General features: G+C 41.6%; 718 protein-coding genes, 11 tRNA genes, 3 rRNA genes, 7 pseudogenes and 1 riboswitch (1 of these 740 cut by a window edge). Of the genes and pseudogenes, 429 read left to right on the forward strand and 310 right to left on the reverse strand.

Going from position 1 to position 922,746, the window contains the following annotated elements; all coding sequences use genetic code 11:
* On the forward strand, window positions 1-437 hold the end of the coding sequence (locus GDK41_RS05095; protein ID WP_152085395.1) for an aspartate-semialdehyde dehydrogenase. Its footprint begins 580 nt before the window's first position; only the last 437 of its 1,017 coding nucleotides appear in the window; its start codon lies off the left edge, out of view; it ends in the stop codon at window positions 435-437.
* 278 nt (window positions 438-715) lie between these two features.
* Window positions 716-4,813 (forward strand): FimV/HubP family polar landmark protein, encoded by a 4,098-nt coding sequence (locus GDK41_RS05105; protein WP_152085397.1) that lies wholly within the window; start codon window positions 716-718, stop codon window positions 4,811-4,813.
* Between the two features lie 406 nt (window positions 4,814-5,219).
* Here the strand turns inward: GDK41_RS05105 and GDK41_RS05110 are convergent, their stop codons facing one another.
* Window positions 5,220-5,549, reverse strand: coding sequence for a stress response translation initiation inhibitor YciH (locus GDK41_RS05110; RefSeq protein WP_152085398.1), 330 nt, complete (start codon window positions 5,547-5,549; stop codon window positions 5,220-5,222).
* 223 nt (window positions 5,550-5,772) lie between these two features.
* Here GDK41_RS05110 and GDK41_RS05115 point away from each other — a divergent pair, with 223 nt between their 5' ends.
* The 4 genes from GDK41_RS05115 to GDK41_RS05130 all read left to right on the forward strand — a co-directional run bounded on the left by GDK41_RS05115 (window position 5,773) and on the right by GDK41_RS05130 (window position 9,791).
* Window positions 5,773-6,078, forward strand: coding sequence for an STAS domain-containing protein (locus GDK41_RS05115; protein ID WP_152085399.1), 306 nt, complete (start codon window positions 5,773-5,775; stop codon window positions 6,076-6,078).
* 26 nt (window positions 6,079-6,104) lie between these two features.
* Entirely contained in the window at window positions 6,105-7,751 is a 1,647-nt protein-coding gene (locus GDK41_RS05120) for a fused response regulator/phosphatase (protein ID WP_152085400.1), read from the forward strand.
* 61 nt (window positions 7,752-7,812) lie between these two features.
* On the forward strand, window positions 7,813-8,478 hold the full coding sequence (locus GDK41_RS05125) for a GAF domain-containing protein (protein WP_152085401.1): 666 nt from the start codon (window positions 7,813-7,815) through the stop codon (window positions 8,476-8,478).
* Window positions 8,479-8,600: 122 nt separating this feature from the next.
* A complete protein-coding gene (locus GDK41_RS05130) occupies window positions 8,601-9,791 on the forward strand; it encodes an amino acid aminotransferase (protein WP_152085402.1) in 1,191 nt (396 codons plus the stop codon).
* 55 nt (window positions 9,792-9,846) lie between these two features.
* Here GDK41_RS05130 and GDK41_RS05135 read toward each other — a convergent pair whose 3' ends face one another.
* On the reverse strand, window positions 9,847-10,155 hold the full coding sequence (locus tag GDK41_RS05135) for a YebG family protein (protein WP_152085403.1): 309 nt from the start codon (window positions 10,153-10,155) through the stop codon (window positions 9,847-9,849).
* A gap of 238 nt (window positions 10,156-10,393) precedes the next feature.
* On the opposite strand from GDK41_RS05135, the gene GDK41_RS05140 reads away from it, so the two are divergent.
* The gene (locus GDK41_RS05140; protein ID WP_232056527.1) at window positions 10,394-10,702 is read left to right on the forward strand and encodes a ComEA family DNA-binding protein; all 309 of its coding nucleotides are present in this window, start codon (window positions 10,394-10,396) and stop codon (window positions 10,700-10,702) included.
* A gap of 24 nt (window positions 10,703-10,726) precedes the next feature.
* Here the strand turns inward: GDK41_RS05140 and GDK41_RS05145 are convergent, their stop codons facing one another.
* Both GDK41_RS05145 and dsbB read right to left on the reverse strand, forming a co-directional pair.
* Window positions 10,727-11,029, reverse strand: a complete 303-nt coding sequence (locus GDK41_RS05145) for a DUF6170 family protein (protein ID WP_152085404.1) — start codon at window positions 11,027-11,029, stop codon at window positions 10,727-10,729.
* The gene (dsbB, locus tag GDK41_RS05150) at window positions 11,026-11,541 is read right to left on the reverse strand and encodes a disulfide bond formation protein DsbB (protein WP_152085405.1); all 516 of its coding nucleotides are present in this window, start codon (window positions 11,539-11,541) and stop codon (window positions 11,026-11,028) included. Before dsbB ends, GDK41_RS05145 begins: the two co-directional genes overlap by 4 nt.
* Window positions 11,542-11,722: 181 nt before the next feature.
* Here dsbB and fadR point away from each other — a divergent pair, with 181 nt between their 5' ends.
* Window positions 11,723-12,436 (forward strand): fatty acid metabolism transcriptional regulator FadR, encoded by a 714-nt coding sequence (fadR, locus tag GDK41_RS05155; protein WP_152085406.1) that lies wholly within the window; start codon window positions 11,723-11,725, stop codon window positions 12,434-12,436.
* Window positions 12,437-12,677: 241 nt separating this feature from the next.
* A pseudogene (locus GDK41_RS05160) lies at window positions 12,678-13,283 on the forward strand (peroxiredoxin C).
* A 190-nt stretch (window positions 13,284-13,473) separates the two neighbouring features.
* On the opposite strand, the gene GDK41_RS05165 reads toward GDK41_RS05160, so the two are convergent.
* From GDK41_RS05165 to smrB, 3 genes are all read right to left on the reverse strand, one after another.
* Window positions 13,474-13,737: a hypothetical protein gene (locus GDK41_RS05165; RefSeq protein ID WP_152085407.1), complete on the reverse strand. Its 264-nt coding sequence runs from the start codon at window positions 13,735-13,737 to the stop codon at window positions 13,474-13,476.
* Window positions 13,738-13,910: 173 nt separating this feature from the next.
* Complete coding sequence (locus tag GDK41_RS05170) at window positions 13,911-14,711, reverse strand: response regulator (protein ID WP_152085408.1); 801 nt, start codon at window positions 14,709-14,711, stop codon at window positions 13,911-13,913.
* Between the two features lie 96 nt (window positions 14,712-14,807).
* On the reverse strand, window positions 14,808-15,365 hold the full coding sequence (gene smrB, locus GDK41_RS05175; protein WP_152085409.1) for an endonuclease SmrB: 558 nt from the start codon (window positions 15,363-15,365) through the stop codon (window positions 14,808-14,810).
* Between the two features lie 89 nt (window positions 15,366-15,454).
* Between smrB and prmB the strand changes: the two genes are divergently transcribed.
* The 4 genes from prmB (at window position 15,455) to GDK41_RS05190 (ending at window position 19,154) form a co-directional block, all read left to right on the forward strand.
* Complete coding sequence (gene prmB, locus GDK41_RS05180) at window positions 15,455-16,390, forward strand: 50S ribosomal protein L3 N(5)-glutamine methyltransferase (protein ID WP_152087518.1); 936 nt, start codon at window positions 15,455-15,457, stop codon at window positions 16,388-16,390.
* Between the two features lie 56 nt (window positions 16,391-16,446).
* Window positions 16,447-17,547, forward strand: coding sequence for a chorismate synthase (gene aroC, locus GDK41_RS05185; protein ID WP_152085410.1), 1,101 nt, complete (start codon window positions 16,447-16,449; stop codon window positions 17,545-17,547).
* A gap of 317 nt (window positions 17,548-17,864) precedes the next feature.
* On the forward strand, window positions 17,865-18,041 hold the full coding sequence (locus tag GDK41_RS20195) for a hypothetical protein (RefSeq protein WP_172971552.1): 177 nt from the start codon (window positions 17,865-17,867) through the stop codon (window positions 18,039-18,041).
* Between the two features lie 240 nt (window positions 18,042-18,281).
* Window positions 18,282-19,154: an MBL fold metallo-hydrolase gene (locus GDK41_RS05190; RefSeq protein WP_152085411.1), complete on the forward strand. Its 873-nt coding sequence runs from the start codon at window positions 18,282-18,284 to the stop codon at window positions 19,152-19,154.
* A 185-nt stretch (window positions 19,155-19,339) separates the two neighbouring features.
* On the opposite strand, the gene GDK41_RS05195 is transcribed toward GDK41_RS05190, so the two are convergent.
* Window positions 19,340-19,948 carry an EF-hand domain-containing protein gene (locus GDK41_RS05195; RefSeq protein ID WP_152085412.1) on the reverse strand — a complete coding sequence of 203 codons (609 nt, stop codon included), beginning with the start codon at window positions 19,946-19,948 and terminating at the stop codon, window positions 19,340-19,342.
* A gap of 382 nt (window positions 19,949-20,330) precedes the next feature.
* On the opposite strand from GDK41_RS05195, the gene GDK41_RS05200 reads away from it, so the two are divergent.
* On the forward strand, window positions 20,331-20,744 hold the full coding sequence (locus GDK41_RS05200; protein ID WP_152085413.1) for a hypothetical protein: 414 nt from the start codon (window positions 20,331-20,333) through the stop codon (window positions 20,742-20,744).
* Between the two features lie 146 nt (window positions 20,745-20,890).
* On the forward strand, window positions 20,891-21,907 hold the full coding sequence (locus GDK41_RS05205) for a phytanoyl-CoA dioxygenase family protein (RefSeq protein WP_172971553.1): 1,017 nt from the start codon (window positions 20,891-20,893) through the stop codon (window positions 21,905-21,907).
* Window positions 21,908-21,949: 42 nt separating this feature from the next.
* Here GDK41_RS05205 and folD read toward each other — a convergent pair whose 3' ends face one another.
* Window positions 21,950-22,804: a bifunctional methylenetetrahydrofolate dehydrogenase/methenyltetrahydrofolate cyclohydrolase FolD gene (folD, locus tag GDK41_RS05210; protein WP_152085415.1), complete on the reverse strand. Its 855-nt coding sequence runs from the start codon at window positions 22,802-22,804 to the stop codon at window positions 21,950-21,952.
* A gap of 341 nt (window positions 22,805-23,145) precedes the next feature.
* Between folD and GDK41_RS05215 the strand changes: the two genes are divergently transcribed.
* From GDK41_RS05215 to ppiD, 11 genes are all read left to right on the forward strand, one after another.
* A tRNA-Pro gene (locus GDK41_RS05215) sits at window positions 23,146-23,222 on the forward strand.
* 37 nt (window positions 23,223-23,259) lie between these two features.
* Window positions 23,260-23,336, forward strand: a tRNA-Arg gene (locus tag GDK41_RS05220).
* 24 nt (window positions 23,337-23,360) lie between these two features.
* Window positions 23,361-23,436 (forward strand) — tRNA-His (locus GDK41_RS05225).
* A 14-nt stretch (window positions 23,437-23,450) separates the two neighbouring features.
* A tRNA-Pro gene (locus GDK41_RS05230) sits at window positions 23,451-23,527 on the forward strand.
* 23 nt (window positions 23,528-23,550) lie between these two features.
* Window positions 23,551-23,627 (forward strand) — tRNA-Pro (locus GDK41_RS05235).
* 281 nt (window positions 23,628-23,908) lie between these two features.
* On the forward strand, window positions 23,909-25,213 hold the full coding sequence (gene tig, locus GDK41_RS05240) for a trigger factor (RefSeq protein ID WP_152085416.1): 1,305 nt from the start codon (window positions 23,909-23,911) through the stop codon (window positions 25,211-25,213).
* A 149-nt stretch (window positions 25,214-25,362) separates the two neighbouring features.
* Entirely contained in the window at window positions 25,363-25,980 is a 618-nt protein-coding gene (gene clpP / locus GDK41_RS05245; protein ID WP_152085417.1) for an ATP-dependent Clp endopeptidase proteolytic subunit ClpP, read from the forward strand.
* A 123-nt stretch (window positions 25,981-26,103) separates the two neighbouring features.
* Complete coding sequence (gene clpX, locus GDK41_RS05250) at window positions 26,104-27,387, forward strand: ATP-dependent protease ATP-binding subunit ClpX (protein WP_152085418.1); 1,284 nt, start codon at window positions 26,104-26,106, stop codon at window positions 27,385-27,387.
* A 122-nt stretch (window positions 27,388-27,509) separates the two neighbouring features.
* Window positions 27,510-29,879, forward strand: a complete 2,370-nt coding sequence (gene lon / locus GDK41_RS05255; protein ID WP_152085419.1) for an endopeptidase La — start codon at window positions 27,510-27,512, stop codon at window positions 29,877-29,879.
* Between the two features lie 200 nt (window positions 29,880-30,079).
* Window positions 30,080-30,352, forward strand: coding sequence for a nucleoid-associated protein HU-beta (hupB, locus tag GDK41_RS05260; RefSeq protein WP_125253533.1), 273 nt, complete (start codon window positions 30,080-30,082; stop codon window positions 30,350-30,352).
* Window positions 30,353-30,519: 167 nt separating this feature from the next.
* Window positions 30,520-32,430 (forward strand): peptidylprolyl isomerase, encoded by a 1,911-nt coding sequence (gene ppiD, locus GDK41_RS05265; RefSeq protein ID WP_152085420.1) that lies wholly within the window; start codon window positions 30,520-30,522, stop codon window positions 32,428-32,430.
* A gap of 102 nt (window positions 32,431-32,532) precedes the next feature.
* On the opposite strand, the gene GDK41_RS05270 is transcribed toward ppiD, so the two are convergent.
* The 4 genes from GDK41_RS05270 to barA all read right to left on the reverse strand — a co-directional run bounded on the left by GDK41_RS05270 (window position 32,533) and on the right by barA (window position 39,277).
* A complete protein-coding gene (locus GDK41_RS05270) occupies window positions 32,533-33,036 on the reverse strand; it encodes a YfiR family protein (protein ID WP_152085421.1) in 504 nt (167 codons plus the stop codon).
* Entirely contained in the window at window positions 33,029-34,993 is a 1,965-nt protein-coding gene (locus GDK41_RS05275) for a TonB-dependent receptor plug domain-containing protein (RefSeq protein ID WP_152085422.1), read from the reverse strand. Before GDK41_RS05275 ends, GDK41_RS05270 begins: the two co-directional genes overlap by 8 nt.
* A gap of 8 nt (window positions 34,994-35,001) precedes the next feature.
* The gene (locus GDK41_RS05280) at window positions 35,002-36,246 is read right to left on the reverse strand and encodes a sensor domain-containing diguanylate cyclase (RefSeq protein WP_232056528.1); all 1,245 of its coding nucleotides are present in this window, start codon (window positions 36,244-36,246) and stop codon (window positions 35,002-35,004) included.
* Between the two features lie 268 nt (window positions 36,247-36,514).
* Complete coding sequence (gene barA / locus GDK41_RS05285; protein ID WP_152085424.1) at window positions 36,515-39,277, reverse strand: two-component sensor histidine kinase BarA; 2,763 nt, start codon at window positions 39,275-39,277, stop codon at window positions 36,515-36,517.
* An 82-nt stretch (window positions 39,278-39,359) separates the two neighbouring features.
* Here barA and rlmD point away from each other — a divergent pair, with 82 nt between their 5' ends.
* The 6 genes from rlmD to GDK41_RS05315 all read left to right on the forward strand — a co-directional run bounded on the left by rlmD (window position 39,360) and on the right by GDK41_RS05315 (window position 48,395).
* The gene (rlmD, locus tag GDK41_RS05290) at window positions 39,360-40,667 is read left to right on the forward strand and encodes a 23S rRNA (uracil(1939)-C(5))-methyltransferase RlmD (RefSeq protein ID WP_152085425.1); all 1,308 of its coding nucleotides are present in this window, start codon (window positions 39,360-39,362) and stop codon (window positions 40,665-40,667) included.
* Window positions 40,668-40,672: 5 nt separating this feature from the next.
* Complete coding sequence (gene relA / locus GDK41_RS05295; protein WP_152085426.1) at window positions 40,673-42,829, forward strand: GTP diphosphokinase; 2,157 nt, start codon at window positions 40,673-40,675, stop codon at window positions 42,827-42,829.
* 18 nt (window positions 42,830-42,847) lie between these two features.
* Window positions 42,848-43,651, forward strand: coding sequence for a nucleoside triphosphate pyrophosphohydrolase (mazG, locus tag GDK41_RS05300; protein WP_152085427.1), 804 nt, complete (start codon window positions 42,848-42,850; stop codon window positions 43,649-43,651).
* Window positions 43,652-43,770: 119 nt separating this feature from the next.
* A complete protein-coding gene (locus GDK41_RS05305) occupies window positions 43,771-45,405 on the forward strand; it encodes a CTP synthase (RefSeq protein ID WP_152085428.1) in 1,635 nt (544 codons plus the stop codon).
* 142 nt (window positions 45,406-45,547) lie between these two features.
* A complete protein-coding gene (gene eno, locus GDK41_RS05310; protein ID WP_152085429.1) occupies window positions 45,548-46,840 on the forward strand; it encodes a phosphopyruvate hydratase in 1,293 nt (430 codons plus the stop codon).
* A 583-nt stretch (window positions 46,841-47,423) separates the two neighbouring features.
* Entirely contained in the window at window positions 47,424-48,395 is a 972-nt protein-coding gene (locus GDK41_RS05315) for a 2OG-Fe(II) oxygenase (RefSeq protein WP_152085430.1), read from the forward strand.
* A gap of 8 nt (window positions 48,396-48,403) precedes the next feature.
* Here the strand turns inward: GDK41_RS05315 and mutH are convergent, their stop codons facing one another.
* Window positions 48,404-49,078, reverse strand: a complete 675-nt coding sequence (gene mutH, locus GDK41_RS05320) for a DNA mismatch repair endonuclease MutH (protein ID WP_152085431.1) — start codon at window positions 49,076-49,078, stop codon at window positions 48,404-48,406.
* A 223-nt stretch (window positions 49,079-49,301) separates the two neighbouring features.
* Here mutH and GDK41_RS05325 point away from each other — a divergent pair, with 223 nt between their 5' ends.
* The 17 genes from GDK41_RS05325 (at window position 49,302) to GDK41_RS05405 (ending at window position 65,975) form a co-directional block, all read left to right on the forward strand.
* Window positions 49,302-50,420, forward strand: coding sequence for a serine hydrolase domain-containing protein (locus tag GDK41_RS05325; protein ID WP_232056529.1), 1,119 nt, complete (start codon window positions 49,302-49,304; stop codon window positions 50,418-50,420).
* An 812-nt stretch (window positions 50,421-51,232) separates the two neighbouring features.
* Window positions 51,233-51,760: an RNA pyrophosphohydrolase gene (gene rppH / locus GDK41_RS05330; protein WP_152085433.1), complete on the forward strand. Its 528-nt coding sequence runs from the start codon at window positions 51,233-51,235 to the stop codon at window positions 51,758-51,760.
* 11 nt (window positions 51,761-51,771) lie between these two features.
* Window positions 51,772-54,042 carry a phosphoenolpyruvate--protein phosphotransferase gene (gene ptsP, locus GDK41_RS05335; protein ID WP_152085434.1) on the forward strand — a complete coding sequence of 757 codons (2,271 nt, stop codon included), beginning with the start codon at window positions 51,772-51,774 and terminating at the stop codon, window positions 54,040-54,042.
* A gap of 75 nt (window positions 54,043-54,117) precedes the next feature.
* Window positions 54,118-54,930, forward strand: a complete 813-nt coding sequence (locus tag GDK41_RS05340) for a sulfite exporter TauE/SafE family protein (protein WP_152085435.1) — start codon at window positions 54,118-54,120, stop codon at window positions 54,928-54,930.
* 9 nt (window positions 54,931-54,939) lie between these two features.
* Window positions 54,940-55,746 (forward strand): prolipoprotein diacylglyceryl transferase, encoded by an 807-nt coding sequence (gene lgt, locus GDK41_RS05345; protein ID WP_152085436.1) that lies wholly within the window; start codon window positions 54,940-54,942, stop codon window positions 55,744-55,746.
* A gap of 10 nt (window positions 55,747-55,756) precedes the next feature.
* Window positions 55,757-56,590 (forward strand): thymidylate synthase, encoded by an 834-nt coding sequence (locus tag GDK41_RS05350; RefSeq protein WP_152085437.1) that lies wholly within the window; start codon window positions 55,757-55,759, stop codon window positions 56,588-56,590.
* A gap of 8 nt (window positions 56,591-56,598) precedes the next feature.
* Window positions 56,599-57,477 carry a UTP--glucose-1-phosphate uridylyltransferase GalU gene (gene galU / locus GDK41_RS05355; protein ID WP_152085438.1) on the forward strand — a complete coding sequence of 293 codons (879 nt, stop codon included), beginning with the start codon at window positions 56,599-56,601 and terminating at the stop codon, window positions 57,475-57,477.
* Window positions 57,478-57,578: 101 nt separating this feature from the next.
* On the forward strand, window positions 57,579-58,130 hold the full coding sequence (locus tag GDK41_RS05360; RefSeq protein WP_152085439.1) for a hypothetical protein: 552 nt from the start codon (window positions 57,579-57,581) through the stop codon (window positions 58,128-58,130).
* A 135-nt stretch (window positions 58,131-58,265) separates the two neighbouring features.
* Window positions 58,266-58,862, forward strand: coding sequence for a DUF4402 domain-containing protein (locus tag GDK41_RS05365; RefSeq protein ID WP_152085440.1), 597 nt, complete (start codon window positions 58,266-58,268; stop codon window positions 58,860-58,862).
* A 20-nt stretch (window positions 58,863-58,882) separates the two neighbouring features.
* Window positions 58,883-59,323 carry a DUF4402 domain-containing protein gene (locus GDK41_RS05370; protein ID WP_152085441.1) on the forward strand — a complete coding sequence of 147 codons (441 nt, stop codon included), beginning with the start codon at window positions 58,883-58,885 and terminating at the stop codon, window positions 59,321-59,323.
* Window positions 59,324-59,329: 6 nt separating this feature from the next.
* Complete coding sequence (locus tag GDK41_RS05375; RefSeq protein ID WP_152085442.1) at window positions 59,330-60,133, forward strand: fimbrial biogenesis chaperone; 804 nt, start codon at window positions 59,330-59,332, stop codon at window positions 60,131-60,133.
* A 60-nt stretch (window positions 60,134-60,193) separates the two neighbouring features.
* The gene (locus GDK41_RS05380; protein WP_152085443.1) at window positions 60,194-63,088 is read left to right on the forward strand and encodes an MSCRAMM family protein; all 2,895 of its coding nucleotides are present in this window, start codon (window positions 60,194-60,196) and stop codon (window positions 63,086-63,088) included.
* Between the two features lie 18 nt (window positions 63,089-63,106).
* Window positions 63,107-63,802, forward strand: a complete 696-nt coding sequence (locus GDK41_RS05385) for an SPOR domain-containing protein (protein WP_152085444.1) — start codon at window positions 63,107-63,109, stop codon at window positions 63,800-63,802.
* A gap of 62 nt (window positions 63,803-63,864) precedes the next feature.
* Window positions 63,865-64,461, forward strand: a complete 597-nt coding sequence (locus GDK41_RS05390; protein ID WP_152085445.1) for a FlgO family outer membrane protein — start codon at window positions 63,865-63,867, stop codon at window positions 64,459-64,461.
* Between the two features lie 13 nt (window positions 64,462-64,474).
* A complete protein-coding gene (locus GDK41_RS05395) occupies window positions 64,475-65,149 on the forward strand; it encodes a FlgO family outer membrane protein (protein WP_152085446.1) in 675 nt (224 codons plus the stop codon).
* A gap of 8 nt (window positions 65,150-65,157) precedes the next feature.
* Window positions 65,158-65,814 carry a FlgO family outer membrane protein gene (locus tag GDK41_RS05400; RefSeq protein ID WP_172971555.1) on the forward strand — a complete coding sequence of 219 codons (657 nt, stop codon included), beginning with the start codon at window positions 65,158-65,160 and terminating at the stop codon, window positions 65,812-65,814.
* Window positions 65,815-65,900: 86 nt separating this feature from the next.
* Window positions 65,901-65,975 (forward strand) — tRNA-Arg (locus GDK41_RS05405).
* Window positions 65,976-66,332: 357 nt separating this feature from the next.
* Here GDK41_RS05405 and GDK41_RS05410 read toward each other — a convergent pair.
* Both GDK41_RS05410 and GDK41_RS05415 read right to left on the reverse strand, forming a co-directional pair.
* A complete protein-coding gene (locus GDK41_RS05410) occupies window positions 66,333-67,058 on the reverse strand; it encodes a carbon-nitrogen hydrolase family protein (RefSeq protein ID WP_152085448.1) in 726 nt (241 codons plus the stop codon).
* 164 nt (window positions 67,059-67,222) lie between these two features.
* Window positions 67,223-68,413 (reverse strand): flagellar assembly protein T N-terminal domain-containing protein, encoded by a 1,191-nt coding sequence (locus tag GDK41_RS05415; RefSeq protein ID WP_152085449.1) that lies wholly within the window; start codon window positions 68,411-68,413, stop codon window positions 67,223-67,225.
* Window positions 68,414-68,575: 162 nt separating this feature from the next.
* Here GDK41_RS05415 and GDK41_RS05420 point away from each other — a divergent pair, with 162 nt between their 5' ends.
* The gene (locus GDK41_RS05420; RefSeq protein WP_152087519.1) at window positions 68,576-69,001 is read left to right on the forward strand and encodes an LPP20 family lipoprotein; all 426 of its coding nucleotides are present in this window, start codon (window positions 68,576-68,578) and stop codon (window positions 68,999-69,001) included.
* Window positions 69,002-69,067: 66 nt separating this feature from the next.
* On the opposite strand, the gene flgN is transcribed toward GDK41_RS05420, so the two are convergent.
* From flgN to flgA, 3 genes are all read right to left on the reverse strand, one after another.
* Window positions 69,068-69,496 carry a flagellar export chaperone FlgN gene (flgN, locus tag GDK41_RS05425; protein ID WP_152085450.1) on the reverse strand — a complete coding sequence of 143 codons (429 nt, stop codon included), beginning with the start codon at window positions 69,494-69,496 and terminating at the stop codon, window positions 69,068-69,070.
* The gene (flgM, locus tag GDK41_RS05430) at window positions 69,489-69,812 is read right to left on the reverse strand and encodes a flagellar biosynthesis anti-sigma factor FlgM (RefSeq protein ID WP_152085451.1); all 324 of its coding nucleotides are present in this window, start codon (window positions 69,810-69,812) and stop codon (window positions 69,489-69,491) included. Before flgM ends, flgN begins: the two co-directional genes overlap by 8 nt.
* 68 nt (window positions 69,813-69,880) lie before the next feature.
* Window positions 69,881-70,531: a flagellar basal body P-ring formation chaperone FlgA gene (gene flgA, locus GDK41_RS05435; RefSeq protein ID WP_232056530.1), complete on the reverse strand. Its 651-nt coding sequence runs from the start codon at window positions 70,529-70,531 to the stop codon at window positions 69,881-69,883.
* Between the two features lie 197 nt (window positions 70,532-70,728).
* Here flgA and GDK41_RS05440 point away from each other — a divergent pair, with 197 nt between their 5' ends.
* The 26 genes from GDK41_RS05440 to GDK41_RS05565 all read left to right on the forward strand — a co-directional run bounded on the left by GDK41_RS05440 (window position 70,729) and on the right by GDK41_RS05565 (window position 99,018).
* Complete coding sequence (locus tag GDK41_RS05440) at window positions 70,729-71,661, forward strand: chemotaxis protein CheV (protein WP_152085453.1); 933 nt, start codon at window positions 70,729-70,731, stop codon at window positions 71,659-71,661.
* Between the two features lie 20 nt (window positions 71,662-71,681).
* On the forward strand, window positions 71,682-72,515 hold the full coding sequence (locus GDK41_RS05445; RefSeq protein ID WP_152085454.1) for a CheR family methyltransferase: 834 nt from the start codon (window positions 71,682-71,684) through the stop codon (window positions 72,513-72,515).
* Window positions 72,516-72,597: 82 nt separating this feature from the next.
* On the forward strand, window positions 72,598-73,008 hold the full coding sequence (gene flgB / locus GDK41_RS05450) for a flagellar basal body rod protein FlgB (protein ID WP_152085455.1): 411 nt from the start codon (window positions 72,598-72,600) through the stop codon (window positions 73,006-73,008).
* A 2-nt stretch (window positions 73,009-73,010) separates the two neighbouring features.
* Window positions 73,011-73,445: a flagellar basal body rod protein FlgC gene (flgC, locus tag GDK41_RS05455; RefSeq protein ID WP_152085456.1), complete on the forward strand. Its 435-nt coding sequence runs from the start codon at window positions 73,011-73,013 to the stop codon at window positions 73,443-73,445.
* Window positions 73,446-73,459: 14 nt separating this feature from the next.
* On the forward strand, window positions 73,460-74,140 hold the full coding sequence (locus tag GDK41_RS05460) for a flagellar hook assembly protein FlgD (protein ID WP_152085457.1): 681 nt from the start codon (window positions 73,460-73,462) through the stop codon (window positions 74,138-74,140).
* 45 nt (window positions 74,141-74,185) lie between these two features.
* Window positions 74,186-75,586, forward strand: a complete 1,401-nt coding sequence (gene flgE, locus GDK41_RS05465) for a flagellar hook protein FlgE (RefSeq protein ID WP_152085458.1) — start codon at window positions 74,186-74,188, stop codon at window positions 75,584-75,586.
* A 141-nt stretch (window positions 75,587-75,727) separates the two neighbouring features.
* Complete coding sequence (locus GDK41_RS05470; protein ID WP_152085459.1) at window positions 75,728-76,492, forward strand: flagellar basal body rod protein FlgF; 765 nt, start codon at window positions 75,728-75,730, stop codon at window positions 76,490-76,492.
* 18 nt (window positions 76,493-76,510) lie between these two features.
* Entirely contained in the window at window positions 76,511-77,299 is a 789-nt protein-coding gene (gene flgG, locus GDK41_RS05475) for a flagellar basal-body rod protein FlgG (protein ID WP_152085460.1), read from the forward strand.
* 15 nt (window positions 77,300-77,314) lie between these two features.
* The gene (flgH, locus tag GDK41_RS05480) at window positions 77,315-77,998 is read left to right on the forward strand and encodes a flagellar basal body L-ring protein FlgH (protein WP_152085461.1); all 684 of its coding nucleotides are present in this window, start codon (window positions 77,315-77,317) and stop codon (window positions 77,996-77,998) included.
* A gap of 12 nt (window positions 77,999-78,010) precedes the next feature.
* On the forward strand, window positions 78,011-79,108 hold the full coding sequence (locus tag GDK41_RS05485; RefSeq protein WP_152085462.1) for a flagellar basal body P-ring protein FlgI: 1,098 nt from the start codon (window positions 78,011-78,013) through the stop codon (window positions 79,106-79,108).
* Window positions 79,109-79,214: 106 nt separating this feature from the next.
* Window positions 79,215-80,174 carry a flagellar assembly peptidoglycan hydrolase FlgJ gene (flgJ, locus tag GDK41_RS05490; RefSeq protein WP_152085463.1) on the forward strand — a complete coding sequence of 320 codons (960 nt, stop codon included), beginning with the start codon at window positions 79,215-79,217 and terminating at the stop codon, window positions 80,172-80,174.
* A 1-nt stretch (window position 80,175) separates the two neighbouring features.
* The gene (gene flgK / locus GDK41_RS05495) at window positions 80,176-82,197 is read left to right on the forward strand and encodes a flagellar hook-associated protein FlgK (protein ID WP_152085464.1); all 2,022 of its coding nucleotides are present in this window, start codon (window positions 80,176-80,178) and stop codon (window positions 82,195-82,197) included.
* 2 nt (window positions 82,198-82,199) lie between these two features.
* Window positions 82,200-83,417, forward strand: a complete 1,218-nt coding sequence (gene flgL, locus GDK41_RS05500; protein ID WP_152085465.1) for a flagellar hook-associated protein FlgL — start codon at window positions 82,200-82,202, stop codon at window positions 83,415-83,417.
* A gap of 345 nt (window positions 83,418-83,762) precedes the next feature.
* Entirely contained in the window at window positions 83,763-84,674 is a 912-nt protein-coding gene (locus GDK41_RS05505) for a flagellin N-terminal helical domain-containing protein (RefSeq protein ID WP_152085466.1), read from the forward strand.
* A gap of 433 nt (window positions 84,675-85,107) precedes the next feature.
* Window positions 85,108-86,022, forward strand: a complete 915-nt coding sequence (locus tag GDK41_RS05510; RefSeq protein ID WP_152085467.1) for a flagellin N-terminal helical domain-containing protein — start codon at window positions 85,108-85,110, stop codon at window positions 86,020-86,022.
* Window positions 86,023-86,360: 338 nt separating this feature from the next.
* A complete protein-coding gene (locus GDK41_RS05515) occupies window positions 86,361-87,272 on the forward strand; it encodes a flagellin N-terminal helical domain-containing protein (RefSeq protein ID WP_152085466.1) in 912 nt (303 codons plus the stop codon).
* A 433-nt stretch (window positions 87,273-87,705) separates the two neighbouring features.
* Window positions 87,706-88,620 (forward strand): flagellin N-terminal helical domain-containing protein, encoded by a 915-nt coding sequence (locus GDK41_RS05520; RefSeq protein ID WP_152085467.1) that lies wholly within the window; start codon window positions 87,706-87,708, stop codon window positions 88,618-88,620.
* A gap of 338 nt (window positions 88,621-88,958) precedes the next feature.
* Entirely contained in the window at window positions 88,959-89,870 is a 912-nt protein-coding gene (locus tag GDK41_RS05525) for a flagellin N-terminal helical domain-containing protein (RefSeq protein ID WP_152085466.1), read from the forward strand.
* Between the two features lie 433 nt (window positions 89,871-90,303).
* On the forward strand, window positions 90,304-91,218 hold the full coding sequence (locus GDK41_RS05530) for a flagellin N-terminal helical domain-containing protein (protein ID WP_152085467.1): 915 nt from the start codon (window positions 90,304-90,306) through the stop codon (window positions 91,216-91,218).
* Window positions 91,219-91,556: 338 nt separating this feature from the next.
* The gene (locus GDK41_RS05535) at window positions 91,557-92,468 is read left to right on the forward strand and encodes a flagellin N-terminal helical domain-containing protein (protein ID WP_152085466.1); all 912 of its coding nucleotides are present in this window, start codon (window positions 91,557-91,559) and stop codon (window positions 92,466-92,468) included.
* 430 nt (window positions 92,469-92,898) lie between these two features.
* The gene (locus GDK41_RS05540) at window positions 92,899-93,810 is read left to right on the forward strand and encodes a flagellin N-terminal helical domain-containing protein (protein WP_152085468.1); all 912 of its coding nucleotides are present in this window, start codon (window positions 92,899-92,901) and stop codon (window positions 93,808-93,810) included.
* Between the two features lie 99 nt (window positions 93,811-93,909).
* Window positions 93,910-94,344, forward strand: coding sequence for a flagellar protein FlaG (locus GDK41_RS05545; RefSeq protein ID WP_152085469.1), 435 nt, complete (start codon window positions 93,910-93,912; stop codon window positions 94,342-94,344).
* Window positions 94,345-94,380: 36 nt separating this feature from the next.
* Window positions 94,381-95,796, forward strand: coding sequence for a flagellar filament capping protein FliD (gene fliD / locus GDK41_RS05550; RefSeq protein WP_152085470.1), 1,416 nt, complete (start codon window positions 94,381-94,383; stop codon window positions 95,794-95,796).
* Window positions 95,797-95,805: 9 nt separating this feature from the next.
* Window positions 95,806-96,225, forward strand: coding sequence for a flagellar export chaperone FliS (fliS, locus tag GDK41_RS05555; protein ID WP_152085471.1), 420 nt, complete (start codon window positions 95,806-95,808; stop codon window positions 96,223-96,225).
* Window positions 96,226-96,227: 2 nt separating this feature from the next.
* Window positions 96,228-96,572, forward strand: coding sequence for a hypothetical protein (locus tag GDK41_RS05560; protein WP_152085472.1), 345 nt, complete (start codon window positions 96,228-96,230; stop codon window positions 96,570-96,572).
* 334 nt (window positions 96,573-96,906) lie between these two features.
* Entirely contained in the window at window positions 96,907-99,018 is a 2,112-nt protein-coding gene (locus GDK41_RS05565; RefSeq protein WP_152085473.1) for a motility associated factor glycosyltransferase family protein, read from the forward strand.
* Here the strand turns inward: GDK41_RS05565 and GDK41_RS05570 are convergent.
* Window positions 99,015-99,656 (reverse strand): GNAT family N-acetyltransferase, encoded by a 642-nt coding sequence (locus GDK41_RS05570; RefSeq protein WP_172971557.1) that lies wholly within the window; start codon window positions 99,654-99,656, stop codon window positions 99,015-99,017. The genes GDK41_RS05565 and GDK41_RS05570 overlap by 4 nt on opposite strands.
* Window positions 99,657-99,949: 293 nt before the next feature.
* Between GDK41_RS05570 and GDK41_RS05575 the strand changes: the two genes are divergently transcribed.
* Genes GDK41_RS05575 through GDK41_RS05585 form a run of 3 tightly spaced genes read left to right on the forward strand, consistent with a single transcriptional unit; the run spans window position 99,950 to window position 102,910 of the window.
* On the forward strand, window positions 99,950-100,621 hold the full coding sequence (locus tag GDK41_RS05575; protein ID WP_152085475.1) for a class I SAM-dependent methyltransferase: 672 nt from the start codon (window positions 99,950-99,952) through the stop codon (window positions 100,619-100,621).
* Window positions 100,597-101,949 carry an NAD(P)/FAD-dependent oxidoreductase gene (locus GDK41_RS05580; RefSeq protein ID WP_152085476.1) on the forward strand — a complete coding sequence of 451 codons (1,353 nt, stop codon included), beginning with the start codon at window positions 100,597-100,599 and terminating at the stop codon, window positions 101,947-101,949. The genes GDK41_RS05575 and GDK41_RS05580 overlap by 25 nt, the downstream gene beginning before the upstream one ends.
* Window positions 101,942-102,910 (forward strand): GNAT family N-acetyltransferase, encoded by a 969-nt coding sequence (locus GDK41_RS05585; RefSeq protein WP_152085477.1) that lies wholly within the window; start codon window positions 101,942-101,944, stop codon window positions 102,908-102,910. The genes GDK41_RS05580 and GDK41_RS05585 overlap by 8 nt, the downstream gene beginning before the upstream one ends.
* Here the strand turns inward: GDK41_RS05585 and GDK41_RS05590 are convergent.
* Both GDK41_RS05590 and pseI read right to left on the reverse strand, forming a co-directional pair.
* Entirely contained in the window at window positions 102,907-104,187 is a 1,281-nt protein-coding gene (locus GDK41_RS05590; protein WP_152085478.1) for a DUF4910 domain-containing protein, read from the reverse strand. The genes GDK41_RS05585 and GDK41_RS05590 overlap by 4 nt on opposite strands.
* Window position 104,188: 1 nt before the next feature.
* The gene (gene pseI / locus GDK41_RS05595; protein ID WP_152085479.1) at window positions 104,189-105,262 is read right to left on the reverse strand and encodes a pseudaminic acid synthase; all 1,074 of its coding nucleotides are present in this window, start codon (window positions 105,260-105,262) and stop codon (window positions 104,189-104,191) included.
* A 263-nt stretch (window positions 105,263-105,525) separates the two neighbouring features.
* Here pseI and GDK41_RS05600 point away from each other — a divergent pair, with 263 nt between their 5' ends.
* Window positions 105,526-105,936 (forward strand): hypothetical protein, encoded by a 411-nt coding sequence (locus GDK41_RS05600; protein ID WP_152085480.1) that lies wholly within the window; start codon window positions 105,526-105,528, stop codon window positions 105,934-105,936.
* On the opposite strand, the gene pseG is transcribed toward GDK41_RS05600, so the two are convergent.
* Genes pseG through pseB form a run of 6 tightly spaced genes read right to left on the reverse strand, consistent with a single transcriptional unit; the run spans window position 105,937 to window position 112,531 of the window.
* Complete coding sequence (gene pseG / locus GDK41_RS05605) at window positions 105,937-107,454, reverse strand: UDP-2,4-diacetamido-2,4,6-trideoxy-beta-L-altropyranose hydrolase (protein ID WP_152085481.1); 1,518 nt, start codon at window positions 107,452-107,454, stop codon at window positions 105,937-105,939.
* Complete coding sequence (locus tag GDK41_RS05610; RefSeq protein ID WP_152085482.1) at window positions 107,454-108,734, reverse strand: aspartate aminotransferase family protein; 1,281 nt, start codon at window positions 108,732-108,734, stop codon at window positions 107,454-107,456. Before GDK41_RS05610 ends, pseG begins: the two co-directional genes overlap by 1 nt.
* Window positions 108,731-109,489 (reverse strand): cytidylyltransferase domain-containing protein, encoded by a 759-nt coding sequence (locus tag GDK41_RS05615; RefSeq protein ID WP_152085483.1) that lies wholly within the window; start codon window positions 109,487-109,489, stop codon window positions 108,731-108,733. The genes GDK41_RS05610 and GDK41_RS05615 overlap by 4 nt, the downstream gene beginning before the upstream one ends.
* A gap of 26 nt (window positions 109,490-109,515) precedes the next feature.
* A complete protein-coding gene (locus GDK41_RS05620; RefSeq protein WP_152085484.1) occupies window positions 109,516-110,391 on the reverse strand; it encodes an aldo/keto reductase in 876 nt (291 codons plus the stop codon).
* Complete coding sequence (pseC, locus tag GDK41_RS05625) at window positions 110,388-111,533, reverse strand: UDP-4-amino-4,6-dideoxy-N-acetyl-beta-L-altrosamine transaminase (RefSeq protein WP_152085485.1); 1,146 nt, start codon at window positions 111,531-111,533, stop codon at window positions 110,388-110,390. Before pseC ends, GDK41_RS05620 begins: the two co-directional genes overlap by 4 nt.
* Complete coding sequence (gene pseB, locus GDK41_RS05630) at window positions 111,530-112,531, reverse strand: UDP-N-acetylglucosamine 4,6-dehydratase (inverting) (RefSeq protein ID WP_152085486.1); 1,002 nt, start codon at window positions 112,529-112,531, stop codon at window positions 111,530-111,532. Before pseB ends, pseC begins: the two co-directional genes overlap by 4 nt.
* A gap of 248 nt (window positions 112,532-112,779) precedes the next feature.
* Here pseB and GDK41_RS05635 point away from each other — a divergent pair, with 248 nt between their 5' ends.
* Both GDK41_RS05635 and GDK41_RS05640 read left to right on the forward strand, forming a co-directional pair.
* Window positions 112,780-113,565, forward strand: coding sequence for a flagellin N-terminal helical domain-containing protein (locus GDK41_RS05635; RefSeq protein ID WP_152085487.1), 786 nt, complete (start codon window positions 112,780-112,782; stop codon window positions 113,563-113,565).
* A 149-nt stretch (window positions 113,566-113,714) separates the two neighbouring features.
* Window positions 113,715-115,151, forward strand: coding sequence for a sigma-54 dependent transcriptional regulator (locus GDK41_RS05640; RefSeq protein WP_152085488.1), 1,437 nt, complete (start codon window positions 113,715-113,717; stop codon window positions 115,149-115,151).
* Here GDK41_RS05640 and GDK41_RS05645 read toward each other — a convergent pair.
* Window positions 115,138-115,752 carry a DNA-3-methyladenine glycosylase I gene (locus tag GDK41_RS05645; RefSeq protein ID WP_152085489.1) on the reverse strand — a complete coding sequence of 205 codons (615 nt, stop codon included), beginning with the start codon at window positions 115,750-115,752 and terminating at the stop codon, window positions 115,138-115,140. The two genes, GDK41_RS05640 and GDK41_RS05645, sit on opposite strands and share 14 nt — an antisense overlap.
* 179 nt (window positions 115,753-115,931) lie before the next feature.
* On the opposite strand from GDK41_RS05645, the gene GDK41_RS05650 reads away from it, so the two are divergent.
* From GDK41_RS05650 to GDK41_RS05790, 29 genes are all read left to right on the forward strand, one after another.
* Window positions 115,932-117,035, forward strand: coding sequence for a sensor histidine kinase (locus tag GDK41_RS05650; RefSeq protein ID WP_152085490.1), 1,104 nt, complete (start codon window positions 115,932-115,934; stop codon window positions 117,033-117,035).
* A complete protein-coding gene (locus GDK41_RS05655; RefSeq protein WP_152085491.1) occupies window positions 117,032-118,417 on the forward strand; it encodes a sigma-54-dependent transcriptional regulator in 1,386 nt (461 codons plus the stop codon). Before GDK41_RS05650 ends, GDK41_RS05655 begins: the two co-directional genes overlap by 4 nt.
* A 153-nt stretch (window positions 118,418-118,570) precedes the next feature.
* Entirely contained in the window at window positions 118,571-118,903 is a 333-nt protein-coding gene (fliE, locus tag GDK41_RS05660; RefSeq protein ID WP_152085492.1) for a flagellar hook-basal body complex protein FliE, read from the forward strand.
* Between the two features lie 22 nt (window positions 118,904-118,925).
* Window positions 118,926-120,635, forward strand: a complete 1,710-nt coding sequence (fliF, locus tag GDK41_RS05665) for a flagellar basal-body MS-ring/collar protein FliF (protein WP_152085493.1) — start codon at window positions 118,926-118,928, stop codon at window positions 120,633-120,635.
* Window positions 120,628-121,668 (forward strand): flagellar motor switch protein FliG, encoded by a 1,041-nt coding sequence (fliG, locus tag GDK41_RS05670; RefSeq protein WP_152085494.1) that lies wholly within the window; start codon window positions 120,628-120,630, stop codon window positions 121,666-121,668. The genes fliF and fliG overlap by 8 nt, the downstream gene beginning before the upstream one ends.
* A 3-nt stretch (window positions 121,669-121,671) precedes the next feature.
* A complete protein-coding gene (gene fliH / locus GDK41_RS05675; RefSeq protein WP_152085495.1) occupies window positions 121,672-122,490 on the forward strand; it encodes a flagellar assembly protein FliH in 819 nt (272 codons plus the stop codon).
* 14 nt (window positions 122,491-122,504) lie between these two features.
* A complete protein-coding gene (gene fliI, locus GDK41_RS05680; protein ID WP_152085496.1) occupies window positions 122,505-123,836 on the forward strand; it encodes a flagellar protein export ATPase FliI in 1,332 nt (443 codons plus the stop codon).
* The gene (gene fliJ, locus GDK41_RS05685) at window positions 123,836-124,276 is read left to right on the forward strand and encodes a flagellar export protein FliJ (protein WP_152085497.1); all 441 of its coding nucleotides are present in this window, start codon (window positions 123,836-123,838) and stop codon (window positions 124,274-124,276) included. The genes fliI and fliJ overlap by 1 nt, the downstream gene beginning before the upstream one ends.
* Before the next feature lie 83 nt (window positions 124,277-124,359).
* A complete protein-coding gene (locus GDK41_RS05690) occupies window positions 124,360-126,525 on the forward strand; it encodes a flagellar hook-length control protein FliK (protein WP_152085498.1) in 2,166 nt (721 codons plus the stop codon).
* Between the two features lie 55 nt (window positions 126,526-126,580).
* Window positions 126,581-127,105 (forward strand): flagellar basal body-associated protein FliL, encoded by a 525-nt coding sequence (fliL, locus tag GDK41_RS05695; RefSeq protein ID WP_152085499.1) that lies wholly within the window; start codon window positions 126,581-126,583, stop codon window positions 127,103-127,105.
* An 8-nt stretch (window positions 127,106-127,113) separates the two neighbouring features.
* On the forward strand, window positions 127,114-128,205 hold the full coding sequence (gene fliM / locus GDK41_RS05700; protein WP_152085500.1) for a flagellar motor switch protein FliM: 1,092 nt from the start codon (window positions 127,114-127,116) through the stop codon (window positions 128,203-128,205).
* Window positions 128,206-128,233: 28 nt separating this feature from the next.
* Entirely contained in the window at window positions 128,234-128,635 is a 402-nt protein-coding gene (gene fliN, locus GDK41_RS05705; RefSeq protein ID WP_152085501.1) for a flagellar motor switch protein FliN, read from the forward strand.
* Window positions 128,632-129,033 (forward strand): flagellar biosynthetic protein FliO, encoded by a 402-nt coding sequence (gene fliO, locus GDK41_RS05710; RefSeq protein WP_152085502.1) that lies wholly within the window; start codon window positions 128,632-128,634, stop codon window positions 129,031-129,033. The genes fliN and fliO overlap by 4 nt, the downstream gene beginning before the upstream one ends.
* Window positions 129,026-129,766, forward strand: coding sequence for a flagellar type III secretion system pore protein FliP (fliP, locus tag GDK41_RS05715; protein WP_152085503.1), 741 nt, complete (start codon window positions 129,026-129,028; stop codon window positions 129,764-129,766). Before fliO ends, fliP begins: the two co-directional genes overlap by 8 nt.
* 1 nt (window position 129,767) lies before the next feature.
* On the forward strand, window positions 129,768-130,037 hold the full coding sequence (fliQ, locus tag GDK41_RS05720; RefSeq protein WP_152085504.1) for a flagellar biosynthesis protein FliQ: 270 nt from the start codon (window positions 129,768-129,770) through the stop codon (window positions 130,035-130,037).
* 2 nt (window positions 130,038-130,039) lie between these two features.
* A complete protein-coding gene (fliR, locus tag GDK41_RS05725; RefSeq protein WP_152085505.1) occupies window positions 130,040-130,819 on the forward strand; it encodes a flagellar biosynthetic protein FliR in 780 nt (259 codons plus the stop codon).
* A 3-nt stretch (window positions 130,820-130,822) separates the two neighbouring features.
* A complete protein-coding gene (gene flhB, locus GDK41_RS05730) occupies window positions 130,823-131,953 on the forward strand; it encodes a flagellar biosynthesis protein FlhB (protein ID WP_152085506.1) in 1,131 nt (376 codons plus the stop codon).
* 65 nt (window positions 131,954-132,018) lie between these two features.
* Window positions 132,019-134,115: a flagellar biosynthesis protein FlhA gene (flhA, locus tag GDK41_RS05735; RefSeq protein ID WP_152085507.1), complete on the forward strand. Its 2,097-nt coding sequence runs from the start codon at window positions 132,019-132,021 to the stop codon at window positions 134,113-134,115.
* Between the two features lie 21 nt (window positions 134,116-134,136).
* Window positions 134,137-135,630, forward strand: coding sequence for a flagellar biosynthesis protein FlhF (flhF, locus tag GDK41_RS05740; protein WP_152085508.1), 1,494 nt, complete (start codon window positions 134,137-134,139; stop codon window positions 135,628-135,630).
* Window positions 135,623-136,483: a MinD/ParA family ATP-binding protein gene (locus GDK41_RS05745; RefSeq protein ID WP_152085509.1), complete on the forward strand. Its 861-nt coding sequence runs from the start codon at window positions 135,623-135,625 to the stop codon at window positions 136,481-136,483. The genes flhF and GDK41_RS05745 overlap by 8 nt, the downstream gene beginning before the upstream one ends.
* A gap of 26 nt (window positions 136,484-136,509) precedes the next feature.
* The gene (locus GDK41_RS05750) at window positions 136,510-137,220 is read left to right on the forward strand and encodes an RNA polymerase sigma factor FliA (protein ID WP_152087520.1); all 711 of its coding nucleotides are present in this window, start codon (window positions 136,510-136,512) and stop codon (window positions 137,218-137,220) included.
* Between the two features lie 38 nt (window positions 137,221-137,258).
* Entirely contained in the window at window positions 137,259-137,642 is a 384-nt protein-coding gene (gene cheY, locus GDK41_RS05755; RefSeq protein WP_070991394.1) for a chemotaxis response regulator CheY, read from the forward strand.
* 20 nt (window positions 137,643-137,662) lie between these two features.
* Window positions 137,663-138,445, forward strand: a complete 783-nt coding sequence (locus GDK41_RS05760; RefSeq protein WP_152085510.1) for a protein phosphatase CheZ — start codon at window positions 137,663-137,665, stop codon at window positions 138,443-138,445.
* Between the two features lie 13 nt (window positions 138,446-138,458).
* Window positions 138,459-140,669, forward strand: a complete 2,211-nt coding sequence (locus tag GDK41_RS05765; RefSeq protein ID WP_152085511.1) for a chemotaxis protein CheA — start codon at window positions 138,459-138,461, stop codon at window positions 140,667-140,669.
* Window positions 140,670-140,748: 79 nt separating this feature from the next.
* A complete protein-coding gene (locus GDK41_RS05770) occupies window positions 140,749-141,861 on the forward strand; it encodes a protein-glutamate methylesterase/protein-glutamine glutaminase (RefSeq protein WP_152085512.1) in 1,113 nt (370 codons plus the stop codon).
* A gap of 68 nt (window positions 141,862-141,929) precedes the next feature.
* On the forward strand, window positions 141,930-142,700 hold the full coding sequence (locus GDK41_RS05775) for a ParA family protein (RefSeq protein WP_152085513.1): 771 nt from the start codon (window positions 141,930-141,932) through the stop codon (window positions 142,698-142,700).
* Between the two features lie 8 nt (window positions 142,701-142,708).
* Window positions 142,709-143,479, forward strand: a complete 771-nt coding sequence (locus tag GDK41_RS05780) for a chemotaxis protein CheW (protein ID WP_152085514.1) — start codon at window positions 142,709-142,711, stop codon at window positions 143,477-143,479.
* A gap of 24 nt (window positions 143,480-143,503) precedes the next feature.
* Window positions 143,504-144,001 carry a chemotaxis protein CheW gene (locus GDK41_RS05785; RefSeq protein ID WP_152085515.1) on the forward strand — a complete coding sequence of 166 codons (498 nt, stop codon included), beginning with the start codon at window positions 143,504-143,506 and terminating at the stop codon, window positions 143,999-144,001.
* Between the two features lie 3 nt (window positions 144,002-144,004).
* Window positions 144,005-144,427: a DUF2802 domain-containing protein gene (locus tag GDK41_RS05790; protein ID WP_442960193.1), complete on the forward strand. Its 423-nt coding sequence runs from the start codon at window positions 144,005-144,007 to the stop codon at window positions 144,425-144,427.
* Here GDK41_RS05790 and GDK41_RS05795 read toward each other — a convergent pair whose 3' ends face one another.
* Window positions 144,428-144,724 (reverse strand): EscU/YscU/HrcU family type III secretion system export apparatus switch protein, encoded by a 297-nt coding sequence (locus GDK41_RS05795; RefSeq protein ID WP_152085517.1) that lies wholly within the window; start codon window positions 144,722-144,724, stop codon window positions 144,428-144,430.
* 8 nt (window positions 144,725-144,732) lie between these two features.
* Entirely contained in the window at window positions 144,733-147,180 is a 2,448-nt protein-coding gene (locus GDK41_RS05800; protein ID WP_152085518.1) for a hypothetical protein, read from the reverse strand.
* Between the two features lie 88 nt (window positions 147,181-147,268).
* On the opposite strand from GDK41_RS05800, the gene ccmA reads away from it, so the two are divergent.
* From ccmA to GDK41_RS05850, 10 genes are read left to right on the forward strand one after another with little or no spacing between them, the layout of a single operon-like run.
* Entirely contained in the window at window positions 147,269-147,904 is a 636-nt protein-coding gene (gene ccmA / locus GDK41_RS05805) for a cytochrome c biogenesis heme-transporting ATPase CcmA (RefSeq protein ID WP_442960194.1), read from the forward strand.
* Window positions 147,901-148,587, forward strand: coding sequence for a heme exporter protein CcmB (gene ccmB / locus GDK41_RS05810; protein ID WP_152085519.1), 687 nt, complete (start codon window positions 147,901-147,903; stop codon window positions 148,585-148,587). Before ccmA ends, ccmB begins: the two co-directional genes overlap by 4 nt.
* Window position 148,588: 1 nt before the next feature.
* Window positions 148,589-149,329: a heme ABC transporter permease gene (locus GDK41_RS05815; RefSeq protein WP_152085520.1), complete on the forward strand. Its 741-nt coding sequence runs from the start codon at window positions 148,589-148,591 to the stop codon at window positions 149,327-149,329.
* The gene (gene ccmD, locus GDK41_RS05820; protein ID WP_152085521.1) at window positions 149,329-149,532 is read left to right on the forward strand and encodes a heme exporter protein CcmD; all 204 of its coding nucleotides are present in this window, start codon (window positions 149,329-149,331) and stop codon (window positions 149,530-149,532) included. The genes GDK41_RS05815 and ccmD overlap by 1 nt, the downstream gene beginning before the upstream one ends.
* The gene (gene ccmE, locus GDK41_RS05825) at window positions 149,529-150,008 is read left to right on the forward strand and encodes a cytochrome c maturation protein CcmE (RefSeq protein ID WP_152085522.1); all 480 of its coding nucleotides are present in this window, start codon (window positions 149,529-149,531) and stop codon (window positions 150,006-150,008) included. The genes ccmD and ccmE overlap by 4 nt, the downstream gene beginning before the upstream one ends.
* A gap of 1 nt (window position 150,009) precedes the next feature.
* Window positions 150,010-151,980, forward strand: a complete 1,971-nt coding sequence (locus GDK41_RS05830) for a heme lyase CcmF/NrfE family subunit (protein WP_152085523.1) — start codon at window positions 150,010-150,012, stop codon at window positions 151,978-151,980.
* Window positions 151,970-152,542 (forward strand): redoxin family protein, encoded by a 573-nt coding sequence (locus GDK41_RS05835; protein WP_152085524.1) that lies wholly within the window; start codon window positions 151,970-151,972, stop codon window positions 152,540-152,542. The genes GDK41_RS05830 and GDK41_RS05835 overlap by 11 nt, the downstream gene beginning before the upstream one ends.
* On the forward strand, window positions 152,539-152,994 hold the full coding sequence (locus tag GDK41_RS05840) for a cytochrome c-type biogenesis protein (protein ID WP_152085525.1): 456 nt from the start codon (window positions 152,539-152,541) through the stop codon (window positions 152,992-152,994). Before GDK41_RS05835 ends, GDK41_RS05840 begins: the two co-directional genes overlap by 4 nt.
* A 2-nt stretch (window positions 152,995-152,996) precedes the next feature.
* Window positions 152,997-154,259 (forward strand): c-type cytochrome biogenesis protein CcmI, encoded by a 1,263-nt coding sequence (gene ccmI / locus GDK41_RS05845; RefSeq protein ID WP_152087522.1) that lies wholly within the window; start codon window positions 152,997-152,999, stop codon window positions 154,257-154,259.
* Window positions 154,260-154,991 carry an MlaA family lipoprotein gene (locus GDK41_RS05850; RefSeq protein ID WP_152085526.1) on the forward strand — a complete coding sequence of 244 codons (732 nt, stop codon included), beginning with the start codon at window positions 154,260-154,262 and terminating at the stop codon, window positions 154,989-154,991.
* 88 nt (window positions 154,992-155,079) lie between these two features.
* Here the strand turns inward: GDK41_RS05850 and GDK41_RS05855 are convergent, their stop codons facing one another.
* Both GDK41_RS05855 and GDK41_RS05860 read right to left on the reverse strand, forming a co-directional pair.
* Window positions 155,080-155,367, reverse strand: coding sequence for a hypothetical protein (locus tag GDK41_RS05855; protein WP_152085527.1), 288 nt, complete (start codon window positions 155,365-155,367; stop codon window positions 155,080-155,082).
* A gap of 274 nt (window positions 155,368-155,641) precedes the next feature.
* The gene (locus GDK41_RS05860) at window positions 155,642-157,213 is read right to left on the reverse strand and encodes a cation:proton antiporter family protein (RefSeq protein ID WP_152085528.1); all 1,572 of its coding nucleotides are present in this window, start codon (window positions 157,211-157,213) and stop codon (window positions 155,642-155,644) included.
* A gap of 201 nt (window positions 157,214-157,414) precedes the next feature.
* On the opposite strand from GDK41_RS05860, the gene GDK41_RS05865 reads away from it, so the two are divergent.
* Window positions 157,415-158,158 carry a sporulation protein gene (locus tag GDK41_RS05865; RefSeq protein ID WP_152085529.1) on the forward strand — a complete coding sequence of 248 codons (744 nt, stop codon included), beginning with the start codon at window positions 157,415-157,417 and terminating at the stop codon, window positions 158,156-158,158.
* Window positions 158,159-158,371: 213 nt separating this feature from the next.
* Window positions 158,372-158,824 (forward strand): GNAT family N-acetyltransferase, encoded by a 453-nt coding sequence (locus GDK41_RS05870; RefSeq protein ID WP_152085530.1) that lies wholly within the window; start codon window positions 158,372-158,374, stop codon window positions 158,822-158,824.
* A 22-nt stretch (window positions 158,825-158,846) separates the two neighbouring features.
* On the opposite strand, the gene GDK41_RS05875 is transcribed toward GDK41_RS05870, so the two are convergent.
* The 5 genes from GDK41_RS05875 to GDK41_RS05895 all read right to left on the reverse strand — a co-directional run bounded on the left by GDK41_RS05875 (window position 158,847) and on the right by GDK41_RS05895 (window position 164,304).
* Window positions 158,847-160,193, reverse strand: coding sequence for a sodium-dependent transporter (locus GDK41_RS05875; RefSeq protein WP_152085531.1), 1,347 nt, complete (start codon window positions 160,191-160,193; stop codon window positions 158,847-158,849).
* A gap of 232 nt (window positions 160,194-160,425) precedes the next feature.
* Entirely contained in the window at window positions 160,426-161,715 is a 1,290-nt protein-coding gene (locus GDK41_RS05880) for a sensor histidine kinase (protein WP_152085532.1), read from the reverse strand.
* 10 nt (window positions 161,716-161,725) lie between these two features.
* Complete coding sequence (locus GDK41_RS05885; RefSeq protein ID WP_152085533.1) at window positions 161,726-162,433, reverse strand: response regulator; 708 nt, start codon at window positions 162,431-162,433, stop codon at window positions 161,726-161,728.
* Between the two features lie 151 nt (window positions 162,434-162,584).
* Window positions 162,585-163,427, reverse strand: a complete 843-nt coding sequence (locus tag GDK41_RS05890) for a MipA/OmpV family protein (RefSeq protein ID WP_152085534.1) — start codon at window positions 163,425-163,427, stop codon at window positions 162,585-162,587.
* A gap of 73 nt (window positions 163,428-163,500) precedes the next feature.
* Entirely contained in the window at window positions 163,501-164,304 is an 804-nt protein-coding gene (locus GDK41_RS05895; protein ID WP_152085535.1) for a hypothetical protein, read from the reverse strand.
* 97 nt (window positions 164,305-164,401) lie between these two features.
* Between GDK41_RS05895 and GDK41_RS05900 the strand changes: the two genes are divergently transcribed.
* Complete coding sequence (locus GDK41_RS05900; protein WP_152085536.1) at window positions 164,402-165,541, forward strand: serine hydrolase domain-containing protein; 1,140 nt, start codon at window positions 164,402-164,404, stop codon at window positions 165,539-165,541.
* Between the two features lie 23 nt (window positions 165,542-165,564).
* Here GDK41_RS05900 and yhbY read toward each other — a convergent pair whose 3' ends face one another.
* Window positions 165,565-165,861: a ribosome assembly RNA-binding protein YhbY gene (yhbY, locus tag GDK41_RS05905; RefSeq protein ID WP_152085537.1), complete on the reverse strand. Its 297-nt coding sequence runs from the start codon at window positions 165,859-165,861 to the stop codon at window positions 165,565-165,567.
* Between the two features lie 83 nt (window positions 165,862-165,944).
* Here yhbY and rlmE point away from each other — a divergent pair, with 83 nt between their 5' ends.
* The 9 genes from rlmE to GDK41_RS05950 all read left to right on the forward strand — a co-directional run bounded on the left by rlmE (window position 165,945) and on the right by GDK41_RS05950 (window position 176,039).
* Window positions 165,945-166,574 carry a 23S rRNA (uridine(2552)-2'-O)-methyltransferase RlmE gene (rlmE, locus tag GDK41_RS05910; protein WP_152085538.1) on the forward strand — a complete coding sequence of 210 codons (630 nt, stop codon included), beginning with the start codon at window positions 165,945-165,947 and terminating at the stop codon, window positions 166,572-166,574.
* Between the two features lie 68 nt (window positions 166,575-166,642).
* Window positions 166,643-168,577 carry an ATP-dependent zinc metalloprotease FtsH gene (gene ftsH / locus GDK41_RS05915; RefSeq protein ID WP_152085539.1) on the forward strand — a complete coding sequence of 645 codons (1,935 nt, stop codon included), beginning with the start codon at window positions 166,643-166,645 and terminating at the stop codon, window positions 168,575-168,577.
* 153 nt (window positions 168,578-168,730) lie between these two features.
* The gene (gene folP / locus GDK41_RS05920; RefSeq protein WP_152085540.1) at window positions 168,731-169,579 is read left to right on the forward strand and encodes a dihydropteroate synthase; all 849 of its coding nucleotides are present in this window, start codon (window positions 168,731-168,733) and stop codon (window positions 169,577-169,579) included.
* Window positions 169,576-170,916 (forward strand): phosphoglucosamine mutase, encoded by a 1,341-nt coding sequence (gene glmM / locus GDK41_RS05925; protein WP_152085541.1) that lies wholly within the window; start codon window positions 169,576-169,578, stop codon window positions 170,914-170,916. Before folP ends, glmM begins: the two co-directional genes overlap by 4 nt.
* A gap of 78 nt (window positions 170,917-170,994) precedes the next feature.
* A complete protein-coding gene (tpiA, locus tag GDK41_RS05930) occupies window positions 170,995-171,744 on the forward strand; it encodes a triose-phosphate isomerase (protein WP_152085542.1) in 750 nt (249 codons plus the stop codon).
* A gap of 1 nt (window position 171,745) precedes the next feature.
* Window positions 171,746-172,093: a preprotein translocase subunit SecG gene (secG, locus tag GDK41_RS05935; protein WP_152085543.1), complete on the forward strand. Its 348-nt coding sequence runs from the start codon at window positions 171,746-171,748 to the stop codon at window positions 172,091-172,093.
* 63 nt (window positions 172,094-172,156) lie between these two features.
* A tRNA-Leu gene (locus GDK41_RS05940) sits at window positions 172,157-172,241 on the forward strand.
* Between the two features lie 418 nt (window positions 172,242-172,659).
* On the forward strand, window positions 172,660-174,663 hold the full coding sequence (locus tag GDK41_RS05945; RefSeq protein ID WP_152085544.1) for a UvrD-helicase domain-containing protein: 2,004 nt from the start codon (window positions 172,660-172,662) through the stop codon (window positions 174,661-174,663).
* An 86-nt stretch (window positions 174,664-174,749) separates the two neighbouring features.
* Window positions 174,750-176,039: a Glu/Leu/Phe/Val family dehydrogenase gene (locus GDK41_RS05950; RefSeq protein WP_152085545.1), complete on the forward strand. Its 1,290-nt coding sequence runs from the start codon at window positions 174,750-174,752 to the stop codon at window positions 176,037-176,039.
* 36 nt (window positions 176,040-176,075) lie between these two features.
* Here the strand turns inward: GDK41_RS05950 and GDK41_RS05955 are convergent, their stop codons facing one another.
* Both GDK41_RS05955 and queC read right to left on the reverse strand, forming a co-directional pair.
* Window positions 176,076-176,300, reverse strand: a complete 225-nt coding sequence (locus GDK41_RS05955) for a hypothetical protein (protein ID WP_152085546.1) — start codon at window positions 176,298-176,300, stop codon at window positions 176,076-176,078.
* Between the two features lie 144 nt (window positions 176,301-176,444).
* Complete coding sequence (queC, locus tag GDK41_RS05960; protein WP_152085547.1) at window positions 176,445-177,104, reverse strand: 7-cyano-7-deazaguanine synthase QueC; 660 nt, start codon at window positions 177,102-177,104, stop codon at window positions 176,445-176,447.
* A gap of 123 nt (window positions 177,105-177,227) precedes the next feature.
* Here queC and queE point away from each other — a divergent pair, with 123 nt between their 5' ends.
* The gene (gene queE, locus GDK41_RS05965) at window positions 177,228-177,893 is read left to right on the forward strand and encodes a 7-carboxy-7-deazaguanine synthase QueE (RefSeq protein ID WP_152085548.1); all 666 of its coding nucleotides are present in this window, start codon (window positions 177,228-177,230) and stop codon (window positions 177,891-177,893) included.
* Window positions 177,894-177,949: 56 nt separating this feature from the next.
* Here the strand turns inward: queE and GDK41_RS05970 are convergent, their stop codons facing one another.
* From GDK41_RS05970 to GDK41_RS05980, 3 genes are all read right to left on the reverse strand, one after another.
* On the reverse strand, window positions 177,950-178,879 hold the full coding sequence (locus GDK41_RS05970) for an alpha/beta hydrolase family protein (RefSeq protein WP_152085549.1): 930 nt from the start codon (window positions 178,877-178,879) through the stop codon (window positions 177,950-177,952).
* A gap of 246 nt (window positions 178,880-179,125) precedes the next feature.
* Complete coding sequence (bcp, locus tag GDK41_RS05975; protein WP_152085550.1) at window positions 179,126-179,596, reverse strand: thioredoxin-dependent thiol peroxidase; 471 nt, start codon at window positions 179,594-179,596, stop codon at window positions 179,126-179,128.
* 8 nt (window positions 179,597-179,604) lie between these two features.
* On the reverse strand, window positions 179,605-180,138 hold the full coding sequence (locus GDK41_RS05980) for a glycine cleavage system protein R (protein WP_152085551.1): 534 nt from the start codon (window positions 180,136-180,138) through the stop codon (window positions 179,605-179,607).
* 351 nt (window positions 180,139-180,489) lie between these two features.
* On the opposite strand from GDK41_RS05980, the gene bamC reads away from it, so the two are divergent.
* Together bamC and GDK41_RS05990 are read left to right on the forward strand one after the other, a co-directional pair.
* The gene (gene bamC / locus GDK41_RS05985; RefSeq protein WP_152085552.1) at window positions 180,490-181,551 is read left to right on the forward strand and encodes an outer membrane protein assembly factor BamC; all 1,062 of its coding nucleotides are present in this window, start codon (window positions 180,490-180,492) and stop codon (window positions 181,549-181,551) included.
* A 67-nt stretch (window positions 181,552-181,618) separates the two neighbouring features.
* Window positions 181,619-182,992, forward strand: coding sequence for a YjiH family protein (locus GDK41_RS05990; protein ID WP_152085553.1), 1,374 nt, complete (start codon window positions 181,619-181,621; stop codon window positions 182,990-182,992).
* A gap of 35 nt (window positions 182,993-183,027) precedes the next feature.
* On the opposite strand, the gene GDK41_RS05995 is transcribed toward GDK41_RS05990, so the two are convergent.
* Window positions 183,028-183,207, reverse strand: coding sequence for a DUF2897 family protein (locus tag GDK41_RS05995; RefSeq protein ID WP_152085554.1), 180 nt, complete (start codon window positions 183,205-183,207; stop codon window positions 183,028-183,030).
* Between the two features lie 218 nt (window positions 183,208-183,425).
* Here GDK41_RS05995 and GDK41_RS06000 point away from each other — a divergent pair, with 218 nt between their 5' ends.
* Window positions 183,426-184,760, forward strand: a complete 1,335-nt coding sequence (locus GDK41_RS06000; protein ID WP_152085555.1) for an ankyrin repeat domain-containing protein — start codon at window positions 183,426-183,428, stop codon at window positions 184,758-184,760.
* Window positions 184,761-184,786: 26 nt separating this feature from the next.
* Here GDK41_RS06000 and GDK41_RS06005 read toward each other — a convergent pair whose 3' ends face one another.
* The 5 genes from GDK41_RS06005 to GDK41_RS06025 are packed head-to-tail and all read right to left on the reverse strand — an operon-like array spanning window position 184,787 to window position 188,292.
* Window positions 184,787-185,227 carry a DUF2069 domain-containing protein gene (locus tag GDK41_RS06005; RefSeq protein ID WP_152085556.1) on the reverse strand — a complete coding sequence of 147 codons (441 nt, stop codon included), beginning with the start codon at window positions 185,225-185,227 and terminating at the stop codon, window positions 184,787-184,789.
* Window positions 185,224-185,775: an NAD(P)H:quinone oxidoreductase gene (gene wrbA, locus GDK41_RS06010; RefSeq protein WP_152085557.1), complete on the reverse strand. Its 552-nt coding sequence runs from the start codon at window positions 185,773-185,775 to the stop codon at window positions 185,224-185,226. The genes GDK41_RS06005 and wrbA overlap by 4 nt, the downstream gene beginning before the upstream one ends.
* Window positions 185,775-186,122 carry an arsenate reductase (glutaredoxin) gene (gene arsC, locus GDK41_RS06015; RefSeq protein WP_152085558.1) on the reverse strand — a complete coding sequence of 116 codons (348 nt, stop codon included), beginning with the start codon at window positions 186,120-186,122 and terminating at the stop codon, window positions 185,775-185,777. Before arsC ends, wrbA begins: the two co-directional genes overlap by 1 nt.
* Before the next feature lie 48 nt (window positions 186,123-186,170).
* A complete protein-coding gene (locus GDK41_RS06020; RefSeq protein WP_152085559.1) occupies window positions 186,171-187,625 on the reverse strand; it encodes a M48 family metalloprotease in 1,455 nt (484 codons plus the stop codon).
* A 1-nt stretch (window position 187,626) separates the two neighbouring features.
* Window positions 187,627-188,292, reverse strand: a complete 666-nt coding sequence (locus tag GDK41_RS06025; protein ID WP_152085560.1) for a hypothetical protein — start codon at window positions 188,290-188,292, stop codon at window positions 187,627-187,629.
* Window positions 188,293-188,436: 144 nt separating this feature from the next.
* Between GDK41_RS06025 and GDK41_RS06030 the strand changes: the two genes are divergently transcribed.
* Window positions 188,437-188,670, forward strand: a complete 234-nt coding sequence (locus tag GDK41_RS06030) for a hypothetical protein (protein WP_152085561.1) — start codon at window positions 188,437-188,439, stop codon at window positions 188,668-188,670.
* Window positions 188,663-189,745 carry an AI-2E family transporter gene (locus GDK41_RS06035; protein WP_152085562.1) on the forward strand — a complete coding sequence of 361 codons (1,083 nt, stop codon included), beginning with the start codon at window positions 188,663-188,665 and terminating at the stop codon, window positions 189,743-189,745. The genes GDK41_RS06030 and GDK41_RS06035 overlap by 8 nt, the downstream gene beginning before the upstream one ends.
* 24 nt (window positions 189,746-189,769) lie before the next feature.
* Here the strand turns inward: GDK41_RS06035 and GDK41_RS06040 are convergent, their stop codons facing one another.
* Window positions 189,770-190,807, reverse strand: coding sequence for a LacI family DNA-binding transcriptional regulator (locus GDK41_RS06040; RefSeq protein ID WP_152085563.1), 1,038 nt, complete (start codon window positions 190,805-190,807; stop codon window positions 189,770-189,772).
* Window positions 190,808-191,106: 299 nt separating this feature from the next.
* Between GDK41_RS06040 and pgi the strand changes: the two genes are divergently transcribed.
* The 21 genes from pgi (at window position 191,107) to GDK41_RS06145 (ending at window position 222,744) form a co-directional block, all read left to right on the forward strand.
* A complete protein-coding gene (pgi, locus tag GDK41_RS06045; protein ID WP_152085564.1) occupies window positions 191,107-192,744 on the forward strand; it encodes a glucose-6-phosphate isomerase in 1,638 nt (545 codons plus the stop codon).
* 349 nt (window positions 192,745-193,093) lie between these two features.
* Window positions 193,094-194,566, forward strand: a complete 1,473-nt coding sequence (zwf, locus tag GDK41_RS06050; RefSeq protein WP_152085565.1) for a glucose-6-phosphate dehydrogenase — start codon at window positions 193,094-193,096, stop codon at window positions 194,564-194,566.
* Window positions 194,566-195,273 (forward strand): 6-phosphogluconolactonase, encoded by a 708-nt coding sequence (pgl, locus tag GDK41_RS06055; protein WP_152085566.1) that lies wholly within the window; start codon window positions 194,566-194,568, stop codon window positions 195,271-195,273. Before zwf ends, pgl begins: the two co-directional genes overlap by 1 nt.
* Window positions 195,274-195,922: 649 nt before the next feature.
* A complete protein-coding gene (locus tag GDK41_RS06060) occupies window positions 195,923-198,505 on the forward strand; it encodes a TonB-dependent receptor (RefSeq protein ID WP_152085567.1) in 2,583 nt (860 codons plus the stop codon).
* Between the two features lie 99 nt (window positions 198,506-198,604).
* The gene (locus GDK41_RS06065; RefSeq protein ID WP_152085568.1) at window positions 198,605-200,158 is read left to right on the forward strand and encodes a tryptophan halogenase family protein; all 1,554 of its coding nucleotides are present in this window, start codon (window positions 198,605-198,607) and stop codon (window positions 200,156-200,158) included.
* Window positions 200,159-200,163: 5 nt separating this feature from the next.
* Window positions 200,164-201,720 (forward strand): tryptophan halogenase family protein, encoded by a 1,557-nt coding sequence (locus GDK41_RS06070; protein ID WP_152085569.1) that lies wholly within the window; start codon window positions 200,164-200,166, stop codon window positions 201,718-201,720.
* A gap of 565 nt (window positions 201,721-202,285) precedes the next feature.
* The gene (locus tag GDK41_RS06075; protein ID WP_152085570.1) at window positions 202,286-205,504 is read left to right on the forward strand and encodes a TonB-dependent receptor; all 3,219 of its coding nucleotides are present in this window, start codon (window positions 202,286-202,288) and stop codon (window positions 205,502-205,504) included.
* A 142-nt stretch (window positions 205,505-205,646) separates the two neighbouring features.
* A complete protein-coding gene (locus GDK41_RS06080) occupies window positions 205,647-206,873 on the forward strand; it encodes an alanine racemase (RefSeq protein WP_152085571.1) in 1,227 nt (408 codons plus the stop codon).
* Window positions 206,874-206,886: 13 nt separating this feature from the next.
* Window positions 206,887-207,759, forward strand: coding sequence for a MurR/RpiR family transcriptional regulator (locus GDK41_RS06085; RefSeq protein WP_152085572.1), 873 nt, complete (start codon window positions 206,887-206,889; stop codon window positions 207,757-207,759).
* Window positions 207,760-207,767: 8 nt separating this feature from the next.
* Window positions 207,768-209,234, forward strand: coding sequence for an N-acyl-D-amino-acid deacylase family protein (locus GDK41_RS06090; protein ID WP_197739498.1), 1,467 nt, complete (start codon window positions 207,768-207,770; stop codon window positions 209,232-209,234).
* A 20-nt stretch (window positions 209,235-209,254) separates the two neighbouring features.
* Window positions 209,255-209,641, forward strand: coding sequence for a RidA family protein (locus GDK41_RS06095; RefSeq protein WP_152085573.1), 387 nt, complete (start codon window positions 209,255-209,257; stop codon window positions 209,639-209,641).
* Window positions 209,642-209,674: 33 nt separating this feature from the next.
* A complete protein-coding gene (locus GDK41_RS06100; RefSeq protein ID WP_152085574.1) occupies window positions 209,675-211,102 on the forward strand; it encodes a sodium:solute symporter family protein in 1,428 nt (475 codons plus the stop codon).
* Window positions 211,099-212,079 carry a sugar kinase gene (locus GDK41_RS06105; RefSeq protein WP_152085575.1) on the forward strand — a complete coding sequence of 327 codons (981 nt, stop codon included), beginning with the start codon at window positions 211,099-211,101 and terminating at the stop codon, window positions 212,077-212,079. The genes GDK41_RS06100 and GDK41_RS06105 overlap by 4 nt, the downstream gene beginning before the upstream one ends.
* Window positions 212,072-214,468, forward strand: coding sequence for a beta-N-acetylhexosaminidase (locus GDK41_RS06110; RefSeq protein ID WP_232056532.1), 2,397 nt, complete (start codon window positions 212,072-212,074; stop codon window positions 214,466-214,468). Before GDK41_RS06105 ends, GDK41_RS06110 begins: the two co-directional genes overlap by 8 nt.
* A complete protein-coding gene (locus GDK41_RS06115) occupies window positions 214,465-215,391 on the forward strand; it encodes an SMP-30/gluconolactonase/LRE family protein (RefSeq protein WP_152085576.1) in 927 nt (308 codons plus the stop codon). The genes GDK41_RS06110 and GDK41_RS06115 overlap by 4 nt, the downstream gene beginning before the upstream one ends.
* 182 nt (window positions 215,392-215,573) lie before the next feature.
* On the forward strand, window positions 215,574-216,284 hold the full coding sequence (locus GDK41_RS06120) for a SapC family protein (protein ID WP_152085577.1): 711 nt from the start codon (window positions 215,574-215,576) through the stop codon (window positions 216,282-216,284).
* Window positions 216,285-216,414: 130 nt separating this feature from the next.
* The gene (locus GDK41_RS06125; RefSeq protein ID WP_152085578.1) at window positions 216,415-217,473 is read left to right on the forward strand and encodes an isoaspartyl peptidase/L-asparaginase family protein; all 1,059 of its coding nucleotides are present in this window, start codon (window positions 216,415-216,417) and stop codon (window positions 217,471-217,473) included.
* Between the two features lie 70 nt (window positions 217,474-217,543).
* The gene (locus GDK41_RS06130; RefSeq protein ID WP_152085579.1) at window positions 217,544-217,972 is read left to right on the forward strand and encodes a CBS domain-containing protein; all 429 of its coding nucleotides are present in this window, start codon (window positions 217,544-217,546) and stop codon (window positions 217,970-217,972) included.
* Between the two features lie 115 nt (window positions 217,973-218,087).
* Entirely contained in the window at window positions 218,088-221,972 is a 3,885-nt protein-coding gene (hrpA, locus tag GDK41_RS06135) for an ATP-dependent RNA helicase HrpA (RefSeq protein WP_152085580.1), read from the forward strand.
* A gap of 88 nt (window positions 221,973-222,060) precedes the next feature.
* Window positions 222,061-222,444 (forward strand): response regulator, encoded by a 384-nt coding sequence (locus tag GDK41_RS06140; protein ID WP_152087525.1) that lies wholly within the window; start codon window positions 222,061-222,063, stop codon window positions 222,442-222,444.
* Between the two features lie 9 nt (window positions 222,445-222,453).
* Complete coding sequence (locus GDK41_RS06145) at window positions 222,454-222,744, forward strand: PilZ domain-containing protein (protein WP_152085581.1); 291 nt, start codon at window positions 222,454-222,456, stop codon at window positions 222,742-222,744.
* Between the two features lie 95 nt (window positions 222,745-222,839).
* On the opposite strand, the gene GDK41_RS06150 is transcribed toward GDK41_RS06145, so the two are convergent.
* Together GDK41_RS06150 and GDK41_RS06155 are read right to left on the reverse strand one after the other, a co-directional pair.
* Window positions 222,840-223,967, reverse strand: a complete 1,128-nt coding sequence (locus GDK41_RS06150; protein ID WP_152085582.1) for a serine hydrolase domain-containing protein — start codon at window positions 223,965-223,967, stop codon at window positions 222,840-222,842.
* 216 nt (window positions 223,968-224,183) lie between these two features.
* On the reverse strand, window positions 224,184-225,374 hold the full coding sequence (locus GDK41_RS06155; RefSeq protein ID WP_152085583.1) for a class I SAM-dependent methyltransferase: 1,191 nt from the start codon (window positions 225,372-225,374) through the stop codon (window positions 224,184-224,186).
* Between the two features lie 183 nt (window positions 225,375-225,557).
* Between GDK41_RS06155 and GDK41_RS06160 the strand changes: the two genes are divergently transcribed.
* Window positions 225,558-226,187, forward strand: coding sequence for an HD domain-containing protein (locus GDK41_RS06160; protein WP_152085584.1), 630 nt, complete (start codon window positions 225,558-225,560; stop codon window positions 226,185-226,187).
* 7 nt (window positions 226,188-226,194) lie between these two features.
* Here GDK41_RS06160 and GDK41_RS06165 read toward each other — a convergent pair whose 3' ends face one another.
* Entirely contained in the window at window positions 226,195-227,175 is a 981-nt protein-coding gene (locus tag GDK41_RS06165; protein WP_152085585.1) for an ion channel, read from the reverse strand.
* 91 nt (window positions 227,176-227,266) lie between these two features.
* On the opposite strand from GDK41_RS06165, the gene GDK41_RS06170 reads away from it, so the two are divergent.
* On the forward strand, window positions 227,267-227,944 hold the full coding sequence (locus GDK41_RS06170; protein ID WP_152085586.1) for a M48 family metallopeptidase: 678 nt from the start codon (window positions 227,267-227,269) through the stop codon (window positions 227,942-227,944).
* A gap of 24 nt (window positions 227,945-227,968) precedes the next feature.
* Here GDK41_RS06170 and GDK41_RS06175 read toward each other — a convergent pair.
* Window positions 227,969-228,053: transfer RNA gene (locus tag GDK41_RS06175), tRNA-Tyr, on the reverse strand.
* A gap of 112 nt (window positions 228,054-228,165) precedes the next feature.
* Between GDK41_RS06175 and GDK41_RS06180 the strand changes: the two genes are divergently transcribed.
* Window positions 228,166-228,687 (forward strand): VC2046/SO_2500 family protein, encoded by a 522-nt coding sequence (locus tag GDK41_RS06180; RefSeq protein WP_152085587.1) that lies wholly within the window; start codon window positions 228,166-228,168, stop codon window positions 228,685-228,687.
* Between the two features lie 2 nt (window positions 228,688-228,689).
* Here GDK41_RS06180 and GDK41_RS06185 read toward each other — a convergent pair whose 3' ends face one another.
* The 3 genes from GDK41_RS06185 to GDK41_RS06195 all read right to left on the reverse strand — a co-directional run bounded on the left by GDK41_RS06185 (window position 228,690) and on the right by GDK41_RS06195 (window position 230,218).
* Window positions 228,690-229,148, reverse strand: a complete 459-nt coding sequence (locus tag GDK41_RS06185; protein ID WP_152085588.1) for a YchJ family protein — start codon at window positions 229,146-229,148, stop codon at window positions 228,690-228,692.
* Window positions 229,149-229,162: 14 nt separating this feature from the next.
* Window positions 229,163-229,600: a SulA-like leucine-rich domain-containing protein gene (locus tag GDK41_RS06190; RefSeq protein ID WP_152085589.1), complete on the reverse strand. Its 438-nt coding sequence runs from the start codon at window positions 229,598-229,600 to the stop codon at window positions 229,163-229,165.
* A gap of 168 nt (window positions 229,601-229,768) precedes the next feature.
* Window positions 229,769-230,218 (reverse strand): tetratricopeptide repeat protein, encoded by a 450-nt coding sequence (locus tag GDK41_RS06195; protein ID WP_152085590.1) that lies wholly within the window; start codon window positions 230,216-230,218, stop codon window positions 229,769-229,771.
* Between the two features lie 118 nt (window positions 230,219-230,336).
* Between GDK41_RS06195 and GDK41_RS06200 the strand changes: the two genes are divergently transcribed.
* Entirely contained in the window at window positions 230,337-231,626 is a 1,290-nt protein-coding gene (locus tag GDK41_RS06200) for an NCS2 family permease (protein ID WP_152085591.1), read from the forward strand.
* 27 nt (window positions 231,627-231,653) lie between these two features.
* Here the strand turns inward: GDK41_RS06200 and GDK41_RS06205 are convergent, their stop codons facing one another.
* Window positions 231,654-232,415, reverse strand: a complete 762-nt coding sequence (locus GDK41_RS06205) for a hypothetical protein (RefSeq protein WP_152085592.1) — start codon at window positions 232,413-232,415, stop codon at window positions 231,654-231,656.
* A gap of 285 nt (window positions 232,416-232,700) precedes the next feature.
* Here GDK41_RS06205 and cysB point away from each other — a divergent pair, with 285 nt between their 5' ends.
* The 6 genes from cysB to GDK41_RS06230 all read left to right on the forward strand — a co-directional run bounded on the left by cysB (window position 232,701) and on the right by GDK41_RS06230 (window position 239,058).
* Window positions 232,701-233,678 carry an HTH-type transcriptional regulator CysB gene (cysB, locus tag GDK41_RS06210; protein WP_152085593.1) on the forward strand — a complete coding sequence of 326 codons (978 nt, stop codon included), beginning with the start codon at window positions 232,701-232,703 and terminating at the stop codon, window positions 233,676-233,678.
* Window positions 233,679-233,826: 148 nt separating this feature from the next.
* Window positions 233,827-235,296, forward strand: coding sequence for an amidohydrolase family protein (locus GDK41_RS06215; protein WP_172971558.1), 1,470 nt, complete (start codon window positions 233,827-233,829; stop codon window positions 235,294-235,296).
* Window positions 235,297-235,710: 414 nt separating this feature from the next.
* Window positions 235,711-236,178 (forward strand): site-specific integrase, encoded by a 468-nt coding sequence (locus tag GDK41_RS06220; protein WP_232056533.1) that lies wholly within the window; start codon window positions 235,711-235,713, stop codon window positions 236,176-236,178.
* A complete protein-coding gene (locus GDK41_RS06225) occupies window positions 236,165-238,231 on the forward strand; it encodes a hypothetical protein (RefSeq protein WP_152085596.1) in 2,067 nt (688 codons plus the stop codon). Before GDK41_RS06220 ends, GDK41_RS06225 begins: the two co-directional genes overlap by 14 nt.
* 204 nt (window positions 238,232-238,435) lie before the next feature.
* Entirely contained in the window at window positions 238,436-238,609 is a 174-nt protein-coding gene (locus GDK41_RS20200; protein ID WP_172971559.1) for a hypothetical protein, read from the forward strand.
* Between the two features lie 98 nt (window positions 238,610-238,707).
* A complete protein-coding gene (locus GDK41_RS06230) occupies window positions 238,708-239,058 on the forward strand; it encodes a hypothetical protein (RefSeq protein WP_197739493.1) in 351 nt (116 codons plus the stop codon).
* Here the strand turns inward: GDK41_RS06230 and GDK41_RS20485 are convergent.
* Window positions 238,990-239,166, reverse strand: coding sequence for a carbohydrate-binding protein (locus GDK41_RS20485; protein ID WP_152087526.1), 177 nt, complete (start codon window positions 239,164-239,166; stop codon window positions 238,990-238,992). The two genes, GDK41_RS06230 and GDK41_RS20485, sit on opposite strands and share 69 nt — an antisense overlap.
* A 142-nt stretch (window positions 239,167-239,308) precedes the next feature.
* Between GDK41_RS20485 and GDK41_RS06240 the strand changes: the two genes are divergently transcribed.
* Window positions 239,309-239,497 (forward strand): hypothetical protein, encoded by a 189-nt coding sequence (locus GDK41_RS06240; protein WP_152085597.1) that lies wholly within the window; start codon window positions 239,309-239,311, stop codon window positions 239,495-239,497.
* Between the two features lie 235 nt (window positions 239,498-239,732).
* Complete coding sequence (locus GDK41_RS06245; protein ID WP_152085062.1) at window positions 239,733-240,773, forward strand: IS481 family transposase; 1,041 nt, start codon at window positions 239,733-239,735, stop codon at window positions 240,771-240,773.
* A 94-nt stretch (window positions 240,774-240,867) separates the two neighbouring features.
* On the opposite strand, the gene GDK41_RS06250 is transcribed toward GDK41_RS06245, so the two are convergent.
* Complete coding sequence (locus tag GDK41_RS06250; protein WP_152085598.1) at window positions 240,868-241,980, reverse strand: ParB/Srx family N-terminal domain-containing protein; 1,113 nt, start codon at window positions 241,978-241,980, stop codon at window positions 240,868-240,870.
* Between the two features lie 1,078 nt (window positions 241,981-243,058).
* On the opposite strand from GDK41_RS06250, the gene GDK41_RS06255 reads away from it, so the two are divergent.
* Window positions 243,059-243,928, forward strand: a complete 870-nt coding sequence (locus GDK41_RS06255; RefSeq protein ID WP_152085599.1) for a cupin-like domain-containing protein — start codon at window positions 243,059-243,061, stop codon at window positions 243,926-243,928.
* A gap of 199 nt (window positions 243,929-244,127) precedes the next feature.
* On the opposite strand, the gene GDK41_RS06260 is transcribed toward GDK41_RS06255, so the two are convergent.
* Entirely contained in the window at window positions 244,128-245,432 is a 1,305-nt protein-coding gene (locus GDK41_RS06260) for an amino acid kinase family protein (RefSeq protein WP_172971560.1), read from the reverse strand.
* Between the two features lie 5 nt (window positions 245,433-245,437).
* Window positions 245,438-246,748: a diaminobutyrate--2-oxoglutarate transaminase gene (gene ectB / locus GDK41_RS06265; protein WP_152085601.1), complete on the reverse strand. Its 1,311-nt coding sequence runs from the start codon at window positions 246,746-246,748 to the stop codon at window positions 245,438-245,440.
* Window positions 246,749-248,029: 1,281 nt separating this feature from the next.
* Here ectB and GDK41_RS06270 point away from each other — a divergent pair.
* From GDK41_RS06270 to GDK41_RS06290, 5 genes are all read left to right on the forward strand, one after another.
* Window positions 248,030-248,854 (forward strand): DUF6875 domain-containing protein, encoded by an 825-nt coding sequence (locus GDK41_RS06270; protein ID WP_152085602.1) that lies wholly within the window; start codon window positions 248,030-248,032, stop codon window positions 248,852-248,854.
* Window positions 248,855-248,865: 11 nt separating this feature from the next.
* Window positions 248,866-250,251 carry an FAD-dependent oxidoreductase gene (locus GDK41_RS06275; RefSeq protein ID WP_152085603.1) on the forward strand — a complete coding sequence of 462 codons (1,386 nt, stop codon included), beginning with the start codon at window positions 248,866-248,868 and terminating at the stop codon, window positions 250,249-250,251.
* A 209-nt stretch (window positions 250,252-250,460) separates the two neighbouring features.
* On the forward strand, window positions 250,461-251,753 hold the full coding sequence (locus tag GDK41_RS06280; RefSeq protein ID WP_232056534.1) for an HlyD family secretion protein: 1,293 nt from the start codon (window positions 250,461-250,463) through the stop codon (window positions 251,751-251,753).
* Window positions 251,754-251,791: 38 nt separating this feature from the next.
* On the forward strand, window positions 251,792-252,520 hold the full coding sequence (locus GDK41_RS06285; RefSeq protein WP_152085604.1) for an ABC transporter ATP-binding protein: 729 nt from the start codon (window positions 251,792-251,794) through the stop codon (window positions 252,518-252,520).
* Entirely contained in the window at window positions 252,517-254,943 is a 2,427-nt protein-coding gene (locus GDK41_RS06290) for an ABC transporter permease (RefSeq protein ID WP_152085605.1), read from the forward strand. Before GDK41_RS06285 ends, GDK41_RS06290 begins: the two co-directional genes overlap by 4 nt.
* A 119-nt stretch (window positions 254,944-255,062) precedes the next feature.
* On the opposite strand, the gene GDK41_RS06295 is transcribed toward GDK41_RS06290, so the two are convergent.
* Complete coding sequence (locus tag GDK41_RS06295) at window positions 255,063-256,496, reverse strand: S41 family peptidase (protein ID WP_152085606.1); 1,434 nt, start codon at window positions 256,494-256,496, stop codon at window positions 255,063-255,065.
* A gap of 884 nt (window positions 256,497-257,380) precedes the next feature.
* On the opposite strand from GDK41_RS06295, the gene GDK41_RS06300 reads away from it, so the two are divergent.
* The 10 genes and pseudogenes from GDK41_RS06300 (at window position 257,381) to GDK41_RS06345 (ending at window position 320,640) form a co-directional block, all read left to right on the forward strand.
* Entirely contained in the window at window positions 257,381-260,908 is a 3,528-nt protein-coding gene (locus GDK41_RS06300) for a non-ribosomal peptide synthetase (RefSeq protein WP_152085607.1), read from the forward strand.
* A 269-nt stretch (window positions 260,909-261,177) separates the two neighbouring features.
* Window positions 261,178-274,734: pseudogene (locus GDK41_RS06305) on the forward strand (amino acid adenylation domain-containing protein); the annotation flags it as partial.
* Window positions 274,735-274,768: 34 nt separating this feature from the next.
* Entirely contained in the window at window positions 274,769-275,563 is a 795-nt protein-coding gene (locus GDK41_RS06310) for a cupin-like domain-containing protein (protein ID WP_152085609.1), read from the forward strand.
* 822 nt (window positions 275,564-276,385) lie between these two features.
* On the forward strand, window positions 276,386-278,824 hold the full coding sequence (locus GDK41_RS06315) for a penicillin acylase family protein (protein WP_152085610.1): 2,439 nt from the start codon (window positions 276,386-276,388) through the stop codon (window positions 278,822-278,824).
* The gene (locus tag GDK41_RS06320; protein ID WP_152085611.1) at window positions 278,821-280,482 is read left to right on the forward strand and encodes a cyclic peptide export ABC transporter; all 1,662 of its coding nucleotides are present in this window, start codon (window positions 278,821-278,823) and stop codon (window positions 280,480-280,482) included. The genes GDK41_RS06315 and GDK41_RS06320 overlap by 4 nt, the downstream gene beginning before the upstream one ends.
* A gap of 136 nt (window positions 280,483-280,618) precedes the next feature.
* On the forward strand, window positions 280,619-287,047 hold the full coding sequence (locus GDK41_RS06325; RefSeq protein WP_152085612.1) for a non-ribosomal peptide synthetase: 6,429 nt from the start codon (window positions 280,619-280,621) through the stop codon (window positions 287,045-287,047).
* Window positions 287,047-293,772, forward strand: a complete 6,726-nt coding sequence (locus tag GDK41_RS06330; protein ID WP_152085613.1) for a non-ribosomal peptide synthetase — start codon at window positions 287,047-287,049, stop codon at window positions 293,770-293,772. The genes GDK41_RS06325 and GDK41_RS06330 overlap by 1 nt, the downstream gene beginning before the upstream one ends.
* Window positions 293,772-303,869 carry a non-ribosomal peptide synthetase gene (locus GDK41_RS06335; protein WP_152085614.1) on the forward strand — a complete coding sequence of 3,366 codons (10,098 nt, stop codon included), beginning with the start codon at window positions 293,772-293,774 and terminating at the stop codon, window positions 303,867-303,869. Before GDK41_RS06330 ends, GDK41_RS06335 begins: the two co-directional genes overlap by 1 nt.
* Window positions 303,866-310,594 carry a non-ribosomal peptide synthetase gene (locus tag GDK41_RS06340; RefSeq protein WP_152085615.1) on the forward strand — a complete coding sequence of 2,243 codons (6,729 nt, stop codon included), beginning with the start codon at window positions 303,866-303,868 and terminating at the stop codon, window positions 310,592-310,594. Before GDK41_RS06335 ends, GDK41_RS06340 begins: the two co-directional genes overlap by 4 nt.
* Window positions 310,594-320,640: a non-ribosomal peptide synthetase gene (locus GDK41_RS06345; RefSeq protein ID WP_152085616.1), complete on the forward strand. Its 10,047-nt coding sequence runs from the start codon at window positions 310,594-310,596 to the stop codon at window positions 320,638-320,640. The genes GDK41_RS06340 and GDK41_RS06345 overlap by 1 nt, the downstream gene beginning before the upstream one ends.
* 222 nt (window positions 320,641-320,862) lie before the next feature.
* On the opposite strand, the gene GDK41_RS06350 is transcribed toward GDK41_RS06345, so the two are convergent.
* The 3 genes and pseudogenes from GDK41_RS06350 to GDK41_RS06360 all read right to left on the reverse strand — a co-directional run bounded on the left by GDK41_RS06350 (window position 320,863) and on the right by GDK41_RS06360 (window position 322,581).
* Entirely contained in the window at window positions 320,863-321,777 is a 915-nt protein-coding gene (locus tag GDK41_RS06350) for a M4 family metallopeptidase (RefSeq protein WP_152085617.1), read from the reverse strand.
* Between the two features lie 27 nt (window positions 321,778-321,804).
* Window positions 321,805-322,175 (reverse strand): annotated as a pseudogene (locus GDK41_RS06355) (hypothetical protein); the annotation flags it as partial.
* A complete protein-coding gene (locus GDK41_RS06360) occupies window positions 322,120-322,581 on the reverse strand; it encodes a PepSY domain-containing protein (RefSeq protein WP_152085619.1) in 462 nt (153 codons plus the stop codon). The pseudogene GDK41_RS06355 and the gene GDK41_RS06360, both read right to left, overlap by 56 nt.
* A 1,083-nt stretch (window positions 322,582-323,664) precedes the next feature.
* Between GDK41_RS06360 and GDK41_RS06365 the strand changes: the two genes are divergently transcribed.
* The 3 genes from GDK41_RS06365 to GDK41_RS06375 all read left to right on the forward strand — a co-directional run bounded on the left by GDK41_RS06365 (window position 323,665) and on the right by GDK41_RS06375 (window position 327,999).
* On the forward strand, window positions 323,665-323,985 hold the full coding sequence (locus tag GDK41_RS06365) for an amidohydrolase family protein (RefSeq protein WP_232056535.1): 321 nt from the start codon (window positions 323,665-323,667) through the stop codon (window positions 323,983-323,985).
* A gap of 283 nt (window positions 323,986-324,268) precedes the next feature.
* On the forward strand, window positions 324,269-327,058 hold the full coding sequence (locus tag GDK41_RS06370; protein ID WP_152085621.1) for a collagenase: 2,790 nt from the start codon (window positions 324,269-324,271) through the stop codon (window positions 327,056-327,058).
* Between the two features lie 146 nt (window positions 327,059-327,204).
* Window positions 327,205-327,999: a substrate-binding periplasmic protein gene (locus GDK41_RS06375; protein WP_152085622.1), complete on the forward strand. Its 795-nt coding sequence runs from the start codon at window positions 327,205-327,207 to the stop codon at window positions 327,997-327,999.
* A gap of 20 nt (window positions 328,000-328,019) precedes the next feature.
* Here the strand turns inward: GDK41_RS06375 and gloA are convergent, their stop codons facing one another.
* Complete coding sequence (gene gloA, locus GDK41_RS06380) at window positions 328,020-328,460, reverse strand: lactoylglutathione lyase (protein WP_152085623.1); 441 nt, start codon at window positions 328,458-328,460, stop codon at window positions 328,020-328,022.
* Between the two features lie 256 nt (window positions 328,461-328,716).
* Between gloA and GDK41_RS06385 the strand changes: the two genes are divergently transcribed.
* The 7 genes from GDK41_RS06385 to GDK41_RS06415 all read left to right on the forward strand — a co-directional run bounded on the left by GDK41_RS06385 (window position 328,717) and on the right by GDK41_RS06415 (window position 337,368).
* Window positions 328,717-329,913 carry a sensor domain-containing diguanylate cyclase gene (locus GDK41_RS06385; RefSeq protein WP_152085624.1) on the forward strand — a complete coding sequence of 399 codons (1,197 nt, stop codon included), beginning with the start codon at window positions 328,717-328,719 and terminating at the stop codon, window positions 329,911-329,913.
* Window positions 329,914-329,986: 73 nt separating this feature from the next.
* Window positions 329,987-331,045, forward strand: coding sequence for a DUF2066 domain-containing protein (locus GDK41_RS06390; protein ID WP_152085625.1), 1,059 nt, complete (start codon window positions 329,987-329,989; stop codon window positions 331,043-331,045).
* Window positions 331,045-331,752 (forward strand): DnaA inactivator Hda, encoded by a 708-nt coding sequence (gene hda / locus GDK41_RS06395; RefSeq protein WP_442960195.1) that lies wholly within the window; start codon window positions 331,045-331,047, stop codon window positions 331,750-331,752. The genes GDK41_RS06390 and hda overlap by 1 nt, the downstream gene beginning before the upstream one ends.
* 179 nt (window positions 331,753-331,931) lie before the next feature.
* On the forward strand, window positions 331,932-332,912 hold the full coding sequence (gene pheS, locus GDK41_RS06400) for a phenylalanine--tRNA ligase subunit alpha (RefSeq protein ID WP_152085627.1): 981 nt from the start codon (window positions 331,932-331,934) through the stop codon (window positions 332,910-332,912).
* Between the two features lie 13 nt (window positions 332,913-332,925).
* Window positions 332,926-335,313: a phenylalanine--tRNA ligase subunit beta gene (gene pheT, locus GDK41_RS06405; RefSeq protein ID WP_152085628.1), complete on the forward strand. Its 2,388-nt coding sequence runs from the start codon at window positions 332,926-332,928 to the stop codon at window positions 335,311-335,313.
* Between the two features lie 2 nt (window positions 335,314-335,315).
* Entirely contained in the window at window positions 335,316-335,615 is a 300-nt protein-coding gene (gene ihfA, locus GDK41_RS06410; RefSeq protein WP_010362644.1) for an integration host factor subunit alpha, read from the forward strand.
* Window positions 335,616-335,745: 130 nt separating this feature from the next.
* On the forward strand, window positions 335,746-337,368 hold the full coding sequence (locus tag GDK41_RS06415) for an EAL domain-containing protein (protein ID WP_152085629.1): 1,623 nt from the start codon (window positions 335,746-335,748) through the stop codon (window positions 337,366-337,368).
* A 60-nt stretch (window positions 337,369-337,428) separates the two neighbouring features.
* On the opposite strand, the gene GDK41_RS06420 is transcribed toward GDK41_RS06415, so the two are convergent.
* Window positions 337,429-339,048 (reverse strand): alpha-glucosidase, encoded by a 1,620-nt coding sequence (locus GDK41_RS06420; protein WP_152085630.1) that lies wholly within the window; start codon window positions 339,046-339,048, stop codon window positions 337,429-337,431.
* A 647-nt stretch (window positions 339,049-339,695) separates the two neighbouring features.
* On the opposite strand from GDK41_RS06420, the gene GDK41_RS06425 reads away from it, so the two are divergent.
* The 6 genes from GDK41_RS06425 to GDK41_RS06450 all read left to right on the forward strand — a co-directional run bounded on the left by GDK41_RS06425 (window position 339,696) and on the right by GDK41_RS06450 (window position 351,905).
* Complete coding sequence (locus GDK41_RS06425) at window positions 339,696-342,518, forward strand: TonB-dependent receptor (protein WP_152085631.1); 2,823 nt, start codon at window positions 339,696-339,698, stop codon at window positions 342,516-342,518.
* 81 nt (window positions 342,519-342,599) lie between these two features.
* Complete coding sequence (locus GDK41_RS06430) at window positions 342,600-344,093, forward strand: tryptophan halogenase family protein (RefSeq protein ID WP_152085632.1); 1,494 nt, start codon at window positions 342,600-342,602, stop codon at window positions 344,091-344,093.
* Between the two features lie 19 nt (window positions 344,094-344,112).
* The gene (locus tag GDK41_RS06435) at window positions 344,113-345,957 is read left to right on the forward strand and encodes a glycoside hydrolase family 13 protein (protein WP_442960196.1); all 1,845 of its coding nucleotides are present in this window, start codon (window positions 344,113-344,115) and stop codon (window positions 345,955-345,957) included.
* Between the two features lie 109 nt (window positions 345,958-346,066).
* Window positions 346,067-347,953 carry an alpha-amylase family glycosyl hydrolase gene (locus GDK41_RS06440; protein ID WP_232056536.1) on the forward strand — a complete coding sequence of 629 codons (1,887 nt, stop codon included), beginning with the start codon at window positions 346,067-346,069 and terminating at the stop codon, window positions 347,951-347,953.
* A 2-nt stretch (window positions 347,954-347,955) separates the two neighbouring features.
* A complete protein-coding gene (locus GDK41_RS06445) occupies window positions 347,956-349,449 on the forward strand; it encodes an MFS transporter (protein WP_152085633.1) in 1,494 nt (497 codons plus the stop codon).
* 11 nt (window positions 349,450-349,460) lie between these two features.
* Complete coding sequence (locus GDK41_RS06450) at window positions 349,461-351,905, forward strand: glycoside hydrolase family 15 protein (RefSeq protein WP_172971564.1); 2,445 nt, start codon at window positions 349,461-349,463, stop codon at window positions 351,903-351,905.
* A 228-nt stretch (window positions 351,906-352,133) separates the two neighbouring features.
* Here GDK41_RS06450 and GDK41_RS06455 read toward each other — a convergent pair whose 3' ends face one another.
* Window positions 352,134-352,583, reverse strand: a complete 450-nt coding sequence (locus GDK41_RS06455) for a YtoQ family protein (RefSeq protein ID WP_152085634.1) — start codon at window positions 352,581-352,583, stop codon at window positions 352,134-352,136.
* 317 nt (window positions 352,584-352,900) lie between these two features.
* Window positions 352,901-353,440, reverse strand: a complete 540-nt coding sequence (locus GDK41_RS06465) for a carboxymuconolactone decarboxylase family protein (RefSeq protein WP_152085636.1) — start codon at window positions 353,438-353,440, stop codon at window positions 352,901-352,903.
* A gap of 109 nt (window positions 353,441-353,549) precedes the next feature.
* Between GDK41_RS06465 and GDK41_RS06470 the strand changes: the two genes are divergently transcribed.
* Window positions 353,550-354,434 carry an AraC family transcriptional regulator gene (locus GDK41_RS06470; protein WP_152085637.1) on the forward strand — a complete coding sequence of 295 codons (885 nt, stop codon included), beginning with the start codon at window positions 353,550-353,552 and terminating at the stop codon, window positions 354,432-354,434.
* A 53-nt stretch (window positions 354,435-354,487) separates the two neighbouring features.
* Here the strand turns inward: GDK41_RS06470 and GDK41_RS20330 are convergent.
* Window positions 354,488-354,672, reverse strand: a pseudogene (locus tag GDK41_RS20330) (LacI family transcriptional regulator); the annotation flags it as partial.
* 19 nt (window positions 354,673-354,691) lie between these two features.
* A complete protein-coding gene (locus tag GDK41_RS06480; RefSeq protein ID WP_152085638.1) occupies window positions 354,692-354,928 on the reverse strand; it encodes a hypothetical protein in 237 nt (78 codons plus the stop codon).
* Between the two features lie 63 nt (window positions 354,929-354,991).
* On the opposite strand from GDK41_RS06480, the gene GDK41_RS06485 reads away from it, so the two are divergent.
* The gene (locus tag GDK41_RS06485; RefSeq protein WP_152085639.1) at window positions 354,992-355,786 is read left to right on the forward strand and encodes a trypsin-like serine protease; all 795 of its coding nucleotides are present in this window, start codon (window positions 354,992-354,994) and stop codon (window positions 355,784-355,786) included.
* A 219-nt stretch (window positions 355,787-356,005) separates the two neighbouring features.
* On the opposite strand, the gene GDK41_RS06490 is transcribed toward GDK41_RS06485, so the two are convergent.
* A complete protein-coding gene (locus GDK41_RS06490) occupies window positions 356,006-357,025 on the reverse strand; it encodes a LacI family DNA-binding transcriptional regulator (RefSeq protein WP_152085640.1) in 1,020 nt (339 codons plus the stop codon).
* 299 nt (window positions 357,026-357,324) lie between these two features.
* Between GDK41_RS06490 and glk the strand changes: the two genes are divergently transcribed.
* The 5 genes from glk to GDK41_RS06515 all read left to right on the forward strand — a co-directional run bounded on the left by glk (window position 357,325) and on the right by GDK41_RS06515 (window position 362,852).
* Entirely contained in the window at window positions 357,325-358,323 is a 999-nt protein-coding gene (gene glk, locus GDK41_RS06495) for a glucokinase (protein ID WP_152085641.1), read from the forward strand.
* Window positions 358,324-358,345: 22 nt separating this feature from the next.
* On the forward strand, window positions 358,346-359,362 hold the full coding sequence (locus GDK41_RS06500; protein ID WP_152085642.1) for a LacI family DNA-binding transcriptional regulator: 1,017 nt from the start codon (window positions 358,346-358,348) through the stop codon (window positions 359,360-359,362).
* 175 nt (window positions 359,363-359,537) lie between these two features.
* A complete protein-coding gene (locus tag GDK41_RS06505; RefSeq protein ID WP_152085643.1) occupies window positions 359,538-359,777 on the forward strand; it encodes a YdcH family protein in 240 nt (79 codons plus the stop codon).
* A 339-nt stretch (window positions 359,778-360,116) separates the two neighbouring features.
* A complete protein-coding gene (locus tag GDK41_RS06510; protein ID WP_152085644.1) occupies window positions 360,117-361,118 on the forward strand; it encodes a serine hydrolase domain-containing protein in 1,002 nt (333 codons plus the stop codon).
* Window positions 361,119-361,247: 129 nt separating this feature from the next.
* Entirely contained in the window at window positions 361,248-362,852 is a 1,605-nt protein-coding gene (locus GDK41_RS06515; protein WP_152085645.1) for a putative bifunctional diguanylate cyclase/phosphodiesterase, read from the forward strand.
* A gap of 119 nt (window positions 362,853-362,971) precedes the next feature.
* Here GDK41_RS06515 and GDK41_RS06520 read toward each other — a convergent pair whose 3' ends face one another.
* Window positions 362,972-363,943, reverse strand: a complete 972-nt coding sequence (locus GDK41_RS06520) for a LysR family transcriptional regulator (protein WP_152085646.1) — start codon at window positions 363,941-363,943, stop codon at window positions 362,972-362,974.
* 123 nt (window positions 363,944-364,066) lie between these two features.
* Here GDK41_RS06520 and GDK41_RS06525 point away from each other — a divergent pair, with 123 nt between their 5' ends.
* From GDK41_RS06525 to GDK41_RS06540, 4 genes are all read left to right on the forward strand, one after another.
* Entirely contained in the window at window positions 364,067-365,254 is a 1,188-nt protein-coding gene (locus GDK41_RS06525) for an efflux RND transporter periplasmic adaptor subunit (RefSeq protein ID WP_152085647.1), read from the forward strand.
* A 3-nt stretch (window positions 365,255-365,257) separates the two neighbouring features.
* On the forward strand, window positions 365,258-368,431 hold the full coding sequence (locus GDK41_RS06530) for an efflux RND transporter permease subunit (RefSeq protein WP_152085648.1): 3,174 nt from the start codon (window positions 365,258-365,260) through the stop codon (window positions 368,429-368,431).
* A gap of 203 nt (window positions 368,432-368,634) precedes the next feature.
* Entirely contained in the window at window positions 368,635-369,636 is a 1,002-nt protein-coding gene (locus GDK41_RS06535) for a zinc-binding dehydrogenase (protein WP_152085649.1), read from the forward strand.
* A 305-nt stretch (window positions 369,637-369,941) separates the two neighbouring features.
* Window positions 369,942-370,526, forward strand: coding sequence for an MlaC/ttg2D family ABC transporter substrate-binding protein (locus GDK41_RS06540; RefSeq protein WP_152085650.1), 585 nt, complete (start codon window positions 369,942-369,944; stop codon window positions 370,524-370,526).
* Window positions 370,527-370,588: 62 nt separating this feature from the next.
* Here the strand turns inward: GDK41_RS06540 and GDK41_RS06545 are convergent, their stop codons facing one another.
* Window positions 370,589-371,389, reverse strand: a complete 801-nt coding sequence (locus tag GDK41_RS06545) for a DUF2989 domain-containing protein (protein WP_152085651.1) — start codon at window positions 371,387-371,389, stop codon at window positions 370,589-370,591.
* Between the two features lie 144 nt (window positions 371,390-371,533).
* On the opposite strand from GDK41_RS06545, the gene GDK41_RS06550 reads away from it, so the two are divergent.
* The 6 genes from GDK41_RS06550 (at window position 371,534) to GDK41_RS06575 (ending at window position 379,421) form a co-directional block, all read left to right on the forward strand.
* Entirely contained in the window at window positions 371,534-372,979 is a 1,446-nt protein-coding gene (locus GDK41_RS06550; protein ID WP_152085652.1) for a glyceraldehyde-3-phosphate dehydrogenase, read from the forward strand.
* Between the two features lie 160 nt (window positions 372,980-373,139).
* On the forward strand, window positions 373,140-374,267 hold the full coding sequence (locus GDK41_RS06555; RefSeq protein ID WP_152085653.1) for a M14 family metallopeptidase: 1,128 nt from the start codon (window positions 373,140-373,142) through the stop codon (window positions 374,265-374,267).
* A gap of 64 nt (window positions 374,268-374,331) precedes the next feature.
* Complete coding sequence (locus GDK41_RS06560) at window positions 374,332-376,062, forward strand: alanine/glycine:cation symporter family protein (RefSeq protein ID WP_152085654.1); 1,731 nt, start codon at window positions 374,332-374,334, stop codon at window positions 376,060-376,062.
* 77 nt (window positions 376,063-376,139) lie between these two features.
* Entirely contained in the window at window positions 376,140-376,466 is a 327-nt protein-coding gene (locus GDK41_RS06565; protein ID WP_152085655.1) for a hypothetical protein, read from the forward strand.
* A gap of 2 nt (window positions 376,467-376,468) precedes the next feature.
* Complete coding sequence (locus GDK41_RS06570) at window positions 376,469-376,750, forward strand: YeaC family protein (protein WP_152085656.1); 282 nt, start codon at window positions 376,469-376,471, stop codon at window positions 376,748-376,750.
* Window positions 376,740-379,421 carry a DUF349 domain-containing protein gene (locus GDK41_RS06575; protein ID WP_152085657.1) on the forward strand — a complete coding sequence of 894 codons (2,682 nt, stop codon included), beginning with the start codon at window positions 376,740-376,742 and terminating at the stop codon, window positions 379,419-379,421. Before GDK41_RS06570 ends, GDK41_RS06575 begins: the two co-directional genes overlap by 11 nt.
* 72 nt (window positions 379,422-379,493) lie before the next feature.
* Here GDK41_RS06575 and GDK41_RS06580 read toward each other — a convergent pair whose 3' ends face one another.
* Entirely contained in the window at window positions 379,494-381,857 is a 2,364-nt protein-coding gene (locus tag GDK41_RS06580; protein WP_152085658.1) for a TonB-dependent receptor, read from the reverse strand.
* A gap of 485 nt (window positions 381,858-382,342) precedes the next feature.
* Window positions 382,343-382,771: an organic hydroperoxide resistance protein gene (locus GDK41_RS06585; protein WP_152085659.1), complete on the reverse strand. Its 429-nt coding sequence runs from the start codon at window positions 382,769-382,771 to the stop codon at window positions 382,343-382,345.
* Window positions 382,772-382,873: 102 nt separating this feature from the next.
* Between GDK41_RS06585 and GDK41_RS06590 the strand changes: the two genes are divergently transcribed.
* From GDK41_RS06590 to GDK41_RS06605, 4 genes are all read left to right on the forward strand, one after another.
* Window positions 382,874-383,299, forward strand: coding sequence for a MarR family winged helix-turn-helix transcriptional regulator (locus tag GDK41_RS06590; RefSeq protein ID WP_152087531.1), 426 nt, complete (start codon window positions 382,874-382,876; stop codon window positions 383,297-383,299).
* 128 nt (window positions 383,300-383,427) lie between these two features.
* Window positions 383,428-384,333 (forward strand): hypothetical protein, encoded by a 906-nt coding sequence (locus GDK41_RS06595; RefSeq protein WP_152085660.1) that lies wholly within the window; start codon window positions 383,428-383,430, stop codon window positions 384,331-384,333.
* A 215-nt stretch (window positions 384,334-384,548) separates the two neighbouring features.
* On the forward strand, window positions 384,549-385,613 hold the full coding sequence (locus GDK41_RS06600; RefSeq protein WP_152085661.1) for a hypothetical protein: 1,065 nt from the start codon (window positions 384,549-384,551) through the stop codon (window positions 385,611-385,613).
* 273 nt (window positions 385,614-385,886) lie between these two features.
* Window positions 385,887-386,963, forward strand: coding sequence for a hypothetical protein (locus tag GDK41_RS06605; protein ID WP_152085662.1), 1,077 nt, complete (start codon window positions 385,887-385,889; stop codon window positions 386,961-386,963).
* Between the two features lie 78 nt (window positions 386,964-387,041).
* Here the strand turns inward: GDK41_RS06605 and GDK41_RS06610 are convergent, their stop codons facing one another.
* Genes GDK41_RS06610 through GDK41_RS06640 form a run of 7 tightly spaced genes read right to left on the reverse strand, consistent with a single transcriptional unit; the run spans window position 387,042 to window position 418,163 of the window.
* Entirely contained in the window at window positions 387,042-388,682 is a 1,641-nt protein-coding gene (locus tag GDK41_RS06610; protein ID WP_152085663.1) for a cyclic peptide export ABC transporter, read from the reverse strand.
* A complete protein-coding gene (locus tag GDK41_RS06615) occupies window positions 388,682-392,581 on the reverse strand; it encodes a non-ribosomal peptide synthetase (RefSeq protein WP_152085664.1) in 3,900 nt (1,299 codons plus the stop codon). Before GDK41_RS06615 ends, GDK41_RS06610 begins: the two co-directional genes overlap by 1 nt.
* Complete coding sequence (locus tag GDK41_RS06620) at window positions 392,581-401,790, reverse strand: non-ribosomal peptide synthetase (RefSeq protein WP_152085665.1); 9,210 nt, start codon at window positions 401,788-401,790, stop codon at window positions 392,581-392,583. Before GDK41_RS06620 ends, GDK41_RS06615 begins: the two co-directional genes overlap by 1 nt.
* Before the next feature lie 5 nt (window positions 401,791-401,795).
* On the reverse strand, window positions 401,796-410,159 hold the full coding sequence (locus tag GDK41_RS06625) for a non-ribosomal peptide synthetase (protein ID WP_172971565.1): 8,364 nt from the start codon (window positions 410,157-410,159) through the stop codon (window positions 401,796-401,798).
* 12 nt (window positions 410,160-410,171) lie between these two features.
* Window positions 410,172-415,091, reverse strand: coding sequence for a non-ribosomal peptide synthetase (locus GDK41_RS06630; RefSeq protein ID WP_152085667.1), 4,920 nt, complete (start codon window positions 415,089-415,091; stop codon window positions 410,172-410,174).
* Window positions 415,092-417,119, reverse strand: coding sequence for an AMP-binding protein (locus tag GDK41_RS06635; RefSeq protein WP_152085668.1), 2,028 nt, complete (start codon window positions 417,117-417,119; stop codon window positions 415,092-415,094). It lies immediately after the preceding gene.
* Between the two features lie 57 nt (window positions 417,120-417,176).
* On the reverse strand, window positions 417,177-418,163 hold the full coding sequence (locus GDK41_RS06640) for a TauD/TfdA family dioxygenase (protein WP_152085669.1): 987 nt from the start codon (window positions 418,161-418,163) through the stop codon (window positions 417,177-417,179).
* Window positions 418,164-418,769: 606 nt separating this feature from the next.
* On the opposite strand from GDK41_RS06640, the gene GDK41_RS06645 reads away from it, so the two are divergent.
* On the forward strand, window positions 418,770-420,980 hold the full coding sequence (locus GDK41_RS06645; protein ID WP_232056537.1) for a TonB-dependent siderophore receptor: 2,211 nt from the start codon (window positions 418,770-418,772) through the stop codon (window positions 420,978-420,980).
* Window positions 420,981-421,050: 70 nt separating this feature from the next.
* Entirely contained in the window at window positions 421,051-422,253 is a 1,203-nt protein-coding gene (locus tag GDK41_RS06650) for a PepSY-associated TM helix domain-containing protein (protein WP_152085670.1), read from the forward strand.
* Window positions 422,254-422,271: 18 nt separating this feature from the next.
* Here the strand turns inward: GDK41_RS06650 and GDK41_RS06655 are convergent, their stop codons facing one another.
* A complete protein-coding gene (locus GDK41_RS06655) occupies window positions 422,272-423,177 on the reverse strand; it encodes a TIGR01777 family oxidoreductase (protein ID WP_152085671.1) in 906 nt (301 codons plus the stop codon).
* Window positions 423,178-423,311: 134 nt separating this feature from the next.
* On the opposite strand from GDK41_RS06655, the gene GDK41_RS06660 reads away from it, so the two are divergent.
* On the forward strand, window positions 423,312-424,337 hold the full coding sequence (locus GDK41_RS06660; protein ID WP_152085672.1) for an AI-2E family transporter: 1,026 nt from the start codon (window positions 423,312-423,314) through the stop codon (window positions 424,335-424,337).
* A 3-nt stretch (window positions 424,338-424,340) separates the two neighbouring features.
* On the opposite strand, the gene GDK41_RS06665 is transcribed toward GDK41_RS06660, so the two are convergent.
* The 5 genes from GDK41_RS06665 to GDK41_RS06685 all read right to left on the reverse strand — a co-directional run bounded on the left by GDK41_RS06665 (window position 424,341) and on the right by GDK41_RS06685 (window position 427,371).
* Window positions 424,341-424,751: a hypothetical protein gene (locus tag GDK41_RS06665; protein WP_152085673.1), complete on the reverse strand. Its 411-nt coding sequence runs from the start codon at window positions 424,749-424,751 to the stop codon at window positions 424,341-424,343.
* A complete protein-coding gene (locus GDK41_RS06670) occupies window positions 424,738-426,015 on the reverse strand; it encodes an ATP-binding protein (RefSeq protein WP_152087533.1) in 1,278 nt (425 codons plus the stop codon). Before GDK41_RS06670 ends, GDK41_RS06665 begins: the two co-directional genes overlap by 14 nt.
* A 56-nt stretch (window positions 426,016-426,071) precedes the next feature.
* Window positions 426,072-426,746, reverse strand: a complete 675-nt coding sequence (locus tag GDK41_RS06675) for a response regulator transcription factor (RefSeq protein ID WP_152085674.1) — start codon at window positions 426,744-426,746, stop codon at window positions 426,072-426,074.
* Between the two features lie 2 nt (window positions 426,747-426,748).
* Window positions 426,749-426,994, reverse strand: a complete 246-nt coding sequence (locus GDK41_RS06680) for a PepSY domain-containing protein (protein ID WP_152085675.1) — start codon at window positions 426,992-426,994, stop codon at window positions 426,749-426,751.
* Window positions 426,995-427,071: 77 nt separating this feature from the next.
* Window positions 427,072-427,371: a YciI family protein gene (locus GDK41_RS06685; RefSeq protein ID WP_152085676.1), complete on the reverse strand. Its 300-nt coding sequence runs from the start codon at window positions 427,369-427,371 to the stop codon at window positions 427,072-427,074.
* 175 nt (window positions 427,372-427,546) lie between these two features.
* Here GDK41_RS06685 and GDK41_RS06690 point away from each other — a divergent pair, with 175 nt between their 5' ends.
* Complete coding sequence (locus tag GDK41_RS06690) at window positions 427,547-428,971, forward strand: sodium-dependent transporter (RefSeq protein ID WP_152085677.1); 1,425 nt, start codon at window positions 427,547-427,549, stop codon at window positions 428,969-428,971.
* 46 nt (window positions 428,972-429,017) lie between these two features.
* Here GDK41_RS06690 and GDK41_RS06695 read toward each other — a convergent pair whose 3' ends face one another.
* Both GDK41_RS06695 and GDK41_RS06700 read right to left on the reverse strand, forming a co-directional pair.
* Complete coding sequence (locus tag GDK41_RS06695; protein ID WP_152087534.1) at window positions 429,018-429,659, reverse strand: CPBP family intramembrane glutamic endopeptidase; 642 nt, start codon at window positions 429,657-429,659, stop codon at window positions 429,018-429,020.
* A 120-nt stretch (window positions 429,660-429,779) separates the two neighbouring features.
* Entirely contained in the window at window positions 429,780-430,361 is a 582-nt protein-coding gene (locus tag GDK41_RS06700) for an inner membrane-spanning protein YciB (RefSeq protein ID WP_152085678.1), read from the reverse strand.
* Between the two features lie 155 nt (window positions 430,362-430,516).
* On the opposite strand from GDK41_RS06700, the gene GDK41_RS06705 reads away from it, so the two are divergent.
* Complete coding sequence (locus GDK41_RS06705) at window positions 430,517-430,789, forward strand: HU family DNA-binding protein (protein WP_152085679.1); 273 nt, start codon at window positions 430,517-430,519, stop codon at window positions 430,787-430,789.
* Between the two features lie 6 nt (window positions 430,790-430,795).
* Here GDK41_RS06705 and trpA read toward each other — a convergent pair whose 3' ends face one another.
* The 6 genes from trpA to GDK41_RS06735 are packed head-to-tail and all read right to left on the reverse strand — an operon-like array spanning window position 430,796 to window position 437,331.
* Complete coding sequence (trpA, locus tag GDK41_RS06710) at window positions 430,796-431,602, reverse strand: tryptophan synthase subunit alpha (protein WP_152085680.1); 807 nt, start codon at window positions 431,600-431,602, stop codon at window positions 430,796-430,798.
* A complete protein-coding gene (gene trpB, locus GDK41_RS06715) occupies window positions 431,602-432,786 on the reverse strand; it encodes a tryptophan synthase subunit beta (RefSeq protein ID WP_152087535.1) in 1,185 nt (394 codons plus the stop codon). Before trpB ends, trpA begins: the two co-directional genes overlap by 1 nt.
* A gap of 7 nt (window positions 432,787-432,793) precedes the next feature.
* A complete protein-coding gene (gene trpCF, locus GDK41_RS06720) occupies window positions 432,794-434,161 on the reverse strand; it encodes a bifunctional indole-3-glycerol-phosphate synthase TrpC/phosphoribosylanthranilate isomerase TrpF (protein WP_152085681.1) in 1,368 nt (455 codons plus the stop codon).
* Window positions 434,154-435,161: an anthranilate phosphoribosyltransferase gene (trpD, locus tag GDK41_RS06725; protein ID WP_152085682.1), complete on the reverse strand. Its 1,008-nt coding sequence runs from the start codon at window positions 435,159-435,161 to the stop codon at window positions 434,154-434,156. The genes trpCF and trpD overlap by 8 nt, the downstream gene beginning before the upstream one ends.
* A gap of 8 nt (window positions 435,162-435,169) precedes the next feature.
* On the reverse strand, window positions 435,170-435,760 hold the full coding sequence (locus GDK41_RS06730) for an aminodeoxychorismate/anthranilate synthase component II (protein ID WP_152085683.1): 591 nt from the start codon (window positions 435,758-435,760) through the stop codon (window positions 435,170-435,172).
* Entirely contained in the window at window positions 435,757-437,331 is a 1,575-nt protein-coding gene (locus GDK41_RS06735; RefSeq protein WP_152085684.1) for an anthranilate synthase component 1, read from the reverse strand. Before GDK41_RS06735 ends, GDK41_RS06730 begins: the two co-directional genes overlap by 4 nt.
* 445 nt (window positions 437,332-437,776) lie before the next feature.
* Here GDK41_RS06735 and rnm point away from each other — a divergent pair, with 445 nt between their 5' ends.
* Genes rnm through rluB form a run of 5 tightly spaced genes read left to right on the forward strand, consistent with a single transcriptional unit; the run spans window position 437,777 to window position 441,559 of the window.
* Entirely contained in the window at window positions 437,777-438,631 is an 855-nt protein-coding gene (gene rnm / locus GDK41_RS06740; RefSeq protein ID WP_152087536.1) for an RNase RNM, read from the forward strand.
* Window positions 438,628-439,248 (forward strand): L-threonylcarbamoyladenylate synthase, encoded by a 621-nt coding sequence (locus GDK41_RS06745; RefSeq protein WP_152085685.1) that lies wholly within the window; start codon window positions 438,628-438,630, stop codon window positions 439,246-439,248. Before rnm ends, GDK41_RS06745 begins: the two co-directional genes overlap by 4 nt.
* Before the next feature lie 3 nt (window positions 439,249-439,251).
* Entirely contained in the window at window positions 439,252-440,058 is an 807-nt protein-coding gene (locus GDK41_RS06750) for a segregation and condensation protein A (protein ID WP_442960197.1), read from the forward strand.
* Between the two features lie 50 nt (window positions 440,059-440,108).
* On the forward strand, window positions 440,109-440,696 hold the full coding sequence (scpB, locus tag GDK41_RS06755; protein WP_152085687.1) for an SMC-Scp complex subunit ScpB: 588 nt from the start codon (window positions 440,109-440,111) through the stop codon (window positions 440,694-440,696).
* A complete protein-coding gene (gene rluB / locus GDK41_RS06760) occupies window positions 440,696-441,559 on the forward strand; it encodes a 23S rRNA pseudouridine(2605) synthase RluB (protein ID WP_152085688.1) in 864 nt (287 codons plus the stop codon). Before scpB ends, rluB begins: the two co-directional genes overlap by 1 nt.
* An 83-nt stretch (window positions 441,560-441,642) precedes the next feature.
* On the opposite strand, the gene GDK41_RS06765 is transcribed toward rluB, so the two are convergent.
* Window positions 441,643-442,989 (reverse strand): amidohydrolase family protein, encoded by a 1,347-nt coding sequence (locus tag GDK41_RS06765; RefSeq protein WP_172971566.1) that lies wholly within the window; start codon window positions 442,987-442,989, stop codon window positions 441,643-441,645.
* Between the two features lie 342 nt (window positions 442,990-443,331).
* Window positions 443,332-444,192 carry a hypothetical protein gene (locus GDK41_RS06770; RefSeq protein ID WP_232056539.1) on the reverse strand — a complete coding sequence of 287 codons (861 nt, stop codon included), beginning with the start codon at window positions 444,190-444,192 and terminating at the stop codon, window positions 443,332-443,334.
* Window positions 444,193-444,354: 162 nt separating this feature from the next.
* On the opposite strand from GDK41_RS06770, the gene GDK41_RS06775 reads away from it, so the two are divergent.
* Window positions 444,355-444,747 (forward strand): hypothetical protein, encoded by a 393-nt coding sequence (locus GDK41_RS06775; RefSeq protein ID WP_152085690.1) that lies wholly within the window; start codon window positions 444,355-444,357, stop codon window positions 444,745-444,747.
* Window positions 444,748-444,780: 33 nt separating this feature from the next.
* Here GDK41_RS06775 and GDK41_RS06780 read toward each other — a convergent pair whose 3' ends face one another.
* A complete protein-coding gene (locus GDK41_RS06780; RefSeq protein WP_152085691.1) occupies window positions 444,781-445,101 on the reverse strand; it encodes a cupin domain-containing protein in 321 nt (106 codons plus the stop codon).
* A gap of 156 nt (window positions 445,102-445,257) precedes the next feature.
* On the opposite strand from GDK41_RS06780, the gene GDK41_RS06785 reads away from it, so the two are divergent.
* Genes GDK41_RS06785 through metH form a run of 3 tightly spaced genes read left to right on the forward strand, consistent with a single transcriptional unit; the run spans window position 445,258 to window position 449,894 of the window.
* Window positions 445,258-446,205: a homoserine O-succinyltransferase gene (locus GDK41_RS06785; protein ID WP_152085692.1), complete on the forward strand. Its 948-nt coding sequence runs from the start codon at window positions 445,258-445,260 to the stop codon at window positions 446,203-446,205.
* Window positions 446,195-447,250, forward strand: coding sequence for a homocysteine S-methyltransferase family protein (locus GDK41_RS06790; protein WP_152085693.1), 1,056 nt, complete (start codon window positions 446,195-446,197; stop codon window positions 447,248-447,250). The genes GDK41_RS06785 and GDK41_RS06790 overlap by 11 nt, the downstream gene beginning before the upstream one ends.
* A gap of 10 nt (window positions 447,251-447,260) precedes the next feature.
* Window positions 447,261-449,894, forward strand: coding sequence for a methionine synthase (gene metH, locus GDK41_RS06795; RefSeq protein WP_152085694.1), 2,634 nt, complete (start codon window positions 447,261-447,263; stop codon window positions 449,892-449,894).
* A 52-nt stretch (window positions 449,895-449,946) separates the two neighbouring features.
* Here the strand turns inward: metH and GDK41_RS06800 are convergent, their stop codons facing one another.
* Both GDK41_RS06800 and GDK41_RS06805 read right to left on the reverse strand, forming a co-directional pair.
* On the reverse strand, window positions 449,947-451,161 hold the full coding sequence (locus GDK41_RS06800; protein ID WP_152085695.1) for an ABC transporter permease: 1,215 nt from the start codon (window positions 451,159-451,161) through the stop codon (window positions 449,947-449,949).
* 9 nt (window positions 451,162-451,170) lie between these two features.
* The gene (locus GDK41_RS06805; RefSeq protein WP_152085696.1) at window positions 451,171-452,514 is read right to left on the reverse strand and encodes an ABC transporter permease; all 1,344 of its coding nucleotides are present in this window, start codon (window positions 452,512-452,514) and stop codon (window positions 451,171-451,173) included.
* A gap of 318 nt (window positions 452,515-452,832) precedes the next feature.
* Between GDK41_RS06805 and hrpB the strand changes: the two genes are divergently transcribed.
* Window positions 452,833-455,259 carry an ATP-dependent helicase HrpB gene (gene hrpB / locus GDK41_RS06810; protein WP_152085697.1) on the forward strand — a complete coding sequence of 809 codons (2,427 nt, stop codon included), beginning with the start codon at window positions 452,833-452,835 and terminating at the stop codon, window positions 455,257-455,259.
* A gap of 28 nt (window positions 455,260-455,287) precedes the next feature.
* Here hrpB and GDK41_RS06815 read toward each other — a convergent pair whose 3' ends face one another.
* The 10 genes from GDK41_RS06815 to GDK41_RS20340 form a co-directional block, all read right to left on the reverse strand.
* A complete protein-coding gene (locus GDK41_RS06815; RefSeq protein ID WP_232056540.1) occupies window positions 455,288-456,274 on the reverse strand; it encodes a LacI family DNA-binding transcriptional regulator in 987 nt (328 codons plus the stop codon).
* A gap of 245 nt (window positions 456,275-456,519) precedes the next feature.
* The gene (locus tag GDK41_RS06820; protein WP_152085699.1) at window positions 456,520-457,275 is read right to left on the reverse strand and encodes a hypothetical protein; all 756 of its coding nucleotides are present in this window, start codon (window positions 457,273-457,275) and stop codon (window positions 456,520-456,522) included.
* The gene (locus GDK41_RS06825) at window positions 457,262-457,855 is read right to left on the reverse strand and encodes a hypothetical protein (RefSeq protein ID WP_152085700.1); all 594 of its coding nucleotides are present in this window, start codon (window positions 457,853-457,855) and stop codon (window positions 457,262-457,264) included. The genes GDK41_RS06820 and GDK41_RS06825 overlap by 14 nt, the downstream gene beginning before the upstream one ends.
* A gap of 1 nt (window position 457,856) precedes the next feature.
* On the reverse strand, window positions 457,857-458,159 hold the full coding sequence (locus GDK41_RS20335) for a DUF1643 domain-containing protein (protein ID WP_232056561.1): 303 nt from the start codon (window positions 458,157-458,159) through the stop codon (window positions 457,857-457,859).
* Between the two features lie 211 nt (window positions 458,160-458,370).
* The gene (locus GDK41_RS06835) at window positions 458,371-459,009 is read right to left on the reverse strand and encodes a hypothetical protein (RefSeq protein WP_152085701.1); all 639 of its coding nucleotides are present in this window, start codon (window positions 459,007-459,009) and stop codon (window positions 458,371-458,373) included.
* Between the two features lie 20 nt (window positions 459,010-459,029).
* Window positions 459,030-459,404 (reverse strand): hypothetical protein, encoded by a 375-nt coding sequence (locus GDK41_RS06840; protein WP_152085702.1) that lies wholly within the window; start codon window positions 459,402-459,404, stop codon window positions 459,030-459,032.
* A gap of 44 nt (window positions 459,405-459,448) precedes the next feature.
* Window positions 459,449-459,679 (reverse strand): hypothetical protein, encoded by a 231-nt coding sequence (locus GDK41_RS06845; protein WP_152085703.1) that lies wholly within the window; start codon window positions 459,677-459,679, stop codon window positions 459,449-459,451.
* A 20-nt stretch (window positions 459,680-459,699) separates the two neighbouring features.
* On the reverse strand, window positions 459,700-459,936 hold the full coding sequence (locus GDK41_RS06850) for a hypothetical protein (protein ID WP_152085704.1): 237 nt from the start codon (window positions 459,934-459,936) through the stop codon (window positions 459,700-459,702).
* 28 nt (window positions 459,937-459,964) lie between these two features.
* Window positions 459,965-460,666, reverse strand: coding sequence for a hypothetical protein (locus GDK41_RS06855; protein ID WP_152085705.1), 702 nt, complete (start codon window positions 460,664-460,666; stop codon window positions 459,965-459,967).
* Window positions 460,667-460,689: 23 nt separating this feature from the next.
* Complete coding sequence (locus GDK41_RS20340; protein ID WP_232056541.1) at window positions 460,690-461,292, reverse strand: hypothetical protein; 603 nt, start codon at window positions 461,290-461,292, stop codon at window positions 460,690-460,692.
* 736 nt (window positions 461,293-462,028) lie between these two features.
* Here GDK41_RS20340 and GDK41_RS06870 point away from each other — a divergent pair.
* Window positions 462,029-462,406, forward strand: a complete 378-nt coding sequence (locus tag GDK41_RS06870) for a hypothetical protein (protein WP_152085707.1) — start codon at window positions 462,029-462,031, stop codon at window positions 462,404-462,406.
* A gap of 44 nt (window positions 462,407-462,450) precedes the next feature.
* Here the strand turns inward: GDK41_RS06870 and GDK41_RS06875 are convergent, their stop codons facing one another.
* From GDK41_RS06875 to GDK41_RS06885, 3 genes are all read right to left on the reverse strand, one after another.
* On the reverse strand, window positions 462,451-462,783 hold the full coding sequence (locus GDK41_RS06875; RefSeq protein ID WP_152085708.1) for a hypothetical protein: 333 nt from the start codon (window positions 462,781-462,783) through the stop codon (window positions 462,451-462,453).
* 168 nt (window positions 462,784-462,951) lie between these two features.
* Window positions 462,952-463,028 (reverse strand) — tRNA-Pro (locus GDK41_RS06880).
* 119 nt (window positions 463,029-463,147) lie between these two features.
* Entirely contained in the window at window positions 463,148-464,566 is a 1,419-nt protein-coding gene (locus tag GDK41_RS06885) for an alanine/glycine:cation symporter family protein (protein WP_152085709.1), read from the reverse strand.
* A gap of 624 nt (window positions 464,567-465,190) precedes the next feature.
* On the opposite strand from GDK41_RS06885, the gene GDK41_RS06890 reads away from it, so the two are divergent.
* From GDK41_RS06890 to rrf, 3 genes are all read left to right on the forward strand, one after another.
* A 16S ribosomal RNA gene (locus GDK41_RS06890) occupies window positions 465,191-466,723 on the forward strand.
* 272 nt (window positions 466,724-466,995) lie between these two features.
* Window positions 466,996-469,880 (forward strand): 23S ribosomal RNA (locus GDK41_RS06895).
* A gap of 191 nt (window positions 469,881-470,071) precedes the next feature.
* Window positions 470,072-470,186 (forward strand): 5S ribosomal RNA (gene rrf, locus GDK41_RS06900).
* Together the 16S, 23S and 5S rRNA genes form the textbook arrangement of a ribosomal RNA operon.
* Before the next feature lie 529 nt (window positions 470,187-470,715).
* On the opposite strand, the gene GDK41_RS06905 is transcribed toward rrf, so the two are convergent.
* Window positions 470,716-471,429 carry a metal-dependent hydrolase gene (locus GDK41_RS06905; protein ID WP_172971567.1) on the reverse strand — a complete coding sequence of 238 codons (714 nt, stop codon included), beginning with the start codon at window positions 471,427-471,429 and terminating at the stop codon, window positions 470,716-470,718.
* A gap of 206 nt (window positions 471,430-471,635) precedes the next feature.
* Window positions 471,636-472,379: a YciK family oxidoreductase gene (locus GDK41_RS06910; RefSeq protein WP_152085711.1), complete on the reverse strand. Its 744-nt coding sequence runs from the start codon at window positions 472,377-472,379 to the stop codon at window positions 471,636-471,638.
* Between the two features lie 186 nt (window positions 472,380-472,565).
* Here GDK41_RS06910 and GDK41_RS06915 point away from each other — a divergent pair, with 186 nt between their 5' ends.
* Together GDK41_RS06915 and sohB are read left to right on the forward strand one after the other, a co-directional pair.
* On the forward strand, window positions 472,566-475,010 hold the full coding sequence (locus GDK41_RS06915) for a VolA/Pla-1 family phospholipase (RefSeq protein WP_152085712.1): 2,445 nt from the start codon (window positions 472,566-472,568) through the stop codon (window positions 475,008-475,010).
* Between the two features lie 78 nt (window positions 475,011-475,088).
* Window positions 475,089-476,093: a protease SohB gene (gene sohB, locus GDK41_RS06920; protein ID WP_152085713.1), complete on the forward strand. Its 1,005-nt coding sequence runs from the start codon at window positions 475,089-475,091 to the stop codon at window positions 476,091-476,093.
* 53 nt (window positions 476,094-476,146) lie between these two features.
* Here the strand turns inward: sohB and GDK41_RS06925 are convergent, their stop codons facing one another.
* The 4 genes from GDK41_RS06925 to GDK41_RS06940 form a co-directional block, all read right to left on the reverse strand.
* Entirely contained in the window at window positions 476,147-476,521 is a 375-nt protein-coding gene (locus tag GDK41_RS06925) for a PH domain-containing protein (protein ID WP_152085714.1), read from the reverse strand.
* Window positions 476,522-476,524: 3 nt separating this feature from the next.
* The gene (locus GDK41_RS06930) at window positions 476,525-477,427 is read right to left on the reverse strand and encodes an ABC transporter ATP-binding protein (protein WP_152085715.1); all 903 of its coding nucleotides are present in this window, start codon (window positions 477,425-477,427) and stop codon (window positions 476,525-476,527) included.
* The gene (locus tag GDK41_RS06935) at window positions 477,424-478,233 is read right to left on the reverse strand and encodes an ABC transporter permease subunit (protein ID WP_152085716.1); all 810 of its coding nucleotides are present in this window, start codon (window positions 478,231-478,233) and stop codon (window positions 477,424-477,426) included. The genes GDK41_RS06930 and GDK41_RS06935 overlap by 4 nt, the downstream gene beginning before the upstream one ends.
* A gap of 100 nt (window positions 478,234-478,333) precedes the next feature.
* Complete coding sequence (locus GDK41_RS06940) at window positions 478,334-480,154, reverse strand: M2 family metallopeptidase (RefSeq protein WP_152085717.1); 1,821 nt, start codon at window positions 480,152-480,154, stop codon at window positions 478,334-478,336.
* A gap of 143 nt (window positions 480,155-480,297) precedes the next feature.
* Between GDK41_RS06940 and GDK41_RS06945 the strand changes: the two genes are divergently transcribed.
* Complete coding sequence (locus GDK41_RS06945; protein WP_152085718.1) at window positions 480,298-482,562, forward strand: acyl-CoA dehydrogenase; 2,265 nt, start codon at window positions 480,298-480,300, stop codon at window positions 482,560-482,562.
* A gap of 2 nt (window positions 482,563-482,564) precedes the next feature.
* On the opposite strand, the gene GDK41_RS06950 is transcribed toward GDK41_RS06945, so the two are convergent.
* The 4 genes from GDK41_RS06950 to metG form a co-directional block, all read right to left on the reverse strand.
* Window positions 482,565-483,002: a hypothetical protein gene (locus tag GDK41_RS06950; protein ID WP_152085719.1), complete on the reverse strand. Its 438-nt coding sequence runs from the start codon at window positions 483,000-483,002 to the stop codon at window positions 482,565-482,567.
* 127 nt (window positions 483,003-483,129) lie between these two features.
* The gene (locus tag GDK41_RS06955) at window positions 483,130-486,276 is read right to left on the reverse strand and encodes an efflux RND transporter permease subunit (protein WP_442960198.1); all 3,147 of its coding nucleotides are present in this window, start codon (window positions 486,274-486,276) and stop codon (window positions 483,130-483,132) included.
* Window positions 486,277-486,279: 3 nt separating this feature from the next.
* Window positions 486,280-487,455, reverse strand: coding sequence for an efflux RND transporter periplasmic adaptor subunit (locus tag GDK41_RS06960; protein ID WP_152085720.1), 1,176 nt, complete (start codon window positions 487,453-487,455; stop codon window positions 486,280-486,282).
* 223 nt (window positions 487,456-487,678) lie between these two features.
* Complete coding sequence (gene metG / locus GDK41_RS06965) at window positions 487,679-489,706, reverse strand: methionine--tRNA ligase (protein ID WP_152085721.1); 2,028 nt, start codon at window positions 489,704-489,706, stop codon at window positions 487,679-487,681.
* Between the two features lie 170 nt (window positions 489,707-489,876).
* On the opposite strand from metG, the gene GDK41_RS06970 reads away from it, so the two are divergent.
* From GDK41_RS06970 to GDK41_RS06980, 3 genes are all read left to right on the forward strand, one after another.
* Window positions 489,877-490,950 (forward strand): Mrp/NBP35 family ATP-binding protein, encoded by a 1,074-nt coding sequence (locus GDK41_RS06970; RefSeq protein WP_152087539.1) that lies wholly within the window; start codon window positions 489,877-489,879, stop codon window positions 490,948-490,950.
* A gap of 3 nt (window positions 490,951-490,953) precedes the next feature.
* Window positions 490,954-491,547 (forward strand): dCTP deaminase, encoded by a 594-nt coding sequence (gene dcd / locus GDK41_RS06975; RefSeq protein ID WP_152085722.1) that lies wholly within the window; start codon window positions 490,954-490,956, stop codon window positions 491,545-491,547.
* Between the two features lie 140 nt (window positions 491,548-491,687).
* Window positions 491,688-494,162 (forward strand): EAL domain-containing protein, encoded by a 2,475-nt coding sequence (locus GDK41_RS06980; RefSeq protein WP_172971568.1) that lies wholly within the window; start codon window positions 491,688-491,690, stop codon window positions 494,160-494,162.
* On the opposite strand, the gene GDK41_RS06985 is transcribed toward GDK41_RS06980, so the two are convergent.
* Both GDK41_RS06985 and GDK41_RS06990 read right to left on the reverse strand, forming a co-directional pair.
* Window positions 494,122-494,916 carry a CLCA_X family protein gene (locus tag GDK41_RS06985; RefSeq protein ID WP_152085724.1) on the reverse strand — a complete coding sequence of 265 codons (795 nt, stop codon included), beginning with the start codon at window positions 494,914-494,916 and terminating at the stop codon, window positions 494,122-494,124. The genes GDK41_RS06980 and GDK41_RS06985 overlap by 41 nt on opposite strands.
* Entirely contained in the window at window positions 494,916-495,509 is a 594-nt protein-coding gene (locus GDK41_RS06990; RefSeq protein WP_152085725.1) for a tRNA-uridine aminocarboxypropyltransferase, read from the reverse strand. The genes GDK41_RS06985 and GDK41_RS06990 overlap by 1 nt, the downstream gene beginning before the upstream one ends.
* 115 nt (window positions 495,510-495,624) lie before the next feature.
* Between GDK41_RS06990 and GDK41_RS06995 the strand changes: the two genes are divergently transcribed.
* Together GDK41_RS06995 and GDK41_RS07000 are read left to right on the forward strand one after the other, a co-directional pair.
* The gene (locus tag GDK41_RS06995) at window positions 495,625-495,969 is read left to right on the forward strand and encodes an Hpt domain-containing protein (protein ID WP_152085726.1); all 345 of its coding nucleotides are present in this window, start codon (window positions 495,625-495,627) and stop codon (window positions 495,967-495,969) included.
* A gap of 90 nt (window positions 495,970-496,059) precedes the next feature.
* Window positions 496,060-497,277, forward strand: coding sequence for a pyridoxal phosphate-dependent aminotransferase (locus GDK41_RS07000; protein ID WP_152085727.1), 1,218 nt, complete (start codon window positions 496,060-496,062; stop codon window positions 497,275-497,277).
* Window positions 497,278-497,394: 117 nt separating this feature from the next.
* On the opposite strand, the gene GDK41_RS07005 is transcribed toward GDK41_RS07000, so the two are convergent.
* The 7 genes from GDK41_RS07005 to GDK41_RS07035 all read right to left on the reverse strand — a co-directional run bounded on the left by GDK41_RS07005 (window position 497,395) and on the right by GDK41_RS07035 (window position 503,908).
* Window positions 497,395-498,069, reverse strand: a complete 675-nt coding sequence (locus tag GDK41_RS07005; RefSeq protein WP_152085728.1) for a M15 family metallopeptidase — start codon at window positions 498,067-498,069, stop codon at window positions 497,395-497,397.
* Window positions 498,070-498,077: 8 nt separating this feature from the next.
* Window positions 498,078-499,220 carry a succinyl-diaminopimelate desuccinylase gene (dapE, locus tag GDK41_RS07010; protein ID WP_152085729.1) on the reverse strand — a complete coding sequence of 381 codons (1,143 nt, stop codon included), beginning with the start codon at window positions 499,218-499,220 and terminating at the stop codon, window positions 498,078-498,080.
* Window positions 499,217-499,564, reverse strand: coding sequence for an ArsC family reductase (locus tag GDK41_RS07015; RefSeq protein ID WP_152085730.1), 348 nt, complete (start codon window positions 499,562-499,564; stop codon window positions 499,217-499,219). Before GDK41_RS07015 ends, dapE begins: the two co-directional genes overlap by 4 nt.
* A 20-nt stretch (window positions 499,565-499,584) precedes the next feature.
* Window positions 499,585-500,085: a PTS glucose transporter subunit IIA gene (locus GDK41_RS07020; RefSeq protein ID WP_152085731.1), complete on the reverse strand. Its 501-nt coding sequence runs from the start codon at window positions 500,083-500,085 to the stop codon at window positions 499,585-499,587.
* Window positions 500,086-500,466, reverse strand: a complete 381-nt coding sequence (locus GDK41_RS07025) for an ACT domain-containing protein (protein WP_152085732.1) — start codon at window positions 500,464-500,466, stop codon at window positions 500,086-500,088. It lies immediately after the preceding gene.
* Window positions 500,467-500,553: 87 nt separating this feature from the next.
* Window positions 500,554-502,710, reverse strand: coding sequence for a phosphate acetyltransferase (pta, locus tag GDK41_RS07030; protein ID WP_152085733.1), 2,157 nt, complete (start codon window positions 502,708-502,710; stop codon window positions 500,554-500,556).
* 1 nt (window position 502,711) lies between these two features.
* Window positions 502,712-503,908 carry an acetate kinase gene (locus GDK41_RS07035; protein ID WP_152085734.1) on the reverse strand — a complete coding sequence of 399 codons (1,197 nt, stop codon included), beginning with the start codon at window positions 503,906-503,908 and terminating at the stop codon, window positions 502,712-502,714.
* Between the two features lie 151 nt (window positions 503,909-504,059).
* Between GDK41_RS07035 and yfbV the strand changes: the two genes are divergently transcribed.
* A complete protein-coding gene (gene yfbV, locus GDK41_RS07040; protein ID WP_152085735.1) occupies window positions 504,060-504,506 on the forward strand; it encodes a terminus macrodomain insulation protein YfbV in 447 nt (148 codons plus the stop codon).
* Between the two features lie 24 nt (window positions 504,507-504,530).
* On the opposite strand, the gene rlmA is transcribed toward yfbV, so the two are convergent.
* The 5 genes from rlmA to GDK41_RS07065 all read right to left on the reverse strand — a co-directional run bounded on the left by rlmA (window position 504,531) and on the right by GDK41_RS07065 (window position 508,617).
* The gene (gene rlmA, locus GDK41_RS07045; protein ID WP_152085736.1) at window positions 504,531-505,340 is read right to left on the reverse strand and encodes a 23S rRNA (guanine(745)-N(1))-methyltransferase; all 810 of its coding nucleotides are present in this window, start codon (window positions 505,338-505,340) and stop codon (window positions 504,531-504,533) included.
* Window positions 505,337-505,963: an energy-coupling factor ABC transporter permease gene (locus tag GDK41_RS07050; RefSeq protein ID WP_152085737.1), complete on the reverse strand. Its 627-nt coding sequence runs from the start codon at window positions 505,961-505,963 to the stop codon at window positions 505,337-505,339. Before GDK41_RS07050 ends, rlmA begins: the two co-directional genes overlap by 4 nt.
* Before the next feature lie 2 nt (window positions 505,964-505,965).
* On the reverse strand, window positions 505,966-506,775 hold the full coding sequence (gene xthA, locus GDK41_RS07055) for an exodeoxyribonuclease III (protein WP_152085738.1): 810 nt from the start codon (window positions 506,773-506,775) through the stop codon (window positions 505,966-505,968).
* 250 nt (window positions 506,776-507,025) lie between these two features.
* On the reverse strand, window positions 507,026-508,162 hold the full coding sequence (locus GDK41_RS07060) for a hypothetical protein (protein ID WP_152085739.1): 1,137 nt from the start codon (window positions 508,160-508,162) through the stop codon (window positions 507,026-507,028).
* A 14-nt stretch (window positions 508,163-508,176) separates the two neighbouring features.
* Window positions 508,177-508,617, reverse strand: coding sequence for a substrate-binding domain-containing protein (locus tag GDK41_RS07065; RefSeq protein ID WP_152085740.1), 441 nt, complete (start codon window positions 508,615-508,617; stop codon window positions 508,177-508,179).
* A 454-nt stretch (window positions 508,618-509,071) separates the two neighbouring features.
* On the opposite strand from GDK41_RS07065, the gene GDK41_RS07070 reads away from it, so the two are divergent.
* Entirely contained in the window at window positions 509,072-509,506 is a 435-nt protein-coding gene (locus GDK41_RS07070; RefSeq protein ID WP_232056542.1) for an exonuclease III, read from the forward strand.
* A gap of 102 nt (window positions 509,507-509,608) precedes the next feature.
* Here the strand turns inward: GDK41_RS07070 and GDK41_RS07075 are convergent, their stop codons facing one another.
* On the reverse strand, window positions 509,609-510,898 hold the full coding sequence (locus GDK41_RS07075; protein ID WP_152085742.1) for an anti-phage deoxyguanosine triphosphatase: 1,290 nt from the start codon (window positions 510,896-510,898) through the stop codon (window positions 509,609-509,611).
* A gap of 213 nt (window positions 510,899-511,111) precedes the next feature.
* Between GDK41_RS07075 and GDK41_RS07080 the strand changes: the two genes are divergently transcribed.
* Both GDK41_RS07080 and GDK41_RS07085 read left to right on the forward strand, forming a co-directional pair.
* Window positions 511,112-511,930, forward strand: a complete 819-nt coding sequence (locus GDK41_RS07080) for a glucosaminidase domain-containing protein (protein ID WP_152085743.1) — start codon at window positions 511,112-511,114, stop codon at window positions 511,928-511,930.
* On the forward strand, window positions 511,923-512,585 hold the full coding sequence (locus GDK41_RS07085; protein ID WP_152085744.1) for a DUF2987 domain-containing protein: 663 nt from the start codon (window positions 511,923-511,925) through the stop codon (window positions 512,583-512,585). The genes GDK41_RS07080 and GDK41_RS07085 overlap by 8 nt, the downstream gene beginning before the upstream one ends.
* 75 nt (window positions 512,586-512,660) lie before the next feature.
* Here GDK41_RS07085 and ttcA read toward each other — a convergent pair whose 3' ends face one another.
* The 13 genes from ttcA to ccoN form a co-directional block, all read right to left on the reverse strand.
* Window positions 512,661-513,554 (reverse strand): tRNA 2-thiocytidine(32) synthetase TtcA, encoded by an 894-nt coding sequence (gene ttcA, locus GDK41_RS07090; RefSeq protein ID WP_152085745.1) that lies wholly within the window; start codon window positions 513,552-513,554, stop codon window positions 512,661-512,663.
* 214 nt (window positions 513,555-513,768) lie between these two features.
* Window positions 513,769-518,559, reverse strand: coding sequence for a response regulator (locus GDK41_RS07095; protein ID WP_152085746.1), 4,791 nt, complete (start codon window positions 518,557-518,559; stop codon window positions 513,769-513,771).
* Complete coding sequence (locus GDK41_RS07100) at window positions 518,556-520,637, reverse strand: two-component system response regulator (protein WP_152085747.1); 2,082 nt, start codon at window positions 520,635-520,637, stop codon at window positions 518,556-518,558. Before GDK41_RS07100 ends, GDK41_RS07095 begins: the two co-directional genes overlap by 4 nt.
* A 275-nt stretch (window positions 520,638-520,912) precedes the next feature.
* Entirely contained in the window at window positions 520,913-521,836 is a 924-nt protein-coding gene (gene uspE, locus GDK41_RS07105) for a universal stress protein UspE (RefSeq protein ID WP_152085748.1), read from the reverse strand.
* A 101-nt stretch (window positions 521,837-521,937) separates the two neighbouring features.
* Window positions 521,938-522,672 carry an FNR family transcription factor gene (locus tag GDK41_RS07110; protein ID WP_152085749.1) on the reverse strand — a complete coding sequence of 245 codons (735 nt, stop codon included), beginning with the start codon at window positions 522,670-522,672 and terminating at the stop codon, window positions 521,938-521,940.
* 33 nt (window positions 522,673-522,705) lie between these two features.
* Window positions 522,706-523,377: a sulfite exporter TauE/SafE family protein gene (locus GDK41_RS07115; RefSeq protein WP_152085750.1), complete on the reverse strand. Its 672-nt coding sequence runs from the start codon at window positions 523,375-523,377 to the stop codon at window positions 522,706-522,708.
* The gene (gene ccoS, locus GDK41_RS07120; protein ID WP_070990262.1) at window positions 523,364-523,537 is read right to left on the reverse strand and encodes a cbb3-type cytochrome oxidase assembly protein CcoS; all 174 of its coding nucleotides are present in this window, start codon (window positions 523,535-523,537) and stop codon (window positions 523,364-523,366) included. Before ccoS ends, GDK41_RS07115 begins: the two co-directional genes overlap by 14 nt.
* Window positions 523,534-525,909, reverse strand: coding sequence for a heavy metal translocating P-type ATPase (locus tag GDK41_RS07125; protein WP_152085751.1), 2,376 nt, complete (start codon window positions 525,907-525,909; stop codon window positions 523,534-523,536). Before GDK41_RS07125 ends, ccoS begins: the two co-directional genes overlap by 4 nt.
* Before the next feature lie 5 nt (window positions 525,910-525,914).
* Window positions 525,915-526,406, reverse strand: a complete 492-nt coding sequence (locus GDK41_RS07130; RefSeq protein WP_152085752.1) for a FixH family protein — start codon at window positions 526,404-526,406, stop codon at window positions 525,915-525,917.
* Window positions 526,407-526,522: 116 nt separating this feature from the next.
* Complete coding sequence (gene ccoP / locus GDK41_RS07135) at window positions 526,523-527,488, reverse strand: cytochrome-c oxidase, cbb3-type subunit III (RefSeq protein ID WP_152085753.1); 966 nt, start codon at window positions 527,486-527,488, stop codon at window positions 526,523-526,525.
* A complete protein-coding gene (locus tag GDK41_RS07140) occupies window positions 527,485-527,670 on the reverse strand; it encodes a cbb3-type cytochrome oxidase subunit 3 (protein ID WP_152085754.1) in 186 nt (61 codons plus the stop codon). The genes ccoP and GDK41_RS07140 overlap by 4 nt, the downstream gene beginning before the upstream one ends.
* 5 nt (window positions 527,671-527,675) lie before the next feature.
* The gene (gene ccoO, locus GDK41_RS07145; RefSeq protein WP_152085755.1) at window positions 527,676-528,296 is read right to left on the reverse strand and encodes a cytochrome-c oxidase, cbb3-type subunit II; all 621 of its coding nucleotides are present in this window, start codon (window positions 528,294-528,296) and stop codon (window positions 527,676-527,678) included.
* Between the two features lie 12 nt (window positions 528,297-528,308).
* Window positions 528,309-529,742 (reverse strand): cytochrome-c oxidase, cbb3-type subunit I, encoded by a 1,434-nt coding sequence (gene ccoN, locus GDK41_RS07150; RefSeq protein ID WP_152085756.1) that lies wholly within the window; start codon window positions 529,740-529,742, stop codon window positions 528,309-528,311.
* A 311-nt stretch (window positions 529,743-530,053) separates the two neighbouring features.
* On the opposite strand from ccoN, the gene GDK41_RS07155 reads away from it, so the two are divergent.
* From GDK41_RS07155 to GDK41_RS07175, 5 genes are all read left to right on the forward strand, one after another.
* Window positions 530,054-530,497, forward strand: coding sequence for a hypothetical protein (locus tag GDK41_RS07155; protein ID WP_152085757.1), 444 nt, complete (start codon window positions 530,054-530,056; stop codon window positions 530,495-530,497).
* 16 nt (window positions 530,498-530,513) lie between these two features.
* On the forward strand, window positions 530,514-530,990 hold the full coding sequence (locus GDK41_RS07160; RefSeq protein ID WP_152085758.1) for a GreA/GreB family elongation factor: 477 nt from the start codon (window positions 530,514-530,516) through the stop codon (window positions 530,988-530,990).
* Window positions 530,991-531,166: 176 nt separating this feature from the next.
* On the forward strand, window positions 531,167-532,027 hold the full coding sequence (locus tag GDK41_RS07165) for a serine hydrolase domain-containing protein (RefSeq protein WP_152085759.1): 861 nt from the start codon (window positions 531,167-531,169) through the stop codon (window positions 532,025-532,027).
* A 140-nt stretch (window positions 532,028-532,167) separates the two neighbouring features.
* Entirely contained in the window at window positions 532,168-533,193 is a 1,026-nt protein-coding gene (locus tag GDK41_RS07170) for a hypothetical protein (RefSeq protein WP_232056543.1), read from the forward strand.
* A 205-nt stretch (window positions 533,194-533,398) separates the two neighbouring features.
* A complete protein-coding gene (locus GDK41_RS07175) occupies window positions 533,399-535,084 on the forward strand; it encodes a S41 family peptidase (protein WP_152085761.1) in 1,686 nt (561 codons plus the stop codon).
* 284 nt (window positions 535,085-535,368) lie between these two features.
* Here the strand turns inward: GDK41_RS07175 and GDK41_RS07180 are convergent, their stop codons facing one another.
* Window positions 535,369-536,361 (reverse strand): GlxA family transcriptional regulator, encoded by a 993-nt coding sequence (locus tag GDK41_RS07180; protein WP_152085762.1) that lies wholly within the window; start codon window positions 536,359-536,361, stop codon window positions 535,369-535,371.
* Between the two features lie 117 nt (window positions 536,362-536,478).
* Between GDK41_RS07180 and GDK41_RS07185 the strand changes: the two genes are divergently transcribed.
* The gene (locus GDK41_RS07185) at window positions 536,479-538,377 is read left to right on the forward strand and encodes a beta-ketoacyl synthase (RefSeq protein WP_152085763.1); all 1,899 of its coding nucleotides are present in this window, start codon (window positions 536,479-536,481) and stop codon (window positions 538,375-538,377) included.
* A 634-nt stretch (window positions 538,378-539,011) separates the two neighbouring features.
* Window positions 539,012-540,583: a BCCT family transporter gene (locus GDK41_RS07190; RefSeq protein ID WP_152085764.1), complete on the forward strand. Its 1,572-nt coding sequence runs from the start codon at window positions 539,012-539,014 to the stop codon at window positions 540,581-540,583.
* A 292-nt stretch (window positions 540,584-540,875) separates the two neighbouring features.
* Here GDK41_RS07190 and GDK41_RS07195 read toward each other — a convergent pair whose 3' ends face one another.
* From GDK41_RS07195 to GDK41_RS07210, 4 genes are all read right to left on the reverse strand, one after another.
* The gene (locus GDK41_RS07195) at window positions 540,876-541,577 is read right to left on the reverse strand and encodes a 3'-5' exonuclease (protein ID WP_152085765.1); all 702 of its coding nucleotides are present in this window, start codon (window positions 541,575-541,577) and stop codon (window positions 540,876-540,878) included.
* Window positions 541,578-541,616: 39 nt separating this feature from the next.
* The gene (locus GDK41_RS07200) at window positions 541,617-543,512 is read right to left on the reverse strand and encodes a DUF294 nucleotidyltransferase-like domain-containing protein (RefSeq protein ID WP_152085766.1); all 1,896 of its coding nucleotides are present in this window, start codon (window positions 543,510-543,512) and stop codon (window positions 541,617-541,619) included.
* A gap of 198 nt (window positions 543,513-543,710) precedes the next feature.
* The gene (fghA, locus tag GDK41_RS07205) at window positions 543,711-544,550 is read right to left on the reverse strand and encodes an S-formylglutathione hydrolase (RefSeq protein ID WP_152085767.1); all 840 of its coding nucleotides are present in this window, start codon (window positions 544,548-544,550) and stop codon (window positions 543,711-543,713) included.
* A gap of 9 nt (window positions 544,551-544,559) precedes the next feature.
* Window positions 544,560-545,684, reverse strand: coding sequence for an S-(hydroxymethyl)glutathione dehydrogenase/class III alcohol dehydrogenase (locus tag GDK41_RS07210; protein ID WP_152085768.1), 1,125 nt, complete (start codon window positions 545,682-545,684; stop codon window positions 544,560-544,562).
* A gap of 95 nt (window positions 545,685-545,779) precedes the next feature.
* Between GDK41_RS07210 and GDK41_RS07215 the strand changes: the two genes are divergently transcribed.
* On the forward strand, window positions 545,780-546,661 hold the full coding sequence (locus GDK41_RS07215; RefSeq protein WP_152085769.1) for a LysR family transcriptional regulator: 882 nt from the start codon (window positions 545,780-545,782) through the stop codon (window positions 546,659-546,661).
* On the opposite strand, the gene GDK41_RS07220 is transcribed toward GDK41_RS07215, so the two are convergent.
* A complete protein-coding gene (locus GDK41_RS07220; protein WP_172971569.1) occupies window positions 546,600-548,294 on the reverse strand; it encodes a SulP family inorganic anion transporter in 1,695 nt (564 codons plus the stop codon). The two genes, GDK41_RS07215 and GDK41_RS07220, sit on opposite strands and share 62 nt — an antisense overlap.
* Window positions 548,295-548,450: 156 nt before the next feature.
* On the opposite strand from GDK41_RS07220, the gene GDK41_RS07225 reads away from it, so the two are divergent.
* The 4 genes from GDK41_RS07225 (at window position 548,451) to GDK41_RS07240 (ending at window position 552,129) form a co-directional block, all read left to right on the forward strand.
* Window positions 548,451-549,659, forward strand: a complete 1,209-nt coding sequence (locus GDK41_RS07225; RefSeq protein WP_152085770.1) for a lipoprotein-releasing ABC transporter permease subunit — start codon at window positions 548,451-548,453, stop codon at window positions 549,657-549,659.
* Window positions 549,652-550,341, forward strand: a complete 690-nt coding sequence (gene lolD, locus GDK41_RS07230) for a lipoprotein-releasing ABC transporter ATP-binding protein LolD (protein ID WP_152085771.1) — start codon at window positions 549,652-549,654, stop codon at window positions 550,339-550,341. The genes GDK41_RS07225 and lolD overlap by 8 nt, the downstream gene beginning before the upstream one ends.
* Window positions 550,334-551,563 carry a lipoprotein-releasing ABC transporter permease subunit gene (locus GDK41_RS07235; protein ID WP_152085772.1) on the forward strand — a complete coding sequence of 410 codons (1,230 nt, stop codon included), beginning with the start codon at window positions 550,334-550,336 and terminating at the stop codon, window positions 551,561-551,563. Before lolD ends, GDK41_RS07235 begins: the two co-directional genes overlap by 8 nt.
* A 134-nt stretch (window positions 551,564-551,697) precedes the next feature.
* Window positions 551,698-552,129: a DUF4826 family protein gene (locus GDK41_RS07240; protein ID WP_152085773.1), complete on the forward strand. Its 432-nt coding sequence runs from the start codon at window positions 551,698-551,700 to the stop codon at window positions 552,127-552,129.
* Here GDK41_RS07240 and GDK41_RS07245 read toward each other — a convergent pair.
* The 6 genes from GDK41_RS07245 to GDK41_RS07270 form a co-directional block, all read right to left on the reverse strand.
* A complete protein-coding gene (locus GDK41_RS07245) occupies window positions 552,113-552,571 on the reverse strand; it encodes a GNAT family N-acetyltransferase (RefSeq protein ID WP_152085774.1) in 459 nt (152 codons plus the stop codon). The genes GDK41_RS07240 and GDK41_RS07245 overlap by 17 nt on opposite strands.
* 153 nt (window positions 552,572-552,724) lie before the next feature.
* On the reverse strand, window positions 552,725-553,888 hold the full coding sequence (locus GDK41_RS07250) for a cupin domain-containing protein (protein WP_152085775.1): 1,164 nt from the start codon (window positions 553,886-553,888) through the stop codon (window positions 552,725-552,727).
* Between the two features lie 64 nt (window positions 553,889-553,952).
* Complete coding sequence (gene purB / locus GDK41_RS07255; RefSeq protein ID WP_152085776.1) at window positions 553,953-555,323, reverse strand: adenylosuccinate lyase; 1,371 nt, start codon at window positions 555,321-555,323, stop codon at window positions 553,953-553,955.
* 36 nt (window positions 555,324-555,359) lie between these two features.
* Window positions 555,360-555,962, reverse strand: a complete 603-nt coding sequence (gene hflD, locus GDK41_RS07260; RefSeq protein ID WP_152085777.1) for a high frequency lysogenization protein HflD — start codon at window positions 555,960-555,962, stop codon at window positions 555,360-555,362.
* Complete coding sequence (gene mnmA / locus GDK41_RS07265; RefSeq protein WP_152085778.1) at window positions 555,962-557,062, reverse strand: tRNA 2-thiouridine(34) synthase MnmA; 1,101 nt, start codon at window positions 557,060-557,062, stop codon at window positions 555,962-555,964. Before mnmA ends, hflD begins: the two co-directional genes overlap by 1 nt.
* An 85-nt stretch (window positions 557,063-557,147) precedes the next feature.
* The gene (locus GDK41_RS07270) at window positions 557,148-557,786 is read right to left on the reverse strand and encodes a pseudouridine synthase (RefSeq protein WP_152085779.1); all 639 of its coding nucleotides are present in this window, start codon (window positions 557,784-557,786) and stop codon (window positions 557,148-557,150) included.
* Between the two features lie 150 nt (window positions 557,787-557,936).
* On the opposite strand from GDK41_RS07270, the gene GDK41_RS07275 reads away from it, so the two are divergent.
* Complete coding sequence (locus tag GDK41_RS07275; protein WP_152085780.1) at window positions 557,937-559,964, forward strand: TonB-dependent receptor plug domain-containing protein; 2,028 nt, start codon at window positions 557,937-557,939, stop codon at window positions 559,962-559,964.
* A 68-nt stretch (window positions 559,965-560,032) separates the two neighbouring features.
* Here GDK41_RS07275 and GDK41_RS07280 read toward each other — a convergent pair whose 3' ends face one another.
* Complete coding sequence (locus tag GDK41_RS07280; protein WP_152085781.1) at window positions 560,033-562,258, reverse strand: NADP-dependent isocitrate dehydrogenase; 2,226 nt, start codon at window positions 562,256-562,258, stop codon at window positions 560,033-560,035.
* A 271-nt stretch (window positions 562,259-562,529) separates the two neighbouring features.
* Window positions 562,530-562,748, reverse strand: a complete 219-nt coding sequence (gene cspD, locus GDK41_RS07285) for a cold shock domain-containing protein CspD (protein ID WP_152085782.1) — start codon at window positions 562,746-562,748, stop codon at window positions 562,530-562,532.
* A gap of 198 nt (window positions 562,749-562,946) precedes the next feature.
* On the opposite strand from cspD, the gene clpS reads away from it, so the two are divergent.
* Window positions 562,947-563,264 (forward strand): ATP-dependent Clp protease adapter ClpS, encoded by a 318-nt coding sequence (gene clpS / locus GDK41_RS07290; RefSeq protein WP_152085783.1) that lies wholly within the window; start codon window positions 562,947-562,949, stop codon window positions 563,262-563,264.
* Window positions 563,265-563,293: 29 nt separating this feature from the next.
* Window positions 563,294-565,558, forward strand: coding sequence for an ATP-dependent Clp protease ATP-binding subunit ClpA (clpA, locus tag GDK41_RS07295; RefSeq protein WP_152085784.1), 2,265 nt, complete (start codon window positions 563,294-563,296; stop codon window positions 565,556-565,558).
* Between the two features lie 153 nt (window positions 565,559-565,711).
* On the opposite strand, the gene infA is transcribed toward clpA, so the two are convergent.
* The 4 genes from infA to trxB all read right to left on the reverse strand — a co-directional run bounded on the left by infA (window position 565,712) and on the right by trxB (window position 568,730).
* Complete coding sequence (gene infA, locus GDK41_RS07300; RefSeq protein WP_058029687.1) at window positions 565,712-565,930, reverse strand: translation initiation factor IF-1; 219 nt, start codon at window positions 565,928-565,930, stop codon at window positions 565,712-565,714.
* Between the two features lie 163 nt (window positions 565,931-566,093).
* On the reverse strand, window positions 566,094-566,810 hold the full coding sequence (locus tag GDK41_RS07305) for an arginyltransferase (protein WP_152085785.1): 717 nt from the start codon (window positions 566,808-566,810) through the stop codon (window positions 566,094-566,096).
* Entirely contained in the window at window positions 566,803-567,519 is a 717-nt protein-coding gene (gene aat, locus GDK41_RS07310; RefSeq protein ID WP_152085786.1) for a leucyl/phenylalanyl-tRNA--protein transferase, read from the reverse strand. Before aat ends, GDK41_RS07305 begins: the two co-directional genes overlap by 8 nt.
* Before the next feature lie 257 nt (window positions 567,520-567,776).
* On the reverse strand, window positions 567,777-568,730 hold the full coding sequence (gene trxB, locus GDK41_RS07315) for a thioredoxin-disulfide reductase (protein ID WP_152085787.1): 954 nt from the start codon (window positions 568,728-568,730) through the stop codon (window positions 567,777-567,779).
* Between the two features lie 254 nt (window positions 568,731-568,984).
* Between trxB and pssA the strand changes: the two genes are divergently transcribed.
* Window positions 568,985-570,310, forward strand: a complete 1,326-nt coding sequence (gene pssA, locus GDK41_RS07320) for a CDP-diacylglycerol--serine O-phosphatidyltransferase (protein WP_152085788.1) — start codon at window positions 568,985-568,987, stop codon at window positions 570,308-570,310.
* A gap of 77 nt (window positions 570,311-570,387) precedes the next feature.
* On the opposite strand, the gene asnB is transcribed toward pssA, so the two are convergent.
* The 7 genes from asnB to GDK41_RS07355 form a co-directional block, all read right to left on the reverse strand.
* Complete coding sequence (asnB, locus tag GDK41_RS07325; RefSeq protein ID WP_152085789.1) at window positions 570,388-572,055, reverse strand: asparagine synthase B; 1,668 nt, start codon at window positions 572,053-572,055, stop codon at window positions 570,388-570,390.
* 375 nt (window positions 572,056-572,430) lie between these two features.
* Window positions 572,431-573,093, reverse strand: coding sequence for a pyroglutamyl-peptidase I (gene pcp, locus GDK41_RS07330; protein WP_152085790.1), 663 nt, complete (start codon window positions 573,091-573,093; stop codon window positions 572,431-572,433).
* The gene (locus tag GDK41_RS07335; protein WP_172971570.1) at window positions 573,086-574,105 is read right to left on the reverse strand and encodes a DUF979 domain-containing protein; all 1,020 of its coding nucleotides are present in this window, start codon (window positions 574,103-574,105) and stop codon (window positions 573,086-573,088) included. The genes pcp and GDK41_RS07335 overlap by 8 nt, the downstream gene beginning before the upstream one ends.
* On the reverse strand, window positions 574,102-574,830 hold the full coding sequence (locus tag GDK41_RS07340) for a DUF969 domain-containing protein (RefSeq protein WP_152085791.1): 729 nt from the start codon (window positions 574,828-574,830) through the stop codon (window positions 574,102-574,104). Before GDK41_RS07340 ends, GDK41_RS07335 begins: the two co-directional genes overlap by 4 nt.
* Before the next feature lie 9 nt (window positions 574,831-574,839).
* Window positions 574,840-575,769: a biotin-dependent carboxyltransferase family protein gene (locus tag GDK41_RS07345; RefSeq protein WP_152085792.1), complete on the reverse strand. Its 930-nt coding sequence runs from the start codon at window positions 575,767-575,769 to the stop codon at window positions 574,840-574,842.
* Window positions 575,763-576,419: a 5-oxoprolinase subunit PxpB gene (pxpB, locus tag GDK41_RS07350; protein ID WP_152085793.1), complete on the reverse strand. Its 657-nt coding sequence runs from the start codon at window positions 576,417-576,419 to the stop codon at window positions 575,763-575,765. Before pxpB ends, GDK41_RS07345 begins: the two co-directional genes overlap by 7 nt.
* A 103-nt stretch (window positions 576,420-576,522) precedes the next feature.
* Entirely contained in the window at window positions 576,523-578,037 is a 1,515-nt protein-coding gene (locus GDK41_RS07355) for a leucyl aminopeptidase (RefSeq protein WP_152085794.1), read from the reverse strand.
* A gap of 164 nt (window positions 578,038-578,201) precedes the next feature.
* Here GDK41_RS07355 and msrA point away from each other — a divergent pair, with 164 nt between their 5' ends.
* Window positions 578,202-579,479, forward strand: a complete 1,278-nt coding sequence (gene msrA / locus GDK41_RS07360; protein WP_152085795.1) for a peptide-methionine (S)-S-oxide reductase MsrA — start codon at window positions 578,202-578,204, stop codon at window positions 579,477-579,479.
* Window positions 579,480-579,558: 79 nt separating this feature from the next.
* On the opposite strand, the gene GDK41_RS07365 is transcribed toward msrA, so the two are convergent.
* From GDK41_RS07365 to GDK41_RS07400, 8 genes are all read right to left on the reverse strand, one after another.
* The gene (locus tag GDK41_RS07365; RefSeq protein WP_152085796.1) at window positions 579,559-580,218 is read right to left on the reverse strand and encodes a 3-oxoacid CoA-transferase subunit B; all 660 of its coding nucleotides are present in this window, start codon (window positions 580,216-580,218) and stop codon (window positions 579,559-579,561) included.
* A 10-nt stretch (window positions 580,219-580,228) separates the two neighbouring features.
* Window positions 580,229-580,927, reverse strand: coding sequence for a CoA transferase subunit A (locus GDK41_RS07370; protein WP_152085797.1), 699 nt, complete (start codon window positions 580,925-580,927; stop codon window positions 580,229-580,231).
* Between the two features lie 72 nt (window positions 580,928-580,999).
* Window positions 581,000-581,902, reverse strand: coding sequence for a hydroxymethylglutaryl-CoA lyase (locus GDK41_RS07375; RefSeq protein WP_152085798.1), 903 nt, complete (start codon window positions 581,900-581,902; stop codon window positions 581,000-581,002).
* A gap of 1 nt (window position 581,903) precedes the next feature.
* The gene (locus GDK41_RS07380; RefSeq protein ID WP_152085799.1) at window positions 581,904-583,856 is read right to left on the reverse strand and encodes an acetyl/propionyl/methylcrotonyl-CoA carboxylase subunit alpha; all 1,953 of its coding nucleotides are present in this window, start codon (window positions 583,854-583,856) and stop codon (window positions 581,904-581,906) included.
* A gap of 12 nt (window positions 583,857-583,868) precedes the next feature.
* A complete protein-coding gene (locus GDK41_RS07385; protein WP_152085800.1) occupies window positions 583,869-584,651 on the reverse strand; it encodes an enoyl-CoA hydratase-related protein in 783 nt (260 codons plus the stop codon).
* 12 nt (window positions 584,652-584,663) lie between these two features.
* Entirely contained in the window at window positions 584,664-586,271 is a 1,608-nt protein-coding gene (locus GDK41_RS07390) for a carboxyl transferase domain-containing protein (protein WP_152085801.1), read from the reverse strand.
* Window positions 586,272-586,281: 10 nt separating this feature from the next.
* Window positions 586,282-587,457: an isovaleryl-CoA dehydrogenase gene (locus tag GDK41_RS07395; RefSeq protein WP_152085802.1), complete on the reverse strand. Its 1,176-nt coding sequence runs from the start codon at window positions 587,455-587,457 to the stop codon at window positions 586,282-586,284.
* A gap of 20 nt (window positions 587,458-587,477) precedes the next feature.
* Window positions 587,478-587,873, reverse strand: a complete 396-nt coding sequence (locus GDK41_RS07400) for a MerR family transcriptional regulator (RefSeq protein ID WP_152085803.1) — start codon at window positions 587,871-587,873, stop codon at window positions 587,478-587,480.
* Window positions 587,874-588,194: 321 nt separating this feature from the next.
* Here GDK41_RS07400 and GDK41_RS07405 point away from each other — a divergent pair, with 321 nt between their 5' ends.
* The 7 genes from GDK41_RS07405 (at window position 588,195) to GDK41_RS07435 (ending at window position 595,785) form a co-directional block, all read left to right on the forward strand.
* Window positions 588,195-589,373 carry a thiolase family protein gene (locus GDK41_RS07405; RefSeq protein ID WP_152085804.1) on the forward strand — a complete coding sequence of 393 codons (1,179 nt, stop codon included), beginning with the start codon at window positions 588,195-588,197 and terminating at the stop codon, window positions 589,371-589,373.
* Window positions 589,374-589,461: 88 nt separating this feature from the next.
* The gene (locus GDK41_RS07410) at window positions 589,462-590,952 is read left to right on the forward strand and encodes a CoA-acylating methylmalonate-semialdehyde dehydrogenase (RefSeq protein WP_152085805.1); all 1,491 of its coding nucleotides are present in this window, start codon (window positions 589,462-589,464) and stop codon (window positions 590,950-590,952) included.
* An 85-nt stretch (window positions 590,953-591,037) separates the two neighbouring features.
* The gene (locus GDK41_RS07415; RefSeq protein WP_152085806.1) at window positions 591,038-592,195 is read left to right on the forward strand and encodes an acyl-CoA dehydrogenase family protein; all 1,158 of its coding nucleotides are present in this window, start codon (window positions 591,038-591,040) and stop codon (window positions 592,193-592,195) included.
* Window positions 592,196-592,205: 10 nt separating this feature from the next.
* Window positions 592,206-592,982 carry an enoyl-CoA hydratase gene (locus tag GDK41_RS07420; protein WP_152085807.1) on the forward strand — a complete coding sequence of 259 codons (777 nt, stop codon included), beginning with the start codon at window positions 592,206-592,208 and terminating at the stop codon, window positions 592,980-592,982.
* Window positions 592,982-594,121 carry an enoyl-CoA hydratase/isomerase family protein gene (locus GDK41_RS07425; protein ID WP_152085808.1) on the forward strand — a complete coding sequence of 380 codons (1,140 nt, stop codon included), beginning with the start codon at window positions 592,982-592,984 and terminating at the stop codon, window positions 594,119-594,121. Before GDK41_RS07420 ends, GDK41_RS07425 begins: the two co-directional genes overlap by 1 nt.
* A gap of 10 nt (window positions 594,122-594,131) precedes the next feature.
* A complete protein-coding gene (gene mmsB / locus GDK41_RS07430) occupies window positions 594,132-595,019 on the forward strand; it encodes a 3-hydroxyisobutyrate dehydrogenase (protein WP_152085809.1) in 888 nt (295 codons plus the stop codon).
* A gap of 4 nt (window positions 595,020-595,023) precedes the next feature.
* The gene (locus tag GDK41_RS07435) at window positions 595,024-595,785 is read left to right on the forward strand and encodes an SDR family oxidoreductase (protein WP_152085810.1); all 762 of its coding nucleotides are present in this window, start codon (window positions 595,024-595,026) and stop codon (window positions 595,783-595,785) included.
* A gap of 53 nt (window positions 595,786-595,838) precedes the next feature.
* Here the strand turns inward: GDK41_RS07435 and GDK41_RS07440 are convergent, their stop codons facing one another.
* Window positions 595,839-596,795 (reverse strand): integron integrase, encoded by a 957-nt coding sequence (locus GDK41_RS07440; protein ID WP_152085811.1) that lies wholly within the window; start codon window positions 596,793-596,795, stop codon window positions 595,839-595,841.
* A 344-nt stretch (window positions 596,796-597,139) separates the two neighbouring features.
* On the opposite strand from GDK41_RS07440, the gene GDK41_RS07445 reads away from it, so the two are divergent.
* Entirely contained in the window at window positions 597,140-597,508 is a 369-nt protein-coding gene (locus tag GDK41_RS07445) for a hypothetical protein (protein WP_152085812.1), read from the forward strand.
* Window positions 597,509-597,622: 114 nt separating this feature from the next.
* Window positions 597,623-598,276, forward strand: a complete 654-nt coding sequence (locus tag GDK41_RS07450; protein ID WP_152085813.1) for a hypothetical protein — start codon at window positions 597,623-597,625, stop codon at window positions 598,274-598,276.
* 398 nt (window positions 598,277-598,674) lie between these two features.
* Here the strand turns inward: GDK41_RS07450 and GDK41_RS07455 are convergent, their stop codons facing one another.
* Complete coding sequence (locus tag GDK41_RS07455) at window positions 598,675-599,829, reverse strand: IS110 family transposase (protein ID WP_152085814.1); 1,155 nt, start codon at window positions 599,827-599,829, stop codon at window positions 598,675-598,677.
* A gap of 118 nt (window positions 599,830-599,947) precedes the next feature.
* On the opposite strand from GDK41_RS07455, the gene GDK41_RS07460 reads away from it, so the two are divergent.
* Complete coding sequence (locus tag GDK41_RS07460; RefSeq protein ID WP_152085815.1) at window positions 599,948-600,226, forward strand: hypothetical protein; 279 nt, start codon at window positions 599,948-599,950, stop codon at window positions 600,224-600,226.
* Between the two features lie 131 nt (window positions 600,227-600,357).
* Window positions 600,358-600,876: a hypothetical protein gene (locus tag GDK41_RS07465; RefSeq protein ID WP_152085816.1), complete on the forward strand. Its 519-nt coding sequence runs from the start codon at window positions 600,358-600,360 to the stop codon at window positions 600,874-600,876.
* A gap of 410 nt (window positions 600,877-601,286) precedes the next feature.
* Here GDK41_RS07465 and GDK41_RS07470 read toward each other — a convergent pair whose 3' ends face one another.
* Window positions 601,287-602,441, reverse strand: a complete 1,155-nt coding sequence (locus GDK41_RS07470; RefSeq protein WP_152085814.1) for an IS110 family transposase — start codon at window positions 602,439-602,441, stop codon at window positions 601,287-601,289.
* Window positions 602,442-602,564: 123 nt separating this feature from the next.
* On the opposite strand from GDK41_RS07470, the gene GDK41_RS07475 reads away from it, so the two are divergent.
* The 7 genes from GDK41_RS07475 to GDK41_RS07505 all read left to right on the forward strand — a co-directional run bounded on the left by GDK41_RS07475 (window position 602,565) and on the right by GDK41_RS07505 (window position 606,757).
* Window positions 602,565-602,882 (forward strand): hypothetical protein, encoded by a 318-nt coding sequence (locus tag GDK41_RS07475; RefSeq protein ID WP_152085817.1) that lies wholly within the window; start codon window positions 602,565-602,567, stop codon window positions 602,880-602,882.
* 106 nt (window positions 602,883-602,988) lie between these two features.
* The gene (locus GDK41_RS07480) at window positions 602,989-603,381 is read left to right on the forward strand and encodes a hypothetical protein (RefSeq protein ID WP_152085818.1); all 393 of its coding nucleotides are present in this window, start codon (window positions 602,989-602,991) and stop codon (window positions 603,379-603,381) included.
* Window positions 603,382-603,477: 96 nt separating this feature from the next.
* Complete coding sequence (locus GDK41_RS07485) at window positions 603,478-603,825, forward strand: hypothetical protein (RefSeq protein WP_152085819.1); 348 nt, start codon at window positions 603,478-603,480, stop codon at window positions 603,823-603,825.
* Window positions 603,826-603,962: 137 nt separating this feature from the next.
* The gene (locus tag GDK41_RS07490) at window positions 603,963-604,496 is read left to right on the forward strand and encodes a hypothetical protein (protein ID WP_152085820.1); all 534 of its coding nucleotides are present in this window, start codon (window positions 603,963-603,965) and stop codon (window positions 604,494-604,496) included.
* Between the two features lie 97 nt (window positions 604,497-604,593).
* The gene (locus GDK41_RS07495) at window positions 604,594-604,998 is read left to right on the forward strand and encodes a hypothetical protein (protein WP_152085821.1); all 405 of its coding nucleotides are present in this window, start codon (window positions 604,594-604,596) and stop codon (window positions 604,996-604,998) included.
* A gap of 107 nt (window positions 604,999-605,105) precedes the next feature.
* A complete protein-coding gene (locus tag GDK41_RS07500; protein ID WP_152085822.1) occupies window positions 605,106-606,008 on the forward strand; it encodes a hypothetical protein in 903 nt (300 codons plus the stop codon).
* Between the two features lie 98 nt (window positions 606,009-606,106).
* The gene (locus GDK41_RS07505; protein WP_152085823.1) at window positions 606,107-606,757 is read left to right on the forward strand and encodes a DUF4062 domain-containing protein; all 651 of its coding nucleotides are present in this window, start codon (window positions 606,107-606,109) and stop codon (window positions 606,755-606,757) included.
* Here the strand turns inward: GDK41_RS07505 and GDK41_RS07510 are convergent.
* Together GDK41_RS07510 and GDK41_RS07515 are read right to left on the reverse strand one after the other, a co-directional pair.
* A protein-coding gene (locus tag GDK41_RS07510; protein ID WP_152085824.1) for an IS3 family transposase occupies window positions 606,714-607,861 on the reverse strand; the annotation gives its coding sequence in 2 pieces (ribosomal slippage) (window positions 606,714-607,624 and window positions 607,624-607,861; 1,149 coding nt in all). The two genes, GDK41_RS07505 and GDK41_RS07510, sit on opposite strands and share 44 nt — an antisense overlap.
* Window positions 607,862-607,928: 67 nt before the next feature.
* Window positions 607,929-608,690: pseudogene (locus GDK41_RS07515) on the reverse strand (helix-turn-helix domain-containing protein); the annotation flags it as partial.
* 354 nt (window positions 608,691-609,044) lie between these two features.
* Between GDK41_RS07515 and GDK41_RS07520 the strand changes: the two are divergent.
* A complete protein-coding gene (locus tag GDK41_RS07520; RefSeq protein ID WP_172971571.1) occupies window positions 609,045-610,685 on the forward strand; it encodes an SUMF1/EgtB/PvdO family nonheme iron enzyme in 1,641 nt (546 codons plus the stop codon).
* A 136-nt stretch (window positions 610,686-610,821) separates the two neighbouring features.
* Window positions 610,822-612,792: a winged helix-turn-helix domain-containing protein gene (locus GDK41_RS07525; RefSeq protein WP_152085826.1), complete on the forward strand. Its 1,971-nt coding sequence runs from the start codon at window positions 610,822-610,824 to the stop codon at window positions 612,790-612,792.
* A gap of 81 nt (window positions 612,793-612,873) precedes the next feature.
* On the opposite strand, the gene GDK41_RS07530 is transcribed toward GDK41_RS07525, so the two are convergent.
* On the reverse strand, window positions 612,874-613,080 hold the full coding sequence (locus tag GDK41_RS07530) for a hypothetical protein (RefSeq protein WP_152085827.1): 207 nt from the start codon (window positions 613,078-613,080) through the stop codon (window positions 612,874-612,876).
* Between the two features lie 348 nt (window positions 613,081-613,428).
* On the opposite strand from GDK41_RS07530, the gene GDK41_RS07535 reads away from it, so the two are divergent.
* The 10 genes from GDK41_RS07535 (at window position 613,429) to GDK41_RS07580 (ending at window position 620,755) form a co-directional block, all read left to right on the forward strand.
* Window positions 613,429-614,403: a transposase gene (locus tag GDK41_RS07535; protein WP_152085828.1), complete on the forward strand. Its 975-nt coding sequence runs from the start codon at window positions 613,429-613,431 to the stop codon at window positions 614,401-614,403.
* Window positions 614,404-614,676: 273 nt separating this feature from the next.
* Window positions 614,677-615,159, forward strand: coding sequence for a GNAT family N-acetyltransferase (locus GDK41_RS07540; protein ID WP_152085829.1), 483 nt, complete (start codon window positions 614,677-614,679; stop codon window positions 615,157-615,159).
* 250 nt (window positions 615,160-615,409) lie between these two features.
* A complete protein-coding gene (locus GDK41_RS07545) occupies window positions 615,410-616,285 on the forward strand; it encodes an alpha/beta hydrolase (protein ID WP_232056544.1) in 876 nt (291 codons plus the stop codon).
* Between the two features lie 129 nt (window positions 616,286-616,414).
* Window positions 616,415-617,245, forward strand: a complete 831-nt coding sequence (locus GDK41_RS07550) for an alpha/beta hydrolase family protein (RefSeq protein WP_152085830.1) — start codon at window positions 616,415-616,417, stop codon at window positions 617,243-617,245.
* A 70-nt stretch (window positions 617,246-617,315) separates the two neighbouring features.
* Window positions 617,316-617,618: a hypothetical protein gene (locus tag GDK41_RS07555; RefSeq protein ID WP_152085831.1), complete on the forward strand. Its 303-nt coding sequence runs from the start codon at window positions 617,316-617,318 to the stop codon at window positions 617,616-617,618.
* A gap of 85 nt (window positions 617,619-617,703) precedes the next feature.
* Window positions 617,704-618,081 (forward strand): hypothetical protein, encoded by a 378-nt coding sequence (locus tag GDK41_RS07560; RefSeq protein ID WP_152085832.1) that lies wholly within the window; start codon window positions 617,704-617,706, stop codon window positions 618,079-618,081.
* Between the two features lie 103 nt (window positions 618,082-618,184).
* Window positions 618,185-619,087, forward strand: coding sequence for a DUF4350 domain-containing protein (locus GDK41_RS07565; protein ID WP_152085833.1), 903 nt, complete (start codon window positions 618,185-618,187; stop codon window positions 619,085-619,087).
* A gap of 132 nt (window positions 619,088-619,219) precedes the next feature.
* Window positions 619,220-619,753: a GrpB family protein gene (locus tag GDK41_RS07570; protein ID WP_152085834.1), complete on the forward strand. Its 534-nt coding sequence runs from the start codon at window positions 619,220-619,222 to the stop codon at window positions 619,751-619,753.
* Between the two features lie 116 nt (window positions 619,754-619,869).
* Window positions 619,870-620,253, forward strand: coding sequence for a hypothetical protein (locus tag GDK41_RS07575; RefSeq protein ID WP_152085835.1), 384 nt, complete (start codon window positions 619,870-619,872; stop codon window positions 620,251-620,253).
* Window positions 620,246-620,755 carry a GrpB family protein gene (locus GDK41_RS07580; protein WP_152085836.1) on the forward strand — a complete coding sequence of 170 codons (510 nt, stop codon included), beginning with the start codon at window positions 620,246-620,248 and terminating at the stop codon, window positions 620,753-620,755. Before GDK41_RS07575 ends, GDK41_RS07580 begins: the two co-directional genes overlap by 8 nt.
* A gap of 10 nt (window positions 620,756-620,765) precedes the next feature.
* Here GDK41_RS07580 and GDK41_RS07585 read toward each other — a convergent pair whose 3' ends face one another.
* The gene (locus tag GDK41_RS07585; RefSeq protein WP_152085837.1) at window positions 620,766-621,320 is read right to left on the reverse strand and encodes a TetR/AcrR family transcriptional regulator; all 555 of its coding nucleotides are present in this window, start codon (window positions 621,318-621,320) and stop codon (window positions 620,766-620,768) included.
* A 91-nt stretch (window positions 621,321-621,411) separates the two neighbouring features.
* Between GDK41_RS07585 and GDK41_RS07590 the strand changes: the two genes are divergently transcribed.
* Window positions 621,412-621,870, forward strand: a complete 459-nt coding sequence (locus tag GDK41_RS07590; RefSeq protein ID WP_152085838.1) for an HPP family protein — start codon at window positions 621,412-621,414, stop codon at window positions 621,868-621,870.
* Window positions 621,871-622,261: 391 nt separating this feature from the next.
* On the opposite strand, the gene GDK41_RS07595 is transcribed toward GDK41_RS07590, so the two are convergent.
* Window positions 622,262-623,239 (reverse strand): LysR family transcriptional regulator, encoded by a 978-nt coding sequence (locus tag GDK41_RS07595; RefSeq protein WP_152085839.1) that lies wholly within the window; start codon window positions 623,237-623,239, stop codon window positions 622,262-622,264.
* A 154-nt stretch (window positions 623,240-623,393) separates the two neighbouring features.
* On the opposite strand from GDK41_RS07595, the gene GDK41_RS07600 reads away from it, so the two are divergent.
* The 5 genes from GDK41_RS07600 (at window position 623,394) to GDK41_RS07620 (ending at window position 629,453) form a co-directional block, all read left to right on the forward strand.
* Window positions 623,394-624,557 carry a hypothetical protein gene (locus GDK41_RS07600; protein ID WP_152085840.1) on the forward strand — a complete coding sequence of 388 codons (1,164 nt, stop codon included), beginning with the start codon at window positions 623,394-623,396 and terminating at the stop codon, window positions 624,555-624,557.
* A 52-nt stretch (window positions 624,558-624,609) separates the two neighbouring features.
* A complete protein-coding gene (locus tag GDK41_RS07605) occupies window positions 624,610-625,179 on the forward strand; it encodes a hypothetical protein (protein WP_197739494.1) in 570 nt (189 codons plus the stop codon).
* Window positions 625,172-625,576 carry a hypothetical protein gene (locus GDK41_RS07610; protein ID WP_152085841.1) on the forward strand — a complete coding sequence of 135 codons (405 nt, stop codon included), beginning with the start codon at window positions 625,172-625,174 and terminating at the stop codon, window positions 625,574-625,576. The genes GDK41_RS07605 and GDK41_RS07610 overlap by 8 nt, the downstream gene beginning before the upstream one ends.
* A 49-nt stretch (window positions 625,577-625,625) precedes the next feature.
* Window positions 625,626-626,180, forward strand: a complete 555-nt coding sequence (locus GDK41_RS07615; RefSeq protein ID WP_172971572.1) for an SCO family protein — start codon at window positions 625,626-625,628, stop codon at window positions 626,178-626,180.
* Between the two features lie 414 nt (window positions 626,181-626,594).
* Entirely contained in the window at window positions 626,595-629,453 is a 2,859-nt protein-coding gene (locus GDK41_RS07620; RefSeq protein WP_152085843.1) for a TonB-dependent receptor plug domain-containing protein, read from the forward strand.
* Window positions 629,454-629,536: 83 nt separating this feature from the next.
* On the opposite strand, the gene GDK41_RS07625 is transcribed toward GDK41_RS07620, so the two are convergent.
* Window positions 629,537-631,414 (reverse strand): InlB B-repeat-containing protein, encoded by a 1,878-nt coding sequence (locus GDK41_RS07625; RefSeq protein WP_152085844.1) that lies wholly within the window; start codon window positions 631,412-631,414, stop codon window positions 629,537-629,539.
* Between the two features lie 300 nt (window positions 631,415-631,714).
* Complete coding sequence (gene asnS, locus GDK41_RS07630) at window positions 631,715-633,112, reverse strand: asparagine--tRNA ligase (RefSeq protein WP_152085845.1); 1,398 nt, start codon at window positions 633,110-633,112, stop codon at window positions 631,715-631,717.
* A 307-nt stretch (window positions 633,113-633,419) separates the two neighbouring features.
* Here asnS and GDK41_RS07635 point away from each other — a divergent pair, with 307 nt between their 5' ends.
* Complete coding sequence (locus GDK41_RS07635) at window positions 633,420-633,854, forward strand: AAA family ATPase (protein WP_152085846.1); 435 nt, start codon at window positions 633,420-633,422, stop codon at window positions 633,852-633,854.
* 85 nt (window positions 633,855-633,939) lie between these two features.
* Window positions 633,940-634,083, forward strand: a complete 144-nt coding sequence (locus GDK41_RS20205; RefSeq protein ID WP_172971573.1) for a hypothetical protein — start codon at window positions 633,940-633,942, stop codon at window positions 634,081-634,083.
* 71 nt (window positions 634,084-634,154) lie between these two features.
* Here GDK41_RS20205 and GDK41_RS07640 read toward each other — a convergent pair whose 3' ends face one another.
* On the reverse strand, window positions 634,155-635,783 hold the full coding sequence (locus tag GDK41_RS07640; protein WP_152085847.1) for a M28 family metallopeptidase: 1,629 nt from the start codon (window positions 635,781-635,783) through the stop codon (window positions 634,155-634,157).
* Between the two features lie 159 nt (window positions 635,784-635,942).
* On the opposite strand from GDK41_RS07640, the gene GDK41_RS07645 reads away from it, so the two are divergent.
* Genes GDK41_RS07645 through GDK41_RS07655 form a run of 3 tightly spaced genes read left to right on the forward strand, consistent with a single transcriptional unit; the run spans window position 635,943 to window position 638,737 of the window.
* Window positions 635,943-636,785 carry a DUF3025 domain-containing protein gene (locus GDK41_RS07645; RefSeq protein WP_152085848.1) on the forward strand — a complete coding sequence of 281 codons (843 nt, stop codon included), beginning with the start codon at window positions 635,943-635,945 and terminating at the stop codon, window positions 636,783-636,785.
* Window positions 636,751-637,536, forward strand: coding sequence for an ABC transporter ATP-binding protein (locus GDK41_RS07650; protein ID WP_152085849.1), 786 nt, complete (start codon window positions 636,751-636,753; stop codon window positions 637,534-637,536). Before GDK41_RS07645 ends, GDK41_RS07650 begins: the two co-directional genes overlap by 35 nt.
* On the forward strand, window positions 637,529-638,737 hold the full coding sequence (locus tag GDK41_RS07655; protein WP_152085850.1) for an ABC transporter permease: 1,209 nt from the start codon (window positions 637,529-637,531) through the stop codon (window positions 638,735-638,737). Before GDK41_RS07650 ends, GDK41_RS07655 begins: the two co-directional genes overlap by 8 nt.
* Window positions 638,738-638,809: 72 nt before the next feature.
* On the opposite strand, the gene GDK41_RS07660 is transcribed toward GDK41_RS07655, so the two are convergent.
* Complete coding sequence (locus tag GDK41_RS07660) at window positions 638,810-639,613, reverse strand: UDP-2,3-diacylglucosamine diphosphatase (RefSeq protein WP_152085851.1); 804 nt, start codon at window positions 639,611-639,613, stop codon at window positions 638,810-638,812.
* Window positions 639,614-639,847: 234 nt separating this feature from the next.
* Window positions 639,848-641,881 carry a S9 family peptidase gene (locus tag GDK41_RS07665; protein WP_152085852.1) on the reverse strand — a complete coding sequence of 678 codons (2,034 nt, stop codon included), beginning with the start codon at window positions 641,879-641,881 and terminating at the stop codon, window positions 639,848-639,850.
* An 852-nt stretch (window positions 641,882-642,733) separates the two neighbouring features.
* Between GDK41_RS07665 and GDK41_RS07670 the strand changes: the two genes are divergently transcribed.
* Together GDK41_RS07670 and GDK41_RS07675 are read left to right on the forward strand one after the other, a co-directional pair.
* Complete coding sequence (locus GDK41_RS07670) at window positions 642,734-643,648, forward strand: hypothetical protein (protein WP_152085853.1); 915 nt, start codon at window positions 642,734-642,736, stop codon at window positions 643,646-643,648.
* 140 nt (window positions 643,649-643,788) lie between these two features.
* Window positions 643,789-644,622 carry an HDOD domain-containing protein gene (locus GDK41_RS07675; RefSeq protein WP_152085854.1) on the forward strand — a complete coding sequence of 278 codons (834 nt, stop codon included), beginning with the start codon at window positions 643,789-643,791 and terminating at the stop codon, window positions 644,620-644,622.
* Between the two features lie 90 nt (window positions 644,623-644,712).
* On the opposite strand, the gene GDK41_RS07680 is transcribed toward GDK41_RS07675, so the two are convergent.
* From GDK41_RS07680 to GDK41_RS07695, 4 genes are all read right to left on the reverse strand, one after another.
* Complete coding sequence (locus tag GDK41_RS07680; RefSeq protein WP_152085855.1) at window positions 644,713-646,437, reverse strand: proline--tRNA ligase; 1,725 nt, start codon at window positions 646,435-646,437, stop codon at window positions 644,713-644,715.
* Window positions 646,438-646,516: 79 nt separating this feature from the next.
* The gene (tsaA, locus tag GDK41_RS07685; protein WP_152085856.1) at window positions 646,517-647,221 is read right to left on the reverse strand and encodes a tRNA (N6-threonylcarbamoyladenosine(37)-N6)-methyltransferase TrmO; all 705 of its coding nucleotides are present in this window, start codon (window positions 647,219-647,221) and stop codon (window positions 646,517-646,519) included.
* Between the two features lie 107 nt (window positions 647,222-647,328).
* Window positions 647,329-647,805: an acyl-CoA thioesterase gene (locus GDK41_RS07690; RefSeq protein WP_152085857.1), complete on the reverse strand. Its 477-nt coding sequence runs from the start codon at window positions 647,803-647,805 to the stop codon at window positions 647,329-647,331.
* Between the two features lie 128 nt (window positions 647,806-647,933).
* A complete protein-coding gene (locus GDK41_RS07695) occupies window positions 647,934-649,583 on the reverse strand; it encodes an electron transfer flavoprotein-ubiquinone oxidoreductase (protein ID WP_152085858.1) in 1,650 nt (549 codons plus the stop codon).
* A 175-nt stretch (window positions 649,584-649,758) separates the two neighbouring features.
* Here GDK41_RS07695 and GDK41_RS07700 point away from each other — a divergent pair, with 175 nt between their 5' ends.
* Together GDK41_RS07700 and GDK41_RS07705 are read left to right on the forward strand one after the other, a co-directional pair.
* Window positions 649,759-650,511: an electron transfer flavoprotein subunit beta/FixA family protein gene (locus GDK41_RS07700; protein ID WP_152085859.1), complete on the forward strand. Its 753-nt coding sequence runs from the start codon at window positions 649,759-649,761 to the stop codon at window positions 650,509-650,511.
* Window positions 650,508-651,434, forward strand: coding sequence for an electron transfer flavoprotein subunit alpha/FixB family protein (locus GDK41_RS07705; RefSeq protein ID WP_152085860.1), 927 nt, complete (start codon window positions 650,508-650,510; stop codon window positions 651,432-651,434). The genes GDK41_RS07700 and GDK41_RS07705 overlap by 4 nt, the downstream gene beginning before the upstream one ends.
* A gap of 360 nt (window positions 651,435-651,794) precedes the next feature.
* Here GDK41_RS07705 and GDK41_RS07710 read toward each other — a convergent pair.
* Window positions 651,795-653,621 (reverse strand): annotated as a pseudogene (locus GDK41_RS07710) (di-heme-cytochrome C peroxidase).
* A gap of 131 nt (window positions 653,622-653,752) precedes the next feature.
* Window positions 653,753-656,278, reverse strand: coding sequence for a TonB-dependent receptor (locus GDK41_RS07715; protein WP_152085861.1), 2,526 nt, complete (start codon window positions 656,276-656,278; stop codon window positions 653,753-653,755).
* 158 nt (window positions 656,279-656,436) lie between these two features.
* On the opposite strand from GDK41_RS07715, the gene GDK41_RS07720 reads away from it, so the two are divergent.
* From GDK41_RS07720 to GDK41_RS20210, 6 genes are all read left to right on the forward strand, one after another.
* On the forward strand, window positions 656,437-656,961 hold the full coding sequence (locus GDK41_RS07720; protein ID WP_152085862.1) for a YaeQ family protein: 525 nt from the start codon (window positions 656,437-656,439) through the stop codon (window positions 656,959-656,961).
* 200 nt (window positions 656,962-657,161) lie between these two features.
* A complete protein-coding gene (locus GDK41_RS07725) occupies window positions 657,162-657,455 on the forward strand; it encodes an antibiotic biosynthesis monooxygenase family protein (RefSeq protein WP_152085863.1) in 294 nt (97 codons plus the stop codon).
* 88 nt (window positions 657,456-657,543) lie between these two features.
* Complete coding sequence (locus GDK41_RS07730; RefSeq protein ID WP_152085864.1) at window positions 657,544-658,083, forward strand: manganese efflux pump MntP; 540 nt, start codon at window positions 657,544-657,546, stop codon at window positions 658,081-658,083.
* 132 nt (window positions 658,084-658,215) lie between these two features.
* Window positions 658,216-658,404: a hypothetical protein gene (locus tag GDK41_RS07735; RefSeq protein WP_152085865.1), complete on the forward strand. Its 189-nt coding sequence runs from the start codon at window positions 658,216-658,218 to the stop codon at window positions 658,402-658,404.
* 77 nt (window positions 658,405-658,481) lie between these two features.
* Window positions 658,482-658,856: a rhodanese-like domain-containing protein gene (locus GDK41_RS07740; protein WP_152085866.1), complete on the forward strand. Its 375-nt coding sequence runs from the start codon at window positions 658,482-658,484 to the stop codon at window positions 658,854-658,856.
* A gap of 146 nt (window positions 658,857-659,002) precedes the next feature.
* Window positions 659,003-659,167: a hypothetical protein gene (locus GDK41_RS20210; protein ID WP_172971574.1), complete on the forward strand. Its 165-nt coding sequence runs from the start codon at window positions 659,003-659,005 to the stop codon at window positions 659,165-659,167.
* A 155-nt stretch (window positions 659,168-659,322) separates the two neighbouring features.
* On the opposite strand, the gene GDK41_RS07745 is transcribed toward GDK41_RS20210, so the two are convergent.
* From GDK41_RS07745 to GDK41_RS07770, 6 genes are all read right to left on the reverse strand, one after another.
* Window positions 659,323-659,571 carry a DUF3862 domain-containing protein gene (locus GDK41_RS07745; protein WP_152085867.1) on the reverse strand — a complete coding sequence of 83 codons (249 nt, stop codon included), beginning with the start codon at window positions 659,569-659,571 and terminating at the stop codon, window positions 659,323-659,325.
* A 14-nt stretch (window positions 659,572-659,585) separates the two neighbouring features.
* On the reverse strand, window positions 659,586-660,422 hold the full coding sequence (locus tag GDK41_RS07750) for a CsiV family protein (RefSeq protein WP_152085868.1): 837 nt from the start codon (window positions 660,420-660,422) through the stop codon (window positions 659,586-659,588).
* Window positions 660,419-663,907, reverse strand: a complete 3,489-nt coding sequence (mfd, locus tag GDK41_RS07755; RefSeq protein ID WP_152085869.1) for a transcription-repair coupling factor — start codon at window positions 663,905-663,907, stop codon at window positions 660,419-660,421. The genes GDK41_RS07750 and mfd overlap by 4 nt, the downstream gene beginning before the upstream one ends.
* 24 nt (window positions 663,908-663,931) lie before the next feature.
* Complete coding sequence (locus GDK41_RS07760) at window positions 663,932-664,822, reverse strand: carbon-nitrogen hydrolase (RefSeq protein WP_152085870.1); 891 nt, start codon at window positions 664,820-664,822, stop codon at window positions 663,932-663,934.
* A gap of 8 nt (window positions 664,823-664,830) precedes the next feature.
* Window positions 664,831-665,868, reverse strand: a complete 1,038-nt coding sequence (locus GDK41_RS07765; protein ID WP_152085871.1) for an agmatine deiminase family protein — start codon at window positions 665,866-665,868, stop codon at window positions 664,831-664,833.
* Window positions 665,869-665,937: 69 nt separating this feature from the next.
* A complete protein-coding gene (locus GDK41_RS07770) occupies window positions 665,938-666,519 on the reverse strand; it encodes a PilZ domain-containing protein (RefSeq protein ID WP_152085872.1) in 582 nt (193 codons plus the stop codon).
* 179 nt (window positions 666,520-666,698) lie between these two features.
* On the opposite strand from GDK41_RS07770, the gene GDK41_RS07775 reads away from it, so the two are divergent.
* Entirely contained in the window at window positions 666,699-667,307 is a 609-nt protein-coding gene (locus tag GDK41_RS07775; protein ID WP_152085873.1) for a GNAT family N-acetyltransferase, read from the forward strand.
* 78 nt (window positions 667,308-667,385) lie between these two features.
* On the opposite strand, the gene GDK41_RS07780 is transcribed toward GDK41_RS07775, so the two are convergent.
* Together GDK41_RS07780 and GDK41_RS07785 are read right to left on the reverse strand one after the other, a co-directional pair.
* Complete coding sequence (locus GDK41_RS07780) at window positions 667,386-670,559, reverse strand: efflux RND transporter permease subunit (protein ID WP_152085874.1); 3,174 nt, start codon at window positions 670,557-670,559, stop codon at window positions 667,386-667,388.
* Between the two features lie 6 nt (window positions 670,560-670,565).
* The gene (locus GDK41_RS07785) at window positions 670,566-671,738 is read right to left on the reverse strand and encodes an efflux RND transporter periplasmic adaptor subunit (RefSeq protein WP_152085875.1); all 1,173 of its coding nucleotides are present in this window, start codon (window positions 671,736-671,738) and stop codon (window positions 670,566-670,568) included.
* A gap of 285 nt (window positions 671,739-672,023) precedes the next feature.
* Here GDK41_RS07785 and GDK41_RS07790 point away from each other — a divergent pair, with 285 nt between their 5' ends.
* On the forward strand, window positions 672,024-672,623 hold the full coding sequence (locus tag GDK41_RS07790; RefSeq protein ID WP_442960200.1) for a TetR/AcrR family transcriptional regulator: 600 nt from the start codon (window positions 672,024-672,026) through the stop codon (window positions 672,621-672,623).
* Here GDK41_RS07790 and GDK41_RS07795 read toward each other — a convergent pair.
* The 6 genes from GDK41_RS07795 to GDK41_RS07820 all read right to left on the reverse strand — a co-directional run bounded on the left by GDK41_RS07795 (window position 672,607) and on the right by GDK41_RS07820 (window position 677,016).
* Window positions 672,607-674,451, reverse strand: a complete 1,845-nt coding sequence (locus tag GDK41_RS07795; RefSeq protein WP_152087543.1) for an ABC transporter ATP-binding protein — start codon at window positions 674,449-674,451, stop codon at window positions 672,607-672,609. The two genes, GDK41_RS07790 and GDK41_RS07795, sit on opposite strands and share 17 nt — an antisense overlap.
* A gap of 117 nt (window positions 674,452-674,568) precedes the next feature.
* The gene (gene fur / locus GDK41_RS07800; RefSeq protein WP_152085877.1) at window positions 674,569-675,015 is read right to left on the reverse strand and encodes a ferric iron uptake transcriptional regulator; all 447 of its coding nucleotides are present in this window, start codon (window positions 675,013-675,015) and stop codon (window positions 674,569-674,571) included.
* Between the two features lie 106 nt (window positions 675,016-675,121).
* The gene (gene fldA, locus GDK41_RS07805) at window positions 675,122-675,649 is read right to left on the reverse strand and encodes a flavodoxin FldA (RefSeq protein ID WP_152085878.1); all 528 of its coding nucleotides are present in this window, start codon (window positions 675,647-675,649) and stop codon (window positions 675,122-675,124) included.
* A gap of 14 nt (window positions 675,650-675,663) precedes the next feature.
* Window positions 675,664-675,942 (reverse strand): LexA regulated protein, encoded by a 279-nt coding sequence (ybfE, locus tag GDK41_RS07810; RefSeq protein WP_010363446.1) that lies wholly within the window; start codon window positions 675,940-675,942, stop codon window positions 675,664-675,666.
* A gap of 2 nt (window positions 675,943-675,944) precedes the next feature.
* Window positions 675,945-676,166 (reverse strand): DUF2788 domain-containing protein, encoded by a 222-nt coding sequence (locus GDK41_RS07815; protein WP_070985548.1) that lies wholly within the window; start codon window positions 676,164-676,166, stop codon window positions 675,945-675,947.
* 85 nt (window positions 676,167-676,251) lie between these two features.
* Window positions 676,252-677,016, reverse strand: a complete 765-nt coding sequence (locus GDK41_RS07820; protein ID WP_152085879.1) for an alpha/beta fold hydrolase — start codon at window positions 677,014-677,016, stop codon at window positions 676,252-676,254.
* 128 nt (window positions 677,017-677,144) lie between these two features.
* On the opposite strand from GDK41_RS07820, the gene seqA reads away from it, so the two are divergent.
* From seqA to GDK41_RS07860, 9 genes are all read left to right on the forward strand, one after another.
* On the forward strand, window positions 677,145-677,702 hold the full coding sequence (gene seqA / locus GDK41_RS07825) for a replication initiation negative regulator SeqA (protein WP_152085880.1): 558 nt from the start codon (window positions 677,145-677,147) through the stop codon (window positions 677,700-677,702).
* A gap of 9 nt (window positions 677,703-677,711) precedes the next feature.
* Window positions 677,712-679,349: a phosphoglucomutase (alpha-D-glucose-1,6-bisphosphate-dependent) gene (gene pgm, locus GDK41_RS07830; protein ID WP_152085881.1), complete on the forward strand. Its 1,638-nt coding sequence runs from the start codon at window positions 677,712-677,714 to the stop codon at window positions 679,347-679,349.
* Window positions 679,350-679,456: 107 nt separating this feature from the next.
* On the forward strand, window positions 679,457-680,491 hold the full coding sequence (astE, locus tag GDK41_RS07835) for a succinylglutamate desuccinylase (RefSeq protein WP_152085882.1): 1,035 nt from the start codon (window positions 679,457-679,459) through the stop codon (window positions 680,489-680,491).
* Window positions 680,492-680,777: 286 nt separating this feature from the next.
* Complete coding sequence (locus tag GDK41_RS07840) at window positions 680,778-681,995, forward strand: thiamine pyrophosphate-dependent dehydrogenase E1 component subunit alpha (protein ID WP_152085883.1); 1,218 nt, start codon at window positions 680,778-680,780, stop codon at window positions 681,993-681,995.
* Entirely contained in the window at window positions 681,995-682,972 is a 978-nt protein-coding gene (locus GDK41_RS07845; RefSeq protein ID WP_152085884.1) for an alpha-ketoacid dehydrogenase subunit beta, read from the forward strand. The genes GDK41_RS07840 and GDK41_RS07845 overlap by 1 nt, the downstream gene beginning before the upstream one ends.
* A gap of 9 nt (window positions 682,973-682,981) precedes the next feature.
* A complete protein-coding gene (locus GDK41_RS07850) occupies window positions 682,982-684,547 on the forward strand; it encodes a dihydrolipoyllysine-residue acetyltransferase (RefSeq protein ID WP_152085885.1) in 1,566 nt (521 codons plus the stop codon).
* 243 nt (window positions 684,548-684,790) lie between these two features.
* Window positions 684,791-685,135: a hypothetical protein gene (locus GDK41_RS20345; protein WP_232056545.1), complete on the forward strand. Its 345-nt coding sequence runs from the start codon at window positions 684,791-684,793 to the stop codon at window positions 685,133-685,135.
* A complete protein-coding gene (locus GDK41_RS20350) occupies window positions 685,136-685,321 on the forward strand; it encodes a hypothetical protein (protein ID WP_232056546.1) in 186 nt (61 codons plus the stop codon).
* Window positions 685,322-685,420: 99 nt separating this feature from the next.
* Window positions 685,421-685,807 carry a DUF4267 domain-containing protein gene (locus GDK41_RS07860; protein WP_152085886.1) on the forward strand — a complete coding sequence of 129 codons (387 nt, stop codon included), beginning with the start codon at window positions 685,421-685,423 and terminating at the stop codon, window positions 685,805-685,807.
* A gap of 122 nt (window positions 685,808-685,929) precedes the next feature.
* On the opposite strand, the gene GDK41_RS20430 is transcribed toward GDK41_RS07860, so the two are convergent.
* Window positions 685,930-686,052, reverse strand: coding sequence for a hypothetical protein (locus tag GDK41_RS20430; protein WP_269473136.1), 123 nt, complete (start codon window positions 686,050-686,052; stop codon window positions 685,930-685,932).
* 124 nt (window positions 686,053-686,176) lie between these two features.
* Here GDK41_RS20430 and GDK41_RS07865 point away from each other — a divergent pair, with 124 nt between their 5' ends.
* The gene (locus GDK41_RS07865; RefSeq protein ID WP_152085887.1) at window positions 686,177-686,674 is read left to right on the forward strand and encodes a DUF2867 domain-containing protein; all 498 of its coding nucleotides are present in this window, start codon (window positions 686,177-686,179) and stop codon (window positions 686,672-686,674) included.
* A 37-nt stretch (window positions 686,675-686,711) separates the two neighbouring features.
* Here the strand turns inward: GDK41_RS07865 and GDK41_RS20435 are convergent, their stop codons facing one another.
* A complete protein-coding gene (locus GDK41_RS20435; RefSeq protein WP_269473137.1) occupies window positions 686,712-686,834 on the reverse strand; it encodes a hypothetical protein in 123 nt (40 codons plus the stop codon).
* 151 nt (window positions 686,835-686,985) lie between these two features.
* On the opposite strand from GDK41_RS20435, the gene GDK41_RS07870 reads away from it, so the two are divergent.
* The 7 genes from GDK41_RS07870 (at window position 686,986) to GDK41_RS07900 (ending at window position 694,578) form a co-directional block, all read left to right on the forward strand.
* Window positions 686,986-687,168: a hypothetical protein gene (locus GDK41_RS07870; protein ID WP_152085888.1), complete on the forward strand. Its 183-nt coding sequence runs from the start codon at window positions 686,986-686,988 to the stop codon at window positions 687,166-687,168.
* Between the two features lie 272 nt (window positions 687,169-687,440).
* Complete coding sequence (locus GDK41_RS07875; RefSeq protein WP_152085889.1) at window positions 687,441-688,415, forward strand: transposase; 975 nt, start codon at window positions 687,441-687,443, stop codon at window positions 688,413-688,415.
* A 326-nt stretch (window positions 688,416-688,741) separates the two neighbouring features.
* Entirely contained in the window at window positions 688,742-690,184 is a 1,443-nt protein-coding gene (locus tag GDK41_RS07880; RefSeq protein ID WP_232056547.1) for an amidohydrolase family protein, read from the forward strand.
* A 419-nt stretch (window positions 690,185-690,603) separates the two neighbouring features.
* A protein-coding gene (locus GDK41_RS07885) for an IS3 family transposase (RefSeq protein ID WP_152085824.1) occupies window positions 690,604-691,751 on the forward strand; the annotation gives its coding sequence in 2 pieces (ribosomal slippage) (window positions 690,604-690,841 and window positions 690,841-691,751; 1,149 coding nt in all).
* Window positions 691,752-692,089: 338 nt separating this feature from the next.
* Window positions 692,090-693,217: a serine hydrolase domain-containing protein gene (locus GDK41_RS07890; RefSeq protein WP_152085890.1), complete on the forward strand. Its 1,128-nt coding sequence runs from the start codon at window positions 692,090-692,092 to the stop codon at window positions 693,215-693,217.
* Between the two features lie 129 nt (window positions 693,218-693,346).
* Window positions 693,347-693,826, forward strand: coding sequence for a DUF1203 domain-containing protein (locus GDK41_RS07895; RefSeq protein WP_152085891.1), 480 nt, complete (start codon window positions 693,347-693,349; stop codon window positions 693,824-693,826).
* 146 nt (window positions 693,827-693,972) lie between these two features.
* On the forward strand, window positions 693,973-694,578 hold the full coding sequence (locus tag GDK41_RS07900) for a DUF998 domain-containing protein (protein ID WP_152087545.1): 606 nt from the start codon (window positions 693,973-693,975) through the stop codon (window positions 694,576-694,578).
* 85 nt (window positions 694,579-694,663) lie between these two features.
* On the opposite strand, the gene GDK41_RS07905 is transcribed toward GDK41_RS07900, so the two are convergent.
* From GDK41_RS07905 to bioA, 4 genes are all read right to left on the reverse strand, one after another.
* A complete protein-coding gene (locus GDK41_RS07905) occupies window positions 694,664-697,636 on the reverse strand; it encodes an Ig-like domain-containing protein (RefSeq protein ID WP_152085892.1) in 2,973 nt (990 codons plus the stop codon).
* A gap of 204 nt (window positions 697,637-697,840) precedes the next feature.
* Window positions 697,841-698,212 carry a hypothetical protein gene (locus GDK41_RS07910; RefSeq protein WP_152085893.1) on the reverse strand — a complete coding sequence of 124 codons (372 nt, stop codon included), beginning with the start codon at window positions 698,210-698,212 and terminating at the stop codon, window positions 697,841-697,843.
* A 50-nt stretch (window positions 698,213-698,262) separates the two neighbouring features.
* Complete coding sequence (locus GDK41_RS07915) at window positions 698,263-699,600, reverse strand: KamA family radical SAM protein (protein WP_152085894.1); 1,338 nt, start codon at window positions 699,598-699,600, stop codon at window positions 698,263-698,265.
* 159 nt (window positions 699,601-699,759) lie between these two features.
* Window positions 699,760-701,049, reverse strand: coding sequence for an adenosylmethionine--8-amino-7-oxononanoate transaminase (gene bioA / locus GDK41_RS07920; RefSeq protein ID WP_152085895.1), 1,290 nt, complete (start codon window positions 701,047-701,049; stop codon window positions 699,760-699,762).
* A gap of 116 nt (window positions 701,050-701,165) precedes the next feature.
* Here bioA and bioB point away from each other — a divergent pair, with 116 nt between their 5' ends.
* The 4 genes from bioB to bioD are packed head-to-tail and all read left to right on the forward strand — an operon-like array spanning window position 701,166 to window position 704,819.
* Window positions 701,166-702,209, forward strand: a complete 1,044-nt coding sequence (bioB, locus tag GDK41_RS07925; protein WP_152085896.1) for a biotin synthase BioB — start codon at window positions 701,166-701,168, stop codon at window positions 702,207-702,209.
* A complete protein-coding gene (locus GDK41_RS07930; RefSeq protein WP_152085897.1) occupies window positions 702,209-703,348 on the forward strand; it encodes an aminotransferase class I/II-fold pyridoxal phosphate-dependent enzyme in 1,140 nt (379 codons plus the stop codon). Before bioB ends, GDK41_RS07930 begins: the two co-directional genes overlap by 1 nt.
* Window positions 703,345-704,133, forward strand: a complete 789-nt coding sequence (locus tag GDK41_RS07935; RefSeq protein WP_152085898.1) for a methyltransferase domain-containing protein — start codon at window positions 703,345-703,347, stop codon at window positions 704,131-704,133. Before GDK41_RS07930 ends, GDK41_RS07935 begins: the two co-directional genes overlap by 4 nt.
* Window positions 704,130-704,819, forward strand: coding sequence for a dethiobiotin synthase (gene bioD / locus GDK41_RS07940; RefSeq protein ID WP_172971575.1), 690 nt, complete (start codon window positions 704,130-704,132; stop codon window positions 704,817-704,819). Before GDK41_RS07935 ends, bioD begins: the two co-directional genes overlap by 4 nt.
* A 27-nt stretch (window positions 704,820-704,846) precedes the next feature.
* Here bioD and GDK41_RS07945 read toward each other — a convergent pair whose 3' ends face one another.
* Window positions 704,847-705,050: a hypothetical protein gene (locus GDK41_RS07945; protein ID WP_152085900.1), complete on the reverse strand. Its 204-nt coding sequence runs from the start codon at window positions 705,048-705,050 to the stop codon at window positions 704,847-704,849.
* A 77-nt stretch (window positions 705,051-705,127) separates the two neighbouring features.
* On the opposite strand from GDK41_RS07945, the gene GDK41_RS07950 reads away from it, so the two are divergent.
* Window positions 705,128-705,619, forward strand: a complete 492-nt coding sequence (locus GDK41_RS07950) for a GNAT family N-acetyltransferase (protein WP_152085901.1) — start codon at window positions 705,128-705,130, stop codon at window positions 705,617-705,619.
* A gap of 15 nt (window positions 705,620-705,634) precedes the next feature.
* Here GDK41_RS07950 and GDK41_RS07955 read toward each other — a convergent pair whose 3' ends face one another.
* Window positions 705,635-706,156 carry a TetR/AcrR family transcriptional regulator gene (locus GDK41_RS07955; RefSeq protein WP_152085902.1) on the reverse strand — a complete coding sequence of 174 codons (522 nt, stop codon included), beginning with the start codon at window positions 706,154-706,156 and terminating at the stop codon, window positions 705,635-705,637.
* Between the two features lie 427 nt (window positions 706,157-706,583).
* On the opposite strand from GDK41_RS07955, the gene GDK41_RS07965 reads away from it, so the two are divergent.
* From GDK41_RS07965 to GDK41_RS08045, 18 genes are all read left to right on the forward strand, one after another.
* On the forward strand, window positions 706,584-708,176 hold the full coding sequence (locus GDK41_RS07965; RefSeq protein ID WP_152085903.1) for an ABC-F family ATPase: 1,593 nt from the start codon (window positions 706,584-706,586) through the stop codon (window positions 708,174-708,176).
* A gap of 244 nt (window positions 708,177-708,420) precedes the next feature.
* Window positions 708,421-708,903: a 5-(carboxyamino)imidazole ribonucleotide mutase gene (gene purE, locus GDK41_RS07970; protein ID WP_152085904.1), complete on the forward strand. Its 483-nt coding sequence runs from the start codon at window positions 708,421-708,423 to the stop codon at window positions 708,901-708,903.
* 1 nt (window position 708,904) lies between these two features.
* Complete coding sequence (locus tag GDK41_RS07975) at window positions 708,905-710,053, forward strand: 5-(carboxyamino)imidazole ribonucleotide synthase (RefSeq protein ID WP_152085905.1); 1,149 nt, start codon at window positions 708,905-708,907, stop codon at window positions 710,051-710,053.
* Window positions 710,054-710,112: 59 nt separating this feature from the next.
* The gene (locus tag GDK41_RS07980; protein ID WP_152085906.1) at window positions 710,113-711,042 is read left to right on the forward strand and encodes a YeiH family protein; all 930 of its coding nucleotides are present in this window, start codon (window positions 710,113-710,115) and stop codon (window positions 711,040-711,042) included.
* A gap of 229 nt (window positions 711,043-711,271) precedes the next feature.
* On the forward strand, window positions 711,272-713,749 hold the full coding sequence (locus GDK41_RS07985; RefSeq protein WP_152085907.1) for a S9 family peptidase: 2,478 nt from the start codon (window positions 711,272-711,274) through the stop codon (window positions 713,747-713,749).
* Between the two features lie 336 nt (window positions 713,750-714,085).
* On the forward strand, window positions 714,086-714,868 hold the full coding sequence (locus tag GDK41_RS07990; protein ID WP_152085908.1) for a sporulation protein: 783 nt from the start codon (window positions 714,086-714,088) through the stop codon (window positions 714,866-714,868).
* A 726-nt stretch (window positions 714,869-715,594) separates the two neighbouring features.
* Window positions 715,595-725,641, forward strand: a complete 10,047-nt coding sequence (locus GDK41_RS07995; RefSeq protein WP_232056548.1) for a non-ribosomal peptide synthetase/type I polyketide synthase — start codon at window positions 715,595-715,597, stop codon at window positions 725,639-725,641.
* Window positions 725,642-725,643: 2 nt separating this feature from the next.
* Window positions 725,644-735,549: a non-ribosomal peptide synthetase gene (locus GDK41_RS08000; protein WP_152085909.1), complete on the forward strand. Its 9,906-nt coding sequence runs from the start codon at window positions 725,644-725,646 to the stop codon at window positions 735,547-735,549.
* Window positions 735,546-747,644, forward strand: coding sequence for a non-ribosomal peptide synthetase (locus GDK41_RS08005; protein WP_152085910.1), 12,099 nt, complete (start codon window positions 735,546-735,548; stop codon window positions 747,642-747,644). The genes GDK41_RS08000 and GDK41_RS08005 overlap by 4 nt, the downstream gene beginning before the upstream one ends.
* Before the next feature lie 59 nt (window positions 747,645-747,703).
* Complete coding sequence (locus GDK41_RS08010) at window positions 747,704-748,666, forward strand: TauD/TfdA family dioxygenase (protein WP_152085911.1); 963 nt, start codon at window positions 747,704-747,706, stop codon at window positions 748,664-748,666.
* Between the two features lie 86 nt (window positions 748,667-748,752).
* Window positions 748,753-750,120, forward strand: coding sequence for a serine hydrolase domain-containing protein (locus GDK41_RS08015; RefSeq protein WP_152085912.1), 1,368 nt, complete (start codon window positions 748,753-748,755; stop codon window positions 750,118-750,120).
* 209 nt (window positions 750,121-750,329) lie between these two features.
* On the forward strand, window positions 750,330-750,881 hold the full coding sequence (locus GDK41_RS08020; protein WP_152085913.1) for a YcjF family protein: 552 nt from the start codon (window positions 750,330-750,332) through the stop codon (window positions 750,879-750,881).
* 69 nt (window positions 750,882-750,950) lie between these two features.
* Window positions 750,951-751,124 carry a hypothetical protein gene (locus GDK41_RS20215; protein WP_172971576.1) on the forward strand — a complete coding sequence of 58 codons (174 nt, stop codon included), beginning with the start codon at window positions 750,951-750,953 and terminating at the stop codon, window positions 751,122-751,124.
* Window positions 751,125-751,232: 108 nt separating this feature from the next.
* The gene (locus tag GDK41_RS08025) at window positions 751,233-752,894 is read left to right on the forward strand and encodes a cyclic peptide export ABC transporter (protein WP_152085914.1); all 1,662 of its coding nucleotides are present in this window, start codon (window positions 751,233-751,235) and stop codon (window positions 752,892-752,894) included.
* Complete coding sequence (locus GDK41_RS08030) at window positions 752,891-754,027, forward strand: prohibitin family protein (RefSeq protein WP_152085915.1); 1,137 nt, start codon at window positions 752,891-752,893, stop codon at window positions 754,025-754,027. Before GDK41_RS08025 ends, GDK41_RS08030 begins: the two co-directional genes overlap by 4 nt.
* A gap of 163 nt (window positions 754,028-754,190) precedes the next feature.
* Window positions 754,191-754,868 carry a hypothetical protein gene (locus tag GDK41_RS08035; protein ID WP_152085916.1) on the forward strand — a complete coding sequence of 226 codons (678 nt, stop codon included), beginning with the start codon at window positions 754,191-754,193 and terminating at the stop codon, window positions 754,866-754,868.
* A gap of 66 nt (window positions 754,869-754,934) precedes the next feature.
* Window positions 754,935-755,186, forward strand: a complete 252-nt coding sequence (locus GDK41_RS08040) for a YkgJ family cysteine cluster protein (RefSeq protein ID WP_152085917.1) — start codon at window positions 754,935-754,937, stop codon at window positions 755,184-755,186.
* A gap of 407 nt (window positions 755,187-755,593) precedes the next feature.
* A complete protein-coding gene (locus GDK41_RS08045; RefSeq protein ID WP_152085918.1) occupies window positions 755,594-756,229 on the forward strand; it encodes a LysE family translocator in 636 nt (211 codons plus the stop codon).
* A gap of 264 nt (window positions 756,230-756,493) precedes the next feature.
* Here the strand turns inward: GDK41_RS08045 and GDK41_RS08050 are convergent, their stop codons facing one another.
* The 4 genes from GDK41_RS08050 to GDK41_RS08065 form a co-directional block, all read right to left on the reverse strand.
* Window positions 756,494-757,045, reverse strand: coding sequence for a DUF4136 domain-containing protein (locus tag GDK41_RS08050; protein WP_152085919.1), 552 nt, complete (start codon window positions 757,043-757,045; stop codon window positions 756,494-756,496).
* Window positions 757,046-757,110: 65 nt separating this feature from the next.
* Window positions 757,111-759,903, reverse strand: a complete 2,793-nt coding sequence (locus GDK41_RS08055; RefSeq protein WP_152085920.1) for an ATPase — start codon at window positions 759,901-759,903, stop codon at window positions 757,111-757,113.
* On the reverse strand, window positions 759,900-760,451 hold the full coding sequence (locus tag GDK41_RS08060) for a condensin complex protein MksE (RefSeq protein ID WP_152085921.1): 552 nt from the start codon (window positions 760,449-760,451) through the stop codon (window positions 759,900-759,902). Before GDK41_RS08060 ends, GDK41_RS08055 begins: the two co-directional genes overlap by 4 nt.
* Entirely contained in the window at window positions 760,438-761,712 is a 1,275-nt protein-coding gene (locus tag GDK41_RS08065; RefSeq protein ID WP_152085922.1) for a hypothetical protein, read from the reverse strand. Before GDK41_RS08065 ends, GDK41_RS08060 begins: the two co-directional genes overlap by 14 nt.
* A 150-nt stretch (window positions 761,713-761,862) precedes the next feature.
* Between GDK41_RS08065 and nhaD the strand changes: the two genes are divergently transcribed.
* From nhaD to GDK41_RS08080, 3 genes are all read left to right on the forward strand, one after another.
* Window positions 761,863-763,110, forward strand: coding sequence for a sodium:proton antiporter NhaD (nhaD, locus tag GDK41_RS08070; RefSeq protein WP_152085923.1), 1,248 nt, complete (start codon window positions 761,863-761,865; stop codon window positions 763,108-763,110).
* A 143-nt stretch (window positions 763,111-763,253) separates the two neighbouring features.
* Window positions 763,254-763,426: riboswitch (Lysine riboswitch) on the forward strand.
* Between the two features lie 85 nt (window positions 763,427-763,511).
* Window positions 763,512-764,858 carry a lysine-sensitive aspartokinase 3 gene (lysC, locus tag GDK41_RS08075; RefSeq protein WP_152085924.1) on the forward strand — a complete coding sequence of 449 codons (1,347 nt, stop codon included), beginning with the start codon at window positions 763,512-763,514 and terminating at the stop codon, window positions 764,856-764,858.
* 180 nt (window positions 764,859-765,038) lie between these two features.
* Complete coding sequence (locus tag GDK41_RS08080) at window positions 765,039-766,367, forward strand: sodium-dependent transporter (protein ID WP_152085925.1); 1,329 nt, start codon at window positions 765,039-765,041, stop codon at window positions 766,365-766,367.
* 43 nt (window positions 766,368-766,410) lie between these two features.
* Here the strand turns inward: GDK41_RS08080 and GDK41_RS08085 are convergent, their stop codons facing one another.
* Window positions 766,411-768,561 carry a carbohydrate binding family 9 domain-containing protein gene (locus GDK41_RS08085; protein ID WP_152085926.1) on the reverse strand — a complete coding sequence of 717 codons (2,151 nt, stop codon included), beginning with the start codon at window positions 768,559-768,561 and terminating at the stop codon, window positions 766,411-766,413.
* Window positions 768,562-768,808: 247 nt separating this feature from the next.
* On the opposite strand from GDK41_RS08085, the gene GDK41_RS08090 reads away from it, so the two are divergent.
* From GDK41_RS08090 to GDK41_RS08105, 4 genes are all read left to right on the forward strand, one after another.
* Window positions 768,809-770,179, forward strand: a complete 1,371-nt coding sequence (locus tag GDK41_RS08090; protein ID WP_152085927.1) for a DASH family cryptochrome — start codon at window positions 768,809-768,811, stop codon at window positions 770,177-770,179.
* A complete protein-coding gene (locus tag GDK41_RS08095; protein ID WP_152085928.1) occupies window positions 770,176-770,325 on the forward strand; it encodes a DUF2256 domain-containing protein in 150 nt (49 codons plus the stop codon). The genes GDK41_RS08090 and GDK41_RS08095 overlap by 4 nt, the downstream gene beginning before the upstream one ends.
* Window positions 770,322-771,896 carry a cryptochrome/photolyase family protein gene (locus GDK41_RS08100; protein ID WP_152085929.1) on the forward strand — a complete coding sequence of 525 codons (1,575 nt, stop codon included), beginning with the start codon at window positions 770,322-770,324 and terminating at the stop codon, window positions 771,894-771,896. Before GDK41_RS08095 ends, GDK41_RS08100 begins: the two co-directional genes overlap by 4 nt.
* A gap of 119 nt (window positions 771,897-772,015) precedes the next feature.
* Window positions 772,016-772,636, forward strand: a complete 621-nt coding sequence (locus tag GDK41_RS08105; protein ID WP_152085930.1) for a LysE family translocator — start codon at window positions 772,016-772,018, stop codon at window positions 772,634-772,636.
* A 15-nt stretch (window positions 772,637-772,651) separates the two neighbouring features.
* On the opposite strand, the gene GDK41_RS08110 is transcribed toward GDK41_RS08105, so the two are convergent.
* Both GDK41_RS08110 and GDK41_RS08115 read right to left on the reverse strand, forming a co-directional pair.
* Window positions 772,652-773,236, reverse strand: coding sequence for a hypothetical protein (locus tag GDK41_RS08110; RefSeq protein ID WP_152085931.1), 585 nt, complete (start codon window positions 773,234-773,236; stop codon window positions 772,652-772,654).
* 268 nt (window positions 773,237-773,504) lie between these two features.
* Complete coding sequence (locus GDK41_RS08115) at window positions 773,505-774,230, reverse strand: substrate-binding periplasmic protein (protein ID WP_152085932.1); 726 nt, start codon at window positions 774,228-774,230, stop codon at window positions 773,505-773,507.
* A 193-nt stretch (window positions 774,231-774,423) separates the two neighbouring features.
* Here GDK41_RS08115 and GDK41_RS08120 point away from each other — a divergent pair, with 193 nt between their 5' ends.
* From GDK41_RS08120 to GDK41_RS08135, 4 genes are all read left to right on the forward strand, one after another.
* Entirely contained in the window at window positions 774,424-774,927 is a 504-nt protein-coding gene (locus tag GDK41_RS08120; RefSeq protein ID WP_152085933.1) for an RNA polymerase sigma factor, read from the forward strand.
* Between the two features lie 24 nt (window positions 774,928-774,951).
* Window positions 774,952-775,338: a DUF6768 family protein gene (locus GDK41_RS08125; protein ID WP_152085934.1), complete on the forward strand. Its 387-nt coding sequence runs from the start codon at window positions 774,952-774,954 to the stop codon at window positions 775,336-775,338.
* A 93-nt stretch (window positions 775,339-775,431) separates the two neighbouring features.
* On the forward strand, window positions 775,432-777,462 hold the full coding sequence (locus GDK41_RS08130; RefSeq protein WP_152085935.1) for a winged helix-turn-helix domain-containing protein: 2,031 nt from the start codon (window positions 775,432-775,434) through the stop codon (window positions 777,460-777,462).
* Between the two features lie 161 nt (window positions 777,463-777,623).
* Window positions 777,624-779,789 (forward strand): tetratricopeptide repeat protein, encoded by a 2,166-nt coding sequence (locus GDK41_RS08135; protein ID WP_152085936.1) that lies wholly within the window; start codon window positions 777,624-777,626, stop codon window positions 779,787-779,789.
* Between the two features lie 101 nt (window positions 779,790-779,890).
* On the opposite strand, the gene GDK41_RS08140 is transcribed toward GDK41_RS08135, so the two are convergent.
* Window positions 779,891-781,990 (reverse strand): hypothetical protein, encoded by a 2,100-nt coding sequence (locus GDK41_RS08140; protein ID WP_152085937.1) that lies wholly within the window; start codon window positions 781,988-781,990, stop codon window positions 779,891-779,893.
* 75 nt (window positions 781,991-782,065) lie between these two features.
* Here GDK41_RS08140 and GDK41_RS08145 point away from each other — a divergent pair, with 75 nt between their 5' ends.
* A complete protein-coding gene (locus tag GDK41_RS08145; RefSeq protein ID WP_232056549.1) occupies window positions 782,066-783,823 on the forward strand; it encodes an MFS transporter in 1,758 nt (585 codons plus the stop codon).
* A gap of 163 nt (window positions 783,824-783,986) precedes the next feature.
* Here GDK41_RS08145 and astB read toward each other — a convergent pair whose 3' ends face one another.
* A complete protein-coding gene (gene astB, locus GDK41_RS08150) occupies window positions 783,987-785,339 on the reverse strand; it encodes an N-succinylarginine dihydrolase (protein WP_152085939.1) in 1,353 nt (450 codons plus the stop codon).
* A gap of 144 nt (window positions 785,340-785,483) precedes the next feature.
* Here astB and GDK41_RS08155 point away from each other — a divergent pair, with 144 nt between their 5' ends.
* The 8 genes from GDK41_RS08155 to GDK41_RS08190 all read left to right on the forward strand — a co-directional run bounded on the left by GDK41_RS08155 (window position 785,484) and on the right by GDK41_RS08190 (window position 793,904).
* Window positions 785,484-785,834 carry a metalloregulator ArsR/SmtB family transcription factor gene (locus tag GDK41_RS08155; RefSeq protein WP_152085940.1) on the forward strand — a complete coding sequence of 117 codons (351 nt, stop codon included), beginning with the start codon at window positions 785,484-785,486 and terminating at the stop codon, window positions 785,832-785,834.
* A gap of 13 nt (window positions 785,835-785,847) precedes the next feature.
* Window positions 785,848-786,858 (forward strand): ArsJ-associated glyceraldehyde-3-phosphate dehydrogenase, encoded by a 1,011-nt coding sequence (locus tag GDK41_RS08160; RefSeq protein WP_152085941.1) that lies wholly within the window; start codon window positions 785,848-785,850, stop codon window positions 786,856-786,858.
* 5 nt (window positions 786,859-786,863) lie between these two features.
* On the forward strand, window positions 786,864-788,060 hold the full coding sequence (gene arsJ, locus GDK41_RS08165; RefSeq protein ID WP_152085942.1) for an organoarsenical effux MFS transporter ArsJ: 1,197 nt from the start codon (window positions 786,864-786,866) through the stop codon (window positions 788,058-788,060).
* Window positions 788,061-788,728: 668 nt separating this feature from the next.
* Complete coding sequence (locus GDK41_RS08170; RefSeq protein WP_152085943.1) at window positions 788,729-789,922, forward strand: glycosyltransferase family protein; 1,194 nt, start codon at window positions 788,729-788,731, stop codon at window positions 789,920-789,922.
* A gap of 11 nt (window positions 789,923-789,933) precedes the next feature.
* Window positions 789,934-790,629 (forward strand): class I SAM-dependent methyltransferase, encoded by a 696-nt coding sequence (locus GDK41_RS08175; protein ID WP_152085944.1) that lies wholly within the window; start codon window positions 789,934-789,936, stop codon window positions 790,627-790,629.
* A 25-nt stretch (window positions 790,630-790,654) separates the two neighbouring features.
* On the forward strand, window positions 790,655-791,887 hold the full coding sequence (locus tag GDK41_RS08180; RefSeq protein ID WP_152085945.1) for a glycosyltransferase family protein: 1,233 nt from the start codon (window positions 790,655-790,657) through the stop codon (window positions 791,885-791,887).
* 472 nt (window positions 791,888-792,359) lie between these two features.
* On the forward strand, window positions 792,360-793,229 hold the full coding sequence (locus GDK41_RS08185; RefSeq protein ID WP_152085946.1) for a hypothetical protein: 870 nt from the start codon (window positions 792,360-792,362) through the stop codon (window positions 793,227-793,229).
* 237 nt (window positions 793,230-793,466) lie between these two features.
* Window positions 793,467-793,904 carry an acyl-CoA thioesterase gene (locus GDK41_RS08190; RefSeq protein WP_152085947.1) on the forward strand — a complete coding sequence of 146 codons (438 nt, stop codon included), beginning with the start codon at window positions 793,467-793,469 and terminating at the stop codon, window positions 793,902-793,904.
* 103 nt (window positions 793,905-794,007) lie between these two features.
* Here GDK41_RS08190 and GDK41_RS08195 read toward each other — a convergent pair whose 3' ends face one another.
* The 3 genes from GDK41_RS08195 to GDK41_RS08205 all read right to left on the reverse strand — a co-directional run bounded on the left by GDK41_RS08195 (window position 794,008) and on the right by GDK41_RS08205 (window position 796,483).
* Window positions 794,008-794,322 (reverse strand): hypothetical protein, encoded by a 315-nt coding sequence (locus tag GDK41_RS08195; RefSeq protein ID WP_152085948.1) that lies wholly within the window; start codon window positions 794,320-794,322, stop codon window positions 794,008-794,010.
* An 82-nt stretch (window positions 794,323-794,404) separates the two neighbouring features.
* Entirely contained in the window at window positions 794,405-794,827 is a 423-nt protein-coding gene (locus GDK41_RS08200; protein ID WP_152085949.1) for a site-specific integrase, read from the reverse strand.
* Window positions 794,828-795,328: 501 nt separating this feature from the next.
* Entirely contained in the window at window positions 795,329-796,483 is a 1,155-nt protein-coding gene (locus GDK41_RS08205) for an IS110 family transposase (protein WP_152085950.1), read from the reverse strand.
* Window positions 796,484-796,610: 127 nt separating this feature from the next.
* Between GDK41_RS08205 and GDK41_RS08210 the strand changes: the two genes are divergently transcribed.
* Entirely contained in the window at window positions 796,611-797,615 is a 1,005-nt protein-coding gene (locus GDK41_RS08210; protein ID WP_152085951.1) for a DUF3800 domain-containing protein, read from the forward strand.
* Window positions 797,616-798,019: 404 nt separating this feature from the next.
* Here the strand turns inward: GDK41_RS08210 and GDK41_RS08215 are convergent.
* A pseudogene (locus GDK41_RS08215) lies at window positions 798,020-798,412 on the reverse strand (transposase); the annotation flags it as partial.
* A gap of 101 nt (window positions 798,413-798,513) precedes the next feature.
* Here GDK41_RS08215 and GDK41_RS08220 point away from each other — a divergent pair.
* From GDK41_RS08220 to GDK41_RS08230, 3 genes are all read left to right on the forward strand, one after another.
* Complete coding sequence (locus tag GDK41_RS08220; protein ID WP_152085952.1) at window positions 798,514-799,488, forward strand: transposase; 975 nt, start codon at window positions 798,514-798,516, stop codon at window positions 799,486-799,488.
* 802 nt (window positions 799,489-800,290) lie between these two features.
* A complete protein-coding gene (locus tag GDK41_RS08225; RefSeq protein ID WP_152085953.1) occupies window positions 800,291-800,821 on the forward strand; it encodes a hypothetical protein in 531 nt (176 codons plus the stop codon).
* Window positions 800,822-801,208: 387 nt separating this feature from the next.
* Window positions 801,209-802,642, forward strand: coding sequence for a S41 family peptidase (locus GDK41_RS08230; RefSeq protein ID WP_172971578.1), 1,434 nt, complete (start codon window positions 801,209-801,211; stop codon window positions 802,640-802,642).
* Between the two features lie 177 nt (window positions 802,643-802,819).
* Here the strand turns inward: GDK41_RS08230 and htpX are convergent, their stop codons facing one another.
* Together htpX and GDK41_RS08240 are read right to left on the reverse strand one after the other, a co-directional pair.
* On the reverse strand, window positions 802,820-803,677 hold the full coding sequence (gene htpX / locus GDK41_RS08235) for a protease HtpX (protein ID WP_152085955.1): 858 nt from the start codon (window positions 803,675-803,677) through the stop codon (window positions 802,820-802,822).
* A 191-nt stretch (window positions 803,678-803,868) separates the two neighbouring features.
* Window positions 803,869-804,396, reverse strand: a complete 528-nt coding sequence (locus GDK41_RS08240) for an NADPH-dependent FMN reductase (protein ID WP_152085956.1) — start codon at window positions 804,394-804,396, stop codon at window positions 803,869-803,871.
* 107 nt (window positions 804,397-804,503) lie between these two features.
* Here GDK41_RS08240 and GDK41_RS08245 point away from each other — a divergent pair, with 107 nt between their 5' ends.
* A complete protein-coding gene (locus GDK41_RS08245) occupies window positions 804,504-805,406 on the forward strand; it encodes a LysR family transcriptional regulator (RefSeq protein ID WP_152085957.1) in 903 nt (300 codons plus the stop codon).
* Window positions 805,407-805,536: 130 nt separating this feature from the next.
* Entirely contained in the window at window positions 805,537-805,839 is a 303-nt protein-coding gene (locus GDK41_RS08250; protein WP_152085958.1) for a DUF6172 family protein, read from the forward strand.
* 42 nt (window positions 805,840-805,881) lie between these two features.
* Here GDK41_RS08250 and rrtA read toward each other — a convergent pair whose 3' ends face one another.
* Window positions 805,882-806,475 carry a rhombosortase gene (rrtA, locus tag GDK41_RS08255; protein ID WP_152085959.1) on the reverse strand — a complete coding sequence of 198 codons (594 nt, stop codon included), beginning with the start codon at window positions 806,473-806,475 and terminating at the stop codon, window positions 805,882-805,884.
* Window positions 806,476-806,557: 82 nt separating this feature from the next.
* Between rrtA and ggt the strand changes: the two genes are divergently transcribed.
* The 7 genes from ggt (at window position 806,558) to cspE (ending at window position 813,769) form a co-directional block, all read left to right on the forward strand.
* Window positions 806,558-808,318 carry a gamma-glutamyltransferase gene (ggt, locus tag GDK41_RS08260; RefSeq protein WP_152085960.1) on the forward strand — a complete coding sequence of 587 codons (1,761 nt, stop codon included), beginning with the start codon at window positions 806,558-806,560 and terminating at the stop codon, window positions 808,316-808,318.
* Window positions 808,319-808,493: 175 nt separating this feature from the next.
* Window positions 808,494-810,188, forward strand: a complete 1,695-nt coding sequence (locus GDK41_RS08265) for an NAD-dependent malic enzyme (RefSeq protein ID WP_152085961.1) — start codon at window positions 808,494-808,496, stop codon at window positions 810,186-810,188.
* 101 nt (window positions 810,189-810,289) lie between these two features.
* Window positions 810,290-811,105, forward strand: a complete 816-nt coding sequence (locus tag GDK41_RS08270; RefSeq protein ID WP_232056435.1) for an ABC transporter substrate-binding protein — start codon at window positions 810,290-810,292, stop codon at window positions 811,103-811,105.
* A 55-nt stretch (window positions 811,106-811,160) separates the two neighbouring features.
* Window positions 811,161-811,874: an SIMPL domain-containing protein gene (locus GDK41_RS08275; RefSeq protein ID WP_152085962.1), complete on the forward strand. Its 714-nt coding sequence runs from the start codon at window positions 811,161-811,163 to the stop codon at window positions 811,872-811,874.
* A gap of 110 nt (window positions 811,875-811,984) precedes the next feature.
* Window positions 811,985-812,620 carry a sulfotransferase gene (locus GDK41_RS08280; RefSeq protein WP_152085963.1) on the forward strand — a complete coding sequence of 212 codons (636 nt, stop codon included), beginning with the start codon at window positions 811,985-811,987 and terminating at the stop codon, window positions 812,618-812,620.
* Window positions 812,621-812,697: 77 nt separating this feature from the next.
* Window positions 812,698-813,270, forward strand: a complete 573-nt coding sequence (locus GDK41_RS08285; RefSeq protein ID WP_152085964.1) for a tRNA-(ms[2]io[6]A)-hydroxylase — start codon at window positions 812,698-812,700, stop codon at window positions 813,268-813,270.
* A gap of 289 nt (window positions 813,271-813,559) precedes the next feature.
* The gene (cspE, locus tag GDK41_RS08290; RefSeq protein WP_070985466.1) at window positions 813,560-813,769 is read left to right on the forward strand and encodes a transcription antiterminator/RNA stability regulator CspE; all 210 of its coding nucleotides are present in this window, start codon (window positions 813,560-813,562) and stop codon (window positions 813,767-813,769) included.
* A gap of 207 nt (window positions 813,770-813,976) precedes the next feature.
* On the opposite strand, the gene GDK41_RS08295 is transcribed toward cspE, so the two are convergent.
* Window positions 813,977-815,599: a methyl-accepting chemotaxis protein gene (locus GDK41_RS08295; protein ID WP_152085965.1), complete on the reverse strand. Its 1,623-nt coding sequence runs from the start codon at window positions 815,597-815,599 to the stop codon at window positions 813,977-813,979.
* A gap of 206 nt (window positions 815,600-815,805) precedes the next feature.
* Between GDK41_RS08295 and GDK41_RS08300 the strand changes: the two genes are divergently transcribed.
* Window positions 815,806-816,879 carry a porin gene (locus GDK41_RS08300; protein WP_152085966.1) on the forward strand — a complete coding sequence of 358 codons (1,074 nt, stop codon included), beginning with the start codon at window positions 815,806-815,808 and terminating at the stop codon, window positions 816,877-816,879.
* 10 nt (window positions 816,880-816,889) lie between these two features.
* A complete protein-coding gene (locus GDK41_RS08305) occupies window positions 816,890-817,297 on the forward strand; it encodes a phosphate ABC transporter substrate-binding protein (protein WP_152085967.1) in 408 nt (135 codons plus the stop codon).
* A gap of 46 nt (window positions 817,298-817,343) precedes the next feature.
* Here the strand turns inward: GDK41_RS08305 and GDK41_RS08310 are convergent, their stop codons facing one another.
* Window positions 817,344-819,770: a hypothetical protein gene (locus tag GDK41_RS08310; protein ID WP_152085968.1), complete on the reverse strand. Its 2,427-nt coding sequence runs from the start codon at window positions 819,768-819,770 to the stop codon at window positions 817,344-817,346.
* A gap of 646 nt (window positions 819,771-820,416) precedes the next feature.
* Between GDK41_RS08310 and GDK41_RS08315 the strand changes: the two genes are divergently transcribed.
* The 6 genes from GDK41_RS08315 (at window position 820,417) to GDK41_RS08340 (ending at window position 827,206) form a co-directional block, all read left to right on the forward strand.
* On the forward strand, window positions 820,417-820,800 hold the full coding sequence (locus tag GDK41_RS08315; RefSeq protein ID WP_152085969.1) for a response regulator: 384 nt from the start codon (window positions 820,417-820,419) through the stop codon (window positions 820,798-820,800).
* Window positions 820,797-821,702 (forward strand): AAA family ATPase, encoded by a 906-nt coding sequence (locus GDK41_RS08320; RefSeq protein ID WP_152085970.1) that lies wholly within the window; start codon window positions 820,797-820,799, stop codon window positions 821,700-821,702. The genes GDK41_RS08315 and GDK41_RS08320 overlap by 4 nt, the downstream gene beginning before the upstream one ends.
* Window positions 821,703-821,710: 8 nt before the next feature.
* Entirely contained in the window at window positions 821,711-822,625 is a 915-nt protein-coding gene (locus GDK41_RS08325) for a DUF58 domain-containing protein (RefSeq protein ID WP_172971579.1), read from the forward strand.
* Window positions 822,615-824,558: a transglutaminase family protein gene (locus GDK41_RS08330; protein ID WP_152085972.1), complete on the forward strand. Its 1,944-nt coding sequence runs from the start codon at window positions 822,615-822,617 to the stop codon at window positions 824,556-824,558. Before GDK41_RS08325 ends, GDK41_RS08330 begins: the two co-directional genes overlap by 11 nt.
* Window positions 824,555-825,877, forward strand: coding sequence for a Na+/H+ antiporter family protein (locus GDK41_RS08335; protein ID WP_152085973.1), 1,323 nt, complete (start codon window positions 824,555-824,557; stop codon window positions 825,875-825,877). Before GDK41_RS08330 ends, GDK41_RS08335 begins: the two co-directional genes overlap by 4 nt.
* A gap of 162 nt (window positions 825,878-826,039) precedes the next feature.
* Window positions 826,040-827,206 carry a nucleotide sugar dehydrogenase gene (locus GDK41_RS08340; RefSeq protein WP_152085974.1) on the forward strand — a complete coding sequence of 389 codons (1,167 nt, stop codon included), beginning with the start codon at window positions 826,040-826,042 and terminating at the stop codon, window positions 827,204-827,206.
* Here the strand turns inward: GDK41_RS08340 and GDK41_RS08345 are convergent.
* Window positions 827,189-829,198, reverse strand: a complete 2,010-nt coding sequence (locus tag GDK41_RS08345; protein ID WP_172971580.1) for an ATP-binding protein — start codon at window positions 829,196-829,198, stop codon at window positions 827,189-827,191. The two genes, GDK41_RS08340 and GDK41_RS08345, sit on opposite strands and share 18 nt — an antisense overlap.
* A gap of 168 nt (window positions 829,199-829,366) precedes the next feature.
* Here GDK41_RS08345 and GDK41_RS08350 point away from each other — a divergent pair, with 168 nt between their 5' ends.
* Complete coding sequence (locus GDK41_RS08350) at window positions 829,367-830,227, forward strand: gluconeogenesis factor YvcK family protein (RefSeq protein ID WP_152085976.1); 861 nt, start codon at window positions 829,367-829,369, stop codon at window positions 830,225-830,227.
* Between the two features lie 3 nt (window positions 830,228-830,230).
* Here the strand turns inward: GDK41_RS08350 and GDK41_RS08355 are convergent, their stop codons facing one another.
* Window positions 830,231-830,569, reverse strand: coding sequence for an Hpt domain-containing protein (locus GDK41_RS08355; RefSeq protein ID WP_172971581.1), 339 nt, complete (start codon window positions 830,567-830,569; stop codon window positions 830,231-830,233).
* Between the two features lie 21 nt (window positions 830,570-830,590).
* Here GDK41_RS08355 and GDK41_RS08360 point away from each other — a divergent pair, with 21 nt between their 5' ends.
* Complete coding sequence (locus GDK41_RS08360) at window positions 830,591-831,604, forward strand: glycosyltransferase family 4 protein (RefSeq protein ID WP_152085978.1); 1,014 nt, start codon at window positions 830,591-830,593, stop codon at window positions 831,602-831,604.
* Here GDK41_RS08360 and GDK41_RS08365 read toward each other — a convergent pair.
* The 14 genes from GDK41_RS08365 to GDK41_RS08430 form a co-directional block, all read right to left on the reverse strand.
* Entirely contained in the window at window positions 831,601-833,046 is a 1,446-nt protein-coding gene (locus GDK41_RS08365; protein WP_152085979.1) for a sigma-54-dependent transcriptional regulator, read from the reverse strand. The genes GDK41_RS08360 and GDK41_RS08365 overlap by 4 nt on opposite strands.
* Before the next feature lie 27 nt (window positions 833,047-833,073).
* Window positions 833,074-834,531: a SpoIIE family protein phosphatase gene (locus tag GDK41_RS08370; protein WP_152085980.1), complete on the reverse strand. Its 1,458-nt coding sequence runs from the start codon at window positions 834,529-834,531 to the stop codon at window positions 833,074-833,076.
* Window positions 834,532-834,539: 8 nt separating this feature from the next.
* On the reverse strand, window positions 834,540-835,238 hold the full coding sequence (locus tag GDK41_RS08375) for a capsular biosynthesis protein (RefSeq protein ID WP_152085981.1): 699 nt from the start codon (window positions 835,236-835,238) through the stop codon (window positions 834,540-834,542).
* Window positions 835,235-837,316: an SLBB domain-containing protein gene (locus GDK41_RS08380; protein WP_152085982.1), complete on the reverse strand. Its 2,082-nt coding sequence runs from the start codon at window positions 837,314-837,316 to the stop codon at window positions 835,235-835,237. The genes GDK41_RS08375 and GDK41_RS08380 overlap by 4 nt, the downstream gene beginning before the upstream one ends.
* A gap of 4 nt (window positions 837,317-837,320) precedes the next feature.
* Window positions 837,321-838,193, reverse strand: a complete 873-nt coding sequence (locus GDK41_RS08385) for an OmpA family protein (protein ID WP_152085983.1) — start codon at window positions 838,191-838,193, stop codon at window positions 837,321-837,323.
* Between the two features lie 14 nt (window positions 838,194-838,207).
* The gene (locus tag GDK41_RS08390) at window positions 838,208-838,525 is read right to left on the reverse strand and encodes an STAS domain-containing protein (RefSeq protein WP_152085984.1); all 318 of its coding nucleotides are present in this window, start codon (window positions 838,523-838,525) and stop codon (window positions 838,208-838,210) included.
* 173 nt (window positions 838,526-838,698) lie between these two features.
* Entirely contained in the window at window positions 838,699-840,492 is a 1,794-nt protein-coding gene (locus GDK41_RS08395) for a sugar transferase (protein ID WP_152085985.1), read from the reverse strand.
* Between the two features lie 9 nt (window positions 840,493-840,501).
* Window positions 840,502-841,578, reverse strand: coding sequence for a glycosyltransferase (locus tag GDK41_RS08400; protein WP_152085986.1), 1,077 nt, complete (start codon window positions 841,576-841,578; stop codon window positions 840,502-840,504).
* Complete coding sequence (locus GDK41_RS08405; protein WP_152085987.1) at window positions 841,575-843,074, reverse strand: GumC family protein; 1,500 nt, start codon at window positions 843,072-843,074, stop codon at window positions 841,575-841,577. Before GDK41_RS08405 ends, GDK41_RS08400 begins: the two co-directional genes overlap by 4 nt.
* 143 nt (window positions 843,075-843,217) lie before the next feature.
* Window positions 843,218-844,357 (reverse strand): glycosyltransferase, encoded by a 1,140-nt coding sequence (locus GDK41_RS08410; RefSeq protein WP_152085988.1) that lies wholly within the window; start codon window positions 844,355-844,357, stop codon window positions 843,218-843,220.
* Between the two features lie 3 nt (window positions 844,358-844,360).
* Window positions 844,361-845,071, reverse strand: a complete 711-nt coding sequence (locus tag GDK41_RS08415) for an acyltransferase (protein WP_152085989.1) — start codon at window positions 845,069-845,071, stop codon at window positions 844,361-844,363.
* Window positions 845,034-846,425 (reverse strand): O-antigen ligase family protein, encoded by a 1,392-nt coding sequence (locus GDK41_RS08420; RefSeq protein WP_152085990.1) that lies wholly within the window; start codon window positions 846,423-846,425, stop codon window positions 845,034-845,036. The genes GDK41_RS08415 and GDK41_RS08420 overlap by 38 nt, the downstream gene beginning before the upstream one ends.
* Window positions 846,418-847,839: a lipopolysaccharide biosynthesis protein gene (locus tag GDK41_RS08425; protein ID WP_152085991.1), complete on the reverse strand. Its 1,422-nt coding sequence runs from the start codon at window positions 847,837-847,839 to the stop codon at window positions 846,418-846,420. The genes GDK41_RS08420 and GDK41_RS08425 overlap by 8 nt, the downstream gene beginning before the upstream one ends.
* A 9-nt stretch (window positions 847,840-847,848) precedes the next feature.
* A complete protein-coding gene (locus tag GDK41_RS08430; protein ID WP_152085992.1) occupies window positions 847,849-849,000 on the reverse strand; it encodes a glycosyltransferase in 1,152 nt (383 codons plus the stop codon).
* Window positions 849,001-849,215: 215 nt separating this feature from the next.
* Here GDK41_RS08430 and GDK41_RS08435 point away from each other — a divergent pair, with 215 nt between their 5' ends.
* Both GDK41_RS08435 and GDK41_RS08440 read left to right on the forward strand, forming a co-directional pair.
* Window positions 849,216-850,136 (forward strand): glycosyltransferase family 2 protein, encoded by a 921-nt coding sequence (locus tag GDK41_RS08435; RefSeq protein WP_152085993.1) that lies wholly within the window; start codon window positions 849,216-849,218, stop codon window positions 850,134-850,136.
* A 9-nt stretch (window positions 850,137-850,145) separates the two neighbouring features.
* On the forward strand, window positions 850,146-850,553 hold the full coding sequence (locus GDK41_RS08440) for a response regulator (RefSeq protein WP_152085994.1): 408 nt from the start codon (window positions 850,146-850,148) through the stop codon (window positions 850,551-850,553).
* On the opposite strand, the gene GDK41_RS08445 is transcribed toward GDK41_RS08440, so the two are convergent.
* The 6 genes from GDK41_RS08445 to GDK41_RS08470 form a co-directional block, all read right to left on the reverse strand.
* Complete coding sequence (locus tag GDK41_RS08445) at window positions 850,530-851,447, reverse strand: endonuclease/exonuclease/phosphatase family protein (protein WP_232056436.1); 918 nt, start codon at window positions 851,445-851,447, stop codon at window positions 850,530-850,532. The two genes, GDK41_RS08440 and GDK41_RS08445, sit on opposite strands and share 24 nt — an antisense overlap.
* A 72-nt stretch (window positions 851,448-851,519) precedes the next feature.
* Window positions 851,520-852,995 (reverse strand): LruC domain-containing protein, encoded by a 1,476-nt coding sequence (locus GDK41_RS08450; RefSeq protein WP_197739479.1) that lies wholly within the window; start codon window positions 852,993-852,995, stop codon window positions 851,520-851,522.
* Window positions 852,992-853,414 carry a hypothetical protein gene (locus GDK41_RS08455; RefSeq protein ID WP_152085996.1) on the reverse strand — a complete coding sequence of 141 codons (423 nt, stop codon included), beginning with the start codon at window positions 853,412-853,414 and terminating at the stop codon, window positions 852,992-852,994. Before GDK41_RS08455 ends, GDK41_RS08450 begins: the two co-directional genes overlap by 4 nt.
* Before the next feature lie 256 nt (window positions 853,415-853,670).
* Window positions 853,671-854,102, reverse strand: coding sequence for an acyl-CoA thioesterase (locus GDK41_RS08460; RefSeq protein WP_152085997.1), 432 nt, complete (start codon window positions 854,100-854,102; stop codon window positions 853,671-853,673).
* The gene (locus GDK41_RS08465) at window positions 854,099-854,920 is read right to left on the reverse strand and encodes a M23 family metallopeptidase (RefSeq protein ID WP_232056563.1); all 822 of its coding nucleotides are present in this window, start codon (window positions 854,918-854,920) and stop codon (window positions 854,099-854,101) included. The genes GDK41_RS08460 and GDK41_RS08465 overlap by 4 nt, the downstream gene beginning before the upstream one ends.
* A 4-nt stretch (window positions 854,921-854,924) precedes the next feature.
* Entirely contained in the window at window positions 854,925-855,782 is an 858-nt protein-coding gene (locus tag GDK41_RS08470; protein ID WP_152085999.1) for a 6-carboxytetrahydropterin synthase, read from the reverse strand.
* A 195-nt stretch (window positions 855,783-855,977) separates the two neighbouring features.
* Here GDK41_RS08470 and fabA point away from each other — a divergent pair, with 195 nt between their 5' ends.
* The gene (fabA, locus tag GDK41_RS08475) at window positions 855,978-856,493 is read left to right on the forward strand and encodes a 3-hydroxyacyl-[acyl-carrier-protein] dehydratase FabA (protein ID WP_152086000.1); all 516 of its coding nucleotides are present in this window, start codon (window positions 855,978-855,980) and stop codon (window positions 856,491-856,493) included.
* Window positions 856,494-856,562: 69 nt separating this feature from the next.
* Here fabA and rmf read toward each other — a convergent pair whose 3' ends face one another.
* Entirely contained in the window at window positions 856,563-856,733 is a 171-nt protein-coding gene (gene rmf / locus GDK41_RS08480) for a ribosome modulation factor (protein ID WP_152086001.1), read from the reverse strand.
* Window positions 856,734-857,420: 687 nt separating this feature from the next.
* Window positions 857,421-857,624, reverse strand: coding sequence for a hypothetical protein (locus GDK41_RS08485; protein WP_152086002.1), 204 nt, complete (start codon window positions 857,622-857,624; stop codon window positions 857,421-857,423).
* Between the two features lie 586 nt (window positions 857,625-858,210).
* Between GDK41_RS08485 and GDK41_RS08490 the strand changes: the two genes are divergently transcribed.
* Window positions 858,211-858,930 (forward strand): helix-turn-helix domain-containing protein, encoded by a 720-nt coding sequence (locus GDK41_RS08490; RefSeq protein ID WP_172971583.1) that lies wholly within the window; start codon window positions 858,211-858,213, stop codon window positions 858,928-858,930.
* A 43-nt stretch (window positions 858,931-858,973) separates the two neighbouring features.
* On the opposite strand, the gene GDK41_RS08495 is transcribed toward GDK41_RS08490, so the two are convergent.
* The 7 genes from GDK41_RS08495 to GDK41_RS08525 all read right to left on the reverse strand — a co-directional run bounded on the left by GDK41_RS08495 (window position 858,974) and on the right by GDK41_RS08525 (window position 869,239).
* Window positions 858,974-859,984, reverse strand: coding sequence for a cupin-like domain-containing protein (locus GDK41_RS08495; protein ID WP_152086004.1), 1,011 nt, complete (start codon window positions 859,982-859,984; stop codon window positions 858,974-858,976).
* 5 nt (window positions 859,985-859,989) lie between these two features.
* Window positions 859,990-860,700 (reverse strand): SapC family protein, encoded by a 711-nt coding sequence (locus GDK41_RS08500; RefSeq protein WP_152086005.1) that lies wholly within the window; start codon window positions 860,698-860,700, stop codon window positions 859,990-859,992.
* A gap of 14 nt (window positions 860,701-860,714) precedes the next feature.
* Window positions 860,715-862,250 (reverse strand): tryptophan halogenase family protein, encoded by a 1,536-nt coding sequence (locus GDK41_RS08505; RefSeq protein WP_152086006.1) that lies wholly within the window; start codon window positions 862,248-862,250, stop codon window positions 860,715-860,717.
* A gap of 88 nt (window positions 862,251-862,338) precedes the next feature.
* Entirely contained in the window at window positions 862,339-865,317 is a 2,979-nt protein-coding gene (locus GDK41_RS08510; RefSeq protein WP_152086007.1) for a TonB-dependent receptor, read from the reverse strand.
* A 213-nt stretch (window positions 865,318-865,530) separates the two neighbouring features.
* Window positions 865,531-866,532, reverse strand: a complete 1,002-nt coding sequence (locus tag GDK41_RS08515) for a LacI family DNA-binding transcriptional regulator (RefSeq protein WP_152086008.1) — start codon at window positions 866,530-866,532, stop codon at window positions 865,531-865,533.
* Between the two features lie 18 nt (window positions 866,533-866,550).
* Entirely contained in the window at window positions 866,551-867,891 is a 1,341-nt protein-coding gene (locus tag GDK41_RS08520) for a glycoside-pentoside-hexuronide (GPH):cation symporter (RefSeq protein WP_152086009.1), read from the reverse strand.
* A gap of 10 nt (window positions 867,892-867,901) precedes the next feature.
* The gene (locus tag GDK41_RS08525) at window positions 867,902-869,239 is read right to left on the reverse strand and encodes a GH1 family beta-glucosidase (protein WP_152086010.1); all 1,338 of its coding nucleotides are present in this window, start codon (window positions 869,237-869,239) and stop codon (window positions 867,902-867,904) included.
* Window positions 869,240-869,461: 222 nt separating this feature from the next.
* Here GDK41_RS08525 and GDK41_RS08530 point away from each other — a divergent pair, with 222 nt between their 5' ends.
* Complete coding sequence (locus tag GDK41_RS08530) at window positions 869,462-870,733, forward strand: sugar MFS transporter (protein ID WP_197739480.1); 1,272 nt, start codon at window positions 869,462-869,464, stop codon at window positions 870,731-870,733.
* On the forward strand, window positions 870,730-873,270 hold the full coding sequence (locus GDK41_RS08535; protein WP_172971584.1) for a glycoside hydrolase family 3 protein: 2,541 nt from the start codon (window positions 870,730-870,732) through the stop codon (window positions 873,268-873,270). The genes GDK41_RS08530 and GDK41_RS08535 overlap by 4 nt, the downstream gene beginning before the upstream one ends.
* A gap of 332 nt (window positions 873,271-873,602) precedes the next feature.
* Here the strand turns inward: GDK41_RS08535 and GDK41_RS08540 are convergent, their stop codons facing one another.
* The 10 genes from GDK41_RS08540 to GDK41_RS08585 all read right to left on the reverse strand — a co-directional run bounded on the left by GDK41_RS08540 (window position 873,603) and on the right by GDK41_RS08585 (window position 881,823).
* A complete protein-coding gene (locus tag GDK41_RS08540) occupies window positions 873,603-874,685 on the reverse strand; it encodes an MBL fold metallo-hydrolase (protein WP_152086012.1) in 1,083 nt (360 codons plus the stop codon).
* A gap of 193 nt (window positions 874,686-874,878) precedes the next feature.
* A complete protein-coding gene (locus GDK41_RS08545) occupies window positions 874,879-875,397 on the reverse strand; it encodes a hypothetical protein (RefSeq protein WP_232056437.1) in 519 nt (172 codons plus the stop codon).
* Window positions 875,398-875,500: 103 nt separating this feature from the next.
* Window positions 875,501-876,346, reverse strand: a complete 846-nt coding sequence (locus tag GDK41_RS08550) for a hypothetical protein (RefSeq protein ID WP_152086013.1) — start codon at window positions 876,344-876,346, stop codon at window positions 875,501-875,503.
* A 47-nt stretch (window positions 876,347-876,393) separates the two neighbouring features.
* Window positions 876,394-877,152 (reverse strand): substrate-binding periplasmic protein, encoded by a 759-nt coding sequence (locus GDK41_RS08555; protein WP_152086014.1) that lies wholly within the window; start codon window positions 877,150-877,152, stop codon window positions 876,394-876,396.
* 76 nt (window positions 877,153-877,228) lie between these two features.
* Window positions 877,229-877,615 carry a hypothetical protein gene (locus GDK41_RS08560; protein WP_152086015.1) on the reverse strand — a complete coding sequence of 129 codons (387 nt, stop codon included), beginning with the start codon at window positions 877,613-877,615 and terminating at the stop codon, window positions 877,229-877,231.
* Window positions 877,615-878,544 (reverse strand): ornithine cyclodeaminase family protein, encoded by a 930-nt coding sequence (locus tag GDK41_RS08565; RefSeq protein ID WP_152086016.1) that lies wholly within the window; start codon window positions 878,542-878,544, stop codon window positions 877,615-877,617. Before GDK41_RS08565 ends, GDK41_RS08560 begins: the two co-directional genes overlap by 1 nt.
* 14 nt (window positions 878,545-878,558) lie before the next feature.
* On the reverse strand, window positions 878,559-879,638 hold the full coding sequence (locus GDK41_RS08570) for a M24 family metallopeptidase (RefSeq protein WP_152086017.1): 1,080 nt from the start codon (window positions 879,636-879,638) through the stop codon (window positions 878,559-878,561).
* 80 nt (window positions 879,639-879,718) lie between these two features.
* Window positions 879,719-880,387, reverse strand: a complete 669-nt coding sequence (locus tag GDK41_RS08575; RefSeq protein WP_152086018.1) for a GntR family transcriptional regulator — start codon at window positions 880,385-880,387, stop codon at window positions 879,719-879,721.
* A gap of 66 nt (window positions 880,388-880,453) precedes the next feature.
* Window positions 880,454-881,416 carry an NAD(P)H-quinone oxidoreductase gene (locus tag GDK41_RS08580; protein WP_172971647.1) on the reverse strand — a complete coding sequence of 321 codons (963 nt, stop codon included), beginning with the start codon at window positions 881,414-881,416 and terminating at the stop codon, window positions 880,454-880,456.
* On the reverse strand, window positions 881,416-881,823 hold the full coding sequence (locus tag GDK41_RS08585) for a hypothetical protein (protein ID WP_152086020.1): 408 nt from the start codon (window positions 881,821-881,823) through the stop codon (window positions 881,416-881,418). Before GDK41_RS08585 ends, GDK41_RS08580 begins: the two co-directional genes overlap by 1 nt.
* Window positions 881,824-881,967: 144 nt before the next feature.
* On the opposite strand from GDK41_RS08585, the gene GDK41_RS08590 reads away from it, so the two are divergent.
* Window positions 881,968-882,798: a M61 family metallopeptidase gene (locus GDK41_RS08590; RefSeq protein ID WP_152086021.1), complete on the forward strand. Its 831-nt coding sequence runs from the start codon at window positions 881,968-881,970 to the stop codon at window positions 882,796-882,798.
* A 30-nt stretch (window positions 882,799-882,828) separates the two neighbouring features.
* On the opposite strand, the gene GDK41_RS08595 is transcribed toward GDK41_RS08590, so the two are convergent.
* The 13 genes from GDK41_RS08595 to gyrA all read right to left on the reverse strand — a co-directional run bounded on the left by GDK41_RS08595 (window position 882,829) and on the right by gyrA (window position 899,684).
* Window positions 882,829-884,082 (reverse strand): sensor histidine kinase, encoded by a 1,254-nt coding sequence (locus tag GDK41_RS08595; protein ID WP_152086022.1) that lies wholly within the window; start codon window positions 884,080-884,082, stop codon window positions 882,829-882,831.
* Entirely contained in the window at window positions 884,079-884,768 is a 690-nt protein-coding gene (locus GDK41_RS08600; RefSeq protein ID WP_152086023.1) for a response regulator transcription factor, read from the reverse strand. The genes GDK41_RS08595 and GDK41_RS08600 overlap by 4 nt, the downstream gene beginning before the upstream one ends.
* Window positions 884,758-887,958: an efflux RND transporter permease subunit gene (locus tag GDK41_RS08605; RefSeq protein ID WP_152086024.1), complete on the reverse strand. Its 3,201-nt coding sequence runs from the start codon at window positions 887,956-887,958 to the stop codon at window positions 884,758-884,760. Before GDK41_RS08605 ends, GDK41_RS08600 begins: the two co-directional genes overlap by 11 nt.
* On the reverse strand, window positions 887,955-889,130 hold the full coding sequence (locus GDK41_RS08610) for an efflux RND transporter periplasmic adaptor subunit (protein ID WP_152086025.1): 1,176 nt from the start codon (window positions 889,128-889,130) through the stop codon (window positions 887,955-887,957). Before GDK41_RS08610 ends, GDK41_RS08605 begins: the two co-directional genes overlap by 4 nt.
* A gap of 232 nt (window positions 889,131-889,362) precedes the next feature.
* The gene (gene pyrF, locus GDK41_RS08615) at window positions 889,363-890,067 is read right to left on the reverse strand and encodes an orotidine-5'-phosphate decarboxylase (RefSeq protein WP_152086026.1); all 705 of its coding nucleotides are present in this window, start codon (window positions 890,065-890,067) and stop codon (window positions 889,363-889,365) included.
* Window positions 890,068-890,172: 105 nt separating this feature from the next.
* Window positions 890,173-891,309, reverse strand: coding sequence for a lipopolysaccharide assembly protein LapB (locus tag GDK41_RS08620; protein ID WP_152086027.1), 1,137 nt, complete (start codon window positions 891,307-891,309; stop codon window positions 890,173-890,175).
* Between the two features lie 2 nt (window positions 891,310-891,311).
* Window positions 891,312-891,575, reverse strand: a complete 264-nt coding sequence (locus GDK41_RS08625; RefSeq protein WP_152086028.1) for a lipopolysaccharide assembly protein LapA domain-containing protein — start codon at window positions 891,573-891,575, stop codon at window positions 891,312-891,314.
* 20 nt (window positions 891,576-891,595) lie between these two features.
* Complete coding sequence (ihfB, locus tag GDK41_RS08630; protein WP_152086029.1) at window positions 891,596-891,883, reverse strand: integration host factor subunit beta; 288 nt, start codon at window positions 891,881-891,883, stop codon at window positions 891,596-891,598.
* Window positions 891,884-891,943: 60 nt separating this feature from the next.
* Window positions 891,944-893,611: a 30S ribosomal protein S1 gene (gene rpsA / locus GDK41_RS08635; RefSeq protein WP_152086030.1), complete on the reverse strand. Its 1,668-nt coding sequence runs from the start codon at window positions 893,609-893,611 to the stop codon at window positions 891,944-891,946.
* Window positions 893,612-893,704: 93 nt separating this feature from the next.
* Window positions 893,705-894,418: a (d)CMP kinase gene (gene cmk / locus GDK41_RS08640; RefSeq protein ID WP_152086031.1), complete on the reverse strand. Its 714-nt coding sequence runs from the start codon at window positions 894,416-894,418 to the stop codon at window positions 893,705-893,707.
* Window positions 894,419-894,576: 158 nt separating this feature from the next.
* Window positions 894,577-895,854: a 3-phosphoshikimate 1-carboxyvinyltransferase gene (gene aroA / locus GDK41_RS08645; protein WP_152086032.1), complete on the reverse strand. Its 1,278-nt coding sequence runs from the start codon at window positions 895,852-895,854 to the stop codon at window positions 894,577-894,579.
* Complete coding sequence (serC, locus tag GDK41_RS08650) at window positions 895,854-896,936, reverse strand: 3-phosphoserine/phosphohydroxythreonine transaminase (RefSeq protein WP_152086033.1); 1,083 nt, start codon at window positions 896,934-896,936, stop codon at window positions 895,854-895,856. Before serC ends, aroA begins: the two co-directional genes overlap by 1 nt.
* 66 nt (window positions 896,937-897,002) lie before the next feature.
* Window positions 897,003-899,684 (reverse strand): DNA gyrase subunit A, encoded by a 2,682-nt coding sequence (gene gyrA / locus GDK41_RS08655; protein WP_152086034.1) that lies wholly within the window; start codon window positions 899,682-899,684, stop codon window positions 897,003-897,005.
* Window positions 899,685-899,869: 185 nt separating this feature from the next.
* Here gyrA and ubiG point away from each other — a divergent pair, with 185 nt between their 5' ends.
* From ubiG to GDK41_RS08685, 6 genes are all read left to right on the forward strand, one after another.
* Complete coding sequence (gene ubiG / locus GDK41_RS08660) at window positions 899,870-900,580, forward strand: bifunctional 2-polyprenyl-6-hydroxyphenol methylase/3-demethylubiquinol 3-O-methyltransferase UbiG (RefSeq protein WP_152086035.1); 711 nt, start codon at window positions 899,870-899,872, stop codon at window positions 900,578-900,580.
* On the forward strand, window positions 900,577-901,224 hold the full coding sequence (locus GDK41_RS08665; protein ID WP_152086036.1) for an HAD family hydrolase: 648 nt from the start codon (window positions 900,577-900,579) through the stop codon (window positions 901,222-901,224). The genes ubiG and GDK41_RS08665 overlap by 4 nt, the downstream gene beginning before the upstream one ends.
* A 361-nt stretch (window positions 901,225-901,585) precedes the next feature.
* Entirely contained in the window at window positions 901,586-903,871 is a 2,286-nt protein-coding gene (gene nrdA / locus GDK41_RS08670; RefSeq protein ID WP_152086037.1) for a class 1a ribonucleoside-diphosphate reductase subunit alpha, read from the forward strand.
* Between the two features lie 51 nt (window positions 903,872-903,922).
* A complete protein-coding gene (gene nrdB / locus GDK41_RS08675) occupies window positions 903,923-905,053 on the forward strand; it encodes a class Ia ribonucleoside-diphosphate reductase subunit beta (protein ID WP_152086038.1) in 1,131 nt (376 codons plus the stop codon).
* Window positions 905,053-905,325, forward strand: a complete 273-nt coding sequence (gene yfaE, locus GDK41_RS08680) for a class I ribonucleotide reductase maintenance protein YfaE (protein ID WP_152086039.1) — start codon at window positions 905,053-905,055, stop codon at window positions 905,323-905,325. Before nrdB ends, yfaE begins: the two co-directional genes overlap by 1 nt.
* 341 nt (window positions 905,326-905,666) lie before the next feature.
* Complete coding sequence (locus tag GDK41_RS08685; RefSeq protein ID WP_152086040.1) at window positions 905,667-906,203, forward strand: DUF924 family protein; 537 nt, start codon at window positions 905,667-905,669, stop codon at window positions 906,201-906,203.
* A 13-nt stretch (window positions 906,204-906,216) separates the two neighbouring features.
* On the opposite strand, the gene GDK41_RS08690 is transcribed toward GDK41_RS08685, so the two are convergent.
* From GDK41_RS08690 to GDK41_RS08705, 4 genes are all read right to left on the reverse strand, one after another.
* Entirely contained in the window at window positions 906,217-906,750 is a 534-nt protein-coding gene (locus GDK41_RS08690; protein WP_152086041.1) for a GNAT family N-acetyltransferase, read from the reverse strand.
* 97 nt (window positions 906,751-906,847) lie between these two features.
* A complete protein-coding gene (locus GDK41_RS08695) occupies window positions 906,848-908,092 on the reverse strand; it encodes an amidohydrolase family protein (protein WP_152086042.1) in 1,245 nt (414 codons plus the stop codon).
* Window positions 908,093-908,104: 12 nt separating this feature from the next.
* Window positions 908,105-909,487 (reverse strand): amidohydrolase, encoded by a 1,383-nt coding sequence (locus tag GDK41_RS08700; RefSeq protein WP_152086043.1) that lies wholly within the window; start codon window positions 909,485-909,487, stop codon window positions 908,105-908,107.
* Between the two features lie 126 nt (window positions 909,488-909,613).
* Window positions 909,614-910,408: a hypothetical protein gene (locus GDK41_RS08705; RefSeq protein ID WP_152086044.1), complete on the reverse strand. Its 795-nt coding sequence runs from the start codon at window positions 910,406-910,408 to the stop codon at window positions 909,614-909,616.
* A gap of 270 nt (window positions 910,409-910,678) precedes the next feature.
* Here GDK41_RS08705 and GDK41_RS08710 point away from each other — a divergent pair, with 270 nt between their 5' ends.
* Window positions 910,679-911,038: a DUF3718 domain-containing protein gene (locus GDK41_RS08710; protein ID WP_172971585.1), complete on the forward strand. Its 360-nt coding sequence runs from the start codon at window positions 910,679-910,681 to the stop codon at window positions 911,036-911,038.
* 66 nt (window positions 911,039-911,104) lie between these two features.
* Here GDK41_RS08710 and GDK41_RS08715 read toward each other — a convergent pair whose 3' ends face one another.
* Window positions 911,105-911,800 (reverse strand): DUF445 domain-containing protein, encoded by a 696-nt coding sequence (locus tag GDK41_RS08715; RefSeq protein WP_152086046.1) that lies wholly within the window; start codon window positions 911,798-911,800, stop codon window positions 911,105-911,107.
* A gap of 174 nt (window positions 911,801-911,974) precedes the next feature.
* Here GDK41_RS08715 and GDK41_RS08720 point away from each other — a divergent pair, with 174 nt between their 5' ends.
* The gene (locus tag GDK41_RS08720; protein WP_152086047.1) at window positions 911,975-912,829 is read left to right on the forward strand and encodes a fructosamine kinase family protein; all 855 of its coding nucleotides are present in this window, start codon (window positions 911,975-911,977) and stop codon (window positions 912,827-912,829) included.
* Window positions 912,830-912,914: 85 nt separating this feature from the next.
* On the forward strand, window positions 912,915-913,118 hold the full coding sequence (locus tag GDK41_RS08725) for a CPXCG motif-containing cysteine-rich protein (RefSeq protein ID WP_152086048.1): 204 nt from the start codon (window positions 912,915-912,917) through the stop codon (window positions 913,116-913,118).
* A 41-nt stretch (window positions 913,119-913,159) separates the two neighbouring features.
* Here the strand turns inward: GDK41_RS08725 and GDK41_RS08730 are convergent, their stop codons facing one another.
* A complete protein-coding gene (locus GDK41_RS08730) occupies window positions 913,160-913,804 on the reverse strand; it encodes a riboflavin synthase subunit alpha (protein WP_152086049.1) in 645 nt (214 codons plus the stop codon).
* A gap of 163 nt (window positions 913,805-913,967) precedes the next feature.
* On the opposite strand from GDK41_RS08730, the gene GDK41_RS08735 reads away from it, so the two are divergent.
* The 4 genes from GDK41_RS08735 to GDK41_RS08750 all read left to right on the forward strand — a co-directional run bounded on the left by GDK41_RS08735 (window position 913,968) and on the right by GDK41_RS08750 (window position 916,569).
* Window positions 913,968-915,320: an MATE family efflux transporter gene (locus tag GDK41_RS08735; RefSeq protein WP_152086050.1), complete on the forward strand. Its 1,353-nt coding sequence runs from the start codon at window positions 913,968-913,970 to the stop codon at window positions 915,318-915,320.
* Window positions 915,295-916,308, forward strand: a complete 1,014-nt coding sequence (locus GDK41_RS08740; RefSeq protein ID WP_152086051.1) for a DUF3080 family protein — start codon at window positions 915,295-915,297, stop codon at window positions 916,306-916,308. Before GDK41_RS08735 ends, GDK41_RS08740 begins: the two co-directional genes overlap by 26 nt.
* Window positions 916,309-916,405: 97 nt before the next feature.
* A tRNA-Val gene (locus GDK41_RS08745) sits at window positions 916,406-916,482 on the forward strand.
* A 10-nt stretch (window positions 916,483-916,492) separates the two neighbouring features.
* A tRNA-Val gene (locus GDK41_RS08750) sits at window positions 916,493-916,569 on the forward strand.
* 531 nt (window positions 916,570-917,100) lie between these two features.
* Here the strand turns inward: GDK41_RS08750 and GDK41_RS08755 are convergent.
* The 3 genes from GDK41_RS08755 to GDK41_RS08765 all read right to left on the reverse strand — a co-directional run bounded on the left by GDK41_RS08755 (window position 917,101) and on the right by GDK41_RS08765 (window position 922,736).
* Complete coding sequence (locus GDK41_RS08755) at window positions 917,101-918,972, reverse strand: M6 family metalloprotease domain-containing protein (RefSeq protein WP_152086052.1); 1,872 nt, start codon at window positions 918,970-918,972, stop codon at window positions 917,101-917,103.
* A gap of 247 nt (window positions 918,973-919,219) precedes the next feature.
* A complete protein-coding gene (locus GDK41_RS08760; protein WP_152086053.1) occupies window positions 919,220-921,496 on the reverse strand; it encodes a S8 family serine peptidase in 2,277 nt (758 codons plus the stop codon).
* 322 nt (window positions 921,497-921,818) lie between these two features.
* Window positions 921,819-922,736, reverse strand: a complete 918-nt coding sequence (locus tag GDK41_RS08765; protein WP_232056438.1) for a patatin-like phospholipase family protein — start codon at window positions 922,734-922,736, stop codon at window positions 921,819-921,821.
* Window positions 922,737-922,746 lie beyond the last annotated feature (10 nt).

Here is a 922,746-nt window from a genome sequence, read left to right on the forward strand (position 1 = left end):
TAGCTTTTAATGTCATTCCTCAAATTGATGCATTTCAAGAAAATGGTTATACCAAAGAAGAAATGAAAATGGTTTGGGAGACCCAAAAAATTCTAGGTGACAGTACCGTGATGGTGAACCCAACAGCTGTTAGGGTTCCTGTGTTTTTTGGTCATGCAGAAGCGGTGCACTTAGAAACGCGTATGCCTTATGATTTTGAGCATATAAAGCAGTTATTGAGTGAAGCGCCAGGTGTAGAATTAATCGAAGATGAACAGGATTATCCAACACCAGTCAGTGATGCAAGTGGTAATGATACGGTTTATGTTGGTCGCCTGCGCCAAGATATTTCTCACCCTATGGGGCTAAACTTATGGATTGTATCAGATAATACTCGTAAAGGCGCTGCCACTAATAGTGTGCAAATTGCAGAAGAGCTGGTTGCTAACTACTTATAAATCGGTTATTCAAAGTGCTGCCAAGTGGCAGCACTTTGCCTCTATCACCCTTAACAAAAGTAATAATGTCAAAAGCTTGACTCCTCAGATGGCTTAAAACGATAAATTTATCATCATAAATCATTATAAGCATGTTAATTTTCAATGCGTTGCAATGGATATTCCTAGGTAACTGGTTTATAGTTTGAACTTGGAATAGAGCTTGCAGTAGCAATCATTAGCAACATTTTGATGTTTAGCAAATAAGTAATGTTGAACATAGTACTGAAAGGACCAACATGCGCGGTTTTGTCGTTTTTTGTATCTTTGTCTTCACATTGATCACTCTGCCTGTCAATAGTTTAGAAGAGCCTCAAATAAAAGGCCCTAAAGGTGTTGACTATGGGCAGCAAGGTCGGTCAATTGGGCCAATAAAACCTTCCGATACCCTGTGGCGTATCGCTCAAAAAGTCAGACCTGATGATTCAGTCACCATTTATCAGGTGATGAGTGCGCTTTATAAAAAAAATCCACAGGCATTTTTAGATCAAAATCTTAACCATATGCGTGATGGTGCCTATTTAAAAATTCCAACAATGGGTGAAATACGCAAAGAGAATCCTACTTTAGCAAGACAACGCTCGGATCAGGATGATGAATTATGGGAGCTTAAAAAAAGTGGCCTGCTTGATAATCAAACTATCGAAGAGGCCCAGAAAAAAGTAACGCAAGCTCGCAAAATCGACGTAGAAGAAGCGCAAGATGCACTAACAAAGCAACTGAAGTCAATCCAGCTGGAGCAAGACTCTAGACTTATGGATCTGCAATCTCAGTTCCGTAATTCGGTTAAAAATGTGGAAGAGATTTTAATTGAAAACGATAAGCTGAAAAAACAGTTAGGTAGCATTTCAGAAGAGCTGCAAAATGTTCGCGAGCAGCTTGGCAAAGACAGTGAAATTCAGCAACAGCTCCAGTCAGTGATTAACTTACAAACAGCCCTGATAGAAAGACAAGCGTTACAAAAACAAGAAGCGCAAAGCAGTTTTGATTTCGGCTCAGCATTGAGTAATCCAATTGTATTGGCATTGCTGGCTACTTTGCCGGCGCTGTTGGCGATTGGTGGTGGGTTCTTCTTTTTAAGAAAACGTAAGCAAGAGCAACAAGGCGGAAATGATGAAGATGATTTTTTGCCGCAATCACCTTCCGCGAGTGATCCTTTAGATTTGGGTATGCCTTCGGAAGCGCCTGCTAGCATGCCAACATCAATGGAAGAATCTGACGATGGAGATAGCGTTCAGTTGGATGTAGATGACGATATTCTACCTGAAGATGACGACATTATGTTTGACACTTTAGATGAAGATACGTTTGAAGAGGGAGCTAGTGAGTTAGATCAGGATGAGTTAGATAGTCTTTTAAACGAAGATATTGTTTTCGATGATGAAACAGATGACAGTGATGTATCCGAAGACTTAGATGACTTTTTACAGCAAAACTTCGATGAGCAAGATTCCGAGGATGGCGATGAAGTTTCTTTGGACTTGGACGGTGACCCCGACGATTTATTGAGCTCTTCAGACATAGATAACATGCTTGGAGAAGACGCAGACTTGAGTGAAGAAGAGCTGGACGTGAGTGATGACGCTCTTGCAGCTTTAAGCGAAGAGCTAGCTGATGGTCAACAAGAAGATGACATAGATATCGATGCGATAGTCGATGGTAGTAACGACACGCAAGATGATGATGATTTTGATATCGATGATTTAATTGATGAAGCATCAGAGCAAGGCTCAGACCATGATGATATTGATAGCCTGCTAGGTGAGCAACAAGATGAAGAAGTAGATGACTTTGATCTTGATGACTTAATTGATGAACCATCAGAGCAAGAGTCTGAAAGCGAACTTAATATTGAGGTAAATGAAACCCAAACCAGTGATGGTGACGCACAAGTTGATGACGGCGAAGCGCCAACTGAAGAAACCTCCATCGAAGACCAGTTCGAGGCTGAGCCTGAGTTGGGTGAAATAGATGATTTACTCGATGACGCGCAGGCTGATGGCGACGAAGCACCAACAGAAGAAACTTCCAACGAAGACCTGCTCGACGCAGAGCCTGAGTTGGATGAAATAGATGATCTACTTGATGACGCGCAGGTTGATAGCGAAGCAGCTATTGAAGAAATCGCGGGCGAAGATCAGCTCGATGCAGAGCCTGAGTTAGATGAAGCAGATGAGTTACTCGATGATGCGCAAGCGACTGATAGCGAAGCAGCTATTGAAGAAATCTCGGGCGAAGATCAGTCTGATTCTGAGCATGAGTTAGATGAAGTAGATGAGCTTACCGATGATGCGCAAACGGATGATGGCGAAACGGCTATTGAAGAAAGCACTGATGCAGACCAGCTAGACGCAGAGCCTGAGTTAGATGAAGTAGATGAGCTACTTGATGATGCGCAAACGGATGATAGCGAAGCCCAAGATAATGGCGATGCGTTAGAAGAGGAGCTTGATGTTGAACCGCAGACGCAAGCTAAAAGCCAGTTTGATGTATCACTTGATGATATTGATGACGGAGTTGACTTATCAGAGCATAAAAAAGATAACGATCTTGATATGTCTCAATTGCAAAGCGTGGATGACTTGCTCAATGAGCTAGACGATGAAGAGCTTGACGAGTGGGACAGCGATCAAGAGCAACAAGATGAAATTGCATTAGGAGATGATCCGTTAGCTGACGACGTAGATCTTCTGGACGAGAGTTATGATGATGAGCTCGAAGATCTAGTTGAGCCTAGTATTGAGTTAGATAGTTATCCTGAGCTTGAGTTAGACGATACGAATAATGAGCCTGCGATTAGTAAAACAGAGCAGGAGTTGACAGACGCATTAGCTGAGCCTTCTGAAAAAGAGTTCGACCAATTTGAAGATGATGATTTAGAGTCTTTGGCTGAACTTGACGAATCAACAGCCGAGGCTAATGAAGAGCCTGCGCTGACTGATGACTTAGAAGATGACTTAGACGAAGCACTGCAAGAACAAACAGGCAGTGATGAGCACGCTGCCGAGGAAGCCATCGATGAAGAGCCCACGCTGACTGATGATTTAGAAGATGACTTAGAAGAATCAGTGCAAGAACAAACAGGCAGTGATGAGGACGAGTCCGAAGAAGCGTCTGATCTCGAATCACTAGATGAGTTTGATGAACGCGCTGCCGAGGAAGTCATCGATGAAGAGCTCGCGCTGACTGATGATTTAGAAGATGACTTAGACGAATCAGTGCAAGAACAATCCGGTAGTGATGAGGACGACTCAGAAGAGGCGTTTGATCTCGAATCACTAGGTGAGTTTGATGAACACGCTGCCGAGGAAGCCATCGATGAAGAGCCCGCGCTGACTGATGATTTAGAAGATGACTTAAATGAATCAGTGCAAGAACAAACAGGTAGTGATGAGGACGACTCAGAAGAAGCGCTTGATCTCGAATCACTAGGTGAGTTTGATGAACGCACTGCCGAGGAAGCCATCGATGAAGAGCTCACGCTGACTGATGATTTAGAAGGTGACCTAGAAAAATCAGTGCAAGAACAAGCAGGTAGTGATGAAGGTGAGTCAGAAGAAGCGCTTGATCTCGAAGCTTTAGGTGAGTTTGATGAACACGCTGCTGAGGAAGCCATTGAGGAAGAGCCAGCGCTGACTGATGACATAGAAGATGACTTAGACGAATCACAGCAAGAACAAACAGGCAGTGATGAGGACGAGTCCGAAGAAGCGCTTGACCTAGATTCATTACCTGAGTTTGAATTAGCGAGTGAGGATGATGAGTCTCAGCTACCAGTAACTGACATAGATGAACTTAGTGATGATACGCCACCGAGTGATGTATCTATTGATGAAGCGGCAATTGAAAATGAATTTATGTCTGATCTTACACAGTCGGATTTTGATTCATTGCTCAATGAACTGGCAGAACCAGAACCAATAGAAGCAAATGAACTCAGCGAGGTAGATGTTGACTTTGACTCGCTACTTTCAGAAGAAGAAATTGATGAGAGTTTAGTTGCAGAAGAACTTGAAGACAATGAAGCTCAATTTGTTGATATTGATGACTTGTTGGCGCAAAGCGAAGATTTAGATCAAGATGAAGAGCCATATGTAGATCCAAATATGGATGTTGGGTTAAAAGATTTTGACGACTTGTTAGCTGGCGAAAATGTGACAGATGTTGATTTAGAAGAACAAGGATACTCAGCGAAACTAGACTTAGCTAGAGCTTACATAGAAATCGAAGATTACGATTCTGCAAATGATGTGATTGAAGATGTGCTAAGTAATGGTCCAGATGGTGTTCAACAAGAAGCTAACGCGCTCAAGGCGCAGCTTAAAGGGCAGGGTTAGAAGTATACCTGCTCTTAGGCTATAGGTAATCGTTTTGAGCGGCTAAACCGACCGCGAGTCGCTCTTAAGCTTCTGACTTAGAACAACTAAATGTTGAGGTTTTGCTTTGCTTTGCTGTTGGTGTGGCTTTCTCGTCTTAAAATTGGCTACCCAATTTGCGAATAAGAGAAGCTCATCAGTGTTCTTATCGTTTTGGCTGCACCACTAAAAACTAATTCGCTGATGTAATTTCAGTCTGTACATACCGGTAAGTATAATAGTGGCAACTAAATACAATGCGCTCAAAACAGTGAGCGCCTTGTATTTAAATAGAAATTTCAGTGCTTGATTTTTCAAGTTTAGGCTAACACAGGGTTCTAACTCTATTGAAAGTGCTAGTTCTTACCGAATATATTGAAAAGTATTGTTATCCACCTGCAATTTTTACTTTGAACTTTAAGGCTTCTAAAATAAGCTTTAATTTGTCTCTGTCATCGCCTTGAATTTCAATAATACCTTCTTTTACTGCGCCGCCTTGGCCCATCTTGCTTTTTAGAGTTTTAGCAAGCTTTTTCAAATCATGCTGTTTGGGATCAATACCTACAACGAGCATGACACCTTTGCCTTTTCTGCCTTTAGTTTGTCTTTCAATTCTGATGTGGCCATCTTTAAAAGTTTTGCCTGCTATTTCTGCTTTAGGCTCTTTAGTGTCAATTCTTCCAAATTCGGTCGAATAAACTAAACGATTATCAGACATTTTTGTCACCATAATATATGTTTAATACCGCGATTATAACATTTTTGTAATGGAGGCTTGTAGCCTTTGTTTAAATTGTAATGTATCTAATCGAAATTAAATAATTAACCTCAGCTGAGGTTAATTAGCTAATAGTCAGTTTAATTTCTGGCTAAACTTAACAAAGCAGTTATATTTAAAGCAGTGTGTTGATAACAAATTCAAACCATATTAGGAGCTTAACATGAGTTTGAGCAAAGATACGTCAGCTGACGGAAAGACTCTAACAATTCAGATTAGAGGTAAATTTGATTTTAACTTGGTACAATCTTTTCGTCAGGCTTATGCGGATATAGACCCACAAACGCAAAAAGTGGTTGTTGATTTGAGAGAAACTGACTACATGGATAGTTCAGCTTTGGGTATGCTACTCAATATGAAGAAAACACTTGCCGAGAGCGTAGCTACAATTCAAATAGCAAATTGTCGACCTCAACTAAAAAAGATATTACAAATTTCCAGGTTTGACAAAAAATTTGATATTGATTAATCACTTAAACCACGGGACTATTAATTTTGCGTGTACTAGTTGTTGATGATCAGCCTCTTAATTGTATTTTGCTTAAAACTATGTTGGAACAGCAAAAATATGACGTCGCGATTGCCAATAATGGAGCACAAGCCATAGAGGTATTGCGAAGCAGTGATATAGACATTGTCTTGCTTGACGTAATTATGCCCGTTATGGATGGGTTTGAGGCAGCTCCAAAAATTAAAGAATTAGCTGGAGATGTTTACTTACCTGTTATTTTTATAACCACATTAGAAGATCGTAACAGCTTTGAAAAGTGTTTAGCGGTTGGCGGTGATGACTTCATTCATAAGCCTTTTGATAAAGTCATTTTGTCAGCCAAAATTAAGGCGCATGCTCGTACGCGAAGGTTGAGTCAAGAAGCGAATCAACAAAAAAAACAGTTGGAATACCATTACAATCAAATAGAGCGCGAGCATGAGATAGTTGAGCATATTTTTAGCAATGCGTTAGATCAATCATCAAAATATAACCAATACTGCGATTACCACTTGTCACCCGCATCGATGTTTAACGGTGATATGTTTCTAATGGGTAAAAGCCCTATGGGTGGGTTTTATTGCCTGCTTGGGGATTTTACGGGGCATGGACTTGCTGCGGCTGTCGGCGCATTACCTGCGTCTCGTATTTTTTATGCGATGGTAAGTAAAGGGATGGCTGTTAACGATATCGCTTTTGAGCTAAACCAGGTTTTAAGCTCTTTGTTACCGAGCAACATGTTTTGTGCAGCAGCAATAGTAGAGTTGAGTGAGTCTGGTAAGAGCCTTTCTGTTTGGATAGGGGGGATACCAGATCTGTACTTGATCGATGAACAAGGCAATGTAATTAAAACCCTTGAATCACAGCATATGGCTTTGGGTATCTTGGATAGTGATGAATTTGAACGTAACACGATTCATTTAGAAGTTGATGCGACCAAAAGGTTGGTGATGGCCACTGATGGTATTATTGAAACCGAGAATAACCAAGGAGAAATGTTTGGTGAAGAGCGTCTAAAGCATGCTTTAAAAAGCATGGTACATATTTCGACTGAGCAGATAGTTAACTACACACAACAATTCTCAGAACACAGTGCTCAGCAAGACGATTTAAGTGTGGCAATTATTAATTGCTTACCCAACAAAGCGATTTGTAAAGCCCCTATCGAATATTCGACATTACCTTTTGAGTTAACAGTTGACGTTGACCAAACCAATATTGTTAGCGCAGATCCTGTGCTCGAGTTAGTTGATACCTTGAGTAAAATTAAGGGAGTGGGAGAACATAGGTCAAATATATTTTTGTTGCTTTCTGAGGCATACAATAATGCGGTCGATCATGGTGTTTTGGGTTTAGATTCAAACATAAAAGATAGTGATGATGGCTTTTTGGAGTTTTATCAACAGCGAGCAGAAGCATTAACCAACCTTAAACATGCATCCGTTGTAGTACGTGTGCAGTACGCTCCCCAAACGCACTCTATTTCGTTTACTATTCGTGACTCCGGTAAAGGTTTTCGGCAAAAAACAAAATATGATGCTGATTTAAAACAAGAGCATGGCCGTGGCATTAGTCTACTACATGAAATAGCCCAGCAAATAAGGTTCAATAGCTCTGGTAATGAAGTCACAATTGTTTATTCATTACAGTAAATACTATTTTAAAAGATCTATTCACATGTTAGTCTATCCAAAAAGATGTTTGGATGGCTAGATGGTTTCTTTATACCTTTCTCGAACTGGATTGTCGGTAGACCCGCAAACAGTAGAACTTGCGCTTGGTAAACTTGATGAGTTTTTAAATGATGAACGTAACGCTCATGACGCGATATGGTCATACCTTATTCCTGAGCTTGGAGAAGGGGGGGCGTGTAGTCTATTTGGTCACCTTCAGGATGAACCTTTCCAGCTGAGCTCTTTTCTTGCATATAATGACCAATCAAATGGTGCTTTAAGCCGATTACAATCCATAGTCGCATTTGTAAAACAAGTTACTGATGTTGACTGGTTTGGCATTTATCAAACGAGACAAACAGCCCAAGGTCAGCAATTACTCAAGCTTGCTTATTGTGGGGCACCCAGTCGCCCATTATTTCCAATAAATGAACAGTTCGCAGCAACGAGTAACAATGTGCAAGTTGTGATGAGCGCTCAAGCACGAGTTATTAATGATGTGCAGGAGTATGTTGCTGGCGGTGGAGAGTATTATACTTGTGACCCAAAAGTGCAGTCTGAGAGTTGCTTACCATTGTTTGATAGCACAAACAACTGTATTGGTATTATCGATGCAGAAGTGTTTAGCAAAGATTTTTTTACACCGAATGTATTAGCTTTACTAATTGCGGTATGTATTAAAATCCCTCGATATCTACCTGAGTGATTACGCTCGTTTTGGCAAATATTTATGTTAATATGAGCCGAGTTTAAACCCCATAGTTCGACAATTTCTAGTGCATGAGCAGCATGACTATTGTTGATATAACATAAAATAAGAGATGACCCATGTTCAGTGAACTAAAACCACTACCTACAGATCCTATCCTTGGCTTAATGGCAGCTTATAAGCAAGATACAAACCCGAACAAAATTGATTTAGGTGTTGGGGTTTATAAAGACGAACAGGGTGATACACCTGTACTGCGTGCGGTGAAGCGAGCAGAAGCATTTCGACTAGAAAATGAGAAAACCAAGTCATACATTGGGTTGGCGGGTAACTTAGATTTTTGTCAGAAAATGGAGTCATTGCTACTTGGCGAGCACAGTGCTTTGTTGGCAAACCGGGTTCGTACTGCACAAACCCCAGGTGGCACTGGCGCTTTGCGTGTTGCTGCAGAGTTTATTAAGCGTTGTAACACGAATGCAACTGTGTGGGTAACTACACCAACTTGGGCTAACCATATTAGCTTATTTGAAGCAGCTGGCTTAAACGTTAAAGAGTACCCTTATTATGATTATGAGAATAAGGGGCTATTATTTGACGAAATGATTAATACGTTAAAGCAAGTGCCAAAAGGCGATGTTGTATTACTTCACGCATGTTGTCATAACCCAAGCGGTATGGACTTAAATGAGCAACAATGGAAAGTTGTAGCTGAACTTGCTAAAGAAGTCGGATTTACACCATTAGTCGATATTGCATATCAAGGTTTTGGAAGCAGTTTAGATGAAGATGCTAAAGGACTTCGTCTGCTGGCTGACAGTGTTGAAGAAATGCTTATTTGCTCGTCATGTTCTAAAAACTTTGGTTTATACCGCGAGCGCGTTGGTGCTTGCTCTTTGATAGCAAAAGATGCTGTGACGGCTGATATTTCAAATTCGGTATTGCTAAGTGTGGTGCGTAGTATCTACTCAATGCCACCTGCACACGGTGCAGATATCGTAAATACGATCCTGAGCAGTGATGAACTGACGCAAATGTGGCACGAAGAACTTGATGAAATGCGCACTCGTATTAACGGTTTACGCACTTTAATTAAAGATAGCTTAGCTGCTAAAGGTGTTGCTCAAGACTTCACTTTTATTGATCGCCAAAACGGCATGTTTTCGTTCTTAGGAATTAATAAAGAACAAATTGAGCGTTTACAAAAAGAGTATGCGATTTATATCGTTGGTTCTTCACGAGTGAATGTAGCTGGTGTGAGCCATGCTAACATTAACTACTTTGCAGATGCAGTCGCAGCTGTGTTGAAATAAGTAATAGTCATATTAAAAGCCGCAAAATGCGGCTTTTTTATTGTCATTTAAAAAGTTATGCTTCTTTTAGTTTCGCTACTTTATCTGTGTCAGCTGTGGGCTTCTCTTTTTTTACGGCTACCTGTTTTGCTGCTGGCTTAGCACCTTTTAAAACAGCTAAAAAGTCATCTTTTTGTTTTGCAATTTCTAGGGCCAAAGACTCAACTTGTTGTTCACTTAAAGGTACGTCCACTTTAGTGAGCATTTGTTCAAGAGACTCAGCTACATCTAACATTTTGTCGTATGCATCAGCCTCTTTTTTACTGGTAAAGGTCATGCGCTCGACTCCGTTTCTTTCAACCACATACTTAACAATAACAGCCATGATCACTCCTGCTAAACACTGTTTTTTTATACAGTAAATGTTTGTGTGGTATTATGCAAGCGTTAATTAATTACAATTCCATGAATTAGCATGTCCGAATGTAAAGCAATATAAATAGGGTTGCTGTGAAATCATCCTTGACAAACCTTGAATGGTTTTCTTTATTTAAAGTCCATTGTGATGAACTTAGAGCGTTACATTGGAATATTCAAAGGACGAAACTAGTTAAGGAACTACTATGATGCAAACAATTTTACTTGTTGTAACCCTTATTATTGGTGTTGGAATTAGCACTAATTCAGCCGCTCAAGAAGTTAAAGACACGGAGTCTTTTCACTTGGTAGAGCCAGCTTCACAAATAATCGATATAAACTCCGCTAATATTGAGCAGTTGATAACATTGCCTGGGGTTGGAGCGAAAAAGGCCCAAGCAATTATCGACTTTCGTGAAAAATATGGCAGATTTGATAGTTTGGATTCATTACAACAAGTTAAAGGGATAGGCGCTAATATTGCCGCTAAATTAGAGGGAAAAATACGTTTTTAAAAAACGAGGGGCCGTTTGGCCCCATTAAGTTTGGTCTGATTTGAATTGCTCGATTGCTTCTTCAAATTTTGTTTTTGCGAATGCTATTTCAATAGGTGTAGTCAATAAAGGGTAACTTAGCCCGGCGGCCAATAAAATGGGCAGTAAAGTCCAGCCCTCAAAATAGGCTAAGGCAATGAAAAAAGGAGTGAGTACACTTAACTTCGCAATGCGTAAGAGCACTTTCTTTGTGCTGGGTAATGTTTCTAAGGCAATTGCTAGTATTTGCTGTCTATCTCTGAGTTTATAGCCATCAAGCGCTTTTATTGTACTTAAACGCAAATTCATTTTGATTTCACCAACACGGTTGAGGCTATCACTACAATAAAGGCTAAACTGTAGAACCCAAATATTACTTCCATCCAACCTGGCATACTTAAGCCCATAAATGACCAATCAATATTGCCACAATCACCAGTTGCTGCAAAAAATGCCGGGAACCACTCATGCAATGGCATAAAAGCAGGGAAGTTCGGAACGATGTCACATGTGAAGGCGAAAGGATCCGTGGTGGTTTGCATATCAATGTGTTCACGAGCGATAAGCCACCCCCAGATACTACTGACTCCCCAAATCGCAAAACCAGCGCCTTTGCATAGCCAGTTTGATGGAGCGAAATATCCTACAATACCTGCTGCCAGCAACCCAAGCATGGCTGTACGTTGATATATGCACATAATGCATGGCTCTAACCCCATAACGTATTGAAAATATAGTGCTGTGACTTCAAATAATGCTGCGCTCAAAGCAAGTAAAGCCCATGCCTTTTTAGACGATGACAGGGTGCTAAGCCAATTCATATCAACTCCTCAATGTTATTTAGGTCGCTATTATGAGCCATAAATTATTTGAACTGCAACTAATCTCGTTACAGATAATGGCTTAGTTGAATCATCTTCTTTGCTTGTTAGTTGGAAATCATCTGGTACAATCAGTGGATTGCAGAGAGTGCGTTCACATATTCTAAAAAAGTGGTGCTAAATGAGAATTTTCAAAGCCAAAAGCCCAGCCGGATTTGCTGAGGAGTATATTGTTGAATCTATATGGAATGGAGAATTTCCACCTGGTTCTATTTTACCCGCAGAGCGAGAATTGTCTGAGCTAATTGGCGTTACAAGAACTACTTTGCGTGAAGTACTTCAACGTCTTGCTCGTGATGGTTGGTTGACTATTCAGCATGGTAAGCCAACTCGAGTGAATAATTTTTGGGAAACATCAGGATTAAACATTTTAGAGACACTTGCTCGCCTTGACGAAGACAAAATGCCTGAATTAACCGATCAGTTATTGTCTGCTCGTACTAATATTAGTGCTATTTATACACGTGCTGCAATTAAGTTTAATCCTGAGTCTGTTATAGACATCTTATCAAAAAGCGATGAATTAGAAGATTCAGCAGAGGCGTTTGCTGAATACGATTATAGGGTACACCATCAACTGGCTATTGCGGGCAACAACCGTATTTATGTTCTGGTATTGAATGGTTTTAAAGGGTTGTATTCTAAAATCGGTGGTCATTACTTTTCAGATCCTCGTACCAGAGAGCTTGCTAGACAATTTTATAAAGATTTAACCGCGCTAGCAGAAGAAAGAAACCACGACGGCGCAATTTCATTAATGCGTAAGTATGGTCATAAAACGGGCGAAATTTGGCAGCAACTTCGTGGTGAAATGCCCGATAACATTATGGATTAGCAATATCTATTTTGAGCCTCGTTTTACGAGGCTTTTTTTTGCCTATATTGCAGGGTCATCAAAAAAATAGATTATAGTTATCGTTTAATTCGATTGTTATTTTTGGTAGAGGCAGCATAAACTGATGCCACAATTTTTGGGGTTGTTTTTTTTAAGTTTGCCTCAATATAGCTAACAATGCTTAAGTGCATGGATATGTGCTAAGCAATTGGACAAAAAACCTAACTATTTGGAGAAAACAATGGGTGTATTAGTTGGCCGTCAGGCTCCAGACTTTACAGCAGCAGCAGTACTAGGTAATGGCGAGATCGTAGATAGCTACAATCTTCATGAAAACATCAAAGGTAAAAAAGCAGTTATCTTCTTTTACCCACTAGACTTCACTTTTGTTTGCCCGTCTGAGTTGATCGCGTTTGATAAGCGTTTTGAAGAATTTCAAAAACGTGGTGTAGAAGTAATTGGTGTTTCTATCGACTCTCAATTCTCACACAATGCATGGCGTAATACTCCTGTAAACGAAGGTGGTATTGGTCCGGTGAAATACGCACTTGTTGCAGACGTGAAGCATGAAATTTGTTAAGCGTACGATGTTGAGCACCCAGAAGCTGGTGTTGCGTTCCGTGGTTCTTTCTTAATTGATGAAGAAGGTAATGTACGTCACCAAGTAGTTAACGATCTTCCTTTAGGTCGTAACATCGACGAAATGCTACGTATGGTAGATGCTCTAGCGTTCCATAGCGAGCACGGTGAAGTTTGTCCTGCAGGTTGGACTGAAGGTAAAGCAGGTATGGATGCAAGCCCTGAGGGTGTTGCTAAGTTCCTATCTGAAAACGAAGGCGCGCTATAAACCGCATTAAGTTTTTGAAAACCCGCCGCTAGGCGGGTTTTTCTTTGCCTGCGCACCTTAGTTTCTTCCATAGTTACCATCGCGTTACCCCAAACTTAGCCTTTGACCTAATATTCGCACTATTTCGATGCTTGCATACGCTACAAATGTGCTGATCACCGGTAGCGCAAGCAAGCTCACTAGCATCCATTCATTCGCCATGGTTTGCTACCTCTTCAGGTGTTTGCTCGTTGGTAGCGACTGTTTGCTCACTGATTGAATCTAAAGAAATAGTTACAGACTCAAGTGTGGTCGCTTTCAGTTCCTCGATACTATTGCTAATGCTGCTAGCGATAGCGTTGCTAATTACATTAGACAATTCATTAGTAATATCGTTAGTTAATTCATTTGCTTGAGTTGACACGCTTGCACCACATAGTAATACGATTGCTGTTAGTTGAGTAAAAGTTTTCATGATATTGCTCCTGTTTAATAAGTTAGTCGCAATAGGTATTACAAAGGTTGTGCCATATTATTAAAAAATTTTATCGCATTGATATGAAAGGTTTTTTTATTTTTCCTGAAGTGGGCAGAATCACTGTTTTGTGAAACTGACCACCAGTTTTAGTGAGAAATGCGAAATTTTAGTTAATCTTGTTCAAGAAGTTGATAAATGAGTTTTTTAACGGTTTCAGGTTCAAATGGTTTATCACAAAGAGCATTAACGCCCGATTGCATAATATTGGATAAGTGGGTGTCATTTGCTTCTGATGTAACCATAAGAATAGGGATGTGAGCGTGCTCATCGCTATTGCGTATGGTTTCTGTTAATTCTTGGCCATTAACTTGCGGCATGTTGTAATCGGTTACAATCAAATCAAACATGTCGTTTTGTAGTATGTCAATTGCTTGAGCACCATCTTCGGCCTCTGTAAATCTTTGTGCTCCTAGGTTAGTCATAACTCGGCGAATGTGTTTTCGCGCTAATCTAGAGTCGTCAACAATGAGGACTCTTAAATCGTGGACGTCATACAAATCTAGTTCAAGCTCTTGAGGCGATAAAATATCTAGCGTAGCGTTGATGGCTTTGCCAAGATGCAGTTTGTTAAATGGTTTTGGCAAAATAGCGATGACGCCTGCTTGTTTAAATACTTCGAGTTGTTCTTTACGTGTTTCGCTGGAAATCAACATAAAAGGAATTGAATATTGACTGAGTTCATGGTTGATATAGTACTGAACATCAACAGCACTGCCATCCGGAAGATGTAAACAAGAGATGATTAAATCAGGAATATTATTGGCTAACTGTTTTTTTGCATCTGCAATTGAGTCTGCAAAATCAATGTTGAGAATGCCTTCGTCATGTAGTTCTTTGGTAATGATTTTTCTTTGAGTAGGAGATGGCTCAATAAGCATAATTGCTAAATCTGCACTCAGTAATTCGTTCATATAGCCCTGTTCAAGTATTATGTTAATTTTTATTCAGGGCATATTAACGAAACAAGGTGCGCTGGGCCAGAAAATTCATAAAGACTTCAAGATTAGTTAGCGTCTAAACTCATGTGATTGTGGTAGATCTATAAGTATCAGAACCGCGCCTTTTCCGCCGTATTCTAGTGGTGCTTGGTGCATCGCTAATATGTCAGGGTGCTGGACCAAGTACTGAGGTACTTTGTGCTTTAAAATATGCTCACCAATACCGTGTACTACACAGGCACAGTAATAGTGTTGTTTCTTACATGCATGAATCAATGCGGCCAGTTCCTCCTTTGCCATGTCTTTGTTCAGTCCATGCAAGTCTAAAATTAGTTCAGGCGCAAAGTCTCCTCGGCGTAATTGTTTTGCTAGGTACCTGTCAGCTCCGGGTTTAACATAATTTACGGTGCCGTTAGTATCTATATCGGGGATATATTCATCGGAAAAATAAAATTCAGACTGGTGCTGTTTTTTTTGTGTGGCAAGTTCGTTTAGCTTTGGCTTGCTAGGCGCTTTATCAAAGCGTACTGTATCTTGTTTAAGCTGTTTTGCACCAGCAATCGACTGACGAAATAAATCGAGGTCAGCAGCATCAATCATGGGTGTAGGAGAAGATTGTTTTTTCATTGTGACATTCTAATTAAAAAAAGCGTAAAAACCCAGCTTAAAAACCGCTACAATAGCGCCAGTAGCATAATATGACTGAGATAAAAAATATGAGCGAATTCCAGATAACAGAAGCCCTAACAGAAGAAACAGTAAATGATTTACTTACTATAAGGGATTGGCTACGTTGGACAACAAGTCAATTTGCAAGCGAAGGGGTGTTTTTTGGACATGGCACCGATAATGCGTGGGATGAAGCGGTCAGTTTAGTTTTACCAATCTTAAACTTACCGTTGGACACACCAACAGAATTGATGAATTCGCGTTTAACCCGTTCAGAGAAAATACGCCTACTTAGTTACATCGAAACGCGTATTGTAGAGCGCACACCGGTTGCATATCTAACAAACCAGGCATGGTTTGCAGGTATGCCATTTTATGTAGACGAAAGAGTATTGGTTCCTCGCTCACCATTTGCTGAGCTCATTAACAAAAAGTTCAGTCCTTGGATCAGCAAAGAACAAACAACCACTCGTATTTTAGATATGTGCACAGGGTCGGCATGTATAGCTATTGCTTTAGCACAAGCTTTCCCAGAGGCTCAAGTAGATGCGGTTGATATCTCTTATGATGCTTTGGAAGTGGCGACAATTAATATTGAAGATTACATGTTACAGGACCAAGTGTTTGCAATTCAGTCAGATGTGTATAGTGGCATCGAAGGTCAAAAGTACGACTTAATTGTTGCCAACCCGCCATATGTAGATGCAGAGGACATGGCTGATTTACCCCATGAGTTTCATCATGAACCAGAGCTAGGTTTAGCCTCCGGTGAAGACGGACTAGATGTAACGAGGACAATTTTGCAACAAGCGGCTGAGCACTTGACAGACAGCGGATTGCTATTTGTCGAAGTTGGCAACTCTATGGTACATATGGAAGCGCTGTACCCTGGGGCACCATTTGAATGGGTTGAATTTGAACATGGTGGGTTAGGTGTATTTGTAGTTTCAAAGCAACAACTTGTAGATTATTTTAACGACTAAGTTTAGGTGTAAATCTAGCTCAGTGGTAGTGGGGTCATTTGGAATGAGGAAAGATAATGGCAGGTAATAGCATAGGTCAGCTTTTTAAAGTAAGTACCTTTGGTGAGAGTCACGGTCCTGCGCTCGGTGGGGTAGTTGACGGTGTACCAGCGGGGCTTGAACTTTGTGAAGCAGACTTACAAATTGATTTAGATAGACGAAAGCCGGGGCAAAGCCGCTACACCACTCAACGCAGAGAGGGGGATGAAATTAAAATTCTCTCTGGTGTATTTGAGGGTAAAACAACGGGTACTAGTATTGGCTTATTAATAGAAAATACCGATCAACGCTCTAAAGATTATGGCAAAATCGCGGATGTTTTTCGCCCAGGTCACGGTGACTACACTTATTGGCATAAGTATGGTCATCGAGACTATCGAGGTGGTGGCCGCTCATCAGCCCGAGAAACCGCAATTCGTGTTGCTGCAGGTGGCATAGCTAAAAAATATTTGCGTCAAGTGCATGGCATAGAGATTAACGCATGTTTATCACAGTTAGGACCGATTAAAGCGGAAAAATTTGATTGGACAGCCGTTGAACACAACCCCTTCTTTTTCCCTGATGAGACTAAGCTTGAAGCACTTGACGAGTACATGCGAGATTTGAAAAAGTCTGGAGACTCGATTGGTGCCAAGGTCATGGTCGTGGCGAAGAGTGTGCCTGTTGGACTAGGTGAGCCTGTGTTTGATCGCCTTGATGCAGAGCTTGCTCACTCTTTAATGAGTATCAACGCAGTTAAAGGGGTTGAGATTGGCGATGGCTTTGCAGTAGTCGAGCAAAAGGGCTCAGAGCATCGAGATGAACTAACACCAAGTGGATTTACCAGTAACCATGCCGGTGGTGTACTAGCGGGGATCTCGACCGGGCAGGATATTGTTGCGTCTATTGCGTTAAAACCAACGTCAAGTATTACTATCCCAGGGCAAAGTATTAACACCTCAAATGAACCTGTTGAAATGGTTACTAAAGGTCGCCATGACCCATGTGTTGGTATACGTGCAATTCCAATTGCAGAAGCAATGATGGCGATTACCTTGATGGATCATTTGTTGCGTCAAAGGGGGCAGAACCCTGATTTGAACTTACCGCATGGACCAATTAAAGGACAAGCGCGCTAAAATAAAAGTGTGCAGCTAAGAGCCTTTGAACCTAGCTGCACATACTACTTCCTAATAATATCAAACATTAATTAACCGTTTTCTTGTCAAAACAGCACTCATTTCAAGCCGAAAAAAATTAACATGACTTTGTAAAGTTCAGCTGAAAGTTTCAATTAAGCACGTCAGTTTATAAATTTTTTTATTGTCTAGAATACTTAAACACTGGGGTAGCTGTAAAAAGTGACAGTCATTTTGCATAGGATTGTGCATCACTAAGTGCTAGTCTGATCTGGCGTAAATTAGGTACGCTAACAAGAATATTTTAAGGAATGAAAATGAAAATACAGTTAAATAAAAAGCAGTTGAAAACTTTGAGTGCAAGCAAAGAAATTAATAACCTAGCAACCCAAAAAATTGCTGCAGGTCACGCTAATGTGAATCCAGCATCTTGGACGTCAGTAATGATTTTTTGCGATGCGCGCACAGGACTTTGCCCAGTAGATCCTAAATGATAAACGGGTGATCACAATAGGTTCACGTTCATCGTGGGCCTATTATCGTAAAATTTTTTTTAAAAGTAACTGAATATAACCACCATGATGTTTTCTAATATCTCCCTTCTTGCAATGCCAACTCACAAGGTGAAGCTACTAGCTAAGCCATGCTTCAAATGATTATTGACTAAACAAAGGTGTTTTTTAATCTAATAGCTGCTAAAGGTTGTAGTGGTAGAAAAAAAATGGGGTTTAACAATGAAAAAAAATAGCTATTTAGCGAGCATTGTTTTAGGTGCTTTCTTTCTCTCGCATACCGCCTGGGCTGAAGTTAACTTTAAAATACAGCAGCTATCGAATAACCTGCATGTGCTCTATGGACAGGGTGGAAATATTGCAATTAGTACAGGTAAAGATGGCATCTATATTGTTGATGACCAGTTTGCAAAACTGAGTGATGATATTAAAAAGCAAATTAACGAGCTACAACCGGGTGCTCCCGAGTTTGTTATAAATACGCATCATCATGGGGATCACACCGGTGGTAATGAAAACTTTGCTCAAGCGGGAAGTCATGTTATTGCACATAATAATGTTTATAACAGGTTGAAAACGAAGCATGGAGATGACTCAAAATACTTACCCGTGATTAGTTTTAGTAAAGATCTGACCCTGCATTTTAATGGGGAGCAAGCGCATTTGTGGCATTTTGCGCATGCCCATACAGATGGCGATGCTGTTATTTTTTATAAGACTGCCAACGTTGTGCATATGGGCGATATCTTCTTTAACTTAGATAGTTTACCGTTTGTTGATGTGGACAGCGGAGGCTCTTTGGATGGGGTTATATATGCGGTTCGAGCTACGTTGGAACGTATCGACAACGATACTAAAGTTATTCCTGGTCACGGTCCAGTCACAAACAAGCAGGGTTTGGCGCAATACAAGCGGTTGTTAGAAAACGCCAAGCTGCTCATGCAGACATCAATACAGGCACATAAAACCTTAGAAGAAGTTTTGGAAAATAAACCTCTTGAACCGTTAAAGTTGAATTATTCAGGTTGGCTACCACAAAGCAGGGTCACAGAGCTGTTTTATCGGAGCTTACAAGAACAAGCACACAAACATTAATTCTGGCTGTTTTACTTTTAGTGGTTTCTGAGTAAATTCATAATTATTGTTGGATGGCGGCGCTACGCGCCGTATGCCGACCTACATCAAAGGGTAGGTTGGTTAAGTCGAAGGCGCCACCCAACAAAGTTTCAGATTCACGCCTTGAAGTCTGCTTTTGACACAAAGCCCGTTGGTTAAGATATTTACAAAGGGTCGTTAGTTGGCACTATACTTTCAATACATGCTTTTACTGTATCTTTGGTTGCGCGTTTGCGCTCACCCTGTTGAATAAACTCTTCTAAAGTTATATCACCGCTGCTATCGGCATCCATCATTGAAAAAACGTCTGTTTCATGTGACGTTAAAGCAGCTGTAATTTCAGCTAAGCTAATACCGCCACTGTTATCGGTATCAAGTTGGGCAAATTTTGTCTCTGGTGCAGCAAATTTAGTTACATCAGGTACGATGATATTGCTATTACCTGTCGCGTCTTTGGTGTCTTGCACACACTGCACAATATCAGAGGCAAACTCCGATAGGTCAATGCTGTGGCGCTTTTTACTTAAATATTCATCTAATTCGATTTCAGAGCTCGTATTAGTGTCTGCACGGTCCAGTTTTTTTTGTGCTTTGGCATCGACATTGGCAAGCAATTCATCGATGGTAATCGTATTACTTTGATCAGCATCCAATTTTGCAAACACAACTTCAGGGGCTTTATGGCGGCCTTTTCTTGCTTCAGCTTGAGCGCTTACAGTAAGTGTTGTTAACGTTGCTGTGATAATTGCGATATTAATAATTGAACGTTTCATAACTTGTCTCTCTTATGTCATGGGTTAAGTTTGCTAACCGTTTCCGACCATATGATGCACGGGTCGCTGCGGTGTTGATTTATAAGATGGATGACAATTGTGCAAAAAATGTGGCAATAAGTTGCCTTTACATAAATTTACATAGGATGGGTGATATTGTTCTTGCTAGTGAAGCTTTCTTATGGGACCTGCACTTTTCGTTAGTGACTATTCCTATAAATAGCGTATGGCGCAGTTTTATACTCAATTAAATCAAACTTCTTTGACATAATTTTTCCTAGTCTACAAGTTAGATTGAGATTATCGTTCAAACACTTCATTAAAGGCATGCTAATTGCTGTGCGTATGTAGTTGACACCAGCTATCTATCAAGGAGATAACCATGCTGCTTTTTAATGGTATCTATGAGCCAGTAAAGAAAAATACGAATGTAACCAAAAACCCGCAAGGGCCTCGCCCAAACATACAGCAGTTTGAAAAAGAAATGGCACGAGCTCAACCTTCAGCTGTGAGTGAACAACTTCGCAATAAAGATGTTTCAACTTACATGCGTAACCAGAGCTTTTTGGAAAAAGCACAAGAAGCAGCACTGTTGCAACGCTTGGGAGTGAACAAGGAAAAACTTGAGGAGCTTAAAGAGCAGCTCGAGGTTCTAGATAAGCTGTTGGCAGAAGGAAAAATATCGCAGGAAGACTATCAGCAACAAAAAGAATCGATAGAGCAAGAAATAGCGAAAGAATATGAGCAAGCTCAAAAGAGAAGAGAACAGCAAGAGCGGGCACAGGGTAAAGTTTAACGAACAAAAAACAAGCTACACATCAACTCCTTATAACCCTAGTAATTAAACAAGATAGTAGCAGTTTAGCTCTCTAAATGTTTTTATAGATTGATACAAAGGCCAATGTGTTAAAAATAAAGCAAAGCATGAATTGGAAATCAGCTATGAAAGAATGCAATAGTTCACAAGAGTTATTTAATGAGGATGATACTCACTTAGAGTTGTTGGAAGCTATTTGGCTGCGCACTAGAGATGCAATTCTTAGTAATCAAATGCCAAGTGGAGGGGTGATTTCAGATGCAGATAAAGCCGTATTTGATCTATTCGGGATGAACTGGCAACACACTATTTTGGCTTTATATCATCATGCGCACTCCTACAAAGACTTTTTAGAGCATATTAAACCTTATGCAAATATAAACAAATTGGCGCTGGAACGCATAAAGGCGTATTTATCGGGGCATGCTCAGCCGCAAGAAGCACTGAACCTGTTCGAAGAAATAAAGGGTATGGATAACGTATTAAATGACTCTCAAATACAACAGTGGCAAAGAGATGGCTACGTTATACTGAAGGAAGCGCTAGATATACAACAATGCCAAGCATCTATTAATGCCATTGCTGGTTTTTTACAAATAGACATAACGGATCGCACGCAGTGGTATAACTGCGCCAATCGAAAGGGCATCATGGTGGAACTAACGCATCATGCTGCGTTGATAGCGGCGAGAAATAGCAAGCGCATTCATAAGGCCTTTAGCCAGCTGTGGCAAACGGAAAACTTAATAGTATCTGCGGATAGGTGTGGTTTTAACCCACCTCACACCGAACATCATCCATTTTCAGGGCCTGACTTGCATTGGGATGTCGATTTAACAAAGCCACTTACGTTTGGTACTCAAGGGATTGTGTATTTAACTGATACCGATGCGCAACAAGGGGCCTTAACGTTAGTTCCAGGGTTTCATCTTCATCTAAAGAGCAGAGTTGATGAATTTAAAAACCAGCAACATGAGATTGATTTACATAAGCTAGGTTCAAAACCTGTACCTGCAAAAGCTGGGGACATGATAATTTGGCACCATTTTTTGCCACATGGGAGTCGTGCAAATTTGACGGATAAGCCAAGAATTGTGCAGTACATTAATATGTACCCTTTCCCAAAAGAAATTGAGCAATAAAAAAGGAGCCACATATGAGCTCCTTAAAATCAAAACGGCTTTTTAGCTATGGTATTTCTCACACGCTTCTAAGGTGTTTTCGATTAGGCTAGCTACTGTCATAGGGCCCACACCACCGGGGACAGGCGTTATAAAGCTCGCTTTTTGCTCAGCTACACCATATTGTACATCACCTACTAGTTTGCCAGACTCTAAACGGTTAATACCAACATCTATCACGATTGCACCTTCTTTTATCCAATCACCCGGAATGAATTCAGGTTTACCTACGGCAACAACTAACAGGTCAGCACGCCTTACATGCGCTTCTAGGTCTTGCGTAAATTTGTGACATACGGTTGTGGTACACCCTGCAAGTAATAATTCTAAAGACATTGGACGCCCCACAATGTTTGACGCGCCAACCACGACTGCATGCATTCCTTTGTAGCGAACACCCGTTGAATCAAGTAGTGTAATAATACCTTTTGGTGTACAGGGCCTAAGCGCAGGCATTCTCTGCGCCAATCGACCGATATTATATGGGTGGAAGCCGTCGACATCTTTATGTGGATGAATACGTTCGAGAATTTTTTCTGCGTCTAACCCCTCAGGTAAAGGTAACTGCACTAGAATTCCGTCAACTTCTGGATCTGTATTCAACGCATCTACGAGTTCAAGTAGTTGCTGTTCACTTGCATCACCTGGTAAGTCAAATGATTTAGAAATAAAGCCGACCTCTTCACAAGCTTTGCGCTTTGAGCCGACATAGACCTGACTTGCTGGGTCTTGCCCTACTAATACTACTGCAAGTCCTGGAGCACGTAAGCCTTGTTCAACGCGTTCGGCAACACGTTTTGTTACTGTAGTGCGTACTTGTTTGGCGATTGCCTTACCATCGATGATGTTTGCCGTCATGGGTGACCTTTATTGGGATTAAAAACTTGAACGAACATGAGCGTATAGGGGTTAAGCTCAAAATGCCACTACCATATAAACTAGTAGCGCCGCTATTTTCTCAGAAAACAGCGCATGCGCCAAGCTGATATCTACTTTTTACCATGCTGAAGTGCATAAAGAACTAGATATGGCAGACAAAATTGTATAAATTTCAGCTAAGTGATCTGCTTTTTATACATTTTGTAGCAAAAGTAGCCACTTGAAAGCTTTTTTTTAAAAAGTGTTTGACCTAGTTCGGTCAAATCACTATTATGCACCCCGTTGTCAACGAGCACTGCTCAAAACAACGCAATAAGTATCGGCGATTAGCGCAGTTTGGTAGCGCACTTGGTTTGGGTCCAAGGGGTCGCAGGTTCAAATCCTGCATCGCCGACCACTTTAAAATAAGAATAGCAACATGAAGATGTTCGTATGCGCCCTTAGCTCAGCTGGATAGAGCAACGCCCTTCTAAGGCGTCGGTCGAAGGTTCGAATCCTTCAGGGTGCGCCATTCTTATTTAGTCCTTATGTAGTGGCGGCTGTAGCTCAGTTGGTAGAGCCCTGGATTGTGATTCCGGTTGTCGTGGGTTCAAGTCCCATCAGTCGCCCCATCTACATACTCAGTCGGCGATTAGCGCAGTTTGGTAGCGCACTTGGTTTGGGTCCAAGGGGTCGCAGGTTCAAATCCTGCATCGCCGACCACTTCATAAAAAGCACAATGTTATCGGCGATTAGCGCAGTTTGGTAGCGCACTTGGTTTGGGTCCAAGGGGTCGCAGGTTCAAATCCTGCATCGCCGACCACCACATCACACACCTACTTATAAAATCAAAAATTAACTAACTTTTAACCGTTCAGCCCGTATTTCTTCATAAATTTATCCTGATAGCTCGACTAAACATTTTTATAGGTTATAATGCCGCGTCTATTGTTTAACATAGGGCCCATGAAGGGCAGGCAACAAGAGTGACACATGCAATTGGTGCTCAAAACGGGCTTCCGTGGATACGCTGATTAAGGCATGATGTGCAACTTGTTTGTAAGGAAGGCGCGTTGTCGCCAAAATTGAAGATTGAGGTAAATCATGCAAGTTTCTGTTGAGACGACTCAAGGCCTTGAGCGCCGTCTGACTATCACCGTTCCTGCAGAGAACGTTGAGACTGAAGTTAAAAAACGCTTACAACAACTGTCTAAAACCCAGCGTATCGATGGTTTCCGTCCTGGTAAAGTACCAGTGTCTGTTATCAACAAGCGTTTTGGTGCAGCTGTTCGTCAAGAAGTTGCTGGTGAATTAATGCAGCGTAACTATATCGAGGCGATTGTTGCTGAGAAAATTAACCCTGCAGGTGCACCTTCGTTCGCGCCTAAATCACTAGAAGCAGGTAAAGATCTTGAGTTTGACGCAACTTTTGAAGTTTACCCAGAAGTTGAATTAAAAGACTTGGATAAAATCTCAGTTGAGAAGCCAGTTGTTGATGTAACTGACGAAGATTTAGCAAACATGTTAGAAACGCTTCGCAAGCAACACGCTACTTGGGTTGAAAGTGATGCAGCTGCCGGTGAAAATGACCGTGTGACTATTGACTTTTTAGGTACTGTTGATGGTGAAGAGTTCGAAGGTGGTAAGGCTGAAGACTTCCCACTAGAGCTTGGTCAAGGTCGTATGATCCCTGGCTTCGAAGACAACATCGTAGGTAAAAAAGCGGGTGAAGAAGTTGTAGCTGACGTAACTTTCCCTGAAGAGTACCATGCGGAAAACTTAAAAGGTAAGCCTGCTCAGTTCACTATCACAGTGAAAAAAGTAGAAGTGCAGGAATTGCCAGAGCTGGATGACGAGTTTGCAACTAAGTTTGGTGTTGCAGAAGGCGGCGTTGACGCACTTAAAGAAGAAGTTAAAAAGAATATGACTCGTGAGCTTTCACAAGCGGTTAAAGCTAACGTGAAAGATCAAGCAATCAAGGGTCTACTTGAAAATAACGAAACAGACGTGCCTAAAGCGTTGATTGATCAAGAAATTGATGCGCTTCGCCAACAAGCTGCACAACGTTTTGGTGGTAACGCACAAAACATGCCTGAGCTACCTGCTGAACTTTTCCACGAGCAAGCAGTAACTCGCGTTAAAACAGGTCTTTTACTTGGTGAAGTGATCAAAGCGAACGACATCAAAGTTGATGAAGCTAAAGTTGATGAGTTAATCGAAACTGTTGCTTCAGCATACGAAGATCCAAGCGAAGTTGTTGCTTATTACAAGAGTAACGATCAGATGATGCAACAGATGCGTAATGTTGCAATGGAAGAGCAAGCTGTAGAAGCTATTTTAGCGGCTGCACAGGTTTCTGAAGTTGAGAAAGCATTTGATGACATCATGAATCCTCAGCAAGGTGCATAATAAGTCATTGACTTAACGCTAAGCTAACGATTTAATGGCTCGAGATGTTCTACAAAAATTTGTAGTTTGTCCGAGCCATTTTTATTTGTAGGCAAGAATACCAACCACAAGCAGCCTGCTTAGAACGCTGCGGATTAAGGAATAAAAATATGAATGACGGTATGATCGATCCTTTCAATGCATTAGTACCAATGGTTGTTGAGCAAACAGCTAAGGGTGAGCGCTCTTTCGATATTTATTCGCGCCTTTTAAAAGAGCGTATTATTTTCTTAACAGGGCAAGTTGAAGATCAGATGGCAAATTTGATCGTAGCGCAGTTATTGTTTTTAGAATCAGAAAGCCCAGAAAAAGATATTTATCTTTATATAAATTCTCCAGGTGGTTCAGTAACCGCGGGTATGTCTATTTATGACACTATGAATTTTATCAAGCCAGATGTAAGCACTGTGTGTGTAGGCCAAGCTGCAAGTATGGGGGCATTTTTACTTTCTGGTGGCGCAAAAGGAAAACGTTACTGTTTGCCTAATTCTCGTGTAATGATCCACCAACCTTTGGGTGGGTTCCAAGGCCAAGCGTCTGATTTTGAGATCCATGCAAAAGAGATTTTGTCGATAAAAGAGAAGTTAAACAGACTTATGGCAGAGCACACAGGGCAGCCGTATGATATTGTTTCGCGTGATACTGATCGTGATAACTTTATGAGTGCACATGAAGCTGTAGAGTATGGCCTGGTAGATGCAGTTCATACACGCAGAGAAATTAAGTAAACTTTCTTTGAGCGAGCTTTAAACCTCGCTCTACAACTATGCTAAAGTGAATTTTATTTGGTATAGTTAGAATAATGTATATGGTTACCGCATACGGTAACAACGAAAATAAGAGGTAGCTGAATGTCAGACACTCCAACAGACGGCGACAAAAGTAATAAACTCTTGTACTGCTCTTTTTGTGGTAAGAGCCAGCATGAAGTACGCAAATTAATTGCCGGCCCATCGGTTTATATTTGCGATGAATGCGTCGAACTGTGTAACGACATCATTAGGGAAGAGATCAAGGATATTGCACCCAAGCACGATGCAGGTGACAAGCTCCCAGTTCCAAAAGAAATTAGAAATCATCTAGATGATTATGTTATCGGCCAGGAACATGCCAAAAAGGTGTTGTCTGTAGCGGTATACAATCATTACAAGCGATTGCGTAGTCAGGGCGCGAAAAGCGACGTAGAGCTGAGTAAGAGTAATATTTTGCTAATAGGCCCGACTGGTAGTGGTAAGACATTGCTGGCTGAGACGCTAGCAAGGCTACTTGACGTGCCATTTACTATGGCTGATGCAACAACGCTCACTGAAGCAGGTTATGTTGGTGAAGATGTTGAAAACATCATTCAGAAGTTGCTACAAAAATGCGACTACGACGTTGAGAAGGCTCAGCGTGGTATCGTGTACATAGATGAAATAGACAAGATTTCGCGCAAGTCAGACAACCCATCGATCACTCGGGATGTTTCTGGTGAAGGGGTTCAGCAAGCACTGCTGAAACTCATCGAAGGAACTGTTGCATCTGTACCACCTCAAGGTGGTCGTAAGCATCCACAGCAAGAGTTTTTACAGGTCGATACCTCAAAAATCTTGTTTATCTGCGGCGGTGCATTTGCTGGCTTAGATAAAGTGATAGAGCAACGCAGCCATAAAAACACAGGCATCGGTTTTGGTGCTAATGTTAAATCGTCTGATTCTACTCGCTCATTAAGTGAAACCTTTAAAGACGTTGAGCCAGAAGACTTAGTAAAATATGGTTTAATTCCAGAATTTATTGGTCGCTTGCCAGTGGTAGCAACGCTTACAGAATTGGATGAAGATGCACTAATCCAAATCTTGAATGAACCCAAAAATGCATTAACAAAACAGTTTGCTGCTTTATTTAAAATGGAAGAAGTTGAGCTTGAGTTTAGAGAAGATGCATTGAAGGCGATTGCGCATAAAGCGATGGAGCGAAAAACCGGTGCCCGTGGTTTGCGCTCAATTGTTGAAGGCGTGTTGCTAGACACCATGTATGAGCTGCCATCAATTGAAAACGTAAGCAAAGTCGTTGTGGATGAGACCGTGATTAAAGGTGAATCGGATCCCATTCTAATTTACGAAAATAGCCCTCAGGATAAAGCAGTTTCTGAGTAAGCTTGCTAATCATGTAAAAAGGAGCCAATGGCTCCTTTTTTTATCAATGAGTTGAACTTTATAACCACTATCCCCATATAGATTGGTATTAATAAAAATTAACGAAGTGTGAAGAGAATAAAATGACGCTTGAGAGAACGGATCGAGTTGAAATTCCAGTGTTGGCGCTACGCGATGTCGTCGTGTATCCACATATGGTGATCCCGCTTTTTGTTGGTCGAGAAAAATCGATAAAATGCCTAGAAGCGGCGATGGAAAATGATAAGCAAATCTTTTTAGTCGCACAAAAAGATGCCACTGTTGATGACCCTAAAACCGAAGAAATATATGAAGTTGGCACTATTGCGACCGTTTTACAGTTACTTAAACTCCCAGACGGTACGGTTAAAGTTTTAGTTGAAGGTACTCAGCGCGCTAAGATAGAAGAGTTCTTGGTGACGGATGATTACTTTTTAGCTCAAGCGCAGTTTTTAGAGTCGCAAGATATTGAAGAGCAAGAGCAGGATATTTTTATTCGCAGTGCTGTTAGCCAATTTGAAGGCTATGTGAAACTGAATAAAAAAATACCGCCTGAGGTATTAACCTCAGTGTCTGGTATCGATGAAGCTTCTCGCTTAGCTGATACCATGGCAGCTCACATGCCAATAAAAGTACCTGAAAAGCAAAAAGTATTAGAGCTTGATAGCGTTACTGAGCGTCTTGAGTACTTAATGGCATTGATGGAAGGAGAAATAGACTTACTGCAAGTTGAGAAGAAAATTCGTTCTCGCGTTAAAAAGCAAATGGAAAAGTCGCAACGCGAGTACTATTTGAATGAGCAAATGAAAGCTATTCAAAAAGAGCTTGGCGAGTTGGATGACGTACCAGATGAGTTTGAAGCGTTGAAAAAACGTATCAGTGAAGCTCAGATGCCAAAAGAAGCAGAAGAAAAGGCGTTAGCGGAGCTGAACAAACTAAAAATGATGTCTCCAATGTCTGCTGAGGCAACAGTCGTACGCTCTTATATCGATACGATGATTGGTGTGCCTTGGAAAAAGCGCTCTAAAGTGAAAAAAGACTTGGCGGGAGCCCAGAAAATTTTAGATGCGGACCATTACGGCCTAGAAAAAGTAAAAGACCGCATTATTGAGTATCTAGCCGTTCAACAACGCACTAATAAGTTAAAAGGGCCTATTTTATGTCTAGTTGGCCCACCGGGTGTTGGTAAAACAAGTCTGGGACAGTCTATTGCCCGCTCTACGGGTCGAAAGTATGTTCGTATGGCGCTCGGTGGAGTGCGCGATGAAGCTGAAATACGTGGTCATAGACGCACCTATATTGGTTCAATGCCTGGTAAATTAATTCAAAGCATGAGTAAAGTAGGGGTTAAAAACCCGTTATTCTTGCTAGATGAAATTGATAAGATGTCTTCAGATATGCGTGGTGATCCGGCTTCTGCATTACTTGAAGTACTAGATCCTGAGCAAAACAGTACGTTTGCAGACCATTATTTGGAAGTGGACTACGATTTATCTGACGTGATGTTTGTTGCTACATCTAACAGCTTCAATATTCCGGGCCCTTTATTGGATCGTATGGAAGTGATCCGCCTGTCAGGTTATACCGAAGATGAAAAGTTAAATATTTCTAAACAGCACCTTATACCGAAACAAATCAAGCGCAATGGCTTAAAAGATTCTGAAGTGGTTATCGAAGACAGTGCGATCATTGGCATTATTCGGTATTACACCCGAGAAGCGGGTGTACGTAATTTAGAGCGTGAAATTTCTAAATTGTGTCGCAAAGCTGTGAAAAATATATTGTTAGATAAAGAAATAAAGCAAGTTGTAATCAACCAAGACAATTTGGAAACCTATTTAGGTGTGCAGCGCTTTGACTACGGTAAGGCCGAAGATGGCGACCGTATCGGTCAGGTAACGGGGCTTGCTTGGACAGAGGTTGGCGGTGACTTACTCACCATTGAGTGTGCGGCAGTGCCGGGTAAAGGTAAGTTGACCTATACAGGCTCGCTGGGCGATGTGATGCAAGAATCTATTCAAGCAGCAATGACGGTTGTTAGAAATAGAGCTGACAAGCTTCGCATCAATAGTGACTTTTATGAAAAGCGTGACATTCATGTCCATGTGCCTGAAGGCGCGACGCCAAAAGATGGGCCAAGTGCAGGTATTGCGATGGTGACTTGTTTGGTATCGAGTCTAACAGGTAACCCAGTGCGTTCCGATGTTGCTATGACGGGTGAAATTACACTGCGTGGTGAGGTACTTCCAATTGGCGGTTTAAAAGAGAAGTTACTTGCTGCACATCGTGGTGGGATAAAAACGGTTGTCATACCAAAAATAAACGAAAGAGACTTAAAAGAGATACCTCAGAATGTGCTTGATGGGCTAGATATTCACCCAGTCACATGGATTGATGAGGTGTTATCGCTTGCTTTAGCTAATCCTTTGGAGAGTTTTGCTGTTGAAAACAGCAAAAATGACGAAAAACTTTAAAAAAGTGTATGAAAGGGCTTTTCAAATCCAAAAGGTATGTTAACTTAAGCACTGGTTTTGAGCCTAGCCCTTATATAGCCTAGGCTTGATAAAGATTTCCGAATTAGAGAGTCGCTGTGATGTCTCTAAATGAACAACAAAAACGGTGTTGGTTTTTATGCGTACTGTTTTTGATAATAACAATGTAAGAGGATGATATTGTGAATAAATCTCAATTAATCGATCAAATCGCAGCTGATGCTGATATTTCTAAAGCGGCTGCTGGTCGTGCTCTAGATTCATTCATCGAGTCAGTAACTGGTGCGCTAAAAGAAGGTGACTCAGTAGCGCTTGTTGGTTTTGGTACTTTCTCAGTACGTGAGCGTGCTGCACGTTCAGGCCGTAACCCACAAACAGGTGAAACAATTCAGATTGCTGCTGCTAACATCCCTTCTTTCAAAGCGGGTAAAGCATTAAAAGACGCTGTAAACTAATCCAAATAGGATTAATAAGCGCGGCTTTACGTAGCTTCACAACTTTTGCTTTACAAAAGCCGTGTACAGCTTCAAGAAAAAAAGCGTATCTGATAAGATACGCTTTTTTTACATTAGCTATAAATTCAAAGTGCAGTGGTGCTTTGGCTTAGATAAGAGAAGAACAAATGCTTGAAAAGATCAGAGAGGGCTCTCAGGGCCCCGCAGCCAAAATAATACTTGGTGCTGTCATCTTGTCTTTTGCTTTAGCAGGGATTGGTGGTTACCTAGGTCAAACCACTGAGCAACCTGTCGCAGAAGTCAATGGTGTTAAAATCAGCCAGACAGAGTTTTCCCGTGCATACCAAAATGAACGTGCACGTTTAGAGCAGCAGTTTGGTGAGTACTTCACACAGATATCTGCCGATCCTGCGTATATGGCTCGTATTCGTCAAGGCGTAGTAGATAGGCTCGTACAACAAGAGCTGCAAAATCAACTAGCAGCAGAGCTTGGTCTGCGCGTGAGTGACGAGCAGGTCAAAGACGCAATTTTAGAAATGTCTTATTTTCAAATTGGCGGTCAATTTAATAATGATCGTTACTTGCAGCTTATTCGTCAAATGAACTTTCAACCCGATACGTTTCGTGAATATTTACGTGAAGAAATGACTCGTACACAGTTAGTATCAGCGATTGCAGGTTCAGATTTCGTCTTGCCAACTGAGCTTAAACAAGCAATTGCTTTGCAGCAGCAAACTCGTGATTTGGACTACGTGGTGTTGAACAAAGACGCTTTTACAGCTCAAGTCGAGGTTTCTGAGCAAGAAATTAAGGACTACTACCAGCTAAATCAAGGACAATTTTTGTCACCCGAATTAGTCGCTGTAGAGTATTTAGAGTTAAAAGCTGATGAAATTGAACCTGCCAAGGCGATCACCGACCAAGATGTTTTGGCATATTATGAAGAAAGTAAAAACCAATATCTTGAGCCTGAAAAGCGTCGCGTATCACACATTCTAATCGAAGGTGACTTAGACGATAATGATGCAAAACAAACTGCTGAGGCTATATTAGCACAGTTGCAAAGTGGTGCAGACTTTGCGCAACTGGCTGAAGAAAAGTCAAATGATATAGTGAGTGCTGAATTAGGTGGTGATCTGGATTGGATCGAGCGTGACATGATGGATCCAGAGTTTGAAGCGGCTGCTTTTGCTTTGGAAAACGTAGGTGATATGTCGGGCGTTGTGACGTCAGAGTTTGGCTTTCATATTATTAAACTAACAGACATTCAGCGTCAGGAAGTTAAAGCGTTTGATGAAGTTAAAGATGAACTTCGTGCTGAATTGGAAAAAGCTGAAAAAATCGATGCGTTTTATCAGAAGCAGACCGAAGTTGCGGAGCTAGCGTTTGAAGTTGCTGACTCACTACAAGATGCAGCTATCGCTGCCGGTGTTGAGCTAAAAACAACACAGTTGGTTGCTAGAGGTGCATTGCCGGCTCCTTTAAATACGCCGACTGTAACAACAGCGATCTTTAGCCCTGAAGTTTTAGAAGACAGAGTGAATTCGGAAGTTTTAGAAGTTGCAGGTGAACATATTGTTGTGGTTCGTGTGAAAGAGCACAAAGCAGCCTCGACAAAACCACTTGAGGAAGTTAGTGCACAGATCGAGTCGACATTGATTAACGATAAGGCATCGGCTTTGGTTAAAGAGCGAGCACAAGAAGAGTTTGCTAAATTGCAAGGTGGTAAAGCTCTGGCAGATATTGCATCTGAACATTCAACAGAAGTTAAGTCGCAAGCACAGCTAAACCGTCAGTCTTACTCAGTTGCTCCGGCAATCGTTAAAGAGGCTTTCCAACTACCTCACCCAAGTGAAGACAAAGCACAGTTGGCAATGGTTGAACTCAACAATGGCGATGCAGCATTGTTAGCGCTTAAAGGGGTTAACACGCCACAAATTGATGATGAAGTTGACCAACAACAAAAGCAGAATATTACGATGACGCAGGTAAATAAAAATTACACCGCGTTCATCGAAGCACTAAAAGCACAAGCTGAAGTGCGTCGACCACAGCTTAATGTAACAGAAGAAAACTAATGTTTTAGAGCTGGAAAAAAGCGCCAATCTGGCGCTTTTTTTGTTTATTGCGACTTAACGCAGATCAAATGGGTTGATAAAACTAAAGGTGATTGTGAGTATTTAACGCACTTCAGAAGCTAGTTTTAAAAGATGGGCGCTAAAGTTAAGTCCTCGGCGTTTAGCATCAGTGAGATTGATCCGAAAGCTGAGGTTATTGGTATCAGCGATTAGGCCAATCATTGCACCTTGGCGAAATCCTTCGCTGGTATCTGCCACGATTAAAATTGGCTGTTGCTCTAATTCAGAGAGCCAATATTGTGTTTGTTGTCTATTTTGTTGGCTTAAAAATAAGATATCGCACAGCTTTACCTGTTCATTATTGGGTAACTCTATTGCTTCTGAGCGGCTTTGATCTTGCGCTTGCAATAGTGCGGATACGGCTTGATATAGTGCATTATTTCCCACAACACAGAAGCTTAACTTATCAGGCGGTGGCGGTGGCCATTTACTAAATTGACTGAAGCGATATAAAAATGCAGCCTTTAATTCATTTTCGTTAAGCGCTTTAGCTTGATTTTGACTGCAGAATATAAGCAGAAATAACCCTAGCAGTACCTTAATCATTATCCCAACTCCAACTCACTGATAAGTGTACTTGTCGGCGACGTTGTATATAAGGAATAAAACCATCATCAGTAATATCTAAAATTTTCTCATTGCTGATGTTTCTAACCCCTAAAGAGACAGACAGGTTATTTGCGCTTTTCCAATTGATACTGACATCATGAGTTGAAAATTTGGGTAATGTATAGCCAAAAGATTCGCGTTTGCTAACTGCATGTGAGTGTAAGCTGAAAAGGAAATTTGAATTGCCAAGCATAGCACTAAAACGAAGCTGTCCTATAAATTTAGGAGAGTTATTAATATCTACTCCGCCTTTCACTTTCGTACGTTGAAATGCCATGTTGGCAACAAGAGACATGCCATTGTGCCAGCGTTTATCGGCACCAAGTTCCAGGCCTCTACTTTTAATAGGCGGAGTATTAAAGTAGATAGGATAGAATAAATCTTGGTGTATGAGGTTTTTAATATTTGACTGATAAATTGTGGCAAAAGAAGAGAAAGAAGGGCTCCACCGTTGTATTAGGCTGATCTCATGATACTTCAGGGTTTCGTTTCTAGGTGCTAGTGCCTCAAACACGGCATTGGCATTGCGTTCTAAAAAGTTGGTCACTCTAAAAGCTCGGCTGTGGCGAAGCAATAGGTTATGGTGTTGAGAAAACTGATATTTAAACGTTACGCTAGGTGACCATCTGGCGCTGCTAAAATCGGAGTTGTCATACCTCAGTGCTGATTGCAACTTAAGTTTATCATTTAGCCGCCAAAGGTCTTGAACATATAATCCATAACGTGACTCGTTACTCTTTTGATCAAAGTTAAACTCACTGGGGATGCTAGACTCAGAGCGGAACTCTTGCCGGTGATCTTTTTGGAAGTCAACACCAACCATTAATTCGTGATTATCAAAGCCCAAAAAAACCAGTTGGCCGTCTACGTTACTCCAGCGCCCTGAATTAATTGGTCTTTCATACTCGATATCACCATTCGGTAGCAGAAATGGGATACTTCTTGCGAAGTCATTACCGTGAGTTGAAATATGGAAATAGGCTTCCACATCGTTTGCAATTTTGTCATCGAATGTTAATGAAAGAAAGTATGCTTCATTTTGTGCGGTCTCAATTTCTGGGCTATTTTTACTCGCCAAGCTAAAACCATCTGGAAAGTTTCTGTCGCGTTTTGACGCTGCAGCTTGAAATTGAAGACTACCAGTTTGGTGGCTAAACATTAAGCGAGTACTGTTTTCTTCATTGAGGTGTTGCCATTCGATCAGCCTTGGATCAACGTTTAGTACAGGATATTGGATAGAGTCGACTTGAGTTCTACTTACTGACAGCCAACTATCACTGCCTGATGATGAGCGAAACCCAGCTGTTACTCTTGCGTGTTTTGCACCATCGTTGGTTATGGATGTCGCAATATTTATATCGCCTAGTTTACTGGTGGTTTTGGTGACAATGTTTATCACGCCAAGTAGTGCATTATTGCCGTATAAAGCAGCCGATGCGCCGGGACTATACTCAACGCGTTCAATTAGGCCAACATCAATAAAGTTTTCATGACCTAAAAGCCCTGCATCCAGCAAGTTTTCATTCATTCTTGTGCCATCAAGTAAAAATAAAAATCTTGAGTTAAAGTCTCCCGGGCGACCTATGCCTCTGGCACTGAGGTAGGTGAACGCACTGTCATCTTTAGTTGTTACACCAACGAAAAGTGTCAAGATATCTGCAAGAGACTTTAGATTGAATAGTTTAATATCTTGATCTGAAATAATGTGAGTGATGGCCATACTATCGCTGCTAGAACGCTCAATGCGAGATGCTGCAGAAATTTGTGTATTGGTTGGAAGTTGATTGAGCTGCTGATTTAGTAGTTCTTCCAAGTCAGGTAAAGACGCACTATGAGCAAGTTTATTGCTTGATAAAATGATACTCAAAATCACCAAAAGGTATTTTAGCTTCATAAGGACACCTATTTGCTGTACACCTGAAAGTTGTTTTTCCCAGCACGCTTTGCCGCATACATGGCATCATCAGCACAATTAAGTAAATCCATGGGGGAGCTCGCATCAGTGGGGGTGTATGCTAAACCGATACTTATTCCAATAGGCATAATCGTATCTTTGATAACAATAGGGTGGTTTATACTGTTGACTATCCTTGCCGCTAGTTTTTCTGCGTTTTCTGTGCATTCAATATTTGGCAGTAATAAAGCAAACTCGTCGCCACCGAGTCTACATAGCAAGTCGTCACTGCGAATAATCGCGCTGATACGCTGTCCCACTACTATAAGCGTATCGTCACCAGCGTCATGACCAAAGTTATCATTTACATATTTGAAGTTATCTAAGTCTATAAACATCAGGCAGCTCAGCGTATCTGAGTAGCTATTTTCAATAGTAATTTCTTTGAGTTTCTGGTTAAGAGCGACTCTGTTTGGTAATTTTGTTAAAGGGTCTGTGCGGACCATTTGCTTGAGTTGCTGGCCTTGCTGTTGTTCTTGCTCTAGTTGTTGTCTGAGCTCTGATTGAGAGATATCAACACGTTTGAGGAGTTCATTAAAGCTTCGCGTTAATATGCCGATTTCATCATCACGAATAACAGTGGCGCGTAATTGAAAGTTATGCTCTTTTGATACTCGTTGCGCCAGATTAGACAGCGATAACAAGGGGGTTAAAGCTCTTCGTTGGACACGCGAAAGCATAAGGGCAGAAACGCTGAAAAGTAGAGTTATTAACAAAGCCAGCATCAATATTAGGCGTAAAAACCAATACAACATGCCGGTCAAATCGAGAACCATGATTAAATCACCTTCGATTTTTCCTTTGATTGCAACAGGGTAGTAAAGACGCATTCTAACGCCGTCGTATACGCGTTGTGGTTGATTGCTCATAGGCTTGTATAGTTCTGTTGACGGTACAAAGCTCGGCTCAGCGTATTCGCTAAATACTTCGCTGTTTGTTTTTCGTAGTGAAATAAACAAAACTTCTTTTCGGTTACCAACTAATGACAGTTCTTTATTTGCGGTATCTACATCATTAAAAACGAGCATGGGCACAACATTATGAGCGAGTTGGGCGAGATTGATTTCTGCCGTTTCGGCTTGGCGATCCCTGACAACAAGCCATAACAGTATTGTGGTAAGGGTAAACACCAATAACATACTGCTTGCCATAACCGACAAGTTTAATCGTGTTAGCCTTTTAACAAGCGACATGGAAGGCAATGGCTCGTTCAAGTGCACCTCACATACCAAATAATTGTATTGTCTTAAATAAATATAGATTAGAGATGTATAAAAAGCAGTAAATATGTCTTGTTTTGAATAGGCGCTATTGAGTTTTTGACCATTTCAAGTCGCTTTATATGGACGGATAGCTCTATGTGGATAGCAAATAGTATCGGCACAAATTATTGTACTTGTTATGACAAGACTAATACCGAGCTAACTGTCGTGTTTTAAAGGCATATAAAGGTAGCTCATCTTAACTGGCTTTGTTACTAGCATCTTGCTGTAGGTTTGATAGTTCATCAATCAGCTCTAATAATTCTGGTTCAAACTCACTAATAGGATTGTTTTGCTTTAATGAAGTTTCTATCATTTCGGCTAAGCTTTTTAGCTTTGGAACGCCGGTATAGCAACATGCGCCATGAAATTTATGAATAACACTTAGCAAGGCCTGAGCGTCTTTTTGCTCATATGCTTGTTCAAGTGTATTGAGCAAGTCTTCCAGCCCATCAAGTAGCATATTAAGCATCTCTAATGCCAAGTCTGGTTTTCCCCCAGCATGTTGTAATGCTAACTGCCAATCTAAAAGCGGGCTTTCAAACGGGGCGGTGCTATGTTCGTGGGGTGCTTTTGTTTTTTGCTTACTCTTTGGCGCGCTGGTACTGTGATCACAAATAGTTTGTCTGAGCATGTCCTCATCAATTGGTTTAGTGAGGTAGCCTTTAAAACCATCTTTTAACAGCTGCTCTTTTTCACCTGCTAAGGCGTGTGCTGTAACTGCTATGATAGGGGTGTCTTCATTTAAAGAGGACTCTAAGATGGTTTTACATGCTGTGATCCCATCCATGATTGGCATTTGGATATCCATAAATATTAAATCGTATTTATGCGTTTTACATAATCCTACTGCCTGCGCACCATTGTGCGCCGTGTCAATGGCTTCTACTTGCTCTTCTAACAAGGTTGAGAGTAGCTTTAAGTTGGCATCATTGTCGTCGGCAATAAGTACCTTCATTGGCAATATTTGGGTGTCACTTTCTTCCATTGCGATACTTGGATGATCTAAGCGATAGGGAGCTGCGAGCACTTCACATAGCTTTCGATGATTGAGGGGTTTACTTAGGCAGGCATCTGCACCACTGCCAATCAAAGATTCTCTCATATTGTGCGAGATTGTATTTAACATCAGGTATAAATAATCTGCAGCGCCTCGTACCTTTGAAATATAGCTTTTTACTAGCTGCATATGTTCAACGCTTGCCATATTACCAATCAAGCAGATGTCAAAGCTAAACCCTTTTTCTAGTGCTTCAAAGAAAGCTTGTTCATCTTCACAGGAGGTGATCTGCATATCCCACTCTTCAAGCAAAGAGGTGACGGCAGCATGGGTGTGAGCTTGAGGCTCAAAGTAAAGAATACGTTTGTTCGCCAATGAGCTATTTGGCAGATCATCGTTATATATGCGGTTGGGTAGTTCAAAAACTGCATTAAAGGTGAAGCAGGTACCATTGCCAGGGGCTGAGTTGAGCGTAATACGGCCTTTCATCGCTTCAACAATGTGTTTGGTGATGATAAGGCCAAGTCCTGTCCCACCAAATTTACGTGTAATACTTGAGTCTGCTTGGGCAAAAGGAATAAACAGTGCATCTTGTTTGTCCATGGCGATCCCCACTCCGGTATCACTCACTGAAACTAATAAAGAGGCATGAGAGTCATCTAATAAGCGATAGGATACATCTACTTTAACTGAACCTCTTTCGGTGAATTTTATCGCATTGCTGACTAGGTTTATCAATATTTGTTTGAATCGAGTTGGATCACCGACCAAATTGTCTGGCACTTGACGATTAATGGCAATCGACAGCTCTAGATTTTTGTCATGAGCACTAGGCGCAAGTAACGTCATTACTTCATTGATGGCGTCTCTGAGCTGAAACTGGATATTTTCCAAATCCATTGCTCCGGCTTCTAGTTTCGAGAAATCAAGAATGTCGCTTATGATGGTCAGTAGGCTATTGGCTGATAACTCGATGGTATCAAGATAGTCTTTTTGGTGCTTATTTAGTGGGGTTTTGTATAGTTGTCGGGTAAAGCCTATCACCCCATTGAGTGGTGTTCTCAGTTCGTGACTCATTTTGGCCAAGAAATCAGATTTAACTCGGTTTGCATCTTGAGCTTCTCGTTTTGCAATGTTGAGCTGAATATTTTGCGTTTCGTATTGTTCAAGTGTCTCTTTGTAGTCACTCGTTGCTTGGTCAATATGCTTTTGCATTTCGTCACGCTGGCCGATCATCTTTTCATTAATGGTATTAAGGCCCTGGCGCAGCAGTTCAAATTCACCGATCATTTGCTGTTCTATATCAATATCTCGCTTACCTTCTACTAACTTGTCGGTAGCCAGCAGTAGCTGAGAAAGTGGCACAGTAAACATTTTACTGATCCGAAAAGACAAAAAGCCGGCTAGCAGTAATGCGAATAAAATAATACCGCAACTCCAGATCAGCGCGTGTTGTTGAGAAATAAGCGCTTGGTTTTGACTGACTTCAATCGCTAATACTGCAAGTGTTTTTGGATGGGTGGTATGCCACCTGTCTAATTGTTTTGAGTAGTGCTTAATCGGCGTGAAAAATACAAAAGAGTCGTTTAATTTAACCAATTCGGTTTTATGTAGCTGTGATACGTCACCAAAAAAATACAATTGCTCGAACTGTTCGTGATAATTGCTAGTAAGAAGCAATTGGTTATCTTGATCAAATAACGCAATACTTTTTACCAATGGGGCATGTTTATTATGTGCTGTGCTAATAATTCGGTGTAAAGCTGCGCGGTCTTGTTGCAAAACGGCTTGCTCAGCGGCAATTGCTAATGGTTCTGAGATACTACTGCCTTGTTGATAGAGAATTTCTTCAAGCTCAACATAACGATTTACGGTAAAATACCCACCAAGTATTAAGCCGATTAGCACTGTAGGAATGATTGTAAGTGCAAGAATACTGTCTCGAAGGCTAAGTTTTGTCATGTAGGGCAAGTGCGCAGAGTCATTTTATTTGTCAATAGATTATCTAGTTAGGCGCTGATTAGCAATGTTTAAGGGGTAGAGTATGGCGCAGTTTTTTAAAGCTAAAGCACCATCATCAAAGGGTAAAAATTTAGAGCTGACCATTGAGTCGATAGATCACCAAGGCCGAGGTGTTGCAAAGTATCAAGGCAAAGTGTGCTTTGTTGATGGGGCATTGGCTAATGAACACGTTAAAGCACAAATACAGCAAGAAAAGGCTAAACTCATCATAGCTAAAACAGTTAAAGTCATCACGCCAAGCGAGCAAAGAACGACAGCATTTTGTCAAGACTATGCACGTTGTGGTGGGTGTCAGTTACAGCATTTAGAACACCAGCACCAGCTAAGTCATAAGCACAAGGCATTAGATGCGTTATTTAACAAATTTTGCAAAGTAACCGACCTGCCTTGGCAATTGCCTATTGAAAGTGAGCCAACTCATTATCGCAGAGCGGCTCGCATAGCCTGTATTTTTGATACAGCGTCGCAACAATTAAAGTTGGGCTTTAGAGGGGCAAAAAGTAAGCAGATCATAGAAATAAAGCGGTGTGATGTATTAACGTCGCCATTTGCTAACATATTTACTCACCTTAGAGACATACTGAATAGACACAAAGCTTATTCGTGCATAAGCCATATCCAGTTGTGTGACGCTGATAACGGTCAATATGTGTTATTTAGACACACCAAAAAAATAACCCAAAGTTTTAAAGAAGAGCTTGCCGAAACACTGCTAGGTTACCAGCTCTTGTGGGATGATGGCTCTGATAAAGTGGCTTATCCTCAACTACCTAGTTATCAGGTTGCTAAGCTAAATTTTGAATTTAAGCTTGATAACTTTGTGCAAGTAAATCGCGCAGTTAATGAAGGTATGTTGTTACAAGCACTAAACTGGCTTGAATTATCTACAAAAGATAAGGTGCTCGACTTATTTTGCGGGATAGGTAATTTCTCATTATTGATGGCAAAACAAGCAAATGAAGTAATTGGTGTTGAGGGGTCACAGTCATCGGTTGCAATGGCCAAGCAAAATGCGCACACTAATCAACTTAACAATGCGCGATTTTATTGCTTTGATTTAACTCAGCCGTTAGCGAAAGCAAACTGGTTTGAGACGTCTCTGAATGTATTGCTACTTGATCCGTCTCGAACAGGGGCATATGAAATACTCAAGCAATTGCCATTAACGCAGTTTAAAAAAGTTTTATACGTGTCGTGCGATCCAGTGACACTGGCACGTGATAGCGCATTGTTGATTGAAGCCGGTTTTGAATTAGACAAAATAGGGCTAATGAATATGTTTCCGCATACAGGGCATATTGAAACTATGGCGTTGTTCCAAAGGAGGTAACAGGAATGGTTGCAACTCGCCAATCGCATCAACAACAGCTTCCCGCTGATTTTTCAGCGCGACTTTCATTGCTTGCACTGTCAGATGAAAAAATGACACGCCTTAAGCAAGCGCATGGTTTATGCCCAGCGGAGCCCGAAGCCGCGATGCTCAATAACGCGATTGAAATGGTCGAGATCCTTGCCGATTTAAACTTAGACGCAGAATCGTTAGCAACGGCATATTTAACGCCATACTTTCTTGCAGGCCTAATTGATACTGAGAAGGTAAAAAATGAACTCGGTGACAATATCGCTATGTTACTAAGTGGTGTTGAACAAATGGCAACCATTAGTACGCTAGCACATCAGGGTAAAGGACATGTTCAGATAGACAACATACGCCGCATGTTGCTTGCTATGGTCGAAGACGTTCGTGCAGTTGTTATTAAACTGGCTGAGCAGATCTGTCATTTGAGGACGGTAAAGGATGCTGATGAAGACGAGCGCGTTATTGCGGCCAAAGCCACAGCCAATATTTTTGCGCCGCTTGCAAATCGATTGGGGATAGGGCAGTTAAAGTGGGAGCTTGAAGACCTTTCATTTCGTTATTTGCACCCACAAACGTATAAAACAATCGCCAAACAACTGGCTGATAAACGCCTTGACCGTGAAGCATACATGGAAAATATGGTCAAGTTGGTAAGCGATAAGCTCAGCGCTGCGGGCATCAATGCGCACGTTTATGGCAGACCCAAGCATATTTATAGTATCTATAAAAAGATGTCACAGAAAAACTATGAGTTTGATCAGCTTTTTGATATCCGAGCGATGCGTATTGTTGTTGATGAAATTCAAGACTGTTATGCGGCGCTGGGTATTGTACACACCAGCTGGAAGCATTTACCCAAAGAGTTTGATGACTATGTTGCTACGCCAAAACAAAACGGCTACCAATCAATTCATACTGTTGTGTTTGGCCCTGAAGGTAAAACGGTAGAAATTCAAATACGTACTGAAGAAATGCATCAAGATGCGGAACTTGGCGTAGCCGCGCATTGGATGTACAAAGAGGGAGCTTTACCTGGACGAGGATCAGGCTATGAGCAAAAAATTAGTTGGCTGAGAAAACTTCTGCAGTGGCAAGAGGAAGTCGTTGATGGCAGTGATCTAGCTGATGAGCTGAAGAACCAAGTGGTTGAGGATAGGGTCTACGTGTTTACGCCCAGAGGTGATATATTTGACCTACCACTCGGTGCGACGCCGTTGGACTTTGCCTATTATATCCACTCTAATGTCGGCCATCGTTGTATTGGTGCAAAAGTGTTTGGCAAGATAGTGCCATTTACTTATAAGCTTGCAACGGGCGATCAAGTAGAAATCTTAACACAGAAAAATGCCTCGCCAAGCCGCGATTGGTTAAACCCATCTTTGGGCTATATTCATTCCTCACGCGCGCGCAGTAAGATCCATCACTGGTTTAAACAGCAAGATAGAGATAAGAATTTACAAGCGGGTAAAGAAATCTTAGATACGCAGTTGGCAAAACTAGACTTGACATATAAGCAGCTTGAACCAGCCATTGAACGTTTTAATTTTAAGCATATAGATGATTTGATGGCGGCCATCGGTGCTGGTGATATTCGCTTAAACCAATTTTTAAATTTTGTCCAAGATAAGCCTGAAGAGCTGCCTAAACTTAAAATTGGCACACCTCGCAAGCAAAAGGGAGACAAAAATGGCATCGTTGTAGATGGTGTCGGCAGCTTAATGAGCCATGTTGCTAAATGTTGCCAACCAGTTCCTGGAGATGAAATTGTTGGGTACATCACCCAAGGCCGAGGTATTGCAGTGCACAGAACTGATTGCGATGCATTTGCACATATTTGCGAGCTTCATCCAGAGCGTGAAATAGCGGTAAGTTGGTCTGAAGATATTCAATCAGCGTATGCCATAACTGTGCGTATTGAAGCCCATGATAGGCAAGGGTTGATCCGTGATATAAGTTCGGTACTAGCGAATGAAAAAGTGAATGTGCTTAACATGAATGTGCAAACTAATGATGAGCGTGCAGTTGCGATTTTTGAGATGAAAATAGAAGTGTCGGATTTATCGGCTATGAACCGCTTATTAACTAAATTACACCAAATTGAAGGTGTGTTTGATGCGAAAAGGCAACATTGATAGTGAGTATTTACTATTATGGGTGAGCACCTTACAAAACTGTTGTCGATTATGGCAACACTAAGAGATCCCGAAAAAGGGTGTGAATGGGACAAACAACAAACGTTTAAATCCATCGTACCTCATACGATAGAAGAAGCATATGAGGTTGCAGATACGATTGAGAAAGGCGACATGAATGCACTTAAAAGTGAGTTGGGAGACTTGCTGTTTCAAGTGGTGTTTTATGCCCAACTGGCTAAAGAGCAAGGTGTTTTTGACTTCAACGATGTGGTCGCTGGGTTAAATGAAAAATTAGTACGGCGTCATCCGCATGTGTTTGAAGCAAAAACGAAATTGACCGATGAGCAACTCGAAATACAGTGGCAAGCCATCAAAGCACAGGAAAGAGCACAAGAGAAGGCTTCACACGCAGACAACGATAGGGAGCTGTGGAGTGACATTCCTAGCATGTTACCAGCTTTATCGAGAGCACATAAAATTCAAAAGCGTGCGGCGGGTTTGGGGTTTGATTGGCCAGATTACCGAGGTGCGCTTGATAAGGTAGTCGAAGAAGTGCAAGAAGTAAGTGAGGCCTTGGCTGAGAACCCAGGTTCAGCACATAGCGCTGAAGAACTCGGTGATTTACTGTTTGCTACGGTGAATGTTGCACGCCACGCAAAACATGACCCAGAACAAATATTACGATTAGCCAGTGATAAATTTGTGCGTCGTTTTGCAAAAGTAGATGAGACTCTTCGTCAGCAAGGTTTGAGTTTGGAAAATGCTACGCTTGAGCAGATGGATAGTGCTTGGGAACAAGTAAAGAAACAAAAAGGGTAACGGGCATTGCCCCCTTGATAGTGATTTTTAGCTGGATTGATTTGTGCGGCTTTGCTATACTATCGCCCCGTCTTGATTCTTATTTAAATTCCAATTTTCCTTGATATTCTAGGGTTCGCATGAGTACAAAATTTATCTTCGTAACGGGCGGAGTTGTTTCCTCCTTGGGTAAAGGTATTGCAGCTGCATCTTTAGCCGCTATTTTAGAAGCACGTGGCTTGAATGTAACTATTCTTAAGCTGGATCCTTATATCAATGTTGATCCGGGCACAATGAGCCCAATTCAACATGGTGAGGTGTTTGTAACAGAAGATGGCGCTGAGACAGACCTAGACTTAGGTCACTATGAGCGCTTTATTCGCACCAAAATGACTAGCCGTAATAACTTCACTCAAGGTCGCGTGTTTGAAGATGTATTGCGTCGTGAGCGCAAAGGTGAGTACTTAGGCGCAACTATTCAAGTTATCCCTCATATCACGAACGATATTAAACGTCGTGTACTTGAAGGGGCCGAAGGCTATGATATCGCGATTGTAGAAGTTGGTGGCACGGTGGGTGATATTGAGTCACAGCCATTTTTGGAAGCGTTACGTCAATTAGGTACGGTGCTTGGCCGTGAGCACGCGTTATTCATGCACTTAACATTAGTGCCATTTCTTGGCACAGCAGGTGAAGTTAAAACTAAGCCAACTCAGCATTCTGTAAAAGAGCTGCGTTCAATTGGTATTCAACCTGACATTCTTGTTTGTCGTTCTAGCTGTCGTCTACCAGCAAATGAACGTGCAAAAATTGCTTTGTTCACAAACGTAGAAGAAAAAGCGGTTATCTCACTGCCTGACGTTGATAGCATTTACAAAATTCCAGCACTGCTTAAATCACAAGATTTAGACAACTTAGTATGTCGTCGTTTCTATTTAGAAGCACCGGAAGCTGACCTGTCTGAGTGGGAGCAAGTGTTGTACCAAGAGTCAAACCCAACAGGGGAAGTGACCATTGGTATGGTCGGTAAATATATTGAATTGCCAGATGCGTATAAGTCAGTTAACGAAGCGCTAAAGCATGCAGGTTTAAAAAACCGCCTTACGGTTAATATAGAGTATGTTGACTCTCAAGATATCGAAAGCAAAGGTGTTGAAAGGTTATCGCATCTAGACGCGATTTTGGTTCCTGGTGGTTTTGGTAATCGCGGCGTTGAAGGTAAAATTTTGGCTGCTAAGTATGCGCGTGAGAACAAAATTCCATACCTTGGGATCTGCCTAGGTATGCAAGTTGCGTTGATTGAGTATGCACGCAATGTTGCGGGTCTTGAAGGGGCGAACTCAACAGAGTTTGATGCAAAGTCTGCGCATCCAGTCGTTGGCCTGATTACTGAATGGCTTGACGCTGAAGGTAATGTAGAAGTACGTGATGAAGAATCAGATCTTGGTGGAACAATGCGCCTAGGAGCGCAAAAGTGTCACCTGAAGAAAGGTTCTAAAGTACGTGACGTCTATGGTAGTGATGAAATCGTTGAGCGTCATCGTCACCGTTATGAGGTGAATAACCATTATGTTGAACGTTTAGAAAAAGCGGGCTTGCAGTTTACTGGCTTATCTGAAGATAAAAAGCTGGTGGAGATCATTGAGCACAAAGATCACCCTTGGTTTATCGCAGCGCAGTTCCACCCGGAATTTACCTCAACACCTCGCGATGGACACCCGTTATTTGAAGGTTTTGTAGCGGCAGCTTATACACACCAAAAAGCTGAATCGTAAACAAATTTGAAAAGCCGTGCTTATGCGCGGCTTTTTTATAACAATAAGCAGTGCTTTGCATTTAGTTTTTAAATGAAAACCAGTGCTTATTTATAAGTATATAAACATTACACTCACCACTTTGGGAATAAGAGGAATCAAGATGTCAAAAATCGTAAAAGTGATTGGCCGTGAAGTTATGGACTCGCGCGGTAACCCGACGGTTGAAGCAGATGTTCACTTAGCTTCAGGCGCATGGGGTCGCGCATGTGCACCGTCAGGTGCATCAACGGGTACTCGTGAAGCATTAGAGCTACGTGATGGTGATAAATCTCGCTATTTAGGTAAGGGCGTTCTTACAGCGGTTAACTTTATCAATGCGGATATTGCACAAGCACTTGAGGGTAAAGATGCACTTGAGCAGCGTCACATCGACCAAATCATGATTGATTTAGATGGCACTGAAAACAAAGAAAAACTAGGTGCAAACGCGATTTTGGCAGTTTCACTTGCAAACGCAAAGGCGGCTGCACAAGAAAAAGGTGTAGCATTGTATGAGCACATTGCTGACATCAACGGCACCTCTGGCCAATATTCAATGCCAGTGCCAATGATGAACATCATCAATGGTGGTGAGCATGCTGACAATAACGTTGATATTCAAGAATTTATGATCCAACCTGTTGGCGCAAAAAGCTTCCGTGAAGCATTGCGTATGGGTGCTGAAATCTTCCACAGCTTGAAAAAGGTGCTAAACGCACGCGGTCTAAACACTGCTGTAGGTGACGAAGGTGGTTTTGCACCAGATCTGAAGTCTAACGAAGAAGCATTAGAGGTTATTGCACTGGCAGTTGCTGAAGCAGGTTATGAGCTAAACAAAGATATCACCTTAGCACTAGACTGTGCAGCGTCTGAATTCTACGTTGACGGAAAATACGACCTAAAAGGCGAAGGCAAAGCATTCGACTCAGCTGGTTTTGCTGACTTCCTAGCGGACCTTGCGGACCGTTACCCAATTGTTTCAATCGAAGACGGTTTAGACGAAAGTGACTGGGCTGGCTGGAAAGTATTAACAGACAAGATTGGCGACAAAGTGCAACTTGTTGGTGACGATTTATTCGTAACAAATACAAAGATCTTAAAGCGTGGTATCGATGAGAACATTGGTAACTCAATTTTAATCAAGTTCAACCAAATCGGTTCATTGTCTGAAACACTTGATGCAATCAAGATGGCACAAGACGCGGGCTTCACTGCAGTTATTTCACACCGCTCTGGTGAAACAGAAGATGCAACGATTGCAGATCTTGCAGTAGGTACTGCTGCTGGCCAAATCAAGACGGGTTCTTTATGTCGTTCAGACCGTGTTGCTAAGTACAACCAACTACTTCGTATCGAAGAAGCTTTGGGTGAAAAAGCCGTATATAAAGGTCGTTCAGAGATCAAAGGTCAGTAATCATAAACTGACAAGTAGCATAGATATAAATGCCGCTGTGTTTTTACATAGCGGTATTTTTTTGTCTGCTAATTTATTTTTTACCAGCCATAATGATACCAGTCCGCAATAGTAGTTAATCTTTTGAGAAACTAAGCCTGATGTTAGCAAGGCTAAAATTTTATTTAATACCAATTTTATTAATACATTGATCATTCTAGCGAGCTAAATAACTCATTAACTGCGTTAAATATTTCTCATGTAGAATAACTACATAGCGAAATATTTGCCTTGTTACTAAGCCATTTATCTGTCGCAATATCTGATCACCAATTTAATGCTATTGGTATAAAACAAATAAAGAAGAAAGTTATTACAGAGTTATCGACAAAATTTCTTGCTAAAAATATCCAATATTTTGGATAGAAAATTGGTAAATAGCGACAAGAGTTAATGACATAAAAGCCAGTGCACTAAATCAGTATTGTTATTGAGTTCTTACCCTGTGTTCACGTTATTATTTTATTTAATGCAATAGGTGTTACATAAAAAAGACAAAGTGGTAATATAAGGCTCTAAATGTTAATTAAAAATAACAAGAAAGATGAAAGCAAGTAGAATTTTTGAACTTTTAGATGCAAAGCACCAACACCAGTTACCCTCTCAACAACTGATTGTTGAAGAGGCGCTGGTTAATAAAGAGCTTACGACACAATGGCTATGTCACGCTGTTTCTAGCTCAATCAATGTACAAGAATTGGGTGTCGTGTTAGTTATAGCCTACAGACAAAAAATTGATGCATATAGTGAGCTGGTTGAATTATGGCCAATCAAAGAACAAGCATCAAAGCAAGAGCGAAGCACTTTGTTAAGTATGCTGCAACGATCGCCACTTAGTGTTGCCAACGTGGAGCTGGAGGAAATTGCAGACCTATGGAAAAGCTTAGTACAACAGCAAAACTATAAGTGCGTAATGCAAGGAAAAGTGACTGTTCATATGAGCCGACTACATCAACAGTTAGCACAGAAGCTGACGGAATATGCTCAAGCGCGTCTTAACCCTGTTGAGCTGTACGGTAAAAATGCGAGTCGTGAAAAGTTAAGTAGTATTAGAGATAACGAACAGTTTATTGGAGATATTCTATCTAACAATATGCTTTTGTCTGTCAGCCAGCGATTGATGTGCATGCATAACTTAGCGCAGTTACCTTTTGCAGAGCCACCTGTTTTTTATCGGTACCGAGATGGTCAGCAATACAAGTGGCATTGTGACTATATAATCCCTTCTACCCCCGAAATTAAGCAAGAACTGGGCTTTTTTGGTCAGCGTATAGCTACGACAGTGCTCAATTTGACTGATAACTTTATAGGTGGTGAAACTAGCTTCAAAAAATGGCAGGTGGATATTAAAGCTAAAGTTGGTCAACTGATACAATTCTTTAGTATTGAAAATGGTCAACTAGACCCGAATTCGGTGCATGCTGGGCTTCCAGTAACTGAAGGTGAAAAGTGGGTGTGCACATTATGGTTCAGAGATAAACCCTACTGGTTGCGAGGTTCCATTTGGACATACTAGCGAAATGCTTAGGCAGTAAATTCTTGCCGTAAAATGCCTTGGGTAAAGCTGGTTTTTAAGTAAAAGCCTCTTGGTAGGGTTTTTATGAGTTTGCCATTTGGGCCGATAGCGTTGGTCGTTACTCGGCTGTTGGCTGCTTTGGGGCGAATTTGCATCACTTGTCCTAAGTGCCCTGAAATTTCATCAACGCGGCCAAGGGTAATGAGTTCCATTTGTTCTTCCCAATCTCTTTTTAACAGCGCCTCTTGAGGTTGAGAGGGTTGCCATAAAAAGCCACACCCGATAGTACGATTTACTGGTTGAATATCACGTTCAGCAAGAACTGGTAACCAAAGTACATGGTTGAGTTTCTTTTTTACAGTGCTATTTTCCCATTTGATGCCAGTTAAATTGGTCAGTGGAACGACAGATACATAGGTGGTTTCAAGTGGCTTGCCATTATAATCGATAGGTAAAGATTTTAGCTCAATACCTAAATGCTCAAAGTCGGGCACGGGTTTTGAACCTGCACTTGCGCCTAGTACATATTCTAATAGTTGACCTGGCCAACCTTTTTCCCGCAGTAAATGCTCAGGGCTCTTGAATTGGTAGCGCATAGCAAGTTCGCCTAAAGTCAACCCAGCTATGCTTTCTACTCTTTGCATCAGTTCTGTGATGGACTTGGGGGGCTGTGGTTTATTCATAGCTGGAAATATACTGCAATATCATAATAGGTTCATTGTAACGAAAGAGCGCTCAAGAAAGAAATGACTTGTGAGAATACTATTAAAAGTCGCAACTTCACGCAGAGTATATGTTCTACTCGTATAGTTATAAAATAAACTTTTACAATAAGGTACTGTTTTCTAAACAACCAAGGTGTTAAGTTTTTACCTGTAACATGAGCTAAGTTCAAGGAAGATAGTTTTGACCAAGTACTCACTAAAAATATCAGCAGTGCTTTTGTTGTTCTTTTCCATCATTTTTTTGACTGCCTGTAATAATGAAAACAAGCTAGACTTTGACTCATTTGTAGAGCAGCAACTCTCTGAGTTGTTAATTTCAGAAAATGCCCAAGTCGCGTCGATAGCTGTTGTTAGTGATAATTACCATTATCAAAAACACTTTGGTCAATTTGCAGATGGTACAAAACCTAATGGCGATACTGTATATGAAATCGCCTCTATTACTAAAACATATACAGGTTTACTCCTTGCAAAGGCGGTAAAAGATAGAAAAGTGCAATTAGATGAAGATATTAGAGTGTATTTAGACGGTGAAAACTATCTAAATCTGCAATACTCTGGCACGCCAATTACTTTGCGTCACTTGGCAACACATAGAAGCGCTCTGCCTCAAGAGTTTGCTTTTACTCGTGAGGATATAAGTGCCGGCAAGGCTTTTGAGTTACTATCGAATTACTCTGACGCGACGTTTTTTGAAGATTTAAGATCATATCAACTTACTTCATCGCCAGGAGATAGATATCAATATTCAAATGTGGGTACTGAACTTGTCAGGTACATACTAGAGAGCGTTTACAAACAGCCTTTTTCGATGCTTGTTGCTAAGTTCATTACTGATAAATCTGGTGAAGCGCAAACGAAGTTTCGCCTCACTCGAGATGAAATTAGCAAGATTACCAAAGGAACAGATAGCCAAGGTGAACTCGCCCCATTGCTTAGCCCTTATTCCTATGCAGAGGGTGGACTAACATCTACAGTCAGTTCAATATCAAGCTATATGCATTATTTACTCAACTCCTCATCGGCTGAAGTGGCGTTGTCACAAACGATACTTGCAGGTAGTCATCGTGCCCATGGTCATGCATTCTTTTGGAATACTTATAAATACGGTTCAGACAAGCCAATGTTTTATCATAGTGGAGGCTCAATTGGTTCGTCTAGCTGGTTAGCGCTTTACCCTAAGCAGCGACTTGGTATATTTATTGTCACTAATGTTGCCGCTGGTAACACACAAGAAAAACTAAATGATATTTCTAATGCGATTGTTGATAAATATGAGCAAGTTGCCCAAGTTCAGTAATAAACCTCAGCTGCACATAAGAGAATTTGCCCATAAAGCTATTTCACTCACTCTCTTCGTTATTTTCATTTGTAATAGCTCGCTATTACTTCACGAAAATGCCTTGATAGTGAGCGAAATATCGTTATTAGATATTGAAGGGGTTGCAATGTCTCTCTTCTGAGCTATCAAAACTCTTATCCGCAGCTGAGGTTAATAAGCTAAAAACATAGTTATGGAAACTTGATGTTTGCTTAGTTGTTTATTCACCGAAACACACATTGTGTTTTTTAAGTTAGATGTTTTGCAAGAACAGTGGTTATAGTTAATGAGGCGCAACTTTCAGTATCTTAAATTTTTATAGGATCCGTTAGTTGGTTATTGAGCAACGCAGTACCTTTTTAGCGTTTACTAAGGCTGGCTTCAGCTTTTCATTTACTATCAAACTTTGCATGAGGGATTAACTACTTGGATCCAAATGGTTGATTTTTACCCTACTTTGAAATTGTTTAAATATTCCCCGCATAAATACCCAGTACTTTCTTGTATCTCAATGAAAATAAAGATATTTTTAATTTTGTTGAACAGGGTGGCACCTGTTAAATGTATCAGGCTTTGGATAAATACAACAATATAAACATAATTATCCACAGTTTCTGTGGAGAAAGTACTGTATAAAGCGATTAATTGTGGATTTGTTTGTAATTTAGACGTAGTTATAAAAAAACATGCACAAGCTGTGGGTAACTTGAGTAAAAGCAGGAATAATGTTTGCCGTGACTTGGAAGTTGTGGAACAATCATTAAAAATCGACTTATAAAAGAGGCACTAAGGTGATTGATGCCGAAGGTTTTCGTGCCAATGTCGGAATTGTGATCTGTAATAATCAAGGTCAAGTATTTTGGGCTCGGCGCTTTGGACAGCATTCTTGGCAGTTTCCACAAGGCGGCGTAGATGAGGGGGAAACTCCTGAGCAAACAATGTACAGAGAGCTGCATGAAGAGGTGGGTCTAAAACCCGAAGATGTAGAAATAGTAGCAAGCTCTAAGCATTGGCTTCGTTATAAGCTACCCAAACGCTTGATCCGTAGAGATTCAAGTCCGGTTTGTATTGGTCAAAAGCAAAAATGGTTTTTATTGAAACTCAGGTGTAAAGACGAGGATGTGGACTTGCTTCACACCCACCATCCAGAGTTTGACGATTGGCGATGGGTAAGTTATTGGTATCCTGTTCGCCAAGTGGTGTCTTTTAAAAGGGATGTGTACAGGCGAGTTATGAAAGAATTTGCGCCTTTTGCAATGCCCTTTAATAGAAAAGAGCCTCAAGCAAAAGAAACAGCAAATTGGCGGCATCGTCGCTAAAGGAGTAGATTGTGTTAGCAACGTTGCGGTCAATTGTTGAATCGGTTTCACAACAAGCGAATCTTGAAGATGCACTGACTCAGTTTGTGACCTTAGTGAAGCAAGCTATGAATACGGAATGTTGCTCCATCTATTTTGCTGACTATAGCCAAGATAACTTTGTACTAATGGCCAGCGATGGTCTAAACCCTCAGGCGATAGGACAGTTTAGAATTGGTTTTACAGAAGGGTTGGTAGGATTAGTTGCCCAAAGAGAAGAACCAATTAACGTTGCTCATGCACAGTCGCATCCCCGCTTTAAGTTATCTCCAGAAGTAAACGAAGAAGGCTACAATGCATTTTTGTCAGTGCCTGTGGTGCACCAACGCAAAGTACTAGGCGTTATTGTTGTACAGCAAAAAATGGCACGTGTGTTTAGTCATGATGAAGAGTCATTTCTAATTACGCTCTCTGCCCAGTTGGCCTCGCAACTTGCACATGCTGAAATTCAAAGTGTTTTACGACAAGAAGCAAGCGCCCATAGAACATCGGTTCTCAAAGGTGTATCAGGTGCACCGGGTATTGCTTTGGGCACTGCATTTGTGGTACTCCCTAAGTTAAGCTTTGACAGTGTTGAATCACAAAAATCCGAACATGTAGAGCAACAAAGGCAGTTATTTTTGCACGCTGTTGCTGCAACAAGACAAGAGTTTCATGTTTTAGCCAATACACTCAGCGACAACATACCTAAAGAGGCGCTAGCAGTTTTTGAGGTATATCAGCAATTGCTTGACGCACAGAGTTTGGGGCAGCAAGTTGATGCGCAGTTAAGACTAGGCTGGAATGCAAAGAGCGCTTTGAAGCATGTTATTGAGAGCTTGGTAACTCAGTTTGATGCGATGACAGATCCCTATATTAAGGAGCGCGCGGTTGATGTAAAAGATATTGGCTTGCGAGTGCTTCATCACTTGGTTAGTACAGAGCATGCTCAAAAGTCTTATCCTGATAACACCGTTTTAGTAACGCACACACTCACACCAACTATGTTAGCTGAAGTGCCAAAAGACAAATTAAAAGGGGTCGTGAGTGTGCAAGGTGCGGCAAATTCACATGCTTCTATTTTAACGCGAGCAATGGGGATCCCAGCTATCTGGGGTATTGAAGATATTCCGCTGTTACAGCTTGAGGCAAAAGAGATTATTTTAGACGGTTACGCTGGACGAGTGTATATCTCTCCTTCAACTGCACTTCGTCATGAATATGAACAAATGCGCAGGCAAGAAAGCTTACTGCATGATAAATTTGAAGCTGAGCATGCATTGCCTCCAATCACTAGAGATGGAGAGCGTATCAGTCTTTTGCTCAATGCTGGCTTAGACTTAAGTACAGAATCTTTAACTGCAAAGTACTGTGATGGGGTTGGCTTATATCGTACCGAAGCTTGGTTTATGCAAAAAGGGCAGTTTCCTTCGCAAAGTGAACAAGAGCAATGGTATAGAGAAGTATTAACACGTTACCACCCAGAACCGGTTGTTATGCGCACCTTAGATATCGGGGGTGACAAAGTCCTAGATTACTTTGATATCAAAGAAGAAAATCCGTTTCTAGGGTGGCGTGGTATACGCGTATCGCTAGACCATCCAGAGTTATTTCTTGATCAACTCAAAGCGATGATCAAAGCAAATGCCGGACTGGGTAATTTGCGCATTATGTTGCCAATGGTTAGCCACACTGAAGAGGTGGATGAGGCCTTAGCCTTGCTTGAACAGGCGTATTTTGAATTGCAAGAAGAATGGGCCGATCAGTTTTTACAAATAGATAAACCAGAGGTGGGGATCATGCTTGAAGTGCCTTCAAGTGTGTTTTTATTACCTGAGTGGTCAAAAAAAGTAGACTTCTGCTCAGTTGGAAGTAACGATTTGACTCAGTATTTGCTTGCTGTAGATAGGAACAATGCGCAAGTGGCGGAATTATTTGACCCTTACCATCCTAGCGTACTCCGTGTATTAAATAGCATCGCGAGGAGTTGCCAAGACTATGAGCTGCCATTTAGCTTATGTGGTGAATTAGGAGGCGAGCCAGAAGGTGCTATTTTACTTGTGGCAATGGGATATCGACGCCTGAGTATGAATATTTCATCTTTGAGTAAAGTAAAATGGGTACTCAGACGATTACATGTTAGTGACATGGAAGTGTTATTGGATGAGTGTTTGGCCCAGTCATCGGCAAAACAAGTCCATCGCTTATTACGTAACTTTATGATTGATCATAATTTCAGCGAATTATTCTATCAATCGAACTAACATTAAACGCAAAGATGCACCCACGAGTAGAATGCGTTACCATTACGCGCTTAAAATAATAAGAGATATTGATTTATGAGCGACGTCATCTTGCTGATAGTCAGCTGCGCGTTACTTGGCAGTATAGTGGGATTTTTAGCCGGGCTATTAGGTATTGGTGGTGGCCTCGTGATTGTTCCCGTCTTATCAGCTATTTTAATACACTTTGATGTTGTACCAGAATCTCAAATTGTATTAGTTGCTATCGCGACGTCATTGGCATCTATCTTATTTACTTCAACCTCATCAGCTTTGGCACACCATAGAAATGGGAACGTACCGTGGGACATTGCGCCATTTGTAATGGGCGGCGTTGCGATTGGAGCCCTAATTAGTGGCTTTTTAGCGGCGCTACTACCAGAGCCGATGATCCGAAGTATTTTTGCTGTTAGTGTGGTTTTGATAGCAACTAGGATGCTTTATAGCAGTTCAAAAAAAAGTACGGTATCGTTGCGCCCTTTGCCGAATGGCTTAGTGTTGTCTGCAATCACCACGATGATGGGCGGTTTGTCTGCAATGATAGGTATAGGGGGCGGTGCACTGATTGTTCCTTTACTGAGTTACTTCTCCTTAGATATCAGAAAAGCAATTGGCTGTGCATCCGCCAGTGGCATTGTCATCGCCTTGTTTGGCTCATTAGGATATATTACATCTGGAAGCGCGCACTATACCCTTGATGAAGGGTTTGCTGGATTCATTTATTTGCCAGCATTATTTGGTATTGTGTTAACTTCTTGGTTTATGGCGCCTATTGGCGCTAAGTCGACTCAATTTTTACCAGTTTCGACGATAAAGAAAATTTTCGCGGCGTTACTTTTTGTTATCGCCACTCACATGATCATTAGTTAAGGGAAGGCGATGGCTTTGCAGTTTCCACAGATTGACCCAGTAATTTTTTCGATAGGGCCATTGAGCGTACGTTGGTACGGAGTGATGTATTTAATTGGCTTTTTGTTTGCGATGTGGATGGCAAATAGGCAAGCGGAAAAACCTAATGCAGGTTGGACTAAAGAGCAGGTGAGCGACTTGCTGTTTTACAGCATGTTGGGTGTAATACTGGGTGGTAGAATTGGCTATGTGCTGTTTTATCAGTTTTCATATTTTATCGAAAACCCATTGTATCTATTCAGAATTGACCAAGGCGGTATGTCATTCCATGGCGGCGCGTTGGGAGTTATCACAGCGATTGTAGTATTTGCTTTGCGCAGTAAAAAATCTATCGTATCAGTGGGTGACTTTGTGGTACCGCTGGTGCCTGTTGGCTTGATGGCGGGTCGCATTGGTAATTTTATCAATGGTGAACTTTGGGGAAGAACTACGGATGTGCCGTGGGGTTTTGTTTTTCCTACAGGCGGACCATTGCCAAGACATCCATCGCAGTTATACGAGGCATTTTTTGAAGGGTTGGTGCTTTTTGTTATGTTGGTCGTGTTTGCTAAAAAACCAAGACCAGCAGGGAGCGTTGCGGGGTTATTTTTGCTCGGTTATGGTGTTTTTCGTTTTGCGATTGAGTACTTTAGAGAGCCCGATGCGCACATCGGATTGTATGGTGGTGTGATCTCCCAAGGTCAGATCCTGTCTTTACCTATGGTAATTGCGGGGGCTGCGCTTATGGCGTGGGCATATAAAACACAGCCTGTATTAGAACAAGTTAAAAGTAAGTAAGACGACGGTTATGAAACAATATTTAGATTTAATGCGTCATGTTAAAGAGCATGGTACAAAAAAAGAAGACCGAACAGGCACAGGCACATTGAGCGTATTTGGATATCAAATGCGCTTTAACCTACAAGAAGGCTTTCCGTTGGTGACGACTAAAAAATGTCACTTACGCTCAATCATTCACGAATTATTGTGGTTTCTTAAAGGTGAAACAAACATCGCTTACCTTCAAGACAATGGGGTGAAAATTTGGGATGAATGGGCGACGGATGAGGGAGAGCTAGGCCCAGTATATGGAAAACAGTGGCGCTCTTGGACTGGCGAAAATGGCGAAGTAGTAGATCAAATTAAAGTGCTCATAGAGCAAATTAAAACGAACCCTGATTCTCGTCGACTGATCGTCAGTGCTTGGAACCCCGCGTTGTTGCCTGACACTCAGTACTCTCCGAAAGAAAACGCAGCAATGGGTAAACAAGCTTTACCCCCGTGTCATACATTGTTTCAGTTTTACATACTCGACGGTAAGTTATCGTGTCAGTTGTACCAGCGTAGTGGCGATATATTTTTGGGTGTGCCATTTAATATCGCCAGTTATGCTTTGTTGACAATGATGGTAGCGCAAGTGTGTGATTTAGAACCCGGTGATTTTATCCATACGTTTGGAGATGCACATTTGTATTTAAACCATTTAGAACAAGTGGATGAGCAACTATCTCGCACACCATTTGCAAAACCTAAAATGAATATTAATCCAAATGTAAAAGACATTTTTTCGTTTACTTATGAAGACTTTGAGCTTGAGGGATATCAAGCACACCCACATATCAAAGCGCCAGTGGCTATTTAGGAGATAAGATGAAAGCCGTTATTCCAGTTGCCGGTTTAGGCACTCGCATGTTACCTGCAACAAAAGCAATCCCTAAGGAAATGCTTCCCATTGTAGATAAACCGCTTATTCAATACGTTGTTAATGAAGCCGTTGCGGCCGGTGTAAAAGAAATCGTTTTGGTGACCCACTCAAGTAAAAACTCGATTGAAAACCATTTTGACACAAGTTTTGAGCTGGAAGCTACTTTAGAGAAACGTGTAAAGCGCCAATTGCTTGAAGAAGTTCAATCAATTTGTCCTAAAGATGTGACGATTATCCACGTGCGCCAAGGTGAAGCCAAGGGACTTGGACATGCAATTAATTGTGCAGGTCCAATTATTGGCGATGCGCCATTTGTCGTTATGCTACCTGATGTACTGATCGATGAAGCTGCCAGCGACTTATCAAAAGATAATTTAGCGCAGATGATCAAGCGCTTTAAAGAGCAAGGTCAGAGCCAAATTATGGTAGAACCAGTGGCGCATGAAGACGTCGATAAGTTTGGGATTGCAGATATTGGTGACGTAAAGCTTAAAGCGGGTGAAAGTGCAGATTTATACACCTTAGTCGAAAAGCCTGCTGTTGATGAAGCCCCTTCTGATCTTGCTGTTGTTGGTCGCTACGTGTTAAGCAAAGAGATTTGGCCACTGTTAGCTAAAACGCCGTTAGGTGCGGGTGGCGAAATTCAGCTGACGGACGCTATTGCAATGCTGATGGAGCAAGAAAAAGTGCAGGCTTACGCAATGAAAGGCAAGAGCCATGATTGTGGTAGCAAGTTAGGCTATTTGCAGGCAAATGTTGAATATGCACTGAGAAGATCTGAATTTGCAGAGCCGTTAAAAGCACATATGAAGTCGCTGCTATAGAGTAAGCTGCACTGTTAAAGTAAAACGAAAAAGTGTCTTTTATGGCACTTTTTTTGCTTTATTTGATAATGGATTAATATTGATTAATGGAAAAAAGTGCAATGTTAGTTAAAAATATGGCACTGCTCGGCTTGGTTATTTTCACCTCAGCATGCACTTTATTGAGTGACAAGCCAAGCGATGATAAGCAGCCTGTGTACCACGATGAAATTGAACCCTATATTTCTCAGTGGGAAGAAAGCAAACAAAGCCTAGAGCGTTTAAAAGTGATGGAGGAGGACTTATCGCTGCTGATAAAACTGGTTGCTTCGCAGGCCGATATTGAAGCGCTGCCAGAGCAGTTACGCAGTGATGTAGAAAAAGTCACGCATAAGGTTAAACCACAACAGTCAAGTTCCGATATTCAGCCTAAGCCTTTTATTAAGTTACGTACTTTTCTTCAAAGAGAGCTTGCCACTAGCTACCTTGATAAGTTTATACGTAAGTACCCACAGCTTAACACCGTTTTGTCTTATCAAGTTGAGCACCTATCTAACAACGAGAATGACTATTTTGTTGTGTTGGCTGGACCATTTAACACGCACAGTGATGCTAAGAAGGTTTGTTTTGTTCTGCATCAAATCAACGAGCGTTGTCAGTTGTTAACTCATTGAATAGCAGTGATACTTTTAGTGAGTTAAGATGGAAGAAATAGGTACAAATTCCTTAAGTGATGCGATAAAGTGTCGATATAATTAAGCCGCTATCCAAATTTGCAGGAAGGCTATTTCACATATAAGGATTTTACTATGAATACAAAGGCGATAATTACCTCAGGAATCGTGTCACTAGTTTTAGTGAGCGCTGGCGCAGTTGCTGAAACACAGCGATTCAATGCAACGGTGAAAGTGACTAACTCTTTTGAGTTTGATAAAGAAAATGACTTAGTTTTTGGTACTATTCGCGCAAAGGCTGATACGGCTGCCGATAAGGTTGCTACGTTAGTTATGCCCGCTAACCCGAATATTGAACCTGAGGCAAAGTCTGATGGCGCAGCCGTTATTGCTATTATGAATGGTGATAGCAACCCTGCTAGTTTCAAGATCACAGGCTTGCCAGAGTACGCATCTTTAAATATAACTAACCCTACGGAAACGGACCTTGTACTGCCAGGGACTGAATCAACTGCAGCTAAGTTTTTACTGAGTAACTTTACCTACTATGTAACGCAAGGAGCACCTACCGGCGATGTTACGGGCTCTACGATAAAAGCAGATGCGCAGGGTAATATTTCGTTCAATCTGGGTGCCACATTAACGACTAGTAGTAATACAGCTGATGGCACAACATCTGACTATACAGACGGTGATTACTCGGGCACGTTTAGCGTTCAAGTTAACTACTAGGTAATGTGAAAACAGTTCAGATGAAGTGGCTATTGGCTACTTGGCTATCTTGTTGCTCAATGACAGGCTTTGCTCAAGTTATTGAGCCTTTAAACTTCGGTAGTTTAGTGATCCCTCGTAATAACGAGCACTCTTCTATTACGATATACCCAGATAGCCATATTCAAGTCAATGGCCTTTATGTTTATGAACGTGGAAACCCTGCGATTATGGTTTTTGACTCATTGTCGCCCGGTACCCAAGTGTTTATCTCAGACAATGTCAGTAACGCTCGCCTAACAGGCGGGTCTGATGGGCAATATTTTTTGATAGAAAAATTACACTATCGACAATCACATATAGTTAATCAGCATGGAGAGCTGACGCTTCTGATCGGTGCCACTTTAAAAACTTCAGCGAATGGCAACCCGTATTTTGATGGCCGTTATACCTCTATTGTTGAAATTAGTTTGGATTACTAATTTAATATGAAAAACACATTCATTTCTTGTTTCACACTTACTTCTTTAATTTTACTTGGCGTTTTTTATAGCTTTAATGTGCATGCTAATTTGTTGATTTCGCCAACTCGAATAGTTTTTGATGAGCGCACCCGCACAGCAAAGGTGTTTATTGTTAATAATTCAAATGAACGAAAAACGTATCGTTTGGACTGGCAAGAAAAAAGAGCTAAAGCTCAGGGCGGCTACATTGACTTGCCTGAGTTGACTGATTCATCTTTGAGTCCAATGATGAGAATGAGTCCAAGTCAGCTTTCACTAGCCCCAGGAGAGCGACAAGTCGTTAAGTTGGCTATCAGAAAGCCCAAAGACATGAAAGAGCAAGAGTATCGCTCGCATTTGCGATTTAAGGCATTGCCAAATCAAAAAGCGTTGTCGCAAAAACAGCTTGGGATCAACATCAATATGATCATGAGTTACTCAATTCCTGTGATGTACCGCGCTAAGCAAACTGCTCCGACAGTTAACATTGAGAACGTTGCATTAGAAAAACCTAATACTATCAATATCGATATGAAAAAGCAGGGGAGTTACAGTAGTTTTGGCAAGTTTGAAGCGTGGTTTATTCCTGATAACGGTGATGAGCCGCAGCGAATAGCGGTGCAATCGAATACCAGCATATATGCAGAGTTAGGCGAAGCACGCGTTGCGCTGACAACCATAGACGAGTTGAACTTTAAGCAAAAGGGTGTAATCAGAGTCAGTTACGTTGGTCAACAAGAGTACAAAGGACACACTTTTGATGAACATACTGTCGCTGTTAAGTTATAGACACCGTTAGCAACTATGGGTTTTCGACATCAAAAAAAGGCTTTGACCCTGGGTGTTTTAATGTCTTGTTCAAGCTTAGCAGTCGACGATAGTTACGCCAAAATTTTGAACTTGCTCAAGCAGTTAGATAACACTTTAGTGAATGCCCAGTTGGCGCCTTCTGCCAACAGCATTCCAGAAGGCGAAATGCTATTTCTTTCTTTTTATATTGGCAACAATTACTTGGGAGAAGTTGTTGGGGTTAAAAGCAGAACAGGCGCATGGTTGGAGCTGACTAGCTTTTTTGATAGTTTAGATTTTGCAATTCGCACAAGTTCAGAAGGGTTTGATGGTTGGTTCATAGAGCCTAGTAACCATTTTAGTTTTGTTCAGCCCTTTAGCCAGGCAGAAGTTTTGGGTGCGGTACATCACTTAAAGCCTATTGAGATTTATAAAGAGGAAGATGACTTATATGTCGATTGGCAAGTACTGGCGGCTTGGTTCAATTTGGAATTGGATATTGACTACGGTGCACAGGAAGCGCGTGTAACGTCAAAACATGTATTACCTATTGAAGCCAAAATAGATAGAACTCAGCGCTTAAAACGACAATTTGTTGGTAGTCAATACGCCACTAAGCCTTGGAAGGCTAGCCCATATAGTTTGTTTTCTTCCCCTTTGGCTGATGTTCAGCTGGGATATCGCAAAAGCCACGACATTGATGCGACAAACTATTCGATACTTGGTGCTCATGACTTCGCGTACTTAAGTAGCCAGTATTATATCGCTGGTCATGAGGGGGATTTATTAGATCAAGCGCGTCTTACTTTTAGCCGCGAAAGCGAGCAAGGGAAATTGTTTGGACCGCTTAAAGCAACGCAAGTTGAGTTTGGCGATATTGTGGCCACTAGAGTCGCAAGCTTACACCGCAATCAGTTAGCTAGAGGCATTAAAATATCGAATGTACCGCTCAACACCTTGCTCGACCAAAATAGGATTTCAATTTCAGGGGAAGTTCAAAATGGATGGGATGTTGAACTATATCAAAATGGGGTATTAGTTGAACAACAATTTGACAGCACAGATGGACGCTATTTGTTTGAAAATATAAACCTTCTTGTTGGCCTTAATGAGTTTGAGATTATTTTATACGGGCCGCAGGGCCAAGTAGAAAAACATACGAAACAGCATTTTATTGATGGTAGCGCACTTGACTCCGGTGAGGCGGTTTATGAGGTTTCTCTTTCTGAGCAGGGGCATCGTTTATTTGATGACAAACAATATCAAATCGGCTCATTAGGCTGGCTACTGTCAACCCGTTATGAACAGGGTCTGTCAGATACCCTCTCTGTTTATGGGGCCACATCTCTAAGGGAAGGTTTAGAGTCGGGTCCTAAGCATGTTTTATCTATGGGCAGTAATACGACTTTGCTCGATCGGTTTTTGTTGAACGTAAATTATGAACAAGATGATTTATCTCAGTCTCGTTTTGAGCTTGTAACTCGAGCCAAAATCTTAAACCAAGCAGTTCGTTTACAGTATAACCGTTTAAGTAAGCGTACTTTACTTAAGTTGGGTAGCCAAGAGATTGATACGAGCTCAAATCTTGGTATTGAGTTTTCGGGTAACTTCATGTCTTCACAGTATGGTCGGTTAAGTTATCGAAACATTGTAACGCATACTAATCAACAAAGCGGTGGTTCGAGTCAATCATTCGGTAACAGCTTGAACTATACGTTGGGTAAGTACGCAATAGGTAATCAGCTAAAATGGACAAATCCCTCTTTGGGTACTTTGGTTGGAACGGGTAGTACGCAAATTCAAGCGCGTTTTGGGCAGGTTTATAGCCGCTTTTCTGTAGACTATAAGATAAAACCAGACAGAGACATAACTGGCTACTCAGCAGAGGTATATACAAACTTACTGGCGGATGTTCAAGCGCAACTGACCTACACTAGTTCTATCGAAAATGATTTAGATACCACCAAATTAGCATTAAGTTGGCAAACGGGGGACTATAGCATCAATACATCAATGTCATATAACAATGATGACGAGTGGCAATTTGGTGTGTTTGGTCGTTTTAGTGTGGGCTACGATGCGGTGAACAACAGCTATTTTACGTCTCGGCGTAGCTTAGCACAAAGCGGTAGTGCATTGATCAGAGTGTTTTTAGACGATAATGATAATGGCCAACTTGATGAGGGCGAGAAGCCGGTAGAGGGCGTAAAGGTGAGGGCATTGCAAGCTCACCGTACGACACTGACAAGTGCTCAAGGAAGCGCTGAGTTAACTGGGCTACTCGTTAACAGGAAAACGGATGTTGTACTTGATAAAACCAGTATCAATGAGCCCTTTGTTGTCCCAAGGCATCAGGGAGTGTCTATCACTCCAAGGGCTGGTTATGTTGAATATATAGATTTTCCTTTGGTTAATGCTAGTGAAGTTGAGGGCAATGTCTATATAGAAGGCGGCAAAATTCTGCCGTACGCTCAAATCAAGCTGCTTGATGACAGTGGCGCGCAGGTTGCGCAGACAGAAGCGGCCTATGACGGGTACTATCTTTTTACAGATCTAAAGCCTGGTAATTACACGGCTAAAGTCGACGATACACTGGTGCAAAGAAAGAACCTTAAAACAACAGCAAAACTCGAAGTTGAGTTGAGTGCACAAGGCAGTGTTTTATCCAATGTTGATTTTTCATTAAAAGAAATGGACAAAATACAGGGACTGGTCGCAAGCTTGGGTGTGTTCTCTTCTTTGCCTATTTTAAAAACCTATTTTGCACTAGTTAATGAGCGTTTGAGCTCACTTGAGGGCTACAGCCCTTTTTATTACAAAGCACCTCAAAGTAACCAGTATATATTGGCATTTAGTTTTTCAGCTGAGTCACGACAGAAACAAGCGTTCGCGTGTGAGCGTGTTAGCAGTGTGGGCCTGCCATGTAGCGTTAAACAAACGTTGATTCACTATTGATCTTTTAAAAGGAAAAAAATGTTTACTTTCTATAGAGCTACAAAATTGATAATCGTGACCTTTGGCACGGTATCTATGTTGAGTGGCTGTGCAAATACTAAGTCGGCTCATGAGCAAACCGCGACTATTACACAGTCAGAGCTTGCAACGTTGCGAGAGTCAGCCCAACAATGGCAAGCAGCTAAAGGGGGAGTGGATCGATTACTTAGAATCGAAAAAGAGTTGGGCGTTTTAATATCGCAGCTTGATGGGTTAGTGAAAAAACAAATTCAACAGGAGTCTGATCAGACGAGGTATGTGTCTTCTCAAAAAAATGACTCAAGATCAGTCGTGGCTTCATCTATCGAACAAGTAAATTCTCAAACAGCAGTCAAAAAGCCTCCTCAGAACGTTAGTAAACCTGTTGCAGTTCAACCGATTGTTGATAAGAAGGTAGCAAAGCGCATGAAGTATGCATTGCAACTAGGGGCTGTTACTCAAAAGAGCCGTTTAGAGAGTTTGATACCAGCACTTCAAGCAAAGCTCCCAGAGCCTTTAAAAGAGCAATTAAGCATAGAGGCTGCACAAGTGAATAATGTCACTTTTTATCGACTCAAGGCGGGAGGGTACGCAGAAAAGGCCAAAGCGCTAGACGTATGCAATAACCTCAAAGAGCAATCTATTAATTGCATTGTCAGTCATTTTAACAGTGAGACTATAAAAACTAAGCTTTAGTGTTATTTCGGTATAGTTTTTGCATTTGACTAAGCAGAATTATTTGCTTGGGTTAGATAATAATGCGGTTATTTTTATTTTTGTTATGTATTGGTCTGACAGGCTGCCAAAGTTTTGTTGGTGGCAGCAAACAACATCCTCTTTACGTGACACCAGAGAAAAAAATGGCTCCTTATACGGTGCATCAGTATGTGAGTGATTTGAGTATTCAGCTCAGTAATATCTCAGGTGTGCGCAAGCGCAATGCGCGTATTGCAGTAATGAGCTTTTTTAAAGCCGAAGGGTTAGGCGAAACGCTTGCGAGCCAACAAGCGTCAGGTTTGAGTCAGCAGATCCAAGAAAGCCTCCTCACTCAGTTTACACAGCTTGGCTATCACACCGTTGAACATCGCCTCGAAAACCAGCTCACCTTATTAGATAACGCTGACAATATGCTCAGTCGAAATATAGCAAACTTACGTGAGCGACAAAATCTTGACTTTGTGGTTGCTGGTAGTTTAACTCAGCAGCAGCATGCGTATATTGTTAATGCCAGACTGATTGACATGAGAAGCGGGCGAGTAGTGTCTGCTGCTACGACTGAGATCCCAGTTAACGTTATGTGGTCTGATGAAAAAGTACAGCAACGCGATGGGTTGATCTATCGCACAGAATATTAATGAGGAACATACAATGAAGAATTATTTGTATATTTTGCTTTTACCATTGAGCGTTGGCTGTGCAAATATGTTGGACAGTTTTGCGTTGAAAGATAAGCAGGTTCAAAGTAATACAACACAAAGGGGGATAGTACCTCCTAACATGACAAAAGAGGCTTTTCAGTCTCGCAATGCGGTACCCAATATTGTCAGCCAACGTGCGAATGTGAGTCGTAAAAACATTAACCACTATGTACGTGGGATCATGCAAGATTTGGTTGAAAATTTACAATATGTTAATGCTAAAACGCCTTTAGCTGTGTCGAGCTTTGTTTATCTTGATGATGATTATGGGCAGGCAACCTTATTAGGTAATCAATTGTCTGAAAGCTTTATGCATGAATTACACAAGTTTGGTGTGTCAGTTGTTGACTTTAAAACGACAGACTATATGAGAGTAACACCTCAAGGAGATTTTGTTTTTAGTCGCGACTATCTGGAGCTAAATGAAACCCAGAACTTTCAATATGTGTTAGCTGGAACACTAGTTAACCATCAAGGAGGCGTATTAGTTAACGCGCGGATAGTGGGGATCAATAGCAAAGCGGTCGTTGGTTCTGCTCAGGGCTTTATTCCCCAGCCCGTGGTTGATGCTTTGGGCAATAGTTATAGAACGGATGGCATTTTGATGAAAGAAGCGAGTAATTGAGGTGTAAAATGAAACAGCAAAACTTCTTTTTGACAGTGGGGTTATTGACTCTTTCTGGTTGTCAGCTAGTCAGTGTGAATCACAACACCAATCAAGTTTCACATACACCACAGCCCAGCCAAATTGATATGCTTTATGAACAGGCGCAGCGACAGCAGCAGGCTGATGAGCCACAACATATGCTAAATTCACGTCGATATAGTCCAGTATCGCACAACTTACAACTGGCAAATTACGTAGAGCATATGGCGTTAGAACTTGCTGATACAATGAGTGCAGACCAAGATATTAATATTGCGGTCACTTCCTTTGTCGACTTTGATAACAATCTGCGAACGACAAATCAGCTGGGTAATCAAATTGCTGAAACATTTATCCATCAACTACAAAAGTTTGGTTATGGCGTGGTAGATTTCAAAGCGACTAATTCAGTATCGGTTACAAAAAATGGTGACTTTTCGTTTTCTCGTGAGGTCAAATCATTGACGAACAAAAAGGTGGCTAGTCACATGCTTTCCGGTACTTTGATCTATCGAAGTTCTGGGGTGGAAGTTAACGCGCGAGTGATCGATATTGACACAAAGCATGTGGTTGCAACTTCTCGAAAGATTGTACCAAGTTATGTGTTATACAGTGATGAAGTTGCCGTACTTGAGCCACAGTAGGTTACTTAAAGGTAACTTCAAGTCGCTGACTTATATAAAAAAGTGTTGAAATTGTATGGGCCATACCGCTATAATTTTAGCGTTACGGCCCCTTAGTTAAATGGATATAACAGTCCCCTCCTAAGGGATAGTTGCAGGTTCGATTCCTGCAGGGGCCGCCAACATATCGTCTAAAAGTTGCTCATTTCGGTTCACTATGCCTTTCCACTACCTTTAATATTTGTCTCACGTTGTTTCAAGCGGTGTTGGCACAACACGATGTTTTGACGCTCCAAGAAGCCTAATGGCAAATTAAGGTGCTTTTCATAGCTCAAAGAGTTATACCAATTTTATTAATACATTGATCATTCTAGCGAGCTAAATAACTCATTAACTGCGTTAAATATTTCTCATGTAGAATAACTACATAGCGAAATATTTGCCTTGTTACTAAGCCATTTATCTGTCGCAATATCTGATCACCAATTTAATGCAATTGGTATTATTCGTGTTTATCAAAAAAATCATTCGTAGCATGTTTAAAAGGGGTCTAACTTGAAAAACCGACTATTACCATTTGACTCCATAAGCAACAGCCCTTCAACTTCTTTGGGGGCGCTGAAGGAAACTTTTCCATTGCAAACAATTGATGATGTGCCACAGGCATTCCAACCCCCTGTAGTGCCTGTATAGTTTACAAAAGCGAGCGGCACGCTCTTACTGATATTTTTCAGTATCTCGATATCTTTTGCGAACCCGAGCTGTGATATTAATACCGCTAAAATAAGAATATCTGGGTTTGATGCGCTTTCTGATAATAGCTGCTCAGGCTGGTAAAAATCGGCGCAAATACCAAATGAAAATTTGAGTCCTTCGACGTTATGTGAAATCGGTTTTGTTCCAGAGCTAACATAAGCTGCTTCACCGTCATGTAAGTTTTGCTTTAGATAAATGCTATTTTTTCCTTGAGGGCATAATATTAGCGCAGCGATATAGAGCTTATCTTGCTGTTTTAACACGCAACCAACGATGGCTGTGATTGCCAATTTTTTTACCATGTTAAGCAGGGGCCTCAGTCTTGTATCATCTACGCCTTTAAATGGATGTTGAGCTGCATAGGCCAGGTCATATCCAGTGAGTGACATCTCTGGAAAAACAACAACCTTTGCATTCAAAGTAGAAGCTGTTACTAATGCTTGAATATGTGTCTCTATACTTTTAGGAATGTTTCTATCATGGGCTTTGATTTGTGCAAGAGCGAGCATTAATTTTTAAACTCCAAAAATAGTAACGTTTATTAGTCGTAAATGGGCACTCTGCCGGGGTAAGCTTTATCTAAAATTTTGGTGGCTGACTGGCGTTAAATAGCATGCATCGCCCTAAAGCCTATCCATAGCCATGCATGCTATTTGCTTCTGTCGATGTGATTTTAATTGTGAAGCGAAAAGTTGTCTTCATTTTTTATTTTAACCTGAACAATATCGTTAAGTTGAATGTTACTCAATGGGCGAGTGTTCAAGTTGATTGCTGTCGCATTTTGCATATTGACACTGATCACTTTCACTTGATCAATGGTTTGTATAGTAGAGTTCACGACAGAGCCTCGGTTTGTAATGATGCTGCTCTGATGCATGATTGAAAGTACGGTGCCAGGCTCTAAACCATGGACTCGGCCAAGGTTAATAACAACTTGATCATCATTAAGATATAAAATCTTTCCTTTAGTGGGTATACATGAAACCGCAGCATTGAGATCTTGGCTAAGCTTGTTAAACACTTCCTGTATCTGCTGGCCGTAATGTGTGTTCCAAAACTTATCGCTATAGACATCAATTAGCTCAGTTTTTTCAAAGGGCCAAACACCTCGTGTAGCATAATGCTGATACCACACTTTTTCGTATGTCAGAGCGTCATATAAAGCAAAATCAATTTTGAAGCTTCTTGCGTATTCATCACTTTGCCAAAATGCGTAATCACTGTTTAATTTATCCATTGCTGCAATATCTGTTATTTGGCTGAGTAGAACGTATTGGCTATTACTGTTTGTTGCAATTGTTTCGATTAAAGCGGGGTTATAGTCAAACTGTTGTGCAAAATATTCTCTGACATTAATAGTATTTAAATATGGAATAGGTTTTACGGTGCTAGTCCGCTCATTTAAAGTGTTGAAGAGGCGTTGTGATGTAGATTTTGCTATGTCAAAAATTTGACCCAAACGCGCCTGATGAGGCTGAGTTAACTGACTTTGTGTGATGGCTATTTGTTTATTGAACTTTTGCTCAGCGCATTGGTTGTGAGTTGCGTAAATATCTAGATGTAACGTGACACTATAATTGTCTCCCTCGTGGCTTTCGCTAACAAGGTTAACCTGTTGTATTTCACCATGAGATTTGATTTTAATTTCATCTTGATTTAACACACCATCAGCAATGCTTTGTACGCTGCTTATGGTTGCCCCTGAAAATATAAGTGCTTGAGTAATCGCATCTTGTACCGCTGCTTGTCTTGCTTGAGCCGTATCTCGCCCTTGTGTGCTTGCATAGCCTACTACTTCAAACCACTCTGCTTTTACTAAAGTACTGCTACAAATCAGTACAAGAAAAATAATAGCCTTAATCATGTTATATGTCCCACAGTGTCAGTATAGGGTTAGTAGCAAGGGGTGTACCACAATTTCTGGCAAGAATTGTGCATATGTAAAGCTAGAAATTTTATAAGGTGGTCAATTATGAATATCAAAAAGCAACTTAAGCGAGTTAGTTTGGTCGGGCTGCTTTCGGCTATGTTTGTCATGAGCGGTTGTAGCAGTTTGTTTGATAAGCATGTCGAATATGAATATGTTGAACCTGATCATTATCCTGTATTGAAAGCAATTGGGTATGCCCCTTTAAGTGATCAACCGGGTAGTAGTCCTTCGCAAAAAATGCTTATGGCAGTTAAGGTATCAAAACTTGAAGCGTATCGCGAGTTAACCGAGCAAGTTTATGGTCAGAGTATTTCATCAAGTACAACAATCAAAGGTGCTATCGCTCAGAACGATGGCTTAAAAAGTCAAGTTAATGGCGTTATTCGTGGTGCGAAGGTAGTAAAAAGCTATGCAGCAGGTGACACGTATGTGACCGAGCTTGAATTAGATATGAAACGTGTACACGATTTATATATTACGCAAGTAAAGCCGAGGAAAATAAAGCGGGTCACTTATTACTAGACAACGATTGTCAAACACTCTGAGTTTAATATCTGTAAAGCGTAAATAGAATACTTATAAATCCATTTACGCTTTTAAGTTTCTAACTAGTTCGTTATTTTGAGATACTACAGCGCCATCCTGCCCATAGGTTACAGAAGACGGCCCACCGATAAGAATATCTTTAAGCTCTCTAATGCTTAAGTTAGCTTGGTGTGCAGCGTGAGCGTTCACTTCATTTTTTTGTTTACACTCAATCAGTAGCGAATTGATTTTAGAGGTTATGTGCTGCGACTCTTGATGAGCAAAAAGTGATTTTTCGAAGCCTGATAATTCCTTATCAAGTTTTTGGATGGTATTTAATAACGTCAGCTTTTCTCGGGCTATATCTTTAAGACCATCGCCTTTTTTTGCTGCCAACGCATTAAGCTCACTGTCTAACAGCTGGGTCAAAGCTGTTAAATGAGTGAGCTGTTGTTCTAACTTATGAAGACAAAGAGTTAGATGTTCATCCATACATATCAAACTCAAACGCCGCGATATTCTTTGCCAGCTTTTCTGCGTCTACTTGATACTTTCCTTCGCTGATCGCTTTTTTAAGCTCAGCGACTTTTTCATTGTTGAATGCTGGTGCATCCTGTGCTTTGTCTTGCAGGTTTTTAAGCTGACGTGCTTGAGGCGTCAAACTAACTGAATCTGAAGCAGCTTTTTGAGGCGCTTTTGAAGGTGCGCTATTCGCAGTCGCATCATTTTTTTGCAACTCAGCTTTTTGTTGCTTAATATTATTAAGCACGCTGTTTGACTGCGCTTGACCTTTTACGTTATTTACCATGATTGTGACCCAAATAAAATTTCTTACCTAGACTATCGGCTGTTATAGGTATAACTTTAGCAAATTTTTTAGAAATTGACCTCTATTGAATCAACATCTTTTACCCTTCCCGATACTATTTTTCCAGACTTTTGATTTTTAACCTGAATTTGTTCACCGAGGTTCCCATCCTTCAGTGCGACGCCTTGAGTTTTTATCGTTAATGTACTCGTTTTTGCAAAAATACTGATTATGTCGCCTTTACAAACCATGCAAATATGATGCATTCCAATAGGCATACCCTCGCGTAAAACACGTTTACTTCGACTGCCAATAAGTAAGCTTTCATCATCTATATACGACGCTCTTACGAAGTGTTTTGGCCGATACTCTAACTTTAAATGCTCTTTGGTCAGCAGTTCACCTTTGGCTATCATTTCAGTACTTACGATAACAGGAAATAGCTCTTCAATACGAATATGTACGTACTGAGTCCAGCTAGATAGATCATCACACTTAATTTGTACTGTAACCTGCCGATTAAACGGCGCAGTAGAATTTGTTGTGATGTCCAAAGGTGATTTACATTCTTTTTCTGGCAGTCTTGCATCCAATGGCAGAGCGCGAATTTTTATGTTCGAATCACTCTGAGAGATAACAAGATTTTCAATATACAAACGAGCTGCTTCTTCGAGCGCTTGATTGTTGTATTGTTGAGCATAAACACCACAGCTGAACATTATATATACTATTGTGCAGAAAAACCTGAAAGATTTGGTTTTTTTTAACAAACTCATGATGTTTCGACTATGCTTATCATTTGAAAAAGGGTATAAAGATTTTGCGTTAATTGTGTCACCTCTTCAAGAGCTATTGTGGGTTGATTAACGTCTGCAAGTATCGTTCCGTTAAGCATTATTAAAGGTAGGAGATTGAGATGGCAGGTATTTTAGACTCAGTAAACCAACGCACCCAGTTGGTTGGGCAAAACCGCCTCGAGTTATTGCTTTTTAGGCTTAAGGGTCGACAACGTTTTGGCATAAACGTATTTAAAGTGCGTGAAGTTCTTCAATGCCCACCGTTAACCAGCATGCCAAAATCAAATCCGTTTGTTAGAGGTGTTGCTCATATCCGCGGGCAAACTATCTCTGTGATTGATATGTCTTTGGCCGTGGGTGGTCCGCCCATCGAAAATATCCATGATTGTTTCATTATCATTGCTGAGTACAATCGTTCTGTGCAAGGCTTTTTGGTCGGCGCGGTTGAACGTATTGTTAATATGAACTGGGAAAAGATCATGCCGCCACCCTCTGGTGCGGGGCGATATTCTTACCTTACAGCTGTTACCGAGATTGAAAATGAATTGGTTGAAATTCTTGATGTTGAAAAGATCCTCAATGAAATTTGCCCAGTTAATACAGAAGTGAGTCAAGAAATAGTCTCTGATGGGGAAATGCAAAAAGACTTGGGTGAGAGAATAGTATTTATTGCTGATGACTCGGCTGTTGCACGAAACCAAGTTAAAAGAGCACTTGAGCCATTAGGTGTGCAAACAGAATTAGCTAAAAATGGTAAAGAAGCGTTACTTCGACTTCGTGAAATTGCTGAAATGGACTGTCAAAACAACATTACTGAGCGAGTTGGGTTGTTAATATCAGATGTAGAAATGCCAGAAATGGATGGATATACGCTTACAGCTGAAATTAAAGCGGATCCAAAGTTGGCACCATTGCATGTTATCTTACATACTTCTTTGAGTGGTGTGTTTAATCAGGCAATGATCCAAAAGGTCGGTGCAGATGACTTTATCGCAAAATTCAACCCAGATGAATTAGCGGCTGCTGTGAAAAAATGGGTTCACTGCGATTAATGATGAATGGCGGTATAACATTGGAAAATAAGCATCTTCAACAAAATGAATATGATCAATTCAGAACTTTTCTCGAACAGCAGTGCGGTATAGTTCTAGGCGACAATAAACTGTATTTGGTTAAAAGCCGCCTGGCACCTTTGATGTCTCGTTTCGGTGTTGATTCATTGTCTGCGTTGGTTAATAAAACTTTAAGTCCACATGAGCGGCAATTGCGTGCCGCAGTGGTGGATGCGATGACAACAAACGAAACACTTTGGTTTCGTGATACTTATCCATTTGAGCTATTAAAGACAAAGATATTTCCTGAATTTGGTGAGTTAAGAAGACCGGTGAAAATTTGGTCTGCGGCAAGCTCATCTGGACAAGAGCCGTATTCAATAGCGATGTCTGCTAGTGAGTACCAAAGTAAAAGTCCAAGTTCATTGAAGATGGGTGTACAAATTACTGGTACTGATATATCAAATACCATGCTCGATATGTGTAAGAACGCAGAGTATGATGCGCTTGCGTTAGCACGCGGTTTGTCCGCAGAGCGCCGCAAAAAGTTTTTTAAAGATAGTGGCAACGGCATGGCTCAAGTTGTCGACCCAATCAAGAAGATGGTTAATTTTAGACATTTGAACCTACTAGATTCGTATGCATTGATGGGGAAATTTGATGTTATTTTCTGCCGCAATGTACTGATTTACTTCTCACCGCAGGTCAAAGCTAAAATCATTTCTCAATTTGCCCAAGCATTAAATCCTAAAGGGTATTTATTTCTTGGTGCGTCCGAATCAATGGCTGGATTAAGCGATGCATTTGACATGATCCGCTGTAACCCAGGTATTATTTACCAGAAAAAACAATAGCATACGGCGGTTTTACCGCCGCTTTTCTTTTTGGCCCAGCTTTTGCATTATCTCCATAGAGTCAAATTTTTGGAGTTGTGTTATGGCAATTAGTTTTGATAAAGCTTTGGGCGTACATCCCCACACTATGCTTATTCGTTCTCAGCGTGCTGAGCTTTTAGCGAGCAACATAGCCAATGCCGACACCCCTGGATATAAAGCCAAAGATATTGACTTTGCTCAGGCGTTAAAAGCGGCAAAGTCGAGTCAACAAGGCGGCAATAATATGGTCCGTACTGATGAAAAACACATCGGTGGCGGTAGTAAACTTACGGGTGGTGTTGAGCTTTTTCGCAATCCAAATCAAGCAGATACGGGCGATGGTAACTCGGTTGATGTGCAGGTGGAACGAAACTTGTATGTACAAAACTCAATGGAGTACCAAGCTAGTTTGCAATTTCTATCTGGTAAGTTTAAAGGTCTTAAGAAAGCATTAGGTAGTCAAGGGGCATAATCATGAGTTTATATAACGTATTTGACATCGCTGGTTCAGGTATGAGTGCTCAGAACATTCGCCTTAATACGACTGCCAGTAATATTTCTAACGCAAATAGTATTAGTTCAAGCCAAGACAAAGTCTATCGAGCTCGACACCCAGTATTTGCAGCAGAATTAACTAAAGCTTCTTCTGTTCAAGACCCGACCAGTTTAGGTGCATCAGTTGGGGTAAAGGTGTTAGGCATTGTAGAGAGCAATAAGCCGCTACAAATGGAATACAATCCAAATCACCCAAGTGCAGACAAGGATGGTTACATCTATAAGCCTAATGTGAATGTGGTAGAAGAGATGACGAATATGATCTCGGCTTCACGTTCATATCAAACTAACGTACAAGTAGCTGATGCCGCTAAGCAAATGCTTAGCAAAACCTTACTACTTGGTCAGCGCTAACGGGAGTATAGCTGATGAGTAACGATATCAATGCCGCGTCGTCTTCCACATATTTGGATGCTCTTCGTTGGTCTGACAAAAATAAGCCTGAAGAAAAGAATGATCAGCTAACGCAAGAAGATTTCTTTTCATTATTAACTCAGCAGCTGTCTTTTCAAGACCCGAGTAAGCCTGCGGATAACGATCAGATGATCGCGCAAATGACCAACTTTACTATGGCTGAAGGTATTTCTAACTTAAATACCAAATTTGAGCAGCTTTCTGCGTCAATGACGTCAAATTCAGCACTGCAGGCGTCGACGCTAGTGGGTAAAAAAGCTTTGCTAGAGTCTGACACAATAGAACATGGCGGTGATGGTTTAGCAAAAGGCTCTGTAATTGCAGAGAAACCCGTTGAAAAGCTAACCATCAGCATTTATGACGACTCCAATCAGCTGGTTAGAAAAATTGATTTGGGTAGTAAAGGCGCGGGTGCAGTGCGCTTTGAATGGGATGGTAAAAATAGCGATGGTACTTTAATGCCTGAAGGCGAGTACTCCGTGAAGGCTGAGGGGAGCGTTAATGGTCAATTTTCTAGCTTGCCCATGGCAACGTTTAAAAATATAGATAGCGTCAATATCAACGGCGCAAATGGCATCATCATTAATACCAGTGCGGGCGCAGTGAGACTCACTGATGTCGCAGAAATAGCATAAGTATTTGAGTAACAGAATTTAACCTTAGGTAAAAGAGGTGAGAACATGAGTTTCAATATCGCATTAACAGGTCTAGCTGCGGCCCAAAAAGATTTGGATACCACGGCGAATAATATTGCTAACGTGAATACCACAGGCTTTAAAGAGTCACGTGCTGAGTTTTCAGATGTATACGCTGCATCGGTATTTAGTGCAGGCGCAACTAAAAATGGTGACGGGGCGCAAACAACGATGGTTGCACAGCAGTTTCACCAAGGGTCGCTAAAATTTACCCAAAATTCACTTGATTTAGCGATCACTGGTGAAGGTTACTTTGCAACCAGTGAAGACTTAAGCTCACAAGATTATGCCTATACGCGAGCGGGGGCATTTAAGCTAAATAAAGATAACTTTATTGTTGATTCTAAGGGTAACTTTTTGCAAGGGTTCCCTGTGGATGCCAGTACTGGTGATACAACATCAGTCAGTTTGAGTACATCAACGGCGTTACAAATACCTGATGCATCTGGCTCGCCAAGAGCAACCAATAACGTTTATACATCATTTAACTTAGATTCAAGGCAGTCAGTACCAACGCTCGCCTTTGACCCGAATCAGTCAGCGTCTTACAACGCATCAACCTCAACAACTGTTTATGACTCTTTAGGTGAGCCGCATGTTATGCAATTCTTCTTCAGAAAAACAGCAGACAACGATTGGAGTGTGTACGCGACGCTTGATGGTGTGCAATTTAACCACCAAGGTGATAAGGTTGAACCTACCGCAACACCGGCAGTTCCAAGTACTCCCATTTCAATGTTTCGTTTCGATTCAAGTGGTTTACCCTCAGGAACAGCGGCTGACCCAACCGCAACACCGGTTGTTTATAACGCTGTGCCGGCGGGCACCACATTTGGTGCACTGACTATTCCTGGTGTTCCCGGCACTGCACCAGTTACTCCAGGCTTATCTGAACTGTTAGGTAATGGTGCTACATTCCCAAATGATGTTATCGTTAACTGGCGAGATGAGGCCAACACCACCAATAAGTTGCCAACCCAATATGCGAGCCGTTTTGAAGTTAAAGCGCTAGAGCAAGATGGGGCCACCGTGGGTCGACTTGCGGGTATTGATATCGGATCAGATGGTAAAATTGTAGCCTCTTATAGTAATGGTGACTCCACTTTCTTAGGGCAGGTTGCTATGGTGCGCTTTTCAAACTCTCAAGGTTTACAGCAAGTGGGTAATACATCTTGGAAGAAAAGTTTAACCTCTGGAGAGCCGATTGCTGGCGAGCCTGGTTCAGGCACATTGGGTACCATTAATTCATCTGCACTTGAGCAGTCAAATGTGAATTTAACTAATGAACTGGTTGACTTAATTAGCGCTCAGCGAAACTTCCAAGCAAACTCGCGGGCACTGGAAGTTAACTCAACAATTCAGCAAAATATTCTACAGATCCGATAGAATTTTCACTTCTATAAAAGCCGCTATCTACAGCGGCTTTTTTCACGCCATATCTTTGACAGTCTACCTTTTAAACCCGCTTCTATTGTTGGCATTGAAATTGCTTTATACAAGGTATGAACAATTATTTAGGCCAGAACGATGGATAAAATGCTCTATGTGGCGATGTCCGGCGCTAAGCAAAACTTGCGAGGTGTTGCGATTAAAGCCAATAACCTCGCAAACTCAAATACCATTGGTTTTAAAGCCGACTTTGCTCAAGCACGTTCTATGCAAGCATTTGGCGAAGGCTTACCGACGCGTGTTTTTGCTATGCAAGAACGTCCTGGTACCAATATGAATGCTGGCGCGGTTGTTGAAACTGGGCGAGATTTAGACATTTCGGTTTCGCAAAAAACGTGGATCAGTGTCATGGACCAAGGCGGTAATGAAGCATATACCAAAGTGGGTACTTTCAATATTCGTTCAGATGGTTCACTGGTCACGAGTCATGGCCGCCAAGTTATTGGCGAAGGTGGTCCTATAATTTTACCTATCCCCGTTGAGAAAGTGGTGTTTAGTGATGATGGCTCCATTCAAGTACGGCCCCAAGGCGCCCCTGCCAATTTTTTGGAAGTCGTAGATAGGTTAAAAATCATAGAAGCTGATAACAGTCAGTTGGAAAAAGGTAATGACGGATTATTTCGTCCAAAACAAGACGCGCTGGTTAATGGCCTGTGTGGTTTTTGCGATATCTCTCCAACTGCCCGGATCATGAGCGGCACACTTGAGCGCTCTAATGTAAATCCAGTGCATGAAATGGTTGATTTGATAAATCATCAGCGTCAATTTGAAATGCAAATGAAACTAATGAAAACCGCAGAAGAGATAGACGAGCGTCATGTGTCTCTATTGCGCATCATCTAACCAAATGAGGTAGATATTATGAACCCAGCATTGTGGATAAGTAAAACGGGCTTAGATGCCCAACAGACTGACATTGCGGTTATCTCCAATAACCTTGCTAACGCCAGTACTGTTGGATACAAAAAGAGCCGCGCAATTTTTGAAGATTTACTTTATCAAAATATTAATCAGCCGGGTGGTCGTTCATCACAAGACACTGAACTGCCGTCTGGTTTGATGCTAGGTGCCGGCTCTAAGGTGGTCGCCAACCAAAAGAATTTTTCTCAAGGCAACATGCTAAGCACAGAAAACTCGCTAGATTGGATGATCCAAGGCCCCGGTTTTTTTGAAATCCAAATGCCTGATGGCACCACTGCTTATTCTCGTAATGGTCAGTTTACTACTGACGAAGAAGGGCGTGTTGTAACATCAGGGGCTGGTTTTCCGATCCAACCACAAATGAACGTCCCTGATGATGCGCAGTCAATTACGGTGTCACAAGATGGAGAAGTATCTGTGTCAGTGGCTGGTCAGGCTGAAAACGTTGTGATTGGGCAATTGGTGATTAGCGACTTTATTAACCCATCAGGCTTAGAGCCCATTGGACAGAACCTATATACCGAAACCGCTGTTAGTGGCGCGCCAGTTCAGGGTAATCCAAGCGTTGACGGACTTGGCTCGATTGTTCAAGGAGCGCTTGAAACGTCTAACGTAAATGTAACGGAAGAGCTTGTAAACTTAATTGAAACTCAACGAGTTTATGAGATGAACTCAAAAGTTATTTCATCTGTTGATGAAATGCTTAGTTACATTAATCAACAACTATAGGTATTAGGGGGCAGTATGCGTGATTTTAGCTTAGCGATTGTGGTAACCGCTGTTCTTTCGGGGTGCGTATCTACGCAAAACGCTGATGTGGTAAGAGATGATCCATACTATGCACCTATGTACCCAGAGCAAGACGCACAGACGGTTGTTGCGACAGGCTCTTTGTTTAGTCAGCATTTATCGAACGACTTATATTCAGACAAAAAAGCGCTGAGAACGGGCGATATTATAACGGTCATTCTAAGAGAAACGACTGCAGCGTCAAAAGCTGCCAATAGTCAAACAGACAAAGAGACAGATGCTTCATTGAGCCCAATTACAGGGTTAGGCGGCTCAGCCATTAATATTGGCAAGGAAAGTCTGCAGTTCGGCTTGGAGTCTGATTCTTCTTTTAAAGGCGATTCTCAGGCTAATCAATCAAATAGTTTGTTTGGTAATATTTCAGTTAATGTGATGAGAGTGCTTCCTAATGGTAATTTAGTGATCCGCGGTGAAAAGTGGTTGACTTTAAATACGGGTGAAGAGTTTATTCGCCTAGAAGGCTTAGTTAGAGCGCAAGACGTAAAAGCGGATAACACGGTAGAGTCGAACCGTATTGCCAATGCTCGGATCCAATATTCAGGCAAGGGGCAACATCAAGAGACACAAAGTCCAGGTTGGCTGGCACGGTTCTTTATGAGCACGTTACTCCCATTTTAAAAGGTAAAGATGATGAGATTATTCCTTATTACATGTGTATTACTTGGGAGTTTGTTTTCGCCTAAAGAAGCAGCAGCTGAGCGTATAAAAGACGTCAGCATGGTGGAAGGCGTAAGGTCAAACCAATTAGTTGGTTACGGTTTAGTGGTTGGTTTGCCTGGCACGGGTGAGCAAAGCCGATTTACTGAGCAAAGCTTTAAAGCAATGCTTAGTAGCTTTGGCATAACCATGCCCGCAAATTTAAAACCTAAAATTAAAAATGTCGCAGCAGTTGCTGTACATGCTGACTTACCCCCTTTTGTTAAACCAGGGCAACAGATTGACGTTACAGTGTCCTCTATCGGTAGTGCGGGCAGTTTAAGGGGCGGCACATTACTGCAAACCTTTCTAAAAGGCGTAGATGGTAATGTTTATGCCATTGCGCAAGGTAGTTTGATCGTAGGTGGTCTCGGTGCTGAAGGATTAGATGGTAGTCGAGTCGTGATCAATACGCCAACGGTTGGTCGTATCCCTAATGGCGCAATGGTTGAGCGTGCAGTGAAGAGTCCATTTACACAAGGGGACCACATTACTTTCAATTTGAATAGCCCTGACTTTACGACGGCTAAGCGCTTGGCAGATACAATAAATGCGTTAGTTGGTCCTGATAGTGCAAAACCATTGGATGCCGCCTCTGTACGCGTCATTGCGCCACGAGATCCCTCACAGCGTGTTGCTTATCTATCGACGCTTGAAAATTTAGAATTCAAGCCTGCTGACACAACCGCTAAAATTATTGTTAACTCGCGAACTGGTACGATTGTAATCGGTAAGAATGTCAAACTTCAGCCCGCGGCTATTACGCATGGAGGCTTAACGGTGACGATTGCAGAGCAACAGAATGTTTCTCAGCCACAGGCGTTAGCTGAGGGAGAGACGGTTGTGACCCAGCAAAGCATTATTGATGTCGACACTGATGATTCTCGCGCTTTTGTGTTTGACCCCGGTGTTAGTCTTGATGATTTGGTTCGAGCTATCAACCAAGTGGGCGCAGCGCCAGGTGATTTAATGGCCATTTTAGAAGCCCTTAAAGAAGCTGGGGCGATTAATGGTCAATTAGTCGTCATATAAAGTTTTATTTTTAATCAAAGAGTTAGCCCTGAATTATCAGGGCTTTTTTTTGGCTCGCTTTTTGCATTCATATTTGTATGAATATTTACTATGTGTCGTTGAGCAGATGAATACTAATCCGTTAGACAATCAGAACTTTTTTGACTTAGGAGATCTTAACTCCTTGCGTCAAGACGCCTTGAAAAGCGGCACGGATCAAACAGCTTCTAACGAAGCTTTAAAAAAGGCTGCGCAGCAGTTTGAGTCTATTTTTACGCAAATGCTGTTAAAGAGCATGCGTAAAGCCAATGAGGCAATGGAAGATAAAGATAGTCCTTTTAATTCAAGTAGCGTCAAGTTCTTTGAAGAGATGCATGATCAACAATTATCGGTTGAGCTTGCAGGCAAAGGTAACTTGGGGCTGGCTGATCTTATTGTGCAACAATTATCGCCAAATGGTGAGGGTTACACGCCTGCTTCGGTTTTGCGCACTGGCGCTAACTTCCAAAGCGACAAAATAGCCAATGGTGAAGCTGTGATTAAGAGTAATAGCGCGCTAGCCGATAAGGTGGAAGAAGATGAGGCTGATTTTAAAGATCCAGAATCTTTTGTTGAGGCGCTTTGGGGACACGCAAAAGACGCAGCACAAAAAATTGGCTTAAACCCTGCCGTTATGGTGGCACAAGCAGCCCTGGAAACAGGGTGGGGCAAGCACGTGATTAATAAAGCCGATGGTTCAAGCAGTTATAACTTATTCAATATCAAATCAGATAAATCGTGGCAAGGTGAAAGTGCCAAAAAGCTGACGCTCGAGTTTGAGCAAGGTTTGCCAGTTAAAAAGCAGGCACAGTTTAGAGTGTACGACTCGATTAAAGACAGCATCAGTGATTATGTTGACTTCTTACAAAGTAACCCTCGCTATGAAAAAGCGCTTCAGAAAGTACAAGAGCCTTCTCAATACCTTGAGGCGTTGCAAGAGGCAGGTTATGCAACTGATCCAAACTATGCGCAAAAGATTAAAAGCGTCCTTCAGCGAGGCGAGTTTAAGCAGATGCTGTCGTCGCTGATCCGTCAAGGAGTAAATTGATATGACCTATGATTTAATGAATATAGGCAGTCATGGCATTCGTGCAAGTAACGAACTACTGCAAACAACCAGTAAGAATATCTCTAATATGAATACCAAGGGGTATATTAGAGAGCGTACTGAGCATGCCACCATGATTGGTAACCAAGTAGGTCGTGGTGAGACTGTGCGAATGCTCAATGAATTTGCTCAAAAACAACTCAATAGAGATATATCAAGCCAAGCGTATTACCAGCAGTTTACAACCGAGTCTTCTCGAGTGGATACCCTGTTTTCGCAAGACTCTAATAGCTTGAGTACAAGTATTAACTCATTGTTTAATAATTTACAGCAAGCAGCCAACCAACCCTCTTCGTCTGTGACACGTTCATTGTTTATGACTGATGCTCAGAATTTGGTGGATCAGATGCACCGCCTGTCGGGAATTGTTTTTGATCAAAGAAGCGTTGTTAATGAACAGCTAAATGTGTACACCAGCGAAGCAAATAATCTGATTGAAAACATCAGTAATTTGAACAATAAAATCACTGCCAGTAAGGGACAGGAAGGTTCAAATGTTGCAAACTCGGTGTTCAACGAGCGTGATGAAGCGATTAAACAGCTATCTGAGCTGGTGGATATTGAGACGATAGATGGTCCCAATGGGGAGAAGTTGGTTTTTCTTGGCTCTGGTCAGTCTTTAGTGATGGAGAATGGTACATTTAACACCTTATCTTTAAACGGAGACCCAGACCCTGAAGTCAAAGATCTTAAACTGGATGTGTCCAGCGGTAGTGCCGTTGCATTAGATGTCGATATCTCAACTTTAAAGGGAAAAATTGGCGGAATATTAGCCTTTCGGGATGAAATTTTGCACCCCGCGCAAAATCAGATAGGGCAAATAGGGCTCGCGTTGGCAGATGCGTTTAATCAACAAAACCGCTTAGGCATGGACCTTGATGGGAATATGGGACAAGATCTGTTCACTATTCCTAGTGTACAAGGGTACGCGTATCAAGATAATACGGGAACGGGTGGAGTAACAGCCACTGTAGAGGCTGGTTTAGGTAAAAATGTGCCAGCGACAGACTTTAGGGTGACATTTTTAACTGCAACGAGTGTTGAAATTGCTGCGGTGGATGCAAAAGGCAATGTGATAGGTACGCCTGCGACTGCCAACGTATCGGGTGGAGTTGTTAATTCAACCACGGCGGTGCCTGCTGGCTCTGATTTGTATGGATTAGCGTTGTCAGTGAGTCCTGGTGCTGCAGTAAACGATAGCTTTTTAGTTAAACTTAACTCTACAACCGCAAGCTCGATTTCGCTTGCTACTGAGCGCCCTAATCACTTGGCTTTGGCTTCGCCAATACGTACGGGCGTTGCTGCAGGGAATGTTGGTAGTGCTAGCATTTCCGTGGGTACAGTGAGCAGTATTGGTGCCGGATTTACAGCAGGTTCTACTCCTGGGAATGCGCCAGCACTGGCTAATGGACAAATAACGATTACGAAGACGGCAACGGCAAATGAGTACCAAATTTCAGATGGCAGTGGCACGAGTACGTTTACCATTACACCACCGAGCAAAAATATGTTAAATCAAGCCGGGGCGCCATTTAGTACCTATGGATTTGACTTTGATATCGAGGGGCAGCCAGCAACAGGCGATCAATTTACACTAGATATCAATACAGGCGGATTCGATGACAACAGAAATGGCTCTGCACTGTCCAACTTACAATCAAGTGAATTGGTGCGTAAAGATGTGATAACAACAGCAACGGCTGATAATTTAGCGACATTTAACGAGGCATATGCAGGTTTGGTAACAGAAATAGGGGTAATATCAAATCAGGCAAAAACCAATGGCGCGGCTTTTGAGGCTTTAGCAAACCAGTCTGAGGCATGGTTTGAATCGATGTCTGGCGTCAACTTAGATGAGGAAGCTGCTAATTTGCTAAGGTTTCAGCAGTCATACTCAGCATCTGCGCAGATCATCTCAACTGCGCGAACGATTTTTGATACACTGTTGAGTGCTGCGAGGTAATTATGCGTTTATCCAATAATTTAATGTATAAAAATAGCTTAGCTTCAATCTTAGATAACCAAAAAGAGGTTAACAAAGCACAGCAGCAAGTTAGCACTCAAAAAAGGGTATTAACAGCGAGCGACGACCCATCAGCTATGGCCAGAGCGCTGTTGTATGGTGATAAGATACAGACCAATGAGCAATACGCTAAGAATACAAGTATGCTCAAGGGTCGACTTGATACGCAAGAAACCATGTTGGATAACATTAATGATTCTTTGTTGAAAGCGCAGCAATTAGCGATACAGGCGGGCAATGGTGCATTATCTCAGTCAGATAAGGCTGGGCTTGCTGAAGAAGTTGAGAGTATTAAATCTGCGGTTTTTGGCTGGATGAATGCAAAGTCAGAAGATGGTCGTTACATTTTTTCTGGGTATCAAGACAATACACAAACCTATGCATTTGATCAGACCCAGAATAAGTATGTTTATAATGGTGATCAGGGACAGCACAAAATTAAAGTCGCAGAAGGCGTTGAAATTCGTTCGAGTGATAATGGTTTTGATGTTTTTGAGAAAGTAAACAAACGCTTGGATATAGATAGAACATCAATAGCACCAGCTACTGCAACCGTCTATGTCAACGAGCAAGGTGCTTTTGATAATTTTCATAAAACCAATTACAACGCAGATCCAACAGCACCAGCAACTGCCAATACCATCACAATTAATGTGACTTCAGCAACGACATTCGATGTGGTTCAAGGGGGGTCAACAATACAAAGTGGTACTTTTTCTGGTAACGAAATTAATGTGGCAGGTATGGATATGAGTTTTGCAGGTGCAGCGCCCACCTCATTTAGTTTCGATTTAGAAAAGCCAACAACCAAAAACATATTAAACACGTTGGATGACTTATCGGCAGCACTTAAGAACCCTGGGTTAAGTGCAGCGGATTATCAACAAGAGTTAGCTGATGCGGTCGTTGGTATTGCGAATGCTAAAAATACGATTTCACAAACTCAATCTAGTTTAGGTGGTCGATTTAATACGGTTGATAGAATTGCATCAGCTAATTCATCTTTGGATATCAATAATAAAGCCGCAAAAGCGGAATTAGTTGAAATTGATATGGCAGAGGCCATCTCTGAATTAACAAAGCATGAGACCGCTTTACAAGCATCACAGGCAACCTTCGGAAGGCTATCGAACTTGTCATTATTAGATTACATTCGTTGATATCTAAATAACCAGCAAAAAAGGGCTCTTGTTTTAGAGCTCTTTTTTAGTTTTCTACCTTAAATACCTACAAACACTAAGTTTAATTTCTATCTTTTTGATAAATATAGCGATAAATTTCAATATAAATGATTTATACAAACTAGAAAGTGGCTATGCCCATTCAAGGGAAGGGGGAATTAAATAAAATAAAAAACAGTGAGTTATAAAAAATTATAAAAAAGTGCTAAAGGATTTTCTGCGTAGCCCGATAACTTAAGTATCCAAGCTGGTGAGTAAAAAACACTCAAACAGCCAAAGAACAAAGTTTAGCGTAAACACAGGGTTTACCTTAGGAGAATCATTATGGCACTTTATGTAAATACCAACATATCAAGCTTAAATGCGCAAAGACAGTTGATGAACTCAGGTAATACCCTTGATACAGCATTCCAACGTCTTTCATCAGGTCTTCGTATTAACAGCGCAAAAGACGATGCGGCAGGTTTACAAATATCAGACCGTTTAACGAGTCAGATAAATGGCTTAGAGCAGGGTAACCGAAATGCGAACGATGGCATTTCATTGGCGCAAACCGCAGAAGGTGCGTTGGATGAAATGACGGGCATGTATCAGCGTATTCGTACTTTGGCGGCGCAAGCGGCGAATGGTTCAAATACGCAGTCAGACCGAGCCGCTTTGCAGTTAGAGGCAAGACAGCTTGGTGAAGAAATGAACCGTATTGCGGCAGATACCACGTTTGGTGGCACAAACTTACTGGATGGTAGTTATAGTGCAGAGTTTCAGGTTGGTGCGGATGCAAACCAAACAATTAGTATGACGATGACAGCCATTGAAGCGGCGACAGGTGGTGCGATTTCAGTAAACAGTTTTGCAGTGAGTGACTTGGCAGCAGCGGCGAGTAACGTGTCGGGTGTGAGTGCGGGTGCAGATACGGCGTTTGCCTCAGCCAGTGGCCTATCATTTACATCGGTTGGTGAGGCGCAGGATGTTTTAGCGGCTGTTGATGCAATGATAGGGGCGATTGATGCGAAGCGTGCTCAGTTAGGTGCGGTTCAAAACCGATTCTCATCGACTATCCGTAACCAAACGAACATCATTGAAAATGTATCGGCAGCGCGTTCACGTATTAAAGATGCAGACTTTGCGACAGAAACGGCGACGTTAACCAAAGCGCAGATTTTACAGCAGGCCAGTAGTACAATTTTGTCTCAGGCTAACCAGCGTCCACAGTCAGCTTTATCGCTACTAGGATAATTTGATAAGCACTCGGGTTACACATTACGCGTAACCCGAGGGTAAGAAATCGTTGAGAGTAGCATTAAGTCAGCATATGACAGGAGGCTATTACTTAACTTCACTAGAAAAGTTCGGGCAGTTCTAGTGACACCCACAACAATAGTAAATAAAGCAATATCAATGCCAAAATGCACTGACAGTATTTTGGCTCTCTCTTCCTCACCAGCTCCGTATTCAATTATGTGATTAAAGTGATATAAGGCAATAATTTTCCGCTCAATAGGAAAATTATTGACGGTTGGATTATCACGGGCATTTCCAGTGTTGTTTTGAACACATTATGTACACTTAACTCGTTGTTAGATTGCACCTTTTAATTCTTGGCGCAGTTTTTGCTGAGAATTATTTATCAAGCCAAGCTTAAACAGATAAATGAGAAAAGAGGTGCGCTATGTCCCTATATGTAAATACCAATGTGTCGAGCCTGAATGCACAAAGACAATTAATGAACTCAGGAAATGAACTGGATACCGCTTTTCAACGTTTATCTTCAGGCCTTCGTATCAATAGTGCTAAGGATGATGCAGCAGGCTTACAAATATCAGACCGTTTAACGAGTCAAATTAATGGCTTAACGCAGGGTAACCGAAACGCGAATGATGGTATTTCATTAGCGCAAACGGCGGAAGGTGCGATGGACGAAATGACGAGTATGTTCCAACGTATTCGTACCTTGGCGGCGCAAGCAGCGAATGGTTCAAACACGCAATCAGACCGCGCAGCTCTGCAGTTGGAAGTTAGGCAGCTAGCTACGGAGATCAACCGCGTTGCTGTAGATACAACCTTTGGTGGAACGAATTTGCTGGATGGGTCATTTAGTGCTCAGTTTCAGGTGGGGGCAGATGCGAACCAAACGATTAGCATGACGATGACAGCGATAAAGGCAGCAACAGGGGGAGATATCTCTCTAAATAGTTTTACTGTTAGTGACTTAGCAGCAGCAGCGAGTAGTGTAACAGGGGCAAGTGCAGGTGCAGATACGGCGTTTGCCTCAGCCAGTGGGTTGTCATTCACATCGGTAGGTGAGGCGCAAGATATCTTAGCGGCGGTAGATGCGATGATAGGGGCGATTGATGCCAAACGGGCAGAGTTGGGTGCGGTTCAAAACCGCTTCTCATCAACGATTCGAAATCAAACAAATACGATAGAGAATGTGTCGGCGGCACGCTCACGGATAAAAGATGCGGACTTTGCAGCGGAGACCGCAGCGCTGACGAAAGCACAGATTTTACAGCAGGCCAGCAGTACGATTTTGGGTCAGGCGAATCAGAGACCACAGGCGGCATTGTCATTGTTACAAGGCTAAAGGCCGTGAACTTGAAATAATTAAAGAGCGCTCTTAACTAAGGGTGCTTTTTTGCTATAGCGTTAAAAAATCAATGTTATGTTATTTTTTTCATTTCAATTCAGAAAGATAAAACCCAGTCACTATCGACTTTCCTTTTTTCTTCCAAAACTGTCTTTTTAACTGTTTAATAATTTAAATTATTAAAAACAACGAATTAAAATTAATTATAAAAAAGTGCTAAAGGATTTTCTGTGCAGCCCGATAACTTAAGTATCCAAGCTGGTGAGTAAAAAACACTCAAACAGCCAAAGAACAAAGTTTAGCGTAAACACAGGGTTTACCTTAGGAGAATCATTATGGCACTTTATGTAAATACCAACATATCAAGCTTAAATGCGCAAAGACAGTTGATGAACTCAGGTAATACCCTTGATACAGCATTCCAACGTCTTTCATCAGGTCTTCGTATTAACAGTGCAAAAGACGATGCGGCAGGTTTACAAATATCAGACCGTTTAACGAGTCAGATAAATGGCTTAGAGCAGGGTAACCGAAATGCGAACGACGGCATTTCATTGGCGCAAACCGCAGAAGGTGCGTTGGATGAAATGACGGGCATGTATCAGCGTATTCGTACTTTGGCGGCGCAAGCGGCGAATGGTTCAAATACGCAGTCAGACCGAGCCGCTTTGCAGTTAGAGGCAAGACAGCTTGGTGAAGAAATGAACCGTATTGCGGCAGATACCACGTTTGGTGGCACAAACTTACTGGATGGTAGTTATAGTGCAGAGTTTCAGGTTGGTGCGGATGCAAACCAAACAATTAGTATGACGATGACAGCCATTGAAGCGGCGACAGGTGGTGCGATTTCAGTAAACAGTTTTGCAGTGAGTGACTTGGCAGCAGCGGCGAGTAACGTGTCGGGTGTGAGTGCGGGTGCAGATACGGCGTTTGCCTCAGCCAGTGGCCTATCATTTACATCGGTTGGTGAGGCGCAGGATGTTTTAGCGGCTGTTGATGCAATGATAGGGGCGATTGATGCGAAGCGTGCTCAGTTAGGTGCGGTTCAAAACCGATTCTCATCGACTATCCGTAACCAAACGAACATCATTGAAAATGTATCGGCAGCGCGTTCACGTATTAAAGATGCAGACTTTGCGACAGAAACGGCGACGTTAACCAAAGCGCAGATTTTACAGCAGGCCAGTAGTACAATTTTGTCTCAGGCTAACCAGCGTCCACAGTCAGCTTTATCGCTACTAGGATAATTTGATAAGCACTCGGGTTACACATTACGCGTAACCCGAGGGTAAGAAATCGTTGAGAGTAGCATTAAGTCAGCATATGACAGGAGGCTATTACTTAACTTCACTAGAAAAGTTCGGGCAGTTCTAGTGACACCCACAACAATAGTAAATAAAGCAATATCAATGCCAAAATGCACTGACAGTATTTTGGCTCTCTCTTCCTCACCAGCTCCGTATTCAATTATGTGATTAAAGTGATATAAGGCAATAATTTTCCGCTCAATAGGAAAATTATTGACGGTTGGATTATCACGGGCATTTCCAGTGTTGTTTTGAACACATTATGTACACTTAACTCGTTGTTAGATTGCACCTTTTAATTCTTGGCGCAGTTTTTGCTGAGAATTATTTATCAAGCCAAGCTTAAACAGATAAATGAGAAAAGAGGTGCGCTATGTCCCTATATGTAAATACCAATGTGTCGAGCCTGAATGCACAAAGACAATTAATGAACTCAGGAAATGAACTGGATACCGCTTTTCAACGTTTATCTTCAGGCCTTCGTATCAATAGTGCTAAGGATGATGCAGCAGGCTTACAAATATCAGACCGTTTAACGAGTCAAATTAATGGCTTAACGCAGGGTAACCGAAACGCGAATGATGGTATTTCATTAGCGCAAACGGCGGAAGGTGCGATGGACGAAATGACGAGTATGTTCCAACGTATTCGTACCTTGGCGGCGCAAGCAGCGAATGGTTCAAACACGCAATCAGACCGCGCAGCTCTGCAGTTGGAAGTTAGGCAGCTAGCTACGGAGATCAACCGCGTTGCTGTAGATACAACCTTTGGTGGAACGAATTTGCTGGATGGGTCATTTAGTGCTCAGTTTCAGGTGGGGGCAGATGCGAACCAAACGATTAGCATGACGATGACAGCGATAAAGGCAGCAACAGGGGGAGATATCTCTCTAAATAGTTTTACTGTTAGTGACTTAGCAGCAGCAGCGAGTAGTGTAACAGGGGCAAGTGCAGGTGCAGATACGGCGTTTGCCTCAGCCAGTGGGTTGTCATTCACATCGGTAGGTGAGGCGCAAGATATCTTAGCGGCGGTAGATGCGATGATAGGGGCGATTGATGCCAAACGGGCAGAGTTGGGTGCGGTTCAAAACCGCTTCTCATCAACGATTCGAAATCAAACAAATACGATAGAGAATGTGTCGGCGGCACGCTCACGGATAAAAGATGCGGACTTTGCAGCGGAGACCGCAGCGCTGACGAAAGCACAGATTTTACAGCAGGCCAGCAGTACGATTTTGGGTCAGGCGAATCAGAGACCACAGGCGGCATTGTCATTGTTACAAGGCTAAAGGCCGTGAACTTGAAATAATTAAAGAGCGCTCTTAACTAAGGGTGCTTTTTTGCTATAGCGTTAAAAAATCAATGTTATGTTATTTTTTTCATTTCAATTCAGAAAGATAAAACCCAGTCACTATCGACTTTCCTTTTTTCTTCCAAAACTGTCTTTTTAACTGTTTAATAATTTAAATTATTAAAAACAACGAATTAAAATTAATTATAAAAAAGTGCTAAAGGATTTTCTGTGCAGCCCGATAACTTAAGTATCCAAGCTGGTGAGTAAAAAACACTCAAACAGCCAAAGAACAAAGTTTAGCGTAAACACAGGGTTTACCTTAGGAGAATCATTATGGCACTTTATGTAAATACCAACATATCAAGCTTAAATGCGCAAAGACAGTTGATGAACTCAGGTAATACCCTTGATACAGCATTCCAACGTCTTTCATCAGGTCTTCGTATTAACAGTGCAAAAGACGATGCGGCAGGTTTACAAATATCAGACCGTTTAACGAGTCAGATAAATGGCTTAGAGCAGGGTAACCGAAATGCGAACGACGGCATTTCATTGGCGCAAACCGCAGAAGGTGCGTTGGATGAAATGACGGGCATGTATCAGCGTATTCGTACTTTGGCGGCGCAAGCGGCGAATGGTTCAAATACGCAGTCAGACCGAGCCGCTTTGCAGTTAGAGGCAAGACAGCTTGGTGAAGAAATGAACCGTATTGCGGCAGATACCACGTTTGGTGGCACAAACTTACTGGATGGTAGTTATAGTGCAGAGTTTCAGGTTGGTGCGGATGCAAACCAAACAATTAGTATGACGATGACAGCCATTGAAGCGGCGACAGGTGGTGCGATTTCAGTAAACAGTTTTGCAGTGAGTGACTTGGCAGCAGCGGCGAGTAACGTGTCGGGTGTGAGTGCGGGTGCAGATACGGCGTTTGCCTCAGCCAGTGGCCTATCATTTACATCGGTTGGTGAGGCGCAGGATGTTTTAGCGGCTGTTGATGCAATGATAGGGGCGATTGATGCGAAGCGTGCTCAGTTAGGTGCGGTTCAAAACCGATTCTCATCGACTATCCGTAACCAAACGAACATCATTGAAAATGTATCGGCAGCGCGTTCACGTATTAAAGATGCAGACTTTGCGACAGAAACGGCGACGTTAACCAAAGCGCAGATTTTACAGCAGGCCAGTAGTACAATTTTGTCTCAGGCTAACCAGCGTCCACAGTCAGCTTTATCGCTACTAGGATAATTTGATAAGCACTCGGGTTACACATTACGCGTAACCCGAGGGTAAGAAATCGTTGAGAGTAGCATTAAGTCAGCATATGACAGGAGGCTATTACTTAACTTCACTAGAAAAGTTCGGGCAGTTCTAGTGACACCCACAACAATAGTAAATAAAGCAATATCAATGCCAAAATGCACTGACAGTATTTTGGCTCTCTCTTCCTCACCAGCTCCGTATTCAATTATGTGATTAAAGTGATATAAGGCAATAATTTTCCGCTCAATAGGAAAATTATTGACGGTTGGATTATCACGGGCATTTCCAGTGTTGTTTTGAACACATTATGTACACTTAACTCGTTGTTAGATTGCACCTTTTAATTCTTGGCGCAGTTTTTGCTGAGAATTATTTATCAAGCCAAGCTTAAACAGATAAATGAGAAAAGAGGTGCGCTATGTCCCTATATGTAAATACCAATGTGTCGAGCCTGAATGCACAAAGACAATTAATGAACTCAGGAAATGAACTGGATACCGCTTTTCAACGTTTATCTTCAGGCCTTCGTATCAATAGTGCTAAGGATGATGCAGCAGGCTTACAAATATCAGACCGTTTAACGAGTCAAATTAATGGCTTAACGCAGGGTAACCGAAACGCGAATGATGGTATTTCATTAGCGCAAACGGCGGAAGGTGCGATGGACGAAATGACGAGTATGTTCCAACGTATTCGTACCTTGGCGGCGCAAGCAGCGAATGGTTCAAACACGCAATCAGACCGCGCAGCTCTGCAGTTGGAAGTTAGGCAGCTAGCTACGGAGATCAACCGCGTTGCTGTAGATACAACCTTTGGTGGAACGAATTTGCTGGATGGGTCATTTAGTGCTCAGTTTCAGGTGGGGGCAGATGCGAACCAAACGATTAGCATGACGATGACAGCGATAAAGGCAGCAACAGGGGGAGATATCTCTCTAAATAGTTTTACTGTTAGTGACTTAGCAGCAGCAGCGAGTAGTGTAACAGGGGCAAGTGCAGGTGCAGATACGGCGTTTGCCTCAGCCAGTGGGTTGTCATTCACATCGGTAGGTGAGGCGCAAGATATCTTAGCGGCGGTAGATGCGATGATAGGGGCGATTGATGCCAAACGGGCAGAGTTGGGTGCGGTTCAAAACCGCTTCTCATCAACGATTCGAAATCAAACAAATACGATAGAGAATGTGTCGGCGGCACGCTCACGGATAAAAGATGCGGACTTTGCAGCGGAGACCGCAGCGCTGACGAAAGCACAGATTTTACAGCAGGCCAGCAGTACGATTTTGGGTCAGGCGAATCAGAGACCACAGGCGGCATTGTCATTGTTACAAGGCTAAAGGCCGTGAACTTGAAATAATTAAAGAGCGCTCTTAACTAAGGGTGCTTTTTTGCTATAGCGTTAAAAAATCAATGTTATGTTATTTTTTTCATTTCAATTCAGAAAGATAAAACCCAGTCACTATCGACTTTCCTTTTTTCTTCCAAAACTGTCTTTTTAACTGTTTAATAATTTAAATTATTAAAAACAACGAATTAAAATTAATTATAAAAAAGTGCTAAAGGATTTTCTGTGCAGCCCGATAACTTAAGTATCCAAGCTGGTGAGTAAAAAACACTCAAACAGCCAAAGAACAAAGTTTAGCGTAAACACAGGGTTTACCTTAGGAGAATCATTATGGCACTTTATGTAAATACCAACATATCAAGCTTAAATGCGCAAAGACAGTTGATGAACTCAGGTAATACCCTTGATACAGCATTCCAACGTCTTTCATCAGGTCTTCGTATTAACAGTGCAAAAGACGATGCGGCAGGTTTACAAATATCAGACCGTTTAACGAGTCAGATAAATGGCTTAGAGCAGGGTAACCGAAATGCGAACGACGGCATTTCATTGGCGCAAACCGCAGAAGGTGCGTTGGATGAAATGACGGGCATGTATCAGCGTATTCGTACTTTGGCGGCGCAAGCGGCGAATGGTTCAAATACGCAGTCAGACCGAGCCGCTTTGCAGTTAGAGGCAAGACAGCTTGGTGAAGAAATGAACCGTATTGCGGCAGATACCACGTTTGGTGGCACAAACTTACTGGATGGTAGTTATAGTGCAGAGTTTCAGGTTGGTGCGGATGCAAACCAAACAATTAGTATGACGATGACAGCCATTGAAGCGGCGACAGGTGGTGCGATTTCAGTAAACAGTTTTGCAGTGAGTGACTTGGCAGCAGCGGCGAGTAACGTGTCGGGTGTGAGTGCGGGTGCAGATACGGCGTTTGCCTCAGCCAGTGGCCTATCATTTACATCGGTTGGTGAGGCGCAGGATGTTTTAGCGGCTGTTGATGCAATGATAGGGGCGATTGATGCGAAGCGTGCTCAGTTAGGTGCGGTTCAAAACCGATTCTCATCGACTATCCGTAACCAAACGAACATCATTGAAAATGTATCGGCAGCGCGTTCACGTATTAAAGATGCAGACTTTGCGACAGAAACGGCGACGTTAACCAAAGCGCAGATTTTACAGCAGGCCAGTAGTACAATTTTGTCTCAGGCTAACCAGCGTCCGCAGTCAGCTTTATCGCTACTAGGGTAATGTTTGGAAAAGGTGACTATTTAGCTTTTAATAGTCACCTCTCGATGTTCGGCGTTGTTTTAAACTTCTACTTCTACTTCTACTTCTACTTCTACTTCTTCTTCTTCCATACTGTACTGACTTTTTTCAAGTTGCATTTACAGCCTGTTTTTATGTTTCTGTTAAACTGATTTTCTCCTTATTTCGGTGCGATAAAAGAAAAATTCGAGTGAAAATATATATTTTTCAGGTGTTTATAGTTTGCTTTGGAAAAATTGTTATTTTTTTCTAAAGAAAGTATTTACTCTGCCGATACAACAAATGAGGCAATCCATTTGCTATCAGAAATGTAATAAATGGCTTGATATCTTTTTGTATTCATTCGGGCGTTTACAAAATGAGTTCAGTTCAAGCCAAGAGTTTATTACTTAATTAATGACAGGAGGCTATTATGGCTATTTATGTTAATACTAATGTTTCGAGCTTAAATGCTCAAAGACAGCTAAGCAAATCAGGTAATACGCTCGATGAAGCATTTCAGCGTTTATCGTCAGGTATGCGGATCAACAGCGCAAAAGATGATGCTGCTGGTATGCAAATTTCGAATCGATTGACAGGTCAAATTAATGGCTTAACGCAGGGTAACCGTAACGCGAATGATGGTATTTCTCTTGCTCAAACTGCAGAGGGTGCATTAGATGAGATGACGGGTATGTACCAGCGTATTCGTACTTTAGCGGCTCAGGCGGCAAATGGTTCAAATACGCAATCAGACCGTGCAGCGCTGCAGTTAGAAGCGAGGCAGTTAGGCGAGGAAATGAATCGTATCTCTGCGGATACAACGTTTGGTGGCACAAACTTACTAGACGGCAGTTATAGTTCTGAGTTTCAAGTGGGTGCCGATGCTAATCAAACCATTAGCTTGACAATGACAGCTATCGAAGCTGCAACTGGTGGTTCTATTTCTGTAAACAGTTTTGCTGTTAGTGATTTAGCGGCAGCGGCGAGTAATGTCTCGGGTGTGAGTGCGGGGGCAGATACGGCGTTTGCCTCAGCCAGTGGTTTATCATTCACATCGGTAGGTGAGGCACAGGATGTTTTAGCTGCTGTTGATGCGATGATAGGGGCGATTGATGCGAAGCGAGCGCAGTTAGGTGCGGTTCAAAACCGTTTCTCATCAACGATTCGAAATCAAACCAATATCATCGAGAATGTTTCTTCTGCTCGTTCGCGTATCCAAGATGCGGATTTTGCAACAGAGACCGCAAAGCTAACGAAAGCTCAGATCTTGCAACAAGCAAGTTCGTCTATTTTGAGTCAGGCAAATCAGCGCCCGCAAACAGCGCTTTCATTACTTGGCTAGGTATAGCAAACTTGACATGCTATATTTGTAAGGGGAGAGCGGTATTCGATAATCGTTTTGATTACCGCCTTTCCTCAGAAAGTAAGATAGGAGAGTATTATGTCTTCTAGTATAGGTACAAATGACGCCTTAGTATTCGAACAGAAACGTAGTTTTAGCACGATGCCGGAGCAGGAAAGAAAGCAGCCTGTTGAAAAGGCGACTCAAGGTTTTAGAGAAGATGCCGATAAGGATTTGTCTGGAGACAATAAGGATATTACCCAAAAGAGTGAGTTAGATAAACCTTCACTGTCAGAAAGCTTAAACAAGCTTTTTGGTGATGAATTAGGCGGTTCACTTCTACAGTCACGCGCTCTAGAGTTTTCTGTTGGCGAATATGAAGGTCAGACAGTTGTTAAAGTGGTTGACAAGGAAAATAAGAGTGTCATCCGTCAGATTCCTTCTGAGGAATTTATAAAAATGGCACAACGAATTGATTCGTTGTCTGATGAAATGCAAAAAGCACGAGGTGTGCTTTTGGATAAAAAAGCTTAAATAGTTAGGCTTTAGTTTTGGTTTTTGGAGGTTTATATGGCATCGATTACATCTGCGGGAGTTGGCTCGGGACTGGACCTCGAAGCAATTATAAGCGCGACTCTGGATGCTGAAAATGCACCTAAAGTTGCTAGATTCGATAAAAAAGAATCTACTCTTAAAGTCCAACTTACGGCTTTGGGACAAATTAAGTCTGACTTAAGTACTTTTGAATCTTCGTTAGATATTCTCAAAGATATCTCTAACTTTAATAAGCGTAAAACGTCGGTAACACAGCCTGCAGGCGGAGATATTATTTCTGTAACCTCTCAAAGCACTGCAACTGAAGGTTCATTTAACGTCGCCGTCAAGCAATTGGCGCAAGGAAGTCGTGCTGTTCAGTCTGATGCTAGTGCATACACTGCAACAACAGATGTTGTAACTGCATCAGGTGGGACATTGTCATTTGCTGCGGGTGGTAAAACGTTCGATATAACTTTGGCGGCAGGCGCTACCCTAGCAGATTTAAGAACTGCAATAAATGAAAGCGGAGACAATTTTGGCGTTTCTGCAAATATCATTAACACGGGTAGCCAATCTAAGCTTGTTTTTACGTCTTCCGAGACTGGTGCTGGCAACGATTTAGTTGTTACGAACAATACAGCTGAGTTAGACAAGGTGTCTACGCAAGCCAACGGTGGTGGGGCTGGCGGTATGGTTATTGATCCCACGAAAGATGCGGCTCAAAATGCAATTATAGAAATCGATGGTATTGAAGTTAGTAGTGCGACCAATACGTTTGAAAATGCTATTCAAGACTCAACAATTACGGTGCTTAAAAAAAGCCCCGCAGATCCAAATGATGCTACAAAACTGCTAACTGCAGGGCTTAACATTGATACGGATAAAGAGTTTGTAAAAGAAACTTTGAACAAGTTCGTTGAAAGTTACAACGCCCTTATGAAGACGCTCAATACGATGGTTACAGCTAAAACTGTAGATGCTACCGCGAGGGGTCTTAGAGATACACTGGTTAACCAACTTAGTTCTTCCGTATCTGGAGCAGGCAATCTGCAGACTATATTTGACGCTGGTTTAAGCCTTGAAAAAAATAGTAAGCTTGAAGTGAAAAACTCTGGTGTGAATACATTAGATGAGGTGTTGAACGAATCATACGATGATATTGGCAAGCTTTTTGCAGGTGTTGGAGGTGTAGCAGAAACGCTTAGTGGGACTGTTGATTTATATTTAAAGGCGGGCGGTTTAATCTCCGATCAAAAAGATGCGTTGGAGAGTGATAAGCGAGCATTGGCTGATGATCGAGAGCGGCATACATATAGAATGCAAGTTTATGAATCGAGGCTCAGAGAGAAGTATGCGTCTTTAGATGTTCTTGTTGCGGGGCTTCGTAGTCAGGGCAACGCTATCTCAGCATCATTAAGCAATTTACCTGGTTTTGTAAAAAGTAAGTAGGGTTTTCATATGGCAAACGCATATTCAAGAGCTTATCAAAAAGAGAGTGTTAAATCTCGCCTAGCAGGGGCAGATTCTTACACTATTATATCGATGCTAATGCAAGGCGCATTAGAGCGCCTTGCACGTGGTAAAGGTTGTATCGAAAGAAACGACCTTGCGGGCAAGTCAGAGCACTTGTCTAAAGCGTCCTCTATCATTTTGGCGTTGATGGAATCTTTGGATCATTCTGAAGGTCAAGAGGTTACCCAGAATTTGGCTAGTCTTTATGAATACATGAATGGCAGAATCACAGACGCTAGTATAGAAAAGTCGGTTGAACCTCTTGTAGAGGTTATGACTTTAATGAGCGAGATTAAAGGCGCCTGGGAAGCAATTCCACGCGATGAAGTTGAAAAAGCATTGTCTATGCAAATGCAAAGGGGCTAAATGTGCCTCATAGCAACTTCGAGCATTTATTAAAGAATATTGAAGAACTTAACAAGGCCTTTATCGATGTTGTAGAGCGTTTTGAGCAAAATGATGACTCTGATATTTTCGAGGAAATAAATAGCACTTCCCAGCTTCGCAGCAAAACAATCAACAAGTTACTGTCAATTAGTGACGAACTGACCACAGAACAGTTGGTTGAAAAAAAAGCAATTCTAGAAGAGGTGATGGTGCAGGACGAGCATTTTATCTCTCTGTTTTTAGATAAAAAAGAAGAAGTCAAAAACGAGCTCATGACAATAAAGAAAAGAGGTAAGGGCATTCAAGCTTATAAAAAAGCCACCTAGTAGCATAAAGCGAGCTTTTTGTTTCGGTCGTATTGTCTTAGCTTAGTCTATTTAACCTCATTTGTTCGCAAACAAATCTTCGCTCATCAGTTCATGCTAAGCTAGTGCAATATTTTATTAGTCATTATTTTGGCCTGAAATTTGCTTCATAACTTATAATATTGGTTAGGCCTAACATGGTTGGGCAAGGTTTGTTTGTACCCAGTATATACAATTGTTTGTTTAAATTTGTTAACTTGCAAGCTTGAATTAAAATTATACTCATGAACAAATAGCGCCTTACCCTGATTATTTTATTCGTACAGACTAGATTCTTTTAAAGGTTATTACACTCATGTCTACGCAGTCCGAAATCGATGCAATAGTTGCTGTTGCAGAAGCTCAAGTAAACAAGTTAGCTCAGAAAAATGAATTAGAGAAAAAGTTAGCTAAAGCAATGCCAGCTAAGTTTGAGGAAAATATTCAAGCTTTTGAAAAATATTTACCCAAGATAGCTGAAGAGTTTTATCATTTTAAACCAAATAATCTTCAACTATTTTGTGCGGAGTCTGGAGATTTAAATATCTTTCAAGATGGTACTGCGCTATATGGTGAAGACCCTCGAAAGCAATCATATGATCAAGTTCAAAAAGTAAAAGAAAAGCCTAAACTTACATCAATGTCATTTAGCCAAAATAAGAATGAAGTTAACGACTTTATTCATACTAAGTATGTTGCTCAAATGTACAATGTGTATTTGGATGCTAAGGAAAAGTATGAGCCGATGACACGAGTGCCCTCTCATCTCGGTTCTGCTGTCATTTTCGGTATTGGTTTAGGTTATCATTTCAGACCCTTACTTGAAGATGTGACGATTGATCATCTTTATATTTGTGAGCCTAACCGAGAAATGTTTTATGCAAGCTTGTTTAGTTGTGACTGGAAGTATGTGTTGGAAACAATAGATGAGCGTGATGGGAATGTCGTTTTCAATATTGGTGTTGAATATGAGCAGTTTACCATTGACTTTTTGAATGAGTTAAAAGATAAGGGATTGTTCAATTCAGTTAACTCTTTATTGTACCAACACTATCCATCTGAAAAATTAACTAAGCTTTTGAAACGATTTGAAAGAGATTTCTTCTTATTGGCCGCAGGTTGGGGATTTTTTGATGATGGTGTTATCAGCATTGCACATGAATATGGTAATGCTAAAAGACAGATCCCGCTGTTACGTAAAGACGCTAAACTGCCTAAAGTTTATGCGAATATGCCTGTGTTTATTGTTGCAAATGGACCGTCTCTCGATGAGACACTTGAAACGATTAAATCTTATCAGGGCCAAGCTATTATTTTTAGCTGTGGTTCAGCAATTACGACTCTATTAAAGCAAGATATTATTCCTGATTTCCATGTTGCTTTAGAAAGGGCAAAAGTAAGCTTTGACTTCCTTCGAGAGTTTTGTGATGAAGAAAAACTGAAAAAGGTGAATTTTTTAACCACTACAGTAATGTACCCTGATTGCTCCGACTTGTTTGAGTGGACAGGTATGTCGTTAAAGAATGCGGAGCCCTCAACTACAATAGTAAGCGACTATATTGATCGTGGCAGAACGTTTGCTCAGATGCGCTATTGTAATCCGCAGGTGGCCAATACAGCGTTGGCTTTTGCATGCTATATGGGCTTTGAGGAAATATATCTATTCGGTGTTGATGGTGGATATAAAGACCCTACACACCATCATTCAAAGCACAGTGTTTACTATAAAGATGATGGTAACGAAAAAGAAACTCTGGGTAACTATATCAGACAGGGTGAGTTACAAGTTGAAGGTAACTTTGGTGGAGTAGTTTACAGCCCTGTATTTTATAATACAGGGAGAGTTTATTTAGAAAAAGCATTGGCAGCATTTAAAAGGGTGAATTGTTTTAATTGCTCTGATGGTGCAAAGATAGAAAACACCCAGCCGTTGCGTTGTTATGATATTTTATTAGCACCAGTTCAACCTAAAAAAAGTGAGATGATCAGCTTTATTAAAAACGAACTTTTTGTAGAACGCCAATTTAATGAAGAGGAGTTTGTAACTTGGGTTGCATACAGTAAATTCAACGAGATTGTGGATACTATGGTTGAATTTGTCGACAAAGAGTTTACATCTCGAGCTGAGTTGGCCAAGGCTTTGAAGGAGCAGGTCCGATACCTATTTTCTCATTCACAAACAGCTGCAAGACACATTTACTTTCTTTTGGAAGGGACTATGACTTATACGCACTCAATTTTTAGGATGATGCTATATGGATTCGAGGACGAGCAAAAGAGCGTAGAGGTTACAATGCAAGCGATTGACATATTTAAAGAATATATGAGTGAGGCTAAGAAGAAATATGCACGTGTACTAGAGGAAGTAGACAAGCATGATAGTTCACTTCTTAGTATGTTCAAAGATGAGGAAATCAAGCGAAATTAACCTTTTAAAGGGGCTTGTCGTAATTGTTGGTATTCATCAGCGAGAATACCAACAATGATATGGTCGACTCTATGGCCTTCATTGTTTACACATTTCTGTTTAATACGGCCCTCCACTTTATAGCCATTTTTTGCAAGTACTCGTGATGAGCCAACGTGGCCATCATAATATCCTGCATATAACTTAACGATATCTCCTTGAGTAAAACTAAAGTGTGTTACTCCATGAACTGCTTCTGTAGCGTAACCAACCCCTTGGGCCTCCGGATGTCCTATCACAAAAGATATATCGGCAGCCTTGTGATGCATATCGATTGTACCTAAGGTGACTGTTCCAACAAGTCTGCTGCCGTTTTTATCGAATACCCCAAAGTGCATTGACGTTTTCACCTGTTTAAGTTTTGACTCGATATACTCCGTAACTGTGCGTTTGGTTTGAGGTGTAAACCTTACTTCTAAGTATCGATTAATGTTTGGGTTATTTAACCAGTTGACATATTCATCCGTTATGTCCAAAACCTGTATTTCTCTCAATAATAGCCTGCTCGTTTTGATAATTGGTAGCATTTGATTTCGAAGTTCAATGCTTACGTTCTTTCGAATAATTTTTGGATCAGGTGAGAGTGCCTCTAATGTCATCAGGTGAGCCATCTTATTTTGGATGCTGCGATTTTCAAAGTTTAGTCTGTGTTGTAAGGCATTTCAATACTATACACTATTGATTTATTTTAAATTTCCGGTGGGCGCGTCTTGTGTAATGCTATCACTTCATAATAATATCAAAGTCATAAAAAAGAATTTGAATCGTATCGTATAGAGAATTTTCAGGTACATTGAATATTTATATCAACTGGGTCATTTCTCACTACTACTGTAATTTATACTAGATTTAAAGTTACAGTAATTTATTAAGTCTTCAAAAAGGTTACAGAATGAGCAAACAAAATTGGCAACAAATCTATAGCAGAGGAGAGCAACTAAATCTTTATCCGTATGATTTTATTGTGTCTAACTTTTTCTATATTCGATCTTCTCTTTCTTCTGACCAACAATTAAGTGTTCTTGATTTAGGATGTGGAGGAGGAAACCATAGTTTATTTTGCGCTGAAAACGGTGCGAAAGTGTTGGCTGCAGACTATTCACGAGCCGCATTAGATGTGGTTAATACGCGAGCTAAAGAAAGGCACTTAGATGGTTTAATTACTACTGCTCAAGTGGATTTTGATGATTTTACTCTACCCGATATGAAGTTTGATCTAGTTATTGATAGGTTAAGTGTGACGAATATTTCAGGGGGACATGCTCGCTTGCTCTATCAAAAGTTGCATGGCTACTTGAACGAGGGAGCAATTGTTTTAAGCTGCATGTTTTCAAAGGGTCATACTCATAAGGATTTTGGATACTATGACGAAGAAAAAGACATTTGGCTTGGTTTTAGTGATGGGATATTTGAGCCATTACTAGCTGCAAACTTTTATGACCGAGAAGCAATAGAGCAGATTTTTTCTGGCTACAAGCTAAAGAGTTTGAAATTGGAGTCCGATAAAGAGTTAGTTGCAGATAAAGGGTGTATGGAAGTATGGAAAATCGTAGCTCAAAAGTAGCTCAATATGATGCGTTGGTTGTTGGAGGTGGCTTTAAGGGAATGATGGCGGCCTATGGTTTGAGCAAACAAGGAAAATCTGTTGCAATAGTTGAAGCTACTAGCGAATTAGGTGGCTTTTTATCACCATTGGTTTGGAAAGGTGCTGAGTTAGACAAGGGCCCTCAGTTATTAAATGGTATAACTGAGCCCCAAAAAACTGTGCTGGATGATATTATGTCTGGCTATGAACCGCTTAGTGAGGTTGAATCATCTTATGCGAGTTATTGGAATGAGAAGTTGACAGAAGGGTTCGCTATTCCCGATTACAGAGCGTTGCCAGTTGCGCAGAAGTCTCTGGTGCTGTATGAATCTCTGCACCAACAATCGCAAAGTGATAAACAGTTCGAAACGATTTCTGAAGAATTTTTAGAGCATAGTCCACATAGTCTAGAGTTTTTTCAGAATTGGTGTCGTAAGTTTTTAAATACAGACGCTAGTGAGTTATCACCTATTAATAAAAGCTTTGTTACATTTTTTGGTCGTAAACTGCTTTTAGATAATGAATTGAGCCTTGAACTTAAAACGATGCCTTTATTAGATAATGTGCTCGCCGCTGAAAAAATAAGTGCTAATTTTCAAACTCACAATTTATACCCAAAGGGCCGGCATCTCGGTTATTTTCGTGAAGCGTTTGTCTCAAAATTATCTGACTTAGGTGTGAAGTCGTTACTTAATAGTAGGCTTGTTAAGGTTAAGAATACTGAGGTGGGACTAAATGCAACTATTGAAGGCGAACAGGGAAGCGTTGAGCTTGAGGTAGACAATGTTTTCTTTACTGGCACAATTGAATCAACAGAAGAGTTATTACTCGGTACTAATGCGCTGGCTAAGTGCATTAAACCTGTTTCTCAGGTTTTTTATTATGCCGAGTTAAAACAGCATCAAGATCTGCCCTTCTATACAATGAATTATAGTGATGACTCCATAGCACGTGTTACCTATTTTAGCGGCTACACTGCAGATAGCGAAAACGGCAACCCGATTATCTGTGTAGAAGTCCCCGCCAGTAAAGACTCTTCGATTTGGCTTGACCCAGACACACACTTTACTCAAGTTAAGAAAGAGCTCTTAGCTATGGGAATCGGAATGGTTGTAGATTATAAAGCCTTTAAAGTGCCAAGTACGTATCGTTTGGTGCTAAAGGGGTACGAAGATGTGTTAGCTAACATGCAAGAAAAAGTATTGGCGCAATATGGTTCTCGCGTCACAATTCTAACGCCACATTTACTAACGAGAGCATCAATCATGAGTGATTTGTCTGCGGCAGGAGTATTGCAGATTGATTAGTGATCTTAAGCTTGTTTTATGTGATAGCGTGTCAATGTGGGAAGAGTTGTTGACGAACTCACCACAAGGGACGAGATATGCATCACCTGCAGTGATAAATGCACTAGGCTGTGAGGTAGACAACTGGCTAGTATTGAACAAAAACCAAATAGTTGCAGGTGTACCAGTGATCACTTCAAATAGAGCCTCTCACGGGCTACCTATGCATTCTTATTATATTGGTTTGATGTATCACAAAGATATTTACAAGGGTAAAGAGAATAGAAAAACTGAATGTGAAATCGCAATCAGTGAATTCGTTATGGATGAGCTGTCAAAAGTATATGATTGTGTAGAATTTAGCTTACACCATAGTATTAGCGATGTAAGAGGGTTTGATTGGTTTAATTACCACTCTCCTGAAAATGGTCGCGCTAAGATTTCGCCGCAGTACACAGCCATTTCAAATCTCCAGCCGCTTTCTGATATAAGAGCGCAAGCACGCAGTTCTCGTCGTCGAGAAGAGGGGTATGCTAAAACACGTGAAGGCCTTCATTTCTTCATGAATGGTACAGCAGAAGAGTTAGTTGAACTATATAGACAAACTTTTGTGCGCCAGTCTCTAGAAGTCAGTGAAAGCGAGTTACAAGTAACAATGCAGTTTGCTTCATATCTCTTGTCGCAACAACTCGGTGAAATTGCTGTAGTACGAGATGGTGCGGGGGCAGCCCAAGCTGCAGGGCTGCTATTTTATGACCTGTCAGGATTTGTTCATATACCAGTAGTTGGTACGCTAGAGACAAAGTATGGTGGTACATTGTTATACTTTCAAATGATGGAATATGCTGCAAATAAAGGCTTTGAGTACATGGATTTTAATGGCGCAAACTCACCTAGCCGAGGCTATTTCAAGCATAGCGTGGGTGCGAAAGCGCAGCTGTTCTTTCATGTAAGTTGGCAAAAGCCTGTAAACTCAAATTAGTTAGCTTTAATGAGCAGCCCTTCTTGTTTGAGATTAGCAATAATGTCATAAAGGTCCCAAATTGGGACCTGAATTTTTTGGGCAATCTCTAGTGTCGATAATGAGCCATCACAATAACTGATGAAGTTCATCATATTGCTGACTATTTGATTACTTTGTTTGGTACTTAAATTAGGATACAGACCGCGTTTACCCAATTGTGGTTCACACATCACTGTTAATTTAAGTACTTCATTGTGTTCAATGATTTCTAGACATTTTCTAATCGCTTCATAGCCGCCTTCTAGACCTTTTGGGGTAACCAAAGTTAAATCATCTAAAGACGTATGATATTCTGGGTAGCGGTTATATTTAGTTCGCATGATACTGGCGATGGGTAGGTCAATTCCTGGTGCACAATACCTGCGTTCGTCACTACCACTCTCAAAAAATGGGTATGTTTTGTAGTTGGGAGCAATGTGTCCAAGAACATGTCGCGCAATCATGTCGGAGAGGGTGTTTTCAGCTCGGGAAGGGATATATGAATAATCTCGCTCGTCCCCCACGCATGTTACGTTATAGCCTGCAAAAACTCGCTGCTTCATGGTATCAGCATGTTGACTTAGGTAAGTTAACGAACCTATGGTTTCAGGAATGAAAATAATGCGGTAGCTATAATTTAAATTTTCTTGACTTAATAACCACTTGGCTAAAAAAGTGGTTACGGTGGGTCCGGAAAGTTCATTATTAGCTAAAGAGGGGTGACACACATAGGTAGACAAAAAGACCTCTTTTTCAGACTTCCCTGGGATCAAAAGCTCTGCGTAAGTTAGATGACCCTCTTTTAACTCTGAATCAATAACAACGTGATACTCGCCATCAATTAGCTGCTCAAACTGTGAGTGGGTCAAGCAAAACCCCCAATGGGGTGAGTAGTATGAAGTGATATAAGGAATTGCATTAGGTTGATCTGGCAAAGTGTATAAATGTTTTTTCAACTCGCTCAAGGGTAGCTTTTGATCTATAGGTATCGAATAGCCAACAACATGTAAGTTACTGACTTTAAAATCTATAATTTTTTTTCCATTTGGGTCAATAACATACGCATCTTTAATATTCCACTCTTTTGGTACAGTCCAGTCGAAACACTGTGTACCTGTTGGTACTTCAAAGGTCTGAAGTTGCGGTAAATGCTGTTTGATAATCTTTAGTGTTTGTCGCACCCCATTACCAGTTATGCTGCGGCAGATTGGCCACAACTCGCTAGCTAAATTATGAATTTCTCTTCCGATCGTCATTTTAATTGCCTTTTTTTGTCTTCGAGTTCTCGCATAGCTCCCAACTCATAGGGGTACCAGCACTAATATTCTCAGCAGCCAGCTTTCCTAGTAGATGTTTATAGTGCTTGGGTGGCAGTCCAAACCCTGGGCGTATGCGTCGAATATTGTTTTCACTGAATACCTCTCCTTTTTTTATATCTTTGACAACATAAATCGAGCGTCTGAACTGGAGGTTAGCTGATTCAGCATCTTTAAGTTCATAATTGGCTTGCCCTAGCGCTTGCCAAGCGGACTTGGTTGTCTCACATAAATCTTTCAGTTCGTTTGGTTCTAAAGAAAATGCAGCATCGGGGCCGCCATCAGAGCGCTTTAACGTAAAGTGTTTTTCTATCACAACAGCGCCAAGTGCCGTTGCAACCGATGCAGCCGTAGTACCTAGCGTATGGTCAGATAATCCTACCAGCAAATCAAAGTCGTTTTGTAACTGCTGTATTGTTCTTAAATTTGATTGGGCAATTGGCGTTGGATAGCCACTTATACAGTGAAGAATAATGATATTTTGGTTGCCGTGTTGCTTTGCTACGTCGATAGCGCTGGCGATATCTTCGTAGTTTGCCATGCCGGTAGACATGATCAGAGGCTTTTTAGTCTTCGCGACTTTTGCAATTAGAGGGTGATCAACCAGTTCAAAAGAGGCGATTTTATATGCTGGGGCATTGAGAGATTCAAGTAAGTCAACCGCACTCTCGTCAAATGGAGAGCTAAATAAGGTGATCCCAATAGCTTTAGCATAGTCAAACAACGTTTTATGCCACTCCCAAGGAGTATGTGCCCACTCATAAAGTTGATATAGGTTTTTTCCATCCCAAAGGCCACCTTCGATGCGAAAATCAGGTTTATCGCAATCTATTGTCATGGTATCGGCTGTGTATGTTTGCATTTTGACCGCATGTGCACCGGAGTCTTTTGCAACTTGAATTAACTGCTTGGCGCGGTTGATATCACCGTTATGGTTTCCTGATATTTCGGCAATAATGTAAGGCTCGGTGGCATTACTTATGCATATGTTATCTATCGTGATGTCTTTGGGCATAGTACTTAAATATTCTAAATTCAATCTGTTAAAGTGTATCTTACTTTTTGATTAGATTCATTTTTTGAAGCATGTTTAGGTATGATAAAAGCGTTGGTTTATTAACTTTTTATCCACGCAAGCTGTTTGCCAGTTTTATAAAAACGCTATATGCTAGACGGTAACATATTATTTTTATAGTAATTTTAGACCCAAAATTAATAATAGGGTGCTTAGTTACAGTAACAGCCATTAAGGCTAACTATTTTGATAAGTTGAATACTATGACGCAAATACAACAGCTTAACCAATTAATGTCAGACTCGGTTCAAGATGCCATTACTTACATTGAAAATGTGAGTGAGCAAAAAGTTGAGCTTAATGTTGAAGGTTTAAAACAACTTGATTTGACACTAGACGAGCTTGCCAAAGAGCACCAGCAAAGCGCTTTAGACAATAAAACTTTGTTCACTGTTAGCACCATGTTTGGTGCATTCATCGGTGAGTTGTTTAAAGGTCAACGAGGTGGTGAATGGTTTTTGGATGATTCAGACCCGGCGGCACCTTTTATTGTCCTTAACTATGCGGGCAAGTCATATCCGTTCGCTTCAGTGTGTTTTGAGAAAATTGTAAATAATGCTGATATCAGCGTTTGCAAATATTTTGAATTAGCGCTTGAAAATAAAAGTAAGTAATTACTCGTTTTCTAAAATAAAAAGGTCTTTTGCTACTTTTTTAAATCCTGCCTTTGAAAATAATGCTTGAGACGCATGGTTGTCTGGGTGTACGGTCGCCAAAATAGGTCGTGTTTTAAATTGTGGCTCGATAGCAGCAATAGCCTTTGCTGCTATGCCTCTACCTTGCTGCGTTGGGCAAGTGAGGATGGATATTTCGTACTGCGTTTGCTGAAGGTCAAGTCTTAACATACCAACTGGTTTTTCACATTCCTCTGACCAACGTTCTGTAATAATAAATAGATGCCTATCTGAGTTTTTCATTACAGTGTCAAACCAAGCACTGTGTTCAGCATAAGTGATTTGATGGTTGGTTCTAGCATATTGTCTAACGCTTTTTTGGGACTGCCATTTAAACAATAGCGCTTTGTCTGCCATTGTTGCAGGACGCAGATATATGCTAGATAGGTTTAATGCTGTGACCGCTCTTTTCACCCCATTACCATCGCAGCACATAGCTGACTGCTTACACATAGCTCGGTAGGTGTCGGGTGAGTTGATAAGGGAGTTCAGAGCATTTTTGATGTCTAATCCAGTACTTGAAGATACTCGACCTAAGTTGACCACAGCGCCACGATCTGCAAGTTTTTTTAATACAAGCGATTGATTGTCTGCCAGTTCAATAGCCAGCGTAGGTAGCCCTTGACTACAGCGCTCCCAAGCCGAAGAGCCACTGGCTCCGATGGCAATATCTGCTGTATACATTAACTCGGCCATGTTATTTGCATCAGCATGCACTGTAAGCCAAGAATATTGATGTTGCAGTTGGTAATATTGTGCAATCGCTCTACTGTTGTTAGAAACCACTAAAGATACCTTGAGTGGTTCAGGGCGCATTTGATTTATATCTATTACTGCATCTATCGCTTGTAAATTCAATTCAACAGCGTCAGAGCCACCGAGTGCAATAAGTACACTTTCTATTTGCTGTGTTGTTTTGCGCTTAGCGAGGGCTTTATTGCGCCATTGGGCAAATTCTTCGCGCAGCAACATAAATGGTTGACCAACGAGTAATGTGCACTTCGCTGGTACAAGCTTGGTATAGCGTTTATCGCTTGCATCGAGTGTTTGATCGAGTAAGAAATCGCATTGATGGGGGCGGTCAGCTAGGTCGTCAATAACTAAAATCTTTTCACAGGTTTTTTGGATTGCGCAGCTATACCAAGGTGTACTGATACGATAACTGTCTACAATCAACAAATGCACGTGTTGTTCTAACGCTTGAGCTGTTTTGGTTGAATCGTTACTTAACCAATCCTCCTCATCATCGGGGTGAGGAATTGTCGTCAGCGCAAATTCGTATTCGCTAAGCTTGGCTATGTAAGTATCATTAATAGTCGCGCAGATAAAATGAATTTGATGGTCAATATCAGCTTTTGTTAAATCATTTTTTACGCCTATAGCCAAGGCTAAGCAACGCATAAAATGACCGGCTCCAATTGTTGCGTCTACATCAACTCTAATTGCTATATTAAACATTACCTAACCTTAAATACGCTCTGTAAAAGCTCTCCATCAAAGTGCTTTTGGAAACTGTGCGTTTCTACACAGTTGAGCAGAGCAGGAATGACTTCCTCATATGCACTTAGCAGGGCTTGGATATGGTGCGCCTTATGCGCAAAGCTTAAGTTATGACTGGCATTAACTAATATGCCCCGTTTAGCCATCTCTTGAATAAATAATGAGCGCAGTTGCAGTGCGCTGTAGCCACTGTACTCATGGATGTGAATAAACGACCAGCTCGGGTGACCAGATACACTGAACAATGCTTGTGCACCAAATTGTTGTATTAACTCAGTTAAGCCATTGATAAGTAATGTACCCATGTGCTCGATGTGTGCAATGACTTGATGTTGTTCAATTTTATTAATGGTAGCGAGGGTAGCAGCCAAAGACATCGCTTCTCCGGCAAAGGTACCTGAGAAGAATATATCGTTCATCAGTGCCATTATCTCGGCCTTACCACACACCACAGAAATCGGGTAGCCATTGGCAAGCCCTTTACCAAAAGTTGCCAAATGTGGTGTTACGCCAAACAAGGTTTGGGCGCCACCAATGTGAAAACGAAAACCGGTAATAGTTTCATCAAAAATGAGTACCGCACCATATTGCTCACACAGTTCTTTGACTTGTTGCAAGTAACCGGCTTTCGGGGCGGTTACATTCATTGGCTCCATAATTACCGCTGCGACAGCATGTTGCTGTAACACAGTTTCAAGGGAGTCTAGGTCGTTGTATTGAAACGGATGGGTGAGTTCTTGCGTTGATTTTGGCACACCTAAATTTCGAGAGGTACTGCCGATGTACCAATCTTGCCAGCCGTGATAGCCGCACACTGCGATATGCTCTTTAGCGGTGTAAGCTCGCGCTAACCGTATCGCAGCTGATGTGGCATCGCTGCCGTTTTTGGCAAAGCGAACTTGCTCTGCACATGGGATGAGCTCACAGATTTTTTCTGCGACTTCTGCTTCTATTGGATGAGATAAAGAGAATGAAACACCTGATTGCATTTGTGCTAATACGGCTTTGTCAATGTCTTGATCGCAGTAGCCGATAGAAATAGCCAATAGCCCATTTACAAAGTCAATATACTCATTGCCATCTACATCGGTGACATAGCAACCATTACCTTTAGTTAAAAATAATGGCGCTGCGCCTTTTGGGAAAGCCATTTGGCTTTTACTAAAAGTTTGTGCGCCCAGAGGAATATATTGTTGAGCGTTTTCTAAGTGTTGTTTGGATTGTTGGTAGCGGCTCATTGCTCATTATCTCCTGCTGCGTTGCTTTGTAACGCTTCGTTTCTAATAAAGTGTTCGTTAACTGATAGCCAGTTTGGGTGCTTTGCCAGTAAAGAGAGTGTGCTATTCAAACTAAAATTATTATCAACGCTATATAGTGTTTCATAGATTTTTTTTATTAACTGAAAGTCTTCAGGGTGATCTACAGTCAGTCTGTACTGCGGTATTTTACTCGGCGCGTCGAAGTTGCAGCACTTGAACATGGTTTTATGTGTTAAAAAATACGGCGTTACATGCTCTCGTTGATGGGGCGATGTGGCTTCATTATTTGCCTGTTGCAGCGCGGCGGTGCGCATAACCTCTACATCTAACCCGTCTGGATACATGGCAGGGTGGCAATTACTCGTATAATCGGCGTTTTGTTGGATGTGCTTTGTGACAATGCTATCAACTAAAAGGCTGTCGACCAAAGGGCAGTCGGCAGTGATCCTGACAATATGATCTGATGGATACTTTTCGCTTGCGGCAAAAAAGCGCCCTAACACATCATCTAACGACCCTCTAAAACAATGAATACTGTGGTTTTGACATAATGTTGCTATGGCATCATCAGAGGAACCATCACTTGTCAAAACAACAATGTTGCTCAGAGTTTTGGCATGTCTTAAACGTTCAACAATATGCAACAGCATGGGTTTACCTAAGATATCTTTCAATACCTTTCCTGGTAACCGAGTTGATGACATTCTAGCTTGAATAAACGCAGTAACTTTCATTGTGTTCTCAATAGACAAAGCAGATATTATTTTATCGGCCAGTTTGCTGGGTTGATGAGGGCTAAATCGTGAAATTTGAGTTCACTTAATTGCTCAGATGTTAAGTTGTCGAGCTGTTGGGCTTTAGTGTAGTGATGACATACTTGCTCTAGTTGAAGTTTGGAACAGACGCCCAGTACAGCTTTATCAATAAAATCAAAATTTTGAATGAGGGATAATGCCAGTGTCATAGGATGGCAACTGAGTTGATCACATACCCTATGAAACTTCTCAAAAGCAGCATGAAATGGGGTAAAGCTACTTGGTAAGTCACTTATATCACTCAGTAAAGTACCTTGTAAAAACAACGAACGCGTATGTACCTCTATGTTGTACTTATTGTAAATTTGTCGACAGTTAGGCTGCGCAAAGCGCTGGTCAAAGCAGTTTAATGGTACTTGCACAATATCGATAGTGAACCGTTCGCAGATCTGTAACAATTGCTCAGGTGAATAAACAGAAACGCCAATTTTCTGGCATATACCTTGCTCTTTCAGTGATAAGGCTTTTTCATAGTGTTCATCTGCACGTTCATTTAATAGATCATCAGCATTGTGAAAGAGCAGGGCATATAAACGGTGATTAGCTAAACGATGTAGGCTTTGTTTAGCTATGTTCTCAATTTTTTCGCAACTGTTTGCAAGGCTTGGGAGCTTACTGACAACCGCAAAGTTGCAGAGCTTGTCATATTGGCCAAGAACCTCTTCGCTATTGCCATACGCTGCGGCGGTGTCTAGCATGCTGATCCCCTGATGGCGGGCATAATCTAGTATGTCTTTAACCTCGCTTTTTGGTACTTGACCAAACGAGTTAGTTACGCCGTAGTTGAGACCGAATTGAACAGTACCGAGTGCTAATTTCATAAACAGGCTTTCAGAGTGTCGATAACTTGGTCTTGCTCAGCATGGGTTAAATCAGGATACAGTGGCAGTGTGATAATGGCCTGATAAAATTGCTCTGCATTTTCACAATAACCTTTTTTAAATCCTAAAGACCGATAATAAGGCTGCCAGTAAATAGGGATGTAATGTACGTTCACACCGATACCTTGCTGTCTCATGTGTTCAAATACATCCATGCGCTTAGCTGGGTCATTGAGTAAAATGATAAACAAGTGATAGCTACTCATTGCATTTGGCTGCACCTCGATGCACGTCACAGGCAAGTCTTTCAGCCGCTCCTTGTATCGTGTCGCAAGTAGATTTCTTTGTTGTACGAAACTATCTAGGCGCTTTAACTGGCTACTACCAAGCACAGCTTGCATGTCAGTAAGGCGATAGTTAAAGCCCAAGTCTTGTTGTTCGTAGTACCAACTACCTTGATCATTTTGCAACATTTTATCTGCGTCTTTGGTTATTCCATGACTTCTAAAAAGAGCGAGCTTTTGAGCAAGCGTTTTATCATTGGTGGTTGCAATTCCCCCTTCGCCTGTGGTGATGATTTTGACAGGGTGGAAGCTGAAGATACAGATGTCGCTATATTGGCAGTTCCCGACGGGCGCTTTTTGGTATGTAGCGCCAATAGCATGTGACGCATCTTCTATTACATTGAAGTCATATTGGTTAGCCAATTTGGCAATCTCTTCCATGTTGCATGATTGCCCAGTCAGATGCACGGGGATCACTACTTTTGGTAGGCAGTTCTGTTGTTCTGCCCATTGTAGTTTTTTTCGTAATGCTTCTGTACACATTAGACCGGTGTTTGGCTCCACGTCCACAAAGTCAACATCGGCTTTGCAATATAGTGCGCAGTTACTTGATGCAACAAACGAGATTGGGCTCGTCCAAACATGGTCGCCTTGCTCTACACCAAGTGCTAAGCACGCAATGTGTAAACAAGCTGTCGCATTGCTCGCGGCAACAGCATAGCGCGCGCCGCAGTATGCAGCGATTGATTGTTCAAATTTTGGGACTTGTGGTCCTTGAGTCAAAAAGTCTGAACGCAGTGTGTCTACCACCGCTTGAATATCTTCTTCGCAAATATTTTGTCGACCGTAGGGGATCATTTTTGTGCTAACTCATTAAATTTTTTGATTTCGTCTGCGCTTAAAAAATGCGCGTTATCCCTTGAGTTGTACTCAAACCCAGGTTGCACAGGTTTGCCCTTTTCTCCTAGCGCATTAATGGTGAAATCGTTGCTTCTACTACTAAACTTAATACCAGGCGCGATAACGAAGTGGTCGCTATATTCGTACGTATCGTAACAAAGATCTGCAGGACACATTATTTCATGCAGCTTTTCTCCAGGCCGAATGCCAATCACTTTAAGTGGTAGGTTCGGTGCCATAGATTTTGCTAAATCAGTGATCCGGATGGACGGTATTTTAGGCACAAATATTTCACCGCCAAGCATACGTTCAAAGTTTTTTAATACAAAATCTACGCCTTGTTGAAGAGTGATCCAAAACCGTGTCATGTCTTCATGGGTAATTGGGATATGATCTTTACCTTCATCAATAAATTTTTGAAAAACGGGCACCACAGAGCCTCTTGAGCACACAACATTGCCGTAACGCACGACTGAAAAAGTGGTACGGTGTCCACCTGAGATATTGTTTGCGGCAACGAACAGTTTGTCTGATGCAAGTTTTGTTGCGCCGTATAAATTTATCGGGTTAGCTGCTTTGTCTGTAGAAAGCGCTATGACTTTTTTAACCTCGTTATTTAGGGCTGCATCAATGACGTTTTCAGCGCCAGTAATATTTGTTTTGATACATTCCATGGGATTGTATTCTGCCGCAGGAACTTGCTTGAGCGCAGCTGCATGAATAACGTAGTCAACGCCTCGCATCGCTCTATTGAGGCGGTCTTTGTCTCTAACGTCGCCAATAAAGTAGCGCATACAGTTATCATCAAACTCTTGTTGCATTTCAAACTGTTTTAGCTCATCTCGTGAAAAAATGATTATTTTCTTAGGCTTATAACGGGCTAAGAGTGTTTTGGTATATTTTTTCCCGAATGACCCTGTACCGCCAGTTATAAGAATAGATTTATTATCAAACATAGTGCCACCTAAGTCTCCGCAATGATTTGTTTACAGATCTAGCAGAGGAGAAATTTTGACCGCCGCAACAGCCAATCATAAACAATATAATTGTCAGTACTTTATAATACTTACCAGTGTTTTGCAGTAATTATGCCAGTGTAAACTTAATAAACATGGCTTAGGGTGACATTTTTAGCAAGAAAGACTAAAATTTAAGCAGTAACAGTAGGTGTTTTACACAAGGTAAACACCTTATCGGAGGAGTTATGAAAATATCACCACCAAATTTCGGTACATTAAACCGAACAGAAGACGCTGCGAGTAAAATTAATCAACAGCTTTCATCAGCTAAGCGAGTGAACAGTGCCGCTGATGACGCGGCAGCGCTACAAATCATTGACAGATTAAATTCTCAGCAAGATGGTTACCAGCAAGCAATAAGAAATGCGTATGATGGCATTTCTTATTCACAAACTGCTGATGGTGCATTGTCGGGAGTGAATGATGCGGTTAGCCGCATTGCAGAGTTATCAGTGCAAGCTGGCAATGGCGCGCTGAGTGATTCAGACAGAAGAGCGTTGCAAGGGGAAGTTGAACAACTGCAGACACAAATAGCTGAAACGTTTGAGAATACAACATTCGCAGGAGCAGCGGTTTTCTCAGGGCAAGAAACTCAGTTTCAAGTGGGTCCTGATGCGAATACAACCCAAAGCCTGACGGTAACAGACGGCAGTTTTGCTAATGATATTGCTACAATTGATATCTCGACTCAAGCTGGGGCTCAAGCAGCACTTGATGTTGCTAAAACTGTCTCCGAAGACTTAAACACTGCGCGTTCTGAATTGGGTGCGTTTGAAAATGCAGTAGCCAGTAGAGTGCGTAATTTAGGCACTCAATCTGAGAATATCGCAGCGAGTCAAAGTCGTATCGAAGACACCGATTATGCTAAAGTGATCTCAGAGCAAACCGCCAATGATATCCTATCGCAAGCTTCTATTGCATTACGAGGACAAGCGAACCAGTCAGCATCGGCGGTGCTTGGACTGTTGTAGTATTAGTAAAAAAGTATTGATTTAAGTCACTTTTGGTGGCATTTTTTTGGCGAAAGTGTCAAAAATTTGCCACCAAGGTATTGCATCCCCTCCCAACTACCTTACAATCAATAATATATATTCTCGCCAAATGTAGTTGGACTCGAAAAATGGTTTTGATCTTAGACAATAATAATAATCGAGCTAGTAGCCTTTGCGGTGCTTTGACCTTTGTGGGTCAAGGAGCAAAGGTGATAAGTGAGTCTGACATAAGCGAAACCGCATTTCCAAAAGAGTCAATCATTGTTTTGGGGGCGTTGGCTGAGCTCGATCATGAGCAAGTTATAAAGTCTCAACCAGCCTCACCATTTTTACTGATAGGCGAAACATTAAAGCCACTTTTAACACTTGCAAATGTGATAGGCTTGATTTCAGAGCCGTTTAGTCACGATGTGACAATGCAGTTATTGCACGATTGTCAGCAGTACCAACGCATGCTTCCTGGTAAATCAAATAACCAAAACAGCAAAGTGTTTGATGGTCTTGTTGGAGAAACTGATGCTGTAAAGCAAGTGCGCTTTTTAATTTCTCAAGTGGCGGGTACGGATGCGAATGTACTTATTTTAGGTGAGTCGGGAACTGGTAAAGAAGTGGTTGCACGCAATGTACATTTGCTCTCTAAGCGCAATCAAGGGCCATTTGTACCTGTGAACTGCGGAGCGATCCCTGGAGAGTTATTAGAAAGTGAGCTGTTTGGGCATGAAAAAGGCGCATTTACTGGAGCTATTTCAGCACGAAAGGGGCGCTTCGAATTGGCTCAAGGTGGTACATTATTCCTTGATGAAATTGGTGATATGCCATTACAAATGCAGGTAAAGCTGCTTCGGGTATTACAGGAGCGTTGCTATGAACGGGTTGGGGGAACCAAGCCCATTCAGGCTGATGTGAGGATCATTGCTGCAACACACCGCAACCTGGAATCTATGATTGACTCAGGAAAGTTTCGAGAGGACTTATTCTATCGCTTAAATGTGTTTCCAATCGAAAATCCTTCATTAAATGAACGTGCAGATGATATTCCGCTGTTACTCAAAGAGTTGATGCGCCGTGTAAATGAACAAAGTGGAACGACGGCTAAATTTACGGAACGTGCTATCGAGAGCCTTAAGGCACACGATTGGCCTGGCAATATCCGAGAGCTTGCTAATTTAGTGGAAAGAATGGTGATCATGTTCCCAGATAAAGTAGTTGATGTGACAGATTTACCAAATAAGTATCGCTATATTGAAGTCGATGCATACCAGCCAGAGTATCCAGAAGAACTACTAGAAAAAGATGCGTTCAACGAACTGTTCAGTGGGGGCTTTAGCGATTTTGATGAGGAAGACGATACGTCAACGTCGAGTACGAACGATGCGCCCCAAATAGGTTTACTTCCTGATGAAGGCATTGAGCTTAAAGAATATTTAGCTGATCTAGAAGTGAGCTTGATCACTCAAGCACTTGAGCGCTACGATTATGTAGTGGCACGTGCTGCTGAAGTGCTAGGTGTGAGGCGCACCACTTTGGTTGAGAAAATGAAAAAGTATAACCTTAATCGCGAGTAGTTCTAATTGATGTTAAATCTATATTGGCGTACTGCTCAATGATCTGTGATTTTCTATAACATTCATCATCATGGTCATTTACCATGCCACATGCTTGCATGTGGGCATATACGGTTGTTGGACCAAGAAACTTAAATCCTCTCTTTTTTAGATCTTTGGCAAATGCGATGCTTATATCGCTTTGAGCCACATAATCAGCTTTGCTCTTTAGTTGATTGACAATCGGAGAATAACCTACAAACTGCCATTGATAATTAGCAAAGCTGCCGTGTGATTGTTGAATTTTTATAAAAGCACGGGCGTTGTTAATGGTGGCCGTGATTTTTTTTTCATTGCGAACAATGCCTGAGTTTTGCATTAGCTGTGTCACGTCATGTTCTGTCATAGCAGCAACCTTCTGAACATCAAAATGCTTAAAGGCCTCTCTATATGCGTGGCGCTTTTTTAAAATAGTGTACCAACTAAGTCCAGCTTGCGCAGATTCAAGTGTGATAAATTCAAACAGTGTTTTATCGTCAATGACGGGTATACCCCATTCTTCATCATGATATTGAACATAATCGTCTTTACTGGCGTCTAGCCATCGGCACCGAGTACACATTTTAATTGTCCTTCTTATTTTTTGATTGGTAGCATATTGATTGTACATGTAACTGTATAAAAATACAGTGTCAAAAATATGATACTAAACATCGACTTTAAATGTTTGATTTTATTTGGTTTATTTTTGGCCTAGATCCTGCATAGACTAATATAGAGTTTTAATTAGAGAGCTATGTTATGGCATTAGCACATGTTTTGAATCCACAATTTGTGCCAACAGCACCATTTGGCCCTGGGCTTCTGCAAGAGGCTTATGTGGGCGAGTTGAGTGAGCTGAGACAACAAGCAAGTTGGCTAAGTCACCTTGTACATACCATGCCCGCCGGGGTAATAGTACTTGACGGGCAAGGCATGATAGCAAAAGCAAACCAGATAGCCATTGATATGCTTGGTGAGCCGCTTGAAGGGGAAAAGTGGTTTAATATTATCCAACGCTCTTTCAATCCTCAGCAAGATGATGGTCATGAAATATCTCTCAAAGATGGTCGATTAATTAAGCTAGATATCACAGCACTTGCACCAGAACCAGGGCAGTTGATTTTGATGACTGATTTAACAGAGACGCGACGCTTGCAATCGAGGGTTGCGCATATGCAACGGCTCAGTGCTCTTGGCAAAATGGTGGCATCTTTAGCTCATCAAGTTCGTACGCCGTTGTCTGCTGCAATGTTATATGCGGCAAATTTGGGCAGCAGCGCACTGCCAAAAGCGTCACACTCTCGGTTCCACGAAAAGCTGATGTCGAGATTAAAAGACTTGGAATCGCAAGTGAATGATATGCTGTTGTTTGCCAAAAGCGGAGAGCAGCAAGTTGTAGAAACTGTGTCTATGCAACAGTTACTAAACGAAGTCAAAGCTGGTGCAGACGCTATGGTGGCGATGAATGACAGTACTCTTGATGTCGTGTTGCCAGATCCTGATATCGCCGTAATAGGCAATAAAACCGCGTTAGCGAGTGCAATACAAAACTTGATTCATAATAGTATTCAAATTATTGGCGCTGGTGCACAGATCAAAGTAAGTGCTGAGCAAAAAGCAGACAAAATATGTATTTCGGTGAGTGACAATGGACCTGGTGTCGATTCAAATCTGTTAGACAAAATTTTTGAGCCGTTCTTTACAACAAAGAGTCAGGGCACGGGCTTAGGTTTGGCCGTGGTTAGCTCGGTGGCAAATTCTCACAAAGGGCAAGTTGAAGTTAAAAATCTGCCAAATGGTGGCGCATGTTTTAGTTTACTTTTGCCTATTTCGTTCAATACCGAACAATTGGAGGTTGTATGAGTCATTCTATTTTAGTTGTGGAAGATGATGCAGGGCTTAGAGAAGCTTTGATAGACACCTTACAGTTATCTGGGTTTGATTGTGTTGAAGCATCTAGTGCAGAGCAGGCAGTGGTGTTGTTGAAGCAACATAGCTATTCTTTGGTAGTGAGTGATGTACAGATGGGGGCTATGAGTGGTATTGATTTACTTAAAACCATAAAACTTAACTACCCTGATCTACCCGTTTTAATGATGACGGCCTATGCAACGATTGATGATGCGGTGGAAGCAATGCGCTTAGGTGCCATTGACTATATGGCTAAGCCTTTTGCGCCTGAAGTTTTACTCAATATGGTTAGCCGTTATATGCCGCCTAAAGATAAAGAAACAGAAGGCCCTGTTGTTAAAGATCCGCAAAGCCTAAAATTGCTTGAATTGGCAGCGAAGGTCGCAAAGTCAGATGCGAGCGTGATGGTACTTGGACCTAGTGGTTCAGGAAAGGAAGTGTTGGCTCGCTATATTCATGACAAATCAGAGCGTGCAGAGGAAAGTTTTGTTGCAATAAACTGTGCGGCGATCCCTGAAAATATGCTTGAAGCGACATTATTTGGGTATGAAAAAGGCGCTTTTACAGGAGCCATCCAAGCTTGCCCAGGTAAATTTGAACAAGCTCAAAAAGGTACTATATTGCTTGACGAGATCACTGAAATGGATCTCGGTTTGCAAGCTAAGTTGTTAAGGGTATTGCAAGAGCGTGAGGTTGAGAGGCTCGGTGGACGTAAGACCATAGAGCTGGATGTGCGAGTGCTTGCAACTAGTAACCGAGATCTTAAAGAAGCTGTGGCAGCGGGCGATTTTAGAGAAGACTTGTACTATCGCCTGAATGTTTTTCCATTAATGTGGTTGCCTCTTTGCGAACGCCCAGGTGATATTGAAGTACTGGCAGAGCACTTGATTGCTAGACATTGTGTTAAAGCAGGAAAACCCACGCCAACTTTAAGTCATGAGGCAAAGCAAAAACTACTCTCTCACCAGTGGCCTGGAAATGTGAGAGAATTAGATAATGTTGTTCAACGCGCCTTAATTTTGCAACATGGTAATCAAGTGAATGCGGACGATATCTTTATTGAAAGCCATCAAGCTGTAACAACCAATCGTTATGATAAGCAACAGGCGCCAATTGAGGTTGAGTTAAAAACCCAATGCGATGTGTCAGATAGCGGTGAAGGCCAAAGCTACAAAGCTGAGCTGCAAGACAAAGAGCATCAAATGATCCTTGATACACTATCTCGCTGTCAAGGAAAGCGCAAAGAGGTTGCGGAGTTGTTAGGTATGAGCCCAAGAACTTTGCGATATAAGTTGGCCAAAATGCGTGATATGGGCATACCTTTACCAGCTTAATACTTTCCTATTTAGATAAGCCAGTTTAATACTGGCTTATTCTTGTCAAAAATACGACACTTAAATCCACTCTAACCTGTTGTTTTATAATGGTTTAAAGTTGGCATGCATTGTGCTTTTGTTAAGATATCTTTAGTAAAAAGGGTGAGCACAATGAACATTCAACCCAATGCTTTATACCAAGAAATGCAATCACTAGCGCTGGAAGCGACGCGCAATAAACCGCAAGAGAGTTTGCCGGTGCAGTCGTCTGCAAATTCATCGGCTCAATTTGGAGAAATGCTTTCTGATGCCATCAACACTGTTAATGGCTTGCAAAAAGAGGCAAAATCAAAAGTAACGGCTCTAGAAATGGGAGATCGCAATGTATCGCTGGCTGAAGTGATGATTGCTTCTCAAAAATCGTCAGTGGCGTTTGAAGCGACGGTACAAGTAAGAAATAAACTTGTTGAGTCTTATAAAGAAATCATGAGCATGCCTGTTTAAGCTTAGGTAGTGGAGAGTAACTGTGGCAACGAATCAATCAACAGAACTGGCTTTATCAGATGGCGCATCAGGTGGCCAAGCTGATGAACAGCAAGAGCAAAAATCAGGTTATCTGAGTGCGCTAAGTGGCGTTGATATGCTACGCCAAGTTACTTTAGTAATTGCCTTAGCGATTTGTTTAGCAATAGCTGTATTTATCATCATTTGGGCACGCCAGCCTGACTTGCGTCCACTAGGGCAATATCCTACTGATGAGTTAGTACAAACATTAGACTTTTTAGACGCTCAAAAAATTGACTATGAACTTGATGGTAACACCATCATGGTGGCAGAAAGTGATTATCAAACCATTAAATTACAAATGGCGCGAGATGGCTTTTCGCAAGCCCCGAGCTCTGGTACTGACATTTTAATGCAGGATATGGGCTTTGGTGTGAGTCAAAGATTAGAGCGAGAACGTCTAAAACACAGCAGAGAGCAACAATTAGCGCGCACGATTGAAGAGCTTGATGACGTTAGTCGCGCAAAAGTGTTGTTAGCCATTCCGAAAGAAAATGTATTTGCACGTCGCGAGAAGAAGCCCTCAGCTACCGTCGTGTTAACAATCAAGCGCGGTAGAACGCTAGATGGCGAAGAAGTTGACTCAATCGTTGATATTATCGCATCCGCAGTGCAAGGATTAGAGCCTTCACGCGTAACAGTTACGGACCAAAATGGGCGTTTACTAAATTCGGGATCTCAGGATTCACTAGCCGCTCGCTCAAGAAAAGAATATGAAATTGAGCGTAAGAGAGAACAGGAATATCTAGAGAAGATTGATAGTATTTTGATCCCCGTAGTTGGCTTAGGCAAGTTTACCGCACAGGTCGATTTAACGATGGACTTTAGTGCCGTCGAAGAAACGCAAAAGCGTTATAACCCTGATTTGCCTGCTGTTCGTAGTGAAACAACATTTGAAGAAAGTAATATAGGTGGACTTGCCGTTGGCATTCCTGGTGCTTTAACGAACCAGCCACCTACGAATTCAAATATTCCCGAAATTGCCGGTAATGGCAGCGCAGGTAGCGGATCTGCACCAAGTCGTTCGCAAAAAGAAGCAACGCGAAATTATGAATTAGACACTACAATTAGTCATAAGCGTCAGCAAACAGGGGTTATCCGTCGCATCAGCGTCTCAGTAGCCGTGGATTATCTTCCTAAAGCTGATGCTGAAGGCAATATGACACTACAACCTCGCACACAAGAGGAACTAGCGAATATTCGACGTTTATTGCAAGGTGGTGTTGGCTTTGATATGCAACGCGGGGACGCACTAGAAGTTGTAACAGTGCCGTTTGTGCGTGAAGATTTAGCTGAAGTTACAGAAGTGCCGCTTTGGGAACAAGATTGGTTCATGAAGACAACGCGTTTGGCATTGGGTGCGTTAGTGATCATTGTACTTATCTTAGCGGTTGTTAGGCCGATGCTAAAACGCTTAATTTACCCAGACGATACGCTTGAAGAGTTCGATGAAGATTCATTGACTGCGGGAGTTGACTTAGGGGATAGCACATTAGATATGTTAAGTCATGAATTTGATTCATCAGCCGTTGGCTTCTCATCGGATGGTACTTTACAATTGCCTGACTTACATGGCGACGAAGACTTACTCAAAGCAGTTCGAGCATTAGTGGCTAATGAACCTGAATTATCATCACAAGTAGTGAAAGCGTGGTTAACTGAAGATGACTGATGAAGAACAAAAACAATTACCCGCCGCATACGACGTAAATAAATTGGATGGCGTCGATAAGGCCGCCATCCTATTACTCAGTTTGTCTGAAGAAGATGCTGCGCAGATATTAAAACATTTAGAGCCCAAACAAGTACAGCGCGTCGGTATGGCTATGGCCGCATTAGATGATTTATCACAGGCTAAAATTAGCGCGGTTCATAATTTGTTTATTGAACAAATACAAAGCTTTAGTACAATTGGGTTCCAGTCTGAAGACTTTATTAAAAAGGCCCTAACAGCAGCTCTTGGCGAGGATAAAGCAGCAAGTCTTATTGATCAGATTGTTATGGGGTCGGGTGCTAAAGGCCTAGACTCACTGAAATGGATGGACTCGAAGCAGGTAGCCAACATAATTCGTAATGAACACCCGCAAATTCAAACCATTGTTTTGTCTTATTTAGAGCCTGAGCAATCAGCAGAAATATTGTCTCAGTTCCCAGAAAAAGTCAGACTTGATCTAACGATGCGTATTGCCAACCTAGAAGAAGTGCAACCTGCAGCATTGCAAGAACTGAATGAGATAATGGAGAAGCAGTTTGCTGGGCAAGCAGGTGCACAGGCGGCGAAGATGGGTGGCTTAAAAGCTGCTGCAGATATTATGAACTATTTAGATACCAATGTCGAAGGTCAGCTTATGGATTCAATTCGTGAGCACGATGAAGAGATGTCGCAACAGATTCAAGATCTTATGTTTGTATTCGAGAATTTATTGGATGTTGACGATAGGGGTATTCAAGCTATCTTGCGTGAAGTACAGCAAGATGTATTAATGAAGGCGATTAAAGGTACTGATGATGCACTTAAAGATAAAATCTTGGGTAATATGTCAAAACGTGCCGCTGAAATGCTTGCCGATGATTTAGAAGCCATGCCACCAGTTCGCATTAGTGAAGTAGAAGCCGCACAAAAAGAAATTTTATCGACAGCGCGTCGTCTTGCTGACTCTGGTGAAATAATGCTCGGTGGTGGTGGCGGTGAGGAGTTCTTGTAATCTATGAGCAATACCAAACTTTATAAAGGCCGCCCGGTTGAAGGTGAAGCGCTTGATGAATTGCTCAAGAACTGGCCTATTCCTGACGTTGCAGAGGATCCTCGAAAATATTCTGGACGTTCAACGGCCTTTGGTAAGCCGCTAGAAGAGCTGTATCAGAAACCTGAGAAAAGACACCAAGAGCCAGAAACGCAAGAACCTGAATTTCCAACGTTGACAATCGAAGAGTTGGAGCAGATCCGCCAAGATGCATACGATGAGGGCATTAAACAAGGACATGAACAAGGCTACATTGATGGTTTTGATAAAGGGGTGTCTGAGGGTAAAGAGGCAGGCTATAAAGAAGGTATCGAGATAGGTAAGCAGCAAGGACATGATGAAGCGAAGCCTTTAATCGAAGAAAAGTTACAATCTTTAACGTTAATTATCAATGAATTACATGAGCCATTGCGTTTGGTTGATGAGCAATGTGAAAAGCAGCTAATACAACTTGCCAATTTATTGGCGCAAGCGGTGATATTTCGAGAAGTTGAGCAAGACCAAAACCTTGTTCTGTTAGCTTTGAAAAAAGCAATGGATGCACTGCCAATAGCAGAGCAAACAGTAAAAATTCACCTACACCCCAACGATTTAGAGGTCGTCAAAGAAGCGTATGGTGAACAGCAGCTCAGTTCTCAGCATTGGCACCTATTGCCAGAGCCAACACTAGATAGAGGCAGTGTTGAGGTAAAAACATCTCAATCTTCTATTGATATGACCCTAAAAACACGCATGAAAGAAATATTGGACGATTTTTTGCATAACAGTGGTATCGAGTCGTAAAATTTGGCTGCACAATGAGTGTTGAAAGTCCGTTAGCAGAACGTTTGTCGCAATATAAAAAACATATCAATGAGTTTTCAGTCCCTGTTGCCGGCAGCCTTACACGGGTTGTTGGTTTAACGCTTGAAGCCAAAGGTCTTAGCGCGCCAGTTGGGAGTCAATGTCAAATTGAAACCATCAGAGGACTGGTAGACGCCGAAGTGGTTGGCTTTAATGACGACACGCTATATTTAATGCCTAACGATCATATTTCTGGTGTACTGCCTGGTGCACGAGTTATCCCACAAATGAAAGAAACGGGTTTGCCTGTTGGCATGAGCTTATTGGGCCGAGTGGTCGATGGTCTAGGAAGGCCATTAGATGGGCTGGGACCAATTAACGCAGAACATACGCTAAAGTTTGCGCAAAATACCATTAATCCTTTAGCTAGAAGACCAATAAATCAGCCGCTTGATGTTGGAGTTAGGGCGATAAACTCTGTAATCACTGTCGGGCAAGGTCAGCGAATGGGGTTATTTGCTGGCAGTGGCGTGGGTAAATCAGTACTACTTGGCATGATGACGCGAGGCAGCGAAGCAGATGTAATTGTTGTCGGCTTAGTTGGTGAGCGTGGAAGAGAAGTGAAAGAGTTTATTGATGAAATTCTTGGTGCAGAGGGGCGTAAACGATCTGTTGTAGTGGCCGCCCCAGCTGATGCTTCACCATTGATGCGACTGAAGGGCTGTGAAAGTGCTGTCACTATCGCTGAATACTTTCGAGATCAAGGCCTTAATGTGCTGTTATTACTAGACTCTGTGACGCGCTATGCCATGGCGCAGCGTGAGATAGCACTTGCCGTGGGCGAGCCTCCAGCTACTAAGGGATACCCACCCTCGGTATTTGCTAAACTTCCTGCTTTGGTTGAGCGAGCTGGTAATGGGGGGGAGGGACAGGGGTCTATTACGGCTTTTTTTACTGTTTTAAGCGAAGGGGATGATATGCAAGATCCAATTGCTGATTCAGCTCGCGCGATCCTCGATGGGCATATTGTTCTTTCTCGAGACTTGGCAGATAGCGGGCACTATCCTGCGATTGATATCGAAAAATCAATTAGTCGAGTCATGCCACAAGTTATCTCTGAGCGACACTTACAACAGGCCAGAGTGCTTAAGCAAGTCTATGCGATGTATCAGCAAAACAAAGATATGATCACTTTAGGTGCCTACCAAAAAGGCAGTGACCCTATGCTAGATCAAGCTATTAATATGATGCCTTCGATTAACGCTTTTCTTCAACAAGGCATGAAGGAAGTACTGAACTATGATCAGTGCCTGCAAGAGCTTGCTCAATTATTAGGACAAGAATAATGGCTAGAAATAAACTTGATTTGTTATACAAGCTAGAGTCTGAAAAAGAGGAGTCTTTGCGTGTAAACTACATGCAGGCTCAACATCACCTTAATGACAATCAGCAAAAGTTATCTGGTCTGAATAACTTTCACCTTGAATACAGCCAACAGCTGCACATCAAAGCAAAACAAGGCTTATCCAGTAGTGGGTTTAGTCAGTACCATTCTTTCATTAAAAAAATTGAAGATGCAATTGCGCAGCAAGCACGTACAGTCAACACCGCTAAACAAGTCGTTGAGCAACGCAAAAAGCTTTGGCTTGCCCAGCAAGTTAAGGCTAAAGCAATCGCTAAGCTGATTGAAAAGAAAGAAATTGAACTCCAAAAGCGTTTAGATAGAGCGGAGCAAAAAATGTTAGATGAATTTGCTACAAACCAATTTATGCGCCGACGCGCTTGATTTATTAATCTGGCTTGATTTTTGCTGTTAATTTTAGAGTGATGTAATTGCGGTTCAAAATTGCCGCTTTGGTAGGTATCTATATGCTTAATGTAACGTTTAACAATATGAAAGTTTCTAGCAGTGATGCGAGTACTTTTGACTTAATGAGTGCTCAAAATGAGAGCTTATCAGATGAGCCAAGTAGTTTCTTAAAAGCCTTACAAGAGCTTGAGGAAAAAGCCAATCTAGATGAAGAATCAGCGCTCATTGATGCGCAGAGTTCCAAGCAAAAACAGGCACTTTTAGATGCTGATACCTCAAGGGAAAAACAAGCACAATCAGATACTGACATCGCAGATAAAAAACAAGTATCTTCAAATGCTGACTACGCAGTACAACAGTTAGCACAAGCAGGTGTTAATAATGCAGAACAAAGTTCGTCTGAGGCGAGTGTTGCGACAAAAAAAGCTGAGTCAGATACCTATTTGTCTGCTCAACAGCGGGATAACGGAGCGATTCTAAACAATCAATCCAATAAGGCGCGTGAGTCTGACGTAAATGTTGATACGAGTCAGCAAAGCAATGAGAATAACGAAAAGCCCTCAACTTCTAGCCCTAAAGCTGCAGATGATTTACTGGCCCAAATTAATGCATCAAACCAGCAAAAAACCAGTGTTACAGTGCACGCACAAACAGATTCTACTGAGCAGCAGAAATCATATATCAGCGCATTAGAATCGTTAAATAAAAAGAGTTATAAGCAGGAAACTACCGTAAACGATAAAACTGAGCAAAATACTGTAAAGACAAATCAATCAAACATTGATTCTGTATCGGCTCAGGCTCGTGTTGAAGCAAAAAGCGATATCAATAATGATGAGAACGTTGTTAAAGCGAACAAAGAGTCACTAACAAAAGAAGAAAAAACCGCGGCTCAAACTGTTCAACAAGACAAAGTGGATGTGCTTAAAGGTGAGGGCGGCAAGTATACAGATGCTAAAGAGCGTCTGGCTGATCCAGGTCAATCAAAGCCACAGCTCAATTCAGAGTGGGGAAACTTAAATGAGCCAAAAGGAAACACTCGTGAAAATTCACTTTTGCAAAATCAAAAAGTGATTACCGAGCAGCGCAATCCAGAGGTAATCAGTAAACCGAATGAACTGGCCAAGCAAATAAGCGAGCTTGTTAAGCCCACTTCCCCTCAAACGACACAGGGTAACACTTCGGTAGTAGAAGAAAACCTTAAAGTAACGACAAGTGAAGAGCTTAACAAGGTAAGTACATTACAGCAAAAATTAATGGCACTAACTCCTTCAGAACGTGGGGCGCTACAACAGGGGCTACAACAATTGGTGGATGAAGGTAATACGACACCTAAAATAGAACAAGCGCTGGAGCAACTAAAGGCGATAGAGCAAAAGCAAACTTTACTAGGTAAGCCATTATCAAATACTGAAAATGTTATTGCCGCAGCATCTGATTTGCAAAGCAAACCAGTTGCTTACAACAGCACTAAAGTCGATAAAGACAGTCGCAAAAATGATATGAAGTTGAACTCAAAATCTGAACAAGTGGGTGATGCTGTTAAAAACGCAGGGGGGCATGGCAAGCAGGATATGACAAGTTCTATCACCAGTTTGACACAAACGATGCCGACACCTCAGGTAGAGCAAATATTTAAAGCGATAGCCACTGCGCAACCCAATGCAAATTTGGTTCAACCTCAAATGAGTGAGTTTGCTCAATATGTGCGTCAGTTAGAGGAAGCCCCGCAGAACATTCAACACCAGCAGAGCCAATCAACTACGCAAAAAGTGCAAGTTGATGGGCAAGTATTGCAAACAGTCAATATCGCCAGAAATGATGCAGCTAAGGTATTGCAAGAAAAAGTATCCATGATGCTTAATTTGAATAATCAAGAAGCAGAGATCCGCCTAGATCCTAGGGAGCTTGGCGCGATGCAAATACGTATTCGAACAGATGCAGAGCAGGCTCAAGTCAACTTTGTTGTGCAAAATCAACAAGCAAAAGATTTACTAGAGCAATCTATGCCTAAATTGAAAGAAATGCTCGCTGAACAAGGTATTGAACTGGGACAGAGTAATATTGAGCAGGGTGATAGTTCTCAAGGTGATCAGGGGTTTGACTCTGATACGCACGATGGAGCTAAATCTAATATGGCTAGTCAAGCGCAAGATGAGCAAAATGCTCAGCAAGCAACACGACCTGATTTAAACGATGGCTCTTCAATAGATTATTACGCCTAACTACTGCTATTATATAGAAATAGGCTCTAAGCTTGTCGCTTAAACAAGGATTAACATGGCAGAAGAAACCGATTTAGAAATTGAAGAAGCAGGTGGTAATAAAAAGAAGATTATTATTATTGCTGCAGTAGTAGCCGTTGCACTGGTGGTTGCTGGGGTATTGTTTTTGACATCTTCTGATGACACTCCGGTTGAAACATTGGCAGAAGAAGAAACCGCGACCGAGGTTATACAGTCATCGAGTTCATCAGCAAAAACTGGTAGCGCACTGTATGTCGCAATGCCTAGGCCTTTTGTGTTTAATGTTCCCGGAGCCAGTCGAGATCGAATAGTGCAAATTAAAGTGCAGTTGTTGGTTAGGGGAGATGTCAATGAAGAGATTGCTAAAAAGCATATCCCTCTAATAGAGGGTACATTATTGAGTGTATTTTCTACCACGACTGCGGATGAGCTTAGTACTAGTGCAGGTAAAGAAACATTGCGCTTGTCAGCCGTTGATAAAGTCCAACAAGCCATGGAAGGGGTTGAAGGCAGTAAAGTTATTGAGCGAGTGCTGTTCGTCGGCTTTGTAATGCAGTGAGGTCTTAAGTGAGTGATTTATTATCCCAAGATGAAATTGATGCGCTATTACACGGTGTTGATGAAGTCGAAGAAGAAGAGATAAGTGACGGTGATGAAGGGGATTCTAACGCACTGCAATATGACTTTTCTTCACAAGACCGTATCGTTCGTGGTCGCATGCCGACCTTGGAAATTGTTAATGAGCGATTCGCCCGACATATGCGGATAAGCTTGTTTAACATGATGCGCCGAACAGCTGAAGTATCTATAAACGGTGTTCAGATGTTGAAATTTGGAGAGTACATTCACACGTTGTTTGTACCCACCAGTTTGAATATGGTGCGCTTTAGACCGCTAAAGGGAACAGGTCTGATCACCATGGAAGCTCGGCTAGTTTTTATACTTGTGGATAACTTTTTTGGTGGCGATGGTCGATATCACGCCAAAATCGAAGGTCGAGAGTTTACCCCGACTGAGCGACGTATCGTTCAAATGCTACTAAAAATCATTTTTGAAGACTACAAAGAAGCTTGGGCGCCAGTGATGGACGTATCATTTGAGTACCTCGATTCTGAAGTTAACCCTGCAATGGCGAATATTGTAAGTCCAACAGAGGTTGTAGTTATTAGCTCCTTCCATATTGAGTTAGATGGCGGCGGGGGCGATTTTCATATTTCGTTGCCATATTCAATGTTAGAGCCTATCAGAGAATTGCTTGATGCAGGGGTTCAATCAGATACCGAAGACACTGACTTGCGATGGAGTAAGGCGCTGCGCGATGAGATCATGGATGTAGAAGTAGAGCTATCAACACAGTTGTTGGAAATCGACTTAACGCTTGCTCAAATTATGGAGTTAAAAGCAGGTGATGTTATCCCAGTTGAAATGCCTGAATACATTACCGTGTTTGTTGAAGAACTGCCTACCTTTAGAGCTAAAATGGGACGTTCAAGGGATAATGTTGCTTTACAAATTAGTGAGAAGATTAAGCGCCCAGAGTCTGTTAAGTCTGAGCTTCACGTGTTCACCAAAGGTGGCAAAAAACTCGATTCAGATGCTGAACTGGCAGAATTAGAAGAAGACTTACATCTGTCTGAAGGTGTAGACTTAGATTGGTAAAGATTGATTATATTAAGGTTTTGATAGTATGAGCGATGATCAAGATACAATGGATGAATGGGCAGCAGCATTGGCCGAAGCTGAAGAGTCCGATACATCAGGTGGTGAGCCAGAAGTAGCAGAGTTAGATGAACTAAAAGATTCTACTGCTAACTTGTCGCCCGACGAAAAACGTAAACTCGATACGATTTTGGATATACCGGTCACCATATCAATGGAAGTTGGTCGTTCTAAAATTAATATTCGTAACTTGTTACAGCTAAATCAGGGCTCTGTTGTAGAGTTAGATCGTGTCGCAGGGGAACCGTTAGATGTGTTAGTTAATGGTACTTTGATTGCGCACGGTGAAGTTGTTGTGGTAAACGACAAATTTGGTATTCGCTTAACTGATGTGATTAGCCAAGTCGAGCGCATAAAAAAACTACGATGAAAAAGTTATTAATAGGGCTGTGCTTGTTTGTCGCACAGCCAGTGCTCGCAAAACAGCAAGCGGTAGGGCTAAGCTCAGAATTGCTGTCGGTTGGGTTATCATTGATGCTGGTTGTTTTACTGGTTATTGGGTTGGCTATTCTAGTGAAAAAGTTTAACCCTAACATTGGTAATAACGAAGACTTTAAAGTGATAAGGAGTCTTCCTCTAGGTACCAAAGAACGTCTAATGGTTATAGAGATAGATAACAAGCAACACCTGCTTGGCGTAACTCCTCACAGTATAAATTATCTGTATCAACTCGAACTGCCGCTGGAGCAGGCCCAGATGCCCGCATTTGCAAAAGAGTTGAGTCGGTATTTAGGCAAACAAAATAAAAAGAATAATGTTCATGATTAGATTACTAGTATTGCTGATTGGTTTTGGGTTTTTCCCGTATGCAAGTGCTGAAGGTATCGAGGCCTTGAGTGTGACAACGAACCCAGACGGCTCTCAAGAGTATTCAGTGACATTGCAAGTCCTTGCAATTATGACCGCGCTGAGTTTTATACCAGCTGCAGTGATAATGATGACTTCTTTTACGCGTGTCATTGTTGTCCTAGCGATTTTAAGGCAAGCGATAGGACTGCAACAAACACCGTCAAATCAAATTTTGTTAGGTATGTCTTTGTTTATGACTTTTTTTATTATGGCCCCGATATTTAGTCAAATAAATGACAAAGCTGTACAGCCTTATTTAAATGAGCAATTAACGTCAATCCAAGCATTGCAGGAAGCTAAAGAGCCCTTGAAAACGTTTATGTTGTCACAAACGCGAATTAAGGATTTAGAAACATTCGCAAAGATTGCTGGTTACGATAAACTAGATACACCGCAAGACACTCCTTTTATCGTTATTATTCCAGCATTTGTCACCAGTGAATTGCAAACCGCTTTTATCATTGGTTTTATGTTTTTTATCCCATTCTTGATTGTTGATTTAGTTGTAGCAAGTGTGCTTATGGCGATGGGTATGATGATGCTATCGCCAATGATTGTATCGTTACCGTTTAAGATCATGTTGTTTGTATTGGTTGATGGTTGGGGACTGGTTATGGGCACACTCGCTAGAAGCTTTGGATTAGGGGTGTAGTATGGAGCCAGAGGTATTTGTCGATATTCTCAGTGACTCTTTATTTATCGTAATAAAATTAGTGGCTGCGATAGTACTGCCAGGGTTAATGGTTGGTTTAGTTGTCGCTGTTTTCCAAGCCGCAACATCCATCAACGAACAAACGTTGAGCTTTTTGCCTCGTCTTATCATTACAATTCTTGCGCTTATCGTTGGCGGTCATTGGTTTACACAAGTACTTATGGACTTTTTTACTGGTATTGTCATGCGCATACCCGAAATCGCAGGCTAGGTATGGAGTTTCCTCTCGCTATTGTCATTCAGTGGCTAAGTGATTTGTTGCTACCTTTAGTGCGCATCAGTTCGATGCTGATGGTGATGGCGGGTCTTGGAGCAAAAACAGTGCCAGCCCGAGTCAAAATGGCGTTGTCAGTGGTTATCACCTTGGCTGTTATGCCGGCGCTGCCCAAAGCGGAGTTTACAGCACTGTTTTCGTTTGAGATGGTGTTGGTCGTGATCCAGCAAATGATCATTGGCGTTTCAATTGGCTTTGCCTCGTTACTACTGTTGAATACGTTCATTATTGCGGGCCAAATCTTAGCAATGCAAACAGGTTTGGGTTTTGCGTCTGTTGTTGACCCAGCGAATGGCCTCAGCGTTCCTGCAATAGGTCAGTTTTACCTTATCTTATCTACTTTGCTATTTTTTGTTTTTAACGGTCATTTAATGATGTTACAGATGATCGTTTTTAGCTTTGAGACATTTCCAATTAATGGCCAATGGTGGGTTGTTGATAATTATTGGCAAATTGTCAACTGGGGAGGCTGGATGTTTTCTACTGCTTTAGCGTTATCTCTAGCGCCTTTAACAGCAATGTTGGTGATTAATATCTCATTCGGTATTATGACAAGGGCATCTCCACAAATGAACATTTTCTCGGTGGGCTTTGCTTTTACGTTGATAGCAGGTTTAGCTATTATTTGGGCAACGCTTGGCAATTTTATTGTTCAGTTTGAATTCCAATGGTTAAAGATGACGGAACTCATGTGTAACTTAATCGGGTGCACGGTATAGAGTATGGCAGAAGATTCAGGTCAAGAACGCACCGAGGAGCCCACGCAGAAAAAAATCAGTGAGGCGCGTAAAAAAGGTCAAATAGCCCGGTCTAAAGAACTGGGTACAACCTTTGTATTGATTTTTTCAGCGATTGCTCTGTTACTTTATGGTCCTGCCCTCGGAAAAGGGTTGTATAACATTATGGGCCGTATGTTGACATTAAACCGCAATGAAACCTATGACACCACCAAGATGTTTTCAGTGTGGGACATTGTGTTTGCGGAATTGTTATTTCCATTTTCTATGTTTGTGTTGATCATTGCACTGGCTGGGATCATCGGCAATACATTGCTCGGTGGATTTAATTTTAGCTGGCAAGCCGCTGCACCAAAGGCGAGCAAGATGTCGCCTTTGAAAGGGCTAAAGCGCATGCTTGGGCCTCAAGCTGCCATTGAACTTTTAAAGTCCATGCTCAAATTTATCCTTGTTGCTGGGTTTGCTATTTTCCTGATCAATACTTTTTTTTATGAAATACTGCATTTAAGTATCGAGTCAATACCTAACAGTGTGGTTCATGCTCTTGAAATTTTAGCTTGGATGTTTTTGGGGTTGAGTTGCACCATGATTATTATCTCTGCTATCGATGCGCCTTATCAAAGCTACAATCATCACAAACAGTTAAAAATGACTTTGCAAGAAGTAAAAGATGAATACAAAAATTCAGAGGGTGATCCGCAAATTAAAGCTCGGATCCGCCGAACGCAAAGAGAAATGTCACAACGGCGAATGATGCAAGATGTGCCTGATGCGGATGTGGTAGTTACGAACCCTACTCACTATTCAGTCGCACTGAAGTATGATACCGAAAAGGCGGGAGCACCTATGGTTATAGCCAAAGGTGTAGATGAACTTGCTATGCAAATTCGTAAAGTTGCGATTGGTAATGAAGTGCCAATTGTAGAATCACCCGCTTTAACTCGTTCCTTATATCACACCACTGAGGTCGGAGAGCAAATTCCTGATCAATTGTTTACTGCGGTTGCGCAAGTGCTGGCTTACGTTTTTCAGCTTAAACGATTTAAAAAAGGGCGTGGGCGCAGGCCAACCTCTCTAAATAAAGATCTTCCTATTCCCGATAATTTAAAGCATTAGACGATGATTTTTGGCTCATAACTTGCATTTTGAGGATAGTGTCAATATTTTGCAGTTGTTAAGTTATGGAATTTAAAGCGTTTTTATCGCAATTAAACAGAGACAAAAAAGAATATGCTAAAGGGGTAGGTACGCCGGTACTGGTTCTTGCAGCGTTAGGTATGGTTATTTTACCGTTACCTCCTTTTCTGTTAGACATTCTATTCTCTTTTAACATTGCTCTGGCATTAGTTGTTCTTTTGGTGACTGTTTACACCATGAAACCGCTAGAGTTTGGCATGTTTCCAGCTGTATTACTTATTGCAACTATTATGCGTCTTGCTTTGAACGTAGCAAGTACCCGAGTGGTGCTCTTAGAAGGGCATAATGGTGGAGATGCTGCGGGTAAAGTTATCGAGGCATTTGGCTCGGTAGTTATTGGTGGTAACTATGCTGTTGGTTTAGTGGTTTTCTTAATTCTCATTATTATCAATTTTGTAGTAATTACTAAGGGTGCTGGGCGTATTTCAGAAGTATCAGCACGTTTTACGTTAGATGCGATGCCCGGTAAGCAAATGGCAATAGATGCAGATTTGAATGCAGGCTTTATTAGTGCTGAAGACGCTAGAGCGCGCCGTGAGGAAGTTACCAGAGAAGCTGATTTTTACGGTTCAATGGATGGTGCCAGTAAGTTTGTTAAGGGCGATGCAATCGCTGGTATTGTGATTTTAGCCATCAATATCATTGGTGGTTTATTTGTTGGTATGATCCAACATGATTTGTCGTTCAGCAGAGCGATGGAAGTATATACCTTACTAACTATTGGTGATGGTTTAGTTGCTCAGCTTCCTTCGCTACTTTTATCCATTGGTACTGCGATTGTTGTTACGCGTCAAAATGAGTCTCACAACATGGGAGACCAATTTAAAACGCAGCTAGGTAATGAAAAGTCGTTATTTATTGCTTCAGGGATCTTGATTGTTATGGGAGTTGTACCAGGTATGCCCCATATTGCATTTTTAAGTTTAGGCGCATTGCTTGGTTATCTCGCTTATTTCACTCAAAAACAGAAGAAAGAAGCTGCTGAAAGTACGGCAGATCAAAGTAATAAAGGCGTTGATGTTGCGAGCAAGCAAGAGCAAAAAGAACTTGGATGGGATGATGTCCAGCCAGTGGATGTGATTGGTTTGGAAGTGGGTTATCGATTAATACCTTTAGTGGACCAATCTCAAGGTGGCGAGCTACTTAGTCGTATCAAAGGGGTGCGTAAGAAGTTATCCCAAGAACTTGGCTTTTTGATTCCACCGGTACACATTCGTGACAATTTAGAGCTAGACCCAAATGCCTATAACATTACTTTGATGGGTGTTGGTTCGGGTGAGGGGGAGCTAAAGCATGGCGATGAGCTTGCTATTAATCCAGGGCAAGTATTTGGTCCTATCAAAGGAATAGAAACAAAAGACCCTGCTTTTGGTTTAGATGCGGTATGGATAAAACCAGAGCAAAAAGATGAAGCGCACTCGTTAGGTTATACGGTTGTTGATGCGGCTACTGTGGTTGCAACACATATCAGTCAGCTATTAACGAATAATGCATCACTTTTACTTGGTCATGAAGAAGTACAAAACTTACTAGATATGTTAGCTAAGAGCCACCCACGCCTAGTTGAAGGGTTGGTGCCAGATGTTTTACCGCTTACTACGGTAGTAAAAGTATTACAAAACTTACTAAATGAAGGTGTGGCAATTCGTGATATGCGCTCCATTGTTCAGACTCTTGTTGAATATGGGCCACGTAGCCAAGACCCTGATGTATTAACGGCTGCAGTAAGAATTTCACTACGCAGATTAATAGTTCAAGATGCTGTGGGCAACGCAGATGAAATCCCTGTCATAACATTGGCGCCTGAGTTGGAACAGATGTTGCATCAGTCACTTCAGAACGCAGGTGATGAAGGGGCTGGTATCGAACCAGGTCTTGCAGAGCGACTTCAAAGTTCATTAAGAGAAGCTCATCAAACGCAAGAAATGCTTGGAGATCCTTCCATTTTATTAACCTCAGGTATGTTAAGAAGTGTGCTTTCAAGATTTGTTAAACATACGATCCCCGGCCTTCGCGTGATGTCATATCAAGAAGTGCCAGATGAAAGACAAATTAAGATTGTGAGCTCAGTTGGACAGTAATAGGATTTAAGGGGTTGTAACATGAAAATTAAACGTTTTTTTGCCAAAGATATGCGCACTGCACTTAAAGAAGTGAAAGAAGAACTGGGTGTTGATGCGGTTATTATGTCAAATAAAAAGTTGGCTGATGGCGTAGAAATTGTTGCTGCAATTGATAATGACCGTGCGCCAGCAACACCTAAACCTACTATGTCAGAGCAGCCAGAGCCGCAGTCTAAGCCTAACTCGACAGCTGCACGCTTTGTTCGCCCTCAACCCCAAACAGCGCGTCCTGAGCCTCAAGCTCAGGTAGCCGATAGCTTAGAAGCATTACTTGAGCGTCAGGCTCCTCGTCCACGCTCTCCCCAGCTGGCTTCAATGTTCTCACAATCTGGTATAGATACAGATCACGTATTCAAACAGCGTCAGCAAGCATCAGCTAGCGATAATCATCGCGAGCAATCAACCCCTAAGTTTTCACCTAACATGAATAAACAGCATGGTGCGCGCCATGAGCAACCTCGTATGGAGTCAGATTGGCAATTTGAAGATGAGCTTGAATCTGGATTTGGAGATGAAATGCATCATGGTGCTGATGAAACTAATGAGATGGTGTCTATGCGTGAAGAAATGAACGCGATTCGCCAACTGTTAGAGCACCAAGTATCAGGTTTGATGAAGCAGGAAATGGCACGCCGCGATCCAACACGAGCGTGTTTAATTGACCGATTACAAGGCATGGGTATTGACCCAGAAGTTGCGCAGCAAATGGCTTGTTTTATTCCTGATGATGTATCTAGAAAAGAAGCATGGAATGCGCTATTGAACATGGTTATTAATCAAATGCACACTACTAATAACGATATCCTTCGTCAGGGTGGTGTATACGCGTTCGTTGGCCCAACGGGTGTTGGAAAAACGACGACCGTTGCCAAGCTTGCAGCATTAGGTGCTCAAAAATTTGGCGCTGATAAAGTGGCCTTGATCACAACGGATACCTACCGTATTGGCGCATATGAACAGCTATCTACTTATGGTCGGATCATAGGGTGCCCTGTTAAACAGGTTAAAGATGCGAACGAACTTGCAGAAGTTTTGTATCACTTACGTAATAAACGACTAATATTAATAGATACAGCTGGTATGAGCCAAAGAGATTTGCGTTTAACTGAGCAATTAAATACTTTGATGAGAAGTACTCGGGTTGATATTCGCAGTTACCTTGTATTAAGTGCAACATCGCAAATGCATGTGTTGCAAGAAACTGTACGCCACTTCCAAAAGGTAAATTTAAGTGGATGTATCTTTACTAAACTTGATGAATGTCTAAGTTTAGGTGAGATTATTAGCATAGCGATTCAAAATCGCTTGCCAATAGGGTATCTTACCAATGGTCAGCGAGTTCCTGAGGATATTCGCGTTGCAAATGCTCAAAAGTTAGTCAAAAAAGCTGAGCAATTGTATTTAAAAAGAATAAAAGCACAACATTCGAGACCTGTAGCAGTAGCGTCTCAGACAGTAGGAATGTATGATTAATACAGTATTAGATCAAGCAAGTGGCCTGCGTAAAATGAGTCAAAATAGTAATCACGGTGTTAAAGTTATCGCGGTAACAGGTGGAAAAGGTGGAGTTGGCAAAACCAATGTGTCTTTGAACACCGCAATAGCACTTGGCCAGCAGGGAAACCGCGTGTTGGTACTCGATGCCGATTTGGGTTTGGCTAATTGTGATGTTATGTTGGGCCTTAGGGTTGAGAAAAACCTTTCACATGTGCTTTCAGGTGAGTGTGAATTAGATGAAATTTTAGTGGAAGGCCCAGCTGGAATCAAAATTGTTCCAGCTACGTCTGGTTCGCAAAGCATGGTTGAGCTAACACCAGCTGAGCACGCAGGATTGATTAGAGCGTTCAGTGAACTCAATACCGAATTTGACATACTGATTGTAGACACCGCTGCGGGCATCTCAGATATGGTACTTAGTTTTTCTCGTGCCGCCCAAGATGTGGTTGTTGTGGTTTGTGATGAGCCAACCTCCATTACTGATGCCTATGCATTAATCAAAGTGCTTAGTAGAGAGCACGGGGTTTATAAATTTAAAATTGTTGCCAATATGGTGCGCAGTTTACGCGAAGGACAAGAATTGTTTGCTAAGCTCTCAAAGGTGACGGATAGGTTTTTAGATGTAGCGCTTGAGCTTGTCGCAACAATACCGTTTGATGAAAACATGCGAAAGTCTTCAAGACGTCAGAAAACAATTGTTGAGTTATTTCCTAACTCACCAGCAGCGGTGGCTTTTAGAGGCCTTGCAAGCAAAGCCGTAAAATGGCCTATCCCACATCAACCCTCGGGTCATTTAGAGTTTTTTATTGAACAACTTGTCAATGGTTAATTATGGCATCATCGGTGAGTAAAGCCATGGGGTATCAGACATCTGATAATATACACAAAGTGGTGGAACGTCATGCATCACTTGTCAAAAAAGTGGCGTGTCATTTATTGGCGCGTTTACCTGCCAATATTCAACTAGATGATTTGGTACAGTCTGGCATGATCGGGCTAATCGAAGCGACAAAGAATTTTGATGCCTCGAAAGGTGCTAGTTTTGAAACATTTGCGGGTATCCGGATACGCGGTGCAATGTTGGATGAAATTCGCAGAGGAGACTGGGCTCCCCGCTCAGTGCACCGCAAAAGCAGAATGGTTGCCGAAGCCATTGCAGAGCTTGAGTCTATCCTTAATAGAGAACCAAAAGACACTGAAATTGCTGAAAAACTTGATATTACGCTAGATGAGTACCATCATATTCTTAGTGATGTTAATTGCAGTAAAGTCATAGGTATAGAAGATTTAGGTGTAGATGAAGATGTCATTTCGCCTGCAGACAATGATTTATCGCTAGACAAACCATTTAATAACGTTAAAAATGAACGCTTTAACGAATCGTTAGTGGCAGCGATAAAATCTTTGCCAGAAAGAGACGCCCTAGTGTTGTCGCTTTATTACAACGATGAAATGAATTTAAAAGAAATCGGGCAAATACTAGATGTAAGTGAATCTCGTGTTAGCCAAATTCATGGGCAGGCAATGATAAGGCTAAGAGCTAAAATCAATGACTGGGTCAATTAGAGTAAAAATAATAGGTTCAAACCTCACTGGAGGATGTTTTGGATAAAAACATGAAAATTCTCGTGGTTGATGATTTTTCTACAATGAGGAGAATAATCAAAAACCTGCTTAGAGATTTAGGCTTTACCAATGTACAAGAAGCTGACGATGGTAGTACTGCGCTTCCAATGCTACAAAATCAAGAGTTTGATTTTGTGGTCACTGATTGGAATATGCCTGGCATGCAAGGTATAGATTTGCTCAGAGCAATTAGGGCGGATGAAAACCTTAAGCACATCCCAGTGTTAATGGTGACAGCGGAAGCCAAGAAAGAGCAAATTGTAGCAGCAGCGCAAGCTGGGGTTAACGGTTATATCGTCAAACCTTTTACTGCAGGAACACTAAAAACTAAGTTAGAAAAAGTGTTTGAACGTTTAGGCTAAGAACTAAGAAGGAGAGGCTAATGTCAACGCCTTCTGTGCCGCAGATCAGCCTTGAACAGGCGAAACAGCTTGTTGCTTATTTAGAACAAGGCGAACAAGAAAAAGCAGATCAATTAATTTTAGAAGCTGCGAACAAAGAGCAATCAGAGTTGTTTGCAGAGGTCGGTAAGTTAACACGACAGCTGCATGAATCTTTGAAAAACTTTGAACTCGATACGCGTCTTGCTGATTTGACGACTGAAGCCCTTCCTGATGCAAAGCAACGTTTAAATTATGTCATGGAAATGACAGAAAACGCTGCAAATAAAACGATGGATGCCGTAGAGGCAAGCTTGCCTTTGGCCCAACAGTTAGCGGATGACCTGTCAAGCATAAAACCAACTTGGGATCGTCTCATGAGACGTGATATCCAACTAGGTGAATTTAAATCTCTATGTCATGATTTAGATAAGTTTATGCAAGGGTCTCAAACGCGAACAGATGAGTTACAAAGCTTGATGACGAACGTGTTGATGGCGCAAGACTATCAAGACTTAACAGGGCAAGTGATCCGTCGAGTGATCGAGCTGGTTAGAGAAGTTGAAGATAGCCTTATCAATTTGTTGACCGTATTTGGCACGTCAGACGAACTACCCAGCAAAAACAAACAAGTTCAAAGCAATGTTAGTTCGCAAAATGATGTTGATGTTGACGTTAATGAAATCTCGGGGCCAGAAGGTCCAATTATTGATGCAGATCAGCGAGATGATGTTGTGTCTGGTCAAGATGAAGTTGATGATTTGCTATCAAGTTTAGGCTTCTAATAGGAGAGTATGCATGAGCTTTGAAGTCGATGAAGATATCCTACAAGACTTTCTCGTAGAAGCCGGGGAAATTCTAGAGCTGCTGTCGGAGCAGCTTGTTGAGTTGGAAAATAACCCTGAAGATAAAGACCTACTGAATGCAATTTTTAGAGGTTTCCATACTGTAAAGGGTGGTGCTGGCTTTTTAAGTATGACTGAGTTGGTCGATGCCTGTCATGGTGCCGAAAACGTTTTTGATGTATTACGCCAAGGACAGCGAAAAGTCACTTCAGAGCTGATGGATGTTATTCTCCAATCGCTTGATACTATCAATGAAATGTTCGGCCATATTCAAAACCGTGAACAACCGGAGCCAGCAGATCCTGCTCTTCTTGAAACATTACACCAGCTTAGTAAACCTCAGTCAGAGGATGAAGTCATAGACTTACCGGATGTAGCTGAACCAGAGGTACCGGTATCAGAAAGCCCTAGCCAGTCAGAAATGATTGATGCAGATGATGTTTTGTTTGATATTGATTCAGCGGGTGATGGTACTGAGCAAGATGGTGGTATTGATGAAATAACTGAAGATGAATTTGAAAGCTTGTTAGATGAGCTACATGGAACTGGAAACGGCCCAGCTAAGGCGGCAAAGGAACCACAAGCTAGCGATTCGCAAAGTGATGGTGATATCACAGATGATGAATTTGACAGCTTGCTTGATGAACTTCATGGTGTAGGCAGTTTTGGTACCATTAAGAAAGATGACTCACCAGCACCTGCCCAGGCATCGAGTGAAGCTGCTTCGAACTCTTCGACAGATTCCGATGACGAAATTAATGACGACGAGTTTGAAGCTTTGCTTGATGAGTTACACGGAAAAGGCAGTGCGCCTCGTTCGGTTGAAACGAATCAAGATAAACCAAAGCAAGCAGCATCTCCTCAGCCTGCAAAGCCAGTTGAGGCGCCAAAGCCACCTCCGGCTGCTAAAGCGCCATCACCAGCGCCAGCATCCAAAACGCCTGTATCAGAGCCTGCAGCGGCTCCACCAGCTGCGAAAAAGGCACCTGCACCTCAAGCTGAAACAACTGTTCGAGTGGATACCAAACGACTTGATCAGATTATGAATATGGTTGGTGAGTTAGTATTAGTTAGAAACAGGTTGGTTAGCCTAGCCAACAACACCAACAGTGAGGCAATGGGTAAGGCAATATCAAATCTTGATGTTGTTACGGCAGATTTGCAGGGTGCAGTAATGAAAACCCGGATGCAGCCAATTAAGAAGGTTTTTGGTCGTTTTCCTCGAGTCGTGAGAGATTTGGCAAGAAGCCTTAAAAAAGATATCAACTTAGTTTTGGAAGGTGAAGAGACAGATTTAGATAAGAATCTTGTTGAGGCTCTTGCTGATCCGCTTGTTCACCTTGTTCGAAACTCTGTTGATCATGGTATAGAAATGCCAGATGTACGTGAAGCTGCAGGAAAAATCCGTACAGGTACGGTCACATTAGCAGCCTCGCAAGAGGGCGATCATATCTTGTTGACTATCAGAGATGATGGTGCAGGTATGGACCCTGAAAAACTTAAGAAGATTGCGATAAACAAAGGTGTAATTGACTCTGATCAGGCTAGTAGACTGTCAGATACAGAAGCTTATAACCTCATATTTGCACCAGGATTTTCGACTAAAGAGGAAATCTCAGACATATCTGGTCGTGGTGTGGGCATGGATGTTGTGAAGACAAAAATCACTCAGCTTAATGGTTCCATTAATATTCAGTCTGAGCTGGGTGTGGGAACTGTACTAGAGATTAAAGTACCACTGACACTGGCTATCTTACCGACATTAATGGTTGTGGTTGGTCAACAAACATTTGCTCTGCCTTTGGCAGGTGTAAGCGAAATCTTCCATTTAGATTTAACTAAAACCAACATTGTTGATGGGCAATTAACCATCATTGTTCGTGAAAAAGCGATACCCCTATTCTATTTAGAGCATTGGCTGGTTAAAGGCGCTGATAGAAGTACTCGTAAAGCTGAAGGGCATGTTGTTATTGTGCAAATTGGAACTAAACAAGTTGGTTTTGTTGTTGATTCATTAATTGGTCAAGAAGAAGTTGTTATCAAGCCCCTTGATGCGTTGCTACAGGGTACACCAGGTATGGCTGGTGCGACCATTACATCAGATGGTGGTATTGCCCTTATATTGGATGTACCTAATATGCTTAAGTATTATGCGGGCAAATAACGTTATTAATTTTAGCCTGATAGACACAGTGGTGCCTTGCGCACCACTTTTTAGATCTGAATTTTAAACGAGCGTGCCAATGGCAGTTAAAGTATTAGTTGTAGATGATTCGAGCTTTTTTAGACGTAGAGTCAGCGAAATTCTTGAATTGGATAGTGACATCAAAGTAATCGACTTTGCCGTTAATGGTAAAGAGGCTGTGGAGAAAGCGGCATCTTTGAAGCCTGACGTGATCACTATGGATGTGGAAATGCCCGTGCTAGATGGTATTAGCGCGGTAAAGCAGATAATGGCATCTAATCCAACACCAATATTGATGTTTTCGTCTTTAACTAGAGAGGGGGCAAGTGCCACCCTAGATGCGCTCGATGCAGGTGCTTTGGATTTTTTACCTAAAAAGTTTGAAGATATTGCTCGCAATAGTGATGACGCGATAAAGTCTTTACAGACAAAAGTAAAGGAAATCGGTCGTCGAAGATTGTCAAGGTTCTCAACTATTGCGCCAACTCGACAATCGACAAGACCTGCTGCCGGTAGTAAAACAAGTATAAGTCAACCCGATAGAACCTTTCAGCGTGCAGGGGCGTTAAGTACCTCTGGCAGTACTGCTAAGGCATCTGGTAAAAAGTATCAATTAGTCGCAATTGGTACTTCAACAGGTGGGCCTGTTGCTTTACAAACTATCTTGACACAGTTACCTGCAAATTTCCCATATCCCATTTTACTGATTCAGCATATGCCTGCGGCATTTACACCTGCATTTGCCAGTCGCTTAAACAGCCTTTGTAAAATACGAGTAAAAGAAGCACAACAGGGGGACAGGCTCGAAGCAGGGGTTGCCTATCTAGCTCCCGGTGGACAACAAATGATGGTTGAATCTCGTGGCACCCTCAAAGTTTTTGAAGATGACAGCCCGCGTATCACTTATAAGCCGAGTGTGGATGTTACTTTTGCCAGTGCTGCAAAGGCTTATCAAGGTGATGTATTGGCTGTTGTACTCACTGGTATGGGGGCCGATGGACGAGATGGCGCTCGCATGCTTAAGCAAGCTGGTGCAACTATTTGGGCACAAGACGAAAAAACATGTGTCGTTTATGGTATGCCTCAAGCAATTGCTAATGCAGGCTTAGCCAGTGAGCACATAGCGCTACCTGATGTAGCTGTGCGTATAACTAAAGAGGTAGGTTGTTAACTATTAGCACTTTAATGCCTAAAAACAATAATAACAACAAGCTCATAATCTGGAGATAGCATTAGGTCGTGAAAATTTGGACAGTAGCAAACCAAAAAGGCGGAGTAGGGAAAACCACTACGACAGTGAGTTTAGGGGGGATATTAGCACTACAAGGTAAACGAGTATTGCTTATCGATACCGACCCGCATGCTTCATTGACCTATTATTTTGGCATTGACTCTGAAGAATTAGAGATCAGTGTTTATGATATTTTTGCACGTGGTAGTGCAATGCAAGGTGAAGAGATTTTGCAAGCACTTTGCCCGTCAACCATTGATAATTTAGATATTTTGCCCGCAACGATGGCAATTGCCACATTAGATAGAAGCTTGGGAAACCGAGCTGGTATGGGGCTGGTATTAAAGAAGGCTTTGGAAAAAATAAGTGAACATTATGACTATGCAATATTAGACTGCCCGCCTGTGCTTGGTGTGCTCATGGTTAATGCTCTGGCTGCGAGTGAGAGAATTCTGATCCCCGTGCAAACAGAGTTCTTGGCGCTAAAAGGGTTGGATAGAATGATGCGTACGATGGAATTAATGCAAAGTTCGCAATCGAAGAAATATCAATATACCATAATACCAACAATGTACGATAAACGTACCAAAGCATCTTTAGAAGCATATAAAACTTTGTTGACGACTTATAAAAATTACGTATGGCCAGGTGTAATCCCTGTTGACACTAAGTTTCGAGACGCGAGTTTGGCACAAAAGGTGCCTATAGAATACTGTCCTAAATCAAGGGGCGTATTTGCTTATCGCGCACTACTAGATTATTTGTTGCAGGTCAAATAGAGGTATAAATGAGTAAACATTTGTTTGCTAATGAAAAAGTAATGAAGCAGTATCTTGGGGCGCTACTTTCAGAGGAAGAGCCTGAAGATAAATCATTGCTGCCTGTAGCCAAATTACTAGAACAGGTGTCTGATGTTTCTGAATTAAAACAAGCTGAGCCGAAAAAAGTTGCGCAGACCCAAGAGGCTGAAAAGGTCAAAGCTGACTTTGTTGAAGAGCAGGAAATCCCTGAAGAACAAACAAAAAATCTTGAGATAACAGAAAATAATACTATTATCAAAGAAACAGCCGAAGCTTTAAATCAATTAGTTAGCGCGAAAGAAGCTTATGGTGAAAATGAATTCCAAGCGTTATTTTTTGAAGTGGCTGGTTTAACGCTTGCAGTACCTTTAAAGTCTCTGGGTGGTATTCATCAGCTTGGTGAAGTTAACCAGTTGTTTGGCAAACCAAAGTGGTTCAAAGGCGTGATGTTAAATCGCGACGAAAAGTTAAACGTTGTTGATACTGCTCGTTGGGTTATGCCTGAAAAGTATACTGCAGAATTGGAAGCTGGCCTCAATTATCAGTATTTAATCACTTTAGGTGATAGCCCATGGGGATTGTTGGCGGAAAACTTGGTAAATAACATTACTTTACAGCCTGATGATGTAAAATGGCGAACAGGTGATGGTAAAAGACCATGGCTAGCTGGCGTAATAAAAGAAAAAATGTGCGCTTTGATTGATGTAGAAAACTTAAACCGCTTGCTTGAGCAAGGCCTCGATAGTCGAGAGCAGTAAACAAGATCTTTTTGGAGTTAAACCATGAGCCAAGATAGACTACTTTCCGCAGACAAAAATGCCGATAGTAATGATGAAGTTCTTCAATGGGTGACCTATAAACTCGAGGATGAAACTTACGGTATTAATGTAATGCAGGTACAAGAGGTATTGCGTTATACAGAAATTGCACCCGTTCCAGGCGCACCCGCATATGTTTTAGGAATAATCAATCTGCGTGGTAACGTTGTAACAGTTATAGATACGCGTGCTCGCTTTGGGTTGGTCAGCTCGGAAGTAACCGATAACTCTCGTATCGTTATAATTGAAGCTGAAAAGCAGGTTATTGGTATTTTAGTTGATAGTGTTGCTGAAGTAGTTTACCTGCGAAGTTCTGAGATAGACAGCGCGCCGAATATTGGTACTGAGGAGAGCGCAAAATTCATCCAAGGCGTATCTAATCGTGAAGGTGAGCTGCTTATTTTGGTTGATTTGAATAAGCTGCTCAGTGATGACGAGTGGGATGAGTTGAGTCACATATAAACTGTGGAAGTTGTAAACAATAATCTGGTTTTACTGGTAGTAATAGCTTCTTGCTTACTAACTTTGGTCTGCTTAGGGCTGGTATTTATGCTAAGCAAGCGTTTAGGTATTAGCCATCAAGAGATCCACTCCCTTAAGCATAAAGTTAAGGATGCTCATGATCAAACAGCCATTTTGCGCAGTGAAGTGGCTGAAGTAAGAAGTAGCTTGATGAACATAGGTAAACGTCTTGTTGCCTGTGAAAATTATGCAAAAGATATTGCGCAGCAGCAGGCTGCCCAAAAGTATGATGATCCAGACGCAAAAATTTACTCCCGAGCAGTTAAAATGATTGAGCTTGGCGCAGACTTAGAAGAAATAATGCGCGAGTGTGAGCTACCTCGTGCAGAGGCCGAGCTACTGATGTCTTTACATCAAAAGTCTTAACTAGGCTTTGATATCAAGTTTACTGCTAAAGCCTTTCCAGCCTGGTGGAAATTTCCCACGCAAGACATATGAAAACGCAATAAGCTCTGCTATTACATAGTAGAGCTCTTTTGGGATCTCTTGATGCAAATCTAATTGGCTGAGCGTGCTTGCTAGCTGGGCATCTTCATGGATCATGATGCCTTTTTCTTTAGCTAGTTTGATCACTTCATCAGCCAGCTCGCCAAAACCTTTACATGCAACATGCGGTGAGCTTCCTGCCTCATATAATAATCCGATTGCGGTTTTTTGCTCCATGTTCGCTCCTAGACTTTAATGTTAACAATAGCGTGTTGCTCGTAAAAAGTATGAAGTTGCTGTTCATCCTCAGTGAGTGTGATCTCGTTTACTTGCAGACCATGGGCGCACAATTTTCTGCGCAAAGCGTCCAAGTGGGGTTTCGCTAAGTCGCAAATTTGTGTGCTATTTCCGATTATTTCACATTCCAGCGCTTTGTCCATTAGCTCAGCATGAGCACTAAGCTTACCAAGGTGAGCATAGTCAAAATTTAGGCGAACAAACCAAACTGTTTTTTCTGGCATTTTAGCTTTAGCTGGCTTTTTATAGTTGCCAATTTGCAATTCTGTCTGCTTACATTCAGCTGGTACTTTCATTGGCATCAGCAGACTTAGTAAAAGCTGTGTTTCGCTGTCTACTTTTTGAGGGCTAGTTTGTGTTACTTGTACGCTGGTTGAAAAATTATTTTGCAGTTGTGACAACTCACTCAGCAAGTTGGTATTTAGTTGTTGAAGGTGAGGTAACAATTGCTTCGCAGATACATTTTTTGCGCTGGGTAGTAAGGTCTCTAATAATGCGCTTAAGCGTTGCGACGGCTCATTTCCATCGATGTTTGAGGCGCCTGTGATAGCCTTAGGGGAGGCCAGTAGAGTCACCAATAGCTTATCGAGTGCTTGAGTGAAGTTATTGCTTACTAAAGTAGGAGCTGAAGCAGAGTGTGCAGGAACCAAGCCTGGTATTAGAGTGTTTATTTCGCTGGCTATCAGGCTCGCTGATACATTATTGGCATCTATCATTCGGCTAAACGCTTGATTGACCAGTTTTGTCATATCGATAGACTGCGGATGTTTATACTGACTAAATTTTACAATCTTTTCAGTGATTATATGGCTGTTTGATGGCTTTTTTACATCAACGGCAGGTTGCTCACCGAGCTTCAGTAGTGGACCCAACAAAGCGCGCTCAATAGGCAAGCTGGTTTTAAAAAGGTTGTCAGCTTGCGGCATAGGTAATAGCTTACTCGCTGTGCTCTGAGTGAGAGGTGTTACTAAGTTGCTTGGGATTTGCTGTTTATCAACAAATTTGTGCGGTGAAGTATTAGTCGTGTGAGCAACCTGCTGGGCCTCTTTGGGCTTTGTTAAAGTATCCATGAATTGTGATTGGAACTTTTGAGGTTTCGCTACATCACCTTTAGGCACAGCCTCGAACTTATGAGCTTTTATTAAAGTAGCGGCGAACTCGGGTTGCACTTTTTGTGATTTGACCGCACCTTCTTTAAGTTCAGTGGGCTGAGAAGTATTAGCGGCATCGTTGCGATTAATTGGCAATTCGGATAATGCTGTTTTTATTTGTGCAATAAGTTTTACGATGGGTGGTAAATCTTGGCGCAGCTGTGGTTTTAGCATTAAAGGAAGGTCAATTTGCTTAACCAAACTCTGAACAGTATTTTGCGTATTAATAGAGAGCTGATTGGTGGTCGCAATAGGTTGTTTAAATGGCTTAGTAAGCCACTGGTTTATTGCTTGTTCAACCGCTTTTTTAATATCTTGAAATGTTATATTAAATATTGGTTTTGCATAGTTTAAAGTATTTAATTTGTGCGTAGGTGGTGCCGACTTTTGTTGTGCATCAAACTGAGGTATTTGGTCAAATTTACCTTTTATGGATTGCTTTAAATCGACGCTATATTGCTCAGTCAAAGTTTTTATTTGCACACCTTGAATACTACTTTGAAGTTTTGCACTTTGCCATTTCGCTGGGCCGCTTTGAGGCTGACTAATTAAATTATTGAGTGTGACCGATAGCGGTTTTTGCGGTGCAGAAAATTTGATCTGAATCGCGTGTTTGTCTATGTATAACAGCGGGCCCTTTCCCTGCGTTGCCAGTTGTTCGGCAATTTTTTGCTTACTTAATACACTGCTAAATAGTTGATCGGCGAATCCATTAACCAGTTTGAGTTGCACCTTGTTTGGCGTCGCCTGTAACTGGGCAATTAGCTTATGCTCATCTTTAAGGATTTTGGCAAGTGAAGGGTCTAACGCTAATTTGATGCCTATTTGCTCAAGTAGAAGCTGCGGATTGCTGCCGGAAATGACCCGAGCTTGTGTCGATAACCCCGTTTGTGCACTCCCAAGCTTTAAAAGCGTCAGTAAAGAAAGTAGCTCATTAGGCGCCTTAATATTGACGACTTGATCGGCACTTTTTATGCTCAGTGATTGGCCGTTATCACTGAGGGTAACAATGGCTTCATTTAATCGTAATGGGGCTAAATTGCTTTCTTTTGTCGCCAAACGAATTGTTTGCCAGCGACCGTCAATTTCTACCTCCATCTGCAACGAACCCGGTTTGATTTGCACGTTATGCGCAACAAACTGACTAGGCTGTTTACTTAGCTCAGTATTTGTTCGGCCTTCGTTTAAAACTGAGTTTGTATCAGTTGTTGTCGAATATTGAATAGAAATCGGTGGCTTATTCATTATTTTAAATCAAATTTCCGCTAATCGGTCGCAAGGCATTATTCGTATTACCATACCATTATGGTAGACTAACGCCCAATTTTGGGTAATGAGAATAACCAATTTGCTAGAGATTAAATCTGTTACTTGTACAAAACAAGAGCGCTGTCTGTTTGAATCGCTGAGCTTTTCTTTGCAAGCTGGGCAGATCATGCAAATTGAAGGCCCAAATGGCGCAGGCAAGACCTCGTTGCTAAGGATCATTGCTGGATTTGCTCGACCAGATGAAGGTGATATTCATTTTGAAGGCAAATCAATCAGTCAAAATTATGATGAATTTGCTGCGCAGTTACTCTTTATAGGTCACAAAACGGGAGTTAATGGCCAGCTTAGTGCCCATGAAAATGTGTGTCATTGGCTGCGTGTTCACGGCTGCAAAGTAGATGCACAAGCATACGACTTGTTAGCTGACCTTGGTCTGGTTGGTCTTGAGGATGTTCCGGTTAGAACACTTTCAGCAGGACAGCAACGTAGGGTTGCTTTGGTCCGATTATGGCTTAATAACGCAAAGTTGTGGATCTTGGATGAGCCATTTACTGCGTTAGATAAAAAAGGGGTGGCCTTGTTACAAGCTCAATTTAAAAGACACCTAGAACACGGTGGTGCTATTTTATTAACTACCCACCAAGATCTCACCACTCATTTTGACGCGCTCAAAACGCTTGTCTTGGAGTATCAATTTTGATGACTCAACACTCCTACTGGCAACTATTTATTAGTGTTTATCGAAAAGACATAACATTGTCGTTTCGCCAACGCTCGGAAATTGTTAATCCGCTGCTATTTTTTTTAATTGTTATTACTTTGTTCCCATTGGCAATCGGGCCAGAGCCTGCGTTGCTAACACGAATGGCTCCGGGGATTATTTGGGTCGCAGCATTGTTATCTACTATGTTAGGGCTGGATAAGTTGTTTAGAGACGATTTTAATGATGGCTCATTGGAGCAGTTAATTGCTTCTCCTTACCCTTTGCCTTTATCGGTATTGGCAAAAGTATCAGCCCACTGGACTACAACGGGGTTACCCATGGTTATTATGGCGCCCATGTTTGCGTTATTAATGAATTTAGAAGCTCAGGCGCTTGGCGCAACGGTGCTTACCTTACTTATTGGTACACCGTTATTAAGCTTTATTGGAGCTATTGGCGCCGCGCTTACTGTAGGATTACAAAAAGGGGGAATTTTAATGAGTCTGCTAGTATTACCCCTTTATATCCCAGTCTTAATTTTTGCTACCTCCGCTATTGACACAAGCAGCATGGCTTTGGCTTATGGTGGACAGCTAGCAATCCTTGGTGCCATGTTGGCGTTAGCCTGTGTATGTGCACCAATTGCGATATCTTCAGCTTTAAAAGTGAGTGTAAGTTAACATGTGGAAATGGTTACATCCCTATGCAAAAGCAGAGCGAGCATATCAGTTATGCAATACGCTACTGCCTTATTTTGCAGTTATTACCGTTGTATGTTTGGCTGTCGGTTGGGTTTGGGGGCTTGCATTTGCGCCTGCAGATTACCAGCAAAAAGACAGCTATCGCATCATATTTATTCATGTACCATCGGCGATTCTGTCAATGGGAGCTTATTCGTCTATGGCAATTGCAGCCATTATCGCTCTGGTTTGGCAGATCAGAAATGCTGAACTTGCGGTTATTTCTATCGCGCCGGTAGGCGCTGCGATGACAGCAATCGCTCTAATAACTGGTGCTGCTTGGGGCAAACCAATGTGGGGCGCTTGGTGGGTATGGGATGCTCGACTAACCTCGGAATTAATTCTCTTATTTTTATACCTAGGCGTATTGTCTTTGTATCATGCATTTGAAGATAAAAAGTCAGCCGGTCGCGCTGCATGTATTTTAGCCATTGTTGGCGTAATAAATTTGCCTATCATCCACTTTTCGGTCGAGTGGTGGAATACCTTGCACCAAGGCGCGACTATCACCAAATTTGATACTTCAGCAATTGATCCATCGATGCTTTGGCCGCTACTGATCAATATCGTTGCATTTGCGGGTTTTGTTGGGGTAATTACATTGATTAGGTTGAAAAATGAAATTCTACAACGTGAAAAGCACCGCCCATGGGTGCGTGAACTGGTTGGTCGAGGTGAATAATGCAATTTGATTCATTTAGTGATTTTTTGGCCATGGGTGGGTACGGATTTTATGTCTGGTTATCCTTTGGTAGTTGTAGCGCCATTTTATTGGCCATATTTATCAGTTCATTACGAGATAGCAAGAAGCTTCGTGAAGAAGTTCGTGCTCAGATGCGTCGAGAAGAGCGAATTAAAAAGGCAAAGCAACAGGAGCAAACATGAATCCAAGAAGAAAGAAACGTTTACTGACCATTGTTGCGATTGTATTCGGTGTAGGGTCAGCGATTGGTTTGATGCTATACGCGTTACAAGAAAATATTAACTTGTTTTATACCCCAACGGAGCTGATCGATGGAAAGGGGGATACCAAAGATAAGCCTGTTATTGGTCAAAAGCTTAGAATTGGAGGAATGGTTGTACCTGGCTCTGTAGTTAGAGATGAAGATAGCCTAGATGTGAGTTTTAAACTAATGGATACGGGTCCTACTGTGACAATTCGTTATCACGGGATTTTGCCAGACCTGTTCAGAGAGGGACAAGGAATTGTTGCGCAGGGTACGTTAGTTGAGCCAAATGTGATAGAGGCATTTGAAGTGCTGGCTAAGCATGATGAAGAGTATATGCCTCCAGAAGTTGCAGAAGCGATGAAGGGCATCAAGCATGAAAAGCCAAAGTATAATTTAAATAACGAGAACTAATATGATCCCAGAGATAGGCTACTTTTCACTTGTTCTGGCAATGGCATTGAGTTTACTGTTGTGTATATTCCCATTGTGGGGCGCACATACCGGTAATTTACGGCTGATGCGTGCTGCTCCATCTTTAGCTGTCGGTCAATGCTTGTTTGTGCTGTTTGCTTTCGCAATTCTCATCTATATCACTTTGACTGATGACTTTACTGTGGCTTATGTTGCTCATCACTCCAGTAGCACGCTGCCTTGGTATTACAAAGTTACTTCAACTTGGGGTGGACATGAAGGTGCTATCTTACTTTGGTTGGTGATGCAGGCTTCGTGGACTGCTATAGTTGCGTTAATGTCTCGGTCGTTACCTTGGATATTAAGAGCTCGGGTATTAGGAGTGCTGGGCTTTTTGGGTGTAGGGTTTATGCTTTACACGCTTTGGATGTCGAGCCCGTTTGAGCGCTTACTGCCTTACTACCCCGTTGAAGGTCGGGATCTGAATCCATTATTACAAGACCCAGGCATGATTATTCACCCACCGCTGCTGTATATGGGTTATGTCGGTTTATCTGTATCGTTTGCTTTTGCAATCGCAGCGCTGTTGACAGGCAAACTTGATAATACCTGGGCTAAATGGTCGCGTCCATGGACGATGGCTGCGTGGGGCTTTTTAACGTTAGGTATTACGATAGGAAGCTGGTGGGCGTATTCAGAGCTTGGTTGGGGCGGCTGGTGGTTTTGGGATCCGGTTGAAAATGCCTCATTGATGCCTTGGCTTGTCGCAACTGCGCTACTGCACTCACTTGCAGTTACAGAGAAGCGCGGTGTTTTTAAATCTTGGACAGTCTTGCTTGCTATAACAGCCTTTAGTTTATGTTTACTTGGTACCTTTATTGTGCGCTCTGGGATTATCGTATCGGTGCATGCATTTGCAACTGATCCTGACCGAGGGCTTTACATATTACTATTCTTAGCGGTTGTTGTAGGCGGAAGCTTAGCGCTTTATGCAGCCCGTGTAGCGCAAGTGAAAAGTGAAGGTCGCTATCAGTTTTTTTCGCGCGAAGTGGCGTTATGGCTCAATAATATCTTCTTAGTGGTTGCTACGTTAGTTGTGTTTTTGGGAACGATGCTACCTATGATCCACAAAGAACTAGGCTTAGGCTCTATATCGATAGGTGTGCCATTTTTTAACCAGATGTTTGCAATTTTAATAGTCCCTTTTGCTATTTTGCTTGGCTTAGCGCCTATGCTGCGCTGGAAGCAAAACAAACTCTCTCCTTTGTTAAAAAAATGCGCAGCGATCACCAGTGCAACATTACTCTTAACCGCACTCTGGTTATATGGAAGCTATGAGGTAGTTGCACCAATTACTTTTATTGGTACTGCTTTGGCGATTTGGATTGTGCTATTTACCATGTTGGATCTTGTACAAAAGGTTAAGGTTCAAAATACCATCTCCGAAGGTGTAAAGCGTTTGGGCATTAGCTATTGGGCTATGATTTTTGGTCATATAGGTATTGCGTTTGTTATTGCTGGCGTAACGTTAACATCAGCGTATTCAGTGGAGCGTTCGGTGCGAATGCAACCTGGGGATACTGCAGCTTTAAACGAGTATGTTTATCGTTTTGAAGGCGTTAAAGAAATTGTTGGGCCCAACTATACAGGCCATGCTGGGGTGGTAACGGTTTTGAAAAACGACAAAGTCGTGACCGAATTACTTGCCGAAAAGCGTTTATACAATATTGGCATGCAATTTATGACCGAAGCTGCCATAGATGATGGATTTTTCCGAGATCTTTACCTCGCTTTGGGAGAGCAATTAACCCAAGGTGCTTGGTCGTTACGTATCTATCACAAACCTTACGTTCGTTGGATGTGGCTAGGGGGATTACTTATTTCCTTAGCTGGCTTCATTGTATTGATAGATAAGCGATATAGAAAATCTTCAACACGTAATAATGCTAAAGGAGTAGGACATGAATCGTAAACTGTTAGGGTTAATCCCGTTCCTGATTTTTATTTTGCTGTGCGTGTTTTTGTATCAAGGCCTATTTGGGAACCCGCGTGAGCTGCAAACTGGTCGTATTGGGCAGACGATGCCAAGTTTTACATTGCCGGACCTAATGGATGAGAAAAAGCAATGGCAGGATAAAGACTTGCTTGGCGATGTTTATCTACTAAACGTGTGGGGAACTTGGTGTCCAACTTGTGTTGCCGAGCTGAGTTATTTAACCGAACTCAGAGAGCAGGGTGTGAAGATTGTAGGATTATATTATGAGCAAGCCTACGACCCAGATTTTGGCGATCAGTTTGACATCAATAAACTGCGCGCTGAAGTACAGGCGATGTTGGCACGTACCGGTAATCCTTATCAGTTTAATATTTTGGACTTAAATCGAACGCTAGCCTTAGATTTAGGTGTATCAGGAGCTCCTGAAACGTTTTTAGTCGACAGGCAAGGAAAGATATTGCTACATCATACAGGTGATATAAATCAGCGTGTTTGGCGGGCTAAGTTTGCGCCTAAATTCATGGAGTTAACTCAATGAAGTTTGTAATGATATTACTGTTAATGTTGTGTGGCACTGTTGCTGCTACACAAGATAAATACGAATTTGCTAACGAAGAGCGCGCTGCAACTTTTAAAGAGCTTACGCTTGAGCTGCGTTGTCCAAAGTGTCAAAACCAGAACATTGCAGACTCAGATGCCGTTGTTGCTAAAGACCTTAGAGAAAAGGTACTAAGCCTAGTTAACGAAGGTAAAAGTAAGCAAGAAGTCATTGACTATATGATTGATAGATATGGTTATTTTGTACACTATCAACCTCCAGTGACACCTGCGACAATCGTATTGTGGGTATTGCCCGTGTTAATCGTCATTATTGGTTTTGGTTTTATTGTTTTTAGACAAAAAAAGGCATCGCGAAAACAGGCCTGGAGTAGTGAAGACGAGCAACAACTGGCCAAGCTAATTCAACAATATCAGCGTAGGGAGCAATAATGATGACAGGTCTTTTGCAAATGTGGAGTATGTTTGCACTACTCACATTATTAGCTGTACTGTTTGTTGTTGTACCATTTTTGCGTAGAGAAAAAATACTACAAGTTGACAATGAAGCGAATGCACAACGCATTGATATTTATCAGCAGAGACTCACTGAATTGAAAGTTGATTTAGATAATCAACGTATAGACCCACAAATGCATCAAGAGTCTGTACTTGAGTTAAAGCGACGCTTACTTAATGAGCTTTCTCCGGAGAAGCAGCTTAATAGCCGTGGGAATAACCGTATATTTGCGCTGACAGGCTTTTTATTTACCTTGGCGGTGAGCGGGGTTTTTTACTATTTTACAGGCAGTCAGCAGCAAGTCGCCAATTGGTATGAAGCGATTGAGAAGCTCCCTGAATATGGTGAGCGAGCAGTGTTGCAGCAAGGTGAGTCACTTTCAGCTAATGAATTGCAGGCGTTTGCATTAGGTTTACGCACAAAGCTTGCAAATAGCGGTGATGATGCCGTTGCATGGATGCTGCTAGGGCGTGTAGCAATGTCACTCAATGACTTTGAAATGGCCAAACAGGCATTTGAAAAAGCGCTGAAAATGGAGCCTAGCAACCATAATGTGTTAATTAATTACAGCCAAGTGTTATTAGTGGAAGGTTCTGAGTCTGCCATGAATAAAGCTGCTCGGCTTTTAGCTAAGGTATTAAAGAGTAATCCAAGTAATGTTGATGCGATTTCGCTTTTGGCACTTATTGCATATGAGAAGCAAGACTGGTTAGAAGCTAAAACGGCTTTTGAAGTACTACTTGCTAATATGGAAAGCAACGACCCGCGTTATAGCATGATAGAACAACGCATTGACGAAATTGCGCAAAAAATCGCTCCAGAACAAGCACAAAATATTCAAAGCTTAACGGTTAATGTTACGTTAGATGAAAGCTTGCTATCGGACATGCCACAGGGTGGTACGTTATTTGTGTTTGCAAAAGCAGCCAATGGACCTGCAATGCCTTTGGCAGTTGCAAAACTTACAAATTTTAACTTGCCTTTGACGGTGACTCTCGATGATAGTATGGCAATGATGCCTGACTTAAAGCTTTCAAACTATCAAGAAGTTATCGTTACTGCTCGTATCTCTATAGATAATAGTGTGATGCCTCAAGCAGGAGAGTTGGAAGGGCAAAGTGATGTTGTTTCTTTATTGGCGGATAGCAACGAGGTTGTGGTGCACGTCAATCGAATTATATCAAGTACAGGAAAGTAAATGTTTAAGCCTATATTAGCTGCTTTTGCAGCCATCGTTATCAGCGGCTGTGCGAGCGTACCCGCTGAAAAAGAAGACGAGCGTGACCCATTACAGTCACTCAACCGTCCTATTTACGATTTCAATATGGAGGTGTTGGATACTTATATTCTAAGGCCGCTAACTGTGGGTTATGTAGAAATAACACCTCAGCCAGTGCGCACTGGCTTAGTTAATTTTAGTACCAATTTGACGACTCCAACGGATGCAATTAATGCAGGTTTACAAGGTAAACCTGCTAGTATGGGCATCAATGTTGCTCGTTTTCTTGTCAACTCTACAGTGGGTATTTTTGGTATATTTGATGTTGCCAGCAGCTTAGGCCTCAAACATCAAGATGAAGATTTTGGCCAGACGCTGGGTGTCTGGGGAGTTGGTGATGGTGCTTATCTGATGTTACCAGGTATGGGGCCTTCAACAGTGAGAAACTTATCTGGTGATATTGTTGATAACTTTGTACTACCAGAAATAGCACTGAGTTCACCGCAGACGATAGGGTTATTTGCAATTAAAGTGCTTGAAGCGAGAGCATCTTTAATGGCGCAAGAAAAGCTGCTAGAAGAGTCTTTAGACCCATATATTTTTGTAAAAGACGTTTATTTTCAACGTCAGCTTTATGAACTATATGACGGTAACCCCCCAATCAAAGAAGAGCCAACGGATTTTGATGAGGACTTCCTAGAAAATCTGTAAGTTGTTTTGATTTTAGGAAAGAGATAGGCTGGCGACGGGCAGTGCCAGCCTATATTGGTTGGGAGAGTAGGCTCCCACAAATTCTGTTTTAGTGCATAGCACCGCTTTGCTTGCGATAAAAGCCTAAATCATTAAGCTTCTCGACTAGTAATGAGGGGTCTTCTATTTTTGACGGGACAGATTCATCTCGTAAAAAGTGGTCATCTGGCACGTTGTGTAAATCCAACATTTTGTTAAAAAGAATACTGCGCATTGTCAGCGCTGTCATTCCGCTGTTTTGGATCTCGTCAAGACGATTTTGTAGATCAGAAAATGGCCTAGATTGTACATCATCAACAACCGCAGCGAAGTGATTTACCTGTTTGTTTTTTAGCATTTTGGCCTTCTCCCGAGAAACATCCAATTGTTATTGTTAGTAACATCCATCATATTTTTGTGTTAAAAATAGATACTTACCTCTTTCAAGATGAAAACAGTGTACTCTGTTTTAATGGTAGATTACTAACTTCGATGTAAAGCTTTGTAAATCGAGTAAAGTCTAAATTTAGAATATTTTATGAAGGAAGTTTGGATGTCTAGAAGTAAGATATTGATGTTCAAATAAAAATAATTCTCAGTACCTTTTATGGTACTGAGAATTATTTTGTAAACTAAGAAAATAAATTTTGTTTTACGTGCTCAGCAAAACCACTACCAGCCTCAAGATAGAAGTTATAAGTCGAGTTTACTCCCATTTCTTCTAACTCTCTTTGCTGATCGGGGTAATTTGCGATAGCGGTCACTTGGCCCTTAAAGCCAGACGCTTTGAGTTGCTCTAACGCATAGATATTTTGCATATGCTTGGGCATAGCAAGCATAACCATATCAACACGAGAGTGATTTACTCGCTGCCAAAAGTCAGGATCTGTAGCGTCGGCAAGTAGCACTCTGCGGCCTCTTTGCACATGTTTATCGACGACTTCGGGTTTTATATCTATACCGGCAATAGAGCCAGGATGTGTTGCTTCAATTGTTTCATAGGCACCGGTTCCAATGCGGCCCATACCAAAGATCACAATACGCGTGTCGGTTAGGTTGACAGGTAGCTCCTCTTCAAGGCGTTTGTCACTCTCAAATTTTAGTAATAATGGTTCAAGCTTGACGTAAATACCATTGGCGCGTTTGTTCAATGGCGAAGCGATTACAAAGGTGATTGATACTGCAATAGCTACGACCGCCAACCAATCTGCAGCAATTGCACCACTGCTTGCGGCAACGGCACATACGATGAGTCCGAACTCACTGTAATTGGCCAGCGTAAATGCGCTTAATAAGGAGGTTCTAGCGCGTAGTTTAAATAAATTTGTGAGGAGATAATAAAAACATACTTTAATTGGCAATACTAATGTGAGTAGGCAGGCAATGAGTAACGCATCAAAGCTCATATTGGCATTGAGGCCAATGTTTAAAAAGAATCCAACAAGTAGTACATCTTTTAAATTCATTAAGGATTTAGAGAGCTCACCTGCTTTTTTATGTGGCGCAAATAGCATACCAATTATAAGCGCACCTAAGTCTCCTTTGAGCCCTGCAAATTCAAACGCGTGATAGCCAATGACGAGGGCGAAGAAGAAGCCAAATAGGGGCAGTAGTTCGCCATGCTTTGAGCGGTTTAGTATCCATAACATTACTGGCCTGAACACCGGGAGAGCAACAAGTAAGACTAAAGCCCATACGTTAGGTGCTTTGCCTGTACTAATTGCTAAAAATACGACCGCGAAAATGTCTTGCATAACCAAGATGCCAATAGATATTTTGCCATGTAGGCTCGACATCTCTCCACGCTCTTCTAGTACTTTTACAGCAAACACAGTGCTTGAAAAACTAAATGCGAAACCAACTAAAAGCGCACTCGACATAGTTAAGTCGGTAAATAACGGCAGGCTCATGGCGCCAAGCAATAGTAGCAGGGAGGCAAAAAATGCACTGCTTAATACAATATGCAAGGTAGCTGGTGCCCAAACTTGTGCTTTCACCAAATTACCAATCTTTAGCTTAAGGCCAATACTGAATAGCAATAAGGTTACGCCCAAGTCAGCTAGTTGGTTTAATAGTTCAGTGCTCCTATAACCAAGTAGGTTTAGGATAAACCCCGCCATTAAAAAGCCAATAAGCGGTGGCAGCTTTAATTGGTATACCGAAAAACCGCATGCGAATGCTGCGGCGAAAAACAAAAGTTCCATAGCATGTATGTATTGATTCTACCTAACTTCAGTGTATCAGAACTATATGATTTATAAATTGAAAATTTATTCTACAAGCGATGAAAGGGGGAGTTTCTGAGTCAATTGAACAATAATGTGAGTATTATGACAAATTTTCGCTGACAAGTATTAAAAAATGTGGTTAAGATGCCCTAAAGAAACATTTCTACAGGAGAAGTAATGTTTAAAAAGATTCTCGCATCTGTCGGAATTGGTGCGGCAAAAGTGGATACTGTATTAGAAACTGAGCACTTATATCCAGGGCAAATATTTCAAGCTAAAATCGTTATAAAAGGTGGAGACATAAGCCAAGAAGTTTCAGGTTTAGAAATGGCTTTGATGACTCGAGTGAAAGTGGAAAATGACGAAGGCCACTACTTTGTTAACCATGTCATTGAGAAATGGAAAATTGGTGAGCGTTTTGTGATTGATGCACAACAAAGTAAAGTGATCCCGTTTGAGGCTCGATTGCATTCAGAAACTCCAATTACCGAGTTAAATGCAGGTTATAATCACTGTCATGTTTGGTTGGAAACTGGACTCGATATTGACCTAGCGTTAGACCCCACTGACCGAGATACACTGCATATATATCCTAATGATGCGATAAAAACTTGTATGTTGGCGATGGAAAGGCTCGGTTTTGGACTGGTTAAATCAGATGTGGAGAGAGGGCATTTAAGGGCTAGTAACTTTCATACAGTTTCTGGCTGCTATCAGGAGTTAGAGTATCGACCGCAAAATAGTACTCTGTTTGGTATACAGGAAGTTGAGCTTTCCTTTGTACCAGAGGCTCACCGCACGCATGTTTTAATCGAACTAGATAGGGCGTTTCAAAGTGATGGGTATGTCGACCTAACGATTGAACATGATCATGTAAACTTGTCACAACTTTGCGATCAATTAGAACGCTTGTTTGCATAAAAATTTGTTGACTAGAAAATGCCCAGGGTCTCTGGGCATTTTTGTTTTTAAATGAACTCAGAAATGGATAAGGGCGTTCCAGTTGTTGCTATTTTTAAAGTCGGCAGCACTTACAATGGTCGTTTTTTATCCCATAATCAATATCTTGAATAAGTAGGGCTATTGAGAACATGCGCTTATTCATCGCTGAGGTGAAATAGATAGGGGTCGCGGATGCAATGGTTGGTGAAGAGATTTTCAGATCTTGATATAAATTTAATGTTTGATGTTTTAAAGGCTCGTGTAGATGTATTTGTTGTAGAACAACAATGTCCATACCCTGAATTAGATGAGGTGGACAGGCATAAGCTGACCCGACACCTTATGCTGGTCGAACAAGGGCAGGTTTGTGCCTATGCGCGCGTTTATGCAAAATCGGCTCATGAATGTGCAATTGGTAGAGTATTAATCGTTAAAGAACACCGTGGAAAAGGGTTGGCTAAAGATTTAATGCGGCAGGCGCTTGAGATCTGTAATTCAGAGTTTAAGGAAAGAGACATTGTTCTTTCAGCTCAAGTATATTTATTGCCTTTTTACAGCTCTTTGGGATTTGTGCCACAAGGGGATGAGTACTTGGAAGATGGTATAGCTCATAGAGATATGCGCTTGGGTAGAGCACTTGCCTAACATGCAAGTGCTCTTATTTTATTTATTGCGAGTGAATAAATACCAGAGCAATGGCTAATGGGCATACAAATTTGATATACCATGGCCATATTTTCCAAAAAATGCTCGAATCAGCCTCTTCGTAGCCACTCTTGATTTCTGTGAGTAGCTTATGTCGGCTCCAGATCCAGCCTACAAAAATACAGCACAACATACCGATAAGTGGTTGTCCAAACTGAGTTGTTAGACTTACCACGAAGCCAAATAAGCTATTAAAGTTAAAGATAATGGTAAAGCTAATTAAGGAGATCAGACCGCCGATCACCCACGTTGCTTGTAAACGCGATAATGCAAATCGCTCAACGGCGTACGATACGGGTGCTTCAAGCATTGAAATTGAAGATGTTAATGCAGCAATGCTCATGAGCGCGAAAAATGCAAATCCTACAAATAGACCAACATCGCCCATACTTTCAAATAAGGCTGGTAATACTTGGAATACTAAGGTGTCTTCTGATAATAATTGGCCGTTGGCACTGAAGATCTCAACACCTTGAGCTTGTGCTACATACATTGCTGGGATAATTAAAAGTCCCGCTACAAATGCAATAAAAACGTCGATGAGGGTTACATATGCGCCCAGAGAAACGAGGTTTTCTTGTTTGCTAATGTAAGAGCCATAAATGATCATTACACTGGTGCCCAGAGATAATGAGAAAAATGCTTGGCCCAGCGCGCTTACTAGTAATTCGGGGTTTAAGATAGAGGAAAAATCCGGCACCAAATAGGCCTTTAAACCTTCACTGGCGCCATTTTGCATAAGCACATAGGCGATAAGTAAAAATAGGATCCCTAGCAGGGCTGGCATCAGGCGTTTTGACCACTTTTCTATGCCGTTTTCTACGCCTTTACTGATAATTGAAATGGTTAGTAGCACAAATAAAGTAGTGAAAATTAAGTCGCGCGCTAGCGATTGGTTATTTAACCAATTTGCGGTATCAGACAACCCCGAGAGTGTGGCAATAGGTTCAAGGGTTGCACTAAACATCCATCCAGCAACAATCGCATAAAAACTTAAAATTAAGCCTGCACAAATAATGCCCCCAAAGCCGACAATGAAAGCGAAGCGTTTATTGAGCGGGTTGTTAGATAATTTTTGTAATGAAGAAACGGCATTTGCTTGGCCGTGGCGACCGATAACCAGTTCGGCCATTAATGCTGGGTATGCTAAACAAAACGCCAGTACTAAATAAACCAGTACAAAAGCGGCTCCACCATTACTTGCTGTTTGGGTAGGAAAGCCCCAAATATTACCTAAACCTACGGCAGACCCTGCTGCTGCCATGATAAATCCAAAGCGAGAACTAAATTCTCCGCGCACACTGCTCATATTATTTATACTTCTCTATTTTTTTACGGCGGCTGACAATCTACTGTAAATAATGACAAATAAAAAGCGCTAATTGTCATTAGAATGCCATGATCTAGCACAACTTTTTTGTTATTTATTGATTGTAACTTTATCTCTCCAAGGCAATTTGTATGCTTTTAGGAGAAGCTCTTGCTTTATCAGTAGATTAACAGCCGAGTGTTAACCTTGTGTGGCTATTACTTTACGCTGCTCACTGTGCTTTACAAGGCAAAATTAAGGTGAATTTTGCACCGCGTAACACTTCTGATTGTGACACAGACACCTTTCCATGGTGCCAATCGACCACTTTTGCAACGATGGCAAGGCCTAATCCATAACTTTTTTGGGCCCGATTGCGATGTGATTGCTCTTGAAAAAACGGGCTAAAAACTTTGTGCCAATTTTGAGGTGCAATACCTGGCCCATCGTCTTCAATATGAATGTAGACATGTTGTTCGTCACTTTGGACCCTGACAAGTATCGTCATAGTTGCAAAGTCGGCCGCATTGCTTAGTAAGTTAGTAACTGCACGGGCGAGCCAGTGAAGGTCTGCAGTAATTGACAATGAGGACTCAATTTCATGCTCCACCTTTAACCCCGCACCTTGCAGTTTGGGGGCGACTTGTTCAATTAAGGCCAGAAAGTAGTCAGTTGCAGATGTTTGTTCGAATTTGAGTAAATGAGCCTTTTGTTCTAGCGTTGCAAAAGATAAGTAGCTTGCGAGCATGTCTTCCATTTGATCTAAGTCTTTTTCCATTCTGTTCAAGAGACTGTAAATTTTGTTGATATCACCCTCATCCAATGCGGCATCAAGTCCAAATCTTAAGCATGCAACTGGGGTTCGAATATCATGCGATAGACTAGATGCTAGTAGTTTGTTTTCAGCTAGTAGCTTTTCTATTTGGCTCGCCATGCGATTAAACGTTAATTCAACATCTTTAATATAGGTAAATTTGTCAGTGGCGATTCTGGCGCTGAAGTTACCGCTTGCAAATTGTTTTGCCGCATCAGTAAGAATAGATAAACGCTTAGCAAGTGGCGAAAGAATAAACCACATAAATGTGCATACGCCAGTGTAAAACAGTAGTGTTAAGAAGGCGTCGTTGTCTTTTTGCTCTGGGGGTTTTGCTAGCCGCAGCTCTAGGTAGTCTGGTAAAAGTTTTTGATTTGTTTTTAATAAATAAAAGCCTTGTTGGTCTTCTAAGATCAGGCCTTTACTTTGTAGCATTTGCACTTTTAACTCTGAAGGCACTGCTAGAGTGTCACCTTTTTTGTAGCTTATTTCTAGCTCGTAGTCAGCACTTAAGGTTTCTATGAAGCTGGCTCTTTGCCCCAGAGATTGTCTTGCAACTTGTTTAGCTGCACCACTGGCGAGCGTACTTTGCCAACCAAAGTGATTCTCGGTTTCGAAAGTTTGTTCGCTAAAAAGGTCAATGAGCCAACCTAATACGACGATAGAGACTAATGCACTGGTAAGTAGATATATGTAGAGCTTTCTCACTGCGTTAGCTCTACCATGCACTCGGAACCAATAAGTAGCCTTTACCCCATATTGTTTTTATTTTTTCAGGGTGTTGAGGGTCATCATTGAACTTCTTTCTTAGGGCTGAGATTAAAACATCAACGCTGCGGTCTAATCCATCGTACTCTCTGCCTTTGGTTGCTTTAAAAACCGCGTCACGCGATACGACTTCTCCAGCGTTTGAAGCAAGGAAATGCAACAACAAATACTCGGCACTTGAGATATTAACTTCCTCGCCTTGCAAAAGTACTTTGCGGGCTTGCGTATCAATGCTTAAATTGCCAACTCGAATTGAATTGTCATCATCATTGTTGCCAGCTGCTGAGTCGTTAGATGCACGCAACATCGCTTTTATTCTCGCAAGTAATGCCCTTGGTCGAACAGGTTTGATCACGTAGTCACTCGCACCTACTTCTAAGCCAATAACTTCATCCATCTCTTCATCTTTTGCGGTAAGCATCACGATAGGCTTTTGGTAGAATTGGCGTAATTCGCGACAGACGCTAATACCATCTTGTCCGGGTAACATAACATCGAGTAAGACAATATCTGGTGAGAGAGATTTGACCATTGCGATGACTTGATCGCCACGCACACACACGTGGGTTGTATACCCTTGATTATTTAAATAATCAGCTACCCACTGGGCAAGAGACTCATCATCCTCTACCAGTAAAATTGTACCGTAGTTATCCATATTTACCTCCAACTTATTTTGATGCTAGTAGCGATGATTGGGACTTTTGAAACAAATTTCAATTTTGCCTGAGTAATACATCACTGTCACTTTTTAAATTAGCCTTTACTGGCTTACTCGTATTCTGTTGATTTGCAGTGACGAATTTATGCTAAAAAACGTAACGGACACTTAACTTCGCCTTGTGTTGATGGTTTTGTCTCACAATGGGGCTTTGGTAAATCTGCTTAGAAAACCATGTCGACATCCATCCAGCTAAAAATACCCAGTTTTCATTTAAAGGGTACTCTGCATGAAACTCATAGACTAAACTATATGCACTTTGAGGGCGGTATACTGGGCGGCCTTGGGCTTGTTCATGTGCTTTGATGCCAAAATAATAGTTGCTAAAGTCATCGGAGTATTTGGATACCCCGAATGCACTTCTGAGCTCCCAGTTATGCCAAGGAATAATTTTGCTGAAATACGCACTCATGATCCAGCCGTTATGTCGGCTACTAATATCTTGAAGTAATTCAAATGATAACTGACTATCAGCGTTAAACAGCCGGCTCAAACGAAGCCCTGAAGTTAAATCAAATTTTCGTTCATCAATACCACTGAGTTCAGGTATCTTATTTGAATTATACAAATCAAATCCATTTTCACTAATGCCATCTTGTGCTTGCGTAAAAATGAGGTCTAACCCCCAATCAAATTTATCAATTAAGCTGTACCCAACAATCACTCCGCCTGTTAGTTGACTATGGTCAACGTCTAAATACCAATTTCCATATGTTGCCGACACATTGATATTAAAAACTTCTATGCCTTCTTGATACGCATGAGAGCCAATGAGATATGAATTATCAAAAATCAGTCCAAACCCGAGGCTAACGTCGTAGTAAAGTTGATCACTGGGGTGTAACGTGTTATCTGCATATAGTCGGTTACTCGCATGCAAAGAGAAAGAGAGATATAAGCAAAGCAATGTAAAGAAAAAGGCGCGTGACATATATACTCACCAACAAGACAGTTGGTGAGTATTATATTGAGATTGTTTTATTGAACTGTAAAAAAGTGTTGTATTAAAGTACGTTGATTTTATCGATTAAAATCGCAGTGAGCTTTTGGTGCATGGCACTAGTTAGCGCGCTGACTTCTGTTTCTGTGCATGCGCCAGCAGACTTCTCAGGTCCGCTGATCGCCTCTTCTACTTTGTATTCAGGCAGTTGCACCGGCTCTTGGGCACGCGCAATTCTGGCTTGCTCGCTATTTTGCTCAACAACAAAAGAGATAACATCATGCTCGTTGGTTAGCTTTTGTTCTTTAGTGTAACTAAATTGCAGTGGGGTGCCTTGGAAGCTGGCGCTGTCGATAGAAGACTTAGCAAACCAAACAACATCTGAAGACGCAACGTGCGTTAAGCGCATGCTTACACTGGCAATAATATTACTGCATTGATAACTCGGCGCTTGTTGAGTAACAAGCTTATAAAGCGGATGAGATGCTTTGGGCCTGTTGAGTAGATAGGTTTTATCAGGCCCAAATGAAAGGTCTAATTGATGTACGTTTAGAACGTAATCAGCGCCACGTTTTTCAGTGACAGATAAGCCTTGATTTTTGAGTGATTGAGTAATGTAAGACTTTAATGTATCGGTCATCGCGACTTTGTCAGCAACAATACGCACTGTATTATTTTTTTCGATGGGATGCGCTGGCAGCTGCACTGATTTTATCCTTGCTGAGTCGAGTTCAGTACTATAGCTAAGTTGATAGATTTCTTTACTTAATAATGGCTTAGGTGGCACATTAAGTTTTGGTGCCATCTTTGGTGTTAATGAGCACCCAAAAGATAAAGCCAGAATGAAAAATATAAGTAAAAAACGCATCCAAGTACCTCAAATAGTAATTAAAGTATTAATTGGTAATACAAACAACGCCAAATTTCGTGATAAACTTCAATCAATTCGAGCTTACAGAGTTATTATGAAGTATTTAGTTGTTGTTGTATTTTGGCTATTTACGACAAAAGTCCATGCATTAGAAGACGCAAAGCAGCAGTGGCACCAATTTTTGAACAGCTATTCTAAGCAAGTCGAGCGAAAACTAAAAGAAAAATCAATTCCTGGCGCCGCTTTAAGCATCGTGCACGGAGATTTTGGCGATTTAGCTAAAGGCTATGGTAAAACTCAGGTGCGAAAAGGGCATGCTGTAGATAAAAACACTCGGTTTCGATTAGCGTCGGTGTCAAAAACCTTTGCTGGTTCTTTGACTGCAAAGTTAGTGAGTCAGGAATACTTGCAACTAGATGATTACGTGGGCGCCTACTTACCTTATTTAGAAAATACCGATTACCGATCACTCAAAGTATTCCACCTATTGAGCCATTCCAGTGGACTGGTGCCCAATGCCTATGACAATTTAATTGAGTCTAGAATGTCTTATGGCGAAATCATTGAACGTTTAGTGAAAGTAGAACGGATATGTTCGCCTGGCCAGTGCTATGGCTATCAAAATGCCATGTTTAGCCTAATTTCTGACGTTATTCACAGCGCAACAGGAATGCCTTATGAGCGCTGGTTAGCCGAGTTTATATTTAAGCCTTTAAAAATGAGTGATGGTGGCGTTGGTATCGATAATATGCAAAAAGACAATAACTATGCATTACCTCATGTTTTAGGGCGAAAGCGTTGGCATACAGCAAGGTTGAAGTCACATTATTATAAAGTAGTGCCTGCAGCAGGCATAAATGCAAGTGCTCAGGATATGGTGCAATGGCTGAAAGCGCAATTAGGGCATTACCCCGACGTATTGTCTCTTGATGCATTGACGATACAAGGTCGTCCATATACGCACACAAAGCGAGAACTAAGGCGCAGAATATGGCGTAACCACGTAGATGAAGCTTATTACGGGCTAGGGTGGCGCATATATGATTACGATGGTGAGCATTTGATGTATCACAGCGGGTGGGTACAAGGTTATAGAACTGATGTTGTTGTTATTCCAGCATTAAATGTGGGCTTTAGCTTATTGCTCAATGCAGAAAGTGGTGTGATAAATGAATTAACAACGGATTTTATTTCTCAGGTTATTGCGTTGTATAGAATGGCGCCACCGCAATAAATTGATGGCGCTCGATATGCGAATTAAGAACGAGGTAGTTGAATTTTCTTTTCTTCGCTTTGGCGGTACAAAACGATTGTATGGCCAATTGTTTGCACCTTGTGCGCACCAGTTTCACGCACAATCGCATCAAAGATAAGCTGTTTCGTCTCACGATCGTTAGTTGGCACTTTTACTTTGATGAGTTCATGGATGTTTAAACATTGGTCTATTTCAACCAAAACACCTTCTGTTAAACCATTTGCACCGAGTAAAACTACTGGTTTAAGTGGGTGTGCTAACCCTTTAAGATACTGCTTTTGTTTATTTGATAAAGTCATATTGGTACAATTTACTAAATGTAGGCTTGAATTTTCATATTCTACCGCCATCTAGACAATATTACTAATGAGTTGCAGTTAATATGGCAAATAAAAAGCACTCAGCGAGCTCAAAGCGCTGGTTAAAGGAACATGTAGACGACCCATATGTTCATGAGGCACAAAAGCGAGGGTTTCGTTCTCGCGCAATTTTTAAGCTAGAAGAGATACAACAGCGGGATAAGTTGATTAAGCCCGGTATGAGTGTGGTTGACTTGGGTGCCGCGCCGGGAAGTTGGTCGCAGTACTTAGCAGAACAAGTAGGCGATAAAGGGCAAGTCATTGCCTGTGACATTCTACCGATGGACTCATTGGCAGGTGTTGATTTTTTGCAAGGTGATTTTCGTGAAGAAGCCGTGCTTGATGCTTTGCTTCAACGCATTGGCGGTAAGACAGTCGATGTTGTTTTTTCAGATATGGCCCCCAACATGAGCGGTAATATGTCGACTGATCAAGCGGGTAGCATGTATTTGGTTGAGCTTGCGCTCGATATGTGTCATCAGGTACTTTGTAAAAATGGCGCGTTTGCAGTAAAAGTTTTTCAAGGCGAAGGTTTTGATCAGTTTGTGCAAGAGGTTCGTAAATGTTTTAACGTGGTTAAAATAAGAAAGCCAAAAGCTTCTCGTCCACGTTCTCGTGAAGTTTATATAGTGGCGACAGGATACAAACTGTAGTACAGTTGAAAGGCATTAAAGTTGAATTTAAATAATTTTGGATACAAGAGGTTAACCCCTTGAGCGATATGGCGAAGAATTTAATACTCTGGTTAGTTATAGCTGTCGTGCTTATGACTGTCTTTCAGAGCTTCAATAGCGGCGATTTAACAGATCGTCAAACGAGTTACACGCAGTTTGTAAAAGAAGTGCGCAGCGGAGCGGTTAGGGATGTAAACATTGATCGTTCGTCAGGTACTATTACAGGTATGAAGGGAAATGGAGAGCGTTTCCAAACCATTATGCCGATGTATGATGAAGACCTGATCAATGATTTATTAAAAAATGATGTAAATGTAAAAGGCGTTGCGCCGGAAGAGCAATCTTTCCTTGCTAACATTTTCATCTCTTGGTTCCCTATGCTGTTGCTTATTGGTGTGTGGATATTCTTCATGCGTCAAATGCAAGGCGGTGGCGGTAAAGGCGCGATGTCGTTTGGCAAGAGTAAAGCGCGCTTAATGAGTGAGGATCAAGTTAAGACAACTTTTGCGGATGTTGCTGGGTGTGACGAAGCAAAAGAAGATGTAACAGAGCTTGTTGACTTCTTACGCGACCCGTCAAAGTTTCAAAAGCTTGGTGGTAGTATACCAAAAGGTGTCCTGATGGTAGGGCCTCCCGGTACTGGTAAAACGCTACTTGCCAAGGCTGTTGCTGGTGAAGCAAAAGTGCCATTTTTCACAATTTCAGGGTCTGATTTTGTGGAAATGTTTGTAGGTGTTGGTGCATCGCGCGTTCGTGACATGTTTGAACAAGCTAAAAAGGCGGCGCCTTGTATTATCTTCATCGACGAAATTGACGCTGTAGGGCGCAAACGTGGTGCTGGTATGGGTGGTGGTCACGATGAACGTGAGCAAACGCTTAACCAAATGCTCGTTGAGATGGATGGCTTTGAAGGTAACGAAGGTATTATCGTTATTGCCGCAACTAACCGTCCAGATGTACTTGACCCTGCACTGTTACGCCCTGGTCGATTTGACCGCCAAGTTGTAGTCGGTTTACCTGATATCCGTGGCCGTGAACAAATCCTTAACGTTCATATGCGTAAAGTTCCACTAGATGATAATGTTGAAGCGTCACTGATTGCTCGAGGCACGCCAGGCTTCTCAGGTGCTGATCTGGCAAACTTAGTGAATGAAGCCGCGTTATTTGCAGCGCGTGGTAATAAACGCAAAGTAAGCATGGCTGAATTTGATGCTGCGAAAGACAAAATCATGATGGGCGCAGAGCGCAAGTCTATGGTAATGAGCGAGCATGAGAAAGAGATGACTGCTTATCATGAGGCAGGGCACGCTATTGTGGGTCGTTTGGTACCAGAGCATGATCCTGTTTATAAGGTATCAATTATTCCTCGTGGTCGTGCGCTTGGTGTGACTATGTATTTACCAGAGCAAGACCGTGTTAGTCACTCTAAAGAGCATTTAGAGTCTATGCTATCAAGTTTGTATGGTGGTCGTATCGCAGAAGCACTTATTTACGGTGAAGATAAAGTCACGACCGGTGCAAGTAATGATATTGAGCGTGCGACAGACATCGCTAAGAAGATGGTTATGCAGTGGGGATTAAGTAGCAAACTTGGTCCACAAATGTACCTTGAAGAACAAGGTGAGATGTATATGGGCGGCGGCTCGCACCGTACGGCAGGTATGTCTGACGAAACTGCAAAGCTGATCGATTCAGAAATCAAAGACTTTATAACTCGCAACTATCAACGTGCAGAGCAAATCCTAAAAGACAATATGGATATTTTACACAGTATGAAAGATGCGCTAATGAAGTATGAAACAATCGATGCAGGTCAGATTGATGACTTGATGGCACGTACAGAAGTTCGTCCTCCGCGTGATGCGCACGATAGAAAACCGGATAACAAAGAACCGAAACAGGAAAAGTCGGTACCTGTAAGTGACGAAAAGCCGGAAGAAAAGCCACAAAATTCATCTGAACTTGATGATAGGCCTGAATAACGGTTAAAATAGCTAATAGTTTTTAAAGCCCCGCGATGACGGGGCTTTTTCTTACCATAATCAACAATTATAGGTGAATATTTCGCCTAGTTTTAATTACCAAACACAGCGTTTTGGTAATAATTACGATTACTCTCAGTTGAGTAAAAAACAATGAAAACCACAATTTGTTTACCCCGAGGCCGTGAATTATGCCTCGATACGCCCCAAATAATGGGGATTGTTAATGTCACTCCTGATTCTTTTTCAGACGGTGGGTTTTACTACCAAGCTGACAACGCTGTCAATCAAGCGCTATCTTTATTAGAACAAGGTGCAACTATACTGGATGTTGGAGGTGAGTCTACCCGCCCTGGTGCACCTGATGTTGCCTGTGAAGAAGAGCTAAAACGAGTGATCCCTGTTATCGAACAGATCCGACGTCACAGCGATTGTGTGATTTCTGTTGATACCAGTAAGGCCGAAGTCATGCGTGAAGCAATTAAAGCAGGGGCTGACATTGTTAATGATGTCAGAGCGCTTCAAGAGCCTGGTGCTTTGGAGGTTGTCGCACAATATCCTGAGGTGGCTATCTGCTTGATGCACATGCAAGGCCAACCTAGAACAATGCAGAACAACCCGACTTATACTGACTTGGTAACAGACATAAAGGCATTTTTCAGTGCGCGTATTTTGGCTTGTAAAGACCATGGTATTGATACGCAACGCTTGATACTCGACCCCGGATTTGGGTTTGGCAAAAATTTGGCCCACAATTATGAGTTACTGGGAAGCTTTGATAGCTTCCAGTCTTTTGAATTACCCCTTTTGGCTGGACTATCACGTAAGTCTATGTTTGGCCATTTATTGAATAGAGAAACAAATGAACGCCTAGCAGCTAGCCTCGCTGGGGCTTTGTTGTGTGCACAAAAAGGTGCCCACATCATACGAGTTCATGACGTACAACAAACTGCTGATGTGCTAAAAGTATGGCATGCAGCGTGTAATGGAGTAACCATATGACAACTAGAAAGTATTTTGGCACTGATGGAGTCAGAGGATTAGTGGGGCAGTTTCCTATCACCCCTGAATTTGCGCTGAAATTAGGCTGGGCAGCCGGTAAAGTTTTATCTAAAACAGGCACTAAAAAAGTAATTATAGGTAAAGATACACGTATATCTGGTTATCTGTTGGAAACTTCTTTAGAAGCAGGCTTGATTGCCGCTGGTATTGATGTTGTGTTGCTGGGGCCGATGCCTACACCTGCAGTTGCCTATCTCACACAAACGTTTAGAGCAGAAGCTGGAATAGTGATCAGTGCATCTCATAATCCATATCACGATAATGGCATTAAATTCTTCAGTGGTAACGGTCTTAAGTTAGCAGACAGTGTAGAGCTTGAGATTGAAGCTATGATGGACGAAGAGATGACCTGCGTTCCATCAGAGAAATTGGGAAAAGCACGACGCTTAGAAAATGCAGATGGTCGTTACATTGAGTTTTGTAAAAGTCAGTTTCCAAAAGAGCTATCACTTGAAGGCTTAAAAATAGTTCTTGACTGTGCTAATGGTGCCACCTATCACATTGCGCCAGCAGTTATGCGAGAGCTGGGTGCAACAGTGATTTGTCATGCTTGTGAGCCAAACGGCGTAAACATAAACCATGAGTGTGGTGCAACACATGTTGATAGCCTGAAGCGCCAAGTTTTAGAGCATAAAGCAGATGTTGGTATCGCTTACGATGGCGATGGTGATCGCGTCATGATGGTTGACCATAAGGGACATGTCTTTGACGGTGATGATATCGTGTACATCATCGCTTGTTTAGCTCACGCTAATGGCACACTTAGAGGTGGTGTTGTCGGTACCGTCATGTCAAATATGGGGCTGGAAAATGCGCTGATCGCGAAGGGGATTGAGTTTGCGCGCAGCAAAGTTGGTGATCGCTATGTGATGGAATTACTGAGCCAGAATGGTTGGACGCTAGGTGGCGAAAGCTCTGGTCACGTGCTAAATCTAGATTTGATCTGTACTGGGGACGGTATTATATCTAGTTTGCAGGTGCTTGCTGCTATGGTGTCACAAAATAAGACTCTACAAGATTTAGGTAATGGCTTTACCAAATACCCAATGAAGATGATTAATGTTCGCTATACAACCAGTAACGATCCAACTGAGCAGGAGATTGTTAAGAAGGCGGTTGAAGAGGTTGAGCAGCAATTGGCGGGCAAAGGTCGTGTGTTATTACGAAAATCAGGTACAGAGCCGGTGATCAGAGTCATGGTTGAAGCAGAGCAAGAGAAGCAAGTTATCGACTTTGCTACAAAAATTGCTGAAGTTGTTGAATCTGTGAGCAATTAGTCTGCTTTTTAATTTTATTTCTTGTAAATCAGGGTGAGTCAAGTTAGTATCTCACCCGCTTCTGACGCGGAGTATCGTATGACACAGCGTAAGCCTATTGTTGCAGGTAATTGGAAAATGAACGGCTCATTCGAGCTAGTAGCCGAAATTTGCAGCGAAGTAAAAAAGTATAAAAATCTGAATGTAGATGTAATTATTTTTCCACCCGCTTTATTGCTAAGTGAAGTGGTAAAAAATGGCATTGAATCTGGTACGCAAACGATATCAGAATTTGACGCAGGTGCTTATACGGGTGAAATTCAGGCACAACTGGCGCACGAATTAGGTGCCAAGTATACCTTGATTGGTCACTCAGAAAGACGCAGTATTTTCAATGAGTCAGACCAGCAAGTTGCTGATAAGTTTGCTCAAGCACAAAAGTCTGGCTTAACGCCTATTTTGTGTGTAGGTGAAACAGAAGCTGAGCGGGAAGCCGCCCAAACTGAACAAGTTGTTGCTAGGCAAATAAGAGCAGTTATCGATAAATTAGGTATAGCAGCACTGAATGATTCTGTGATAGCATACGAACCCGTTTGGGCTATAGGGACTGGTAAAACAGCAACTCCTGAACAGGCTCAGGCGGTACATAAGTTTATTCGTGATATGCTTAACAGTTATGATAAGCAGGTCGCAAGCTCGCTGCGGATCCTTTATGGTGGCAGTGTGAATGAAAAGAACAGTGAATCATTATTTGCACAAGCAGATATAGACGGCGGACTCATTGGTGGCGCAAGTCTAAAAAAAGATGCTTTTACTAGCATCTGCAATAGTGCAGTAGGGAACGTATAAAATGTACGAAATATTATTAGTTGTTTACTTGATTGTTGCATTAGCACTGGTTGGTATGGTGTTGGTTCAACAAGGCAAAGGCGCAGACATGGGCTCGTCGTTTGGCGCAGGTGCATCAGCAACAGTTTTCGGCTCGTCAGGTGCTGGCAACTTTATGACAAAGACAACCACCATTTTGGCAACCGTTTTCTTTGTTTTGAGCATCGTGCTTGGTAACTTAACCGCCGGTCAAATCAAAAAGACTGATGAGTGGGAAAACCTTGAAGCACCAGCTGCAACCGTAGTGCCGGCTGAATCAGATGTACCAGTGTCATCTGAAGATAACAAAAGTTCAGACGTACCAAATTAATAGATTAGTAGCCTTAAGTTACTCGGTAGTTTGATTCCTCAATCAAGCAATAAACCGAAAAATGCGGATGTGGTGGAATTGGTAGACACGCCATCTTGAGGGGGTGGTGGCTTCGGCCGTGGGGGTTCAAGTCCCCCCATCCGCACCAATTTATTAGAAACCAGCCTGTTGGCTGGTTTTTTTTTGCCTGACGTTTCTAGCGTATTAGCGCGTACTAAAGCTAATACCAATCCGCAATAACACTTATACCAATTTTATTAATACATTGATCATTCTAGCGAGCTAAATAACTCATTAACTGCGTTAAAAATTTCTCATTTAGAACAACTAAATAACGAAATTTTACCTTGTTATCGACAAGGTTTCCTTGCTTTAAAATAGACCACTTAGTTATTTAGACAGTCATTGCTGGCATGGACTCGCTATATTTCATCATTGTTGATTTGTTACTTAGTTGCTTTTCAAAGCTATGATTGCTCAATACAACTTGTATAATCACCTAAATTTCAGTTCATTGCTGCTTTTGATGTGTCGACAAATATCCGCGCCTTTTTAGAGTATCTCTATTGAATATTATTAACTTTGAAATAAAAAGTGTAATCGCTAAGCATGTAAAGCTCGTCTTGCAAAATGATGGTATACAGCTGTATGGCAAACAACAGCACAAATTTTATTTGTGGCGAGATATGCTGTCACCACCAAGGTTATCAGCGGGAATGTTTTTCTGTGATGTGAAAATATCACTCTTAGCTTGCGGCACAGTTGATTGCGTTAAAGTTGAAAAAGGCAAGTTTAGTCAAGCTAATTTCCAAGCGTTATGGGTTAGCCAAAATGCAGCGCATTTGATCAGCACAATCGGCAAAATAGAACGATTACTTCAAGCTCGGTATTTGTCAGCCAGTAATTTAGTGCTAGTGCGTGATATTATCTCATCTTTGGCTCCGCGTTGGCTAAGTTGGCAGCCTGATGTCAAATTAACAGAACCCCTCCTACAGGCGATTTATACGTTGCGCGAGCTAGCGCAATGGCAAGCCAACGACATAGAAGCGTTTCGTGATGCATATATTCTTTACCAAGAAAATAAATATGAACAGTTTTTTGCCAATGTAGAACGTCAACCTTTAACCTCAGCTCAAAGACGTGCCTGTATTGTTCAAGATAATCGGCAGTTACTATTGGCGGGAGCTGGTACAGGCAAAACGAGTGTAATGGCTGCGCGTGCAAAATTTTTGGTTTGTAGTTCGGGTGAAAAAGCTGAAAATATACTGTTACTGGCATATGCAAGTGAAGCTGCTAATGAGCTTCAACAAAGAGTAGGAGCTGATTTTAACTGTTTCACATTCCATGCTTTAGGGATGCATATCATTGAGGCGGTTGAAGGGCACAAGCCGAAGATAAGCTCACTGGTTACTGAACAGCAAAAGAAGCTACAGTTCATTAGTGATACAATACAAGCACTTTGCCTTGCGCCCCACTATTACAGCCAATTTAAGCAGTTTTGTTTACAAGAGTGTCAGACCCCGATCGGAGAGATCACCGAGTTTTTTTCGAGTGTTAATTGTTCTACCGTACTGAAACATATTGCCGTTTTGATTGGTCATTATAAAAATACCAGTGTGTTAAAACAGCTATCAAAAATAGAGTTGCACCATGCGTCACTATTAGAGTGTTTGAAGCCGATTGTTGGGGAATACCAGCTTTACTTAAAAAATGAACAAGCAATCGACTTTGAGGACATGATAGCCAAAACCATCGCGTACCTAGAGCAAGGTAAGTTTATTGTTCCATGGCGCCACATTATGGTTGATGAGTTTCAAGATTTATCGCCTGTTAGAGCCAAATTACTTCAAGCTTTATTAAAGCATGCCAACCAATCTCAGTTGTTCGCCGTTGGCGATGATTGGCAATCGATTTATCGTTTTAGTGGTGCTGATGTTTCATTGATAACTCATTTCAAGGAGTATTTTGGGGCTGCAACAGTAGGCCAGCTCGATCAAACTTTCAGATACCCTCAACAAATTCTAGATGTCTCAAGTCAGTTTGTATGCGCAAATCCAAGTCAACTCGTTAAGCACATGCGTGCTCATATCGATTATGACCACAACTCGTTTGTCAAATGCCCCGTAGATAATGAGCATGACGCATTGAAAGCGATATTGAATCAGCTAGCGCAACAATATGGTCAGTTGAGTGTATTGCTGCTTGCTCGGAATCATAAAATGTTGCCGAGCAAGCAGCAGTTAAAGCAATTAAAAAGTCAGTTTAGTGGCCTTGAATTAAAAGCGATGACTTTTCATGCTTCAAAGGGTAAAGAGGCGCAGTTTTGTATTATTATGGGGTTGTATGACGGTAAAGGCGGGTTTCCTGCTCAGAGCAGAACTCAACCGCTGTTAGAGAGTATGCTAGCAAGCCAAGAGCCTTACCCTCACGCAGAAGAACGTCGGCTATTCTATGTCGCTTTAACGCGGGCAAGGCAGCAAGTTATATTGCTTGAACCAAAAACTAACGCCAGTCCATTTTTGCAAGAGCTCAATATTGATTGTGTAATGGATATACAGTCAGAAAAATAGTGCATTGAATTAGCTCGTCATAGTGATTATTAAACTATTCTTGGGAGGAAACCGTACTGTAAACCAGTAAAAGTTTAGGAGTATTCATGAGCGAAAAAAACATTTTGCAAGATGCATTAACAAGGCTTAGTAATATCGCCAAGACGAACAAAGAATATAACGCGATATTAGAAGCGTTGAGCCAACCTCAAAGCACCCTGACCAGCCATATAGCCATTAGGAAAGATAACGGCAGCACTGCCTATTTCAAAGCATATCGTTGCCGATATAACGACTTACTTGGTCCTACAAAAGGGGGGATCCGATTCCATCAAGATGCAGATCAAAGTGAAGTAGAAGCATTGGCATTATGGATGACGTTAAAATGTGCGGTGGTAGGGGTACCTTTCGGTGGTGCAAAGGGCGCTGTTACCGTAGACCCCAAAAAGCTGTCTCCTATGGAGCTTGAACGTTTAGCCCGAGCCTACATAAGAGCCAAAGCTGACTTCATTGGTCCACAACTTGATATTCCGGCACCTGATGTATACACCAATGCTCGTATCATGGGTTGGATGATGGATGAATACGAAAAAATTACCCGTACAAAATGTCCTGCGGTGATAACAGGAAAGCCGATTGCCTTTGGTGGTAGTCTTGGCCGTGATAGTGCTACTGGTCGCGGTGCGTTTTTATGTATAGAAGCATTGGCGAGAAAACTCGGCTGGGATGCTAAGGAGAAAACCGTCGCTATTCAAGGTTTTGGGAATGGTGGTTACCATTGCGCTAAGTTGCTACAAGACGCTGGTTTTAAAGTTGTGGCAGTGAGCGACTCTAAAGGAGGCATTTATAGCAAACAGGGCCTAGATATAGAAAGCGTATATAGCGAGAAGCAACGAAGCAATACACTAAAAGCGGTTTATTGCCAGCATTCGGTGTGTGAGGATGTAGAGCATACTCGCATTAATAATGAGGAGTTACTCGCACTCCAAGTAGACATTTTAGTGCCCGCCGCTTTAGCGGGTGTGATTAATGCTAAAAATGTCAGCCAAATTCAGGCCCAATATATTGTTGAGATCGCAAACGGACCCATTACAGCTGAGGTCGATGGTCAGCTAAAAGAACAAGGTACCCATGTTATTCCTGACATACTTGCGAATGCGGGGGGTGTAATAGTGAGCTATTTCGAATGGTGTCAAAATCGGCAAGGAGAGGCATGGCCTGAGGAAAAAGTGTATGACAAACTTGCAGCGTACATCAATAGTGCGTTTGAGAGAGCGTGGCAGCGTTATCAACAACACGATGACTCAATGCGTGTGGTTGTTTATAAGCTCGCTCTCCAACAACTCACAGAGGCGCTAGAGGCACATGGCACGGCAGATTACTTCTCAGTTAACTAGCACTTCAGATGAACTAATCAACATAACTATTTTTAGTTAGAGCTTTTTAAATTGCTCTTTTAATGCGTAGCCATCGTCAGTGACGATTTTCTCAAGGGTGGCTACGCGCTCTTTTAACGCATTTAGCTCCGTTTGCAAAGCATCGTTTTGTTTACTTTGCAGTGATTTCTGTTGAGATAAGTACTGGTTAAACATTTTGCTTATTACGCTAAAACCAACAGCAATGAACACAATTAAGACTATCATAGTAGTGCCAGACATTACGTTCTCCAAGATTATTGTTAATATGACACGCTAAACACGTGTATTAGTTAGGATTTAATCTAACACAAAGAGAGTTGATGGGAAGTGGCATTTGCTAGAGTGTTTGCCTTAGGGGAGGAGCCAAAGGCTCCTGTAACTCAATTAGGCTTCGTAGCTAAGCGGGTCTTGTGCTTTGTTTAAAGCGAATGCTTCTAAGCGCTCTTGGCAGGCACCGCACTTTCCACACGCTTTCTCACGACCGTTGTAACACGTCCATGTATCTGAGTAATCTAATCCCATTTTTAAGCCATCGGTTAAGATATCAATCTTGCTACTATTTAGGTACGGACAGACAATTTCGATTTCTTCATAGTTAGCAATTCTGCAAACATCATCCATTTTCTTTACGAATTCAGGGCGACAGTCTGGATAGATGGCATGATCGCCAGAATGAGCACCATAAAATACTTTATTGGCTTTCAACGATACGGCATACCCAACAGCTAAGGATAATAAGATCATATTGCGATTTGGCACAACCGTGCTTTTCATACTCTCTTCTTCGTAGTGGCCCTCTGGTACATCTATATCGTCAGTGAGTGAGGAGCCACCAATAAGCTGATTAATAGCCGAAATATCAACTACCTTATGAGCTATGTTGAGTTTTTCGCATACTTGTGCAGCTACAAGTAGCTCTTTTACGTGACGCTGACCATAATTAAAAGACAGCGCATAGACCTCATAGCCTGCACGAACAGCCTTGTTTAATACGGTGTATGAGTCCATACCGCCTGAATAAATGACAACAACTTTTTCGCTCATAGGTGTTTTGCCTCGATTTTGATAGAGGTTTACTTTAGGGCGCGATATACTACACGGCCGCTGAGGAAATAACAATTTCCATTGGTGTTTTTTTGAGTTTGTGAAGTTGTTTACGGAGCCGTTTTGTACAAAATAAACGAAATTTTTGAAACCATACAAGGTGAAGCTAGTTTTACTGGTGTGCCTTCGATTTTTTTGCGTCTGCAAGGCTGCCCTGTGGGTTGTGCTTGGTGTGATACCAAGCAAACTTGGGATGTAAACCCGACTTATTTAGTTTCGTTAGATAAAACGGTAGAAAAGAAAGCTGACTCAGAGTGGTGGGCTGAGGCTACTTCGCAGCAAATATTGGAATTGTTCAAGCAGCGCGGATATCAAGCTAAGCACGTTGTGATCACCGGTGGTGAGCCATGTATGTTCGATTTAATACCACTGTGTGAGTTGTTGCATGCGGCAGGTTACAGCACGCAAATAGAAACCAGCGGAACTTTTGAAATTAAAGTGCCGGAGCAAACTTGGGTAACAGTATCTCCAAAAATCAATATGCGCGGAGGCTATGAAGTTTTAACAAGTGCTATGCAAAGGGCTGACGAAATCAAACACCCAGTTGCTATGCAAAAGCATATTGAAGAACTTGAAGCGTTGTTCGAACAAACGGGCGTTACGCCAAAGCTAGTTTATTTACAGCCCATTAGCCAAAAGGCTAAAGCAACTAAGTTAGCGATTGACACTTGCATGAAGAAAAACTGGCGTTTATCAGTACAAGTGCACAAATATATTGGTATTAATTAACTGATATTGGGTAGTGGGTTGGATAGGCTTATGGTCATCCAACTCTGCGTGTCGGCTTATAGCTTTGTTTTGAGCCACGTGTTCATATCTTTTATCACTAACGGCAATTGGCTTTCACCCTGACTGTCTTTGAATTTATGGTCCAACCCTGAGTAATATTTAAATTCAATATTGGGCTTTGCTATTAAACTAGATTGCAATGATTTTACCTGTGAGGGAGAGACATTTGAGTCTGCCTGCGCTTGTATAATTAACATGGGTTGACTGATTGCTTTTACCGTATTTAGCTGATCCATTGATAGCATTTCATGCCACCATTTGTATCCGTGTCCGCTAACAGTGATATGCTTTTCTGCACCGCTAAGAATATAGTTGCTAAAGCCAATAAATTCATTGATATCTTTTTGTGCATCAACGTCGTTCTGATACTGTGACCTGATGTTGTGTTTTATGTCATCTATAAACCAGCGACCACCGCCGTTAAAAGTTATTACAGCGTCTATATCGGTATTTTGTGCGGCAACTAAGTTTGCGATCACCGCTCCCTCGCTCCCCCCTAAAAGCGCGATTGTTTTGTAGCCAAACTCTTGTTTAACTTTATCTAGAACAATGCTCGTATCTGCTAAGCGAGTTTGAGGTGAGTCGTTGAGTAAGTATGCATACGGGCAGTCATTACGCTCTGGGTTGTCACTATAGGGTAATTGCTCATCCAGCCCGTACTTTTCTATGAGTAATAAATCAGAATTAGGTAGTACATTTCTGTATTGGCTAGTAATAGAGTCGATATTCAAAACACTGTTACAACTTGAGCCTTGCAAAATCAATAATAGAGTGTGGGCGCTTTTGTCTGTATTATTTTTTAAAAGATGATAAATAATACTCGAACCGTCTGTTCTTTGTGCTTGATAAGTGTTGCGCAGTAACTCGCTCGCATTGATGCTGCTAGATAAAAACCAGAGCAAAGTAAGCGTCAGCTTTAGAGGCATAATCCTGTCCTTAATGTGTTTTATAGTTCTTTTAAGTGGTTTGATAGGTCAAAATATAGATTGTATATAATACAAATAGTTCAGCTCAACTTAGTGGAGTTACTGCGCTGGGTGAGAGGTTTTTGTAAAGTATTTAAAGGTAAGTCGTTTTATTGAGATAGAAGTTTGACAAAGTGTTTTCAACGATTTATTCGATTTGTTAAGTAGCGGGGCAAGTACACCCCGTTACCAGAAAGCAATGATAGCTTAGTTGGTTTGTAAGTAGTCAATCACTACTTGGTGGTGTTCTTTAGTTTTAAACTTGTTGAATACATGTTTGATTGTACCGTCTTGACCCACCAAAAAACTGATGCGATGAATACCATCGTATTCTTTACCCATAAACTTTTTAAGCCCCCACACACCAAAAGCGTCTGCAATGGCATGATCTTCATCAGACAGTAAGTCAAAGTTCAGCTCTTTTTTAGTTTCAAAGTTTTTTAGCTTTTTAACTGGATCTGGGCTAATCCCAACAGCAACCGTATTAAGTTCTGCAAGTTGTGCCTTGTGATCTCTTAGCTGCTCAGCTTGTACTGTGCACCCTGGTGTAAGGGCTTTAGGGTAGAAGTAAACTAAAACCTGATTTTCCTCTAGTAATGTGGCCAAAGAGACGGTGTCATCGTTTTGGTTTTTTAACGTAAAAAGAGGGGCTTGCTCACCAGCTGTTAATGTTTTCATGTTAATCCTTAGCGAATTCGTCTTAAAATGTAGTCTACGTTGAGCGCGTGAGAAAGATCTTCAAAACGGATCTTAAATTCGTCTGCGTTTACATCACTTGGAATATTAAACTCAATTTCACAACGCATATTCAACTGCTCACCTTGCTCGAAAGTATCTGACTTTAGAGAACAGATGCTTACATGTTGTTCAGCGAAAAAACGTGTCACTTTACTGAGCGTGCCTGGCGTATCAAGGCCTTCATATTCCAGCGTATAGCCTGCACTAAAGTTGCCTTGCTGATGTGAGCTTGTGCGTTTCATCATAGTCAGCAGTCCAAGCTCCATCCCTTTAACAGGTAGGCTATGCTCGACACGGCTGATAGCAGACATATCTCCACTGAGCAACATAATAAAAGTGAACTCGTTCCCTAAAATCGCGATACGACTGTCGATAATATTACAGTGACAATCACTCACAAGCTGTGTCAGCTCGCTTACTATTCCTGAACGGTCTTCACCTATTGCAGTTAATACCAGTTGTTGATTGGCAAATGCAGTCATTAATGAAATCTAACCTCTGTAAATGTACTTTATTATCCACCCAAGCGAGCGCTGTGAAGAATACATTGAACAATTGATATTTAACCAAAAATAGTACCACAGAATTTTTAGCTAAACATGCCTGTTTTATAATTTATTGCTCTAGAGCGGGATTATTGTATGGCTTTCTTGTGTTTATGCCCATTGGAAAGTACCATAGTTGCAAATTTTTTGGTTAATCAGAACTAACCCTATAATTTCCAAAGAACTTACCCTCTTTTGGAAAATTTTGAATTGACAGTGAACCAAACCAGCATTCCCCACTCATAGTAATGAAATAACAATTAATGGGTCTGCTAAGGAGAATAATCAGTGCAGTATTGGATCCCAAAAACGTTGGCTATCAGCGTATTACTTGGTTTATCTGGATGTAGTGTTTTTACAAATGATGCGCATCATGAGCGTAATTATCGTGTAAATGAGCCTGTTAAAGTACCAGCGAACCTACAGCAGCCAGCTCAAGATCCGACCTATAAAATGTCAGTGGCTCGTTTTAATAGCGATGCAGAAGCCAAAGGTTATCGCCCACCGCAACAAGTATTGACCGTTGCAAAGGGAAGCTGGGTTGAGGAAAATGATGAGAAGGCGCGTGTTTACTTCGATAAAAATGATGGTATCGAAGACTTGGTCGATTTTATCTGGCAATCAGTTGAAGGTGTTATGGAGCGCCATAACACCTCTCTACTTGATGATAGCCGCGCACAGGGGTCAGTGAGTACAAATTGGTATTCATTGATCAAACCAGCAGAAGGCTGGTTTTGGGAAGACGAAGAGCAGATTTCAAAGCAGAAGTTTCGCTTTGTTGTTGAGCAAAAAGAGCATCAGAGAACGGCCTCATTACATGCAGAGTTGCTAGATTATCAAAGCGACAAAGTGGAGCTGACAGATATGCTTAAGCAGCAACTTGAAGCCCGGGCCGTGAACGAGGTTGTATCAGAGTTTGACTATTTATATCGCATTTTAGAAGTACAGATGCGAAAACAGCAAGGCATATTATCCCTAGCGCTAGGCTTTGATAGCGAAGGCAACGGTGCCATGATAACTGAGCAAGCAGCAGATATCGTGATAGATAGGTTTTCGAGCTTCTTGGAACGTGTCAACTTCACCATTATTAAAATTGATAATGACACTGGAGAAATCGCTACGCGTTATGAAAAACCAGACGACAGCGTTTGGGACTCTATTTGGGGTGATGAATCTGTACAGTTACCGCTAGAAAGTGGTGATTACAAGGTCACAGTTGCAACAACCAATGATGGTAGCACATCATTAACGTGGAAAGATGCGCAAGGAAATGTGTTAGATACCGATGTTATGGCGCAGTTACAACAAGTATTATTACAAGTATTGCGTGATAAGGGCCTAACTATCTAATCAGTGGGTCGTTTTTCAATGAGAAAAGAGCTGAGGCTCTTTTCTTTGTTTTTGTAGGCTAAATATAATGACAACACAAACAAGTCGTACTGCGGCGCTAGACTGGCGCACGCTTTTTGCTTTTATCGTTCCTTCTTTAATCGGTGTATTTTTATTTATGACACCCGTTGCTATTGGCGAGGCGATGACCATCCCTATCGCTGTTATGGCAAAAGCGTTGCAAGGTTTTGTGGGGCCATTTGTTGATACACTGCTGCTTAGCATTATTTGTATTACGGGGGTAATGAGCTTACTTGTATCCCTATTTAAGCCTGCACCACTAATGAAAGTAGAGTTAATCAAATACTTATTTCAAGTAAGCTGGATTTGGTTGATAACGCGTGTAGCAGGTATGGTGTTCATCTTAATGACGTACTTCAAAGTAGGTCCGGCTATCATCCATTCAAGCCACACAGGAGCCCTTGTGCTCAATGATTTACTTCCTGTACTGTTTTCGGTTTTTATCCTAGCTGGTTTGCTTTTACCTTTGTTACTTAACTTTGGATTGCTTGAGTTGGTAGGGACGCTGTTAACAAAAGTGATGCGTCCATTGTTTGGTGTTCCTGGACGCAGTGCGGTGAACTGCGTAGCGTCTTGGCTGGGTGACGGTAGTGTGGGTATATTGATGACAGCTAGGCAGTACGAAGAAAAGTACTATACACAAAAAGAAGCTGCGATTATTGGCACTACTTTCTCGGCTGTGTCTATCACGTTTTGTTTAGTTGTGATCGGGCAGGTTAAACTTGAGCACTTGTTTGCACCTTTCTATTTAACAGTATGCTTGGCAGGCTTTGTTGCTGCCATTATTGTACCTCGGCTACCTCCTTTACGATTTAAAAAAGACACCTATGTTGATGGGACTGAAGCGGACGTTGATGCTGAGGCTGTTCCTGCAGGTAAAACTTTGTTTAAACATGCGCTTGATGTTGCTTTGTCTAAAGCACAGAAAGCACCTGGGGTGAAAGGTACCTTGCAAGAGGGGGTGCATAACGCGCTAGATATGTTGTTTGCTGTGTTACCGGTGGTTATGGCTGTGGGTACGTTGGCTTTGATTGTTGCTGAGCACACGCCTATCTTTCAAGTGTTGGGTACGCCATTCGTACCTTATTTAGAGCTTTTGCAAGTGCCTGAAGCTGCTCAGGCTGCACAGACTATCGTGGTAGGCTTTGCTGATATGTTTATCCCCTCGATTTTAGCTGCCAGCAATATAGAAAGTGATGTTACACGTTTTATTGTTGCTGCAATGAGTGTGACTCAGCTGATCTATATGTCAGAAGTTGGGGCGCTGCTACTAGGGAGTAAAATACCCGTCAATTTATTAGAGCTATTTGCAATTTTTATTTTACGAACGCTAGTAACCTTGCCGGTAATTGCGCTGATGGCCCATTGGTTAGTCGGCTAATTTAGGGACGAAGTAGCAAAGATGAGGGATAAGGTTTAATCCTCATCTTTACTACTGGGCTTACTTTTCTGCGGATCTTGTTTAGTCTGTTTATCAACCTTGCTTCTAAGATCAAACTTAGTTGAATATTTAAGTAAGGCGATATTACTCCAAACTACGCCTAGCACGGCAGCAATGATTAAAACGATATGCCAAGTCTCTAACTGTTCCTGCATTACAACCCTCGGTGTTTTTTAATAGTATATGTATAACGTTCATGCTTTACATTTATTGTAGAGTCTTTAGTGCTTGAGTGACAATTAATCTAGTTAATGTATTAGATTTAATTAAGCATTTTTAACACTATATTGGTATCATTCACTCAACAGTCAGGCTTTGCAACTTAGTCTGGCTAAGTCAGTGTATTGGTTTTATAAAAGGTGAAAACTTGCTCATGGAACATGTTTTAATTTGGCCAGCTCAGTACCCGTTGTTACTGCGTGGATTGATAGAGCAAAATGGCGCATTTATATTGGATGCGCTTGAGTCTTGGCCTGATTGTGCAACGAGTAAAGATGAACAAGGTGTCGAAACTACGGTACTACCGCCTTTGTTTTACTTACAGTGGTTAAAACCGCTGGAACCATTTGAGTCATGCTATTTTCAACATATTGATGAGTATGACGAGCAACAGCAAAACTACACTCAACAGTTGTTTGCTCATATTGAGCATTCAGGTATGACCCGACAAGAGCTCACTATTATGTTGCTCGAGCGATTTGCGCAATATAGCGATCTTACGTTGCAAAAAGATTCGGTTACTTACCCAAATTATTTTGAGCTGTTAGTGTCATTAAAATATGAGCAAGTTTTTGCTTGGTGTTTAGCGTCGGGGATGACATTGACTGCCGAAGAAACATGCAGTTTGTGGGGAGAAAGTGACTTCAAACCTGCGATAGAACAACACATCACAACATGCATCAGTGATACTCAGGCTGTTTCTGAGCTGGCCACAGGAAAATTACTGCAAAATGGTGGCGAGTATTATCGATTACTAGAGTTGCTGTTTGATGATAAAGCGCAAATAACCCAGTTGCTTGAGCAAGCACTTTTGAACCAAGTAATGTTAGCAGATGTAAAGCAGCCTGCACTTATGACTTTGTTAGCACAAGGCGCAACGGGTACTGAACGTGATACACAAGGCCGCTCAGTGCTAATGTGGGCCATTGAAAAGGGGTTTGTTAACGTTGTTGAGAAACTCTTAGCGCATCACAATGTGCACGACACGGATGAACAAGGACAGACTCTGATGCATTTTGCCGTCAAGTCTAACCTAGCGAGCATGATTGACTTGTTGATAAGCCATGGTGTTGACCCTTTAAAAGAGGATAACGCAGGACAAACACCATACCGATTAACCCTGAAACTCTCTTTGTTAATTGCAAAGAAGACGCTTGAACAACATGGAATTAAAGAACTCTCTGAGCAAGGTAAATTGTTGAAAATTAAGCAAGTGCATTTTCTTTATGCGTTGGTTACGCTGTTACTTCCTGTTCAGCTAGTGCTGTTTTTTAGTGAACAGATCGAAGATAAATCTCTCGTTGTATGGGCCGCAACAGGGCTTGGCTTAGCATTATTTTGGTCGGCGCGAAATGTTAGAAGAGGGCTGCTTTACCCAAATATGCCACATCCTTGGTCTCTTAAAGGGCTTAGTGCATTGAGTTGGTTTAGCGTGAGCGCACAAGTTTTGTTTGCATTGTTAATATTAACAACCTTGCTACGTGGGTAAACCAGTAGCAAGGTATTGCGAGTGATTTAGTTTTTTTCGTTGCTATCGTGGGCTGCCTTTTCTTCTGCAAGCTCCTCTTTTAATTTACGAATTTTTAGCCCCAACTCTTGGCCTCTATGACGCGCATAGTAAGTACAGCCAATAAACATGGCAGTGGCAAAAATCAGTTCAAGCGCCACCCATAGTATTTCCTCAGGTGACACCCAAAGTAGGCTTAGGCCATGAATGAAGTAGATCATGACAATAAAGTTAGCCCACGCGTAGGTGTAGGGCTTGTCTTGCACGATCCCTTTTAGCGGTAACAACAAAGGTAAAATATATACAGCGAAGACAAAACCTGCGCTGTAGCCTTCACGTGGTGCGAGAATAAACAGCCAAGTTGGCATCAGGAACAATAGCCCAATATAGCCAAACAGTGCTAAACGTTGATAGGTTAGAGTAATAGGTTTTTTACTGGGTTTTGTCATTTTAGTTTACTTGCAATGTTAAATAGTCTGGTTCCGACCGCGCGACAAATTCTCTTCTCGCATTCACTTAATTGGCTAGAGTTATCTTTGCCAGCAACATGGCTGGCGCCGTAAGGGGTGCCACCTGTTGTTGTGCTCAGTAATTCTGGTACATCATAAGGTACGCCCAGTAACATCATGCCGTGATGTAAAAGTGGTAATGATAGGTTTAAGAGAGTCGCTTCGTTACCACCATGCATACTGCTTGAAGAAGAAAATACACAGGCAGGTTTATCAATAAGTTGACCTTTTAACCATAAATCGCTGGTGGTTTCCCAAAACGTTTTTGCTTGTGCGGCCATCATGCCAAAGCGGGTTGGGGTGCCAAATGCTAAGCCATCACAATCTATGAGATCTTGCTTAGTTATTACTTGGTCATAGTCGTTTTTTTTCTCAAATGTTCTTAGTTTTACGTCTGCGCCATGAAATTCCAAGGTGTCACTGATCTCGTGTGCCATGGCTGCAACTGAGCCATGACTAGAGTGATAAAGAACAACAACGTTAACCATTAAAGGATATTCAATACAGATTCAGGTGGGCGGCCTAGCGCAGCTTTTTGCTGCTTTACCACAATGGGTCGCTCTATAAGCTTAGGGTTATCGACCATTGCTTGCCTAAGCGTTGCTTCATCAGTCTCTTTGCTCAAACCAAGCTCTTTAAATAGCGTTTCTTTACTTCTAACCAGTTGGTGTGCTGAGTCAAAACCAAGTTGTTGGACTAGCTCGTTGAGCGTATCTAGACTCATTGGAGTTTTTAAATATTCAACAACACGCGGAGTAAAGCCTTTCTCTTCTAGTAAAGCAAGCGTTTCACGCGACTTTGAACAACGTGGATTATGATAAATAGTAACTGACATATCTATTCCTATTGGTTTTTGTCTATTTTAATAGATGTGACTTATGACTTAAAGCTTAGCGAGCTCTTTTTGCATTTGTCGATATTGGCTCAATAATGCCTTCAGTCTGGTTTCTTTTACGGATTCTTGTTCACTGGTGTGATTTAAAGCACGTTGGATCTCGTCTGCGGCTTTGATATATGCGCCATACTGGGCCAATAAGCTCGCATGCATTTCATGATAAGCAGCTTTATCACCTTGCTCTTTGTACACTTTAGTTAGTAAGTCTTTGGCAAGAGCATGATCTGGCTTTTCAAGCAAAAACAATTTTAATAGCTTTTCTGCGTTTTCCAGTTGTTCAGCTTCGATTGCGGCATTGGCCAAATTAAGTGTGATAACTTGATTGTTCGGGCGAAATTCATGTTTGAGCTGTAAAAGTTTAGTGGCTTGCTCAGGTTTTTTTTGTGCGATAAGTAAATCAGTGTATGCGTCTAAATAGAACAGGTTGTTCTCGTCTTCTTTGAGCAGCTTATCCAGTAAGCGCTGTGACTGCTCTAACTTACCTTGATCAAGTAAACTCAGCGCAAGTCCGTACTCCAAAGCTTGTTTATTTAGTTCTGTGGCTTTTAGTCGTAATTGGTTTTCAAAATAGCTTTGAGCTTGCGGGCTTTCAAACTGATAACGGGCAAGAACACGACTTTTAGCCAATTCAAACTTTAAACTTACAGGTACGTATCGTGGTTCAAATTGCTGTGCTCTTAATCGCACATCTGAGATACGAGAATCAGGTAATGGGTGCGTAAGCAAAAACGCGGGCGGTTTGGTTTGGTATCTGACTTGCGCGGCGAGTTTAGCTAAAAACTCACTCGATTGTGTGGGGTCAAAGCCCGCTTCATACAGCGTTTGCATGCCAAAACGGTCGGCTTCCTGTTCAGCTTTTCGGCTATGAGATAGTTGACTCAATTGCTGTTGAGTTGAACTGGCAGAAATTATAGCCATGCCCGCATCAGGTGCAACAATGGTGGTTAATATACCAGCAATCATGCCTGCAAGGCTCAACGCGCTGTTGTCTTTGGCTTGTTGCATTCGCCTTGCTAGGTGACGTTGCGTAACGTGAGCCACCTCGTGTCCAAGTACTGATGCGAGTTGTGATTCATTGTCGGCTTGAGCAATTAAGCCAGTATGTACACCAACGTGACCGCCGTAAAAGGCAAATGCGTTAATGGCTTGATTGTTAACCCAAAAGAATGAAAAGCCAAAACGAACATCATTGGCATTGGCAACGAGCCGATTGCCCAGGCTGGTTAAGTATTCATCAAGCACCGGGTCTTGCACTAATGGCAGGCGACTTCTGATCTGCATCATCATCACTTCCCCAATAGCTTGTTCTTTTTCTAGCGGCAAGGCTTGCAGGGCTGATGTGCCCAAATCGGGAAGCTTTAAAGCACTTTGTCCATGACTGGTGTGACTTGCTATTAGCATTATCGACCCGACTACACCATGGAACAGAGGTTTTAATCTCATATTAATCCTTGTTTATATTTTCACCGAGCATAAGGCGAGCGACATCCACTTCGTCATTACAGGCTCGACTATCTCTTTCACACATTTGATAAAAATCTTTAATTGTGACCCCATCAGTCGAGACTATGTTCATTTCAGAGTGTAAAAAACTGATAATTTTGTGTACTACTTTATGAGCATGTAAAATAAGCGCTTTATCTGCTGCATCGCCACGCTCAAAGAAAAAGGCGATGAACTTGTGCAACTGATTAATTCTAATTAGGTTTTTCATACTGTGGGGATCCCACACATTAAACTCAATTAACCGGTTGTCTTTTACGTATTGGTCTATTTGAGTATGTTTGGCAAAAGGGTAAGCCCATAATTCAAAACCTCTATCGGTAAAGACTTGATGCAGCGCCAAACGAGGCGGGGTTTCGCAGTGGATCAAACCATTGTCGTCTTCGTAACCGCCTAACAATTCTATATTCCAATTACGTTTGTCGAGTACTCTTTTTACCGCATTATCAAAGCCGTGATGTAATATACCTTCCGTTTCACTGATTGAAGAAGCAACCATATGATAGAAAGGTGGTAGTTCACCCCAGTTTATTTGTTTTTTGTACCAGTTGATTTCTTTGAGTGTAGGGTTGGCTGGCAAAGTGGCCTTACTATTTGCTTTTGGCATGGCAAGCCGTACTCCGAATTTATTCTTATTTTTAAGGATAAACCAAAGCGGGATTTCAAGCCACAGGAACTGGCTTTTTGTTACTTAGTCTTAATGCTAACATGCTACACTCGGATGAATATGTGGTCGGAGGCAACTTAAAGTATGACGTTAGCAGTAAAAGTGGATCTATCAAGCTATCAGTGTCCACAGCTATTCGTTCAATTCAAATGGCAACTCAAACAAGCACAACAGCGCAAAGTTAAAAAATTGCATCTTTATTATCTTTGTGAACAAGACATTAGTGATATAGTACGCTACCTAGAGCAGCACAAATTTACCTATTCACGTCAGCAAGGCTCAGCGCCATTTTTAGAGGTAAGTATTGACCATGTTTGATATTGTAAAAACCTGGTACCAAAATAAGTTTTCTGATCCGCACTCGGTAACATTGCTATTTATGCTAATTACATCTATCGCAATGTTATATTTCTTTGGACCTTTTGTAGTTCCGGTTCTTATTGCATTAGTGATTGCATATTTACTCGATTGGCCCGTTACTAAGTTGCAGCAATTTGTACCGAACAGAACGCTTGCTACAACACTTGTTATCTTGCTGTTTTTAGGGCTGTGTCTTGCCACATTGCTTGGCATTGTGCCTGTGCTTTGGCAGCAAATGAGTAACCTGTTACAAGAAAGCCCGCATATGATTGAGCAGGGGAAAGAGTTTTTACTGCACTTACCTGAGACCTACCCAGCATTGATATCAGCCGAACAAGTAAAAGCTTTGGTTACTAGCGTAGAGTCAAAAGTAATTGAATTTGGGCAAGTACTGGTGTCTATCTCATTGACTTCACTTAAAGACGCAGTGGCTTGGTTAATTTACCTGATACTTGTACCACTTTTGGTGTTTTTTATGCTCAAAGACAAAAAGGTTTTAACGCGTGGCATAGAGTCTATGATCCCAAAAGAGCGACGCTTGATAACTCAAGTTTGGTCGGAAATGGACCATCAGATCATGAATTATATCCGCGGTAAAGTATTTGAAATTGGGATAGTGGGCAGTGCAAGTTTTATTGCATTTTCTTTCTTAGACCTGCGTTATTCTGCATTACTTGGCGCGCTAGTTGGTCTGTCAGTTTTAATTCCGTTCGTAGGCGCAGCGTTAGTTACGATTCCTGTTGCAGCGGTTGCTATGTTTCAGTTTGGTATTGAAGCGCAGTTTTGGACTGTTGTGATTGTATATGGTGTTATTCAAGCACTTGATGGGAATGTACTAGTGCCATTACTGTTCTCTGAGGCGGTTGATTTAAACCCGGTTTATATCATCGTTGCCGTGCTATTTTTTGGCGGTTTATGGGGCTTTTGGGGGGTGTTTTTTGCTATTCCATTGGCTTCGTTAGTCAAAGCACTCGTAAATGCTTGGTCAACTCAGCGGGTTGATGAAAACCCACTGGTGGAAAAAGGCACATAATTGTGCCTTTGTTGGGCAGGCCCGTTACTGTTGTTGGGCAGGCCCGGTACTTTCGCGAACGACTAAGCTTGGCGTAAATGTGGTTTTGATATCCTTATCTTGTGTACGAGAGCCTCGAGCTTTACTAAATAATAATCTAGCAGCATGTTCAGAAATGACATCGTTAGCTTGATGCGCAGTGGTCAATTTAGGCCAAGTTTGTCGAGAGAACGGAGAGTCTTCAAATCCTGTGATTGATAGCTCAGCGGGGATGTCAATGTTCATTAGTCTGGCTGCAAATAAGGCACCAGCCGCAACCTCATCGTTACCACCCAAGATGGCGGTGATATTATTTGGGTTACCGTCTTTTAGAAGTGCTTTAGCGCCATTTACTCCCGATTCAAAGGAGTAACTGCCTTCGTAAATCAGTTCATCTGCGGGTTCAATATTGTGGTCTTTAAGTGCTTGATGGTATCCAGCTAGCCGCTCTGATGTTGATTTGTGCTCTTTGTCACCCAACACAAAAGCGATTTTTTTGTGGCCAAGAGACACTAAGTGCTCGGTAATTTCGTAGGCTGCCGCGAAATCGTTTACTAAGATACAATTGTTTTTTTGTGTGAGATCCGTATCGCGCCCAGATAGCAGCCGTACATAATGCACACCTAGCTCATCGAGCATATCAATAATACTCTGCTGCTCAGATAGCGGAGGAGTCAGAACAAGACCTGCAAGGCGAGAACGTTTAATCATCGTTTTAAAGTCATCTTGCATATTGTCATCAAGATAACTACAAGGGTGGATTACAAGCTCATATCCTTCTTCTTTACATCGAGAAAGAACACCATTTTGCATATCTATTACGTAGTAAGCGTTCGGATTGTCATAGACAAGGCCAATAGCAAACGAAGAGGTGCCAGCGAGGTTACGCGCAGCAATGTTAGGCTGATAATTCAACTCATTTACTGCACTCATTACTAAGTCATAAGTTTTTTTGCGAACCGATGGTTCTTTGTTGATCACCCGAGAGACGGTTTTCATTGATACACCGGCTAACTTAGCGACATCGTTTATGGTGACTTTCATTTTTTTATTCTTTTATGTGCGTGAGCTTATGTAAATTGCTCAAAATTCATTAAATGATCATGTGAGTAGCTTAGTCTATCTAATCTAAATTAAAAATAGCAGTATAAATATCACAAATAAATGAATGATACCGGTGTCAAAAGTATAAAATTGCGTTATTATCCACATTGTAAAATCGAAATTAAGAAAATTGACAGCGTTGTCATTGTGGCTTATGGTAGACACTGAAAATTGTCTTTTACTTGCATAATCAGTGGATAAACCACCTTGCAAGTTTCATGTTATGTTAGGGGATGAGTATGAGTTGCCGTCGTGATTTGACTAGTTGGCAGGCGTTAGAGCAATCTGCAGCAAAATTAAAGCAACAACAATTAAAAACTTTGTTTGCAAATGACCCAGCGCGTTTCAATAAGTTTTCGTGTCAAATACCTGGAGTTTTGTTCGATTACTCCAAGCAGTTAATTGATGGTACAAGCTTTTCTCAACTCATATCGCTAGCAGAGCAAGCAGATATAGCAGCATGGCGCAATAAAATGTTCAGTGGTGAAAAAATTAACTTCACTGAAGATAGAGCCGTTCTGCATGTAGCGCTCAGAAACCGTGGTAAAACTCCCATTTTTGTTGATGACCAAGATGTCATGCCACTGGTTAATGAAGAGCTCAAAAAAATAGAAAAATTTACGAATAAAGTACGTTCTGGCGAATGGCTGGGGTACTCGGGTAAGGCAGTTAAAAATGTTGTAGCTATTGGTGTAGGTGGCTCAAACCTTGGGCCGCAGATGGTGACTGAGGCGCTAGCCAATTATGCCGACGATACCCTTAAAGTGCATTATGTTTCCAATGTAGATGGCGTGCAGCTTGCTGGCGTGTTGGATGGTTTAAACCCAGAAACAACACTGTTTGTAATTTCATCAAAGACATTTACGACATCAGAGACGATGACAAACGCTCGCTCTGCAGTTAAATGGTTCTTGGATCATGAAGAGAAAGCGGCAATCGCCAAACATTTTGTTGCGGTTAGCACCAATTTAGAAAAAACGCGTGAGTTTGGCATTGCAGATGAAAACGTATTTACCATGTGGGATTGGGTCGGTGGCCGATTCTCATTATGGAGTGCAATTGGCTTACCTATTGCGCTGTATTTAGGCTTTGACAAATTTGTTGACGTGTTAGAGGGCGCATTTGAGGTTGATGAGCACTTCAAAAATGCGCCATTTGAGCAAAATATTCCACTGATCATGGCATTACTCAGTGTTTGGAACACCAGCTTTTTGGGGTATACAGCACAAGCTATTTTACCTTATGATCAAGCGTTACACATGTTGCCTGCATACTTACAGCAAGGTGAAATGGAAAGTAATGGCAAGCATGTTACTTTCAGTGGGCAAACTGTTCCTTATACAACAGTGCCATTGATTTGGGGCATGACAGGGATCAACGGTCAGCACGCGTTTTATCAGTATTTGCATCAAGGTAATAATATCGTGCCTGCAGATTTTATTGCATCGGTTAAACCTCAGGTTGAAGTAGAAAAACATCATGACATTCTGCTGTCGAACTTTTTTGCACAAACAGAAGCGATGATGGCAGGTGTAGACGAGCAACAAGTGCGTACCGACTTGCAAGCTAAAGGCAAAACAGCGGAAGAGATTGACAATCTGGTTGCTCACAAAATTCATCAGGGTAATCGTCCAACTACTTCTATATTACTGGATGTTGTTGATGCAAAAGCAGTAGGTCGCTTGATTGCTTTATATGAGCACAAAATATTTTGCCAAGGCATTCTTTTGCAGATATGTTCATTTGACCAATGGGGTGTGGAGCTTGGTAAAGGCTTGGCATCTGCGATTGAATCAGAGTTGACACAAGAAGGTGTGAATCACCCTCACGACAGTTCAACAGCTGGTTTGATAGCTTATTATAAAAACAATAGATAGATTAATAAATTCGTCTTTTTAAAAAGACAACCAGTTCACTCAACGTGAAAAAATACCTTTGAACGGGTAGCGCTGGAGTTCTTAGGGCCTGTATTTTTGTGAGAGGAATTACAGTGCCCCTAAGGCTCATTTTCTGGCTGATATATCTTCTTAAGCCAACCTCGCAATGGTAATTTGCAAACAATATTACCGCCTCACTTTGTCGTTGAACTGTTACAATCGAATTCAATTCTGCTTAAAGGCAGCGTCTGGTAGGCTAGGAATACGGCGAGATCAGACATTAATAATAAATGCGCAGTCAGTGAACGGGACATGCTTTAGCTGCGCTTAACCTTGTAGAGAGTAATTTATGCTTAATCCTTTTGATATTGTAATTTTTGGTGGGGGCGGAGATTTAGCATTACGCAAGCTATTGCCTGCGATGTATCGCGCATATCAAGAAGGTAACTTACCTGAAGGCTCTCGAATTTTGCCAACTGTTCGCGAAGAAAGTAAAAAACAAGAATATGTTGAAACAGCACAGCAAGCATTGAAGTCTTTTTTAGGTGAAGGCGAATTTAATAGCCGAGATTGGAAAGCATTTTCAACCTTTTTGGTACCTGTGGTGATTAACGTTACCGAGCCTGATGGTCACTGGGATGAGTTGCGCACAATTTTAGAGCAAGACACACAAGATAAATCGCGTGTATTTTATTTATCGTTGCCGCCTGCAGTTTATGGTACTTGCTGTGAGATCTTGTCTTCTAAAAAACTCATTACAGATACGTCAAGAGTGGTGGTTGAAAAGCCAATTGGTTACTGTGGTGAGTCTGCTGAAGAGATCAATGCAAAAATAGCGGAGTATTTTGCCGAAGAACAGATATTCCGCATCGACCATTACTTAGGTAAAGAAACGGTTCAAAATTTGATGGCGTTAAGGTTTTCAAACGCACTGTTTGAAAATTTGTGGGACGCAAAATCTATCGACAATATTCAAATCAGCATTTCTGAGACGGTTGGTTTAGAATCTCGTGCTGGGTTTTATGATAAGGCTGGTGCACTAAGAGATATGGTGCAAAACCACTTATTACAGCTATTGTGCTTAGTCGCAATGGAGTCGCCACACAAGTTAAATGCAAATAGTATTCGTGCCGAAAAGCTAAAAGTTTTAGAAGCATTAAGGCCACTCGTTGATGAACAGGTCGATGAGAATATCGTTCGCGGTCAATATGTGCCTGGCGACTTAAACGGAAAGCTTGTGCCTGGGTACTTGGAAGAACTTGGCGAAGGGTCAAGTAAAACAGAAACATTTGTTGCTATTCGCGCGCATATCGATAACTGGCGTTGGGCTGGTGTACCATTTTATCTTAGAACAGGTAAGCGTATGAAAAAGCGTTGTGCTGAGATTGTTGTTGAGTACAAATCGGTGTCACACAATGTGTATGATGAGTCAGTTGGACCAATTCAACCAAACCGCTTGGTCATTCGCCTGCAGCCAGAAGAGACAATCCAGCTTACTCTAATGTCAAAGCGCATGGATAACTTAAACATGGAATTGCAACCAGTAACGTTGAATATTGAATTAAGTGAACAATATGGTTCTAGCTTCCATTCTGATGCATATAAGCGACTGATGCTTGATGCTGCTGCGAATAATCCTGCGTTGTTTATTCACCGCGATGAAGTACGTCAAGCTTGGCAGTGGATTGATCCAATTATTGAACGTTGGCAACAAAAAGGGACGCCAGCATTGTACCGAGCAGGCTCTTGGGGGCCAGCCGATGCAGATGAGCTATTACAAGAGAATAATCACGCATGGTTTAATGTGGGAGAGAAAACATAATGGCAAATCTAACAGAGTATTTTTTTGATTCAAAAAGTGAAATGACAGAAAAATTGTCAACCTTGCTCGAAACTAACTTGGTGGCAGGGATAAATGAAAAGGGCAGTGCAGTGTTGATGGTATCTGGTGGCTCTTCGCCAGCGCCGGCATATAAACACTTATCGAGTTTGCCTTTACAGTGGGACAAAATCTCGGTTGCAATGGTTGATGAACGTTGGGTTGATGCAAACCACGAAAAATCGAATGAAGCGTTTATTAAAGAGACGTTGTTACAGAATCATGCATCAAATGCTCATTTTGTCACCATGAAAAATTCTTCACAGACAGCCATAGAAGGACAAGCAGAATGTGAGGCGGCGTATAAAAAACTAGGCCAAGCAGATGTGACGATTCTTGGTATGGGACCTGATGGCCATACTGCATCTTTGTTTCCCCACGCGGATGGCTTAGAGCAAGGTCTAAAAACATCAGATACTGTATGTGCTATTAATGCAAAACGCAGCGAAGTGACAGGTACTATTACAGAGCGAATGACGCTAACTTTGAGCGGAATAGCCAACTCGAAACAAGTGATACTGTTAATTAGTGGAGAAGAAAAAAGAGCCGTATATGAGCAGGCAAAGCAGTCAGGCTCTGAGTTTGATATTCCTCTGCGAGCGATTATTAATCACCCTGATATCAATTTAACCGTATTTTGGTGTCCGTGATTTTACGTACAAGCAAAGTGCACTTTGTTTAAAGTGCACTTTGCAATTTCTTACATGTGTTTTTGACTGCAACGACTACCTATTAAGGTAGAACCCAGCGAACTTCATTTATTATTTCTGCTACCTAATTTTCCTAGCTTGTTCACAACATAGTGTGTACTGGCAGATCTACACGTTTATAATAAACTATCAGTAAGCTTGTTACTGGCTGTAAAGCACGGTTTTACACGCCTATTTTTGTAGACAACGACAAGTTGAAAATCTATAATGACAGCGTTGTCATTTTGCGTATAGTTACCCCTTGAATGCTTCTGCCAAAGCTATTTACTGAACGCAATTATTCCTTTTTGTTTTATTTTAATCGAAGTTAATACTTTTTTGTTCTTATTGTGTGGTTTTTGTCCCCAAAAAGTCACTCAATATGCTATATTGCCTCGTAAATTTGTAACAAAGCATAACTAAAATCAATTTAAAGTAATAAAAATCAAATAGTTATTATTATTGTTGAATATTTTTTGATTAATTCAACAAAAAACATGTAGCGAATTTGTAATTTACGGTGTATGGTTTGTTATTAGATGACAGCGTTGTCATCATCACTGGGCAGAAGTGATTTAAAATTCCAACAAAATGATTCAAGGGGAATCCTGTGTTAGCTAATAATTTTAAAAAAAGCTTACTAGCAGTTAACGTCGGTCTTGTACTAAGTGCAGGCATGTCAGGCGTAGCAGTTGCTGCTGAAAATAACCAAGCAAAAGAAGATGTTGAAGTAATCGAAGTGCGCGGTATTCGCCGTTCACTTGAAGCAGCCTTAAATACAAAGCGCTTTGCCAATGCGGTTGTTGACTCTGTCTCAGCAGAGGATATTGGTAAGTTTCCAGATAAAAATATCGCAGAATCATTACAACGAGTAGCGGGTGTATCGATTAACCGCGGCTTTGTGGGCGAAGGTTCAGAGGTATCTATTCGCGGCGTAGACCCAACGTTAACTCAAGTACAGTTGAACGGACAGTTTGTAGCATCTACAGGTTGGTTCTCACAAGCTGCAAACCGCCGTAGTTTTAATATGGATTTAATGCCATCAGAAATGATTGCAGGCTTAGAAGTCTACAAGTCACCTGTAGCCTCGATTGATGAAGGCGGCGTAGGTGGTACAGTTGTAATGAGAACACGTAAACCACTTGAGCTAGACGCCAACACTTTCTTTGGCTCGGTAGAAGCAAATCAAAATTCATTGGCTGATGAAACGGGCTTTGGTGCGACTGGTTTAGCAAGTTGGAAGAACGATTCAGAAACGTTCGGTGTACTTGTTATGGCATCACAACTAGAGCAAATTGGCCGTGCTCGTAAATCAGAGAACTACTGGGAAGAGGGCTGGTCAGCATCTGGTATCGCTGGTTTTGATCAAGATCGTGAGCGCACAGCCCTTGATGTAACCTTTCAGTATGCGCCTAGTGAAGAGCTTGAGCTCGGTGCACACTTCTTACGCACTGAACTTGACGCTTTTAACACAAACCAGAACTTTTTAACAATTAATGGTACAGGATATGTAAACGGGTCGGGTCGCTACACTTTGATTGACGCCGATGCGGGAGATGTTGAAGGAAACCGCCGTTACTTAAAAGGCACTGTTACTGAAGCCGGTTGGTTAGCTCAGGATACCAATACTCGTAATGCAATAATGACGAGCAACGTTGTTGATTTCAGTGCCTCATACATGGGTGAAAACTACAAACTATCTGGTGCCTTAGGTAAAACATGGGCTGATGGTGGTAACGGTGGTAATGCAAATGGTCTATGGGGTCAACCTGTAAATGGTACTAACGGCATCACTGTTGACATTAATATGGACCTTGCTAACTCAATGGTTATGGTGCCAAATGGAGTGTCTTTAACAGACACATCATGGCAAGCAAATCAAGGCGCGTCACTGTCAAAAGTTGAGCTTGAAGATGAAGAAACATATGCGCAAATCGACTTAGATCTAGATGTGGACTGGGGCGCGATCTCTCAGTTTGAAGCTGGTATTAAAGTACGTAGTCATGAATTTACAGCACAAGCTTTTGCACCAACGTTTAAAGATGGCGCAATCGCAGCGTTGGGTACGATTGCCAATTTTGCTGATGGTAACTTAACTGATTTTGGTGAAGTTGTAACTGGTGGTACACCAACTTCTTATACTAAATTGAATGGCAGAAAATACTGGAACTACCTGAATTCCAATGTTCAATCTTGGGATTTCCAGAAGAAAGACTGGAATACAGTAGAAGAGCAAGTATTGGCACTTTATGCACAGGGTAACTTCAGCGGTGATAGCTATCGCGGTAATATTGGTGTTCGCTACGTACAGACGGATACTGAGTCGCAAGCATACAATGGTTTGTTCACTGGTAAAGATGTGTTCAAAGGGGATTACTCTGACTGGTTGCCAAGCTTCAACTTAGCGCTTGACCTCCAAGAAGATGTTATTCTGCGTATGTCTGCCGCGAAAGTAATGACGCGTGCAGGTTACTCTCAGTTAGCAGGTGGCTACAGTGGTCTTCCTGATACGGTTCCAGCTAGTGGTCGATTACAGGCTTCTCGTGGTAACCCTGCAATTGAACCATTCCGTGCAACGCAAATGGATATTGGTATAGAGTGGTACTACGATGGTAACTCACTTGTATCTTTTGCACTATTTAACAAAGATGTAGCATCATTTATTACAACTATTAAAGTAGATGAAACTCTAAGCACAGTGCCAGTACCTGGTAATTACGAAGTAAGTATTCCAGATCAAGGCCGTGGTGGTAAGATTGAAGGTGCCGAATTCCAGTGGCAGACTAACTTTGGAAATGGTTTTGGTGCGTTGTTTAACTACACCTATGTTGATGCAACAGGTCAAACTGATGATGGTAAAGATATTCAATTGCCAGGTTCATCACGCAATGCGTTCAACCTAACAGGTTACTACGAGAGTGATATGTTTACAGCGCGTTTAGCGTATACTTCTCGCGATGAATTTTTTGCTGAAGGTACTGCGTTAGGTAATGGCAGTGACTCGTTTGATTCGCAATCCTTCTTAGATGCGTCATTTACATGGCACGCAACTGAGAATTTTGATATCTCACTTGAAGGTGTCAACCTAACTAACGAAATTACATACCAACGTTACGGTGGCGGTTTACAAACCCTGCGTGTAGTAACGGACAATGGATCTCGTTACTCGTTAAAAGCGTCTTACCGTTTTTAATTTGAAATTAGGGAATAAGTAAAGGGAAGGCTTGCCTTCCCTTTTTAATCAGCGCTAAATAGTAGGGCCATTTTTGAAACAAGAAAAGTAAGGTGTACGATGGAAGTAAATGAAACTATCGATTCAGTCGTTATTGTTGGTGGTGGCACTGCAGGATGGATCACAGCAGCTAAATTGGCTAAACGCTTTAACTGTAAGGCTGAAGGAGCGGTGTCAGTCACGTTAATCGAGTCTCCGGACATTCCTACTATAGGAGTTGGTGAAGGAACTTGGCCCACGATGAGAAAGACTTTAGCTTCGATTGGTATCGACGAAAGCGAGTTTATCAGAACTTGTAACGCTTCTTTCAAACAGGGTAGTAAATTTGTAAACTGGAAAGCTGCACCTACAACCACGAATAATCACTACTATCACTTATTTTCTTCTATTGCAGATCCCGCCGAATTTAATTTATCACCATACTGGCGGTTGGGACATGCAGGTACAAAGTCTTACGCAGAAGCAGTGAGTACACAAGGTTATTTATCGGATTTGTACAAAGCACCAAAAACAATTGCATCAAAAGCCTACGACGGTATTCAAAGTTATGCTTATCACTTAGATGCGGGCAAATTTGCCGAGCTTTTGAAAAAGCATGCCATTGACAATTTGGGTGTAAAATTTCTTTCGTGTAATGTAACAGACGTTATGACCGACACTGATGGAATATCGAGTGTTATGACTGATCAGTGTGGTCAGGTTAAAGGTGATTTTTTTGTCGACTGTTCAGGTTTTTCATGTTTACTTTTAGGGCAGGCGTTAGGGGTGCCTTTTAAACCTGTATCAGATGTATTGTTTACTGACTATGCGGTTGCAATCCAAGTACCTTACAGCGATCCTGAATGTGATATAAATAGCTGTACTATTTCTACTGCGCAAGAAGCTGGGTGGATCTGGGATATTGGTTTACAAAACCGTCGTGGTGTGGGTCATGTTTATTGTTCTGAGTTTATGTCACACGAGCAGGCCGAAAAACTATTGCGGGAATATATTGGTGAAACCTCCCAAGATTTGCCCGCTAAACTAGTGAAGATGAATGTAGGTTATCGAGAAAAGTTTTGGCATAAAAACTGCATTGCAATAGGTATGTCGGCTGCATTTGTTGAACCTCTCGAAGCATCTGCTATTTTCTTAATTGAAGCCGCTTCTAACATGCTAGCTGATCAATTACCTAAGAAAAAGTCCCTACTAAACATTGTTGAAAACAAATTTAACGAGTCTTTCTTATTTAGATGGAACAGGACAATTGATTTTATTAAGTTGCATTATGTACTCTCTGAACGAGATGAGCCTTTTTGGTTAAAAAATAAAGAGACCAATTCCATTCCTCAGTCATTGCTCGATGCTCTTGAGCAATGGGCTACTGAACCGATTAGCCCCTATGACTTTTCACATGTTTATGACCCATTTCCCATGGAGAGCTATCAATACGTTTTAAATGGGATGAACTTTAAGCAAGATTTGTCGGCGAGTGGGTCCAAGTATTCAGATGTTGATAACGCGAAAAGAGCTTTCGGACAAATAGAAAAATACAGGGACATGCTTATTCGCGATTTACCGAGCAACAGAGCGCTATTAAATAAGTTGTCTTCATTTAGTTTCAGCAAGGTGTAGAGCCAATGAGTCAAATAAACAACGTAGTTATCGTAGGTGGTGGTACGGCAGGCTGGATAAGTGCGGCTTTATTAGCTAAAAAGCTCAACGCGTCAAGCTTGGGTGGTGTGAGTATTACTTTGGTTGAGTCACCAGATATTCCAATCATGGGTGTTGGTGAAGGAACTTGGCCAACAATAAGAAAAACTTTACAAGAAATTGGTATTGCCGAGGATGAGTTTATTAAAGAGTGCGATGCAAGCTTTAAACAAGGTGCAGAATTTGTTAACTGGTGCCAAGATCCAACAAAAGTTGGCAAGCATAGCTATTTTCACCCTCTTAATGCAACATTTCATGCTGCGTATGATTTTAACTTAGCGCCTTATTGGCTATTAGATGAGACAAAAAGCAAACAGCCCTATGATTTGGCAAGTGCAACTCAAAGTTACATATCATCACAAGGGTTAGCACCGAAAAGTATTACTACACCTCAATACGACGCGATTTTAAATTATTCTTATCACCTTAATGCCAATAAATTTGCAAAATTACTAACTAAGCATGCTGTTAAGTTAGGTGTTCATCACATACAAGCGAATATTCATCACGTCCATCTTGATACTGCGGGCTTTGTTAGGTCTGTTGATACTGATACACATGGCACCATTGAAGGTGACTTTTTTATTGATTGTTCAGGGAGTAAAGCCATAGTGCTTGGTGAAGCTCTTGGCATTAAGTGGAAAAGCATCTCTGATATCATATTTAATGATACTGCGCTTGCAGTACAGGTGCCTTATGAAAAAGCCGATTCACCGATAGCCTCTAATACAATTGCAACAGCGCAAACTCATGGTTGGACATGGGATATTGGTCTGCAAAATCGTCGAGGTGTAGGTTATGTTTATAGTAGTTCTCATACGAGTGAGGAGCATGCATATTCTACGCTTGTCGATTACTTAGGTATGCCTGAAAGTGATTTAAGTATTCGTAAACTGCCTTTGAATTTAGGGTATAGGAAAAAGTTCTGGAATAAGAATTGTGTTGCTGTTGGTATGTCAGCGGCATTTATTGAGCCACTAGAGGCATCAGCTATCTTTTTAATAGAAGCGGCTGTAAATATGATAGCAGAGAAATTTCCGCGTCACCTGAGTGAGCTAGACTATGTTGAAAAGCAATTTAACGATACTTTCACGTTACGATGGGAAAAAAGCGTTGACTTTATTAAGTTGCATTATTGTATTTCGCAAAGGCGAGATACTCAGTACTGGATAGACAATGCTGAAGACAGCACTATACCACAAACGTTGCAGCAAAAATTGCAGCATTGGCGTTACAATGTGCCGTCGAAATATGATTTTGACTATGCCTTTGAACCTTTTGTGCTAGATAGCTACTTATTTGTGTTATACGGCTTGAAATACAAGACTGACTTACAATTAAAACGTTCGTTTTATCCACAAACTCAAATGGCCAATAAAAAGTTTAGTGATGTTGTAAAGTTAAACGAGCACTTATCAGCTAATTTGCCAACAAATCGAGATCTATTGGAAAAGATCCTACAGAATGGTTTGTCCAAAATATAGGTGATACATTTTAACGAGCAAGCGGTGGGGAATATCCTACTGTTATCCACCGCTTTGCTTATTGTAATGTTACTTATCACAAAGAGTAAATTTACGGTTCATAATGGCCACTCATCTGTTACTTTTCGGCCAATGTATCTAACAAACTTTGTTAGTTAGTTTAAGTTCCCCTGATGAATTCATCAAATTACTGCCTGCCTTTAGTATTCTTTTGAACGTCGATTTTTACAAACTCAATTTTTCAATATTGAGATCTGTGATTGAACATCCCAAACGATATTAAAAGAGCTACTTTTGATGTGTAATAAACACATAGAGAAAAAATGCATACTATTGAATATTATGAACTTATATTTTTTTAAAATAATTCTTTGCAGAAAACTGTTTACTTTTCACTCCGATATGTTAAAAAGTAACAGTGATGCGTTGCTTCTTTTGTTATTAAGTAACATTTAAGGTTGTTTTAAAGTTTGCACAATCTCTCTGCCGAGTGAAGAAGCTATTTACACATTAGTATTTTTGGTAATGAATCCTCTGGGTTGAATATAAGAATAAGGGAACGAATATGTCTAAAAAAGTGGCCGATCACGCTTTACAGAAATCGAAGCGGACAAAGTTAAGCATCGCAATTGCTTCAGCAATGATGGGGATAAGTCCTTTCTTGCTCACGGCGCAAGAGTTGAGCTCAAATGACAGCGATGTCAATGCGGGCGAAAACAATGAGAAAGTTGAAGTAATTGAAGTAACGGGTATACGTGGCAGTATAAACAGCGCACAAAATATTAAACGCTACGCAGACACAGTGAAAGATGTCATAACGGCATCTGATATTGGTGCACTGCCAGACAAATCGGTCACTGAAGCGCTTCAGCGTGTGCCGGGTGTGACCATTGAGCGTTTTGCGTCATCAGATGACCCTAAGCATTATGCGGATGAGGGAACTGGGGTGTTAGTGCGTGGTTTAGACCGCGTGCGTTCAGAGGTTAATGGCCGCGATGCATTTAGTGCCAATCCATCAGGTGGCTTAAGCTACGAAGATTTTCCTGCGGAGTTATTAGGGGCGGTTGAAGTGGTTAAAAACCAGACAGCTGATCTTATCTCCGGTGGTATTTCTGGCACCGTTAATTTGATCACACGAAAGCCATTCGACTCTGATGAACGCATTATTTCTTTTAATGCTAAAGCTAATTATGGTGACTTTAGAGAAGAAGTGACGCCGTCATTCTCGGCCCTATTTGCTGATAACTGGCAAACCAGCGCTGGTAAGTTTGGTTTTTTAATTGCAGCGTCACAATCCGAATATCAAACTCGTGGAGATGGGGTTGGTTTAGGTAACTTCCACTCTCGTGGTGATTCTTTTGTTCCAACCTTAGATCAATGGGGGGGCGTTACAGGCGTTGACCCGTCCTCGCCGGTAGATGGCCCCGCTTTACCAGGGCAGCCAGAGGGAAGTGTATGGCACGTACCTGTGGCGATTCACATGAGTACGGCGACGAACGAACGTAAACGCTCGGGTGTGACGTCGTCATTGCAGTGGGCGAATAGCGATGAAACCATTGTCGCAACGCTTGAGCATATTCATTCTAAAGCGTCTTTGGAGTGGAATGAGCGTCAAATTGGTCAAGCTGCGCAAGGTTTTAAAGGTTTTATGGGATCATCCCAGTGGTGGGGAGATGATCCCGAAAATGGTTACCCACTGACAGCTGAAAACGGTTTTGTGACTTCCGGTATTGCACTTGGTGTGTCACCAGAGACGCCATTTTTCTACCGTAGTCGATGGAATTACAATGAAAACACCGTTGATGATACGTCTTTTAAGTTAACCATTAAGCCTGTTGATAGGCTGACTGTTGATTTAGATTATCAACATGTTAGCTCAGATAAAGAAGTTGAAAACTACAGTATGTCGGGTCAAACCCGTGGTAACCACGTTCACGTTGTTTCTCCGTATTACCTCGATATGCGTGGCGATCGCCCAACGGTGAAATTTTTAAGCGATAACATTCTCACCGCTGGCTGGTCACCTAATGAAGACTGGAATGGCCCAGTGCCGAATGTGTTCCTTGGTAGCGGAATGGAACAAGTCGAGCGTAACAGTGCAGAGTCTGATAGCTTTAAGCTTGACTTGAAATATGAGCTAGATGGTAGTTTTACCAGCGTCAGTGCAGGGGCTTACTTGTCTGACAAAGACTTAACAGTGCGTGATACAGCTTACGAAGGGTGGTCTGCTATCGGCACACCTTGGAATCAAGACGATAGAAATGCGGCTGCGGCTATAAATCGACCGGAGTTATTTGAGCGAGTGGACTTTGCTGATTACTACCACGGCGATGTATTACAAGGTAACGTTAATAACTTTTTGTTTCCGAAAATGGACTTAGTAAGAAACTATGCCCAGTCATTACGTCAAGGTTGTAAAGACGGGTGGCATAATGCCACACGCAGTGCCGAAAATAACGGCGTATGTACGGGCACATATGTTCCATATGAAGATAAACCAAATCGAGTAGATGGGCCTTTTGCAGCGCATAATATCAGTTCAACCAATGAAAAACGCACTGAGCTTTATGTCCGAGGCGATTTTGACTTTGAATGGCAAGGTATGCCGGTGGTCGGTAACCTGGGCCTGCGCTATGTGAATTATCAGCTAGAGTCTACGGGTGCCTTGGTTCAGCCACCTGAAAGTAAGCGAGGGGATGAAGGTGGATCTCTAAATAACGTGATGCAACAAGCCGAATACAAGCGCTATTATGACATTGCTGGTGGTAAATCTGAGCTGAGTACGGTAGATGGTACGGACTATTCAACTGTGTTACCAAGTCTTAATGTGAGCTTGGGAGTAACGGAAGATGTCGTGGTTCGTTTTGGCGCGTCTAAGGCACTGTATTATCCAAGCTTAGTTGATGCTAGAAATATCAATATCATTAACTTAGATTACGTTGGGCGCTTACAAACGCCGGGTGCTGATTATGATGAAGAGGTTAACCCAGTCGTTGGCCTGGATGATATCGAATTGACCGCATTATCTGGCAATCCCTATATTGAGCCTGAAGAAGCAATCAACCTCGACTTGAGTACAGAGTGGTATTTTGCTGATGCAGGTTATATCACCGTCGGTTTATTCCACAAAAAGCTAGACAATATCATACGTGATAAAGCCTTTGATTTAGACGTGACTTACGGCAGCGAAAAATATGATATTTCAGCCTATGGCCCTGATAACACCGGATCAGGAACTATACGTGGCGCGGAGTTCTCATATTCACAATTTTACGACATGTTGCCGGGTGCTTGGAGTGGGCTAGGGTTACAGTTTAATTTTACATACATCGACCAAGACGGCCTTGAAGACCCGAATGAAGTATCAGCAGGCACACTAGGGTTTGATGAAAATGGGAACCCATTGAATGACAATCGTAATACCTTCCGGGTGTTTAGTGGCTTACCATTACAAGGTTATTCAGATAAAAACTTCAACATCATCGGTATGTATGAGTATGAGGCAATATCTTTGCGGTTAGCTTATACGTGGCGCTCAGAATACTTACTAACATTACGAGAGTCTGAAGAGTATGTACCTGCTTATGCAAAAGCATCTGGCATGATGGATGCGAGCGTTTACTACACGATTAACGATAATTGGAAAGTGGGTTTTGAAGCAAGTAACTTGCTTGATACGGAAACACAAACCGAATATCAAATGAACCAAGCCGGTACGCGAACGCAAGCTCTTAACTTTACTACCGACAGGCGGTTTGCTTTGAGTGTTCGCGCTACATTCTAGTATTAGCAAACTAGCATCCGAAAAGCCCCAGCGTACTGGCATAACCAATACGCTGGTGGTTTAAAGCTATTTAAAGTTGATGTCTTTATTCATATGCGTTTACCTATTTATGTCTATCTAACAAACAAGGAATGGAAGGGTTATGGCCGAATTTTTAAAAGGCTCTGGTGACTTTCAGCAGTTTGAGTCACAAGGTTGGGATATCTTAGCTGAGCAAGTGAGTTTGCCTGTGGCTGTAATACGCCAAGATGCAGTGAAGCAAAATGCACAGTGGATGGCGCAGTTTGCTGAGCAAAATAATGTATTACTAGCGCCGCACGGTAAAACCACAATGTCGCCCGCGTTGTTTAAATATCAAAAAGATGCAGGTGCATGGGCGATTACGGTAGCAACAGTACCGCAATTAATTTGTGCGGTTGACGCAGGCATTAAGCGGGTTATTTTGGCCAACCAATTAGTGGGTCGTTATCACTTTGAGTTAATCGCCAAGCTACTTAAGTCTACTTCGTTAGAGTTATTTTTCTTTGTAGATTCAATAGATAACGCGAAGGCTTTAGGAGGTTTTTTTGACCAGCAAGGGCTTAAAGTTAACTTACTGATAGAAGTAGGGGTGCTAGGTGGTCGCTGTGGAGTGCGCACACCTAGCGCATTAACACAGCTGCTTAACACTTGCCAAGCGTACCCCAGCCTTCAAGTGATGGGGTTAGGATTTTACGAAGGGGTAATAGGTGGTGAACATGCTGCGCGAGAGGTAGAGCGCTTTGTTGAAAGCGTTGTAGCGCAAGCGCAGCAGTTGCATCAACAAGGGGTATTTGCCTGTGTAAAGCCGATTGTCAGTGGTGCAGGCTCCGCGTGGTACGACGTTGTGACCAAGGTGATGCGACAAAGTTCGCACGCGAATGAGTTTAAGTTCGTTATTCGCCCTGGATGTTATTTAATTCACGATACAGGCATATATCAAGATGCGCAGCAAGCGGTGTTAGATCGCAGTGAAGTGGCTTGCGCTATTGATGGTGAACTTATCTCAAGTTTGTATATTTGGGCCTATGTAACATCGGTACCAGAGCCAGGGCTTGCAATCGTTGGTATGGGTAAACGCGATGTGGCTTTTGATGCCGGGTTACCAAAACCAGAACTGCACTACGAGCCTCACAGTAAGCAATTACAAAGCTTAGCGGATGGTTTCTGTTTAGAAAAGATAATGGATCAGCATGCCATGCTGCGTTTGTCGCCTGATCACGTACTAAAAGTCGGCGATATGATATGTTTTTCTACTTCTCACCCGTGCTTAACGTTTGATAAATGGAAACAAATTGGCATTGTCGAGCGCGATTGGGTTATCACTAAAACCATTATGACACATTTTTAATTGAGACAACGCTTTGGATATTATCAGTAAAATTAAAGAGGGGCTGGGTCACTTCAGTCCATCAGAGGAAAAGGTTGCACGACTTATCATTGCTCAGTTGAACTTCGCAGCCAGTGCTTCAATTAGCGAATTAGCAGAAAAAGCGCAAGTAAGTCATGCCAGTATTACACGGTTAGCGCGCACTTTAGGTTGCGAAAATGTACGCGACTTAAAGTTCCAGCTGACTCAGTCTGCTGCCATTGGTGAGCGGTTTAATAATCCTGAGTTAGTGGACAAAGAAAAAATCTCTCATGTGTATGCTTCTATTCAAGAGATCCTCGCGCTCAATGCAGGATTGATAGAGGAGCATGTTGTTGAGCTTGCCGGCGCTGCTATTTGCGATACTCGCCACTGCTTGATATTTGGTGTAGGGGGCGGGAGCAGCATGATGGCACAAGAGTGTCAAAATCGCTTGTTCCGCTTGGATGTGTTAAGTAACGCACACTCAGATCCGATGATGATGCGTATGGCTGCAGCCACGGTGAATAAAAATGATGTGGTGATCTGTTTATCACTCAGTGGTGTTTCTCCTGATGTGATGGAAGCGGCGCGTATCGCAAAAGAATACGGGGCACAGCTTGTTGCAATCTGCCCACAGAGTGAGTTGGCACAAATGGTAGACTTTCATCTACCGATTAAAACTCAAGAAAGCGACTATATCTTTAAGCCCAGCGCAGCACGTTATGCGATGATGGCAGCAGTGGATATTCTCTCCAGTGAGGTAGCAATGCGTAATCAAAAACGCTCCAAAGAAAAACTCAGGCGCTTAAAAGTACAATTGGATCAGCACCGAGATAAGAGCGCGAATACGCCACCTGCCGATAAACGTTTTCCGTTAGGAGATTAGCTGTGGGAATGAGTATGTATGTTGATTGTATTATAAAAAATGCAACTATGTATCAATGGCCGACAGAGCAACCACAAATAGTAGATGTTGCCATTAAAAACGATGTAATTGTGGCTGTGGGTGACTGTAGGCAGTTTGAAGCGCAACAAAACTACGACGCAACGGGGCTCGTGTTAGCACCTGGATTTATTGATGTACATACTCATGATGATCTGGAGGTGTTTCGCAGCCCCCATATGCTCAGTAAAATTAGTCAAGGTGTTACAACGGTGATCGCAGGCAACTGCGGAATTAGCGCTGCGCCTTATCATCAAGCCAGCTCACCGGTTGACCCGATAAATTTGCTAGGTACAAAAGAGCAGTTAATTTACCCTGAGCTTGCGGATTATAAACGCGCTTTTGCGTTGTCTGCTCCGAGTGTTAATTTGGCGATGTTAGTTGGCCACACCAGCTTACGCGCACAGGTCGTTGCGGACTTGTCGCAACCGGCAAACGCAGATGAAATTGCACAAATGAAAGCCTTGCTAAGTAAGGCAATGGAGCAAGGTGCGCTAGGTTTAAGCTCAGGACTTGCTTATCACAATGCCAAAGGATCGAGCATCGATGAAGTGAATGCGTTGGCTGAGATAATTGAGCCTTTTGGAGGGATATATACCACCCACTTGCGCACAGAGTTTCACGGTATTTTAGATGCCATGGATGAGGCGTTTGCAACGGCGCAATACGCTGCCGTGCCATTAGTAATCTCGCACATAAAGTGTGCTGGCAAAGAAAATTGGGGGCGTGCGCCTGAGGTGTTGTCTCACCTTGAAAAGCAGCGTGAACATCAAAACATTGGCTGCGATTGTTACCCTTATGCGGCCAGTTCAAGCACGTTAGACCTTAATCAAGTAACGCCAGAGACGGATATTTTTATTACGTGGTCTGAGTCTCACCCCGAAATGGCGCAGCAAAACTTACAAGAAGTCGCAGCAAAATGGGGGGTGCCATTAATTGATGCTGCTAAAAAATTGCAACCGGCGGGGGCTGTGTATCATTGCATGCTAGAAGATGATGTGAAGCAATTTCTTAGTTATGAGCATAGCATGATTGGCTCTGATGGATTGCCTTGCGACCCGCATCCTCATCCTAGGTTATGGGGGACTTTTCCTAGAGTATTGGGGCACTACAGCAAAACTGAACAAACTCTGCCTTTGGCTTTAGCAATACATAAAATGACAGCGCTGCCAGCAAAGCAGTTTAAGCTTGAAAAACGTGGACAAATAAAAGTGGGTAATTTTGCCGATCTGGTGTTATTTGACCCAACAACGGTGTGCGATCAGGCTACCTACAGCCAACCCCATTTACCCGCAATTGGCATAGAGCGCGTGTGGGTTAACGGCAAGCTCAGCTATGTTGGCGATGCAGATCTTACATCAGTTGTTGACTATGGCCGAGCGGGACGGTTTTTAAATAGAACATCTAAAAATAATTAAATATAAATCATGAGGTTAATATGACAATAAAGCGAATTGGTGCAGAGGGTGGCACGGGCACAGGCGGGCAGCATTTACCGTTTTCAAGAGCGGTTGAAGCGGGGGGCTGGCTTAAAGTCTCTGGGCAAACGCCCATGCGAGATGGTGAAATAGTAGAAGGCGGTATCGTAGAGCAGTCACGACTGGCCATCAATAACTGTATTGCCATTATGGAAGAGGCAGGCTACGGCCTTGAACATGTGACGCATGTATCTGTGATCTTAACCGATGCGCGATATTTTCAATCGTTTAACAAAGTGTTTGCTGAGTTTTTTGGTGCACATCCCCCAGCGCGGATCTGCATGGTGGCTGAGTTGGTTGTTGAGTGTAAAGTTGAGGTTGACGTGACGTGCTATAAGGGCGAATAACCTGAGCTTAGATACGCGTGTATGGGAGGAAGTATGTCTGAGAGTCAATTAATTTACTTACTAGCATTTGTTGTCTATCTGCTTGCTATGGTTGCTGTAAGTTGGTCTGTTTCTCGCTGGCAACGCTCCAGCGACGATTTTTTATTGGCTGGTCGTAAAGTGCCTCTATTACTCACTTTAGGTACTACGGTGGCAACCATGGTTGGCACCGGGTCGTCGATGGGGGCCGTTGGGTTTGCCTATCAACATGCATGGGCGGGGGCACTTTATGGTATTGGTGGGGCACTTGGGATTTTATTGCTAGCTTGGCTTTTTGCACCGGCTCGCAAGCAAGCGTTTGCAACCATGAGTGAGGAGCTTGCAAGCTATGTTGGCAACAAAGCAATTGTAAAAAAGTTATTGGCTGTTTTGATCTATGCAGCCAGTATTGGTTGGCTGGGCGCGCACCTGATAGGAGGGGGCATGTATTTATCATGGCTAACTGGTCTTGATGAAACGAGTGCTAAGTTATTAATTGGAATAGGGTTGGCTATTTACGTCTCGTTAGGGGGCTACTCAGCGGTTGTTTGGACGGATTCTATTCAAGCCATTATTTTATTTGTGGGCTTTTTGCTGATGGCCTATTTTGCGATAGATTTTATCGGTGGCTGGCAGGCATTAGATGATAACAAAATAGCTGCCAGTAACGGCTTGTTGTCTTATCAAAGCATTGGTTTACTCCCCGCGTTTTCTATGTCTTTGGCGATTTTAGTCGGGGTACTTGCAACACCTTCATTTAGACAGCGCATTTACTCTGCGCACAGCGTAAAAAGCATCAGAGTGTCGTTTGTTATCTCAGGTGTACTCTATTTAGGGTTTTCTTTGATCCCTGCGGTGATTGGGATCTGCGCATATTTGCTTAATGATCAGCTGAACAACCCGGCTTTTGCCTTTCCTTACATTGCATTGAATACGTTACCTGTGGCTGTGGGAGGTTTTATTCTACTTGCCGGTATTTCTGCAACGCTTTCCAGTGCCAGCTCTGACGCCATTGCGGGGGTAAGTGTTCTAGTGAGTGATATTTTTAGATGGCTAAGAAAAGCTGATATAGCCGCTGAAAAACAATTGCTTTCTTCTCGACTCGCTATGTTAGCAACGGTGTTTACGGCACTGATATTGGCGCTGCTGTCTAACGACATCATCGGCTATATCACTAAAATGGTGTCAGTTGTGTTAGCGGGCCTGTGCATTATGGGTTTACTTGGCAGATTTTGGTCTGGTTACACATGGCAAGGCAGTTTGGCAACCTTGCTCGGTGGCAGCGTCGCTGCGGTCATTGTGAGTGCCAATAGCGCTTGGCTTAATTATTTTGGTAACCCGATAATTCCAGCGCTTTTGAGTGCCCTGGTGCTTGGGGTTGTGGTGAGTTTGTTGGGCAAAAGCGACGTGAAAGATACGACACAGCAGCAGGTAATCTCATGACGACATCTATTCATTCAATGGTGTTTTTTGGCGAATGCATGGTGGAACATCGTGCTGATGGTACAAGTTATTTTGGTGGTGATACATTTAATACCGCATGGTACCTCGTATCATTGCTTAATGCGGTTGGTTTATCAAAACCGAAAATAAAATACGCAACCGCAATTGGCCAAGACGCGCAAAGCCAACAGTTTCAAACGTTGTTAGCGCACATGGGCATTGGTTGCGACTTGGTCGTCACGCATCAATATAAAACAATGGGCAAGTATTGGATAAAACTTACTCAAAATGGTGAAAGAAGTTTTGAGTTTGAGCGTGAGCAAAGTGCTGCTCGAGCGTATTTTAAGAGCCATGAACCTTTAAGCGAAGCACTCAATGCTAAAAGCATCGATGCTATTTACTTATCAGGAATAAGCCTAGCGATTTTGTGCTCGGAGCAACTTACCTACTTGCTAGAGCTGTTGAAAAGGTTTAAGGCGCAAGGGGGGATTGTGATTTTTGACAACAATTATCGCGCGTCACTTTGGCATGGCCGAAAACCACAAAGCGCTTATTTGGCATTGATGGCCTTAGCCAATATCGCTTTTTTAACCCTTGAGGATGAACTGGCAATTTACGCTAAGCACACGCTAGATGAAGTGCTAACTGTTTATCAAAATACCAATGAACAACTAGTTATAATACGTCGAGGCCCTTTGCCTTGCGTTATTAAACCCTCTAACAGCCATGAGCTTCTTTACGTTGCGCCAGAGCAGTTGCATGCACAATCTATTGTGGATACTTGCGCTGCAGGGGATGCTTTTGCTGCTGGTTTTTTAGCGCAGTGGTTGGTGCGTGATTTACTAGCACATGATGCAATAGAGCGAGCTGCTCAATTTGCTCATAAAGTTGCAGCAGAGGTTATCCAACATCATGGTGCTTTGATTACCCCTCATTTATTGCCATCTCTTTTGGGCGAGGAGGTCAGTGGTGCGTAACGTGTTACCAAAGCGCATAAATTTAAAGTGCCTAACATTAATGGTCGCCATGTTGTTTAGCGCAAGTGTATTTAGTCAATTGGCATTGATGCCATTGCCGCAGTCTATTGAGCAAGAAGAAGGAACAATACAGCTAACTCGCAGCATAAGTGTTTCGGTTGTTGGTTTTAATACGCACAGGTCTCAGTTTCAACTCGATAGACTAATGAGCCACTTTAGTCGCCTAACAGGCAAAAAAATATCATGGGCTTTATCCAGTGAAAAACACGCAAACTTAACAATTGTGGTGGATGATGCCGAGCAGAGCTTGCGGGTTCCACAGTTTGCCGAAAATGAACGTTACCAATTGAAAATCAACAACAACGGGATAGCAATTCATGCAGCCACTGTTTTTGGTGCGCAGCATGCTTTAGCAACACTTTCTCAGTTGGCGTATGTTGATAAGCGCAATCAACTAACATTGCCACATATTAACATTGAAGATAGCCCACGTTTTGCGTGGCGAGGGTTGCTTTTAGACAGCGCTCGTCATTTTATGCCCATAGAGACTGTTAAGCGCCAACTCAGTGGTATGGCTTCAGCTAAGCTCAATGTGCTGCATTGGCACCTAACAGACGATCAAGGCTGGCGCATGCAAAGTAAGATATTTCCTAAACTGACAAGCAATGCATCAGATGGACTTTTTTATACTCAAGCACAAGTGTTGGAGGTGATCCGTTATGCGGCGTTACTTGGTATACGGGTAGTGCCAGAATTTGGTATGCCAGGCCATGCCAGTGCCATAGCGGTTGCGTACCCTGAGCTTATAACGTTAAACAAAGACTATAAAATGCAGCGTCACTGGGGCGTTTTTAAGCCGCTATTAAACATTGCTGATCCCAAAGTGTATGTGTTTATTGATAAGTTGTTTGCTGAAATGAGCGCAATTTTTCCTGATAAATACCTGCACATTGGCGGCGATGAAGTGGAGCCAGAGCAATGGCTTAAAAGCCATGATATTCAAAAACTCATGGCTGACAACCAGCTTACCGATGGGCAAGATTTACAAAGTTATTTTAATGCGCGAGTGCAAAAAATTGTCACTAAGTATGATCGTATCATGATGGGATGGGATGAAATTTTGCATCCTCGCTTATCAAAAAATGTGGTCGTACAGTCATGGCGTGGACATGATTCATTATATAGCGCTGCTAAAAATGGCTATCAAGGTATTTTATCCACGGGATTTTATATAGACCAACCTCAGTACACTAGCTATCACTATCGTAACGACCCACAAAAAGTATTAGGTAGAGAGGCACCAGCCGAGCCAAAGTATAGTAAGTCATTTTTGGTCAAACGACTAAAAGGCAGTGATGTAAAGGGCGAGATGCTGGTTTTTGAGCAATACGCACTTATCAAGTTAAATGATCAGCATCACCGAGTTGCTCAAGTTAAGCATTTTTTCAAAGGAGCAAAGCGGCACTTGATGGCAACTTTTGATAGTTGGATGGGCCCTCTTACGTTTGAGCTTGATTTATCACGCTCTGCAGGCTCGGTCATGATAGGCAATAGTCGGTATCCACTTGAGGTCAGTGAACTTCTAAAAGCGCAAGCGGTGAGCTTTTCACCATCACTTGATAAAGCACAAGAAGCACTTATCTTAGGTGCTGAAGCCACCATTTGGAGTGAGCTGATCACCCAAGATAATATCGATTTGCGTATTTGGCCTAGGTTATACGCAATTGCTGAGCGTTTATGGTCTAGCAAAGAAACCACTGATATTCAGGATATGTATGTCCGTTTAGATAAAATAAGCGCTTATGCAGATAATATGGTTGGTTTAGCGCATCATAAACAGCAGCAAAGCGGCTTTACTCATTTAATTAATAAAAACCTCAGTGACAAAGAGCAAGCCGAAACCTTGCATTTGCTCAATACAATGGCACAAATGCTCGAGCCCAGCCATTATTACACGCGGCACCACATTAAATTTCTCAACAATGCCTATCATCAACAGGCGCCTTTGAACAAGTTTGTGGATTTTTTAGCTGTTGAAAGTCAGGCCATACGAGCCATACGCACAAGCGTAGAGAAATACATAGCAGGCAATAAGGCTATGCTTGATGTTATTGCCACACAGTTCAAACAATGGCAAAAAACACTTATTAACAAAAGGCATCTATTAGCAAAAAGCCCTTTATTAAACGATGAGCAGCTTTTGGCCGACAAACTGCAGCAATTTATATTCACAGCTGAGCAAGTGTTAACAGTGTGTCAAGACCAAACTTACCAACCTAGGTTAGACAGTCAGCTTTTGGGTCTTCAAAACTTGCAGGACGAAACAGTCATTGCAGCCATTTATCCTTTACGAGAGTTATATTTAGCATGCACAGAACAAAAAAAATGAAACTGACTTTAATAGGGTTACTGTTAGTAGGGTGCAATGTAGCCGCACAAAACGTCAATATTCAAACACAAGATTGGATCAAAGATGGCGTGTTCACCCAAGGCGTAGAAGGCCCGGCGGTAGATGCTAAGGGCAGATTGTATGCCGTTAACCATGGCCAAGAAGGCACAATCGGAGTTGTAACAGGGCAAGGGCATGCTAAAACGTTGTTGCGGTTGCCTAATGGTTCAATTGGAAATGGCATTCGTTTTGATAAGCAAGGCAATATGTTTATTGCTGACTATGTCAATCACAATGTTCTGCGCCTATCTGCGGCTGCGCTTAGTCAGGACGTTGATGTGGCTAAACACCTCAGTGTATATGCACATAACAGTAAAATGAATCAACCTAATGATTTGGCAATAATGGATAATGGTATTTTGTTTGCCAGCGATCCGCATTGGCAAACTAACACCGGTAATTTGTGGCGTATAGGCATTGATGGCAGCACTGACTTGATGGAAGCAAATATGGGGACTACCAATGGTGTGGCGGTGAGTCCAGATAATAAAAGGCTTTACGTCAATGAAAGTGTGCAGCGTAAGGTATGGCGTTATGATCTGGAGGCAAATGGCAATATTTCTAACAAGCAGCTTCATATTGAATTTGCCGATTTTGGTTTAGATGGTATGAGAACCGATACTCAGGGTAACTTGTATATCGCTCGATATGGTGCGGGAAAGGTTGCCGTGGTATCGCCAGCAGGCGAGTTGCTTGAGCAAATTAATCTCAAAGGTCAGTTCCCTACAAACGTGGCATTTGGTGGTAACGATGGTAAAAGCGTATTTGTGACCATGCAAAAGCGAGGTGCCATTGAAGTGTTCAAGGCGAACTACGTTGGTAGAAGTTTTATCACCAATATCGCATCAATGGACGCTAAATAATTGCTATAAAAAGTTTTATCGTGCCTATTGGTGAAACAATCGTGATCGGTAAAGGTTAATTTTTTAAATAGATGGTTACGTACTCATAGACTGAGATAAATATTTAACTTCCAATTTGTGCCTAAAACCTTTAGCCTTAGGCCCACATAAGTGATAATTACGTAAATGAATGGAGTAGTATTATGGCGGAGCAACAAGTGCAGCCTTTACACAACGAGAAGCATGCCAACATCAAAGTACAAAATGGCATTAACGTTGATTTCTTAAAATCACAGCACTTAATCCCAGTGGTCGCACATGAGTTCGCTCGTGTAGCAACAGAGTTCCCAATGGCGTTCGTTAAAAATAACGAAACAGGCCAGTTTCAAGCGGTTGCAATGTTTGGTTTAGAGCCAGGCGAAAACCTATTTGTTCAAGACGGCAAATGGAATGCAGGGTTTGCACCTTTAGCGGTAACTCGTTACCCATTTGGTCTTGTTAAGCACCCTGAAGAAGATCAATATGGCATTGTTATCGATGAAGCCAGCCCACTAGTTGGTGAAGAAGAAGGTAATGCGCTATTTGAAGGCGGTAAAGAAACTGAATATCTTGCTCGTCGTAAAGAAGCGCTTGTTAACTTCATCGAGTTTTCACGTGTAACTGAAGCGTTCACAAAACACTTAGCTGATAAAGAGCTGCTTGTTCAACAAACTCTTACTGTTGAAATCAAGGGCGAGAAAAAAGACATCAATGGTATTTATCTAGTTGATGAGCGTAAGCTAAACGAGTTAAGCGATGAAGATTACCTAGAGCTGCGTAAGCGTGGCTATTTAGCTCCTATTTTTGCTTTCTTAACGTCAACACACCAAGTTGCACGTTTAGCACGTTTAAAAGCACAGCGTGCTGAAGCTTAATAACGGCGATACAAAATAATTAAGAAAAAGGCACCCTCGGGTGCCTTTTTTATTGGCTGAACGTTTAGTCGCGTTTTTATTGCAAGTTGTTATGTTGACCAGCATGGTTAAGTTTTGAGGGGAGAAAATAATGAAACAGAGATATTCGTTGGTACCCATACTCGGGTTATGTCTTACTATATCAAGTCATGCTTATGCGAAAAACGCAGAAGAGAACAAACTTGCAGTTAAACCTATTGCTATCGCAATTCATGGCGGAGCTGGAACCATAGAAAAAAGTCGTTTTAGTAAAGAGCAAGACGTGGCGTATCGAGCGAAATTAAAAGAAGCGGTCGAAGCTGGTTATGCCGTGCTAGAGGCCGGTGGTGAAAGCTTAGACGCTATAACAACTGCGATAAATGTGTTGGAAGACTCGCCGTTTTTTAATGCAGGTAAAGGAGCCGTGTATACCTACGATGAAGAGCATGAATTGGATGCATCGATTATGGATGGCCGAGACCGACAAGCCGGTGCTATAGCTGGGGTAAAGCATATTAAAAACCCTATCAATTTGGCCAGAAAAGTAATGACAGACTCGGTCCATGTATTGCTAAGTGGTGAAGGTGCAGAAGACTTTGCAAAACGTCAGGGATTCGATTTAATTGATAATCATTACTTTGATACGCCACATCGACTGGAAGCATTAAAAAGTGCAAAGCAAAAATTAGAGGCTAAAAAGTCAGGCACAAAGTCTTATCAAGCGGCGCATCAAGCTCTCCCTAGTCAATATAAAATGGGCACTGTGGGGGCGGTTGCATTGGATCAACACGGCAACTTAGCGGCAGGCACTTCAACAGGTGGAATGACCGCAAAGCGGTTTGGCAGAATAGGAGACTCTCCTGTGATTGGAGCAGGCACGTTCGCTGATAACCGCTCATGTGCTGTTTCAGCGACTGGCCATGGCGAGTATTTTATTCGCTACAGTGTTGCCAGTGACATTTGTGCGCGTGTGCAGTATCAAAACAAATCCATTACGCAGGCCGGCAACGAAGTGATACATGACGTTTTGGCTCCAATTGGCGGCACGGGCGGGGTGATCATTGTTGATGCAAAAGGAAATATCAGTATGCCATTTAATACTAAAGGCATGTATCGAGCAAGTAAATCGAGCACTCAAAATACTTATGTCGGGATCTTTAAAAAGGATTGAAAAAACAGGCAATTCCGTACACGCCAGCTATAGTTAAATTGCTGGCGTTTTTTATATGGAGCAAATAATTATGCAATCGATTAAAGTCGCTGATTACTTAAATCATCGCCCTGTTACCTTCACTGTTGAAATGCGTATCGAGTCTGCGGTCGAAAAACTATTACAAAGCGCGCAATCGGGTGGGCCTGTTATTGATAGCGATAAGCGCGTTGTGGGCTTTTTATCAGAGCAAGACTGTTTGAGAAAAATGTTAGAAGCCACCTATCAGAATGAATCACACAGTGTGGTTGGTGATGTTATGAGCGCTAATCCTGTTTGTGTAAGCCCCAACGACAGTATTGTGCAAATAGCAGATAAAATGACGGTAAATAAACCTAAAGTGTATCCTGTTATAGATGAAGACGGTCGGTTAATGGGTGTGATCAGTCGAGCTAACGTGCTGTTAGCGATTGATAAGCATTTGCATGACGCTTATACCTCTGGTCACAGGTATGTGTAAAGTAGATTTACTATTAGCTCAAGCGCAACGAGATATTCTGCGTTAGAGCATAGGCTCAGTGAACGGTTTTTGATACACTACGCGCTCTTAAATTTAACAATGAATAGGTAGTGTAGTGAGTGTAGGACCACTGTTTGCTGAGCTGAAGTCTTGTCTGAAGAAAGATCAGTTTATTCTTAAAAAGCGTTTGCATGGTGCAAAAAAAATTGCTGATGCAAACAAACAAGGCAAAGTGGTTGCCACAATTAAAGCTGCGATAGAAAAAAGCCAGTCACTTAAAATACAGCGCAGCGAACACTTACCTCAAGTTTCTTACCCCGAACAACTGCCCGTCAGTCAGAAAAAAGACGAGATAAAAGCTGCTATTGAAAGCAACCAGGTCGTGATTGTTGCAGGTGAAACGGGCTCCGGTAAAACCACTCAGCTCCCGAAGATCTGTTTAGAGTTAGGCCGAGGTGTTGATGGTTACATCGGCCATACTCAGCCAAGGAGGCTAGCCGCACGTAGTGTCGCTAACCGTATTGCCGAAGAGCTTAACTGCGAACTAGGTCAACAAGTCGGCTTTAAAATTCGTTTTAGCGATCAAGTGTCTGATAATACCTATGTAAAGTTGATGACTGACGGTATTTTACTCGCAGAAATTCAGCAAGATAGATATTTAAATCAGTACGATACCATCATCATCGATGAAGCCCATGAACGCAGTCTGAATATTGATTTTATTCTTGGTTATCTTAAAAATTTGTTACCTAAGCGCCCTGATCTTAAAGTGATCATTACCTCAGCAACCATTGATCCAGAGCGCTTCTCTAAACATTTTAACAATGCACCAATCATCGAAGTGTCGGGCCGCACTTACCCTGTTGAAGTGAGATATAGGCCTGTTTTAGATACCGCAAGTAATGATAGCGAAGCAGAAAGCGATCAATTGCAAGGTATTTTTGATGCGGTAGATGAGTTGTGTTCTGAAGGTCCTGGCGACATTTTAATTTTTATGAACGGCGAACGAGAAATTCGTGATACGGCAGAGGCACTAGACAAGCGCAACCTAAAAGGCGTTGAGGTGTTACCTTTGTTTGCGCGCTTGTCTAATGCCGAGCAAAACCGTATTTTTGCACCACATAGTCAACGACGTATTGTGTTATCAACCAACGTTGCAGAAACGTCTTTAACGGTACCCGGTATTCGTTATGTCATTGACCCAGGAACAGCCAGGATCAGCCGCTACAGCTACCGTACTAAAGTGCAGCGTTTGCCAATAGAGCCTGTTTCTCAAGCCAGTGCGAACCAGCGTAAGGGTCGATGTGGTCGTGTTGAAGCGGGTATTTGTATCCGTTTATATTCAGAAGATGACTTTTTGTCACGCCCTGAGTTTACCGACCCAGAAATACTCAGAACTAACCTTGCGTCAGTTATTTTACAAATGCTCGGTCTTGGGCTTGGTGATATTACTGAGTTTCCGTTCGTACAAGCGCCTGACAGTCGTAATATCAATGATGGTATAGCGCTGTTAGAGGAGCTTGAAGCTGTTCATCCAAGTAAGCGACGTCAAAGCACTAAGCTAACCCAATCAGGGCGTACATTAAGCCGTTTACCTATCGACCCTCGTTTAGCCAAAATGGTCTTTACAGCAGACAAGCTGGGTGCGCTCAGAGAAGTGATTGTGATCGTGGCTGCTTTATCTATTCAAGACCCTAGAGAGCGTCCTCAAGATAAACGAGGCGCAGCAGATGAGAAGCACGCTAGATTTGAGCATCCAGATTCAGATTTTGTTGCCTTCTTGAACCTGTGGTATTACATCGAACAACAGCAACAAGAATTATCTCGCGCACAGTTTAGAAAGCTATGCCAAAAAGATTTCTTGGCATATATGCGTATTCGAGAATGGCAAGATATTGTTTATCAGTTAAGTACCATCTGCGGGGAAATGAATATGCAGTTGAGTGATAATCAAGCTGAGCTCGACAATGTTCACCAAGCGCTGTTAAGTGGTATGTTGAGTCATATTGGCGCCAAGGATGAAAAGCAGCATTACAAAGGTGCACGTAATAGTCAATTTCATATTTTCCCGGGTTCAAGCCTGTTTAAAAAGAGCCCTAAGTGGTTGATGTCAGCAGAGTTGGTTGAAACCAGTAAACTCTATGCGCGCATTAACGCCAAAATTGATGTGAACTGGATTGCACCATTAGCGCAGCATGTGGTTAAACGCAGTTTTAGCGAACCACATTGGGAGAAAAAGCCCGGCTGTATTATCGCTTTTGAACAGCAAACCTTATTTGGGTTGATTATTGTTGCGCGTAAGCGAACGGTTTATAGCCAAATAGAGCCCAAACTTTGTCGAGAATTATTTATCAAAGAAGGATTGATTTCACAGCAGCTTGGGCAAAATGAAGGGTTTTTACAACACAATCAATCGCTAATAGACGACATTCATGTGCTAGAGCAAAAGGCTCGTCGTCGCGATATTCTGGTTGATGAGCAAACTTTGTTTGAATTCTATGATCAGCGCATTCCACAAGATGTTTGCACACGTGCGGGCTTCAATCACTGGTGGAAAAAGCAAAAACAAACTGATAAGCGCTTTTTGCATATGAGCAAAGAGTTGCTGATGCAGCATGATGCTAAACAGATCACTGAGTTTGATTACCCCGATGTGTGGCAGCAAGGTAATTTAATGTTGCCGCTGGAATATCACTTTGAACCAGGGCAAGCCGTTGACGGTGTTTTAGTGAGTATTCCATTAGCATTGTTAAACCAAGTCGATGAGCAGGGTTTTGATTGGCATGTGCCGGCATTTCGCCATGAATTGATCTGTGGTTTGATCAAAAGCTTACCAAAAAACTTACGTCGCAACTTTGTACCAGCGCCCAATTATGCCGATGCGGTATTGGCATCAATAGAGCCCATGCAAGGCGCTTTGCTTGAAGTTTTAGCCAATCGCTTATTACGCATGACTGGCGTGAAAGTGGAAGTTGAAGACTGGGACTTAACTGCGCTTGACTCACATTTAAAAATTCAGTTTCAAGTAATAGGTGATAACAACCAAGTTATTGCTCATGGCTTTGAACTACAAACGCTCAAAGAGCAATTGCAAGGAAAGGTATCTGATACTCTTTCTCAGGTAGCTGAAAAAGGCATAGAGCGCACAGACTTAACCCAATGGGAATTTGGGCAACTGCCGGCAGAATACACTAAAAAGCAAGGAAACTATGAAATAAAGGCGTTTCCTGCGCTGGTGGATAAAAAGTCTTCTACGGCGATTGAACTATTCGATAACCCAACCAAGGCTTTGGTTGCTCATCAAAAGGGCTTACGCCGTTTGGTGCTATTAAATGTACCGTCACCAATAAAATATTTACAACAACACTTACCAAATAAAGCAAAGCTCGGTTTGTATTTTAACCCATTCGGTAAAGTACAAGATCTGATCGACGACTGTATTGCAGCTGGGGTTGACTTATTGTTAGCTGATGATAATGATATTCGTGATGAGCAAGCGTTTGAACAAGCAAAAGAACGTATCCGAGGTGATCTAGGTGATGCAGTTGTCAGTATTGCTACTCAAGTTGAACAGGTATTGAGTATTGCGCATGCAATTAACAAGCGCATGAAAGGCAGGGTCGACCTGACGATGATAACAGCGCATGGAGATATTAAGTCTCAACTAGAGTCGCTTATCTTTAAGGGCTTTGTGAGTGCTCATGGTGCAGCGAAGTTGCCTGACCTGCTACGTTACATGAAAGCGATAGAAAAGCGTTTAGAAAAGCTACCTGTTGACCCAAACAGAGATAGGCTATGTGTGCTCGAACTCGAAAAAGTGGCCGATGCATATCAAAAAGTGGTGTCACGTATTCCAAAAGGGCATCCTTTACCCGATAATGTAATGGATATCTTTTGGATGCAGCAAGAGCTGCGAGTATCATTATTTGCGCAAACCCTTGGCACACCTTATCCAATCTCAGCAAAGCGGGTAATGAATGCTTTGAAGGAATGTGAATAATTGCTTTATTAACTTGCAATTTACCCCAAGCCAATTACCTTATTAATAGGAACTATTTTTGGATTTTGAAAAGGAAGTGACATCAACTATGTCCACTCATGAACAAAGGAATAACACGCCCCATGTATTGGTGGTCGATGATGAATATTTTAACTATGAAATGCTCAGCATGGCTTTGTCTGATGCGTTTACGCTTAGTTATGCCGATTCGGGAAAAAGTTGTTTATCCAATGCGATAGCACACAGACCCGACGCCATTTTGCTAGACGTATGCATGCCAGGCCTTGATGGGTATGACACATGTCGCATGTTAAAAAATACACCGGAAACTAAAGATATTCCTGTGGTAATGGTGTCTGGATTAGAGTCAGAACAAGAGCAACAAGCTGGCTATGAAGCGGGCTGTGACGCCTATGTGATCAAGCCGTTCACCATTCAATCCTTATTAGAACAACTAAAATCAATGGTTTAAGGGGGTAGTATGTTGCACGAAGACAAACGACGGTTTATGCGTATGATGGTTAACGCAAAGGCTAGGTTAACGATATTAGAGTCGGGTTTAACTTTTGACGGCAAATGTCATGACTTAAGTGCAACAGGGTTGTCGATAGAAGTCACTGAGCCCGTTGAAGCAAATACCATGATGGAAATACATATTGACTCAACCAGTGCGGCTATCCCACCACTGAACGCCCATGCTAATGTTGTGCGCTGCTCGCAAGAGCAAGATGGTCAATATGTGTTGGGGTTGGAAATAACCCAGTTTAATTAAAAACTTTAACTCTTCGCATAGCCTTATGTTGAGCGCTATGTAAAGAGTTATGTGAGAAGTGCCGATAACCAGGTTTACGCAGATGGTCTAAATTACTATTGATTATTTTTTTGCTCACTCCCTTTTGCCAGTAGATGGCGCATTAGTTTCCTACCAAGCATCACAAACTCTCTACCACCACTTGAGGTAAGTAAAACGACTCCGCTATTCGATTGTGGAGCAAACACATATTCGCTGCCAAACCCGTCTAAGTCTCCGCCATGCCAATAAACGGTTTGTGGGTATAATCCTAGTTCAGGTGTTGCTGAAAACATGCCATAACCGTAGTTCAGCCCATCGTACAAGCCAGTTGCATAGTCCACCTGACTTGAGAATAATGGGCTAGTTGGCTTATCTGCTGAATGATTGTTATAAGCGATAAGTTGCTTTTTCATTAATTCGAGCATGGCATCGATAGAGGCATATGCGCCGCCATGCGGTGTTAACAGGCCCATATCCCATGCATTTGTTGCAACATCTCTTTGGTCTTTACGATAGGGTGTTACAAGGCGCTTTTGAAGCTGAGGTGACAGTTGTACATATACATCATTAACAGCAACGCCATCATTAATATAGTGCTTTACAAGTTGCGTGTAGGTTTTTCCAGACACTCTGCTTGCAATGTAGCCTAATAATGCATAGTTAAAATTTGAGTAAGCAAATTTGCTATTGGGTTGATGATCAAGCTCTACAGTTTTTAGGGCTGTTAGTAGTTGAGCTTCGCTATATCCGCCTTTCATCGCATCGCCATCAACCCGTGTTACGTTGCTAGGATAGTTGGGTAACCCAGAGCGATGGCTTAGCAATGTATCTATTGTTATGTTTTTTAAAACGTTTTTTTCTATAGCTTGAAAATGGTCAGGGAGTAGCTCAGCAGCACTGCTAGTGCGTGATAATCGACCCTCATCAATCAACGCCAAGGTAATTATGCTGGTGAGCACTTTGGTTTGAGAACCAATTTGGAACAAGCTATCGTCTTTAATAGCTTGGTCACTATTTCGATTATAAACACCATAGCCGTGTTTAAACGTGACCTTGCCATTTTCAATAACCCCTACTGATATAGCAGGTACGTTATTGGCCTTCATATAGGCTTTTATTTCGTTATCGAAAAAATCATTATCCGCAGATACAAAAGGTGAGATAAAGCACAGTGTAATAAGTGCTGAGCGAAAGAGAGTCATATAGCTTCCCTGATAATTGTACTTCAGTAGTATTAGGAGGTTTAAACTTTTGTTTTAAAATGTAAAGTTAACTGAGGTAGGGAAAAGCAACAAGCTATATCAAAGGAGAAGTTGTTACAGAATGTGAGGGTTGGCAACACATATGTACTTAAAAGAAGACGAATAAAAATGAAAAGGCGACTAGGTACAAATACGTACCTAGTAATGCTCAATTGCTTAGTAAACCTTACAAATAAGCCCTTTTAAGTAAAAACCTTCTGGATAGTTACCAGAAATAGGGTGGTCAGCAGCTTGATTTAAGCGCTCCATTATCAACAAATCTTTACCCGCATCAAGGGCGGCATCGGCAACCACTTTTTGGAATAGGTTTTGTTCCATTAATCCTGAGCAAGAAAAGGTGAGTAGGGTGCCACCAGGTTTTAAAATTTGCATGGCTATCATATTGATATCTTTGTAACCACGGCAAGCACCATTAAGTTGTGCTTTGCTTTCTGCAAATTTAGGTGGGTCCATCACGATAGTGTCGAACAACTTGCCTTCATCACGATACTGGCGCAGCAGCTTAAACACGTCTTGTTTAACAAACTCGACTTTTGATAGGTCAAGGTTGTTGTGTTCAACGTTACGCTTTGCCGTATCCAATGCGGGTTGAGAAACATCTACGTTAATGACTTTTTCACAGCCACCACGCAGCGCATACAGCCCAAATGTACCGGTGTAGCAAAAACAGTTTAAAACGTCTTTGCCTTTTACAAAACGCTCTAATGCTGCGCGGCTATCTCTTTGATCTAGATAAAAACCCGTTTTATGGCCATTGATGATATCTACTTCAAGTTTTAAACCATTTTCTTCAATAACAACGGGTTCGCTCGGTGTGTCGCCCCATAATGCACCAGTGGTTTTTTCAAGGCCTTCTTTTTTACGTACATCAACATCAGAACGCTCGTAAATATGGCAATCGGGGAAGAGTTCACGTAGTGCCATTAAGAGGTCGCCTTTGTGACGCTCTGCACCTGCGCTGAGTAACTGGCATACCAGATAATTATCAAACTTATCAATGGTGATACCAGGTAAACCATCAGACTCCGCAGCGCTTAAGCGATAGCCAGTTAATCCACCTTCTTCAATAACTTGCTGGCGGGCATCAAGTGCTCTGCGTAAGCGTTTAACAAAAAACTGAGCATCGATTTGCTCTTCTTTATCGAAGCTCCACACTCTTGCGCGAATTTGTGAGTCGGGGCTGTATGCCGCGGTTGCTAAATACTGACCGTCGTGGCTATATACTGTAACGGTATCCCCTAAGGCTGGTTTGCCCTTTATTTTTTTGATTGCTTTGGAGAAAATCCACGGGTGCTTACGCTTAAGAGACTTTTCTCTACCGGGCTGCAAATACAGGGCACAAGACATAAAAATTCCTTACAAAATTGAATGCTTGCCATTTTAGTGAAGGCCATGCCAACATACAATCGAAACACAGGAATAATATTCTCAAGATGCTTGATAGTAATTACTTACATTAAGCCGTCTATTAATAGCAACCTAAAATAAAGCGCTCTGCGACTGAGTTTGTAGTAATGATAAGAGAACGTGATGCAACATATTGAACAGGCATGTAAAAATTTTATGGTCAACAGCGTATTTGCTGATACCGCACATGACCTTACACATATTGAAAGAGTAGTGAAAACAGCAAAAGAGCTGGCAGAAAAAGAACAGGCAGACTTGGCGGTAGTAATCCCAGCTGCATGGTTGCATGATTGCGTGGCTGTAGCAAAAAACCACCCTGATAGAGCTCGAGCCTCAAAAATGGCGGCAGATAAAGCCGTTACATTTTTAAAATCAATTGGCTATGACGAAGCTAAACTGGATGCCATTCATCATGCGATAGTTGCCCACAGCTTTAGCGCCAATGTAACACCTAAAACACTTGAAGCTAAGATAGTACAAGATGCAGATAGAATGGATGCGCTGGGTGCAATCGGCGTGAGTCGTTGCATGAAGGTAGGAGGGGCTATTGCAAGGCACTTATACCACTCTGATGACCCTTTTTGTGAAAATCGTGAAGCAGACGATATGCGCTATACGCTTGACCACTTTTTTATCAAGCTATTACATATCGCCCAGCAGATGCATACTGATTCAGCTAAGGAAGAAGCGCGCAAACGAACTGATTTTATGCATACATTCTTAGAGCAGCTTAAGCAAGAAATCGCATCTTAAACGCATGCTAGCGAGTCATGCGTTTTACAAATACGACCACGAAGAGCGCTAATGAGAAGCTGCCAGTAAAAGCCTCAATGGCTGCAATAAATCGGGAGACTCCTACGGGAGTTATGTCGCCATAGCCGAGGGTAGTAAAAGTAACAACACTGAAATAAAAACTGTTCAGTAACGCGCTGATATTTTCTTGTATCGAATTGGAAGGATTGAACTGTAAAATTTGCGTGTCGTAGGTAACGCCAAACAAAAAGTATAAAATGGCACACACCACGATCATCGTTAAACTAAAGCGAATAACATTTTCGGGTTTTTCACCATAACCACAGAGTAAGTTAATAAAACTGGATACGAGTCTGCGCTGAGAGTTTTTTGGGTACTGTTGATGGCGCATGCGCAGCTCTTGATAAGTATACTTACCCGCCATTTCAAATAAACCTTGTTGCTCAGCGCCTTTACGTAGTAAGCGATATATTTCCTCAGACTGCAGGAATAGATCGTTAGCATCTTCTGTTCGTTTTTCTTTTAAAGCGATAAAGCCTTGCTGCTCTTGGAGAAGTTTGTCGCCAAGGTATAAATTGTCAATGCGTGTGTTATCGAGCTTTAGTCCCAGTAAATTGGCTTTTTCTAAATGGCAGCAATGTAAATTTGCTTCTCTAAGATCGGCTTTCATTAAAGAGGCTTCACGAAAGGTATTATTGAATAAATGAGCGCCCTTTAAATTGGCTCGATAAAAATTACTGTAAGACAAGTCATAGCCGCTGTGATCGCCAAACTTAACCAGGTTAAGCCCTTCAAGATTGGCGCGTTTTAGTTCTAAGCCTTGCAGCAAGCCACCTCGTTTTGCGTAGCGCTCCAGTTTATGGGTTAACTCTAAACCACTTTTGTCGAATTTTGCATCGTGCCAAAAACAAAGTCCGGAGCCCATATCGATTTCCTGGCATTGGTGGCCATCGGGTGATTTATACTGACAACTGGGTTTATCACTCATAGATACCTGATCCTTTTGCCTATTTATTTTAATAGATTAGCAGCTAATTAGCGCGGTAGAATGGAAGCGATGTAATTTTTTTAAAATCAATATGTTTGAATATCAACTAAAACTCAGTAAAAAACGCAAAACAATTGCCTTAAGAGTCACCGACCAAGGGATTTTGGTTTATGCGCCACAAGGTGCCTGCATCAACGGTATTGAACGTTGGCTTGCGACAAAAAAAGCGTGGGTAGCAAAGCAGCGGCAAATTATTGCAAAGGGCGCACAGCAACAAGCTCCTTGGCATAGTGGCAAAGTGTGTGTTTTTGGTGATGAATACGAATTTATTTGTGATAGTAAAATGTCTTCACGTATCGACCATCAACTAAAAAAAGTGGTCATACGAACAACGGCAAAATCAACAATTCAGTCAATTCGTAAGGCGTTATTGCAATTGTTAGCAACTGAACTTGAATACTATATTGATAGCCGCTTATATGCTTTGAGCTTACAGATGAACGCACCGGTTGAAAGTGTTAAATTTCGCGAATATAAAAGTCGCTGGGGGAGTTGTTCGAGTCAAAAAGCACTTACCTTTAACGTATTACTCGCAGGTGCACCTAAACGAATGATTGATTACGTTTTGATACATGAACTAGCTCATTGTCATGTAATGGCGCATAACAGCGCGTTTTGGTCACTGGTAGCTGAGTACGACAGTAATTACAAAGACGCAGTAAATTGGTTCAAAGTTAACGGCAAACAGTTATTTATAGATAAAGAATAAAGGGATAATGAAAGCAATAAAAAGTGGTGGAGGGGGCTGGATTCGAACCAGCGAAGGCAGTGCCGTCAGATTTACAGTCTGATCCCTTTGGCCGCTCGGGAACCCCTCCTAAACAACGGCGGTGATAATATCAAAGTTTCTTATTAAGTAAAGAAAACTGCTAAAGAAATTTTAAAAAATGCCGATAAAAGCATAGATTCGTAATTAATTGGTGAAACTCTATGCAACTTGATGCAGTCTTAACCAGAGAAGATCAGCTTGGTAGCGCTTTGTCAGTCAGTGTGGCTGAGCATCGCAGAGCAGACTTTGCAATGTTATTGGCAATGCTTTCTCAAGATGCATTAGATTTTAGCCAGTTTCACCTACCTGAAACCCAAGCAGATGAAGCTGATTTATCAGAGTACGCCCTAAAAAAAGAATTACAAATTGGCCCACAACGCGCTCTGGCGCCTGAACAATTTGATATATTGATTGGTCAAAACAATGCAAAAGTGCTTGAGCAAAGCAGTTTAGTATCATTGAAATTACAAGACTGCTTACGCCCAGAGCCCCTAGCCGTTCGTAATGATAAGACGCACATTCCATTGGTTGTTGTAGACAACTGCGATATTGCTGTGAGAAAGCGCTTAGAAGCGGTAAAAAGTGGTCATTCGGTCGAAGAAAAACCCGCTATGAATGCAGCGGGCTTTTACGACCAAATAGCGGGTGGGCACATGCAAAGTGCATTGCAACTAAGCGCTTAAATTTAGTTGCTGTGGCATTTTTTATATTTTTTACCACTGCCACACGGGCATTCGTCGTTTCTGCCTATTTTAGTTTCTAAAGTTGGTAAAATTGTACCATCCAGATACTTCCACTGCTCAGACTCCTTAACAAACAAAGATTTCTCGTGAAGCATGCAAACCTTGTTTTCAGCAATATAAGTTGCTTTAAATTCCACATAGCTTGCTTCAGAGGTGCTGCCCGTATCGATTATTTCCAACTTAATAAACTGAGCAACATCGGCAAATGCCAAAATATCTTCAACGCTATGGTGTTGCTGTTCATTTTGAACATAGGTTGCTCTTATATACTCCGCATTTTTTGTACAGTAAGCGCTGTAGCGAGAGCGCATTAGTTGTTCGGCAGTAGTGGGTAGGTGTGAGCTGTTAATGAATGGCCCACAACATTCTTCAAAAGGGGTATTACTTGAGCAATAACACATAAGCTCTTACAAAGTTAAGACATCAATGTGCTTATTGTACATGTTTCTTTATCAACGGTTTTAGAAAAGCAATAAATTTCTGTATTTGAAGAGGGTAAGCGCATTGTCGCAAGTTCACTAGGAGAAAGGATATCAGTCCAAGTGATCACTGCTGCAAAATTACCATTGTTTAAGGCTGATGTAAGAACATAATTAAGGTCTAGAATGTGCTTTTTCCTGATAACTAGCAGTTTACTTGCGTCAATTGAACAGCTATCCATCATTGCCTTATTGGGAACATTGTCTGGGGCAATTAATAATGTCCAGCCTTTCTTTTGATTACATTGATGAACAATTTTCAATAACTCTAAGCTAGCACATATGTCATCAGATGTTTTTACAACATGATGGTTAGTAACAGCTGCCTGCGCTAAATCTGATGGTGCTTTTAAAACTGAACTTGCGTGTAACATAATCAACTCACTGGTGTTATATACAGTATGTGTATACAGTAGTTTATACAGTAATTAGATGCAAGGAAAAATTGTTAGTTTTTTATACAAATGCAAATCAAAGCGCAGAGCTAAACTTCACTCTGCTTTTCATGTATTTGATAAATAAAAACTAATTTTATGGGAGGATTAAGATTTAATAAATGAGAGTTGGTGAATTTGCTCGTACAATGTGGCGGCGTAACAATGGGCATCTTTAATGCGTTTGGTAGATAGGTGAGGTTTGAGTTGCTCAATCATCGCATCAGCAGCTTCCATACCTTGGCTTTGGGCGAGTACCAGCCAAGCCATAGCGTGGAAAGGGCTTTGCGGCACGCCTTGACCTTTGACAAACAGCAAGCCTAAATAAAACTGCGCTTTATTATTGCCCGACATTGCAGCCATGCGAAACCATTTAGCTGCCAGCGGATACGCCTGCTCTTTTAGGTAGTAAAGGCCTTTTTTAAGTGCGGCTTGTGGATCGTTATCTTCAGGCAGCTGTGCATCACTGTTTATCGGCGCAGTAACAAAGTTAAGCACGTTGAGCAGTTGTTGCTCCAAATCTTGGCTGGCCGAATTTTCAAATTGTTCTCGTTCCATAGTCTAACCGCAATAATAAACTTATTAGAAGTGTAGTTGAATTTTAACGAAATTGTCCGAATAAACCAGTGATTTATGTTAAAATCCAAACACTTGTTTCCAATTTATAACCATTGATATGTTAGAACGCATTTTCGCCATTCGACAACAGGGCTCGAGTATTAAAACTGAGGTACTGGCTGGTTTAACAACCTTTGTGACTATGGTTTATATCATTTTTGTAAATCCGCTTATGCTCGCCCAGGCTGGTATGGATATGGGTGCAGCATTTGTTGCTACCTGTATCGCGGCGGCTATTGGTTGTTTTATTATGGGCTTTTGGGCCAATTACCCATTAGCTTTAGCGCCGGGTATGGGGCTGAATGCTTTTTTCACCTATGGTGTTGTACTTGGTATGGGACATTCTTGGCAATCAGCGTTAGGAGCGGTGTTTTTATCTGGTTGTCTATTTTTGCTATTGAGTATTTTTAAAATTAGAGAGTGGGTTATACAAGCAATTCCGCTCGTTTTAAAGCAGGCAATTGCCACTGGTATAGGGGCCTTTTTAGCATTAATAGCACTCAAAAATGCAGGGATCATCGTTGCAAATCCAGCTACCTTAGTGCAACTTGGCGACATTACACAAGCAGGGCCATTACTCGCAATTTTTAGTTTTTTTATCATCGCAGCACTCATGTTCCGAGACATAAAAAGCGGTGTTCTTATCAGTATAATGCTTGTTACGGGAGCTGCTTGGAGTCTCGAGTTGATAACCTACCAAGGGTTGACCTCCATGCCACCTAGCATATTACCAACACTTATGGAGCTTGATATCGCAAGTGCGTTTGAGTTATCTATGTTAAGTGTTGTGTTTGCTTTTTTATTTGTGGATCTATTTGATACTTCGGGCACTTTGGTCGCTGTAACACATAAAGCCGGTCTGGCTGATGAGCAAGGCAAAATGCCAAGGCTCGGCCGGGCGTTAAGTGCTGATAGTAGTGCGACAATTGCAGGTTCAATGCTTGGCACTTCGACAACTACCTCTTACATAGAATCAGTATCTGGTGTGTCAGTTGGGGGTAAAACAGGGTTAACAGCGGTGGTGGTTGGCATATGCTTTATACTGATGACCTTTTTCGCACCCCTAGCAAAAATGGTGCCTGCATATGCGACCGCTGGTGCAATATTATATGTTGCGGTGCTAATGCTACAAAATCTAAAATTTGTGAACTGGGATGACATGAGCGACGCAATACCAGTTAGTGTGGTGCTGTTAATGACGCCGTTGACATTTTCTATTGCACATGGAATTGCGCTTGGTTTTATCGCTTATACTGCCATAAAAGTCGTTTGCAAAAAGGCTGAGGAGGTCAGCGCAAGTGTTTGGCTTTTGACTGCATTGTTTGTACTGAAGTTTTCACTAGAGTGACTAAGATAGACTGATTAAGTGGTAATACTACCACTTTTTCTTAGGGGCAAATAACACATCTAGGTCGTCTTGTTCTTGCTCTTTTTTCTTCTTAACTGACGACGCATTAGAGGCTTTTAGCTCGGTACTTATTTCTTCTAAATAGGCTTCTAGCTGGGCTTTTCTTTCTGTAACGTATTCATCACTGTAGGTTACAGCATTAATTGTTGCGTAGGCCTTTTCAAAATACTGACGAGCTGAGCCAACCATGTTGGCGGTGCGTGCTGATACGCCACGCTTAATCTGGCTTTCCACATTGATGCGCAATTGTAGCTTTTCTAAGCGACGATCTTCTGCAACAAAAAGTTGCGTGTCTACCTTACCTTTAGAGTGCTCGGAGCGAATAACGTGCCTTAGGCGCTTAATTCCTTGAACTAAAGCAATGAGTTGTTTGTCTGCCTCAGGTAAATTTAAGCTATCAGCTTGGGCATCGGGGTCAAGCTGAGTATTTAACCTTTCTTTTGCATCGTTGAGGCGGTTTTTTAATTCTTTATTAGTTGGAGACAGCTCTACCATTACACATAGAGCATCATATACTCGGCGTTGAAGAACTCTTGTCACAAGTTCTGACATAGGTATATTGCAGCTATTTACAATAATGTCTTCCGATTCTTCAATGATTTTTTTCTGTTTTGTAAGCTCTTTTCTGCGTTCAGCCTCTTGCTTCTCTCTGTGTTGCTGAACTGCACTGACCCACACCGCTATAACGATCAAAGCAACAATCAACATAATAATGATAGAAACAAACATAACTGACTTCTCTTAGACCACGACTCAAAACATGAATTTTTATCTTACATCAATTAATTGCAATCTGAACAGCTTTGCGTTCATATGGATGAAATTTTTTTAAAAAATCATTATTTATCATTATAGACCAATCAAATCATTTTATGTGTTTACAATCATCTAGCAAGCAGAGCTATCTCGTTTGCAGTAAATATGCTAGCCTAACTAAGATTGGCTCTATCCCAAGCTGAAACTAGTAGCGCGCTGTGATCATTGCCTTGTAAAAACTAATAAGAAAAATAAGCTATGAAATTACAACAACTTAGATATATCGTAGAAGTTTTAAACCATAATTTAAACGTATCAGCAACAGCTGAAAGTCTTTATACATCGCAGCCAGGCATATCCAAGCAAGTGAGGATGCTAGAAGATGAGTTAGGTGTGCAAATATTTGGCCGTAGCGGCAAGCACCTTACGCATGTGACAAACGCGGGCAATGAAATTATTAACATCGCCCGAGAGATTTTGTCAAAAGTTGAGGGGATCAAAGCAGTCGCGAATGAGCATACCTTGCCTGATCAAGGTAAGTTAAATATCGCAACAACCCATACTCAAGCACGTTATGCACTTCCCGGCGTGATTCAAGGGTTTATGAAAAAGTATCCAGCGGTCTCTTTGCATATGCATCAAGGAACGCCACAACAAATATCAGATGCCGCTGCTCGTGGCGACGCAGACTTTGCCATTGCGACAGAAGCACTTCATCTGTATTCAGACCTTGTTATGCTACCTTGTTATCACTGGAATCGCAGTATTGTGGTCGCCAAAGATCATCCACTGGCACAAAAAGCGCATAATCTGAGTGTGCAGGATATAGCAAAATACCCACTTATTACTTACGTTTTTGGCTTTACTGGTCGTTCAGAACTAGATAAAGCGTTTAACGCACATGGCCTTGAGCCTCATATTGTTTTTACAGCCACTGATGCAGATGTTATTAAAACCTATGTTCGTTTAGGGCTTGGTGTGGGCGTGTTAGCATCAATGGCCATAGACAGTGTTGCAGATCAAGACCTTGTATGCATAGATGCAAGTCATTTATTTGAAGCGAGTACAACTAAAATTGGCTTTAGAAAAGGCAGTTTTTTGCGCGGATATATGTATGACTTTATCGAGAGGTTCGCGCCTCATTTAAGTAAAGATCTGGTTGAAAAAGCCAGTTTGCTGCGCAATCAGGACGATGTAGATGCGCTATTTGCTGATATTCCGTTGCCTGTAAAATAACTGGTATATCGAAAAATGCATGCTGCGCACTTACTTTTGGTCACGTTCGCAGCATCTAACCTTATCGCTGTAATGTCGTGTAATGGAAGCCTTTTAAAATTCATCTAACTTTTAATTAGAGTAACTAGCTAGTTGGATGTATAGAAGAATGAAAGGAACACCTCACCTCAGTTCGTACTTCTCTCTTAATCATATTTTTTTTGATGGCTTTTTAGATAAGTTGTCATCATTGCCACTTGCACAATCTCGCTCGATTGATAGTCACACACCAACAGAGTCTGAATGCTGCGTATTTTATGGGAAAATTTATTGTCAATTTGAGCCATGTGTAGAGGTAGCCGAGGCGATGCTGGTAAAAAACGGCTTAGTTAAGGTATTGGGGAGTGCTCAACAAGTTGATGATTACATCAACCTGTCAGGTTTAAAGCCACGGTTTCAGTATTTAGATGAGCGGCATGTTATTTGTCCGGGTTTTGTTGAACCTAATATGCATTTGGTCATAAGTGCCATTTTACAGCAGTGGAGTAACCTAGGGCCGTTTGGGTTCGATTGTACTTGGCATAAACTCATGCCAAATTACAGCTTTTGCTATATCGCTCGTGCGTTACTTTATCTGGATAAAGCATTATCGCAACCGAAAGATTGGTTGCTTGGTTATGGGCTATGTAGTGGTTTATTAGGGCACAACATTAATGACAATCGTAAAGAGGTTTATGATCTTATTAACCAACTTAATGTGAAAAGACCGGTTGCAGTTTTGGATGCAAACAAGGCAATGGCTTATATTAATGAGCCTGCACAAGAGTTGATTTATGAGTATTTGACGTGTAGTGGTACGAGTCCATTTACTTCAAAAAAAATATTCAAAGAGTTTGTAGATAACCAAAAAGGTTTATACAACGAGCAACTACTATGGCTTGTTGGAGCGCTGCCAGACCTTCAACTACAAACCCAATTGGACAATATATACGAATATCTAGATAAAATTGTAAATTTAGCGCTGAGACAGGGTGTGACTCATATTGGTATCAAGGACACACATCCTTTTGCACGTAGAATTTTAGCTGAGTATCAGCCAGCGAATATAAACCTGGTTGAGCCAAGAGATAACTGGATATATGCGCTTAACAGCCTAGATTGCATAAATAGCGATTTAAATGCTATTAACGACCATACGGATAGGTCAGTTGTAATTAATATCGGTGATGTTGGATATTGTGGATATGAGTGGGTACAGAGTTATCATGGTCAATCATTGTTGTTGCCTTGCCAACAACTTGTAGCCCAAGGTTACAATGTGTGCTTGCAGTCTGGATTTCCAATGCAACCGCTAGGTCCAATGCGCGCTGCCGAACAAGCTTGTACGCGAATAATGGAATATGCGCCGGGTTGTTATACTCGTCACGAGCGCTCATTACTGCCAGAACAGTGTCTAACTAAAGAGCAATCCTTAAATGCCATTACCAGTGCGAGCGCTACACATTTGGGCTGTGAAGGGGGGAAGCTACAAGTTGGTGGTCAGGCAAATTTTGTCCATTTATCAGATGATCCGCTTGCCACAAGCCATTGTTTTAGAGACCTTGCAATCATAAATTGCTATAGCAACGTAACCTCTTAAAGCTTTCCATGGACAAGGCCCCTTGTTCTGGAAGTTATAACCACAAATTAATATCAAGTATTAATTAAACTCTAGTTGTTCACCGTAATATCCCTACATTAAATTCTTTTTATTCATAGTTTTATCGATAATTTTGCGTGACTTTTATATGTGTTTATGCCCTTGTTGATCTACCTCTATGCGTTAAAGTTATATAAAATATATTGTATACAGTGTTTATTTGGTGTTAATAATATTATGTCTTCAAAGAGAAGGCTTGGATACACAACATACAAAGGTACATTATGAAACTAAATAACATTATTTTATCTCTGCCATTTTTGGGGCTGAGCGTTAGTCAACATACCTGAATCAGGCATTTTTAATCCGGATAGCTCATATGCTATTCCTGTTTCTATTGGTCCGAAAAATGGGGTGAAAACAAAGTTTAGTAAACAGCGTCATGTCGAATTCCCGGCATCGCTGATGTTTAAACTCTATCAATACTTATGCTCCCCCTCCCGACAAAAATATACCGCAAAGGGTCAAAATGACGAGCGAAAGCTATTTATTAGCCGACAGGGTAAACCGTTTAATTCCAATACGATAGAGAAGTCATTTTCAGATATACGAAAGGTGATTTCTGGGCGGTACAGAGATTTTAACTATGCCATTCATGACTTGAGATCAACTTATGCAACCTACACGCTTCATAAGCTTTGGGAGGAGAAAGGTAGCCTGCGGGCTGCTGCTTCAATACTTCAAGAACTGATGGGCCATAACAGCTTTACTTCAACCTTTAAGTATGTTGAGTTCATCGAATCCAATTCCTTGATGCTGGAGCATGCGGATCACATGAGTGACATTTTCCAGTTGTTCGGTGGATCCAATGGCGAAAAGTAGTTTAAGCGGCTCACGCTTAAGGCGACCAGAAGATAGTGCGGTTACAACCTTTCCTACCTGGAGCTATGAATTACTAATCGACAATTTCGTCACATCAGTTGATCTCCAAGGACTGGCGCATTATTTATGTGATCCGACAAAGAAAAAACAGGATAGACAACAGCAAGTCACCAGATATGCCTATGCTTTTAAGCAGGAACTAGATCGCCAAACGGCCCATGCGACACTGTACAACAGTTTTCTAAAGTTTAAACAATATCTAGTATGGTGCGACCAAAATAGCTTATACCCTTTCTCTGAAACCACTTGGAGACAATATCACCGCCATCTATGGGAACTTGTTTTACTTGGCAACTGTTCCGCTCCTATATGGCAGATGTCAGAAGGGCAAGATACGGGATTAAAGGAGCGATCGGCAGGTTATATATTTTCTGCAACTGAGCAAGCCTTAATATGGTGTGGTGAAAATGTTTTTCAGTGGGGGAAACAACTGCGACGGTTTCGCTCTGGAAAGCCAAAGTCTTATGAAGCTTATTCAGAGCGGGAACTGCCAATAATCCTGAACCGATTATCTTCTTACTTTTTTCAGCTGGCTATTCCACTGTTAAGTGAATCGCCTCCTAGGGTGATATCGGTTGAAATAAAACAGACGTTTTTTGATGTTCCAGTAAAGGCCCAGAATAAAAAGGGGCGAGCCAAGGGCGCGATGATGAATGTCGATACCGCATTTAACCAGGCTATAGCGTGCGGGTATTACCTCCTCAGTTACTTTACCGCGTTTAATACAAGCCAAATGTGGGATTTGTGCCACCCGGTTACTTGGATAGAAGATAAAACTGTTGAGTATTACAGGCTGACCGCACACAAACGAAGAGCAAACAAGGAAGTGCTGTCGCTCGTTGGTGGGGAGGTGCACAAGAAGTCTTTACAGTTCATCGAAACGCTATTGGCTCTATCCCTTAAATATTCGACTGGGACAAATGACAAATTGCTTTATTGGTTAGATAGAGGTGGTGAGCAGCGAGCTTTAAACTCGACACTGCTCATTAATACTCAGCTATCCGGCCGCCTTCTGTTAATGTCAGATGGAGCATTCAAATCCATTCCATATCTAATGGGTATCCATGCTCACTTTATAGAGACAAGCTTAAAAGGCTATGTCGAATTTGATGAGGTGAAGCTGGTAAAAAGAACGGTTGTAAAAAACAAAAGAGTTATACGTCGATTTTGCAACAGACGAGTGACGACACTTAGCTTTGCTATATTGCATGCCATCATTGTTGCTCACCCAAATAATAGCTCAGAAGGTGTGAATTTAAAGCACATAATTCTGCCATTAAAAAAGAATCTAGAGGGCGGAGCCCTAAGAGTTGATTTTCACTACGAAAATGGAAGTCAAGGTAGCTTCAGTATTGATACTAAATACGAAAAATTCTTAGAACGTTTGGCCACGTATGCAGTAACTCGACAGCGTAAAAATGTATCAAAGATACATTATCTCTTGCCTTTGGGCAGTGAAAGAGAGGCGAGCCAGTGGGAAGGCTTAGCGCCTAACTTGGGGCATTTAGGCGACTATGGGGTTCATGTCGGCCAGTTTCTTGTAAATTTGACGTCCAGCCGTTTTAGGGAAACCGCTGCAAAGCTCGCAAGGCGAAAGGCCAATAGAACGGAATTACATGTTTCACAGATATTAAATAATCAATACCGCACAGTGCTCAAGCATTACAGTGAAGGTAACCGCTACGATAATCAACTAATCATATCCCAAGGGCTGGCTGTAATTGAAAAGATGAGCGCAGGAGCTTCCCTGGAGCAATCGAAAGCTGAGTTAGCCTCTGAATTGGGTGTTCCAGTTATCAAGTTTGATGAGTTGATAGGCAGCAATGCAAACTTGGATGGTGTTGGGGTTGCGTGTTTCAGCAGAAGGAACAGATTGAAAATAGTAAATCTGCTGGCGGCCAAACATGCTTCGATTATGAAAGTTGTATCAAATGCCAACACGCAAAGCTGGTCAATGATGTCGAGCCGCTATATCGGCTGTTGTCCTTTTTAGAATGCATGGAAGAGAGTTGGCTTTACTATCCGGAACGTTTTCCAAGAAATCTAGGAAAGACGGTTGAGCTTTATAAAAAGGTTATTTCTAGCGCTGTTTCTCCAGATATCGTCCAACAGGCCCAGTTTAGGCTTGATATTGAGGGGCGGCATATACTCTGGGATAATCTGGAACTATCTTCTCTTGGCGTAAAAGGGGTTTAAGATGATTATTGGAAGTACGCAATTAACAAGCTCCAGCACGGTTGACGCGTCTGTGGAACGATTGCGGTATTTAGCTCAACATGGACTATGGAAAGACTTAGGACAGGAAGCCGTATCCTTCGAACTCGACGGCACGCCTATTTCCTTATTTGACCATGATGTTTGGGACTTTTGAACTGGTTTAATTGAGCAGTTCATTCTCACCATGAAGTGAAGAATTTTTGTAGGCGGCTTGATAGTAAATGTAGATATTTGGTTCTTTGCCTCAGTGGTATGCGAAGTAATGAATTACTACAAATTGCTCCTGAGTATGGTGCACAGACAATTGAACTAGATGGCCTGCCAATTTATCTTTTTCATACTAAGCAACAGAAAATCACACCGGGTTATCAAGGACAGAATGATGTGTATGTAACGACACGCAACGGACACCTCGCGTATGACCTTCTGAACGCACTTAATAGACCGGTTCGTACTTGGCTTGCTAATCAAGGAAGTAAAGTTTGGTTGTTGAATGGTTTCACACAGCTCAGGAAACCTCGAAGTGTCCACCGCTCAGGAAATGTTCTTAGCTCTCTGAGGTGGTTGTTGACCTTGAGTCCACCATCGCGCTTGATAAACTAAATTATTGTATTCAGCTTTATCAGGGTAACGATAAGCCTTGGTTGAATCAGTGTTTGAAGTTTCCGAAGTGGGAACTATTTTTATTTTGTACCTATTTTTCCTATATATTTTGTGTTAGTTTTGCGATGTACCTTTTTACGCAAGAAAGCATGTGAGCAATACGTGTTGTAGAACGGTATTGTCATTGCAGGGGAGATTACTGCCTTTATAAAAATGGAATGTAATAATAAAAACAATTGCAGAGGTAAAAATGAATAGAAGTATATGTGAAGCACTAGATGTTGAACATTTGTCTAGAAGAGAAGAAGAGTTAATAAAAAAGGCTTATCAAAGTGGTTATAAACAAGGGTATAAAGATAGACTACAAGGGGTTTTTCTAAGTTCAAAAGTAATTGAGCGAAGCATACTATCACTATTAAAAAGTGATAGTATGTGTTGAGAGAACTCGCGTCCTTTAAAATTTTGTCGACTCTATTGTGACAGTGAAGTCTAGCAATGAACTGTACATAAATGAGCGTAGTTAAACCAGCTATTAACGTAGCATGAAAATCGTCTGATTGAGATGAATTAGTCTCGACTTGATCTGACATTTCGATTTGAAAAATTGAGAGTTACCCGTTTTGATAAAGGTGTCGAATCTTTTAATCAAAACAACCTAAAAGGTGGTAACTCTCATGTTGCATACTAACAACCCAATTATAAAACACAAAACTGGATTACTTAATCTTGCAGAAGAACTAGGTAACGTTTCAAAAGCCTGTAAAGTCATGGGCGTTTCAAGAGATACATTTTATCGATACCAAGAGCTAGTAGAGGACGGTGGCTTGGATGCGTTAATTGATAAAAGTCGTAGATCGCCAAACATTAAAAACCGTGTAGATGAAGTTACTGAGAACGCAGTGGTTCAATACGCTATCGATTACCCAGCTCATGGCCAGCACAGAACTAGCAATGAGTTGCGTAAACAAGGCGTCTTTGTTTCAGGCAGTGGCGTTCGCTCAATCTGGTTACGCCACGATTTAGAGAACTTCAAGAAACGCTTAAAAGCTCTAGAAGGTAAAGTTGCTGACGAAGGTATTATCCTCACCGATAGCCAAATCGCTGCGCTTGAGAAAAAGAAAAGCGATGACGAAGCTTGCGGTGAAATTGAAACAGCACATCCGGGTTACCTAGGCTCACAAGATACCTTCTATGTTGGCAATCTCAAGGGTGTTGGGCGTATCTACCAACAGACGTTTGTCGATACCTACAGCAAAGTAGCCTTCGCAAAGCTGTATACGACCAAAACACCAATTACTGCGGCTGACATACTCAATGACAAGGTTCTGCCTTACTTCGAGCAACACGAGTTGCCAATGTTACGCATTTTGACTGACCGAGGCACCGAATATTGCGGTAAGGTAGAGCACCATGATTATCAGCTCTATCTGGCAATTAATGATATCGACCATACGAAAACTAAGGCAATGTCGCCTCAAACCAATGGTATCTGCGAGCGATTCCACAAGACGATACTTAACGAGTTCTATCAGGTTACGTTCCGTAAAAAGCTTTACGGTTCGCTAGAGGAACTTCAAAAAGATCTGGACGAATGGATGGCTTATTACAATAATGAGCGAACTCATCAGGGAAAAATGTGTTGTGGCAGAACGCCATTTGAAACATTGCTTGATGGAAAATCGATTTGGGCTGAGAAGAATTTAGCTCAAATCTAAACTGACAGTCACCGATTGAAAAACGGGTAACTGTCAGATCAAGTCTGAGCTAGTACAATTGAGACGATCTTCATGCGTTAGAGAAATAAAGTCCTTATTGGCTTCCACTTTGAGAGTCATCGTCTGACGCATTACTCATGTGCTCACATAAAGAATTAATCAATTTATTGATCGCTGAATTTACCTCGTCACAATCTTCCCAGTTGATTGTGGCCCAGTTGATGCCTGTGTCCGATTTAGAAATATCTGTAAATAACAAGGTCTTTAAAATCGCCTGATTGGAGATTTTTGGTACGGTATACGTTTGCGACTTCTTATTACCTGGGCTATTTCTACCTTGGAGAATGTCAAGAATGCCCTCGGCTATTATCTTTTTATCCTTTTGACTTAATAAAGTTTTACTATTTAGTGTTTTATACTTTATCTCAGACTCAAGAATTACTTTTTTTACCTTTACAAAGGAAGCACTTAAACCGTTTTCGTAAGCTTTAACTATTTCAGGGTAACGAGTTAGTACATTATAATTATCAAAAGCGCCCATAGAGATACCAAGATTTTTCGCTTTTTCCTTAACGGTTAACCTTTTCTCTCCGATCTTTAATCTAGCCTGATCTAGTCCATCAATTTCTAGCATCGCCGACAAGAAGGCTTGTAGCTTTCCGTATTGAGGCAGATCTTCTCGACTGGCATTTTCTTGAAATTGCTTAACTTTATATAGCAAAGGTCGGGAGTCATACACTTTGAATTGTGCTGCATGATCAAGTCCAAACACAAAAAGTAGCGCAAAGAAACGCCTATGCCCAGTTAATATTTGATATCGATTTCCTTCCACTGGAAAAACTGTTGGGACCTGAATTATTTCTGATACTGCAATGTTATCTCCCAGCTCAATGATCGACTCTATAGTATTGTTTGCCTTCTTCCAATTATTTGAGCCATATTCAAGGCAGTTTATGATAACGTCCTTACCAATAATTACTTTATTGTTGGCATCATACAAGTCAATGAGCTGCTTTTTAGTTAATTTTCTTTCGGTGAATAATCTAGCATGCTCATTTTCAATAAATACACTTGGTAAAAACCGAGTATTCGTTTCATCGGGTGAAATTAAATTTAAAAAAAGAGATTTATATTCAAAACTTTCGCCATGAAGCTTTTCGCTATTGTTCAATGTTGCCAGAATCAAGTCATCTCTATTGTTTGTCATATTTATTTAAAACACCTAAATTTTAAAGTTGTACATTACCATACTAGTCATCTTTCATCCCCACTTAAAGGTAGTGGATAAAGACTCAAGCCCTTATTGCAATCAAAAGGCACTCGCTAGTCTATCAGTAGCTTCAGCCATGGGCAAAACGTTTGTCACTCGTTGCTTATAATTTTAAAGTCGCTTAGTCGCTTAAAATAGTACTCGTACACTTTGTACTTAGTATGGCTCCTTTGCACCATTTTCTCCGTACAATCATTCTATTAATCTTACATGGGAGTTGATCGCTTTATAGTGAATAGGTAATATGTTCTTTAGGGCAAATCTGTTATTTATGTGCTGAATAGAAACTTGAAACCTCAGTTTTACAAAGCACTTGGTTGGCTTTTCGTTGCAATACTTCAAAAGCGAAAAGTGTTTAATGTAGCGAATTACTTTGAAGTAGAAAACAAGTGGCTGCCTTCGAGCGTTTTGCTTACATTGTGACTGCGCATATTGCGGGCTGTCTTGGTTTTTTTAGTATGCACGACTAGTTGTTAGGCGGTTGTTGTGCTATTTGCAAGTCAGTCTAACTGTTTAGTTATTAAAACTTCAGTCTATAAGTTGATATTCATTAAGTTCAATAAATCATGAATACGGTTAGAGTAAATGATGTATTTAAGAAGCTCTTGACTCAGTCTTGTTCTAACTCTTTTTAGGTTTGTTACATCAGCCTGAAAGGTTGATAGCGATACAGTGTAATTTTCGTGGATATTCATATTGTTTGTTTTTTGTACGACATGTGTTGTATTCATTGTTACTAAGACATTTATCAAAGGTTATTTTTGGAAATCTACTTATTTTTAGAGATGCTAAAAATTCTTGCTGCGTATGGAGGTTGATATGTGAACAATGACAGGAATCAAGCTGTGCATATACAATGTGCAGATAGAGTAAGGTGAACTGTTAATTTAAAATCCCTTACTGTACCCTTTGTGGGTTTTTTAGGGGCTTAATAATTCAGTAAGTATAGTTTTATTGAATGGTAAAGTATCTTTTTATTATCAAATAGATACCGTTATATTAAAGGAAAAATTTCATGTCGTCATTGATTGATGTAGTGACAGATATCTCAGCTGTTGACTTTAAAAAAAACTACCTAGAAGCTAGGAAGCCCTTATTAGTTAAAGGCGGTTGTAGTCAATGGAGCGCAACAAAAAATTGGAGCCCTCATTTCTTTGGCTCACATTTTGGTTCTACAAAAATTCCACTAAAAACGTTTACACCCAATGGTATATTAAAACAACAAAAGCCTCTGAAAGAGTATTGCGATGAGATTCAAGAGTTTGAGTCTAGCACAAATGCCTCTCGTCCTCCTTACTGCCACGACATACCGATATTTAGAATGGAACCGAGGTTAATAAAGGATATTGAGAACTTTCCTGTCGATCTTCTTCCATCTGCGTACAAAAGGTGGTGGGCTTATTGTCAGTTCTTTTTAGGGCCAGCAGGAAGTGTGACCCCGTTACATTTTGATTGTTTGTTGACAAATAACCTGTTTTTTCAAATATCAGGTACCAAAAGGTTTACTTTGATGCCGCATGAATCAGCTGAACATTGTGGGCAATACAATTGGCGTTGGTTTAAGCTTGATCCTGAAAATCCTGCTTTGGACTCATTTCCAAATTACTTGCCAAATAAAACAATGACCGTCGATGTAGAAGGCGGGGATATACTATTTATGCCAAGTGGTATGTTGCACCATGTTCGTTCTTTGTCCACATGTATTTCCTTCAATATTGACTTTCATGATCTAAAAAGTGCTCTAGATGGTGTGCTCGCACTTAATAAGGGAATACCTAAGAAAAATGCCTACTACAATGCCTTAGTGCTTTGCCGCCTAGCGACTAAATTACCGGAGTGTATATTTCTGAAGTTTTATAAGAGCTATCTGAATTATGTCTCTTAATTTGATGGTAATGGTCCACTGTCTTAAAATTAAATATTTCTAGTATTTAGAGAAGTGGACATCTCAAAATGGAGCCTTGTTTGCAGTGAAGGTCACTAACTTGGAGATAAGTATGCTATCTCACGCGTGAGATGATACGTAATTGTCGATACATTTGTACGATTCCTAATTAGTGACACAACTTTAAAACTAGAATTTCCTAGTTTTCCCCCATAAGTTCTCCTTTGAAAGCTTCACTTTGCGTTTCTGCGTGCATAGCGAACTCATGAAGCTTTGAAAATTCATCGTTAGATATTGAATCATGTAAGACAATAAGCGAAAGTGTTCCTGTTGAGTGTAGGTTGTATTTTTTAAAGTCTATACCTAGTTGCTCCAAGGAGAAAGTTAGCGTCTTATCGACTTTGCAGTTACTATAGAAAACGAGTATGTCAACTAGAATATATTGGTTTTCTAATTTTGGATATCGTCTCACACTTTCTAATGAAACTAAGCAGCCACCGCCTTGCTCCTCTGGTAGAGCATAAAGAATATGCTCTTGAGAAAGTAGTGTGCTTCTTTCTTCCGTTATTAAACAGACCTCGTTGGTTTTCGATAAAAAGCTGACATGAGGCTGCGTCTTAACTGTAACTACGCTTCCTTGTTTAAGAGGCTTCAGGCTACTTTTTATTACGATATTGCAGTTGTTACTTTGCAATGGAAGTAAGGTGCGAGCGTGAAGGAGCGTATTTCCAGATTGAGCGAGTATTTGAATTTGGGAACGGCTGATTCTGGGTATTAAACGTGCACCTTTCACAATTCTAGGGTCTGCACTAAAAACCCCTTCTACATCAGTCCAAAAGTACAAGGTACTTGCATTTAAAAGGTTGGTTATTAAGCTTGCTGAATAGTCGCTCCCATTTCGCCCTAAAGTTACCGTGTTTCCTTTATTATCAGCAGCAATGAAGCCTGTCATTATAGACAAAGCTTCGGTAGTTTTAGACAGATGCTGCTGCAAGTTGTTTCGACTCATGTGAAAGTCAACTTCGTCATTTTTCACTATGAGTATTTTTCTTGCATCTACCATCACAGTATGGTGAAAAGATGACAATAGCACTGTCGCTAAAAGCTTTGCTGACCAGATTTCTCCAAAGCAACACCACTCAGATTCAGACTTACATTCAGCTTTATTGGCCCTAACCATTTTTGAAAGCGTATCAAAATCAGCGCGCAATTGTGCTAAAAGGGGAGCATGCATTTCCTCAGGTGCAGCATTTATCAAACTAGTTTGATAGTCCCAAAGAGACTCAAGTATTTTTAGCGCATATTTGGGCGACGTAGAGCTGCTGTGCATTATCGACAATAGTTTATTCGTGGTTTTGCCAGCGGCCGACACTACGACCCAGTCGCCTATGCGACAGTGGTCTTTAATAATACTTGCAACGTGCAGGTATGAAATCGCGCTGCTTAAACTTGAACCACCAAATTTATGAACAGATTTTGAATCTAAATAGTGTGAGTTATACATACAAGCTATTCTGCTGTCAGGCTCAAGTTTTGTTTGATATTGTTTGAAGTGCATGAATTGTAACTAGCGTAACTTGAGATGCAGTCTTCAATAATTTTTAGACCAGATAATAGATCCACTTCATCAATTATCAACGGCGCCATTATTTTCAATACTTGTCCTTGGTTACCACAAGATTCAACAATTAGACCTTTTCCAAAACACAAATTAATGATACCTGGCACAACTTCAGGATCAAGGAACTCAACACCTTGCATAATCCCAATTCCTTTTACTGAGCCGATGTACTGAGAGAATGAACTTTTCAATCCAGACAAAAACTCAGTAATTATTTTCGCCTTATGCTCTACTTGTAGCTCAAACTCATTTGTTGCCCAATAATGCTCTATGGCTATTCTTGAAGCTACGAAAGCTAGATTGTTACCTCGGAATGTTCCATTGTCTTCACCTGGCTGCCAAATATCAATATCCGGTCTTGTTAATAGAAGCGCAAATGGCAGCCCCATTCCACCTATAGATTTCGATAAGCACACTAAGTCTGGCTTTATTGATGCTCTTTCAAAACTGAAAAACTTGCCTGTTCGACCACAACCAGATTGAACTTCATCTACAATAAGTAAAATACCATATTGCTCGGTGATGTTTCTTAGCTCTTGTAACCACTCTATTGATGCCGTATTTAAACCTCCTTCACCTTGTACTGTTTCGACTACAACCGCTGCGGGTAAATCTAATCCAGAGCTTTTGTCTTCAAGGAGCTTTCGAAAATAAGCCATAGTATTTATACCGTCACCTAAATAGCCATCATAAGGTAGGCGAAAAGTGTTACCATAAGCCGTAGCTTGTCTGTGGTGGCTGCTACCCGTTAATGAAAGTGATAGACCGGTCATGCCATGAAACCCATTGGTAAAAGATACAATAGTTTCTCGTTTGGTCCACTTTTTAGCTAGCTTCACAGCCGATTCGATAACACTGGTGCCTGTGGGGCTAGTAAACTGCATTTTATAGCTCAGATCTCTAGGCTTTAAAATATACTTTTGAAATGCGTCGATAAAGCGTCTTTTTTCGGTAGAATGCAGGTCTAAAGCCATAACCAAGCCATTTCCTTCAAGATACTCTATAACTCCTTGTTTGATAATAGGGCTGTTATGTCCAAAGTTAAGAGCACCTGCTCCGGCTAAAAAATCTATGAACTGATTTCCATTTTCGTCAAATAGTCTAGCGCCTTGTGCTTTACTAAATACTACTGGAAAAGTACGACAGTATGTGCGTGCCGACGATTCATATTTGTCAAAGGCTGACTGAGTATTTTTCATTTCTACAACTCCATTACTTTGTTTTGTATTTTAAGTCTCTGTACTTTAAAGCTTCATTGTGCAGGACAGTGAATGACCAACGAGTTCCACTAAAAGTTTGTAGCTAAAGTGTATTGGCATCATTATGACGCCAATACATAGGTTGCCTTTCATGCAAGTCCAATTCAAAATTATGAAATTGAGACCCTAAGATGCAAAGAGCAAAGCTAACATTAAAGAGTTAGCATTGTGCTGACATACTACTCATAACGTTATTAATAGAACTTTTCCCTTATTTCGATCCTTTCTTAATATGATTATAAAGGCTACATAAATCTATAATATGAGCTCAAGGTAAGGTGATTTTAATAATTTACAAACGGTTACTAGCGACTACTGAAGCAATGAAATTTGAACAAAAGTACTCTCTGTAACTCACAGGTCTGTATGTTTATACTGGTTGAAAACCTATTAGTTCCTTTGAAATAGTGCTATCAACAACACATAGCTATTCTATAATTTATTACAACAAACATACGCAATGCTTAAATAGCTGATGACAAAAAAGTAATTAGATTTAACAAAAAGAAGTTTACAATTCAAATCTCACACATGCAATACACTTTTCGCGTCATATTATCTTTGTAAAGTTTAATTATCGTGAGAATTAGAGATAAATCACTGGTGCTTTAGCGGGTATTTATTCACGCTGTTACTTTTTCCACGATACAATTGTTCACTTCCTGTAACATGAGACATGTTTAATGAGAGCTTTCTGTAATATCACAAACGGGAGATTGAAAAGTCACGTTTTACAGAATCTCAGCTCATACTTAGAAACTGTGCTCAAAGAAATGGATATGATAGAGGCATAAGAGTTGCTTACTGGGCTTTTTAGTGATTTGATTTAACGACATCATTTTTATTTATTTCATTCTGACATAGACTGCGGGTATACTAAGTCTTGATAATATGTTAGAAATTACACCATATAGCGTTTTAGTAGTGCAACAGCTTTCGTTGAGTTTACGATTGATAGGCTTCTATCATGGTGAACGATATACTTTGTGGCAAGTTTGTTTCATGCTAAAAAAGCCTAAATATTTATTATTGACTCAGTTATGTCTATTCATTTATTGAAGTGTCGTGTTGCTTCAATAAAGTTAAGTGAAGTTGTCAATGTTACTAACACATCCGTTAAGAGAAACTGTGTACTATTTACGTGCACTCCAATACTAATGTCGCGTTTTTAGGTTCGCATTTTGTAAAAACAAGTGACATATAAAGGATTTTTTTGACCATATGAACGAAAATAATTTATGCACTCACCAAGGTGCTATAACTTCAGGAAGTATATCTGAATCACATAATCTCGAAGAAGAAAATAATAGCGTTACTTGCCCCTTTTCAGCCAATAAAAGTGAAAAGATTCCTATACTTTATAAAGCATCTGAAGTAACGTCTTCGCTCGGCACATCATCTAGTCTGGGTGAAATACTCGAGTGGGTAAATTCATTTTTAGCGAAACCACATAAGGAGTTAGGTAGGAAAGGCCCTGTGTGTCCTTTTGTTCCTATGTCATTGGTTTTAGACAAAATATGGTTTACTGCGATTGAAAATGATGCGACGAATGTTATAGATATATGCGATATTGTGACTAACCTTCGTGAGGTCTTCTTAAGCACAGAGCCTACAGATAGTGAGCTCGCCATAAATAAAGCATTTCTAATTGTTTTTCCTAAACTTAAGAATTCGGATGCCAAAGTTGTTGATACTGTGCAGCTCCGGCTAAAAGAGGAGTTTGTTGAGCAAGGTCTGATGCTTGGAGAGTTTCATGCACATAATGAAAGCCCTGGGCTGAGAAATGAAGCATTTAGACCGTTAAGAAGCCCGATTCCTATGCTGGCAATTCGACATATGGTAGATTCAGATCTCCCTTTTTTGGTTAAGAAAAGCTACCCTGCGGAGTTAAGAAAGGTTTATATTAGGGCGTATTTATCTAACTTATATAATTCACTAAGTCGAGCAAAGTTCAGTGAAGCCCTAGAATACTTGATAGAAGCAGAGTTGCAATTAAGCAGTAAACGGGCCTCTGAAAGTGATATTTTAAGCAAACAACCAGTATAAGAATATGAGTCATGTCAATAGAGCAATTGAACATTGAGAGTGAGATAAAATCGGTAGTCGTATCTGCTCAAGGGCTAACTAAAGCATCAGAGCGTGTAGCGGTTATTGGCGGTGGCCTAGCAGGTTCCATGATAGCATTATTATTAGTGCAGCATGGTTATGTAGTTGATTTGTACGAGAGGCGCATCGATCCCAGAAAAGACAAGTTGGCCAGTGGTCGCTCTATTAACTTAGGATTATCTAAGCGTGGTATTCAAGCTCTCAAACAGGTGGGGCTTTATGAAGAGGCGATCTCTCGAACGGTAAAAATGACAGGTAGAGTCCTCCATTTACCAAATGGCTCAGAAAAATATCAACCCTATGGAAAAAATGATAATGAAATTCTTCACTCAATTGATCGTAATGAATTAAACCGATTATTACTTGAAAGAGCCGAAGAATCAGAAGCGCTACAACTTCATTTTGAACACAGGTTTGTCAATTTTGACAAGGCCAATAGAATACTTCACTTTGACTTTAATGGTCAGGAGATCACGACTAAGGCTGATTGGGTTGTTGGGGCTGATGGGGCGTTTTCTGCTGTTCGTAGAGAAATGCAGAAAGGTGAAAGGGCGGCTTATAATCAAGAGTTTCTTGAGTGGGGTTATAAAGAGCTCAACCTTTCTGCATCTACTGATGGTAAATCAAGAATTGAATTGACAGCTTTACACATATGGCCCGCGATTGAAGGCTTAATCGTTTCTCATCCCAATTTAGATGGTTCTCATACATTGACACTGTTTTTGCCTTTTGAAGGGCAAGAGAGCTTTGCAAAGATTAGAAAAACAGAGCAAGCAGAAGCTTATTTTAAGCAGCAGTTTCCCAGTTTGAAGCCTTGGCTAAACGAGATTCTGGAAAATTGGGAAAGCCACTCAGTTGGGAGTTTAATTACAACTCGAACAGACCAATGGGCTTATGAAGACTGGGTAGTTCTAGTTGGAGATGCATGTCATGCCCAATATCCATTTTATGGTCAAGGAATGAATTCTGCGTTTGAGGATTGTTGTTTATTGATAGAAAAGCTGCAGAAGTATGCTTCAAAAAATCAGGCGTTTAAAGCTTTTGAACAGCAGCGCAAACCTCATACAGACGCACTTGCTGAGTTATCAAAGTTAAATTTCTTAGAATTAAGGGAAAAAGTGCGTTCACCAATATTTATTGCGAAAAAGAAGCTTGATTTGCTCTTACATCGTTTATTCCCAAAAGTTTGGTTGCCTTTGTATAGTATGATAGCCCATACAACAATACCTTATAATGAAGCTAGAAAAAGGGCTAGGCGGCAAGAAACTATTATGAATGGTTTTGTCGGGAGCGTACTTGTTCTTATAGCATCATGTATATTTGTGAATTTACTTTAGCGGGGCGTATCTCACGTGTGAGATGATGTACACAAAGTAAAACGTAGCGTTACTGTCAATGATAAGTTCTATATCAGATGCTTACTATCTTGGTTGGTGACGCTTTGTAAAATGATTAAGAAGGCTATTTATCTTCAGAGCAAATCAAGATATTGCTTCTTTGTGATATTTAGCCTGTGCTGACCCTACACGGCTGTGGCTAATTTGTTATGGTTGTTAAGTTTAAATTTGGGGAAATCCTTTTGGATATAGTTAAAAGCAAAGTAAAGAAAAAAAACTACCTTTTGAGTAAAAAGAACATTTCCATTGCGGGTGCTGGTCTAGTGTTGATTTTACTCTTTGGATGGACAAAATCATCGCTCACTTCTGTATTTGTTGAACGCAGTGATGTGGTTGTGGAAAAAGTTAAACAAGGGAATATCAATGCTACTGTTGAGGGGTACGGCAAGCTTATTTCTGGTAAACAACAACTTATAGCGGCTCAGACTGTTTCCAAAGTTAAAGAGATCATTTTAAGGCCTGGTGCACACGTAACGGCTGAAAGTGTTATTGTAAAGCTTGAAAACCCTGAACTTGAAATAGAAGTTGAGAATAAAAAATATGACCTTTCACTAAAAAAAGCGAGTTTAATGCAGCAGGAAATAAGCAATAAACGAGAGTTGCTCCAAGAATCTGCATCATTGGCTGAGGTGAAAGTCGAGTTCGAGACTGCTCAAATGAAGCGCAAAGCTGAAGAGGAGCTTTATAGAAAAGGGATTGTCTCGAAGTTAACTTTTGAATCATCTTTGTTAAAAGAGCAACAATTAAAACAGCGAATTTCTATATTGACCCAACGTTTCGAACAGCTGAAGTTATCTCACGAGGTATCTTTACGCATTATTAAAGAGCAGGTAAAGCAGTCTGAACGAATGTTAGCAAGTGCACAGTTACGAACAGAGAAACTTATTGTTAGGGCTGGGTTTGACGGAGTACTACAGAGACTTCCTGTTGAGCTAGGACAGAACTTGAATATTGGTGATGAAATTGCGTTAATAGGTAGCGTAACTGAATTAGTAGCACAAGTACGAGTGCCCCAGGGAAGTGCTCAGTATGTCGCTGTTGGTCAAAAGGCAATTGTTGATACTCGGATAGACAAAGTTGAAGGGATTGTCGAGAGAGTAGAACCAATAGTTGAAAAGAATACCGTAACGATAGAAATATCGCTTCCTGAAAAGCTTCCTCTGGGTACTAGACCTCAGCTTAATGTCGATGCTTCCATAATTATTGATACTCTAATCGGAGTGAAATACATCAGACGTCCAGCGCACAGTAAAGCAGGTGATAGGAAAGAGCTCTACCATATTCTCAAAAGTGGCAATGAGGCCAGATTAAAAAGTATTGAATTTGGTAGAGAAGCAGGAAAGTTTATTGAAATAGTTTCAGGCGCTCAATTTGGAGATGAAATAATCATTTCAGATACGAATGAATATAAAGATCAGAGTAGCCAACTAATACTAAGGTAAAAATTTGGCTGCAACAGCAAGTAATAAGGAGTGGAAAAATGACCGTAGGTGCTGCTTCGCCTCAACAAGTAGTTAAACTGGAAATGATTGGTATTGAAAAGGTGTTTGAAACAGACGATCTAGAAACGCATGCTCTAAAAGATATTCACCTTACAATATATGAAGGTGATTATGTTTCAATTTCAGGACCGTCAGGGTGTGGTAAGTCAACATTACTGTCAATACTAGGGCTGTTAGATACACCGACGAGCGGTAAATATATTATCGAGGGAAGTGATGTTTCTGGTCTTACATATGACAAAGCTGCTGAAGTAAGAAATGCGAAGATAGGCTTCATTTTCCAATCATTCAATTTGATTGATGACCTTACCGTATTTGATAATGTTGCATTGCCCTTGAGATATAATAACCATCAATGGAGTGATAATGAGATTACAGACCGGGTTCAAGAATGCTTAAGCTTAGTGGGAATGGAGCATCGGTTATACCATAAACCTAACCAACTATCAGGTGGGCAACAACAAAGAGTTGCTATAGCGAGAGCTTTAGTAGCGCAACCGGCAGTGTTACTGGTCGATGAGCCGACTGGGAATTTGGACTCTAAAAGTGGTGAGCAAGTTATGGACCTTTTAGCGAAATTAAATGCTAACGGGACTACCATATGTATGGTAACTCATGACGCCCGTTTTGCTGAGATGGCGAAAAGAAAACTCAACCTGCTCGATGGTAAGATTGTTGCTAAGGACTCATTAAGGAAAGTGGGATGAGTGCTTTAACATATTTGATCACGCAAGCTTGGAATTCACTACTGAAACGTTCAGGCTTTATTGGCACAGTTTGCTCGACAATGGGTATAACCTTAGGTGCATTGATTTGCATTTCAACGTTTGCGTATGTATTAATATTGAAACCTTTGCCTTATTCAAAGCAAGAAAGTTTGTTCAGTATTACTCAAATTGCAAAGAATGCTACAACCGACAACATCAGTCTTGAACTCAATGTTCCTGGCTTGGTTGAAATGTATAATAATCAACCTGTTTTCTCTGAGCAGGCTTTGATTTTTTATGGCAAAAAAATACTACTATCTACTCCTGAACAGCCAACTGTATCAATCTCACATGTCACACCAGGATGGTTTAATTTGTTTGATGTTAAAATGGCAAAAGGGCGAATTTTTGACTCTAATGAAGAAGTAAATACATTTCATCATGGCGCGATTATAAGTTACGAGGTCTGGCAAAATATGTTTCAAGGGGATGAAAATATCTTGGAACAAAAGTTAAGCTTTGGAGAAAGTAGCTTTCCAATTATAGGTGTTATAGAAAAGAATTTTATCGAGCCAAAGCTAAATGGAGGTGACTTTAAAACTGAAGTTTGGCTTCCTTGGGATTTTAGCTTTTCTAATGCGGAGTTACGTACTAATTGGCAAGCCAGTTTTGATGAACTAGTTTATATAGGCCAACTAGCTGAAGATATTTCTGTAAGCCAAGCTCAAATGTTACTTGGGCCACAAAACAATAAAAAATGGCAAGAAGCTATGTCCGATTCAATGTTCTTTAAAGATTGGTCTGTGGAAATTGAACTTGTGCACCTTCAAGAAGTTATTTTAGGCGGACATGCAAATACTTTACTTCTCCTTTTAGCCGGAGTATTGGGACTTGTTATTATTGCAACTGCAAATATTATAAACCTATTTAGTTCTCGAACAGCTGAACAGTTACCTAAACTCTCGATTCATGCTGCTCTAGGAGCTAAGAAAAGAGATATTTTCAGGGTCGTTTTAGCTGAGTCGACAATTTTGATGGCGCTTTCGGTTATAGTGGCGCTAATATTTTCTTATGTTGGATTTGTATTGATAAGAATAAATTTGTCAGAAGTATTTCCTCGTGTGGAGGAGCTGTCAGTGGATCTCTTTACTATTTGTTTAGCTTTAGTTTTACTCGTTGCGTTTGCATTGATTTTTGCGTGGTTTAGTAGCCGCATGATTGACTATAAAACGCTTATCGTTATGCTTAAAGGAAGTGGCAAGGGAACTGGCTTTCAAATCTCAAAGAGAGCACGTCAATTACTAATTGTAAGTCAGATCGCTGTAGTTACATTTATAGCTTTTATCAATATTAGCTTACTCAAAAATTCGATAGATAGTATAACCGAGCCATTGGAATTCAATATTGAACGTATGATAGATATTGATTTAACCGTGAGTAGAGCTCCAACCAAAGAAGAATTGGAAGGCTCACCTTTAGGTGAAGCGATTAGAAACAAAATATTAGAATTACCTCAGGTTGAGTCTATAAGTGCTGCACGGTCTCCATTGAGTGGCTTTGATGATTGGTCTTTTACAGAACCACGCAACAATATACAGTTTACACCCGACTATAAATCGGTGGATAGCAATTATTTTGAAATGATTCAACAGCCTTTAGTAGAGGGCAGCTATTTTTCTGCGTCAGATGTCAAAGATGAAAATTTAGTTATCATTATAAATGAAGAGCTTGCTCAGCATATTGCACCTAATTCATCTGCAATAGGCATGAAGCTTATCTCGGCTGAAGAAGATACTTATACTATAATTGGCGTCGTTAAGAGCGTAAAAATTCCAGGTAGTACACGAATTCCACTGAGAATATATGTACCAACTTCGGTTCACTCAATTGAAATGATGATCAAATTAGCTCCAGGTCAAGAACTTAGTCGAAGTGAATTGGTATCTGCTATAAAGGAAGTAACGAGTTTACTGGCGATTTATGAGATGACAAAGGTAACAACATTGCAAAATACCTTGTTGTTTAGTAAATATATGACGGCTATCACAACGACGTCTATTACACTGTTAACTTTTCTTCTTGCCGGTATAGGGTTGTACGGAGTTTTGAGCTACAGCACACAAATGAGGCGTTTGGAAATTGGTACTAGAATGGCGCTTGGGGCTAAAAAAGGTGACCTGATCAGCATGGTAATAAAAGATAATATGCCAGCAATATTACTTGGCTTCTTTATCAGTCTGATTCTACTACTTGTTATGTACAATATTTATGCTGGTGAACTGTCAGAATACATTGAGCTATCACTGATATTTACGGCCGCGTGTACCGTGCTTTGTACTATCGCGATCGCTTTAATTTCGTGTTATGGCCCGCTGCGGAAGTACATTGTAAAGCCCGCGATTTATTCATTAAGAGATGGATGAAGACATCGGAATAAGTTTGTTAGCTATTTTAATAAAACGAGCTTTGATTAAGTAGCTCAATTATAAATTGAGCTAGCCTTCAGCTATGGGGCTAGCTCTCGTTTGTCGTATAAGATCCATTATTTTAAATCTGCTATAGCTTCTTCTAAGGCTTTATCTATCCCTTGCTCAATATCTTTAATGTTGAGGTACTCAAAATATTTGCTAACGGGGTGACCTATCATTTCATACTGAACACCTTGAGTGTCCCAATATACTTCATTAGATAAAGAAAAGTACCAACCATTAGAAAGTTGTTTTATGAGGGAATCGCTGTATGCTCCATCAGTTCTGGTACCATAAAAAGAGACGTTACCTCTGGCTTTAAGTCCAAGCACAAATATCTCTGCAGCACTTGTTGTAAATTGGTTTGTGAGGACAATAATAGGCCCTAAAAAAGGAAGGGCGTTTGCCGGGGCTACGGTGACTGTTCTAAGAGGAGTGAATCCGGCTAAATATTTGGCTTGCTTACTTGCAACCACAAGTTTCTTGTCAATGAAGTAAGACAAAATTTTGAGAGAGACTAAATCATAACCTCCTGGATTCGAACGTAAATCAATTACGATACCGTTTGACTCCCTCATACTGGGAAGTATTAAATTTAATATTTCATCCACTGCGTTTAAATCACTTGTGAGTGTTTGAGACTCTGAGAACTCACTCATCTCTGAAATTTTAAAATAGCGCAAATTATTGGGCAGATGCGCAAACAAAAAATTGTCATATCTTTGTATTGTAGAAGTTTGCTTTGCAAAATAACCTTCAGTGATAGACTCTGACCTATCTTGTAAATATAGTTTGTAACGCCAATAGTCAGAGTGCGCGTATTCGGTGTTTTTTATCTGAGCTTGAACTAACCTTTGTCTTAACGTGTTAAACTTTGTATCATTAAACGCAAGTACGTTACCCTTTTCATCCCACAGTGCAGCGTGTCCATCATCTACGCTCGTAATAAAGCTACCTATAATCTCGACTAATTCTTCTTCAGTTGTCGCTTCACTCACTTTATTAGACCAAAATTCTATTTTCTGTTTTAGGTTTACCATATCTGCGAATGCATATAATTCAGAGTACGTTTGTGTATAAACTGAAAATAAATATTGTGCATCAAAAGGTGCGCTACTGCGCTGGCTTTTTGATGTGCTGGTACAGCGCTCAGGCAATGTATTAGTCCTACGCAAAATGAGCCTGTTTGCCGCCCCCCAGTCTAGAAGTGCTACATTTGGTGCGATTAAGTTAATATCTTTAGCGAAGTTGAGCTCATTTAGCTCCCTCATTACGGTATGGTTGAGCACACAAAAATCGGAAGTAACATCGTAAACAAAAGGTTTCTTGTCAACAAAGTGTATTATGTAGCCATAACCCTGTGCAGACCATAAGTGCTCATATATCACATTCGAGTTTTCTGTACCTACATTTGTGAAGCCTTGCGCACTCGGGTGTTGTAAAGAGCTTAGCATAATGAAAAAGTAGAGCATGTAGTGACAAATTTGATTTAGAAATACCTTTTTCATGATATTCAAGTTGGCCTTTTTAATATGATTTTAGTACATTGTTAGTTCGTCATAAGTAGTTTAACAGTTACACAATTTTGTACCTAACCATTTATTATGGTCATGCTGAGTCATTTGACTAAACATATTGAAACTAGAGTGTAAGCATCAATGTGAAGGGGTTTTTGAGTTAGGCAATCAAGTGTTAGTATATATGTTTGAACTTGCCTTATTAGATTATCCTGATATTGTAAACTCGTAGATTAACAAGGTGTATGCACCGCTATCTTGAAAGTTGTTTGTGGTCTTAACGATATGCAAATGGATCATTTTGTGTGATATAGAACTCGATTACTAAGCAATTCCCCCTATTTTTTTGAGGAAATTGAGCTGTTAAGTTTGAAGTACTGAAATGTTGCTTGAGTTATGGCAAAATAAAGCATCTTTGTTGATGTGCACGTTTTGGCTCAGAGAAGGAAATACGCTACCCCTTGATGAGGCTGCCACATATTCATCCCCTTGTGATGCGAAAAGATAGAGAGTAGCGAGTACTACGTAAATCTAAGTATAACCGCCGAATGCGAGTTGAGTGATCTTTATTAAAAGTGAGGGTATCTGCAGTTCTTATTTTATGTGTATAGCAGGCTAGGCCATGTACATATAGTAAAGAGTTGGCTTTGATATTTTCACGATGTCTCATGCGTGAGATGTAATGGACTAGTCGAGTTGGTTAATATTATTAACCTAATTTGGACAGATGATACTGAGTCACTTATTGAGAATTTGTATGCTTAATGGTTTCCAATGTTTACAAATTTATGTGTGACAAAAACATGTTTAGTTAGTTTTGGAAACCTAGATTCTATATCAATAAAAGCCAATGGATTTAAAGCTGGAGAAAATAATTGGACATTGTTAAAAAGGTATTAGCTGAATTATATCGAAAAGGGATAATTCTTAGCGTCGTGAATGGCAATCTAAAAATTCAAGCACCAGAAAATACTCTAACGCCAGAAATTATAGCTGAAATTAAAAAAAATAAAGGTGATCTCATTGCTGAGCTTAGTGAAAAAGCTGCTGAATCACAGAACTTATCCTCTAGCGAGAAAATACTGCCGTTAAATCGGAGGGGTCAAAACAGGTTCCCATTATCATTCGCTCAGCAGCGCCTTTGGTTCATTGATCAGTTGGATGGTGGTAGCACACAATATAATATGCCGATTCACCTATTTGTCGAGCCGACTTTTGATGTTGATATTGCTGAGTGTGCGTTCGAACGAATCATTGGAAGACATGAAGTACTGAGAACAGTTTTTGAAGAAGGTGAATCTGGGCCTGTTCAAGTTATTCGTGAACATGTACCTTTTTCGATTGAAAGGTATGATTTTAGTGCTTTAACCGTGGCTCAGCAAGCGCAAGCTCTTGAGCAGCTAGTGGAACAAGATTTAAATCAAGTGTTCAATTTGCAATTTGATTTACTACTTCGAGTAAAATACATCAAATTGAATAATATCGATCCAAAAAAGGCAGGTGCGCTTCTATTTAATATGCACCATATTGCGTCTGACGGATGGTCTCAGAATATTTTATTACAAGAGTTTGAAGCGTTATATCTATCTGTTGCACAAAGAAAAGCGAGTGGATTAGCGCCTTTACCTATTCAATATGCAGACTTTGCTCATTGGCAAAGAAAAGTCCTCACTGATGAGGTCATGGGCACTCAACTAGATTATTGGAAAAAGCAGCTCGGTGATGTTCAAATGGTACATAGTATTCCATTGGATTATCCTCGACCCGAGCTTAAGCAACATAAAGGGGAGTCAATTAGAAGCTTTCTGCCTCATTCTGTGTTTATTCAGATACAAAAAATCGCTTTAGATAACAATATGACGCCATTTATGCTGTTACATGCAGCGTTTGCTTTGGTTATATCAAAACATAGTAACAGTCATGATATTGTTATAGGTTCACCTGTGGCTAATAGAATGCAAAAAGAGCTAGATGGTCTAATAGGGTTTTTCGTAAACACGCTTGTGCTGCGAGCAAATACAAATCATAAGAGTGTTGGAGACTATTTGTCTCACGTGAAGCAAGTACACCTTGAGGCTCAATCAAATCAGGATATACCGTTTGAACAATTAGTTGATGTATGTAATGTCCCTCGTAGTACCCAGCATACACCTCTATTCCAAATTCTATTTGAAATGGATACATCAGACCAGCAAGAACACAGTAGTGACTTAGGCTTGTCTCTTATGGAAACGCAAGATGCGATAGCTGCGTTTGATATCATTTTAAGTGCTGCAACAGGGAGCGATGGTATATCGTTCAACTGGGTCTATGACACAAGTATTTTCTCTGCAGAGCATGTACGAGCAATGACTTTGCACTTAGAGCAACTGATTTTAGAGCTTACTTCTTTGAGTGATTGTAGTAGTGCTGAGCTGAGCTCATTATCAATGCTAAGCGCTCAAGAGAAGCTAAAGTTATCTGGCAAGCATGAAACGAAAGCACACATGCTTAGAGGCTCAGACGATGATGTGGTTGCTTCTCAGCTTAGCAATTTCAAAAAAATATTGGGTAGCACAGATCTGGGTTTATTTGGGATGCTCTATGAACAAGCTAAATGTAGACCAAATGCAGTCGCGATAATAGATCAAGCTAGAGAGATTTCATACCATAGTTTGGTTAGCGAGGCTTTAGGAGTCGCTAATCATTTAAGTCAATCTGGTCTTAAAGTAAACGACAAAATAGCGATTGCAGTTGACTATTCAATTGAATCAATCGTCGCTTTGCTTGGCATACTATCAGCGGGTATGTCCTATGTACCTTTAGATCCTGCTAGCCCTGATGAGCGAATACAATATATTGTTAGTGATGCAAATGTTGCAGCAATCGTAGTCACCCCAGCAACAAAAGAACGAATGAGGCCAGTTTTTTCAAATTATGACATTATCGATGTGACCGAGACAGCGAAAAGCTTTGAGCTGGTAAATAAGAGCGTTTCAGAGGACGCTACGGCTTACATTATTTACACGTCTGGTTCTACGGGCAACCCAAAAGGGGTGTCAGTTGCACATAAGAATGTCATGAATCTCGTTGAAGGTTTTTTGGCTACGCATGCTTTTACTGAAGAGCGTGTACTCATGATACCGCCAATTTATTTTGACGCTTCGGTTGGAGATATTTTTCCTGTTTTGGCTGCAGGCGGAACTTTGGTGCTTCATCCTAACCCAGTGGAGTTGGATGCAGCAGGGCTAGAATCTTATAGCCAAGCCTATGGTGTAACAGCCATTGATGCTCCAGCTGCATTGTGGAGAAGGTGGGTTGAAGGTTTTGAAGCTATATCTTCAGATAAAGAAACCTTACCAAACTTAAAACTTATGATGATAGGAGGAGAGTCTGTTACCAAAGTTGATGTGGCGCGGTTTAGTAAGCTGACCCAAGGGCGAGTTGTACTAACAAATCACTATGGCCCCACTGAAGCAACAGTATGTGCAACGTTGTTTAGCACTATCGATGGAAACAACTTTCAAGGTCCCGATTTACCGATTGGTCAAGCACTTCACGGAGTTCGGGTATATGTATTAGATCTTCATCAAAATCTCGCTCCTGCTGGAAGTGTTGGAGAGTTATATATTGCAGGGAAGGGAGTGACGAGTGGTTATATCAATGCCGCGAAGCTACATGAAAAGCATTTTATTAGAGATCCATTCTCAGATGATATAAATGCAAAAATGTATAAAACGGGGGACTTGGTTAAACAAGACCGACTAGGCAACCTTATTTTTATCGGTCGCAAAGATCATCAAGTCAAGATTAGAGGATATAGGGTTGAGTTATGCGATATAGAAACTGCTTTGCTCCGACTTCCAAATATAGAACAGGCGCTCGTTGTTGTTTGGAAAGATAAATCAGATGAGCAAAGACTTGTGGCCTATATTAGGAGCGAAAATTTAGAACAAGAATATAGAGATATACAAAAAGCATTGGCTTTGTCATTACCAGAGTACATGATCCCTCAGCTTATCGTTCAATTAGATGAGTTTCCATTGACACCCAATGGAAAAGTAGATCGTAAAGTCTTACCTGAGCCAGATCTGTCGCAGTTACAGAAAGAATATGTGGAACCAAAAACGGAAACTGAGCGTATGTTATGCGATATTTGGCAAGATTTACTTGGTTTAGATAAAGTTGGCACTTCAGATAATTTCTTCCTTATTGGTGGTCATTCACTACTGGCAACGCGAATGCTAGCACAAGTCAAAGTAGCCTTAGATGTTGATATTTCGATTAAAGAGATATTCTCTTTGCAGAGCATCTTTGAATTAGGTGAGTTTATTGATAGGCAATTGATTTTGAAAAAAGGGTTGGGGAAAGTCACTTCTGTATCGGAGCAGGAGAGCAGTGAGGAAGCATCATGGGAGATATAGAGCTACAAAATCACTTGTTACCACTTATTGAGGATGGCCTTTTTTTAGAAACATCTAATGGTAAACTTGTTGTAAAAGGGAATTTAAAAAGTTTAACCCCCAAACGAAAGCAGTTTTTAAAAGATAATAAGCTAGATATAGTGCGGCTCATTCAAGCAAAGAGCATAACAGAACCTCCAGCGTTAGTTAAAACAGTCAGAGATGAGCCGTTGCCCTTGTCTTTTGCCCAGCAGCGATTATGGCTATTGGATAAAATAGAAGGGGGAAGTGCCCATTACAATATGCCAGGCGCGATGCGTTTGAGGGGCGTTTTAAATATAGAGGCTTTAAAGCAAGCACTGGATACTATTGTAGAACGACATGAAAGTTTGCGAACGTATTTTCAAGAAGATGCACAAGGGGAGCCTCTACAAGTCATACATCCATTTACATCGCTTGACCTGCCAGAGATAGATATCTCGTCATTGCCAGAAGCGCAGCGCGAGCCAGAGTACATAGATTTAGTGTCGACTGAAGCGAGTAAATTGTTTGATTTGAGCTCAGATATGATGCTAAGAGCGTTATTGATAAAACTTTCAGAGCGTGAGCATATACTCGTCGTGACAATGCACCATATAGCGTCAGATGGATGGTCAATGGGGGTGTTGATAAATGAGTTTAGCGCACTCTACAGTGCGTATGTAAGAGGGGAAGGCAGTCCGTTAGCAGCACTAGAGATCCAATATGCTGACTATGCATATTGGCAGCGAAACTGGTTACGAGGCGAGGTATTAGAGACACAATTAGGGTATTGGGAAAGGCAGTTATCAGCGTTGCCAGTGGTGCACAGCTTACCATTAGATAAGACAAGGCCAGCGAAGCAAACCTTTTCAGGGTCGACTTACGATAGCGTTATCGGTCCACAAACTCAGCAAAAGCTAATGAGCTTGTGTAAAGAAGTAGGGGGCACGCTATTTATGGGGCTTCATGCCGCATTTTCAGTGCTTTTATCACGACATAGTAATGAAACAGATATAGTGATAGGAACACCGATAGCGAATCGAGAGCAGACAGAAGTAGCGAATTTAATTGGTTTTTTTGTAAATACTTTGGTGTTACGCAGTAACTTAAAGGACGCGCCGAGTTTTAGTGCATTGCTAGAGCAGAGTAAGAACATGCTATTGGATGCTTATGCACATCAACAAGTGCCATTTGAGCAAATAGTTGAAGTGTTACAGCCGGAGCGGAGTTTAAGTCATAGCCCGTTATTCCAAGTTATGTTGGTGCTACAAAATAATGAAGAGGGCGAGCTAGATTTACCAGGGTTATCCTTAAGTCAGGTTGAAGGTGCAGAGCAGGTAGCGAAATATGATTTAACACTATCGGTAACGGAAAGTGACGAAGGCTTACATTTAGAATGGGAGTACAATACAGACTTATTTGTACAGGAGACGATAAAGCGTTTAGCCAGCCACTTTGAGTTACTGTTAGAGGGATTAACAGACAATCCAGAGAAGTCAGTATTTTCGATAGAGATGCTTTCAGAAGCAGAGAAACATCAGCAGTTAGTGGCATGGAATGATACAGCGGTAGAGTACCCGAAAGAGCAGTGCATTCATGCCTTATTCGAGGCGCAAGTAGAAGCGACACCAGATGCAGTAGCGGTGGTGTTTGCAGAGCAGACGATGACGTATAGAGAGTTGAATGCGAAGGCAAATCAGCTTGCTCAATACCTTGTAGAAGAAAAGGGTGTTAGACCAGATACGTTAGTGGGTATTTGTGTAGAGCGCTCGTTAGAGATGATGGTAGGGATACTCGGTGTACTCAAAGCAGGTGGGGCGTATGTGCCACTGGACCCGAATTACCCAGCGGCTCGTTTGGCATATATGCTGGAAGATGCAAATCTAACGACGGTATTAACACAAGAGTCATTACGGGGTGTTACGCCGGTGAAAGCATCACAAGCAGTGTACTTGGATAGTAGTGCGTTGTGTGATGATTTAGGGAATTACTCAAGTGACAATGTTGGCATTGACAGTGTGCGTTCAAGTCATTTGGCGTATGTGATTTATACATCAGGCTCAACAGGTAATCCTAAAGGGGTGATGATAGAGCAGCAATCAGTAGTCAATTTAGCATTTAACCTTAAGCGTGTACGTTCTCAGAAAAGTGCGAATAAATATTGGGGTTGGTTTGCCTCTTTTGCATTTGACGCCTCCATACAAGGTATTAGTCAACTTCTATTTGGTCAGGGACTCAGAATCATACCAGAGGAAGCGAAGAAGGATTATAGTGTATTGAGAGAGCTGCTACCCACTTTAGATATAATTGACTGTACCCCATCGGTAGTGGAAATGTGGTTTAATGCGGGCATTCAAGATGAGTTACCTCATTTAATTATTGGTGGTGAAGCGATTAGTACTGAGTTATGGGCTAAGTTGAATCGCTGGCAATCAGAGTGCGGCAAATCTGTATTGAATGTATATGGGCCGACAGAAGGCACCGTGAACAGTACGCAGTGCTTAATTTCTGGAAAAATACCTTACATAGGGCGTTGTTTAGATAATGTTCAAGGGTTTGTCTTAGATGATACTCTAAATATAGCTCCATTAAGGGGCGTGGGCGAGCTTTACATTGGTGGTGTGGGCTTAGCGCGAGGTTATTTAAATCGCCCAGAGCTGACAGATGAGAAGTTTGTAAGCAATCCGTTTTATGATGAGACGAACCCAGCCAGCAGCGAACGGTTATATAAAACGGGCGACTTAGTGCGTTATTTACCTGATGGTAATTTAGAGTTCTTAGGGCGTATTGATCATCAGGTTAAAATCAGAGGATTCAGAATAGAGTTAGGCGAAATTGAGCAACAACTCTTATCTGACGGGCGTGTTAATGATGCGGTCGTGGTTGCCGACGGCAAAGAGGCGGATAAACGCCTCGTCGCATATGTAACACATGATGACGCCGAAGCGATGTTGATGGATGATGAGTCAGCGCAAAGACAACGTAACGACTTAATCGAATCGTTAAAAGCACGGCTAGCACAGACACTACCTGACTATATGATCCCGTCAGTATTTGTGGTGCTTACACACATGCCGCTGACACCCAATGGTAAAATTGATCGTAAAGGATTACCCGCACCAGATATATCACAGCAGCAACAAGTGTATGTCGCGCCGACAACGGACACAGAGAAGATGTTGTGTGAAATATGGCAAGATATTCTCGGTGTTGAACAAGTGGGGATCACCGACAATTTCTTTGCATTAGGTGGGCATTCTTTACTTGCCACAAAAGTGGTAGCCAAAGTGAACGCCCTTTTGCACACAGAGGTACCGTTAAGGTTACTGTTTGATAAGCCTACATTGGCGGGCTTTTCGGACAAGGTGGCATCATTGGCGTCGAATTCAAAACGACCTGAATTGAACCGCGTTTCTCAAAAGCAAAGAGGGCTTCTTTCTTTTGCCCAGCAGCGATTATGGCTATTGGATAAAATAGAAGGGGGAAGTGCCCATTACAATATGCCAGGCGCGATGCGTTTGAGGGGCGTTTTAAATATAGAGGCCTTAAAGCAAGCACTGGATACTATTGTAGAACGACATGAAAGTTTGCGAACGTATTTTCAAGAAGATGCACAAGGGGAGCCTCTACAAGTCATACATCCATTTACATCGCTTGACCTGCCAGAGATAGATATCTCGTCATTGCCAGAAGCGCAGCGCGAGCCAGAGTACATAGATTTAGTGTCGACTGAAGCGAGTAAATTGTTTGATTTGAGCTCAGATATGATGCTAAGAGCGTTATTGATAAAACTTTCAGAGCGTGAGCATATACTCGTCGTGACAATGCACCATATAGCGTCAGATGGATGGTCAATGGGGGTGTTGATAAATGAGTTTAGCGCACTCTACAGTGCGTATGTAAGAGGGGAAGGCAGTCCGTTAGCAGCACTAGAGATCCAATATGCTGACTATGCATATTGGCAGCGAAACTGGTTACGAGGCGAGGTATTAGAGACACAATTAGGGTATTGGGAAAGGCAGTTATCAGCGTTGCCAGTGGTGCACAGCTTACCATTAGATAAGACAAGGCCAGCGAAGCAAACCTTTTCAGGGTCGACTTACGATAGCGTTATCGGTCCACAAACTCAGCAAAAGCTAATGAGCTTGTGTAAAGAAGTAGGGGGCACGCTATTTATGGGGCTTCATGCCGCATTTTCAGTGCTTTTATCACGACATAGTAATGAAACAGATATAGTGATAGGAACACCGATAGCGAATCGAGAGCAGACAGAAGTAGCGAATTTAATTGGTTTTTTTGTAAATACTTTGGTGTTACGCAGTAACTTAAAGGACGCGCCGAGTTTTAGTGCATTGCTAGAGCAGAGTAAGAACATGCTATTGGATGCTTATGCACATCAACAAGTGCCATTTGAGCAAATAGTTGAAGTGTTACAGCCGGAGCGGAGTTTAAGTCATAGCCCGTTATTCCAAGTTATGTTGGTGCTACAAAATAATGAAGAGGGCGAGCTAGATTTACCAGGGTTATCCTTAAGTCAGGTTGAAGGTGCAGAGCAGGTAGCGAAATATGATTTAACACTATCGGTAACGGAAAGTGACGAAGGCTTACATTTAGAATGGGAGTACAATACAGACTTATTTGTACAGGAGACGATAAAGCGTTTAGCCAGCCACTTTGAGTTACTGTTAGAGGGATTAACAGACAATCCAGAGAAGTCAGTATTTTCGATAGAGATGCTTTCAGAAGCAGAGAAACATCAGCAGTTAGTGGCATGGAATGATACAGCGGTAGAGTACCCGAAAGAGCAGTGCATTCATGCCTTATTCGAGGCGCAAGTAGAAGCGACACCAGATGCAGTAGCGGTGGTGTTTGCAGAGCAGACGATGACGTATAGAGAGTTGAATGCGAAGGCAAATCAGCTTGCTCAATACCTTGTAGAAGAAAAGGGTGTTAGACCAGATACGTTAGTGGGTATTTGTGTAGAGCGCTCGTTAGAGATGATGGTAGGGATACTCGGTGTACTCAAAGCAGGTGGGGCGTATGTGCCACTGGACCCGAATTACCCAGCGGCTCGTTTGGCATATATGCTGGAAGATGCAAATCTAACGACGGTATTAACACAAGAGTCATTACGGGGTGTTACGCCGGTGAAAGCATCACAAGCAGTGTACTTGGATAGTAGTGCGTTGTGTGATGATTTAGGGAATTACTCAAGTGACAATGTTGGCATTGACAGTGTGCGTTCAAGTCATTTGGCGTATGTGATTTATACATCAGGCTCAACAGGTAATCCTAAAGGGGTGATGATAGAGCACCGCAGTGCGCATGGGCTTATCGCATGGGCCAAGAAGCATTACGGTGAAGCGCAGTTAAAAGCGGTTTTAGCCTCAACATCAATGTGTTTTGACTTGTCTATTTTTGAGTTTTTTGCGCCCTTGTCAACAGGGGGAAAAGTTGTCTTAGTTAAGAATGCATTTGATTTACCAGCAACGTACGTTGAAGATTTAACACTGATAAATACGGTTCCATCAGTGATTGAATCATTGCTATTGGAGTTAGATTTCTCGATGGATGGGAAGGTTTTAAATTTAGCTGGTGAACCGTTAAAGCAATCCCTTGTTGAACGATTATATAAGAAAGGGTTTTCTCTGGTTTACGACTTATATGGTCCTTCGGAGTGTACAACATACTCGACTTGTGTAGAGCGAAAGGTCAATGGAACAGCGAGTATTGGTAGCCCGATTTCAAACTTACAATGCTACATTTTGCATGAAAACAGTTTATTACCAACGGGGGGCGTGGGCGAGCTTTACATTGGTGGTGTGGGCTTAGCGCGAGGTTATTTAAATCGCCCAGAGCTGACAGATGAGAAGTTTGTAAGCAATCCGTTTTATGATGAGGCGAACCCAGCCAGCAGCGAACGGTTATATAAAACGGGCGACTTAGTGCGTTATTTACCTGATGGTAATTTAGAGTTCTTAGGGCGTATTGATCATCAGGTTAAAATCAGAGGATTCAGAATAGAGTTAGGCGAAATTGAGCAACAACTCTTATCTGACGGGCGTGTTAATGATGCGGTCGTGGTTGCCGACGGCAAAGAGGCGGATAAACGCCTCGTCGCATATGTAACACATGATGACGCCGAAGCGATGTTGATGGATGATGAGTCAGCGCAAAGACAACGTAACGACTTAATCGAATCGTTAAAAGCACGGCTAGCACAGACACTACCTGACTATATGATCCCGTCAGTATTTGTGGTGCTTACACACATGCCGCTGACACCCAATGGTAAAATTGATCGTAAAGGATTACCCGCACCAGATATATCACAGCAGCAACAAGTGTATGTCGCGCCGACAACGGACACAGAGAAGATGTTGTGTGAAATATGGCAAGATATTCTCGGTGTTGAACAAGTGGGGATCACCGACAATTTCTTTGCATTAGGTGGGCATTCTTTACTTGCCACAAAAGTGGTAGCCAAAGTGAACGCCCTTTTGCACACAGAGGTACCGTTAAGGTTACTGTTTGATAAGCCTACATTGGCGGGCTTTTCGGACAAGGTGGCATCATTGGCGTCGAATTCAAAACGACCTGAATTGAACCGCGTTTCTCAAAAGCAAAGAGGGCTTCTTTCTTTTGCCCAGCAGCGATTATGGCTATTGGATAAAATAGAAGGGGGAAGTGCCCATTACAATATGCCAGGCGCGATGCGTTTGAGGGGCGTTTTAAATATAGAGGCCTTAAAGCAAGCACTGGATACTATTGTAGAACGACATGAAAGTTTGCGAACGTATTTTCAAGAAGATGCACAAGGGGAGCCTCTACAAGTCATACATCCATTTACATCGCTTGACCTGCCAGAGATAGATATCTCGTCATTGCCAGAAGCGCAGCGCGAGCCAGAGTACATAGATTTAGTGTCGACTGAAGCGAGTAAATTGTTTGATTTGAGCTCAGATATGATGCTAAGAGCGTTATTGATAAAACTTTCAGAGCGTGAGCATATACTCGTCGTGACAATGCACCATATAGCGTCAGATGGATGGTCAATGGGGGTGTTGATAAATGAGTTTAGCGCACTCTACAGTGCGTATGTAAGAGGGGAAGGCAGTCCGTTAGCAGCACTAGAGATCCAATATGCTGACTATGCATATTGGCAGCGAAACTGGTTACGAGGCGAGGTATTAGAGACACAATTAGGGTATTGGGAAAGGCAGTTATCAGCGTTGCCAGTGGTGCACAGCTTACCATTAGATAAGACAAGGCCAGCGAAGCAAACCTTTTCAGGGTCGACTTACGATAGCGTTATCGGTCCACAAACTCAGCAAAAGCTAATGAGCTTGTGTAAAGAAGTAGGGGGCACGCTATTTATGGGGCTTCATGCCGCATTTTCAGTGCTTTTATCACGACATAGTAATGAAACAGATATAGTGATAGGAACACCGATAGCGAATCGAGAGCAGACAGAAGTAGCGAATTTAATTGGTTTTTTTGTAAATACTTTGGTGTTACGCAGTAACTTAAAGGACGCGCCGAGTTTTAGTGCATTGCTAGAGCAGAGTAAGAACATGCTATTGGATGCTTATGCACATCAACAAGTGCCATTTGAGCAAATAGTTGAAGTGTTACAGCCGGAGCGGAGTTTAAGTCATAGCCCGTTATTCCAAGTTATGTTGGTGCTACAAAATAATGAAGAGGGCGAGCTAGATTTACCAGGGTTATCCTTAAGTCAGGTTGAAGGTGCAGAGCAGGTAGCGAAATATGATTTAACACTATCGGTAACGGAAAGTGACGAAGGCTTACATTTAGAATGGGAGTACAATACAGACTTATTTGTACAGGAGACGATAAAGCGTTTAGCCAGCCACTTTGAGTTACTGTTAGAGGGATTAACAGACAATCCAGAGAAGTCAGTATTTTCGATAGAGATGCTTTCAGAAGCAGAGAAACATCAGCAGTTAGTGGCATGGAATGATACAGCGGTAGAGTACCCGAAAGAGCAGTGCATTCATGCCTTATTCGAGGCGCAAGTAGAAGCGACACCAGATGCAGTAGCGGTGGTGTTTGCAGAGCAGACGATGACGTATAGAGAGTTGAATGCGAAGGCAAATCAGCTTGCTCAATACCTTGTAGAAGAAAAGGGTGTTAGACCAGATACGTTAGTGGGTATTTGTGTAGAGCGCTCGTTAGAGATGATGGTAGGGATACTCGGTGTACTCAAAGCAGGTGGGGCGTATGTGCCACTGGACCCGAATTACCCAGCGGCTCGTTTGGCATATATGCTGGAAGATGCAAATCTAACGACGGTATTAACACAAGAGTCATTACGGGGTGTTACGCCGGTGAAAGCATCACAAGCAGTGTACTTGGATAGTAGTGCGTTGTGTGATGATTTAGGGAATTACTCAAGTGACAATGTTGGCATTGACAGTGTGCGTTCAAGTCATTTGGCGTATGTGATTTATACATCAGGCTCAACAGGTAATCCTAAAGGGGTGATGATAGAGCACCGTCATGCTACTAATATGGCAATAAGCCAAATTGATATTTTCGATCTTAAGCATACCAGCAGAGTGCTAGGCTTTGCTTCCTTCAGCTTTGATGCGGCGGTATCTGAATGGATGATGGCTTTATTAAAAGGCGCTTGTTTATACATTTGTAGCGAGCATGAGCGTGCTAATATCACAGCGTTAGAGTCAATACTTGTGCATAAGCAAATCACGCATGCAACGATACCGCCTGCAGTGTTGAAATTTATAGATGCGAACTTAGAGTATGACTTTACAAGCCTAATCGTTGCGGGAGAGAGCATTGACAAGCACTTGAGCGATCTCTGGTCAGCTAAGTGTAGGATGTATAATGCTTATGGGCCCACTGAAACCACGGTTTGTGCGAGTGTTGCCCAGATAAGGTCAGGTATGTCAGTCCATATTGGTAAAAGTATCGCCAATGTTCAGTTATATGTAATGAAAGAGGGCAATTTAATACCAGCGGGAGCAGCAGGTGAGCTGCATATCGGCGGTGTGGGCTTAGCGCGAGGTTATTTAAATCGCCCAGAGCTGACAGATGAGAAGTTTGTAAGCAATCCGTTTTATGATGAGGCGAACCCAGCCAGCAGCGAACGGTTATATAAAACGGGCGACTTAGTGCGTTATTTACCTGATGGTAATTTAGAGTTCTTAGGGCGTATTGATCATCAGGTTAAAATCAGAGGATTCAGAATAGAGTTAGGCGAAATTGAGCAACAACTCTTATCTGACGGGCGTGTTAATGATGCGGTCGTGGTTGCCGACGGCAAAGAGGCGGATAAACGCCTCGTCGCATATGTAACACATGATGACGCCGAAGCGATGTTGATGGATGATGAGTCAGCGCAAAGACAACGTAACGACTTAATCGAATCGTTAAAAGCACGGCTAGCACAGACACTACCTGACTATATGATCCCGTCAGTATTTGTGGTGCTTACACACATGCCGCTGACACCCAATGGTAAAATTGATCGTAAAGGATTACCCGCACCAGATATATCACAGCAGCAACAAGTGTATGTCGCGCCGACAACGGACACAGAGAAGATGTTGTGTGAAATATGGCAAGATATTCTCGGTGTTGAACAAGTGGGGATCACCGACAATTTCTTTGCATTAGGTGGGCATTCTTTACTTGCCACAAAAGTGGTAGCCAAAGTGAACGCCCTTTTGCACACAGAGGTACCGTTAAGGTTACTGTTTGATAAGCCTACATTGGCGGGCTTTTCGGACAAGGTGGCATCATTGGCGTCGAATTCAAAACGACCTGAATTGAACCGCGTTTCTCAAAAGCAAAGAGGGCTTCTTTCTTTTGCCCAGCAGCGATTATGGCTATTGGATAAAATAGAAGGGGGAAGTGCCCATTACAATATGCCAGGCGCGATGCGTTTGAGGGGCGTTTTAAATATAGAGGCCTTAAAGCAAGCACTGGATACTATTGTAGAACGACATGAAAGTTTGCGAACGTATTTTCAAGAAGATGCACAAGGGGAGCCTCTACAAGTCATACATCCATTTACATCGCTTGACCTGCCAGAGATAGATATCTCGTCATTGCCAGAAGCGCAGCGCGAGCCAGAGTACATAGATTTAGTGTCGACTGAAGCGAGTAAATTGTTTGATTTGAGCTCAGATATGATGCTAAGAGCGTTATTGATAAAACTTTCAGAGCGTGAGCATATACTCGTCGTGACAATGCACCATATAGCGTCAGATGGATGGTCAATGGGGGTGTTGATAAATGAGTTTAGCGCACTCTACAGTGCGTATGTAAGAGGGGAAGGCAGTCCGTTAGCAGCACTAGAGATCCAATATGCTGACTATGCATATTGGCAGCGAAACTGGTTACGAGGCGAGGTATTAGAGACACAATTAGGGTATTGGGAAAGGCAGTTATCAGCGTTGCCAGTGGTGCACAGCTTACCATTAGATAAGACAAGGCCAGCGAAGCAAACCTTTTCAGGGTCGACTTACGATAGCGTTATCGGTCCACAAACTCAGCAAAAGCTAATGAGCTTGTGTAAAGAAGTAGGGGGCACGCTATTTATGGGGCTTCATGCCGCATTTTCAGTGCTTTTATCACGACATAGTAATGAAACAGATATAGTGATAGGAACACCGATAGCGAATCGAGAGCAGACAGAAGTAGCGAATTTAATTGGTTTTTTTGTAAATACTTTGGTGTTACGCAGTAACTTAAAGGACGCGCCGAGTTTTAGTGCATTGCTAGAGCAGAGTAAGAACATGCTATTGGATGCTTATGCACATCAACAAGTGCCATTTGAGCAAATAGTTGAAGTGTTACAGCCGGAGCGGAGTTTAAGTCATAGCCCGTTATTCCAAGTTATGTTGGTGCTACAAAATAATGAAGAGGGCGAGCTAGATTTACCAGGGTTATCCTTAAGTCAGGTTGAAGGTGCAGAGCAGGTAGCGAAATATGATTTAACACTATCGGTAACGGAAAGTGACGAAGGCTTACATTTAGAATGGGAGTACAATACAGACTTATTTGTACAGGAGACGATAAAGCGTTTAGCCAGCCACTTTGAGTTACTGTTAGAGGGATTAACAGACAATCCAGAGAAGTCAGTATTTTCGATAGAGATGCTTTCAGAAGCAGAGAAACATCAGCAGTTAGTGGCATGGAATGATACAGCGGTAGAGTACCCGAAAGAGCAGTGCATTCATGCCTTATTCGAGGCGCAAGTAGAAGCGACACCAGATGCAGTAGCGGTGGTGTTTGCAGAGCAGACGATGACGTATAGAGAGTTGAATGCGAAGGCAAATCAGCTTGCTCAATACCTTGTAGAAGAAAAGGGTGTTAGACCAGATACGTTAGTGGGTATTTGTGTAGAGCGCTCGTTAGAGATGATGGTAGGGATACTCGGTGTACTCAAAGCAGGTGGGGCGTATGTGCCACTGGACCCGAATTACCCAGCGGCTCGTTTGGCATATATGCTGGAAGATGCAAATCTAACGACGGTATTAACACAAGAGTCATTACGGGGTGTTACGCCGGTGAAAGCATCACAAGCAGTGTACTTGGATAGTAGTGCGTTGTGTGATGATTTAGGGAATTACTCAAGTGACAATGTTGGCATTGACAGTGTGCGTTCAAGTCATTTGGCGTATGTGATTTATACATCAGGCTCAACAGGTAATCCTAAAGGGGTGATGATAGAGCACCGTCATGCTACTAATATGGCAATAAGCCAAATTGATATTTTCGATCTTAAGCATACCAGCAGAGTGCTAGGCTTTGCTTCCTTCAGCTTTGATGCGGCGGTATCTGAATGGATGATGGCTTTATTAAAAGGCGCTTGTTTATACATTTGTAGCGAGCATGAGCGTGCTAATATCACAGCGTTAGAGTCAATACTTGTGCATAAGCAAATCACGCATGCAACGATACCGCCTGCAGTGTTGAAATTTATAGATGCGAACTTAGAGTATGACTTTACAAGCCTAATCGTTGCGGGAGAGAGCATTGACAAGCACTTGAGCGATCTCTGGTCAGCTAAGTGTAGGATGTATAATGCTTATGGGCCCACTGAAACCACGGTTTGTGCGAGTGTTGCCCAGATAAGGTCAGGTATGTCAGTCCATATTGGTAAAAGTATCGCCAATGTTCAGTTATATGTAATGAAAGAGGGCAATTTAATACCAGCGGGAGCAGCAGGTGAGCTGCATATCGGCGGTGTGGGCTTAGCGCGAGGTTATTTAAATCGCCCAGAGCTGACAGATGAGAAGTTTGTAAGCAATCCGTTTTATGATGAGGCGAACCCAGCCAGCAGCGAACGGTTATATAAAACGGGCGACTTAGTGCGTTATTTACCTGATGGTAATTTAGAGTTCTTAGGGCGTATTGATCATCAGGTTAAAATCAGAGGATTCAGAATAGAGTTAGGCGAAATTGAGCAACAACTCTTATCTGACGGGCGTGTTAATGATGCGGTCGTGGTTGCCGACGGCAAAGAGGCGGATAAACGCCTCGTCGCATATGTAACACATGATGACGCCGAAGCGATGTTGATGGATGATGAGTCAGCGCAAAGACAACGTAACGACTTAATCGAATCGTTAAAAGCACGGCTAGCACAGACACTACCTGACTATATGATCCCGTCAGTATTTGTGGTGCTTACACACATGCCGCTGACACCCAATGGTAAAATTGATCGTAAAGGATTACCCGCACCAGATATATCACAGCAGCAACAAGTGTATGTCGCGCCGACAACGGACACAGAGAAGATGTTGTGTGAAATATGGCAAGATATTCTCGGTGTTGAACAAGTGGGGATCACCGACAATTTCTTTGCATTAGGTGGGCATTCGTTGTTAGCTATAAAAGTTGTATCTAAAGTTAACTTAAAATTGAAGCAAGATATTGTTGTTAGGGATGTTTTCTCTTTTCCTACAATTCAGTCACTATCTCTTGCCATTATAGGTACAAAGAGGCGCAGTGATGGTCAATTATGTCAACCTTTAAATATTATGGCTCAGGAAAGTGAGCGTTCAGATATTGCAGCATTATTTATTATCCATGCAGTTGATGGTGATATTGTTAGCTATCGACAGCTATTGGCGTCATTAGAAATTAACATGCCGATATATGGATTAGTTTCACAAGCACTTCTGAAAAGAGAAGCACCAAGTGGTATTGAGGATATTTCGCTTATAAGTGAACGCTATATAAAGCAAATTAAATCTGTACAAGCCACCGGGCCCTACTTTTTAATGGGCTGGTCTATGGGAGGAGTAATCGCAATGGAAATAGCGAACCAGCTAATTAGTGCAGGAGATCATGTTACATTTGTAGGTTTGATTGATAGCGTGTGGCAAGTAGGTGAAAACCTTACACCGAGCCAGTTATTTATAAATAAAATGGGTGAAGAGAAAAGTGACTTGAAGTTTTATAGTCAAAAACTTGAAAGTGATAAAGGACTACTTGCTAAATTTGATGACGGTTTTAATATTTGGAAAATGAGTCGAGTCAATGGCATGACGATAGAACAAACAAGAGATATCGTTCTCGCAAACATTTTGTGTGTGGAAAAGCATAAACTGCAGATGAATAGCAAAATTGAACAGTTACAATACTTTTCGGCAACCGAGAATCAGTCAGGCCAGTCATTAAAAGTTCAATCTGCGTTAAAGAAATGTTTTGAAGAAAGAGTTGATATACATGAGGTCACAGCGGATCATTTCAGCATAATGGAGAGGCCATCATCGGAGATTGTGGCGAAAAGCATCTCGCAGCTTGTCTCACATAAAAATGACTTCTAGGGTATTGGAATAATATAAATAAAACGAGCTTCATATGATAATTGAACGAATAAAATCACCATCAATTGAGAATTTTTATAAGGATTACTATCATCCAGATAAACCAGTAATCCTTACAGATGCCATTGATTCATGGGAAGCAAAGTCACTTTGGACACCAGATTACTTCGCTTCCAACTTTCCAGAAGTGGAGATCAAAGTTGAAGCTATTGGGGAAGACAAGGCTAGTGACTCTAACTACTACGTCAAAAATTTAAAGTATATGAAGATTAGCATGTTAGATTATGTAAATTCTACACACGCTATTTCAAAATATGATGGGCGTTTTTACGCTGCGCAACTTCCAATTACAGAGGTTATTCCACAGACAAAATCGCAAATTAATACATTTCCGTATTGGTCAAAATTTCTGTACAAGCTATCGTCGCAGAAAGCGCTCTTTTGGATGGGACCTGCGGGGTGTAAATCTGCATTACATTTTGATGACGCACCAAATTTAAATGTCCAGTTATATGGTAAGAAACGCTGGGTAATATATCCTAAGTCTGAATACGAAAATTTATATTTGCCATCAACATTGGAGTTTCCACACTTTAGTCCTATTAATATGGATGCTCCTGATCTTGAGCGTTTTCCCAAGTTTAGAAATGCGAAGCCTATTGAGTTTGTTTTGGAGCCGGGTGAAACGCTATTTTTACCGCAAAGCTGGGCGCATTATGTTGAAACTATTGAATACTCTATATCCCTCAATTTTTGGTGGACGACATGGAAACATGTTATAGATACTCCGAAAGAATTGTGGAAGGATTTGGTTGGTAAGTTTAAGTAAACGTGAAACAATTGCCTTAACTTAAAAGTATCTCTTCTCTTACATACAATAGAATAGTAAGAGAGGAGAGGAATCTTAAGTCTAAGCTGAAATTTGTATATAATTGTTTTTTATGAAAAATGTGTGATTCTGTTTATCTTTGTCTTCTAAGATAAAGGCTTATCTCACGCGTGAGATGATTTGCTCTAATCATACAGGACACTTTGATAATGGAATATAATCCAAATATCGAGGTGTAAAATGACAAAAAGAACAAATAGAAGTTATCCGGCAGAGTTTAAGCAAGAAGCTGTTTCTATGGAATTTTACTATACTCTTTGGTGTAAGATGGGATAGACTTTCTTCGAAAGGTCTTGTGGCATCTCAATATATATTAAAGTTATAGAATTGATAACTTTATTATAGTAAATGAGTGTGGTAGCTAGCGATGCTAGATTCCTTATTAGTACCCTTAATTTAAGCCTCATTATTGAGGGAATATTCGTTCGTATATTGTTATAGATTATGAAGGAATACCGCATACTTTGAAGCTAGAGAAGTTAAGAGATATGTCAGTTGTATTAAATGAACGAACAGTACAATGTGAGAATATTAACCATTAAAGTCAAAATTTAGGTTCATTACTATTTTGAAGAAGGAAGTACCTTCAATAGTATCAGTGAATTATTCCAGCTAATAGTCTAGTAAGTTGTAACAGTTTGTTGTGAACAATGAAGCAAATGAGTAAATCAATAGGTAGGCTAATGGATTTAGGTGAAGACTCTAAATATTGCTGTCAGGTTAGTGAGTATGTATTCAACAAATTGGATAAAAGGATCATAGATGTTCAAATCTTCCCCATTGTTAAAGCGCTTTATTGTGTTTTTAATTATTCCTCTTATAACTGTATTGATGTACGTTTGGAATTACCTACAAACAAGTGCAGAAAATTTTTCAGGTGACATTGTCTTATCGGGCATTCACCAAGAGGTTCAAATTCAGAGAGATGCTCATTCAGTTCCTTCAATCATTGCGAAAAGTGATCATGATGTTTATTTCGCTATGGGGTTTTTACATGCCCAAGATAGACTTTGGCAACTCGAAACTCAACGTCGCTTTGCCAAAGGTCGACTTAGTGAAGTTTTCGGCAGAACGGCCCTAGAAAGTGATATTTGGGTGCGCACATTGGGGCTTTATAAGTCTGCTGAAGAGTCATGGGACTCATTATCAACAGAAGCACAAGATTCATTGATCGCATACTCTCATGGGGTCAATGCATTTTTGGATAAAAATACTAATTTACCACCTGAGTTTTTAATGTTTGGCTTTAAGCCTGAAAAGTGGAAGCCTATCGACTCACTCGTTCAAATAAAAGTATTCGCTTTGAATCTATCGGATAGTATGTGGCATGAAATTGAGTATATGGCTGCTAGCCAAGTATTAAATACAGCACAAGTCAATATGTTGTTTGGTGAGAATGGGCATAGCTTATATACAAGTAACACTAATACCGTCAACTCGCTCGATAAGCTGCTCAAGATTAAACGTGTTTTGAAGGATGAAATGCATATTGGTGGTAAATATGTTGGGAGCAACGCATGGGCTGTGTCGGGAAAACTGAGTGCTAATAACAAACCAATTTTGGCCAATGATCCACACTTAAATATTCAAATACCTTCTCTTTGGTATGTGGTTAAGCAAAAGAGCCCTAAACATGAAATATCGGGTATGAGCTTGGTTGGCCTTCCGTTAGTTGTTCTAGGTAAAAATGCTCACATAGCATGGGGGGTCACTAGCATGCTTGCCGATGAACAAGATCTATATATAGAGCAGATTAATCCAAAGCGACCCAGTCAATATCTATCCGATGGCAAATGGAAAGAGATGATAACACGTGAAGAGACGATAAATATAAAAGCTGATTTTCCTGCAAAACTAAGTCGTAATATTGAACCGCTGAAGATAAAAGTGCGAAAGACAGAAAATGGCCCACTTATAAGTGATGCCATTGAGGGAGTAGGCAACCCGCTGTCTTTGCGCTGGACAGCTTTGAAGAGTCAGGATACGTCCTATGATGCGTTTTTTAAATTGGGTTATGCAAAAAACTGGAAAGAGTTTAATGATGCTATGAGCCTGCTAGTATCTCCAACGCTAAATATGGTTTACATTGACCAAGATAATATTGGTTACTTAGCCGCAGGAGATATTCCTATTCGTGGCGTGGGTAATGGTCTGTATCCTTTGGAGGGATGGCATAGTAAAAATCATTGGTATGGGGTAATACCTAAAACTGACATGTTGTCTGAGTTTAACCCTGAAAGGGGCTTTATTGTCTCAGCAAATAATGAAATAGGGGGAGATGATTACGATTACTATATTTCAAGTCAATGGGCCTCTCCTGCCAGAGCCGCTAGAATCGAAGAACTATTACAAGAGAAGATTGATACCAAACACAAATTGACCTTAGAAGATATGAAAATGATTCAGGCCGATACAATTGACTTAAGTTCGATAAGTTTACTTAGTTTCTTTCGGAGAATTAAGGGAGATAATAGCAATGAAGACTTGGCTCTGGCACATTTAAACTCTTGGGATGGTAATATGGATCGAGACAGCACGGCTGCGGCATTGTTTTACGTTTGGTCAGAGCAAGTAAGAAATTTAATTTTTAAAGATGAATTTAAGGGGTATTGGAATTTAGGAAACGAAATTAGTCTAGCCAATATAGAAAATGACAAAGTGTTTGAAGCATTATCCAATACTGAGCTAAATTGGTGTGATAATATTTTGACAAATGATCTAGAGTCTTGTGATAGCATTGTTCATGAAGCGCTCAAACAGGCAATTAAGAAGTTAGTAAAATTACAAGGGAGTGACATTTCACAGTGGACTTGGGGTAATATTCACTACACAAATTACGGACACCAACCATTTAGCTCTGTTAATTTTCTTGACTATATCTTCGAACGAAAGATACAAAATGGAGGCTCTGAAAATACGGTGAATGTCTCTTCAGCTATGTTTAAACAAGGAAAAGGATATGAGCAGTATTTTGGGGCAGGGTTTCGCCAAATACTACAACTAGGAGAATCTAAGCAGGCTACACACTTATACATGAACTCAACTGGCCAGTCTGGAAATATTGCTAGTGAGCATTATGATGACATGGTGGAGCCGTTCAATAAGGTTCAATATTTTGGCTTGAATAAAAGCAGTATAAAAAGTGGTGAAACATTACGAATGGTACCTATTAGCTCTATGTCGACTGAGGAAGTGAAATGAATCTATTTAGTGAGTTTTCTTCTAGAGCACCCAATAAAGTATTTATTTCAATTTTATGTGGGGTGTTTTCTGGAGTTGCTTATTCATTGTTGATACCTCTAGTTATTTCTAGCCTTGAAAATGAGCAGGGGGGACTTGAATATAGTAGTGAGTCACTACAAACATTTTTTGGCTTCGAGGTCCAAAATTATTATATTGCAAGCGTGTTTCTACTCGTTTGTTTATTCATTCTGATTACAAGAACGGCTTCACAGATTATTTTGCTTCGCGTATCTATGGATGTCACAACAAAATTGCGATTAAGTTTGTACAAACGAATTATGAAGGCACCAATTAGCAAGCTAGAAAGTTTAGGTTCTTCTAGGCTTATCGCTACGATAGCAACTGATGTCGGGCGGATAGTGGACGGTGCTAGAGTATTACCTGAATTAATCATGAGCGTTACAACACTCGTCAGTTTACTCATGACGCTATTCATTGTTGATAAGAATGTATTCTGGCTCGTTTTTAAAACTATCTTTTTGGGTATCATTACTTATCAGATTCCCGTTCTCTTAGGGGCTAAATATATACGCCGCGCTCGAGAGCATATAGATGTTTTGCAGGAATCGATTCGTAGCCTTATTTATGGAGCAAAAGAGCTTAAAATTAGTACTGATAAGCGTGAAAGTTTTTATAGTGATGTTTTAGTTCAAAATGAACATGCGGTTCTAAAGTCTGAAAAGCTAGGCAACTCGATTATGTCTGCAGCGACTAGTTATGGAGATCTTATCAGCTTTTTTGTGATAGGGTTTGTCGCATTTGTATTTGCAAACTATAACTCGATTAGTCAAGCAGAACTCATAACCGTTATCATGATGCTTCTTTATATCACAGGTCCTGTAGCAGAAATAATCAACTTGATCCCTGAGGTACTGCAGGCAAAAATTTCACTCCAGAAAGTCGAGCGTCTTTCAGGTGAGCTATCAACGGAAGAGGCAACAGAGCAAGTGTTTCAAATTCCCTCCTGGGAGCAAATACGATTCAAAGATGTTTGCTTTAGCCATGAAACTACTCACGGGAGTGACAGCTTTGGTATCGGCCCACTCACCTTTAGCGTAGAAAAAGGAAAGATAACTTTCATTGTAGGTGGTAATGGTTCTGGAAAAACAACGCTTAGCAAACTTATATCACTTCATTATAGAAAATCAAGTGGCTCTATATTCTTTGGAGAGGTTGAAGTCGATAATAATACTTTAAATAGTTGTCGAAATGAGGTGAGTGCAATATATTCAGACTATCACTTATTTGATAGGTTGCTGGGTGAGTCAAATCAGAGCAAGCAAGCTCTCATACAACAATATTTGTGTGAACTATGTTTAGAGGAAAAAGTAACCGTTGAAAATGGCCAATTTTCTACTACCTCTTTGTCAGATGGTCAACGGAGACGATTAGCATTGCTCGTTGCTTTTTTGGAGGATAAGTCTCTTTATGTCTTTGATGAGTGGGCAGCTGATCAAGACCCCGAATTTAAACAAATATTTTACTATCGCATCCTACCTGATTTAAAAGCGCAAGGGAAAGCCGTGGTAGTAATAAGCCATGATGATAGATACTTTGATATCGCAGATAAGTTACTCATTATGGAAGATGGGCTTTTGAAGAGTAATGATGATTAGTTAAGTTGAAAGGCAAAGCATTGTACAGGTAGCCAATGCTTTGCAAATTATAATGACCAAATTGTATTTTCCTAGTATCACAACACCTATGCATTGTCCCAAGCGTTCATTCAGGTTGTAATTAACAGAGTTTTGTATGACAAATAATATTAATAAGTTTCGATTGTCACTTTCACAACAGGATATCTATTTAGATCAACTTCACCACGAAAACTCACCTATATACAATATTGGTGGATATATTATATGCCGCCATATTGATGTTATGAGGATGGTGGATGCGCATAGGAGGCTTGTTGAAAATCAGGCTTGCTTTGGAATACGAATAGGTAGTGACACGACAGGAAGCTTCCAATATCTAGATAATGATAAAAACTCCTCCTTACCATTAGTGGACTTTTCCACTTCAGAGACGGCGAAGCAAGATGCCGCAAAGTGGGTTCAAGATCTGTTTGAAACCCCTGTGCAGTATATGGAAGCGCAAATGTGTAAGGCATGGCTGTTGAAAGTTGAAGGTGATATTTATTGGTATGTAGGTTTTGCCCATCACTTAGCTATGGATGGGTGGGGCTTTTCAAATTGGGCTTATCAATTAGCAGAGTATTACAACGCGTCTGAAAATACAGAGAGTAACAATGAAGACTGTACATCCAGTGTGTTACAACAATTGGTTCAAAGCAGTCACGACTATTTACAAAGCAAGGGATATATAAAAGACCAGCTATATTGGGAGAAAGCTTTTGACCCCGATTATCATAACTTTCTTATGCCATATAATTCTCTGGGTGATCAAGGCCCGTCAGTTACACCGAGTGTGCGGCATACTATTGATCTGTCAAGACAGACATTCAAGTCGCTACAGGGGATTTCTGAACGTATTAATGTCAGTATTACTCACGTATTTTTGGGCGTGCTATCGGTTTATTTTTCGTCCCTATATAATTTAGAAAAACTTTGTTTTGGTCTGCCAGTTCATAATAGAAGAAATCACAAAGAAAAGTCCTTTCTAGGTTCTTGCACAAGTATCAGTCCACTATTTATAGATATAGATACGAATTCGACGTTTAGTGAGTTGGTAATTGCTATATCAAAAATATCCAAATCAAACTTTAGGCATCAGCGATATCCACTTAGTCACATAGTTAAAGACAATGCCTCTTCTGGTGGTATAAGCCCTCTGTATGAGATTATGTTTAACTATCTAAAAATTGACTACAGTGATTTACATTTTGCTAGTTCCGAAGCTGAAGTGGTTTATGTTAGCCATAACCATCAAAAAAACCCACTTTCAGTAACAATATGGGATGGTGAGCGAGATGTTGTCGAAATGCAGCTAGATTACAACCTAGCATATTTTTCGAAGGCGCAAATTGAAGCAATGGAAGAACATTTTGGCGTGCTATTTTCCTGTGTTCTAGCTAACCCTGATATGCGAATTAAAGAAATATCGCCAATATCTGTAAATGAAAAAAAGTTGTTGTTGAAGATGGGGGAAAGTAGCCAGAGCTTTCTTGATAAGGGCGAATGTGTTCATCAGCTCTTTGAAAAACAGGTCAACATTACACCTAAGCGTGATGCCGTTATATATGGTCGTGACAGATTAACTTACGACTCTTTAAATAAAAGGGCCAATCAAATCGCTCATTACCTTCGTGCGCATCAAAATATTGGTTGTGAGACCCTAGTTGGTATTTATTTAACTCGCTCAATAGATATGCTCGCTGCCATGCTGGGTGTATTGAAAGCTGGTGCGGCGTATGTACCACTAGATCCATCATATCCACAGGCTAGAACCACATATATTATCAATGATGCGAAGATTCAAACAGTACTGACAGAACAGAGCTTGAAGAATCGCGTTGCGGCAATGAGCAATATTGGCTTGTGCATTGATGATCTGGAAATTGTTAAGCAATTAGAATTGCAGCCGGACACAAATATTCCCATTGAAGAGGGCGGCGTTAAATCAAGCCATACTGCTTACGTGATTTACACATCTGGTTCAACAGGTGAACCGAAAGGGGTTGTTGTTGAACACCGAAATACCACCTCATTTATACAATGGGCCCATTCAGTTTATGCGCCAAGCAGTTTAAATTGTGTTTTGTCTTCAACATCGATATGTTTTGATTTATCAATATTTGAGTTATTTGTGCCCATAACGAGTGGTGGAAGCACGCTCATCGCTGAAAATATCCTGTCTATTAACTCTGAGCACTTCTCAGATGAAATAACACTAATTAACACGGTTCCTTCAGCGATAGAAAATTTACTTGAGATTGGTGAGCTTCCTAGCGGAGTTACAACCGTAAATTTGGCAGGGGAGTTACTCAAACAGCATACTGTTGAACAACTGTATGAACGCGGAGTGGGCAAGGTCTATGACTTGTATGGCCCTTCAGAAGACACAACTTACTCAACTTATACATTACGAAAACCTAACGGTAGTAATAGCATCGGAAAGCCTATCAATGGAAGCCAAGTGTATGTTCTAAACAATAGACGGATGCCGGTACCAAAGGGAACGCCAGGGGAGTTGTATATCGGTGGTGCTGGTATTACAAGAGGTTATCTTCACAAAGAGCATTTAACTAAAGATAGGTATATTACCAATCCATTTTTAATTGATGAACCAAATGCCAGCCCTCGATTGTATAAAACGGGAGACTTAGTTAGATGGTTGGAAGATGGAAACCTTGTTTATCTTGGTCGACTGGATCATCAAGTTAAAATAAGAGGTTTTCGAATTGAATTAGGTGAAGTCGAGAGCACCTTGTTGGAAATTAAAGACGTTAAAAATGCAGTCGTGGTCGTTCAGGGTGATTGTGCTTTAGATAAGCAATTAGTTGCATATATTGTTTTGCATTCAGATTGTCGAGAAAACGATATTCCTGCGTATTTAAAGGGAAAGTTAAGCCAATTAATTCCAGATTACATGATCCCGTCAGCATTCGTTACACTAACCGATTTGCCCTTAACAGAAAATGGTAAAGTTGACAGAAAAGCTTTACCTGCACTTAATATGTCACAGGTACAGACAGAGTATATTGCTCCTCGAACAAAGACCGAAATATTACTTGGGGAAATATGGTGCTCTGTTTTGGCTGTTGAGCGCGTTGGGGTTAATGATAGTTTTTTCAGCTTAGGGGGACATTCACTGCTGGCGACAAAAGTCATCGCTCAGTTAGAAAGAGAAAACAGCGTTAGAATGTCACTCAATGCCTTTTTTTCACATTCGACATTATCTGAACAGGCTAAGCTTGTCGACTCATTGCAATCTAGTCGTGAGAGGCCAGTGGTTGTTAAAGCCTTAAAGAAGGAAAATTTGTTACCATCTTATGCTCAACAGAGATTGTGGTTGCTTGATAAAATTGATGGAGGAAGTTCACATTACAATATGTCAGGTACACTCTCGGTGACAGGACTATTGAATGTTGAAGGTGTTAATTGGGCCTTTCAAACAATACTAATGCGTCATGAAAGTCTGAGAACTCGCTTTAGCCTAGATGTGAAGGAACAGCTTGTACAGGTGATTCAAGCTCCCAGACACCTTGATATCATGCTGCATGACTTAACACATATCGAAGATTTAGAGCAACACAGTTATATCAAGCGTATTGTGACAGAAGAGGCTAAAAAGGAATTTGATTTAGCCCACGATCTAATGCTACGTGTCCAGCTGCTAAAATTAGACTCTGAAGAGCATATTATTCAAGTGACTATGCATCATATTGCATCAGATGGCTGGTCAATGGGTATTTTACTTAATGAATTTAGTGCTCTTTATAGTGCTTTTGTTCGAAATCAGGAGAACCCATTAAAGCCGTTAGATATCCAATATTCTGACTATGCGCAGTGGCAACGACATTGGTTAAAGGGAGATGTTCTGGAGGAGCAGCTTAGCTACTGGGCAGATCAACTAACGGATTTACCTGCAGTACATAGTTTGCCTTTAGACTTTCCAAGACCTACAACCCAGCAGTTCTCGGGGGCGAGTTATTTTAGCAATATACCGCAAAAAGAGCGTTTGCAACTCAAGGCTTTGTGTCAGGAGCAAGAATCAACGCTATTTATGGGGTTAATGGCAGTATTTTCTACTTTATTGGCAAGATACAGCAGCGAAACTGATATTGTTATAGGGTCGCCAATAGCAAATAGAGAGCAAGCTGAAGTTGCTGGACTAATAGGGTTCTTTGTCAATACGTTGGTGCTGCGCAATGACTTATCTGGAAATCCTAGCTTCAGGGATCTTTTAGTTCGGTCAAAAGCAACGCTATTATCTGCATATGAGCATCAACAAGTTCCTTTTGAACAAGTAGTTGAGCGACTACAACCAAGTCGTAGTTTCAGCTACAGCCCACTATTTCAAGTTATGCTGGTATTGCAAAACAATGAACACGGACAATTAAATTTACCAAACTTGACGTTGAGCCCAGTGAAACAAGTAGGACAGGTTGCGCAGTATGATTTGACTTTAAATGTTAAAGAAACGGAAAAGGGATTAGAACTAGAGTGGGAATACGACACAGCACTTTTTAAAGCGAGCACTATCAGCAGAATGGCGACACATTTTCACGCATTGCTTGGAGCGCTCGTGCGTGAACCGGACAAAAACATCTTTCATGCTAATTTACTCAGTGCCTCTGAGCGTCAGAAAATGTTGCAGCAAAGTTTAGGACCGCAAAGAGCTTACCCTGAGCCTGTCTGTATTCATGAGCGGTTTGAAGCACAGGTAATGCGTACACCATCAGACACTGCGGTTATTCATCATGATCAAGAGATCAGTTACACGCAGTTGAATCACCAAGCGAATAGGCTTGCTCACTATCTACGCTCTCGTGGTATTGGTGTCAGCCATTTAGTAGGAATTTATGCACCGCGTTCACCAATGTTTTTGGTGGGCATGTTAGCTATAATGAAAGCGGGCGGAGCATATGTGCCTTTAGATCCAATAAGTCCTCGAGAGCGTATCGAAGGAATGATTGCGAATGCTCAGTTGAGTGTGTTGCTCAGTGACCACAAACAGATCCAAGAGATAAGCGTTAGCTCTGATATTGAAGTGGTGTATTTAGACGATTTAGATCAAAAATTTGATAAGTGGTCAACAGCAAACCCAATTCACCATACAAAAGGAGATGACTATGCGTATATGATTTACACATCGGGTTCAACTGGACTACCAAAAGGGGCATTAGTGCATCATGCGGGTGCCATGAATCATATTGACGCAGAGTTTGATGTGCTTGGGTTTATGAATGAGGACATGACCTTGGTGCCGTCGAATTTTTTGCAAAGTGCGGCATCATCTTCGGATGTATCTGTATGGCAGTTTCTAGCGCCAGTATTGTCGGGTGGCAAAACTGTGATATTGGATGAAATGACGGATATGGTAAGTTTGGTCAATTTAGTGCAAGATCATGATGTACATTTAATTGAAACCGCACCTGTGGTATTGCAGCTGTTGGTTAACTATGTCAGTGAGCTTCCAAGTGATTCAAGGGCGTTGCCATTAAGGTGGGTCATGAGCATCGCAGAAGCCGTGCCAGTCAAGTTGGTGAATGATTGGTTACGTCTTTATCCCGATATTCCAATAATGAATGGATATGGGCCGAGTGAGGCATCGGATGATATTAGCGAATTTACTATCCGAACTCCCTTACCAGAGACAATGTTAAGCGTGCCTATAGGCCGTCCTCTGCCGAATTTGAGCTTATATGTACTTGGTCCTGATTTGCAGTTACAACCAGAAGGAAGTGTAGGTGAGATATGTGTAGCGGGGGTGGGTGTAGGTCCTGGATATTGGAATAATGATCAGAAGACAGTTTCTAGTTTTGTCCCTAACCCTTATGCAAAAGAAATGGGTCATGGCGCTCGATTATATCGAACGGGAGATCTAGGACGTTGGTTACCTGATGGAAACTTGGCATTCTTAGGTCGCATTGACAATCAGGTTAAGATACGTGGGTTTCGAGTAGAACTTGGCGAAATTGAGGCCGCTTTGTCTAAGCTAACATGGGTGGGGGATACTGCGGTCATTGTTTCGAAAAACCAGTTAGATGAAGCAATGTTAGTTGCATATATTGTTGCCAAGGAAGAGAATAAGCTATCAGTGGATAGTTTACGTACTCAGCTAACTAAGATGTTACCTGAATACATGATACCGAGCCACTTTGTCTTTTTGGAAAAAATGCCATTAAATGCGGCAGATAAAATAGATCGTAAGGCTCTACCTAAGTTTGATACGTTTCACTCTGATGCCGAATATGTGCCTGCCGAAACAGAATCAGAGAAAATGCTAGAGGCAATTTGGGCTAATCGGTTAAATCTCAAAAACGAGAAAATTAGCGTGACTGCAAATTTCTTTGAGTTGGGTGGTCACTCGGTATTAGCGATAAAGCTGATAGCTGACATAAAAGATAAACTTGCTGTTGAGCTAACAATAAAAGATATTTTTAGCTACACCTCTATTTGTCAACTGGCTCAGAAAATTGACGACATTAAAGCATTTGAATCCATGCAGCTACAGGCAAGTAAAGCAGTAATTACATTTGAAGGAACATTATAATGATTTCCAATCTAATAAAAAAAGCAGTTGATGCAGGTGTTTTTCTTTTTGTTGAAGATCAGCAATTGAAATTTCAACTTTCTGTAGGTAAATTCCCAGAAGACCTAAAAGCAGAAATCTTAAATCGAAAATTGGAGCTTATAGCGTTTCTTAGCCAGCAATCTAAAGCAGTAAAAAAAGAGTCTTATCCAAAAATAGAAAAACGGGAGCATTGTGACTCCGTATTACCATTATCTTTTTCTCAACAACGCATGTGGTTTATTGATGAGCTCCAAGAAGGAGATTCATCAAATTACAACATGTCAGTTGCCTTTGATGTGCATGGTGATTTTGAGCTTTCAATTGCAGAGTGTGCATTGCAAGAGATCATTATCCGTCATGAAATTTTGCGAACTAATTATCAGACATCTGAAGAGGGCCCGATTCAGGTTATTGGTAGCGGGGATGGCTTTTCACTAGCAATTGAGGACTTAGTCCAGTTATCAGGTAAAGACAAAAGTGAAAAGATAGCAAAGCTTCTAGATGAAGATGCTTTACGACCTTTCGACCTTCGTAATGATTTGATGTTAAGAGCAAGTTGGCTGCAATTGGAAGATCGCCATGGTATTTTGATGTTTAATATGCACCATATTGCTTCAGATGGTTGGTCTAGTAGAATTATCATTAACGAGTTTAGTCAGTTATATCGATCATACCTCAATGATAACTCGACGCCATTATTGCCAGTGAATTTTCAGTATGCAGATTATACTTTATGGCAACGTCAGTATTTCCAAGGTAATGTTTTAAAAGAGCAGACTGATTACTGGGCTGAACAGTTATCAAGTGCACCTGTGCTTCATAGTTTGCCACTAGATTATGATCGCCCTGCGCAGCCTCAACGAGTCGCTGATAAAGTTGTAAGTTCATTAACGTCATTGCAGTCGGTGCAAATAAACCAGCTGGCGATAGCCCATGAAGTAACTCCTTTTATGCTCCTTCATGCGGTCTTTTCTTTACTACTGTCTCGTCACAGTGGTGAAAGCAAAATTGTTATTGGCACACCTATAGTTAACCGCCCACAAAGCGAGCTCGAAAACATAGTTGGATTTTTTGCTAATACAATCGCTTTATATAGTGACACAAGTCAAAGTGATAGTTTTAGTGGCTACTTAGAACATATTAAAGCGATAAACTTAGAGGCGCAGGAGAATCAAGATTTGCCCTTTGGGCAAGTCGTAGACAGGCTAAATATACCTAGAAATCTGCAGTACAACCCGCTAGTGCAAATCATGTTTTCTATGGATACCAATGGAAACGCAGAGTTTGCTCTAGATAATGTGACTTTTAAGCCTCTTGAGTCAAATAAAGTCAATGCAATATTTGATTTAAACTTAGTTGTTGAAGAGCATGAAAAGGGTATTGATTTATTTTGGAACTTTGATGTCGCGTTATTTAACCGAGATACAGTCGAAAAGCTGAGTCGACACTTTACGAACTTACTAACTTCTATATTAGCTGATCCAACAGCCAAGCTGGCTGATTTGTCTATGCTATCTGCACGTGAAGCAAGTTATTTAGTCAATGAGTTAAATGAAGTTGATTGTGACTACAATAATGACAAATTGTTGCACAAATACTTTGAAGAGCAAGTTGAACTAAAACCCGAAAATATCGCTGTAGTGTATCAAAACCAGTCGCTTAGTTATAAATCACTTAATGAAAAAGCCAATCAGCTAGCTTACTTTTTGCGAGAGAAAGGCGTTAGCCATGAAACTTTAGTCGGTGTCTACCTTGAGCGTTCTGTTGATATCCCTTTGGCGGTGCTCGCAATTTTAAAGGCTGGCGGTGCTTATGTACCATTAGATCCAAATTATCCAATCGCGCGCTTGCAATATATGATTGCTGATAGTGGTTTAAAGTATTTGATCACGTGTTCAGCGCTAGGCGATAACTTAAGTTTAGGCAGCGAAATAGATGTTGTAACTTTAAATGACTCAGCCACAGAGTCAGAGATAGAAAGGCTGCAGGTTACAAATTTAGAACCATTAAGAGAGCAAGATCTAAAGAGCCTTGCATATGTGATTTATACTTCAGGTTCGACAGGGCAGCCAAAGGGGGTGTTGCAAGTACATGAAAATGTCGCTCGGCTGTTTTTAACCACGCAACAGAATTTTCAATTTAATGAAAAAGATGTGTGGACTTTATTCCATTCAATCGCCTTTGACTTTAGTGTTTGGGAGTTATGGGGGGCTTTAGTGTATGGTGCAAAGCTAGTTATTCCTAGTTATAACTGTACGCGAGATCCTGAGGCATTCTTAGCGTTGTGTCAGCAGCATGAAGTCTCTATTTTAAATCAAACCCCGAGTGCTTTTAATAGCTTCATAAAAGCTGCGTTACAATGTGATGCTCAGCTGCCGTCATTACGAAAGGTTGTATTTGGCGGGGAGGCTCTACAGGTTGAAAGTTTAATGCCTTGGTGGGAGCGATATGGCGATAGCAAGCCACAATTAATTAATATGTATGGTATTACAGAAACAACGGTCCATGTAACTTATAAAGAGTTGAAAAAAGACAATCAGTCTCGCTCTCTTATCGGACACAGTCTGCCAGATCAAAGAATTTATCTATTAAACCCTGATCAAAGCCTTGCTCCATTGGGGTCTGCCGGCGAGATTTATGTCGGTGGTGCAGGTTTAGCAAGGGGTTACCTTAATCAAGAACAGTTAACCAAAGAACGGTTTATCGAGAGTCCATTTATTGAATCTGAGCGTCTTTATCGAACTGGAGATATTGCAAAATATAACAAAGATGGCGAGTTAGAATTCCTCGGCCGTATTGATGATCAAGTTAAGGTCAGAGGTTTTCGAATTGAGCTTGGTGAAATAGAGCAGCAGCTTATTACATGTGAAAATGTGAGTACGTGTTTGACCATGCTGCAGACAGATGATAATGAGCAAAAGGTTTTAGTCGCTTATGTTGAGCCACAAGATGACAAGACTGATGAGCAAAAATTGGCGATACAGTTAAGGGAAGTATTGCAACAAAGCTTGCCTGATTACATGATACCAACCCACTTTGTTGTGATTAATGAATGGCCAACAACACCAAGTGGAAAAATAAATAGAAAAGCATTACCCAAACCTAGCATGGGTATCAGCTTAGAAGGGTATACGCCACCAAATACGGCGATAGAGACAGAGTTGTGCAATATCTGGCAAGAAGTTTTATCTCTAGAAAAAGTGGGCGTTAATGATAACTTCTTCAATGTTGGCGGTGATTCAATTAGAGCCTTGTCTGTGATAGCCAAAAGTCGATCTGTAGGTTTGTCTTTTTCAGTCAGTGACTTATTTATCGCACCTACGATTAAAAAACTGGCTGCTAAAGTTGAAAAGTGCGTAGCTGAGAGAAATACAACGGATCACATCCCAGCATTTTCATTAATCAATGAAAGTGAAAAGGCAATGTTCACGGATGAAAATATTGAAGATGTATATCCTCTAAGCACACTACAACAAGGTATGATCTTTCACAACTTAAAAGAACAAGAGGCTGGGACTTATCATGATGTAATGGGCTTTCACATGAAACTTCAGTGGAATGAAAATCATTTTAGAAAAGCACTAGAAAGCTTAGTGAAAGAACACAGCTCTTTTAGAACTGTATTTCAAATACATCATACTCGTCCTTTACAAGTCGTGTATAAATCATTGCCACTAATATTAAACGTCTATGACTTGACTCACCTTGCAGCGAAAGAGCAACGCAACGAAATTAAGAGTTGGTCACAAGCAGAACGAACCGCTTCATTTGACTTCACTCTGCCATTATGGAACATGACTGTGCATGTTTTGGCTGAGAATGAAATTAATTTTACACTTGTTTGTCATCATGCACTATGGGATGGGTGGAGTGTCTCTACATTAGGGGCTGAGTTGTTCTCACGGTATCACCAATTACTCTCAGGTAATAGCCTGCCACAGAGCGATGTACCTTTACCTTTTGCAAATTTTATCGCAGCAGAGCAAAAAGCATTAAAATCTAAGAAAGCGAACGAATTTTGGAAAACTAAATTACATAATGTAAAGCTTCCATGGTGGAATACAACCCAAAGAGGAAAAGTCGAAACCTTAGAGTTTAAGTTAGGTCACCAGCGAAGTAGCGCAATTACGTTATTGGCAAAGCAACTTGGTGTTCAAGAAAAAAGCGTATTTCTATGTGCCCACATGATTCTAATGCGTATACTGGGCGGTGAAAATGATGTGACATCTTCCGTTGTTGTCCATGGTAGACCCGAAGCACTTAACAGTGACAAAACGCTAGGACTGTTTTTAAATTCTTTACCTTTTAGAATGGTCATGAGTTTAGAGCATGGAGTGAATTGTTGGCAAAACCTAATTACAAGTGTAGAGCAAGAGTTGCTCGAAATTTTGGAGTATCGTTGTTTTCCATTAGTAGAAATCCAACGCGAATCAGGCTGTGATTTTTCAGCTTCACTCTTTAATTTTACTGACTTTCATGTGTTAGACAAAGTTACTAGTGATTTTGATGTTGTTGATTCTGAAACATTTGATCAAACAAACTATTTGCTTGATATTGATTATGCTAAAGACCCTCTATCTGGGCTATTTAACCTCAGTATTAAGCTAGATACATTGGCGTTTGGTTGTGATATTCGAGCAAGTGTTATCCGTTATTTAGGTAATATTTTTGATTGTATGTTGAATGAAACAGACAAAGGAATATCTTTGTATACGTTAATGGGAGAGCAAGAGACAGCTAAGTTATTATCAACATTCAACTCCCCAACGACTGATTATCAAGGCGCCAAAACCATTCATCAACGTTTCGAAGCGCAAGTTGCTGCCACCCCTGATGCAGTTGCAGTTGTTCACCAGCAAAGAGTGCTCTCTTATGCAACACTGAACATAAAAGCGAACCAATTGGCCCACTACTTGAGACAGTTGGGTATAAAAGCGAATGACCTTGTTGCGATTTATGCCAAGCGTTCACCTGAGTTTTTAATAGGTATTTTGGCAATTATGAAAGCAGGGGGGGCGTATGTACCGATTGACCCTACGAATCCGCAAAAGCGCATTGATTACATGCTCGAAAATGCAAATGCAAAATGTATATTAACTGAAAGCGCTTTAGTGAACTCACTAACAACAGCGCGGGAATGTTTTTGCCTTGATACTATTTTTGATGATTTAGAAAGTCCTCTAAAGCCTGAATTAGAAAAGAGCCTTGCGACATTTCCCTGCACTAATCCTGAGGCCATTAATAATGGTAATGATATTGCCTATATGATTTACACTTCAGGCTCAACAGGAAAACCGAAAGGGGCACTCGTTCATCACGCCGGTGCGCTGAATCACATTGATGCAGAGTTTGATGTTCTTGGTTTTATGCATCAAGACTGCCATTCTGTATCGGGTCATAATTTGCAAGCGAGTAATTTTTTACAAAGCGCAGCATCTTCATCAGATGTATCGGTGTGGCAATTTTTAGCGCCAGTAATTTCAGGCGGTAAGACAGTAATATTGGATGATATGATGGACATGCCATCTTTGATTTCACTCATTCAACAACATGATGTCCACCTAATTCAAACTGCGCCAGTCGTATTGCAATTGTTACTTGAATACGTTTCAACATTACCACAAGAAGAGCGAACATTACCGAGTTTACGTTGGCTTATGACTATTGCAGAAGCAACACCTGTTGGTCTCGTTAACACGTGGCTTGATTTATATCCGAACATTCCAATTATGAATGGCTTTGGACCCAGTGAAGCCTCTGATGACATTGCCTATCATATTATTGATAGCCCTTTACCCAGTTCAGTTAATTCGGTACCAATTGGTAAACCATTACCGAATTTAACTTTGTATGTTTTAAGCCAAGATTTGGAGTTACAGCCGATCGGGGTGCCCGGAGAAATTTGTGTTTCTGGTGTTGGTGTTGGACCTGGTTACTATCAAAATCCAGAGAGAACGGGTGAGGTCTTTGTTGATAACCCCTATGTTGGCCAGTTTAGTGTTCATGGAGAATATATTTATCGAACGGGGGATCTCGGATACTGGTTACCAGATGGTAACTTGGTGTTGTTAGGTCGTATCGACAATCAGGTTAAAGTACGTGGATTTAGAGTCGAGCTGGGGGAAGTAGAAGCCGCTCTGTCATCCCTAGAAGGAGTCGGTGATGTTGCTGTTATCGTGAGTAAAGATCGGCATGGAGAGAATATGCTGGCGGCGTATTTAGTGAGTCAACTTAACACGAGGTTAGATTACTCGGCAATACGAGAAGCACTAATACAAAAGTTACCTGAGTACATGATCCCAGCGAGTGTAATGTGGCTTGATAAAATGCCTTTAAATGCGGCGGATAAAATTGATAGGCAAGCGTTGCCGGCACCAGACCTTAGCAGCCAGCAAAGAGAATATGTTGCACCGCGCACGAAGACGGAGGCGCGATTGTGTCAAATCTGGCAGGAGGTATTGGGTCTTGAACAAGTTGGCATTAATGATAATTTCTTTGCAATAGGTGGACACTCGTTATTAGCCACACAGCTGATAACGAAGACCAATCGCGAAATGTCAGTAGATATCACGCTTAAGCAGCTTTTTGAATTCGACTCACTTGCGTCAATGGCTACTTCAATAACTGATAGCCAAATTATTGCAAATATTCAATTCAATCGAAATGATGACATATTAGAAAACGAAGTGGAGATGACAATATAATGACGGTTTTTGAATTATTAACAATATTAGAGCAGCTTAATATAAAGCTTGCTTTAGATAATGATAAAAACCTCATTATTCGAGGTGATAAAAGCAAGCTCACAAACGATTTGATTGGATCAATTAAGAAGTCAAAACCTGAGATTGTTAAATTGTTATTAAAACAGCCGCTAACAGCGGCACTTAATTTTGAAATATGTGATCGATCTGGTGACATCGCACTTTCTTACGCTCAGCAACGACTATGGATGTTGGATCAAATTGAAGGAAGTAGTGCACAGTACAACATAGCAAACGCGTTAAAGCTTGATGGGAAGATTGATATCGCTGCATTAACGAATGCTTTTAACCGTATAATCATGCGGCATGAGAGCTTGCGAACTTGCTTCACCGCTAATGCGCAAGGGCGACCTTTTCAAGTGATTCAAGAAAATGTAGAGCTGGATATTCCCCTCCAAGATATTTCGAACACTACAGGCGAAGCACAAAGATTGTTAGTTGAGGAGATTTTGCGAGATGAAGCTGAGCGCACTTTTGATCTAAGCAAAGATATTATGCTTCGTATACAGCTTGTTAGGCTAGCTGAGGAATCGCATCTACTTTTAGTGACAATGCACCATATTGCCTCAGATGGTTGGTCAATGGCAATTTTGATCAATGAATTTTGTCAGCTATACCATGCCCACATTACTGGTGATACAGCATCAATGCCGCCATTGGCCATTCAGTATGCGGATTACGCTCACTGGCAAAGGAGCTGGTTGAAAGGGGATGAGTTGCATGAACAGTTAGATTATTGGGCACAGCAATTGGCAGGCATCCCTGAAGTTCATGGTTTGCCTTTAGATAATCCACGTCCCGCAGAGCAAGCTTTTAAAGGGGGTCGAGTTTGCAGTGTCATTGATAAAGCACAAACTGAGAGATTAAATGCTCTGTGTCAAAAACAAGGTGCTACATTGTTTATGGGATTACAAGCTTTATTCGCCTTGTTGTTGTCTCGTTATAGTAATGAAACAGATATTGTTATGGGGTCGCCAATTGCGAACAGAGAGCAGGAAGAAGTCGCAGGACTTATAGGTTTCTTTGTTAATACGCTCGTGCTGCGTAGTGATTTGTCTTTGAACCCGAGCTTTTCAGGATTAATTACACAAAGTAAAACTATGCTGCTATCGGCTTATGCTCATCAGCAAGTCCCTTTTGAACAGATAGTAGAGCGATTGAAGCCGACGAGAAGTTTGAGCCATAGCCCACTCTTTCAAGTGATGTTAGTACTGCAAAACAATGAAGAAGGGGAGCTGCATTTACCAGATTTAGCGCTGAGTTTAGTCGAGCGTCAAGAGGTCTTGGCAAAATATGAATTAACCTTAAATGTGATTGAAACAGATCAAGGATTATCTTTAGATTGGCAATATAATACAGCTATATTCAACGAAGATACGATAGCGCGCATGGCGTCTTACTTTAATGTGTTGCTATCATCGGTGTTGGCAGCCCCTGAATTGCCTGTTCAGAGCCTAGAAGTTTTATCGGCGACAGAACGTTCGTACCTGTTGGCTCATTGGAATGATACCCAAGTCTCCCTCCCTGCAGCACAATGTATGCATGAGTTATTTGAAGCCCAAGTTGAAAAGAATGGTGAAGCCACTGCAGTTGTTTGTGGTGGTAACCAGTTGAGTTATGTGCAGTTGAACAGCCGAGCAAATCAATTAGCACACTATTTGATAAAAGAAGGTGTGAAACCCGGTAGCTTAGTCGGTATTTGCTTAGAACGTTCGGTTGATATGGTGATCGCTATATTAGCAACTATGAAAGCTGGTGGGGTTTATGTGCCGTTGGATCCTCATTATCCAGAGACTAGGTTGCGTTATATGATTGAAGATGCGCAACTGAGCACGATATTAACTCAACGCAGTGTGCTATTGAACACTTCAATATCAGCAGCGAATGTTCTGTGTTTAGATGATGATGTCGTGTATGAGGCCCTTGATAATCGCAGTATAACGAATTTGCCTGTTATTTCATTGGGGCTAACGTCTTCAGATCTAGCGTATATTATCTATACCTCTGGCTCTACTGGTAACCCTAAAGGCGTAGAAGTTATCCATCGAGGGTTAATAAACTATGTTAACTATGCTGTGTCGCATTACTTTGCAGATGTGAAAACAGCAATCGTTAGTTCTCCGTTAGCTTTTGATGCAACTGTAACAAGTCTTTTATCCCCTCTTATCAATGGCTGTCAAGTACAGCTATTAGAAGATAATGGGGAAGAACTAGAGCAGCTTGCTGTGTTGCTTCAACAGTTAAGCAGTCCTGCATTATTTAAATTGACGCCGTCACACTTAGAGGGGTTGGCCCTACTCTCAAAGGAAAGTAAATTCAATGATATTAACCACCGTATCGTGTTAGGTGGCGAGCAGCTGAAAAGTCACAATCTTTTCCAATGGAAACAGACTTATTTACCCGCTGCTACCTTTATTAATGAATACGGGCCAACAGAAACCGTAGTGGGTTGCTCAACCTATTTTGTTCGTGACATTCAAGATGTAAAAACAAACCAATCCTCTATTCCAATAGGAAAGCCAATACATAACACCCAGTTATATGTATTAAACTCACAATTATCACCAGTGCCTATCGGCGCGCCTGGCGAGTTATACATTGGTGGTGTTGGCTTGGCCCGTGGGTATTTGAATCGAGATGAATTGACCGCAGAGCGGTTCATAGAAAATCCATTTTATGATGAAAATATAGCAGGCAGCAGTCAACGCTTATACAAAACGGGTGACTTAGTCCGTTGGTTACCTGATGGCAACTTGGTTTTTCTTGGTCGTTTAGATCACCAAGTCAAATTACGTGGTTTTCGAATTGAGCTCGGAGAAATCGAGCATACGATTGGGGGACTAGAAAATGTGCGCGATGTAGTGGTCATAGCGCGTTCGGATAACGGGCAACATGAGCAACAACTAGTGGCTTATGTCGTTGAAGAAGCAGCGGCTGAGATATCCGATAAAGACAAGGTTGTGACACAGTTGAGGCAACATGTTGAGGCGGTTTTGCCTGACTATATGGTGCCATCGGCATTTGTTGTAATGGAAAGCTTACCGTTGACACCCAATGGCAAGGTGGACAGAAAGGCTTTACCTGCGCCTGATTTTAGCCAGCAACAGGAAAGTTATGTAGCTCCGAGTACCGAGACAGAGCGGTTACTTTGTGCCATTTGGCAAGATGTATTAGGCATAGAGCAAGTTGGTGTAAAGGATAACTTTTTTGCTTTAGGGGGCCACTCACTGTTAGTGATCCAAGTGATTGCGCGGTTACAAGAGATAGGGAAGTCCATTTCTGCCAAAGTGCTGTTTTCGGCAAAGACATTGTCGGATGTTGCGGCAGCCATAGATGCTTCAGTTGTAGCAGAGACGTTTAAGGTACCAGCTAATGAAATCCCCGAGAACTGTGAGCATATCACCCCAGAGATGTTGCCTTTAGTGGACTTAGATGAGCAATCGCTAGAGTATATTGTCAATCAAGTGCCAGGTGGTGCGGGAAATATCCAGGATATATATCCACTGGGGCCACTGCAAAAAGGAATCCTCTTTCATCATATGATGAGTGAGCAAGGAGACCCTTATGTTTTGCCTGCGCTATTTAAAGTAAACGGAAAAACGAACTTAGCGTCATTTAAGGCTGCACTAGAGTTTGTGATAGGCCGTCATGATGTACTACGTACAGCGATATTGTGGGAAGGCTTGCCCACTCCAGTGCAAGTTGTCTACAAAGAAGCAGTGCTACGTATTGAAGAGGTGGCAGTAGAGGCAGGCATGGATGTGATGGATATCATGTCAGCAAAAAGTGCCCCAGAATCACAAAGCATGGACTTATCACAAGGTCCATTAATACAGTTGCAAGTTGCTGCGATGGATGATGACGCGTTCATTGTGTTATTACAATATCATCACATTATTTCAGATCACGTAGGTCTAGAAATAATTCAAAGCGAGATAGCGGCTTACATGCAGGGGAAGGCAGATACACTGTTGCCTTCCAAAGCGTTTAGAGGGTTTGTTGCACATGCATTACATCAAGAAAAAAATAATGATGCACACGCTTACTTTGAGTCACTTTTAGGGGATGTTGAGGAACCAACGGCACCATTTAATTTATTAGATGTACAAGGAGATGGTAGCCAAATAGTAGAATTACGAGCTCAGGTTCGCCCAGCATTGAGCAGCAAGCTACGAGAGGTGGCAAAGCGTTTAGCCGTGAGCCCCGCGGCGATATTTCATGCAGCGTGGTCATTGTTGATAAGCGGTTGTAGTGGACGAGATGATGTTGTTTTTGGGACCGTTGTGTCAGGGCGCTTGCAAGGAACGATGGGTGCAGAGAGCATGCTGGGTGTGTTTATCAACACATTGCCTTTTAGAGTAAAACTACAGGGAGTCACGGCGCTAGAGCTAGTTGAGCAGGTACAAGAGCGTTTAGTATCGTTGTTACCGTATGAGCAAACCTCATTAGCAGAAGCGCAAAAGTGTAGTGGTTTACCCGGTGGTACCCCATTGTTTAGTGCACTACTGAACTACCGCCATACTGCAAATGAGGGAGCCGCAGAGCAAAAGGCAATACCAGAGTGTGTTGAATACTTAGGTGGTCAAGAGTGGACGAATTACCCTTTTGATATGTCAGTTGATGATTTGGGCACTGAATTTGAGTTAGAAGCGCAAGTAGACGCGTCAATTAGTGCTGAACGTATAATCAGTTACATGCAAGCAGCGCTTGAAAATTTAGTTTGCGCGTTGGAATTATCGCCAGAGCAAGCGGCTGATAAGATTTGCATTCTATCGGATGTTGAGAAAAATAAATTAATCGTAGACTGGAATAACACTGACTCGGAGTATCCTGCAGAGCTTTGTATTCAGCAGTTATTCGAACAGCAAGTAAGCAGAAACCCCAATGGTGTATCGTTAATTATTGACGAAAAGCAGCTTTCATATGAGCAGCTTAATGCTCACGCCAACCAGTTGGCGCATTACCTTATTCAAAATCATGGGGTTCGCCCCGATACCATGGTGGGGATCTGTTTGGATCGTTCTTTGGACATGATCATATCTATTATGGGTATTTTAAAAGCGGGAGGCGCATACATCCCGCTAGACCCCGCGCTCCCTGAGTCCCGTTTGCAGTATATTATTCAAGACGCTAATCTTGACACTGTTTTGACGTCGGAAGCAATTCTAAGTCAAATATCACAATCTTTTGCAAACACTGTATGCTTGGATGAACGTCATATTATCGAGCAGCTTTCGCAGCTTCCTAAAGAAGATATCTTACCTTCTGACATTGGGCTACTACCTAGTCATTTGGCTTATGTTATTTATACATCTGGCTCTACTGGTAACCCGAAAGGGGTAATGGTAGAGCATCGTAGTTTAGTTAACTTGGCAACGCTAATTCAAAAGAACTATAGCCTCAAAGCTGAAGACCGATTTTTGCAGTTTGCAACGATTAACTTTGATATGTCTATAGAAGATATATTCGGTGCTTTATCAAGTGGTAGTCAACTCGTGTTACGTACAGATTCATGGCTATCCTCCCCAGAAAACTTTTGGCAGCTGTGCAGTGACTACAATATTACCGTACTAGATCTGCCAACAGCATTTTGGCATGAGCTTGCTAAAGAAACGGGTGTTAATCCTCCTCCTTGTATTCGTCATATTAGTATTGGTGGCGAACAAGTTAGTAATTCGGCACTCGCTTTATGGTTCGAGAGGGACGTTGAGTTACCAAAGCTAGTGAATACTTATGGACCAACAGAATGCACAGTAGATGCTGCATTTTCTACGATAGTTGATGAGCGAAATTCGATAGGCAGTGCAATTGATAACTACGCGCTTTATGTAACAAACAAAAATGGTTTGTTAGCTCCTATAGGGGTTGCAGGGGAGCTATTAATTGGTGGTGTAGGATTGGCTAGAGGGTATTTAAACAACGAGAATTTAACGAAAGAAAAGTTTGTAGAAAACCCATTTTATGATAGTAATTTTACTAGCAGCAGTGAACGATTGTATAGAACTGGCGACCTTGTGAAGTGGTTACCTGATGGAACTTTAGCCTTTTTGGGGCGAATTGATGACCAAGTGAAAATTCGTGGGTTTAGGATAGAACTCGGTGAAGTAGAAAGCGCTTTAAAGGAGTGTGGATGTATACAAGATGCAATAGTAATTCCTGTTTCTGTAGGGGAAGCAGATAAGCATTTAGCTGCTTACATAATACCTAGCTCAAAAGACATTATGTCATCATCAAACCCTGATTCCGATATTATTCAGAGTCTGGTCAAAAAAGTTCGACAGCAATTAGCTTTAATGTTACCTGACTATATGATCCCTCAACATATAATTGCGATTGAGCAAATACCATTAACCACAAATGGAAAAGTCGATAAAAATTCATTACCCGAACCTGGCATGCTTTCTATGCAAGATGTCTACGTTGGTCCTGAGACAGAAACAGAGAGAGTGCTTTGTAAAGTATGGGAACTCGTGTTGGGTTGTAAAAAGGTTAGTACAAAGGATAACTTTTTTGCTTTAGGAGGGCACTCATTACTAGTAATGCAAGTGATTGCAAAACTGCAGGAAAAGGATATTTTAGTTACAGCACGGCAGTTATTTACAGCGCCAACACTGGCAAGTTTAGCGACAGAAATTGATAAAGCTGTTTCAGTTCAGGGCAAAGTATTTAAAGCGCCTAAGAATAAAATACCAACTCCTTGCAACAGAGTAACGCCTGAAATGCTACCTCTTGTGAACCTCACAGAGGACGAGATCAACCTCATTGCTTCAAAAGTACCTGGAGGGATGGAAAATATACAAGATATTTACCCGCTTGGTCCTTTGCAAGAAGGCATTCTGTTTCATCATCGAATGAATACAAAAGGTGACCCGTATATTTTGCCGGCTATTTACAAAATTGAAGGAAGAGAAGCTGTTGATGAATTGTTAAAGGCTTTGCGATTTGTTATCGAGCGTTATGATGTCTTAAGAACAGCAGTATTATGGCATAACCTTTCGACAGCAGTACAGGTTGTTTGCCGTCAAGTTGAACTACCAGTGACATGGCTAACCTTGCCGGTAGAGCAAGAGGCAAACGAGTATATTAGCACACTGTGCACTCCTGAAAATCAATCAATGGATTTGAGTGATGCCCCTTTAGTTCACTTAAAAATAGTACAGCAATCGAATGATGATACCTACTTTGTGCTATTGCAAGAGCATCATATAATTTCTGACCATGTTGGATTGGAAATTATAGAGAGGGAGTTATCTTTGTATCAAGGTGGGCAGAGCCATCTTTTAAAAGAGCCAACCCCTTACCGAGAGTTTGTTGCTCACGCTCTGTATCAAGCCAAACATAATAATGCTGAGTCATTTTTTTCTCAAATGTTAGGTGATGTTGAAGCGCCAACAGCACCATTTGAGTTAGTCGATGTACAAGGTAACGGAAGTCAGATCAATGAAGTAAAGCAGAGTGTATCTGCTCAGTTAAGCGCTAGAATCAGAGGCGTTGCAAAAGATCTGCAAGTAAGCCCTGCTGCGATATTTCATGCTGCATGGGCGGTATTACTTGCTGGGTGTAGCGCGAAGTCTGACGTTGTTTTTGGAACCGTTGTATCAGGAAGGTTACAAGGTACAACTGATGCTGAAAACATGATGGGGGTGTTTATTAACACACTGCCAATGCGTGTCGACCTTAACAACGTGTCGGCAACCGCTTTGATTGAGCAGGTCCACCAATCATTATTAGCACTGCTTCCATATGAGCAAACTTCATTAGCGTTAGCGCAAAAATGTAGCGCAATTCAAGGCTCAACACCTTTGTTTAGTGCCCTATTAAACTATCGCCATTCAAGCATGGCAAAACAAATGGGCGATGAACTAACGGATCTAAGTAACCATGTCAATGTTGAAACGATTATCAACCAAGAGAGAACGAATTACCCGTTCAACTTATCCGTAGACGATTTTTCAACAGACTTTGCGTTTGATGTTCAGGTTGATAGCACTGTAGATGCGGGCCGAATAGCGAGCTATATGCAAGAAGTGTTGGCTAAGCTGATTGACTTATCGGTCACAAGCTCATCAAAATATGTATCGTCATTACAGTTTTTGCCACCTTGCGAACGTGAGCGTTTACTCGTCGAGTGGAATGGGGTAGAAGAAGAGTTTCCCAGTGATAAGTGCATTCATCAGCTGTTTGAAGAACAAGCTGCGATTACTCCAGACGCAATAGCGGTTACTTTTGAGTCAGAGCACATTCGTTATTCTGAGTTAAATAGCCGCGCCAATCAGTTAGCCCATTACCTCATTGAAGAGCATCAGGTGAAACCTGATAGCTTAATTGGGGTGTGTTTTGAACGTTCAGTAGACATGTTGGTGTCAATTCTTGCGGTGCTCAAAGCGGGTGGTGCATATGTACCACTGGATCCGAATTACCCTCAATCTCGACTTACTTACATGATGTTAGATGCGTCCTTAAACACGGTGCTAACAGAGTCTGATTTACAAGAAAGTGTGCAAGGAGCGTCAATTCAAGCAGTGTGTGTTGATGCCGAGCATATCCAATTACAAGTGAGAAAATACTCTGTTGAGAATATAGAACCAAGCAATATAGGGCTGACAGCGAGTCACTTGGCGTATGTGATTTATACATCGGGTTCAACGGGCAACCCTAAAGGCGTGATGGTTGAACACAGGAATATAACGCGCTTGATGGCGTCGACAGAAGCAGACTTTCAGTTTGATTCGCAAGATGTATGGACGATGTTCCATTCTTATGCTTTTGATTTTTCAGTTTGGGAAATATGGGGAGCGTTAAGTTATGGGGGGCGTTTAGTGATAGTACCTTATTGGGTATCGCGCTCTTCGAGTGACTTTTATCAGTTATTGGCAGATGAACAAGTTACGGTACTAAATCAAACGCCCAGTGCATTTAGCCAGGTTATTCAAGAGGATAAAAAGGCGACGAACACAAAGTTAGCACTACGTTATGTGATATTTGGTGGTGAAGCGTTGAACTTGGAGAGTTTAACACCTTGGATAGAGAAATATGGCGATAACCACCCTCAACTGATTAACATGTATGGAATAACAGAAACGACAGTTCATGTCACTCGTCAGCGTATCACACAAGAAGTTATCGCGAGTTCACAAGGCGCGAGTACGATAGGTCGTGCATTGAAGGACTTAAATCTGGTGGTGTTGAATGAACACAACATGTTGGTACCAACAGGTGTGGCAGGTGAGATGTATATTGCTGGAGCGGGTGTTACAAGAGGTTACCTAAATCAAGCTGCATTGACGGCAGCGCGTTTTGTTCAACTTCCAGAGCTAGGTGAGCAACGTTTTTATAAAACGGGCGACTTAGCGCGATACACAGAGAATGGCGATTTAGAATATTTAGGACGATTAGATCACCAAGTCAAACTGCGAGGTTTTAGGATAGAGCTTGGAGAGATAGAGAGCGCGTTAACGAGAAGTGGGTTAGTAAACGATGCAGTAGTACAGGTTAAAGAGTCGACAGATGGGAATAAACGACTCGTGGGGTATTTAGCGTTGGGTAAGTTACCCCAAGAGGATACGAGTGCAATGTTCAACTCCTTGAAAGGATATTTAAGTGAACAATTGCCAAGCCATATGGTACCAGCAGTTTTTGTTTGTTTAGAAGAATTGCCGTTAACGGGCAATGGCAAGGTAGACCGTAAAGCTTTACCAGAGCCAGATATCAGTCAACAGCAAGGTAAATATGTTGCTCCAAGTACAGCAACGGAGAAGGTGCTGTGTGAGATATGGCAAGAGGTGCTGGGTATTGAGCGGGTCGGGATAACAGATGACTTTTTTGATATCGGTGGCCATTCTTTGCTTGTCATGAAGTTTTTGACTGAATTAGAGCATAAACACAGTGTCATTGTTCCCGTTAAGACGATATTCCAATTTTCAAACATACAAAACCTTGCTGCATATATTGAAATAGCCACTCCGCTTGAGGCTGATGGTATGCAACGTAATGATCAAGAAGAACAAGAAGTAGAAATGGAAACATTCCAATTATGATTTTATCAAAGTTAATTCAAGAACTGGCAAAACAGCAAATTAGGTTATCATTGAAAGATGGTGCGCTTTCAATTAGTGGGCCAAAAGGGGCTGTAACTCCACTTATTCTGAATGCATTAAAAGAGCACAAGGCAGAATTAATCGCCTCTTTGCAAGGTGCTGAAAAGAGACATCATACAATTTCAATTGCACAACGGGGTGAGCCACTACCTTTATCTTTTGCTCAACAGCGTTTGTGGCTGCTTGATAAAATCGCAGATGGAAGTGCTCATTACAATATTTGTGGTGCAGTTAAATTAAGTGGAGTTATTGATATTGATGCGTTAAATAAATCATTTTCATCTTTACTCGCTCGCCATGAAATCTTACGTACATGCTACCGTGAAGATGATGATGGCAACCCGATACAAGTCATTCAGCAACCAAGCGAAGTTCAGGTGGAGACTGTGGACTTGTCTAAAGTCAACTGTGACCTAACCCAAAAATGTATCGAGGAAGAAGCTGATAAAGAAGCGTTATCTTTATTTGATTTAAGCAGCGATCTAATGATGAGAACAAGACTTCTTAAATTGAGCGAGTATGAACATATTTTGTTGGTTACTATGCACCATATCGCTTCAGATGGATGGTCTATGTCAATATTAATTGAAGAATTCTCGAAGTTATACGTTGCGTTTTGTGGGGGGGAAAGAGAAGCTCTTCAGGAACTTCCCATTCAATATGCTGATTATTCAAGTTGGCAGAGACATTGGTTTTCAAATGAAAAGCTAAAAGAGCAGCTTAAATATTGGCGTGAACAGCTCGCTGGTATTCCTCTCGTTCATAGCTTGCCACTGGACTATGCTCGTCCATCAACGCCTAGGCATATAGGCGATAATATTATGTCAACGATAGATAAAAATACAGCAGGGAAATTACAGGAAATTTGTCAATCTCAGGGGGCAACGTTATTTATGGGGTTGCATACTGTATTTTCAGTTTTACTGGCGCGTTATAGTAGTGAAAATGATATTGTAGTTGGAACGCCTATCGCTAACCGTGAGCAGGCTGAAATTAAGGGACTAATAGGATGTTTTGCCAATACTTTAGTGCTGCGCTGCAAGTTGTCGGGCGATGAGAGTCTTGTTAGCCTAATTAAGCAAAACAAAAGTACACTTCTTGATGCTTATCAGCACCAACAAGTACCTTTTGACAAGGTGGTTGAAGAACTTCAACCGGAGCGGAGTTTAAGTCATAGCCCGTTATTCCAAGTTATGTTGGTGCTACAAAATAATGAAGAGAGCGATCTTGAACTACCGAGTTTATCTTTAAGTCCCATAAAACAGTCTGGATCAGTAGCGAAATACGATCTAACTCTAGAAGTTTCGGAAAGTGACGAAGGCTTACACTTAGTATGGGAATACGATACAGACTTATTTGTACAGGAGACGATAAAGCGTTTAGCCAGCCACTTTGAGTTACTGTTAGAGGGATTAACAGACAATCCAGAGAAGTCAGTATTTTCGATAGAGATGCTTTCAGAAGCAGAGAAACATCAGCAGTTAGTGGCATGGAATGATACAGCGGTAGAGTATCCGAAAGAGCAGTGCATTCATGCCTTATTCGAGGCGCAAGTAGAAGCGACACCAGATGCAGTAGCAGTGGTGTTTGCAGAGCAGACGATGACGTATAGAGAGTTGAATGCGAAGGCAAATCAGCTTGCTCAATACCTTGTAGAAGAAAAGGGTGTTAGACCAGATACGTTAGTGGGTATTTGTGTAGAGCGCTCGTTAGAGATGATGGTAGGGATACTCGGTGTACTCAAAGCAGGTGGGGCGTATGTGCCACTGGACCCGAATTACCCAGCGGCTCGTTTGGCATATATGCTGGAAGATGCAAATCTAACGACGGTATTAACACAAGAGTCATTACGGGGTGTTACGCCGGTGAAAGCATCACAAGCAGTGTACTTGGATAGTAGTGCGTTGTGTGATGATTTAGGGAATTACTCAAGTGACAATGTTGGCATTGACAGTGTGCGTTCAAGTCATTTGGCGTATGTGATTTATACATCAGGCTCAACAGGTAATCCTAAAGGGGTGATGATAGAGCACCGCAGTGCGCATGGGCTTATCGCATGGGCCAAGAAGCATTACGGTGAAGCGCAGTTAAAAGCGGTTTTAGCCTCAACATCAATGTGTTTTGACTTGTCTATTTTTGAGTTTTTTGCGCCCTTGTCAACAGGGGGAAAAGTTGTCTTAGTTAAGAATGCATTTGATTTACCAGCAACGTACGTTGAAGATTTAACACTGATAAATACGGTTCCATCAGTGATTGAATCATTGCTATTGGAGTTAGATTTCTCGATGGATGGGAAGGTTTTAAATTTAGCTGGTGAACCGTTAAAGCAATCCCTTGTTGAACGATTATATAAGAAAGGGTTTTCTCTGGTTTACGACTTATATGGTCCTTCGGAGTGTACAACATACTCGACTTGTGTAGAGCGAAAGGTCAATGGAACAGCGAGTATTGGTAGCCCGATTTCAAACTTACAATGCTACATTTTGCATGAAAACAGTTTATTACCAACGGGGGGCGTGGGCGAGCTTTACATTGGTGGTGTGGGCTTAGCGCGAGGTTATTTAAATCGCCCAGAGCTGACAGATGAGAAGTTTGTAAGCAATCCGTTTTATGATGAGGCGAACCCAGCCAGCAGCGAACGGTTATATAAAACGGGCGACTTAGTGCGTTATTTACCTGATGGTAATTTAGAGTTCTTAGGGCGTATTGATCATCAGGTTAAAATCAGAGGATTCAGAATAGAGTTAGGCGAAATTGAGCAACAACTCTTATCTGACGGGCGTGTTAATGATGCGGTCGTGGTTGCCGACGGCAAAGAGGCGGATAAACGCCTCGTCGCATATGTAACACATGATGACGCCGAAGCGATGTTGATGGATGATGAGTCAGCGCAAAGACAACGTAACGACTTAATCGAATCGTTAAAAGCACGGCTAGCACAGACACTACCTGACTATATGATCCCGTCAGTATTTGTGGTGCTTACACACATGCCGCTGACACCCAATGGTAAAATTGATCGTAAAGAATTACCCGCACCAGATATATCACAGCAGCAACAAGTGTATGTCGCGCCGACAACGGACACAGAGAAGATGTTGTGTGAAATATGGCAAGATATTCTCGGTGTTGAACAAGTGGGGGTCACCGACAATTTCTTTGCATTAGGTGGGCATTCTCTGTTAGTTATGAATGTCATAGCTTCAGTACAAAAAGCAGGTTACTCCCTCAGAGCTCAAGAATTTTTCTCTGCGCTACAACTAGCGGCATTAGCCAAAAAAATTGATAGTAACAAAGGGCATATACAGCCCATGTGTGCTGCGCCAGAAAACTTAATTCCAGCACAATGTAATCATATTACTCCTGAGATGTTACCTCTTGTTACTTTAACAGTGGAAGATATTAAGAGTATTACTGAACAAGTTTCAGGAAGTATCTCTAATATTCAAGATATTTACCCATTAGGTGCGCTACAAGAAAGTATTCTGTTCACTCATATGATGAGCATAAAAAACGATCCATACGTTACGCAGCTACTTTATAAAGTAAATAACAAAGAAGCTTTGGATGAATTTATTGATAGCTTAAACTTTATAATCAACCGCCATGATGTACTGCGTACAGCCATTGTATGGGAGGGGATTTCTCAGCCTGTTCAAGTAGTTTTTAAAGAAGTTACTCTCCCAATTGATAGCTTTACTTTAAGTGAAGAACTCGATTCTGAGGCGCATGTAATCGAACTCGCATCTTCTGAATCACATTGGCTGGATATAACACATGCACCGTTAATCAAGCTGAGAGTAGCACGGGGGAAACAGGGAAAATACTTCTTATTTTTACAAGTTCATCATATGGTTATCGACCATGTGAGTTTGGAAATTATTCAGCGTGAAATAGATGTATATCGTTCTGGGCAAGCGGCTAGTTTGCCTGTGAGTCAGCCTTATCGCAATTTCATCTCGCACACGATACAACAAGAAAAAAAGATTGATGCTAAAAACTACTTCACCAACTTGCTTGAGGGGGTTGATGAGGCAACGGCTCCATTTGCTTTGATTGATAATCAACGTGATGGAGTACATGTTTCTGAGTTAAGAAAGCTTGTACCTAGAAACGTGTCTATTCGTTTGCGTGAGTTATCTAAATCGTTGAAAATTGCGCCATCAAGTTTGTTCCATAGTGCATATGGCTTAGTTATTGCCGCGTGTAGTGGCAAAAATGACATAGTATTTGGCAGCGTTATGTCTGGTCGCTTACAAGGAGCTGTAGGTACTGAAAGTATTCTCGGGGTTTGTATTAATACGTTGCCACTGAGGTTGAATCTTAACGAAGTCAGCGTACGTGATTACGTGCTAAATACACATCAGCATTTAGTTGAATTACTGCCTTTCGAGCAAACCCCTTTAGCTTTCATTCAAAATTGCAGTGATGTAGCGAATAACACGCCATTATTCGGTGCAATATTGAATTATCGCCACTCTAAAGATGATCAAAGTAATACTCATTCAGAAGCAAAGAGTGATGATGCGATTGTCCAGTTAAGAGTAAAAGAAAGAACCAACTATCCATTTACATTGAATGTTGACGATTTAGGGTTGGATTTTGAGCTTGATTTTCAAATCGATACAGATGTTAGTATTGAGCGAGTGATGCATTACATGCAAAGGGCGATAGAGCAGCTTGTTGAGCATTTATCTATTTATCCAGAAAAGTTAGTGCAATCAGTGCGAGTTATATCTAATAACGAAGCTCAGAAATTACTCGTCGAGTGGAATGGGGTAGAAGAAGAGTTTCCTAGTGATAAGTGCATTCATCAGCTGTTTGAAGAACAAGCTGCGATTACTCCAGACGCAATAGCGGTTACTTTTGAGTCAGAGCACATTCGTTATTCTGAGTTAAATAGCCGCGCCAATCAGCTAGCCCATTACCTCATTGAAGAGCATCAGGTGAAACCTGATAGCTTAATTGGGGTGTGTTTTGAACGTTCAGTAGACATGTTGGTGTCAATTCTTGCGGTGCTCAAAGCGGGTGGTGCATATGTACCACTGGATCCGAATTACCCTCAATCTCGACTTACTTACATGATGTTAGATGCGTCCTTAAACACGGTGCTAACAGAGTCTGATTTACAAGAAAGTGTGCAAGGAGCGTCAATTCAAGCAGTGTGTGTTGATGCCGAGCATATCCAATTACAAGTGAGAAAATACTCTGTTGAGAATATAGAACCAAGCAATATAGGGCTGACAGCGAGTCACTTGGCGTATGTGATTTATACATCGGGTTCAACGGGCAACCCTAAAGGCGTGATGGTTGAACACAGGAATATAACGCGCTTGATGGCGTCGACAGAAGCAGACTTTCAGTTTGATTCGCAAGATGTATGGACGATGTTCCATTCTTATGCTTTTGATTTTTCAGTTTGGGAAATATGGGGAGCGTTAAGTTATGGGGGGCGTTTAGTGATAGTACCTTATTGGGTATCGCGCTCTTCGAGTGACTTTTATCAGTTATTGGCAGATGAACAAGTTACGGTACTAAATCAAACGCCCAGTGCATTTAGCCAGGTTATTCAAGAGGATAAAAAGGCGACGAACACAAAGTTAGCACTACGTTATGTGATATTTGGTGGTGAAGCGTTGAACTTGGAGAGTTTAACACCTTGGATAGAGAAATATGGCGATAACCACCCTCAACTGATTAACATGTATGGAATAACAGAAACGACAGTTCATGTCACTCGTCAGCGTATCACACAAGAAGTTATCGCGAGTTCACAAGGCGCGAGTACGATAGGTCGTGCATTGAAGGACTTAAATCTGGTGGTGTTGAATGAACACAACATGTTGGTACCAACAGGTGTGGCAGGTGAGATGTATATTGCTGGAGCGGGTGTTACAAGAGGTTACCTAAATCAAGCTGCATTGACGGCAGCGCGTTTTGTTCAACTTCCAGAGCTAGGTGAGCAACGTTTTTATAAAACGGGCGACTTAGCGCGATACACAGAGAATGGCGATTTAGAATATTTAGGACGATTAGATCACCAAGTCAAACTGCGAGGTTTTAGGATAGAGCTTGGAGAGATAGAGAGCGCGTTAACGAGAAGTGGGTTAGTAAACGATGCAGTAGTACAGGTTAAAGAGTCGACAGATGGGAATAAACGACTCGTGGGGTATTTAGCGTTGGGTAAGTTACCCCAAGAGGATACGAGTGCAATGTTCAACTCCTTGAAAGGATATTTAAGTGAACAATTGCCAAGCCATATGGTACCAGCAGTTTTTGTTTGTTTAGAAGAATTGCCGTTAACGGGCAATGGCAAGGTAGACCGTAAAGCTTTACCAGAGCCAGATATCAGTCAACAGCAAGGTAAATATGTTGCTCCAAGTACAGCAACGGAGAAGGTGCTGTGTGAGATATGGCAAGAGGTGCTGGGTATTGAGCGGGTCGGGATAACAGATGACTTTTTTGATATCGGTGGCCATTCTTTGCTTGCAACACAGGCCATAACGAAAATAAACACGACCTGTGAAGTCACTCTTTCAATCACTTCGATATTTTTAGAACCAACCGTAGAAGCAATTGCTGCTCAAATCGAGATACTGAAAATAAACAACTCGAACTTGCATAAATTAGAAAGTAAAGAAACCATTGAAGAAGGTATTTTGTAATGAGTAGTAAAATACTATTGGCGGCCGCAGAAAAAGGGATACACCTGTATTTAAATGATGGTCAGCTGGCATTTAAAGCACCAGCAGGTGCACTAGATGAAGATTTAAAAATGCAAATTATTGCAAATAAGCCAGCGATTATAGAGTACTTATTGACACAACAGAGCTTTAGCCATAATGCTGTTAACAACATACCTAGTGTTTCGAGAGGCGTTAGTGAATTACCGTTATCTTACGCTCAACAGCGTCTTTGGTTGTTAGATAAGATAGAGCAAATTGGTACTCAATATAACATAGCCAGTGCCCTAAAATTAAAAGGAAAACTAGATGTTGAGGCATTAAAAGAAGCTTTCAAAACGATTATTGATCGGCATGAAAGTCTTAGGACATGTTTCGTTACCAACAAACATGGACAGCCTCTGCAGATTGTACAAGAAAATGTACAGTTGCTGATGCCTATACTGGACTTATCCGATACTCAGTGTGACGAAAAAGAAAGTTTAATAAGTAAGCTAATTGACGATGAAGCCGAGCTGGCATTTGATTTAACACAAGATTTGATGTTGCGTGTGCAACTTGTGAAGCTAGCAGATGATGAGCATATGGTGTTAGTTACAATGCATCATATAGCCTCAGATGGCTGGTCAATGGCGATTTTAATCAATGAATTTTGTGAGTTGTATGGCGCGTATACTAATGGTGGTGCTAACCCACTTGAGCCTTTGCCTATCCAGTATGCCGATTATGCTTATTGGCAAAGAAATTGGCTAACAGGTGATGTTTTAAAAGAACAGTTAGATTATTGGTCATGCCAATTGGCGAGTATTCCAGAAGTTCATGGTTTGCCTTTAGATCACCCTCGACCCGCAGAGCAAGTTTTTGATGGCGGCAGTATTGCCTGGTCTATTAATAAAGATACGTTCGGTCGACTCAAAGCAATATGTCAAGAACATGGCGCGACTTTGTTTATGGGGTTACATGCTTTATTTTCGCTCTTTTTGTCTCGCTACAGTAATGAAACAGATATTGTCATGGGGTCGCCAATCGCGAACAGAGAACAGAAAGACGTTGCAGGGCTTATAGGTTTCTTTGTTAATACGCTTGTGCTACGTAGTGATTTGTCTTTGAACCCGAGCTTCTCAGAATTAATTGCTCAAAGCAAAACTATGCTGCTATCGGCTTATGCTCATCAGCAAGTCCCTTTTGAACAGATAGTGGAGCGTCTACAGCCCACTCGTAGCCTTCGTCATAGTCCTTTATTTCAGATTATGTTGATATTGCAAAACAATGAAGAAGGAGAGTTGGACCTACCAGAGCTGACTTTGAGTTCACTAGAATCTGACAATCAAATGGCTAAGTACGAATTAACGTTAAGTGCAGCTGAATCAGATCAAGGGCTATCACTCGATTGGCAATACAACACCGCGTTGTTTAATGAAAGCACAATTGTACAAATGGCCTCAAACTTTAATGTACTGCTAGAGTCTGTGCTTAAAAGTCCACAGTCACCAGCTTTAGGGCTACCTATATTAACCGAAAAAGAGCATATGCAAAATTTGATTGGTTGGAACAACACATTTTCTGACTATCCAAAATCACAGTGCATACATCAATTAATTGAAGCGCAAGTAAAGCAAAATGGAGAGGCGGTAGCGGTAGTATTTGGTGATAAGCAGTTAAGTTATGCTCAGTTAAATAGGCGTGCGAATCAACTAGCACACTTCTTAGTGGAAAAAGCGCAAGTAAGACCTGACAGCTTAGTGGGCATTTGTCTGGAAAGGTCTATTGATATGGTTGTATCGATACTTGCTATTATAAAAGCTGGGGGTGCATATGTGCCGTTAGATCCACAATATCCAGAAACCAGATTGAGATACATGCTTGATGACGCAAAGCTAGGTACAATTCTGACGCATCAATATTTACTGTCAAGTACGCCCATTGCAAAGGCGCAAGCGTGTTGTTTAGATGATGAAATATTACTCGCTAAATTAGACGAATATAGTACCGAAAATTTGTGCGTATCGTCATTGGGGTTAACCTCCTCTAATTTAGCATATGTGATTTATACGTCAGGTTCGACAGGCAACCCAAAAGGGGTAATGATAGAGCATCATTCTTTAGTTAATCGCGTTGATTGGATGGATAAACAATATGGGTGTACTCCTGAAGATAATATATTGCAAAAAACACCTTTTAGTTTTGACGTTTCAGTTTGGGAATTTGTTTGGCCTTTATCAAAAGGTGCTGGGCTAATTTTGGCGAAGCCTGAAGGACATAAAGACCCTGAGTATCTGACTGAGTTAATTCAAAATACACAAGTTAGTAAGTTACATTTTGTCCCCTCAATGTTGGAGAGCATGTTAAGTTTAGGTGAGTTGGCGTCGTGTACTTCATTGAAGCAAGTATTTTGTAGTGGAGAAGCACTTTCATTGCACCATACCGTCTCATTTGCAAATAGCTGCCCACATGCTGAATTACATAACTTGTATGGTCCAACAGAGGCATCGATAGACGTTAGTTACTGGGATTGTGCTGAGTTAACAGGGACACATACTTCTATTCCAATAGGAAAGCCAATACATAACACCCAGTTATATGTATTAAACTCACAATTATCACCAGTGCCTATCGGCGCGCCTGGCGAGTTATACATTGGTGGTGTTGGCTTGGCCCGTGGGTATTTGAATCGAGATGAATTGACCGCAGAGCGGTTCATAGAAAATCCATTTTATGATGAAAATATAGCAGGCAGCAGTCAACGCTTATACAAAACGGGTGACTTAGTCCGTTGGTTACCTGATGGCAACTTGGTTTTTCTTGGTCGTTTAGATCACCAAGTCAAATTACGTGGTTTTCGAATTGAGCTCGGAGAAATCGAGCATACGATTGGGGGACTAGAAAATGTGCGCGATGTAGTGGTCATAGCGCGTTCGGATAACGGGCAACATGAGCAACAACTAGTGGCTTATGTCGTTGAAGAAGCAGCGGCTGAGATATCCGATAAAGACAAGGTTGTGACACAGTTGAGGCAACATGTTGAGGCGGTTTTGCCTGACTATATGGTGCCATCGGCATTTGTTGTAATGGAAAGCTTACCGTTGACACCCAATGGCAAGGTGGACAGAAAGGCTTTACCTGCGCCTGATTTTAGCCAGCAACAGGAAAGTTATGTAGCTCCGAGTACCGAGACAGAGCGGTTACTTTGTGCCATTTGGCAAGATGTATTAGGCATAGAGCAAGTTGGTGTAAAGGATAACTTTTTTGCTTTAGGGGGCCACTCACTGTTAGTGATCCAAGTGATTGCGCGGTTACAAGAGATAGGGAAGTCCATTTCTGCCAAAGTGCTGTTTTCGGCAAAGACATTGTCGGATGTTGCGGCAGCCATAGATGCTTCAGTTGTAGCAGAGACGTTTAAGGTACCAGCTAATGAAATCCCCGAGAACTGTGAGCATATCACCCCAGAGATGTTGCCTTTAGTGGACTTAGATGAGCAATCGCTAGAGTATATTGTCAATCAAGTGCCAGGTGGTGCGGGAAATATCCAGGATATATATCCACTGGGGCCACTGCAAAAAGGAATCCTCTTTCATCATATGATGAGTGAGCAAGGAGACCCTTATGTTTTGCCTGCGCTATTTAAAGTAAACGGAAAAACGAACTTAGCGTCATTTAAGGCTGCACTAGAGTTTGTGATAGGCCGTCATGATGTACTACGTACAGCGATATTGTGGGAAGGCTTGCCCACTCCAGTGCAAGTTGTCTACAAAGAAGCAGTGCTACGTATTGAAGAGGTGGCAGTAGAGGCAGGCATGGATGTGATGGATATCATGTCAGCAAAAAGTGCCCCAGAATCACAAAGCATGGACTTATCACAAGGTCCATTAATACAGTTGCAAGTTGCTGCGATGGATGATGACGCGTTCATTGTGTTATTACAATATCATCACATTATTTCAGATCACGTAGGTCTAGAAATAATTCAAAGCGAGATAGCGGCTTACATGCAGGGGAAGGCAGATACACTGTTGCCTTCCAAAGCGTTTAGAGGGTTTGTTGCACATGCATTACATCAAGAAAAAAATAATGATGCACACGCTTACTTTGAGTCACTTTTAGGGGATGTTGAGGAACCAACGGCACCATTTAATTTATTAGATGTACAAGGAGATGGTAGCCAAATAGTAGAATTACGAGCTCAGGTTCGCCCAGCATTGAGCAGCAAGCTACGAGAGGTGGCAAAGCGTTTAGCCGTGAGCCCCGCGGCGATATTTCATGCAGCGTGGTCATTGTTGATAAGCGGTTGTAGTGGACGAGATGATGTTGTTTTTGGGACCGTTGTGTCAGGGCGCTTGCAAGGAACGATGGGTGCAGAGAGCATGCTGGGTGTGTTTATCAACACATTGCCTTTTAGAGTAAAACTACAGGGAGTCACGGCGCTAGAGCTAGTTGAGCAGGTACAAGAGCGTTTAGTATCGTTGTTACCGTATGAGCAAACCTCATTAGCAGAAGCGCAAAAGTGTAGTGGTTTACCCGGTGGTACCCCATTGTTTAGTGCACTACTGAACTATCGCCATTCTGGACAAGAAGTTGATGATACAGAGCCATTGGCGCCAGAAGAAATAGAGCTGATCGGTGGTCAAGAGCGGACGAATTACCCTTTTGATATGTCAGTTGATGACTTAGGGGTTGAATTTGAATTGGAAATGCAGGCTGATCCATCAGTGAATGTTGAGCGCATTATTGGTTACATGCAAACAGCCCTTGAAAACTTGGTTGTGTCATTAGATAGCGCACCTGAAACAGCGGTAAATCAGCTAAGTATCTTACCTGAGGCGGAGCGTAAGAAATTACTAGCACAGAGTTTAGGGCCATGCAGAGACTATGCGGGACCAGTATGCATTCATGAGCGATTCGAAGCTCAGGTGGCTAGTACACCTTTAGCGGTTGCGGTTGTACACCATGAGCAAAGCATGACATATACCCAATTAAATAAACAGGCAAACCAGCTGGCCCATTACTTAAATGCACAAGGGGTGGGGGCAAATGATTTAGTCGGGATTTATGCTGAGCGCTCCCCTGCATTTTTAGTGGGAATGTTGGCTGTCATGAAGGCTGGCGGCGCATATGTGCCACTGGACCCTGTAAGCCCTAAAGAACGCATTGAAAACATGGTAACCAATGCACAGCTGAGAGTCTTGCTGAGTGATAGAGAGCAAATCCAAGAGATAGAGATTAGTGAAGATATACATGTCGTGTACTTTGATGATTTAGCAGATGGGTTTTCTAAATGGCAGACAGATAATCCAGTGCACGACAGCAGTGGAGATGATTATGCGTATATGATTTACACATCAGGGTCGACAGGGCAACCAAAAGGCGCTTTGGTACACCACAGCGGTGCTATGAACCATATAGATGCAGAGTTTGATGTGCTTGGTTTTATGAATGAAGATATGACTTTAAAGCCATCAAACTTTTTGCAAAGTGCTGCATCGTCGTCAGATGTATCGGTATGGCAATTTTTGGCACCGGTGTTGTCAGGAGGTACAACGGTAATATTGGATGACATGACAGACATGGAAAGCCTAGTCAGTTTAGTGCAACAGCACGATGTGCATTTAATAGAAACAGCACCAGTGGTGTTGCAGTTGCTGGTCAACTATGCCAAAGGTTTGCCGGAGGAGCAAAAAGCATTACCACTACGTTGGGTGATGAGCATAGCGGAAGCCGTGCCTGTTAAGTTAGTGAATGAGTGGTTGGAACTCTATCCAGACATTCCAATAATGAATGGGTATGGGCCAAGTGAAGCGTCGGATGACATCAGCGAATATATCATAAGCGCCCCATTAGCACCGGATACACCGAGTGTGCCAATAGGTCGGCCACTACCTAATTTGAGCTTGTATGTATTGGGTTCTGATTTACAGCTTCAGCCAGAGGGCGCAGTTGGCGAGATTTGCGTTGCAGGTGTGGGCGTAGGTCCAGGTTATTGGAAAAATGAAGAGAAGACAGCCGAGAGCTTTGTAGCCAATCCATATGGGCAAGAAAAGGGGCATGGTGCACGTTTATACCGAACAGGAGATTTAGGGCGCTGGCTACCAGATGGTAACTTAGCCTTTTTGGGGCGTATTGATAATCAAGTAAAAGTACGAGGGTTCAGGGTTGAGCTGGGAGAGATAGAAGCAGCATTATCATCGGTATCAGGTATTGGAGATGTAGCCGTGTTGGTACGCCAAGATAATCGAGGAGAGAATGTGCTGGCGGCGTATTTAGTGAGTCAAGTTGAGCCAAGGCTAAGCAATTCGGAGATCCGAGAAGCGCTATTATCAAAGCTACCGGAGTATATGATCCCAACGAGTGTGACTTGGTTAGATAAGATGCCACTCAATGCAGCAGATAAAATAGATAGACATGCTTTGCCAGCCCCAGATAGAAGTAGCCAACAAGAGGAATATATAGCGCCACGCACGGACACAGAGATACTACTATGTCAGATATGGCAAGAGGTGTTGGGTGTTGAACAGGTTGGCATTAGCGATAACTTTTTTGCACTGGGTGGTCATTCTTTACTAGTAATTCAGGTCATTTCAAAACTACAGGTTGCTGGAAAGCATCTTTCAGCTAGAGAATTGTTTGCTGCAAGGAATTTATCTGCCGTTGCTACTATGATTGACTCATCAGTAATGACAGAAGCAACAGAGTTTGTGGTACCGGCCAATTTGATCCCTGTAGGCAGTAAAACGATTACACCTGACATGTTGCCATTGGTGAATTTAGAGCAAAGTGAGATTGATCACATAGCAAATGAAGTTCCTGGTGGTGCAGGTAATATTCAAGATATTTACCCCTTAGGGCCACTACAAGAGGGGATCCTCTTCCATCATATGGTGGATGCCAGCAAAGACCCTTACGTATTACCAGCATTATTTAAAGTTAGAAGTAAGGAAAAGCTCGACCTATTCATTGATGCTTTGCAGTATGTTATTGGTCGTCATGACGTATTGCGTACAGCAATCTTTTGGGAAAACTTGTCTCGTCCTGTGCAAGTTGTGTATCGGGAGGCGAACTTAAAAGTAGAGTGGATTGAAATTGATGCATCACTAGATCTTATGGCTCAGATGGAAGCTCTTAGCGCGCCTGGCGCACAGTCTATTAATCTATCAGACGGGCCTTTGATCCAGATGCAAGTGGCTAAATCTGAACAAGATGAATTTGCTGTTTTGTTGAAGTACCACCATATCATTTCTGACCATGTAGGCCTTGAAATAATCCAAGATGAAGTACGCGCCTTTATGGAAGATGATACTGCTAGGCTGCTTCCAGCTCGCCCGTTCAGAGAGTTTGTTGCCCATACATTGCATCATGTTGACACAAACTGTTCTCAAGTGTATTTCAAATCTTTGCTAGAAGGCATTGAGGAACCAACTGCACCATTTAATTTACTCGATGTAAAAGGTGACGGGAGTGCGGTACTTGAAGCTAAAGAAAGAGTTCCCAAAACGATAAGTGTTAAGCTCCGTGAGGTAGCTAGGAAATTGGAAATGAGCCCAGCAGCGATATTTCATGCAGCTTGGTCATTGTTGATAAGCGGTTGTAGTGGGCGAGATGACGTTGTTTTTGGGACCGTTGTGTCAGGGCGCTTGCAGGGAACGATGGGTGCAGAGAGCATGCTGGGTGTGTTTATCAACACATTGCCTTTTAGAGTAAAACTGCAGGGAGTCACGGCGCTAGAGCTAGCAAAACAGGTACAAGAGCGTTTAGTATCGTTGTTACCGTATGAGCAAACCTCACTTGCAGAAGCACAAAGAGGTAGTAACTTACCTAGCGGGACCCCATTGTTTAGTGCACTGTTTAATTATCGCCATACGACATATGAAGAGTCAGATTCACATAGTGATAATACGGATGATTACATTGAGTTGATCGGTGGTCAAGAGCGGACGAATTACCCTTTTGATATGTCAGTTGATGACTTAGGGGTTGAATTTGAATTGGAAATGCAGGCTGATCCATCAGTGAATGTTGAGCGCATTATTGGTTACATGCAAACAGCCCTTGAAAACTTGGTTGTGTCATTAGATAGCGCACCTGAAACAGCGGTAAATCAGCTAAGTATCTTACCTGAGGCGGAGCGTAAGAAATTACTAGCACAGAGTTTAGGGCCATGCAGAGACTATGCGGGACCAGTATGCATTCATGAGCGATTCGAAGCTCAGGTGGCTAGTACACCTTTAGCGGTTGCGGTTGTACACCATGAGCAAAGCATGACATATACCCAATTAAATAAACAGGCAAACCAGCTGGCCCATTACTTAAATGCACAAGGGGTGGGGGCAAATGATTTAGTCGGGATTTATGCTGAGCGCTCCCCTGCATTTTTAGTGGGAATGTTGGCTGTCATGAAGGCTGGCGGCGCATATGTGCCACTGGACCCTGTAAGCCCTAAAGAACGCATTGAAAACATGGTAACCAATGCACAGCTGAGAGTCTTGCTGAGTGATAGAGAGCAAATCCAAGAGATAGAGATTAGTGAAGATATACATGTCGTGTACTTTGATGATTTAGCAGATGGGTTTTCTAAATGGCAGACAGATAATCCAGTGCACGACAGCAGTGGAGATGATTATGCGTATATGATTTACACATCAGGGTCGACAGGGCAACCAAAAGGCGCTTTGGTACACCACAGCGGTGCTATGAACCATATAGATGCAGAGTTTGATGTGCTTGGTTTTATGAATGAAGATATGACTTTAAAGCCATCAAACTTTTTGCAAAGTGCTGCATCGTCGTCAGATGTATCGGTATGGCAATTTTTGGCACCGGTGTTGTCAGGAGGTACAACGGTAATATTGGATGACATGACAGACATGGAAAGCCTAGTCAGTTTAGTGCAACAGCACGATGTGCATTTAATAGAAACAGCACCAGTGGTGTTGCAGTTGCTGGTCAACTATGCCAAAGGTTTGCCGGAGGAGCAAAAAGCATTACCACTACGTTGGGTGATGAGCATAGCGGAAGCCGTGCCTGTTAAGTTAGTGAATGAGTGGTTGGAACTCTATCCAGACATTCCAATAATGAATGGGTATGGGCCAAGTGAAGCGTCGGATGACATCAGCGAATATATCATAAGCGCCCCATTAGCACCGGATACACCGAGTGTGCCAATAGGTCGGCCACTACCTAATTTGAGCTTGTATGTATTGGGTTCTGATTTACAGCTTCAGCCAGAGGGCGCAGTTGGCGAGATTTGCGTTGCAGGTGTGGGCGTAGGTCCAGGTTATTGGAAAAATGAAGAGAAGACAGCCGAGAGCTTTGTAGCCAATCCATATGGGCAAGAAAAGGGGCATGGTGCACGTTTATACCGAACAGGAGATTTAGGGCGCTGGCTACCAGATGGTAACTTAGCCTTTTTGGGGCGTATTGATAATCAAGTAAAAGTACGAGGGTTCAGGGTTGAGCTGGGAGAGATAGAAGCAGCATTATCATCGGTATCAGGTATTGGAGATGTAGCCGTGTTGGTACGCCAAGATAATCGAGGAGAGAATGTGCTGGCGGCGTATTTAGTGAGTCAAGTTGAGCCAAGGCTAAGCAATTCGGAGATCCGAGAAGCGCTATTATCAAAGCTACCGGAGTATATGATCCCAACGAGTGTGACTTGGTTAGATAAGATGCCACTCAATGCAGCAGATAAAATAGATAGACATGCTTTGCCAGCCCCAGATAGAAGTAGCCAACAAGAGGAATATATAGCGCCACGCACGGACACAGAGATACTACTATGTCAGATATGGCAAGAGGTGTTGGGTGTTGAACAGGTTGGCATTAGCGATAACTTTTTTGCACTGGGTGGTCATTCTTTAACTGTGATGGATTTTATTATCACAGTTAAGAAACGAACAGGGTGTACGTTACCTATTGCTTTAGTTTATGGCGTTGGAACAATAGAACATATCGCTGATGAGCTTGATCTGATTCAGCTTCAACAAGAAGCTCAGGAGAGAATTGCAGGACAGGTGAATGTTGAAGAGATGGAGATATAATACGATGCTCTAAATCTATAGAAGATAAATGCATGTAGTAAACGCTTTTATCTTCTATAACGTTGCCGAACTCATGAAACTTAAAACAGTGTAAAAGCTATGATATTTAGCTTGTTAACCAATCTTACAATCAATGAAGTGAGCTATAAGAACGAGTAACCTTTTTGTGTCTTTTTGGGAAAGCTCTCTTCATTATCTACAAGCTCAAAGGCTAGTTGCTTCCTAAACAAGGTTCAATGTAGCGCCAAACTTGGCCACTTCAGAATATAGATCGGGCTGATTACCTTGAGTCCACCATCGTGCTTGATAAACTAAATTATTGTACTCAGCTTTATCTGGGTAACGATAAACTGGTGCTGGTTGCCAAGCTGCGACATGACAAGTATCACTTTGCACGATAATAGTTTGCAAAGTATGATCGAGGACATTCTTACTATCGACCACGGTCAGACGTACACTATAGCTTCCCGGTTGTTTATAAATGTGTGTAGGGTTAGCAAGTGTAGATAACTCTCCATCGTCAAAATACCAATGGTAGCTGACAATGCCGTTATCATCGCTAGAGTGCTCATTAAAGCTGACCTGTAACTGTTGTTTGTTATATGAAAACTGAGCCGTAGGCCCTGAGTCGTTATCTTGATTTGGGCAGTATCTATCGGTTTTTACGCCAGAGTCATAAACCCCTACCGATTCCATGGCTAAAACGACATCGTTTACACAGTAGTTAAGATCTAACGCTGCTTGATAAAGGCCTTGCCCTGCAGACTCAAACGTTGCATCGCTTGTCCAATAAAGTTGATTTGCAAGTGTAAATAGTTTGAATGATTTTTGAATATTCCAATTTGGTTTAGTTGCAAGTACATAAAACGCTTTATTAAATATTCCGGAGCTAGTGTGTACACCTGTATTGGTCTTATATTGACTAGTGTGGCCCATTTTTGGGTTGTCCATATACCTAACTGCGCCTTCTGCTTTTAGAAGTTTGTCGCCTATCTGCCAGTTAAACTGTTGGTGTATAAACTGGTTCACTGCAGCGGCGGTAATGTCTGAGTAGGCTTCGTTGAGCCCGCCAGACTGGCCGCTATAAATTAGTTGTGAATTCTGCTCGGTAAAGCCATGTGCTATTTCGTGAGCCACAACACTCAAAGTGGCTGATGGATATTTACTTTGTGCTCCATCCCCCAAAGTAACAAACTTCCCATTCCAAAAAATGCTGAAGCTCTATTTTGTCCGTAATGCACGCGCATTTTTATTTGGTCTTTGAGTGCCGGAGTGTTAGTCCACTGAGTAAACATTTTATTCGTATAGTGTGCAAATGCGTGAGCATCATTTAAAAGGGAGAAAGCACCATTTACTTCCCTCGCTACATTCTCAGAGCACACAAATTCATGCAAATGCAGTTCGCTCGTAGTATTACGCATATCAAACGTTGCAACATTGGGGCTGTCTAAATAGCAAAGGCCTTGTTCTTCTATTACATCAAACTGTGGTAGCATCTCGCTCAATTCCATAGTAATAAAGCCCCGTTTTACCATTTCCACCAGGGCCTCCCGCTTTTATCGACTTAGACACATGTATTAACTCATCCCATTGGCGCAATAGCAGTCCATTATGGGCATCGAGAATAAAATGTGGTCGAATAGGTTTATCCACATCGCTGTGAAAAGATACCAGCCAGACTAAATGCGCTTTATCTTCAGCATCTAGCCAAATATAGAGCTGTTGTGATGGGTTCTGAAGATCTCCGATACGAAGTTTAGTATGTTCTAATGCCGTTTTAATCGCAAACTCTGCTGTTATTTTTGGCACTATAGATGCTATATCATCGTTAATTTCCGTTATCACGTCACCAAATAAATCCAAGCTACCACTTGGGCTTTTGCTCATGACGAATGACTCACCTAATAGAGGAATACCTTGGTAATATTGTTGCATGCGCATTTTTTTTAACACCTGATCGCACTGGCACTTCGACTAAAGCTTTTGATTCACGCAACAACGAATGAATTGTCAATTCACTCACTATCTGAGCCGATTGTTATGAGCATACTGCTTTTTACTTAACTCGCTAGAAACATAGCTTGAGTTAAGCTTAATAATAAATCGCTCGTTATCTTGATCAATGATTTTTGCATTGACAGCAGTGGAGCTGAGAATAGAGATTGTACATATAGATATGCTTACACACTTGTTTTTTTATAGAGTATGGCTTGTTCATAAATTCCTCATTAGATGTAGATGATAAATAAATACCTACCGAATAATATGTACAGCTCAAAAGACACTGCTATCACTTTATTGAGTGGCTAAACGTTCTGTAGCCATCGATTAAACTCGGTGGTAAACAAATAATTAACATGGCAAATTGAGAGATTCAACAAGGTGAAGAGATCGTTTAAATACTTTGGGTGAAAGTGTTATGTTTTTATTCTGTTGATTTACATGGTTTATTTTTCTTTTTTCTTTAGGGGTTATACATTTTACCTTTAGTTTACGCTGAAATTATTATATAAGTCGCCGTATTAGTCACATTGCCAAATTTTCACGTTACATTTACGTTAGTTTGTGTGTCGGAGAAACGAAAGTCTGGATTCAGGCTGCCCCACTTAGCGCTTGTATGTGATATAGGGTTCGATATACAGAAGGGAGAAATGAAGAAAGGAGAGCCAATGAAGTTCGAGCTATAGTGTCGATATTTCCTCTCCGAAAACTTGCAATGACAATTATGTTTTAGCATTAAAGCGTTTGCGTAAAAAACGAATTTAAGAACACTTATACAGTGTCGCTATGCTGTATAGATATTTGAGAATAGGCTTAATCATAGCTCCAATTGCAGGCACTATTTTAAGTTATTAGTACACCTTACGGGCAAACTTTATTGCCTGTTAACATAACGACCATACGGATAGGTCAGTTGTAATTAATATCGGTGATGTTGGATATTGTGGATATGAGTGGGTACAGAGTTATCATGGTCAATCATTGTTGTTGCCTTGCCAACAACTTGTAGCCCAAGGTTACAATGTGTGCTTGCAGTCTGGATTTCCAATGCAACCGCTAGGTCCAATGCGCGCTGCCGAACAAGCTTGTACACGAATAATGGAATATGCGCCGGGTTGTTATACTCGTCACGAGCGCTCATTACTGCCAGAACAGTGTCTAACTAAAGAGCAATCCTTAAATGCCATTACCAGTGCGAGCGCTACACATTTGGGCTGTGAAGGGGGGAAGCTACAAGTTGGTGGTCAGGCAAATTTTGTCCATTTATCAGATGATCCGCTTGCCACAAGCCATTGTTTTAGAGACCTTGCAATCATAAATTGCTATAGCAACGTAACCTCTTAAAGCTTTCCATGGACAAGGCCCTTGTTCTGGAAGTTATAACCACAAATTAATATCAAGTATTGATTAAACTCTAGTTGTTCACCGTAATATCCCTACATTAAATTCTTTTTATTCAAAGTTTTATCGATAATTTTGCGTGACTTTTATATGTGTTTATGCCCTTGTTGATCTACCTCTATGCGTTAAAGTTATATAAAATATATTGTATACAGTGTTTATTTGGTGTTAATAATATTATGTCTTCAAAGAGAAGGCTTGGATACACAACATACAAAGGTACATTATGAAACTAAATAACATTATTTTATCTCTGCCATTTTTGGGGCTGAGCGTTAGTCAAAGCATTATGGCATCAGAGCATATAGAACCAGCTCTTATGCAGCCTTACTCAGCACAAGTAGTTGAGCATACCGAACATGGTCATGAGCACAGCCATAAAAATGAACGGGCGCCCGTGGCAGCGTCAAACTTAACTAGAGTGGATAATCTAAATCCGACCCTGCAGATGCGCCAAATACTCACAGATGATTCAACACAATCTTGTGAACTTGATGCACTGGCAAATGCATCAGCTACTCAACTCATTGATTTAGTTAAGTCACAAGGGAGCAGCTGTGTTAATGAGTTGTTTTCAGCAAGCAGTGATACGCAAGTTGCTGTGTTTACAAATGCAAAAATGAGTGCGGTAGTGGAGCATGCTAAAGTACTTGCCAGCAGCTACACAGGCAACGGAAGTAATGACTTGACGGCGCTATTTTTGTTCATTCGTGCGGGTTTTTATGTTGAGTTTTATAACGATGCAGTCACCTTTGATAGCAGCATCAGTGCAAACGTTAAGCTATCAATAGATGCCTTTGTGAATAACAGCCATTTTTATGACAACAATAACGACCACGGTAAAGTGCTTCAAGAAGTTATCACAACGATGGACAGTGCAGAGCTGCAGCATGAGTATTTGGAGGTGGTGCGTCAATGGCTAACTCGCTTTGACGAAAGCTATGCAAGCAACCGTAATATGCGCAATGCCATCAATGGTATTTTTACGATTTTGTTCCGTGGTCAGTGGAATGATGCCTATGTTAGTAAAATCAAAAAAGATACTGATTTGGTGAATAAGCTCGTTGCCTTTACGCAAAATTCTTGGATGGTTAATTCAGACTCAGAGTTTTTAATTGTCAATGCATCTGGTGAGCTTGCAAGGTTAAAGCAATATGGCGCAAGCGAAATAGATGCTATTGTAACCAATGGCTTGAAGCAGCTTTTCTCTACCTACAAAAGCTACGGTTTTGGTGATGCGCTTTGGCTAAATGCTGCGGATGTAGCGTCTTACTATGCTGATTGTTCTGAGTTTGGGATCTGTAATTTTGAAGACACTCTAACGCAGCAAGTGCTATCACAAACGCACCAATGTAGCAGTACTATTCGCATTCGTTCACAACAGATGACGTCTCAGCAACTATCCTCAGCATGTGACACTATGGCAGCAGAAGAAACGCGCTTCCACACACGTTTAGCGACCGGGCAAACGCCTGTTGCTGATGATAATAATACGGTATTACAAGTAAATATCTTCAATAGTAGTAACGATTACAAAAAATACGCAAAAGCCATATTTAAAATTGATACCAACAATGGTGGCATGTATTTAGAGGGTGATCCAGGCAAAACGGATAACCAGGCTAACTTTGTTGCGTATGAGGCCAGTTATGCAAAAGCGGATCACTTTGTTTGGAACCTAGAACATGAATACGTGCATTATTTAGATGGACGATTTGACCTGTATGGTGATTTTAATGCACCGACAGAAGCCATTGTTTGGTGGAGCGAGGGGGTTGCTGAATATATTGCAAACCTTAATGATAACCAAAAAGCTATTGATACCATTAAAGACGGCTCGGTTTACAATTTACAGCAAGTATTTGCAACTACATATGATGGTTTTGACCAAGACAGAATATATCGTTGGGGTTATCTTGCGGTGCGCTTTATGTTTGAGCGTCACAACGACGAACTGAATAAAATGCTAGGTAAAACTCGTGTTGGCGATTGGGCAGGCTACAAAGCGCTCATCAATGATTGGCAAGTACGCCTTGATAGCGACTTTACCCAGTGGACACAAGAGCTAGCTATGGGAGACAACACTGCACCTGTTGCTAAAATAAATGGCCCATACAGTGGCAATGCGGGTGAAGCTATTGCTTTTTCTAGCGACGGAAGTAGTGATGCTGAGGGCACAATTGCCAGCTACCAGTGGGACTTTGGTGATGGTAACCATAGCTCGCAGGCTGATCCATCTCATACCTATGACAATGCGGGTGAATATACCGTTACATTGACAGTTACAGACTCTGATGGGTTGTCAAACACTGCAAGCACTTCAGTAACAGTAGCACAAGGACAAGGGGCAACCCCGCTTAAACGTGGGCAAGCCGTTACTATTTCAGGGCAGCAAAATGAAGAGTTATTGTTTGTGCTGGATGTGCCGCCGCAAGCGAGTAATTTAAGCTTTGCATTATCTGCAGGTGAAGGAGATGCAGACTTATATGTGCGTTACAACAGTGAACCGACACTAACAAGTTATGATTGCCGTCCATATGTGGGTGGTAACAGTGAGCAATGTGACTTTGCACAGCCTCAATCGGGTAAATATTTTGTGATGATCAGAGGCTACAATGCCTTTGACAATGTGCAACTGGTTGCTAATTTTGATGCGCCAATCGCGTCACTTCCTGATGCATGTACAACTCAAGCTGCAAGAACAAGTGGTCGAGTAAAAGATGGAGAGCTTATCTGCTTGGGTGATGAATCGGTTATGTGGTTTAGTTTAGAAAGTGTTAATGAACAAAGCACTATTCGCATCGAAACCGCTAATGGCAGTGGCGATTTAACTTTAGAGTACAGTAACTCAGGTTGGCCAAATGGTACAAATGTTGATGCGCGTTCTGATAATCAAGGTAACGCAGAGTGCATTAGTGTAAGTGGTCAATCGCAGTTTTGGGGTTACTTAAAAGTATCTGGCGACTCGCAAGCTGCATCGCTTAAAGTAACCTACAATGATGGCGGTTGTAACTAGTAACTAGTTGGTACATAGGCTCAAGTTAGTCTATGTACCGTTTCCACATTTATACGAATGGCGTATAAATAGTTTGCATTGTGTTACTGGCTGGTTAACACTGTGTACAGGATCTATGTTAATCGAGATAGAGCGACTCGCAAGCTATGACGCTGATACCACATCAACCTTTGTTACACATTATTACAGTAATAAGCTTGCTGTTTATTACCTCTTTATCTTATGCAAAACAACAAGTTAATATCTATGCTTATCATTTAAAACCCCCTTACCTTATAGATGTTGAAGAAGAAGAAGGCCTGTATTTTGATTTGACTGGACTACTTAATCAATTTCAGACGACGGTGGTGTTTAAGCTGGAATATATGCCGCGTAAGCGTCTTAATAGAGACATAGAACAAAACACATTGGATGGATTAATTATCGGTGTAAGCCCAGTTTGGTTCAGAGATCGTCAACAGACTAAGTTCGCATGGTCTTTACCGTTTATGAATGATAGAGACGAATTTGTCTCACACGTTAAAACCCCCTTTGAGTTTGAAAACCCAATTTCTTTGTACTCGAAGACGATAGGTGGGGTGAGAGGGTATTATTATTTTCAAGTGGCACCTGTGATAACGCTTGAAAAAGCCACGCTAGTTGAAACAGGCACCGAGCTTCAGTTGTTAGAAATGGTTGTGAAGCAGCGCTTAGATGTTGCTGTCATAAGTAGAGCGACGGCCGATTATTTGGTGTCACAGCAGCCACACTGGAAAAACGATATTTATTATTCAAAACAGCCACATGAATCTTATATGCGAGCAATCGTCGCTGAAAAAAAAATGCAACCTGTGATTGATAATATCAACAAGTTGCTTATTGACCATGAGTTTCAGCAAGCATTACAAAAACTTTTAAAAAAATATCATATTACCGAGCAGGACCTAGGAATAGCACCCTAGGCATATGATTGTTATTGATATTACCAAGTACCAGTATTTTCCATTGACACCCATGGCTCTTGTGGCTCCAATGCGCTTCCTTTTTGCAATAGCTCAATGGAAATACCATCAGGTGATTTAACAAATGCCATATGACCACAGCGAGGAGGGCGATTAATCGTTACACCAGCTTGACGCAGCTTATCGCAGATTGCGTATATATCATCCACAGAAAATGCCAGGTGACCAAAGTTTCTGCCACCAGAGTAGTCTTCAGGGTCCCAGTTGTAAGTTAACTCAATAGTTGGTTTAAAGCTCTGTTTGGCTTCTTCTAGTTGCCCCGGTGCTGCTAAGTATATTAAAGAAAAACGGCCTTGCTCACTGTCGTATCGCTTTACTTCGATAAGGCCCAGCAGCTCACAATAAAATTTAAGTGATGCGTCTAAGTCTTTAACACGCACCATGGTATGTAAAAAGTCCATATCCATGCCCCTTATATGATTAGAAGTTTATATTTATGGTCAGATGCTAAAATTACAAGTGACAAATGGTTCGGCCTGACATTTGTGCGAGCGTCATTCGCCGTCTAGCAAAGTTTGTTCAGTTTAGGACATAGCATAATTTAAGTTTGTATATGGCGATGTAGTTATTTGTTCTCGGTTTTTTAGCGAACGTATAAACCTATTCTATACTCATTGATAATGGTTATGAGTTAGTGTTTATAAGTAGCGAGGAGCGATGACTGTTCAAAATATAGCGAAAGATAGCGTTATTGACAGTGTGACAGATATCGTTGCTTGTCTAAATACCAGTGATTCTATTCAACGGTTTTTGCTAGATATTCATTGTATCTTACAGAAAGTTACCTATGCAGATAACTTTTATGTTGTTTTGTTTGGTACTGAAGATGGGGTGCTGAGTTTTCCTTATTTTCATGACGTGATGGACGACCTTCGTGCTGAAGATTTGGAAGATATCGATGTGACTGTGATTGAAAATACCCTAACAGGCTACGCAATTAATCAACGGAAAATTTGCAATTTTACCGAGCAAGATATTAACGAGCTTATCGCCAGTGGCGACGTTCAAGTGCTTGGGACAATACCTAAACAGTGGTTGTGCTTCCCTTTAGTCAATCGTAGTTCCTTTTTAGGGGCATTTATCATTCAGTCATATCGCAATGAGCAAGAATACTCAGGGGTGATTGTTGACGTTCTTTATACTATTAGCCATGTGATCTCCTCAGCCTTAGATGCGTTTAATAATCAAAGGGCATTAATCGAAGCCAATGAGGCGCTGCAAATTTATCAAAGAGAATTGGAAGAGCGAGTTCAAGAGCGCACGCGAGAATTACAAAAAAGCTTAGAAGAAGTTCGCTTAGAGGTAACGAAGCGTGAGCAATTACAACATCAGCTTGAATATGAATCATTACATGACAACTTAACAGGCCTAGCTAATAGGAAGTACTTATTTAAGGAGTTATCGCGCCTTTCGTCAAAGTCAGAGCGTACAGCGCTTGAGGTTTATGTTTTGTACATAGATTTAGATGATTTTAAACCGATAAATGACACTTATGGTCACAAAGCTGGAGATAGTGTACTTAAAGTGGTCGCGCAAAGATTAACAGAGGAAGTTAGAAGCTATGACTTAGTATCGCGTTTAGGTGGCGACGAATTTGTAGTACTTATGACAGAGCCATTGCACTTTGGTGTGTTAAAGCAAGTATGTGAAAGGTTACTGGCAGTCATATGTATGCCAATCTCAGTTGAAGATACAAATAAGCAAGTACAGTGTGGTTGTAGTATTGGGGTGGCGGGCAACTACGCCCAAGCATTTAGTGCTGAAGATATTTTACATCAAGCTGATGATGCGCTGTATCAGGCAAAACATAACGGAAAAGGGCAAATTTCTTTTTCAGTATCAAAACAGTTTTAAGTATCTTAAAGGCTTTGCTTTGACGCTGCTTTGCTTTAGGATCGACCTATAATGATTTACTGTAGCTTAAGTTATGGCATTGAGAATATTGTTTATTTTTTGTTGTGTATGGTCGTTGCAAAGTGCCGCAGTAGAGGTAACGGATCTGTATCAAAGTGAGCTTTATGTAACAGATAAAAGCCGAGATACACGTGTTGATGCGAGCAAACAGGCGTTATATAACGTAATTAAAAAGCTAACAGGGCGCCATGAGGGAGGAGACTCTGCGCTGATAAGACAGGCCATGCGCTCTATTTCAGACTACATGCTTAAGTATGAGTATCTTGAGGCTGATGATGGCTCGACAAAGATACGTGTTAGATTTGAACCAAGTAAAGTAGAAGAGTTAGTCAGAGATGCCCAGCTTCCTCTATGGGGCAATAGAAGGCCCTTGATCGCAATTTGGCTTGCGATTGAAGATAATTTTCGCCGAGAGTTTGTTACTCAAGATAGCTATCCACAACTAGAAAGATTAATTTACGACACTGCAGCAGAGTGGGGAGTACCCGTTATTGTTCCTTTACTGGATTTAGATGATTTAAGTAAAGTCAGCATCGCAGAAGTATGGGGTAACTTTTCTAAACCTGTAGAATTCGCGTCACAGCGATATAATGCAGAGCGAGTTATTACTGCAAGAATGTTCCAGCAGCCAAGTAGTAGTCGTTGGCAGTTAGAGTGGCGCTACACCGATGCACAATCATTCGAAGTGAATAAGTTAGTGGGTGATAAACAGCAAATTTTGAGTGAAATGGTCAATAACTTTTCGCAAGCCCTTGCCTTGAATTATGCGATAGACCCCAAGCAGAGCGTTGCGTTGCAGACAACCTCTTTACTCGTTGACAATCTGAACACATTTACCGCGATAGAGCTTGCAAAAAGGCAACTAGCCAGTATGAGTACCGTTGTTGATGTTGATGTAACTTACCGCTCTGCCGATAAAATTCGCTTTGTCATTAAGCACAGCTCAAACTTGGAAGATTTGATAAAGTCGCTCAATTTAGAACAAGCCTTTAGTGTTTACATAGACCCTCATGCTTTTTATCAGGTCGCTAATGTGAGTAACCTTAGGTATAGCTGGGTAGGTGAACAGTGATGAGTAACGAACCATTGCAGATGGCGTTGCCCGTTACATTACCTGATGACGAAACATTTGAATCTTATTTTGGTGGTGCGCAATCTTTAGAGGTAAATCACCTAAAAGCCTCGTTGCAAAATATTACCAAGGATTTTCAATATACGTATTTATGTGGTTTGGCTGACTCTGGCAAGTCACATCTACTGTACGCGACGTGTATTCATGCACAAGAAATGGGGCTTTCGACTATTTTATTGAGCCTACGCGAAGTGATTGACTTTGGCCCTGCTGTTTTAGATGGCTTAGAAGCTCTTGATGTTGTGTGCATTGACGACGTGCATTTGGTGGCTGGGGCTGAGTCTTGGGAAAAGGCCCTATTCAATTTTTTTAATCGTTTTAACGAGCCGAACAAATGTCTGGTAGTGACGGCTGACTTGTTACCTAACATGTTAAATATCAACTTACCTGATCTTGAATCTCGCTTAGCATGGGGGACGACTTTTCAGATCCGTTCTATGAGCGATGATGATAAGGCTGAAGCGCTCGTTAAACGTGCCAATATGCGAGGGTTGGAGTTATCAGACGAATGTGCGCGCTTTTTATTAACAAGGCTAAGCAGAGATATGCGGGCACTACTGGATGTGTTAGATAAGCTGGACCATGCTTCGATGGCAGCGCAGCGCAAGCTGACGATTCCATTTATTAAAACTACATTGAATTTATGAGTAAATAGCAACTGCTGGTATTTGCTAAGATGCAATTTACTTGCAAAGTCGTAACTTTTTACAAATATTCACTATCAATAGTAAACTCAGCCAAGTTAGGGCTAGAATCTAGCCCTTGCTTTCAGTTATCATAAGCGATTAATACACAGCAAATTACCTCCATAAAGATCAGGTATAGAATGAACTTAGAGAATATTTTAGCGCAGGCGCTAGAAGCCGTTGCAGGCGCAAGCGAAATAGCGCACCTTGAGGATGTCCGAGTTAATTACCTTGGTAAAAAAGGTGAGATCACAGGATTACTAAAAACCCTAGGCACATTGGCGCCAGAAGAGCGTAAAGAGGCTGGGGCGGTGATCAACCAAGCCAAAACACAAGTGCAAGATGCAATAAATGAAAAGCGAGAGTTTTTAACTCAACAAGCACTTGAGAAAAAACTGGCACAAGAGACTATTGATGTGACTCTACCAGGGCGTAAAATGCCAGTTGGAGGATTACATCCAGTAACGCGTACCATCGAGCGTATTGAGTCCTTTTTTGGTGAGTTAGGTTTTGCTGTTAAGTCTGGTCCTGAAGTGGAAGATGACTTCCATAACTTTGACGCCTTAAATATTCCTGAGCACCACCCAGCGCGTGCCGATCACGATACATTCTATTTTAATCCTAAGTTGGTTCTGCGCACGCAAACCAGTGGAGTCCAAATCCGTACAATGGAAGCTGAGCAGCCACCACTTAGAATCATCTCTCCTGGTCGTGTATACCGAAATGATTACGACCAAACGCACACGCCAATGTTCCATCAAGTAGAAGGCTTGATGGTTGACACCGATGTGAGCTTTACTGAGCTTAAAGGTATTTTGCACGACTTCTTGCGTAACTTTTTTGAAGAAGATATGGAAATTCGCTTCCGCCCTTCATACTTCCCATTCACAGAGCCTTCAGCAGAAGTTGACGTAAAAGGTAAAAACGGCAAGTGGTTAGAGGTACTAGGCTGCGGTATGGTGCACCCAAATGTTTTACGTTCAGTTGGCATAGATCCTGAAAAATACACAGGCTTCGCTTTTGGTATGGGTGTAGAGCGTTTAACCATGTTGCGATATGGCGTAAACGACTTACGTGCATTTTTCGAAAACGATTTAAAATTCCTAAACCAATTCAGATAAGAGCGAAGTAAATATGAAATTTAGTGAAAAGTGGTTACGCGAGTGGGTTAATCCAGCCATTGATACTGAGGCTCTTTCTGAACAGCTTTCTATGGCAGGCTTAGAAGTTGATGGCTTAGATGACGTTGCTGGTGACTTCTCTGGTGTCGTAATTGGCGAAGTGGTTGAGTGTGGCCAACACCCTGATGCAGACAAACTACGCGTAACAAAAGTAAACGTAGGTGAAGACGAGCTTTTAGACATCGTGTGTGGTGCTGCAAACTGTCGCGCAGGTTTAAAAGTGGCAGTTGCTAAAGTAGGTGCAGTTCTACCTGGTGACTTCAAAATCAAAAAAGCGAAACTTCGTGGCCAGCCGTCTCACGGCATGCTATGCGCATTTGAAGAACTCGGCATGGCAGAAAGCTCAGATGGCATCTTAGAGTTGCCATCTGATGCACCTATCGGACAGTGTATTCGAGAGTGTTTCTCGTTAGATGACGTGACGATTGACGTTGATTTAACTGCAAACCGTAGCGATTGTTTAGGTATCAAAGGTTTAGCGCGTGAAGTGGGCGTATTAAACTCGCTTGATGTGACTGAAGTTGCAATTGAAGCGGTACAGCCAACAATTGATGACAAAATCTCGATTGAATTGGTAAACAGCCAAGCGTGTCCACGCTATTTAGGTCGTATCATTAAAGGCATTAATTTGGATGCCACGTCACCGCTTTGGATGGTTGAGAAACTGCGTCGTTCTGGTGTGCGCTCAATTGACCCAGTTGTTGACGTAACTAACTATGTACTGCTAGAACTTGGCCATCCAATGCACGCGTTCGATTTGAATGCCATTGAAGGTGGTATCAAAGTACGTAATGCCAATGAAGGTGAAGAGCTGGTGTTGCTAGACGGCAATACAGCTAAGCTAAACCCTTCAACGCTACTCATTGCTGATGATAACAAAGCATTGGCGATGGCGGGCATTTTTGGTGGTGAGGCGTCAGGTGTCAAAGAGGGCACTCAAGATATCCTTCTTGAAAGTGCATTTTTCTCGCCATTGGCTATTGCTGGCCAAGCTCGTAGCTATGGCTTGCACACAGATGCTTCGCACCGTTATGAGCGTGGTGTTGATTATAAGCTGCAACGCGACGCGATGGAGCGTGCAACAGCACTGTTATTAGATATTGTTGGTGGTGAAGCCGGTCCTGTTGTTGAGGCTGTGTCTGAAGCTGATTTACCAAAAGAAAAGTCGGTTACATTACGCCGTGCTCGTTTAGATAGAGTGATTGGCTATCATATCGACGATGCGAAGGTAACCAATATTTTAACGCGTTTAGGCCTTACGGTTAGTTTTGCAAACGATACATGGCAGGCTCAGGTGCCGAGCTATCGTTTTGATATTAGCATTGAAGAAGATCTAATCGAAGAAGTTGCTCGCGTGTTTGGTTACAATAACATTCCAAATGTAGCACCAACCGCTGCATTGAAAATGACCACGCACGTAGAATCAAACGTGCCTGTATCACGCATGCGTAATGAGCTTGTATCTCGAGGTTATCAAGAAGCTATCACCTACAGCTTTGTTGATCCAAAAGCACAAAAACTATTGCACCCAGAATCAGACGCATTGGTTCTGCCACATCCTATTTCTGTAGAAATGTCGGCAATGCGTGTCAGCCTGATGACTGGCTTGATTAATGCGGTGGTATACAACCAAAACCGCCAACAGTCACGCATTCGTTTATTTGAGCATGGCTTGAAGTTTTTAAAAGATGACTCAGCAGAAAATGGCGTAGCGCAAGTAGCTGTTTTAGGCGGTATTGTGTTTGGTAATACACATAATGAACATTGGTCTGTGGCGTCTCGCCCTGCTGATTTCTTCGATGTGAAAGGGGATGTAGAAGCGCTACTCTCTTTAACCAATGACAGTGCTCGTTTTAGCTTTAAAGCGCAAGCTAACGACGGTTTGCATCCTGGGCAATCTGCGGCTATATATTTTGATGATGTGAAAGTTGGCTTTATTGGTGCAGTTCATCCACAATTACAAAAGTCTCTTGGATTAAATAGCACAGCTTATGTATTTGAAGTAGAAGTAGATGCTATTAGTAGCCGTAAGCTCCCTGAGGCGGTGAGTGTGTCTAAATTTCCATCAAATCGAAGAGATATTGCTATTTTAGTTGCAGATGACGTAAAAATAGGCGATATTTTAGAAAGCATTGAGAAAGTTGGCGGAAATCAATTAGTTGACCTAAACTTATTCGATGTGTATAAGGGCAAAGGTATTGAGCCAGATTTTAAGAGTTTGGCGATTGCTCTTACATTACAAGCGGTTGATAGAACGCTCGAAGAGAAAGACATCAACCAAGTTGTAGACAACGTGGTGGCCGAGCTGGCCAAACAATTTAATGCATCGTTGAGGGACTAGATATGGCGCTTACTAAAGCCGACATAGCTGAACACCTATTTGAAAAATTGGGGATAAATAAAAAGGATGCCAAAGATTTAGTTGAAGCGTTTTTTGAAGAAATCCGCTCAGCGCTTGAAAAAGGAGAGCAAGTTAAGCTCTCTGGATTTGGTAACTTTGATCTCCGTGACAAAAAAGAGAGACCGGGTCGAAACCCTAAAACAGGTGAAGACATTCCTATCTCTGCGCGTCGCGTAGTAACTTTCCGCCCAGGCCAAAAACTAAAGACTCGCGTCGAAGTTGGTACTAGTAAAGAAAGTTAAGATTTTCTATAAGTTGAACGCTAATCTTAAGGCCCTGATTTAAAATCAGGGCCTTTTGTTTTGTCATAAAAAAGCCACATTAGTTATTTAAAATTGGGACTACTTACAATGGCAGGCTGGGGTTTAGATCATGCCAAGAACATTTGTGTTCGCAAAGCAGTTAAGAAGTATTGTATTAGCTTGGCTGGCTTGCAGCTTTATTTTTGGCATTTTATTGGCGTTGCTGTTTGTACAGCATCGTGATGCAGAGCAGCTGCATATTCAAAACATCGCCAAAAAAGTGCATTTCGAACTCAACTCTCAGCTCAAAGAAATTGATGTCTTTTTAAGTCAAGCGCACTCTTTGGATGTTAATTGTCCTCCTCAAACCGTATTTCAGCTACGTCAGCAAGTCTTTAAAAACCCAGCAATGAGCGAAATTGGGATAGTTAACCAAAAGGGGCAATTGCTATGTAACTCTTATGGTCAACTCAATCCTCCTATTCAAACGAGTATACCTCTTAAAACTGAAGGGCTGAGGTACCATGGGCCAATTATTAGTGAATATATGGAGGCATCTGCTTTTGTATTGGCCAGAACTCGTTCAGATGGTTATGAAGTGAATGTGTTATTGCCCAGTGATTGGCTCCGTCATATCTTGGAACTAGAGCAGTACTCGGCACTTGATTTTATTGCCTTAGTCGATAGTGAAACGGGCGTGCCAATTATATTGCAAGGTAACTATAGCTTACCGTTAAACACGTCTCTATTTCCGTTACATATGCCGCTTCAGGCTAAAGGGCAGTTTGATGATGGTCAAGATAAGTTTTTATATGCTCAGCCACTGGAGGCTTTACCTAAATTAGCGATTGTAGCGAGCAGTGATAGCACATCAATTTTTGCGGTGGCCTCATCTTCGTTAACTGCATTGGCGATGCTATATGTGTTTGTTTGGGTCGCCTTAAGCTTTTTACACCATCATTATGAGTTGCGACAGTTGAGTTTAAAATCTCAATTGAAACAAGCTATCGCAAAAAAACAGTTGTTTAATGTCTATCAACCGTTAATTGATGCGAAAACACAACAAATAGTTGGTGTCGAAGTATTGATCCGCTGGCAACACCCGAGTGAAGGTGAGTTAGGTCCAGCTTATTTTATTCCTGAAGCCGAGAGAAGTGGTGCGATTGTTGAAATATCCATCGCACAGGTGAACACCGCCGTTGAAGAGTTGCAACCGCTTCTGGCACAAAGCCCTAATTTTAAAGTGTCTTTTAACGTAAATGGTCAGTTGCTGTGCTGTAATGATTACTTAAGTGCATTGTACCGAGCGCACCAAAAGATCAATGCATTGACGATTGAGTTGACTGAACGAGATGTTTTATCTCAAAACCAAGTAAAGAGAACCCTTGAGCAGTTAGTGAATACGGGAATCGAAGTGGCAGTTGATGATTTTGGTACAGGTTATAGTGGTTTGCAGTATTTACAGAGTTTTCCGATAGACTTACTTAAAATTGATCAAAGCTTTGTAGCATCAATAGGTCTTGATAACTTGCAGTCTCCGGTTCTTAATGCAGTGATTGAGATGGCGAATAAGCTGGATAAAAAACTGATAGCGGAAGGTGTTGAAACACCGCACCAAGCGGCCTATTTGCTTAGTAAGGGCGTTACGGTGCATCAGGGGTGGTGTTACTACAAAGCTTTGAAAATTGGCGCGTTGACTAAAATTGCTCAGACCAGTGAAAGGTTAGCAACGATGCATGTTTCGGCGGCATAGAAAGCGTAACAAAAAACCCCTTTAAAGGGGTTTTTTAGGGCTAAAAATGATTCGTCGGTATTATAGGTAGGCAAAATAACATGCATAGCTTGGCATGTTGATTTTAGTTCCATCATAGCTAGCTGTGTGATGACGTAGCTGGCACTCATCGGGTTGATCCAAACTGATCGTAAGTGTTGCTGGTGTCTGTGCTAGATTAAACGCACACAATAGTGTTTTGCCATTGTGCTTTCGGTAGAACGCTAATGTTGGTTCAGCTGTCTCTATAAACTCAATATCACCATATATTAGTTCAGGGATTTGCTTTCGCCATGCCATAAACTCTTGATAAAATTTGAGCACAGAATTGTCTTGTTGTGCTTGAGAGTGTACCGAACGAGATACATGTTCATTAGATACGGGTAACCAAGGCTTAGCAGAACTAAAACCGGAGTTATCTTGTTTTGGCTCCCAAGGCATTGGAGTGCGACAGCCATCACGACCTTTGAAGTTGGGCCAGAACGTGATGCCATATGGGTCTTGTAAGTCTTCAAAAGCAACGCTTGCTTCGCCTAACCCAAGCTCTTCCCCTTGGTACATGCAAACGCTACCGCGCAAAGAGCCCAGTAATGCAGTAAGCATTTTTGCTTGCTGATCATTCACCGTTTTACCGTCTTTACTCCAACGACTGGCTACACGCTCTACATCGTGATTACTAAATGCCCAGCAAGGCCAGCCTTCAGTCATCACAGATTCTAATGTGCTCACTGTTTGACGGATATACTGTGCACTATAATCCTTTGTCAGTAGCTCAAAGCTATAACCCATATGCAGTTTATTGCCATCGGCAGTGTATTCAGCCATTGTTTGCAAGGAGTCTTCAGAAGAGATTTCACCTAAGCTCACCGTGCCTGGATAGAGGTCAAGCAGTGCTCGGATCTCTTGCATAAATGCAAGGTTTTCTGGTTGTGTGTTGTTGTAATAATGATACTGAAACGCATAGGGGTTGTCTTCACTGAACCCGCGACCTTGACGAAGTTCTTTTGGTTTGGCTGGGTTGTCACGAAGTTGTGCATCGTGATAGCAAAAGTTAATTGCATCTAAACGAAACCCATCAACACCTCTTTTAAGCCAAAACTCAACATTGTCCAGCACGGCTTTTCGTACGTCTGGATTGTGAAAGTTCAAGTCGGGTTGCTCGGTTAAAAAGTTGTGTAAGTAGTATTGGCAACGTCTTGGTTCCCATTGCCAAGCTGTACCACCAAAAATAGATAACCAGTTATTTGGAGCACTGCCATCAGGTTTTGCATCTGCCCATACATACCAGTCAGCTTTGTCGTTATCACAGCTTTCACGGCTTTCAATAAACCACTGATGTTGATTTGAAGTATGGCTTAATACTTGATCAATAATGATTTTTATATCGCGCTGATGTGCTTGCTCTATTAAGGTATCAAAATCATCTAAGGTACCAAACATCGGATCAATATCGCGATAGTCGCTAATATCGTAGCCAAAGTCTTTCATAGGAGATTTAAAAAACGGCGAGATCCATATCGCATCAACGCCCAAAGACTTGATGTAATCTAACCGGTTTATGATCCCTGGTAAATCGCCAATGCCATCGCCATTTGTATCTTGAAAGCTGCGAGGGTATATCTGATAGATCACCGCACCTTTCCACCACTGCTGTTGAGCCATGCATATTCTCCAAATCTTTGCTCAATGCCACTACCGTTTTAAATTGTTTTATATAATTGGTTTGCGGCAATATTGGGCAAAAGCATACGTTATCCCCCAAATACTGTAAAAAAGTTGCATACGTATGCATCGTAAATACCTTAATCAGAGACGGAAAAAATGCATCAATATGGTTATAAACAGAGGTGTAATAAAAGTTTACCAATTCTTGTAGGTTGATTTTCAGTCAACAAAAAGTGCATATATTCAGTATTATTCAATAAAAACATTGGTAATACCAATTGTACTTTATATAATTTTGTCAGGTTGTTTTAGGTAATGCATAACGACTTTTTATGACAAAAATAAGAAATCAAGTTAAGTTTAAAGCAAGGAGTCGCTATATATTTGTGACAATAACTGCACGAATAAAATGGTTAAAAATCATTTAAAATCAAGTTGGTAGCTTTTGGTATGTGAATTAAATGTAAACTCTGTGCAGTCGGCTATGGTTTGAATACGTATGCATAAAGTTGTTTAAAAAATTGGCTCAGGGCTAATATGCATCCTGACAACAAAAGTAGCTGGACGCCAACACGCTTGTTATATAACAAAGCAGCCAATAATAAGGTGGCCAGTAATAAATTGGGTAATTGGGATAAAACACTATGTCTATGTTCAAACCAAGTATGTTAACACTTGCACTGATTGGTGCTGGAGTTGTATCACACACAGCTTATGCGGCTGAAGAAACGGCAAAAGAAAAAGCGGATAAGAAAGTAGAAGTAATAGAAGTGAAAGGCTTTCGTGCCAGTGTTGTTGAATCTATCAACACAAAACGTTTCTCTTCTGAAGTTGTGGAGTCAATTTCGGCCGAAGATATAGGTAAACTACCTGACTCTTCAATTGCTGAGTCAATTGCGCGCTTGCCAGGACTTACAGCGCAGCGTCTAGATGGCCGAGCGAGTAAAGTAAGCGTACGTGGTTTTGGAGAAGACGAAAGCGCCACAACATTTAATGGCCGCGAACAAGTATCAATCTCTGATAACCGTGGTGTCGAGTTCGATTTATACCCATCAGAGGTTATGAGTGGTGTAACGGTTTATAAAACACCAAGTGCCAACCTCGAAGCAGAAGGTATTGCGGGTGTGATTGATATGCAAACAATCAAACCGTTAAGTACTGATGAGCGTATCATTCAACTAAATACCATGTATGAGAAAACCAGCTTTGATAAGCTAAACCCAGATGGGAAAGATGCGGGTTTGCGCGGTACTTTCTCTTATGTTGATAAGTTTAATGACGATACGATTGGTGTTGCGTTAGCGCTTACTACAATGACCTCGCCAAACCAAGAAAAGCGCTGGAATGCATGGGGTTATCCTGAGTTTGAAGCAAATGGAAAGCAATACTCTATTTTAGGTGGTGCCAAACCTTTTGTTCGTTCTTCAACGCTTGAGCGAGATTCAGTGATGTTTGTGCTAGAAGCGGCACCGACAGACAACTTATCAATGGTTTTTGATGCACTTTATGTTGATTTTAAAGACGAAAAAATATTACGTGGTATTGAAATTCCATTTGCATGGGGACAGGGCTCCATCGCCGGTGAAAATGCCACTGTTGATGAAGCTACTGGCTTTGTAACTAGCGCACTGACTGAGGGTCAACGCGTTGTTGTGCGTAATGACTACGAAGATCGTAAGGCCGAGTTGAGTGCATTTGGGTTTAACACTAAATATAACGTGAATGAATCACTAACACTTGAGCTTGATGCCAGCCACTCAAGTGTAGAAAAGAAAATCTGGAGCTTAGAAAGCTACTCAGGAACAGGTCGTGGTAATGACCGAGGAGTGGCTGATAATTTAGGTTATGCATTCTCGGGTGGTAATACCGGAGCGCAGTTTACCCATGAACTCGATTACAGTGACTACGACTTAATTAAGATTGGCGGTCCGTTATCTTGGGGCTGGAGTTCCGCGTTAAATGAAAAATATGGTGTAGTTGGTGGCGAAAATGCTGATGGTGACTATGAATACCATCCGTATGAAAACCAACTACAAGATGGCTTTATTAATGCGCCAACGATTGAAGATGAATTAAATGCACTAAAATTTGCTGCTAAACAAGCATTGGATAACGAGTTTGTGAGTAGTGTAGAGTTTGGCTTATCTTATCGTGATAGAGAGAAAACTAAACGCTCAGAAGGTTATTTTATGACCGTTGCGAGTTTTTCTTACCCTGATAACCCAGGCATGTTAACTGTTCCAGAGCAATATCGCTTAGGCAGTGCAAACTTAGACTTTATCGGCATGGGTAATATGATTGCCTATGACTCACGCGCCATGGTTGCTGATGGTCAATTTGATTTATTAGCTGAGAGCTTAACAAATCCAAGTCATGCAACTAAATCTTGGACGGTTGAAGAGCAAGTAACAGCAGCATTTGTACAAGCAAATATTAACGCGGAAATTGCGGGCCTGCCTGTGACTGGTAATGCTGGTTTACGCTATGTAAAAACAGAGCAAACAGGTAAAGGTAACGCGTTTGATAAAGTAGACGGCCGAGTAGTTATGACTCCGACTCTTGTTGAACATGACTACTCTCATTTGTTACCAAGTCTAAACTTATCAATCGCACTTGATGAGATGCAAACCGTGCGTTTTGGCGCAGCGAAGACGATTTCACGCCCGCGTCTTGATGAAATGAACTCGTCAATTAATGCGAAATATAACCAGCGCCCGGATGAAAACGGTAACTACTGGGAAGTTGAGGGGGGCAACCCAACACTTGAGCCAAAAGAAGCGGTTGGCTTTGACTTAACGTATGAAAACTATTTCAGTGCTGAAGGGTACTTCTCTGTTGCATTGTTCCATAAGGATTTAAAGCAGTGGATCTTTGATGGTCAATACCAAATAGATATGAGCGGCGTAGTAGACCCTGTATCGGGAGAAGTGCCTGCGAACTCTGGTGGTACAGGCAAAGGCAAAGTGAATGGCGGTGGTGGTGACCTGTGGGGTTACGAATTGTCAGTGGCATTGCCATTTAATATCTTCCACGACAGCTTAGAGGGTTTCGGTATTATTGCGAGCCACACAGCGGTTAAGTCGGATATTAAAGATCAAAATAACAATGACTATGAACTACCGGGCTTATCTGATCGCATTCAAAGTTTTACACTTTACTATGAAAACCACGGCTTCCAAGCGCGTACCAGTATGCGTAAACGTAGCGAGTTTAAAGGTGATGTTTACGGCTTAGGTTTCAATACTGTACAGGTTGATATCTTAGGTGAAACAATTTGGGATGCTCAGTTAGGATATGACTTTGGTGAAGGCGGCTTTAAAGAGTTAGAAGGTCTGTCAGTATCTCTGCAGGTTCAAAACATTACAGAAGAGCCGTTCACTGCATTATCGGGTGACAACGCATTGCAAGTACGTGACTACCAAGATTATGGCCGTACTTACATGTTAGGATTAAGCTATAAGTTTTAATCGCTGACACGCGATTGAGTCAAAGCCCTTGTCTTTAAAAACAAGGGCTTTTTTGTATCACGCTATAAAGAGGTTGTTACTATGTCTGCAAAGCAAATAAAGAATGTAGTCATTGTTGGAGGTGGCACGGCTGGTTGGTTAAGTGCATCCTTCCTAGCAAAGGTAATGGGTAGGCTACTTAATATAACAGTGCTTGAGTCAAAAGATATTGGCACCGTTGGCGTAGGGGAGGCCACTATTCCACCTTTACAACCTTTCAATAGTGCGATGGGGATTGATGAAACGGCATTTATTAAAGCCACCAAAGCGACCATTAAGCTGGGTATTCAGTTTGAAGGTTGGGGCACGCAAACTAGCTGTTATATGCATGCTTTTGGGGCGATAGGCAAAGACTTTCCATTTTGTGAGTTTCATAACCATTGGTTACATGCAAAACAGCAAGGGAATGACTCAGATTTCTGGGATTTTTCATTAAACTACCAAGCTGCAAAAAATCATAAATTCGCAAAGCTCAATGCTATCCCCGGCACCAAGCTTCCAGGCATTTCTTATGCTTATCATTTTGATGCGGGACTGTATGCCCAGTTTTTAACAGAGCATGCCAAAAGCATGGGAGTTAATCATATTCTGGGCACGGTCAAAGAGGTTATTAAAGATCATAAATCAGGCAATATTGCTGCACTGGAATTAGACTGCGGCCAGCAAGTGCAGGGCGACTTGTTTATTGATTGTACTGGTATGCATGGCCTACTCATTGATAAAGCCCTTAGCACGGGGTTTGAAGATTGGTCTCATTGGTTGCCATGTGACAGTGCGCTGGCTGTGCCTTGCGAGCACAGTGACAACAAGCGTGCTCCATATACTCGCTCGATTGCTCATGGCTGTGGTTGGCAGTGGCAAATTCCATTGCAACACCGTATTGGCAATGGTTTGGTGTATGCAAGTAAACATTTGTCAGATGCGCAAGCAAAACAAATGTTGTTGGATAACTTACCAGGTAAGCCCCTAGCCGAGCCAAAACTTATCCGCTTTAGAACAGGGCGTAGACGCAAGCAATGGCATAAAAATGTGGTTGCCATTGGCTTATCGAGCGGCTTTTTAGAACCATTAGAATCAACCAGCATCCATCTTATTCAAACGGCCATCGTAAGACTGGTTAAGTTGTTTCCGCACCACGGTATTGAGCCAACTCAGGTCGCGCTCTTTAATGAGCAGTCTAAGGTTGAGTTTGAACGTATCCGCGATTTTATTATTTTGCACTACAAGTTAAATGAGCGTGAAGATTCAGATTTTTGGCGACAGTGCCAAGACATGGAAATACCACAAAGCCTCAGTAAAAAAATCAGTTTGTTTGCACAAATAGGCAAGTTGATACGCGAAGACGATGAGTTGTTTGCAGAGGTCGCTTGGCAGCAGGTATTTATCGGCCAGGGGTTAAAGCCAGAGCAGTTACACCCGCTTATTCATGCAATTGATGAGCAACAAAGAACTGAGCTATTGAGCAATCTCAATACGCTTATTCAACAGACCGTTGCAGCCATGCCTAGTCATGAGCAGTTTCTTGCCAAGTTATAACAACAAAGTGAAGTATGACATGAAAATGTTTTTTATTGCCATAATGGTGAGTTTTTGTGCCTTTATAGGCTCAACGAAGGCATACCAGCTGGAGCCTAAAAACTGGTGGGTGGGTATGAAACACCCTGACGTACAAATTATGGTTCGTAAAACGGATATTGCAGGTTCTGATATTCGCTTAACACCCTATGAGGGGGTGAGCCTGAGCGAGGTTCATTTTGGCGACAGCGCCAACTACGCTTTTGTGACTTTGCGTATCAGCGCTGATGCAAAGCCAGGTGAGTTATTGTTCGAAGTTGGCAAAAAAGGCATATATGAGCAAGTCAGTTACCCCTTGTTGGCGCGCCAGCCAGGCAGTGCCCAGAGAAAAGGGTTTTCAAGTAAAGATGTTATTTATTTGATAAACCCAGATAGATTTGCCAATGCTAATGTTGAGAACGACAGCGTTGCGGGCATGCTAGAAAAAGCCAATCCAGCTTATCGCGGCGGACGTCATGGCGGAGATCTCGCAGGCATCATAGCGCACCTAGATTACTTCAAAGATATGGGGTACACCCAGCTTTGGCTTACACCTGTGCGCGAAAACAATATGGCGCAGTATTCTTATCATGGGTATGCACTCACCGATTTTTACCGAATTGACTCTCGTATGGGCTCCAATGATGAGTATCGTGCACTAACCCAACAAGCTGCGCAGCGCGGTATTGGCATTATCATGGATATGGTACTCAATCACAGTGGTTTAAATCATTGGTGGGTTGACGATAAGCCAACGCGCGATTGGTTAAATTTTGATGGTCAATTCAGTGGAACGAGTCATGCAAGGCAAACCATTCAAGACCCCCATGCCAGCGAGTTTGATAAGAAGCAGTTTAATGATGGTTGGTTTGTGCCCAGTATGCCGGATTTGAATCAGCGACAACCTTTATTTGCGACATACCTTATCCAAAACGCGATTTGGTGGATTGAATATGCCGACCTCAGTGGTATTCGAGTCGACACTTACTCATATTCAGACAAGACGTTTTTAGCAAACTGGACCGAACGAATTATGACGGAATACCCCAATTTTAATATTGTGGGAGAGGAGTGGAGTACCAATCCTGCTATCGCATCATATTGGCAGCGCGGCAAAGTCAATCAAGATGGCTATCGCTCAAGTTTACCAAGTGTAATGGACTTTTCATTGCAAGAAGCGATTATCAAAGCACTTAATGAAGAAGAAAGCTGGAACACTGGATGGATCAGAGTGTATCAGTCGATAGCCAATGATTTTTTATACGCAGACACCAACAACTTACTGATATTTCTAGATAACCATGATATGAGTAGAGTATTTACTAAACTGCATCAGTCGCTAGATAAAACCAAATTGGCAATGACACTGTTGTTGAGTACCCGCGGTATTCCACAAATTTATTATGGCACGGAGGTGTTGTTAGACAATGCGCCATCGAATGATCATGGTGATATACGCATTGATTTTCCTGGTGGTTTTGAAGGTCACAGGCAAGACGCGCGAACCGCGAAAGGGCTGAGCAAGTCACAACGCCAAATGCAAAACTATGTGCGCAAACTCACGCATTTGCGCCAAGTTTACCCGGCATTGAGCCAAGGAACATTAACCCACTTTGCGCCGTATTCTGGTATTTACAGCTATGTTCGCCAAAAAGATACTCAGAGTATTTTGGTGTTACTGAATAAGAACTCACAAACAACACGTGTAGATATGATGCGCTACCAAGAGATATTAGCAGGTGCAAAAACGGCGATAGACTTGCTTCAAGGAGAGTTGGTTGATGTATCTCAAGCTGTCGAAATACCCAAAATGGGTGCTAAGTTACTACTGCTAAAGCATGACTAGCGTGTGAATCAAAGTGGTGAATACGTATGCAGGCGGTTCAACCTGTGCGATAAGCCAAGGTAGACTGCAATAAGCCACATTATGACAACAACAAGTGACGACAAGTTTAATGATAAATAATAAATCAAACGTTGCACTGGGCAGGTGTAAGCGCTCAATAATAGGCCTGATCTGTGCTACTGCGCTGATGAGTTGCTCTGAGCATAAAGAGCAGCATGAGTCTAAAACACAGAATGATATTTCATCAAGCGATGCAAAAATAAGTAAGCCTGTTGTTTACCAAGTCTTTACTCGGCTATTTGGCAACAAAGAAACGGCCAACGAACCGTGGGGAACAGTTGAGCAAAACGGCGTTGGCAAATTTGCTGACTTTACACCAAAAGCACTACAAGAAATAAAAGCACTAGGCACCACGCATATTTGGTATACGGGTGTGTTGCATCACGCATTGGTGACCGATCATAGCAAATTTGGTATTGCTGCAGATGACCCTGATGTGGTGAAAGGTCGGGCGGGCTCCCCTTATGCAGTGAAAGACTACTATAACGTTAACCCCGATTTAGCGGTTGACCCTAGCCAAAGACTCGCGGAGTTTGATGCCTTAATTGCCCGTACCCATCAAGCGGGAATGAAAGTGGTGATTGATATCGTGCCCAACCATGTTGCTCGAAATTATCAGTCAGCATCAGCACCAGAGGGTGTGGTAGATTTTGGTGTTAATGACGATAAAACCAAAGCATACGCTAGAGACAACAACTTTTATTATGTTGTTGGAGAAGACTTTCAAGTACCAATAAGTGATAACTACGAACCTTTGGGTGGCCAGCCTCACCCACAAAGCGATGGGCAATTTTTAGAGTCGCCAGCGAAATGGACCGGAAACGGCTCAAGAGCTGCGCAGCCAGACATCAATGACTGGTACGAGACCGTAAAAGTAAATTATGGTGTGAAACCTGACGGCAGTTATGATTTTCCTCGACTACCTGCAGGTTTTGCCAAAAAACCGCTTGCTGAGCATTATGCCTTTTGGCAGCAGCACGATTTACCTGATAGTTGGTACAAGTTTCGAGATATTACCCATTACTGGCTTAAACGCGGTGTGGATGGATTTCGCTACGATATGGCAGAGATGGTACCTGTAGAGTTTTGGAGCTTCTTAAATTCATCAATCAAAATGAAAAACCCTGACGCATTTTTGCTGGCAGAGGTATATAACCCCGCGCTTTATCGAGACTATATCTACAAAGGTAAAATGGATTATCTGTACGACAAAGTTGGTTTTTACGATAGTTTAAAAGCGCTGATGCAACAAACAGGCAGCGCTAAAGAGGTGCTTGAACAGCATCTGCAAGTACAAGATATCGCCAAGCACATGCTGCATTTTTTAGAGAACCATGACGAACAGCGCATAGCCAGTCCTGAATTTGCAGGGGATGCACGAATGGGTAAACCAGCCATGGTGGTGTCTCATTTGATCAGCAAGTCGCCAACTATGTTGTATTTTGGGCAAGCTGTAGGTGAAGACGGCTCTGAAAATGCAGGGTTTGGTAAGCCAAGCAGAACCAGTATTTTTGACTATATTGGGGTGCCGGCTCACCAAGCATGGATGAACAATGGTAAGTTTGATGGTGCTCAGCTGAGTGAACAACAGCGAGAATTACGTGCGTATTACGTAAAGCTGATGTCGCTAAGTACATTACCCGCGGTGGTGGCGGGGGAGTTACACCCTGTGAAAGTGAGCGCTCAAAACACAATAGCACAACAGCGAGTAATGGCCTTTGCACGTGCTTTTTCGAATCAAAAGTTGGTTGTTGTTAGTAACTTTGATGCAACAGACTCTCACACAGTCACATTACGCTTACCTGCGGATTGGCAAAAAACAGCTTACCTCGCCAAAGACATGTTAGAGCAACATGCCAGCGTGCGCGTGCAAGACAACCAAATCATAATTACCTTAGCCCCACGTGCCAGTGCGGTTTATTTACTTGAGGACTAGCCATGCAACAACAAAAACCGAACCTGAGCTTTTGGCAAATATGGAATATGTGCTTTGGCTTTTTAGGTATTCAATTTGGCTTTGCACTACAAAACGGTAACGTGAGCCGTATTTTTCAAACCTTGGGGGCATCGGTTGACGATATTCCTATTCTTTGGGTTGCAGCGCCGCTAACAGGTTTAATCGTTCAACCAATTATTGGTTATTGGAGTGATAAAACGTGGGGCCGCTTGGGTCGTCGTAGACCATTCTTCCTGTATGGCGCAATTTTGACTACCTTGTCGTTGTTCATTATGCCAAATTCACCAACGCTTTGGATTGCAGCGGGTGTACTGTGGATCATGGACGCTTCTATCAACGTGACCATGGAACCGTTTAGGGCTTTAGTGGGTGACAACCTTAATGAAAAGCAGCGTGCAACGGGTTACTCAATGCAGAGCTTCTTTATCGGTGTGGGTGCTATTGTGGCTTCAGCACTGCCTTGGATGATGACCAATTGGTTTGGCATCAGCAACACCGCAGAAAATGGGCAAATTCCTGAGTCAGTCAAATACGCGTTTTATTTTGGTGGGGCGATTTTGTTCTTAGCGGTGATGTGGACCATTGTAAAAACCAAAGAGTACAGCCCGGCGCAACTGGCACAGTTTGACGCCAACACCGGTACGCAAAACAAAGAGGCTGGGCCGATAAAAACAATCAACTTCGCAAAAGGGGCGATGATATTTTTGGTACTCGGCGGTGGCTTATTGGCAAGTGTCTTTACTTTTGAGCTTGAAAAGGAGCTGTATCTGCTTTCGGCGTTACTGCTTAGTTTTGCTGTCGTACAGCTCGTCGCTGGCTTTTTGCAAAATCAGCAACGTGTGAGTGGTGGCTTCTATCAGGTAATTTATGATGTGTTTACTATGCCAACGACGATGAGACAGCTTGCGGTTGTGCAGTTTTTTAGCTGGTTTGCGTTGTTTGCTATGTGGATTTATACCACCTCAGCAGTGACTAGCTTTCACTATGGCAGCTCAGATGTTACCAGTAAGGCCTACAACGATGGCGCTGATTGGGTTGGTGTGCTGTTTGCTGCATACAACGGCTTTGCTGCTTTGGCGGCGATTGTTATTCCGCTGATGGTAAAACGTATTGGATTAGCAAAAGCACATTGTGTGAATTTATTGCTTGGGGCGGGTGCTTTAATTAGCTTTATGTTGATCTCGCAACCGCAATTACTGTGGCTACCTATGATAGGTGTTGGATTTGCGTGGGCGTCAATTTTGTCGCTGCCTTATGCCATGCTGAGCAATTCACTGCCAAGTCATAAAATGGGCGTATTCATGGGGATCTTTAACTTTTTCATCGTGATCCCACAGTTACTAGCAGCCAGTATTTTAGGGTTAATTCTAAGACACCTTTTTGAAAACCAGCCTATCTATGCGCTGGTTATTGGTGGGGTATCTTTTATTTTCGCAGCCGTGTCGGTTTTACGTGTAAAAACGACAGCAGCTTAGGGAAGCTTTTTATGAAAAACAAAATCAACAAATTAACGATGGCACTAATCGCAGCAAGCCTTGTAGGGTGTGGCAGTGCGCAAAATAGCAATCAAGCAGATGCTGTGTCGGCGGTTATAGCACCGGGTGTTCCTGGCGATAAGCCTTATTGGGCATATTCAGGTAAAACCGGTATTGGCACGTCGTATGAAGCCTATGTCGATGGTCAATACAGTGATAAAGCAATCACGGGCCCTGTCTCGAAAGTGTGGTTTTCGATAGCGAAAGGGATGGTAACCGAAACCATGTTTGGTCTAATTCACCAAGCTCAGCTCAAAGACATGCAATTTGTTGTCACAGGCATTGACGCTAATGGCAATGCCTTTAGCGTGGCTGAGAGTAACCCAAGTGAGTTTGAGATCTCAGTTGATTACTTGCACAAAGACGCTGAAGGTCGCCCGTTGTCACTTGCTTACAAAGTGCTTAGCAAAGATAAGTTGGGTCGTTTTGAGCTTGAAAAGCACATTTTCACAGACCCTGATGGACAAAGTTTGTTCGTTAGAGCACAAATAAAAACAAGTTTAGATACCCCTGTTCAAGCCTATGTGTCAGCAAACCCGTACATCAATAACAATGGTGTTAACGATTTTGCCAAAGTCACCGAGCAAGGTTTAGTCGCTTATGAAGGCGACAACTATCTTACTTTGCAAGCTGTGGGTGGTTTTGAAGAAGCATCAGTTGGTTTTACTGGGCAAAGTGATAATTTTGCTGCGCTTATGAACACTCAGCAACTTGAACAAACATATACCGCTACGGGTGAACAATCTGGCAATGTGAGCTTGCTGGGTAGGTTAGGTGAAGTTAAGGGAAGTGCGCACTTTGATATGGTGCTTAGCTTTGGTAAGTCTCAAAAAGCAAGTGCTGAACAAGCACGTAAAACCCTTTCTAAAGGATATCAAACTGTCCTTGACGCCTATAACGGCAAAGGCGATGCAATCGGCTGGGAAGACTACCTTTCGTCGTTAAAGCCAATGTCTCGCTTAACACAGTACAGTGCTGATCAAGGTAAACTTTTACATACCAGTGCGATGGTGTTAAAAGCGCAAGAAGATAAAAGCTACGCGGGTGCTTTGATTGCGTCATTATCTAACCCATGGGGTGACACGGTGCCAGCGATTGAAGGGTCGACAGGTTATAAAGCCGTGTGGGTAAGAGACTTCTATCAGGTAGCTATGGCCTTTATGGCGATGGGAGATACGCAAACGGCTAAAACAGCATTTGAGTATTTAGAAAAAGTTCAAGTAACAGACTCTACGCCTGGCAATAATGGTGATACCGGCTGGTTTTTACAGAAAACCCATGTTGATGGCGAGCTTGAGTGGGTTGGTGTGCAGTTAGACCAAACAGCCATGCCAATTATGCTTGCATGGAAGTTACATCAAGCCAATGTGCTCGATGATGAAGAATTAAGCTTTTGGTATAGCAAAATGTTAAAACCAGCTGCAGACTTTTTAGTACACGGTGGTACAGCGAAAATTCTCTGGAATGACACGCAGATCACGCCACCGGCAACACAGCAAGAGCGTTGGGAAGAGCAAAATGGCTATTCTCCGTCGACAACCGCAGCGGTGATTGTTGGACTTGTGACGGCATCTGATATCGCTAAACGCAGCGGTGATGTGGCAGCAGCGGCGCGTTACCTTGAAGTGGCACAGCAATACGACAAACAAGTTGAAGCGTTGATGTTTACCAGCGAAGGTGTGCTTAAAGAGCAGGCGCAAAGCCAAGCTGCGGACGGACAGTACTTCTTTAGAATAGGACAAGACTCTAACCCTAATAGCGATAGTAAAATCAACAGCAATAATGGTCGTGAAGGTATGAATAAAAAAGCCATTATTGATGGTGGCTTTTTAGAGTTGGTACGTTACGGCGTACGCTCGGCTGATGCACCAAGTATTCTGGCCACCTTGCCTGAGTATGAAGATGAAAGCATGGTTGATAATTTACGCGTTAAATATAGCTTCACTTTTGAAGGTCATAATGGCACTTACCCAGGGTACAGACGCTATGGTAACGATGGTTATGGTGAAGATGAGGTTACTGGCACAAACTATGCGCAAGGGGGTAAGAACACTCCAGGGCAACGTGGTCGCGTATGGCCATTTTTCACCGGTGAACGAGGCCATTATGAAATCGCATCGGCGGTTCAAAACAATCATTTGTCTAAAAATAAAGTGCAGCAAATAAAACAAACCTATGTAAAAGGTATGGAGCTATTTGCTAACGAAGGCATGATGTTACCTGAGCAAGTTTGGGACAATGTGGGCGTTAACCCAAGAGGTTATAAGTTTGGACAGGGCACTAACTCAGCAACCCCACTGGCGTGGACGCATGCAGAGTATGTGAAGCTGATAAGGTCGCTGGCAGATAAACAAGTATGGGACCACTACCCAATAGTGGAGCAAAAGCTAAACTAATACCAATTTTATTAATACATAGATCATTCTAGCGAGCTAAATAACTCATTAACTGCGTTAAATATTTCTCTTGTAGAATAACTACATAGCGAAATATTTGCCTTGTTACTAAGCCATTTATCTGTCGCAATATCTGATCACCAATTTAATGCAATTGGTATAAGACGTTGGTATGAGCAGCAGGCGATAAAGCCTGCTGTTTCATGTCGTCGGCTCGCTATTTTGAAATTAGTCTAACTGATCAGACAGTAAGTAGCCCAGTATTTGAACCACTTGCTCAGGGGTGGTTGCCCAAGCTTGTGCTGAGCCATCAACTTCCTTAAGAGGGTGCACCAGTGATTCATCGTGCAATGTGATGTAGGGTTTACCTAGTGCAGCACAATATCCAGCATCAAAAGCGGCATTCCATTGTTTATATTGCTCACCAAAGCGGATCACCGCAAGATCAGAGTGTTCAATCATGGTTTTGGTACGCATGGCATTAACCTTGGCCGACTTGTGGTCGCGCCAAAAGCCGTTGCTCTCGCTCCCTAAACAATCACCAGCTGCATCACTTGCGGCATGGTTTGTTACGGCTGAACAAAATTGAATATCTAAGCTGTTAGCTTTGCAGCCAGAGATTATCTGATCTCTCCAGTCGGTATGTATCTCGCCCGAAAGATATACTTTTAATGTCATTATGGTTCCTCTATCGGTTAATGGTAAGGTCAGAGATATGTGTTAGTGACACTAGTTGGTAATAATACTTAATCATTCTTGTGGAATAAACCAGTCATTAGCAGCGAGAACATGGATGCTTGCCCGATTGTATCGAGCAAGCAATGTGTCATACCAATCCGCAATAACATTTAATCCTTTTGAAGGATTAAACCTGACGACAGCTGCGTTAAAAATTTCTCATTTAGAACAACTAAATAACGAAATTTTTGCCTTGCTATCGACAAGGTTTTCTTGCTTCAAAATAGACCACTTAGTTAAGCGGATTGGTATCACCCTTATTTTGCGTAGGGAATAAATTGGTCGTCTAGCGGAGTATCTGCAAAGTGGTTGGTATAGTTGCTCAATGTTTTTTGCGCGACGCCTAATAAAATTTCAAGTAGCTGTTGATTAGTATAGCCTGCTTGAAAAAAGCGATTTAGCTGTTGCTGCGACAGCTTTCCTTGAGAAGTTACAATTGCTTTTGTGGTACTTCTTAGTACCTCTAGCTTAGGATCGGTAAGTGTGTCGTTGTTGATAAGTTGTGCGACAAGTGACTGTTCGACTTTCATCATGTCGGCAATTGCGCTGTGCGCTGGTACACAATAATGGCAGCCGTTGACGACGTTAATTGTTTGCCAGACAACGGTCTTTTCCTGTGCGTTGAAACTTGTCTGTAAAAAGAGCGCGTGAAGTGTTTTGTATGCTGTTAATACACTGGGTGCCTGCGCCATCACACCATGTAAGTTTGGGATCCAACCAAAGTTTTCTCTTGAACTTGTAAGTTCTTGTCGAGCTGCTTCTGGGGCATTGGTTTCGTTATAAATAGTAAAAGACATAGAGAACTCCATTTTTATGTTGCTGTGTAATTAATCATAGTGTGATCTTAACGATAAAAAATGTACTATTGATGCTCATAAGTTCTTACTTATTGCTTTGGAGTTCAATTTGGCGGGTTTTTTAGACTTTATTAATTTGCTCAAGTTAGAGGTGGATGTTTATCATAATGCCAGAGTATGTGGTAATTGGACGATAAACGCACATTCAGTTGGCCAAACATGCTTCCATATGGCGACACAAGGAGAGTGTGTGCTCAATGTGCCTAATAAAGGTCAGTGGCGTTTAAAAGAGGGGGATTTGGTGATATTTCCAAATGAATTGCCGCACTCAATGGTAAGCGTGAAACCCTTACAAGGTCCGCAACAACATCTTCCTGTAGCCAATAGTCAACACCTTGATGGTACGAGCATGTTATGTGGAAAAGTAAGTTTTGAGCACTTGGCAAATGAGCATTTGCTAGCGACTTTACCTAAGGTTTTGGTGATAGAAAATACACTAAATACCCCTTGGCTGACTCAATTAAGAGAGATGATCTTACTGGAATCTTTATCTAGCGAGCAAAGCACTAATGTGATCATTACGCGTTTGTGTGAATTGTTATTTGCCTATGCATTACGCCACTATTTGCAAACGCATGTTATAACCAATAGTGTTTTTGCATTGTATACATCTGAGCCATTAAATAAGGTGATCGATTCAATTCACAATGAACCTCAGCGAGCATGGACACTAGCAGAATTGGCTTCCATTGCTTGTATGTCAAGAACTAAGTTTGCACTGTTGTTCAAATCAGTCAGTAGCTGGACAGTAATGGAATATATCACCTGGTGGCGCATGCAGCTGGCATGGCGTTATCTTAGCACAGGGCTTAGCGTGCTGGTGGTCGCTAACAAAGTGGGTTATTTATCAGAAGCGGCTTTTTCTCGGGTATTTAACAAGCATTTTGGTTGCTCCGCAGGACAGGTGCGACGCGGCTATGGCAAAAGGCAGTAAACATCGGTATTTGTTTACGATTGTCTAGTTATTAAATTTGGTGCCTTGAAGTAATAGCTTTTTTTAGCGCACGCGCGAGTTACACAGCCTAACTACTTTTAAAAAATGGGTTGATTTGCGACTCATTGGTAGTGAGGTATTCAAACCGTAACAGTGCCAAGGTACTGCTTTGTTGCGTGCGTAGGTTACTGGCATCTTTGTCGACCTTATAATTTAGCTCAGCTGCAACTTCATGAACTTTAGGGGCAATGTAGGTATTAACCCAAAAGGTATAAGTTTGAACAGGGCACTAACTCAGCAACCTGTAGTGGCACAATAAACAAGTATGCGACCACTACCCAATAGTGAAGCAAAAAATAAACTAAGTCATTTATTTCAATAGCTTGCAATAAAGCCAGCTGTTTTTTATTACCCACTCTCATACCCGCACAGTGACGTTTACCCAAAACGCATTTGGTATTGTGACGTATCCGTTTGCTTGATAATGTAGCCATAAATGAAACTTTTTATTAATTGAATGGTTAGGCTAGGAGCTTAAGTCACATCTAAGGAAAAGTATGAGTAAGATATTGTCGATAGTTTTGTTTATGATCTCATGGTCTAGCTGGTCAATTGTGCAAAGACATGATGTACCAAAAGATATGTATATAGCTCAATCAACTCCCGAATATCTCATTGACATGCCCGGTGAGGGTCACGGAGTTTTAATTAAGCCAAACTGGATTGTCACCGTGGCACATCTAATTTTTGCTGATTATACAGGGCGTGAAATTACCATTGCCAATGAGCAATTTACCATTGAAAAAGTGATAGTTCACGCGAATGCTAAAAAGCCAAATGAAGCCTTATTTAAAGGCGATGCAAAACCTCTGATGGACTTTATGAAAACCACAAGTGATATCGCTCTTATTAAGTTAAGCAAAGATGTTACGCATGTTAAGCCTATTGAGCTTTATACCAATGATGATGAGAAAGGGAAAGCTATCACGGCATTTGGCCGAGGCTCAACTGGCGATGGCCTAAATGGCTCAATATTTGAGACAAAGAGGCAAAAAACGCTACGACGGATGCAAAACACCATAGATAGGGTTGATGGCAATTGGTTATCGATTAAATTTGATAAAGGTGACAAGGGGTTGCAATACGAAGGTCTTGATGGTTCGGGCGATAGTGGCGGCCCGCTAGTATACTCAGGTAATGAGCAGCAATATCTCGTTGGTATGTTTAGTTGGGATTTTGTTGAAGGGGATCTAAAGAGCTTCAAACATGGACTGTATGGCGGAAGATCATATCAGGTGCGTATTTCTTCATACATCGATTGGATTACTACTCAGATTAATGCTAATCCCTAATTTTTAGCTGGGTGTTAGCATTGAGAATAGAAAAGCGACTTCGTTAAAAACTACTTAATCTCGCTTTGGCAATGAGCATTTTTCTGTCATCAAAATAGCTTTATCGTTTAATGCAATAGGTATGATCTGTAGCGTCCATTGAATTAATAAAATCCGATATGAGATCAGGTTTTCTCAATGACAACACGCTGTAAAGTTAGTTTGTTAGCGTTACTATTATTAGGTATTTCTGACAATTAAATTTGGGGGTAACAGGGTTGACTCTACTTTTTCTCCACGTATTAGATTAAGCAGATTACTCACCAGCATCTGTCCGGCCAGCGTGGTGTTTTGTTGAATGGTTGTCAGCGCTGGTGAGACATAACTGGCAGCTGGAATGTTATCAAACCCGACAACTCGAACATCATTAGGGACTTTGATATTCGCTTCTTGCAAGGCGCGAATTGCACCGATAGCGATAAGATCACTGGCTGCAAATAAAGCATTAAATGAGATGTTATTCGCGATTAATGATTTAGTGGCGTGGTAGCCTGAGTCTTCAGTGGATATTGCATTTGCTGTTTTTCGTTCACTCAAGGTATAACCATGTTGTTCAAAGGTATCTTTAAAGCCTTGATATCGAGAAAAAAACTCAGGGCTGTGATGAGAGGCATCACCAATAAAGGCACAATCGGTACGTTTATGCTCAATCAAATGCTTTGCGGCAAGTTGTCCACCACCATAATTATCGCAACTGACGGTTAAATCTGGTCGGCCATCAACTCTTGCACCCCAACACACAAACTTAGTGTCTTGATCTAATAGTTGTTGCAATTTTGACTGATAGTCTAAATAGTCGCCATAGCCGAGCAAAATAATACCATCAGCGCGATGGCTGTCTTCATAGTCGGCACGCCAATCTTGACTGCTAGATTGAAATGACACGAGCAAGTCATAGCCTTCTTTAGCGCACGCGCGAGTAATACTGCCTAACATGCTCAAAAAAAATGGGTTGATTTGTGACTCATCGGTAGTGGGGTCTTCAAACAGTAACAATGCCAAGGTACTGCTTTGTTGCGTGCGCAGGTTACTGGCGTTTTTGTCGACCTTATAATTTAGCTTAGCTGCCACTTCATGTACTTTACGGCGAGTTTCTTCATTTACCAGCGGGCTGTTTCTTAAGGCACGAGATACAGTTGACTGGGATACACCAGCATAGTGGGCAATATCAAAAGAAGTCGCTTTACCTTTATGTTTCATTTTTCCGCTCGAATGAAGTTAACTCCGTCATTGTCAGGATTTGAATATTTTTTTCAACCAATTTCGCTATATTCATTAATTTTTTATTGCCACATTCTGACACCGGTGTCATAATGTGGGTGTTTTATCATTTTGTTGTCAAAACGTATTGGCTGCCCAACACTTGTGGGCAGCATTTTTTTACGTCAGTTAGCGTGCAAAATTAACTGAATGACCAATAGAAATAATTGCATTGGCAAATAGAGCTTGGTGCAAAAAAATAAGCGCAGTTAGTGCGCAATGACAAAAGAGAAAACAACATGACCCAGACAACAAGTTACCAACATCAAGATTTTGAGCCGATTGTCGTTGCAGATATCGGTGGCACGAACGCAAGGTTTGCGGTCGTGACTCATTATTGTCAACAAACTCGCCAATTTAAAATCCAACACCAAGTTACTTATCCCAGTGCAGAGTTTCAGTCATTTGAAAGCGCTTTAAGCCGTTTTATTGAGCAATTGCCTATCAGCAAACCGTCAAGAGCAAGCCTTGCGGTGGCCGGTCCGATAAAGTCTCAGCAAGTTTACTTAACTAACTTAGGCTGGCACTTTAGTATTCCACAGCTGAAAACTCAGATGGGATTTAACGACCTTGCTGTGATCAATGACTTCGCCGCATTTGCATACGCCGCACCATACTTAGATACAGAGCAAAATATTCTTATCAAGTCGGGGCAGCCTGAACCTGATGCGAATATTGCGGTGATGGGGCCTGGTACGGGGTTTGGTGCAGCCTGTTTAGCCCGAGATATTAACGGTAGCGCGGTGATGAGCTGCGAAGCGGGGCATATAAATCTTGCCCCAGTGACAGCGCTTGATAGGCAGTTGTTGCATGTACTGCGTGCAAACTTACAACATGTTTCAATCGAAAGTGTCTTTTCGGGCCCTGGTATTGCGCGACTGTATCGAGCAATGGCTGAAGTTAAAGGGCATACCCCAATGGACTTAAATGCAGCACAGATTAGCCAGCTAGCGCCAGAGTGTGAAGTATGTGATGCAACGCTCACGCATTTTTGTGACTGGATGGGCAGCGTTGCGGGCGATCTGGCGCTCACGTTTGGTGCTTTGGGAGGCGTGAACATTGGTGGTGGTATTTTACCGCGAATGACAGAGCGTTTGTTATCTAGTCGTTTTATTGAAAGGTTTACTGAAAAAGGGCTAATGTCGCAGTATGTAGGACAAATTCCCGTCACTTTAGTAGTACAAGATAATATTCCTTTAATTGGTGCCGCGGCATGTTTACATGAACGCCGTAGCTAATTGAGGGGCTTGGAATAAAGGCATGAAAAAAGTAACCATTAATAGTGTTGCCACTTACGCTGGGGTATCGAAAAAGACCGTATCTCGGGTGCTCAATAATGAGCCAAATGTAAGTCCAGCAACTCGAGAAAAAGTGTTAAAAGTATTTAAAGAGCTAGACTATACGCCAAACCCAATAGCTCGGGGCTTGGCGAGAAATAGAAGCTTTATTATTGGTTGCTTGTACGATAACCCGAGTAAAAGTTATATCACTCGTGTGCAAAGCGGTGCGCTTGAAGCGTGCCATAAACATCACTATAACCTCCTTATTCACCCTTGTGAGCTGCGCGGCGAAGCACTCATTGAGAACATTGAGCACCTTTTGACGACTTCACGTCTAGATGGCATGGTTTTGACTCCTCCATTTTCTGATTCACAAGAGCTCATCACCTTTTTAAAGAAAAAGAATATTAACTTTGCACGTGTTGCGTCTGCGATAGATGATGCAGAGTCAATCTCAGTGCGCAGTAATGATGAGCAAGGCGCTTATGAAATAACCGAGCATCTGATTAATCTGGGCCACCGCAAGATTGCATTTATTAAAGGTCACCCAGATCACAGTGCAACCGAACAACGTTTTACAGGTTATCAAAGGGCGCTAGCGGCACATCACATCGCTTTTGACTCTCAACTAGTGGCAGAGGGAAACTTTAGTTACCACTCTGGTGCGGATAGTGCTAAAGCTATTTTAGATTTAAATCCACGACCAAGTGCGGTGTTTGCATCAAATGATTACATGGCTGCAGCAGTTTTGAAACTTGCAACGCAACGTCAATTAAAAGTGCCTGAAGACATTTCGATTGCGGGATTCGACAACGCACCTATTGCACGTCATATTTGGCCTGGCTTAACAACGATAGCGCAACCTGTCGAAGAAATGACTCGCCAAGCGGTTGAACAATTAATTTTTCAAATCGGTGATGAACAAACGCCGGTCTATCAAGCAACGCTCGAAGCGAAACTTATAACACGAGAGTCGACCGCTAAGTTACGTAGCTAATAGCGCCCAGTTTCAATTTTTTATACTTGCCCAAAAGCCTCATATTTTTATGAGGCTTTTTTTATTTGCCTTAACACCAAGCTATTGTGCTAGATCAAGATTTATATAATCAATGAGGCGTAATGTATCGGTATTGGAAATACATTTTTAGATGATAAACAACAGGAATAAAACGATGAACATTGAACGCCACAGTCTCGCTAAAGAATTGCCTGAATTTAAAGACAAGATCCATGAACTAAAAATGAAAGACCGTCATTTTGCGCGCCTTTTTGATGATTATCATAATTTAGACCATGAAGTTATTCGTATTGAAGAAGGGGTTGAAAATACCTCTGATGAGTATTTGGATTCTCTAAAAAAACAAAGATTGCACTTAAAAGATCAGCTTTATGCGATTTTAAAGTGTGCATAACTCGCTCGGTTTAAACACGTCACAGACCTCTAAAATGCTCTCATAGCGACTATCCCATCAGAAGTTATGAGAGTATTTTTATAAACACACTCTCTCGATCATGCCACTAAATTGCTGCTTGTTTTCGTTATTAAAGCGGTTACTCTCACCATATAATGCGCATTTATTGAATATTTTAACGGATTACATTTTAGTTCAAATCGTGTTTACAAAAATTCAGATTTGTATAAATATGGGGAACTCTCGACATAACTTTTTATATGTGACGCTGAACTATTTGGCGAACACACAATAAAAAATGAAAATTTCAGCGTCTTTGCTTAAGGAATAGCACTTTATATGCAATTGTTAATTGATGAGCACGTAGCAGCATTTGCCAAGCGAACAAAGCGACCACAAATAAATGTAGCGCTTTGGCACAATAATGTCGTTTACGAGTCATCTTTCGGTATTTCAAAAAGTGAAGCGGTGGATGTATTTGAGATAGGATCAATCGGAAAAACGTTTACAGCGACTTTGTTGGCAATACTCGTTGAGAAAAGAGTGATTAATCTTAACGACCGAATAGGTAAATATCACCCTAACTTGCCACTTTTGAAGGATGTGACTTTTAAGCAGCTAGTAACACATACATCTGGGTTACCAGCTGAACCCATTGATTCTATTTGTTTTTCTCACTCTGCGCTTATTTCTAAACTGCTTGAATTTCAAGATGAAGATATACCTCGGTTTCTGGGTAACATCAAAAAGCCATTACAACCGGGTAAGTTTTTATATTCAAATTTGGCAATGGCACTTTTGGGCAATACATTAGCACAATGCCTAGGAATGAGTTATGAGCATGCTGTTAAATCACACTTGCTGACGCCATTGGGAATGGTAGATACCCACATCAGTGAAAAGAATTATGCAAGTACGCGCTTGGCTTCAGGGCATAATGCGAGTGGGAAAATAGTCCCTCACTTTAAGTGGCAAGGAATGGAGCCCGCTGGAGTTTGGCGTTCAACATGTCAAGACATGATTACATATTTAAAGGCCCACCTAGGCCATGCTGGTGAAGATTGGCAGCATCAATTACAAATAACCACTTCACCTGTTTACGCTGATCCCAAACTTAGCCATATCGGGTACGCTTGGGTTCTAGAGCAGCGTAAGGAGCTTGGTCTGCTTGCTTGGCACAATGGAGGGACATTTGGTCAACATGCAGTAATAATGAGTGCCAAAGAGCGTAACATGGGGATTGTTATTCTGAGCAATCAGTCTCCAAGGCTTTGGCATGGCTTTTTTGCGTCTTATAGTTTAGAGGCACTGGCGGTTCGTATTCTAAAGGCTTTAGTGTGAATTAAGTATGACTGTTTTGAGGCTTTTAATAATATGACTGACCTTATCAACGTCTAGTTGAAGTCATAAATTCGCATAGCGAATTTTCCACTATACTTTTAAGCACTTTATTTTTGATGGCGAAGTTATGTGGACTCGGTAGCATTTGTTCTTGTCTGTACTGGGATTGTGGGGCTATGCCTGTCACTCCACTCTGCTTATAAGACTTGTCAAGTTTCAAGTCATGTTGGCTGGCGGGTACTGTTTGGCTTAATCATCTTTTTTATTTTAGGTTATTGCTCATTTGCGGCGTATCTGTTCGAGCAGGGCAGAACTAACCTCCTAAATGTCGGCTTGGCGAGTATTTTGTTCTTCGGTGCCATTTTTGTGGTGCTCGTTAATTATTTAGCAAGGCAAAGCTTGGAGTCGCTGGCAAAACTCGTTGAGTATGAGCGTTGTCATGCGCAAACCGATTTTCTGACTAGGTTAAGCAACAGAGAACACTGTATTGATACCATTGAAGAAAAGCTTAGGTCAAAAGAGCCGTTCTCGTTATTTTTGATTGATTTGAACAACTTTAAAAATATCAATGACTCGGTGGGCCACTTATTTGGTGACAAAGTGTTGATTGCATTTTCAAGACGAATCACACAAGCTCTGTTAGATGAGAGTGCGTTATTTCGAATGGGGGGTGATGAGTTTATATTAATCATAGATGATCAGGCTGAGAGTCAAGTCTATAAACAAAACAATCGACTTATGAAGGTGTTGGAGCAGCCTTTGAGAATTGATGAGATCCAAGTAGACATAGACTATAGCGCGGGTGCTGTGATTTATGATGGTAAGTCGCAAACAGGTTGTACAAGCATATTAAATTGCGCAGATGATGCTATGTATTGCGCTAAGCGTTCGGGGCAAACGTTAGTCATTTATGATGCCGCTATTCATGCCAATAAAACGAATGAGCTACATGTGTCTTTAGGGCTCAAAGAAGCGATAGAAAAACACACGGTTAAGGTCTTTTATCAGCCTATTATCAAAGCTGATTGTGGCGAAGTATATGGGGTCGAAGCGTTAGCTCGATGGCCGCAGGATACGGGGGGCTTAATGATGCCCGAGTACCTTATCCCGACATCTGAAAATAGTAACTTAAACCGCCAATTGAACATATTTGTAATTAACAAAGTGTTTGAAGACTTGCCAACATTGCTCGATTGTGAGCCCAATCTGGTCGTGCATATTAATTTATTTGGCTGTGACTTTTTAAATAAGGAGCTGGTGAACTTACTAGCAAGTTTACTCACTCACACAAAAGTGAATGCCAAGCATATTTTGTTTGAGTTCCCTGAGCGGATGATGTCACTTGATATAGCAAAAACAAGAGCGCTTTTTGAAGTGCTTATTGATATGGGATTCGCGGTTGTAGTTGACGACTTTGGTACTGGCTTTTCATCTTTTAGCGTAATGAAGGACTTACCATTGGCGCAAATCAAATTAGATAGAGCACTGGTGGAGCACTGTCTGAATGATGCACGAACGAAGACGATTGTTGAAACAGTTTTATTTATGGCACGAAAAATGGGCGTCAGCGTAGTTGCTGTGGGTGTTAACAACGATAAGGTTGCTGATTATCTATGTGAGTGTAAATGTCAGTACCTACAAGGCTTTAATGTCAGTGATGTGATACCTTTGAAAGAGTGCATCAATTGGATAGAATCAAATCGCATTGTAAATTCAGAATTAAAAAAATATTAGATATTTGTTTGATAGCTTAATCCTGCAAATTACACAAAGAAACGTGCACTGATTGCTTAGACATATAAGTAATAGTATAAAGCCCTGCAAAGGGCTTTATTTTAGCCGTAAAATATCGCTTAAAACTGCGGAGGTTTTATTGGCGCAGTAAAACCATACAAACTTTCAAACCCGGGAATATTCCTCTCCCATATCGGTGTATCCTTACCTATATAATCACGCAATGCATCGAAAAATAGTCTGGTTCTTACGGGTAAGTCTCTGTGAGGATAAACCGCATAAAGTGCTGAATAATCACTGAGCGTAACATTGGTGAGTAATGGAACGAGTTGCCCATTGATAACTTCTTTATCGACCAAAAAAGCAGGCACGTTGCAAAATGCGGTGTCAGATAGCACTTTCATCATCAATAGTTCGCCATCATTACTGCGAAACACGCTTTTTATTGCCACTTCTTGAGGCTCATTGTTTTCGTCTAGATAGCTAATACCATTAAACTTAAGCCCTTCGCTTGCGTATGATGCCGCAGGAAGTACGCTTAAGTCTTCCATGCATTTAGGTTCACCATAAGTGGTTAAAAATTGCGGTGTGGCCAACATCACCAACCTGTTTCTGGCTATTTTTCGCGCTATTAAAGAAGAATCTTTAGGCTCTCCAACCCGAAAGGCGAGATCGTATCCTTCACCAACGATATCGACTAATCTATCTTCTAGGCGTAGTTCAACTTCAACTTGCGGGAAGCGTTTTTGGAATTCGTTAACAACGGGCTGCACATAACGCCGGCCAATAATGGTTGAGCTGGTTATTTTGAGTAATCCTTTGGGCTCTGTATGGTAATTTTCCGCTAAAAGTTGAGTCTCACTGAGGAGCTTTCGCAGCTGTTGCGCTTTTTTTACCATCTCTGCACCAGCAGCGGTTAAAGAGAATGAGCGTGTTGTACGATTAAGTAATCTAACACTAAGTTCTTCTTCTAATTTGCTGATTTGTTTTGATATTACTGAGCGGTCAATATCTCGATGTTGAGCCGCTTTGGCAAAAGAACCGCGTTCAACAACATCTAAAAACATGAGCAAGCGTGTACTTGTATCCATATCTTTTCAAGCAGTGAATATTATTGGTGCTATTTTGGCATTAAATAATTTAAAAATCGATGCTTATTTGTCTCTTTTTGATTCTGTAGACTAGTTACTATTCGAGGAAGAGGAGAGAAGTAGATGAAAAAGTCATTAGTGACAATCGCAATACTGGGCTGTCTAGCCTATTTAACAGGATGTAGTGAATCTCATGCTGAAGCGCCTCAGGCTCAGCAACAGCAAGTATTTAAGCAACCAATTGACGTAGCATCAGTGCAAGCTTACCCGGTACAAGCTTGGTTTACTTATACTAGCCGCTTAGAAGCTGTTGAGTTTGTGCAACTAAGGCCGCGCGTTTCGGGGAATATCGCCCAGGTCAATTTCAAAGAAGGGCAGCAGGTTAACCAAGGTGATGTGTTATTTACGCTAGATAAAAGGCCGTTTATGGTGCGAGTGTCTGAGCTCAAAGCGCTATTGGCCAGCGCTCAAGCACAGTTATCGCAGGCTAAAAATGATGTTAAACGAGCAAAGCGACTGCTAGCAAGTAAGTCAATTTCAGAAGAAGAAGTTGAGCACCGCCTTTCATTGCGTGCTCAACATGAAGCAAATGTACAGGCAACGAAGGCTAAATTAGAAGCCGCTAAACTTGATCTGGCTTACAGCGAAGTAAAGGCGCCCATTAGTGGTATTGTCTCGCGCGCGGAGCTTACAAAAGGCAACACAGTGCAGGCAGGAGTAAGTTTGCTAACACACCTTGTGTCTGATGATCATGTGTATGCATATTTTGATATTAACGAGCGTACCTGGCACCAGCAATTTAGTCAGCTAAAAGGAGACAAAACAACCAGCGTCGTTATGCAATTGTTAGGTGAGAAAGGCTTTACTCATGCGGGCGTGGTGGATTTTGTTGATAACCATATTGATGCAGATACAGGTACATTAAGGGTTAGAGCATTGTTTAAAGCCAATGAGCAGCTAAAGCCGGGCGCTTTTGCGCGAATTCGCGTTGCTGCCGATGACATTCAAGAGCAGGTTTTGGTTCCCGAGAAAGCAATTGGTACTGATCTAAAAAACCGTTTTGTGTTAGTCACTGACGAACATGATGTTTTGCAATATAGACTCGTAACATTGGGTGAACGTTATGGCAAGATGCGCGCTATCACGCACGGGTTGGAACCAGGTGACAAAGTAGCAGTGAACGGACCGGCAAGAGTCGGACCGGGTATGCCCGTGGCACCTCAGTTAGTTGAAATCGAGCCCGATCATGCAACGTTGGTGATGGCAGAGCAAGCGAGCAAAACACTTATGCTTGCCAAACAGGGAGAGTAAATAATGTCGTTTTCTCACTTTTTTATTCATCGACCAATATTTGCCGCTATGTTGTCTTTGGTGATTTTCATAGCGGGTGCTTTGAGTTTGTTTCAGCTGCCAGTGAGTGAGTACCCCGAAGTAGTACCGCCTACGGTTGTAGTCTCGGCGAGTTACCCCGGTGCAAATCCAAAAGTTATCGCACAGACGGTGGCAACCCCTTTGGAACAAGAGATCAATGGTACTGAAAACATGTTGTACATGTTTTCACAGGCAACCAGTGATGGTCGTATGACCTTAACGGTAACGTTTGCGCTGGGCACGGACTTAGATCGTGCCCAAGTACAAGTTCAAAATAGGGTTAATAGTGCCTTACCCCGCCTGCCTCAGGAAGTACAGCGCTTAGGTGTGGTAGCAGAAAAAGCGTCTCCAGATTTGACGATGGTGGTACACCTTTACTCTCCTGAAAATACTCATGACACTGCTTATTTATCAAACTATGCGGATCTGTATGTTAAAGACGAAATTGCGCGCTTAAGCGGTGTGGGTGATGTGCAGTTGTTTGGTGGTGGTAAATACGCGATGCGTGTGTGGCTTAACCCAGATGCATTGGCATCTAATCAGCTGACAGCTATGGATGTTGTTAATGCACTTCGTGAACAAAATCAGCAGGTTGCTGCCGGTAGCTTAGGTGCGCAACCCGCTGCTGATGAGTCTCAGTTTCAAGTGTTGCTCAATGTGAGAGGACGTTTAAGTAGTATCGAAGAATTTGAGCAAGTTGTTATTAAAGTGGGGCAGCAAGGGGCTATCACGCGCCTTAAAGATGTTGCTCGTGTGGAACTTGGACAAAGCCAGTATGCACTAAGAGCGTTGCTTAATGGCCAACCTGCGCTGGCCATGCCCATCTTTCAGCGCCCAGGTTCCAATGCCATTGAACTATCAGATCAGGTTCGAGCAACGATGGCACGTCTGAGTGAATCGTTCCCGCAAGGTGTTGAGTACGATATTGTATATGATCCCACGGTGTTTGTGCGAGGCTCGATTGATGCGGTGATAAAAACGTTGCTTGAAGCAATCGTTTTGGTGGTATTGGTCGTTATCATATTTTTGCAAACATGGCGCGCCTCAATTATTCCACTCATTGCAGTGCCTGTGTCTTTGGTCGGCACTTTTGCTGTTATGCAATGGCTCGGTGTTTCTATCAATACATTGTCATTATTTGGATTAGTATTGGCCATTGGCATTGTGGTCGATGATGCAATAGTGGTGGTTGAGAATGTGGAGCGTAACATTGCCAATGGTCTTACCCCTATAGAAGCAACTAAACGAGCAATGAATGAAGTGACAGGGCCAATTATTGCGATAGCATTGGTGTTATGCGCAGTGTTTATACCAACGGCATTTATCACAGGCTTGTCTGGGCAGTTCTATAAACAATTTGCATTGACTATCACCATATCAACGATTATTTCGGCTATTAACTCTTTGACATTATCTCCGGCATTGTCGGCGTTGCTATTAAAACCACATAACAGCGCACCAGATAAGCTTACGGTTGTATTGGATAAGTTGTTTGGTCGTTGGCTATTTGCACCGTTTAACCGCTTTTTTGATGCAAGTGCTCAAGGGTATGAAAAGTTAGTTAAGAAGCTGATCCGCTTATCTACAGTTGTAGCAGTATTGTATCTGGTGCTCGTAGGTTCCACTGTTAAGCTGTTTGATGCGGTACCAGGTGGATTTATTCCCGCGCAAGATAAACAATATTTAGTGGCGATTGCGCAATTGCCTGACGCAGCGAGCCTTGATAGAACTGAAGCTGTCACCCGCGAGATGGAAAGAATAGCATTACAGGTGCCGGGTGTTGCAAACACGGTGTCATTCCCTGGCTTGTCGGTGAATGGTTTTACTAACAGTCCTAATTCAGCCATTGTTTTTACTCCGCTTGAAGGTTTTGCTGAACGTGACGACCCAAGCCTATCAGCCATGGCGATTGCCGCTGAGCTAAATAAGCGATTTACCGCCATTGATGAGGCATTTGTAGCTGTATTTCCGCCACCGCCAATTCAAGGTCTTGGCACCACTGGTGGGTTTAAACTGCAAATCGAAGACCGAGGCAATAAAGGGTTTGAAGCATTATTTTCTGCATTACAGAGCGTAACTAATGAGGCTCGAAAAGATCCCGCGTTAACGGGCCTATTTTCAAGCTTTAGAATTCAAGTGCCACAGATGGATATTGATATAGATAGAGAGCAAGCATTATTGCAAGGTATTCCACTATCGGAAGTCTTTAATGCGCTACAAGTCTATATGGGGTCGCTGTATGTGAATGACTTCAATCTATTTGGTCGTACTTATCAAGTTACCGCGCAAGCTCAGGCGCAAAGCCGTTTAGACCCTCAACAGATTTTAGCTTTAAAAGTGCGCAATGTGCGCGGGGATATGGTGCCTTTAGGCTCTGTTTTAACCGCAACGCCAACTACTGGGCCAGACAGAGTGATGCACTACAATGGCTATCCAAGTGCAGAGCTTAATGGCAGCCCAGCACCTGGCTACAGTTCAGATCAGGCACAACAAGCAATAGAAGCAATATTGGCCGAACATTTACCAGCCGGTATGGCTTATGAGTGGACCGATGTGACCTATCAGCAAATATTGGCGGGTAACACCATGGCATATATTTTCCCGTTGGTCGTGCTGTTGGTGTTTATGGTGTTAGCGGCACAATATGAGAGTTTACGCTTACCTTTAGCGATTATTTTAATAGTACCCATGACCATATTTTCAGCTTTATTGGGAGTATGGTGGATAGGTGGCGATAATAATATTTTCACCCAGATAGCACTGATTGTTTTGGTGGCTTTGGCCTGTAAAAATGCCATTCTTATGGTGGAATTTGCCAAAGAACAAACGGACTCTGGGCAAACGTCTTTTGAGGCAATTATTCGCGCCTGTCGATTGCGTTTACGGCCAATATTAATGACGTCGATTGCGTTTACCGCAGGCGTTGTACCTTTAGTACTTGCAACCGGTGCCGGAGCAGAAATGCGCCATGCCATGGGGGTTGCTGTGTTTTTTGGCATGCTTGGTGTTACCTTATTTGGCTTACTGTTTACCCCAGTGTTTTATATGCTGGTAAGCACCAAAAAAGAGCAGCTTAAAAAGCAAAAGAATGAGGAGGCAGGCGCTCAGGTTTTATAGGGACCAGCTCGTTTTATGGGCCAAGTACTAGGCGTTGTTTTTAAGCAATACCAATCTAGTACTTGGTTCAAATGAGCGTAATTATGACAACTTATTAACTTATAGTTGAGCTATGTCATAATGAATGTTCTAATAATTAAATAAATTACAATAACATTTTGCATAGCTAGGATACGAAAACCTAACTTAACAAAGAGAATAATGTGGCAGCGACAATACCAAACAGAATGAAATCAATACAGCTAAGCAAAGTGGGGCATAACTTTTGTTTAGAACAAGCCGAGCTTACAGTACCTAAAATTACTGAGCAACAAGTGCTTGTAAAAATTGAGTATGTTGGTTTAGGTGCACTAGATGAAAAGTTTGTGCAAACAGGCACGCCATGCTGGCAATATCCTCGCACATTTGGCTTTGATGCCGTAGGTACAGTGGTTGATGCGCCTAAAGGGGTACACCCAAATGTTGGTACCAAAGTGATGTGGCATAACGACATAGGCACGCCAGGCGTAATGAGTGAATATGCCAGTGTTGCTAATTATGCACTTACAGTTTTACCTGAAGGCATAGATTTAGCTAAAGCTGCATGTTTACCGACCCCCGGAATGACCGCACTAATTGCGTTGTTTAAACTACAACTAAACGACGGTGATAGTGTTTTCATTGAGTCTGGGCACTCATGTACTGGACAGCTGGCTATTCAATTTGCAAAGCAACAAGGACTGGTTGTGTTTACCAGTGGTACTGTAGAACAACAAGAGCTACTTAAAAATCTAGGTGCCGATGCGGTATTTACTCTGGATGACAATGAATTAGCGCAGAAGATACAGCGAAATCATGGTTATGATGGTGTTCAAGGTGTTATTGACTGTACCGGATTGTATACCAATGAGCTGATCTCGTTATTACAGTTTTGTGGGCGCATAAGCTGCATTTCGGGCCTACCTAAATTGGATGATGCGTTACTATTTAAAAAAGCCCCCAATATTGGTGTTGTATCTTTGCCTGGCGCATGGCTGGCAAAAAGTATTTGTGCTCAGCAGCGAATGGCATTTTTGGGTAATTTACTTGTAGAAAATTTAGTAAATGATGCTTTGCATATCAGCCAGCATGAGCTTGTTAGTTTTGATGCTGAATCAATCTCATCAGCCTTGAGAAACAGAATACAGTCTGAGCAGGGGGTTTATCAAAGTATCCAAGTCACATAAGCTGGTACATAATTCATATCTCTTTTGATATCACGCGTAATGAGAATATGTCATAGCTCCCTCACACACTTTCTTTAGAATCCTTACAATTACTAACATCTCTGAGACGTTGCTAGCGTTATACTAGTTGCGACAAAAGTGATGCAAGATCTGATATATCAGTTGGCAGACCAAGCGCTATGGCTGGGTTATAGGGGGTTTTTAATTGGTGTTTTATTGGCATCAAATATGTGCCTTTTTGCATCTTTTTATGCATTAAAAGTTTGCGTATCATTCTTCCATCAAAACACTTAGGACGTTTCATTATGAACAAGTTACTCTTTATATTTGCGCTGTTTTTTTCGACGCTTGGCTTTGCCGCAGATACGCCTTATCAGTTGATAAATAAAGTAGGTAATGATCTGTTCTCAGATATAAAAGTGATCAATCAAGATGGTAAAGCAGAAGCTAGCTTGATGAAGAACATTGTTCGTAGTCGGCTGATGCCTCATATTGATGTTAAATTTGTCTCTTTCAAGCTTTTAGGAAAACACATTAAAGGGTTGCAACGTGCTGATGCTATTGAGTTTATTGATGCTGTGGATAGCTATTTAGTCACAACGTATGCCAATGCCTTATTACAATATAAAGGCCAAGAGATTATATACGAAGAGCTGCCAATCAGTAGTGACAGCAATTTTGCTACCGTTAAAGTGATTATAAAAGAAACGGCCGGACCTGATATTGATATGCACTTTAAGTTTAGGCAAAACAATGATGGTAGCTGGAAGGTCTATGACATGGTTGCAGAGGGTATTTCATTACTCAGTGCAAAGCAAAAAGAAATTACCACCCGTATATCTGAAGTAGGTTTAGCAAAAGTAACAACCGAATTAAAAAGCAAGGTTTAAGAGTTTTAACTTTCCGACTTTTAAAGTTAAAAGTTTAAGAGCAGCGTAAGCTGCTCTTTTTTTTAAAATTCTCTGGGAGAGACAAATTGACCATTCATGATTTGGGTATAGGTTTGCTCAGCAAGGTCATCATAGGGGTCGAGTGATTTACCTAAACTTGTGAGTTGGTGCTCTATAGGTAAAATGTCTACATTTTGATAGCCAGATAGTTTCGCAATTTTGGCAAATGTGTAGGCATGCTTAAACTTTTCTTGTTTATAGAAAATACTAGCCAGTGTTTCGTATACCTCGGGTGCTGGTTGCTCACCAGCTTGGTTCAGTTCAAGTACTCGATATAACAAATCAATCGTTTTTTCGTCATCTACCTTTGCGTAAAACGTTGCGAGAAATAACTGTATTTCTGGGTCGTTGCGCACCTCACTTTGATCTTGCATGTTAAGCAGCTTATTCATAGCTATTTTATTGTTGTTTCTTGACCAGTGATAGTAAAGCAAGCCTGGGTGAGAGGTTTCTTCAGTTTCTTTAAAAATGCGGTTTATTTCTTTAAGGCTTGTGAGATGCCCTTCAACACGGGAGGTGGTTTTTTCTTTTAACTTAATATGCTCAATTTTTGCAGCTCGTGATACACATTTATCGTACTTTTCAAACAGACGCAGTAATTCGTATTTGTTCTCATCAGTCGGTTGCTTGTATTCACCGTAGCGGGCCATAATCACATTTGCACGTTCTTCTCTGCAATGGCTATCAGTATTGAGATCACTACAAAACCCCGGTGTTTCGTCGCAAACTTGATTTAATGTTAAAGGATTGTCACACCCTGCCAATAGCAAGACAGATAAGACAAAAGCTTGCCTCAATGCCATAAGATTTCCTCTTATCTTTGTTGATTTACAATATTCTAGCTCAAGGAATTGATGAGTAACAGTGGAGAATCAAAGCAGTTTAAATTAGAATAGCAATGCCCAAGAGGGCTATCCGTTCAAAAAATTGTTTATTAGGCAGAAAAAATGACCTTATCTCACGAGCAAGAATATCAAAATAGCTGGCAAGAGCGCCAAGATTACGCAGAAAATATGCAACCAATTATTGGTCGTTTATACCGTAACTCAGGAATTGAAATTGCTGTTTATGGTCGCCCATTGGTTAATACCAGTACAATTGATGTGATTAAAGCACACAAAACAGTGGCGCGTTTTGAAGAGCGCAAGTTGCGCTTGCGTGAAAGCTTCCCTTTTTTAGAAGCTATCAGCAAAATGGATTTGGCACCGGCACGCATTGACCTTGGTAAGTTAGCTTACGGTTATATCTATAAAAATGCGGGCGAAGGTCGCTCTATTGAAGAATATTTAAACGCAGAGTTAGGTGAGCTACTTAATAAAGGTGGTGAGCAAAAACCGCGTGATGTTGTACTTTATGGTTTTGGCCGTATCGGTCGTTTATTGGCGCGCTTACTGATTGAACGTGGCGGCTCTCACGCTGATTTACGCTTACGTGCTATCGTAGTACGCGGTGGCCGTGATGGCGACTTAGAAAAGCGCGCAAGCTTACTTCGCCGTGATTCAATTCATGGCCCATTCAATGGTTCAATTACGGTTGATCACGAAAAGAGTGCGATTAAAGCCAACGGTAACTACATTCAAGTAATTTACTCGAACTCACCAGATGAAGTAGATTATACAAAATATGGTATTGAAGATGCATTAATTGTTGATAATACTGGTATTTGGAAAGATGAAGATGGTCTTGGCCTGCACCTTAAATCAACAGGTGCTGCAAAGGTACTATTAACTGCCCCTGCTAAAGGCGATATCAAAAACGTTGTTTATGGCGTAAACAACCAAGATATCCAGAGCGAAGATAAGATTGTTTCTGCAGCAAGCTGCACAACTAACGCAATCACGCCTGTATTAAAAGCTATTAACGATAAGTTTGGTATTAAGAATGGTCACGTAGAAACCGTTCACTCTTACACCAATGATCAAAATTTAATCGACAACTATCATAAAGCAGAGCGCCGTGGTCGCAGTGCTGCCCTTAACATGGTTATTACTTCAACGGGTGCTGCTAAAGCGGTTGCTAAGGCACTTCCTGAGCTTGCAGGTAAATTAACGGGTAACGCAATTCGCGTTCCAACGCCTAATGTCTCAATGGCTATTATCAACTTGAACTTAGATACAGCCACAGATCGTGAAGAGCTTAATGAGTTTTTGCGTGATACATCATTGTACTCAGACTTACGAGATCAAATCGACTACACTGCGTCAACAGAAATCGTATCAACAGACTTAGTTGGTAGCCGCTATGCGGGTGTTGTTGATTCGCAAGCAACTATTGTTGATGGCGATCGTGTTGTGCTTTATGTTTGGTACGATAATGAGTTTGGTTACAGCTGCCAAGTAGTGCGTGTAATGCGTGATATGGCTGAAGTATCGTTCCCAAGCTTGCCTCGCTAAAAACGACTTTAGCCTCAAAAAGCCAGCATTTGCTGGCTTTTTTAGTTTTTGAACGTTTCAGGCTATGATACCCTTGAGCCTACTACGTTACAGCTAGCTAACAAGAATAACAGCTAAGTACTCTCTTAAATTTACAAGGGACGAAATAGAAAGGTACATAATGAAGATCTCCAGTAATTTTGATAGTGGTAATATTAAAGTCGTGTCAATTAGTGAACCACTTGATATCCAACTAGAAATTAATAAAGACAACGAATCAGATTTTTTTCAGTGGTTTCACTTTCGCCTAGAAAGTACGCCATTTTTATCACATAAAATGCACATTAATGGGTTAGATAAATCTGCCTATCCAGAAGGGTGGGATGATTATCATGCCGTTGCTTCATATGACCGCCAAACCTGGTTTCGAGTACCGAGCCGGTTCGAAAATGGCAGTTTAGTCATTGATTTTGAACCTGAATATGCTCACACCTATTTCGCCTACTTTACACCGTACAGTTATGAACGCCATTTGGATTTGCTATATTGGGCACAAAGTCATGATGTATGTGAAATCGAAACGTTGGGCGAAACTTTGGATGGGCGCGATATTAGCGTGCTAACAATCGGTGAGCCGAGTGATGATAAAAAACATATCTGGATAACTGCACGCCAACACCCAGGCGAAACAATGGCAGAATGGTTTGTTGAAGGCTTACTTCATAAATTACTGGATGACGAAGACCCACATAGCGCAGCACTGTTAGCTAAAGCAGTTTTCCATGTGGTGCCAAATATGAATCCAGATGGCAGTGTTCGAGGACATTTACGCACCAACGCTGCTGGTATTAACTTAAACCGAGAGTGGCAAACACCTAGTTTAGAAAAATCTCCTGAGGTGTTTCATGTATTTAATAAAATGCGTGAAACTGGCCTAGATATGTATTTAGATATTCATGGTGATGAAGCACTTCCATATAACTTTGTTGCAGGTGGAGAAGGTAACCCAAGTTATGATGAGCGAATTAAAGGCTTAGAAGATGACTTTAAGGCGGCTTTATTAACCATCACACCAGAGTTTCAAGATGAATTTGGGTATGATAAAGATGCACCTGGGGAAGCAAACCTAACTGTTGCATCTAACGCCGTAGGTGAGACATTTAAAGCGTTAGCTTACACGGTAGAAATGCCGTTTAAAGATAATGCGAACTTGCCTGATCCGTATTATGGCTGGTCAGACCGACGCTCTTACCAGTTTGGACAAGATACACTAGCTGCTATTGTTAGTGTGGTTGATAAGTTAAGATAATAAACAAAATAAAGAAGCAACCGAGTACGGTTGCTTTTTACGTATAACAATAAGAGGACGAGTCGTGGATGCATTCGGACAGTTTCTAGATTTTCTAGACAGCATTTTAGGGGGTTCCGCTTGGTTCCCATATGTATTACTAGGGGTGGGGTTATTTTTCACGATATACCTTAAATTCCCTCAAGTTAGATATTTCAAACATGCGTGTAAAGTCGTTACCGGTAAGTTTGATAAAAAAGGCTATGAAGGAGACACGACTCACTTTCAAGCTTTAGCTACTGCGCTGTCGGGTACAGTGGGCACTGGTAATATTGGTGGCGTGGCTTTGGCTATATCTATTGGTGGTCCTGCAGCATTATTTTGGATGTGGATGACTGCGTTTTTTGGTATGACCACTAAGTTCGTAGAAGTGACATTGTCGCATAAATATCGTGTAAAAACAGATGACGGCACAATGGCGGGTGGACCAATGTATTACATGGATCGTCGCCTAAATATGAAATGGCTTGCCATCTTGTTTGCTATAGCAACCGTGATCAGCTCATTTGGTACGGGTAGTTTGCCGCAAATAAATAACATTGCACAAGGTATGGAAGCGACATTTGGCATTGAGCCTTGGCATACTGGTGGTGTGCTATCAGTGCTATTAGCTTTGGTTATTTTGGGTGGCATTAAACGTATTGCTGCCATTACATCTCGTATTGTGCCACTGATGGCGGCTGTGTATATCGTTGGTGCACTAGCTGTTATCTTGTACAACATTGAAAATATTGGTCCATCATTTGCGGCTGTGTTTACCAATGCTATGAGTGGCTCAGCTGCAGCTGGTGGGTTCTTAGGTGCGTCATTTGCGTACGCATTTAACCGAGGTGTAAACAGAGGCCTATTCTCGAATGAAGCGGGTCAAGGTTCTGCACCGATTGCGCACGCTTCTGCAAAAGCTGACGAGCCAGTGTCAGAAGGGATGGTTTCTATCCTTGAACCTTTTATCGATACTATCATCATCTGTACACTAACTGGTTTAGTGATTTTATCTTCAGGGGTATGGTCAGAAAAGTTTGATACCCAGTTTGAACGTTCATCTATGACTATTATTCAAGGTCAGTATAGTGAAGACAACGAGCAGCAAAGACAGGCGTTGTATCAATACCTTAATGGCGGCAAGGAGCATTCAGTAGAGTTATATAACGGCAGTATTGAAGTTGCAAAAGGTAGAGCACTTGATAATGACTTTACGATCCTTCACTCTCGCTCTATTGGCGAGGATATCCGCTTTGGTATTACTGAGCGCCATGTTTATACTGGCACAGTAGAAGTAACAAACGGTAAGTTGGTTGATGAGAGTATCAGTGTTCGAGGTAAATCGCTGGTTCATTCGGCTGAGCTAACCACCAAAGCCTTTACGCGAGGGTTTTTCGGTGACAACGGCCAATACATTGTATCAATCGGTTTGTTGATGTTTGCATTTTCAACTGCGATTGCATGGTCATATTATGGTGACCGAGCGATGATTTATCTGTTAGGCAGTCGTTCAGTAATGCCGTATCGCGTTTTTTATGTAGCAGGCTTCTTTTGGGCGTCTTTTGCAGATACCACCTTAGTCTGGAAATTAGCAGCGGTCGCGATCGTGGTTATGACGCTACCAAACCTATTCGGTATATTCTTACTACGAAAAGAAATGAAAGAATCTGTAGATGATTACTGGAAAAAATTTAATAGTGAACATGGCAATAAAGAGCTGAGTACCAACAAAGGTGACGATAAAAACAGCATGCGTGTAAACGAGTCGAATTGAACAAAGACATTCGATTAGAAAACAAGTAAAATAGCGCCCATATTGGGCGCTTTTTTGTAGCATTTGGAGAGTTATTTATGGCAATTGTACAATGTCCCGGTTGCAGCAAATCTATTTCAAATAAAAGTACTGCCTGCCCGCATTGCCAACTGCAGTTAAAAGAGATGACAGCAGAGCAAATTGAACGTCTGGCAATAAAACAGCGTATCAATAAACAGCAAAAATTTATGAATCACTCGTTTTTGGCGTTAATTCTATTTTTAGGTGGTTTTTTATATATGTATTGGCGTCAACCGGAGCCGGACTCTTTACAAATGATGGCTGCGCAAGGCGCTATTGCTATAGGGTGCGTGTGGTATTTGGTTAACCGTGTAGTTTTGATTTACTTGAAAAAGAAAAAGTAGCGATGAATATAGATAATTTGGTCAATAGCATTACACCAGAGGTGTTTGAGCGTTTGCAATATGGGGCCTCTACTGGTAAATGGCCTGATGGTACAGCACTGAGTGAAGCTCAAAAAGCGCAGACGTTGCAACTAGTCATGTTATATCAGTCTAAGGTCGCTAAAAGTGACGAGCAATTTACGATTAATGAGCGTGGAGAAATGGTTCAAAAGTCCAAACGCGAGTTACAACAAGAATTTAAATCTCAAAACGAAATAGCTAGGTTCAGCGAAAATGATCTTTAAACACCTATTTACTCCTAAATGGAAGCACCCTAAAACGGCAGTACGCCTAGCGGCAGTTGATAAACTTGATAGCGGCAAAGATGCAGAGGCCTTACACGTGTTGGCGCTGCAAGACAGCTCAGCGGAGATCCGCAAAAAAGCACTGCATAAAGTTAATGACTTGGTACTATGGTGGCAAGCGTATAAACAAGATCAAAATTTAAAAGAGCTCGCTGAACAGCAGATAACAAGTGCGGTACTTAACAAGAGTGATGCGTTAGCAGAGGATATCCGCAGCGAATATATCGATAAGCATGCATCAGCAAAGTTGTTAGAAAAGCTCGCATTCTCAGAAAAAGACATTCAAGTTAGGGTGAAGCTACTTAAACGTTTAGCGAATGCAAAATTAATAGAGCGAGCGTTTAAAGAAGGTGATGAGCCGATGCAGCTTGCACTATTACCTCTGATTGAGCAATATCAACTAGACAAGCCTGTACTTAAAAGTGCTGTGGGCAGTGCGCTTAGCCAAATTGAAAATCGACTCGAGCAGCAACGACTGGCAAAAGAGATGCCTAAGCAAGTTCAGCAGCAGACGAAAATGGTGCTAGCGAAACTTAATGCGCTAAGAGAGAAAACGGATTATCGGTTGGTTGATGAGCACTCAAAAGAGCTGTTGCTAGAGTGGCAAAAAATTGAATTAAAATGGCTATGTGAAGAAGAAATTCAGCTTATTGATGAGAAATTTGCACGCATTAATCAAAAGCTAACTACGCATTTAGAAAAACTGCAAAGTGATTTTGAAACGCACCAAGCAAAAGTACAAGCCAAACAAGCAAAAGAAACTGCCGTTGCACATTTTCACTTGGCTATGGGCGATTTAGAACAGCAGCTTGCAGATGCGGTTGTAGCTTTAGATGACGCTAAAAATCAACATATAGCAGCACAACTTACTGATTTAAATCAGCAGATGGTAGGCAGCGAATTTAGCACCTCACCAGAGTTTGTTTCGCTGCAAAACCAAGTATCACGGTTACAACGACAACTGGACCAGCTGCCAGAGCTTATCAGCGCCAATGAAGCAATGCAGCAGGCTTTAACGTCACTGGAGCAAGTGCCTGCAACCTCAGAACTGGCACTGCTAGATGACACTTTAGTTAAGCAAAAGGCAGCTTATGATCTGTGTAAATCCTTGTTGCGACAGCTACCTCAAAATTTACATCAACAAGCGTCAAACCGTTTAAATGAACTCAGCAAGCAATTTAAAAAAGACATGGCGCCTTTACTTGAAGAGCAGCAAAGTCATCTTAAGCAGGCAAGGCGCAAAGGAAAAGACGTACAAAGGTTGATTGAACAAGGTCGCTTTAATGTAGCTTTTGGTGTGTTTAATGGCTTTTTAGAGCATTATGAAAAGCTTACGGAAAGTAATCAGCAACAGTTAGAAAAACTTCACACCAGCTTAAACGAAGCGCTAACAGAAGTTCGAGACTGGCAAAAATATGCGGCAACGCCAAAGCGTGCAGAACTATTGGCTCAGCTTGATGAAAAACTTGCTGAGACAGACGTTGACCCTAAACAGCGCGCTAAAGATGTGAAACTGCTGCGCGTTCGTTGGAACGAATTAGGGCGTATCGACACGGAGGAAGAAAAATCGCAAGCGGCGCAATTTGATGAAAAAATTGAGCGTTTGTTTGCACCGTGCCGCGAGTTTTTTGCCCAGCAAGAGCAGCAACGTGAACAAGCAAAACAAGCTAGAGAGCAAATTATTGCGCAAATGAAAACACTTGCTGCAGAGGATACACAAGCCGGGGATTTTGATTGGCGCCAGTTTGAAGGCCAATTTAATCGACTCTTAAAACAATGGCGCTCATCGGGCAGTGTTGATGGGGCCGTTTATAAAGCACTGAATGCTGAGTATAAAACGCATTACAATGGTGTTAATGAGCGATTGAAGTCTTACCATAAGAGCAATGCAGAGCTAAAGCAACAGTTAGTAGACCAAGCTCAGCAGCAGCTTGAGTCTGATGATTTAGCACAGGCGTGTGAGCAGCTTAAAGCCTTACAAAAGCAATGGCAGAGCATTGGCTTTGCTGGCTCTAAACAAGAGCACACCCTTTGGCAAAACTTTAGGGCGCATAACGATGCTGTTTTTGCCAAGCGTAGTGAACAATTTGAACTACAAAAGCAGCAAGAATCTGAGCAAGAGACAGAGCAACAAGCACAATTGGATGCGTTGGCTTCAAGGCTAAATAATGATTTATCAGCATCACAACTAGAGCAGCTAGCCAACGAAGTGTCTGCGCTGCAATTATTACCTAGTATGAAAAAGTTACAAACAGGGTTGGCTGATAAAATTGCTCAACATCAGCAAAAGCTTGTCGCTAAAAAAGATCAGCAAAAATATGATGATTTAATTGACGCGTTAGAGCAGGGTACTGAGGTAGCGCAGCAGTGGTTACAAGCTGGTGAGACGAGTGAGTTGAATGCTCAGCAGTTACTATTACGCCTTGAAATTCTCGCTGATATCGACACCCCAGAGCCATTTAAATCGCAACGAATGGTTGAGCAAGTGGCTTTGTTAGATGCAAAACTACAAGGTGAACAAGTGAGTTTTGAGCAGTGCTTAACAGAATATTTGCGCGCTTGTAGCGGTGAAATTGACAGCGATAGATTGCTCAGAGTTTTAAAAAGATAAATGACGTTAAAGATGAAAAAATCCGATGCCATGCATCGGATTTTTATTGTCTGCAATCCATCTAATTGGATTTTAGAAGAAAATATAATCTAAACGTACTGCTAAAGTTCTACCTGGCAAAAACTCGATATATTTTTGAGCTGTCGCACTGTCGTTTCGGCTTCTCTCGTTTTGGTATTTAATTGCATCATTATTAAAAACGTTGTTTAAATGCACGCTTATTTTTACGTTGTCATTTACCTCATAACGAGCAGAAAGGTTAAACACTTCATAGCCCGGCACTCGGTCGCCATCTTTAGTATCAAAGTGAGTTTGATATTTACCATAAGCACTCATATCGGCGCGAATAAACGCCGGGCGTCCGTTGAACTCAAACTCTTTGTCTAACGCAACATAGGCATTGTATTTAGGTACCAAAGTCATCTCATCGCCTTTTTTCCCCTGAATTGACGCATTATCTTCGGTAAGTTCTGACTTAGTATAAGAAGCATTAAAAATAAGCGATAGGTCATCCGTTAAGTTTGCTTTTGACTCAAACTCAAGGCCACGAGATTGCGCAGCTCCTGCATTCGCTGTGTAACTAAAGCCACAAGTATTCATATAAATGCTGGTTTTAATATTTGTCCAGTCAATATGATAAACCGCTGAGCTAAAGCTAAAGCGACCGTCAAATAAAGATGCCTTAACACCTAGTTCATAGTTGTCGATAGAATCGGATGTGTATCTGTCTTTGCGATTGCCAGCCTTAGGATCGTCCACACATGCTTGCGCGAGCGGACCATTGTTACCACCCGGGCGGTAGCCTTCTGAATAAAGTGCATACACTGAGTAATGCTTTTCTGGTCGCCAAGACGCGCTAAACTTATAGCGGTTGCCATCTTCTTGACCTTGAGTTAACGATACGCGCTCAGACCACACACCTTCTGTTTCGGTGTGGCTATAATCTTCTAAATCAAAACGACGTAGCCCAGCATTTAGCTCAAATTCACCCAAATCTTGTGTTTGAAACGTGTAACTGATGTCTGCAAAAAGTGCTTGCTCTTCTTCCCAAGTACTGTAACGGCGCAGGTTCCAAATTTTAGCGGGGTCGCCAAACTTATCAATGCCCATTTGGCGTGCATCAACACCCCACCAATACTGTGCTGCGGCAGATACTTGCTCGCCCAGTTCTAGATACTGCCACTGATAATCGGGTGTATTTGGCTCTGTCGTTTTGTCATAGAAAAATCCAACAGTCCAATTTAGTGGGCTGTTTAAATCTAGGTTTTGTAATCTCAGCTCATGGGTCGTTCTATCGTATTCATCATGATTGACGATCCACGTTTTGAACATGTCTGCTGCATCCAGACGTGACCAATCATTAAGAGAGTGAGTTTCATATTCTCGATAGGAGCCAGTGTAAGATAACGATGCTATATCTGCGATATTATCAACGTTAATAGCAACAGAAAATAAGTCGAACTGCTCTTCTTCCCAGAAGTCGAAGGTTTCGTAAATAGAATATTTATCAACTGCTCCGGTTACAAATTCACTGCCTTGCACACAACGCACGCGCCCCCAATTAGGATCGCAGTCGTTCCATTGATGTGATACCTCGTAACCATATTTTGCACTGGGGTCATCTTTATAGTTTAGGCTGTAATAACCCCCAGGCTTTGAGGTGTCGCCTAGTGTCTCGCCTTGTGGGTTTCGCTCGTCTCTCACGTACGCAAAGTTAATGGTGGTACCATCTTGTGGCTGCCACAACAATTGGGTACGGATGAAGCTGGTTTTTTTCTCGCTTTGTTGCCCAGTGGCTTTGTTGACCATAGGGCGCATATCATTGGTAATGTTACCATTAATACGCATAGCTAGGGTGTTAGAGAGCAGTGGAATATTAACACCTAAAGACATGCTACTATCAAATCCATCAACGTCTTTTTCTGCTGCACCTTGCATAGTGCCAAATAGCTCGAACTCATCTAGGCGAGGTTTATTGGTAATAACACGTATGGTGCCGCCAATGGCATTTGAGCCATATAAAGTACCTTGAGGACCGCGCAGGATCTCTATGCGCTCAACGTCTGCTAAGTTGGTAAATTCATAGGGGATATCATCAGTAAAAGTGGCGGTTGTATCGGGGGTGGTATCGCTACCTCCACTTAGGCCACGCAGAATAAGCTGGTTTCTAGGGGCAGCAGCACCGGCAAGTGTGCGATAAATATCGCTTGCATCTAAATAGTTTCGGTTACTCATTTCAGCAGCCGACACCGCTGAAACACTCATGGGTATTTCGAGTATTGATTCTACTTTTTTACGAGAAGTAACCGTTATTACCTCTAAACTATCTTGTTTTATGGTACTTGTATCAGCCATTGCTGCAGTAGGTAATAAATAAAGAGAGCTGAAAACGGCGGTACTGATCATGCTTTTTCTCAGCAAGTTATTATTATTCATGTAATTTCCTTTTTCGGAACTAAATTGTTATTGCGCGCAGTAGATTACGTTAGTAACTAAATATCAACAATACCATTTTGCTATTATTTTGTTAACAAGGGCGGCAGAAAATAACTTATAGCGTACGATAGTGAGCTTAAATAACCTCAGCTGCGGATAAGAGTTTTGATAGCTCAGAAGAGAGACATTGCAACCCCTTCAATATCCAATGACGATATTTCGCTCACTATCAAGGCATTTTCGTGAAGTAATAGCGAGCTATTACAAATGAAAATAACGAAGAGAGTGAGTGAAATAGCTTTATTGGACAAATTCTCTTATGTGCAGCTGAGGTTAAATAGTTGAAAAGTAGGTATGATAATGAAAAACGGGCAAAAGTGGTGTGTAAATAGCTTGTTTTTTGTACTCATTACGGAGGTCACTTCATGCTTGATACCTTGTGTGTGAATACAAGGTATCAAAAGTCTAGCTTTAAGTTGACAGCATTATTTTACTGCTAGCTCGATGGTAATATTGCCACGAGTTGCGTTTGAGTAAGGGCATACCTGATGCGCTTTATCGACAAGCTGTTGTGCATCTTCTTTGCTCATATTGGGTATAGATACAGCCAGTTTTACCGCAATACCAAATCCACCTTCGATAGGGCCAATATCGACTTGTGAGTCAATGGTTGTATCGGTGGGTAGTGATTGTTTATTTTGGCCTGCCACAAATTTAAGCGCACCAATAAAGCAAGCGGCATAGCCTGCTGCAAATAATTGCTCAGGGTTAGTCCCTTGGCCATCGTCACCACCTAAGCCTTTTGGCGTTGAAAGCTTAACATCTAAACGACCATCATTTGATTTAGCGGTGCCTTCACGACCGCCAGTTGCGGTTGCATGTGCTGAGTAAGCGATAGATTGTAATTGATTCAAAATGTTCTCCAAATAGTTTAGTTTGCATGCAAAGTATATTCAAAATAAATATGTTTGCAAATACTTTGCGTGCAAAATAAAATAGCGGTAGAGGTGAACATCATGATTGAAGAGCAGTTAAAACTAGAAAACCAACTATGTCACAGGCTTTATATGGCTTCGAATAGTGTTGTGCGAAGTTACCGGCCCTTGTTAGAGGCTATCGACCTCACTTATCCGCAGTATGTCGTCATGATGGCGATGTGGGAGCACAAAAAGCTAACGATTGCGCAGTTACTTGAAAAAACCGCCATAGATGGCGGGGCAATGACCTTGATTTTGAAAAAAATGGTGGCCAAATCTCTACTAGATATCGTGAAAGATAAAGACGATAAGCGTAAAAAATGGGTAAAGTTGACAGCAGAAGGAGACGCTTTGCGCGCCAAAGCGATGAACATTCCAAGCCAAATTCGTTGTAGTTATGAGCGCGTGACGGCAGAAGAATTTAAGATGCTCACCCAGTTGTTAGATAAATTGTTAGACCAATGAGGTTAAAAAGTTGCATTTTGTTTTTTTGTTGTTAATTTTTGCCTGTTCACGGATTTGAACGAGTTTAGTGGTATTTGTCTTTTGTGAACAGGATTGAATTACCTTAACTATTTAAAAAGGATCATTTAATGAAAGTCGTAATATCGGTGTTATTCCTTCTTTGCTTTGTCTCTTTTCACTCTTTTGCTCGGGATGTAATCTCATGCAATGGATGTGCAGATAGCGAGATGCAAAGCAAGCTTAAGCGCTATGCGCAAACCAAAAACGATGGCCGTCACTTAATCAGCGTGATGGATTTTACTGGTGCAAATTATCAAGCTTATCAAGTCGATGTAAGCCACCCTGGAGGGCCTAGAGACCCGGGACCTCGCATGTTATTTGCAACAGTGGCGGTAACAAAAGTTTATGATGCAATCGAGCAAAGTGCTGAGTCATCAGCAAGAACAGTGCAAGGTGCAATGACTGGCTTAAGAGAAAGTTTGAACGGCAGCATTCGATTGCCGAATGATAGTTCATATGTAAGTGCCTCAATTGCTTTGAAAGATTCTGCAGGCTTCAATAGCTACGTATATCATGTCATTAATAATGATCTATCATCTTTTGAGTCCGCCTTATTGCAGTTGAATACGGCTTTAGTGCAACTTGCAGGCAATTTACAAATTAGTGTAAATAGCCCTGTAATGTCGGCCGCCTCTTCTCTTGGTGCGAGTGTGTATACTTCAATAATTTTTGCTGATGGTAGCTCACTGGAAGTTCAGATTCAGACAGCTAGGCATTTACAGAAGGGCCTAATTCTAAAAACTACAACGACAAAAAACGCGCAGACTGCTGATGGAGAGCGGATCCCAACTAGCAATTACAACGCAAAAGGCTTTCAGTTTAATAGAAACACAGTGAATATGCGCGCGATTGAAGACTACTTAAGGTTTTTAAATATATCGGTACGCGGTAACGGAGGAGGTTCTAGCCCTCGCTGCGTGCGTGAAAGTGGTCACTGTGATGATGGCGGCTGTTCTATAACTTGGAAGTGCTGAGAAAGCTGCGTATGGTGTTTTAAAAGTAGCTCAATCTAATTGAGCTACTTTTTATGATGAGCTAAATAGTCAGAAATTCGTTTATAGTGATTGTAGTTGAATGCCGTTTGCTTTTTATACATACTAGTTTACCTTAGTGGTAAGAGGTCTAATATGAATTACATTGCTTAGCAATTGTTTTTCATTAAGTTCTTAGACAACGGAGTGAAAGAAGAATGAATAAAAAGCGAATGATGATGTTATGTGCTGTTGTCTGTGTTTTCGTTGTTTGGCTCGTTACTGATAGTAAGCAAACAGATAAGGGCGAGCAGTTACAAAAGGAGGTTGCGAAGGAGAATCTAGCAAAACCTCAGCAATTAAAACCAGTTGAATCACCAACAGCTAAAAAAGAATTAGAAACAGCGCAGGCTTCTATGCAAATTACCACTCAGTTAAGTGAAGCAGCTCAACATGTTGCTGCACAGTATGAAGCTGCGTTGGCATACCCGCCATACTCACAGCCACTATCTATTCATGATGAAGACAGATTAAAGCCTAATTACTTTTACCCAGTTAGCAGTGTGATAGAGGGAAGTGGGCAACCGCTAAGTCTAAAGCTTTCAAAATATCGCCATGTTTACCCCGAAGATATTGTTGTGCAAATAACCGGACCTCAGTTAAAGCAAGTTGAGCTAAGTTTGGTAGATGTGGATACGCAGCAGCAATACGCCGCAACAACTTTGATGCAAGTCCCTTTTGAAACACGCTTTAAGGGGAGCAAAAAGTTACCCAGAAATATACAGATCATAGCTATGGCAAAGCTCGATAATAAAGAAGTACCATTAGTTGCACAGTTTCAATACATGCAACCCAGCGCAAAGGTGGTCTCTGTCGACAGTGTGTATGCAAGAGCTGATAACATGGTCATTGATGTTAGTTTACAGGTAACAAATCCAGGCACCTACCGCTTGAGGGCGAACCTTTTAACGGCCTCTAAGCAACCATTAGCCCACTTAGTGAGCAAGCAAAAATTATCAAAAGGCTTACAAACCGTATCTTTGCAGGCGCATTGGTCAGTGCTACGTCCACACGTTTCTCAAATGCTATTGTCTGGCTTTGTTATAGAGCGCATGTCACCGAGCCCCGCAGAGCCAAGCATATATGGTACGAGTGATGTGACATCGTATGCCATTGACGACTTTTCATATGATAGCTTGCAGCAGCTACCTTACCAAGCATCTGCTAAAGAACGGCAAAGTATAGAGTTTTTACGTCAACTAGCAAAAAGTGGTGAACTATAGCGTGTTCTTATTACAAGCTATAGATAAAACGACGTAACCAGGGCTATGCTTTACTGTTTTTTAAAGATAATTTTTAGATTTAATGGGGTGTCGCAAAAACGCCGTGAAGTGGATTAAGTTGTAAAAGGGTCAAAACTTAGTTCACAAATCAAATAAACTTGTAAATTAAATGTTGAGTTTTGTGTGTTTATTAAACATACTGAGATTACTCAGTGATACGAGGTCTGATGTCTGAGTGCTAAATTAATAACAATGATAAGCTCAGGAGTTTAAATGAAAACACAATGCAGCAAGTGGGGCGCAAAAAAGCTCGCTCAATCTTTGGGCGCTTTGGTAATTTGTACATTGACTAGCTTTACAGCCTACAGTGGTGACTACAAAACGATCCTTATCCATGGTTTCCAACCTAGTCAATTGCTTAACCCTAATGGCACCAATGTTGTTAGCGATGGTGAGTCTTATTGGTCTGCTTATTGGGGCACCAAAGCTGATGAACGGATTGATTGGCCCTCCTATGAACGGATTGAAGGAAAGATTGCGTCGCAGTGGCTGTGGCCAAAGCTAAAGCAGTTTTCTGAATCCAATTTATGTGAACCTGGTTGCGTGCTACTGACGCATTCAACAGGAGACCTAGTCGCTCGTTATTTGATTGATAATCAAGCAAATTGGCTAGAAAATGCAGGGCTTAGACCATTAAATATTGTGGCAACGTTTGACGTTGCTGGTGCCGGCGGTGGTAGTGAGCTGGCCGATACAGCGGTTAGTGCGTTAACGGGCGGCAGTTTGTGGGACGCCATAGTTGAAGAAGTGCTCAAGGCGTGGCTTGGCAGAACTACAGTTGAAGCGGTTGGGGTACTTAACGACCTAAAAGTAAATAATGCTAGAAAGTTGTCACCTTTGCCTGATAGCCGAGCGCCGCGTTTACGCTTTGTTGCAAACTCGAACGACTATTATGGTCTTACAGGGTTGTTTTTAAAGGGTGATCACGATGGTGTTGTATCATCTCACTCTGCGTGCGGGGCCAGTAAAGCCGCCAGGTTTGGTAGTTGTTCATCGCAAATTGCAATGGACGGCTTAGTCGAAACGCAAAGTAATGCAGTCAGTGGCTTTATGCCATATCACTACCCACTAATCATGGCTGATGGCTATACGCACAGTAACATTCGTAAAGCGCAAAATTACGGCAAAGTAACCGTTGCACAAAACAATATCAATGTAGCGGGGCGCAATGTTGGTTATCAAACCTATGATAAAACTAAAGGTTTTTGGATATTCAAAGAAAAATATCGTTATGTGCAAAACTCAGACAGAGTCAGTGTTTCTGAGTTAATCAATAACGTATTACCCTAAAAGTTACTCGACCCAGTGAAAGCGGCGACATAAAAATTGTCAGCCGCTTTTTTTGTCTAATTTATTTTTAAAAGGCGTTTAACTTGCTGAAAATAAACGCTGCTTGTGAGCATCAAAGGGAGTTAATTGCCCATAATCAAGCTTGTATATTCTATCTGCCACATCAAAGTAATGATCATCGTGGCTGATGGCTATCACGGTTTTACCATCACGCTGTAACTGAGGGAGTATTTCTCGATAGAACACTTCTCTAAATACCGGGTCTTGATCGGCAGCCCATTCATCTAGTAACAAGACTTGACGGTTTTCCATATAAAGCAGCACTAATGCTAAGCGTTTTCTTTGACCTTGAGATAAGGCCGTTGTTGAAAGCTTACCTTGCTTGACCGACACTTTATTGTCTATCGCTAAACGTTTGAGGTAATGTGCAATTTTTTCATCGTCTTGGCTACTTCCCTGAGTATCAACAACATCGCTAAATAAGAAAAAGTTAGGGAAAATAGCTGAAAAGCAATTTCTTAACTGCGACCTGTTACTGTCGTTAATCTGTGTACCGTTGAGTAACAGTTGCCCGGCGCTTTGTTGATAAAGGCCCGTTAATAGCTTAGCAAGTGTTGATTTACCGCTGCCATTACCGCCAATTAAAAAGATGAGCTCTCCTTTATATACTTCAAAGTTGATAGGTCCAAGCATAAACCCTGCCTCGCCTTTATTTGTGGGGTATTGATATTGCACTTGTTTTAGCTGTAAAGACTTAAAATCAATGGAGGGCGATTGTGTTGTATCGACAGGTGAGTCATCTTCATTGAGTGCTAAACGATTGATGGCCTGCAAAGCAACATTACCTTTTATAACCGTAGGGATACTATCGAGGATCATAGATAAAGGCGTACGTAAGAACATGATTGCGAGTATGTAAGCGACGACGACATCTTGGCCCACGGACTCAAGTTTAAGACCGGCAAAAAAGATCACGCCAATGATGAAAAAGATAAGCAGAGTGGTCCAATTTAAGTTAATCGCCCAAATTACCTCTGCTTTTGAAGCTTGTTCGCGAGATTCTTGGGCTGTTGGTAAAAATTGCTCGTCAAATAAAACTTGGCGACGTTTTTGGTTAAGTGCTAATTCGTTTCTGCCCTCAACCACGGCTTCATAATGTTGAAAGAGTGTATCGTCTAAGCGTCGCACCTTAGTTAGCATGTGTTGCAAAGAGTTTGTTAGTTTGGCATCCGTCCATATACCAAAAGCCACGACAACACATACCAGCGCAAACAACAACGGTGAAAGCCAAAGCAGATAAACGAAGCCAGCTAACACTAAAAAGACGTTATACATTGCAACAGGTAACTGACGAGTGGCATTTGAGAGCATAGTGACATCACGTGTCAAAATGTTGTATATGTCGGTACTGCCCAGCTGTTCTTGACGTTCAATAGACGTATTTAAAATGCGATTTACCAAGTTTTTGCGCAGTTTAAACACCATGTTATAGCCAATATTAACCAACAGCACTTGAGACCAAACACTACTGGCAAGTAATATGGCCAGTAACCCGATATATAAACCGATTGCACCTGAAAGGTTTGATATACCTTGCTCAAGGACATGGTTAATTCCCGCAATAATGGCAATACCAGCAGAAGCGCTTAGCATGCTGGCGAGCATGGCAAAGGCGATATTAGACTTTGCGTCTTTAAGAAGTTGTTTAGTAATACTCATTATGCACTCACCACGTTATATAAATTGTCAATATTGCTCAATAGCGCCTCGGCCAAAGTTGGCGTATTTAAAATGCCATAGTGATCGGCATCGATATAACTGCTCCACAGAGGTTGCGAGCTGTATTGTTGCCATACCTGCGGACTAGATTGATAGCCGCTGCCATGCCATAGCCAAATAGGTAAATCTAACTTGGTCATTTGGGCCTGATAGAGAATATGTTTACTATGCCAGCGCAGCATAAAGCGTTGCTGCAATGTATTGGGGTCTATGTCATCAAGCATTTGTTCTTGCAGTAAAGGGTTATTCAGCAGCTGTGTCATTGCGCTCTCATAGTCACCGCTTAGGTTTTGTGTGCACTGAGAAGTAATGTCATCACTTATCGCTATATTTTCAGCTTCTAAGTAATGATGAAAATCACCAATCAATTGCTCAGTGCTATCGGCCATGTCAAGTCGCTGAGTCAGGTCAAAGTCAATCACACTAACGGCATTGAGGTTAAAGCCTAAAGCTTGCATTCTTTTTGCCATTAGCATCATTTGTTTTCCACCGAGGCTCCAGCCAATCAGTATCATAGGGTGTGATTTGAGCGCGAGTAGTTGTTCGATGTAATCATCAGTGATGGCAGTGTGATTGTGATGGTGACCTGCGTTGATCAACTCGTAGTTTGGCGTTAATCCAAACAGCGGTGTTGCATTACCTAAGTTGCTTATAAACTGCTTATGGTAATTAAAATGCCCCGCGGTTGAATGCATTAAGACCATTATGGGTTGTGCTGCAGTATCAAGCGTTTTGGCCTTGCTATTGAGTGCAATTAAGCGTTCAGTTTTTGTTGTCGAGTGTTGCTCATTAATATAAGCGGCAATGGCGACGATAGATTGATGCTTAAACAGTAAATCTGTTGGCAAGTCTATGTGCATTTCTTTGCGGATCTTGGCAACCACTTTGATTGCCGCTAATGAGTGACCGCCAATATCAAAGAAATCGGCTGTAACACAGATGTTTTCTTGCTGGAGCACGCTTTGCCAGATTGCTAATACGCCTTGTTCGGTATCATTTTTGGCTGCAACAATCACTTGGCTCTGCTGCGCTTTTGCGAGTGCTCGCAACTGTGCTTGATCTATCTTACCGTTGGCATTAAGTGGTAACTCATTGATGGCATAGATATGGGCGGGCACCATGTAATTTGGCAACTGCTTAGCCAGTAGCGCTTTCATTTTTGACTCATTAAGTTGATGACCTTTTTGCATAGTAACAAAGGCGTGCAATTGCTTATTTTCGCCTTCGCCAAAGGCTTGCAATGTGGCTGTGGCAACTTCATCTTGTTGTAGCAACAGTGCTTGAACTTCTGATGGATCCAAACGGAAACCGCGAATCTTAATTTGTTGATCGCTGCGTCCCAAAATATGAATTGCGCCATTGGCATCAGCAAAGGCCAAATCGCCTGTTTTATATAGCTTTTTATCAGTATTTGGTTGCTTTATGTATGCTTGCGCAGTTCTGTGTGCATCGTTCAAATAGCCGCGTGTAACGTTTTTGCCTGAGATATATAAATCCGCGCTTTGGCCACTAATAGCTGGGCGTAACTGCTCATCAAGTAAGTGTATTTCAGTATCGCCAATGGTGGTACAAAGTTGGCTTTGCGCGTGCTCTAGGTTAACTTTGCCGATGAGTACACCAACGGTTGTTTCTGTTGGTCCATAGTGATTGTAAATACGGCACTGCACGGCAAGTGAGGTTAACCGCTCTATCAAACTCGGTTGAATGGCTTCACCACCGAGCACCAGTACTTGTGAGGGTAAAACATCTTCGCCACTAGCGAGTAATGCTTCCAAATGGGAGGGAACAATTTTTAAACAATCGAGTGGCTGGTGGCTATGGTTGATGTTTTTACAATACTTTGCCAGTGCAAGGCCATCGCTGGCTTCATTTTTACCGAGTATATGTATACAGCTTGCGGTTAGCCAAGCTGGAAACAACATGGTATTGCCCAAGTCGGCCACTAAGGTTGAAATTAAGCCATAGTCACTGTGCGCTGGCAAAGCCAGTTGTTGTGTAATGGCTTGGCTGTAATGGCTGATCTGTTGATGCTCTACCATAACGCCTTTAGGTGTACCCGTAGAGCCAGAAGTATATAAAACATAGGCAAGGTGGTGGGGTAAAATATCCACAGAGCAAAGCGAGTTGGATTGCTGCTTTAATTCATGCAGTGACATCGTGTGTGCTGCGCTCAGTTGTGTTAACTCACCGACGACGATGACAGGGTTTGCATCATCAATAATTTGCTGCAATCTTACTACTGGCTGCTCTGGGTCTAACGGCAAATAGGCTGCCCCTGATTTCATTACCGCCAATAGGGTTACCAATAGCTCATGGCCTCGAGGTAGGCATAACGCGACGATGCTGTCGGCTGAGGCACCATGTGCTTGTAAGTTTGCTGCATACTGATCACTCAAAGTATCTAGCTCTGCGTAAGTCAGCGTATGAGTACCATCTTGAATTGCTATTTGTGTGGGATGTTTTTGTGCTTGTTCACGAAACAACGTAACGAGGGTTATATTGCTATTTACCTGCAACTCATCTTGTTTATCAACCAGTGCCAGCTTATTTTTTTGACAAATAAAACGACCAGATTGCTCGTCGGCTAACAAAGCATTGAGTTGACTAAACTTCTTTTTAGGTTGTGCCAGTGCGGCGGCTAAAAGCTGCTCAAAGTGCTTAAGCGCTCGCGTCATCGCACCTTGGCTGTAATGCTGGCTGCAATAGAAAAGGGAGAATTTTCCTGCACCTTGCTCTACACAGTGATACTCCAGTAATAAGGGATTGTTTGCAATAGCCTGAGCAGTTTGCATTTCAGCCAGACTGTTTTGCTGGTGGTAGTAAAACCCAGCATGGGAGCGAGTATTGGCTAAATTTGGCTGGGTTACAATGTACTCTTGGTAGTCTTTTATTTCTGCAAATAGCTGACTAAAACCTTGTGTTGCGCCCTCAAGATCTGCATTGTTAAGCTCATAAAACGGCACAACCAGTGGCTGAGTGAACAAGCCAAAAGCGTGGCTGAACTCTTCGTAATCGAGGCGACTATCGTGATAGTAATCGAGTTTTAGCTCATTTTGGTCCGCCAGCTTGCCAAGAATACTCGCCCATACATTAACAACTATACTGGCGCTGTCACACTGTAGTTGTGAAGCAAGCTGGTTGAGCTGCATTTGTAATTGTGGCGAGATAGCGCTAGACACCACGTTAGTTTGCGCTTGTAGCTGGTTTAGAGCTGGCGTTTTGTCGATTAACTCAGCGTCAGGCAACTCAGGTAACGACAGCGCTTGCCAGTATTGTTTACCAATTTGGGCATCTTCATCAGCCACTAATTCAGTTAGCCATTCAATATATTCAGGGTATTGAATCGTTTCGTCCAACTGAATATTTGCGTTGAGCGTTTGATATAAGTGATAAGCACTATAATGGTCAAACAATAACGCCGATGCCACCAATTGCACGCTCATACCCGATTGGTGAGGCCAGCACCACACCAATAGGTGTGGGTTTAATTGCGCATATTCTAACTGGGCTTGTTGCTCCATTTTAGTTTTTTTGTGCGCTGTGGTTTCATCGTTAGTACAAGCTAACTCTTGATGATCTCTGACTACAAAGTGCAATCTGGGTGCTTGCACTTGCTGTCTAAGAATATCGAACCCTTGTGGTTTTGCGACAGATGTTGCCAATGCTTGGTGTGACTGCATCAAATTATTCAACTGTTGCTTTAAGAGTTCGGCTGTCATATCGTTCGCAAACTCAAACCAATAACAACGTAATGTGTTGCTGTTATCGTGGGCGATTAATTGCTGTTGGCGAGAAAGCGGCAAGCCTAAATCATGTGTTGTGTTATGCCAAGTGCTCATTATGCGTGCTCCTCGTTTACAGAAAGTTGGCTGTTTTTAACGATATTATTGTGTTGAACTGGTTCGGGAGTTTGCGTATTGGGTGTCTTTATGTGATAAAGATCGCCCATCGCAACGGCAATTTTTCTTTCCCCTTCAAATGGATCTCTGGCGTGCGCTGCGAGCATGTTGTCGAGCATAACAACATCGCCTTTTTGCCAATCAAACCTTACCGCACAGGCTTCATATAGCTCACTGATCACGTCAATCACCTCTTGCTCTAGAGGCTCTTGATCGCCATAACATACGTTACGAGGAAGGTTCTCTATACCGCCTGTTTCTAAGAAATGCTGCTTTACATCTTCTTCAAGAAAGCTGTAATGGTGCAGCTGAATTTGATTAAAAAAGCTCTTTTCATGGGTAATGGGGTGTACGATCACCGCAGGACACACCTGACTGATACGTAAGTTATCATCGCCATACCACTGAAAGTCGATGCTGCTGTCTTTGCATATGCTCTCTACCAGCTGTTTGCTATCGGTTTTAAAGAAGTGCTGCCAGCTAACATCAAGAGAAGAAAAGTTGCGAATATAACAGAGCTGTTTTTCCTCAAGTTTCTCTTTGATGTGCACCGGTAGTCGCAGGTACATTTCGCGACAATCCACTATCGGCGTAGCTCCCCCAACAGCTGCATTTTGGCTGCAGTAAAACCACTGTCTTCTTGGCCACTGGCTTTGGTGTGAGCTTTCGTTGTGATACATGATCATCTGCTCATTTGGATAAGGCGTAGATTTATATATCTTGTTGCCGATGTCATTTTTCGGTAAGTCACCATACATCGCGTATAGCTGCGGGTAGATTGCCAAGCAAAATTGCTCAAACTCCAATGCCGTAGGCAAATTGAATCCTCTAAAAACAATGCCACCATGGGTTTGCAGCCAGTTCATAATTTGTGTTTGGTTTTGTCTTGCCCAAGTTAAAGGGTCAAGGGTGTTGCTTTGACATTCTACCAATAGCGGAAATGGGCGGTCTTGGTGCAGGGGCGCAGCCTTTACGACTTCCTTTGCGCAGGGAGTGTTTTTTAGCTTATTTAATTTATTAAATTTGCTTAGCTTATTTAGCTTGGTTGGTCGGCCGGTGGTAGGCATGTCGCTTACTTCCTTCTGTACATGGTTGTGCGTAAGTAAATTGTTCAGTGGTGCAGTGGGGCTTTTGCAAATTGCGCGCAACAGCTTTACGTATTGTTGACTTAATCGCTCAATGGTTGATTTATCAAATAGTTGCGTGTTAAACACCCAGCTAAGGAACAATGAGCCCGTGTGTTTGTCCTCATTGGCAAACAATGCACAATCAAATTTTGCATGTTGCTGCTCACTATGGATTGGCTCTATGTGCAAGTTGCTCATATTGGGTTGCGTATCGGGTGTGTTTTGCATTACAAACAAGGCTTGAATGAGCGGGTGCATGCCATTGATGCGGGTTGGTTTAGTGGTTTCAACAATTTGCTCAAATGGCACTGACTGGTGCTCAAAGCCATCCAAGCAATGTTGTTTTACCTGATATAAGAAATCGTTAAACCTAAGGGTTGCTTTAGGCTTGAATCTAAGTGGCAACAGGTTAACAAAAAAGCCCAACATATCATGAGTTTGTGCATGCTCTCGGTTTGCCACATCGGTGCCAATTATCATATCTTGGCATTTGGTTTGTTGGTAAATTAAGCTGCTATAGGCACTGATAAGCAACATAAAGAGCGAGCTTTGCTGTTGATGAGCAAGTTTTTTCAGCTCAGTTAACAAGGGTTTATCTATTGTCGCTTCAATACTGCTGCCGATGCTTTTAGCCTGCGCATCACGAGGGCGGTCAAATGGCAAAGCAAGCACATCGTTTGCACCTGCGAGTGCGTGTCGCCAATAGTCGACAGACTCCTGTTGCTGTTTCACTATCCTTGGTGTGTTTTGCCAATAGGCATAATCAAGATAACTCGGCTTTGCTATTAGGTCGGCCTGTAGGGTATCTAAACTTGTACCATTAAGTTGCTGGTATGTATCCATTAAGTCATCGAGTAATAGTGTCATTGACCATGCATCGGATGCGATATGATGTTGAACTATCTGACAGACAACATGGTTCTCTCCCATTTGATACACAAATACACGCAGTGGCGACTCAAGCTCTAAATTAAAGTTTTGATTTGCCGCATGGTTCAAAAAGTGTGTGAGCTGCTGCGGGTCCTCGCTCAAATCAAGCGTGGTAACGGCCACAGCAAGCGCTGGGTTAAACCTTTGCATGGGTTGCTCATCGAGCTGATGGTACGTGACCTGCAAAATAGGATGCTTTTGGGTGACTAACAAAATCGCTTGTTTTAACTGAGGGATTGATAGTTCACCTTTGATGTGCACAGCGGTTTGCATATTAAACCCGGCGCTAGAGGGGTTAAGTTGTTGCATAAACCACAAACGCTTTTGCGCATTGGATAAAGGCAAATAATCCGGTTTGTGGTCGAGCTCACAAAGCAAAGTGATCTTTTGGTACTTCGACGCGCCGATTAGCTTGGCTTGCTCGGCCAAGGTTGGCTGTTCAAACAAGCTTTTAAGTGGGATATCTAAACCCATCTTATTTAGTTGTGCTCGCAGTTGAGCGGCTAATAATGAATGACCACCCAGTAAGAAAAAGTCGTCATCACTTTGCAGGTGGTCAACGTTTAATAGCGTTTTCCAAATCTTCGCAAGCTTTTCTTCTTGCGCTGTAAGTGCTCTGTCAGCGCTGTGGTCAAAGGGTTGTGCATTTACAAGCGCGGGTAGTGCTGCGCGGTCAACTTTACCATTGCTATTTAAAGGAAGTTTATCGAGCGCTTGAAAGCGTTGTGGCACCATGTAATCGGGCAACGTTTTGTGCAAAAACTGCACTAGTGATGCAGTGTCAGGTTCGTTTGCATCACTTTGCGGCACGTAGTAAGCAACTAGCTGTTGCGCTTTAATGACAGCAACGGCTTGGTTAATGGCCTCATGTTGGGTGAGTGCATATTCAATTTCACCGGGCTCAATACGATAGCCACGAACTTTAAGCTGAAAATCTACTCGGCCAATAAAGGTCAACACAGGACAGGAATGCTGTCTTGTCCACTTTACTCTATCACCGGTTTTATAGAGCCGGCCAAAGTCAGGGTGTTCGATAAATACGGCGTTAGATAACTCGGTATTGTGGCGGTATCCTCTTGCCACGACAGGCCCCCCAATATACAGCTCTCCAGGTACACCAAAGGGCGTTAAATTCTGCTGTGAGTCAAGCACATAAAAGTGGTTGTAGGCAATAGGGTTGCCTATAGGCACATGTTTGTCGTCGACTTGTTGTATTTGATATGCAGACGACCATATGGTGGTTTCTGTTGGACCATACACATTTGTTACGCTTTGACAGTGTTGCTGTAATAACACAGCCAACTGAGCTGGTAACGCCTCGCCACCACATACTGCATTAACTTGTGCTAATGGTTGCTGCGCAGTGAGGTTTTGTTCATCGCCAGTCAGCATACTCCAAGTAGCGGGCGTCGCTTGCACTAAATCAATTTGGTATTGCTCGATAAGCCCAAATAGTTGTTGGCTATCTTTTTGCTGATCTTCATTTGCAATTACAACGCTTGCGCCAGTTGCTAAAGGCAAGCATAGCTCTAAGAGCGCAATATCAAAGGTGATTGTGGTTAAAGCAAGGGTACGCTTAAAGCATGGAAGTGTTTGTTCGATGGCTTTTAAGAAGCAAGCAAAATTGCCGCGCTCAATTTCAACCCCTTTTGGTTTTCCGGTCGAACCAGAGGTATATAAGGTATATGCCAGCTGTGTTGAACTTGTGGTTAATTGCAAATTATCATTAGGTAGGGCGCTTAACTGAGCGTTTAAAGTATCAAGCTCGATAACTGGGATGTCTGTTTTAAACACGCTGCTTAACGATGTTTGCGTCAACAAAAACTGTGGCTGCGCATGCTCTACAATATATGCCAATCGAGCAGGGGGCTGCGTGCCATCTAGCGGTAAATATGCCCCGCCTGCTTTTTGTATTGCCAAAAGTGTTACTAGCATTTGATAGTTACGTGGCAAGCAAAAAGCGACCAGTTTTTCAGCACCAATACCGCGACCTTTTAGATAATGAGCAAGCTGGTTGGCATCGTTATTTAATTGCTCATAGCTGTAGTGTTTGCCACCGGCTATTACCGCGCTTTTGTCACCTTGAAGCCTTACTTGTTGCTCAAACCGGGCAATAAAATCGTCTTGCTCTGCGATGGGCGCTTGACTGAGAGCCGCGCTAAATTGATCTGTGGTTGCCATACTTAGCGCTTTATCAACCGAGTTCACTGTCAAAGCCGACAATGGTGTTTGCTGGGCCTTTGGTAGCCAACTTAAGATACTGAGGTAATCTTCAAATAGCTGTTCAATGGTATGAGCACCAAACAAGTCGCGATTATATTCAATTTGAACAACCAAATTGTCACGGCGCAGCAGGTTAAAGCTGAGTTCAAATTTGGTATTGACCTCATTATGCTCAAGTGCTTCAAAATTAAGCCCCGGCAATGATAAATCGCGCTGTTTTAATTGGTCATTCTGATAGTTGAATAGCACTTGAAACACCGGAGGTCTTGCTAAGTTTCGGGCCGGTTGCAGTGCGTTAATCAATGTTTCTAAGGGCATGTTTTGGTGCGCTAGATCAGCCTGAAGCGCCTCAATATGCTGAGCTAGCCATTCACTTGTAGCAAGTTCAGGTTGAATTTGCGCGCGATTAATTACGGTATTAATAAATACACCCACAATATGCTGGCTTTGCGCATCTTCTCTGCCACTCACTGGAATACCTACGGCAAAGTCATTTTGCTGCGTATAGCGCCACATAAGTAACTGGAAGCCCCCAAGCAATAAGCTAAATGGTGTGGTATTAAGCTTGTTGGCGTAGTCATCTAGTTGCGTAACAATGCCTGGGGCGATAGCCCACTCTTGTGTTGCGCCTGCATAAGTTTGCTGGCTAGGCAAAGGCTTATCATAAGTCAGCGCAAGTTGCTGCGGCATATTTGCTAAGCGCGTTAGCCAATAGTCAGATAGGGTGTCGTCGATGCTTTGAGATTGCTGACGAATACACCAATCAAAGTAATTGGCTTGCGCTTCTAAATGCGGGGTGGGCTCATGATCACATTGATATAGCTTCAATAAGTCTTGGATCAATATGCCCATTGACCAGCCATCAGTAGCAATATGGTGGATATTGAACACCAAAATATGGGTATTCGCTTTGTTAGTGATTGGGAGTAGATTGATACTGATCACCTTACCGGTGCTTAGGTCAAAAGGCTGACGTACAAGTTGTAATGCTGTATTTTGTGCAGCTACTTCATCCATAGCAGCATAGACTGTGAGTGGCTGATACGTGTCTATTAACTGTTGGAATACATCGTCATTGGTTGTACCTGATATGTATTTGGTGCGCAGCATGGCGTGTTTTGTGACCAACTGTTGGCAAGCCGAGGTTAGCCTTTGCAGATCAATATTACCTGTCACTTTAAACGCAGCCGGCAGGTTGTAAGCGGTATTTTGCGGCTCAAGTTGTTGTAAAAACCAGATTCGCTTTTGTGCAGCAGACAAAGGCTGAGCTTGCGTTAAGTCCACACAAAGCTTTGCTTGTTGAGCTGGACTTTCTGATGTGAGCGTAGCTGCGTTGTTATTTGCTGAATCGATAGAGGCCGCAAGTGACTGTGCTGTTGGGTTTTGTTGTAGTTGCTTGGGTGTCACCATTATATCTTGGCGCTTCGCCAGTGCGATGAATTGCAAACTTAATATTGAATCGCCGCCACGGGTATAAAAATTATCTTGCACCGAGAGTGAGTCATCGCGCAGGACATGTTTAAACAAAGCAAGAATTTTTTCTTGATGCGCTTGTGCTTGCTCGCTTAATTGCACTTTGTCACTTTGATTGCTTACAACGGTATTGCTTAAGGTGGTAATTGCTGCCGCTGCGATGTTAGCCAGAGAACGATGCGTGATAATGTCTTTTGGCGTTAATTTCACCCCTTGATTAGCAGCTAAGCCAATCATTTGCAGGCTCATGATTGAGTCGCCACCGAGAGCAAAGAAGTCATCGCTCAGTTTTATTTGCTCTACTTTAAAGATTTGTTGCCAAATTTTTGCGAGGACTTGCTCGACCTCAGATAACGGGCGGTTTGACTGAAGCGTAGTGGCCTGATTTAAGTTTGGTAATGGTAAGGCTGTGCGGTCAATTTTACCGTTGTTATTTAACGGTAATGATTCTAAAACTTGCCAATGATCTGGGTGCATATAATCGGGTAAAGCGTGGCTCATAGCTTGCTTTAACGTTGCAATGATTTGCTGCTCATCGGTAGTCGATTGCGCGAGTGTTAACCACGATATCAGTTGTTCTTTGCCAGACTCAGTGGCTTTTTGTAGCAGCACTATGGCGTCACTGACTTGTGGCTGCTGACATAGCCATTGGCTAATTTCGTTCAATTCGATGCGGAATCCACGACGTTTAACTTGGTCGTCGCTGCGGCCCATAAATTCAAGCAAGCCAAGGTGATTGATGCGCACAAGGTCGCCTGTTTTGTAATAACGTGGGCCGTTTTCAGGCTGTATAAATGCCTGTGCAGTTTGCTCTGGGTTATGCCAATATCCCTGCGCTAATTGGTTGCCACTGACACATAATTCGCCTAGTGCGCCACGTGGTAACAGTTGGCCTTGCTCATTTCTCACCGTAATCGAGTTACCCGGTAAAGGAGTGCCAAGTGGCGCAACTGAGCTTAGGGTAGAGCGCAAAGCGTTGGTTAATGTGGTTGCACTAATGCCTACGGTACTTTCACTTGGACCATAATGGTTTACAACGTTGAGCTTGGGCGATAACTCTTTGATCCGAGATAGTACGTTTTGATTAAGCCCTTCGCCGCCTAAAAAGAGTGTGTGCTTGGGCAACATACTTGCTGGGGTTTTTACACTCAACAGTGCGTTCAAATGAGAAGGGGTGATCTTTAAACAATCTACCGGATGTTGTGTTAAAAAGTCAGATAGGGCGTTGGGATCTGCAATGGTATCGGCGCAAGGCAGCACCAAGCACTGACCTTGATAAAGTGCACCCAATACTGAGGTCAAACCGAGATCGGCGGCAACGGTCGCCAAAGTGAGCCAACGACTGCCAGAAGGTTGTGGGTATTGTTGTGCGATGGCTGCGCTGTAGTGACTTATCGCTTGATGAGAGACCACAACGCCTTTAGGTTTGCCTGTAGAGCCTGATGTGTAAAGAATATAAGCTGGGTCTTGTGGCGAAAGTGAATATGCACACAGTGCATGCGGTTCGTTTTGTGACACTGAGTTAACTTGCACATAATTAACTTGCGCAATAGATGGGATATCGTAGTGCTGGTCACTCAGAATGAGTTTTACCTCAGCGTCATGGCAAATGTGTGCAAGTCTGGCAGCAGGCTGTTTTGGGTCGAGCATCACACAGACGGCACCCAATTGCCAACTTGCAAGCATTAAGGTCACTTGTAATGGGGTGCGTGGCATAATGATGGCCACATTGTGATGTGCTTGTACGCCTTGTTGTTGCAGCCACATGGCCGCTGATTTAACACTGTCAGCCAATTGCGAATAAGAAATGCGTTGATGACCGTCAAAAAGAGCTAATTGCGCCTCATTTTGGCTGTTGCTTGCAGCAAATTGATGTATGCGCTGCGTTAGCAATTCAGGTGTATCATTAAGTGCTGGGCCATCTATTTTACTTTTACTGAGCAGCGACGCGACATCAGAAAACGTGTTGTGTGGGTTGCTCAAACAACTGCTAAGTAGCGCTTTAAAGTCGACTAGCATTTGTTTTATGGTTGATGGTAAAAATAGCTCTGTGCTGTACTCAAAGTCTAAACAAATTGTTTGATCTGTTTGCTCAAACACTCTTAAAGTAAGATCAAAGCGTGCACTATTTTGCGCCATATTAACTACAGAGCCCTGACTCTCGCCCAATGTCACGGTTGTTTTACTTGCCAACCCCACATGAATAAACATCACGTTAAACAGTGGTTGAGTAGGCGCGCCGTTGCCATCATTGAGCAGGTTTGCCAAGTGTTCAAAAGGGTAGTCTTGATTATCGAAGGCATCGGTTGCTGTCTTTAGGCAAAGCTTCAAAGCCTCCTTAAAGCTTGTTGTTGGACTAAGGCTATGGCGAAGTACCAGCGTATTCAGTAATGGTCCGACCAAATTGCTCAGCTCGGCCCGAGTTCTATTTGCAATAGAGCTTGCTAAACAAAAATCGTGTTGATCACAATAGTTGCCAAGCAGCCAGGCAAAAACGGTTTGTAGATAGACATACAACGTAGAGTTTTGCTGTGTAATCGCACGTCTAAGAGCGGCGCTGATGTCTGCATCTAAAATTAACTGCTCAGCTTGCCCCTCAAAAGTACGTTGTTGAGTTGCAGGAGAAAAATCAAACGGTAGTGCAAGCGGCACTGGTAAATCTTGTAGCTGTTGCTGCCAATAGCTTTGTTGTGCTTGGTAGTCTTCGCTTTTTAGCCATTGGTGCTGCCAAGTTGCATAGTCTTGATACTGAATGCTTAACGGTGCCAACGTGTCGTTTTGGTTATTTGCAATAGCAGCGTAAAGCTGCACTAATTCTTGATTAAAGATATCAAACGACCACGCATCAAAGGCCACATGATGAATTGTGACAAATAACCAATATGCATCTTGCCCTTGAAATAACGATACACGGAACGGAACTTCGCCAGTTAAATCAAATTGATAGTTTTGCTGTTGTGCAAAGTAGGTATTTAGCCATGCGTCATGGTTGCGGTTTTGCTCTTCGGTTAATGGCACAGGGGTTAAATCTAACACCCCCTTTTGTTGTTGATAGGTATACCAGTTTCCTTGCTCATTTTGCTTAAAGCAGGTCGTCATCACTTGGTGGCGCTCCACCAACTGCGATAATGCCTGAGCGAGTATGTGTGGATTAAGTTTTAAATCAAATTTAACCACAGTACATAGGTTGTAAAGTGCACGCTCTGCCATCTTTTCAGCGATTAAAAACCGCTGCTGAGCAACCGAAAGTGGGTAGCTTGACTGTTGAGTTTCGACGATAGGCAGTTTCCAGCTATTAATGCCTTGTTGTGCAAGCTTTTGGCGAAACAGCTGTTGCTGTTTCGGCTCGAGTTTATTCAGTCGCTGTGCTATCGATAAATATTGAGATTGCTGCATGGGGGTTACTCTTGATCCTCAAATTCGTTTAATAGTTGCTCCATAAAGTCCAATTCATTACTTTGTTGCCCTTGAATGTCTTCAATTTGCATGGCAATCGCTTGGATGGTTGGGGAGCTAAATAAGCTGTGTAAAGACAGCGATAAATTAAATTGTGTTTCTATCGCACTGATAAGCTTCATCGCCAAAATGGAATGTCCACCTAGTTCAAAAAAGTTGCTATCCATGCTGATGTGCTCAACGGGCAGGTTGAGTAATTGCGACCAGATCTCAACGAGTGTTTGCTCGATGTCAGTGCTTGCCTGTAGCACTGTTTTTTGATGGTTAATAAAGTTTGGCTCTGGTAGTTGTGCTTTATTGATTTTACCGTTGCTGCTCAGTGGCCACTGCTCAATCGCAATATAATGCTCTGGCACCATGTAGCTTGGTAGTTGGTTGTGTAAATGCTCTTTTAAGTGCTCAGTTAGATGGGCAATTTCGCCCTCGCTTTGCTGTTGCAACATCAAATAGGCAACCAAACAGGGTTCATTGCGATGATTTGTTTTGACTGCTACTTGTGCCGTGTTAATGGCCTGATGTTGGTTTAAAACAAACTCAATTTCACCCAATTCAATACGTAAACCACGAATTTTGACTTGATGGTCTAAGCGACCTAGATAATCAAAGTTGCCATCATCTAAGATGCGAACAAGGTCGCCTGTGCGATATAAACGCTGGTTTTGTTGTGTTGCAAATGGGTGTTCAATAAATTGCGTCGCATTTAGCTGTGGACGATTCAGATAACCTTGCGCCAGACACACACCGCCAATATACAGCTCACCCTCAGCTCCCATTGGTGCCAGTTTAAGGTGTTTATCAAGCACCAGCAGTTGGGTGTTCTGTATTGGTTTACCAATAGGAACTAACTGTCGCTCTGACTGTGCTTGGCATTGCCAGTGGCTAACCACAACAGAGGCTTCAGTGGGTCCGTACAAGTTGTGCAATTGTGCATTTTGGCCGGGTTGTGCAAAAAAGTTCTTTTGCAGTTCGTAGCTCAGTGCTTCGCCGATACAAAATACTTGTTTTACAGATTGGCAACGGAGCCAATCGCCATCGCTGAGCATTAAACTCAACATGGATGGGACAAAGTGTAAGTGGCTAATTTGTTGCTGTTCAATTATCTGAGTGAGATAACGGGCATCTTTGTGGCCGTCTGGTTTGGCGATCACCAAAGTTGCTCCACTGATGATGGGCCATATAAACTCCCACACCGACACATCAAAGTTATAAGGTGTTTTTTGCAACACTCTGTCTGATTGTTGCAGTGGATATTGCTTTTCTAACCACTGTACAAGGTTAACTAATCCTTGATGGTTACACATCACCCCCTTTGGTTGACCTGTCGAGCCTGATGTGTAAAACAGGTATGCGTTAGAGAGCGCGCTTTGAGGGCGCTTATGCGCAAGAGTCGCGTGGCTGTATGTATCGAGCTGGTTAACAAATGCTGGCGTATCCACGGCAAACGTTTGGCAATAACTTTGGTTAAACTGCGCGTCTAAAGCGCTTTGTGTGAGCAGTAACTTTGCATTGCTGTCGGTCAAAATCGTGTCTATGCGTGCTGGTGGTAAATTAACATCCAGTGGTAAATATGCCGCCCCCGCCTTTAAAATGGCCCATATTGCAATCACCATGTCAAACGAGCGCTCCATGGCAATGGCAACATAATCGTTGTGCTCAACACCTTGCTCAATCAAATATCGCGCTAACTGGTTAGTTTTTTCATCAAACACTTGATAGCTTATTGACTGGCCCTCAAAAATAAGCGCGTCATGTGACAAGTCGTCCATTTTTGCAAGCCGTTGCGCCAGTAGCTCATAAACACAGGTATCATGCGCGTAATCAACAGTTTGTACATGGTGCGTCAATAACTCAGCTTGTTCGCTTTGTGGTACGACCGAGTAATGCATAATGGGTTGGGTGTGTTCCTCAATAAGCGCATGTGTTAATTGTGCTAATGCGCTTAGCATGTATTGCTCAATTCGCTGTGCACACAACGGCTGCTGTACTTGAATATTAAGTGAGAAATCATCCCCATAATCGTCTACGGCAATAGTAAACGGGTAATTTGTGCGCGCTTTTGGATCGATAAATTCCAAGCCAATTAGACTGTTATTAGCGTCTTTAACCTTTTTCTGGGTCTGTCGGTAGTTGAGCAGGCTCGTAAACAGCGGTGTTTCTGCATTGAGTTCACTGTGCTGCTGAATTTGAGATAACGGAGATTGCTCATAGGGTAGTAACGCCATTAAATTTTGCTGAGTTTGTGTTACTAATTGCAGTGCTGTTACATCAGACAAGGTTAAGCGCAAGGGAAGGGTATTGATAAACATGCCAAGCATGCTTTCACTGCCTTTGGTGCCTTGTAGACGCCCAGACATCACGGTGCCAAACACCACATCTTCTTTATTGCTACATGCAGCAATCACCATGGCAAAAGCGCTATGAAATAGGGTGGCAGGGTTTAACTTTAACGCTGTCGCGACAGTGCGGATCTGTTGCCCAAGAGTGGCGTCAAGTAACGACTCTAGTTCATTCAGTTGATTGCTTTGAGATTGCTTTAGCGTTAACGCAAACGGAATACTTGGCTCACTAAACCCTTTCAACTGCTCTGAGAAAAAGCGTTCTGTATCGTGACTCTGTTTTGCTTGTTGGCGCAGTAGTTGTGCAATAAAGCCTCGGTATTGGATTGGCTTGGGCAACTGCTGTTGTTGACCTTTAAAGCACATTTCGAGCTCTTGTTGTACAATCGCCATGCTGACATGATCAGAAATAATATGATGATCTAGCAGCCTGATAACAAATTCATCATTACTTTTATCATGGGCGGCACTGACTTTGAGCAAGGGGGCTGTTTGTAGGTCTAAGTTTAGAATTTGGTGAGCATCTCTATGCTGCATCTGTGCCAGATAGTCTTTTGTCGGGTCAAGCTCAATCCATTCAACAGGGAGCGTTGCTTGGCGACAGACAACTTGTACAGGTTGCGATAGGTGCTCCCATAAAATTGCGGTTCGAAGCGTGTCGTGGCGCTCGATAATATGATTAATGCCAGCGATAAATTGCTCAAAGCGCGCTTTGCCTTTAATTTTTAAGTAAGCGGGCGTGATATATGGGTCTTGATCTTTATTAAGCCTATGGTGGAACAAGATACCTTCTTGTAATGGCGCAAGAGGGTAAATGTCTTTGATATTTGCCAAACCGCCATGATGTTGGGCAATGATTTGGTTAATATCTGATTGTGAAAGCGTGATAAGTTCTATCATTTCAGGTGTTAGCTGAGATAACCCTGTTGGCAGCGACTTATCGTCATAAATACTCTGCTCGCCAGCTTGCACTTGCTCTAGTTTAAGCGCGAGTTCTTTTAATACTGGCGATTTAAATACCTCAGCAGCATTAAGTCGATAACCTTCTTTTTGTAATGCAGTGATCACTTGCATAACCAACAGTGAATGACCACCCAATTCAAAAAAGTGCGCGTTTCGCTTTATTGGAGTAATGCCAAGAATGCGCTGCCATATTTGTGCAAGTAATTGCTCTTGTGCAGTTTCAAACGTGAGTTCTGGACTGCGACTAGGTTGCGCGTTCACGACTGCATCAATGGGTTGTGGCTTTGGCTTTTGTGGTTCAACAAAATGCATTTTTTGTGGTTGTTGCCAAATCGGCTGTTGTAACTTTTGACATTGCGCAAGGTAGTGCTTAAGCATTGACTCATTACTCTTGCTTGCTAGTTGTTGGCAAAGGGCTGAGATAGCTATTTGCAACTCTTGCTCAATCTGCTGCGCAAATAGCCCTTTACTGAGCTCTAGTGTTAAGGAAAATTGCTCGGTATTAGCAATGTCATCTACAGATAAAGTGAATGGATAATTACCATCAACATTGACCAGTTGCACATCATTTAGTACTTGCTGGTGACCGGTATTATCCTGTTGTTTAATCGCGTGACGATAATTCAGTAAGGCACTGAACAGCGGCTGCTCACCTGGTAGCTGACTTGCGCGCTGTGCTAACGCCAAAGCGCTTTGCTCATGAGGAATAAGCGCCTCGAGTTGTTCACGTGTCAGTGTTATGAGTTGTTCTGCCGTTAAATGTGTCAGGTTTAATCTAACCGGAAGGGTATTAATGAACATACCTAACATGGCTGCTGTTTGGTCGGCGTTTTGCATGCGACCCGATAACACCGTACCAAACACAATATCACTGCGACCACTTGCTCTGGCTACAACAAGCGCCCATGCACTGTGAAAGAAGCTGGCAGGGGATATATTAAATTGACGCGCTAAGTGTCTAATTTGCTGCGCGGTAGGTTGGTCTAGGTTATGTTTGTAATGGCTGATGTCATTGGCTTTACCTTGGGTATTACTCAGTTGGTAAGGCAAAGTTGCAAAATCTACATCTCCAAGCAGTTGTTTAAAGTATTGTTGTGCCGCACTGTGGTCGTGCTTTATTGCACGCGCAACAAACTCCTTGTACTGCACCGCTGCTGGTAATGAAGATGCTTGCCCAGACAAATAGGCACTTATTTCGTTAAAGATAATTTCAACACTTATCTGATCGGACACAATATGATGCTCGATAAACATCACCGCAAGCTTGCCGGTTGTGTGGTCTTTGGCAACTCGTAGCTTAACTAGCGGGCACGCTTCTAAGTCAATTACAGGGTCATCGGGGCGCGCGCATACTTGTTGATGTGCTAACAAGGCGTTACAAATAGACGTTGTGTTCTGAGTGTCGTTTGCAAGTTCTACCCATTCAACACTCAGTTGCGCTTGTCGGTGCACCAATTGCACGGGCTTGTCCAGTTCGCGCCACATGATGCTGGTGCGCAATACTTCATGTCGGTGGATCAAAAAGTTAAAGCTCTCAACTAGCTTGTTAAGCATTGCTACGTTTTCCACCTCGAGTAACGCCTTAACAATATAAGGGTCGTTTTGAGGCGATAACATATGGTGAAATAAAATACCTTCTTGCAGCGGTGCCAGAGGGTAGATATCTTGGATGCTTGTCGCTCCCTTTGGCACTTTTGCAACCACTTCATCAATTTGTTGCTGCGACAAATCTAACAGCGGCAGCATGTCGGGGGTTATCTGTTGACAACCTTCTGGAATTAACCCTCCAACAGGCTCTTTAGGAGTGAATACTATTTGCTCGTCACGGGTGATAGCTTGGGCAAGTAGTCGCGGTGTCGGTGTTTTAAAAAGTTGCGCAGCACTGATGCTCAAGCCTTGTTGTTTTAGCGCTGACATCACTTGAATGACCAGCAGGGAGTGCCCGCCTAAGGCAAAGAAGTTATCGTCTAAAGCGATTTCTGGCACGCCTAAAACTTTCTTCCAGCTGTTGATGACCGTCTGTTCGGTTTTACTAACAGGCGCTTGCTCTAGAGGCTGTTGCGCTACTCGCTCTGATAGTGTGCTCGGATCTGGTAAGGCCTTCTTATCGATTTTACCGTTACTGGTCAGTGGCAGTGCATCGAGCTCGATAATAACCGCTGGGATCATATATTCAGCTAACTGGCTCGCCAGTTGTGCACGTAATTGCTTGATATTTTGCTTTTCGGTTGCCGTTATGTAAGCGGCAAGTGCTTTATCACTTTGTGGCTTTTGCCATGGAACAACAAGGCATTGAGTGATGTTTTGTTGCTGTTGGATAACAGTTTCAACTTCTGCCACTTCGACTCGATAGCCACGGATCTTCACTTGATCATCTTTACGACCATGAAACTCAATAAGCTGGTTTTGGTTTAAGCGTACAAGATCGCCGGTACGATATAGACGCGTTGTTTTGGCAAATTCACAAGTCACAAATGCTTGTTCTGTTTGCTCTGGTTTATTGAGGTACCCTCTGGCAAGAGAAGGGCCGCCAACATATAGCTCACCAATTACACCTTGCGGCACAGGGCGCCGCTGCGCATCTAGAATATAGATATCAGTATTGATATTAGCCTGACCAATAGGGATCTCACCGCTATCAAGGTATTGATCCGTGAGCTCAAAGCCAGTAGCAGTCACTGTGGTTTCAGTTGGTCCGTAAGTATTGATAAGCGCCGGGCCGCTCAGTTGTTTAAACCAATGGTTTACTTTTGCAACTTGTAATGCTTCTCCACCGACAATAACCAGACGTAGCGTTTGTGCAATTGTCTCATGTGGGTAGCTGACCAGCTGGTGCCAAAATGCGGTGGGTAGGCTCACAACAGATATGTTGTGTTGCTCACAAAAGTTGAAAAAGTGCACGGGATCGCTGACGCAGTCTTGATCTCTTATCACCAGTTGTGCACCGAAGCACAGCGAGCCAAATATTTCTTCGATAGAGATATCAAAGTTAATCGTAGAAAACTGTAAAAACGTATCTTGCGGATTGATTTGATATCGGTGTTCAATATTGAGCAAAAAGTTAGCCAGTTGCTGATGCTCAATCATGACACCTTTTGGTTTGCCAGTTGTTCCTGAGGTGTACATAACATAAGCAAGATTCTGTGAGCTAATAGTAGGTAAAGTACGCTGCTCAGTACTTGCCTTTATTTGTTGAATAAACTCAGGGCTATCAATGGCGAGTAGGTTACTATTTACACGAGCAAAAGCATCATTTTCGCTAAGCGCTTGCTGTGTCAAGATAACCTCAAGCGATGCATCTTCTATCATGTACTCAATTCTGTCTTTGGGGTAATTAGGATCGAGCGGCACATAGGCAGCACCTGCTTTTAGAATCGCCATAATTGCCACAATCATGTCTGTACTTGGCGTAAAACTTACGCCAATTAGACTGTTCGACTTGATTTGTGTGTAAGCTAATAAATACTGAGCCAAGTGCGTACTTTGCAGGTCAAGCTCGCGATAGCTTAGTGTTTTGCCTGCCCCTTTAACTGCGATGGCATTAGGCTGGATGTTTACCTGCTCTGCAAATAACGTCACAGCATTAGCTTGAATTGGCGCAGGGCACTGTGAGCACGTTGCTTGTTTGGCGAGCAATGTTGGCTCGATATCACGCAATTGTGCCGTGTGCGGATTGGCAAGCTCTGCGATGTTGATCAGTAGTTGCTTGAAATGACTGAGCATGGTTTGCACGGCCAAAGGTTCAAAGTCAGCACAGCGATATGTTAGCTCTAAATGTAATGTCTCTTGAGGAAGTACCGTAACTGTGAGTGGGTAATTGAGATCTGAGCGGTTTTGTATTGCACTGATCTCAAAATCTAGATTGTTAAAGTCCAGCGCTTTGTCCATTGGCGCATTTTCGTAAACAAAAATACTATTAAACAAAGGTTGGTCGCCTAACTGGCTATATTTTTGAATATCTGTCAGTGCGGTTTGTTCATACTCGCGCAGTGCTAGATTATTTTGTTGTAAATGTTGCAGCCACTGCTTAAAGTTTTGTTGCTCATCAATCGTGACTCTCAGTGGTAACGTGTTGATGAACAACCCGACCATACTTTCAATATTGAGTAAGTCGATTGAGCGTCCAGCAACGGTAACTCCAAATATCACATCGCTATTTTGCGCATAACGAGCCAATGTTTGCGCCCACGCACCTTGTAGTAAGGTGTTAAGGGTCACTTGCAGTTCGTTTGCAACTAAACGCAACTGATTTGAAGTGGGCAGATCTAATTGACAAATTACATCTTTGCTCAGGGATGTATGCGCCTCACTGGCAAAACGGTTTGTTTGCATAATGCCCAAGTCGGTGGGTGTGTCGAAGTCGGCTAACTGTTGTTGCCAAAATGCTTGTTCGGCCTGCGTATTTTTGTTTTTGCTCAACCAAGCAATATAGTCTTGATACTTTGGCGCACTGTGTAAGTTTAATGGCGTACCGTCAGCAAAGTGACGATATAGCTGTAAAAACTCCACCATAATCAGTGAAAAACACCACGCATCCATCAAAATATGGTGGTAACTGCGGATAAACTGATAACGGTTATCATCGAGTTGTGCCAAAGTGACATTCATTAATGGCGCTTGATTAAAACTTAATCCTTGTTTGCGCTGTTGTGCTAGCAGCTGCTCGGTTTGTGTTTCTTGTTGTTCAGCGCTTAGGTGGCGCCAATCTAAAAACTCAAAAGGCAAATGGACATTTTTAAATACCACTTGTAAAGGCTCATCTTGAGTCTCATGTACAAATGCACTTCGCAACACCTGATGGCGCTCAACAACGGCTTGCCATGCTTTTTCAAATGCAGCGACATTTAAATTATCCATGGTCATGATGTAGCGGTATTGTTGCAAATAGATACCGCTATTAGGTTGCATTAAGGTGTGGAATAACATGCCCTGTTGCACCGGTGTTAGCGGGTAAATTGTTTCAATGTTCTCGGCTAATGCCTTCAGTGACTTAGTTAAAATAGTCGTCATGATATTGCTCATTTAATGCTGTGTTGATTGCGTGCTGCGGTTGTTTGCAAGCGCCAGTTCATTGAGTAAACGAATAAATGCTTTATCGTCGATATTGGCAAGCTCAAAGTCTGCGCCTGTCGTCCGCCCAAAATTGCTATCTAGGCAGTGCGCAATAATGGTCTCTAAGTTGCGATGAAACGCTTGGGTAATGTTGCTCATATTGCTAAATGCGTTATGGTTTTTGGGGTAACTCCAATGAATATGCAGCTGGTGGTTTTCTACTAACACATTGATATCGAGTAAGTGAGAACGGCAATTTTTAGGATCCCGAGTTGCTGGTACAAGCCCCGTATTAAGACTGAATTGTTCGTTAATATCGTTGTTACGACGGCCTAAAAAGTTAAATGACACAAGGTTTGAGTAGCCTGCTGTAATCGTGCTGTCGTGTGGCTGCATGTAGCGTAATAAGCCATAACCAATCCCTTTATTTGGTATAAAGCGCAGCTGCTCTTTAGTCGCAATGATATTGCTTTCAATGCAATCGGTTACGCTAAACTTTTGGGCAAAGCGTGTGGTAAACCAAGCAACAGTTCTGGATACATCATGTGGGTGTGCATTGGCTAATAAGTCGGCTTCTCGGCCATGACCTTCAAGCTCAATGGTGAGTTCTGGTAATTGCCAATGGGCGCTCAGCGTTTGTGTTAGTGCGCATAACAACAGCTCTTGGGTGTGGGTGTTGTAAGCCAAGTTCGCGTTATTTAGCAGTTGCTCAGTCTTCGTGCCATCTAAAGAGGTGATCAGTGTTTGGGCGTCTTGGTATAAGTTGTCTGTGTGTTCAGCAAATATCGGTGCGCTCGCTAATTGCGACTGCCAGTATTGTTGCTGATCCAAGATAAAGGTGTTGTTCGACAATTCTGTTAAATAACTTTGCCACTGCTTAAACTCACACCGAACTTGCGCCAATGAGCTGGGCTTTCCTTGGCAGATAGCGCTGTAACTTGTAAGCAAGTCATCTATGATCACCTGCCAAGACACAGCATCTACAACAAGGTGGTGCGCAGTGCACAGTAAAACATTATCCGCTTTAAAGTGCACAAATCGTACTAAAGGTGCTTCGGATAAATTAAATTGACTTTGATAGGTTTTGAATGCGTCTTCACAAGCCGCTTGGTCACTTTGCTGAACAACGTCCGTCAACCAATCGCTTTGATATCGGTTGTATTGTTGTTGCCACTGACCATCTTGGTTGTTAAAAGACAAACGCAGCGCCGCATGTGTTTGCAGTACGTGCGCACAGGCTTGTTGTAATGCGGCAAAATTCAGTTCGCTATGAATATTTAATAGCAGTGATTGGTTCCAATAGTGCGGGTTTGCAAGTGGTTGCTCAAAAAACCAATGCTGAATTGGCGTCAGTGGAAAAGGCGCGTCGCTGAGGATGCCCTTATCATTTGTTTGCGCAGTTGATGATTGATTTGCACTCGGTAAATTGGCGCTAAGCTGAGCAATTGTTTTATGAGTGAAAATGTCTTTAGGTAGTAATTGAATACCTGATTTTCTAGCTTTGGCAACCAGTTGTAGACTAAGAATGGAGTCTCCACCTACCGCAAAAAAGTCGTCATGTGCTTGAATATTTGGGTTATTTAATAACTCACGTACAATCGTTAACAGTATTTGCTGCTCTTTACGTACGTTAGCCTGTACTAGCTGCTCGGCCAACTTGCGGATTGTTTTGTATTCAAATAGTTGTTGTGGCTTGATGTGAATGTCATTTTTACGCGCTTGGGCAATGACCTGTAAACCCATTATTGAGTCACCGCCAACACTAAAAAAGTCGTCTTCAACGCTAATATGAGCGCGGTTTAGCAATGATTGCCATATTTTAAGTAGGTGCTGTTCAATCTGTAACTGTTCATCAGGCAGCGCCGTATCAGATTCATTGATTGTGCTTGGCGTTTGTAACTGGCGCTGTGTTGCTTCACAGGCCAGTGATTTACGGTCAATTTTACCATTCGCAAGTCGTGGTAGTTGTTCGACACAGTACCATAGGCTAGGTACCATATAAGGCGGCAGCATTTGTGATATGGTTGCTTTTACTTGACTGAGTTGTTGCTCATCAGCAACCACGTAAGCAAGTAATTGAGCTTGACTGCCATCGCTTTTGTTGACAACCACGGCTGCTTGCGCAACGTGCTGCTTGAGCGCTGCTTCTACCTCACCCAGTTCAACTCGATAGCCACGTATTTTGATTTGCTCATCGTTACGACCAAGAAAGTATACTTGTCCATTATTCATTACCACGCTATCGCCACTGCGATACCAGCGTTGACCTTGTTGCTGATAAAACTTTTCATCAGTCAGTTGACGCTGATTTAAATAACCTAAAGCTAGCGCTGGACCACCAATATGCAGCTCTCCTGCAAGCCCTTCAGCCTGTATTTGACCACAGGCATCAACGATTTTAATTGCGTAGTTGTGCAGTGGCGTACCGATTGGTTGAGTGGTGCTGGTATGATCCGCACAAACCTGATGAACAAGCGCGCCAATGGTTGTTTCAGTAGGGCCATAATGATTGAAAATCTCAAGCGTAGGCGCGTAACTTTTGACCGCCTCGATAACTTGGTTTGTCAGTGCTTCACCACCAAATATCAGTGCTTGTGAAGGGAGTAAAGCAGCATCTTGTTCAGCTTGTAGCAAGCCGTAAAAGTGCGAAGGCACTATCTTTATACAATCGACAGGATGACGTTTTAACTCAGCTAAAAGTGCTTGGCTATCGAGTGCCAATTGCTCGTCAAGCACGCGATACTCGCGCCCTGTCAGTAGTGCACCAAATAATGCCGTATAACCCAAGTCGGCGCTATGTTTAGATAAGCTGGTCATGCTGGCAGTTGAGCTTAATGGTATCGCTTGGGTTAGCGCATTGACATAGTGAACCAAATTGCCATGCGTGAGCTGAACGGCCTTCGGCTGCCCCGTGGAGCCTGAGGTGTAGATCAAATAGGCTTCGTCTTGAGCGCTTATCTGATGCTGTGGCAGTGATTTAGAGCCCGAAAGATCGGTACTGGTTAATTGTTTGCCCGTTAACTTGATAAGGGTTGTGTTGCTTGCACAGTAATCACTGTCGTCGACAAGCAGTTTAAGGCCTGCGTCTTTTACAATGAATTCAATGCGTGCCTCGGGCCAATCAGAGTCTAACAGCAAAAATGACCCACCCAGCCGCCAGCTCGCGAGCATTGCAATAACTTGAGCACAGCTTCTTGGCAGCGTAATACCAAGTCTGTCACCTTGGCTAAAGCCGTGTTTAGTAAGTTGTATACAGGCTTGCTCAAGCTGCTCATTTAACTGGATGTAGGTATAGTCCTTTGCTTGCTCACGCAGTGCTATATGTTGAGGATTTTTTGCAACTTGACTCGCAAAAGCGTGCCACGCGTTGTCGTAGTCAACATTGTGTTTTGTAGCGGTTAATTTGGCCTCAAGTGATGGCGGGCAGCTAGGTAGCTCGCAGTAGGGGGTCGTTGCATCATTTAGCAATTGCTCCACCCAATATGTAAACATAACTTGAAAGGTTTCAATTGTTTGCTGTTTATACAAGCTGTTGTTAAAGCGCCATTTGCATGTAAATGTTTCATGGTGGTCGACAACAACAAGGTTGAGTTCATGGGCTGCACCACGCTGCTCAGCCATTAGTTCTTGGTTTATTTGCGCGTTAACCCAGAGGTCTTCAGGGGCGCTATTAAGAGTGAACATGTGTTGAAAGACAGGGCTGCGCTGCGAGCTTCTGTCCAGATCTAATTGGTCAACTAACTTTGCAAATGGGTACGCCTGATGCTTCAGAGCATTTGTACTTTGCTCTTTAACGCGTTCAAGAAACTGTAAAAATCGCTCATTGGCATCAATCTGACAGTTTAGCGCCAAAGGATTAACTGTATAGCCTACGATTTCAGCGTCTTCAGGTGTTAATCGCCCCGCACTGGGTGTACCAATAACAAACTGGGTTTGCCCCGACAAACGTGCCATAAACCATTCAAATGCCGCGAGCCACCATATGTAGGGCGTAACGTTGTTATTGCGGCAAAATGCTTTAAGTTTGCTGGTAAATTCTTTGGATAATGTGTTGTGCAGCTCTTTACCTGCAGAGTTGATATTTGCTTGGTAGGCAAAGTCTGTCGGTAAGTTTAATGGTGTAATTGTTGCTAACGAGTCTATCCAATACTGTTTATTGGCTTCGTTAAGTGTATTGGCTTGGCGTTCACTCCATTTTTGGTAAGAGTGATTGGGGTAAGCTCTTTTTGTGGCTGTTTTACCACTTAGTAAACGAATGAAATCTCTACGAATAATATCAAAAGAGATAAAATCTGCCGCGATATGATGGATTGTTATGCTCACAAAACACTGGGTTTTGTTGCTTTTTCCCAAGATATGATTGTGTGCCAGTGCAATATGACAAGTTTTGTGTTTATCGGGGGCAAGCAACGTATCAGCTTGCTGCGCAAGCCAAGTATCTAATTGCGTTTTACTGAGGTTGGTAAACTCATTAAATTGTGTTTTAGCTGGCTTAAAGTCATTCAGCCACTGTACTGGCTCACCATCGCGTTCTCCATAATTTAATGCTAACACGGGGTGAATATCACATAATTGCGCAAAAGCGGCATTGACTTGCTCGGGTGTATAGAGCGCGTTTAGCTCAACAGCATACGCCATATTGTAAGCCACACTTTGTGGGTGCATGCGATATAAAAACCACAAAGCGCGTTCATTTGCACTAAGAGCACGAGCGTCGTAATAATTTGGGTGCGTTTTTAATAGCGCTAGCAATTGCGGTTTATGTTCTTTCAAACGCGCAATGATTTGTGGTGTCATAACGCCTTCGTCAGCTTTAAAGCTCAAACTACCATTTACTTCGCTTAGTTTTATGCCTTTTTTCCAACATTCTTGAAGTAATCCCATCGCCATTTACAGCACTCCTTCTGTCGGTGTTTCGTTTGCCGTTGTGTGATTTTTTTGCGCATACTGAACAGCCAAATAAACAGATAATTGCGCGATAGTCGGGTGGTTTAATACTGTTTCTACTCTAATGCTTAGGCTTAACTGCTTAGATAGCTCATTGACCAAAGACATGGCGTCAATGGAATCTAGACCGATTTGCATAAGGTGCTGTGAAGAGCAAAGCTGCTCTGGTGATTGCCCTAGACGAGCGCTGATCCAGTGTATTATCCAATTGGCGATAGCAGAGTGGTCATATGTGTGTAAGGGCGCTGTTGCGGTGTTGCTTATCGGGGCCTGCTGCCATTTCGCGACAGCTTGTAGTTCATCATCGATATAAGCTTGTTTACATGCCAGACGTTGAATTTTGCCAGAGCTGGTTTTGCTTAGTGTGGCCGGTCTAATAAGCACGATTGTGGTTACTCTAAGTTCGTGTTCTTCACTGATCAGAGCTCTAATTTTTTGAAATAAAGGCTGATAGTCGTCCAGTCTCAAAGATTCTCTAGTGAGCTCTTGAACAAGCACCAGCTCTTTGGTGTTGTCAGCATGTGCTACATCAAATATAGCCCCACCATGCGCTGTAAGTTGCTTGCTTAACGACAGTAATGAGTGCTCAATATCTTGTGGGTAGTAATTACAGCCATGTAATATAAGCATCTCTTTCTTGCGACCAGTGACATAGAGTTGTTGTTGGTCAATAAAACCAAGATCGCCCGTCGCCATAAAGCCAGGCTCACCATCGATGGTTAAATTGAAAGTTTGTTCATTGAGCTTAGGCTTTTGCCAATACCCTCGGGTAACACTTTCACCTTTAAACATGATTTCGCCAATTTGCCCATCGGCAAGGGGAGTGTGGGTGTTTGGGTCAACAATACGAACAGGCATTTGTGCGATGATGTTGCCTGAACAGGCAATATCTTTGGTGCTACGTTGATTCGTTTTAACTTGATTAAGACTCAGTGCCTGACTGTCAACGCTGAGCAGGTTAAACTGTTTATCTAATGGGGTTGCGCTAACAAGTAAACACGCTTCTGCCATGCCATAACTTGGCTTGATGGCGGTTTTTGCAAGCCCTGTGCTATGAAAATAATCATAAAAGTTTTTAAGCGTTTGCGCGTTTATTGGCTCAGCACCATTGATAAAAATACGCAAAGAGGACAAATCTAGCGCTGATTTTTGTGTATCAGTTACTTTTTCAACTGCTAAGTCGAAGATAAAGTTTGGCGCAGCTGTGCAAGTGGCTTTTAGTTCTGTAATGGCCTGCAGAAGTACCAATGGATTTTGCGCAACCTTAGCAGAGGGAATAAAGTTTATAGTTGCTCCAGCTCTAATTGGCGATAAGACGCCGCCAACGCACCCCATATCATGGTACAGCGGTAACCAATTGGCCATGACATCCGATTGACACATGCCGTAGGTATCAATGATAAGCTCAGTATTTGCAAGCAAATTATGGTGCGATAGCATAACCCCTTTGGGCTGTCCTGTAGACCCAGAGCTATATTGCAAATAGGCAATATCATGGCTATCTATGTTGGCTGCTTGCCAATGTGCCGCGTCTTCTACACGTAACTTATCGGCAAATACGGTGCTGATGTTTATATTATGTGCAGCGGCCCAATTGTGGGTAGCTTCGCTATCATGACTTAGACAAATCAGCGTATTGGGTTGGCAGTCTTGCACTATGCTATTGAGTCTGCGCCAATCACGCGCCTTGCGACGAGCGGGGTATATAGGTACTGCAACCACACCAGCATAAATACAAGCAAACAATGACACAACATAGTCAATACCATTTGGCAAAAGTAACATCACTCTGTCACCAAAGGTGTTGTGCTTTGTAAGTGTATGAGCTAAAGCTTTAGCACGCTGTGCAAGTTGTGCGTAGGTAAGCGCTTGGTGCTCACTTTCTTGATAAATAGATAGTGCTACATGATTTGGGATTGCTTTTGCTTGGTGCTCGAGTATTTGTTGCCAGTTGCTAAGTTGACTGTTCATTGTTATTTACTCTTTATTGTCTGGTTGTAATCGGGGGTTATAACGTGCACATGTGTTTTAGTTTTGTTCGCTATAGCCTTGCGCCATTGCCACAATAACTTTTCTATCGCCACTAAAAGTGCTGCGACCATGCGCAGCTAGCATGTTGTCAAGCATCATGATGTCACCTTGTTGCCAAGCAAAACGCACCTGACACTGTTCAAGCACAGTGCGAATGTGCTTCAGATCGTCGTCACCGATAGGGCTGCCATCACCAAAATAGACATTTCTTGGTAAGTTTTCTTCGCCCACTACTGAAATCAATGTTTCTCTAATGTGTTCATCCAGGTTGGAAACGTGGAATAGATGCGCTTGGTTAAACCAAACTTGCTCTTGCGTGATAGGGTGCGTTGATATTGCTTGGCAAACTTGTCGTGTTTGTAGTTCGCCATCCGCTTTCCAAATGCATTCAATATTGTGTTTAGCACAAAACGCTTCAACTTTTGTTTTGTCATCTGTGCCAAAGGCTTGCTGCCAAGAAAGGTCTAAGCCATTACCATAATTGCGCACATACAATAAACCATGCTTTACAAAGCGCTCACGAATAACAGGGTCAATTTTTTGGTACACAAGTCGGCTATCTGCAATGGGCGTTTCGCCATCTTGTTCAGGGGCAATTTCACAATGAAACCAAATTTTTAGTGGCCAGCTTAAAGTGTATGCTTGTTCATTGTGTAGCGGGATCACTTGGTGGGCGGGGTACTCAGTAGAAGTGTACACGCCACTGGATACTTCATTGCGTGGTGTTGAAGCATAATCATACGTTAATAGGTCATGTCCAAATGCTCGAGCAAATGCATTAAAGTCTTCAGCACCTGCAATGCTAAACCCTCGAAACAACAGACCACCTTTAACATGTAGCTGTTGTTCTACCAATTGTTTAATTTCTTCGAAACAATCCCTCCATACTGGGCTTTGGGTGGGTTGAACTAGCACTGGCAAGCCAGCTGAATGGAACGCATGATCTATAGTAATTAAATTAAAAGTCAAAGGGTTAATTGACATGATGTACTCCCTTGAAAAAACAATGACGAAGCGCTATGGGCGGTAAAAACAGTGCCAGCGAGATAGGGGCGTATCATAAAGAGAAAGAAAGGATAGATCAACAATCTAAATGATAATAGTTGCTATTTAGATTGCTTTATTTGTACCTTTGCTGTTTTTTCATTCTATCTTTGCTCAAATATTAAGTAGAGAGGGTATTGATGTGTCTAAATGCTGTGTACAAAGCCGTAAATGTCGATTGCAAAAAAGGTAACAATCAAGCAATCAAAGCATTGCACTATCAGGTCCTAAAAGGGCAAAAAAATCACTTTCACATTATGAATAAATTAATAAGCGTAAAGAACCTCAAAATAATTTGCAAATGAAAACTGTTTTCATTACCATGCGCAAAACTAAATAATAAATACGAATATTTATCATTACCAAATGCGTTCCTGTATTGAGTTTTATTGGGCAGGAACGCAACTAAAACAAGATGTTTTATTGGTAGTTAACCTCAGATTTAGGCAAGACTTTTTAAGTCGCAAGTATCGACCAGCCAGCGCTGAGGTTAATTCAGTATTGATTCTAATTTTATTGTCTCTTTGGCCGCATTAGGAGTGCTTTGTGAAACAATCTCACACAACTGCTTTGTTTAAAAAATCGTTTATTGTTATGGCTGTGGCTTCGGCCTTGTCACCTACTTTATCTCTTGCACAAGGTGACGATATTGAAGTGATCACGGTGAAAGGTCGTGCTGCACAGTTTTATTTTGTTGAACAAGCAACAATGGCAACAAAAACACCAACAGACTATATGGACTTACCTCAGTCTGTGCAGGTATTGAGTAAACAATTGATTCAAGACCAAGCAGCCCGTCAAACAACTGATCTATACCGTTCCATTTCAGGTGTAACGCAGTTTAGTTACTCAGGTGTAACGGCTAGAGGGTTTAGGCAAGACCAAGTGAGATATGATGGTGTGCAAGGTGACCCATACTCTGGTTTTTCAATTCCTCAACTATTTAATGTAGAGCGTGTTGAAGTACTTAAAGGGCCTACAGGTATGCTGTATGGTGCAGGTCAACCGGGTGGATTGCTCAATTATGTTTCAAAAAAACCTAAGTTTGATCAAACCTCTGAAGTGGCTTTATTTGCCGGTAATGACAACTTATTGGGTGGTCATGCTGAAACTACGGGCACACTTAGTGAAGATGTGCTTGCATATCGTGTAGCGGGTTTTCATCAAAATAAAGAGAGTTATCGTAACAACGTCGAAGAGTCGAATACCTTATTATCTGCTGGCCTTACGTGGTATGCGAATGAAAAGACGGAACTTATTTTTCAATATGATCATATAGATCAAGCATTAGATGGGCACCGTTTACGTGGAGTTCCTGTTGATGATAATGGCCACTTTTTGACGGACATAAGCTACAACGCGAATGAGAAGTCAGATTTTCAAGAGCTTAAAGCCGACGTGTTCCAGCTAACAGCTAACTTTGATATTGCAAATAACTTGACTAATACCACCGTGGTTCGCGGGTTTAGCAATGAGCGAAGCCAGCAATATCATGAAAACTTGGGCTTAATTGGTGACTTACCTGATGCTCAAAAAGCACAATATTTGCCTGTATTAGAGATGTTGGGGATGGCAACACAAGATACGGCGATGATGCGTCAATATAGAGATCAGGTTCGTGAGAACGAAGAGTTGAGCTTAACAACAGACTTTGTTTATGAAGGCACATTTGCAGACATTGAACACATGATTTTATTTGGTGCTGACTACGCCAGAGCAGATCAAGAATTTGGATATAAAATCAGCGATTTAGGCAGAACACTTAATCCTGAAAACTACGCAAATCCAAAAGAGATGTTTAATCCAGCGAATCACGTACCAACACTTGATATTCTAAACCCTGTGTATGGTGCTGATACCAGCAATTATAAACTTATAAACACAGCGCAGCGCTCCTCTAAGACCACGCGTCAAGGCATATATTTACAGGATCAAATGCGCTTAAACGAGCAGTGGATTGCGATTGCAGGGCTTCGCTATGACCGCTTTGAAGACAAAGAAGGCGATAAAGAAGCGAGCGACAACAAATTGAGTCCTCGTATTGGTGCGATTTATCAGCCAACTGAAAATATGTCATTGTTTGTTAATCGCTCTGAAGGGTTTAGTCCACAGCCGATCAGAAAACAGCCTGAGTCAGGAGAAATGTTTGGTCCAGAGTCCAGTACACAGCATGAGTTTGGTGTGAAGAACATTTGGCTGGATGGTAGCTTAACCACAACGTTTGCGGCATATCACATCGTTAAAGAAGATGTGAAGGTGAGTAATCCAAACTATGTTGAAGGCAGTGGTTTATCAGAGCAATTGCAAATTGGTGAAGTGACCAGTAAAGGGGTAGAGCTTGATGTAGTTGGTGATATCACAGAGCATTTAACTGGTACTATTAATTATGCATTTAACGATGCAACGATTACCGCGGGTAATCCACAAGATATTTCAGATACCGTAGGTGATGAGTTTGCGAATGCACCAGATCACACTCTAGGGATGTGGGCGCGTTATGCGTTACCAACGCTTAACTCTTCTGTTTCACTGGGCTTTGATTATGTTGACGAGCGTGTGAGTTTAAGCGGTCAAAAGGTGCGTTCATACGTAACTTGGGATGCGAGCTGGCAAACTAAAATCGATAACATTGAAATTCAGCTAAATCTAAAAAACATCTTTGATAAAGAGTATGCAACTAGCGGCTTTAACAAACGAAATGGGCACTTCCCGGGTGAACCGCGCAGTGTTGTGCTGCAAGTAAGCTACGCGCTTTAATTTATTATGTTCAGTTTAAGACCCCAAACAATTGGGGTCTTTGTGTTTAACATACCAATGTAATGATACGATGAATAAGAAAACCTGGTACAAATGGCATAGTCTTGCGGGTATCAAATTGTCAATTCTGATCTGCTTTATCTTGATCACAGGCACGCTGGCCGTTATTTCCCATGAAATAGATTGGCTTGCTAACCCGAGTAAACGTGTATTGCCTGCGGTCGACTCTTCTCAAGTCAATTGGTCGGCGGTTTATAAGCAGGCCAGTAAACGTCAGAGCGATTATCTTATTCAAAGTATTCACTCTCCCATTGATGATTGGTTTGCTGTTGAAGTGCTCACTCAAAATAAAGACGAGCTGATACGCAGAGAATATTATCACCCCGTCACAGGACAATACCAAGGAGATGGACGTTGGTATAACTGGCAGCGTTTTTTTAGAATGTCTCATCGCCATTTAATGATGCCAACCATTTATGGTACTTCTATTGTTTGTGTTGTCGGGCTGCTAATGTTCTTTTCTTTAGTGTCTGGCTTTTTTATGTTTCCAAAATGGTGGAAGAATTTTTTTAGAAAGCCACGGACTCAAAATCGTATCGTATTTTGGAATGATTGCCATCGACTATTTGGTTTATGGTCTAGCTGGCTGTTATTGGTCGTGTGTATAACGGGTGTGTGGTATTTAGCCGAACTTTGGGGGTTAGACGCCGACTTTCCAGAGCAAAAAACTCACATCAAAACGATTCAGCAACAACCGGTTATGCCTAGTCAGAGGGTCTTTGACACAGCACTGAAGGGTGTTAAGGAGCATCACGATATGGAGATTAAGGCGATTTTTATGCCATCAGAAAGACGAAATACGCTGGTATTTCAAGGACAAAATGACACATCATTAGTGAGAGACAGAGCAAATAATGTAATTTTCAATCCTTTAACTGGTGATTATGTATCGAGTCGATTTGCCCAAGAACAATCTTTGCACGTGCGCATTTCAGAGGCTGCCGATCCATTACACTTTGGTACTTTTTATGGCATATCTAGCAAAATTGTTTATTTTATTTTTGGCTGTATTTTAAGTGCTTTGGCTATTTCCGGTACTTACATGTATGGTTTGAAGTTTGTTAGGCAACACCGCCAGTTACCAATAAAGCGCAAACAAGTGTGGCAGCTTTCTTGGCAAGGTATGCATTATTGGCGTTGGTTAAGTATTTTGCTAATCGCTATTTGCCTGATTTTAACTGTGATTATTTTTACTCGTATCGTGGCGTTATAACTGTTCGCTTTTGACCTGTTAGCGCTTTCTAACTAACAGGTTTGTTAGTGCTTCATTTATGTCATCATACCTAAAGTGATATCCTGCGCGCTGTAAACGTTTTGGCAAAACAGCTTGACCATAAATAAGTAACTCGGCCATTTCTCCAAACAGTATTTTTAAGAGTTTTTCGGGCATAGGGAACAACATCGGTCGTTTGAGGGCCCTGCAAAGCGCTTTGGTAAATTCAACGTTATTTATCGGTTTAGGAGCGGTTGCATTGAATACGCCACTTAATTCATGGTGCTTGAGTAAATACAAAATAATATGGGTCATGTCGTCGATATGGATCCAAGACATCATTTGCTCGCCACTTGCCAACTTGCCACCCAAACCAAGTTTAAAAGGTAGCAGCATCTTAGCTAATGCACCGCCATGCTGACTAAGTACAATGCCAGTGCGCAATATGCATACCCGAGTGTTTGAGTCTTGTGCACTTAAAGCAAGTTCCTCCCATTGCTTACATAAAGTATGGCTAAACTCAATATTTGGATGTTGACAGCTTTCGTCGATAAGCATATCGCTGTCTTGTCTGCCATAATAGCCAACGGCGCTGCCAGAGATAAAAGTGTGAGGTGGGTTTTGAGCTTCTGCAATCTTTTTAACGAGCAGGGTAGTAATATCTATACGACTGTTGACTATCTGTTTCTTTTGATTGTCTGTCCAGCGTTTGTCTGCGATAGGTTCACCTGCCAAATTGATCACTGCATCAACTTCATTAAAATCAATATGCTCTAACGAGTCTATGCAAGTTACACGGTTTTTAAATTGAACCTGTGCTTTGGAAATGTTTCTAGTTAATACCGTCACCTGATTTTTGTTATACAAAAACCGACACAGTTGATCGCCAATGAGACCCGTAGCACCTGTAACCAAAATATTCATATTAAAATGCTCTGCTATTTAAAGCTAATTTGATAAGTGTAGGTAATTTACGGAAAATACTGAATAAAGATCATAACGTTTTATTTTCTATGGGTTTGCTTTAAACTCAGCAAAAAACTGTTAAGGGAAATAGTGTGTCGTCATTGTCTGGACTAAATAAAAGCCTTGTCGTGTTAGCCTCACTGGTTATTGTTTTAGCTGGGGTGAAGCTGGCAAGCGACATTATCGTACCTTTTATACTTGCTGCATTTATCGCAATTATTTGTAATCCATTACTTAAGTTTTTTGCGCGCTTTCATATCCCAAAAGGCATTGCCATCATAATTGTTATTTTTCTTGTGGTGGGCATTGGAATGAGTATAGCGGGGCTCGTAGGGCAATCTATGAATGATTTCTCGCAACAACTACCCACTTATAGAGAGCAACTGCAAAGTAAATTCATCTGGCTCGTTGACACAGCAGCGCAGCACAACATTTTGATTGATAAGCAACAAATTATTTCTCTATTTGATCCGGGCAAAATGATCGATATGGCCTCTTCAATGTTAACGGGCTTTGGTGGCGTCATGGCCAACATATTTTTGATCATTCTGACTGTGGTATTTATGTTATTTGAGGCGCCCACAATCACAAATAAAGTACATTTGGCATTAGATGACCCTGAAATGAAGATCAAACAAATCGACCGTTTTCTGGAGTCTATTAATTCATATCTTGCAATCAAAACTTTGGTGTCGCTAGGGACGGGGGCATGTGCGTCGTTACTTTTATGGTTGCTAAATATTGACTATTTCATTTTGTGGGGCGTTGTGGCCTTCTTGCTTAACTACATCCCAAATATTGGCTCGATCATTGCGGCCATTCCAGCTGTGTTACTTGCACTGCTTACTCAAGGGCCGCTCATTGCTGGCATTGTGGCAGTTGGTTATGTGACTATTAATACCGTGATGGGAAATATTGTAGAGCCAAAGTACATGGGGAGAGGGTTAGGCCTATCGGCCTTGGTTGTGTTTCTTTCGTTGATATTTTGGGGATGGTTGTTGGGTACTGTTGGTATGTTATTGTCAGTTCCTTTGACAATGGTCGTAAAGATTGCACTAGAAAACAGTGAAGATGGTCATTGGCTGGCAACAATGCTAGGTAGCAGTGACGAGCCGTGAGCTTTAATAGGGTTGCTGTAAGTCTTCGATATGCTTGCGTAATAGCCTTATTGAGCACTTTTTATAGGCAACTGTTGCTTTAGTGGAGTTGGGCAATGAGTGCAGGTAACGCCACTTACAGCTATCTTCAGCGTATTGCTCATGATAAACAATGCTTCTTTTAATGATTGGCATCAATTGCGTATTACCTGTTTGTTCTTTAATGATCTCGATATCGTGCAACAGCTTGTTTATCCAGCTTTGCTGGTGTCTGCGCAGCATATCGAGATTGCTGTCTAAACACTGGATATATGTTTTAGAGTCAATAGGGTGATAGCTCTCAAGTGAGGAGCAATCAGTCAGGGTTATCTCTGAAGCGTTTACTATTGCGCTAAATGGCAATAAGCAAACAAAAGAAACACTAGTTTTTGTCATATTTAAATTCAATTAAAAATCGGGCACCTGCATACTTAGAGATCCCTATCTCAATATTACCGTGGTAAGAATTAACTAAGTCTGACACAATCGCCATCCCGACGCCGTGACCAGCTTCGTACGTGTCCAAACGACTGCCTCTTTTTAACAATTCCGAACGCTGATATTCCGGGATCCCAGGACCGTCGTCTTCAACTTCTAGTTGAAGGGTTTTATTTTTATCAAAACGCACATTTATATCTACGCGCGTATTACACGCTTTACAGGCGTTATCGATAATGTTGCCTAAAATTTCCATCAAGTCGGTTTTATCACCTAAAAAAGCAATCTTGTCATCGCACTGCGAATTAAAAATTATCTCCTTTTCATGATAGACCTTTTTCATGGCATTTAAAATTGCGTCGAGTGTTGGTTTCACCCTTGTTTGCTTCTTCCAAGTGTCAGAAGCGCCTGTAGCCGCGCGTTTTAGCTGATGCTCAATCATTGCATTAATTCGATCAAGCTGCTCTTGTGCATCGCGGTCTTTTGCTAAATCACTTGATTTTAAAACAGCTAATGGAGTTTTTAGTGCATGTGCCAAGTCGCTTAACGAGGCACGATAACGCTCTTTTTGCCGCTTTTGAGAGTCGAGCAATAAGTTAAGATCAGATTTTATGGTCAGTAACTCTTTGGGGTAATTACCGGTAATTTTTTCTACTTTCCCAGCTTCAACTGCTTTTATCTCTTTATCTAATCTTTGTAGTGGTCGCGCACTCCAAATAAAACCAACAGCCATCAGCGCAGCGATGATAATGCCCATCACCAAGGTCCAGTTGATCAGCGTATTTCTAAATCCGGACATCAATTTTAGCAACGCTTTATTATCTTTAAGCATAATAAAGCGTGCTTGCTGCGAGTAGTCGGCGTTGCCCAAAATAACTGTTAGGCTTAATTGCCAAAATTGTCTTGTGCCATAATCTACCAGTTTGAACTCAGCAGCACCGGCTTGGTTTTCATCAAATACAGGTGAGATTGATAAGTTTACAGCTGATTCTGAATACCAAACTAGATCTTGTCCTTGATAGATTAAAGCGAAGGTATCTGAGTTTATGCGGTTCAACTCGGGCGCTAAAATAGTGCGGGGCATTTCTAACCCGTCTTCTAAAAACTCGACTTCGGAGATTAACGAATATAGGTGAGCTTCTAAGGTCTTTTCTGTCGCTTCAACGAGTGAAGCGTGATAGGCACGACCTATGGCAAAAAATAGCGCCGGAAGAGCAACCATAAGCACAAAAACAAGGATAAATCCTTGTCTTATTTTGAGGGATATTTCAGCTGCTTTTACCACTGGGTTTTAAACCTGTATCCTCTGCCACGTAATGTTTCGACCGGGTTTAAACATCCTTCAGGGTCAAGCTTTTTCCTTAGCCGTAATACGAAAACTTCAATAACATTCGAGTCAAGATCAAAGTCTTGGTCGTAAATATGCTCGGTTAACTCAGATTTAGAGATCACTTTTTGAGGGTTAACCATCATGTATTCAAGCACTTTGTATTCATATGCCGTTAGCGATAATTCTTGGCCATTGACCCAAACTTGTTGAGAACGAGTATGAATTTTAATTGGACCAATACTAATTTCGGGGTTCGCTTGTCCGGCACTGCGTCGGATAAGGGCATTACAGCGGGCTATCAGCTCTTCAACATGAAAAGGTTTCGTTAGGTAATCATCTGCACCCGCATCTAGGCCTTCTACTTTATCTTGCCATCGATCTCGCGCAGTTAAAATCAGGATCGGAATTTTAACTCCAGCAGCTCGGGCCTTTTGGATAAGCTCTATGCCATCGAGTTTTGGCAAACCTAAATCGATTACTGCCATATCTAATGGATACTCAGTAATATGAAATAGTCCTGATTCTCCATCATGGCATAGATCAACACTGTATTTTTCTTTTTCTAACGCACTGCGTAGGTTTTCAGCCAGTTGTATATCGTCTTCGATTACTAAAATTCGCATTTTTAATCCTTTGTAACAGTTCCGGTTTTCTTATCAACACGGATGTCAATAACACGGCCGTCGGTTTGTAAAATGCGAACTACGAAACTGTCATTTTGTTCAGTTATCTTCAGAGTGCGCCCTTGATACTGAGTTAGAGCCAGTTCAATCGCTTGTTTTTTATTGATATTTTCCCCATCTTCGGCTGCACTAGCTATGTGAGTGCAAGATAGACAGGCAAACATGATTAAACAAACTGACAATCGCATTTTACTAAGCTCCACGGTTTGGATTGCTTAACTTCTTTGGCGGATCTTACGATAGGCGTAATTAACCAAAACTGAATTTAAGGAAGTACTTTCTTATATGGCTTAACAACACTGTTTAGATATACACCTGCTTCAATATAAGGGTCAGCGTCAGCCCAAGCTTTGGCGTCTTCTAAAGATGCAAACTGTGCAATAACAAGCGAGCCTGTAAAACCGGCTTGCCCTGGGTCTTCACTGTCAATGGCAGGGAGCGGGCCTGCGGCAAATAAACGACTTTGCTCTTTTAGCTCGGTTAATCGGGCAAGGTGGGCCGGGCGTGTGGCAAGGCGTTTTTCTAGAGAGTTTTCAACATCAGTAGAGTAAATCATGTAAAGCATAGGAAAGGGCTCGATATTAAAACAAAATTAGCGGCTATATTAGTCTGCTTTACTCTTGATTGTAAATCCTCACGGGGATTTGTTGTCAGCTTTGTCTTTAAAGACTTGAAAAGCCCACGCCAAGGCTGGTAGAGTCGCTCGGATATTTATAAAAAATAATAATAAGGTTTTCCACATGAGTGCAAATCGTGAGCATTTTAGCTCTCGACTGGGTTTTATACTTGCCGCTGCCGGTTCGGCGGTTGGTATAGGTAACTTGGTCGGTTTTCCTGTTTCAGCAACAAAAAATGGCGGTGGCGCGTTTTTGATAGTGTATGCCTTATTTGTTGCGTTTATTTGTTTACCAGTAATGATGGCGGAAATGGCCATGGGTAGAAAGGCGCAAAAAGACCCATATGGCGCGTATAAAACCCTTTCAGGTGGAGACAAGCGTTGGTCAATAGCCGGTGCGTTAGCCGTTCTCACGCCATTTATGATAGCGGTATTTTATATGGTTATTACGGTGTGGATTTTTGGCTATTTAGCGCAAACTGCCATGGGTAATTTAGACGCATTAGCAAATCCGGCTCACTTCGGGCAGTTTATTAATCAAAGCAGCGTATTTTGGTACATGTTATTGGTCGGTGTGATCGTTAATTTGATTTTGGTCGGCGGTGTAAAAGAGGGGATTGAGAAAGCTGCAAAGTTTTTAATGCCGTCGTTGTTTGTACTACTCATTGGTTTAGTTGCATATGTTTTAACTCTAGATAATGCTATGGCGGGGGTGCGTTACTACATCATTCCTGACTTTTCAAAGATGGATGCCAGTGTGCTTAACGGCGCGTTATCTCAAGCTTTCTTCTCTTTGTCTTTAGGCATGGGGATTTTGATGACATATGCGTCATATATCTCTAAAAAAGACGATATTGTAGGTGGTGCAAAGATGGTTGCGATCACCGACTCTTTAGTTGCGTTTATCGCCGGTCTTATGGTGTTACCTGCTATTTTCAGTTTTAATCCAGCAACAAATACTGACGAGTTGTCTGATTCTTCAGTATCGATGATCTTTGAGTTCCTACCTAAGATACTGCTAGCGCTTCAGAGTGATATAGGCTACGTAGGGGCATCTATCGTGGCGTTTATATTCTTCTTGTTGGTATTTTTTGCGGCGATCACCTCGTTAGTATCCATAGTTGAAGTTCCTACTTCGGCATTGATGGAAGAAAAGTGTATTAGCCGTAAAAAGGCACTGCTTATTTTGGCTGCATCGACAGGCTTGTTGACTGTGTTATGTACAATGTCATTTGGCATGGTTGATTGGCTTACTAAGTTTGTGAGCTATGGTGGCGCAGATAAGAGTTTATTTGATTTGGTGTACGATGTTTTTTATGACACTATTTTGCCATTAAATGGTTTGATGGTTTGTTTATTTGTCATTTATCGTTGGAAAAAATCAAATCTAAATGCAGAGCTAGAACAAGGCTGTGATAAGTACAAAGGAAGCTTTGGCGAGAAGTACGTGAACTTTTCTTTGTCTACATTTATCCCAGTGGTGTTGGCGGTGATTTTTATTAACACGGTCGCGACTAAGTTTTTTGCCTTTAGTATATTTGGTTTCTAAATATATGTTTTAATTAATAAACGCCGAGCTTTGCCTCGGCGTTTTGCTAAAAAGTCATACCTGAATCTAAATACTCCCCCAACCCTAATGTAAATATCCATAGCCCCCATAAACTGTGCTCAAGTACACACACCATTAAAGAGCGGCTGTGAGCATAGGTATAAGAAAAAAGTAAGCCCCCGGCAAATGACAATGCAATTGCTACCCAGTTATCGTAAACGCAATGTGCCAAGGCGAATACAGCGGCACTAAGAACAATCCGCACACTTTTTTTAGGCAGGATGCGTTTGTAACGGTGAAAAAAATAACTTCTAAAAATAAGCTCTTGAGGCAATACAGAGAGTATGGGGTAGGCGATGAGTAAGTACAGCCACTGCGTGGTTGAATTAAGGGGCAGAGCAAACCAGTTTTCTTGGTTAAATAGCCCATATAACATCGCTGAGAACAACGCTCCTGCTAAAAAAGTGGTGAATAGACGACGTTTAATGGTAGAAAACTGGCCTAAACTCGTGAGCCGAAAGCGTTTAAAATGAGGGTCACTCAGTAGCAGAAAGCTGCAAATGATCATCAAGGTTATTAATGCTGGGAACAGCCAATTTGAGAGATGATCACGAAAAATATATGCCAAGGTTGGCAAACAAAAAAAGATTAAGATCAGTTCACACCAGCGGTATTGACTCGCGTTCAAGGGCATACTCTTTGCTGCTTCGTTTAAAAAAACTATAGCAGCAAAAATGCCCTTAAAAGTGACATTATTTAGACAGTATGGTGCGTAGGTGAATTTATTAACGATTTTATGATTTTTGCGTTAATCATCATTGGGTAGATATTTATAAATTCTCGCCATGGTTGCTAAAATCGCTGTAAATGTTATCCCCATCAAGCCAAACACCTTAAAGTTTACCCATGTATCTAACGAAAAGTTGTATGCAACGTATAGGTTGAGTACAGCAATAAACGCCAATAAAGCTGTCCACATAATGTTGAGCTGCTCACATACCGATTTAGGTATCGAGAAGTTGAATTCCGCGCCTTTACCTTGCTCCTTTTCATTGACTGATTTAAGTAGGCCTAGCAATGCGGCTTCTACCAGATTCTTTTTATAAAAGTAACGAGAGACAATTAAAGACAGTGACAATAATGCATATATCACAGTGGCTTTGAACATAATAAAGTGTTCATCTTGGAATAAAATTGTCATTCCACCTAAAACGAGAGCGATGGCAAAGAAGACCCAGTGTCTCTTGGCAATTTTACCATTGTGAAAGAAATGATATACAAGCTGGATAGCTGAAGACGCGATTAAAATGCCTGTAGCCCAATAAATATCGACAAATTTGTAGACGGCAAAAAATAAGATCAGTGGAAGGTATTCAAGCAATGTGGCCATTAAGCGCACCGAGTAAGTTAGAATAGCTCGGTTGTACCAAGAACCTGCATGAAGTTCAATATTGACATTATGCAGCTAAGCCCCTAGCCTCAGCGGCTTTTATGTTTATGTAGCTAAGTTTGCTGCATTATTAAGCAATCCAGAATGAGAGAAGTATGAACAAATCTGAATTGATAACGGCCATGTCATCACACAGTGCACTAACTAAAAAAGAGTCACAAGCCGCGTTAAACGCATTGTTAGCGGTTATCAAAAAGCGTTTATCTGAAGGGGACCACATGCCAATCTCTGGGCTAGGCACTTTTGCTTTGAGTTATCACCCAGCTAAAGCAGGGCGCAACCCTAAAACAGGAGAGACGATTTTAATTGAAGGGGCAAATAAAGTGCAGTTTAAAGCCGCTAAGGCGCTCAAAAACGCCTTAGCGTAAGTACAATTAGCGCAGTGTTGCTGCTTTCATTGTGCGAACAAACTGTTCGAGCTCTTTGAGCATTGAATTTGGGTTGTCCAAGTTCTGCTCAATAATTTTTACCACGGCAGAGCCACTGATAGCCCCAGCTGCTCCAGAGTCTAATGCGGCTTTCACATGTTCTGCAGTGGATATCCCAAAGCCCAGTAATGTAGGTGCTGCATGATACTCTTTAAGTTTAGTGATCATTGAATCTGCAGGCATTTGAGCGGTTGTTTCTGTGCCTGTTACCCCAGCTCGTGAGAGGAGGTAGGTGTAGCCACGGCCATAGCTTGCACACTCTCTCAATGTGTCATCACTGGCATTAGGCGTTGCGATAAAAATAGGTTCAATCGCTACGTTTTGCGCGGCGCGACGAAACAGTTTTGACTCATGTAATGGGACATCAGCAACCAAAATAGAGTCTACACCAACCTCTTTTGCTTGTTGATAAAATGCATCGATGCCTTTGGCAAAAACAAGGTTAGAGTACAGCAATAAGCCGATAGGAATGTCATTATTGTACTGGCGTACTTGCTTAATGATATTAAAGCAGTCTTGTGTATTGATATGCTGCTCAAGTGCTCGAATGTTGGCAGCTTGGATAACAGGGCCATCGGCAATGGGATCGGAAAACGGAATACCTAGCTCCAGCGCATCTGCGCCACCATCAATCAAGCTTTTTATGATCTCTAAGCTTAACTCTTTATTTGGGTCGCCAATGGTAACAAATGGTACAAACGCGCCTTGTTGTTGCTCAGCCAAGGCATTAAATGTTTGGGCATAGCGGCTCATTAAAGCTCTCCTCGCTCGTTTAAAACTTGATGTACATGGGTTAAGTCCTTGTCGCCACGCCCACTTAGGTTGACCACAATAATGGTTTCGTCACTTTGTTGCTCAGCATATTTGAGCGCATAAGCTAGGGCATGGCTAGATTCAAGCGCAGGAATAATACCTTCATTTTTTGCTAAAGATTGAAACGCGTTTAAAGCTTCTGTATCTGTGATAGCAACATATTGCGCGCGACCACTTTCATGCAAGAAAGCATGTTGTGGGCCAACGGCAGGATAATCTAGACCTGCAGAGACAGAGTATGACTCTTCAATTTGTCCGTCGCTATTTTGCATTATGTAGGTGTAAGCGCCGTGCAATATACCTTTGCTACCTTTACAAAGTGCTGCGCCATGCTCTTGCGTATCCAAGCCTTTACCCGCGGGCTCAATGCCAACAAGCTTAACGCTTGGTTCATCTATGAAATCGCTGAACATACCAATGGCGTTTGAACCGCCACCCACACAGGCCATAACCACATCGGGTAGACGACCTTCAGCTTCTAATACTTGCTGTTTTGCTTCTTCGCCAATCATTTTTTGGAATTCACGGACAACCGTTGGGAATGGGTGGGGGCCAGCGGCAGTGCCCAGCAGATAGTGGGCTGTTTTGTAATTTGCAGACCAGTCGCGCATTGCCTCGTTTACCGCATCTTTTAGTGTGCCAGAACCCGCTGTAACAGGGATCACCTCAGCGCCCATCAAACGCATTCTAAACACATTGGGTTGTTGGCGTTCAACGTCTTTTGCACCCATATAAACACGACACTTTAAACCCAATAAAGCGCATGCTAATGCTGTGGCAACACCGTGCTGACCAGCACCGGTCTCTGCAATGACTTCGTTTTTGCCCATGCGTTTAGTGAGTAACGCTTGTCCTAGTACTTGGTTAGTTTTGTGTGCACCACCGTGCAGCAAGTCTTCACGTTTTAGGTAGAGTTTTACCTTGGGGTTTTTTACTAAGTTACGCGTTAAGGTTAAAGGCGTTGGACGACCTGCGTATTCGTTTAGTAGTTTTTGAAACTCCCCTAAAAACTCTGGGTCTTTTTGTGCTTTGTTAAACTCTTGCTCAAGCTGCTTGAGCGCAGGGACCAGTAACTCAGGAACAAACATGCCCCCAAAGTCACCAAAATATGCTGCGTTGTTCATTTCCACCTCAATAATTTCTAATGTTTGTAAAAGCGTGCTGAATTTTGTCATGACACTTTTTACCGGGGCTAAGTTCAACCCCTGAATTTAAATCTAACCCTTGTGCACCCATTTGCGCGGCCGCCGTTACGTTATCTGGGTTAAGTCCGCCTGCAAGCATAAAGCTATTGGCTGCTTGCTCAGACAATAACTGCCAATCGAATGACTGACCTGTGCCACCGAAGCCTGCGTCGTTTTTGGTGTCGTATAGGTGTTTATCAACCCCTTTTACTGGCTGGGGCAGAGCATCGGTGACGCCTTGTGCCTTCCAGATCTGACAGTTAACGGGCAATTGATTTCTTAAACTGGCAATGTAAGCTTCACTTTCTTGGCCGTGTAATTGTACGGCACTGAGTTTTAGCGTTTGCGCATATTCAGCTACTAACTCTTCTTCGGCGTTAACAAATACGCCCACATAGCTAAGTGGTGCGCTATCTATAATGGCTTTGGCACAGTCTAAATCAACGTAACGCTGCGACTTAGGGTAAAAAATTAAGCCTCCATAGAGTGCACCAGCTTGATAAGCCGCTTGTGCATCTTGGCAGCGAGTTAGCCCGCATACTTTGTTTTCACCCAAAATGAGCTTACGACAAGCTGCGTCTAGGTTTTGCTCTGCCATTAGTGAGCTGCCTACTAAAAAGCCACTGCATAACGGCGCGAGTCGTTTTACATCTTGATGGGTATAAATGCCAGACTCTGAAATCACAACTTTATCATTGGGAATTAACGTGCGAAGTCGCTCGGTTGTGGCCAAGTCGGTACTTAAATCTCTGAGGTTACGGTTATTAATACCAATAATTTGCGCGTTTAGTTTAAGGGCGCGTGCAACTTCAGGCTCATTACTTACTTCCGTTAACACGGCCATATTTAACGACTTTGCAATGCTTGCTAAAGCAATGTATTGCTGATCATCAAGGACCGAAAGCATAAGTAAAATCGCATCACCACCGTTTAGGCGAGCCAAGTAAACTTGGTATTCATCGATAAAAAAGTCTTTACAGATCAGCGGTTGTTCAACTTTTTTCCGCACATAGCTTAAGTAGTCATAGCTTCCTTGAAAATACTTTTCGTCAGTTAGCACACTGATACAGCTGGCATAGCGCTTGTAAACACTGCTGATCTCATCAAGATCAAAATGGGCTCTGATCAACCCTTTAGATGGAGAGGCCTTTTTACACTCTAAAATAAATTGCGTGCCCGGTTTTGCCAATGCCCCATAAAAGTCACGGGTTGTTGGCTGCACTTTATCTATGAACGATGCCAGTGGCATGCTTGCTTTGCGTTGTTGCAGCTCTATTTGTTTATCAGCGACAATTTTGTCGAGCACATTAGCCATGATTACTTACCTCTACGATCTGTGCTAGTTTTTCATACGCAATGCCCGAACTAAGCAGTTCAAGTACGTGCTGCGTGGCAGCTTTAAAGTTATCTGCTTTTTGTTCCATTACCAGTAATGCGGCAACATTTGCTGCTATTGCAGCGTTGTGAGCCGCATTGCCTTGGCCTTTTAAAATATTGATACTGGCTTGAGCATTATACTCTGGCGTATCTCCGGCTATGTCGGCAAGCGAATAGTTTTCAAGACCAAAGTCTTGCGCGTTGAGCGTGTAGTGTGTCAGCTCGCCGTGGTTAAGCTCAGTCACTAAGGTTTCACCATGTAAGGCAATTTCGTCGGTTCCTGCACCATGCACCACCATTGCACGTTCAGTACCTAGCGCTTTTAAGGTTTCAGCCAGAGGCGTGCAAAGCTGCGGATCATATACGCCAAGCAGTTGTGTCTGAGGTGCAGCAGGGTTTGCAAGTGGGCCAAGAATATTAAAAATCGTGCGTGTTTTTAAAGTGGTTCTAACTGGCATGGCATGTTTTGTACCTTGGTGATAGTTAGGTGCAAATAAAAATGTAAAACCAGTTTGAGCTAAACATCGGCTGGCAGCATCGCCGCTCATATTTAGGTTGATGCCCAGTGCTTTAAGTAAATCCGCTGAGCCCGATTTACTCGATACACTGCGATTACCGTGCTTGACCACATTTAGACCACATGCGGCACCGACAATCGCTGCTGTGGTACTCACATTGATGGTATTAGCACCATCGCCCCCGGTGCCACAGCTATCTACACAGCGCAGACCTTGCGTATCAAAAGGCTGTGCGTTGCTGCGCATGGCATTGGCAGCTCCGGCAATCTCTTGCGCCGTTTCACCTTTTATTTTCAAGGCTACCAGCACTGCTGTTAGCTCAATGTCGTTAAGTTGCCCTAGCATAATGTCGTTAAATAGGGCACTGCTTTGTGCAAAATCGAGAGACTGCTGTGCGAGTAAAGCATTGATACTGTCCATGGTAACTCCTAACGCGTTAAATAGTTGATGCTTTGCTGCAATAGTTGCGCACCATCTGGGGTTAAAATTGATTCAGGGTGAAATTGGTAGCCCAATACTCGGTCTTCGTGATGATAGATTGCCATTGGTATATCTTGGTATCGAGCAATAACTTTGAGAGACTTAGGAACCTTGGTCGCCATTAAAGAGTGGTAACGTGCAACGGGCATTTGTTCACCTAGTCCTGCAAACACCGGATGCTCGTCAATCTCAATAATAGATGCTTTACCATGAACGGTTTCTCCTGCGTGACCAATTGTGCCGCCGTAGCTTTGGGTGAGCGCTTGTTGGCCTAGGCAGATCCCAAGCATTGGAAACTTACCTTTGCACAGCTCAATAAGCTCCAATAAGCAGCCTGCTTGAGCTGGGTTACCTGGCCCTGGAGAGAGCACTAAAACAACCGTTTGCTGCTCTTGTAACATTTTGTCAAAAATGCGCCGTGCACTGAGGTGGTTACGATAAACCACCATATCCAGACCTAATAGTGTTAACTCATCAACCAAGTTGTAGCTAAAGGAGTCAAAATTATCTAAAAAGTAGACTTTTGTTTTAGGTGTCATCTCTTGGCTCCTTGATAAGTAGATTGCACCGCTTTAATTACAGCTTGTGCTTTTGCACGTGTTTCATCGGCTTCAGCCTGTGGTACGGAGTCATACACTACGCCCGCACCGGCTTGCACATACGCTGTTCCATCTTTAACAAACGCTGAGCGAATAACGATGCAAGAGTCCATTGCGCCATCGCCGGTAAGGTAGCCGACCGCTCCGCCATAGCTGCCGCGTCGTTGTTTTTCTACTTGGCGCACAAGCTGAGCTGCTTTTACTTTAGGTGCGCCGACTAAGGTACCCATATTCATACAAGCTTGGTAAGCGTGCAGGGCATCTAAATCAGGTTTTAATTGGCCTACAACGCGCGAGACTAAATGCATCACTTGCGAATAGCGGTCAACTTTCAATAACTCTTTAGCATGGCGTGTACCGGCAACGCTTATACGCGCGATATCATTGCGAGCAAGGTCGACTAGCATAAGGTGTTCAGCACGTTCTTTTTGGTCGTTTCTAAGCTCTAGTTCAATGCGGCTATCCAGATCTGGGTTTATTTTGCCATCGGCAAATTTTCCGCGTGGACGAGTACCTGCAATGGGATAAATTTCTACTTGATTGCTATCAGTACAGTATTTCAATGCAGATTCAGGTGACGCGCCAAACAGCACAAAGTCTTGGTCCTGCATGTAAAACATATATGGGCTTGGGTTTTGTTGTTTTAGTTGTTGATAAGCGGCAAGAGGCTGCGCGCATGGTAGTGAGAAAGTGCGTGAAGGTACAACTTGGAAAATATCGCCATCTATAATGTTTTGCTTTAGCATTGAAACTTGTTCACAAAAAGTCTCGTCATCGATATTAACGTTTACAGCAGCATTGCCTGAGTTGGGGGCAGCTAAATAGGGCGTTAGACTATCGCAGCGCGTATTCAGTTGCTCCAATTGTTTGCCCACTTCAAAGCAATTTGCATGTACATCTGGGCCGTTAAATACGTTGCCAATAAGCTCTGTGGTTTGTGCTTGGTGGTCAATTAGCACTAAAGTTTCAGCGAGATAAAATACATAGTCTGGGCAACTGTTGTCGCCATTAGGCACCTCTTCTAAGCGTTCAAAGTTAGCCACCATGTCATAAGCAAACACGCCACCTAAAAAGACGGAAAAAGGAGTGTCTGAGTTACGCTTGATACTATTAATGCACGTACGCAGTGCGCTAAACGCATTATCTGCTTTAAGTTTACTAAACTCATCAAGCTCTTCATCAATGCCTTGATAAGTGAGCGTTAATGTATCTTCCTCAAGTGTTGTGTGACAGCTCTTTACTTGAGATTGTAAAAAGCTAAGCAGCTGCTGGCCATTATTAGATAGTGCTTTAACGGTAACATCTTTACCTGCACATTCAATACGTAGCGCTGCGTCGGCTAAAATAATGCTTTTTACATTATCTTTAGAGTCAATTTCAGCAGACTCCAACAATAGCGAGTTGTTTTTTTCCAGCGCCGCATATAACGACAAGGGACTACTTATGTAATCACGTCGTTGCCTTATGCTGGTCACTTCACCTGGTGTGGTTGTTATGTGACTAAAAATCAAACCTCATTCCCCTATAAAATAAAAAACCCCACAAGCTGTTTAGGCTTAGCGGGGTTGTTAATTAGTTACAACAATGCCGTCCCGCTAAGCCAGGCACCACCACCAAGAAGTTGTAGATACATTGTTGAACATTGTTTTTTCCTAAAATTTAGATATAAAAAAACCCGCTTTAATAAGCGGGTTTGAAATTTCGTTAAGACACAACGAATCACCCGCAATTACGAGTGCCACCACCAAATGTTGTTTTTGTTATTCATTGTTGTATTCATGGTTTTATACGTTTAGATGTCTTTAGTGGGTACAGTAAACCTTACTATTTCATGCTCTGTCAACCCTTTTGCTAATAAAACTTAAACAAAAAGCAAAAAATAGTCACGGGTCATAGCATCATACGATGATATACTGGCAAGCCTAATACAAAGCAATGAAGTTACAAAGGGCAAGTTTGATAAAATACGACTTACACAGTCATACCACTTTTTCTGATGGTCGTTTAAGCGTGGCAGAGCTTTTAGAGCGCGCAACAGAAAAAGGCGTTGATGTACTGGCAATCACCGATCACGATACAGTCGCTGCTGTAGAGCCTGCAAGAGAATACATAAAGGAACATGCGCTTGACTTAGAGCTGATCTCTGGAGTTGAGATCTCGACTAAATGGCAAAGTTTTGAAATTCATATTGTTGGATTATCAGTCGACATTTCAGATCCAAAACTGACTGCACTTTTGCACTCTCAGCAGGCCAAGCGTGAGGCACGTGCGCTAGAAATAGGTAACCGCTTAGCAAAAAGAGGCTATGAGGGCATTTATGACCGTGCTAAAGAACTTGCTGGCAGTGCAGAGATCACGCGTGCACACTTTGCTGCAGCGCTCGTGGAGCGGGGGGTGGCAAATAATGTGCAAGGTGTGTTTAAAAAGTTTTTAGCGCGCAATAAAACCGGTTACGTACCAAGCCAGTGGTGTGATATGGAAACGGCCATTGCAGCAATAAAATCAGCCGGTGGAGTGAGCGTGTTAGCACATCCCGCTCGTTATCAAATGTCGAACAAGTGGTTACGTAAACTACTTGGCGAGTTTAAGCTCGTTGGTGGTCAGGCAATGGAAGTTGCTCAGCCTCAACAAGCGCCTAGTGAACGACAGTTTTTGGGGCAATTAAGTCAAGAATATAGTCTGTTAGCCAGCCAAGGTTCTGACTTTCATTACCCAATGCCTTGGTTAGAGCTCGGAAAAAACCTATACTTACCAAAAGATTGCCAAGGTGTTTGGCAATTTTGGCAACCGGACGAGGAGCGTTTACAGTGAGCCAATTTTTTCATATTCATCCAGAAAACCCACAGGCTAGGCTCATCAAGCAAGCAGCAGAAATTATCCAGCAAGGTGGCGTTGTGGTTTATCCTACCGACTCAGGTTATGCCATAGGCTGTGCCATTGGTAATAAACAAGCAAAAGAGCGTATCGAGCGTATCCGTGGTATTGAAAAACATCATAATTTTACTTTAATGTGTCGAGATCTATCGGAGCTGGCGACTTATGCACGAGTCGACAACCAAATGTTTCGTTTGATAAAAAACAATACGCCTGGTCCTTACACCTTTATTTTTAAAGGCACTAAAGAGGTGCCAAAACGTCTGCTTAATGATAAGAAAAAAACCATTGGCATGCGTGTAACTGACCACCCAATCGCATCGGCATTACTTGCTGAGCTTGGTGAGCCAATGATGTCTTGTTCTCTTATTTTGCCAGGCGAACAGTTTACAGAGTCGGACCCAGACGAAATTCGTATGCGAATTGAAAAGCAAGTAGACTTAATTATTCACGGTGGTTATTTAATCGAACAAGCAACAACCGTGATTGATTTATCAGAGGACGATATTGAAATCTTGCGTGTTGGCTGTGGTGATACGTCTGTGTTTGAGTAACAAGTGGTGAATGACGCACCTGTGCAGCAAAAACTACCACTGGCCTTTTTAAATGGCGAGGCGGTAGTTGATAAGCCTGAGGATCTCTACATTCCGCCTGATGCGCTGGAAGTAATACTTGAGACCTTTGAAGGTCCATTGGATTTGCTTTTATATCTTATCAAGCGTCACAAACTCGACATTTTACAGCTACCTATATTAAGCATTACCGAGCAGTACGTTGCCTATGTAGAATTGATGAAAGACCTACAATTGGAGTTGGCTGGCGAGTACTTGGTGATGGCAGCACTGTTGGCACAAATAAAATCTCGTATGTTATTGCCAGTCCATGAAGAGCTTGAGGAAGAAGAAGATCCTAGAGCCGAGCTTGTAAGGCGTTTACAAGAGTATGAACAGTTCAAGCTCGCCGCAGAAAACCTAGATGTGATCCCTCGTGTTGGTCGTGATATTTTCACCGCACACGCCTTATTAGATGAAGCAGCAGAGCCGGATGTGTTATTTCCTGATATCGATCTTAAAGAGTTGGTATTGGCGCTTGGTGAAGTGATGGCAAGAGCTAAAACCTTCGAGCATCATCACATCAGTGCTGAAACGTTATCGACTCGAGAGCGAATGAGCCAGATCCTTCAGTATTTATCTGAGCATACTGGGCCGTGTGCGTTTAATAAGCTATTTAACGTTGCAGAAGGGCGCAGTGGTGTAGTTGTTACCTTTATTGCAATGCTAGAACTCATAAAAGAGCAATTGATCACCTGCTTGCAAGTTGCGCCAGATAGTGAAATTTATTTGAGCTTGCAGCTACAACAGTAGCGCAACCTCTGTCATAATAGTCGTTTGTGTGTTGATGAGGCAGCAAGAGTATGGCAACACGTCGAATTAGCGATGAACAACTTGTTGAGCTAATAGAAGCGGCAATTTTTGTTGCCGATAAACCGTTGTCAAAAAAGCGCTTAAAAGAAACAGTGTTGCAAGATATCGCTGTATCAAATGTACGGGTCGATAAAGCCCTCAACAGCATTTTTGAACATTATCAAACACGTGGCATTCGGCTTGTAGAAGTTGCCACAGGGTTTAGGTTTCAGGCCTGTGCGAGTTTAAGTCCTTGGCTTAGCAACCTATTTCAAGAAAAAGCACCCAAATATTCGCGAGCAACATTAGAGACGCTCGCACTAATAGCCTATCGTCAGCCCATTACTCGAGGTGAGATTGAGCAGGTGAGAGGTGTAACGGTAAGCTCTAATATCATGAAGAGTTTACAAGAGCGAGAGTGGATAAAAGTCGTCGGCTACAAAGAAGTGCCGGGGAAGCCTGCATTATACGCAACCACAAAACAATTTTTAGATTATTTTTCTTTATCTGGTCTAAATATGTTGCCTAAATTACCAGAGCAACACAGTGTAAAAATAGATCAGATGCTGAACGATCCTTCTGTGAGAGAACCATCTTAATGAGTGAAAAGTTACAAAAAGTATTAGCCAGAGCCGGTGTGGGTTCACGCCGTGAAATGGAAAAATACATTGAAGCAAACCGTGTAAGTGTTGACGGTAAAGTGGCAAGGCTGGGTGATAGAGTTGAAGAGAACGCGGTCATACGCGTTGACGGCCACATCGTAAAAATTGAGCAACAAGAAGACAGAATTTGCCGTGTGATCATGTATCACAAGCCTGAAGGGGAGTTGTGCACGCGTAAAGACCCAGAAGGGCGTCGTACGGTGTTTGATAGGCTACCACGTATTGATGGCGACCGCTGGATAGCCATAGGTCGTCTTGATATCAACACATCAGGTTTATTGTTGTTTACCAATGATGGTGAATTAGCTAACCGCTTAATGCACCCAAAATATGAGGTTGAACGTGAATATTCAGCCCGTGTATTTGGGGATGTAACCAACGAAACACTGAAAAACTTAACGAAAGGCGTTGAATTGGATGATGGCCCTGCCAAGTTTTTGAAGATTAAACCGATGGGCGGTGAAGGTATTAACAAGTGGTTCAACGTTACACTGACCGAAGGGCGTAACCGCGAAGTGCGTCGTTTGTGGCAATCACAAGATGTTGAAGTATCGCGCCTAATTCGTATTCGTTATGGTAAGTTAGAGTTAAACAAACGTCTGCCACAAGGTGGTTGGGAAGAACTTAACTTAGAAGATGTTAACTATTTGCGTAAGTCAGTGAAGCTACGCAACGAAACGCAAACTAAGTTATCTGTGATCCCTGAAAAGCGCAAAGATAAGCGTGCGAAAATAAATCAAATTCGAAAAGCGGTTAAAAAGCACAATCAACGTGTGCAAAAGCCGAAAAAACGTACATAGTCAAACTGACTGCATAACAAAACCCGCTTAGTGCGGGTTTTTTAGCTATATACGGACTAGTCTGCCAGCTTGTTCATTGAGTATTATAGTTTGCTCAGGCTCAAATCATTTTGCACTACTATGTTGCCATTTTTTACTACCAGCGCTATCTGTTGAGTATTTAAAATGTCTTCAACAGGGGATGCATTTAAGATAACAAAATTGGCATGATCCCCTTCATTAAAGCCACTTTTGATACCTAAAAAGTCTGCTGAATGGGTGGTTGCTGATGCAATCGCTTGCAGTGGGGATATACCCGCATCGGTCAAAAGTTTCATTTCTCTGTGCACAGAGTACCCTTGAATGGTATTCCAATTTCCGGCATCGGTGCCAACCAAGATTTTAACGCCAGCCTCACTCATAGTTTTAATCGCGCCAAACGTAACCTCATTTCTTTGTTGGAAACTCGTCTCGCGGTCTTGGTATTTAGCAACTAGCTCATTGGAGCGATAGGCAGAAATTAAAGTGTCAGGCACAAGCTCTGTTAGTAGCGGAGCGTCAAGTACCGAAGGGTCAAATAAATAGTTCACAAAATCGCTGTGAACGGTCAAGGTAGGTATAATTGCAACGTCAAAATTTGCCATTAAACCTGCAATGTCTTGTGGTATTTCGCCTCTTGGCACGTGAGTAACTGCTGAAACGCCGACTTCAGCCGCATCTCTAATATCTTGCCAAGTTTTAATATGTGCAATGGATTTTATGCCCAGCTTTTTAGAATCTTGAACTAACTGCGCAAACACGGCCTTGGAAATTGAAGGTTGGTCGTCGCTTGGTTGATAAACAATTTTAATAACATCTGGCTTTTGCTTTGCCAGTTCCACCATCTGCTTTTGTGCTTGTTCAACAGTGCTGACCGTTCTTGTGGTAATGCCATACTCTGAGCAATGTCCTTTAGGAGCCGTAAAGCAAGTGAGGCTAGCATAGATATCGGCACCAACAAACTCGGCGTTGCGTTGTCGAGTTCTTACATCAATAAGTGCAGTTTCATCCCCAAATAAGTCAACTAACCCTGTAACGCCAGCTTTTAATACTCTTTGTGAAACACCTTGAGTTCCGGGAGCATCGTTTTTAGCATTTGGAATAAAGTTACCAAATGAATGGGTATGCATATCTATGAGCCCCGGGATCCCCCACTTACCTTGTAAGTCAATGACTTTACCTGGAAAGTTATCCGACAAAGCATCAACATTAGCGATAACAATACCGTCTCTTGTAATAACCGTTTTGTTCTCAAAGCCTAGGCTTGGATTAAAAAACTGGCCGTTCACATAGGCGGTATCTTGTTGAGAGTATTTATTTTGTTTGGTTTTTTGCTCCGTAGATACGCAGCCAAGTAGAAGTGTCGTAAAAATGATGACAGCTAAAAATTTTGTATTTATTCGCGAAAACATGCAGAAACTCCAGAAATCCATTCACGTTAAAACAGGTGTTGTTATAATTGTTCTAAACCCACCTCACTATCGTCAAGGCTGAGCTGTTTTTAGTTTGATGTAGCTACTTATAATGCGCAGCGTGTATTGGTTGTATGCCTAACTTTCAAACAGCAGCATATAGATTTGTAGCGATTTTCACAATGATTACTTGGAAATCAGTATGAGGAATATCATAAGTATATTCATAGCGTTATTTATACACGAAAACCAAATCTAGCGGTTATTGTTAGTAAGATGCAAACATCTATCAGTCTAGTCATGTAAAGTTTTCAAGCTGTGATAAATAATTATAGGGAATAATTAAGGTACATTTTGTGGCAAAATCGGGCGCCACTCTTTTACTGTATCGTTAAAAAAACCACACTGGCGGTATGCACGCTCAATAAATCCTTGCTCTCTTAGTTGTTTGATACCAATTTGTAGCGCCTTAAAAGTTTCTTCTGCTAATGGGTGAGAGCGAGAAACGGCAAAGTGACGGCTGTCCTGCAATGGAACTTTTACACCCTCGAATGCTTGAATGTGGTAGCCATCACCAGTGTATTGAAAAGGGCTTTTGTTATTAAACGACACCAGCATGGCATCGACCCAGCCTCGGCTGACCATTTTTGCCATAACAATCCAATCTGATTCGTCTTCGAGTGACTTTGGCTTTAACGCTTTGAGTGTTTGCCAGTCTGTATGCCATGCACTGCTAGACACGATAGACACACTTGATAAATCTTCGCCAATTTTGTTATTTAACGTTTTAATGTTGTTAGCGGAGGTATAAATGCCCGCAACATACTCACCTTTGCGGATAATCGGATCTGAAATGTACAATTTATTAGTATGCTTATTCAGCTCTTGATACCAGAGGGTATCAAAACTAACGAGAAGTAAACCATCTAATAATAGCCTGATATTTCTGGCGTCATAGTTACCAAGGCTAAACTTAAAATTTAACTGAAGCCCTCCGAGCTTAATTGCTTTTTGAATGATGACAAACTCAACAACATCTCTTTGACACAAGGGATGCTTAAAATTGTCTATATTGTGAACAGTTTGTTCACCAAGTATGGTTTGGGCATAACCGTATATGTCTTCCTCAATAGTTACTGATACCTCATGTGAGAGCAAACTTTTGCTGAACAAAATAAATAACAATATGAATACCAATCGCATAAGTTTACCAACATCATTGAGCCAACACCGTTAAGTGTAGCGGAACGTTAGATGATGAGAGTTTTTAATGTGACATTTTAGTATTTGTCTAATATGGTAGTAGTGGACGATGGCTACAAGTTAGTCAGTACATCGATTATCGTATTCAAGGAGTATGGAACTATGAAATTTGAGCAGTTGCTTGACCACTTTGACAGTGGTATTTGCGTTGAGCAGTTACAAAAAGAGTCTCTGTTGGATTTAGCATTGTTATTTGTTGCGGTTGACGGCAGTGTTTGTGACTCAGAATTAAATGTCGTGAAGGAATGGGCAGGCACGTTAAGTTGGAATTCGGCGGTCAGTATGGATAACTACATTGCAGATATGATTGGTAAATGTATTCATGCAGTAAAAACCGATGACATTGAAGCATTTATAAAACATCGAATGAAGTATATTGTCGATCAACCGATGCGTGAATTAGCGCTAAAAATTGCACAAGAAGTGATAGAAGCTGACGGTGATCTAGATAGCAAAGAACGATCTGCTATGGCGTTTTTAGAGGCCCAAGTTTGATTTATTGTTTGCTGCTAGTACTTTTCAACTCAGTTAGTCACTATAAAACACTGCAAGCCAAATGGTTGCTTGCTCAGTGGACGTATGGCTTACGCGATGTTTCGTGTGGGCGGGAATAGTAAGGTGGTCGCCTTGCTCAAGCGTATATTTCTGCCCATTGTTAAATTCAACGGTGCCGTTGCCAGCTAACACGATCACCCACTCATGCTCACTTTGGTCATACCAAAAATCCTCACTGGATTTTTGACCATAAGAAACGATCCTTTCAATTCGAACATTGTTAGCCGTTATTAAGTCTTCAAAATGCTCTTTCGTTTTGTCATCAGGAAGTTTTTCAAAGAGGTTGCTTGTCATTTTTATATACCTTCAGTGCACTCAAGTAGATGTTACTGTGTATGCGTTGAACTTTGCATACAGCGTTATAAATAATTTGGACGTCTAAACATCTAGAGGTTGATATTTTTAAGATTCCATTCATAATGTCAGCTAAACCTAACTAGGGAGTGAAGTATGCCAATTACAGTAAAAGATGAATTGCCAGCAATTGTGCGTCTGCGCCAAGAAAATGTGTTTGTTATGCCAAAAAGTCGCGCAAAAACCCAAGAGATCCGTCCAATGCGTTTGGCTATATTGAACCTGATGCCAAATAAGGTTGAGACTGAGGTGCAATTTATCCGTTTGTTGGCAAACTCTCCGCTTCAGGTTAACGTTGATTTATTGCGTTTAGATACCCATCGCAGCTCCGATAATTCTGAGCAGCATCTGGATATGTTTTATCGTTATTTTTCTGACGTAAAAGATCAAAACTACGATGCATTGATCATCACAGGTGCGCCTTTGGCACACCTTGAATATGATGACGTAATTTACTGGCAAGAATTACAAGAGTTTTTTGATTGGGCAGAGCACCACGTTACTTCAACTCTGTTTTCTTGTTGGGCTGCGCATGCAGGGCTATATCATCATCACGGCTTAAAACGCGAGCTCAAAAAAGATAAGTTATGTGGTGTGTTTAAGCATCAATGCTACTTCGAGCACGGCGCACTAACGCGCGGGTTTGATGATGAGTTTTTAGTGCCTCATTCTCGCTACGGTCATATAGACCCTCAGCAGATCGCTCAAAGTAAAGAACTAGTGATATTGGCAGGCTCAGATGAAGTTGGTGCATATTTGATAAAGAATGTTTCCGGCAGTCAAGTGTATATCACCGGCCACCCAGAATATGATGCAGATACATTACTTAAAGAATATCAACGTGACATTACCAAAAGCGATGATGCCCCTAAGCCGTATAACTATTTTCCGAATGACGATGCATCTCAAAAGCCTGCAAAAACGTGGCAAAGCCATGCCTTTTTGTTATTCTCCAACTGGCTAAACTACTATGTTTACCAAACTACACCATACGATATTAACCTCGTTAGCCAAGATGTAAGGACTAACAATTATGCCGAATAAACGCGCCGCCTTAACAGAGGCATTAAAGCAACGAATTTTAATTTTGGATGGTGCTATGGGCACGATGATCCAAAAACACAAGTTAGAAGAGCAAGACTATCGAGGTGAAAGGTTTAAAGACTGGCACGTATTAGTTAAAGGCAATAACGATTTGTTGAGTATTACCAAACCAGAGGTGATTGAACAAATACATCGTGACTTTTTGGATGCGGGTGCGGATATTATTGAAACCAATACCTTTAACTCTACTACTATCTCCATGGAAGACTATGACATGGCAAGCCTGAGCAAAGAGATTAATGTTGCTTCGGCGCAGCTTGCGCGTAAGCTATGTGACGAATATACGGCGCAAAACCCAGCAAAACCGCGTTATGTGGCAGGTGTGTTGGGGCCAACTTCTAAAACTTGCTCTATCTCGCCTGATGTAAATGACCCAGGATATAGAAACGTAACTTTTGATCAGCTAGTTAAAGCGTATGTTGAGTCAACATTGGCATTAATTGAAGGTGGCTCAGATCTGATTTTAATAGAGACAATATTTGACACGCTTAACGCTAAAGCAGCCTCATTTGCGGTAGAAGAAGCATTTGAGCAAGCGGGGGTGACGTTGCCTGTAATGATCTCTGGGACTATCACAGACGCCTCTGGGCGCACTTTATCGGGTCAAACGACTGAAGCATTTTACAACTCAATTCGTCATATTAAGCCGCTTTCAATAGGCTTAAATTGTGCGCTAGGCCCAGATTTACTTCGTCAATATGTGGTTGAGTTATCTAGAGTATGTGAAACTTTCACTTCAGTGCATCCTAATGCAGGCTTACCGAATGAATTTGGTGAGTATGATTTAGAAGCGCCAGAAATGGCCAAAGAAATTATAGACTGGGGCAAAGAAGGGCTGATCAATATTGTGGGTGGCTGCTGTGGCACCACGCCTGAACATATCAGCGCATTTGCTCAGGGGCTTGAAGGTGTTGCACCTCGCCAACTACCTGAGCTTGAAGTTCGCATGCGCTTGGCAGGCCTTGAAGCCTGTAATTTGAATTAGGAAGTATCTTATGACGCAACAATCTACCGCTATATTTACCAACGTTGGTGAGCGTACTAACGTTACCGGCTCTGCGCGTTTTAAACGGCTCATTTTAGAAGAAGAATACGAAAAAGCCTTGGATGTTGCGCGCGAGCAAGTAGAGAACGGAGCGCAAGTCATAGACATTAACATGGATGAAGCCATGTTAGACTCAAAAGCGGCCATGGTGAAGTTTTTAAACTTGATTGCTTCAGAGCCTGATATCTCTCGCGTGCCTATTATGGTTGACTCATCAAAGTGGGAAGTGATCGAGGCTGGCTTAAAGTGCATTCAAGGTAAGGCGATTGTCAACTCTATCTCTTTGAAAGAAGGGGAGGCGCCATTTATACATCAGGCAAAGATAATTAAACGCTTTGGTGCTGCGGCTGTGGTAATGGCGTTTGATGAGGAAGGGCAAGCAGAAACCGCTGATCGTAAATTTGAGATATGCGAGCGCTCTTATCGTATTCTGGTAGATCAAATTGGCTTTCCACCAGAGGATATTATTTTTGACCCTAATATTTTTGCGGTGGCAACCGGGATTGAAGAGCACGACAACTACGCGGTTGAGTTTATTGAAGGCACGCGTCGTATCAAGGCACAATTGCCTCATTGTAAAGTTTCAGGTGGTGTATCAAACGTATCTTTTTCATTTAGAGGGAACAACCCAGTACGTGAAGCTATCCATTCAGTGTTTTTGTACCATGCAATTCAAGCTGGTATGGACATGGGGATTGTCAATGCTGGACAACTGGCCGTTTATGATGATATTCCCCAGGAGCTTAGAGACGCCGTAGAAGATGTGATACTCAACAAAGACGCACAAGCAGGCGAGCGTTTAGTTGAGCTTGCACCAAAATATTCAGGCATGGCACAGGCTGCAAAGGTAGAAGATTTAGAATGGCGCAGCTGGCCGGTCGCAAAACGTTTAGAGCATGCGTTAGTAAAAGGTATCACCGAGTTTATTGATGAAGACACGGAAGAATGCCGTGCGGGAATGAATAAGCCCATCGAAGTGATCGAAGGACCACTGATGGATGGTATGAACGTGGTCGGTGACTTGTTTGGCGCTGGCAAAATGTTTTTGCCTCAGGTGGTTAAATCCGCACGTGTAATGAAACGTGCCGTTGCGTACCTTGACCCGTATATCGAAGCTGAAAAGCAAGAAGGTGATACCAATGGTAAAATCGTCATGGCGACGGTTAAGGGCGATGTACACGATATTGGTAAAAATATCGTTGGCGTGGTTTTACAGTGTAATAACTATGAAGTGATCGACTTGGGAGTAATGGTGCCAGCAGAGAAAATTCTGCAAACTGCTATTGATGAAAAAGCTGATGTTATCGGGTTATCAGGACTGATCACGCCTTCATTAGATGAAATGGTACATGTTGCAAAAGAAATGACTCGTAGAGGGTTTGAGTTGCCACTTTTGATTGGTGGTGCGACAACCTCAAAAGCCCATACAGCAGTTAAAATTGAACCGCAGTATGACAAAGGGGTGGTGTATGTAAACAACGCCAGTCGTGCGGTTGGTGTAGTGTCTAACTTATTGAGTAAGACACAAAAGAGTGACTTTTTAGCTAAAACTAAAAGTGAATATGAAAAAGTGCGCGAGCAGCAAGCGCGTAAAAAACCTCGTTCAAAACCGGTAACTTTGCAACGAGCCAGAGATAACGCCATTAAGCTAGATTGGGATAACTACACGCCGCCTGTACCTAAAAAGCTTGGGGTGACCGAGTTTACTGACGTTAGTATTAAAACGCTACGCCAATACATTGACTGGACACCATTTTTCATGACTTGGTCATTGGCCGGTAAATATCCTCGTATTCTCAATGATGAAATAGTCGGTGAGCAAGCACAAAGCTTATTTGCAGATGCCAATGAGATGCTGGACGAGTTTGAAGCGTCAGGGGCGCTTCAGCCTTTAGGTGTAATAGGGCTGTTCCCAGCTAACAGAGTGGGTGATGACATCGAAATTTATAGCGATGAAAGTCGTTCAGAGGTGTTGGCATTGTCTTGTCATTTGCGCCAGCAAACAGAAAAAACAGACTTCCCTAATTACTGTCTAGCAGATTATATCGCACCAAAAGGGGTTGCTGATTATTTCGGTGCGTTTGCGGTTACTGGCGGGCTTGAGGAGGATGATTTAGCGGATGCTTATGACGCTAAACAAGACGACTACAACAAGATTATGGTCAAGGCAGTGGCAGATAGGCTTGCAGAAGCGTTTGCAGAGTATTTGCACGAGCAAGTGCGCAAGCAATATTGGGGTTATGCGGCTGACGAAAACTTAAGTAATGATGAGTTGATCCGCGAAAATTATCAGGGGATCCGTCCAGCACCGGGTTATCCTGCATGCCCTGAACATACCGAGAAGAAAAAAATCTGGCAGCTGCTTAGTACTGAGCAACGTATTGGTATGAAGCTCACCAGCTCATACGCCATGTGGCCAGGCGCGGCAGTGTCAGGCTGGTATTTCTCGCATCCACAGTCTAAATACTATGCAGTTGCGGCCATTCAAAAAGACCAAGTAGAAGACTATGCAAAGCGTACTAATATGACTTTAGCTGAAGCTGAGCGCTGGTTATCGCCAAACCTAGGCTATGAACCTTCATAAAAGATAAGTAATAGCGCTTGGTATCATAAACCAAGCGCGCTTTACTGATAGGTTAAACCCCTCTAGTCACAATAGCGGGTGATACTCTGCCAGCTTGGATAATAGGGTGCACCGTTGCGCACTGACCGATAACCAACATACCTAAGGCTCCAGCCAATAAATAGTTAAAAGGTACGGCGCTCAGTGACATGGCATCAACTAAATATGCATTGAGGATGACAGACAAAACAACCCCTACCAATATACCAACACTGGTGATGATCAAGCTCTCTAACATAAAGTACCTCAGGATCTGAGATCTGCTTGCTCCCAAAGCACGCCGGGTTCCAATTTGTTTGCGCCGCGTGACAATTGAAAAGCGCACCTGTGCGTAAATACCAAGCGCAACAGCGATAGTGATAATTGAGATGATAATGATCAACGTGTATGAAATTGCTGAATCACTTTGATGGCTCCTTTGCCTGATAGACTCGAAAGATTCGAACCTATCAACCCATCTGCCTGGAGTTTGCAAAAGTAACTCTTTGACATCTTGCATGGCTTGCTCGCGCATACCCGGCATTGCTTTTACGGCTATTTTGGGGTCATAAGTTAAATGATTGGCGTTACTAATCACACCAAAATCATGATTTTTCCACCAACTCCAAGCACTGGGTATTTTTTTGGCAATCCCCACGATTGAGTGTATGTCTGAATTGACGTAAATTTGCTTGCCGATAGCATGACGCCAGTTTGCAGGATAAAGCTTTTGCGCTAGCGCTTTTGATATGATCAAAAACTGCTGTTGTTGATTACTGTTTGTGGTTTTTCGGTAATAAAAGATTTCATTTTCATTGAACCATCTGCCAGCAACGAGCTTTATATCCCAAGTATCTATTAAATGTTTGTCTGCAAAATAAAATGGGGGTCTTAGCCAGGTTTCACCTTGTTGTTCGAGTAACCCCAAAGAAGTCGTCCCTCCCCATGATGAATAAGGAATGTTTGAAACATGAGCGGCACTTTGCACACTTTGTAGCGACCTGATGGCCATTAAATCTTGCGTCAACAAATGGGTGAGTTCGTCAGCATCACCTTGTAAGTTCATGATAAAACTAAAGGTATCTGTTTCGTTTAAACCACTATCTTGGTTAATTCTTTGATATTTTTGCGCCAGTATATAAGCGGTGTTAACTAAAATGGTCAGGGTAATAGAGATCTGAAGGATCAAAAGTAGTGCACTTGATTTACGCTTAAAAAGTGACTTTAAAATGGGCATTAAATCGTTCATCTCATCTCCCTACAAGTTTTTGAGTTGGCTAGATGGTAGAACATGCATTGCATTGTAGATTGGCCACAGACCAAATAAGCAGGTTAAACCAGTAGAAAGTAGCAAAGTTGTCACAAGGGTATACGCGCTTATTTGCATGATACTGTCGTTCAAAAAGTGAAAGGCATGTTGTGCTCCGCTGAGACCAGCATATGTAAGGAATAGGCCGGCAATTCCCCCTAAAAATCCTAGCAAAGCCGTTTCGAATGCAAATTGAAAAGCAATATCTTGCTTGTTCGCGCCAATTGCACGTCGAAGCCCAATTTCACCTTTTTTATTGTGGAATTTATTAATCAACAAACTCATACAATTAAGCAAACAAACAACTAAAAAAGCAAAAGCTATCCAACGCGCAATACTGGTATGTTCAGGTATTACTCCTTCTACAACAAGGTATTGCTCAATTGTTCGCGTATAACTGGGTAGATCACGAGGAAATCGACCTAGTTGTTTTTGTTGTGCACCGTAGTTGTTGATTAAGTCGTGGTATGCCTGACGGTCTTGGCTATTAGTGAGCTCAACCCACATTGAGCTCCACAGACATTCAGAGTTTAAAATGAGCTCAAATGTTACTTCTTCTGGGTATTGTGGGCACTGGTAGGTAAATACGCTCCTAGAGTATAGGCCGGCATTAACTCGGGTCGTAAAAGGGATGTAGATGTCGTGAGGGCGTTGAAAAGCAAAACTTGAATAACCGAAATATTTAGGCACGGGTGCCCATGCATCTAATACGCCCGAAATATTGAAAACATGATCTTCTAAAATGATCTGTTTGCCCACAGAGTTTTGACCGTTGAATAGCTCGTTATTGAGTTGTTTACTAATAACAATATTAAATTCACCAGCGTTATCGGCCTTATCGCTCCATGGCCCACCATACAAAAATGGTGACTCAAACATAGAAAAAAATGCGTTATTCACGGTATACATAAAGCGCATTTTAGCTTGGCTAGTTGATTGAGACGTGGTTCTTGTCAGTGCCTTGTGTTCAGCTACGAGCGTTTGCGCCTTTACTAAATTACTGGCTTTGTGAATTTTTGTTAAATTGACAGCGTCGCGATAGCTAACGCGGTTAGGTGCTTCTTCTTTTCCTTGATACTCTTTATAGGGCTGGTTTAGGTTCCAGCTACTCAAATACAAACGTACAATGGTGTCGGCTTTATGCTCAATTGGATGTTTGGAAATTTTATTGGTGACAGTATAAGCAACCATTGAGGTCGAAATACCTATCGCAATGATAAGTATCATTAAAATACTTAAGATGGGTGAGCCGCACAAGCTGATCCAAGCGAGTTTTAAATAGTACCTAGGCATTCAGTACCTCATAACTTAAATAACCAACCAAGTCATTTGGCATAGTTGTGAGCGTCTTGTTATCAACAATGCTGAGCATGTGTAACTCCTTGAATTTGTATCCATACGTAGGAAGAGCCATAAATTTAAATTATCTTATATTTTTACAAAAAAGTAACCAATAATTAATTTAATTGTGTGTTTTATTTATTAAAAACACTCTTTGCATGAAAGTGGTAATAATTTATTAATAATTTGCGTGTTTAAAATAGTGCGATTGGTTAAGTGTTCTTTAGTAACATGATAGGATCGACGTAAAGCATTTAGCAGAGTTTTAATGTGTTACCCATAGAAGCAGTCTACGGTCAGCTTACGTCTGAATTTGAAAATAATAATACCGTATTGTTACAAGCCCCGCCCGGAGCCGGCAAATCAACATGGTTACCTTTACAGCTAGTTCGAGATAATCGCTTTAATCGTATTATTATGCTCGAACCTCGTCGTTTAGCTGCACGCAATATTGCGTATTTTTTAGCAGCTCAGCAAAACGAGCCTTTGGGACAAAGTATTGGCTTAAGAATGCGGAACGAAGTGAGTGTGTCGAGCCAAACTCGCCTAGAAATTGTTACTGAAGGCGTGTTGACGCGTATGCTGCAAGCAGATCCAGAGCTAAGTGGCGTAGATTTAGTTATTTTTGATGAGTTTCATGAACGTTCTTTAGCGGCCGATACTGCACTGGCTTTTGCATTAGAGACTCAAGCCGCGTTTCGAGAAGACTTAAGTATATTGGTGATGTCTGCAACGTTGGACAGCGAACGCTACCAGTCATTTTTACAATGCCCGATTGTCTCATCACAGGGGCGCAGCTTTCCAGTAGAAGAGATTTATCAGCCGCTTAATGATGAAGCTAAGTGGTTAGAGGCTTTGCCGCCACTGGTACTTTTGGCACTTCAGCAGCAAAGTGGCAGTGCCTTAGTATTTTTGCCCGGTCAACGGGAAATTAAATACGTTCAGCAGCAACTAACCGGTAAATTGGGCGAAGACACAGAGCTTGTGCTTTTATACGGTGAGCAAGATAAAAGCTCACAACAAGCTGCTATAAAACCAGCGCCATCAGGTAAGCGTAAAGTGGTGTTAACCACCAACGTCGCAGAAACGTCGTTAACTATCGAAGGCATTCGTATTGTAGTTGATAGTGGCAAACGAAGAGCTGCACGCTTTAATTTAAAAACAGGTGTAACCGAGCTTAGCACCTTGTCTATATCTCGTTCGTCCGCTATTCAACGAGCTGGTCGAGCAGGTAGGGTGGAGTCAGGCGTCGTGTATAGGTTGGGTTCTCATGCGCAGTTTGAGCGGCGTGATAAACATGATACCCCTGAAATTCTGTGTTCAGACATTGCGCCTTTGGTACTAGAGGCAAAGGTATGGGGCACAGATCTCAACCAGTTGCCTCTTCTGGACAAGCCGACATCAGCCGCAATTACTCAAGCGGGCTCTTTATTGCATATGCTAGAGGCACTTGATGGGCAGAATAAACTGACGAATTTAGGCCGGCGAATACACCAGTTTGGTACTGAGCCAAGGCTGGCTCATATGCTTATCAAAGCGTGTGAGCTTGAGCAACAGCTACCGGGCATAAGTGCGTTGGCTTGCTATTTTATCGCGTCATTAGAAAGCAGAGCAACGGGCTCTCCTGAGCTAAGAGTTGCGCTGCAATCTCAGTTTGAACGACCACAAAAGGCTTTTTCGGAGCAATTAAATATTTGGCTAAAACGCTTAAAATTAAGTAAACCAAATGAACTTGCTTGTGGGTATTTAAGTGTAGTGGTTGCTTTGGCCTTTCCTGATAGATTGGCTAAACGTCGCGGGCAAGGCTTTGTGTTGGCCAATGGAGCTGGGGTGAGTAGCCACGAAAGCTACTGGTTAGATACCGACTTTTTAGCGATTGCGACACTTGGCGGTCACAAAGGGCAACGTATATTCAGTGCAACTGAGCTAGATTTGCCACTTATACAACAAGTGCTTCCGCATTTATTTAAGCAGCAAAGTATTTGCGAGTTTGATGAAAAAAAAGCACGTTTCATTCATGAAGACCGAACATTGGTTGGTGCATTGATCATTGATGCAAAACCCAGTGATAAGCCACTTGATGTGCAAGCTCGCACGCAGGCATGGTTAAGTTTAGTGTATAAACACGGTTTGACATTTTTTAATCAATATCAACAGCTTGAACAATTACTGATCCGTATGACGTTGGCACAGCGTTTTTACCCAAAAGAATTTAAACAGCTTGATGAAACAGCACTGGTGGCTGGTCTTGAGACATGGCTAGCACCATATTTAGATAGTATTAGGCAGCTAGATGAACTTAAAAAGTTTGATTTAGCGGGCGCGCTTAGCGGATTGTTGAGCTGGGAGCTACAGCAGCGTTTAGAGTGTATTTTGCCAGTTCGTATTAAAGTGCCTAGCGGCTCTAACATTAAAGTGCACTATCAACTAGATGGCCCGGCTAAACTGTCGGTAAAAATGCAAGAAGTGTACGGGCTAAACGAAACACCTAAGCTTTGTGATGGACAGTTGCCATTGTTAATGGAATTGCTATCTCCTGCGCAAAGGCCGCTGCAGTTAACACAAGATTTGGCCAATTTTTGGCATACCAGCTACAAGGAAGTACAAAAAGAAATGAAAGGGCGTTACCCAAAACATTTCTGGCCTGATGACCCAAGTGTTGCGCAGGCAACCAATAAAGTAAAAAGCAGGATGTAATGTGCCTGCAAGCCCGCTGGGTTTAAAGCTATGAACGGCGTTTGATAAGCTTAGCGGGCACTTCATACAAACCATCTTGCGTATTGTTGTCAATCAAGTTACAAACGGTTTGCGCTATCTCATCTGTACTAATATGTACGCTACTCAAAGGAGGGCTCATTAACTGTGAGTCTTCCAAATCTTCAAAACCAATCACGGCAATATCTAAGCCTGGCGTTAATCCCTGTTCTTTGATGTACTCGATAGCGCCGTAGGCAACTAAATCGTTAAAGCACACCACCGACTCAACTAGGGGAACTTGTGCTAAACATTCAGACATAGCCAAACGACCGCCATGGCGGCTAGCTGAACTATTAAATACCCAACTTTGGACATCATTATGCTCGTTTAAAGCCTTATGAAAACCGCTTATTCGCGCAGTGTGATCGGAGGCAACAGCATCACCACCAATAAACGCGATGTGTTTATGACCTTTAGCGATTAAAGAGTGTGTAGCTTGATATATGCCATCTTCGTTATTGGGCAACACGCAAGGAACGTGGCTGTTGGTAACTTGGCGCATTATAGTTATCACTTGAGTAGATGCTGTATTTAATTGGTTTAACCAGCTGGCTTGGGTATTTAAAGAAGGGTAAATAACAAATGCCTTAACGCGGTACTCTTGCAGCTTAGCAACCACTTGCGCTTGTGTAAGGGCATTTTCGTTGGTGTTAACTAAAGTCGTCATAAAGCCAAGCTGACGAATATGAGTTTCAAGGGCGACAGCCAGCTTTGCGCAATAAGGGTTGGTTAAGTCATTTACAACGATCGCGATTAAGTCTGATGACTTACTGCGCATGGAAGCCGCTTCTCGGTTGTACACATACCCGATTTGCTCAATGGCTGAGCGCACTTTTTGTTGTGCCAAGGCACTGGTTTTGCCACCACGCAATACCAGCGATACGGTCGACTTAGACACCCCCGCGACACGCGCTACATCATGTATGGTAATCGATTGTTTAGAATTTTTATTCAAGGTGATGATATCTACATTAAGTTACTAAGGCTAAATGCGCGCTGTTAACGCCATTTTTGCATTGTATCAAGCAGTAGAGCATATTCAAAAAATGTTTGCGAAGCGTATTGCTGTATTTGTTAAAGCGTACCAGACCTAGGGGGCCTTCAAGTACTCGCCTTGTGAAGAAAACAAATGAACCATCTAAAGTTGAACTGGTTTAATTGAGCAGGGCACTTTATTCCAATATTGGCTTTCACCGGTTTTTATATGGCTGCTGATACTAGTTTGTCCAAGCAATGCAAAATATTAATTACAATGTCGTTCTGCCGCTTAAACTCTTTCTCAATTAGAGGTATTGCGCTAGTTTCTGCAAATTTTTCATTTGAACCAGGCTGTGTTTCAATTTCTTCAAAGATGAACTGATAACGTTCTATGCCTTTTTCTTTAAGATTGAAATGGGAATGTGGCCTTACAATACTTGAATGCTTTGTTTGGTTGCTCAGTCTGCCGAGGTGTTTATAATCAGTGTTGTCGGTGAGTCGATTTAAAAGAGGTAATAGTTCCATGTATTTGGTGTGTGTTTCAAGTTTTATTTTTACATGGTATAAGGTGATATTAGCATTAGGTAACTTTGTACTCTTGTTTAGGTTAAGGCCTAGCCCCAGATAAATTACAAAACTCACTATGTCTGACAACGAATGTAAAGTTCTTACGATAGCGATAATGTTGGCTCTACATCCTAATATAAATTCAAAATCTTTGTTATTCGCCTCGGCATCTCCACTGAACCTTGATCTAAATACACAGCTTTCTGTAGGGTTATTGCGCATGTGCTCGTCAAGTAAAGCTTGCAATGTACGGTAGTGGTAGTTGCATAGCATTTGAGTTTCAGCTACAGAGCTAATAGCCCTCTCCAATTTTGATATATCTTTCTCTGATTGAATATTTTGAGCAAAGTGAAGTAAAGTTTCTCGATTCCAGGTTTCCATTTTACTTATTCCAATATTACGATAAGCCAAAAACGAGCTTCAAAAGTTCGGAAATAAAAAAGCCAAACAGAGCGCCAATTACCCAACTTTTCCATTGCCCTTTATAGCTAGAGGCTCTTTTAATATCTGTTTGCAGGTTCTCAATAATCCTTGATTGGAATGCAATATCACCTGCCAATGAATTAATCAATTCTGAGTCTATACCTAGTCCAATTTTTGTTAATATCTGCGATTCAGACATTAATCGAGGTGTGTTGTGTTCAAGCTCATATACAGCGCCCTGAACACTCGCCAGTTTGATTGATGGTTTTACTGTAATTATTCCAAGTGTATATACCATTCTGATGCTAGGAATGAACTCTAAACTGACATCTACCCCGGTGCATAGTGATTTTGCTTGAGTAAAAATAGAACTAAACGACTCTGGTTCGACCCCAACAATTCCTGTACGTCCATTACCTATAATCAAGTGCCTTCCACCGCTATTGGAAGATGCCACAATATATTCAGCAAGCGAGCCTACATCTACGTCACGCAAAGAAATGCAATTATTGGATTGGTCAATATTTATTAAAATATCGCCACTTTTTAGGTGTTCTAGCGTTTCCATTTCATTCCCACATCACTAATTTTGTATCATAACTAAGCATAAGCGGGTGCTTCGGATCTTGACTGGCTGTTTTTCCAAAACAATAAACTGGTTTATCTGATTGAATTAACATCTCCATAAAATTATCTAAATTTTCCCTTAGCTCCTTTGGGAGCTTTGTTCTACTACCCCAACAAGGAACAAGAATATCAGCTTCAGCAATTACATCAGAAATATGAGTAAAGTTTTCACTTCCAATAGGATCCATCACTGTTGCTAGCTCTTTTACATTCGTAGCCCTGTAACCAAATACATTGCCAACGATAAAGCGTTTACCACCATTTCTTTCAGTAAATCCACGCCACTTTCTAACAGTCTAGTCATCTATAGCTTCGTCTGCGGTACTAGGATTTATTCCGAAATATGCAATCACTTTATGGCCTTGAGGCTTTACGTCTCGCTCTAGCCTATACCTATACTTTTTACATGGGCTTAAAATTGCCGACATAACAACTCTCTTATTCCAATATATCAATTTAGAGCGTGGTTCTTTTTGTTTTTACAGCATCTGGAAACGCTTTGGAAGCCATCGCGCTTAACACAACGAGCCACGATAATGTCAATGTACACAATAAATCACACAAGTTATTGTTGTTCGTAACTCGACCAACACCATAACCCAGCGCATCATTGTCAAGATTAACGAGGTTAAACTCTGCACTCATTGGATCACCATGAACAAGGTGATTGAAGGTATCAATTGTATCTTGTAGGCCTTCATCTTCTCCTTCACCATGCATGTTTTTCAACATTTTTTTCAGCGATGGTCGCTTGCCATGACGCCAGCCATCTTCCCACTCATTTAGAGCTGATGGGTTCTCAACTAAGTATGAAATAATACCCGTCCTTTCAATAAGAGGACGCACTAGTACAGCAGCTGAAAATAAGTGGCCTTGCCTTATCAGCTCCCGAATGCTTAAAACCAAGTTAAATCCTTGAGGGATTATTTGCGTAGCAGCTTTTTGCAAGCGCGTTAAGTTGTTTCGATGTGTATAGGTGGCCACATCTGAATTGAGCTTAAGCGAGGCTACTATCGTAGTATCAAGAATCATTAACGACCTCAATCCCAAGTAAGGTTCATTGTCAGGTGTAAAAATCACTGGCTCTTCCACCATAGTGCTCCTTGATTCCTATTCTATCTGCTTTTGGCGCAAACAAAGTCAACTAGATCGTACTTACTCGAACCTGGCACCAACTTGCTCCACTTTGAGTTTTTGGACCAATCTTTAAGCGCTTTGGTGGGTTTGCTTTTGGCGCCATCCTCACTCAATCCAGCTAGTGTAAAATATTGCCTTGTTTCGCAATTTACTTTTAGTCTTGTGAAATCCGTATAAGCATCATTTTTTCCGATTCGACTTGAAAGTACTTCTACTACATTTCCACCCAAATTTTTGCTCTCTAAGATGTAGTACGCTCCACTGTCACCAGCACCAGGGGAACGGTACATATCTTTAGCAAAAGCTATGCTAGAAATAAAAGCCAAGCACAATGTAGCTGATAATTTTTTCATATTATCTCCTTTAATTTCGTTCAAATTATCGAAAAGTAAATCGGTTATTCCAATTGTTTTGACTCATTCAAATCTGGTCGATGCGTTCTAAATACCTCTATTGCATCACTAGCTTCTTCAGCTGAATCGAAAAATGCAAGCGGAACATATTGATTAGCTTGTTGCCTCTTGAAGGAGTTTATGTTTGAGCTAAGCATTCTCTTAACTGTTTCGTAATTAAAGCATTGCTGTTGCTCACTCCAAACTACTACCCACTTATTTAATAAACTATTCATAATTTTTATTTTCCAATATGTTATTGCTCTGAAATGGTCACTTTAAATATATTTAGACATTGCTGTCCAACATCATTACTTGTACTGCATCGAACGCTATAATTTTCACCTGTTCGCATAGTCAAATTGAATACATTACGAACTTCCGCACCACAGTTACCGCAAGTAACAGTGGTTGAGTTATCTGGGTTTTCTATTTCAGGATGCACCTTTTCTTGCGGGTACACTTCCATAATGTTTAGCACTAAATCAGTCATCTTAATTCCTTGGTTTATCCAATGTTAGTTATTCAGTATCATTTTCAGGTTCGTCTAAGTGGGCTGTAAGTTTCTCGAAACAACTATCCCAATGGTTTTTTGCCATTTCTTGGTCACTTTGTATTTGGGATTTTATACTCTCGCTTACAAACTCTCTTTTTAGTTTAATTATTGTGTCTGCTACACCATTTAGTTTTGCTTTTCCTGATGAAATATCTACTTCTCCACCGCAAAATACAACTGCTGCAACCAGTGTCATTGTTGTGTTTTTAAATTTTATTTTTAATGGGGAGTTATAAGAGATTGACTGTATTTCATTGTCACTCTTATATGATTGGTCATGGTATCTTCGTCCTCTTAATGGAATTAGTAATTCGGTCCAAACGCCATAGTCATCTGTTTCCGCGTATTTTGAGTATAATAGCTTCAAATCAATTGAATATTTTAAAAAGCTTTTTAAATAGAAAAGTATTCTTAATACTTCATTCTTTTCGGTTTTATCTGCTCCAAAGATCTTACCTCGGTATATATCAACTAGATTAGATACTACCTGACCTTCCTCTTCAGATTGATATCTTAGAATGCTTGCATCTTCAGATAGTCTAACGGTTTGCGTAAATAGTTGTAAAAACAAAGAAAACTCTTCTAACTTGAAAAGCTCTTTTTCTTCAGAGAACTCTAATATTAGGCTGCTATCTGTTGTTTGCTTAATTGATGCTTCTTCTTTCATTCACTTGACCCTTTTTTTCCATTCTAAAAACCTGTTGTTTGTATACGTGCGTAAACCTTATTTAATGCGTCAGAAAGCTGTAATAAGTTACTGTTGTATTTGTCGGCCACTACCTGCCGTGAGCTGAAGCCAAATAAATCAGCAACCACACCATGATCAACATTTTTCGCTAGATGAATGATTAACGAGTCTTCAAATGTTTTCGCTGTAGCCCAATCTAAACCAGCCTTTTTAAGCAATGTATTCACTTTGGTTCTTAGGTTTGTCGGTTGTTTGTTAATGCCGCTTTTAACTGTTCGTTCGCTCATTGCAAACTCACAAAGCCGATCATTTAATAGCGCTGGCGCATACTCACTAAAGCCCCTGTGAGTGCCTAAGTTATGCTTGTACTTAGCTGGTATGTCTTGTTGTTTGTACCAATCAAGATAATGTTCAAGCGTCTGACAAAATACCTCTGGCACTTCAATAATGCGGTCTTTTTTGTTACGACTGTAGGCGGCAGGTAAAACCCACTTGCGATATACTTCACCCTTATCATTCATCATCTGGTGAAGCTTTAATAAATTATGCTCTGTTAGCGACAAGGGAACATAGGCAAGTTGGCATATTAAATATCTATCCTTCATCGCATGCCTGCCCACGCAGGCTATGTTCAGAAGCGAATCTATGTCGCTATCTACGAATATCTGCCTTAACATCTATATGATTGCATTACCTAAATATTCCATTATGCAATATAGACTAGATCACCAAAGCGTAATAACAAGGTAGTTAAGGCAATAAATCAAGGGTAGTATTGGAAATGTCCTTATCCTTAGGAGTGCAAAGGCCTCAGCAGCCTTTGCAATTTGATAGAACAGATTTAATCGAAGAATATTTCTAGTAGTTTTCTAACAAACCATGAAATAAATCCTTGCTTGACGCCCCTATTGAAGTCGCTATCTGTAGTTTTGTTGTCATGAGGTTTATGTTTATTATTTTTTGTCATATTAATATACCTATATTTTTTTACATAACCCTAGCGTCACCATCTATTTCAATACTTAAGCTGTGTACTGCCACCAATGAAACTTATGTTGGACATATTGTTAATTGAGAATGAGTATGGAATGTCACGCAGCAAAATACCGCAATTCTTTAGTAAGACAGCAGTAAAAATATAAACATGAGATTGGTTTTTCTAGGAGTGGATGAAACGACTTATTTGTTTTAGTTTTTGTCGATTCATAATTACATTATAACATAATGAGAATCATTTGCAACAAAGTGTAGTTTTTTGCACGCCTGAGGCTTCCAATCACAGTTTTGCATTCTAGCAAGTGAGCGGTTTATCATACTGTAAAATAATTCAAGGAACTTACCATGAGAATAATTAAAGTTGATGATGACTACCAAAAGGGTAGAACGATTTATGAGATAAATATGCCATGTGGGGGAGTTGTTACACTTAACGACAGTATATACGCTGGCCCTTGTGTATTAATTGACTACGGGAGTTATGGCTCTGCTATCCCTCAGGAATGGTTTGGCATTCAAGGTTCTTATGATGACATTGCGCATGAGCAGGGGTTGCAATGTTTAAACGGAATAACCAATGCGAGTTTGATCGCTGCGATCCCCGGATTGGGCGACACGCTTGTGGAAGTTGCTATAACCCTTGAAGACTATTTTGAGTTGCTGGATGTTGAACAACTCCAACATTATATAAAACACAAGCCTAAAAAGGTTGATCAATCTTAACGTTTTAAGTTGGCTTGCAGGTCTTCAGCAAGCTTGCTTCCAGACTAAATAGGACAGGGCTTACATTCGTCATCTACTAACATGTAAGCTTTATCATTGTACAGTGCACCACGTAATTTGCAGCTCCTCGGCAAATCTATAAAGCCAAGTAAGCCAGTCTCATCAAATGAATACCCTTCAATACGCAAAAGTATGATCGCTTTAAACTGTTCGGCTCTGTGCGCTTTGACAATCCCACCGAATACGATCATGCGCTCCTCATCATCAACAACACACGCAATGGAGTTTCTTGAAATGCTCTTAGTCTTATCTGGATTGCCGTGTTTGTTTATGAGTACACGGCCATAGTTGTGACGGCATGCGATTGTTATAAGCATTAAAATAAATATAGGTAAAAGCACTGTATGTACATACAGTTTAATCATGTGGATGTAATGCAGCAAGTAAAGCGCCAAACTACTGTATAATGGTACGTTGCTGGTACGCGGTACAAAAAATTGAAGGTTAAAAAATGATGTAACTTATTGAATAGGATGAGGAAAAGCTGGTCGGCATAGCAGGATTTGAACCTGCGACCCCTGACACCCCATGACAGTGCGCTACCAAGCTGCGCTATATGCCGACTTGGGTGTAACTATACGGATATTTTTCTGAAAGGCAATAAGTAGTTGGTTTGTTTGAACATTAAATGAGCTTGTAGACGTGTAACTGCTTGCTAAACAAGCAGTCACACGTAGTTAGCTATTTATGCCAAACGCCTTTGGGTAAGGTTTTTTTCATTTTAGGGTGCAAGTTTGCATCAAAAACAGGAGTCTTACCTGCTTTAAGTTGCTGGTTGTAGTCTTTATATAGCCAAACCACAAAACCTGATAGCATAAAGAGTGCAACTACATTGACGATTGCCATTAATCCCATCGACACATCTGCCATGGTCCAAATAACGCCAAGCTCTCCCACCGCGCCAAACATCACCATGCCAAGCACGCACAGTCGAAACAACATCATGCCGTGTTTGTGATTATGCTCCAAGAACATTAAGTTGGTCTCGGCATAAGAGTAATTTGCCACTATAGAGGTAAAAGCAAAAAACAAAATGGCGATGGCAATAAACGTTGCGCCCCAGCTACCAACGTGTTCAACCAGCGCTGCTTGCGTAAGGGCAATGCCTGTTACACCAGACTCTGGCACAAGTTGGTTCGAGAGTAATATAAGTGCAGCGGTTGCAGAGCAAATAACAATGGTATCCACAAATACCCCAAGCATCTGCACATAACCTTGCGATACTGGGTGGTTAGGATTGGGAGTTGCCGTTGCGGCTGCGTTGGCTGCGCTACCCATACCTGCTTCATTAGAGAATAAACCGCGTTTAATGCCTTGGATCATCGCCTGCATAACAGCATAACCGATGGCGCCAGCGCCAGCTTGCTCTATGCCAAACGCACTATATATGATTTGTTTAAATACGCTTGGGAGTAAATCGTAGTTGGTGGCACATATATATAGTGCAACTAATAAATAGGCTAATGCCATAAATGGCACCACTAGCTCGGCAAAACGTGAAATGGTTTTCAAGCCGCCAAATATAATAAAAGCAGAACCTACAACCAATATAACGCCCATAACGGACTTAGGCACGTCAAAGGCTACTTCAAATGCTGCTGCAATTGAATTGGCTTGCACTGCGTTAAACACCAAACCAAAGGCCAGGATCAAACAGAGAGAGAATATTACCCCCATCCAACGTTTCCCTAGACCATACTCCATGTAGTAAGCAGGACCACCACGAAAGTTGCCGTCTTCATCTTTGGTTTTATAAAGTTGGGCGAGGGCACTTTCTGCAAAACTCGTCGCCATACCAATAAGGGCTATTAGCCACATCCAAAAAATAGCGCCAGCGCCACCTAGATATAATGCAACGGCAACACCTGCCATATTGCCTGTGCCAACACGCGCAGCGAGAGAAGTACAAAAAGCCTGAAAAGATGAGATCCCTTTATCGGCTCCGCTACGGCTATTTGCCATAACTTTTACCATATAAGGAAATTTAAGAAATTGAATGAACCCTAAACGAAGAGTAAAGAACAAACCTGCTGCTATTAATAGATAAATGAGGACATGACCCCAAAGTAATCCACTAACAAAGTTTAATACATCAGCCATAACTACAAAGCCTACTTATTATATGAACGGATAAATTAGGGCGCGTAATCTACCACATATATATAGAAGAGTCTTATAAAGGTCTTTAATGGTTGCTTATCCACAGCTTTTTGTGGGTAACTTGTGAGGCTTTAGTGTGTAAATCTGTATAGGTAAAAAGGATGAAAATAATCATATTTTTCCTCAAAAATCGCTTGCGCTTTTAATTCGCCGCCCTATAATGCGGCCCCACTGACACGGAGCGCTACGCTGAATAAGCAAAGCAACAACGAGTCAGAGTCGAGTAAAACTTAATTTTAAAACTTCTCAAGAAACTTAAAATTAAGTGTTGACAAAAAAATGGGAATGCTTAGAATGCACACCCCTCGAGACGCTAAAGTGTTTCGAAACGTTCTTTAAAAATATGAAGCAATCATCTGTGTGGGCACTCGTACAGATTGAGTTCTAACAGCAGAACTACCTCGGTAGGGACGCAAACAAATTTAGAGTCTCAATTGAACTGAGTGACCAACGGAAACAAGTTTACTTGTTTCAACACAGTCAATTCGATTTCTTAGGAAATCAAAATCAGAATTCAATGAGCACGAAACTTAGTTCCATTGCGAACGCGTTTCAAAAAACTTTTAATTGAAGAGTTTGATCATGGCTCAGATTGAACGCTGGCGGCAGGCCTAACACATGCAAGTCGAGCGGTAACATTTCTAGCTTGCTAGAAGATGACGAGCGGCGGACGGGTGAGTAATGCTTGGGAACATGCCTTGAGGTGGGGGACAACCGTTGGAAACGACGGCTAATACCGCATGATGTCTACGGACCAAAGGGGGCTTCGGCTCTCGCCTTTAGATTGGCCCAAGTGGGATTAGCTAGTTGGTGAGGTAATGGCTCACCAAGGCGACGATCCCTAGCTGGTTTGAGAGGATGATCAGCCACACTGGAACTGAGACACGGTCCAGACTCCTACGGGAGGCAGCAGTGGGGAATATTGCACAATGGGCGCAAGCCTGATGCAGCCATGCCGCGTGTGTGAAGAAGGCCTTCGGGTTGTAAAGCACTTTCAGTCAGGAGGAAAGGTTAGTAGTTAATACCTGCTAGCTGTGACGTTACTGACAGAAGAAGCACCGGCTAACTCCGTGCCAGCAGCCGCGGTAATACGGAGGGTGCGAGCGTTAATCGGAATTACTGGGCGTAAAGCGTACGCAGGCGGTTTGTTAAGCGAGATGTGAAAGCCCCGGGCTTAACCTGGGAACTGCATTTCGAACTGGCAAACTAGAGTGTGATAGAGGGTGGTAGAATTTCAGGTGTAGCGGTGAAATGCGTAGAGATCTGAAGGAATACCGATGGCGAAGGCAGCCACCTGGGTCAACACTGACGCTCATGTACGAAAGCGTGGGGAGCAAACAGGATTAGATACCCTGGTAGTCCACGCCGTAAACGATGTCTACTAGAAGCTGGGGTCCTCGGACAACTTTTTCAAAGCTAACGCATTAAGTAGACCGCCTGGGGAGTACGGCCGCAAGGTTAAAACTCAAATGAATTGACGGGGGCCCGCACAAGCGGTGGAGCATGTGGTTTAATTCGATGCAACGCGAAGAACCTTACCTACACTTGACATACAGAGAACTTTCCAGAGATGGATTGGTGCCTTCGGGAACTCTGATACAGGTGCTGCATGGCTGTCGTCAGCTCGTGTTGTGAGATGTTGGGTTAAGTCCCGCAACGAGCGCAACCCCTATCCTTAGTTGCCAGCGATTCGGTCGGGAACTCTAAGGAGACTGCCGGTGATAAACCGGAGGAAGGTGGGGACGACGTCAAGTCATCATGGCCCTTACGTGTAGGGCTACACACGTGCTACAATGGCGTATACAGAGTGCTGCGAACTTGCGAGAGTAAGCGAATCACTTAAAGTACGTCGTAGTCCGGATTGGAGTCTGCAACTCGACTCCATGAAGTCGGAATCGCTAGTAATCGCGGATCAGAATGCCGCGGTGAATACGTTCCCGGGCCTTGTACACACCGCCCGTCACACCATGGGAGTGGGTTGCTCCAGAAGTGGATAGTCTAACCTTCGGGAGGACGTTCACCACGGAGTGATTCATGACTGGGGTGAAGTCGTAACAAGGTAGCCCTAGGGGAACCTGGGGCTGGATCACCTCCTTATACGATTTAGAACTTATTTGTTCGAAGTGTCCACACAGATGATTGTTAGTTGGTAAGGTAACTTACTGATTAATATTGCTCTTTAAAAATTTGGAAAAGCTGATAATTAAATTCTTATAGATATTCGTATCTATAAAGAGTTTTCAAAAGTAAAACAATGCCAATTAATCATTCATTTGATTAGTTAGCATCTACTTTAGTATTCAATATTAACTTCTGGCGAAGTTGAAATCAGTCTTTGATTATCAACCTAAAACTATTTTGGGTTGTATGGTTAAGTGACTAAGCGTACACGGTGGATGCCTTGGCAGTTGGAGGCGATGAAGGACGTACTAACTTGCGATAAGCCTAGTTGAGCCAGTAAGAGGCGCTTGAGACTAGGATTTCCGAATGGGGAAACCCGGCCCTTTGGGTCATCATGCAGTGAATACATAGCTGTATGAAGCGAACGCGGAGAACTGAAACATCTAAGTACCCGTAGGAAAAGAAATCAACCGAGATTCCGAAAGTAGCGGCGAGCGAAATCGGACCAGCCCTTAAGCTTTAGTGTAGTTAGTGGAACATTCTGGAAAGTTTGACGACACAGGGTGATAGTCCCGTACACAAAAACTTATCTAAAGTGAAATCGAGTAGGTCGGAGCACGTGAAACTTTGACTGAATATGGGGGGACCATCCTCCAAGGCTAAATACTCCCAACTGACCGATAGTGAACCAGTACCGTGAGGGAAAGGCGAAAAGAACCCCTGTGAGGGGAGTGAAATAGAACCTGAAACCGTGTACGTACAAGCAGTAGGAGCCCACTTGTTGGGTGACTGCGTACCTTTTGTATAATGGGTCAGCGACTTATATTTTGTAGCGAGGTTAACCGTATAGGGTAGCCGTAGCGAAAGCGAGTCTTAACTGGGCGCTTAGTTGCAAGGTATAGACCCGAAACCCGGTGATCTAGCCATGGGCAGGTTGAAGGTTGAGTAACATCAACTGGAGGACCGAACCCACTAACGTTGAAAAGTTAGGGGATGACCTGTGGCTAGGAGTGAAAGGCTAATCAAACCGGGAGATAGCTGGTTCTCCCCGAAATCTATTTAGGTAGAGCCTCGGACGAATACTTACGGGGGTAGAGCACTGTTAAGGCTAGGGGGTCATCCCGACTTACCAACCCTTTGCAAACTCCGAATACCGTAAAGTAATATCCGGGAGACACACGGCGGGTGCTAACGTCCGTCGTGAAGAGGGAAACAACCCAGACCGCCAGCTAAGGTCCCAAAGTGTATGTTAAGTGGGAAACGATGTGGGAAGGCTAAAACAGCTAGGAGGTTGGCTTAGAAGCAGCCACCCTTTAAAGAAAGCGTAATAGCTCACTAGTCGAGTCGGCCTGCGCGGAAGATGTAACGGGGCTAAACATACCACCGAAGCTGCGGCTGCGAACTTTGTTCGCGGGGTAGGGGAGCGTTCTGTAAGCGGTTGAAGGTGTACCGGGAGGTATGCTGGACGTATCAGAAGTGCGAATGCTGACATGAGTAACGATAATGCGGGTGAAAAACCCGCACGCCGGAAGACCAAGGGTTCCTATCCCATGTTAATCAGGGTAGGGTAAGTCGACCCCTAAGGCGAGGCTGAAGAGCGTAGTCGATGGGAAACGGGTTAATATTCCCGTACTTGGAATAATTGCGATGGGGGGACGGAGCAGGCTAAGTAAGCATGGCGTTGGTTGTCCATGTGAAAGTGTGTAGGCTGGCGACTTAGGAAAATCCGGGTTGCTAAGGCTGAGACACGAGACGAGCCACTACGGTGGTGAAGTTACTGATGCCCTACTTCCAGGAAAAGCCTCTAAGCTTCAGATTATTTCGAATCGTACCCCAAACCGACACAGGTGGTCAGGTAGAGAATACTAAGGCGCTTGAGAGAACTCGGGTGAAGGAACTAGGCAAAATCGTACCGTAACTTCGGGAGAAGGTACGCTGACATTAGGTGAAGAGCTTCGCGCTTGGAGCTGAAGTCAGCCGCAGTGACCAGGTGGCTGGGACTGTTTATTAAAAACACAGCACTGTGCAAAATCGTAAGATGACGTATACGGTGTGACACCTGCCCGGTGCCGGAAGGTTAATTGATGGGGTTAGACTTAGGTCGAAGCTCTTGATCGAAGCCCCGGTAAACGGCGGCCGTAACTATAACGGTCCTAAGGTAGCGAAATTCCTTGTCGGGTAAGTTCCGACCTGCACGAATGGTGTAACCATGGCCACGCTGTCTCCACCCGAGACTCAGTGAAATTGAAATCGCAGTGAAGATGCTGTGTACCCGCGGCTAGACGGAAAGACCCCGTGAACCTTTACTACAGCTTGGCACTGAACATTGACCCTACATGTGTAGGATAGGTGGGAGGCTTTGAAGCACAGACGCTAGTTTGTGTGGAGCCGACCTTGAAATACCACCCTTGTAGTGTTGATGTTCTAACTTAGGTCCCTTATCGGGATTGAGGACAGTGCCTGGTGGGTAGTTTGACTGGGGCGGTCTCCTCCCAAAGAGTAACGGAGGAGCACGAAGGTTGGCTAAGTACGGTCGGACATCGTACGGTTAGTGTAATGGTAGAAGCCAGCTTAACTGCGAGACAGACACGTCGAGCAGGTACGAAAGTAGGTCATAGTGATCCGGTGGTTCTGAATGGAAGGGCCATCGCTCAACGGATAAAAGGTACTCCGGGGATAACAGGCTGATACCGCCCAAGAGTTCATATCGACGGCGGTGTTTGGCACCTCGATGTCGGCTCATCACATCCTGGGGCTGAAGTCGGTCCCAAGGGTATGGCTGTTCGCCATTTAAAGTGGTACGCGAGCTGGGTTTAGAACGTCGTGAGACAGTTCGGTCCCTATCTGCCGTGGGCGTTTGAGAATTGAGAGGGGCTGCTCCTAGTACGAGAGGACCGGAGTGGACGAACCGCTGGTGTTCGGGTTGTGATGCCAATTGCATTGCCCGGTAGCTACGTTCGGAATCGATAACCGCTGAAAGCATCTAAGCGGGAAGCGAGCCTCGAGATGAGTTCTCACTTTAACTTTAAGTTAACTGAAGGGCCGTTGAAGACTACAACGTTGATAGGCTGGGTGTGGAAGCATGGTGACATGTTAAGCTAACCAGTACTAATTACCCGTGAGGCTTAACCATACAACGCCAAAGTGGTTTTGCACGTTAGAAGTTAGTATTACTAGAGTAGTGTTTTACGAATTATCAGAATTTCCGAATTTAAGAATTAAACAAGGTGAACGACGAAGCGGTATCGCGAAATTGATTCACCTTGCGCAAATGGAATGCTCGTGCGATGCACGATGTCATTAAACATTTGCACTAAGAATTTGCTTGGTGAACATAGCGTTTTGGAACCACCTGACCCCATGCCGAACTCAGAAGTGAAACGAAACAGCGTCGATGATAGTGTGGCAGCTGCCATGTGAAAGTAGAACATCGCCAAGCACCTAATTAGAGAAAGCCCGATTCGAAAGAGTCGGGCTTTTTTGCGTTTGGGGTTTATAGGTTTTGATAAGCGCAGCGCCATCCAACATTTGAGGTGAGCTCATTGGCATTCGACAAACTGGCCCATTTTACCTTGCGCAAAAGGAATGTCATCGCTTCGCGCTGTGTTATTAAACTTTTGCACTGTAGCCGAAGGGTCGGCCTCGGTCGATGATAGTGTGGCAGCTACCATGTGAAAGTAGCCGCTACTTCGTAGCGACTACTTCTTAGCGAACCAAGCATCTAATAAAAGAAAGCCCGATTTGAAAGAGTCGGGCTTTTTTGCGTTTGGGGGTTGTAGGTTGTGATAAGCGCAGCGCCATCCAACATTTGAGGTGAGCGCTTTGGCACTCTACAAACTGGCCCACTTCACCCTGCGCAAAATGCGAAAAAGGAATGTCATCGGTTCGCGCTGTGTCATTAAACTATTGCACTGTATTTACCTTGCATAAAAGCAACGCTTTCACTGCGTTAGCTGTCGTGACCGGATTTATAACCATTGCTTAAAAATGTCTAAGTTTGGCATTAAGGGTATACGGGTAAGCTTGTTATGCCAAGATTGTAGGGTTTGTAATAAATCTTGTTGATAAGGTAGCAATAAGTAAATTGCCACAATGATAACTAAAAGTTGTAAGGTACTAGCAACAGGTGCGTTTAAGGAGACAGGCTTTAAAGCGCTGCCGAACGATGCCTTAAGCTCATTATTGTTGATATCAACACTGTAGCACTCATCGAGGATTAAATGCGTTAACATACCAACCGCAATAGATACACCCACCAATAAGGCACTATTAATTGATTTACCAGTTAATATCACTAAGTGAATACCAATAAGACTCATCATTAACACAAATAAGAGCGAGTGAGCCGCGCCTCTGTGTACCGTGTAACGCTCAAATAAAGGCTTTAATGCATACATGATCAGCACGTATGTGATGAATGCGCATAGCCAAAGTGCTAGTAAGTTATCGAAACTTATAAATATAGACAAGCAAATGGCAATACTTAGTGCAAAAATGGAGAAAAGACTATTGAGGGAACGGGACTTATCGGCATCCAGATCTGGTAACAGCCCAGCTAAAGAACCTATGATAAATAACATAAGTGTGTTGGAAACAGTTGTCAGCTCTGTTGCTAGTACTGTTGAGGTGAGCGCTGCGCTTGATATCACAGAGGCTTTAAAGTGAGTATCGAAATTAGCCACAAACATCCTTTAAAGAGAGGTATATCAGGTTAGTGATATGTAGGGATAAGGTGTTTGATATGTTACTGCGGATTTATTTTATCTACAACTTTCAACATATTACAAACTTAATTTTAGGTAAAGAAAAAGGCGGTGTTAAAAAGCCTATAATGGTGGTTGATGGCGAGTCAAAGGTACATCGCCATCTTTATGTTTCTTTAGCTTATCTACTTAGGCTGTGCGTCTATTGACTGGCCATTAATATCAGACGAGTCATCGCTCATTAGGTACAAGTATGTGTTCATTAATTCTTCAGGCGTTTTGAGCTTATCTTTATCTTCACCTGGGAATGCCGACGCACGCATACTAGTGCGGGTAGCGCCCGGGTTGATACAGTTAATGCGGATATTGGTTTTACCCACTTCGCTCGCCCATGTTTGCATCATGCCCTCTGTTGCAAACTTAGAGATTGCATATGCTCCCCAGAACTCACGTCCTTGGCGACCGACGCCAGAAGAGGTAAAAATAACAGAAGCATTGGGCGCTTTACGAAGTAATGGAAACATATACTTAGTGATCATAGCTTGCGCAGTAACGTTGACTTTCATAATGTTTTCAAATGTTGACACACAAAAATGTTCAAGCGGACCAAGTGACCCTAAAATTGATGCATTATTGAGTAACCCATCTAATTTCCCAAACTGCTGTTCAATTGTTGCGGCTAAATCACGATAGTTTTGTTTTGTAGCACCGCGCATATCTAAGGGGACGATAGCTGGCTCAGGGTAACCTAAGTTGACGATTTCGTCGTATACGCACTCTAGCTTTTTGGTTGTTTTTCCGAGTAATATGACGGTTGCGCCATGTTTTGCGTAGGTAAGAGCTGCGACTCTACCGATACCGTCACCAGCACCGGTTATTAAAATTGTTTTGTTCTGTAGGGCGTTTGCCGGGGCTTTATAATCGTGCATTTTTAACCTCAACTGGTAATTTTTCGGCATTTTACCACAAGTTATCGAATTTATTGTAAATATAGGTGGCGAAAGGCTACACTTTACGTTAACTTTAACTGGTCTAATGTCTTATTAAAAACACAATTACATAGTTTTAACGAATTAGAGCACTAATAATAATAAGATTATGTCGGAGCCTATAAAATGAAAAAAATGCTACTCTCACTCGCGGTTTCTTCAGTCCTCGTTGGCTGTGGTGGCGGTGAAACATTAGAAGATGTAAAAAAGGATTCTACACCAGTACTGCCCTCAGCAAGTATTAAATTTGACCCATCAAACAGTGTAATTTCTGTACCAAATGATTTATTACTTAATGGCACCAAAGATGGAACCCTTAATTTGCCAGGTGAGTTAGATCAAAATGGCAGCCCAGCACTCGCTCGTGCTAATTATGCATCGCCTTCTTTATCCCTAGGTGCACTTGATGGCTGGTCTACACAAATGCCTTATGTGATTAATTTGGATGTGCCTGTGGGGCAATCAATTAGTGCGCAGTCTGTAAGTGACCCATCGTCAGTGCGCATTTTTGAAGTCGTTATGGGGGCAGACCAAAGCGATGAGCAATGTAAGTCTGTGCCTGCGGGTATTGCTTGTCGTGTCGTTGGTGAGTTAACCAACGGCTTGACTGGCGATTTTATTTCCGCTTTAAACAGTACGAAAGATGGTATTGCAATACAGCCGCTTAAGCCTTTTAAGGCTGGTAAGACTTATATTACAGTATTAACTGACTCACTAAAAATGGAAGATGGCCGTTCGATTAAGGCTTCGTCTACCTATACCTTATTACGTCAAGACGCGCCGTTGGTAACTGATACACAGCTGAAATTACAAGCAGTAATTAAAAGCTATGAAAATGCGGTTACCTCTGAAGGTAGCTTGGCTAAAGAAAATATTATTTACACAGCCGCTGCAACGATGCAATCAGTGGGCCCAGTTGTTGGCACAGTTAAAAAGCTTATGGCAGCAAGTTTAGCTGCGGGTACAAACCCCAAGCTAACGGTTCCTGAGCAACCCATGATGACTGTTGCTGATGCACTCGCAGCGGTGATCCCAGATCCACAAACTAGAGCACCATTTCAAGCTGTTCAATACATGCGCGGCAGTATCCAGCTACCTATGTATTCATCAAAACCAGCCACCAAAGACATCAGCAGTGCGGCAGATACTTATTGGCGCGCACAGTGTGATAGTGCAGTGATGGTTCAGGGGTATAAAGCGGCGATCGGCGGGACACTTCCTGCTCCGCAAGCAGATACAAATGACGCAGCGTGTGCTGCGATGTCTAATGGTGTATTACGAGATTTTGGTTTAGATCAAACGCGCTTTTTAACTAAATACAATACCATTCCACAAGTACAATGGTTGGCCAACGTGCCAGTACAGATCACCAAACCAATCCCACAAGCACTTGGTATTGAAATGCCAGCAACTGGTTGGCCTGTGGTTATTTTGCAGCACGGTATTACAACCAGTAAAGAAGCAATGCTGGGCTTAACACTTGCGCTGAGCGCTCAAGGTTTTGCAACAGTAGCTATTGACCATCCGATGCACGGTGAACGTGGCTTAGATATTGATGGTGATGGCATTGACGATTTTAATGCAACAAGTGGTAAAGGTTCTGTACTTGCTTATATGAACTTAACTTCTTTGTTAGCGGCGCGCGATAACTTGCGTCAGTCATCAGTTGACTTACTCGGTCTGCGTTTGGGCCTAAACTTTATTAATCCTGCGCTTGGCATTAACCCAACTCAGGTAAGCTTTGTAGGCCACTCATTAGGTTCTATCGTTGCTCCTAGTTTTATCGCGCATGCTAATTTACCTTTAGACCCGCAAGTTGACCCATTATTTAAAGTACAAAGTGCTGCGCTTGCCAGTGGTGGTAGTGGTATCGCTAGTTTCTTAGCTGAGTCTGAAGAGTTTGGTCCGTTCGTACAAGGCTCGGTATTGCTTGCTGCTAATAACCTGGCTACGAAAGGTTTTGTACAATTTATCGCGACCGACGCTGCTTCACAGTGTCCTGTTCCAGATAGTATTGATGTAAACCCGCAAAACCCACAATACTTGTCTGCGGTTGCTCCATGTGCTTTTGTTTACTATACAAAACACTTAACAGAAACAGGTGATACGCAATCTCTTGCAGCGATTAAGAGTATAATTCAGCAGTTTGTTTTTGCAGCACAAACAGCCTTAGATAGTGCAGATCCATTGAACTATGCAGGCTTAGTTCAAGCCGTTCAAACACCAATATATATGAATGTCGTGACGGGGGGAGTTGATGGTAATAAAGCAGACACTGTAATACCACCTACAACAGCAAACCCACTTTCAGGAAGTACTCCACTAGCGCGCATGATGGGGCTGCAAACCGTAACAGATACTCAAATGTCACAAACGCCAATGAGTTATGTTGTAAACTTCAGCCAAGGCCATCATGGCTCGGTAGTAACGACATCATATCGCGAGAACGCAGGTGGAACACAGCAAGGCCATGCAATGGCAACCGTTGAAATGCAAACTCAGATTGTGTCTTTCTTGAAATCAAAAGGACTCTATTTGCAGATAACTAACCCTGCAGTTATTGCTAATTAATTTCAATTGCTTCAGTATTGAAAGCCGCTAGTTAGCGGCTTTTTTATTGGTTAAAAATTAGATATCAGGGAGACAATATTGGCATTTTTATTTGAATACGGCTTATTTTTGGCAAAAGTCGTTACGGTCGTTGTGGCGATAGGTGCGATCATTGCGCTAGTAGTTGGTGCGAGTCAAAAACCAAAGAGTGGATCAGGTGAGGTTGAACTCAAAGATTTGTCTAAGCAAATGGCGCAGACAAAAGAGCACTTTATAGAACAAGCTTTAGATAAAAAGGCATTAAAAGCGCACCGTAAAGCTCAGAAAAAACAAGATAGCAACGAACCCGAAGGTCGAGTATTTGTAGTGGACTTTTCGGGTAGCATGGATGCACACGAGGTGAAAAGCCTTCGTGAAGAGATCACCGCCATTCTCAACATTGCTGATAAAAGTAAAGATCAGGTGCTTGTTAACATAGAAAGTGGCGGCGGCGTTGTGCATGGCTATGGGCTTGCAGCCTCGCAGTTGAATCGTGTTAAGCAACATGGCTTGCCTTTAACTGTGTGCATTGACAAAGTAGCTGCAAGTGGTGGCTACATGATGGCCTGTGTTGCTGATAAGATAGTTGCAGCGCCTTTTGCAATTGTTGGGTCAATTGGTGTTTTAGCCCAAGTGCCTAATTTTAATAAAATTCTTAAAAAGAATGATGTAGATTTTGAACAGTTCACTGCAGGAGAGTACAAGCGAACTCTTACGATATTTGGTGAAAACACAGACAAAGGACGAGAAAAGTTTAAGGAAGAAATTGAACATACTCATGGCTTGTTCAAGTCTTTTGTTGCTGAGCATCGTTCACAGCTTGATATGGATCAGGTAGCAACTGGCGAGCATTGGTTTGCCACACATGCCATCTCGTTCAATCTAGTTGACGAAATTAACACCAGCGATGATGTCCTCATGTCTTTGGATAAAACGCATCACTTATACAAGGTAAGCTTTCGAAGTAAAAAGACGTTTGCAGAAAAAGTTGGCTTGGGTTTTAGTGCTGCAATCGAAAAAGGTGGGTTGTCACTTTGGAGCAAGTTAAATAACGCTCGATTTTAAACGCTAATAGTAAAATCTTTAAAGCACTTGCCAAACAGCAAGTGCTTTTAGCGTTAAAGCGTATATGTACTAATTATGCGATACACTTCATTAATATTATCTCCGGCTTTAAACTCTTTGATAATCGGGGTTGGATCAGAGCCTACCCATAATTTTAGCTCTGAGTCTAAATCGAAATGACCAGCGCTTTCTTTACTAAACTTTGTAATTTTACTATACGGGATACTCAGTATTTCGACCTTCGAGCCTGTTACCCCTTGTTTGTCGATAAGTAACAAACGCTTATTTGAGAAGACAAACATGTCACGAATAACTTGGTAAGCTTTTTCTACATGCTCTCCTTCGACGAGTGTGTCATTGAGTAGCTCATCGAGTTTTTCGTTGTCTACCTCACTGGCGTTACCCAAAATACCGCTTAATAGTCCCATGGTTTAGTCCTTCTGGAATAGTTGGTTCTCTAGTGTATGGCCGTTGACCACTTGGCGATACTGCCAGTTATTTTTGTAGCAGTACTTAAGCAAGTGTATATCAAATTGCTCATAGTTCGCCTGATATTCAATTATAAACTCCTTATTTTGACTTTGTGACACGTAGAGTACGCCACTGAGCTGTTTTAGGAGTTCTTTGGCATCTTTGTATTGTTCCTGCAATTGCAAGGTGATGTATTTACTACTGCCTGTTTGCTCATTACGGTTGTGGGCAGATAGCACACCTTTATCTAGATATAAAACATGGCTGCATAAGCGTTCAAGCTCTGCCAAATCATGAGAGCTTAGAATAAAGCTAATTTCATCACTTAATGCACAGATAAGTGAGCGTATTTCTCTTGCGTTTATTGGGTCTAACCCCGCAGTTGCTTCATCAAGCAGGACTATTTTTGGCTTGCCTAGTAAAGCTTGTGCAATACAAACGCGCTTTCTCATGCCATGGGATAATTCGTTAATTTTCGAATTATGATTGTCGCTTAAGCCAACTAGTTCTAATACTCTTGTGGTATCTTTAAGCGCGTCAGTTTTGTTTAGACCTTGTAATGAACCGTAAAAGCACAACTGCTTTTGAATTGAAAACCTAGGATCAAGCATGGCATCTTGGGGGAGTGCAGTTAACTTGCCAAACAAACTAGGATGACCTAGTGGTTGTCCGAGTATAGTCACGCTACCACTATCAGGCTGCAGGTAGCCACATAAGACGCTAAATAACGTTGTTTTTCCCGCTCCATTTGGACCAACTAACGCTGTAGTTGTGCCTGTCTCAATATTAAAGCTTACGTCATTGAGCGCTTTTTTAGAGCCAAATGATTTAGATAGTTGATTAACTTCGATCAATGTACTCATAGTGAACGTCTCCTAAATACAAAAACGCTCAATGCAAGCAATGCACATGTCTGCACCAGCGGTATTAGCCAAAGCACTACAGGTACGCCTGCTTGTGGGGCAAGATCAAAAAGTTGTACACCAGGGAAAGCATAAAATAATAATTCAAGAAATGGTAAGTAACTTGTTACGAGCGATAGAATGCCATTACCTAAAGTGAATAACAAAATAGCCAGTACGATAGATAAGCGAGAAGAACTGCTAATTAAGTTTAACAGCGACATGAGCGCAATAAACGGCATAACCACAATGCTCAGCTGTACGGCTAGCTTGAATGCGAGTACAAAGCCTGAAAGTAGCAATTCAGGTGCTCGGTAAGTCATTACCCCCAAAGTAGCTAACGCGGTTAACGTTATTAGGCTCGTCAAAATGATGAACTGGCCCAAAAAACGCCCCAGTAGTATTTCATCCCGCGTACTACGCAGACGTAAAAACCGCAAGGTGCCACGTTGTCTATCTCCGACAGTTTGGTCTGAACACACAAATAATGAAAACAGCGGAAAGCTATATAATGCGATGAGCCAAAAAATAGCAAGTTCGGCTTGTGGCCAACTCACCAACTCCCGAAGTCCTATATTCCCGGCGAGTTCTTGAGCTAGATCTGAAAACTGAGGGCTGCTTAAAAATGGCACTGCATGACCGATGGGGTAGCGCAAAATCATAAGCCATACCATTGCAAAGGCAGCTAAGGCTAATAAACCTCGTTTTGTTGCAAATAGGCGAGTAAGCTCGAAAAGGGCTAACTGCCACACTCTGACTATATTCATATATTCTCCTTTGTTTACACAATAGCTTGTATAGCAAAGGAGATAAACAGCAAATATGTTTCAGAGTGTGGCTGCTTGTTACATTTAGAGTATTAACCCATTACCAGCCACACTGACGGCCTTTATTTTGTTCATCTAAATATTTTTGAAGCGGAGCAAAGTAATCTAGAATCGCTGTCGCATCCATTTGTTGTTTGCCAGTCACTTTTTCTAGCGCTTCTTGCCATGGGCGACTACTACCCATTTCTAACATTTCATTTAGCTTTTCACCGGCTTCTTTTGAATTGTAAATTGAACAACGGTGAATTGCTTCTTTGTTTCCAGCTATTTCACATAGTGAACGGTGGAAATCAAATTGCAGAATGTGCGCTAAAAAGTAACGCGTATAAGGTACATTGCCTGGTACGTGGTATTTTGCACCAGCGTCAAAATCAGCTTCTGTGCGATCGATAGGTGCTTGGATCCCTTGGTACTTCTCTCTTAAATCCCACCATGATTGGTTGTATTGTTCAGGGCTAATTTCGCCTGAGAATACTTTCCAACGCCACTGGTCTACCAACAAACCAAATGGAATGAATGCGACTTTATCCAGTGCCATACGCATTAACAAGCCGATATCTTTTGATTCATCTGGCACTTGGTCAAGTAAGCCGATTTTTTTCAAATAGCCAGGAGTAACAGATAACGCGATGGTGTCACCAATTGCTTCATGGAAGCCATCATTAGCACTGTCTTGGTAGAAAATAGGTTGGCCTTTATATGCGCGTTGATAGAAGTTGTGACCTAACTCATGGTGAATGGTCGAAAACTCTTCGCCTGTACGCTGAATACACATTTTGATACGGATATCATCTTGGTTATCCAAGTTCCATGCAGATGCATGACACTGAACGTCACGGTCGCGTGGTTTTAAAAATAATGAACGTTGATAAAAGGTGTCAGGTAAAGGTGCAAACCCCATTGATGTGAAGAATTTTTCAGCACCCCTAACCATATCCATTTCAGAGTAGTTATGTTTTTCTAGTAATTCTGTTACATCGTAACCGGGATCTGCATTTTCAGGTGCAACAACGTCATATATATTGCCCCATTGCTGTGCCCACATGTTACCAAGCAAATGCGCTGGAATAGGCTTGTCCTGAGGTACTTTGTCTTCGCCATACTGCTCACCTAATTTCGCCCTAACGTGGCAATGTAGTGAGTTGTATAGAGGTTTAACTTGCCCCCAAAGTCGGTCTAATTCTTGAGCAAAATCATCTGCAGGCATGTCATACTTACTTCTCCACATGGCCCCAGTATCTTTATAACCAAGCTCTTCTGCGCCTTCATTTGCTAACACAACTTGTTTTTCGAATAGTGGACGCATAGGCTTTGAAATTTGACGCCAGCCTTGCCATGCATCAAGTAACTCATCGTAGTTACGATTCGTTGCCATTTTACTTGTTAAATCACCAAGACTTTGGCAGTCCTGACCGTCTTTGCAGTATTTACCTTTAGCATATAGGCCATCAAGTTCAGCAAGTAATGACGCTAACTCTGCAGACTTTTCCGCATCCTGAGGCGCAGCCATAGTCAGAGACAACTTTAACTTGTCCATCTTTCTGCGAGTGTCTTCATTTAAGTCTAGCTTATCGAAGCGTGCGGCTTCGCTCGCCAAGCGCACCACAGTGTCGGTTGACTCTTGGCCTACACTTGCAGCTAGGGCTGCTGTATCTTCAGTAACAAAGTTAGCGTAGATCCACTGTGCTCGACTGCCACGGATAGCTAAATCTTCAAGGGTAGATTGTGCATCAGCTAGAAATTTTTCAGCATCTTTTTCTGTGAGTGTTTGCGATGAAGTTGATGTGGTATTACAGCCTGATAAAGAGAGTGCAGCTGCAACAACACAGGCCCCAAGGCTTAATTTGAATAATGGTTTCATTTGATTATCACTTGTTGTTATTGATGCGCAGCATAATAGCAGTGCAACACAAAAGGGACAAATAATGTGAGACCATCTGAGATGATAAATTGAGTTTGTGTAATTTTGCAGCATACTTAAATCGAGACGAACAGGAGGTCTATATGGGCATTATCGTTTTAGTTATCGTTTTAATATGTATTGTGTTTTTTGTGCAAACGCTGCGGTATAAGTTAATTACACTGCCAGCTATGCGTTATTTCAAACGTGCGCTACCAAAGCTCACACAAACTGAGCAAGAAGCAATGGAAGCCGGGGATACTTGGTGGGACTCGCAACTTTTTTCTGGGCGTCCTAATTGGCATGATTGGCATCAGATAGACGCTCCAAAGCTTAGTAGTGAAGAACAGTTTTTCATTGATAATGAGTTGGAAACTCTATTGTCTATGCTGGATGAACAACAAATTAGACATGATAAAGATTTGCCAGAGGAGGTTTGGGCATTTCTAAAACAAAATGGTTTTTTTGCATTTATCATTCCAAAAAAATTTGGTGGAAAAGCGTTTAGTGCCCAAGCGAACTCAACCATTGTGGCTAAAATAGCCAGCAAAAGCCTCTCAACAGCGGTAACCGTGATGGTGCCTAATAGTTTGGGCCCTGCAGAATTGTTAATGCATTTTGGTACCTCAGAACAACAGCAGCAATGGTTACCTAAACTGGCTACTGGTGAGGCATTACCCTGTTTTGCGTTAACGGCCTTAGAGGCTGGTTCCGACGCTGGCGCGATTGATGATTTTGGTGTTGTTTGTCAAAAAACCATCAAAGGTGAAAACGTCGTAGGTTTGGAGCTAACCTGGTCAAAACGCTATATCACCTTGGCACCTGTTGCAACATTACTTGGATTGGCTTTTAAGGCTTATGATCCCCACGGACTGCTGGGTGATAAACATGAGTTGGGGATCACATGTGCACTGATCCCAACTGAGCATAAGGGAGTTAAAGTCGGTCCACGTCATAACCCGCTTGATCAAGGGTTTATGAATGGAACCACTGAAGGTCATAAGGTCTTTATTCCACTTGAATGGGTTATCGGGGGCAAAGCGGGGCTTGGTAAAGGCTGGAAAATGTTAGTCTCTTGTTTAAGTGCTGGACGCGGTATTTCATTACCTGCGCTAAGCGCTGGAACCGCACACTTGTGCACGAGAACTACGACCGCTTATAGCGCGATAAGAGAGCAGTTTGGCCAATCTATTGCTGATTTTGAAGGTGTACAGGAGAGCCTAGCTCGTATTATCGGACTAACCTACAGCATTGAGGCTTGTCGGCAAGCAACAGCCCAAGCGATTGATATGAACAAAAGCCCAGCGGTGATCACTGCTATCGCTAAATACCACCTTACGGAGATGTCTCGTATTGTAATGAATGATGCGTTGGATATTCACGGTGGCAAAGGAATACAAAAAGGGCCTAACAATTATTTAGCGAATAGTTACACGGGGATACCAATTTCTATTACAGTTGAGGGCGCTAACATTCTAACTCGTAACTTGATGATTTTTGGGCAGGGAGCAACACGATGTCACCCGTATATTTTTCAAGAGATCAAGCTTATTCAACAAAGTGATGGTGTTGAACATGTCAGAGAGTTTGACAAGCTGCTAATGGCACATATCCAACACTCGGGTATCAACACACTTAAAATGATTTGGCTTGGTTTAACTAGAGGGCATGGGTTATCAGTGTCAAGTGCGGGTCCTACGCAACTATTTTATAAAAAGCTAAATTGGCTCAGTGTATGTTTGAGCGTCTGTTCAGATATAGCAATGCTGAAACTAGGAGGAGAGCTTAAGCGCAGAGAAATGCTATCTGCTCGCTTAGGTGATGTGCTGAGTCACCTATATTTAGCATCATGTGTTCTAAAAAAATACGAGCATGATGGTCGTCAGCAAGGCGATCTCAAGGCTGTTAACTATGCTATTTCACATCATTTAAAAGCCGGCTTTTTGGCGTTAGATGGATTTATTGATAATTTCGCTAATAGGGTTGTAGCGCAACTAATGAAGCGAGCATGTCATATATTTGGGCATGGCATGAAAGGACCATCAGACCAAGTGATTAGCCGTTTATGTAAAAGCACATTTGCCGATAAAAGTGCCCGTGAAAGAGTCAGCCATTTATGTGCTGTTGAACAAGGCAGTGCTATAAAAGAGTTAGAAGAGGCATATTTTGATTACAAAGCGACACTGCCGGCTCGCAATAAGTTTAAACAGTGGCAAAAAAGTTACAAAGTTTATGACTTTGATAAGTCGTTCGCTGATTTAGTTGAGATGGCAAAAAAAGATCAAGTATTGTCAAAAGAGGAAGCACAATCGCTCATCAGCGCGCAAGAAAAGCGCTTGAGAGCGATTGCAGTGGACGTTTTTGAGTGATGCTATCGGGCAAATGGGTCGGGGTTAATCTTATCAACGTACCATTTGCCTTTTTTTCTAAGCATTTGCACGCTACGCATATCGTCAACTTTGTCACCGTTGAGATAGCCTGTAAAGACTAAATTAACTTTTGCCTTGTCTCCGTATTGCTCGCGTAAGCTCGCATTGGTCATATCAACTTCAATGGTTACCTCATCAAACTGCATGTTAACAAGGTTTCTCGTAAATTGTGAAGCCGTCCCATAAGAGCGCATAATCCTGGCTAGTCTAGGTGTTGCGTGCTCAAGTGCAATATTGATGTTATCTTTATTGTATAGCGCATCAAAGTAAACTGTTGCTGCGTAGGATGGGTTACCTTCATCACCACGGGGAGTATCGTCGCCTCCACATGCAACTAAGAATACGCTAACAGCCACTAGAATAGTTTTTATCAGTTTCATAATAAATTAAATTAGTTCTAGATAATCTTAGTGTGTATTCAAATTACTGATATGTAAAGGTGTTGATGATATTGAAATAAAAAAAGCTCGTATTTCTACGAGCTTTTTGGTTGGGTAAATACAATGTTTAAACTTGTTCGGTGACTGCGTTATTCATGTCGGCTTTTTTTACGCGCTTTTTGAACAGCGCTTTAATATCTTCCAACATCACGTATTGACACGGAATGAGTATTAAAGTGATCACAGTTGCAAATAGCACACCAAACGCCAGAGATACAGCCATCGGGATAACAATTTGGGCTTGTAAGCTTGTTTCCATAATAATTGGCACTAGGCCCATGAAGGTTGTTAACGAAGTAAGCAAGATTGCTCTAAAGCGCAAGCATCCGGCTTCCACTACCGCTTGCTTGATAGATGCGCCTTCTTTGCGTGCTTTGTTTACAAAATCAACCATGACTAATGAGTCATTTACAACCACACCAGCTACCGCAATGATGCCAAAGAATGACAGGCTACTCATGGTCATACCCATTACAATATGACCTATTACTGCACCTACAACACCAAAAGGGATCACCGACATGATCAATATAGGTTGTGAGTAAGAACGAAGCGGGATAGCAAGTAATGCAAAGATAATCATTAGTGATAATGCAAAGTCTCTTACTTGCTCTGCCACACTGTCCATTTCTTCTTGAATACGACCTGCTACATTACTGGTTACTCCAGGGTAGTTCTTAAGTAAGGCTGGCAGGTAGTCATCGCGAATTTCTTCAGCGATTTTGAATGGTTCTGCTTGATTGGTATCAACTGATGCCCAAACATTGACTGTGCGCTTGGCGTTTTCACGTCTGATGCGATTTACACCATCAACTAACTTAACATCAGCGACTTCAATGAGAGGCACTTCGGCGCCTGATGGGCTAATAATACGTACATCTTGAATATCGCTGATAGAGTTACGAGCGTCTTTAGGGTAGCGGATCATTACTTTAATTTCTTCGCCATCTCTTAAAATACGCTGTGCTTCTAAGCCGTAATAGCTAAAGTTAACCTGAGAAGCAACGTCTGATAAAGTGAGGCCCATACTGTAAGCCAGCGGCTTAAGTTCAAGCTGTACTTCATCTGTTGCACTTTGCATAGAGTCGTTGACATCACCGACACCTGCAATGCCGTTTAACTTGGCTTTTAGTAGGTTAGCGACTTCTTTGAGTTGATCTTTGTTCTTGCCCTCTAAGCGGAAATTAATATCACCATCGTCACGGCCGCCGTTCATAATGCTGTCTTCAATATTAAGTGTTTTCACGCCTGGCAATGGTGGCATTTGTTCACGCCACAATGCACTGAGTGCAAAAGTATCAATTGGGCGTAAGTCTGGTTCCACTAATATAGCCATGATGTTTGCTCTAGTGCGGCCACGTAGGCTGACTGACAAATCTTTAACCATGCCTGTTCCATACTCAGCTTCAATTTGCTTATCTACAGCTAAGATCAAATCTTCAACTTTTTGAGCCGTTTGCAATGTGGCTGACTCAGAAGAAGACAAGTTCATTTCGATATTAATTTGTGGAAAATCATGCGGAATTTTAGGGTTGGCTACAAACTTAACCAGTCCACCAGCAAACAGGCCGCCCGTGACAATAATGATGCTTAAAAAGCCAACGATCACGGTATAACGGTAATGGATACAACGCTCAATGAACGGACGATAAAGGTTGTCGATGAAGTGTTTTAATCCACCATCTAACGCTGCGCGTAAACGATGGAATGGGTTCTTAGGGTTGCTAGGCTTGTTTTTCATCGCGGCTAAATGCGCAGGTAAGATCAATTTAGACTCAACCAAAGAGAACAGTAAGCAAAGTATGATCACACCACCAATCGCTTTAGAAAAAGCAGCCGCAGGGCCAGTTGCAAAAGTTTGTGGCAAAAATGCTGCGACCGTTGTTAATACACCGAATGTAGCGGGGATCGCGACACGTTTCACGCCACGAACAACATTGTCTAGGGTATGGCCATGCTTTTCTATTTCAGAGTGAACAGATTCACCAACAACAATAGCGTCGTCAACGACTATGCCCAATACTAAAATAAATGCAAACAGCGAAGCTAAGTTGATAGTGATATCTAAAGTGCCCATGGGCATCAGTAAAAACGCACCCAGGAATGAAACAGGTAGGCCCATCATTACCCAAAATGCCAATCGAACGCGCAAGAATAGTGCAAGCATCAACATTACTAAGATACCGCCGAGGATCATATTCTCGATCATCATATTTAGGCGGCCATTGAGGTAGTAAGTTAAATCAATCAGGGGCTCTATTTCAACACCTGCAGGCAGCGTTTTAGAGCGCTCAGCAAGGTAGTTTTTGATGGTTGCAGCAACTTTAGTGATATCCTGATCTTTAGAAGCTTGAACTTCAAAAGTGAGTGAGTTCTTACCGTTGTATTTAGAGTATTGAAGGCCTTCTTCAAAGCCATCGTGCACGGTTGCAACGTCACCTAAGCGAATTTGTGCACCGTCTTCAAGCGTTAGTAAAGGTAAATTCTCAAATTCATTACCACGATATGCTTGGTTTTCAACGCGCATTGAAATATAGCCATTTTCAGAGCGTATTTGGCCTGCAGACATATTGGCTGAAAAAGCTTTAACTGCTTGAGAAATGTCCCTAAAGCTTAGGCCGTATTCCCTTAGTTTATCCGGGCTTATCTCAATACCAATTTCATAATTCAAGCCACTATGAAACTCCACTAAGTTAATGCCGGGTAACGCGAGCATTTCGTCGTGAATAGTATTTCCTAACTCTTTAAGCTGGCCATTGTTAAGGTCGCCATACAAAGATAGCCACATGACTTCTTGTTTGAATTTATCGTAGCTTACAATTGGGCGTTCCATACCAACAGGGAAGCTCGGTATAGAGTCAACCTGCATTTTTACTTCGTCAAGGACAGTAAGTGGTTCGTAATGATCTTCAACTTCAATCCAAGTTTGCGAAAAGCCACGGTTGGAATAGGTGATCATACGCTTGATCCCTTCGAGTCCTTCCATTGCCTCTTCAACTTTAATGGTGATCCCTTCTTCAACCTCTTGTGGTGCAGCACCTGGGTAGATAGCTTGTACACTAAGCCAATGGCTTTCAAATTGTGGGAACATTTGTTTGCGAATTGAAAACGCAGTAAGCAAGCCACCAATTAAAATAAATATCATCAGAAGGTTTGCAGCAACAGGGTTGCGTGCAAACCAAGCTATTAAGCCTTTTTCAGTTGGCATACTCATATCTTACTCCTCTTTTAACGCAAGCTGAGTATCCGCTACAGGGGTCGTTGCATCATTTAGTCTAAGCTGCATGCCTTCTGTGGGATATTCAAGCGCAGAGGTAATAAGTTGTTCACCATTGCTTACGCCCGCATCAACAATCGTATGGCCATCATATTCGCGAATGACACTAAGCGACTTAAAGCTTAGTGTTTGGTCATCTTTGAGCACAGCAATGCGGTTGTCTTTTACCAAATGTTGAGGAATTGCTGCTGCATTGTTGATGGTTTTACCATTGATTTTTGCATTTAGATAAGCACCAAAGCGCAGTGCTGTGCGCTGATCTGAGTAAGGTTGGTCTACTTGAGCAACTAGGTAAGTCATGCGACTGCGCTGGTCAATTACGCCTTCGCTGCGGACAATTTTACCATGCCACTTTACTGGTTTACCTTCAACTTGTGCGGTTAACGTCACATCAGCATTAATGCCACCGTTAACCAGGTACTGTAGCTCGTTATCAGCAACGGGCAGGCGAATTTCGGCGACCGAAGTGGCGTTTAACACGCCAAACTGGCTACCGGCATTCACAACGCTGCCTAAACTTAAGTTTCTGCTCTCGATGATCGCATCGTATGGCGCTTTGATGTATGTGCGCTCTAGATTACGTTTAGCACGTTTCACACTTGCTTGTGCTGCTCGAAAGCTAGCTAGCTTTTCTGCTAGCTGTGGTTTGCGAAGATATAGCTCTGAGGGAATAGTTTCATTGGCATTGTCTTTAATTCTTTGCCATTCTGTTTTTGCTACATGAGCTTGGGCTTGCTCTATTTCAAGTGCTGAGCTTGCGCGAGCAAGGTTTGCCTCAGCTTCAATCAATGCAGCTTCATAGTCGTTCGGATCGATACGGGCAAGGATATCGCCTTTTTTTACAAATCCACCTCTTACAAAAGAATTTGATACAGCAATCACTTGGCCACTTACTTGAGCCACGAGTTCAGTACTGTATTTAGGTTTTACCAGACCATATGAGTCAACGTTTAACTGCATGGGGGCAACCATAATCGGTTTTGCTTCAACAAGCGGGTGAATTACTTGTTCAGATTTTTTCTCAGGAGGTTGTTTCATTGCCGAAAAGGCAACTGCAGCGCCAATGCCTCCTAATAATACCGCAAGGGGTAAGAATATTTGTTTTTTACTAGCCACGTTATCTTCCTTCCAACTGTTGATGTTGTAGGTATCAGTGTAAATTTGATACCGATAACATGCATAATAAACGATAAGATATGTCTAGTTGTTTATTTAGGTTCCTAAGTTGTAACAAACCATTACATATTGAGAGTTTTGTAATATTTTAGACAAATTGAAGCAGGCAGATATGAAAAAGGCCCTAAAGTGGGCCTTGTAAAAAAGTTGGAGTAATTTGGCGTTACATAACGCGCATACCAGGCTCTGAGCCATCGTCAGGGTTTAGAATGTAAATTTCTTTACCACCGGGGCCTGCAGCTAGCACCATGCCTTCAGACATACCAAAACGCATTTTACGAGGTTTTAAGTTGGCAACCATCACTGTTAACTTACCTTCGATATCTTCAGGTGCGTAGGCTGATTTAATACCAGCAAATACTTGGCGTGTTTCGCCGCCTAAGTCTAAGGTGAGTTTGAGTAACTTTTCAGCACCCTCAACATGCTCAGCTTTGGCTATTCTAGCGACTCGCAGGTCTACTTTAGCAAAATCATTAAACTCAATTTCTTCACCAATAGGCTCTTTTGCAAGCGGGCTATTTGGGTCAAGTTTTGGCTTATTACTTGCCTCAAGGCTCTCTTTTGACTCTTCTAGCATTTGGTTTACTTTATCCATATCAACGCGCTGCATAAGCGCTTTGAATTTGTTGATTGAATGACCTGTCAGTAATTCTTGAGCACTTTCCCAAGTAAGCTCAGTGTTCAAGAATTGCTCTACATTTGCAGCCATACCAGGCAAGACCGGCTTTAAGTAGGTCATTAATATCTTAAACATATTCAGACCTGCAGAGCATACATCATGAGCTTGTTGTTGCGTTTGCTCATCTTTGATAAGTACCCATGGAGCTTGTGCGTCGATGAACTGGTTAGCTTTGTCGGCAAGAGCCATGATCTCACGAATTGCACGGCTATACTCACGCTGCTCATAGTATTGAGCAATCGTATCAGAAGCATTTTTAAATTGCTCCATTAGCTGCGGCTCAAGCACGTTTTCGCTCATTGTTCCGTCAAACTTTTTACTAATAAATCCTGCACAGCGTGATGCAATATTGACGACTTTACCAACAAGATCAGAATTTACACGTTGTGCAAAGTCTTCTAGGTTCAAATCAAGGTCGGTGATCCCACTATTAAGTTTAGCTGCAAAATAGTAGCGTAAGAACTCAGGATCTAAGTGCTCTAAATAGGTTCGCGCTTTAATGAACGTGCCTTTTGATTTTGACATTTTTGCGCCATTGACGGTCACAAAACCATGTGCATAAACGTTTGTAGGCTTACGGAATTGCGCGCCATCAAGCATTGCTGGCCAGAATAAGCTATGGAAATAGATAATGTCTTTACCGATAAAGTGGTATAGCTCAGCTTCAGAGTTTTCACCCCAAAAGTCATCAAAGTCTAGACCTTGTTTATCACATAGATTCTTAAAACTTGCCATGTAACCAATTGGTGCATCAAGCCAAACATAAAAATACTTGCCTGGTGCGTCTGGTATCTCAAACCCAAAGTAAGGCGCGTCACGGCTTATATCCCACTGCTGAAGACCGTCAGCAAACCACTCTTCAAGCTTATTTGCCATTTCGGCTTGTAAAGAGCCTGAATGTAACCACTCTTTCAGCATGCTTTCAAATGCTGGTAAATCAAAGAAAAAGTGTTCAGAGTCTTTTAAAATCGGGGTTGCACCAGACATTACAGAGCGTGGGTCTTTTAGCTCTGTTGGGCTGTATGTTGCTCCACATGCATCACAGCTATCGCCATTTTGGTCTTGGGCGTCACAAGTAGGGCAGGTACCAGTGACAAAACGGTCTGGTAAGAATATGTTCTTTTCAGGGTCGAACAGTTGTGAAATGGTACGTTTCTTTATGTGTCCTTTAGCATCTAACCGTTTATAAATAAGCGCGCTTAATTCACGATTTTCTTCACTGTGAGTGCTGTGGTAATTGTCAAACTCAATGTTAAAGTCAGCAAAGTCGCGTTGACGCTCTATGCTTACATTTTTAACCATTTCTTCAGGTGTGATCCCTTGTTTTTGGGCATTCAGCATAATAGGTGTGCCATGAGCATCATCGGCACATACATAATATGTCTCGTGACCACGCAATTTTTGAAAGCGAGACCAGATGTCAGTTTGTATATATTCTAACATGTGGCCAAGGTGAGTTGGCCCATTTGCATATGGCAATGCACTTGTGATGAGAATTTTTCTCTTCGTCATAACTTTTCCAATAATGTCGCGTGGCTGTGATTAATAATCAACCAAAGCGCTTAGTTTAAGCTTACACTTTCCATTTACTCTGGACGTAAAGCATCAATAGACTGGTTTTAATGGGTTGAATGTTACATAATTCCGAGGCCTTTTTCATCACTAGAGTATGTTTTATTTCTATGTTTGGTCTCAATAAACTTTTTAAAAAAGACAATCCATTAGAGCAGCAAATCGTTAGTGAATTGGCCGCGTTTAAAAACAGCATATTTCCTTTGGGAATTGAAGCAGATTGGATTGATAATCTAGATATCCAAAAAACGGCTATAAAAATAGCATTGAAAGTGCCATTTGCAGCCAATGGAATGGCATCATTTTTAAGTGACGTGCTAACTAAGAAGCTGGATAAACGCATTGATGTAACAATATGTTGTGAGTTGCCTTCGCAATATCAATATAAAAAAATCAAACATATCGTGCTCGTTGCGTCGGGCAAGGGTGGGGTTGGAAAATCGACCACTGCGGTGCATATTGCGCGTGCGTTACAAACGCAAGGTGCACAGGTTGGTGTATTGGATGCTGATATTTACGGGCCTTCTATCCCGTCTTTGTTTGCAGTGTTGAATGAAAAGCCGACAACACAAGATAATAAAACGCTTAACCCAATCATCAAAGATGAAATTAAGGTACAATCAATTGGTTTTTTAGTTTCCCCAGAGGATGCGACCGTATGGCGTGGACCGATGGCTTCGCAAGCGCTCAATCAGTTATTAAGTGAAACTCAATGGGGAGAGCTTGATTATTTAATTGTGGATATGCCTCCAGGAACGGGTGACATTCAACTTACGATGACACAAAAAGTGCCAGCTAGTGGTGCTTTGATTGTAACGACACCTCAAGACCTAGCACTGCTAGATGCGCAAAAAGGTATTGCAATGTTTAATAAAGTTAACTTGCCTATTTTAGGTTTAGTCGAAAACATGAGTCACTTTATTTGTACGCATTGTGGTGAGAAAAACCATGTTTTTGGTAAGCAAGGAGGTCAGCAGTTGGCGCTTCGACATGGTGTCCCGTTACTTGCTGAGATCCCATTAAATGTTGAAATTAGAGAAGCATCGGAACTGAGACAAAGTGTGCTCGCCCAAGATACCGGTGTTTTTGAACATTACGTAGCATGTGCTCAAACTTTGAGTAGCATGCTGTACTACCAAGCATTGTCGTCACCTAGCGTCGATATTGTAATAACGGATGACTGATTAATGAGATTGTCAGATAAACATATAAAACAAGCAATTGAAGAAAAAAAGATCCAGATAGAGCCTAAACCTAGTGACGACATGATTTCTGGGATCACGGTTGATTTACGACTTGGAAATAAATTTCGCGTTTTTCAGGACCATGCTGCACCTTACGTTGATTTGAGTGGCCCAAAAGATCAAATCAACGCGGCGATGGAGTCAATCATGAGCGACGAAATTGTACTTGACGATGGGCAAGCATTTTTTCTTCACCCCGGGCAGTTAGCACTTGCTATAACTTATGAATCTGTCACTTTGCCTGCTGATTTGGTCGGGTGGCTTGATGGGCGTTCTTCGTTGGCTCGTTTAGGCTTAATGGTGCATGTGACCGCACATCGTATTGACCCTGGTTGGTCAGGTAATATCGTACTTGAGTTTTATAACTCGGGTAAGTTGCCTTTGGCACTTAGGCCAAAAATGAAAATTGGGGCGTTGAGCTTTGAAACGATGACAAGTGCAGCTGAGAATCCATATAATATCCGTAAGGACGCAAAATATAAAGGTCAAAACAGTGCATTAGCAAGTCGCATAAGTGCTGATAGTAACAACGATTAGTCACATACTAACCGGGCAGTGTAATTTAGTGTAAGCCGTTACACTGCTAGTTTAGCTCTATTCCACTCGCAATAACTCAGAAAGCTTCCATACTTAATATGAGTCGTGCTTAACGCGTGATGAATTTTAAAGGAGTTAAGATGGGTATTTGCAAAACCATTCGAAGCGTACTGCTTAGTATCAGTGTACTAATAAGCTGCTTTTCATTCGCGTCACCTGCATTTATATATCATGATGTGAACAATCAACAAACAATTGATGACATCATTAAAGCTCGCAATGAATTTACCGCACTGAACACTCAGGCAATAGTCTCGCCAAAACTGGTCTCTACTTGGCTAAAAATAGACACTTCCCAGTTGACCAAATTGACGTCGCCACAAGTTGTGTATTTAGAAAAGCCAATTAACAGTAGTGTAGAGTTTTATCATGTTAACCAAGGAAATCTCGTTAATAGGGTTATGATCACGAGCGATAATGCTTATAACAGTCGATTACAAAACATATTGCCTCATATAAAATTTTATCCAACTGAGCCTGATACTCAACTCTACATCCATCTTAGAGCGCCTTACGCAGTAAAGTTTGAATATCATATTGTTACTGAACAAGCGTTTAGAGCGTTGAGCCAATCGAAGTTGTTTTGGTATGGCATTGAGCTTGGCTTACTGTTTTTTATCGCGTTAGCATTTTTTGTGATCTCGGTGCTGGTTAAGCGTATGCATTTGGCCTTGCTGGCAAGTTACATTACCTTTTTAGCTATTCAATGCAGTATTAACAATGGCAGTATCGTTTTTTACTTACCCATTGAAATAGGTGAGACAGTCGCTGCTTTAAATGGTAGTTGGCTTATTTTAGCGTGTGCAATGTGTTTGCTTTATCATCAATCTTACTTTTCATCTATTAAAGACAATAGAAGCTTATCTTATGCTATTTGGGCGGTAGCGGCTGGGTTCGTTGTTATTGCTGCTATGTCTTTTGCTATACAAACGTCTTTATCAAATCAATTTCAAGTGCTTAGTTGTCTGTTAACGGCGGCTTTGTTGGTAACTGCCTATTATTATGTTTGGCGAGAGTCTGGTAGCGGATTGTGGCTTGCTGGTGTGACTTGGGCACCTATGTTGCTACTTGGACTCGCTTGGGTTGCAATGCAAGTCGCGATGGTGTCTATTGAGCAAATGCTTGTATTAAGCAGGTTGGCGATAGCGACTCACATATTATTACTTATAGCCAAAATTTTTATTAACGATAAAAAGCTAAAAGACCAGATGATTTTTTACAGCTTGCATGATCCTGATTCAGGTTTACCCAATCGAGTTGCGTTAAACCAGCATTTAACGCGTTTGGCTAATGCCAATAAGCACCACACTCTACTGCTATTCAAACCGTTAGTACTTCGCTCTATACGTCTCAATATTGGTATTGAGCAATCAAATAAGCAATTAAATGAGTTGATCACACAGCTTTGTATGCAATTAGATAGGTATGGTTTGGCTGCGCTTGACAGCACGGCGGAAAATAAAACAGATATTTTTCGCTTAGATGATGCCACTTTTGGTATTACGCTCATGGGAAAACTATCTTTAAGTCAGATAGAGCAGTATGTCTGTATTTTATCTGCAGTATTTGAAGAGGGAGTTGAATATAAAGCAACACGGCTCGTTGATGAAATTGAAGTGGGGGTTGCGCATTCACCGCTGCATGCTAAAACCGCAGAAGGTTTAATACAAAGTGCCATGTTGGCACTTTCTACCAAATCTGAACAAAGTGACCACTGGCAAATTTTTGACCTTGCTAACTCTGTGATATCTGAACGTCGCATGAGAATTTCATCGGCTATTAAAGAGGCCATTGATAGTGACTGCTTTAGCTTATATTTACAGCCTCAGGCTAACCTTACAACGGGCAAAGTGTATGGCGCCGAGTGTTTATTGCGGTGGTTTCATCCTCAGTTAGGACAAATTCCACCAGACGAATTTATTCCAATTGCAGAGTCTTCTGGATTGATACATTCGTTAACAGAGTTAGTTATTGAAAAAGGCCTAAAGTATCAACAACACATTATCGAACAGTATCCAGGCCATATTTTATCCCTAAACATGTCTGGCAAAGATCTGACAAAAAAAGAGTTACTTGTTCACCTTATCACCTTAGTTAATGAACTTAATTTAAACCCTTCACAGATCATCATTGAACTAACAGAGTCTGTCACTATTGCAAATGAAAACATGTTAAAGAGCGTGTTAGATGATTACCGTAGAGTAGGGGTTAAGTTGGCAATAGACGATTTCGGTACCGGTTATTCGTCCTTGGCCTACCTAAGTCGTTTAGGTTTTGATGAACTCAAAATCGATAAACAGTTCATTATGGATATCGAAACTTCTAAGAGTAATCAAACTATTGCTAAAGCAATGTCTGATATGGCACATAGCTTAGGCTTAAAAGTGGTAGCAGAGGGCGTCGAAAGTATTGAAAGTTATACTCGGCTTGAACATTATGGATGTGATTATGGACAAGGTTACTTTATATCTAAGCCACTGCCATTTGATGAGTACTTACGCTGGTTGTATGAGGTTAACCAGAGCGATGATGTAAAGCAGTACCTAATACGCTGAAATATTCGAAAATTATATCGGATAGAATAGCGGTGTTTATTGCACTAGGAAACCCACCCTGATGTGCGAGTTCACTGTTTTTGACTCCACTTACTAAGTAGTCGTTGCGAATAACGCTATTATTTGCAATGCATGTTTCAAAAGCGCGAGCGCTCAACTCTTCGGGACGACTGAAGTACAAAATGCCATATCGTTTATCTAAATTTTTGGCACTTTCAAAAAATTCACTGGGTTGCGCTCCTTTATCTGTTAAAAATATTGTTTTAAAGAATTTATCAAGTTGCAGGTTAAGTGGGTGAGGGTTATAAATTGGTTGCTTAAGCCATACACTCGAGGCGAATCCGTGGGCGTAGGTGTTTGCAAAAACTCGTTTGCAAATGTAATGGTCAAATGCATGCCACCATTCATGTGCAAGTGCGCCAGCGCCTGCATTTTTTGCTAGTGCTAATGTTCGAGTCGACGCATTATAATGAGCTTGAACGCCTAGTTGGCCTCCGGTTCCAAAGGCAAAGTTCAATGTGTTTTTTAAGCCAATTACAAGTGGCGGAACTTGTAATATCTGCGCTAGATCAGCCAGTGCATCGTAGATCAGGTTTGCGCCAATACGCTGCTCTGACGCGCTTACCCAACTGCCAATTGTGATAGTTTTAAAACCGAAAGTTTGCTTTATTTCATGAAAGTCGGTTTGATCTCCGAAGCGATATTCAGGGCCCACTCTTGTAAAGTTAGATGTCAGGCGAGCGATACGAGCCATCAATCATATCTCGCTTTAATGTGTTGCGGCATGTACTTAGTTTGTTCAGTTATCATCCCATTTAATAGCGTGAATAGAGGCTGAGGATCAATATTTTCGTACTCATGTAAAAACTGAGTGGCAGCTTCAAGTGACGATAGGCTATTTTGTTGTTCAGCTTTGCGGATCCGATATTGGTTAGAAGGGAGCTCAGCAAATGTTACTGACGGGAGCTCAGTTAACCAAGGATTAAGCGCCAAAATTTTATGCGCTTTTTTCCATGTGCCGTCAATAATTATAAGGGTATCAATTGGCTGTTGCTGTTGCGTTAGTTGCTCAATTGATATGGCTTTTTCATTGGGGTACAACAGGGCACTTTGTCGGCTTGTGATCAGTTGCTTTGCTTTTTCGAAGTCACGACTGCTCTCACCATTGAATATTTCAATATTAGTTAATTGAAGTGCTAAAAGTCTTACCGTGTTTTTAGCGATTGACGCTTCACTGGGGTGCTGTAAAACTACCACCTTTGTGTGTGTAGATATTGGCGGGCTTACGTATTTACAAACACAGGTGGCTTTAGGGTAACAGCAATTTGGGCAGCAACTTCTTTTCATTGTTTGTTCTAAATCTATTTAATGTGATAAATATTACCATATATATTAAATTGTTTTGCTAACCAAAGGCGAATTGTCTAGCATTAGTAACAACAACCTGTTGGAAGGGAATTATATGAGTGTAAGTATTGATAATGGGGCATTGGAAAGTATGCAGTCCCTACTTGGAGAGCAGTTTGAGGATACTTTAGTTTTCTGCTGTAGTGAGTTTGAAAGGTTGGAAAACGATCTTAAGCTGGCATTAGACTCTGATAAACAAGAAGCAATTAGGCATGCCCATAGTTTGAAATCAAACGCGGCTCAGTTTGGCGCGATAAGTTTAAGTAGTACTGCCAGAGCCATTGAGCAAGGGCTTATTAAAGGAGATGACGCCAGTGTTGAGGAAAATATGCAGGTGATCACGGAACAAGTAGTTGGCTCGAAGTCACAACTATTGCAATGGCTGACTATGAATTCATAACTTCCATTATTATCATCAATATCTTGCGATATCCCTCTAGTTTTCATCAGCATATTTAAGCTATGCTAAGCGGTGGAAATGGGGGGATTAATGACTAAAATTACAAAAAGTAACAAACTGCACGGTGTATGCTATGACATTCGTGGTCCGGTGCTAACTCAAGCCAAAAAAATGGAAGAAGACGGGCTTAAAGTATTAAAGCTCAATATCGGTAATCCAGCTGCTTTTGGCTTTGATATGCCTGAAGACATGCACAGAGATATTATTCGTAACTTATACTCTGCGCAGGGCTACTGCGACTCAAAAGGCCTTTACTCCGCAAGAGTCGCGGTGTATCAACACTATCAACAAAAATCTTTACCACATATTAGTGTAGATAATGTTTATATTGGCAACGGTGTCAGTGAACTTATCCAAATGACAACACAGGCATTGCTAAACAATGGTGATGAAGTACTTATACCCGCGCCTGACTACCCCCTTTGGACTGCATCAGTCACACTAGCAGGCGGCACGCCGGTGCATTATCGGTGTGATGAGCAACAAGATTGGTTTCCAGATCTCGAAGATATAAAGAAAAAAGTAACCAACAAGACCAAAGCACTGGTGCTAATTAATCCAAACAATCCAACGGGTGCTGTGTACGACAAATCCTTATTACAAGGATTAATTGATATTGCGCGTGAACATCAGTTGTTGCTGTTGTCGGATGAAATCTATGAAAAGATCCTGTATGACGGCGTTGAACATACATCTATTGCGGCAATGTGTGATGACTTACCTGTGATCACTTTTAATGGTTTAGCTAAAACATATCGTGCAGCGGGTTTGCGCATGGGGTGGATGATTTTAAGTGGTAAAGTGAGTGCAATGAGTGATCTAGTCACTGGGTTAGATATGCTTGCTTCGATGCGTTTATGCGCAAATGTACCCGCTCAGTTTGCAATTCAACAAGCACTTGGTGGCGTCCAGTCGATAGACGCGCTTATACAGCCAGGCGGGCGTCTATTTGAACAACGTAACATAGCCTATGAAGGCTTAAATAACATCGATGGTTTATCCTGTGTTAAGCCTAAAGGGGCATTATACGCGTTTGCCAAAGTTGATACGGCTAAATTCAATGTGAAAAACGATGAAAAAATGATGTTGGACCTACTGCGAGAAGAGAAAATTCTGCTCGTTCATGGTCGAGCTTTTAATTGGCCAGAGCCGGATCATTTTAGATTGGTATTTTTACCTCACAAAGATGAGTTAGAACCCGCAATGGCGCGTATGGAACGATTCTTTTCAAGCTATCGTCAATCATGATGAATAGAGGATACAACCTTGTCTTGGGCTGTATCCTCTTTGACACCAGTACACACTAATTTTTTTGCTTAAAGCTGAGTCACACGCCGCATATTTTTGGACTTGTCAAGTTTAAGCTCACAGCGGCACTGTTATATTAGTAATAAACCGTTTATACAAGCTAGGCAAATGATTTAAAATGGTTTGTTTACCCGATACATCATTGGCAACTAAGGCTGCAGTAATATTTTCTATAGTTTGATGTTGTTCTAGTTGTGTCGCAACCAGTCGATGGCTGATATGCCATGGTTCCTGAGCGACCCCTCCTTGGAAGTGAGCATATGGTTTAAAAAAGCCATAGTCTGTTAGATGCTCGTCTAACCACTGGTTAAATTCAGCGAACGGGCCGCCAATTTGGTACTCCCAAGGCTCAAGCTGTAAAGATTGCGAGGGTGGCAAACAGTTTTTAGCATATACATCAAAGTCGCTACCAAAATGATGTCTACTAGCTCCTGGCAGAGCAGAGAACAACATAATTGCTTCGCACCTTTGAATATCATTTAGTTGCGTTAGTTCTACTTTATTTCCTTGTAAATCATACACAGGTCGCTCTGCAACAAACTTGGTATTCCAAATAGTAGCTTGGCGAGCAAAGTCCCTATGAGCAGAAGCAATGCAAAAATCAAATCCTGCCTTTTTGGCAGCAAATGCAAGGGCTGTTAAGTCACTAACGACATCAGTGTGAACCCCATGGCTATACCAGTCTGTTAAGTGGCTTTTAGATAAACCGCAGGCGACTTGCGAATAATCCATATATCCCCTTAAGCAAGTAGTTTTTCTAATATGCGCTCATATATCAGCGCAAGATTTTCTAGGTCTTCAATACTGACACATTCGTCTACTTGATGAATGGTTGCATTGATAGGTCCTAGTTCGATGACTTTGCATCCAGTTTGCGCGATAAAGCGCCCATCAGAGGTACCCCCTGTTGTTTCTGGGGCCGCATCTATCCCTGTTATATCTTTGATTGCATCTAGCGTTACATCTAGTAGGGGACCAGGTTCTGTTAAAAACGGCAGACCATTTAAAGTCCAATCTAACTCATAGTCGAGTTGATGAGATTGCAAAATATCATCGACTTTTGCTTTTAGCGCTTGTTCGGTTACTTCTGTGCTAAAACGAAAGTTAAATTGCACATCCAACACACCGGGGATCACATTGCCAGCACCGGTTCCACCTTGAATATTTGAAATCTGAAAGCTGGTGGCAGGGAAGTAGTCATTGCCATTGTCCCATACAGTTTCGCTTAGTTGAGCAAGTGCAGGAGCTGCTTTATGGATAGGGTTCGATGCTAAATGCGGGTAGGCAACATGGCCTTGTTTACCTTTTACCTTTAGATGCCCAGTAAGTGACCCTCTGCGTCCGTTTTTTACGACATCTCCTAGCGAGGACCGCGACGATGGCTCGCCAACAAGGCACATATCTATTTTTTCATTGCGCGCTTCAAGCAGATCAACCACGCGAGTTGTGCCATTGATAAAGGGTCCTTCTTCATCCGAAGTGATTAAAAAAGAGATAGATCCCCTATGATCTGGGTGCTTTTTAATAAAGCGCTCCGTTGCTACTATCATGGCGGCTAAAGAGCCTTTCATGTCTGCAGCACCTCGGCCATGAAGCATGCCATTATGGATCTGGCCATCAAAAGGAGGGTATCGCCAGGCAGAATCAGTGCCTGTTGGGACCACATCAGTGTGGCCCGCAAAACAAAAGTGAGGCCCTTCTGTGCCTTTTCTAGCCCAAGTATTTTGGGTATCAACAAAAAAAAGTTCTTCAATTTTGAAGCCCAGAGCACTGAGGCGTCGATTCATTAACTTTTGACAACCCGCATCTTCGGGGGTGACTGAACGAAGCTGGATCAAAGATTGAGCAAGCTTTATTACATCGCTATCTATATATTCACTCATAAGGAGAAAATCTCTTGGTACTGCTCTTTTTTAAAGCCAAGATAGTATTTGTTTTCGTTCACTAAGATTGGGCGCTTAATCATGGCCGGTGACTCTAGTAATAGTGCTTTGGCGTTTTGCTCATTGAGAGTTTGTTTTTGCTCTTCACTTAACGCGCGATAAGTCGTGCCACGCTTGTTGAGCACATTCTCCCAGCCTAATTGGGTAAAAAAGCTCTCAAGTAGAGCCTCGTCTATGCCGTCTTTTCTATAATCATGAAAGTTAAATGCAATGTTATTGTCGGTAAGAAACTTTTTCGCTTTTTTTATTGTATCGCAGTTTGGGATACCGTACATGGTGGTCATTGTTTATGGCCTTATTTTGGTTACTTTTTGGTTAAGGTGAGTAGGGGGTCTTGTCCAGCACTCACTTGCCTCAATGGATAATAACATGGTCCTAATTTATCTGCATTTAGCACGATTAGCGTGCCAAGCACTTTTAATTGGGAAGATGGTAAATCGAAATATGCGAGAATTTCGCCTTGTTCAACACGCTCTTTACCAAATGCATTTATCGGCTGTCTATCAAGTGAGGCATATTCGCTTGGGAGGTGCACGTGAACAAGTAACTTTAGGCCATTATTAGCTACAATAATAAATTCACATCCTTTGCGCTTTATTTGCTCTATGGCGCCAGCGACCGGTGATGTCACTTTATTGCTTGTCATTTCAACACACACACCTCTGCCTAACATACCTGTTGAAAATATGGGCTCAGGGTGTACCGTTAGTGGATGAACCTTACCAGTAAAGGGACTGGCAAGGTGCATAAACAGGTTGCTAACCGAAGTAATAGGGGCGTAACTTGCTGATTTAGAAAATTGCATTTAAAGCACCATATATCCGTCTTTCTTGAGCGCTTTTATAGCGGTTTCAATTTGTTGCTGTTTAACAAGAATATAATCAGTGTCATAGGTCGACACTGAAAAAATAGAAACTTTGGCTTTGGCAAGTACTCCTGAGATGTTTGCCATAATCCCCGTTAATGAAAAACCAAGTGGGCCGATAACTTCTAGTACACGCCAATCTCCCTCTGCTGCAAAGCTATCAAGTTTTATAGTACTGGGACAAACAATAGACAATTCGTCTTCAGTTTTGGCAATGAAGTAAATGTCGGAACTCATTACCTCACGAGGAATGTTGGCGTCACAATCAAGGCTATGAATGGTAAATGTTTGGCTGAGCAGTTGCAGCGTTTGTTTTGACATGCACCACCTTTTTGCAATTGAGTCATGTTAAATAGTATAGCCAAGAGTTTTATAAGTTAACCTTAAAAAATCTTGGCTAGCAGGCAATTAACGTTGTTGGTCAGCAATTTGCTGGGCTTGTATTGCAGTGAGGGCAATGGTAAAAACAATATCTTCTACTAGTGCGCCACGGCTTAAGTCGTTAACAGGTTTGCGCATGCCTTGTAGCATTGGGCCAATACTTATCAGCTCAGCACTACGTTGCACTGCTTTGTATGTTGTATTGCCCGTATTTAAGTCAGGGAATACAAACACAGTTGCTTTTCCTGCAACTTTGCTGTCTGGTGCCTTTTTCTTTGCAACATTTTCCATAATGGCTGCATCATATTGCAATGGTCCATCGATATCGAGATCGGGTCTTTTCTGTTGGGCCAACTTAGTTGCTTCGCGCACTTTTTCAACGTCTGCGCCTTGTCCTGATGTTCCTGTACTATAACTGATCATAGCAACACGAGGTTCTATGCCAAACGCTGCTGCGGAGTCTGCTGATTGGATGGCAATATCAGCAAGTTGCTCTGCAGTGGGGTCGGGGTTAATCGCACAATCACCATAAACCAGCACTTGGTCGGGTAATAGCATGAAAAACACAGAGCTTACCAAAGATGACCCAGGCGCGGTTTTGATAAGTTGTAGAGGAGGCCGAATGGTATTCGCGGTGGTGTGTACCGCGCCTGATACTAAGCCATCAACTTCATTTTGTGCAAGCATCATGGTGCCAAGTACAACGTTATCTTGTAATTGTTCTTGCGCTACAACTTCTGTTAAACCTTTGCCTTTGCGTAACTCAACCATGGGGGCAACATATTTATCAATATGCAGCTGAGGCTCGATAATTGTTACGTTATCATTTAATTCAACCCCCTGCTGAGCTGCAATACGTTCAATTTCCTCGCGCTCACCCAGCAATACTGTTTTGGCGATACCACGCTCGCCGCAAATAGCAGCTGCTTTGATTGTTCGAGGTTCATTGCCCTCTGGCAGCACAATGGTTTTATTGGCTTTGCGGGCCAAATCTGTGAGTAAGTAACGAAACGCTGGTGGTGATAGTTTGCGTGTTTTAGCAACGCCAACTGCTAATTGATCTAGCCAATCTGGGTCGATATGATTTGCATTGTGCTGTTTTACTTTATCGATCCGTTGCTCATCGTCACTGGGTACTTCCATATTAAAGTTATGTAATAGCAGTGATGTTCGCCAAGTATCTGCTGTTGTTGCAAGTATCGGCAGGCCAGTTTCCATCGCTTGTTCACACAAGGCCATAATACGGGGCTCTGGTTTAAAACCACCAGTCAGTAAAATAGCGCCAATCTTGGTGCCATTCATTGCTGATAAGCATGCAGCTACAAGTACATCTGAGCGATCTCCAGGGGTGACGAGTAAAGCGCCTGGAGTAAAATGATTAAGAATATTAGATACGGTTCTTGCACAAAATGTTACGCGACGCAAACGCCTATGTTCCATGTCGCCTGCATTAATAATCTCTGCTTTTAGGTAGTTGCTTAAATCAATAACGCGGGGGGCAACAAGGTCAAAGTCCCACGGGATCGAACCGAGTAGCATAAAAGGGTGCTTGCGAAAAATGGGCAAAGAGGCCAAACGGTTCAGTTCATTTTCGAGCGCTTCGGGTTCGTGTTGATCAACTAAATCTGCGCGAGCTCTTCCCTGTTCATCTAATGGCGCATTCACTTTATTAAAAATACAGCCAAGTACTCGAGTGTGATTCACGGTACCGTAGTTACCAGCTGCAATTTCCAGTCTGTCTTCTAATTGCTCATTTGTGTCATTGCCAGGTGTTAGCACAAATACAATATCAGCTCCAAGTGTTTGTGCTATCTCTCTGTTCACTCGACCGGCATAGGGTTGCAAACGGGTCGGGACCATGCCTTCAATGATTGCAACTTCGTCATCAGCAACGGCACTTTCAAAACGTTCAACGATTTCTTCTAGTAAGTCATCACCTTTACCATCACCAATCATTTGTTCTGCATAACTTAAATCGAATGGCATGGGGGGGGTTACCGCAGAGCCTTGTTTTACAATGACGGTTGATTTCTCAGGTCCGTGTTCGTCTTTGCGAGGTTGTGCGATAGGCTTGAAAAAATTCACTTTGACCGCTTTTTGTTCAAGGGCCCTAACTAGGCCAACCGATACCGATGTTAGGCCAACACCTGTAGATACCGGAATAAGCATGATACGACGACCCATACTATTGCTCCTTCGCGATGGTTGCTGCATCCGTTGCAATGACCCACTCTTCATTGGTTGGGATGACGATTGCACAAGGCAGTTCGCCCGATGTGATAACGCCTTGTTGGCCAAACCTAGCACTGAGATTTTTATCATTGTCTAACTGCAAGCCTAAAAAGCTCAGTTGAGAAACGACTTTGGCACGGATGGTATCGGAGTTTTCGCCAATACCACCGGTAAAAATTAGTGCATCAAGTCCGCCTAGTGGCACTGCAAATGCGGCTATTTGTTTGGCTAGGCGGTAGCAGAAAATATCTAGTGCTAGTTGTGCTTGCTCATGGCCGTTTGCAGCGGCTTCTTCAATCGTTCTGCAATCATTTGAGAGTTCACTGATCCCAAGTAGGCCGCTTTGTTTATTAAGCAAAAGGTCTACTTGAGTTGGTGAGTATTTTAATTGATTCACTAAAAATGCGAATATACCTGGGTCAATATCACCACTGCGAGTGCCCATCATGAGTCCTTCCAGTGGGGTGAGGCCCATACTTGTGTCGACTGATTGACCGTTTTTAATTGCAGTGACAGAGCAACCATTGCCTAAATGAGCGCTGATCAGGCGAGAATTATTTGCATCTAACTCTAAAAGTTGATGTGCTTGGGTCGATACATAATAATGACTGGTGCCATGAAAGCCATAGCGACGAATCCCATGGCTTTTATACAGCGCGTAGGGTAGAGCATACAAAAACGCTTGTGGTGCCATAGTTTGATGAAATGCGGTGTCGAAAACGGCGACCTGAGGTAAAGTTGAAAACGCAGCTTGCGCCGCTTCTATGCCAAGTAAGTTCGCAGGGTTATGTAAAGGTGCCAACGTACTAGTTTGTTTAATGGCTTGCAGCACATCGTTCGTTATCAGCACAGAATGCGTGAAGTGTTCTCCACCATGAACAACTCGGTGACCTACAGCAATAAGCTGTTCGTCGAGTCCAAGCTGCTTAACGAGTTCGACTAACCGTGCGATGGCAACTTGGTGTGCATCGCCTTTATCGAGCGTGATCGTTTGTTTGGAGCCATCGTATTTATACTTTATGAGCGGCTGCTGCTCTGCAAGGCACTCAGCTAGCCCTGAGAGCACCTCTGAACCAGTGTGAACATCGATGATAGCAAACTTAAGACTTGAACTACCACAGTTTAAAACCAGAACATGGGAAGATGACATAATGACTTTCCGTTTTGACAATAACAGTAAACGCATATTAAGCTTAAAGCATAGTGGCGAATAAGCTACGCGCTAGATAAAGGTATAATTGACTTTATGTTTTACAATTTTACCCGAATTTTTACTTAAAAGTTAGCACCTAGGAGTGATGATGCAAAATAGTCTTATTTCACAAGTGCAGCTTGGACGCCAATACGCAAAGGAGTGGCCGATGCGCAAAGAGCTTGCGCCAATGTTTGCGGAATTTAGAGTGATTAAAGCAACCGAATTATCTCTGTCGGTAATGCCTATTTTGGCGATATTTTCGGTGTTTTTTCAAACAAGTCAGCTGGGTATGCAATATTTACCGCAGGCGATTGCAATTGCTTTGTTTTTTCTTTCTCTACCCGTTCAAGGACTACTGTGGTTGGGTAAACGTTGTGAGACGCCACTGAATCCCTCTCTTTGCACTTGGTACAATGAGCTTTACCACAAGATGGTTGAAAATGGCTACGACAGACCTATCGCGTCAAGAAAGCCACGTTACAGAGATTTGGCTAAGCTGTTGACAGATATGTTTAATAAAATGGACAAGGCATTCACAAAAGAGCAGCTCTAGTAAAGCGAGCTGCGCCGTGATCTTTTAGCCTTTTTCAAACTCGCTCAGATAAAAAGAGAGTGTGACTTCGTGACTTGTGCGTTCATTTATCAACTGATAATGAACGTCTTTAAATTTCCACGCAAATGGGGTCATTTGTATTAAGTGTTCAATGACCTTTGCTTCTATTGTTTGCTTTTGTTCAATCAGTGTATGATTTTTAAGTACAAACCCTTTGGGGGCGGTTACCGGCTCGTGTAACTGTACATCATCATAAATAAATTGCTTTAATTCGAACAGATGCTTGGGACCTGGGCTAACAATTAGCAATTTTCCGTTGTTTGCAGATAATCGATACAACTCATTTTCAAAAATAGGGGCGAACACGCTGAGCATAACGTCTGCAGCCCTATCCGCAAAGGGCGTTTGTTTTATTGACGCTACGCTAAAGTGAACATTTTTATAGCGTTTGGCTGCATACTTTACTGCCGATTTAGATATGTCTACACCATATATTTGGGTATCGTCTTGTTGAGATACTGCATTAGCCACAGCGTGCGTGTAAAAGCCTTCACCGCACCCTAAGTCAATCACACATTTTGGCTGGTAACGACAAATTAAATCGACGATAGCTTGTTGTAAGAATAAATAGTGATCAGTTGCAAAAAATGCTCGTCGAGCTTGCACCATTTGTAAATTATCGCCGGGTTGTTTGGATTTCTTATTTTGTACTGGTAGTAGATTAATGTAGCCTTCTTTAGCAAAGTCAAATTGGTGGCGATTTTCACAACATAAGCTTTGCTTTTGTTGCTCTAGTGCCATTGAGCATAAAGGGCACTGATACAGTAGAGTCATCGGCTTAGGTATTCCTGATCATAGAAAGTTTTTACCCAATGAGGGCGATAGGTAATGAGCAATGTGATGGCCATACCATTTAACATGGCTTCGGGAAACCACATGATAACGGCATAAAACATGTAATTTGCTTTTAAAGTGGCGAGATCATACATTCCACTTAGATAAAAGTAACCACTGCTTAAAAGTATTTTGGCTGCGCCAACAAAACCTGCACACAAAAAAGCGCATACAAAAATGTAAATAAAAAAGTGCCTAGGCAAAAACTTATAGCACAATAAATAAATACTATAACTGAGGTATATCGGTAAAAATGCGGTGAAGGTTAAAAACTCAGGTAGTTGGCCCACAGTTAAGTCGCTAAAGTTAACTAGCAGTATACTTGCAAGTAGCGCGCTTAAGCAGGCTAAACGCCAACCCATAACTAAAGTTACTGCTGTTATCCCCAATATATGAATATTGAGGTTTTCTAATATGCCAGCCTTTATTTGCCAAAGTAATGCGATACAAAGCGAACAAGCAAATAGGCCTGTTTGCCTTGCTGGGCGACAGAGCAAGGCTGTGTAGGTTTGTTTGTTAAGTGTGGCGACAAAAAGTGCCGCCGCTGTCAAAGTAAGCCACATGATTAAATGTTAAACTTAGCCCATATAGGAGCATGATCTGACGGTTTTTCAATACCGCGCAGCTCATAGTCTATGTCACTTTGCGTACATTTTTCCATCAGCATGCTTGTAGCTAGAATGACATCAATTCGAAGTCCTCTATTGTCATCAAAGCCGCGCGAACGGTAGTCAAACCAAGAATATTGCTGTGTATCTTCTGGTTTTAGCTCTCTAAATGTATCTTTGAGACCCCAAGACAAAAGCGTATCTAACCATTGGCGCTCTTCTGGTTGAAAAGAACACTTACCAGTTTTAAGCCAGCGTTTACGATTGGCTTCTCCAATACCAATGTCTAGATCAGTTGGAGAAATATTAATGTCGCCCATCACTATTAGGGCCTGCTCATTGTTGCAGTGCGCTTCTAGGTGGGTCATAAGGTCGGCGTAAAACTGGCGTTTATAGGGAAACTTTATTTCATGATTAATATTATCACCTTGAGGGAAATAGCCATTCATCACCGTAACTTCTTCGCCTGTAGAGCTATCAAAACTGCCAATAATCATGCGCTTTTGAGAGTCGTCGGTATCAGTTAAAAAACCTTTTTGAAGATGTTTTGCGGGCGTCTTCGACAGTAAAGCAACGCCATAATGTGCTTTTTGACCATGAAAATAGACGTGATACCCCATCGCTTCTACATCTTCTACCGGAAAAGCTTCATCATGTACTTTGATTTCTTGCAAGCCTATGATGTCGGGCTGATGCTTGTCAATGATAGCTTGTAGTTGATGGAGTCTAGCTCTTAATCCATTGATATTAAAAGAAATAACTTTCATTTTTACTACCTTATAGCGCCAATGATATACCGGTCATTGGTACTTAAACTTTGTTTAGAGTGTTGTTTTATAATGAGCAGTTTTTGATATTTTTTATTTAAAGCTGAACTTGTGAATCATATCATTCATTAACTAAGAGCAAAATATCCAAGTGGAGTAAGTGATATCTTGGTGGTTTGGAACTAAGCGTTCGAAAGGAAATAAAAAGCGCCGCTTTAGTAATGTAAACGGCGCTCAATAGTTGGCAAAATTAGAATACGAAGTCTACGCCAAAGGAGATAGCTCTTGAGTCGCCATGATAAGCCCAACCGGTAGGTTTGTGGCCTTGGTCAACAAACTTATCATATTGAATCTTAAAAGCAGCACTAGGTAAAAAGTTATAACGTAAGCCAAAACCAAGAACATAGTGCTCTTCTAGGTCTTCTGTGGGCACCTTCGAACGTTCATGATCGGCCTTTGAGTAAGAAATGTAAGGCTGGTAGTCACCCCAGTTATAAACTAAAGAGAGTAAATAGGTTGGGAACTCAGTTCCTACATCGTCATCATAATCGACCATATTTATATCAAAAAGCAAGGTGAACTGGTTAAGTGAGACATTACCACCTAGGCCTAAAAATGTTTGCGAAAATGGTGTGTATGGGTCAATACTACCGTCTTGCTGAATCGTTTCCCTATCACGATCATTTGTGAAATACACAAATCGTAAATCAAAGTTGTCCCCAGAAACATTCCAGTTCATGCCGGTAATATCGGTCCAAAACTCGTTAACTGTTCTAGCATTGCCGCCATACAGTTTGTTGTAATAGAGCATTTCAACGTTGTCATCCGAGTATTCGTTACCATAAAAGAATGTGAGTGAGTTAGAGAATCCGCCTAACTCAAAATCATACATGGCACTTATCCCATTAAACTGAGTAACTTGCCACCAATATAAATTTGATGGTGGGCGCATCCATGGGTAGGCATAACCCACCTCTGAAAACTCAGAAAAGTAATACATCGGAATATTGCGACGGCCCGCCATAATTCTGAGGTTTTCTGATGCCTGGTAGGTGACGTAGTACCAATCAAACTCAGGCTCAAAATCATCGACGCCTTTTGCAACCAGCTGGGCAGTAGCAGAAAAATTATCAGCTAAGTCCATAACAGCCTGTACGGCGAAAATGGACTCTGCTTTAAAGGTTAAATCATTTTTATATTGGCCTACATCATAAAAATCGGCAGTAAATATTTCGTCTCTTGTTTGGCCGGGATTTAGCGGGTCGTCAACCGTCCCCAGTGTTTTACCAGCAATAACTGAGCCATAGCCACTGATTCTGAGATCTGCAAATGCACAAGTAGACACCAGCATGGCGATACTCGAAGTAACAGTTAATAAGTTTTTCATCTTTCTACCCCTACTTAAAATGTTGCAACGACTTTTACTGCATCAGTTGCAGCGCTTGCGTCGACATAGCCAATGGCATCTGGATTAGAAGAAACTGCAGAAATGATATCACCTGCTGAATCCATCTCTTGAGGAGGGGTACCTTTACCCGTAAATAAAATTTTTGACCAGTAAGCTTTGACCTGACTACTCGACTTGCCTATGACCTTTGTATTGAACTCATCGGTTGCGGGGTCGCCAGAACTAGCACTGATTAGAATGGCTGATCTACCATTGGAAAACGACTTTGTTTTCCCCAAAAATATTTTCTTGATTGTTTCTTGATCAAAGGAAGATGCATTGCTTGGGTGAACAATGATCGCTACCTCTGCAAAAGCGTTAGAAACACTGAACAGACTAAAAGTGGAAACTGCAAGAACAACTTTCCACGTTACTTTTTTTACAGGCCATAACATAGCGAGTTCCTTATGTGAGTTACAAAGAGTCAAAATTTTTTATATAGATAACAAAATTAAAAATAGTCTCTTAGTAAGTTTATGCAAGTATTTGTAGTGAAAATGTAAATTGTGTTTTAAATGGAACCGCACAGGTAATTTTAAGTATTAAAGCCTAGATTTGTTTTATATGAACCTAAATGAACCTAAAAGCTTCCCCATTTAAGGTAAATCGGCTTGGCGGGCTTAAGTAGGATTTGTTACAGCGCTGGAATACGCGCTATGTAATGGCGCTCAGGAAAGGTTAAAAACTAGACTTTTATTGTAAAAAAATGAACAGTTGTTAGCGGGGCTCGGTGAATTCTTTTCTTAGATGTAAATAGTCTATTAAATACACAAAAAAGGCAGAATTTATCATTTACAACGAAAAACCTGGTTATATAATGCGCGCAAATTCGTTCAAATTGGGTATATTATGTTTAAGTCACTATCATTAATTATTGCACTCTCAACGGTTACATCTGTTTCTGCAAAAGTAGATTACACTGCGGCAAATGCGTCACCAGAATCACAAATTTGTGTAATTGCAGCCCAAGAAGGACTTAGCGCAGCTCGTACGGAAGCACAAAAGCACGGTATCTTTATTTCTCGCTTTTCAAAAACATTGGTATGCAATGGCACAGATGTTCGCGAAATTGCAAAACAAGCGGGAGAAAACAGCAAAGGTTCAGCACAAAAGAAGGTTGCACTTATTGCTAAAACTTCTACTGCAGAGACTGAGCTATGCATCAAAGCAGCAAAAGATGGTGTAGCGAGCATCGCATTACATGGCCATAAAGCTCGTAGCTTGCGTTGCAACGACATGCCTGTAAAAGAATTCGTTAAACAATACGGTAAAACAGCGATTTAAGTGGATTAGTATTGTTGAATAAATAATTTAGTAACGAGTTATTTCTCTCAGCTTGTTATGAATTAATTTTAAACGCCAAGTCATTTGACTTGGCGTTTTGCTTTATTCACTAGCAAACAATCGCTGATGAGTCCGGCGAGCATACTCATCGGTCATACCACTTAAATAATCCGCGAGAACTCTCATTTGCAGTTCCTCAGAGCTTGCATGAATATACTGATCTTGTGTTGTATATGGCAACAGCCGCATCGGATCGCTCGCCAGTGCCCGAAATAAATCGATTAGCAGATTTTGCCCACTGAACTCTATTTGCTGCATTTTAGGTTCTCGGATCAAGCGTTCAAAAACGAATATTTTTAGTATATCTAGGATGTTAGAAAACTCTTCATCTAATGAGACACTGTATTTTAAAAGTGGTGATTCAAAATTATGGTTTTGGACTGAAAGGGTGCTGTTAACGATGAATAAATTAACAAGTTCACCAATGGCGTCTTTGCGCAATGCTTCATCTCTGGAAAACAGTCGGTGAGTAAGCTTGTCGAGGTTCTTTATTAACCATGGAGAGTCTAAAGCTGCTAGCTTAGGCTGAGCGTATTGGGCCCAATCGGTATGCGTCAATGTATCGGTTGCAATAGCGTCTTCCAAGTCATGAACTGCGTATGCTATATCATCAGCAAGCTCCATTATTGCGCAGTCTAAAGATTTGAATAGCGTTTTACACCGATACTGGTCAATTGCTTGGTGCTGTTGCAGTAATGCTTGATCGTTAAGAGTAAAAGGCGAAATAATCCAGTCGAACACATCTCTATCACAGTGATAAATGCCTTTTGCAGGTAACCAGTCATTTGCTTTTATAAATCGTTGGTTACTGTCGTGAGTGGGTTTGTTGAACCATAATGTATCGATAATCGCGGGGTACTTAACAAACCCAAGTAGTGTTCTACGTGTTAGGTTCATCCCAAACCCTTTGCTATATGGTTCAAGCTTCGCAACTATTCGTAAAGTTTGTGCGTTTCCTTCAAAACCACCATGATCCCCCATTAAATAGTTCAGAGCGGTTTCACCGCCATGACCAAAAGGCGGGTGGCCTATATCATGAGCCAAGCATAAAGTTTCAATCAAGCTGGTTGAAGGAAAGTGTGAAAAATCAGGGTGTTTAATTTTTAAATGTCTTAGCAAGCCACTACCGATTTGGGATACTTCAAGTGAGTGTGTGAGGCGAGTGCGATAAAAGTCGTTGACGCCAATACTCATAATCTGCGTTTTTGCTTGTAACCTTCTAAACGCTGCTGCATGAATAATTCGAGAACGGTCTATTTGCCATGGTGAGCGGTTGTCATTTGGGCGGTGTTTATGCTGTTGTGATAATCTTTGTTGCCAAACTGTTTGCATAGATGCTCCGTATTGCAGTAATCCATAGGCTATACTTTTACACGATAAGTGCACAGAAATTCGCGTTTAATTATAAGTTTAAGTATAATTGGCCGTTGATTAATACGTTTAAAAAATGATGCTATGTGCTTGTATACCGATACTAGCAAGCTAGTTAGGTAACTTACAGTCTTAAAAATGGAATTGACTGGCACAGAGGCGAAGAGGACAGACATGCAAGTCAGAATTATTAAATTAGTGTTAGTTTTAGTGTCTATTTGGGCGTTGAGCTACCCATTTATTTATCCAACTTCATCTTTGCAAACTTCAAGCGAAGTGTCGCAAATTAAGGCACCAGTTAAGCCAAAGGTGGTTGAAAAGCCTTTACACAATGTAACGCTTCCAGATTTCTCAGCTATTAGCGACGTAAAAGAAAAGAAAAAACGTTTTTTTGATTTTATTAAGCCCCATGTCGTTGCTGAAAATAAGTTAATTAAACAACATCGCGCCACACTTGAAATAGCGCTTATGATGTTACAGGTCGATGAAATTTTAACGAAAGCACAACTTAAAAAAATACACTCTATTTTTGACTATTACCGCCTAGATAGTAGTGAATTGTCGGTAGCGTCTTTGCAAAATGCGCTGCAGCATGTCGATATCATTCCTAAAGAGCTTGCGCTCATGCAGGCAGCAAACGAATCGGCTTGGGGAACCTCTCGATTCGCTCGAATAGGTTTAAACTTTTTTGGACAGTGGTGCTACAGAAAGGGCTGTGGAATGGTTCCTAGAAACAGGGATAGTGAAGCGGCTCATGAAGTTGCAGCGTTTCAGTCTGTTCGCGCTGCGGTTAAATCATATTTTAGAAATATAAATACGCACGATGCATATAGTCAGCTGCGAGCCATGCGTGCGCAGTTGCGGGCGCAGAAGCTACCCATTGAGGCGACAACGTTAACACAGGGGCTTGTGGCATACTCTGAACGTGGCGATGCCTATATTGAGGAACTCAATGATATGATACGTCATAACAAGGATTATTTTGATGAGTAATAAGTGGTTGGTATTCTCTTTAGCGTTGCTTGGTGTTTTTAACAGTGCTCATGCAAAAGAGTTTGTTGTTTCTTACGACGGGTTTTATGACAGATTAAAAGTGATAGAAAAGGGCAATTTTGAATTTGCTCGCGTAAATTTCTATGTAGTTGATATTGCATCTTTAGAGCCTTGTGAAATAGCGAAAGGTGAGATTGTGACCGAGAATACAACATCACCTTTGACTTACACCCAAGATGCTCAACTCCTTTTGCCATACGACAAACAGTTAGATAAAGACAAAGCTGTCGTGGTGATAGAACCAAAGAATCCTAAACATGATTGTCAGCTTAAGTTTCAAATTGAGGCAGAGCACTTTAGTAAAGATAACTTAAATAAGGCAGATATCTTTCAGTTGCATTCAGAGTTTGAAGAACTGTTGGAAGATTTATCAGGTTTTTTTGTTAGCAAGTTGATGGGGTTCTTGTTGCCTGATCAGAAGGGGATCAAGATTGCGTTTAAAACGCCCATGGTATTTCATGATGAGCAAGTAAAGTGTGATAAGCACATATGTACTTTTGAAGTTGGTGCAGATTGGCAAGGCCAAACTGTCGCGTTCTTCAACAATAGTGACAATATCAAAATTGACAAAATAACACCTTGGATTGAAAAGTAGTACTAACCCAAGCTTATATTTATAAGCTTGGGTGAATATAGACTCATGAGATTTTAATACTGGCCAGTTGCCATATTAAATGTTGGTCACATCGATAAATAATGACTCATCAATGTTGGTAGATGAGACAGTTGCTTCGTTAAATTCGTATTCGGCTCTATCGCCTTGTCTGTCAAGAGGCAGGTTGTTGAAGTCAAAAAGTTCTCTGTCTGCTAGCTGGCTAGGACTCACATTTTGCATAGCTTTGAACGCGTTTTCAACGCGGCCTGGTGTTGCTTTGTCCCATTCGTTAAGCATGGCTTTAATCGTCTGTCTTTGTAAGTTTTCTTGAGAGCCACACAAATTACACGGAATAATAGGGAATTGTTTTTGCTCTGCAAAAGCAATTAGGTCTTTTTCTCGACAATATGCCAGCGGTCGAATGACGATGTTTCTGCCATCATCAGAGCGTAACTTCGGTGGCATCGCCTTGAGTCTAGCGCCATGAAACATATTTAAAAATAATGTTTCAACCATATCGTCTAGGTGGTGTCCCAGCGCTATTTTAGTTGCGCCGATTTTCTCAGCAAAGGAGTATAGGGTTCCGCGTCTGAGCCTAGAGCATAATCCACAGGTTGTTTTTCCCTCTGGTACTTTTTCTCTGACGACTGAATATGTGTCTTTATCAACGATATAGTAAGGGATGTTGAGCGTTTCAAAGTATTCAGGAAGAATATGCTCTGGAAAACCAGGCTGTTTTTGATCTAAGTTGACTGCGATCACCTCAAACTTTATGGGAGCCGACTTTTGCAAACTAAGCAAAATATCCAGCATGGCAAACGAGTCCTTCCCACCACTGATGCAAGCCATAACAACATCATTGTCTTCTATCATATTGTAATCAACAATGGCATTTCCAACGTTTTTTCTTAAACGTTTTTGCAGTTTATTAAATTCAAGGATCTCTTTTCTGTTGTCTGTTTGACTCATTACAGGCACTCACATTTAGTCAACATTACTGACTGGTTTATCCAATAAAATAGTGGGGCGTGATTATACGGACTTTTCGGTGTGTACACTAGTATTGATAAGTTCTAACTTCGAGTGTGCTATCAATCGCGATTGTTTAGGAGTCTAGTTTACATATCAAAATTGCCGAGAGGTTTTGTTCACAACATTTCTTTAGGCTTGCACAGGTACAATCTCAATTGCTATTAGTATAATTATTTGAGTTGCTTGCTGTGTGATATAGCGCCATGAGGATATCAGCAGCTGCTATAAAATTGAGGTTTTCCAACGCAGTTTGAAATTGAACAAATTGCTCTTTAGGTAATAGTTTGTGAAGGGATGTTATATTCGACTCAATTTTATCGAGCGCAGCTAAATCTTGTTCTTGGAGCATTTTTACAATTTGCTCTATTGGCTCAAGGCTCAGCTGTTGAATGTCCGCAGAATCATTGCATAGCATAGATGCCGCTTTGGACTCTTTCCATGCTAAAAGTAGGGCACTACTGTTGGATTTAAGCGTATGTAGTGTATCAATTAATTGTATAAAATTTTCATTTGGGAGTGTCATGCCATTACGTAAATCGGCTTCTATTTTTGAGGCGAGTGCGGATAGAGCGCTTGCTCCTATCATGCCTGCAGTGCCTTTTAGTTTATGAATTTGCGTTTTAGTATCTTTTTCATCCTTTATTAAGTCCTTAAATTTAAATTGTTTTTCTGAGTTAGAGAGCAGGTTGCTATTGTTGTTTAACAAACGTTCTAGTGTTTTAAAGAACAGTTCTTTATCTCCCATAAGCATATGTTTAGCCTGCTCGATATCAAGTCCTTCAATGCTTGGCCAGTCATCATTGTCATGATGAGCGTCAGTTTTAATTGCACTAAGTTTAGGTGTTTTATTTACATGGCCCGCTAATGCCTCTCTTATTGCCTTGATTAATGTTTCAGGCGCAAACGGCTTGGCAACAAAATCATTCATACCAGAGGATAAAGCGCGCTCTTTTTCCTCAAGCAAAGCGCCAGCGGTTAACGCAATGATCGGAAGCTTGGCAAACTCTTTACTTTGTCGAATGAGCTTGGTTGTTTCTAGGCCATCTAGACCCGGCATTTGCACATCCATCAGAACGACATCATATTTGACTGCAGACTCTCTTAACATCGCGAGCGCCTTCTCGCCGGCATTAGCAGTATCTACTTTTGCACCATTTTTAGTGAGGATACTTGAAGCAACGTCAAGGTTTGTTTGGCTATCATCAACAACAAGAACATTAACACCCGCGAGCCACTGGGCTTTGATAGAACCTATCTTTGTAGCGTGAAATACATGATACAGGTCACCCGTGTTTTGTATAACTGCGTTGTTGATGGCATTAAATAAATCCGATGCGCTAATTGGCACTTTTAATACATCAAATACGAAATTTAATTTGTTTTTGATGTCGTTTTCGGTATGTATGTGGTCTGAGACAACTATAATCGGAGGAAGATGTTTCTTTGCGTTTGCGGCGAGCTTTTTAAGCTCACTGACATCGCCACTTTGGATACACTGCCAATCTATGATCACTGCATCAGGCTGTTTTTGCTGCTCTGAAGCTAGATAATGATAGTGCTTTACAAGTTGAGTTATACCTCTGACGTGTTTTGAATGCCAGCCTAAGGCGACGGCTAACTCATGCACTTGCTGTGTGTCTTGCGAACGTTCTTGTGCTATTAACACAGAAAGTTTAGCATTTTGACTTGGTGTTAGACTTGCCTGAGCTTGAGAACTAACACGCATTGGTAAGGTAACAATGAACTGCGAACCTTGCTCTTCAATGCTTTCCACTTCGATGCTGCCTTTGAGCAAACAGACAAGCTTTGAGACGATCGATAAACCTAAGCCAGTACCACCAAACTTTCGAGTTGTGCTGTCGTCCGCTTGAGTGAACGGTTTAAATATATTTTCTTTGGCATGTTTAGAAATACCGATTCCAGAGTCACATACAGAAAACTGTATGTTAATAAAGTCATGCTCTTGTACGCGCTTTGACGAGCGCGGTTTAGCTTTTAATGATATCCTTCCAAGCTCGGTAAACTTAACTGCATTAGAAAGCAGATTAATCAATATTTGTCGAAGGCGAGTGCTGTCTGTAATTACCCATTGAGGCAAGTCGGCAGACACCTGCAACTCAAAATTGAGCCCTTTAGCTTGTGCTTGTACTATAAAAATACTGGCGATTTCATCCAAGAAGCAACGGAGTTCGACGGGAAGCTCCTCTAGAGGCATCTCGTTGGCTTCTATTTTAGAGAGATCGAGTACATTATTCACTATGCTCAATAGAGAGTTGCCAGAGATTTGAATTTTCTCGACCAGCTTTAAGTGCTCACGGCTTAAAGGTTCATCAATAAGTAAATGGGTCAAACCAATAATTGCGTTTAACGGAGTTCGGATCTCATGGCTTGTATTTGCCAGAAAAATACTTTTTGCCTCCGTGGCTTTTTCTGCTTTTATAAGCGCTTGTTTTAATTGTTCTTCGATAATAAGACGATCTCGGATATTTCGAACTGTTGCGGTGATAAGCAGTTGTTCATCTAGTTTGACACCGCCAAGGCTAATCTCTACTGGAAATTCTTCGCCTTGTGCGTTGAGGGCATAGAGCTCTGTGTTTAGCGCCATTTGTCTCAACTTAGGCTGTTTCACATATTCAGACACATGCTTTTTATGGACGTGCCGGAATTTGTGAGGAATAAGGTCGCTAACGGGTCGACCTTCTAGGTTATCCCTTTGATAACCAAAAAGCTCAATCGCTTGAGCATTAACCATTTGAATTATGCTATGCTCATCGACGATTAATGTTGCATCTGGGGCTGAGTTGAGCAACGCCTTAAAGCGCGTCATTTCCTTTGCTCTTTGCGTTTCTAACTTAGATAGCCAATCATCATGTCGCTTGATTTGAAGGTTATGCCATCCTAAATATTGGATAATACAGCAAGCTATTGAGAGTAAAACTAAAGCTAAGAATACTAAACCTATTTGCCCAAATACCCCCCAAAGAGTCGGAAATTGTGCTTTGACAGCATGGAAGTTGATAGCATGTCCATCATTGAAGGGGAGCGCTGCTTGCCTTACCCAAACATGTTCTGATTCAGTGCTCATGCTCTGCAGTTCAAAATAACGAAATACCCCAAGTGCCGGTCCCTTTGTGAACCTATCTCGCCATTTGAGAGAGCCTTGAGCTTCCACTAGGGTCTCTGATGCTAACGATGAAGGGTAAATGAACGCTTGCTCGGAATTAGTTATATAAAGCTCAATATCTTCAAATAGCGCTTGAGTTGCTTTTGAGATAACAGAGGTTGAATTAACAGAGATGACGACAATACCTGCAATATCGCCATTTTGGTTTTCAACAGCGGCAGAAAACTGCCATGTTGGATAGGTTATATTGCTTCCATCAGTTAACTGAAAATTTGACGCGATTTTAGACAGGTACACATTGCCAGGCAGTGAAGTCATAGCTTGTATAACATAACTAGAGTGTTGCCAGTTTTTTAGCATAGTTGGCGGAGTTTCAATGATGGTGTTTTGAGTGCGTTGTAGATTTAGCACTTCCGATTTTTGGCTATTGTTTACAATAAAGCGGGCTTGAATGACATTTGGATTAGCAAGCATGTAGGCTTTAAATACTTCAGTTAAGTGGGGGAGTTTTTTTGTATCTACGTCATTTTTAGGGCTAGCAATGACAGATTCTGTCGTTGCTGCATGGGCAAGAAATATAGCTCCCTCGGTGAACCGGCTAGTTTGATTGCGAAAAGCGTATAATGCTGAGTCGTTAACGAGATCAAGTTGATTTACGACTTCATCCATATGTTTTTTGATTATTAACCAGCTTGAAATACTGATAATCAAGAGACTAACCACGGCAGCAGGGGGCCATGTTTTTTTGAAAAGAGTGCTGTTAAAGTAGGCTCCAACACTTGAAAACTCTTTGTACAGCTCAGTGCTATTATCCTGATTATAACGGAGTAATGGTCTTAATAAGCTAAGCAGAAAAACGAAGAGCATAGTTATAAACAGGCCAATTAGAGTAATTTTTTTTATGTTCCAAAGGCTTACTTTAGATAACGATTTGTTATCAAGTGCTACGTGTAAAGTCCATGGCTTACCCAGTACAGACATTTCAGAGTTTATTGTATCGTTCATAAAATTAGGATCAGACACAGAGTGTGAGTTGTAAAATGGCAGACTCTTATCAGATTCAGTCAAGGTGAAGAGTACCTCTTTATGCGCTATCCCAATTTTTTTCAAAGTGTTTTCGATGTCTAAAAGAACAAAAACCCAGCCTGCAGTATCGTTTAGCCTTGAGCCTGATGCTGAGGCACTGCTCGTGGCGTTATAAACAGGTAGCATTGCCATAGTGATGTTTGATGTATTTCCGTCTGCTTGCGCTACTTGGGTGGTATGGCTAAGTAATGTGCGGTCATGTTTAGCTGACTCAACCGCTGTTTTTATAATATTGCTTTGTGTGGTGATGTTCTTTATCACTCTATTCACAAAACTCTGCTCTGGGTAAAGATATTGTATTATGTAAGTACCTGTCTCATTCACCATGACATGTTCACTTGTTGAACTTATCTGCTTATTTGTTTGAGAGCTTAAGGATTGGCGCTGATCGTTTTGTTGCCTAAGTAGTTTGATATATCCATATCCTAATGCGCTAGATAATTTACGAGCAATCTTGGTATGAGTGGCATATTCTGCGAATAACTCGTTATTGATATTGTCAGGGCCAACTACTGTGGCAGCGCTGCGCAAGCCGCTAAGATTATATTCTAATATTTCGAAGCGATCATGAATGGCTGATTCTATTTGCTTTAGTGATGTTTTTACGTGGCTGTGTAGCTTTTGTTCATTTTGGTGATGTAAAAACCACGCCAACGCGAACGTGAGCAAGCAACCTATTAAAAGAGGTTGCCACCAAACTCCCTTGGCTGATAATACCGGTTGAGTTTTCATATGGTGTAGTGTTTTTTAATTTGTTCAGCTGGCACAGGGTAAGAAAAATAAAAGCCTTGTAATAAAGTTACACCGAGTTGTTGCAAACGGTTTGCTTGAAACTTTGACTCAACACCCTCTGCAATCGATGTCAAATGCATGCTTTGTGCTAGTGTAGCAATGGTTTTCACTAAAACTTCATCAGGGTTATCAGTGTTTATATTGGAAACGAAAGATTTATCAATTTTTAGAACATCTACGGGTAACTCTTTTAGGTAGCTCAGGCAACTGTAGCCTGTACCAAAATCATCTATTGAAATAGATGAGCCTAATTTTCTTAATCGTTGCATGTCATTACTTATTTGCTGCATATTCTGTAGCATAAGGCTTTCGGTCAGCTCTAGCTCTATTTTATGAGGTGAGATACCTTGATGGTCTATTAGGCTAAGAAAATATGGCAAGAAGCGGGAGTCGAGAAATTGAATTGGCGATATGTTTATACAAACGCGTATATCAAAGCCTTGCGAAATCCATTCTTTTAACTGTTCGATGACTCGGGTCATCATAATCTCGCCAAGGGGGATGATGAGTTTAGTCTCCTCCGCAAGCGTTATAAACTCGCTCGGAGGTATTATTTCGCCTTCTCTATTGGTTATACGCATTAAAGCTTCGACTGCTTTGAGTTTGCCTGTTTTTGCGCAAATAATTGGTTGATAAAGTGGTGTGACACGCTGTTCAGCAATCGCATTTTTAAGCTCAGCATATTTCTCGCGCCGAGAGGTATAGTTAGATTCAATCTCTTGTGAGTAAAAGCAAAGTGTATCGTTAGTATTACTATTTTTAGCTCTATGAAGCGCCGCATCTGCATGTAGCATAAGTGATTGCGCGTTATCGGCATCTTCAGGGTAGACACTTAAACCCATTGATATAGAGAAGTTATTTATCTCAGAGTAACGACTCATAAATGTACTTAAGTGCGCTTGTATTAGAAGCGCTAAACTCGCTAGGCTACCGGGGTCTTTTAGGTCTGGTACCATAATGACAAACTCATCAGCGCTGTGGCGACTCAATACCTCTTGGCCATTAAGTTGAGATTGAATTTGTTGCGCAATTTTTTGTAGTAGTGCATCTCCAAAGTCAAAGCCAAATTCTTCATTTATCAGCTTAAACCTATCGATATCTAGTATTATTAAGCCAATTTTTTTACTACTTTGTTGATACTCTAAAATTTTTGCTTTTAGGTTATCCATTAATAAAAAACGATTTGGTAAGCTTGTGAGTTGGTCATACTGAATGGTGTGAGACATTCTTAATGCCATAGCTTGAGATTCGTTAATGTCTTTAAATACGATAACAGCTCCCATGACCCTTCCAGATTCAGATATTAAGGGGGCAGTACTGTCTTCTACGCCCACCCAACGGTTTTTATTGTTTCTCATCTGGCAATTCAGAGCCATACCAACAACTCGACATTCTTCAATAGCAATGTTAACTGGATTGATGTGTTCGGGGCCATCTTCACCGATACGCAGGGGCATGACTTCTTGAATAGGTTTAAGTCGAGCTTCAGTGAAAGATATCCCAGTGAGAAGCTCAGCTGCTGGGTTCATATATGTAACTAAGCGATCAACATTTGTTGTGATCACGGCATCGCCGATTGATTCAAGCGTTACACGCGCATGTTGGCTTACCTCTAATAGTTTACGCTGTTTATCTCTCAATCGAAGCTGAGTAACAACTCTAGCGGCGACTAGATCTGGTTGTAAAGGTTTGGTGATAAAATCGACAGCGCCATTTTTTAAACACCGAAGCTGTTCCTCGATAGAGCTATATGCGGTTATAAAAATAACGGGGATATTACTAGTTGCTTCTTCACCCTTTAATTCCTCAAGCACTTGGTATCCATTCAATCCGGGCATTTCAATGTCTAATAAAATAATATCCGGGAGTAATCTAAGCGCCTGTGCTGAAGCTTTTACACTGTCTTGCTCAAAAAAAACTTGACCAATTGATTTGAGAACTTGATGCAAAATTGTGATTTGATTTGCGTCGTCATCAACTAGCAGTATTCTTGGAGACGGTGTTGTGACTGAAAACATCGGTATTCCTTTTAAGCTTTACCATAGCGGTCTTATGTATCAGAAAGACTACTTACTAATAGATTTTTAACCTTGTCTCTCAAACATTTAAATAGCTAAAACCTATTTTTGTAGGCTACATTAAGCTTAGACCAACATGTAAAATCGGCAACGCATAGAATATAAATTTTGGCTTTATTTCATAGTGATATTGTGGACGGGAATGTGAAATTTAAGCACCAGCTACAAAAGCTGCTGGTGCTCAAATTGATAGTGGCGCATCTCTAAATAGCGTATTAATCCTCTAATGGACTTTTATAACCATCCGGTTTTAGAGCTAAAACATCACAGTCTAAACTGTCGATAACGTGTTCAGCGGTATTACCAATCAAAGCTGCACTGATCCCTGTACGCCCGACAGTACCTATAACGACAAGCTCTGATTTTTTGTCTTTTGCAACCATAGGGATCACGTCTTCTGGTAAACCTTCTTTCACGATGCAGTCACTTTGAGCAATTGAAAACTTAGCGCCGAGTGCGAACGTTTCTTCTTCGTGGTGCTTTTTGACCGCTTCATTATATTGAGTTGGATTAAACTCTGGAATTTCGATTGCGATGTTGACAGGCGTTGCAGGGTAAGTATTTACTAAACTCAGTTTTGCGTTGGCTAACTGACAAATAAACTGGGCGTCGCTAATAATACGCTGGTTGAGCTCTAAATGTTGCTCATTGTCACTAACCGCATTGACAGCGGCAAGTATGTGCCCATGGGCTGGCCAATCTTGATCTTTAACAAGTAGTACAGGGGCTGGGCACTTACGAATAAGGTGCCAATCTGTTGGGGTAAAAATGACCGACTTTAACGTGTCGTGTTGATGTGTGCCTTTTACTACTAAGTCATAGCCATCCTTAAGAACGGTTTTAATAATGGCTTCATAGGGGCGATTATGCCATAGCACTTGGCTGTGGATATCAATGCCTTCCACATTTTTTAAGATCTCGTCTATCCAGGCTTCTCTATCTTTGACAACGGCATCACGCATGGCTTCACGCTCATCTTTGGAAAGCATGGTTGTCATTTCATATGAAAAGTCATAAATAGATAAAAACGCAGTTACTTGAGCACCGGTTTTCTTGGCAAGTGTGATGGCGCGCTGTAAGCTGTCTTGTTGCGCTCTGGTTGGGTCTATAACGGCTAAAATGCGTTTAATCTTGTCCATGGCAAATTCCTTAACGTGCTTTGTTAGCTAAATCAGTTAACTTTAAGTGTAACTGATTTAGCGTAAGGTTAAAGAATTTAGCTGTATTTCGTTGTTTTAGATCAAAGGGAAATGGCTGCAGTTTTTGCCAGAGCAGGAATGTCTAAAATGGTAATAAACTTACCTTCTACCTTTATTATTTCTGATTTTTGGAAACGGGATAGCAAACGGCTGATTGTCTCAACGGTCAAACCCAAGTAATTGCCAATCTCACCTCGAGTCATAGTAAAGCGGAACTCTTTACGTGAAAAGCCACGCTCACCAAAACGGTTAGATAAATTAAAGATAAAAGTCGCCAAACGCTCTTCAGCCGTTTTTTTATTCAGTAGCAGCAACATCTCTTGATCATAGTTAATTTCATTACTCATTAAGCGCATGATCTGTTGGCGCAACTTAGGCAGTTTACCTGCTAAATCATCGAGTGTTTCGAATGGAATTTCACATACCATAGATGTTTCAAGTGCTTGAGCAAAGCTTTGGTGTTGCATTTTATTAATTGCGTCAAAGCCGACTAAATCACCGGCTAGATGAAAGCCTGTAATTTGCTCATCACCTTGTTCTGAAAGCGTATAAGATTTAAAAGAGCCTGAGCGAACAGCAAAAATTGAATTAAGCGCGGAGCCAGATTCAAATAAGTAATCACCTTTATGTAATGGTTTTTTGCGCTCGATGATTTCATCGAGTTTGTCCATTTCACTGCCATTGAGTGTGAATGGCAAACACAGCTGACTGATACTGCAGTTGTTGCAGCTGATGGTGCACTGGCCTTTGCCACGCTGTTGGTTGCTTAAATCCATAATAAATCCATTCTGTAATACGTTTTACCTAGGTTAATGTACTAATCTATCGGTTGCAATGATCAGGAGATAAATACCATACCAGATAAAAATACTCCCAAACGCCAATCTTACCAGATTATTATTTAAAAAGCGGTTAAGTTGTTGGGCTGATTGGCCAACGACTATCATGGCTGGCAATGTGCCTAGTGCAAAGCACAACATTATTATTGCGCCATGTAATGTTGAGCTAGCTTGCAAAGTCCAAGTTAACGCTGAGTACACAAGCCCACATGGTAGCCAACCCCATAACATGCCATAGACGAACACTCGAGGATAGCTTCTGACTGGTAATAAATGTTTGTTCAATTTAACTAAGTGTTGCCAAATTAGGGTTTTTGCAAGGCTTTCAAGCCACTTTAGTGAGCTTGCCAGTCGCATAACATAAATGCCAACCAGCAGCATGAATACACCACTGAGTAGCTTTAAACTGAGGGCTAAGGTAGTGTTCTGCTTGGCAAATGTGCTTCCTAAGGTGGCGACAAGTGAGCCTGCTAACATGTAACTACAGGCTCTTCCGATGTTATAAATTACACTGACATACCATGGCTTAAGGGAGTGGGTGGCTAGTTGCAAACTTGAGGCAACGCCGCCACACATTACTAAGCAGTGGCCACTGCCCACTAAACCCATGATAAATGCGCTAAGTAAGCTAATCTCGTTCATTGGCGTTTTTGTGCTGCTCTTTGTCATCTTCGAACAAAATACTATGGCCTTGTTTTTCTAGGTCTGAAAATTGCTCACTCCTAACAGCCCAAAAGAAAATACCGATAGCGATAATGACAAATAAGATAGCGATAGGGATTAGTACATATATGATACTCATAACTTTAATAACCTTAGTGAATTACCTATCACTATTATAGAGCTTGTTGACATACCAATGACCGCAATCCAAGGAGGTACAAGGCCAAAAGCAGCAAGCGGCAAAATTGATGCATTATAAATCAAAGAAATAGCCAAATTTTGCTTGATAACTCGTCTAGTTTGCAAGGCAACGGTGTGTAAATCTAAAATAGCGCCGAGACTGCTTTTGAGTAGCACCACATCTGCAACATTTTTGGAGATGTCGGCACCTGTTTCCATAGCAATAGATAAATGAGCGCTGTTAAAAACAGGACTGTCGTTAACACCATCGCCAACCATAGCAACCACTTCTCCTTGATTTGACCAAGACTCTACTTCTTGTTGTTTATCCTGAGGTGAGCAGCTGCTTTTTTGTGAGTCCAACCCCAGACGCTCGGCTAGTTGTTCGCCAGCACGACTACTATCGCCTGTTAGAAGGTGGCAAGTTAACTTATTACTTTGAAGAGATTTGATAACAGACTGCGCGTTATCTCTTGTTTTGTCATCCAGATGAAAGTTAGCAATGGCATGTTCATTAATAAATAAAGTTGCTTGGGCTTGGCTTTTACTTCCACCAAACCAATTGCTTTTTCCAATGGCTATTGTGTCGTTGCCAAGTTGTGCACTGATCCCAACACCAGGATGAACCGTGACATTCGTTAATTGATGATGGTGCGTGAGATGCTCACTAAAGGCTTCTGCAATTGGGTGTTCTGAATAACGCTCTAAGCTTGCCGCGAGGGCTAGCACGTCTTGCTTACTATAGTTGTCGTTGATTAACTCAGTACGGTTGATAGAAAAACGCCCCTCGGTCAGTGTGCCGGTTTTGTCAAAGGCAACGCGAGTAAGTTTAGTGAGGGTTTCTAATACATGAGCTTCTTTTATGAGCACGCCCTTTTTGGTGAGCGTCGCAACAGCGCAAGTAAGAGCGGTTGGGATGGCCAAGCTTAAAGCACAGGGACAGGTTGCAACAAGTACCGAAATGGTGACCCAAAACGCTTGTTCGGGAGAAATAGAATACCAGCCAATGGCTGTTAAAGATGCAAAAACCAATAAACAGGCCACAAACCATTGCGCAACTTTGTCGGTGATCTCTACTAACTTAGGACGCTTACTTAATGCTGAGTGTTGCAGCCGGATAATTTGGTTGAGCAGGGTGTTTTGCCCTATTTTATTTATTTCTACACTAATAACCCCATCATGATTAACTGTGCCTGCAAATACTTGTTGTCCAGCGAATTTATTTACAGGTAAATGTTCACCGGTCATCATTGACTCATCAACACTAGTGCTGCCTTCAAACACGATGCCATCTGCAGGAATAGTCTCGCCTGGTTTGATTAAAATTTTATCCGCCAGCTGTAGGTTCTTAGCGGCAACAACTTGCTCTTTACCATGCTCAGAAATTTTGCGCGCTGTTAGTGGTAAGAGCTTTTGCAAATTTGCGGTAAACTCGCTGGCCTTGAGTCTTGCTCTAAATTCGAGGTATTTACCCAGTAACAGCAAGAAGGTGAACATACAAATTGATTCGAAATAGACTTCACCAACCTCCATCACTGTGGCATAGCAACTGGCGGCATAGGCCCCAAAAATAGCCAGTGAAACGGGCAAGTCCATATTAAGCTGTTTAGCTCTTAAGCCTTTGATAGCATTTGTTAAGAAGGGAAGGGCAGAGTACAAAATAACTGGGGAGGCGAGTACTAAGCTTATCCAGCGAAAATATTGCTCAAAGTCTTCTTCCATTCCAGAGAACATGCCAAAGTACATGGCAAATGCAAACATCATAACCTGCATGGTCATCAAGCCTGCAACACCTAAGCGGCGAATATAAGCTTTTGCTACAGCTTGCTTTTGAGCCGCTTCTTCATCAGCTTGAAATGGGTAGGCTTTATAGCCGATTTGCATTAACGACTTGATTATGTCGCTGAGTAAAACACGTTTTGCATCCCAAATAATCATTGCCCGATGAGTTGAGGTATTCACATCGACTCGCGTTACACCGTTTAATGCAAGTAACTGTTTCTCAATTAACCAAGCACAAGCCGCGCAGCTAATGCCTTCAACGCTCAGTAATACTTCGCTGAGTTCTCCTTGATGGGTAACAAAGTCTTGTTGAACATCTGTATTATCGTAACTTCTAATAAATGAAAGCTGCTCTGGGACTAACTCGTCTACTTTGCCTGCAGAGGTTGTTCTAAACTTATAGTAATCACTCATCCCTTGCGAAAGGATAGTCTCTGCTACCGCTTGGCAGCCAATGCAACATACGCCTTGAGGTTCGTTTTGATACATTACCTCTGCGTAAAACCCTGATGGAATAGGTTCTAAACAATGAAAGCAGGTTCCGGCCATGACGTTTACTTATACTCAGGAGATATTTTTATACTTTGCTGCGTAGGCAACTGAATATTTTCTTTGAGCTTCCAACTACCATCCATCGGCTCTAAAAATACGGTGTATGCACCTTGCTGAATAGGATCTAGTACTGCCGTGAACTCACCGTTAGCATTGGGAAGTAGGTTGGTATTAAAGTCATATTTTTTGATTGTTCTATGATAGAACGAAGCTTTAATCGCTTTAACTTTACTGTGGTCGCCTTTTGTAAAAACAAACTTTATGTAGTCGTTATCTACCTGAAGATCACCATGTAAATAGAGTGCTTTTGCCTTATCAAACTTGGTTAATTCTAAGTTGATGGCTTTACCTTTTTTATAGTAATCATCAACCACCATGTCGGGCCCATTACCCACAGCGACCATAACTAAAACAACGCACGCAACAATAGTTGCAAGAGGGAAGAACATTAAAAACCAAGGCCAGAAATTTTTATACCACGGAGTAGGATTCATAACGACTCTAATGCTTGAAAAGTGTGGCGATATTTTATCGTATTTGTTGTTAAATACCTAAAAAAAAGCCTCCAAATGGAGGCTTTTTTGATCTTAATTAACTTATTAATTATGTCTTACTTATCTTGTGACAAGCTATACACGTATGCAGTTAATAAGTGAACTTTATCTTCGCCTAGAATATCTTTCCAAGCTGGCATAACGCCCGCTCGACCATTGATGAGAGATTCTTCAACAGCACGTTGAGAACCGCCATATAGCCAGATATTGTCGGTTAAGTTAGGTGCTCCAAATGGAAGGTTATGAGCTACAGAGCCTTTACCATCCATACCATGACAAGCAGCACACATAGCGAACTTAGCTTTGCCTGCGTCAGCGTCTTTTTGGTTAACTTTACGACCTGAAAGACTTAATACGTAAGCAGTCATTTCTTTGATACCTTGCTCACCTAACGCATCTTTCCAAGGTGGCATAGCTGCAACACGCCCTTCAAGTAGTGTTTCTTTGATCTTGTCAGGTGTACCACCGTAAAGCCAGTCGTTGTCAGTTAGGTTAGGGAAGCCAGTACCACCGCGCGCATCAGAACCGTGACACTGTGCACAGTTTTGTGCGAATAAACGCTGACCAATTTCAAGTGCTTTTTCATCTTTTGCTAGTGCTTCGATATCTTGCTTTGCAAAAGCTTCAAAGATTGGGCCAAAACGCTCTTCAGCAGCGATAATTTCTTGGTCTAGTTGAACCTTTTCACCAGCAGCTAATGCTTCTTCAGTTGCTTTTTTCGACTCAGCAAGCGAAGTTACGCCTTGGTTAGAACTAGTCCACTTCGCAAGACCCTGCCAGTTACCAAGACCAGGATAAGCTGCTAGATAATAAACAGCCCAAACGAAAGTAGCGAAGAACATATAAGTCCACCACTTTGGTAGTGGGTTATTGATTTCTTCAATTCCGTCAAACTCGTGACCACAGCTCTCGCCTTCTTTTACACCTACGTAGTTCTTTAGGTTCCAAAGCAATAAGCCAAAGATCAGAGCCAGACACGCAAGGGTTAATACGATAACCCAAATACTCCAAAAGCTAGTCATTTTTCAGACTCCTTTTCCTCGTTAGAGATTGTTTTTTTGTGCTCTTTTTCATCTTCAAAGATGGCATTAGCCGCATTATCAAAGCGATTCTTAGTGCGTTTACTATATGCCCAAGCAACAATCACAATAAATAGTACCAAAATTACCAGAGTCAAAATGCCTCTGTATGTGCCGTAATCCATAATAATTACTTCAAGTGTGTGCCAAGTTGTTGCAAGTAAGCAATAAGGGCTTGCATTTCTGTTTTGCCTTTCACTGCTGCTTCTGCGCCTTGAATATCTTGCTCGGTGTATGGCACACCAAAGCCTTTGAATACTTCAAGTTTCTTGGCGGTTAACTTACCGTCTAGTACATTTTCATCTAACCAAGGATAAGCTGGCATGTTTGACTCAGGAACCACTGAGCGTGGGTCCATTAAGTGTGCATAGTGCCAGTCATCAGAGTAACGCTCACCTACACGGGCTAGGTCCGGACCTGTGCGCTTGGAACCCCATTGGAATGGGTGGTCCCATACTGACTCACCCGCAACAGAGTAGTGACCATAACGCTCAACTTCATCTCTAAAAGGACGGATCATTTGCGAGTGACAGTTATAACAACCTTCACGAATGTAAATGTCGCGACCTTCCATTTCTAGTGCAGTCAGAGGGCGAAGACCATCTACAGGCACCGTGGTGTCTTTTTGGAACATTAACGGCGTGATTTCTACTAGTGCACCAAAGCTAATTGCGAAAACCGTTAGGATAGCCATTAGGCCAACATTCTTTTCAACGATTTCGTGTTTATTGGCTGAATTATTATTGCTCATAATCTACACCTCTTAAGCCATTTGCGCATTTGCGTCAGTAGCAAGCGTGCCACTTTTTGCCGTTACAGTGCGGTACACGTTGTATGCCATAACCAGCATACCAACGACGATGAACACACCGCCTAGGAAGCGCATGATGTAGAACGGCTTAGACGCTTCTAGAGATTGCACGAAGCTGTACATTAACGTACCGTCTGCGTTCACTGCACGCCACATTAGACCTTGCATTACACCTGAGATCCACATAGCAACGATGTATAGAACAACACCAACAGTGTGTAGCCAGAAGTGCGTGTTAACTAGTTTAACGCTGTACATGTTACCGTGACCGAATAGCGCAGGGATCAAGTGGTAAATTGCACCGATAGAAATCATAGCAACCCAGCCTAGTGCACCAGAGTGTACGTGGCCAACTGTCCAGTCTGTGTAGTGAGATAGCGCGTTTACAGACTTAATTGCCATCATTGGGCCTTCGAAGGTAGACATACCATAGAAAGACAATGAAACAACTAAGAAACGAAGTACTGGGTCGGTACGTAGCTTGTGCCATGCACCAGACAACGTCATGATACCGTTGATCATACCGCCCCAAGAAGGTACGAATAAGATAACTGACATAACCATACCTAAAGACTGAGTCCAGTCAGGTAGTGCTGTATAGTGTAGGTGGTGAGGACCAGCCCAGATGTAAAGAGACACTAATGCCCAGAAGTGAACAACCGATAAGCGGTAAGAGTAAACTGGGCGACCTGCTTGCTTAGGCACGAAGTAGTACATCATACCTAAGAAGCCTGCAGTAAGAAGGAAGCCTACAGCGTTGTGACCGTACCACCACTGAACCATAGCATCTACTGCACCTGCATAGATTGAGTATGATTTAGTTAAAGATACTGGAACAGCCATGCTGTTAACAATATGAAGAACAGCAACAGTAATAATGAAACCAGCATAGAACCAGTTTGCTACATAAATATGAGATACTTTGCGCTTGATAAGTGTACCAAAAAACACAACTGCATAAGTTACCCATACAACCGCGATTGCGATATCGATAGGCCACTCAAGTTCTGCATACTCTTTAGATGTAGTAATACCCAAAGGCAGTGTAATGGCTGCTGCAACAATAATAGCTTGCCAACCCCAAAAGGTAAAAGCGGCTAATTTATCGGAGAATAGGCGCGTTTGACACGTGCGCTGAACAACATAATAAGATGTTGCGAATAGTGCACTAGTACCAAATGCAAAGATTACTGCGTTCGTATGTAACGGACGAAGTCGAGAGTAAGTTAACCATGGAGTGTCGAAGTTCAATGCTGGCCAAGCGAGTTGGGCTGCAATAAGAACACCAACGCCCATGCCAACGATGCCCCAAATCACTGTCATGATAGCGAATTGGCGTACAACTTTATAATTGTACTCAGTTTGTGATGCTACTGTTTGGCTCATTTTCTGGATTCCGCTGCAATTAATGCGATTAGAAATGAATTACCTGTAAAAACAGGCCCTGCTTATTATTTCAACAAGCTCGTTTAAAAATAGATCTGAAATTTCAAATCCATTTCAAACCAACTTGAGAAACCCTTATTTTTGCAAGGAAATGATAATTTTTTTGCAAAAGAAAAGATACCTCAAACACCTAAAATTATGACATCAATCAAATTTTGGCCCTAAATTTGCTCAATTATTCACCTTTGTGGAATATATACAAAATCTACTTTACTATATTGCCGTTTTGTAAATGTCTTTTCGGATAAATAATGACCAAATCTTGGTTTTACGCACTTGTTGCTGTGAGTGTATTGAGCGCATGCTCAGACCCTTCGCCCATTATACATGAAAGTTCAGAAAAAAGTGAAAGTTCGTTACAAATAGATAATTGCACCGCGATAAACCCCTGTAGTGACAATAATGGGATCAAGCTTTGGTACAGCAAAAGCAAGCTTGTGGGTGAGCAAGCTTTTCAAGTGACGATTGACGTGCCGCCTACGGCGCGTATTAATTCGGCGATGTTATCCGGCGAAACGATGGACATGGGATACATTCCTGTGTTTTTTAAACCATTATCAAACACCCAGTACCAAGCGCAGGCAATGGTTGGGCTGTGTACATCAAAAATGATGCAATGGAATTTGACCATTGCTATAGAGAGACCTGAACTAGGTGAGCGTAATATTTCTTTTCCTTTATATATAGTTCGTTAATCAGTGAGCGTTTTAAATGAATAAAAGCCATGTGATAGAGCATATTAAATTCGCACTAGAAGCTAAGTTAAGTGACGCGAAACAAGCTGCCAAAAGCGCTCATACTGACGCTACTCATGAGCAAAGCGCAGCAGAGACACAATATGATTCACTGAGTATTGAGTCGGGATACTTGGCGCATGGTCAAAGTGAGCGAGTAAACGAAGCACACAAATCAATAAAGTTATTTTCGCAAAGTTATGATATTCAGGCCTCACCTAAAGTCGTACTAGGGAGTTTAATTCAGGCGATAGATATTGAAGACAGGGTGCATTGGTTTTATTTTGGTCCCAGTGAAGGAGGGCTGAAAATATATTTAAAACAAGCACTGGTACTTGTTATCACGCCTTCCTCACCGATAGGTAAGGCGATGCACAATAAATGCAAGGGGGATGAGTGTGAGTACGTTGCCAGCGGGCAATCTCACTGTTATCAAATAATCGCTATTTTATAGTCGCTGTTCATAGGAATGGTTTTGATATCGTTTTTAGCACATTTTTATTCTGTATAAGCGCCTTAAAGCCGGTCAAAAATGAATTAACGTTATCTCATATTTCACATTTGTTTCACGGCGAATGGATTAAGTTATAAACAATTTAGAAGTAATCATGCAGTGACTAGGACAGGGAAATGATAAATAAAGCGTTAGTTCAACTATTGATATTGGCATCGAGTGTAATCACGACGCTTTATTCGTATGCGGATGACACACCCACTTTTGATAAACAGGTTCAAGAGCTAATTACACAAGAAGAACTGACTGGGATCACATGGGCCACTATTGAAGATCAGCAGATAAATATTGGTAGCTTTGGCTATGCGAATGTATCACGTTCAGAGGCGATGCAAACAACGCATAAAATGCACGTTGGATCTGTTGCTAAATCAGTCATTGCAATGGGTGTCTTGCGTTTGATAACGCAAGGAGAGTTGTCTTTAGAGACCGACGTTGAATATTTACTCTCAGAACTGTCTTTTGACAACCCGTGGAAGGGGACCTCGCCAATTATGGTAAAGCATTTGCTAGCCCATACAGCTGGTTTAGATAATATTCGTATGTGGCAATTTTTAAGTACCTCTCCTTCAGCGGATACGCCTCTTTCTGACGCATTTCCTGGCGAAGATGAAACTTTATTAAAAGTAAGGTTTAAGCCAGGCACCCAATATGTTTACTCAAATATGGGTTATACCCTTCTAGCAATGGTTATTGAGAAAGTAACAGGGCAAAGGTATGAAAGTTATCTAGATTTTGAATTATTAAAACCTTTAGCAATGAACAACAGTACATTTGAGTTTGTTTCTCAAGTCGGTGATAAAGCCGATCCGTTACTTGCTATGGGTTACCATGAAGATAATGTTGAGCAAAGTGCAGTTGCTATGTACTTAACCTCAGCTGCACATAAGAGAATTTGCCCAATAAAGCTATTTCACTCACTCTCTTCGTTATTTTCATTTGTAATAGCTCGCTATTACTTCACGAAAATGCCTTGATAGTGAGCGAAATATCGTCATTGGATATTGAAGGGGTTGCAATGTCTCTCTTCTGAGCTATCAAAACTCTTATCCGCAGCTGAGGTTACTTAAGAGGTTCAGGGCAATTTACAACCACTGCAAAAGACATGGCAAAGTTTATGATATTTGTGCTTGGTGACGGACGTTTAAAAGCTCAGGAATTTATTGCTTCACATCTTATGCCAATGCTTGGATATCCCCACAACACAGATGCACATAATGCCGGGTTAGATGTTGGTCATGGCTTAGCTTTTGCGCTTAGAGATAGGCATGGTGTAGTTGGTATGTGCCACCCCGGTACTACATTTGGTTTTAGAGCCTATATATGCTTGTTTCCCAAAGAGAAAAAAGGATTTTTTTATGCCATAAATACAGACAGTGAAGCGGCAGATTATGAAAAGTTTAACCAGCTTTTTATAAGGCAATTAGCGATTAAACACAAACCACCCATGACGGTAAATAATTCCTTGAATAATCTCGAACGATTAACAGGTATTTACTTTCTGTCACCAAACAATACAGCCGAATTTGAGTTTTTGGATATGTTGTTCAATTTTATTTGGCTTGAAGGTAAAGGTAATAACTTAACGATAAGCTCTTTGCAATCAGACAGCAAACATTTAGTAAGCGTTGGTAAGCGCCTTTTTCGTGATGTGACTCGCGTAGAAGCTTCACATGTGGTCTATCAACTAGAAAACGCTAATTTGATGTTAAGCGATGGCCTTAAAACATATCAAAAAGGGTCTATTTTAGACATTTTTTTCTATTGGGTTAGTTTGGTACTAGGCTTATTGGCTTTACTTTATTTATTGTGTGTTGGTATCTTCAGATTGATAACACATAATCGCTCTGGCTTGCAAAGCATCGGTTTCGTTAGCCTCAATGTCAGTCTGTTTGCTCTTCCTACCTATTTTTATTCACAGCAGTCATTTTTGGCATTCGGTGATGTAACAATCGCGAGTGTGTTGTTGGCTATCTTATCTTCGTTGCTGCCAGTATCTGCATCATTGTCATTGTATCTTTGCATTTTTAAAACACCCGAATACAAGATGAAAAAGTTGGACATAGTTGCTTTGATTTCGTTGCTGATACTCTGCCTAATATTGATCGCTTGGGGCCAGTTACCGTTAACGTTTTGGCGTTAGCAGTGAGTGGAGGCTCTATTGAAAAATGCTATGTCACACAGCCTTGTACTAGTGTGTTAGAGAAGTATAGCTATATGTATCTAGTTTCCTATTCGCGTACACTTTCTCACAAATTCGATCACAAACCATACAAAAACTCAATGAGTTAAACAAGCTAGCGCGTTAGCATTACTCGCAGGAGATAACTTATCAATGTGAGATAATCATGGAAAAAAAACTAGTCACCTTTGCGCTTACAATGGCGGTTTTGTCTGGATGTAATGCCCTGAAGTTGCATAAACCTGACGCGGATGCGGGTAAAGATCAGGCCCCTGTTGAGTTTGGGCAAATACGCTTAAGTGGGATTGCAAAAGACAAAGACAACAACATAAAGAGCACTCGTTGGACACAAGTTTCAGGTCCTCAAACAGTTACTATAAAAGATGATGATCAGAATAATGCCTGGTTTGAAATGCCCAAGTTTGCGGGCGATTATGTTTTTAAATTTGAAGTGAAAGATAAAGCTAACCAAAGTGATAGTGACGAAGTTAAGATCACTATTAATGAAAAGTTAGCTAACCAAGCCAACATGGTTGGCGCATGGCATATGCCAGGATATGGGCGTTGGGCGCATTTTTTAGGCAAAGATGTCGTCGAGTATATAGCTACAAGTGAACACTGTGTAGCGAGGATCAGGGCATCCTATGCTACTTATATGCAACGGCTCGGGTTTAACTTTGATAACATTGAAGCTGACTGGGAGGTGGTTGATGAGCTGGCAATGAATCGAGTCGGCGTATATAGAAAAAGTAACGTACCAACTCAATGTGACCCCACAAATGAGCCTGGCTATTCTAACGACGCCCAGCTCAATTTTGATTTTGTTTGGCAAAGTGTTGATGAGTTTCAGGGGCACTTGGCAAAGCGAGGTGTTGACTGGCAAAGTCAATACGAGCTGTTTTCACCGCAAATAAATGCTCAAGACAGTATTGAAAAAACTTTGCCAATTGTTGCCCAAATGCTTAGCGCCTTGAATGACTTTCATAGCTTTATTTTGTTCGACAATGTGATTGTTGAAACTGGCCGCAAGTTCTCCAAGCTAAGAAGTTATTTAGACACAAAACATGACATTTCATTGCCACAATTACGCGAACAAATTGATGTGCTTAATCCCTTACATATTGACTCAAGTATTGAAACGCTCTACAACCGCGCTATTGAAAATTACGCAGATGAAAACGGCCTTAAAAGCTATACCAATGAGAGTGCGATGGAGGCTGCAGGCAGGGCTTTATTAAAATGGGGCAAAACGCCATCAAATATGGGGCTGCTGATTATCAATCAAATGGACTACTTGTCAAATGAAGAGATAGATAAACAATTTAGTCTTATTTTTGAAGACTTAAAGCAAACAGATGGACTGATCCTTGATATTAGAACCAACCCGGGTGGTTCTGATGATGTGGCATTAAGTATAGCGGGGCGATTTTTTGATAAAACTCAGGTTGCATTTAAAAAGTATGCTAAAAACGCAGATGGCCAATCACCTACAAAAGAGATCTCAGTTGTCGTAGATGAGAGTAACAGTCGCTATAGTAAGCCGGTTTATTTGATAACCAGTGAAGATACCATCAGTGCAGCGGAAGTATTTACGCTGGCGATGCGCAGTTTACCAAATGTTATTCATATTGGAGAGCCGACCCAAGGAGCGCTTTCAGATGTTTTACCTGTAGTCATGCCGGCTGGGATTATGTTTGGAGTGTCAAACGAAACATATGTGGATTTAGATGGTAACGAATTTGAAGCGTCAGGAGTGCCACCAAAGGTTGTTGTCTCAACGTTTAGTTTGGACGCAATAACACAAGGGCGTGTATTAAGTTATGAACAAGCGTTGCAGCTAGCAGGTAAGTAACCTCAGCTGCACATAAGAGAATTTGCCCAATAAAGCTATTTCGCTCACTCTCTTCGTTATTTTCATTTGTAATAGCTCGCTATTACTTCACGAAAATGCCTTGGTAGTGAGCGAAATATCGTCATTGGATATTGAAGGGGTTGCAATGTCTCTCTTGTGAACTATCAAAACTCTTATCCGCAGCTGAGGTTAAGTAGAAAAATTATTTGCTAGCTAGTTTGCTCGCCTCAGCCATGTGCATGGTTGAGGCAATTTAAGACAGTGAAGTAACACTATGTATCGAACTATGAAAATAGTTTTCGTCGCACGACCTTTCTATATTCACTAGGAGTTTGACTAAGGCGTGCCCTAAACACGCGCGTTAGTGCACCTTGAGAGTTGAATCCGACTGAGATTGCAATTTCTTGAATTGTTAAATTGCTATTTGCTAGTAACTCTTTGGCTCCTTCTAAGCGCAAAGACTGTAAATAGGCGTTGGCGGTTTGGCCAGTCGCCTCTTTGAACCTCCTGTTAAAAGTGCGTTGGCTCATGTCGAATTGCTCTACAACTTCGGCTAGTGAAATCTCGTTACTGTAATTATTTTTTAGCCAAAACTGGATGGCTGCAATTTGTTCATCAGGGTGTTTATCGACCGCGCCTTCGAGGTATCGCTGTTCTTCATAGGGTTTGCGGATCTCATGTGAAAAGTTCTGCTGAACATGGTTTGCAGCAGCTTTGCCGTATAATAAAGAAATTAAATGGACGATCACATCGGCAAGAGCGTTTAAACTTGCAACGGTGTAGATACGTTCAGACTGTGTGATAAAAAAGTCGGGTTTTAAATCCACGTTGGGATAATAATGTACAAATTGCTTGGCGTAATGCCAATGGGTCGTGGCTGGGTGATGATCAAGTAAACCTGATTCAGCTAAGAAGCAGACACCCGTACCGACACCAATAATAGTGCCCCCGTTTAGCCAGCTAGTTTTTAGCTCGCGTGCCAGTTGGGTTGTTTTTCGTATAACTGGACGCGGATTTCGCCAAATGCTCGGTACGATAATATAGTCTTGATCTGCTACTTCGTTTAGATGCCCAGTTGGCATTAGTTGAATACCTAACTCATTCGCTATGTTTAGTTCTGGCTGTGCTAACCAAGATAGTTTTAAAGGCCTAAAGCCTTCAGTTAAATGTCGTTTCGCATAGGCTTCTCCCGCTCTTAGCATTTCTGCAGGTAAGGTCACACTGGTAAATAGCATGTGTTGATAAAGCGTAAATGCAACTCGAATTGGTTGATTCATCTGGACTGACCACCTATAAATGGCGAAAAAATGATGTTGTATGGCTAATTTTGCACTATTTGTTTTTGCAGTTCCAATTAAAATCAACTCATACTTGGCTATTAAAGAACAAATCAAATGACAGCATTACCAATTATTGTTGGAATGGGGGGCATTAACGCCGCTGGGCGTACTTCATTTCATCAAGGATTTCGTCGTATCGTATTAGACAAGCTATCGCTCGCAGCACGACAAGAAACATTTTTAGGGTTAGCTACGCTAATGAACTTGGTTCGCTATCAAGATGGTAACTTGATGACATGTGATGGTGAGCCGATTGAAAAAGAGCAAGTAGAAGCGCGTTTTGGTGAGCAAATCAAGGCTGGTACGCTTATACGTAAAATAGAAAGTAATCACTTTGATGTGGATGCAACACATTGGCAGCAAAAGTTAACTATAAAAAGCAGTGATGACGGCGGATTAAAATTTACTTGTAAAAAACGTGACTTGCCCAATCCGGTACCGAGCAGTTGGCAAGTTACTGAGCTTGATAAAAAATCAGTAGCCGTATTAGTACCAGATCAATTGGAAGTTAAGCACGATAGCTACCGTGATAACCCAGTTAAAGCTGCAGGTCAGTTTCCTACAGGCTTTGACCCTTCAACTATGTACAATAGCCGTTATCAACCAAGAGGTTTGCAAGCAACAATTTTTGCTGCAACGGATGCGGTACGCTCAACAGGGCTTGACTGGCATAAAGTGATGAATAGCGTGCGACCAGACCAAATTGGTACCTACTCAGCTTCTATTGCAGGACAAATGAATGATGAAGGCTTTGGTGGCTTGATCCGCGCACGAATGAAAGGCGAGCGTGTGAGCACCAAGCAGTTAGCGCTTGGATTGAATACAATGTCGACTGACTTCATCAACGCTTACGTAACGGGCAATGTGGGCACTACTTTTACAACGTCAGGCGCTTGTGCCACTTTTTTATATAATCTGCGTGCTGCGGTGAATGATATTCAAGCTGGTCGCACGCGTGTTGCGATTGTTGCAAGCGTTGAGTGTGCGTTAACTCCTGAGGTAATAGAGGGATTCGGTACCATGGGGGCGCTTGCGAATGAAGAGGGCCTAAAAAAACTAGATGGTAGTGATGAAGTTAATTATCGCCGTACAAGTCGTCCATTTGGTGATAACTGTGGTTTTACCATCGGTGAAGGGGCACAAGTTGCTATTTTAATGGATGACGAATTAGCATTATCGATGGGGGCGCAAGTAATGGGTTCTGTGGTCGATGTTTTTGTTAATGCTGATGGCGTTAAAAAATCAATTACAGCGCCAGGTCCTGGGAATTATATCACTATGGCTAAATCTGTTGCATTGGCTCAGCAGATAGCCGGCAGTGATGCGTTGCGCCAGCGAAGCTTTATTTTGGCTCATGGCTCTAGTACCCCTCAAAATAGAGTTACTGAGTCGTTAATTTATCATAAAGTTGCCGAGGCGTTTGAAATTAGTAATTGGAAAATAGCAGCGCCAAAGGCTTTTGTTGGCCACACAATCGCACCTGCTAGTGGTGATCAACTGGCAATGGCATTGGGTGTGTTTAGTCACAACATTATGCCCGGGATCACAACGATAGATAGTGTTGCAGACGATGTTTACGATGAACATTTAGATATTCGCACTGAGCATTATGAATGCGATGACATGGATATTGCGTTTATTAACTCAAAAGGCTTTGGTGGCAACAATGCCACTGCAACTGTATTCTCACCAAATCAAACAATGAAGCTACTAGCTAAACGCTATAGCGAGGAAGTGTTTAAGGGTTACCAGCAAAAACGCTGTTTGACAGAGCAAGCGCAAGCGCGATATCAACAAGAGGCTGATTTGGGGCAATATCAACTCATTTATCGATTTGGTGAAGGCCAAATAGATGAGACAGCGTTGGTTATTGGTAAAGAGTCGATGTCGATCCCAGGTTTTGATAACGACATTGTATTGACAGGTAACAACCAATATACAGATTTGAGCTAGATAAAAATTGTTAAGCAAAGCAAGGCGCTCAGGAAGAGCGCCTTTTTCATAATGATGTTTTCTGCTTTGTTAATTCCCCTCTCTTTGAAACTTGTTTCTCATATCAATAACGATGATTTTCAAATATAAATTGAGACTCCATTTACTTTTGTATAGGAAGCCCTAAACTAAAAGAGGTTAGTAAGAAAGAGTGGTTGCAAGTTGTATCGACTGATTATGAGGTTGAAATAACAAGCTGATGTACATACAGTTTGGTTGGTTTATCTTAATTACAATACTTTAGGCATCGCGATGTCGCTGTAACTAACATAAACCCATCTTTATCACTCTGTTCAAAACGCTGTACTGCAATATCTGTATTATCTGCGAAGTGGGTTGTGACAAAAGTAACTTTTTGTATTCTTCCAAACGTTGCATATAACAGGCTGAGTATAGAGTTTTCGATACAACAACCTAAGCTGTGGTTCGCGCTCAAATAGCAGAGCTTACATGTTTTAAAAGGTTGCAACTGAACTACTTACGGTTTTCTTATCGAAAGTGTTTGGCACAATACAATCACTAATAATAGTCGATTGTACAAGCTCAATGTTAGGCACCTTCGATATCGTATCACGATGAAAAGTAAGAGGATATCATGGGTAATCACCACGATAAGTACAGTATTGATAATACCGATTACACGGTTGGACAAGATAATGTCCAAAAGTGGGGGTTTGACGTTCACAACCCTGTATTTGGTGTTAGTGCTGGATTGATATTGGCGTTTTTGGTCGCTGTTTTACTTGTTGACTCTGAAGTAGCGAAATCCACTCTAGATGGCATCAAATGGGACATCATTGGTACTTTTGACGCTTTGTTTATGTGGTCAGGTAATTTGTTTGTTGTCTTTTGTCTTGCTTTGGTTGTCTCTCCTTATGGTAAAATTCGCCTCGGCGGAGAGAATGCCAAACCGAGTTATTCTAGGGTGTCATGGTTAGCCATGTTATTTGCTGCTGGTATGGGCATCGGCCTGATGTTTTGGGGGGTGGCAGAGCCAGTTGCCTACTACACTGGTTGGTATGAAACCCCACTTAATGTAACTGCAAATACACCAGAAGCAGCAAAAATGGCAATGGGCGCAACAATGTATCATTGGGGTTTACACCCATGGGCGATATACGCGGTCGTTGCTTTGTCATTGGCATTTTTTGCATACAATAAAGGTTTGCCATTATCAATTCGTTCTATTTTTTATCCTATTTTAGGTGATAGAGCGTGGGGGTGGCCGGGTCATATTATTGACATCTTGGCCGTATTAGCCACTTTATTTGGTTTAGCGACATCCTTGGGGTTAGGTGCACAGCAAGCAGGCGCAGGGATTGAACATGTGTTTGGTATTGAAGCAGGGCTAGGCCTACAAGTAGGAGTCATTGTTGGTGTTACCGCATTGGCTATTATTTCTGTTGTACGTGGTATCGATGGTGGTGTTAAGGTACTTAGTAACACCAATATGATTATTGCCTTTGTGTTACTTGTTTTTGTTGGAGCGGTTGGGTTTGCTGTTGCGGTAGGTAATATTCCCACAACATTAATTGCTTACATTGAAAACATTATTCCTTTAAGTAATCCGCATGGCCGAGAAGACGAAGCTTGGTTCCAAGGGTGGACTGTATTTTATTGGGCATGGTGGATCTCATGGTCACCGTTTGTTGGCATGTTCATAGCCCGAGTATCTGAAGGACGTACAATTCGAGAGTTCATCACTGCGGTGTTACTTATTCCTACGCTCGTAACTGTAATTTGGATGTCTATTTATGGCGGAATCGCAATTGACCAAATTCAAAATGGGGTAGGAGCGTTAGGCACTGAAGGTCTGACCGAAGTACCGTTAGCAATGTTTCAAATGTTTGATAATTTGCCAATGAGTAATGTGTTATCTCTGATCGCAATTGTACTGATATTAGTGTTTTTTATTACCTCATCTGACTCTGGCTCATTAGTTATAGACAGTATTACCGCAGGTGGCAAAATTGATGCGCCAGTGCCACAGCGTATCTTTTGGGCAACTACGGAAGGGGCGATTGCAGCAGCGCTGCTGTGGATTGGGGGAACTGAAGCGATAGAGGCATTGCAAGCTGGTGCAATTTCTACTGGTTTGCCATTTACGTTTGTACTATTACTGATGTGTGTGAGTTTAGTGTTGGGTCTCAGAACAGAACCTAAATAACCTCAGCTGCACATAAGTGAATGTGCCCAATAAAGCTATTTCGCTCACTCTCTGCGTTATTTTTACTTGTAATAGCGCGCTATTACTTCGCGAAAATGCCTTGATATTGAGCAAAATATCATCATTGGATGTTGAAGGGGTTACAACGTTTCTATTGTGAACTACCAAAACTCTTATCCACAGCTGAGGTTAAATACGGAAGCCGACAAGTCAGCTTTAAATAACAAAAAAGGCGAAACTGAATAAGTTTCGCCTTTTTTAATTTTTGATCCGTCAAAGTATGATTGGTTTATTATTGCCAAATGTCTTTGACCATCGTTTTTGGGTCTAAGCAGTATTGTGATTGAGCTTGCAATAACTCTGCGGTTGCTAAAGCGTCAGATAACGCATGATGTGGTTGGTAGTAGGGTAATCCATACCGCTTTCTGCAGTCGGCTAAGCGTATTGAAGGGATGGGCTTACGTTTGAGCCAGTCAAGCCATGATCGATGTTCCTTGATAGCGGTTTTTTCTACCATCATAGTGTCTATAACTGGAAACTCTATTCCTTCACCCAATCTTGCCATCAACGCGGCGTGAAAAAATGTTTTTTCGACAAACTGATAATGTACAACGATGATTTTCCCTTTCAAAGCGTACAATATTTCGTCTAGAACTTGAGTTAAATCAGGTGCCATTTCTATTTGAGAATGGGTGATCCTGTGAAGAATTACCGACTCTTCTGCGAGCACACAATTGGGCTTCACTAGCCAGTGTTTGGCTTGGCCACATCGGATCCTCCTAAGGTCAAATGGTACGATACCCACACTAACAATATCGTCTTTGGTTGGGTCTAGTCCGGTTGTTTCAAAATCAAGTGCAACAAATTCTGTGTTTTCTAAGCTAGAAAATGGATCGGGTACGCCTTGTTGGTAAAAGCTTTTCAGTCGCGCGTCTTTTGAAATTTCAGCTAGGCGCTTAAAGCGTCCTTGCCAAGATATGATCTTACCCTGCATGATATTCAACAGCACTTAGCATAGTCATTAATGGCCTCATTACTTCATTTTAGCTTTGTTTTGATATCTAAATTTTAAAAAGCTTTGCGCTTTATCTAGCACGCCAAAAGCTTCTTTGAGGTTTCGTTGCTCAAATTCAGATAACGTCTCTGGCGGTAAACTGTTGTCAGGCTTATCACCTTGTTCAATCTGCCAAGACTGGTGTTTTATTCTCATAATAGCGATGTACTCAAGCGCTGCTTCAAGGTCGAGCACTTTTCCTTTAGGGAGAATATTTGCTTCGTTTATATCTTGTAATCTTTCAAAAGAATTTTGTTTTCGTGACCCGACAGCGAGCGCATGGACTCGTATCAAGTCTGAAAGTGGCGCTGTACCACGTCTTTTTATGTTCATAGAACGTTTATGCTCGCCATCTTGCTCCAACACAAAGCCATTAAAGAACCCAAGTGGCGGTGTTCTTCTCAGTGCGTTATGAGCCATTGCCGCTAAAAAGCTTGGGGTATTTTGAGCTTTTTTGCTCACAAAGGTTGTAAGTTGCTCTGCCCATTTTATTTCTCCCCAAACACCTTCTAAATCAAAAAATATTGAGCTATTCAATAGTGCTTCGGGTTTTGGGTTTTCTATCCAGTCATTAAATTGCGCTTGCCACTGATCTAGCGTTAGACGCCACGAAGGGTTGCTCGCCATTATGCCACCATCACAGTACTTATAGCCGCAATTAGCTAAACCATCACAAACATATTTGGCCAATTGTTCAAAGTATCTACCATGCTTATCAGGTTGGTAACGGTTATCGAGAATTAAAGCATTATCTTGATCCGTTACAAGCAACTGCTCATCACGTGCCATTGACCCGAGTGCGATAAAGCAGTATTGAATGGGTGGTGGGCCCAACTTAGCTTCAGCAAGTTCTAAGAGCTTGTGTTTAAAAGTTTTTCCTATTACCGACATTGCTGAACCGATCATATGTGAGTTGGCGTCTTCATTAACCATGCGCGTAAAAATAGTACTGAGCTGGGTTGAGTAATGTGCTAAATCTTCAACACTTTTTTGCTCCATAAGCCCTTGTACAAATAACAAGCTACTCTGCGATTCGTAGCGCAAAATGTCCGATAAGGTCAGCATACCAATGGGTTTGCGTTTATGTACAATTGGCAAGTGATGCACGTTATCTCTTAGCATAAGCATCATTGCTTCGAACACATAGGCGTTAGAGTCGATTAGAACAACATCGGTTGTCATGATATCTGCAACTGGTGTGTCGTAAGGTAAGCCTTTAGCAACTACTTTGCTACGTAAATCTCTATCACTTATTAGTCCAACTACCTGAGCATCATCTTCTTCAGGATCCTCTATCACAGGTTTAGCCGGATCATAGATTAACAACGAGGATACTTGTTCGTCGGCCATAACCTGCGCTGCTTGGCGTACAGTACTATTTTGGTCTACATAAACGGCTTCTTTTAAAATGAGCTTGGTTACCTTTGCGGTTGTCATGTCGTTGCTATCAGCATGTTTAGACACCGTCATTTTCAATCGCGCGTTATCATCTGCTTCAAAATAATCTGCAAAAAATTCAAATTCGTTACAATACTCATCGAATATATCTACAGGAATACAATATACCAGCGTGTCTTCTAAGGTGTTGGCATCGAAACGGACTTTGCGGTTCATTAATAACCCTCGATGGCCAAAAATACCGCCTGCAGAAATACGATGATACAGCTCCCCAGAACGCCTTAGTAGCTCTACAGCCCCTGATCTGATCACATAGAGATAAGTAATTTGCTGCCCATATTCAAAAATTTCGCTATCTTGGCGGTAATAACTCACCTCAACATGACAGGCTAGTCTATTTAATGCCTCAGAGGGCAGATCGGTAAATGGAGGGTAAGCTTCTAAAAAGTTGGCAATTTCCTGATGTTCAACTTCCATGATTTGCCCTAAATTAAGACGATGATTAGCTACTATTGTGGGAGAGAGTCATGCAATTTGCAACGACAGTGGTGATGGTATGTTTTATTGAGCAATTAACAGGTTGATGAAAGTAGATAGCAAAGCAAAAAATAAAATTATGAGGTGCGTGCGAGAAAACTGGGTGAGTGTACTACCTGTACACTCACCCATAGGCTATTAAAAGTGCGATGCATGAAACCGCAAATGTTCATCTATAAAACTACTGATAAAAAAGTAGCTATGATCATAGCCTTCTCGCATATTGAGCGTCAGCGGATAGTTGTTACTTTGCGCCGCTTTTTGTATATGCCAAGGTTGTAATTGTTCATCTAAAAAGTTATCTGCATCACCTTGGTCAATTAAAATAGGAGGAGCAGACTCAAACTTCAGTGTAGAGATAAGTGCGGTTGCATCGTATTGCTGCCAAATTTTGGTATCTATTCCTAAATAGCCGGTAAAGGCTTTAATGCCCCATGGACACTGTTGAGGATGCACAATTGGGCTGAAGGCTGAGATACTAGAATACTGACCTGTATTACGCAAACCGATAGTTAACGCGCCATGACCCCCCATAGAGTGACCACTAATCGCTTGCTGTTGGGTTACAGGAAAGTGGCTTTTAATTAGTTGTGGCAGCTCAGTAACGACATAGTCATACATTTGATAATGCTTATCAAATGGTGGCATGATTGCATTGACATAAAACCCCGCACCAAGACCAAAATCGTATTCTCCCTTTGGGTCATCCGGAATATGATCCCCTCGAGGACTTGTGTCAGGTGCCACAATTGCAATACCCAACTCATTGGCAATTTTGAATGCTCCTGCTTTTTGCATAAAGTTCTCATCAGTGCAGGTTAGGCCTGAAAGCCAATAAAGCACTGGCACTTTTTCACCTTTATTAACCACTTCAGGTAAAAAAATGGCGAAAGTCATATCACATTGAGTAGTTGTACTGGCGTGGCGATAGCGCTTATGCCAGCCGCCAACTACTTTGTTGCTGGCGACAAGTTCCATATAATTCCCTTACTTATAATGAACAACTGAACGAATGCTCTTACCTTCATGCATCAGGTCAAATGCATCGTTAATTTCATCAAGGCTCATGGTATGAGTGATGAAGTCGTCGAGCTTAAACTCGCCAGCCATGTAACGCTCAACAATGTCAGGCAGTTCTGAGCGACCTTTGACCCCACCAAAAGCACTGCCACGCCAGACTCGACCAGTCACAAGCTGAAATGGGCGAGTTGCGATCTCTTGCCCTGCACCTGCAACCCCAATAATGACAGATTCTCCCCAGCCTTTGTGACAACACTCGAGTGCAGAGCGCATCACATCAACGTTTCCTATGCATTCAAATGAAAAATCAACGCCACCATCGGTCATATCGACAATAACTTCTTGAATTGGTTTATCGTAATTCTTAGGATTTATGACATCTGTGGCACCAAGTTTTGTTGCCAAGGCAAACTTACTCTCATTAATATCAATACCAATAATACGCTTGGCACCAGCCATTGTTGCGCCAATAATAGCCGATAGCCCGATGCCACCTAGCCCAAAAATAGCCACAGTATCACCAGCTTGTACTTTGGCTGTATTCATAACAGCCCCCATACCCGTCGTTACACCACAGCCAAGCAAACATATTTCTTCAAGAGGGGCGTCAGGGTTGACCTTAGCCAAAGAAATTTCTGGTAATACGGTATATTCAGAGAATGTAGAGGTGCCCATATAGTGATAAATTGGCTCGCCGTCTTTATAAAAACGCGTTGTACCATCCGGCATTAGGCCTTTGCCTTGGGTTTCACGGATCTTTTGGCAAAGGTTAGTTTTACCTGAAGTACAGAATTTACATTCACCGCACTCAGGCGTATACAAAGGAATGACATGATCACCAACGGCAACGCTTGTAACACCTTCGCCAACAGCTTCAACAATACCAGCGCCTTCATGTCCTAAGATCGCGGGGAACACACCTTCTGGATCTTCACCTGATAGTGTAAAAGCGTCAGTGTGACACACACCTGTGGCGGTGATCTTAACTAGTACCTCACCTGCTTTTGGCATCATAACATCGACTTCTTCAATGCTTAGTGGCTGCCCTGGTCCCCAAGCGATGGCGGCTTTTGATTTTATAAATTCAGACATAACGAGTTCCTTTTTAATTTAGACCTCAAAGTATAATTACATTATTTTATTTGATAATATCAGTTTCTTTAAAACACTTTTACATATGTGTAATAATGGATAGATGGACTGGCATTGATGAGTTTGTTGCCGTTGCAACGCTTGGCTCATTCACGCTTGCTGCAAAGCGCTTAAATACATCAGTGGCACAAGTGAGCCGACGAGTTAAAGAGTTAGAGAGTCAATTGGACCACCAGTTGCTAACACGCACGACGCGGACTTTAACGCTCACACAAGAAGGCCAAGTGTTTTTAACACACGCACAGCACTTACAACATGCATATGATGATGCAACTTTGGCATTACGACAAAGAGATCAGCAACCATCGGGCGTTTTAAAGCTGACAGCACCAGTAATGTATGGTGAGCACTACATTATGCCTTTAGTGCATGATTTTATGGCGCAGTATCCTAAAGTGACGGTAGACATGCTGTTGACTAATGAGCAGTTGGATATTGTGTCTATGGGGATAGATGTAGCTATTCGTTTGGGAAACCTTAAAAGCTCCACATTAAAAGCGCGTAGGTTAACATGGCGAAATACCTTGGTTTGCGCTGCACCGAGCTATATTGAAAAGTTTGGACAACCACATACTTTGGGTGAGTTGTCGCAACATAACTGTTTAATAGGTAATAGTAGAACTTGGCGCTTTAGGGACAAGGGGGTTGAGCGTAATGTTACGGTGTATGGCAACCTAACTTGTAATAGTGGCTGGGCTCTATTAGATGCTGCAAGCAAAGGGTTTGGTTTGGTGCAGTTGCCACATTACTATGTACATCAAGCACTTGATAGCGGTAAGTTAGTTGAAGTCTTACCAAATTTTAAGCCTGAACGGGAAGGAGTCTGGGCGTTGTATCCACCCAGACAATACGTCCCTACGAGTTTGCGCCTGCTATTAGACCACTTGGTTTGTCAGTTTGATCCGACGGCTGCATAGACTCTAAGGCAAGGTTGAGCGCCTGCTCTCTACTTTTGCAAAATGCATTAATACCCAATCGCTCTCTGATATTAAAGCGATGCAGCTGTTCGCTCGTTTCTTTGTTAGGTGAGTAGATAAATACTTCGCAGTTTGCATCTAGGGCGTCGATAATAGCATTTTCCAACGCCAAGCTGACGGTGACGTCAAGCATTGCGACATCACTTAAATCAAGCACCATGGCTTTGTATTTGGCGATATCACGGTGCTGGCGCGCAATGGCTTTAGAGACGCTGAATATCATGGGTCCAGACAGATAGAAATAGAGTAACTGACCTTTTGCTTGATTGAACAGATCACGCTCTACTTCACTCATGGGAACATCATCGTCACTATCACTGATCGCTTTTACTTGCTCAGCTTGAACTTGGCTTAAACGCTCAATCACGATGATATTTGAAATAAACACACCTAGACCTACTGCTACCATTAAATCCACAAATACAGTGAGTAGCATCACGCCATACATAATGGCCATTTGCATTAGGCTGAGTTTGTGAGCGCGTTGAATAAAGCTCCAGTCCAGTATATTGAAGCCAACATAGACGGCAATACCTGCAAGCACTGCCATTGGAATAGGTTCAGTTAAGCTGCCAGCAACAAAGACGACCGCCATTAAGATAAGTGCGCGAATAATACCAGCGGCAGGGGAGCGAGCACCGACCTGAATATTCACAACCGTGCCCATGGTAGCTCCAGCTCCAGGAAGGGCACCAAATAGGCCTGAGATCATATTTGCTATGCCTTGGCCACGCAGCTCTCTGTCTGAATTATGTTCGGTACGTGTTAAGCTGTCGCCAATAACCGCTGTTAACAAAGTATCGATACAGCCAAGCGTCCCTAAAATCAACGCGTCAATAACCATTTCAGTAAAGACTTCCCCCCCAAACGTTGGCCATACAATATCGGGTAAACCGCTGGGAATTTCGCCTATTCTACGAATGCTATCAGTATCAAAAAAGACAATAGAAAACAGTGTGATGCTAACAAGCGCAACCAATTGCGCAGGGACATACTGACGATACTTTTGGGGTAGATAAAAAAGAATGCCTAAAGTCAGAATACCTAGCAGGAGTTCAGAAAAATGTAAATTCATCACCAGTTCGGGCAATGCCGACAATGTGCCAATAACTCCACCAGCCGGGGCTTTGTGACCTAATAGCGGTGCTATTTGCAAAATAATCAAAATAACACCAATACCAGACATAAAGCCTGATATGACGCTGTATGGCATTAAAGTGACGTATTTTCCTAACTTTAGGGTGCCGAGTAATATCTGAAATGCACCTGCCATCATGACTACGGTAAAACCCATGGCCATGCCAGTTTCAGGGTACTTTGCCATCATGGTGGTCAATACTGCGGTCATAATAACCGTCATCGGACCTGTTGGTTCAGAAATCAAAGAGGTGGAGCCGCCAAATAGAGCAGCGAAAAGGCCTACAAGTATTGCACCCCACATACCGGCTTCAGCACCAGCACCAGAGGCAACACCAAAAGCGAGAGCGAGCGGTAGAGAAATGATTGCTGTAGTCACTCCTCCAAATAAATCGCCCTTAAAATTCATGTGCTTAAATCGAGATAAAGACAACATAAAACTTCCATGCCGCGAGATTGCCCGCATTTTACACGAAATATTGAATTTAACTATCGGATATTCAATATTTTTTTACAATTTGGCGCATACCCATTGAAGGGTAATTCGTGTTAGTATTCGCAACATTAACTACACATATAATCAAAAGTAAATATGTTTCAGCCAGTTAGCCTGTTTGTCGGTTTACGATACGCCAAAGCCGCCAAAGGTAACGCGTTTATTTCTTTTATCTCATTTTTTTCGATTGCTGGTATCGCGCTTGGCTTAATGTCTTTGATTACGGTTAGCTCTGTAATGAATGGCTTTGAGCAGTCACTCAAAACAGCAATGCTTGATCTCATCCCGCATGTTCAGCTAACACCATTATCGAGCTCTGAAAATAGCGCTAAAACAATCGAGCACCTTACTAACAGTAAAGAGGTAAAACGCCTTCAGCCATATTTGACTTCTGATGTCATCTTACAAACCAATAAAGAGTTGTTAGGGGTTAGATTACAAGGCGTTTTTGCAGGATATACAAATCCGATAGAACAGCACATATATAGCGGCAGTAGTGCGCGTTTGTCTGATAGTAAATATCAGTTAATGATTAGCCGTTACTTATCGAGCAAACTCGGTGTTGGAATTGGTGATGAAATACGCGTCATAATGCCTGATGTAACAAGCTATACGCCTTTAGGTCGAGTACCAATGCAGCGACTTTTTTCTGTTGCAGCGATTTATGATTCAAGCAGTGAAGCGGATACATCTTTGGCGTTTGCTGATGGAAAAAGCTTAGCGAGGCTAATGCGCAAAACAGACCGAGCATCACACGATGTCAGTATTACCTTGCATGATGCTTTTGCTTTAGATGAATTCTATGCAGCTAATCCTCAGTTAGAGCATGACTTTGCGGTGGATGATTGGCAATCCCAACAAGGCACATTGTTTGCCGCGGTTGCAATGGAAAAGCGGATCATGTCTTTGCTTTTAGGGCTAATAGTGATTGTCGCTGTATTTAATATTTTATCTGCGTTGTCGATGATGGTGAGTGAAAAGCAAGGGGAAGTTGCTATTTTGCAAACGCTTGGTTTTACACCACAAATGATAGGCCGGGTATTTATGGTTCAGGGTCTATATAACGGGTTTTTGGGAACGGTAATAGGTGTTGCGCTAGGGATAGCGGTTGCCAATTATATTAATGAAATTTTGGCATTTAGTGGCTTGTCATTACTCGGTGGAGCGCGTTTGCCCGTTGTTTTTTCTCAATCTGGGCTTGTAACGATGGCACTGGTAAGCGTTTTATTGAGTTTTATCGCAACATTGTATCCCGCTAAAAAAGCTGCAAATGTGTTACCTGCAGAGGTATTAAGGTATGAATAATTTAGTTATTGACTGTCAAGATTTAGGTAAATCTTATCAAGACGGTAAAGCGCAAGTCGAAGTTTTAAAAGGTGTTGACCTACAAGTTCGACAGGGCGAGATGTTAGCGATAGTTGGCAGCTCTGGATCTGGTAAGAGTACGTTACTGCATATCTTAGGAACACTTGATAAGGCGTCATCTGGTCGCGTCACTATAAAGGGTGTTCAAGTGGGTAACTTATCGCGCGCTAAGCAAGCTGAATTTAGAAATCAACATATGGGTTTTATTTATCAATTTCACCATTTATTGATGGAGTTTACGGCCCTAGAAAACGTTGCTATGCCTTTGTTGATCAGAGGAATGAGTGTCAAGCAAGCTCAGCCTGAAGCGCTTGAAATGCTTAAAAAAGTAGGGCTCGAAAATCGAGCGACTCACAAACCCTCTGAATTATCAGGTGGAGAGCGCCAGCGTGTTGCAATAGCCAGAGCTTTGGTAACGAAACCATCTTTAGTACTAGCTGATGAGCCAACGGGAAATTTAGACAAGCACAACGCGATACGAATATATGAATTGTTAACGCAGCTTAATAAGCAGTTAAATACCAGCTTTGTAGTGGTAACACACGATTTAGAGTTGGCCGCAAAACTTGGTCGTAGTGTACAGCTTGATGATGGAGTGCTGGCTGAGGTTGACCATGCTTAGTGCATTTTTAAGTAAACGATTTCGCCACACTAAGCATAAAACAGGGCTTATCAGTTTGCTGAGTAAGGCTTCAACACTGGGTGTTATGTTAGGTGTTACTGTCTTAATCATTTCGTTATCTGTGATTAATGGGTTTGAGCAACAGCTAGAAGAGCGGCTATTGTCTGTTGTTCCTCATGTCAGTTATCAAGCGCCCTATGAACCTATCGAGAATTGGCCTGAGAAAGTAGAAACGTTAAAAAGCAATGAAAATATTATTGCTGCTACGCCGGAAATAAACTTGACTGGTATGGTGCAATTTAAAGGCAAACTGAAAGCAACTCAATTAAAAGGGGTGATCCCACGATTGCATCAAACTGTCTCTGGAGTAGGGAGTTATGTGCAAGGAAAGAATGTATCTCAGCTTGCGCCAAACGAAATAATTCTAGGTGCAAAAATTGCGCAGGCACTGGGTGTAGATGTAGGGGATAAAGTCAGTGTTTTAGTTGCAAACAAGCACTCCCAGAAGCCTTTGGCCGCGCCTAAGCGTATTTCACTTGTGCTAGTGGGGGTCATAAATATGGGCGGCCCAATTGATGAGACGCTTGCGCTTACTCATTTAGAGGCATTACAAAACGCTCTGGGACTTGATGTTGACCAAGTAACAGGGCTGCGAGCTAAAGTTGATAATGTGTTTAATGCGCATGATGTAGCAATGAGTGCTGGACAGTCACTTCCCGATCTTGTGTATGTAAGCAGTTGGTTTAGAACACAAGGAAGCCTTTATCAGGATATACAAATGGTTAGAACAATTGTGTTTCTTGTCGTATTCCTTATTATCGCGGTGGCTAGTTTTAATATTGTTTCTTCAATGGTGATGGAAGTTAAAGAGAAACAAGCTGATATTGCTATTTTAAAAACGATGGGTGCAAAAGATAGTACTATTTTTGCAACCTTTGCGTTGCAGGGGATAACGTATGCTGCGATCGGGTCTTTTATAGGCACTGTTGTTGGCGTGCTTTTAGCAATTAACTTACCAAATCTTTTCAATGCGATATTCAGTGAAACTGGTAACAACCCTCTTTCAGGCGTTTATTTTGTTGAGTTTTTACCCTCGAAGCTCATTTGGTCGGATATTTTCATTACGCTATCAGTAACGCTATTGCTAGCGGTATTCGCCAGTGTATATCCAGCTTGGCAAGCAACGAAAACAGACCCTGCACACGTACTTGGTAACACTTAACAATGTCTGAAAGCGAGTTTGAATAGTGGACTGAGTTAAATTACTCGGTGACTGTTTTGTGACAAGGGCTTGCAAGGGCGCGGTCAAACCCTTACATTACTGGCATTAAAATAAGCTTAATTAAGAAGTAGATTATGAGCGAACAACAACAATTGACACCGCAACAACGAGAAGAGCTTGAGAGACAGTGGCAAAAAGAGTGTTTTCAAAATGCCCAAAAGCACCTTGCAGAAAAAGGGATCATACCAAGCACTGTATTTGACAAAGAAAGCCGTTTTTTAGCACCGCTTTGTGCTGTTTGGAAAATAAAGGCACAATCAGGGAAATCTTATTGGGTAGTAACTGGGCGTTTACCAACAGATCATATGGAGATAAGTGGCGCTGCTACAGCGAGAGAAGCCATTAAGCATTTTTCATATCGTTGGCAGTTACGCGCAGACGAAATTTTAGCCGCAGGCGTTCAAGATGAAACCCAAGCAAAGTTTGCTAACTTGCTTGTCAACCGAGCCCACGGCTTATACGAAATAGCTGAAAAAGACGAATTATGGGTCAATGAAGCATCGTAAATGGCTCAGTTTTAAATGCGGAGATAGGGCATCTAAGCTTTTGTCTTGGAATGCCTGCCTCCATAAATACACAACCTTGTTTTAAAAAACCATTTTCCACAAAATTGGGTACTTCATCCAAAATACAATTGACGTATATATTATCTAATCCTTTATCGTTCGCCAGATAGACTAAGTAGTTTAAAAGTGACGCATAGGCATCTCTATTTCTGTGTGATTGGACAACCGCAATCCTGCTTATCAATCCATCAGGGCTCAGCCTTCCTGTCCCCACAGGTTCATCATCAGCGTCACAGATAATAACGTGATCTGATTCAGCATCAAGCGCATCAAACTCCACCTCCTTGGGAATATGTAATTCGTAAACAAAAACACGCTCACGAATTTGTTTTAATTGTGCTTTTTTATGAAGCCAACTGACCTTGTCAACATGGTAACTCATGATTCCTCCACTTAATACTTAGCGTATCTGCGCAGGTTCCCAAGTCTTTAAGTGCTCCAGTGCGATTTTTATCAACGGTGCAAATGTTGCATTATTAACAAAATAAACCTAAAGTTACTTGGCAACGGTTTCAGTTAGAGCACCAAACACTTACTACTCCAACTCATCGCCTTCTTGTAAGTAATACGTTCCCTCATTAATTAGTTTAGTAAAAACTTTCATAAATTCCATGCAATTTAGCGCGTTTTTAATTTGTGATACTGTAAAGCAGCTTCTATCTGTTAATAACTTAACACCTGTCAGTGATGTTGCAGGTAGGCAATATGTTTCCCCGTTAATACTCAGTATTATGTGCTCTGGTGTGACCTGATAAACACTGCGAACACCTCCAGCTCTGACAACTGTGTCAGCAGGGTCTAAGTAATCAAATAAAGCGTCATGACTAAAAGGCTCATCTAATGGCGCTAGGTCCATATCATGTTTAGGTTGGCTAATCATAGTGCCAAACCAATGTTTGAATACTTCTTTATTCTCAAGTAGGTCTTTCATTAAAGTTTGCACAGAGTCAATCTCTGTATCACCGATTAACCCTACCGAGCTGATTTGGTCACAATCAGCGTCGCTGTAGCGCTTATTGCCTAATTCATTATCAATTAAGTAATCAGCAAAACTTGATAGCAAATCTTTTTGATCCGGAGCTCTAAAGCCAACAGAATAATTAAGTGCATTTTCGACGGCGTAACCTTCGTGAGGACAACCCGGTGGAATGTAAAGTATATCGCCCGGCTCTAGTACTTCGTCTATTATCGCGTCAAATTGTTCAACTTGGAGCAAGCTTTTATTTTGTGCAAACTGTTTTAACGAGGGGTTAGGCATGCCAACTCGCCAATGGCGCTTACCCTGTCCTTGAATAATGAACACATCATATTGGTCTAAATGGGGGCCTACGCCACCACCTGGGGTTGAATAGCTGACCATTAAGTCATCTATACGCCAGTTTGGAATAAAACGAAATGGCTCTATTAACATCGCTGAGCTTGGGTGCCAGTGGTCAACGGCTTGGACGAGTAGAGTGCTATTTGTATCGGTTAACAAAGTGAACTCTTCAAAAGGTCCATGATAAGCTTGCCAGTCGTTTTTGTGATTTGTGATCAAGCGCGACTCAATCGCTTCTTCCATGGCTAGCCCTGCTAACTCTTCAGGCTCAATTGGGTCAACAAAGTGAGTGAATCCGCGTTTAATGAGTAGCGGCTGCTTTTGCCAATACTGTTTTAAAAACTGCGTCGTGGTTAAATCATTAATGGTTAACTGATACATAAATTTTCCATAAAAAAAGCGAAAGAGAGTACTCTTTCGCTTTATAACTTAATTCTGGTAGAAGTTATACTAGCTCGTCGATGAAAGCTTCAGCACGGCCAATATAGTTAGCAGGTGTCATTAGCTTCATTTGTGCTTTTACTTCTTCTGGTAGCTCTAGACCGTCGATAAAGTCAGCCATTATAGCCTGATTCACACGCTTACCACGGGTTAGTTCTTTTAACTTTTCATACGGCTTTTCAATACCATATTTACGCATCACGGTTTGGATTGGTTCCGCGAGTAGCTCCCAGTTTTGGTCAAGTTCTTCAAGCAACTTGTCAGCATTAACTTCAAGCTTGCTCACACCCTTTAAAGTAGCTTGATATGCGATAAGCGCATAGCCCATGCCAACACCTAGGTTGCGAAGAACGGTAGAGTCAGTTAGGTCGCGCTGCCAGCGAGAAACTGGTAACTTTTGCGCCAAATGTGCAAAAATAGCATTAGCAATACCCAAGTTACCTTCTGAGTTTTCGAAGTCTATTGGGTTTACTTTATGTGGCATCGTCGATGAGCCAATTTCACCTGCAATGGTTTTTTGCTTAAAGTGATTTAGAGCGATATAGCCCCATACATCTCGGTCAAAATCAAGCAAGATAGTGTTGAATCGAGCGATAGCATCAAACAACTCGGCAATGTAATCATGCGGTTCAATCTGAGTTGTAAATGCGTTCCAAGTTAAGCCTAGGCTGCTTACGAACTGTTCTGCATGTGAATGCCAATCATAATCAGGGTAAGCACTTAAATGTGCATTATAGTTACCAACTGCGCCGTTGATCTTTCCTAAAATTGCAACATTAGCAATTTGCTCGCGTTGACGTTGCAGCCGAACGTATACGTTGGCAAATTCTTTACCCATAGTTGATGGCGAAGCTGGCTGACCATGAGTACGAGTCATCATTGCAACTGAACGGTACTCAATCGCCTTTTCTTTAAGCGCGGCGAGTAACTTATCACAATAAGGCAGAAGCACCTTATCTCTTGCTTCTGTTAACATCAAACCATGAGACAGGTTATTGATATCTTCGGAAGTACACGCAAAGTGAATAAATTCATTGATTGCGTTTAGCTCAGCGTTATCTGCAACCTTTTCTTTTAAAAGGTATTCAACCGCTTTCACGTCGTGGTTTGTGGTGCGCTCAATTTCTTTTACTCGAGCCGCATCTGCTTCACTGAAGTTATCTACGATGCTGTCTAGCAAAGCATTTGCTTGTTCGCTAAATGCAGGTACTTCATCAATACCTTGTGCTTTAGCTAGTGCTTGTAGCCAACGAACTTCTACAGTTACGCGATATTTGATCAAGCCAAACTCACTAAAGATGCCACGTAACTCGGTAGTTTTGCTACCATAGCGACCATCCACTGGAGAGATAGCGGTTAACGCCGAAAGCTCCATAATTACTCCTAAAATAATTGGTTTTGAACGATATTTTTAAACTCTTTTTTGGGCTTCAGCGATGATTTTCTTTTTCCCAAAGAAAAACTGGCGGCGTTTTCCGCCAAGTTGTCGCCAAAGTACCGCGCTACGAATACCTGCAAGTAGTAACGCTCTAATTTTTTGCTGAGTTGCGGTTTGCTTCAGCAACTCAGGTTGTCCGAAGACTTGAATTTTTTGACCTAGCGGGCTGACAACTTCGCTATATATGTCTGCAAAAGCGGCTACAATAGTGCTGTCAGTGACATCAAAGTGCTGCAACTGACGCTCTACGTCTTTTAATCGTCTAGCTAGTTCATCAAGCGCTTGTTTATTATTCATTAAGGCGCGCTCCAGTTGCATCAGGCTACCAACATATTTAACCATTTCGACGTCTTTATCACCCTGTGGTGAAAGCTGTGCAATCAGGATGCGGTAACCGGATTTCAGAGCAAAAGAGTCTGAATAGACATCTTCTGGTTTAGCTGGACTTAAGTTGACGATACTATGTAAAAAGCTTTCTACTTCCCGCTCATTAAATTGACCATATTTCGCTGTTTTTTGTACCAGCTTTGTTATCTGACACATTGCAGCTAACGGCATTACGTAGTTTGCAGACATTATTTAATCACCGAGTCGATAATGCCACCACCTAAGCACACCTCGTTTGCATAGAAAACAGCTGATTGGCCTGGAGTAACCGCTTTTTGCGGCTCATCGAATAATACCCGTGCCATACCATCTTCGCCAACAAGTAAGGTACATGGTATGTCGGTTTGGCGATAACGAGTTTTAACTGTGCAACGAGTGGTGCCTTTTGGACCTTGTCTGTCTACCCAATGTAACTGGTTAGCATTTAAGCCATTGCTGAATAGGCGAGGGTGATCTTTACCTTGCCCTACCACTAAGACATTTCTTGCGATATCTTTATCAACCACATACCAAGGCTCACCGTTGCCTTCTTTCATGCCACCAATTAACAGACCTTTGCGTTGGCCAAGTGTGTGATACATTAACCCTTCATGCTCGCCTACTTCGTTACCATCCGTGTCTTCGATTTTGCCTGGCTGAGCGGGTAAAAACTTTTGCAAAAAGTCTTTAAACTTGCGCTCACCAATAAAGCAGATACCGGTGCTGTCTTTTTTGTCGTGAGTAACTAAGTTTTGTTCTTCTGCGATGCGGCGAACTTCTGGTTTGGCAATGTCACCAACAGGGAAAAGAGTTTGCGCAATATGTTCATGGCTTAATGTGTAAAGAAAATAACTTTGATCTTTGTTGTCATCAAGGCCTCGGCACATAACAAACTTATCATCACGCTCTTCACGACGGACATAGTGGCCAGTGGCAATGTAATCAGCACCGAGTGCTTGTGCTGCAAATTCTAAGAATGCTTTGAACTTTATTTCTTTGTTGCACATGATATCTGGGTTGGGAGTACGACCGGCCTTATACTCCGCTAGGAAATATTCAAAAACGTTATCCCAATATTCAGCTGCAAAGTTTACTGTATGAAGTTCAATACCCAACTTGTCACAAACTGCTTGCGCATCTTTTAAATCTTCAGCGGCAGCACAATATTCATCATTGTCGTCTTCTTCCCAGTTTTTCATGAACAAGCCTTCTACTTGATAGCCTTGCTCTTTCAATAAGTACGCAGAAACTGAAGAATCTACACCGCCGGACATGCCAACGATGACTTTGATGTGACTATTATCGCTCATAATGATTGCTGTAAATTTACCTGATTTGGAAAGGCCGTGATTATAGCACGCAAAAGCACCTGGCTAAAAGCCGATAAGACATTCATTACGCACCAAGTACTTTATATTCGCCATTTTTTAATCCATGCAAAGAATATTTGCCAATTTGGGCGCGGATCAAGCGTAGGGTTGGATGCCCAACATGGGCCGTCATTCTTCTAACCTGACGATTTTTTCCTTCACTAATACTGATGCTTAACCATGTTGTTGGGATATTTGCACGCTCGCGAATAGGGGGGGTGCGAGGCCAGATATCTGGCTCGGGTATGATTTCAACTTTAGCAGGGCGGGTCATACCATCTTTTAAATCAACGCCATTGCATAATGCTGCTATGGCCTCTTCAGATGGAATTCCTTCCACTTGGGCCCAGTAGGTTTTAACTGTATTTTTATTCGGATCCGTCAGTTTATGTTGCAGTTTTCCGCAATTGGTTAGTAATAGCAATCCTTCACTATCTCTATCAAGACGACCAGCAGCATATACGCCTTTTTCTTTAATATAGTCAGCTAATGTCTTGCGGTTTTGGTCATCTGTGAACTGGCATAAAACATCAAAGGGTTTATTGAAAATTACTATTTTAACCTGTTCAACCGGAATTGCTTGTTTAACGACGCGTTTTTTTGCGAACCTGTTAGGTTTTTTGGGTTTGTTTTGATGGTTTTGTTTTGAGTTTACTCTATTCATCTTTGCACCAGATAATCACATCAAGGGTCATTGTAACATTGCTATGTCAAATACAAAAAATACCGGTTTGTCGGTCGGTTTTAACGTGACAAATACGTTTTATATTACTAACTTAAGTGTAGTGATGTTATACAAACCTAAACGGATATTATGAGAATAAAAACGGCTGTGGTTTATTTTGTGAGTACACTGGGCGTGTTTACTGCTTTGGTTTGTCGTGGGCAAGAGGATATATTTTCTTTAACGCTCGAAGAGTTACAAGATATACCTATTGCAGTTGCGACTAAAACTGATATCCAACTTAAATATGCGCCCTCAACGGTAAGTTACTTCTCTGAACAACAAATAAAGCTACTTGGTATTGAAACGCTCAGTGAGCTGTTTACATACATACCCGGTTTTTATTCAATGTACAACTCAGTAGAAGGAAACCAATCTTACCTTATTGCTCGCGGCCATCCGCAAAAGTATGCCATTACCTTATTAGTACTCCTCAATGGGCAACGCTTGAATGAAGACTACACAGGTGGAATAAACTATATAGACCGATTTGTGAGTTTGCATAATGTAGAAAAAGTAGAGGTAATAAGGGGGCCGGGTTCAACATTGTACGGTTCTAATGCTTTTCATGGTGTAATAAATATAGTAACTAAAGTCGATAATTACTTGGAACTTTCGCTTGGTTCATTTGCTAAAAAAGAGCTTAATGCCGGGCTTGTGCACCAATTTGAAGATCTACAGCTTGGCGTTGATGTTCATTGGTATGAGGATCATGGTGATAGCCTTGGTAATGTCTTTGATCGATTTTCTATTCAAGAGTTTACGAATGACGCACATGAAGTGAAGCAATTAGAGCTTTATGCGTCGTATAAAGGGATCAGTTTTAGAAATCATTATTTAAATTCAACTCGAAACAATCATTATTTATTTCGCCGTTTACGGGATGGAACTAATAACATAGACACTCAACACTGGTTGTCACGCTTAGAATATGAAACCAAAAAACAAAATACTTGGAACCTTAAAGTCGGCGTAGAGTATTCAAAAGCAAAGCGTAAATCTCTTTCAGCTCTAGAACTTAGAGGTACAGGGCCATTTCAACAAAGTGATTTTTTATTTGGTGAAAACTTTACGCACGACTCTTATCGCGCAAATGCAGACTACAGCTACCAAATAGTAGGCGCTCATCGATTATCTCTTGGCGCTGAAGTTGTTCACTCTCAAGTACCTGGTGGATATTTGCGAAGCAATTACGATATTTTTGGCGAACTTGACTTTTTTGGTGAGGTGATTGAGTTAACAAATCCGACCCAACGTATCGTGCTAGATAAAAAGCGCAAAATCCAGATGTTTTATGGGCAGTTGGAATCTAACTGGAGCGAGCATTGGCGCTCTACAATTGGGTTGCGTCGTGATGGCTACAATGACGTGGAGGACAAAACCAACCCACGAGCTACAGTTATTTTTGCTCCCAATAATAAACATACCTTCAAATTGATCTATGGAGAGGCCTATCGAGTACCATCATTGGGCGACTTATATGACGAAGAAAGCGGGCTTACTGTTGGTAATAATCAGCTCAAGCCAACTACATTAAGAGCCCTTGAAATTGTTTACCAATACATAAATCAAGATTTTACATTTAGCTCGAGTTTTTATAAAAATGATATCAGTGACTTAATCGATTTTCGTGCTGAAGGTGATAACGTATTTTTGGGAAATATCGCAGATAATGAAACCAAGGGAATAGAAGTAGAGTGGCAGGCGAGAGTGTTTAAAAACCTTGAGATAAGAGGTTTTTTAACTCACCTATTTAGGAATAACACAAGGATTGAGCCCGGGCAAACAACCTCTCCATCACACAAATTAGTACCAAAAACGTATGCAATGACCTCGTTGTTGTATTCCCCATCAGAGTATTGGAACGCATCTCTTTCTATTAGTGGGCGAAGTGGCGTAGATACTTTAATAGATGGCGACTCAAATAAGGTATTATCGGCAACTGTTAACTATCAAATTGATAATAATGCTCAAGTTACGTTAGATATAAATAATCTACTCAATAAAACGTATAGCACAGCATCTATAATCCCCTTCGGTGAAAAGTCGGGTAGACCGTTTGGTGAGTACCAGGCTAGAGGAAGGGATATAAAGTTATCGTATCGGTACCAATTTTAGTTATTTAGCAAAAATAAAAAAGCCTGCATATGCAGGCTTTTTAAAACTTTAGATTTTGAATGCTAGTTTTAAACTAGTTTAGACAAAATCTCATTGAAGGTATTGCTTGGACGCATAGCTGAAAATGCAAGCTCATCGTTAGGCTGATAGTAGCCACCCACATCCATTGCGGTACCTTGAGCACCGTTTAGTTCGTCAACGATAGTTTGCTCTTGAGCCTCTAAATCACGTGCAATTTCTGTGAATTGAGATTGCAGCTGAGTATCTGTTGTTTGTGCTGCAAGGGCTTGTGCCCAGTAAAGAGAAAGATAGAAGTGGCTACCACGGTTATCTAGCTCATTTACTTTACGTGACGGTGATTTGTTCTCGTCTAAGAACTTACCTGTTGCTTGGTCAAGCGTATCAGCAAGTACTTGCGCTTTGGCATTGCCCGTTGCTTGGCTTAGGTGCTCAAGAGAAGCTGCAAGCGCAAGGAACTCACCTAATGAATCCCAGCGTAAGTGATTTTCTTTTTCAAACTGTTGTACGTGCTTAGGCGCTGAACCACCCGCACCAGTTTCAAATAAGCCACCACCGTTCATAAGAGGTACGATAGACAGCATTTTTGCGCTTGTACCAAGCTCAAGAATCGGGAACAAATCAGTTAGGTAGTCACGTAGTACGTTACCTGTTACTGAAATAGTGTCTTTTCCGTCTTTCATGCGCTCAAGTGAGTACAATGTTGCTTCTACTGGCGCTTTGATAAGGATCTCAAGTCCATCAGTATCATGCTCTGGCAGATAAGCGTTAACTTTTTTGATAAGTTCTGCATCGTGTGCACGCGCTTCGTTTAACCAAAATACGGCTGGAACACCAGTTGCACGCGCACGATTGACTGCTAACTTAACCCAATCTTTGATTGGCGCATCTTTAACCTGACACATACGCCAGATATCGCCTTGTTCGACGTCATGTGATAGCAATACGTCACCATTATTGTTATCAACTACACGCATCGTTCCAGCAGTAGGTGCCTCAAATGTTTTGTCGTGTGAACCATACTCTTCGGCTTTTTGTGCCATTAGACCAACGTTTGGAATTGTACCCATAGTACGAGGGTCGAAAGCACCATGTTCTTTACAGAAGTCGATAGTTGCTTGGTAAACACCTGAGTAACAACGGTCTGGGATCACAAAACTAGTGTCTTGTTGCTTACCGTCAGCATTCCACATTTGACCACTTGTACGAATAGCTGCAGGCATTGATGCATCAATGATCACGTCGCTTGGTACATGAAGGTTCGTGATACCACGGTCTGAATCAACCATCGCAATAGCCGGGCTTGATTCGTATACTGCAGCGATGTCAGCTTCAACTTCTTGACGTTTAGTATCATCAAGCTGTTGAATCTTAGAGTAAACATCACCTAAACCATTGTTAACGTCTACGCCTAGCTCAGCAAACAGCTCAGCATGCTTAGCGAATACCTCTTTATAGAATACTTTTACCGCATGACCAAAGATAATTGGGTCTGAGACTTTCATCATCGTGGCTTTCATGTGTAGCGAGAAAAGTACGCCTTTGTCCTTTGCTGAAGCAATTTCAGATGCTAAGAACTCTTGTAGTGCAGATATACTCATACAAGATGCATCTATAATCTCACCTGCAAGTAATGGGGTGCTTGCTTTTAAAACGGTTACGTCACCATTTTTAGCTACGTGCTCAATACGCACGTCAGTTGCGCTTTCAACAGTTGTAGATTGCTCTGAGCCGAAGAAATCACCTTTGCTCATACTGGCCACATAAGATTTTGAACCAGCTGACCAAGCACCCATGGAGTGTGGGTTTTTACGTGCATATGCTTTAACTGAAGCTGGTGCACGACGGTCAGAGTTACCTTCACGAAGTACTGGGTTTACAGCACTACCTTTGATTTTGTCATAAGTTGCTTTAATCGCTGCTTCTTTGTCGTCTTTTGGCTCAGAAGGGTAATCTGGCAACGCATAGCCTTTTTCTTGCAACTCTTTGATGGTTGCACGCAATTGCGGAATAGACGCACTGATGTTTGGTAGCTTGATGATGTTAGCTTCAGGTGTTTTTGCTAATTCACCTAATTCAGCTAGTGCATCGCCAATACGTTGCTTTTCAGTTAAAAACTCTGGGAAATTGGCAATGATACGTCCTGCAAGAGAAATATCACGAGTTTCAACTTCTACGCCAGCGGCATTGGTGTATGCTTGAATGATCGGTAGCAATGAATATGTGGCTAACGCCGGAGCTTCATCGGTTTTTGTGTAAATAATTTTTGATGTCATCATCATTCCTAGATTTTGTGGCCTTAATAGCCATTCAACAATGCAAAGGGAATGCTATGTTGCCTAAGGCAACAGGTTATAGCAAGTTTGTTAGATATTTTTACTTTTAGCGTAAATAAAAATATCTAACCTACCTAACGACAACACGACGTATTGTATCAAGCATTGTTAATGAGGGCTAATTAGAAATTTTAAAGGGAGAGAAAGAAAAATTATAAGGAATATGAAGCGAGCAACGAATGCAACCCGCTTCCGTTAGCCAAAACTACAATTATGCCATCTCTTCATCGCGAGGGGCGATGTTAGTTGCATGAAGACCTTTCGGTCCTTCTTGTAGCTCGAATGTTACATCCTGACCAGCTTTAAGCGTTTTGTATCCATCCATTACAATCGTTGAGTAATGGGCGAAGATATCTTCCTCACTGCCGTCTTCTACGATGAAACCAAACCCTTTGGCGTTGTTGAACCATTTGACTTTTCCGCAAGCCATACTTCTACATCCTTCTATAAGTTGACTAATTTAGTTAATCTAAACTTTATAATTTGTTAGACTGCCCATAGATTAAGCAATCTATAACGACTGTAGTTTATATGAGCAGTCAGTCAAGTTTTTTAACGTATTTTTTAACAATTTATTTATTTTCTAATTCAAGTTTGCTTGAGTTACCAAGACAAGACTATATTTATTATGAGTGGGACGAAAGATTCAGGTGTGATAGACACGGTACGTGAAAGCGCAAAGCAAAAGCTAAGCCCTCCACGTAAGTACAAAGTCATTTTGAACAACGACGATTACACGCCAATGGAATTTGTAATTGAAGTTTTGATGACATTTTTTAATATGGATAGCGAAAGAGCAACTGAAGTGATGCTTAAAGTGCATCATGAGGGAAAAGCTGTATGTGGTATATATCCTGCAGATATTGCCCACACCAAGGCTGAGCAGGTCAATCGTTACGCTCGCGACCATGAGCACCCGTTGCTGTGTAGTTGTGAGCAAGAATAACCTTTTTAATTCTCGTTTGGGGGTTGCCAATGCTAAATAAAGACTTAGAAGTTACCTTAAACGCCGCTTTTCGTGAGGCGCGTACACGTCGCCACGAATTCATGACAGTAGAGCATTTGTTATTGGCGCTAATAGACAACCCATCAGCAGGAGAGGCGTTAGGCGCCTGCGGGGTGGACATAGAAAATTTAAAAAGGGAGTTATCAGAGTTCATTGATGAGACAACTCCCGTGATCCCAGATTTGGAGGAAGATAGAGAAACTCAGCCAACGTTAGGGTTTCAGCGCGTGTTACAGAGAGCTGTTTTTCATGTGCAGTCGTCAGGCAGAAGCGAAGTTACTGGCGTGAATGTGTTGGTTGCAATTTTTTCTGAGCAAGAAAGTCAAGCCGTATATTTATTGAAAAAGAGTGATATCAGTCGTCTTGATATCGTTAACTTTATTTCCCACGGTATCTCTAAAGTTGATGACGAATCTGAACACGAAGATCATGAAGATATGCATGATGAAACCAGTGAAGTTCAAACTGAAGAAAAGACCAAACTTGAAAACTTTACAACAAATCTCAACGCACTCGCTCAGGCTGGCCAGGTTGATCCGCTAGTGGGCAGAGATGATGAAGTTGAGCGTACTGTTCAGGTATTATGCCGACGCAAGAAAAACAATCCGCTGCTGGTTGGTGAAGCTGGGGTCGGTAAAACAGCTATTGCTGAAGGGTTAGCTTATCGAATTATCAATAAGCAAGTACCTGATGTAATAGAGGATGCGGTTGTATACTCTCTTGACATGGGCGCATTGTTGGCTGGAACAAAATATCGTGGTGACTTTGAGAAGCGCTTTAAAGCATTGTTGAAAGAGCTTCAAGCAAAACCACACGCAATATTATTTATAGATGAAATTCATACAATTATTGGCGCCGGAGCTGCTTCTGGCGGTGTAATGGATGCATCTAACTTAATTAAACCGCTATTATCGAGCGGTCAGTTGCGCTGTATGGGCTCAACTACATACACAGAGTTTAAAAATATATTTGAAAAAGACCGTGCCTTGGTGCGTCGTTTTCAAAAAATTGATGTGGTTGAGCCAAGTGTTGCCGATACTACAAAAATTCTTTATGGCCTCAAGGAGCGTTATGAAGAGCATCATGGTATTCGTTATACACAAAAAGCATTACGTGCGGCAGCCGAGCTTAGCGCCAAGTATATAAATGAGCGCCACCTGCCAGATAAAGCGATTGATGTAATAGATGAGGCTGGAGCTAATCAGAGATTGCAACCTGTTTCACGTCGCAAGAAAACGATTGGGGTATCTGATATCGAAATGATAGTTTCAAAGATAGCGAGAATACCTCAGCAAAGTGTTTCTAACAGTGATAAAGAAACATTGAAAAATCTGGACCGTAATTTGAAAATGTTAGTTTTTGGTCAAGATCAGTCAATCGATGCGTTGACCTCTGCAATTCGCTTATCACGTTCTGGCCTTGCCAACGAAGATAAACCAATCGGCTCTTTCTTGTTTGCGGGTCCTACTGGGGTTGGTAAAACAGAGGTAACAAAGCAGCTTGCGAAGTGTATGGGTGTAGAGTTTATCCGCTTTGATATGTCGGAGTATTCTGAACGACATGCGGTCAGCCGGCTGATAGGTGCACCTCCTGGTTACGTTGGCTTTGAGCAAGGTGGATTGCTAACAGATGCTGTCATTAAGCATCCGCATGCAGTTGTGCTTTTGGATGAAATAGAAAAGGCCCACCCTGATATTTACAATATTCTGCTTCAAGTTATGGATCACGGCACATTGACCGATAACAATGGTCGCAAAGCCGATTTCAGAAATGTTGTTGTTGTAATGACAACTAATGCAGGTGTGCAAGAAACCATACGTAAGTCTATTGGTTTCCAAGAGCAGGACCATTCTCATGATGCAATGGTTGAAATAAACAAAGTCTTTACCCCTGAATTTAGGAATCGATTAGACAACATTATTTGGTTTAATCACCTGGAAAAAGAGGTTATCTTGCAAGTTGTCGATAAATTCGTTGTTGAGTTACAAGCCCAGCTAGACAAAAAGTCTGTGAGCTTAGAACTAACGTCTGCTGCGCGAGAGTGGCTTGCAGATCTCGGATATGACAAAGCAATGGGTGCTCGACCTATGGCTCGAGTGATCCAAGATAAACTTAAAAAGCCGCTAGCGAACGAAATATTATTTGGTAAGTTGAGCGAAGGCGGAAATGTTAAAGTGGGTGTTAAATCTGGTGAATTAGATTTTAGATATGAATCTAGTTTGGTATCTGCCTAATTTATCTTTGAGTTAGTAAACGTCAAAAAGCCTAGCATTAGCTAGGCTTTTTGTTTTGCGCAGGCATTAATTAAGCCTTAGCACTGCTTTAAAGTACAACGAACGACATTGGACTTTAAAGCACAACCTTTTCGTAGGTTCTACACCGTTCTATTAACGAGCGCGGAAGACAATGCGTCCTTTGGTTAAGTCGTACGGAGTCATTTCTACCGTTACTTTGTCACCAGTAAGAATACGGATATAGTTTTTGCGCATTTTACCTGAAATATGTGCAACAACCACGTGACCATTTTCTAGCTCAACGCGGAACATTGTATTTGGTAAAGTATCAAGGACTGTGCCTTGCATTTCAATTACGTCTTCTTTCGCCATGTGTAGCGTAACACCTCTTTGAATAATTAAACGCTGCAGATTTTGCCCAAAAGCAGACGATAAGTAAAGGTAAGGGCCAAAAATTTGTTATTTAATTGGCCAATTAGCACTGCGAGGGTATCAATAGCCAAAATACAAGGCTATTAATGCTAAAAATGTTCATTTACATTTTACTGGTTTGCTCAATCCAAATATCGTTAACAAACCTCTGAGAAGGTAAAAACTGCGATTTATACCGCATCTTTTTGCAGCTATCAATTTGGTAGCCCAAATATACAAAGCCTTTATCTAATTTATTTGCATGTTCTATTTGTGCCATGATCATGACATTGCCCAAGCTGTAGTGCTCATATTCGGGGTCAAAGAACGTATAAATAGCAGAAAGGGAACCAGGCATGGTATCTGTTACCGCAACGGCTATTAGTTTGCTATCATGCCAAAGCTCCAAGAATGTAATTGGCAACCATTGGCAAAATAGAAAGCTTTCATATTGCAATCTATTTGGCGGATACATGCTGCCATCGCTGTGACGCAGAGAAATGTATTTCTCATAAAGAGGGTAGTACTCATTGCGTTCTTTATGGCTCACAGTAAAGGTGAATTCATTCGACGCTTTTTTGAATTTACGCTTTTGCGACGTAGAGGCATCAAAGCGCTTGGCCGGAATTCTCATTGACTGGCAGGCGCTACATTTGGGGCAATGAGGACGATATATTTGATCGCCACTGCGTCTGAAACCTAACTCTAATAATCCTTCAAATCGTGTCGGTGTATAACAGCTGGGGTCTAAAATAACCAACAACTGCTCCTGTTGCTGAGGTAAATAGCTACAACTAAACTGCTGACTTAAACCAATTTTAGAAGGGAAATGTTCAGTCATAAATGTTTTCCAATGTTTGAGCAAGCCACATTGTGTCTGGCACGTTAAATTGTGCCGCTGTATTAAGTCTAGTCAAGAAATCATCACGCGATATAACTTTTGCACCTAAACTTGTTAAATATGGGTTCTCTAACTGGCAGTCAATAAAATATGCGTTGTGCCGCTTGAGCCAGTTGACCAATGCCCACATCGCAAGCTTTGACGCATTGGACTTATGAAAGAACATTGACTCACCACAAAAGACACCCGATTGCATAATACCGTACAGACCACCGATTAACTCGCCATCTTGCCAGACCTCTAAACTATGCGCTAAACCTTGTTGATGAGCTTCTTGATACGCTCGTAGCATATCGGTATTAATCCATGTGCCTTCATGGTCAATCCTTTGCTCTCGACATGCCTTTATCACTTTTGAAAATGCCATGTTGACTGTAACTACAGGGCGAAGTTTGCGCTGTGTTTTTTTAAGAGATCTGCTTACTCGAAAATCGTTAAGTTCAATAACCCCGCGTTGACTAGGTGACCACCACATGATTGGTTCATGTTCATTAAACCAGGGGAATATACCGTTTGCATACGCATTTTTTAGTCTTTCTACGCTTAAACAGCCGCCAATAGCGAGTAAACCATCCGGGTTTTTTAGGGCGTAATGACATGGTGGGAATCGGTTGTCATTGAGACTTAAGTGAAACAGTTGTTGAGTCATAAGAGGGGATCTGGGCTAGATATGGTATTTATACCAATTTTATTAATACATTGATCATTCTAGCGAGCTAAATAACTCATTAACTGCGTTAAATATTTCTCATGTAGAATAACTACATAGCGAAATATTTGCCTTGTTACTAAGCCATTTATCTGTCGCAATATCTGATCACCAATTTAATGCAATTGGTATTAACATAGCGCAATTTTAGTGTAAATAAAATGGGAGCAAAAGAAGCTCCCATTATTGATAACGTTTTATTTTAAGTTATCTAGATAACGCTCTGCATCTAGTGCTGCCATGCAGCCTGTACCCGCAGAGGTAATTGCTTGACGATAGATGTGATCAGATACGTCACCTGCTGCAAAAACACCTTCAACACTGGTCTGTGTTGCGTTGCCATTTAAACCAGACTGCACAACCAAATAGCCATCTTTCATCTCTAGCTGACCTGCAAACATATCTGTGTTTGGTTTGTGACCGATAGCGATGAAAACACCTGCTAAATCTAATTGTTCTGTGTTATCGGATTCGGTTTCTTTGATGCGTATGCCTGTTACACCCATCTCATCACCCAACACTTCGTCAAGTGTGCGATTTAAGTGCAGTACCACATTGCCATTTTTTGCCTTTTCCATTAAACGATCAGACAGTATCTTCTCACTTCTAAAAGAGTCACGACGGTGAATAACGTGAACTTCTTCGGCAATATTTGAAAGATATAGTGCTTCTTCAACGGCAGTATTACCACCACCAACAACCGCTACTTTTTGGCCGCGGTAGAAAAAGCCATCACAGGTTGCACATGCTGATACACCGCGACCTTGGAATGCAGTTTCTGACTCTAGACCAAGATATTTTGCTGAAGCGCCTGTAGCTATGATAAGTGCATCGCAAGTGTAGGTGCCTTGATCGCCAGTTAGTGTGAATGGACGCTTTGTCACATCCACTTTATTAATGTGATCAAAGATAATTTCAGTTTCAAAACGCTCAGCATGCTCTTTCATGCGGTCCATTAGAGCGGGACCCGTTAAACCGTGCGCGTCTCCAGGCCAGTTTTCAACTTCTGTAGTGGTGGTTAATTGGCCACCTTGTTGCATACCAGTAATAAGTACTGGGTTCAAATTTGCACGTGCGGCATAAACTGCAGCCGTATAGCCAGCAGGGCCTGAACCTAAAATAAGCAGTTTGCAGTGTTTAACGTCACTCATGAGATATTCCTAAAATTTAAATACCAAGAATCAATGAGGTCGATTCTAAGTAATTCAACCTAGATGTAAAATAAATCTCAAATTTCATTTTTAAATAAATCGTATAGTTGTCAAAAATTGTGTACTTGATGGTTATTTCATCCATCAGCCTCGAAACTGACGCTATTGCATGACCATACGGTTTTTTTTTGGTATGTTCTTAGTAATTTTGTTTCGTTATTCTTTTACGGATAACCCCTAACGAATAGGTTTTTATGGCATTTTGGCAGGATACACCTGGATTTGCATTAGCAGCGGATAATATTAGAATTTTAACGGATGCAAAGCAGTATCATGATGAACTAATTACATTGATACGCCAAGCGAAGCAGCGCATCTACATCACTGCTTTGTATTTGCAAAATGATGAAGCTGGCAGAGAAATTCTCAGTGCTTTGCATGACGCCTCGCTTGCTAATCCATCATTAGATATAAATGTTTTGGTTGACTTTCACCGCGCTCAACGAGGCCTCATTGGTGAAGAAAAGTCTGAGGGAAATGCAAAGTTATATTGTGACGCATTAGAAGTTTCTAACAGTAATGTGAAAGTATTTGGTGTGCCAGTTAAAGCAAAAGAGCTGTTTGGGGTACTACACCTAAAGGGTTTTGTAATTGACGATACCTTACTATACAGCGGCGCTAGCTTAAATAATGTTTATCTGCATCATGAAGACAAATACCGGTTAGATAGATACTTTGTGATTAACCAGTCAAGACTTGCAGATAGTTTTAGTCAGTTCATAGAGCAATACTTGTTAAGTTCTGAGGCGGTTGCACGTTTGGATAAGCGACCATTGCCTAAGTTTGCAGATATCAAACTGGCACAAAAAAAATTAATGCGGGATCTGAAAAAGGCGAAATATACTTTTGCCGGAGCTGATTGTAGTAATGCGTTAAATGTAAGGGCGTTTTTGGGCTTCGGGCGACGTACAAATAAATTAAACCGATTAATTAAAAGTTTATTTGATACGACAGAGCAAGAGTTAGTGCTTTATACCCCTTACTTTAATTTTCCAGCGCCATTGCTGCGCTCTTTGAGACGTTTACTTAGACAAGGGCAGCAAGTAACGATAGTTGTTGGTGATAAAACCGCGAATGATTTTTATATTTGCCCAACTCAGCCCTTCAGTAAAATTGGTGCGTTACCGTATCTGTACGAAACTATTTTGCGTAAGTTTTTAAAATCACAACATCGCTTTATTAAGTCCGGACATCTTAAAGTATATTTGTGGAAAGAAGGTAACAACTCATTTCACTTAAAAGGGATCTGTAAAGATAATCACACCCATTTACTCAGTGGTCATAACCTTAACCCTCGCGCTTGGGGTCTGGATATTGAAAATGGTATTTTGATAGAAGATCCACATAAGCAGATCTTAGGTGATATAGAGCGAGAAAAGCAGGCGATATTGGCAAACTGCCGTTTGTTAAAAGGGCCTGAAGATGTTGAGACGTTAGACGACTACCCACTTCCAGTTAAGAAGCTGCTGGGTCAAGCAAAGCGGGTCAAAGTAGATTTTATTATTAAGCGCTTTATTTAACGTTTGTATAGCTTTTATATATCGCAAAATGTTAAAAACCCAGCAATCGCTGGGTTTTTTGTCTTTGCTATCACACGTTACGCTTTGTACGCATCATTGTGCACATTGGCAGCTCGGCCAGATGGGTCGGCATTATTTTGGAATGATTCATCCCACGCCAGTGCTTGTGGAGTAGAGCACGCAACCGATTTACCGTGAGGCACACAGGTTGCAGCGGCGTCACCAGGAAAATGCTCGGTAAAAATCTGACGATAGAAGTAAGCTTCTTTGCTATCTGGAGTATTAATTGGAAAACGGTATTGTGCGTTTTCTAACTCTTGATCAGATACCAGCTCTTCTACATGGGCTTTTAGTGAGTCAATCCAGCTGTAACCAACGCCATCAGAAAACTGCTCTTTTTGACGCCATAGTACTTCGTTAGGTAGATATCCATCGAATGCCTCGCGAAGAATATGCTTTTCAATACGACCCTCTTTGCACATTTTATACTCTGGGTTGGTGCGCATAGCGACATCAACAAACTCTTTATCTAAAAATGGTACTCGAGCTTCAACACCCCATGCAGCCATAGACTTGTTTGCTCTTAGGCAGTCGAACATGTGAAGTTTTGACACTTTACGGTTTAATTCTTCATGAAACTCTTGTGCGTTAGGTGCTTTGTGGAAATACAAATACCCGCCGAATAATTCATCAGCACCTTCGCCAGACAACACCATCTTTATCCCCATCGCTTTTATTTGACGAGACATTAGATACATTGGCGTTGAAGCACGAATTGTAGTTACGTCATAGGTTTCAAGGTGATAAATCACCTCTTTTAATGCATCAATACCTTGTTGAACAGTAAAGTGAATAGGGTGGTGCACGGTACCAATTTCGTCAGCAACCTTTTGCGCTGCAGCCAAATCTGGCGAGCCTTCAAGGCCAATTGAAAAAGAGTGAAGCTTTGGCCACCAAGCATCAGATGCATCGTTATCCTCGATACGTTTTGCGGCAAATTTTTGCGTAATGGCTGAGATCACCGATGAATCTAGGCCACCTGAAAGCAATACACCATAGGGCACGTCGCACATTAGCTGCCTTTTGACTGCCGCTTCAAGTGCGTGCTTGATATCTTCTGCATTTGCCGAGTTATTCTTTACCGCATCGTATTCTTGCCAGTCTCGCTGATAATAAGGGCGCAGTGTGCCCTCTTTTGAATACAAGTAATGCCCGGGTGGAAACTCTTCAATTTGTGTACAAATGGGTGTTAAGGCTTTCATTTCGCTGGCAACATAAAAATTGCCATGTTGGTCTCGACCTGTGTAAAGCGGAATAATACCGATGTGATCTCGACCAATTAAGTATGCATCTTGTTCTTCATCGTACAAACAAAAAGCAAAAATACCGTTTAAGTCATCTAAGAACTCAGGCCCTTTTTGCTTGTACAGCGCTAAAATGATCTCGCAGTCAGACTCAGTTTGAAATTCAAAATCAATGGTGAGATCTTTAGCCAACTCTTTGTGGTTATATATTTCACCATTTACCGCTAAAATATGTGTTTTTTCAGTGTTATACAGTGGTTGAGCGCCACTAGATACACCTACAATAGCTAACCGTTCGTGCACTAAAATTGCTTTATCTGATGAGTAAACGCCAGACCAATCTGGGCCGCGGTGGCGTAATAACTTAGACATTTCTATCGCTTGAGAGCGAAGTTGGGTGGGATCGGATTTAAGCTCCAATACGCCAAAAATTGAACACATAAAATACCTCATTCCTGTGTTATGTAGTTTTAGTTATGGTGTGCTTGTGTTTCGTTACCCAAAAACAACAAGCCGACTGCAATAGGTGTATCAGAATTGCGAACTGAAGTCACATTTATTTTGTTGCAGATAGGCTTAAAGCGCTAGGAGTGATTATTTACAAGGGATGAAAAGCGACATATCAAAAGTGCATGTCGCATTGATAGATTAACGACTTATTTTAGCGTTTTAACTTCTTTGGAAAACTTCTCGTCAAAGCTGCCACCATTGAGCTGTTTTAAAACACGTGGTGAGGTACGTGCAATTATATTTGCCAATGTCGATCGAGGCACTATATCTTTTCTTAATATAACTTTACTCAATTACCTCTAAAAATTAGTGGGTTGTACCAGCAGCTACTTTTACATCTTGTTTGTCTTGCATCGCGCAAGTAATAATAACCCGCAGCGCACTGACCACTGTTTCTAGGCTCATGCTTGGTGCGTTGGCATGCTTTATAGCTTGCGATGGTAAGTATGGAATATGTATAAATCCCCCTTTAACATGGGTTTCGTGCTGGTTTATTAAATGCATTAGGCCGAACATAACGTGATTGCAAACATAGGTACCGGCCGTGTTTGAAATTGATGCAGGTATTTGCGCTTGTTGCAGCGCCATAAACACACGTTTAATCGGTAGGTTTGTAAAATAGGCACTCGGTGCGCCCGCAATGACGGGAGTGTCAACGGGTTGTTTACCTGCATTATCAGGGATCCGAGCATCGTTTATATTAATTGCAACACGTTCTATGGATATATCAGGTCTCCCGCCTGCTTGACCAACACAAAGCACCAGCTGAGGCGCATATTTATCGATGGCTTGGTGTAATTCTCTCAATGAGCTGTCAAATTCACATGACAGCTCTTTAGTATGGATAACACTGCCGCTGATGTGTTCACCTTCTAGCTCCGATACGGCTTGCCATGAGGGGTTTAGTTGCTCACCGTCAAAAGGGGCAAAGCCAGTAATTAAAATGCTTGGTTTTAATGGTTTAGTCATTGAAGATCACTCCATACATGAGCAATATGTTAATTGCAAGTAAGGTCAACGCGGTCGGGATCTGAACTTTGATCACTTGATACTTGTCTTTCAGATCAAGTAGCGCTGCCGGCACAATATTAAAGTTTGCAGCCATTGGTGTCATTAAGGTTCCGCAGTAACCAGAATACATACCTATAGCAACTAGTGGCGCAGGAGATGCACCATGCCCTTGTATTAAAAAGGGCACTGCAATGCCTGCTGTCATTACAGGAAATGCGGCAAACGCATTACCCATAATCATGGTAAACAGCGCCATGCCCGCACAATATAACACAACCAACATAAAGCGATTATCTGGTGATATAAATAACGTCACCAGATCTTGAATAGCGGTGCCGGTTTGAGCAACGATGAATACGCCACCCAGCATTGCCAGCATTTGTGGCAGGATCGCAGCCCATCCGATTGAGTCAACTAAGCGACGAGACTCTTCAACGGCTAAAAGTGGTGAGCCAGAAGTTATCTTCCACCCAATAATCAATGCCAGTCCACAAGCTAATGTTAATGCTGCCAAGGTAACATGACGTTGATCGAACAGGTAAACGTCTGCGATGTTGACCTTGCTCAGTAGCAAGGTGCAAATCACGGTCACGATTGGGATCATCACTGCAGGGATAAACAAACGATTACCAAGCCGATTGGCGCTGATTTTTAGCTCCTCATCAGTGGGTACGTTATAACTGCCCATGGAAACTTTACCTAAACCCGCAAGTAGGGCGATGGCCAAAACACTAAACCCAACCCATTGATAGGTAATTGAAGGGCCAAGCACTTTAATAGATAAATCACCAAATAAAAAGGCGCTGCCAAATAGAAACCAAAAAAGTGCGGTAGTCCACTTTTTTGGGTGGCCTCGGTCTTGTATGGTTTTTACCACCAAAAACATGACTAAAAAACCAATGAGCAAATAGATATTGCTGATTGATAAAACTGCGGGAGTCGCTACTTGCGTGGTCATGGGGGCACTCATGATAGCTCCTCATTGAGTTTGTGAGATTGGCTATTGATATGTGTTTGCATTTGATGGCTGATCTTAGCTTCTAGTCGAGCTAATCTGAACAAGTGTACAATCAGCGCCGCAATTGCTGTAGGTATTGCCCATAGGCCAATATGCAAAGGTTCTATGCCTTCGATACCATTTTCTTTTAAAAATGCATCCATCAGCAAAACTGCACCAAAGGCGATAAAAATATCTTCGCCAAAAAATACCGCGATGTTATCGCATGCGGCTGCATGGGCACTTATCATATCTTTGATATGCTTGGGTAACTCACCATGCAAGTTTGCTGCAGCGCCCAAAGCCATCGGAGCTAACAAGGGTCTGACGGTTTGCGCTTGACCGGCTAGGCTCAATAGCCCCAGTGCCGCGGAGCATTCACGTACCACAAAATAGAGGCTGAGAATACGTGCTGTGGTAGCCGATTTTATACTTGCTACCCAGGATTTTGCTCTTTGCTGCAGACCGTATCGTTCTGATAATGCGATAACAGGGAGGATAAGCAAAAAACTGGCGAGCTGGCGGGAATTCATGAACTTTTCACCAAAGGTTTCAATCAAGGTGAGAAATGCCAGATCAACTGCCCAGCCAGTTACAAGACCAGCTACACAGACTACTAATAAGGGATTAAAACGTAGTGCAAAACCAAGCACAACGACGGCAATACCTATCAAGGGTAATAGGTTTAACTCATTCATAAGATTACTCTAATTATTATTATTTTTTGCCAGATTAAATTGTGCCAAATGTGCACTGAGTTTATCACTGGCTTTAAGTGCTTGCGCTAAGTCACACTCAATAAAATGACATTGCTGATTGGCACCAAGTTGGCTAAACATGCGCAGATCAGCATCTATCACAGTTGCGGCAATAGGATAGCCACCAGTTGTTTGGCAATCATTTAGCAACACAATAGGCTCACCACTTGGTGGTATTTGAATGACCCCAGGGTGTACGGCTTGTGTTGCTATGCTCACGTCATGGTTTAATAACGAGGGGCCGTTTAATCTAGCACCCATTCTGTTACTTGTCTCACTAACAGTCCAAGGGTTGTTTACAAGTTGCTCAAATGTTCCTGAGGGCAGCTTATCACAATGTGGCCCTTTAAGTACTCGTACCTGTTTTGTGTATTCAGGTTGTTTGACACCAAGTGGCGCTAACGCTGCGGATCCATGTTCAAATTCAAGGTTATCACCTTGCTCTAGCGCTCGGCCTCGATAACCACCAAAACTGGCTTGTAAATCTGTAGAATATGAAGAAAGGATAGATTCTATAGCAACAAAGCCACCTTGCACGGTAAAATAAGCACGCTGTGCATTTGCGCTAGTAGCAAAAGAGAGTTTATCGCCAGCTTGCGCGTAGTAGCGCCAACCTGGGTAAATCGGTTTGTTTGCAAGCTTTGCGTTTAAGCAACCTCCCGTTAAAGCAAAATTGCATGGTTTTGTAAATTCAAATTCGGCCAATCCTATTGTTACCTCAATGACCGCTTGATGGGGTGGGTTATCAAGCAACATATTCGCTAAGCACACTGCAAATGGGTCAAGTGCGCCGCTTCTACATACCCCATAATGTCTAAAGCCAAATCTACCGATGTCCTGAATGCTTGTCATCACACCTTGTTTTGTTACCTTCAGCATATCCCTTCCTTATTCGGTATAAAAATAACCTTGTCACCAGGTGCAAATAGGCTTGGTGGGTTGATAGTTGGGTCAAATAAGGTATTGGCGCAATGGCCTAGCAAGTGCCAGCCACCAGGTGAACTGCTGGGGTATATCGCACTGAGATCTTCAGCGATGGCAACCGCACCTTTTGGCACTTGCTTTCTAGGTGTGGATTTCCTGGGGAGTTGTAATATCTGCGGGAGTGTTCCTAGATAGGCAAAACCTGGTAGAAAACCCAAAAACTCAACTTGATAGGTGCATTCACTATGTAATTGCACAACTTGCTTAGGGCTTAAGTTCAGTCGTGTTGCTACGTCTAACAGATCAGGGCCTTGTGCTGCGCCGTAGGTCACATCAATGTGATGAGTTTTAACATTAAACGCGACTTCTTCACTTTCTTCCCATAACAACATGGCTTTTTTAAGCCAATAATTGTACTGGCTTGGATCTGCCAAATAAGCGGTAACCGAGGCCTTGGCTGGCACAATGTCTAAAAAAGCATCGCTGTGCTGCAAGCTCACTGTGAGCGCAAATAAACGACGCTGCTCGCTTGGAGAGGGTTTGTCGGTGTTTAACGCTATCACGAGTGCGTTTTCACCTAATAAATAACTGTGCGCTTCTAACATACTTGTTTTCTTTTTTATTATCCTAGCGTTAGTATAGCCAACACTTGGGGGCTCTGTGCAAGCTTAATAAAAAAGCCATAATATTTATGGCTTTTTGAATAGGTTATTTATTAGCGATAAGCCATTGGCTTAATAAGCGTACGCCGTAGCCTGTGCCACCAATAGGCACTTCGCCAGAGGCTTTACTAGATAGCACGTTGCCTGCAATATCTAAATGCACCCAGCGAGTGTCTCCTGCGAAATGTTGTAAGAATGAAGCTGCAGTTGTGGCACCCGGACCGTCACGGCCTACGTTGCTCAAGTCGGCAATATCGGATTTGAGCATATCTTTGTAACCTAATGGTAAGCGCCATACAGGCTCGTTCACATACTCCCCTGCATAAGTAAACTCTTTGATTAAGTGCTCATCATCAGAGAATATAGCGCTATAACGATTACCTACGGCTCGTATTTTCGAGCCAGTAAGCGTTGCGACATCAACCATTACCTCTGGTTGAAAATAAGTTCGTGCATACCACATAGCGTCGCTCAGTACCAAGCGTCCTTCAGCGTCGGTATTAAGTACTTCCACACTTAGGCCTTCAGCTGTGCGCAGCACATCTCCCGGTGCTATAGCATGCTCAGAAACCATATTGGCTGCCATACCCATGACCGCGACCACATTAACATTTGCTTTGCTAAGGGCCATAGCCTTCACGGTGCCAAGTACTGCTGCTGCACCTGCCATATCTGATTTCATGCGGGCAATAGATTTGCCGGTTTTAATACTATAACCGCCTGAATCGAATGTGATCCCTTTACCGACTAGTGCGATTGGTGTGTCATTGCTTCCTTGGTAATGGGCTACAACTAGCCTAGCTCCTTGTTCGCTGCCGCGGCCAACGCCTTCAAGTGCACCCATACCAAGCTCTTTTATTTGCTCGGGTTTCAGTACTGTCACTTTGACGCCATATTGTTCTAGTTCTTTGGCTGCATTGGCAAAATCTACAGGAGTCATTTGGCTGGCGATTTCTGAGGTTAAATCTCGCGCCAGATAAACGCCTTGCTCAATGTGTGCTAACTGCTGATATGCCTTTGCCGTTGCAGATTGATTTTCAACATCAATCATGTAGCGAGTTTGAACTTCATCCTTTTGTTTCTTATAGCTATCAAAGCGATAATCTCTTAGATTAGCGCCATGGGCAAAATGTGCAGCTAACTCATCGTTGCTCGCCATACCAGAAACATCGTCGAACGCCAGAGCAATGAGCTTGGCATTTTGGCTTTTCAAAAAGGCATGTATATCTCCACCAAGCTTGGCCGCTTTGGCTTCGTTTAATGCCTCTTTTTCACCCAGTCCAACTAATACGATCCGCTCATAATCGCTATCAATTGGCGCAAGTATTTGTATGTTTTTACCGTAATCAGCATTGAAGTCGGCGCTTTTCACGGCCTTGTTAATGTGCGCGCGCGTTGCTTCATTTAAGAAAGAAAAATCGCTTGATGTTTGGCTGTTTTTAAACAAAACGAGTGTATCCGCCTCAGCTAGCTGAGATGTGAATTCAATTTTCGCAGCCACAGCATTGCTTATACTCGCAATAGCCAAGGCGATGGCGCTCATACCTGTTAGTAACTTCATCTGTAACCTCTCATGATATCTAGAGCGCTGTTTTACCGCAAAATAGGTTTGTTTTTAAGTCAGTCTCGTTGAAGCGCCAAATAATAAGATGAGTTTTAGGTTTGTGAAATGAATATAGCTGCCACAAGGTCTAGATAAAGAGATAAGAACAATTGAGAGACAATATGAAACAATACAGCGCGTATGGTTTGGCTACTTTATTCGTGATCGTGAGTATTTGGGCATTTGCTCAACCAGACATAGTAAAAGCCCCACCACAAGCTAGTTCACATATCAAAGTACTGGTGCTTGGCTCAGGCTGCTTTTGGGGCGCAGAAAAACGCTATGAGGCGATGCGAGGAGTTTTAGATGCACAATCGGGCTATGCGGACGGCCACGGCTTTAAAGCAACTTACAGTGCCATTACGCAAGCAAAAAGGCGCTTTGACGAAAATAATTATGCCGAAGTTGTTAAAGTCACTTATAACGCTAATGTGCTGAGCACCGAGCAGTTACTTAAGCGATATTTTGAGAGTCATGATCCAACGCAGGCCAACCGCCAGGGCAATGATATTGGCACCCAATACCGCTCTATTATTTTATACTCAGAGCCTGAACAACAGGCCGTTGCTTTGAATCTAAAAGCGCAATATCAGCTACTGTTAAGCGCGGCCGGTTATGGCGAAATAAAAACGCAGATAAAGTCGTTAGATACGTTTTACCCCGCTGAAGAGTATCACCAAAACTACTTAGCAAAGAACCCAAATGGTTATTGCCCAGACCATTCAACAGGGGTTGTATTTAAAGCCCAAGCAGACGAAAAGCCAACTAATACAGCACTCTTAACAGGAAAGCATATTCTTATTATTGATTCTCAAAGCTATTGCCCATATTGCGAAAAGCTTAAAAAAACGGTGCTCAATGACTATCAAGGTAGTATCGGTTTGCACTATCGATATGCCAATCAGTTAGAGGGCCTTGCACTAACCACGCCCACTTGGGCAACACCCACCATTGTTTTTCTGGAGCAGGGTAAAGAGGTGTATGCTCATCAAGGTTTTATGAACAAAGACGACTTTTATAGGGCGTTAGGGGCATTTAAATTAGGTAACACCGAAGCCTACAAAGTGGCGTTTAATAGCAAAACCGATGCACCGTTTTGTAAGCAATATGATTTATTTAAAAACACAGGGCAGGGGATATTTGTTGATAAGCTCAGCGGTGCACCTTTATTTGATACAAAAGATAGGTTTAATTCGGGTACTGGGTGGTTGTCGTTCAAATACCCTGTAAAAGGCAGTGTTACATACCATGAAGATAGCAGTTATGGGATGCAGCGCACCGAAATTCGCTCTAAATCTAGTGGTATACACCTTGGACATGTATTTGAAAATGAAGGGCCCGGTGGCGCTGATAGGTATTGTATAAACGCAACGGTATTAGAATTTATCCCTAAACCATAACGATAAAAAAAACCCCTCGTGAGAGGGGTTTTGGGTAACTCAGCGCCATTGGCACTGGGAATGAGGTCGGTACATGGTGTTAGGCAAATTGCATCTCAGGGATATCGCCTTCGACGATTAGCTTACCTGCTGTTTTGCTTATAATTTCATCAACACTAACACCCGGCGCGCGTTCTAGCAAATGAAATGCGCCGTCTTTTACTTCTAACACAGCAAGGTCAGTTACGATCTTTTTGACACAATTCACACCCGTTAGTGGCAAAGTACATGCTTCTAACAGTTTTGAATCGCCGTGTTTGCTTGCATGGGTCATAGTTACAATGATGTTTTGCGCGCCGGCAACTAAGTCCATCGCACCACCCATACCTTTTATTAACTTTTTCGGGATCATCCAAGACGCTATATTGCCTTGTTGATCTACTTCGAATGCACCTAGAACCGTTAAGTCTACATGACCACCCCTGATCATGGCAAAACTATCTGCACTATTAAATATTGCAGCACCTGTGGCAGCTGTCACGGTTTCTTTACCCGCGTTGATCATATCTGCGTCAACTTGGTCTTCAGTTGGGTACGGTCCCATACCCAATAAACCGTTTTCTGATTGCAACATGACCTCAATACCGTCAGGTACATAATTAGCCACAAGGGTAGGAATACCAATTCCTAAATTTACGTAAAATCCGTCTTGTAGCTCTTGAGCTACGCGCATTGCTACTTGTTCACGTGATAAAGCCATTATATTCTCCTTATTTACGCGTAGTAACACGCTCAATGCGTTTTTCAAAGTCGCCTTTGATCACGCGGTTAACGTAAATGCCTGGGGTGTGAATTTGACTTGGCTCTAATTCACCAGGTTCAACAATTTCTTCAACTTCAGCAACCGTAATTTTACCAGCGGTCGCAGCCATTGGGTTGAAGTTCATTGCTGTGTGACGGAATACAAGGTTACCGTAGCGGTCTGCTTTCCATGCTTTAACAATGGCAAACTCACCAGTGATCGACTCTTCTAAAATATATGGGCGTCCGTCAAACTCTTTAACTTCTTTGCCCTCAGCAACCGGAGTACCGAAGCCTGTTGCTGTGTAAAATGCCGGAATACCCGCACCACCTGCACGCATTTTTTCAGCTAGTGTTCCCTGTGGCGTTAACTCTACGTCAATAATGCCATCTAAAAGTTGCTGTTCAAATAAAGCATTTTCACCAACATAAGACGCAATGATTTTTTTAATTTGACGGTCGTGTAGCAACACACCTAGGCCAAAGTCATCAACGCCACAGTTATTTGATACTATGGTTAGCTCTTTGGTTTGTTTACGCTTAATTTCGTTGATCAAGCCCTCTGGAATACCGCACAATCCGAAGCCGCCAGCAATGATGGTATCGCCATCTTTTAGTCCATCCATTGCTTCGGCATAGCTTGTTACTACTTTATCGAAACCGGCCATTAGCCCACTCCTAAAGGTTATTTATTGTTCAATATGCATCAAACTATAATGCATAAAAAGTATGTATGTTTTTTAATCGCACTTCGCTTTTAAAGCTAAAGAGACTTTGCTCAGCGGGGGCTTATTCAGCGCCTCACAAATTGCCCAGCCCGCTTTGGCTAGTCTTTCTAAATCAATTTGGGGGTCAATGCCAAGCCCTTGCAGTAAGTAAACAACATCCTCTGTGGCAACATTTCCTGACGCACCTTTGGCATAAGGGCAGCCGCCCAAACCTGCAACGGCACTGTCAACGGTTGAAATGCCCATTTCAAGCGCCTTACTAATGTTCGCTAAGGCTTGTCCGTAGGTATCATGAAAATGCACGGCAAGCTTGTCAGCGCTGATATGTGTCAGCAGTAGAGTCAGCAATGCATGTACCTTATTTGGTGTGCCAACACCGATGGTGTCACCAAGGCTCACTTCGTAACAACCCATAGCCAACAATTGTTTACACACATTCAGGACGGTCTCTGGTTCGACCTCACCTTGATATGGACAGCCAAGCACGCAACTTACATAACCACGTACTTTTACACCATGCTGCTTGGCCAGTTCTACAACAGGTTTAAATCGCTCGATACTTTCATCAATCGAACAATTGATGTTTTTTTGAGTGAATGCTTCGCTTGCGGCGGTAAAAATAGCAAACTCTTTAATGCCAGCGTCAAGGGCCGCTTCGGCCCCTTTCAAATTAGGCGTTAAGGCGCTAAAGGTCACGTTAGGGTGTGAGCCAATACCTTTGATAACTTCGCTCGAATCGGCCATTTGTGGTACCCATTTGGGCGATACAAATGCACCGGCTTCGATATCTTTTAGACCTGCTTCACAAAGTGCATTGATGAGCTTGATCTTTTGCTCCGTTGTCACATTCGCTTCGTTTTGCAAGCCGTCGCGTGCCCCAACTTCTACAATTCTTACGTTACTGGGGTATGCCATGTTATGCCTCCACAGGCTCTACAATTGCCAACATGTCACCGTGGCTAACCAGTGCACCTTCAGCAAAGCAGTAGCTTGTTAATGTGCCATCAAATGGTGCGTTCAAGGTATATTCCATTTTCATCGCTTCAATAACAACAACTGCGTCACCTTTACTCACTTGACTATTCAGTGGTTGTAGGTGCTTAACGACAGTTCCGTTGAGTGGTGCTGCCAATGGTGCTGCTTCGTGCTCATGCTCACTGATGTAGTGTTTAGACTTCAGTTCAAAGGTATGAGCATACGCTTGATACATCACTGTAATAGAGTCATCTTCAACAAGTACATTCGCATGGTACTGTTTACCATCAATCACAGCATTAAGCTGAGTTTGCTCAAGTGATGCGCTGATGTTAATTGTTTTACCATCGTGCTCAACGCTTATTATTTCACCACTTAAAGTGGCTTCAACAGGCCCATCAAAAAATGGCACGTTCACTTTTGCACTTTGATTTAATCTAAAACCCAGTGCGCTTTGCCAAGGTGTAGTATTTTTACTTGGCATAGCATGGTTAATAAATGCTGCTACCGCTAGTAACATCAGTTGCGCAAGTGGCTCAGGCTGCTGAGTAAGTGTGTCTGTTTGACTATCGATAAAGTGTGTATCTGGTGCGCCAGCCATAAAGGTAGGATGACCCGATAAATGGTGTAAAAACGCAATATTACTTTTTACGCCAGCAAGATGTACTTCTTCGAGTGCGTGATGCAATTTGAGTAGGGCAGTTTCGCGGTCTGGCCCGTGTACAATCAGCTTGGCAATCATCGGGTCGTAAAACGAGCTTATTTCAGCACCAGTTTGTACGCCTGTATCAATACGTACACCATCGTTTTCTGATGGGAATGATAAATGCGTTAGCGCCCCAGAAAATGGCATAAAGTTTTCACGTGGGTCTTCAGCGTAAATACGTGCTTCAAAGCTATGGCCGTCCAACGCTATGTCTTCTTGAGACAGTGGCAGTTGTTGATTGTTAGCAACCCGAATTTGCCATTCAACTAAGTCTAACCCTGTAACCATTTCTGTAACTGGGTGTTCTACTTGTAGGCGTGTGTTCATCTCCATAAAGAAGAACTCTTCACCACATAATAAAAACTCAACGGTACCAGCACCACGATAATTAATCGCTTTGGCACAGCGTACCGCAGCTTCACCCATTTCTTTGCGAAGGAACTCAGATAAGCCAGGGGCAGGGGCTTCTTCAATCACTTTTTGGTGGCGACGTTGTAGTGAACAGTCTCTGTCACCCAAATACACACAGTTACCATGATTGTCAGCAAATACTTGTACTTCAACGTGTCGCGGGGTATCCACGTAACGCTCTAACAGCACTAGGTCGTTACCAAACCCAGCAAGCGCTTCACGTTTAGCGCCATCTAACGCAGACAAAAATTCTTTGCTTTCGCGCACAACACGCATGCCTTTACCGCCACCGCCAAATGCCGCTTTGATAAGCACCGGGTAGCCAATTTTTTCAGCTTCTGCAGCTAAAAAGTCGCTATCTTGGTTTTGACCATAGTAGCCTGGCACCAACGGCACACTTGCTTCGGCCATAATTTCTTTAGCACGGGTTTTCGACCCCATAGCTTCAATGGAGCTTGCCAATGGTCCAATAAATACAATACCGGCTTTTTCTAGCGCTTCTGCAAAAGTATTGTTTTCCGATAAAAAGCCATAGCCTGGGTGTACACAGTCAGCGCCAGATAATTTGGCAACTTCGAGTATTTTATCTGCTACTAAATAGGAATCTTTACTGGGCGCAGGTCCAATATGATAGGCTTCGTCTGCCTGTTGCACGTGTAATGCATTGGCGTCGGCATCTGAGTACACCGCAACGGTTTTTAGGCCCAGTCGCTTAGCGGTTTTCATTACGCGGCAGGCGATTTCGCCACGGTTTGCAATGAGGATCTTTTTCAACATGATGACGGTCCCTTACTGTTTTGCCGCGTTTTGCCAACTTGGCGCACGCTTTTCAAAAAAGGCGCTTAAGCCTTCTTGCCCCTCTGGGCTAACTCTTATTTCAGCGATACGTGTAGCGGTGTGAGCGATAAGTTGCTCATTGATTTCTTTATTCGCTACTTCGTCGATAAGCGATTTTGCCGATTGCACCGCAGCTGGGCCATTATTTAAAAGCGTGTCGATAAAATATTGCTCGCTCTTGTCTAGGTCGTCGCTAATGTCATGAATTAAGCCCAGCGCAAGCGCTTGTTCGGCCTTAAATACTTCGGCTGTTAGGAAGTAACGACGGGCTTGGCGCTCGCCTATAGCTTTAATTACATACGGGCTGATAACCGCAGGGATAAGCCCTAGTTTCACTTCACTTAAGCAAAACTTTGCATCCGGTGTGGCAACGGCAATATCGCAACACGCAATAAGACCTAACGCCCCACCAAACGCTGCACCTTGCACCAAACACAAAGTGGGATGCGGCGAGGTCGCAAGCACAGACATTAATTTGGCAAGTTTGGCTGAGTCTGCAACATTTTCATCGTAGTTGTTGTTCGCCATCGATTTCATCCAGCCAAGATCAGCACCGGCTGAAAAGTGTTTGCCTTGTGTTTTGAGCACAAGAGCTCGGATCTCAAGGCTATTAGCATGCTCAATACACTGAATGAGCTCTGCAATGACAGCATCGTCAAACGCGTTATGTTTTTCTGGGCGACTTAACTCTAAAATCGCCACTTTTGTTTTTGTTATCGTTAAAGTGACCGACATAGTCTGCTCCTGTTACATTCTGAAGATGCCAAATTTTGACTCTTTGTGTGGTGCATTGGCAGCCGCTTCAAGCGCTAGACCTAAAACTGTACGGGTATCTGCTGGGTCAATAATGCCATCATCCCAAAGCCGTGCACTGGCATAATAAGGATGGCCTTGCTTTTCGTACTGTTCGATGATTGGTTTTTTGAACGTAGCAACTTCGTCATCGCTCATGCTTTGGCCTTTACGGGCTAAACCATCTTGGCGAACTTGGGTGAGTACACCTGCAGCTTGCTCACCCCCCATTACTGATATACGAGCATTAGGCCACATCCACATCATGGTTGGTTCATACGCTCTACCACACATACCGTAGTTACCAGCGCCATAAGAGCCACCAATTAATACTGTAAACTTAGGCACGTCAGCACAAGAAACGGCAGTTACCATTTTGGCACCGTGCTTAGCGATACCTTCGGCTTCGTATTTCTGACCCACCATAAATCCGGTAATGTTTTGCAAAAATAGTAGGGGGATATCACGTTGAGCACACAATTGAATAAAGTGTGCGCCTTTTTGCGCCGACTCTGAGAATAAAATACCGTTGTTAGCAACAATACCCACCGGGTGACCATAGATTTCAGCAAAACCTGTTACCAGTGTTTCACCAAAGTAGCGTTTAAATTCATCAAATTGTGAATCATCTACGATACGAGCAATGACCTCACGAACGTCAAACGGCTTTTTAAGGTCCGTGCCCACAATGCCGTATACTTCGCGTATGTCATAACGAGGTGGTTTTACGTCTTTTAGAATAGGGCGAGTTGGGCGCTGGTGGTTAATACGGGCAATACACTGGCGAGCGATAGATAACGCGTGCTCGTCATTTTCTGCATAGTGATCAGCCACACCTGACGTTTTACAGTGCACATCGGCACCGCCTAGGTCTTCGGCGCTGACTTCTTCACCCGTTGCCGCTTTAACCAGTGGCGGACCTGCCAAGAAAATCGTCCCTTGTTCTTTTACGATGATACTCTCATCAGCCATTGCGGGGACATACGCGCCACCTGCCGTACATAAACCCATAACAACAGCAATTTGTGGGATACCTTTGGCAGACATACGTGCTTGGTTATAGAAAATACGGCCAAAGTGTAGCTTGTCTGGAAATACTTCATCTTGTTCTGGCAAGTTGGCACCGCCCGAATCTACCAAGTAGATACATGGCAAATGACAACGCTCGGCAATTTCTTGGGCGCGAAGGTGCTTTTTCACGGTAAGTGGAAAGTAAGTACCGCCTTTTACCGTGGCGTCATTACCTACAATCATACATTCGATGCCTTGCACGCGGCCAATACCGGCGACCACACCGGCACACGGAATGTCTTGCTCATACACGCCAAAAGCGGCAAATTGAGAGATTTCTAAAAAAGGCGAGCCTTCATCAAGTAGCGTATTAATGCGGTCACGAACAAATAATTTTCCGCGGCTTTGATGACGGGCGATGAGGGCTTCACCGCCACCTTGAGATAACGTAGCGACTTTGTCGTTTAAATCAGCAACCAGCGAAGCCATGGCTTCGCTGTTTGCTTTAAACTGACTGTCGTGAGGGTTAACTGAAGAGTTAAGTACAGTCATGTTTTATTCCTTAGCGGCTTTCTGTGAAAAGCTCTCGTCCAATTAGCATGCGGCGAATTTCAGAAGTACCTGCGCCGATTTCATATAGTTTTGCGTCACGTAATAAACGGCCAGTGGCATACTCGTTGATATAGCCATTACCGCCTAAAATCTGAATCGCATCTAGCGCCATTTTGGTTGCCAATTCTGCTGCGTATAAAATGGCACCAGCAGCATCTTTACGCGTTGTTTCACCACGGTCACATGCTTTGGCAACGGTGTAAACGTATGAGCGAGCAGCATTCATTTGCGTGTACATGTCAGCGATTTTGCCTTGGATAAGTTGGAACTCACCAATAGATTTATTAAATTGCTTACGCTCGTGAATATAAGGTACAACGATGTCCATACAAGCTTGCATAATGCCCAGAGGGCCAGCTGCAAGTACAACACGTTCGTAATCTAGACCACTCATTAGTACTTTAACGCCTTCGTTTAAGCCACCAAGAATGTTTTCTTCAGGTACTTCACAGTCTTCAAATACCAATTCACAGGTGTTTGAACCACGCATACCCAATTTATCTAGTTTTTGTGCGGTTGAAAAACCAGGGAAGTCTTTTTCAACTAAAAATGCGGTAATGCCTTTTGAGCCTGCCTCAAGGTCAGTTTTGGCGTAGATAACCAATACATCAGCGTCTGGACCATTGGTGATCCACATTTTATTGCCGTTTAAAATGTACTTATCGCCTTTTTTCTGTGCTTTAAGCTTCATTGATACCACGTCAGAGCCTGCGTTTGGTTCACTCATTGCGAGTGCCCCGATATGCTCGCCGCTAATTAATTTAGGCAGATATTTGCGTTTTTGCGCTTCGTTACCGTTGCGGTTAATTTGGTTAACACACAGGTTTGAATGTGCGCCGTAGCTTAAGCCAATAGAGGCACTGGCACGGCTGATCTCTTCCATCGCCACAACGTGCTCAAGATAGCCCATGCCGGCACCACCAAACTCTTCAGGAACAGTAATACCCAATAAACCCATATCACCAAACTGAGGCCATAGTTGATTAGGGAAGCTGTTATCTAAGTCGGTTTTTTCAGCTAAAGGGGCGATTTCTGCCGTTGCAAAGCTGTTTACATGGCTGCGGATCATGTCGGCTGTTTCGCCTAAACCAAAATTCATTTCTTTATATAACGATACGGTGCTCATAATAATTATCCTGTGAGAGATTATTCTTCTAAATTCTTTAACGTGTCGCGACAGCGGCGCTCGGCGGTAACCAGCTCCATCAACACAACTTTAATATCGTCCATTTGCTGACTTAAATCGGCTTTTTTCTCTTCGATTAGTTGCAACATGGTAGAGAGCTGTTTAGCGCTCGATTTATCAGCGTCATACAACTCGAATAAACGGCCAGTTTCTGCCAATGTAAAGCCCAAACGCTTGCCTCTGAGAATAAGCTTTAATCGCACTTTATCGCGTTTTGAGTAAACACGGGTTTGCCCGTGACGTTCGGGAGATAGCAAGCCCTGATCTTCATAAAAGCGTATGCTGCGCGTTGTAATATCAAATTCTTTCGCTAGTTCGCTAATTGAGTAGGTTTCTTCGTTATAGTTATCTTGCATGGTTATTTACACATTGACTTCAATACTGATTTGACCAATATAAGTGAAGTTTACGTAAAGGTAAAGCTGTGCGTGAAAACCATACTTTGGTATTAGGTGTGTTTTTCGCAATTTATATGACAAAAAAACATCAATAAACTGAGTAAATACGGCAGTTGGAAAGCTAAGTGTGCAACAAATGTTTACAAAACCAGACATCGCACTTTGCTTGATTTTAGATTTACGTTGGCGTAAACGTAAATATTATGTATGCTCAAATTAATTGATAAATCGTTTAAGCAGGATGCCATAACCAAGGGTATCTGTGAATAGGAGTTTAAAATGAGTAAAGATGCTGTAGTCATCGTAGCCGCAAAACGTACCCCGATGGGTGGCTTTATGGGCGCTTTATCTGGCGCGAGTGCAACAGAGTTAGGTGCAAGCGCTATTAAAAGCGTGATGGCACAGACGGGCCTAAGTGATGCGTCAATTGATGAAGTGATCATGGGTTGCGTATTACCAGCTGGCTTAGGCCAAGCGCCGGCGCGTCAAGCGATGTTACATGCAGGTCTTGCACGTTCAACAGGTGCAACCACAATTAACAAAGTATGTGGCTCGGGCCTTAAAGCTGCGATGTTAGCACACGATTTGATCAAAGCGGGTAGCATCAACTCGGCGGTTGCTGGCGGTATGGAAAGCATGACCAATTCGCCATATTTTATTCCTAAAGCACGTGGTGGCATGCGCATGGGCCATGGCGAAATTAAAGACCACATGATGGCTGACGGCTTAGAAGACGCTTACGACAACAAAGCCATGGGTTGTTTTGCACAAGACACTGCGGATCAGTACGGTATTACACGTGAACAAATGGACGAATTTGCTTTAGGCTCACTAAGTAAAGCAAACGCGGCAATTGAAAATGGCAGTTTCGATAACGAAATTTCACCTGTGACGTTATCTACTCGCAAAGGCGATGTGGAAGTAAGCATCGACGAGCAGCCAGGTAATGCACGTCCTGAAAAGATCCCTGGCTTACGCCCTGCGTTTAAAAAAGATGGCACAATAACCGCGGCTAACTCATCGTCTATTTCAGACGGCGCAGCAGCGCTTATTTTAATGAGTGAGTCAGAGGCCAAACGTCAAGGTTTAACGCCAATCTGTAAGATTGCAGGTCATGCAACACATTCACAATTACCGTCTGAGTTTACCTTGGCACCTGTGGGCGCAATGAACAAGTTACTTGAGCGCACTGGTTGGAGCAAAGACGACGTAGATCTTTGGGAGATCAACGAAGCGTTTGCCATGGTAACTATGCTCGCTATTAACGAACTGGGTTTAGACAGCAACAAAGTAAATGTTAATGGCGGTGCCTGTGCTCTTGGTCACCCAATCGGCGCAAGTGGCGCACGCCTTCTTGTTACGCTTATTCACGCTTTACGTAATCGTGGTTTATCTAAAGGTATCACATCGCTGTGCATCGGTGGTGGCGAAGCCGTGGCGCTAGCAGTAGAAGTCTAAATATCATTTTTTAGGGCACCAAAATAACAGGCAAGACAACTATTATAGCCTTTGGTGCCATGACACATAATCTGGGGAGGAGTGCACAATGCACCAAGTACCTTTATACATCAACGGCGAATTCACACAATCATCAACCGAAAAATGGATTGATGTTGTAAACCCTGCAAACCAAGAAGTATTAGCACAAGTGCCTTGTGCAACTGAGCAAGAAATGCGCGCAGCAATTGACTCGGCACAAGAAACATTTAAAACATGGAAAGAAGTGCCAGTTACGGAGCGCTCTCGTATCATGATGCGCTATGCTGCGCTGTTAAAAGAACATCATGATGAACTGGCAACCATTATTTGTCATGAGCTTGGTAAGACGTTTGAAGATGCTAAAGGTGACGTTTGGCGCGGCATCGAAGTAGTTGAACAAGCTGCTAATGCGCCATCAATGATGATGGGTGAAACGGTAGAAAACGTTGCCCGCAAAATTGACACCTACTCATACATGCAGCCGCTTGGCGTTTGTGCGGGTATTACACCATTTAACTTCCCTGCGATGATCCCACTTTGGATGTTTCCAATGGCGATTGTGTGTGGTAACACGTTTATTCTTAAGCCATCAGAACAAGACCCATTAACGCCAATGCGCTTAGTCGAATTATTTGAAGAAGCGGGCGCACCAAAAGGTGTTTTACAGGTTGTTCATGGTGCTAAAGAGCAAGTCGATCAAATTTTAGAAGCACCAGAAATACGCGCTATCTCGTTTGTCGGTTCTTGTGGTGTTGGTCAATATATCTACTCGAAAGGCACACAGCACCTTAAACGCGTGCAAGCGTGTGTTGGCGCTAAAAACCACATGGTGATCATGCCCGACTCTAAAAAAGAGCAGCTTATCAACAATCTAGTGGGTTCTTCTGTGGGGGCCGCTGGTCAGCGCTGTATGGGTATTTCGGTTGCGGTATTTGTTGGTCAATCTAAAGAGTGGGTAAATGATTTAAAAGAAGCGCTTTCAAAAGTTCGTCCAGGCGTTTGGGATGACCCACAAGCAGCGTATGGTCCGCAAACTACACCACAAGCAAAAGCGCGTATTTTGTCGTTAATTGAAAGTGCGAAACAACAAGGCGCAACGTGTTTGCTTGATGGCTCTGATTTTACCGTTGAAGGTTATGAGCAAGGCAACTGGGTTGGACCAACCTTATTTACTGACGTAACAACCGATATGGACCTGTACAAAGAAGAAATTTTTGGTCCTGTATTAGCGTGTATGTTTGTTGACACGCTAGAAGAGGCGATTGCGCTTATCAATGCGAGCCCATACGGAAACGGTACCTCACTGTTTACGTCAAGTGGTGCTGCAGCACGTAAGTTCCAACACGAAATTGAAGTTGGCCAAGTAGGCATCAACGTGCCAATTCCTGTGCCACTGCCATTTTTCTCATTCACAGGTTGGAAGGGCTCATTCTACGGCGACCAACACACCTATGGTAAACAAGGCGTGCGTTTTTATACCGAGACTAAAACCATTACCTCACGTTGGTTTGAAGACGATATCGCGTCTGGTCCAAACATGAGTATTAACCTGAAGTAATTCAGCGTTTCAAAAGAATAAAACAATAATTATTAACTAAGCCAGAGTCTCTCTGGCTTAGTCATCAACACAACAAGAGGTCTTTATGGACTTTAATCTAACCGAAGATCAACAGGCGTTCGCCGAAACTGCGTATCAATTTGCTATGAGCGAACTGGCTCCTAATGCCGCACTTTGGGACCGCGAACATATTTTTCCAAAAGACGTGATTAAAAAAGCCGGTGAACTTGGCTTTTGTGGTTTATACACGCCAGAAGAGGCCGGGGGCCTTGGTTTATCGCGTTTAGACTCAAGTATTATTTTTGAACAGCTTTCAATGGGTTGTACAGCAACTACCGCGATGTTGACCATTCACAACATGGCCACGTGGATGATCGCAAGCTTTGGTACAGACGCAGTAAAAGAAAAGTATATTGATCAACTGGTAATGGGTGAGTTACTCGCCTCATATTGTTTGACTGAGCCAGGTTCGGGTTCTGACGCAGCATCGCTTAAAACAAAAGCAGTAAAAGAAGGCGATGAATACGTATTAAACGGTTCAAAAATGTTTATCTCTGGTGCCGGTGAAACAGACGTATTGGTGGTTATGGCGCGTACTGGCGAAGCTGGCCCGAAAGGGATTTCAGCATTTGTAGTACCGGCGGATGCAGCGGGTGTTGAATATGGCAAAGCCGAAGAAAAAATGGGCTGGAATGCTCAACCAACTCGCTTAGTCACGCTTGAAAATGTGCGTATTTCTGCTGATCACTTACTTGGTCAAGAAGGCGAAGGCTTTAAGTTTGCCATGCAAGGCCTTGATGGCGGCCGTATCAATATTGCTACTTGTTCGATTGGCACAGCGCAACAAGCGCTCAATACAGCTAAGCAGTATATGCAGGAGCGCGAACAGTTTGGTAAACCTCTTGCTGCTTTCCAAGCGTTGCAGTTTAAGATTGCAGATATGAATACTGAACTTGTGGCAGCGCGTCAAATGGTGCGTTTAGCAGCATTTAAGCTAGATACCAATGACGCTGAGAAAACCACTTACTGTGCTATGGCAAAACGCTTTGCGACCGATGTGGGCTTTAAAGTATGTGACGATGCACTGCAAATTCATGGCGGTTACGGTTACATCAAAGAATACCCGCTAGAGCGTCATGTACGTGATGTACGCGTACACCAGATTTTAGAAGGTACTAACGAGATCATGCGTGTGATCATCGCACGTCGTATTTTAGCCGAAGGCGCAGCAAGCGTTTTATAAGGAGAACATCATGAGTGCACAATTAAAACTTGAAAAGCAAGGTAACACCGCAATTATCACCATGAGCAATCCACCTGCCAATACGTGGACAAGAGATACACTGGTTGGTTTAAAAGAATTAGTCAATGAGCTAAACGCAGATAAAAACATTTATGCGTTAGTGATCACAGGTGAAGGTGAAAAGTTCTTCTCGGCAGGTGCTGACTTAAACGTATTTGCCAGCGGTGATAAGGGTATTGCTGCAGATATGTCGCGTGTGTTTGGCGAAGCGTTTGAAACATTAAGCGATTTTAGAGGCGTGTCTATTGCTGCTATCAACGGTTTTGCAATGGGTGGTGGCCTTGAAGTTGCTCTAGCGTGCGATATTCGTATTGCCGAAGCACAGGCGCAAATGGCACTGCCTGAAGCGAAAGTTGGCCTGCTACCGTGCGCAGGTGGTACACAAAACCTGTCTTGGCTTGTTGGCGAGGGCTGGGCGAAGCGCATGATTTTATGTGGCGAGCGTCTAAAAGCGGATAAAGCGCAGCAAATCGGCTTAGTGGAAGACGTGGTCGAAACTGGCGAAGCGCTTAACGCAGCGCTTGCACTGGCTGAAAAAGTCGGTGAGCAAAGCCCTGTTGCAGTAACAGCATGTAAAGCACTTATTCAAAAAGGCCGCACGGGCAGCATTAACAGTGCATTGCCGTTAGAACGAGAGTTATTTGTAACCTTGTTTGACACGCAAGATCAAAAAGAAGGCGTTAACGCCTTTTTAGAAAAGCGTAAGCCTAACTGGGTGAATGGCTAATGGCTAAGTTAGAGTTACTCAATCAAGCAGATGCGCCTGTGATATTTGAGTTGGCGCACTGCGATAACGGTATGCAGGTTGCATTTGCGACGTTAAATGTGCCTAAAGCGCTCAATGCCCTCAACTTAGATATGATCCGCTTATTGGCACCACAATTAGATGCATGGGCTAAAGATGATCAAGTGGCCATGGTGGTGTTAAAAGGTGAAGGTGAAAAAGCATTTTGCGCTGGTGGCGATGTAGTTAGCTTATATAAAGCGATGGCAGCAAACGACGGTAACGACTACGTACAAACCTTTTTTGCCGAGGAGTATCGTTTAGATTATCAAATTCATACTTTTGATAAGCCTATCTTAACTTGGGGAAACGGTATTGTGATGGGCGGCGGCTTAGGTTTGATGGCGGGTGCTAGCCACAAAGTGGTTACACAGAGTGCACGCATTGCTATGCCTGAGATCACTATTGGCTTATACCCTGATGTAGGCGGCAGTTACTTCCTTAATAAAATGCCACAAGGTGTGGGGCTATTTTTAGGCCTGACGGGGGCATCTATTAATGCCAGTGACGCACGTTACACAGGCCTTGCCGATCATTTTGTTGATGCAGATAAGTACGGCGAGCTGCTGGCTGAGTTACTGGGCATTAATTGGGATAAAGCCAGTCGTGTAAATCATGAAAAGCTCACTCAAGTGCTAATAGACCTTGATAAAAACTCAGCCCAACCACCGGCAAGTGAACTTAAAGCCATTCAACCGCAGCTTGATGAGCTTAACGCTTTGAGTTCATTACAGGCACAAGTTGACTACATTTTGGCACTGCCAAGTGATGATAACAAGTGGTTAAGCCGTGCCCAAAAGTCGCTAAAACATGGCTCAGCACTGAGCGCTGTGTTGGTGAGTGAGCAACTTAAAGCAGGCAAGGGTAAAACCCTAAAAGAATGCTTTATGTTTGAATTGGGCATGAGTGTACAAGCGGGCATAACGGGTGAGTTTCAAGAAGGTGTGCGCGCATTACTAATTGATAAAGATGGTGCACCGCAGTGGAAATTTAACTCGGTAAGTGATGTGACGGCCAGCGCTGTTACCCCATTTTTAACGCCTAAATGGGATGAGCAAGCTCATCCTCTAGCGGATATGTAAGGAGTAGAACATGGCAAAGATCGGATTTATAGGCCTTGGCAATATGGGTGGCCCAATGGCGAGCAACCTTATCAAAGCTGGCCATGATGTGACGGTATTTGACTTAAGTGATAGCGCCGTTAAAGAGCTTACTTCGCAAGGCGCGAGTGCCGCAGACAATGTCGAACAAGTCTGTACTGATGCGCAATTCGTAATTAGCATGTTGCCAGCGGGCAAGCATGTACGCATGATCTATTGCGGTGAAAATGGTTTGGTTAGCCATTTAGATAAGTCAACGTTGGTTATTGACTGCTCCACAATTGACGCAGAGTCGGCGCAATTTGTTGGTGGTGAGCTTGCAAAAGCAGGCATTAGTTTTGTAGATGCACCCGTATCAGGCGGTGTTGCTGGTGCTGCAGCAGGAACACTTACCTTTATAGTTGGTGGCTCAGACGCAGACTTTAACCGTGCCAATACAGTTTTAACTGCTATGGGTAAAAATATTTTCCATGCGGGTGATATTGGCGCTGGGCAAGTAGCTAAGATCTGTAACAACATGCTGTTAAGTATTTTGATGGCAGGCACCAGTGAAGCACTACAAATGGGTATTGACCATGGTCTTGACCCTAAAGTGCTCAGCGAAATTATGCTCAATAGCTCTGGCCGAAACTGGACGTTAGAGCTTTATAACCCATGTCCTAATGTGCAAGAAAATGTGCCGAGTTCAAATGGGTATAAGCCTGGTTTTATGGTTGATTTAATGGCTAAAGACTTAGGCCTTGCTCAGCAAGCTGCCCAGCAAACTAACTCAGCTACGCCATTAGGTGCGATGGCTAAAAACCTGTATAACCTGATGCAAAACCAAGGCAAAGGCGCAGAAGACTTTAGCGCAATCTTTAAATTATATAGTGAAAAGTAACCCTATGGATATTAACAATAAAACCGTAGTGATCACCGGTGGTGCGCAGGGCTTAGGCTTTGCAATGGCAACCGAGATGGCCAAGCTAGGTGCAAACCTAGCGCTGATTGATATGCAAGAAGACGTACTGGCGAGTGCTAAAGCCGAGTTAAGCAAACTAGGTACACAAGTGCACACCTACGTTGCAAATGTCAGTGTTGAGAGCGAAGTAGAAGCGGTATTCAATGCGATTCAAGCAGATTGCGGCAATATTGCCGTATTAATTAACAACGCTGGCATTTTGCGTGATGGTTTATTACTCAAAGCCAAAGAAGGCAAAGTAATCGACAAAATGGCGCTATCGCAATTTCAATCAGTGATTGACGTAAATCTTACTGGCGTTTTCCTATGTGGCCGTGAAGCAGCGGTTAAAATGGTTGAAGCCGGTGAGGGCGGCGTGATCATTAATATGTCGAGCGTAGCGCGCGCTGGTAATATGGGTCAAACCAATTACTCTGCGGCAAAAGCGGGTGTGGTTGCCATGACAACCAGCTGGGCCAAAGAGCTAGGTCGCTTTGGTGTTCGTGTAGGAGCCATTGCACCGGGTGTTATTCGTACAACCATGACCGACGCCATGAAGCCAGAAGCCAAAGAGCGTTTAGTTAAAATGAAGCCAGTCGGGCGTTTGGGCGAGGCCGAAGAAATTGCCCATACAGCTAAGTACATCATCGAGAATGACTTTTTCACTGGTCGAGTTGTAGAGATTGACGGCGGTATTCGCTTGTAATTAAGCGTTAAATAAGCATTTTAAAAGGCATATACCTTTGGTACATGCCTTTTTTATTTGTCGATAGGGCTGCTTGTGAAGGCAAAGGTATCGCCAATGACGTGAGTATAAATTTGTGTAGTTTTAACGTCTTCATGGCCAAGCAACGTTTGTACAGTGCGTATATCTGAGCCTGCTCGCAACAATTCAGTCGCGAAAGAATGCCTAAAAGTGTGCGCTTTTACCCGCTTATAGATATCTGTTTTCAATAAAGCTGTACGCAGTGCTTTGCGAAACGTTGTTTCATGTATGTGATGTCGGCACACATAGTTATCATACGGATGCACACACCGTGTGCTTGAAGGAAACAGATATTGCCACGCAAAATCTTTCACAGCGTGTTTATATTTCCTAACAAGGGACGGCGGCAAAGATGCCATACCAAAGCCGTCGTCTAGGTCACGCTTATGTACACGTTTTACATCGTCAATTTGTAACTGTAATGGTTGATATAAGGTCTTTGGTAATAGCGTGTAGCGGTCTTTTTTACCTTTACCCCTAAAAACAAAAATTGTACCTTGATTAAAGTCTAAATCTTTAACCCTTAATGATAACGCTTCATTTATACGTAAGCCGCTACCGTATAGCATGTTTGCGATGAGTGCATATTTGCCATGTAAATGACTAATTATTTTTATCGCTTCATCATGCGTGAGTACGGTAGGCAATGCTTTTTCTACTTGGCTAGAAGCGTAATTTAAACCTTTAATTTCTCGTTTTATGATATAGCGATATAAAAATATGATGGCGCATAGCGCAAGGTTTTGCGTTGCAGCACTTACCAGCCTGTTGCAAGCTAAATGATTAAGAAAGCGCTCAATCTCAACATTACCCATTCCTTCTGGGTGGCGCTTATCGTTAAACAAAATAAACCGTTTTATCCAATGCAGATAAGCTTTTTCAGTTTTCAAACTATAGCGACGAGTTCTAAGCTCAATGCGTACAGATTCCAAAAAAGGTGACTTGTTCATAGTAAATCCATTTACTGTGGTTTTATACAGGTATAATTTAAGGCATTAAACTTTGCAACTAGAGACCCCGTTAATTTTTGTTTCGATTTTACGACCGAAGACTCGAAAGATGGCCTATCTAATTGATTCTAATTAGATTTGATCTTTAAGATAAATTGACTCATTCTCGTTTAAGTAGATTCTCGTTTTGTTCTAGAGTGGTTGTTGGTTTTTTGAGGGCAAAATAGAGTTTAACATGCTAATATTCGGCGTAATTAAATTTGTTAATTGGTGTGATGTAGTGATAGTGGGTAAGACATTAACGCGAATTCACGCTAATACACTGTTAAGTTGCTAAGGAAAGTATGGCATCTCTCAAACCTCTAAAAGGTGTCGCTTATGACATCGCGCATCATGCACAAAGCGGATTAAGCTTTTTACATCCTCATTTGGGGGAAATGTGCAGAGAAGTAGGTATAACCGAAGCAACTATTGACTTAATGGCTAATGAATCTTATCCCGCAGAGCTGAGAGAGTACAAACCTTTAAAACTAGCAATAGGCGCGCTTAAAGATAAATTTGCCATTATCCTTAGCAAAAGAGAAATGAGTCTGGATTTTATTAGTGAGTTAAAGCTTAAATTTATTTTTTATACCGCTGACAACTCACTTTGTGCAGTAGAGTCAACCTTGGTAAAAACAAATGGTATAACTCACATACAAACAGTGAAATAGCAACTTAACAAGTTACTCAAAAGGACGCAAAACGCTTGGCTTGTGCTCCTTCGTCGCTAATTTTAGCCAAGCATTTATGCGCCCATTAGTAAGGCGTTAGGCTTTACAGGAAATATGAGTATCAAATTGACCTCAAAGTTCATTACAACAATTGAAATCATCATCTTGTTAGTAGCTTTATTACTAGGAGGGTTATGGATATCTGATCCTGATGGCAACTATGAGCCTATTTTAGTTTTTTTGGGCTTTACATTAACTGTTTTAGAAGTTGTTAAACGTAAAAGTAAAGCTAATGTAAAAAGTGAAGATGTAAAACCCAAGCAACATGCTAGGCGATATTTGGATCAGCCGCATCAAGTTCACTTTATTCAAAGCCTACCGAGATTGAAAAAAGTTGCTGAAGAAAGCTCTCAACAATTATGGGATAGTGGGATTACTGCCAATATGAGACAAGGCAGTTATGATTTAATTGATTTCCTAAAAGATAATTGGGTCAAGTTAGCTGAGTTTTACCCTCCCTTACATTTTGATGGCAAAGAACCTAGAGATTACATTTCTGAATATACTAAAAATCGTTTTAGCTTCCACCGGGCTAACCTTGAGCCAAATGGTCCAGGTACAGGAGGTTCAATTGTTCATGTAATGGTAGGTGGCGATGTAATTGCTGATTTGGAAAAAATGATAGAGGAAACTGTTTGTACATTGTCTTTAAACTCTGACTCTATTGAATTTACCGAATGGAAACAGCAATGGCGTGGTAAAGCCTAACAAGTTGCTCAAGTAGGACGTAAAAAGCTTGGCTTACGCTCCTACGTCGCTAATTATAGCCAAGCATTTTACGCCTCTTAGCAAGGCGTTGGTATGACTCCCACTGTCAAGTTAAACACACTGAGCCTTGCCTAACTATAAGCCATAATTTCTTAACTCGAATTAGAGAGAGTTAACGCATAGGATGAAGCAAGTAATTTCGTCGGTTTTCATGCTGGTATTCGTTGGTTATTACTATTTCTAGTAACAGAGCAGACCTTACTTAGCTCGACGTGGCACCTATCTTCAGTCTATGTTCGTGGTTCAATGTCGCGGTAACAACATTGCCATCCTAACGCCGTCGGTGGTTGTGCCACACCCGATGCTTGACCCAATGCATTAACTCTAATTCGTTCATATTAAGCAGGTACTCTTGATAATCGTAATTTATGATTTATCGGTGAGAGTACAATCTGTTTAGCGATTGCCCAGATATAAGCAATCATTTCACGGGCAATGGCGGTGACAACCAAGTTGTAATGCTTGCCTTTATTAATGAGCTTTTTATAACGTTTACACAGTCTTAATTGTGCTTTCCATGCGATATCAACAATCTGTTTTGGTAAACCTTCTTGTCGTTTTTGTAACTCGGTCGATATGTTGGCTGCATGACGGTAACTATGAGCACCTTCGACCAATAAGCGCCTTGCGCGACCATTGCCACATCTAGTAATTGCGCCAATGTGCCTTTTACCACCGCTCGAGTGCTCACTTGGTACAAGGCCAAGGTAACTCATCAATTTACGCGGATGGTCGAAACGGGTTAAATCGCCAAGCTCAGCCACAACGCCAGCGGCCACGAGTAAGCGAACGCCGCGCATAGCCTGAATGGCTTTAACAACAGGGTAGTATCGCCATTGACAAACATGGTGAGAGAGTTCATTGTCGAGTCGCTCTAATCGTGCAGTTCGCTCGTTTATAGTTTGAATAAACTCTTGTAAAACGATTTGTTGTGCGGGGTGTGGCAACACCAGTTCAGTGAGCCAACGTAAGTGTTTAAGAGACCAGTTTGCAGTGCCTGCGTAGTTAATATTGTTGCGAAGAAGCAGTGCTTTTAGCTGGTACTTCGCATCTTTTAAGTCTTTCATCGCGACTTCTCGAGCACGAGATAAATCACGAATAGCTTCATCTTCTGGCTCAGGCACATAAATAGGAGTTAAGTCTTCAGACTTAAGTAATTTAGCCAGTTTAAGTGCGTCACGCTTGTCAGTTTTTACACGCTCGCCAGGTTTTTTAGGAATAAGCGAAGGTGCAACAACGTAACAACAATGCCCAAGAGAAGTGATTAAGCGATAAATCCAGTAACCACAAGGGCCAGCTTCATAAACGAAATGCAGAGTTGCGTTTGGGTATTTAGATTCAAATTGCCTGATAAGCTTTTTAATAGCGACTTTAGCAGAAGAAATGCGACCGAAATGAATGGGTTGTGCGCCGCGGTTATCTTCGATGTAGGCAACTTCAATGAACTCTTTATGAGTATCTAAGCCAATGAAAAGTATGTTATGTTTAGTCATGCTAGCCTCTGCTATTTAGTTATTTGACAAACTAATTATGGCTCTGGCTTTAAGCTAACCCACGAAAATGCGGAGGCTAGCACCGTGTGGGAGTCATTATGTCTATGTGTAAATGAGTATGAATCGAGATCCGTATATAACTTTTATTGGAGCAAAAGGCGTAGCATTTGCGTGGATAGGTTCAGTTCTTGGCCCACTATTTATTCTTTCCACTCTTGGCGATTTCAAACATGCAAATACCTATATTGGTTTGGTATTTATATTAATCGTTGTGCTTTCAATCCGTGACGGATTCAAAGCTAAAAAGCATGGTAAAACTTCTGACTTTATTGCTCTAGCTATAATGCCAATTTTAATTCCTATTGGTTGTGTTTTATGGTTTGCTTTTAGTAAGTAAATTCAATAAATTACACATAACAAGCAGTTAAAGCGGGACTTTTTAAAGTTTGCTCGGTTCCGCTTCGCTACACAATTTTAGCAAACTAATAAAAAGCCCCTTAACGTGGGCGTTATGCGTATGGAGTATGCATGAAGTATATTTTCTTAATTCTAACTTTTTTAAGCACAGCTGCTTTGTCTATTGAGTGGGCTGATGAAGATTGCGGGCAATGGAATGCATATAAGGGAAAAGTATTCTCACTGGATATTGGAACTTCGTTTCATGGGAGAGCATTGTTTAAACTATGTAAATCAGAAACACAAAACTTTATTAGTGTACTAACAACCCAAAGTTCTCGTAAAGATGAAGTAAAAGAAATCGTAGAAACAACTACCCGTAAGCATATTAATATATCAAAAGAGGAATATGAAAAAATATTCAATCTTTATGAAGTCGCGCTGCAATATAACACCCTTGATAAATCTTCAGGAACTGATGGCTCCAATTGGTGTATAGAGTCACAACGAAGCTTTACATATACCAAAGCGTGTTTTTGGACACCTAGTTATAATTCCGAAGAGAGAGGGCTAAAAGGTTTAAATGATCTAGGTTCTTATCTTTGGGAGTTTGCAAACCTAAGTAAAAATAAAGAAATGCGTCTTTACTAAGATACGCATAACAAGCTGTTTAACAAGGACAAAATACAGTTGGCTTTTGCTCCTTCGTCGCTTAATTTTAGCCAACTATATTTTGCCCCTTAACAGGGCGTTGGTATGACTCCCACTGTCAAGTTAAACACACTGAGCCTTGCCTAACTATAAGCCATAATTTCTTAACTCGAATTAGAGAGAGTTAACGCATAGGATGAAGCAAGTAATTTCGTCGGTTTTCATGCTGGTATTCGTTGGTTATTACTATTTCTAGTAACAGAGCAGACCTTACTTAGCTCGACGTGGCACCTATCTTCAGTCTATGTTCGTGGTTCAATGTCGCGGTAACAACATTGCCATCCTAACGCCGTCGGTGGTTGTGCCACACCCGATGCTTGACCCAATGCATTAACTCTAATTCGTTCATATTAAGCAGGTACTCTTGATAATCGTAATTTATGATTTATCGGTGAGAGTACAATCTGTTTAGCGATTGCCCAGATATAAGCAATCATTTCACGGGCAATGGCGGTGACAACCAAGTTGTAATGCTTGCCTTTATTAATGAGCTTTTTATAACGTTTACACAGTCTTAATTGTGCTTTCCATGCGATATCAACAATCTGTTTTGGTAAACCTTCTTGTCGTTTTTGTAACTCGGTCGATATGTTGGCTGCATGACGGTAACTATGAGCACCTTCGACCAATAAGCGCCTTGCGCGACCATTGCCACATCTAGTAATTGCGCCAATGTGCCTTTTACCACCGCTCGAGTGCTCACTTGGTACAAGGCCAAGGTAACTCATCAATTTACGCGGATGGTCGAAACGGGTTAAATCGCCAAGCTCAGCCACAACGCCAGCGGCCACGAGTAAGCGAACGCCGCGCATAGCCTGAATGGCTTTAACAACAGGGTAGTATCGCCATTGACAAACATGGTGAGAGAGTTCATTGTCGAGTCGCTCTAATCGTGCAGTTCGCTCGTTTATAGTTTGAATAAACTCTTGTAAAACGATTTGTTGTGCGGGGTGTGGCAACACCAGTTCAGTGAGCCAACGTAAGTGTTTAAGAGACCAGTTTGCAGTGCCTGCGTAGTTAATATTGTTGCGAAGAAGCAGTGCTTTTAGCTGGTACTTCGCATCTTTTAAGTCTTTCATCGCGACTTCTCGAGCACGAGATAAATCACGAATAGCTTCATCTTCTGGCTCAGGCACATAAATAGGAGTTAAGTCTTCAGACTTAAGTAATTTAGCCAGTTTAAGTGCGTCACGCTTGTCAGTTTTTACACGCTCGCCAGGTTTTTTAGGAATAAGCGAAGGTGCAACAACGTAACAACAATGCCCAAGAGAAGTGATTAAGCGATAAATCCAGTAACCACAAGGGCCAGCTTCATAAACGAAATGCAGAGTTGCGTTTGGGTATTTAGATTCAAATTGCCTGATAAGCTTTTTAATAGCGACTTTAGCAGAAGAAATGCGACCGAAATGAATGGGTTGTGCGCCGCGGTTATCTTCGATGTAGGCAACTTCAATGAACTCTTTATGAGTATCTAAGCCAATGAAAAGTATGTTATGTTTAGTCATGCTAGCCTCTGCTATTTAGTTATTTGACAAACTAATTATGGCTCTGGCTTTAAGCTAACCCACGAAAATGCGGAGGCTAGCACCGTGTGGGAGTCATTATGTCTATATGCCAAGGAGGCTCAGTTGCCAACTCATCATTTAGTACCAAAATGTGGTTGGAAGGACTACTCAAAGAATGTCAGTGTTTCAGAGTTTATTTTTGACGAGCTGATTCCATTGGTTAACTCGGGAAAAATGGACTATGAAAATTTTATCGTAGGTTCAGGAGAGTTTTCGAATGACAGTGGTTACTGTTCAATGGAATTCGTTGTACCTCTATATGATGAGGACATCGAAGAATTATCAAAGTTGCAAATTAGCTACGACTCTAAAACTGACAATATATTTGCTTTGTTGGATACTAAGTTAAGAAGCAAATTTGAGTTGATAGAAACGCTGTAATGGCATATAACAAGCTAATAAACAAGGACAAAAAAACAGTTTGCTGTTTTCGTTCCTCAACATTTTAGCAAACAATTTTTTGCCCATTATTAGGGCGTTAAATGCCATGGACACATTAGAGAAACTCGCACAGAAAAATAAAGCTCATCAGAAGCATCAGAGTAATGGACGCTTTTCAACTATCGTCATGATCTTGGTTTTGGTTCCATTTTTATTTGGAATTGCCATCGATGTTGGGGCTATTAATTCATCTCTGAACTTTAACCTTTGGTTGTATGGATTAGGCGCGCTTTGCTTTGGGTTACCTCTAGCGGCCATGGGAGATCTTATGCTTTTCTCGCGCTGGTTAAAAATTTCTGGTTTAATTATTACCCAGGGTTGGTTCATTTACTTTTGGGCTTTTCAAATGCAATCTTGGCTAGCGTTTGTACCATTAGTGCCAGCATTTGTTTTACTACAAATACAAATGCCCAAAATTAAAAAACAAGCTGAGCGCTAGAAAAATGGCATTTAACAAGTTAAATCATCGGAAAACCGCTCACTGGCTGCGCCAAAACGTTCGCGTTTTCCGCTGTTTAAAGCGTTATAAGCACTGATGAACTCTGAGCAATATAAAACTATTTGCGAACAACCAAACGTATTTCGCTTACAAGATTTAAATGAAACCTTAGATTTATTACGTAAAGATAATATGCCTGAGGTTGCTTTAATTGCTAAGGCAATATTGAATCAAAAAGTAGAGAAGCCCCCTTTGCATAAAGGGGGCTATAAAACAGATTTCGTTGCATTAGAATTGTCGTTTGATGAAGTTGATGCTGTAGTAGGTATAGTTTTTGACGCAGAAGCCAGTTCCATTCAAGGAAATGGTGAGCCAACTTCAAAAACAGAAATTTATGTCCACTTAGCAAACTTGTGGTCAAATTATCGAGAGAGTATAGAGTAAGGTGCTTATAACAAGTTGCTCAAGTTCACTCTCTTCGTTCGTTGGGACAATTAACAGTTGGCTTGGCGCTTCGCGCAAATATAGCCAACAGTCAATTGCACCTTAGCAAAGCGTTATGAACCTATCAGGAGATAAGTGTGAAATTTAAGGCATTGGTAGTTATATTCTCGTTTCTTGCACTAACAGGGTGTGCTGCCACTTCATTATCAGAACAATCTTTTGGCACAAAGCTTCCGAAATATAAGAATACTACAAACCAAAATTTTGCAACTATAGAATTTAGCGCGGATAAAAAATATGAGACTGAGGAAGGTGTTCCTTTTAACGGTGAGCCTATTGTCTGCACGAATTCAGGGCTAAAAACAACCTTCAACGAAACTGAACGAAATACAATAATTAAAGTAGCAGCTAATGAGCCTATTACATTGACTTCAATCATAAAGTGGCACAATTCAGGCTGGGAAAAATCATGCTGGCCTTTTGTAAGCTTTACTCCTGAGCTTGGTGGTAATTATGTTGTAGTAAATGAGCGGATCGGTGGTAAAGGCATTTCTGCATTATGGACAGGCGTCGCTTTTCAATCTTGTAAGGTTTCAGTATATAAATTGGAGAATGACTTACCAATCGCAATTGAGGTTAAAGAAGTTAAACCAACTGGATGCGGTTCATAACAAAGTTGTTAACGCGGACAAAAATTAGTTGGCTTTGTTCGTGCCTCACAAATTTTAGCCAACTATTTTTAGCCAGTTACAACGGCGTTAGCTGCACATGAAGAAAACTTTACGAGCACTTTACCTTTTAGAATTTTTTGTAGGTTTTGCACCTTCAGTTCTAATCCTTTGTGTAGGCATAATCTTTAGCCCTATATATTTCGTTGGATTGTTTTCTGGTGCTCCTGAAGTCTTGCTATATTTGTTCTTGGTTATTTCTGGTTCATTCGGTTTTTGGGGTGCAATAAGTTTACTTACTTTAACCCTGCACCCAGAAAATGAGAATACAAGCCCATTTCGCCTACGTGTATATTTGTTATTAGGCTTATTGGCTTCGTTGATTGTAAGCATTTTTATTGTTCGTATTGATAACCCGTGGTCTTTTGTGTTTATTTTGCCATTCGTTGTAACTACTCATTTGGCATATAAACAACGGTATTACATAATGCAAAAGTGCAGCTAACAAGTTACTCAGAAGGACGCAAAACGCTTGGCTTGCGCTCCTTCGTCGCTAATTTTAGCCAAGCATTTATGCGCCCATTAGTAAGGCGTTAGCAATCAAGGAAGTTTATGGAGAATACTGAGAAAAAAACAAATTGGTTCGTCCGATGTATGATTGTTGCGTTTTGCGTTCTGATCGCCGCGATGATTACCTTTAGTTACTTTTATATAGAACCTAAAGGCGAAATTAATTCAGGTGTTATTACACTGTTGTCGCTTTTGCTTGTGTTGGTGTTATCAGAAAGCTTTGATAATTTCTCTATTGGTAAGCTGGCGTCCATATCTAGAGAGGTGAAGAAAAAGGGGCAGGAAGTCCAAAAGTTGGAAAAGGATAAAGCTGATCTATTAAGTCAGCTTATTACTATTTCGAACACTCAAAATCAGAGTCAGCAGCATACAAATGTTTATGGTGACTACCATGCATCCAAGGCTGCTACGGTCGAAAGAGCAACGGAACAAGAAGTTCAAGCACGAGAAACCGATGAAGAAGAGAGCAATAAATCATCTCAACGAGAATATAGAACTGACTGGCGTAAGATCGAAACTATGGCAATGGAAAAATACATTGCTAAAAAGGGAATTCACTCTTCAAACGTTATACCCGAAGCTAAACTTGTCACCCAATTTCATGGCATTGACCCTGTAAGCAACCACCAACCAATTTTTGATGGTTATTACAAAGACGATGATAAAGAAATTTTTGTAGAGTTTAGACCAAATCGTGGAATGCATCTGATGATGCGAGATCGCATATACATGATGCTTTCAAAACTAAATCACTACCAAAATGTTAAAGGCGTGAATACGCACCTTGATCTTGTCTGGCTGAACGTTCCGGATGAAGAATCTAGGCCGAAGTCTACTGAGAGATTTCTCCAAGACTTTGAGCCGGCAATTGCTTCAGGCCTTCTAAGAATAAGTGAAATAGATTTTACACAAGAAGAAGCAAATGAGTGTAAGCGTGAAGCTTGAAATTGCTAACAAGGCGCTGTTGCCGGACTGTTTTTCCGCTGCGCTCCAAAACATCCGCAAAGCGCGGCGTTAGATGATCATCAACAAAGGAGTGTACTTTGGCAAATCCTCGGGTTTTTATTAGTTCAACATATTATGATTTAAAGCATGTCAGAGCCTCTATGGATATATTTATTGAATCCTTGGGGTATGAAACTGTATTGTCAGAAAAAGGAAATATTGCTTACGCACCAGATATGCCGTTAGATGAATCTTGTTACAAAGAGATCTCTAGCACCGATATTTTTGTTTTAATTGTTGGCGGAAGATATGGCTCTGAAACTAGTGAAGGAGACAGAAAAAAAGATAAAGAGTTCTTTGATAGATACGAGAGTGTTACAAAAAAAGAATTTGAAGAGGCTAACAAGCGTGATGTACCAACCTATATTTTAATTGAAAGTAGTGTTTATTCTGAATACCAAACATATTTACGTAATAAGAAAAATGAGAATATATCTTATGCGCATGTTGATTCAGTGAATATATTCAAATTTATTGAAAAAATCCTTTCTCTCCCTAGAAATAATGCAACTAAAACTTTTGAAAAGTTTTCGGATATTGAAAGTTGGCTCAGAGAACAATGGGCAGGTTTATTTCGTGATCTTCTACAGAGAATGTCTGAACAAAAGAAATTTACTGAGCTATCTCTGGACTTCCCAGCTTTTACTAGACAGTTTTTAACTCAGAATAGTACGCTTCCTCAAACTTAGCAGGTGAAACACCGCCTGTGTGTGAATGGCGTTTTTTGGGATTGTAAAACATTTCTATAAAATTAAATATCTCAGCTTTCGCATCTTCTCGTGTCGAGTATATCTTACGCTTAATGATTCGTTTTTTAATCGTCGCAAAAAAGCTTTCAGCAACCGCATTATCATGACAGTTCCCAGCGCGGCTCATTGAAGGCACAAGATTATGTTCTTTCATAAATGCGAGATAGTCAGCACTACCGTATTGACTACCTTGATCACTATGCACCAGTATTTCAGTCTTCGGTTGACGTTGATAAACAGCCATCAACAGAGCGTTTATAACAAGGTGCTTATCCATATTTTTATCCATCGACCAACCAACTATACGCCTAGAGAATAAATCCATAACCGTTGCTACATATAAAAAGCCTTCATAAGTTCTAACATAGGTGATGTCGCTGACCCATGATTGGTTAGGCGCTGGCGGGTTAAATTGACGTGCTAATAAGTTATCTGCAATCCGCGATGTCTTACCGCTTTTAATATGACGACGTTTATACCCAATTTGCGCTTTAAGATTATGTTGACGCATAATCTTAGCAACACGATTTACGCTGCATTGCTCACCGGCTTCAAGCAAGTCTGCATGTATCCAAGGGCTACCGTATGTGCCGCCACTGGCTATATAAAACTCTTTAATGAGTTTTAACAAGCGACTATCTTCAAGCGCTCTATCACTTACAGGCTTTTTTAACCACGCATAAAAACCACTGCGATGCAGCTTAAAAAGGCGGCACATTGTAGTGATGGAAAACTCATCTTGGTGATCTCGGATGAAGCCGTACTTTACTCGGGGTTGCTGGCAAAGTACCTTGCGGCCTTTTTTAGAATATCCCGCTCCTCCGTGACACGTTTTAATTCAGCCTCAAGTTTAGCGATCCTAAGTTGTTCATCTGATGACTTAACCGATTTAGGTTTATCTGATAGCTGGCTGCGCCAGTGATATAAGGTTTTAGTACAAATACCTAGTCGTTCAGATACTTCTGTAACTGAATAACCACGCTCTGTGATTTGCTTAACTGCTTCGATTTTGAATTCTTGGGTATACCGCTTGCCTTTGCTCATAAAAAACACCTTTTATTAGAAGTTACAATGTAACTCATTGGGTGTCTAGCAAAGTCTGGGAAGTCCAAATTGCCAGATAGAGCTGATAATCATGGTGCTCTACCTTACCGCAATATTCGGTGCCTCGGTCAGTCAAAATGCGTAACATTGGCAACTCGTGTTGCTCGAAGTAAGGCAGAACCTTGTCATTGAGTATGTCAGCCGCAGTAATTGGTGTTTTGGTCGTATACAGCTTTGCGAAGGCTACTTTGCTGTAGGTATCGACAAACGTCTGTTGGTAGATACGCCCAACACCCTTGAGATTGCCAACATAGAAGGTATCTTGTGAGCCTAGGTAACCCGGATGTGCTGTTTCAATTTCACCGCAAGCTTCGTCATCGCTTTTCTTTTTCTCAAGCGCAGCGATTTGGCTATCGGTGAGGATAATACCTTCGTCAGCAACTTTACCTTCTAGAGCTTTTAAGCGTTTCTTGAAGTTCTCTAAATCGTGGCGTAACCAGATTGAGCGAACGCCACTGCCTGAAACAAAGACGCCTTGTTTACGCAACTCATTGCTAGTTCTGTGCTGGCCATGAGCTGGGTAATCGATAGCGTATTGAACCACTGCGTTCTCAGTAACTTCATCTACACGGTTTTTAATGTTTGGCGATCTACGACTTTTATCAATTAACGCATCCAAGCCACCGTCCTCTACTAGCTCTTGGTATCGATAAAATGTATCTCTTGAAACGCCCATGACTTTACAGGCTTTTGAAACGTTACCTAGTTCTTCTGCAAGATTAAGTAATCCAGTTTTGTGTTTTATAATTGGGTTGTTAGTATGCAACATGAGAGTTACCACCTTTTAGGTTGTTTTGATTAAAAGATTCGACACCTTTATCAAAACGGGTAACTCTCAATTTTTCAAATCGAAATGTCAGATCAAGTCGAGACTAATTCAACTTAATTCACTTACCTGATAGCAGGCTCTTTTGGCAAATACTTTTTATGCTTAAAGAGCCGATCCACTCTCAGTATTTTTAAACTGATTATATTTAATATAAAGTTATACGCTAAAAATTCTAAAGTTACTGATTTTATTGCTTAAATTAACTAAAATAAATTTTTTAGAAAATTAATAAGATTCAAAAAGGTGCGTTAACTACTGTGTATCCAACAACAAAATAGTGTTATGGAGCACAGAATGAATAATAAAACTCTTCCAATAATCATGGGCATATGGTGCGGCCAAGCTCTCGCCGGTGGCAAAGCCGCGTTCTTCGAGCCTCCTACAGCGAACATTCCCGCAGGGAGTTTTATGGCAAAGGACCATACAAATAACGAACGCTACAAGGTGAATATGGTGCCGTTTCAAATGGCTAAATATGAGCTAACAGTGGCTGAGTTTCGCAAATTTGTAGAAGATACTGGCTATCAGGTGCCAACTACGTGTAATCATAAAATAGGGCCTCGTTGGTTTGGTACCGGCGAAAAAGATGGTACTTGGAACAATAACTTTTTTAACCTTTCAGAATATCATCCTGTTGTATGCATTGGTGTAAAAGGCGCTGAGGATTACGCTGCTTGGTTATCTAAAAAAACCGGTAAGCGATACCAGTTAATGTCGGAGGCGCAGTGGCTTTATGTGATGCGCACCGGTGGATATGAAGAATACGTGTCAGAGCAGGGCAAAAAGCGCCATCAGGTATGTGAAATAGCAAATTTAGCGGACAGGCATGCAAAGGCAATGACGCAAAAAATCTATCAGGCTCCTTATACGCCGATTTACAAGATTGAAGACTGTACTGATAGAGAAATTTTGTCAGCCACGGTTGGTTTGTATAAAGCCGACAAATATGGCGTGCATGATTTGCTTGGCAATATTCAAGAAGTAGTGGCTGATTGTTACGCTGATGGCAAGCAAAGATTTGTGCAAGGTGGAGCGGCTGTAAGCGCACAAAACTGCACATCTCGCATAGCAAAGGGCAGCAGCTGGCATTGGGAAGTACCAGATCTTGATAAGCGTGTCGAAATGCCGGAGGACTTCCTTGCCGCAATAGAAGGCTTTCGCTTAGTGATAGATACTCAAGGGAAAGAACAACCTGCACAATCAGGCAGTGTAGAGTTTGTTACAGGGCTGAGCAAAGCCCAGCAACAAGTAAAAATAGTCCATGCGCAAATAGCCGATTATCCACACCAAGTGAAGGCGCTCACTATTAAAGATAAAGGCACGGAAGTTGTTTTAAATTGGCAAGAAAGTACCGCTAATTTGGGGGTAACGTACAAAGTGCTTCGCCAAGATCTTTTAACCAATAGTGAGCAAGTCATAGCTCATGGGATCAGCTCAAATCAATATATTGACCAAGAGCCAGTTAAAAACAAAGCGAGGTATAAAGTTTTTGCTCAGTTTGGAGAGCGTGAAGGCTTAGTTTCAAACACCGTTGATTCTAATGTGCAACATGTTCACGTTTTACCCGCTCGTATTCAGGGCGAGGCATTCAGTCAGGGTGAAAAAGTGACTGTCCACAATTCTATTTTTGAGCCCAAACAAGACTCTATTTATGTTAACGTGCGCAATACCCGAGCCGATTATCGTATTTCGGTGAGTAAAGCAGGTAAATATACCTTGCAACCAAGGGTTTTTCACGATGGTAGCGCGCTCTCCTTTCGTTTGTACTTGAATGATCAATTACTCAAAGAGATCTCAACAAGTGGCGAAAGTGGTTGGCAAACCCCTAATAAAGTACTCGTAACTTTACCAAAAGGTCAGCATACGCTTTCTGTGCAGCCATTGGGTGAAAGAACGCAGCTGTCGCTAAATTGGATTGATTTGAAAAAGCTATAGCACTGGCGACTAATACCACGTTAGTCAAACTCATGATTGAATTCAGCCCTGATTACTGTAGTCTTAGGTGGTTTTGGGCTGTTTGCGAGTATTACTGCCATGTTAATTACAATTATGCACAAAGGTTTTCTATAACATGATCCAGTTTTTAGAGTATGAGTTTGATGAATTACAAACTATCTTGTTTAAGGCTGGGGAAATAGTACCGCTCAACAGTACCCAAACCAAACTGCTTGCATTATTCATTGCTCAACCAAATAAAGTGCTCAGTAAAGATGATATTTTGGAGCAGGTATGGCAGGGAAAAGTGGTGTCGGAGCAGGTTGTTTTTCAAAATATCAGCCAATTACGGGCGATTTTAGGAGAGGCATCAATCAAAACTTTTCCTAAAAAAGGTTACCAATGGCAGCTAACATTAACTTATTGCGAAAACACCAGTGCGCACAATAACACCAAGCCAAAAGAAAGCACCGCAACCAACCTTATGGACGCTTGTAAAACGCCGCCGCCATCGCCTTCAGAGTCTATACAAATGCCTCAAGCAGCTAAAGCGGTGCGTCCGAAAAAGACAAGCTATGTTCTGGCTATAGTTTGTAGTTTTTTGCTTATAGGCGTTGTATTTAGCTTATATTGGGCTCAAGGTCATAAGCCGAGCAATCACGCAATTACGCCACAGCCTCTATCAGACACCAATATTACCCTTGCTTATATCCCTTTTACTGCTGACAGCCCACGCCATTTTGCCAAAGAACTTGAGCAACTAAACGCTCAGTTTGATTTTGTTGATGCTAGTTTAAATGCTGACACTCGTGAGTTTATAAACTCGCCGTTTATGCAATATCAGCACTTTGGGCTAACAAAAGGATTAGCCTTTACGGGCGTTTTGAAAAGCAATGGTGATGGCGCGACAGCCAAACAGCGACCGTATTTACTGGAGCTAGTAATACAAGGTCCACATAGAAGCTGGACAAGTTATCTCTACGGCGCGTCTATGTCTGATCTGGTGAGGCAAAGCAAGGCGCTTATAACAACACTGTCGCATAGCAATTATTTTAATCAAAAAAGAGACTCTCTGCTGTCGTCTGAATTAACCTTAATTAATGAGAGCTTAAATGGTTCTTTGCATGCCTTACCCATATTAATTGAGCACCTTATCGACGAAAAACGCTTTGACGCTGCAAGCGGTAACATTGACTTACTTTTATCGCAAAGCGAACTCACGCATCCGCTTTATTATGGCTATGGGAAATGGTTAAAGGGGCGTTTATTACAAGCCAAACGCGACTCGGTTAATGCGCAAACTTATTTTGAACAGGCTGATTTATTGTTTTTGGATGCCAATATTTATGACTTGCAAGCTGAAGTGAATAAATCTATTGCAGAGCTTGCACACACGGTGGCGCACACCAAAGAGGACTATGAATTTATTCGCCATCATTTATACAAAGCGGCGAGTTTAGCTCGGCTAGGTAAAAAGCCTGTTGCAGAGATCCGTGCATATACTTTGCTCTCTATTAAGGCAAGTAAGTTTGGCCTTAAAAAAGAGCGTATGGATTACTTGATACAAGCAAAAACCTTGTTGGCGGAGTACCACCTAGACGACTCTCACTACATGCTGCCGATGTATCATTTTGCATTATTTGCTGACACGCTCAGTGAGCGAATTAAGTTTTATCAGCTTGTGCTAGATGCCCCAGTCACGCCTGATAATTATTGGGTATTTTTCTCATCCGCAGATGCGCTTTCGCAAATCTATTTAAAAGAAGGGCAGTCAGAAAAGGCACTTGCGGTAATACAAAAAATAACTGAACCCGCGCGCTTAGCATGGTTACAAGCCAAATACTATAGAGAGCTTGCAGACACCGACAAAGCAATTGAGCATGCCAAAACAGCCTTCAATCTTGGCCGAGGGCAACATGTTGTTTGGATTGGCCTCAATAGCGCATTGATGCTACTTGAGTTACAGCGTGATGAGAGAATCAGTCAAAGTCAGGCACAATACAGGGAGTTTATCGTTAATCATGCCACTGAGTGGTGGCTAGACTGGCGCAAGGACAGACTTGCAAAAGTGGGCATCATGGTCACTGAGCAAATGGCTGGGTTATAGAGATAACTAACACAATAGGGAAAGTGAACAGCATTAGATTTAGGATAAAGTGCGTAAATCTAATGCTGCTGAAGTGGCCCATCAATTATAACCAAGTACGCAGGCTTCATCCCTATTCGCCTCGGTAGTCTCTCCCATAAACTGCTGATTCAAGCTGTGTAACATAGTTTCTTGAGCTGATACTATACTGAGTACTTGCTTGCGATAATCATGAGAGCTGTTGAATAACTGAGCGTTTAGCTCTGGATACAGCGCTTTTAGGTTTGCATAGATGTTTTGTGTATACATAGTGAATGCCTCTTAGGTTTATTAGCTTCATAAATGTTGTTTGCACTGTGTGTGCCAAATTTAACTCTCTGATTTATATTGATTTGACCTGAGCCTCTGCTTTTTAAGGTCATTTATTTGTAATTTGCGAACGATTTTAAAAAAGCGTTTTGGTTTAAGCTGGCAAGTTTGTTGTGACGGCACGAAAACACAAAAACACAAACACACAAAACAAAAACAACTTGGGACAGTCACTCTAATTTGCAAAAAACAACTTGGGACAGTCACTCTAATTTGCATGTTGAGCTGTCTTGTCTAAGCTTTTAGTTCTTCAAAATCATTTCAAATTCTAAGTTCAAGGAGTGAACGATGGGATTAGCAAGGAAGCGACAAATCAGTTTGTCAGATATCCCTTATTATCATTGCGTTTCACGTTGCGTGCGTAGGGCATTTTTGTGTGGTAAAGATAAGCTTACGGGTAAATCGTATGAGCATCGCCGAGGCTGGGTAGAAGACAGGTTACTATTTTTAGCACAGGTATTTTGTATTGATGTATGTGCTTTTGCGGTGATGAGTAATCACACCCATGTGGTGCTTTATGTAGATGATAAAAAAGCCCAAAGACTGAGTGATAAAGCAATACTACTTCGTTGGCATAAGTTGTTTAAAGGCTCAAAACTTGCCCTTATGTACTTAAAAGGCGAGCACTTAGACGAAGGCCAACGCTTCTTTTTAAACAAAGAGATAAAAGAGTACCGAATTAGGCTATCAAGCATTAGTTGGTTTATGCGTGTGCTGAATGAAAACATAGCGCGTAGAGCCAATAAAGAAGATAAATGCACAGGCCACTTCTGGGAAGGACGATTTAAAAGCCAAGCTTTGCTAGATGACGCAGCACTGATGGCCTGTATGGCCTATGTTGATTTAAACCCCATTAGAGCCAAGATGTCAAAAAGCCTGGAAGAGTCAGCTCATACGAGTATAAAACAGCGCTGTGAGCATGCTAAAGCAGGCAAACAACCCAAACAACTGGCACGCTTTGCAGGCAGCCCCAGAAAACACATGCCAAAAGGCCTACCATTTGAGCTTAAATCGTACTTAGAACTTGTTGAACTCACAGGCAAATGCATTCGTACAGACAAGCGTGGCTACATAGAGCAAAATGAAGCCCCCATTCTACAGCGGTTAAACATACAGGCCAAAAACTGGATAAAGCTGACAACGCAATTTGAGAATGTATTTCATGGCGCAGTGGGTAAAGCGCACAATCTTGATGCGTACTGCGCGCGACAGCAACATAAACGGCGACGAAGTATTAAAAGTAGTGAAGCGCTATTTGCATAAAACCTTACCAACTAATTACTGCCAATAACAATGCTTGCAAACGAGTAGGGGGCGTTGTGCTTAAAGTGTGGAGACAGACTCAAAATTATTGGAGTTGAAATAATAACTAGTCAATTATAGGTACATTTTGCTAATGTAGGGCTGAAAATAAGTTGTGGGGCTTAGTAAAAGCTCGTCTAGCTGTTTACTTTATTATTTTTAAAATACTATTTTGAAATGACTGTCCTTTCTTTTTTCTTTCTTTTCAGTTGTGTATCGTAGTATGGAGATAAAATGAACATAGAAGTAATGATTGCAGATTATTTGAATAACCAACATGCTGATGATGTTGGTTTTCTATTGAATAATTACGCTGAAGATCCTATGGGGGGTGGTGCACCTTTATCAGATTTCATAAAGCAAAATCTTGCGGTGGAATTATCTAAAATTCCACATGCATTTAGCGTTATTTGCTATGTGGATGGTAAACCTGCTGGATTAATTAATTGTTTTGAAGCGTTCTCAACGTTTAAATGTAAACCTCTTATAAATATACACGATATTGTAGTAGTAAAAGAATATAGGGGTCTTGGTATTAGTCAATCTATGTTAGCTAAAGTTGAAGAGCGAGCTAAAGAAAAAGGCTGTTGTAAAATCACATTAGAAGTTTTAGAGGGTAACGAGGTCGCTAGGAATTCTTATATGAAATTCGGCTTCGATGGTTATGAACTCAACCCTGAAATGGGTAAAGCTTTGTTTTGGCAGAAGATGATTTAAACACCTACATATGAATCTTCTCCGGTTAAGTTAGAAGCGCAAAGATCTTTGTGGACAGTCCTATTTTTTATAATGACTGTCATTTCTTTCCTTCTTCTTTCCTGATAGGTACCAATTGCTCAAAGTGCATATAGTAAGGGCATTTCAGGCGGACGTGTAACACTTGGCTCGCGTTCGCTCCTCGCTAATTTTAGCTAAGTGTTACTTACCGCTCATACAGGCAGGCGTTATATTTTAAAAGGACGATTTGGTGAAAATATCACTTAAGCTAATATTTACTTTATTACTTGCGATATTGTTTTTAGTTGGAGCGTCGGTTCTTTTATCGAGATATTTTGAGCAATACACTTCTGAGTTCATCGATCATGATATTTATTCAGAATATCTTTCAGAAGAAAGAAGGGTGTTTGTTCGTTTACCAAAGGGATACGATAGTCAAAAGAGTTATCCGTTGATCATAAAATCAGATGGTAATTTTAACTTAAGTCGTTGGCACGAAACCGTTGCAACGCAGTCTGAAAAAAAGTTAATTGAAGATTCTATTATTGTCGCAATCCCTAATTTATTTTGGGTAGATACAAGAAATAGAGATTTGGTGCCACCATATGCGAGAAAAGATGTTCAAATAGAAGCTAGGCCTAGCACGGAAAACTCCCCAGAAATCTTTGGTAAAGCTGATTTATTTTTATCTTTTATCGAAAAGGAATTAATCCCTTTTATAGAAAATGAGTACTCAATTAATGATAACCGAGTACTTAGCGGCTTCTCGGCCGGTGGAAGCTTTGTACTTTATACGATAGTTACTAAACCGGAGCTATTTACTGGTTATTTTGCATTTAGTCCTGCTGCTTGGTACGACAAATCTGTCGTTGTCAGTGAGTTTAAGAACGGATTGAATAAGGTTGCAGGTAAGCCATTATTTTTATATTTGAGTTTAGGAGGCGCTGAAAATGAAATCATTACAGGCTCTTTTAAAGGCTTATTATCTGCAATAGATTCTAACGCGCCAAAAAATTTCCACTCAGTACATAGTTATAGTGAAGGTGCCGGTCATGTCGATAATCCATTTATTTCAGTACCCTTGGCCTTAGAAGCGTACTATAAATTTAGAGCTGACAAAATATAACAAGCCATTACAGAGAAGGCCTTTGTGGACAGCCATTCCAATTTCTTTCAAATTTGGGATGACGACGAGTCCGGCAAAAAAGCCGCACGCAGTTAAGGTGTACTTTATATATTTTTACAAGGAAGTATCGTGAAATTTTTACTGTTTTTATTTTTATTTATTTGCCTCTTTTTTGCCAAAGCAATTAAGGCTCAATGTGATAATAGCTCGGATGAAATAAGCGTTCAAAATGTCTGCACAAAAATAAGAACTTACAAAAGCGACAAAATTGCAAAAACGCCAGTACTTGTAGTCGCGTTGCATGGCGATTCACCTTTTAATAACCCGTCTTATCAATATGAATTTGCAAATCAAGTAGCTCTGCGTTCTATAAATACTGTCAGCGTTGGTATGCTTCGTCCTGGTTATACTGATCATTTAAAAAGAACGTCTGACGGCATTAGGGGAGAAACCGTAGGTGATAATTATGACGAATCAAGAATCCATCAAATAGCAAAAGCTATTCAAAAACTAAAGTTATACCATAATTCAGATAAAGTTATCCTTGCTGGGCACTCAGGAGGTTCTGCGATAACTGCAAAGTTGATAGCTCTATACCCTAAACTTATTAACCATGCCTTTATTGTGTCCTGCCCATGTAATATATCTAAGTGGAGAGCTGATATGTACAAAAGCTCTCAGTATGATGGCTTTAAAAACAGTCTAGATACTATTTCGCCGATTGAGTTGGTTGAGAACGTCACTAACGAAGTTGATATAACATTATTCGTTGGCAAACATGATAAGGTCACAAAGCCATATCTAAGTAAAGAGTATTTTGACGCACTAAAACAAGCCAATAAAAACGTTGCTTTGCATGTTATAGAAGGTGATCACAAATTATTTTTAAACCAGACTATTTTAGATTCGGTAGTTGACGTGATACATGGTTATAACAAAGCAAGTCATTTTAAACCGTAATATTTTCTATTACGTACCGACGGGAAAAACCTCTTCAATGTCAATCAACAACTGTGTATCGGGGTAAGAAATGAGTAAGTGTTCAGAGTTTGCAGTATTTAAAGTGCCAAAAAAGAATAAGGCTAGAGTCATTGAGTTGAGCTTATCAATATTTAAGGAAATGAATTCAAATGGTGCCGTTATAATTGCCCATGAAATACTACAAAAAACAGATGATGAAAATGAGTTGTGCTGGCATTTAACATGGGTCAGTGAAAAAGCAGCAAAAGAAACAACAGCGAAGTGGCCATCCTTTCCAAGTACAAAAGAGTTTCAGTCACTCGTGGGCGATAATGTTTATTATGGTCACTTTATAGGTGCGTTGTATACGTAAAAAATGCATTTAGGCTCAGTAAAATTTCAGCTGGCTTCGTGCTCGAGTTTGAGTAAAGCGATGTTAGGTTTATAAGGAGAACAAGGTGAACGTTTGGATATTTACTGCAGGGATTGTCTGTCTATTTACTGCTTTGGTGCACATTTTTGCTGGTCAAGTTGACACTGTTAGGCCGTTTCTCAAATCAGAACTGCCCGATGTACCTAAAATAACGCTTTTAGGGTGCTGGCATATGGTTTCTAGTATTTTAGTCCTTGCTGGCGCAGTATTGACTTATATTGGTTGGTTTGACTTAACTTTATATAAAAATTTAGTCATTGGGATATCAGTTAGTTTTATTGTTTTTTCTTTGGTTTTTATTGTTGTTGGTGGGTGCTTTTTTAAATTGCAAACTTTTTCAAAATTACCACAGTGGATATTGCTATTACTAATTGGTGCCCTAGGCTTTGCGGGTGCAATATAAATATAATTAAATATAGATTCAGTACGGCGGGCTAGTGTTTAATCTTTGTTAAGCTGTCATGTTTTTTTGTACAGCAATTACTTAATCTACATTTGGAATTAAAATGGAAAAAATAATATCTTTTATTGCTGTAATTTTTTGCATAACTGGGCATGCCGCTCAAATAGTTGATACAAATTTTACTCCCAAGAATAAATCGAAAACAATTTTTGATAATAATGTAGTGCTAATTGATGAGGCTCACAACAACTTTCATACTCTTGACGGACGGTATCAACCATTTGCTAAAGTTTTAAGAAGTGACGGTTATATAGTAAAAAAGAATACACAAAAGTTTACATTAGAGTCATTGAATAATGCCGATGTTTTAGTCATTGCAAATGCTTTAAGTGATAAAAACGTTCATAATCAGGACTTACCCAACTTCTCAGCTTTCACACGAGATGAAGTTGAGGCTGTGTACAACTGGGTTAAAAAAGGGGGATCATTAATGTTGATCGCAGATCATCTCCCTTGGCCTAAAGCATCAGATGAATTAGCGTCTATTTTTGGCTTTCAGTTTAATAATAGCTATGTGGAGGTACTCGGCAATACAGCACAGTACTTTGAACTTTCAGATGGTAGTTTGGCTCAACATGAAATTTCGAAAGGTTTTAGTGAAACTCAATCAATTAGCAAAGTGAGAGGCTTTATGGGACAAGCGTTTCTTATTCCGCCAAGTGCGAAGCCTCTACTCGTTTTTTCTAAAGAGGCTATCGCGTATATGCCATCAAAAGCATGGCAAATTAGTGATGAAACTCCTGTTATCTCAGCGACGGGTTGGTATCAAGGTGCAACGCTAAAATTTCACAAAGGTCGAGTAGCTGTATTTGGCGAAGCCGGTATGTTTACGGCGCAAATTGACATTGATGACGATGGTGAGTGGAAAATGGGACTAGCAACGAAAGGCGCAGAGCAAAATGAACAATTCTTAATAAATACAATGCATTGGCTTTCAAAAAAATAATGTTTTTACGCTAGTGAAGCGCTGAATAAAAGACGCAATTAAGTTAATATTTATTTGCGTCGCTCCTCTTAAAATTTAATTGTAATTTGTACTGTACTATTTAAAATCGGGATGAAAAATAAAGGAAGCAAGATGACCTTAAAAGCAGTTGAGGTAGTTAAATACAATGAACGTTGGCCTGATATGTTTACTTTTGAGCATGAGTTGCTCAACTCGGTATTAAGCCCACAAAACGTCGCGGCAATTCACCATATTGGCAGTACCTCTGTTGTTGGGCTGCATGCAAAGCCAGTCATAGATATTTTAATTGAAGTCAATAGTTTAGACATGCTTGATGGTGAAAACAGCAATATGGCGTCTATTGGTTACGTAGCAAAAGGGGAGTATGGGATAGCTGGGCGACGTTATTTTCAAAAAGGTGGCGAACACAGAACACATCAAGCTCATGCATTTTTGACGGGCTCTGAAAATGCTCTAAGGCACTTAGCTTTTAGAGATTATCTTATCGCGTTTCCTGCTGTTGCCAAAGAGTACGCAGCGCTTAAACTTCAAGGTGCGAATATATGTGCAAATAATATTGATATTTATTGTGCTCATAAAGATAGTTTTATAAAAGAGTATGAAGCCAAAGCACTTGAGTGGATGCATGCTGGCAAAAGTGAGTAGCCGACATGATTGAAAATGGCGCAGGGTTTTTATCACTAAATTGCTCGCGCCAGCAGTACACCACCGCATCCTTATAAGTAAAATTTAACTTATTTAAACACTCCTAGCAGGTAGAAATGTATTTTATTGCCTCAATTGTTTTGAGTATTTATGCGCTGATCGGTTTAGTGATCACCATACAACTTAATTTTGACACTATTTTTGAGCAGCTTATCAGTCTATTAATGTTTTTTATTATCCCTGCGCTTGGCGTTTATGGCAGTTATTACAAAAAGCGTTGGGCTTTGGCTGTAGCATGTTGTTATTTTTTGTTTCGCATACTTAAAAGTGGCGGTTCTGAGCACGTTTATTTTGCAATTTCGCCCATTTCGCTCTCCTTTGCGTTTGGAGACTTTTCACAGGGACAGGGCTACTTAATCGACTTTTTCGCAATTTGTATGACGCTGGGGTTATTTAGGCTAATTCAAGTTGAAACAAAAAGGAAACATTCGCATGAGTGACGCGCCAATAGAGCTGGCTGACTATAATGTTGCTTGGCCTAGTATGTTTGAAAAAGAGCAAGCATTGTTGAAATCTGCCATTGGTGATTATGTTGTCGGCTCAATTGAACATATTGGTAGTACATCTATTTTAGGCATGCCTGCGAAACCCATCATCGATATTATGGTTGGTGTAAAGTCACTACAACACAGTGCAGCGGCAATTCCATCACTAATAAATTGTTCTTATTGTTATTACCCCTATAAAGCGCAGGTAATGCATTGGTTTTGTAAGCCTTCTCCCCAAGTGCGCAGTCACCATGTTCACTTGGTGCCCTTTATGAGCCCTTTGTGGCAAGAACGAATTATTTTTAGAAACACGCTGCGAGAAAATGCTCACTTAGCTTTAGAGTATGCAACTCTTAAACAGCAACTTGCCGATAACTATGGCCACGACCGTGAAGCATACACACAGAAAAAATGGCCATTCATAAAAAAGATATTAGCCTCGTATAGTGATTAAAACGTAAAAATTAGTCATGTAGCATAATTTGAGATGTTTTTATGCATTGTTCTATGAGGGGTTGTGTATAACCAGATACTTGCGCAGTTACAATGGCACCTTCCATCAAAGTACAGATTATGGTTACGCTATCTTGATTTTCATTGCTGATTTTACTAGCAACAACTTGCCTAACCCGCAGTTTGTGTTGCTCACATGATTTACGGATCTCGCAAGTTACATCATTATATTCTGCGCAAGTGTTAATAAAAAAGCAGCCTCTAAACTCTCCTAGTAACGGCTCATTGTCGTCAAACCAACTTTCTAATGATTGAAAGAGTAGAGATACGACTTCAAGGTCATTTTTAGCATTAGATAATTTGTTTTCTAACCATTGGATAAACACACAATGACGCGTCTCTAATGCTGCTATTAGCAATTCTTCTTTACTAGAAAAGTGGCTGTAGAGCGTTCGTTTTGCTACTCCCGACACCAATAGTATTTCATTGATGCCAACGGCATGAATACCCTGTTTGTAAAATAGCGATAATGCGGTATCGATTAGTAATTGACGTTTTTTGCTCATGTAATTTCTCCTCAAATACATCTTGACAAAAGTAGACCAAATTGTCTACATTTGCAGGTAGACAGTTCGGTCTACTATTTTGGGAAGGTATATGCGTAATTTGTTTTTAGCAATTTTTGCGGGGGTAGGGGCAAGCTTAGCGATAGGTATACTATCTTTTTTTGATAGTACTTATAGCCACCTAGCGTTGCTTATGGCACCTTTTGGTGCAACGGCGGTATTAGTTTTTGGTGTGCCAGATAGCCCACTTGCACAACCAAAAAATGTCATTATAGGTCATCTAATTACTGCTTTTATTGGTGTTTTTTTCACTCAATACTTTGGAGTAACGCCGCTAACATTGGCGCTAGCCACAGGTTTAGGGGTCAGTGCCATGCTCATCACTAAAACAACGCATCCGCCTGCAGGGGCAAACCCTTTGCTCATCATGCTTTCGGGGCAAGGCTGGGCGTTTTTGTTTACTCCTGTACTAATCGGTGCAATCACGATTGTATTGATTGGCAAAGCCATGTTGATAGCAAAGCAACAGTGGGTGAACAACGTTGAGTAAATAACCTCAGCTGCACATAAATGACTTTGCCCAATAAAGCTATTTCGCTCATTCTCTGCGTTATGCTTACTTGAATAGCGCGCGATTACTTCGCGAAAATGCCTTTATATTGAGCAAAGTATCATCATTGGATGTTGAGGGGTTACAACGCCTCTATGCTGAACTATTAAAACTCTTATCCACAACCGAGGTTAAATAGTGAGTATCAACAATTTAATTGCCGATACAGATCCTGACTTATGTTAGCAAGACGGATCTATGTATCTTTTGCCGCACAGGCCTATTTAACAGCTTAAGTACTATGGTAATTGCGCTCTGTTTCTTAGAGTTTCTTCAACTTAAACGAATCGTTTTGTATTATGAAAGCGTTAATGAGCGCCGTTATGACGAGTTATTCAATCTCTAAGTGGCGAGGAATTGCTACTAGAGGCGTGATATGTTCAGCCCATGTTTGATTGCTACTTTCGTTAATTTCATTTAATGCTTGCGTGATAAAATCAAGAAACACTCTAACTTTGGCTGGTAAGTAATCACGCTTTGGGTAGATAGCAAATACACCATTCTCATATTGAGGAGGCCTAAAATGTGGGAAAATAGAGACTAACTCCCCAGTTTCTAAGCCGTTTTTAGCGAGAAAATGAGGAAGTTGGGCAATCCCTAGTCCGTCAGCACACATGTAAGCCATCGTTTCACCATCATCTGTTATGTGACTGCGCTTTAAATCAAATAGGGCATAGTTACCCAAGTTATCGGGTAAATATACCGGTTGTAGTGTGTTCGTTTGTTTTATGCGAAAACCAATCCACTGATGGTTTATAAACTCTTCGCGGTTAGTGGGAGTACCGTGTGCGGCTAAATACTCGGGCGACGCACAGGTAAGAAAGTCCATAGGACTGAGTCGTCTGGCAACTAATCGGCTGTCTTTAACATGCCCGGTGCGTATTGCTATATCAATACCTTGCTCAATTATATCAACGTGATAATCGGTGACTTCTAAATCGAGAGAAATACTTGGGTACTTTTTGCAAAATGCGTGCAGCAAGGGGCGGATATACAAATGGCCGTAGCACACTGCAGCGCTGATCCGAAGTTCACCACTGGGTGAGTCATTCAAGTGCTTTAATGCGCTTTCACAATGATTTAGGCGGGTTAACATTTCTTTGACCGTATCAGCGTATTGGCTTCCAGCTTGAGTGATATTTAGCTGTCGTGTTGAGCGCTGAAAGAGCGTTAATCCTAACTGAGTTTCTAAGCGACTAATTGCTTTGCTAACGGTAGATGGATCTGTATTACATATTCTAGCGGCACCAGCAAAGCTGCCCTCATCACATGTAGCAATAAACAATTCTAAAGAACGTAATTTGTCCATAGTAACTTTCCTATTTGCACCGAGCGCTCAACTATATCAAAAAGATTCATGAATAGTATTCACTACAAAAAGGTGAAAGCGACTATTTTTTAAATTTTTCATGTCCTTAGAATTTAGCTCATCGTATCGAGTGGGTTAGATTTAGGAGGTCGCTTTGCAGCATATTGTTACGCATGAGAGATTGAATAGGCAGGAAAGTACAAGAATATGGACGTACTTTTGTTTGGCGTTTATTGCTATGTCAGGGGTGTTTTATGTCAACTTTCTACCTAGTGTGGTAAGTACGTTAGTACACTCAGGAAGTTTTAATGAGGTTCAGGCTGGGCAAATTGTTGCTTTTAACGGCTACGGCAGCCTAATTGGCAGTACTGTGGCTGTATTTATGGTGAGAGTAGTTGCGTGGCGGTCCGTTATTTCGCTTTCATTGTTGATAATGGCAGCGATAGATTTGAGCACTATTTGGATAGACAGCTATAGCACCATGCTAGCGTGGCGTTTTGGCTCCGGCATTGTTGGTGGTGTAATAGTTGGTATTGCTTTTTCAGTCATCGCTAGGCTAAAAGACCCTGATCGCGGCTTCGCATTACTGATTTTTTTACAGTTTGCATGTGGCTCTATGGTTATATATTTATTACCAAATGATGAGACGGGATCTGCTCATCAAGTTGTATTCGCCGTGATGGGGGGTTGCGCTTTATTGGCTTTGCTACTTGTTTGTTTACTCCCAGCTTTAGTATTGAGAAACAACCAGTTTTTAACAAGACAACGAACAACAGGTAAAAAAGCCGCTTCATGTTTATTGTTATTGGCTATTGTCTTGTATTTAGCTGCTGCAAACGCAATCTGGGCGTATGTTGGGCTCATCGGCAAGCAAACCCTTCTCGAATCTGAGCGAATAAATACCTATATTGCGTGCACAGGGCTACTCGGTTTATTAGGGGCGCTGTGGCCTGTCATAAACTCCAATCGATATGGACGTTTAAACTGGGTTGTCACAGCGGTGGGCATGTCGGTTATCTCTGCAGTTATGCTTAGCTTTTCAAACATACCGCTCATGTTTATTGGTGCAATGGCCCTTTTATTTTTTGCATGGCCTGCCGTGCATTCATATTTATTAGCTGCAAGTGCTCAGTTAGATAGCAGCGGTAAACTAAGTGCGATATCAGCGGTTATTTCATATTTAGGCTTAGCGTCAGGGCCCATGTTTGGTGCAAGTTTATTGGAGCAAGGGAGCTTTAGCACGATGCTGTATGCCTGTGCGGCAACTTTCTTCTTGAGCTTAATCGCATCAATTAAGCCATTGAAGCGCTGTGAGTAACCTACAGGTATAAACAACCAATCTAAAATCCACACTTATTAAAGGAAAGAATATGTTTAGGTATCTGTTAAACAAAACCCTCTTGTCTACAAAAAATAAATACGATTACGATATTCGGTACATGCAACAAATACTAAATACAGATCTTATCGCATTTATTAAATTTATGGGGTTTCAATCCATGTCGTCGCATTGCAAAAACGTGCCAATCGATGTCATTTATGCTGCGCGGCTACGTGCGATCATTTGGGAAGACTGTGGACCATGCACTCAACTGGTCACAAACATGGCGCTGGAGGAAAGCGTAAACTCAAAGACCGTGGAAGGGATCATCAATTGGGATGTAAGTTTGTTGCCAAATAACGTCATTTTAGTAATGGAATTTTCTGATTTAGTGCTTACACATAATCCAAAAGCCGATGAACTCAGAAAAACCATTAGACAAAAATGGGGAGAGAAAGGCCTTGTAAGTATTGTGCTTGCAATCAGTTCTATGCGTGTCTACCCAACACTAAAGTATGCATTAGGGTTTGGTACAGCGTGTACGCGGGTGAATGTTAAAGGGGCACAGTTAGTACCAAGCAGAAAACTCAAGCTGATCGATGGGGCGCATAATGATTAGAAGCGTTGTTGCGATAACGGCTGCCATCATGGGGGTACTTTCGTTGGCGAATGGTATTTTCATGGTGATATCTCCCGAACCTTGGTACTGGGCGGTACCCGGGGTGGCAGAAAGGGGGCCTTTTAATCAGCACTTTATTCGCGATTTGGGTTTTATTTATGGGTTAATCGGTAGCTCGTATCTATGCGGTTTATTATATATCAGCCAGCGTGTTGCGCTTTGGTGCCTATCATCTGCCTGGTTGGTATGTCACGCCATATTCCATATTTGGGAGATCTGGGTTGGAATATGTGGGCCAGAATTCTTTTTGATTGATTTTGGTGGTGTTACTTTGCCTGCATTAGTGAGTGTTGGGCTTGTTTATAGAAGTTATAGCCGTGCAGAAAATGACTTATAAGCGGTTTATCCAACTTTTATTCTGTTTGGGGGTTAGTCTGGGTGTGATAATGAGTTGCATAGTGCCATACCCAGCAACGCAAGCGAAGCCAATCGAGTGGTTGCGTATGAGTAAGGAGTTAGCAAACTTTAATCTTACTACCGTTGATGGCCTTTTCAATAACCAGTCTGTACAAGGGGGCTGGACTTTTATTTTGTTTGGATATATTGAATGCCCCGATATTTGTCCGCTGGGGTTGACGTTACTCTCAGAAGTTGAAACTCAGCTGTCTGATACGGCTTTTGGCAACAACGTTCAATTTGTGTTTGTAGCTGTTGACCTTAACGAACAGCAAGCGACAGAGGTCGATAAATTTACCCAGTATTTTAGCTCATCATTGATAGGTGTTGTTGGCAAGCAGTCACAACTAAATACGCTTGCTAAGAGTTTAGGAAGTAGATATAAAATTGTCTCTGATGGAACACGCTACTCAGTATCACATACGCCTTTCATTTCAATTGTTGACCCCAAAGGACAGCTAATAGGACGCTTTAAACACCCACAAGATGCACCAAGTTTAGTGCAACATTTTCTATCTTACGTGTCGGTATATGACAAAGATTAGGTATATGTGTTTGCGCCATATTGGGGTAGTTCCTAGTTGTAAGTTAAAGCATTATACCGTTAAAAATTGCAGTAGCTAATATCAGCAGTCGGCTTTGATATTTACGCTGCTGATTAACCTGATAAGTACTATACGCATCAAATTTCTGACTAGTTGAAAAACATGTCTGCGCATTAATCATCTAACAAGTTTCGACACGCTTTGGAAATTGTGCCCCAGAGAGTTGTGTCGACTTTCTCGAAAATGAACTTTTTAATTTTGGATATTCCCAAGTAATAGTATTTTTACATGCAAGTTACCTATGTGTGTTTTTTGTTTACAAATTTTAAACGTTATGCTTTCATGTGGCCCTAAAAAATATAAAAATATTTATAAATTAAAGCTATAGAAATATATTAGGCAAGGGAGAAAATAATGACTAGGTCTAAACTCAGCCGTTCTATTAAGGCTGTCCTAATTGGGGGAATTGCATTTTCTGGTCACCACGCTGTGGCAAACACCAGTGAGCAAGCAGCAGATAAACAAATAGAGCGCATTGTAACGACAGGTTCTCGTATTAGTCGTGCTGATGTGGAAGGTCCTTCGCCAATTGTTGTGCTTAGCGCACAAGACATTGATGCTAAAGGTTTCAGCAATGTATATGAAGCACTTCAGTCACTATCATCAGCAACGGGTTCTACTCAAGGACAGGGTATAACAAACAGTTTTACGCCGAACGCTGAAACGGTAAACCTACGTGGTATGGGTGCAAATCGTACGCTAGTACTACTAAATGGTCGTCGTGTAGCAAACTACCCGCGTGCATTTAACGGTCAAAACAACGTATTTAACTTGTCAACAATTAGTGCTGCAGCAATTTCTCGCATCGAAGTGCTAACTGGTGGTAGTTCAGCGGTATACGGTTCAGACGCGATTGCTGGGGTTATCAATATTATTACTAAAACAGATGTGGATGACATTACTGTACGTCTTCGTCACGCGACAACCGATCAAGGCGGCGGGGATAGCAATAAGTTCTCAATCGCTGGTGGTTTTGGTAAAGGCGGCTTAAATGTAAGTTATGCGGTTGAGTACTCAAAGCAAGATATGTTGTTAGGCAGTGAGCGTGATTGGCTTAATGATTTTAATGATGGTCCTGCTACCAGCGAAGAGCCAGAGTATCAAACAGTAAACTCGCGCAGCATCATGGCTGGTACGATTGATGGCGGCTTTAAATATATCCATCCACAAGAGTTTGGTAATAACGTTTGTGATCAATGGGATGAATATGACTTTTCAGAACGTCCATCGCGTGGTTTTTATTGTGGTAGAGACACCACAGGTGATAGATCTTATATCAATGATAGAGAGCAGTTATCTCTATATACCAACCTGACTTATCAGATTAACAATGAGCATGAAATTTTTGCTGAAGCGCTCTACTGGGATAGTGAAGCGGCCAACCGTGGTGGCTTTGGTGTCAACTGGGGTACAAATGCATTACCAGATGGTGTTGCATTAGGTGGACAATGGGTGTGGGATGCAACAAACAAACGTTACCTATATTTAGGCCGTACCTTTACAGAGCAAGAGGTTGGCGATGTAAAGTCTCACTTTGAAGATGAGATGCTGTATACCGCAGCAGGCTTTAGAGGTACGGTATTTAGTGATTGGGGTTATGAAGTGTCGATTGCACATAGCGCATCTGACAGCTTTGAGTATGAAAACTTGGTCGCGTCTGATAAGGCAATGGCTTACTTTTTAGGCAGCCCGTTAGAGGGGACAACCAGCGAGTTTAACCCTAACTATGACCGTTTCTGGAAGCCGTTAGATAAAGCGGGTCGTGACGCAATTATTGAAGTGAACGACTCAAGCGCTGATGCTTCTGTTACTACAGTAAATGCCTCATTAACAGGTGACCTATTTGAACTTGATGCAGGCCCCATTGCGTTTGCTATGGCAGTGGAGTGGTCAACAGAAGACTATGAAATAAACGTAGACCCAAGAACCTTGGACAGAACCAAAGGTTGGGGAAACGGTTTAACCGGTACAGAGGGTAAAGGCGACCGCGATCGCTATGGTATGGCGGTTGAATTCAGAGTACCTGTAAGCGAGCAATTACAAGCGAGCATCGCAGGTCGTTATGATTACTACGACGACGAAACAGCGGTAGATGGCGCGTTCACGTATCAGTTAGGTCTAGAATACCGTCCGCTTGAAGCGTTACTTGTTCGAGCTAATTATGGTACAACGTTTAGGGCGCCAGATATTCACCAAGTGTTTGCTGGACCATCTGGTTTTTACAGCTCTATTACCGATTACTGGTTAGAAAGTAAGTGTGCGCAAATTGTTGGCCAACAACCTACTGGCTTATCTGCAGCAGAGCAAGAAGCTGTCGCTTATCAGTGTGATATGAGTAGTGCGGGTAAGCTGCGTGAATCGCAAAGTTACCGCGGAGAAAGAACGGGGAATAAAAACCTCAAAGAGGAAACAGGCTACTCGGCGACTATTGGTTTTGTGTGGAGCATTACAGACACAATGGATCTGACCACAGACTTATACCGTATTCGTATTGAAGATCAGGTGGAAAGTTGGGATACCGATCACTTTTTCACCACTGAAGCAAAATGCCGCAACGGTCAAGAGCAAAACCAAGCGCTATGTGATGATGTACTCAGTCGTATCGACCGCTTTGCAGTGGGTACACCAGATGTTGCGTTGACAGTGGATACGGCTCGTTCAACATATATCAACCAGTCGTTAAATGAGCAGACAGGTGTTGATGTTAATTATAAAGCGGCCTTTGACCTTGGTGCCTATGGTGAATTTAATCTAGACCTTAAGTATACCCATGTACTAGAGGTGGTTGATCAGAAGTTCCCTGGCGACAAAGTCGACAAAGAGTACCGCGACAGCTGGTTGAACAATGACTTCCGCTCTCGTTGGGATAACCGCTTTGGTTGGAACAACGACGACTGGAGTGTACAACTTCAGCAAACGCGTTATGGTTCTAGCTGGAACGATGAAGACCCTGATGCAACACGTAACCCATCTGATGAGCGCCGAGCATTTGCTAAGCGTATGAAGCCGTGGTTAATCTATAACTTGGGTGTTACATATTCAATTAATGATAACCATTTTGTTAAACTTGGTGTTAACAACTTGCGTGACTCGAAAGCGCGAAATGATGAAAGTTACATTGGCGGGAGACCTTGGTTTAACCGCTATAGGTACCCAGTCACAACCGCTGTCATGGGGCGTACGTTCTCATTAGAGTGGACAGGCCGTTTTTAGCTAAGTCTGTAGTCACTACAAATTGAGTAAAATACCCAGCTGATGCTGGGTATTTTTATGGTGTTTGCGCAAAGCTGTAGTTTTTAATACCAATCTTTTGGTGGGCCAAGTTCTAGACCAAGGCTTTGTGCATAATCGATCACCAGTTGTAGATCTCGTGTGCAAATTTGCCAACCTTGCTTTGCAGCTTCGCAATCATCGATCACACCATGCGATGATAAGTGAGCTGTTGTACCCTCTGCACGCGTCTTTTCTAAAAATGCCCAAACAAGTTGCCAATTATCTTTAATAATAACCCCATCAATAGAGGCAGCTGCTTGTGGGCGTGATGATGGTCCGCCTTCGCTATCCCAGACAGTGTTAAAAAGTCTGACTGTTTCAAAACGAGCTTTAAGTTTATCCGCCACATCTGCTTTCCAGCCTGCCCAGCCATATGGGTAAGCGAAATGTTTTAGATTGTAGTCTTTGTAAAAATCAATACACCTTTGAATTTCATCAGCCATATAGTCTCCTTCGTAACTACCAACAAATTGATGGGAGCACGAATGATGACCGATAATATGCCCATTCTTAAACAAAAGATCTGTGTATTCTCTTTGTTTTTGTGTCTTCACAAAATCCGCATTAATGTAAAATATTGCTTTCATATCATAGTTTTGCAAAACTGGATGGGCCTTTTTCCACCAAGACTCTACGTAAGCATCGTCAAAAGAAAGCATTAACCTGCCGATAGGTTTGAACTCAACAACAACAGTACAGTTTTGCGTTAGCGCCGAGGTAATGTAAGTATTATTACTGAGTTCGCCACTGCAACCTGTTACGGTTTTTATTTCATAGCCTTCGTTGGGAGAAATGGTTAAGTGAACAATACTGCCATAAGAAAAGTCGCTTTCTTCAACAGAGACCGTGCCAAGTGAAGTGTCATTGATTTCAACATCGACATTATACTGAAGTGGCTCAAAGGTTACGTTTATCAAACAATTTTTTGAAAGCTCCGCGGTGGTATAGGTGTTGTCAGTAAGCTGACCGTCACACCCATTAACGCTTTTGAGCTGGTATCCATCGTTTGGGTAAAAAGTTAAACGTACAATCGAGCCATGATAAAAGTTGCTGTCGCTGCTGATGTTCACAGAGCCATAAGACGCGTCATTGATTGCTACTTCAACATCATAGAGTTGTTTTTCGAAAGTGACGTTTACTTTACAATCGCTGGTAAGCGGGGCCGTGGTATAATTATTGCCTTCTAGTTGACCGTTGCAACCAAAAACGTTTTTGAGTTGATGTCCTTGGCTAGGTGAAATGGCTAGGCGAACGATATCGCCATGATAAAAACTTTCTTTATTTGCTGTTACTTGGCCGAAAGAGGGCTCATTAACTTGTACGTCAACGTTATAGCGAAGCTTTTCAAAACTTGCACTGATCTCACAATCTTTTACCGCTTTACCTACAACGAAAGTACTTTTGTTGAGCTCCCCATTGCAACCTGAGACATGAGCTAGCTCGTGGCCTACGTCGGGTTCAATATCAAATGTATAGCTTTGCCCAAACTCAGCGATAGCTTTGGTAGGCTTAATTTGACCACCGCCATTAGAATTGGTTGATAAAGTGAATTTTTGAGGCTTAAACGTGGCAGAAACTTCGCAGTCTTTAGTCAATTGTTTTATCGTATAGATATCTTCGTTCAGTATCCCGTTACATCCAGAGACTGAGTCGAGTAAGTAGCCTTGGAACGCTTCTATTTTTATGTTTAGGTTTTCTTTAGTTGTTAGCTCTGCTTTTTTTGGGTTTAATTCACCTCCAAACGAGACATTAGTTGTAACAGTAAAGCTCTCTTCTTTCACCGTTATTTGTGTTTGGTTGCCAGTTTGCTCGATTTGCTGATCTGGCTTTTTGTCGGGGTCATGGTCGGAGCATGCACTAATGAGGGTAGCTGCTATCAAAGTGCTTATTAAATTCTTCATATTATACAATAAGATAGTTAAAAATAAGGCCGCTCATTGTACCTGCAAAAGCTACAAAGTAAAGATTTTAGGGACGTGTGGTTTGGGAGCATAAATTTTATCTGAATTTAATGAATGTGCGTTTTAGTTTCATGCACTTAGGTAGTTGCAGATGGGATATTTTTTGTTATCAGAGGTTAGGTTTCATACTTTAAAGTGACTCTCCTAGCTAAGCAAGTTGGTTCAAGCTAAGAAAACTTACAAGAATAAAAAAACCTAGGTACAAACCTAGGTTTTAAGAAAGTCGTACTTTAGTGTAGCTTAGTACGTAGCACTGCCTTTAGTACGTGGGAAGGCGATTACGTCACGTACGTTACCCATACCGGTTACGTATGCAACTAAACGCTCAAAACCAAGACCAAAGCCTGAATGTGGTACTGTGCCGTAGCGACGTAAATCGCGGTACCAGCTGTAGTCTTCTTTGTTTAGACCCATTTCTTCAAGGCGAGCATCAAGCACATCTAGGCGTTCTTCACGTTGTGAACCACCGATGATCTCGCCGATGCCTGGTGCCACTACATCCATTGCTGCAACGGTTTTGCCATCTTCGTTTTGACGCATGTAGAAGGCTTTAATATCACGTGGGTAGTTTTTGATTACAACAGGTGCTTTAAAGTGTTCTTCAGCTAAATAACGCTCGTGCTCTGACTGCAAGTCCACACCCCACTTAACAGGGAATTCAAACTTTTTACCACAGTCTTTGAGAATTTCAATTGCATCAGTGTAGTCAACTTGTGCAAAGTCTTTCTCAACAAACTCTTCTAGGCGTGAGATAGCGCTCTTTTCGATACGCTGAGCAAAAAACTCCATATCATCACGACGCTCTTCTAATACCGCTTTGAATACATACTTAAGCATGCTCTCAGCAAGTTTTGCAATGTCTTCTAGATCAGCAAATGCAACTTCAGGCTCTACCATCCAAAACTCGGCTAAGTGGCGAGAAGTATGTGAGTTTTCGGCACGGAACGTTGGTCCGAATGTGTAGATTTTTGACATTGCACTGGCATATGTTTCACCATTTAGCTGACCAGATACCGTTAAAAATGCTTCTTTACCAAAGAAATCTTCTGAGTAGTCAACTTCGCCTTTATCTGTGCGCGGCAAGTTGTTCATATCAAGTGTCGATACACGGAACATTTCACCAGCACCTTCACAGTCACTTGCTGTGATAATAGGGGTGCTGATCCACATGTAGCCTTGCTCATGGAAGAAACGGTGAATGGCTTGTGATAGACAGTTACGAACACGTGTCACTGCACCAATGACGTTAGTACGAGGACGAAGGTGAGCATGCTCACGCAAATATTCGATACTGTGACGCTTTGCTGCCATTGGGTAAGTGTCTGGGTTTTCTACCCAACCAAGCACTTCAACTGAGTTTGCTTGAATTTCGAATGCCTGACCTTGACCTTCAGATTTTACTAACACGCCTGTTACCTTTACAGAGCAACCAGCGGTTAAGCGGGTAACTTCATCATAATTATTGAGCGAATTAGGAACAACTGCTTGGATAGGATCAAAACAAGAACCGTCATGAACGGCTAAGAAAGAAATACCTGCTTTTGAATCGCGGCGTGTACGGATCCAACCTTTAACTGTTACTTGGCTGTCTACCGCAACGGTGCCTTTTAGTAGCTCCGTTATCGCTATGTGGCTCATTTTCACTCCAATGATATAAGTTACCTAAATTAATTTGATTGTACCTGAAAAAACAGTGCAGGCACGTGAACCGTATATTACCTTTGATAAGGCAATAAAAAAACACTCAATTGCAACTCTTTTACAAGTTAGTGCCAGATGGCAGAGATTTAGTCGCGGTTTTGGTGGTTTTTTATTCTCAAGGGTAACTAAAAGTGATTAATAAGCTGAGGTACATAGGTATTCCATGATTATATTGCAAAGTTATGGCATGATAGTCGATTATTCTATGAACTGATATTTCTGAGTTTAGGTAACATTATTGTCGATGAAACAAGTTTTTATTTTGAGAGGCTTACCCGGGTGCGGTAAGAGTCATTATGCACAAACACTGGCAGATGAAATGGTTGCTGGTGACGAAAACCAGTATTTGATCTGCTCTACAGACGATTATTTTTATAATGATGCGGGTGACTATCATTTCGAAAAGTTTAAACTACCCGAGTATCATAACTTGAATTTGGCTCGCTTTATCAATGGCCTTAGTGAAGGTATTCCTTTGGTTATTGTAGATAATACCAATATAAAAAAGTGGGAATTTGTAGCTTATAGTGCAGCGGCGACGGCGATGGGTTATCAAGTAAAAGAAGTGATTGTGGGTGAAGTAAAAGATAAATCACTACAGCACTTATATGCAAAGCGTAATACACATGGTGTCGCGCTTAAAACCATTAGTAAAATGGCCTATTTATTTGAGTGGTAGTCATATTTTTTATCACATTTTATTTACATTTTGTTGTGTCTAACTCATAGTAGATTGACCTATAGTGAGTCAAAGGAGACAGGTAATGACAATTAAGTTAAATAAAAAGACCATTAAAACGCTAAAGCAAGTTCCACAAACGCATTTAGATGAGAAAGCAACACGCCAGATAGCGGGTGGTGGCTTTACCTCCGAGTGGTTTAAAGAACTCAGCAGAATGTACTGCTAATCAATTACATTGATAAGTCATTTAAAAAGCCAACGTATTACGTTGGCTTTTTGCGTATTAACAATGCAAGATTACTTGCGTTGGAACTCTGAGGTTTCGTTCCAAGTTGGCCAATCTTGTTGCTGCGAAATGTCGTAACCGACTTGATAGAACAACTGTAAGTCTTGTACTGCACCACTTAAGTCCCATTCATCGCGGTAGCGATCACAGGGTTGATGGTAGCAGCCGCGCAGCACTAGGCTCATGCGCTTACGGTAATCGGCAGTTTGTTCATCGAATGCCTCTGTACCACCGCCTGCATACATTGCAGGAACGCCCATGTTAGCGAATGCAAAGTGATCAGAGCGATAATACCCGCCAGATGCCGGTTTTGGGTCGCCAGACACTACGCGCCCTTGTGCTTGGGCTGCATCTGCTAGCATGCCATCTAATGAAGATTTTCCAATACCGACAACACTGATATCTTTCACTTTACCTAACAAGTTCAAGCTATCCATATTAATGTTAGCAACGGTTTTATTTGCTGGGATCACTGGGTTTGCAGCATAAAACTTAGAACCAAGTAGACCTTGCTCTTCGGCGGTAACAGCCAAGAAAGTCATAGAACGGTTCGGACGATTTGGCAATTTAGCAAACGCCTCAGCCACTTCAATCATGCCGCCAGTACCTGTGGCATTGTCGTGCGCTCCATTATAGATTTGGTCACCTTTGCGGTTTTTATCAGTGCCAAGATGGTCCCAGTGCGCTGAGTAAATAACGTGCTCATCAGGTTTTTCGCTACCAGGAAGGGTTGCGATAAAGTTATAAGAGATTGACGTTTTAATTTTACTTTTCACGGTAACAGACGCCGTTAGGTCGCCCATATCAACGTTATAGGCACCTTTTGCAGCATTGGTTTTAGCGGTATCAAAGTTTAACCCTGCTTTTTCGAATAACTCTTTTGCAACGTCAACAGTTACCCAACCTTCAACGGCAACGCGGTCCATATTGTTATTGGCTTTTTGAAAACCAAACTGCTCACCGCTCCAAGAGTTTTCTACTACGCTCCAAGGGTATGATGCGGGTGCCGTTTCATGCACAATAATTGCACCTGCTGCGCCTTGGCGGCTTGCTTCTTCAAACTTGTATGTCCAACGGCCATAATAGGTCATAGCCTCACCAGTAAACATGCTTTCGTCTTTCGTCGCAAAGCCTGGATCGTTTACCAGCATAACAACTGTTTTGCCTTTTACATCAATGCCTTCGTAGTCATTCCAGTTATATTCTGGTGCGTTTACACCATACCCCACGAAAACTAGCTCTGAGTCTTTAATTGACTCTAAGGGGCTGATGCGACTGGTACCCATTACCATATCTTTTTTGTACTGATATGCTTTGCCACCGATATCTAGCGTCATGTTAGAGTCTGCTTCTATAGATACGAGCGGTACCTCTTGGAAGAAGCTGTCGCCATTACCAGGCTGGTAACCCAGTGCTTTAAATTGTTCACTTAAGTAGGCAAGCGTTAATTCTTCGCCTTTTGATGACGGTGCACGGCCACCAAATTCATCCGATGCGAGTGTTTTTATGTGCTGCGCTAGTTGCCCGGCATTAATGCTGTTATAAGCCGCTTGTACATCTGCGCTTGTATTAGAAGCTGTACTTGCACAGCCACTAAGTACCGCAATAGTTAAAGCGCTAAGAGTCATTTTTAATTTCATAGCAGTTCTTTTGTTATTTATTAAAGACCGCTAAGTATAAACATAAAATTTCAAAAGATTCGAGCAACTGCGTTAGTTTACTCGCCATTAAGCTTAGGGGCCGTTGGCGCTTGGAGTAACTTGGGGTAAACTGATGCAAAGCAGTTTATATAGTTAGCAATGAAAAAGTTTACACCACCAGAAAAATTTGAGCCGCATAGATTAGTTGGCGGTGCATTTGGGCATTTAAATCACATTTTTAAACTCCATGAGCAAACTGATTGGCCCAGCTTTGATTGGCTTAACGGCTTGGTTGAAACACAAAATCATCAGGCGAAAGCAATTCAGTTTGTTAGTGATGCTCAACTGCAAGACGAGACTCGCTACTACGAGCAAATTATTTATGAGACTGGCCAAGTACCCACCAGAGAACAAAATTGGCATGACTTATTTGGTGCGATGATATGGAGTTTGTTTCCAAAAACCAAATCGCTACTCAATAAACGACATATCGATGAAATTAACTTACATGGTTTAAAGCAACGCAGTAAACACCGCAATGCGCTTACACTTTTTGATGAGTGTGGCGTAATTGTCGCGATGACCGACGAGCAAATATCCGCGCAGCTCAAGGCGCATCAATGGCGTGAGGTTTTTGTGAACAATCGCGATCGTTGGGAGCTTGATATTAAGCCATTTATATTCGGCCATGCTAATTATGAAATGCTCACCCAGCCTTTTATAGGTCTGACGGGCAAAGCGCTTTGTGTGGTAGTAGAGGCAAACTTTTTTAAGTTAGACCTTAATGCACAGTACCGCACGCTAGATACGTTACTAGTACAGATGATTGACCTGCACGGTGTACTTGATGATAACTCAGCATTGTCGCCGCTACCTTTGTTAGGCGTACCGACATGGTGCGATGACAATAAAAACCCAGAATATTACAACAATACTGACTATTTCAGACCAAAACGAAGGAATACGCATGATAGAAGTCAAGGCGCTACAAAAGCGCTTTAAATTGACCAAAGAACATCAGCAAAAGGGCAAGTCCAAAGATATCAGAGAGTATGATGGTTACTTTCATTCGGTTAAAAATGTCAGCTTTTCGTGCGCTAAAGGAGAAGTATTAGGTCTTTTGGGGCCTAATGGGGCAGGTAAAACCACGACGTTGCGCATGTTATCGACGGCATTAAAACCCGATAGCGGGCAAATCATGATAAATGGTCAAGATGTAATAAAAAAGCCACTTATTGGACGCCGCTCAATTGGTTTTTTATCTGGCTCAACAGGGCTATACGGGCGTTTAAGTGCACGTGAAAATGTTGAGTATTTTGCTAAGTTACATGGCTTAAAAGGTCGAGAGCTTAGTTCACGATGCGATGCGCTGTTTGAAAAACTCGATATGACGGAGTTTTTAGACAAGCGTGCCGAGCACCTATCTACAGGTATGAAACAAAAAACAAACATAGCACGAGCGGTGGTGCATCAACCCGAGGTGGTTGTGCTTGATGAGCCAACAACGGGCCTTGACATAATGACTACCCAGACCGTGATCAACTTTATTCGAGAGCTGAAAAGCACGGGTACGCCAGTAATATTTTCAACGCACCACTTGGATGAAGTAGCGTTGCTCTGTGACAGAATTTGTGTCATAGACAAGGGCGTAAGTTGTTTTGATGATACTGTTGCTCAGTTCAAAGAGCAGGGCAGCAGTGACGAGTTAAACCAAGCGTTTATGAATTTGCTGCAAGGAGCGACTCATGTTTGAAGTGTTTAAAAAGGAATTATTAGAGCTGCTAAGAGACCGAAAAACACTATTTTTTGTGTTAGCACTGCCCATGTTGATATTTCCTGTGATCATGGGCTTAGTAGCATTTTTAGGCTCTCAAGCGGCGCTTAAAGCTGAGCAAAAAGTACACACCTATTACATAGTGAACGAACACCATAGCAACGCGTTTTCGGAGCGGGTTTTTTATCATAAAAGCTTTAAAAAATACGATGGTGATCAACAATTTTCGACTATTGCTGATTTAAAGCAAGCGGTGCAACGTGGTGATATTGATGTGGGGGTGTTTTTACATGCCGATCCAAGTCAAACACTTGCGCTTGGCGAACAAGCAAGTTGGCAAGTGGTATTTAATGACGCCCAAAGTATTAACTTTATCTACGATAGACTCACATCACTTGCTAAAGAATTGTCAGATTCGTTACGCGAACAAGCATTGATAGCATTAGGCGTAGATAAGAATAAGCAAACTGCAATTTTACAACCAATCAAGGTCAGCAAAGTAGACACCGCTGACAAACGTGAAAACATCGGCGAAAAGCTAGGGGCATTTATTCCATATCTATTGATCCCTCTAGTGTTGATGGGCGCGAGTTACCCAGCCATTGATTTAGGTGCAGGTGAAAAAGAGCGAGGTACGCTAGAGACCTTATTACTAACGCCCGTGACGCGTACGCAATTGGTTTTAGGCAAGTTTTTAACAGTGTTGCTAAGTTCTTTAGCCTGTGCGACGGTCACGGTACTTAGCATGGCTATTTGGGTTTCGGTCGCGATTAGTTTTGTTGAGCTTGATACCATTAAGTCTGCGTTCTCAAGCGTGACGGGGGTTGATTTTATGCTGATATTTGCGCTTTTGGTGCCAATCGCTGCCATTTTCTCGTCATTGGTATTGGCGATTTCAATTTACGCTCGCACGTTTAAAGAGGCACAAAACTATATGGCACCATTAAGTATGGGGGTGTTTTTACCCATTGTGGTTTCGTTGATGCCAAATATGGTGCTTAACGCCAAAACAGCACTCATTCCTGTTACCAATGTGGCGTTGGCAATTAAAGAAATCGTCAAAGGCACCGTAGATTATGGCTTGTTGAGTATGATCGTGCTTACATCGGCGGGGCTTGCTGCGCTGCTATTGGCATTTTGTGTTAGATGGTTTTCAAAAGAAACAGTGTTGTTTAGATAACATAACAGTAAAACAAAAAGCGCGATTGGACATCGCGCTTTTTGTTGACAGAGAGTTAGTTGGATAAGTCACTTACGCGGCTTCAGCTTTACCGGTATTTTTTTCGTTGTTAAGCTCTACCACATTGATAACATGCTGAATATCTGACCAGTGCAGCAACTCAATACGACCATTTTGGCCCTCGACCAGCGCTGTACAATTTTCTATCCAATCGCCATCATTGCAATACACAATGCCATCTTGCACTTTGATGGCTGGCTGGTGAATATGGCCACAAATGATACCATCCACACCTTGCTTTTTAGCTTCATGGATAGCTGCAGATTCAAATGCGCTTATGGCTTCACGGGCTTTATGCACGCGATTTTTTAGCCACGAAGCGAGTGACCAATAATGACCGCCATAAAGGCGACGTACTCGGTTGGTCCAACGATTTAAAAATAATAAAAAGTCATAAGCCGCATCGCCTGCAATGCTTATTAGCTTGTTGTAGCGGGTAGCAGAGTCAAAGTCGTCGCCATGTAACAATAAAAACTTTTTTCCAAGCGAAGTGGTATGAATAAAGGTTTTGTGCACTTCAACATTAAAAAGGCTTTTGCCTACATAGCTTCTAAACGTTTCGTCGTGGTTACCGGGAATGTACACAACGCGTGTACCAGATTCTGCTTTTGCTTGAATGCACTCAAGCACTTTGTAATGAGAAGGTTGCCAATAGAATTGACGCTTCATAGACCACAAGTCAACAATGTCGCCTACCAGATAGAGCACATCGCAGCGCGTGCTGTTTAAGAAATCTAGCAAGTAGTCGGCTTTGCAATCCTTGTAGCCTAAATGAACATCTGAGATCCAGATACTCGGGTAATACGTTGTAGTCATGGTCTGTGGCCTCAAGCGTAATAAAATCTAAATTAATGCGCATAGATGAACAAGCCATGACATAAATGCGACAGATTTACGATAATTTACTAGGCATTTGTCTTTAAATGGGTAGTGAGGACTTCAAAACGAAAAAACAATTTAAAACTTGATTTGAGCGTATTCGGTTTCGTATAGATTGCATATAACGCTATAAAAAAGCCGCATGACGCGGCTTTTAAAGGTTAGGTAAAGTTATTTTTTATATTTTTCAAACCAGGCGAGTGTATGTTCAATTTTACTGATCATTCGCGATGGTCGACCTGCAATACCATGCGGTGCACCAGGGATCTTAACCAGTACTGAGTCAATTTTACGGTGCTTTAAAGCTTGATAAAACTGCTCAGTTTCAGCCATCGGCGTACGTAAATCTTCTTCACCGGTCATAAGCATAGTTGGGGTAGTGACATTGCCAACCAGTGAAAGTGGTGAGCGCTGCCAATAGTGGTCAACATGCTCCCATGGCATGCCAGGAAACTGTGTTGGGATCTGCACTAAGCCACTGTCAGCGGTTAGTACTTTACTCAGCCAGTTGATAACGGGTTTAACAACAACCGCTGCATTAAAGCGGTTGGTTAAGCCTATCGCATAAGCGGTTGCGATCCCGCCTGCTGAGCCGCCAGCAATAAACAAGTTGTTTTCATCAATAAAGCCCTTGTCTAACATCGCATCGACACCAGAGTTGTGATCTGCAAAGTCTTCTTTAGAGCTATATTTGTACTTCAACAACATAGCAAAGCGCTCGCCATATGAGCTACTGCCTCTGTGGTTATCATAAAAAACTACATAGCCTTGTGCTGCATAACGCTGTAGTTCAGCTGAGAAGTGAGGCCCATAGGCGAGGTGTGGGCCACCATGGATCTCAAGTAACAGAGGGTATTTTTTATTCGGGTCGAAATTTGGTGGGGTAATGTACCAGCCTTGAATTTTTTCGCCATCAAATGAAGAGGTATAATTAACTTCGTGTACTTTACCAAGTTGTTTGTGAGCCAGTAGGTCTTCATTTAATGCTGTAAGCTGCTTCACTTTTCCCTTGCTGGTTGCTAATGCGACATCGGCAGGGCGCTGGCTGCTGCCTTTGGTAAATGCGATTTCCCCATTGTAGTTAGCGCTGAATTGACCACTCAAATAAGGCCGTCCCAATGTGGTTCCTGAGAGGCTATCGGTGAGGTCGGTAATTTTTCCTTTTATGCTAATTGTTGCTAGCTTTTTCATACCGTGATCATCGTATGAAATAGCAAGCTTAGAGCGCCCTACCCAGGTTGGATTTTGTATTGAACGGTCAAACTTCGCAGCGACAAGCTGGCTTTTTTTAGACTGCCAATCCATGATGTTTAATTTGTGGTTACGGTAGGGATTAAGTTCACCCGATGCACTTAGATAAGCAAGTTGATCTCCATTTTTTGAAAAGCTGGGTGAATGCTCTCGACCAGGTGCTGATGTTAGTTGAGTAATTTCACCGTCAAAATCTACCTCAAACAGATCACCTTCAAGTGCCTTGTATTCCCAATCTGAGATGCGGTTTGCCGAAAACACAATGGCTTTAGAATCCGCACGCCAAGCCAATTTGCCACCATGGTGATAATCGCCAGAAGTTAGTTGTCGTGGTGTTCCTCCCTCACTGGGTAAGACAAAAATTTGCCGATATCCGGGTTTTACCAGCCCACGGCCATCAGCTTGATAATAAGCGCGGTCAATCACTATTGCAGGCTCTGACCATGTAGCGCCCTTTGGTGGTGATGGCATTTTGGCAATGACACTTGGTTTTTCTTCTACTTTTTGGCTAAAAGCTAACCATTTTCCATCTGGCGACCAAGTTAAGTTGCTGATCCCTGACTTTAGTTGCGTAAGCAAGGCCGTGCGGTTTTGTTTTAGATAATGGACGTGCACTTGGGTGCTACCTGATACATTACTTACAAACGCAATTTTGTCTCCGCTTGGTGACCACCTAGGTTGGTTATAGCGGTTTTCATCTGAAAAAAGCGGTGATTGGCTGCCTGATTTGCTATCAACAAGCCACAAGTTTTGTCTTTTAGCGTCTTTCATCACATCATTGCTGTTGCGAACATAAATGATCTGCTCGCCATTGGGTGAGATCTGTGGATCGCTTGCATACTCAAGTTCAAAAATATCTTCTGCTTGTAAACCGCTGCTCGCATGCGCAAATGCGGGTAGTACAGAAAATGCTAGCAATGTGCTTTGTAAGGTTTTTCTTAACCTAAAAGACATAGTAAGTCTCCTAAATAAATATTTACTCTAATTTGTGTAACATAGTTATTCAGCCCAAAGCAATTGTCACCTTATAAGCGATAAACGCAAATAAAAACCAGATATGTGTCGTGTCGAAAAGGGGGAGCGCGCATTGTCGACGTTTGAAGTTCGGTTTTTTAAAGCACACACTTTAATAATATCGGCAGTGGACGGCGCGAAAAATTGCTTATAAATAAATCTAAAAAAAGCAAAGAACAGGCAGAGTAGGCGTTTGACTTTTAAGATATTTACTCAAGTAATCAGTTGGATAGTTTATAGAGCATGCAGGTAATGGAAATGCTACTTGCCAAATGTAATCATTACGTGTGTCTGAAGAAGTTTGTTAAGGACAAATTAGTCAATTTCAGCGACCTAAAGCGGATGAGTTAGTAAAGTAACAGAAGTTGAAGAATTTACAGTATGTACCGCAACAGGGCTGTTTTCTAATCCAAATTGCCATAACCAGTAATTTATTTTTTAGCTGACCTCGGCTGGAAGTGCTCTTAATAGGTTACCCGCATACTGCAATGATAGTCTACAATGCCAATTATCAGTGAATAAAGAAGCTAAAAGCATACACGTTTTACAGCATCCTTGTATGTTGTAGCTGTTTTACGATGTATGTTAGAATAATTGCGTTTTTTGTAATTATCAGCAGCGATTAACCCAAATCCAACCGCTCATATTTCATCAGGTATTCAATCATCTGCGCAAAATGTTGTGTGTTGCTGCTCAAGTTCACTAAAAGGCAATCCAGCGTTATTGAGAACAAATGTATGTGTACTTCACGAATATGGGGTATCCACTCAAATTAATTTAAAAAGATTTAACATGAAGTACCTAGCGATTTTATTGACAGCACTTTTAAGTACCTTTGTAAATGCGGCAACAAGCCCATCTTGTCCTGGTGAAGAAGGGTACTTTTACACCAATGACAGAAATACCCGAAACCCCTCTCAAGGGGGGTTTGTCTCTCATGATGCAGATATCTCCGATAATATTTGGCTGGGTCGAAATGCGGCAATCTGCGGGTTCTCAACGGTTAGTAATGGTGCAAGAATAACAGGAAGAGCCGTTATTTGTGGTGATGCATTGGTGAAAGGGCGCAAAGCAAGAGTCACCGGCCATGCAAAGGTGTGTGGTGATGCGCGTGTTGACGGCAGTAAAAACGAAGTCGTATTAACAGGCCATTATGAAACATTTACAGGCTTGTACAGCTCGGGGACTTTTACGGCCAAAAAGAAAATTAAGCAGCAAAGCAACGATGAGTATATTAAAGAGTTTTTAAGTGCCATTAACAAATTCAGCTCTGTGGCTTATACGTTTACTGAGAAAACGCGCAAGCTAAAAACTGCGAGCAGCTATGAAGCCTATCAAGATAATATAAAAGACAGCTGTGAAATAGTACTAACAGAAATTAGAAAAAACAAAGCACTAAGAGATGGTCGTGTGGCCTCGTGGCCCAAGAAATTTATAAAGAGCCGTTTTAATCTGCGAGATATTTATATTTACAATATTAGCGTCTCTGGCAATCATTTCGATTATGATAAGTTTGACATGTACCAATTTTCTTTTGATTTAAAAGGTGACAAGCCTTTAGAAGGATTTGTCAAAAAACAAGATCCAGATGGCGCTTGGCAAAACGACAAAAAACACCTTAAAGGCTATTGGCTATTCAGTGAGAAAAAGTCACGGTTGCAAAAATTACATGTTTTGCTGAGCAAAGCAGTTAAGGCGTGTAACTAACAGCGATGACAATAAATAAATAGCCACTAGTATGTTTTATTAAGTCGTCGTCATCTACTTGGTAAGTTGAAAATAAATGTGACGGTTGGATATCTGTTAGCTATACATTAATTATGGTTTAATTTTCGCAGTGTTGGGCGATGGCAATAACTTTAACCAAAGCAGAAAAAAGCATACTGAAGAATGTGTCTATACCACCTCGTCCCGAAGTGTTAATCCAATTTTCACAAGAGACGAAAAAGGCTGAGCCAGATATTTCAAAAATCGCAAAAATTCTGCACGCTGATGTTGGTATTTCTGCGGCTGTTCTACAGGTTGTAAATTCAGCTGCTTTTCGTCGTAACCGGGAAATTGAGTCGATTGACCAAGCTATTATGACCCTAGGCTTAAAGCGACTCGTGCCTTTGGTAAAGGCGGTCGCGTTGAAAGCAACGGTCGGTCAGAACGAGGGGATGGCGAGCTTTTGGGAAAGCCAAACGGCAACGGCTGAGTGTGCCTCAATGATTGCTAATCAGCTTGATAAAAGCAATCTTGCAAATCATGCCTATATGCTTGGCTTGTTTCATTTTGTTGGTGTTCCTATTTTGGTTCAGCATTTTGACGATTATCAAAAAATTCTCGACACCGCTGAAGAATACGGGTGGGACCATGCTGCGACTGAAGAAATGGCCGCATACAAGACTAATCACGCAACCATTGGCTCGTTGTTGGCAGCACAGTGGGGATTACCAAAGATTATGGTTTACGTGATCTACTATATGCATGATGTTGAGGGAATATTTAGCTCTGGTGAACTTGATAGTACTGGACTTGGATTATTGAGCATTTTAAAGATAGCTAGACACGCCACATTCGTAAAAAACAACCCTAGTGCTGAAGACCCTGAGTGGCTTGCTGTTAAAGAAGATATTTTAGACTTTTTGACAATAGATGAAAGTGAGTTGGCCGATCTCATTCTAGTGGCCAGCGATTAAGTTTGTATATAATACCAATTTAATGCAATTGGTATAAGTAACGCTTTTTAAAAGGCAGCAAAAGTTGCTGCCTTTTAGATTTGGTGTTGATTAAGCGCGAATTTGCGCAGTAATAGCTGCTACAGCTTCTTCAATGTCTAGCATTTGCTTTTCACCTGTGCGGCGGTTTTTAAGCTCAACTTGGTTGTTATCTAAGTTGCGCTCGCCAATAACTAAGGTGTAGGGCACGCCAAGTAGCTCCATATCATTGAACATTACTCCAGGGCGCTCTTTACGGTCATCAAACAATACGTCAATACCAGCTTGCTTAAATTCGCTGTATAGGCGCTCTGCAATATCCGGAATACGGTGAGACTTGTGCATGTTCATTGGTACAATCGCAAGCTCAAATGGCGCAAGCGCGGTAGTCCACTTAATGCCATAGTCATCATTGTTTTGCTCAATGGCTGCAGCGACGATACGTGATACACCAACGCCATAACATCCCATAGTCATCACTTGGTTTTTACCGTTTTCGCCAAGTACACCAGCATTCATTGCTTCCGAATATTTAGTACCTAGTTGGAAAATATGACCAACTTCAATACCGCGCTTAATTTGCAAAGTACCTTTACCACATGGGCTTGGATCGCCTTCAACAACGTTACGCAAGTCGAATACTTCATATTCAGTCACGTCTCTGTCCCAGTTAATACCGCTGTAGTGTTCGCCATCTTTATTTGCGCCGGCAACAAAGTCAGCCATAACAGCAGCACTGCGGTCAACAATAATTGGCATATTCAGGCCTACAGGGCCAAGTGAGCCTGGGTGAGCGCCAATAGCTGCAAAAATATCTTCTTCTTTTGCCATTTCAAGCGGTGAGTCTACTAGCGGATGTTTTTCTGCTTTTAACTCGTTTAGCTCATGATCGCCACGTAAGATCAATGCCACCAAACCACGTTGTTCGTTTTCATCTGGAGCACCATAAACTATCAGTGTTTTAACACCACGGTGAGGTTTAACGCCATGCTGTGCTTTGAGATCTGCAATGGTTTTTGCTTGTGGTGTTGCAAAGGTGTTTAACTCTTTACTTGGCTCAGGGCGCGATTCAGTCGGTGCCAGAGCTTCCGCTTTTTCGATGTTTGCTGCATAGTCACTTTCAGTGCTAAATGCGATAGCGTCTTCACCTGATTCTGCTAGAACGTGGAATTCATGCGATACGCTACCACCAATTGACCCAGTGTCTGCAATAACAGGGCGGTAATCGAGGCCAAGGCGCTCGAAAATATTGCAGTACGCTTGGTGCATACGTTGATAGGTTTGTGCTAAACACTCTTCAGTAAGGTGGAAAGAGTACGCATCTTTCATGGTGAATTCACGGGCACGCATAACACCAAACCGAGGGCGCACTTCATCACGTACTTTAGTTTGTACTTGGTACAAAGTGATAGGTAGTTGCTTATAACTGTTGATCTCTTTACGCACAAAATCGGTGATAACTTCTTCGTGTGTAGGGCCAAGTGCGAACGGACGGTTGTGACGGTCGTTAATACGAAGCAGCTCAGGACCAAACTGTTCCCAACGGCCAGACTCTTGCCAAAGATCAGCAGGCTGAATTACGGGCATTAGCATTTCAATGGCACCTGCTTTGTCCATTTCTTCACGCACAACTTGTTCTACTTTGCGCAGTACTTTTAATCCAGATGGCAGCCAAGTGTATAAACCTGAAGCGAGCTTGCGGATCATACCCGCACGTAACATTAACTGGTGGCTGATAATTTCAGCATCTGATGGCGTTTCTTTTAGTGTCGCCAAAATATATTGACTGGTACGCATGATGGTTCCGTTCGTAATGTAATTGTTTTTCGAAATTCTAGCGCGTAGTTTATCAGCGCTAGGGCGCTACACAAAGCGTTTATTCTTGGGTTATCTCAATCACTTGATTGTGTTGCCCATCTACTTGCCAGCGAATATTAAATTCGTACAAGCTCATGCCATAAAACTGGGTTTGCTGTTTTTGTTTTTTATAGGCAGGACGGGGGTCTTGCTTGAGCACATTGCTAATAAAATCTTGTAATTCAGGGTAGTGAGTCTGCTTTGCTATAAACTCAAGTGCTTGCTCACTGAAATCAACCGTCATGAGCGTTTCTGGACGAGTATCTGCAAAACCAGCGCTGGCATCAGGTAAAGCGTCGGAGTAGGGTAAATAGGGCTTGATATCAACAATCGGGGTACCATCGAGCAAATCTATGCCAGAAAGTAACAGCGCCAATTGACCATTTTTATATTCTACCCCTTCAAGCTTAACTGCGCTCATACCAATACCATTTGGACGAAAAGTAGCGCGGGTGGCAAATACCCCTTTGCGTTCGTTACCGCCTAAACGAGGGGGGCGAACCAGTGCAGAGTAGCCTTTATCGGCGGTTTCATGAAAGCGAAACAACAGCCAAAGATGACTAAACTCGTCTATACCTCGGACAAACTCTTCTCGGTTGAAGTCGTCGCAAAATATCAACTTAGCCTTTGCTTGTGGCACCAGCCGAGGTTGGCGTGGAATAGCAAATTTTTGTTTATAGGGCGATTGGATATAGCCAATAGGTTGAATTTGATAGTTTTGCACGGTTGTTATATCACTACTTTAAATAAAGGCGGCCGCGATTGTAGCGCGTATGGTACGGTTTATCTACGCTCGATAGGTGATAGGCTGTTGTGTTATTAACCTACCGGTTAATCTTCAATGGTACGTTGCAATAAAGACTCTGTTTCAATAGCGATTTCTTTCATTTTTATTGCGTATAACTCGAGTTTTTTTTGCTCTTCGGTTTTTGGTTTAAATTGCGGCACTGGTACAGGGTAGCCGGCTTTATCCATGGCAATAAAGCTAATAATACAGTGGTTACTTTCAACTAAGGATTGCTTTTGTGGATCGCCACAGCGCACGCGAATAAATATTTGCATGCTGGTTTTGCCGGTATGGGCAATTTGCGCCGATACCTCAACAATTTGGCCAACGAGAATGGGCCGTTTGAATCTTACTCCAGCTACAGAAACGGTGACGCAGTAGCTGCCACTCCAACCGGCGGCACAGGCATAACCCGCCTGATCTATCCATTTCATGACAATGCCACCGTGTACTTTGCCGCCAAAGTTAACATCGGTAGGCTCGGCTAAAAATCTAAATACGACTTCTGAGTGTCCACTCATGGCTGTTTGCTCTTGCTGTGGTTTTTAATTAAGTATATGCAATATTTAGATTTTTGCTGAGCTTGGTGGTCAATAGTAAAAAGGGGCCGATGGCCCCTGCAATTTAGGTTGGATACATTTTAGTAAAGTTACATATTTGGATAGTTAGGGCCGCCCGCACCCTCTGGTGTCATCCAAGTGATGTTTTGGCTTGGATCTTTGATATCACAAGTTTTACAGTGAACACAGTTTTGCGCATTAATCACGAACTGCTTTTCACCTTGCTCGTTTTCGTTCACCTCATACACGCCAGCAGGGCAGTAGCGTTGGGCGGGCTCTGCGTATTTTTCTAGGTTGACGTTAATAGGAATACTGGCATTGGCTAATTGCAAATGGCATGGCTGCGATTCTTCGTGGTTGGTATTAGATAAAAATACCGACGAGAGTTTGTCAAAGCTGAGTTTACCATCAGGTTTTGGGTAGTCGATTGCTTGACACTCTGAAGCTGGCTTTAACGTCGCATAGTCATGGTGCTCGTCTTTGAACGTAAATGGCAAAGATCCCGAGAAGATATTTTGATCTAGGGTATTATATGCGCCACCTAAAATTCGCCCAAATTTGTGGATCGCAGGGCCAAAGTTACGAGACTGATAAAGCTCATCGTATAGCCAGCTTGACTTAAACTTATCTGCAAAGTCTGTTAAATCTGCGGCTGGTTGCTCAGTGTTTAGCGCCTCTAGGATGCTATCAGCGGCTAACATACCTGATTTCATTGCAGTATGATTACCTTTGATTTTGGCAAAGTTGAGCGTACCGGCGTCACAGCCTACCAACAAACCACCTGGGAAATGCATTTTAGGTAAGCTATGAAAGCCGCCTTTGGCAATTGCACGAGCGCCATAAGAAACGCGTTCGCCACCCTCTAGTACCTCGGCAAATACTGGGTGATGCTTCATGCGTTGAAACTCATCAAAAGGGCTCAAATAAGGGTTGCTGTAATTTAAATCGATAATAAGCCCAACCACCACCTGATTATTCTCAGCATGATACATAAACGAGCCACCATGAGTATCATTTTCTAATGGCCAGCCTGTGCCATGTACCACAGTGCCTTCTTTGTGCTTGGCGGGGTCAATTTGCCAAATTTCTTTAAAACCAATGCCGTAGTGCTGAGGTGTGGCGTCTTTATCAAGCGCAAACTGCTTAATAAGTTGTTTACCCAAGTGACCACGACAGCCCTCTGCAAATACGGTGTATTTGGCGCGCAGCTCCATACCAGGCATATAACTGTCTTTTGGTTGGCCATCTTTGTCAACGCCCATATCGCCGGTGATAATGCCCTTAACTTCGTTATCTTCTACAATCAGTGAGTGAGCGCTAAAGCCTGGGAATATTTCTACGCCAAGCTGTTCGGCTTGTTCAGCTAACCAACGGCATACATTGCCCATTGATACAATATAATTGCCATGGTTTTTAAATGTTTTTGGCACCGCAATATGTGGGATGCTGGTGGCATTATCTTTATTTTTAAATAGATAAATATCGTCTTGTGTGACCTGTGTGGTGATTGGGGCACCTTTTTCTTTCCAATCAGGTAGCAGCTCATCTAATGCTTTGGTTTCAAAAACAGCACCAGACAAAATATGTGCGCCAACTTCTGAGCCTTTTTCAACGACACAGATCATGAGTTCTTTTTCTTGTTGCTGTGCCTGTTGTGCTAGTCGAATTGCGCAAGACAGCCCTGCAGGGCCAGCGCCAACAACCACAACATCGAATTCCATGGTTTCGCGTTCAACCATTTTAACCTCACTATATTTGACGGTGTATTAACTAAAAAGAGGTTTTAGTTTTTATTACGTTAAAGTAAGGTTATTTTAGGTTGACGTTTACGTCAACAGGAAGTAGTCTGATTCTATAAAATAAATATGTTGACGTAGACGTCAGCTTTAAGAATAACCAGATGATGGAGTAACCATGAAAGTACTTGTGCCAATCAAACGTGTGATTGACTACAACGTCAAGGCAAGAGTTAAGCCAGACAACAGTGATGTTGATTTAACGAACGTTAAAATGGCGATGAACCCATTTTGCGAAATTGCTGTTGAAGAGGCTATCCGTTTAAAAGAAGCGGGTACAGCCAGTGAAGTGATAGCGGTATCTATCGGTGATAAAGCATGTCAAGAGCAGCTTCGTACCGCATTAGCACTGGGCGCTGACAAAGCCATTCATATTGAAACAGACGCTAAGCTTGAGTCTTTGCACGTTGCCAAGTTGCTTGCCAAATTAGTTGAACAAGAGCAGCCTGAGCTGGTTATTCTAGGTAAACAGTCAATTGATTCAGATAACAACCAAACAGGTCAAATGTTGGCAGCGCTGACAAAACGCAGCCAAGGTACATTTGCGTCAAAAGTGGTTATTGAAGCTGGAAAAGCACAAGTAACTCGTGAAGTGGATGGTGGTTTGCAAACGGTATCGTTAACTCTACCAGCCATTGTTACAACCGACTTACGTTTAAATGAGCCGCGTTACGCATCGCTACCAAACATCATGAAAGCCAAACGCAAACCACTTGATGTGATTGCAGCAGACAGCCTAGGTGTTGATCTTGCGCCGCGCATCGAACTGGTTAAAGTTGAAGAGCCAGCTAAGCGTGAAGCGGGTGTTATTGTTGAGAGTGTTGAAGAGCTAGTAACCAAATTAAAAACTGAAGCAAAGGTGATCTCATGAGCGTATTAGTTATTGCAGAGCATGAACATGGTCAACTAAAGCCAGAGACCGCAAAAGTTGTAAATGCTGCCGTTGCCATCGGTGGTAATGTAGAAGTATTAGTAGCGGGCCACAATGTGGCTGATGTTGCCAACAGCGCAGCAATGATTGCCGGTGTTAATAAAGTACGTGTTGCTGATAGCGCTGCGTTTGAGCACCAATTAGCAGAAAACACCGCCGACTTAATCGTCGAGCTAGCATCAAGCTACAGCCACATTTTAGCGAGTGCTTCAACAACGGGTAAAAATACGTTGCCACGCGTGAGTGCATTGTTAGATAAATCACAAGTTTCTGAGATTGTGGGCGTAGTTGACGCCGACACATTTAAGCGCCCGATTTATGCAGGTAATGCCATTGCAACGGTTAAATCGAACGAATCACAAAAAGTGATCACCGTGCGCGCCAGTGCGTTTGATGCTCAAGGCGAGCAGGGTGCATGCGAGATTGAAGCATTATCAATCAACATTGATAACACGCTAAGTGCATTTGTAAGTATTGAGCAAACCAAATCAGAGCGCCCAGAGCTTAACGCCGCACCTGTGGTGATCTCGGGTGGTCGTGGTATGCAAAATGGTGAAAACTTCGCATTGCTAAACGGTATTGCAGACAAGCTAGGCGCGGCTATCGGTGCATCTCGCGCAGCGGTTGATGCGGGCTTTGTACCAAACGATATGCAAGTGGGCCAGACTGGTAAAATCGTGGCACCTGACTTGTACATTGCCGTTGGTATCAGTGGTGCAATTCAACACTTAGCGGGTATGAAAGACTCAAAAGTGATTGTTGCAATCAACAAAGATCCAGACGCGCCAATCTTCCAAGTAGCCGATTATGGCCTTGTAGCTGACCTGTTTGATGTGCTACCAGAGTTAGAAGCCGCATTATAAAAAGAACAATAACAATTCTGGTTGTTAAAGCCGTTGTGCCGTATGGCCGCGGCTTTTTTTATGTGTGTTGTTTTGTGGTATGTGTGAAATTGGACGGGCGATTCGCTTATCTCACCTACAATCTAGTTTTTACGACTGTTTAATTGAACTTTTCGCTAAATTTTCAATAAGTATAAATTGCTGTGCGATGTTTTTGGGCTAAGCGTGGTCAAAGTTGTTGTTAATATCAAAGGGGTTAAAGTAATCTTCGGCGCAATCAATCGCCATGATAAGTAGGGTGTTGATTCGCTAAACACCGATGCAAGCATAGACAACAATGGGTCGGGGTCCAATATCTAGACCCCTTTTAAATCATTGATATTACAACGTTTTCATATACTCAATAACTTGCCACTTTTGCTCTTCGTTTAGAGAAGTCCCGTAACTGTGGCCTCTATTTGAATTGCCGGGCATGATCTCTCCATTGCTGGCATTTACTTTGAACTTACTCAAGCCCTCATGTGTTACATAACCTACATTGACTGGGTCAAACTCTCGGCTACCTACCCAAAATTCACTGACACGCTGCTGGGGGTTTTTCATTAACTCATACAAGTTTGGCACTGAGCCATTGTGCAAGTATGGCGCGGTTGCCCAAATCCCGTTAAGTGGTCGGCCTTTATAAACGCCATTATCGAGTGTTCCATCGGCGCAATCGGCCTAAACTGCATCGGCTTTGTCACCGCGCTTTTTAAGATGTTGAACGATGAGTGTTTCAAGTTCTTTGATCAAAGTAACTTTATTGCCATTCGCATCGGTGCGCTCGGGAATATTGCCTGCCTCTAGCGCTAAAGGCAGATCTTTTAGTACTAGCCCAACGACACCGTTCACGGGGATATCAATCGCGTTATCTACCTTTTGAAATTTAGCCCCAATTAAAATGCGCTCTTTAGTGCCTTCAAGTAACAGTGTTTTTGCCATATGACAGGATGCGTTGTTAGCAGTAACAGGGTCGGTTCCCAGTTCGCTTATTAAAGTTTGATTAGCAACATAGTCTAGGTGTTCTTTATCACGCGGAATTACTTGGTGGCAGCTAGCACACTGTTGTTGATATATTAATTCCCCCTTGGCGGCTTGTTCAACATCAATTGCAGGAAAATACTGTGTTGGCCATTGTGGCGACTTAAGCATTTTTACCCATGACTCTAGGTTACCCAAGCCCTTCATATCCACGGTTGAGCTGTAGCGGGTATGTTTGCCCCAGAGGCGTTGCCAAAAGGGCGCTTCTTTTATTTCAAGTTCGCCAAACACACCAACAACTTCTCCTATATTTCTTACAAGCGGTCCAACAATCGGGGTGTTAGGCGCAGAGGCATTCCACTGCACAACATCAGATTGATGGGTACCCCAAAGAAATGGATAAGACACCGGGCCTGTAGGAGCATTTTTATTTGTTAAATCATTGAGCGCAAAAGCCGTTCCTGCATTTTGTATGTTGCCAAATGCATCTAAGCGTGCGTAGCTGGTAAAATCTTTTGGATAATTATCTGGCAAGGCATTAACCGCTTGTCGCTCAGCTGTTTTTAGGGCTACGCTTTGCAGTCGCTCCTTCAAATCGTTTTTATTGGCTGCGTTGTAGCTTTGACCTAATACATTTTTTGCGAATCGTTCAAACTTGTCATCATCGCTTAATGTTTTGTTTAATGCCGCCACGAGGCGGTCAAAAAATAACACAAAGTTTGCAAGAGTAGGGGCGCCATCAATGAGTATTTTTGTGCCTTTGTAATCTAGCTGATTAGTATGGCAAGCAGCACACGTCATACCTACCCAGTTTTCGCCAGTCGTTTGGTTACTGTGCAGTGCAAAACCAATGGGTAATCCACCTGGATTTTTTTGACTTGCTTCTATCGGTAAATAACGAAGTGACTCCATGTGTTCAGTATGGCGAAACAGCTGTGTGCTGTCGGCTTGTTCAAGCCAAACAAACCAATTGTAAGGAATAATTTGAGATCCTTGATTGGTAAACCAAAAGTTTTCGCTTATTTGCTTACTCCAGCCTTGATCTAGCCAAGTACGGGTGGGCACGTCTCCTTGCTCAGGGGTAACAGATATCGGGTTTGGTTGGGCTTTATGCTGATTCGAACTACAGCCAACAACGGCTATCAAGCTGACGGCACCTAGTGCAAAAGCTAGATGTAACTTGCTCATTAATATTCCTTGCAACGGTTTAAATGTAACATAATAGTTAACTATTGTTACACTTTCTATTACATCGCATTACAAGACATAGAAATGCAATGCTAGGAAAAAGCCTAGATCCCTAGCATTGCATTGGAGCGTTAGAAGTAAGCGCGAATACCTAATTTTAAGTTGCGACCTGGTAACGGTGCTTGCTCTTTAATAAAAGAGCTGTGAACAAAGCCCAGTTCATCGGTCAAGTTATCAAGGTTTAAATAAGCAACAAAATCGATACCGCTTTGGGAAAAGTCGTATTGCATGCTGGCATCTACCAAGGTATAGCCCGCGGTCTGAGTTTCAAAGCTGGTTATGTCGCTTTGCTTGTTGTAGCGAGTAATGGTCATATTGCTAGTGAAACCATTGTTTGAATACTCGTATTTTATTCCCATTTTATTGCTTGGAATACGCGGTAAAGCGGTATTGTTTTTGAGTTCAGCAGTTAACGTATCGGCAAAAAATTTCACACGATTTTTATCATTAATACTGTAGTGCGCATCAAGTTCAATACCGTAAAGTGTGGCATCGCGACTGGTAAACTGGAATACAGGCATTGCACCTTCATGGTCATGATCGGCAGCTTCGATGCCATGTGCTTCACTGAAGATCAACCCCGTATTTTGCTGGTAATAGTAGTTGCTAATGTCATTATAAAAAACGTTAAGGGTGTAACCAAAGTCGCCTATAAAACGGCGTAGGCTCACGTCGATATTTGTGGCTGTTTCTTGCTTAATATCTTCAGGCTCAAAATGTATCTCACCGTCTTCAAAGTTATAACCTAAGCCTAGCTCGTAAGTACCCGTTGCAATGTGAATACCATTTGAAAGTAGCTCTGCAGTGAGTGGGGCACGCTCAGAGCGAGATATATTTAGAGCAACGTTGTGGCCTTCTGTGTACTGGTACACACCACCAATAGATGTGCTAATGTTGGTCATGTCTAGCTGATAAGCAATATCAGTGGCGGGTTCGTTATGTGCATCATCTGTATGTTCATCTTCGTGCTCGTCTTCATGGTCGTGATGATGCGATTGCTCTGTTACGCTGCTACTGAGTTGATAGTCTTCTACACGCGCCCCTAACTCAAGGGTAAAGTCACCAAAGACTCTTTCTTCTAATAAATATAGCGCATGAGCCGTTGTTTTGGTCGCTGGGGTAAATGCTTCTTCACCTTGTGCTTTGTAATCGCTGTTACTGTAGTGGTACCCAACAATTCCGTGCCAATCTCCAAACTTATGCTCTAGGCTAGCTCTGAGCTCTTTAGACTTGTTACTAAATGTAGTACCAACCGTCTCACCTTCTATTTCGCTATGCTGATAGTCAGTATATCCGGCGCGAACACTAACAGATTCAACCCATTCATTATGAAGAGCATAGTTAAAAAGCGCTTGCCAACGGTCTTGCTTCACGCGGGCAAAAACATTGCCTTCTTGTGAATGTCCTTCATGCATATCCTCATCATGTTCATCATGTTCATCATGTTCATCATGTTCATCATGTTCATCATGTTCATCATGTTCATCATGTTCATCATGTTCGTCTTCATGGTGCGCATGGCTGTGAGCAGGAATGCCGTAATCAGTATCGATGCGTCCATAAGATAAGCCTACGGTTAAATGCTCATTTACAAAGCTCGTGCCTAGGTTAAATTGTTGAGAATCAATAAACGTATTATCGACTTTACTGGCTAGTTCGGCCTCTTCACTATGCTCATCATGTGACTCCTCATGGTGCTCGTGTTCTTCATCTTCATGGCCTTCGTCTTCATGATGTTCATCGCTAGGTAACTTAAATGCAGGTGTCTCATAATCGCCACCTTTTCTGCTTACGCCATCAAAATGGAAGTTAAAGCCGTCATTACCTGTTTCTAACAAGGCTGCATAAGTATTCGTATTTGATACAGTGTCATGACTATAATCAACCGCACCGCTTAAAGACTCTAAAATGTCACTTGGGATGCGGTTGTCAACCACATTTACAACGCCACCAATGGCCCCCGAACCGTAAAGTAAGGTAGCAGGGCCTCTTAACACTTCAATTTGTTGTGCTGACAAACTATCGTTACTATTCGCATGGTCAGGGCCAACGCGTGATGCGTCGCTGCTATCTAAGCCATTTTGCATTACTTTAACGCGAGGGCCATCTAACCCGCGAATTATTGGGCTTGATGCGACTGGGCCAAAGTAACTTGCGTTAATACCTGGTAAGCCTTTTAGGGTTTCTCCAAGCGTTGGTTTTGCCGAATTTTTTAACTCATCACCGCCTAAAACTGATACGGGCGCAGCCATTTCAACATTGTTTTTATGTAATGCTGAAGCAAACACTACAATGCTTTCAACAGCGCTTGGCTTGAGCTTTACGCTCACAAAACCGCTATTTTCACTTACTTGAATACGCTCATCGAGGTAATTATTTTTAGAAATGTGAAGCTGAGAGTCGGCATCAATTGAGATAGAGAAAAGACCATTTTTGTCTGTGCTAATAGATTGAGATTTACCATGTAAATGAAGTTTAGCACCACTTACGGGCTGATTGTTGTGATCAACTACTTTACCTTTTACCTCACCAGCAAAAGTATACGATGAAAATAACGCTGAAATAATGGCACTACTTAAAAGGGACTGCTTAATCATAGTTTTCGACTTGTATATAAGAGTGAATAGTTAGTGTTGTTATAATATAACAGTTCAATTTTGCGCTTTCAATAATGTTATATTATAACTTTAAGTTTTTTTTGATTATGTGATCATTACTCCTATAGTTAGAGTGATTGTCAGCTTGGATACTACTTATGAGCAAACCGTTTGTTTTTAAAGCACGGCTGAATGTGGCAGATCTGTTTCACCATGCTAATCATCAGGAAGTATTTACTACTGCATTGCAAAAGTCAGAAACACTTGAGCATTTTGTACTTAAGCTGTTGGGCTATTGCGCTTTGTCTTATGAGCAGACGGCGCATTTAAATAGCCTAGGTGAAAAACAAAAACCAGATGTTTGGTTGGAAGATGACCAAGGGTACATCACTGTTGCTCTATATGCGGGTGTAATGGAGCTTGACGATATTGCACGTGTAGCAAAGCAATCTCAAAAAATGGTCTTGCTAATAAAAGAAAACTCTCAATGGTTTGAAAGTGTAAGAGCGCGTTTAAGTTATGTGGAGAACATTAGCATCTTCCAGTTAGAGCCTGATTTTGTAGACTCTTTAAGTGATGCACTGAGCAGAAGTTTGCATTGGGATATTGTTATTGAGCAAAATCAAATTAGCGTCAGTGATAAAATAGAATACTACGAAACCACCGTGATCAAACTTGTGTGATACAGCGAGCATATCTCGCCGTATCACCCCAAACTCGTCCCGAATATCTTTCTCACGCTATTTTCGCCTTGACCGTTCTAGCATACTTATTAACAGCTAAGGAATTTCAGCTCGAATAGCTAGCAACCTTATTTGAAAAGACACATACTGTTAGGAACTATTAAACTGCAATATTTTTAATTATTTACAGGAGAAAGTAGATGTTTGCGGTAATCTTTAAAGCGAAGGTTGGAGTACAAGATGCAGAATACGCAAAGACCGTTGGGCTAATGCGTGACCTCGCGTTTGAAAAATACAATTGCCAAGACTTTATTGCTCTGACAGAAGGTAAACAAGAAATCGCAATATCTTATTGGCAGTCAGAAGATGATATCAAAAACTGGCATAGTGACAGTGAGCACCGCGTAGCTCAACAGTTTGGACGAGAAAAGTGGTACGAATCATACACAGTCGAGGTTGTTGAAATAAAGAGGCGTTATAGCTTTTTGGAATAAAATTTTCACAAGTATGATGTTAGCGGTGATGGCGTTTGTCGCGAATAATTTTTCGCAATTTAAGTGAATATAGGTGAACCTGATAAATATGTTTGAAGTGGTAGTATTGGCAATTGCTTTGAGTATGGATGCATTTGCTGTGTCAATTGGGCTTGGCTCCAAAGGAAAACAACAAGTTATAAATTTGGCCTTGAAATCAGCTGTCTATTTTGGGCTCTTTCAAGGAGTGATGCCACTTATAGGATATTTGGGCGGCAAAGGTGCGTTAGGCGTTGTTGGTGGATATGCACATTGGATAGCGTTTACATTACTGTTGTTGATCGGTGTAAAAATGATTTATGAATCTATGTCTGAAGGAATTGAGGAAGATATAAGCAACATTACCAATAGGGTTATGCTGCTGCTAGCAGTTGCAACGAGCATTGATGCAATGGCGGCAGGCTTCTCTTTAACATTGTCAGAGCAAAATCCATTTTTGGCATGTCTAATAATTGGTATTGTTACTTTTGTATTTAGCTGGTTAGGCGTATTAATTGGCCATAAAAGTGGCACTTGGCTGGAGAATAAAGCTGAATGTTTTGGTGGTGTTGTGTTAGTGCTACTAGCTTTTAAAACATTACTTATCTAATCAATGCTTAGTTAAGTTTACAATTGCTCTACCTTAATGAACCGTTGATCGTAGTTAGTTTATTATCGGGTGAAATATGGCTTGTCTGCTAGTATCAAACAAGGCAGAAGCTTAAAAAAAGGTAATAAAGCAATGAAGACAATATTAGTCGCCATGGCGTTAGTGGTTTTAATCGGTGGCTGTAAGTTGACCCGGGTTGAAGGTGAGATCCAAGAGGTAGAGGTGCAAATTGGCACTAAAGAGAGCGCCGAGTCGGATAGCCCAAGTTCAGCCAAAAAATGCCCACCAGGACTGCAAAAGCAAGGGCGCTGCAAAGATTAAATAGGTTGAAAATATACAGTTTTGTAGTCGCAACCTTTGATTGGCTTTATGGTTAGAGATTTAAATAGGAGTTTGTTATGTGGCTTAGATATTTAGTTGTTGTTTTTCTTTGTATATCCACGAAGGGGTTTACGGCTCAATCCATTACCGCGCAAGACCTGTTGATTAATCAAATGTCGGATAACGCGTATGTGATTATTGATGTACGAACTAAAGAGGAGTTCAATGCTGGTCACCTAAAAGGCGCCATCAATATTCCACATGATGAAATTGACCAGCACAAAGAAGTCTTGAGTAACTTCAAGAGTCAAGAAGTTGTTGTTTATTGTCGTTCCGGGCGCAGAGCCGGTTTATTTATTGATAAGTTGACATCACAAGGCTACAAACTTATCCACCTTCAAGGAGATATGAACGGGTGGCAAGGGGCTAATTTGCCAACGGTCGTAAAATAATCGTACCGACTTTAGTATGGGTGAATGTAATAAAATACATTGCTTTGTTACATTTTTTTACTTTTATGTGGGTTGAATTGTTAAATTAAACGTTGTAGTTTGGTTAAGCCATTGAGGCAATAATATTTAAAATTTAAGGAAAAGCTATGAAATTAAAATTACAAAAGAAAAGTATGAAGAAATTATCAGAAGATAAAAAAATATCTCATAAGCTTACACCCGCAATTGGTGGCGCAGGTAGATTGAGTGCTGATTGGGCATTTACTTGTGGCTGGGGTGACCGTGAGCATACTTGTATCGAGCCGTGGTAAACTTGATTAGTATTGGGCGCCATTGGCGCTCAATTTCATTCCTAAAATAGTGGGTTTTTGGTTAACTAGAACACATTTAGCACTAACAAATAGCTTCGACCGTACATAGAAAGTGGTAGAACCCGAGAAGCGTTCACTTCTCGGATAATAATGGCTTATTCTAAACCTTGCTTTGTATATAGCGTTACTTTATCTGATACTAGAGTAACTTTTATATGCTTATCTTCGTTACCCCAAATACAGTTTGTATGTAGCGTTTTTTCTTCACAATTATCGGCAGCGCCTAAAATCGTTTCTATTTCAGTTTTATCCATGCCAACTTTAACTTTGTTATAGTTTTCTAGATTGACCTTTGAACAGCCCGCGAGTGTTAAAATTGCAGCGCCTACTAATAGTTTTTTCATGATTTTACCCGTTTTTAGTGTTTGTATTTTCTAATTTGAAAAATGATCCCAAGTTTTGGGTGGTCTAGATAGTGAATATCACCGCTATACACCCTTGTAAACTGCGACATTCTTGCTTTTTGAATCTCGCCATCATCGGCAACATAGCGAATATCTAAGTCGCTAGTCACATATAAATAATGTTTAACATGAATTTTCAGCAACCCTTCGAGTTGCCAATGGTCAATGTCGCCTTCATTTTGTTGTGTAAAAGGCTGATTAAGAAGGCCTAAATAACCATGTCGAGCAACCGTTTCGACTAACTTATAACTGTTAGGTGACTCAAATCTTTGCCCTGCAAATATTTTGATAAAGGGCGCACGACGTTGACTTTGTTCAGGAAACCGCCAACCTGTATGCAGTAACGGCTTTAAGCCTTTTCTTTGTAGTTGCTTAAGGGTATTTGAAAATTGTAATTGTTGCTGTGATAGCAAGTAAATGCTATCCATATGTTCTTGTGGCTCTGCATAAGGGGAGAGCGGTAATGTGTCGTATTTAGAAATAAAATCATACTCAGGCGGGCACGCCCATGAATATGAATCATATACCCTGTGCGTTAGGGGGCGAGGGTCAAAATCACTGTCGCCCTCCAAGCAACGCTGTTGCCCTTGGGCATTAAAACCATCGGTGAGCAAGTCTAGCTGTTTACTTCCTGTAATATCGGGGTGAACTAAACTGAAATCTTCTCTTAGCAATGGGGAGGGTTGTTGCTCAAAGGCAATAAGCTCCACCTCAAACCAGCGTTGTGCATAGGCTGACGTTGCTTGGGTGAGTATAAAAAATAACAGACTTATTTTTGCTAAACGTTTCATGCAACAGCCTTTTTATTAAAATCTTCGATCATTGCGCTTATCAGCTTTAATCGTTCTTGCCCGTTTTTTTCTTCTATCGCGAAACGTAACTTACTGGCGCCTTCCATTTTATAGACGCGAGGGTTGCTTTGTATCAAAGCAATGATGAACGTTGGGTTAACTTTTGTCGATTCATTAAACTCAAAATAGCCCCCTTTATTATTCGCCTCTACTTTACTAATTCCTAAGTGATTAGCTTTTTGCTTGAGTAGTTGAACGTTAAACAAGTTTTTCGCTGCATCTGGTAGCAAGCCAAAGCGATCGATTAATTCGACTTGTAGCTCATCTAACTCATTTGGCGTATTTGCACTTGCAATACGCTTATACATGCTTAAACGCATGTTAACGTCAGGAATATAGTCATCAGGCAGTAACGCAGGGATCTTTAGATCAACATCGGTATGTTGTTGAAGTAGATTATCAAGTGTGGGCTCTTTGCCATCTTTTAATGCTTGCACTGCTTGATCAAGCATTTCCATGTATAAATTGAAACCTATAGATTGAATTTGGCCACTTTGGTCATCACCCAATAGCTCACCGGCACCACGGATCTCCAAGTCATGCGTTGCAAGCGCAAAGCCTGCACCTAAATCTTCTAAAGACTCAATGGCTTGTAAGCGCTTTACAGCATCTTTGGTTAAGCTTTGTGTGTTTCTAGTCAGTAAATATGCATATGCTTGGTGATGGCTGCGGCCCACACGGCCACGTAATTGGTGCATTTGCGCTAGACCAAGTTTATCTGCTCTATCCATAATAATGGTGTTAGCTGTTGGAATGTCGATGCCCGTTTCTATAATCGTGGTACAGATCAACACATTGTGCTTTTGGTGATAAAAATCACTCATCAAGTGTTCAAGCTCTCTTTCTCGCATTTGCCCATGCGCCACCGCTATGCTTGCTTCGGGCACTAGTTCAGCGATGTCTGCCGCGGTTTTCTCAATGGTTTCAACGTTATTATGTAAAAAGTAAACTTGGCCGCCGCGCTTTATTTCACGCAGAATAGCTTCTCTAATGAGGTCGTCGTTACGCTCTTTTACAAACGTCTTTATTGCTAGGCGCTTCGCGGGTGGGGTAGCGATTATCGACAGATCGCGCATACCACTCATCGCCATATTTAACGTACGTGGAATTGGTGTAGCCGTGAGCGTTAGGATATCGACATCTGCTCTTAGCTGCTTGATTTTTTCTTTTTGACGGACACCGAAACGGTGTTCTTCATCCACAATGAGTAAGCCAAGATCACTAAACTTAATGTTCTCTTGGATCAGTTTATGTGTGCCAATAACAATATCAATTTGGCCACTTGCTAGTTTGTCGAGTGTATCTTTTTGCTCTTTTGCGCTGTTAAAGCGCGATAGTACACCTACCTCAACAGGTAAATCAGCAAACCTATCTTTGAAGTTTTCAAAGTGTTGTTGTGCAAGTAAAGTTGTTGGCACGAGCACCGCCACTTGTTTATTATCATTGATTGCTGTGAATGCACCGCGCATTGCAACTTCTGTTTTACCAAAACCAACATCACCACATACAAGCCTATCCATTGCCTGATCGGATTGCATATCGGCTAATACTGCCTCAATGGCATTGCGCTGATCGTCCGTTTCTTCAAAAGGAAAACTCTGCGCGAACTCGCGATAGAGTGAACCGTCTAGCTTAAATGCATGGCCAGGTTTACTTTGTCGTTTGGCATAAATATCTAGTAACTCAGCTGCAACATCACGGACCTTTTCAGCAGCGCGACGCTTGGCTTTTTCCCAAACATCCGAACCAAGCTTGTGTAAAGGCGCTGAAGCTTCTTCGCCGCCAGAGTAGCGGCTAAGCATATGCAATGCCGATACTGGTACATACAGCTTTGCATCATTGGCATAAGAAATAGTAACAAATTCAGTAGCGATACCCGCCGCGTCGATAGTTTGCAAACCAATGTAACGGCCAACACCATGATCTAAATGAACGATTGGTTGGCCTTCTTTTAACTCAGCCAAGTTGCGAATGAGTGCATCATGCCCTTGCTCATACTTGTGTTTTCTGCGTCGTCGTTGCGATACTTTTATACCAAGTAATTCTTGCTCAGTAATTATGCTTAAAGTGGGTTTTGCTAACTCGCGAGCACCGGATAAGCATACGCTTTGTTCTAAAGGACTTACAATTAGGCCGACATCAGTCTTACTATTGATAAACTCATTGAAATCTTGAAACTCTTTAAGTTTGATCCCCGTTGGTTTTAACAAAGTGAGCAGCGACTCGCGACGGCCATCCGACTCAACGCTAAATAGTACGCGTGCTTGTTGCTTTTTCTGCGCCGTAATATAGTCAAGGATTTTGCTATATGGTTCGGTTAGCTTATGGTCAATTCGGATATCTTCGACAGGCTTTGCCGATAAGTTGGTATGTCCGGCTTTAGTTCCAAGTTTTGCCTGACTCAATTTAATGCGTGAATAACGGTTAAAATTACCAAATAGCTCTTCGATTGGTTGATATAGTTTGGCCGGTTCAAGCAGTGGCCTTAGTGGGTCAACGCGACGGTTTTCGTAACGCTTTTCAACATCTTGCCAAAACAAATGTGCAGCATGCTCTATACCTCCAAGATGCATTACAGTTGCATCATTGGGTAAATAGTCGAATATCGTTGCTAGCTTTTCATAAAACAACGGTAGATAGTACTCTATCCCTGCAGGCCAATTTCCTTTGCTTACCTGCATATAAATAGAGTCTTTTTCAGAGCTTGCGCCAAATGCCTCGCGATAAGCAATACGAAAACGCTCTATATCAGATTCATTAGTTGGAAACTCATGTGCAGGCAAAAGGTCAATTTCTGCAACTTTATCGTTTGAACGCTGTGTTTCAATATCAAATAAACGAATACTATCTAATTCGTCATCAAAAAAATCAAAGCGATAGGGGTGTGGACTGCCCATTGGGTAAAGATCCACAATTGAGCCTCGTACGGCAAACTCGCCGTGTTCCATGACTTGTTGAACGTGTCTATAACCTGATTCACTGAGCGCAGACTTAAGTTGCTGCGCGTCGATAATATCTCCGACTTTATATTTCAAGGCATTGCCGTAAATGAAAGCGGGAGGGGCAGTACGCAGCATAAGCGTAGACACTGGCACAATTAACACACTATCACTTTGCTTTTTAAGCGCATTTAATGATGCTAATCGTGCTGAAATAATATCTTGGTGAGGAGAGAAGTGATCATATGGCAATGTCTCCCAATCAGGAAATACCATAACTGAGCGGTCTGGCAATAAGTAGCCAAGCTCTGTCTCGAGGCGCAATGCGCTAGGCGTATCTGGGGTAACGATGACAACCAATTCATGGTGTTGTGCTATCCCTGAACTTAGCGCAACACTTAAACCACTGCCACTGAGTTGGCCCCAATGGATCTTATCGGTTGGGCTTTTTACCCAAGGTAGTTCGCTCCAATGCGCTGAGGCCATTGAACACTCCTATCTTATTGTTATTTAATCTCTATAGATTTTACAAAGGTCTTGGTACTGATCGATGCGACGATCTCTTAGATACGGCCAAATGCGTCTTACGGATTCACTACGCGCTTGGTCAATTTCTACAACCAATGTTTGTTCTTGCGTTTCACTACCGTGAGCAAGCATCTCACCTTGTGGGCCTGCCACAAAAGAATTACCCCAAAACTGGATCCCTGCGCTTTGACCACTTGGGTCTTGCTCATGACCTACACGATTAACACTTATCACAGGCACGCCATTGGCAACCGCATGGGCGCGCTGAGAGATTATCCAAGCGTCTCGTTGACGGATTTGCTCAGCATCATCGTCGCGTGGATCCCAGCCAATCGCCGTTGGGTAGATTAATAATTCAGCGCCAGCCATAGCCATCAGTCTAGCTGCTTCTGGAAACCATTGGTCCCAACACACTAAAACGCCCAGCTTGCCAACTGAGGTTTGGATTGGCGTAAAGCCTAAATCACCCGGTGTGAAGTAAAACTTTTCGTAAAAGCCTGGGTCATCTGGAATATGCATTTTGCGGTACTTACCAGCGATACTGCCATCACTTTCGATTACTACAGCGGTATTGTGATAGAGCCCCGTTGCGCGTTTTTCGAATAATGATGTGACGATAACGATGTTTAGTTCTTTGGCAAGTTTACCGTATAAGTCAGTACTAGGTCCGGGAATGCTCTCTGCTAAGTCAAAAAGGTCGGTGTCTTCGGTTTGACAAAAATACAGGCTGCGATGCAGCTCTTGCAGCACAACAAGCTTCGCACCTTGGTTAGCAGCGTCTCGAATACCTTGCTCTGTTTTAGTTGCATTGTGGGCTAGATCGTCGGTGTTACTATGCTGTACTAACCCAACTTTCAATAATTGTTGACTCATGGCGATTCCTATTTCAAAAAACCACGTGGTAGTTGCATTGTAATGCAATGCAAGCTACCAAATTGCTCAATAATGGGTAGGCAATTAATGCCTATTACAGTGTGTTCTGGGTACGCTTTTTGTATTTGAGCCAGTGCAAGGGCATCATGCTCATCGTTATACACAGGCACTAATACGCTACTGTTTATGATCAAATAATTGGCGTAGGTGGCTGGTAAACGGTCACCTTCATCGTTATACACGGCTTTTGGCCAAGGCAGAGGAATTAACTGGTAACTTGCACCTTGGTTGGTGCGAAAGCTTGTTAGTTGTTGTTCCATAGCGTTTAACGCACTGAAATGCTCATCGTTTTGGTCATCACATTGCACATAAACAAGTGTATTGTTGGGTGCAAACCTAACGAGTGTATCAATATGGCTATCCGTATCGTCGCCGGCTAGATAGCCATGGTCAACCCACAAAAAATCACGCGCGCCTAGCTCTTCTTTGAGTAGCAACTCGATGCTTTGCTTATCGTAATTAGGGTTGCGATTTGGGTTAAGCAAACATTCAGAAGTGGTCAACAACGTACCATGTTCGTTTATTTCTATACCCCCACCTTCAAGCACAAAGTCTAGCGCTTTATATTGATTTGAAGGGTTAGCGGTTTGCTTAACCAATTCGTTGTTAATTGCATTATCAAGTGCTGCATCAAACTTGTTTCCCCAGCCATTGAAGGTGAAATCTTTGATCGCGAGTTGACCTTGACTATTTGCGCAAGTCAGAGGTCCGTGATCACGTGCCCATGTATCATTGCACGGTGTCACAACAAAAATTATTTGCTCTAGGTTGACATCTGCACTGGCGAGTAGTCTAGAAATATGCGCTTTTAAAGACTCGTCATGGGCAATGATAACCACAGACTGGAGTTGACTAATTTGCTGGCATAAAGTGACATAAACAGGCTCTACATCAAGTAATATGTTTGCCCAATCAGTATTTTGATGTGGCCAAGTCAGCATAACCGCATCTTGAGGCGCCCATTCAGGTAAAAGTCTAAAGTTCATGATAAAACACTAATAAATTATTAAGCGGATAGTTTATCACTGTACTCGGAGGTGTCAGCTACTTTGTGCTTAATTTTGCTCTGATTGCCGTTTTTTTAACTGGCGAGTTTGGGCATGCAAACTGGCTCGGACGACAAGTTCGCGATCTTCGTCTCTAATAATGCTAAAAGCGAGCGTGTGCTGAAATTTTTCGGATGACAGCTTTTGTACTGCGATAACTTCACTGTAACAGTATATTGCTGCGGCTTCTTGGCGTAAAAATAACTTAGTGCGAAATGCGCTGCCAATGGGGTGCTCTACATCACTGCTAAAGCGAATGCCACCACCACCGTATGAGTCGCAGAAGATGTTGTCTTCATCTGGCTGTTCTGTTGCAAGAATATGACTCATCATTAGGTCAATTTTTCGCGTCTGTGCTTGTAAAAAGGCCGCTAATTCAGACGCAAGATCTCCCATGTTTCGTAGCGGGCTGAGCATACTATGGTCAAGCTCTTTCATTTCTGTAGCGAGTTTGAACAACGCGGGAATTTTTGCTTCTAGCTCTGCTAGCGTTTCAGGTACTTGCTCAGCGCTCACTTCTTTGAGGTTAACTTGATTAGTTTCGTCAACTTGGAAGTATTGCTCAAAGCTTTCTTGGAGTTGCTTATTCATTTAACACAGCCATTGTAGTGTTTTATTTAATATTAACGGCTTAGCTGCAAAAACGCTATAGGCAGTGCAATCTCGTCGAGGTCAAAATTAATAATTCGAATAAAAATCTGTACAAGAATAAATTTGTTGCAATAATGTATCTTGATGAACTTTTAATTTACAAATTTTGGGTATTATATATGGATATAATTGAAAAGGACGTAGAGGCCTTAACTTGTGCATTGTCGTTGCCAAAAAATTTAGTGATCAGACACGCAACTCGCAATGATGTAAAAGAAATGGCAAGTGTGACATACGAAAGCTGGCAGCTAGCATTTCAGCAATTCCTTCCTAAAGAAGTACTCGCACACGGAACTCCCGCATTTTTCGAACAAATTTGGTTATCTATTTTATCTAAACCTGAAAAACACAACGCGATATTGATTTGTGATGGTTCAAAAATAGCTGCTTGTGGCGCCACAGGAGGCTATAGAGTTGCTCATAATCCTGTCAGTAGGAAAATATGTAAATTGAATGCCGGGGAGCTATATCGGGGGTATGTTTTACCTTGTTATCAAGGTAAAGGGCTTGGACAAGCATTACTAAAAGCCAGATTACTTAAACTCTATGAACAGGGCTACCAAAAAGCATATACCTGGATTTACGCTAAAAATAGCAGAGCACGTGCGTTTTATGAAAAACACGGTGCGGTCAATTTAGATAGTGCGTTGGGTTTGACCATGAACAAGTATCCGTTTGAGGAAGTTTGTTACGGTCTTGAAGTGAGTAGCGCTTTTGATTTTCGGTAGGTAACGTATTTGCAAAATTTTATAAATGTATTGCGTTAAAAAAGCAAAAGGTGGCATTTTAGCCACCTTTTTTGAACCTTATACCAGCCCCTCTTTGGTATCTACATGCTCCTTTTTATGTTGCTCTGCTATTTCTTGCGCTAACTGGGCACGAGAGCGTTTTTCGGTAAGTTGCCGATTAGTTAGCCAGAAAAAGAAGAGTGGTACGAAGAAGACAGCCAAAAATGTCGCCGCCATCATGCCTCCCATCACGCCTGTACCAACACTGTGACGCGCACCAGCGCCAGCGCCTGAGCTGATCACTAAAGGTACTACGCCTAAAATAAATGCTAATGATGTCATTATAATCGGCCTAAACCTAAGTCGAGCCGCTTCTAATGATGCCGCGCTGGCACTCCAGCCTTGTTGGTGTTTCATGAGCGCATATTCGACGATTAAGATTGCATTCTTACTGGCTAAACCGAGCAATGTTACTAGACCAATTTGGAAGTAAACATCGTTGGTCAGCCCAGCAATCCAAATAGAGATTAATGCGCCAAAGGCACCAAAAGGCAGTGCTAATAGTACAGAAAAGGGGAGTGACCAGCGCTCATAGAGCGCAGCCAAAATCAAAAACACCATAATTACAGCTAGACCAAGTGCAAGCCCAGTAGTGCCAGAGCTTTGCTTTTCTTGAAAGGCTGAGCCCGTCCAATCGTAGCTCATATCTGGCGGCAGCACTTTACGCGCAATACGTTCCATTTCAGCAATCGCTTGACCAGAGCTATAACCCGGTGCTGCTTCACCTAGCAACTTAACGGCAGATAGATTGTTATAGCGCTCTAGGGTTTCAGGTCCTCGGCTATACTCGATATCGGTAAATGCAGATATAGGTACCATATCCCCTTGGTTATTTTTAACATAGATACGACCAACATCTTGCGGAGACATTCTAAACTCAGCTTCTGCCGAGAGCAGTACTTGCCAAGCTCGACCAAACTTATTGAAGTCGTTTACATAATACGTGCCCAAATTCGCGCCGAGCGCATTAAAAGCACTATTGATGTTTACGCCCATAGCTCTGGCTTGCTCTCTATCCATGTGCACCTTAAGCTGCGGTGCGTCTGGTCGCCATAAAGTTTGCAAACTAGCTAGCACCGGGCTTTTTTGCGCCTCATTCATGAGTAGTTGCATGCCTTGCTTTAGTTTTTCATGTCCACCTGCGCCTTTGTTTTGTAGATAAACTTCAAACCCACCCGTATTACCTAAACCAAAAATAGCGGGAGGGTTGAACGCAAGTACCAGCGCTTCATTGATATGCGCGGTCTTCATATATAGCTCGCCCACGAGAGATTTTGTATCTACCTCGCGTTCATCCCAGTGTTTTTGGGTAATGAACATTGTGGCTGCGCTATTTTTATAACCGTTGCCTATAAAATCAAAGCCTGTAAAGGCAACAACGTTCTCATTTGCAGGGTTAGATTGAACCGCGGCGATAACTTCATCAACCACTTTTGCGGTGCGCTCTAGTGAAGAACCATCAGGTAGGAAAATCGCAGAAATATAAAACCCTTGATCTTCATCTGGTACTAGTGAACTGGGCGTGTTTTTCCACAATATACCTGTTACTGCAATCATGGTAACGACGAGTGTTAAACCAAGTAGCCCACGTCGAACCATAAAACTCACTGAGCTAACATAGCGCGCCGTTATTTTGGCAAACAGAGTATTGAACCAAACAAAAAAACTAGCAGTTTGTTTATGCTCATGTTTTAAAATCAACACGCATAGGGCAGGGGTCATAGTTAGAGCCACGACGCCAGATAGGCTCACTGAAATGGAAATGGTGATAGCGAATTGCCTGAAAAGCTCGCCAGTTAAACCACCAAGAAAGGCGATTGGCACAAATACCGAACACAACACTAATACGATAGCAACAACTGGACCACTCACTTCTTGCATAGCTTGAATAGCGGCCTCTCGAGCACTCACATGCTTTTCATGCATAATGCGTTCAACGTTTTCTAACACAACTATCGCATCATCAACTACGATCCCTATCGATAACACCATGCCAAACAAAGTTAAGGTATTAATTGAATAGCCAAGCATGTACATTCCTGCAAATGTACCAAGTAAAGATACGGGTACGGCAAGGGTGGGTATCAACGTTGCGCGCCAGTTTTGTAAAAACAGAAATACTACCAGAAATACCAATACCATCGCTTCTGTGAGTGTTATTAGTACTTCGCGTATTGAAACTTCGACAAAGCGAGTGGTGTCATATGCCGTTAGATGAGACAGGCCAATCGGAAACTGTGTTTTTAATTGTTCTATCTCTTGTTTTACTTGTTCTGCTACGTCCAGTGCATTTGCACCAGGCTGCAAAAATATGCCAAGCAGTACAGCTTGTTTACCATTTACGGTGCCTGCAAAGTTATAGTCTTTAGAGCCAAGCTCTACGCGTGCTATATCTTTAAGCCTTAAGTTTGAGCCATCTGGATTAACGCGAATTAAGATGTTTTCAAACTCTTCGACGGTAGATAAACGCCCTTGCGCGGTAACACTGTAAACTAGCTCTTGGGCGTGGGCAGCTGTTGGCGTTGCACCAATTTGCCCTGCTGCATACTGAGAATTTTGCTCTCTGATGGCGCCAGAAACTTCCTCAACCGTAACGGCAAGCTGGCTCATTACATCAGGACGTAGCCAAACTCGCATGGCATAGTCTTTAGCGCCAAATATTTGGACGTTGGTAGTCCCGGGGATCCGTTTTATCCTATCTAGTACGTTCATAGTGACATAGTTAGAAGTCCAAAGGCTAGTACGGGTATCATCTGGTGAATAAAAGGCATGAACTTGTAAAAAACTAGAGGAGCCCTTAGCAACAACAACGCCTTGGCGCCTTGTTTCTTCGGGTAGTCGAGCCTCAACTTGTTTTACTCGGTTATTTACATTAACCGCAGCTTGATCAACATCTGTTCCTATCTCAAATGTAACTGCGATAGTTGTTACACCAGAGTTGGTACTTGTTGAGCTCATGTACATCATCCCTTCAACGCCTGTTATTGCGTTTTCTATAGGAGCTGCCACGGTTTGCTCTAATACTTCAGCGGATGCGCCAGGGTATACCGCAGTTACTTGCACAACAGGGGGCGCTATCTCAGGATATTGCGCGACCGGCAAGCTGCGCATAGCTGCAAGACCTGCCAAGACGATTACAATAGAAATCACAAAGGCAAAAATTGGCCTGTCTATAAAAAAGCGTGAAAACATATGAGGTTACTCTCCTTCGCTTGCCACTTGTACTGGCATTCCAGGGAAGAAGATCCTAGCCATACCTTCTGTTATGACACTTTGTTCAGGTTTTAGGCCGTCTCTGATCACCCAAAAATTTTTGCCATCAAACTGCACCCACTCGCCAACCTCAACGGGGGCGGGTAGTGCGACTAACGCACCTTGTTCATTTTTAGTTGCGATATAAACAAATTTACCTGTGCCGTTATCTAGCACTGCTCTTTGAGGTAGTAACACTGCATTGTGGCGAATCGCCCCCTGTAAACGCACGCGAACGAATTGCCCTGGTCGCAACTGAGATTGAGGGTTAGCGACTTTGGCTTGCAATTCACTGGTACCCGTATAGCGATTAACCCGAACATCGGAAAAGTTAACCTTCCCTGTTTGAGGGTAGATACTGCCATCTTGCAATACTATTTGAGCATCAAATTCATTGTGCTTAGGCAAAGTTAAACTGCCGTTTTCAACATCTTTGCGCATTTTGAGTTGCTCTCGTTCTGAAAAGCCAAAGCGTACTCGCATCGTAGTTGTATCTGTTAATTCCGCCAGTAATACTTGAGGGCCAGATACATAACTGCCTTCGGACATCAGCTCTCGCCCGATGATCCCAGAAACAGGTGCTTTCACATGGGCGTACTCGAGATTCAATTTGGCTTCATTCAGCGCTGCTTTGGCAGATTCAAGATTTGCCAAAGAAATATCATAGTTAGATGCCACGTTATCAAAATCTCGTTTTGAGATTGAGCGCTCGTTGGTTAATGTTTCAAAGCGGTCTCGTTCACGCTTGTTTTGGGTGACTTGAGCTTTGGCTGCATCTAATTGCGCTTGGGCTTTTTCAACCTCTAGCTTGAAAGGCTCTAAATCGAGTGTGAATAAAGATTGTCCTTCATCGACTATTTGTCCCTCTTCAAAATTTCGAGACTCAACGATACCTGATACGCGGGCTCTTATCTCTACCTCTTTATTACCGGCAAGTGTTGCTGGCAATTCAATGGTGATCGGGACATTTGTTATTGTGACATTTTGAATACTGACCATCGCTGGTGGCATTGATTGCGCAGCGGGTTGGCTTTGCTGCTCATTGCAACCAAGTGTCAGTATGAGTGTGCTTAAAGATAGTATGGTTAGTTTTACACGACTATAGAAGTGTGGATACATGTTTACTCCAATTCCCATTTTTGCAGTAATGTGGTCTAGCATATAAATGCTGATATTCGGGGGTCGTATACAGTTGTGAGCGACTAAACACGACTATCAACCCAATTTTAGGGCGTCCACTACCTTTACAATATATACCAAAGTAAACATTTATGGACGACTTTTAACGAGGTAAACGAAAGTGTATACCTTTTTAATATCAAGGTAAACGATATCGTTTACTATATATTTTGATTTTTTTTGTTAAAATATGTCTAATCAAATCAACTAATAGCGTACTCAATTGTGGGTTATTCAATAAAGCAACAAGACATATTACGTGCCGCAGTCTCTTTGTTTGCAAAAAATGGGCTATCTGCCACGACGATGGAACAAATTAGTGCCAATGCGAATGTCTCTAAAAGAACGCTTTATAAGCATTTTGCTAACAAAGAAGCACTGTTTGATGCAGTTGTTGATTTACTTATCTCAAGAATTGAACCTTTAACCGCGATTCAATTTATCCCTAATTATGATTTTTATACTCAGCTTAAGCATTTGGCCGTGAACGCTGTTACTTTGCTAAGCGATGAAGACTATATAAAATTATCACGCATTGTGATCATTGAGTCGATGAGGTCACAGCAGCAAGCTCAACTACTTAATGAGCGTTTTATGAATTGTGAGAAAGCGCTATTACAGTGGTTTGAAGATGCGGCTAATGCCAAGTGTTTAGCTAAATTTGATGCACAAATTGCCGCCGCATTTTTTTGGGGAGGTCTCAAAAAGCTGACATTCTGGGAGCAAGCAATTAAATGGCAAGCGCCCTTAGATGAAAAAGCGCTTGATGAATTAATAGAGCAGGTGTGTTCGCTGTTCTGTATTGGCGTTACTCAACGCCAATAAAGCCACCTGTTTGGTGTGTCCATAGTTTTGCATAGATGCCGCCTTGATTTAAAAGTTGAGCATGTGTTCCTTGTTCAACAATTTGCCCTTGCTCCATGACAATCAGCTTGTCCATTTGTGCAATTGTTGATAGTCGGTGCGCTATCGCGATAACGGTCTTACCTGTCATTAACGTGTCTAAGCTTTCTTGTATAACAGATTCAACCTCAGAATCGAGGGCAGAGGTCGCCTCATCCAGTATTAAAATAGGCGCATTTTTAAGTAGTACCCTTGCAATGGCAATACGCTGGCGCTGTCCACCAGAAAGTTTTACCCCACGTTCGCCTACTTGTGCATCAAAACCTTGATGGCCATTAGCATCTTCAAGCTGCTGAATAAACTCATAAGCTTGGGCTTGTTTAGTTGCGCTAATGAGTTCTTGCTCTGTTGCATCGGGCCGACCGTACAAAATATTATCACGTACACTGCGATGGAGCAGGGAGGTGTCTTGGGTTACCATTGCAATTTGTTGGCGCAAGCTTTCTTGAGTGACAGAGCAAATATCTTGCTCATCAATGCTGATTTTGCCACTGTCCAATTCATAAAACCGTAAAAGCAAATTGACTAAGGTGGATTTACCTGCACCCGAGCGCCCAACAATACCAACCTTTTCTCCGGGTTTTATTGATAAGTTTAAATTATCTATAACTTTACTTTTTGTATGATTATCTATTCGCTTGTACGCAAAATTGATATTGTCGAAGCGGATTGCACCTTGCTTAAATTGAAGCACTTGTGCGTTCTCGTTGTCTTTTATATCAATGGGTTTGGACAATGTTGTAATGCCGTCAGCAACAGTACCAATATTTTCGAATAAGCCACTAACTTCCCACATGATCCACTGTGACATACCATTCAAACGTAAGGCCAAGCTAACTGTAATTGCGATTGCACCAACGGAAATGGCATTGAACGACCATAAATACAGTGATAAAGCGGCAACGGCAAAGATGAGCATGTAATTGAGTGTTTGTATAAACACATTGAGGCTGGTGGCCAGTCGCATCTGTTTATATACCGGTTTAATAAACACATCCATGCTGTCTTTGGCATACTGTTCTTCACGCTTCGTGTATGAGAATAGTTTGACGGTAGAAATATTTGCATAGCTGTCAACAATACGACCGGTCATTTGCGAACGCGCATCAGCTTGTTCACTAGACACTCTTTTAAGTTTTGGTACAAAGTAGACTTGTATTGAGACGTAAAAAAATAGCCATCCCAACATGGGTATCATCAAGCGTAGGTCAGCCTGAGCGACAAGCGCTAACATCGCGCCAAAGTAAATCACAATGTATACCAACACATCGAGAAGTTTCATTACGGTTTCCCGTATGGCCAAAGATGTCTGCATCACTTTTGTCGCAATACGGCCAGCGAATTCATCATGGTAGAAGCTCATGCTTTGATTTAAAAGGTAGCGATGTGCCTGCCAACGGATCGCCATCGGGTAGTTACCAAGCAAGCTTTGATGCAAAATTGCAGAATGGAAAAAAACCAAAACTGGTAACGCTATAAGCGTAATGAGCGTCATAAAAATAAGCTCTGAGCGCTTGGTTTCAAATAGTGCTTGAGGTGTATATTGAGACAGCCAATCTACTAAGTCGCCCATAAAACCAAACAGGGTAACCTCAAGTATTGCAAGTGCTGCTGCACACACAGACATAATAAACAAAGGCCACTCCATGCCTTTGGTGTAAAAACGACAAAATGCATATAATGTTTTTGGTGGCTGAGTTACTGGTGCATCAGGAAAGGCATTAGTAAAGCGTTCAAAGATTTTGTACATCATAACTTCCTTTTCAATATGAGCTATACAATGAGTTAGTTATAGTTGGTCGTATACTTTAAAGAATAAAAAAGCCGGCATCAGCCGGCTTATCTGCATTAAGAACCAACTTGATGATTAGTTGCCATTCTCTTCTGCGTATTTTTTGCAAGCAGCTTTATCTTCACACTCACCGTATAGATAGAGGGAGTGATTGGTTAGTTTGATGCCATTTTGATTAGCAACTTCTTCTTGACGAGTTTCAATCACTTCGTCTTCAAACTCAACAACTTTACCGCATTTTAAGCAAACTAAATGGTCGTGGTGAGTACTGCCAGACAGCTCAAATACTGATTTTCCACCTTCGAAGTGGTGACGGGTAACTATGCCCGCGTCATCAAACTGGTTTAAAACGCGGTATACCGTCGCTAGACCAATTTCTTCGCCCAAATCTAATAAAATTTTATAGACGTCTTCAGCGCTAATGTGCTGATTATCTGGCGATTGTAAGATCTCAAGAATTTTAATTCTTGGAAGGGTTACCTTTAAACCTGCTTTTTTTAATTCTAAGTTGTGATCAGTCATTAAATCTGTCTCAATCTATTGTGTGTATTTATCTTAGGCAATTGCACGACGCTGCTATGCCTAAGAATAACGTGCTATGCGTTTAAGTGCAAAGCATGAAAAAATGTTAGTCTTCTAGCTCTGCTAAGCACATTTCATCATAAACTTGTGCACACCAGTCTTTGACTCGTTGCTCTGTAAGCTCTGGCTGACGATCTTCATCAATGCCTAGACCAACAAAATGGCTATCATCAACCAATGCTTTTGATGCTTCGAATTCGTAGCCGTCAGTTGACCAATTACCAACAACAATAGCACCGCGCTCAGTAACGATGTCGTTAATCATACCCATCGCATCTAAGAAGTATTCCGCATAATCTTCTTGGTCGCCACAACCAAAAATCGCAACTAGCTTACCTTCAAAGTCAACCTCTTCTAGCTCTGGAAAGAAGTCATCCCAGTCACACTGTGCTTCACCATAATACCAAGTAGGAATGCCGAATAAGATTAAGTCAAATTCTGCAATTTCTTCTTTACTACTTTTTGCAATGTCTTTGACGTCTACAAGTTTCTTACCTAGCTCTTTTTGTATCATCTTAGCAACGTGTTCAGTGTTGCCGGTGTCACTGCCAAAAAATATACCTACGCTTGCCATTAAATACTTACCTTCTATCTGTTATTCGCTAATTTCTCTTGCAAAATGGTTTCTATTAACGCGCTACGGCTAATATTTTGTTCATCAGCCATGTCACTGAGAGCTTGGTACAACTCTGATGACACCTTAAATTCGACGCGTTTTAACCCTCTTGCACGATCACGCTTAATTTGATTGCGCTTGTTAACCTTTAATTGCACTTCTCGAGGAAGTGGGTTGGTTTTTGGTCGGCCGGGGCGCTTTTCATTTTCAAATAAGTCAATCGTGGTTCTATCTGTTTCAGATTTTGCCATTTTTAACCAACACCTGCACCTTGCCAAAAGACTTGTATTAGCCCTTTTGCAATAAACCCTGAACAGCCCAAAAACAACACCAACCAAACGGTGTATCTACCAAATTTTGGTACATCTCCCTTTTTAAGAACGTCTTGTATCGCCATTCCTATAAAAAAGAAGATACCCGCTAAAGCGAAATACAGCCCTAAGGTTTCAAATTCATTTATAAACTGACTGACCATGTACGCTCTACTAAAAACTCAAACGGCGCGTACTATAACATAATCATTCACGATAAATTAAGTTCGCGACACAAAAACAAACTGATTATTGAAGAAAATCAATAATTGAACGGTTGACTGCCTGTGGCTTTTGAGCATGCAGCCAATGTCCAGCGCCATGTATTACTTTAGCCCTAGCGTTTGGAAAGATTTTCATAATCGCTTCTTTGTGCTCTGGCAGAACATAGTCAGAGTCGTTACCTTTTATAAATAGGGTATCACACAAGCAAGAATGAGTCTCATTAATATTTGAGATGATTTTGTCATAGTTCGCTGAGATGACCGCTAGATTAAAACGCCATTCAAATTTATTTTCACTATTTTTAGCTAGGCTCTTGAGTAAAAATTGCCTAACCCCCGGTTCATCAATATTTGCTGCCATGAGTTTATCAGCATCGCTTCGGCTTTGTAACTGTGTACTGTTAGACACAGCATTTAAGGCGCTGATAATTGCGTCGTGTCTGGCGTGGTAAGTTACTGGCGCAATATCTAACACCACCAGTTTGTCAACACGCTGCTGTGTGAGCATTGCAACTTGCATAGCAACTTTGCCACCCATAGAATGACCAACAAGATGTGCGTGCGATATATCTAAGTGGTCCATTAAACTAACAATATCGTTGGCCATAGTGGGATAGTCCATGGTCTCATCATGAAAAGAGTGACCATGATTTCTTAAGTCTACGTTTGTTACCGTAAAATGTTCGCTCAGTGCTTTGGCTATAACGTTCAAGTTATCTAATGAACCAAATAGCCCATGGATAAGCACAACATTGGGCCCATGGCCTGTTTGTGAGTAGTTAAGTAGCATGTGATCTCCTGACATTAGGCAGATAATTGTGCCAGTGTTGGACAAAAAATCAAAGCCGTAGAGTAATATGTGAAATCAGGATATAATCGCAAATAGATGCACAAAAATTCAGTAATGACAGGAAAAGCATGAAGAAAATAGAAATAGATGACGAACTTTATCAATATATCGCCAGTAATACGCAAAGTATTGGCGAGAGTGCTTCGCAAATATTACGTCGTTTATTAAACCTCTCTACTGACAGCAACAATTCTCTTTCAGTCACCGCTGATGACAGTAAACACGATGGCAAGCAGCCAGAACAAACGCAAGATAACATCGTGGCTGACAAAGAAACTGTTGAACCTAACGCTAATGTATTTAATATTCTAAATAAAGAAGAACTGGCCATGCAAAAAGGTGTGGTTGGTCGTTTTTTATTCATCCTTTGTGCTTTACACCGCACTCACAAAAAGAGTTTTCATAAGGTATTAGATATCAAAGGCCGTGACCGAATTTATTTTGCAAAGAGTAAAGAAGCGTTACTTGAAAGTGGTAGTAGTATGAACCCTAAAAATATTCTAGATAGCGAATATTGGGTGATGACCAACTCAAATACGACTCGTAAGAAAATGATGCTTCATGAAGTCGCATTAAGCTTAGGCTACACTGAAGCGCAAGCCGAAACTATCCGAGACTACCTATAAGGACATCTTATGGCAATCCATCCAGGTGCTGGGAAACCAGTAACACAGTCGCAATTGGTTAACATTCCAAAACTTGTCTCTGCTTATTATATTAATGAGCCTGATCTTGAACAACACCCTGAGCAATGTGTCGAGTTTGGCACATCGGGCCACAGGGGCTGCTCTTATAATGTTAAGTTTAATGAATCACATATTTTAGCGATTACACAGGCAATTTGTGATTACAGAAAAGAAAACGACATTTTTGGCCCGTTGTTTTTAGGCAAAGATACTCATGCATTATCGGAAGCGGCATTCAACTCTGCTATCGAAGTGTTAGTTGCGAACGAAGTGCAAGTGATCACACAAGAAAATGATGATTACACACCGACACCCGTTATTAGCCATGCGATTGTTTGCCATAATAAAGCAAACCCTAATGAATTAGCCGACGGTATTGTTATAACACCGTCTCATAACCCGCCTGAAGATGGGGGTTTTAAATACAACCCACCCAATGGTGGACCGGCTGATACAGACGTAACGAAGTGGATTGAAGATAGAGCGAATAAGCTGCTGTTAGAAGACTTAGTTGAAGTTGAGCTGTTTTCATTTGCAAAAGCAAGGCGTTCTGGTTTTATCAAGTACCAAGATTTGGTCTGTCCGTACGTAGACGATTTAGCAAATATCATAGATATGCAGGCAATTGCTAAAGCAGGGGTATCAATCGGAATTGACCCGCTTGGCGGTTCTGGTATTAATTTTTGGCCAGTCATTGCGCAAAAGTACAACCTTAATCTTAGCGTTGTAAACGATCAGATTGACCCAAGGTTTGCCTTTATGCCACTTGATAAAGACGGCAAAATCCGCATGGATTGCTCATCACCTTATGCTATGGCAAACCTAATCGCGCTTAAAGATGATTATGATATTGGTATTGGTAACGACCCAGACTATGACCGCCATGGTATTGTTACCAAAGATGGCTTAATGAACCCTAACCACTTTTTGGCTGTAGCAATAGATTACTTGCTTAATCATAGAAATTGGCCAAGTGATGTAAAAATAGGCAAGACACTGGTTTCATCCGCCATGATAGACAAGGTTGTACAAGCCAATAACCATGAAGTGTATGAAGTGCCAGTCGGGTTTAAATGGTTTGTTAAAGGCTTGAATAAACAATGGCTTGCTTTTGGTGGGGAAGAAAGCGCAGGGGCGTCTTTCTTGCGTTTAAACGGTGATGTTTGGAACACAGATAAAGATGGCTTTATTTTAGGCTTATTAGCGGCAGAAATTTTAGCAGTAACGGGTAAAACACCGTCTGAGCGCTACAAAGAGCTTGAAGCACAGTTTGGTGCGCCTATGTATAAAAGAATTGACGCACCAGCAACCCCCGAACAAAAGTCGCGATTAAAAGCACTTAGCCCTGAAGATGTAACCGCGGGTGAGCTTGCGGGCGATCAAATTACGCAAATACTCACGAATGCACCGGGTAACAATGCAGCTATTGGCGGCTTAAAGGTTGTAACTGAAAACGGCTGGTTTGCAGCGCGCCCATCAGGCACTGAAGATATCTATAAAATATATCTAGAGTCATTTAAGGGCGAGGCACATTTAGCACAGCTAGAGCAAGAAGCGAAAGCACTGGTTGACTCAGTGATCCGCTAATTTATATACAAAATAGAGCCATGCTATTGCATGGCTTTTTTTTATCTGAATATTCTCTACCTTTATACTATTGGTAGTTTCTCTCACACATTGAACTTGGTGACCGTATGTACCTAGAAGAATTAAAAAACACTGGCGATTTTTTAACATTGACGCGAAACAATGAGTTCCATTTACCGCCTGAGCAATTTACGTTAGCAAATGGCACAGTGGTAGATGTGTTAGATACAGGGGTGATCCAGTTTACGCCGAGTAATTATGGCAATAAAGATATTGTTTTATCTAGTGCAGTGCATGGTAATGAAACCGCCCCGATTGAAATATGTGACGAGTTGATCCAAGCAGTAATTAAAGAACAATTACTGCTTAAGCACCGCGTGCTTTTTATTTTTGGTAACCCTAAGTCGATTAATATTGGTGAACGGTTTGTAGAAGAAAACCTCAACCGATTGTTTAATGGCACACATGCATTGGGCGGTGTACAAAATGAAGAACGCAAACGGGCTGCTAATTTAGAGCGTTATGTACGTGAGTTTTTTACATCGGTTGGAGCTGGTAGATATCGCTGTCATTACGATTTGCATACTGCGATCCGAGGCTCAAAAAATGAGAAATTTGCGGTATATCCATTTTTACATGGTAAGCCTTGGAAAAAATCTCAGCTGCAGTTTTTACTCGCGTGCGGTGTGAATACCGTGCTAATGATGCGCTCAGAAGCAACAACATTCAGCTACTTTTCTTCAAAACAATTCGCTGCAGATTCATTTACGGTTGAATTAGGGCAAGTTAAGCCGTTTGGCGAAAACGATATGAGCCGCTTTGCAAAAACAAAACAAACGCTAACTGCATTAATTAGCCAAAATGAGCTGGAATTTGGTGATTTTAATTCTTCAGATTTTGAGCTTTTTCAAGTTCACCGAACCATCAATAGAACGCAGCAAGACTTCAGTTTTCCATTTCCTGATAGCGCAGAGAACTTTACGGGTTTTGCCAAAGGTGAGTTACTAGCAGTTGATGGCGAGACGAGGTATTTAGCGGAAGTAGACGGCGAGGCTATCATTTTTCCAAATGCGAATGTTGCACTTGGGCAGCGCGCTTTGCTTACGGTTATTCCGATGGAAGTCGATGAAAGGTTTGTTTAACTATCTGTAATCAAAAGAATTAACCAGCCGTAATAAAATCTTTCCAAGCATAATTATGCAAATTAAGGGTTATTCATCTAGGATTAGTTGAATAACCCTTTACGTTAACGTAAAGTGTCGGTAGTTTTTATTTAATCAATTTGCATTTGCTGAACAGATTATTTTTACAAACTACAGCCAGTCTATAATTAAAATATTCATTGTGATTGGTACTGTTCAAGACTTGCGTATGTGCAAACATACCTCATAACTGCAAATTTGTTATGACAACAAGAGAAGGTAGGTTATGACTAACCCCAATAACATATCGTTAAATATCAGCCACGCGTTGAAGTTTATAGATAGCCATGCCCTTGATATTCCTATGTTGACTATCTTAGGTGACAACGGTGAAGTACTTGATGGCGCGCAAGCTCCTGACATAGACAAAGAAACGGCGCAAAGATTATATGAAACCATGCGCTTTATCCGTTTATTAGATGAACGTATGCAAGCTGCACAGCGACAGGGTCGTGTCAGCTTTTATATGCAATGTTTGGGTGAAGAAGCTGCTATCACGGCAAGTGCCGCAGCATTAAAACAAGATGATATGATCATGGCTCAGTACCGCGAGCAAGCGGCTATCGCTTATCGTGGCTTTACACTTGAGCAGTTCATGAACCAGTTATTCTCTAATGAAAAAGATCTAGGTAAAGGCCGTCAAATGCCAGTGCATTACGGTTCTAAAGAATTGCACTACCTGACTATTTCATCTCCTCTTGGTACGCAAATTCCGCAAGCAACAGGCTATGCGTATGGCCAAAAGCTTAAGCACATCGATAAAGAAACAGGCAAATTAGACTCAGAAATTGATAACGTGACAATTTGCTATTTCGGTGAAGGTGCTGCATCAGAAGGTGACTTTCACGCGGGTCTTAACATGGCTGCCGTGCATGAAGCACCTGTAATCTTCTTTGCACGCAATAATGGCTATGCGATTTCAACGCCTGCAGATGAGCAGTTTAAAGGCGATGGTATTGCCTCTCGTGGCGTAGGTTACGGTATCAAAACGATTCGCGTTGATGGTGCTGATGCACTTGCTGTATTTGCGGCAACGCAAGCTGCGCGTAAAATTGCCGTTGAGAACGGTGAACCAGTATTGATTGAATCAATCGCTTATCGTTTAGGGGCACACTCAACGTCTGATGATCCATCCGGTTATCGCAGTAAAGAAGAAGAAGCAGCATTTAAAGCAAACTGCCCAATCGAGCGCTTTAGAAAGTGGTTATTGAAGCAAGGCTGGTTGGATGAAAAAGAAGACGAAGCAGCGAAAGATAAAATTCGCGAAGACATTTTAGCCGCCGTTAAAGTGGCAGAAAAAGTACAAAAGCCTGCGCTAGAAGAGCTTGTTTCTGATGTATACGACACGCCAATTCCAGCATTACAAAAACAATATGAAGAACTCAAAGAGCACATTAAACAGCACCCAGATGCTTATCCAGTGACAGCAGGGAGAATTAAATAATGGCTAAAATGAACATGCTACACGCCATTAACTCGGCGCTAGATATCACCATGAATGAGCACCCTCAAGCGTGTATTTTTGGTGAGGATGTGGGCTATTTTGGTGGCGTATTTAGAGCGACTTCAGGCTTACAAGAAAAGTACGGCAAGCATCGTGTGTTTAACACGCCACTGACTGAGCAAGGTATTTTAGGCTTTGCTAATGGTTTGGCCGCATTTGGTGCGCCAGCACTGGCTGAAATTCAGTTTGCTGATTACATATTTCCCGCGTTTGATCAGATAGTCAATGAATCTGCTAAGTTCCGCTACCGCAGTGGTAACGAGTTTAATGTCGGCAACTTAACCATTCGTACACCATACGGTGGTGGTATTGCTGGGGGCTTGTATCACTCGCAATCGCCTGAGGCATACTTTGCTCACACGCCTGGTTTAAAATTAGTTGTGCCACGTAATCCTTACCAAGCCAAAGGCTTATTAAGAGCGTGTATTAAAGACGACAACCCGGTGATTTTCTTTGAACCGAAGCGCCTATACCGTGCATCGGTTGGCGAAGTGCCAGAAGAAGACTACACCATTGAGATTGGCAAAGCAGAAGTGGTTAAAACCGGCTCAGACGTTACGTTACTAGCGTGGGGTGCGCAAATGGAAATTATTGAGCAAGCTGCTGCCAAAGCTGAAGAAGCAGGCATTAGCTGCGAGGTGATTGACCTACGTAGTATTTTGCCTTGGGATGTAGACACCGTTGCTAAGTCAGTTGTTAAAACTGGACGTTTAATTGTCAGTCACGAAGCGCCAATCACCAATGGTTTTGGTGCTGAAATAGCCGCCACAATCCAGCAAGAATGCTTCTTACACCTCGAATCGCCTATTGCACGTGTGTGTGGTCTAGATACACCTTATCCGTTGGCGCTTGAAAAAGAATATGTGCCTGATGCATTGAAAGTGTTTGCTGCGATTAAGAAATCGGTTGAGTTTTAAGGAATAGTCATGGCTAAAGAATTTATCTTACCAGATATTGGCGAAGGCATTGTAGAGTGTGAAATCGTTGAATGGTTGGTTGCAGTGGGTGATGAAGTTAAAGAAGATCAGCCAATTTGCGACGTTATGACTGACAAAGCACTTGTTCAGATCCCCGCAGTACATGATGGCGTTATTACCACATTACATTATGAAAAAGGTGAAATTGCCAAGGTGCATGAGCCGTTATTTGCAATGGAAGTGGCAGGCAGTGCACCAGCAAATGATAGTGAAAGCAGTGGTGAAGTGCCTGAGCAACCATCGAGTCAAACTGCATCTCAACTTGAAGATTTTATATTGCCAGATATCGGCGAAGGGATTGTTGAGTGTGAAATCGTCGAGTGGCTTGTAGCCGAAGGGGATGAAATAAAAGAAGACCAAGCTGTATGTGATGTTATGACAGACAAAGCCTTGGTTCAGATCCCTGCTAAGCACGATGGGTTGGTTGAAAAGCTTTATTATCAAAAAGGCGATGTAGCTCAAGTGCACAGCCCATTATTCCAGCTGCGTTTAGCTGGGTTAAGTGATGCGCCAGCTGAGGCAAAAGTTGAAGTAAAAGCGGCCGCTCAAACTGTCAAGGCTGCGAGCCAACAAGTTAAAAAAGCGCAATTACCAGCGAATGGTAAAGCGATTGCCTCACCTGCAGTTCGCCGTTTAGCCCGTGAGCAAGACGTTGATATCAATCAAGTGCCGGGCACGGGTAAAAATGGCCGCGTTTATAAAGAAGACATTAAACGCTTTGTAGAGGGCGGTGCTTGTGCGGCTACGGCAGATAATATGTCAGCCAGTGCGAATTCGTCTGCATCGCCTGTACAGACTAACGTATCTGGTGACACGCGAGTTGAGCCAATTCGCGGCATGAAAGCGGCAATGGCGAAACAAATGGTGGCCTCGGTTTCGACGATCCCTCACTTTACATTTAGTGATGAAATTGACCTAACAGAGATCATTGCGCTGCGTAAAGAGCTTAAAGAGCAATACGCAAAAGAAGGCATTAAATTGACAATGATGCCGTTTTTCATCAAAGCGCTGTCTTTAGCAATCAAAGAGTTTCCGATTGTTAATTCGCAAGTAAATGATGAATGCACCGAAATTACATATTTTGACGACCACAACATCGGTATGGCAGTTGACTCTAAATTAGGTCTTTTAGTGCCGAATATCAAAGGCTGTCAAAGTAAGTCGATTGTAGCAGTTGCGCAAGAAGTAACGCGTTTAACGGATGCAGCAAGAGAAGGGCGTGTAGCACCCGATGATTTAAAAGGTGGCACGATTTCAATCTCAAACATTGGTGCAATTGGTGGTACAACCGCAACGCCCATCATTAATAAGCCAGAAGTAGCTATTGTTGCTTTAGGCAAGCTGCAGCACCTCCCACGTTTTGACGACAAGGGGAATGTGGTTTCAAGAGCAATTATGCAAGTAAGTTGGTCTGGCGACCACCGTGTAATAGACGGCGGTACCATCGCAAGGTTTAATAACCTTTGGAAAGCTTACCTTGAAAACCCTGCCAAGATGATGATGGCGATGAGCTAACTCATTCTTAATTATCAAAAGCCCAGCCACGTTGCTGGGCTTTTTTATGGCAACGAGCAATTGAAAAATCGGCGCGCACCACGGTGTTTTATACACAGGTAAGTAAACACTGTTAGAGTTTGCTAGACAGTCACTCTAACGGCATGTTGTTTGTTAAAAGGTACTGTTTTTATAGACAGTGGTTTGCTTTTTGTCCAATAACATTATTACGGCCCGTTTTGTTCAATTTTAACAAGGTGTTTTTTGAACGCTTCTTATGTTTTGTTTACATTGAAGTTTTTAAATGTGAAAATGGGAACACGTAATATGACCCGTTTTGTCGGTATTTATTCCGACATTTTGGGAGAGAATAAGCTGTTAAATGCCATGGATACATTAGAGAAACTTGCAGAAAAAAATAAAGCTCAAGAAAAGCACAGACGTAATGAGCACTTTCTTACAACCGTCATGGTGCTGGTTTTATTTCCATTTTTCTTTGGTATTGCCATTGATGTCGGCGTGATTGAGTCATCTGTAAATTTCAACCTTTTGCTGTATGGCATAGGTGCGCTTTGTTTTGGTTTACCATTTGCAGCAATGGGCAATTAAATGCTTTTTTCACGTTGGTTAAAGTTATTGGGTTTGATTGCTGCTCAAGGTTGGTTTGTATACTTTTGGGCTTTTCAAATGCAATCTTGGTTAGCATTCGTTCCTTTAGCACTAGTATTTATTTGGTTGCAAATACAAAAGCCAAGGGTCAAACAACAAGCTAAGCGTGAGAAAAATGGCATTTAACAGGTTAAATCATCGGAAAACCACTCGTTTCACTCGCGTTTTCCGCTGTTCAAAGCGTTAGGCTCTAAAGAATAAATACAAAATACAGGAAAAATAATAATGACAAGAAAAATTGGATTTGTACTGGTTTTGCTAATGGCTTTGCTACAAGGATTTTATGGCCTGTTTGCCTATATTGACCCTGTTGCATTTGCTGATGTTCGTGGTACTGCACTTATATCAAATGAAGATATAGATTGGGTGCAAATATACGGTTCTCGTACTCTATTCGTATCTCTAATAATTGGGGCTTTGCTGTATTTTAGAGAGTTCAAAGTTCTTATGTGGGCAGCTCTGCTTGGTACGGTAATGCCATTAACAGATGGTTATCTAGCATACCAAGCAGAGGCACCATTTGGAGTTGTTGCAAAGCATATTGCCACAATTGCGTATCTGATAATTACTTCAGTAGTATTGTTTAAAGTAATAGCTAATGAAAAAGCCTAATGGCTACTTGGTGTGACTAGTGTGGCTGTGTGGCTACTTAGGACAGTTGGCTACTTAGGACAGTCACTCTAATTTCTCCATCCCTCACTTTACATTTAGTGATAAAATTGACCTAACAGAGATCATTGGGTAATACTTGGGACAGTCACTCTAATTTCTGCCCCGCGGTTATCTTCGATGTAGGCAACTTCAATGAACTCTTTATGAGTATCTAAGCCAATGAAAAGTATGTTATGTTTAGTCATGCTAGCCTCTGCTATATAGTTATTTGACAAACTAATTATGGCTCTGGCTTTAAGCTAACCCACGAAAATGCGGAGGCTAGCACCGTGTGGGAGTCATTATGTCTATGCCTTTTGGGAGATATACATGTCAATTCCAAAACATTCTGAGCTGTTTGATTATGCCAAAGGGGCTTATTTCGCAGATAGTTTTTCACGCGAAATCCCTAACAATAATGAGACCGCACTCGATGTCTATCTTGAAATCGCGAGACAAACTCCTGCGTGGGTTTCATTCTTGATGTCAACGAGAAATCGTATCGTATCAATGCTTGGTTTGAAGCACTTAGGCCGACTTCAGGATGCTATATCAGCGGAGAATATAGCAAACATTAACGTTGGTGAGAGAATAGGTATTTTCACGTTACAGAGCAATAGTGATACTGAAATTGTCTTAGAGGACAGTGACAAACATCTTGATGTAAGAGTGTCTTTTTTACTGGATGTAGTTGGCGATAAAATCAAAGTACACGCAACCACGGTGGTACATGTACATAACATGTTTGGCAAAGTGTATATGTTTTTTGTGGCTCCACTTCACAAGCTCATCGTGCCTAGTTCTTTGAAAACGTTGGCACAGGCATAACAAAGCGTTTAAGGCGGTTTCACAACGCTTGGCAGTGTTAGTTTGGAATACTTGGGACAGTCACTCTAATTTCTGCCCCGCGGTTATCTTCGATGTAGGCAACTTCAATGAACTCTTTATGAGTATCTAAGCCAATGAAAAGTATGTTATGTTTAGTCATGCTAGACTCTGCTATTTAGTTATTTCACAAACTAATTATGGCTCTGGCTTTAAGCTAACCCACGAAAATGCGGAGGCTAGCACCGTGTGGGAGTCATTATGTCTATACGGTTTTAGGTATTTGCGTAATATTAACTTAAGGTTGCAATAATATGAGCGAAAATAAAATTAACAATAATATGGGATTGGCTATAGCAATGGGAGCCGGGATTGGTCTTGTTTTTGGGCAGTTTATTTTTGATAACGTTGGGATAGGCCTATCCGTGGGAGCTGGACTTGGTGTTGTCTACGGCTCTATAAATAAGTTTAAACAAAATAAGAGTGACGATAACTGATAATTCATATTTTTAAACTGTATAACACATATGAACCTTCTCCGGTCAAGTAAGCATAACGATTCTTTTTAGCTGCTTTTAAGAAGCTAATTTGTATTGGCAATTCTTCAATCTGTTCAACTTCGCTATGTCGGTTAGCCTGTAGTGGTCAATACTTTTTTAACGATATTTGGGATAGTCACTCTAATTTCTCTAATTTGCATGTTGAGCTGTCTTGTCTAAGCTTTTAGTTCTTCAAAATCATTTCAAATTCTAAGTTCAAGGAGTGAACGATGGGATTAGCAAGGAAGCGACAAATCAGTTTGTCAGATACCCCTTATTATCATTGTGTTTCACGTTGCGTGCGTAGGGCATTTTTGTGTGGTGAAGATAAGCTAACGGGTAAATCGTATGAGCATCGCCGAGGCTGGGTAGAAGACAGGTTACTCTTTTTAGCACAGGTATTTTGTATTGATGTATGTGCTTTTGCGGTGATGAGTAATCATACCCATGTGGTGCTTTATGTAGATGATAAAAAAGCGCAAAGACTGAGTGATAAAGCAATACTACTTCGTTGGCATAAGTTGTTTAAAGGCTCAAAACTTGCCCTTATGTACTTAAAAGGCGAGCACTTAGACGAAGGCCAACGCTTCTTTTTAAACAAAGAGATAAAAGAGTACCGAACTAGGCTATCAAGTATTAGTTGGTTTATGCGTGTGCTGAATGAAAACATAGCGCGTAGAGCCAATAAAGAAGATAAATGCACAGGCCACTTCTGGGAAGGACGATTTAAAAGCCAAGCTTTGCTAGATGACGCAGCACTGATGGCTTGTATGGCCTATGTTGATTTAAACCCCATTAGAGCCAAGATGTCAAAAACTCCGGAAGAGTCAGCTCATACGAGTATAAAACTGCGTTGTGAACATGCTAAAGCAGGCAAACAACCCAAACAACTGGCACGCTTTGTAGGTAGCCCCAGAAAGCATATGCCAAAAGGCCTACCATTTGAGCTTAAATCGTACTTAGAACTTGTTGAACTCACAGGCAAATGCATTCGTACAGACAAGCGTGGTTACATAGAGCAAAATGAAGCCCCCATTCTACAGTGGTTAAACATACAGGCCAAAAACTGGATAAAGCTGACAACGCAATTTGAGAATGTATTTCATGGCGCAGTGGGTAAAGCGCACAATCTTGATGCGTACTGCGCGCGACAGCAACATAAACGACGACGAAGTATTAAAAGTAGTGAAGCGCTATTTGTATAACACCGTAACAACTAATTACTGCCAATAACAATGCTTGCAAACGAGTAGGGGGCGTTGTGCTTAAAGTGTGGAGACAGACTCAAAATTATTGGAGTTGAAATAATAACTAGTCAATTATAGGTACATTTTGCTAATGTAGGGCTGAAAATAAGTTGTGGGGCTTAGTCAGGCTATTTTATTTTTTTAAAATGACCGTCCATTTTTTATCCATTTTTTATTTTTTATTTTTATTTTTTATTTTTAAGCTAACCCACGAAAATGCGGAGGCTAGCACCGTGTGGGAGTCATTATGTCTAGCTATTTAATTAATATCACATGGAAGTATCATGATTAAAGTATTATTACTCTCAATTTCTTTGTTTTCTTTTGCTTCATTAGCGGAAAACAAAATTCTAATAGAAAATATCACTATCGTTTCATCTCATTTGCAAGCCCCAAAAATTCACATGAATGTATTAATAAGTGATGGACGAATTACCGAAATAACTAGTAAAAAGATTACATCCTACGATCTTAAAATAAATGGTTTAGGTAAGTTTTTAACGCCAGGTCTTATGGATAGCCATGCACACGTATCGTCAATCCCCGGTATGGGTTTTGGTGTTGAGCCAGTGGCGATTAAAAATCCTAAACTCACACAAGCTTATTTTGAACAACAACCAAGAAGCTTTTTATTTCATGGGGTAACTCAAATACTTGATCCGAATCCGGGAGTGAGTTTCAATTATTTTACTTCGGCGCCTCATCACCCTGATTATTTTCGTTGTGAAGTATTAACATCAAAAAACACCTTTCCATATGTAGAGAAAACAGACGACCTATCAAGATCAATGTTTACTTATTTAATTGATGAAAGTGCAGAAGCAACTGCAGAAAATTCAGTAGAAAGGTTAATTGGAAAAATTGCCCAATCAGGTGCTTCGTGTATAAAGCTTTATTTTGAAGACGGTTATGGTAATGCTAACCAATGGGCAACACTTTCAACTAACACACTAAAACGAATTAAATTATCTGCTAAAAAGTCTAATTTACTTATAATCGCTCATGCTAATGCCTTAGATATGCAGCAATTAGCACTTGCCGCAGGTGTTGATGTTATCGCTCATGGTATGTGGAATTGGGGGCAGTATAATCGCGAACAAAATATACCTAAAGAAATATCTAACACTCTGGATAAAATGATTAATGACAGAGTAGGTTATATGCCAACCCAAAGAGTGATTGCTGGCTTAGGTGAAGTAATGAACCCTACAATTGTTAATTCTCTTGAATTTTCATCCATTACGCCTAAGTCACTTATTGATTGGTATAAAACCACTGAAGTGCAATGGTTCAAAGAAGAGCTTCGAATTGGTTTTGATGGAATGCCTGATCAATCAATTTCAGAGGCATTTTTATATGGGCGAATAGGAAAAGGTAATAAAGTCATGCAATATCTAAGAAGTTCTAACCATCCTATTTTATTGGCTTCGGACTTCCCTGGAAGCCCTAGTTTTGCCAATCAACCTGGACTGACAACCTACCAAGAAATGAAAGCTATGGTTACTGCAGGGCTATCGTTGGAAGAAGTACTAGCGGCGGCAACCATTAATAATGCTAAACAATTCAGAATTGATAATGATTACGGTACAGTAGAAGTTGGCAAAATTGCTAATCTTCTGATACTTAAAACTAATCCTTTAGACTCTATAGAATCATGGAACCGTATAGAAACGATTATCCTGCATGGAGATCCCATAGCTAGAGAAAGTTTGGTGGTCAATAAATAGCTAACACATATGAACCTTCTCCGGTCAAGTAAGCATAACGATTCATTTTAGCTGCTTCTAAGCAGCTAATTTGTATTGGCAATTCCTAAATCTGTTCAACTTCGCTATGGCGGTTAGCCATTAAAATCGTTTACGGCAAACACATATTGAGGGTCTCTTATTGCGTTCTCATCGCTGCTAAATCAGTCGATACAGCTTATCGTTTAGGGCCACTAGACATTTATCGGTTAACCTTAATCTGGCATTTCATGGCGCTGTGGGTAAAGCGCACAATCTTGATGCGTACTGCGCGCGACAGCAACATAAACGGCGACGAAGTATTAAAAGTAGTGAAGCGCTATTTGTATAACACTGGACTTCCCAGACTTTGCTAGACACCCAATGAGTTACATTGTAACTTCTAATAAAAGGTGTTTTTTATGAGCAAAGGCAAGCGGTATACCCAAGAATTCAAAATCGAAGCAGTTAAGCAAATCACAGAGCGTGGTTATTCAGTTACAGAAGTATCTGAACGACTAGGTATTTGTACTAAAACCTTATATCACTGGCGCAGCCAGCTATCAGATAAACCTAAATCGGTTAAGTCATCAGATGAACAACTTAGGATCGCTAAACTTGAGGCTGAATTAAAACGTGTCACGGAGGAGCGGGATATTCTAAAAAAGGCCGAAAGGTACTTTGCCAGCAACCCCGAGTAAAGTACGGCTTCATCCGAGATCACCAAGATGAGTTTTCCATCACTACAATGTGCCGCCTTTTTAAGCTGCATCGCAGTGGTTTTTATGCGTGGTTAAAAAAGCCTGTAAGTGATAGAGCGCTTGAAGATAGTCGCTTGTTAAAACTCATTAAAGAGTTTTATATAGCCAGTGGCGGCACATACGGTAGCCCTTGGATACATGCAGACTTGCTTGAAGCCGGTGAGCAATGCAGCGTAAATCGTGTTGCTAAGATTATGCGTCAACATAATCTTAAAGCGCAAATTGGGTATAAACGTCGTCATATTAAAAGCGGTAAGACATCGCGGATTGCAGATAACTTATTAGCACGTCAATTTAACCCGCCAGCGCCTAACCAATCATGGGTCAGCGACATCACCTATGTTAGAACTTATGAAGGCTTTTTATATGTAGCAACGGTTATGGATTTATTCTCTAGGCGTATAGTTGGTTGGTCGATGGATAAAAATATGGATAAGCACCTTGTTATAAACGCTCTGTTGATGGCTGTTTATCAACGTCAACCGAAGACTGAAATACTGGTGCATAGTGATCAAGGTAGTCAATACGGTAGTGCTGACTATCTCGCATTTATGAAAGAACATAATCTTGTGCCTTCAATGAGCCGCGCTGGGAACTGTCATGATAATGCGGTTGCTGAAAGCTTTTTTGCGACGATTAAAAAACGAATCATTAAGCGTAAGATATACTCGACACGAGAAGATGCGAAAGCTGAGATATTTAATTTTATAGAAATGTTTTACAATCCCAAAAAACGCCATTCACACACAGGCGGTGTTTCACCTGCTAAGTTTGAGGAAGCGTACTATTCTGAGTTAAAAACTGTCTAGTAAAAGCTGGGAAGTCCACACCGTATAAACTAATTACTGCCAATAACAATGCTTGCAAACGAGTAGGGGGCGTTGTGCTTAAAGTGTGTAGACAGACTCAAAATTATTGGAGTTGAAATAATAACTAGTCAATTATAGGTACATTTTGCTAATGTAGAGCTGAAAATAAGTTGTGGGATTTAGTCAGGCTATTTTATTTTTTTAAACTGACCGTTCTTTTTTTTAACCGTGTTTTAAACTATCCCTTTATTTTAATTCATAGGTTACGAAACCCATTTTCTGCCGTATATCTTCAGTGGCATATGCTGGCCACGTTTTAATTTAACTTAGGAGTTTTTGTGAGCCGATTTATAAACCAACGCATATCATTTTTATTTATTATTTCGTTCATCACAGTTTTGGCTTCTTGTAAAAGTTTTGATGCAACTAAATTTGAGTCAAATACACAATCTCAAATAATTGAATTTATTAATGGTAATGCAGGCCAGGTAGTCTCAATTTCTATTGTAAATGCAGAAGATATTTATCAATATCATTTTGGAAAATTAAGTAACGGAGATACTCCTAACAACCAAACTATTTACGAAATTGGCTCTATTACCAAAACATATACTGGATTAGTTGTTGCCAAAGCCATGCTAGATGGAAAAGTAGAGCTTGATAAAGATATTCGCCATTATCTCAAAGATAATGAATACAAAAATTTAGAGTTAGAAGATAAGTACATCACATTACGACACCTTATTACTCACACCAGTGGCCTCCCAGGAGACTTTGCGACCAGTCGCGAAGATATTGTGCAAGGCAAGTATTTTGAAAAAATATCAAAATATTCCCGAGAAAATTACTTTGATGACCTTAAAAAAGTGAGGCTTAACTCTATACCAGGTGAGGAATATCAATATTCAAACTCTGGTACAAATTTAGTCGCGTATATTTTGGAGTCTATTTACGAAAAACCTTTTCAATTGCTTGTATCTGAAATCATAACAAATAAGACTGCAGAGGCGTCAACCAAGTTTAGGGAAACTAACTATGAACCAGGCGAAATTGTCCAGGGTACAGATGCAGATGGCAAACAAATGCCTTTGGCCAGCGCATATTGGTTTGCAGATGGCGGGCTCACTTCAAGCATAGAATCTATCACTCGTTATATTCAATATCAGCTATCCTCAGAACCTGAGGTGGCTATTTCTCATAAGCTTCTAGATGAGAGTTGGACAGGCCATGGTAAAGCATTTTATTGGAACACATATAAGCATGATTCTAATGAACAAATGCTGTACCAAGGCGGTGGTTCAATGGGGACGTCTTGTTGGCTCACCATTTATCCAAAGAAGAACATAGGCGTCTTTATCGTTACAAACGTTGTACGCGGAAACACTCAAGAAGAGTTAGAAGCCATTTCAGACAAAGTTATTGACTATTTAATGGCATATAATGCGGCAATAAAGTCGGATTCGTAACAGCTTGTTGGATGTGTATAAAAATCGATGTCATGTCGGCAATATTGTAATAATAGAATGACTGTCCTGCTTGGATTCTTCGTCCTGCTTGGATTCAGCTGTATAAATCAATTAAGGCGTTAAATTCAAATGAAATATAAAATAATACCGGTGAGAGCTGATTTTTTAGATAAGGTTCGGGTTTTAGGTATTGACGATCAAAATCAGCAGGTAGAAATATCTTACGCTGTCGGTGGGGAGCCTTGTCGAGACGTTCTTCGAGGAGCAATGCCTGGTGAGAAGATAATCCTAGCCAGCTATTGTCCGTTTACTAAATCTGGCCCGTACAAAGAATATGGACCAATTTTTGTGCTAGAAAATCAAGGTGATGAGAGTTTTGATGATACAAAATTACCATTGCCAACAGGCGTAGACACTGATTATTTAGGTAATATCTTCGTCTTAAAAGCTTACTGTGAAAATGAGCGCATTTTAGATTCGCAATTGGCAAGTCCAGAGAATGCTAAAGCGATACTAAATGAGTATTTTTCTAATGATAAAGTTTCTTTTGTTTTAGCAAGATATGCTGCCTATGGTTGTTATAGCTTCAGAGTTCAGCGAGATGTATAGCTAATACATGCGAACCTTCAGTGATCAGAGGAGCTTTCAGGTCAGGGAGCGTCTCTAGGCCTATATATATGCTTCTCGGATTTACGAGAGTACTTTTTGCATGATGGTACTCTTTGAGGGAGTAAGTTTCAAAAGGGAGTTTGATGGTGTTTAAAGATATTGCTGTATATTCGGGGTTAATTGCCACAGTTTGGATGTTCGTTGGTGTGTATATCGCGGGTCGATTTTATACAGGTTACAGCCACTTTAAACAATTTTGTAGTGAGTTAGGTGCAAGCGGTAGTCCAACTGAAAAACTGTCTCCATTAATTAATAACTATCCACTAGGCTTTCTATTTTGCGTTTTTGGTTGGTATCTGGTACAACTTCCAAACGTTTCAATCTTAGTTAACATTTCCGGTTGGCTAGTCGTTGTGCATGGTATAAGTACATGGGTGGCAGGTTACTTCCCAATGGATGAAGACCCATTTACAAATAACCCAACACTTAGTTGTAAAATACACTCGCTTGCTGGGGTTATCATGCTACTTTCTTTAATTGCTGCGCCTATTTTGATTGCAGTAAGTCCAACAACTGAGACTATCCCGTTATATTTTCGCGCTTTTTCTGTTTTTTCAGTTGTAGGTGCTGTTTATTACTTATTTCATTTGGCGAAAGCGATTAAAGCTCAAAGCAATGCAGGATTGTATCAACGCATATCCTATGGTTTTCAGTTGGTTTGGCTCAGTGTGTTTTCGCTGGTGTTGGTGTAATTTATTGGGTTATAAATGTTTTACATTAGTATAAGGTAAAGGCCCAGTAGCTGGGCCTTACTAAGTTAAAGCTGAATTTCGGTTTTCATTTATAAGTATGCGAGCTTCTTCGCCTTAATGAAATAATGATAGCGAGTAAGGAGATTATTGCAAAGCTTCCTGATGAGTTCTTATTTTTTTCTACATTGCTAATGGGTGCTTGGCTTTTATCATTGTCAGGATTTTTAGCTGTACTATCATCACCGTTATCACCGTTATCACCGTTATCAACACTTTCAATGTTAATATCTACGCGTTGTGGTGTTGATTGTGATCTAGTATCCGTTACGTAGTACTCAAAATAAAGTTGCTCAGTTTTTTCGGCTGGTGCAGTAAACTTAACCTTTCCTGTATTTTGATCTAGTTCTAGGCTACCCGCTACGACATCTGTAGTTAGTACGTAGGTTAGCGGATCTCCGTCTTTATCATTAGCATCAAGTACAAACTCAATCGCTTCTGAGGGTTTCACAGCTACACTTTTTGAATGTGCAACCGGGGTTGTATTCGTAATATTGAGAGTAACCACAGCAGGTTCAGAGCTAGTTAACGAGTCTAATACACGATAATCAAATACAATAGCTGCATCATCGGTATCACTAGGGGAGACCATCACCAGGCCTGTTTGTGGGTCTAATCTAACTATTTTTCCTACATTAGGTTGGCTTACAATCTCATAGGTAATGGTTTCTGAGTCTTTGTCCTGACCCGCTAAACTCACCATCGACTCACCACGCCAATGAATTTGCTTTTCGACGTTACTAGCCTCTGGGGCATTGTTATAAGACTCTAAAATAAAGCTTCCCGTCGCTACGATTAAATCATCTTTAACTACTTGATAGCTAATGTATTCCTTGCCAATCTTTTCGGGTTTATATTGATATAAGCCCGACTCTAAATCAACTGAGCGTAATTCACCACGGTATGGGTGATGTTCTATAACATAGTGTTGTCCTGGAAACTGATCGCTTAACCTAATATCCAGTGTTGAACCTATGTGCACATCTAACGTTTGTTGTTCTATGACTTCTGGTTCAATAGTAGGGCTGTTATACATATATACGGCGGGCAAGTTGCTGAGCGTGTAAAAGTACCCTTGTTCTTCTAATTTTTTATATATAACAATATGGTCGTGATATGGATCGCTGTATTGCCACTCTATCGTGTTGCTTATCATGTTGTATAAACCAAAGTATCCCCGACAGCTGAATACCAAGGTCGTTGGCGATACCTCATTCAGCGAAACAGCCTCACCAGCCTTACAAACAGAATGTAATTGAGTGTGCTCACCAACTGTATTAATTGCATATAGAGCGCCATCATTTGCCAAGCCAACAACAAACTCTTTACCTTTAAATGCCGCCCGAGATGTGCCAACAAATTGTTTTTCTTTATCGAGTACGTTTACTTCGTTTTCAAGTCTGAAACTTACAGCATTTGATGGAAACTGGAAGTACCATGCTCGGTCTTTTGCACTATAAATGGCTTTGTTTGGGAAAGTGTCGAACTTATCTTCTAGATCCGCACGACCAAGACCTGACGTGTAGCTCTCACTACTTAATACAGAAATGCCTAATGATAAAGTGCGCTTATTGTCTGCACCGTTGACATAGTACCCACTAAATCTAAACTCATCATCTTTGAAATCACCACTTACATCGTCAAAAGCTTCAAAAAACTTACTAGGGGAATAAGTACTTAAATACGCGTCACTCGTAAGTAATTCGCCTGTTTTTATGTCCGTGTTTTGCCAAAATTGCGCCGTGCCATAACGCGTTCCTTGAGGCCACTCTTTGTATCCTATGCAATAGAGAGCATGCTTATCTGACGAGCGTCGCAAATCTATTTCTTCAGCCCCTTTACAACGTAGATCTGGAGTGGGAAAACCGTTCACATCCCAGTACGTCTCATCATAAGGCAAATTCTCAAACCCCATCTTAATTCGGTTTCCCGATGATGAAAAAGCTGAAAACAGATCTAATTTGCCATCGCCATTAAAGTCATTAACATTGACAACTTTTTGGGCGTTTCGAAAGAAGAGAAATCGTTGATTATAGCAATTTACCGTTGCGTCACTTAGAGTTAGGGATGGGGTTAACAAACAAAGGTCATGGGCGTATCTAGCATTTTCATAAATTGTATACTCAAACTTCGAAAAAATGGCGGTTGGCTTTGTTCTATTCGGTAGAAGTGTAAAACCCCTAAAGTGATATAATGCAGATTCGCTAACGTTAGCAACATCCCAAAGATACTTGTTTTCCTTGGCACTGAATAATCCTAGCTTGGGGTAGCCCTTTGTTCCTCGCTTAGTATATATTTCATCAATTTCATCACTATCTTCATCGAACGCATATATTGGTGTTCCATCAAAAAGTGCGGTATCCAATTGTGTTACTTTGCGCACTCCATCAACTGGATGTGTGTAAATTGTTCCATCAGCAAAAAGAACCTCTTTAACCTGCGCCTGACTGAAACTACCTTGTAATATTGAGCCACTACCTGCATTGAATAACGTTATCTCAAAGTTGTTGAGGTAATCAAGTATGCCAAGCTTGCCCCCAGAAGAAATTAGTAACTGCCCAGCTCCATCAGAAACATACTTACTAACTTTTATTGAATCAATTTTATGACTAGATATTTGTAGGTCTGCAATTGGCTCATGCTTGTTCACATTAAACAACTTCAATTTTCCAGAACTCATACCCAAAGCAATGACTAATTCACCAGTTTTCACATCTTTATAGTGGTTAAATGTGGTCACAGTATCGGCTAGGTAATAACGCTTGCTTATTTCATAGTTATTTTGTTTATTAACTAACGTTGTAAAAAAATACTTACCATCCCATACATCAATTACAAAAATGTGCTGATCATCAAAATGAATAAAGTGCTCAACATCTCCTATTTGAACTGAGGGGATTAGTAGCTCTAATGGCGGGGCGGCCGACTGCGCTCTACTAAGGCTAGTAAAATTAAGTATTAATGCAGTGAAGAGTGTGGCTAAATAACGAAAACGAATCATTAGAATCCTTATAAGTTGAAAACAACGAATTGTAAGTATGCACTTAAGCTCGTCAGGTCCTTTGCAGGCCTTTAGATTAACCAATTCTAAATTTTTTGTAAATTAATCAAAAGGAGGATGGTTACTAATTATTTGCAAAAAATGAAAGGATTTATTTGCTATGTAGACACTAGCCTGTTACTGGGGCTGGTAACCCGCTGATAGTTAAAAAATGAAGCTAACGATAAAGCAAAGGACTGTAAAAACAATGCCAAAGCTGAGTGAAAATTTGGCATACCAAGGCGGAATAGAAAGTATTCGATTTTGTTGTTGTGCCAATTTACCTGCAAGCCACAACCCATAAATCCACCCAATCGCATTATGAATGATATACAAAGAGGGTACCAAAATTTGCCACTTGGTAAATGAGCCATATATCAAAGCAAAAATCGTTGTAATAGCCCAGACGAACTCAATGATTGAAGTTATGGCTGTCACAGGCGTAATTTGATTTTCAGGAAAGCGCAAAAGCCAATTGGCTTCGAAGATTATGATAAGTCCAACTAATAGGCTTAAACCTAGATAAAGCTCAACCATAAATTACTCCAACAACGGGGTAGTTACTAGCAACTACCCCGTTAATAACACTACATCGCGTTGTATTCATCTTCCCAGAAGAACTTTTCTTCACCAAATGCGGGTTTTAAATCATTCAACCACGTTGCAGTTTCATCATATTTGGCAAAAAACGGACGTTGCACCCAATCTGGGTTACGTGCTTGAATAAAGCGCAGTACAAAGACTTTTTCACCATGAATTTGTGCTACACCAGAAATTTCAACTTTGCCGGGGCCTGCGCTCATAGAAGGGCCGCGAACAGTTCTACTTACACCAGATACGTTCTTATACGCGTCGCGAAAGATCTCCCATGTCCTATATAAAGGTAGTTCAAAGTAACGCTTTGCTCCGGTATCACGCTCTATAAACATGTAATAGGGGATCATGCCAAGTTGTGTTTGCTCTTTCCACATGTCGCTCCACATTTGTGAGTCTACATTAATGTTATTAAGCAATGGTGCTTGTGTTCTAATTTGTGCGCCCGTTTGGCGAATAAGGCGAATAGCCTCTTTGGTTATATCTGTACGCAGTTCTTGTTTGTGATTAACATGAGCCATGATAGACACGTGCTTGCCCGCATTTACGAGTTCTTTTAATAGTGCTAATAGTTCTTTGGCATCAGGGTCGGTAACGTATCTAAATGGCCAGAAAGTAAGCGACTTGGTGCCAATACGTATGGTTTTGATATGATCAAAGCGCGGCTCTTTAAGCGCTTCTAAGTATTTACGCAACTTAACGGTGCGCATCACCATAGGATCGCCGCCAGTCATTAATAGGTCGGTTACTTCTTTATGTTCTGCTAAGTAGTTGTGTAACAGATCTTCGTCGTTATTGTTAAAACGTGTTGCTTTACCTACGAACTGAGCCCATCTAAAACAAAAGGTACAGTATGAGTGGCAGTATTGGCCTTGTGATGGAAAAAATAACACTGTTTCTTTGTATTTGTGCTGAATACCTTCTACACGCTCTCCGCCATACTCTGGAACGTTCTTTTCCATTTGCCCAGCAGGGTGGGGGTTAAGCTTATGACGAATTTGTGTTGCTAGGTCAAATACTTCATCAGGGGTATGAGGGCGCTTTAACAGCGATGCCATTTGTTCGTATGATTCATCATCTAGCATGCCGCGTTGCGGAAAGGTTAGCTGAAATACAGGATCGTTAGGTACTTTGTCCCAGTCGATCAGTTCCTCAATTACAAAGTTGTTTACGCGAAAAGGAAATACATTTGCTACCACTTTCATTTCAAAGCGCAAATGCTCAGGGAGTTTATCTAGCTGATCAATTTTATCAATTTGACGATGTTGGTAAACGGTAAACCTTGGCGCTTGATACGCTTGTGCAGGCTGTAATTTGACGGTTTGCTGCATAAATCCTCGTACTTTTACTCGTTGCTGTAAAAGCGATATATTGTAACAGATTTTATTGTGTAATTTCGAACTTTGTCGTTATATTGGCAACAATTGTTGCCTTATCGCTACATTGTGCTTAAAAAATGTCATGCCACCTGTGCTGAGGCACGTGTAAAGTTAATATTGCTGCTCATTAATTGCGTCATAGATGGCATTTGCCAGTTCACGAATATCGGCGGATGAAGACACATAAGGCGGCATAATGTATATCAACTTGCCAAATGGGCGGATCCATACACCTTTTTTAATAAAGAACTTTTGGATCTTAGCGACATTAACAACTTTATCAATTTCTACTACACCAATAGCCCCTAAAGTTCTTACGTTCACGACAGAGCTTAAACTTTCGCAGCGTTTGAGCGCCGACATGGCTAAATTAACGCGTTCAACTTGGGCCTGCCAGTTATTTTCAAATAATAAATTGATACTCGCGTTCGCAACTGCACAGGCGAGAGGGTTGCCCATAAATGTTGGGCCGTGCATTAATACTCCCGCTTCTCCCTCGCTAAGGCCTACGGCTACTTTTTGGTTGGTGAGAGTAGCAGATAGGGTCATCGTGCCGCCTGTCAGCGCTTTACCAATACACATAATATCTGGTTCGATATTAGCGTGTTCGCAGGCAAACATTTTACCTGTTCGGCCAAATCCAGTGGCTATTTCATCGAGTATAAGTAACACATCATACTTATTACATAATTGCCGCAACTTGGCCAAATATGAAGGGCTATAAAAGTTCATGCCGCCCGCGTTTTGTACAATCGGCTCGATAATGAATGCGGCAACATCATGGTGATGTTTAACAAAAGCTTGCTCTAATAATTGTAACTCGGTGTCAGTGCATTGTTCATCAAACTTTGCTTTAGGTGCACTTACAAAAATGTGCTCAGGCAAAAAACCTTGATACATGCTGTGCATTGAGTTGATAGGGTCGCACACACTCATAGCTGCAAAGGTGTCACCATGGTAGCCCTTTTGAGCAGTCATTAATTTAGTTTTACTTGTTTGCCCTTTGCTAATCCAATATTGCAAGGCCATTTTAATTGCAACTTCTACACTGACTGAACCGCTGTCTGCTAGAAATACCCTATCTAATGATTTTGGCGTGATGTTTATCAGCTTTTTACATAACTCAACAGCGGGGGCATGTGTTATCCCACCAAACATAATGTGGCTCATTGTGCTTGCTTGACTTTGGATAGCTGATACGAGCCGTGGGTGATTGTAGCCATGGATAGCACTCCACCAAGATGCCATGCCATCAATTAGTTCTTCACCTGTATCGAGATAAATTTTATTCTCGTTTGTGTGCGTCACTCCATAAGAAGGCAGTGGATTGAGCATAGACGTATAAGGGTGCCAAATATGCTTTTTATCAAATTCTTTATCAATCGAATGAAAATTAATCACTGGTAAACCTTGGTTGACTGGTTGGCGTTGACAATACTACGACACAAAGTAGACTAAGCCAATAATCGTCAAGTTAACTGCATTATTTTTGAGCAGAATTTAATAAAAAAGAGAATATAAACATGGCTACAGTTCGTCACGATTGGACATACGAAGAAGTAAAAGCATTATTTGAAATGCCGTTCAACGATTTATTATTTAAAGCTGCTAGTATTCACCGTGAGAACTTTAATCCTAACGAGGTACAGATCTCTACTTTACTTTCAATCAAAACCGGTGCCTGTCCAGAAGATTGTAAGTATTGCCCTCAATCAGGTCATTACAAAACAGACCTTGAACGTGAACGCCTTATGGAAGTCGAAAAGGTTGTTGAGCAAGCGCGTTTAGCTAAACAAAAGGGCGCAACACGTTTTTGTATGGGGGCAGCATGGTCAGATCCAAAAGACAGAGACATGCCTTATATTTCAAAAATGGTAAGAGAAGTCAAAGAGCTTGGCCTTGAAACATGTATGACGTTAGGTATGTTAGATAATGAAAAAGCACATGCCTTAAAAGATGCGGGTTTAGATTATTATAACCACAACTTAGATACTTCCCCTGAATACTATCAGCAGATCATTACTACCCGTACATATCAAGATCGTTTAGATACTATTGGTAATGTTCGCGATGCAGGTATGAAAGTTTGTTCAGGTGGCATTGTAGGCATGGGCGAGCAAGCCGCAGACCGTTTTGGTCTATTAATGCAGTTGGCTAATCTCCCTCAGCAGCCCGAAAGTGTGCCGATCAATATGTTAGTAAAAGTAAAGGGAACGCCGCTTGAAGATGTTGAAGACCTAGATCATTTTGAGTTTGTTCGTACTATTGCAGTGGCAAGAATTATGATGCCTAAAAGCTATGTACGCTTATCAGCGGGTCGTACGGCAATGAATGAACAAATGCAATCGATGTGTTTCTTTGCCGGTGCAAATTCAATTTTCTATGGTGATAAATTGCTAACCACAGAAAACCCAGAAGCAGACGCCGATATGAACCTACTTAAAAAATTAGGTATGAAGCCTGAAGAGCATCATGACTACTCAGACGAAGCGTATGAAGCATCACTATCGTCAGCTATTGCTGATAAGGCAACTTCTGAGCTGTTTTACGAAGCAAATTAATGGCATTTGAGTTCATACAGCAAAGCTTGGCACAGCGAAAACATCAAGCGCTATTGAGGCAACGCGTGCATGTGCAACAAAGTAGTGCGCGTGAGATCACGATAGCGGGCAAAACCTATCTTAATTTTGCCAGTAATGACTATCTTGGACTTGCTGACTCGCAATTTGATGCTCAAACCAGTGAGACGGGCAGTAGAAGCTCGTCTTTGGTAACGGGTTATCAAAGTTGTCATAAGCAACTAGAAGAGCAACTGTGTGCGCTACTTGGTTTTGAATCGTCAATGCTGTTTAGCACAGGGTTTAGTGCAAATTCCAGTGTGTTAAAAACGTTGTTTAGTGAAGCCAACTCAACGCAAAGTTGTGCAATATTTCAAGATAAGCTCAATCACGCTAGTTTAATAGATGGCGCTTTGCAAAGCTCGGCAAAACATGTGCGCTTTAACCACAACGATATGTCTCATTTAAGGTCAAGGCTCGAAAAGTCACCCGCTCAGCACAAATTGATTGTAAGTGAGGGGGTGTTCTCAATGGATGGAGATACTGCACCACTCAATGAGTTATATCCTTTGCGAGACCAGCACAAGGCCTGGTTAATGTTAGATGACGCACATGCGTTTGGCGTTTTGGGCAAAGACGGGTTAGGTTCATGCCAATTACACCAAAACAAGCCTGACATTTTAGTGATCACATTTGGCAAGGCAATGGCAAGCCAAGGGGCTGCTGTGTTAAGCAGTAAAGCGTTTATTGACTACATGCTGCAGTTTAATAGGGATTATATATACTCAACAGCGATGTCTCCTGTAATGGTTAATGCCGCGTTATTCCAGTTAAATAGACTGCTTGGCGCGCACCAGCAAAGAGATAAATTGCAAGCCAATATTAGTTTGTTCAAGCACTTATGTGACGAAGCAAAAATTTCGGTAATGCCATCAAATACACCGATCCAGCCGGTGGTATTAGGAAGTGCAGAAAATGTGTTACAAGTGCAAACGTCACTACAAAATAAGGGCGTATGGCTAAGTGCAATTCGCCCGCCAACGGTGCCTGCCAATACGGCTAGATTACGCATAACCATAACAGCGGCGCATCAAGAGCAAGATATTCATGAGCTGGTGCGACTGTTAGAGGCACACTTATGAATGCAATTGTACAACATATGAGTTTGTCGCACTCGCAGGTTAAGCAACATACAGCCGAGCGCTTCTCAAAAGCAGCCAAACAATACCAGCAACATGCAAAAGTGCAGCAGCAAGCAGCGAGCAGGCTTTTTTCATTACTAAAAAGTGACTATAACTGTTTACTAGATTTAGGCGCAGGACCATTATTGCACCACGAACATCTGCAAAAGTGTGCATCAAGCGTATTACATATCGATCTGAGTCATGGCATGTTGCGTCAAGGCCCTAGCAATACATGGCGTGTCTGTGCTGATATGGATAAGTTGCCATTACAAAGTGACAGCATTAGTGGCATTTTTTCCAATTTTGCAATTCAGTGGAGCGATGCGCCTGCACAGCTATTTAAAGAACTTGCGCGAGTGAGTAGACCTCGGGCACACGTGGTACTTTCTTCAGTATTGGATGGTTCTTTAAAAGAAATAGCTCAAGCGTGGAAAGCGCTAGATGGGCAATGCCACATCAATCAATTTTTGACATTAGAACAATTGGAGTGGTTTGCACGTGATGCTGGATTTACCATCAAACAGTCGCAACAGGTATGTCTTAAAGACAGTTTTGCAAGTGCAAAGGATGCTCTAAAATCAGTTAAGAATATCGGCGCAAACCAGTTGCAAAATCAAAATACTAAGCAATCAGGCTTAATGGGAAAAAGACGGTACGAATCTTTACTTGCAAGCTACCCGCTTGAACATCAGCAAGCGGTTGTAAGCTATGAAGTTGCTATTATGGAACTAATTAAATTATGAGCGCATTTTTTATTACTGGCACAGACACCGAAGTTGGCAAAACGCATATTACGGCGCTACTACTGAAGTTCTTGGCTCAGCATAAACGCAAGGCTATAGGGTTCAAGCCGATTGCTGCCGGCGCAGAGGAAGCTTTTGGACAGCTAGTTAATGATGATGCGCTTACCTTGATGGAGTCTTCATCTGTTCATGGCAAGTATGAACAAATAAATCCAATTTGCTTTGAACCCCCGATAGCCCCGCATATTGCTGCACAACAAGTCGGGGTTGAAATCACTTTGGATAAACTTAGCCATCACTATCATGAGCTTGCGCAACTTGGTGCAGAATTTACCCTTGTTGAAGGAGCCGGTGGATGGGCACTGCCAATCAATGATACGCAGTACCTTTGTGATTGGGTGCAACAAGAGCAGTTGCCCGTTATTTTAGTGGTGGGCATGAAACTTGGTTGTTTAAATCATGCAATTTTGACCAATCATGCACTAAAAGCGCAGGGTGTTAAATGTGTTGGGTGGATCGCCAATCAAGTTGACCCTGATATGGCGAATTTTGATGAGAACCTGGAGAGTTTACGCAAACGTTTAGATGCACCTTTGTTAGCAGTAGCCCCTTATTGCGAAGACAAAGCTAAGCTGCAAATATACGCAGCTTTAACCGACTTATTTGGCATAAAACTACAGGGCTAATGACAAGCATTAGCCCCAAATTATTTACTAACCGTTAGTTGAGTTTTGTTTTAGGTAATTGGGTAAGAGCTCTTCAACTATCTTTTTTGCGGGGATAGTGTAGCGCACGCCGCTAAACATCACCGATGTATGTTCATCAATTCCCGTTATCCCAGTTAACGTCCAGCCTTCTCCTCGTTCGGGGCAAAGAACCTTAGTGGTTGGTGGGATCACTTTAAATTCGTCTGACATAATCACTCCACGTTAGACTTATTTTTGCTGCCTAGTTTATACTAATTTAGCAAATTGCCAATTGAGAACTCACACAAATGCAGTTACTAACCTCAAGGCTGCTCCTTAAGCCGATCACTTATCGTGATAGCGCAAAGCTGCATGCACTTTTAAATGACCCTCTGATCTCTCGGTATAACGATTATGGCTGCAGTGTTTCACAACTGGATGTAAGAGCACTGATCCAATGGGATTTAGAGCAAAGTTATTTGGGTTTAGGCAACCGGTTAACCATAAATTGCAAAATAAATGGCATGATAGGCTGCGTAGGGCTTTATGAGTATAACCGCGCGTTGCGTGAAGTATATATCGGCTTTGAACTATCGCCGTCTCAATGGGGAATGGGATTGATGGCTGAGGCTATAGAATGTGTTATCTCGAATATAAGCCAACTAATTGATGTTAAAGGTAACATTAATTTGTTGGCTCGGGTGCAAGCTGATAACTTACGCTCTGTTAAGTTACTAGAGCGTCAAGGATTTATTAAATTAGAGTCTAATGATTATAGTAAGTTGGTTATGATTACATAAGTTAATGTAGCGAGCTTATTGAATGGATTGCAGCTTATTGCTCAATAAGCGCACTAGCGAATCAACCGTCGAATTATCATCGTTCAGTCCTACCAACAGCGTCATAAAGTAACAGTCCATCATAATGTCAGCCTTGTGCACGTCATAAGGCTGACCTGCAAATAGCATTTGCTTAAATGCGTCTAGTTGAGCTGAAAAATAATCTTGTTGCCAAATAATGCCAGATAAAAGCTCTTTACTGAATTCTCGATTACTTAAGTAAAATTGGTAAAGGTATTTCGCATAGTGCCTAAGTCTTAGCCTTGGCGTATGAAGCTTCTCAGTTTCAGAAGCTTGCGCTAAAACCAGCTCAATTTGGTGGTGCATAGCAGTTTTCAAAATATCTAACTTAGTTGGAAAGTGAGAGAAAACGGTGCCTGTAGCAACCCCTGCTAATTGGGAAATCTGCCGAGTTGTTGTTTGAACATAACCATGTTCAATGAATAACTGCCAGCTAGCATCAAGAATACTCTGCTTTGTTGATGTTTTTTTATTCATATGAAATCCAGTGTGTTAGATGCTATTAGTTTAACACAGAGAGAAAAAAACAAACAAATCACTTGAAATTGAGCGCGCTCATAAACAATAATGAGCGCGCTCAATTTGATTAACGTATTATTAAGGATGGCGTAGTGTGATAATTTTAGGATATATGTTGTTTTTACCTTTTATTTGTTTTTATAGTTTTGTTTTAGGTCCTGTTTTGAAATGCGTGTTGATCCCAGGCGGGTTGGCCATTTTGATGTTGATTATGGGCCCCAAAGAGTTCATGTACAGTATGAACAGAGCGCAACAATCGCGTTCACCTAACAAACGTGTAGAACTAACATAGTTTTACGCTCCAGATTAGTTTAAAATTGGGTTTTTAGGTTTCGGGTTGTCTGTTTGTAACAGTCGCCCAAGATAACTTTCCTAGGAGCCCACTATTTTAAGCGCAGCTAATGTCACCATGCAGTTTGGTGCAAAACCTCTTTTCGAGAACATTTCAGTAAAGTTTGGCGATGGTAATCGTTATGGTCTAATTGGAGCAAATGGGTGTGGTAAATCTACATTTATGAAAATCTTAGGCTCTGAACTTGAGCCAAGCACGGGTAATGTGAGCGTCTCGCCAAATACACGTTTAGCCAAGTTAAGCCAGGACCAGTTTGCCTATGAAGAATACAGCGTTATTGACACTGTAATTATGGGTCACAAAGAGCTATGGGCGGTTAAATCAGAGCGCGATCGCATTTATTCTTTGCCAGAGATGAGTGAAGAAGATGGAATGAAGGTGGCTGATTTAGAAACCGAATTTGCCGAAATGGATGGTTACTCAGCGGATTCTAAAGCTGGTGAATTGCTCTTAGGGGTGGGCATTCCAACAGAGCAACATTATGGTCCTATGTCAGAAATAGCACCCGGTTTTAAACTGCGCGTTTTACTAGCGCAAGTTTTGTTTGCCGATCCTGATATCATGCTGCTCGATGAGCCGACCAACAACTTGGACATTTATACCATAAAGTGGCTTGAGGATGTGCTTAATCAACGCGACTGCACCATGATTATTATCTCTCACGATCGTCACTTTTTAAACTCTGTTTGCACCCACATGGCAGATATTGATTACGGTGAACTGAGAGTTTATCCAGGTAATTACGATGAGTATATGTTTGCCGCAACGCAAGCTCGAGAGAAGTTACTTAGTGAAAACGCGAAAAAGAAAGCGCAAATTGCAGAGCTTCAACAGTTCGTTTCGCGATTCTCTGCAAACGCTTCTAAAGCAAAGCAGGCCACGTCTCGTGCTAAGCAAATTGATAAAATTCAATTAGATGAAGTTAAAGCATCATCTCGTCAGACGCCATTTATTCGTTTTGAACAATCAAAACAGTTATTTAGAAATGCACTTGAAATATCGAGCTTGTCACAAGGCTATGAAAGCACATTATTTAGTGGTTTAGAAGCCCTTGTTGAAGTGGGTGAGCGTATCGCTATCATCGGTGAAAACGGTGTGGGTAAATCTACTTTGTTACATACACTTGCTGGGCGATTAGCGCCAAAGGCGGGTGAGTTTAAATGGTCTGAAAATGCTAATATTGGTTACTATGCTCAAGACCATGCGGACGAATTTGAAAAAGATAGAACTGTATTTGAGTGGATGGAACAATGGCAGCAAGAAGGTGATGATGAACAAGTTGTTCGTAGTTACTTAGGGCGTATGTTGTTCTCTCAAAATGATATTAAGAAGCCGGTAAAAGTACTTTCTGGTGGTGAGCAAGGCCGCATGTTATTTGGTAAGTTAATGATGCACAAGCACAATATCTTACTAATGGATGAGCCAACAAACCACATGGATATGGAATCAATTGAAGCATTAAATTTGGCACTAGAACAATATGAAGGCACGCTGTTCTTTGTATCTCATGATAGACAATTCGTGTCCTCATTGGCGACTCGAATATGGGAAATTAAAGATGGTAAGATTATTGACTTTAGAGGCAACTACGAAGAGTACTTAGCAACACAAGAGCAAGCTAAGTAACAGAATAAAAGCCGCGCTTATGCGCGGTTTTTAATTGCGATAAGATTATTCAATTACAGTATACCCGCGCTTTTAAAGTGCTTATCTTATCCAAAGGGCCCAGTTTGCAGGCCTCAAAACAATGGTATTACCTCGCTATTTAGGTATAATACCGCGCAAAAATTAATGTTGTTTTGAGTACCCCAATTATTGCTCAAAACAGTTTTTTATAACGTATCGTTACATTCAATACCGAGGATTTATTATGACGGTTGGCATTATCATGGGTTCAAAGTCCGATTGGCCTACAATGCAGCATGCAGCAGACATGCTAGACAAATTTGGCATCGAATATGAGACAAAAGTTGTTTCAGCTCACCGTACTCCTCAATTACTTGCAGATTATGCATCGAGTGCTGCAGAGCGTGGCATTAAAGTGATCATTGCAGGTGCAGGCGGCGCTGCACATTTACCTGGTATGGCTGCAGCATTTACAAGTTTGCCAGTATTAGGCGTACCAGTTAAATCTAAAACTTTAAACGGTGTTGATTCTTTGCTGTCTATCTGTCAAATGCCAAAAGGGGTTGCAGTGGGTACCTTGGCGATAGGTGACGCTGGGGCTGCAAATGCAGGATTGCTAGCGGCGCAGATATTAGGTTGTCAACAGCCAGAGATTTTTGCCAAGGTCGAAGCGTTCAGAAAAGAACAAACCGAGACCGTGTTAGCTAATCCAAATCCAGCCGAGTAATATGAATATTTTAGTTTTAGGAGCAGGGCAACTTGCTCGTATGATGAGCTTATCGTCGACTCATCTTGACCTACATGTTCTTGCGTATGATGTTGCTTCAAAGCAAGTAATGAATCCTGTTACCTTTGACGTGACGTCGTACACGTTAGCGCAAGCAATTGAAAGAAGTGACGCTATTACTGCTGAGTTTGAACATATACCTCACGACGTGCTGACTTTATGCGCGCAAAGCGGCAAGTTCTATCCAGGCGAACAGGCAATAAAAACCGGTGGCGACAGAGCCTTGGAAAAAGCATTGTTGGATAAGGCAAAAGTTGCGTGTGCACCATATCAGTTAATTACTGAAAAAAGCCATTTTTTAACTGCGATTGACAGCCTAGATCTGCCGCTTGTTGTAAAAACCTGTCAAGCAGGATACGACGGTAAAGGACAATGGCGTGTTAAGAGTAAAGATGATGTCGAATCTATTTGGTCAGAAATGGCGCAATTCCTCGCATCAGGCACAGACACGTTACCACATACCATTATTGCTGAAAAAATGATCCCCTTTGATAGAGAAGTATCAATTATTGGGGTTCGTGATAAGCATGGTGAATGCAAAATATATCCGTTAACGGAAAACCAGCATACTAATGGCGTTTTAACGTTATCGATAGCAGGTAAAGAAAAGCCCACAATAGAGCAACAAGCTAAAGATGCATTTAATGCGTTGGCGCAAGAGCTGGATTACGTTGGTGTGCTAGCCATTGAGTTTTTTGATGTGCAAGGGCAACTATTGGTTAATGAAATAGCGCCACGCGTGCACAACTCAGGGCATTGGACTCAGCAAGGGTGTCATGTAAGCCAATTTGAAAACCATATGCGTGCAGTGGCTGGCCTGCCGTTAGGGTCAACAGAACTATTACGACCAACTGCGATGATTAATGTGCTTGGGCAGGCTGCAATTCCTACACAAGTGTTAGCAGTAAGCGATACGACGAGTCATTGGTATGGCAAGTCGGCGAAGCCGGGTCGAAAAATGGGGCATATCAATGTATCGGGCAGTGATTTGTTGCAACTAAGTGAGCGCTTGGAGCAACTTGCCAAAGTGCTACCTGAACAGGATTACCCTGGAGTGTCACAAACTGCGCATAACCTCAAAGGTATTTGAGTTTTTAAAAAGCCGAGTTTAGCTCGGCTTTTTAATGCATATAAGAAAGATAATTACCCATGGTCAATCAACACCACACTAAACTGCTTTTTCTCGCGCTTTTTGTATTGAGCTTTACCCCTATCATAAGTGCTGCGCTCGCGCTTGCTCTGGGTATCGTGTTCGCTTGGGTTTTGGGTAACCCATTCGAAGTACAAAGTAACAGCCTGAGTAAGTGGCTATTAAAAGTTGCCGTAATTGGGCTGGGCTTCAATGTTGATATTATGGATGTATTGGAAGTTGGTCGCAGTTCTATTGTGCTAACGATAGTCAGTATTACGGCGATTATTGGTCTTGGCGAGTTACTAACTCAGGCATTTAGATTGAACCGAAATATTGGTGTACTGATTTCTTTTGGCACTGCGATTTGTGGTGGTAGTGCTATTGCCGCAATGGCTCCGGTTATAAAAGCAAAACAGCATGAAATAGCCGTTTCGTTAGCGGTGGTTTTTTCACTTAATGCAATTGGTCTATTATTGTTCCCTTGGATTGGTAACTTGTTATCTCTAAGTGATGAGCAGTTTGCGACTTGGGCTGCTTTAGCGATTCATGATACTAGCAGTGTGGTTGCAGCTGCAGCCACATTTAGCCCATTTGCGGTTGGCATAGCAACAACTATTAAATTAACACGGGCAATGTGGATCATACCTTACACTGCTGCCGCCGGAGTGTTTTGGAAAAGTGAAGAACGTACCAGCATTCCATTGTTTATATTCGGTTTTTTGTTGGCGGCTGTGTGTAATAGTTTCTTAGTTGCTTATGAGCCAATTTGGCAAGCTCTGTACATTGGCGCTAAACATATGCTCGTGGCTACTTTATTTTTAATAGGTACCTGTGTATCTAAATCGGTTATCTATCAAACGGGCTGGCGACCCTTTGCTATGGCAACGGTACTTTGGGTGATTGTCAGTAGCGTGCTGTTAATTTTAATTTTGGATAAATTAATTTAAATTATTTTGAACTGTTCACTTTTTTACGGGTCTTATATTTTGAGGCGTGGATAGGCCTCACTTCATAATCGTTGTCCATCAGCGACTATGTGAGCGCAGAGAGTATTTGGCCAGTAACATTTACTGGCCTTTTTTTGTCTTAAAACTTGGTTGTTTATCTTAAATATATCGAATTTACTAGGTACATTTGATTTAATGGTAAAAACATAACAACCTAAAAAGAAGCGCTATGATTAAACAATCTCTTCTCTCTTTTGCTGTTGCATCCAGCTTGATGCTTACAGGCTGTCAAACCACAAAACAAAAAAACCAAAGCGAAATCGAAGTAGCAGAAAAGCCGATTCAGTCAGTAGTTGCTACACCTGTCGATTTTGGCGGTGAAAACATAACACTAGAACAAGCAATGGCGCATCCGGATTGGATCAGCCGAAAGCCAGAGGGAGCGTTTTGGGCTGCTGATAGCAACACTGCTATTTTTAATCAAAAGCAAGTTGGCAATGAGCTGCGTGATACTTTCATGGTTACAACGTCATCCGCACCACAAAAAGTGATGCTTGATAAGTTACACTCAGTTGGCGCTAATAACGCAATTTACTCGCGCGATGGTCGCTATCAGGCCTATACCTTTGAAGGTAACGTGTTTGTCAAAGACATCTCTTCTGGTGATCTTAAACAAATAACACATAGTTCGCAGACCGAATATGACCTGCAATTTTTAATTTCTGGTGAGCTTGCCTATCGAATAGATAATACATTTTATCGCGTTGATTTGGCCTCTGGGCGCACCCACGAAATTGTAAAACTACACCTGAGCGAAGAGCCAAAGGGTTTACAAGATCCAAGTACCTACATTGCCAAAGAGCAACATAAACTGATCGACTTTGTAGCTTTGCAACATAAAAATAAAGCGGATAAGCAAGCTCGAGAGCAAGCATTAAAGAAAACGAATGCTACCATAGCAGATAACCATTTCTATTTAGGCAAAGACAAACAGTTAATTGAAGCCAGTTTATCTCCGGCGGGTGATAAACTGATCGCGGTAATTAGCGAGCCTCGTTCATGGCGCGATGATGGCGATATTATGCCAAACTATGTGAGCCAGGATGGTCACATCGAGTCTGTGCCTGCTCGACGTAAGGTTGCAGATGCGAAGAGCTATTCATCGACGGTTATTTTTATCGATATCGCTTCTAAGCAACAAACAGAGCTGGCATATGATACTCTGCCAGGTTTTGATGAAGACGTACTTGCTACGGTAAAAAAAGAGAATGCGGCTAGAGAGGGTAAAACGTATCAGTCTAAAAAGGCACCACGTGATATAAACTTAATGCCGCCTTGGGGACTTGAGCCTGTGCAATGGAATAGCACTGGTGATGAAGTAGCGCTAATGTTGGAAGCATGGGATAACAAAGACAGATGGATCGCGACTGTTAATTTTGATAAGCAACAACTTGTCTCTCAGCACCGTTTGCATGATGAGGCATGGGTAAACTATGCACACAACGATTTTGGCTGGTTTAATAACTCTAACACGCTTTATTATTTATCAGAACAAAGTGGCTACAGCCATGTTTATAGTAAGCCTCTCAATGGTAAAGCAACGCAGTTGACTAAAGGGAAATACGTCGTATCAGACTTAACGTTAGCTAAGAACGATGGACATATTTATTTTAAAGCGAATGTAAAGCACCCTGGGATCTATGAAATATATCGTGTTGATACACAAACAGGTGAACGAGAGCAACTAACAGACTTAAATGGCATGACTGATTACAGTCTGAGCCCTGATGAAAGCAAGCTACTGTTAACACATTCTAAAGTGATGATGCCTGAAGAATTGTACATATCACAGACGAAACCTAATGCAGTAGCAAAGCGCGTTACGCATACAGTTTCAGACGCATTTTTGAATAAAAAACTTGTTGCACCAAAGATTGTTGCTGTACCTTCAAGTCACAGTGAAGAACCTATCTATTCAAGAGTATATTACCCAACTGACTACGTTGAAGGAGAAACAGGCAAAAAGCGTAAGGCCGTTATTTTTAACCATGGTGCAGGATATACGCAAGACGCGCATATGGGATGGTCATACTACTTTAGGGAGTTTATGTTCCATTCATTGCTTGCAAATGAAGGCTATGTGGTAATGGATATGGATTACCGCGCGTCAAAAGGCTACGGCAGAGATTGGCGAACTGCAATATATCGCCATATGGGTAAACCAGAGATTGAAGATTTAGTCGATGGTGTGAACTGGATGGTTGAAAACACCAATGTAGACAGAGAAGCCGTTGGTACTTATGGTGGCTCTTATGGTGGGTTTATGACCTTTATGGCTCTGTTTACTCAACCTGATGTATTTAAAGCGGGTGCGGCTATTAGACCTGTGACAGACTGGGCTTATTACAACCATGGCTATACCTCTAATATATTGAACCACCCAGATGTTGACCCGATTGCGTATGAGCGCAGCTCTCCAATGTACTTTGCAGAAGGGTTAAAAAACGAATTGTTGATCAATGCCCCAATGCTTGATGACAATGTGTTCTTCCAAGACGTTGTGCGTTTAGTGCAGCGTTTAATTGAACTAGAAAAAACAGGCTTTGAAACGGCCATTTACCCTATTGAACCGCATGGCTTTAGACAGCCATCAAGTTGGTTAGATGAATATCGCCGTATTTATAAGCTATTTAAAGAAAACCTTTAAGTAACTTTGCAAAACGCCAGCTTGATAGCTGGCGTTTTTGTTATATGCCTGTGAAAGGTGCGCTTTGTATGAATATCTGTACTTAACTAAGGTAAAAGAATTCCTTTCATGCACATAAATCATCTATTATTTCTCGGTTTTATCTATGGTTGGGTGTTCTTTATGTGGAGGCTAACAGGTTCTCGTGTTTTTTTGCTATGCAAGCCTGATTTTGTAGTTAACAATGACGATATAAATAAAATTATGCTGTCATTTGTTAATCTTTAAATTGTGGTTAATTTGCTCATCACACAAGTAGCTTATGAGCAGAGTATTGAGTCAAACATAAGGATAAGCATGTCGTTTTTCAAAAAAGTGCTGGGCAGTGTTGGTATTGGCGCTGCTAAAGTGGATGCGCTATTGGATCATAATGAACTGTCACCGGGCGAGACGCTGAGTGGTGTAATTAAAGTCATTGGAGGCAAGGTTGCACAAGAGATCAACAAAATTGATTTGGATGTTATGTGTAACTATACGTTTGAGTATGAAAACAACGAGGGTGAAGAAGTCATAGAGGTCAGAGAATACAGGCTTTCCCAGTTTCAATTGAATGAAAAATTTACGATTGAGCCAGAAGAAGAAAAGTACCTTCCATTTGCTTTTCAATTAGAGCTAGAAGCCCCTATTTCTGTTGGACACTCAAGAACGTGGCTTGAGACGAACCTAGATATCGATATGGCGATTGACAAAACAGATAAAGATTATATCTATGTTGTACCTAGCGAGCTGCAGCAGGCGGTTATCAACGCGCTGTGCAATCTGGGTTTTGAACTTTACCATGCCGATTGCGAAGGTGTGGAGTCAGCGAAGTTTTCAAGGCTTCCTTTTGTTCAAGAATTGGAGTTTAAAACAACTTCTGGTGATTTTCACGGCAAGTTTGACGAAGTTGAACTGGTTTTTTTCAATAAAGGAGCGCAACTAGAGGTGGTTTTTGAGATAGATCGAAAAGCGCGTGGTTTTGCTGGTTTTTTCAAAGAATCACTTGATTTAGATGAGTCAAAGGTGAGGTTAGTCGTAACGCAAGATAATATTGAAGCCCTAGAGAGCATTATCTATGACATGCTAGAGGCCAACACATAATTTAAATTTTTAAGATAAGGTGGTCAGGCCTTTTCAATAACAGCGCCTAGCGTCGATTGCTGGTCTGACACTTGCGTCAAAGTGTGCCCACTTAGTTATCCTTAAATAAACCCTTCTACTGTGCCTTATATGGGCTCACATCAATGCATTAGCGAAACAAAAAACCATTTAACCTGTAAGTTCTGTATAAATAATGTACAGCAAAAAATAAATTAGCAAAATAAATTAGTTAGGCTAAGCTTTTTTAGGAAACAGCCTTTTTACGCTAATTTTTTGCTGAACGCATATTTATTGTCACTTTAGTTCTCTTATCAAACATAGAGAAAACGCGTAAATACTCAGCATGGCGCGCACTGTAGTCGTCTACTTATGCAGTTAGAGTATGAAGAACTTTTTTGTTAATATGTTGTTTTATTTTTGTTTTTATGATTACAATTAAAACCACTTAGTTGAGTCTATCTGTAGGTCTAAGACTGTTAAGTTGTAAGGAATTATTTGTAGTTCTGCTGTCGTTTAAACGAGATATGTGATTTCTGCTTGACTCTTAAATAAATGTAACTAATTGACATAATGCGAATTAGTTAAGGCGGGAGTAGTTGACTGGTATTTTACTTTACTAGTTACCCAAGGAAGTACAGCGATTGAGTTTTGCACAAACTCATTTGTTGTACTAAACACATTAATTGGTTTTTATCAGTTATAACTCGTAAACGTAAGGTGCACTTTTTGAGCGCTTTGCTAAACGTTGATGGGCACGGAATGAATACAAATATCGTAGCGTCTTTGGTCAAACTGGCTAAGACTCGTGGCAATGATGTCGCATATCAATATTTCTTCGAAGATGGTCAGCCTTGTAAAACACTCACATACGCTCAACTCGATCATAAAGCCAGGTTGATTGCAGCTGGCCTTAAACCTCACTTTAGCAAAGGCGATAGGGCATTGCTGCTTTACCACTCAGGATTTGAGTTTGTTGAAGCATTTTTTGCGTGCCTTTATGCCGGTGTCATTGCTGTGCCTGCATATCCTCCCAAGAAAAATCAAAATATCGATAGGTTACGCAATATTATTGAAGACGCGGGCGCTTTAGGTGCGCTGACGACTGCAAAAATATACGAAATTGCAGGGCCATTGTTTGAATCTGAGCAGGGGTTGCAATCATTGCCCTTGTTTACCACAGATGAACAGCTGTGTAATTGTGCTGCCCCACTTGATTGGCAAGATATAGCTGTACTGTCCGATGACATTGCCTTTTTACAATATACATCTGGGTCGACGGGTAATCCTAAGGGCGTAATTGTTGACCATGGAAACATCATTGATAACGAACAAATGATGAAAGAAGCGTTTGGTCACGATGAACATACGCCGATTGTCAGCTGGTTACCTCATTTTCATGATATGGGACTCATTTTTGGCATTTTGCACCCGATTTACATTGGTTCAAGCGCCGTACTTATGAACCCAACCTATTTTTTACAAAAGCCGTTTCGTTGGCTCAAATTGCTTAGTGAGAGCAAAGGAGTAACCTCCAGTGCCCCGAACTTCGCTTACGATTTATGTGTTGAGACAGTCAAAGAGAGTGAGCTTGCATTGCTCGATCTTTCTCATTGGCGCAGAGCATTGAATGGCGCCGAGCCTGTACGAGCGAGCACTCTTGAGCGATTTTATCAAAAATTTAAAGCTTGTGGCCTAAAGCGCGAGGCGTTATCTCCGTGCTATGGAATGGCGGAAACAACCCTGTTTGTCACAGGTAATAAACTAGGAGACAGTGCAAAAATATTGCGTTTGGACGCGAAGAAGCTGCAACAAGGTCAAGCTATACCTATACCAATCACAGAGGATCAGCCTAGCGTCGCGTTTTGCGATTTAAAACACGATAAGCCAGCAACTGAATACCATGCGGTGTCGTGTGGAATAACATGGCATGACCATGAAATAGCCATTGTTGATCCTAAAAGCAAACGACGGTTAGACGATGGGTGTGTTGGTGAGATATGGATTAATGGACCGAGTGTTGCAAAAGGGTATTGGCAGCGAGCAGAACAAACAGTAGATGTATTTGAAGGTTATATAGACTCAGAAGAACATCGGCCTTATTTACGTACCGGTGACCTTGGCTTTTTACATGATGGGGAGCTTTACGTAACTGGCCGTGATAAAGATGTTTTGATATTTAGAGGAAAGAATCACTATCCACAAGATATCGAGCTTAGCGTTAGCCTTGCTGATAATGCTTTAGACGGCAATGGTAGCGCCGCGTTTTCAATAACTACCGAGCAGGGTGAAGAAGGTTTAGTGGTTATTCAGCAGGTTAAGCGAACTGCTATCAGAAAGTTAGATACCGATAAGGTATTGTCAGCCATAACCCAAGCTATCATTGACAATCACGGTATAACGCCTCATGCGCTGTTACTAGTAAAGCCTGGCCGTATTTTGAAAACGTCGAGTGGAAAAATTCAACGCCAAGAAAATAAGCGCAATTACTTACAAAATAAATTCGACCCAATTGCGAGTCGCAAAGCACTGAGTAATTCTAACGAACAAAATACAGATAATAACAATGTTACTAATGTACCCGGTGATGATGATAAACGGCTTTTAGAGGTGAGCGTGCAACGCGCATTGTGCGAAGTTATTGCTACAGAAATTGAAAGCCAGAGTGAACAGCTAGACGTTGATGCTTCATTTCAGTCACTGGGTATTGATTCGATGAAAGCCGTGCGTGTGTCTGGTGAGTTGATGGAATTACATGACGTTGAGCTTGAACCTACCGTTTTGTTTGAATACCCAACGATTGCACTGCTGGCAAAGCATTTATGCGAGTTTGAACAAGTTCAACATGCTTTTATGGGTTCAAAGGTTGATGCAACGTTTAGACAAAAATCCAATCTTAATAATTCATACAACTTATCTGTTGGTCAGACAGGGCAAGAAGACATTGCAGTAATAGGTATGGCTTGTCGATATCCCAAAGCAAATAACCTGCAACAATATTGGCAGCTTTTAGCACAGGTGGGCTGTTCAATATCTGCAGCAGACTCATCACGTGAACATCTTTGCCCTAATTTTGATATGAATAGGTTAGGAGGCTACCTAGACGATATTGATTGCTTTGATCCAACAATGTTTGCCTTGTCGCCCTCTGAGGCTAAGCATATTGACCCTCAGCATAGAATACTACTTGAGACGTCATACCATGCCATTGAGTCTGCGGGTTTATTGCCAGCAGAGCTATATGGTCAGGAAGTGGGGGTGTATGTTGGTATCTCTCAAAATGACTATTTTGGGATCTCTCACAAAGCGCAATCCGAAAACCCATATTTAGGAACTGGAACGGCGTTAAGTATCGCAGCTAATCGACTCTCATATACATTCAATTTTACGGGCCCAAGTTTGGCAATTGACACGGCCTGCTCATCGTCACTTGTTGCACTGCACCATGCAATGCAAGCAATGCGTAACTCGGATCTGCCCTTAGCTATGGTTGCTGGCGTTAACCTTATTCTTAGCGATGAAGTATCTAATGCTTGTAAAAATGCACAGATGTTGGCACCAGATGGGTTATGTAAAACATTTTCAGATAGTGCCGATGGTTACGTTCGTAGCGAGGGAGTAGGGTGCATATTATTAAAACCGTTAGCTCATGCACTTGCTGATAACGATCCTATTTACGGTGTATTGAAAGGAAGTGCGATTAATCAAGATGGGCGAAGTAATGGCTTAACCGCCCCCAATGGCATTGCACAGCAGCAAGTGATTAAGGCTGCATTAGCTGACGCTCAAATAGAACCTGAAAACATCGACTATGTAGAAGCACATGGCACGGGCACTAAGCTTGGTGATCCCATTGAAGTGTCTGCCTTAAATAAAGTTTACGCGCAAAATCGTAATGCCACTCGCCCTTTGATAGTCGGATCTGCAAAAGCAAATATCGGGCACTTAGAGTCAGGCGCCGGTATTGCAGGGGTTATTAAAACGCTGTTGTGTTTTGAGCATAACCAGCTTCCTGGTCAACCTCATTGTGACAAGCTAAACACGCACATCCCGTGGCATAAAATTGCGGTTAGGGTACAAAATCAAACAACGCCTTGGCCCACAAATGATCAAGCGCAGCACTGTGCTGGCGTTAGCTCTTTTGGATTTGGTGGGACTAATGCACATGTTATTTGTCAAAGTGCGACACAAAACTTGGCTGCCAATCTTGACTTACAGTCACATAGTTTACCTTACATTTTGCCGTTATGTGCCAAAACCCCCGAGTCACTGATAGCGTTGGCAAAAAGTTATGGCAATACCTTACAAGGCTTAGATGCTGATAAATTTGATGCGCTTGTGTTGACTGCCGCTCATCGTCCACCATTTAAAAAAGGCGTGAGAACCGCGATATTTGCGCTTACTCAAACAGAGCTAGTGGATAACCTGACAAATTTCAATGATCAAGTAGAAGCATGGCAGGCAGTCCCGCCCAAACAGATATTTTTATTTACAGGACAAGGGACTCAATATGCGCAAATGGGTAAGGCATTGTATGAAACACAGCGTGTTTTCAAAAATGCCATAGATGAATGTGATGCATTATTAAAAAGTACATTAGGCAAAAGATTAACTGAGGCGCTATATCAGGTCGGTTATGAGCATTTAATCGAGCAACCTAAATGGACACAAGTTGCTATATTTGCAGTTGAATATGCACTGGCTAAGTTATTGATAAGCCTTGGCTTAAAACCTGACGTGGTGATTGGTCATAGCGTAGGCGAATATGCCGCAGCCTGTATCGCAGGGGTGTTTTCGTTGTCTGATGCAATTACGCTCATATCTACTCGTGCCAAGCTTATGGATGGACTTGAACCGACGGGAGCTATGATATCTGCACGATGTGATGCTTCTATCGCCAAACGTTTTGTCTCTGGAAATGAAGAAAACGTTGCTATATCGGCTTTCCATGGCGTAAGTGGTGTAGTGTTTTCAGGAAGTAACGCAGCGATTGATCAGATTTGTGAGCAATTAAGCGCTAATGAGATTAAATTTAAAGCGCTCAATACGGCAAGAGCTTTTCATTCGCCATTGATGCATCCGATGCTTGCTGAGTTTGAGCAGGTTGCAAAATGTATTTCATACTCTTCACCTGTTTGTGATTTTATTTCGACTGTAACAGGAAAGCTTGAGCAACAGGCTTTGAGTACACCAAACTACTGGGTAGAGCAAATAGTTAAGCCCGTAAAATTTGCTGATGCGTTAAATGAGTTACAAAAATTTGCTCACTTAACAGTAGTTGAAGTTGGTCCAAAGCCTGTGCTGAGTACGCTGGTACAAGAGAACTTGCCCAAAGCGAAAAGCGAATTTATATCCGTTCTAAGCCCAAAAGGTGACGATAGGTTGAGGTTATTGGCAGCAATATCTAGCTTCTTTGAGCTAGGGGCGTCAGTTGATTGGCTATCTATCTATCCACAAACCGATTATCGGCGTCAACCATTACCTATCTACCCTTTTGCTAAAGAAAGGTATTGGATTGGCAGGGACGAGTTAGTTGCGAGTAGCGAAGCTTCTATTAGTGAGTATCCACAGACGCAAGACCGCACTGATGCGATTCGCCAGTTTGTACTGAAAACATTGTCAAAACAGTTATCGATTGCTGTTGAAAGCATTGATATTGACCAACCACTGCTAGAAATGGGTGTTGACTCATTGATGATCATGCAGGCTGTTAGAGTCTATGAGAAAGAGTTTAAATTAGACTTTAGTGTTCGTCAGTTTTACGAAGAGTTAAGCTCTGTAGCGCGACTAGTTGAGTATATTGAGCTTAATAGTGACTATTTAACACAGCCTAAGGTTGCTAGCAAAAGTCATCAAGAGTTAGATAAAAATGTTCAAGATACTAGGAAAGAGTCAGTAGCAGTCAGTGACTCATCTTTAAGCGAACAAGCGATCACCGCTATTTGCCGCGAACAGCTACAGGCAGCCTCAAACGTAACCTCTGAACAAGCACGAATTAGTGTCGAAGCGATTGCAACAAAGCAACTTCAGATGATGCAAATTGCTTTGACGGGTAATACGCAGTTTTCAAATAAAGTTACTCAACCTTCTCCTGCGCCCAAATCGGCTCTAGTTCAAAAAAATACCGTGTTACCAGGTTTTCAAGCGAGGCAGATGAGTGCATCAAACGACAGTGAGCACATTAAACTTCATCAGTTGAGTTTAGCGAGCCAGTATTGTGCAAAAACAACTAGCTCAAAAGTGAAAGTAAGTGAACACCGAATGCATTTAGCCGATTGCAGGGCGTCAGCAGGCTTTAGGCTATCTAGCAAAGAAATGCTTTACCCTGTGTTTTCAAAGCGCTGTGCTGGCTCTCGGATCTGGGACATTGATGACAACGAATACATCGATATAACGATGGATTTTGGGGTTAACTTATTTGGCCATAAGAGTGAATTTATCACCCAAGCATTGTATGAGCAAATTGATGCTGGCCTGCAGTTAGGCCTCGCCAGCCCATTGGCGTGTGATGTGGCTGAGCTTATTTGTGAATTAACCTCTTTACAGCGGGCAACGTTTTGTAACTCAGGCACTGAAGCGGTAATGACAGCAATACGTTTAGCCCGATGCGTTACGAAGCGTTCAAAAATAGTGCAGTTTAATGGCGCTTATCATGGTCATTACGATGGTACGCTCGCGCATCCTGCACCGCAAGAAAATGGTGTAGAGCCAATGTGTGCCGGGGTTCGTCAAGGTGCTATTGCAGATAATCTAGTACTGGATTATGGCTCAGACGATGCGCTTGAGATCATTAGGCAAAATGCAGATTCAATTGCGGCAGTATTGGTTGAGCCAGTGCAAAGTCGTCATCCACAGTTACAGCCTTGGGGGTTTTTACATGCCCTAAGAGCCCTGACCCAAGAATTAGATATCGCATTAATATTTGATGAGATGATCACCGGGTTTAGGGCGCACCCTGGAGGAGTGCAAGCGATGCTTGGGATGCAGGCTGATATGGCGACATATGGCAAGATAGTAGGTGGTGGGTTGCCGATTGGTGTGGTTGCTGGAAGTGCCAAATATTTAGATGCGATAGATGGCGGCGATTGGCAATATGGCGATAATTCATATCCAAAAGTTGATACTACCTTTTTTGCGGGGACATTTTGTAAGCATCCTTTGGCAATGGCGAGTGCAAAAGCGGTACTCAGTGAGATCAAAAAACGCGGCGCTCAATGCCAAGCTAAAATTGCTGACAAAACAACTTATCTAAAAACGACCTTAAATGAATTTTTTAATCGCAATAGCATCCCTATCAGTGTGGAGTCATTTACCTCTTTATTTCGTTTTCGATTTAACCAAAACTTAGACGTTTTCTTTTATGAAATGCTCAACCGAGGCGTATTTATTTGGGAAGGACGTAATTGCTTTTTAAGTGATGCACACACCGATGAAGACGTAGAAGCAGTTATTTCTGCTGTAAAAGACAGCGTGCTTGCTTTAAAAGCAGCAGGCTACTTTGGACAAAACGATAACAGCAAGCACTTTGCTAGCAATAATGAAACATTACGTTTGACTCAAGCTCAGCAGCAATTGTTGGCTTTAGCGTTGCGTAGCACTCAAGGTGCTTGGGCATATCAGCTTCAGGGGACGGTAAAGCTGCAAGGTGTGCTTAATATCGACAGTTTAATTGAGGTAGTAGATAGACTATATCAAGTACTTCCTATTTTGAGTTACGGTGTTGACGTTGAAAGATTAAGTCTTAAAAAACAAGCTGCAGATCCGCAAAGACTTCGCTTTGAAAAGTGCGCAGTTAATGAAGACATCAGTGCAAAACTTGCTGATTTGCGATACGAAACATTTGACTTTGGTTCGCAGCAGTTATGTCGGTTTATTCTCATAGAGTCGCAGCAAAATTGCCATTATCTGACTATCGTTGCCCACCATTTGTTATACGATGGCATGGCAATCACTCAACTTATTAATGCTATTGCCCACTTTTACAATGGTGCGCTTGCGTCGGATGAGGCGCAGTTTGTTGACTTTACAGAGTATTTAGCAGCATTAAATGCGTATTGCAGTTCAACGCGTTATGACGTTGATGAGCAGTATTGGTTAAGTCAACTTAGAGATGCAGAACCAGTCGCCTTACCAACGAAAACGCATGCACCGAGTACACCGAGTTACGAGGTTGAGTCTGTAAAATACACAATTACACATCATGCAATTGATAACCTGAAAAGTCTTGCGAAGGAGTCTGGCGCTGGGGTTTTTGCAACGCAGCTCGCAATTTATATTTTATGGTTAAACAAGTTAACACGTCAGCCCATTGTCTCTGTGCTTATTCCTGTATCTTGTAGGCAATTGTTATCGGCCAATTATGATAGCGAAAACTTAGATAGCGGGTTAGTGGGTTATTGTACAAACACACTGGCCATTGTTATTGATGTTGATGCTCAACAGTGCGTAGAAGAGTTAGTAAAAGCGGTACAAAATCAACTGTTGGATGCCTTTGACCACCAATTTTATCCATACTCTGAACTTACAAACAAACCCTTAGCACTGCCTACTACCATGTTTAACATGGATAAAGTCCAAACCTTACCCCAGTTTAACAACTTGGTATGCAAACAGGTTGAGAGTCTGACTAGATATAATCAGTTTGAATTAACGTGCAACGTAACGTGTGTTGGTGAGCATTGGTCATTACAACTTGAATTTAATCGCGCTAGATTTGATAGAAGTTGGATAGACAATAGTGCCCACCAGCTAATAACTCTATTTGATAGTTTAAAAGGCTCAGATGCTTTAAATCAAAGGGTTTGCTCACTGCTGGATCAGCAAGCCTATCAAGATGTTTTGTTAACGCCACTGCAAAATGCACAGGCTGTTGATACAAGTTCACAATCGCCACGAGGCGTTTTTTTGGATGATCTGAAGCATATTGTCAGACATTCATCGCAAAAGGTGGCCGTACGCTGTGGCGACACTCAGCTCACTTACGCGCAGTTAGACGCCCGTATTAATCAAATGGCGAATTACTTTAAAGAAAAAGGCATAAGTCGCGGCGACCTCGTGGCGCTTGCTTTACCAAGGCAGACCGAGTTATTGGTGAGCGCTCTGGCGTTGCTTAAAGTTGGAGCAAGTTACTTACCACTCGATTTAGCGTATCCAAAAGACCGTATTATCGATATTTTGGAGGATGCACGTGTATCGCTGCTTGTTTGCGACGGTACAACCGAAGATGATTCTTTGATTAAAAAACTCTGCTGCGCTGCTATCAATTTAGACAATGATGCAGCAAAGATTGGGGCACAATCAGTCACCGCGATGCAGTACATGATATCGCCAGAAGATACAGCCTATGTGATTTACACCTCTGGCTCTACTGGGCGGCCCAAAGGGGTTGAGATATCACACGGGGCGTTGTCTAACTTTCTTCATGCAATGCGTCAAAAACCAGGAATGAATAGTCAGGATAGATTACTGGCTGTAACAACCTTTGCTTTTGATATCGCCATGCTAGAGCTATTTTTACCCCTCACCGTGGGCGCAGAAACAATCATAGCGAATGAGCAGATATGTAGCGACCCTGAAGCGATTGTTGATCACTTGTCTGAATATTCAATCACTATCATGCAAGCCACACCGACACTATGGCGCCTGCTATTAAACACAAGTAAGCACTGTGTCTCAGGGCTGAAAGTGTTATGTGGTGGAGAACCCCTAGAGCAAGGGCTAGCGCAGCAGATGCTTGCCGCTGGTGCAGAGCTTTGGAATATGTACGGACCAACAGAAACCACGATTTGGTCAGCCGTGAGTAAAATTGATGACGCGAATGAAATAACCATAGGCAAGGGTATAGATAACACCAGCTTGTATGTAATGGACGAGCATGCTGCCCCTTTCTCATTGCCATTACCGATAGGCGTATGGGGAGAGCTTTGGATTGGCGGGCTTGGATTAGCAAAAGGCTACCTAAATAGACTTGAGTTAACTCAGCAGCGTTTTATTGCGCATAAGTTTGACGAAAGGTTGTCACAGCGTGTGTATAAAACGGGCGACAGGGCGCGTCGCCTTGCCAATGGCACAATCGAATTGAAAGGCCGATTGGATCAGCAGGTCAAGCTCAATGGACATCGTATTGAGTTATCAGAGGTGGAGCATCATGTTTCACGGTTAATGGGCTGCACAGACATCAAAGTTGTGATCCAAAGTGAACCTAACACCCCCAGTATGTTATGTGCATTTGTCATTGACACAGGCGCGTTGTCATCATTGTGGACGTTGCCTAAGTTGCGTCAGATGCTTAGTCAATATTTGCCAAATTACATGCTACCAGAGCACCTTTGCTGGCTGAGTGAATGGCCGACAACGGCAAATGGTAAATTAGATGTCAAAGCTTTATCCGTAAATCATACAAAAACCACTAGCGTAGAAGCGCCATTACATTCACCTAAAACGTCAAGCGAGGAAAAGTTATTGCAATATTTTCAGCGCACTTTGAAAGTTGCGTCATTTTGCACTAACCAAAGCTTTTTTGACGGTGGGGGGAACTCTGTATTAGCCATGCATTTGGTCTCTCTTATCAACAAGGGTTTTGATATACGAGTGACGGTTGCTGATGTATTTGACTACCCAAGTGTAAGTTTGCTTGCACAGCGAATTGATGATCTTACGCACGCGCGAGCTGCTGCGGGCTCTGTGCCTGCGGTAAAACAGGTGAGTGACATTTTAAGCGGTAGAGACATAGGTGATGTATTAGCCGACCAATCCATGACAGAGATGGACTTATAACGATGGATAATTTAGCGATAGAGCGTTTTTTAGCGGATTTAGATAGCCGTGGTATTTATGTGTATTTGCAAAACGGGAAGCTGAAGCTGAGGACAAAGTTAGAACGAGTCCCTCAAGAGCCTTTAGCACAAATAAAGCAATTCAAAGAGCAGCTGATTAGTTATTTGAATAGCCAAAGCCAAAAGCAAGGGCGTTTGTCGAGTGCGCAGCAGAGAATTTGGTTTATTTCTCAATATGAACAGCAATCTTATGCATATAACATGGCGGGTTTGATTAAGTTCTCTCGTACTATCTGCGCTAGCAAATTGAACCTTGCTATTAATAACGTGTTGTCTTGCAATGACATATTAAAAACTAATTTCTTTGAATGTGATGAAGGCACCGTTCAAAGGGTTAATGAAAACTACACCTTTTCTTTAGACTTATCACGTATCACTGGGACGCCGTGTAAAGAACAGCTAGTTGAAAAGCTGCACAATGAGCTTAGGTATTGCTTTGACTTATCAAATGAGCTGCTAATTAGGGGCACCTTGTTTGTGGATGGATCAGAGAACCAAGGGCAGTGGTTATATTTAGCGATGCACCATATTATTGCCGATGGCTGGTCAGTTGAGCTTCTGGTTAAAGCTGTGTTGGAAGAGTTAAATGACTGCACTGAACAACGTGCCAACACCTTGCAATATCAAGATTATGTTTATTGGGAAATGCAGTTTCGCAAAACCGATGAGTACCATAATCAACTGGCTTATTGGCAAAATCAACTGACTGACTTGGCGCTTTTTGAATTACCCACTTGCCATGCGCGCGGTGCAAATAAAAGCTATCAGGGTGATACAGCGCGCTTTACTATTCAAAGCGTTGTGTTAAAGAGGTTTGAACAGACATGTAAAAAAATCGGTGTAACGCCATTCGTTGGCTTTTTGAGTGCCTACTATGTTTTGCTACATCGGTATAGTGATAAGCACGATATTACGGTGGGCGTGCCAGTTTTAAATCGTACTCAAGCTGAATTCGAAAGTATGATTGGTTGTTTTATTAACACGCTGCCGATGCGGGTAAAACTTGAATCATCACCTAACTTTGCGCAACTAGCGTTACTAGTTAAGGGTATAGTTAAAGATGGTTTAGCAAATCAAAACGTAGCTGTTGAAGACATCATTGCAACGCTAGAGCTGCCCAAATCTAGTGCGCACTCAGCTTTGTATCAGATATTGTTTAACTACAATGGTGTGACGAGTGAGTGTTTATCATCAGCAGGGTTGTCAGCTGAGCTGATTCCCCTTGAAAATCAAAGTGCTAAATACGATTTAACGCTTACTTTGTCATCTTCTGAACGTGGTGTAAGCGCAGAAATAGATTACAGCGCGCATTTATTTGATAGCCAATTTATTAACATGTTTGCGTCAGATTTTGTCGCGTTGATTGAAGAGCTTAGTGATGAAGGCGAGCAGCAAAACATTGCCACAATAAGCTTACCAAGTGTGGCGCGCTCTGTTGAGTTATTAGCACGGCAATCTAATAGTAGAGCTTTTGTAAGTATAGTTGAACGTGTTATTGAGCACGCACAAAAGGACCCGCAAAAAATTGCGTTAATCGAAGGGGCTGAAAAGCAAGTCAGTTATGCGCAGCTTGATAGAGTAAGTGCGACATTAGCTAGAGCGTTAATTACAGACTCGCGTTTTTCTCAGGATAAGCCTGTTGCTTTATTGGTTAATCGCTCAGCCAATTGCATTATCGCCATGTTGGGTATTATGCGCGCTGGTTTGGCATATTTACCGATTGAACAAAGCACACCGATAAACCGCATTCTAGAAGTTTTAGAACAAGCAAGTTGCGATCAATTAATCACTATGAATCGCAATACTTTATCAGATAATGGATCAATGGCGTTGGCCCAAGCGAGTGTCGATGTCAATTTTTTTGATGCGCTGCTAAGCGAAGCCAAACAAAAAAGTGAAGTAAATGTCAGTATCAGTGCTCAAGACTGTGCCTATGTGATGTTTACATCAGGCTCTACTGGTACACCTAAAGGTGTTTTAGTGCCTCACCGTGCATTAACAAGTTATGTTAATGGGGTAAGTGAGGTTATAGAGTTTACTGCAAATACCAGATCAGCAGTATTAACCGGACTTGCAACAGACTTATGCCTAACTGGGGTTTACCCAGTGTTGGCGGCAGGAGGAAGTATCGTCCTAATTGGTGCTGATACAGCGCAGTTAGAGCCACAACTGATTGCCGATGAACTTGCCAAACAACACGTCAATTTTGTAAAAATAACCCCATCTTTTGCCAATGAGATATTGCCAGAAGTGGTCAACTTACAAAGAACTGTAGCAGTCGATCAATGGGTCTTTGGTGGCGAACCATTACCTCAGTTACTAGTTAACTCAATCTGTCGTAACTTCCCTAATGCCAGTATTTTTAATCATTATGGTCCGACCGAAACTTGTATCGGCGTGACCGCGTGTAAAGTGACTGATAGCAGTGATTTTAACTGGGGGAGCTTCAGTATCGGAAAGCCATTTTCGCACGTACAGCTAAAGATATTGAACAGCAAGTTACAAAATGTACCTGCAGGATCGCCAGGTGAACTGTTCATAGGAGGAGAATGCATTGCGCTTGGATATATCAATGTGCCGGATCACAGTACAAGTGCCTTTGTAACGATAGGAGGGCAGCGTTTTTATCGTTCAGGAGACAAGGTTAGGCTAAACCCACAAGGAGCGTTGGAATACTTAGGCAGGTTAGATAATCAATTCAAAGTAAGAGGGTTTAGAGTCGATGTTCAAGATATAGAATCTAAGTTAAATAGCCTAAACCAAGTTAGAACTGGGGTTGTGACCTGTGTAAAACGTGAGGGAGATGCAACCCTAGTCGCATTTGTTGTCCCTGAGCCAGCAGAACTAAGTAAAGCTGCACTTAAACAAACCATTAAAACTGATTTAAAGCTACATTTACCAGAGCCAATGGTACCAAGTGTTATTGTGTTGCAAGACGAACTGCCATTGTTAGCTAACGGTAAAGTGGACCGAAAGTATTTACAAAGTCAACCGCTAACATTAGATACAAATAACTACGAAAAACCATGTGGTAACACACAGCAAAAGCTGGCTGAGATGTTCGAGCAGTTAACTGCACACGCGCACGTGGGTATACATGACGATTTCTTCGTCATAGGCGGTCACTCTTTATTAGCAATGAAACTGTTGAATAGGGTAAAAGATCACTTTGGCATATCAGTGACGCTTAAAACTATCTTTGCCAATCCTACCGTAGCTGAGTTGGCTGCATTTATTGAGGATCATGAAGGTGGGTCTTTTGCAAGTGAGCAGATCCAGTTGAAAAATGGGCGCAGTGAATTTCACAGTGGCCCGTTTCCTCTTTCTTATTCGCAGCAACGATTATGGTTTGTTGATCAGCTGCAAGGACACAGTAGCCAATATAATTTGCAGGGGGTATTTAGGTTAAATGGCCAACTGAATAGCAGGTGCCTTGAACAAGCGTTTAACAGTGTTGTTAAGCGCCATCGAATTCTTATGTTCAACTACGAGTCGGCTGAAGATGGCACAGCACAGCAATTTGAAAATCCCATTGCAAAATTTTCGCTTGTATTTCATGAACTCATGTCACTGGATACTGAGCAGCAAGCTAAACGAATTGAACAAATAATAGCGTCAGATCACCAGCATAGTTTTGATTTAGAACGCGACTTAATGATAAGGGGGCAGTTAATAACATTGCGCAATACTGAGCATCTGCTGGTGGTTACTATGCATCATATTGTGTCAGATGGTTGGTCAATTGATGTTTTGTGTAAAGAATTATCTCATTTTTATCGACAAAGCTTGAAACAGCAAGATGTGCCTTTGCCGCCTCTGACAAATTGTTATATTGATTATGTATATTGGCAACACGAACACTTTGCACTATCTGATAACTCAGCAGAGCTTGGATATTGGCGAGATAAGCTTGCCAATTTACCTAAAGTGCATGAATTACCAACCGATGTACCAAGGTGCAATGAGCCATTGCGCGGTGGAGCATTATTTTGTAAAGCAATACCAGCCAGTTTGGAATCGCAATTACGCAACTATATTAAAACGTCAGGCCACACACTATTCTTGGTATTGCAAACTGTTTTTAGCGTTTGGCTGAGCCGTTTATCACAGACGAACGCTGTGGCAATTGGCACGCCCGTATCAGGACGTGATTTGAAGCAGTTTGAAGGATTGATTGGTAACTTTATTAATACATTAGTGCTTTTTAACGAGTTTAACTTTGAGGAAAATTTTGAGCAGGCACTAACATCGTCCAAACAAACACTGAGCGAAGCTATTCAAAACCAAAGCGTACCATTTGATTTACTTGTTGAAGCACTCAATGTTGAAAGAAACATCTCTATTCATCCGATGGTACAAATTGTATTTCGGGTAAATAACCAAGTAAATGAAGCATTACAGTTAGATGGCCTAGAAGTAGAAATAGTCGAACCAAAAATACGCCAAGCCAAGCTTGATTTAGAAGTCAGTGCGATTGATACCCATGAGCAAATCATTGTTGAATGGTTGTATGACACATCACTTTGGCAACGCAACAGTATCGAGCGATTTTTCGAGCAATACTGCTATGTGCTTGAGCAATGTTTAATTCGCACTGATGCTAAATTATCTGAGCTTGAAATATGCGCTAAAGCAGAACAAGAGGCTGTATTAACGTATGCTCGCTTTGTAGAGATAGACACTTTGCAAACTTCTGGTTGGCATCAAAAATTTAGTTTAAACGCGAAGCACTACCCAGAACTAGTGGCATTAAGAGATGGCACTCAAGTACTCACTTATGGCCAATTAGAACTACTTTCAAATCAGCTCGCGCATAGCATACTCGAAATGGAGTTTTCACCCCAAAGCCGAATTGGGATTTTATTGCCCAGTGGCATAGCGATGGTTGTTAGTGTGTTAGCGATATTAAAGTTACAGCATGTTTACGTGCCTTTGCATTTAGATACGCCCAAAGCTGGGATTGCTGACATTGTTAATGATGCGAACATGGTACTGATCTTGTCGCTCACTGAAAATGCTGAGAAGTTAATTGAAAGCGGTACTGACTTTCTTATGTTGGATGATCTTTTAGAGCAGCAAAATAATTTCAGCATATATCCTACAACGTTGCCTAAGGTGAACTTATTAAACCATTCATGTGATTTGCTCAGCTACATCATTTATACGTCTGGCTCCACAGGTAAACCAAAGGGAGTGGCAATTAGCCATAATAACCTCAATATCTATTTGCAGCATGCCTGTGAGGCGTATTTAACAGAAGACTCAACGATAAAAGACTCTGTTGTATGTACACCACTTGCTTTTGATGCAACGGTGACATCGTTGCTCACGCCATTGGTAACAGGGGGAGCAGTCAACATCGTCGCAGACGACGCCAATCAATTGCCCAAGCTTACTGATTGGCTGTGTAATTCATCAACAGACTTGTTATTTAAAGTAACACCAGCCCACTTAAGAGCGGTACAGATATTAACCGACAACATGCCCACTTGTGATAGTCAGCACACGGTAGTTGTCGGTGGAGAAGCGCTGGCTGTCGAGTTAATTAGTGTATTAAAGCGCAAGTTTCCTAAAGTTAAATGGATAAATGAGTATGGCCCAACAGAAACAACGGTAGGGTCAAGTATTTATACGATTGATGCGGGTGTTTCAGTTGAGCAATTAAATTCATTTTCTGATATGCCGATAGGTTTGCCAATCGAACAAGTTGGAATGTTGGTTGTAGATAGGTTTGATCAAATTGCACCAATCAACGTGCCTGGAGAATTATTGATCTGTGGACCTTCAGTCAGTAGTGGCTACGTCAACCACATAGCGCTGAATGAAAGTAAGTTTGTTGATGTTGCCGTGCCTTTTAATAAAGGTTTTGTAAAACAACGCTTTTATCGCACCGGTGACGTGGTTAAGTGGCATTGTAATGAGGGGGGGACGCCTAGTTATTTACGCTATTGTGGTCGAACTGACGATGCCATTAAGCTGCGGGGATATCGTATAGAACCAGGTTCAATTTGCCATCATATCTTGCAGCTTGACGATATCATTGATTGTGCAGTGACCGTTGACAAAGCTCAGTCATTTTTGTGCGTACACTATGTGGCTAAGTCGGACACTGAGCTTGATGTTACGCAGTTGAAAAAGTATTTGACTGATAAGTTGCCCAGTTACATGGTGCCAAGTCAGTTCAACCAAGTTGAGAGCTTACCCCTCACAGCAAATTCAAAAGTTGATCTACAAGCGCTACATAATAGCTATATGAAAAGCGCGACTCGCCCAGCGACAAAAGCAAAGCTCACCGCATTAACGTCACTTCAAGCATATTTGTTGCAGCTTTATAGCGATGTTTTGCAAAATCCAAACGTTATGCTCGAAAGAAGTTTCTTTGATCAAGGGGGCCACTCATTATTAGCAATAAAGCTCATTAGTAGAATACGGGCAGATAAGCATTTTGATATCACGCTCGCACAATTATTTAAAACGCCCTGTATTTTGTCACTTTCAGAAGCATTGCAGCAGTGCCCATTAATAGAAGACGACGGAAAAATCATGGTGGTGTCTCGCTCAGAGCGCTTGCCGTTGTCTTATGCGCAACATCGATTGTGGTTGATTGAGCAAGTTCAACAGGGGGCTGCACAATATCACATGCCTGCAAGCTATACCGTTACAGGTAACTTAAACCTAACTGCGTTCAAACAAGCCATTGGGGCCATTATTGAACGTCATGAAGTGCTCAGAACGCATATTCTTCCTGGTAGTAGTGGCGAAGCGCCCGAACAACTTATAAATGAATGCTTTGATGTGCCCTGCGCGGTGCATGACTTATCGGCAATCGGCGCAGATGACGCAGAAAAAGAATTAAACAAGTTAATAAATGAAGCACAGCAGGGGCGATTTGATTTAACGCGCGATGTATTGCTGCGCGTTTTGATAGTTAAAATGTCTACCGAGCATTATTACTTGCATTTTAATATGCATCATATCGCCAGCGATGGTTGGTCTATGACGATTTTGCTTAAGGAATTTATTGCATTTTATCGTCACTTCAACGAACAGCCCGCTCATCAATTGGAAGAAAGGCCGATGCAGCCATTACCCGTTCAGTATGCTGATTTTGCGTATTGGCAAAGACAAGCTACGCATCAAAAAGCTATTGAGCAGTCGTTAAGTTATTGGCAAACGCAATTGCGCAACTACCCAAGTTTACATCAGCTACCGTTGGATAAGCCAAGGCCTTCTGTGCAACAGTTAGAAGGGCAAACAGTTAGCCAGCTTTTACCATTAAGTCTCACTAATGCGATAAACCAGCAGTGTGCTGAACAAGGCGTTACGCTGTTTATGTGGTTGCATAGTGTTTTTTCGCTATTAGTTATGCGCTTTAGCCACACCAAGGATGTTTTAATAGGATCGCCAGTGGCGGGCAGAGAGCAGCCAGAAATATCAGACTTAATAGGCTTCTTTGTTAATACTATTGTGATTAGAGCACAGTCTGCAGAAACGCAAAGCTTCGAGGCGTTTTTACAGCAGCAAAAAAAGGTAATTGTTGATGCATTTAAACATCAGGCAGTGCCGTTTGAACAGTTGGTTGAAATTTTGCAGCCCGAACGAAATCTGGCGCATCAACCTCTGTTTCAAATTTTGTTTGCTTTACAAAGCAACGAGGAGACAGAGTTTAAACTACCTGATCTGCAGATAACACAGTTACCAACACCTTCTCACAATATGAAATTTGACTTAGAGGTGAATGCAATAGAGCAAGAAAGTGGCATTGAATTACAATGGAACTTTGCCACCTCATTGTTTAAACGAAGTAGCATAAAAGCGATGGCTGACTCATTTGGCGTTATGATCCAAGCGTTAGTAGATAAGCCATCATTAAATACCTCTGTTGTTCCATTACTCACACTAGAGCAGCAAAAGTATCTAGTTAGCGCTCATACGTATCATCAAAACAATTCCGCTCGAAGTGCTGTGTTAGCGTTGTTTGAGCAAATGAAAAACGAGCAAGCAGAGCGCTTGGCGGTTATATCACCCGATGGTTGCCAATGGCGTTTTTATGATTTACAGCAACGCGCAATGCAACTGGCAAGTGTTTTGCGGCACAACAATGTTATGCCCGCAGATAGAGTCGCGCTTTGCTTACCCCCTTCAGCTGACATGATTGCAGCAATGCTTGGTGTATGGTTTGTGGGGGCGACGTATGTTCCGGTCGATCCCAAATTACCAACAGAGCGGTGCCAATATATTTTGCACGATGCCCAGGTTAATTGTGTGATTTTGAATGAGGTTACATCATCTAATGAAGTTTTTGGGAAATCGCTCGCGCTTGATATAGCAATGGTCAACATGGATGAGCTTGGTCAAAGCCATAAAGTGGAGCAAGTCAGCCCAATAGTTCACGATGGACTTGCTTATATTATTTATACGTCTGGTAGCACCGGAAAGCCTAAAGGGGTAGCAATTAGCCATAAAAGCCTTGAGGTATATTTAAATCATGCTGTGACTAGTTATTTAGATAGCACCATTAACATGGCTGTTTTAAGTACACCTATGGCATTTGATGCTTCTGTTACAACGATTTGGGCGCCATTGTGCAGTGGTGTGCCAGTGAACGTGTTGGCCGATGACAAAAACATCATCGCTTCATTGGCTGATAGGGTGTTTTCATCAGCACCTGCGCTTTTTAAACTTACACCCGCGCACTTACAAGGGCTCTTACATGAGCTGCCGGCAAAACCAGTAATGACTCGCCATATGATGGTTATTGGAGGCGAAGCGCTAAGTGTAAAAATGGTAGAGCAACTGAGTCACTATTTACCCAATTGTATGTGGTTCAATGAATATGGCCCGACTGAGGCAACAGTCGGCACCAGTATTTATTGTGCCAACAAAGATAACATTCAAGCGCTTACGCAGCTGGCTGAGCATACGGTTCCTATAGGCCGGCCAATAGCTAATACCCAACTGCTTGTGTTAGATGAACACAAACAGTTGGTGCCTCCTGGGGTGATGGGTGAGCTTTATATTGCAGGCGCAAATTTGGCGCAAGGTTACTTTAATAATATTAAGCTAACTGAACAAAAGTTTACGGAAATACAGCTACTTGAACATGATCAACCTATCCGCTGTTATCAAACCGGTGATCAGGTTCGTTGGTTAACCGATGAAAATGCGCAGCCGACTCAGTTACAGTTTTATGGACGATATGATCGCCAGATAAAACTCAGAGGCTATCGCATTGAGCTGGGTGAAATAGAAAGTCACTTAGAGAAACTCCCTGAAATTAGTCAAGCGGTTGTGCTACTTAATAAACAGCAACAAACGTTAGAAGCATTGGTTACATTTAAAAAAGGCATACCAGAGCTAATTGACCATGACTGTTATGTGTTAGAGCGGGCGTCGCTAGACCCTATGTTACAACGCTTAGCAACCACTTTGCCTCACTATATGCAGCCTAACAAGGTTATTGCATTAAAAGCTATGCCCCTTACTGTAAATGGCAAAGTAGATACCAACAAGCTAAAGGCAATAAGTAGTCAAAGCGTGGTCAGTACACAGCAAGTGGCACCACGCAACGAGTTTGAAACTGCTTTGGTCGAAATTTTTTCATCGCTACTTAATGTTGATGGAATAGGCATTAGTGATAGCTTTTTCGCACTTGGTGGGCATTCTTTAATTGCCACGCAATGTGTGTCTATTATCAAAGAGCAGTTACAGGTAGACATTCCGGTGAAAGTGTTGTTTGAGCGACCGACGGTGGCGGCGATATCACAGTGGTATGCAATTAATCACGCTGCTGGAGATGCTTCTTCTAATAGCGACACAAGCGATACCTCTGAAGAGATGTTTTTATGATGAATGAGCAAACATTACATATTGAAAACTTGATCGGTGAAGCGCTCGCAGCGGGGATCACTTTATATGAAAAAAACGGTGGCCTCGCGTTTAAACAAAAAGCTGATTTTCCACCTGAGCTCAAATCACGCATTGTTGCGAATAAAGATCAGATAATCGCGTACTTTGTTCAGCAAAAATCAGTTAAATGCGCTGAGACAGGTTTGTCTCAAGAGATAGTACCTGCAGTTAGGCCAGCAAAGTTGCCACTGAGTTTTGCTCAAGAAGGACTTTGGTTTGTAGAGCAACTACAAGGTGGTGAGCAATATTATATGTCGGCTACCTTTAAACTGATTGGCGATTTGGACGAAGCGGTGTTTAAGCAAACAATTGCACAAATTGTAGCTCGGCATGAAACGCTCAGGACACAGTTTGTGGCAGATGAACATGGTGTACCACAGCAGGTTATCTTGCCGGCAATCACAGTGCCATTGCGTGTTGTTGATGCATACCAATTAGAAAAATCCAATAAAAATAATCAACAAGCCTTGTTAGAAAAAGTAAGCCAGTTAATTGAAGAGTTTAAAAACGAGTCGCTCAATCTTGAGGTTGGTCCGCTTTTTCGCGTTTTGTTGGTAAAGCTAGAGACTGAATACAGGTTGACGTTTAACATGCATCATATCATCTCTGATGGTGCATCTTTAGATTGTTTGATGGGTGAAGTCGAAACTATATATAGCGGCTTACTTAAAGATAAGTTGTACAAAACGCAACCGCTGCCTATTCAATATGTTGATTATGCACTGTGGCAAAGACAAACATTAAGCGAAGCGTATTTGCGTAATGCACTGACAGCACTAAACGATAAGTTGTCGGATTTAGAACCTATCTTGTCATTACCAACCGATAGGCCGAGACCCTCAGTGCAGACAAACTGTGGCCGAATTTACCGCCAACAGCTTGATAGCGCAATCATCAACAAGTTAAAACAGCAGGTAGCACAGCATCAGGTTACGCCATTTATGTGGGTGTTGAGCTGTTTTATGCTGTTCATTGGTCGCATCAGTCAAACTAATCATGTGGCAGTGGGTACGCCCGTTTTAGGGCGCAACCACCCAAGTTTAAACAATCAAATTGGGTTATATGCAAATACAATAGTGATACCCGCTGAACTTGAAGATGACAGTGAGTTTTGCCAGTGGTTGCAAAAGCAAAAAGAGTCGATACTAGAGGCGTTTGAATACGATGTCGTACCATTTGATAAACTTGTTGAGGCGCTCAATTGTAAACGAGACTTAAGTCATCACCCGCTAGTCCAAATTTTATTTACGTTAGAACAAACCAGTCGCAGTAGCTTTGAGCTACCCAATTTAACAATTGAAGAGATCACGCCGCTCAGTAGCCAGCAGTGCGCTATTAAATGCGACTTAGAGCTTAATGTTCAGTTGTCTAATCAAAGCATGGTATTAAATTGGAAATTTGATGATGCGCTATATGACATAGAAACGATTACGCACTGGGCAGATAGCTTTGTTTTAATGCTAAATACGGTATGTACAAATGCAAGTACGCCATGTGCACGCATACCGCTTTTAAAGCAAAATGAAATCCAGAAAGTGTTACAGCAAGGGCAACAATACAATGATGTACAGTGGCCGAACACTGAAAATTTAGTGACGCTGTTTGAGCATCAAGTTCGGCAGCATCCTAAACGATTGGCCATCACAGATGAGCATGGCTCTATGAGTTACCATGAACTTAATGCTCGAGCTAATCAAATTGCACATATCCTAATTAGTAAAGGTGTGCGCAAAGAGCAGCTTATACCAATAAGTGTAAGTCGTAATGCCGATATGATAGCTACCTTGCTGGCCATTTTAAAAGCAGGCTGCGCATACGTGCCTATTGACCCAGACTATCCGGCAGATCGAATCGAGTATATTGTCAAAGATGTGGGTGGCGAACTTTTAGTGTGCGATAACACAAGTGTTGGTGTGTTTAACTCTTTTGGCATGACAGTTGTTAACATCCATGATTTTGCGAAGCACGACACCCCAGTAGATGTTGATAATCCAAGTGTTGGGCTGTTACCACAAGACCTTGCTTACATGATCTATACATCAGGCACGACAGGGCGACCAAAAGGGGTGCAGATTGAACACCGCAACGTGGTGAGGTTGTTATTCACAGAACCACGTCTGTTTGATTTTGATGAGCAAGACGTGTGGACATTATTTCATTCCTTTTGCTTTGATTTTTCTGTTTGGGAAATGTACGGCGCGTTATTGTTTGGCGGTCGTTTAGTGATTGTTAGTAAAGAGCTCAGTAAAGACAGCGTGGCATTTGCAAAGTTACTGTTAGAACAAAAAGTGACTGTACTTAATCAAACTCCAAGTGCATTTTATGTATTGCAAGATAGCATGCTCAAACTAAATGATGTGATGCGTGCACAAAGTTGTATTCGTTACGTTATTTTTGGTGGTGAAGCCTTGCACTGTGCAAAGCTTTTACCTTGGGCTGAACAATTCAATGATTGTAAGTTAATCAATATGTACGGGATCACTGAAACGACCGTACATGTTACTTACAAGCAAATTACCCTTAACGAAATTGCGCAAGGTGCTAGTAACATAGGCACACCTATACCTACAACAACCTGCTATGTATTAGATAAATACCTACAACCATTGCCCTATGGCGCTATTGGCGAGTTATATGTTGGCGGTGAAGGTGTCTGTCGTGGCTATTGGCAAAAAGAGTCACTAAACCAACAACGGTTTATTACTAACCCTTTTTGTAATGATAACAGCAAGCTTTATAAAACAGGGGATTTGGTGCGCTTGCTCTGTAATGGAGAGTTACTCTATGTAGGGCGGATTGATGATCAGGTAAAGGTTAGAGGCTACCGTATTGAGTTAGGTGAAATAGAAAACCAGCTACGCACGCACCCAAGGCTTGGTGAGGCAGTAGCGCTGCTCAAGCAAGATAAGACGCTAGGTGCCAGCATTTGCGCATTTGTTGTGCTAGCCGCAAAAGCAACATTTGATGACTTAACATCTGAAGTTCAGGAGTATTTAAGAAAAACACTGCCTGAATTTATGATACCGACCAAAGTTATCGCTGTGTCAAAACTCCACCTAACAGGTAACGGTAAAGTCGATAAAAAAGCGTTGTTATCATTAGACTCGCAAGAACTTGAAATGGCGCCTTTTAGTGCTCCAAGTTCTGAATCTGAGAGGCTAATCGCAGCGTGTTTTGCAAAAGTACTTAATTTGGAAGAAGTGGGTCGAGATGACCACTTTTTTAGGTTGGGTGGGCATTCATTATTAGCGGCGCAAGCGGTTGCTCAACTGCGCGAAAATGCAAAACTAAACATTACGCTTAAAGACTTATTTCAACGCCCACAAGTTAAGTCATTAGCGATGCTTGCCAAGCATAATCAACATATTGAAAACCAACCAATTGACGAAATAGCTCTTAAATGTCGAGAGCATAACAAAGCAACTCCGTTATCGTTTGCACAGCAGCGACTATGGAGTATCGATAAGCTTCAACAAGGCAGTTTTGAATATCATATGAGCTCGGCCTTCGAGCTCTCAGGTGAATTAAATATTGATGCATTTACACAAGCTTGGTATGCGCTGATGAAGCGCCACGAGGTGCTAAGAACGTGCATTATAACGTCGCAGCGTGGTGAACCATATCAACAAGTACAGCAAGACTATGAGGATATTGTTCATTATGTTGATGCCACAACACTGACAAAAACACAGCAACAAACTCTTTGGCTTAAAATACTCAGAGATGACAGACAAACTCCATTTAGGCTTGATCAAGATGTGATGTTGCGTGTGACGCTATTAAAGCTGGGCACTAACAAATATCGACTACTCGTTAACATGCACCATATTGCCAGTGATGCACAATCGTTAACTATCTTGGTTAAAGAATTTACCCAGTTTTATCACAGTTATGCATTTACGCATGCCTTACCCGATACACTAAGAACGCCGTTGCCCATTCAATACCGAGACTATGCCATTTGGCAAAGGGGTGCCTTGACTCAACAAACTCTAGAGGAGCATGGCCGGTTTTGGTTGAACATGCTTGATGGCGCGCCACCTGTTCACCAACTGCCTTTAGATAAGCCAAGAAGTAAGCTTTTGGTAACTCAAGGTGCGCTATATAAACAGCAGTTTGAAAAGCAGCTCAGTGCTGCCATTCGTGCACATTGTCAACGTTTAGACGTAACATTATTCACTTGGCTACATACGGCATTTTCGCTGGCGGTTGCACGCTTTAGCCAGACAGACGATGTGGTAATTGGTAGTCCGTTTTCTGGGCGCAACCATACTCAGCTAGAACATTTAATTGGTTTCTTTGTAAATACATTGCCTATACGCACAGTGATCCCTGAGGATGTTAGTTTTGAGGCATTACTCGTTCAACAAAAGCACCTTTTGCACGATATTCATATGCATAAGGAAATGCCATTTGAACAGATCATTGAAAGGCTACAGTTAAATAGAGACTTGAGCCATCAAAGCGTGTTTCAGCTTACGTTTTCTGTTAATTCAAATCAGCAAACTGCGCTTAAGTTACCTGCATTAGAAGCGAAACCTATAGATGAACATGCGCTGAGCGTTAAGTTTGATATTGAACTGAGCTGCCATGAAAACGATGACCACATGCAATTCAATTGGGTTTACAACAAGGCGGTATTTGATAAGCAAACAACTATGTCTTTGGCTAATACATTTTCAGTGTTAGTTGAGCAAATAGTAACGCATCCTAATACACCGGTGAGACAGCTTTGCTTACTCACCCAATCACAGGCGATACAACAAGTTATTAGCGGGAGGTATACAGAGCAAACCGACACCCGTACGGTAATTGATGAATTTATTGATAGAGCGACATCATTACAAGACAAGCCTGTACTGATTGAACCTAATAATAACGAAAGCATATGCTACAACCAACTACACGTGCGCAGTAGTGAGTTGGCGCAGTATTTGATTAATAATGGCTTAAAACCTGAGCAACGTGTGGTAGTAAGTATGGCGTTTAGTGATAACTTACTTGTCGCTATGCTTGGTATTTTAAAAGCAGGAGGGTGCTATGTGCCGGTTGACCCAAACTACCCGCAACAAAGGATTGGCTTTATAAGTGAAGACTGTAAGGCGGCATTTGTTATTACCTACCACGAGCACGCTGATAAATTTAGTCACGTTAAAAACTCCAGTGCGCCTATTATTTGTGTTGACGATTGTCGAACAGCCAAGAAGATAAGCGAGCAAGCTCAGCAAAAATGCACCTTGCCAAAAGTTAATGCGCAACAGTTGGCATATGTAATTTACACCTCAGGTACAACGGGAAAGCCCAAGGGTGTGATGATCCCACATCGTGGTTTAATGAACCTGTGTTCATGGCATAACCATACATTTCAAGTCAGTGAAAATAGTGTTGCAAGCCAAACGGCCAATATTGCCTTTGATGCAGCAGCATGGGAAGTGTGGCCGTATCTATGCGCAGGAGCAAAGATACTTGCAGTGCCTAGACCTACATTAAATGCGCCGATCCAATTCGCAGAACTATTGTCTCAGTACAAAGTAACGCATTGCTTTTTAGCCACACCAATTGCCGAAGCTATATTAGCGGATGAGGGTTTTACCCCGCAGTATTTGAATTACTTGCTGGTCGGTGGGGATAGGTTAAATAGAGTTGATGTGTCAGCTTTACAATTTAAGGTCGTCAATAACTACGGGCCTACAGAAGCATCGGTGGTGACAACGTCTGGATTGGTAACAGAGTCAAAAACGCAGCCAGATATTGGTAAACCAGTAGACAATACCAGCCTATTTATACTTGATAAGCAAAGGAAACCTGTACCGACAGGCATGATAGGTGAGCTATATATTGCAGGTTCAGGTTTGGCTCGGGGTTACTTGAATCAAGATGATTTGACCGCATCACGGTTTATTACGCTAACCACGCCAGCCAATGAGTCTGTAAGAGCTTATCAAAGTGGTGATCTGGTCAGGCAACTCGAAAATGGCAAAATTGCCTATGTGGGAAGAGTTGACAATCAAATCAAATTACGGGGCTATCGCATTGAACTTAGTGAGATTGAACAAGTGCTTGGTTCATGTCCTGAGGTTAATGAATGTGTTGTACAGGTGTGTTCGTTAAACGGCGGAGCTAAACAGCTAGTTGCATTTTTGTGTTTTGATGCAAAGTATCATTGTGAAACGCATATCATCAATATCGCGAAAAAGAGGGTATCAAAAGCGTTACCAAGCTATATGCATCCTCGCCATTATGTTGCACTCAATACTGTGCCACTTACCCCTCATGGAAAAATTGACCATCAAGCATTGATCCGAGAGTTTAAGTCGCTTGACGAGCAAAGTGCACGTCAAAGCGTTGTCCATGAGCAAAGTGATAGTAGTCAAACCCTAGAAGGTAAATTACTCAACCTCTATCACGGTGTATTGAACGCTAAGGCGCTGCGAATTGATGACGACTTTTTTGCTTTTGGTGGTGATTCGATACTGAGTATCCAAATTGCTAGCCGAGCACGTGCTCTAGGAATGCAAATATCAGTGGCTGATGTATTCAACTACAATACGGTTGCGCGTCTTGCTGAGCATTTAAATGAGCAAAACAGCACCGAAGATATCGATCAGCCAGTGCCAGAACATAACGGGATTATCGAGCCTTTACCAATACAAAAATGGTTTTTTGAACAAAATTTTGAACAACCAACACACTGGAACCAAGGGATTTTACTCTCGATAGACAAGTCTGTGAGCCTCAGCCACATCGAAGCCGCTTTAGAAAACCTAATTCAGCTGCACGACAGCTTGCGTCAGGTTGTAACTCATCAAGGTGAGTTGTTCGTCAAAGCAGTTATTGCAGTGCATGAAGTAATGAAGGTTGTTGATGTTAGCAGCAAGCAAAACTGGCAATCATCGCTATTACATGAAGCAAATAACGCCCAATCAAGCTTTGAGTTTAATGCTGGGCCACTGCTTAGGGTTTGCTTTATTAAGACGCCACAAGCTGAATCTGATAATCGCTTATTAATCATTGCACATCACCTGATCATAGATGGAGTCTCTTGGCGTATCTTATTAGAAGATCTTCAGCAAGCGTGTGAGAGCATCAGTAATGGGCATCAAATTGCTCTACCAAAAAGGACTGTATCGCTTAAGCAGGTGAGTCAATTTTATTCAGAGTTAGGGCAAAAAAATAACGAGTTAAAACGCTGGCAGTCTCATGTAAAGTGTGCAGAAGCAGGCACCATGTTGAAGCTAAAGGCCTTAGAAGCGGGGCAACAGGCAAATCACATAACGTACAAGTACACATGTTTACCAGAGTTAACAGGTCCATTGTTAAAAGAAGCCAATGTTACTTACAACACTTCAGTACAGGTGTTGTTGCTAAGTGCGTTGCAATGGTGTGCTATGCAGTACTACCAAACTCATTCTCAAATTATCATGCTAGAAGGGCATGGCCGAGAGATTCTGAACCAGTCGAAAAAAGCGCAGCGCAGTGTGGGTTGGTTTACTGCGATGTATCCGTTTCATTTATTCAGTAATGCGGTTTCTTTGCACGAAGTTATTTGTACGATTAAAGAACAGCTCGCAGATACGTCTAAGGTAGCCAGTAGCTATGGAGCCTTGCGTTATTCAAACCAATCAAGAGACATTCGTCAGTCACTGCACATTGATACAAAGGATAAAATATTTTTTAATTATTTAGGGCAGCTAGACAATGCAATTAAAAGCGATGGACAGTTCAAAGATGCATTCGAGGACATAGGGGGGCTTCAAAGCGCTTGTAACCATCTTTATTACGGCCTGCAAATAACCGCAGCTATAAGCGATGGCGCGTTAAAGCTGAGTTTTGATTATGACAGCCAGAGGATTGATCATAATGAGGTAGAGCTGCTCGCTCTTAATTTTGAGCAAAGTTTAAAAGCAGTATTAACCCATTGTGCACATACAGCGTTTAGACAATACACACCGAGTGATTTTGCATTATTAAGTGATATATCGCGGTTGCAGTTAGAAAAGCTGGTAGCACCATACTCGAAAAAAGTGATATCTGATATTTACCCTCTTAGTATGCTGCAAAAAGGCATGTGGCTTGTGAGCCAGCGAAACTCATTGTGCAACGATATTCCGTACTTAGAGCAAGTTTCAATGGTACTGAGTGGGGAAGTAGATGTTGAAGCATTTAGTTATGCTTGGCAACGGGTTATACAAACTCACAGTATATTGAGAACCGCATTTGTAAAAGGTGTTGATGAGCCATTACAGTTGGTAATTGAAGATATTGAGTTACCTTTGCAAATTGATGAGCAAGAGTCGTTTTTATTGAGCGATACAAGTGAGAGTGACTATCTAAAAGGTATCGCTGAGCGTGAATACCGTCAGGGAATTGATTTGACTAAAGCGCCTTGTATGCGCTTAAGGTTGCTACCATTTGGCGAAGATCGATATGGCTTTATTTGGACTTATCACCATCTGATTTTAGACGGCTGGTCATTACCCACACTTTTTGCCAACTTACTGGCTTTTTACTCAGCTCGAATAAATGCTCAGTATATTCAGATTAGAGAAGATCATTTTAAAGATTACATCGCATATTTAGCTGAGCAAAATGCTGCTACCGAGCAGTCGTTTTGGCATCGCTATTTATCGAACGTATACGAACCGACATTAGTGAGTGAGCATATTCAGTGTGATAACAGCGATGCACCAAAGCCGCTGATGGCGCAATTAGATGTTGCTTTAGATATCCAGCAGCAGTCGAAGTTAGTCAGTTTTGCAAAAACACACGGATTTACCATAAATCACATTTTACAGGGTGTGTGGGGTTATTGGTTGAGTATTTGTTGTGATAAAGACTACGCGTTATTTGGTCAAACCATCTCCGGTCGGCCGAGTGATTTAACGCACGTTGAGGAGCGAGTCGGGTTATATATCAATACGCAAGCGGTAAAACTGGAAACCCATAAAAACGACGATGTTTTGACCTTTTTAAATCGTGTAAGGCAAACCCATTTACAGTTGTCAAACTTTACCCATAGCGCTTTAACAAATGTGCACGATTGGTCTGGCATTGATAATAGCACCGCGCTATTCGACGCTTTATATGTATTTGAAAACTATCCAACAGACCCCTTAGATAATGTTACAGACGTACCTTTTACCGTGCAGAGCCAAAATTATATTGATAACACTCACTATCCACTGACTTTGGTTGCTGGCGATTCGGATGGGTTAACACTGACTCTTTGTTATGATTTAAGCGTCTTTAGCCAAAAAGTTGCACAGCATTGCTTAGATACCTTATGCCATTTACTTAAGCTTTTTGTGACTCAGCCCTACGAGCAGTTATATAAGCTCCCGTTAATTGCAGATCCTGAGGTAACGGCACCCATAGATACTTGTAGCTTAGGCATAGGTCAAAAGGGTTTTGTTGATTTTGATATGTCGCAAAGCATACTTGAGCGCTTTGAGCAAATGGTCGCTGTATATCCAGATAAGATTGCCCTTAAGTTTTATAAACAGGGTGAATATGCTGCTATGAGTTACACACAACTCAACCAACGAGCGGATCAATTGGCTGGTCACCTATCTAAAGCCCTTTACAAGTCGCTTGCACACATGCCGAAGCAGCCTATCTTCGCGATTTGTTTAGATAAAGGTTTTGAACTGATAATTTCGGTGCTAGCGTGTTTGAAGCTTGGCGCTGCCTATTTAGTCATATCTCCACAATTACCTCATGAGCGGCGTTTATTTATCACAGACAACGCCGGTGTTATTGGGCTTGTTAGTGCAAATAACGAATGGCAAGGCGAATTACCGAAAACTGATTATTTTGATATCAATGCAATTACACATAGTTCAACGGCTGATCTAAAACCATATAGGCAGTTAATAACTGAGCAATCGCTGTGTTATGTCATTTACACATCCGGCACCACCGGCACACCCAAAGGAGTGATGATAGAGCAAAAAAGTGTGCTCAATTATGTTGCATTTCTAAGTCGGTGCTATGGCATAACGCATACAGACAACTATTTACAATTTGCCAGTAGCAGCTTTGATGTGTTCGCAGAAGAAATATTTTGTTCATTGCTCAACGGAGCGACATTGGTGATGACTGATGCCAATCAGTTATTGACAGCAAGGGGATTGGCCAAAGTATCTAACGACTGTTCGCTTACTTTGATGAGTTTACCAACGGCGTATTGGCATATGTTGGCGATGGAGAAGGTAAATTTAAGCACTCAATTAAGGGTTATCACCATTGGTGGTGAGCAAATGCAAAGAGCGGCGCTGTCTGCTTGGCAACAACATTACGGTACATCTATTCGTTTAATAAATGCTTATGGACCGACTGAAGCCACCATATCAACCACATTAAAAGACGTAACTAATGCACGTGATGAAAGAGTGTCAATAGGGTTACCAGTCGCTGGGACGCATTTGGCAATTTGCGACAAATACCACAGAGCTTTACCTAATTACTTGTCTGGCGAGCTTTATATTAGCGGTGTTTGTCTTGCTAAAGGTTACATAGCAGATACACAAAAAACCGATAGTGTTTTTATTTATGATAGGACCAGTAAAACCAGATGGTATAAAACTGGTGATAAAGTACGAGTAAACAAAGACCAAGAAATAGAATACTTGGGTCGTTTAGACGAGCAGGTAAAGGTAAGAGGTTACCGGATAGAGCTTGGAGAAATAGAACGTAGTTTATTATTAAATGAGCTAGTGACTCAATGTGCTGTCGTGGTTAGACAGGACGGCAATGGCTTAAATCAATTAGTGGCCTTCTTGGTCAGTAACGCCGATGATCTTGAGTTGTCAACTATTCGCGCTACTTTAGCTCAGCGCTTACCAGATTATATGGTCCCTCAGTATTTTGAAATACTTGATACTTTGCCATTTACCAATAACGGCAAAATCGACAGAAAATCGCTCGTTGAAAAAGCACAAACTATACAAACAAAACTAAACTACTGTGAGGGTGAGTACCTTACACCACTTCAGCAAGCATTATCAGACAGATTAAAAGCGTTACTTAAGTTAAAGGATATAAGTGTACGCGATGATATCTTCATGTTAGGAGCACATTCGTTACTTGCTATGCGCTTAGTTGGTGAGTTAAGTGATGAGTTAGATATTGACTTACCTATTGATATCGTCTTTGAAAATAAAACAATTGCAACGTTGAGCCAGGCAGTAGAAAAGTTAACTAAAGAGAGCTCTACAGAGCCTGAAGAAAAAACGCTGCTATGTTTACAAAAAGGTCAAAAAGATTACAAGCCTATCGTGTTGATTGCGGGCGCTGGTGGCTTATTAATCTCATATCAAAGTCTGGTCCAAGGACTAGATAAGCGCATTCCCGTGTTTGGTTTGCAGCCTAACGAGATAGCAGATAAAGATGAAGTATTAAGCTCGGTAAGTTTAACGGCGAGCCATTACTTATCAGAGCTAGATAAATTGAACACGAGTGGTGATATTCACATCGTTGCGCATTCATTTGGTAGTTTTATTGCTCACGAAATGGTGCAACAGGCAAAGCATAAAACGCATATTAAACTATCTTTAACCGTATTAGACACACCAGTGCCAACACAGGTAGATAAACCAACTAGCGATGAACAATGCAATCAAATAATGTTAGAAAACATAATGGCATTCTTCTCAGTGCCTTTGTCTGAAGAGCAAAAATGCGAGTATGCAGGCCTAAATCAAGCACAAAAGATGGGGTGGGCCTCTCGTATTCTAAATGCCTCAGGGTATCGCTTTTCGATTTCTCAACTCAGCTGTTTCTCCAAAGTGTTTTCTGCACAGCTAAATGCACCCGTTGCGCTAATGCCACTTTTCCCTCTTGACACAATGGAGATTATTAAAGCCAATGAGACCAACGAGTTCGAAGGCCAGTTGATAAAGCCAAGCATGGGGTGGGATAGCTTATGCAACGAAACAACTTGCTATGAAGTTGAAGGTAATCATTTGAGCATATTGAAAAAACCACACGTGGACGCTGTCGTGAGAATTTTAGAAAAGAATTATGTTTTGCATTAACATTTGTAAAATATTTGTTCTACATTGTACACCTTACCTAGTTAAAGGATGGGAATAAAATGGACCAACTACTATCAGTAAAGATGGATACAAACCAAGCGGATATCGATCATCGGATCCACGACCTTTCATCTGAAAAGCAAAGCGGTTTAGCGTGGGTAAAAAACCACGTTGATAAGGTTAACCAGTGGGTAAATGATGATGGATTTGCGGTGTTGCGTGGCCTGAACATAGTCAGTAGCAACCAATTTAGCACGATATTAGAGACTATTTTTGGTGAGCCTTTAAGCCAATATGTGTATCGTTCTTCTCCTCGCACAGCGATGAGAAACAATATATACACCACAACTGAATATCACTGCGATCAAGTCATACTTCAACACAATGAAAATGCTTATTCAAACAAATGGCCAATGCGAATGGGTTTTTTCTGTGTGGTCCCCGCTAAAAGTGGTGGCGCAACGCCACTGGCAGATAGCCGTGAAGTGTATCAAAACTTACCAATCGCATTACGCGATAAGTTTGAGCAACAGGGGGTTATGTACGTTAGAAACTACGGTGATATTGACCTGCCTTGGCAAGAAGTGTTTCAAACACACAGCAAGCATGAGGTAGAAACCTACTGTAACGCGAATGGCATTGAATATGAGTGGCACGATGACCGGCTACAAACACGGCAAAAAAGACCCGCTGTGGCTAAACATCCGCAGACGGGCGAGAAAGTTTGGTTTAACCAAGCACACCTATTCCATGCCTCTAGTATTGATGGCCAATCTTCTGAGCTAATGCGAACAAGTATTGGTGAAGAGAGATTACCTCGTAATGCTTTTTACGGCGACGGCAGTGCAATCGAGGATGACGATATACAAACAATAAACCAAGTGTACAAAGATGCGACGTTTTCTTTTCCTTGGCACAGAAACGATATTCTATTGCTTGATAACATGCTGTTTACCCATGGTCGACAAGCTTATACAGGAACGAGGAAGGTACTCGTTGGCATGGCGAAGATAGTGGGTTAACTACGAATTTTTTAAAAGATTAAACAAAATTTTGTTAGTGGTCGTGTGATTAGCAAAAAATAGACATTCATCGAAGGACATTGACAATGAATTGGCTTTTACATTCACGTTTTAAAATTACTGTATTGTGTTTACTTAGCTTAATCTTAGCCTCTTGTTTACAAAAAAAGAGTGTGGCTAAAAACACGACAATTACTGCCAGCCAGGTAGAAATGATTGCAACAACGGTCAATGATTATTGTGATAAACGTGTTTTTTTCGGCACGATTTACATAACGGCTCAAGATAAAGTGGTGTATCAGGCTAATTGTGGTCCACAAAATATACAATATGGCATTGATAACACCATAGAGTCTAAGTACCGAATAGGCTCTAATACCAAAGCGTTTGCTGCAACGATATTAATGCGGATGTTAGAAGGTAAAGACTTACGACAAGAAACCATAGGTGATCATTTACCTTGGTATCCCAAAAACCAGTGTGCGGACGTTTCCTTACATCATTTGTTGACCATGTCTTCTGGTATTGATAATTACAGCGATAACGAAGATGTCTACGATAATTATGGCTGGCGGCCCTTTTTGTATGACACAAACTTAAATTTAAATGGCCCTGAAGATTTTAGTAATCGATTTTGCACCTGTAGCGCTCAAAGCGATAAACCCTCTTTTACTCCCGGCTCTAAATACGAATATAGTAATTGTAACTATTACCTTGTCGGCAATATTATCGAGCAGTTGGCAGCGGGAAAACAAGGCGACATCTCAAGAGAGTATTGGTTTGAAAACCTTTTGAGGGAACATATTTTAGATACACTGGCTATGAACGATAGTGGTTCATTTAGTCCACTCGGTATTTATAGCCACATGACCACAGGCTATATTTACAATCAAAATCAATATCTGCCTTTAGCAAATGGCCGTCCTCCGTTAACGGGGGGTCAAGCGCCGTACGAAGATATTTTAGTCAATCCATATAGCAATCCACTGGTTTTGTATTCAGCAGGCGATATGTACTCTACGGTTGAAGATATGCATAAATGGGATCAGGGGCTATACACCAATCAAATCTTAAACGAAGCTCAAAAGCTTGCAGCGTTTGCGCCGTATTCTAATACTGGAAGCTCAGACTACTGCGAGTACTATGGATATGGCTGGTTTGTTACCTATATTGACCCTAACCAGTACGGCAAAGTAGCTAACTGCCCAGAGAACCCAAATGATACAAACTTACGCCAGTACGAGAAGTTTTTACAGTATTCGGGGAGCTATCCGTATTCGTGGGTGACAAGTTTTAATCGTTTAATAGAGCGAGATCAGTCAGTCATGGTGTTTAGTAACTATGTAAAAACGGGTACGGAATCAGACTGTATATCAAGTGAAATTAGGAACATAATTTTTTATAGCGACAAACACCGTAGCACCGCTTGTCAAAGTGTGTTGAATGACGCGTAAGAGATTGTGAAAGTCTATGAGAAAAGGAAATAGAGCAGTTGTATTTCGTTTTCGCTTTTTGAGTTTTTAACCGATCAAAATAAGAATTACTTTTTAGCTCATAAAGTTAGAAAGTGAAAAAGGGCAAGTTAACGACTAAGCTTTAACCAGCTTTGTTGTGGCTTGATATGTTTAACAACTGTTTAATTCTAAATCATAGAGGACTTAATATGACAGCGACAAAAACAGCGAAGGAAGAGAAAGCGAGCGAGCCAAGTGCTGAGCAAGATGTAAATCATGCAGAGGCTGACAATCGCGAAGCTCAAGCGCAGCTAATTGTCGATAAGTATACCAAGTGGTCGTTTGGAAGTGGTCTAATACCTATTCCAGCGGTTGACTTAGTAGCTTTGACTGGCATTCAAATAAAAATGATTGGTGAAATCGCAAAAGTGTATGGCCAATCATATAGTGAAAACAAACTACGCGGTACGATCTCAGCCGTTATTGGTGGTTCGTTTCCACAAACTTTGGGTGGCGCTGGTTTAAGCAGCTTTTTGAAAGCTGTTCCTGTACTTGGCACGTTGAGCGCACTGGCGTTTATGCCTGTCGTATCGGCAGCATCTTCACATGCTGTAGGTACAACGTTTATTCGACACTTTGAACATGGTGGAACTTTATTAGACGTTAACCTTTCCAGTATTAAGGATGACGTCTCTGAGGTTGCAGCAAAGTATAGAAAAAACAAAGACAACGCAGATACACAAGTGAATGCTGCTAGCTAGTAGTAACTTGATAAACCAGCAGGCATCTGCTGGTTTATTTGTTCTGACTGATAACTAAGGAGATGGATTATGTTGGTAATTCTTTATTTGGCTTTATGCATGTTGTCTGGTTACTGGGGGCGTCATACTTTTGCTGGGCCCGTTGGCTTTTTTCTGATCTCACTGGTATTTACACCATTAGCGGGGCTACTAATACTGTTTTTAGCTAAGCGTAGGGAACCGATAGAGGATGAGGAAGAGTAAATTCATGAGTTATTATTTTTTCAATAATTAACACCAGTGTTTCTGACGCGAAAATAAAAGCGATTTGTAAATAAAGTTTAACGACGCAACAATAATAAAGAAGATCAAATGGTATTATACGATTTAATAAGTCGAAACATAAAAATAAAGAAGCGCAACTTCGTCGCACTAGGATGTATTTCTGGTTTAGCAAATGCACTGGTACTTGCCCTAATCAATAATGTTGCAGAGAACATCTCGGACATAAATAGAGAAAATCACATTCTCTATTATTTAGTGCTATTTAGCTTAACAATCGCAATTTACGGTTTCACTCAACAGCGCTTGATGACGAAAGCTGCGCGAACTGTTGAGAAGGCAATTTCAGGGCTGCGCGTCGAGTTGTTTGAATGTGTTCGATATACTGAGCTTTCAACCCTAGAAAAAATTGGCAAAGAGCGAATATTCAATACGTTAAGTAAAGAGTTGCAAACGATTTCTCAATCGGCTCAGCTCTTTGTCATTATTGGCCAGTCAATCACATTGGTTTTTTTCACTTCCCTTTATATTGCTTATCACTCTTTTGTGGCGTTTTTGGTAATTTCAGTGTTAATTATGCTCGGTGCGAGTATTCATCGGTTACGTGCAAACGAAATACAAAAAAATATGAAGTTATCGTTTGAAAGCGAAAATATGCTTATTCAAAGGTTATCTGATTTGCTGGATGGCTTTAAAGAGGTTAAGTTAAGCAATCCTAGAGCTGATGATTTAGAAAAGGAATTTGTATCTGACTCAACGAGAGCTAGAAACGCAAAAACAAAAACTCAAACATTATTTGCTACTGACTTTGTTTTATCTCAAATTACTTTTTTTGCAGCAACAGGGGCGATGGTTTTTATTGTTCCTTTATTATCGAATATATATACAGATGTTGTGATAAAAGTAACAACCGCTTCTCTATTTCTAATCGGGCCAATAACCAGTATTGTTGGCGGCATCCCAATTTATACGACCGCAACAGAAGCTGCCAATAATGTGCTTGAGTTAGAAAGCGAGCTTAAACTTGCGACGCAAAAAGCACGAAAATCTAACGATAGTACACCAAAAGAGGTGTATGAATTTAAAGAAATAAAACTTGAAGGTGCTTATTACCAGCATAATCGTCCTGCTGGAGAGCGTCCGTTTTTTGTTGGGCCTGTAGATTTAACGATTAAACCCGGTCAAATAACATTTGTTACTGGTGGTAATGGTAGTGGAAAAACGACATTTATCCGCATGTTAACGGGGTTATATGAACTACAGGCAGGGCAAATATTGCTTGATGGTCAGAGCGTGACAAATAATGAACTCGATGCATATCGAAGTTTGTTTACAGCGGTGTTTTCAGATTTTCATTTATTTAAACAACTGTATGGGATCCGTGTGGGGTCTGCGCAAGAGATAGATGACTGGTTAGTTTTTTTAGAAATGAACAACAAGGTGAGTGTAGAAAACAGCGAATTTTCAACCGTTGCACTGTCATCCGGACAAAGAAAACGGCTAGCGTTATTGAGTACTATTCTAGAAAATCGGCCTATTTATATTTTTGATGAATGGGCAGCAGATCAAGATCCAATTTTTAGGCGTAAGTTTTACGAGCAGGTTTTACCTAAGCTAAAAGAACGTGGTAATACTGTAATCGCGATTACTCATGATGATGCATATTTCCATTTAGCAGATGTACACTTAAAAATGGTAGAAGGGCAATTAATGGACCATAGCATGGCAGAGAATGAGGGAGTGTCTTCATGAATATTATTATCCCACCAGATATCGGGCTGTTAGTTTTAGGTGCATTATGTTTGGTGATAATTATCTCCAATATCGTGATGCGAATATTAAAGCGCCATTATCCAAAGTTACGTAAACGTATTATCTCATGGCGCTTTAGAGCGGGCGTGACACTCTTAATTGTTATGTTTTTGGTTGTGGCATTGGTGCCAGTTGTTTTTATCAAAGTAGATTCTGGTGAGGTGGGGGTGCTTTGGAAGAGATTAGGTGGCGGTACCTACCTTGATAAACCATTTACCGAAGGTACCGTGTTGGTTATGCCATGGGATAAGCTCACAATTTACTCTAGCCGTTTCCAAACAGCTGATAGAGAAATACATGCTATTACAAATCAAGGTTTACGCATAACGCTCGATGTCACAGTTCGTTATCGCCCGGTTGTTGATCATATCCCGTTTTTACATCAACTGGTGGGCAAAGATTATATGAATGAAATGGTAATTCCTGAGGTCAGCTCAGCGGTGAGAGTTATTGTGTCTAATTACACAGCTGAGGAGGTATATGGTTCACAAAGAATGGATGTACAGGAGCAATTATTGGGAAAAGTTTTAAATGAGCTTAAACTCCAAGAGCAAACGATTCTCAAGGGAATAGCCGAAGACATGAAAGGCCACGCATTAGTTAACCTTGATGACGTATTAATTCGCAGTGTGAATGTACCAGAAAAAGTACATAACGCCATCATTGCCAAAGTAAATCAGCATTATCTGCAGCAGGAATACGATATGCGTTTAGAGGTTGCAGAAAAAGAGGCTTTGCGTAAAGAAACTGAAGCTAAAGGCATTGCGGCCTTTCAAAAAACAGTTAGCGGTGGCATTTCTGAAACCTATTTGAGATGGCGCGGTATTGAAGCGACAATAGAGCTCGCCAAGTCAAATAACGCCAAGGTAGTAGTGATAGGGGGCGGCAAAGATGGGCTGCCGTTAATTTTGAATACTGATAATAGTCTTGGTCCGTCTTTGCCTGCTGTGTCACACGCAAAAGATGCTAAAGAAGCAACAGAAAAGACAAATAAGGAAACTAAGAAAGAACCAGTATATCGTAGCCCAACAGCAAGTGCACACATCCCACTTGAAGAGGTCGCGCAACCATAGCAAAAATATGCCACGCAGTTTAGGCGGCATATTTATAATAATGCATGTTTAGATCTAGTAGTTCAGACGCTATAAAAATCGCTTATTTTCACGTTGAGAAATTAGGCTATGCTTTAATTATTGATTCAATAACTATTTTCAATCGAGGAAATTAAGAGTTTGCATGAAGTATAGTGCCATTCTGTTGTTGTTTTTGTCATGCAGCCTGTTTGCGCAAGCAGTAAAACAAGAGGACACAAGGTTTGTAATCAGCTATGTGGAGCACAAGGGTATCATTCATTACTACGTGCCGTTGTTGGATCAAGCGTATCGTAAGATAGGTATCGAACCAAAATTTGAATTGATAAATGATAAGCGTGCGTTAAAGCTATTAGATCAAGGCTTAATAGACGCAGATACTGCCAAATCGTTAGAGTTTGTTGACGCCTATAAAAATATCATTGTTGTACCAACACCAATAAGTCAAATTGACGTTGTTCTGCTTTGCCAGCCAAAGTTGCAATGTGATCTATCGGTACTTAAAAATGCCAATCGTTCCTTAGGGTTAATTGCAGCAAAAGAGTTTTATAAAGAGCTATTATCCGGCAGCACTATCAGTCTTGTTGAGTTTTCAAGTTTTGAAACACTTCTTAAAATATTTAGTCAAGATAAAGTCGATTATGCCATTGTTGTGTTTGATGATTACACCAAAGATGCCCTGTCCAATTACCCAAATCACTTCTTTATACAACAAAAAATTGGCTATCACCTGTTACACAAAAAGCATCGAGCTATCGTCAAGCAGCTCGATGAAGCGATTAAATCGGTCCGTGCGCAGGGCGGGTTTGTAAAATCAAATTAAGCGTTTTCGAAATAGACAGCAAAAGTGATACACTACGCGTTATGTCAATTATAGATGAGGTAATGTGTGGAGTGTCGTCTTCATTGTGGTGCTTGCTGCATCGCACCAAGTATCAGTTCTAGCTTTCCCAACCACCCAGAAGGCAAACCAGCAGGTGAGCGTTGTAAAAACCTCACAGATGACAACTTGTGCAAATTATTTGGTAAACCAGAACGCCCCAAAGTGTGCCACGACTTTAAAGCCACACCGTGGGTATGTGGGAATAATTCATCTGAAGCGATCACCATCCTAAATGAGCTAGAAACGCTTACAGGATGAAGATCCAATATACGTCTACAGGTGATGCAGTTATCACGACTCTTAAATGAAATGAAAAGTGGAACTAACGCTGTTCACAGACAGTGACTCTGATCTCATCCAACAGTTTTGTAGAAAAGTTTAGATTTTATCTGAAAGGCAGTTACCAACGAAGAAAGGACGTTGGTAGAGATCAAAGTTATGCTGCTTTTATACAAAGTCCTAATTTTGTCCTATAACATTATTACTCGTCGTTTTGGGGTAAAGTGACAAACTGGAATTTTCCGCCTTGTTATATGCCTGTTTACAATAGCAATTATCAGTGGAATTATGAAGGTATGTAATATGAGCCGCTTTGGTGTGTTATAAACTACCAAAGTGGGACAGAATAAGCTGTTAGCACTCTAAATGAATATCGAGATACCTGGATGATAGATTTTTCAATTTTACCTATATTTTTCACTGCAATTTTCTTTCTGGCCATATCACCTGGCCCAGATTTAGTTCTTATTTCTACTTACTCTTCGACGAAGGGCTTTCAAGCGGGATTCATGGTGGCTATTGGTGTCTTTTTCGCCGGTATTCTACAAACTTTACTCGTGGCTTTAGGCTTAGGGCAATTGATGCAATCAATGCCTATCTTTGCGTATGCTATAAAAATTTTTGGTGCCTTATATTTGAGTTACTTGGGTATAAAAATGTTAGGCAGTTGGTACCGCAATAATCAACAAACCTCCAGCACTCAATCTAGTAGTGAAAATTTAACCAGCTTAAGCTTGATAAATAAGGGGTTCTTAAATAACCTGCTTAACCCAAAGGCTTTATTATTTTTTAGTCTGTTTTTACCTCAATTTATAACGGGAACAGGCTCACTTTCAGTCCAAATTTTAGTACTTGGTGTTTTGCTTAGTAGTTTTGTTTTATTAGTAAACTGTGCATTTTCAGTAGCATTTAGCCAATTTGGTAAATTAGTTAGTAAAAAGTTTAACTTAGGCCGCCACATAGATGGGCTATTAGGCTTTATCTTTTTAGGTTTAGCAACTCGCTTAGCTACCAGTAAATAACGAGTGCTAACAAGGCCTTAAAGTCGGATTCGTTACGGTTTTAGGTGGAATATTTGGATTTAGGTCACAGGAACAACGCGGTAAGTCGGGTCGTTTCAAAGTGAATATTATAACTTTTGTCGGATGGCGGCGCTGAGCGCCTTATGCCGACCTACATAAAAGGTAGGTCGGTTAAGCCGAAGGCGCCACCCAACTAGCTTCTTTATGATCCTAGAATACAAAAAAGCCAAGCTAGGCTTGGCTCTCGATTCTTAACTCAGATTCTTAGTGCTGCACTTTTGGTGGGAAGTTTTGCAATATGTCAGCAACGGTTTTGTTGATAGATGCTTCTCTTTGCTCAGGTGTTTGCTTGTTGCGCAACCGACCTTCTTTCGCTCCGCGCCACACTAATTGTTTAGATGTATTGTCAATCACATCAATCACTAGTGTACCAACATCATACTCTCTGGTTGTGGTATGGGTTTGCACACCCCAACCCCAGTAGTTCCAGCGTACGCCATAGCTGGTATTGAGTGTGTCGGCTTCAATTTTACTCTCAACCGACGCATGATAGTTAATTAGCATGTCGGCATTTGCTTGCTCAACCAATGTAATACCTTGGCTTGACAATGTTTGTGCAATGGCTGCCCGAACACGTTTTTCCATCAACTCATTGATTTGATAGTCACTTGCGCTGGCTTGAAGTTTTGCATCTGGCGCCCAAGCAAAGGTTTTATAATTACCAAATTCAACCGACTTATCATAATCCCAATCAGGCGATGATGAGCAGGCACTGATTAGCAGCAATAGTGATGTTAATACAATATGTTTGAACATGTTAAGTCTCCTTGGCCCAGCGGGTTATCAACGTCCGCTGGGTATTCTTATCAAACCTTTAAAGATCAGACTGCTTGAGCGGTATTATGTTCCACTTCAATCCAGTCTTTTTCATCTACCCAGTTTTGACTACCATTTTTTACGCTACGTATAGGTACAATATAATCACAGCTAATTTGCGGTTTAACTGACGCAAATATGGGCACAAAGCCAAAGCTTAGCGCCGTCTCAATGATGGCTTTTTGGTTTTGTGGATCAATGTCAGCCGCTTCGTCGATGTAGATAGGAATACGATACAGCGTTTGTTCTTGATCAGAAAGCAAATAGCGTATAAATAACATACCACATAATAACTTAATGGTGATACGAGTACCGTTTGAGCCTGCTGAATCAATTTTATCAAAATGCTCTTTTTCGCCAGCGCGGTTTACCACTTCAAAGCGAATATCAAATAAGTCTGTTAACGTAAGCCCAGCTTTATCGCTGGCCAATTTAATTAAATGATCTTTAGCATCGTTTAGTGCTTTTTCATCACTTGGCTGAACCGACAACAAATCGAAATTATCGCCTTTTTCATAGTTATCAGACGTGCTAATAATGGTATCAATACTATCGATAAGCATTTTACGAGGGATAATATTAATCTTAAATGACTGTAAATTTGATATACGATGCTGACTTATGCCTTTGTTAAAGCTATTCATTTCACGGCGAAGTCTATCAAGATCTTCACGCAACCCTTTAATCGTTGCGGCAACTTCAGTAAGTGCAACGCGAGCTTGGCGGTCAACGGCGTCACGCTCGTTATCAAGGTTATGATAAGCGCTGATAAGCTTGGCATATTTACTATTTTCATCACTCTCATTATCAAACTTAGTGATACCTGCGTTATAGATGTGCAAATAAGTATTACGCACGTTAACACTTAAGTTTCGCAGTTCATTACACTCTTTATTGAACTGGTGTACTACTTCAGCGAGGTTATCAAAGTCGAGTTTAACGTCAATTGGGTAGGGGGTTTGCTTGCCGTTATAAATATCTAATGTGTGATCAATACGCTCTGATTTAACTTGACGTAAACGGTCACTTTGGCGAGTTAATAAATCTTGCTTGCTTTTTATAATAGAGCGTCGGTCAGAAATAGAGCCTGCATTACGTTGCACATCTTGCAAGTATTCGTCTACCTGCTCACGCTCCGCATTTAATTGTTCGCGCAGCAACTCCTGCGCTTCGACCGATTGCAACATAGTTTGATATTGTTCAAAACGTTTTAGCGCCGCCTCAAGTGCCATAAGCTCATCATAAAGCGCATCTCTTTCTTGTTGTTTTTGAGCTACGTTTGCAGCAACTTCACGCTGTTGCTTAAACTCAACTAAAGACTGCTGCAGGGCATCAAGTTGTGCCTTAAGTTGCTCTTTGTTTTCGCCACTTTGCATTTGCACTGGGCTCAGTTTTTTGAGCTTTATTGTTGCGCCGGGTAGGGTTAGCTCACCCCCCTTAACACTTGCTGATAGTAATTCTAAGAAGCCGCCAAAAGCATCTTCATCGGTAATCGTGATATCACCTTGATTAGTCGTCGCAAAAGACAATAAATCAGGGTTCAAAATACGCGATATCTCTTCAACTTCTTTGAGCGATAAGTCCTCGCGCATGCGCGTGAACAAATTAAACTCTAAGTTTTTAAGCTGCAGTTTTAGGCTTTTGATCTGCTTTTGGGTTTCATTAATACGATAATCAAGAGTATGTAAGCTCTGACCTTGCGCGCTATTAATTGAAAATGACAGTTGCTCATATTCTTTTTTAAGTAACTGCAAATTAGTTTTAAGCGTTGCGTGATTAGTGAGTTCAAATTCAGTTTTCAGCGCATAAAAGTCAGTAAACCACTGTTCAATCTGTGTTTGACGTCGCTCAATATCTCTAGATTGTTGTAAGTATAATTGTTGCTTTTGTTCAAAGTCGTGCTTTTCTTGCTCGATATCTTCTAATTGAACACTCAATTCGCTCATTAGCTCTTGTTGATATTGCTCATATTCTACAAGTGCAACGTCAATTTTAGGCGCGTAAGCTGCTAACTTACCTTTGATGGTTGCTTCGCTATCTAGCATGGCTTCGAGCGCAGCTATTGGCTCTTGCATTGATTCAAGGGCATTGAGTTCACGGCGCGAGCGGTTTACTTTGTCAAATGCGCGGCGCCACACTTCATAAAAATCTACTTTAGAGTTAGACATATGACGTTCAAATACGCGCAGCATAAAGCGTTTTACATCATTTGCGCCTAGCTTATGCAAATTCAAAATGCGGCGAAAAATTTCTTTATAAATTGCCGCATCTTGAACATTATTTAGCGGGATCATTTTTAGATTCACATCGCCATCAAAGGGCGTCGCGCCGCCAGTGAGTAGGGCGTTTAGCTCTTGTGCTTTGAGCTCAATAGGCTTTTTACCTTGCGCTTCTAGATGTTTAAATAACTTAGTATATTTGATGATGCTTTTTTCTTGGGTAAAGTCATCGAGGCTTAATTTTCCTGGATAGCAGAAAAATTGATGGGCAAAGCCCGCTATTTTTCCAAGCCCAGCAACGCCGATAACAACATCACCGTGTGGCAGGTTTGCCTCAAGAAGAATGTACGACTGGTCAGTCGAAAAATAAAATTTTCGAGTTTCTTCTAAGTCATGACCATCCCATTCAGTTAGGCGCAAATCATTTATTAAGGGGAACTGCAGCGCATTTATGACAGAGCTTTTACCTGTGTTGTTCGGCGCACATATTGAGGCACTTTTATCGAGCGGGATAACACATTTTGCATAACCCGCAGTGTTTAATAATGCTAGCTTACTTAAGCCATATAACTTATTCATACATCATCCTCAAGCGTGTCAAAACTGTCGTCGTTCACTTCCATAAGCGCATCGATATAACGATAGACAGGTGCTAAATGCATAAAACCTTGTTCAACTTCTTTAGCCAGTCCTAGCCTTACCATACGTAGATAAACATCTTTTCTTAAATCTGAACCAGAGAAAATCTCTAGCTGATCAAATAAATGCTTGTTTAGCTGAACGACTGTTTGCATCAGCTCTAAGTCTGCAACTTCATCAAATAAGGCTTTTAGTGGGTCTTTACCTTGGTTTGCGTAATGCTCGATTAAGATAAACACTGTTAAAGCGATTGCTCGAGATATTTTCCCCATATTAGGGGTACTTTCATCACTGGCTAAATAATAAAAGCCACGGCCGTCATGTTGTAGATCATGGCCCAATGCAGTAAAAAGAGCTTGGTAAGCGTCGATATTTTGATCTAACTGCTGCCAAAGCGTGGTGTCTTGTTCACTAATGTGGTAACCGCTCACCAATTTTTTATTGATGGCTTGCAACTCACTGAGTTCGGATAAATTAATCTGCGTCATTGTGTGTTTCTTGTAATTTACTTGCGTTGAACGGGTAAAGTGCAAAAGTGTGATCAGCAATGCTCACTTTCGCCCGCTCGGTGTCTTGATGTAATTCAAATTGCTCGTCGCTGATAAGCTTTTGATATAAAAACAGCATTTCATCGGCGTCAAGGCTTGGGTATTGTTCGCTTAAAAAGCCCAATAAAGCATGGCTCTTATTTGCATTTTTGGTGAAGCGCTGAGCAAACGAAGCGCGCACATCGTTGTAATCAGGTATGTTTGGACTTTGATAAGCTGGTACATCGGTCTGATCAGGCAATTGGTAATCTTCATGCTCAAACTGCGATAAGCCAGCCATATAAGCCACCATATGTCGCTGTTGACCAAGTGAAAATCGCTGAATATCTGATACATACTCAGGCTGCACGGGCGCTAACATTCTGTCGACACCATTTTTTCTAACCAGTCCGAGTACTTTTGCTGCTTGACGGGTTATGAGCGTGTTGCGACGTAGCTCTTCTCGTAGTGGCATTAGCATGTCTGCACTTTTGCGCAAACTTTCACGACCCACAAGGTGCATCTCTAGTATCCTTGTACGCAATTGCTCTAGCATTCGCTTGTCTTGTGTACCGCGGCCAAACATTTCGATGCTGTCTATCTGGTTACTTATCTGAAGCTCAATAACTGAAAAACAGGCGTGAAACTCACCACGAATATCTACCATTTCTAACATTGGCTCGATGTATTCGTCAAAGGCTTCAATGACGGCGGCGTAGCGTTTTTGTAGAGAGATATTGCTGTTATCGGATTTAGCTTGTTCAACAAGATTGAATATTGCACTTTCGTTATGCTGAAACAATTTAACAATTTTTCGAACTCGTTCGTCCATGATGCGGTTAAAGCGTCTAAGTTCGCTAAAATCGCCCTCATCGCCAGCTTGCTGTAACCGCAAACCAAGCCGTTCTAGATCTTTTACAAGTACGGTAATTTCTTCGGCTAAGCCGAGATCTTCTTCCTGTAACAAGAAACTGGCAAAATCAGCAATCGCTCGGTTGATTTCCAATTGAGATGATTTAGCTAATGGTATAATAATCTCTTGATTTAGTAGACGGTTTGTCTCTTTAAAAATCCGTTCGCTGGTCCATTGCGGGTTTTTATGTTTTATAACGTTTTGAACGTCTTTTAGGCTGAAATCGGTCATTTTAAACCGTTTAAAAAGCAGCTCTAACACACCCCAATGTTCGTTGAGTGTGTTTAATACTTTTTTTGCTGGGATCATAACTTTCCAGTTTGTATCAATTTTATGACAAGCAGGGTAAATTAATTACTTGTAGCCGTAGCGAATACAAGCAGCAAATGCTATTCTTCGCGCCGATTTACACGTTACCTTCAAATTTTATTAATTTTACTTACAGGTTGTTTACGCAATATGGTTACGCCCATTATCCTTACCCTAATAGCGATTGCGTTCTTGCTTATCGTTATAGAGGATATCATCCATGTAAACAAGGCCAAAACTACCCTTTTTTTTGGTACTTTATGTTGGATTATCGCTTTTATATCTCCAATTCATGGGCAAAGCCCAGAAACTGTACAACATCAACTAGATCATAACATTCTTGAAATTGCGACTCTATGGTTATTCTTGATGGCGGCTATGACGTTTGTCGCATATTTGAATTCCAAAGGCTTTATTCAAAATATCGTTCACCGCGTTATGCCAGCGCAAATAAGTGAACGTAAGCTAATGTTTCTAGTAGGTATATCAGCTTTTGTGTTTTCTTCTATCTCGGATAATATCACAGCAACCTTGATTTCTCTTGCTGTTGTAATGTCGCTAAAGCTCGACCCCAAAAAGCTAATTAAGTATGCAACCTTGATAATATTTAGTGTTAACAGTGGTGGGGTATCACTCATCACTGGTGATGTTACAACTTTGATGATTTTTCTAGCAGATAAGGTCACCATTCCAGATCTCTTACTGTTGATAGCACCCGCTTTGGTGAGTGTAATTGCGCTCGCTGCAATGTTATCAATTGGCATGAATAAAACACTAGAATTTAATAAAAATGAACCTAGAAGAATTGAGAAAACAGATATCACCATAGCGGTTATCTTTATGTCGACCATTTTTGCAACGCTGTTTTTGAGCGTTCAGTATAAAGTTCCACCATTGTTGACTTTCTTATTTGGGTTGTCGTTTATGTTTTTAGTTGCACAATTTTTAATGCGCAAAAAAGACGTAAACAAAAAAATCATCGACTATATAAGAGAAATCGAATACGACACGTTACTGTTTTTTGTTGGTGTACTTTTACTCGTTGGTGCACTCAAGGAGGTTGGTGTACTGAACATGTTTACAGAGTTATATGTTTACATGAGCCCAGAGTATGCAAATTATCTGATGGGACTGCTATCTGCTGCCGTTGATAATGTACCATTAACCGCTGCGTTGCTAAAAGCAGATATCACAATGACAGCGCAGCAGTGGTTGATGTTTACTTATGCAACCGGTGTAGGTGGCTCGATGCTTGTGATAGGGTCGGCTGCGGGTATTATCGCAATGAGTAAAGTCAAAGCTTTAACGTTTATGAGCTATTTAAGAATGTCGCTGTATTTGCTAATTGCTTATACAATTGGATACGCTGGTGCCTATTTGTCAGGTCAGTATATTTAATGCGTTGCTTGTCTAGATATTCAAGTAATTAAGCGTTTCGATAATTAAAACTTGACTCCTAGACGGCTAAAAGATATTTTCTATCGGCCCACTGAGACACAGTGGGCTTTTATTTTGCTTCGATTCAGCTTAATCAAGGCAAAATAAGCAGAAGAGGTGCGATGCTTAGGTATTTAATGGTAGGTGACGAAAGCCGAAGACCATTAAAGAGGGAAGTATTCGCCGAGGAAAGTTATTGTACGTCGCGATAACTTTTCGGTTTACGAGGCTGAATCCTCGGAACTGTCACCGTTATTGGTGGAGAGCTTCTGGCAGAGGTCTATTCAAACATCTTCAGTACCTTAATTGCCAAGTTCTCCTGTTTTTTATGGTTGCTAGTTGAGCAATCAAAAGGAGAGATCATGAACTCGCAGTACACAGTCGCAAAGTTTGGCGGAACCAGTGTCGCAGATTATCCAGCCATGCATCGCTGTGCGCAAATTATTAACGATAACACGCAAGTTAGGGTGGTTGTCGTCAGTGCAAGTGCAGGTGTTACCAATCATTTAGTTACCTTAACGCAACAAAAAGCAGACGAATCACAGCGTAAGCAATTGGTGCAGTCTGTTATTGACATACAAGATGCAATTCTTGCTCAATTAGAGTTAGACGAAGACTTAGCGTGTGGCTTTGATTTAACAATATCCGAGTTTAAAGCATTGGCAGCATTGCCCGCATTAAGTGCGCAACAATGCGACGAGATGCTCAGTTTTGGGGAGCGTTTGTCATCCTTCTTGTTTACTCAGGTACTTCGTAATTTGGGGATACAAGCAGAGCGTTTTGATGTGCGCAAGGTATTAAAAACCGACAACAAGTTTGGTAAAGCAACACCTGATATTTCCGCTACAGAAACGGCATCTAAACAGCATTTGGTACCGTTACTTAGCGACAAAGTGTTAGTTACACAAGGCTTTATTGGCAGTGATGCCTATGGACAGACAACAACCTTAGGAAGAGGCGGCTCTGATTACAGTGCAGCCTTGCTCGCAGAAGCTATTGGCGCTCAAAGTATTCATATTTGGACCGATGTGGTTGGCATATTTAGTACAGATCCAAGGTTATGTATCAAAGCATCACCTATCGCACGTTTGAGTTTTGACGAGGCTGCCGAAATGGCAACATTTGGTGCAAAAGTGTTGCACCCCGCAACAATCTTACCAGCAAGTCGCAGTGGTATTTCAGTGTTCGTTGGTTCGAGTAGGGATCCTCAAGCGGGCGGTACATGGATTGAACGTGAAAAATCTACAGCGCCAGGTATTAGAGCTGTGACACAGCGTAAAAGCCAGATTTTACTTACACTTAAAAGTCCGGAAATGTTATTGGCAAGTGGATTTTTGGCAAGAATATTTACGATACTCAGTGCTTACAATATTTCTGTTGATTTGGTCACAACATCCGAGATCAGTGTAGCAATTACCCTAGACAATGCTCAAAACGCATCTCGACCTGAATTAGACCAAGCGTGTCTAGATGAACTCAGTGAGTTTTGTCATGTGACAGTTGAGAATAACTTAACACTCGTTGCATTGATTGGTTCTGAGATACAGTTGAAGCAACACGAAATGAACTTGATGAAGGTATTGAGTGAGTTTGATATTCGCTTAATTTGCCATGGCGCAAGTAAACATAATCTGTGTTTTTTAGTTGAGCAGTCACACTCAGATCATGTTGTGCAATCAATTCACGAGCAGCTACTAGAGTCAGCCTAATACTCTAATTTAAGTGGCACTGATATATAAGTGCCACTTAAAGCTGCAACTCGTCATCAGTAATCGAGCATTTCCATTTTACGCATAATTGTAGCCTTGTCCGATGGACCTATTTTATTCGCAATTTTTAACAACTTAAGTATAATCGGCCGTCTAAAATAATAACTACATTAAACTGATATGGCTCAATTGCGAGATGGTTTTCAAAGCCGACTAGGCTTCGTTCTTGCTGCAGCAGGCGCTGCGGTTGGTCTTGGTAATATTTGGGGGTTTCCTACACAAGCAGCGAACCACGGTGGTGGGGCATTTTTGCTTGTTTACTTTATTGTTATATTTTTGTTAGCACTGCCAGCGCTTTATACAGAGTTATATTTGGGGCATCAAGCTCAGTCTAACCCTGTCAATGCGTTACGCCAAGCATGGAAAGAGCGCTCGCCCAGAGTAGGCGCGGGCGCAGGTTATTTAGGATTGGCTGGAGCAGTCATTATGCTTAGCTTTTACTCTATTGTTGCAGGTTGGATGTTGTCATTTTCAATAGAGCCTTTGGCACGCTTTTTTGGCTTTGATCAAGCGAGTGTATTTTTACAAAGCGACTCTACACTTAGAAACTTCATTTTTACTCCGCTCATGTTGCTATTAACTGCAAGCATTATATTAAAAGGTGTAAAGTCGGGGATTGAAACGTGGTCAAGACGCCTGATGCCAATGTTGTTGGTGTTGTTGATTGCGCTTATCGGATACATTGCGACGTTGGATGGTGCAGCGGAGGGCTTTAGTGCTTATTTAGTACCAGATTTTTCTAAAGTTACCGACTCAGACTTAATCATTGCCGCAATGGGACAAGCGTTTTTTTCATTGTCCTTAGGTGTTGGCTGTATGATGATCTATGGCTCTTATCTTAAACCCAATGAAAACCTACCTAAATTAACGTTTAGTGTTGCCGCCCTTGATACCGGTGTTGCGTTTTTGGCCGGCTTGTTAATCATTCCAGCGGTATTCGTTGCCCAACATAATGGTGTAGAAGTTTTCCAAGATGGCAAGCTTATTGGTGAAGGGCGGTTAATTTTTGCAGTTTTGCCACAGTTGTTTGAAAGTATGGGGCCAATCGGCTTATGGGTTGGCTTGACGTTTTTTGTATTAATGTCAATTGCTTCAGTTACCTCTACAATTTCATCAACTGAGATCCCGGTATCTTTTTTAGTCGAAAACCATGATATGGAGCGAAAGGGAGCTACGTGGTTGGTTACTGCGGTGATATTCGTTGTGTCCAGTGCGATTATCGTAAACTTTGAATGGTTGTTTGGGCTTGTTATCACACTTTTAACGCAATATCAGCTGCCTCTAATGGGCTTATTTTACTTTGTTACGGTCGGTTGGATATGGAAGCGTGGCAACCAGTTAAGCCTTGAATGTAAGGGGGCTCACTATTGGTTTGCCCAGTATGTGCGTTTTGTTTGTCCGGTATTGATGACACTCGTATTTGTGAATGTTGCACTTAACAGTCATTAAATATCGATAAGCCCTTAGTATGCAATACTAAGGGCTTTGCTCTTTACCAGCGATTTATGTAATTCAGTTTTATGGTCTTTTCGTCAAAGGTCGTTTTGCGTTCGTGCCATCCCTCATCTAAGTCATATCCCTTGTTGATACTTAATTGATATAACTCATCTGGTGCGCTTTGGTATCGCAACCGACTAAAAACGGATAAATTATCAGCCTTTGTGTTGTGTTGAATTAACGTATTCCATGACCACTCGCCATTAAACGCAATATTGGCTTTAAAACGCGTACTGTACATGTTTTCACTCAAAATATTTTGTGTGTAATAGTGATGCCTTCTACTGAGTTGAAGCAAAACGTGTTTGTTAGGCTTAAAGTTAACTTCTGCTAATACTTCCTGTCTATCACTGTCGTAAAACTTGCCTGAAGTTAGCTTTACGTTACCGAAAAAGGTTTGATCTGTCGGTGTCTCATAATAGGCTTCCCATTGTGAAAAGTGATAGTCTTTGGCGTCAAATCCAATGTTTCTTCCCATAGCATAGTGTTGCTTTAATCGCTCTTTTCTCGCAACATATTGGATTTGAAAGATAGACGACCCTTTAGTGTCAATGCGCAGTGGTCTAATTACGTATTCTTTGCTGAGCCAATTATTGTCAACATCGTTGCGTTGAAAATAGTGGTAGTTTACTTGATAGTAATTAATATAGTCACTGAGCCAACCCGTTTGCGGGCGGCTTCTATAATGGCTGACAAGTTCATAGTAATTAATACCATTTCGGTTAACAAAACCAAGGGATGGTTTAAAGTCTTCACCTAAATAGCGATATATCGTGCTTAAGTAAACTTTGTCGTTTGGTAGTGTAATTTGCATTCCATACGCTTTGGTATCTTGAGTCGCGTATTGTTTTTGTGTTTCTTGATACCAAGCGTACGCTCGTATCTGTTGGTCGTTGAATATATCACTTTCATATCGGTAATCTAAACCATAGAGTTGATCTTTGCCGCGGTTGTTCGCACTACCGTCTGTGATTATTGCGCCAACTTGGTGGCTTTCTCCAAACTGATGTTTTACGCGGCTTACTGTCAGTTGGGTTTTTTCGTCAGGTTGTCCATCGGTGCTTTGACTGACGCTTAGTAAACCAAAGCTCGTTGCGCCAACTTGTCCGGTGAGCTTGGTTCCCCAATCGATGTCTAGTACGCCACTTTGCGGCCCTTGGCCAATGGTGCGTGAATAAAATGGCATGCCGTTATAGTCATGGTTGTTAAAATCTCCAAAACTAAATACTTGACTGTCTTGTAGGAAGAAATCTCTTTTTTCAGCAAAAAATTGATTAAAACGCGTCATATTAATGTCGACTTCATCCACGTCTGTGCCTGAAAAGTCGGTGTTTACGGTTAATACGCCCGTAATATTTGGAGTAAATTTGTAAAATGCGTCAAATGACGGAGACCATTTCGACTCATCTAGGTTATCTTTAAAGCTCAAACCTGTTTTTAACTCAATCCCTTTTCCTTGGGTTAACCCTGTAAGGTCAGTGATTTGAGCAACTTGAGGGGCTGTCCATCCGCCATTTTGTGGGTCATTAATATTCCAAAAATTTTGTTTGTAGGGCTTTGATAATTTGTGTCTTAACTGTAATCCCCAATTGCTTTTTGTTGGATCAAATGAGACTGATTGCATTGGAATAGCCATCTCAACACTCCAGCCATCTTCAGTCCGTTGAGTTTTAGCGTACCAAATGGTACTCCACTCACCGATATATTGAGTGCCATCAACGAGGCCGTCTTCTCTAACACCCGATGGCGTCACATGAAATAAGTAGGCGTCTCGTTTATCAAAGTTAGTGTCTAATGTAATGCCAAAATAATCTTCGTCCCAAATTCTATCACCTTGGGTTAGTACTCTATCGGTGATTGTCTCTTGAGGTTGAGAGATCTGCGCTGCAACGTAGAAGTAAGACTCATCATATGCAATACGCGCTTTGACCGGGTATATAGGGTTATTTCCCAAGTCTGGTCTAAATTCAACAAATTGTTCAATGACGGTTGACCCCATCCACTCATCTTCGTTTACACGTCCATCAATAGTCGGAGCAGTAGTGAGTTTAGTAATACTAACAGGGGCTCTTTGAAAACTATCGTTCGCGTAAGTATTGAGTACTGGTATTAATAAACCTAATGTCAGGCACTGTGTGTATTTCATTTTTTCTTCCTGAGTAAATAGCTACCTAAAGCTTGCCTGAGGGCTTAGATAAAGGCGTGATAAAGCAAGGAAATTGAGTGACAAAAAGGTGATAAGACAATCTAGCTTGCCTTAATTGTATGATTTATATGCTTTGTTTTTGGTTTTTACGAGTTGGGGTTTTAGCATTTTAATAGTAAGTAAGTGAACTAATCTAACTATTCAACGTATTAACGCTTAGATAATTGTTTTATAGGGCCAATGCAGAATGTCTAAAGCACTTTATTGGTTTACGCATGACTTACGCTTAACTGATAATCATGGGATCAATCTACTTTTAACCAACCATACAGAAGTTGCCTTTATTTATATAGTAGACCCTCAGTGGTTTCGGCCAATAAATTACCAGCAGCGCTTTATGGGCGCTCACCGTTGGCGGTTTTTAAAAAGCGCACTAGAAGATTTACAAAATAGTTTAAATAGCCGAGGGCACTATTTATACGTGCAGATTGGCGACCCACAGGAGTCTATCTTACGCTTTGTGAAAGACAACGGTGTGAAAACTATTTATGTGTCTAAGCAGTTTGGTACATATGAAAAACATGCGGTATCTTTACTTGAGCGTCGTTTAGAAAATGTGCACGTACACAGGGTAGGCAACTACACGCTATTTAACGAAAATCAAATCAATCACGTTCAGGTACCATTGCAATCTTTTAGCGCGTTTCGAAAATACGTTGAGCAAAATAAGGTCGATATTCCTAAACCAACTACGGCAATTGAAAGCGCGTGGCCAGCGCCGTTGGTATTAAATAACGAAACCAACAGCAAGGAGTTTAGTGCTAAACTCGATGTTATTGAACAGCAGTTCATAAGCTGTAAATACAACGATAAAGCAGATGGCGAGGCTACGCGATTTATTGGCGGCGAATATCACGCTATTAATCATGTAACTGCGTATTTTTCTTCATCATCGCCTGCCTCTTATAAACAAACACGAAACGAACTTGATGGTTGGAATAATTCAACAAAGTTCAGCTCCTATTTGGCATTAGGCAATATTTCACCAAGATATGTTTGGCATACGCTTAAGCAATATGAAAAACAACGATGCAAAAACGACTCGACGTATTGGATAGGGTTTGAATTACTGTGGCGAGAATATTTTCAGTGGTTGCTTGCTAAAAATGGTAGGCTATTTTTCTTGTTCAAAGGCAATGTATCTAAAAGACCACTTACCAGTTTTTATCCGCAGCGGTTTGCAAAATGGTGTAGTGGACAGACACCATACCCGTTAGTAAATGCTTGTATGAACCAATTAAATAGAACCGGTTATATCTCAAATCGCGCGAGGCAAATAGTCGCGAGCTGTTTGGTCAATGAATTAGCAGTAGATTGGCGCTATGGTGCGGCATATTTCCAAAAACAGTTAATTGATCATGATGTTGCGTCAAATTGGGGAAACTGGCAATACATTGCGGGCGTTGGTGTTGATCCAAGGGGCGGAAGGCACTTTGATATAAACAAGCAAACGCATATATACGATAAAAATGGTTTATTTATCACCAAGTGGCATGGCGAGCGAAGTGGCATAAATGAGATCGATTCAGTTGACCTAGTAGACTGGCCTGCACTATGAGTAAAAATAGCCTACCTTCTAAAACATGTGTTGTTTGCTTGCGTCCATTCAGCTGGCGTAAAAAGTGGTGCAGAGATTGGGATAACGTGAAGTATTGCTCAAAGCGTTGCGCTAATAACCGCGAAAAAATAAAGGATGTACGATGAATACGACTTACAAACAACTTAGGCTGGTACTTGGTGACCAACTTAATGCACAGCATAGTTGGTTTAAAGAGAAGTCCGATGATGTATTGTACGTTATTGCTGAACTTCATCAAGAATGCTCATACACTCAACATCATATTCAAAAAGTTTGTGCGTTTTTTAGTGCCATGGAAAACTTTGCATCGGCCTTGGTTCAGGCTGAACATCATGTGCTCCATTTAACGCTAGACGATACAATGGCATATGGAACGTTACCTGAGCTGCTTTCAGACTTAATGTCTCGTTATAACGTTAAAGAATTTTCATATCAGTTGCCCGACGAATTTAGACTCAAAGAGCAACTTTTAAACTATACAAAATCACTTGAGATAACTACTACATGCGTTGAAACTGAGCACTTTTATCTCGATGAAAATGCCCTAAAACGAGAGTTTAAGGCGGGTAAACGCCACAGAATGGAAGCATTTTATCGAAAAATGCGCAAACGATTCAACATACTAATGGATGGCCAAAACCCAGTAGGAGAACGTTGGAACTTTGATGAAAAAAACAGAAATAAATTAAAACCAAATGACTTTGACAAAGTACCTGATCCGAAGAGATTTGAACATGACGTTACTTCCATTATTAAACGTATAGAGCGACATAATATAAGAACAATCGGATCAATTAGTAATAATGTATTAGTGTGGCCCACAACGCGAACTCAAGCGAAACAATTGGTTGATTATTTTTGTCAGCATTGCCTAGCGTATTTTGGCTACTTTCAGGATGCTATGAGTGGCGAGCTTGATAATGCTTTTCAAAAAAAACAGTGGAGTTTGTTTCATTCAAGACTGTCTTTTGCGCTTAATTGCAAAATGATAAGTCCTCATTATGTAGTAAATAAGGCGCTTGAGTACCACGTTAGCAATAGTGACAAAGTTACGTTGGCGCAAATAGAGGGATTTGTTAGGCAAATTCTAGGGTGGAGAGAGTTTGTCAGAGGGATATACTGGGCAAATATGCCTCAGTACGCACAGCTCAACACTTTACATGCAGATAAGCAACTACCAGCGTGGTTTTGGGATGGTAATACAAAGATGCGTTGCCTTAGACACGCAATAGAACAATCACTAGAGCACGCATATGCACATCATATTCAAAGACTGATGGTTACTGGTAATTTTTGCTTACTCGCAGGCATATCACCAGATGATGTAGATCAATGGTATTTAGGTATATACATTGATGCAATAGAGTGGGTCGAGTTGCCTAATACACGAGGTATGAGTCAATTTGCTGATGGTGGCATTGTGGGTTCAAAGGCTTACGCGGCAAGTGGCAATTATGTAAATAAAATGTCTGATTACTGTAATAAGTGTCACTATGAGGTTTCTCAGGCTGTAGGGTGTAAGGCATGTCCATTAAACTCACTCTATTGGCATTTTATGAGTCAGCATGAAGCGTTATTTTCCAATAATCCGCGGCAAAAACTTGTTTATGCTAATTGGAATAAAAAAACAGACACTCAAAGGTCAGAGATATTAAACCAAGCCGAAAAGTATTTAATCGACATAGAAAACCTTTAAATAACCACTGTAAAGGGCCTTTACAGGAGCCTTACTAACTCAAATTTTGCTTTCAACATATTTGCTGACATAAAGCTGATTATTTCATACCATATCAGTTTTAACAGTGAGGATCGTTAATGGAATTGTCTACTTGGGTGAGTTTAGCTGTAATATGTATTTTGGGTGCGATGTCTCCGGGCCCAAGCCTTGCCGTAGTGCTTAAGCATTCTTTGCATAACAGTATGTTGCACGGAGTCGTTGCAAGTATCTCTCATGGTGTGGGCGTCGGATTATATGCCATGGTTTCTTTGTTAGGACTGGCGGGGTTGATAACCCATTACCCGTCATTCTTTAAAGGAATGGTAATCGCTGGTGCTGTATATTTAGCATACATGGGCATAAAAATATTATTAAGCAGTTCAAAAGGTGTTGAAGTTCATTCTCAACCTATTGTGAATTACAGACAAGCAGCGCAGGATGGTTTTGCAATAGCATTTTTAAACCCCAAATTAGCGGTTTTTTTCTTGGCGCTTTTTTCTCAATTTATAGTACCTGATCAGCTAACAAGCATGACTGTATTTATAATGTGTATCACGGTATTGCTTATTGATACAGCTTGGTATTTTATGGTCTCTATGATCAGTGCGGGTGCAAAGAAGAAATTTGATTTACAAAATAAACAAACGGTAGTGGATAAAGTATTAGGTGTTGTATTTTTGCTGCTCGCCAGTAAGGTGATAATGGAGCAATTTTCTTGAACTGGTTATTAAAGTTCAGTCTAAAGTTTCGCTGTATAGTTCAAAAATCGTCTGTTTAAGGTCATGTAGCCCTTCATGTATATTCATGATTTCTAAAGACACAGCGGTGTCGTTTACTATTTTTGATAGCTCAACCTCAAACGTAACCTGTTTATCTCCTTGTAAATGCAATGTAACTATGTTTTCAGTTAATGCTTTCTTTAGTGTTATTGCCATAAACGGATGAGTTCGGATAACCAATCCTGAAAGAGATAAAGACAGTACCGGAAAGCGTGTACATATTGTAGGCACTTCTAAAACGATGCCTGACAAGCGCTTTGTGATCCAATGTCGGTTGTTAGACTCCGCATTAAAAATATTCGGTAAGTCACAGGAAAAGGTTGGGGCGCCATCAGCAGAGGTATGCAAGTGGGCCGGGAAATAAACAACTTCAGAGTTGACTTTGGCCACCAGCTGTATGTCTGATGCTTGACTGAGTGTGTGTAGCCAATGCTTTAGCTGCGAGGCACAACGCTCTTCTAAACATATATCGAAATGTGGTTCACCTTCATCTTTTAATACTTGTGAAATGAACAGTGTTTCTTCCTTTGACAATTTCATTTTGCAAAACCCGTAAAAGTTACAGCTAAATAATAAAACACTGCGTGTACCGCTTACAGCAAATAATGTGAGTGTAACGCTATTTATAAAAAGTGGTTATTACACTCTATTACATAAGGATATAGGTTGTATAATATGTTGTTTTTCATCTGATTATTTATATATCGGCAGGTTGACGATATATTTTAGCTTAAATATTAGCCTAATTTTTTCAATAGCGTACTGTATTGGTGACAAAAACAGATATGCTTTGTATCAGGGATGGTGATTAATGGTCTAAGCTGAATCGCTGCTTGCGATTAAATACTTCGTGCTCAGCGTTTGAAACAATTTTGGCGAGCATTCCATTGCTTGACAGCTCTTTGAGCTTTTCGTCTATCTGTTTTATCAACTGAACATGGTCGCGACGAATATAGTGATATAACGCCTGTTTATCTAGGCTTTTTTTATGTGGGACAATATCTGTAATGCCTAAATGTTTGAGTACAATGAGACCATCAACTCGATTGGTGATAGCTACATCAGCTAACCCTGCAGCGACTAACTTAAACATTTGCGCCGTATTGTCGGTATCTGTAACGTTTTTTAGTCCTCTCGTTATATTTTCAGTATGTTTTACTCCTCTCACTTTAACGATATGATACTTCGCTAAGTCTGCTGCATTATTGATTATGATACCACTGCCTTTTTTGGTGAAAACCATAGTCTCTAAGTAGTAATATGGAGTCGGAACACGCATTGTCACAGGGGTTTCATCTCCATAGCTGTATATACGCATAATCTCGCCATCATTTAATCCTGATGCCGTCACATACTGCGCTCTTTTGCCAGGCAAGGGCGTGATGACAATGTTTAAGCCAAGCTGCCTATACACCTCTGTCATTACAATACGGCCAACTTCTTGTTCAATTAAGTAATTGATGGATGCAAATTGATAGGTTTGAGCCCATAGGGGATAGCTGATGATTGATAGAAATAGCAGTAGATACTTCATAATTCACTAAAGTCTGATAGGTTTACAGCATGCTGTATAGCCTCATTATAGTCTATTTATTGAAGAGCATATAAAAGAAATTAATACTTAGGCTGGCACCAATGGCACAACGCGAATAATAAAATTGAATCGTTCAGAACCTTTTGACGCTTTGGTACGCCTTTATATTAAAGCATTAATTTTTTGGAGTGTTATGAATGCCAGTGAAATAGCGATACTTGTACTTGAAGCTCAGCATGGAGATAAAGCGTCTTTTGAAAAGCTCTGTAATGCGCTTTACCTGCCAAGTTATCGGTTTGCGCTCAAATTAACGCGTTGTCCTTCAATGGCTGACGATGTAACCCAAGAAGCATGGGCATGCGTAGCCAAAGACATTACAAAACTAAAGGAGCCAGGCGCATTTAAAGCATGGCTATATAGATTAATATATCGGCGTTTTATTGATCTTATTCGTAAAAATAAGCACATTTTACTACCGATAGATGAAGAAGGTTATGCACCAACAGTTGAGCAACACTATGATGTACTTGTATTAATAAATAAATTACCAGATATTCAAAGGCATATCGTTTATTTATTTTACTTTGAGCAAATGACACTTGCTGATATTAGCGCGGTTCTAGAAATGGCCGTTGGCACTGTGAAATCAACATTGCATAGGGCTAGAGCGACATTGTTAGAGCTTGCAAGCGAATAATGGGAACTATCAGGAGTATTGAATATGAATATTGACAAAAAAATCAAAGAAAGCTTAATTGCTGAGCAGCAACATTTAGACTCAATCATTAGTAGTGATCAGGGTTTATTTGGCCGCTTATCAGATATTTATCAGGGTAGTATGCGTTTATGGGTAATAATATCAACGCTTGCAGGTCTTCTTATAACCATTGGTTTTGTATATGCTGGATATCAGTTTGTTATTGCTACAACGCCTTCATTACAAATTTTTTGGGCTGTCTGGTTCATTGTTGGACTGATATCTCAAATAGCAATAAAGTTGTGGCTTTTCATGGAGATGAACCGTATTGCTTTGCTTAAAGAAGTTAAGCGCAGTGAGTTAAATATACTCTCAGCAATTAACGATCAAGGAGTGCAAGACACGGTTTGAACCGTGTCATTCACACTTTCATACATATTTACATTTGCATTCAAAAATAAACCGCTTAGTATGCTAGCGCGTTCAAGAAAATAGAATAAGCAAATGTCAGTACTACAGTTTGGTGAATTTCAGTTTGATCTTACCTTATCTCGTCTATCAACAGAGTTTACAGAAGTAAACCTTGATCCCAGGCAAACCGCGTTATTACAGTACTTTGTTGCAAATCCACACAGAATCATAAATAGAGACGAGCTTCAAAATGAAATTTGGAATGGCGTTATTGTTACCGATAATGCGATAAATAAACTGGTCGCAAATTTACGTAAGGCGCTGGGAGACGATGCTAAAGAGCCAACATATATTCAAACTGTCCCTAAACTTGGCTATCGTTTTGTTTGTGATGTTGTTGCTATTGAACGCAATGAAAGCTTGCTTTCACCAGCATACAAAAACAGTCAGCATAAGCTGAATATAAAACTAATTTCGAGCATTTTTATTGGTGTGTTGCTGGTATTAGTTGTTGCTTTTAGTATGTTTAAAAACGAGCACCATTATGGTGATACTCAAACACTAAGTCGTTTTCATGGCTCTAAAAGTCCTCCTGTATTTGTTGATGATATCGGCAATATGTTGTTTATCAATGCAACCCAACGGGGTAAAACGCTGTGGCTAAGTGATGGAAAATCAGCGCTCCCAAGGGAGGTTGATATGACCAAGCACTATATTGATGAGCTAGTAGGCTTTTCAAATGGTAAGCTTCTATACAAAGGCTACTCATCTGAATGCGGCTGGTTTGTTACTGACGTTGATATAGAGAGCGGCCAGTTATCAGACGATAGAGTTGAGTTTTCGCTATGTGGCGAGCGTACAATTCATAATTCAAAATTTGATACGCGAAGCGAGACTTTGTATGTTTTGGCACACGCTAAAAGGCACGAACATGATAATCAACTGTATATGTCTCGCATGGGAGAAGAACTTCAGCAGATTAACCTAGATTTAGGGGCTCACTGGCGTATAGCTTCATTGGATATACACCCAATTAACAATGAATTACTAATTACTGCTCATTCTCTCGCAGGGAAAACGGGGGCTTTTGTTTACCAGACGTCCTCAGGCAAGCTTGAAAAATTAAAAGAGTTTGCGAGCATAGTTGAACATGTAACCTGGGACCACCAAGCACAGGGGGTAGTTTATATTACACCTGCTCCGACGAGTCGATTGATGTATCAATCATTAAATACTCAAGACTCAAGTTTAATTGCAAACGTAAACGAGCGTTTATGCTGCAATATTGTGCGTCACCCAAACCAAGTTGACTATGTATTTGTTAGCAGCGACAAAAATATAGACATAAAATGGCTAGCAACAAATTATGCGCTGGATAATAGCAGTGTAATTGACCGAGAGCCTTTATTTGCGCATACAAAGTCAGGCCACTATTTTCTATCTAACCGTTCAGGGCATTCTCAAGTGTATTTCCAAGCCCCCGGTGAGTCGGCTAGGCTTGTCACAGAGCTTGCACATAATTCTAGGATTAAAGCGATGGCGCTGTCACAAGACGATACTCTTTTACTTTTAAGGGGCAAACATCGTTTATGGCTAGTCCCGACACAGCGCGAAGGAAGTATCAAAAATACTTACATCGAAGGGTATACCTATGCCCAGCATTGGCTAACAAACACGCTTTTTTCGATTACTATCAAGCAACAAGATAAAAGACACGTTTGGATAATGAATACAGATATGCAAAAAGTAGCTCAGCTGCATGATGACTTTACTCATATTCTGGTTGATCCAAAAAATCCAAACATACATTTTTATGTGGATAGAGAGAATAAGATATATCGCGCCTCTGTAGAGCAAATGTTACTCAATGTAGGTAAGGAGCAACTCTCTTTTATCGGTGATTTACCAGAATTTTCTCAGCTTTTAATTGAAGATCACATCCTATACCTAGTTAGCCTTTATGGTGAAACACTCACTACCTACAAGCTTGGCGACGCTTTACAGCTATTGGCTAAGCAGCCTATTAACGCCTATTTAGGGTTTGACGTAAAAGATAGCCAAGTAATTTATGCCGGCAAAACACACTATCGTAGTGAGGTTTACAGAACAAAAGCGACGCAATAATCGCTATCTGATAGAAGTGAAACTGATACCTACCTGTAATGTAGTGTAAGCGATCCAGTTATTTATAAATTTTTTAATTACTTTAAACTTAGCTCTGATTTATAAAAATTTATTGGATTGAAGTGTATAAACTCATTCATATATTTCGCTCATGTATCATCATGACGTTGTTTGCGTGTGCAACCGTATTTGCTGAGCCGCATAATTGGCAGATAGTTGATGCTACTTTACAGCAACAATTAGAATCGAACCCTGAACTCGCATTACAACAAGCACAAGAATTACTTAAAAAAGAAAACTATTCACCAGACTCTAACAGAGCCGCTTGGTTTGCGCTCAATGAAGTTATTGCACATGCCCAAATTAGTATGGGTCTTTATGATGAAGCTGCACATATTGCTAATCATCTATATAAAACGCATGACAGCAGGCTGTTTACTGAATATAAAGCTCGCGCTATTTTATTGAAAGCAATGTTAGCAGAGCGTCATAATGATGTAGAGCAAACAAAAGAGACCGTCCAAGAGGGGTTGGCTTTATTAGCAAATAGTAAAGTCAGTTTGAACCAAAGCTTACAGGCCGATCTATATTCTTTATTGAGCAAAGGTTACCGTGAATCGGCTGATTACGCTAATGCATTAAAATATGCAAAGCGCGCGATTGAACTTGCTAACAACGACTCCTCACGGCTGGCGCGTTTTCATAACAAGATTGGCGTGATTTATGATTACACCGGTAATGTTGAACTTGCGCTCAAACATCATGATTTATCTTTACGTTTAAGACAAGCAACCGATAATCAGCAGGGCATTTCAGATTCACTATACAATATTGGTGAAATATACCGCGATATGGGCCGTTTTCCTCAGGCGCTCAAACACTTCTTACAAGCATTAAAGGTTGATGAATCCTTGGGTAATCCCTACCACGTAGCAAATAGTCACGGAAAGTTAGGGCAAGTGTATCTGGCCATGGGAAAAGTGGATTTGGCGCTGGAACATATTAATCATGGCATTTACATTACTAAGAAAATGAACGCTCCTAGTGATATGGCATGGCAAAAGAGTAATTTAGCACGTGCCTATATCGCAAAAAAACAGTTCGATAAAGCGCTTAATATCGCAAATGATGCACTGCAACTTGCGGTAGCTGCCAAAGCCAAGCGAACCGAGCACACTGTTCGAATGGTGTTGTTGGACATTTTTATTGCGCAAAAACGCGTTGATAAAGCAGCAGAGCAAATTGATTTATTGCTATCTATGGCTAATACCGGTTTGCAATATCAAAGTGAGCTACACAAAGTCAGTGCTCAGCTTTATGAACAGTCAGGTGATACTCGCAATGCTTACTCGGCTTTAAAACGCTTTGTAGAGACGCAACAAAAGCTTCATGAGTATATAGAGCAGCGACAATCAGAGCGAGTAACGCAGAATGTCGAAGTGATACGCCAAGAGCAAGCGTTAAAATTATTGCAAAAAGAGCAAGCCTTACAGCAAGCAAAACTTGATAACCTTGAATTGCAAAGAAAAATGGTTTTTTTAGTGTTGTTGTTGTTAGTTGGCGTGGCTTTGATGATTTATTTTAGATTACGTGCAAAACAAAAACTTGCTAATTTAAGTGCCGATATGTTGGCAACCAACTTAAGAGAAAAAAATCAATTGTTGTCAGATGTATCTCACGAGCTGAGAACGCCACTGGCCGCACTAAAATTATCTATTGAACTTCTTGAGCACAATATCGAACCAGATACCGAAAAAGCATATCGCAAGGTACACCAAAAAATAGCACAGCTTGATCACTTAATTGCAGATATTTATCGCTCAGCTCAGTACGATAATAATGTTATGCAACTCATCAAACAGCGTGTTGAATTAAACGAATTAGTAAAAGATGTAGTCAGTGATTTTAAGCCTCAATTTGACGCACAAGACCAAGCGTTAGATGTTGAGTTTATGTCTGAGCAATTAATGTGCGAGGTAGACCCAGAGCGTTTTAAACAAATACTCATTAATTTGCTTAATAATAGTTTGGCCTATACGCATAAAAATGGACAAACTCACCTCTGTTTACAAGTAGTTAATTTAGCAAATAAAAGGCGGGCTCTTCTTAGCGTGAGTGATTCTGAACCGGGTGTAACTGATGAGCAGCTTAATAAGATATTTGAACGCTTCTACCGAGTTGATGCATCTCGCAGTCGAGACTCAGGAGGTTCCGGCTTGGGCCTTGCTATTTGCAAACAAATCGTTTTGGCGCATGAGGGTGAAATAATAGCCGAGCATAGTGATTATGGGGGCATTACGTTTAAGGTATTGATAGATATAGATTAAACTAATATTTTTGCTCAAAAAATTTAAAAATATAGCTTACCTCTTAAAATGAGAGATAAGCTTTTACTCGTTAAAAGGCCGTATAAAAGATTCAGCAAAACTTAATATATTAACTGCTTTGATAGTAACAATGGCTCACCATCTACCTCTAGTTTTGCTTTAATATGCACAATACCATTTTTAAGCTGCTTTAAATTTGCTATATCAGGTGACCAATGTTCTTGCTCATAAGGCCTGAGCTTAATATGCTGCTGCCACAGCTCAGCACTTTGCGCTGAGTCCTCAAACGAATAAAAATATACCGACAAGGTGCCAGTAGTTTTTCCTGAGTAGGGGCCAGAAATGGCAATATCCAGCTCACTTTTGTTTTCGACATCCATGTGCACCCCGTCGAAAGTTTGCTCGTATCGCGGTGTAACGTGATGGTGAGCACTGTATTTTGCAATTTGTGGTTGCCATTGCTGTGCTAAAAGGCTTAACTGCGACTCTATATTGGCATGCTCTGAGGGCATTTTTAGTTTTATTGCTAACTCTGCAAGCACTTTGCGGCAACCATGGAGTTGTATCAGCGCATTTTCACAGGTGTTGAGTAGCTTCACAAATAGCGCCGTGTGATTAAAATACCAAGGATCTGCCGTCGATTTGTTTAGCTTTGGCAATTCAAATTGGTGTTGGTGTAGGTAAGGCGTAATTTTGTGATTCATCCCTTTACCTATCAAACTGGCTTTTCTGTTGCTTATTGTTGTATTAAATGGCAGCTCAAATGTCATTACCTGCTTGTTATACTGGGTATAAACAGTGACTAGCAGCTCGTTGTTACGTTGCTTGATGGCAAAAGTGAGCGCTTGACCTTGCTTCAAGTCTTCTGTTAATTCAGGTTTCAGTGCTAACACTTGGTTTTTTTCGCCAAAGGCAAGCAATTCTAATTCAAACCGATTCGCTGCTTTTAACTTAAGTGGTAGTGGCGTATCCCCTTGGTACATTGCGATTCCAATCTCGCCACGATGCAGTTGAGAGGGTTCAAAATCGAGTTTTGCTGCGACTAACCACGCAGAGTTCTCAAGTTGTATGGGCCATTCTGGTTTGGGAAAGTCCAAAACTGCATGTTTCGCTTGTGGATTAGCAGAGATATCTAACTGATGTGAAGATTTTGCGTCATCACTGCGTAACCAATAAGCATTGCCATCTTGCTCCCATGGGCCAGATACAATATTAAAAGTCGGTTTAATGCTTTGAACAAACTGAGCAAATTGTTTCTCTAACATATGCCAATCGTTAAACGTAGTTTTTAGTAACTTATTGGCTGTTGGGAGCGTGTGTTCTGAGTGCGGATTCAGCGCCATCAAATTGCTCAAGTAGCGCTTAAAGTATAATTGCCTGATTGGATCTGCCATTAAAAAGTGAATGACAAAAAAATTGAGACCCCTTTTTAGTTGGGGATCATCATTAATTTGTTCAATCGTTGGCTTATTACTTTGCTGGTATTGCTCAAGCCCAGTGGTGATGTAATTCATAGGTGCTCTATCAAACACCATAACGGTCAACTGCTGCTTGTCTGGGTAGTAAACATGACTGGCTATGGCATCAGCTAGCCCTTCAGTGATCCAATTAGGGGCCCAGGTTGAGTGTCCATTTAATGCCATATGAAAAGCGTGCATGGTTTCATGTATAACAATGTAGCGCTGATGGTGCTCTCTGTGGCTTGGAAAGTTATAGCCTGCGCGGTTATAGTACATTGTCTCGCCGCCTGCGTTTTTATGAATACCACGTAAAAAACCATCATCTAGCATGGCTTCTTTTAGGCGTGCCCTGGAGCTACCATACACGACAGCAATACGTTGATTTTCAATATTTGGTGGTTCCATACCAAATAACTCCACGTAATGTGGATAGGCCATTTCGAGTAACTCTAGATATAGCCTTACTTTTTCTTCTGATAAGTCACTTTTTAATGCAAAATGTTTGCTTACCCACCAATTATAGCCACGGCTATTGCCAATTTTACCGTCACTATAAGTCGCAGGTACTGCTTTGCCTAGATAGGCTATGTCTACCTGTTTTAGCTTACTGGTTCGCCCAATTACTTGAATATCTGCTCTTAAATCAGCCGTATCTATTGGCTCAAACTTTTGCTGATTGTGATCAATAACGCCTGTACAGCCTGTTGTAAGAAATAAAAATACAAGTAGTGACTTTCGCATTTTGGTGTTCTCATTGTTGATATTTGGGTATATTGTATGCAATATACCTTACAGCGATTATGTCGGATTATCAAAATGAATTACAAAAAAAATAAATCAGCGTATGAATTTGGCTCTGGGTTTTATACCGCAAACATCATGGAGATTTTTGAACGCTTGGCCTGGTATGGTTTTTTTGCTGTGTCGTCTATTTACATGACAACACCAGTAAGCCAAGGGGGCGTTGGTTTTACAGAAACACAACGTGGTGCAATACAGGGGATCATTCCATTTTTTTTGTATTTATTGCCCGTGATTACAGGCGCATTGGGCGATAAACTTGGTTATAAGCGCTTATTTATTATTTCGTTTAGCATCATGGCGCCTTGCTATTTCTTGTTAGGGCAGGTGAAGTCATTCCCGTTATTTTTTTTAGTGCTCAGTGGTATCGCAATTGGTGCGGCTTGTTTTAAGCCTATTGTTGTGGGCACTATCGCACATAGTACCAATGATCAAAATAGAGGGCTGGGGTTTGGTATTTTTTATACCATGGTAAATATAGGCGGGTTTTTAGGGCCATTAATAGCAGGGTCAATGCGCGCAATTAGCTGGGATGCAGTGTTTATGATGTCAGCTTTTTGGATTGCAATTAATTTTATTCCAGTTCTCTTGTTTTACCGTGATCCTCCCTCTGTGCGCAGTACATCAACAAGTTTAAAAATGGTTATATCACAGGCTCAAAGTGTATTAGGCAATGTGCGATTTGCACTTTTAGTATTTGTATCCATTGCATTATTTATGGCTGCGGGCGTTGAGTGGCTAAGTTATTTGCAAAGCCTCGTTTTAATTTTAATCTGGCTGTGTATCAACGTAGCGTGGCATTTACTGGCAAATGAAAATGCCACGTCATGGTGGCAACAAAAGGTGCGTATCAGTAACGCTAAGTTCGCTATTTACCTCGTTATACTTTCACTGTTTTGGACGGTATATAACCAGTTGTTTTATACCCTACCTTTGTTTATTAGGGATTTTGCTGACACGCGAGATTTAGTAAATTTCATTGCATTGTTTGGTCAAGGAGCTGTTGAGTTTTTTGCTTATGTCGACAAGGTTGTAATCGCGCAAGCGTTAAAAGAGTTGGCAATAACATTAACCACAACAGGCTCGGTTAACATAGAAGCGCTCCGGCTAGAGTGGGTACATTTGAAAGTGAATGTGCCAATTGAAGATTTAAAAACACTGGTTACGCATGTAGCGCTGGTTAGTGACTCCGCTGGAGCATTACAGCAAGTGCATATTGAACGTTTTACTGAGCAGTTACTCACCTATAGACAGATTAACCCCGAGTACCTTATCAATCTTGATTTTGCTGCTATTGTAATATTACAAATAATAGTTAGTTACTTATGCCAAAAATTTAACCCAATGCATGTGTTAGCCGCAGGGCTAGTGGTAACCGCGTCGGCATTCTTATTGTTAATAAGTGACAAAAGTATGCTCAGTGGTTTAACGGTGACGACAGTGATTTTAATGATAGCAGTAGGGGAGATGTTTACGTCACCTAAAAGCCAGGAGTATGTTGCGTTTATTGCGCCTAAAGCACAAGCAGCGGTTTACATGGGATATTACTTTGTATCTATGGCGTTAGGGTTTTTATTTGCAGGCTTTTTATCGGGCTGGAGTTACAAAAAGTTTGCTTTAGAAGCGGGCCAGCCGCACTGGATGTGGGCGCTTTACGCATGTATTGCAATTGTGGCTTGTATAGCAATGCTTATTTTCAAAGCGGTAAATACACCCACAGAGCGTAAAAGTCAGGTTGCACAAAAGGACACAAAATTACCTTTCAACTCTTGATTGTATACAATATACCATGTATCTTTAGTGCTGTTTCATAAAAAGTGTTCAGTTGGCTTGCAGTTGTAACTGAATGCGGAACAAGTACTTTGTACAGATAAAGTCGTTATTATTATTTTCCCTTAGTTGTAAGCCCAGCATTGCTGGGCTTTTTTAGATTTAGCTAACGTTGAAATTGATAAACGCTGCCAAGTGCCAATATTTGTGTAAGTTCATCTAGTGCTGTGTGTGTTTCTACAATTAAATGTGGGTCGGCAAGGTCACTGTCTGTTAACTTATCGCGATAGTGCTTATCTACCCAAGTGATCAACGCGGAAAACTTGTTGTCACTCATCATGACTTCGGGGTTTACGCTGGCCAGTTCTGGCTCAGTTAGTGCCACTCTTAATCTTAAACAGGCTGGGCCGCCACCATTTTGCATACTTTGCCTAAGATCAAAAAATTTAACAGTATTTATCGGGTTATCCATACTCAATAAAGCCTCAATATATTGGCTTACATTGCTGTTGTTTTTGCACTCTTCAGGCGCTACCAGCATCATCGAACCATCGGTTAGCGTTACAAGTTGGCTGTTAAATAAGTAGCTCTTTACTGCGTCTTCAACGCTTACAGCTTGTGTTGGCACCTCAACGATATAAAGTGGCTTTTCGCCAATATATGCTTGGCGCAAGTTTTCCAAGGTTTTGCTTTGGTTTAAAAAGGCTTGTTCATGACACAACAGGACATTTTCATTGCCAACAGCAATAACATCATTGTGAAATACGCCTTGATCTATCACATCTGGGTTTTGCTGAATGTATATTGCTTGGTGTTCGTTAATATTATGTAGCCTGGCAATCGCTTGACTGGCTTCGAGTGTTTGTCGAGCTGGATATTTCTTGGGACCTTGTATTGAATTATTAAAACTGCTGGCACCATACACAAATAGCTCTAACCCTTTGCTAGCGTGGGTATCACATAAACGCGTATGATTAGCTGCGCCTTCATCACCAAAAAAAGGTTGCTCAGGTAAATGAGTATGATGCACAAATCGCTCGTTGTCGCAGAACATAGCTTTGAGCAATGCTGTTGTTGTTTGTGGCTCTAATGAGCGATGAAACTTATTGTTGAGGTTAGCGGCTGTAAAATGCAGTTTGCCATCATGTGTATCTAATGAAGGAGACACTGTTGCGGCATTGGCTGTCCACATCGCTGACGCTGAGTATACCGCCCTCAATAAGACAGGTGATTCTTTTGCCACCTTATTGATCACTTGTGTGTCGTTGCCAGTAAACCCTAAACGCCTTAGTACATCTGTATCTGGTCGTGCATGCGGGGCAAATACCCCTTGCTTTAAACCCATATCATGCATTGCTTTCATTTTTGCAAGCCCCTGAAGCGCTGCTTGTTTGGGGTTTGATACACCATCGGCATTATTTAAAGACGCTACATTGCCATAAGACAGCCCAGCATAATTGTGTGTTGGCCCCACTAATCCATCAAAATTTACTTCTAAGCTGGCCTGTTTATTATTCATGTCATGATCCTGTATTGTTGTTGTGTTAATGAGTATGACAACTGTCGCGTTTTAATCAATTGCCATTCGATTTCATAACTAAATATTGAATATATGGTTAAGCGAATATATGATTTACCGTATATTTAAAGCACAGAGGTTAATATGGACCTGCTGATTTTTTATAAAGCGCTTGCTGATAATACACGTTTACAATGTTTGCTATTAATCGAGCAAGAGCAAGAGCTATGTGTATGCGAGCTAATGGCAGCGCTTGAGCTGAGCCAACCGAAAATATCTCGACATCTTGCGCAGCTAAGAAAAGTAGGGCTTTTAACGGATCGTAAACACAAGCAATGGGTTTATTACCGTATCAATGAGCAGTTACCGCAATGGATAAAAGATATCCTGACGCAAACTTATCAACATAATCAATCATTTTTACAATCAGCCACTGTAAAGCTCCATACCATGGGGTCACGCCCAGAACGTGTGGCAAGTTGCTGTAACGACTAATTAAGGAACAACGATGACTATAAAAGTAGGTATTAACGGGTTTGGCCGTATGGGTCGTTTAACCATGCGTGCGCTATACGCAAGTAACAATATTGAAATTGTGCATATTAATGACCCCGCAGGCGATGCAGCGACTTTGGCACATTTGATGAACTTTGACTCTGTGCATGGCCGTTGGAATTACGACGTTGATGCCAACGATGTCAGTATGCTTATTAATGGCAGCGCCATTGCAGTAACACATAATAAAGAAATCGCTCAAACAGATTGGTCTAACTGTGATTTGGTGATTGAAGCATCTGGCAAAATGAAAACTAAAGCATTATTACAAGGCTATTTAGACCAAGGCGTAAAACAAGTGGTGGTAACGGCACCTGTTAAGGAAGAAGGCGTTTTAAACGTGGTGTTTGGGGTTAATCATCAAGCCTACGATGCCAGTGTACACGACATTGTGACAGCAGCTTCTTGTACTACTAACTGTTTAGCACCTGTGGTTAAAGTGCTACAGGATAAAATTGGCATTGAGCATGGCTCTATGACCACCATTCACGATATTACCAACACGCAAACAATTTTAGATGCGCCACATAAAGACTTACGACGTGCACGTGCCTGTGGTATGAGTTTGATCCCAACCACAACGGGCTCAGCAACAGCAATTACACATATTTTTCCTGAGTTAAAAGGGAAGTTAAACGGCCATGCTATTCGAGTACCGCTTGCTAACGCATCAATTACTGATTGCGTATTTGAAGTAAGCCGACAGACAAGTGTTGATGAGATCAACGGTTGGATGAAAGCGGCTGCGCAAAATGAACTTAAAGACATTCTTGGCTACGAGACCCGCCCCTTGGTTTCAATCGACTATCGTACTGATCCAAGAAGTTCAATAGTCGATGCACCATCAACTATGGTGGTTAATGGCACACAAGTAAAAATGTACCTTTGGTATGATAATGAGTGGGGGTATGCGAATCGTACTGCTGACCTTGTTCGCTATGTTGTCGCTAAGCGGTTTGCGTAATAACTATGATAAGTACGCTTTCTAGTGAGATAAAACAGTATCTTATCATCACTGGTAACTATTGGGCGTTTACCTTAACTGATGGTGCACTGCGCATGCTTGTGGTGCTCTATTTTCATCAGTTGGGTTACAGCCCAATTAGCATTGCCATGTTGTTTTTGTTTTATGAGTTTTTTGGGGTTGTTACAAACTTGCTAGGGGGGTGGCTTGGTGCACGCCTTGGTTTGAACAAAACCATGAACTTTGGATTGTCGTTACAAATACTGGCGCTCGTTATGTTGGCTGTTAACCCACAGTGGTTGAGCGTGGCTTATGTAATGGCAGCACAAGCGTTGTCGGGTATTGCCAAAGATCTAAATAAAATGAGCGCTAAAAGTGCGATTAAGCTGCTAGTGCCTGAAAATGCCGACAGCACACTCTACAAATGGGTGGCTCGTCTTACTGGTTCAAAAAATGCACTCAAAGGCGTTGGCTTTTTTATGGGCGGTGCGTTGCTTACCCTCTTGGGCTTTCAAGGTGCGCTATGGGCAATGACAGGGCTGCTTTTAGTTGCTTGGATTTGCAGCTTAATATTGCTCAAACAAGACTTAGGTAAAAAGAAGTTTAAACCAAAGTTTAGTGAGTTATTTTCTAAAAGCAGGCAAATAAATGTATTGTCGGCAGCGCGCTTGTGCTTATTTGCGTCGCGCGACGTTTGGTTTGTTATTGCGTTACCGGTATTTTTGTCGTCAACATTTGGCTGGGACCATACACTGGTTGGGACCTTTATGGCGGCGTGGATCATCTTTTATGGTGTGGTACAGGCTAATGCGCCAAAAATTAGTAACCGTACTAACAAGCAAACAACCCCAGCTAAACAACTCACCTTTTGGGCGCTTTTACTAACGCTTATACCTGCTGCTATCGCTGTAGCGCTGACAAACCAAATTGCGCCTATGTGGGTTATTGTGATTGGCTTGTTATGCTTTGGTGGCGTGTTTGCGGTTAACTCGTCGCTCCATAGCTATTTAATCGTAAAATTTGCCGACAGTGATGGTGTATCGCTTGACGTGGGTTTTTACTATATGGCTAATGCTATGGGCCGATTAATGGGCACGGTGTTCTCCGGGGTTATCTATCAAAGTTACGGCCTTGAAGCGTGTTTGTGGCTATCAAGCCTGTTGCTGTTTATCACGGTGATGATAAGTAAGCAGTTAGATTAATCGCGTTAATACTAAATAGGGGAGATAGCCGTGAGGTATCTCCTTTATTTATTTGCAGCCCTATATTTTTTTGGCTGATTATTTTTTGAGAAAACTCGTTCAGCAGCAGGTTAACCTTTAAATGCATCCCCAAATTGCTCCTGTAGTGGCCCATGCATCTGGCCACATAATCAGCCCCCAAGTATAACTTTTCTTTTATACCAATTGCATTAAATTGGTGATCAGATATTGCGACAGATAAATGGCTTAGTATCAAGGAAAATATTTCGCTATGTAGTTATTCTACATGAGAAATATTTAACGCAGTTAATGAGTTATTTAGCTCGCTAGAATGATCAATGTATTAATAAAATTGGTATTACACTTGCTAAGTAACTTATAGGGCGATTAGCAAACATTACTGATTTTAATAACATACTAAGTAAGTTTAGCGAGTCCTCCACGCAGTTTACATCTAATCAGTGATGGTGATCACATAATCTCCAGCATAGTGGTCAAAATCATTGTAGTACAAAATATTTATATTCACGCGTATAGTGTGTTAGCTTAGTCAAGAGCCTCTCGTTTTCAGTTTAATCTGCGTTCTATGTTTTAATTTTTAGCACGGGTATATTTTAGTGGTTGATAATAAAAGAATATTTATTTTAAACAATCTTTGTGGCCAACTTATGGCACTAGGAAAGGCACTTTGTGAAATGGGTCATCACGTTGGATTTTTGGAAACTGATGCTAACGGTTGTCGTGATTTAGAAACCGCTAAAGACGCGATTTCTACATTTAACCCTGATATTATTATCCAGCAAAATTTTAATGTTTATATGCTCAGTGGTGAGTTTGGTGAAAAACTCTTAGACTGGATTGAATCTTGTCGCTTTAAACAAGCTTTTTGGTTTGTTGGGCGGCCAGATTGTATGAGTAAGTTTTATCTATTTGAGCAGTGGGTAGAACAAGGGTACTTTAAACAGGCTGATTTTTTTTGCACGTCTAAAACCATGATGCCTTTTTTTCAAAAGTATGGTTTTAATACTCACTATTTAGCCACAGCGATAGTACCCAACGCTATTAAACCGATAAGTAAGAAACGTAGTGAGTTAGTAACGAGCTTTTTTAGTAATACTATAACTGGCCATGCTGCTAGTCCAACAGCAACAGTATTAGCAACGTTAAGCGACAGAGAAACTTGTTTACGTTACTTTTTGATGGCTGTTTGTGCTAGTTTCCCAAATTACAATCAACAGACCATTATAAACTTGATTATAGGACCAATTCGGCAGTTTTTTAGCAGTGTTGATATTGATTTCGCGACTCATCAACTAAAACGCGATAGACTCGATAATTCATTAAGACATGTACCTGATCCTCTCCGTTATGCAGTGCTTCACCAAGTAGAGTTTATTTATAGCGACCATGTATGCTGTTCTATTTATCAAAATATAAAATCAGCGATAAAACATACATCTGGTAGTAATTTTTGGGATGCTTTAGAGCAATCTGCTTCTAATGTTGGTTCTGAAGCGGCTTGTCAGTTAGATAATGCGTCATTTAAAAATGGTGTAGTAGTATCGTTTTCGCCGTTTATCACTATGACGGCCCCTTCTAGTGCGCCACTATCAGTCATAGCCAGCGGTAATATTTCTATTTGTGAGTTTCGCGAAGAACTTTTGGAACTACTTCCTAATGACTATGTATTAACTTACAAAACCATAGACGAGTTAGTTAATCATATTGATGGGGTCCTTGAAGGTAACCCTTCCCATTGGGATCGTATAGCTGCTGCACAAGAACATGTTTTAAGCCATCATACGTTTGCTCAGCGAGCACAAACTTTGACTGAGTGGTTAAATACAAGCTTTACAAAATAGGTAATGAATAAATGAATGAAATGGAACCAATCTTACGAATAATAGCCAGAGACCGAATGATCCGAACTCTTTATTCGTTTGTGTACAGTAATTTTCTTAAGAGATTAGATACCGTTAAAGTGCTTGATGTAGGCTGTGCTAACGGCTTTAATTTACGTGAGATGGTGACTTTAGGGATCAAAGCAGAAAACTGCACAGGTATTGATATAGAGCCATCATTAATCGATGAAGCTAAACGCAGTTGCCCAGTGGGTATGAACTTTCACTGCCAGGCAATTGAAGATTTACCTATCTCGGATGAAAAATTTGATATCATCATCACTTCGGGCTTTTTTGCTTATTTTACCAATGAACAAGTTAGTGGTTTGTCAACTAAGTTAAAACAGTTGGCTGCTCCTCAAGCGATTATGGTCTCATCAAATTATGATTTAGCTTGGCAAAAAAATGATGGAGGCCAATTACGCAGTTTAGACTTGGTTAAAGATGGTATTAGGTCATTTGATTTTACTAATAATGAACTTAATAACTTGTTACAAAAAGACTTTCTTCACCTTCTTCGCTTCCCTCACCTTGTTGCTGGTCATCATTTAACTTTGCCTCAAATACAAGGTGTATTACGACCAGGTCATTACTCAAGCTATGAATCATTCATTGATAAAGGTGAGATAACGGCAACGTCTTATTTGGATTATTTTGTTGCTATTTAATATTTAATTTAAGGAACTTTACTCGGTGAGTGATAGTAAAAAAATATTTATACTTAACAATCTTTGTGGCCAATTGATGGCTTTAGGTAAGGCCCTTGAAGAGATGGGTCATCAAGTGGCTGTACTTGAGACTGATGCCAACGGTTGTCGCGACTTAGTTACAGCTAAGAATGCGATTACTGCATTTGAACCTGATATTATTCTCCAACAAAACTTCAACGTCTATATGCTTAGTGGCGAGTTTGGTGAGGCGTTATTAGACTGGATTGAAGCTGAACAAATTAAACAACTTTTTTGGTTTGTTGGTCGTCCTGATTGTATGAGCAAAGTTTATCTATTTGAGCAATGGGTTGAAAAAGGTTACTTTAAAAAGGCAGAATTTTTTTGTACTGCGAAAGCGATGATGCCTTTTTTTGAGCAATATGGTCTTAAAGCAGATCATCTACCGGCCGCGATAAAGCCAAGCAGTGTAAATGTGCAGACTAGAAAAAATGCTAAATTTGTTACCAGCTATTTTAGTAACACCGTAGTTTGGCCTAAAACGACTCCAATGGGTACCATAACCGCGGCTTTGAGTAACACAGACACATGCATGCGCTATTTTTTATCCCTTGTTTGCGCCAGTTTACCCAATCACAATCCACAGTCGATTGTAAATTGGATTTTAGATCCTGTTCGCCAATTTTTTAATAGCTTAGATATTGATTTTATTACCCATCAATTAAAGCGAGATAGACTTGATAGCGCGTTGCAACACGTACCCGCGCAGGTACGCTATGCTGTGCTTCATCAAGTTGAATATCTTTATAGTGATTTTATTTCTTATACTATTTACCAAAATATAAAATCAGCTGTGCAATATACATCTGGCAGTAATTTTTGGGATGCATTACAAGAATCAGCTGACAAAGTTGGTTCGGCAGAGGTTTGCCAGTTGGATGTTGCCTCATTTAATAGTGGTGCAGTTATATCATTTTCGCCATTTTTAACAATGTCGGCCCCTTCAAGTGCGCCATTATCAATAGTTGCAAGTGGAAATGTGGCCATTTGTGAGTTCCGTGAAGAGCTAACAGAATTGCTCCCTGCTGAATATGTAACGACTTATAAAACTATCGAAGAATTAAGTCATCACATTGATTCATTGGATAAGAACCTATCTAACCACAGTGACCGTATTGTTGCTGCTCAAGATTATGTTTTGACTCATCATACTCATCTTCACCGAGCTCAAACAGTGACAGACTGGCTTAATAAATGAATGCTTTGTGGCAGGAGCAGCTACAGGATACTTTTAAATACTCGCTGATAGTTAAAAATGGATCAAACACCAAAACAACAACTAAGCGAGACGGTCACTCTAATTTGCATGTTGGTGAGCCTTGTCTAAGTTGCTAGTTCTTTAAAATCATTTCAAATTCTAAGTTTAAGGCGTGAATGATAGGATTCGCAAGGAAGCGGTAAATCAGTTTGTCATATACCCCGTATTATCATTGTTTTTCACGCCGTGCGCGTTGCAATAATTACTTTAGTTACACAATTTGTATCTTGTACGCACCACACAATTTTAAAGTGTTTATAAGGTGTTATGAGAACACATGGACCACGTGTAATTACTCGTAATAGGCTAATTGAGTGCGTAAGACTAATATAAAACGCATCTCATATCCTAAAGGTAAACAGCAAACTTTGTTTATGAGAGCCACAAAGTCAGTTAACGCAAGGAGAACATAATGGGAATTTCGGAACAAGCAGACGTAAAACAACTGAAAGCTGAGGGCGCTTATCCTGCAATCGGTATTTTAAACACAGAAGGCTTTTTATTTTATCACGTTGGTTGCTTATTTATATTGGATGATTCCGAGCAACCTACGATACGCTTGCACGCAGATGGGTTTGGCGATGATTTTGACTTTAGTATTTGTGATATAGACGGCTCATTCATCTTACCACCATCTGATTTAGAAGGCTCTTGTGAGTTTAGTTTGCTCGCGGCTGATTTTGAGGAAGGCGGCATTGAACTGACTATTTATAAGAAAGGTGAAGTCGTCGGTGAATTTGCAGGTGTGTGTGAAGGGCTCGGAGAGGTAGGCATCCTTAAACACAAAGGGAAACTCTCGATTCCTAAACCAAAAGAGCATGTGAATGTTTTTAAATTTGTAGGTGAAAGTGGCATTGACTCGATTAATTTTTACTATGGGGATGTGAACTCGATCACGCCGGGTGAGCCTTGGGGCGATGTTACCAGTGAAAGCCATAATGGCGGCAAAACGGTGGAAATAAAAGTTGATGCAGGTCGAAAAGCAGATAAAGCTAATGCAAAGTGGTTCAATGACACCGTTAATAGTGAAAGTAGTAAAATGTTTCATACACGCGGTGGAGACAACGTTCCGAGTGAACTCAACTTCGCCATTCAAGGGATCCTAGAAATCAATCAAAAGCGCTTTAATGTATGTTTAGGGCAAGGTACCTCAGGCTCGTATAATAATTGGCACTTAGCATCTGAAGACATTAATTCTGCCCATCCACACAAAGGAGGAGACATGGGCAGCTATCATTTCACACAAAGCGGCTCAGATGAGTTTATCGTAAAGAAAAAATAGTTACGCATTAACACAAAAAACGGCGCTAATATCGCGCCGTTTTATCGAAAAGGCGGCGCTAATCGTAATAGTTGATTTTGCTCAATGGTATATTCTCTTTCTTCTGTGGAAGCCAGTGTAGAAGACCTAAATCGACTGTACTTACTAAGATCGCATGTAGAAAAATCGCATAACGCTTGTTGCTGGTACGATGAGTTGTTACTCTCAACGTCAATAACAAGAATTAAAGGCAAAATCATGCAGGAATTTTTTGAGAAGTTTGCAATTAATACCAAAATTAATGTGGTATGGGGTGAAATGGATGCGTTGGGACATGTGAATAACGTGTCGTACTTTCGTTACTTCGAAACCGCACGAATCGACTTTTTAAGCCAAACAGGGCTACTGGCTGTATTATCAGAACCTACACATAGCCCCGTGTTACGTGATACATATGCGCAATACAAACGACCGGTTACTTTTCCAGATACCTTGTACATCGGCTCATATATTACCGACATCAAAGAAGACCGCTTCACGATGCGTTACGAGGCGTTTAGTGAGTCGCAACAGGCAGTATGCACAACAGGGTATGCAAATGTAGTGATGTTTAACATGAAAACAGGGCAAAAATCGCCGATCCCTGAGCATATGCTGACCATTCTTAAGCAATACGAAATGGATATTAATCAGTAAGGTTACGCTTACCCTTATGCGCTTTAAAGCTTTTACTATGCAATTATCACAAAGGTTAACAAAATTCAGTTAACCTTTTTTACGTTGCACGCGTACTTTTATTTTAATGTACTGTAATTGGCAGATCATTGACCACAAGTGATTGACCATTTTTTTGAGCGCGCAGAAAGCTTGAGATCAAAACATCATGAGACAATGCGTTAATATCGTTAACCTCTTCAACCATGCAAAACGTAATAGATTCCCAACCTAAATCTTTAATAAAGGTTTTAAGCTGATTGATGTTATCTTGATAATTTTCATCGGTTGTTAGCAGGCCGATAGAGTGTTTGTTGCCAGGTTTGTATTTTCCATGGTGTGTGGTTGCACATTTAGCGTACCCGCTTAACACATACACCGTATTTGCGTTGTGAGCCATCTTTATGACACCCTTAAATTTGATTTTGGCAATTCTTATGCATTTTTTAAACCAAGCTTTAAGATGTGCTTACTACAATTGTTTAAGCATTGAAAATATTAAGAATAATCATATCTTCTTTAGATATTCTCATCACAAAAGGTGTCAATTTTTTGTGGTGCTCTACTGAACCCCAACTCTGATAGTCATTCCAATTCAGCGTTACCGAGTGTATTGGAGTGGCGCATACTGTTAAAACGTTATTGAGCACATACCGATAAAAGAACTGCAACCCATTGCGGTCGAGCTTCACGGTACTCCAAGAATGGGAGGCAATGAGCTGTGCAAAGTACGCTTTAAGGTCCTGGGTGGTTAAGTTATCAGGGCAGCAATCAAAGAAAGCAGCGATACGACGCACGGCACGGCTATAGGCATCGATGGTAGCTGGACGCTTGCCTTGCAGGGTTAAATTGGTAAGATGTTGTTGGTAAAGGTGATTAAACCGAAGTTGTTCGGACGAGTTCATGATATTACTCCTAGAAAGGCCATCGAGATAGATGGCATCTAGAAAGTATTAAATATCAGTGGGAAGATGTGTGTTTAACTCTGCCGCGCAGCGGCTTCGTTCAACAAGGCATTCAAACGGACAATTTACAGTTGGCTTTTGTTCGTGCCTCACATATTTTAGCCAACTATAAACTGCCGCTTAATGTGGCGTTGGTATGACTCCCACTGTCAAGTTAAACACACTGATCCTTGCCTAACTATAAGCCATAATTTCTTAACTCGAATTAGAGAGAGTTAACGCATAGGATGAAGCAAGTAATTTCGTCGGTTTTCATGCTGGTATTCGTTGGTTATTACTATTTCTAGTAACAGAGCAGACCTTACTTAACTCGACGTGGCACCTATCTTCAGTCTATGTTCGTGGTTCAATGCCGCGGTAACAACATTGCCATCCTAACGCCGTCGGTGGTTGTGCCACACCCGATGCTTGACCCAATGCATTAACTCTAATTCGTTCATATTAAGCAGGTACTCTTGATAATCGTAATTTAGGATTTATCGGTGAGAGTACAATCTGTTTAGCGATTGCCCAGATATAAGCAATCATTTCACGGGCAATGGCGGTGACAACCAAGTTGTAATGCTTGCCTTTATTAATGAGCTTTTTATAACGTTTACACAGTCTTAATTGTGCTTTCCATGCGATATCAACAATCTGTTTTGGTAAACCTTCTTGTCGTTTTTGTAACTCGGTCGATATGTTGGCTGCATGACGGTAACTATGAGCACCTTCGACCAATAAGCGCCTTGCACGACCATTGCCACATCTAGTAATTGCGCCAATGTGCCTTTTACCACCGCTCGAGTGCTCACTTGGTACAAGGCCAAGGTAACTCATCAATTTACGCGGATGGTCGAAACGGGTTAAATCGCCAAGCTCAGCCACAACGCCAGCGGCCACGAGTAAGCGAACGCCGCGCATAGCCTGAATGGCTTTAACAACAGGGTAGTATCGCCATTGACAAACATGGTGAGAGAGTTCATTGTCGAGTCGCTCTAATCGTGCAGTTCGCTCGTTTATAGTTTGAATAAACTCTTGTAAAACGATTTGTTGTGCGGGGTGTGGCAACACCAGTTCAGTGAGCCAACGTAAGTGTTTAAGAGACCAGTTTGCAGTGCCTGCGTAGTTAATATTGTTGCGAAGAAGCAGTGCTTTTAGCTGGTACTTCGCATCTTTTAAGTCTTTCATCGCGACTTCTCGAGCACGAGATAAATCACGAATAGCTTCATCTTCTGGCTCAGGCACATAAATAGGAGTTAAGTCTTCAGACTTAAGTAATTTAGCCAGTTTAAGTGCGTCACGCTTGTCAGTTTTTACACGCTCGCCAGGTTTTTTAGGAATAAGCGAAGGTGCAACAACGTAACAACAATGCCCAAGAGAAGTGATTAAGCGATAAATCCAGTAACCACAAGGGCCAGCTTCATAAACGAAATGCAGAGTTGCGTTTGGGTATTTAGATTCAAATTGCCTGATAAGCTTTTTAATAGCGACTTTAGCAGAAGAAATGCGACCGAAATGAATGGGTTGTGCGCCGCGGTTATCTTCGATGTAGGCAACTTCAATGAACTCTTTATGAGTATCTAAGCCAATGAAAAGTATGTTATGTTTAGTCATGCTAGCCTCTGCTATTTAGTTATTTGACAAACTAATTATGGCTCTGGCTTTAAGCTAACCCACGAAAATGCGGAGGCTAGCACCGTGTGGGAGTCATTATGTCTAGCATTACACGGAGTTTGGCACCTTGATTAGCTACATAGATGAAGCAGGAACTTTTGTTTCTAAAGGTGCACCTGAAAATTCATGGTGTACAGTCGCTTGTTATTCTCATCCTGAGTTTGAAAAAAGAAAACTGACAGAGTTGTTGAGGAAATTAAAATTAGACGAAGGGTTTTCTCAAGACAATGAAGTTAAGCTTAAAAATATCTCTGAAAATGGATACATAAATTTCCTTGATAAACTTAGCCAGTTAAATGGCACTTTGTTTTGTACCGCTACTGATTCTAGTTTCAATTCACTCGATAAAATCAACTCACACAAAGATGCTCATTTAGCATCTATTCTTCGTGGTCAAAGTGAAATGAAATATGATGGCGGAAAAGAAGCCATGAAGATCTTGCATAATCAGTTAAGCGGGCTACCAGAACAACTATATGTACAATTTCACTGTCAAGCAGTCCTTCTTTCTTCATTTATTCAAAGAGGAATTGCATTTTATGTACAGAGGTACCCCAATTCACTCAAGAACTTTCGTTGGCGATATGACGCCAAAGAGCTGTTGAAAATTACTGATTTTGAAGATTCTTTTCAAAAATTTGTTCCTACTCTTTTGCAGGCATACTCAATTGATAATCCAACAGCAGCATTGGATTGGTGTGATTATTCGCCAATGAAAAAATTCATTGGCACTATACCTGATTACTTGGCTGAAAAAGTACCAGAGCTTGAAGGGAAAGAAGCCTTCGATATTCAAAAAATAATTAGAGATGATATTCAGTTCATAGACTCTAAATCTAGTTCAGGAGTACAAACAGCTGATTTACTTGCATCGGGTTTAAGACGACTTCTAAGACTTGAGTTTCAGGATAATCAACTTGTAGCTGAACGCTTTGGAAAATTGTTACTGCAAGAAAAAGGTAATAAACCACCTATTTCACTAGTTGCATTTGATGGTGAATCTGAAATAGATGGAGATTTAGCGGTAATCATTAAAACCTTGATACGTAACTGTAAACGGATTCTAAAGTAATGCTAACAAGTCATTTAAAAGGACAAAAAACAGTTGGTTTTTGCTCCTTCGTTGCTTATTTTAACCAACTATTTTTAGCCTCTTAATGCGGGCGTTGGTATGACTCCCACTGTCAAGTTAAACACACTGAGCCTTGCCTAACTATAAGCCATAATTTCTTAACTCGAATTAGAGAGAGTTAACGCATAGGATGAAGCAAGTAATTTCGTCGGTTTTCATGCTGGTATTCGTTGGTTATTACTATTTCTAGTAACAGAGCAGACCTTACTTAGCTCGACGTGGCACCTATCTTCAGTCTATGTTCGTGGTTCAATGTCGCGGTAACAACATTGCCATCCTAACGCCGTCGGTGGTTGTGCCACACCCGATGCTTGACCCAATGCATTAACTCTAATTCGTTCATATTAAGCAGGTACTCTTGATAATCGTAATTTATGATTTATCGGTGAGAGTACAATCTGTTTAGCGATTGCCCAGATATAAGCAATCATTTCACGGGCAATGGCGGTGACAACCAAGTTGTAATGCTTGCCTTTATTAATGAGCTTTTTATAACGTTTACACAGTCTTAATTGTGCTTTCCATGCGATATCAACAATCTGTTTTGGTAAACCTTCTTGTCGTTTTTGTAACTCGGTCGATATGTTGGCTGCATGACGGTAACTATGAGCACCTTCGACCAATAAGCGCCTTGCACGACCATTGCCACATTTAGTAATTGCGCCAATGTGCCTTTTACCACCGCTCGAGTGCTCACTTGGTACAAGGCCAAGGTAACTCATCAATTTACGCGGATAAAAATTATCGTGGACATCCACCTCAATTTGCATGTTGGGGTTGTTTGTCTAAGCTTTTAGTTCTTCAAATCATCTCAAATTCTAAGTTCAAGGAGTGAACGATGGGGTTGGCAAGGAAGCGGCAAATCAGTTTGTCGGATACTCGATATTATCATTGTGTTTCGCGCTGTGTTCGCCGTGCATTTTTGTGCGGTGAAGATAAATTTACGGGTAAGTCGTATGAGCATCGCCGAGGGTGGGTAGAAGAACGATTGTTGTTTTTAGCTAAGGTATTTTGTATTGATGTGTGTGCTTATGCGGTGATGAGTAATCATACCCATGTGGTGCTGTATGTTGATGATAAAAAAGCCCGAAGACTCAGTGACAAAGCGGTACTCATACGTTGGCACAAGCTGTTTAAAGGCTCGATTCTTGGTCATAAATATCTACACAATGAGCGTCTGGACGAAGGTCAAAGATTCTTTTTAGACAAAGAGATAAAAGAATATCGACAACGCCTGTGCAGCATTAGCTGGTTTATGCGGGTGTTGAATGAAGGCATAGCACGAGAAGCGAATAAAGAAGATGGGTGTACTGGCAGATTCTGGGAAGGGCGCTTTAAAAGTCAAGCTTTACTGGATGAGGCCGCATTAATGGCTTGTATGGCGTATGTTGATTTAAACCCAATCAGAGCAAAAATGGCAAAGACACCAGAAGAGTCAGCCCACACCAGTATTCAAATACGCTGTGCACAAGCCAAAGAGGGCAAACAACCAAAACAACTTGCACGCTTTGTAGGTAGTCCACGAAAACACATGCCCAAAGGCCTGCCATTTGAACTTAAAAGCTATCTGGAATTAGTCGAACTGACAGGCAAATGTATTCGAACCGACAAACGAGGCCACATCGACAGCAATCAAGCCCCTATCCTTGAGCGATTGAATATCAAGGCAGACAACTGGCTAAAACTCACGACTCAGTTTGAAAAGGTGTTTCATGGTGCGGTAGGCAAAGAGCATGCGCTGGATTTGTATTGCCAGCGACAACAACATAAACGAAGACACAGCATCTCAAATTGCACAATGTTATTAAGCTGACACAAACCTGATTTCATTCATTTACCTTTATGCTTTCAAAATGGCAGAGATACGTGTGCTTAAAGGGTGAGAAATAGAGTAAAAAGCGGGTAATTTCAGCAATCATTTAACCATAGTAGGCATGATTTTGATAACATCTAGCGACAAAGTCAGTTGCTTTGTCATTGAGCGCTTGTTGAAGGTTCTTTCTTATGTCTTTTTAAAGTGGATGTCCCATGAGTCGTGAGTCGAGTCATTATGAGTATCTAAGCCAATGAAAAGTATGTTATGTTTAGTCATGCTAGCCTCTGCTATTTAGTTATTTAACAAACTAATTATGGCTCTGGCTTTAAGCTAACCCACGAAAATGCGGAGGCTAGCACCGTGTGGGAGTCATTATGTCTATGCCTAGAAAGGTTTGGAGTTTAATATCTACTTATTGTGGCTACTCGCGATACATTTAACCCTAAGCTTTCTTGTTGGTATTAAAATCTACAAGAATTTAATGTTATCCCGTTCAGAAAAATTAAAGCTTTTTACTTTGGCATTTGTGGTACCTATTATTGGGTCTATCTTAAGTTTTTCTATAAGCCGAGGTAATGAATTTGGGTCACCTGCTAGAAGCAGTGATTTTTGTGGTAACCCTTCAAATCCTTTCGATGGCGGCTCAGATTCTGGCGGAGATTAGCTGCGTATAACAAGTTAATGAAACCGTGGACGTAAAACAGTAGGCTTGCGCTCCTTCGTCGCTTATTTTTGCCTACTATTTTTCGCCGTTTATTAAGGCGTCTAGGCGAATGCCTTATATTTAACAAAGGATGCTATGAAAATAATAATGAGTTTAACTTTTGCAAGCCTAATTTCTTGGCAAGCTAATGCAAATAACGAGGCTGTAGGAGCTTTTGAGCACTTGTTGCCACAATATATTAAGTGGGCACATAAAGTAGATAAAGAGGGAATCAAGATAGGTATACCTTTAGATAAAAAGGGACTTAATTTAGCCAGTGAATTAGGGATTAAGTCTCCTGAAAAAGTCAAAATCGTTTACGTTGATAGAGTCCCGTACCCTTATGAAAATGAAGAATTAAAGAAAATGGGGTTGTCGTTAGGTTTTATCGGCGAAAATATTATTAATAATGCCCAAGTTTTTGGCTACTCAATATACGTTAGAAAGGGATATGAACTTGATACCCCAAACTTAGCACACGAACTCGTTCATGTATTACAAATCGAAAGATCTAACTTGGACAAAATTATTACTCAGCACTTTTCTGATTTGGCAAAATACGGATATTCTAATGCTCCTTTAGAAGTTGAAGCATTTAAAGCAAACAAGAAGTACGGTGGCAGTTAATTCGCCTAACACATATGAACCGTCTCCGGTCAATAAGCATAACGATACAAATTAGCAGCTTTTAAGCAGCTAATTTGTATCGGCAATTCTTAAATCTATTCAGCTTCGCTATGTCGGTTAGCCTTTAAAATCCTTTACGGCAAACACATATGAGGGTCTCTTATTGCGAACTCATCGCTGCTTAAATCAGTCGATACAATTCATCTTTTAGGGCAACTAGACAGTCATCGGTTAACCTTGATCCGCAGCTACTCAAGGGGATGACTCAAGTTCAGCTAGCTTCGTATTAAAATGGCTGTCCTGTATTCTGTATTCTATCTGTACCTTTTTTACTTAGGATAGGTTACGATTACATTCAAATTATTGCAAAACACTATGTTGAATATAATGAGAAAGGGATTTTTAAACACGGTTTTTCAATGCATTGGATTGATAGTTATCGTGGTTAGCTTAGTTGGATATGCTAGTGAACAAGCGGGCGCAAAGGGCGATGTTGAGAATGTTCATACCATATATGAGCGCTTATGGTACGCTGAAGGTTATGGATACATAATTAAGTTTGTTAAAAATAAAGCATTTGTCTACGATGTGACCGCAGATTGGTGTGTGCTCAACCATACTTTGATGTTAGATCTTAGTGAGCTGGACTTTGCCAAAGACATCAGTTTGACGACTCCAAATACAGCGCTACTAGATTGGGGAGCTGCAAACAAGCTAGTATTACGTATAACTGATGCTTTGCCGCAACATTGTAAAAACGCACTAAGTAATCAAAATAAGACTCCTTTTAATGCCACACAGCTTTTTGCTATCTATACGCAGACGTACTTCGAATTATTCGCATTTAGTGATCCTGACCATTTAAAACAAAAAATCGCATTTTGGTCATCTAAGATCGATAAACAGACAACCGAAGAAGAACTTGTTGAAGTTATTAATAACTTTATCGCAAGCGTAGATGATGGGCATGCCGCATTATGGGATAAAGATGGCGAATTACTGGCGTTTAACGACACAGAGCTCAAAAGGTTAAATCAAAGATTAGAGTTAGAACAAACTAAAACCATAAACAGTGCACACACTAGCTATTGGCGTTACAAACAATACTTACTAGATGGTTTTGAGTCTGCAACTAAGAGTTACTTTTTGGCACAGGCATCACCTATAAAAAGGTATGATAAGTTTATATTTGCGCATCTGCCCAATAATTTACGTTACTTTAAAATTTCAGAAATGAGTGAATATTCTGAGCTGCAATCACTCTCTAGTGATATAAGTGTGGTTGACACTGTATTAAGTCTAATACTGCCTAGTATGAGGCAGTCAAACGGTGTTGTTATAGATTTACGTTCAAACCCAGGTGGTTATGATTTAGTATCGCTCCAAATATTATCTTACTTCATTGACAAAAAAGTTGTTTTGGCTAAAAAACAGGCTAAATATTTAGCAGGTTATACTCCTCTTAATCCGGTAACGGCAATTCCGTCTGATATAAAACCTTATTCAGGTCCGATTGTTGTTCTGACTAACCAATTTACAACAAGTGCGGCAGAAATCTTTTTACTTGGACTTAAAGCTCGAGGAAACACGTCTTTTTATGGCTCTAGAACTGATGGCGCCTTTAGTGACTCACTCGTAAAACAGCTTCCTAATGGTTGGTACTTTTCTTTATCAAATGAAATTTACTGGGATCCACAAGGAAACCATTATGAAATGATAGGCCATCCTGTTAGTAAATTTTTTGAGTACCTTAACACAAATGATATTGAACAAGGTGTTGATAGCGCCTTACAAGCTGCCATAACAGACTTAAAAAAGTAAGGGTTTAATTTTAAAATAATTATTCTGCGCAAAATATAAATGATGAAGTGTTTTTATTGTCGTTTAATGCGCTAAAACCTAGTGTGCAAGAGAGTTAAATACACAAAATTAAAGGTTTTGAAATCGTGCAAATAAAAAAGCGCCCATGCGGGGCGCTTTGGTGGGCTAGTAATTGGTTTATTTAAGCGCTTGAATACGTTGCTCAAGCGGTGGGTGAGAGGCAAACATCTCTGATAGGCTTTTACCAGAAGCAATACCAAAGGCCATCATAGAGCCTTCTAGATGCGATTCTTGGTTGTGCTTTAGCCGCTCAAGTGCAGCACGCATTTTGTGTGCGCCAACCAAACTTGCCGCCCCCCTATCTGCAGCAAATTCTCGTTTACGGCTAAAGTAAGCCACTACAATTGAGGCCAACACGCCAAATAAGAGTTGAAAAATCATATCAAATACAAAATATGCCCAACTTGTGCCTTCTTCATCTTCGCCTCTAAAAAAGTTATCAACGATACCGGCAAGTACTTTCGCTAAGAAGATCACAAAGGTATTGACCACACCTTGAATAAGCGTCAGCGTTACCATGTCACCATTTGCTACGTGTGACACTTCGTGTGCTAACACGGCTTCGGCTTCATCTTGACTCATGTTATGCAACAAACCAGAACTCACCGCAACTAAGCTATTGTTTTTACTAGGGCCTGTTGCAAAAGCATTGATCTCAGGGCTATCATAAATTGCAACTTCAGGCATCTTTATTTTGGCTTGTTGTGCTTGGCGCGCAACTGTTTGTAATAACCAATGCTCTGTTTCATTGCGAGCTTGCTCAATAACCATCGCGCCTGTTGATTTTTTTGCAATCCACTTCGACATAAATAGCGAAATAAATGCACCACCAAAACCAAACACCAGAGCGATAAGCATAATGCCGCTGTAACTTCGAGAAGAAATTCCTAATACCGACATTAATACAGATAAAACCACTCCCAACACTAGCATCACAGCTAAGTTAGTCAGTAGAAATAACACAACGCGTTTCATAATCACCTCAGTGAAATAATAAAATTACAAGCTGCACAAGCTCCGTGCAGAGTTAACTATCTAGTGAGTAAAATGGGGGAGTTTGAGATACTAATCAATAGCTGTAAGCGCGATAATTGTGAAAAAATAACGGTTTTTTGCAGTTAATTTTTTGTCAAGAGCCAAACATATCGTTTGGCTCAGATTATTTCTTATGGCTGCAACGAAAAAGCCGATTGTTTCAGTTCTTGCTTTAATGTTTCATCTTTTATCTCACCTTTTTCGCTGTCAAAAACATCGTAAAAGCTAGGCACTGATACACTCGCTTTTACGTCCATTGCAAAAAACGGAGCCGAACCAGTTGCACTAGCTAAAACGCTTTTTGCTCCACCGGGGCCCGGTGAGGTTGCTAGTAGTACCATTGGTTTGTTTTGATACACTTTTTGATTGATTCTCGAGGTCCAATCAAAAATATTTTTGTACGCTGCTGTATAGCTACCATTGTGCTCTGCAAACGAAACGACAATCGCATCGGCCTCGCCAATTTTATTATAAAATTGCTGAGCTTGAGCGGGAATACCGCTTTCGTTTTCTCTATCAGAGCTGTAAATTGGCATTTCATAGTCGTTTAAATCGATTAGTTCGACTTCTGCACCCTCTATTAATGATGCCATGTACTGGACTAACTGCTTGTTAATTGATTGACGACTATTACTTGCTGCAAATGCTAATACTTTCATAATGCTCTCCTAAATAGGTCTGATTGACTGTATTCAATTTATGTAGCTCAGTGTATATTGATATCCATAAATCATTAATACCCTTTTTGTAAAGTTACTATTTCCATATGACTAATAATGTTTTTGACGGCATTCAAATTTTTGTGCAAGTGGTTAAAAGTGGCGGGTTTGCAGCAGCCGCTGCTGTGCTTGGGCATTCTAACTCTCATATCAGTAAAGAAATCAATAAACTTGAAGAGCGTATAGGCGTACGGCTATTAAATAGAACCACGCGCTCAATTGCGTTAACACCAGAAGGAGAGCTCTACTATCGATACTGTGAGCAATTAGTAAATGATGCCACGGAGGCTTTTGCACTACTAACGCAAAACGACAATAACCCAAAAGGGGAGCTAAAAATTAGTTGCCCAATTGGGATTAGCCAAAACTATATCCAGCCGGTCATTGAGCAATACTTACAGCGCTACCCCAATGTAAGGCTTAACATAGACTTAAGTGACAAGCGTATTGATGTTATTGCTGATGGATTTGACCTGGTTGTTAGAGCTGCGCCTGAACTTTCAGAATCAAGCTTGATTTGTAAACGATTGTTCTCATGTCCTACATATATCGTGGCTGCGCCCGAATATATTTCACGTTATGGACGTCCTTATCATCCTAAAGAGTTAACCAATCATGATTGCATTTGTTACTCGAATCTTAAAACACCAGATCGATGGGAGTTTGTAAGTGAGCATGGTGAGCAGTTTGTTGTTGCTGTGCGAAAAAAAGTGATGTCTAACAATGGCAACATGCAGGCAACTATGGCGTGCTCTGGGGTTGGTATATGCAGATTGCCAGAATTTTACATTAAACATGAGCTTGCCAATGGGCAACTCGATATATTATTTGAGAAGTTTCCTCAACCACAGGTGAACGTTTACGCAATTTACCCTAGTAAAAAGCATTTATCACCAAAGGTTCGATGTTTTATTGATTTGCTAGACGAGTATGCCAAAGTAATGAGATAAAAAGACGCAATATTTGCTTTTAGTGCGCGCTTTTAATCGCGTACACCCATTTAATGCGTTAAAATATGTCTCTTAATATCCTAATACTCGATATCCACCCAAAAGTGGTTATCCTGACATCGAGAACACCATGAAAAAAAACTTTGCGTTAACACATCCAAAACTCAAACCTGCACGATTAGTTGATGCAATAAAGTATGAAGTAAAAAAATACCTTCGCAGAGAGCGCAATAAAAATTTACCCGCAGGTGCAGATTTTTGGGACTTCGATTGTCGATTTGGTGCCACGCAAGAACAAGCAGATGTGATTAAGGTAGCGCACATAAACAAGCATATTGACCATGCTGTTAGTTCTGAACTGCCGTCTTTTTATCTAGAAATACTAGCAAAGCCTGGCTACAAAACACCAACAATGGACGATGATCCGCAATAATAAGCCGTTGTTAGCGCTTAATTTTAAGCGCTAAAACATTATTTAGCTTTGTTTATCGTTGGCTGTGATCATCAGCTTTCTTAGTAGTGGCAGTGACAATAATAACCCACCAATCGCACCGATTAAGTGTGCTTCAATCGCGACTCTAGAATTAATAAGTGTGCCAACATCGGCACTTGGTCCTTGTACTTGCTCCCATATAAGCTTTATCCAAATACCTATGAACAGCAAAATGCCTGAACGCATGCCAACATGAATATCTTTGATGGCCCCCCAAACAATGACACCATGTAACAGGCCACTTAAACCGGTATAAACTTCAATCTCTGGGCAAAATAGCCAAATACCGATCCCTGTCCAAAGTGCTAAGAAGATGATATGACAAAAGTAACTGAGCGCTGAGCGGTGCTCGGCATGTAACACCCAAATAAACACAATCCCAATCACATTGAGTAATAGATGAGTCCAGTTTGAATGCATAAATTGGCCAGTAAATATGCGCCACCATTGATCTGAAACGAGTTCTCTATCAAAAGCCAAAAATGAATGAGTATCGAATGCCATGAGTAAGGTACTCACAATAATGAGCGTTAATGGGGGCAGCACGTAGCGTTTTTGAAACGGTAATTCAATCATGGTATCGCATCGTTATTTTTTGCATATTGTGCCTGTTTGCTTTTATCATGCCAATGTTTCTAATGGATAAAAGTGATTACAAATGAAATACGCACCGCATTTGGCATTGATGCTTTTACTGAGTAGCTGCGCATCGCATAATACCGCGATAGAGTCTCAAAAACGCGAAACGAGAGAGCCTGAAGCAGCTACGGGCTTGCAGCATAAAAAACAAGTCTTGGCCAGTCAATTTATGGTTGCAGCAGCAAACCCGTATGCGTCAAAGGCAGGACAGTTAATGCTTAAAAAAGGGGGGAACGCTATTGACGCTGCAATTGCGACACAGCTTGTATTGACCCTAGTAGAGCCGCAATCTTCAGGTATTGGGGGTGGGGCATTTATCCTGTATTTTGATAAAAAGCGTGGTCAGTTAGTCACCTTTGACGGTCGAGAAACGGCTCCGAGCAACGCAGATCATACCTTGTTTTTAGACGAAGATGGTAAAGCTGTGCCGTGGATAAAGGCGGTTGTGGGAGGTCGCTCTGTTGGTGTTCCGGGCATTTTACATGCATTTAAACAAGCCCATCAACAATATGGAGCATTACCATGGAAAGACTTGTTTAACCCTGCAATTAAATTGGCATCTGAAGGGTTTATAGTTTCACCCAGACTCAACATGCTACTTAAAAAGAAATTCAACCCAGGTTTGACACAATTGTCTCCAGCAAAAGAGTATTTTTACCCTGATGGCCTTCCACTGCAAGTCGGTACTGTTAAGAAAAACCCAGAGCTTGCAGAACTTTACCAACAAGTTGCATTAAATGGCATTAACGCGTTTTACAAAGGAGATAATGCTAAAAAATTGGTAAAGGCAGTTACCAGTGCACCAATTGCGCCCGGAAAATTAGAAATATCGGACTTAGCACGCTATAAAAGCAAACAGCGAGACGCAATATGCATCGACTACCATCAATACCAGGTATGCTCAATGGCTCCACCAAGCAGCGGTGGTATTGCTGTATTACAAATATTGAAGTTGCTTGAAGGTAAAAACTTATCTACATACCGACCAAATGCGCCTGAGGCACTTCACTTGTTTACACAGGCATCACGATTGGCATTTGCCGATAGAAACCATTACGTTGCCGACCCTGATTTTGTCGCCGTGCCTACAGACGCATTACTACGTGCAGATTACTTAAAACATAGAGCGACGCTTATCGGCGAAAAAGATAATCATAATGTTCCTGTTGGTGACCCAACAAAAGGTAAGTTGGCCTACGCGCAAGATGATGGCTATGAGTTACCTTCGACTACTCATGTGTCGATTGTTGATAGCCAAGGGAATGCAGTGTCAATGACCAGCTCAATCGAAATGGCATTTGGCTCAACGGTTATGGTGAACGGGTATCTTTTAAATAACCAATTAACCGATTTTTCTTTAAGTCCTAAAAAAGACGGTAAGTGGATGGCTAATCGCGTTGAAGCAAATAAACGTCCTCGCAGCTCAATGTCACCGGTAATGGTATTTAACCCAGATGGTAGTTTACGTTTGGTTGTTGGGTCTCCTGGTGGCAGCAGAATTATTAACTATGTAGCACAAACCGTGATAGGGGTGCTTGATTGGCAGTTGACGCCACAACAGGCCATCGATTTACCTAAAATTACAAATCGAAATAAATACACAACACTTGAAAAAGGTACCGAACTTGAAAACTTGGTGCCGTTCTTTAAAGAAAAAGGCCACAACGTGCAGGTAAGAGATTTAAACTCCGGTATACATGCGATTGAGCTTAAAAACGGTCGACTCTATGGGGGGGCCGATCCTCGTCGAGAAGGCGTCGCGCTTGGCGAAAACGACTGATAATCGTAGGCTTAACGCTTAGTTTGCGATATACTGTACGGCCCTGTTTACAGACAGAACGTTCTTTGGACAGGGCTTTTTACATTGGTCTGATGTGAGTGAAATTCATTGAAATTTAACCACTTTGGGCAATAATGAACTCTCAGCCTATAAAAATGTGTCAAAACTTGTAAATATGACTAAACAAACAGATCCTAATTATTTATACATTCCATACTCTGGTCCCAATCTTTTAGAAACGCCTTTATTGAATAAAGGAAGTGCATTCAGTCAGCGTGAGCGTGAAAGCTTTAATTTGGCAGGGTTGCTGCCTCCTCGTTACGAGACCATTGAAGAGCAAGTTGAGCGCTGTTATCAGCAATACTCAAGCTTTAGTGACAACCTAAACAAGCATATTTACTTAAGGGCGATTCAAGACAATAACGAAACGCTTTATTATCGCTTGGTGCGCGATCATTTAGAAGAAATGATGCCTATTATTTACACCCCGACAGTTGGTGACGCATGTGAGAAGTTTTCAGATATTTATCGCAGCTCACGTGGCTTATTTATCTCTTATGAAGAGCGCCATCAAATAGACGATATTTTACGAAATGCAACGAAAGGCAAAGTGAAAGTGATCGTCGTCACAGACGGTGAGCGTATCTTAGGCCTTGGAGACCAAGGTATCGGTGGCATGGGAATTCCAATAGGTAAGTTATCGTTGTATACAGCTTGTGGTGGTATTAGCCCAGCTTATACTTTGCCGGTGATGCTAGATGTGGGCACCAACAACGAGAAATTATTGGCAGATCCTATGTATATGGGGGCGCGACATAAACGTATTGAACAGCATGAGTATGACGAATTCTTAGAGCTGTTTATTAATGCTGTTAAGCGTCGCTGGCCTAACGTACTTTTGCAGTTTGAAGATTTTGCTCAACCAAATGCTATGCCGTTACTTAAGCGCTATCGTAACGAGATCTGTAGCTTTAACGATGATATTCAAGGCACGGCATCTGTTACTGTTGGTTCATTGCTTGCGGCCTGTCGGGTTAAAGGCGCTAAGCTATCAGAACAAAAAGTGGTGTTTGTTGGCGCAGGTTCAGCCGGCTGTGGTATTGCTGAGCAAATTATTAGCCAAATGGTGGCAGAAGGCGCAACCGATGAGCAAGCACGTAGTCAAGTCTACATGGTAGACCGCTTTGGCCTGTTAACTGAAGGCATGCAAGATCTGCGTGATTTTCAAGCTGCGTTAGTGCAACAAAAAGATGCGTTAAGCGATTGGTCTTATAGTGGAGACTACGCCTCGTTGCTAGATGTAATGCATTGCGCTAAACCAGATATTTTGATTGGTGTATCTGGGCAACCTGGTTTATTTACCGAGCAGGTTATTCGCGCTATGCACAATGGCTGCGAGCGTCCGATTATTTTCCCGCTCAGTAATCCTTCTCGCCAAGTAGAGGCGCACCCTAAAGACGTTATCGAGTGGACTGATGGACAAGCAATAGTAGCAACTGGCAGCCCGTTTGAGCCTGTTAGTTACAACGGGACTACGTTCCCAATTCCTCAGTGTAATAACAGCTATATTTTCCCAGGGATCGGTTTGGGTGTCATTGCTGCAAAAGCAACAAGCATTACAGACGCCATGTTGATGGTTTCGAGTGAGACATTGGCTGAGTCATCACCATGGGCTAATACTGGCAAAGGTAGCCTATTACCTGCGTTAGTTGAAATTGAGCCCCTGAGTAAACGTATCGCGTTTGCGGTTGCTAAAAAAGCAATGGAAGAGGGCGTAGCTTTAGAAATGGCTGATGACGCAATATGGGCAGCGATAGAGAAAAACTATTGGCTGCCAGAGTACCGTAATTATAAGCGTCGCAGCATTTAATTAATCATAAATAGAGCCAGCATTATGAATGCTGGCTTTTTTGTATCTATATTTAATTGAGAACCAAGGAGGTGAGATTACATTTTTACGATGAGAGCTGTATGAAATATCTGATACGAAGCGTTTGTTTTTTAGTTTTTTTTGTATCCAACTGCTATGCATTGGTTATCGACTTAGCGTCTGATTATGACCCGTCAAAAAGCAACGAGCCTACCGACGCTGCTATGGTGATGTTGTTGAAAATCCAAAACAACCTCGATGGTAAGCTTATATTTAATCACATCCCAGCAAGCAGAATTAGAGAGTGGCGTGAATTGGACAGCCATCCCACAACATGTCTTTACAATAAAGCGAAAACGCCAGAGCGTGCAAAACAAGCCCTGTATAGTAGGTATCCTTTTACTGCTTTTCCTGCTAATAGGATAATTGTTAATAACCCACTTTCCTTGCCAGAAAGCCTATCAATAGAAGAGCTTGTAACAAAACATGGGTTACAGCTAGGCGTTGCAAAAGGCCGTTCATACGGCCACGAAATCGACCGTATGCTTTTAACATTAAAAGATCGAATATTTATAAATGAAGGAGCCAATAGCGCGGCTCGTCTAAGAAAAATGTTGTTGCAAGGTAAGCTCGATGCAATTATTGAATATGGTCCAGTATTTAATTATGACTTTCCAGATAGGTCGCAACAAAAAGGCATCACCTTTCATAAAATAAAGGGGGCGCCAGAGGCAACATTTGGTTACTTTGTTTGTGCCAATTCTGAAGTTGGTCGCCAAGCAATATTTTTATTTAACCAAGCAATGAATAACAAACAATTACAACAGGAAATCATTGATTTTCATAAAAATTTGTTTTTTGAGCAAGAAAGTAATTTTATCAGGCAATCGCTAAGCACACAGTTTCTCGTTCAGTGATGATTAATAGTAGTATGATTCAATACTGCTATTCCCTAACTAAAGGATTTTTATTATGCGCATGTTAATAAGCACCGTAGCCGCTTCATTGTTTTGTATGAGTTCATTTGCCAGTACCGTACCAGACGACCCTCATCTCTATGTACAAGGGCACGCAAAGGTAAAAGTACAACCTGATATAGCGACGATCCGAGTCGCAATAGTAGAGAAGGGTGAGCAACTTGTGCAGGCAAAAAAGAAAGTAGACGAAATTATGGCAAAAGCCATCAAACTAGCTAAAGGGTTTGATATTGAAAAAGACGACATTCATGCTGATCAACTCAATGTGTATCGTCAAACCCGTTACAACCGCAATACCAATGAAGAAGAGTTTGAAGGGTTTAGAGTGACGCGTAGTTTGACAATGACGTTAAAAAATATTGAAAGCTATCCAGCGCTTTTACAGGCTCTCGTTGATACAGGGATCACTGAATTCAATAACACAGAGTTTAGTGTAAGCAATAGAGAAGAACTCGTTGACAGTTTAAAACTCAAAGCGATTAAAGATGCCAAATTAGCAGCTAAAGAGCTCGCTACGGCGTTTGAGGTAGAGCTTGATAAACTTTATTCTGTGTCTTTTTCACCCATTAACGCTCCCGTAGCGCCTTATTTACGTCAGGCTCCTGCCATGAGAATGATGGACTCAGAGTCTGGTAGCTATAAAGAAGCCTATAACACCGGCGCAATCACCATTGATGCTGAGGTTTATGCTATCTACTTGCTTAAGTAAGCATGAATAACTTTGCAAATGATAGGCGACATTGGGCGCCTATCGCATTTGTAGCGTCTTTGAGTATAATGCGCTCTTTGTTATTTGTTGCGCGCATTAAGTAGAAACTCATGAGTCGTAAGATTTTTATAGTTGGTTTACCAAGAACGGGCACCACGAGTATTTGCATAGCTTGTTTAGAGCTAGGTTATAAAACTGCGCATACCGCATATACTAGGCAAACTTTTGAAAATGCACAGGTATTGGCCGATACACCAATTTTTAATGATTATCAGCGCCTATCCGAAGTTTACCCAAATAGTCGATTTATATATTTAGAGCGTGATCTACCATTGTGGTTGCCTTCAATATCTCAGCTATTAACAAGAATGACGACAAACCTTTTAACGGCTGAAGGCGGCTTTAATGAAACCATCAAACGTTGTTATTTAAATACGTTTAAAGGGCTAACCCCTGAATTAACGACCAACTATGATTACTTAAAAAACTGTTATGAATTGCATAAACAACAAGCAAAGTCATTTTTTAACGACAATGACTTAGAGCACATAGACCTTAACATAGCTCATGCTCATGCTTTAGATAAGCTAACAGACTTTTTAGGCGTGACAACTCATAAGCTTAAGCTAATGCCATTTACGAATATAGGGGGAAAGGTGACAGCTTGGAATAATATTCGCCACCCGCTAAAAGTTGAATCTACACGAAATGGTAAAGTTGACAAAGATTCATTGCTTATTACCTAACAAACTTGGCCACTTTGCCTGATAGCTCTAATAAGATAGAATGCACGAAATTTTTTGCATAATAACTTTATTTAGCTATGTTCGAACTTAAATATCACACCCCATTTGATTGGACGCATAAAGTACTAGAAGATTTTGGTACTTTTTTGCAGGACCACGCAGCTGCTGAGAAAAAAGCATCTGGCATGGCTATGTCAATGCTTAGTCATTATCCTGATAGGATCAAATTGGTTAAGGCCATGACAGATTTAGCCATCGAAGAGATGATACACTTTAAACAAGTTTTAAAGTTACTTAATGAACGTGGCATTACATTAGGTAATGATCAAAAAGACCCTTACGTTAAAAAGATTCGAGCGCTATTTAGAAATGGCCGAGATGAATTTTTGATAGACCGTTTATTAGTTGCAGCAGTGATAGAAGCGCGTGGTCATGAGCGTTTTTCTTTAGTTGCCGAAGCGCTTCCTGATGGCAAAGAAAAAGACTTTTACGTTGCAATTGCAAAGTCTGAAGAAAAACATAAAAACTTGTTTGTTGAACTGGCTTACGAATATTTTGACAAGCAAATGATTGACGAACGCTTAGAAGAAATCTTAATTGCAGAGGCAAAAATCTGCGAAGAAATCCCTTTTACAGCGGCTCTGCATTAATTACACAAGTGAAGCAAAAGTGACTTGGTGGAACCGTCGAGCAGTTATCCACCAAGTTGGTTAAAAAATAACAAAACACAGAAATAACTGAAAAAATTAGTTGACTTACCCTTATAATTCTATATAGTGGGTCCCAGCTTAAAAGTAAGAATATATACACACTCCATTTCGAAGCGTTAACGTTAGTACCTCCGTCCTGTAGTTTTTAAATATCATTTATTTTTTGTGCTATTCCGTCTGACTCTGATGATAGTCAGCATTTTAAAATTTAATTTACAGGATAGATATTATGTCTAACACAGTTACTGGTACCGTTAAGTGGTTCAATGAGTCTAAAGGTTTTGGTTTTATCGCACAAGAAAATGGCGCAGACGTATTTGCTCATTTCAGCGCAATTAAAGGCGATGGTTTCAAAACTCTTGCTGAAGGCCAACGTGTAGAATTCACTCTTGCTCAAGGCCAAAAAGGTCCTCAAGCAGAGAACATCGTTGCACTTTAATTTTTAAAAATTAAGTGAAACAAAAAGGCAGCATAGGCTGCCTTTTTTAATGTCAAAATTTTAGTCCAAATTCTCTTCAAATTATTAATCAATAGAATAGATAGAACAAACACAAGCTACTGCTAGCAATTTACTTTTACTCTAAATGTTTCCCAGAAAATAAAAAACGCTCAATGGAGTCATCGAGCGCTTGATAATCTTAGCTAACTAAAGCTTAAACTTAGATGTTGAATCGAGTAAGTTATCCGAAAGTTTGTGTAGGTTCTGTGCAACATCACCCACTTGCTGTAACGCCTTCATCGTCTCTTCAAATGAGCTATGCATATTAGAAACGTTATCAACAACCATTGCAGCAACCGATGTTTGTTCTTCTGTTGCGGTTGCTATTTGAGAGTTCATTCCATTGATAGCCAATATTTGCTCTGAAATTAATTGGATTGAATTACCGGTTGCTTGCGCAGCTTCTGCATTGTTGGTGGCCATGTCTCTTGCTGTATTCATAGCGTTCACTGAATCTGATGCGGCTACTGTTAGTATGTTGATCAGTTCACGTATTTCATTTGTTGATTTAGCGGTCCTTGATGCAAGCTCTCGTACTTCATCAGCTACAACCGCAAAGCCACGACCTTGCTCGCCTGCACGCGCAGCCTCAATGGCTGCATTCAAGGCTAGAAGGTTGGTCTGCTCCGCAATCGAGGTGATCACATTCAAAATCTGTGTCACATTTTGGGTGTCGTCCGCCAGCTTGTTAATCGTAACAGCTGCTTTATTAATCTCTTCACTTAAATCTTGAGATTGTGCGACTGACACGTTAATTTGCTTCAAACTTTCATCTACTGCGTTTTCTGCCAGTTCTGCTGCTTGAAAAGCTGACGCCGCAGACTGCGATATGTCGCCGACACTTTGCTTCATTTCTTCCATTGAGTTTCTAACAACTTCAGCATCGCTAGATTGCTGCTGAGTAGCGCGCTCTGCAGATTCCATCCCTTGTACTAGCCGAGTGGAGTTTTCCATTAGGGGTTCTACCACTGCAATTACATCTTCTACCGTGCCGCGTAGTAAATTGATAAACGCGTTGAAATTTTTTGATACCTGGCCAATTTCATCAGCAGAAGACACTGTAAGTTGTGAGCTTAAGGAGCCTTTACCTTCAGCTAGTAGATGTAAATTATCTGCAGCTTGGCCTGCGGAGGAGCTTATGCCTCGGGCAATCATTACTGCAAGTACAATAACCAATGCTAAAGATATAACCGCCACAATAAACATCATAGTAAGCGCATCATCCGCGTTAGACTTAGTATTGTTTATCAGCTCAGAAAACCGCTCATTGGCGCGCTGTTTATCATCATTAAGGGTTTTTAATACGCTATCAAATAGGTCACTTTTTTGCTTGGCGATTTGCGGCAATTTGGCAAAGTCTGCGGTGCCGTCAATCATACTTGTCGCTATTTGCCTTGCTATCTTGCCGTACTCTTGTAAATTACGAACGGTACTCGATGTTGGAAAGTTTTCATTCAGCAAGGGCACTTGCTTTAAGTTTTCTACTAATTTTTTTTGCGTTGCTCCTGCTTTACTAATCAACTCAGCATCACCAAAGGTAACCGATTGGGTGTATGTTTCGTCGAGTGTTTGCATTGCAGTAACATTTTCGGATGTTAATATTAATAGCTTGTATGTTTGATTTTCTAATTCGTCAAGTGAGCGCTGATTCTCCAGTAAAGAGGTGTAGTTAATCATTACCAATACAATAAATGCTGCAACTGCAACTATGGTTATCGCATGGATTTTTTTTGAAATACTCATATTTTTAAAATGCAATAAGTTCGACATATAACACCTTGTAATATAACAATGTGACAACCTAAGTTGTGTTGTTCCTTGCCAACTACCTAATTAAAGGCGTGGCTTTCGTTATTTGGCACTTTCCCCTAAAGATAAGCTTAGCCATATTCCAATTTTTATCAATAAAACTTTCTTTTTCGGAGGTTTAACTATACTTAGCTTGCCAATAACTCATAAATTAGGCGGAGCTATCTATGAAACTAAAAGCTACTCTCTTGGCCGCTGCTTTGTGCTCTACAGCAGCTCATGCAGAGATTAATATTTCGGGTTTTGCAAGTATAAACGGGGGTAAAGTGCTTAGCGGTACGGGCGCGCCCCAGTATGGTATTGAGCCATCATTTCTTGCTGACTACCCAATCGTTAGTACCTACACAGAGGATTTTTCCTTTTCACCTGAATCACTTATCGGTCTGCAAGTAACTGGAAACTTAGGAGATGGACTGAGTGTAACTGGGCAAATTGTTGCACGTGGTGCGAATGACTATGATGCAGAATTTGAATGGGCTTACATATCTTATGAACTAAACGACAGTTGGACATTACAAGCCGGCAAGAAGAGATTACCACTTTTTTATTACTCAGATTTTTATGATGTTGGCTATGCCTATGTATGGATGCGACCGCCCGCTGACAACTATACCTGGCAAATTTTTAACTACGAAGGGGTTAATTTACTTTACAATGGCTCAGTAGGAGATTGGGGACTGTCAGCCAATATTTACACTGGTAAAGAAGATGATGAAGAAAATAAACTGCTTTCAGACTTTTTCTTTAGAGCTCCGACGCGCGAAATTTGGGAAGATATTTTGGGCGGGGTTGTTAACTTAAGCCATGACTGGCTTGAAATTCGATTAACTCACATGCGTTACACTAACAAACGGTTTGTAAATGGTGAGCCAACCATGTGGAATGGAAAAGATAGTCGAGACGGTAAGTTCTATGGCCTAGCGGTTAATGCCGATTTTGGTAACTTCTTTGTGCTATCTGAGCTCAATCGCTTATCTTTAGATACCGATTTTGATACGTACATGTTAAGTGCAGGCTATCGCTTTGATGAGATCACGCCTTACATTATGTATTCAAACTATGAACAAGACGGCGAGGGCGATACTGAAAAACACGATACTACAGCGATAGGTGTGCGTTGGAACTTTCATCCCTCTGCTGCATTTAAGGTGCAATATGACAGAGTTAAAGACGATTCATTTGACTTTGCCGTTGCTGGTGACAGCAAAGCAATTACCTTTGGTGTTGATGTAGTATTTTAGGAGCTAAGCGATGAAACATTTTATTTATTTTGCACTTTTAGCGCTAAGCGCTCATTCATATTCAGCAGTGTCGGTGATTGTTCACCCAAGTAATAGTAGTTCGTTTGACGATTCGACAATTAATCGAATTTTCACAGGAAAAGAGAAGTCATTTAGTAACGGTAACAAAGCTATCCCTATCGGCCAAGATACAGGAAACCCGATCACAGAAGAGTTCAATACTAAAGTACTTAATAAGTCATCTGCGCAACTAAAGGCTTATTGGTCAAAATTGATATTCACAGGAAAGGGCACGCCTCCTAAAGAAGCGGCAAATGATGCTGAAGTGATCCAAAGCGTCTCATCTAACCCTGACACAATCGGTTTTGTATCTTCAAGCGCCGTAACGGGTGATGTGAAGGTTGTTAAAGAGTTCTAATTGTTAGAACTTAAAAAACTCGCTCTTTTGAGCGAGTTTTTTATGCTTACTTATAACTTATTTGGATTGAGACAGATTGCGATAAATCAGAGAGGTTACCTGCAAAATCTTGTGCATATAATGCATAGCTTACAGTTCCTTGTGGAGGCCATGGATCTTCGAAATAATTATCACTAGTGTGGGTATACATTTGGCCGTTTCTAATAATTTTATATAGTTTTATCCCATTGTTATCTTCACTCATTTGCCAATGAAGTTTTACGCCATATTGACCATTAGACTCAATAGTTAGCAATTCTGGAGCGCGAGGAGGCTCACTGTCGCCAGCCTTTGTAACAATAGTCTGGCTAGCAACGACAGAGTTAGACATTTTTTCTACTGCATCAACTCGATACTTTAAATCAACATTCAATGGTTGCCAGTGGTCTTTAAATTGTTCGTCAGTGGTATGGAAAATCAGCTGTTCATTTCGGTAAATTTTGAATACTACCGAGTTTAAAGAATCATTAAGCTGCCAATTTAACATAACACCATTGGTGTCGAATAAAGGGCTGGATATGACCTCAATAGTTGGAACTGGGGTTGGTTCGGGTTCCGGTTCTGGTTCTACAATTGGTGGAGGCGTGACTGGGTCGCTCGGTGGTAAAACAATGGGCTCATCAACGGGGCTAATTGTTCTTTCACAGTTAGCCCACCAACATGGATTTTGCTCCACAAAAGATAATACTGCATCAAATTTTACGGCATCTTCTCGAGTCTGAGCTTGATACTCTTTAAGTGGAAAAGCGCCCCAGCGGTCCCACCGGCCGGTGCTTTCAAACACCATAAATAACCCAGCGCCTGAATCGCGCCAATCACTTAGGTGATCAATAAATGCAGTTGCCATTCTTGCATCGCGATTAGCAGCTAAGAACAAAGATTCATTAATAGCTTCTCGTCCTTCGCGACTATCACCAGCGTACGTTAAGTGCTGACCACCTTCGTAAGCTGCGAGCATCAAATTATACTGTTGTGCAAGTTGAAGATTTCCCGAAATATTTTCTTTGGCTTGTGCCAAAGCACCATTTGCGGGTGCCTGCCACCAAGCAGGTTCATCTGCGTTATAGGTTAGTGATCTTAATAGGTCGCTATACAATTCGGTAAACAGGTTATCAACGCCAGTTACAGGATCAGCGGCCCAAGAGGTTAAAATATCTAAGTAGCGTTCATTAGCATAATAACCAGCAAAGTAACTTCCTACCGCGAGTATATCCATGTTTTGCGCGCATTGTTGATTTGTACCAGAGGCATAAATAGGGCAACTAAGTGCTTGCTGATTTATCCAAGGCACGCCAGCTTGTCCACCCATTACACATTTTACTCTAGATGCTTGTTCAGCAAACTCTTGCTTTACAATGTCACACATTTGAGCGCTGCGCATACCGTAGTAATTCATACGATATTCGATGTCATGATGATGCGTATTTGGCCACATTTTTTTACCTTGCTCTTGCATATACAAGGCATCATTTATATAGGGCCATGCATTGTTCCAAATTTCGTTGCCCAATTCGATGTAAACATCAGACTGGTTATCAGTGGTCAGCTTAAGCAAACGAGCAAATTGCTGGATATAATCATCATTGACACGAGCGGGTAGGTTATACCACCCCTCTGCTTTGAGCTTATTAGACATTAATATTGCAACCTCTAGCGGGGTGCCGCCTTTAAGCCCCCAGCTAGCGTAATCATATTTAGGCCGTGCACTCCAGTTCTCAATAGGATTATCTATCGTATTTAGCAACTGCATAAAACGTAAGGTTCTAAACTGCGACATATCCTGCAAAAATAATGGATGAAAAACGCGTTGCATATAACTTTGTTCAAAGGGGATGAACATATTTGGTGAGTCACAATCTTGGGCACTTAGTGCATAGTCGGTGAGGGCGGTACTGCAACTCCCGCCAGGTGCAATAATACGAATATTGCGAATATGGTCACCAAGATTATTTGGGTCGGTGCTATGTATTTGTAAATGAAAATAGCTGTCTTCAGTCATGCGTACCACATCACGACCCGGTGAGGAGCTCACCAATTCAGGTCCCGAATAGCGCAGTTCACCTTCGCCTTCATACAGTACAACGTACTCGCCTTGGGCATAATGCGGATTATCATGGAAGATAATGGTGGTTACATAATGAAACGGTGAATCATCAGTCATTGGCGGTAACGAGCGTGGCCAACCTTGTTCATCTAAATCAAGCAACAATTGATCGCCTGTATTGTATTCATAGGTGCGGGCATTACTGGTGGCCCAAAGCTGTCCGCTGCCATTGGAGGCATGCTTCATAACATCAATGGTGGTCCATTGGCTCGACCAATAATTAAGACCAGTTAGGTTAATACCTACGCCAGAATTAGCGTTGCTCGCTACTGAACTAACAGATACGCATGTAAGCATAGGCAATAGAGCGTTTTTAATTAGCGTTTTCATTTTTTGACCATTGCAATTGACCATATTTTAAGCTTATTACACACCATGTAATCGGTGTATAAGCTCAAAGGCTGGTTTTTAGTGCAAATTAGGTAAATGGTGTTAAAAATAGAGTTAAGAAAAAACAAAAATCCATACTTTAGGGTTATATTTTAATAGCTACAGGAGCTATTATTTGAAATCGCATAAAATCATCGAGACCGAATATAAGCGCCTTTATCCGGTTTCATATGTATGACGTAATGGTCGTATTAATGGCTGAGCAGTTGAAGATGTTCTGCCTGCAAAGAGCAAGCAAGCGTGATGAGTTTAAATGGTTTGTTGATCAAAGTGCTTATCAAGTTTAAAAAATTTAGCTAAGCGTAGAGTAAAAACCTTTAATATTGAGAGTGTTATTACTAGACATTCTAAATACCTACTTAATTTAACATAATATAAATTATAGGTTGTTATGTTCATGCATGCTTTATTACTTCCCACTAAAATAGCGCATCCCATTTTTGAACCTCATAAAAGTCCAATACTAGACGGTATCGGACATATTGTATTTTTATTCATTAACTCTGAATTGTCATGCCAAAGTTATTGAGCTTGTGGTTTTGATGTCTTAGTATGTTTTCATACAAACAATATGAAGTATCGCAATATGGAATTCGTTAAACCACTGGAGCCAATATTAATAATCGATGATTCTCAAGACATCAGAGATTATCTTAGTAACATTCTAACCGATTTAGGTTTTGAAGAGATTTTCGAATCAAAAGATTTTGAGTCTGCTAAAAGCTTACTGATCAGCAACCCTCCTAATGTAATCTTCCTTGATATTGAACTTCCTGATACGGATGGCACACAAATCTTAGAGTTTATTAATGACCATTACCCAAATACACACGTTATTATGTGCTCTGGTCATAATAGTCTTGAAAATGTACAAAACACATGGGAATTAGGTGCTAAGGGATTTATCGCTAAACCTTTTAACGCCAAAAAAGTTGATACAGTATTAAAACGTATAGAAATGATTGCATGAGCCTTCAAATAAACAATATCACTTCGCAGTTAGCTCATGTTATTTATGGTAAAGAACAGCAAATAAAGCTCGCGGTTTGTTGTTTACTATGCCGTGGTCATTTATTAATTGAAGATTTACCTGGCATGGGTAAGACAACACTTTCCCATGGCTTGGCTGATGTGCTCGGTTTGAGCTATCAGCGAGTACAATTTACTAGCGATTTGCTACCTGGAGACGTTTTAGGCTCTGCTATTTTTAACTCTGTTGAGCATCAATTTCACTTCCACCCCGGTCCAATATTTAGTCAAGTTTTGCTAGCAGATGAAATAAACCGTGCTAGCCCAAAAACACAAAGTGCTTTACTTGAAGCTATGGAGGAACGTCAGGTTACAGTTGATGGTGTTAGCCACCCTTTACCCGAGCCGTTTTTTGTTATTGCTACTCAAAATCCACTTCATCAAGCAGGCACGCACCCCCTGCCCGAGTCTCAATTAGATCGCTTCTTGATGCGAATTAGCTTAGGTTACCCAAGTGAAGATGCAGAGAAAAAACTAATCCTTGGTATTAAGCAGCAGTCTGTAAGTCATATTCAGCAAGTTGTTGACAGTGATGCTTTAAAAGAACTTCAAGCACATATTAATGATGTTAAGGTTGCTGAGGTTGTCGTTGAATATATCCTTGCCTTGGTACGATACACCAGAGAATGCGGTAAGTTTACAGATCCACTATCTCCGCGTGCAAGTATTGCACTTGGTAATGCGGTTAAAGCATGGGCTTTAATGGATGGTAGAGATTATGCGACGCAAGATGATGTTCAAGCCGTATTTGGTAGCATAGCAGCCCACCGCTTAAATATTCCATGCCATTTGCAAGAAAAAGTAGTATCGGACATTTTATCTGAGGTTGAAATACCACTTTGATGTTTGGCATGTTTGCACGTTATATTCGTAAAAAGCACAATGCAGATTCTTTAACCTTTAAGCACAATACGATTTATGTATTGCCATCAACCATGGGCACTGGCTTTATTGGTGTGAGTATCTTGAACTTTTTATTAGGCATTAACTATCAAAACAATCTGTTACTTGCCGTTGCTTATCTCATGGTAATGCTCCTTATCATTGCATTGCTTTATGGGTATTTAAACGTAAGTGGTAGTGGTGTTAAGTTGATTTCAGTCAATTCGGCACATTGTAATACCCCACCCTCTATTACATTTGAACTTCATACAAACCGCCAACTGTTAGACCTTACTGTAGAGAACAACGCTTTTGTTAAACCACTGCACATTGCGCGTATTGATAAAGCGGCGCTATTTACGGCCCCATTAAGACTAAAACGCGGTAAATATCATGTTGGTCAGCTTAAGTTTACCAGTCATTTTCCGTTTGGATTAGTAACTGTATGGAGTTATTTATATTCGGATAAACCAATTTTTGCGTATCCAGATCCTATCGAGACTAACCAAGCACTATACACATTTGTAAACTCCAATGAGCCAGAAAACACTCAACAAACAGCACCTGCTAGCGATGAGTTTAAACAGTTGGTTGGTTATCAGCCAGGAATGAATATACACCGTATTTCTTGGAAACATTACGCTAAATCACAGCAATTAGTGATAAAAGAATATGAAGGAGAACACGCTAGTGTAACTGTTAAATTCGATTTTGAGCAATTACAAGGCACCGTTGAAGAGCGCTTATCTATGCTGTGTTATTTAGTGTTAAAGGCCGAAGCATCAGATACCAAGTATGGTTTTAAATTAGGTGTACTTGATATTGACCCTGCGAGCGGGGAGCACCATAAGATCAGGTGTTTGGAGGCATTAAGTGACTACTAATGCATTATTTTTCTCAACAAGTTATTTGATATTAACTTTGTTACCTATCACGGACTTTGGTATTGCTTTCAATTCACTGATGATAGGCTTAGCCGCATGGCATGGCGCGCGATTATTCCAGAAAAAAAGCAATGTGCGTAATGCCATACTAAATGTGGTCGCTATTGTTGGTATGGCCATTACCGTTATGTCGATTGGCCTAAAAAATACCGTGAGTGTATTCGTTGCATTAATGCTCTTAGCTTGCCAACTCAAGGTGTTACAGGCTAAATCACTTACGCAGTGGCGACAAGTTCTAGTGCTCAATTTTTTTACCTTTCCGTGTGCGTTCTTATTCTCTCAAAGCCTATATGTTGCGCTACTTGTATTGGGCATGCTTAGCTTCAACTTAGTATTAATGATAACAATCCAAAACATTGAGACAACAAAGTCTGCGAGTCGATTTGTTTTGTCAAAAATAGTACTTAGCTGCATGCTAAGTGCTCTACTCATTTTATTTTTGCCAAGATTGCCCGCATTTTGGCAATTGCCAGGCCCGCAAACTGCCAAAACTGGCTTATCAGAAACAGTAAGCCCTTTTAGTATTTCGCAATTATCACAATCTGATGAATTGGCATTTAGAGCTATATTTAACAATAAGAATATACGCCAAGCACAATCGCCTCTGTATTGGCGCGCTATTGTTCACGATGAATTTGATGGCCAGCAATGGCATATAGCTAATTTACAAAAGACTGCCATCAGTATCAAAAAACAACCTGCTGCTCCCTCTTATAGCATTATCGCGCAACCTAGCAACGCCCCGTGGTTGTATGCTTTAGGTGCAGCATCAAGCCCGACTAATATCGTTAAAAATACGTACTTTGGCACGCTATTTAGAACCGATAAACTCAACGCAACGCTAGAGTATATTGTTACCCCATCGATAACCGATAATAATACGCAGATGCCCAACTGGCTATATCGTAACAACACTGCTATTCCAGGTTCTTTAAATCCCAGAGCTCGCGCTTTAGCACAGCAATGGGACAATCAAGCCAATACCACAGGACAGTTTATAGCTCTGATGCGTCGATATTTTACTGACCAGCAATTTAGCTACACATTAACCCCACAAGCCGCTACCTCTGAGCATATGATTGACCAATTCTTGTTTGATTATAAAAGTGGTTTTTGTGGTCACTATGCCTCGACTGTTGCAATGATGATGCGAAGCGTTGGGATCCCCGCAAGGCTCGTATCAGGTTATTTAGGGGCTGAATACAATGAGCAGCAAGGGTATTTTAGCGTATATCAATATGATGCACATGCGTGGGTTGAGTATTTTGTTCCCGGTAAAGGTTGGCAAAGTTTAGATCCTACCGCTTGGGTTTCACCGCAAAGATTACTTGGCTCACTATCACAGTACCAACCACTGGCGAATGAATTTCAAACAAATTTAGGGATAAGTCTTACCGCATTTTCTAGTTTTCCAGCGATAAATTGGCTTAGGTTAAAATTAGAGGAGCTAGACTATCAATGGACTCGTTGGGTTTTAAACTTTGATCAGCAAAAGCAAAACTCAATGCTTGAAAACTTACTTGGAAAAAATGCTAAGCAATGGTCAGGTATCGTCGCTGTTGTATTGCTAAGTATTATATTTTCCATTTTGTTTTTTTACATTCAGATGAGTCATCGAGTCAAAGAGCCAAGGGCAATTCGTCTTTATCGTCAGTTAATGTCTCTGTCATCACAAGACTTAGCGTCTACCGCGCCTAAAAAATCTATAGAACTGTTGCAACAACAATTTCCAGAATATGGTGCGCAGCTAGAACAGTTTTATGCGAATTTTGCAGCACACCGCTATCAAGGAAAATCTTTTGGGAAAAACCAGAACATTCATGCCAAAAATTTGATAAATTCAATAAAAACAAAAGCAAAGAGAAAAATATGAATGCAGTAATAATAGGCGTAATATTAATGCTCGGGCTGTCTCTAGCCCGAGTTAACGTAATAGTAGCAATGACTGTCAGCGCTATGGTCGCAGGCTTGAGTGCAGGAATGGGGTTAACCGACACGATGAATGCATTCAATAGTGGTTTATCTGGTGGCGCTGAGATAGCGTTAAGTTATGCCATGTTGGGTGGATTCGCTGTAGCGATATCCAAATCTGGGTTAACCCATATACTCGCTCAAAAGTTACTAAGCGTTGTTGAGCAAACCGACGACACGCATACAAAGCTATTGAGCTATATGATTATGGCGATTATTCTTTGTTGCGCTATCGCATCACAAAACTTAGTCCCTGTTCACATTGCATTTATCCCAATTCTTATCCCACCTTTACTTACTTTATTAAATACGCTCGCCCTTGACCGACGTGCAATCGCTTGTATTTTAACGTTCGGATTGGCGACGTCTTATATGGTACTTCCCTATGGTTTTGGTGGTATCTACCTCTATTCAATATTACATAAGAACCTCACAGATAATGGTTTGGAATTAGTAAACACGCAAGTACCTACGGCAATGGTGATCCCTGCGCTGGGCATGTTGGTAGGTCTTGTTATCGCAGTATTTTTCACTTATAAAAAAAATCGTGAGTATAAACATAATGAAGCCACAGAGGCGGCTGCAGCAAAAGAAGTTGAAAACCCAAAAAGAGTTATGGTTATTGGTTCAATCGCAGTGATAAGCTCTTTGGTTGCGCAAAACATTAGCGGCTCAATGATTTTGGGTGGCCTTGTTGGCGTCATGATGTTTAGCGTTTTTGGAATTGTTAAATGGGAGCAAAGCTCCGATGTTTTCAGCCGAGGTGTTGCAATGATGGCTATGATTGGTTTTATCATGATCTCAGCTCAAGGGTTTGCATCCGTCATGAAAGCAACAGGTGATGTTGTAAGTTTAGTATCAACCTGTGCAGAATTTATTGGAGACAACAAACCATTAGCAGCAGCCATGATTTTGTTAGTCGGTCTATTGATCACAATGGGCATAGGTAGTTCATTCTCAACGGTGCCAATTATTGCCACACTGTTTGTTCCATTGTGTATGGAAGTTGGTTTTTCTGTAATGGCAACTGCTGCCTTGGTTGGCACAGCAGGTGCCCTTGGCGATGCTGGCTCACCTGCGTCAGACTCAACGCTAGGACCTACATCAGGATTAAATGCTGATGGGCAACACGACCATATTTGGGATTCAGTTGTACCGACATTTATTCATTTTAATATTCCGCTTCTCATATTTGGTTGGATTGCTGCGATGGTGCTTTAGATTCGTCTAGATTTCGCATTTTGCAATGCGCTTTGCACCAGTGCATTGCTTTTTTGCCCCCTCTTAGAAATTAAATTATCAACATATTGATTTATATGATAAAAATATTCGCATAGTTTTTGCTGCTTATTTGCTAACATACACTAGTAAGCGAGTTAAATTATGGCATGTATTACTATTGTTGGGCTGGGTTATGTAGGACTGGCAAATGCCCTGCTTTTAGCCCAACACAACCAAGTTTGCGCGTTAGACACAGATGTAGAGCGTGTAAACATGATAAATCAAAAAATTTCTCCGATAGCAGATCAACAGATCAGCGAATGTTTGCAGACTCTGGCACAACCCATTTTTGCCACAAGAGATCCTCATTTAGCATACAAAAACGCTGAATTTGTGGTTATTGCAACACCGACTGACTACGACCCACAAAGCAACTTTTTTGATACATCAAGCGTTGAGTCAGTGATAGCACAGGTTAAACACTTAAACTGTGAGGCTGTAATCGTTATTAAATCTACGGTACCTGTCGGTTTTACTGAGCGAATGCAAAAACAATATGAATGTGAAGATATTATATTTTCACCCGAATTTTTGCGTGAAGGCCAGGCGCTACAAGATAATTTATACCCTTCTCGCATCATCGTAGGCAGTTTATCTCGCTATGCTCAACGCTTCGCAAACTTACTAAAGCAAGGGGCGCTAAAACAAGATGTAGATGTACTCCTTACCTTTAGTAAAGAAGCTGAAGCAATTAAATTGTTCTCAAACACATATTTGGCTATGCGAGTGGCTTTTTTCAACGAACTTGACACATATTGTGAAATAAAAAACTTGAATGTGCTGCAAATAATTAATGGCGTAGGTTTAGACCCTAGAATAGGCAGCCATTACAACAACCCCTCTTTTGGCTACGGAGGGTATTGCTTACCTAAAGATACCAAACAACTGCTAGCAAATTTTGAGGGTGTACCAAGTAATATTATAAGCGCTATTGTTGCGGCAAATAAGACACGAAAGCGTTACATATCAGATACTATTTTGGCTAAGAGTCCAAAAAACATTGGTGTATATCGGTTAATTATGAAATCAGGTTCCGATAATTTCAGAGAGTCTGCTATTTTAGATATTATTTCTTTATTATACGAAAGCGGCACTAAGGTGACCGTTTACGAACCTGAATTAAAAAAACCATTTTGTGATGAGTTTGCGTTGTGTCACTCACTTGATGAGTTTAAAAAATGTGATGTCATCATTGCCAATCGAGTTGTAGATGAGTTGACAGATGTCAGAGAAAAGGTTTACACACGCGACCTATTCAATAAAAATTGAAGCTATGGCTTCTTCCAATACATTGAACCGTATAGGTTTTGTAAGTACTTTATTCATACCGACGGCTAAGCACTTTTCCTTATCGTCTTGGCCTGCATTGGCCGTCAAAGCGAATATTGGCACATCCAGTGCCATTTCTTTTCGCATATATTGCGTCGCTGTTAATCCATCCATTACCGGCATCATCATGTCCATTAGCACTAAATCATATTGTTCAGCTTTGGCCTTGTTTAATGCCTGAGATCCTGTGTCGGCTAAAGTAACATCGTGGCCTAACTTTTCAAGTAAGGCTCTGATCAAGACCTGGTTTGCAGGGTTATCTTCTGCCACCAAAACTTTAAGTTTTCTAAGGCCTTCGATTTGCAAAGATTCATCTAACTGCTCTTGAACGTTTTCATAGGGTAATTTAACACTAAATTCAGTGCCTTCATTAGGCTTACTCTGACAATGTATGCTGCCATTCATCGCCTCTACAATTTTTTTTGTGATGCTTAACCCAAGCCCTACCCCCTGCTGTTTTCGTTTTACGCTAACGCCAACTTGGGTAAATGGCTCAAATATATACTCAAGCTCTGATTCACTGATCCCAACACCTGTGTCACTCACACACAAATGCAAAAACTCACCTTCTACTTTTGCGCTAAAGGTAATTTGTCCGTAACTTGTATATTTAAAAGCGTTACCAATTAAGTTAAATAGAATCTGACCTAATCGCGTCGGGTCAGAATATATATAATCAGGCAGCTGCTCATCAATCTTAACTTCAAACTTGAGCAAGTCTGATTGACGAAGGCTAAATTGAGCAGCTATAGACTTTAGTTGTTGCTTAAGCTCAACTCGCGTTAGATCTAATTCAAGAATACCTGATTCAATCTTTGAAAAATCCAACACATCAGATATCAGGCCTTGTAAAAGGGTCGCACTACTTTGCGCGTAAGATAACCATTCTCTTTGCTGCGAATTGAGTTCGGTATCTGCCAATAACTCAACCATGCCTAAAATCGCATTCATTGGTGTGCGGATCTCATGTGACATAACAGCTAAAAACTGAGATTTTGCTGAGTTGGCACTTTCTGCTTTTTCTTTGGCATTTTTATAAGCCAACTCGCGCTGTTTTGCATATGTTATATCTTTTGCTATTCCCATATAGCCGATATAGTTATGTGTTTCATCGTACTGTGGTCGACCACTTAAAGATATCCAAATGGTTCTATTGGCGTTTAATTCAAATTCAAAATCATAAAATTCACTGTGTTGATCCATCAGATGTAAAAACCGTGACCACTTATTTTGTTGCAGGTGCTCGTTATCGTTGCCAATTGTTGATAGTGATTTACTAACAAAATGCTGTTTATAAAACTCGTTGTCTTCATTAAACGTACTAACTTGGGTGAACGTTAGGTGCTTATCGGTACGCCAAAACCATTCGGATGCAAGTTGTGCAAATAATTCTGATTGCAGTGAGGTCTGCTGCAATAAGTCATAGAAATGATCCGTTTGATTAGAAAACCTATCGATAGCGATGAGTTTTGCACAAAGTTGTTTCAATACTAAACGTAAACATGGATCGGCTAATATCGCCTCTAATTCTGCGCAGCAATTGGTTTGAGTAAATAAAAACGCGGCTTTTTCTAGTGAGTCATCTAAACAAATAATGAGCGTACTAGCGAGCTGTTCAGTAATGCCTTTTGCTTGCACGGTAAATGCTAACTCAGTTTGTGCTGTTTCAACAATGCAGCCTCCCATTATTCTAGCTTGCGTAAAAGCAGGGCTAAGAGGCCAATAAGTATGCTCAAAGATACAATCACTTTGACTATGACTTACATATGACCCGTCACTTTCAGGGAGTAAAAGAACACATGCTTGATAAGTAAAATAGGGTGCTACCAATTTTTTTAAATGTGAGAAAAGCACCTCATTATTATTTGCATGGCAAATATTGCTTAATGCTACATCTAACTGTTCAATACTAATTAAGCTATTGATTGCCATAAACCCCCCTTTGAATTTGCTTTGCACAATGCAAAGAATAGTGGGCATTTCAATATTGGTCCAATTTAAAAAACAGTGTTTTAAATTAATTTCAATAAGTTATAAAAAAATGTGTGCTGGAATAGTCTATGCTTATTTATTCTCATTAGTCACTTTCGGTTTGTCTCAATGAAAATAGTATGTTTGGGTGGTGGTCATGGGCTTGCGCAAGTATTAAAAGCGATTAGCCCTCTTAGCAGCGAATTAACTGCCATTATTGCAACAACGGATAACGGTGGTAGTTCAGGTCGGATTAGATCCTCAGAACAATGCGTGGCACTTGGCGACATAAGAAGGTGTTGTCTAGAGCTTGCTGGAGATAACTCGATATTACACACTATTTTTCAACATCGCTTCAAAGGGGGCGAGCTCGAAGGTCATAGTCTTGGTAATTTAGCGCTACTTGGCTTATTACAGCTAACTGATAGCGCGACAGAGGCTGTTGCTCAATTTAACGCAATTTTAGGAAACACTCAAACAGTTCTCCCAATGTCAGATCAAACAGTCGATTTAATCGCAACGATGCGCAACGGCGACACCGTTATTGGCGAATGCGAAATAGATGCATTAAATGAGCTACCTGAACACATTGGCCTTACTCACAATGTATGTGCTGATCAAAGAGCCATCGATGCCATTCATCATGCAGATGTCGTACTTATTGGGCCTGGGAGCATAATTTCTAGCGTGATGCCAGCCTTGCTTGTAGAGAACATAGCGCAGGCCCTTAAAAATACAGCGGCATGTAAAATATTTGTAGAAAACATAGCACAAGAAGATAGCGTTGTTGCGCAGTTAAAAGAGCACTCTATCATTGACTGGTTACAAAGGCAGGTTGGGTATAAGTTTTGTGATATGAGCTTATCACCGCAAGCGATTGCAAAAATTTCTAATCATGCGAGCTGCAGTAACAACTGCGAAAGCCAGTTACATAATATTGAGCAACTTCAGTCTGTATTTACAACGTTGTTTCTGACCAAAAAACGATAAAGTTTAATGTTTATTTGCAATAAGTGTTATGGCATCAGAAAAAGCTTCTTCGCTTAACACTGTTGCTTTTTCAATCAGGGGCGACAGCTCATTTAGGGTAATTTCTTGATGTTTTGTGGCCATCTCTATTAGCTCACAGGTTTGTGCTAATAAAATCGCGCCATAACTGCGGCTACTACTTTTTAAACTATGTGCAAGGTGTTGGATAAGTTCTATGTTTTCACTGCTGTTTAGTTCGTTTATCTGTTTTCGCGATTCAGTAACAAATACACTCAAAAGCTGTAGTGCCAGCTCTTCACCTACATCATTGCATAATTGGGAAAATATCTTGTTATCTATCACGATGATTCCTTGGGAGAAGTTATGAGTTATCACGTCATTCTATTTGTTGATTCTGCCGGATTCGGGGGGATTGAATCTCACATCATAGAGTTAGCAAAACTGCTTACGCGCCATCATGTACAGTGTAGTGTGCTTTTTTACAAAGATCATAATAATCAACCCTATTATAAAAGGCTGCAGAGTGAAAATATTAAATTTTCATTTCTCAGTGGTAGCATTGTGTCTATGCTTTGCGCTCTGACTAAACTCAAGACAAATACAATCATTCATACTCACGGCTATAAAGCAGGGGTTATAGCCAAGCTGTGCTGTAAACTTTTAGCAAAGCCGTGCATCAGCACATATCATGCTGGAGAAACAGGTCTTGGCAAGGTTAAGTGGTATAACAAACTCGATAAATGGCTCAGTTTTTTATCTTATAACTTTGCGGTGTCGCGAGTTATTGCGGCTCAAATTGATAAGGCAACTGTATTAGATAACTTTATTGTATCCCCGCAACCCTATTCCGTTCGCAAGAATCGTTCAAATGTACTCAAAGTGGGGTTTGTTGGCAGACTTTCCTACGAAAAGGGGCCTGATCAGTTTGCACAAATTGCTAACGCCTTCGCAACTGATAAGCGTTTTTCTTGGCATGTATTTGGTGATGGCCCAATGAAAACCGAGCTAATGAATATGTCACCTACTCTATCATTGCACGGTATTATTAATAGCAACGAAATATGGCCACAAATCGATGTTCTCTTGGTAACATCACGTCAAGAAGGTTTACCAATGGCAATTCTGGAGGCGATGTCCAATGGCGTCTTAGTGGTTAGTACTGATGTTGGAGCAATCTCTAACGTAGTGGTAAATCGACAGACAGGGTATTTAATCGAAGATTTTTCAGTTGTTCTATTTTCTGAGGTTCTCAACCAGCTTGGTGACAACCTAAACATTGACGTATTAACATCTCAAGCACGCAACCTTATAAAAGAGCGCTTTTCAGGAAAGCAACAATGGCAGCTACTGGATCAGGCCTATCAAAACTCTATTTAATGTTGAACCTCAATTTCTTCCCAAGATTTTATTTTTCGATAAATTGTTGAAGGGCTTACATCTAACATCGCCGCAGCTTTAGGAATATTGTTATCACACAGGCTTATTGCATGTTCAATGTATCTTTTTTCTACTATCCATAACGGTTCGATATCACCAACTGATTGAACGGAAGATTGAGATTGATTGTCGATTTTATTTACTTCAGGTGTATGTTGAGCTGCAAAAGACGGTGAGTTGTGTTGTAAAGTGTTTTCTGAAGAGGTAACAACACCGGTATTACGATGTAAATCCGGCACCATATCTATGTCTATCCAACTTTGTTGGTTCAACACCAACGTATTTCTTACGGTATTTTCTAATTGTCTCACATTGCCAGGCCATGAGTACGCCAAAAAGGCGCGTTTAACCGACTCTGACATACCGGTATAGCCATGGCGCTCTTCTTTGGCTAGCTTTCTAAATAATGCATCAGCAATCTCAACAATATCATTGCCCCGCTCTCTCAGCGGCGGTAGCGCAATAGGAATAACATGTAAGCGATAATACAAATCTTCTCTAAACCTACCTGCTTGCACTTCAGCTAACGGATCGCGATTAGTTGCACAGACGAATCGAACATCCACTTTAACTTCTTTTTCGCTTCCTACTTGTTGATAGCAGCCTGTTTGAATGAACCTTAATAGTTTGCTTTGCAAATTGATGTCCATTTCGCATAACTCATCTAAAAATAATGTGCCACCATCGGCTTGTCCGGCTGCACCTTCACGGTTTGCAATCGCACCAGTAAAAGCGCCTTTTAAGTGTCCAAATATTTCACTCTCAATCAGATCTTTTGGAATAGCTGCACAATTAAGCGCTACAAAAGGTTTATGCGCTCGAGGAGACGCTAAATGAACAGCTCGCGCACACAGCTCTTTTCCTGTACCGCTTTCTCCTGTAATAAATACTGTTGCTTTGGAAGCGGCTGCAGAATTAATAATTTGATACACCGATTGCATTGCTCTTGATGATCCGATAAGGTCATAAAACTTACCGTTCTCATAAGTTTTGTGATATTTCTCAACCTCTTGAGTAAGGCTTTTTAATTTTAAGGTGTTATTTATGGTGATCCTAAACCTATCTGCCTCTACAGGTTTTTCTAAAAAGTCGCTAGCCCCTAAGCGTATTGCCTCTATTGCCATTTCTTTTGTTGCGTGGCCAGTCAGCACGATCACCTGCGGTTTATTATCAGCTGATAATTGAGATAAAATATCCAATCCATTGATATCTGGTAACATCACATCTAATACAATCAGATCTGGGTTAAACGATTCGATAGCGCTCAACGCTTCTTTCCCGCAATGCGCTATGTCAGTTTGGATCCCTGTAGGGATTAGGTATGACTGATACATCAGCGCCAACGATTCAGTATCTTCGACAATTAACACCTTCGGCGGCATACGCATATTCCTTTGTTGTTTATATTATTAATTAATAACGATTAATGACGCATCGTCAAACTCTTTTGACAAACTAGCTTGAGAGTTTAACCAAAGTTGCTCTGCATAAACCTCTCCTTTTTTAATGTTATCAGGCAGGCATTCTTGTATACGCTTTTCTTCATTGAGTGTTGAACCCAAATTATCAACCCAACCATCAGTATAGAAAATAAGATGTGCTATGTCTTTTAGCGGGTAACAATACTTTTCATAGACATGCTCACAAGAAAGTCCCATGAGTGGGCCAATGCCGGTCATTGGGCTAAATTTCCCATCTTTTTCAATGGCAATCGGTGGAGGGTGACCTGCATTATAAAAATACATATATTGCGCATCAAAAAACACGATAAGCATTGTGAGCATACTTCCTTTGCATATTTTTTCATTGCTCAAGGCTTGGTTCATTGCATCAGCAAGCGTATCAATGTTGCTATAGCTGTTAATAAACCCGCTGATAAACCCCTTTATTTCATAGCTAACCTGATTTGCTGATAACCCATGCCCCATTATGTCTGCAATAATAAACCCTTTGTATGGAAACTCTAGGGGAATAAAAATATCTCCGCCCAAGTTTGTTGTTATGGAACCAAATAAATGTGCTTGGCCAACGTTTCCCATTTCATAACGGAAATTCTCTATTTGGTTAGTTGACGTTGCAGGATGCACTTTTAATTTGTTCAACACTCTGTCTAAGTTAAGTAATAATCGCTCTTTAGTGACAGGTTTAGGGATATAATCATCAATGCCAAACCGGTTGAGTTTTTTAATGGTACCTACATCGTTATCACCCGTCAGCATAAGTATCGCTAATCTTGCCTTTATGTCTGATCTTGCCAACTGATTAAGAAGTGTTTCGCAGGTGTCGTTTTTTAATCTATAGTCAAGCAACAGTATGTCTATTTTAGATTGTGTTATTATCTGCCATGCGTCGCTGCAGTTTTGACAGGGAATAAACTCAAAGTCACTTTTGACATACGCCTCAATTAAAGACAACTGTGTGATATCGTCATCAACATATAACAGCGTTGTTTTGCGTTTAACCTTGTAAAGGTTAAACGCAAAATAGTTTTTATTGTCTTTTGTAACGTAACTTGCATCGGGGAAATAGTAGCGAATGAGTGCAACACCCATCCCCCCCTCCGCCAGACTTTCGCTTTCAATCGTCCATTGAGAGTTGTTTTGTTCAAACAAGTTGTACGGTTCCAAATTGTCAATTAATTGCACGGTATATACATTGTTTCGTTCTCCGATTAACAAAGTGATGCACTGATCTTCGCCAAAGCTGTGCCGCAACAAATTGGTTAGATACTCGGTGATTACCAGCGCACTGGCGTCAATATCATCATCGCTAATTTTAAGCGCCCCTAATACATGTTTTAATGCATGGCGCACTTGTGTGATAGCTGGACGTATTAAACTAAAACGATTGTGAAACTTAATATCCATAATGCACCTTAATGGTTATGAAATAGCCAGTGCTGCTTACGAATTTGACTATCAAGCCAATTGGCTAGTTTTGGCCAACGTGTACTTGATTTTTGCAAATGCCTAATCAGTCTTTTTCCTAGTGGCTCAAAATGGTGCTGTGTCACAACAACACGCACTGACTTATGGCCACTATCTTGCAGATGCTTTAGGCCAAGGCAGAGTGATTCCTCATCATTGTGCCCTAGTGCTGCAACTAAAATGGTCATATTGCTACAAGCGCTTAATGCATGTAACGGCACATTACCTTTATTCAGCTTCATTACAGGCGACATGTCTATCAAAATGTAGTCATATTGCTGTAAAAGACGTTCGATGGCATATTGCATTGTCAGTCTATTTTTCGCTGATTCAAGCTCGTTTAAATGAGAAATAGTTAACAGATCATGCTCTGGCGTTTCTATTACGCTCAACTGACAGGAAATGTCATCGAACTGCCAACATTGAGTCTCGCTCCCATTGGGTAATGGCGTTGGGTTTAATGGGTTTAAATCAATTAGTAGCACACGATTGTGCTCGGCGCTTAAACCACAAGACACACTCTTACAAAGGCTGCTAGCACCTCCGTTACCTGTTAGCGACAAAAATGTGACACAGCGCGCTTTTTGCTCTGTTATTTCGTTGCAAACTCTTTCAAGCTCTTGAAATTGATAAGGTATTGTTTTCATAGCCCCACCACTAGTGCAATGATTGTAATAAAGTCTATAAAGTTATCTTTAAACTGACTCATTAAGTCCTGCCCTTTATCTGGTACATACAGGGTGTCACCGGCTCTAAGTACGGGGATCCTTGTTGAGTTTGGATTTTTAACAAATTTTTCAAGGTCAAACACCCTTGCTTGCTCTTTGCAGCAGCCGTGATTTATCACCACTATTTTATCTATGAGGGCTGTGGAAGTTGGGCCACCGGCCTCTGCTAGCAAGTCTAATAGATTCATGGTGTCATCAAAGTTGTACCGCCCCGGTTTTTGAATGGCTCCCATGATCCTAACAACTTGATCTTTTGGCTTTTGTAACCAATTTTTATTTTTCTCTGGGATAAAAATTGTATCGCCGGCCAATACATTTGGAAAAAGCGTTTCATCTCCTGTTTCAAAATATAGGGCTAAGTCTAGTTTACTAACTTTTGCGTGCTTGCCATTTCTATGGGTAATTCGGATATTACGAATATCAGCATTCGCATTCGGGCCATCAGCTGCTGATAAAATGTCCATAAAGTGCATTTGATTATTAAATGCATATCGCCCCGGCGAGCCAACCTGCCCCATAATGTATATTGATTTACTTGATTCCTGTCTGATCCATTGAGACTTGTTATCAGCCGGGTCTACGGGTAACTCTTCAATAATAATCGTGTCACCGGCTGTTAAGGCCGGTAACTGGGCATCTTGTGCACCTATAGTGAACTGCTCTAAATCAAAACGAGTTGTGACTTCACCTTCACGAACAATTTTTATGTCATTAATATTCGCGCCTTTTGTCGGACCTCCAGCGTGGGCAAGTAAGTCGGTTAGATCCATCTCTTTACTCCATTCATAACGACCAGGTGACATAACGGCTCCAATAATTTTTATCGCACGTTTGGGTGGCACTTTCAGCCAGCTTTTTTCATTGAGGTCAGTTTTTTCAGGCACAAATATGACATCGCCTGGATTAAGGTCGGGCACACTGATATCCACGATACCTTCGCTATAACCTTGCAAGTCGAATAGTGCATTTACGCCGTTGGGCTTCAATATTTTTATTTGTCTGGTTTCAGCAAACCGAGTTGGCCCTCCTGCATTGGCAAGAATATCTAAAAAGTTTGTATTGTCGGCAGCTTCATACGCACCAGGCTTTTGTACTTCACCCATAATGTAGACGGTACGCGAGGTTGTATTAACATCATCAACCATGATGGGCACATAGATTGTCGAGCCTGGCAATAGCTGTGGCATGGTTTGTTTACTTGGTTTATCTAGATACGCTTTTAAGTCAAATATTTCGGGTGACTCATCAATTATAATGCGGATTTTTGTTACATCTGCGTATCGAGTCACACCTTCGGCGCGCATGATGGCATCTAACACGCTCATGTTCTCTTTAAAAGCAAAGCTTCCCGGATTATGTACTTCTCCAAGCAATGTTATTGCGCTGCCAGCACTCGCATCGCCTGTGGCACTGAGCGTTTGTGCATCAAAGTCTATCTGTACGTTACCAAGTAAAGGCGAGACTGGTACAAATACGGTGTCACCACTTTTAAGTTTAGGTAAAAGCGCTAAGTTGCCCGAGTCTAGGTACGCTTTGTAGTTAAACTCTACGAACTCATCATCGCGCCTGATCTGAAGTTTATCTAGTTGAGCCCCCGGCTTTAAACCGCCCGCTTTGGCAATGACCATCTGGATATTTCCAGAGCGCGGTATACTGATCTGATCCGGCTGATTAACGTATCCCAACACATTGATAAGTATATCGTGTTCACGAATTTCTACATAAAAGTCGTCCATTGCGCGGAATACTTTGGACAACTCTAGTTTCAGCGTTTGCTCAACTTGGGTAATAGTTTGGTTTGCAACATGCATTTTTCCAAGTTCAGGTAACACTATGCTGCCATCGCCTTGCACGGTAAATAGCTTTGAAAATTCATCTTCGCCGGGCAAATATATAAACAATTTGTTACCTACTTCAACTACATCGGAATGCGTGTCTTGCTGAGCGGCTATGCCCAAACAAAAGGTCAACAAAATGATAGAGATCAAGTAACGCATAGTGCTACTCCTGATTTTCAGTCAGTACTTTGGTCCAATTTTTCAGAACACTCGCTTGACCTGTCGTTGGTGTTTCAAGTTGCTCAGCGCTCAACACGATTGCTTCAACACGGCGGTCTGAATGACGACCGGTGTCGGTCGTTGGCTGGTCGCTAAATGGCTGGGTAGCACCTTGGGTCAGTGTCGTTAACTGCTCGTTTTTAACGCCATATATGCTAAGCCAATGTTTAACTGTATCAGCTCTTTTTAACGCCAATTCAAAGTTATTTATTGTGCTGCCTAACTTGTCAGTATGACCAACTAATAAAATACGAACGCCGTCAATATGCTTTATTAGATCAGCAGCTTGTGCTAAGCGGCCCATATATTTCGGTGTCACCTGATGATCTGCAAACGCAAATTGATTGTCGCTATTTAATAACTTAGAAATTTGCTCGATATAATTCTTTTGATTTTCTGTCTTGTCAGGCTTTTGTTGCTCGCCAGCACAATGCGTTACACGCTTTACAGTATCAAAATGATGTGCAAGTTGATTTAAGCCATGGTAATGAATGAGTAGGTCATGCTCAGCATCTTCCCACATATTGGCACTGATCAAACGGCGGAGACGATTTTCATAAACTTGGGCTTTTAATAACTGTGCTGGCATACACTGCTTTATGCCTTGGGCTTGCAGTAATTCTAACTTTAACGCCAAATGCTCAAACTCGTTGGTAATTACATTTATGTTGTCGTTAAAAACGGCGTTGCCTTGCTCGAGCTTAGGCTTATACTGACCATATACCTCGGCCCATCCTCCTTGTCCTTCTTCGGGCCAAGAAGCACACCCGCCAAGTAAAGCGCTCATTGCAATAAAACTGATTGTGATGTGCTTCATAATTCAAGCCCCTTCTACGCATCTAACTTATCAATAAATGGGATTGTTTTGTCGACCCTTAACAAGTTCATTAATTTGTGAGGTTGGCCATTAACTTTAAGAAGTGCTAGTTGCTGTCCCTTTTTCTCAATGCGTTTGTACAAAAATACCATCGCACCGATACCTGAAGAGTCGATAAACTCAGTTTCAGAAAAATCCAATACAATAAAGTCTTGCTCGCAAATGGCTAGCTGCTCAAAGTTTTCTCTGAAACTGTCGACCGTAAAGCCAGAAAAGTCTTTTGGTAAAGCTAATACACGACGAGTTGTGTTTTTTGGGATTGAAGTGATCATGGGAGTAACCTCATAGTCGGTTGAGTTAATAATGAGGTTACAACTTAAGTGCCAGCTTTTATGAAATTATAACTTTATGATAGATATAGTAATTTAAAGGAAGTGTGCATAATGCAAAATTATCAAAAGCGACCATTTGCATTATGCAACGCATTTATTTGATGCATTGAAAGCTACTGTCCTTTACCTGTAAATACAACAGCAATTGTGCGCATTAAAATCATCCACTCCATCTGCAACCAACTTTTTCTGTTAGACAAGCTAAGCACGTAGGCATAATCCCAACCAATTTTGCTTTTAACGTCTTCAATACTTTCATCATAGCCATTCATTACTTGTGCAAGGCCCGATATACCCGGTTTTAAGCCATAGGTACGCCAGCCAAAGTATGGGATCGTTTTATCTAGTTTGCCGTAAAATACAGGGCGCTCTGGTCTTGGGCCAATAAGTGACATTTCACCGATCAGTACATTCCAAAGTTGAGGTAACTCATCAATGCGAGTTTTCCGTAAAAAGCGACCTACTTTAGTTATTCTTGTATCATTTTTACTTGCCCAAACAGCGCCACTTTTGGATTCTGCGTCAACAACCATAGATCTAAACTTGTATACATAAAACAGCGATACGAATTCATCGGTGCTTTTACCCACGCGAAGTTGCTTATATAAAATAGGTCCTTTGGTGTCTAATTTTATGGCTAGCGACGTAAGTAGCATAAGTGGCATTAGCATGATTAACCCAAAAGCGGCGCCGGCTACATCAACAATACGCTTAGCCAAAAGTACGTGATTGTTCCTAAGCTTTTTTATCCCTACTCTTTGCCATGGGGTCTTATATTTGCCTAAGAAGTATTTAATTATTCCGAACAACGCCACCCAGTAACTCAATAATGCGTAATGAATTTTTGCGATTGTACCATTTGAGTGATGCTGTGAGTTTGATATACCAATACCATGCACCGTAAGTAGTGTTGCACAAACGATTATCGCCCAAATACTTTGTTGCAAAACCATTTGTGCAATTGAAATCCCATATAAACTTGCAATGACCAGTGGCATAACGGCGCGTAACACTTTATGAGAAAGAAAATTAAACGAAGCCCAACCAAACTTCGGATTCATTAACGGCGCTAACATGATCGCCTGCTGCCAATTACCTGCACCGATCCGCTCACGACGTTTTATATCGTCACACTCTTCGTCACATTCACGTTCATAAATGATGATGTCATCATCTAAAATAGACTGCCCGCCCGACAAACTGCTCTGCGAAGCAAGCACAAAATCATCATTAATCGTGTTATTAGGAATTGGTTTTACTTTGTCTGCACGGATCGCAAACAATGCACCTGGCACACCAGTTAACGCTCCGACATTCGACTCTAGTTGCTTTAATTGATTTTGATAACGCCAGTATGCTTGTTGATTCTGTGGTGCTTGTTCATCTAGTGTGTATTTGCCTGTTATCACTGCAACTTGCTCATTTTCAAATTGCCACGCTAATTTTTTGAAAGCATCAACGCTAATGAGAGCACTTACATCAGTGAAAACCAAAATGTCATAGTGTGCCTGTGCTATGTCGATTAGCGCATTGACAGCATGCGTTTTGCCTTTATTAACGCTGTCGACATGTAAAATACAGGTCACGCCTTGCTCATTAAGTGTTAGCTTAACTTGCTGCGCGAGCGCCTCGGTGTTGTCAGTACAACCATCTAAATATACGTGAATGTCGTATCTGTCATTTGGATAAAGCTGTGCGCCTAAATTGTTGAGCTTTTCGCTTATATGATCCTGTTCATTATAGGCGCATATCATTACACCAATACGTGGAAAGGTTTTAGTATCAGAAGCTTGCCTAACAGATGGTTTTTTAAGACGTTTAGCCAGTTTTAAGATCAGCGAGTAGCCAATATGATGATAAATTACTAACGCAGCAAGAAAAATAAACATTGTGTCGAGGTTCATCATGGTTCCCCTTTAAGCAAAAAGCGTACAATAAAACTGATCGTACTTGTTGGTCATGTCTTTGATCTGAGCGATAGACAAAGCATGCTTACGAATGGCGTCCCCCTTTGCCATCATCGCTGCTTTAATTAGTGTATCAGCGAGTGACTTATACCGGCCAAGTGGTAACAAAAAGCCTTGTGCATCGCTTAGTACTTCACTAATACCGCCCACATCGCTTGCTACAATGGGTACACCGCAAGCCATTGCTTCTAATATAGACAGTGGCAAACCTTCTCTTTGCGAGAATAGACAAAATACATCGATGGCAGAGTAAAACACTTCCATCTGCTGAACATTTCCTAAAAAATGTATCCGTTGGCATAGCCCCGCATCTTTCGCGTATTGGATTAAGCTGTCGTGCAGACTACCTTGTCCTGCAAACGCTAAATGATATTCTTGAGGCAGTGCTTTTAAAGCATCAATTAAAAGAGTGTGTCCTTTGCCTGTTTCCAAGCGTGCGGCGCAGCCAATTATTTTCACTTTTTTAGGTAGATCTAATTGGAAACGTGCATAGTGCATATTGATTGACGAAAATTTATTGCAATCAATCCCATTTAAAATGGTTTCTTTTGGCATTATTGATGTTTGAGCATAAAAATCAGTAGCAACAACGTTTGCATCTGCAATCCAATGTACTGGTGAGGCTGTGTTCAAAATTTTGGTTAATATTCTTGGCTTTATACCGTTTAGGTACCATGCATCGTGCACCGTCGATACATGCTTTACAGATGGTCGCTTAAGACAAGCTAAGCAAGCATAGAGCATTGGCCCAATATGGTGACTATGAATAATTGAAATCTCATACTTGTCGATTAACCGAACCAACTTGCTTACCACGGCAAAGTCGAATTTCTGTTTTTTTTCAAGAAAATCGATGCAATTGCCTAGCTCTTTCAATTCAGGCCAGTGTATGAGGCTGTCTGCTTTATTGCCTTCAAGCGCCGATATGCGCATGTCATCACAGAAGCGACTTTGTTTAACTAAAGACACGGCCATTTTCTCTAAACCGCCAATTTTCAAATGTTGAACTAAGTGAAGTACTTTCATAGTGAGTTACCTCTATGTTGCGCATCCTCAACAATATGATTTAAATCAGGAGCATGCGGGTCATGAATGATCGGAAGCACTGTTAAAACAGGCCCCGCTGAGAGTTTTTCAATGGTTGTGATGTCTTTTAAATGGCTATCGCATAGCGTTGCTATAAACACACTGGCGATACCTGTAAATAAACCTAGTAAAACACCCAAAACTAAAGATAAAGCCAGTGACGTGTTAATCGGTTGCGTAGGGCTGTATGCGCGCTCTATGGTTTTAACTTTATCTGGGCCTTCGTACTTGACGAGTTTTCCTGTCACTTTGGCCATCTCATAGCGCCCAAGCATTTCTTTATACAGTGCTTGTTTTACATCATAATCGCGCTGTAATTTGCTGAGTTGTTTTTCAATATCACTGGTTACTAATAAGCGTTTACCCAACCCTTTAACTTGGCTATCTAGCATATTAAATTCTTGCTGAAGCTGTTCAACCATGCTCTTTGCATCTTGCAAAGCAACAATTTGCGATACTAAAACACTACTTTCTCCACTTTGAGAAATAGGCATGGTATTGGCCATTTGCCACAACCGATCTATGTCTATTTTTTGTAACTCTTTGCCTTCACTCAATAGCACTTGCTGCCTGTTGAGCAAACTGTCTAACTGTCTTGATTTTTCAATAACCTTTGAGTGCTTATCGGTATACCGTGTCTTTAATAAGCTCAACTGCGAGCGTAATCGAATGATCTTTTCTTCCAAATTTCCTAACACAGGATTAGCTTGCGCCATCTTACTCGCTAAATTGCTTAATTTGGCTTTAGCACCAGATAATTCAATAAACTTGTTTTGCTTATCACTTAACAGCCTATCCAATGTTTGCCGATTACTATTGAGTACTTCAGGTAACGTATCACTGTACTTAACTTTAAACTTGGCAAGCTCATCTTCCGAGTGTTCTAGTTCTTGTCTGAGCGTATCTAGTTGTTTATAGAAAAACTGTTCTGAGGTATCGAGGGACGCTTTAGTTGGTGCAAGCAGCCTTTCTATAAATTTTTCTACGACCTTCTCTAGGATTAGTTTCATCTTCGCAGGTTCGTGCCATTTTAAATGGATCCTAACGAGTTCATCGCCCACTAAGGATAAAGAAAGCGCATTTGCGAGCTGTTGATGAATTTTTTCAACTTCTTTGTTACTTGCATCAGGTTGGATAAGTTCTGTTTCTTTAGCAACCGCGATAAGCACTTTACGACTGATAACTAAAGTGCGAAGCGCATCTATCCGATTAGATAGCTCAAATGAAAACGACAGGTCATCTAAAAACGGGTTCAGCAAAGAGGATTCTTCTATCAAAATAGTCGCATGAGTTACATATTGCTTTTGCGCTGTGGCGGACAGTACAAAAACCACAACTGGGACAATGCATACAGGCACAATAAACAGCTTAAAACGACTATATAGTGCATATAGCGATAAATAAGCGAGTCTTTTAATTTGTTCCTTTACTAGCATGCATTCTACCTTTTTTGCATATTGCAATTGAAAACGCACGTCTTCATTTGCATTTTGAAAACAATGCCCATTAATGAGCAAGATAAAGGGAAGATTGCAGATTATGGGCCAAAACACCCTGACCCAAATATTTACCGGACTATTTAAGGAAGTAAGCTAAGTGTCTGTGATACTTGCTGTGCTTTTGAATGCCAACTATGGGGCGCAGCCAACTGTGCTTGAGAATACTGCCAGTTTAGGTCTGGCAACTCTTTAACGCTCATCGCCATATCAACCGCTTCGATAAAGCTGTCGACATCATTAGCAATAAACAGTGTCTGTTTAAACTGCAGAGCAGCAGGAAAATGAGTTGTTACGATTGGCGTACCTGCAGCTAAATACTCTTTTAACTTAAGTGGGTTACATGCTCTAATTTGCTCATTGTCTAAAAATGGCATAATCGATACGTGCCAATGTTGAGAAAAGCTCGGCAATGTTTTATGGTCAACGGCATCAATATGAATAACATTAGGCAAAGAAAATAAAGTTTCTATCTCGCTCGTGTAGTTTATTACAGCACCTATGAGGTATAGCTCATAATGAGGTCTTTGTTTGGCCAGTTGTATCAACAAAGCAACGTCTAACCATGTGTTGATTGAACCGTAAAACCCTACTTTGCGCTGATGTTTAGATAACATCCTATTTGCTGGAGTTGGATGATTAAATAGCTCAAAATCCACACCGTGGGTTAGCAATTTAGTTTTACTTTGCGGCATTTTTCGTTTCAGTTTTTCGCTAACCACGTAGATTAGATGAGCACGCTCTATTAGTGTTTGCTCAAATGGCGCGACCATATCATGGTCAACCCCAGCTAAAGCACCAAACTCGTCTCCACAATAATAGATAAGTTTGTCTTGTCTCCTTAGCTTTATAAAGCTCATTGCAGTAGGCACACTTATCCAATAAATGATGGGCTCTTGGTCCTTATTTTCACCTAATTGCAGTAACCACAGGGCTTTATTTATCAAATTAACTAATTTGTTATTATGCCAAGGCAAAATAGCCAAACTGCTTACTTTCTTTAAATTGTGATCATTTAGTCGTTTTGCATGTTGCCTACTCTTTGTCAAAAAGGCCCATGCTTTGGTACACAACCTCACAAAGTCAGTTTTATTCATTTTTGGCCTGCGCATTCCTACAGAGTTAACCCAGTGTACATTGTGGCTTTTACTTAGGTGCTTAAATAAATGCTGAGTACTACTGGGAAGGCCACCCCAGTCTTCCCCAAATACAATGAATTTCATCACCTACCCCTTATTAATAATTTGTTTTACAACCTGAGCGGGATTACCTGCTGCAATGCAGTATGCGGGCACATCTTTTGTAACCACTGCCCCGGCACCAATAATTGCGCCCTCGCCAATGGTTACACCAGCTAGCACAGTAACGCCGGTACCCAACCAAGCGCCTTGCTTGATAATAATATCTTTAGCTTGATGATCTTCGTCAGGTAAGCCAAGTGCACGTGCTTTACAGTCAATTGGGTGGCCAGAAAAACCGGCTAAAAAAATACGCCCCGCTAGCCTAACATTGTCTTCTAGTACGATTTTGGTGCCCACAGAAAACGCATTCTGCCAGCCGATATCCACATTATTACCGACGATAAGCTTGGGCGTTTCATGCGCTGTGCTTCTAGCGCAAAAGGTAGTTATGCCCGAAAGCCTTACGTCATCTCCTAACGTAATAGACAACTCCCCTAATACTTGCGGCATTCCACTGTACAAACACAAATTACGCGCAGAGCCTTTCACCTGACTCTTAAATACAGGGGTGTAGTAAATAATCCGCAAAGCTTCTGACAACACGGTACTTAAAAAACGGTGTATGTTGTAAACACTGTTATGCAATAAGGGAATTACTATGCATTGCGGATTACGAACACGTTTAGCCAACTTGAATAATTTGTCAGCCATGGGGTGCTCACTGGTTTTTAACCATTTTTTCATTGCTAAGTACATTTTTCCTCCTCGTTTTATCTGACGAGAGTTTTTCAAGTGCTATCGTCAACGATAAAATAATGTATAAAGGCCAAGTGAAAGCTTGCGTTAAAAAGGTGCCAGATACCATAAAACCAATCATGCCTGCTTTCAGTGCAAGGCTGTTTGTGATCAACTGTTTATCCTGGTTCAATGCATTCAAACGCTCAATTCTCGCTAAACTTCTAAATACACCCATGATCAACATAATGAAGATAAGTAAACCAACGAATCCGGTTTCACCTAATACCTGAAACCATGTGCTATGCACTGCATGATTCTTGCCATCCCAATGCGGGCTGTAAAAATAGTAATTAGCAAAAAAATTATTTACACCGACTCCAGTTAGAGGATTACCAAGAGCCATATTAATCGCCGCTTGCCACGCATAAATTCTCCCCATTGCCGATGCATCAACGCCTTCTTCAGCTGCGCCACCGCTTTGCCTATCTGTTATACCCGCAAATACCACCATCATCAGCATACCCAAAACACCAACTGTTGCGACGATAACCGGGTTTTTTACCCTCTGATAAATAAAAAAACTGAGCACAGCTGCGATACCAAGTAACCCACCCCGACTTTGCGTTGCAATAACGCCGCTGATCACCAGAAATAAGCCTGCAGCAGCCAGAAGCCTTCTCGATTTATTGTTTCTTTTATCGAACACTTCGGCGGCCAGAAACGATACAGGAAACATTAAAACCAGCGACAGGTCATTTGGATCGCCTAGTTGCGAGCGTAATTCGCGAGAGATGGTAACGCGAGTGCCTTCAACTAACCCTATTCCATTTGCTTTATTGCTTATTGCAACAAGCGCAACCGCGACACCAGACAACATAATACCGATACGCACTATGGCGAAATGCTTTACGCTGGTCATCCACCAACTTATTGCAAATACCATAATGAACACTTTAGTAAGCACACCACTCCAATATTCAATTGCTATGCTTCGGTTACTTGCCATAAATACACACACAGTGAGCCACAAAAACAAAATGACAAAAAGCACGTGGCAAGTATGCCAATGAGGTTTAAGCTGCTTTGAAATAAGCAAATGCCAAAAGATACCTAGCAGTGAAGCAAGAGCAAGTAGCTTGGGAATTTTAAAAGGCATCAAAACGGGAAATGCCTCATGCAAACGAAAATAGCTGAACAAAATAAATAGAATAATAAATGCAATGCTGGCTCGGACAGCACTAAACGCAGCAAATGGTAAAGCAATTAATGCAAAAGCGCCCAATATACCCACGCCTTTATAGGCGCTTATAACGACCAGCGTGATGGCAAAACCAGTCAAAAATAACCTGTTTTGGTAGATTAGTTCACGCATATTTGTACCCACAAACAGTGGCAAGTTGCTTTGCTATCTTTGAGATATCATGAAAATACAGCCGCACTAAATATGCACCGTATATGCTTAACACAAGCAGGCGCTTTATAGTTACATAGTCGGTGTTGGAGTACCCAATCAATATGAGTATAAATAGACATAGCCAAGCCACGATAACCTGAGACAATTTATATGGAATTGGCGCAAGCATTTGACTCGTTATATAAAAAGCGAGCGCCCGTAGCCCGTGCACAGTAATTAGTGAAAACACAGCGCCCGTCATTAAATACTTTGGTACCAGCACCGCCATCAAAGCCAACATTAACAGTGCGGCTGCTGCATTAATAACAAACACATACTTAGCATTGTGAACTAAAAAACAGCCTATATTGAGTAAGTCAGCATGATGGCGAAAAATTACAACGATAATTAACAGTGGTACCCAAGTTGCGCTTTGAGCATAATTATCAGGCAACATTAGCACTAATAATTGCTCGCTTAATATCAACATGACTAAACTAATGAAAATAGCGATATTTAAGCATCGAGTAGCTTCATATCCATAAAGCGCTGCGTTGTTATTGTGCTTTTCAAACCGCTTAGCAAACCACCACATTCTTACCGGCTCAAAGGCAAATGAGGTCATAAGTGCAAATTGTGCTGCTACAAAGTAAATAGCAAGCGTCTGCGTATTTGAGTTAGCAACAATAAACCAATTTTCTGCTCCGTTACCCACGTACAAACAAATACTTGAAAGTACAATTGAAGACATAAAGTAAAAATCTCTACGCTTAATGACGGCTTCACGAGTAGCGAAGGAAAAAATTAAAGACTTTCTAACTCTAATTAATGCCAACACTAAAATAACTAAAGAGCATATTGCGCCTGACAGCATAACCCCAGTAACACCAAGCCCAAGAAAAAGTAAAAACAGCGATAGCATAGTCTGAGATAACCCGTGAGCTACACACGCACAACAGTACGACTTAGCCTTGTTTTGCAAACGCCAATAACTATATGGAATCGATAGTAAAGCTGAGCAACACAAGTTGACTAGTAGTAAGTAAATGTCTAGTTTATCGACGTTTACTGGTAATAATAAAACTAATGAGTCGATATTCAGACAGACTAATAACGTTAATACTAAACAACCAGTTAAACTTACTAACACACACTCTGTGATCAGTGAATTGAGTTCATGTTTATATGTTTGTTTGTGTCTAAAGATAAGTTCAGGTAGCCCAAAGCTGAGAATCACAGAGCATGCGGCACATAGCGTAACCAAAAAATTTAAGTAGCCGTACTCTTGCTGATTAAGCACTCGAGTAAAGACTGGCAACATAAAAAAGCCCAGCCCTTTGAGTATCAAGACGGCTACCCCATAATATGCGACTTGCTTTAGACCACTCATCATTCACAGCCTTTATAAAGCTTGAACCCAGCTTGAAAGCTTTTTAGCTTGTAACTGAGCATTAAAGTAACGAGAGACTAATTGATTGGCGTTCTCCCCCATAACGTAACGAACATAAGGACTTAACTGGCAAAATTCTTTTAACATTTGGTACAAAGCACCTTCATCACCCGGCTCGCAAAGCATTCCAACCTGTTTGGTAACGATTTCCTTCACCCCCATGAGTCGTGTAGATAACACAGGGATACCACAGGCCATTGCTTCTTTTAGAACCAAAGGGCCAGTGTCTCTATCTCCATTGAGCGCAATACAAAACGGGGCAACGAGAGCGGAATATTTGCTGCAGTTTTCAGCTATCCATTTAGGTGACTTTCTACCAAGAAACCGCACTTGACGATTTATTCCAAGCGCATAGCTAAGTCGCTCGAGCTCTTCGAATAACGGACCGTCTCCTACAATATCTAATGATACAAAAACGTGTTTTTGCAATCTCTTTATTACTGGCAATAAGAACTGTAGGCCTTTCTTTTCAACAAGACGGCCAATAAAAATAAGTTTTATGTCGGAGTTTAATGCCGTTACCTTGTTTGAAAAAAAGTTAAGATTAACCCCGCAATGCAGCAGCTTAGTTTGAGTTCGAGACACTCTTTCAAATTGCGACTTCATATCTTTGCAAACAGCAACAACAAAGTCGCATTCATTGAGTTTATGCTTGATGTCTGCACCATTCACATATACATCGTGCCCATGTCCAATAGAAGATACCGTTATGTTTGCAAGTTTTGCAGCCACTATTCCATAAGCCAAAGGTCCATGCATAAAATGACAATGTAAATGTTCAGCGTTAATCATTTTAATTTGTTGCGCAATGGCAGCACCGTAGCCTAACAAAGACAACGTTGATATAGAGTTAAACTTTGCAGCAGTGTTAATAGCATAGGGTGTTCTTGAGTTAAAAATCCCTACTTTTAATAAATCACGTATTGATGGTTTTGCTATACAATAGACATCCACGCCAGCGCTTAGTTGGTTAGGTGTATTGTGGGTCTCAAATGTTAAAACCGACACCTTGTGGCCAGCAGAAACTAACGCGTTTATCTCTGTGATCACAAATGTTTCTGAGGCGATTGGAAAGCTCGGCACTAAAATGGCGATGTGTTTCATAAAAGGCACTCCTAAATATGGTAACTAGTAGTGGCAATAATCATACCTACCAAAATGTTGCACATTTACAGTGTCGATTAGCAATTTAGAAGCCATTTTTTGCATATTGCAACGCAATTTATAAATCCCATCTCGTTACGCTACTAAAATCTTGGTGTTCACATTGGCGCTTAAATTGCGTAGAGACGTTTACTGTTCGCTAAGAGACTACCGACATGAAATATGATGTAAGCGTTATCATTGCAAATTTTAACTGCAAGCAATATTTGCCAATCGCATTTGCAAGTATTTTGAAACAAACTGGACTCATTGTAGAGATCATAGTGGTTGATGATGGGTCGGATGATGGCAGTATTGAGTGGTTAGAACTTGCTCAAAAGACAATATCAAACTTGGTGTTAATAAAACAACAAAGGGCTGGCGTAGTTGCCGCACGAAACCGAGCAATTGATATTGCTCGAGCACCCTATATCGCATTTTTAGACGCTGATGATTATTGGATTGATGACAAGTTAAAAGCACAATATCAACACATGAAAGCTCACCCAGAATGTGTATTGACGTTTACAAACTACATGCACGTAAACGAAAATTACCACCCTATCATTGACTGCTTTTCGTATTGGCCAGAGTTTTATCAACCAGGCCTTAAAAGCTCAACTAACTACACAACACTCGCAAACCCACTAGACTTGTTATTGCATGCAAACGTAATTGGCACGTCTTCAGTAATGGTCTCGGCAAACGCGATTAGAAGAGTCAATAAATTTGACCCAACGTTAAAAAGTGCAAGCGATTGGGATTGCTGGCTAAACCTCGCGTCGATAGGAAATGTTGCATACACTTATCAATGCGCTATGGGTTATTTAATGCGCTCAGGTTCAATAACAGCAAATAGAGTGCGTCGTTTAGAGGCTATGCAAAGTATTATTAAGCGTGTTTACGCTCAATCTTCGGTAAGCTTTAGCACGAAAATAAAAACGAAAGCGAGAATGAATGAATGTTACGCAGAGTATTTCTCAGAACAAGGTAAAACGCTCAATGCACTTTTCTACACCGCGTGTGCATTTGGGTTAAACCCACACGCCAGAAATGCCAAGCATTTAATGCATAGTTTAAAGCAGCTTATTGTATAAGGTTAAAATATGTACAAAATAATTATTGTTGACGATGAAGAGCCAGTTTTAAGAGCGCTAAACCGGCTCTTTGCACGACACTATGAATTACACCTATATAACGATCCAACCAAAGCGGTAGAGAGCTTTAAGAGTAACCAATATGACCTTATTCTGTCGGATATAAAAATGCCCTATCTCGATGGTTTTGAAGTGTTAACACAATTTGCGCAGTGTTTTCCTGACTCTGGAAGAATGCTGATAAGCGGATACACTGACTTAGACGAGTGCAGAGGCGCACTGAATAAAGATATTGCTCATATTATCGTTTCTAAGCCATGGGATAACTTTGAACTTGAGTCGATAGTTGCTCTATTGCTACAAAACTGTGCCTTGAAAAGTGAGCTAAAAGCATTAAAAAGTAATTTGATAGCTTAGTAGTTTATGGTCGCTGCCATTAAATTGTTCAATCTGCAAGTCCGTTATAGCAATTGCTTCACTTACTATACAATTATCTATTGGAAGTTCTATTAAACTGAAGAGCAGCGCACTATCATAGTGCCATGTATGATAATTAACGCGAACTTGAGAGCAAGACAAACTGTTTTTAAAAGGAAAATAAACTGACCAAGGAACAGTGTTAAAATCACCGCTTATAACCCATCGCCCAGCAGCGTCTTTGGTCTCATTATGTAAGCGTTTTAATAGCGCATTGCGAAGTTGCCAATCGCGTCTGGTTCTTGGTGACGGTGGATGAATAGCGAATAGCTTGATAACCTCGCGTGCAATTAATAAGTCTAGCTCCACATAACCCACCCGCTCCTTGTGGGTAAATACCACTTTACTACTTATTATTGGATAACGTGTAATTACGCCAATCCCCATGGGAAAACCAACCCTCTGTGAAGGGCCAAACTTAAAGTAATGTGGCTTTATTGATTCAAATAGTGGCTTATGTTGATCATTAAACTCTTGAACGACGAGTAAATCCCAATCCTCCTTAGCAAGTTTAGCCAACTCTTTTTTAATATATGGGTTAAAGTAGGATAAGTTTATCTGCTTGACCGTGAGTTGTGTTTTCTTTTCAGGTTCGCTAAGAAAATAACTTTGCCAGTTGAGGTGCAACCCCGTAAGAAACAATGATGCTGTTAGCAAACAAAGTGCTAACTTCTTGTTGTGATATGCGATTAACGTAGCCGGTATAAAAGAAAACAGTAACCACTGATAGCGAAAACTCCCTATCAAATCTCCGACATACCCATAGTCCTTTGCTAAAAAAGCTATGCTTATGAAGCAGAAATATAAAGCGAGATTGATATATTTCATCGTCATATTTTTCAATCGCTCAGCAAAAAAATGAAAAAGAATAAAAGCTAAAACCGTTAGCTTTTATCGTATATATTGTTACCACATCCAAATTGATTTGCCGATGTCTTTGGTGCTTTCTGTGTTCGGGCTCAAATACCAACTCGCATCTGACGTACCATCACCTCGGCTATAAGATAAAAACTTACTATATGCTTGACCTAAATCTACATATTCAATTGGAGGGAGCCAATCATCTGGGAAGACCAATGCATATGGATATCCCTGAGTATCTTTAAATTGCGTATCTATGCTGCCACTGTTGGCAGAAAATGCTAATCGAGCCACATTGCCCGGTAAATGTACTTCATGCCCGGTAACTTCAGTGTACAAATAAGGGTCGTATGGCGCGCTAGGCATTTCATTTGCAGGAACTGGACTATCCAAATTTACTACTACGCTAAATTTATTTCCTTTTATAATAGGGACATCTGGCAGCGTATTAACAAATTCATAGCCCGGAACAGACATTAAACTTTTACTGTCTTCAAATATGAGTAAATCAACAGAATCAGAGAAGGTTTTTGATTGTGGATATCCAAAAATTGGCGTCTGCGACCCTGGCTTAAACATGCTTATGGTTGCCGAGCCTGACACTGAACTTGCAAACGGAATGTGTAAATACCAATCATGAGTATATGATGCGCCTCGCGCTATCATGTACCCTGTTGCATTAATTGAAACCACCTCATTGTTTAACATTCCAAAACCTACTTGGTAACCAACAATCAGATCATTAAAATCGTAATCACCTTTGTTAGGATAACTGTCTTCATAACTTACAACAAAATACGAACTATTACTTGGGTAGTAAACCCATGAATCTGGTGACGTTACTTCGGAGTTATTCGCAATTACCAAAGGAGCTTCATCTAACCCTGCTGCGAGTTGCTCTAAATACTCTTTATCTTGACTACTTAAAAGAGCCACATCTTCGTACCCTGCCCCGTAGTCATAAAAAGCCTCAGGATCACCTAGCTCAATATTCGTTTGTAAAAACTCAACCGTTAATATTGCACTCACAGCGTCTGACAAGCTATCAGGAACAACTATCGACAAAGTTCCATCGAATGACGAGCCATAAATATCACTGTCCTTACTACCTGTTATCCTAGAAGACCCGCTATCCCCAATCACTGTGTAATATTGAGCACGCTGAGTGTCGCTTTTCGGCGCGACCACCGTACTTGTTGGTGTTGAAAACGTTGAGTAAACATTTGTACCATTAGGAGTGCGTATCGTTAAGTATGCATATTTTATCGTTACGCCTTGGGATTGTGCTTTTTCGCTGCCACTTGCTGCCTCGTTTACATCAATCGCAAATACCAAACTTCCGCTATTGTCTTGCCTAAACCATTCTAATGCTTCAGCTGTAGGATTTTTGTCTGCAATGTGAGCAACAAATAAATCAATGTCTCCATAACCTTGGCGTATCGTATCTTTGAGCTTCACTGATTCGAACGCTTGCGTATTCATACTAATAACAACAACCAAGATAAAAATTAACCACTTCATAAGTTAATCTCCATTGTAATTTGAGGGTCACCCGCAACCGTTGAAAACATATCTACAAACACGTTAGACACGACATTTTCTATATATAAACTTAAGTTGAGCTCTCCTTTGACTCCGCCCAAAAATAATAACTTGCCCTGCTCTGTATAGACTTTTATGAACACAGTATTTGCACTAAAATCGTAGCTTTCAGGCTCAATTACGATGTTGTGCTCACGAAATTGAGAAAACACAAACTCTTCACCAGCAGGCGTATCACTCAATAACGTTGACAACGAATTAGATTGCTCAGATGCAGGTTGTACACTCTGCTCTTGTGCACTTTGATTTATAATATCCGTCGACTTAGCTTGCTCTTCTGATGAACCGCCACAGGCGATTAACGCAACGCAATAAATCAGGGTTAAACAAAACCTCATATCAAACTCCAACAATGGTGCCTTGCATTACCACTTCAAAATTTGCGCCAAAAAAAGAGTACTGATTTAATTGAATAATTTAGATGTGTTTGCAATTTGCAACGCACAATGAATAAGGTTTCAAACTAGGGATTGGTTAACTTTTTATATTTATTCATGCGAAGCTAAACTTACGCTATTAAGAATTAACTGTATGATGTGTTCTTTTACACATAAAAAGTAAGCCACACACTGTGGCCTACTTTTTTCACGTCTTTTATTTAAAACCAGACAACATTTTTTCGCATACCACGGGGGTCGGTCTATGGTTATCATCAACAGCAACAAAGGTAAAGCTACCCGAGATAGCAAGGTGCTTATCATCTTTATGCATGCGCTCTAAGTATATTTCAACTTCTACTTTCAAACTCGTATTGCCCACATGTACAACGCGCGATACCAATTCAGCAAAAGTGCCTGCGGGAATTGCCTCTTTAAAATCCACCCTATCTGAAGAAATAGTTACAAGTGGCTTGCGACAAAAACGCGTCGCAGCTATAAATGCAACCTCATCCATCCAAGCAAGAGCGTCCCCACCAAATAACGTATTATGGTGATTAGTTCTGCCTGGAAATACTGTTTTTGTGACAGACGTTACTGAATCTTCTATTCGTTTCGCAATGATTGCTTCTTTATCTATCTGTGTCATTTGTTACTACTTTTGTTCGCCAATGTATCTTGCATTAATAATTGTGGGTCAAGTCGTTCGTTATACCAATTAAAACGCCAATCTAAATGAGGGCCGGTCACTCTACCCGTCGCGCCAATATCTGCGAAATGGTCGCCTGTTGCTAATTTATCGCCAACTTTAACATGGAGTTTGTTTAAATGAATGTAGGTTGAGCTGATCCCATACCCGTGATCAACAATGACAGTCCCTCCGCTGTAATACAGATCAGGATCTGCAAACGTTACTACTCCTGGTAGTGGTGCCAATACTGGGGTTCCGGTTTTATTTGCTATATCAAGGCCGTAATGTGGATTGCGTGGCTTGCCGTTAAAAAATCGCTGACTGCCATACACGCCTGAGATACGACCAGGTGCAGGCCTAAGAACAGGTTCTTTAAAATATTCTAAATCTGAGTCAGTCGCACGCGCTTGTCTAACTGCTTTTGCCTCAGAGCGAATTCTCTCCAAAACAGACTTAGGCGGAGAAACATATTTCTTCTCCACTCCTGTAATTTTATCTATTTTAAATTCGCGCTGCGTAATAATAATTTCTTTCTCATGCTTAACTTGCTTATCATCAAGCCAAGTTAACGTATGCGTAGTTTTTGCATCACGGCCAAAACCAAATACAAACTCACCTTTAGGAGTGATTTTTAACTGCTTGCCGTTGAGGCTAACGTGAGAGACATTTTCAAGCTGTCCGATCACCATGCCACCTTGTGTTAAGTGACCTTTTAGCTCTAGTGCAGATGTTAAAAATGGCAACGTTGACAGTAAAAAGCCAAATACAGTGCCCATGTTTTTAGGCATGTGCGATTGCTCCTTTACCAACACCTTCAAACGCTTTTACAGTAATAGTGTTATCAGGCAAATCATGTTTAATTTGCTGAGCCAAATATTCGGCAATACACTCCACGGTCGTGTCACATGGTAAGATATCGCAGCAGCTTTGACTGATAGCGAGTTCGAAATAGCCCTGGCTAGACTCATATGCAAAACAAATATCGTCTGATTTAGCTTTGATACTCTTTAATTCATCGCTTTTAATGATATCTTCTTCAGTGCCCAAATAAATATCCTGCCATCTACTTGCCCACTCTTTTTGCAATCTGGGGTGTTTCATGCCGTCAACAAACACACCAATTTGCGAGCGATGGCCATGAATGATGCGCTGGCAGTTACCGTCATGTTTTTTCAATCCATGACTATAGTGATAATAAAAGCTTTCACTTTGTTCTGGCCTAAGTTCTATGCCAATGTCTTTAACATTACTTGGCATATTAGGCATAATAACTGACTTCAAAAAGTCGATAACACTTTGCTCACTAACCACTTCATCGTTAATAACACAAACCGCTTGCTCTGGTGCACTCATCGCTAAGTGATTGGAGTCGCCAAATTGGCAATCCAAGTAAACTCTGCCGTTTTCTAATTTAACTTCACCATTTACGCCCTTAGCAATCGCGAGTTTATGATCTATCGTGTCATCAATGATACGCTTGATTTGCTTTTTAACTAACGCGAAATCCAAAACCATCGACTCGTCATTAAGTTGGCCATGTAACGTTAAATCAACAATCCAACTTTCGCCGACCGCGCCACGTTTATTACAAAGGAAAGAAAAATCAATGACAGTTAGTGCATCTACAAAAAGGATCATAAACTTCCGGTAAATTAGTTAAATACTGGCTGTATTATAAAGTTTTTTAAGACAAAGATCGCCCTATAAGCGTAGAAGAATTTACTTTTAATGATAATTATTCTTAAATAACTGCAACTTTTAACTGTTCAGAGTTGTTTAGCGTACATCTGTACGCTAAAGTAGCTCCGAAATTTTCAGCAAAGATTATGAACTATGGAACCAAAAAATAGCTATACAAAAGAAGAATTAATCATATGTGGTCGCGGTGAAATGTTCGGTGAAGGTAACTGCCGCCTGCCAAGTGACAACATGTTAATGATGGACCGTATCGTTGAAATTAATGACAATGGTGGCGAATTTGGCAAAGGTCATATCATCGCTGAATTAGATATAGATCCTAGCCTTTGGTTTTTTGATTGCCACTTTAAAGGCGACCCAGTTATGCCTGGTTGCCTTGGCTTAGACGCAATGTGGCAACTTGTAGGCTTTTTCCTAGGATGGTCTGGTGGTCCAGGTCTTGGTCGAGCATTGGGCGTTGGTGAAGTAAAATTCACGGGTCAAATTCTTCCTACTGCTAAAAAAGTAACCTACAGAATCGATATGAAGCGTGTTATTAAGCGTAAATTATTCATGGGTATGGCTGATGGAACTGTAGAAGTAGATGGGCGCGTAATTTACGAAGCAAAAGACCTAAAAGTAGGCCTGTTTCAAGATACCAGCGCATTTTAAGTTACATTCTGCTTAAACAACAAAGCCCCGTAAAGGGGCTTTGTTGTATTTAAATTCGTGTTTGGATTATTAAGTTTTAAAAGTATTACGATTTTCAATCGCCTCTCGCCATCCACCTAACCATTCTGATCTTGGTTCAACTTGTTGATATGGACATAATTCTTTCGATCTACCTGCCAGCCCGGCTTTAAATCCTTGTGAATGTGCTCTTTCTAAGCGATCTCTTTTCTGTCTCTTCATAGGTAAAATCCTCACCTTTTCTTTTCAAATGTGTTGCGAACACAATCCGAATGATTGCAATCATCATCAACACTTAATATTTAGTTAATAAACCTGTGATATTCAACTTTATAGGCGTGATTCTTAGCACGCCTATGAGAACTAATTACTCACCTTATTGATCACACAGAAATTGTTTTTTAACTGATGTGTATCTAGCGCACATCACGCATAATTGAATAATTGAGAACAAACAGCACACTCACCTTATAACAGCTGCTATCTACAAACTGTCTAACAGTTGAGGCACTGAGTTAGAGCAGGGTTGGCCAAACCTCAAGATTCAATAAATCACATTCGCAATTAGCATGCAATGATCTTTATCAATAGTTTTTAATCTGAAAAATAAAGATAGATAATATATCTAAGTTGCTACGCATATTTAGCTTAGTTTTACCAATTAAAATTAAAATATAAATTAGCCAAACACCCGAGAGAGTAAAAAAACATTCATAATTTTGACATAAAAACTTTTCTTTGCAATTCAACACCAAAAGATACTTTGAATAAAATGGGGGCTTTGATTTTTAGCAATTGTCCCCCAAAAACGTGGAGCTGTCTGCCTACCCTCAACTCAGTGAATGGTATTTTTTATCATTACGACATATTCATTTTGCTAGGTGCAATAATTTTTAGCGTGAACCATTGTTATTTTTGGCTTCTACGGCTAAAGCTGAAACTCCTTTCTTTAACGAGCTCACCCATTGCGGCTTTAGGTGTACTGTAAAAATTTACAATCAATTTATCGAGTGCATTATCTAACTGGATATGAGCAGCTTGATATACCAGCTTACCCTGCTCTTCATACCTAAAGTTTTTACACTCAAGCGCGTGACAAAGTGTTGTTTTCATATCCAAACATAATGTTAGCAACCATATCAGGTTGGTTTTGTAGTTTGTCATCAGCATAGATTAACGTGCCGTTGGTGCTAAACATTTACCCATTACTCAATTTTTTTACAATAAGACAACTCAATGGCGCTTAAATCAGCACTTCCCGCATTGTTCTCAAGTGAGGATTCTATATCAGTCAATGCAAATTCGGCAGAATCTAAAAGTTTGGCCTCGCAAACGTGTTGCTCTATCTATCAGTATGCAACTCAATGCACAAAAATCAGCGGCATAATGCCGCCCCTACTTCGCAACCGATGAAAGTATTTTTAACGCCCATACGCTTATCCTACCGATTGTAGAAATGGCATTACAGCGTGGTGTTGTACCGGACAAAATACTCAAAGGCTCAAAGTTATTTTATGAAGATCTGTCAATACATACCAAGCAGGTTTGCTTTTCGCAACTTCATAATGTGATACACACGCGACAAGATTGCTTAGCTGCGAGGGGGTTAGTTTTTTACTGGCTGAGCGTTTAACATGCTCTACCTAACAACGCGTTCCAAGCGCTGATGCATGCTGCAAACCTACAACAAATGTTCAGAGTGAGCCAACTTCGCCAATTTGAACTGTTTCCTTACATGTACGCAAAAAGCTATCGTGCTAACAACCAAATACACTTTGTGATTAACTTTGCAATATCAGAGCCACATGAATTGGTACGAAATTTTTTTTATGAGTTGTTGGCTGGCTTAATTGAATACCTGCTAAAATGGCAAGCCACTAAAACTACACAAGTCAATCACACCAGGCCTATTTATCATATAAAGTTTCCAATGCCACAGCCAAAGCATATAGAGCAATTCCACAGTCATTTAAGTTGCGAGTATTCGTTCAACCACCCAGTGTTCATGGTATCCATACCTCAAAAGTACTTACATTTTAAGCGAGCAAACGCGCTCCCAGCTTTAACTTATTATCATTTAAAGCAATCAACTAACCGATACGCTAAATCAGGATTTAAACAGTTTGTATCAAACATGATCGCAAGCTCACCCAAAGCCACCAGCGAGCAAATCGCACAGCGTATTGGTATGAGCTGTGCCACTTTAAAGCGTAAGCTAAAACAACATAATACCAGCTTTAAAATACTTAAAGACGAATGGCAAAAACAACAGTCAATGATATATATTGTTGAACGACGCTATTCGAATGAACAAGCCGCTGCGGCGCTCTTTTTTAGTGATATCACAAACTTTAGGCGCTCTTGTAAGCGTTGGACGGGTAAAACACCAAGCGAGCTTAGAGACTGTATACAACGCTGAAATACAGCGAGTATCGACTGTACAAAAACAAGCTCGCCCAAAATTAGTTATTAAGCTGTTGAATAATTTGCCAACGCAACTTTCTAGCAAGCTCATCATCAATGTTACCTAGGCTGCCAAGTGCCTCTTCGTTGATGTGGGCATGATTGTTTTCACTAAAAACATAATGTTCAAATATTGCGCGCCAAGCTTGCCTTTGCGCATGAGGTAATTGGCTTATAGACAAGATTGCATGCTTGAGTGCATCTGTGGGTAGCCCCAAATGTGCGTCCGTATCACGCCACCAGTAGTTAATTAGCCCATTGATAGACTCTGTGCTTTTTACATGATGCCACCACATACTCGGGATGTATATTGCATCGCCAGGAAGCAATTCAACCCTCAATGCCTTGTTCTGTGCCTCTTTGTACTTTGGAAACTTTACGTAATCGGGATTTGTAAAATCTACCATACTGACTATTTGACCCGCAGGGGTAAAGTCAATAGGCCCAGGATACAAGCAGTCAATTAGCTCTGGTGCAAACAACGTAAATTGCCTTTTACCGGCGACGACACAAGCTATATTTTCAGGTACATCATAGTGCGCCGCAACTTCTGTTTGATTTCCTAACCAAATACTCACCAAAGGTACTTGCGTTAGCATAGGCAATGTGTTTTCTTGCTGTAGATCGCCAAGACAATAACCAAGCGTTGTAGAGCCCATATATAAGCTTTGCGACTTATCACCGTTAGGGTTAAGCAGTTGACTAAGCAAGTCTCGAAGGTGGGTTTTTATTTGCGTAAAATTCTTTTGTGTCTGACTCTCATCGTAAAAAAAGCGACCTTGATATTTTGCGTCACATTGGTATGCATAAACATCAACTCCCGTGTCAAAACGGCTAAGGTACTGGCAAAACGCATCGTTTGACTGTTTAGCGGCGTTGACGACTGGCCAATCACTTACCACTTGTCTAAATACCAAAGGAGTCGGAGACTTAGATTGAGACAGTGCCATCACGGTTGCCACCATATCACCGGCGGTGACGTTATTGTACTCCTTGATTTGCTCTGTCATTCTGCTTACTCCTCTAGGCGTTCTTTCAATCTAACTAACTTTTTCAGCTGCCCTAAAGATGCGAGTACCATATAGATGTGCTGAAGATATCCTGCGCTATGTAGCTTTGACAAAGAACCACTCGAAAGCTTAGCAAGGACATCCTCATTAATTGTGTATAAACCACTTAAACGTTGTGTACCTACATTTATCAAAGCACTCTCTAGAAGCTCTAATTCGAGTAAAGTGTTAAAGAACGCCTCACTTTGGCTATGCCCTTCATGAATTGCCAGTAAAATACTATTTACTTTTTGCAGATAGTCGCTCATTCCTCCTTGACTTGTAAACAACGCTTCGCCTTGCTCTTGGTTTACGCGAGGATGCGACATATCGATATGCACCGCAGGCTCAGTCACAGGAATACCGTTTTGCTGCTTTTCAACAAATCCTATTAAGAATGGCTGGCGTAAGATACTCAGCGGAATATATTCATTGCGCCAGCCACTGGCGGTTAAATAAAGATTTTCATGCTCATTAAACCCAAGTAAAACCACGGCTTCAAACTGGCCTGTTTGGGCATTCTTTTTAAAAAAGATTGGATAGTCACTTTGCAGTTGCGCAAACTCTGAAGGAAATACGCGAGTGATACTCACATCATCACCTAAGCTTGCGCTGCGCTCGGTAAGAATCTTTATTTCTTTGTGTGTAATATTATCTAGTAATTGCTCTTGACTCATAAAGTATCCTTTATCTAAATAGTGGGTATACCAAACTTAGCAACATTTGTTAGTAGGTCTCTGTTTGTTGGTAAAACCCCAAGCCCTCGTTGGGCATTTTGAGTGACTTGCTTAAACAAACTCGCAGAGTCCTGATTTAGCGTAGGCTCATAATTTGATGGCAAGAACCCCATACCATATAAGACATATTGATAACTAGCAGCAGAAAACACCTCGTCTATTCTGTCAAGATCAGTACTTTTTGGCGCTTGATACTGCCACAGCAATAATAGCTCTTGCAGGCTTTGTGGGATATGTTCACTACGCATCTGTTGCCAATATGGAGTATCATCTCTAGTGCTTAGCACATAGTGAAGCTTTAGAAAATCAATGATCCGCTGCCATCGATAATTGAATTTTGCGTTAAATCGACTAGCTACTACGTTCATTAATGAGCGCGTACTAGGGAAATTATCACTAAGATACGACGCACTCAGCTCAATCATTACTAACGCCGACGCCTCTAATGGCTCCAGAAAACCCGCCGACATACCAATGGCAAGACAGTTGTTATGCCAAAACTTCTCTCGGTAGCCTGGGTTAAAGTGTATTTCTTTAAAGGTATTCTCTTTTGATACCTCCAAGCCTTGTTCAGATATATAATTGCTCAATTGCTGCTTTGCTATATCGAAGTCGCAGTGATTGCTTGCAAATGTATACCCTATGCCCCTTCTTGTTGGCAGTGCAATGTCCCATATCCAACCGTGTGGTTGGCCAGTTGATTTAGTGCACGATGCAACTGGCGCACGTTCATCTGCGTGAGGAACCTGAACGGCAATCGCTCTGTCGTTTTGCAGCACATGTTTTTGTGATAGCCAAGAGATCCCATAGTGTTTCCCAAGCAGCAAAGAGCGACTGCCAGTACAGTCAATAAACAAATCGGCTTCCAGCTCAACGTTTTGCAAGGTTTTAACTGCTCTAATATCACCATCACTTAAACTGATTACCTCATGCACATCGTCCAAGACTAGCTTTACACCTAACTCATTTATACAGTGTCGTTTAAGTAACTTTGCAAACTTATCGGCATTCAAGTGATAGCCATAATTCCCTTTGCCGCCAAACTGTATATCACTTGGTAAGCGTGGTGCTTTACTCTCGTCACACCAGTATGCTTGGGCACACACGGCATGCGCAAAATCAACTTTGTCGTGAACCGCTAACCACGGAGTAACCATATCAATGCCTTGTTCAAAACCAACTGGCAGAGAAAATGGGTGATAATAGGCGTGATCAACACTACTAGCCCAGTTTATAAATTCCGAGCCTTGCTTAAATGATGCGTCACACTGCTGTATAAATTCGCCTTCTGTGATCCCTATTTTGCGCAAAGTTTCACGCATTGTTGGCCAAGTCCCTTCACCAACACCGATAGTGCCAATATTTGCTGATTCGATAAGTGAAATTTCTAGCTTATTTTTGTGTGCAGCAGCCAGTATCCCAGCTGTTAGCCAGCCAGCGCTGCCGCCGCCAACGATAAGCACACGTTTAATCTGTTTAGAATGAACCATTATTTTAATCTCGTGACGTTTGATAAAACAAAGCCGCAATTTAATTGCGGCCTTGTTTTAATACTAGTACTAATCTAAACGTTGTCGTTTAGAAAGTATAACGTGCACCTAAATTGTAACGGGCACCATATTGAGACCCATTTAGGAACTGCTCTGGGTATCGAACATACACTCGCTGCGTTTCTTCAGTGATATTAAGTCCTTCGAAGAAAACTGTAAGCTGCTCTGTTACTTGATAATTCACATTTACATCAATTTGCGAATAAGCTTCTGTAAACGCAGGTGACGAATGTTGATCAAAGTCAGATAAGAACTCATCACGCCAGTTATATGAAACCCTCACTGATAAGCCATCTTTGTCGTAAATTGCCGACAAGTTAGCAGAGTCACTCATACCTAACAGTGCAAACTGTGGTGTGGTAATGTCACGGTTAACGCTTACGTCGCCGTTCACGATAGTCGCGTTTGCTTGTACACCAAACCCGCTGTCGCCAAACATATGCTGAAGCGCCAACTCCCAACCATATAAACGCGATGCTCTTAGGTTAACATCTTTTGATACTGCAAACGTCGCGAGCGGATCCGTTTCATCAGCGCCAATGCGTGTACCAGAGTCAACGCCCATATTGGCATTAATACGGTCATGAATTGCTTGATCTGAAGGCTGAATACCCTCTGCAATTAATTGCTCACGCGCTTCTTCTGCTCTTGGACCAATAAATACATCTCGTAACCCATCAATAGATTCATTAGTCGTTACATTTACTAAGAAGTTATCTACCTTCTTATTAAAGTAACCGACTGAAACATAGCTACCTTGGTCATAGTAATACTCTAAAGATACATCGTAGTTATCAGCAACATATGGTTTTAACTCTGGGTTACCCACTTCTACTTTACGTTGCCCAACTTTAGGATTACCAATGAAGTTTCTGGTTGAACCCAATGCGCCAATTGGTGGGCGCGTTAAAGAGCGAGAGTAAGACACACGCGCGATAACATCGTCCATTAATTCGTAATCTATATCAACGCTTGGTAAGAACTCTTCTGTTTCACCAGAGCCATCTGAAAACGTTTGCTCAGCCGCATACACATATTCCCACTCGTTTCCATTAACCCATTCCATGGCAATAGCTGGACGTTCTAGACCTTTTGATTCAACGTCTGTTTTTTCGTAACGTACACCAACCACAACATTCAATGGTCTTTGCGCAACATCAAAAGTCATACTAGCTTGCGTATACAAAGAAGTCGTTGTTTCTTTTACGCGACTGTCGTTGTCAATTGGACCAGCTTGGAATTTACCATTTACTTCTTCTGGCCAACCATCATTGTAAATATCAGGCGCAATGGTATCTTCAATGGTCTCGAACAAATTAAGCACTTTGTCAAAATCAGCAGTTAAGTAATAGTTAACTGGCCTCGCGCCTGCATTTGAAAAGCCATCTAATAAACCATCAAGTGCAACACGGTTAAACATATCATCAGGAAAGTGTACCGCTGACCAAGTCCACCATCCCGCTGGTAAGTTTTGCGAGTATGCATTGGTTTGCTGATACTTCATTTGCGTGCGAGCAGCACCAAACGATACTTTATTCAAAAAGCCGCTTTGATTGTTTACCCATTCCCCTTTAAGTTGGAACTGGGTCATATCATTCGTTCTATCTTCTTGTGTGACAGCGCCGAATAGCGAACCCATGTCAGCACCGGTTAACTCGGCTTGAGGGTTCCCTTGTCCATCGACTAAGTCGAAACCCCAAAGTGGAATACCGCTGCCACTTACAGCATTGGTCTTAACATTAATATTTGCGGTGTTTGGACCAAACGCTTCACCAGCGTCATTACAAAAACCACATGATGTGTTACCAATGATCAAAAACGCATCATTGCCCAGTCCCGTACCTCGGTTTGTTGCAGACGAATCATGTGCATCCAATTCAAATTTTAGAGAATCTGATGCTTGCCACTCTAAGTTTAAACCTAACGATTTGTTTTCATTTTCATACTCAGCGCGGCTTAAGTTAGTTGCATAATCGCCACCGATTTCGGCAATATCAGTGTATGTACCGTTTTCATTAATCGTTGCGCTTTTAACGTTACCACCATTGTTAAACCACACACCAAACGCATTACGATTAGACTCAAAGTCAAGCTTTGAATAGGTATAGTCAAGCGTTGCAGTAAAGTCGTCGTTCGCGGCATATTGTAATACTAGCTGACCGTTTACACGAGTACGCTCATTGTCGTTGATTGAGTAGCCAGAGTTTTGAGGGTACCACGTCGCTCCGTCAGCGCGCTTGTTGTTGTCTGTTAACTCTAGATTTGGTGATGCGCTTAAGTCGACATTAGGGATCCAGTTATCGATTGCCGCTTTTTGTTCGCGGTTATTTCTGTCTTGGTAAGAACCTGACAGCAAAACACCAAACTTATCGTCATTAAAGGTGTTGCTATAAATGCCAGACACCTCAGGTGTTATATCGTCTCCAGCTTCATTAGACGTTTCCAGTACACCTTTCACGCCAAGTGATGCCTTTAACCCAGGAGAGGTCAACGGTTTTGCTGTAATCATATTTACAGTCGCGCCGATACCACCGCTAGGTAAGTCTGCTTTAGTCGTTTTATATATTTCTACCGCGCTTACACCTTCAGTCGCGATATTACCAAAGTCAAAAGAGCGTCCACCATCAAATGAGTTACCTGCAACTGTGGGTAATTGGCGCCCGTTCAACGTAACTAAGTTAAACTCTGGGCCCATACCGCGCACAGTTACTTTGCTGCCTTCGTTGTTACTGCGATCGATAGACACGCCGGTAATACGCTGTAACGATTCAGCTAAGTTGGCATCCGGAAATTTACCAATGTCTTCAGCGGTAATTGCATCTACAACACCTGTAGCGCTTCGCTTCACGTCCATTGATTTAATTAAACTACCTTTGATACCTGAAACTTCGATAACTTCGATATTTTCTTGTTGTTCTTGTGCCATTGCATTTGTAGCAAAGTTGCCCGCTAGAATAAGCGATAAACTGGTTGCCAGCATGGACTTGTTAAATTGTTTTGTTGTCATATTGATCCCCGGACCACACGATTGTTTATAGCATCTCGAAAACGTAGTTCACATTTGAGAGAAACACACAATGTAAGCGCTTACAAATGATTTCAAAAAAAATATGAAAGCGCTTACATTTAACTTAGTGTATATGTTTCTTATAGTCAAATAAAATATCATATACCCTATAAATTCATTTTAATTATACGTAAGTTCAACCCTAGGTTAGCGTTACACTCTTTGAATACTCGAACCTCTGGCCTTTAGTTTTGGTACAAATATAGGTTTAACCGACACATCTTTTTTACTGTATACCGTTTTAAGTATTAAATTTGCCGCCATCTTGCCCATATCGTAGATAGGATAATCAATTGTCGTTAATGTAGGATAAAGGTAACTTGCGTAAATAATGTTATCAAAGCCAACGACCGATAACTCACTCGGTATTCCTATACCCAGCTCTCTCGCTCTACTCATCACACCAGAGGCCATTTCATCATTAGCACACACTATCGCTGTAAATTTTTGACCTCGATTTAAAAAATAGTCTAACCCTTTACCACCGGATTCTTGCCTATAATCACCTTCAAATAACTGAGCTTGCGTAAAGGCTATCTTGTGCTCTTGTAGCGCCTGTTTATGACCCACTAATCGCGCTTGTGCATCTTGCTTCCACATTGGTCCTGAGATATACGCCAATTGGCGATGCCCCAATTCTAATAGATGCCGTGTAGCTAAGTAACCGCCTTGGCGATTGTCAAGACAGATACACCTTGACGCTAAGCTTTCGATGTATCGATTCATTAAAGCAAACTCAATCCCGCGGGCCTCAAGCTCGACTAAATACTCATCGCTAACAGACTCTGCATGTAAAATCAGTGCATCACATTTACGACCAATTAAAAACTCAATACTCTCTTTTTCTCTTTGTTCGTCTGAATGCCCCGACGTGATAATGGTATGCTTACCTTCGAGCCTAAGCGTGTCTTCAATCGCACTCATCATGTCTCCAAAAAATGGACCATGGAGTTCAGAAACCAAAACGCCAACACTGTTTGAACGATTCGAGGCCAGCGACTGAGCAATCGAATTGGGCTGATAACCCAACTCGGCCATGGCATCTAGCACTTTTTGCTTGGTCTTATCACTGACTTTTGCATTATTGTTCATTACTCGAGAGACCGTCGCCAGCGATACTCCAGCAAGCTCAGACACTTGGTAAATGGTGGCCATACTTTCCCTTAAAAACTATTAACTATGTTGCTGCTTTAGCTCGCTAAGCTCATCTTGTATTGATGACATAGTTTGCGTATCTAGTATGTAATGACGCATTAGATAGGCAACGATCAGTGAGCCAAACGCAGGAATAATACTAAAACTTAGTGCGATCCCCTGTTGCGTATGGGCTGATTGTGCCATATCCGCTTGATAACCAAAATAGCTTAATAGCCACCCGGCAATTGCACCGCCAAGTGCAATACCCATCTTGATAAAGAACACAACCGAGGAGTAAACCATGCCTGTCACTCGTCGATTCGTTTTCAAATGTCCATAATCAATTGTGTCAGCCATCATTGCCCATAACAAAGGGGTTGCCATCTGTAAGAAAAAACTCCAAAGCGCAAACAATATGAATGCCATCTGCCACTGACTTTGATTTACAAAGTAGGCTAAACCACATAAGAGCGCCGCGATAACTTGCAAGGCGATATAGGCTTTAACCTTACATACTTTGCGCGCAAGCCAACTAGAACATGCGCACCCAAGTATACTTGCAATCATGCCAACAGTGACAAACTGACTGAGCAGTTGCGGTAATTCTAAGTAGTACTTTACATAATAAACAGCCAAAGATGCCTTTAATACTTGCCCTGTCAGTAAACTCAATCCCACTAATGATAAAATACGCCACTGGGAGTTTTTAAACAGCAATTTGAGATCACTAGAAATAGGCGGTGCAGATTTCTCTACTTCGTGTTCAACACGCTCCTTAGTACCCAAAAAACATAATACAAACAAGATAAGGCCAAGTAGCCCCATCACAGCCATGGTCAGCTGATAACCGGTTTGAACATTACCTTGACCGAGTAACTCGACTAACGGCATTGTTCCCGCTGCAATTATAAGCCCACCGAGCATGCCAAACACAAAGCGGTATGACTGCAAAGATACCCGCTGCTGTGGATCAGACGTCATTACCCCACCGAGCGCAGAATAAGGAATATTGATTGCCGTATACACCAACATCAGCAGTGCATAGGTAACGAAGGCATATGCCACTTTGAAATTGTATGACCACTGTGGTGTGGTAAACGCGAGTACACTAATAAGCGCAAATGGTACACATAACCATAATAGATACGGGCGATATTGCCCGTATTTAGTATGTGTTCTATCGGCAATCGCGCCCATAAGGGGGTCGGTCACCGCATCAAATATGCGCACAACCAAGAATAATGTGCCTACCAGCGCAGGCTCAATTCCCATCACATCAGTATAAAACAACAGTAAAAACATCATCACTGTTTGGAAAATCAAATTACTAGCTGTGTCCCCTAACCCATATGCTATTTTTTCTGTTTTTGTCAGCATAACCTAGTCTCTATTTATTTCGCGCTAAAAGCATATCTCGATAAGCAAGCGCACTTTGTTTCAACGTTCTTTGTTGAGTTTGATAATTTACGTGAACAATACCAAAGCGTTTTTTATAACCTTCTGCCCACTCAAAGTTATCCATTAAGCTCCATGCAAAGTATCCCTTTATTTTAACGCCTGAGGTCATTGCCTGCTCAACAGCATTAAGATGGCTGTGTAGGTAGCTGATTCGCTCTATATCAACAACTTGGCCGTCTATGAGTTTATCATCAATTGCTGCACCATTTTCTGTAATGTAGATGTCAGGTAAAGTGTAGCGCTTATTGAGGTCTGTTAATAATTTTAATAGACCGTGCGGATACACTTCCCATCCCATATCGGTTAAGTTCATGGTTTGTGGCGGACACACCTTAAACCCATCTTGCTCGCAGCTTTGGTAGACAGCTCTGCTGTAGTAATTAATACCTAAGAAGTCTAAAGGTTGACTGATGATAGACATATCACCTGCTTCTATAATTGGTCTTTGCTCTTGTGGCATACACTTAATGATATCTGGATAACGACCTTCTATTAGTGGCCTTAAATACCACTGATTGAAATGCTCATCAGCTAGTTTTGCTGCTGCAATATCCTCTTCTTTGGCACTCGCGGCATAACTTGGGCTGAAGTTCAACACAACGCCACTTTTACTGCTGGGCGCATTTTTTCTAAGCACTTGCATTGCCAGCCCGTGTGCAAGTAATAAATTATGCGCAGCTTGCTTACCATGCTGCTTGCCTTTAAGTCCTGGCGCGTGAATTCCTACTTCGTAACCAAGGTAAGCACTGCACCATGGCTCATTTAGTGTGGCGTATGAAAAAACTTGTTCGCCAAACTCTTTTGACACAATATCAACGTAATCGGCGAATGCTTTAGCTGTATTTCGATTTAGCCAGCCACCAGCATCTTCTAAATGCTGGGGTAAGTCCCAGTGATATAGGGTAATAAATGCCTTGATATTTAGCTCATCTAACTTATCTAACAGCTTTTGATAAAATGCCAAACCCGCTTTATTTTTTGAACCGTCTTGATTAATGACTCTTGCCCACGCAATCGAAAACCGATAGGCATCAACGCCTAACTCAGCAATCATTTCAAGATCTTGTTGCCAGAACTTAACATGCTCGCATGCTACATCGCCGTTAGAAGCGTCTGCTATATTGCCTTTGGTTGCGCAAAAGGTGTCCCAGATTGTGTCTTGCCTAGACTCCCTCGCCCCTTCAATTTGAAATGAAGAAGTGGCAACACCAAAAATAAATGACGGATCATTCAACGGCGACATTTTAGACAAGTTCAATGAGTTCATTAGCTCTACTCTATATAGTTGTATCAATTTAAGTGGCTTTGCACATTTAGCTATTCGCTGCAAAAAAAGCCTTGCTTGTTGCTTTGCATCGTGACTATGCTATAAATGAAAGCGCTTACATTTTTATTTAACGTTAATGGCAATCTAACGAATGGTCAAGCCATTTAAATATTTAAATCGCTAAGCCTTTAAAATAAAACTTAAATTTAATGAGGAACAAGTATGGCAGGGTCACCAACGGTAATGCCACCACAAGGCAAAGCCGAACAATATACCGGCACAAATCATATGTTTGCACTAAGTGCACTCACAACATTATTTTTTATGTGGGGCTTTATAACCTGCTTAAACGATATTTTGATTCCTTACTTAAAAGCAATGTTCTCGTTGAGTTACACGCAAGCGATGTTAATTCAATTTTGCTTTTTTGGGGCATATTTTGTGGTATCCCTACCAGCGGGTAAGCTTGTCGCAAAACTTGGCTTTCAACGAGGTATCGTTACAGGTCTATTAATCGCAGCGCTTGGTTGTGCACTTTTCTACCCTGCTGCAGCTTTTGGACAATATAGCTTGTTTCTTGGCGCATTATTTGTTCTGGCCAGTGGTATTACGATACTGCAAGTTTCTGCAAATCCATTCGTGAGTATATTGGGCGACCCTAAAACAGCATCATCGCGTTTGACAATGACCCAAGCGTTTAACTCCTTAGGGACCACAGTCGCACCTGCTTTCGGCAGCATGCTAATTTTATCGGCGGGTGTCGCCAGTCAAGATGGCAGTGAAGTTCAGTTTTCTTATTTATTATTAGCTGGCATGTTATTAGCGCTAGCACTGGTGTTCGCTCTGATCAAATTACCTAAAATTGAGCAACAGCAACAACAGAGTGCGACGACAAGTCGCTTCGCAATTTTACATCACAAGCATTTAAGCTTAGGTGCCGTCGCATTGTTCTTATACGTAGGTGGTGAGGTTGCAATAGGTAGCTTTTTAATTAACTACATTGGTCTAGAGAACATAGCTGGTTTAGAAGAGGCGCAAGCGGCTCATTTAATTGCCTACTATTGGGGAGGCGCAATGGTTGGGCGCTTCATAGGCGCTGCAGTGATGCAAAAAGTTAATGCCGCTAAGGTGCTTGTATTTAACGCCTTGATGGGGTCGCTACTGGTTATTTTAGCGATTATGACAGATGGCGCATTAGCAATGTGGTCTTTACTACTCGTTGGCTTATGCAACTCGATTATGTTTCCCACTATTTTTAGTTTAGCGATTAACTCATTAAAATCTCAAACAGCCCAAGGTTCAGGTTTGTTATGCCTTGCAATCGTAGGTGGTGCGATAGTCCCCCTACTTCAAGGCATGCTCGCAGATAGCATTGGCCTACAGGCTTCCTTTGTGTTGCCTTTATTATGCTTTATTTATATCGCTTACTACGGCTTCGCTGGCACAACGCCTAAAAAATTCAAACGCTTTGACATTCAACCGGAAAAATTATGATAGCTAGAACTTCTTTAATCACCTCCGTTATACTCGCCGCTTCTGGATTAGTCGGTTGTGCACAAGATTTAGACACAGCCTCACAACAAGCGGACAAAGTAAAAAATACGAAAGATATTTGGCCTGTTTTACCTAAGGCTGTTCCACATGATGAAATCATTGAAGGGAAAGTCCAGTCTCTATTAGCCAAAATGACTTTAGAGCAAAAGATTGCGCAAATGATCCAACCTGAGATCCGTGACGTGACTGTTGAAGATATGCGCCGTTATGGCTTTGGTTCATATTTAAATGGCGGTGGTGCATTTCCAAATAATGATAAACACGCCACACCTGCAGATTGGATAGCGCTAGCAGAACAAATGTATCAAGCCTCCATAGATGATAGTCTTGACGGAATTAGCATTCCAACAATGTGGGGAACAGATGCAGTTCACGGACACAACAATGTTATTGGTGCAACCCTATTCCCACACAACATTGGCCTCGGTGCAGCAAACAACCCTGCACTTATTGAGAAAATCGCGTCAATTACAGCAAAGGAAGTCATGGTAACTGGCATAGATTGGGTATTCGCGCCAACTGTTGCCGTGGTGCGTGACGATCGTTGGGGCCGTACATATGAAGGCTACTCTGAAGACCCAGCTATTGTTGGTAAATATGCAGCAGCTATCGTGTCTGGATTACAAGGCAAACCAAACGAAGACTTCTTGGCAGATAACCGCGTGATCAGCACAGTAAAACACTTTGTAGGTGACGGCGGTACGCAAGGTGGTGATGATCAAGGGAACAACCTAGATAGCGAACAAGACCTTTTTGATATTCACGCTCAAGGTTATGTTCAAGGTTTAAGCGCAGGTGCTCAATCTGTAATGGCTTCGTTTAACAGTTGGCACGGTGAGAAAATACATGGTCACAAATACCTGCTTACTGATGTACTAAAAACGCAAATGGGTTTTGACGGTTTTGTTGTTGGTGACTGGAACGGACATGGGCAAGTAAAGGGCTGTTCAAACGAGAGTTGCAGTCAAAGTATTAATGCGGGTTTAGATATCTTTATGGTTCCAACCAAAGCGTGGAAGCCGCTACTTGAAAATACCATCGAACAAGTTAAAAACGGCGAAATAAGCCAAGAGCGTATTGACGATGCAGTATCTCGTATATTACGCGTTAAATTCCGCGCGGGTCTATTTGATAAACCAAGTCCTGCAAATCGTAAACTCTCTGGTAAAACAGAACTAATAGGACATCCAGAACATCGCGCCGTTGCACGTCAGGCCGTTCGTGAATCACTCGTGTTACTTAAAAACAACGACAAGCTATTACCACTCAAACCAAATGCGACGGTGTTAGTTGCCGGAGACGGTGCCGATAACATAGGCAAACAATCGGGCGGCTGGACCATAACATGGCAAGGAACAGGTAATAGCAACGATGACTTTCCTGGTGGTAGCTCTATTTTTGATGGCATAAACGAGGTTGTTTCTGCACATGGCGGTAAGGCGCAACTTAGCGTAGACGGCTCTTTTACTAGCAAGCCCGATGTCGCTATCGTGGTGTTCGGTGAAGAACCCTATGCAGAGGGCAATGGTGATCTAAACAACCTAGACTTCCAGCGTGGCAAAGCTAAGGATCTTGCGCTACTGAAAAAGCTCAAAGAGCAAGACATTCCGGTTGTATCTGTGTTCATTACAGGCCGTCCGCTTTGGGTTAACCCTGAATTGAATGCCTCTGATGCGTTTGTTGTGGCTTGGCTACCAGGCTCAGAGGGCAATGGTGTTGCGGATGTGTTGTTTAGTTCAGTTGATGGCAAAATCAAGCATGACTTCAAAGGTAAATTATCCTTTTCATGGCCAAACAGTCCTAACGATACCACGCTGAACGTTCATGATGAGCAATATCAACCACTATTTGCTTATGGTTATGGGCTAACATATAACGATGACAAAAACGTGCCTCAGCTATCTGAACAAGAAACGCAAACCGCAAGTAACACTCAAGCATTAGCTATCATGCAAGGTACTGTAAAAGCTCCATGGACGTTGCAACTAAATAGTGGTGACAAGTCTCGAACGATGACCAGTAATACCGCGTCGTTGGCTAACCTTAGTGTTAGAACAACTGATAGACATATCCAAGAAGATGCTCGTGCGATTAATTTTATCAATAATGAAGTCAGCAAGGTGCAAATTGCCCACGCCTTCCCAGAAGATTTACGTGCATACAGTGGTAGCAAGGGTGCTTTAAGCTTTGACGTGATGTTAAGCAGTGACGTGCCAGCCAATGCAAAAATTGGTATTAATTGTGATGCTGCATGTTCTCAAGGCGTGCCACTTTCAAAATTGATCTCCGCTGAAGATAAAGGAAAATGGAAAACCATTACAGTAGCCACAGCGTGTTTTGCTGGTGACACGGACAATATGGCTAAAGTATTCAGCCCATTCGCTATCGCAAGCCAAGGGCCGCTTAGCTTAACAATTTCAAATATTGTTCTTAAAAATAATATTGATGAAAATCAGGTTTACACTTGTAGTAAGTAAAAACATTAATAATGTGTTCATATCTCAAAGGGCCTAAGGGCCCTTTTTTCTTATGAAGTCAAACAAGGCAAAGACTTGTCATTTTATAATCGCTAGCGAGGCACCTTTTTTAAAAAGTTTTCTGCGTTCGAACATATAATACCAATTTTATTAATACATTGATCATTCTAGCTAGCTAAATAACTCATTGACTGCGTTAAATATTTCTCATGTAGAACAACTGCATAGCGAAATATTTGCCTTGTTACTAAGCCATTTATATGTCGCAATATCTGATCACCAATTTAATGCAATTGGTATAAAATCAAATTGATTAACGGCTTCAAAGCATGTTACAGCTTAATGCGCTCACCTTCGTTCAAAATGATCAGTGGTACCTTACTCTTCAAGCTTTTGTGTTGGCCAAGTAACCTAAACAAGGGGGCATGACTGCTTTTGTCACCCATTTTCCACGATGCATTACCATAGCCCCATGGGATCATCACCTTGCAATTGAGTTCATTGGCTGCGTAAAGCGCATCTTCGGGTGTCATATGGACTTTTCGATACCATTTACCTGCTGTTTCATGGAAATACGAAGCAATTGGCATTAAACAAACATCAAAAGACTCAAATCGCTTTGCTATCTCGCTAATATGAGCTGAGTAACCCGTATCTCCAGCATAAAATAAGCGGGTGTTGTTCGACTCTATAACCCACCCACCCCACAAGCTTGCATCATGATCTTCGCTAATATAAGGCACGATGATGCGACTACTAAAATGATGTGCAGGTACAAAGTGTAGTGTTGAGTTGCCTAGGTTAGCTTGTGTGAACCAAAGCATTTCTGAAATATTGTATCCCCCATGTGCAAAGTAATCTGCGAACCCTTTAGGGGTGAAATACCTAATGTTATTTCCCAAGCTTTTTATTGTTTCTTTGCTGAAGTGATCATAATGAATATGAGAGTACACAACCCCATCTATAGTATTCGCCAAATTGTCTGGCCATTTGACTTCATTACGGTAAAAACCATTGATCAACCTAAAGCCCAGATCGACAGGCCAATCAAACTGGTGTTGCACTGGGTCAATTAATAGCGTTTCACCTGTTGGTGTTTGCACAGCAAACGTAGCGTGGCCTAACCATTGAATTTCGTAGCCAAGCAAGCGCTGACTAAACGTGTTTGTGCCCACGTACTGACACTGTTCCATGCCACTTTCACAGGTAATTAACTTAGTTTTTGGGTAGCAGTTGCGCTCACAGTTTACTGGGTAAATTTTTGGTTTTTTATAGTAATTATCATACCTATCCTCAAAGCCCTTCTGAGTGCTGTAGGCAACTACTTGATGAGGTGAGGTTATACTAGTGACTGTGTTAGGTGATGAACAAGCACTGATGATAAATGCAGTTGCAATAAGTAAAGTATACTTCAACGTAAACGCCTAGATGATGGGTTTTAAGACAGACCTTGATTCTACCATTCACAGCCCAACTTGATAAGTGATCCAAAGATGGGCTGTATTTGGTGTGTAAATCTATTAACTATACGCTCACGATACTTTGGATACCGCCTTAGTACCCAAAGTATATATGGATTTTATCCCTTGCTAAAACATGACTTTTTGTTTACCACTTAAACAAACGACACTTTTGTTTTACTTTGAGTGCGTAGTTAGCCACTGTATAGGGTCCAACTTTCTTTTCTCTAACAGGTTCAAATGTATAGGTTTCCATTGATACATCCATGGTGCCATTGGTATCAAGTGAATAGGTTGATTGAATTTTAGAGCTACCGATTTCAAATAAATTTATAAATTCATTACCTACAAGGTACTGGTCAATTACAATACCATTGTTTTCATCAACAGCGTAATGGCCAAAGGATTCATTAATTGTTTTAAGTGTATAGTTTCTGACTTGCTGCGAACTTCCTTCACCATAGGTCATTATCCAATCTGCATTTTCATCATCTATATCTGTAATTTCTAAGGCCATGGCAAACTTATATAAAGTTCCTTTGTGAGGTGTAATTGCTTCGCATTCTCCTTTGTAATAACCAGTCCATCCTTGTGGAGCGTAGCCGAAACTCGCTGCACTAGTGAGTAGTAGTGTTGGAGCAATTATCAGTTTCAGTGTATTTTTCATGTTATTTTCCTTGTTGTTATAAAATTACTGCAACCATATGATTACAATAAATTTACCCATTTTGCAAACGCGCATTTGAATAATAAAACAACAAGTTATCACTTTACTCGCCCACCAGCTTAGATGCTGGTGATGTAGCTTCTAATGTTGATGATGCATCACACTTCAGTGTTGCGCTTTGTATATTTAACGACCGGGGCAAGTGAATTACAATGCACTGCGACATGATGTAGACGAACCAATTTAGCTCTCTTGCTAGCGGGAAATACCCTACTCCCTTGTTTCCATATAACCAAAACATCCCAATAATTGCATCTGCGATAGTAGCTAATATAAGACCAAAACTAATCAGGTGCACAGCTACAGCTGAGCGTGATATTCCAGCGTCAAAGCTCAGCAAAATCCCAAAACAAGCGGGTATGGCAATGATAAAACTATAGATAAAAGCCATAGTCACAATGTAATAACCCGCTTCCCAAATGGCCATATTTACATAGCAAATAAGTGCAACCAACATTGTTATGAGCAAACACACTACAAGCTGTTTTAATGAAAATGCCCGATATAAAATAGGCCAAATAGCAATTAATAGCAGCGCATATCCTGGCGCAAAAAACCAGATAGAGTCGATTAAGTAGTCATGTTTTATAACTTCGCCATGGGTATAAAATTGTTCTGTCAGATTAAAATTAATGACATCCCCACAAATGCACAGTAGCAAAGCAGTCAGCGTAAATTTAGCAACTTTCAGTCTGGCTTGGTTGGCTTTAACAGACTGCATAATAAGAACACTATTGAACACCAATAAGCATAAAACTCCCGCCTCAACCAGCAATATATAATTACGAGTTCGACTATCTGCTACTGACCAATAGCCTGCTATGGCTGCAAGCACATCAAACGTCGCTATAAAAAAGGTAATAACTGATAAAATGATATACCGATTCAAATCGTGAAAGTCCTGTTTGCTAATTTTTTTTAGTCGCTCCGGTGTTTTTAGCGATACATTTTTCTAATAGACTCAATTTTTTCAGTACTTAAGAGGTTTAGGTTTTGCTCTAATAAGCTCGCTTTATGCTTTGCGTACTTGGCTACATAGCCAATAAACTGAGGCTCAACATGCAGTGGTTCGTCAAAAATAAGCACCGGTAAGTTATACTTCCTAACCACTTGCTTCGCCCAATACCTATCTACCAATAGCGCCTCTACTTGTGCGTTTTTCAATATGCCGAACAATGCCTTCGCGTCTTCATCTGACGACTCGTAATACGATACTCTTGCTGTAATCGCATTTAGCTTTGATAGCTTATCGTAGACGATATCGGGGTATATGTATTCTTCGGCCATTACAACTCGGAACTCTTTAAGCGACTTAATATCGCTAAGCGAATTGACCCCAGCATCATGTTCTACCGCAAACGACAACTGCCACGAAGAAATTGAATACTTAACAATATCAAGGTCATCACTAGTATCAATGTCAAGAATGAAGTCGTACTTCCCCAACCTAACAGAATCTTTGCAACGCTTAAATGGTAACTCACTAAACTCTAAGCTAACACCAGAGTCTTTCATCGCACTTCTTAAAATATCGATTTGCAAGCCTTTTACAACTCCTTGTTCACTAAAGTTGTAAGGCCACCATCTTGAAAAACAAAAACGGATCTTATCTGGTTCAGTATCGACAGTTGGTTGTTGGCTATGGCTAAACAAAGATATTGAAAGTGAAATTATCAATAAAATAAATTTCGCCATAAAAATGCCGCTTATAGTTAGTAGGTTACCTTGTATTAGCGTAAACCATTACTTATATTGCGCAAATATTGCGCCTTTAAAAGTGGCCGACCAACAAACATATAACTAGCACGAACGCCAGCACGAGCCAAAGTTTTACATAGCGCCATTTTACTTGTGCGTTATGTAAGCATTGCACCGGGTTTTTTGGGTCGATATAAATATAAGTTGCTTCGCCAGCGTTAAATGAGCGGTGCAGGCTAGGCCTATAAGCTGTTTCACAGCAATATTTTTCGCCTTCAAATGTATACTCAATGAGCAAACTCGACTCTGAGAGTAGCTCCAAGGGGCCACTTGAGTGTTGTTTTACCTTCGCTATCCCTTCAACCTGAACTGGACGCCATTTGCGTTTATTTTTTTTGTAGCCAGCGTAAATGTAAAAACTAGCTACAACTAAAATAGCTGAGACAATAAATATATACATCAACTATTTAGCCCATAAACTAGGCCAGCAGCGAGTAAATCACTCAATGCCATGCCGACTGATTTAAATACGGTAATTTGATCAACCTGCCTTTGCCATTGTAATTTGTGCATTTCGCTAAGCTCGGCAATTACATCACTTTGAGAAAAAATACCTTCTTTGATTGGAATAAGTAGCTCTCCGGCCTCTTTTAATACATTAATTCGACTGTCGACAAATACATTTGCCCGAGCAATAGTCGCACTATCACATTCTCTTGCATCGTGATGGTGGTTACCTATCAAATCGATATGCGTGCCTTCACTTAACCATGCACCATCAAACAACGGCTTTTTTGCGCCGGTCGCGCAACTGATAATATCTGCGCTACTAATAGTCTGCTCATCTGCCACACCAACTGCAAATGAAACATCCACGTACTGTTTAGATAACTGTTCAAGTAATATATTAGCCTTATCCATGTTACGAGCAATAATTGTCACTTTGTTAATTGGCCGAACGCTTAAATGCGCACCTATCATATAGGGCGCTAAGTTGCCTGAGCCAAAAAACACTAAATGACGCGCATCTGAGTTCGACAAATAGTGACTGGCAAGGGCTGATACACAGGCGGTACGCCAAAGCGTCACGCTCGTGCCGTCAATAAGAGCTAATGGTTCACCAAACTCTCTGTTAAAAAGCATTATTTTTGAGTATAAGCTCTTAAAACCCAACTCCTCATTATGAGGAAAATAGGTAAATGCTTTTACGCCAATAAAGTGTTCGTTCCATGCCGGTAAAACCGCAAACGCATCATGTGTCACTGTGTTTAACTCATAAACATTACGAGGCGGAGAACCTGAGGGTCTTGCAAAGCCAACTTTAAGCGACTCAATTAGCTTTTCAAAAGAAAAACACTTATGTACTTGTTCTGCACTAATAACTAGCATCGCTTTACTCCTTGTTATGTTAATACAAAAGATTTAGGGGCATGCGTTAAACATTCATACCCTTGCTCTGTAATCAAAATGTCATCCTCAATTCGAACACCACCTAGGTTTGGCAGGTACACGCCCGGCTCAATTGTGATCACATTACCACTGTGTAAAACGTATTCGTTCCGGTTATTAACAAAAGGAAACTCATGAAGGGCTAGACCTAGCCCATGGCCTAGTCCCTTTCCTGCATAATGCTGGTATCCGTGAGAGCACAGTACTTGCTCAGATGCCAAGTTGAGCGTTTGACAAGATACTCCTGCCTTGCAAATCGACAATGCAGCATGTTGTGCAGCTAAAACGGTATCGAACATATGTTGTTGCTTTTTCGTAGGCTCACCAAATACGTATGTACGCGTCATATCAGAGCGATAACCATTAACAACAGCGCCAAAATCAATCAAGATTAGGTCTTGATGAGTCAGTTTAGTTTCACCTGGTTTGCCATGAGGCAGCGCGCTTCGAGCACCAAAGAGTAATATCGTATCAAAACTCACACCATCAGAGCCGATAGTTTGCATTTTGTAATCAAGCTCTGTCGCCAGCTCTTTTTCTGTAACGCCAGATCGTACATGTTTGAGCACCTCAGCAAGTGCGGTATCAGCCAACGCCGCGGCCTTTTTAATGCTCTTGATTTCCCATTCATCTTTTACCATTCTCAGTGACTCAACTAGCCCTTGAGTTGGGCAAAGGCAGAGATGACCTAGAGCGTCAGCAATATCTTTCCACATACTTACTGTAACGAAAGCTGACTCAAACCCAGTGGTACCTGCTATTAAAAACTGAGCAAAGCAGCGACCAAGTGATTGAGAATCCCGATCTCTGCATACAACTTCACAGTGGTGAGATTCTGCTCTAGCGCGCTCATAATAGCGGTAATCAGTGATGAGATAAGTTTGCCTTGATGTCACAATGAGATAGGCTGCGTTGCCACTAAAACCAGTCAAGTAACGAATGTTTTCAACGCCGAATAGAATTAGATTATCGATGCCTTTTGACAGGCTGAGCGCTCGAAGTGAGTTTTGCCTAGATGCGTAAATAGAGTCCATATGCGTTATGTTATTGCTTATTTATTATAGCTATAACATAACGCAACCAATAATTGTATACAATATTAAATATTCAAATTTTAACTATCGCTACTTTCCATTTTTAGTAGCAACTGCTTAATATCGTCTTTAGCACCCGTAATGTGCTTTTTTAAAAATTCACATGCCTTTTTAACGTCTTTGCTTTTGCATAACTCTAACAACGTTCTATGCTCCTCAGGTGCAGTTTTAATGCCACCCGCTAACAAAATGTGCATCCGCACGTATCGTTCTGAGTTTTTGCTATAAACTTCAACCAGTTCGGCAGTTTGTGGTCGTTGCGCTTTGCTATACAGCTTTGCATGAAATTCTGCATTTAATTTGCCCGTTGCTGACTCGGTATCGCCCGCTGCAGTAGCCTCTTCCAAGTCATACAAAATTGCTTCCGCTTCGAGTAAGTCACGTGGTGTTAAATTGTTGATAGAGTGGCTCAGTAATTCAGCTTCTAATAAAGCCCTCAAATCGAAGATCTCATCTATTTGCTCGGCACTTAATTGCGTCGCGGTCGCCCCTTTATGCGCTTCAAAATTAACCAGCCCTTCTGATTCGAGTTGCAATAGTGCTTCGCGCACTGGGATCCTACTCACGTTAAGTTCATCAGCAAGTGCTGCTTGGCGAAGAGGTTCTCCGGCTTTGATTTCACCTGATAGGATCTTTTCCCTAATCGCTTCAGCCACTAACTGCGTGCGTGTTTTGTGCTCAATTGCCATAATATTCTCTCAAATTGCATTTGGCATACATTATACATAAATTACTGATCTTCGCCACGTTTGTGGCTAAACCGTAACAATGACTTTACCCAAATTTTCATTTCGCTGTAAAATTGCATGCGCTTCCTCTACTTGATGAAACCCTAACAATTTATATATTGGTATATGCATCGCATCCGTGAATAGCTGCTTGCCAAAGTTACCAACAAATGACTTTACTAAGTGGCGTTTGTATTCAATATCTCGATTTCTTAATGTTGAGCCGTGTAAATTAACGCGCTTTGCCAGTAGCTTAGCAATATCAATGCGAGCAAATCGCCCACCAAGCATTGCCAAAACGATACAATGACTATCTAAAGCGGCCACTTGAATGTTTTTTTCAAGGTACTGTGCAGCAATTGGGTCAACAATCACATGTGCCTGTAGGCCTTGTGAACGCATGACAGAGACAAAGCATTGTTGTTTGTAATTAATAACTAGATCGGCACCTAATTGCTCTGCATAACGACATTTTTCTTCACTGCTTTGGGTAGTAACAACGTGTGCCCCCAACAGCTTACCTAAACGTATTGCCGCACTGCCGACTCCTGATGCTCCGCCATGAACCAATAAAGTCTGTTGCTTTGTCAGGTTTCCCGTGTGCACAATCGCATCAAATGCCGTTAAGTAAACTTCAGCCAAGGTGGCCGCGGCTTCAAAACTGACATCCTCAGGGATTTCAATTAACTGCAGTGCATCGACACACACATACTCAGCGTAGGCGCCACCTTGTGTGAGCGAAAACACACGTCGATTGAGCCATTGATTTTTTAAATTAGGCGCACAATCAACAACAACACCGGCGGCTTCCAGCCCTAAAATATCACTGTCCCCTTCCGGTGCAGGGTATTTACCTTGCTTTTGTAGTATATCCGCACGGTTTACACCAAACGCGGCAACTTTAATCAGCACTTCATGCTCTTTAGGCTTAGGTATTTTCGTTTGCTTTATACTTAACTCGCCATCATCGTTAACACTGATATAGTTCATTAATTGAGCGTATCTATCTTTTTCCATATCTCTGATTCAACAAGCTTGCCGTTTTCATGCAAAGTATGATGCCACAGTTCACCCTCAATTTTATAACTAAAAGCCATGGTTTTACCCAGTAATGATGGTACGTTCCCGTAGGCAAATGTCTCTATAAAATGACTATTATCCAGTTTATATGGGCCGCCTCCTGCATATAAAAACTGACCATTTTTTTGTGTAATGTAACTAAAGTGGCTTGCTGAAATCACTTTGACAGAGCTCAAGTTAGGAGACTCTGCCGTTACATAGCCATCATCTGTTGCATATTTACCTTTTACAAATTGCCAAGTACCCAACAATGGATTAGCAATTGCATTGCCACAAAAAATAAGTGCTGTCGATAATATCAGTCCTTTAAAATGCATGTGTAACCTCTTAATTTTTAATATTTAGATAGCAGTACAACATAAAATTAATAGCAACTCACTTGAGTTTATTTCAACAATTAGTGTAATTGTTTTTCATATTGTCGGTCTATTAAACAGCGACTTGTTATTGAGGGTTAATATATGAAGTTATTTCGATGTGTACTGTTGCTCTGTTCACTCAGCGCTTTTGTATGCCCAGTGTTTGCAGTAGAAATTGACTATATTAATCTCTCTAAATTAACTCACGAGAGACAAAATAAAGTAAAGAATTGGGTTGAGCACGGCGTACGCAGTACGTTCGTAACATTAGGGCCACTTAATCAAAAGAGGCTGCCTGTTACTCTTAAACCTCGCTACTTTGCGTTTGAACCTGTGCCGTGGGCTAGTGTAAAACGCGGTCAAAATGATGGCATTGAACTACATTTTCATCGCTACGCAAGTACCCAGTCTCTGCTCAAAGACTGGAGTCTTTATCACGAACTGGCGCATTTATATCACCCCTTATTTAGTTACGATAATTTTTGGCTTAGCGAGGGGCTGGCAACTTACCTACAAAATATTATCATGTTAAACAATGGTGTTGTTGACCATCAAGAGTTTCTTATGCGACTCAAAGCTGGCCTCCAAAGAGGAGCATTACAAACTAACCACATCACGGGCCCATTAAATATAGTGTCAGATAACATGTGGTCACTTAACGCCCAACAACGAGTGTATTGGAGTGGTACTGCCTTTTTTATTCAGGCACAACTTGCGCTTAAAAAGCACAACAGTCCATACAAAACGATTGAAGCACTCGTAAAAAAATATCAATCCTGCTGCAAGCACCCTACACATTCGGCAAAACAATTTATCGCACATTTAGACAAGTTATCTCAAAGTGCTATTTTTTCGACGCTTTACAGTCAATACATAAAGCGCACCGACTTTCCAAAGATCAGCAACTTACAGCTCTCACAACTTAGATTTTAGGCTGCTAAAAGGGGCTTATAAACATTATTTCTAAGCAAACTGAATATGTACTTGACGGCCCGATTGCGTTTTTTTACTTACATAATGCCACTGGTATTGATGTGTCAGGCGCTCGGTTAATTCAAGGCCTAAGCCAAACCCCAGCTCACTTGCCTCACCACTTGGAGAGTTATCTACATTCGTTATCGACACCTCTAGCCCTGATTGAATTATGATTACATTTCCTTCGTTAGTATGAACATAGGCATTGCGGATAATATTGTTAAGTATGATCCTGCACACCGTCTCAGGCAGTGGGCAGATAAACTGGTCGGTTTCTATTCTTACTTTAACAGCTTTGTCTTTTATTAAATAACTCAATTGAGCTGCCAACTCTCTAATTAACTTAGATAAACTAACGTCGCTAATGGTTACTGTCATATTTGAATCACGATTCAACCAGAGCAGCGTTTCTGTCAATGCACTCATCGTTAAAGCAGCACGCTCTATACGTTCTAGACCAATAAGCTGTTTGTCTTTAGGGAAGTCATCTTTTAATAACCGTTTTAAGAGCTCGGAGTTGGCGCATATGGTGGCAATGGGGGTTCTAAGTTCATGGCTGGCATAAGCCAAAAACTTTTGCTCTCGTTCAACACTTTGTTGAACACAGCGCAAGCTATCTTTCATCATGTTGGCTAAGGAATTCAACTCACTAAATTGAAAGTCGGGCAAAGGTTCGTTGAGGTTTGCTTTATCTAAACGTCTTGCCCATTTTTTTAAACGCTCCACAGGGGTCGTTATTTTTTTTAGCACCACAATCAATATAACCGTGAAAGCAAAAATGGCACCGACAGCTGTGGCTATGATCACAATAAAATGCGGGATCTCTGGTGAGATCATTAACATCCGGTCATCTGGGTTAAAGGTGCTAGCCACGTAAAGCGTTTGTGTGGTGTTTTGTACTTTCATGACAAAAAAACCAGCACTGGGAGGCGTAAACCAAGTACCACCTATCATATGTTTTCTTAAAGTATTAAGAGGTATATCAGCTGCTGAGAAATGTGTTGTTATATTAGCGGGTAAATCTTCCCAGCGAGCAGCGATAATATACTGCTGGCTGGTTATCGGTACACCTTCCATTACGCTATATTGTTGAGCTTGCGCATACATGCCACCTCGCATTGCCACATCCATTCCAGTGGCAAAATAGTGCATACTCAGCGCTGATAATAGAATGATACTGGTGCCGCCAGTTAGCAGCATAGCCACCAAAACATAGATACGAAGGCTAATGCGTATTTTCATCGCTCACCATCAACTTTTACCGCAAAACCTTTTGCCATAACCGTGTGAATTAGCTTGACGTCATACTCGGTATCCACCTGCTTTCTCAGATGAAACATGTGTACCTTCAAACTATTGCTATCTGGAGGGTCGTCTGCCCAAACCGATTGAATCAGTTTTTTTCTAGACACCACGTTTGGACTTTCACGCATTAGTACCTCAAGAATTTTAGTGCCTATTGGCGATAAGCTAAGTAGTTTTCCGCCACGATAAACTTCTTGCTGTTTTATATCTAACTCTAAATCGCTTACTTTTAGTCTGGCTATCTGGCCACTTTTTCGCTTAGCAAGCACTTGACTACGAACAACTAATTCTTCCATTGCAAATGGCTTAACTAAGTAATCATCTGCACCTTTTTCAAACCCTATTAATTTGTCATCAAGCGTGTCTTTTGCTGTGAGCATCAGTATAGGTGTATCAATCCCCTTATTTCTAATATTTTCACAGACTTGTAACCCGCTTACCCGCGGTAGATTTAAATCTAGAATAATGACATCAAAGGTATGCCTTTGGATTAAATTAATTGCCAATGCGCCATCGCTTGCGTGATCACAAAATATCTTTTCAAGTGCAAAATAGTCAACGATAGCTGCTGCTAAATCTCGATCATCCTCTACTAGAAGTGCGGTTATTTTATTATGTTCCACCTTGCGACTCCTGTTGTACCTTGCTCTTTTGTGACTTAAAACGTTGAAGGTATGCCTGTAAACTTCGTGCACCCTTGTTGATTTGCATATTCACGTCTTGCTGCATGAGCAACAATGCAGGTGTTAGCAGCAAGGTAATGAGCGACGCGAACAATATTCCATACCCCAATGCTGCCGCTGCTGGTATCAAAAACTGCGCCTGCAAAGATGTCTCACTTAATAATGGCAATAATCCTGCAAATGTCGTAATTGACGTAAGCACTACGGCACGTAATCGAGAACTACCAGCAATAATAGCTGCTTCTTTTACACTAAATTGACCTGTACTCATTAATTGATTGTAACGTGATACGAGTAATAAGCTATCGTTCACAACAACGCCGCTTAATGCCAAAATACCATTGAGAGATAAAATACTCAGCGTTAACCCATTTAACCAATGTCCTAATATGGCGCCAACCACACCAAAAGGGATCGCAGCCATAATTATCACAGGCTGGATGTAAGACTTAAGAGGAATAGCCAACAGCGCATAAATAATCAACATGGCCAACGCAAACATTTGAACCATAGAGTTGCCTGTCTCCTGCTGCTGCTGGGCTTCTCCTGCAAAATTTATCGAAACATCAGGATATATAGCTTCAAGCTCACCTAAAGTTGATGCTTTAAGTTGCGCTATTAACTGATGGGGAGAAATAACTTCTTTATCTACAACAGCGCTAATAAATACCGCACGCTTGCCTTGGATACGTGTTATTTCTGAACTTTGATATTGACTATGTACATGGGCTATATCACTCAAAGGGACGATGATACCCGAAGGCGTTCTCACGTATGCGGCCTTGATATCTGCTAGGGTTTTACGCTGCTGTTGCGGGTATCTTACTCGGACTTTGATCTCATTTTCGCCTTGCTGAAAACGCTGTACGATATCACCACCAAAACTATTAAGCACCTGCATTGATAATGAGTTGGTATCTAAACCCAGAGCACGGCCTTGTTCATTAAGTTCAAAGTAATACTGAGGCTCACCCAAATCCAAATTATGGTCTATACCACTGGTCCCGTTAATTTCCTGTATTTGTCTCAATAAAAAGGCACCTGCACTTTTAAGCGCTTGGTCATTATTAGATTTAAGCTGCACCTTAAAATTATCTATCATGCCCCGCTTAGCAAGGATCTTAGTTTTTTTAGCGCCTTCTAACTGCCCACTCAGTTGTGTCCACAACTGTGCAAACTCATTTGCCTGATAAACAGCGTCTTTATCGAGCTCTATTGTCACGGTGCCCTGCGAAGAACTATCTGATAATACTTGTATGCTAGAAATATGTGATTGCTCAGAATGCTTAGATTCGTCTCGGTATTGCGCGCTTAACTGATTATCTGTTTGTAATGCTAGTTGCTCAAGTTTTAGTAAGTTTTTGTAAATCTGGCCGTAACTTGCATCATTGTACATCGTGATCTCTGCGCTGACTGTATCTGCGGGCACATCAGGGAAAAATGCACTGCGTACAGCACCTGTAAACGGCAGTGACATAACCAATATCATAATGACCAAAAACAGGCTGATTATGCGCACGTAATGGTTAACCACATAACATAATAAAACCGTGTATACGCGTTCATTAAAACTATTTAGCAGCCTATCAGCATGCAAGCGCACTATTGCCCAGATACCACGCTTTTTAGGGGGAGATGTATCCAAATGTGCCAAATGTGAAGGTAAAATTAGTTTAGATTCGACCAGCGATAATAGTAATGCGATAGCGACAATCGTACCAAATTGTGCATAAACTTGCCCCAAGCGCCCTTGTACATTGCTCAACGCAATAAAAGCAACGACCGTGGTAAGTACGCCAAACAGGGTGGCAGTTGCAACCTTGTGAGTACCCAAAATAGTATTCAGGACATTGTCACCATTTTTAGCACGAGTATGGTAGATACTTTCTCCTATAACTACCGCATCATCAACAACAATACCCAACGCCATAATAAAGCCAAATGTGGTCATTTCGTTTAGGCTCAAACCTGTAAAACGTTCGGTCATGAAAAACAAAGTGCCGCAAAAAACAAAGGGCAAGCCCATAGCGACCCACAGCGCCACACGCACATTCAAAAATAGCGCTAACACGATAAAAACTAACGCTATTCCAGTGAGTGCATTTTTAATCAGCAACGATAAACGCTCTGTGATCAGAGTACTTTTATCCAACCAACTGGCGATCTTCATCCCCTTGGGTAAGTTGGGCAAGTGTTGCCACTGTTTAACGACCGTATTTGCCTGCTCAACTATCTCAACGACATCGCTATGTTCATCCATTACAATTTCAATTGCAGCAGCATTAAAACCGTTATAACGAGACAGCGTAAACGTGTCGTCAGCCTGTTTGTATTGCACATTGGCAATATCTTTAAGTCGAAGATTGCCACCCTTACTAAAACTTTTAATTACAATTGATTCAAATTGCTCGGTGTTATAGGCCTGCTCAGAAACTTTAAGCCTTACTGTTTTATCTGGATTATATAGGCTCGTACCGATGGCATAAGACGATTCTCTATTTATCGCTTGAGCGATGTCATCTAGACTTATCTGATAAGCTTGTAACTTAGCTTCATCGACTTCAATAGATATTTCCCACTGCGCCCTAGCTTTAACTTCAAGCTCTTTAATCGCATGCTTTTCAAGTAATGCATCTTTTAGGCGCAGTGCCCACGTATCAAGCGTTTGTCTATCTAAGTCTCCATATAATTGCAACCATAATACGTGGTCTTTTCGGGTAGCTTTAGTTATAACAGCCGGCTCTGAGCGCTGTGGCAAGTTATTAATCGCATCTATTTTAGATTTTATATCTTGATACAAGCTATCGATATCATAACCACTTTGCATTTCTACACTAACGTGTGCACCTTGCGCATTTGACGTGGAAGTCATGCGCTTAATACCTGACACGCTTTGTAATGCATTTTCGATTTTTATTGCAATACCTTGCTCTGCTTGAATCGGCTCGCCGCTATCAAAAACCACAGATACCGAAACAGTGTCTGGCTCTAAACTCGGAAAAGCTTCTTTTCTCAAGTTAGTTACACTAAGTAAACCAGCGATAATAACAACCCAGAATAACAAGTTAGCTGCTACCGGGTTATTAACAAACCATGCAATAAGCCCTTTGTTTAGATTTTGGTTAATCATAACATCGTACCTTCAATTACTTGCACGCTCATCCCCTCACTAAAATGGCTCAAGGGGCGCTTAACGATTTGTAACGGCTGGTTATTTAATGACTTGATATACACATTGTTATGATAAGAAAACACATTACTAGCGCGGTACTTGTTTAATTGTCCTTGCTTATCTACAAACCACACATTGCCATTCTGAGAAACCGCTGAGGAGGGCAACTTATAAAGGCTATCTTGGGCTTTGCCATCGATTACTACCTTTACAAAGGTTCCGCTGTACAAAGGGGTGCTTTGTAACAGGGGCTCAGTAACACTGATAATTAACGAGCGTTGCCGAGTGTCACGATTTAGGTGTCTTTCTACTCGCTCTATTTCCCCCGTCCAAGTCGTTGTCTCATCTAACGTACTATATAAAGCAACTACCTGATTCAATCTAGCGCTGCTCTTTGAGATTGTATCTTGCAGTTGCAGCCACTGCTGTTCTGACAGCGGCACGTGTATTTCAACTTTTTCACTGCTGTGTAGTTGCCCTATCTGTGTTCCCGGCTGAATGTAACTACCTGGTTGAACAGACACGTCAACAACTATGGCATCAAAAGGCGCTTTTATTTTTGTGTTATCTAAGTCTTGCTGCGCTTTTTTAACCGCAAGTTTAGCATGTTCATATTCTGCTTTTGCCGCCTTAAGTTGTGGCTCTCTTAGAATAAGAGGCGTTGCTTTTTGCCCACCCTCTTTGTTTCTTAACCAGTCGCGATATGCCACATCTCCCTGACGCTGCTCTTCTTGCAACTTAACTAAAGCTTGTGCTTCTTGCGCCTGTGCTTTTGCAAGCGCCGCTATATAAGGCGTATCGTCAACACTAGCAACCACTGTACCTTTGTTGATCTTAGTCCCCGATACAAAGCGTTTGTTTAAATGAACAATTTTACCACTTACATCACTTTTAAGACTTAACTCAAACTTGGGCGTCACTTCACCAAAGCCAATAATTTTAGGTGAATATTGTTTAGCGATCACAGAGATTGTTTCAACTTGAGGCATATTATTAATTTGATTTTCTAATCCCGTTTGAATTATCTGCCCCTCGGCATTAGTGCTTGGCGCACTAAATACTTTGTTATAAATAACAACACTTAAAAACGCCGCGCAACTCAATAAAATAGATAACCATTTAAACTTCATTGATTATTCCTCAACCAGTACTTCGGAACATGAGCGTTAGTAAAAGGTCGGCTAATGACGTGACCTTGATTTAGTGTGGGGTGTAAAAACATAATACTCAGCTCCTAAACGTGATGGAGTGAGTGTAAATTACATACAGTTAAGTCGGGGTTAAGAAGGTTAAGCTTTAAACGGTGAATAGGTTATAGCACGTTCAATTAGCGTTTTGAACGGCTATAACTGAAAGGCTTAATTATGAAATTGAAGCGTTGATCTCTTGTAATGTTGCGACGGGGTCAGTTGCTTGTGTTATTGGTCTACCAATAACCAAATAATCGCTACCGGCAGCAACTGCCTTTTGCGGAGTCATTATGCGCTTTTGGTCTTGCGCGTCAGAGCCCGCAGGTCTTATGCCTGGTGTGACTAATTTAAAAGAGTCCCCTAATTGAGACTTAAGTAATTGCGCTTCTTGCGCTGAGCATACAACACCATCAAGCCCCGCTTCTTGCGCTAATTTTGCCAAATAAATAACCTGATCTTGAGGCGTTTTTTCTATGCCTAAACGAAGCAATTGACCCTGATCCATGCTTGTTAATACAGTAACAGCGATTAGTAAAGGCGCGTTTTCTTCATACTTAGCGAGCGCTTCTTTGGCTTTTTGCATCATTTCTAAGCCACCGCTGGCATGCACATTAACCATCCAAACACCTAGTTCTGCTGCTGCAGTTACTGCCTTTGCAACAGTATTGGGAATATCGTGAAATTTTAGATCTAAAAAAACATCAAAGCCTAACGCAACTAATTCTTTAACAAATTCGGGGCCAAAGTAAGTAAACATCTCTTTGCCGACTTTTAGACGACATTGTGAAGGGGACAATTTTTTTACAAAGTTCAGTGCGGCTTGCTTATCATCGTAATCTAATGCGATAAGCACTTTTTTGTTATCATTTTGAGACATAGTATTCCTACATTGACATACGGTTCAAAAATTAAGCTGGGCTTATTTGCGACGTATTATAACGGAAACTTTATCGTTTAGCCTGACATTTTACATCATTGAGCGCTAATAACCGTCTAATCCTTTACTGGGACCTACCGTCTCCCAATGTTTGCATGATGGGCACAACCAATAAAGCGTATGGCTGGTAAAGCCACAATGTTGGCACTGATACTCCGGTTTAGTTGCAATGTATGAGGTTACAAGCTTATCAATTTCAGATAAGACTTCTTTAATTCGATGGTTATTATTTCCCAAAAGCTGAAGTAGAAAACTAAAACCCCTTATGGATGGTTCACGTTTGAGGCTATCTGTTAAAAAATCTATCGCTTGTTGGAGTTGTTCATTCTCCAACAATGCTTGACAATACTTTATACGAATTAACACGCCACCTTTTGGCAACAACTCTTCAATTAAGTCATCAAACTGATGTTTTAAATTTAACTCTACATAGCTTTGTTCTAGCTCTTTTATGTACAAAGGCGCCGTGTTAGTCGATGAAACAATGAGTTTACGCCAGTAATAAACCGCTTTAACATGATCTTGCTTCGCAAAAGCATCTTTACCTAATTCAAAAAAGGGTCGAATAGTATTGTGTTCAAGCGCGCATGCCTGTTCCATTAACTTAGGGTTATCGTCAATCAATGCTGCTTCACAATAAAAATTGGCGATTGCTGCAAAATGTTGTTTTTTGGTAAAAATATCGCGATGAGATTCGTACATGTTTATTCCCTTTCGCCACTCTCGCATTTGTGAGTAGAGATAAATAATGGGATCTAACGCTTGTACATTATTATTTTTGACGAGTATAACAAGATGTTCTTCGGCACTGTCTAATAAGCCTGCTAAAACATAGTCTTGCGCTAACTCTAAACGACATGACGCCATATCACTGGCATTTAAATTTGGTTGATTGAGCAATAATTCATGTATTTTTATCGCCCTGTCTAATTCGCCTCGTTTGCGAAACAAAGTAGCTAAAGTAAGATAATGTTCAACGGAATCGGCCGACACTTCGAGAAGTTCAATTAAGTGTTCGAGACCTTGGTCTTCTTCCCTATCGAGTAAATATTTAAGACCTTTGCTGTATTGAGAGGTAATTTGGCGATTAAGTTCTAGAGCTTGATTTTTTGCACTGTTTTTGCCCATTACATAACCGTATGCGGCTGCAACAGGAAGCAGTAAAAACAACAGCTCAGTCATGGTCAGCGTTCAGTATCAGTAGTCATTTGACGATTGCTTTTCTTAAGCCGGTAGTTCTGCCACTTCAACTTTGAAAATACCGCAACGCTTACCACACACCCAATGAATACACCTATTATAAAGCAAACACTCATTAAGGTTGATAAGGGCAACGTACTACTTGCTACAATGTAGTTGACATTAACTAAATTAGGGTTTTGAGTCCCTATCACAAACGCCAACAAAACTAAAACAAGTGCCAATCCTTTTTGAACTACCTTGATCAAGTGTTACTCCATATATCTTGTTATTTAATGCTTTCGTTTACGCGGTCGCGTAGCTCTTTACCTGGTTTAAAATGAGGAACATACTTACCATCTAACTCTACTGTTTCACCTGTTTTTGGGTTGCGACCAGTGCGAGGAGAACGGTAGTGCAACGAGAAACTACCAAAGCCACGGATTTCAATTCTATCTGAGCTTGATAATGACCCTGCCATTTGTTCAAGAATTTCTTTAACTGAGTTCTCTACATCCTTTACAGGGATATGTGCATGTTGCTCTGCTAGTTGTTCTATCAATTCTGACTTTGTCATAATGTTTCCTTAGATATAAAAAGGAAGGGCTAAAGTGCCCTTCCTGTATAGACTTCTATATTAGTCTTTTTGAGCGTTTTTGAAAGCAGCTGCCATTGCATTTTCAAATGCAGGCTCTTCTTTCTTCAACTTCTCAAGAACTTCTTTCTCTTCAGCTTCGAACATAGCTTTAACTGAAAGGCTGATAGTACGGTTCTTACGATCAACACCTAAAAATTTAGCTTCGATTTCGTCGCCTGCAGAAACAACAGTTGTTGCATCTTCGATACGCTCTTGAGCGATGTCAGCTACACGGATGTAACCTTCAACACCTTCGATAAGCTCAACAGTTGCGCCTTTAGCGTCAACTTCAGTCACTTTACCTTTAACAATAGCACCTTTTTTGTTTGCGTCTAGGTAGTTATTGAAAGGATCTGCTTCGATTTGCTTAACACCAAGTGAGATACGCTCGCGCTCTGGATCAACTTGTAGAACGATCGCTGTGATTTCGTCGCCTTTCTTGTACTCACGTACAGCTTCTTCACCTGGAGTGTTCCAAGAGATGTCAGAAAGGTGAACAAGACCGTCGATACCGCCGTCAAGACCGATGAAGATACCGAAGTCAGTGATTGACTTGATCTTACCAGTAACTTGGTCGCCTTTGTTTTGAAGACGAGCAAATTCTTGCCAAGGGTTAGCGATACATTGCTTAAGACCTAGAGAAATACGACGACGTTCTTCATCGATTTCAAGAACCATAACTTCAACAGTGTCGCCTAAGCTAACTACTTTTGAAGGGTGGATGTTCTTGTTAGTCCAATCCATTTCAGAAACGTGAACTAGACCTTCAACGCCTTCTTCGATTTCAACGAAACAGCCGTAATCAGTTAGGTTAGTTACACGACCAGAAAGCTTAGCACCTTCTGGGTAACGGCCAGCGATAGCTGCCCATGGATCTTCGCCAAGCTGCTTAAGACCTAAAGAAACACGAGTTTTCTCTTTGTCGAACTTAAGAACTTTAACTGCGATTTCGTCACCAACATTTACGATTTCTGAAGGGTGCTTAACACGCTTCCAAGCCATATCAGTAATGTGTAGTAGACCGTCAACACCACCTAAATCAACGAATGCACCGTAATCTGTAAGGTTCTTAACGATACCCTTAACTTCTTGACCTTCAACAAGGTTAGCAAGAAGCTCTTCACGCTCTTGTGAGTTCTCTGATTCGATAACTGCACGACGTGAAACAACTACGTTGTTACGCTTTTGGTCAAGCTTGATAACTTTGAACTCAAGCTCTTTACCTTCAAGGTGTGCTGTGTCACGTACTGGACGAACATCAACAAGTGAACCAGGTAGGAATGCACGGATAGTGTCAACTTCAACAGTGAAACCACCTTTAACTTTACCGTTGATGATACCCATAACGGTTTCTTGCTCTTCGCAAGCTTTTTCAAGGCGGATCCAAGCTTCGTGGCGCTTCGCTTTCTCACGAGAAAGGATAGTTTCACCAAAGCCGTCTTCAATTGCATCTAGCGCTACATCTACTTCGTCGCCTACTGCAACTTCAAGTTCACCAGCAGCATTTTTGAATTGCTCTGCAGGGATGGCACTTTCTGATTTTAAACCAGCATCAACAAGAACGATGTTGTTCTCGATTGAGATAACAGTACCTTTAACGATAGAGCCTTGCTCTGCTTCAAAACCCTTTAGGCTTTCTTCAAATAACTGCGCAAAATTTTCTGACATACTAAATACGTCTCATAAATTAATATCCAATTAGCAACCATGCTGCATGGGGTAGTTAAAAAAACACCGGCATCCTGCCTGTGCATTAAAAAATTAGGCTAAGCGAGATTTTTCGAGCTTTCCTGAAGTTACTGCGTCATCAAGTAAAGACATTACTTTTGTAAATACTTGCTGAGCATCCAGTTCTGTCGTATCAATCACGATTGCATCATCTGCGGGAACAAGCGGCGCTACTTCACGATTCATATCGCGATCATCACGTGCTTTAATGTCCTCGAGCAGACCACTTAGTGTAACATCTAGCCCTTTAGCATTCAACTCCAAGTAGCGTCTATTCGCGCGCTCTTCAGCTGATGCGGTTAGATACAGCTTAATTTCGGCATCTGGAAAAACAACAGTTCCCATATCTCGCCCATCTGCAATCAAGCCTTCCTCACTTCGAAAAGCTCGTTGGCGGCGTAACAACGCTTCTCTAACGCGCGGCAAAGCCGCTACTTTAGATGCTGCTGAGCCTACTTTTTCGTCTCGAATTGTACCACTTACGTCTTCGCCTTCTAAAATGACCTTGCTATTTTTTGTAGAAGGGTCTATCAAAAACTGCACGTCTAAATTAGCGGCCAATGGTACTAACGCCTCTTCATTGTCTAGGGCGATTTGGTGATGCAAAGCGGCAAGCGATAACACTCGATAAATAGCACCGCTGTCTAACACATCCCAATTTAACTTTTCAGCTAACAAGCGACAAACGGTTCCTTTGCCTGATCCGCTTGGGCCGTCTACGGTGATAACTGGCATAGTTGCCGGCATTTAAACCTCCTGAAATGCTCACCTGAAATAAATCGCGAGTATTATACGCATGTAAAATGAATTTATCCTTATTAACATGTAACTTTTTGTGAGATAAGCACAAATAAGGGGCATTTAGAGCTATTTTAGAAACAACTCTAAATGCAAAATAGACGTGATTAATGGCTAATTGACGCGAGTACGTCAAAGTAGGTTGGAAAGGTTTTTGCTGTACAACCAGGGTCATTAATAATGACTTCTTGACCACCCACTGCCACCATAGAAAAGCACATCGCGATTCGGTGGTCGTTGTACGTGTCAATGTCCGTCAAATTCAATTTTTTAGGCGGGGTAACTTCAATATAGTCATGGCCTTCAACGACATCAGCCCCGACTTTTCTAAGCTCCGTTGCCATCGCTGAGAGCCTATCGGTTTCTTTTACGCGCCAATTGTAAATATTGCGAATAGCCGTGGGGCCTTCAGCAAATAAGGCAACGGTTGCCAGAGTCATTGCGGCATCAGGAATCGCATTGGCATCAATATCAACCCCCTTTAAATGACCTTTGCGTACAACAAGTTTTTCGTCATACCAGTCAATTTGTGCGCCAACTTGCTCCATAACGTTGGCAAAACCGATATCACCTTGCACGCTTTGCTTACCAACTCCCCGGATCTCAACTTCACCACCAGCAATTGCCGCTGCCGCGATAAAGTAAGAAGCTGACGATGCATCACCTTCAACCATGATCCGTGAGGGAGATTGATAGGTTTGCCCACCCTGTACTGTAAACGTTTGGTAATTATCGTTAACAACCTTCACACCAAATTGAGCCATCACACCAATAGTTATATCAATATAGGGTTTAGATACTAACTCTCCCTTTATTCGAATAATTGTTTTGTCCGTAAACAAAGGTGCAGCCATCAAAAGCGCGGTTAAGAATTGGCTCGAGATACTACCGTCAATTTCAACCTCACCGCCATTTAGCGTCTGGCCCTGGATCAGCAATGGAGGATAATCTTTGCTTTTAGTGTATTGAATATCTGCACCAAGCGCAGTCATCGCATCAACTAAGTGCCCTATTGGGCGCTCTTCCATTCTTGGCTCACCTATGAGCTCAAAACGCCCGGCTGTAGCGGCTAGAACTGCAGTAAGTGGGCGATAAGCAGTGCCTGCATTACCCAAAAACAAAGCTTCGCTTGGAGTTTTAAGGTGGCCAGCACATCCAACTACGCTGGCGGTTGTCTTATCGTCACTTAGTGTTACTTCAACGCCCATATGTGCAAGTGCGCCGAGCATATGACGAATATCGTCGCTATCGAGTAGATTGTGAACTTCGGTGGTGCCATCAGCAAGCGCAGCCAATAGCAATATTCTATTTGATAAACTCTTCGACCCAGGGAGCGTAACCGACCCTGATACTTTCGAGATAGGTTTAAGCGTTAACTTCTCCATCAACTATGCTCCTTAGCAAACTTATCCATAAATGCTACGAGCGCTTCCACCCCTTCAATTGGCATAGCGTTATAAATACTCGCCCTCATGCCACCGACTAAACGGTGCCCCTCAAGAGCAACTAAACCTGATTTTTCAGCTTGAACTAAAAATTCACTATTTAATGAATCATCTTTGAGCCAAAACGGCACATTCATCAAAGAACGACAATGTTTCGCGACCTTGTTGCTGTAAAACTCTGAGTCATCAATATAATCGTAAAGAATAGCTGCCTTAGTCTCGTTGTGTACCTGCATGGCTTTAACGCCACCTGTAGCTTCTAGGTGTTTAAACACTTCAGCAGCTAAATACCAAGCAAATGTTGGCGGGGTGTTATACATACTGCCCTGTTTTGCTTCAATCGAGTAATCTAAAATTGAAGGGCGTGGTAGGCCTTTTCTTTCTAATAGTGTCTTGCGCACAATAACAATGCAAAGACCAGAAGGACCGATATTCTTTTGAGCACCAGCGTAAATAATATCAAAGTCATCGACGTTTATTTCTCGGGATAAAATAACAGATGACATATCCGCAACAATCGGCGCATTAGGGTGCTTTGGTACGTCAAAAATCTCAATGCCGTCGATTGTTTCATTGGGACAATAATGAATAAAAGAGGCGCGTTGTGGCAAAGACCATTGGGATACCGGCGTGATATCAAAAACGCCCTCTTTGTCGTTACGTATATTTATACCTTCAACAGCGGTAAACTTAGCCCCCTCTTGGGTTGCTCCCGTTGACCAAATACCATTTTCAATATAGATACCCGGTGCATCATCTAAATGCAGGTTTAAGGGCACAGCCGCAAACTGCCCACGACCACCACCATGCATAAACAACACCTCAAACTGATCAGAGATGTTCATCAAGCGTCGTAAGCTAGCTTCACATTCTTCTACCATTTTTAAAAATGGCTTTGAGCGATGGCTTACTTCCATCACTGATACACCCAAATTTTGCCAATCCAAAAACTCTTGCTGTGCTTTTTTCATTACCTCTGGGGGTAACATCGCTGGACCTGCACAAAAGTTATATACCGTCATTATTCCTCATTCCTAAACAACTTTATATTTACCGATAAAAAAAGCGGCCGAAGCCGCTTTTATCACTTATTCACCTTGTGGATCATCTGTTGTATCCGCTGGTGTTTCCTCAGCTGCCGGCAACTCTGTGCCTTCACCTTCGGGTAGCTCTTCAACTGCTATTTCTTCGATACGTTGTAAACCAACTACTTGCTCATCGTCAATAGTTCTGATCAAAATAACCCCTTGGGTATTACGACCAACCGTTGAAACTTCGCTTACGCGAGTACGTACTAAGGTACCACGGTTAGAGATAAGCATTATTTCATTGTTATCTTCAACCTGTACAGCACCCACTACGCTACCGTTACGCTCACTGACTTTGATAGATACCACGCCTTGTGTTGCGCGGCTCTTAGCTGGATAGTCTTCAAGCGGTGTACGCTTACCATAGCCATTTTCAGTTACAGTCAATATTGCACCATCATTTTTAGGTACTATCAATGAAACAACTTTAACGTCATCTGGCATTTTTATACCACGTACACCCGTCGCAGTTCGTCCCATAGGGCGAAGCGCTAACATCTCTTCACCAGTTTCTGGGTCAATTTTTACAGCGCCTGTTTCAGAGTCTTTGAGCTTTTCATTGAAACGAACCACTTTACCATGATCGGTAAATAGCATGATGTCGTTGCTGCCATCTGTGATATCAGCACCAATTAAGCAATCTCCTTCATTGAGGTTAATTGCAATGATACCGCTCGCGCGCTGACGGCTATATGCTGTAAGAGGAGTTTTCTTAACCGTGCCATTGGCCGTAGCCATCAATACATATTTATCTTCTTCGTACTCACGCACAGGCAAGATAGTTGTAATACGCTCATCGGCTTCAAGTGGTAGTAAGTTAACAATAGGCTTACCGCGTGCTGCACGAGATGCTAACGGTAGCTGATATACCTTCAACCAATACATTCGCCCAGCAGTTGAGAAACACAAAATGGTATCGTGTGTATTTGCAACCAATAATCGCTCAATAAAGTCTTCATCTTTCATTCGCGTCGCTGCTTTACCTTTACCACCACGACGCTGTGCTTCGTAATCAGTCAAAGGTTGATACTTCACATAGCCTTCATGCGAAAGCGTCACTACAACATCTTCTTCGTTGATTAAGTCTTCAAGGCTTATATCATGCGCTGCTGCGCTTATTTCAGTGCGACGTTCGTCACCATATGTATCTTTTATGATAACAAGTTCATCACGAATTACTTCCATCAAACGCTCTGGCGAAGAAAGGATAAGTAGTAGTTCTGCAATTAACTCTAGTAGCTCTTGGTATTCCGCTAAAATCTTCTCGTGCTCAAGACCCGTTAACTTATGTAAACGTAGGTCCAAGATAGCCTGAGCTTGCTGCTCTGAAAGGTGGTATTGACCATCACGAATACCCAGCTCTGCCGCTAACCAATCGGGACGGGCAACGTTATCTTCGCCCGCTTTATCAAGCATGGTTTTAACGGTACCCAATTCCCATGGGCGTGCTACTAACGCAGCTTTCGCTTCAGCAGGGCTTGGCGACTTACGAATAAGCTCAATAATTGGGTCTATATTCGCAAGTGCTATCGCTAAACCTTCAAGCGTATGCGCTCTGTCACGCGCTTTGCGCAAATCAAATACAGTACGACGCGTTACCACTTCACGGCGGTGAATGATAAACGCTTCTAACATCTCTTTTAGGTTAAAGCACTTAGGTTGGTTGTTATCAAGCGCAACCATGTTCATACCAAACACAGTTTGCAACTGAGTTTGTGCATAAAGGTTGTTTAGGATAACTTCGCCTACTTCACCACGCTTTATCTCAATAACGATACGCATACCGTCTTTGTCTGACTCGTCGCGCAGTGCACTGATCCCTTCAATCTTTTTCTCTTTAACCAGCTCAGCGATTTTTTCAATCAAGCGAGCTTTGTTAACTTGGTATGGGATCTCATGAACAATAATGGTTTCTTTACCCGTTTTCTCGTCCACTTCGATTTCAGCGCGAGCACGGATATAAACTTTACCACGTCCAGTTTTATAAGCTTGTTCAATGCCCTTTTTGCCATTGATAATCGCGGCAGTTGGGAAATCAGGACCAGGAATATATTCGATTAATTCATCAATCGTTAAATCCGGATTCTGGATCAACGCTAAACAACCATTAATCACTTCTGTTAAGTTATGAGGTGGTATGTTAGTTGCCATACCAACGGCAATACCTGATGAACCATTAACTAATAACGCTGGTACTTTGGTTGGCAATACATCTGGGATTTGCTCTGTACCGTCGTAGTTAGGTACAAAATCAACCGTTTCTTTTTCTAGATCAGCCAAAAGTTCGTGCGAGATTTTCGCCATACGTACTTCGGTATAACGCATAGCAGCAGCGGAGTCACCGTCTACTGAACCAAAGTTACCTTGGCCGTCAACCAGCATATAACGTAAAGAAAATGGTTGCGCCATACGTACTATCGTGTCGTAAACCGCACTATCACCGTGTGGGTGATATTTACCGATTACATCACCGACAACACGCGCCGACTTCTTATAAGGCTTGTTCCAGTCGTTCTTCAACTCGTTCATGGCGAATAAAACACGACGGTGAACTGGCTTTAAGCCATCACGTACGTCGGGTAATGCACGCCCAACGATTACACTCATTGCGTAGTCTAAATACGAGTTTTTGAGTTCATCTTCGATATTGACTGGCAGGATTTCATTGGCGAGATCAGTCATTTGATTCCACTTTCCTTCAGTGTCTACCTCTTTTATGTCACACTATCGCGTGGCAAAGAGGTTGAGTTATTATTAATTCTGAACAGCCATGCTATCACACTTTTAATTAATTTACAGGCGCAAAATTTTAGTGATTTTAATCTGACCCCTCTTATAATGCGCTCAGATTAACGAGGAAGTTTTTTATGACCGAACATCAAAATGTAGATCCACAAGAAATCGCAAAATTTGAACAAATAGCGGATCGTTGGTGGGATACTGAAGGCGAATTTAAGCCTTTGCATGATATTAACCCATTGCGCTTAGACTTTATAAACGATAAATCTCACGGAATATTTGGCAAGCAAGTGTTAGATGTAGGCTGTGGTGGTGGTATTCTTACCGAAAGCATGGCTAAACTCGGTGCAATTGCACAAGGCATAGACATGGGACAAGAGCCTTTAAATGTGGCAAAACTGCACAGCTTAGAATCAGGTATTAAAGTTGATTACCAAAAAATCTCTGTTGAGGAGTTTGCACAGCAAAACCCTGAGTCATTCGACATCGTAACCTGCATGGAAATGTTAGAACACGTACCCGATCCCGCTTCTATTATCTCCTCGGTTGCAGCGCTTGCAAAACCCGGTGCAAGTGTATTTTTTTCAACATTAAATAAAACCACAAAAGCCTATCTTTTAGCCATAGTGGGGGCAGAAAAGTTATTAAAAATGGTACCAGAAGGTACACATAATCACGACAAATTTATCCGCCCTTCCATTTTAATTAACTGGGCAGAGCAAGCCGGGTTGAAAGTAAGAGCAAGTGCTGGCATCAGTTACAACCCACTTAGCAAAACATTTACGCTCAGCGACGATGTAAGTGTCAATTATCTGCTGCACTTTGAGAAATTAGCATGATTGAAGCGGTAATTTTTGACTTAGATGGCACTTTGCTAGATACATGTGATGATCTCGGTGCAGCGCTTAATTACACGTTAAAGTTGCATAACAAGCCTTGTGTGCCAAAAGACATATACAGTCCAGCGATTTCGAATGGCGTTCAAGCGTTGTTGGAGGTTGGTTTTCAAGAGGAATTAGTCAATTATGAACTCGCAACTTTAAAGCAAACATTATTGGATCACTACGCGCAAAATATTGCTGTTCACAGTCGTTGTTTTAAAGGGATAAAAACACTCTTAGAAGAAATAGAACGCAAGGGTATTAAAGTTGGCATTATGACCAACAAACCTACTTTTTTGACACTCCCATTGCTTGAATGCATCGATGAGCTTAAAAGTATCAAAGTTGTTGTATGCGGTGATACGTTGGATGAGGCCAAACCCTCACCAAAGCCATTATTGCATGCGGCCAAACAATTGGGCGTTCAACCAAGTGCTTGTTTTTATGTTGGTGACGCAGCCAGAGACATCGAAGCAGCTAAAGCGGCAAATATGCTCTCAGTCACTGCGCTATGGGGATACGTACCAAGTAAAGCGGTTGCTCAGAGCTGGCAAGCAGATCTGAATTTAACTAAGCCAGAATCTCTAATTTCTCATATATAGTGTAGTTACATACGAAAAAGCACTATATCTAGTGCTTTGTAACTAAAAAAGAGTCAAGTTGAGTATAAAAAAATCAGTTAGAATTTTTTTTGAATTTGCTAAAAAATGCAACCATCTCTGTTGATTTTCTGAAGACGTGTCTAGCAGTAATTCCTCAACGGTTAATAGGCACTAACACAAATGGTTTATCCTTAACTTATCCACAATTGTGGGTAAGTTGTTCTATTGCAAATTTAGCTCAACCACACTATCTTGTGATCCACGGTATGCTCATCACCATATATAGTGGTGAATAGATAAACAATAAGTGTGAACCGTGCGTTTACCAAAAACATAATTCCGAAGGAATACAGGCGCAACTATGAACCAACAGTTATCTGTCAGCAAAAGAAACGGCCGCAAAGAGCCGCTTGATTTAGATAAAATCCACCGCGTGATCACTTGGGCAGCGGAAGGCTTAAACAATGTTTCTGTGTCTCAAGTCGAACTTAAATCCCACATTCAGTTTTATGATGGAATTCGCACTGAGGATATTCATGAAACGATTATTAAAGCAGCTGCCGACTTAATCGACAAAGAATCGCCTGATTATCAATATCTAGCTGCGCGCCTAGCCATTTTTCATCTGCGAAAAAAAGCTTATGGCCAATTCGAGCCGCCACGTCTTTATGATCATGTTACCAAGCTGGTAGAAGATAAGCGCTATGACCCCCACCTTCTTGTAGATTACACAGAGCAAGAACTGGATGAACTGGACAGTTATGTTGACCATAGTCGCGACTTAAACTTTAGCTATGCGGCTGTAAAACAGCTAGAAGGCAAATATTTAGTACAGAACCGAGTAACAGGTGAAATATACGAAAGTGCACAGTTTCTGTACATTTTAGTAGCTGCGAGCCTATTCTCTGACTATCCAAAAGAAACGCGTTTGGACTATATAAAGCGTTTTTATGATGCAATCTCGCTGTTTAAGATTTCATTGCCAACACCGATTATGGCTGGCGTACGTACACCAACTCGCCAATTTAGCTCTTGTGTTTTAATTGAGTGCGGAGACAGCCTTGACTCTATCAATGCGACCTCATCTGCAATCGTTAAATATGTAAGCCAACGTGCAGGTATTGGTATTAATGCTGGTCGCATTCGTGCGCTAGGTAGCCCAATTCGCAATGGTGAAGCTTATCACACAGGCTGTATTCCGTTTTATAAACACTTTCAAACAGCCGTTAAAAGCTGTTCACAAGGCGGCGTTCGCGGCGGTGCAGCTACATTGTTCTACCCACTGTGGCACTTAGAAGTTGAAAACCTGTTGGTTTTAAAAAATAACCGCGGCGTAGAAGAAAACCGCGTTCGCCACTTAGATTATGGCGTACAGTTTAACAAAACAATGTACACCCGCTTGATTAAAGATGGCTATATTACTTTGTTCAGCCCATCAGACGTACCAGGTTTATACGATGCATTCTTTGAAGATCAAGAAAAATTCGAGCAACTGTACGAGCAATATGAACAAGATGAGTCTATTCGTAAAAAGCGCATAAAAGCCATTGAGCTTTTCTCAATGTTTGCTCAAGAGCGCGCAAGTACGGGCCGAATTTATCTTCAAAATGTCGATCACTGTAATACTCACAGTCCATTCGACTCAAAAGTTGCACCGATTCGCCAGTCGAATCTTTGCCTAGAAATTGCTTTGCCAACCAAGCCGTTGAATAATGTAAACGACCCTGATGGTGAAATTGCTCTATGTACCTTGTCAGCCTTTAACTTAGGTGCACTAGAGTCATTGGACGAGCTTGAAGAACTAGCTGAGTTGGCAGTCAGAGCACTTGATAACTTACTCGATTTCCAAGATTACCCTGTACCTGCAGCACAAAACGCAACAATGGGGCGTCGTACATTGGGTATTGGTGTGATCAACTATGCTTATTACCTAGCTAAAAATGGCGTTAAATATTCAGACGGCAGCGCTAATGGCCTAACACACCGTACTTTTGAAGCCATACAGTACTACTTAATGAAGGCATCAAACGAGTTGGCAAAAGAACGTGGAGCATGCCCTCTATTTAATGAGACAACGTATTCACAAGGCATTATGCCAATTGATACTTATAAGCGTGACTTAGATAAAATTTGTGAAGAGCCGCTTCATTTGGACTGGGATAGTTTACGTCAAAGCATTAAAGAGCACGGTATGCGTAATTCAACCCTGTCAGCATTAATGCCATCAGAAACATCATCGCAAATCTCAAATGCGACCAACGGAATAGAACCGCCTAGGGGTCACATAAGCGTTAAGGCGAGTAAAGATGGCATTCTTAAGCAAGTTGTTCCTGAGTATGAACGCTTAAAAAATAGCTATGAACTGCTTTGGGATATTCCATCAAATGACGGTTACCTAGGACTGGTTGGTATCATGCAAAAGTTTGTCGACCAAACTATTTCGGCAAATACTAACTACGACCCGAATAAATTTGAAGGCGGTAAAGTTCCAATGAAGCTATTGCTTAAAGATTTATTAACGGCTTACAAACTAGGTGTTAAAACGCTTTATTATCACAATACCCGCGATGGCGCTTCAGATTCACAGGATGAGTTAAAAGCTCAAGTGGAAGATGATGATTGTGCAGGCGGCGCTTGTAAAATATAAGTATGCGCGGGTCGATATGACCCGCTATTTTTGGTATTGAGTATATAAAATATGTCTTATTCTACTTTTAGCAGAAATCATAATGATCAGTTAAAAGAGCCAATGTTTTTTGGCCAAACCGTCAATGTTTCACGTTACGACCAACAAAAATATCCAATTTTCGAAAAGTTAATCGAAAAACAGCTTTCTTTCTTTTGGCGCCCTGAAGAAGTCGATGTCAGTAAAGACAGACTAGATTTTCAAGGTCTTCCAGAACATGAGAAGCATATATTTTTAAGTAACTTGAAGTATCAAACACTGTTAGATAGTGTACAGGGACGCTCTCCAAATGTTGCTCTACTGCCTATCGTATCATTGCCTGAATTAGAAACTTGGATTGAAACTTGGGCCTTTAGTGAAACAATACATAGTCGCTCTTATACGCATATCATTCGAAATGTAACTCAGTCTCCTGAACTGATATTTGATGACATTGTAACGAACGACCGTATTAATCAGCGAGCAGATGCCGTAACACGTTATTATGATGAGCTAATAGAAAAGATTTCAATTTATAACCTTTATGGTGAAGGTAAGCACGAAATCAATGGGCAAACCGTTGTTATCAATAAATTTGAATTGAAAAAGCTGCTCTATCTTTGCATTATGTCGGTCAACATTCTCGAAGCTATACGTTTTTACGTCAGCTTTGCATGCTCTTTCGCGTTTGCTGAACGCGAATTAATGGAAGGCAACGCTAAAATAATCAAATTGATTGCGCGTGACGAAGCCCTGCACCTTTCTGGTACACAGCACATGCTCAACATCATGCAAGATGGCAAAGATGACCCAGAGATGGCTATCGTTGCAGCGCAATGCCAAGAGCAAGCTATTGCAATGTTTGTTGAAGCTGCCGAGCAAGAAAAAGAATGGGCGGAGTATTTGTTTAAAGACGGCTCTATGATTGGCTTGAACAAAGACATTCTTTGCCAATATGTTGAGTATATTACCAATGTTCGCATGGGAGCCGTAGGTCTACCAGCTCAGTTTGAAAACAAAACGAACCCAATTCCTTGGATCAACGCATGGTTGGTGTCTGATAACGTTCAAGTAGCACCGCAAGAAGCGGAGATCAGTTCTTATCTTGTTGGCCAAATAGACTCTGAGGTAGATGCCTCTGAGTTTGGTGATTTTGATTTGTAATGAGTGACAAGCCCTGTCATAAAATTACGATTGATAGTCATGACGAGCCGCTAGAATTTGCGGCTCTGTCCCCTTCTATACTCGATACATTAGAGCGTGCAAATATAGATATCGCTTATCAATGTAGAGAAGGGTTTTGTGGCGCATGTAGAGCAAAACTAGACGAAGGTGAAGTGAGTTATAATCAAGAACCGCTTGCTTTTGTGCGCGATGGCGAAGTTTTGTTATGCTGCACAAAACCACTTACTAATATCAAGTTGACCTTACTCTAACCTTCTCTATCTTATTAAGAAATAAATCAAAAATTTGCCTAGCTTAAATAAATGCATTCTCATAGGGTGTTTTTATACTAATATGTAGGTACAAATTTTTAGGAAAAGGCAGTTTTGTTAATGCAAGAGCAAAGTATATTGTCATCATTGGCGATTTATCAGTTCGCGGCGGCAAAATGTGACGAAATACTATCTATTACTGCGCAACACTTAAAGCTCAAGCCGTTTAACATGGGATTAAGGTCACACTTGAAAATAATAAGCAACACGTATTTATGTACGCAAATAAAGAAGAGTGGTTACAATAACTCACCAATTAAACACTGACTATAGGAGCCTTTATGGTTGCTGAAATCTTAAACTTCTGGTTTGAAGAAATAGATGCAAAACAATGGTGGCAAAAAGATCCCGATTTTGATGCGTTAATTCAAAAGCGGTTTGGTGAGCTGCACAAAAGTGCTTCGCAATGCAACTTAAGTCACTGGCGCACAACCGCACAAGGCTGCTTGGCAGAGATTATTATTCTTGACCAGTTCTCTAGAAATATCTATCGAGACACAGCCAAGGCATTTGAGAGCGACTCTTTAGCATTGGCGTTAGCACAATGTGCTATTGCACAAGGGCAAGATAGATTACTTCCACCACAAATGAGAAGCTTTATGTACCTCCCCTACATGCACAGTGAATCTAAAACTGTACATGTTCAAGCGGTAGAGTTATACAAAGCCCTAGGTAATGAGGACAACCTTAGCTTTGAGCTCAAGCACAAGTCAATCATTGATCGATTTGGCCGCTACCCTCATAGAAACGCTATTTTAGGGCGCACATCAACACCTGAAGAACTCGAATTTTTAGAAGGTCCCAACTCAAGCTTTTAAAAAATAACCGAGCTTATAATTTACGTTTCATTGGTATAAAAGTGATAGATAAGTTATCACACAACGGGTATTCAATAGGCTCTTGTGCTATAAATCCATGACGCTCATATAGTTTACTGCCTGGTAAAGTCGACATTAACTCTAGGGCATTAAAGTTTTTAGCCCGCGCTTCTTCCTCACATTGGCGCATCAAAATAGAACCAAGACCCTGTCGTGCATAATCAGGTTTTACAAAGAATGCACGTATTTTAGCTGCTTCAGTAACAGGGTTTAACACATTGTCGACTCTGTTTTGCTCACAATCATTGCCAAACAATGTTTTCCTAAAGCTCCAGCCACCGCAGGCAATCAATTGATTGTTGTTTTCAATTACATAATAACATTCATCTTTAATTAGTTGAGTGTCTACTCCCCAAGCTGCTTTCAGTGCACCTTCAATCTGCTCTTTTGAATAGTCTTCAGATGACAGTTTTCGAGCCGATTCACCTATTAAAAACTCTATTTCGGGAACATCATGCAGAGTTGCTTTCCTGATTGTTAAATCCATTTAATTCACTCCTTAAGCTAAGATAGTTATGGATAAGTACGTCACTTGGTAATAAATAAGCCCAGCAATTGCTGGGCTTATTGGTTTCTATAACATGTTACTTAGTATATGCACGAGGCAGATTAGATTCTGTCATATAGCGTTCACGAAGTGTATCGTGACGTGACTCAGTGGTCACTTCTTCACCGTTGATCCACACTTTTTCGGCGTGAGTACTTATCTCAAATGGATCCGCGCTCCAAAGCACCAAATCTGCACGGTGACCAACAGCTATTTTACCACCGTCTAAATCAAAGGCATCCGCGACATTGCTTGTTACGGCTTTAATTGCGCTGTTGAAGCTCATGCCATTTGATACCGCAATGCCCGCATCATATCTAAGCTGGTATAAATTGTGGCTACCATCACCAAAGACTGACAGTAATACCTTAACACCTGCTTTTTCTAATTTGCCAGCGTTTTCCAAATTTGCATGTAGGGCATCAAAATCGGAAGGCAAATTAGACACGCCACTGATGATCACAGGGATTTCAGCTTTGGCCAATTCATCAGCAAGCAAAACTGCATCTGATCCACCTCGAATGATCACATCTAAAGCAAACTTCTCTTTTAACTTGATCACTTGTGCGATATCGGCCGCTCGATTTATCTCGACGACTAACGGCATTTTAGCCTCTAACAATTGAGTCAGAACACGCTCTTCGCCAGAAGGTTTACCTTCGTCCTTTTTGTCTTCTTTTTTGTCTTTTTGTTTCTCAAGCTTGGCTTGCTGGCCTTCTAGCTTTTCAACGAGCTGCTGAAATGACAATGCACGAGATCCTTTGCTCTTAGCACCTAAATCGATTACTAACGCAGTATGCTTGTCAGTAACACTGTCAAACTCGCCACTTAAGTCAGCAGTAAATGCTAAACCAGAGTATGCTGCGTCATAATTTATAGGTGACACGACATTTTGAGTGATCCCGCCTTTACGTGCGTAGGCAATCAATGATGAACGAGGGTTAAACGCGTAACTAGGGTCAAAATCCAGTCCTGCTTTATCGTCAGATGCATCACGAGAACGTGCTACCGCGCCTACTTCAACAAGGCCAAGTTGGTTCATTGTGCCAATAAATCCTGGCGTTAAAACCATTCCTTCAGCGCTTACCGTCACATCCGCTTCGATGTTTTGAGGGTTAATCGATTTAATTTTTCCATTTTCGATTACAACCGTGGCGTTGTTTAACGTTCCCTGCTCTGTAGCAGTATGAACCGTTGCACCAGTGATTGCGGTTATTTGTGCGAACGCCGCTGAGCTTGTAAGCAGCGCACCGGTGATCATTGATAACTTAAATTTAGTCATTGTGGGCGCTCCTTATTTTTGACCTAGCATAAAATCACTAACAGCTTGATATTTTTCGTCATTACGGTCATACACTTTTGCACCATCAATATATACATGCTCAGCTTTTGCGTACACGCTAAACGGACTTTGGTTCCAAATGACCACATCAGCTTGTTTACCGCTCTCTATCGAACCAGTTTTATCTGCAATACCTAATGATTTAGCGGCGTTATGCGTGATCCATTTAATCGCGTGTTCTTCCGAAATATCAAAGCCATTTCGATTCGCATTGAACATTACTTTGGCAGCCTCTTGGTTCAAGCGCTGTATAGTCGTATCTGAGTCAGAGTGTATCACTGCACAAGAATTTTTAACTGCATCAACGATAGCAACGTTCTCTTGCACCATGTCGTAAGCTTCCATTTTAAAGCCCCACCAATCTGGCCACAATGCAGCACAGTTACCATTGTCTGCTAGTAAGTCTGCAACTTTATATGCTTCAATACCGTGATGGAAAGTACCTGAGTGGTAATTAAACTCTTTACCCAAATCAATCATCATGGCCATTTCTTCAGCTTTATAACAGTGATTATGAATTAATATTTCACCATCTAACACGCCACGTAAAGTATCCAGTTTAATATCACGCTTCGGTGCATCTGGGTTCATTCCCGCAGCGTATTCTTGTTCATAGCGCTCCCAAGCGCGCTTGTACTCTGTTGCTTCAATCCAAGCTTCGCGGTAACCCGCCATATTCCCCATACGAGTGTACGGCGCAACGCCTTTACTACCATAGACACGTTTAGGGTTTTCACCACAGGCCATTTTTAATCCGTATGGTGCTTCTGGGAATTTCATCGCTTGCATAGTATGCGCAGGCACGTTTTTCAATGTAACACTGCGGCCACCAAATAGGTTTGCCGATCCAGGTAAGATCTGCAATGTCGTAATACCACCTTCGCGCGCGCGATTAAAACCTGGGTCTTGTGGCCAAACAGAATGCTCAACCCACACTTGTGAGGTGTTAGGGTTGATCATCTCATTTCCATCAGCATGAGATTCAACTGATGGGCTTGGGTATGCACCTAAATGCGAGTGCACATCAATAATACCAGGCGTTACCCACTTACCTTGAGCATCAACGGTAGTTTGAGCCTCAACATTAAGATCGACACCTACTTGACTAATTTTACCGTCGACAAGGTAAACATCTGCATTATCTAGCCTTTCACCTGTACCAGTTAATACTGTTGCATTGGTAATTAACGTGGTCGTTGCAGGTAATGCCTGATAAGTGCTTGGGTAAGGGTTCTTTTCGATAGTCACTTTTTCTTTTTGCGGGCCAGTATCCTGGCAACCCGCGAGTGCTGCACTCAATGCTAGCACCAAAATGGACGGAGCAAATTTTTGCATTGTTTTATCTCTATTTGTTTTTATTTCACAGTAACTTTAACGAAACTTAACTTAAAATGCGAAACAAATACCTTAAAATGCGTTTATTCACGATGAACCTCTTGTTTTACAGTCCATTACGCCTAATCAACGCGCGATATAATCTTGGTAAAGCTTAGCAAGCGCCTCGTCTATGTCTAACTTTGCATCGCGTTTCATCAATTGCTCAGTCGCTCTAGCTACAAAATCTGAATTTTGCTTATAACGTTTAGAAAAACTCTGAATTTTAGCTTTCGCTACATCAAGTGTCTGCGGTTTACTATATCTATGTTCATACTGGCTCAATGCTTTATCAAAATCGCCCTCACAGTCTTTAACAAGTAAATCATAAAACTTGCTTTTATTTAGACCATAACTCTCAATACAATGCGTTAATGCTGTATCAAAACTTGTAAACTCTCGATTTGCGACTACAAATGTTTGATTTACAGAAGGTCTATCTATCTCGGGGTTATCACTTTCTAATAGAAAGGGTTGAAACTCTACACGCTGAGCAGCTTCTTGCCCTAACCGCATACCAGCACTAATACTGTGTGCAAACTCGGGGCTCATTTCATCGAGCTCTGACTCATGCCACATATAATAAACTTTGAGTGCTTTAGCATATTTAGCTGATAGTTTAGTTTTTAACTTTTTAACTCTAAGCGCCAAACTAAGCACTCGCTCATTATGTAGCAATGCATAGCACTCGTAACATGCGGGTACCGTAATAAAGTCAGCTTGCTCGTCAAATTCCAGCACTAACTCAGCATGTTCCAATGGCGGACAAAAATCGGTATCCGTTGCCTCACAACCACAGTAATAACACTGCTTTGCACTTTCGAGGTGTTTTGCCATGCCATGTTTGTAATATTTTTTTAGTGACGCTTTGTAAGTTTTCATTACACTCTCGTTATTTAGTAACCAAAAACCACTTATTTGAAAACCTGTATTTACGTTCATGAAAACAAGATGTAAAAGTGAAAATAATCAAAAATAAATTAATTAAATATGTGTCAAAATACACATCTATTTCTTTTATTTTTCAATTGGTTAAATACTTATTGTCACATCCAAATACTTGCTTACATTCTCACATCATTGCTTTACAGCATTTATTTTTGGTTAAGTCATAATTACCTCGAACCCAAACAAAACCCGTGGAGAAACATCATGAAAAAGTTAACAACTCTTTGTTCATCAGCAGCCCTTTTAGCAGGTTTATTAGTAGGTACAGCCAATGCAGAACAATTTGTAGCTGCCGATAATTCTATCGAAACTGAATTGTGTATGGCCATTACAGAAGACGACTCGTTCAAATTACGTAAAACAATGAAAGAGCATCGTATCGGTCTAAGGCTTGTGCAAAATGAATTAACTTGTAATAACATGTCAGCTGATAAATTTGTAGCTAAACATGGCCTAAGAAATTCAGCAAACTCCTTAAACTTAGACTTGAACACGCAAACACATATCAAAGATCTAAGCGCTCAAAATGATATGAACAAAAAGACTATCGTATCAGGCTCTTAAGTTATGACTAGAGTATTAAAGTTGCGGTATAGTGCGCAGTAACCAAAACTTGCGCACTATATTATTTTATCCAGCGATATGCGCGATAAAACCGAAAAATCCACCGAATACTCCGCCCCAAACAACTAACCAGCCAAGGTGTGTGCGGATCATATTTTGGATGATCTCTTTAACCATATCGGGGGTTAATTCTTCTAATCGCTGCTCTACAGCATTTTCAATGGTTGCAAATACCATTTCAGCACTGTGGCCGCTGCGTAGTTCTTGATCCATCAACTGCTTAAATTTCTCTTCTTCTGTGATATCTATTAGTGCATCTTGCATTTTTTCAATGAATGAAGCTTTCATTGGTTGCAGCGCCTCATTGCCGCCGAACATCGCAAGCATAGGACCAAATTGAGATGTTTCTATCACTTGAAGTAACTTCTCAAATGCTGGGCTTAAATCTACTTTCTTTATAACTGGCGATAAATCGATTGAGTCTTGCTGCTTCTCTAACAACGCAGCTACTTTTTCTTGACTAAAAAACTCCTGCAAAATCATCATGCTTATAGATTCTTTAAATTGCTTAAACTTGAGTTTTATCACACCTGAACCATATAAAAATGGGACTTTTTCAAACAACATATGAATTGCAAGCAAATTTGTAATAGCGCCTGATAGTGCAAATATTCCTATCGAAAAAACCATCGGTAAAGCTGCAAAATAGCCTACTAAAACGGTTATTAATGCCAGTGTATTGGTAATGTAGCTTTTGTTCACTCTGACCCCCTGATTTACAAACCGGTGCATTCTATACACTATTTCTAATAAAATATACTGCCTGCAAGAACCTAAACGGAGCTGTTTTCACCCAAAATTTAGAGATAACCCTTCGTAATATCGAAGATCCGCTATATTTAAACCATCTGGCGGTTTTTTGTTCAAGGCAACTGTATGTGGAATGTCGTTAATCAACAAATATCAGAAGCGCTACATCAACCTTTTATTTTGACGCATAAAGAGCAACTGAGCAGCGTTGAGAACGAGATGCGCTTTCACATCTCTAATGGAGAATTAAATTATTTGGTGAAAGTTGATTTGCTAAGTGCTCTCGAGCGATATGAAAGCGAATCTAAGGCTCGAGATCTACTTATAAGAGACAGCGACTTTTTAATTGCTGACACTATCACAATTGGAACAACGCTAGAGTTTAGTTTTATTGTGTTAGAGGTAATTTCAAAAGCTGAAACAAGCCCAAACTGGCAAGAGTGCGGATTACAGCTTGCTAAAATGCATAATCGCTATGAACAGAAAATGTTCGGGTTAGAGGAAGACGGTTACTTGCTGCACATGGCTCAACCCAACCAGTGGCACAAAAAATGGGAGACCTTTTTTGCAGAAGAGCGCATTGGATGGCAATTGCAACTTCTAAAAGAAAAAGGCGTTGAGCTTGTCAATATTGATGACTTTGTTGTAACAGTTAAATCACTGCTAGCCCATCATGCAAAACCCTCTCTTTTACATGGTAACTTGTGCCAGGGAAATGTTTTTTTTAACGAAAGCAAGCCGTGTTTAGATAACCCAGCCTGTTACTATGGAGATAGAGAAGTAGATATAGCAATGAGTGAATTATATACCCCCCTTCCTCAAGCGTTTTACGACTCTTACAATGAACATTTGCCACTGTCACCTGGCTATGAAATGAGAAAAGCAATTTACCAACTTTATCCTTTGCTTTTGCATGCCAATTTTTATGCGGGCGAACATATAAATCACGCACAAAAAAGAGTTAATGAGATTTTGAAATAGTTGTAATACAGCTTTCATAGTTGCATTTACTGCTATAATTAGGTGAGTGCAATAGCGATAGGCAAACGCCTTTTTGGAGAGCTAAATGAAAGCGCTTTATGATCAAAGAATAACATGCCCACACTGTGGACATCACGTTTACATTAGCCTTGATGCAAGTGAAGGCGATCAAGATTTTTATGAAGATTGCGCGGCATGTTGTAACCCGATACATTGCAATATGCACATTGATCAATCGAATAATAAACTTGAGCTTCATATTGATAGTGACGATGAGCAAGTTTTTTAACATAGAAGCTTTGTCGTTATTATAGACAAAGCTTCTCACCGTTAATTTAGATCGTTTAAGCGGCTTTGCTTGCGCATGTAGTTTTCAACCGTATTTACTATGGTGTAGGTTTGCTGGTCAACTTCAATATTTACCCAGTCCCCTTCTTGTAAACGGCCAATATTTGTAATATTGAGTGTTTCAGGAATTAAATGTAACCAAAATCCTTGTTCATCAATTTCACCAACAGTTAAACTTGCGCCATTTACACAAATAAACCCCTTGTATAATACAAATTTAAGCCAGTGAGACGGCAAATGAAGGTAGATTTTGCAGTTGCTTGCATCATTCACTATTTGCAAAACCTGTGCTGCGCAATGAATGTGCCCAGATACTATGTGGCCTCCAAGTTCAGTGCCAAACGTCACAGAGCGTTCATAATTGACCTGATCGCCTTTGCATATTGCATTTAAGTTGGTTAGCTGCAACGTTTCATCTATCACATCAAAATACACTTGTCCGACAACATCCTGGCGATTCAACTCATACTCAACAACGGTTAAGCAACAGCCATTGATGGCAATACTTGCGCCTATGTCTAAATGACTTAAGTATTCAACACCAACCGATATGCCGAGACGCAACACACCCTCTTTATGATTAGTACTGATCACTGTAGCTTGCGTTTGCACAATACCAGTAAACATATTTACCCTTGCAAAACAAAAAATTTTTTACATCATACAGCATAAACTAATTCGCCAGAAGCAAGCTTGCACTGATCAGTTGAATATTTCTCTAACACTTGTCGCCTTTACTCGCAATACGTTATAAGTAATGGTTATAATTCGATTTTTACGCGACGATTTTATGAAGTTCAGTCACTGGGAAAGCAAACGTCTTTTACAACTTGCAACGCCTGTATTTTTTGCTCAAATCACATTAGTTTTAATGTCGGTGGTTGACACAATGATGGCAGGACAAGTAAGTGCCAATGATCTCGCAGCCTTGTCTATTGCAACAGGTATTTGGAATCCGCTTTTATTCTCACTTCAAGGAATTTTACTGGCGATTACCGGTATTGTAGCTCATTGCCATGGCGCCAAAGATATTAGCAGCATTAAGTCACACTTCCAGCAAGGCATTTACTTAGCGCTAATACTAACTGTTTTAAGTTTAATTCTCGCCAAGTTTACACCTCACGTATTCTCTAAGCTAGGTACTAGTACTGACATTACAGACTTATCCCAACAGTATATTGATTTCGTTAAATGGGGTGTACTGGGCTTCTTACTGTTTTCAATTTATCGTAATGTCACCGAAGGCGTTGGTTTAACCAAGCCGGCTTTTTATATCAGCCTTATCGGCCTCGCAGTAAACGTTATTGCCAATTATATATTTATCTATGGAAAACTTGGCATGCCAGCTTACGGGAGCGCAGGTTGTGGACTCGCAACAGCTCTAGTCTTTTGGGCTATGGCAGTTGCACAGTGGTTGTATTGTAAGCGCAGTACTATCATGCGCAACCTATCTCTGCTTTCTCCTTTTTCTAAACCTGATTTATCAGCCATTGGATACATTGCGAAGCTCGGTTTGCCGATTTGTTTGGCTACCTTCTTCGAAGTAACCTTATTTGCATGTATACCTTTATTTATTGCCGATTTAGGTGCCATTGCAGTATCTGGCCATCAAATTGCTGCAAGTGTTACTACGGTGTTATTTATGATGCCGTTAAGCCTATCTATGGCAATTGCCATTAGAATTGGCAATTTATCTGGCCAACAGGCATACCAACAACTTAAAGCAGCGGTCTTTACCAGTTTTTGTTTGGCGGCTTTTATCGCTTTTTTTGTAGCGATGCTGACCTTTTTGGCTCGAGATAGCATAGTATGGCTATACACCAATAACGAACAAGTTGCGGTGCTTGCCTCAAGTATTATTGTGCTTGCTTGCGTTTACCAATTACCCGATGCGTTACAAGTTGCTGCCAATGGCGTATTACGCGGATTAAAATATACGAAACCCATTTCTTATATTACCTTTATTTCTTATTGGTTAATTGGTTTTTCGCTAGGTTATGTTTTGGCGAAAACAGATTTATTAGTGCCAGCAATGGGACCAGAAGGTTTTTGGCTCGGTATAATCATGGGCTTGAGTGCTGCGGCGATATTACTACTATTGAGTGTGAGGTCTCGACTTGCGACTATTTTGTCAAATTATTAGCTGGATCACGATACTGGCAGGTTGCTCGCCTGCCCCAAGTGGTGTTCATGTTGAATATCAGCAGCGACTAGCGAACGTAATACAATTAGATCACGTCGATACGATTACACTGCGCCCACTCAAGTCAAGACATGCTAATAAACCAAGCTCTCAAATAACACTATCTATGTTAGAGCTCGCCCATTTAAGCCATTGTTCATTAATGAGTACAATCGCAAATAACAATAATCAACTCGGGAAAGTAAGAGTGCCCAGTGAACAGCTAAAGTACGCGATTATGTTCATTAACGATGCACAGACATGTTTAGACCATAGCGCTACAACAGATGAAATTGTCATAACAAAGCTAACCCTTGCCTTAGCTGAGAAAAAAAATCAATTATCAGCGTACTTTGAGCAAATGGTATTTAATGAACGAGAGTTAGCGAAAATGTTACTGCTAACCAGTCAAGAAATTAACCTAGAAGACCACCAAGAAGCAATCAGCCAAGCCCTTGAGGCGCTCACAACGCTTGCAGCAATATATAAAGAGATAGTTCAAAACAACTCTGATACCACTCAGCTTCGTGATCCCCAACGCATTACAGGCGCACTGGCAAAACTCAATCAAAACTATGCGGTTTCTCGGTTAATCACATCGGCGCGAAAACAAATTAAACTTAACCAAGTTACAACTCAATGGCTCAATAATATAACTCCAACAAAGCACTTATGCCAACCGAACAAAAGCAAGCAAAAAGCACAAATCATGAGCAACATATTTAACAAGTTTTATCTATCTCAGCTACAAGGATATCAATCCAAGTTAACCAAGATGCTCCGTGATGTTTCACCTCACCTTGCCACCTTATGGCGTTCTGAACCTGATTTAAGTCAAAAGTTTAACATCGAACATTCAGACTCTTACTATCAACAACTCAAAAAAAGTGCGGTAGATCATGTCAGCTGGTGGCAGTATTTTTATAAAACGTGCAAAATCCAGCCTTAATGACCAAAAAAACTGCAAACAAACAAAAATTTAGCAAACACGCTTGATTCAGTGAACAAGTCGCTATATATTAGCCGCCGTTGCTTTGCAATACAGTACGACCGTAGCTCAGTTGGTTAGAGCACCACCTTGACATGGTGGGGGTCGGTGGTTCGAATCCACTCGGTCGTACCAAAACAACTATACAACCGTAGCTCAGTTGGTTAGAGCACTACCTTGACATGGTAGGGGTCGGTGGTTCGAATCCACTCGGTTGTACCATCTCTTCTGTTTAACCTCACTTAACAGCCTTGGCAAATACCGCAGGTGGGCTAATCTAAGTTGCTCATCGTAGAACCAGTTTGACTCGCCAATTACCAAGCAATTAATAGTTCCGTGATTTAGTTATTCTAATTTAGATTTTTAACGAAGCTAGCGCCTGGTCTAAACCGGTCAAACACAATTATATTATTGCACCGATAATTATACCAATTTTATTAATACATTGCTCATTCTAGCGAGCTAAATAACTCATTAACTGCGTTAAATATTTCTCATGTAGAATAACTACATAGCGAAATATTTGCCTTGTTACTAAGCCATTTATCTGTCGCAATATCTGATCACAAATTTAATGCAATTGGTATTAACATGCTTTTTAAACGAAGCGGGTATAGTTGTTCACCCTTTAAATGTGTGCCAAGACCTATTCATTGGCATAGAATAAAGTGGCTGTAGCAGAGTTATACTATCTGTAAAAAAAGCAGCCTACAGGCTGCTTATTAAATGTTTACTATTAAAACTAAGAGACTCTTATCTTTTCAAGGTTAAAGTGTAGTTACCTGAGCCTGAATAAGAATATACAGTAATACGATAGTAGCCACTTGATGCTTGATAGGTGATGGCTTCATTTGATGTAGGCGTTTCAGAAATCGCGGCTTGAGTCCAACGACCTCCCTGCCATACCTCCAGTTTTAGGTCAAAGTCAGCTTCATTTGGACCTTGTAAAGTCATATCCAAAGTGCCGCCCGAATACTGGAACCAAGTGCCGTTTGGTACGATAGCTTGCTCTTTATTCGCTAAGTAACCCGTATAAATTTCGCCATCATCACTATCATCACCCACCACTTTAAATGACATAGTTTGTGCGGGGTCGCTCACTTGACTTATCGACAAACCCGAACGGCTGCCATTCCACCAAAGTGAATTAGTACCCTTAGAGCTTTGTGCATTAGGTAACGCCGATGAAAACTCACCTGCTACATCGTATAAGTCTGATGCATCCCCTCGATTAATATTATTTTCTGGGTCTCGATTGCCATCTGCATGCTCCATTTGAATGTAAGGATACCACTCATTAGAGTTATTACCCGCTCGGTCAACGTGCCAAATAGCGAGGCCCTCATCTTCTTGCTCAGAGTTTTGACCTGAGCGGTGAATTGCCTCAATGTAAAACGCTTCATTTTGGTTGCTTGGATTAGTCCACTTGTATGATGTATTAGAGCCAGATGTATGCGTTAATATGCCGCTTGGTGCATTGCTATTTATTGCTGGATTGAGCTCGGTGACAGTGTCCCACCCTGCCAAGTTTCTAAAATGTGCGACCGGCGGTGTTGGTTTAAAACGGTTTGTTTCGCCAATCGCCCCGTATCCCATAACACCAAAGCTGGCAACGGATCCCTCAGAGCTACCATCATAGTCATATAAATCTGGCCAGTTTGTAATTAAATGCCCTGACTCATGTACAAATGTACCAATCGCTAACTTGTCACGCATATCTGTAATTTGATAGCGGTCCGTACAAACACCATCCGCACAAAACCTGGGGCTTAATGCAGCCATGTGTGGCCAAAGACCTTTTGACCAACTGCTATCTGAATTACCCGCATAAAAGATATTTAAACCTTTGATCTGACGATTAGCGTTAACTGACAAACTTGAAAAGTCAAAGCCCTGCGTATATTCGAGCCAATTGAGTGCTTCTTTAATTAGCTCTTGTGAGCGAACCGTTGAGCTATACCTATCATCTGTATAGTAAGATTTATTTCGCTTTGCGGTGTAGTACGCTGTAACCGTATTTGTGTAATCTAACTTGCCACCTGAGACACTGTTGAAATAACCACGCACAGACTGTGCATTGCCAAACTCTGTATAATTCAAGTCATTCAAGAATGATTCGACTTGTGACTGACTGATAGTGCCTGGAAAGTCTGGAAAATCAATGATGATAGTCAACCCTTTAATCTGTCCTGTGCTTTGGGTGTCGACATCACTTAACGTGCTTAACATACCATTAGCTTGCAAAGGTTTATCACCAAACATTCTTTGCTTGGCTTGCTCCACTTTCTTTTCAATTGCACTTTGACTTAGCGTTAAAGCCGCTGCTTTTGTTGTTTTACCCAGTGCAACTTTATTGCTTACCAACACCCCTGTTGATATCAAGTTTTGCCCGTCACTTGAAACCTCTGCGTAAGCCAAACCATTTTTATTTTCATCAAAGACCACTAAACGACCGTCTTGAGATCGTTGAAAAGCAAAGTAATCGTTTCCTTCTAAGCTAATACTAACCACTTCACCGTTTGGTTGTGTGTATTCATAGTTATGGTCTTTATAGGGAATTGCTGCCTGAGATAAGCTACTAAAAATAACTAATGGCGCTAGCGCCAATTTATTAAACCGATACATGTTGTGTTCCTATTACAGTTGTATAGAAACATATTATTAACATCAAAGGGGCACATCTTCAACATCTAAAGGTGTTCAATCTGTTCATTTATAGAACGGTTTGTACCTATATAAACAATCCTTATGCATTTTTTAACGCCGGTGCAAAACTGTATAGAGAGTAAATAATATTGGTCTAATTTTACTTTTATATTTGCAATAAAAAAGGCCGTACAAGACGGCCTTTGGTTTAAGGTTAATTAATCTTTTACTTTGGCGTAGCAGTTACATTTAGTGTAATACCGCTTGACGCTCTGTAGCCGTAAATATCAATGTACCATTTGCCAGCTTGTGGGTTTTGCATTGAACAAGACTCGTTATTGCTGCTGCTTTCTGACTTACAGTCGTAGCTAGACGTTGTAGATTGTGCACCACGCGTTACAAACAAGTCTGCATCACCACTACCACCAGACGTTGATACATTCAGATCTGAATAGCCATCAACCAAGTCGAGCGTGAAGCGAGTCCAACCACGACGAGAAACGCTAATGCCAGTTTCAGTTATATCAATTGGTTGCGCGCCTGGGTTTGTTGTTCCACCGTCAGTGTAGCTTGCCACTAGAGACACGCCAGAAAATGCACTATAGCCTTTAACCATTACTTGATAAGTGCCACCAGATTTAGTTAGGTTACAGCTTTCGTTGTTACCACCTGCGTATGGACGACATTCAAAATTTGAATCACTCGGTTTTGAACCAAATTGTGCATAAAGGTCCGCATCACCTGTACCACCGCTCATGCTAACTTTAACATCAGTCGCGCCAGCTGGAACTTCAAAAGTGAATAGCAATTCTTCAGCTTTGGCACCAGAAAGATTTGTCTTAGCAACACCGTTTACTAATTCGTTGCCCACCGGAGGTTGTACCGGACCACCTGTTCCATCACAGCCTTTCTCTGTGATGAAGTCGATTGCGTCTTTAGTTTGAACTAAGCCATAACCAAACTTAACGTCACGACCAGTCGCACCTAAGTCTTGGGCTGTAGCAGTTAGTACTGCACGGATCTGGCTCGCTGTACAACTTGGGTGGTGGCTCCATACCAACGCTGCTACACCGGCTACGTGTGGTGACGCCATTGATGTACCGCTCATCAAGCCATAGTTACTTGGGTCTAAGTTAACTGATGCAGTCATACCAATGTTGTTTAGCATTGTTGCGCCATCAGAATCGCTAACTGTTACGGCAGGGATAGTTGTTTGGTTTGTATCGCCAAGCGTACCACCAAATGAACCTGCCGCATTGTTATAAATGATGGCACCCAAACCGCCACTGTCTTCGCAGTTTTTAACTTTATCATGGAAAGAAATGTTACCACGTTGGATTAAACATACCTTGCCACTTGCACCAGTATCGATAGACTCACCAGTTGCAAAGTTATATAGAGGTGCATTCGCATTGCCTTGGTTTTCCATGCCATTAGAGTCATATGATTGACCAGCAACAGACAGAGATACAATCGTACCTAAGCCCTCAGGGTATGCAGAGTTAACATCCACACCTGGCGCTGCTATCTCAACTTGACTGTTCTTTTGAGAGAAATCAGCAAGTGCTTTATTACTATCAATGGCTGCCACTGACATAACAGAATCATACGACGCTGGGTAGCTCTCAATGTCCGTAGTATTCGTGGGTACACCATCGTTACCAGCTGCAGCGATCAGTAACATACCTGCATCCGCAGCAGCTTGTATACCATTACGCTCAGTAATACTTGAACCCTCACCACCTAAACTCATGTTAACAACATCAGAGCCCGCAGCTTGACACTTATTAATTGCATCAACTAGTTCTGAAGAGTAACCCCAACCCGCTGCGTTGAACACTTTAATGATGTGCATTGAAGGGTCTGTACCAATCACGCCACGCACACCAATACCATTGTTAAGCGCTGCGATTGTGCCAGCTACGTGCGTGCCATGAGGTCCGCCATGCTCGTACCAATTGCCAGTACCAGAATCGTTAGTGCCCGAGATTGTGTCGCCACGTGCACCCATATCTTCATGAGGAAGGTCTAAACCTGAATCAATAACACAGATTTTTTTACCACCGCTTGCAGCCGATGCGACCGAGTCGTCGACTAAGTCAGCTTGTACCATTGAAATTCCATATGGTTGAGATTGCGACATTAAACGACGTGGTAAATCTTCCTCTACATACTCAACTTGAGTGTCGTTACGTAACGCCATAAGCTGAGTTTCGCTTAATTGAGCAACAACTGCATTTAAACTTGCTTTAAATTGCGCATTTTGAACACCTAAAGTTGCCATACGGTTAGCGGCCATTTGCGGCATGCTATTAGAATCTTGCATAGCAACACCCATCATCGCCATTTCGTTATTTTTGTATTTCACAATGTAACGTTTTGGTAACGGCGATTCTGATTTGTCCGCCACTTGTTTAAGTGTAGATGCCTGTAATGATGCAGAAACCGCAAGTGATAGCAGTGTAGTTGCAAAGATTGCTTTATTAGTTGTTACTTTCTTCATTGGAATAATCCATGTTTGTTATTATTTTCGTAATGAAATGTATCAAAAAACAAAATAATTAACACAACAAGTTACAACCCATTGTAAAGAATTGTTAATGAAACTGTCATAAAAACACAAAAAACCAACACAAAGCAACAACTTAAAAATAAAACACCGTTACAGAAATAAATAGAATAAATAACTTTTTATGTTAAAAATAAACAGAAAGTACCGATTAAAACAACAAAAGACCTCAAGTTTGTATATGAACATTTGTTTCAAACAAGCAATAATTACCTTATAACGCCACATAAAAAGCTAAACTATTCAATTCCGATCCTCATGATTGAATAGCCAATTCTTTGCGGCAACGTCTCAAAAAGTTTTTACCATGACGTAAACCGAGTAAATAGTCATATTGTAACATTTGATTGGAAGAGCCTAGCACCATACTTTGTAAAGGTTGGGTTGGCGCAATCTGGATAACGTTTACATCACTCGGAGGGTTATTCATAAACTCGAGCGCTTCATTATAGCGAGATTGGTGATAATGGTATAAATCAAGCATTTTTTGAGATTGCTTAAGCCTACTCATTAATGGTTTTAGCCTCTCTAACAGTGGCATATGTCCGTTATGGTGCTGCTCAAATGTCCTGATCACTAGAATTTTTTTAGCGCCTTGCTCATATGCCCATTTCACTGGAATGGGGTCTGCGACCCCACCATCCATGTAATTTCGCCCAGCTATATTAACGCCCCCTTGATATAAAAAAGGAATAGCACTAGATGCTTTTAAATGTTCAAGCATATTCTCATGCCAAGTATGAAGGTATTTTGGCTGAAGTGTTTGTGCGTCAGTTGCAACGGCATAAAAATGGTTATCTTTATCTAGGTTATTAGGATCTGTTAAAACTTGTAACTTGGGACTATGGCGAACTTGTGAGAAATACCAATCTAAGTCAATCACTTTGCCATCGGTAAAAAACTTGCTCGGTTTAAAAAACGTTTCGTCTGTAGTTAATTGCGCAATGGCTGTATGAGCACACTGTTTGGCTCTAGCAGAATACGCTGCTAGATTTTGAGCACCCGCTGACACCCCGACTTTTAAATCAAACGGCCAAAAATTTGCTTCTAAGAATGCATCTAATACGCCCGCCGTAAAAATACCTTTTTGCCCCCCTCCCTCTGCTACTAATGCAAACTGGGGTTCATGAGCACGAACAGATTCAGTAATATTTAGCGAAAGCTCTGCTTGCATATTGGGCCCT

Origin of the sequence: Pseudoalteromonas sp. A25, from assembly GCF_009176705.1 — a bacterium.
Lineage (GTDB): Bacteria > Pseudomonadota > Gammaproteobacteria > Enterobacterales > Alteromonadaceae > Pseudoalteromonas.

What these genes read in the sequence shown, in the direction of transcription:
- GDK41_RS05105 (WP_152085397.1), top strand. Translation starts at nt 716, where the DNA reads ATGCGCGGTTTTGTCGTTTTTTGTATCTTTGTCTTCACATTGATCACT.
- GDK41_RS05110 (WP_152085398.1), bottom strand. Translation starts at nt 5,549, where the DNA reads ATGTCTGATAATCGTTTAGTTTATTCGACCGAATTTGGAAGAATTGAC.
- GDK41_RS05115 (WP_152085399.1), top strand. Translation starts at nt 5,773, where the DNA reads ATGAGTTTGAGCAAAGATACGTCAGCTGACGGAAAGACTCTAACAATT.
- GDK41_RS05125 (WP_152085401.1), top strand. Translation starts at nt 7,813, where the DNA reads ATGGTTTCTTTATACCTTTCTCGAACTGGATTGTCGGTAGACCCGCAA.
- GDK41_RS05130 (WP_152085402.1), top strand. Translation starts at nt 8,601, where the DNA reads ATGTTCAGTGAACTAAAACCACTACCTACAGATCCTATCCTTGGCTTA.
- GDK41_RS05135 (WP_152085403.1), bottom strand. Translation starts at nt 10,155, where the DNA reads ATGGCTGTTATTGTTAAGTATGTGGTTGAAAGAAACGGAGTCGAGCGC.
- GDK41_RS05140 (WP_232056527.1), top strand. Translation starts at nt 10,394, where the DNA reads ATGATGCAAACAATTTTACTTGTTGTAACCCTTATTATTGGTGTTGGA.
- GDK41_RS05145 (WP_152085404.1), bottom strand. Translation starts at nt 11,029, where the DNA reads ATGAATTTGCGTTTAAGTACAATAAAAGCGCTTGATGGCTATAAACTC.
- dsbB (WP_152085405.1), bottom strand. Translation starts at nt 11,541, where the DNA reads ATGAATTGGCTTAGCACCCTGTCATCGTCTAAAAAGGCATGGGCTTTA.
- fadR (WP_152085406.1), top strand. Translation starts at nt 11,723, where the DNA reads ATGAGAATTTTCAAAGCCAAAAGCCCAGCCGGATTTGCTGAGGAGTAT.
- GDK41_RS05165 (WP_152085407.1), bottom strand. Translation starts at nt 13,737, where the DNA reads ATGAAAACTTTTACTCAACTAACAGCAATCGTATTACTATGTGGTGCA.
- GDK41_RS05170 (WP_152085408.1), bottom strand. Translation starts at nt 14,711, where the DNA reads ATGAACGAATTACTGAGTGCAGATTTAGCAATTATGCTTATTGAGCCA.
- smrB (WP_152085409.1), bottom strand. Translation starts at nt 15,365, where the DNA reads ATGAAAAAACAATCTTCTCCTACACCCATGATTGATGCTGCTGACCTC.
- prmB (WP_152087518.1), top strand. Translation starts at nt 15,455, where the DNA reads ATGAGCGAATTCCAGATAACAGAAGCCCTAACAGAAGAAACAGTAAAT.
- aroC (WP_152085410.1), top strand. Translation starts at nt 16,447, where the DNA reads ATGGCAGGTAATAGCATAGGTCAGCTTTTTAAAGTAAGTACCTTTGGT.
- GDK41_RS20195 (WP_172971552.1), top strand. Translation starts at nt 17,865, where the DNA reads ATGAAAATACAGTTAAATAAAAAGCAGTTGAAAACTTTGAGTGCAAGC.
- GDK41_RS05190 (WP_152085411.1), top strand. Translation starts at nt 18,282, where the DNA reads ATGAAAAAAAATAGCTATTTAGCGAGCATTGTTTTAGGTGCTTTCTTT.
- GDK41_RS05195 (WP_152085412.1), bottom strand. Translation starts at nt 19,948, where the DNA reads ATGAAACGTTCAATTATTAATATCGCAATTATCACAGCAACGTTAACA.
- GDK41_RS05200 (WP_152085413.1), top strand. Translation starts at nt 20,331, where the DNA reads ATGCTGCTTTTTAATGGTATCTATGAGCCAGTAAAGAAAAATACGAAT.
- GDK41_RS05205 (WP_172971553.1), top strand. Translation starts at nt 20,891, where the DNA reads ATGAAAGAATGCAATAGTTCACAAGAGTTATTTAATGAGGATGATACT.
- folD (WP_152085415.1), bottom strand. Translation starts at nt 22,804, where the DNA reads ATGACGGCAAACATCATCGATGGTAAGGCAATCGCCAAACAAGTACGC.
- tig (WP_152085416.1), top strand. Translation starts at nt 23,909, where the DNA reads ATGCAAGTTTCTGTTGAGACGACTCAAGGCCTTGAGCGCCGTCTGACT.
- clpP (WP_152085417.1), top strand. Translation starts at nt 25,363, where the DNA reads ATGAATGACGGTATGATCGATCCTTTCAATGCATTAGTACCAATGGTT.
- clpX (WP_152085418.1), top strand. Translation starts at nt 26,104, where the DNA reads ATGTCAGACACTCCAACAGACGGCGACAAAAGTAATAAACTCTTGTAC.
- lon (WP_152085419.1), top strand. Translation starts at nt 27,510, where the DNA reads ATGACGCTTGAGAGAACGGATCGAGTTGAAATTCCAGTGTTGGCGCTA.
- ppiD (WP_152085420.1), top strand. Translation starts at nt 30,520, where the DNA reads ATGCTTGAAAAGATCAGAGAGGGCTCTCAGGGCCCCGCAGCCAAAATA.
- GDK41_RS05270 (WP_152085421.1), bottom strand. Translation starts at nt 33,036, where the DNA reads ATGATTAAGGTACTGCTAGGGTTATTTCTGCTTATATTCTGCAGTCAA.
- GDK41_RS05275 (WP_152085422.1), bottom strand. Translation starts at nt 34,993, where the DNA reads ATGAAGCTAAAATACCTTTTGGTGATTTTGAGTATCATTTTATCAAGC.
- GDK41_RS05280 (WP_232056528.1), bottom strand. Translation starts at nt 36,246, where the DNA reads ATGTCGCTTGTTAAAAGGCTAACACGATTAAACTTGTCGGTTATGGCA.
- barA (WP_152085424.1), bottom strand. Translation starts at nt 39,277, where the DNA reads ATGACAAAACTTAGCCTTCGAGACAGTATTCTTGCACTTACAATCATT.
- rlmD (WP_152085425.1), top strand. Translation starts at nt 39,360, where the DNA reads ATGGCGCAGTTTTTTAAAGCTAAAGCACCATCATCAAAGGGTAAAAAT.
- relA (WP_152085426.1), top strand. Translation starts at nt 40,673, where the DNA reads ATGGTTGCAACTCGCCAATCGCATCAACAACAGCTTCCCGCTGATTTT.
- mazG (WP_152085427.1), top strand. Translation starts at nt 42,848, where the DNA reads ATGGGTGAGCACCTTACAAAACTGTTGTCGATTATGGCAACACTAAGA.
- GDK41_RS05305 (WP_152085428.1), top strand. Translation starts at nt 43,771, where the DNA reads ATGAGTACAAAATTTATCTTCGTAACGGGCGGAGTTGTTTCCTCCTTG.
- eno (WP_152085429.1), top strand. Translation starts at nt 45,548, where the DNA reads ATGTCAAAAATCGTAAAAGTGATTGGCCGTGAAGTTATGGACTCGCGC.
- GDK41_RS05315 (WP_152085430.1), top strand. Translation starts at nt 47,424, where the DNA reads ATGAAAGCAAGTAGAATTTTTGAACTTTTAGATGCAAAGCACCAACAC.
- mutH (WP_152085431.1), bottom strand. Translation starts at nt 49,078, where the DNA reads ATGAATAAACCACAGCCCCCCAAGTCCATCACAGAACTGATGCAAAGA.
- GDK41_RS05340 (WP_152085435.1), top strand. Translation starts at nt 54,118, where the DNA reads ATGAGCGACGTCATCTTGCTGATAGTCAGCTGCGCGTTACTTGGCAGT.
- lgt (WP_152085436.1), top strand. Translation starts at nt 54,940, where the DNA reads ATGGCTTTGCAGTTTCCACAGATTGACCCAGTAATTTTTTCGATAGGG.
- GDK41_RS05350 (WP_152085437.1), top strand. Translation starts at nt 55,757, where the DNA reads ATGAAACAATATTTAGATTTAATGCGTCATGTTAAAGAGCATGGTACA.
- galU (WP_152085438.1), top strand. Translation starts at nt 56,599, where the DNA reads ATGAAAGCCGTTATTCCAGTTGCCGGTTTAGGCACTCGCATGTTACCT.
- GDK41_RS05360 (WP_152085439.1), top strand. Translation starts at nt 57,579, where the DNA reads ATGTTAGTTAAAAATATGGCACTGCTCGGCTTGGTTATTTTCACCTCA.
- GDK41_RS05365 (WP_152085440.1), top strand. Translation starts at nt 58,266, where the DNA reads ATGAATACAAAGGCGATAATTACCTCAGGAATCGTGTCACTAGTTTTA.
- GDK41_RS05370 (WP_152085441.1), top strand. Translation starts at nt 58,883, where the DNA reads ATGAAGTGGCTATTGGCTACTTGGCTATCTTGTTGCTCAATGACAGGC.
- GDK41_RS05375 (WP_152085442.1), top strand. Translation starts at nt 59,330, where the DNA reads ATGAAAAACACATTCATTTCTTGTTTCACACTTACTTCTTTAATTTTA.
- GDK41_RS05380 (WP_152085443.1), top strand. Translation starts at nt 60,194, where the DNA reads ATGTCTTGTTCAAGCTTAGCAGTCGACGATAGTTACGCCAAAATTTTG.
- GDK41_RS05385 (WP_152085444.1), top strand. Translation starts at nt 63,107, where the DNA reads ATGTTTACTTTCTATAGAGCTACAAAATTGATAATCGTGACCTTTGGC.
- GDK41_RS05390 (WP_152085445.1), top strand. Translation starts at nt 63,865, where the DNA reads ATGCGGTTATTTTTATTTTTGTTATGTATTGGTCTGACAGGCTGCCAA.
- GDK41_RS05395 (WP_152085446.1), top strand. Translation starts at nt 64,475, where the DNA reads ATGAAGAATTATTTGTATATTTTGCTTTTACCATTGAGCGTTGGCTGT.
- GDK41_RS05400 (WP_172971555.1), top strand. Translation starts at nt 65,158, where the DNA reads ATGAAACAGCAAAACTTCTTTTTGACAGTGGGGTTATTGACTCTTTCT.
- GDK41_RS05410 (WP_152085448.1), bottom strand. Translation starts at nt 67,058, where the DNA reads ATGCTCGCTCTTGCACAAATCAAAGCCCATGATAGAAACATTCCTAAA.
- GDK41_RS05415 (WP_152085449.1), bottom strand. Translation starts at nt 68,413, where the DNA reads ATGATTAAGGCTATTATTTTTCTTGTACTGATTTGTAGCAGTACTTTA.
- GDK41_RS05420 (WP_152087519.1), top strand. Translation starts at nt 68,576, where the DNA reads ATGTTTGTCATGAGCGGTTGTAGCAGTTTGTTTGATAAGCATGTCGAA.
- flgN (WP_152085450.1), bottom strand. Translation starts at nt 69,496, where the DNA reads ATGGATGAACATCTAACTCTTTGTCTTCATAAGTTAGAACAACAGCTC.
- flgM (WP_152085451.1), bottom strand. Translation starts at nt 69,812, where the DNA reads ATGGTAAATAACGTAAAAGGTCAAGCGCAGTCAAACAGCGTGCTTAAT.
- flgA (WP_232056530.1), bottom strand. Translation starts at nt 70,531, where the DNA reads ATGTTCAGCTGTGGTGTTTATGCTCAACAATACAACAATCAAGCGCTC.
- GDK41_RS05440 (WP_152085453.1), top strand. Translation starts at nt 70,729, where the DNA reads ATGGCAGGTATTTTAGACTCAGTAAACCAACGCACCCAGTTGGTTGGG.
- flgB (WP_152085455.1), top strand. Translation starts at nt 72,598, where the DNA reads ATGGCAATTAGTTTTGATAAAGCTTTGGGCGTACATCCCCACACTATG.
- flgC (WP_152085456.1), top strand. Translation starts at nt 73,011, where the DNA reads ATGAGTTTATATAACGTATTTGACATCGCTGGTTCAGGTATGAGTGCT.
- GDK41_RS05460 (WP_152085457.1), top strand. Translation starts at nt 73,460, where the DNA reads ATGAGTAACGATATCAATGCCGCGTCGTCTTCCACATATTTGGATGCT.
- flgE (WP_152085458.1), top strand. Translation starts at nt 74,186, where the DNA reads ATGAGTTTCAATATCGCATTAACAGGTCTAGCTGCGGCCCAAAAAGAT.
- GDK41_RS05470 (WP_152085459.1), top strand. Translation starts at nt 75,728, where the DNA reads ATGGATAAAATGCTCTATGTGGCGATGTCCGGCGCTAAGCAAAACTTG.
- flgG (WP_152085460.1), top strand. Translation starts at nt 76,511, where the DNA reads ATGAACCCAGCATTGTGGATAAGTAAAACGGGCTTAGATGCCCAACAG.
- flgH (WP_152085461.1), top strand. Translation starts at nt 77,315, where the DNA reads ATGCGTGATTTTAGCTTAGCGATTGTGGTAACCGCTGTTCTTTCGGGG.
- GDK41_RS05485 (WP_152085462.1), top strand. Translation starts at nt 78,011, where the DNA reads ATGAGATTATTCCTTATTACATGTGTATTACTTGGGAGTTTGTTTTCG.
- flgJ (WP_152085463.1), top strand. Translation starts at nt 79,215, where the DNA reads ATGAATACTAATCCGTTAGACAATCAGAACTTTTTTGACTTAGGAGAT.
- flgK (WP_152085464.1), top strand. Translation starts at nt 80,176, where the DNA reads ATGACCTATGATTTAATGAATATAGGCAGTCATGGCATTCGTGCAAGT.
- flgL (WP_152085465.1), top strand. Translation starts at nt 82,200, where the DNA reads ATGCGTTTATCCAATAATTTAATGTATAAAAATAGCTTAGCTTCAATC.
- GDK41_RS05505 (WP_152085466.1), top strand. Translation starts at nt 83,763, where the DNA reads ATGGCACTTTATGTAAATACCAACATATCAAGCTTAAATGCGCAAAGA.
- GDK41_RS05510 (WP_152085467.1), top strand. Translation starts at nt 85,108, where the DNA reads ATGTCCCTATATGTAAATACCAATGTGTCGAGCCTGAATGCACAAAGA.
- GDK41_RS05515 (WP_152085466.1), top strand. Translation starts at nt 86,361, where the DNA reads ATGGCACTTTATGTAAATACCAACATATCAAGCTTAAATGCGCAAAGA.
- GDK41_RS05520 (WP_152085467.1), top strand. Translation starts at nt 87,706, where the DNA reads ATGTCCCTATATGTAAATACCAATGTGTCGAGCCTGAATGCACAAAGA.
- GDK41_RS05525 (WP_152085466.1), top strand. Translation starts at nt 88,959, where the DNA reads ATGGCACTTTATGTAAATACCAACATATCAAGCTTAAATGCGCAAAGA.
- GDK41_RS05530 (WP_152085467.1), top strand. Translation starts at nt 90,304, where the DNA reads ATGTCCCTATATGTAAATACCAATGTGTCGAGCCTGAATGCACAAAGA.
- GDK41_RS05535 (WP_152085466.1), top strand. Translation starts at nt 91,557, where the DNA reads ATGGCACTTTATGTAAATACCAACATATCAAGCTTAAATGCGCAAAGA.
- GDK41_RS05540 (WP_152085468.1), top strand. Translation starts at nt 92,899, where the DNA reads ATGGCTATTTATGTTAATACTAATGTTTCGAGCTTAAATGCTCAAAGA.
- GDK41_RS05545 (WP_152085469.1), top strand. Translation starts at nt 93,910, where the DNA reads ATGTCTTCTAGTATAGGTACAAATGACGCCTTAGTATTCGAACAGAAA.
- fliD (WP_152085470.1), top strand. Translation starts at nt 94,381, where the DNA reads ATGGCATCGATTACATCTGCGGGAGTTGGCTCGGGACTGGACCTCGAA.
- fliS (WP_152085471.1), top strand. Translation starts at nt 95,806, where the DNA reads ATGGCAAACGCATATTCAAGAGCTTATCAAAAAGAGAGTGTTAAATCT.
- GDK41_RS05565 (WP_152085473.1), top strand. Translation starts at nt 96,907, where the DNA reads ATGTCTACGCAGTCCGAAATCGATGCAATAGTTGCTGTTGCAGAAGCT.
- GDK41_RS05570 (WP_172971557.1), bottom strand. Translation starts at nt 99,656, where the DNA reads ATGACATTAGAGGCACTCTCACCTGATCCAAAAATTATTCGAAAGAAC.
- GDK41_RS05575 (WP_152085475.1), top strand. Translation starts at nt 99,950, where the DNA reads ATGAGCAAACAAAATTGGCAACAAATCTATAGCAGAGGAGAGCAACTA.
- GDK41_RS05580 (WP_152085476.1), top strand. Translation starts at nt 100,597, where the DNA reads ATGGAAAATCGTAGCTCAAAAGTAGCTCAATATGATGCGTTGGTTGTT.
- GDK41_RS05590 (WP_152085478.1), bottom strand. Translation starts at nt 104,187, where the DNA reads ATGACGATCGGAAGAGAAATTCATAATTTAGCTAGCGAGTTGTGGCCA.
- pseI (WP_152085479.1), bottom strand. Translation starts at nt 105,262, where the DNA reads ATGCCCAAAGACATCACGATAGATAACATATGCATAAGTAATGCCACC.
- GDK41_RS05600 (WP_152085480.1), top strand. Translation starts at nt 105,526, where the DNA reads ATGACGCAAATACAACAGCTTAACCAATTAATGTCAGACTCGGTTCAA.
- pseG (WP_152085481.1), bottom strand. Translation starts at nt 107,454, where the DNA reads ATGTTTAATATAGCAATTAGAGTTGATGTAGACGCAACAATTGGAGCC.
- GDK41_RS05610 (WP_152085482.1), bottom strand. Translation starts at nt 108,734, where the DNA reads ATGAGCCGCTACCAACAATCCAAACAACACTTAGAAAACGCTCAACAA.
- GDK41_RS05615 (WP_152085483.1), bottom strand. Translation starts at nt 109,489, where the DNA reads ATGAAAGTTACTGCGTTTATTCAAGCTAGAATGTCATCAACTCGGTTA.
- GDK41_RS05620 (WP_152085484.1), bottom strand. Translation starts at nt 110,391, where the DNA reads ATGAAATTAGCACTCGGTACTGTTCAATTCGGTCTCAACTACGGCGTA.
- pseC (WP_152085485.1), bottom strand. Translation starts at nt 111,533, where the DNA reads ATGATCCCCTACGGTCGACAAAATATTTGCGAAGAAGATATTCAAGCG.
- pseB (WP_152085486.1), bottom strand. Translation starts at nt 112,531, where the DNA reads ATGTTTGATAATAAATCTATTCTTATAACTGGCGGTACAGGGTCATTC.
- GDK41_RS05635 (WP_152085487.1), top strand. Translation starts at nt 112,780, where the DNA reads ATGAAAATATCACCACCAAATTTCGGTACATTAAACCGAACAGAAGAC.
- GDK41_RS05640 (WP_152085488.1), top strand. Translation starts at nt 113,715, where the DNA reads ATGGTTTTGATCTTAGACAATAATAATAATCGAGCTAGTAGCCTTTGC.
- GDK41_RS05645 (WP_152085489.1), bottom strand. Translation starts at nt 115,752, where the DNA reads ATGTGTACTCGGTGCCGATGGCTAGACGCCAGTAAAGACGATTATGTT.
- GDK41_RS05650 (WP_152085490.1), top strand. Translation starts at nt 115,932, where the DNA reads ATGGCATTAGCACATGTTTTGAATCCACAATTTGTGCCAACAGCACCA.
- GDK41_RS05655 (WP_152085491.1), top strand. Translation starts at nt 117,032, where the DNA reads ATGAGTCATTCTATTTTAGTTGTGGAAGATGATGCAGGGCTTAGAGAA.
- fliE (WP_152085492.1), top strand. Translation starts at nt 118,571, where the DNA reads ATGAACATTCAACCCAATGCTTTATACCAAGAAATGCAATCACTAGCG.
- fliG (WP_152085494.1), top strand. Translation starts at nt 120,628, where the DNA reads ATGACTGATGAAGAACAAAAACAATTACCCGCCGCATACGACGTAAAT.
- fliH (WP_152085495.1), top strand. Translation starts at nt 121,672, where the DNA reads ATGAGCAATACCAAACTTTATAAAGGCCGCCCGGTTGAAGGTGAAGCG.
- fliI (WP_152085496.1), top strand. Translation starts at nt 122,505, where the DNA reads ATGAGTGTTGAAAGTCCGTTAGCAGAACGTTTGTCGCAATATAAAAAA.
- fliJ (WP_152085497.1), top strand. Translation starts at nt 123,836, where the DNA reads ATGGCTAGAAATAAACTTGATTTGTTATACAAGCTAGAGTCTGAAAAA.
- GDK41_RS05690 (WP_152085498.1), top strand. Translation starts at nt 124,360, where the DNA reads ATGCTTAATGTAACGTTTAACAATATGAAAGTTTCTAGCAGTGATGCG.
- fliL (WP_152085499.1), top strand. Translation starts at nt 126,581, where the DNA reads ATGGCAGAAGAAACCGATTTAGAAATTGAAGAAGCAGGTGGTAATAAA.
- fliN (WP_152085501.1), top strand. Translation starts at nt 128,234, where the DNA reads ATGAGCGATGATCAAGATACAATGGATGAATGGGCAGCAGCATTGGCC.
- fliO (WP_152085502.1), top strand. Translation starts at nt 128,632, where the DNA reads ATGAAAAAGTTATTAATAGGGCTGTGCTTGTTTGTCGCACAGCCAGTG.
- fliP (WP_152085503.1), top strand. Translation starts at nt 129,026, where the DNA reads ATGATTAGATTACTAGTATTGCTGATTGGTTTTGGGTTTTTCCCGTAT.
- fliQ (WP_152085504.1), top strand. Translation starts at nt 129,768, where the DNA reads ATGGAGCCAGAGGTATTTGTCGATATTCTCAGTGACTCTTTATTTATC.
- fliR (WP_152085505.1), top strand. Translation starts at nt 130,040, where the DNA reads ATGGAGTTTCCTCTCGCTATTGTCATTCAGTGGCTAAGTGATTTGTTG.
- flhB (WP_152085506.1), top strand. Translation starts at nt 130,823, where the DNA reads ATGGCAGAAGATTCAGGTCAAGAACGCACCGAGGAGCCCACGCAGAAA.
- flhA (WP_152085507.1), top strand. Translation starts at nt 132,019, where the DNA reads ATGGAATTTAAAGCGTTTTTATCGCAATTAAACAGAGACAAAAAAGAA.
- flhF (WP_152085508.1), top strand. Translation starts at nt 134,137, where the DNA reads ATGAAAATTAAACGTTTTTTTGCCAAAGATATGCGCACTGCACTTAAA.
- GDK41_RS05745 (WP_152085509.1), top strand. Translation starts at nt 135,623, where the DNA reads ATGATTAATACAGTATTAGATCAAGCAAGTGGCCTGCGTAAAATGAGT.
- GDK41_RS05750 (WP_152087520.1), top strand. Translation starts at nt 136,510, where the DNA reads ATGGGGTATCAGACATCTGATAATATACACAAAGTGGTGGAACGTCAT.
- GDK41_RS05760 (WP_152085510.1), top strand. Translation starts at nt 137,663, where the DNA reads ATGTCAACGCCTTCTGTGCCGCAGATCAGCCTTGAACAGGCGAAACAG.
- GDK41_RS05765 (WP_152085511.1), top strand. Translation starts at nt 138,459, where the DNA reads ATGAGCTTTGAAGTCGATGAAGATATCCTACAAGACTTTCTCGTAGAA.
- GDK41_RS05770 (WP_152085512.1), top strand. Translation starts at nt 140,749, where the DNA reads ATGGCAGTTAAAGTATTAGTTGTAGATGATTCGAGCTTTTTTAGACGT.
- GDK41_RS05780 (WP_152085514.1), top strand. Translation starts at nt 142,709, where the DNA reads ATGAGTAAACATTTGTTTGCTAATGAAAAAGTAATGAAGCAGTATCTT.
- GDK41_RS05785 (WP_152085515.1), top strand. Translation starts at nt 143,504, where the DNA reads ATGAGCCAAGATAGACTACTTTCCGCAGACAAAAATGCCGATAGTAAT.
- GDK41_RS05795 (WP_152085517.1), bottom strand. Translation starts at nt 144,724, where the DNA reads ATGGAGCAAAAAACCGCAATCGGATTATTATATGAGGCAGGAAGCTCA.
- GDK41_RS05800 (WP_152085518.1), bottom strand. Translation starts at nt 147,180, where the DNA reads ATGAATAAGCCACCGATTTCTATTCAATATTCGACAACAACTGATACA.
- ccmA (WP_442960194.1), top strand. Translation starts at nt 147,269, where the DNA reads ATGAGAATAACCAATTTGCTAGAGATTAAATCTGTTACTTGTACAAAA.
- GDK41_RS05815 (WP_152085520.1), top strand. Translation starts at nt 148,589, where the DNA reads ATGTGGAAATGGTTACATCCCTATGCAAAAGCAGAGCGAGCATATCAG.
- ccmD (WP_152085521.1), top strand. Translation starts at nt 149,329, where the DNA reads ATGCAATTTGATTCATTTAGTGATTTTTTGGCCATGGGTGGGTACGGA.
- ccmE (WP_152085522.1), top strand. Translation starts at nt 149,529, where the DNA reads ATGAATCCAAGAAGAAAGAAACGTTTACTGACCATTGTTGCGATTGTA.
- GDK41_RS05830 (WP_152085523.1), top strand. Translation starts at nt 150,010, where the DNA reads ATGATCCCAGAGATAGGCTACTTTTCACTTGTTCTGGCAATGGCATTG.
- GDK41_RS05835 (WP_152085524.1), top strand. Translation starts at nt 151,970, where the DNA reads ATGAATCGTAAACTGTTAGGGTTAATCCCGTTCCTGATTTTTATTTTG.
- GDK41_RS05840 (WP_152085525.1), top strand. Translation starts at nt 152,539, where the DNA reads ATGAAGTTTGTAATGATATTACTGTTAATGTTGTGTGGCACTGTTGCT.
- ccmI (WP_152087522.1), top strand. Translation starts at nt 152,997, where the DNA reads ATGACAGGTCTTTTGCAAATGTGGAGTATGTTTGCACTACTCACATTA.
- GDK41_RS05850 (WP_152085526.1), top strand. Translation starts at nt 154,260, where the DNA reads ATGTTTAAGCCTATATTAGCTGCTTTTGCAGCCATCGTTATCAGCGGC.
- GDK41_RS05855 (WP_152085527.1), bottom strand. Translation starts at nt 155,367, where the DNA reads ATGCTAAAAAACAAACAGGTAAATCACTTCGCTGCGGTTGTTGATGAT.
- GDK41_RS05860 (WP_152085528.1), bottom strand. Translation starts at nt 157,213, where the DNA reads ATGGAACTTTTGTTTTTCGCCGCAGCATTCGCATGCGGTTTTTCGGTA.
- GDK41_RS05865 (WP_152085529.1), top strand. Translation starts at nt 157,415, where the DNA reads ATGTTTAAAAAGATTCTCGCATCTGTCGGAATTGGTGCGGCAAAAGTG.
- GDK41_RS05870 (WP_152085530.1), top strand. Translation starts at nt 158,372, where the DNA reads ATGCAATGGTTGGTGAAGAGATTTTCAGATCTTGATATAAATTTAATG.
- GDK41_RS05875 (WP_152085531.1), bottom strand. Translation starts at nt 160,193, where the DNA reads ATGAGCAGTGTGCGCGGAGAATTTAGTTCTCGCTTTGGATTTATCATG.
- GDK41_RS05885 (WP_152085533.1), bottom strand. Translation starts at nt 162,433, where the DNA reads ATGGATAACTACGGTACAATTTTACTGGTAGAGGATGATGAGTCTCTT.
- GDK41_RS05890 (WP_152085534.1), bottom strand. Translation starts at nt 163,427, where the DNA reads ATGTCACGCGCCTTTTTCTTTACATTGCTTTGCTTATATCTCTCTTTC.
- GDK41_RS05895 (WP_152085535.1), bottom strand. Translation starts at nt 164,304, where the DNA reads ATGCGTTTTTTACTTATATTTTTCATTCTGGCTTTATCTTTTGGGTGC.
- GDK41_RS05900 (WP_152085536.1), top strand. Translation starts at nt 164,402, where the DNA reads ATGAAGTATTTAGTTGTTGTTGTATTTTGGCTATTTACGACAAAAGTC.
- yhbY (WP_152085537.1), bottom strand. Translation starts at nt 165,861, where the DNA reads ATGACTTTATCAAATAAACAAAAGCAGTATCTTAAAGGGTTAGCACAC.
- rlmE (WP_152085538.1), top strand. Translation starts at nt 165,945, where the DNA reads ATGGCAAATAAAAAGCACTCAGCGAGCTCAAAGCGCTGGTTAAAGGAA.
- ftsH (WP_152085539.1), top strand. Translation starts at nt 166,643, where the DNA reads ATGGCGAAGAATTTAATACTCTGGTTAGTTATAGCTGTCGTGCTTATG.
- folP (WP_152085540.1), top strand. Translation starts at nt 168,731, where the DNA reads ATGAAAACCACAATTTGTTTACCCCGAGGCCGTGAATTATGCCTCGAT.
- glmM (WP_152085541.1), top strand. Translation starts at nt 169,576, where the DNA reads ATGACAACTAGAAAGTATTTTGGCACTGATGGAGTCAGAGGATTAGTG.
- tpiA (WP_152085542.1), top strand. Translation starts at nt 170,995, where the DNA reads ATGACACAGCGTAAGCCTATTGTTGCAGGTAATTGGAAAATGAACGGC.
- secG (WP_152085543.1), top strand. Translation starts at nt 171,746, where the DNA reads ATGTACGAAATATTATTAGTTGTTTACTTGATTGTTGCATTAGCACTG.
- GDK41_RS05950 (WP_152085545.1), top strand. Translation starts at nt 174,750, where the DNA reads ATGAGCGAAAAAAACATTTTGCAAGATGCATTAACAAGGCTTAGTAAT.
- GDK41_RS05955 (WP_152085546.1), bottom strand. Translation starts at nt 176,300, where the DNA reads ATGTCTGGCACTACTATGATAGTCTTAATTGTGTTCATTGCTGTTGGT.
- queC (WP_152085547.1), bottom strand. Translation starts at nt 177,104, where the DNA reads ATGAGCGAAAAAGTTGTTGTCATTTATTCAGGCGGTATGGACTCATAC.
- GDK41_RS05970 (WP_152085549.1), bottom strand. Translation starts at nt 178,879, where the DNA reads ATGCCTCTAAAGCTGACGCTTACTTTGCTCTGGTTTTTATCTAGCAGC.
- bcp (WP_152085550.1), bottom strand. Translation starts at nt 179,596, where the DNA reads ATGAAAACATTAACAGCTGGTGAGCAAGCCCCTCTTTTTACGTTAAAA.
- GDK41_RS05980 (WP_152085551.1), bottom strand. Translation starts at nt 180,138, where the DNA reads ATGACTGCATTTGCCAATCAACAACTGGTATTAACTGCAATAGGTGAA.
- GDK41_RS05990 (WP_152085553.1), top strand. Translation starts at nt 181,619, where the DNA reads ATGACAACACAAACAAGTCGTACTGCGGCGCTAGACTGGCGCACGCTT.
- GDK41_RS05995 (WP_152085554.1), bottom strand. Translation starts at nt 183,207, where the DNA reads ATGCAGGAACAGTTAGAGACTTGGCATATCGTTTTAATCATTGCTGCC.
- GDK41_RS06000 (WP_152085555.1), top strand. Translation starts at nt 183,426, where the DNA reads ATGGAACATGTTTTAATTTGGCCAGCTCAGTACCCGTTGTTACTGCGT.
- GDK41_RS06005 (WP_152085556.1), bottom strand. Translation starts at nt 185,227, where the DNA reads ATGACAAAACCCAGTAAAAAACCTATTACTCTAACCTATCAACGTTTA.
- wrbA (WP_152085557.1), bottom strand. Translation starts at nt 185,775, where the DNA reads ATGGTTAACGTTGTTGTTCTTTATCACTCTAGTCATGGCTCAGTTGCA.
- arsC (WP_152085558.1), bottom strand. Translation starts at nt 186,122, where the DNA reads ATGTCAGTTACTATTTATCATAATCCACGTTGTTCAAAGTCGCGTGAA.
- GDK41_RS06020 (WP_152085559.1), bottom strand. Translation starts at nt 187,625, where the DNA reads ATGAGATTAAAACCTCTGTTCCATGGTGTAGTCGGGTCGATAATGCTA.
- GDK41_RS06025 (WP_152085560.1), bottom strand. Translation starts at nt 188,292, where the DNA reads ATGCCAAAAGCAAATAGTAAGGCCACTTTGCCAGCCAACCCTACACTC.
- GDK41_RS06030 (WP_152085561.1), top strand. Translation starts at nt 188,437, where the DNA reads ATGACGTTAGCAGTAAAAGTGGATCTATCAAGCTATCAGTGTCCACAG.
- GDK41_RS06035 (WP_152085562.1), top strand. Translation starts at nt 188,663, where the DNA reads ATGTTTGATATTGTAAAAACCTGGTACCAAAATAAGTTTTCTGATCCG.
- GDK41_RS06040 (WP_152085563.1), bottom strand. Translation starts at nt 190,807, where the DNA reads ATGAAAGTCACCATAAACGATGTCGCTAAGTTAGCCGGTGTATCAATG.
- pgi (WP_152085564.1), top strand. Translation starts at nt 191,107, where the DNA reads ATGAGTTGCCGTCGTGATTTGACTAGTTGGCAGGCGTTAGAGCAATCT.
- zwf (WP_152085565.1), top strand. Translation starts at nt 193,094, where the DNA reads ATGCTTAATCCTTTTGATATTGTAATTTTTGGTGGGGGCGGAGATTTA.
- pgl (WP_152085566.1), top strand. Translation starts at nt 194,566, where the DNA reads ATGGCAAATCTAACAGAGTATTTTTTTGATTCAAAAAGTGAAATGACA.
- GDK41_RS06065 (WP_152085568.1), top strand. Translation starts at nt 198,605, where the DNA reads ATGGAAGTAAATGAAACTATCGATTCAGTCGTTATTGTTGGTGGTGGC.
- GDK41_RS06070 (WP_152085569.1), top strand. Translation starts at nt 200,164, where the DNA reads ATGAGTCAAATAAACAACGTAGTTATCGTAGGTGGTGGTACGGCAGGC.
- GDK41_RS06075 (WP_152085570.1), top strand. Translation starts at nt 202,286, where the DNA reads ATGTCTAAAAAAGTGGCCGATCACGCTTTACAGAAATCGAAGCGGACA.
- GDK41_RS06080 (WP_152085571.1), top strand. Translation starts at nt 205,647, where the DNA reads ATGGCCGAATTTTTAAAAGGCTCTGGTGACTTTCAGCAGTTTGAGTCA.
- GDK41_RS06090 (WP_197739498.1), top strand. Translation starts at nt 207,768, where the DNA reads ATGAGTATGTATGTTGATTGTATTATAAAAAATGCAACTATGTATCAA.
- GDK41_RS06095 (WP_152085573.1), top strand. Translation starts at nt 209,255, where the DNA reads ATGACAATAAAGCGAATTGGTGCAGAGGGTGGCACGGGCACAGGCGGG.
- GDK41_RS06100 (WP_152085574.1), top strand. Translation starts at nt 209,675, where the DNA reads ATGTCTGAGAGTCAATTAATTTACTTACTAGCATTTGTTGTCTATCTG.
- GDK41_RS06105 (WP_152085575.1), top strand. Translation starts at nt 211,099, where the DNA reads ATGACGACATCTATTCATTCAATGGTGTTTTTTGGCGAATGCATGGTG.
- GDK41_RS06115 (WP_152085576.1), top strand. Translation starts at nt 214,465, where the DNA reads ATGAAACTGACTTTAATAGGGTTACTGTTAGTAGGGTGCAATGTAGCC.
- GDK41_RS06120 (WP_152085577.1), top strand. Translation starts at nt 215,574, where the DNA reads ATGGCGGAGCAACAAGTGCAGCCTTTACACAACGAGAAGCATGCCAAC.
- GDK41_RS06125 (WP_152085578.1), top strand. Translation starts at nt 216,415, where the DNA reads ATGAAACAGAGATATTCGTTGGTACCCATACTCGGGTTATGTCTTACT.
- GDK41_RS06130 (WP_152085579.1), top strand. Translation starts at nt 217,544, where the DNA reads ATGCAATCGATTAAAGTCGCTGATTACTTAAATCATCGCCCTGTTACC.
- GDK41_RS06140 (WP_152087525.1), top strand. Translation starts at nt 222,061, where the DNA reads ATGTCCACTCATGAACAAAGGAATAACACGCCCCATGTATTGGTGGTC.
- GDK41_RS06145 (WP_152085581.1), top strand. Translation starts at nt 222,454, where the DNA reads ATGTTGCACGAAGACAAACGACGGTTTATGCGTATGATGGTTAACGCA.
- GDK41_RS06150 (WP_152085582.1), bottom strand. Translation starts at nt 223,967, where the DNA reads ATGACTCTCTTTCGCTCAGCACTTATTACACTGTGCTTTATCTCACCT.
- GDK41_RS06155 (WP_152085583.1), bottom strand. Translation starts at nt 225,374, where the DNA reads ATGTCTTGTGCCCTGTATTTGCAGCCCGGTAGAGAAAAGTCTCTTAAG.
- GDK41_RS06160 (WP_152085584.1), top strand. Translation starts at nt 225,558, where the DNA reads ATGCAACATATTGAACAGGCATGTAAAAATTTTATGGTCAACAGCGTA.
- GDK41_RS06165 (WP_152085585.1), bottom strand. Translation starts at nt 227,175, where the DNA reads ATGAGTGATAAACCCAGTTGTCAGTATAAATCACCCGATGGCCACCAA.
- GDK41_RS06170 (WP_152085586.1), top strand. Translation starts at nt 227,267, where the DNA reads ATGTTTGAATATCAACTAAAACTCAGTAAAAAACGCAAAACAATTGCC.
- GDK41_RS06180 (WP_152085587.1), top strand. Translation starts at nt 228,166, where the DNA reads ATGCAACTTGATGCAGTCTTAACCAGAGAAGATCAGCTTGGTAGCGCT.
- GDK41_RS06185 (WP_152085588.1), bottom strand. Translation starts at nt 229,148, where the DNA reads ATGTGTTATTGCTCAAGTAATACCCCTTTTGAAGAATGTTGTGGGCCA.
- GDK41_RS06190 (WP_152085589.1), bottom strand. Translation starts at nt 229,600, where the DNA reads ATGTTACACGCAAGTTCAGTTTTAAAAGCACCATCAGATTTAGCGCAG.
- GDK41_RS06195 (WP_152085590.1), bottom strand. Translation starts at nt 230,218, where the DNA reads ATGGAACGAGAACAATTTGAAAATTCGGCCAGCCAAGATTTGGAGCAA.
- GDK41_RS06200 (WP_152085591.1), top strand. Translation starts at nt 230,337, where the DNA reads ATGTTAGAACGCATTTTCGCCATTCGACAACAGGGCTCGAGTATTAAA.
- GDK41_RS06205 (WP_152085592.1), bottom strand. Translation starts at nt 232,415, where the DNA reads ATGTTTGTTTCTATCATTATTATGTTGATTGTTGCTTTGATCGTTATA.
- cysB (WP_152085593.1), top strand. Translation starts at nt 232,701, where the DNA reads ATGAAATTACAACAACTTAGATATATCGTAGAAGTTTTAAACCATAAT.
- GDK41_RS06215 (WP_172971558.1), top strand. Translation starts at nt 233,827, where the DNA reads ATGAAAGGAACACCTCACCTCAGTTCGTACTTCTCTCTTAATCATATT.
- GDK41_RS06225 (WP_152085596.1), top strand. Translation starts at nt 236,165, where the DNA reads ATGGCGAAAAGTAGTTTAAGCGGCTCACGCTTAAGGCGACCAGAAGAT.
- GDK41_RS20200 (WP_172971559.1), top strand. Translation starts at nt 238,436, where the DNA reads ATGATTATTGGAAGTACGCAATTAACAAGCTCCAGCACGGTTGACGCG.
- GDK41_RS06230 (WP_197739493.1), top strand. Translation starts at nt 238,708, where the DNA reads ATGCGAAGTAATGAATTACTACAAATTGCTCCTGAGTATGGTGCACAG.
- GDK41_RS06240 (WP_152085597.1), top strand. Translation starts at nt 239,309, where the DNA reads ATGAATAGAAGTATATGTGAAGCACTAGATGTTGAACATTTGTCTAGA.
- GDK41_RS06245 (WP_152085062.1), top strand. Translation starts at nt 239,733, where the DNA reads ATGTTGCATACTAACAACCCAATTATAAAACACAAAACTGGATTACTT.
- GDK41_RS06250 (WP_152085598.1), bottom strand. Translation starts at nt 241,980, where the DNA reads ATGACAAACAATAGAGATGACTTGATTCTGGCAACATTGAACAATAGC.
- GDK41_RS06255 (WP_152085599.1), top strand. Translation starts at nt 243,059, where the DNA reads ATGTCGTCATTGATTGATGTAGTGACAGATATCTCAGCTGTTGACTTT.
- GDK41_RS06260 (WP_172971560.1), bottom strand. Translation starts at nt 245,432, where the DNA reads ATGTATAACTCACACTATTTAGATTCAAAATCTGTTCATAAATTTGGT.
- ectB (WP_152085601.1), bottom strand. Translation starts at nt 246,748, where the DNA reads ATGAAAAATACTCAGTCAGCCTTTGACAAATATGAATCGTCGGCACGC.
- GDK41_RS06270 (WP_152085602.1), top strand. Translation starts at nt 248,030, where the DNA reads ATGAACGAAAATAATTTATGCACTCACCAAGGTGCTATAACTTCAGGA.
- GDK41_RS06275 (WP_152085603.1), top strand. Translation starts at nt 248,866, where the DNA reads ATGTCAATAGAGCAATTGAACATTGAGAGTGAGATAAAATCGGTAGTC.
- GDK41_RS06280 (WP_232056534.1), top strand. Translation starts at nt 250,461, where the DNA reads ATGGTTGTTAAGTTTAAATTTGGGGAAATCCTTTTGGATATAGTTAAA.
- GDK41_RS06285 (WP_152085604.1), top strand. Translation starts at nt 251,792, where the DNA reads ATGACCGTAGGTGCTGCTTCGCCTCAACAAGTAGTTAAACTGGAAATG.
- GDK41_RS06290 (WP_152085605.1), top strand. Translation starts at nt 252,517, where the DNA reads ATGAGTGCTTTAACATATTTGATCACGCAAGCTTGGAATTCACTACTG.
- GDK41_RS06295 (WP_152085606.1), bottom strand. Translation starts at nt 256,496, where the DNA reads ATGAAAAAGGTATTTCTAAATCAAATTTGTCACTACATGCTCTACTTT.
- GDK41_RS06310 (WP_152085609.1), top strand. Translation starts at nt 274,769, where the DNA reads ATGATAATTGAACGAATAAAATCACCATCAATTGAGAATTTTTATAAG.
- GDK41_RS06315 (WP_152085610.1), top strand. Translation starts at nt 276,386, where the DNA reads ATGTTCAAATCTTCCCCATTGTTAAAGCGCTTTATTGTGTTTTTAATT.
- GDK41_RS06320 (WP_152085611.1), top strand. Translation starts at nt 278,821, where the DNA reads ATGAATCTATTTAGTGAGTTTTCTTCTAGAGCACCCAATAAAGTATTT.
- GDK41_RS06325 (WP_152085612.1), top strand. Translation starts at nt 280,619, where the DNA reads ATGACAAATAATATTAATAAGTTTCGATTGTCACTTTCACAACAGGAT.
- GDK41_RS06330 (WP_152085613.1), top strand. Translation starts at nt 287,047, where the DNA reads ATGATTTCCAATCTAATAAAAAAAGCAGTTGATGCAGGTGTTTTTCTT.
- GDK41_RS06335 (WP_152085614.1), top strand. Translation starts at nt 293,772, where the DNA reads ATGACGGTTTTTGAATTATTAACAATATTAGAGCAGCTTAATATAAAG.
- GDK41_RS06340 (WP_152085615.1), top strand. Translation starts at nt 303,866, where the DNA reads ATGATTTTATCAAAGTTAATTCAAGAACTGGCAAAACAGCAAATTAGG.
- GDK41_RS06345 (WP_152085616.1), top strand. Translation starts at nt 310,594, where the DNA reads ATGAGTAGTAAAATACTATTGGCGGCCGCAGAAAAAGGGATACACCTG.
- GDK41_RS06360 (WP_152085619.1), bottom strand. Translation starts at nt 322,581, where the DNA reads ATGCGCATGCAACAATATTACCAAGGTATTCCTCTATTAGGTGAGTCA.
- GDK41_RS06370 (WP_152085621.1), top strand. Translation starts at nt 324,269, where the DNA reads ATGAAACTAAATAACATTATTTTATCTCTGCCATTTTTGGGGCTGAGC.
- GDK41_RS06375 (WP_152085622.1), top strand. Translation starts at nt 327,205, where the DNA reads ATGACGCTGATACCACATCAACCTTTGTTACACATTATTACAGTAATA.
- gloA (WP_152085623.1), bottom strand. Translation starts at nt 328,460, where the DNA reads ATGGACTTTTTACATACCATGGTGCGTGTTAAAGACTTAGACGCATCA.
- GDK41_RS06385 (WP_152085624.1), top strand. Translation starts at nt 328,717, where the DNA reads ATGACTGTTCAAAATATAGCGAAAGATAGCGTTATTGACAGTGTGACA.
- GDK41_RS06390 (WP_152085625.1), top strand. Translation starts at nt 329,987, where the DNA reads ATGGCATTGAGAATATTGTTTATTTTTTGTTGTGTATGGTCGTTGCAA.
- hda (WP_442960195.1), top strand. Translation starts at nt 331,045, where the DNA reads ATGAGTAACGAACCATTGCAGATGGCGTTGCCCGTTACATTACCTGAT.
- pheS (WP_152085627.1), top strand. Translation starts at nt 331,932, where the DNA reads ATGAACTTAGAGAATATTTTAGCGCAGGCGCTAGAAGCCGTTGCAGGC.
- pheT (WP_152085628.1), top strand. Translation starts at nt 332,926, where the DNA reads ATGAAATTTAGTGAAAAGTGGTTACGCGAGTGGGTTAATCCAGCCATT.
- ihfA (WP_010362644.1), top strand. Translation starts at nt 335,316, where the DNA reads ATGGCGCTTACTAAAGCCGACATAGCTGAACACCTATTTGAAAAATTG.
- GDK41_RS06415 (WP_152085629.1), top strand. Translation starts at nt 335,746, where the DNA reads ATGCCAAGAACATTTGTGTTCGCAAAGCAGTTAAGAAGTATTGTATTA.
- GDK41_RS06420 (WP_152085630.1), bottom strand. Translation starts at nt 339,048, where the DNA reads ATGGCTCAACAGCAGTGGTGGAAAGGTGCGGTGATCTATCAGATATAC.
- GDK41_RS06425 (WP_152085631.1), top strand. Translation starts at nt 339,696, where the DNA reads ATGTCTATGTTCAAACCAAGTATGTTAACACTTGCACTGATTGGTGCT.
- GDK41_RS06430 (WP_152085632.1), top strand. Translation starts at nt 342,600, where the DNA reads ATGTCTGCAAAGCAAATAAAGAATGTAGTCATTGTTGGAGGTGGCACG.
- GDK41_RS06435 (WP_442960196.1), top strand. Translation starts at nt 344,113, where the DNA reads ATGAAAATGTTTTTTATTGCCATAATGGTGAGTTTTTGTGCCTTTATA.
- GDK41_RS06440 (WP_232056536.1), top strand. Translation starts at nt 346,067, where the DNA reads ATGATAAATAATAAATCAAACGTTGCACTGGGCAGGTGTAAGCGCTCA.
- GDK41_RS06445 (WP_152085633.1), top strand. Translation starts at nt 347,956, where the DNA reads ATGCAACAACAAAAACCGAACCTGAGCTTTTGGCAAATATGGAATATG.
- GDK41_RS06450 (WP_172971564.1), top strand. Translation starts at nt 349,461, where the DNA reads ATGAAAAACAAAATCAACAAATTAACGATGGCACTAATCGCAGCAAGC.
- GDK41_RS06455 (WP_152085634.1), bottom strand. Translation starts at nt 352,583, where the DNA reads ATGACATTAAAAGTATATCTTTCGGGCGAGATACATACCGACTGGAGA.
- GDK41_RS06465 (WP_152085636.1), bottom strand. Translation starts at nt 353,440, where the DNA reads ATGTCTTTTACTATTTATAACGAAACCAATGCCCCAGAAGCAGCTCGA.
- GDK41_RS06480 (WP_152085638.1), bottom strand. Translation starts at nt 354,928, where the DNA reads ATGGCTACATTATCAAGCAAACGGATACGTCACAATACCAAATGCGTT.
- GDK41_RS06485 (WP_152085639.1), top strand. Translation starts at nt 354,992, where the DNA reads ATGAGTAAGATATTGTCGATAGTTTTGTTTATGATCTCATGGTCTAGC.
- GDK41_RS06490 (WP_152085640.1), bottom strand. Translation starts at nt 357,025, where the DNA reads ATGAAACATAAAGGTAAAGCGACTTCTTTTGATATTGCCCACTATGCT.
- glk (WP_152085641.1), top strand. Translation starts at nt 357,325, where the DNA reads ATGACCCAGACAACAAGTTACCAACATCAAGATTTTGAGCCGATTGTC.
- GDK41_RS06500 (WP_152085642.1), top strand. Translation starts at nt 358,346, where the DNA reads ATGAAAAAAGTAACCATTAATAGTGTTGCCACTTACGCTGGGGTATCG.
- GDK41_RS06505 (WP_152085643.1), top strand. Translation starts at nt 359,538, where the DNA reads ATGAACATTGAACGCCACAGTCTCGCTAAAGAATTGCCTGAATTTAAA.
- GDK41_RS06510 (WP_152085644.1), top strand. Translation starts at nt 360,117, where the DNA reads ATGCAATTGTTAATTGATGAGCACGTAGCAGCATTTGCCAAGCGAACA.
- GDK41_RS06520 (WP_152085646.1), bottom strand. Translation starts at nt 363,943, where the DNA reads ATGGATACAAGTACACGCTTGCTCATGTTTTTAGATGTTGTTGAACGC.
- GDK41_RS06525 (WP_152085647.1), top strand. Translation starts at nt 364,067, where the DNA reads ATGAAAAAGTCATTAGTGACAATCGCAATACTGGGCTGTCTAGCCTAT.
- GDK41_RS06530 (WP_152085648.1), top strand. Translation starts at nt 365,258, where the DNA reads ATGTCGTTTTCTCACTTTTTTATTCATCGACCAATATTTGCCGCTATG.
- GDK41_RS06540 (WP_152085650.1), top strand. Translation starts at nt 369,942, where the DNA reads ATGAACAAGTTACTCTTTATATTTGCGCTGTTTTTTTCGACGCTTGGC.
- GDK41_RS06545 (WP_152085651.1), bottom strand. Translation starts at nt 371,389, where the DNA reads ATGGCATTGAGGCAAGCTTTTGTCTTATCTGTCTTGCTATTGGCAGGG.
- GDK41_RS06550 (WP_152085652.1), top strand. Translation starts at nt 371,534, where the DNA reads ATGACCTTATCTCACGAGCAAGAATATCAAAATAGCTGGCAAGAGCGC.
- GDK41_RS06555 (WP_152085653.1), top strand. Translation starts at nt 373,140, where the DNA reads ATGAAGATCTCCAGTAATTTTGATAGTGGTAATATTAAAGTCGTGTCA.
- GDK41_RS06565 (WP_152085655.1), top strand. Translation starts at nt 376,140, where the DNA reads ATGGCAATTGTACAATGTCCCGGTTGCAGCAAATCTATTTCAAATAAA.
- GDK41_RS06570 (WP_152085656.1), top strand. Translation starts at nt 376,469, where the DNA reads ATGAATATAGATAATTTGGTCAATAGCATTACACCAGAGGTGTTTGAG.
- GDK41_RS06575 (WP_152085657.1), top strand. Translation starts at nt 376,740, where the DNA reads ATGATCTTTAAACACCTATTTACTCCTAAATGGAAGCACCCTAAAACG.
- GDK41_RS06580 (WP_152085658.1), bottom strand. Translation starts at nt 381,857, where the DNA reads ATGAATAATAATAACTTGCTGAGAAAAAGCATGATCAGTACCGCCGTT.
- GDK41_RS06590 (WP_152087531.1), top strand. Translation starts at nt 382,874, where the DNA reads ATGATTGAAGAGCAGTTAAAACTAGAAAACCAACTATGTCACAGGCTT.
- GDK41_RS06595 (WP_152085660.1), top strand. Translation starts at nt 383,428, where the DNA reads ATGAAAGTCGTAATATCGGTGTTATTCCTTCTTTGCTTTGTCTCTTTT.
- GDK41_RS06600 (WP_152085661.1), top strand. Translation starts at nt 384,549, where the DNA reads ATGAATAAAAAGCGAATGATGATGTTATGTGCTGTTGTCTGTGTTTTC.
- GDK41_RS06605 (WP_152085662.1), top strand. Translation starts at nt 385,887, where the DNA reads ATGAAAACACAATGCAGCAAGTGGGGCGCAAAAAAGCTCGCTCAATCT.
- GDK41_RS06610 (WP_152085663.1), bottom strand. Translation starts at nt 388,682, where the DNA reads ATGAGTATTACTAAACAACTTCTTAAAGACGCAAAGTCTAATATCGCC.
- GDK41_RS06615 (WP_152085664.1), bottom strand. Translation starts at nt 392,581, where the DNA reads ATGAGCACTTGGCATAACACAACACATGATTTAGGCTTGCCGCTTTCT.
- GDK41_RS06620 (WP_152085665.1), bottom strand. Translation starts at nt 401,790, where the DNA reads ATGCAGCAATCTCAATATTTATCGATAGCACAGCGACTGAATAAACTC.
- GDK41_RS06625 (WP_172971565.1), bottom strand. Translation starts at nt 410,159, where the DNA reads ATGACGACTATTTTAACTAAGTCACTGAAGGCATTAGCCGAGAACATT.
- GDK41_RS06630 (WP_152085667.1), bottom strand. Translation starts at nt 415,091, where the DNA reads ATGGCGATGGGATTACTTCAAGAATGTTGGAAAAAAGGCATAAAACTA.
- GDK41_RS06635 (WP_152085668.1), bottom strand. Translation starts at nt 417,119, where the DNA reads ATGAACAGTCAACTTAGCAACTGGCAACAAATACTCGAGCACCAAGCA.
- GDK41_RS06640 (WP_152085669.1), bottom strand. Translation starts at nt 418,163, where the DNA reads ATGTCAATTAACCCTTTGACTTTTAATTTAATTACTATAGATCATGCG.
- GDK41_RS06650 (WP_152085670.1), top strand. Translation starts at nt 421,051, where the DNA reads ATGAATAAGAAAACCTGGTACAAATGGCATAGTCTTGCGGGTATCAAA.
- GDK41_RS06655 (WP_152085671.1), bottom strand. Translation starts at nt 423,177, where the DNA reads ATGAATATTTTGGTTACAGGTGCTACGGGTCTCATTGGCGATCAACTG.
- GDK41_RS06665 (WP_152085673.1), bottom strand. Translation starts at nt 424,751, where the DNA reads ATGACAAAAACTAGTGTTTCTTTTGTTTGCTTATTGCCATTTAGCGCA.
- GDK41_RS06670 (WP_152087533.1), bottom strand. Translation starts at nt 426,015, where the DNA reads ATGGTTGCTCTTCCGGCGCTATTTTTTGCCATAGGTCGTGCCTATCAC.
- GDK41_RS06675 (WP_152085674.1), bottom strand. Translation starts at nt 426,746, where the DNA reads ATGCGAATTTTAGTAATCGAAGACGATATACAACTGGCTGAAAACCTA.
- GDK41_RS06680 (WP_152085675.1), bottom strand. Translation starts at nt 426,994, where the DNA reads ATGCGATTGTCAGTTTGTTTAATCATGTTTGCCTGTCTATCTTGCACT.
- GDK41_RS06685 (WP_152085676.1), bottom strand. Translation starts at nt 427,371, where the DNA reads ATGCTTTACATGATTTACTCTACTGATGTTGAAAACTCTCTAGAAAAA.
- GDK41_RS06690 (WP_152085677.1), top strand. Translation starts at nt 427,547, where the DNA reads ATGAGTGCAAATCGTGAGCATTTTAGCTCTCGACTGGGTTTTATACTT.
- GDK41_RS06700 (WP_152085678.1), bottom strand. Translation starts at nt 430,361, where the DNA reads ATGGCCACATTGCTTGAATACCTTCCACTGATCTTATTTTTTGCCGTC.
- GDK41_RS06705 (WP_152085679.1), top strand. Translation starts at nt 430,517, where the DNA reads ATGAACAAATCTGAATTGATAACGGCCATGTCATCACACAGTGCACTA.
- trpA (WP_152085680.1), bottom strand. Translation starts at nt 431,602, where the DNA reads ATGAGCCGCTATGCCCAAACATTTAATGCCTTGGCTGAGCAACAACAA.
- trpB (WP_152087535.1), bottom strand. Translation starts at nt 432,786, where the DNA reads ATGAACAACGCAGCATATTTTGGTGACTTTGGGGGCATGTTTGTTCCT.
- trpCF (WP_152085681.1), bottom strand. Translation starts at nt 434,161, where the DNA reads ATGGCTAATGTGCTCGACAAAATTGTCGCTGATAAACAAATAGAGCTG.
- trpD (WP_152085682.1), bottom strand. Translation starts at nt 435,161, where the DNA reads ATGGACAGTATCAATGCTTTACTCGCACAGCAGTCTCTCGATTTTGCA.
- GDK41_RS06730 (WP_152085683.1), bottom strand. Translation starts at nt 435,760, where the DNA reads ATGACACCTAAAACAAAAGTCTACTTTTTAGATAATTTTGACTCCTTT.
- scpB (WP_152085687.1), top strand. Translation starts at nt 440,109, where the DNA reads ATGGCAACACGTCGAATTAGCGATGAACAACTTGTTGAGCTAATAGAA.
- rluB (WP_152085688.1), top strand. Translation starts at nt 440,696, where the DNA reads ATGAGTGAAAAGTTACAAAAAGTATTAGCCAGAGCCGGTGTGGGTTCA.
- GDK41_RS06765 (WP_172971566.1), bottom strand. Translation starts at nt 442,989, where the DNA reads ATGTTTTCGCGAATAAATACAAAATTTTTAGCTGTCATCATTTTTACG.
- GDK41_RS06770 (WP_232056539.1), bottom strand. Translation starts at nt 444,192, where the DNA reads ATGCGATTGGTATTCATATTGTTATTTATTTTGTTCAGCAAAAGTTTG.
- GDK41_RS06775 (WP_152085690.1), top strand. Translation starts at nt 444,355, where the DNA reads ATGAAATTTGAGCAGTTGCTTGACCACTTTGACAGTGGTATTTGCGTT.
- GDK41_RS06780 (WP_152085691.1), bottom strand. Translation starts at nt 445,101, where the DNA reads ATGACAAGCAACCTCTTTGAAAAACTTCCTGATGACAAAACGAAAGAG.
- GDK41_RS06785 (WP_152085692.1), top strand. Translation starts at nt 445,258, where the DNA reads ATGCCAATTACAGTAAAAGATGAATTGCCAGCAATTGTGCGTCTGCGC.
- GDK41_RS06790 (WP_152085693.1), top strand. Translation starts at nt 446,195, where the DNA reads ATGCCGAATAAACGCGCCGCCTTAACAGAGGCATTAAAGCAACGAATT.
- metH (WP_152085694.1), top strand. Translation starts at nt 447,261, where the DNA reads ATGACGCAACAATCTACCGCTATATTTACCAACGTTGGTGAGCGTACT.
- GDK41_RS06800 (WP_152085695.1), bottom strand. Translation starts at nt 451,161, where the DNA reads ATGAACGATTTAATGCCCATTTTAAAGTCACTTTTTAAGCGTAAATCA.
- GDK41_RS06805 (WP_152085696.1), bottom strand. Translation starts at nt 452,514, where the DNA reads ATGCCTAGGTACTATTTAAAACTCGCTTGGATCAGCTTGTGCGGCTCA.
- GDK41_RS06825 (WP_152085700.1), bottom strand. Translation starts at nt 457,855, where the DNA reads ATGGAAACGCTAGAACACCTAAAAAGTGGCGATATTTTAATAAATATT.
- GDK41_RS06835 (WP_152085701.1), bottom strand. Translation starts at nt 459,009, where the DNA reads ATGGTGGAAGAGCCAGTGATTTTTACACCTGACAATGAACCTTACTTG.
- GDK41_RS06840 (WP_152085702.1), bottom strand. Translation starts at nt 459,404, where the DNA reads ATGAAAAAATTATCAGCTACATTGTGCTTGGCTTTTATTTCTAGCATA.
- GDK41_RS06845 (WP_152085703.1), bottom strand. Translation starts at nt 459,679, where the DNA reads ATGAATAGTTTATTAAATAAGTGGGTAGTAGTTTGGAGTGAGCAACAG.
- GDK41_RS06850 (WP_152085704.1), bottom strand. Translation starts at nt 459,936, where the DNA reads ATGACTGATTTAGTGCTAAACATTATGGAAGTGTACCCGCAAGAAAAG.
- GDK41_RS06855 (WP_152085705.1), bottom strand. Translation starts at nt 460,666, where the DNA reads ATGAAAGAAGAAGCATCAATTAAGCAAACAACAGATAGCAGCCTAATA.
- GDK41_RS20340 (WP_232056541.1), bottom strand. Translation starts at nt 461,292, where the DNA reads ATGAAGGATAGATATTTAATATGCCAACTTGCCTATGTTCCCTTGTCG.
- GDK41_RS06870 (WP_152085707.1), top strand. Translation starts at nt 462,029, where the DNA reads ATGAGAATAATTAAAGTTGATGATGACTACCAAAAGGGTAGAACGATT.
- GDK41_RS06875 (WP_152085708.1), bottom strand. Translation starts at nt 462,783, where the DNA reads ATGCTTATAACAATCGCATGCCGTCACAACTATGGCCGTGTACTCATA.
- GDK41_RS06885 (WP_152085709.1), bottom strand. Translation starts at nt 464,566, where the DNA reads ATGGCTGATGTATTAAACTTTGTTAGTGGATTACTTTGGGGTCATGTC.
- GDK41_RS06910 (WP_152085711.1), bottom strand. Translation starts at nt 472,379, where the DNA reads ATGCACGATTATAAAGCCCCGGCAAACGCCCTACAGAACAAAACAATT.
- GDK41_RS06915 (WP_152085712.1), top strand. Translation starts at nt 472,566, where the DNA reads ATGAAAAAAATGCTACTCTCACTCGCGGTTTCTTCAGTCCTCGTTGGC.
- GDK41_RS06925 (WP_152085714.1), bottom strand. Translation starts at nt 476,521, where the DNA reads ATGGGACTATTAAGCGGTATTTTGGGTAACGCCAGTGAGGTAGACAAC.
- GDK41_RS06930 (WP_152085715.1), bottom strand. Translation starts at nt 477,427, where the DNA reads ATGAGTACATTGATCGAAGTTAATCAACTATCTAAATCATTTGGCTCT.
- GDK41_RS06935 (WP_152085716.1), bottom strand. Translation starts at nt 478,233, where the DNA reads ATGAATATAGTCAGAGTGTGGCAGTTAGCCCTTTTCGAGCTTACTCGC.
- GDK41_RS06940 (WP_152085717.1), bottom strand. Translation starts at nt 480,154, where the DNA reads ATGAAACCATTATTCAAATTAAGCCTTGGGGCCTGTGTTGTTGCAGCT.
- GDK41_RS06945 (WP_152085718.1), top strand. Translation starts at nt 480,298, where the DNA reads ATGGGCATTATCGTTTTAGTTATCGTTTTAATATGTATTGTGTTTTTT.
- GDK41_RS06950 (WP_152085719.1), bottom strand. Translation starts at nt 483,002, where the DNA reads ATGAAACTGATAAAAACTATTCTAGTGGCTGTTAGCGTATTCTTAGTT.
- GDK41_RS06955 (WP_442960198.1), bottom strand. Translation starts at nt 486,276, where the DNA reads ATGAGTATGCCAACTGAAAAAGGCTTAATAGCTTGGTTTGCACGCAAC.
- metG (WP_152085721.1), bottom strand. Translation starts at nt 489,706, where the DNA reads ATGACGAAGAGAAAAATTCTCATCACAAGTGCATTGCCATATGCAAAT.
- GDK41_RS06970 (WP_152087539.1), top strand. Translation starts at nt 489,877, where the DNA reads ATGTTTGGTCTCAATAAACTTTTTAAAAAAGACAATCCATTAGAGCAG.
- dcd (WP_152085722.1), top strand. Translation starts at nt 490,954, where the DNA reads ATGAGATTGTCAGATAAACATATAAAACAAGCAATTGAAGAAAAAAAG.
- GDK41_RS06980 (WP_172971568.1), top strand. Translation starts at nt 491,688, where the DNA reads ATGGGTATTTGCAAAACCATTCGAAGCGTACTGCTTAGTATCAGTGTA.
- GDK41_RS06985 (WP_152085724.1), bottom strand. Translation starts at nt 494,916, where the DNA reads ATGGCTCGTATCGCTCGCCTGACATCTAACTTTACAAGAGTGGGCCCT.
- GDK41_RS06990 (WP_152085725.1), bottom strand. Translation starts at nt 495,509, where the DNA reads ATGAAAAGAAGTTGCTGCCCAAATTGCTGTTACCCTAAAGCCACCTGT.
- GDK41_RS06995 (WP_152085726.1), top strand. Translation starts at nt 495,625, where the DNA reads ATGAGTGTAAGTATTGATAATGGGGCATTGGAAAGTATGCAGTCCCTA.
- GDK41_RS07000 (WP_152085727.1), top strand. Translation starts at nt 496,060, where the DNA reads ATGACTAAAATTACAAAAAGTAACAAACTGCACGGTGTATGCTATGAC.
- GDK41_RS07005 (WP_152085728.1), bottom strand. Translation starts at nt 498,069, where the DNA reads ATGGATTATTCGCAAGTCGCCTGCGGTTTATCTAAAAGCCACTTAACA.
- dapE (WP_152085729.1), bottom strand. Translation starts at nt 499,220, where the DNA reads ATGAGTGAATATATAGATAGCGATGTAATAAAGCTTGCTCAATCTTTG.
- GDK41_RS07015 (WP_152085730.1), bottom strand. Translation starts at nt 499,564, where the DNA reads ATGACCACCATGTACGGTATCCCAAACTGCGATACAATAAAAAAAGCG.
- GDK41_RS07020 (WP_152085731.1), bottom strand. Translation starts at nt 500,085, where the DNA reads ATGCAATTTTCTAAATCAGCAAGTTACGCCCCTATTACTTCGGTTAGC.
- GDK41_RS07025 (WP_152085732.1), bottom strand. Translation starts at nt 500,466, where the DNA reads ATGTCAAAACAAACGCTGCAACTGCTCAGCCAAACATTTACCATTCAT.
- pta (WP_152085733.1), bottom strand. Translation starts at nt 502,710, where the DNA reads ATGGGTCGTCGTATCATGCTTATTCCGGTATCTACAGGTGTTGGCCTA.
- GDK41_RS07035 (WP_152085734.1), bottom strand. Translation starts at nt 503,908, where the DNA reads ATGTCATCTTCCCATGTTCTGGTTTTAAACTGTGGTAGTTCAAGTCTT.
- yfbV (WP_152085735.1), top strand. Translation starts at nt 504,060, where the DNA reads ATGCAAAATAGTCTTATTTCACAAGTGCAGCTTGGACGCCAATACGCA.
- rlmA (WP_152085736.1), bottom strand. Translation starts at nt 505,340, where the DNA reads ATGACTCTACTGTATCAGTGCCCTTTATGCTCAATGGCACTAGAGCAA.
- GDK41_RS07050 (WP_152085737.1), bottom strand. Translation starts at nt 505,963, where the DNA reads ATGTGGCTTACTTTGACAGCGGCGGCACTTTTTGTCGCCACACTTAAC.
- xthA (WP_152085738.1), bottom strand. Translation starts at nt 506,775, where the DNA reads ATGAAAGTTATTTCTTTTAATATCAATGGATTAAGAGCTAGACTCCAT.
- GDK41_RS07060 (WP_152085739.1), bottom strand. Translation starts at nt 508,162, where the DNA reads ATGAAAAACTTATTAACTGTTACTTCGAGTATCGCCATGCTGGTGTCT.
- GDK41_RS07065 (WP_152085740.1), bottom strand. Translation starts at nt 508,617, where the DNA reads ATGTTATGGCCTGTAAAAAAAGTAACGTGGAAAGTTGTTCTTGCAGTT.
- GDK41_RS07070 (WP_232056542.1), top strand. Translation starts at nt 509,072, where the DNA reads ATGTTTAAGTCACTATCATTAATTATTGCACTCTCAACGGTTACATCT.
- GDK41_RS07075 (WP_152085742.1), bottom strand. Translation starts at nt 510,898, where the DNA reads ATGCAAACAGTTTGGCAACAAAGATTATCACAACAGCATAAACACCGC.
- GDK41_RS07080 (WP_152085743.1), top strand. Translation starts at nt 511,112, where the DNA reads ATGCAAGTCAGAATTATTAAATTAGTGTTAGTTTTAGTGTCTATTTGG.
- GDK41_RS07085 (WP_152085744.1), top strand. Translation starts at nt 511,923, where the DNA reads ATGAGTAATAAGTGGTTGGTATTCTCTTTAGCGTTGCTTGGTGTTTTT.
- ttcA (WP_152085745.1), bottom strand. Translation starts at nt 513,554, where the DNA reads ATGAGTCAAACAGACAACAGAAAAGAGATCCTTGAATTTAATAAACTG.
- GDK41_RS07095 (WP_152085746.1), bottom strand. Translation starts at nt 518,559, where the DNA reads ATGAAAACTCAACCGGTATTATCAGCCAAGGGAGTTTGGTGGCAACCT.
- GDK41_RS07100 (WP_152085747.1), bottom strand. Translation starts at nt 520,637, where the DNA reads ATGTTTTCAGTCACAACACCGTCTCCAAGAATACTGCTAGTTGATGAC.
- uspE (WP_152085748.1), bottom strand. Translation starts at nt 521,836, where the DNA reads ATGGACAAGATTAAACGCATTTTAGCCGTTATAGACCCAACCAGAGCG.
- GDK41_RS07110 (WP_152085749.1), bottom strand. Translation starts at nt 522,672, where the DNA reads ATGGATTTAAGCAACCAACAGCGTGGCAAAGGCCAGTGCACCATCAGC.
- GDK41_RS07115 (WP_152085750.1), bottom strand. Translation starts at nt 523,377, where the DNA reads ATGAACGAGATTAGCTTACTTAGCGCATTTATCATGGGTTTAGTGGGC.
- ccoS (WP_070990262.1), bottom strand. Translation starts at nt 523,537, where the DNA reads ATGAGTATCATATATGTACTAATCCCTATCGCTATCTTATTTGTCATT.
- GDK41_RS07125 (WP_152085751.1), bottom strand. Translation starts at nt 525,909, where the DNA reads ATGGCCGGAACCTGCTTTCATTGTTTAGAACCTATTCCATCAGGGTTT.
- GDK41_RS07130 (WP_152085752.1), bottom strand. Translation starts at nt 526,406, where the DNA reads ATGAATCCTACTCCGTGGTATAAAAATTTCTGGCCTTGGTTTTTAATG.
- ccoP (WP_152085753.1), bottom strand. Translation starts at nt 527,488, where the DNA reads ATGACTAGCTTTTGGAGTATTTGGGTTATCGTATTAACCCTTGCGTGT.
- GDK41_RS07140 (WP_152085754.1), bottom strand. Translation starts at nt 527,670, where the DNA reads ATGGATTACGGCACATACAGAGGCATTTTGACTCTGGTAATTTTGGTA.
- ccoO (WP_152085755.1), bottom strand. Translation starts at nt 528,296, where the DNA reads ATGAGCAATAATAATTCAGCCAATAAACACGAAATCGTTGAAAAGAAT.
- ccoN (WP_152085756.1), bottom strand. Translation starts at nt 529,742, where the DNA reads ATGAGCCAAACAGTAGCATCACAAACTGAGTACAATTATAAAGTTGTA.
- GDK41_RS07155 (WP_152085757.1), top strand. Translation starts at nt 530,054, where the DNA reads ATGACCAAATCTTGGTTTTACGCACTTGTTGCTGTGAGTGTATTGAGC.
- GDK41_RS07160 (WP_152085758.1), top strand. Translation starts at nt 530,514, where the DNA reads ATGAATAAAAGCCATGTGATAGAGCATATTAAATTCGCACTAGAAGCT.
- GDK41_RS07165 (WP_152085759.1), top strand. Translation starts at nt 531,167, where the DNA reads ATGATAAATAAAGCGTTAGTTCAACTATTGATATTGGCATCGAGTGTA.
- GDK41_RS07170 (WP_232056543.1), top strand. Translation starts at nt 532,168, where the DNA reads ATGATATTTGTGCTTGGTGACGGACGTTTAAAAGCTCAGGAATTTATT.
- GDK41_RS07175 (WP_152085761.1), top strand. Translation starts at nt 533,399, where the DNA reads ATGGAAAAAAAACTAGTCACCTTTGCGCTTACAATGGCGGTTTTGTCT.
- GDK41_RS07180 (WP_152085762.1), bottom strand. Translation starts at nt 536,361, where the DNA reads ATGAATCAACCAATTCGAGTTGCATTTACGCTTTATCAACACATGCTA.
- GDK41_RS07185 (WP_152085763.1), top strand. Translation starts at nt 536,479, where the DNA reads ATGACAGCATTACCAATTATTGTTGGAATGGGGGGCATTAACGCCGCT.
- GDK41_RS07190 (WP_152085764.1), top strand. Translation starts at nt 539,012, where the DNA reads ATGGGTAATCACCACGATAAGTACAGTATTGATAATACCGATTACACG.
- GDK41_RS07195 (WP_152085765.1), bottom strand. Translation starts at nt 541,577, where the DNA reads ATGCAGGGTAAGATCATATCTTGGCAAGGACGCTTTAAGCGCCTAGCT.
- GDK41_RS07200 (WP_152085766.1), bottom strand. Translation starts at nt 543,512, where the DNA reads ATGGAAGTTGAACATCAGGAAATTGCCAACTTTTTAGAAGCTTACCCT.
- fghA (WP_152085767.1), bottom strand. Translation starts at nt 544,550, where the DNA reads ATGGAACTTGTCGCCAGCAACAAAGTAGTTGGCGGCTGGCATAAGCGC.
- GDK41_RS07210 (WP_152085768.1), bottom strand. Translation starts at nt 545,684, where the DNA reads ATGTCTGAATTTATAAAATCAAAAGCCGCCATCGCTTGGGGACCAGGG.
- GDK41_RS07215 (WP_152085769.1), top strand. Translation starts at nt 545,780, where the DNA reads ATGGATAGATGGACTGGCATTGATGAGTTTGTTGCCGTTGCAACGCTT.
- GDK41_RS07220 (WP_172971569.1), bottom strand. Translation starts at nt 548,294, where the DNA reads ATGTTGTCTTTATCTCGATTTAAGCACATGAATTTTAAGGGCGATTTA.
- GDK41_RS07225 (WP_152085770.1), top strand. Translation starts at nt 548,451, where the DNA reads ATGTTTCAGCCAGTTAGCCTGTTTGTCGGTTTACGATACGCCAAAGCC.
- lolD (WP_152085771.1), top strand. Translation starts at nt 549,652, where the DNA reads ATGAATAATTTAGTTATTGACTGTCAAGATTTAGGTAAATCTTATCAA.
- GDK41_RS07235 (WP_152085772.1), top strand. Translation starts at nt 550,334, where the DNA reads ATGCTTAGTGCATTTTTAAGTAAACGATTTCGCCACACTAAGCATAAA.
- GDK41_RS07240 (WP_152085773.1), top strand. Translation starts at nt 551,698, where the DNA reads ATGAGCGAACAACAACAATTGACACCGCAACAACGAGAAGAGCTTGAG.
- GDK41_RS07245 (WP_152085774.1), bottom strand. Translation starts at nt 552,571, where the DNA reads ATGAGTTACCATGTTGACAAGGTCAGTTGGCTTCATAAAAAAGCACAA.
- GDK41_RS07250 (WP_152085775.1), bottom strand. Translation starts at nt 553,888, where the DNA reads ATGTATCAGTTAACCATTAATGATTTAACCACGACGCAGTTTTTAAAA.
- purB (WP_152085776.1), bottom strand. Translation starts at nt 555,323, where the DNA reads ATGGAGCTTTCGGCGTTAACCGCTATCTCTCCAGTGGATGGTCGCTAT.
- hflD (WP_152085777.1), bottom strand. Translation starts at nt 555,962, where the DNA reads ATGTCTGCAAACTACGTAATGCCGTTAGCTGCAATGTGTCAGATAACA.
- mnmA (WP_152085778.1), bottom strand. Translation starts at nt 557,062, where the DNA reads ATGAGCGATAATAGTCACATCAAAGTCATCGTTGGCATGTCCGGCGGT.
- GDK41_RS07270 (WP_152085779.1), bottom strand. Translation starts at nt 557,786, where the DNA reads ATGAATAGAGTAAACTCAAAACAAAACCATCAAAACAAACCCAAAAAA.
- GDK41_RS07275 (WP_152085780.1), top strand. Translation starts at nt 557,937, where the DNA reads ATGAGAATAAAAACGGCTGTGGTTTATTTTGTGAGTACACTGGGCGTG.
- GDK41_RS07280 (WP_152085781.1), bottom strand. Translation starts at nt 562,258, where the DNA reads ATGACATCAAAAATTATTTACACAAAAACCGATGAAGCTCCGGCGTTA.
- cspD (WP_152085782.1), bottom strand. Translation starts at nt 562,748, where the DNA reads ATGGCTTGCGGAAAAGTCAAATGGTTCAACAACGCCAAAGGGTTTGGT.
- clpS (WP_152085783.1), top strand. Translation starts at nt 562,947, where the DNA reads ATGAGTGGGACGAAAGATTCAGGTGTGATAGACACGGTACGTGAAAGC.
- clpA (WP_152085784.1), top strand. Translation starts at nt 563,294, where the DNA reads ATGCTAAATAAAGACTTAGAAGTTACCTTAAACGCCGCTTTTCGTGAG.
- infA (WP_058029687.1), bottom strand. Translation starts at nt 565,930, where the DNA reads ATGGCGAAAGAAGACGTAATTGAAATGCAAGGCACAGTCCTTGATACT.
- GDK41_RS07305 (WP_152085785.1), bottom strand. Translation starts at nt 566,810, where the DNA reads ATGACTGAACATTTCCCTTCTAAAATTGGTTTAAGTCAGCAGTTTAGT.
- aat (WP_152085786.1), bottom strand. Translation starts at nt 567,519, where the DNA reads ATGACTCAACAACTGTTTCACTTAAGTCTCAATGACAACCGATTCCCA.
- trxB (WP_152085787.1), bottom strand. Translation starts at nt 568,730, where the DNA reads ATGAGTGACGTTAAACACTGCAAACTGCTTATTTTAGGTTCAGGCCCT.
- pssA (WP_152085788.1), top strand. Translation starts at nt 568,985, where the DNA reads ATGGCATTTTGGCAGGATACACCTGGATTTGCATTAGCAGCGGATAAT.
- asnB (WP_152085789.1), bottom strand. Translation starts at nt 572,055, where the DNA reads ATGTGTTCAATTTTTGGCGTATTGGAGCTTAAATCCGATCCCACCCAA.
- pcp (WP_152085790.1), bottom strand. Translation starts at nt 573,093, where the DNA reads ATGACTAAACCATTAAAACCAAGCATTTTAATTACTGGCTTTGCCCCT.
- GDK41_RS07335 (WP_172971570.1), bottom strand. Translation starts at nt 574,105, where the DNA reads ATGAGTGCCCCCATGACCACGCAAGTAGCGACTCCCGCAGTTTTATCA.
- GDK41_RS07340 (WP_152085791.1), bottom strand. Translation starts at nt 574,830, where the DNA reads ATGAATGAGTTAAACCTATTACCCTTGATAGGTATTGCCGTCGTTGTG.
- GDK41_RS07345 (WP_152085792.1), bottom strand. Translation starts at nt 575,769, where the DNA reads ATGCTGAAGGTAACAAAACAAGGTGTGATGACAAGCATTCAGGACATC.
- pxpB (WP_152085793.1), bottom strand. Translation starts at nt 576,419, where the DNA reads ATGTTAGAAGCGCACAGTTATTTATTAGGTGAAAACGCACTCGTGATA.
- GDK41_RS07355 (WP_152085794.1), bottom strand. Translation starts at nt 578,037, where the DNA reads ATGAAGTTACTAACAGGTATGAGCGCCATCGCCTTGGCTATTGCGAGT.
- msrA (WP_152085795.1), top strand. Translation starts at nt 578,202, where the DNA reads ATGAAACAATACAGCGCGTATGGTTTGGCTACTTTATTCGTGATCGTG.
- GDK41_RS07365 (WP_152085796.1), bottom strand. Translation starts at nt 580,218, where the DNA reads ATGGCTTTATCACGTGAACAAGTAGCAATGCGCGTAGCTCAAGAGCTA.
- GDK41_RS07370 (WP_152085797.1), bottom strand. Translation starts at nt 580,927, where the DNA reads ATGGCCGGTTTCGATAAAGTAGTAACAAGCTATGCCGAAGCAATGGAT.
- GDK41_RS07375 (WP_152085798.1), bottom strand. Translation starts at nt 581,902, where the DNA reads ATGGCATACCCCAGTAACGTAAGAATTGTAGAAGTTGGGGCACGCGAC.
- GDK41_RS07380 (WP_152085799.1), bottom strand. Translation starts at nt 583,856, where the DNA reads ATGTTGAAAAAGATCCTCATTGCAAACCGTGGCGAAATCGCCTGCCGC.
- GDK41_RS07385 (WP_152085800.1), bottom strand. Translation starts at nt 584,651, where the DNA reads ATGTCGGTCACTTTAACGATAACAAAAACAAAAGTGGCGATTTTAGAG.
- GDK41_RS07390 (WP_152085801.1), bottom strand. Translation starts at nt 586,271, where the DNA reads ATGACTGTACTTAACTCTTCAGTTAACCCTCACGACAGTCAGTTTAAA.
- GDK41_RS07395 (WP_152085802.1), bottom strand. Translation starts at nt 587,457, where the DNA reads ATGAGCACCGTATCGTTATATAAAGAAATGAATTTTGGTTTAGGCGAA.
- GDK41_RS07400 (WP_152085803.1), bottom strand. Translation starts at nt 587,873, where the DNA reads ATGCAAGATAACTATAACGAAGAAACCTACTCAATTAGCGAACTAGCG.
- GDK41_RS07405 (WP_152085804.1), top strand. Translation starts at nt 588,195, where the DNA reads ATGAGTAAAGATGCTGTAGTCATCGTAGCCGCAAAACGTACCCCGATG.
- GDK41_RS07410 (WP_152085805.1), top strand. Translation starts at nt 589,462, where the DNA reads ATGCACCAAGTACCTTTATACATCAACGGCGAATTCACACAATCATCA.
- GDK41_RS07415 (WP_152085806.1), top strand. Translation starts at nt 591,038, where the DNA reads ATGGACTTTAATCTAACCGAAGATCAACAGGCGTTCGCCGAAACTGCG.
- GDK41_RS07420 (WP_152085807.1), top strand. Translation starts at nt 592,206, where the DNA reads ATGAGTGCACAATTAAAACTTGAAAAGCAAGGTAACACCGCAATTATC.
- GDK41_RS07425 (WP_152085808.1), top strand. Translation starts at nt 592,982, where the DNA reads ATGGCTAAGTTAGAGTTACTCAATCAAGCAGATGCGCCTGTGATATTT.
- mmsB (WP_152085809.1), top strand. Translation starts at nt 594,132, where the DNA reads ATGGCAAAGATCGGATTTATAGGCCTTGGCAATATGGGTGGCCCAATG.
- GDK41_RS07435 (WP_152085810.1), top strand. Translation starts at nt 595,024, where the DNA reads ATGGATATTAACAATAAAACCGTAGTGATCACCGGTGGTGCGCAGGGC.
- GDK41_RS07440 (WP_152085811.1), bottom strand. Translation starts at nt 596,795, where the DNA reads ATGAACAAGTCACCTTTTTTGGAATCTGTACGCATTGAGCTTAGAACT.
- GDK41_RS07445 (WP_152085812.1), top strand. Translation starts at nt 597,140, where the DNA reads ATGGCATCTCTCAAACCTCTAAAAGGTGTCGCTTATGACATCGCGCAT.
- GDK41_RS07450 (WP_152085813.1), top strand. Translation starts at nt 597,623, where the DNA reads ATGAGTATCAAATTGACCTCAAAGTTCATTACAACAATTGAAATCATC.
- GDK41_RS07455 (WP_152085814.1), bottom strand. Translation starts at nt 599,829, where the DNA reads ATGACTAAACATAACATACTTTTCATTGGCTTAGATACTCATAAAGAG.
- GDK41_RS07460 (WP_152085815.1), top strand. Translation starts at nt 599,948, where the DNA reads ATGAATCGAGATCCGTATATAACTTTTATTGGAGCAAAAGGCGTAGCA.
- GDK41_RS07465 (WP_152085816.1), top strand. Translation starts at nt 600,358, where the DNA reads ATGAAGTATATTTTCTTAATTCTAACTTTTTTAAGCACAGCTGCTTTG.
- GDK41_RS07470 (WP_152085814.1), bottom strand. Translation starts at nt 602,441, where the DNA reads ATGACTAAACATAACATACTTTTCATTGGCTTAGATACTCATAAAGAG.
- GDK41_RS07480 (WP_152085818.1), top strand. Translation starts at nt 602,989, where the DNA reads ATGGACACATTAGAGAAACTCGCACAGAAAAATAAAGCTCATCAGAAG.
- GDK41_RS07485 (WP_152085819.1), top strand. Translation starts at nt 603,478, where the DNA reads ATGAACTCTGAGCAATATAAAACTATTTGCGAACAACCAAACGTATTT.
- GDK41_RS07495 (WP_152085821.1), top strand. Translation starts at nt 604,594, where the DNA reads ATGAAGAAAACTTTACGAGCACTTTACCTTTTAGAATTTTTTGTAGGT.
- GDK41_RS07500 (WP_152085822.1), top strand. Translation starts at nt 605,106, where the DNA reads ATGGAGAATACTGAGAAAAAAACAAATTGGTTCGTCCGATGTATGATT.
- GDK41_RS07520 (WP_172971571.1), top strand. Translation starts at nt 609,045, where the DNA reads ATGAATAATAAAACTCTTCCAATAATCATGGGCATATGGTGCGGCCAA.
- GDK41_RS07525 (WP_152085826.1), top strand. Translation starts at nt 610,822, where the DNA reads ATGATCCAGTTTTTAGAGTATGAGTTTGATGAATTACAAACTATCTTG.
- GDK41_RS07530 (WP_152085827.1), bottom strand. Translation starts at nt 613,080, where the DNA reads ATGTATACACAAAACATCTATGCAAACCTAAAAGCGCTGTATCCAGAG.
- GDK41_RS07535 (WP_152085828.1), top strand. Translation starts at nt 613,429, where the DNA reads ATGGGATTAGCAAGGAAGCGACAAATCAGTTTGTCAGATATCCCTTAT.
- GDK41_RS07540 (WP_152085829.1), top strand. Translation starts at nt 614,677, where the DNA reads ATGAACATAGAAGTAATGATTGCAGATTATTTGAATAACCAACATGCT.
- GDK41_RS07555 (WP_152085831.1), top strand. Translation starts at nt 617,316, where the DNA reads ATGAGTAAGTGTTCAGAGTTTGCAGTATTTAAAGTGCCAAAAAAGAAT.
- GDK41_RS07565 (WP_152085833.1), top strand. Translation starts at nt 618,185, where the DNA reads ATGGAAAAAATAATATCTTTTATTGCTGTAATTTTTTGCATAACTGGG.
- GDK41_RS07570 (WP_152085834.1), top strand. Translation starts at nt 619,220, where the DNA reads ATGACCTTAAAAGCAGTTGAGGTAGTTAAATACAATGAACGTTGGCCT.
- GDK41_RS07575 (WP_152085835.1), top strand. Translation starts at nt 619,870, where the DNA reads ATGTATTTTATTGCCTCAATTGTTTTGAGTATTTATGCGCTGATCGGT.
- GDK41_RS07580 (WP_152085836.1), top strand. Translation starts at nt 620,246, where the DNA reads ATGAGTGACGCGCCAATAGAGCTGGCTGACTATAATGTTGCTTGGCCT.
- GDK41_RS07585 (WP_152085837.1), bottom strand. Translation starts at nt 621,320, where the DNA reads ATGAGCAAAAAACGTCAATTACTAATCGATACCGCATTATCGCTATTT.
- GDK41_RS07590 (WP_152085838.1), top strand. Translation starts at nt 621,412, where the DNA reads ATGCGTAATTTGTTTTTAGCAATTTTTGCGGGGGTAGGGGCAAGCTTA.
- GDK41_RS07595 (WP_152085839.1), bottom strand. Translation starts at nt 623,239, where the DNA reads ATGGACAAATTACGTTCTTTAGAATTGTTTATTGCTACATGTGATGAG.
- GDK41_RS07605 (WP_197739494.1), top strand. Translation starts at nt 624,610, where the DNA reads ATGTTTAGGTATCTGTTAAACAAAACCCTCTTGTCTACAAAAAATAAA.
- GDK41_RS07610 (WP_152085841.1), top strand. Translation starts at nt 625,172, where the DNA reads ATGATTAGAAGCGTTGTTGCGATAACGGCTGCCATCATGGGGGTACTT.
- GDK41_RS07615 (WP_172971572.1), top strand. Translation starts at nt 625,626, where the DNA reads ATGAGTTGCATAGTGCCATACCCAGCAACGCAAGCGAAGCCAATCGAG.
- GDK41_RS07620 (WP_152085843.1), top strand. Translation starts at nt 626,595, where the DNA reads ATGACTAGGTCTAAACTCAGCCGTTCTATTAAGGCTGTCCTAATTGGG.
- GDK41_RS07625 (WP_152085844.1), bottom strand. Translation starts at nt 631,414, where the DNA reads ATGAAGAATTTAATAAGCACTTTGATAGCAGCTACCCTCATTAGTGCA.
- asnS (WP_152085845.1), bottom strand. Translation starts at nt 633,112, where the DNA reads ATGAGCCACATAGCGATAACGGAGCTACTAAAAGGCACCGTTGCGGTA.
- GDK41_RS07635 (WP_152085846.1), top strand. Translation starts at nt 633,420, where the DNA reads ATGAAACAAGTTTTTATTTTGAGAGGCTTACCCGGGTGCGGTAAGAGT.
- GDK41_RS20205 (WP_172971573.1), top strand. Translation starts at nt 633,940, where the DNA reads ATGACAATTAAGTTAAATAAAAAGACCATTAAAACGCTAAAGCAAGTT.
- GDK41_RS07640 (WP_152085847.1), bottom strand. Translation starts at nt 635,783, where the DNA reads ATGAAATTAAAAATGACTCTTAGCGCTTTAACTATTGCGGTACTTAGT.
- GDK41_RS07645 (WP_152085848.1), top strand. Translation starts at nt 635,943, where the DNA reads ATGAAAAAGTTTACACCACCAGAAAAATTTGAGCCGCATAGATTAGTT.
- GDK41_RS07650 (WP_152085849.1), top strand. Translation starts at nt 636,751, where the DNA reads ATGATAGAAGTCAAGGCGCTACAAAAGCGCTTTAAATTGACCAAAGAA.
- GDK41_RS07655 (WP_152085850.1), top strand. Translation starts at nt 637,529, where the DNA reads ATGTTTGAAGTGTTTAAAAAGGAATTATTAGAGCTGCTAAGAGACCGA.
- GDK41_RS07660 (WP_152085851.1), bottom strand. Translation starts at nt 639,613, where the DNA reads ATGACTACAACGTATTACCCGAGTATCTGGATCTCAGATGTTCATTTA.
- GDK41_RS07665 (WP_152085852.1), bottom strand. Translation starts at nt 641,881, where the DNA reads ATGTCTTTTAGGTTAAGAAAAACCTTACAAAGCACATTGCTAGCATTT.
- GDK41_RS07670 (WP_152085853.1), top strand. Translation starts at nt 642,734, where the DNA reads ATGAAGTACCTAGCGATTTTATTGACAGCACTTTTAAGTACCTTTGTA.
- GDK41_RS07675 (WP_152085854.1), top strand. Translation starts at nt 643,789, where the DNA reads ATGGCAATAACTTTAACCAAAGCAGAAAAAAGCATACTGAAGAATGTG.
- GDK41_RS07680 (WP_152085855.1), bottom strand. Translation starts at nt 646,437, where the DNA reads ATGCGTACCAGTCAATATATTTTGGCGACACTAAAAGAAACGCCATCA.
- GDK41_RS07690 (WP_152085857.1), bottom strand. Translation starts at nt 647,805, where the DNA reads ATGAGTGGACACTCAGAAGTCGTATTTAGATTTTTAGCCGAGCCTACC.
- GDK41_RS07695 (WP_152085858.1), bottom strand. Translation starts at nt 649,583, where the DNA reads ATGGTTGAACGCGAAACCATGGAATTCGATGTTGTGGTTGTTGGCGCT.
- GDK41_RS07700 (WP_152085859.1), top strand. Translation starts at nt 649,759, where the DNA reads ATGAAAGTACTTGTGCCAATCAAACGTGTGATTGACTACAACGTCAAG.
- GDK41_RS07705 (WP_152085860.1), top strand. Translation starts at nt 650,508, where the DNA reads ATGAGCGTATTAGTTATTGCAGAGCATGAACATGGTCAACTAAAGCCA.
- GDK41_RS07715 (WP_152085861.1), bottom strand. Translation starts at nt 656,278, where the DNA reads ATGATTAAGCAGTCCCTTTTAAGTAGTGCCATTATTTCAGCGTTATTT.
- GDK41_RS07720 (WP_152085862.1), top strand. Translation starts at nt 656,437, where the DNA reads ATGAGCAAACCGTTTGTTTTTAAAGCACGGCTGAATGTGGCAGATCTG.
- GDK41_RS07725 (WP_152085863.1), top strand. Translation starts at nt 657,162, where the DNA reads ATGTTTGCGGTAATCTTTAAAGCGAAGGTTGGAGTACAAGATGCAGAA.
- GDK41_RS07730 (WP_152085864.1), top strand. Translation starts at nt 657,544, where the DNA reads ATGTTTGAAGTGGTAGTATTGGCAATTGCTTTGAGTATGGATGCATTT.
- GDK41_RS07735 (WP_152085865.1), top strand. Translation starts at nt 658,216, where the DNA reads ATGAAGACAATATTAGTCGCCATGGCGTTAGTGGTTTTAATCGGTGGC.
- GDK41_RS07740 (WP_152085866.1), top strand. Translation starts at nt 658,482, where the DNA reads ATGTGGCTTAGATATTTAGTTGTTGTTTTTCTTTGTATATCCACGAAG.
- GDK41_RS20210 (WP_172971574.1), top strand. Translation starts at nt 659,003, where the DNA reads ATGAAATTAAAATTACAAAAGAAAAGTATGAAGAAATTATCAGAAGAT.
- GDK41_RS07745 (WP_152085867.1), bottom strand. Translation starts at nt 659,571, where the DNA reads ATGAAAAAACTATTAGTAGGCGCTGCAATTTTAACACTCGCGGGCTGT.
- GDK41_RS07750 (WP_152085868.1), bottom strand. Translation starts at nt 660,422, where the DNA reads ATGAAACGTTTAGCAAAAATAAGTCTGTTATTTTTTATACTCACCCAA.
- mfd (WP_152085869.1), bottom strand. Translation starts at nt 663,907, where the DNA reads ATGGCCTCAGCGCATTGGAGCGAACTACCTTGGGTAAAAAGCCCAACC.
- GDK41_RS07760 (WP_152085870.1), bottom strand. Translation starts at nt 664,822, where the DNA reads ATGAGTCAACAATTATTGAAAGTTGGGTTAGTACAGCATAGTAACACC.
- GDK41_RS07765 (WP_152085871.1), bottom strand. Translation starts at nt 665,868, where the DNA reads ATGAACTTTAGACTTTTACCTGAATGGGCGCCTCAAGATGCGGTTATG.
- GDK41_RS07770 (WP_152085872.1), bottom strand. Translation starts at nt 666,519, where the DNA reads ATGAATAAGCAACTCCAAGAAAGCTTTGAGCAATACTTCCAAGTTGAC.
- GDK41_RS07775 (WP_152085873.1), top strand. Translation starts at nt 666,699, where the DNA reads ATGGATATAATTGAAAAGGACGTAGAGGCCTTAACTTGTGCATTGTCG.
- GDK41_RS07780 (WP_152085874.1), bottom strand. Translation starts at nt 670,559, where the DNA reads ATGTTTTCACGCTTTTTTATAGACAGGCCAATTTTTGCCTTTGTGATT.
- GDK41_RS07785 (WP_152085875.1), bottom strand. Translation starts at nt 671,738, where the DNA reads ATGTATCCACACTTCTATAGTCGTGTAAAACTAACCATACTATCTTTA.
- GDK41_RS07795 (WP_152087543.1), bottom strand. Translation starts at nt 674,451, where the DNA reads ATGTACAAAATCTTTGAACGCTTTACTAATGCCTTTCCTGATGCACCA.
- fur (WP_152085877.1), bottom strand. Translation starts at nt 675,015, where the DNA reads ATGACTGATCACAACTTAGAATTAAAAAAAGCAGGTTTAAAGGTAACC.
- fldA (WP_152085878.1), bottom strand. Translation starts at nt 675,649, where the DNA reads ATGGCAAGCGTAGGTATATTTTTTGGCAGTGACACCGGCAACACTGAA.
- ybfE (WP_010363446.1), bottom strand. Translation starts at nt 675,942, where the DNA reads ATGGCAAAATCTGAAACAGATAGAACCACGATTGACTTATTTGAAAAT.
- GDK41_RS07815 (WP_070985548.1), bottom strand. Translation starts at nt 676,166, where the DNA reads ATGGTCAGTCAGTTTATAAATGAATTTGAAACCTTAGGGCTGTATTTC.
- GDK41_RS07820 (WP_152085879.1), bottom strand. Translation starts at nt 677,016, where the DNA reads ATGCTACTTAACTACTCACAAACAGGCCATGGGCCCAATGTTGTGCTT.
- seqA (WP_152085880.1), top strand. Translation starts at nt 677,145, where the DNA reads ATGAAGAAAATAGAAATAGATGACGAACTTTATCAATATATCGCCAGT.
- pgm (WP_152085881.1), top strand. Translation starts at nt 677,712, where the DNA reads ATGGCAATCCATCCAGGTGCTGGGAAACCAGTAACACAGTCGCAATTG.
- astE (WP_152085882.1), top strand. Translation starts at nt 679,457, where the DNA reads ATGTACCTAGAAGAATTAAAAAACACTGGCGATTTTTTAACATTGACG.
- GDK41_RS07840 (WP_152085883.1), top strand. Translation starts at nt 680,778, where the DNA reads ATGACTAACCCCAATAACATATCGTTAAATATCAGCCACGCGTTGAAG.
- GDK41_RS07845 (WP_152085884.1), top strand. Translation starts at nt 681,995, where the DNA reads ATGGCTAAAATGAACATGCTACACGCCATTAACTCGGCGCTAGATATC.
- GDK41_RS07850 (WP_152085885.1), top strand. Translation starts at nt 682,982, where the DNA reads ATGGCTAAAGAATTTATCTTACCAGATATTGGCGAAGGCATTGTAGAG.
- GDK41_RS20350 (WP_232056546.1), top strand. Translation starts at nt 685,136, where the DNA reads ATGCTTTTTTCACGTTGGTTAAAGTTATTGGGTTTGATTGCTGCTCAA.
- GDK41_RS07860 (WP_152085886.1), top strand. Translation starts at nt 685,421, where the DNA reads ATGACAAGAAAAATTGGATTTGTACTGGTTTTGCTAATGGCTTTGCTA.
- GDK41_RS20430 (WP_269473136.1), bottom strand. Translation starts at nt 686,052, where the DNA reads ATGACTAAACATAACATACTTTTCATTGGCTTAGATACTCATAAAGAG.
- GDK41_RS07865 (WP_152085887.1), top strand. Translation starts at nt 686,177, where the DNA reads ATGTCAATTCCAAAACATTCTGAGCTGTTTGATTATGCCAAAGGGGCT.
- GDK41_RS20435 (WP_269473137.1), bottom strand. Translation starts at nt 686,834, where the DNA reads ATGACTAAACATAACATACTTTTCATTGGCTTAGATACTCATAAAGAG.
- GDK41_RS07870 (WP_152085888.1), top strand. Translation starts at nt 686,986, where the DNA reads ATGAGCGAAAATAAAATTAACAATAATATGGGATTGGCTATAGCAATG.
- GDK41_RS07875 (WP_152085889.1), top strand. Translation starts at nt 687,441, where the DNA reads ATGGGATTAGCAAGGAAGCGACAAATCAGTTTGTCAGATACCCCTTAT.
- GDK41_RS07880 (WP_232056547.1), top strand. Translation starts at nt 688,742, where the DNA reads ATGATTAAAGTATTATTACTCTCAATTTCTTTGTTTTCTTTTGCTTCA.
- GDK41_RS07895 (WP_152085891.1), top strand. Translation starts at nt 693,347, where the DNA reads ATGAAATATAAAATAATACCGGTGAGAGCTGATTTTTTAGATAAGGTT.
- GDK41_RS07905 (WP_152085892.1), bottom strand. Translation starts at nt 697,636, where the DNA reads ATGATTCGTTTTCGTTATTTAGCCACACTCTTCACTGCATTAATACTT.
- GDK41_RS07910 (WP_152085893.1), bottom strand. Translation starts at nt 698,212, where the DNA reads ATGGTTGAGCTTTATCTAGGTTTAAGCCTATTAGTTGGACTTATCATA.
- GDK41_RS07915 (WP_152085894.1), bottom strand. Translation starts at nt 699,600, where the DNA reads ATGCAGCAAACCGTCAAATTACAGCCTGCACAAGCGTATCAAGCGCCA.
- GDK41_RS07930 (WP_152085897.1), top strand. Translation starts at nt 702,209, where the DNA reads ATGGCATTTGAGTTCATACAGCAAAGCTTGGCACAGCGAAAACATCAA.
- GDK41_RS07935 (WP_152085898.1), top strand. Translation starts at nt 703,345, where the DNA reads ATGAATGCAATTGTACAACATATGAGTTTGTCGCACTCGCAGGTTAAG.
- bioD (WP_172971575.1), top strand. Translation starts at nt 704,130, where the DNA reads ATGAGCGCATTTTTTATTACTGGCACAGACACCGAAGTTGGCAAAACG.
- GDK41_RS07945 (WP_152085900.1), bottom strand. Translation starts at nt 705,050, where the DNA reads ATGTCAGACGAATTTAAAGTGATCCCACCAACCACTAAGGTTCTTTGC.
- GDK41_RS07950 (WP_152085901.1), top strand. Translation starts at nt 705,128, where the DNA reads ATGCAGTTACTAACCTCAAGGCTGCTCCTTAAGCCGATCACTTATCGT.
- GDK41_RS07955 (WP_152085902.1), bottom strand. Translation starts at nt 706,156, where the DNA reads ATGAATAAAAAAACATCAACAAAGCAGAGTATTCTTGATGCTAGCTGG.
- purE (WP_152085904.1), top strand. Translation starts at nt 708,421, where the DNA reads ATGACGGTTGGCATTATCATGGGTTCAAAGTCCGATTGGCCTACAATG.
- GDK41_RS07975 (WP_152085905.1), top strand. Translation starts at nt 708,905, where the DNA reads ATGAATATTTTAGTTTTAGGAGCAGGGCAACTTGCTCGTATGATGAGC.
- GDK41_RS07980 (WP_152085906.1), top strand. Translation starts at nt 710,113, where the DNA reads ATGGTCAATCAACACCACACTAAACTGCTTTTTCTCGCGCTTTTTGTA.
- GDK41_RS07985 (WP_152085907.1), top strand. Translation starts at nt 711,272, where the DNA reads ATGATTAAACAATCTCTTCTCTCTTTTGCTGTTGCATCCAGCTTGATG.
- GDK41_RS07990 (WP_152085908.1), top strand. Translation starts at nt 714,086, where the DNA reads ATGTCGTTTTTCAAAAAAGTGCTGGGCAGTGTTGGTATTGGCGCTGCT.
- GDK41_RS08000 (WP_152085909.1), top strand. Translation starts at nt 725,644, where the DNA reads ATGGATAATTTAGCGATAGAGCGTTTTTTAGCGGATTTAGATAGCCGT.
- GDK41_RS08005 (WP_152085910.1), top strand. Translation starts at nt 735,546, where the DNA reads ATGATGAATGAGCAAACATTACATATTGAAAACTTGATCGGTGAAGCG.
- GDK41_RS08010 (WP_152085911.1), top strand. Translation starts at nt 747,704, where the DNA reads ATGGACCAACTACTATCAGTAAAGATGGATACAAACCAAGCGGATATC.
- GDK41_RS08015 (WP_152085912.1), top strand. Translation starts at nt 748,753, where the DNA reads ATGAATTGGCTTTTACATTCACGTTTTAAAATTACTGTATTGTGTTTA.
- GDK41_RS08020 (WP_152085913.1), top strand. Translation starts at nt 750,330, where the DNA reads ATGACAGCGACAAAAACAGCGAAGGAAGAGAAAGCGAGCGAGCCAAGT.
- GDK41_RS20215 (WP_172971576.1), top strand. Translation starts at nt 750,951, where the DNA reads ATGTTGGTAATTCTTTATTTGGCTTTATGCATGTTGTCTGGTTACTGG.
- GDK41_RS08025 (WP_152085914.1), top strand. Translation starts at nt 751,233, where the DNA reads ATGGTATTATACGATTTAATAAGTCGAAACATAAAAATAAAGAAGCGC.
- GDK41_RS08030 (WP_152085915.1), top strand. Translation starts at nt 752,891, where the DNA reads ATGAATATTATTATCCCACCAGATATCGGGCTGTTAGTTTTAGGTGCA.
- GDK41_RS08035 (WP_152085916.1), top strand. Translation starts at nt 754,191, where the DNA reads ATGAAGTATAGTGCCATTCTGTTGTTGTTTTTGTCATGCAGCCTGTTT.
- GDK41_RS08045 (WP_152085918.1), top strand. Translation starts at nt 755,594, where the DNA reads ATGATAGATTTTTCAATTTTACCTATATTTTTCACTGCAATTTTCTTT.
- GDK41_RS08050 (WP_152085919.1), bottom strand. Translation starts at nt 757,045, where the DNA reads ATGTTCAAACATATTGTATTAACATCACTATTGCTGCTAATCAGTGCC.
- GDK41_RS08055 (WP_152085920.1), bottom strand. Translation starts at nt 759,903, where the DNA reads ATGAATAAGTTATATGGCTTAAGTAAGCTAGCATTATTAAACACTGCG.
- GDK41_RS08060 (WP_152085921.1), bottom strand. Translation starts at nt 760,451, where the DNA reads ATGACGCAGATTAATTTATCCGAACTCAGTGAGTTGCAAGCCATCAAT.
- GDK41_RS08065 (WP_152085922.1), bottom strand. Translation starts at nt 761,712, where the DNA reads ATGATCCCAGCAAAAAAAGTATTAAACACACTCAACGAACATTGGGGT.
- nhaD (WP_152085923.1), top strand. Translation starts at nt 761,863, where the DNA reads ATGGTTACGCCCATTATCCTTACCCTAATAGCGATTGCGTTCTTGCTT.
- lysC (WP_152085924.1), top strand. Translation starts at nt 763,512, where the DNA reads ATGAACTCGCAGTACACAGTCGCAAAGTTTGGCGGAACCAGTGTCGCA.
- GDK41_RS08080 (WP_152085925.1), top strand. Translation starts at nt 765,039, where the DNA reads ATGGCTCAATTGCGAGATGGTTTTCAAAGCCGACTAGGCTTCGTTCTT.
- GDK41_RS08085 (WP_152085926.1), bottom strand. Translation starts at nt 768,561, where the DNA reads ATGAAATACACACAGTGCCTGACATTAGGTTTATTAATACCAGTACTC.
- GDK41_RS08090 (WP_152085927.1), top strand. Translation starts at nt 768,809, where the DNA reads ATGTCTAAAGCACTTTATTGGTTTACGCATGACTTACGCTTAACTGAT.
- GDK41_RS08095 (WP_152085928.1), top strand. Translation starts at nt 770,176, where the DNA reads ATGAGTAAAAATAGCCTACCTTCTAAAACATGTGTTGTTTGCTTGCGT.
- GDK41_RS08100 (WP_152085929.1), top strand. Translation starts at nt 770,322, where the DNA reads ATGAATACGACTTACAAACAACTTAGGCTGGTACTTGGTGACCAACTT.
- GDK41_RS08105 (WP_152085930.1), top strand. Translation starts at nt 772,016, where the DNA reads ATGGAATTGTCTACTTGGGTGAGTTTAGCTGTAATATGTATTTTGGGT.
- GDK41_RS08110 (WP_152085931.1), bottom strand. Translation starts at nt 773,236, where the DNA reads ATGAAATTGTCAAAGGAAGAAACACTGTTCATTTCACAAGTATTAAAA.
- GDK41_RS08115 (WP_152085932.1), bottom strand. Translation starts at nt 774,230, where the DNA reads ATGAAGTATCTACTGCTATTTCTATCAATCATCAGCTATCCCCTATGG.
- GDK41_RS08120 (WP_152085933.1), top strand. Translation starts at nt 774,424, where the DNA reads ATGAATGCCAGTGAAATAGCGATACTTGTACTTGAAGCTCAGCATGGA.
- GDK41_RS08125 (WP_152085934.1), top strand. Translation starts at nt 774,952, where the DNA reads ATGAATATTGACAAAAAAATCAAAGAAAGCTTAATTGCTGAGCAGCAA.
- GDK41_RS08130 (WP_152085935.1), top strand. Translation starts at nt 775,432, where the DNA reads ATGTCAGTACTACAGTTTGGTGAATTTCAGTTTGATCTTACCTTATCT.
- GDK41_RS08135 (WP_152085936.1), top strand. Translation starts at nt 777,624, where the DNA reads ATGACGTTGTTTGCGTGTGCAACCGTATTTGCTGAGCCGCATAATTGG.
- GDK41_RS08140 (WP_152085937.1), bottom strand. Translation starts at nt 781,990, where the DNA reads ATGCGAAAGTCACTACTTGTATTTTTATTTCTTACAACAGGCTGTACA.
- GDK41_RS08145 (WP_232056549.1), top strand. Translation starts at nt 782,066, where the DNA reads ATGAATTACAAAAAAAATAAATCAGCGTATGAATTTGGCTCTGGGTTT.
- astB (WP_152085939.1), bottom strand. Translation starts at nt 785,339, where the DNA reads ATGAATAATAAACAGGCCAGCTTAGAAGTAAATTTTGATGGATTAGTG.
- GDK41_RS08155 (WP_152085940.1), top strand. Translation starts at nt 785,484, where the DNA reads ATGGACCTGCTGATTTTTTATAAAGCGCTTGCTGATAATACACGTTTA.
- GDK41_RS08160 (WP_152085941.1), top strand. Translation starts at nt 785,848, where the DNA reads ATGACTATAAAAGTAGGTATTAACGGGTTTGGCCGTATGGGTCGTTTA.
- arsJ (WP_152085942.1), top strand. Translation starts at nt 786,864, where the DNA reads ATGATAAGTACGCTTTCTAGTGAGATAAAACAGTATCTTATCATCACT.
- GDK41_RS08170 (WP_152085943.1), top strand. Translation starts at nt 788,729, where the DNA reads ATGGCACTAGGAAAGGCACTTTGTGAAATGGGTCATCACGTTGGATTT.
- GDK41_RS08175 (WP_152085944.1), top strand. Translation starts at nt 789,934, where the DNA reads ATGAATGAAATGGAACCAATCTTACGAATAATAGCCAGAGACCGAATG.
- GDK41_RS08185 (WP_152085946.1), top strand. Translation starts at nt 792,360, where the DNA reads ATGGGAATTTCGGAACAAGCAGACGTAAAACAACTGAAAGCTGAGGGC.
- GDK41_RS08190 (WP_152085947.1), top strand. Translation starts at nt 793,467, where the DNA reads ATGCAGGAATTTTTTGAGAAGTTTGCAATTAATACCAAAATTAATGTG.
- GDK41_RS08195 (WP_152085948.1), bottom strand. Translation starts at nt 794,322, where the DNA reads ATGGCTCACAACGCAAATACGGTGTATGTGTTAAGCGGGTACGCTAAA.
- GDK41_RS08200 (WP_152085949.1), bottom strand. Translation starts at nt 794,827, where the DNA reads ATGAACTCGTCCGAACAACTTCGGTTTAATCACCTTTACCAACAACAT.
- GDK41_RS08205 (WP_152085950.1), bottom strand. Translation starts at nt 796,483, where the DNA reads ATGACTAAACATAACATACTTTTCATTGGCTTAGATACTCATAAAGAG.
- GDK41_RS08220 (WP_152085952.1), top strand. Translation starts at nt 798,514, where the DNA reads ATGGGGTTGGCAAGGAAGCGGCAAATCAGTTTGTCGGATACTCGATAT.
- GDK41_RS08225 (WP_152085953.1), top strand. Translation starts at nt 800,291, where the DNA reads ATGAAAATAATAATGAGTTTAACTTTTGCAAGCCTAATTTCTTGGCAA.
- GDK41_RS08230 (WP_172971578.1), top strand. Translation starts at nt 801,209, where the DNA reads ATGAGAAAGGGATTTTTAAACACGGTTTTTCAATGCATTGGATTGATA.
- htpX (WP_152085955.1), bottom strand. Translation starts at nt 803,677, where the DNA reads ATGAAACGCGTTGTGTTATTTCTACTGACTAACTTAGCTGTGATGCTA.
- GDK41_RS08240 (WP_152085956.1), bottom strand. Translation starts at nt 804,396, where the DNA reads ATGAAAGTATTAGCATTTGCAGCAAGTAATAGTCGTCAATCAATTAAC.
- GDK41_RS08245 (WP_152085957.1), top strand. Translation starts at nt 804,504, where the DNA reads ATGACTAATAATGTTTTTGACGGCATTCAAATTTTTGTGCAAGTGGTT.
- GDK41_RS08250 (WP_152085958.1), top strand. Translation starts at nt 805,537, where the DNA reads ATGAAAAAAAACTTTGCGTTAACACATCCAAAACTCAAACCTGCACGA.
- rrtA (WP_152085959.1), bottom strand. Translation starts at nt 806,475, where the DNA reads ATGATTGAATTACCGTTTCAAAAACGCTACGTGCTGCCCCCATTAACG.
- ggt (WP_152085960.1), top strand. Translation starts at nt 806,558, where the DNA reads ATGAAATACGCACCGCATTTGGCATTGATGCTTTTACTGAGTAGCTGC.
- GDK41_RS08265 (WP_152085961.1), top strand. Translation starts at nt 808,494, where the DNA reads ATGACTAAACAAACAGATCCTAATTATTTATACATTCCATACTCTGGT.
- GDK41_RS08270 (WP_232056435.1), top strand. Translation starts at nt 810,290, where the DNA reads ATGAAATATCTGATACGAAGCGTTTGTTTTTTAGTTTTTTTTGTATCC.
- GDK41_RS08275 (WP_152085962.1), top strand. Translation starts at nt 811,161, where the DNA reads ATGCGCATGTTAATAAGCACCGTAGCCGCTTCATTGTTTTGTATGAGT.
- GDK41_RS08280 (WP_152085963.1), top strand. Translation starts at nt 811,985, where the DNA reads ATGAGTCGTAAGATTTTTATAGTTGGTTTACCAAGAACGGGCACCACG.
- GDK41_RS08285 (WP_152085964.1), top strand. Translation starts at nt 812,698, where the DNA reads ATGTTCGAACTTAAATATCACACCCCATTTGATTGGACGCATAAAGTA.
- cspE (WP_070985466.1), top strand. Translation starts at nt 813,560, where the DNA reads ATGTCTAACACAGTTACTGGTACCGTTAAGTGGTTCAATGAGTCTAAA.
- GDK41_RS08295 (WP_152085965.1), bottom strand. Translation starts at nt 815,599, where the DNA reads ATGTCGAACTTATTGCATTTTAAAAATATGAGTATTTCAAAAAAAATC.
- GDK41_RS08300 (WP_152085966.1), top strand. Translation starts at nt 815,806, where the DNA reads ATGAAACTAAAAGCTACTCTCTTGGCCGCTGCTTTGTGCTCTACAGCA.
- GDK41_RS08305 (WP_152085967.1), top strand. Translation starts at nt 816,890, where the DNA reads ATGAAACATTTTATTTATTTTGCACTTTTAGCGCTAAGCGCTCATTCA.
- GDK41_RS08310 (WP_152085968.1), bottom strand. Translation starts at nt 819,770, where the DNA reads ATGAAAACGCTAATTAAAAACGCTCTATTGCCTATGCTTACATGCGTA.
- GDK41_RS08315 (WP_152085969.1), top strand. Translation starts at nt 820,417, where the DNA reads ATGGAATTCGTTAAACCACTGGAGCCAATATTAATAATCGATGATTCT.
- GDK41_RS08320 (WP_152085970.1), top strand. Translation starts at nt 820,797, where the DNA reads ATGAGCCTTCAAATAAACAATATCACTTCGCAGTTAGCTCATGTTATT.
- GDK41_RS08325 (WP_172971579.1), top strand. Translation starts at nt 821,711, where the DNA reads ATGTTTGCACGTTATATTCGTAAAAAGCACAATGCAGATTCTTTAACC.
- GDK41_RS08335 (WP_152085973.1), top strand. Translation starts at nt 824,555, where the DNA reads ATGAATGCAGTAATAATAGGCGTAATATTAATGCTCGGGCTGTCTCTA.
- GDK41_RS08340 (WP_152085974.1), top strand. Translation starts at nt 826,040, where the DNA reads ATGGCATGTATTACTATTGTTGGGCTGGGTTATGTAGGACTGGCAAAT.
- GDK41_RS08345 (WP_172971580.1), bottom strand. Translation starts at nt 829,198, where the DNA reads ATGGCAATCAATAGCTTAATTAGTATTGAACAGTTAGATGTAGCATTA.
- GDK41_RS08350 (WP_152085976.1), top strand. Translation starts at nt 829,367, where the DNA reads ATGAAAATAGTATGTTTGGGTGGTGGTCATGGGCTTGCGCAAGTATTA.
- GDK41_RS08360 (WP_152085978.1), top strand. Translation starts at nt 830,591, where the DNA reads ATGAGTTATCACGTCATTCTATTTGTTGATTCTGCCGGATTCGGGGGG.
- GDK41_RS08365 (WP_152085979.1), bottom strand. Translation starts at nt 833,046, where the DNA reads ATGCCGCCGAAGGTGTTAATTGTCGAAGATACTGAATCGTTGGCGCTG.
- GDK41_RS08370 (WP_152085980.1), bottom strand. Translation starts at nt 834,531, where the DNA reads ATGGATATTAAGTTTCACAATCGTTTTAGTTTAATACGTCCAGCTATC.
- GDK41_RS08375 (WP_152085981.1), bottom strand. Translation starts at nt 835,238, where the DNA reads ATGAAAACAATACCTTATCAATTTCAAGAGCTTGAAAGAGTTTGCAAC.
- GDK41_RS08380 (WP_152085982.1), bottom strand. Translation starts at nt 837,316, where the DNA reads ATGCGTTACTTGATCTCTATCATTTTGTTGACCTTTTGTTTGGGCATA.
- GDK41_RS08385 (WP_152085983.1), bottom strand. Translation starts at nt 838,193, where the DNA reads ATGAAGCACATCACAATCAGTTTTATTGCAATGAGCGCTTTACTTGGC.
- GDK41_RS08390 (WP_152085984.1), bottom strand. Translation starts at nt 838,525, where the DNA reads ATGATCACTTCAATCCCAAAAAACACAACTCGTCGTGTATTAGCTTTA.
- GDK41_RS08395 (WP_152085985.1), bottom strand. Translation starts at nt 840,492, where the DNA reads ATGATGAACCTCGACACAATGTTTATTTTTCTTGCTGCGTTAGTAATT.
- GDK41_RS08400 (WP_152085986.1), bottom strand. Translation starts at nt 841,578, where the DNA reads ATGAAAGTACTTCACTTAGTTCAACATTTGAAAATTGGCGGTTTAGAG.
- GDK41_RS08405 (WP_152085987.1), bottom strand. Translation starts at nt 843,074, where the DNA reads ATGCTAGTAAAGGAACAAATTAAAAGACTCGCTTATTTATCGCTATAT.
- GDK41_RS08410 (WP_152085988.1), bottom strand. Translation starts at nt 844,357, where the DNA reads ATGAAATTCATTGTATTTGGGGAAGACTGGGGTGGCCTTCCCAGTAGT.
- GDK41_RS08415 (WP_152085989.1), bottom strand. Translation starts at nt 845,071, where the DNA reads ATGTACTTAGCAATGAAAAAATGGTTAAAAACCAGTGAGCACCCCATG.
- GDK41_RS08420 (WP_152085990.1), bottom strand. Translation starts at nt 846,425, where the DNA reads ATGCGTGAACTAATCTACCAAAACAGGTTATTTTTGACTGGTTTTGCC.
- GDK41_RS08425 (WP_152085991.1), bottom strand. Translation starts at nt 847,839, where the DNA reads ATGATGAGTGGTCTAAAGCAAGTCGCATATTATGGGGTAGCCGTCTTG.
- GDK41_RS08430 (WP_152085992.1), bottom strand. Translation starts at nt 849,000, where the DNA reads ATGAAACACATCGCCATTTTAGTGCCGAGCTTTCCAATCGCCTCAGAA.
- GDK41_RS08435 (WP_152085993.1), top strand. Translation starts at nt 849,216, where the DNA reads ATGAAATATGATGTAAGCGTTATCATTGCAAATTTTAACTGCAAGCAA.
- GDK41_RS08440 (WP_152085994.1), top strand. Translation starts at nt 850,146, where the DNA reads ATGTACAAAATAATTATTGTTGACGATGAAGAGCCAGTTTTAAGAGCG.
- GDK41_RS08445 (WP_232056436.1), bottom strand. Translation starts at nt 851,447, where the DNA reads ATGACGATGAAATATATCAATCTCGCTTTATATTTCTGCTTCATAAGC.
- GDK41_RS08450 (WP_197739479.1), bottom strand. Translation starts at nt 852,995, where the DNA reads ATGAAGTGGTTAATTTTTATCTTGGTTGTTGTTATTAGTATGAATACG.
- GDK41_RS08455 (WP_152085996.1), bottom strand. Translation starts at nt 853,414, where the DNA reads ATGAGGTTTTGTTTAACCCTGATTTATTGCGTTGCGTTAATCGCCTGT.
- GDK41_RS08460 (WP_152085997.1), bottom strand. Translation starts at nt 854,102, where the DNA reads ATGACACAGATAGATAAAGAAGCAATCATTGCGAAACGAATAGAAGAT.
- GDK41_RS08465 (WP_232056563.1), bottom strand. Translation starts at nt 854,920, where the DNA reads ATGGGCACTGTATTTGGCTTTTTACTGTCAACGTTGCCATTTTTAACA.
- GDK41_RS08470 (WP_152085999.1), bottom strand. Translation starts at nt 855,782, where the DNA reads ATGATCCTTTTTGTAGATGCACTAACTGTCATTGATTTTTCTTTCCTT.
- fabA (WP_152086000.1), top strand. Translation starts at nt 855,978, where the DNA reads ATGGAACCAAAAAATAGCTATACAAAAGAAGAATTAATCATATGTGGT.
- rmf (WP_152086001.1), bottom strand. Translation starts at nt 856,733, where the DNA reads ATGAAGAGACAGAAAAGAGATCGCTTAGAAAGAGCACATTCACAAGGA.
- GDK41_RS08485 (WP_152086002.1), bottom strand. Translation starts at nt 857,624, where the DNA reads ATGAAAACAACACTTTGTCACGCGCTTGAGTGTAAAAACTTTAGGTAT.
- GDK41_RS08495 (WP_152086004.1), bottom strand. Translation starts at nt 859,984, where the DNA reads ATGACAGAGCAAATCAAGGAGTACAATAACGTCACCGCCGGTGATATG.
- GDK41_RS08500 (WP_152086005.1), bottom strand. Translation starts at nt 860,700, where the DNA reads ATGAGTCAAGAGCAATTACTAGATAATATTACACACAAAGAAATAAAG.
- GDK41_RS08505 (WP_152086006.1), bottom strand. Translation starts at nt 862,250, where the DNA reads ATGGTTCATTCTAAACAGATTAAACGTGTGCTTATCGTTGGCGGCGGC.
- GDK41_RS08510 (WP_152086007.1), bottom strand. Translation starts at nt 865,317, where the DNA reads ATGACAACAAAACAATTTAACAAGTCCATGCTGGCAACCAGTTTATCG.
- GDK41_RS08515 (WP_152086008.1), bottom strand. Translation starts at nt 866,532, where the DNA reads ATGGCCACCATTTACCAAGTGTCTGAGCTTGCTGGAGTATCGCTGGCG.
- GDK41_RS08520 (WP_152086009.1), bottom strand. Translation starts at nt 867,891, where the DNA reads ATGCTGACAAAAACAGAAAAAATAGCATATGGGTTAGGGGACACAGCT.
- GDK41_RS08525 (WP_152086010.1), bottom strand. Translation starts at nt 869,239, where the DNA reads ATGAACTCATTGAACTTGTCTAAAATGTCGCCGTTGAATGATCCGTCA.
- GDK41_RS08530 (WP_197739480.1), top strand. Translation starts at nt 869,462, where the DNA reads ATGGCAGGGTCACCAACGGTAATGCCACCACAAGGCAAAGCCGAACAA.
- GDK41_RS08535 (WP_172971584.1), top strand. Translation starts at nt 870,730, where the DNA reads ATGATAGCTAGAACTTCTTTAATCACCTCCGTTATACTCGCCGCTTCT.
- GDK41_RS08545 (WP_232056437.1), bottom strand. Translation starts at nt 875,397, where the DNA reads ATGAAAAATACACTGAAACTGATAATTGCTCCAACACTACTACTCACT.
- GDK41_RS08555 (WP_152086014.1), bottom strand. Translation starts at nt 877,152, where the DNA reads ATGGCGAAATTTATTTTATTGATAATTTCACTTTCAATATCTTTGTTT.
- GDK41_RS08560 (WP_152086015.1), bottom strand. Translation starts at nt 877,615, where the DNA reads ATGTATATATTTATTGTCTCAGCTATTTTAGTTGTAGCTAGTTTTTAC.
- GDK41_RS08565 (WP_152086016.1), bottom strand. Translation starts at nt 878,544, where the DNA reads ATGCTAGTTATTAGTGCAGAACAAGTACATAAGTGTTTTTCTTTTGAA.
- GDK41_RS08570 (WP_152086017.1), bottom strand. Translation starts at nt 879,638, where the DNA reads ATGGACTCTATTTACGCATCTAGGCAAAACTCACTTCGAGCGCTCAGC.
- GDK41_RS08575 (WP_152086018.1), bottom strand. Translation starts at nt 880,387, where the DNA reads ATGGCAATTGAGCACAAAACACGCACGCAGTTAGTGGCTGAAGCGATT.
- GDK41_RS08580 (WP_172971647.1), bottom strand. Translation starts at nt 881,416, where the DNA reads ATGAACTATATCAGTGTTAACGATGATGGCGAGTTAAGTATAAAGCAA.
- GDK41_RS08585 (WP_152086020.1), bottom strand. Translation starts at nt 881,823, where the DNA reads ATGCATTTTAAAGGACTGATATTATCGACAGCACTTATTTTTTGTGGC.
- GDK41_RS08590 (WP_152086021.1), top strand. Translation starts at nt 881,968, where the DNA reads ATGAAGTTATTTCGATGTGTACTGTTGCTCTGTTCACTCAGCGCTTTT.
- GDK41_RS08595 (WP_152086022.1), bottom strand. Translation starts at nt 884,082, where the DNA reads ATGAAAATACGCATTAGCCTTCGTATCTATGTTTTGGTGGCTATGCTG.
- GDK41_RS08605 (WP_152086024.1), bottom strand. Translation starts at nt 887,958, where the DNA reads ATGATTAACCAAAATCTAAACAAAGGGCTTATTGCATGGTTTGTTAAT.
- GDK41_RS08610 (WP_152086025.1), bottom strand. Translation starts at nt 889,130, where the DNA reads ATGAAGTTTAAATGGTTATCTATTTTATTGAGTTGCGCGGCGTTTTTA.
- pyrF (WP_152086026.1), bottom strand. Translation starts at nt 890,067, where the DNA reads ATGTCTCAAAATGATAACAAAAAAGTGCTTATCGCATTAGATTACGAT.
- GDK41_RS08620 (WP_152086027.1), bottom strand. Translation starts at nt 891,309, where the DNA reads ATGACTGAGCTGTTGTTTTTACTGCTTCCTGTTGCAGCCGCATACGGT.
- ihfB (WP_152086029.1), bottom strand. Translation starts at nt 891,883, where the DNA reads ATGACAAAGTCAGAATTGATAGAACAACTAGCAGAGCAACATGCACAT.
- rpsA (WP_152086030.1), bottom strand. Translation starts at nt 893,611, where the DNA reads ATGTCAGAAAATTTTGCGCAGTTATTTGAAGAAAGCCTAAAGGGTTTT.
- cmk (WP_152086031.1), bottom strand. Translation starts at nt 894,418, where the DNA reads ATGCCGGCAACTATGCCAGTTATCACCGTAGACGGCCCAAGCGGATCA.
- aroA (WP_152086032.1), bottom strand. Translation starts at nt 895,854, where the DNA reads ATGGAGAAGTTAACGCTTAAACCTATCTCGAAAGTATCAGGGTCGGTT.
- serC (WP_152086033.1), bottom strand. Translation starts at nt 896,936, where the DNA reads ATGACGGTATATAACTTTTGTGCAGGTCCAGCGATGTTACCCCCAGAG.
- gyrA (WP_152086034.1), bottom strand. Translation starts at nt 899,684, where the DNA reads ATGACTGATCTCGCCAATGAAATCCTGCCAGTCAATATCGAAGATGAA.
- ubiG (WP_152086035.1), top strand. Translation starts at nt 899,870, where the DNA reads ATGACCGAACATCAAAATGTAGATCCACAAGAAATCGCAAAATTTGAA.
- GDK41_RS08665 (WP_152086036.1), top strand. Translation starts at nt 900,577, where the DNA reads ATGATTGAAGCGGTAATTTTTGACTTAGATGGCACTTTGCTAGATACA.
- nrdA (WP_152086037.1), top strand. Translation starts at nt 901,586, where the DNA reads ATGAACCAACAGTTATCTGTCAGCAAAAGAAACGGCCGCAAAGAGCCG.
- nrdB (WP_152086038.1), top strand. Translation starts at nt 903,923, where the DNA reads ATGTCTTATTCTACTTTTAGCAGAAATCATAATGATCAGTTAAAAGAG.
- yfaE (WP_152086039.1), top strand. Translation starts at nt 905,053, where the DNA reads ATGAGTGACAAGCCCTGTCATAAAATTACGATTGATAGTCATGACGAG.
- GDK41_RS08685 (WP_152086040.1), top strand. Translation starts at nt 905,667, where the DNA reads ATGGTTGCTGAAATCTTAAACTTCTGGTTTGAAGAAATAGATGCAAAA.
- GDK41_RS08690 (WP_152086041.1), bottom strand. Translation starts at nt 906,750, where the DNA reads ATGGATTTAACAATCAGGAAAGCAACTCTGCATGATGTTCCCGAAATA.
- GDK41_RS08695 (WP_152086042.1), bottom strand. Translation starts at nt 908,092, where the DNA reads ATGACTAAATTTAAGTTATCAATGATCACCGGTGCGCTGCTTACAAGC.
- GDK41_RS08700 (WP_152086043.1), bottom strand. Translation starts at nt 909,487, where the DNA reads ATGCAAAAATTTGCTCCGTCCATTTTGGTGCTAGCATTGAGTGCAGCA.
- GDK41_RS08705 (WP_152086044.1), bottom strand. Translation starts at nt 910,408, where the DNA reads ATGAAAACTTACAAAGCGTCACTAAAAAAATATTACAAACATGGCATG.
- GDK41_RS08710 (WP_172971585.1), top strand. Translation starts at nt 910,679, where the DNA reads ATGAAAAAGTTAACAACTCTTTGTTCATCAGCAGCCCTTTTAGCAGGT.
- GDK41_RS08720 (WP_152086047.1), top strand. Translation starts at nt 911,975, where the DNA reads ATGTGGAATGTCGTTAATCAACAAATATCAGAAGCGCTACATCAACCT.
- GDK41_RS08725 (WP_152086048.1), top strand. Translation starts at nt 912,915, where the DNA reads ATGAAAGCGCTTTATGATCAAAGAATAACATGCCCACACTGTGGACAT.
- GDK41_RS08730 (WP_152086049.1), bottom strand. Translation starts at nt 913,804, where the DNA reads ATGTTTACTGGTATTGTGCAAACGCAAGCTACAGTGATCAGTACTAAT.
- GDK41_RS08735 (WP_152086050.1), top strand. Translation starts at nt 913,968, where the DNA reads ATGAAGTTCAGTCACTGGGAAAGCAAACGTCTTTTACAACTTGCAACG.
- GDK41_RS08755 (WP_152086052.1), bottom strand. Translation starts at nt 918,972, where the DNA reads ATGTATCGGTTTAATAAATTGGCGCTAGCGCCATTAGTTATTTTTAGT.
- GDK41_RS08760 (WP_152086053.1), bottom strand. Translation starts at nt 921,496, where the DNA reads ATGAAGAAAGTAACAACTAATAAAGCAATCTTTGCAACTACACTGCTA.
- GDK41_RS08765 (WP_232056438.1), bottom strand. Translation starts at nt 922,736, where the DNA reads ATGCAAGCAGAGCTTTCGCTAAATATTACTGAATCTGTTCGTGCTCAT.